The organism is Variovorax sp. J22P240, assembly GCF_030316855.1.
In the GTDB taxonomy this organism is placed as follows: domain Bacteria; phylum Pseudomonadota; class Gammaproteobacteria; order Burkholderiales; family Burkholderiaceae_C; genus Variovorax.
The window spans coordinates 783303-1454639 of record NZ_JASZYR010000001.1; the positions used below are offsets into that span (position 1 = coordinate 783303).

The 671337-nt window shown below is 65.1% G+C and carries 619 protein-coding genes, 11 tRNA genes, 1 other RNA gene, 3 pseudogenes and 1 riboswitch (1 of these 635 cut by a window edge); of the genes and pseudogenes, 240 read left to right on the forward strand and 394 right to left on the reverse strand.

Annotation, left to right across the window (positions count from 1 at the left end):
* Positions 1 to 106, forward strand: partial view of a hypothetical protein gene (locus QTI24_RS03785; RefSeq protein WP_286598421.1) — the 3' portion only. It extends 26 nt beyond the left edge of the window; only the last 106 of its 132 coding nucleotides appear in the window; its start codon lies off the left edge, out of view; the stop codon is at positions 104 to 106.
* A 77-nt stretch (positions 107 to 183) separates the two neighbouring features.
* Here QTI24_RS03785 and QTI24_RS03790 read toward each other — a convergent pair whose 3' ends face one another.
* The 3 genes from QTI24_RS03790 to QTI24_RS03800 all read right to left on the reverse strand — a co-directional run bounded on the left by QTI24_RS03790 (position 184) and on the right by QTI24_RS03800 (position 6050).
* Positions 184 to 1941, reverse strand: coding sequence for a tannase/feruloyl esterase family alpha/beta hydrolase (locus tag QTI24_RS03790; RefSeq protein ID WP_286598422.1), 1758 nt, complete (start codon positions 1939 to 1941; stop codon positions 184 to 186).
* 135 nt (positions 1942 to 2076) lie between these two features.
* The gene (locus tag QTI24_RS03795) at positions 2077 to 3723 is read right to left on the reverse strand and encodes an OPT/YSL family transporter (RefSeq protein ID WP_353506083.1); all 1647 of its coding nucleotides are present in this window, start codon (positions 3721 to 3723) and stop codon (positions 2077 to 2079) included.
* A gap of 89 nt (positions 3724 to 3812) precedes the next feature.
* On the reverse strand, positions 3813 to 6050 hold the full coding sequence (locus QTI24_RS03800; RefSeq protein WP_286598425.1) for an NADP-dependent isocitrate dehydrogenase: 2238 nt from the start codon (positions 6048 to 6050) through the stop codon (positions 3813 to 3815).
* 212 nt (positions 6051 to 6262) lie between these two features.
* Here QTI24_RS03800 and QTI24_RS03805 point away from each other — a divergent pair, with 212 nt between their 5' ends.
* The 4 genes from QTI24_RS03805 to QTI24_RS03820 all read left to right on the forward strand — a co-directional run bounded on the left by QTI24_RS03805 (position 6263) and on the right by QTI24_RS03820 (position 11279).
* Positions 6263 to 7216, forward strand: coding sequence for a hypothetical protein (locus tag QTI24_RS03805; protein WP_286598427.1), 954 nt, complete (start codon positions 6263 to 6265; stop codon positions 7214 to 7216).
* Positions 7217 to 7653: 437 nt separating this feature from the next.
* Entirely contained in the window at positions 7654 to 9834 is a 2181-nt protein-coding gene (gene katG, locus QTI24_RS03810; protein WP_286598429.1) for a catalase/peroxidase HPI, read from the forward strand.
* A 109-nt stretch (positions 9835 to 9943) separates the two neighbouring features.
* Positions 9944 to 10174, forward strand: a complete 231-nt coding sequence (locus tag QTI24_RS03815) for a hypothetical protein (protein WP_286598430.1) — start codon at positions 9944 to 9946, stop codon at positions 10172 to 10174.
* Positions 10175 to 10394: 220 nt separating this feature from the next.
* Positions 10395 to 11279: an SMP-30/gluconolactonase/LRE family protein gene (locus tag QTI24_RS03820; protein ID WP_286598431.1), complete on the forward strand. Its 885-nt coding sequence runs from the start codon at positions 10395 to 10397 to the stop codon at positions 11277 to 11279.
* Here the strand turns inward: QTI24_RS03820 and QTI24_RS03825 are convergent.
* Positions 11276 to 12109: an IclR family transcriptional regulator gene (locus tag QTI24_RS03825; RefSeq protein WP_286598432.1), complete on the reverse strand. Its 834-nt coding sequence runs from the start codon at positions 12107 to 12109 to the stop codon at positions 11276 to 11278. The two genes, QTI24_RS03820 and QTI24_RS03825, sit on opposite strands and share 4 nt — an antisense overlap.
* Before the next feature lie 159 nt (positions 12110 to 12268).
* On the opposite strand from QTI24_RS03825, the gene QTI24_RS03830 reads away from it, so the two are divergent.
* Both QTI24_RS03830 and QTI24_RS03835 read left to right on the forward strand, forming a co-directional pair.
* A complete protein-coding gene (locus tag QTI24_RS03830; RefSeq protein WP_286598433.1) occupies positions 12269 to 12898 on the forward strand; it encodes a hypothetical protein in 630 nt (209 codons plus the stop codon).
* A gap of 59 nt (positions 12899 to 12957) precedes the next feature.
* Positions 12958 to 13965 (forward strand): TRAP transporter substrate-binding protein, encoded by a 1008-nt coding sequence (locus tag QTI24_RS03835; protein WP_286598434.1) that lies wholly within the window; start codon positions 12958 to 12960, stop codon positions 13963 to 13965.
* 9 nt (positions 13966 to 13974) lie between these two features.
* On the opposite strand, the gene QTI24_RS03840 is transcribed toward QTI24_RS03835, so the two are convergent.
* The gene (locus QTI24_RS03840) at positions 13975 to 14565 is read right to left on the reverse strand and encodes a hemerythrin domain-containing protein (protein ID WP_286598435.1); all 591 of its coding nucleotides are present in this window, start codon (positions 14563 to 14565) and stop codon (positions 13975 to 13977) included.
* A 107-nt stretch (positions 14566 to 14672) separates the two neighbouring features.
* Between QTI24_RS03840 and QTI24_RS03845 the strand changes: the two genes are divergently transcribed.
* The gene (locus tag QTI24_RS03845; RefSeq protein WP_286598436.1) at positions 14673 to 15155 is read left to right on the forward strand and encodes an NUDIX hydrolase; all 483 of its coding nucleotides are present in this window, start codon (positions 14673 to 14675) and stop codon (positions 15153 to 15155) included.
* Here the strand turns inward: QTI24_RS03845 and QTI24_RS03850 are convergent.
* Entirely contained in the window at positions 15140 to 16270 is a 1131-nt protein-coding gene (locus tag QTI24_RS03850; protein ID WP_286598437.1) for a glycosyltransferase family 4 protein, read from the reverse strand. The genes QTI24_RS03845 and QTI24_RS03850 overlap by 16 nt on opposite strands.
* A gap of 277 nt (positions 16271 to 16547) precedes the next feature.
* On the opposite strand from QTI24_RS03850, the gene QTI24_RS03855 reads away from it, so the two are divergent.
* From QTI24_RS03855 to QTI24_RS03875, 5 genes are all read left to right on the forward strand, one after another.
* Positions 16548 to 16733, forward strand: coding sequence for a hypothetical protein (locus QTI24_RS03855; protein ID WP_286598438.1), 186 nt, complete (start codon positions 16548 to 16550; stop codon positions 16731 to 16733).
* Between the two features lie 67 nt (positions 16734 to 16800).
* Positions 16801 to 16953: a hypothetical protein gene (locus QTI24_RS03860; RefSeq protein ID WP_286598439.1), complete on the forward strand. Its 153-nt coding sequence runs from the start codon at positions 16801 to 16803 to the stop codon at positions 16951 to 16953.
* Positions 16954 to 17021: 68 nt separating this feature from the next.
* Positions 17022 to 17630: a retropepsin-like aspartic protease family protein gene (locus tag QTI24_RS03865; protein ID WP_286598440.1), complete on the forward strand. Its 609-nt coding sequence runs from the start codon at positions 17022 to 17024 to the stop codon at positions 17628 to 17630.
* Between the two features lie 105 nt (positions 17631 to 17735).
* A complete protein-coding gene (locus QTI24_RS03870) occupies positions 17736 to 18596 on the forward strand; it encodes a DUF2092 domain-containing protein (RefSeq protein WP_286598441.1) in 861 nt (286 codons plus the stop codon).
* Positions 18597 to 18615: 19 nt separating this feature from the next.
* The gene (locus QTI24_RS03875) at positions 18616 to 19104 is read left to right on the forward strand and encodes a hypothetical protein (protein WP_286598442.1); all 489 of its coding nucleotides are present in this window, start codon (positions 18616 to 18618) and stop codon (positions 19102 to 19104) included.
* On the opposite strand, the gene QTI24_RS03880 is transcribed toward QTI24_RS03875, so the two are convergent.
* From QTI24_RS03880 to QTI24_RS03890, 3 genes are read right to left on the reverse strand one after another with little or no spacing between them, the layout of a single operon-like run.
* Positions 19088 to 21070: an acetyl-CoA carboxylase biotin carboxylase subunit gene (locus QTI24_RS03880; protein WP_286598443.1), complete on the reverse strand. Its 1983-nt coding sequence runs from the start codon at positions 21068 to 21070 to the stop codon at positions 19088 to 19090. The genes QTI24_RS03875 and QTI24_RS03880 overlap by 17 nt on opposite strands.
* 20 nt (positions 21071 to 21090) lie before the next feature.
* The gene (locus tag QTI24_RS03885; RefSeq protein ID WP_286598444.1) at positions 21091 to 22710 is read right to left on the reverse strand and encodes an acyl-CoA carboxylase subunit beta; all 1620 of its coding nucleotides are present in this window, start codon (positions 22708 to 22710) and stop codon (positions 21091 to 21093) included.
* An 18-nt stretch (positions 22711 to 22728) separates the two neighbouring features.
* Positions 22729 to 23904 carry an acyl-CoA dehydrogenase family protein gene (locus tag QTI24_RS03890; protein WP_286598445.1) on the reverse strand — a complete coding sequence of 392 codons (1176 nt, stop codon included), beginning with the start codon at positions 23902 to 23904 and terminating at the stop codon, positions 22729 to 22731.
* 142 nt (positions 23905 to 24046) lie between these two features.
* On the opposite strand from QTI24_RS03890, the gene QTI24_RS03895 reads away from it, so the two are divergent.
* From QTI24_RS03895 to QTI24_RS03920, 6 genes are all read left to right on the forward strand, one after another.
* A complete protein-coding gene (locus QTI24_RS03895; RefSeq protein ID WP_286598446.1) occupies positions 24047 to 25906 on the forward strand; it encodes an acyclic terpene utilization AtuA family protein in 1860 nt (619 codons plus the stop codon).
* Between the two features lie 102 nt (positions 25907 to 26008).
* A complete protein-coding gene (locus QTI24_RS03900) occupies positions 26009 to 27001 on the forward strand; it encodes a substrate-binding domain-containing protein (protein ID WP_286598447.1) in 993 nt (330 codons plus the stop codon).
* A 5-nt stretch (positions 27002 to 27006) separates the two neighbouring features.
* Positions 27007 to 27747, forward strand: coding sequence for an ATP-binding cassette domain-containing protein (locus QTI24_RS03905; protein ID WP_286598448.1), 741 nt, complete (start codon positions 27007 to 27009; stop codon positions 27745 to 27747).
* Entirely contained in the window at positions 27747 to 28796 is a 1050-nt protein-coding gene (locus QTI24_RS03910; protein ID WP_286598450.1) for an ABC transporter permease, read from the forward strand. Before QTI24_RS03905 ends, QTI24_RS03910 begins: the two co-directional genes overlap by 1 nt.
* Positions 28797 to 28921: 125 nt before the next feature.
* Positions 28922 to 31858 carry a C1 family peptidase gene (locus QTI24_RS03915; RefSeq protein WP_286598451.1) on the forward strand — a complete coding sequence of 979 codons (2937 nt, stop codon included), beginning with the start codon at positions 28922 to 28924 and terminating at the stop codon, positions 31856 to 31858.
* Between the two features lie 145 nt (positions 31859 to 32003).
* Entirely contained in the window at positions 32004 to 32249 is a 246-nt protein-coding gene (locus tag QTI24_RS03920) for a hypothetical protein (RefSeq protein WP_286598452.1), read from the forward strand.
* Positions 32250 to 32253: 4 nt separating this feature from the next.
* Here QTI24_RS03920 and QTI24_RS03925 read toward each other — a convergent pair whose 3' ends face one another.
* A complete protein-coding gene (locus tag QTI24_RS03925) occupies positions 32254 to 32745 on the reverse strand; it encodes an H-NS family nucleoid-associated regulatory protein (RefSeq protein ID WP_286598454.1) in 492 nt (163 codons plus the stop codon).
* A gap of 160 nt (positions 32746 to 32905) precedes the next feature.
* Here QTI24_RS03925 and QTI24_RS03930 point away from each other — a divergent pair, with 160 nt between their 5' ends.
* Positions 32906 to 33640 carry a response regulator transcription factor gene (locus QTI24_RS03930; protein ID WP_336621880.1) on the forward strand — a complete coding sequence of 245 codons (735 nt, stop codon included), beginning with the start codon at positions 32906 to 32908 and terminating at the stop codon, positions 33638 to 33640.
* A 20-nt stretch (positions 33641 to 33660) separates the two neighbouring features.
* Here QTI24_RS03930 and QTI24_RS03935 read toward each other — a convergent pair whose 3' ends face one another.
* Together QTI24_RS03935 and QTI24_RS03940 are read right to left on the reverse strand one after the other, a co-directional pair.
* Complete coding sequence (locus tag QTI24_RS03935) at positions 33661 to 33867, reverse strand: hypothetical protein (RefSeq protein ID WP_286598455.1); 207 nt, start codon at positions 33865 to 33867, stop codon at positions 33661 to 33663.
* 106 nt (positions 33868 to 33973) lie between these two features.
* The gene (locus QTI24_RS03940) at positions 33974 to 34318 is read right to left on the reverse strand and encodes a hypothetical protein (RefSeq protein WP_286598456.1); all 345 of its coding nucleotides are present in this window, start codon (positions 34316 to 34318) and stop codon (positions 33974 to 33976) included.
* A 124-nt stretch (positions 34319 to 34442) separates the two neighbouring features.
* Between QTI24_RS03940 and QTI24_RS03945 the strand changes: the two genes are divergently transcribed.
* The 3 genes from QTI24_RS03945 to QTI24_RS03955 all read left to right on the forward strand — a co-directional run bounded on the left by QTI24_RS03945 (position 34443) and on the right by QTI24_RS03955 (position 36624).
* On the forward strand, positions 34443 to 35009 hold the full coding sequence (locus QTI24_RS03945) for a hypothetical protein (protein ID WP_286598457.1): 567 nt from the start codon (positions 34443 to 34445) through the stop codon (positions 35007 to 35009).
* Between the two features lie 93 nt (positions 35010 to 35102).
* Positions 35103 to 36119, forward strand: coding sequence for a Bug family tripartite tricarboxylate transporter substrate binding protein (locus QTI24_RS03950; RefSeq protein ID WP_286598459.1), 1017 nt, complete (start codon positions 35103 to 35105; stop codon positions 36117 to 36119).
* Between the two features lie 40 nt (positions 36120 to 36159).
* Positions 36160 to 36624 carry an EVE domain-containing protein gene (locus tag QTI24_RS03955; RefSeq protein ID WP_286615688.1) on the forward strand — a complete coding sequence of 155 codons (465 nt, stop codon included), beginning with the start codon at positions 36160 to 36162 and terminating at the stop codon, positions 36622 to 36624.
* A gap of 9 nt (positions 36625 to 36633) precedes the next feature.
* On the opposite strand, the gene QTI24_RS03960 is transcribed toward QTI24_RS03955, so the two are convergent.
* On the reverse strand, positions 36634 to 37917 hold the full coding sequence (locus QTI24_RS03960) for an alpha/beta hydrolase (protein WP_286598463.1): 1284 nt from the start codon (positions 37915 to 37917) through the stop codon (positions 36634 to 36636).
* A gap of 112 nt (positions 37918 to 38029) precedes the next feature.
* On the opposite strand from QTI24_RS03960, the gene QTI24_RS03965 reads away from it, so the two are divergent.
* A complete protein-coding gene (locus QTI24_RS03965; RefSeq protein ID WP_286598464.1) occupies positions 38030 to 38797 on the forward strand; it encodes an META domain-containing protein in 768 nt (255 codons plus the stop codon).
* 37 nt (positions 38798 to 38834) lie between these two features.
* Here the strand turns inward: QTI24_RS03965 and QTI24_RS03970 are convergent, their stop codons facing one another.
* From QTI24_RS03970 to QTI24_RS04015, 10 genes are all read right to left on the reverse strand, one after another.
* A complete protein-coding gene (locus tag QTI24_RS03970) occupies positions 38835 to 40772 on the reverse strand; it encodes an autotransporter family protein (RefSeq protein WP_286598465.1) in 1938 nt (645 codons plus the stop codon).
* Entirely contained in the window at positions 40769 to 42058 is a 1290-nt protein-coding gene (locus QTI24_RS03975) for an ESPR-type extended signal peptide-containing protein (RefSeq protein WP_286598466.1), read from the reverse strand. The genes QTI24_RS03970 and QTI24_RS03975 overlap by 4 nt, the downstream gene beginning before the upstream one ends.
* A 220-nt stretch (positions 42059 to 42278) precedes the next feature.
* Positions 42279 to 42701, reverse strand: a complete 423-nt coding sequence (locus QTI24_RS03980; RefSeq protein WP_286598468.1) for an FHA domain-containing protein — start codon at positions 42699 to 42701, stop codon at positions 42279 to 42281.
* 43 nt (positions 42702 to 42744) lie between these two features.
* On the reverse strand, positions 42745 to 43212 hold the full coding sequence (locus QTI24_RS03985) for an NADPH-dependent FMN reductase (RefSeq protein ID WP_286598470.1): 468 nt from the start codon (positions 43210 to 43212) through the stop codon (positions 42745 to 42747).
* 103 nt (positions 43213 to 43315) lie between these two features.
* Positions 43316 to 44041: an ABC transporter ATP-binding protein gene (locus QTI24_RS03990; protein ID WP_286598472.1), complete on the reverse strand. Its 726-nt coding sequence runs from the start codon at positions 44039 to 44041 to the stop codon at positions 43316 to 43318.
* Complete coding sequence (locus QTI24_RS03995; protein ID WP_286598474.1) at positions 44034 to 45845, reverse strand: branched-chain amino acid ABC transporter ATP-binding protein/permease; 1812 nt, start codon at positions 45843 to 45845, stop codon at positions 44034 to 44036. Before QTI24_RS03995 ends, QTI24_RS03990 begins: the two co-directional genes overlap by 8 nt.
* The gene (locus tag QTI24_RS04000; RefSeq protein ID WP_286598476.1) at positions 45842 to 46702 is read right to left on the reverse strand and encodes a branched-chain amino acid ABC transporter permease; all 861 of its coding nucleotides are present in this window, start codon (positions 46700 to 46702) and stop codon (positions 45842 to 45844) included. Before QTI24_RS04000 ends, QTI24_RS03995 begins: the two co-directional genes overlap by 4 nt.
* A 5-nt stretch (positions 46703 to 46707) precedes the next feature.
* Positions 46708 to 47922: an amino acid ABC transporter substrate-binding protein gene (locus tag QTI24_RS04005; protein ID WP_286598477.1), complete on the reverse strand. Its 1215-nt coding sequence runs from the start codon at positions 47920 to 47922 to the stop codon at positions 46708 to 46710.
* Between the two features lie 37 nt (positions 47923 to 47959).
* Positions 47960 to 48814 (reverse strand): fumarylacetoacetate hydrolase family protein, encoded by an 855-nt coding sequence (locus tag QTI24_RS04010; protein WP_286598479.1) that lies wholly within the window; start codon positions 48812 to 48814, stop codon positions 47960 to 47962.
* Between the two features lie 54 nt (positions 48815 to 48868).
* On the reverse strand, positions 48869 to 49840 hold the full coding sequence (locus QTI24_RS04015; protein ID WP_286598480.1) for a VOC family protein: 972 nt from the start codon (positions 49838 to 49840) through the stop codon (positions 48869 to 48871).
* Positions 49841 to 49954: 114 nt separating this feature from the next.
* Between QTI24_RS04015 and QTI24_RS04020 the strand changes: the two genes are divergently transcribed.
* Complete coding sequence (locus QTI24_RS04020; RefSeq protein WP_286598482.1) at positions 49955 to 50671, forward strand: GntR family transcriptional regulator; 717 nt, start codon at positions 49955 to 49957, stop codon at positions 50669 to 50671.
* Positions 50672 to 50676: 5 nt separating this feature from the next.
* Here the strand turns inward: QTI24_RS04020 and QTI24_RS04025 are convergent, their stop codons facing one another.
* On the reverse strand, positions 50677 to 51192 hold the full coding sequence (locus tag QTI24_RS04025; protein WP_286598483.1) for a hypothetical protein: 516 nt from the start codon (positions 51190 to 51192) through the stop codon (positions 50677 to 50679).
* A gap of 313 nt (positions 51193 to 51505) precedes the next feature.
* Here QTI24_RS04025 and QTI24_RS04030 point away from each other — a divergent pair, with 313 nt between their 5' ends.
* A complete protein-coding gene (locus tag QTI24_RS04030; RefSeq protein WP_286598484.1) occupies positions 51506 to 51763 on the forward strand; it encodes a hypothetical protein in 258 nt (85 codons plus the stop codon).
* A 26-nt stretch (positions 51764 to 51789) separates the two neighbouring features.
* Here the strand turns inward: QTI24_RS04030 and QTI24_RS04035 are convergent, their stop codons facing one another.
* The 10 genes from QTI24_RS04035 to QTI24_RS04080 all read right to left on the reverse strand — a co-directional run bounded on the left by QTI24_RS04035 (position 51790) and on the right by QTI24_RS04080 (position 62249).
* Positions 51790 to 52998 (reverse strand): OmpA family protein, encoded by a 1209-nt coding sequence (locus QTI24_RS04035; protein ID WP_286598486.1) that lies wholly within the window; start codon positions 52996 to 52998, stop codon positions 51790 to 51792.
* Positions 52995 to 54944, reverse strand: coding sequence for a serine/threonine protein kinase (locus QTI24_RS04040; protein WP_286598487.1), 1950 nt, complete (start codon positions 54942 to 54944; stop codon positions 52995 to 52997). Before QTI24_RS04040 ends, QTI24_RS04035 begins: the two co-directional genes overlap by 4 nt.
* 253 nt (positions 54945 to 55197) lie before the next feature.
* Positions 55198 to 55821, reverse strand: coding sequence for a hypothetical protein (locus QTI24_RS04045; RefSeq protein WP_286598488.1), 624 nt, complete (start codon positions 55819 to 55821; stop codon positions 55198 to 55200).
* Between the two features lie 192 nt (positions 55822 to 56013).
* Entirely contained in the window at positions 56014 to 56649 is a 636-nt protein-coding gene (locus QTI24_RS04050; RefSeq protein WP_286598489.1) for a dioxygenase family protein, read from the reverse strand.
* 16 nt (positions 56650 to 56665) lie between these two features.
* On the reverse strand, positions 56666 to 57046 hold the full coding sequence (locus tag QTI24_RS04055) for an FHA domain-containing protein (RefSeq protein ID WP_286598490.1): 381 nt from the start codon (positions 57044 to 57046) through the stop codon (positions 56666 to 56668).
* 359 nt (positions 57047 to 57405) lie between these two features.
* Entirely contained in the window at positions 57406 to 57744 is a 339-nt protein-coding gene (locus QTI24_RS04060; RefSeq protein WP_286598491.1) for a hypothetical protein, read from the reverse strand.
* A gap of 142 nt (positions 57745 to 57886) precedes the next feature.
* A complete protein-coding gene (locus tag QTI24_RS04065) occupies positions 57887 to 59359 on the reverse strand; it encodes a DegQ family serine endoprotease (protein ID WP_286598492.1) in 1473 nt (490 codons plus the stop codon).
* Between the two features lie 90 nt (positions 59360 to 59449).
* Positions 59450 to 60763, reverse strand: coding sequence for an ATP-binding protein (locus tag QTI24_RS04070; RefSeq protein WP_286598493.1), 1314 nt, complete (start codon positions 60761 to 60763; stop codon positions 59450 to 59452).
* On the reverse strand, positions 60760 to 61419 hold the full coding sequence (locus QTI24_RS04075; RefSeq protein ID WP_286598494.1) for a response regulator: 660 nt from the start codon (positions 61417 to 61419) through the stop codon (positions 60760 to 60762). The genes QTI24_RS04070 and QTI24_RS04075 overlap by 4 nt, the downstream gene beginning before the upstream one ends.
* A gap of 59 nt (positions 61420 to 61478) precedes the next feature.
* Positions 61479 to 62249, reverse strand: coding sequence for an IclR family transcriptional regulator domain-containing protein (locus QTI24_RS04080; protein WP_286598495.1), 771 nt, complete (start codon positions 62247 to 62249; stop codon positions 61479 to 61481).
* Between the two features lie 122 nt (positions 62250 to 62371).
* On the opposite strand from QTI24_RS04080, the gene pobA reads away from it, so the two are divergent.
* Positions 62372 to 63553, forward strand: coding sequence for a 4-hydroxybenzoate 3-monooxygenase (gene pobA, locus QTI24_RS04085; RefSeq protein WP_286598496.1), 1182 nt, complete (start codon positions 62372 to 62374; stop codon positions 63551 to 63553).
* A gap of 11 nt (positions 63554 to 63564) precedes the next feature.
* On the opposite strand, the gene QTI24_RS04090 is transcribed toward pobA, so the two are convergent.
* Positions 63565 to 65895, reverse strand: coding sequence for a xanthine dehydrogenase family protein molybdopterin-binding subunit (locus tag QTI24_RS04090; RefSeq protein WP_286598497.1), 2331 nt, complete (start codon positions 65893 to 65895; stop codon positions 63565 to 63567).
* A gap of 116 nt (positions 65896 to 66011) precedes the next feature.
* Here QTI24_RS04090 and aat point away from each other — a divergent pair, with 116 nt between their 5' ends.
* From aat to QTI24_RS04105, 3 genes are read left to right on the forward strand one after another with little or no spacing between them, the layout of a single operon-like run.
* Positions 66012 to 66764, forward strand: coding sequence for a leucyl/phenylalanyl-tRNA--protein transferase (gene aat / locus QTI24_RS04095; RefSeq protein WP_286598498.1), 753 nt, complete (start codon positions 66012 to 66014; stop codon positions 66762 to 66764).
* Complete coding sequence (locus tag QTI24_RS04100) at positions 66761 to 67510, forward strand: arginyltransferase (protein ID WP_286599262.1); 750 nt, start codon at positions 66761 to 66763, stop codon at positions 67508 to 67510. The genes aat and QTI24_RS04100 overlap by 4 nt, the downstream gene beginning before the upstream one ends.
* Before the next feature lie 29 nt (positions 67511 to 67539).
* Entirely contained in the window at positions 67540 to 68334 is a 795-nt protein-coding gene (locus tag QTI24_RS04105) for an IclR family transcriptional regulator (RefSeq protein ID WP_286598499.1), read from the forward strand.
* 54 nt (positions 68335 to 68388) lie between these two features.
* Here QTI24_RS04105 and QTI24_RS04110 read toward each other — a convergent pair whose 3' ends face one another.
* The 7 genes from QTI24_RS04110 to QTI24_RS04140 all read right to left on the reverse strand — a co-directional run bounded on the left by QTI24_RS04110 (position 68389) and on the right by QTI24_RS04140 (position 77586).
* Positions 68389 to 69543 carry a serine hydrolase gene (locus QTI24_RS04110; protein ID WP_286598500.1) on the reverse strand — a complete coding sequence of 385 codons (1155 nt, stop codon included), beginning with the start codon at positions 69541 to 69543 and terminating at the stop codon, positions 68389 to 68391.
* Positions 69544 to 69660: 117 nt separating this feature from the next.
* Positions 69661 to 71199 carry a 2-isopropylmalate synthase gene (locus QTI24_RS04115; RefSeq protein WP_286598501.1) on the reverse strand — a complete coding sequence of 513 codons (1539 nt, stop codon included), beginning with the start codon at positions 71197 to 71199 and terminating at the stop codon, positions 69661 to 69663.
* Positions 71200 to 71259: 60 nt separating this feature from the next.
* Positions 71260 to 72963 carry a 2-isopropylmalate synthase gene (gene leuA, locus QTI24_RS04120; protein ID WP_286598502.1) on the reverse strand — a complete coding sequence of 568 codons (1704 nt, stop codon included), beginning with the start codon at positions 72961 to 72963 and terminating at the stop codon, positions 71260 to 71262.
* A gap of 180 nt (positions 72964 to 73143) precedes the next feature.
* Positions 73144 to 73968, reverse strand: coding sequence for a CDP-diacylglycerol--serine O-phosphatidyltransferase (gene pssA, locus QTI24_RS04125; RefSeq protein ID WP_286598503.1), 825 nt, complete (start codon positions 73966 to 73968; stop codon positions 73144 to 73146).
* A gap of 163 nt (positions 73969 to 74131) precedes the next feature.
* Positions 74132 to 75148 (reverse strand): ketol-acid reductoisomerase, encoded by a 1017-nt coding sequence (gene ilvC, locus QTI24_RS04130; RefSeq protein ID WP_286598504.1) that lies wholly within the window; start codon positions 75146 to 75148, stop codon positions 74132 to 74134.
* 40 nt (positions 75149 to 75188) lie between these two features.
* Positions 75189 to 75680, reverse strand: a complete 492-nt coding sequence (gene ilvN / locus QTI24_RS04135) for an acetolactate synthase small subunit (RefSeq protein ID WP_068683703.1) — start codon at positions 75678 to 75680, stop codon at positions 75189 to 75191.
* 130 nt (positions 75681 to 75810) lie between these two features.
* Complete coding sequence (locus QTI24_RS04140; protein WP_286598505.1) at positions 75811 to 77586, reverse strand: acetolactate synthase 3 catalytic subunit; 1776 nt, start codon at positions 77584 to 77586, stop codon at positions 75811 to 75813.
* Between the two features lie 287 nt (positions 77587 to 77873).
* Between QTI24_RS04140 and QTI24_RS04145 the strand changes: the two genes are divergently transcribed.
* The 6 genes from QTI24_RS04145 to QTI24_RS04170 are packed head-to-tail and all read left to right on the forward strand — an operon-like array spanning position 77874 to position 81302.
* On the forward strand, positions 77874 to 78440 hold the full coding sequence (locus QTI24_RS04145) for an RNA polymerase sigma factor (RefSeq protein WP_286598506.1): 567 nt from the start codon (positions 77874 to 77876) through the stop codon (positions 78438 to 78440).
* Positions 78437 to 78868 carry a DUF3619 family protein gene (locus tag QTI24_RS04150; RefSeq protein WP_286598508.1) on the forward strand — a complete coding sequence of 144 codons (432 nt, stop codon included), beginning with the start codon at positions 78437 to 78439 and terminating at the stop codon, positions 78866 to 78868. The genes QTI24_RS04145 and QTI24_RS04150 overlap by 4 nt, the downstream gene beginning before the upstream one ends.
* A gap of 53 nt (positions 78869 to 78921) precedes the next feature.
* Positions 78922 to 79707 (forward strand): DUF3106 domain-containing protein, encoded by a 786-nt coding sequence (locus QTI24_RS04155; protein ID WP_286598510.1) that lies wholly within the window; start codon positions 78922 to 78924, stop codon positions 79705 to 79707.
* Positions 79708 to 79726: 19 nt separating this feature from the next.
* Complete coding sequence (locus tag QTI24_RS04160) at positions 79727 to 80293, forward strand: RDD family protein (RefSeq protein ID WP_286598511.1); 567 nt, start codon at positions 79727 to 79729, stop codon at positions 80291 to 80293.
* On the forward strand, positions 80290 to 80682 hold the full coding sequence (locus tag QTI24_RS04165) for a diacylglycerol kinase (protein ID WP_286598513.1): 393 nt from the start codon (positions 80290 to 80292) through the stop codon (positions 80680 to 80682). Before QTI24_RS04160 ends, QTI24_RS04165 begins: the two co-directional genes overlap by 4 nt.
* A gap of 29 nt (positions 80683 to 80711) precedes the next feature.
* Positions 80712 to 81302, forward strand: coding sequence for an LOG family protein (locus QTI24_RS04170; protein ID WP_286599263.1), 591 nt, complete (start codon positions 80712 to 80714; stop codon positions 81300 to 81302).
* A gap of 130 nt (positions 81303 to 81432) precedes the next feature.
* On the opposite strand, the gene QTI24_RS04175 is transcribed toward QTI24_RS04170, so the two are convergent.
* Both QTI24_RS04175 and QTI24_RS04180 read right to left on the reverse strand, forming a co-directional pair.
* Positions 81433 to 81771, reverse strand: coding sequence for a P-II family nitrogen regulator (locus tag QTI24_RS04175; protein WP_286565984.1), 339 nt, complete (start codon positions 81769 to 81771; stop codon positions 81433 to 81435).
* Entirely contained in the window at positions 81768 to 83465 is a 1698-nt protein-coding gene (locus tag QTI24_RS04180; protein ID WP_286598515.1) for an NAD+ synthase, read from the reverse strand. The genes QTI24_RS04175 and QTI24_RS04180 overlap by 4 nt, the downstream gene beginning before the upstream one ends.
* Positions 83466 to 83572: 107 nt before the next feature.
* Here QTI24_RS04180 and QTI24_RS04185 point away from each other — a divergent pair, with 107 nt between their 5' ends.
* The gene (locus QTI24_RS04185) at positions 83573 to 84511 is read left to right on the forward strand and encodes a DMT family transporter (RefSeq protein WP_286598516.1); all 939 of its coding nucleotides are present in this window, start codon (positions 83573 to 83575) and stop codon (positions 84509 to 84511) included.
* 10 nt (positions 84512 to 84521) lie between these two features.
* Positions 84522 to 85781 (forward strand): GNAT family N-acetyltransferase, encoded by a 1260-nt coding sequence (locus QTI24_RS04190; protein WP_286598518.1) that lies wholly within the window; start codon positions 84522 to 84524, stop codon positions 85779 to 85781.
* 65 nt (positions 85782 to 85846) lie between these two features.
* On the opposite strand, the gene ppa is transcribed toward QTI24_RS04190, so the two are convergent.
* Positions 85847 to 86374, reverse strand: coding sequence for an inorganic diphosphatase (gene ppa / locus QTI24_RS04195; RefSeq protein WP_286598519.1), 528 nt, complete (start codon positions 86372 to 86374; stop codon positions 85847 to 85849).
* Positions 86375 to 86632: 258 nt separating this feature from the next.
* On the opposite strand from ppa, the gene QTI24_RS04200 reads away from it, so the two are divergent.
* Both QTI24_RS04200 and QTI24_RS04205 read left to right on the forward strand, forming a co-directional pair.
* Positions 86633 to 89161 (forward strand): sodium-translocating pyrophosphatase, encoded by a 2529-nt coding sequence (locus tag QTI24_RS04200; protein ID WP_286598520.1) that lies wholly within the window; start codon positions 86633 to 86635, stop codon positions 89159 to 89161.
* Positions 89162 to 89365: 204 nt separating this feature from the next.
* Positions 89366 to 90214, forward strand: coding sequence for a metal-dependent hydrolase (locus QTI24_RS04205; protein ID WP_286598522.1), 849 nt, complete (start codon positions 89366 to 89368; stop codon positions 90212 to 90214).
* On the opposite strand, the gene QTI24_RS04210 is transcribed toward QTI24_RS04205, so the two are convergent.
* From QTI24_RS04210 to QTI24_RS04225, 5 genes are all read right to left on the reverse strand, one after another.
* On the reverse strand, positions 90201 to 90767 hold the full coding sequence (locus tag QTI24_RS04210) for a hypothetical protein (RefSeq protein WP_286565992.1): 567 nt from the start codon (positions 90765 to 90767) through the stop codon (positions 90201 to 90203). The genes QTI24_RS04205 and QTI24_RS04210 overlap by 14 nt on opposite strands.
* A gap of 231 nt (positions 90768 to 90998) precedes the next feature.
* Positions 90999 to 91241 (reverse strand): hypothetical protein, encoded by a 243-nt coding sequence (locus QTI24_RS04215; RefSeq protein ID WP_286598524.1) that lies wholly within the window; start codon positions 91239 to 91241, stop codon positions 90999 to 91001.
* The gene (locus QTI24_RS31615) at positions 91234 to 91359 is read right to left on the reverse strand and encodes a hypothetical protein (protein WP_503011192.1); all 126 of its coding nucleotides are present in this window, start codon (positions 91357 to 91359) and stop codon (positions 91234 to 91236) included. The genes QTI24_RS04215 and QTI24_RS31615 overlap by 8 nt, the downstream gene beginning before the upstream one ends.
* Positions 91356 to 91580: a hypothetical protein gene (locus QTI24_RS31620; RefSeq protein WP_503011193.1), complete on the reverse strand. Its 225-nt coding sequence runs from the start codon at positions 91578 to 91580 to the stop codon at positions 91356 to 91358. Before QTI24_RS31620 ends, QTI24_RS31615 begins: the two co-directional genes overlap by 4 nt.
* 64 nt (positions 91581 to 91644) lie before the next feature.
* Entirely contained in the window at positions 91645 to 93222 is a 1578-nt protein-coding gene (locus tag QTI24_RS04225) for a phospholipase D family protein (protein WP_286598525.1), read from the reverse strand.
* Positions 93223 to 93339: 117 nt separating this feature from the next.
* Between QTI24_RS04225 and QTI24_RS04230 the strand changes: the two genes are divergently transcribed.
* The 7 genes from QTI24_RS04230 (at position 93340) to QTI24_RS04260 (ending at position 99850) form a co-directional block, all read left to right on the forward strand.
* Complete coding sequence (locus QTI24_RS04230; RefSeq protein WP_286598526.1) at positions 93340 to 93894, forward strand: peroxiredoxin; 555 nt, start codon at positions 93340 to 93342, stop codon at positions 93892 to 93894.
* A 48-nt stretch (positions 93895 to 93942) separates the two neighbouring features.
* The gene (locus tag QTI24_RS04235; protein WP_286598528.1) at positions 93943 to 95376 is read left to right on the forward strand and encodes an aldehyde dehydrogenase family protein; all 1434 of its coding nucleotides are present in this window, start codon (positions 93943 to 93945) and stop codon (positions 95374 to 95376) included.
* Between the two features lie 34 nt (positions 95377 to 95410).
* On the forward strand, positions 95411 to 96172 hold the full coding sequence (locus QTI24_RS04240; protein ID WP_286598529.1) for an SDR family oxidoreductase: 762 nt from the start codon (positions 95411 to 95413) through the stop codon (positions 96170 to 96172).
* A gap of 70 nt (positions 96173 to 96242) precedes the next feature.
* Positions 96243 to 97361 (forward strand): GTP 3',8-cyclase MoaA, encoded by a 1119-nt coding sequence (moaA, locus tag QTI24_RS04245; protein ID WP_286598530.1) that lies wholly within the window; start codon positions 96243 to 96245, stop codon positions 97359 to 97361.
* Positions 97358 to 98008, forward strand: coding sequence for a molybdenum cofactor guanylyltransferase MobA (gene mobA, locus QTI24_RS04250; protein ID WP_286598531.1), 651 nt, complete (start codon positions 97358 to 97360; stop codon positions 98006 to 98008). Before moaA ends, mobA begins: the two co-directional genes overlap by 4 nt.
* Before the next feature lie 13 nt (positions 98009 to 98021).
* Positions 98022 to 99338: a molybdopterin molybdotransferase MoeA gene (moeA, locus tag QTI24_RS04255; protein WP_286598532.1), complete on the forward strand. Its 1317-nt coding sequence runs from the start codon at positions 98022 to 98024 to the stop codon at positions 99336 to 99338.
* Between the two features lie 29 nt (positions 99339 to 99367).
* Complete coding sequence (locus QTI24_RS04260; protein WP_286598533.1) at positions 99368 to 99850, forward strand: Crp/Fnr family transcriptional regulator; 483 nt, start codon at positions 99368 to 99370, stop codon at positions 99848 to 99850.
* A gap of 20 nt (positions 99851 to 99870) precedes the next feature.
* Here QTI24_RS04260 and rnhA read toward each other — a convergent pair whose 3' ends face one another.
* Both rnhA and QTI24_RS04270 read right to left on the reverse strand, forming a co-directional pair.
* Positions 99871 to 100320, reverse strand: coding sequence for a ribonuclease HI (gene rnhA, locus QTI24_RS04265; protein ID WP_286598535.1), 450 nt, complete (start codon positions 100318 to 100320; stop codon positions 99871 to 99873).
* A 17-nt stretch (positions 100321 to 100337) separates the two neighbouring features.
* Complete coding sequence (locus QTI24_RS04270) at positions 100338 to 101105, reverse strand: class I SAM-dependent methyltransferase (protein ID WP_286598537.1); 768 nt, start codon at positions 101103 to 101105, stop codon at positions 100338 to 100340.
* Between QTI24_RS04270 and gloB the strand changes: the two genes are divergently transcribed.
* Entirely contained in the window at positions 101104 to 101901 is a 798-nt protein-coding gene (gene gloB, locus QTI24_RS04275) for a hydroxyacylglutathione hydrolase (RefSeq protein WP_286598539.1), read from the forward strand. The genes QTI24_RS04270 and gloB overlap by 2 nt on opposite strands.
* On the forward strand, positions 101898 to 103460 hold the full coding sequence (locus QTI24_RS04280; RefSeq protein ID WP_286598540.1) for a transglycosylase SLT domain-containing protein: 1563 nt from the start codon (positions 101898 to 101900) through the stop codon (positions 103458 to 103460). Before gloB ends, QTI24_RS04280 begins: the two co-directional genes overlap by 4 nt.
* A 32-nt stretch (positions 103461 to 103492) precedes the next feature.
* On the opposite strand, the gene QTI24_RS04285 is transcribed toward QTI24_RS04280, so the two are convergent.
* The 7 genes from QTI24_RS04285 to dnaX form a co-directional block, all read right to left on the reverse strand.
* Positions 103493 to 104326, reverse strand: a complete 834-nt coding sequence (locus QTI24_RS04285; RefSeq protein WP_286598542.1) for an ABC transporter permease — start codon at positions 104324 to 104326, stop codon at positions 103493 to 103495.
* 1 nt (position 104327) lies between these two features.
* A complete protein-coding gene (locus tag QTI24_RS04290; protein ID WP_286598544.1) occupies positions 104328 to 105143 on the reverse strand; it encodes an ABC transporter ATP-binding protein in 816 nt (271 codons plus the stop codon).
* 49 nt (positions 105144 to 105192) lie between these two features.
* Complete coding sequence (locus QTI24_RS04295) at positions 105193 to 106227, reverse strand: ABC transporter substrate-binding protein (RefSeq protein WP_286598546.1); 1035 nt, start codon at positions 106225 to 106227, stop codon at positions 105193 to 105195.
* Between the two features lie 112 nt (positions 106228 to 106339).
* Positions 106340 to 106732 carry an MAPEG family protein gene (locus QTI24_RS04300; protein ID WP_286598548.1) on the reverse strand — a complete coding sequence of 131 codons (393 nt, stop codon included), beginning with the start codon at positions 106730 to 106732 and terminating at the stop codon, positions 106340 to 106342.
* Positions 106733 to 106757: 25 nt separating this feature from the next.
* Positions 106758 to 107348 (reverse strand): recombination mediator RecR, encoded by a 591-nt coding sequence (recR, locus tag QTI24_RS04305; RefSeq protein WP_286598550.1) that lies wholly within the window; start codon positions 107346 to 107348, stop codon positions 106758 to 106760.
* Between the two features lie 17 nt (positions 107349 to 107365).
* Positions 107366 to 107698, reverse strand: coding sequence for a YbaB/EbfC family nucleoid-associated protein (locus QTI24_RS04310; RefSeq protein WP_012747441.1), 333 nt, complete (start codon positions 107696 to 107698; stop codon positions 107366 to 107368).
* Between the two features lie 45 nt (positions 107699 to 107743).
* Positions 107744 to 109561 (reverse strand): DNA polymerase III subunit gamma/tau, encoded by a 1818-nt coding sequence (dnaX, locus tag QTI24_RS04315; protein ID WP_286598552.1) that lies wholly within the window; start codon positions 109559 to 109561, stop codon positions 107744 to 107746.
* Positions 109562 to 109674: 113 nt separating this feature from the next.
* Here dnaX and QTI24_RS04320 point away from each other — a divergent pair, with 113 nt between their 5' ends.
* Positions 109675 to 110799 carry a zinc metalloprotease gene (locus QTI24_RS04320; RefSeq protein ID WP_286598553.1) on the forward strand — a complete coding sequence of 375 codons (1125 nt, stop codon included), beginning with the start codon at positions 109675 to 109677 and terminating at the stop codon, positions 110797 to 110799.
* A 38-nt stretch (positions 110800 to 110837) separates the two neighbouring features.
* Positions 110838 to 110934, forward strand: an RNA gene (gene ffs, locus QTI24_RS04325) — signal recognition particle sRNA small type.
* Between the two features lie 389 nt (positions 110935 to 111323).
* Here ffs and QTI24_RS04330 read toward each other — a convergent pair.
* Genes QTI24_RS04330 through QTI24_RS04340 form a run of 3 tightly spaced genes read right to left on the reverse strand, consistent with a single transcriptional unit; the run spans position 111324 to position 118389 of the window.
* Complete coding sequence (locus tag QTI24_RS04330) at positions 111324 to 112574, reverse strand: TIGR03862 family flavoprotein (protein ID WP_286598555.1); 1251 nt, start codon at positions 112572 to 112574, stop codon at positions 111324 to 111326.
* The gene (locus tag QTI24_RS04335) at positions 112571 to 115828 is read right to left on the reverse strand and encodes a UvrD-helicase domain-containing protein (protein WP_286598557.1); all 3258 of its coding nucleotides are present in this window, start codon (positions 115826 to 115828) and stop codon (positions 112571 to 112573) included. Before QTI24_RS04335 ends, QTI24_RS04330 begins: the two co-directional genes overlap by 4 nt.
* 8 nt (positions 115829 to 115836) lie before the next feature.
* A complete protein-coding gene (locus tag QTI24_RS04340; protein ID WP_286598559.1) occupies positions 115837 to 118389 on the reverse strand; it encodes a PD-(D/E)XK nuclease family protein in 2553 nt (850 codons plus the stop codon).
* Positions 118390 to 118518: 129 nt separating this feature from the next.
* Here QTI24_RS04340 and trxA point away from each other — a divergent pair, with 129 nt between their 5' ends.
* Both trxA and rho read left to right on the forward strand, forming a co-directional pair.
* Positions 118519 to 118851, forward strand: coding sequence for a thioredoxin TrxA (gene trxA, locus QTI24_RS04345; RefSeq protein ID WP_286566019.1), 333 nt, complete (start codon positions 118519 to 118521; stop codon positions 118849 to 118851).
* Positions 118852 to 119036: 185 nt separating this feature from the next.
* Positions 119037 to 120302: a transcription termination factor Rho gene (gene rho / locus QTI24_RS04350; RefSeq protein WP_286566020.1), complete on the forward strand. Its 1266-nt coding sequence runs from the start codon at positions 119037 to 119039 to the stop codon at positions 120300 to 120302.
* 24 nt (positions 120303 to 120326) lie between these two features.
* Here the strand turns inward: rho and QTI24_RS04355 are convergent, their stop codons facing one another.
* A complete protein-coding gene (locus QTI24_RS04355) occupies positions 120327 to 121388 on the reverse strand; it encodes an oxidoreductase (protein ID WP_286599264.1) in 1062 nt (353 codons plus the stop codon).
* Positions 121389 to 121539: 151 nt separating this feature from the next.
* Between QTI24_RS04355 and QTI24_RS04360 the strand changes: the two genes are divergently transcribed.
* The 3 genes from QTI24_RS04360 to QTI24_RS04370 all read left to right on the forward strand — a co-directional run bounded on the left by QTI24_RS04360 (position 121540) and on the right by QTI24_RS04370 (position 124989).
* Positions 121540 to 121806, forward strand: coding sequence for a type B 50S ribosomal protein L31 (locus tag QTI24_RS04360; RefSeq protein WP_286598560.1), 267 nt, complete (start codon positions 121540 to 121542; stop codon positions 121804 to 121806).
* A gap of 80 nt (positions 121807 to 121886) precedes the next feature.
* Positions 121887 to 123629 carry a hypothetical protein gene (locus QTI24_RS04365; protein ID WP_286598561.1) on the forward strand — a complete coding sequence of 581 codons (1743 nt, stop codon included), beginning with the start codon at positions 121887 to 121889 and terminating at the stop codon, positions 123627 to 123629.
* Positions 123622 to 124989: an MATE family efflux transporter gene (locus QTI24_RS04370; protein WP_286598562.1), complete on the forward strand. Its 1368-nt coding sequence runs from the start codon at positions 123622 to 123624 to the stop codon at positions 124987 to 124989. Before QTI24_RS04365 ends, QTI24_RS04370 begins: the two co-directional genes overlap by 8 nt.
* Here QTI24_RS04370 and phoR read toward each other — a convergent pair.
* Genes phoR through pstS form a run of 7 tightly spaced genes read right to left on the reverse strand, consistent with a single transcriptional unit; the run spans position 124946 to position 131581 of the window.
* Positions 124946 to 126286 (reverse strand): phosphate regulon sensor histidine kinase PhoR, encoded by a 1341-nt coding sequence (gene phoR / locus QTI24_RS04375; RefSeq protein ID WP_286598563.1) that lies wholly within the window; start codon positions 126284 to 126286, stop codon positions 124946 to 124948. The two genes, QTI24_RS04370 and phoR, sit on opposite strands and share 44 nt — an antisense overlap.
* A 44-nt stretch (positions 126287 to 126330) precedes the next feature.
* The gene (gene phoB / locus QTI24_RS04380; protein ID WP_286598564.1) at positions 126331 to 127023 is read right to left on the reverse strand and encodes a phosphate regulon transcriptional regulator PhoB; all 693 of its coding nucleotides are present in this window, start codon (positions 127021 to 127023) and stop codon (positions 126331 to 126333) included.
* 42 nt (positions 127024 to 127065) lie between these two features.
* Positions 127066 to 127767, reverse strand: a complete 702-nt coding sequence (phoU, locus tag QTI24_RS04385) for a phosphate signaling complex protein PhoU (protein WP_286566028.1) — start codon at positions 127765 to 127767, stop codon at positions 127066 to 127068.
* Positions 127768 to 127777: 10 nt separating this feature from the next.
* Positions 127778 to 128557 (reverse strand): phosphate ABC transporter ATP-binding protein PstB, encoded by a 780-nt coding sequence (pstB, locus tag QTI24_RS04390; RefSeq protein WP_286566030.1) that lies wholly within the window; start codon positions 128555 to 128557, stop codon positions 127778 to 127780.
* A gap of 5 nt (positions 128558 to 128562) precedes the next feature.
* On the reverse strand, positions 128563 to 129447 hold the full coding sequence (gene pstA / locus QTI24_RS04395; protein WP_286598565.1) for a phosphate ABC transporter permease PstA: 885 nt from the start codon (positions 129445 to 129447) through the stop codon (positions 128563 to 128565).
* A complete protein-coding gene (gene pstC, locus QTI24_RS04400) occupies positions 129444 to 130514 on the reverse strand; it encodes a phosphate ABC transporter permease subunit PstC (RefSeq protein ID WP_286598566.1) in 1071 nt (356 codons plus the stop codon). Before pstC ends, pstA begins: the two co-directional genes overlap by 4 nt.
* 23 nt (positions 130515 to 130537) lie before the next feature.
* On the reverse strand, positions 130538 to 131581 hold the full coding sequence (gene pstS / locus QTI24_RS04405; RefSeq protein WP_286598567.1) for a phosphate ABC transporter substrate-binding protein PstS: 1044 nt from the start codon (positions 131579 to 131581) through the stop codon (positions 130538 to 130540).
* Positions 131582 to 131826: 245 nt separating this feature from the next.
* Here pstS and QTI24_RS04410 point away from each other — a divergent pair, with 245 nt between their 5' ends.
* Positions 131827 to 133347, forward strand: a complete 1521-nt coding sequence (locus QTI24_RS04410; protein WP_286598568.1) for a Ppx/GppA phosphatase family protein — start codon at positions 131827 to 131829, stop codon at positions 133345 to 133347.
* A gap of 13 nt (positions 133348 to 133360) precedes the next feature.
* On the opposite strand, the gene QTI24_RS04415 is transcribed toward QTI24_RS04410, so the two are convergent.
* The 3 genes from QTI24_RS04415 to QTI24_RS04425 all read right to left on the reverse strand — a co-directional run bounded on the left by QTI24_RS04415 (position 133361) and on the right by QTI24_RS04425 (position 136947).
* Complete coding sequence (locus QTI24_RS04415) at positions 133361 to 133822, reverse strand: SixA phosphatase family protein (RefSeq protein ID WP_286598570.1); 462 nt, start codon at positions 133820 to 133822, stop codon at positions 133361 to 133363.
* A 5-nt stretch (positions 133823 to 133827) separates the two neighbouring features.
* On the reverse strand, positions 133828 to 135966 hold the full coding sequence (gene ppk1 / locus QTI24_RS04420; RefSeq protein ID WP_286598572.1) for a polyphosphate kinase 1: 2139 nt from the start codon (positions 135964 to 135966) through the stop codon (positions 133828 to 133830).
* Between the two features lie 114 nt (positions 135967 to 136080).
* Complete coding sequence (locus QTI24_RS04425; protein ID WP_286598573.1) at positions 136081 to 136947, reverse strand: GNAT family N-acetyltransferase; 867 nt, start codon at positions 136945 to 136947, stop codon at positions 136081 to 136083.
* A gap of 136 nt (positions 136948 to 137083) precedes the next feature.
* Here QTI24_RS04425 and QTI24_RS04430 point away from each other — a divergent pair, with 136 nt between their 5' ends.
* The 4 genes from QTI24_RS04430 (at position 137084) to QTI24_RS04445 (ending at position 139954) form a co-directional block, all read left to right on the forward strand.
* Positions 137084 to 138760 carry an FAD-dependent oxidoreductase gene (locus QTI24_RS04430; protein WP_286598574.1) on the forward strand — a complete coding sequence of 559 codons (1677 nt, stop codon included), beginning with the start codon at positions 137084 to 137086 and terminating at the stop codon, positions 138758 to 138760.
* A 30-nt stretch (positions 138761 to 138790) separates the two neighbouring features.
* The gene (locus QTI24_RS04435; RefSeq protein WP_286598575.1) at positions 138791 to 139051 is read left to right on the forward strand and encodes a UBP-type zinc finger domain-containing protein; all 261 of its coding nucleotides are present in this window, start codon (positions 138791 to 138793) and stop codon (positions 139049 to 139051) included.
* Positions 139052 to 139122: 71 nt separating this feature from the next.
* Positions 139123 to 139827 (forward strand): glutathione binding-like protein, encoded by a 705-nt coding sequence (locus QTI24_RS04440; protein WP_286598577.1) that lies wholly within the window; start codon positions 139123 to 139125, stop codon positions 139825 to 139827.
* 50 nt (positions 139828 to 139877) lie between these two features.
* A tRNA-Pro gene (locus tag QTI24_RS04445) sits at positions 139878 to 139954 on the forward strand.
* Positions 139955 to 140287: 333 nt separating this feature from the next.
* Here the strand turns inward: QTI24_RS04445 and QTI24_RS04450 are convergent.
* The 3 genes from QTI24_RS04450 to QTI24_RS04460 all read right to left on the reverse strand — a co-directional run bounded on the left by QTI24_RS04450 (position 140288) and on the right by QTI24_RS04460 (position 144567).
* Entirely contained in the window at positions 140288 to 142849 is a 2562-nt protein-coding gene (locus tag QTI24_RS04450; RefSeq protein ID WP_286598579.1) for a TonB-dependent receptor, read from the reverse strand.
* A gap of 105 nt (positions 142850 to 142954) precedes the next feature.
* Positions 142955 to 143590 carry a response regulator gene (locus QTI24_RS04455; RefSeq protein ID WP_286598581.1) on the reverse strand — a complete coding sequence of 212 codons (636 nt, stop codon included), beginning with the start codon at positions 143588 to 143590 and terminating at the stop codon, positions 142955 to 142957.
* Entirely contained in the window at positions 143587 to 144567 is a 981-nt protein-coding gene (locus QTI24_RS04460; RefSeq protein WP_286598583.1) for a sensor histidine kinase, read from the reverse strand. The genes QTI24_RS04455 and QTI24_RS04460 overlap by 4 nt, the downstream gene beginning before the upstream one ends.
* A 57-nt stretch (positions 144568 to 144624) precedes the next feature.
* Here QTI24_RS04460 and QTI24_RS04465 point away from each other — a divergent pair, with 57 nt between their 5' ends.
* Complete coding sequence (locus tag QTI24_RS04465) at positions 144625 to 146583, forward strand: S9 family peptidase (RefSeq protein ID WP_286598584.1); 1959 nt, start codon at positions 144625 to 144627, stop codon at positions 146581 to 146583.
* Here QTI24_RS04465 and QTI24_RS04470 read toward each other — a convergent pair.
* From QTI24_RS04470 to QTI24_RS04520, 11 genes are all read right to left on the reverse strand, one after another.
* Positions 146538 to 147533, reverse strand: coding sequence for a vWA domain-containing protein (locus QTI24_RS04470; RefSeq protein ID WP_286598586.1), 996 nt, complete (start codon positions 147531 to 147533; stop codon positions 146538 to 146540). The two genes, QTI24_RS04465 and QTI24_RS04470, sit on opposite strands and share 46 nt — an antisense overlap.
* A complete protein-coding gene (locus tag QTI24_RS04475) occupies positions 147530 to 148069 on the reverse strand; it encodes an MxaK protein (RefSeq protein ID WP_286598588.1) in 540 nt (179 codons plus the stop codon). The genes QTI24_RS04470 and QTI24_RS04475 overlap by 4 nt, the downstream gene beginning before the upstream one ends.
* Positions 148066 to 149106, reverse strand: coding sequence for a vWA domain-containing protein (locus QTI24_RS04480; protein ID WP_286598589.1), 1041 nt, complete (start codon positions 149104 to 149106; stop codon positions 148066 to 148068). The genes QTI24_RS04475 and QTI24_RS04480 overlap by 4 nt, the downstream gene beginning before the upstream one ends.
* Positions 149103 to 150029 carry a hypothetical protein gene (locus tag QTI24_RS04485; RefSeq protein WP_286598590.1) on the reverse strand — a complete coding sequence of 309 codons (927 nt, stop codon included), beginning with the start codon at positions 150027 to 150029 and terminating at the stop codon, positions 149103 to 149105. Before QTI24_RS04485 ends, QTI24_RS04480 begins: the two co-directional genes overlap by 4 nt.
* A gap of 36 nt (positions 150030 to 150065) precedes the next feature.
* Positions 150066 to 150920: a DUF58 domain-containing protein gene (locus QTI24_RS04490; protein ID WP_286598591.1), complete on the reverse strand. Its 855-nt coding sequence runs from the start codon at positions 150918 to 150920 to the stop codon at positions 150066 to 150068.
* A complete protein-coding gene (locus QTI24_RS04495; protein ID WP_286598592.1) occupies positions 150921 to 151943 on the reverse strand; it encodes an AAA family ATPase in 1023 nt (340 codons plus the stop codon).
* Between the two features lie 30 nt (positions 151944 to 151973).
* Positions 151974 to 152966: a Bug family tripartite tricarboxylate transporter substrate binding protein gene (locus QTI24_RS04500; protein WP_286598594.1), complete on the reverse strand. Its 993-nt coding sequence runs from the start codon at positions 152964 to 152966 to the stop codon at positions 151974 to 151976.
* Positions 152963 to 153844 carry an ABC transporter permease gene (locus tag QTI24_RS04505; RefSeq protein ID WP_503011194.1) on the reverse strand — a complete coding sequence of 294 codons (882 nt, stop codon included), beginning with the start codon at positions 153842 to 153844 and terminating at the stop codon, positions 152963 to 152965. Before QTI24_RS04505 ends, QTI24_RS04500 begins: the two co-directional genes overlap by 4 nt.
* Positions 153826 to 155004, reverse strand: coding sequence for a type 1 periplasmic-binding domain-containing protein (locus QTI24_RS04510; protein ID WP_503011195.1), 1179 nt, complete (start codon positions 155002 to 155004; stop codon positions 153826 to 153828). Before QTI24_RS04510 ends, QTI24_RS04505 begins: the two co-directional genes overlap by 19 nt.
* Positions 155001 to 155918, reverse strand: coding sequence for a PQQ-dependent catabolism-associated beta-propeller protein (locus QTI24_RS04515; RefSeq protein WP_286599269.1), 918 nt, complete (start codon positions 155916 to 155918; stop codon positions 155001 to 155003). Before QTI24_RS04515 ends, QTI24_RS04510 begins: the two co-directional genes overlap by 4 nt.
* Positions 155919 to 156028: 110 nt before the next feature.
* The gene (locus tag QTI24_RS04520; protein ID WP_286599270.1) at positions 156029 to 156742 is read right to left on the reverse strand and encodes a lanthanide ABC transporter ATP-binding protein PedB/LutE; all 714 of its coding nucleotides are present in this window, start codon (positions 156740 to 156742) and stop codon (positions 156029 to 156031) included.
* Between the two features lie 428 nt (positions 156743 to 157170).
* On the opposite strand from QTI24_RS04520, the gene xoxF reads away from it, so the two are divergent.
* The 5 genes from xoxF (at position 157171) to QTI24_RS04545 (ending at position 161368) form a co-directional block, all read left to right on the forward strand.
* Complete coding sequence (xoxF, locus tag QTI24_RS04525; protein ID WP_503011196.1) at positions 157171 to 158931, forward strand: PQQ-dependent ethylene glycol dehydrogenase XoxF; 1761 nt, start codon at positions 157171 to 157173, stop codon at positions 158929 to 158931.
* An 87-nt stretch (positions 158932 to 159018) separates the two neighbouring features.
* Positions 159019 to 159414, forward strand: a complete 396-nt coding sequence (locus tag QTI24_RS04530; RefSeq protein WP_503011197.1) for a c-type cytochrome — start codon at positions 159019 to 159021, stop codon at positions 159412 to 159414.
* 23 nt (positions 159415 to 159437) lie between these two features.
* A complete protein-coding gene (locus tag QTI24_RS04535) occupies positions 159438 to 160280 on the forward strand; it encodes a substrate-binding domain-containing protein (RefSeq protein WP_286599272.1) in 843 nt (280 codons plus the stop codon).
* 16 nt (positions 160281 to 160296) lie between these two features.
* Positions 160297 to 160974: a hypothetical protein gene (locus QTI24_RS04540; protein ID WP_286598596.1), complete on the forward strand. Its 678-nt coding sequence runs from the start codon at positions 160297 to 160299 to the stop codon at positions 160972 to 160974.
* A 10-nt stretch (positions 160975 to 160984) separates the two neighbouring features.
* A complete protein-coding gene (locus QTI24_RS04545) occupies positions 160985 to 161368 on the forward strand; it encodes a hypothetical protein (RefSeq protein ID WP_286598598.1) in 384 nt (127 codons plus the stop codon).
* Between the two features lie 20 nt (positions 161369 to 161388).
* On the opposite strand, the gene pqqE is transcribed toward QTI24_RS04545, so the two are convergent.
* The 5 genes from pqqE to pqqA all read right to left on the reverse strand — a co-directional run bounded on the left by pqqE (position 161389) and on the right by pqqA (position 164598).
* The gene (gene pqqE, locus QTI24_RS04550; RefSeq protein ID WP_286598599.1) at positions 161389 to 162537 is read right to left on the reverse strand and encodes a pyrroloquinoline quinone biosynthesis protein PqqE; all 1149 of its coding nucleotides are present in this window, start codon (positions 162535 to 162537) and stop codon (positions 161389 to 161391) included.
* A complete protein-coding gene (gene pqqD / locus QTI24_RS04555) occupies positions 162528 to 162803 on the reverse strand; it encodes a pyrroloquinoline quinone biosynthesis peptide chaperone PqqD (protein ID WP_286598601.1) in 276 nt (91 codons plus the stop codon). The genes pqqE and pqqD overlap by 10 nt, the downstream gene beginning before the upstream one ends.
* Positions 162800 to 163516, reverse strand: a complete 717-nt coding sequence (pqqC, locus tag QTI24_RS04560; protein WP_286598602.1) for a pyrroloquinoline-quinone synthase PqqC — start codon at positions 163514 to 163516, stop codon at positions 162800 to 162802. The genes pqqD and pqqC overlap by 4 nt, the downstream gene beginning before the upstream one ends.
* Positions 163513 to 164433: a pyrroloquinoline quinone biosynthesis protein PqqB gene (gene pqqB / locus QTI24_RS04565; RefSeq protein ID WP_286598604.1), complete on the reverse strand. Its 921-nt coding sequence runs from the start codon at positions 164431 to 164433 to the stop codon at positions 163513 to 163515. The genes pqqC and pqqB overlap by 4 nt, the downstream gene beginning before the upstream one ends.
* Before the next feature lie 90 nt (positions 164434 to 164523).
* The gene (gene pqqA, locus QTI24_RS04570) at positions 164524 to 164598 is read right to left on the reverse strand and encodes a pyrroloquinoline quinone precursor peptide PqqA (protein ID WP_286567061.1); all 75 of its coding nucleotides are present in this window, start codon (positions 164596 to 164598) and stop codon (positions 164524 to 164526) included.
* A 206-nt stretch (positions 164599 to 164804) separates the two neighbouring features.
* Here pqqA and QTI24_RS04575 point away from each other — a divergent pair, with 206 nt between their 5' ends.
* On the forward strand, positions 164805 to 166166 hold the full coding sequence (locus QTI24_RS04575; protein ID WP_286598605.1) for a HAMP domain-containing protein: 1362 nt from the start codon (positions 164805 to 164807) through the stop codon (positions 166164 to 166166).
* Positions 166163 to 166792: a response regulator gene (locus tag QTI24_RS04580; RefSeq protein ID WP_286598607.1), complete on the forward strand. Its 630-nt coding sequence runs from the start codon at positions 166163 to 166165 to the stop codon at positions 166790 to 166792. Before QTI24_RS04575 ends, QTI24_RS04580 begins: the two co-directional genes overlap by 4 nt.
* Here the strand turns inward: QTI24_RS04580 and QTI24_RS04585 are convergent.
* From QTI24_RS04585 to QTI24_RS04615, 7 genes are all read right to left on the reverse strand, one after another.
* A complete protein-coding gene (locus QTI24_RS04585; protein ID WP_286598608.1) occupies positions 166783 to 167487 on the reverse strand; it encodes an HAD family hydrolase in 705 nt (234 codons plus the stop codon). The genes QTI24_RS04580 and QTI24_RS04585 overlap by 10 nt on opposite strands.
* A gap of 1 nt (position 167488) precedes the next feature.
* Positions 167489 to 169384 (reverse strand): chorismate-binding protein, encoded by a 1896-nt coding sequence (locus QTI24_RS04590; protein WP_286598610.1) that lies wholly within the window; start codon positions 169382 to 169384, stop codon positions 167489 to 167491.
* Between the two features lie 15 nt (positions 169385 to 169399).
* Complete coding sequence (locus tag QTI24_RS04595; RefSeq protein ID WP_286598611.1) at positions 169400 to 170215, reverse strand: formylmethanofuran dehydrogenase subunit C; 816 nt, start codon at positions 170213 to 170215, stop codon at positions 169400 to 169402.
* Complete coding sequence (gene fhcD, locus QTI24_RS04600) at positions 170212 to 171135, reverse strand: formylmethanofuran--tetrahydromethanopterin N-formyltransferase (RefSeq protein ID WP_286598613.1); 924 nt, start codon at positions 171133 to 171135, stop codon at positions 170212 to 170214. The genes QTI24_RS04595 and fhcD overlap by 4 nt, the downstream gene beginning before the upstream one ends.
* Positions 171132 to 172823 carry a formylmethanofuran dehydrogenase subunit A gene (locus QTI24_RS04605; protein ID WP_286598614.1) on the reverse strand — a complete coding sequence of 564 codons (1692 nt, stop codon included), beginning with the start codon at positions 172821 to 172823 and terminating at the stop codon, positions 171132 to 171134. Before QTI24_RS04605 ends, fhcD begins: the two co-directional genes overlap by 4 nt.
* Entirely contained in the window at positions 172820 to 174127 is a 1308-nt protein-coding gene (locus tag QTI24_RS04610) for a molybdopterin-binding domain-containing protein (RefSeq protein ID WP_286598616.1), read from the reverse strand. The genes QTI24_RS04605 and QTI24_RS04610 overlap by 4 nt, the downstream gene beginning before the upstream one ends.
* Positions 174128 to 174436: 309 nt before the next feature.
* Positions 174437 to 175144 (reverse strand): HisA/HisF-related TIM barrel protein, encoded by a 708-nt coding sequence (locus QTI24_RS04615; protein ID WP_286598618.1) that lies wholly within the window; start codon positions 175142 to 175144, stop codon positions 174437 to 174439.
* 33 nt (positions 175145 to 175177) lie between these two features.
* On the opposite strand from QTI24_RS04615, the gene QTI24_RS04620 reads away from it, so the two are divergent.
* Genes QTI24_RS04620 through QTI24_RS04630 form a run of 3 tightly spaced genes read left to right on the forward strand, consistent with a single transcriptional unit; the run spans position 175178 to position 177862 of the window.
* Positions 175178 to 176143, forward strand: a complete 966-nt coding sequence (locus QTI24_RS04620; protein ID WP_286598620.1) for an ATP-grasp domain-containing protein — start codon at positions 175178 to 175180, stop codon at positions 176141 to 176143.
* A complete protein-coding gene (locus tag QTI24_RS04625; protein ID WP_286598622.1) occupies positions 176136 to 177293 on the forward strand; it encodes a hydantoinase/oxoprolinase family protein in 1158 nt (385 codons plus the stop codon). Before QTI24_RS04620 ends, QTI24_RS04625 begins: the two co-directional genes overlap by 8 nt.
* On the forward strand, positions 177263 to 177862 hold the full coding sequence (locus tag QTI24_RS04630; RefSeq protein WP_286598623.1) for an amino acid kinase family protein: 600 nt from the start codon (positions 177263 to 177265) through the stop codon (positions 177860 to 177862). Before QTI24_RS04625 ends, QTI24_RS04630 begins: the two co-directional genes overlap by 31 nt.
* Here the strand turns inward: QTI24_RS04630 and QTI24_RS04635 are convergent.
* From QTI24_RS04635 to QTI24_RS04655, 5 genes are read right to left on the reverse strand one after another with little or no spacing between them, the layout of a single operon-like run.
* Entirely contained in the window at positions 177856 to 178563 is a 708-nt protein-coding gene (locus tag QTI24_RS04635) for a (5-formylfuran-3-yl)methyl phosphate synthase (protein WP_286598624.1), read from the reverse strand. The two genes, QTI24_RS04630 and QTI24_RS04635, sit on opposite strands and share 7 nt — an antisense overlap.
* On the reverse strand, positions 178560 to 179153 hold the full coding sequence (locus QTI24_RS04640; protein ID WP_286598626.1) for a DUF447 domain-containing protein: 594 nt from the start codon (positions 179151 to 179153) through the stop codon (positions 178560 to 178562). The genes QTI24_RS04635 and QTI24_RS04640 overlap by 4 nt, the downstream gene beginning before the upstream one ends.
* The gene (locus QTI24_RS04645; RefSeq protein WP_286598627.1) at positions 179150 to 180556 is read right to left on the reverse strand and encodes a DUF6513 domain-containing protein; all 1407 of its coding nucleotides are present in this window, start codon (positions 180554 to 180556) and stop codon (positions 179150 to 179152) included. Before QTI24_RS04645 ends, QTI24_RS04640 begins: the two co-directional genes overlap by 4 nt.
* On the reverse strand, positions 180535 to 181194 hold the full coding sequence (locus QTI24_RS04650; RefSeq protein WP_286598629.1) for a flavoprotein: 660 nt from the start codon (positions 181192 to 181194) through the stop codon (positions 180535 to 180537). The genes QTI24_RS04645 and QTI24_RS04650 overlap by 22 nt, the downstream gene beginning before the upstream one ends.
* A complete protein-coding gene (locus QTI24_RS04655; RefSeq protein ID WP_286598630.1) occupies positions 181118 to 183184 on the reverse strand; it encodes a sigma-54-dependent Fis family transcriptional regulator in 2067 nt (688 codons plus the stop codon). Before QTI24_RS04655 ends, QTI24_RS04650 begins: the two co-directional genes overlap by 77 nt.
* Positions 183185 to 183409: 225 nt before the next feature.
* Between QTI24_RS04655 and QTI24_RS04660 the strand changes: the two genes are divergently transcribed.
* Positions 183410 to 183832, forward strand: coding sequence for a dihydroneopterin aldolase (locus QTI24_RS04660; protein ID WP_503011216.1), 423 nt, complete (start codon positions 183410 to 183412; stop codon positions 183830 to 183832).
* Between the two features lie 128 nt (positions 183833 to 183960).
* On the opposite strand, the gene fae is transcribed toward QTI24_RS04660, so the two are convergent.
* The 8 genes from fae to QTI24_RS04700 all read right to left on the reverse strand — a co-directional run bounded on the left by fae (position 183961) and on the right by QTI24_RS04700 (position 191183).
* Positions 183961 to 184473, reverse strand: coding sequence for a formaldehyde-activating enzyme (gene fae / locus QTI24_RS04665; RefSeq protein WP_286598632.1), 513 nt, complete (start codon positions 184471 to 184473; stop codon positions 183961 to 183963).
* Positions 184474 to 184588: 115 nt separating this feature from the next.
* Complete coding sequence (locus QTI24_RS04670; protein ID WP_503011198.1) at positions 184589 to 185413, reverse strand: triphosphoribosyl-dephospho-CoA synthase; 825 nt, start codon at positions 185411 to 185413, stop codon at positions 184589 to 184591.
* A 77-nt stretch (positions 185414 to 185490) separates the two neighbouring features.
* Positions 185491 to 186480, reverse strand: coding sequence for an ATP-grasp domain-containing protein (locus tag QTI24_RS04675; protein WP_286598634.1), 990 nt, complete (start codon positions 186478 to 186480; stop codon positions 185491 to 185493).
* Positions 186480 to 187487, reverse strand: coding sequence for a methenyltetrahydromethanopterin cyclohydrolase (gene mch, locus QTI24_RS04680; protein WP_286598635.1), 1008 nt, complete (start codon positions 187485 to 187487; stop codon positions 186480 to 186482). The genes QTI24_RS04675 and mch overlap by 1 nt, the downstream gene beginning before the upstream one ends.
* Positions 187484 to 188626, reverse strand: coding sequence for an ATP-grasp domain-containing protein (locus QTI24_RS04685; protein ID WP_286598636.1), 1143 nt, complete (start codon positions 188624 to 188626; stop codon positions 187484 to 187486). The genes mch and QTI24_RS04685 overlap by 4 nt, the downstream gene beginning before the upstream one ends.
* A gap of 13 nt (positions 188627 to 188639) precedes the next feature.
* Positions 188640 to 189548, reverse strand: a complete 909-nt coding sequence (locus tag QTI24_RS04690) for an NAD(P)-dependent methylenetetrahydromethanopterin dehydrogenase (protein ID WP_286598637.1) — start codon at positions 189546 to 189548, stop codon at positions 188640 to 188642.
* 16 nt (positions 189549 to 189564) lie between these two features.
* On the reverse strand, positions 189565 to 190620 hold the full coding sequence (locus QTI24_RS04695) for a beta-ribofuranosylaminobenzene 5'-phosphate synthase family protein (protein WP_286598639.1): 1056 nt from the start codon (positions 190618 to 190620) through the stop codon (positions 189565 to 189567).
* Positions 190621 to 190793: 173 nt separating this feature from the next.
* Positions 190794 to 191183, reverse strand: a complete 390-nt coding sequence (locus QTI24_RS04700; RefSeq protein ID WP_286598640.1) for a 4a-hydroxytetrahydrobiopterin dehydratase — start codon at positions 191181 to 191183, stop codon at positions 190794 to 190796.
* A gap of 102 nt (positions 191184 to 191285) precedes the next feature.
* Here QTI24_RS04700 and QTI24_RS04705 point away from each other — a divergent pair, with 102 nt between their 5' ends.
* Positions 191286 to 192086: a pentapeptide repeat-containing protein gene (locus QTI24_RS04705; protein WP_286598642.1), complete on the forward strand. Its 801-nt coding sequence runs from the start codon at positions 191286 to 191288 to the stop codon at positions 192084 to 192086.
* A gap of 68 nt (positions 192087 to 192154) precedes the next feature.
* The gene (locus QTI24_RS04710; RefSeq protein WP_286598644.1) at positions 192155 to 192943 is read left to right on the forward strand and encodes an SDR family NAD(P)-dependent oxidoreductase; all 789 of its coding nucleotides are present in this window, start codon (positions 192155 to 192157) and stop codon (positions 192941 to 192943) included.
* A gap of 17 nt (positions 192944 to 192960) precedes the next feature.
* On the opposite strand, the gene QTI24_RS04715 is transcribed toward QTI24_RS04710, so the two are convergent.
* The gene (locus tag QTI24_RS04715) at positions 192961 to 193173 is read right to left on the reverse strand and encodes a hypothetical protein (RefSeq protein WP_286598645.1); all 213 of its coding nucleotides are present in this window, start codon (positions 193171 to 193173) and stop codon (positions 192961 to 192963) included.
* A gap of 123 nt (positions 193174 to 193296) precedes the next feature.
* Here QTI24_RS04715 and QTI24_RS04720 point away from each other — a divergent pair.
* Positions 193297 to 193373 (forward strand) — tRNA-Arg (locus QTI24_RS04720).
* A gap of 10 nt (positions 193374 to 193383) precedes the next feature.
* On the opposite strand, the gene QTI24_RS04725 is transcribed toward QTI24_RS04720, so the two are convergent.
* Positions 193384 to 194208, reverse strand: coding sequence for an AraC family transcriptional regulator (locus tag QTI24_RS04725; protein ID WP_286599274.1), 825 nt, complete (start codon positions 194206 to 194208; stop codon positions 193384 to 193386).
* Between the two features lie 74 nt (positions 194209 to 194282).
* On the opposite strand from QTI24_RS04725, the gene QTI24_RS04730 reads away from it, so the two are divergent.
* Entirely contained in the window at positions 194283 to 195530 is a 1248-nt protein-coding gene (locus QTI24_RS04730; RefSeq protein ID WP_286599275.1) for an MFS transporter, read from the forward strand.
* Between the two features lie 23 nt (positions 195531 to 195553).
* Here the strand turns inward: QTI24_RS04730 and QTI24_RS04735 are convergent, their stop codons facing one another.
* Complete coding sequence (locus QTI24_RS04735; RefSeq protein WP_286598647.1) at positions 195554 to 197431, reverse strand: glycoside hydrolase family protein; 1878 nt, start codon at positions 197429 to 197431, stop codon at positions 195554 to 195556.
* A 236-nt stretch (positions 197432 to 197667) separates the two neighbouring features.
* Between QTI24_RS04735 and QTI24_RS04740 the strand changes: the two genes are divergently transcribed.
* Entirely contained in the window at positions 197668 to 199860 is a 2193-nt protein-coding gene (locus QTI24_RS04740) for a polysaccharide biosynthesis tyrosine autokinase (RefSeq protein ID WP_286598648.1), read from the forward strand.
* Here the strand turns inward: QTI24_RS04740 and QTI24_RS04745 are convergent, their stop codons facing one another.
* From QTI24_RS04745 to QTI24_RS04800, 12 genes are all read right to left on the reverse strand, one after another.
* Positions 199861 to 200688 carry an FkbM family methyltransferase gene (locus QTI24_RS04745; protein ID WP_286598649.1) on the reverse strand — a complete coding sequence of 276 codons (828 nt, stop codon included), beginning with the start codon at positions 200686 to 200688 and terminating at the stop codon, positions 199861 to 199863.
* A gap of 37 nt (positions 200689 to 200725) precedes the next feature.
* Positions 200726 to 201622, reverse strand: a complete 897-nt coding sequence (locus tag QTI24_RS04750) for a glycosyltransferase family 2 protein (protein WP_286598651.1) — start codon at positions 201620 to 201622, stop codon at positions 200726 to 200728.
* A gap of 12 nt (positions 201623 to 201634) precedes the next feature.
* On the reverse strand, positions 201635 to 202519 hold the full coding sequence (locus QTI24_RS04755; protein ID WP_286598652.1) for a glycosyltransferase family 2 protein: 885 nt from the start codon (positions 202517 to 202519) through the stop codon (positions 201635 to 201637).
* Positions 202520 to 202522: 3 nt separating this feature from the next.
* Positions 202523 to 203710 carry a glycosyltransferase family 4 protein gene (locus QTI24_RS04760; RefSeq protein WP_286598653.1) on the reverse strand — a complete coding sequence of 396 codons (1188 nt, stop codon included), beginning with the start codon at positions 203708 to 203710 and terminating at the stop codon, positions 202523 to 202525.
* Between the two features lie 19 nt (positions 203711 to 203729).
* Entirely contained in the window at positions 203730 to 205877 is a 2148-nt protein-coding gene (locus QTI24_RS04765) for a glycosyltransferase (protein WP_286598654.1), read from the reverse strand.
* Positions 205858 to 207420, reverse strand: a complete 1563-nt coding sequence (locus QTI24_RS04770; RefSeq protein WP_286598655.1) for an oligosaccharide flippase family protein — start codon at positions 207418 to 207420, stop codon at positions 205858 to 205860. The genes QTI24_RS04765 and QTI24_RS04770 overlap by 20 nt, the downstream gene beginning before the upstream one ends.
* Entirely contained in the window at positions 207407 to 208891 is a 1485-nt protein-coding gene (locus QTI24_RS04775; RefSeq protein WP_286598657.1) for a hypothetical protein, read from the reverse strand. The genes QTI24_RS04770 and QTI24_RS04775 overlap by 14 nt, the downstream gene beginning before the upstream one ends.
* A gap of 12 nt (positions 208892 to 208903) precedes the next feature.
* Positions 208904 to 210004: a glycosyltransferase gene (locus tag QTI24_RS04780; protein WP_286598658.1), complete on the reverse strand. Its 1101-nt coding sequence runs from the start codon at positions 210002 to 210004 to the stop codon at positions 208904 to 208906.
* Positions 210005 to 210040: 36 nt separating this feature from the next.
* Positions 210041 to 211462, reverse strand: coding sequence for an undecaprenyl-phosphate glucose phosphotransferase (locus tag QTI24_RS04785; RefSeq protein ID WP_286598659.1), 1422 nt, complete (start codon positions 211460 to 211462; stop codon positions 210041 to 210043).
* 332 nt (positions 211463 to 211794) lie between these two features.
* Positions 211795 to 213363, reverse strand: coding sequence for an AMP-binding protein (locus QTI24_RS04790; RefSeq protein ID WP_286598660.1), 1569 nt, complete (start codon positions 213361 to 213363; stop codon positions 211795 to 211797).
* A gap of 16 nt (positions 213364 to 213379) precedes the next feature.
* Complete coding sequence (locus QTI24_RS04795; protein ID WP_286598661.1) at positions 213380 to 214513, reverse strand: DUF5938 domain-containing protein; 1134 nt, start codon at positions 214511 to 214513, stop codon at positions 213380 to 213382.
* A gap of 11 nt (positions 214514 to 214524) precedes the next feature.
* Positions 214525 to 215328: an SDR family NAD(P)-dependent oxidoreductase gene (locus QTI24_RS04800; protein WP_286598663.1), complete on the reverse strand. Its 804-nt coding sequence runs from the start codon at positions 215326 to 215328 to the stop codon at positions 214525 to 214527.
* Between the two features lie 158 nt (positions 215329 to 215486).
* On the opposite strand from QTI24_RS04800, the gene QTI24_RS04805 reads away from it, so the two are divergent.
* Complete coding sequence (locus QTI24_RS04805) at positions 215487 to 216194, forward strand: TetR/AcrR family transcriptional regulator (RefSeq protein ID WP_286598665.1); 708 nt, start codon at positions 215487 to 215489, stop codon at positions 216192 to 216194.
* Here QTI24_RS04805 and QTI24_RS04810 read toward each other — a convergent pair.
* Entirely contained in the window at positions 216113 to 217045 is a 933-nt protein-coding gene (locus QTI24_RS04810; RefSeq protein WP_286598666.1) for a helix-turn-helix domain-containing protein, read from the reverse strand. The two genes, QTI24_RS04805 and QTI24_RS04810, sit on opposite strands and share 82 nt — an antisense overlap.
* A 111-nt stretch (positions 217046 to 217156) precedes the next feature.
* On the opposite strand from QTI24_RS04810, the gene QTI24_RS04815 reads away from it, so the two are divergent.
* From QTI24_RS04815 to QTI24_RS04825, 3 genes are read left to right on the forward strand one after another with little or no spacing between them, the layout of a single operon-like run.
* Entirely contained in the window at positions 217157 to 218146 is a 990-nt protein-coding gene (locus QTI24_RS04815) for a Bug family tripartite tricarboxylate transporter substrate binding protein (protein WP_286598667.1), read from the forward strand.
* A 4-nt stretch (positions 218147 to 218150) separates the two neighbouring features.
* Positions 218151 to 219881, forward strand: a complete 1731-nt coding sequence (locus QTI24_RS04820) for a thiamine pyrophosphate-binding protein (protein ID WP_286598668.1) — start codon at positions 218151 to 218153, stop codon at positions 219879 to 219881.
* A gap of 35 nt (positions 219882 to 219916) precedes the next feature.
* The gene (locus QTI24_RS04825; protein ID WP_286598669.1) at positions 219917 to 220342 is read left to right on the forward strand and encodes a GlcG/HbpS family heme-binding protein; all 426 of its coding nucleotides are present in this window, start codon (positions 219917 to 219919) and stop codon (positions 220340 to 220342) included.
* Between the two features lie 21 nt (positions 220343 to 220363).
* On the opposite strand, the gene QTI24_RS04830 is transcribed toward QTI24_RS04825, so the two are convergent.
* Genes QTI24_RS04830 through QTI24_RS04850 form a run of 5 tightly spaced genes read right to left on the reverse strand, consistent with a single transcriptional unit; the run spans position 220364 to position 225775 of the window.
* Entirely contained in the window at positions 220364 to 221338 is a 975-nt protein-coding gene (locus QTI24_RS04830; protein ID WP_286598670.1) for a Bug family tripartite tricarboxylate transporter substrate binding protein, read from the reverse strand.
* Between the two features lie 35 nt (positions 221339 to 221373).
* Positions 221374 to 222933, reverse strand: a complete 1560-nt coding sequence (locus tag QTI24_RS04835; RefSeq protein WP_286598672.1) for a bifunctional 3-(3-hydroxy-phenyl)propionate/3-hydroxycinnamic acid hydroxylase — start codon at positions 222931 to 222933, stop codon at positions 221374 to 221376.
* A gap of 4 nt (positions 222934 to 222937) precedes the next feature.
* Positions 222938 to 223801, reverse strand: coding sequence for a fumarylacetoacetate hydrolase family protein (locus QTI24_RS04840; RefSeq protein WP_286598674.1), 864 nt, complete (start codon positions 223799 to 223801; stop codon positions 222938 to 222940).
* Positions 223798 to 224709 carry a VOC family protein gene (locus tag QTI24_RS04845; protein ID WP_286598675.1) on the reverse strand — a complete coding sequence of 304 codons (912 nt, stop codon included), beginning with the start codon at positions 224707 to 224709 and terminating at the stop codon, positions 223798 to 223800. The genes QTI24_RS04840 and QTI24_RS04845 overlap by 4 nt, the downstream gene beginning before the upstream one ends.
* Positions 224710 to 224719: 10 nt before the next feature.
* On the reverse strand, positions 224720 to 225775 hold the full coding sequence (locus QTI24_RS04850) for an amidohydrolase family protein (protein WP_286598676.1): 1056 nt from the start codon (positions 225773 to 225775) through the stop codon (positions 224720 to 224722).
* 141 nt (positions 225776 to 225916) lie between these two features.
* Here QTI24_RS04850 and QTI24_RS04855 point away from each other — a divergent pair, with 141 nt between their 5' ends.
* From QTI24_RS04855 to QTI24_RS04875, 5 genes are all read left to right on the forward strand, one after another.
* The gene (locus tag QTI24_RS04855; RefSeq protein WP_286598677.1) at positions 225917 to 226819 is read left to right on the forward strand and encodes a LysR family transcriptional regulator; all 903 of its coding nucleotides are present in this window, start codon (positions 225917 to 225919) and stop codon (positions 226817 to 226819) included.
* Between the two features lie 95 nt (positions 226820 to 226914).
* Complete coding sequence (locus QTI24_RS04860) at positions 226915 to 232233, forward strand: GAF domain-containing protein (RefSeq protein ID WP_286598678.1); 5319 nt, start codon at positions 226915 to 226917, stop codon at positions 232231 to 232233.
* A gap of 1 nt (position 232234) precedes the next feature.
* Positions 232235 to 232576, forward strand: a complete 342-nt coding sequence (locus QTI24_RS04865; protein ID WP_286598680.1) for an Hpt domain-containing protein — start codon at positions 232235 to 232237, stop codon at positions 232574 to 232576.
* Complete coding sequence (locus QTI24_RS04870; protein ID WP_286598681.1) at positions 232569 to 233621, forward strand: adenylate/guanylate cyclase domain-containing protein; 1053 nt, start codon at positions 232569 to 232571, stop codon at positions 233619 to 233621. Before QTI24_RS04865 ends, QTI24_RS04870 begins: the two co-directional genes overlap by 8 nt.
* Before the next feature lie 175 nt (positions 233622 to 233796).
* Entirely contained in the window at positions 233797 to 235320 is a 1524-nt protein-coding gene (locus QTI24_RS04875; protein WP_286598683.1) for an alpha/beta hydrolase family protein, read from the forward strand.
* Between the two features lie 43 nt (positions 235321 to 235363).
* On the opposite strand, the gene QTI24_RS04880 is transcribed toward QTI24_RS04875, so the two are convergent.
* Positions 235364 to 236008 carry a Crp/Fnr family transcriptional regulator gene (locus QTI24_RS04880; protein ID WP_286598684.1) on the reverse strand — a complete coding sequence of 215 codons (645 nt, stop codon included), beginning with the start codon at positions 236006 to 236008 and terminating at the stop codon, positions 235364 to 235366.
* Between the two features lie 150 nt (positions 236009 to 236158).
* Here QTI24_RS04880 and QTI24_RS04885 point away from each other — a divergent pair, with 150 nt between their 5' ends.
* Complete coding sequence (locus QTI24_RS04885; RefSeq protein ID WP_286598685.1) at positions 236159 to 237814, forward strand: phospholipase D-like domain-containing protein; 1656 nt, start codon at positions 236159 to 236161, stop codon at positions 237812 to 237814.
* 37 nt (positions 237815 to 237851) lie between these two features.
* Here the strand turns inward: QTI24_RS04885 and QTI24_RS31460 are convergent.
* Positions 237852 to 238178: pseudogene (locus QTI24_RS31460) on the reverse strand (cyclophilin-like fold protein); the annotation flags it as partial.
* Positions 238179 to 238186: 8 nt separating this feature from the next.
* Entirely contained in the window at positions 238187 to 239152 is a 966-nt protein-coding gene (locus QTI24_RS04890; RefSeq protein ID WP_286598686.1) for an AraC family transcriptional regulator, read from the reverse strand.
* 179 nt (positions 239153 to 239331) lie between these two features.
* On the opposite strand from QTI24_RS04890, the gene gdhA reads away from it, so the two are divergent.
* Complete coding sequence (gene gdhA / locus QTI24_RS04895) at positions 239332 to 240675, forward strand: NADP-specific glutamate dehydrogenase (protein ID WP_286598687.1); 1344 nt, start codon at positions 239332 to 239334, stop codon at positions 240673 to 240675.
* 31 nt (positions 240676 to 240706) lie between these two features.
* Here gdhA and QTI24_RS04900 read toward each other — a convergent pair whose 3' ends face one another.
* Positions 240707 to 240880, reverse strand: a complete 174-nt coding sequence (locus tag QTI24_RS04900; RefSeq protein WP_286598688.1) for a hypothetical protein — start codon at positions 240878 to 240880, stop codon at positions 240707 to 240709.
* A gap of 95 nt (positions 240881 to 240975) precedes the next feature.
* Between QTI24_RS04900 and QTI24_RS04905 the strand changes: the two genes are divergently transcribed.
* A complete protein-coding gene (locus QTI24_RS04905; protein ID WP_286598689.1) occupies positions 240976 to 241725 on the forward strand; it encodes a metallophosphoesterase family protein in 750 nt (249 codons plus the stop codon).
* 5 nt (positions 241726 to 241730) lie between these two features.
* Here the strand turns inward: QTI24_RS04905 and QTI24_RS04910 are convergent, their stop codons facing one another.
* From QTI24_RS04910 to QTI24_RS04925, 4 genes are all read right to left on the reverse strand, one after another.
* Positions 241731 to 242213: a Crp/Fnr family transcriptional regulator gene (locus tag QTI24_RS04910; protein WP_286598690.1), complete on the reverse strand. Its 483-nt coding sequence runs from the start codon at positions 242211 to 242213 to the stop codon at positions 241731 to 241733.
* Positions 242214 to 242220: 7 nt separating this feature from the next.
* Positions 242221 to 243156 (reverse strand): DUF5996 family protein, encoded by a 936-nt coding sequence (locus QTI24_RS04915; protein ID WP_286598691.1) that lies wholly within the window; start codon positions 243154 to 243156, stop codon positions 242221 to 242223.
* Positions 243157 to 243176: 20 nt separating this feature from the next.
* On the reverse strand, positions 243177 to 243698 hold the full coding sequence (locus QTI24_RS04920; RefSeq protein ID WP_286598693.1) for a peroxiredoxin: 522 nt from the start codon (positions 243696 to 243698) through the stop codon (positions 243177 to 243179).
* Positions 243699 to 243811: 113 nt separating this feature from the next.
* Positions 243812 to 245080: an NUDIX domain-containing protein gene (locus QTI24_RS04925; RefSeq protein WP_286598694.1), complete on the reverse strand. Its 1269-nt coding sequence runs from the start codon at positions 245078 to 245080 to the stop codon at positions 243812 to 243814.
* Here QTI24_RS04925 and QTI24_RS04930 point away from each other — a divergent pair.
* Positions 245079 to 245405, forward strand: coding sequence for a hypothetical protein (locus tag QTI24_RS04930; protein WP_286598695.1), 327 nt, complete (start codon positions 245079 to 245081; stop codon positions 245403 to 245405). The two genes, QTI24_RS04925 and QTI24_RS04930, sit on opposite strands and share 2 nt — an antisense overlap.
* A gap of 24 nt (positions 245406 to 245429) precedes the next feature.
* Here the strand turns inward: QTI24_RS04930 and QTI24_RS04935 are convergent, their stop codons facing one another.
* Complete coding sequence (locus QTI24_RS04935; protein WP_286598696.1) at positions 245430 to 245675, reverse strand: DNA-directed RNA polymerase subunit alpha C-terminal domain-containing protein; 246 nt, start codon at positions 245673 to 245675, stop codon at positions 245430 to 245432.
* Between the two features lie 151 nt (positions 245676 to 245826).
* Positions 245827 to 246726, reverse strand: coding sequence for a LysR substrate-binding domain-containing protein (locus tag QTI24_RS04940; RefSeq protein ID WP_286598697.1), 900 nt, complete (start codon positions 246724 to 246726; stop codon positions 245827 to 245829).
* Between the two features lie 116 nt (positions 246727 to 246842).
* Here QTI24_RS04940 and QTI24_RS04945 point away from each other — a divergent pair, with 116 nt between their 5' ends.
* Both QTI24_RS04945 and dkgB read left to right on the forward strand, forming a co-directional pair.
* Positions 246843 to 248042 (forward strand): MFS transporter, encoded by a 1200-nt coding sequence (locus QTI24_RS04945; RefSeq protein ID WP_286598698.1) that lies wholly within the window; start codon positions 246843 to 246845, stop codon positions 248040 to 248042.
* Entirely contained in the window at positions 248039 to 248845 is an 807-nt protein-coding gene (dkgB, locus tag QTI24_RS04950; protein ID WP_286598699.1) for a 2,5-didehydrogluconate reductase DkgB, read from the forward strand. The genes QTI24_RS04945 and dkgB overlap by 4 nt, the downstream gene beginning before the upstream one ends.
* A gap of 9 nt (positions 248846 to 248854) precedes the next feature.
* Here the strand turns inward: dkgB and QTI24_RS04955 are convergent, their stop codons facing one another.
* Positions 248855 to 249373 (reverse strand): BON domain-containing protein, encoded by a 519-nt coding sequence (locus QTI24_RS04955; protein WP_286598700.1) that lies wholly within the window; start codon positions 249371 to 249373, stop codon positions 248855 to 248857.
* Positions 249374 to 249841: 468 nt separating this feature from the next.
* Between QTI24_RS04955 and QTI24_RS04960 the strand changes: the two genes are divergently transcribed.
* Complete coding sequence (locus tag QTI24_RS04960; protein WP_286598701.1) at positions 249842 to 252358, forward strand: hypothetical protein; 2517 nt, start codon at positions 249842 to 249844, stop codon at positions 252356 to 252358.
* 76 nt (positions 252359 to 252434) lie between these two features.
* Positions 252435 to 253052 carry a DUF2939 domain-containing protein gene (locus tag QTI24_RS04965; protein WP_286598702.1) on the forward strand — a complete coding sequence of 206 codons (618 nt, stop codon included), beginning with the start codon at positions 252435 to 252437 and terminating at the stop codon, positions 253050 to 253052.
* Positions 253053 to 253062: 10 nt separating this feature from the next.
* Here the strand turns inward: QTI24_RS04965 and QTI24_RS04970 are convergent, their stop codons facing one another.
* Positions 253063 to 253401 carry a hypothetical protein gene (locus tag QTI24_RS04970; RefSeq protein ID WP_286598703.1) on the reverse strand — a complete coding sequence of 113 codons (339 nt, stop codon included), beginning with the start codon at positions 253399 to 253401 and terminating at the stop codon, positions 253063 to 253065.
* Positions 253402 to 253551: 150 nt separating this feature from the next.
* On the opposite strand from QTI24_RS04970, the gene QTI24_RS04975 reads away from it, so the two are divergent.
* A complete protein-coding gene (locus QTI24_RS04975) occupies positions 253552 to 254370 on the forward strand; it encodes a class I SAM-dependent methyltransferase (RefSeq protein WP_286598705.1) in 819 nt (272 codons plus the stop codon).
* Here the strand turns inward: QTI24_RS04975 and QTI24_RS04980 are convergent.
* On the reverse strand, positions 254354 to 255259 hold the full coding sequence (locus QTI24_RS04980; protein WP_286598706.1) for a LysR substrate-binding domain-containing protein: 906 nt from the start codon (positions 255257 to 255259) through the stop codon (positions 254354 to 254356). The genes QTI24_RS04975 and QTI24_RS04980 overlap by 17 nt on opposite strands.
* 95 nt (positions 255260 to 255354) lie before the next feature.
* On the opposite strand from QTI24_RS04980, the gene QTI24_RS04985 reads away from it, so the two are divergent.
* Positions 255355 to 256131: a sulfite exporter TauE/SafE family protein gene (locus QTI24_RS04985; protein ID WP_503011199.1), complete on the forward strand. Its 777-nt coding sequence runs from the start codon at positions 255355 to 255357 to the stop codon at positions 256129 to 256131.
* A gap of 13 nt (positions 256132 to 256144) precedes the next feature.
* Here the strand turns inward: QTI24_RS04985 and QTI24_RS04990 are convergent, their stop codons facing one another.
* On the reverse strand, positions 256145 to 256648 hold the full coding sequence (locus QTI24_RS04990) for a M23 family metallopeptidase (RefSeq protein ID WP_286598707.1): 504 nt from the start codon (positions 256646 to 256648) through the stop codon (positions 256145 to 256147).
* A gap of 302 nt (positions 256649 to 256950) precedes the next feature.
* Positions 256951 to 257145 carry a hypothetical protein gene (locus QTI24_RS04995; RefSeq protein WP_286598709.1) on the reverse strand — a complete coding sequence of 65 codons (195 nt, stop codon included), beginning with the start codon at positions 257143 to 257145 and terminating at the stop codon, positions 256951 to 256953.
* On the opposite strand from QTI24_RS04995, the gene QTI24_RS05000 reads away from it, so the two are divergent.
* The gene (locus QTI24_RS05000) at positions 257132 to 258154 is read left to right on the forward strand and encodes a glycosyltransferase family 2 protein (protein ID WP_286598710.1); all 1023 of its coding nucleotides are present in this window, start codon (positions 257132 to 257134) and stop codon (positions 258152 to 258154) included. The two genes, QTI24_RS04995 and QTI24_RS05000, sit on opposite strands and share 14 nt — an antisense overlap.
* A 22-nt stretch (positions 258155 to 258176) precedes the next feature.
* Here QTI24_RS05000 and QTI24_RS05005 read toward each other — a convergent pair whose 3' ends face one another.
* The 15 genes from QTI24_RS05005 to QTI24_RS05075 all read right to left on the reverse strand — a co-directional run bounded on the left by QTI24_RS05005 (position 258177) and on the right by QTI24_RS05075 (position 273398).
* Positions 258177 to 259040, reverse strand: a complete 864-nt coding sequence (locus QTI24_RS05005; RefSeq protein WP_286598711.1) for an isocitrate lyase/PEP mutase family protein — start codon at positions 259038 to 259040, stop codon at positions 258177 to 258179.
* The gene (locus tag QTI24_RS05010) at positions 259030 to 260472 is read right to left on the reverse strand and encodes an FAD-dependent oxidoreductase (RefSeq protein ID WP_286598712.1); all 1443 of its coding nucleotides are present in this window, start codon (positions 260470 to 260472) and stop codon (positions 259030 to 259032) included. The genes QTI24_RS05005 and QTI24_RS05010 overlap by 11 nt, the downstream gene beginning before the upstream one ends.
* Positions 260469 to 261083: a cysteine hydrolase family protein gene (locus QTI24_RS05015; RefSeq protein ID WP_286598713.1), complete on the reverse strand. Its 615-nt coding sequence runs from the start codon at positions 261081 to 261083 to the stop codon at positions 260469 to 260471. The genes QTI24_RS05010 and QTI24_RS05015 overlap by 4 nt, the downstream gene beginning before the upstream one ends.
* Positions 261080 to 263134: a hydantoinase/oxoprolinase family protein gene (locus QTI24_RS05020; RefSeq protein ID WP_286598714.1), complete on the reverse strand. Its 2055-nt coding sequence runs from the start codon at positions 263132 to 263134 to the stop codon at positions 261080 to 261082. Before QTI24_RS05020 ends, QTI24_RS05015 begins: the two co-directional genes overlap by 4 nt.
* Positions 263131 to 264834, reverse strand: coding sequence for a hydantoinase B/oxoprolinase family protein (locus QTI24_RS05025; protein WP_286598715.1), 1704 nt, complete (start codon positions 264832 to 264834; stop codon positions 263131 to 263133). The genes QTI24_RS05020 and QTI24_RS05025 overlap by 4 nt, the downstream gene beginning before the upstream one ends.
* Positions 264827 to 265333: a LeuD/DmdB family oxidoreductase small subunit gene (locus QTI24_RS05030; RefSeq protein ID WP_286598716.1), complete on the reverse strand. Its 507-nt coding sequence runs from the start codon at positions 265331 to 265333 to the stop codon at positions 264827 to 264829. Before QTI24_RS05030 ends, QTI24_RS05025 begins: the two co-directional genes overlap by 8 nt.
* A complete protein-coding gene (locus QTI24_RS05035) occupies positions 265330 to 266616 on the reverse strand; it encodes a 3-isopropylmalate dehydratase large subunit (protein ID WP_286598717.1) in 1287 nt (428 codons plus the stop codon). The genes QTI24_RS05030 and QTI24_RS05035 overlap by 4 nt, the downstream gene beginning before the upstream one ends.
* Positions 266613 to 267569: a tripartite tricarboxylate transporter substrate binding protein gene (locus QTI24_RS05040; RefSeq protein WP_286598718.1), complete on the reverse strand. Its 957-nt coding sequence runs from the start codon at positions 267567 to 267569 to the stop codon at positions 266613 to 266615. The genes QTI24_RS05035 and QTI24_RS05040 overlap by 4 nt, the downstream gene beginning before the upstream one ends.
* A gap of 40 nt (positions 267570 to 267609) precedes the next feature.
* The gene (locus QTI24_RS05045) at positions 267610 to 268320 is read right to left on the reverse strand and encodes an ABC transporter ATP-binding protein (RefSeq protein WP_286598719.1); all 711 of its coding nucleotides are present in this window, start codon (positions 268318 to 268320) and stop codon (positions 267610 to 267612) included.
* Positions 268317 to 269090: an ABC transporter ATP-binding protein gene (locus tag QTI24_RS05050; protein ID WP_286598720.1), complete on the reverse strand. Its 774-nt coding sequence runs from the start codon at positions 269088 to 269090 to the stop codon at positions 268317 to 268319. The genes QTI24_RS05045 and QTI24_RS05050 overlap by 4 nt, the downstream gene beginning before the upstream one ends.
* On the reverse strand, positions 269083 to 270084 hold the full coding sequence (locus tag QTI24_RS05055; RefSeq protein WP_286598721.1) for a branched-chain amino acid ABC transporter permease: 1002 nt from the start codon (positions 270082 to 270084) through the stop codon (positions 269083 to 269085). The genes QTI24_RS05050 and QTI24_RS05055 overlap by 8 nt, the downstream gene beginning before the upstream one ends.
* Complete coding sequence (locus tag QTI24_RS05060) at positions 270081 to 270953, reverse strand: branched-chain amino acid ABC transporter permease (protein ID WP_286598722.1); 873 nt, start codon at positions 270951 to 270953, stop codon at positions 270081 to 270083. The genes QTI24_RS05055 and QTI24_RS05060 overlap by 4 nt, the downstream gene beginning before the upstream one ends.
* 103 nt (positions 270954 to 271056) lie before the next feature.
* The gene (locus tag QTI24_RS05065; RefSeq protein WP_286598725.1) at positions 271057 to 272262 is read right to left on the reverse strand and encodes an ABC transporter substrate-binding protein; all 1206 of its coding nucleotides are present in this window, start codon (positions 272260 to 272262) and stop codon (positions 271057 to 271059) included.
* A gap of 23 nt (positions 272263 to 272285) precedes the next feature.
* On the reverse strand, positions 272286 to 273077 hold the full coding sequence (locus QTI24_RS05070; RefSeq protein ID WP_286598727.1) for a GntR family transcriptional regulator: 792 nt from the start codon (positions 273075 to 273077) through the stop codon (positions 272286 to 272288).
* 102 nt (positions 273078 to 273179) lie between these two features.
* Positions 273180 to 273398 carry a hypothetical protein gene (locus QTI24_RS05075; RefSeq protein WP_286598729.1) on the reverse strand — a complete coding sequence of 73 codons (219 nt, stop codon included), beginning with the start codon at positions 273396 to 273398 and terminating at the stop codon, positions 273180 to 273182.
* A 73-nt stretch (positions 273399 to 273471) separates the two neighbouring features.
* On the opposite strand from QTI24_RS05075, the gene QTI24_RS05080 reads away from it, so the two are divergent.
* Complete coding sequence (locus QTI24_RS05080; protein ID WP_286598731.1) at positions 273472 to 274140, forward strand: nitroreductase; 669 nt, start codon at positions 273472 to 273474, stop codon at positions 274138 to 274140.
* 9 nt (positions 274141 to 274149) lie between these two features.
* On the opposite strand, the gene QTI24_RS05085 is transcribed toward QTI24_RS05080, so the two are convergent.
* Positions 274150 to 274986, reverse strand: coding sequence for a crotonase/enoyl-CoA hydratase family protein (locus QTI24_RS05085; protein WP_286598733.1), 837 nt, complete (start codon positions 274984 to 274986; stop codon positions 274150 to 274152).
* 75 nt (positions 274987 to 275061) lie between these two features.
* Between QTI24_RS05085 and QTI24_RS05090 the strand changes: the two genes are divergently transcribed.
* Both QTI24_RS05090 and QTI24_RS05095 read left to right on the forward strand, forming a co-directional pair.
* Positions 275062 to 276918, forward strand: a complete 1857-nt coding sequence (locus tag QTI24_RS05090) for a PhoX family protein (RefSeq protein ID WP_286598734.1) — start codon at positions 275062 to 275064, stop codon at positions 276916 to 276918.
* A gap of 25 nt (positions 276919 to 276943) precedes the next feature.
* Positions 276944 to 277342, forward strand: coding sequence for a DUF488 domain-containing protein (locus tag QTI24_RS05095; protein WP_286598736.1), 399 nt, complete (start codon positions 276944 to 276946; stop codon positions 277340 to 277342).
* A gap of 1 nt (position 277343) precedes the next feature.
* Here the strand turns inward: QTI24_RS05095 and QTI24_RS05100 are convergent, their stop codons facing one another.
* Positions 277344 to 278132, reverse strand: a complete 789-nt coding sequence (locus QTI24_RS05100) for an IclR family transcriptional regulator (RefSeq protein WP_286598738.1) — start codon at positions 278130 to 278132, stop codon at positions 277344 to 277346.
* 91 nt (positions 278133 to 278223) lie between these two features.
* Between QTI24_RS05100 and QTI24_RS05105 the strand changes: the two genes are divergently transcribed.
* From QTI24_RS05105 to QTI24_RS05125, 5 genes are read left to right on the forward strand one after another with little or no spacing between them, the layout of a single operon-like run.
* Positions 278224 to 279090: an SDR family oxidoreductase gene (locus QTI24_RS05105; protein ID WP_286598740.1), complete on the forward strand. Its 867-nt coding sequence runs from the start codon at positions 278224 to 278226 to the stop codon at positions 279088 to 279090.
* 34 nt (positions 279091 to 279124) lie between these two features.
* Complete coding sequence (locus QTI24_RS05110) at positions 279125 to 280456, forward strand: flavin-containing monooxygenase (RefSeq protein ID WP_286598741.1); 1332 nt, start codon at positions 279125 to 279127, stop codon at positions 280454 to 280456.
* Positions 280457 to 280482: 26 nt separating this feature from the next.
* Positions 280483 to 281409, forward strand: coding sequence for a bile acid:sodium symporter family protein (locus QTI24_RS05115; RefSeq protein ID WP_286598742.1), 927 nt, complete (start codon positions 280483 to 280485; stop codon positions 281407 to 281409).
* 3 nt (positions 281410 to 281412) lie between these two features.
* Positions 281413 to 282417 carry an SDR family oxidoreductase gene (locus QTI24_RS05120; protein WP_286598743.1) on the forward strand — a complete coding sequence of 335 codons (1005 nt, stop codon included), beginning with the start codon at positions 281413 to 281415 and terminating at the stop codon, positions 282415 to 282417.
* Positions 282414 to 283343: an EamA family transporter gene (locus QTI24_RS05125; protein WP_286598744.1), complete on the forward strand. Its 930-nt coding sequence runs from the start codon at positions 282414 to 282416 to the stop codon at positions 283341 to 283343. The genes QTI24_RS05120 and QTI24_RS05125 overlap by 4 nt, the downstream gene beginning before the upstream one ends.
* 15 nt (positions 283344 to 283358) lie before the next feature.
* Here QTI24_RS05125 and QTI24_RS05130 read toward each other — a convergent pair whose 3' ends face one another.
* On the reverse strand, positions 283359 to 284261 hold the full coding sequence (locus QTI24_RS05130; protein WP_286598745.1) for an SDR family oxidoreductase: 903 nt from the start codon (positions 284259 to 284261) through the stop codon (positions 283359 to 283361).
* A 104-nt stretch (positions 284262 to 284365) separates the two neighbouring features.
* On the opposite strand from QTI24_RS05130, the gene QTI24_RS05135 reads away from it, so the two are divergent.
* A complete protein-coding gene (locus QTI24_RS05135; protein WP_286598746.1) occupies positions 284366 to 285256 on the forward strand; it encodes a CoA transferase in 891 nt (296 codons plus the stop codon).
* A gap of 57 nt (positions 285257 to 285313) precedes the next feature.
* Here the strand turns inward: QTI24_RS05135 and QTI24_RS05140 are convergent, their stop codons facing one another.
* Positions 285314 to 285625: a hypothetical protein gene (locus QTI24_RS05140; RefSeq protein WP_286598747.1), complete on the reverse strand. Its 312-nt coding sequence runs from the start codon at positions 285623 to 285625 to the stop codon at positions 285314 to 285316.
* Between the two features lie 135 nt (positions 285626 to 285760).
* On the opposite strand from QTI24_RS05140, the gene QTI24_RS05145 reads away from it, so the two are divergent.
* On the forward strand, positions 285761 to 286246 hold the full coding sequence (locus QTI24_RS05145) for a SixA phosphatase family protein (protein ID WP_286598749.1): 486 nt from the start codon (positions 285761 to 285763) through the stop codon (positions 286244 to 286246).
* 7 nt (positions 286247 to 286253) lie between these two features.
* Here QTI24_RS05145 and QTI24_RS05150 read toward each other — a convergent pair whose 3' ends face one another.
* The 4 genes from QTI24_RS05150 to QTI24_RS05165 all read right to left on the reverse strand — a co-directional run bounded on the left by QTI24_RS05150 (position 286254) and on the right by QTI24_RS05165 (position 289900).
* Positions 286254 to 286811, reverse strand: coding sequence for a histidine phosphatase family protein (locus QTI24_RS05150; protein WP_286598752.1), 558 nt, complete (start codon positions 286809 to 286811; stop codon positions 286254 to 286256).
* Positions 286808 to 288103, reverse strand: coding sequence for an NTP/NDP exchange transporter (locus tag QTI24_RS05155; RefSeq protein ID WP_286598753.1), 1296 nt, complete (start codon positions 288101 to 288103; stop codon positions 286808 to 286810). The genes QTI24_RS05150 and QTI24_RS05155 overlap by 4 nt, the downstream gene beginning before the upstream one ends.
* Positions 288100 to 288843 carry an NADPH-dependent F420 reductase gene (locus QTI24_RS05160; RefSeq protein WP_286598755.1) on the reverse strand — a complete coding sequence of 248 codons (744 nt, stop codon included), beginning with the start codon at positions 288841 to 288843 and terminating at the stop codon, positions 288100 to 288102. The genes QTI24_RS05155 and QTI24_RS05160 overlap by 4 nt, the downstream gene beginning before the upstream one ends.
* Positions 288844 to 288919: 76 nt before the next feature.
* The gene (locus tag QTI24_RS05165) at positions 288920 to 289900 is read right to left on the reverse strand and encodes a Bug family tripartite tricarboxylate transporter substrate binding protein (protein ID WP_286598758.1); all 981 of its coding nucleotides are present in this window, start codon (positions 289898 to 289900) and stop codon (positions 288920 to 288922) included.
* A gap of 157 nt (positions 289901 to 290057) precedes the next feature.
* On the opposite strand from QTI24_RS05165, the gene QTI24_RS05170 reads away from it, so the two are divergent.
* The 3 genes from QTI24_RS05170 to QTI24_RS05180 all read left to right on the forward strand — a co-directional run bounded on the left by QTI24_RS05170 (position 290058) and on the right by QTI24_RS05180 (position 293025).
* A complete protein-coding gene (locus tag QTI24_RS05170) occupies positions 290058 to 291032 on the forward strand; it encodes a LysR family transcriptional regulator (RefSeq protein WP_286598759.1) in 975 nt (324 codons plus the stop codon).
* 167 nt (positions 291033 to 291199) lie between these two features.
* Entirely contained in the window at positions 291200 to 291667 is a 468-nt protein-coding gene (locus QTI24_RS05175; protein WP_286598760.1) for a hypothetical protein, read from the forward strand.
* Positions 291664 to 293025 carry a GAF domain-containing protein gene (locus tag QTI24_RS05180; RefSeq protein ID WP_286598762.1) on the forward strand — a complete coding sequence of 454 codons (1362 nt, stop codon included), beginning with the start codon at positions 291664 to 291666 and terminating at the stop codon, positions 293023 to 293025. The genes QTI24_RS05175 and QTI24_RS05180 overlap by 4 nt, the downstream gene beginning before the upstream one ends.
* Positions 293026 to 293039: 14 nt before the next feature.
* Here the strand turns inward: QTI24_RS05180 and QTI24_RS05185 are convergent, their stop codons facing one another.
* Complete coding sequence (locus QTI24_RS05185; protein ID WP_286598763.1) at positions 293040 to 293774, reverse strand: hemerythrin domain-containing protein; 735 nt, start codon at positions 293772 to 293774, stop codon at positions 293040 to 293042.
* A gap of 194 nt (positions 293775 to 293968) precedes the next feature.
* Here QTI24_RS05185 and QTI24_RS05190 point away from each other — a divergent pair, with 194 nt between their 5' ends.
* Positions 293969 to 294355 (forward strand): hypothetical protein, encoded by a 387-nt coding sequence (locus QTI24_RS05190; RefSeq protein ID WP_286598766.1) that lies wholly within the window; start codon positions 293969 to 293971, stop codon positions 294353 to 294355.
* Between the two features lie 23 nt (positions 294356 to 294378).
* On the opposite strand, the gene QTI24_RS05195 is transcribed toward QTI24_RS05190, so the two are convergent.
* The 6 genes from QTI24_RS05195 to guaB form a co-directional block, all read right to left on the reverse strand.
* Complete coding sequence (locus QTI24_RS05195; RefSeq protein ID WP_286598768.1) at positions 294379 to 295923, reverse strand: glycosyltransferase family protein; 1545 nt, start codon at positions 295921 to 295923, stop codon at positions 294379 to 294381.
* Positions 295924 to 295929: 6 nt separating this feature from the next.
* Complete coding sequence (locus tag QTI24_RS05200; RefSeq protein ID WP_286598770.1) at positions 295930 to 297255, reverse strand: NAD(P)/FAD-dependent oxidoreductase; 1326 nt, start codon at positions 297253 to 297255, stop codon at positions 295930 to 295932.
* Positions 297252 to 298223: a lysylphosphatidylglycerol synthase transmembrane domain-containing protein gene (locus QTI24_RS05205; RefSeq protein WP_286598772.1), complete on the reverse strand. Its 972-nt coding sequence runs from the start codon at positions 298221 to 298223 to the stop codon at positions 297252 to 297254. The genes QTI24_RS05200 and QTI24_RS05205 overlap by 4 nt, the downstream gene beginning before the upstream one ends.
* Positions 298224 to 298243: 20 nt before the next feature.
* Positions 298244 to 299350, reverse strand: coding sequence for a glycosyltransferase family 2 protein (locus QTI24_RS05210; protein WP_286598773.1), 1107 nt, complete (start codon positions 299348 to 299350; stop codon positions 298244 to 298246).
* A 304-nt stretch (positions 299351 to 299654) separates the two neighbouring features.
* A complete protein-coding gene (gene guaA, locus QTI24_RS05215) occupies positions 299655 to 301268 on the reverse strand; it encodes a glutamine-hydrolyzing GMP synthase (protein WP_286598774.1) in 1614 nt (537 codons plus the stop codon).
* 93 nt (positions 301269 to 301361) lie between these two features.
* On the reverse strand, positions 301362 to 302831 hold the full coding sequence (gene guaB, locus QTI24_RS05220; RefSeq protein WP_286598776.1) for an IMP dehydrogenase: 1470 nt from the start codon (positions 302829 to 302831) through the stop codon (positions 301362 to 301364).
* 171 nt (positions 302832 to 303002) lie between these two features.
* Between guaB and QTI24_RS05225 the strand changes: the two genes are divergently transcribed.
* Positions 303003 to 303512: a DUF4124 domain-containing protein gene (locus QTI24_RS05225; protein WP_286598778.1), complete on the forward strand. Its 510-nt coding sequence runs from the start codon at positions 303003 to 303005 to the stop codon at positions 303510 to 303512.
* 11 nt (positions 303513 to 303523) lie between these two features.
* Here QTI24_RS05225 and QTI24_RS05230 read toward each other — a convergent pair whose 3' ends face one another.
* Together QTI24_RS05230 and QTI24_RS05235 are read right to left on the reverse strand one after the other, a co-directional pair.
* Complete coding sequence (locus QTI24_RS05230; RefSeq protein WP_286598780.1) at positions 303524 to 303856, reverse strand: RnfH family protein; 333 nt, start codon at positions 303854 to 303856, stop codon at positions 303524 to 303526.
* The gene (locus QTI24_RS05235; protein ID WP_286598782.1) at positions 303856 to 304302 is read right to left on the reverse strand and encodes a type II toxin-antitoxin system RatA family toxin; all 447 of its coding nucleotides are present in this window, start codon (positions 304300 to 304302) and stop codon (positions 303856 to 303858) included. The genes QTI24_RS05230 and QTI24_RS05235 overlap by 1 nt, the downstream gene beginning before the upstream one ends.
* 62 nt (positions 304303 to 304364) lie before the next feature.
* On the opposite strand from QTI24_RS05235, the gene smpB reads away from it, so the two are divergent.
* The 5 genes from smpB to QTI24_RS05260 all read left to right on the forward strand — a co-directional run bounded on the left by smpB (position 304365) and on the right by QTI24_RS05260 (position 307214).
* Positions 304365 to 304841, forward strand: coding sequence for an SsrA-binding protein SmpB (gene smpB / locus QTI24_RS05240; RefSeq protein ID WP_286598787.1), 477 nt, complete (start codon positions 304365 to 304367; stop codon positions 304839 to 304841).
* Between the two features lie 12 nt (positions 304842 to 304853).
* Positions 304854 to 305441 (forward strand): LbetaH domain-containing protein, encoded by a 588-nt coding sequence (locus QTI24_RS05245; RefSeq protein WP_286598789.1) that lies wholly within the window; start codon positions 304854 to 304856, stop codon positions 305439 to 305441.
* A gap of 84 nt (positions 305442 to 305525) precedes the next feature.
* Positions 305526 to 306041 carry an RNA polymerase sigma factor gene (locus QTI24_RS05250; RefSeq protein WP_286598791.1) on the forward strand — a complete coding sequence of 172 codons (516 nt, stop codon included), beginning with the start codon at positions 305526 to 305528 and terminating at the stop codon, positions 306039 to 306041.
* Between the two features lie 13 nt (positions 306042 to 306054).
* Positions 306055 to 306789 (forward strand): anti-sigma factor family protein, encoded by a 735-nt coding sequence (locus QTI24_RS05255; protein WP_286598792.1) that lies wholly within the window; start codon positions 306055 to 306057, stop codon positions 306787 to 306789.
* A gap of 44 nt (positions 306790 to 306833) precedes the next feature.
* A complete protein-coding gene (locus tag QTI24_RS05260; RefSeq protein WP_286598794.1) occupies positions 306834 to 307214 on the forward strand; it encodes a COG4315 family predicted lipoprotein in 381 nt (126 codons plus the stop codon).
* An 81-nt stretch (positions 307215 to 307295) separates the two neighbouring features.
* On the opposite strand, the gene QTI24_RS05265 is transcribed toward QTI24_RS05260, so the two are convergent.
* From QTI24_RS05265 to QTI24_RS05325, 13 genes are all read right to left on the reverse strand, one after another.
* Positions 307296 to 307721 (reverse strand): YXWGXW repeat-containing protein, encoded by a 426-nt coding sequence (locus tag QTI24_RS05265; protein ID WP_286598796.1) that lies wholly within the window; start codon positions 307719 to 307721, stop codon positions 307296 to 307298.
* A gap of 71 nt (positions 307722 to 307792) precedes the next feature.
* A complete protein-coding gene (locus tag QTI24_RS05270) occupies positions 307793 to 308713 on the reverse strand; it encodes a DMT family transporter (protein ID WP_286598797.1) in 921 nt (306 codons plus the stop codon).
* Positions 308713 to 310545 (reverse strand): translational GTPase TypA, encoded by a 1833-nt coding sequence (gene typA, locus QTI24_RS05275; protein ID WP_286598799.1) that lies wholly within the window; start codon positions 310543 to 310545, stop codon positions 308713 to 308715. The genes QTI24_RS05270 and typA overlap by 1 nt, the downstream gene beginning before the upstream one ends.
* Positions 310542 to 311486, reverse strand: a complete 945-nt coding sequence (gene truB, locus QTI24_RS05280; RefSeq protein WP_286598800.1) for a tRNA pseudouridine(55) synthase TruB — start codon at positions 311484 to 311486, stop codon at positions 310542 to 310544. The genes typA and truB overlap by 4 nt, the downstream gene beginning before the upstream one ends.
* A 2-nt stretch (positions 311487 to 311488) precedes the next feature.
* Positions 311489 to 311860 carry a 30S ribosome-binding factor RbfA gene (rbfA, locus tag QTI24_RS05285; protein WP_068685509.1) on the reverse strand — a complete coding sequence of 124 codons (372 nt, stop codon included), beginning with the start codon at positions 311858 to 311860 and terminating at the stop codon, positions 311489 to 311491.
* Between the two features lie 117 nt (positions 311861 to 311977).
* On the reverse strand, positions 311978 to 314884 hold the full coding sequence (infB, locus tag QTI24_RS05290; RefSeq protein WP_286598804.1) for a translation initiation factor IF-2: 2907 nt from the start codon (positions 314882 to 314884) through the stop codon (positions 311978 to 311980).
* Between the two features lie 24 nt (positions 314885 to 314908).
* The gene (gene nusA, locus QTI24_RS05295) at positions 314909 to 316393 is read right to left on the reverse strand and encodes a transcription termination factor NusA (protein WP_286598805.1); all 1485 of its coding nucleotides are present in this window, start codon (positions 316391 to 316393) and stop codon (positions 314909 to 314911) included.
* 17 nt (positions 316394 to 316410) lie between these two features.
* Positions 316411 to 317019, reverse strand: a complete 609-nt coding sequence (gene rimP / locus QTI24_RS05300) for a ribosome maturation factor RimP (protein WP_286599278.1) — start codon at positions 317017 to 317019, stop codon at positions 316411 to 316413.
* Between the two features lie 158 nt (positions 317020 to 317177).
* The gene (locus tag QTI24_RS05305; RefSeq protein WP_286598807.1) at positions 317178 to 318374 is read right to left on the reverse strand and encodes a YbfB/YjiJ family MFS transporter; all 1197 of its coding nucleotides are present in this window, start codon (positions 318372 to 318374) and stop codon (positions 317178 to 317180) included.
* A gap of 20 nt (positions 318375 to 318394) precedes the next feature.
* Entirely contained in the window at positions 318395 to 320011 is a 1617-nt protein-coding gene (locus tag QTI24_RS05310; protein ID WP_286598808.1) for an ABC transporter ATP-binding protein, read from the reverse strand.
* 16 nt (positions 320012 to 320027) lie between these two features.
* Complete coding sequence (locus QTI24_RS05315; RefSeq protein WP_286598809.1) at positions 320028 to 321080, reverse strand: ABC transporter permease; 1053 nt, start codon at positions 321078 to 321080, stop codon at positions 320028 to 320030.
* Positions 321073 to 322101: a microcin C ABC transporter permease YejB gene (locus QTI24_RS05320; protein ID WP_286598811.1), complete on the reverse strand. Its 1029-nt coding sequence runs from the start codon at positions 322099 to 322101 to the stop codon at positions 321073 to 321075. Before QTI24_RS05320 ends, QTI24_RS05315 begins: the two co-directional genes overlap by 8 nt.
* Before the next feature lie 18 nt (positions 322102 to 322119).
* Positions 322120 to 323919, reverse strand: coding sequence for an extracellular solute-binding protein (locus QTI24_RS05325; RefSeq protein ID WP_286598813.1), 1800 nt, complete (start codon positions 323917 to 323919; stop codon positions 322120 to 322122).
* Positions 323920 to 323956: 37 nt separating this feature from the next.
* Here QTI24_RS05325 and fabI point away from each other — a divergent pair, with 37 nt between their 5' ends.
* Complete coding sequence (fabI, locus tag QTI24_RS05330; RefSeq protein ID WP_286598814.1) at positions 323957 to 324748, forward strand: enoyl-ACP reductase FabI; 792 nt, start codon at positions 323957 to 323959, stop codon at positions 324746 to 324748.
* Positions 324749 to 324830: 82 nt separating this feature from the next.
* Positions 324831 to 325724, forward strand: a complete 894-nt coding sequence (locus QTI24_RS05335; protein ID WP_286599279.1) for a DNA ligase — start codon at positions 324831 to 324833, stop codon at positions 325722 to 325724.
* A 20-nt stretch (positions 325725 to 325744) separates the two neighbouring features.
* On the opposite strand, the gene QTI24_RS05340 is transcribed toward QTI24_RS05335, so the two are convergent.
* A complete protein-coding gene (locus QTI24_RS05340) occupies positions 325745 to 326302 on the reverse strand; it encodes a fasciclin domain-containing protein (protein ID WP_286598815.1) in 558 nt (185 codons plus the stop codon).
* Positions 326303 to 326566: 264 nt separating this feature from the next.
* Between QTI24_RS05340 and QTI24_RS05345 the strand changes: the two genes are divergently transcribed.
* Positions 326567 to 327436 carry an EamA family transporter gene (locus tag QTI24_RS05345; protein ID WP_286598816.1) on the forward strand — a complete coding sequence of 290 codons (870 nt, stop codon included), beginning with the start codon at positions 326567 to 326569 and terminating at the stop codon, positions 327434 to 327436.
* Here QTI24_RS05345 and QTI24_RS05350 read toward each other — a convergent pair whose 3' ends face one another.
* Positions 327437 to 329707, reverse strand: coding sequence for an arginine/lysine/ornithine decarboxylase (locus tag QTI24_RS05350; RefSeq protein ID WP_286598818.1), 2271 nt, complete (start codon positions 329705 to 329707; stop codon positions 327437 to 327439).
* A gap of 109 nt (positions 329708 to 329816) precedes the next feature.
* Between QTI24_RS05350 and QTI24_RS05355 the strand changes: the two genes are divergently transcribed.
* The 4 genes from QTI24_RS05355 to QTI24_RS05370 all read left to right on the forward strand — a co-directional run bounded on the left by QTI24_RS05355 (position 329817) and on the right by QTI24_RS05370 (position 331946).
* Positions 329817 to 330248, forward strand: coding sequence for an NfeD family protein (locus QTI24_RS05355; RefSeq protein ID WP_286598819.1), 432 nt, complete (start codon positions 329817 to 329819; stop codon positions 330246 to 330248).
* A 32-nt stretch (positions 330249 to 330280) separates the two neighbouring features.
* Positions 330281 to 331213 (forward strand): SPFH domain-containing protein, encoded by a 933-nt coding sequence (locus tag QTI24_RS05360; protein ID WP_286598820.1) that lies wholly within the window; start codon positions 330281 to 330283, stop codon positions 331211 to 331213.
* A 59-nt stretch (positions 331214 to 331272) separates the two neighbouring features.
* A tRNA-Ser gene (locus QTI24_RS05365) sits at positions 331273 to 331363 on the forward strand.
* 193 nt (positions 331364 to 331556) lie between these two features.
* The gene (locus QTI24_RS05370) at positions 331557 to 331946 is read left to right on the forward strand and encodes a response regulator (protein ID WP_286598821.1); all 390 of its coding nucleotides are present in this window, start codon (positions 331557 to 331559) and stop codon (positions 331944 to 331946) included.
* A 70-nt stretch (positions 331947 to 332016) separates the two neighbouring features.
* Here QTI24_RS05370 and QTI24_RS05375 read toward each other — a convergent pair whose 3' ends face one another.
* The 4 genes from QTI24_RS05375 to QTI24_RS05390 form a co-directional block, all read right to left on the reverse strand.
* On the reverse strand, positions 332017 to 333222 hold the full coding sequence (locus QTI24_RS05375) for a branched-chain amino acid ABC transporter substrate-binding protein (protein WP_286598822.1): 1206 nt from the start codon (positions 333220 to 333222) through the stop codon (positions 332017 to 332019).
* A 123-nt stretch (positions 333223 to 333345) separates the two neighbouring features.
* Positions 333346 to 333762: a hypothetical protein gene (locus tag QTI24_RS05380; RefSeq protein ID WP_286598824.1), complete on the reverse strand. Its 417-nt coding sequence runs from the start codon at positions 333760 to 333762 to the stop codon at positions 333346 to 333348.
* The gene (locus QTI24_RS05385) at positions 333762 to 334199 is read right to left on the reverse strand and encodes a DNA polymerase III subunit chi (protein ID WP_286598826.1); all 438 of its coding nucleotides are present in this window, start codon (positions 334197 to 334199) and stop codon (positions 333762 to 333764) included. The genes QTI24_RS05380 and QTI24_RS05385 overlap by 1 nt, the downstream gene beginning before the upstream one ends.
* Positions 334196 to 335689 carry a leucyl aminopeptidase gene (locus QTI24_RS05390; RefSeq protein ID WP_286598829.1) on the reverse strand — a complete coding sequence of 498 codons (1494 nt, stop codon included), beginning with the start codon at positions 335687 to 335689 and terminating at the stop codon, positions 334196 to 334198. Before QTI24_RS05390 ends, QTI24_RS05385 begins: the two co-directional genes overlap by 4 nt.
* 21 nt (positions 335690 to 335710) lie before the next feature.
* Between QTI24_RS05390 and lptF the strand changes: the two genes are divergently transcribed.
* The 6 genes from lptF (at position 335711) to QTI24_RS05420 (ending at position 340727) form a co-directional block, all read left to right on the forward strand.
* The gene (gene lptF / locus QTI24_RS05395; protein ID WP_286598830.1) at positions 335711 to 336814 is read left to right on the forward strand and encodes an LPS export ABC transporter permease LptF; all 1104 of its coding nucleotides are present in this window, start codon (positions 335711 to 335713) and stop codon (positions 336812 to 336814) included.
* Complete coding sequence (lptG, locus tag QTI24_RS05400) at positions 336811 to 337917, forward strand: LPS export ABC transporter permease LptG (RefSeq protein WP_286598831.1); 1107 nt, start codon at positions 336811 to 336813, stop codon at positions 337915 to 337917. The genes lptF and lptG overlap by 4 nt, the downstream gene beginning before the upstream one ends.
* Positions 337918 to 337921: 4 nt before the next feature.
* Positions 337922 to 338290: a sirohydrochlorin chelatase gene (locus tag QTI24_RS05405; protein ID WP_286598833.1), complete on the forward strand. Its 369-nt coding sequence runs from the start codon at positions 337922 to 337924 to the stop codon at positions 338288 to 338290.
* Between the two features lie 63 nt (positions 338291 to 338353).
* The gene (locus QTI24_RS05410; RefSeq protein WP_286598834.1) at positions 338354 to 339295 is read left to right on the forward strand and encodes a CysB family HTH-type transcriptional regulator; all 942 of its coding nucleotides are present in this window, start codon (positions 338354 to 338356) and stop codon (positions 339293 to 339295) included.
* Positions 339292 to 340458: a pyridoxal phosphate-dependent aminotransferase gene (locus tag QTI24_RS05415; RefSeq protein ID WP_286598835.1), complete on the forward strand. Its 1167-nt coding sequence runs from the start codon at positions 339292 to 339294 to the stop codon at positions 340456 to 340458. Before QTI24_RS05410 ends, QTI24_RS05415 begins: the two co-directional genes overlap by 4 nt.
* A 110-nt stretch (positions 340459 to 340568) precedes the next feature.
* Positions 340569 to 340727, forward strand: a complete 159-nt coding sequence (locus tag QTI24_RS05420) for a DUF3309 family protein (RefSeq protein ID WP_286367752.1) — start codon at positions 340569 to 340571, stop codon at positions 340725 to 340727.
* A gap of 78 nt (positions 340728 to 340805) precedes the next feature.
* Here QTI24_RS05420 and hrpA read toward each other — a convergent pair whose 3' ends face one another.
* Positions 340806 to 344594 carry an ATP-dependent RNA helicase HrpA gene (hrpA, locus tag QTI24_RS05425; protein WP_503011217.1) on the reverse strand — a complete coding sequence of 1263 codons (3789 nt, stop codon included), beginning with the start codon at positions 344592 to 344594 and terminating at the stop codon, positions 340806 to 340808.
* A 136-nt stretch (positions 344595 to 344730) separates the two neighbouring features.
* Here hrpA and argA point away from each other — a divergent pair, with 136 nt between their 5' ends.
* The 11 genes from argA to QTI24_RS05480 all read left to right on the forward strand — a co-directional run bounded on the left by argA (position 344731) and on the right by QTI24_RS05480 (position 356789).
* Entirely contained in the window at positions 344731 to 346077 is a 1347-nt protein-coding gene (gene argA / locus QTI24_RS05430) for an amino-acid N-acetyltransferase (protein WP_286598837.1), read from the forward strand.
* A 34-nt stretch (positions 346078 to 346111) separates the two neighbouring features.
* Positions 346112 to 346516: a hypothetical protein gene (locus QTI24_RS05435; protein WP_286598838.1), complete on the forward strand. Its 405-nt coding sequence runs from the start codon at positions 346112 to 346114 to the stop codon at positions 346514 to 346516.
* Between the two features lie 9 nt (positions 346517 to 346525).
* The gene (dapC, locus tag QTI24_RS05440) at positions 346526 to 347725 is read left to right on the forward strand and encodes a succinyldiaminopimelate transaminase (RefSeq protein ID WP_286598839.1); all 1200 of its coding nucleotides are present in this window, start codon (positions 346526 to 346528) and stop codon (positions 347723 to 347725) included.
* Positions 347726 to 347733: 8 nt separating this feature from the next.
* Positions 347734 to 348558 (forward strand): 2,3,4,5-tetrahydropyridine-2,6-dicarboxylate N-succinyltransferase, encoded by an 825-nt coding sequence (dapD, locus tag QTI24_RS05445; protein ID WP_286566283.1) that lies wholly within the window; start codon positions 347734 to 347736, stop codon positions 348556 to 348558.
* Between the two features lie 71 nt (positions 348559 to 348629).
* On the forward strand, positions 348630 to 349778 hold the full coding sequence (locus QTI24_RS05450; RefSeq protein ID WP_286598840.1) for a PilT/PilU family type 4a pilus ATPase: 1149 nt from the start codon (positions 348630 to 348632) through the stop codon (positions 349776 to 349778).
* A 16-nt stretch (positions 349779 to 349794) separates the two neighbouring features.
* The gene (gene dapE, locus QTI24_RS05455; RefSeq protein ID WP_286598841.1) at positions 349795 to 350973 is read left to right on the forward strand and encodes a succinyl-diaminopimelate desuccinylase; all 1179 of its coding nucleotides are present in this window, start codon (positions 349795 to 349797) and stop codon (positions 350971 to 350973) included.
* A complete protein-coding gene (gene prmB, locus QTI24_RS05460; protein ID WP_286598843.1) occupies positions 350970 to 351833 on the forward strand; it encodes a 50S ribosomal protein L3 N(5)-glutamine methyltransferase in 864 nt (287 codons plus the stop codon). The genes dapE and prmB overlap by 4 nt, the downstream gene beginning before the upstream one ends.
* 27 nt (positions 351834 to 351860) lie before the next feature.
* Positions 351861 to 353888: an ABC-F family ATP-binding cassette domain-containing protein gene (locus QTI24_RS05465; protein ID WP_286598845.1), complete on the forward strand. Its 2028-nt coding sequence runs from the start codon at positions 351861 to 351863 to the stop codon at positions 353886 to 353888.
* Positions 353889 to 353900: 12 nt separating this feature from the next.
* The gene (locus QTI24_RS05470; RefSeq protein WP_286598846.1) at positions 353901 to 354470 is read left to right on the forward strand and encodes a hypothetical protein; all 570 of its coding nucleotides are present in this window, start codon (positions 353901 to 353903) and stop codon (positions 354468 to 354470) included.
* Between the two features lie 186 nt (positions 354471 to 354656).
* The gene (locus QTI24_RS05475; RefSeq protein ID WP_286598847.1) at positions 354657 to 354893 is read left to right on the forward strand and encodes a hypothetical protein; all 237 of its coding nucleotides are present in this window, start codon (positions 354657 to 354659) and stop codon (positions 354891 to 354893) included.
* Positions 354894 to 355100: 207 nt separating this feature from the next.
* Positions 355101 to 356789, forward strand: a complete 1689-nt coding sequence (locus QTI24_RS05480; RefSeq protein ID WP_503011218.1) for a tannase/feruloyl esterase family alpha/beta hydrolase — start codon at positions 355101 to 355103, stop codon at positions 356787 to 356789.
* 39 nt (positions 356790 to 356828) lie between these two features.
* Here QTI24_RS05480 and QTI24_RS05485 read toward each other — a convergent pair whose 3' ends face one another.
* Together QTI24_RS05485 and QTI24_RS05490 are read right to left on the reverse strand one after the other, a co-directional pair.
* A complete protein-coding gene (locus QTI24_RS05485) occupies positions 356829 to 357137 on the reverse strand; it encodes a hypothetical protein (protein ID WP_286598849.1) in 309 nt (102 codons plus the stop codon).
* A 94-nt stretch (positions 357138 to 357231) separates the two neighbouring features.
* Positions 357232 to 358092 carry a phosphatase PAP2 family protein gene (locus QTI24_RS05490; RefSeq protein WP_286598850.1) on the reverse strand — a complete coding sequence of 287 codons (861 nt, stop codon included), beginning with the start codon at positions 358090 to 358092 and terminating at the stop codon, positions 357232 to 357234.
* A 210-nt stretch (positions 358093 to 358302) separates the two neighbouring features.
* Here QTI24_RS05490 and QTI24_RS05495 point away from each other — a divergent pair, with 210 nt between their 5' ends.
* The 9 genes from QTI24_RS05495 (at position 358303) to QTI24_RS05535 (ending at position 372493) form a co-directional block, all read left to right on the forward strand.
* A complete protein-coding gene (locus QTI24_RS05495; protein ID WP_286598851.1) occupies positions 358303 to 360267 on the forward strand; it encodes a putative Ig domain-containing protein in 1965 nt (654 codons plus the stop codon).
* 735 nt (positions 360268 to 361002) lie between these two features.
* Positions 361003 to 361671 carry a response regulator gene (locus QTI24_RS05500; protein WP_286598852.1) on the forward strand — a complete coding sequence of 223 codons (669 nt, stop codon included), beginning with the start codon at positions 361003 to 361005 and terminating at the stop codon, positions 361669 to 361671.
* The gene (locus tag QTI24_RS05505) at positions 361668 to 363068 is read left to right on the forward strand and encodes a sensor histidine kinase (RefSeq protein ID WP_286598853.1); all 1401 of its coding nucleotides are present in this window, start codon (positions 361668 to 361670) and stop codon (positions 363066 to 363068) included. The genes QTI24_RS05500 and QTI24_RS05505 overlap by 4 nt, the downstream gene beginning before the upstream one ends.
* 95 nt (positions 363069 to 363163) lie before the next feature.
* Positions 363164 to 364153: a Bug family tripartite tricarboxylate transporter substrate binding protein gene (locus tag QTI24_RS05510; RefSeq protein ID WP_503011203.1), complete on the forward strand. Its 990-nt coding sequence runs from the start codon at positions 363164 to 363166 to the stop codon at positions 364151 to 364153.
* A gap of 103 nt (positions 364154 to 364256) precedes the next feature.
* On the forward strand, positions 364257 to 365567 hold the full coding sequence (locus QTI24_RS05515) for an ATP citrate lyase citrate-binding domain-containing protein (RefSeq protein ID WP_286598854.1): 1311 nt from the start codon (positions 364257 to 364259) through the stop codon (positions 365565 to 365567).
* 13 nt (positions 365568 to 365580) lie between these two features.
* Positions 365581 to 368301 (forward strand): CoA-binding protein, encoded by a 2721-nt coding sequence (locus tag QTI24_RS05520; protein ID WP_286598855.1) that lies wholly within the window; start codon positions 365581 to 365583, stop codon positions 368299 to 368301.
* 20 nt (positions 368302 to 368321) lie between these two features.
* Complete coding sequence (locus tag QTI24_RS05525) at positions 368322 to 369683, forward strand: MFS transporter (protein ID WP_286598856.1); 1362 nt, start codon at positions 368322 to 368324, stop codon at positions 369681 to 369683.
* 21 nt (positions 369684 to 369704) lie between these two features.
* Positions 369705 to 370697, forward strand: a complete 993-nt coding sequence (locus QTI24_RS05530; protein WP_286598857.1) for a Bug family tripartite tricarboxylate transporter substrate binding protein — start codon at positions 369705 to 369707, stop codon at positions 370695 to 370697.
* Between the two features lie 137 nt (positions 370698 to 370834).
* Positions 370835 to 372493: a sulfatase-like hydrolase/transferase gene (locus QTI24_RS05535; protein WP_286598858.1), complete on the forward strand. Its 1659-nt coding sequence runs from the start codon at positions 370835 to 370837 to the stop codon at positions 372491 to 372493.
* Between the two features lie 24 nt (positions 372494 to 372517).
* Here the strand turns inward: QTI24_RS05535 and QTI24_RS05540 are convergent, their stop codons facing one another.
* From QTI24_RS05540 to QTI24_RS05555, 4 genes are all read right to left on the reverse strand, one after another.
* Complete coding sequence (locus tag QTI24_RS05540; RefSeq protein ID WP_286598859.1) at positions 372518 to 373168, reverse strand: aquaporin; 651 nt, start codon at positions 373166 to 373168, stop codon at positions 372518 to 372520.
* On the reverse strand, positions 373165 to 373671 hold the full coding sequence (locus QTI24_RS05545; protein ID WP_286598860.1) for an arsenate reductase ArsC: 507 nt from the start codon (positions 373669 to 373671) through the stop codon (positions 373165 to 373167). Before QTI24_RS05545 ends, QTI24_RS05540 begins: the two co-directional genes overlap by 4 nt.
* A 71-nt stretch (positions 373672 to 373742) precedes the next feature.
* Entirely contained in the window at positions 373743 to 374066 is a 324-nt protein-coding gene (locus QTI24_RS05550) for an ArsR/SmtB family transcription factor (RefSeq protein ID WP_286598861.1), read from the reverse strand.
* A gap of 255 nt (positions 374067 to 374321) precedes the next feature.
* Entirely contained in the window at positions 374322 to 375536 is a 1215-nt protein-coding gene (locus QTI24_RS05555) for a lanthionine synthetase C family protein (protein ID WP_286598862.1), read from the reverse strand.
* Positions 375537 to 376155: 619 nt separating this feature from the next.
* Between QTI24_RS05555 and QTI24_RS05560 the strand changes: the two genes are divergently transcribed.
* Positions 376156 to 376413, forward strand: a complete 258-nt coding sequence (locus QTI24_RS05560) for a hypothetical protein (protein ID WP_286598864.1) — start codon at positions 376156 to 376158, stop codon at positions 376411 to 376413.
* Between the two features lie 276 nt (positions 376414 to 376689).
* On the opposite strand, the gene QTI24_RS05565 is transcribed toward QTI24_RS05560, so the two are convergent.
* Positions 376690 to 377280, reverse strand: a complete 591-nt coding sequence (locus QTI24_RS05565; protein WP_286599308.1) for a hypothetical protein — start codon at positions 377278 to 377280, stop codon at positions 376690 to 376692.
* Between the two features lie 71 nt (positions 377281 to 377351).
* Here QTI24_RS05565 and QTI24_RS05570 point away from each other — a divergent pair, with 71 nt between their 5' ends.
* Positions 377352 to 377747, forward strand: coding sequence for a TfoX/Sxy family protein (locus QTI24_RS05570; protein WP_286598865.1), 396 nt, complete (start codon positions 377352 to 377354; stop codon positions 377745 to 377747).
* A gap of 137 nt (positions 377748 to 377884) precedes the next feature.
* Here the strand turns inward: QTI24_RS05570 and QTI24_RS05575 are convergent, their stop codons facing one another.
* Both QTI24_RS05575 and QTI24_RS05580 read right to left on the reverse strand, forming a co-directional pair.
* Positions 377885 to 379531 (reverse strand): D-alanyl-D-alanine carboxypeptidase family protein, encoded by a 1647-nt coding sequence (locus QTI24_RS05575; RefSeq protein ID WP_286598867.1) that lies wholly within the window; start codon positions 379529 to 379531, stop codon positions 377885 to 377887.
* Between the two features lie 112 nt (positions 379532 to 379643).
* Complete coding sequence (locus tag QTI24_RS05580; protein WP_286598869.1) at positions 379644 to 379817, reverse strand: hypothetical protein; 174 nt, start codon at positions 379815 to 379817, stop codon at positions 379644 to 379646.
* On the opposite strand from QTI24_RS05580, the gene QTI24_RS05585 reads away from it, so the two are divergent.
* Positions 379808 to 380050, forward strand: coding sequence for an ABC transporter substrate binding protein (locus QTI24_RS05585; protein ID WP_286598871.1), 243 nt, complete (start codon positions 379808 to 379810; stop codon positions 380048 to 380050). The two genes, QTI24_RS05580 and QTI24_RS05585, sit on opposite strands and share 10 nt — an antisense overlap.
* Positions 380051 to 380116: 66 nt before the next feature.
* Here the strand turns inward: QTI24_RS05585 and QTI24_RS05590 are convergent, their stop codons facing one another.
* The 6 genes from QTI24_RS05590 to tolB form a co-directional block, all read right to left on the reverse strand.
* Positions 380117 to 380431, reverse strand: coding sequence for a DUF2061 domain-containing protein (locus QTI24_RS05590; protein ID WP_286598872.1), 315 nt, complete (start codon positions 380429 to 380431; stop codon positions 380117 to 380119).
* Between the two features lie 116 nt (positions 380432 to 380547).
* A tRNA-Lys gene (locus tag QTI24_RS05595) sits at positions 380548 to 380623 on the reverse strand.
* 56 nt (positions 380624 to 380679) lie between these two features.
* The gene (locus tag QTI24_RS05600) at positions 380680 to 381495 is read right to left on the reverse strand and encodes a tRNA threonylcarbamoyladenosine dehydratase (protein ID WP_286598873.1); all 816 of its coding nucleotides are present in this window, start codon (positions 381493 to 381495) and stop codon (positions 380680 to 380682) included.
* A 13-nt stretch (positions 381496 to 381508) separates the two neighbouring features.
* The gene (gene ybgF, locus QTI24_RS05605; protein WP_286598874.1) at positions 381509 to 382258 is read right to left on the reverse strand and encodes a tol-pal system protein YbgF; all 750 of its coding nucleotides are present in this window, start codon (positions 382256 to 382258) and stop codon (positions 381509 to 381511) included.
* A gap of 2 nt (positions 382259 to 382260) precedes the next feature.
* Positions 382261 to 382773: a peptidoglycan-associated lipoprotein Pal gene (pal, locus tag QTI24_RS05610; protein ID WP_286598876.1), complete on the reverse strand. Its 513-nt coding sequence runs from the start codon at positions 382771 to 382773 to the stop codon at positions 382261 to 382263.
* A 20-nt stretch (positions 382774 to 382793) separates the two neighbouring features.
* A complete protein-coding gene (gene tolB, locus QTI24_RS05615; RefSeq protein ID WP_503011205.1) occupies positions 382794 to 384110 on the reverse strand; it encodes a Tol-Pal system beta propeller repeat protein TolB in 1317 nt (438 codons plus the stop codon).
* A 146-nt stretch (positions 384111 to 384256) separates the two neighbouring features.
* Between tolB and msbA the strand changes: the two genes are divergently transcribed.
* Positions 384257 to 386041 carry a lipid A export permease/ATP-binding protein MsbA gene (msbA, locus tag QTI24_RS05620; RefSeq protein WP_286598878.1) on the forward strand — a complete coding sequence of 595 codons (1785 nt, stop codon included), beginning with the start codon at positions 384257 to 384259 and terminating at the stop codon, positions 386039 to 386041.
* A gap of 21 nt (positions 386042 to 386062) precedes the next feature.
* On the opposite strand, the gene rng is transcribed toward msbA, so the two are convergent.
* From rng to QTI24_RS05660, 8 genes are read right to left on the reverse strand one after another with little or no spacing between them, the layout of a single operon-like run.
* Positions 386063 to 387589, reverse strand: a complete 1527-nt coding sequence (gene rng, locus QTI24_RS05625; protein WP_286598880.1) for a ribonuclease G — start codon at positions 387587 to 387589, stop codon at positions 386063 to 386065.
* Between the two features lie 5 nt (positions 387590 to 387594).
* Positions 387595 to 388203: a Maf family protein gene (locus QTI24_RS05630; RefSeq protein WP_286598881.1), complete on the reverse strand. Its 609-nt coding sequence runs from the start codon at positions 388201 to 388203 to the stop codon at positions 387595 to 387597.
* Positions 388200 to 388667, reverse strand: a complete 468-nt coding sequence (rlmH, locus tag QTI24_RS05635; RefSeq protein WP_076997156.1) for a 23S rRNA (pseudouridine(1915)-N(3))-methyltransferase RlmH — start codon at positions 388665 to 388667, stop codon at positions 388200 to 388202. Before rlmH ends, QTI24_RS05630 begins: the two co-directional genes overlap by 4 nt.
* Positions 388664 to 389323, reverse strand: coding sequence for a ribosome silencing factor (rsfS, locus tag QTI24_RS05640; protein ID WP_286598883.1), 660 nt, complete (start codon positions 389321 to 389323; stop codon positions 388664 to 388666). Before rsfS ends, rlmH begins: the two co-directional genes overlap by 4 nt.
* Positions 389323 to 389943, reverse strand: a complete 621-nt coding sequence (nadD, locus tag QTI24_RS05645; RefSeq protein ID WP_286598884.1) for a nicotinate (nicotinamide) nucleotide adenylyltransferase — start codon at positions 389941 to 389943, stop codon at positions 389323 to 389325. Before nadD ends, rsfS begins: the two co-directional genes overlap by 1 nt.
* Positions 389934 to 390860 carry an oxygen-dependent coproporphyrinogen oxidase gene (hemF, locus tag QTI24_RS05650; RefSeq protein ID WP_286598885.1) on the reverse strand — a complete coding sequence of 309 codons (927 nt, stop codon included), beginning with the start codon at positions 390858 to 390860 and terminating at the stop codon, positions 389934 to 389936. The genes nadD and hemF overlap by 10 nt, the downstream gene beginning before the upstream one ends.
* Complete coding sequence (purD, locus tag QTI24_RS05655; RefSeq protein ID WP_286598886.1) at positions 390860 to 392155, reverse strand: phosphoribosylamine--glycine ligase; 1296 nt, start codon at positions 392153 to 392155, stop codon at positions 390860 to 390862. The genes hemF and purD overlap by 1 nt, the downstream gene beginning before the upstream one ends.
* A 25-nt stretch (positions 392156 to 392180) precedes the next feature.
* Positions 392181 to 392906 carry a YebC/PmpR family DNA-binding transcriptional regulator gene (locus QTI24_RS05660; protein WP_286598887.1) on the reverse strand — a complete coding sequence of 242 codons (726 nt, stop codon included), beginning with the start codon at positions 392904 to 392906 and terminating at the stop codon, positions 392181 to 392183.
* A gap of 291 nt (positions 392907 to 393197) precedes the next feature.
* Here QTI24_RS05660 and QTI24_RS05665 point away from each other — a divergent pair, with 291 nt between their 5' ends.
* Genes QTI24_RS05665 through QTI24_RS05675 form a run of 3 tightly spaced genes read left to right on the forward strand, consistent with a single transcriptional unit; the run spans position 393198 to position 395788 of the window.
* The gene (locus QTI24_RS05665) at positions 393198 to 394229 is read left to right on the forward strand and encodes a chorismate transformation FkbO/Hyg5 family protein (RefSeq protein ID WP_286598889.1); all 1032 of its coding nucleotides are present in this window, start codon (positions 393198 to 393200) and stop codon (positions 394227 to 394229) included.
* A gap of 15 nt (positions 394230 to 394244) precedes the next feature.
* On the forward strand, positions 394245 to 395045 hold the full coding sequence (locus tag QTI24_RS05670) for a lysophospholipid acyltransferase family protein (RefSeq protein WP_286598891.1): 801 nt from the start codon (positions 394245 to 394247) through the stop codon (positions 395043 to 395045).
* A complete protein-coding gene (locus QTI24_RS05675) occupies positions 395012 to 395788 on the forward strand; it encodes a glycosyltransferase family 2 protein (RefSeq protein ID WP_286598893.1) in 777 nt (258 codons plus the stop codon). Before QTI24_RS05670 ends, QTI24_RS05675 begins: the two co-directional genes overlap by 34 nt.
* A gap of 16 nt (positions 395789 to 395804) precedes the next feature.
* Here QTI24_RS05675 and QTI24_RS05680 read toward each other — a convergent pair whose 3' ends face one another.
* From QTI24_RS05680 to QTI24_RS05815, 28 genes are all read right to left on the reverse strand, one after another.
* A complete protein-coding gene (locus QTI24_RS05680) occupies positions 395805 to 398105 on the reverse strand; it encodes a VanZ family protein (RefSeq protein WP_286598895.1) in 2301 nt (766 codons plus the stop codon).
* Between the two features lie 188 nt (positions 398106 to 398293).
* Positions 398294 to 399478, reverse strand: a complete 1185-nt coding sequence (locus tag QTI24_RS05685) for a DegT/DnrJ/EryC1/StrS family aminotransferase (RefSeq protein WP_286598897.1) — start codon at positions 399476 to 399478, stop codon at positions 398294 to 398296.
* 45 nt (positions 399479 to 399523) lie between these two features.
* Positions 399524 to 400150 (reverse strand): acetyltransferase, encoded by a 627-nt coding sequence (locus tag QTI24_RS05690; RefSeq protein WP_286598899.1) that lies wholly within the window; start codon positions 400148 to 400150, stop codon positions 399524 to 399526.
* A complete protein-coding gene (locus tag QTI24_RS05695) occupies positions 400147 to 402156 on the reverse strand; it encodes an acyltransferase family protein (RefSeq protein WP_286598901.1) in 2010 nt (669 codons plus the stop codon). The genes QTI24_RS05690 and QTI24_RS05695 overlap by 4 nt, the downstream gene beginning before the upstream one ends.
* Complete coding sequence (locus tag QTI24_RS05700) at positions 402157 to 402780, reverse strand: sugar transferase (protein WP_286598903.1); 624 nt, start codon at positions 402778 to 402780, stop codon at positions 402157 to 402159. It abuts the gene before it with no gap.
* A complete protein-coding gene (locus QTI24_RS05705) occupies positions 402768 to 403901 on the reverse strand; it encodes a glycosyltransferase family 4 protein (protein WP_286598904.1) in 1134 nt (377 codons plus the stop codon). The genes QTI24_RS05700 and QTI24_RS05705 overlap by 13 nt, the downstream gene beginning before the upstream one ends.
* A gap of 2 nt (positions 403902 to 403903) precedes the next feature.
* Complete coding sequence (locus tag QTI24_RS05710) at positions 403904 to 405196, reverse strand: glycosyltransferase (RefSeq protein ID WP_286598906.1); 1293 nt, start codon at positions 405194 to 405196, stop codon at positions 403904 to 403906.
* Positions 405193 to 406107, reverse strand: a complete 915-nt coding sequence (locus QTI24_RS05715; protein WP_286598908.1) for a glycosyltransferase — start codon at positions 406105 to 406107, stop codon at positions 405193 to 405195. The genes QTI24_RS05710 and QTI24_RS05715 overlap by 4 nt, the downstream gene beginning before the upstream one ends.
* Positions 406104 to 407438: a hypothetical protein gene (locus tag QTI24_RS05720; RefSeq protein WP_286598910.1), complete on the reverse strand. Its 1335-nt coding sequence runs from the start codon at positions 407436 to 407438 to the stop codon at positions 406104 to 406106. The genes QTI24_RS05715 and QTI24_RS05720 overlap by 4 nt, the downstream gene beginning before the upstream one ends.
* Positions 407439 to 408716 (reverse strand): oligosaccharide flippase family protein, encoded by a 1278-nt coding sequence (locus tag QTI24_RS05725; RefSeq protein ID WP_353506079.1) that lies wholly within the window; start codon positions 408714 to 408716, stop codon positions 407439 to 407441.
* A gap of 3 nt (positions 408717 to 408719) precedes the next feature.
* Entirely contained in the window at positions 408720 to 410051 is a 1332-nt protein-coding gene (locus QTI24_RS05730; RefSeq protein ID WP_286598914.1) for a UDP-glucose dehydrogenase family protein, read from the reverse strand.
* Positions 410052 to 410054: 3 nt separating this feature from the next.
* The gene (locus QTI24_RS05735) at positions 410055 to 411071 is read right to left on the reverse strand and encodes an NAD-dependent epimerase (protein ID WP_286598916.1); all 1017 of its coding nucleotides are present in this window, start codon (positions 411069 to 411071) and stop codon (positions 410055 to 410057) included.
* Between the two features lie 10 nt (positions 411072 to 411081).
* Complete coding sequence (gene wecB, locus QTI24_RS05740) at positions 411082 to 412221, reverse strand: non-hydrolyzing UDP-N-acetylglucosamine 2-epimerase (RefSeq protein WP_286598919.1); 1140 nt, start codon at positions 412219 to 412221, stop codon at positions 411082 to 411084.
* Between the two features lie 23 nt (positions 412222 to 412244).
* Entirely contained in the window at positions 412245 to 414446 is a 2202-nt protein-coding gene (locus QTI24_RS05745; protein ID WP_286598920.1) for a polysaccharide biosynthesis tyrosine autokinase, read from the reverse strand.
* 73 nt (positions 414447 to 414519) lie between these two features.
* Positions 414520 to 414957: a low molecular weight protein-tyrosine-phosphatase gene (locus QTI24_RS05750; RefSeq protein WP_503011206.1), complete on the reverse strand. Its 438-nt coding sequence runs from the start codon at positions 414955 to 414957 to the stop codon at positions 414520 to 414522.
* The gene (locus tag QTI24_RS05755) at positions 414954 to 416141 is read right to left on the reverse strand and encodes a polysaccharide biosynthesis/export family protein (RefSeq protein ID WP_286598923.1); all 1188 of its coding nucleotides are present in this window, start codon (positions 416139 to 416141) and stop codon (positions 414954 to 414956) included. The genes QTI24_RS05750 and QTI24_RS05755 overlap by 4 nt, the downstream gene beginning before the upstream one ends.
* A gap of 15 nt (positions 416142 to 416156) precedes the next feature.
* Positions 416157 to 418412 carry a YjbH domain-containing protein gene (locus tag QTI24_RS05760; RefSeq protein ID WP_286598924.1) on the reverse strand — a complete coding sequence of 752 codons (2256 nt, stop codon included), beginning with the start codon at positions 418410 to 418412 and terminating at the stop codon, positions 416157 to 416159.
* Positions 418413 to 418542: 130 nt separating this feature from the next.
* Positions 418543 to 419388 carry a hypothetical protein gene (locus QTI24_RS05765; RefSeq protein WP_286598925.1) on the reverse strand — a complete coding sequence of 282 codons (846 nt, stop codon included), beginning with the start codon at positions 419386 to 419388 and terminating at the stop codon, positions 418543 to 418545.
* 458 nt (positions 419389 to 419846) lie between these two features.
* A complete protein-coding gene (gene fabG, locus QTI24_RS05770) occupies positions 419847 to 420578 on the reverse strand; it encodes a 3-oxoacyl-ACP reductase FabG (RefSeq protein WP_286598926.1) in 732 nt (243 codons plus the stop codon).
* On the reverse strand, positions 420575 to 421042 hold the full coding sequence (locus tag QTI24_RS05775; protein ID WP_286598928.1) for a hotdog family protein: 468 nt from the start codon (positions 421040 to 421042) through the stop codon (positions 420575 to 420577). Before QTI24_RS05775 ends, fabG begins: the two co-directional genes overlap by 4 nt.
* Positions 421039 to 421788, reverse strand: a complete 750-nt coding sequence (locus QTI24_RS05780; RefSeq protein WP_286598930.1) for a class I SAM-dependent methyltransferase — start codon at positions 421786 to 421788, stop codon at positions 421039 to 421041. Before QTI24_RS05780 ends, QTI24_RS05775 begins: the two co-directional genes overlap by 4 nt.
* Positions 421785 to 422612 carry a polysaccharide deacetylase family protein gene (locus tag QTI24_RS05785; RefSeq protein ID WP_286598931.1) on the reverse strand — a complete coding sequence of 276 codons (828 nt, stop codon included), beginning with the start codon at positions 422610 to 422612 and terminating at the stop codon, positions 421785 to 421787. The genes QTI24_RS05780 and QTI24_RS05785 overlap by 4 nt, the downstream gene beginning before the upstream one ends.
* A gap of 41 nt (positions 422613 to 422653) precedes the next feature.
* Positions 422654 to 425044: an MMPL family transporter gene (locus tag QTI24_RS05790; protein WP_286598932.1), complete on the reverse strand. Its 2391-nt coding sequence runs from the start codon at positions 425042 to 425044 to the stop codon at positions 422654 to 422656.
* Positions 425041 to 425616, reverse strand: a complete 576-nt coding sequence (locus QTI24_RS05795; RefSeq protein WP_336621919.1) for a LolA-related protein — start codon at positions 425614 to 425616, stop codon at positions 425041 to 425043. Before QTI24_RS05795 ends, QTI24_RS05790 begins: the two co-directional genes overlap by 4 nt.
* Before the next feature lie 25 nt (positions 425617 to 425641).
* Positions 425642 to 426625: a lysophospholipid acyltransferase family protein gene (locus QTI24_RS05800; protein ID WP_286598934.1), complete on the reverse strand. Its 984-nt coding sequence runs from the start codon at positions 426623 to 426625 to the stop codon at positions 425642 to 425644.
* The gene (locus QTI24_RS05805) at positions 426622 to 428325 is read right to left on the reverse strand and encodes an AMP-binding protein (protein WP_286598936.1); all 1704 of its coding nucleotides are present in this window, start codon (positions 428323 to 428325) and stop codon (positions 426622 to 426624) included. Before QTI24_RS05805 ends, QTI24_RS05800 begins: the two co-directional genes overlap by 4 nt.
* Positions 428326 to 428338: 13 nt before the next feature.
* A complete protein-coding gene (locus QTI24_RS05810) occupies positions 428339 to 428977 on the reverse strand; it encodes a COG4648 family protein (RefSeq protein WP_286598938.1) in 639 nt (212 codons plus the stop codon).
* Between the two features lie 3 nt (positions 428978 to 428980).
* Positions 428981 to 429292, reverse strand: coding sequence for a phosphopantetheine-binding protein (locus QTI24_RS05815; RefSeq protein WP_286598939.1), 312 nt, complete (start codon positions 429290 to 429292; stop codon positions 428981 to 428983).
* Between the two features lie 101 nt (positions 429293 to 429393).
* Here QTI24_RS05815 and QTI24_RS05820 point away from each other — a divergent pair, with 101 nt between their 5' ends.
* On the forward strand, positions 429394 to 430914 hold the full coding sequence (locus QTI24_RS05820) for a helicase HerA-like domain-containing protein (RefSeq protein ID WP_286598940.1): 1521 nt from the start codon (positions 429394 to 429396) through the stop codon (positions 430912 to 430914).
* 13 nt (positions 430915 to 430927) lie between these two features.
* Here the strand turns inward: QTI24_RS05820 and QTI24_RS05825 are convergent, their stop codons facing one another.
* The 4 genes from QTI24_RS05825 to QTI24_RS05840 are packed head-to-tail and all read right to left on the reverse strand — an operon-like array spanning position 430928 to position 434903.
* Positions 430928 to 432154 carry a Glu/Leu/Phe/Val dehydrogenase dimerization domain-containing protein gene (locus QTI24_RS05825; RefSeq protein WP_286598942.1) on the reverse strand — a complete coding sequence of 409 codons (1227 nt, stop codon included), beginning with the start codon at positions 432152 to 432154 and terminating at the stop codon, positions 430928 to 430930.
* A 29-nt stretch (positions 432155 to 432183) separates the two neighbouring features.
* On the reverse strand, positions 432184 to 432978 hold the full coding sequence (locus QTI24_RS05830; protein WP_286598944.1) for an ABC transporter ATP-binding protein: 795 nt from the start codon (positions 432976 to 432978) through the stop codon (positions 432184 to 432186).
* Positions 432978 to 433910, reverse strand: a complete 933-nt coding sequence (locus QTI24_RS05835; protein WP_286598945.1) for an ABC transporter permease — start codon at positions 433908 to 433910, stop codon at positions 432978 to 432980. The genes QTI24_RS05830 and QTI24_RS05835 overlap by 1 nt, the downstream gene beginning before the upstream one ends.
* A gap of 15 nt (positions 433911 to 433925) precedes the next feature.
* Positions 433926 to 434903, reverse strand: coding sequence for an ABC transporter substrate-binding protein (locus tag QTI24_RS05840; RefSeq protein WP_286598947.1), 978 nt, complete (start codon positions 434901 to 434903; stop codon positions 433926 to 433928).
* Between the two features lie 204 nt (positions 434904 to 435107).
* Here QTI24_RS05840 and QTI24_RS05845 point away from each other — a divergent pair, with 204 nt between their 5' ends.
* Positions 435108 to 435581, forward strand: coding sequence for an Lrp/AsnC family transcriptional regulator (locus tag QTI24_RS05845; RefSeq protein WP_286598949.1), 474 nt, complete (start codon positions 435108 to 435110; stop codon positions 435579 to 435581).
* 18 nt (positions 435582 to 435599) lie between these two features.
* Here QTI24_RS05845 and QTI24_RS05850 read toward each other — a convergent pair whose 3' ends face one another.
* Both QTI24_RS05850 and QTI24_RS05855 read right to left on the reverse strand, forming a co-directional pair.
* Positions 435600 to 436241 (reverse strand): DUF1109 domain-containing protein, encoded by a 642-nt coding sequence (locus tag QTI24_RS05850; RefSeq protein ID WP_286598950.1) that lies wholly within the window; start codon positions 436239 to 436241, stop codon positions 435600 to 435602.
* A complete protein-coding gene (locus tag QTI24_RS05855; protein ID WP_286598954.1) occupies positions 436238 to 436807 on the reverse strand; it encodes a sigma-70 family RNA polymerase sigma factor in 570 nt (189 codons plus the stop codon). Before QTI24_RS05855 ends, QTI24_RS05850 begins: the two co-directional genes overlap by 4 nt.
* 160 nt (positions 436808 to 436967) lie before the next feature.
* Here QTI24_RS05855 and QTI24_RS05860 point away from each other — a divergent pair, with 160 nt between their 5' ends.
* From QTI24_RS05860 to QTI24_RS05895, 8 genes are all read left to right on the forward strand, one after another.
* Positions 436968 to 438329: a GTP cyclohydrolase II gene (locus QTI24_RS05860; RefSeq protein WP_286598955.1), complete on the forward strand. Its 1362-nt coding sequence runs from the start codon at positions 436968 to 436970 to the stop codon at positions 438327 to 438329.
* Entirely contained in the window at positions 438326 to 439729 is a 1404-nt protein-coding gene (locus QTI24_RS05865; protein ID WP_286598957.1) for a URC4/urg3 family protein, read from the forward strand. Before QTI24_RS05860 ends, QTI24_RS05865 begins: the two co-directional genes overlap by 4 nt.
* Positions 439730 to 439786: 57 nt before the next feature.
* Positions 439787 to 440416 (forward strand): uracil phosphoribosyltransferase, encoded by a 630-nt coding sequence (upp, locus tag QTI24_RS05870; protein ID WP_286598958.1) that lies wholly within the window; start codon positions 439787 to 439789, stop codon positions 440414 to 440416.
* Between the two features lie 137 nt (positions 440417 to 440553).
* A complete protein-coding gene (locus tag QTI24_RS05875) occupies positions 440554 to 441555 on the forward strand; it encodes a BMP family protein (protein ID WP_286598960.1) in 1002 nt (333 codons plus the stop codon).
* 23 nt (positions 441556 to 441578) lie between these two features.
* Positions 441579 to 443108, forward strand: a complete 1530-nt coding sequence (locus QTI24_RS05880) for an ABC transporter ATP-binding protein (protein WP_286598962.1) — start codon at positions 441579 to 441581, stop codon at positions 443106 to 443108.
* Positions 443105 to 444166 carry an ABC transporter permease gene (locus QTI24_RS05885; protein WP_286599283.1) on the forward strand — a complete coding sequence of 354 codons (1062 nt, stop codon included), beginning with the start codon at positions 443105 to 443107 and terminating at the stop codon, positions 444164 to 444166. The genes QTI24_RS05880 and QTI24_RS05885 overlap by 4 nt, the downstream gene beginning before the upstream one ends.
* Complete coding sequence (locus QTI24_RS05890) at positions 444163 to 445086, forward strand: ABC transporter permease (RefSeq protein ID WP_286598964.1); 924 nt, start codon at positions 444163 to 444165, stop codon at positions 445084 to 445086. The genes QTI24_RS05885 and QTI24_RS05890 overlap by 4 nt, the downstream gene beginning before the upstream one ends.
* The gene (locus QTI24_RS05895) at positions 445086 to 446366 is read left to right on the forward strand and encodes an amidohydrolase family protein (protein WP_286598966.1); all 1281 of its coding nucleotides are present in this window, start codon (positions 445086 to 445088) and stop codon (positions 446364 to 446366) included. Before QTI24_RS05890 ends, QTI24_RS05895 begins: the two co-directional genes overlap by 1 nt.
* Positions 446367 to 446378: 12 nt before the next feature.
* Here QTI24_RS05895 and QTI24_RS05900 read toward each other — a convergent pair whose 3' ends face one another.
* From QTI24_RS05900 to icd, 6 genes are all read right to left on the reverse strand, one after another.
* A complete protein-coding gene (locus QTI24_RS05900; RefSeq protein ID WP_286598967.1) occupies positions 446379 to 446906 on the reverse strand; it encodes a GNAT family N-acetyltransferase in 528 nt (175 codons plus the stop codon).
* A gap of 13 nt (positions 446907 to 446919) precedes the next feature.
* Positions 446920 to 448362 carry an exodeoxyribonuclease I gene (gene sbcB / locus QTI24_RS05905; protein WP_286598968.1) on the reverse strand — a complete coding sequence of 481 codons (1443 nt, stop codon included), beginning with the start codon at positions 448360 to 448362 and terminating at the stop codon, positions 446920 to 446922.
* Positions 448363 to 448364: 2 nt separating this feature from the next.
* Positions 448365 to 449822, reverse strand: coding sequence for a cardiolipin synthase (cls, locus tag QTI24_RS05910; protein WP_286598972.1), 1458 nt, complete (start codon positions 449820 to 449822; stop codon positions 448365 to 448367).
* 162 nt (positions 449823 to 449984) lie between these two features.
* Complete coding sequence (clpA, locus tag QTI24_RS05915; protein ID WP_286598974.1) at positions 449985 to 452306, reverse strand: ATP-dependent Clp protease ATP-binding subunit ClpA; 2322 nt, start codon at positions 452304 to 452306, stop codon at positions 449985 to 449987.
* Between the two features lie 54 nt (positions 452307 to 452360).
* Positions 452361 to 452720, reverse strand: coding sequence for an ATP-dependent Clp protease adapter ClpS (gene clpS, locus QTI24_RS05920; protein ID WP_286599284.1), 360 nt, complete (start codon positions 452718 to 452720; stop codon positions 452361 to 452363).
* A gap of 246 nt (positions 452721 to 452966) precedes the next feature.
* Positions 452967 to 454226: an NADP-dependent isocitrate dehydrogenase gene (gene icd, locus QTI24_RS05925; RefSeq protein ID WP_286598975.1), complete on the reverse strand. Its 1260-nt coding sequence runs from the start codon at positions 454224 to 454226 to the stop codon at positions 452967 to 452969.
* A gap of 191 nt (positions 454227 to 454417) precedes the next feature.
* Between icd and QTI24_RS05930 the strand changes: the two genes are divergently transcribed.
* Positions 454418 to 454735, forward strand: coding sequence for a cell envelope biogenesis protein TolA (locus QTI24_RS05930; protein ID WP_286598976.1), 318 nt, complete (start codon positions 454418 to 454420; stop codon positions 454733 to 454735).
* A gap of 186 nt (positions 454736 to 454921) precedes the next feature.
* Positions 454922 to 455374 (forward strand): DUF192 domain-containing protein, encoded by a 453-nt coding sequence (locus QTI24_RS05935; RefSeq protein WP_286598977.1) that lies wholly within the window; start codon positions 454922 to 454924, stop codon positions 455372 to 455374.
* 72 nt (positions 455375 to 455446) lie between these two features.
* On the opposite strand, the gene QTI24_RS05940 is transcribed toward QTI24_RS05935, so the two are convergent.
* Complete coding sequence (locus tag QTI24_RS05940) at positions 455447 to 456028, reverse strand: superoxide dismutase (RefSeq protein WP_286598979.1); 582 nt, start codon at positions 456026 to 456028, stop codon at positions 455447 to 455449.
* A 47-nt stretch (positions 456029 to 456075) separates the two neighbouring features.
* Complete coding sequence (gene xseA / locus QTI24_RS05945; protein WP_286598981.1) at positions 456076 to 457389, reverse strand: exodeoxyribonuclease VII large subunit; 1314 nt, start codon at positions 457387 to 457389, stop codon at positions 456076 to 456078.
* A gap of 312 nt (positions 457390 to 457701) precedes the next feature.
* On the opposite strand from xseA, the gene QTI24_RS05950 reads away from it, so the two are divergent.
* The 6 genes from QTI24_RS05950 to adk all read left to right on the forward strand — a co-directional run bounded on the left by QTI24_RS05950 (position 457702) and on the right by adk (position 461461).
* On the forward strand, positions 457702 to 458334 hold the full coding sequence (locus QTI24_RS05950) for a MotA/TolQ/ExbB proton channel family protein (RefSeq protein WP_286599285.1): 633 nt from the start codon (positions 457702 to 457704) through the stop codon (positions 458332 to 458334).
* A gap of 2 nt (positions 458335 to 458336) precedes the next feature.
* Positions 458337 to 458762, forward strand: a complete 426-nt coding sequence (locus QTI24_RS05955; RefSeq protein ID WP_286599286.1) for an ExbD/TolR family protein — start codon at positions 458337 to 458339, stop codon at positions 458760 to 458762.
* A 2-nt stretch (positions 458763 to 458764) separates the two neighbouring features.
* Positions 458765 to 459748, forward strand: a complete 984-nt coding sequence (gene lpxK, locus QTI24_RS05960) for a tetraacyldisaccharide 4'-kinase (RefSeq protein WP_286598983.1) — start codon at positions 458765 to 458767, stop codon at positions 459746 to 459748.
* Positions 459729 to 459911 (forward strand): Trm112 family protein, encoded by a 183-nt coding sequence (locus QTI24_RS05965; protein WP_286598985.1) that lies wholly within the window; start codon positions 459729 to 459731, stop codon positions 459909 to 459911. The genes lpxK and QTI24_RS05965 overlap by 20 nt, the downstream gene beginning before the upstream one ends.
* On the forward strand, positions 459908 to 460678 hold the full coding sequence (kdsB, locus tag QTI24_RS05970) for a 3-deoxy-manno-octulosonate cytidylyltransferase (protein ID WP_286598987.1): 771 nt from the start codon (positions 459908 to 459910) through the stop codon (positions 460676 to 460678). Before QTI24_RS05965 ends, kdsB begins: the two co-directional genes overlap by 4 nt.
* A 126-nt stretch (positions 460679 to 460804) precedes the next feature.
* The gene (gene adk / locus QTI24_RS05975; protein ID WP_286598988.1) at positions 460805 to 461461 is read left to right on the forward strand and encodes an adenylate kinase; all 657 of its coding nucleotides are present in this window, start codon (positions 460805 to 460807) and stop codon (positions 461459 to 461461) included.
* Here the strand turns inward: adk and QTI24_RS05980 are convergent, their stop codons facing one another.
* Genes QTI24_RS05980 through QTI24_RS05990 form a run of 3 tightly spaced genes read right to left on the reverse strand, consistent with a single transcriptional unit; the run spans position 461462 to position 463364 of the window.
* Positions 461462 to 461941 (reverse strand): DUF6152 family protein, encoded by a 480-nt coding sequence (locus tag QTI24_RS05980; RefSeq protein WP_286598991.1) that lies wholly within the window; start codon positions 461939 to 461941, stop codon positions 461462 to 461464.
* A gap of 13 nt (positions 461942 to 461954) precedes the next feature.
* Entirely contained in the window at positions 461955 to 462371 is a 417-nt protein-coding gene (locus tag QTI24_RS05985) for a hypothetical protein (protein ID WP_286598992.1), read from the reverse strand.
* Positions 462372 to 462374: 3 nt separating this feature from the next.
* Positions 462375 to 463364, reverse strand: coding sequence for an asparaginase (locus QTI24_RS05990; RefSeq protein WP_286598993.1), 990 nt, complete (start codon positions 463362 to 463364; stop codon positions 462375 to 462377).
* A gap of 73 nt (positions 463365 to 463437) precedes the next feature.
* Between QTI24_RS05990 and lexA the strand changes: the two genes are divergently transcribed.
* The 4 genes from lexA to QTI24_RS06010 all read left to right on the forward strand — a co-directional run bounded on the left by lexA (position 463438) and on the right by QTI24_RS06010 (position 466884).
* Positions 463438 to 464112 (forward strand): transcriptional repressor LexA, encoded by a 675-nt coding sequence (gene lexA / locus QTI24_RS05995; RefSeq protein WP_093107767.1) that lies wholly within the window; start codon positions 463438 to 463440, stop codon positions 464110 to 464112.
* A 37-nt stretch (positions 464113 to 464149) separates the two neighbouring features.
* Complete coding sequence (locus QTI24_RS06000) at positions 464150 to 464569, forward strand: hypothetical protein (RefSeq protein ID WP_286598995.1); 420 nt, start codon at positions 464150 to 464152, stop codon at positions 464567 to 464569.
* Between the two features lie 138 nt (positions 464570 to 464707).
* Entirely contained in the window at positions 464708 to 465715 is a 1008-nt protein-coding gene (locus QTI24_RS06005) for a D-2-hydroxyacid dehydrogenase family protein (protein ID WP_286598996.1), read from the forward strand.
* Positions 465712 to 466884 (forward strand): MFS transporter, encoded by a 1173-nt coding sequence (locus QTI24_RS06010; protein ID WP_286598998.1) that lies wholly within the window; start codon positions 465712 to 465714, stop codon positions 466882 to 466884. Before QTI24_RS06005 ends, QTI24_RS06010 begins: the two co-directional genes overlap by 4 nt.
* Here the strand turns inward: QTI24_RS06010 and QTI24_RS06015 are convergent.
* Positions 466874 to 469024 (reverse strand): hypothetical protein, encoded by a 2151-nt coding sequence (locus QTI24_RS06015; protein WP_286599000.1) that lies wholly within the window; start codon positions 469022 to 469024, stop codon positions 466874 to 466876. The two genes, QTI24_RS06010 and QTI24_RS06015, sit on opposite strands and share 11 nt — an antisense overlap.
* 145 nt (positions 469025 to 469169) lie before the next feature.
* Here QTI24_RS06015 and QTI24_RS06020 point away from each other — a divergent pair, with 145 nt between their 5' ends.
* The 5 genes from QTI24_RS06020 to QTI24_RS06040 are packed head-to-tail and all read left to right on the forward strand — an operon-like array spanning position 469170 to position 474685.
* Positions 469170 to 470690: a 3-hydroxyacyl-CoA dehydrogenase gene (locus QTI24_RS06020; protein ID WP_286599001.1), complete on the forward strand. Its 1521-nt coding sequence runs from the start codon at positions 469170 to 469172 to the stop codon at positions 470688 to 470690.
* A gap of 9 nt (positions 470691 to 470699) precedes the next feature.
* Entirely contained in the window at positions 470700 to 471479 is a 780-nt protein-coding gene (locus tag QTI24_RS06025) for an oxepin-CoA hydrolase, alternative type (protein ID WP_286599003.1), read from the forward strand.
* Between the two features lie 56 nt (positions 471480 to 471535).
* On the forward strand, positions 471536 to 472258 hold the full coding sequence (locus tag QTI24_RS06030) for a Crp/Fnr family transcriptional regulator (RefSeq protein WP_286599004.1): 723 nt from the start codon (positions 471536 to 471538) through the stop codon (positions 472256 to 472258).
* A 20-nt stretch (positions 472259 to 472278) separates the two neighbouring features.
* Positions 472279 to 473367, forward strand: coding sequence for a phosphotransferase (locus QTI24_RS06035; protein WP_286599005.1), 1089 nt, complete (start codon positions 472279 to 472281; stop codon positions 473365 to 473367).
* A gap of 46 nt (positions 473368 to 473413) precedes the next feature.
* Positions 473414 to 474685, forward strand: a complete 1272-nt coding sequence (locus tag QTI24_RS06040; protein WP_286599006.1) for an acyl-CoA dehydrogenase family protein — start codon at positions 473414 to 473416, stop codon at positions 474683 to 474685.
* 137 nt (positions 474686 to 474822) lie between these two features.
* Here QTI24_RS06040 and QTI24_RS06045 read toward each other — a convergent pair whose 3' ends face one another.
* From QTI24_RS06045 to QTI24_RS06065, 5 genes are all read right to left on the reverse strand, one after another.
* Positions 474823 to 475302 carry a GNAT family N-acetyltransferase gene (locus QTI24_RS06045; RefSeq protein WP_286599287.1) on the reverse strand — a complete coding sequence of 160 codons (480 nt, stop codon included), beginning with the start codon at positions 475300 to 475302 and terminating at the stop codon, positions 474823 to 474825.
* 5 nt (positions 475303 to 475307) lie between these two features.
* Entirely contained in the window at positions 475308 to 476642 is a 1335-nt protein-coding gene (glmM, locus tag QTI24_RS06050) for a phosphoglucosamine mutase (protein WP_286599007.1), read from the reverse strand.
* Positions 476639 to 477493 carry a dihydropteroate synthase gene (gene folP, locus QTI24_RS06055; RefSeq protein WP_286599008.1) on the reverse strand — a complete coding sequence of 285 codons (855 nt, stop codon included), beginning with the start codon at positions 477491 to 477493 and terminating at the stop codon, positions 476639 to 476641. The genes glmM and folP overlap by 4 nt, the downstream gene beginning before the upstream one ends.
* A gap of 58 nt (positions 477494 to 477551) precedes the next feature.
* Complete coding sequence (gene ftsH / locus QTI24_RS06060; protein WP_286599009.1) at positions 477552 to 479471, reverse strand: ATP-dependent zinc metalloprotease FtsH; 1920 nt, start codon at positions 479469 to 479471, stop codon at positions 477552 to 477554.
* 165 nt (positions 479472 to 479636) lie between these two features.
* A complete protein-coding gene (locus QTI24_RS06065; protein ID WP_286599010.1) occupies positions 479637 to 480305 on the reverse strand; it encodes an RlmE family RNA methyltransferase in 669 nt (222 codons plus the stop codon).
* A 20-nt stretch (positions 480306 to 480325) separates the two neighbouring features.
* Here QTI24_RS06065 and QTI24_RS06070 point away from each other — a divergent pair, with 20 nt between their 5' ends.
* Both QTI24_RS06070 and QTI24_RS06075 read left to right on the forward strand, forming a co-directional pair.
* Positions 480326 to 480805, forward strand: coding sequence for a YhbY family RNA-binding protein (locus QTI24_RS06070; protein WP_286599011.1), 480 nt, complete (start codon positions 480326 to 480328; stop codon positions 480803 to 480805).
* A gap of 2 nt (positions 480806 to 480807) precedes the next feature.
* Positions 480808 to 481575, forward strand: a complete 768-nt coding sequence (locus tag QTI24_RS06075) for a glycosyltransferase (protein ID WP_286599012.1) — start codon at positions 480808 to 480810, stop codon at positions 481573 to 481575.
* Here the strand turns inward: QTI24_RS06075 and QTI24_RS06080 are convergent, their stop codons facing one another.
* The 21 genes from QTI24_RS06080 to rpsB all read right to left on the reverse strand — a co-directional run bounded on the left by QTI24_RS06080 (position 481576) and on the right by rpsB (position 503169).
* Complete coding sequence (locus tag QTI24_RS06080; protein ID WP_286599013.1) at positions 481576 to 481989, reverse strand: DUF4149 domain-containing protein; 414 nt, start codon at positions 481987 to 481989, stop codon at positions 481576 to 481578.
* A 13-nt stretch (positions 481990 to 482002) separates the two neighbouring features.
* On the reverse strand, positions 482003 to 482479 hold the full coding sequence (greA, locus tag QTI24_RS06085; protein WP_286599014.1) for a transcription elongation factor GreA: 477 nt from the start codon (positions 482477 to 482479) through the stop codon (positions 482003 to 482005).
* A 64-nt stretch (positions 482480 to 482543) separates the two neighbouring features.
* Positions 482544 to 483413 (reverse strand): Kdo hydroxylase KdoO, encoded by an 870-nt coding sequence (gene kdoO / locus QTI24_RS06090; RefSeq protein WP_286599015.1) that lies wholly within the window; start codon positions 483411 to 483413, stop codon positions 482544 to 482546.
* Between the two features lie 10 nt (positions 483414 to 483423).
* Entirely contained in the window at positions 483424 to 486651 is a 3228-nt protein-coding gene (gene carB / locus QTI24_RS06095) for a carbamoyl-phosphate synthase large subunit (RefSeq protein ID WP_286599016.1), read from the reverse strand.
* Positions 486644 to 487828, reverse strand: coding sequence for a glutamine-hydrolyzing carbamoyl-phosphate synthase small subunit (gene carA, locus QTI24_RS06100; protein WP_286599017.1), 1185 nt, complete (start codon positions 487826 to 487828; stop codon positions 486644 to 486646). Before carA ends, carB begins: the two co-directional genes overlap by 8 nt.
* Positions 487829 to 487964: 136 nt before the next feature.
* Positions 487965 to 488744 carry a TrmH family RNA methyltransferase gene (locus QTI24_RS06105; protein ID WP_286599018.1) on the reverse strand — a complete coding sequence of 260 codons (780 nt, stop codon included), beginning with the start codon at positions 488742 to 488744 and terminating at the stop codon, positions 487965 to 487967.
* A complete protein-coding gene (gene rnhB, locus QTI24_RS06110) occupies positions 488741 to 489442 on the reverse strand; it encodes a ribonuclease HII (RefSeq protein WP_286599288.1) in 702 nt (233 codons plus the stop codon). The genes QTI24_RS06105 and rnhB overlap by 4 nt, the downstream gene beginning before the upstream one ends.
* On the reverse strand, positions 489414 to 490562 hold the full coding sequence (gene lpxB, locus QTI24_RS06115) for a lipid-A-disaccharide synthase (protein ID WP_286599019.1): 1149 nt from the start codon (positions 490560 to 490562) through the stop codon (positions 489414 to 489416). The genes rnhB and lpxB overlap by 29 nt, the downstream gene beginning before the upstream one ends.
* Positions 490563 to 490570: 8 nt before the next feature.
* The gene (lpxA, locus tag QTI24_RS06120; protein WP_286599020.1) at positions 490571 to 491359 is read right to left on the reverse strand and encodes an acyl-ACP--UDP-N-acetylglucosamine O-acyltransferase; all 789 of its coding nucleotides are present in this window, start codon (positions 491357 to 491359) and stop codon (positions 490571 to 490573) included.
* A gap of 10 nt (positions 491360 to 491369) precedes the next feature.
* Positions 491370 to 491819, reverse strand: a complete 450-nt coding sequence (fabZ, locus tag QTI24_RS06125) for a 3-hydroxyacyl-ACP dehydratase FabZ (RefSeq protein ID WP_286599021.1) — start codon at positions 491817 to 491819, stop codon at positions 491370 to 491372.
* Positions 491816 to 492802 carry a UDP-3-O-(3-hydroxymyristoyl)glucosamine N-acyltransferase gene (gene lpxD / locus QTI24_RS06130; RefSeq protein ID WP_286599024.1) on the reverse strand — a complete coding sequence of 329 codons (987 nt, stop codon included), beginning with the start codon at positions 492800 to 492802 and terminating at the stop codon, positions 491816 to 491818. Before lpxD ends, fabZ begins: the two co-directional genes overlap by 4 nt.
* Before the next feature lie 14 nt (positions 492803 to 492816).
* Entirely contained in the window at positions 492817 to 493347 is a 531-nt protein-coding gene (locus QTI24_RS06135) for an OmpH/Skp family outer membrane protein (RefSeq protein WP_286599026.1), read from the reverse strand.
* Complete coding sequence (gene bamA, locus QTI24_RS06140) at positions 493347 to 495758, reverse strand: outer membrane protein assembly factor BamA (protein ID WP_286599027.1); 2412 nt, start codon at positions 495756 to 495758, stop codon at positions 493347 to 493349. The genes QTI24_RS06135 and bamA overlap by 1 nt, the downstream gene beginning before the upstream one ends.
* Positions 495759 to 495797: 39 nt before the next feature.
* Entirely contained in the window at positions 495798 to 497168 is a 1371-nt protein-coding gene (rseP, locus tag QTI24_RS06145; protein WP_286599028.1) for an RIP metalloprotease RseP, read from the reverse strand.
* A 23-nt stretch (positions 497169 to 497191) separates the two neighbouring features.
* Positions 497192 to 498379 carry a 1-deoxy-D-xylulose-5-phosphate reductoisomerase gene (gene ispC / locus QTI24_RS06150; RefSeq protein WP_286599029.1) on the reverse strand — a complete coding sequence of 396 codons (1188 nt, stop codon included), beginning with the start codon at positions 498377 to 498379 and terminating at the stop codon, positions 497192 to 497194.
* Positions 498376 to 499221: a phosphatidate cytidylyltransferase gene (locus QTI24_RS06155; protein WP_286599030.1), complete on the reverse strand. Its 846-nt coding sequence runs from the start codon at positions 499219 to 499221 to the stop codon at positions 498376 to 498378. Before QTI24_RS06155 ends, ispC begins: the two co-directional genes overlap by 4 nt.
* A gap of 4 nt (positions 499222 to 499225) precedes the next feature.
* A complete protein-coding gene (gene uppS, locus QTI24_RS06160; RefSeq protein WP_286599031.1) occupies positions 499226 to 499960 on the reverse strand; it encodes a polyprenyl diphosphate synthase in 735 nt (244 codons plus the stop codon).
* A 1-nt stretch (position 499961) separates the two neighbouring features.
* A complete protein-coding gene (gene frr, locus QTI24_RS06165; protein ID WP_286599032.1) occupies positions 499962 to 500525 on the reverse strand; it encodes a ribosome recycling factor in 564 nt (187 codons plus the stop codon).
* 36 nt (positions 500526 to 500561) lie between these two features.
* Complete coding sequence (gene pyrH / locus QTI24_RS06170; RefSeq protein ID WP_286599033.1) at positions 500562 to 501284, reverse strand: UMP kinase; 723 nt, start codon at positions 501282 to 501284, stop codon at positions 500562 to 500564.
* 93 nt (positions 501285 to 501377) lie between these two features.
* A complete protein-coding gene (gene tsf / locus QTI24_RS06175) occupies positions 501378 to 502301 on the reverse strand; it encodes a translation elongation factor Ts (RefSeq protein ID WP_286599034.1) in 924 nt (307 codons plus the stop codon).
* A 112-nt stretch (positions 502302 to 502413) separates the two neighbouring features.
* Positions 502414 to 503169: a 30S ribosomal protein S2 gene (rpsB, locus tag QTI24_RS06180; protein WP_286599035.1), complete on the reverse strand. Its 756-nt coding sequence runs from the start codon at positions 503167 to 503169 to the stop codon at positions 502414 to 502416.
* Positions 503170 to 503361: 192 nt separating this feature from the next.
* Here rpsB and QTI24_RS06185 point away from each other — a divergent pair, with 192 nt between their 5' ends.
* Genes QTI24_RS06185 through QTI24_RS06195 form a run of 3 tightly spaced genes read left to right on the forward strand, consistent with a single transcriptional unit; the run spans position 503362 to position 507496 of the window.
* Positions 503362 to 504690: an amidase gene (locus QTI24_RS06185; RefSeq protein ID WP_286599037.1), complete on the forward strand. Its 1329-nt coding sequence runs from the start codon at positions 503362 to 503364 to the stop codon at positions 504688 to 504690.
* A gap of 55 nt (positions 504691 to 504745) precedes the next feature.
* Positions 504746 to 506002 (forward strand): D-amino acid dehydrogenase, encoded by a 1257-nt coding sequence (locus QTI24_RS06190; protein WP_286599038.1) that lies wholly within the window; start codon positions 504746 to 504748, stop codon positions 506000 to 506002.
* Positions 506003 to 506020: 18 nt separating this feature from the next.
* Positions 506021 to 507496: an NAD(P)H-hydrate dehydratase gene (locus tag QTI24_RS06195; protein ID WP_286599039.1), complete on the forward strand. Its 1476-nt coding sequence runs from the start codon at positions 506021 to 506023 to the stop codon at positions 507494 to 507496.
* A gap of 16 nt (positions 507497 to 507512) precedes the next feature.
* On the opposite strand, the gene QTI24_RS06200 is transcribed toward QTI24_RS06195, so the two are convergent.
* Together QTI24_RS06200 and rnr are read right to left on the reverse strand one after the other, a co-directional pair.
* Complete coding sequence (locus QTI24_RS06200; protein WP_286599040.1) at positions 507513 to 508274, reverse strand: SDR family oxidoreductase; 762 nt, start codon at positions 508272 to 508274, stop codon at positions 507513 to 507515.
* Positions 508275 to 508289: 15 nt separating this feature from the next.
* A complete protein-coding gene (rnr, locus tag QTI24_RS06205) occupies positions 508290 to 510536 on the reverse strand; it encodes a ribonuclease R (protein WP_286599042.1) in 2247 nt (748 codons plus the stop codon).
* 84 nt (positions 510537 to 510620) lie between these two features.
* Between rnr and QTI24_RS06210 the strand changes: the two genes are divergently transcribed.
* Positions 510621 to 510705, forward strand: a tRNA-Leu gene (locus QTI24_RS06210).
* Positions 510706 to 510792: 87 nt separating this feature from the next.
* Here QTI24_RS06210 and rimO read toward each other — a convergent pair.
* From rimO to QTI24_RS06235, 5 genes are all read right to left on the reverse strand, one after another.
* The gene (gene rimO, locus QTI24_RS06215) at positions 510793 to 512199 is read right to left on the reverse strand and encodes a 30S ribosomal protein S12 methylthiotransferase RimO (RefSeq protein ID WP_286599043.1); all 1407 of its coding nucleotides are present in this window, start codon (positions 512197 to 512199) and stop codon (positions 510793 to 510795) included.
* Between the two features lie 39 nt (positions 512200 to 512238).
* Positions 512239 to 512799: a polyhydroxyalkanoate synthesis repressor PhaR gene (phaR, locus tag QTI24_RS06220; protein WP_286599044.1), complete on the reverse strand. Its 561-nt coding sequence runs from the start codon at positions 512797 to 512799 to the stop codon at positions 512239 to 512241.
* A 70-nt stretch (positions 512800 to 512869) separates the two neighbouring features.
* Positions 512870 to 513238: a hypothetical protein gene (locus QTI24_RS06225; RefSeq protein ID WP_286599046.1), complete on the reverse strand. Its 369-nt coding sequence runs from the start codon at positions 513236 to 513238 to the stop codon at positions 512870 to 512872.
* Between the two features lie 181 nt (positions 513239 to 513419).
* Positions 513420 to 513496: transfer RNA gene (locus QTI24_RS06230), tRNA-Val, on the reverse strand.
* 50 nt (positions 513497 to 513546) lie between these two features.
* The gene (locus QTI24_RS06235; RefSeq protein ID WP_286599289.1) at positions 513547 to 515688 is read right to left on the reverse strand and encodes a RelA/SpoT family protein; all 2142 of its coding nucleotides are present in this window, start codon (positions 515686 to 515688) and stop codon (positions 513547 to 513549) included.
* A 252-nt stretch (positions 515689 to 515940) separates the two neighbouring features.
* On the opposite strand from QTI24_RS06235, the gene QTI24_RS06240 reads away from it, so the two are divergent.
* Positions 515941 to 516711: a 3-hydroxybutyrate dehydrogenase gene (locus tag QTI24_RS06240; RefSeq protein ID WP_286599047.1), complete on the forward strand. Its 771-nt coding sequence runs from the start codon at positions 515941 to 515943 to the stop codon at positions 516709 to 516711.
* Positions 516712 to 516718: 7 nt separating this feature from the next.
* On the opposite strand, the gene QTI24_RS06245 is transcribed toward QTI24_RS06240, so the two are convergent.
* Together QTI24_RS06245 and QTI24_RS06250 are read right to left on the reverse strand one after the other, a co-directional pair.
* Positions 516719 to 517384 carry an SIMPL domain-containing protein gene (locus QTI24_RS06245; protein ID WP_286599290.1) on the reverse strand — a complete coding sequence of 222 codons (666 nt, stop codon included), beginning with the start codon at positions 517382 to 517384 and terminating at the stop codon, positions 516719 to 516721.
* A 97-nt stretch (positions 517385 to 517481) separates the two neighbouring features.
* On the reverse strand, positions 517482 to 517883 hold the full coding sequence (locus QTI24_RS06250) for a hypothetical protein (RefSeq protein ID WP_286599048.1): 402 nt from the start codon (positions 517881 to 517883) through the stop codon (positions 517482 to 517484).
* 151 nt (positions 517884 to 518034) lie between these two features.
* Between QTI24_RS06250 and ompR the strand changes: the two genes are divergently transcribed.
* Positions 518035 to 518766 carry an osmolarity response regulator transcription factor OmpR gene (gene ompR / locus QTI24_RS06255; RefSeq protein WP_088956805.1) on the forward strand — a complete coding sequence of 244 codons (732 nt, stop codon included), beginning with the start codon at positions 518035 to 518037 and terminating at the stop codon, positions 518764 to 518766.
* Between the two features lie 79 nt (positions 518767 to 518845).
* Positions 518846 to 520264, forward strand: coding sequence for a sensor histidine kinase family protein (locus QTI24_RS06260; protein ID WP_286599292.1), 1419 nt, complete (start codon positions 518846 to 518848; stop codon positions 520262 to 520264).
* A gap of 117 nt (positions 520265 to 520381) precedes the next feature.
* Here QTI24_RS06260 and ispF read toward each other — a convergent pair whose 3' ends face one another.
* Both ispF and ispD read right to left on the reverse strand, forming a co-directional pair.
* Positions 520382 to 520867 carry a 2-C-methyl-D-erythritol 2,4-cyclodiphosphate synthase gene (ispF, locus tag QTI24_RS06265; protein WP_286599049.1) on the reverse strand — a complete coding sequence of 162 codons (486 nt, stop codon included), beginning with the start codon at positions 520865 to 520867 and terminating at the stop codon, positions 520382 to 520384.
* Positions 520864 to 521610, reverse strand: a complete 747-nt coding sequence (ispD, locus tag QTI24_RS06270) for a 2-C-methyl-D-erythritol 4-phosphate cytidylyltransferase (protein WP_286599050.1) — start codon at positions 521608 to 521610, stop codon at positions 520864 to 520866. Before ispD ends, ispF begins: the two co-directional genes overlap by 4 nt.
* A gap of 66 nt (positions 521611 to 521676) precedes the next feature.
* On the opposite strand from ispD, the gene mfd reads away from it, so the two are divergent.
* The 4 genes from mfd (at position 521677) to QTI24_RS06290 (ending at position 528773) form a co-directional block, all read left to right on the forward strand.
* Positions 521677 to 525159 (forward strand): transcription-repair coupling factor, encoded by a 3483-nt coding sequence (gene mfd, locus QTI24_RS06275; protein ID WP_286599052.1) that lies wholly within the window; start codon positions 521677 to 521679, stop codon positions 525157 to 525159.
* Positions 525156 to 525866: a phosphoserine phosphatase SerB gene (serB, locus tag QTI24_RS06280; protein ID WP_286599054.1), complete on the forward strand. Its 711-nt coding sequence runs from the start codon at positions 525156 to 525158 to the stop codon at positions 525864 to 525866. Before mfd ends, serB begins: the two co-directional genes overlap by 4 nt.
* Before the next feature lie 5 nt (positions 525867 to 525871).
* Positions 525872 to 527119, forward strand: a complete 1248-nt coding sequence (locus QTI24_RS06285; protein ID WP_286599056.1) for a cystathionine gamma-synthase family protein — start codon at positions 525872 to 525874, stop codon at positions 527117 to 527119.
* A gap of 85 nt (positions 527120 to 527204) precedes the next feature.
* On the forward strand, positions 527205 to 528773 hold the full coding sequence (locus QTI24_RS06290; RefSeq protein WP_286599057.1) for an AMP-binding protein: 1569 nt from the start codon (positions 527205 to 527207) through the stop codon (positions 528771 to 528773).
* A gap of 13 nt (positions 528774 to 528786) precedes the next feature.
* Here the strand turns inward: QTI24_RS06290 and QTI24_RS06295 are convergent, their stop codons facing one another.
* Positions 528787 to 529974, reverse strand: a complete 1188-nt coding sequence (locus QTI24_RS06295) for an aminotransferase-like domain-containing protein (RefSeq protein WP_286599058.1) — start codon at positions 529972 to 529974, stop codon at positions 528787 to 528789.
* Between the two features lie 67 nt (positions 529975 to 530041).
* Entirely contained in the window at positions 530042 to 530410 is a 369-nt protein-coding gene (locus tag QTI24_RS06300; RefSeq protein WP_286599059.1) for a SpoIIAA family protein, read from the reverse strand.
* Positions 530411 to 530659: 249 nt separating this feature from the next.
* Here QTI24_RS06300 and QTI24_RS06305 point away from each other — a divergent pair, with 249 nt between their 5' ends.
* Positions 530660 to 532348, forward strand: coding sequence for a SulP family inorganic anion transporter (locus QTI24_RS06305; RefSeq protein ID WP_286599293.1), 1689 nt, complete (start codon positions 530660 to 530662; stop codon positions 532346 to 532348).
* A gap of 13 nt (positions 532349 to 532361) precedes the next feature.
* Entirely contained in the window at positions 532362 to 533000 is a 639-nt protein-coding gene (nth, locus tag QTI24_RS06310; RefSeq protein WP_286599061.1) for an endonuclease III, read from the forward strand.
* Positions 533001 to 533004: 4 nt separating this feature from the next.
* Here the strand turns inward: nth and QTI24_RS06315 are convergent, their stop codons facing one another.
* Genes QTI24_RS06315 through QTI24_RS06330 form a run of 4 tightly spaced genes read right to left on the reverse strand, consistent with a single transcriptional unit; the run spans position 533005 to position 536853 of the window.
* Positions 533005 to 533553 (reverse strand): histidine phosphatase family protein, encoded by a 549-nt coding sequence (locus QTI24_RS06315; RefSeq protein ID WP_286599062.1) that lies wholly within the window; start codon positions 533551 to 533553, stop codon positions 533005 to 533007.
* Positions 533550 to 534347: an adenosylcobinamide-GDP ribazoletransferase gene (locus QTI24_RS06320; RefSeq protein ID WP_286599063.1), complete on the reverse strand. Its 798-nt coding sequence runs from the start codon at positions 534345 to 534347 to the stop codon at positions 533550 to 533552. Before QTI24_RS06320 ends, QTI24_RS06315 begins: the two co-directional genes overlap by 4 nt.
* Positions 534344 to 535387, reverse strand: a complete 1044-nt coding sequence (gene cobT / locus QTI24_RS06325) for a nicotinate-nucleotide--dimethylbenzimidazole phosphoribosyltransferase (protein ID WP_286599064.1) — start codon at positions 535385 to 535387, stop codon at positions 534344 to 534346. The genes QTI24_RS06320 and cobT overlap by 4 nt, the downstream gene beginning before the upstream one ends.
* Positions 535384 to 536853 (reverse strand): cobyric acid synthase, encoded by a 1470-nt coding sequence (locus tag QTI24_RS06330; protein ID WP_286599065.1) that lies wholly within the window; start codon positions 536851 to 536853, stop codon positions 535384 to 535386. Before QTI24_RS06330 ends, cobT begins: the two co-directional genes overlap by 4 nt.
* 123 nt (positions 536854 to 536976) lie before the next feature.
* Between QTI24_RS06330 and QTI24_RS06335 the strand changes: the two genes are divergently transcribed.
* Positions 536977 to 537207 carry a hypothetical protein gene (locus QTI24_RS06335; protein WP_286599067.1) on the forward strand — a complete coding sequence of 77 codons (231 nt, stop codon included), beginning with the start codon at positions 536977 to 536979 and terminating at the stop codon, positions 537205 to 537207.
* Positions 537208 to 537266: 59 nt separating this feature from the next.
* On the opposite strand, the gene QTI24_RS06340 is transcribed toward QTI24_RS06335, so the two are convergent.
* The 6 genes from QTI24_RS06340 to QTI24_RS06365 form a co-directional block, all read right to left on the reverse strand.
* On the reverse strand, positions 537267 to 538946 hold the full coding sequence (locus QTI24_RS06340; protein WP_286599068.1) for an amidohydrolase: 1680 nt from the start codon (positions 538944 to 538946) through the stop codon (positions 537267 to 537269).
* Positions 538947 to 538961: 15 nt separating this feature from the next.
* Positions 538962 to 540476, reverse strand: coding sequence for an amino acid permease (locus QTI24_RS06345; RefSeq protein WP_286599069.1), 1515 nt, complete (start codon positions 540474 to 540476; stop codon positions 538962 to 538964).
* 118 nt (positions 540477 to 540594) lie between these two features.
* Entirely contained in the window at positions 540595 to 542094 is a 1500-nt protein-coding gene (locus QTI24_RS06350; protein WP_286599070.1) for an efflux transporter outer membrane subunit, read from the reverse strand.
* Between the two features lie 41 nt (positions 542095 to 542135).
* The gene (locus tag QTI24_RS06355) at positions 542136 to 545405 is read right to left on the reverse strand and encodes an efflux RND transporter permease subunit (protein WP_286599071.1); all 3270 of its coding nucleotides are present in this window, start codon (positions 545403 to 545405) and stop codon (positions 542136 to 542138) included.
* Positions 545406 to 545429: 24 nt separating this feature from the next.
* A complete protein-coding gene (locus tag QTI24_RS06360) occupies positions 545430 to 546674 on the reverse strand; it encodes an efflux RND transporter periplasmic adaptor subunit (protein ID WP_286599072.1) in 1245 nt (414 codons plus the stop codon).
* 251 nt (positions 546675 to 546925) lie between these two features.
* Complete coding sequence (locus tag QTI24_RS06365) at positions 546926 to 547786, reverse strand: alpha/beta hydrolase (protein WP_286599073.1); 861 nt, start codon at positions 547784 to 547786, stop codon at positions 546926 to 546928.
* Between the two features lie 165 nt (positions 547787 to 547951).
* Between QTI24_RS06365 and QTI24_RS06370 the strand changes: the two genes are divergently transcribed.
* The 3 genes from QTI24_RS06370 to QTI24_RS06380 all read left to right on the forward strand — a co-directional run bounded on the left by QTI24_RS06370 (position 547952) and on the right by QTI24_RS06380 (position 549588).
* The gene (locus tag QTI24_RS06370; protein ID WP_286599074.1) at positions 547952 to 548866 is read left to right on the forward strand and encodes a LysR family transcriptional regulator; all 915 of its coding nucleotides are present in this window, start codon (positions 547952 to 547954) and stop codon (positions 548864 to 548866) included.
* A 96-nt stretch (positions 548867 to 548962) separates the two neighbouring features.
* Complete coding sequence (locus QTI24_RS06375) at positions 548963 to 549340, forward strand: hypothetical protein (protein WP_286599075.1); 378 nt, start codon at positions 548963 to 548965, stop codon at positions 549338 to 549340.
* A gap of 11 nt (positions 549341 to 549351) precedes the next feature.
* Positions 549352 to 549588: a YMGG-like glycine zipper-containing protein gene (locus QTI24_RS06380; protein WP_286599076.1), complete on the forward strand. Its 237-nt coding sequence runs from the start codon at positions 549352 to 549354 to the stop codon at positions 549586 to 549588.
* Between the two features lie 4 nt (positions 549589 to 549592).
* Here QTI24_RS06380 and QTI24_RS06385 read toward each other — a convergent pair whose 3' ends face one another.
* The 8 genes from QTI24_RS06385 to QTI24_RS06420 are packed head-to-tail and all read right to left on the reverse strand — an operon-like array spanning position 549593 to position 557283.
* Positions 549593 to 550594: an aminotransferase class I/II-fold pyridoxal phosphate-dependent enzyme gene (locus QTI24_RS06385; RefSeq protein ID WP_286599080.1), complete on the reverse strand. Its 1002-nt coding sequence runs from the start codon at positions 550592 to 550594 to the stop codon at positions 549593 to 549595.
* Positions 550591 to 551586: an adenosylcobinamide-phosphate synthase CbiB gene (gene cbiB, locus QTI24_RS06390; protein ID WP_286599295.1), complete on the reverse strand. Its 996-nt coding sequence runs from the start codon at positions 551584 to 551586 to the stop codon at positions 550591 to 550593. The genes QTI24_RS06385 and cbiB overlap by 4 nt, the downstream gene beginning before the upstream one ends.
* 54 nt (positions 551587 to 551640) lie before the next feature.
* A complete protein-coding gene (gene cobO / locus QTI24_RS06395; RefSeq protein ID WP_286599081.1) occupies positions 551641 to 552210 on the reverse strand; it encodes a cob(I)yrinic acid a,c-diamide adenosyltransferase in 570 nt (189 codons plus the stop codon).
* A 20-nt stretch (positions 552211 to 552230) separates the two neighbouring features.
* Positions 552231 to 553022 carry an ABC transporter ATP-binding protein gene (locus tag QTI24_RS06400; protein ID WP_503011208.1) on the reverse strand — a complete coding sequence of 264 codons (792 nt, stop codon included), beginning with the start codon at positions 553020 to 553022 and terminating at the stop codon, positions 552231 to 552233.
* Positions 553019 to 554023 carry a FecCD family ABC transporter permease gene (locus QTI24_RS06405; protein ID WP_286599082.1) on the reverse strand — a complete coding sequence of 335 codons (1005 nt, stop codon included), beginning with the start codon at positions 554021 to 554023 and terminating at the stop codon, positions 553019 to 553021. The genes QTI24_RS06400 and QTI24_RS06405 overlap by 4 nt, the downstream gene beginning before the upstream one ends.
* A gap of 28 nt (positions 554024 to 554051) precedes the next feature.
* Positions 554052 to 554915: an ABC transporter substrate-binding protein gene (locus QTI24_RS06410; protein ID WP_286599083.1), complete on the reverse strand. Its 864-nt coding sequence runs from the start codon at positions 554913 to 554915 to the stop codon at positions 554052 to 554054.
* Entirely contained in the window at positions 554912 to 555481 is a 570-nt protein-coding gene (cobU, locus tag QTI24_RS06415; RefSeq protein WP_286599085.1) for a bifunctional adenosylcobinamide kinase/adenosylcobinamide-phosphate guanylyltransferase, read from the reverse strand. The genes QTI24_RS06410 and cobU overlap by 4 nt, the downstream gene beginning before the upstream one ends.
* Complete coding sequence (locus QTI24_RS06420) at positions 555478 to 557283, reverse strand: TonB-dependent receptor domain-containing protein (protein WP_286599087.1); 1806 nt, start codon at positions 557281 to 557283, stop codon at positions 555478 to 555480. Before QTI24_RS06420 ends, cobU begins: the two co-directional genes overlap by 4 nt.
* Before the next feature lie 160 nt (positions 557284 to 557443).
* Positions 557444 to 557682, reverse strand: a riboswitch (cobalamin riboswitch).
* A 39-nt stretch (positions 557683 to 557721) separates the two neighbouring features.
* Between QTI24_RS06420 and QTI24_RS06425 the strand changes: the two genes are divergently transcribed.
* The 5 genes from QTI24_RS06425 to QTI24_RS06445 all read left to right on the forward strand — a co-directional run bounded on the left by QTI24_RS06425 (position 557722) and on the right by QTI24_RS06445 (position 560453).
* Positions 557722 to 557946: a DUF904 domain-containing protein gene (locus QTI24_RS06425; RefSeq protein WP_286566504.1), complete on the forward strand. Its 225-nt coding sequence runs from the start codon at positions 557722 to 557724 to the stop codon at positions 557944 to 557946.
* Positions 557946 to 558269, forward strand: a complete 324-nt coding sequence (locus QTI24_RS06430; protein WP_286599088.1) for a cell division protein ZapA — start codon at positions 557946 to 557948, stop codon at positions 558267 to 558269. The genes QTI24_RS06425 and QTI24_RS06430 overlap by 1 nt, the downstream gene beginning before the upstream one ends.
* 326 nt (positions 558270 to 558595) lie before the next feature.
* Positions 558596 to 559411: a sulfite exporter TauE/SafE family protein gene (locus QTI24_RS06435; RefSeq protein WP_286599089.1), complete on the forward strand. Its 816-nt coding sequence runs from the start codon at positions 558596 to 558598 to the stop codon at positions 559409 to 559411.
* A 106-nt stretch (positions 559412 to 559517) separates the two neighbouring features.
* Entirely contained in the window at positions 559518 to 559961 is a 444-nt protein-coding gene (locus tag QTI24_RS06440) for a universal stress protein (protein ID WP_286599090.1), read from the forward strand.
* A gap of 66 nt (positions 559962 to 560027) precedes the next feature.
* A complete protein-coding gene (locus QTI24_RS06445; RefSeq protein WP_286599091.1) occupies positions 560028 to 560453 on the forward strand; it encodes a universal stress protein in 426 nt (141 codons plus the stop codon).
* 40 nt (positions 560454 to 560493) lie between these two features.
* On the opposite strand, the gene QTI24_RS06450 is transcribed toward QTI24_RS06445, so the two are convergent.
* The 7 genes from QTI24_RS06450 to QTI24_RS06480 all read right to left on the reverse strand — a co-directional run bounded on the left by QTI24_RS06450 (position 560494) and on the right by QTI24_RS06480 (position 567971).
* Complete coding sequence (locus QTI24_RS06450) at positions 560494 to 562047, reverse strand: malonate--CoA ligase (protein WP_286599093.1); 1554 nt, start codon at positions 562045 to 562047, stop codon at positions 560494 to 560496.
* 7 nt (positions 562048 to 562054) lie between these two features.
* On the reverse strand, positions 562055 to 562831 hold the full coding sequence (locus QTI24_RS06455; protein ID WP_286599094.1) for an enoyl-CoA hydratase/isomerase family protein: 777 nt from the start codon (positions 562829 to 562831) through the stop codon (positions 562055 to 562057).
* Complete coding sequence (locus QTI24_RS06460; protein WP_286599095.1) at positions 562828 to 563814, reverse strand: Bug family tripartite tricarboxylate transporter substrate binding protein; 987 nt, start codon at positions 563812 to 563814, stop codon at positions 562828 to 562830. Before QTI24_RS06460 ends, QTI24_RS06455 begins: the two co-directional genes overlap by 4 nt.
* Positions 563815 to 563885: 71 nt before the next feature.
* On the reverse strand, positions 563886 to 565322 hold the full coding sequence (locus QTI24_RS06465; RefSeq protein WP_286599096.1) for a malonyl-CoA decarboxylase: 1437 nt from the start codon (positions 565320 to 565322) through the stop codon (positions 563886 to 563888).
* Entirely contained in the window at positions 565319 to 565987 is a 669-nt protein-coding gene (locus tag QTI24_RS06470) for a GntR family transcriptional regulator (protein WP_286599097.1), read from the reverse strand. Before QTI24_RS06470 ends, QTI24_RS06465 begins: the two co-directional genes overlap by 4 nt.
* 120 nt (positions 565988 to 566107) lie before the next feature.
* Positions 566108 to 566935: a prolipoprotein diacylglyceryl transferase gene (lgt, locus tag QTI24_RS06475; protein ID WP_286599098.1), complete on the reverse strand. Its 828-nt coding sequence runs from the start codon at positions 566933 to 566935 to the stop codon at positions 566108 to 566110.
* A gap of 109 nt (positions 566936 to 567044) precedes the next feature.
* A complete protein-coding gene (locus tag QTI24_RS06480) occupies positions 567045 to 567971 on the reverse strand; it encodes a LysR family transcriptional regulator (RefSeq protein WP_286599099.1) in 927 nt (308 codons plus the stop codon).
* 98 nt (positions 567972 to 568069) lie between these two features.
* Between QTI24_RS06480 and ilvD the strand changes: the two genes are divergently transcribed.
* Positions 568070 to 569764, forward strand: a complete 1695-nt coding sequence (gene ilvD / locus QTI24_RS06485) for a dihydroxy-acid dehydratase (protein ID WP_286599100.1) — start codon at positions 568070 to 568072, stop codon at positions 569762 to 569764.
* Between the two features lie 114 nt (positions 569765 to 569878).
* On the opposite strand, the gene QTI24_RS06490 is transcribed toward ilvD, so the two are convergent.
* Entirely contained in the window at positions 569879 to 570115 is a 237-nt protein-coding gene (locus QTI24_RS06490) for a TIGR04438 family Trp-rich protein (RefSeq protein WP_286599101.1), read from the reverse strand.
* A 104-nt stretch (positions 570116 to 570219) separates the two neighbouring features.
* Between QTI24_RS06490 and QTI24_RS06495 the strand changes: the two genes are divergently transcribed.
* The gene (locus QTI24_RS06495; RefSeq protein ID WP_286599102.1) at positions 570220 to 570525 is read left to right on the forward strand and encodes a c-type cytochrome; all 306 of its coding nucleotides are present in this window, start codon (positions 570220 to 570222) and stop codon (positions 570523 to 570525) included.
* Positions 570526 to 570536: 11 nt separating this feature from the next.
* On the opposite strand, the gene QTI24_RS06500 is transcribed toward QTI24_RS06495, so the two are convergent.
* Both QTI24_RS06500 and acs read right to left on the reverse strand, forming a co-directional pair.
* Positions 570537 to 571043: a LapA family protein gene (locus QTI24_RS06500; RefSeq protein ID WP_286599104.1), complete on the reverse strand. Its 507-nt coding sequence runs from the start codon at positions 571041 to 571043 to the stop codon at positions 570537 to 570539.
* Positions 571044 to 571130: 87 nt separating this feature from the next.
* Entirely contained in the window at positions 571131 to 573125 is a 1995-nt protein-coding gene (acs, locus tag QTI24_RS06505) for an acetate--CoA ligase (protein ID WP_286599106.1), read from the reverse strand.
* A gap of 150 nt (positions 573126 to 573275) precedes the next feature.
* On the opposite strand from acs, the gene QTI24_RS06510 reads away from it, so the two are divergent.
* On the forward strand, positions 573276 to 573893 hold the full coding sequence (locus tag QTI24_RS06510) for a YqhA family protein (protein ID WP_286599107.1): 618 nt from the start codon (positions 573276 to 573278) through the stop codon (positions 573891 to 573893).
* Between the two features lie 21 nt (positions 573894 to 573914).
* On the opposite strand, the gene fumC is transcribed toward QTI24_RS06510, so the two are convergent.
* Positions 573915 to 575312 (reverse strand): class II fumarate hydratase, encoded by a 1398-nt coding sequence (gene fumC / locus QTI24_RS06515; RefSeq protein ID WP_286599109.1) that lies wholly within the window; start codon positions 575310 to 575312, stop codon positions 573915 to 573917.
* 124 nt (positions 575313 to 575436) lie between these two features.
* On the opposite strand from fumC, the gene QTI24_RS06520 reads away from it, so the two are divergent.
* Genes QTI24_RS06520 through QTI24_RS06530 form a run of 3 tightly spaced genes read left to right on the forward strand, consistent with a single transcriptional unit; the run spans position 575437 to position 578611 of the window.
* Positions 575437 to 576987, forward strand: a complete 1551-nt coding sequence (locus QTI24_RS06520) for a fumarate hydratase (protein ID WP_286599112.1) — start codon at positions 575437 to 575439, stop codon at positions 576985 to 576987.
* Positions 576988 to 577010: 23 nt separating this feature from the next.
* Positions 577011 to 577838 carry a glutamate racemase gene (gene murI / locus QTI24_RS06525; protein ID WP_286599113.1) on the forward strand — a complete coding sequence of 276 codons (828 nt, stop codon included), beginning with the start codon at positions 577011 to 577013 and terminating at the stop codon, positions 577836 to 577838.
* 8 nt (positions 577839 to 577846) lie between these two features.
* Positions 577847 to 578611: a PA3715 family protein gene (locus tag QTI24_RS06530; RefSeq protein ID WP_286599114.1), complete on the forward strand. Its 765-nt coding sequence runs from the start codon at positions 577847 to 577849 to the stop codon at positions 578609 to 578611.
* A 19-nt stretch (positions 578612 to 578630) separates the two neighbouring features.
* Here QTI24_RS06530 and QTI24_RS06535 read toward each other — a convergent pair whose 3' ends face one another.
* From QTI24_RS06535 to QTI24_RS06545, 3 genes are all read right to left on the reverse strand, one after another.
* Positions 578631 to 579929: an MFS transporter gene (locus QTI24_RS06535; protein ID WP_286599115.1), complete on the reverse strand. Its 1299-nt coding sequence runs from the start codon at positions 579927 to 579929 to the stop codon at positions 578631 to 578633.
* Positions 579930 to 579995: 66 nt separating this feature from the next.
* Positions 579996 to 580628: a DUF6806 family protein gene (locus QTI24_RS06540; RefSeq protein WP_286599117.1), complete on the reverse strand. Its 633-nt coding sequence runs from the start codon at positions 580626 to 580628 to the stop codon at positions 579996 to 579998.
* 22 nt (positions 580629 to 580650) lie between these two features.
* Positions 580651 to 580743, reverse strand: a tRNA-Leu gene (locus QTI24_RS06545).
* Between the two features lie 914 nt (positions 580744 to 581657).
* On the opposite strand from QTI24_RS06545, the gene QTI24_RS06550 reads away from it, so the two are divergent.
* A complete protein-coding gene (locus tag QTI24_RS06550; protein WP_286599119.1) occupies positions 581658 to 581975 on the forward strand; it encodes a DNA-binding transcriptional response regulator in 318 nt (105 codons plus the stop codon).
* A 4-nt stretch (positions 581976 to 581979) separates the two neighbouring features.
* On the opposite strand, the gene QTI24_RS06555 is transcribed toward QTI24_RS06550, so the two are convergent.
* From QTI24_RS06555 to QTI24_RS06570, 4 genes are all read right to left on the reverse strand, one after another.
* Positions 581980 to 582471 carry a phage terminase small subunit P27 family gene (locus QTI24_RS06555; RefSeq protein WP_286599121.1) on the reverse strand — a complete coding sequence of 164 codons (492 nt, stop codon included), beginning with the start codon at positions 582469 to 582471 and terminating at the stop codon, positions 581980 to 581982.
* Between the two features lie 4 nt (positions 582472 to 582475).
* Positions 582476 to 582796 carry a hypothetical protein gene (locus QTI24_RS06560; protein WP_286599122.1) on the reverse strand — a complete coding sequence of 107 codons (321 nt, stop codon included), beginning with the start codon at positions 582794 to 582796 and terminating at the stop codon, positions 582476 to 582478.
* A 193-nt stretch (positions 582797 to 582989) separates the two neighbouring features.
* On the reverse strand, positions 582990 to 584081 hold the full coding sequence (locus QTI24_RS06565; RefSeq protein WP_286599125.1) for a hypothetical protein: 1092 nt from the start codon (positions 584079 to 584081) through the stop codon (positions 582990 to 582992).
* Positions 584078 to 584374 carry a hypothetical protein gene (locus QTI24_RS06570; RefSeq protein WP_286599126.1) on the reverse strand — a complete coding sequence of 99 codons (297 nt, stop codon included), beginning with the start codon at positions 584372 to 584374 and terminating at the stop codon, positions 584078 to 584080. The genes QTI24_RS06565 and QTI24_RS06570 overlap by 4 nt, the downstream gene beginning before the upstream one ends.
* A 201-nt stretch (positions 584375 to 584575) precedes the next feature.
* Here QTI24_RS06570 and QTI24_RS06575 point away from each other — a divergent pair, with 201 nt between their 5' ends.
* On the forward strand, positions 584576 to 584782 hold the full coding sequence (locus tag QTI24_RS06575; RefSeq protein ID WP_286599127.1) for a hypothetical protein: 207 nt from the start codon (positions 584576 to 584578) through the stop codon (positions 584780 to 584782).
* A gap of 20 nt (positions 584783 to 584802) precedes the next feature.
* On the opposite strand, the gene QTI24_RS06580 is transcribed toward QTI24_RS06575, so the two are convergent.
* The 18 genes from QTI24_RS06580 to QTI24_RS06665 all read right to left on the reverse strand — a co-directional run bounded on the left by QTI24_RS06580 (position 584803) and on the right by QTI24_RS06665 (position 602078).
* Positions 584803 to 584985, reverse strand: a complete 183-nt coding sequence (locus QTI24_RS06580) for a hypothetical protein (protein ID WP_286599128.1) — start codon at positions 584983 to 584985, stop codon at positions 584803 to 584805.
* A 422-nt stretch (positions 584986 to 585407) separates the two neighbouring features.
* Complete coding sequence (locus tag QTI24_RS06585; RefSeq protein ID WP_286599129.1) at positions 585408 to 586250, reverse strand: radical SAM protein; 843 nt, start codon at positions 586248 to 586250, stop codon at positions 585408 to 585410.
* Between the two features lie 385 nt (positions 586251 to 586635).
* Positions 586636 to 587967, reverse strand: coding sequence for an AAA family ATPase (locus QTI24_RS06590; RefSeq protein WP_286599130.1), 1332 nt, complete (start codon positions 587965 to 587967; stop codon positions 586636 to 586638).
* Positions 587964 to 588425 carry a CHC2 zinc finger domain-containing protein gene (locus QTI24_RS06595; RefSeq protein ID WP_286599131.1) on the reverse strand — a complete coding sequence of 154 codons (462 nt, stop codon included), beginning with the start codon at positions 588423 to 588425 and terminating at the stop codon, positions 587964 to 587966. Before QTI24_RS06595 ends, QTI24_RS06590 begins: the two co-directional genes overlap by 4 nt.
* On the reverse strand, positions 588422 to 588949 hold the full coding sequence (locus QTI24_RS06600; RefSeq protein ID WP_286599132.1) for a hypothetical protein: 528 nt from the start codon (positions 588947 to 588949) through the stop codon (positions 588422 to 588424). The genes QTI24_RS06595 and QTI24_RS06600 overlap by 4 nt, the downstream gene beginning before the upstream one ends.
* Positions 588946 to 589152, reverse strand: coding sequence for a hypothetical protein (locus QTI24_RS06605; protein WP_286599133.1), 207 nt, complete (start codon positions 589150 to 589152; stop codon positions 588946 to 588948). The genes QTI24_RS06600 and QTI24_RS06605 overlap by 4 nt, the downstream gene beginning before the upstream one ends.
* Positions 589149 to 589442 carry a hypothetical protein gene (locus tag QTI24_RS06610; protein ID WP_286599135.1) on the reverse strand — a complete coding sequence of 98 codons (294 nt, stop codon included), beginning with the start codon at positions 589440 to 589442 and terminating at the stop codon, positions 589149 to 589151. Before QTI24_RS06610 ends, QTI24_RS06605 begins: the two co-directional genes overlap by 4 nt.
* Positions 589443 to 589550: 108 nt before the next feature.
* On the reverse strand, positions 589551 to 589904 hold the full coding sequence (locus tag QTI24_RS06615; protein WP_286599136.1) for a hypothetical protein: 354 nt from the start codon (positions 589902 to 589904) through the stop codon (positions 589551 to 589553).
* A gap of 366 nt (positions 589905 to 590270) precedes the next feature.
* Complete coding sequence (locus QTI24_RS06620) at positions 590271 to 591173, reverse strand: tyrosine-type recombinase/integrase (protein ID WP_286599137.1); 903 nt, start codon at positions 591171 to 591173, stop codon at positions 590271 to 590273.
* An 87-nt stretch (positions 591174 to 591260) separates the two neighbouring features.
* Positions 591261 to 591334: transfer RNA gene (locus QTI24_RS06625), tRNA-Cys, on the reverse strand.
* 77 nt (positions 591335 to 591411) lie between these two features.
* Positions 591412 to 591487: transfer RNA gene (locus tag QTI24_RS06630), tRNA-Gly, on the reverse strand.
* 53 nt (positions 591488 to 591540) lie between these two features.
* On the reverse strand, positions 591541 to 593982 hold the full coding sequence (lon, locus tag QTI24_RS06635) for an endopeptidase La (RefSeq protein WP_286599138.1): 2442 nt from the start codon (positions 593980 to 593982) through the stop codon (positions 591541 to 591543).
* Between the two features lie 119 nt (positions 593983 to 594101).
* On the reverse strand, positions 594102 to 595367 hold the full coding sequence (gene clpX / locus QTI24_RS06640; protein WP_286599139.1) for an ATP-dependent Clp protease ATP-binding subunit ClpX: 1266 nt from the start codon (positions 595365 to 595367) through the stop codon (positions 594102 to 594104).
* Between the two features lie 106 nt (positions 595368 to 595473).
* On the reverse strand, positions 595474 to 596082 hold the full coding sequence (gene clpP, locus QTI24_RS06645; RefSeq protein ID WP_286599140.1) for an ATP-dependent Clp endopeptidase proteolytic subunit ClpP: 609 nt from the start codon (positions 596080 to 596082) through the stop codon (positions 595474 to 595476).
* A gap of 96 nt (positions 596083 to 596178) precedes the next feature.
* On the reverse strand, positions 596179 to 597492 hold the full coding sequence (gene tig, locus QTI24_RS06650; RefSeq protein WP_286599142.1) for a trigger factor: 1314 nt from the start codon (positions 597490 to 597492) through the stop codon (positions 596179 to 596181).
* 29 nt (positions 597493 to 597521) lie between these two features.
* Positions 597522 to 597608, reverse strand: a tRNA-Leu gene (locus QTI24_RS06655).
* A gap of 113 nt (positions 597609 to 597721) precedes the next feature.
* Positions 597722 to 600895, reverse strand: a complete 3174-nt coding sequence (locus QTI24_RS06660; protein WP_286599143.1) for an efflux RND transporter permease subunit — start codon at positions 600893 to 600895, stop codon at positions 597722 to 597724.
* 10 nt (positions 600896 to 600905) lie between these two features.
* Positions 600906 to 602078 carry an efflux RND transporter periplasmic adaptor subunit gene (locus QTI24_RS06665; protein ID WP_286599144.1) on the reverse strand — a complete coding sequence of 391 codons (1173 nt, stop codon included), beginning with the start codon at positions 602076 to 602078 and terminating at the stop codon, positions 600906 to 600908.
* 140 nt (positions 602079 to 602218) lie between these two features.
* Between QTI24_RS06665 and hpnC the strand changes: the two genes are divergently transcribed.
* From hpnC to hpnE, 3 genes are read left to right on the forward strand one after another with little or no spacing between them, the layout of a single operon-like run.
* A complete protein-coding gene (gene hpnC, locus QTI24_RS06670) occupies positions 602219 to 603127 on the forward strand; it encodes a squalene synthase HpnC (RefSeq protein ID WP_286599297.1) in 909 nt (302 codons plus the stop codon).
* Between the two features lie 13 nt (positions 603128 to 603140).
* The gene (gene hpnD / locus QTI24_RS06675; protein WP_286599145.1) at positions 603141 to 603980 is read left to right on the forward strand and encodes a presqualene diphosphate synthase HpnD; all 840 of its coding nucleotides are present in this window, start codon (positions 603141 to 603143) and stop codon (positions 603978 to 603980) included.
* 1 nt (position 603981) lies between these two features.
* The gene (gene hpnE, locus QTI24_RS06680; RefSeq protein WP_286599146.1) at positions 603982 to 605265 is read left to right on the forward strand and encodes a hydroxysqualene dehydroxylase HpnE; all 1284 of its coding nucleotides are present in this window, start codon (positions 603982 to 603984) and stop codon (positions 605263 to 605265) included.
* Here the strand turns inward: hpnE and QTI24_RS06685 are convergent.
* Both QTI24_RS06685 and QTI24_RS06690 read right to left on the reverse strand, forming a co-directional pair.
* The gene (locus tag QTI24_RS06685; RefSeq protein ID WP_286599147.1) at positions 605262 to 606758 is read right to left on the reverse strand and encodes a sigma-54 interaction domain-containing protein; all 1497 of its coding nucleotides are present in this window, start codon (positions 606756 to 606758) and stop codon (positions 605262 to 605264) included. The two genes, hpnE and QTI24_RS06685, sit on opposite strands and share 4 nt — an antisense overlap.
* Positions 606759 to 606767: 9 nt before the next feature.
* A complete protein-coding gene (locus QTI24_RS06690) occupies positions 606768 to 608120 on the reverse strand; it encodes an acetate kinase (protein WP_286599150.1) in 1353 nt (450 codons plus the stop codon).
* A gap of 567 nt (positions 608121 to 608687) precedes the next feature.
* On the opposite strand from QTI24_RS06690, the gene QTI24_RS06695 reads away from it, so the two are divergent.
* The 4 genes from QTI24_RS06695 to QTI24_RS06710 all read left to right on the forward strand — a co-directional run bounded on the left by QTI24_RS06695 (position 608688) and on the right by QTI24_RS06710 (position 611795).
* Positions 608688 to 610097 carry a hypothetical protein gene (locus tag QTI24_RS06695; protein ID WP_286599151.1) on the forward strand — a complete coding sequence of 470 codons (1410 nt, stop codon included), beginning with the start codon at positions 608688 to 608690 and terminating at the stop codon, positions 610095 to 610097.
* A 96-nt stretch (positions 610098 to 610193) separates the two neighbouring features.
* On the forward strand, positions 610194 to 610565 hold the full coding sequence (locus QTI24_RS06700; protein ID WP_286599152.1) for a hypothetical protein: 372 nt from the start codon (positions 610194 to 610196) through the stop codon (positions 610563 to 610565).
* 10 nt (positions 610566 to 610575) lie between these two features.
* Entirely contained in the window at positions 610576 to 611256 is a 681-nt protein-coding gene (locus QTI24_RS06705; RefSeq protein ID WP_503011209.1) for a C39 family peptidase, read from the forward strand.
* Complete coding sequence (locus QTI24_RS06710; protein ID WP_286599155.1) at positions 611256 to 611795, forward strand: hypothetical protein; 540 nt, start codon at positions 611256 to 611258, stop codon at positions 611793 to 611795. The genes QTI24_RS06705 and QTI24_RS06710 overlap by 1 nt, the downstream gene beginning before the upstream one ends.
* Before the next feature lie 12 nt (positions 611796 to 611807).
* Here the strand turns inward: QTI24_RS06710 and QTI24_RS06715 are convergent, their stop codons facing one another.
* Positions 611808 to 612509 (reverse strand): HAD family hydrolase, encoded by a 702-nt coding sequence (locus tag QTI24_RS06715; protein ID WP_286599156.1) that lies wholly within the window; start codon positions 612507 to 612509, stop codon positions 611808 to 611810.
* A gap of 39 nt (positions 612510 to 612548) precedes the next feature.
* On the opposite strand from QTI24_RS06715, the gene hemH reads away from it, so the two are divergent.
* Positions 612549 to 613580 (forward strand): ferrochelatase, encoded by a 1032-nt coding sequence (hemH, locus tag QTI24_RS06720; protein WP_286599159.1) that lies wholly within the window; start codon positions 612549 to 612551, stop codon positions 613578 to 613580.
* Between the two features lie 16 nt (positions 613581 to 613596).
* Here hemH and QTI24_RS06725 read toward each other — a convergent pair whose 3' ends face one another.
* From QTI24_RS06725 to QTI24_RS06765, 9 genes are all read right to left on the reverse strand, one after another.
* On the reverse strand, positions 613597 to 614103 hold the full coding sequence (locus QTI24_RS06725) for a DUF1993 domain-containing protein (RefSeq protein ID WP_286599161.1): 507 nt from the start codon (positions 614101 to 614103) through the stop codon (positions 613597 to 613599).
* A 51-nt stretch (positions 614104 to 614154) separates the two neighbouring features.
* Positions 614155 to 614976 (reverse strand): alpha/beta fold hydrolase, encoded by an 822-nt coding sequence (locus QTI24_RS06730; protein ID WP_286599300.1) that lies wholly within the window; start codon positions 614974 to 614976, stop codon positions 614155 to 614157.
* Positions 614977 to 615026: 50 nt separating this feature from the next.
* Positions 615027 to 616091, reverse strand: coding sequence for a branched-chain amino acid ABC transporter permease (locus tag QTI24_RS06735; protein ID WP_286599163.1), 1065 nt, complete (start codon positions 616089 to 616091; stop codon positions 615027 to 615029).
* A 9-nt stretch (positions 616092 to 616100) separates the two neighbouring features.
* The gene (locus QTI24_RS06740) at positions 616101 to 617081 is read right to left on the reverse strand and encodes a branched-chain amino acid ABC transporter permease (protein ID WP_286599165.1); all 981 of its coding nucleotides are present in this window, start codon (positions 617079 to 617081) and stop codon (positions 616101 to 616103) included.
* On the reverse strand, positions 617078 to 617803 hold the full coding sequence (locus tag QTI24_RS06745) for an ABC transporter ATP-binding protein (protein ID WP_286599167.1): 726 nt from the start codon (positions 617801 to 617803) through the stop codon (positions 617078 to 617080). Before QTI24_RS06745 ends, QTI24_RS06740 begins: the two co-directional genes overlap by 4 nt.
* Positions 617800 to 618564 (reverse strand): ABC transporter ATP-binding protein, encoded by a 765-nt coding sequence (locus tag QTI24_RS06750; protein WP_286599170.1) that lies wholly within the window; start codon positions 618562 to 618564, stop codon positions 617800 to 617802. The genes QTI24_RS06745 and QTI24_RS06750 overlap by 4 nt, the downstream gene beginning before the upstream one ends.
* 42 nt (positions 618565 to 618606) lie before the next feature.
* Positions 618607 to 620073 carry an extracellular catalytic domain type 2 short-chain-length polyhydroxyalkanoate depolymerase gene (locus tag QTI24_RS06755; protein WP_503011210.1) on the reverse strand — a complete coding sequence of 489 codons (1467 nt, stop codon included), beginning with the start codon at positions 620071 to 620073 and terminating at the stop codon, positions 618607 to 618609.
* A 179-nt stretch (positions 620074 to 620252) separates the two neighbouring features.
* The gene (locus QTI24_RS06760; protein ID WP_286599171.1) at positions 620253 to 621449 is read right to left on the reverse strand and encodes a substrate-binding domain-containing protein; all 1197 of its coding nucleotides are present in this window, start codon (positions 621447 to 621449) and stop codon (positions 620253 to 620255) included.
* Between the two features lie 216 nt (positions 621450 to 621665).
* Positions 621666 to 623204, reverse strand: a complete 1539-nt coding sequence (locus QTI24_RS06765) for a sigma-54 interaction domain-containing protein (RefSeq protein ID WP_286599172.1) — start codon at positions 623202 to 623204, stop codon at positions 621666 to 621668.
* A 244-nt stretch (positions 623205 to 623448) separates the two neighbouring features.
* Between QTI24_RS06765 and QTI24_RS06770 the strand changes: the two genes are divergently transcribed.
* The 4 genes from QTI24_RS06770 to QTI24_RS06785 all read left to right on the forward strand — a co-directional run bounded on the left by QTI24_RS06770 (position 623449) and on the right by QTI24_RS06785 (position 629738).
* Positions 623449 to 624951 (forward strand): efflux transporter outer membrane subunit, encoded by a 1503-nt coding sequence (locus tag QTI24_RS06770; RefSeq protein ID WP_286599174.1) that lies wholly within the window; start codon positions 623449 to 623451, stop codon positions 624949 to 624951.
* Positions 624948 to 626102, forward strand: a complete 1155-nt coding sequence (locus QTI24_RS06775) for an efflux RND transporter periplasmic adaptor subunit (RefSeq protein WP_286599175.1) — start codon at positions 624948 to 624950, stop codon at positions 626100 to 626102. The genes QTI24_RS06770 and QTI24_RS06775 overlap by 4 nt, the downstream gene beginning before the upstream one ends.
* Positions 626103 to 626113: 11 nt before the next feature.
* Positions 626114 to 629242 (forward strand): efflux RND transporter permease subunit, encoded by a 3129-nt coding sequence (locus QTI24_RS06780; RefSeq protein ID WP_286599176.1) that lies wholly within the window; start codon positions 626114 to 626116, stop codon positions 629240 to 629242.
* Positions 629243 to 629306: 64 nt separating this feature from the next.
* Positions 629307 to 629738, forward strand: coding sequence for a hypothetical protein (locus QTI24_RS06785; RefSeq protein ID WP_286599177.1), 432 nt, complete (start codon positions 629307 to 629309; stop codon positions 629736 to 629738).
* Positions 629739 to 629757: 19 nt separating this feature from the next.
* Here the strand turns inward: QTI24_RS06785 and QTI24_RS06790 are convergent, their stop codons facing one another.
* A complete protein-coding gene (locus QTI24_RS06790) occupies positions 629758 to 630462 on the reverse strand; it encodes a Crp/Fnr family transcriptional regulator (protein ID WP_286599179.1) in 705 nt (234 codons plus the stop codon).
* 145 nt (positions 630463 to 630607) lie between these two features.
* On the opposite strand from QTI24_RS06790, the gene QTI24_RS06795 reads away from it, so the two are divergent.
* Positions 630608 to 631057, forward strand: a complete 450-nt coding sequence (locus QTI24_RS06795; RefSeq protein WP_286599180.1) for a hypothetical protein — start codon at positions 630608 to 630610, stop codon at positions 631055 to 631057.
* A gap of 124 nt (positions 631058 to 631181) precedes the next feature.
* Here QTI24_RS06795 and QTI24_RS06800 read toward each other — a convergent pair whose 3' ends face one another.
* From QTI24_RS06800 to QTI24_RS06810, 3 genes are all read right to left on the reverse strand, one after another.
* Positions 631182 to 632675 carry a tripartite tricarboxylate transporter permease gene (locus QTI24_RS06800; protein WP_286599182.1) on the reverse strand — a complete coding sequence of 498 codons (1494 nt, stop codon included), beginning with the start codon at positions 632673 to 632675 and terminating at the stop codon, positions 631182 to 631184.
* Position 632676: 1 nt separating this feature from the next.
* Positions 632677 to 633210, reverse strand: a complete 534-nt coding sequence (locus QTI24_RS06805) for a tripartite tricarboxylate transporter TctB family protein (protein WP_286599183.1) — start codon at positions 633208 to 633210, stop codon at positions 632677 to 632679.
* A gap of 111 nt (positions 633211 to 633321) precedes the next feature.
* Entirely contained in the window at positions 633322 to 634281 is a 960-nt protein-coding gene (locus QTI24_RS06810; RefSeq protein ID WP_286599184.1) for a Bug family tripartite tricarboxylate transporter substrate binding protein, read from the reverse strand.
* Positions 634282 to 634391: 110 nt separating this feature from the next.
* Between QTI24_RS06810 and QTI24_RS06815 the strand changes: the two genes are divergently transcribed.
* Genes QTI24_RS06815 through QTI24_RS06830 form a run of 4 tightly spaced genes read left to right on the forward strand, consistent with a single transcriptional unit; the run spans position 634392 to position 637779 of the window.
* Positions 634392 to 635072: a response regulator transcription factor gene (locus tag QTI24_RS06815; protein ID WP_286599185.1), complete on the forward strand. Its 681-nt coding sequence runs from the start codon at positions 634392 to 634394 to the stop codon at positions 635070 to 635072.
* Positions 635069 to 636484, forward strand: coding sequence for a sensor histidine kinase (locus QTI24_RS06820; RefSeq protein ID WP_286599186.1), 1416 nt, complete (start codon positions 635069 to 635071; stop codon positions 636482 to 636484). The genes QTI24_RS06815 and QTI24_RS06820 overlap by 4 nt, the downstream gene beginning before the upstream one ends.
* 2 nt (positions 636485 to 636486) lie before the next feature.
* Positions 636487 to 636912, forward strand: a complete 426-nt coding sequence (locus QTI24_RS06825) for an RNA-binding S4 domain-containing protein (protein WP_286599187.1) — start codon at positions 636487 to 636489, stop codon at positions 636910 to 636912.
* Between the two features lie 60 nt (positions 636913 to 636972).
* On the forward strand, positions 636973 to 637779 hold the full coding sequence (locus QTI24_RS06830; protein WP_286599190.1) for a PPK2 family polyphosphate kinase: 807 nt from the start codon (positions 636973 to 636975) through the stop codon (positions 637777 to 637779).
* Between the two features lie 476 nt (positions 637780 to 638255).
* Here the strand turns inward: QTI24_RS06830 and QTI24_RS06835 are convergent, their stop codons facing one another.
* Positions 638256 to 639083 carry a metallophosphoesterase gene (locus QTI24_RS06835; RefSeq protein ID WP_286599191.1) on the reverse strand — a complete coding sequence of 276 codons (828 nt, stop codon included), beginning with the start codon at positions 639081 to 639083 and terminating at the stop codon, positions 638256 to 638258.
* A 400-nt stretch (positions 639084 to 639483) separates the two neighbouring features.
* Positions 639484 to 640992 carry a helix-hairpin-helix domain-containing protein gene (locus QTI24_RS06840; RefSeq protein ID WP_286599192.1) on the reverse strand — a complete coding sequence of 503 codons (1509 nt, stop codon included), beginning with the start codon at positions 640990 to 640992 and terminating at the stop codon, positions 639484 to 639486.
* Between the two features lie 652 nt (positions 640993 to 641644).
* On the opposite strand from QTI24_RS06840, the gene QTI24_RS06850 reads away from it, so the two are divergent.
* The 3 genes from QTI24_RS06850 to QTI24_RS06860 all read left to right on the forward strand — a co-directional run bounded on the left by QTI24_RS06850 (position 641645) and on the right by QTI24_RS06860 (position 645640).
* Positions 641645 to 642247 carry an SOS response-associated peptidase family protein gene (locus QTI24_RS06850; RefSeq protein WP_503011219.1) on the forward strand — a complete coding sequence of 201 codons (603 nt, stop codon included), beginning with the start codon at positions 641645 to 641647 and terminating at the stop codon, positions 642245 to 642247.
* Positions 642248 to 642409: 162 nt separating this feature from the next.
* The gene (locus QTI24_RS06855; protein WP_286599195.1) at positions 642410 to 643858 is read left to right on the forward strand and encodes an IS1182 family transposase; all 1449 of its coding nucleotides are present in this window, start codon (positions 642410 to 642412) and stop codon (positions 643856 to 643858) included.
* Positions 643859 to 644644: 786 nt separating this feature from the next.
* Positions 644645 to 645640, forward strand: a complete 996-nt coding sequence (locus tag QTI24_RS06860; RefSeq protein WP_286599199.1) for an ABC transporter substrate-binding protein — start codon at positions 644645 to 644647, stop codon at positions 645638 to 645640.
* A 1074-nt stretch (positions 645641 to 646714) separates the two neighbouring features.
* On the opposite strand, the gene QTI24_RS06865 is transcribed toward QTI24_RS06860, so the two are convergent.
* From QTI24_RS06865 to QTI24_RS06905, 10 genes and pseudogenes are all read right to left on the reverse strand, one after another.
* On the reverse strand, positions 646715 to 652651 hold the full coding sequence (locus tag QTI24_RS06865; protein ID WP_286599201.1) for an RHS repeat domain-containing protein: 5937 nt from the start codon (positions 652649 to 652651) through the stop codon (positions 646715 to 646717).
* A gap of 504 nt (positions 652652 to 653155) precedes the next feature.
* Positions 653156 to 653578: pseudogene (locus tag QTI24_RS31465) on the reverse strand (tetratricopeptide repeat protein); the annotation flags it as partial.
* Positions 653560 to 654033: a tetratricopeptide repeat protein gene (locus QTI24_RS06870; protein ID WP_286599202.1), complete on the reverse strand. Its 474-nt coding sequence runs from the start codon at positions 654031 to 654033 to the stop codon at positions 653560 to 653562. The gene QTI24_RS06870 and the pseudogene QTI24_RS31465, both read right to left, overlap by 19 nt.
* A 191-nt stretch (positions 654034 to 654224) precedes the next feature.
* Positions 654225 to 655358 (reverse strand): annotated as a pseudogene (locus QTI24_RS06875) (IS30 family transposase).
* 193 nt (positions 655359 to 655551) lie between these two features.
* Positions 655552 to 657759 (reverse strand): M15 family metallopeptidase, encoded by a 2208-nt coding sequence (locus QTI24_RS06880; RefSeq protein WP_353506080.1) that lies wholly within the window; start codon positions 657757 to 657759, stop codon positions 655552 to 655554.
* Positions 657726 to 659369, reverse strand: a complete 1644-nt coding sequence (locus QTI24_RS06885; RefSeq protein WP_286599206.1) for a hypothetical protein — start codon at positions 659367 to 659369, stop codon at positions 657726 to 657728. The genes QTI24_RS06880 and QTI24_RS06885 overlap by 34 nt, the downstream gene beginning before the upstream one ends.
* 79 nt (positions 659370 to 659448) lie before the next feature.
* Positions 659449 to 660672 (reverse strand): hypothetical protein, encoded by a 1224-nt coding sequence (locus tag QTI24_RS06890; RefSeq protein ID WP_286599207.1) that lies wholly within the window; start codon positions 660670 to 660672, stop codon positions 659449 to 659451.
* A gap of 40 nt (positions 660673 to 660712) precedes the next feature.
* The gene (locus QTI24_RS06895; RefSeq protein ID WP_286599208.1) at positions 660713 to 661456 is read right to left on the reverse strand and encodes a hypothetical protein; all 744 of its coding nucleotides are present in this window, start codon (positions 661454 to 661456) and stop codon (positions 660713 to 660715) included.
* Between the two features lie 185 nt (positions 661457 to 661641).
* Positions 661642 to 662937, reverse strand: a complete 1296-nt coding sequence (locus tag QTI24_RS06900) for a sigma 54-interacting transcriptional regulator (RefSeq protein WP_286599209.1) — start codon at positions 662935 to 662937, stop codon at positions 661642 to 661644.
* 487 nt (positions 662938 to 663424) lie between these two features.
* Positions 663425 to 664348 (reverse strand): bestrophin-like domain, encoded by a 924-nt coding sequence (locus QTI24_RS06905; RefSeq protein WP_286599210.1) that lies wholly within the window; start codon positions 664346 to 664348, stop codon positions 663425 to 663427.
* A 1415-nt stretch (positions 664349 to 665763) separates the two neighbouring features.
* On the opposite strand from QTI24_RS06905, the gene QTI24_RS06910 reads away from it, so the two are divergent.
* The 3 genes from QTI24_RS06910 (at position 665764) to tnpB (ending at position 667836) form a co-directional block, all read left to right on the forward strand.
* On the forward strand, positions 665764 to 666798 hold the full coding sequence (locus QTI24_RS06910; protein WP_286599304.1) for an IS110 family RNA-guided transposase: 1035 nt from the start codon (positions 665764 to 665766) through the stop codon (positions 666796 to 666798).
* A gap of 337 nt (positions 666799 to 667135) precedes the next feature.
* A complete protein-coding gene (locus tag QTI24_RS06915; RefSeq protein WP_286599211.1) occupies positions 667136 to 667534 on the forward strand; it encodes a transposase in 399 nt (132 codons plus the stop codon).
* Positions 667531 to 667836: an IS66 family insertion sequence element accessory protein TnpB gene (gene tnpB / locus QTI24_RS06920; protein ID WP_286599212.1), complete on the forward strand. Its 306-nt coding sequence runs from the start codon at positions 667531 to 667533 to the stop codon at positions 667834 to 667836. The genes QTI24_RS06915 and tnpB overlap by 4 nt, the downstream gene beginning before the upstream one ends.
* 98 nt (positions 667837 to 667934) lie before the next feature.
* On the opposite strand, the gene QTI24_RS06925 is transcribed toward tnpB, so the two are convergent.
* The 4 genes from QTI24_RS06925 to QTI24_RS31470 form a co-directional block, all read right to left on the reverse strand.
* Positions 667935 to 669377 (reverse strand): hypothetical protein, encoded by a 1443-nt coding sequence (locus tag QTI24_RS06925; RefSeq protein WP_286599213.1) that lies wholly within the window; start codon positions 669375 to 669377, stop codon positions 667935 to 667937.
* A gap of 50 nt (positions 669378 to 669427) precedes the next feature.
* Positions 669428 to 669498: transfer RNA gene (locus tag QTI24_RS06930), tRNA-Leu, on the reverse strand.
* Positions 669499 to 669830: 332 nt separating this feature from the next.
* Positions 669831 to 670733 carry a helix-hairpin-helix domain-containing protein gene (locus tag QTI24_RS06935; RefSeq protein WP_286599214.1) on the reverse strand — a complete coding sequence of 301 codons (903 nt, stop codon included), beginning with the start codon at positions 670731 to 670733 and terminating at the stop codon, positions 669831 to 669833.
* Between the two features lie 279 nt (positions 670734 to 671012).
* Positions 671013 to 671337: hypothetical protein (locus QTI24_RS31470; RefSeq protein WP_353506081.1), on the reverse strand; the 325-nt coding region annotated here is incomplete at its 5' end.

A 671337-nucleotide genomic window follows, 5' to 3' on the forward strand; every position in this document is an offset into this window, starting at 1 on the left:
TGCCTTTGGCATTCTGGTAGCCGGTAGCGGTATCGGGGTACTGGTACGCGGAATCCTGAACTCGCGCAAGATGCGGCGCGAACTGGAGTCTGGTCACCCTCTCTGAGGGCGGTCTCCCAGCCTTTTCCCCATCCAAACGGACCTCTCGAGGTCCGTTTGCTTTTGGGGCGCGTGCCGGCAGCGCTACCGATGGGGCAACAGCAGTCCGCGCTGCGTCAACGAATTGCGAATGTGCAGCATGTCTCCCGCTTCGACGTCGATATCCCTTGGGCGCGGCGTCTTGCACGTGAAGCTCTCGGCACTGTCGAGGTCGCCGCCATTCTCGTAAACGGCTTGCGCCGGGTACGGGCACACCGGCCGCTGACGAACCACGTTTCCAGTGGCGTCGAACGCGGACGCGACGATCTTCTCCGGCGCCACGCCTTGCTCCACCCACTTCATCACGGCGCTGACCACGTGCGTGTCGGCATTGCGGAACGCCTTCGGTGGCTCCGGTGCGCCGCCGCCGATCGCGCTCGGGCCGGTGCTGCCGCCGCAGTGGCCCACGGCGGGCAGCATGAACAGGCGGTGGTACTCCCGCACCTTGCGCCCGAACGCGAGCGCCGTGGCCTCGACGGCTTGCGGTGACAGGTCGTCGATGAGCCTGTCGGCCACCCTGGGTGGCAGAGACTTCAGCCATTCGAACTGGGTGAGCGCGTAGTAGTAGCCGATCGATCCGTCGGGCGGGACGACCGAGTCGTTCCAGCCGTGGTACTGGATGATCTTGCCACCACGCCGCGTGAATGCGCGCAGGTCCGGGCTGGGCGCCGCGGTGACAGGCGTCAGCGTCTGCTTCACGACGTCGTACACGTTGGAGAAGTTGATGTCGCGCCGCCAGTCGAACGGCGGACTCTCCTGCGAGTACACATAGTGGCCGATGAACGGACCATACCCACCGTTGTCGGCGAACAGAGGACTCCAGTCGGCCTCCGAGCCCAGTCGCGCACCGGTGTAGCGTTGCACGCCGGCTTCGCTGGTGGTTCCCGCGTACATGGCCTTGAAGACCGCAAGCTCCGGCGCAGTGAGCGTGCCGTCGCCGCTCGGCCCAAGGTTGTCGATGTCGAATCGGCATGCGCGCGGATTGGTGATCTGCCCGTCGGCCGCACCGTCGAGCGCATCACAGGCCTGCAGCACGCGTTGCGTGACCGCTTGACGCTTTGCCGTGCTGACCGAAGGCGGCCCGAACGGGGCGCTCGGCGTCAGGTTCTTGCCCGTCCAGAGCAGCCACATCAGCAGGTCGGGGTAGAAGTTCGACGGCGCACCGGCCACGATGCCGTCGAAAAGCTCCGGATAGTTCTGCGCCATCATGAGCGCCTGCCGCCCGCCGTTGGAGCAACCTTCGAAGTACGAGTATTTGACCGGCTCGGCATAGAACGCGTTGCTCAACGCCTTGGCGGCAGTCGCCACCGAGTAGTGCGCTCGCAGGCCCCAGTCCTTGACCTTCTCGGGGCGGTTGAGTGTCCAGGTTGCCGATTCGCCGCCATCGTGGCCCATGTTGCTGCCCGCGCTCACGATGCCGTCGGCCACGTCCTGCGCGAGCCTTGCATACGGAATGGAGCCTGCATAACCCCCGGTGCCGTTGACCTTCATGCGCCTGTTCCAGTCGCCCGCAGACGGTGGCAGCCACACCTCGAACTTGATCTCCGAATCGGAGGAGGGCCGGGCGATGCCCTGTACTCGGCAGAATTGGACTGCAACCGATGCACCGCCGATTACCGCGGGGGGATCGGTCAGGGTTGCCGAAGTGATCGTCGCGTCCGCAGTGGTGACGGCCGTCAGGCTAGGGCAGTCCCAGGCGGCCTGCGCCGTACCGGTCAAGGCTGCGATGCCCAGGACGCACGCCTCGCGCAGGCCAGGTGCGGTGCGAGGCCTGATCCGAAGCACTGTGATGGCTCGATTCATCTTGCTCGTCTCCTTCATGGCGGTGACGTGAGGCGCGGTTCAGCACAGGGGCGCGAGTCTGCTCCGCTCACGCGCAACCAGGAAACAGGGGGTTGTACTTAAGCAGAAGGTTCGACGATGGGTGCGTAGGTGGGCCTAAGCCAACACCGCCACCAAGCTGGCGACGCCGATGCCGACCGCCGCCAGCGCATCGCCGGCGATCAACCCTCCACCAAACAGCGAAGCACTGTTCATGTCCTCCGGCACATCGCGCCGAGCGGGCACACGCGCCGCCCACAGGCTGCCTGCAACCCCGCCCGCGCCAAACCACAGGGACGTAGGCAGGTTGACGAAGCCGCCGAAAGACAGCGCATAGGGCGAAGGCAACACGATGGCATCGAGCACGAAGGTGTGCGGGCGCAGCCACTTGCGAAGTACCTCCAACGCCACGCCGGCCGCAATGCCCACGCCAATGGCTGTCCGCTGGAACGGCAGGTCTTCGGTCAGGCTGCGTAGCACGCCCACTAACTTGTACGTCATGGCCGAGCTCCACGCGGCCGGTTGCTGGTCGGCCTTCAGCACCGTCTGATCCTGCAGCAGGACCGGATAGGCCGCCATGAACAGCCGCGCGAAGACCACCGCCAGCATGGCGCCCACGACGATGCCCAGCACCTGGTAGCGGAACTGCATCACGCGTGGAGTGCCGAGTCGCCAGCCGGTGGAGCGGTCCTGCTGCATGTCGCAGGCCACGCTGGTCGCCACCAGCAACACCGCGCCGGCCATCAGGCCCACGCCGGGGTCGCGCAAGCCCAAGGCGGCGAGGATGACGATCGTCACGACGAATGCGGAAGAGATGGGATTGGAGTCGCTGACGCCGACCGAGATGCCGTTGACCAGCGCAAAGAGAAAGACCAGCGTCACCGCGACCACGAGGTAGAGAAGGGGCTGTCCCAGGAGCCAATGGCCGCTGGCCACGGTGGCGGCCGCCCAGAAAAGCACCCACCCCACGAGGTGCGTTCGGTCGATGCGCCGCCAGTCGTCGGCGACTGGCGGCGGCGCTTTGCGTTCATCGTGCCGCTGCGCGCGCGGCAGGGCTCGCGCGAAGATCAGCGCCATGTCCACCAGCGCTGCGCCCATGATCGTTCCCAGTGCAATGAGGAACATGATCTTGCGCGGCGGGTCGCCGGTCTGTAGCCAGCCGATCGAGACGAAGTACGGTTGCAGTGCCACGCCGATCACGCCCCCCATCACCGCCGGGATGCCGATGCGCGCGCCGACGACGAGTCCCGCGCCGAAGGTGGACGCGGAGAGTCCGATGGCGCCCAGCAACGGCAGGCGGGCCGAAGCGAGTCCCGCCATCAATCCGACAGTCAATCCACCACCCAGTTGCCGCACCGAGCGACGCAACAACATGGGGTCGGTCAGCGCGCGCAGGATGTTGGCGACCGCAAGCCCGGAAGGGAAGGCCAGGCGCATGCGGTCCACCAACACTGGCGTATAGAGCATGCCGACGCCGACGCCGAACATGCCGACACAGGCCAGGTACAGCACCATCTGCCAGGCCGGCGGCTGCGGCAGGCCCATCCACGCCATGGCCTGGAGCAGCACGCCCATCCCGCTCATGCTGGCGACCGAGGCGGCTGCAGTCTGGATGTAGTTGGCCCCGTGGCGCCCGGCCGCGCCGTAGCCCGCGGTGACGGCGGAGCCGAGCAGGCCCGCCAGGACCTGGCCGCCCACGAAGAAGCCGAGCGAGAAATTCATGTAGGCCGCAGTCACCCCGGCCAACGGTCCCAGGACCAACATGCCCGTACCCGCCAGGAGCAGGTGGTAACGCCAGCTGCCCTCGATGGGCAACCAGCTCCAGCGGGCACCTTGGTCTGGGTGGGGAGACCTCAACCCACCGCTGCCGCCAGCGTCGCGTTGAGCGTTGCGCTGGGTCGCATCACCGCTTCGGTCTTGCCCGCGTCTGGCAGGTAGTAGCCGCCGATGTCGGCCGGCTTGCCTTGCACGGCAGCCAACTCGTCCACGATCTTCTTTTCATTGGCTGCCAGCGCCTCGGCGAGCGGCTTGAAATGAGCGGCCAGTTCCTTGTCTTCGGTCTGGTCGGCCAGGGCCTGGGCCCAGTAGAGAGCCAGGTAGAAGTGGCTGCCCCGATTGTCGAGTTGACCGGTCTTGGGCGAGGGACCCTTGTTGTTGTCCAGCAATTTGCCCGTGGCAGAGTCGAGTGTCTTGGCCAGCACCTTGGCCTTGGCGTTGTTGTTCTTGATGCCCAGGTCTTCCAGACTCACGGCCAGGGCGAGGAACTCACCCAGTGAATCCCAGCGCAGGTGGTTCTCTTCCACCAGTTGCTGCACGTGCTTGGGCGCCGAACCGCCGGCACCCGTTTCGTACATGCCGCCGCCGGCCATCAGCGGCACGATGGACAGCATCTTGGCCGAGGTGCCCAGTTCCATGATGGGGAACAGGTCGGTCAGGTAGTCGCGCAGGATGTTGCCGGTGGCACTGATGGTGTCCAGCCCGCGCACCACGCGCTCCAGCGTGTAGCGCATGGCGCGCACCTGGCTCATGATCTGGATGTCCAGACCGGCGGTGTTGTGCTCGTGCAGGTACATCTTCACCTTGGTGATGAGTTGCGCCTCGTGCGGCCGGTAGGCGTCCAGCCAGAACACGACCGGCATGCCGGAGTTGCGCGCGCGCGTGACGGCAAGCTTGACCCAGTCGCGGATGGCGGCGTCCTTGACCTGGCACATGCGCCAGATGTCGCCGGCCTCGACGTTCTGGCTCAGCAGCACCTCGCCCGTGTTGAGGTCGGTGATATTGGCCACGCCGTCTTCGGTGATCTCGAAGGTCTTGTCGTGCGAGCCGTATTCCTCGGCCTGCTGGGCCATCAGGCCGACGTTGGGCACGGTGCCCATGGTCTTGGGGTCGAAAGCGCCGTGCCACTTGCAGAAGTTGATCATCTCCTGGTAGATGCGGGCGAAGGTGCTCTCGGGCATGACGGCCTTCACGTCCTTCAGCCGGCCGTCGGCGCCGTACATCTTGCCGCCGTTGCGGATCATCGCGGGCATGGAAGCATCCACGATCACGTCGTTGGGCGAATGGAAGTTGGTGATGCCCTTGGCGGAATCGACCATGGCCAGTTCAGGGCGGTTCTCGTGGCAGGCGTGCAGGTCGCGCCGGATCTCGTCTTGCGTGCTTTGGGGCAGGGTGGCGATCTTGTTGTACAGATCGACCATGCCGTTGTTGACGTTGACGCCCAGTTCATCGAACAGCTTGGCGTGCTTTTCGAAGGCCTCGCGGTAGAAGATCTTGACGCAGTGGCCGAACACGATGGGGTGCGACACCTTCATCATGGTGGCCTTCACGTGCAGCGAGAACATCACGCCGGTCTTGTGGGCGTCCTGGATCTGCCGCTCGTAGAAGTCGACCAGCTCCTTCTTGCTCATGAACATGGAGTCGATCACCTCGCGCTCGAGCAGGGAGACCTTCGGCTTGAGCACGATGGCCTTGCCGCTCTTGGTGATCAGCTCCATCTTCACGTCGCGGGCCTTGTCGAGCGTCATCGACTTTTCGCCGTGATAGAAGTCGCCGTGGTGCATGTGCGAGACGTGCGAACGCGACGCCTGGCTCCACTCGGCCATGCTGTGCGGATTCTTGCGGGCGAATTCCTTCACCGCATTGGGCGCGCGACGGTCGGAGTTGCCCTCGCGCAGCACCGGGTTCACCGCGCTGCCGATGCACTTGTTGTAGCGCGCACGGATCTCTTTCTCCTCGTCCGACTTCGGGTTTTCGGGGTAGTCGGGAATCTTGTAGCCCTTGTCCTGCAGTTCCTTGATGGCCGCCTTCAGCTGGGCCACCGAAGCGCTGATGTTGGGCAGCTTGACGATGTTGGCGTCGGGCCGCAGCGTCAGCTTGCCCAGTTCCGCCAGGTTGTCGGGCACGCGCTGCGCCTCGGTCAGTGCTTCAGAAAACTGGCCCAGAATGCGGGCGGCCACCGAGATGTCGCTGGTCACGACGTCGATGCCCGCCGGTGCGGCGAAGGCCTTGACGATGGGCAGCAGCGAGGCGGTCGCGAGGCGAGGGGCCTCGTCGGTGAGGGTGTAGATGATCTGGGAGCTTTTGGCGGTCATGGCAGCCTTGGGATGGGTTGAACAACGCAGTGCCGCCCGCCAGCATGGCAGACGGGGTTGCGAACTGCCGAACTTTAGCAAGTTGAGACGGGAGTTTCCGGCGTCGCGAAGTTTTGGGAGCTCTGACCACCTTTGAAGCAGGTCTCGCGCGTGACTTCGGGCGAAAGTCCGGGATCCTAGAATCGCCGACCTCTATTCAGGGGGAACCGACCGTGACCGCACCCTTTCCGACAGTGCCCGCCTTGTGCGGGCCGCTGCGCCAGCCTCGGCAGATGCTGGCAGACCAGCGCTACGACGGCCATAAATCGATCCATGACGATGCCATGGCCGAAGGGCTGGGACTGCGCGCGGGGCCGATCGAAGGGCCCACGCATTTCAGCCAGTTCGATCCGCTGCTGTATCACGTGTTCGGCAAGAGCTGGTTCGAAACCGGCTGCATCAGCGCGCACTACCAGAACATGGTGGTGGAGGGCGAGGAGGTCCGGGCTTTCGCACAGCCGGATCCCGCGCAGCCCCATTTCGTCCGCATCCACGCAGAAAAGCGCGACGGCACGCCGGTGCTGACCGGTACGGCGTCCGTCGGCGACGCCGATGGTCTGCCGCACGAACTGCGGCTGCGCATCGCCAAGTTGCGCCCGCCGACGGGCTTGGTGATCAATCGCGACCTCAGGGTCGGGCAGCGCGGCGCGGTGGTCGAGAGGGTGCGCATGGGCTTCGATACCCACATGGGCGACCACTATCCGTTCACCCTGGCCGACAAGCTCAAGGTCATCACCGAGCCGAGTCCGTGGTACACGCGGGAGTCGGGTGCCGAATCGCCCTGGGGGCGCCCGATCATCCCGACCGAGATGATCAGCGTGCTGCTGGGCTCAACATCTGCTCAAGCAGGCCTGAGCGGGCGCAAGCCAGCGGTCGGGCTCTTCGCCGGCCAGGAGATCCGCCTCATCAACGGGCCGCTCTTCGTCGACCAGGACTACGAGCTCGAGCGCGAGATCATCGCGCTCAGTGAGAGCGCACGCACCGAATCGATCTGGGTCCGCACCCGCGTCTTCGATGCGGCATCGCACACGTTGGTGGCTGAAATGATCCTCAACGGCGCGGTGATGAAAGCGTCCTACCCGGCCTACGAAAGCGAGGCGCGCGCGTTGGCCGGGCTCAAGGACTGAGCGGCTTCGTTCGAAGCTTCACGCTGCCTGTTTTTGGGGCAACGCGTGGGGAGCCAAGCCTGGAGTCGATCCATGAGGTTCTTCATCGCGTTGTCCACAGGTCTGTCCACGGGGGACGTGGAGAACATTGCAGCGGCTTCCTTTGTTCGGTTCAGCGCTGGACTTGCTCGGATCGGTGGTCACGAATTCTTTCGAAAGGCCGCGCCCGCCGCAGACCAAGCTCCGACAGTTGAGACGAATACAATGTATATTATGTCAAATGATGGATTGAGCGATATAGGGAATGGCAGGCGCTGCACCCCACCCCGCCTGCCACCATTGCGGCCACGGTCCGTCAACGTGGGAATGCACTATGGGCGTCATAGGCAAAGCATTTGCCCTATTCGTGCGTGCAGCACCAGAATGCACAGTTCCCATCAATGAACTGGAGACTCCCCATGACCCAGAATCCCGAAGCCAAGTGCCCCGTCCACCATGCAGTGGGCCGCGGCACCGTCAATCACCACTGGTGGCCCAACCAGTTGCGGGTCGACCTGCTTCACCAGCATTCCTCCAAGTCCGATCCGATGGGTAAGGACTTCGACTACGCGAAGGAGTTCAAGAGCCTCGACTACGAGTCGCTGAAGAAGGATCTGAGTGCGCTGATGACGGACTCCCAGGACTGGTGGCCGGCGGACTTCGGCCATTACGGGCCTCTGTTCATCCGTATGGCCTGGCACAGCGCCGGAACCTACCGTACCGGCGACGGGCGTGGCGGCGGCGGCCGGGGCCAACAACGCTTTGCGCCGCTCAACAGCTGGCCCGACAACGTCAACCTCGACAAGGCCCGGCGCCTGTTGTGGCCGATCAAACAGAAGTACGGCCGCAAGATCTCGTGGGCCGACCTGATGATCCTGACCGGCAACGTGGCCCTGGAGTCCATGGGCTTCAAGACCTTCGGGTTCGCCGGCGGCCGCCCGGACACATGGGAACCCGACCAGGACGTCTACTGGGGCAACGAGACCACCTGGCTCGAAGACAAGAGATACACCGGCGACCGCGACCTGGAGAACCCGCTCGCGGCCGTGCAGATGGGGCTGATCTACGTCAACCCCGAAGGCCCGAACGCCAACGGCGACCCGGTCTCGGCGGCTCGGGACATCCGCGAGACTTTCGCCCGCATGGCGATGAACGACGAGGAAACCGTCGCCCTGATCGCCGGCGGCCACACCTTCGGCAAGACCCACGGCGCGGGTCCGGCGACGCTCGTCGGCTCAGCACCTGAAGCGAATGATCTGGAAGAAATGGGCATGGGCTGGAAGAGCACCCACGCCAGCGGCATGGCTGGGGACGCGATCGGCAGCGGCCTGGAAGTCACCTGGACCCAGCAGCCGACGAAGTGGACCAACCTCTTCTTCGAGAACCTGTTCAAGTTCGAATGGGAGGCGGTCAAGAGCCCGGCTGGTGCTGGACAGTGGCAGGCCAAGAACGCACCAGCTGACATTCCGCATGCGCACGACCAGTCGAAGAAGCGGCTGCCGACCATGCTGACCACCGACCTCTCGCTGCGCTTCGACCCAGCCTACGAAAAGATCTCCCGGCGCTTCCTCGAGAACCCCGACCAGTTCGCCGACGCCTTCTCGCGCGCCTGGTTCAAGCTGACCCACCGCGACATGGGTCCGCGCTCGCGCTACCTGGGCCCGGAAGTGCCGAGCGAAGAGCTGATCTGGCAGGACCCGATCCCGAAGGTCGATCATCCCCTGATCGACGACAAGGATGCCGCGGCTCTCAAGGCCAAGATCCTGGCCTCGGGCCTGTCGGTCTCGGACCTCGTGCTGACGGGCTGGGCGTCGGCCTCCACCTACCGCGGCTCCGACATGCGCGGCGGCGCCGACGGCGGCCGCATCCGCCTGGCGCCACAGAAGGACTGGGAAGTCAACGAGCCGGCCAGGCTGGCCAAGGTGCTCCAGACGCTGGGAGGCATCCAGGGCGAATTCAACAAGGCGCAATCCGGCGGCAAGAAGATCTCGATGGCCGACCTGATCGTGCTGGCCGGCTGCGCCGGCGTTGAGCAAGGCGCCAAGAACGCAGGTCATAGCGTGACGGTGCCCTTCACCCCCGGCCGCATGGATGCGTCGCAGGAGCAAACCGACGTGGAGGCCATGAAGGTGCTCGAGCCGGTGGCTGACGGCTTCCGCAACTACCTCAAGAAGGACTATGCGATTCCCGCCGACGCACTGCTGATCGACAAGGCCCAACTGCTGACGCTGACGGCGCCCGAGATGACGGTGCTGGTGGGCGGCATGCGCGCGTTGGGCGCCAACGTCGGCGCCACCAAGCACGGCATCTTCAGCCAGAAGGAGCACGCGCTGACCAACGAGTTCTTCGTCCGCCTGCTTGACCTGAACACGACCTGGAAGGCCGTGCCCGGCGAGAACAACGTGTACGAGGGAGTTGAACGCAAGTCGGGCGAGCGCATGGGCAGCGCGACGCGCGTGGACCTGGCCATCGGCTCCAATTCAGTGCTGCGCGCTCTGGCCGAGGTCTACGGCAGTTCGGACGCGCAGGAGAAGTTCGTGAAGGACTTTGTCTCTGCGTGGACCAAGGTGATGAACCTTGGCCGCTTCAACGTGGTTTAGACAATCCTCGTTAACTGGACCTGGCAGGAGGCCAACGAAAGGTTCGCCTCCTGCCTTTTCGCAAACTGACGCCGCTACGCCTATGCAGCCAAGCGCGCAGGAGACAACGATGACGGCCAGCTATGTGGAAATACAAGGCGCCCAGGCGGATATTGACCTCTGGGATGGGTTGATCACGGATCAAAACGCCCTCATCGGCGTCATGATGCAAAAGATGTCCCAAGCCGGATGCACGGATGCAGCATGGCTCGACGAGCGAATCACGGAGGCGGAAAGTATCGAGAATCGCTTGGTCGTCGGACTCGACCGCGCCCAGCGCCGATTGCGGGCATTGATCTAGACATCCCGCTTGGCGGAAATCAGCCTAGAACCGGAACTCGACGGAACGATGTCCTCCGCCGACGGCGACCGTGCGGGTTTGCCGCTTCTTCCCCTGAGGTTCAGCCTCGACTGTGTAGCGGCCATCCGGCAGGTCGATGAGGCAGATCGGACCCCTGAGGAACATGGCCCCTGTCAAGCGAACCGATACTGCGCCCTCCCCCAGCTACGGAGCCCCCACCTTGTCAAGCACCGTCCGCGTCGTCATCAATGCCCGTGACCAGTTGGGTGAGACACCGTTGTGGTGTCCGCGCACCGACAAGGTCTGGTGGATCGACATCGAGCGGCCCAGGCTCCAGTCATTCGACGAACGCACCGGAAAGCATGAAGTCCATCCGTTCGAAAGCACCTTCGCGGGTAGTCTTGCGTTGCATCGCGAAGGCGTGTTTGTCGTCGGACTCGACAACAGTCTTCATCGGTTCGAACCCGCGACTTCGACCTTGAACCGGCTCGTCGAAGTGGAATCCGCCGACAAGCGCACGCGATTGAACGACGGCCGCTGCGACCGGCGCGGCCGCCTGTGGATCGGCACCATGGACGCGGCCATCCAGGAGCCACTCGGAAGCTTCTATCGCGTGGATCCTTCGGGCGCCGTGCACCGGCTGTTCAACGACATCATCGTGACCAATTCGGTCACGACCTCACCCGATGATCGAACGCTGTACATGTCCGACACGCGGCGTTTCAAGATCTGGGCGTTCGACCTCGATCCTGACGATGGCGTTCTGTCCAATCGCCGGGTCTTCGCCGACTACGCGAGCGAAAAAGGAAGGCCCGACGGCGCCTGCGTGGACAGCGACGGATGCGTCTGGAATGCCGTGTTTGCCGGGCATCGCGTGATCCGCTATACGCCCACCGGCAAGGTCGATCGCGTAATCGAGCTTCCGGTGACGAACCCGACGTGCGTGTGCTTTGGCGGCCCGGACCTGAGCACCCTCTACATCACCACGGCGACCAAGATGATCGCGCCAGAGATCCTCGCCAATGAACCGCTGGCAGGCGCACTCCTGGCGCTGGATGTCGGTGTGAAGGGCCTGCCCGAAGCGATGTTCGGCGCAGCGGACTAGCGGCCGACCTTGGCGCGCCGTTTGGTGACGATGTTGCCCCAGGTGCCGACGTTGGCCGACTTCAGCAGCGCAGAGGAATTGCCTGACACCACAAGTTCCTCCGCAGCAGCCAGAAGTGCCGGGCCGAACTGGATCATCCGCTTCAGGGTGAGCCGGGCCGAGGGGCCGGCGATGATGACGACGCCCGTCGTGGATTCGTTGGCGCGCTTGATGGGCGCGGCCATCGAACTCATCCCGGGCGCATAGGCGTCCTGGATGATGCTGAAGCGGCGCTTGCGATGCTCGTCCAGGATCTTGAGTAGCGCCTTCATGCTCGTGGGTGCATTGGGACCGAAGTCCTTCGGCTCGCCGATACCCTGCCGCGAGACGTATTCGATCGCCACGTCTTCCGGCAAGGTCATGAGCCACGCCTGCCCTGCCGCGCTGCATGACAGTCTCAAGTCGATGCCCATGTCGGGGTCATACAGCAAGCCGGATTTCGCGCCCTGGGCCTTGGCGACGAGTGTCAGCCGGTCGCCATCCACGATTGCGAGGCGCACGAGCTCGCCGGTGGCTTGTGCCAGTCGATCGATCACCGGCTGGGCAATGTCGAGAACGCCTGACTTGCTCAGGAAGCTGAGTCCCATCGACGCCATCTTGGTGGTGAGCGCGTAGTCGCCTCGCTGCGGCATCTGGCGCACATAGCCGTAGCGAATGAGTTCCTGCAGCGCACGGTGACAGCCGCTGCGCAACTGGTTCAGGTCCGTGGAAATCTGCACGAGGGCGACACCGTCGGGGTAATCGGTGAGGTATTCGAGGATGTCCAGCGATTTTTCGAGAGCTCCGCTCATGAAATCTTGGCCTTGTGCTTTCAAAATTTGAATGCTATAGAAAATTTGAATGTCTTTCAACTTTCTGACATCATCCGCCCCACTCAATCGGAGGCACAGAATCCAATGTCCTTACTTGGAAGAGCAGCGCTGGCCATGTGGTGGGAGATGGACCCCGCCATGAAGGCGGAGTTCGAAGACTGGCATTCCCACGAGCACTTTCCGGAGCGGCTCGGGATCCCGGGCTTTCGCCGCGGCTCCCGCTGGACGGGCGCGAGCGGTGGCGAGGGCATCTTCGTCATGTATGAACTGGAGGCGCACGGAACGCTGTCCTCGCCGGCCTATCTCGAGCGCCTGAATGCGCCGTCGCCATGGTCGACGAAGATGATGCCGCACCACCGGGACATGGTGCGATGCCAATCGCACGTGCTGGAGACCCGCGGCGGCGGCGTCGCGGGGCAGGCCCTGACCGTGCGCCTCTCGCCCGCCACCGGGCGAGACGATGAGCTTCGATCGTCGCTCGCATCTCTGATCTCGACACTCGTGTCGCGGCCCGGCCTCACGGGCGCGCACCTCCTCAGGCACGAGACGCCGCCCATCGCCCAGACGACGGAGCAGAAGATCCGAGGCTCTTCCGACCAGGTGGCCGACTGGGTCTTCGTCGTCCTCGGCTACGACCCATCGGTACTCGAAGCGCTGACGAGTTCGGACCTCAGCGAACAGTCGCTCGTGCGGCTCGGCGCTGCGCCCGGCCAGACCAGCGACAGGTTTTTGCTGTCGTACTCGGCCACGCCAGCCGACGTCAGCTGAGACGCCAGCGGCGCCCACCGGCCTGATAGCCCATTACCCGCATAGACAGGAGACATCGCATGAAACTTCGCAGCCTATTCACCTTCGTGGCACTCGTTGCAGCCTCTGCCGGCGCGTCCGCGCAGACCCAGGAGCAGATCATCCGCTTCGGCCACGTCGTGCAGGCGGGCCATCCGATCTCGCTGGCGACACAGAAGCTGGGCGAGATCGTCGCGGCCAAGAGCGGCGGCAAGATGCGGGTGCAGGAACTCGGCGGCGGAACGGTTGGCGGCGAGCAGCAGCAATTGAGCGCCGTGCAGGGCGGCGTGCAGGACATCACCCTGCCCTCCGCAACCGTCATGGGCGCGGTGGTCAAGGAGTTCACGTTGCTGGACGTGCCCTTCTCCTTCAGCAAGGCCGAGCAGGTCGATGCGCTTCTTGCAGGCCCCTTTGGCCAGGCACTGATGGCCAAGCTGCCCGAGAAGGGCCTGGTCGGCCTGGCCTTCTGGGAGACGGGCTTCCGCAACTTCACCAACAGCCGCAAGCCGATCGTCAACATCGAAGACCTCAAGGGCCTGAAGCTGCGCGTGATCCCGAATCCGCTGTTCATCGAAAGCTTCGGCGCGCTCGGAACGAATCCGGTGCCGATGCCCTTCCCAGAGTTGTATGGCGCCCTCGAATCAAAGGCGATGGACGCTCAGGAGAACCCGTTCAGCGTCGTGCTGACCAGCAAGTTCTACGAGGTGCAGAAGTACATGAGCGTCACCAACCACGTGTACACGGCCAACCCGGTGGTGATCAGCAAGAAGGTCTGGGACAAGCTTTCGCCAGCCGACCAGAAGATCATTCAGGACGCGGTGACCGAAGCCGGCGCGTATCAACGCAAGCTCAGTCGCGAGGCATCGTCGGGCGCCCGCAAGGAACTCGAAGCGAAGGGCATGCTCGTCAACGATGTGCCGCAAGCGACCCTGAACAAGATGCGTGAGTTGACCAAGCCGGTCGCGGACAAGTTTGCCGCGTCCTATGACCCAGCCCTCGTCCAGCTCTATCGAACCGAACTGGCGAAGGTGCAGGCGGCCATCCAATGACGATCGCGGTCAGACATGCGTCGTCGCCCCCAGGCCGATCGGTGCGGGCACCGCGTTGACGATGCGCGTGAAGAGTGCGTCATAGTCCGGCTCTGGTTCGCAGCCGGTTAACGGATCGCGGTTGGCGCCGAACGCCTCGTCGAGATCCTGCCAGTCGTCCGGCGTCAATACCTTCTCGGCCAAGGGCAGGATCTCCCGCTCCTCCAATGCCATGTGCGCAAAATAGAAGTCGACATAGCGTTCGACGGCCTGTTCGAACGCTTGCCTGCGCGCCTCGCCCAGCATCTCGAACGCCAGCAAGGCATGTTCGACCTCGCGGATCCTTCGCTCTCCGCGCGCGTGATCGTCGTCCAGCCGATCGAGCAATTCGCGCGAAAGGGGAGTCCGTGCCCGTAGCTTCGGAAACAGCAATTCGGACTCCTTGCGGTGATGCCGCTTTTCGGGAAACTCGTCGACGTAGAAGAGCATGGCTCGCAAGGCGGCAAAGTCGGGCAATGTGCCCTGTCGACGATGCTCGGCCAGTAGCAGGAGGATCGAGCGAAGCATGGCCGAAAGAGCCGAGTGCTCCTCGCGAATGATTCTGGTGGTCATGTGTGTCATTCAAGTCTCCGGTGGATGGCTCCCCTAGCCTCTCACCTCGTGGACCCGACAACCTTGTCGTAGATCAAGGGATCGCTTGGGCGTGCGCATGATGATCCAATGCGCCCATGCCAAAGCGAAGCGCGGGTCTGCTCATGTACCGCCGCACCGGCGGCTTGCTGGAGGTGCTGCTCGTGCACCCGGGCGGGCCTTTCTGGGCTCGTCGGGATGAAGGCGCCTGGTCCCTCCCCAAGGGCGAGTACGCGATCGAAACCGAGAGCGCGCTCGACGCGGCGAAGCGCGAGTTCGCCGAGGAAACCGGCTTCGCTCCCGGATCACCGCTTGCCGCGCTTGGCGAGACGCGCCTGCGCAGCGGCAAGATCATTTCAGCCTGGGCATTCCCGGGAGACTGCGACCCTGCGGACATGGTCTCGAACACCATGGAAGTGGAATGGCCGCCCCGCTCCGGAAAGCTCACGACCTTTCCGGAGGCCGATCGTGCGGCATGGTTCACGACGGAAGTGGCGCGTCTGCGCATTCACCCCGGGCAGCGCGTCTTCATCGAACGGCTGGAAGCCCTGGCCTTCGAGGGATGTCAAGGCAGGTCTTGAAGTGCGTCTCCCTGGCCTTCAGGAATAGATCGCCCGGCGTCAAACACACGGCGATACGCAGCGAGGTAGTTCGTGACCATCTTCTTCGCCGAATAGTGCGAGGCGTTCAGCAACCCCAAGGCGCGCATCTCGTCAAAGCGCCCTGCCGCCTGCTCGATGGCACGCGCCATGGCTTCGGGATCGTGGGGATCCACATAGCACGCGCCCAAACCTCCGATCTCATTCATGGGTGTGAGGTCCGATGTGAACACCGGGCAACCACAGGCCTGCGCTTCAATCAGTGGCCAGCCGAAGCCTTCCTGGAGCGACGGAAACAGCAAGGCGGCGGCCCGGCCGTAGAGCGCGCGCAATTCCTGATGCGACAGGTCTCGCAAGGCGGTGATTCGGTCCGCAACGCCATGCTGCGATGCCAGGCGCGCCAGTTCGGGAGACAACTGCGGGCCGACGAGAACCAGGCGATCGACCACGGGGTCCGCACCGGATTCGGCCGCCCGCCGCTGAAGTGCAATGAACGTCTCCACGACCGCCTTGCGGTTCTTTCGCGGCAAGTCCATGCCGACATGGATGAGATAGCGGTCGCTCGCGGCCAGCCCTAGGCGACCGATCAACTGCTGGGCCTCGCCCGGTCGCAACAACGAGAAGTTGTCGTTCAACCCGTTGAGCACCGTCGTCACACGCTGGTTGTTCGCAAGTTGCAGGCCCAGCAGTGCGCGCTGGGTCGCGTTCGAGACGCACGCAATCAAGTCAGCCTTTGCCAGGCCCGAGGCAATGAGGCGCTGGAACAAACGCCCAGTCCAGGCGACATTCCACCCCGCAACCATCCCTTTCGCTGCCTGGACGGCAATGACGTCGTGGCAGGTAATGACGGTCGGCTTGCTTTTCACCCACTTCACGTACATCCCGTTGGAGTGATCGCAGATGTGCACCACGTCTGCCCAACGAGCCTGCATGACGAGGCTGGGGATGAAAAGGACGTACTTGTCGATATACCCGAGCCACTTCCACAGGCGGGAATTCGGCGCCACCCGCTGCAGGCGCCGCGGCGGCGTGACCACGCGCAGCTCGCAGCCATGTTTGGGAAGTTCGCGCTCGAGTACGCGGCTGAAAGCCTGCATGCTGGCTTGGCCGTCCGGCACATAGTTGCCTACGAGTAAGACTTTCATCGAGCGATGGACCTCTCGAGGTTGGTGTGGTGCGGCATCGCAACTCGTTGGCTTGTACTACTTCGGAATTACATTTGGCGTCGGAAATCTGTACCCGAACAGGCAATCCTTCGCCTACACGGCGCCGTATGTCGGCAGGCGCCGAAGACGCTTCTTCAGTCATGCGGTCCGCAGCCCGCGATGAAGGGACAGGGACCATGTCTACACTCTGCACGCCGAACTTGAAGGCATGAACCTCATGCCGGCCTTCGAGCGTCTGTTGCTAGGCTGGAAGGCGCAGGGCCATAGCCTGGTCGCCCTCGGCGATCTCGCGGCAGCGACCGAACTGTCCGATCTTTCGCGACACCTGCTGGTTCAAGGTGAGGTCGCGGGACGCTCCGGATTGCTCGCCGTGCATGGCGCCGCGTGGCGCTGAGGCGGCTTGTCGCTAACCCCCGGCATTCTGATATTGCTCGACCTGGCATTGGAAGCTGCCAGGGTGCATGGTGCAGATCGATGACTGTATCGGCGGCCCGCCCGTGCAGCCCGCGATCATCAGCAACAGCACAGCGATCGTGATTCGTTTCATCGATGTTCCTGTGACGCAGGTCATTCGGAAGTTGTGCTTCAACCCCAGGCCAGCACCGGAGATTTGACGCCTGTGCAATGTAGTCATCAAATGCATGCTTGCCTAGTAGCGCTCTGGATAGAGAGAGGTGATGCCATGTCGAAGAAGTCCGGTTGCAGGCGGAAGTGGCGCGGCGCGTCGATGCACGCCGGCATGGTCTTGTGCCTGACGCTCGCGCTGTCGGCGGCCTGGGCGGAGCCCGTCTTCAAATGCGGCAATACCTACACGAACGTCCCGCCAGGCCAGGGCAAGAACGCCCCCAAGGGCTGTGTCCTGGTCGACAACACGCCTCAGCCCAAGGGAAAAGTCGAGTTCATCGCGGTCGATGGGTCGAAGCAGATCACCGTGCCGGTGGGCCAGGACGGGCGCTTCTGGATTCAGGGCTCGGTCAACGGATTTCCGGTCCAGTTCGCGATCGACAAAGGCGCGACCGTCCAGGCGGGCATTGCCGTCACCGAGAACTTCGCTGCCCGGGCCAACCTGATCGGCGGCGCGCCGGCCCGCATCCAGACCGCTGCCGGTGTGGTGGACGGGCGCCGCATCGAGGGCGTTCCGATGACCTTCGGCCCCTTCAAGGTGCCGGTGTCCACAGTGCTCGTCGGTCCGGTCGGGCGCAAGTCGACAGATGCCGTGCTCGGCCAAGAATTGCTTTCGCTCTTCGACATCACCGCGAACGACCGAGAGATGACGATCGCCAGCAAATAGCGTGTCGATGCAATTGCACCAGAGGGCAATTGCGCCCCACATCGGTAGCTCGTATGGTCTGGAGAGGCCGCTCTTCGTGGCGACTGTCAACTCGAAGGGGCTTCGATGAACTTCATGTCCGGACCCTTGGCCTTGCGGCTGGCCGCGGCTGCAACGTCTATCGCACTGATTTCCTGCGCTCAGCAGCCTGCAGCGCCTGCGGCTTCAGGGGCTGCAGGCAAACCGGCGCAAGCTGTGAGCCCTACGCCAGGTCAGCGGGCTGCTGCGTCGCCTGCGGCGACAGTGGATCCGGGCGTTCTTCAATCGCTCGATCGCATGGGGGCGTTCCTGCGAACCCTGAAGAGCTTCGAAGTCACACTGAGTTCGACCACCGACGCCGTGCTCGACAACGACCAACTCGCACAGGTCGGCCGGTCGTCCCGACTGAAAGTACGCCGGCCCAATGGCATTCATGCCGACATGGCCGACGATGGCGGCGACCGCAAGCTGCTGGTCTACAACGGCAGGACCGCGACCCTTTTCGATCCGCAGACCAAGTACTACGCGACAGTGCAGGCACCGCCCACCTTGAGGGAGGTCGCCAACCTCCTCAATGATCGCTACGGCATCGAACTGCCGGCCGCGGACCTCTTCGCGTGGGGCACGGACAAGGTCGACACTTCCGGCATCAGGTCCGCGGACTTCCTCGGCGTCACGCAGGTCGATGGCGTCCTGACTGATCATTTCGCGCTGCGGCAGGACGGCTTCGACTGGCAGATCTGGATCGAGCAAGGGCGCACTCCGGTACCGCGCAAGCTGCTGATCACCACGACCTCGGACCCCGCAAAGCCGCAGCATTCGGTCCTGATGCGCTGGAACCTCGCGCCCAAGTTTGCCGCGGGCATCTTCGATTTCAAGCCGCCGGCGGGCAGCCAACGTATCGTGATCCAGAAGGTCGACGGCACGCTCGACACCCCCGGCAAGTAGACCATCGCGAGGAGCCACCATGACCCGGCACGTATTCACAGGCAGCGCTTCATCGATCGTCGTCGGCTGCGTCCTGGGCACGGCCGTCGTGTGCGGCGGCCTGGGCTTCGTCAAGGACGCCCAGGCGGATCGGCAGGTGCGCGGCGGCGCGCGCACATCCGTCAATCACAACGTCAACGCGAACCGCAACGTCAGCACGAACACGAACGTCAACCGCAATGCAAACATCAATCGCAACACGAACGTGAACGTCAACCAGAACGTCAACGTCAATGTCGCCGGCGGCCGATACGACGACCACTACCACCCGGTTGCCACGGCGGCTGCGGTGACGGCCGGTGTGGCAATTACCGCCGCCGCCGTGGGTTCGATCGTGCGCAGCCTGCCGCCGTCATGCACGGCGGCGGTGGTCAACGGCATCACCTACCAGAACTGTGGCGGCGCGTGGTACCAGCCGCAGTACGCGGGGTCGCAAGTGACCTACGTGGTGGTCAATCCGCCGGGCTGATCTCGGCCACGATGCGGCTTGCTGCGATCTGATCGCCGGTGGCGACATGCAGGGCCGTCACCTTCCCTGCGACGGGGGCCGAGTGGACGTGCTCCATCTTCATGGCCTCCAGAGTGAAGATCGGCTGCCCGGCTTGCACGGTGTCGCCGATCCCGACCATGACCGCGACCACCCGCCCGTTCATCGACGCGCGCAGCTTGCCATCGCCAGCCGCTTCGCCTTGGCGGACCGATGCCGAGCGCGTCGTGTCCTCCACCCGCACGGGCAGGCCGCGGTAGTGCAGCCACAGCGTCGGTCCGTCGCGGTGAAAGGCTGCTTTCTCCTGCACGCCGTCGCAGACGAGGCGCACGGAGACTGCATCCAGCTCGACAAGGTCGATCGCGAAGCTTTCCTCGGCAATGCTCACGTTGAAGGAGCGATCCCGCGTGACCCCGATGCTGGCATTCAGCGCTCGGCCGCCGATGTCGAAGCGCAGCGAGATCGGCAGGGTGTGCGTCAATCGGCGGACCAACGGCCTGGGACGGCGATCGCCGCCCGTCTCGTACAGAAGCACCGCCGCGAGGGCCGCCGCGCGACCTTGCACGGCGCTGTCCGTCGCAAGCAGCGCTTGCTGGTGCTGCGCAATGAAGGCCGTGGTGGCGCCACCTTCGGCGAAGACCGGCTCTTCCAGACAACGTTGCAGAAAAGCCTGGTTGGTCGTTACGCCCAGCGCCACCGTGTCTTGCAAGCCCGCCGTGAGCTTCCGGCGCGCCTCGTCGCGCGTGCGGCCGTGGCTGATGAACTTGGCGATCATCGAATCGTAGAAAGGCGGAATTTCGGCGCCTGACGCCAGTGCATCTTCCACTCGCAGTCCGGCGGGCGTCTTCCACAATGCCATGGTTCCGCTCTGCGGCACGAAGCCCTCGTTGGCGTTTTCTGCGCAAAGCCGCACTTCGATGGCATGGCCGTTGAACTGCACATGCTCCTGCGTCAGTGGCAATGGCTCGCCTGCGGCGATGCGCAATTGCAGCTCGACGAGGTCCAGCCCGGTGATCGCCTCGGTCACCGGATGCTCGACCTGCAGCCGCGTGTTCATCTCCATGAAAAAGAAGTTGCCCTCCCTGTCGAGCAGGAATTCGAGCGTGCCCGCGCCTTCGTAGCGGATGGCCCGGACCGCAGCGACGGCGGTCGCGCCCATGCGGGCACGCAGGTCCGCGCTCACCGCCGGCGAAGGTGCCTCCTCGATGAGCTTCTGGTGACGGCGCTGCACCGAGCAATCGCGCTCGCCGAGATGAATCGCATGGCCGTAGCGGTCGGCAAAGACCTGGACCTCGATGTGGCGCGGCTCCACGATGGCACGTTCGAGGATCACTTCCGGGTCGCCGAAAGCGCTCTGCGCTTCGGAGCGCGCGCTGCGCAGCAGTTCGGCAAACTCGGCGGCCGAAGGCACCAGCCGCATGCCGCGCCCTCCTCCACCCGCGGTCGCCTTGATCATCACGGGGAAGCCAATGCGCTCGGCCTCGGCGGCCAGCCGCTCTTCGCCCTGGTCGTCGCCCTGATAGCCGGCGATGCAGGGCACGCCCGCTGCTTGCATGAGCGCCTTGGCGCCGGCCTTGTGGCCCATCGCGGCGATGGCCTCGGGCGAAGGGCCGATGAAGACCAGGCCGGCCTCCCTGCAAGCCTGAGCGAATTCGCCGTTCTCGGCCAGGAAGCCGTAGCCTGGATGCACCGCGTCGGCGCCAGTGAGCCTGGCGGCCTCGATGAGCCCCGGGATGCGCAGGTACGACTGTGCCGGCAACGGCGCGCCGATGCAGACGGCCTGGTCGGCTTCCTGCACGTGGCGCGCGCCGGCATCGGCCGTCGAATACACCGCCACCGTGCGGTAGCCAAGGGCGCGTGCGCTGCGGATGATCCGCATCGCGATCTCGCCGCGATTGGCGATCAGGATCTTGCGGAAAGGCGTGAGAACGGGTGACGAGACGGTCATGAAGCGTGTCCGGAAGATGTTCAGGGGCGTGCGACCGAGAACTGCATGGCTTGAGGCTGTCGCAACTCCGCTTCCCGGCAGATCGCCAGCACCTTGGCGAGCACGGCCCGCGTGTCCCGCGGATCGATGACACCGTCGTCCAGCACGCGCGCGCTGGTGGTGAACACGCTCATCTGGCTGTCGAAGCGGTCGATGATGCGGCGCTCCAGCTCGTCGAGCTTGGCCTGGTCGACCTCGCCTTTTCGTCTCATGGCAGCTTCGGTCACGATGGCCATCGTCTTCGCGGCCTGTTCGCCGCCCATCACGGCCGTCTTGGCGTTGGGCCACGAGAAGCAGAAGCGCGGATGGAAGCCGCGTCCGCACATGCCGTAGTTGCCCGCGCCGAAGGACGCGCCGCAATAGATCGTGATCTGCGGCACCGTTGCATTGGTCACGGCCTGGATCATCTTGGAGCCGTGCTTGATGATGCCGGCCTCCTCGTAGTCCTTGCCGACGATGTAGCCCGTCGTATTGTTGAGGTAGAGGATCGGCGTCTTCGACTGGCAGCAGGCCTGGATGAAATGGGTCGCCTTGGTGGCGCCCGCCGGATCGATGGGGCCGTTGTTGGTGACGACGCCGACCGGCAGGCCTTCGATCTTGAAGTGGCCGACCACGGTGGCACTGCCGTAGTTCTCGCCGAACTCCAGGAACTCCGAGTCGTCGGCGATACGGGCAATCACCTCTTTCATGTTCACCGGGCGCTTGGGGTCCATCGGCATGATGCCGAGCAACTCTTCGGCGTCGTAGCGTGGAGGCTTGAACTTGCCGGCGCGTTCCGGCGGCATGTCGCGATGCCAGTCGATGTGGGCGAGGATCTCCCGCGCGATGCGGATGGCGTCGCGATCGTCTTCCGCCAGGTAGTCGCCCAGGCCGGAGATCGAGGTGTGCATCACCGCGCCGCCCAGCTCTTCCTCGGTCGCGATCTCGCCGGTGGCGGCCTTGAGCAGCGGCGGTCCCGCGAGAAAGGCGCGCGAGCGGTCCCGCACCATCACGATGTAGTCCGACAGGCCCGTCTGGTAAGCGCCGCCAGCCGTGGAGGACCCGTGCGTGACAGTGATCACCGGCAAGCCAGCTGCCGACATGCGTGCGAGATTCCGGAACAGGCTGCCGCCGGTCACGAACTCCTCGACCTTGTAGGTCATGAGGTTGGCGCCCGCGCTTTCGACCAACTGCACGTAGGGCAGCTTGTTCTCGAGCGCCAGTTCCTGAACGCGCAACTGTTTGGGGATGCCCATCGGCTGCAGCGCGCCGGCGTCGATGCCCGAATCCGAAGCGTTCACCATGACGCGCACGCCCGACACCCAACCGATGCCGCTGATGACGCCTCCGCCCGGAACGCTTTTCTCCAGGTCGGGGTTGTCCAGGCCCAGCCCGGCCAGCGAGCAGATCGGCAGAAAAGGCGTGCCGGGGTCGAGCAACAGCGACAGGCGCTCGCGCGGCAGCAATTGGCCGCGCTTCTCGAAGCGCTCGCGCGACTTGGCCGAAGTGGCGGCGCTGCGTTCTTCGTAGCCGCGCACGCGCTCGATCAGGGCCAGCATGCCCTCGCGATTCGCCTGGAAGGTGTCGCCGGCGGCGGAGATGTTCGATTCGATGGTTGCCATGTGCCTTTGCCTGCCTTCCTATACGCCCAGTTGCCGGGCGGCGAGGTCCTTCATCACCTCTTCGGACCCGCCGCCGATCATCATCACCTTCACTTCGCGGTAGATGCGCTCGCTCTGCGTGCCGCGCATGTAGCCCATGCCACCCAGCAACTGCACCGCCTGGTCGGCGCAGAACTGCATCGCCTGCGTGGCCTGGACCTTCGCCAGGCACACGCGCGCCACCAGTCGGGCCGGGTCGTCGAGCTGGTGCTGGATGCGGTAGGTCAGGTCGTAGACGAGAGTGCGCGCCGCGTCAATGCGAAGGGTCATGTCCATGAGCTTGTGCCGCACGACCTGCCGCTCCGACAGCGGCGCGCCGAAGGAGATGCGTTGACGCGTCCAGTCGACCGACTCCTTCAGGCAGACCTCGGCCATTCCGCATGCGAGCGCCGACATGAAGAGCCGCTCGGAATTGAAGTTGTTCATGAAGGTCTTGAACCCGTGGTTCTCCTCGCCGACGAGATGGGTGACGGGGACGCGGCAGTTGTCGAAGCGAAGGTGCGCGGTGTCGGAACTCCACCAGCCCATCTTCTTGAGCGGTGTGCGCGTCAGTCCCGGCGTGTCGCCGTCGATGACCAGCACCGAAATGCCGCCTGCGCCTTTGCTGGCAGGGTCGGTCCGGACGGCCGTCGTGATGAAGTCGGCACGGATGCCCGAGGTGATGAAGGTCTTCTCGCCGTTCACGACGTAGTGGTCGCCGTCTCGGATCGCGGTGGTCCGAAGGCTGGCCACATCGGAGCCGCCCGAAGGCTCGGTCACGGCCAGCGCGGCGATCTTCTGCCCCGCGAGCACTGGCGGGAGCACGCGGCGTTTGAGCGTCTCGCTGCCGGCGACAAGGATGGGCGGCAGCGCAATGCTGTGCGAGTTGAGAGACGCCTGCACGCCGCCGCAGCCGCAGCGGGCGAACTCTTCGGCCACCACGATTTGATAGAACAGGTCCGCCGGCGTACCGCCGTACTCCTCGGGATAGTTCAGGCCCAGCACGCCCATCTCGGCCGCGCGTTGGTACAGCGAGCGCGGGAAGGTCTCGGCCTCGTCCCACTCGTTCACGAAGGGCGTGATTTCGCGGGCGATGAACTCGCGCAGGCTGGCACGGAACTGCTCGTGATCGGGACTGAAATAGAAAGGCAGCGGCGGCGCGTCCAGGAATTCCATGGGTGACTCCTCATGGCTCTGGAGACTAGCTACCGCACTCCTCGCGGTCTTGCGCGGAGTGGCTACGGCGTAGCGACTTGGCACAAGCCTTTCAGGGTGCATCCCGATAAGCTGAACGCATCCCTACAGCCAGGAAATACCCATGACCAGCCGCCGCCCTCCAGCCGCACAGAAGATTGTTCGCATCGGCGGCGCCTCGGGCTTCTGGGGCGACAGCATGGTGGCCGCGCCGCAACTGGTGAAGCTGGGCCGTCTCGACTACCTGGTGTTCGACTTCCTGGCCGAGACGACCATGTCCATCCTCGCGGCGGCGCGGGCCAAGAGACCCGAGATGGGCTACGCGACGGACTTCGTCGACATCGCGATGAAGTCCGTGCTCGGCGAGGTCAAGCGCCAGGGCATCAAGGTGGTCAGCAATGCGGGCGGCATCAACCCCCACGGGTGCGCCGATGCGCTGCGGGCGCTGGCGGAGGCCGAGGGCATCTCGCTGCGCATCGCCGTCGTCGAAGGCGATGAAGTCAGCGCACAGATGCCCGCGCTGCGCGAGCGTGGCGTGACGGACATGTACACCGGCGAGCAACTGCCTGAGAAGGTATTGAGCGCCAATGCCTACCTCGGCGCGCTGCCTACAGCGGCCGCGCTGGCGGCGGGCGCCGACGTGGTGATCACTGGCCGCTGCGTCGACAGTGCCGTCACCCTCGGCCCGCTGATGCACGAGTTCGGCTGGACCAGCGACGACTTCGACCTGCTGGCCTCTGGCAGCCTCGCGGGCCACATCATCGAATGCGGATGCCAGGCGACCGGCGGCCTGCACACCGATTGGGAGGACATCCCCGACTGGGCGAACATGGGCTACCCGATCGTGGAGTGCCATGCCGACGGCAGCTTCGTCGTCACCAAGCCCGAAGGCACGGGCGGCAAGGTGATCCGCGCCGCGGTGGCCGAGCAGATGCTGTACGAGATCGGCGACCCCGCGGCTTACATGCTGCCCGACGTGACCTGCGACTTCCGCCATGTGGTCATTGAGCAGCAGGCCGAGAACCGCGTGCGCGTCAGCGCCGCGAAGGGCCGGGAGCCCTCCCCGACCTACAAGGTTTCGGCGACCGAACTCGATGGCTTTCGCTGCGCCGGCAGCCTGGTGATCATCGGCATCGACGCCGAGAAGAAGGCGCGGCGCACAGCCGAAGCGATCATCGAGCGCACCGGCCGCATCCTGCGCGAGAGCGGCCAGCCGCCCTTCACTTCCACCTGCATCGAGGTGATCGGGTCGGAGTCGCTGTACGGCCCGCACGCGCGGACACGCGGCGTGCGCGAGGTCACGATGCGCGTCGTGGCGAACCATCCGCAGAAGGCGGCGCTCGCCATGTTCGCGCGCGAGATCGCTCCGGCGGGCACCTCCTGGGCACCCGGAACGACCGGTCCCGGTGGCGGGCGGCCGGCGGTGTCGCCATTGATCAAGCCTTTCTCCTTCCTGCTCGACAAGGAGGCAGTGCCGGTGGCATTCGTGCTCGATGGCGAGCGCCATCCGGTGACCGTGCCTCGGTTTGCAGAAGATGCGGAAGCTCCGGCCATCGAGCTTCCCGCTGTCTATCGGAACCCCGACGAACCACAGGAGGATGTGCGCCTGATCCAGCTCGCCTGGGCGCGCAGCGGCGACAAGGGCGATCTCTCCAACATCGGCCTGGTTGCCCGTCGCCCCGAATGGCTGCCCGTACTGTGGGACCGCGTGAGCCAGCAAGCGGTGCGCGACTACCTCTCGCACCTCGTCCATGGGCCGGTCGAGCGCTTCTACCTGCCGGGCACCGCCTCGATGAACCTCGTGCTGCACGATGCGCTCGACGGCGGCGGCCCTTCGTCGATGCGCATGGATCCGCTCGGCAAGGGCATGGCGCAGATGCTGCTCGATATGACGATCTCCGTGCCGGCGTCTGTTGCAGTGCAATGCGCGACCGCGAAACCTACGGGTCAGCACGCTCGACAGGCCCAGGGGCCAGTCCTATAGTCGGGCTCCTCTTGGGCCGCAGCCAGCCCGCAGGAGATGCCGCAGCAGGCCCGCGATGCAAGAGTGATCGACAGTGCAAATCCACAACGAAGGAGACGCGCAATGAAGAAGTCGGTTCTCATGGTTGTCGGCGCCACCCTGGTCGCTCTTTTCGCCGCCGCTCCGGTGCTGGCGCAAAAGAAGACACTCGCCGTCGTCGTGAAAGGGTTGGACAACCCTTTCTTCACTGTGCTCGGTGACGGGTGCGCTCTCTGGAACAAGGAAAACGCCAGTTCCGAGTACACCTGCCTCTACACCGGCCCGGCATCCAGCGCCGACGAGGCAGGCGAAGTGCAGATCGTCGAGGACCTGATCAACAAGGGCGTTGCCGGCATCGCCATCTCGCCGTCCAACGCGCCGGCCATGGCCACGATGCTCAAGGCCAAGAACCCGAAGATGCCGATCATGACGATCGACGCCGATCTCGCCACCGCCGACCGCGCACTGCGCAAGACCTATCTCGGCACCAACAACTACGACATGGGCGTGCTCATGGCGAAGCACCTGAAGGAACTCAACGCCAAGGGCGGCACGGTCTGCATGCAGCTCGGCAACGTGGCGGCAGACAACATCAACGCACGCGCCGCGGGCTTCCGCGACACCATCAGCGGCAAGAAGGGCATCGACCGGCTCAAGGGTGAAGGCGGATGGACCGAGATCGCGGGCTGCCCGCTCTTCACCAACGACCAGATCGACCTCGCCAATCAGCAGATGGCGGATGTGTTCACCAAGAACCCGAAGCTGAACGCGTTCATCCTGGTCGGCGGTTGGGCGCAGTTCGGGCCGCAGGCCTACGCGCAGGTGACCGACCAGGTCATGCCGAAGCTCAAGTCCAAGGAGCTGATCATCATCGCGGGCGACACGCTGCCGCCGCAACTGGATGCGCTGAAAGCCGGCCGCAGCCATGTGCAGGTCGGACAGCGGCCCTTCGAGATGGGCCGCCGCGCGCCGGCCGTGCTGATCGACCTGATCACCGGCAAGAAGGTGAACGATCCGCTTTACACGGGCCTCGACGAGTGCGTCCCGACAAACCTGGACAAGTGCCCGGCCAAGTAACGCCCATGGCCGTCCTGGAGCTCTCAGGGGTCTCCAAGCATTTCGGCGCCATCCAGGCGCTGACCGATGTGTCCCTGTCGCTCGGGGCCGGCGAGGTCGTCGGCCTGATGGGCGACAACGGGGCGGGCAAGTCGACGCTGGTCAAGATCGTGGCGGGCAACTACCCGCCGAGCCAGGGCGAGGTGACGATGGAGGGCCGCAAGGTCGCCTTCCACAAACCCGCCGACGCGCGTGAGGAAGGCATCGAGATCGTCTACCAGGACCTCGCGCTGTGCGACAACCTCACGGCCGCTGAGAACGTGTATCTCGGCCGCGAGTTGACGCGCGGCATCGGCCCTATCAGGGTGCTGGACTACCGCGCGATGTTCCAGCGCGCCGGGGAGTTGTTCGCCGAACTCAAGTCGGAGACGCGGCCGCGCGACCTCGTGCGGCGCATGTCCGGAGGACAGCGCCAGGCCGTCGCGATCGCGCGGACGCGGCTGGCGGACCCTCGCATCGTGTTGATGGACGAGCCCACCGCCGCCATCAGCGTGCGCCAGATCGCCGAAGTGCTGAACCTGATCCGGCGGCTGCGGGACCACGGCATTGCGGTCGTGCTGATCAGCCATCGCATGCCGGACGTCTTCGCCGTCGCTGACCGGATCGTCGTGCTGCGCCGCGGCGTGAAGGTGGCCGACAAGCCCATCGCGCAGAGTTCGCCGGAAGAGGTCACGGGCCTCATCACCGGCGCCATCGGGACCGCGTGATGAGCCTCCCCGGCGAATTCGATGCGGCGACAAGCCTCCAGGATTCGATAGGCCGGCGGACACACCGCACCTGGCTGGGCTGGCTCGTCAGCCAGCAGACCTTCTGGGTGTCGGTGGCCGCAGTCGTGGCCTTCGTCGTGCTGTCGCTGGCGAGCGATGTCTTCGCGACACAGCAGAACCTCTTCAACGTGACGCGCAATTTCGCTTTCGTCGCGATCATCGCGATCGGCATGACGGCGGTCATCATCACAGGCGGCATCGACCTTTCGGTCGGCGCGGTGCTCGTGCTCTCGGGCATGGTGATCGGCATGACCATGAACGCGGGCACCTCGATCTGGGTGGCGATCCCGCTGGCGCTCGGCGCCTCGCTGCTGGTCGGCGCGTTCAACGGCGTGATGATCGCGTACGTCGGTGTGCCGCCCTTCGTTGTCACCCTGGGCATGCTGTCGATCACGCGCAGCCTGGCCATGGTGTTGTCCAACAACCGGATGGTCTATCAGTTCGGCCCCGACCAGCCGCAGTTGCTGGCACTGGGCGGTGGCTTCGTCAATCTCGACCTGCCTTTCGTCGATGTGATCCGGGTGCCCAGTCCCGTGCTGTTCCTGATCGTGTTGCTGGTCATCGCCAGCTTTCTGTTCCGCTGGACGCGCTGGGGCCGGTACCTGTATGCCATCGGCGGCAACGAACGCGCGGCGATCATGACCGGCGTGCCCGTCAAGTTCGTCAAAGTCAGCGTCTACATGTTCTGCAGCCTGTGCGCAGGCGTCACCGGCATTCTGGAGGTCGGCTGGCTCGGCACCGTCACCACCAGCCTCGGCCAGGGAATGGAACTGTCGGTGATCGCGGCATCGGTCATCGGCGGCACGAATCTCACGGGTGGCATCGGTACCGCGTTCGGCGCAGTGGTCGGAGCGGCGCTGATCGAGGTCATCCGCAACAGCCTGATCCTGCTGGGCATAAGCACCTTCTGGCAAGGCACCTTCGTCGGCAGCTTCATCATCGTCGCGGTGCTCTTCGACCGGCTGCGTGCGCGCGGCGCGAACGACTGAACGGCACCGCACTGCCCTTCCGTCATACCCCGTTTGTGGAATGACGATTCGCGGAGGATTTCTGCACGATGGGCAGTGCCCCGACGAGCGTCGCCCTGCGTCGCGCCGAGGCTGGAGAGAGACGTATGGACATCCTGATGCTCAAAGGAAGCAGCGGCGCGGACGTCGACAAGCTGCGCACGGCGCTTGCAGCAACACTCGGCAGCGAAGCGGCCGGATTCCCCTCGCTCGGCAAGCCGGGCACTCCGATCGACGAGGACTTCGACGCGGCGATCAAGCGATGGCAGGCAGGCATCGGCGTCATCGCGGATGGCGTGGTCGGGCCGCGATGCCAGATGCTGCTGGACCTGATTCCCGACGTCGAAGCCAGCCTTTCGCTCCCGCTGACGGTGGGCAAGGTGAGCCAGGTGTTCCCGGCCACCAAGCCCGCGAACATTGCGCGCTACCTGCCCTACATCAGTTCGGCACTGGGCGTGGCGCACCTCACCGACCCCGCCATGATTCTCGGTGCGCTGGGCACCATCCGCGCGGAGACCGAAGGCTTCGTGCCGATATCGGAGTTCCAGTCCAAGTTCAACACCGCGCCCGGCGGCCCGCCCTACGGTCTCTACGATCTGCGCAAGGACATCGGCAACGGCGCGCCGGGGGACGGCGCGAAGTACAAGGGCCGCGGCTTCGTCCAGCTGACGGGCAAGGCCAACTACGTCAAGTACGGGAAGGACGTCGGTCTACAGCTCGCGGCCATACCGGACATGGCCAATGCGCCTGAGATCGCAGCGGTGCTGCTCGCCCTCTTTCTCCAGGACAAGGCCACGGCGTTCCGCGCCGCGATCGCGAAGGACGACTACAAGGCTGCCCGCAGGCTGGTCAATGGCGGCTCGCACGGCCTGGACAGCTTCCGGGACGTGTTCCTCCGCGCCAAGGCCGTCTGGAAGGACGAGCTGACCATCGCCGCCGCCGGCAGCATCCCCGCGGGCAGGCCGGGCGTTGCCGCCCGGCGCGCCGTGGCGAGCGCCACCCGATCGATTGCATCTCGCTCGGCCCGTCCGCGCAGCAGCAAGGACTCGTTGACCCGCAAGGATGCCGCCGACATCCGGGACCGCCTGTACCTGCCGCCGGCAGTCAGCCTGCCGGACGTCTACCCGCCCATCGAACAGTTCCACTACCTGCCGAGCTACACCAGGGCCAACCTGATCCTCGCCCAGGGCCGTGAGGGGGCGTGCACCGGCTTCGGGCTCACCTGCGTGATCAACTACATGCGCTGGATCAAGGAACGCACGCCCCCGGACATGACCTCGGTCAGTCCGCGGATGCTCTACACCCTCGCGCGGCGCCACGACGAGTACGAAGGCGAGAACTACGAAGGCTCGACCTGCCGCGGCGCGATCAAGGGCTGGTTCAATCACGGCGTCTGCCTGGAATCCGATTGGCCCTACACAGCGGGCAAGGCCACGGCGCCGAAGTATGGTTTCGCCAAGCGAGCCGCGAACATCACACTGGGGGTCTACTACCGGATCGACACCAGCTCGATCACGGACCTGCAGGCCGCGATCTCGCAGCATGGCGCCATCTTCGCGTCGGCCTACACGCACGACGGCTGGGACACCGTCCCCACGTTCGATGCTCCGTCGGATCACTCCAAAGTGCCGGTCATCGAGTTCGACGGCCGGAAGTCGGAATCGGGCGGCCACGCCTTCGCCTTCGTCGGCTACAACGAGCACGGCTTCATCCTCCAGAACTCCTGGGGCACGAGCTTTGGTGCGGGCGGCTTCGCCGTGCTGGGTTATCTCGACTGGCTGGCCAATGCGATGGATGCGTGGGTCGTGTCGCTCGGTGTTCCGCGCGTCATCGCCGGCCAGCTGGCGGCCGCGGGATCGAGCGGCGTGGATGTCGGACGCTCCGGTGCGGACAGGAGCAAGTGGTGGGACACCAGCCTCGCCTACCAGCACAGCGTCGTTCTCGGCAACGACGGCCGCGTGAGCCGGTACCTCACCGAGGACGAGCAGCCGAGAAAGCTCCAGCAGCAGGCCTACGTGCTGCCCGACGCATGGTTTCGCCAGCAAGGGGGCCAGCGCAAGCGCCTGGTCCTGTATGCGCACGGCGGCCTCAACAATGAAGCGACGGCCATCAAGCGCGCGAGCGCCATGGGACGCTACTTCATCGGGAACGGCTGCTATCCGATCTTTCTCGTGTGGAAGACCGGCCTGCTGGAGTCGTTGACCGACATCATCACGGACATGTTCCGCAAGCAGCCTGCCGTGGCCGGCGCGCCGGGCTGGGTCACGGATGCGAGCGATCTCGCCATCGAGAAGACCATCGCCCGGCCCGGAGCGAAGCCGATCTGGAGCGAGATGAAGGAGAACGCCGAACTCGCCTTCGTGGAACGGCGCGGCGGGGATCTCCTGCTGGACGCGCTATCGAACCTCGCCGGCACATGGGGCAGCGACTTCGAACTGCACGTCGCCGGCCATTCGGCCGGTTCCATCGCCATCGGCCACATGCTCAAGGCACTGGCTCTGCGGAGAGACAGTGGAAGGGACCAGGGTCTCTGGAGCAGGCTCACTTCGCTGAGCCTGTTCGCGCCGGCATGCAGCGTGGACTTCGCCAACCGCACTTATGCGAAGAACCAGGAAGTGATGCAGCGGCTCCACCTGGACATCCTCGCGGACAAGGTCGAGCGTGACGACAATGTGGCTGCGATCTATCGCAAGTCACTGCTCTACATGGTCTCGAACGCACTGGAGGCCGACGTGCATGCGCCCATCCTCGGCCTGGACCGGGTCACGGATGCGAACGATACGGGTTGGGATGGAACCTCGGACACGGGCGATGCGCTCAAGGCCTGGCGACAGGCGGCCGAGGACAGCGCCCTCGCCGACCGGACCACGAAGGTGACGGCCTCACAGGTCAAGGCGGCGATCGATGTCAACGGCAAGCCGGTAATGATCCCCGCCGCGCACGGAAGCTTCGACAACGACATCGACGTGATGAGCCGCACCGTGCTGCGCATCACGGGGGACGCGAAGCTCGCCATGCCCATCGACGATCTGCGCGGCTTCTAGGTCGCTCAGGAATGGAGCGGCGGCAGGGTTCCCCGTGCGCCGCAGTTTTCTCTGGCGGTCGTGACTTCCTACCTTGGGAGTCCGATCCGCTCCGCGATCCAATACGGACCGCATGAACCCGATTTCACAGCGAATGAAGCCAGCCTTGAGCCTCGTCGTCGAAGAACCCATCGCCGGGCACTACTACTGGATGATCGTTCTGACGGGAGGGTGGCTTCGCCTCTCCCCCACCCTCATCGATTCCGCGTCCGGGCCGCTGCCTTCGTACCAGGCGGCGCAGGAGGCTGGGCGTCAGGTGCTGGGCGCCATCAAGGCGACGGATGATCGCCCCATTCCGAGTGGCTTCGGCGGCGCCTGGGACATCATGACGATGCCCGGCGCACTGGTCTGAGGCTTCAGCCTTTCAGGTCCTCGAGCGTCTTTCCGCTGGCCAAGGCCTCTTTCATCCAGCGCGGCTGAGGCCCGCGGCCAGTCCACGAGTGTCCGCTGCCATCGCGATAGAGCACGGACGACGGGCGGCGCTTGAACTTGCGAGTCTTGGCCTTCTTGGCCGGCGCGGCCGGAGTGCCGCTCATGAATTCGTCGAGCGATCGGCCCGAGGCCAATGCATCGCGAAGCCAATGCGGACGTGGCCCGCGACCCGACCAAGCATTGCCATCGCCATCGCTGTATTTGGCGCCCTTGACTGTGGCTGCATTCTTCGTCGCGGACTTCCGGACGGCGGCAGGCGCAGCGCCAAAACCGAGTTGGTGCGCGGTCAATCCGTAGTGATCGATCGCCACCTTGATGCGCGAGATCACGCCTGAGACCTCTTTCTCGCGAAGGGCATCGGCCTGTCGCTGCAGCGTCGCGATCTTCTTCTGAAGTTGTGAATAAGTTTGGGTCATAAGTCGTCTTTGTCTAATCAATCAAGAGGCGTAGCTTAATCCCAACGGTCATGACGCCTCCAGAAGAGTCCTTTTCCCTCTTTGAAACATCTGTTTTTCTGTGGGAACAATGCTATTTTTTTTGCCTTCAAACTCCCGCGAACGTGACAAACGCCGCGACATGTCCATCTGGTCGAACAGCACTGCCACTTCATGCGAGCTCTGGCATGCGAGGATCAAAAGCTCAAAGCAACTCGATAAGTTTGGCAAAGACGACATGAGCATTTATGTGATCGACGACCATCCACTCATGCGAGACGCAGTCTCCATGGTGCTACGCAGGGTGCGCCCCGCGGCCAACATCGTCGAATTGGACCGACTGTCCCGATTGGACGACGCCGTCGTCAAGCACGGTGCGCCCGACCTGGTCTGCCTGGACCTGAATCTGCCGGACACCACCGGCTGCTCCGGTGTAATTGCCGTGAAGCAGTGCTTCTCGGGTGTCCCGCTCGCCGTCTATTCGGCCTCTCCGGCGGCTGACATGGAGGCGCAATGTCTCGCGCACGGTGCGGATATCTATATCGACAAGGCCAGTGGCGCCACGCAACTGACGTCATCGCTGCGAGCGCTGCTCGTCGATCCGGTCGACAACGACGCAGACTGCGATGAAGCGCTCGCCTCAGGAGATCCAATGACGAAGCGCCAGCGCCAGTTGGTGCAACTGCTCAATGAAGGACTGGGCAATCGCGAGATGGCCCAGCGTCTGGAGATCAGCGAAGACACGGTCAAGGTGCACATGTGGCGGCTGTACAAGCGCATCGGCGTCAGCAGTCGGACGCAGGCCCTGCACTACGCGAGGACGAAAGGATTACTAGGCCAGCAGGCCGATCAGTTCTCCAACGGCTCCGGGATCTGAGCAGACAGAACGCCCACCGATCAGCGAATCGTCGAAAGGCGCCCGAAGGCCGTGCCCGCGCCCATCGTGCTGGTGCATTCCTTGACCAGGGCGGCGGATTGCGTGACCTGATCGGTCATCCGCTCATTCAGTGGCCGCCAGCCGCGGTACAGGGGAACCACAAGGAACCAACCCGTTGCCCCCACGGCCAATGCGGCGCCAATGCAGACCCAGTGCATGAATTCCATTCCTCGACCTCTTCGTGTTGCGGTGGCCCTCAGTCTGCACGTTCACCCGTCCTTTGGGCATCCGCCGTTTGGCGCATCCTGAGCAGTTGCTCACGCTCTGAACCGGTCAGATATCACGATTTGCGTCGATCTCTGCGCTCGGCTTCCTGTCGATACGCGGACTCATTCGCACGTGCACGATGCCGCGCGGGTACAGAAGCCCGCGGCGTTGGACGCCGTACTGGTTCCGGCCTTGCAGGAAGGCCGCGCTTTCGCTGGACAAGCAATGTCGCATCCCAGGCAGCCGCCAGATACCGGTGCAGCGCAAAAGTTGCCGGACTGCGGGGGCTGCATTGCGGTCGAAAGCGGTTGCCCGCAACCGCACAACAACGCCGCGACAATCAAAATCAACGCTTTCATTGGACAGTTCCTTGTGTGGCCGATGGCCGATGTGTGAAATTCGTCTTCTCATCGTCGAATCTATCTTCAAGCCAGGCAGGGCGTGCAATTCGCACCGACTACAGTCTCGTTGGAAGAAAAAGTCTTCAACTCGTGTGCGCGCAAGTCAGCCATGAGGCCAGCCTCACACGCCATTCATGACCTTCAAGAAACTGCGGATCACCGGGCCGGCAGCCAGCGTCTATGAGTTGGGCCAGCCCATGTGGGTTTACGACGGAAGCGTGCTCCTCGGGACGCTCGACCCCGTGCCATTGCTCAACATGGGCACGGAGATCCACGTCGAGGCCTTCACGCCCACCCGTGTCGTCCGTGACGAACGCCGCCACGTCGGCCGGCTGATTTTCCTGGAGATCTGCGCCTTCATTGCCGAGCACTTTCACCAGATCCAGGCGATCAGCTTCGTTTTCACGCGGCAGGTCGACGTCCTGGGCGGCGGGGCGGAGCAGGCCACGTCGCGCGCTGAAACGGTGGACCGCATCGGCGCGGTCAATGTCCAGATCGCACCGAAGGCGGACGCCTTACCGGGCCACTTCGTCGTCTCGGGCGTCTGGGTCTACAGCGAGCGCAACCTCGAAACCCTCAAGATCGTGCTCGAAGAGCAGCGAGCGCTCTACCGCGCCACACCGATCGAAGCCGGCGCAAGAGACAAGCCCGGGCTCCGCGCAGCCCTCGCGCGCCTGATCGGCCGACGCAGCGATCCATAGCCGACGCTGCCGCGAAGGCACCGGTTCCCTTGTGAGTCACCCCGCACGCTCCTATGATGCGTCGATTGACCTCGCCAAGGTCGGGAGAACACCATGCTGCCCATCGAGTCGGACGTCTCACTTTCGCGTCGCATCGCATTGCAACTCGGCCTGGGCCTGGGCGCAGGCATGTTGCCTGGCATGGGAGCGGCGCAAGGCGCATGGCCCACCCGGGCGGTGACGCTGGTGGTCGGCTACCCACCCGGCGGGCAGACTGACTTCGCGGGCCGCATCCTCACGGCGGGCATGCAGACCAGTCTGGGCCAGGGTGTGGTGATCGACAACAAGCCGGGTGCCAACGGCAACATCGCCACCGACTTCATCATGAAAGCGCCGCCCGACGGCTACAAGCTGCTCGTGGGCAATGGCAGCAACATGGTGCTCAACCCGCACACCTATCGCAACACGGCCATGGCCGACCCGCTGAAGCTCGTGCCCATCGGGCTGCTGCTGACTTCGTCGCTGATGCTGGTCGTACCGTCGAGCCTCCCAGTCAAGGATCTGACCGAATTCATCGCCTGGGTCAAGGCACAGGACAAGGCGGGCACCGGCATCGACTATGCATCGGGCGGACCCGGCAGCCTCGTGCAGACCGCCATGGAGCTCTTCCGCGAGCGCATCGGCAAGCCCAAGATGAACCACGTCCCTTACAAGGGCAGCAGCCCGGCGATGACCGATCTGATCGCCGGGCGAGTCAACGCCATGTTCGACGCCTCGTCGGTGGTTGCCCCATTCCTCAAGTCCGGCCAGCTCAAGGCCTTGATGTCCACGGGCGCCAAGCGGGTGCCTGCGTTCCCGGATGTGCCGACTGCCACGGAGAAAGGCATCAAGGACTTCCAGATCATCTCCTTCATCGGGCTGTACGGTCCGCCCGGACTGAGCGCAGACATCGTCAAGAAAGTCAACACGGCGATGAACAGCGCGCTCAAGGATCCGAACGTGCAGAAGACCATCGCCGAGCGCGGCGACGATGCCGGCGGAGGCACGCCCGAGCAGTTGGGCGAGCTGACCCGCCACTACTACAAGCTGCTGGGCGAAGTCGTCCGGGCCAATGACATTCGCGCCGAGTGAGGCCTGCACCTCTGCCCACGAGAAGCCCAGAGACATTGAAGTGCCCCACTATTGGTTGATGAAATCCGAGCCCGACGACTGCTCGATCGACGATGCACTGGCCGCATCCGACGCAACGGTGCCATGGACCGGCGTGCGCAGCTTCCAGGCGCGCAACTTCATGCGTGATGGGATGCACGTCGGCGACGGCGTGCTGTTCTATCACTCGAGTTGCCCCCAGCCGGGGATCGTGGGAATCGCCCGCGTGGCATCCGGCACGCGGCCGGACCCGACGCAATTCGATCCGGGTTCGCCCTACTACGATTCGACTTCGCGGCGTGAAGCGCCGAAATGGCTGCTGCTGGATGTGCAGGCCCTGCGCAAGACCCGCCTGCTCGGCCTGCCCGAAATGCGCGCGACGCCAGAGTTGGCCGACATGATCGTGCTGCGCAGGGGCAACCGACTGTCCATCACCCCGGTCGACGAAGTGCACTGGCACCTGATCACCGACAGGATGCTGGCCTGATGGACGCTGTCAGCGTCTGAACAGGCGGTAGATCCGGTCGTAGAAATCGGAGGGAAAGGTCCAGTAGCGCGCACCGCCGGGCGACCTCTGTTCGTCGAGCCCGCGGCGCAGCGGCGGAGCGCTGAGTAGGAACTGCGCAAGCATGTCGCCGCTGACCCAGGGATCGTCGTACCAGAACGCGTGCGAACTCACCGGCAGGTTGGGAATGTCGTTGGGGTCCACGCGGATGAGGTCGAAGCGCAGTTTCTGCGATGCCTCCACCAGGAAGTTCGTCTGCTCGGCGCTCAGTTCGGTGAGGTTGGGCCGGCCGGCACGCGAAGCGCGGCCGACGATGGCGGCAAAGCGCAGCACCGAATCATTGAGGTTGGCCGCAATGCTGACGCGATCGATGATGTGGATGTACGCGCCCAGTTCGTTCACGAAGCGCCGCGTGTCGATGTCTGGCGCCGCGAAGTAGATCTGGCCCAGACGCAGGCGGGCCTGCAACGCTTCGTGCGATTCGCCTGGCCGTGGCGTCGCCAGACGTGCCAGCGCCGGGCTCAGCACCTGCGCGCCCGCGCTGTAGGCCAGCACGTCGATCCTCGATGCCTTGGTGTTCTCGGCCAGGAGCTCGACCAGCCGCGCAAAGGGTTCGACCGTCCGCGCGGCGTTGCTGACGTCCGTGAGGTAGCGAAGAATCGATCCCGCGGAAGGCCACATGAAGACCAGCACCACCATCCGACGCCCCGTGAAATGCCGGAACTGCGCCGCCTGCGCGGCCGCGCGCGGAACGGTGTTGTTGGACCCATGCACATAGATGAGCAATTCGCTGTTCGAGCTCGCCTCCAGGGCCTTGTTCACGAGAGCGAAGAAGGCCTGTGCCTCGGGTGAATCCTTCACCTCCTGCTTGGCCTTGAGCACGGCCATCTGCTCGAGACTCTCCAGATGGACGATGGGCCTCTCCGCGGGATCGTTGCTGGTGGAGAGCCGGTGAAGCGTCTCCCAGTCGAGCGTCTCGTCACCGACCCGGACATGTGCCACACCCATCCGCAGATCGTCCGTGGGCACGATCGTGTGCAGGGGCTCGGGCTCCTCGATCAACACCAGCCGGTTGGTGGCGTACAGCACGGGGACGTCGGTGGTCTTCAGCTTGGGACCGATCTTCTCGAAAGGATCGACATCGCCGTTGCTGAAGCTGACCGGCGTCGGCATGAGCCGCACATGCGAATCGCAACCGGACAGCAGACTCAGCGTCAGCAAAGCGACAACAGCCACGACAGCCTTGCCCAGGCCGGATTCGAGAGCGGATTTCATTGGCATTCTTGAACACATGGATGGACGCCACGATAGCGTTGTTTGAAGCGCTCATCATCGCCGCGGCTCGTGGCTAAGATGGCAGCCCATCAGGACGAACGAAGGATTCGACGTGAAGGCCAAGCCAACACTGACGCTGATCATGCTCGCAGCGCTCGCCATTCCGGTGGCCGCCGCGGAGTTCGAAGGGCCGACATGGCAACTCACCGATCTTCGCGGGCTCGACGCGGGCACCCTCCCCTCAGGGCCCAAGTCGGTCACGGCGCATTTGGAGCGCGGTCGAATCAGTGGCTTCTCGGGCTGCAATCGGTACTTCGGTTCGTATGCCGTCAAGCAGGATCGCCTCGTCATCGGCTCCTTGGCGGGTTCCATGATGGCGTGCGACCCATCTTCGATGGCAGTGGAAAACGCCGTCAAGCACGCGCTGGCCGGCACCTTTCGACCCGTCGTGGCCGACGGCCGTCTCAGCCTGAAGGCGGAGAGCGGAGAGACGATCCTGTCGTTCAAGGCCGAGCCCACGCCCACGCTGGAGGGCCTGAGCTCGACCATCACCGGATTCAACAACGGTCGCCAGGCCGTCGTGAGCGCGATGCCCGGCACGACGCTCAACCTATCTTTCAAGGGAGGGCTCGTGAAGGGCTTCGCCGGCTGCAACACCTTCCGCGCTACATACAAGGTCGACGGCAACCAGATCGCTGTCGGCCCCGTGGCCACCACGCGCCGGATGTGCGCCGGCGAAGGCGTGATGCAACAGGAGCGGGAGTTCCTCTCGGCGTTGAAGTCGACGAGCAAGTGGGCCTTCAGCGGCGCCCTCCTCGACATGCATCGTCCCGATGGCGAACGTACGTTGACGGGCACCCGCGAAAGTACGCCCAACTAGTCCGACCTCACACCGCCGAGCGGATGCGGGCAGCGCATCACCATGTGTACTTGGCGCCCAGCCGGATGGTCGTGGCGCTGTAGTCCTGGCTGCCCCACTGGTAGCCCAGGTTGCCCCAGCCGGTCCAACCACGACCCAGGTCGGCATTGACACCCACCTTCGCCTCGTAGCGATTCTTGGGGTACAGGTCCCCCAGAACCACCTGGTTGAATGCCAGAGCGCCATCCACGCTGTCGTGCCACCAGTTCAGTGTGAGGTACGGCTGCCACTTGCGGCCGTCCTCTCGCGTCCAGGTGCGGTATGTGCGCAGTCCCAGGCGCGAGATCCAACCGCTCTGGTTGCCGCCGTCGACGACGCGTGTGCCGTTGGTCTCGAGGACGTCGTCTTCGCTGTAGTGAAGGTAGATCAGCTGCGCCTGCGGCTCGATGATCCAGTCGCTGTCCTGGCGGATCTTCATCGCGTAGCCCCCTTCGCCTGACACGGTCAGCACCTTCGAGTCGTAGCGCACTTCGGGCAGCAAGTCGCCGTTCACCGTGTTCTTGAACCAGCCGTAGCTGCCCCATACATCGACGTAGGCGCCGAGCCTGCTCTCGTCGTTCTGGTACCAGGTGCCGTAGGCACCCAGATTCCAGCCGTCCGCCTTGCCACGCGATTGCGCCGTGTTGCCGGCCGCGGTCGCATCGCTGCGCGCCTCGCCGTAGCCGAGCATGCCGCCCAGCTGGAGGCGGCCGCGCTCGCCGCCCACGTTCCAACGCGCAAGCTCGCCGCCGCCCTGGATCAGGCTGGTGTCGGTGTCGGCGGTGAAATTGCCGTCCCGGCTGGTGGTGTCGGCGGTTCTGCCGACGACCCGCAGCCATCCGGAGCGGCGCTTGTCGTCTTGATTGTCGAAGCTCTGGGTCTCGATCCATTGGGGCTCGCCCAGGCGGTCGTGCAGACTGTGAACGAACATGTCGGCCGCCTGACGCTGGTTGGCAAGATAGGCGCCGACTTCGGGACGGTACAGGGGCGCCTTGCCGATCGGCGGGGGCGGAGGCGCCGCACCGGGCGGCGGTGGAGGCGCCACACCCGGCGGGGGCGGTGCCACACCGGGCGGCGGCGGAGGCGCCACACCCGGCGGGGGCGGAGGCGCCACCTCGGGCGGGGGCGCAGGCACCACGATCTCGCGCTCCGAGCGCAGGTACCAGGCTTGCGCATTGGAGGCATCGGCACTGCCACGAAAGAGTCGGTATTCGTAGGGGCCTTCGACCACGCGGCCGCTGAGGGCGAATGCCCCCGGGGCGGTGGTGCCACCGTTGACCGTATCGATCAGCTGGATGCCGTTGCCGAGCGTCACGGCACCGGGGCCCCCCGCATTGGCGATGCGAAGCCCTGTCAGGCCCGTCGCCGTGCCGCCGTTGATGATCAGCCGATCCGACGGCGAACCATCTCCTCCCAGGAAGGTGTTCAGACCGATCGTGCCGCCGCTGCCCGAGTAGTTGACCGCGGTCAGCGTCTTGAAGGTCGATCCCGCACCCGGAATTCCGGGCGGCGGGCTGAACATGATCTGGCCGGCATTGTTCGTGAGGCTGGTCACATTCGAGTTGCCCGTCAGCGTCCACAACGAGCCATTGGTGAAGGTCACATTGCTGACGCTGTTCGCAGCTGTGATGGCCGCCCCCTGCACGGTGGAGGGGTCCACGGTCAGGTTCAAGGTGGTCAGATTGCCGCTGACATTGAGCCACCGCCCGTCGTTGACGGTCGCGACCGAGTTGTCGAACGTCATGTTGGTCACGCCACCGGTGGCGGAGATCGATGCACCCTGCGGGCTTGTGAGCGTCACATTGGAAAGTGCAGCCGTGTTCACAGTCGTCGCAGCGCCGGCGGATGTCAGAAAGCCGGTGCTGCCGGTGCCAGTAGCGGTCAGCTGGCTGCCGTTCAGGGTGAGCGTCGCGCCTTGGGCGACTTGCGCGCCGGGGGCGGTGGCACCGCTCGTCACCACCGCCAGGTTGTTGCCCGTGAGCGCTGAATTGAGGCCGGTCGCGATAACGCCGGATTGGACGTCCCCGAGGTTTCGATCCTGCCTCCGGTCATGGAACCTTGTGCCCCACTCTGTACCCTGACGCCACCCTCGGTTCCGCCCCCGCTCATGACGTCGATGTTGGTTGCGCTCAGCGTGGTGCCTACGTCTGTTACGTAAATACCCGTAGCAGAAGAACTCCGAACGGTCGCCTGGTCCAGTGTGACCGTAGCGCCAGCATGCGCAAAAATCCCGTGGGAACCACCCGCGCCGTTCGTCACTACCGAGATTCGGTTCCCGACGAGGGTTCCACCATTGGCCTGAATCCCGATACCGGCGGTACCGCCTGCGGTGATCGAGCTGTCGGAAATGTCGACGATTCCCCGATTGCTAAAAATGCCGTTGCCGCCCGCAGTGTTGATCGTCACCCTCTGGAGGGTCGCTCGATCCCCCGCGACTTCAAGATGAACCCCCCGTGCATTGCTGCCGGTGGCCGTGATGGATGTATCGATGAGGTTGACCGTCGCGACGGCGCCGTTGTTGATGTTGACGACGTTGGAGCCTGATCCCGTCGTCAGGAGCGACGCATGATTGAACGTGGCCGTCGCTCCGGAAATATTGAGCAGCACGGCATACGTAGTGGCTCCTACGGTGGAAATCGAAATGGGGGAAATCGAAGTTCCGTTCAACTGAGCTATGGCAGCAGCATTGGAAAGCCGCACGCCATAGCCGGTGCCCGTCGTGTTGATGGTGACACCCGGGTTGACAATCATCGATCCCGGTCCCGATAGAAAGAGGCCGGAGGCCCCTGCACCAAGGCCCGATGTCGTGATGGTGATCGGCCCTGGCGCTGGCCCGGCCGCCGGATCGATCACCAATGTGCCACCACCGACTTGAGCGCCGGCACCGGTCGCCGTTGACACGTTGGTGCCGCCGACGATCGTGGTCGTGCCGGTATTGACGATCACCGTGCTGGCTAGATTCCCCGGTCCGACAGTCTGGGCACGCGCGGATTCGAGGCCAATCCCAACGAGAGCGAGCGCCGTCCCGGTCATTGCCGTTGCACCCATCAGCGACCTGACGCCGCATGCGGTCAGAACTGGGAGATGCTGCCGTGTGAGGAGTGCGGGAACCCTGCGGGTCGACTCGGACTTCAAGTGAGAGCCGGTGTTCGTGGTTGATTTCCTGCCGTGCCTGGCCATCTCGGATACGACAGCCCAAACCTGCTGCGAATCATTCCAGACAATGCTGAATACGCGATTCATGGTTCACCCCCTCTAACTCTTCTCAGACCAACCTGCGCGCCAGGATCCGTCCAACGAGGCCGTTCTCGCAAGGTGAGAGCGCATCGGGTGTCTACTACGATCGGTTTTCGGCTCGCTGTCAACCCTGTTGAATTGAGTTGCAACTTCACGAAGCCCATGCGCTTTGAGCTCCGGCAGTTGGCATTCGATCCGGGGGCCGATCGCCGTCGGGGCTACCTACTCAGAGCTTCCCGCGTCGGCTGTGCGGGACATCCGGCCTTGTCGGCTCGTGATGGGGATCGCGATCGAGGTCGAGGTCGGGCGGAAAGCCGGGCACAGTGGGCACGCGCTGGGCCTCGACGCGGCTGAACTCCTGGTCGCCCTCGACGAACCGCATCTCGTGGTTGCCGAGCTGGATGATGTCGCCGTCAACGAGCGCCTGGCTTTCGACGCGGTCGCCATTCACGAATGTGCCGTTTCGGCTACCCAGGTCCGTGATGGTCGTGAACGCAGCCTCGACGGTGATGACCGCATGCTGGCGACTCGCCTGGGCGGACTCGATCACGATGTTGTTGTGCGCGCCCCGCCCCAGCGTGTTGTCGTGCTGATTGAGAGTGACCTGGCTGGTCTCTCCCGCGGCCGTCGTCGTGATCAGGTGGGGCATGCCGTATCGCTCTCAGTCGTCGCATGGCAATGCTATTCGCACTTCAGCTGTCGTGCGCGTGGGACGCGAGCTTTCCGACCAGTACGGCGAATCTGTCGACGAAGGCCTGGAGAAAGACCCGCGTCGATTCGTTGGCAATGTTGCCTTCGGCATCCAGCAGGTCGGGCTTGAAAGAGACATAGGCCTCGCCGCCCATCACCGTCGCGCCGAGGATGCCGAGGATCTGCCGCAGGTGCTGCTGACCGACCGCAGTGCCGATAGCGCCCGGCGATGTGCCCGTGATGGCTGCAGGCTTGTCGCGCCAGACGTTCTTGTCGCTCGGCTTCGAACCCCAGTCGATCGCGTTCTTAAGAAGCGCCGGCAATGAGCGGTTGTGCTCCGGCATGACGATCAGGACCGCATCACACGCAGCCACGGCGGCGGTAAAGCGGTTCACCGTGTCAGGCCTGGCGCCTTCGAGATCACCGTTGTACATCGGCATGTCGTCGATGCGAATGTCCTCGAAGCTCAAGGTGGCGAGCCCAGCCTCACGATGGCTTGCGCGAGCTTGCGGTTGATGGATTCGCGGCGGTTGCTCCCGACGATCACGCCGACTTTGCAGGGTAGTTTCATGTTCAGATTGTGGCGTGGTCGGCTTCGAGCCCGAGGTAGGCGCGGCGCAGTTCAGGGCGAGCCATCAGCTCGTCGGGCCGACCGAGGGCGACGATGCGGCCTTCTTCCAGCACTGCGGCGCGCTCCGCAATGTCGAGCGCCATGCTCACATTCTGTTCCACCAGCAGTACGGCGATGCCGTCGGCGTGAATCCGGCGGATGGCATCGAACATGTCGAGCACGATGCTCGGTGCGAGGCCCAGCGAAGGCTCATCGAGCAACAGCAGCTTGGGTTGCGCCATCAGCGCGCGGCCGATCGCCACCATCTGCTGCTGGCCGCCAGAGAGCGAACCGGCGGGCTGCGCCAGCTTCTCGGTCAATGCCGGAAACAGCGCACACACTCGGTCCAGCGAGCGTGCGCGGTCGGCGCGCGCCGCCGGAAGGTAGCTGCCGAGCTCGAGGTTCTCGCGCACGGTCATTTCGGTGAACAGGCGCCGGCCTTCGGGCACCAGCGCGATACCGCGGCCGCAGAAGCGATGCGGCGCGAGGCGCGAGATGTCGTGGCCATCGAACAGCATGTGCCCGGCGCTGATGCGATGCGGCCCGGCGATGGCGTTGATGAGCGTGCTCTTGCCCGCGCTGTTCGGGCCAACGACGCAGAGAAGTTCGCCCTGGCCGATGGAGAGCGAGACATCCCACAGTGCGGTTGCCTGACCGTATGCGACGCGGATCGATTGCAGTTCAAGCATGGGCCGGCTCCGAGTCGGCGACTGGCGCCGGTGCGGCGGATGCGCACACGGGCGCGCCCTCTTCCTTCGCATGGCCCAGGTACGCGGCGACCACCTCAGGTCGCTGCATCACGTCGCGAGGCGCGCCTTCGGCCAGAACTTCGCCGCGATTGAAGATCACGACGCGATCGCATAGCGCCATCACCGCGCGCATGACATGCTCGACGAAGACGATGGTTGCACCCTGATCGCGAATCCGGCGGATGAGCGCCACGGCTTCGTCGATCTCCGAGGGCGTGAGGCCCGAGAGCACCTCGTCGAGCATCAGCACCTGCGGGCGCGATGCCAGTGCCCGCGCGAACTCGAGGAACTTGCGCTGATGCAGATTGAGTTCGCCCGGCAGTGCCTGGGCGCGCTCGGTGAGTCCGGTGAATGCAAGCCATTGCCACGCCTCCGCTTCCGCGGTGCGGCGGTCCAGCGAGGCGGCGCCGAACATCGCCGGCAATGCCACGTTTTCCAGCACCGTGAGATGCGCGAAGGGCCTCGGAATCTGATACGTGCGCGCGATGCCGCCATGCGCGATGCGATGCGCCGGGATGCCGGAAATCTGCTTGCCTGCGAACTCGATCGAGCCAGCCGTCACGGCATAGTGCCCGCTCGCCACGTTGATGAAGGTGGACTTGCCCGATCCATTGGGCCCGAGAAGCCCGAGGATCTCGCCCTGCCGCACTTCGAGATCCACCCCGCGCAGTGCCTGCACGCCCTTGAACGACTTGCGCACGCCCTGCGCGCGCAACAGCACGGCACCCCTCGTCAGCAAGGATCGCGTCGGCTGGACTGCAGCAGGCGCGGCAATCGGCGCATGCCTGACGCGCCCAATGCCACCTTTGCGCGCGCCCCACCACTTCAGCGCCTGACCCAGCAGGCCTTCGGGCATGAAGAGGATCACGACGATCAGCACGAGACCCGTGAGCCCCTTGCCGATGATGGCGCTGTCGCCTCCGGTGAAGGCGTAGAGCAGCAGCGTGATGGCCGTCGCACCGACGATCGGCCCGGCCCAGTGCCGCGTGCCGCCCAGCACCGACATCAGCACCACCGTGAGCGGCATCGCGATGGTGAACGTGTCGCCGGTCGTCACGTAGGAGATGAAGAGCGCGTGTACGCCGCCCACCACGCCGGCGAGGCCGCAGGACAGCGCGAAGGCACCCAGCTTGTAGCGATAGGTCGGCACGCCCATGACCTCGGCGACGTCCTCGTCGTCATGGATCGCGAACAGGCCGGTACCGAAGCGCGAGTAGTAGACCGCGATCGCAGCCAGCACCGAGAGCACCGCCGCGAGGAGTGCGAGCAGATAGAAGGTGCCCGAAGGCGAAGGCCCGATCTTCGGGACTGGCACCGCGCTCATGTAGACGCCCGGCCCGCCGTCGATCGGCGTGTTGAGGATGATCGTCGCGACGACGAAGGTCGCGGCCAGCGTCAGCAGCGAAAACAGCTCGGCGCGCACGGCCTGAACCCGAAACGCCACGGCACCGAGCAATGCGCCGAACACCGCCGCGATGGCGGCTGCGGCAGGCAGCGTCCAGAGAAAGGGCACGTCGAATCGCGTGGCCAGCGTGGCCGTGGTGTACATGCCGATGCCGAAGAAGGCGCCGTGCCCGAAGGAGAAGTAGCCCGAGTAGCCCGACAACAAGTTCCACGATGTCGCGAGCGCGATCCAATGCAGCACCAAATAGAGGATCGACTCGTAAAAGGCCGGCAGGCCAAGCCAGGGAACGACCGCAAGGCCCGCTCCCGCGGCAAGGATCCATAGCAGGGAACGCTTCACGCCACCCTCCCCGGCCGCACCAGCAACACGAGCATGAGCAGCGAAAAGGACACCAGCGGCGCCCACGACGGCGCGGTCACCGCCATGGTGACGGCCTCGGTCACGCCGATGATGCAGCCGGCAATCAAGGGCCCCAGCGGCCGGCCCAGGCCGCCCAGCATCACGGCAGCGAAGACAACGCCGATCCATGCGTAGATCTGCGACGGCGACAGCGTATAGGCCAGCGCGATGCAGACACCCGCCACCCCCGCCAGCGAAGCGTTGAGACCTGAGAGCATCAATGCCAGCGCGTTCTGGTTGACGCCAAAGGCCGCGGCAATCGGCGCGTCTTCCGCGGCGGCGCGCATCGCCTTGCCCAGATCGGTACGAAGCAGCGCAAGCCACACAGCCAGCGAGATGCTGACGCCAAGACCCAGCGTGATCAACTCAGGCACCGGCAGGAAGAGCGGCCCGAGGCGCAGTTTGTGCTCCGCATAGGCCGACTCCAGCTTGCGATAGTCGGCCGTCCACGTCCATTGCAGCAGCGCTTCGATGATCACCGTGATGCCGAAGGTGACGAGCAGCGAGTTGAAGGGACTCACCCGGAAGCGCGCCAACACCCAATGCAGCGCCGCGCCCAGCACGAAGAACAAGGGCACGATGAAGACGAGCGTGAGCAGCGGATCGACACCGCGATGGCTCGACAACTCGTAGGTCAGGTAGGCCCCCAGGAACGCGAGCGCGAAATGCGCCAGATTGATCTGCCGCAACATCCCCCACGACAGGCTCAACCCCAGCCCGAGCAGCCCGTAGAGCGCGCCAGTGAAGAGGCCCGCGAGAACGGCCTGGGCCAGGAGCGTGGCGCTGGGCAAGGTCATCCTTCTTATGCGCCTCGCGTTTGCAGCTTCGCGCCCGGGGCAGCCCAGTCAGCGGGCCAGACCGTGACCCACTTGCCGTTCTGCACCTGCTTGACGCGGCTCAGGTCCGCACCGAAGTTGCCGCGCTCGTTGAAGCGCAACTTGCCCTGGATGGTGTCCACCTGATTCGCCCGCAGCCAAGCGGCCATGGCCTTGTCGTCCAAGCCCTTGGTGGCGACCACCGAGGCTTCGATGAGCTGCCAAGCTGTGAACGACGCCGCGGCCTGAGTCTCGACGGCCGTGTCGGGCATGCCGGCGCGGGCGGCGCGTTCACGGTAGACCTTGACGAACTCGGCGGCTACCGGATTGTTGGTGAACGGCGGATGGTCCTCGAAGATCGTCATCGACAGCGCGCCATTGGCTTCGGGCGCCTTGAGCATCGGCGCCGGTGCGGGCACGTGATAGAAATGATGCAGCGGCGCGTAGTCGATCTTCTTCATGGCATCGAGCAGCTGGTTGCCCTCCAGGCCGATCGCGCCGGTCCAGATGAAATCCGGATTCGCTTCCTTCACGCGTCCGGCGATCGGGCCGAAGTCGCGATTGCCGAAGTCCCACTCGAGGAAGATCACTTCCTTCAGGCCGCGCTGCTTGGCGACTTCGCGCGCACCGAGCGCGACGAAATGCACCGAGGGGAACTTGCTCGTGACGACCGCGATGGTCTTGGGCGGTGTTGCCGAAGCGGCCAGCGCATCGAGCACCAGCGCCGGGAGCGTCTTCTCGGGGTCGGGCCCGATCGACCATGCCGGAAACTGCTGGTCGTACTTCGCGAGGTTCGGTATGCCGAAGGTATGGTGCACCAGTGTCTTGTTGTAGCGCTGCGCCACGCCCATGGCCGACAGGATGTTGCCCGTCGCGTACGGGCCGATGAGCAAGTCCACCTTGTCGGAGGTCACGAGCTGCTCGTAGAGCGTGCGCGCCAGGTCGGGCTTGGATTGGTCGTCCTTCAGCACCCATTCGACCGGCCGGCCCAGCAGGCCGCCGCGCTTGTTGAGTCCATCGACATAGATCTCGCCGGTGAGCTTGTGCACGAGGCCCGTGGCCGACAGCGGCCCCGTGAGTGCCAGCGTGCCACCGACGCGGATGGGTGCACCGGCGGGCTGCGCCGATGCCGGATGAGTCAAGAGCGCACTGGCGCCCAGAGCGCCGGCGGCGGCAACGAAGGATCGACGGTCCATGTTCATGCTTGTCTCCTGTGGTTGTTCTGGGAAGCGAGAGGGCTCAGTCTCCATCGACGACGGGATTCGAGAGCAGCCCGATGCCCTCGATCTCGACCTCGCACACATCGCCCGCCTTCATGAAGATCGGCGGCTTGCGCGCGAACCCCACGCCCGCCGGCGTGCCGGCGATGATGATGTCGCCCGGCTGCAATGCAAAGGGCTCGGAGCACACCGACACCAGCGTTGCGACGTCGAAGATCATGTCGCGCGTGTTCGCCTCCTGCAGCACCTGGCCGTTGAGGCGGGTCTGCAGCTTGAGGCCGGTGGCGCCCGACGGCAGCTCGTCCGCCGTGACGAACTCGGGGCCGAAGGCACCGGAGCGATCGAAGTTCTTGCCCATCATCCATTGCGCCGACTTGAACTGGTAGTCGCGGATCGAGCCATCGTTGAAGAGCGAGTAGCCCGCGACGTGGTCGAGCGCCCTGCCCTTGTCGATGTAGCGGCCCGCTTTGCCGATGACGACCACCAACTCGCCTTCGTAGTCGAACTGCGTCGATACGTGCGGACGCACCAGCGGCTGGCCATGGCCAACCCATGAAGACGGAAAGCGGTGGAACAACACCGGGTACTTGGGAGGCTCGAAGTTTCCTTCGGCCGCATGGTCCACGTAATTGAGCCCGACGGCGATCGCCTTCGATGGCATCTGCACCGGTGGCAGCCAGTCGATGTCGGCGAGCGGCAGCCGCGAACGGGCCGACGTCCCGGCCCGTTTCACCGCCGCCAGCCCTTCAGGCCCGGCCCGCAGCAACTCGTCGAGGGTGGCGGGCAGGCCTTCGGCCGTGAGGTTGACGATCTCCTGATCGAGGCGCAGGCCAATGGCCGGCCGGCCGTTGCTCTGGAAAGCTGCGAGGCGCATGTTGGATGTCTTCCGTGAGGTGAAGGGAATACCGAAGGGACCGACGCCTGCAGTTCAGCCGTTGCGGATCTCGTAGTTGGTGATGAAGTCCTCCGGCACCGCCGGGCCCCAGGCATAGAAGGAGTCCTCGGGCGGATGGTCGCCTGCGGGCCACTCGAAGCCGCCGGGCACATAGTCGATGTCGTAGGAGTACTCGGCGTGGCTTCCCCACGGATCGCGCACGTAATAGAAGTAGTTGGAGCCCAGTACGTGGCGCCCGACGCCCCACCCCCGCGGATAGCCCGCCGCGTACATCTGCTCCATGCCGCGCCCGACCTCGTCGATGCTGGCGACGTCCCAGCTGGTGTGGTGAAGACCCGGGCCGTCGGACTTGGCCATCGCGACCAGGTGGTGGTCGCTTCCGTGCGCGCCGTGCATGAAGACCACGAGCTCGCCCGAGCGATCGGTGAGGCGCAGGCCGAGCGCATCCTGATAGAACACGATGGCATCGCCCACGTTGGGCGAAAACAGCAGCACATGCGACAGCCGCCTCGGCCGGACCTTCGGAATGCGAGATCGCGCGAGCGAAGCGCCGGTGCCCAGCGGCACCGCGGATTCCGCGACGCGTTCGGCACGCGCATCCGGGGAGCTCTTCGGCGCCGCGACGATCTGCACAGGGAAACCGTCCGGATGCCTGACCCAGATGCCTTCCGCATCGCCCAGCGGATGCGGCTCGCAGCGCGGGACGCCCAGCCGCTCGATGCGCTCGGCGACAGCCGCCAGGTCCTCGGTGAAGCAGCCGAAGCGCAGGTACTGAAGCTTCTTCGGGCCGCTCGCCTGAAACAGCGAACCCCATGCGTGGGGATGACCGACCGTGTACAGATCGAGCCGCCCATCCCTGCGTTCGACCTGAAGCCCAAAGGCCTCGTAGAAACGCGCCGCCTCATCGAGATCCGGCACGGTGAAGACGAAGCGGTCCAGCGAATGCACGCTGTGGTCGTCGGCGCGGTTCGAATCCTTGCGGATGCGCAGCTGAATGTCGGCCATGTTGTCTCGCTCCAGTTCGAAGTTTGTACGCTTCTTGGAAATAATATATTCTTTGCGTCAAACTATATCGACAAGTTATTTATCTATGGTTAGGGTTTACAAGAAGTGGCTGCGATGAACGAGCGCCCCGGCAGAGGCATCAGCCAGACACGCCTCGTCTACGAACGGCTGCGCACGGCCATCGTCGGCGGCCGGTTGCTGCCCGGGTCCAAGCTCAACATCGCCGCGCTGGCCGAGGAAATCGAAGTCAGCGCAGGCGCGGTGCGCGAAGGCCTGGCCATGCTCGAGGCCGAGGCACTGGTGGTGTCGGAGCCGGCGCGCGGCTATCGGGTGAGCCCGGTGTCGGCGGTCGAGTTGCTCCACCTCGTCAAGGCGCGCATCGAGATCGAAAAGCTTTGCCTGGCCGAGGCGATTCGCCATGGCGACCTGGATTGGGAAGGCGCCATCGTCTCGGCCTTTCACCGCCTCTCGCGCGTGGCCGAGCGCGACGCGGAGCGCCCCACGCAACTCAGCGCCGAATGGGCGCAAAGCCACGGCGAATTCCATCGGGCGCTGGTGGCCGGTTGCCCGAACCAGTGGCTGTTGCGAATGCACCAGATCCTCTACCAGCAGAGCGAACGCTATCGACAGCTCTCGGCGCCACTGGCGATGACGGAGCGCGACGTCAAGGGCGAGCACCAGGCGCTGGTCGACGCGGTGCTCAACAGGGATATCGAATCTGCGCAGGCGCTGATTGCCGAGCACCTCGACAACACGGCGCAACTTTTGCTGAACTCTCCCCACCTGGCGTTGTCGCCCGCCGACGCGCCGACGGGAAACGTCGCCGCTTAGCCTGCCTAGGTGCTTTCGCGCGGCTTCAGCGTGGTGAAGTCGAGATACGCCGTGGCCTCGAAGCTCGATTCGGAATCCTCCCTTGGCGGAGTTGCCGGTTCGGCGAAGTCCATGAAGTCCGTCGGAGCGAACGCGACATCGCGCCGGACCGGGACCAGGGCTTGTGCATGCCGCTCTTTCGCACTCGCGCGCAGCCGGGCCAGATCTGCCCGCACCTCTTCCAGCGTTCTCATGGGCTTGACCGTCGCAGGCGCCTCTTCGGGCTCGGGCTGCACGACCGCTTGCACGACTTCTCGGACGGGCTGAGGCGGCGAGACGACGGGCGCCGGCGCTTCGGTCTTGATCGGCAGCGGCGGGAGAGGACTGCGCTCCTTGACCTGTTCCACGGGAGCGACAAAGACAGCAGGCTGCTTGAACACCGGAGCGACCGGCGCTGGCGATCGGAACGGCTCCCTGGCCACAGGGTGTGCCGCCGGACGATGGCCCGATGCGACGACGCGTGGCGTCGAACGTGATGGCACGCGCTTTCTGGGTCCGCCACGAAGGCCACTCAGGAATCGAAGGAACGTTCTAACCCAGCGAGAAGTTTCCATGACGCGCGAGACCCAAAAAGTTTGGCGCGATTGTTAAACACCGTTACGTGTAATCGAATGGATTACTTTTCGCCGGGTTGGCGAATTTGCGCACAAATACACGAAGCTCTGTGGAGTCGAGGCTCCACGCCAAGGTGTCGCGGCGACCGACGCCTGCGGCCAAGCCGGCCGAGAAAGCGGCAGACCCAGCGTGATTTTCGGGTAGCGGTCGGCCGCCGCGACGCGTCACAATCTGTTCAACATGACACAGATGCCCCACCCCGACGACCTGACTGACGACGAACTCGCCGAGCATGCCCATGCTTGGCGCCGTCAGGCACTGCGAGGTGATCGCAGTGCCCGGGCCCCGGCGCATGCCTACGAAACCGCGCTGCGGGAGCGTGTCCGCGCATCGGTTGCCGCGGACTTGATCGCCAGCGCTTCGAACGTCCAGTCCGAAACCAAGCGCCCGTGGTGGCGCAAGTTCTGGCCGTCGCAAGGCGGCAGCGCTTCCGTCTGACGGTCGCGCCTGCCCCGGCGACCGGATCAGCTGCAGGCGACGATCTTGAATTCGACCCGGCGGTCCAGCGCGTCGACCGCGTCGTCGGTGCCGCTGCCGATGATGTTCTCGCGAAAGCCCCTTCCGCTCGGCGTCGTGCGGTCGCTGAGCACGGTCGATTCATCGATCAGGCGCTGGCGGATGTAGCGGGCACGCTGCAACGACAGCTGATCGTTGTACGCGACTGGCCCCGTGTGACTGGTATGGCCGACGATGTCCATGCAGACCTTCGCATCGGCGCTGGCCCTGGCGATCTCGCGCAGCCACATCGTGTAAGGCCCGCTGATCCTGGTTTCCGACCAGAACGTCGTGGCGTTCGGATTGAACAGGAACTTCACTCCCAACTGCTGGTTGGCGATGCCATAGGCGACGATCTTGCCGAAGGCGTCCTCAGCCTCCGCTGTGCGCCCGAGCTTCACCGAACTCAGATAGATGCCGTTCAGCACACGCAACTGTTCGCCGGTCGGCCCGCCGCCCGCAGCGCTGTACTGCGCCAGCGCGTCCTGGTAGCGCTGGGCGTTGTAGTGCGCCGTCCCCTCCTTGATCGCGGGCGCGGCCGCGAGACGCTCGAGGTAGTACGCATCCGCATGCTGGCCCGGCGGGGTCGCGGTGGTGCGCACGTAGCCTTCGATCACCCGGTCCTTGGTGGGCACGGGCGTGTCGCGGTAGTACGGCAGCGGCGTGTGATCCAGGCCCTCGTCGCGCGCCACGGCCGACGACTGGGCGACGACGGTGCCGCTGGCCAGTTCCGTCAGCGCGAGGTTGATCTGCAACGGACTGCGCGGTTCATCGACGGACAGGCGGGTCATCGTGCCCGTCAGCAAGTAGCGGGCCTTAGCCAGGTTCGCGCTGTCGAATGGCATGATTTCCATCGTCTCGAACTTGGCGTTCAACCGTTCCGTCACCCGGTCCTGCAACATCTGGGTTGCAGCGGTCTGCTGTGCGCTTCCGGCATCGACCATCGGGTCGAGCACCACGCTTCGCTTCGATCCCATCTTGGCGAGAAAAGCCGGACCTTTCTGCGTCTGCTTGACCAGGCCGTCGGTCGCCTGCGCCACGGCCTGGTCGAAGGGAAGTTCGGTCTTCGATGAACTGGCGACGGGTGGTGCTGCGCAGCCTGACAGTCCCAGCATGAGCGACAGAACGCCCGTCAGGGATGCGGCTTGCAGCCAGCGAGCGAAGGTCGTGGTCATCATTCACACCCCTTTCTCAAGATAGCCGCCTCTTCCGCCGTGACGGGTCCCAGCGAGGCGCGTTGAAGAATGTCGGTGCACTTGTTGTGGACCTGCGGGATCTCAGGCGACACCATCTGTACGACGGCGGGACTCACCGGCTGAGCCGGTTGCTCTGCCGCTGGAATGCGCGCTTCGCGGCGGGTCTGGCGGACAGGTTCGACGGGCGCACGCGCGACGGGCCTGCGAGCCGGTGCGGGTGCCCGTACTTGGGGCGTCTTTGTTTCGCTTCGCGGCGATGGTGGTTCGACGGCCGCGGCGAGGTCGGAATCAGTCAGCGGGGATGTCGGCGCTGCAACGACGGGTTCCACGGTTGGCACTGGCGCGTCGGGTCCCGGGACGACGGGCGCCCGAGACGGCGCAGGCAACGCAAGCGCCTCGGTCGCCGACATGGGCTCAGGCTCCGGGGCCCGGGCCGGCGCCGCAGCAGGCCTTGGGATCGCGGCCACGGTCGGTGCGGGTGGAGGGATCGGGTCCGGCACGGATGTGCCGGGCAAGGGTGTACGCGCCGCCGTCGGCGAAGGGGCACGATCGATGTAGCCGAACACCACCAATCCGACGCACAAGACCGCGGCAGCCAGCGCAGCGATCTTGATCCGGCTGTTTCGCCTTTGCGCTGCACTCGGCGCCATGTGCAGCGGCGGCCAGTTGGAAACGGGAGGCCGGAAATGGGGTGCCGAAATCTCGAGCGGTGGCAGCGCAACATCGGCGGCTTCTTCCGAATCCCGCGCGTCGGAATCGCTCTCGTCGGCGGCGAGCGGGACTGTGCGCTCGGGCGCCGGCTCCATCGGCGGTTCCGCGAAGATGTCATCCATGCCCTCGTCGCCCGGCATGGTCGGCTCGGACGGCACCTCTACAACCAAGGGCGCAGGGGCCGCACCGCACGGCACATCCGACCGCCGCACCGCACGCAGAAGATCCAGGTCCTGGAGTTGCTGGCCACAACTCAACATGGTCCAGAACTCGGCCGCGCTTTGGGGCCGGTTGCGGGGGTGCAGCGCCAGAGCGGCATCGATGGCGGCCAGGAACGGCTCGCTGTAGCGGCCACGTGCCAACTCGGAAAGCGGCTTCAACCGATCGTCCATCAGGCGTTCGATTGACGGCGGCGGCGGTTGCCCGACGATGGCCGAGTAGACGACGCTGGCGAGCGCGTACAGATCAGTCCAGGCGCCTTGCTTCATCGAAGCGACTTCGCCGTACTGCTCGATCGGCGCGAAGCCGGGCTTGAACACCACCGTCGGCGAGGGCCCGACGCCCTCGATCACCCTCCGCGCCGCGCCGAAATCGAGCAGCACGGGGCCGTGATCGGTGAGCAGGATGTTGTCCGGAGCGATGTCGCGATGGAAGCAACTCGCAGCGTGCATGGTGCCGAGCGCATCCAGCAGCGGATGCAACCAGCCGCAAAGCTCCGCTTCGTCGGGCGCCCTGCCGAGTTCCGCCAGCGCACGCGCGAGGGTCGGCCCCTCGTAGTACGGCATGGCCATGTAGGCCGTGCCGTTGCCTTCCCAGAAATGCAGCACCCTAACGAGCGAAGGATGGTCGAAGCGGGCCAGGATCCGAGCCTCGTTGAGGAAGCTGCGCATGCCGAGGCAGAAGTCGTCCTTGTGGCGCTGCGACTTGACCACGACCGCCGGCGACACGCTGGCGCGCGAGGCCAGGATGGCCGGCAGGTATTCCTTGATCGCGACGTGTTGCTCCAGCGAATGGTCCCAGGCCAGGTAGACGATGCCGAACCCGCCTTCGCCGATGGGCCCGACGATCTCGTAGTCCTGCAGCCGCATGCCTTCGGGCAAGGAATGTGCGCTGCCCTGAGTGATGTCGGCCCACTCCAGCGCCAGTTTTTCATGTGCGCCTCGTCCCGTCACCGAGCCCGGCACGGTGCGCGTATCGGATGAAATGACAGGGCTCATTGAATTTCAGCGGGCGTCTTGCGAACGCTTGCCCGATTTCCAAGCCATGCACAGCACGATGCGAACCAGCAATGAGATCACGTCAGATCCTCTCTGTCGTGACGGCGACTCTACTGCGCGCGAAGTGAGGAAACATTCACCAGAAGCACTAGCCGAACGGACGCTCCGCCTGCCCGTGTTCCGCGAGGCCCGGCCATATGCGGTATGGAAGGAAATTGCCGGCCTCGCCCCCGGCCGCCGAGCGACGCGCGAACTAGCTGGGTCTGTGCGTCGAATCGGCTGTCGAGCCGCCCGAACGGACCCAATAGAACTGCTTGCGCTCCGTCATCTCGGCAACGCGCACGCGCCGTCCGGGCGCGGTGCGGATCTCGCCGTCGGCCGCGCAATACAGCGGCACCCCTTCCGGCGTGGAGCGATGGGCGCGCAAGAGCGCGTTCAACCGGACCCTGACGCTTTCGCGGGCTGGATTGCTGGAGTGGAGCACGAGCACTTCCCGGGTCGCGATGACGCGGGTGCGCTGCGGCTGGACCTCGTCGGTCGGCGACTTCCCCACGCCGACGCATGCCCACACCGCATCGACGTCCAGCGCCATCATCACTGCGTCAGGGGTTTCGAAGCCGCGCAGGGACGCACTGTTCGCCGCGGCGAGGCAGCCAGTCAAGTTGGGCGTGAGGTCGAAGCGGACTGAAGCGAACACGTCGTCGACCGAACGAGGGACTTCGACAACGATGTTTCGAATCGCGCCGGTCGCCGTCGCAACTTCATGGGCACGCTTGGCGCGTCGCCGGGCCCTCACGTGCGCGACGGCCGCAAACCCTGCCACGGGCGCGGCGGCGGCCATCACCTTGATTGCCAGCAGGCCATCACCCGAGAACATCAAAAGGCCTCCAGGAGGCAGACGTGATCTGGGGCAATGTGTGGAAGCAGGGAATTCATACGGAGGCGTTGGGTTCCAGCACTCAAGGGCCGGGACTTGTAACAGCGAGGATACCTTCGACAGAGCGCGTGACGACCGCGTCATGGGCTGCCTTCGCTCATCGCACCGGCATTAATTCACGGGGGCGAACCCTCACGCAACAACGACGATCGGGAAGCTGGCCTTCCATCCGTCCGGTGCACGCTCGAAAGGAACCGTGATCGCCGCGCGATCCTGTTCTGACAGGTTGCGCCAGAGAAAATCACGCGCATTGCCGGGCGCGCCCGCCACATAGAGCTGGGTGGTGAGCAACTCGCGCGGACCGAGTTTGACCTTCACGTGGATGTGCGGCGTGCGACCCGTGTAAGGCACGGGGCGGATGGTGCGAAACCGATACCGTCCCTGCGCATCGACGGCGATCCGGCCGAAACCCTGAAAGGCCCGGTCGGCTCGGTCGCCGTCGCCCGGATGGTGGTAATGCCCGGCCTGATCGCACTGCCAGATCTCCACGAACGCTCCGGTCAGCGGTTTTCCGTCGAGATCCGCGACACTGCCTTCGACCCAGGTCGGCTCACCCGCCGCGTAGTTCAGTGCGCCGTTGCGTAGCAAATCGTTGTCCGTGTCGCCTGGCAGGGTCACGGGGTAGAACGGACCTTCCGTTTGCGACGGCGTTGCGCGCCGTGCTGCCTGCGGCTGCGCGCGAGCGCTCAGCCAGAAGGTCGGCAATGCCACCAGCGCCGCCGCAACGGAGCGTCGGGGAAGACCCACAGTGCTGCGCGGTGTGTTCATTGCAATGGACGGATGTTCAGGGCTTCACGCCGAGTTTCAGGAGGTCGATGTCCGCCAGCTTGCCCGGAATGGTGACCAGCCGCAATGCCTCGGCCGCCGCAATCGGACCGCTATCGGCCAGGTAGCGGATCTGGTAGCTCCCCAGCTTGATTTCGTCACCGTTGTTCAGGGCGATGGATTCCTTGCGTTCGCCATTGACGTAGGTTCCGTTGTGGCTCTGCAGGTCGCGAATGGTCATCGTGCCCCCTACCGCCTCGAACACGGCGTGCGATCGGCTCACGAGGGGATTGTCGAGAACGAGGTCGCAGCTGTCCGCGCGACCGATGACGAACGGGGTTCCCGTCACATTGACTTGCTTGGCCGAGCCATTCTTCTGCAGCACGATCAGTCTTGGCATCTTCTATCTTTTCATTCCTGTGCACGCGCACGTAACAGGGAGTGCGCCGAACTTCCGGAGTATGCCGGTTGGTGGTGCCATGCCCCCATTGGAGAGATTTTCGATTGCGGGATGACCACGTACCTTGTAGGTCATGCAACCAACCCTCACGCTCGCGGGCAGATTCCGCATGTCGTTCGCGCCAACCCGCACGTTTCAGCCTGCTGCGGTGCCCTGTAGCACGCCCGATGAACCGCTTCTGGTGTTGCGCGGCGTGTCCGTAAGGGAAACGATTCGATCGCGAGCGGCCAAGGTGATCGCCGTGACAGCGATGCATTTCGACGTGCGGCGCCGCTAGGCTGTGATGCTGGCGACGTTCGCTAGAGAACCGGGTGGCCGGTGGTGAACATGCACGAGTCGGGATCGGTGGAGGAGTTCGGTCCGCTGGCACCCTCATCCGGCAAAGGGGCCGCCGTACTTTCCCCGATACCGACGGGGTTCATGGGTTTGCCGAATGGCGCAAGCCCTTGCAGCACGCGCAAAGCCGAAGCGCCCTGAATGAGCGCTTCGGAATAATCGGGAAGACCTCGGGTCGAGGAATCGATGGGCCGGTATCCCAGGCACTCCTCGGATTCCGCCTGCACAGCCTCCAACAGGACCCAATGGAATTCATTGGGCTCCAGTTCAAGAACAGTCAAGGCCAGATCGCGCCGAACCATGGGATTCCTCTAATTCAGTTGTTTCAACGAATTGTTATCGTCCTGTGAAATTTCCACCAAGGCACTTTTGCACATGGGGCATCCCCTGCCCCCGCGAACCGGCACTTTGTCTCGATTTGCCGGCTTCGTGGAGGACAGTGGATCAGCCGAGGCGAACAGGCACGAAGATCTTGTCGCCGTCGCGCTGAATCAGTAGGGCCACGGACTTGTCTGCCTTGGCCACCACTTCGCGCACTTGTTCGATGCTCTTCGCTGGCGTGCCATTGATAGCCAACAGCACGTCGCCTGGCTGAACCCCGGCCATCGCGGCTGGGCCGCCCACGTCCTGGATCAGCAGGCCGCCGTCGACTGCAGCTTCGCGCTGTTCCTGCGGCTGCAACGGGCGCAGCGCCAGGCCGAGCTTGCCTTGGCCGGCACCGCTGTCGTTTTTCGCGACGGTGGCCGACTTCTCGGCCGAATCAGCCAGCTTCGCGGAAATCTCCTCGCGCTGGCCCTGACGCCAGATTTCGAGCGTGATCTTGCTACCAGGCTTCTTCTGGCCGATCAATGCCGGCAGGTCGCCCGAAGCAACGATCGGCTCGCCGTCGACCTTGCGGATGACGTCGCCCGAGCGCAGGCCGGCTTCATCCGCCGGACCACCCTTTTCCACGTTCGACACCAGCGCGCCTTCGGGCTTGTCGAGCTTGAACGAATCGGCAAAGGCCTGATTCACTTCCTGCACAGCGACGCCGAGGCGTGCATGGCTGGCCTTGCCCGTGGCAACGATCTGGTCCTTCACCTGGATCGCGACGTCGATCGGAATGGCGAACGACACGCCCTGATAGCCGCCGCTGCGACTGTAGATCTGCGAATTGATGCCCACCACTTCGCCGCGCGTATTGATCAGCGGGCCGCCGGAGTTACCGGGGTTCACCGCCACGTCGGTCTGAATGAAAGGCACATAGCTGTCATCGGGCAAGGTTCGGCCCTTGGCGCTGACGACACCAGCAGTCACGGTGTTCTCGAAGCCGAACGGCGAACCGATCGCGAGCACCCATTCGCCCACCTTGAGGTCCTTGGTGTTTCCGACCGACAGGGTCGGCAGATTCTTGGCGTCGATCTTGAGGACGGCAACGTCGGTCTTGGTGTCCGAACCCAGCACCTTGGCGCGGAACTCACGACGATCGGTCAGCTTGACGGTGACTTCCTTGGCGTCCTTCACCACGTGGGCGTTGGTCAGGATGATCCCGTCAGCGCTGACGATGAAGCCGGAGCCCTGTCCGCGCACCGGCGTCTCGCGCTGCGGTTGTTGTCCGCGCGGGCCGCCCTGGCCTTGGAAGCGGCGGAAGAACTCGTACATGGGGTCATTGGGATCCATGCCCTGGGGGCCCTCGGCACCTGCCGTCTTCGTCGTGCCGGTCACGCTGATGTTGACCACCGCAGGGGCATGGCGCGCCGTGATGGTCGAAAAGTCGGGCATGGAAACCTGCGGCCCAGCGGCGGGAGCCGTTGCGGCCGGAGACGGCGAGGCCACGGCATTGGCGCTGGTATAGGCACCGGTAGCCACGGCGCCGATCACGCCGGCGGCCGCCAGCGAAAGGACGAGCGCACGGGGCGTGGACAAATTGTTTTTCATCTGGAATCCTTCCGAGGTTTTGAGAGAGTCAACGGAAGGAATGTCGGGCCAGACGCTTAAGCGCGCCTTAAACAGGCAGGAGCGCCGCGCTCAAGCCGCTGTCGAAAACCGCACGGTGACGCGCAGTCCGCCGAGGCTCGCCGACCGATCCAGCGAAAGCGTCGCACCATGCAAGTCGGCAATCGACTTGACGATCGCAAGGCCGAGACCGCTGCCCGGCGCCTGCGGTTCGCCGGAACGGTAGAAGCGGTCGAGCACGCGTTCGCGCTCACCGGCCGGAAGGCCCGGACCGCTGTCGTCCACGCTGAGTTCGACCGCGTCCGTGCGCGCAGCGATCTCGACGTCGACACGTCCGCCGTCAGGCGAATATTTCACAGCGTTGTCGAGCAGGTTGCGCAGCAGCGTGCGAAGTGCCTCGGCCTGGCCCGGAACCTTGACGGGATCGGCCCTGACGACGCCGATATCGATCATGCGAGCCTGCGCGGTAGAAACGACGTCGGAAATCGCGAGCCGCGCCACTTCCGACAGGCTCACCGACTCCCGCCGGGCGCCGGCCAGGGCGCTGCCCTCGTGACGCGCAAGAGCCAACATCTGCTCGACCAGCCGGGTCGCGCGGTCGATGCCCGCAGTCAGGCGTGCGACTGCGAGTTCGCGGGTGGGCTCGTCGGTCGCACGCTGCAAACCTTGTATCTGAAGCTTGAGGGCCGCCAGCGGCGAACGCAACTCATGTGCGGCATCCGCCACGAAGTGCTTTTGTGCCTCGAACGCCCGCCGAACGCGGTCGAAAAGCAGATTGAGCTCGTGCACCAGCGGCCGCACTTCCTCGGGCAGATCGTTTTCGCTCAGCGGCGACAGGTCGTCAGCCTGCCGCGCCGCGACCTGGCTGCGCACCCGCGCCACAGGTGCAAGCGAAAAGCTCACCACCCACCAGACGACCAGCATCAGCAGCGGCGCCGCCAGCGCGATCGGACCCACGGTGCGCAACGCCAGGGTTCCTGCCATGCGGCGTCGTGCGGCCATGTCCTGCGCCACCTGAATCACCAATGCGCCGGTCTGCAGAGAAAACACACGGTAGGTCGTGCCTCTGGCTTGGACGTTCGAAAAACCCAGCACGGCACGCTGCGGCAATGCAGCCTGCGCGGCAGATTCGAAGATGCGGATGCCGTCCAGGGTCCAGACCTGCACGATGAATTCGAAGTTCTCGTCGCCAGCGCCGATTCCGCCGACCGCCGCGCTGGGTGGCAGCCCCGCGCGCAACGAGAGCGCCATCTGCCGCATGTGGTGGTCGAAGATGTCATCGGCTTCGTTGAGCACGGTGCGATAGGCGACGAAGGCCTGCGTACCCGCCGCGAGAACGATGGCCGCCAGCAGGAACCACAGCAGGCGCGCGCGAAGCGACTTCATTCCTTGGGCACCATGTAGCCGACCCCGCGCACGTTGCGAATCAGGTCCGCGCCCAGCTTCTTGCGCAGTCCGTGGACGTAGACCTCGACGGCATTGCTGCTGATCTCGTCCTTCCAGCTATAGAGCTTTTCCTCGAGTTGCGCGCGTGACAACACCATGCCGGGACGGGCCAGGAGCGGCTCGAGCACCGCCCATTCGCGCGCGGACAGCATGACCGGCTGGCCCCCCACGGTGACTTCACGCGTCGCAGGGTTCACGCTGACACCCATGTGCTCGTAGACCGGCTCCGCCCGGCCGGACGCCCGTCGCAGCAGTGCCCGGATGCGAGCCAGAAGTTCGTCGAGGTCATAAGGCTTCAGAACGTAGTCGTCCGCACCGGCGTCCAGGCCCTCAATGCGTTGCTGCACCGAGTCGCGCGCCGTGGCGATCAACACCGGCATGCGCTGCTTGCGGGCCCGCAGGGAGCGCAAGACCTCGAGTCCATCGCGGCGGGGCACCCCGAGGTCCAGCACGACCAGGTCGTATTGCTGCGCCCGAAGCGCCGAGTCGGCCGCGTCGCCGTCCTTGACCCAGTCGACCGCGTACTGTTCGGCACGCAGCAGATCGAGCACGGTCTCGCCGATCATCACATCGTCTTCCAACAGAAGCAGTCTCATCGTTCATTCGTCCGTGAAGCGATCTTCGAGATGGTAGCGACGATGAAGTTCACTGGCACCTACAGGAGCGCCCTCACCTCGCGCGCGGCCTCGAAAAGCAGCGGCAGCATGTCGCGCCGCACCACCTCCTCCTGATAACGCCCGCCGGACAGCACCACGTTGAGCGCGGCCACCGTGCGGCCCTGCATGTCGCGCAGCGGCACTGCGAGGGCCTGCACGCCGAGTTCGTGCTCTTCGCTGGCAAAGCAGAAGTCGTCCTTGCGCGCCTGGGCAATGTGCTGCCGCAATACGCGCGCCTGCGTGATGGTACGAGGTGTGAGGCGCGGGAGGCTGCGCCCCTTGAGCCATTCCGTGAGCTTGGCGGCGCTCATCGCTGCAAGCAGGACGCGCCCGGTCGACGTTGCATGGGCGGGCAGGCGCGCGCCGAGGTGCAGGCCGTAGGCCAGCACCCGTGTCGGCGCGCCGTAGTTGCCGCTGCGCGCGACGATGACCACTTCCTCCCCGTCGAGCACCACCGCGGAGAACGACTCCTGCGTTTGCGCGGCGAGGCGGTTCAATGTCGGCTGCAGCGCACGCGGCAAGCGCGACGACGCGAGATAGCTGCCCGAAAAGCGCAGCACCTTGGGCGCCATCCAGAAATAGCTGCCGTCCGTTTCGAGATAGCCGAGATGCGCCAATGTGAGCAGGTGGCGCCTGGCCGCCGCACGCGTGAGGCCCGCCCGCTCGGCGGCCAGGGTGGCGTTGAGCCGTTGGCGCTCGGTGTCGAAGCTTTCGAGCACGGCCATTCCCTTGGCGATGCCTTCGATGAAGTCTGGTTTGGCGATGGTCATGAAGCGAAGTGTTGCGCGATCATCGCGCAGGTTGCCTCATGATCGCACAGAGCGTGCCATGCAGACGCCCCGAGATGGCCTCATCGCCCTACGCTTGCCGGAAACGCCATCAGGAGACACACATGCGAACTCAGGTTGCCATCATCGGCGCAGGCCCCGCCGGACTTTTGCTGGGCCAATTGCTGCACAAGGCCGGCATCGACAACGTCATCGTCGAGCGGCAGACCGGCGAATACGTGCTGGGCCGCATCCGTGCCGGCGTCCTGGAACAGGTCACGATGGACCTGCTCGCACGCGCCGGCGTCGACGCTCGCGCCAAGGCAGAAGGCTTGCCGCACGAAGGCATCGAGCTCCTCTTCAAGGGTGCCCGGCATCGCATCGACATGCACGGCCTGACGGATGGCAAGCAAGTCACGGTCTACGGCCAGACCGAAGTCACCCGCGACCTCATGGCGGCGCGAGAAGCTGAAGGCCTCACGACCATCTACAGTGCTTCCCAGGTCAGCCTGCACGACTTCGATACGAAGTCTCCGCGCGTGCGCTACGAAAAGGACGGCGCCACGCACGAGATCGAATGCGACTTCATCGCCGGCTGCGACGGGTATCACGGCGTCAGCCGCGCCAGCGTTCCGGCGCAGTCGCTTCACACCTACGAAAAGATCTATCCCTTCGGCTGGCTCGGCGTGCTGGCCGATGTGCCGCCGGTATCACATGAGCTGATCTACGCCAACACCTCGCGCGGTTTCGCCCTGTGCAGCATGCGCAGCGCGACGCGCAGCCGCTACTACGTGCAGGTGCCCACCGAAGAGCGCGTCGAGAACTGGAGCGACGAGGCTTTCTGGAACGAGCTCCGCCTGCGCCTCGACCCGGAAGCCCGCGACCGCCTCGTCACGGGCCCGTCGCTTGAAAAGAGCATCGCGCCGCTGCGCAGCTTTGTGGCCGAGCCGATGCGCTTCGGCAGTCTTTTCCTGGCCGGCGACGCAGCCCACATCGTGCCGCCGACAGGCGCCAAGGGCCTGAACCTGGCGACAGCCGATGTCGGCTACCTGTCGCGCGCGTTCGAGATCTTCTATGGCGAGAAATCAGCCTCGGCGCTCGACCGCTACTCCGACCTCTGCCTGCGTCGGGTCTGGAAGGCGGAGCGCTTTTCGTGGTGGTTCACTTCTCTGATGCATCGGTTTCCGGAGACCGGCGAGTTCGGCCAGAAGATCCAGGAGGCCGAACTCGACTACCTGGTTCATTCGCGCGCTGCCTCGACTTCGCTCGCCGAAAACTACGTCGGCCTGCCGCTGGAAGAGTTCTGAGCGTCGGCGGCTCAGGCCGCCGATGCCATCAACTGCCAGACGCGTGCCGGCGTCAAAGGCATGTCCAGATGCGGCGTGCGGTCGGCCAGGCCGTTGCGTGCCAGTGCGTCCGCCACCGCGTTGACGATGGCCGGCGTGGCGCCAATGGTCCCGAGTTCGCCCACGCCCTTGACGCCCAGCGGGTTGTTCTTGCAGGGCGTGGACTCGTCCATCTCCATGCGAAACATCGAGGCAATGATGTCCGAGCGCGGCGCGGCGTAGTCCATGAGGCTCCCGGTCAGCGGCTGCCCGGTTTCGGTGTCGTACACCACGCGCTCGTAGAGCGCCTGCCCGATGCCCTGCACGGCACCGCCTTCAAGCTGGCCGCGCACGATCATCGGATTGACCACCCGTCCCACGTCGTTGACCGAGGCGTAGCTGACCACGCTGATGTCGCCCGTCGGCGGATCGACCTCGACTTCCGTGATGTGGCAACCGTTCGGCCAAGTCGGGCCCGACACCGTACTCGTCGAATCCACGAAGATCTGGCGTTCGGGCTGGTGCCCCGCCAGGGTGAACAGGTCGAGTTGCAGATCGGTGCCCGCCACCTTGAACACGCCCGCCGAGTATTCGATGTCCGCAGCCGACACTTCGAGTTCCTTCGCTGCGAGTTCCTTCGCCTTGTCGATGGTCCGCTCCGCTCCCACCCGCACCGCCGAGCCGCCGGTAAAGAGCGAGCGGGATCCTGCGCTACCGAAGCCGTCGCCGCGATCGGTGTCGCCCATCACGATGCGCACTTTCTCGATCGGCACGCCAAAGGCGTCGACCACCAGTTGCGCGAGGGTGGTCGCAATGCCCTGCCCCATCGCGTTGACGGCGGAAAACACTTCGATGATGCCGTCGGCCTGGACGGCAACGGTCACTCTCTCCTCGAACACGTTGCCGCCGGTCCATTCGAGGAAAGTCGCGATGCCCAGGCCACGCATCCGCCCTTGGCGTTTCGATTCAGCCGCGCGTTTGTCGAAACCCTGCCAATCGGCCAGGGCCAGCGCCTGGGTCATCACCGATTCGAACTGGCCCGTGTCGTAGGTCTGCTGCATCGGATTGGTATAGGGCATCTGCTCCGGCCGGATGAAGTTGCGCCGGCGCAGTTCGATGCGGTCGATGCCGATCTGGCGCGCGGCCTCGTCCATCAGGCGCTCGATCGTGTAGATCGCCTCCGGACGGCCAGCGCCGCGATAGGCGCCGGTGGGGGCCGTGTTGGTCAGCACCGCCAGGAAATGGAAGTCGATGGTCTGGATGTCGTAGACGCTGGTCTGCACCCAGGGGCCGATAAGAAGCTGGATCGCGACGCCGGTGCCGGTGGCGTAGGCGCCGACGTTGGCGTGCGTCTTGATGCGCAGCCCCAGGATCTTGCCATTCGCGTCGAGCGCCAGTTCGGCGCGGGCCTCGATGTCCCGTCCATGGGAGGTCGCGAGAAACTCCTCGCTGCGGTCAGCCACCCATTTCACCGGGCGCCGGAGCGCGCGCGCTGCAAAGGCGACGGCAATGTCTTCCGGATAGGCGCCGGTCTTCATGCCGAAGCCGCCGCCGACGTCACCCACGACCACGCGCACCTTTTCCTTGGGCAGGCCGATCGCGTCGCAAATCGAGTCGCGAACGCCCGAAGGCATCTGCGTGCTCATGCGGATCGTGATCCGATCCGAATCGGCATCGAAGTCGGCCAGCACCGTTCGAGGCTCGATGGTGAGGGCGACCACCCGTTGGTTGACCACGTCAAGCGCGACCACATGGCTCGCCTTAGCAAAGGCCGCTGCCGTCGCTTCGCTGCTGCCGTGCCGCATTTCGGCGGCGATGTTGCCTGTGGCTTCATCGCAGATCAGGGGCGCACCGTCGGCAGTCGCGCTGGCCAGGTCGACCACCATCGGCAGCTCTTCATAGTCCACCACGACGGCTTCGGCCGCGTCGCGCGCTTGCCGCTGGGTTTCTGCGACCACGACCGCGACCGGCTCGCCAACGAAGCGCGCCCGTTCGAGCGCCAGCGCTCGCCGTGCCGGCGTGGCGCAGTCTGTACCGTCTGCCCGCCTGAACCCCGCCGCGCCGGGCATTGGCTTGACGCCCGCCGTTGCCAGATCGGCACCCGTGAAGACGCCCAGCACGCCAGGCATAGCCGCGGCCGAGGTGGTGTCGACCGAAACCAGTCGCGCATGGGGATAGGGGGAACGCACGAAGCTCAGCCAGGCTTGTCCTGGCAACGAGACGTCGTCGGTGTAGCGGCCGGTTCCGTTGAGGAGGTTCTCGTCTTCCAGCCGCCTGACGGCCTGGCCGCTGCCAAAGCGCATGGGATTCGTATCTGTGGTCACCGTGGTCCTCTTTGTCTGGAGCAGTTGTTGCGGGCGCAAGAACAACTATATGGGGCTTCGGGAACATTCGGCGCGCGACGCCATCGCAGAAGCTGAAGCCGTGTATACATCCAATCATGCAACTACCCTGGCTCGATCCCGGCGACCCGCTGCCCGACGCTGCCTCCGCATGGGGAGATTCGGACCCCGTGCCCGGTCTGCTGGCCGCCGGCGGCGGACTCGACGTCGCCAGTCTTCTGCAAGCCTACAGCAACTGCATTTTCCCGTGGTTCAGCGAAGGCCAGCCGATTCTCTGGTGGAGTCCGGATCCCCGGATGGTCCTCGACGTGAGCCGGTTCAGGCTGCATCGGTCGCTGCGCAAGACGCTGGCGCGATTCCGTTCCACCCAACGATGCGAGATCCGCATCGACCACGGATTCGAAGCGGTGATCTCCGCTTGCTCCCAGGCCCCTCGCATGGGCCAGACCGGCACCTGGATCCTTCCAGAGATGGTGCGCGCCTATACAGCCCTGCACCGCGCCGGCCATGCACACAGCGTCGAGACCTGGATCGACGGTGAACTTGCGGGAGGTCTCTATTGCGTATCGATTGGGCATGCCGTCTTCGGCGAGTCGATGTTCGCGCGCCGAGCGGATGCGTCCAAGATCGCGCTGGCGGCGCTCGTCTGCTTCTGCCGCCGACACGGCATCACCATGATCGATTGCCAACAGAACACCGCCCATCTCGCCAGCCTTGGTGCCCGGGAAATGCCACGGGAACGTCTGGTGTCGCACGTTGCCCACGCACGCCTGAAGACGAGCCCTGCATGGCGCTTCGACCTCGTATACTGGAACGAACTCCTGTCTGCGCGACTCTCTTCAACGACGTGACGCACCTCAAGGATCTCCCGCTCCACACGCTGCAGTTCTACGCGACAGCACCCTATCCGTGCAGCTACCTGCCGGACCGGCAGGCGCGCTCGCAGGTCGCCACGCCCAGTCACCTGATTCACAACGACGCCTACTCGGACCTCGTTCTGAGCGGGTTTCGACGCAGCGGCATGTTCACCTACCGGCCGTATTGCGACGGTTGCAGCGCCTGCGTCCCGCTGCGAGTGCTCGCGAACGACTTTCGGCCCAATCGCAGCCAGCGCCGCGCACTGGCGCGCCACTCCAACCTCCAGGCGCGGGTCTTGAAGCTCTGCTTCGTGCCCGAGCACTACCAGTTGTACCTGCGCTATCAGAATGGCAGGCACGCGGGCGGCGGCATGGACCATGACAGCATCGACCAATACACCCAGTTTCTGCTCCAGAGCCGGGTCAATTCCCGCCTCGTGGAGTTTCGCGAAACGCAGTCGGACGGCAGCGCCGGCGCCTTGAAGATGGTGTCCATCCTGGATGTGCTGAATGACGGTCTCTCGGCGGTCTACACCTTCTACGAACCCGAGGTCGGCGCGGGTTATGGGAATTTCAGCGTGCTGTGGCAGATCGAACAGGCCCGCAAGCTCCAGCTACCCCATGTCTACCTCGGCTACTGGATCGAGGGCAGCGCCAAGATGAACTACAAGGCCCGATACACGCCGCACGAGGTGCTGATCGATGGCCAATGGCAACCGCCAAGCCATTTCACCAAGTAAAATCGCGACCGGTCAAAACCGCGTTGCACATGAGAAAACCCCAATCCGACGTTCCCGCCACGCCTGTCATCCAGGTCATCGAGCGGATGTTTTCGCTGATCGACGTCCTCGCGTCGCGTGAGGAAGCGATTTCCCTCAAGGAGATCAGCGAGAAAACGGGGCTGCACCCGTCCACCACCCATCGCATCCTGAACGACCTCGCCGTAGGCCGTTTCGTCGATCGTCCCGAGGCGGGCAGCTACCGGCTTGGCATGCGCTTGCTGGAGCTGGGCAATCTGGTCAAGGGGCGGCTCAATGTGCGCGACGCCGCGATGACGCCGATGCGCGAGTTGCACAAGCTCACGCAGCAGCCCGTGAACCTCAGCATGCGGCAGGGTGACGAGATCGTCTATATCGAGCGGGCGTACAGCGAGCGCTCGGGCATGCAGGTGGTGCGCGCCATTGGCGGACGGGCGCCCTTGCATCTCACGTCGACAGGCAAACTGTTCCTCGCCGTGGACGAGCCCCAACGCGTGCGCAGCTACGCCACGCGAACCGGCCTGGCCGGCCACACGCGCAACAGCATCACGCAACTGCCGGCCTTGGAGCGCGAGCTCTCCAAGGCACGCCAGTACGGCATCGCGCGCGACAACGAGGAACTCGAACTCGGCGTGCGTTGCATGGCAGCCGGGATCTACGACGACCAGGGCAAGCTCGTTGCCGGCCTGTCGATCTCTGCGCCGGCAGACCGCCTGGACGACGGGTGGCTGCCCAAGCTGCAAGCCACCGCCAATGAGATCTCGAGCGCCTTGGGCTACAAAGCAAGCACGCCAACGGCAGCCTGATTGGCCAACCGGCCCTCGTCGGGCGAGGGATGTGAGACGGAGAAGCTGGCTTCCTCAGCCAGCGATATGCGCCGCGACGCTCTGCTGCGCAGCCGGGCTCAGCATGTGATTGGCTTCGACCCAGCGACGCACGCGCTCCGCGTCGCCGATGCGGCTGAGCTTGCCGGCCGAATCGAGAAACACCATGATCAGCTTGCGCCCGGCGATCTTCGCTTGCATCACCAAACACTGACCTGCCTCCGAGATGTAGCCGGTCTTCTGAACGCCGATGTCCCAGTCAGGACTCTTGACGAGTCGGTTCGTCGTGTTGAACTGCAGAACGCGGTTGCCGACTTCGACTTGGTATTCAGGTGACGTGGAAAGCTGGCGCACGGTGGCATCGGCGTAAGCGGCATTCACCAGCAAGGCGAGATCCTGAGCGCTGGACTGATTGCGACTCGACAGGCCCGTCGGCTCTACATAGCGGGTGTCCTTCATGCCGAGCATCCTGGCCTTGGCATTCATGACGCTCACGAACGTGGCCAAGCCACCCGGATAGGTGCGTCCCAGTGCATGTGCAGCACGGTTCTCGCTGGACATGAGCGCCAGGTGCAGCAATTCGCCGCGCGGCAAGGTCGAGCCCACGGTCAGCCGCGAGCGACTCCCCTTCTCGGTATCGACGTCGTCCTGCGTGATGGTGATCAGTTCGTCAGAGGGCAACTTTGCCTCGCTGATGAGCAGACCGGTCATGAGCTTGGTCAGGGAGGCGATCGGCAGAACGGCATGATCGTTCTTGCTGAAGAGCACCTCATGGGTGTCCTGGTCGATCACGAGGGCCACGCTGGACTTCAGATCCAGGGCATCTTCGGTGCCATGCAGCCCGGCCAACTGGCCGAAGGACTGGCGGGCGGGCATTTCTGCAACACGGACGACCGATCGGCGTTGCACGGCAACCACGGTCTTGCCGTTCTTCTGGCGGATCGAAGCCACCACATTGCGACCACCGCGAACGACCCGTTCACTTTTGTCCGCCGAAGCAACACTGCGAGATGGAACGGCTGCCGTCTTCCGCTTGCCGTCGGCGCTGACCGCTGCCTTCTTGGCAGGCTCTTTCTTCGCCGCGAAGGCCGAGGGCAACAAAAACGCCGTGGCGCAGAGCGCGACGGCGATGAGACGAAATGCGGGAAGAAACCGCTGGCTGGAAACTCGATTGAAACGGGCTTCAGGCATTAAGAATTCTCCAGCGGCGACGTAAGGGAAGCCGCAAGTTTATCGAAATCGAAAAAGACACGCAATATCAGTTAGTTGCATCCTTTTCTTCAATCGAAAGCAAGGATCCCGCGAAACCTAACCTTGTGCCGCCACTCTCTCAGCTTGGCTCTGTAACTTGTTGAGGGCACTCAAATAAGCCTTGGCTGATGCGACGACGATGTCGGGGTCTGCACCCACGCCGTTGACGACCCGCCCGGCGTTCTGTAACCGCACAGTGACTTCTCCCTGGCTCTCGGTCGAACCGCTGATCGCATTGACCGAATAGAGCACCATCTCGGCGCCGCTCTTGACATGAGCCTCGATCGCCTTCAGTGAGGCGTCTACTGGCCCATTCCCATCCGACTCCCCGGTGACCTCCTTGCCATGCACTGTAAACACGACGCGGGCCTGAGGCCGCTCACCTGTTTCACTATGTTGCGACAAGGATACAAATCCAAACTGCTCTCCAACGTGCGAGAGCTCCTCATCGCTGACCAAAGCGAGGATATCTTCGTCAAATATTTCACTTTTTCGATCCGCGAGTTCCTTGAAGCGGGCGAACGCGGCGTTGATGTCGGCCTCGCTCTCCATCGTCACGCCCAAGTCCTGCAGGCGCTGCTTGAAGGCATTCCGGCCGCTGAGCTTCCCCAGCACGATCTTGTTGGCGGTCCAGCCGACGTCCTCGGCGCGCATGATTTCGTAAGTGTCCCGCGCCTTGAGCACTCCATCCTGGTGGATGCCCGATGCGTGCGCGAAGGCGTTGGCCCCGACCACGGCCTTGTTCGGCTGAACCACGAAGCCCGTGGTCTGGCTGACCATGCGGCTGGCGGCAACGATGTGTCGGGTGTCGATGCCGAGTTCGAGGCCGAAGTAGTCCTTGCGGGTCTTCACGGCCATGACGATTTCCTCGAGCGAGCAATTGCCAGCGCGCTCGCCGAGACCATTGATGGTGCACTCGACCTGCCGCGCTCCGCCGATCTTTACGCCGGCCAGCGAGTTGGCCACCGCCATGCCGAGGTCGTTGTGGCAATGCACGGACCAGACCGCCTTGTCGCTGTTCGGGATGCGCTCGCGCAGCGACTTGATGAAGTTGCCGTAGAGCTCGGGAATGGCGTAGCCGACGGTGTCCGGCACGTTGATCGTGGTGGCACCCTCGTTGATGACTGCTTCGAGCACCCGGCACAGATAGTCGGGATCGCTGCGGTAGCCGTCCTCCGGGCTGAACTCGACGTCGGCGACCAGGTTGCGCGCAAAGCGCACGGCCAGCTTGGCCTGCTCGAACACCTCGTCGGGTGTCATCCGCAGCTTCTTTTCCATGTGCAGCGGGGACGTCGCGATGAAGGTGTGGATGCGCCCATTGGCCGCACCCTTGAGCGCCTCGGCAGCGCGCGAAATGTCTCTGTCGTTGGCACGTGACAGGCCGCAAATCGTCGCGTCCTTGATCGCCTTGGCGATGGCCGACACGGCGTCGAAGTCACCGTTCGAGCTTGCCGGGAAACCGGCTTCGATCACGTCCACCCGCAGGCGCTCCAACTGGCGGGCGATGCGCAGCTTCTCGTCCTTGGTCATGGAGGCGCCAGGCGACTGTTCGCCGTCGCGCAAGGTCGTGTCGAAAATGATCAGTTTGTCAGCCATCGTGGATCTCCTTGGATTCTGTTTGCCCCGCTCATGCGGGGCAATGCGGACGTCAGCGCGTCACGCCGGTTCAGCCACTGATTGTGCGCTGCGCGCGCCTTGCGCCCGTGCCCGAGTCAGCCCGGAAACAATGGCCTTGAGCGACGCCGAAATGATGTTCGCATCCATGCCGACGCCGAACAAGGTAGTCGCGTCGTCGACGCGCAGCTCGAGGTATGCAACAGCTTGCGCATCCGCACCGGCACCGATCGCGTGCTGGTGGTAGTCGATCACGCGGATCGAATGCCCCGTCGCACCGGCCAACGCGTGAATGAAGGCGTCGATCGGCCCGTTGCCCCGGCCTTCGATGGCGCGAATTTCACCCTCCCAAGGCAGGTCGGCACGCAGCACCACCGAGGCGTCAGCGCCCTCCCCCTGCTCTTCCAGCACACGGTGCTGCGGACCGGTTTGATCGTGAACGCGGTACTCGCGCTCGAACAGCGCCCACAGGTCGGCCGCGGTGAGTTCCTTGCCCGCGACGTCCATGACGCGCTGCACGGTCTGGCTGAACTCCATCTGCAGGCGGCGCGGCAATTCGAGCCCGTATTCGCTCTCGAGCAGATACGCAATGCCGCCCTTGCCGGACTGGCTGTTGACACGGATCACGGCCTCGTAGCTGCGGCCGACGTCCTTCGGATCGATCGGCAAGTACGGCATGTCCCAGACGTCGCCTTCCTTGCGGGCGCCGAAGGCTTTCTTGATTGCGTCCTGGTGCGATCCGGAGAACGACGTGTAGACCAAGTCGCCGACGTACGGATGGCGCGGGTGCACCGGCAACTGGTTGCAATGCTCCACCGTGGCGCGGATCTCGTCGATGTTCGAGAAGTCGAGGTCCGGCGATACGCCCTGGGTGTACAGATTGAGAGCGACGTTCACGAGGTCGAGGTTGCCGGTACGTTCACCGTTTCCGAACAGGCAGCCTTCGATGCGATCGGCGCCCGCCATCAATGCGAATTCGCCTGCCGCAGTGCCTGTGCCGCGATCGTTGTGGGGATGCACGGACAAGACGATCGCATCGCGGCGCGCCAGGTTGCGATGCATCCACTCGATCATGTCGGCAAAGATGTTGGGCGTCGAATGCTCAACGGTCGAAGGCAGGTTGACGATGCACTTGTTCTCCGGCGTCGGAGCCCAAACCTCCGTCACGGCATCCACCACCCGTTTCGAGAACGCGAGATCGGTGCCCGAGAACATCTCCGGCGAGTACTGGAAGATCCAACGCGTGTTCGACTGCTTCGCGGCGAGTTCGTTGAACATGCGTGCGTGTGTGGTCGCAAGGTCGACAATCTGGTCCTCGTCCATGCCGAGCACCACGCGCCGCATGATGGGTGCCACAGCGTTGTACAGATGCACGATGGCGCGCGGAGCGCCTTGCAGGGACTCGAAGGTACGTTCAATCAGGTGGTCGCGTGCCTGGGTGAGCACCTGGATCGTCACGTCATCCGGGATGCGGTCTTCCTCGATCAGCTTGCGCACGAAGTCGAACTCGACCTGCGAGGCGGAAGGAAAGCCCACCTCGATTTCCTTGAAGCCGATCGCCACGAGCGTTTCGAACATCCGCATCTTGCGGGCGATGTCCATCGGCTCGACCAGTGCCTGGTTACCGTCGCGCAGGTCGGTCGACAGCCAGATCGGAGCCTGGGTCAGCACGGCATCGGGCCAGGTTCGGTCCTTGAGGCCGATCGGTGCGAAGGGACGGTACTTGAGGTTGGGTTGCTTCAACATCTGATTTTTCTCGCTGTGGTTGGATCAACCAGCAACCCCAAAACAAAACGGCCCGTTGCTGGTGCGAACGGGCCGTGGTGAAGGATTTGCGCGCGCGCTACCGACTCCGCCCGTAGGGGATCAGTAGTAGGGCCAGCGAAATCTTGTTCATGGAAGGGCTGAAATGTATCACAGCCTAGTTCAGTTGTGCAGGCCGCGTTCGTCCGGTTCGTCGGTCGAGATGCTGATGACGCTCACCTGCTGCCCCTTGGCTTTGCGCCAGGCGTAGACCACATAGCCGCTGAGCCCGTAGGCCACGAACATGCCGAACAGCACCGTCGGCGGGTGGATGTTGACCACCGCAATGCCGAGCGCGATCAACACAATCGCCGCGAAGGGCACGCTGCGCTTCATCTGTATGTCCTTGAAGCTGTAGAACGGTGCATTAGTCACCATCGATAGGCCCGCATACAGCGTGAAGCCGAAGGTGATCCAGGTGATCTGCTGCCACGAGAGATACAGCACTTCGCCGCCGCGCCGACCCCACTCGGTCATGAGCCAGATAAAGCCTGCGACGAGCGCTGCCGCGGCCGGCGACGGCAAGCCCTGGAACCAGCGCTTGTCGACCACACCCGTGTTGACGTTGAAGCGTGCAAGGCGCAAGGCGGCGCAAGCGCAGTAGACGAAAGCTGCGATCCAGCCCCAGCGCCCCAGTCCCTTCAGGGACCATTCGTAGGCAATGAGTGCAGGCGCGGCACCGAACGACACCATGTCCGACAACGAGTCCATCTGCTCGCCGAAGGCACTCTGCGTGTTCGTCATGCGCGCAACGCGACCGTCGAGGCTGTCGAGGATCATCGCTGCAAACACGCCGAGGGCGGCGAGGTCGAAGCGCGCGTTCATCGCCATCACGATCGCGTAGAAGCCACCGAACAACGCCGCGAGCGTGAACAGGTTCGGCAGAATGTAAATGCCCTTGCGGCGCTTGCGGGGCGCGACGTCGTCGGGCACGGTGTCGTCATGCATGCGATCGACCTCCGGCGCCCGTCTTCGCGGCGCATTGGGCTGTCTGATTCATGGCAAATGAGGGTATCGAACGCATCGGTCGCAGTGTAGTTCAGGCGCTCTCGCGCCCAGAAAGAAAAGGGCCACCGCAACGGGTGGCCCTTGTCATGGCGGACAAGTCCGATCAGTTGCGGGTCTGGTCGACCAGCTTGTTCTTCTTGATCCAGGGCATCATCGCGCGCAGCTTCTCGCCCACCACTTCGATCTGGTGCTCGGCGTTCAGGCGACGGCGGCTGATCAACGTGGGCGCACCGCCCGCGTTTTCCAGCACGAAGCTCTTGGCGTATTCGCCGGTCTGGATGTCCTTCAGGACTTGCTTCATGACCTTCTTGGTTTCATCCGTCACGATGCGTGGGCCGGTCACGTACTCGCCGTACTCGGCGTTGTTCGAGATCGAGTAGTTCATGTTGGCGATACCGCCTTCATAGATCAGGTCGACGATCAGCTTCAGTTCGTGCAGGCATTCGAAGTACGCCATCTCGGGGGCGTAGCCAGCTTCCACCAGCGTCTCGAAGCCAGCCTTGATCAGCTCGACGGTACCGCCGCACAGCACGGCTTGTTCGCCGAACAGGTCGGTTTCGGTTTCTTCGCGGAAGTTGGTCTCGATGATGCCGGCCTTGCCGCCGCCGTTGGCCGTGGCGTACGACAGCGCCAGGTCGCGCGCCTTGCCGCTCTTGTCGGCATGCACGGCGATCAGGTGCGGCACGCCGCCACCCTGCGTGTAGGTGTTTCGCACCGTGTGGCCCGGCGCCTTGGGAGCGACCATCCACACGTCGAGGTCGGCGCGCGGCTGTACGAAACCGTAGTGCACGTTGAAGCCGTGTGCGAAGACGAGCGAAGCGCCTTCCTTGATGTTTGGCGCCACGTCATTCTTGTAGACGCTGGCGATCTGCTCGTCGGGCAGCAGGATCATGACGACATCGGCCGCCTTCACGGCGTCAGCCACTTCTGCCACCTTGAGTCCGGCCTTCTCGACCTTGGGCCAGGAAGCACCACCCTTGCGCAGGCCGACGACAACCTTCACGCCGCTGTCGTTCAGGTTTTGCGCGTGTGCATGGCCCTGGCTGCCGTAGCCGATGATTGCAACGGTCTTGCCCTTGATCAGGCTCAGATCGGCGTCCTTGTCGTAATAGACCTTCATGATTTCTCCTTCGTTGATTCGGTGGATGTGGACAGTGGATTCAAACGCGCAGGATGCGCTCGCCGCGGCCGATGCCGCTGGCGCCGGTACGGACGGTCTCGAGGATCGCGCCGCGATCGATGGCTTCGAGAAACGCGTCGTTCTTGCCGTGGTCGCCAGTGAGCTCGATGGTGTAGCTCTTGTCGGTCACGTCGATGATGCGGCCGCGGAAGATCTCGGCCATGCGCATCATTTCCTCGCGCTCCTTGCCGACTGCGCGCACCTTCACCATCATGAGCTCGCGCTCGGTGTAGGCGCCTTCGGTCAGGTCGACGACCTTGACGACCTCGATCAGGCGGTTCAGATGCTTGGTGATCTGCTCGATCACGTCGTCGGAACCCGCCGTGACGATGGTCATGCGCGACAGGCTCGCATCCTCGGTGGGAGCGACGGTCAGCGATTCGATGTTGTATCCGCGGGCCGAGAACAGGCCCACGACGCGGGAAAGTGCACCGGGCTCGTTCTCGAGCAGCACGGCAATGATGTGTTTCATGGCAAGCATGACTCCTCTTTTCGCCGCCCTCCCCCGCGCACGGTAATGCGCGGGCTTGGCGGGCAATAGATTCGTCAGAAGTAGGTTGAACAAGGCGCCGGTCCGCTGAACGGTCCGGCTATTCGTCTGATCAAAGGTCCTCGGAACCAAGCAGCATTTCGGTGATGCCCATGCCGGCCTTGACCATCGGGAACACGTTTTCGGTAGGGTCGGTACGGAAATCCATGAACACCGTGCGGTCCTTGAGCTTGCGCGCCTCGCGCAGCGCCGGCTCCACGTCCTGCGGGCGCTCGATCAGCATGCCGACATGGCCATAGGCCTCGGCGAGCTTCACGAAGTTGGGCAGCGCGTCCATGTAGCTGTGGCTGTAGCGGCCCGAATACTCGATCTCCTGCCACTGCCGGACCATGCCGAGATAGCGGTTGTTCAGCGAGCAGATCTTGATCGGCGTGTTGTACTGCAGGCAGGTCGACAACTCCTGGATGCACATTTGCACAGAACCTTCACCCGTGATGCAGAACACCTCCGACTCGGGCTTCGCGAGCTTGATACCCATCGCATAGGGGATGCCGACGCCCATGGTGCCCAGGCCGCCCGAATTGATCCAGCGACGCGGCTCGTCGAAGCGGTAGTACTGCGCGGCCCACATCTGGTGTTGGCCGACGTCCGACGTGATGTAGGTATCGGTGTCCTTGGTCATGTTCCAGAGGGTTTCGACCACGTACTGCGGCTTGATCACGTCCTTGTTGCCGCGGTCGTACTTGAGGCAATCCTTGCTGCGCCAGCCTTCAATGGTGTCCCACCAACTGGAAAGCGCGCCCGCGTCGGGACGCGTGGTGCTTTCCCTGATCATCGAGATCAGTTCGGTCAGCACGTCCTTCACGTCGCCCACGATCGGGATGTCGACCTTCACACGCTTGGAGATGCTGGACGGGTCGATGTCGACGTGAATGATCTTGCGTTCGTTCTGCGCGAAGTGCTTGGGATTGCCGATCACGCGGTCATCGAATCGCGCGCCCACCGCCAACAGCACGTCGCAGTTCTGCATGGCGTTGTTGGCCTCGATGGTGCCGTGCATGCCGAGCATGCCGAGGAACTTGCGGTCGCTCGCCGGGTAGGCGCCCAACCCCATCAGAGTGTTGGTGACCGGGTAGCCCAACATGTCGACCAAGGTGCGCAGCTCATTCGTGGCGTTGCCGAGCAGCACGCCGCCGCCGGTATAGATGTAGGGACGCTTGGCTGTCAGCAGGAGCTGAAGCGCCTTGCGGATCTGACCCCCGTGTCCCTTGCGCACCGGGTTGTACGAGCGCATCTCGACTTTCTCGGGATAACCGCTGTACGTGACCTTCTTGAACGAGACGTCTTTCGGCACATCCACGACCACCGGGCCCGGACGGCCGCTGCGTGCGATGTGGAAGGCCTTCTTCATCGTCATGGCCAGATCCTTCGGATCCTTGACGAGGAAGTTGTGCTTGACGATCGGACGCGTGATGCCGACCGTGTCGCATTCCTGGAAGGCGTCGAGCCCGATCGCCGCCGTCGGCACCTGACCCGAGATGATCACCATCGGGATGCTGTCCATGTACGCGGTCGCGATGCCGGTCACCGCATTGGTCAGGCCGGGGCCGGAAGTGACCAGCGCCACGCCAACCTCGCCGGTGGCGCGCGCATAGCCGTCGGCAGCATGCACGGCGGCTTGCTCGTGACGTACCAGCACGTGCTGGATGGTGTCCTGCTTGTAGAACGCGTCGTAGATGTAGAGAACCGCGCCGCCCGGGTAGCCCCAGACGTACTGGACGCCTTCGGCCTGCAGTGCCTTGACCAGCACTTCGGCACCCATGAGTTCTTGCGTTTGACTGCCAGTGACGGCTGCTGCGGAAGCGAGTTCCGCCTTTGAGATTTCCATGATCAACCTTTTGCGATTTTCGGGAACGAAAAACCTTGGGTGCCCCTTCGCCAGCTCTTTTGAAGCCGCGTCAGGACTTGAGGCCACAACCATGGGCGGATTTGTCATACCACCGGACCGTGACCCGTTTGCCTTTTGACTTGCAAGGCGGATTATGACACTGGATCGAGGTTCGCCAACCCGCCAAGGGCCGATGCATGCACAAAGGCATAATCCGCGGCGGCGAAAACTCCAACGTCCCTGAGAGACATATCCCCCACGCGGCGCCTCCCCGGCGCCAGACTCGCTTGGCCACTGAACAAGAACTTTCCGACTTCCTGAAGAGCGTTGAACGGCGTGCTTTCAAGCGCTCCGTCTACCACGTGCGGGACGAAGAGGCGGCGCTCGACATCGTGCAGGACAGCATGATGAAACTCGCCGAGCACTATGGCGACAAGCCGGCCAGCGAATTGCCGCTCCTGTTCCAGCGGATTCTCTCGAATTCGACCCTCGATTGGTTCCGCCGCCAAAAAACTCGCAGGGCTCTCTTCTCGAACCTGAGCGACTTCGAGGCAGTGGACGATGACGGTGATTTCGACCTGCTCGAACACGTCCAGCTCCCCATGGACACGCGCGAAACCGAAAGCGCCGAGGACACCACGCGGCGCGCCCAAGTGTTCCACGAGATCGAGGAACAAATCGCCGCCTTGCCGGGTCGTCAACGCGAGGCCTTTCTGATGCGTTACTGGGAAGAAATGGACGTCGCCGAAACGGCCGCCGCAATGGGTTGCTCCGAGGGGAGCGTCAAGACCCATTGCTCGCGCGCCGTTCATGCCTTGAGCAAAGCGCTCAAGGCCAAGGGAATTTCGCTATGAATAGAACGCTTTCTGCCCCCTCCGATGCGCTCGAAGAGCAATTCGGCCGCCGTGTCGCCAGCCGCCTCTCAGCCGGCAACCTCGAGTTGTCGCACGAGGTCAGCGAGCGCCTGCGGGCTGCCCGGGTGCAGGCCGTGGCGCGTCGCAAGGCGGTTCCGCAGCTTCGCATTGCCCCCGCAGTGGTGTCGAACGGCCGCACGGCGACGCTGGGTGGTGCCGGCTGGTGGTGGACGCGCATCGGCTCGGTCGTCCCGCTGATCGCCCTGGTGGCTGGGCTGATGGCCATCAGCGTGCTGCAGGAGGACAACCGCGCCAACGAGCTCGCCGAGGTCGACTCCGCGCTGCTGACAGACGATCTGCCGCCCGCGGCCTATACCGACCCGGGCTTTGCCCAGTTCCTGAAGACGGAAGCCACGTCCGAACGTTGATCGTCCGCTACCGAATGTCGCCACATCCCCTTCCTCGCGCCGAAGCGCTCGGCTTGGCTCGGTCGCGTCCCTGGACCACCGGCGCGTGGCTGGTCGCGGGCTTGCTGCTTGCGGATGCGGGTTTCCTTGCGGCGTCCGCGAGGGCGCAATCGGCCAAGCCCGGAACCTCCGTCGCGCAGGCGACGCAGGCGCCGGCCAAGCAGACAGTCGCCAAACCCCTGTGGCGCGACCTGACTACTCGCCAGCAACGAGCGCTCGAACCCCTCGCCCCGGTTTGGGACGATCTGACAGAACCGCACAAACGCAAATGGCTGGTGATTTCGCGCGACTACGCCAAGTTGCCAGAAGCGGACCAGGAGATCCTTCACAGCCGGATGACCGAGTGGGCGAGCCTGAGCAACCAGCAGCGCGCGCAGGCCCGGCTCAATTTCGCCGACGTCAAGCAGGTCCCGGTGGACGAGCGCAAGGCGAAGTGGGAGGCCTACCAAGCGCTGAGCGACGAAGAAAAGGGCAAGCTCGCAGCGCGCGCCACGACCTCGACGACGCCGGGCGCAGCGCCCACCGTCCGTCCTGTGCCGGCCCAAAAGCTGGCACCAATTCCCGCCATCGGCCCAGAGGGCCAGCACACGCCGCGGATTCAACTGACTCCTCCGGCTGCGACAGCCCCTTTGGCATCCACGCGACCACTCGTTCCGTCGCCAGCGCCGGCTCCCGCTTTTCCGCCAGTCAGCGCGGAGGCGCAGGTGCCTTCACCGCCCGCCTCCACGCCGACCGCCGAAGTGCCGGCCCCGGTCGCTCCACCCGTGCGCGTGACCGAGCAGCCGTCTTCCGCGCCGTGATCCTGGTTTCAAGGTGTCGATGACCCCAAGTTCCTCCAGCAGGCCTGCCTCCGAGCGCCCGGCTTCCGACGACGTCTCCCTCTCCGCCCCTGCACAGCTCACTACGCCCGGCCTATGGCGACGAATGGCATGCTGGCTGTACGAGGGCATGCTGCTTTTCGCGGTAGTGTTCGTCGCTGGCTGGCTGTTCAGCACCCTCGGCCAGATGCGCGACGCGATGGATTCACGGCGGCACCTGCTGCAGGGCTTCCTGTTCGTCGTCTTCGGCGTGTACTTCGTGTGGTTCTGGTCCAAGGGACAGACGTTGGCCATGAAGACTTGGGGCATCCGGGTGGTCGACCACTTCGGCCGCCCGCTCACGCAAGGCCGAGCTCTGGTGCGCTATCTGCTGAGTTGGGTCTGGTTCCTGCCGCCACTCGCTGCCATTTCGCCGTTCAAGCTGTCAGGCGCAGAAGCCTTGTTACTGGTCGTCGGGTGGGTTGTGGTATGGGCCCTCCTCGCGCGGTTTCAGCCGGAACGCCAGTTCTGGCATGACGCCTGGGCGGGCACACGCCTGATCGCCTCCAAGCCGCTCAGCAGGCGATGAGCGACGCCAATCCCGTCAACCCGCAGAAGTCGCGGCGCGGCTTGGCCCGTGTCTGGCATGCGACGCTCATTTCGGTCGATGGCTTTCGCGCGGGCTGGCGCGAAGCCGCTTTCCGGCAGGAGGTGGTCTGTGCCATCGTCATGCTGCCTTCGGCCTTCTGGATCGGTCGGAGCTGGGTCGAAGTCGCGATCCTCGTGTCGACCGTGGTCCTGGTGCTGATCGTCGAACTGCTCAACAGCGCCATCGAAGCCGCCATCGACCGCATCGGCCCGGAGTGGCATTCGTTCTCCAAGACCGCCAAGGACCTAGGCAGCGCCGCCGTGCTGCTTTCCCTCGTGCTTTGCAGCGGCATCTGGATCGCGGCGCTATGGCAACGCTTCGCCACGTAGACGACGTCCGGGCGCGGCATGATTGGGGCATGACTCCCTCATTCTCAATTTGTGTGTATTGCGGCTCCCGGCCCGGTGAGCGGCCTGAATTCACGGAAGTGGCCCAGGCCGTCGGCAGTTGGATCGGCGAACGCGGCGGCCAGTTGGTCTATGGCGGTGGCCGCACCGGCTTGATGGGCACCGTCGCCCAGGCCACTCGCGCGGCAGGCGGGCGCGTCGTCGGCATCATCCCCAAGGCCCTGGTCGACAAGGAACTCGCCAACCGCCAAAGCGACGAACTTCATGTCGTCGACACCATGCATGAGCGCAAGGCCATGATGGGCGAGCGCGCCGACGCCTTCATCGCCCTGCCCGGCGGCATCGGCACGCTCGAAGAACTGTTCGAAATCTGGACCTGGCGTCAGCTTGGCTATCACGACAAGCCGGTAGGCATCCTGAACGTCGACGGCTACTACGACGCCCTCCTGGCCTTCCTGTCGCACAGCGTGCGCGAAGGCTTCATGGGCGAATGGCAAATGGACCTGGTCCGCACAGGCAACGACGCCACCGCCCTCCTCGAAGCCCTCGTCGAAGAGTCCCGCCGCCACCCCCGCGGCGACAAACTGGCAGAAGTCCTTTAGCAGGACCAAAAAATAGCGCAGCGCCCCTCTTCAGCGGCGGGGCCGCCGCGCCCGGCCGCCCGAAGCGGCCGGCCCGCCCCCGGGCAGGGGGTAGGCGCAGCGACACGCAGCGCGCAGCCTGGGGGCGAGCCTATACAGCCGCTTCGTCCTCTTCACCCGTACGGATGCGTACGACGCGCTCCACATTGGTTACGAAGATCTTGCCGTCGCCGATCTTGCCGGTGCGCGCCGCGCTGACGATGGCATCGACGCAGCGGTCGACGTCCGCCTCGTTGACGACAACTTCCACCTTCATCTTCGGCAGGAAATCGACCACATACTCGGCGCCCCGGTAGAGCTCGGTGTGCCCCTTCTGCCGGCCGAAACCCTTGACCTCGGTCACGGTGAGTCCGGTGACGCCGACCTCAGCAAGGGCCTCGCGCACATCATCGAGCTTGAACGGTTTGAGGATGGCGGTGATTTGCTTCATACGGTCTTTCTTCCGGCGGTTTCGTTGAACATGCTGGTGATAGGGTAGCGCCAATCCTTGCCAAAGCTCCGGTGGGTGACCCGGATTCCCACCGGCGCCTGGCGTCTTTTGTACTCGTTGATCTTGATCAGTCGGGCCACGCGCTCGACGATGGCGCGCTCATAGCCCGCCGCGATGATCTCGTCGATTCCTTCGTCGTCTTCCATGTAGCGTGCCAGGATCCCGTCGAGGATCTCGTAGGGCGGAAGGCTGTCCTGATCGGTCTGGTCCGGGCGCAGTTCGGCGCTCGGAGGGCGCGTGATGATCCGCTCGGGGATCGGCTCCGAGCCGGTGCCGTACGGATCGTGGGCATTGCGCCAGCGCGCGAGCGCGAACACGGTCGTCTTCAGCAAGTCCTTGATGACTGCGAATCCGCCCGCCATGTCGCCGTACAGCGTGCAATAGCCGGTCGCCATCTCACTCTTGTTGCCAGTGGTCAGCACGATGGAGCCGAACTTGTTGGACAAGGCCATCAGCAGCGTGCCTCGAATACGCGCCTGGAGGTTTTCCTCGGCGGTGTCCTCGGGCAGGTCCTTGAAGTCGTCAGCGAGCGCACCCAGAAAGGACTCGAAGGTGTGCTTGATCGAGATTTCGTCGTAGCGCACGCCAAGCCGCCGGGCCATCTCGCGTGCATCGATGCAGCTGATATCGGCCGTGTAGGGCGACGGCATCATCACCGCGCGCACCTTGTCCTTGCCCAGTGCGTCTACGGCGATCGCCAGCACCAGTGCGGAGTCGATGCCGCCCGACAGGCCCAGGATCGCGCCAGGGAAGCCGTTCTTTCCGATGTAGTCGCGAACGCCCAGAACCAAGGCATCCCAGAGTTGGGCTTCGGCTTCGCGCGGAGGTGCCACGGCAGCCTCGTCGTGCTGCACGAAGCGGACGCGGCCGTTGGTACGCTCCATCTGGGCGAAGACCAGCTTCTCCTTGAAACTTTCCGCCTGCAGCGCAGTGCTGCCATCAGACTGGAGCGCAAACGAGGCACCGTCGAACACGACTTCGTCCTGCCCCCCCACCAGGTGCGCATAGACCAGCGGCAGGCCCACTGCCTTGGCGCGGTCCGCCATGCGCATCACTCGCTCGCCTTCCTTGCCGACGTGGAACGGCGACGCATTGATGACCGCCAGCACTTCGGCGCCGGCGTCCTTCGCGAGCTGCGCCGGTTCGTCGAACCAGGCGTCCTCGCAGATCAGCAAGCCGACAGACACCCCGCCCGCCTCGAACACGCAGACACTGTCGCCGGGCGTGAAATAGCGGCGTTCGTCGAAGACTTGGTAGTTCGGCAGCTCGCGCTTGGCATAGGTGCCGAGAATGCGGCCCTCGCTGAGTACGCTGGCGGCGTTGTGCCTCAATTGCACTGCGACCGATTTGCTGCGAAGGCTTCCGCCCGTGGGGTGGCCGACGACAACCACCATGCCGTCGAGATCCGCCAGCTCCGTCGCGACGGCCGTGACCGCATCGTCGCAGGCCGACACGAATGCTGGCCGAAGGAACATGTCCTCCGCCGCGTAGCCGCAGATCGAGAGTTCGGGCGTGAGCAGCACGCGGGCCCCTTGCGCATGGGCGGATCGCGCCGCGTCGACGACCTTCCGCGCATTGCCGGTGAGGTCACCCACCACGAAATTGAGCTGCGCGATCGCGAGTTTCAGTGTCATATCGAAGCAAGAAAAGGGCTGGTCGATTATGTCATCGGCCCTTTCGAGACACGCCGCGTAACCCGCCATGCACACGCCCTCGCGGGGGCTGTTACCCTCGCCGGGCGATGCGCACAGGTTCTTCTCTCGCCAGCTTCTTCGACTCATTCGTTCCGCGGCCCCAGAGCCAGGCCTACGTGCTGCTCGTGTTCACCACGCTGACCTGGGGCGCCAACGCGGTGGCCGCGCGCCTCGCGGTGGGCGAGGTCTCGCCGATGATGCTGACCTTCTCGCGCTGGATCCTCTGCTGCGTGGCCCTCGGTCTCACGTCACGCCAGGAGATCGCCTCTCACTGGCGCGCACTGCTGCCGTCGTGGCGCTCCATCACGCTCATGGGCGCGCTCGGCTTCACCGGCTTCAACGCCCTCTTCTACGCAGCGGCGCATCACACGACGGCGATCAACATCGCGATCATCCAGGGCACCATTCCGGTGCTCGTGCTGGTGGGCAGCTTTCTCTTCTTCGGCAGTCGAATCACCGGCCTGCAGATCGTGGGCGTGGTGCTGACGCTCGCCGGGATCGCGGTCGTTGCATCGCGCGGGCAACTCGCCATGCTGGCGCAACTGGGGTTCAACGTCGGCGATGTGTGGATGATCATCGCTTGCCTGCTGTACGCCGGCTACGCCCTCGGACTGCGCAGGAGGCCGGCCGTTCCGGCCATCGTCTTCTTTGCGGCCACAGCTGCGGTCGCTTGCATCGTTTCGCTGCCGCTGGTGGCAGCCGAGATTGCCATGGGACAGTTCTTCATGCCGACGGCCAAGGGCGTCGCACTGGTGCTCTTCATCGGCCTGTTGCCGTCGTTCATCTCGCAAGTCACATTCATCCACGCGGTGGGGCTGATCGGGCCCGCGCGGGCCGGCGTGTTCCTCAATCTGGTTCCGATCTTCGGGCCCGTGCTGGCTGTCCTGATCCTTGGCGAGCCGCTGTCGACCTACCACGCGGTAGCTTTGGCCCTCGTGCTGGGCGGGATCTACATCGCCGAAAGCCTCGGGGCCCGCAAGCGTTGACGAGGCTCCATTGACCGATACTGTCATTCGCATTCACAGCGCGGCGTCGGAGATCGACGCCGCCGCTTGGGACGGACTGCTGGCGCTGCAACCGGCGCGCTCCCCTTTCATGCGCCACGCGTACCTCGACGCGCTGGACGCCAGCCGTAGCGCGTCGCCGGCCAGCGGTTGGACGCCGCAGTTCATCACCCTCTGGCAAGGCAACCAGCTCAACGCTGCCTGCCCGCTCTATATCAAGGACCATTCGTACGGGGAGTACGTGTTCGACTGGGCCTGGGCCAATGCCTACGAGCAGCACGGACTGACCTACTACCCCAAGGCCGTCGTCGCCGTGCCATTCACGCCCGTGCCAGGTGCACGCCTGCTTGCGCGCGATGAAGCGAGCCGCACCCTTCTGGCACAAGCATTGGTTGCGTGGTGCAAGGAGTCGGAGGTGTCGTCGCTGCATCTGCTCTTCGGCGCGGACGAGGACATCGCGGCCTGTTCGGAAGCCGGCCTGATGCTGCGCCACACCGTGCAGTTCCACTGGACCAACATCGCCCCCGCGCTCGGCACTGACGTGTCCTCGCTGCCCTCCGAGGGGGCGCGTTTCGCCTTGGGGCGGCCCGGCGGCGAAACCGGACGATGGACGGACTTCGACGCCTTCCTCGCCAGCCTGTCGCACGACAAGCGCAAGAAGATCCGCCAGGAGCGCCGCAAAGTCCGCGATGCCGGCGTGAGCTTCCGCTGGTTTCGCGGCACCGACATCAGCGATGCCGACTGGGACCTTTTCTATCGTTGCTATGCCCGCACCTACCGCGAGCACGGCAACCCGCCCTACCTGAACCGCGATTTCTTCCATCGCATGGCGGCCAGCATGCCCGAGGCGTGGCTGCTTTTCATCGCGGAGCGCGGCGGCAAGCCGATCGCGGCCAGCCTGATCGCGCTCTCCGCAGGCCGGGGCGGCGACGATGCGTCCGAGCGACCGCTCGTGGCCTACGGACGCTACTGGGGGGCGCTCGAACGCGTCGATTGCCTGCACTTCGAGGCCTGCTACTACCAACCGCTGCAGTGGTGCATCGAACACGGCGTAGAGCGCTTCGAGGGCGGTGCGCAAGGCGAACACAAGATGGCGCGCGCACTGATGCCCGTCATGACCACCAGCGCGCACTGGCTGGCTCACCCCGCGTTCGCTGACGCGGTGGAGCGCTTTCTCGAACGCGAGGGCGCAGGCATCGAGAACTACATGGACCACCTCGGCGAACGCAGCCCGTTCCGCACGGCGGAGTGACCCCCAACAAAAAGCGCCTCGCAACAAATGCCGCGAGGCGCCTTGCAAATTTCCAGATCTGGAACTTACTTCTTGAAGTTCGCGATGCCGTCCATGATTTCCTTCTTGGCAGCGTCGATGCCTTCCCAGCCCAGCACCTTGACCCACTTGCCGGCTTCGAGATCCTTGTAGTGCTCGAAGAAGTGCGTGATGGCCTTCAGGCGCATCGGGTTCACGTCCTCGACCTTCTTCCAGTGGCTGTAGATGGGCAGCACCTTGTCGGTCGGCACGGCGAGCACCTTGCCGTCGATGCCGGCTTCGTCTTCCATCATCAGGATGCCGATGGGCCGGCACGGCACCACCACGCCGGGCACCAGCGCCCAGGGCGTGATCACCAGCACGTCGACCGGGTCACCGTCGCCCGACAGGGTCTGCGGCACATAGCCATAGTTGGTCGGGTAGTGCATCGCCGTAGTCATGAAGCGGTCGACGAAGATCGCGCCCGATTCCTTGTCGACTTCGTACTTGATCGGATCAGCGTTCATCGGGATTTCGATGATGACATTGAAGGCGTCGGGGGCGTCTTTGCCGGGGGAAACTTTGCCGAGGGACATGGTGCGTGTCTTTGGAGTAGTTGAAAGTGTTGTACGCCGGATGCGGACAAACCCGAAGTTTACTTTCCATGTCACGGCACAGTCGCACAGAACGCGAGTTTTGCCTGTAAATTGGCCGCGTTGGCCAATCGGTCCCATGCCTCCACGGCATCGGGACTTCGAGGAAGCAACGCGGCGGAAGCACTGACCCGTACGCGTTGCGCACAGGTCCGGCTTTCGTCTCCACAAGTTACGTCGAACTACTGGAGAAGCAAAGGCATGACTGGCAACACCCCTCTCGTCCTCGCCATCGTCTGCGGCCTCGTGGCCGTAGCCTATGGTTTCTGGGCGCGCAGCTGGATTCTTTCGAAAGACCCGGGCAACGCCCGAATGCAGGAGATCGCAGCGGCCATCCAGACCGGCGCCGCGGCCTACCTCGCGAAGCAGTACCGCACCATCGCGATCGTTGGCGTGGTGCTGGCCATCCTGATCGGCGTCTTCCTGGACGTGACCACCGCGGTGGGCTTCATCATCGGCGCAGTGCTGTCGGGCGCTTGCGGGTTCATCGGCATGAACGTGTCGGTCCGGGCCAATGTGCGCACGGCGCAGGCCGCGACCCAAGGCATCGGCCCGGCGCTGGACGTGGCCTTCCGTGGCGGCGCCATCACCGGCATGCTGGTGGTCGGGCTGGGCCTTCTGGGCGTGTCGGGCTTCTACTGGTTCCTCGTGGGCAATGGCAACCTGACGCCGGACAAGAACCTGGCGACGCTGCTCAATCCGCTGATCGGCTTTGCCTTCGGCTCGTCGCTGATCTCGATCTTCGCGCGACTGGGCGGCGGCATCTTCACCAAGGGCGCCGACGTCGGCGCCGACCTCGTGGGCAAGGTCGAAGCGGGCATCCCCGAGGACGATCCGCGCAATCCGGCCGTGATCGCCGATAACGTGGGCGACAACGTCGGCGACTGCGCCGGCATGGCGGCCGACTTGTTCGAGACCTATGCGGTGACGCTGATCGCGACCATGGTGCTCGGCGCACTGATGGTGGCCGCGGCGCCGGTGAATGCGGTGCTGTATCCGCTGGCACTCGGCGGCGTGTCGATCATCGCGTCGATCATCGGCTGCTTCTTCGTCAAGGCTTCGCCAGGCATGGTCAACGTGATGCCGGCGCTCTACAAGGGCCTCGCCGTGGCGGGCATCCTGTCGCTGATCGCGTTCTGGTTCGTGACCAGTTGGCTGATTCCCGACAATGCCATTGCTCCTTCCGGCAGCCAGCTGAAGTTGTTCGGCGCCTGCTTCGTCGGTCTTGCGCTGACGGCGGCGCTGGTGTGGATCACGGAGTTCTATACGGGCACGCAATACTCACCGGTGCGTCACATTGCGCAGGCCTCGACCACGGGCCATGGCACGAACATCATTGCGGGCCTGGGCGTGTCGATGCGTTCCACGGCTTGGCCGGTGATCTGCGTTTGCATCGCGATCATGGCCTCGTACATGCTGGGGGGCCTCTACGGCATTGCCGTGGCGGCTACGGCGATGCTGAGCATGGCCGGCATCGTGGTCGCGCTCGACGCCTACGGCCCCATCACCGACAACGCCGGCGGCATCGCCGAGATGTCGGAACTGCCGGCCAGCGTGCGCGACATCACCGACCCGCTCGACGCCGTCGGCAATACCACCAAGGCTGTCACCAAGGGCTATGCCATCGGCTCGGCCGGGCTGGCGGCGCTGGTGCTCTTCGCCGACTACACGCACAAGCTCGAGAGCTTCGGGCTCAACATCAGCTTCAACCTGAGCGATCCGATGGTGATCGTGGGCCTCTTCATCGGCGGCCTGATCCCCTACCTCTTCGGCGCAATGGCGATGGAAGCCGTAGGTCGCGCAGCCGGTTCGGTGGTGGAGGAAGTTCGCCGCCAGTTCCGCGAGATCCCGGGGATCATGGAAGGCACCGGCAAGCCCGAGTACGGCCGTGCCGTGAGCATGCTGACCGGCGCGGCGATCAAGGAAATGATGATCCCGTCGCTGCTGCCCGTGGTGGTTCCGATCCTGGTCGGCCTGCTGCTGGGACCCAAGGCTCTAGGCGGCCTGCTGATGGGCACCATCGTCACAGGCCTGTTCGTGGCGATCTCCATGTGCACGGGCGGCGGCGCGTGGGACAACGCCAAGAAGTACATCGAAGACGGCCATCACGGCGGCAAGGGCTCCGAGGCGCACAAGGCGGCCGTCACCGGCGACACCGTCGGCGACCCCTACAAGGACACGGCAGGCCCCGCGGTGAACCCGCTGATCAAGATCATCAACATCGTGGCGCTGCTGATCGTGCCCCTGGTGGTCAAGTTCCACGCTGGCGACGCAGGCGCGATGGCACCGCACGCCGCACCGCCCCCCGCGACCGCACCGGCTGCACCCGCAGCCCCGGCTGTCGTCCCGCCGGCACCCGCAGCGGCTGCGCCCGCCGCAGTGCCGGTGGCGGCTGCCGACTCGGGCCCCTCGATCAAGACCGAGGGTGGCGTCGTCAAGCTCTACTTCGCCACCAGCAGCGCTGAAGTCCCTGCGGGCTCCAGCGAGGCGCTGGTCGACATCGTGAAGGCCGTGCAAAGCGGCAATCGCGTGCTGGTGAGCGGCTTTCACGACGCCTCCGGCGACCCCGCGAAAAACGCCGAACTCGCCAAGCAGCGCGCGATGGCGGTCGGCGCGGCGCTCAAACTGGCCGGCGTGCCGGACGACAAGGTCGAACTGGCCAAGCCCGCGGAGACGACGGCTGGCGGACCGCCCGCGGAAGCCCGCCGGGTGGAAGTGAAAGTCCAATAGGGCATGCCTGCCGCGGCAACCCTTGCGCAGGAGTTCTTCTACGACCCCGCACAGATGTGAAGCCGGCCTAGCCGCGCGCTGCACTACCGCTTCATGGCCGCAAGCCCGCTTGCGGCTTTTTTTCGTGGACCAGATTGATCACCAACGCAGCGCAACCAGAGGCACAATCCGAAAATACACACCTTCGACTATTTGGCAACTCCCATGACCGACCTCGTCGTACGCCGCCTGCTGATCGATCTTCAGCCGCCCTTTGCGCGCGACTGGTGTGGCGGCGATGCCTTCGCCACCGCTTTCTTCAACGCGCTGTCGATGAGCTTTCCCTTCGGCGAGCAATTTTTCATCGACGCCGTGCGCCGCGCGCTTCAGAACACGAGTGCCGAGGTGCGGGAGAAGCATCAGGCGGAAGTGCGCGGTTTCATCGGACAGGAAGCGACGCATCGCCGGATTCACGCCCTCTTCAACGCGCATCTGGACAAGCAGGGGCTGGAAGACGGCTGGACGCCCCGTGCCACGCAGCGCATGCAAGCTCTGGCCGATGCAGACCCGCGTCACGCCGTCGCCATCACCGTCGCAACGGAACACTTCACCGCCATGTTCGCCGAATGGCTGCTGTCACATCCCCAGTTGCTGGACGGTGCCGAACCGCGGCTGAAGACCATGTGGCTCTGGCACAGCGCCGAAGAACTCGAACACAAGAACACGGCCTTCGACGTCTACCAGGCGATCGGCGGCTCGCACGAATGGCGCGTCCGCTGGTTCCGCCGGGTCACGCTGATCTTCCTGGGCGATCTGTTCAGGCAGACGACCGCCAACCTGCGCAAAGAAGGCGTGTTGTGGAAGCTCTCGACATGGCGCAGCGGGGCCCGCTTGCTGCTGGGCCGCGGCGGCTTGCTACGGGAAAGCTGGGCCACCTGGTGGCGCTATCTGCGGCGGGACTTTCACCCCTCGCAACAAGACAGCGCCGTGTCCCGGCGCTGGCTGGCTGAAAACACATCGCGGTTCGTGCGCGTGGACGCGCCGCCCACGAGCGCCGCGCTCAGTTCAGGCTGATGCCGTGCGTCGGCAGTGCGCCCTGCTCGGTGCGCAGGGGTACGCCCTGGAGCGTGTCGAAGTCGGACGGTGCCTCGGGCACGCGCATCTCTTCCAGTTCGTGCAGCGACGCGACCCAGCGTCCGGCAGCCGATTCGGCAGGCTCGTCGTTGGTAAAGATGCCGTCGCGGATGTAGAAGGTCTCGCCGGCCGGCCGCTCCATATGCAACTCGATCAGGCGCGAAATCGGGAAGGTATAGGTGACCAGCTTTTCCTTCGTCTTGCGGTCCTTGGCCCCGCAATTGAAAAAGCCTTCGGCGGCAATGACGATGCACGAGCCTTCCACCGAACTGTCGATGTCGCCGCCACAGCGCCAGACGGCCGTGGGCATCCGGACGCGCACCTTGTCGATGACGAGATCTCGTTGCTTGTTGAGGGCATTGAGCGGAGGCACCAGCGAACGCAGTTGCCGCAGGCGCTCGGCAAAGTTGTCGTCCATGCAGAACTCGACATGGTGCGTCGCGCCGCCCGAGCGCTTGACGACCTGCATGATGACGTGACGTTGCGGGCTCACAGGGGCCGTCCTTTGGCGAGCAATCGACGGAGCCCCGGGTTTTGAAGGGTTGACGAATGAATTCGGATCATTGAATCGATCGTGAATTAGAACTTTGGTATTGACGCAATTATTCGCATCAATTGTTTCCAACTGTAGATCGAATTCCGCAGAATGGGTAGGCGGTACGAAGTACTAAATCCGGCGCTCCAGGTGCGCTTCGCGCCGCCAATTCGGCGACGCCGAACGGGGTCAGGCCCCCCCGGCTTCGACCAATTCGTCGAGCGCCTTGCAGGTCGGCGCGCAGACCGTTTGCGACTTGCCCAGTAGCTGCCGCGTCCGCATCTGCGATCGCACGCGGTGCTTGCCGCACATGAAGCAGGACATCGTCGCCCCGCTGAACGATGCCGAGGCGCGAAACGGTGATCCCGGCGCCTTGGCCTTGTAACGGAGGCCGTCCGCCACAACGGCCGTCTTGACCTCGGCTTTACTCATGGTCGGCTTCCGGTCCTGCGCCACGCATGGCGCGTTCAATCGCGGACTTGGCAGCCAATTCGGCCGACAAAGACGTATCCAGCGCCGAGCGGCAGAGCCCGGCAAATTGGTAATTCATGTTTTCGTACACCTCCGCGGCGCGGGATAGGCATCCAGCAATTGGCCGAGTTGGGCGCCCGGCTCGACATCGCGAAATTCCTCCACCAGGTGCATCACGACGGAGCGATATTGCTCGGCGCCCACCGGCACGGCGCTGTGTTCGAGCCGCTCGAGGAGCTGGGCGAGCACATGCGTCACAGCGAGGTCTGTCTTGTGCGCAGGGGTTTGAGTAGCGTTCATGGGCAGCATGTGGGGCGATGAAGGTCAATTGCAAGGGGAAGCACGCAGTTGCACCAACCGGGGATTACAACAGCATTTCAGGAACGATCGGCGCAATCAGCTTGTTGTAGAAGCGCAAAAAGAAGCCCGACTCCGGCTCGACCGTCAGGATGATCTCCTTCTCTCCGTCGGTGCTAAGCCATTCGACCGCGCCGGTTTCCTTTGAGAGGCGCAGGCGGTAAGAGTTCTGCAACTTGCTGATGTTGATCACCCGGAGCATTTCCCGCGCGAGCTGCGGGCTGTCGACCACCACGCCCATTTCGGTGTTCTGCGTCGCCGAGCGCGGATCCAGGTTCATCGACCCGATGAAGATGCGCTGCCGGTCGATGGCCGCCGTCTTGGCATGCAGGCGGCCGAGCGAGGTGCCAAAGGAGCCGAAACGCTCGTTGGCCGTGGTCCGCGCTGGGCTCAATTCGTAGAGGTCCGCGCCGCTGAGGAGCAACCGCTGGCGATAGCGTACGTAGCCGGTATGCACCAGCGGCTCGTCGTTGGCGGCCAGCGAATTGGTGAGCAGCGTCAGCTTCACCTTGCGCCGGGAAAGATCGTCGAAGGCGGCCATCCCCTTCTCGCCCGGCACCAGGTAGGGCGAAGTCAGGTCCACCTCTTTTTTTGCGTCGAGCAGCAGCTCCCAGACTTTCATGGTGACGCTGGTGGACAGCGCCTCGTCCGCAGTCATGTACTTGGGCTTGCTCGGCGGATCAGCGACGGCATGCGCCTCGCCCCACAGCAGCCCCATGCGCCCGGCGTCCAGCTCTTCGCTGATCGGACCATAGCCGAGGATGTCGGAGGGCGGCAGCTCGATCTTCGGTGGCATCGAACTCATCCCGATCCAGTTGTCGAAGTCTTCCGGCCCGGGCTTTCGACCGCCCTCGCCTCTCACGATCTCCTGGATCGGCCACACCTGCTCGGCGTTCCAGTAGGCGTCGAAGATCAGTTCGAGCTCTCTCACCACCTTGCCGACCACCAGCGCATCCATGTCGATGAAGTTCTGCGCCTCGCTGAGCACGAAATACTCGTCCGCAATGTTGCGGCCGCCCACCACTGCCATCGCGCCGTCAGCGATGAAAAGCTTGTTGTGCATGCGGTGGTTGAGCCGTGCGATCTCATGCGGCGACGCAGCGAAGCGCGACACGAAGCCATCACGCCCACAACAGAAGGGGTTGAAGAGCCGAACCTCCACATTCGGCGTCTGCGCGAGAGCGAGCAGCGGCTGCTGGCTCTTGGCGGTATAGAGGTCGTCCACCAGCAGACGCACCCTCACACCGCGCGCCGCAGCCTCGCGCAGTGCGCGCATCAGCAGCCTTCCGGTGGCATCGTTCTCGAGCTGGTAGTACTGGACGACCAGCGATACCTGCGCTCGCTTCGCCAACTGGATGCGTGCATCGAGCGAATACACGCCCAGCGGCATCAGGCGAAAGCCGGAATGCTCACCCGGCGGCGTTGAGTCGGCCACGATCTTCGCCAGCCGGGTCGCCGCGTCGGGCCGTGTCGCGACTTCGACCGGCCGCTCGGGCGCCACCGGAAGCGAACCGCAGGCGCCCAGCAACGCGATCGCGGCAAGCATCAGCACCCATCGCACCAGACGGGTCGCGACTGGTTTCATCTGGTGTTCCCCTCGTTGATCAGATTGATATACGCGCACGACGACGATTTGGTTTGGCCCGCGCCCGGTGCGACCTCCAGTCCTAGAATTCGAATCGCCGTCACCCGGGGTTACATCATGATGCTATCGATCTTCGCGCGCGCGACCTTGCTTGCATGGGCAGCGGCCATGGCGACACCCGCCCTCGCCGCGCTCGACATCGGCGACCCGGTGCCGAAGTTCACGGCCACGGCAGCGCTCGGCGGCAAGACCTTCCGCTATTCGCTCGCCGACGCACTCGCCAAGGGTCCAGTGGTCGTGTACTTTTTTCCCGCGGCGGATTCCAATGACTGCTCCATCGAGGCGCACGCCTTCGCGGAGGCGATCGACCAGTTCACCGCACTGGGCGCCACGGTCATCGGCGTTTCCGCAGACGACATCGACACGCTCGCCAAGTTCTCGGTCAAGGCGTGCCAAAGCCGCTTCCCCGTGGCGTCCGACCAGTCCAAGACGGTCATACAGGGCTTCGATGCGGTGATGCAGACGCGGCCCGATTTCGCCAACCGGCTCTCTTACGTGATCGCGCCCAATGGCAACGTCGCGTACTTCTATCAGAACCTGAACCCGGACAAGCACGTGGAGCGCATGCTGAACGCGATCCGCGCCTTGTCGAAGACAACCGCGACGCGTTAAGCCCCGATCGTCCCGGCAACGTGGCGGGAGGTCGCTAAGATTTCCCCCATGCAACTCAACTACATCGGCAACGAAAGCGTTGCCTCCTCGTCCGGCCGCACGCTGCCGGTGATCGACCCATCCGACGGTCAGACCTTCGACGAGCTGCAACGCAGCAATGCCGCCGACATCGATGCCGCCGTGCGCGCCGCGCGCCACTGCTTCGAGACGACCTGGCACAAGGTCAGCGCGGCCGACCGCGGCCGGCTGCTGTACCGGCTTTCGCAGAAGATCGCCGAGCACACCGACGAACTCGCCCTCATCGAGCAGCGCGACTGCGGCAAGCCCGTCAAGCAGGCCCGTGCCGATGCGCTGGCACTGGTGCGGTACTTCGAGTTCTATGCCGGGGCCTGCGACAAGCTGCATGGCGAGACCATTCCCTACCAGGACGGCTACAGCGTCTTCACCTGGCGCGAGCCGCACGGCGTCACCGGCCACATCATTCCGTGGAACTACCCGATGCAGATCTTCGGGCGCAGCGTGGGCGGCGCGCTGGCTGCTGGCAACGTGTGCGTGGTCAAGCCATCGGAAGACGCCTGCCTCTCGCTGATCCGCGTGGCGCAATTGGCGGCAGAGGTCGGCTTTCCGCCCGGCGCGCTCAACATCGTGACCGGCTACGGCCATGAAGTCGGCGACTCACTCGCCCGGCACGAGGGCATCGACCACATCAGCTTCACCGGCAGTCCCAAGGTCGGCACGCTGATCCAGCAGGTCGCGGCCGAGCGACATTGCCCCGTCACGCTCGAGCTTGGCGGCAAGAGCCCGCAAATCGTCTTTGCGGATGCCGACCTCGGTGCCGCCATCCCCGTGCTGATCAACGCGATCGTGCAGAACGCCGGACAGACCTGCTCCGCCGGCTCGCGCGTGCTGATCGAGCAGAGCATCTACGAGCCGCTGCTCGAACGCCTCGGCCATGCCTTCGAGGCGCTGCGTGTCGGCCCCGCGGCGATGGACCTGGACGTCGGTCCGCTCATCCGCCAGACGCAGCAGCAGCGCGTGTGGGACTTCCTGTCCGACGCCCAGGTCGCCGGCATCCCGATGGTGGCGACCGGCGTGGTGGTCGACGAAGCGCCCGAAACCGGCTTCTACCAGGCGCCCACGCTGCTGCGCGACGTGCCGGTGGACCACCGCCTTGCACAGGAAGAAGTGTTTGGCCCCGTCCTGGCCGCGATGTCGTTCTGCGACGAGGACGAGGCGGTAGAGCTCGCCAACGCCACGCAATTCGGCCTCGTCGCCGGCATTTGGACGAACGACGGCGCGCGCCAGTTCCGCATGGCCAAGCGCGTGAAGAGTGGCCAGGTGTTCATCAACAACTACGGCGCGGGCGGCGGCGTCGAACTGCCCTTCGGCGGCGTCAAGTCCTCGGGCTATGGCCGCGAAAAGGGCTTCGAGGCGCTCTACGGGTTCACCACACTCAAGACGGTCGCCATCAAGCACGGCTGACCAGACACATCAAATTCAAACGGAGACAGAACCAATGCGAGTCAAGGACAAATCCATCATCGTGACCGGTGCCGGCGGCGGCATCGGCGAAGGCATCGCGAAGCGCCTGGCGGCCGAGGGCGCGCAAGTGGTCGTGAACGACATCAACACGGCGCTCGGCGAACAGGTGGTCGAGGCGATCCTGCGCGCCGGCGGCCGTGCCTCTTTCTTCGCAGCGGACGTCACGAAGTCGGCCGAGGTCAAGGCACTGGTCGATGCCGCGATCGAGCGCCACGGCAAGCTCGACGTGATGGTCAACAACGCCGGCTGGACGCACCGCAACCGGCCGGCGCTCGAAGTGAGCGAGGACGAATTCGATCGCTGCTATTCGGTCAACGTGAAGAGCATCTACCTGTCGACCATCCATGCCGTGCCGGCATTCCGCGCCAATGGCGGCGGATCGTTCATCAACATCGCATCGACCGCCGGCGTGCGTCCGCGCCCTGGGCTCACCTGGTACAACGGCTCGAAGGGCGCGGTGATCACCACCAGCAAGTCGCTCGCCGCCGAACTCGGGCCAGACAACATTCGCGTGAACTGCATCAACCCGGTCTTCAACCCCGACACCGGGCTCGCTGCCGAATTTGCCGGCGGGCCGGTCACCGAGGAACGCAAGGCCAAGTTCCGCGCCACCATTCCGTTGGGCCGTTTCTCGACCGCGCTCGACGTTGCCAACGCGGCCCTCTACCTCGCGAGCGACGAGGCGTCGTTCATCAGCGGCGTCTGCATCGAGGTCGACGGCGCGCGCTGCGTGTAGCTGACGCTGCCGTGGTCATGTAACTCCGAATGGTCGTCCGAGCGGGCGATGGGTTAAATTGCTCCACCCCATGACCAAGCATGTCGTCCCTGTCTCCGAGATCGGCCGCGTCCGTCGCACGACGCCGTCGGCTGCAAGCGTGGTTCCGGCCACCGGCGCATTGCTCGACCGGCTGGCCCGCCCGCTGACCGACTTGCGCATCAGCGTGACCGACCGGTGCAACTTCCGCTGCAGCTATTGCATGCCCAAGGAAGTCTTCGACAAGGACTACGAGTACCTGCCCCACAGCGCGTTGCTGAGCTTCGAGGAAATCACGCGCCTTGCGCGCATTTTTGCGTCGCACGGCGTGCGCAAGATCCGCCTCACTGGCGGCGAACCGCTGTTGCGCAAGAACCTCGAGGTCCTGATCGAACAACTCGCCGCGCTGCGCACGCCTGACGGCCAGCCGCTGGACCTCACGCTGACCACCAATGGGTCACTTCTCAAACGCAAGGCCGCTGCACTCAAGGCCGCCGGTCTGCAGCGCGTGACCGTCAGCCTCGATGGCCTGGACGACACCGTGTTCCGCAGCATGAACGACGTCGACTTCCCGGTGGCCGAAGTGCTCGCGGGCATCGAGGCCGCGCACGCTGCCGGGCTCGGCCCGATCAAGGTCAACATGGTCGTCAAGCGCGGCACGAACGAGCAGGAAATCCTCCCGATGGCGCGGCACTTTCGCGGCACGGGCGTGGTGCTGCGCTTCATCGAATACATGGACGTCGGCGCGACCAATGGCTGGCGCATGGACGAAGTGCTGCCGTCGGCCGAGGTGATTCGTCGAATCGCCGGGGAATTCCCGCTCTCGCCGCTCGAGGCCAGCGCGCCCGGCGAAACGGCGCAGCGCTGGGCCTATGCGGACGGTGGCGGCGAGATCGGGGTGATCAGCAGCGTGACCCAGGCCTTCTGCCACGACTGCAGCAGGGCGCGCCTGTCGACGGAGGGCAAGCTCTATCTCTGCCTCTTCGCCAGCATGGGCCATGACCTGCGTCCGCTGCTGCGCGGCGGTGCCGACGATGCGCAGATCACGACCGAGATCGGCCATGTCTGGCAGGGGCGCTCCGACCGATATTCCGAGCTTCGCGCATTGCGCGAGCCCGATACCGATGCAGGCGCACCGCGCCGCGTCGAAATGAGCTACATCGGCGGATGAGCGCGTCGCACGCCATCGCCGCCAGCGACATCACCGGGCTCGTGCTCGCCGGCGGGCGCGGTTCGCGCATGGGCGGCGTCGACAAAGGCCTGCAGAATTTCAATGGAACACCGCTCGCCCTGAATGCAGTGCTGCGACTCGGCATGCAGGTCGGCGAGATGATGGTCAACGCCAACCGCAACCTGTCGGCCTACGAATCTTTCGGCGTACCAGTCTGGCCGGATGGCCTGGCGGACTATGCGGGCCCGCTCGCAGGCTTCCTGACCGGTCTGGAGCGCTGCGAAACACCCTATCTGCTGACTGTGCCGTGCGACACGCCGCTGTTCCCGTTCGACCTTGCCGGCCGTCTGGCGGATGCCCTTGTGGCTGACGGCGCCGAGATCGCCATGGTCAACGCGCAGGAAACCGCCGACGAACCCGGCGGCGCGACCGTGCTGCGTCCCCAACCCGTGTTCTGCCTCCTCAGCGCCACCCTGCTTGAAAGCCTGGTGCGCTTCACCCAGGGCGGTGGCCGCAAGATCGACAAGTGGACCGCGCAACACCGAACGGTGCTGGTGCCCTTCGACCGACCAGGCGACGCGCCCGATGCGTTCTACAACGCGAACACCCTGGCCGAACTCCACGCGCTCGAAGGCCAGCGCCCCTGATTTCTTCCCTCTCATGAGCCGCATTGCCGACATCGCCGCCGCATTGGCTGGCTACGACCCCAAGGCCCTCGGCGTCGATGCCGTGCAGGCCTTCCTGGCCCGCCTGGCCGAGCCCGCCATCGTCACCGAAAGCGAACGCATCGCGCTGCGCGACGCACTGGGCCGCGTGCTGGCGGAGGACGTCATTTCGCCGGTGAGCGTTCCCCCGCACGACAACTCGGCGATGGATGGATTTGCATTCGACGGCTCTTTGCTCGACGCAGCGCCTGCCGCCGATGACGCCTCGGTGAGCCTGCGCGTGGTCGGCACGGCCCTCGCCGGCGCTGCCTGGCGCGGCACGCTGGCTGCCGGAGACGCCGTGAAGATCATGACCGGCGCGATGATGCCGGCCGGTCTCGACACGGTCATTCCGCAGGAGTTCTGCCAGGTCGAAGGCGATGCTGTGCGTTTCCCCGCCAAAGCACTGCGCCGCGGCGACAACCGGCGGCTCGCTGGCGAAGACCTGATGCAAGGCAGGCCCGCATTGCAGCGGGGCGAAATCATCTCACCTGCGGCGCTGGGCATGGTCGCCAGCCTCGGGCTGCCGATGGTGCCGGTGATGCGCCGCCTGCGCGTCGCGTACTTCTCCACTGGAGACGAGATCCTGAGCCTGGGCGAGGTGCCGCGCGAAGGCGCGGTGTACGACAGCAACCGCTACACCGTCTTCGGGCTGCTCACGCGGCTGGGTTGCGAGGTGATCGACCTCGGACTGGTGCGCGACGACCCGGCAACGCTCGAATCCGCACTGCGCCGCGCCGCCAGCGAAGCCGACGCGATCATCACCAGTGGCGGCGTCAGCGTCGGTGAAGCCGACCACACCCGAGCCGTCATGCAGCGGCTCGGCGACATGGCGTTCTGGCGGGTCGCCATGCGGCCCGGTCGCCCCATGGCCGTCGGCCTCATTCCGACGGAAGGGGATGTGCGCGGACCTGCGGTGCTTTTCGGCCTTCCAGGCAACCCGGTTGCGGTGATGGTCACCTTCCTCGCCTTCGTGCGCCCCGCCCTGTTGCGGATGATGGGCTGCAACGCCACATGCTCCGCGCCGCCACCGTTGCTGCGCGCCACGAGCGTCGATCCGATCCGCAAGAAGCCCGGCCGCACCGAATACCAGCGCGGCCGCGTGCAGGCCGTGCCGGGGCAGTTGCCTATGGTGCGCATCGCCGGCAATCAGGGTTCCGGCGTGCTCAGTTCCATGGTCGAGGCGAACGGACTGGTCGTGCTGCACCACGAACAAGGCAGCGTGGCAGCGGGCGATTCCGTCGACGTGATGATGTTCGACGGTGTGGTGTAAGGTCGTCGACCCCGACCCCAGGAGTTGCGATGCTCGCAGCCAGAATCGAGTTGATGCAGCAGATGCCCATCTTCGGCGCCATCGGCGCTGAGACCATCGAGTTTTTGCTGGCGCCGGCACCGGTGGTCAAAGTCCCGGCGGGTGGTTTCTTCTTCCACGAGAACGATCCGGCCAGCGGAATGTACGTGCTCGAGAGCGGGCGCGTCACGGTCTCCAAGAGCTGGCAAGGCCACGACCTGCTCCTGCGGCGGCTCGGTCGGGGCGACTGCTTCGGCGAAATGGCCCTGCTGGATCTTTTCCCGCGCAGCGCCTCGGTCCGCGCCGCGGAAGATTGCAGCGCCATCGAACTCTCGTCGGCCAACCTTTATCGGCTGTTCGAGCGCGACGTCGAGCAGTTCGCGCTCATCCAAATGAACATCGGCCGCGAAATGAGCCGGCGCCTTCGGATCACGGACGACTTGCTGTTCCGGGCCAGCATGGGCGAATCGGTGGAGACGCCTGAGCGAATCTAGTGCGCCCCTGCGGACCGACCTCAGATCCGCCCCAACGCCCTCTCCACGCCCTTGTTGGCCAGCGCATCCGCGCGCTCGTTGCCCGGATCGCCCGAGTGCCCCTTTACCCAGCGCCATTCGATCTGGTGTCCGCCTTCCGCCACCAACTTGTCGAGTTGCTGCCACAGTTCGACGTTCTTGACCGGCTGTTTGGTCGAGGTGCGCCAGCCTTTGGCCTTCCAGCCGCGGATCCATTCGGTGATGCCCATGCGCACGTACTGGCTGTCCAGGTAGAGCGTGACCTTGCACGGGCGCTTGAGCGCGCCCAGCCCTTCGATGACCGCCTGCAGTTCCATGCGGTTGTTGGTGGTGTTGAGCTCGCCGCCGAAAAGCTCCTTCTCGGTGGCGCCCGACTTGAGCCATGCGCCCCAACCGCCTGGGCCGGGGTTTCCCTTGCAGGCGCCGTCGGTGTAGATCTGTACTTCGTTCAAAAACCGTTTCCTTCTTGCTATCGATGAGTGGTGTCGCGGTGCATCTTGCCTGCGATCGGGACGGGGGCGCTGGCACGCGAGGCGGCTCGGCGCCAATCGGCGCTCAGCAGCCGCAGGCCGCGCACCCGCTTGACCGCCACCAGAAAATAAACCGCGCCGAAAATGGGCCACCAGCGCTCGCCGGCCTTGTCGAACCAGCGGCAACGGTCCAGCCATGCCTCGCTGCGCACCGCCGGCCGGTAGACGCCGAAGCGTCCGGATTCGACCTCGAAGCTCAACAGCCGCAGCCAGTCGCGCATGCGCCGATAGCCGATGAAATCGCCGGCCTCCGGCAGGAAGAGCTCGCCGAATCCAAGCCGCCGGTACAGGTGCGCGCGACGCTGCCGCATGCCCCAAAGGCTCGCGGGATTCAGGCCAGATATGACGACGCGGCCTTCAGGCACCAGCACCCGCTCGACCTCGCGCAGCGTTGCATGCGGATCGAGGCTGAGTTCGAGAGTGTGCGGCAGCACGACCAGGTCGAGGCTGTTGGCGGGAAAAGGCAAGGCCGAGAAATCGGTTACGAGCGCGCTCCGCCCCGGCATCGCGGGGTCGGACAAGGCCAGCCAGCGATGCGGCATGCGGTTGGTCCGAAGCCCCTCGACCTCGGCCAGGCCCAACTGCAACGCGTGATACCCGAACACGTCGGCCACCGCCTGGTCGAATTGCGCCTGCTCCCAGTCCAGCAGATAGCGGCCTGGGGGGGTCTCGAACCAATCATGCAAACCTATAATTTGACCGCTCATGACCCTCGTTCCGCTGCCTGCCTTTGCCGACAACTACATCTGGATGCTGCAGGACGGGCGCAACGCGATCGTGGTCGACCCAGGGGATGCCGTGCCGGTGTTTGATGCACTGGAGCGCGGCAATCTGCAACTGGCCGCGATTCTAGTCACGCACCATCACGCCGATCACACGGGTGGCGTGGCAGCGTTGCACGAAGCCACCGGCGCGCCGGTCTTCGGCCCTGCCCGCGAGCGCATTCCGGAGCCCTACGCACGCCTGTCGCACGGCGACCATGCCGACGTGCTCGGCCTGCGCTTCGATGTGATCGACGTGCCCGGCCATACGGCCGGCCATATCGCGTACTTTCTGCCGGCCGGTCCGCACAATGCGGCAGCGGGCGATCTCGCCCCTCTGGTCTTTTGCGGGGACACGCTGTTCTCGGGCGGCTGCGGCCGCCTTTTCGAAGGCACGCCCGCGCAAATGCTGGCCTCGCTCGACGCGCTCGCCGCGCTGCCAGGTAACACGCGCGTATGCTGCACCCACGAATACACACTTGCTAACCTGAGATTCGCGCGTGCGGTGGAACCGGGCAACGCCGATCTCGCTCAGTACATGACGCGGTGCGAAGCACTGCGCGCGCGCGGCGAACCGACGCTGCCTTCGCAGCTATCGACCGAGCGCCTCATCAATCCCTTTCTTCGCAGCCGCGAAGCCACTGTCAGTCGAGCGGTCCACGCTCACGCCGGCCTGTCAGTACAAGCCGCGGAGACCGAGGTGTTCGCCGCGCTGCGCCAATGGAAAAACGACTTTCGATGAAATTTATCGTTGCCGCCTGCCTTGCGGGCTCCCTCTTCCTCGCAGGCTGCGCCACCGGTACGGGTTCCTCGCCCAGCACGGACACGTCGAGCGCTGCGTCAAGCAGCGCGGCCCCGGTGTATCCGGGCGGTGCGCTGACGCCCATCACCTCGGGCGACACGAAGTCGCGCGCCGTCGTGACACTCGCCCCGCCCACCGACATGTGGGACCGCATCCGCCGCGGCTTCAAGATGCCCAACCTCGACAGTGATCTCGTGCGTGACCGGGAGCAGTGGTATGCGAGCCGGCCCGACTACATGCAGCGCATGACCGAGCGCTCGAGCCGCTACATCTTCCACATCGTCGAGGAACTCGAACGTCGCGACATGCCGACCGAGATCGCGCTGCTCCCGTACATCGAGAGCGCCTTCAATCCGCAGGCGGTGTCCAGCGCACGCGCGGCGGGCATGTGGCAATTCATGCCGGCGACCGGCACCGACTTCGACCTCAAGCAGAATATTTTCCGCGACGACCGGCGCGACGTGGTCGCCTCCACGCGCGCTGCACTCGACTACCTGCAGAAGCTCTACGGCATGTTCGGCGACTGGCAACTGGCGCTTGCAGCCTACAACTGGGGCGAAGGCAACGTAGGCCGCGCCATCGCCAAGAACCAGCGCGCCGGCCTGCCGGCCACCTACACCGACCTCTCGATGCCGGCCGAAACGCGGATGTACGTGCCCAAGCTGCAGGCGGTCAAGAACATCGTCGCGAATCCGGAGCGCTTCAACGCCGATCTGCCGCTCATCGCCAACCACCCCTACTTTCAGACCGTCGCGCTCAAGCGCGACCTCGATGTGACACTGGCGGCCAAGCTGGCGGACGTGAAGATCGAGGACTTCCGCGCACTCAACCCCTCGGCGCACAAGCCGGTGTTGCTCGCCGCAGGCACGCCGGAAATCCTGCTGCCGTGGGACAACGCCGCCGTCTTCCAGCGCAACTTCGAAGCCTATTCGCAAGGCCAATACGCGAGCTGGACCGCCTGGACCGTGCCCACGACCATGACCGTTGCCGATGCAGCCCAGCGCTCCGGCATGAGCGAAGTCGACCTTCGTGCGATCAACAGCGTGCCACCCCGGATGCTCATCAAGGCGGGCTCGACGCTCATCGTGCCGCGCAGCGCACGCGTGCAGGAAGACGTCGCGGCGGTGGTCGCGGACACCGGTCAGCTGAGCTTCCAGCCCGAGATCGTCACACGCCGCACGGTGGTGAAGGCCGGCCGAACGGACAGCGTCGCGAGCATCGCCCGCCGCTACAAGCTGAGTCCGGCGAGCGTCGCCGAGTGGAATGATGTCAAGCAGACCCATTCCTTCCAGAAGGGCTTCAACGTAGTGGTGTACCTCCCGGTCAGGGCCGCGCGCTCGGTGAGCGTCGGGACGGGCGCGACGCACGCGCGTGGGGCGCCAGTTCTCAAGAGCACGAGCGTCGTATCGAAGAGCACGCCCACCAAGGTCTCCAAGAGCTCGTCCACCCAGGTCGCGCGCGAACAGCGCGGCGGCACGCCGTCGAAGAAGAAGCGCTGAAGCAAGGCCGGCGGCCGGCGTCGGGGCCGGCCTCAGAGCTTCTCGGTTTCTCCACTGCGCGGCTGCCACTTCATGAGGCGCTTTTCGAGGACTCCGACGATGCCGTCGAGTACGAGCGCAAACGCCGTCAGCACCACGATGCCCGCGAACACGGTGTTGACGTCGAAGGTGCCCTCCGCCTGCAGGATCAGGTAGCCGACCCCGCGCGCCGACCCCAGGTACTCGCCCACCACTGCGCCTACGAAGGCCAGACCGACCGAGGTGTGCAGGCTCGAGAACACCCAACTGGTCGCGCTCGGCAGGTACACCGTGCGCAACAACTGCCGCTGGTTCGCGCCGAGCATGCGTGCATTGGCCAACACCACCGGACTCACCTCTCGCACGCCCTGGTACACGTTGAAGAAGACGATGAAGAACACCAGGGTGACTGCGAGCGCAACCTTGCTCCAAATGCCCAGGCCGAACCACAGCGCGAAGATCGGCGCCAGGATCACTCGGGGCATCGAATTTGCGGCCTTGATATAGGGATCGAAGACCAGGCTCGCTGTCGGCGCCAATGCGAGCCAGAGGCCGCAGGCGAGTCCCAGCAACGTACCGATCACGAAAGCCAGCACGGTTTCGAGCAGCGTCGTTCCGAGGTGGCGGTAGATGTCGGCATTGCCAGGCAGGCCATCGGGAAACAACGGATTCGGCGGGATGGCGACCGGCATGAACCAGCTCCAGATGCGCCCGGCGACCTGGATCGGCTCGCCCAGAAAGAACGCGAACTGCTGATTGCGAGACGCCACGTGCCAAGCCACCAGCAGCGCGATGAGGACCGTGATCTGCCAGAAGCGCGCATTGCTTTCGCTCGGCCGAAAGCTCATTTCACGCCGCCTTCCTGAGTTGCTGCGCGTAGCCTTTCAATACTTCGTCACGCAGCACGTTCCATATCTGCGTATGCAGTTCGACAAAGCGCGGGTGCGTGCGGACCTCGGCCACGTCGCGCGGCCGTGCGAGGTCGATGGCGAACTCGCCGATCGGACGGGTCGCCGGGCCGGCAGAGAGGACCACGACGCGGTCGCTCATGGCGATGGCCTCATCGAGATCGTGCGTGATGAAAAGCACCGCCTTCTTCTTCGCGGCCCACAGATCCAGCACCTCGTTCTCCATCAACTGCCGCGTCTGGATGTCCAGGGCGCTGAAGGGCTCGTCCATGAGGATGATGTCCGGGTCCAGGGCCAGCACCTGCGCGAGCGCCGTTCGCTTGCGCATGCCGCCGGAGAGCTGGTGCGGATAACGGTCGCCGAAGCCGCGAAGCCCGACCCGGGCAAGCCATTCTTCCGCCTGCGCGCGCGCCTGCGCATCGGGAACGCCGCGGTACTGCAGGCCCACCATCACGTTGTCCAGCGCGCTGCGCCATGGCATCAGGGCTTCCGTCTGGAACATGTAGCCGGCGCGCGTGTTGATGCCGACGAGCGATTGCCCGAATACCTTGATCTCCCCTGACGACGGCTCCAGCAGCCCAGCGCCCACATTGAGCAGCGTCGATTTGCCGCAGCCCGTGGGCCCGACCACCGATACGAACTCGCCATCGCGGATGCGCAGCGTGGTGCCGGAGACGGCGGTGAAGCGCTGGCTGTGATCGTCCTTCGAGCGGAAGGTGCAGCTGATGTCGAGAAGTTCGAGCGCGTAGTCGGCCATGGCGTTGCAAGAAAAAACCCGGCCGGAGCCGGGTTGCGGGACGTCGAGGTCAGGCTTTGAACCTGTCCTTGGCGCGGCGCGCAAAATCGTTGGTGTAGAGCTTCGACAGGTCGATCTTTTCGGGCTTGACCGTGGGATCGAAGCTCGCGATCGCGGTGAGCGCGGTCTTCGGCCCCTCGGCCGGCACCAGCCCGTCGGTCGCGATCGCTTCGCGCACCTTGTCGAAGGAAGCGAGGTACAGCGCACGGTCTCCCAGCAGGTAGGTTTCCGGCACCGTCTTGATGATGTCGCCCGGCCCCGCCGTCTGCAGCCACTTGAGGCCGTGCACGATGGCATTGGCCATGGCCTGGCACGTGTTCGGATGCTTCTGGATGAATTCCGAGGACGCATAGAGACAGGCAGCTGGCATGAGTCCGCCAAATACCTCCTGCGTGCCCTTGAGCGTGCGGGTGTCGCTGATGATCTTCACGTCGCCCTTCTGCTCGAGCATCGTCATCACCGGGTCGGTGTTGCTGATCGCGTCGATCTGCCCCGAGCGCAGCGCCGTCAACGCGCCGGCGGCAACGCCCACGCCGATGTAGCTCACATCGCTGGCCTTCAGACCGCCGCGCGAGAGCACGAGATTGGCGACCATGTTGGTGGATGAGCCAGGCGCCGACACGCCGATCTTCTTGCCCTTGAGATCGGCGATGTTCATGTAGCCCGGCATGTTCTTCGTCGAGACGCCGATCGCGATCTGCGGTGCCCGGCCCTGGAGCACGAAGGCCTGGAAGTACTGGTTCTTCGCCTGCAGATTGATGGTGTGTTCGAAAGCACCCGAGCAGACGTCTGCAGAACCGCCCACGACCGCCTGCAGTGCGCGTGCGCCACCAGCGAAGTCGGAGATCTCGACATCAAGTCCCTCGTCCTTGAAGTAGCCGAGTTGCTCGGAGATGGTGAGCGGCAGGTAATAGAACGCCGCCTTGCCGCCAACTGCAATCGATACCTTGGACTTTTCCAGCTTCGGCTGCCCATAGACCAGAGGCGCCCCGATGGCGGCGGCTCCCAGCGCAGCGGCAACGGTGAAGGTACGGCGATTGAGCATGAGTAACGCCCGCAGGCCCTTTGTTCGAATAATTCGAATCGAGCTTAGGGGCGCACTTCTGCGCCTGCATCGGGAACATCCCGTGCGGGTTTTTACGTAAACATGAAGACTGCTATCGCCCTGCGAACAGCAGCGCGATATTGACGAGGAACGCGAGTGCCCAGACTGCACTTCGCGCAGCGCTAACGCCTGCGATATAGAACGCGATATAGAGAATGCGCAGCGCCACGTAGGCTGCCGCCAGCAGATCTATGTCTTCCTGCGCCGCACCGAGTTGATGCGCAATGATGACCGCCCCGATGAAGAAAGGCAGGCCCTCGAAGCCGTTGGCCTGCGAAGCATAGGCCCGCGCGCGCCAGCCGGACTGGCGCCCACCCCACTCGCGCGGCCTCTCGTTGTCGCTCAGGCTGAAGGCGCCGGCCTTCGCGATGTACGACGACACGTAGGGCAGCGATACCGCGATCAGCACGCACCAGTAGGCCCATGTCAGGGGTGGCAGATGCATGACGTCTCCTCGCCCGGGTTGCTCATCAGCGCCGATCGACCAGCGCGTGCGCGATGGTGCCGAGATCGACATATTCGAGTTCACTGCCGGCCGGAACGCCACGCGCCAGCCGCGTCACAGTCAGGCCGCGCTGCCTGAGCGCCTCGCCGATCACATGGGCCGTGGCTTCGCCCTCGGCAGTGAAATTGGTGGCGAGGATGACTTCACTGACGGTACCGTCCAGCGCGCGCTCGAACAGCTTCGCGAGGCCGATGTCCTTCGGCCCGATGCCGTCGAGCGGACTGAGCTTCCCCATGAGCACGAAGTAGTAGCCGCGAAACGCACCGGTGCGTTCGAGCGCCGCCTGGTCGGCCGGCGTCTCGACCACGCAGAGCTTGCTGCCGTCGCGTCGCGCGTCCTGGCACACGCTGCAGATCGGCGCCTCGGTGAAGGTGTTGCAACGCTCGCAATGCCGCACATTGTTCGCAGCCTGCTCCAACGCGCGCGCCAGCATCTGCGTGCCGGCGCGATCGTGTTGCAGCAGATGGAAGGCCATGCGCGAGGCCGATTTCGCACCGACGCCGGGCAGGCGCCGCAGTGCTTCGACCAGCGCATCGAGCGAGCTGGAATCAGCCATTCAGGCCAGACGGCGCATCAGAACGGCAGCTTCATGCCGGGGGGCAGCCCGGGCATGCCCGCGGTCAGCTTGCCCATCTTCTGCTCGCTGGTTTCCTCGGCCTTGCGCACCGCAGCGTTGAAAGCAGCGGCCACCAGGTCCTCGAGCATGTCCTTGTCGTCGGCCAGCAGGCTGGGGTCAATCGTGATGCGCTTGACGTCGTGCTTGCACGTCATCACGACCTTCACGAGTCCGGCGCCCGATTCGCCTTCGACCTCGATGGTGGCGAGTTCTTCCTGCGCCTTCTTGAGGTTGTCCTGCATTGCCTGCGCCTGCTTCATGAGGCCGGCCAGTTGTCCTTTGTTGAACATCGTTGGTCCTGTCGATCGTTGATGAGAATGAATGAATGAATGAAACTAGGCCGGGCGAAGCGTACCCGGAACGATTCGCGCGTCCCAGTCACGCATCATCGACTGCACTTCGGGATCGTTGCGAATCGCCTCCTCGGCCACGCGCTGACGCTCGTCCGCAGCGTGCTTGTTGCGGCGCGCCGGGCTGTCGACGACAGCACCAATCTCGATGGCGATTTTCACGCCATGGCCGAGGGTCGCGAGCGCAGCCTGCAGCTTCTCCCGACTGCCCGTCTGGTTGAGCGATTCGCGCTCGACGCGCAGCAGCCACTGATCGACGTCGCGCGCCACCAATTGGGATTGAAGTGCGAGTTCGCGCGACAACGCCGCAATGGACTCGGCCGCGACCAATTGCGTGACCGTTGCGTGCCAGAAGTCGCCCTCCTCGCTCGGCTGGATCGGCGCAGAGATGGCAACGGATTCACCTTCTCGCGCGCCAGGCGGCGGTTGCACGCGGACCTGCATGGCGACCACTTTCGTGGCGACGGGTGTGGCTTCGGCGGCAGGCGCGCGCCTCGGCGGTGCCGAGGCTGCCAGCGAAGGCGCATCCACGACCGGCAAACGATGCCCCGGTGGTGCGGTCGACGCGACGACCGGCACCATCGAATCGGTTGGCGCGGCTGACGGCCGCACCAGCTCCGCAGGCACGGCGCTCGGCGATTCCACCACGGGCCGCCGAGCTTCATTCAGAGTTTTTTTTTCCGCGCCGGCCGCGCCGGAGGGCTTGAACGCCAGCAGGCGCAGCAGCACCATCGTGAGCGCCGCGTATTCGTCGGGCGCGAGCCCCAGTTCGCCGCGGCCGTGGAGGCAGAGGCTGTAGAGCAACTGCGTCTCGTCCGCGGGCATCGATGCAGCGAGCCGCGCCGTTTCAGCTGTGTCGGGATCCGCATTGCTGACCGCTTCCGCGCGCGAAGGCACGGCCTGCAACACCGCCATGCCTTGCAGCACAGTGGTCATTTCCTCAAGGGTGGACGCGGCCGACAAACCATCCCGGCGCAGCCCCTCGGAGGTGTCGACCACCGTCTTGCCGTCGCCCTGCGCCAGCGCCTCGATGAGGCGATAGACGTGTCCGCGATCGACGCTGCCCAGCATTTGCCGCACGCCGCTCTCCAGCAGTTCGCCGTTGCCGAAGGCGATCGCCTGGTCGGTCAACGACAGCGCATCGCGCATCGAGCCGCGCGCGGCGCGTGCGATCAGGCGCAGCGCGAGCGGCTCGGCCGGCACGGTTTCAGTCTGCAGGACGCGCGTGAGGTGTTCGAGGACGGTTTCGGGCGCCATGGGCCGCAGGTTGAACTGCAGACAGCGCGAGAGCACGGTGACCGGCACCTTCTGCGGATCGGTCGTGGCCAGCACGAACTTGAGGTATTCGGGCGGCTCTTCCAGAGTCTTCAGCATGGCGTTGAATGCGTGGCCTGTGAGCATGTGCACTTCATCGATCATGAAGACCTTGAAGCGGCCCTGCACCGGCTTGTAAACCGCCTGTTCCAGCAGCGCCTGCACCTCGTCGACGCCGCGGTTCGATGCCGCGTCCAACTCGGTGTAGTCGACGAAACGGCCCGCATCGATGTCCCTGCACGCCTGGCATATGCCGCACGGCGTGGCAGTGATTCCACCCTGCCCATCGGGCCCCTGGCAGTTGAGCGACTTCGCGAGGATGCGCGACACCGTGGTCTTGCCGACGCCGCGTGTCCCGGTGAAAAGATAGGCGTGGTGCAGCCGTTGCGACGTGAGCGCGTTTTCGAGCGCCTGGACGACATGCTCCTGGCCCACCATCTCGCTGAAGGTTTTGGGACGGTGTTTGCGAGCGAGCACGAGATAGGCCATCAGCGCATTTTAGGGGGGGTGCCGGACCCGCCTCCCGCGCCAGCCTAGGCCATCTTGCAGATGGAATTCGCGCACCCCGCGCCTAGCATGAAAACACCATCGAGGAGACCGATATGCCCACCGCGCCACGCAAAAAGGCCGCCGGCACCGCCGCGGCCAGGAATTCCAGGCAGGCCGGCAATCCAGGCGCACGCCGCTATTGCGTGCAGCCCGTGCAGCCGGTGCGCAAGTTCGACCCCAGCGTGGCGCCAGGCCGCGCCAGTGCCATCATGTCCGCTAGCAAGAAATGGGTGAACGGCACGCAACTCACCTACTACTGCTTCAAGCGTGGCGATGCCGTGCCCGCGGCATGGCAAGGCAGCACGGCCGACATCGCCGTCGTCAACAGTTCGTTCGAGGCCTGGGCCAAGCTGGGTATCGGCATCAGCTTCCGCAAGGTGGATGCGCCCGAAGACGCCATCGTGCGAATCGGCTTCGACCAGCAGGACGGCTCGTGGTCCTATGTGGGACGCGACGTACTCGGCACCCGATCGCCGCAGGAACGCACGATGAATTTCGGCTGGCCGCTGACGACCGACTACGGACACGACACGGCTTTGCACGAGATCGGCCACACCATCGCACTCGAACACGAGCACCAGAACCCGAATGCCGGCATCACCTGGAATCGGAGTGCCGTGATCGCCTATTTCTCGGGCCCGCCCAACAACTGGGACCCGTCGCAGATCGAATGGAACATCCTGCGCAAAATTCCGACCTCGCAGATCAAAGGCACAACGTGGGATCCGGATTCGGTCATGGAATACCAGTTCGACGCCGGGCTCATCGAAGCCCCGGCGAAGTACACGGCCGGGCTCACGCCCAAGGGGGGACTCTCCTATGCCGACAAGGCCTGGGTCGTCGAGTCCTATCCCGGTGTGCGGGCGCCCAGCACCTCCACGCTGAAGGTCGGGCTCTCGCAACTGCTCAAGCTCAAGGCGGGCGAAACCCGCACCTTCGACTTCTTGCCGACGCGCACCCGTACTTACAACATCGGGACCTTCGGAACCTCCGACACGGTGATGGTGCTGTTCGAGGTCACGCCTTCGGGCAACGTGCAGATCGCGGGTGCCGACGACAGCGGCACCGACCTCAACGCCAAGGTCAGCATGCGGCTGCAGAAGGGGCGGCACTATCAGGTTGGCGTGCGTCTGTACTACGCCGATGCGGCACTTGAAACCTCGCTGATGGCTTGGTGAAGCGAGGGGTCGCCTGGAGTCGCCTACAATCGTCAGTTGACGGGCCTCCCCGCATGGTGAAGTGGCCAACCGGGTCAGGTGGGGAACCAAGCAGCCCTAACTGCGTAGTCAGTGCCGGGGGTAAGGCTCGTCAACCCCACAATCCAGAAGCCGTGAGTTTTCGATAGCTCACGCGCATCCCGCGGGGCCAGGCGCCCCGACCAGTTCTCATCGCTCGCGCATTCCAGCCGGGCTGTCGAGCGGGCCAAAATACTGTATTTAAATACAGTGATTCAAGTAGAATTCGTCGTCCCCAAGAACAACATCGAGGCGACACATGACCCCTTTCATCCCCCCAATGGCCGCTGCGCGGGTGCTTCCGTTCACACCCCGCCCGCAGATCGTCAGGCGTTCAACCTGGCCGTTCCCCGTCCCGCAGGAAAGAGGCGGAAGCGAGGATCTCAGGGGCCATGCGGCGCGCGTCGTCGCCACGACCGCACGGCACTGGCAAGTGCGGCGCTGAGGCCCCACTCGGCTCGCGATCGTCAACCGCCCTGCTTCCCCCATCGCATGAGCACGCCCCGTGCAGCAGCGGCACCAGAGGCCATGGACGCCGTCAGGAGGTAACCGCCGGTGGGCGCTTCCCAATCCAGCATCTCGCCTGCGAAGAAAACGCCGGGCAGCGCGGTGCTCATCAGGTGGTCGTCCAGCGCATCGAAGCGAACGCCGCCCGCGGTACTGATCGCCTCGTCGAGGGGCCTCGGCGCGAGAAGCCGAAGCGGCACGGCCTTGATGGTTTCGGCCAGCTTCTCGGGCACGTGCATTTCGTCGCGTGAGAGCACTTCGTGCAGCACGGCGGTCTTGATGCCTTCCAGCCCGAGCCGACTCTTCAGATGACTGGCGACGGAACGCGAGCCGCGTGGATGCAGCACAGCGGCGCGTACCTGCTCTGGGCTGCGATCGGGTAGCAGGTCGAGCAGCAAGGTGGCGCTTCCATTGGCGGCAGTTTCATCACGCAGCAACGCAGAGACCGCGTAGATCAGACTGCCTTCGACACCCGTCGCAGTGGCAACGAACTCGCCCTTGCGCGCGAAGCGATGGCCTACGGCATCCGTGAAAGAGATCGCGACCGACTTGAAGGGCATGCCCGCGAAGCGCTCGGCAAAGAAGGGCGTCCACTGCAGGTCGAAGCCGCTGTTGGCCGGCGCGAGCGGCGCGACTTGCACGCCGCGCTCCGACACCCACGGCACCCACGCTCCATCGGAGCCAAGCCGCGCCCAACTCGCCCCCCCGAGCGCGAAGACCACAGCATCGAAAGGCGCCACGACCTCACCGGCAGCGGTCGCGAAACGCAGCGCGGTTGCAGGCGCCGCGACATCGGGCCAGCCGAGCCACCGGTGCCGCATGTGGAATTGCACACCGGCCTGCCGCAAGCGATGCAGCCACGCGCGCAATAGCGGCGCTGCCTTCATGTCCTTGGGAAATACGCGTCCGGAGGTGCCGACGAAGGTCTCGATGCCCAGGCCGTGCGCCCACTTGCACAGTGTGTCGGGCCCGAAGCGGCGAAGCAGCGGTTCGATCTGCCCGCGGCGCTCGCCGAAGCGGCCTGCGAAGACGTCGAAGGGCTCCGAATGCGTGAGGTTCAGGCCGCCGCGCCCCGCGAGCAGGAACTTGCGTCCGACGGAAGGCATCGCGTCGTACAGATGTACCTGCACGCCCTGCGCACTGAGGACCTCGGCCGCCATCAATCCGGCCGGACCGCCGCCGACGACGGCGACACGTTGATCTTGTTTCATTCGAGTGTGACCAGTTCGCCCTGCCCGGTCAGGAACGCGGCGCGCACCGTCTCACCGGGATAAGCTTGTTGCACCGCATCGCGGTAGCGGTTGAGTTGTGCGATCAGGCTCGCGTCACGTTCGGGTCGGGCGGCGGACTTGTAGTCGAGCACCCACCACGCACCGCTCTCGCGATGGCGGACCAGGCGATCGATCCGCAGCGTCTGCCCTTCGTGGACCAGCGTGACCTCGTTGCCGTGCCAGTCGAGCGAATCGCTGTCCCAAGCCCATGCGCCCTTGCCGGAGCGAATCCGCTGCGCCAGAGCCGCCGCGGCACGCGCGGCCTGCAGGTCGAGCGAGAACTCGCGCGCCGCGGCACGAAGATGCTCGACCGGCAATGCGGCGCCGGGCTGCGCCCATTCGAGCAGCCGGTGCATGGCCTGCCCCATCGCCGACGCCCGCGCGTCGATATCGGGTGCAGCGAGAACGACAGTTCGCGTCTTTGAAGCCACCATCGGTTCTGGCAAGCGCAGCATCTGGAATGTGGCAGGGACGTGGGCGGAAGCCACACGGGCGGTGTCGCTCACATCGCCGACCAGCGTGCAGCGCGCCTCCAACCGCGCCCACCAGCTCTGGGCGTTGGGCCGTGCGGCGGCCACAGCGGAGACAACCAGTTCGCCCCGGGCGCGCGTCGTCGCTACATAAAGCGCGTTGATTTCTTCGCGGTGTCTTGCCGCCTGCTCCTGCGCAAGGTCATCGACGGTGCAAGCCGGCGGATTCTTTTCGCTCGCCATGAACACGAAGCGCTCGGGCGCGGCGGAATGGCCAGGCCATTTCACGAGCACGCCCATGGTCTGGGCACGCTGAGCCGATGCATCGGTGTCGAGCAGCAGCACGAGTTCGGCTTCGAGGCCCTTGGCGCCGTGGACCGTCAGCAGTTGCACGGCGTCGGCCACCGCGACCGAAGGTGCGCGAACACCGCCGGCGCGGACCGCACGCACGAAGCCATAGGCCGTTGCGAAGCGCGCACCATCGAGTTCGAGCGATGCCGCCAGCAGCCCGCGCAGGTTGGCCAGCACGCTCTTGCGCAGCGCGGCGGGCGCGGCGGCAGCGAATTTCGCGAGCGCGTCCCCGTCGTGGAAGATTGCGCTCAACGCATCGTGCGGCGGCAACGCGGCGAGCCATTGCTGCCACTTGCGCAGACGCGGGCCAATGCCGGCAAGCGGCTCCGGCCAGTCCGGCGCCTGGAGCAGGTCGAACCAGCTCGCACGGCCCGCTCGCTGACGCAGCGCGAGCTGCACCAGGGCATCGTCGTCGGCGCCCCACAGAGGCGATTTCAGCGCTCGCGCGAGCGACAGGTCGTGGTCCGGAGAGACCAGCGCATCGATCAGCGCGACCACGTCCTGTACCTCGGGGGCGTCGTTCAGGTCGTTCTTCTCGGGCTGCTGGACCGCGATGTGCAGCTTGCGCAGTTCATCCTGCAGGACAGCCAGTCGGCTGCGCCGGCGTGCCAGCACCATGATCTGGCTGGGCGCCAGGCCGCCCGCGATGCGCTCGGCAATCCAGCGTGCCGCCTGCTCGCATTCCTTCTGCAGCAGGCGCTCTTCCGGCAGCACGCGCGGCGTGGTGAGGCTGTCGCGCCATGGCAGTGCACCATCAGCGTCGGCGACCAGTTCTCCGGTCGCTTCCGCAGGCCCTATCGAATCGCGAGATATCAGCGGCAGCTTGCGGATCTGTCCCGGCACGCGCGACTCGGTCGTATGGTTGCGGAAGCCGCTGAATTCGCCGGCCTGCTGGGCATCCTGCATTGCCGCATTGACCAGCCCGACCACCGCCTGCGCATTCCGGTGCGTGTGGTCGCAATTCAGCAGATCACCGTTGAGGCCCTGCTGGACGAATTGCTTCGCCGCGATGAACACCTGGGGCTCCGCACGCCGGAACCGGTAGATGCTCTGCTTCGGGTCGCCCACGATGAATACGCCCGGACGCCGACCACCCGCTCCCGCGTAGCTGCCGAGCCAACCATTGAGCGCCTGCCATTGCAGCGGGTTGGTGTCCTGAAACTCGTCGACCAGCAGATGGCGCACCTGCGCGTCGAGCCGCTCCTGCACCCAACCCCAAAGCTCCGCGTTGCCCAGAAGCAGGTGCGCGGCCTGCTCGACGTCGTTCATGTCGACCCAGCCGTTGGTGGCCTTGACCTCCATGAAGCAGACATTCAGCAAGCGCGTCAGCCGCGCCATGCGTTGCTGGTAGAGCCAGGCTTCGTGCTGCGCCTGCGCAGCGCAGTATTGCAGCGCACGTTCCTGCGCAGCCCGCACATCCTCGAGTCCGGCCAGCTTTTCGCTGAACTTGCGCGGCTCACCCTTCTGGGTCAGCAGCGCGTCGAGTACGCCGGCGGCCTGGCCTTCGGTTACGGCCTGTTCAAGTTCGACGCCCCGGCGCGAAAAGGTCGGGGCGCTCGCACGACCCAGCGCACGGGCCGCAGCCAGCATCGTGCTGCGCCATGCAGGGTCATGAAGGAGGATGTCTTCCGGCGATTCGGCGCGCGCGAAGGCGGGGTACATCTCGCCCATCGGCGTCACCGCCTCGTCGACCGCGTCGTGCGCATCCGCGAGCGCGAACTCGACGCGGCGCGTCAGCGCATCGTCCAGCGCCTTGGCGATTTGCGATCGGCCATGGGTTGCGACCAGCGCGTGGTAGTCGGCCGATGCGGCCCCGTCTTCGGTGACGGCCGAATAGAACGGCCGCCACACGCGCACCCGCGCCTCGGCATCGTCTTCGAGCAACTGGTAATTGGCCGGCAATCGAAGCCGCTCCAGCACCGCGACCGGTGCGCTCCGCAGCAAGGCGGCGAACCACGCATGGAAGGTGCGGAACTGCACGGGGCGACCGCCTGCAAGCAGTTCGCGATAGAGGCCTTGCAGCCGTGGCGCGGCAGCCTCCGCGGCTGACGGGTCCATGCCACGCATCACCAGTTCGGCCACCAGTTCGACCGCCGGCTGCTCAGCGAACCTTTCGAGCCATTGGTCCAGGCGCTCGCGCATTTCGCCCGCTGCCTTCTTGGTGAAGGTGATCGCCAGGATCTCGTGCGGCGCACAAGCTCCCTCGCCCTCCTCCAGCAAGGCGCGAACGATTCGCGACACCAGCATCCAGGTCTTGCCCGCGCCCGCGCAGGCTTCAACGGCCACCGAGCGACGCGGATCGCAGGCGATGGCATAGAAGCGCTCGCGCGAGACGCGGACGCCGTTGTGTTCATAGGCTGCGGCGGCAGTCATGTTGGCGCTCATTCGGCCACTTCCCAGAAATCCTTGCGGCACAGGCCGCGGGCTGCACAGTGTTCGCACACCTGCCCTTCGCCGAGGGCCGGCAGCGCCGCACCTCGGCCGATGCGGGCGAGATCATCCATCACGCCGGCGACCAGTGCGTCGCGCGCAGTCACCACGTCCTCCTGCTCGAAGGTGCGCGTGCCGGAGGCCTTCTCTCCGACGTTGACATAGGCGGCGCGCAAGCTGTCGTCGGGAAACAGGGCGGCGTAGAACGCGAGCTGCGTGTCCTCCGTCGGCTCCTTGATGCGTTCGCGGGTCTTGTCCGCGGACTCGGTCTTGTAGTCGATCACGAAGGACCTGCCGTCGGGCGTGGCGTCGACGCGGTCGAGGCGACCGATGAGCTTCACGCTACTCAGCGGCACTTCCTTCCACGGCTCCGCCTCGACGAACACGGCGCCTTCGCCGGCCTCGTGTCCTGCCAGCCAGGCCAGATAGCCCTCGCGCACGGCCGGCCAGGCCGCGGCGAAGGGAAGGAATTCGGCCTTCGACAAGCCGAACTCGCGGGTCGCCAAGTCTTGCGCGACGGCCATCATGGCGCGCCGCGCCTGAAGATCGGCGGTCGGGCCGTCTTTCAGTGCCTCATGGAAATGGCCGAGCACGGCATGCAGCCAGTTGCCGAAATCGCGCTTGTCGATCTCGGCGTCGAGTTCATCGCTGTTGCGCAGGCCGAGCTGTCGCAACGCGAAGAAGCGATACGGGCATCGGCGGAGATCCTCGTAGGCTGTCGACGACAAGGTGGCGGGTACGAGCGCCTCGCCGCGCGGCTGGGGATGCGCGGTCGGCCGTGCCTCCACCTGAACAGGCTCGCGCGGATCCGCAGCATCGACCGCCGCATGGTCGAGGTGCAGCATCTGCACGAGCGGACTCGGCCTCACCGGCTCGCCGCTGGCGTCGAACTGCCGCCACAGCACATCGCAGTACGGTGCGCGCATCGCGATCGCCCATGCGGCGCGCTGTGCAGCCTCGAGGTCCTCGCGCGAAGGCAGTGACAGTCCGACGCGCTGCGCGGGCGTCCAATCGCCCGGCGGCTCGGGCGAAGCAGGCAAGCGCTGATCGTCGCACCCCGGGACGACGACCGCCGCGAAGGCGCGGCCGAGCAGCTGGTGCAGCGGCAGGACGACGACTTGCGGGATCTCGGTGCTCGCGGGAGCGACCACGAAGCTGGCCGCTTCGAGCACGTCGCGCACCCAGGCGGTGAATTCGGCCAGTGTGCAGCGCGTGCCTCGAATCTCGCCGTCATCAGCGTCCAGATAGAGCGCGGAAATCACTTCGATGCCGGCCACGTCACCGGCCAAATCCGCCCATTGACCGCCAGCTTCGAGCAGGGTCCGGGTCCCCGTCAACCAGTCGCCGAGCGGCCGGGGGCGAATGAACTCGGACCGTAGGGCTTCGATGGCTTCGGTGAGCGGCAGCAGCCCGGAATCCTGGGGCTTGTCGCTGCTCGCGGCCAATGAGCGCCAGCTGCGCCAATCACGCATGCCGCGATCGCGCAGTCGCGCTTCGAGCGAAAGGACAGCGCGACCGTCGAAGGCACTTGCGCACTTGAGCCAGTCGAGCACCTGATCACTGCTCGCATCATGGGCACATGCGCGCAGCGCGCTCATCAGGTTCGCGGCGGCACGCGTCGTGGAAAGCTTCCAGCCAGTCTCGTCGTGGGGCACCACGCCGTGCGCTGCGATCTGCGCGCTAATGCGGCGGGTCAGTGCTCGGTCGGTGGCGACGAGCGCCACGGGAGCACGCTCTTCCGCCAGATGGCGCAACACGCAGGCCGCGGCGCGCTCCGCCTCGTCTTCAGGATCAGCCGCCGCATGCAAGTCTGAGACACAGACCGGCGCAATCAAGGCCGCGAGCGGCAGGTGCAAGGCGCGCGTACCGAGCAGCGAGGCGAGCTTGCGGGTCAGCGGGTCGCTCTGAAGCCCGTCCAGGACGATGAGCTGGTCGACCTGCGCGAGCGCAGCCCCTGTGAACAGCACGTCGGTCGCATAGCTGGAGGTGGATGCCCACGCCAGTGCAATGCCGTTGAGGGCGCTCTCGGTATCGAACCATTCGGAACCCTTCCCCGCACCCACGATCTCGCCCGTGCGCTGGGCCCATACCGTGCGTTCATCGGGATGCTCGGCGGCAGCCAGCGGCGCGAGCTGCAGCACGATCTCGACCAGCCGCCCCGCCAGCGCGTTGCGAGACGCCGCAAAACCGGTGCGGGCCAGCAAGGACTGCGCAGTGAGCAGGTCGCGCGCCATGTCGAAGGCGATGTCGTCGATGCCGGGCGCGAACCCCCCGACGCTGCGCGCCCAGTTGCGCGTGGTTTCGAAGCGCGGCGCGAAACCCGGCGTGCCGTGCGCCGCCCACATGGCGCGCGCCACCTGCATCAGTTGTGCATAGGGGACAAGCACCACCGTGCGCGCCGCGTGGAGTCCTCGCTCGGACAGAACTTGGGCGATGCGGCTGACGATGCCCTGGGCCGGATCGCGCCAAAGCGCGTGCGCCGGATGGCGCTCAAATGGATGCATGGGGTGTAGTTGGAGTTGCTTTGGCTATCGGGGCCATAGCTTGCGCGTCGGCCACGCCGACACTTGGTTTCTGTCACAATGACCCGCACTTTAGCTGCACCGAAACTCTCCGCGCAGAAGGACACATCCATGGCCAGCGACCTCATCAAACACATCTCCGACTCTTCTTTCGAAGCCGACGTGCTCCAGTCCGGCAAGCCTGTCCTGGTGGACTATTGGGCCGAATGGTGCGGCCCATGCAAGATGATCGCGCCGATCCTCGACGAGGTGTCGAACACCTATGAAGGCAAGCTGCAGATCGCCAAGATGAATGTCGACGAGAACCGCGACATCCCCGCCAAGTTCGGTATTCGCGGTATCCCGACGCTGATGCTGTTCAAGGACGGCCAACTGGCCGCTACCAAGGTCGGTGCCATGAGCAAGGCTCAGCTCACCGCTTTCATCGACCAGCAACTCGCCTGAGGCTCCCCAGCTGCCCGCGCGCAACGCGCCGGCAGCTTTTCTTTTTTTCCTGTCATAATTCCCCACAGATCACCGGCCCATTCAGGTACCCGGTTCGAGTTCCCCGGTTTGTGAGGCATCTCTCGCCTCTCCCCAAACCTCCCCCTCCTGGTTTTTCGACAGATTTCCCCGCAAGGGGTCATTCCATGCACTTAAACGAACTCAAGGCACTCCACGTGTCCGAAGTCCTCAAGCAGGCCGAAGCCCTTGAGATCGAAAACGTCGGCCGCATGCGCAAGCAGGAACTGATGTTCGCGATCATCAAGAAGCGCGCAAAGGCCGGCGAGCAGGTTTTCGCCGACGGCGTGCTCGAGATCCTGCCGGACGGCTTCGGCTTCCTGCGCAGCCCCGACACCAGCTTCACGGCCAGCACGGACGACATCTATATCTCGCCGAGCCAGGTGCGCCGCTTCAACCTGCACACCGGCGACATGATCGAAGGCGAAGTGCGCACGCCCAAGGATGGCGAACGCTACTTCGCGCTGACGAAGCTCGACAAGGTCAACGACGGCCTGCCCGAGGCGAACAAGCACAAGGTGATGTTCGAGAACCTGACGCCGCTGTTCCCCAAGGAACTGATGCGTCTGGAGCGCGACAACTTCAAGGGCGACGAGAACATCACCGGCCGCATCATCGACATCATCGCGCCGATCGGCAAAGGCCAGCGCGCCCTGCTGGTGGCCCCGCCCAAGAGCGGCAAGACGGTGATGATGCAGCACATCGCTCACGCGATCAGCGCCAACTACCCCGAAGTGCACATGATGGTGCTATTGGTGGACGAGCGGCCTGAAGAAGTGACCGAAATGCAGCGCACAGTAAAGGGCGAGGTCATTGCATCGACCTTCGACGAGCCCGCAGCGCGCCACGTGCACGTCGCCGAAATGGTGATCGAGCGCGCGAAGCGCCTGGTCGAACTCAAGAAGGACGTAGTGATCTTGCTGGACTCGATCACCCGCCTCGCCCGCGCCTACAACAACGTCGTCCCCTCGTCGGGCAAGGTCTTGACCGGCGGCGTGGACTCCAATGCACTACAGCGCCCCAAGCGCTTCCTCGGCGCCGCGCGCAATGTGGAAGAAGGCGGCTCGCTCACCATCATCGGCACCGCGCTGATCGATACCGGCAGCCGCATGGACGAGGTGATCTTCGAAGAGTTCAAGGGCACAGGCAACTCTGAAATTCACCTCGACCGCCGTCTCTACGAGAAGCGCGTGTTCCCCTCGATCCAGCTCAACCGCAGCGGTACGCGCCGCGAAGAACTGCTGTTGCCGCCCGAGATCCTGCAGAAGACCCGCATCCTTCGCCAGCTCATGTACAACATGGACGAGATCGAGGCGATGGAACTCATGCTCAAGAACATGAAGGCGACGAAGACCAATGTCGAGTTCTTCGACATGATGCGTCGCGGAGGCTGATCGCCTCCTTGCGCTGGCACCAGGTCAGCGCACCGCCAGGGCCCGGCCTTCGGTCGCGCTTTGGCGTCCCAGGTCGAGCAGTTCCATGAGCTCGACTGCCTGGTCCGGCGTCACCGGATTCGGGCCTTCCCCATGGATTGCATCGCGAATCGCCGTGTAGTAGCTGACGTAGTTGCCTGCCAGCGTGGGCACGGCCCCCGACTGAACGCGTCCGTCGTCGCGCACGATCGTGAGTTCGCCGTCGATCGGATCGACACCCCACCCCGCATCGCCCGGACGCCTTCCAGCGCGCAGCGCGTCCTCCTGTGGATCGACTCCCCGCTTGATGTAGCTGCCGCGTGTGCCGTGCACGATGTAGCGCGGCGCGGCGTACGCAGCCAGCGTGGTCGCATGCAGCACCACGCGCAGGGGTGCATGAGCGCCTTTCTCGTAACGCAGCACGGCGTGGAAGTAGTCTTCGACCAATGCGCCGTCACGCAGCGCGGCGGTATCGAGGTGCAGGGTGTCAGGCCGGCCGAACAGTTGAACCGCCTGGTCCACCAGGTGCGATCCAAGATCCACCCAGAGGCCTGCGCCCGGCACAGGCTGCTCGCGCCAGCGTTCGCGCACCTGCGGCCGATAACGGTCGAAATGCGACTCGACGTACACGGGACGCCCCAGTTCGCCGCGGGCGAGCAGGTCGCGCAGCGTCAGGAAGTCCGAGTCGAAACGGCGGTTCTGGTACACGGACAGCAGCCGCCCCTTCTGCCGGGCCAGGTCGGCCAGTTCGCGTGCCTGGGCAGCGTCCAGCGTGAAGGGTTTGTCGACGATCACATGCTTGCCGGCTGCGAGTGCAGCCGTGGTCAGCGGGTGATGCTGGGCGTTCGGCGCAGCGATCACGATCAGGTCGATGTCGGTTCGGCGCAACAACGCCTCGACGTCCGGGACCACGTCGACCCCGGGCCAGTCCGCATGGACCTTGTGCGGCTGCGAACTCGCCACGGCCGTCAGTTCAAGGCCCGCAACGGCCGAAAGCACAGGGGCATGGAAAGTCTGGCCCGCGAATCCATAGCCCACGAGGCCGGCGCGCAAGGTGCGAAAAGGCATCATGAGGAGGCCTCTGGCGCTGAAAAGGACCAGTATGCGATAATTGTGGGCTTAGCGAAAAGTGCAACACGGCGCCGTGCCGTGTCATCCCCTCCGGGACAGCCCGGTTTGTGGTGGGTTTGTGGCTCTCGCATCGACCAAAGGAAAGACCATGAAAGAAGGCATTCACCCGAACTACCGCGAAGTTCTGTTCGTCGACCTGTCGAACGGCTTCAAGTTCGTGACCCGTTCGTGCGCGAACACCAAGGAAATGGGCAAGACCGACGACGGTCGTGAACTGCCTCTGTACAAGCTCGACACCTCGAGCGAATCCCACCCGTTCTACACCGGCACGCAAAAGTCGGTCGACAACATGGGCGGTCGCGTCGAGAAATTCCGCAACCGTTTCGGCAAGACCACCGGCACCGCCTCCAAGTAAGGAAGGCGCTTCCGAGTCGAGGGCAGCCCGGTTTACCGCGCTGCCCTTTTTCTTTCCCATCGACCCACCATCCTCTTCCGTTGAACCAGCCGACGCCCGCAATCGTTGCCCAGAGCGCCGTGCGCCGCCTGCCGCGCATCGCGTTGCTGCTGCTGTGCGCCGCCTACCTCATGCCCGGACTGCTGGGTCGGGGGCCCTGGAAGAGCGCTGACATCGGTGCCTTCGGCTACATGGCCGAACTCGCGCAGGGCAGCGGCGGGATCGCGCGATGGCTCGATCCGATGCTGCTCGGGCTGAGGCCCGAGACACCGGCGCTGATCCCGTACTGGATCGGCGCCTGGGCGATCAAGATTGCACCGACCTGGGTCAACCCCGACCTCGCCGTTCGCATCGCCTTTGCCCTGCTGCTGGCAGGCACGTTCACCGCCACGTGGTACGCCGTGTACTACCTGGCTCGCACGCCGCGCGCACAGCCCGTGGCGTTTGCATTCGGAGGAGAGGCGCGTCCGACCGACTACGCGCGCGCCATCGCCGACGGCGCGCTGCTGGCGCTTATCGCTTGTCTCGGCCTGGCGCAGTTGGGGCACGAAACGACCCCGGCGCTCGCACAGCTTTTCTTCACGTCCCAACTGTTCTTCGGCGTCGCTGCGCTGCCCTATCGGCGCACCGGCGCCTTCATCGCGTTGGTGATTGGCGCCATCGGACTGGCGCTGAGCGGCGGGCCCACGGTGGCGCTGATGCTGGGCTTCGGCTGCGTGGCGATCCTGTTCGCGGAACTCCGGCGCGCCAGTGCCGACGACACATCGGAGACCGAGCCCACCTACAGCAAGGGCGCCATCGCAGCGGTGCTGGGCGTCACGCTCTTGGCCGGCGCCTTGGCGATCGGGCTCGGCCTGCTGCACTGGAAGATCGAGCTGCCGGGCAGCCGTCCGGGCATCCGTCTCATCGCCGATCTGCGCAGCCAGGCGAAGCTGCTGCTGTGGTTCACCTGGCCGGCCTGGCCACTCACGGTGTGGACGATTTGGCGCTGGCGGCGCCAGCTCACGGCGCGGCACGTCGCGCTGCCACTGTGGTTTGCGCTGGTCCCGCTGTTCGCCACCTGGACCACCAGCTTCTCCGAGCGCTCGCTGCTGCTCGCCCTTCCCGCCTTCGCGACGATGGCCGCCTTTGCACTGCCGACCTTGAGGCGCAGCGTCTCGGCGCTGATCGACTGGTTCACGCTGCTGTTCTTCACCAGCACCGCGGTCATGATCTGGGGCTACTGGATCGCGCTGCAGACCGGCTTCCCGCCCAAGATGGCCACCAGCGTCACCCGGCTGGTGCCCGGATTCGCCCCATCGTTCTCCTGGATCACCTTGACGTTCGCGGTGGCCGCGACGATCGCATGGGGTTGGCTGGTGCGCTGGCGCACCGGCCGCCACCGCGCCGCACTCTGGAAAACGCTGGTCCTGCCAGCCGGCGGCGCCGCCTTGTGCTGGCTGCTCGGCACCACCCTGTGGCTGCCGGCGCTCGATCACGCGCTGAGCTACGCGCCGCAAGTCCGCGTCATTTCCGAGCGCGTGGGCCAGCCCTCCTGCATCTCGACGCTGGCGCTCAGCCGGCCGCATATCGCGGCGCTGCGGCACCACGGGCATTTCAACCTGCAGCACTTGTCGGCCCAGGGCGCGAACTGCCCCTGGCTGATCGTCGGACCCGACGCCGTCGGCTCCCTGCACAAGATCGTGAACCTCGAAGGCTGGCGCCTCATCGGCACCTTCCGCCGCCCGACCAGCGCGAGCGACGACCTGCTCCTCTTCCAACGGATTGCACCGGCCGGTGGCTAGCGAAAGGCGTGTGATCGCGCGCCACGCCGCAACGGTGCTGGTCGGCCAGCTGGCCGTGATGGCCTTCGGCGTCACCGACACGATCGTGGCGGGGCGCTACGCCGAAGGCGCGCTGGCAGCGCTCTCGGTCGGCTCTGCGATCTTTATCAGCGTATTTGTTTCCCTGATGGGCGTCCTGCAGGCGCTGCTCCCTGTATGGGCCGAACTCCACGGCGCCGGGCGGACGCCAGAGGTCGGCCGGTCGGTGCGGCAATCGCTCTACCTCTGCGGCATCACGATCGTGCTCGGCATGGCGGTGCTGCTCTTTCCGGCGCCGATGCTGGGATGGACCGAAGTGCCGCAGAGCATGCGCGCCGACGTCGAAGCCTACCTGCGGGTCCTCGCCTTCGCGCTCCCTGCCGCGCTGCTTTTCCGCCTGTTCAGCACGCTCAACCAGAGCCTGGGCAAGCCGCAGCTCGTGACTTGGCTGCAACTGGCCTCGCTCGGCGTGAAGCTGCCGCTGTCGATCTGGTTCACCTTCGGCGGCGCGGGTGTGCCTGCGATGGGCCTGGCGGGCTGCGCCTGGGCCACGCTGATTGTCAACTTCGCGATGCTCGCGGCCGCGATCTGGCTGCTGCGCAGCCAGTCCTTCTATCGCGAGTACCGTTTCTGGCAGCGCGTCGAGGCGCCCGATTGGGCGCAGATCCGGCAATTCGCCCGCCTGGGGGTTCCCGCCGGCCTTGCAGTGCTGGTGGAAGTCACCTCGTTCACGCTGATGGCACTGTTCATTGCACGCCTGGGCACCGCCGCTTCAGCAGCGCACCAGATCGCGTCGAACCTCACTGCAGTGGCGTACATGATGCCGTTGTCGCTGGCCATCGCCACCAGCGCGCGGGTCAGTTTCTGGCTCGGCGCCGGTGAAGATGCTCTGGCGCGCCGGGCGTGCCGAAGGGGCTTCGAGCTGACCATCTTTTTCGCCCTGCTCTTCGCGGTATCGATGGCCGTCCTGCGCTGGCAACTCGCAGGCATCTACTCCGGCAATTCCGCGGTGATCGCCCTTGGCGCGACGCTGTTGCTGGCGACGGCCTTCTACCACCTCGCCGATGCGGTACAGACGCTGTGCGTCTTCGTCCTGCGCTGCTACCGCGTCACGGTAATGCCGCTGATCCTCTATTGCACCCTGCTCTGGGGCGTGGGGCTGGGAGGAAGCTATCTGCTGGCCTATCGCGGGATCGGGCCTTGGCCAGCGATGCAGTCGCCGCTGGCGTTCTGGCTCATGAGCGCCCTGGCGCTGGCGATCACGGCGGCGCTGTTCCTCGCGCTGCTGGTGTCGACCGTCAGGCGACAGCGCTCACCGCAGAGGCCTGACGCAGCCGCGTGACCGGAAACACGAGCGCGAACCGCGAGCCCTTGCCCACAGTGCTCACGATGCGCAGTTCGCCCCCGTGCCGCTGCGCAATGTGCTTCACGATCGCCAGCCCCAGCCCGGTGCCGCCCGTTTCGCGCGAGCGGCTTCGATCGATGCGATAGAAACGCTCCGTCAGTCGCGGAATGTGCTCGGCGGCAATGCCTGGACCACTGTCCTGCACGGCGAATTCACCCCGGCCGTCGGGCAGCAGGCGCCAGGTCACTTCGATGTCGCCGCCGCCGGGCGTATAGCGGATGGCATTGCTCACGAGATTGGACATCGCGCTCTGCAATTCGGTCGGCGCTCCGGCGATCTCGGAATCAGCCTCCATCGAGAACGAGAGTCGATGGCCTTGCGCCGACAGCCGGTTCGACAAGCCACGGCCTTCATCTTCGCACTGCGCCATCAATGCACGGATGCGCGTCCACCGATGCGGCGGCGGGGCGACGCTGCCCTCCAGCCGCGACAGGGTCAGCAGATCATTGACCAGCGTCTCCATGCGGTGCGACTGCTGTCCCATGAGCGTGAGATAGCGCGAGCGCTCTTGCGCATCGAGCGGAAGGTTCTGCAGGGTCTCGACAAAGCCCGCAAGCACCGTCAGCGGAGTGCGGATCTCGTGCGAGACGTTCGCGACGAAATCGCGCCGCATGGCCTCGGCCTGCTCCAGTGACGTGATGTCGCGCGTGAGGAGCATGCGCCGGTTGCCCGCGTACGGGTGCACCTGGACCGACAGCCGTGCCGAGTGGCTGCGATGGCCCCGCGCTTGCGAAGGCGCATCGATCACCACGTCACGGCTGTAGTTCCATGAAGCGAGGTAGGCCACGAACGCAGGGTCGCGCACCAGGTTGGCGAGGTGCTGCAGCAGGTCACGTTCGGCATCGATGCCGAACTGGCCGGCCGCCGTCTGGTTGCACCACTCGATGCGCCCCTGTTCGTCGAGCAGCACCACGCCGTTGGGCGAGGCCTGGATGGCCGCCAGAAACTCCTGCAGCCTTTCCTCGGCTTGCCGGGTCTGCAGCTCCCTGGCGCGCAGCAGCTTGCGGATGCGCTCGGCCAGCTCGCCCCACACGCCCGGGCCGCGAGACGGAAGCCCCGCGGCATCGACGCGCAGCACCTCCAGCAGCCGGCGTGCACGCCATGCGTCGAGCAGCAGCCACACCACGGCGCCCAGCCATGCACCGAGCCATGCGAAGTGCCAGCCGAGAATCGCCGCAGCGCAGGCGCCCCCAAGCAAGGAGGCCAGCAGGAAAGTTGCAATACGAAACGGCATGCCGGACCATTATCCCGCCCGGTCTTCTCAGCCGGAGCGGTCTCTCAAACAGTGGCCTGAGCCGTCAGCCGATAGCCGGCACCTCGCACCGTCTCCACCATCGCCGCGGCCGGGCCGAGCGACTCGCGCAGACGCTTGACGTGCACGTCGACCGTGCGCTCTTCGATGTAGACGTGATCGCCCCAGACCTTGTCGAGCAATTGCGCGCGACTGTGGACGCGCTCAGCATGCTGCATCAGAAAGCCCAGCAACTTGAATTCGGTCGGCCCCACCTTCAGCGGAGCGCCCTGCCAGGTCACGCGATGCGTCGCCGTGTCGAGCGCCAGCTCGCCGATCTCGACACGCTCGGTCACCGCTTCCGGCGCACGCCGGCGCAGCACCGCACGAATGCGCGCCAGCATCTCCTGGGTGGAGAACGGCTTGGTGATGTAGTCATCGGCACCGGCGTCCAGGCCCGCAACCTTGTCAGGCTCGTCGCCACGCGCAGTGAGCATCAGGATCGGCATCGCCTTGGTGCGCGAATCCTTGCGCCATTGGCGCGCCAGCTGCAGGCCGCTCTGCCCGGGAAGCATCCAGTCCAGCAACACCAGGTCAGGCAGGAAGGCATCGATCTCGCGCTGTGCAGCGGCGCCATCTTCCGCCCAGATGGGCTCGAAGCCATTGTGGCGGAGGTTGACAGCGATCAGCTCGGCGATCGAGGACTCGTCTTCAACGATCAGGATGCGGGGTTTCTTCATGAATCCTCAAATTCTCCATTCAATCCGCGTTCTGCGGGCGAGTCATTGAAGCTGCGCTTCGATGTCGTTCATCGAGGCGTGCCGCACGTCGGCGCCCTTGACGATGTAGATGATGAACTCGGCAATGTTCTTGGCGTGGTCGCCGATGCGCTCGATGGCCTTCGCCAGGAACAGCAGGTCGAGGCTGGCGGAGATCGTGCGTGGGTCTTCCATCATGTAGGTGACCAGCTTGCGCACGAAACCATCGAATTCCTTGTCGATCAGGTCGTCGTCCTTCAGGATCGACAACGCTGCGGCCGTGTCCAGCCGTGCAAACGCATCGAGCGCCTTGCGCAGCAGACCCGAGGCGAGATCGGCGGCGATGCGCAATTCCATCGAAGGCAACGCACGCGCCGATCCGCTTTCGATGATCGACTTGACCATGCGTGCGATCTTGTTGGCCTCGTCGCCCACGCGCTCCAGGTTGGCGGTCGTCTTGGAGATTGCAATCAGCAGGCGCAGGTCGCGGGCCGTCGGTTGACGGCGAGCAATGATCGACGACAGCTCGCGGTCGATCTCGATCTCCATCGCGTTGACGCGGTTCTCGGTCTCCATCACGCGCTCGGCCGCTTCGGAGTCGAACTGCTGGAGGGCATACACGGCCTGGTGAATCTGGGCCTCGACCATGCCGCCGAGTTCCATCACGCGCGACGATACGGTGTTGAGTTCGCTGTCGAACTGGCTGGAAAGGTGCTTCTCTGTCATGTGGTCTCCCTTAGCCGAAGCGGCCGGTGATGTAGTCTTCCGTCTCTTTGCGCTTCGGTTTGAAGAACAGCTCTTCGGTCGCACCGAATTCGATCAGGTCACCCAGGTACATGTAGGCCGTGTAGTCGCTGCAGCGTGCCGCCTGCTGCATGTTGTGGGTCACGATGACCACGGTGTACTCGCTCTTCAGCTCGGCGATCAGCTCTTCGATCTTGGCTGTGGAGATGGGATCGAGCGCCGAACAGGGCTCGTCGAGCAGAAGCACTTCAGGCTTGATCGCGATGCCGCGCGCAATGCACAGGCGTTGCTGCTGGCCGCCGGACAGGCCCGAGCCACTTTGCTGCAGCTTGTCGCGCACTTCGGTCCAGAGGGCGGCCTTCTTGAGCGCCCATTCGACGCGATCGTCCATCTCCGAGGCACTAAGGTTCTCGAACAGCTTCACGCCAAAGGCGATGTTGTCGTAGATCGACATCGGGAACGGCGTCGGCTTCTGGAACACCATGCCGACCTTGGCGCGGATCAGCGCCACGTCCTGCTTCGAGGTCAACAGGTTCTCGCCGTCGAGGGCGATGGTGCCTTCGGCACGTTGCTCCGGGTACAGCTCGAACATGCGGTTGAAGGTGCGCAGCAAGGTGGATTTGCCGCAGCCCGACGGACCGATGAAGGCCGTCACCTTGTTCTCGGGGATCTCGAGATTGATGCCCTTGAGCGCGTGGAACTTGCCGTAGTAGAAGTTCAGGTCCTTGACCGAGATCTTGGAGCGCGTCGGCTGAGCGAGTGTGGTTGCCATGGGGTTCAGAGTTTGTTGCGCGTGAGTACCCGCGCGAGGATGTTGAGCGCCAGCACCGCGACGGTGATCAGGAATACGCCGGCCCAGGCCAGCTGCTGCCAGTTCTCGTACGGACTCATCGCGAATTTGAAGATCGTCACCGGCAGGCTGGCCATCGGCTGCGACATGTCCGAGGTCCAGAACTGATTGCTGAGCGCCGTGAAGAGCAGCGGTGCGGTTTCGCCGGCAATGCGGGCCACGGCCAGCAGCACACCTGTGACCACCCCGGCGCGGGCGGCGCGCAGCGTGATGCTCAGGATGACTTTCCACTTCGGCGTGCCCAGCGCATAAGCCGCTTCGCGCAGGCCGGCAGGTATCAGCTGCAGCATGTTCTCGGTGGTGCGGATCACGACCGGGATCACGATCAGCGCCAGCGCCATCGCGCCGGCCAGGCCTGAGAAGGACCTGAAGTACGCCACCACCACCGCATAGACGAACAGGCCGATCACGATCGACGGTGCCGACAGCAGGATGTCGTTGACGAAGCGGACGATGTTCGACAGCCAGCCCTTCACGTTGTATTCCGCGAGATAGATGCCGGCCATGATGCCGATCGGCGTGCCGACGAAGGTGGCGAGAAGCACCATCGCCAGCGAGCCGAAGATCGCGTTCGCGATGCCGCCCGCCTCGTTGGGCGGCGGCGTCATTTCGGTGAGCGTGGCGAACGTCAGGCCGCCGATGCCGAGGCGCAGCGTCTCCCAGAGGATCCAGATCAACCAGAAGACGCCGAAGGCCATCGCGGCCATCGACAGCGTCAGGGCGATGATGTTGACGCGCTTGCGGCTCGCAAACTTGGATGCGCGGGTCTCGTCGAGCGCCTTGGCGTTCAGGAGTTGTTCGGCCGTGGTCACGATTTCGTCCCTTCGCTCTTGCGCATCTGCATCAACAGGACCTTCGATAGGGAGAGCACCACGAAAGTGATGAAGAACAGCACGAGTCCCAAATACATCAACGAGGCCTGGTGCAGGCCCGCGCCGGCCTCGGCGAACTCGTTGGCCAGCACCGAGGTGATGCTGTTGGCCGCCTCGAAGAGCGACAGCGAATTGAGCTGGTTGGTGTTGCCGATCACGAAGGTGACGGCCATCGTCTCGCCGAGGGCACGGCCGAGGCCGAGCATGATGCCGCCGATCACGCCGGCCTTGGTGTAAGGCAGCACGACCTTCGAGACCACTTCCCAGGTGGTGGAACCAAGGCCATACGCCGATTCCTTCAGCAGCGGCGGCGTCACTTCGAACACGTCGCGCATCACAGCGGCGATGAACGGAATGATCATGATCGCGAGGATGATGCCCGCCGACAGGATGCCGATGCCCACCGGAGGCCCGGACACCAGCGCGCCCAGGTAAGGCACGCCGTCAAACAGCTTCTGCAGCGGTTGCTGCACGTAGGTGGACAGGATCGGCCCGAACACCAGCAAGCCCCACATGCCGTAGACGATGGACGGCACCGCCGCCAGCAGTTCGATGGCCGTGCCGAGCGGGCGCTTGAGCCATGCCGGCGACATCTCGGTGAGGAAGAGCGCGATACCGAAGCTCACCGGCACAGCGATCACCAGCGCGATGAACGAGGTGGCCAGCGTGCCGTAGATCATCACCAGGCCGCCGTACTCGTTTTTCACCGGATCCCACGCGCTGCTGGTGAGGAAGCCGAGGCCGAACTTCGAGATGGCGGGCCAGGCGCCGACCAGCAGCGACAGAAGGATGCCGATGAGCATCGCCAGCGTCAGCAGCGCGGCGCCCATGGCGGCCCAGCCGAACAGGCGGTCGGTGGTGGCGCCGGTGCGCGGCCGCTTAGCCGGCGGCGGGCTTGCTGTTGTGCGAGCGCGCTCGGCCGCGAGGTCGAGCGGGTTGGCACTTGCGGGGAAGGTGGATGACACAGGTCGCTCCGAAAGCGGCGCGCGATCAAGCGGAGTGCTCATGGCCGCGCGCCGTTCTGATTGGCTTACTTGAGTGCGGCGACGGGCTTGCCCGACGCGTCCTTGATGTCACCCCAGGCGACGACGATCACGCTCTTGACCTTGTCCGGCATCGGCACGTAGTCAAGGTCGGCGGCGGTCTTGTCGCCGTTCTTGTAGGCCCAGTCGAAGAATCGGAGGGTCGTGGCGGCCTGTGCCGGCTTGTCCTGCGCCTTGTGCATCAGGATGAAGGTCGCGCCGGTGATAGGCCACGATTCCTTGCCCGGCTGGTCGGTCAGCACCTGGTAGAAGGTCTTCGACCAGTCTGCGCCCGCAGCGGCGGCCTTGAAGGCCGAGTCGTCCGGAGAGACGAAGTTGCCGTCCTTGTTTTGCATCTGGGCGTACGTCATCTTGTTCTGCTTGACGTAGGCGTATTCGACGTAGCCGATGGAGTTCGGCAGGCGGTTCACGAAGGCCGCGACGCCTTCATTGCCCTTGCCGCCAGCGCCGTTGGGCCAATTGACGGCCGTGCCGTCGCCGACCTTGCTCTTCCACTCGGGGTTGGCCTTGCTCAGGTAGTTCGTGAACAGGAAGGTGGTGCCCGAACCATCGGCACGGCGCACCGTGGCAATGGCAGCGTCGGGCAGCGCGAGCGAGGCGTTGAGCGCCTTGATCGCCGGGTCGTTCCACTTGGTGATCTTGCCGAGGTAGATGTCGCCGAGAACCGTGCCGCTCAGCTTGAGCTCGCCGGGCTTGATGCCCTGAATGTTGACCACGGGAACCACGCCGCCGATGACGGTGGGGAACTGCATCAAGCCCTTGGCCTTCAGCTCGTCGTCGGTCAAGGGCATGTCGGAGGCGCCGAAATCGACCGTCTTGGCGTCGATCTGCTTGATGCCAGCACCGGAACCGACGGATTGGTAGTTGATCTTCGCGCCGGTGGCCTTGTTGAAGTCGGAAGCCCACTTCGAGTAGAGCGGCGCCGGGAAGCTGGCGCCGGCGCCAGTGGCGGCTTCCTGGGCAAACACCGGTGCGTGGGCGAAAGCCACCGCCAGAAGGCCGGCGGCTGCAAATTTGAACGTCGTTTTCATGATGCTTCCTTTGAACTGCACAAGGTCCCCTTTCGGGGCTTGGCACGGACTCTAGAAAGCTTGTGTGACAGCCCGATGACACCCGCCCACAGAGGAGAAGTCGACGCTTTTCGCGCGCTCCCGCATGACGCTGTCACACAACCGTCATGTGCCTGCTCTAGCCTTTCTCCCTCGCCGGGATACCGGTTGACGCAGGCGTGCGCAGCGAGGGCGCTACGATCACCCCCCGACTCCCCCACTTCAACATGCAAAACGGAACCCGTCTCGCCGCGGTCGATCTCGGCTCGAACAGCTTTCGCCTGGAAATCGGCCAGGTCGACCACGGCCAGATCCACCGCACCGAATACCTCAAGGAAACCGTTCGTCAAGGCAACGGCCTCGACAGCGACCGCAATCTCACGCCCGAAGCCATGCAGCGCGGCTGGGACGCGCTCGCCCGCTTCGGCGAGCGGCTTGCCGGCTTCAAGCGCTCCCAGGTCCGCGCCGTGGCGACGCAGACCCTGCGCGAGGCCCGCAACCGCGATGAATTCCTGTTGCGCGCACGCACCATTCTGGGTTTCGGCATCGACGTCATCACCGGCCGCGAGGAAGCCCGCCTCATCTATCAGGGCGTGGCGCACACCCTGCCCCAGACCGATGCCTCGAACCGGGAGCGCAGGCTGGTGGTCGACATCGGCGGGCGTTCCACCGAATTGATCATCGGCCAGGCGCTCGAAGCCGAGGTGATGGAGTCGTATCGGGTCGGCAGTGTCGCTTGGTCGATGAAGCACTTTCCGCTGGGTCTGTTCACGACGTCGGCCTTTCGCGCAGCCGAGATCGCCGCCAAGGCAGTGCTCGACGACGCGCTCGGCACCTATGTGCCCGACCGTTGGGACGTGGCCTACGGCGCCTCCGGAACCATCGGCGCCGTGGGCGATGTGCTGACCTTGGCCGGCGGCGAGCCGGGCCTGATCACCCGCGACGGGCTGGATTGGCTGGTCGACCGCCTGCTCAAGGCCGGCAGCGCCGACCGCCTGCGCATCGAAGGGATGCGCGAAGACCGCAAGGCGGTGATCGGCGGCGGCGTGAGCGTGCTGCGCGCCGTGTTCGACCTGCTCGAGATCGAAGAAATGAAAGTCGCGCAAGGCGCCTTGCGCCATGGCGTGCTGTACGAGTTGCTGGAGCGCGACGACACCGTGGCCGACCTCCGCACCACCACCGTGGCGCGGCTGGCCAACCGCTTTGCAGTCGATGCCGCACAGTTCAAGCGGGTCGGGGAAACAGCGGCCGGGCTGTTCGTGCAGCTCGACCCCAACGCACGTGGCGGCAGCACGACCAGCCGCGCCGGCCGCGCCCTGCGCAAGCTGGGCTGGGCCGCGCAGTTGCACGAGATCGGTGCGCAGATCTCCCACAGCGAATACCACAAGCACGGCGCGTACATCCTCGACAACGCCGACGCACCGGGCTTTGCGGTCAACGAGATGCACCTGCTGAGCCAGCTCGTGCTGGGCCACCGGGGCAAGCTGCGCAAGCTGGAGACTTCTCTGGACGACGAATCCTTCGTCTCGCAACTGTTGGCGTTGCGTCTGGCCGTGCTCCTGTGCCATGCGAGGCGTGATCCGGACCTGGAGGGGCTGCGGCTCGCACGGCCGGGCGGCGCCAGGCTGTTCACCATTGCCTGCCGGGCGGGATGGTCCGATCTGTACCCTCAATCGGCCCACCTTCTGCGGGAAGAAGTGCTGGCCTGGCAGAAGACCACCTGGCGCGTCGAACTCTCGGGCTGCTGAGCTCAGCCGTCTCTCAAAGCAGTTCCGGCGCCTGCACCGTGACGACCACGGTCTGCACGTCACCATCGCGCTCGCGCGTGCGAATCCACCAGACCGCGCCCTTGCGCACCGGGCAGCTGTCGTGCTGAAGGCCCAGCAGCAGCGAGATGGCCTGGCCGAGCGATGGCTGATGGCCGATCATGAGCACCACCGACTTGCCGTTCGGCCATCCCGCCGCGCCGAGTAGTGCGTCCGGCGTGGTGTCGGGCGCGAGTTCGCCGCGCAGCTTGTACTTGCGCCCGAGTGCCAGGGCGGTCTGCTCGCAGCGGCGGGCCGGGCTGCAAATGATCCGCGTGCCTTCAGGCAATTGCCGATCGAGCCATGCCGCCATGCGCTTGGCCTGCTTTTCGCCGCGCGAGGTCAGCGAACGCTGCATGTCGTCGCAGCCTTCGGTCCAGTCCTCCGCCTCCGCATGGCGCCAGAAAATCAAATCCATGTGTGTCAATCCCGTAGTGCGGCGCGACGAAGTCCGCGCGACGCGTAGCGGTTCATGAGGGCGGTCTGCGCACCGTGGGCCTCGATGGCGCGGGAGGCGCCCTCCTCGCCCGGATGCGTGTCCTCGTAGACGCGGTGGTAGGCACCATCCGGGCCGAGGTCCCAGGCGTCTCGCCCGTCATGCAGATAAGCCACCAGGCATTCGTCGATGAGCCGCTGGCGCAGCACCGGATCGGTCACCGGCCAGGCCAGTTCGATGCGCCGCATCATGTTGCGGTTCATCCAGTCCGCGCTGGAGAGATAGAGCGACTCGTCGTGCGCCTGACGGAAATAGAAGACGCGCGAATGTTCGAGGAAGCGGCCGATCACCGAGCGCACCCGGATGTTGTCCGTCAGCCCCGGCACGCGGGCAGGCAATGTGCAGGCGCCGCGCACGATCAGGTCGACCTTCACGCCCTTCTGCCCAGCCCTGACCAAGGCGGCGATGAGATCCTCGTCGGTGAGCGCATTCATCTTCGCGACGATGCGCGCGGGCTCGCCGGCCGCCGCGGCAGCGCCGAGCGCTTCGATGCGGGCGATGAGATTGCGGTGCAGGTCGAAGGGCGCGAGCCACATGTGATTCAGCTTGGGCAGCCGGCTCTGGCCCGCCATGTGCACGAACACGGCCTCCATGTCGGCCGTCAGCAGCGGATCGGCCGTCAGGTGGCTGATGTCGGTGTAGAGCGCGGCCGTGCGCGGGTTGTAGTTGCCGGTCGACAGATGCCCGTAGCGCCGCATCTGCTTGCCCTCGCGGCGCGTGACCAGCAGCATCTTGGCGTGCGTCTTCAGGCCAACCACGCCGTAGACGACCTGCGCGCCGATCGATTCGAGCATCTCGGCCCAGTTGATGTTGGCCTCTTCGTCGAAACGCGCCTTGAGCTCCACTACCACCGTCACTTCCTTGCCGCGGCGCACGGCTTCGCGCAGCAGGTCCATCATTTCGGAGTCCGTGCCGGTACGGTAGATGGTCTGCTTGATCGCGAGCACCTGCGGGTCCTGGACCGCTTCGCGCAGGAACGCCAGCACGCCTTCGAAGCTTTCGAAGGGCTGGTGGATCAGCGCATCGCCCCGCTGCAGCCTGTCGAAGAAGGACTGGCCCGGTGACAGGGTGACCGGATAGGACGCCTGGTACGGCGGAAAGCGAAGTTCGGGCTCATCGAGCAGGTCGATCAATTGCGTCAGTCGGGCCAGGTTCACCGGCCCGTGCACCCGATACAGCGCCTGCGGTGGCAGGTTGAATTGCGCCAGCAGGAAGTTCGACAACGACTCGGCACAACTCGACGAGACTTCCAGCCGAACGGCCTGCCCGTAGTGGCGGTGCTGCAGACCTTGACGAAGCGCCGTGCGCAGGTTCTTGACGTCTTCCTCGTCCACCGCGAGGTCGGAATGCCGCGTCACCCGGAACTGCGAGAACTCGCCTACCTCGCGCCCCGGGAACATGCTCGACAGGTGCGCCCGAACGATGCTGGACAGCGCAATGAACAGCGTCTTGCCACCCGCCACCTTGGACGGCATGCGGATCACGCGCGGCAGCACGCGCGGGACTTTCACGATGGCGATGGGGTTCTCGCGCCCGAATGCGTCCTTGCCACTGAGGCGCACGATGAAATTGAGCGACTTGTTGGCAACCTGCGGAAACGGGTGCGCCGGGTCCAGTCCCACCGGGATCAGCAGCGGCCGTACCTCGCGCTCGAAATACTCATGCACCCACTTGCGCTGCGCCGGATTGCGCTCGCCATGCGAGATGACCTGGATGCCCTTGCTCACGAAGGCCGGAATGAGCTCGTCGTTGTAGAGCGCGTATTGCCGCGCCACCAGCGAGTGCGCCGCTTCGGCCAGCCGCTCGAAGGATTCGACCGTGTAGTTGCCCTTGCGGTCGCCCGCCACGCTCGCGCCGAGGTGCGGCGCGGCGCGCACCTCGAAGAACTCGTCCAGGTTCGAGGAGACGATGCACAGATAGCGCAGCCGCTCGATCAGCGGCACCTCGGGTCGATACGCCCAGTCGAGCACCCGCTCGTTGAACGCAAGGATGCTGTGATCCCGATCGAGCAAGGTCAGAACGGGTTCGGCGGCAACGGTCAACCTGTCGCTGATGGCAGGCGGCATGGAAAAGGATTCTGGAACAGCCGGCACGGAAGCATTCAAAAGCCAAAGCATGACAGTGTCCGGCGCAGATGTGACATTTACATGACAAAAGCGTGACGGGTTCCCGGCGCTGTCTTAATTGCCGAGGAAGTGCTTCCGGTACCGCGCCGGCAGGTCTTCGATGCGCATGAGCATCGGCAGGTCGGCGGTGTTGAAGTCCGGATCCCACGCCGGTGGGCCCAGCACCTTGGCGCCCAGGCGCAGGTAGCCCTTGATGAGCGCGGGTGGCTCGACGGCCAGGTCGCTGTCGAGGCGGTGCACCGGCAAGGGCAGGCGCGGCTGCACGTGGTACTGAATTGGCGCCATGTGCGTGGCCGAAAGCTGACGCCAGATGCTCGCCGCCGCATCGCCGCTGGTCACACCGTTGTGCCACATGGGGATGCTGGCGCAGCCAATCATCGTGTCGAGCTTGTTGCGGTTCATGAATCCGGCCAATGCCCCCCAGAGCGCCAGGATCACGCCGCCCTGGCGATGGTCGACGTGCACGCAACTCCGGCCGAGTTCGACCATGCGCTCGCGCAGGTCGCGCAGGCGGGTCAGGTCGAATTCGGTGTCGCTGTAGGTGCTGCCGACGCGACGGGCCTGCGCCGGCGTCAGCACGCGATAGGTCCCGATGACGCGCTGCGTGGACTCCTCGCGGACCAGCAAGTGCTCGCAGAAGTCGTCGAACAGGTCGATGTCGTGGCCCTCCACCGGCGTCGTGAGGCGGGCCCCCATCTCGCCGGCAAACACTTCGTAACGAAGACGTTGCGCGGCGCGAACGTCATCCAGGTGACGAGCCCAACCCACGCTGATGCCACCGCCGCTGGTTTCGCCGGACGGCGCCAACGCCTGCGGCACGGGTATTGCTGAAGGAACCTGGACCGGATGGGGCGCAGGCCACAAGGCGGCGCGCAGGCCCAACTGCGAGAACGGAAACGTGGGCGTGGGTAGTTCTTTCATGCGAGACCCTTTCTGCCGACGGAGTCTCGGGATCTGCGGTGAAACAAGCGTGTCATTCCGATGGCAATTGGATGACGCGCACGCGCGAGGGCGGCATCAGCTTTAATTCTGCAGATCACCCACTGGAGTTTTCTTGATGGCTACCGAAAGAATCGAGGTCGAAACGCGCCGCCACCAGATGTTCCCGGTGCTGAGCGCCGCCGACATTGCCCGGATCCGGCGCTTTGGCACCGTGCGCCACTACGACCGCGGCGCCTGCCTCTTCAGGGCTGGCGAGCCCGGCCCCGGCATGTTCGTCGTGCTGCAGGGCACGGTGGCGATCAGCCAGCGCGACGGGCTCGGCCATGTGGTGCCGATCGAACACCAAGGCCCGGGCCATTTCCTGGCCGAGATCGCGCAACTTTCGGGACGGCCCGCGCTGGTCGACGGCCACGCACAGGACGACGTCGAGACCCTGCTGGTGCCGCCCGACCAGTTGCGTGCCCTGATCATTGCGGAAGCCGACCTCGGCGAGCGCCTGGTCCGCGCCATGATCTTGCGGCGCGTGGCGCTGATCGAATCCGGCGCCAGCGGCCCGGTTCTGATCGGGCCACCGCAGTCGGCTGCGGTGCTGCGGCTGCAGAACTTCCTGGGACGAAACGGCTACCCCTATCAGGTGGTCGATGCCACGCAGGACGTCGACGCCGCCGCCTTGCTCGAGCAGTACGGCGAGTCCGAACTGCTGGTGGTCTGTCCCGACGGATCGGTCATGCCCAACCCGACCGAGCATGCGCTGGCACGATGCCTCGGCATGGTCGACAGCATCGAGCACGAAGACCTGTTCGACGTGCTCGTGGTCGGCGCCGGCCCCGCCGGGCTGGCGACGGCCGTGTATGCGGCTTCCGAGGGCCTGCGCGTCATCGTGATCGATTGCCGCTTCTTCGGCGGACAGGCTGGGGCGAGCGCGCGGATCGAAAACTACCTCGGCTTTCCCACCGGCATTTCCGGCGGTGCCCTGGCCGGGCGGGCCTACGTGCAGGCGCAGAAATTCGGCGTCGAGATGCTGATCCCGGCGCAGGTCTCAGCGCTGGATTGCAGCCTGGCCGAAACGCAGGGCCAGGTCTCGGTCCAGCTCGTCGATGGGCGGAAGCTGCGCTCGAAGACCTTGGTGATCGCCAGCGGGGCACGCTACCGCCGGCCCGAGGTGCCACGCCTGTCGGAATTCGAAGGCCGCGGCATCTGGTACTGGGCCTCCGCGCTCGAAGCCAAGCTGTGCGCGCAGCAAGAGGTCGCCCTGGTCGGCGGCGGCAACTCGGCCGGACAGGCGGCGGTGTTCCTGTCGCAACACGCCGCCAAGGTCAACGTGCTGGTGCGCGGTCCGTCGCTGGCGGCGACGATGTCGCGATACCTCATCGACCGCATCGAGGCGACGCCCAACATCGCACTGCGCCCGCACACCGAACTCGTGCACCTGCACGGTGAGCCGACCAGCGGCTTGAACGGTGCCACCTGGCGCGACCGGCTCAGCGGCAATGAGGAGGACTGCCCGGCCCGCAACATCTTTCTGTTCATCGGCGCCGTCCCTGAAACCGACTGGCTCGAAGGCTGCGGCGTCGCGCTCGACAAGCACGGCTTCGTGCTCACGGGCCAGGCTGCCCGCGGCGGGTTTCCGGCGAAGACGGCCGCCCCCCTCGAATCCAGCGTGCCCGGCGTCTTCGCAGTCGGCGACGTGCGATCGGGCTCGGTCAAGCGCGTCGGCGGCGCCATCGGCGAAGGCGCCGCGGTCGTCGCGCTCATTCATCAGCACCTGGCATCTGCAGCGGCCGCTGCCTGATCCACATCACGAAGTCACCAAGGAGGTTCGATGTCCGTGTACCCCTGCTCCCACGTACCGAACGTGATCGTCCCTCCGACCTCGGCCGGCTGCGAGGAATGCCTGGCCTTGGGCGACGAGTGGGTGCACCTGCGCCTGTGTGTCCATTGCGGCCATGTGGGCTGCTGCGACTCGTCGAAGAACAGGCATGCCAGCCAGCATTACGCAGCGACCGGACACGCCGTCATCGCGTCGCTGGAACGGGACGAGGACTGGATGTGGTGCTTCACGCACAGCAGTCAGGTCGGGTAGTCCGGCGTCTGCACGAAAAGCCCGCGAGGGCTATGCTGGCCGGCCTTGTCATCACCCACGGATCCAGAGACATGCCCCAAGCACCCATCGACGTCTACTCCTGGCCCACGCCCAACGGCCACAAGATTCACATCATGCTGGAGGAATGCGAGCTCCCCTATCGCGCACATCCGGTCAACATCGGCAAGGGCGACCAGTTCGAATCGGCCTTCCTGAAGATCAGCCCCAACAACAAGATTCCCGCCATCACCGACCCCGAGGGACCGGATGGCAAGCCGATCTCCCTCTTCGAGTCAGGCGCCATCCTCGTCTACCTGGCCGGCAAAACCGGCAAGTTCCTCCCGACCAGTGACCGGGCACGTTACGAGGTCCTCCAGTGGCTCATGTTCCAGATGGGCGGCGTCGGCCCGATGCTCGGCCAGACGCATCACTTCCGAAACTACGCGCCCGAGAAGATCGGCTACGCGATCGACCGCTATTCGAATGAAGCCAGGCGCCTCTACGGCGTGATCGACAAGCAACTCTCGGCGAACAAGTTCATCGCCGGGAAGACCTATTCGATCGCCGACATCGCCATCTTTCCCTGGCTGCGAAGCCATGAGAATCAGGGCATCGTGCTCGCGGACTTTCCCTACGTGAAGGAATGGTTCGACGGCATCGCGGCCCGTCCTGCAGTGCAACGCGGCGTGAAGGTGCTGGCCGACCTGCGCACGCCGATCACCGGCGAAAAGGAACGCGAAATTCTGTTCGGCAAGACCCAGTATCAACGGCGCTGAGTCCAAGTCCGGATTCAGGCCCGCGAAAAAGGTTAGAATCGAAGGCTAGTCGGGGTGTAGCGCAGCCTGGTAGCGCATCTGGTTTGGGACCAGAGGGTCGAAGGTTCGAATCCTTTCGCCCCGACCATCAAAAAAGTGATCGAGGACAAGCATTCAGGTGCTTGTCCTCTTTTCATTTGCGCTGAGCTTGGAAACTTTGCTGCAGCGGGTAAGCTGCCCCTGATGAAGCACCTCACGCAACTCCTCCTTCTCAGTGCAGTCGCGTTCGCTGGCCTTGCCTCTTCGGCGGAGACTGCGGCGCCGGCGACGAAATCCACCAGGTCCTGCCACTGGGACCGGCAAACGGGCCGCATGATCTGCCAGCGGGTCCGCGCACCCGCCACGCCCGCGCCGCCGCCTGTCTCGAAGCCAAACCCTCAGCAGTCCGGTACACCTTGAGCAGGGTCGCGCCTTTGGCCGCTCAAGCGCCGAACGTATAGCGCAACCCGACCCAGGCAGTGCGCGGCGCACCGGGCGAGAACAGCGTCGCGCGGTTGACCGGGAAGTCGCCATTCGCGTTCGCCGGCAGCGGCCGGGCGATGAAGTTGCCGTTCACGGTGAAGCCATTGGTGCCAAGCAGGCCACCAGTCGTGTACTTGCGATCGAACAGGTTGGTGATCTGCACGAACAGCTTCACTCCCGGCTTGGGCTTGTAGTCCACGCCAAGGTTGAACACCGCGTAGCCCCCGCTACGCCCCGGGCCGGTGTAGTAGAGCCCGTCGGGCGTGTGCAGGCCGTTCTCGTTGCCGCGCACGGAGGTACCGCTCACCGCGTTCATGTCGGCGCCGATGCGCCAGGACGCGTTGGGCTCCCAGTCCGCGTAGAGCTTCAGGATTTGACGCGGCAGCTGCGGGATGCGATCGCCCGGATTGATCTGGATGGTCCCTTCCGTGCCGGGGAAACCGTCCACGGCGGAACTGTTGCTGCTGTTGCCGGAACCGTCGATCGTCTCCGTGCTGCGGTACGTGGCATCCAGCAGGCTCAGGTTGCCGCCCACGGTCCAGGCACTGGTGGGCTTGGCGAGGAGCCCCATCTCGACCCCTTGCCGCCGTGTCTTGCCGAAGTTCTTGAAGTAGCCGAAACCACTCGAACTGTCCGAAACGAAGAGCAGGTCATCGCGGTTGTCCGAGCGGAACACGCCGAAGTTCCAGGCCAGGGTCCCGGTCACTGTGCCGCGCAGTCCGGCTTCGAAGGTGGTGGTGACGACCTGCTTGAGAGGCGGGTCGCCCGCGAAGGAATTCGGCAGCTTGCACGGGCTCGCGGGATCCGCGCAACCCAACTCGATCGCCGTGGGCGCCCTGCTGCCCTGGTTGGCGCCAGCGTAGAAGGTCACCATTTCATTCGCCGCAAAGGTCAATCCGACGGCCGGGTTGAACCGGCTGAAGGTGTGTTCGCCGTCCAGCGAACCGGGGCCGCCGCCCGGAGTCAGGCCGTCGACATTCGTCACCGAGGTGTGGTTGTAGCGGCCGGACAGCGTCAGATGCGTCTGCGTGTTGAGCGCCATGGTGTCGGTGGCATAGATGCTTCCGGTGCGCGAGCGGCTTGACAGGTCGACCCGCGCATCGAAGGCGTCTTCGGACGATTGGGAACCGTCGGCAAAGGCTCCGGGCCCGAACACCGGCGTGATCGTGCGGTCGGGGTTGATGTAGCCGAACTGCGCGCCTTGCGTGAAGGTCACGCGACTGGCGTCATAGGCGGCGCCGACGACGAACTGGTGCCCGACGCTGCCCGTCGTCGCCTGCGCCGACAACTGGCCTGCGAGGCCATAGTTGGTCTGTCGCGCCTGCGTCTGGTTGATCAGGCCGTTGCACTTCTCGTTCGGCTCGTCGTTCAGCAGCGCGTTCGCGATGCAGCGCCACTTGGGAAAGGGCGTGTTCGATGCGTTCTCCCCGCTGGTCGGGAATCCCGTGTATCCGGCGGCCGCCAGTGCCGCCCGCTCGGCGGCGTTGGGCTGGTAGACCGCCTGGTCGAGGGAGTCGTCGTTGATGTCGCCGTTGAAGGTCCTGGCCCTGATGTTGCGGTAGTAGACGTTGCCCGAGAGGGTGAGCGTGTCGCTCAGGGCCTGCACGGTGGCGAGATTGAGGAAGGCGGACCGATTCTGGGTGTTGTCGGGGATGGTGCGAACGCTGGCCCAGTCACGCTGCAGGGCGCCCTGCTCCTGCACGCCGTTGCCGGTCAGATCGTTATCGGCGAGCGCGACTGTCAACGACACATCGCCATCGCGTGTCTTGTGGCCGACTTTGGCGAACAGCTGGCGCAGGTCGGAAGGCGATTCGGTGCGCCAGCCGTCTTCGTGGAAAACGTTGCCGGTGACGTACCAATGCACGCCGTTGTCGACGTTGTAGCCGCCGGTCTCGAACTCCGCGGCCGCACGGCCGTAGGAGCCGCCCAGCACCTGGACCGAGGTGCCCGGGTAGTGGATGCCGTCCTTGGTCTGGATCGACAGCGCGCCGCCCAGGGTGTTGAGGCCGAACAGGGGATTGCTGCCCGGCATCAGGGCGATCGACGCGATGGCCGTGCGCGAGAACAGGTCCCAGCTGACGACATCGCCGAAGGGCTGGTTCAGGCGCACGCCATCCAGGAACACCGAGAGCCCCTGCGGCGTGCCGAGCAGCGGTGACGCCGTGAACCCGCGGTAGTTGATATCGGGCTGGAAGGGATTGCCCTGGGTCTCGTTGACGGTCACGCCGCCGATGGCGCGAGCCAGGAAGTTCGACAGGTCGAGCGAATGAAAGCGCTCCATGTCTGCGCCGGTCGCGGTTTGCACATTCGACGGTATCTGGTCGCGCGGCACGTCGAGGCCAGGCAGCGGCGTGACCGCGATGACGTTGATGGTGGGCAGATCGGGCACACCCTGCGCGGCCGGAGGGGATTCCCTTGCGGGCTCGACCTGTGCGTGGGCCGCCAGGCCATGGCACAGCAGCAGGGCTGCCGCGGCCACAGGCGCTGACGAGAAAACAACCGCGCGAGCGTTGCCTGACATCTTGTCTCCTCGGGTGATGAAGTTCTTATCGCGCATGACGGCGCGCCCCGCCCCCAAGTTATCGCACCGCGTTCGAATGCGACAGGGAAGATTTCCCGGCGTAAATCAGGGGTTGTCGGCAGGTATGAGGCCGTGCCGGAGCGCCAGGTGCGCCATCGCGGCCGTGGTGGTGACGCCCAGCTTGTCCTTGATCAGGCTCTGGATGTTCGAAACGGTTTTCTGACTCAGATGCAACGTGTCGGCACAGCTGGCCACCGACTCGCCGCGCGACAGCAGGCGGAAGATTTCGAATTCGCGCTGGGTCAGTGAATCGAAGCCCGATGACTCGACAGTGCCGTCGAGAAGGCGCCGGGCAAGCGCCGGGCTCAGGTAGCGGCGACCCTCACGCACGCTGTGGACCGCATCGATGAGGCACTCGGGCGGACTGCTCTTGGAGACGAAGCCGAGCGCTCCGAGCTCGAGCGCGCGGCGCACCAGCATGTTGGTGTCGTGCATGCTGAAGACCAGCGTGCGCGCGTGCGCATCGCGTTCGCGCAGGCGGCGAATCAACTCGAGTCCGCTGCAGCCGGGCATCGCGAGATCGGTGACGGTGATGTCCGGCTTATGGACTCCGAACAGTCCGAAGGCCTCATCGACACTGTCCGCCTGCGCAACGACCGCCATGTCGCCGCCCTGCTCCAGCAGGTGGCGGTAGCCCGTGCGCACCACGGGGTGGTCGTCGACAAGCAAAAGCCGGATCACGCCGACTCCGCACGGACTTGCGGGGCCGCGGGCAACCGCATGCGAATCCGCGTGCCGGCGCCCGGCGCGCTGTCGGCCTCGAAGCTGCCGCCAAGTGCCGCGGCGCGCTCGGTTGCGCCGAGCAGGCCGAAGCCGCGCCTCGGCGATGCGACGGTGAAGCCGCGGCCGTCGTCCTCAACGCTCAAGCTCAGGCACCGCGAAGTCGCAGCGAGCTCGATCAGCACGCGCGTGGCATTCGCGTGACGCACGACGTTCGCCAGCGCTTCCTGGGTCACGCGGTAGATGGTGGTGTCGATGGCTTCGCCGCGCTCATGCAGATCGCCCCGGGAATGAAACTGACAGGGCACGCCACTGCGCGTCGCCCACGCCTCGCACAACGACTCCATCGCGGCGACCAGGCCCAGTTGATCGAGTTCCGCCGGCCGCAATCGCCGCACCAGGCGCCGAACGCCCTCCTGCAGCAGTTCCGCAGACGCGGCGGCGCGGCGCGCGGCTTCTCCGATCTGTTCGAGCGAGGACGAGCGCTGGATGTAAGTGGCCTCGATGCGGATCGCGGTGCAATGCTGGCCGAATTCGTCGTGCAACTCGCGCGCCAACGCCAGCCGCTCGCTGTCCTGGAGTGCGATCAGTTCTTGAGCGAGTTCGCGGTTCTGGGCCAGCAGGCGCGCAGCTTCTTGCTGACGGCGCCGCGCGTACCAGGCCAGGCCCAGAGACAGTGCCATCAGCGTGAGCGGGACTTCGTCGACCTGCCATGCCTCGGCGTGCTCGAGGATCGCGGCCAATCGTTCCCGCACCTCGAACGCGCTCGACAGCACGAAGGTCAGCACCGTCCCGCCAAGCACCCAGGCGAGATCCCATCGCCCCGGGAAGGAGGCACGCGAACGCGACAGCCGCCACACAGCTCTCATCTGCCATCCCTCCAGTTCGAGCACTCGCGCGGCCAGCATCAAGCGCGTCAGCCGCAGGCATTCGTACAATCGATTTTGCCTCCAGCCGACCTGTTTCCGAGGTCCCCATCTACCCGAGGTGTCCCTATGCCCCATCCGACTGCGACACCCTTCGGTACCTGGTCGTCGCCCGTCACGTCCGAACTCGTGGCGAGTGCCGCGATCAACCTTGCCGATGTGTTGCTGGATGGCAGCGACGTGTACTGGGTCGAAGGCAGGCCGCAGGAAGCCGGGCGCCATGTGCTCGTACGTCACAACGAAGACGGGGCGAAGCTCGACGTCACGCCGCCGCCTCTTTCCGCACGTACGCGTGTTCACGAGTATGGCGGCGCCGCGGCGCTTGTCGCGGACGGCATCGGCTACTTCAGCAACTTCCAGGATCAGCGGCTCTATCGCATCGAAGGCGGCGGTCCTCCCGTGCCTCTCACGCCGCCCCCTGCCCCAGGCCAACCCGATGCCGCGCTTCGGTACGCCGACGGACGGATCGACAAGGGTCACCACCTGTGGATCGGCGTGCGCGAGGATCACCGGCAAGCAGACAAGGAGGCCATCAACGCGATCGTGGCGCTGGATGTGACGTCGGAAGGAGCCGGCAACGTGCTGGTCCAGGGCCATGACTTCTACGCCTCGCCGCGCCTCAGCCCGGACGGTCGCCGCCTCGCCTGGCTCGCGTGGAACCACCCACGGATGCCATGGGAGGGCACCGAGCTTTGGGTCGCGGCGTTCGACGGTACCGCGGTGGAGAACCCGACCCGGGTCGCCGGGGGTCCCGGCGAATCCGTATTCCAGCCGGAGTGGTCGCCCGATGGCGTCCTCCATTTCGTGTCGGACCGGTCCGGCTGGTGGAACATCCATCGAACGGATGCGAGGGGCAACGCCGTCAATGTCTGTCCGAAGGCGGCGGAATTCGGACGACCGCAATGGAACCTGGGGATGTCGACCTATGCATTTCTGTCGCCTACAGAAGTGGTGTGCACGTACGTCGAGGGTGGCCTCGGCAAGCTGGCGCTGCTGGACCTCGAAACCGGCTGGCTGACGGATATCGACCTGCCCTACAGCGACTTTTCGTCGGTGCGAGCACAAGACGGAAAGGTGGCTTTCAAGGCCGGGGCTCCGACGCTGGCGAGCGCGATCGTGGTGCTGGATCCGCGCTCGGGCAAAGCCACGGTGATTCGAAAGTCCAGCACCCTCGCCGATGACCCGGCGATCCATCGACACCTTGCCGCACCCCAACCGATCGAGTTCCCGACGCGGCGCGGCCAGACCGCGTTCGCCCATTTCTATCCGCCGAGGAATGCCGACCATCTCGCCCCGGACACCGAACTGCCGCCGCTCCTGGTCCGATGCCATGGCGGGCCGACCTCTTCGGCGTCGATCACGCTCGACTTGCGCACGCAGTTCTGGACCAGTCGAGGCGTCGCGGTGGTCGATGTCGACTATGGCGGAAGCTCCGGCTACGGTCGCGCCTACCGCGAGCGCCTGCACGGGATGTGGGGCGTCGTCGACGTCGAGGACTGCGCCGCCGCCGCGCGCTATCTGGTCGACAAGGGATGGGTCGATGCAAGCCGGATCGTGATCACCGGCAGCAGTGCCGGGGGATTCACGGTGCTCGGTTGCCTCACCTCCAGCGATCCTGCCGTGCGCCGGATGTTCCGGGCCGGCGGCAGCCACTACGGGGTCAGCGATCCGGAGGCCCTGGCCCGGGATACGCACAAGTTCGAGTCCCGCTACCTGGACTGGCTGATCGCGCCTTACACGGACACGGACGGTCATCGCGAGACCTACCTCGAGCGCTCCCCCGTTCGCCATGCCGACCGGCTGACGGCGCCAGTCGCGTTCTTCCAGGGTGCGGAGGACAAGATCGTCCCGCCGAGCCAGACCGAGCTGATGATCGCGGCGCTTCGTCAGAAAGGGATCACCACGCAGTACCTGCTCTTCGCGGGAGAACAGCACGGCTTCCGTCAGTCTTCGAACATCCAGTGGGCGCTGGATGCGGAGTTCTATTTCTTCAGCACCCTGGTCTTCCGCAGCCACGGCGCCGCATAGCGCGCCAGAAGCAGGCAGAAGGCCAGACCTGCCAGGACGAAGCGGCTGCCGGTGCGAACCGACGCCGGCTTGGCCAGAGCGGGCGACGTCAACGCTGCCGCCAGCCGTTCCCGCGATTGCAGACGAAGAAACACCATGCCCTGCTCGCCGGCCAGCAGACGCAGATAGCCTTCCCGCAGCGACGACAGGTGTTCGAGTCCCGGCGTGGCGCCGAGCATCGGAGCGGCCGCACCCGCGTGCTCGTCTGCCAGTGTTTCGCCACGCACACTCGCGCCGCGTCCCTGGCTGCGCAGATCGGTCTGCATCACCTCGTCGGCTCGCCAGAAGCCGAGCGGCTGTCCTTCGGGATCGGTCTTGGGGATCGGCGATGGAAGCTGGTCGCCCACACCCACGATCAGCCCCGGGACTTCGCCCGGCTTGTCGTCGAACGAGGGCCGGTAGTGCGCGTTCAGCGGGGGCGCCTCCTGCCCGTCGGTGACGAACACCAGCGACGGCGAGTCCGGCAGTTGCTTGGCGATGCCGATCGCACTGTGCAACCCCTTGGCGATCTCGCTGTTGCCCGACCAGGCCATGCGCGCATCGATCTGCGCCAACGTCGAACGCAGCTCGCTCAGGTTGGCGCACACCTCGATCGGCGCGAGCAACAGCAACGCACGGTACTCGGTGAAGATCGCCCAGCCCACCTTCGAGCCGCACGGCAACTGCAGCAGCGATTGCCGCAAGGCGTGCTTGGCGAAGGCAAGGCGCGAGACCGGCTGGCCACCGATCTGCTCGTCGGTGACGTTCATGCTCTGGGTCACGTCGAGCACGATCACGTGATCGAACAGTGAGCGCTCCATCATCACACCCGGATCGATCAAGCTGGCCGCCAGCGCGAGGGCGGCTAACGACAGCAGCCAGCGGTCGGTGCCGCGCCGCCACGAGACGCGCAATCGGTGCCAGAGCGTCATGGCAGACCCGGCGAGTAGCCGCGCATGGTGGTGGCCGCACGTTCGGCGTCTCGCCTGGTTTCGGGCGGCGCGACGTCCATCTCGTCGGGATCGGGGAGCAGGCGCTGTGCGCGCTCCAGGTTGTAGCGCGCATCCCAGTATTGCGGGTCGACGCGCAGCACGTCGCGGTAGATTTCCTTGGCGAGTTCGATCAGCGCGATGGCCTTGCCGGGCTCGGCGCCGGCTTGCACCACGACCGCCTGACGCATCAGCAGGTTGGCGCTGTTGTAGCGAGCCGCCTGGCCCAGCGGCGAATCGTCTTCCAGGCTGCGATAGAGGCGCAGGGCCGCGTCGTCGGCGCCGCTGTCGGCCCGCGCATGGGCCTGCGCGAATCGCACCTGGACCGGCACATCCTTGTCATCGGCCGGCAACGGGCCCGAGACAATCGATTTATTCCACAGATGCTGCCGCCAGGTGTGCGCGCCATCGATTGCCGCTGCAGCGGCGACCACCGCGAACACACCCAGCACCACGCGCGTGCGTCGCTGCGAGCTCATGCCCATCGCCGGATCTCCGCCAGGTTGGCTGCCAGCAGCAGCAGGATGCAGCCCAATGCAACACCCAACACCGGTGCCGACACGTCGCGCCTCGGCATGGTGTCGAGGTAGGTGATGGGCAGGTTCTCGAGACGGTTCACCGCATCGATGGCCTTCTTCAGCGCCTCGGGATCGCTGGCCTCGTAGGCACGGTATGAAGTGCCGAGCGATTCGAAGAAGCGATGCAGCGCGTACTCCGGCACCGACTCGACACTCTCCGGCGCTTCGCCCTTTTCCTGGATCAGTCCCGGGCTGTTGGTGGAGCGAAGGTAGATCCAGTAGAACGTGACGCGATGCTTGCGCGCAAGGTAAGCAATGCGCTCGCGGGCATCGGTGTCCAACCGGTCGCCGCCGTCGGACACCAGCATGACGATGCGCGAGCCGGTATAGGGACGATCGTCGAAGGACGACAGCGCCGATTGCAGCGCGAGGCCGATGTTGGTTTCCGAGAGGCCGCGGCCCACGTCGCCAGCCGCAATGGCGGCCTGGATCGCTTCGTTCTTCTGCGTGAACTCCAGGACCCGGATCGGCAAGGTGCTGAAAACGATCATGCCGAAGCGGTCGTCCTGCCGCTTGGCGATGAACTCCGACAGCAACTGCCGGGCGACCTTGCCCTTGGATTCGCGCATCCGGCTCGACTGCTTCATGTAGTAGTCGATGACCTCGGGGCTGGTGCCCTTCATCGCCGCGCCCGAGGGTCGTGCGCCCGCGAAGCCCTGGTCCATGCTGCGGCTGCGATCGAGCACCAGCACAATCTCGGCGCCCTTGCCGATGCGTTCGACCTCGTACTCCGGCCAATAGGGGCCAGCCATGCCGATGTCGAGGGCCGCGAGCGCCAGGACACCGATGATGCGCAGCGCCCAACCCAGAAGGTCGGAAGACCGGTCGCGCGGCATCAAGGCGGCCCAGCCGTTGTCGAGCGCCCTGCCCGACCGCGCGAACAGCGGCAGCAGGGCCAGAGGCAACAACCACAGCAGCCAGGGATGGTCGAAGCTCATGCGGCACCTCGCTCGGCATCGCGGCAACGCCGACAGAACCCGATCAGCCAGCTTCGGTCGGCACCGGCTTGCGGCTGCTGCTCATCCTTGCCGAAGAACTCGAGGCGCGACTGCCGGAAGAACCTGCCGAGGTCGTCGCGCAAATGCGCGAAGTGCGGTTTCGCCGTGACAAAGCGATCGACGCCCTCCTCGAAAACGACCTCTCCCATCGTCCGGTTCAAGGCGCCATGAAGATGCTGGAACGCCTCGCGCCATTGCGGCTCGGGACTCGCCGGCGTCAGGCCGCGCAGCGCGCGCCACGCCAGCGTGAACGGCCGATGTGCGCGTGTCCACCACGGCAGGCCGATGTACACGTGGGCAAGGTAGCCCAGCAGCATCAGCGCGACGAGGCCGTAGGCGGCGAGGCGCCAGCGCGCGAAGCGCGTGTCGATCAGCGGCGGGGCCGCGTCGGGCTGCAGTTCGCCGAGGCCGCGCCGGGGCGAGACCTCGACCGGCACCAGTGGCGACACCGTCACCGGCCAGGCTTCGACCCGGACCTCCTGCGCCCGCGGCTGCCCCTTGAAGCGCAAGGTGAACCCCGGCATCTCGAGCGTGCGCGGTTGCGGCGGCGAAAGAAACACCTGATAGGCCAACGTCAGTTCATGGCGCCGCCCTCCGGGCTCGGCACTGCTGCGTCGCACGACGCTGCGCAACTCGAGGGCGTTGCCGCGCGGGCCGGCCTGCGGCACGCTGGACTCGTCGAGCACGAGGCCGTCCGCAGCGTCGACCGTGACGGTGCGCGACACCCTGTCGCCAAGCTGGTAGCCGAAGGCCCTCGGTTCACTCAGGGTGGCATCCACCTGTCCCGGAAGCATTGCTGCGCAAGCCGCCGATGCGACCCAGCCCAGCAGCGAGCCGCAGAGCTTGCGTGAGGCCAGGGCCATCTGCCGGATCGTCATCGTGCATCGCTCACGTGCGGCTCACGAGTGGAAGTGCCGCGTCACCGCGTCGGCATCGAAGGCGCCCTCGATGAACAGCGGCTTGACCCGGTTCACCTGAAAGATTCGGAGCAAGGCATCGCGGCGCTGCTGCTGGGCCGCCAGCCATTTTTCGCGCAGGGCCGGACGCCACCACAGCAGTCGCGTGACGCCGGTTTCCGGGTCGGTCACTTGCACCAGGCCGCGCCGCGTGCTCGGCCCGAACTCCAGTGGGTCCCATAGGACCACCGGCACCAGATCGTGGTGCGCCATCGAGGCCACCGTGTCCTCGACCTCCGACAGCGGCAGATGGAAGTCCGAGACGAGAAAAACCAGCGAACGTTGCCGGCCCAGGTAGCGATGGGCCATCGACAGCGCGCGCGCCGAGCGGCCCTGGAGACGCAGCGAGCGAAGCGTCCGAGCCAGCGCGTCACCCATGCCGCGCGCGCGCGTCAGTGGCAACAGAACATCCTCGCGCACCGTGCTGTCGCAACCGACGAAGCCGAAGCTGTCGCCGGTGCGCCAGGCCGACCACGCCAGGCTGTCGACGAAATCGGCCAGCACATCGAGCTTGCGGCGCGTGCCGGCAAAACCCATGGACGCCGACAGGTCCGCGACCATCACGACCGGAATCGCCTTGCGCTGGCTGTAGACCCGCACGATCCAGCTGCCGAACGGATCGCGCAGGCTTGCGTGCAGATCGAGCCGGCGCGGGTCCGGTGCATCGAGCAGCGACGCATGGCCGCGAAACTCGAAGCCGCTGTCCCCCCGCGAGCTGCGGTGATGGCCGGGAAAGTGGCCCAGCGCCGGCACCCCGATGCGGTAATGCAGTTCCTGCGAAGACTGGGGCGCGTTCATCTATGGTGCTGCCACGCTGTTGAGGATGCCACTCATCAAGCGGCCCGATATCTCGTGACGCCGCATCTCGTACACCGGCTGGTAGCACAGCCGGTGCGAGATGGTTTCGACGAAGACCGCCTGCACGTCCTTGGGCGTGACGTAGTCGCGCCCATCGAGCCAGGCCGCCACGCGGGCGGCGCGCAGCAGCAGGCTCATGCCGCGCGGGCTGGCGCCCGCGAGCATCAGGTGGGCGGCGTCCAGGTCCGACAGCCGCACGCCGTAGTCGGCGGGCGCCGCCGTCGCACGCCACAGGTCCATCGCATAGGTCTGCAAGGCCTCGGAGGTCTGCACGCCACGCTGGATCAGCTCAGACACCTGGTTCAGCTCCTGGTAGGCGACCAGGCCGCCGGCCAAGTCGCCGATCAGTCGATCCGTGTCGTGGAAGCGCGGCTCGGTCATCAGCTGGCGTCGCTCGGCATCGGTCGCAGGCGCGTCGATGGTCACTTCGAGCATGAAGCGATCACGTGCCGCGGCCGAGATCTCGAAAGTCTCTTCGCGCTCGACGCGGTTGCGATCGGCAAACACCACGAGGTGCGGAAAGCGGAACTCCCGATTGAACGCCGACACGCTGCGCTCGGCCATCACGCGCAGAAGCAGCGAATGAACCTGCGGGCGCGCCCGATTGATCTCGTTGAAGAAGAAGACCGCAAGGCTCTCACCGTGCTGGATCAGGGGCCCGCGCTCGACCGCCGGCTTGCCCTCGGCACTGATGTAGGTGTAGTAGATCAGGTCGTTGGGCATCAGGTCGATGGTGCCTTCGATGCGCCCGAAGTCACCGCCCAGCACCTGCGCGAAGGCCCGCAGCAGCGTCGTCTTGCCCACACCGACATCGCCTTGCAGCAGCACGTGGCCGCGCGCGAAGACGGCCGTGTTGATGAGGCGGATCGTCCGCGCCTGGCCGATCACCGCCTTGGCGACCTCGGCTTCGAGCATCAGCGCACGCTGGCGCCAGTCGCTCATCACCCCATCGTCTCGATTCATCCGAAAACCTCCGTTCTCAGCCTTTCAGCCTTAACCGCCCGCGCCGCGCACGCCCTTCATTCGCTCGACGGCCGCACGCTCCTTGGCGTATTCCTCCCGGCAGGCCCGTGCGTAGTCTTCGGGGCCGAGGTAGGTGACCTCCTGGTCGTACCTGGCCAGGTCATCGACGAAGCGCGGATCGAACAGGGCCTTCTTGAAGCCGTCGTGCAGCACGGCCAGCACGTCGGGTGGCAATCCGCGCGGACCGGCCAGGCCGTAGGGCGACATCGCCACGATGTCGAAACCCAGCTCGCGCAATGTCGGCACCTTCGGCCAGCGCGGCGAGCGCTGTGCCCCAAAGGTTGCGAGCAGCCGCAGGCGGCCCGCATCGACCTCCGGCGCAAAGCCCGATGAATTGACGCCCGCCATCACCTGGCCCGACTCCACGGCCAGGGTCAGCTCGGAGGTGCCTTTGTACGGCACATGGATGTAGCGCAGCCCGCGCTCGGTGAACAACGCTTCGAGGACGAGGTGCGGCGTGGTGCCGACGCCGTTGGTGGCGATGCTCAGCTCGCCGGGCCGCTTGCGTGCAAAGTCGAACAGCTGGCCGAGCTCGCGCATCGGGCTGGCCGCACGCACCAGCACTCCGAAGGTGACGCCCGAAATCTGGATGATGGGCGTGACGTCCCGCACCGGGTCCCACAGTACCTTTTGTAAGAACGGCGCCCGAAACACCGGCTGCGGCATCTGCGCGATCGTGTAGCCATTGGGTTCGGCCTGCTGCAGGATCGGCATCGCCAGCGTGCCGCCGGCGCCAGGGCGGTTCGCAACGATCACGGGCTGGCCGAGCGCCGGCGCCGCAAGTTCGGCCAGCAGCCGCAGCGACAGGTCGGTCGCGCCACCCGCCGCCCACGGCACCCACATCATGATCGGCCGGGAGGGAAAGGCGTCGCTGGCGAGCGCGCGCGGAACATGCGCAAGAGGCCCCGCCGACATCGCCAGCGCGGCGGCACGACCCAGCCAGCGTCGGCGGTCGAGGTTCATGCCGGGCCTCCACCGCGCTTCGTCAATCCACCAAAGCCGCGCTGCGGGTCGTAGCCCCAACAGGCCAGCACGAAGAACACCACGAGGCACCCCAGCACGATCCAGGGCGCCTCGCCCGGGTCCTTGCCATACAAAGCGAACCGGATCCACTCGATGGCGTGCGTGAACGGGTTGAAGCGGGCCAGTTGATAGACCCATTCGGCGCCGGACTCCCTCAGCTTCCACAGCGGGTACAGCGCGGTGGACATGAAGTACATCGGAAAGATCACGAAGTTCATCGTGCCGGCGAAGTTCTCAAGCTGCTTGATGTGCACCGACAGCAGCAGGCCGAGCGCGCCCAGCATCAGCGCTCCGCAGACCAGCGCTATCAAGGCATGCAACCCGCCCAGCGAGAGCAGTGGCAGGTCGGTGCCGATCAAGGTCGCGACGATCACGAAGGCCAAGGCCTGGAGCACCGACAGCAGCCCCGTCGCGCAGAGCTTGCAGAACAGGAGCCACGCGCGTGGCAAGGGTGCGGTGAGCAGCAGCCGCATCAAGCCCATCTCGCGGTCGTAGACCATCGCCAGCGACGACTGCATCCCGTTGAACAGCAGCACCATGCCCACCAGGCCCGGCGCGATGTAGACGTCATAGGGGATATAGGTGTCGTAGGGCTCGACGATCGCGACGCCGAACACGTTGCGAAAGCCCGCCGCGAACACCGCCAGCCACAAGAGCGGACGAACCAGCGCCGACACCAGGCGGCCGGTCTGCTGCGAGAACTTGAGCAGCTCGCGCATGACGATCGCCTGCATGGCCTGCAGGGCGTGCACGAGCCCACGGCGCTGCGCGAGTTCAGCTTCGCCGGCTTCCACGGGAATCAATGCGTCGTCTTGCATCGCTTCTCCGGGGCGTCCGCGCCCAGTGTGTCCAATACGTTGGTCGGGTGCAGCAGACCCTCCACCGGCGCCTGCGCAATCACGCCCTGCCCGTCGGTGAGCAGCATGGTCTGGCGCAACTGGCCGTCCCAGGGCCGAAAGCTCAGGTTCGTGCCCTTGGAGCCATCGAGCGGCGTCTTGGCGAGCCCTTGCGCCCAAGTCGCGGCGGGCCCCTTCGGCGCCGCGGTCGCGACCGCGATCAGCGCCTTGCCTGCCATCCACGCCGACCAGTCGCTCTCGGTCATGGGCCGGCCGGCCGCCTTGGCGAACCGGCGGGAGACCTGTGGGGCGCCGTAGCGCTCGAACTGCGCATGCCAGGCCACGGCCACCAATCCCGCATCACCCACCACCGGCCGAGGCAACACCGTGCGATACGGCAGGCTGCGCGCGAATTCGCCATCGCTGTCGACCACCCAGACGGCGTCGTAAGTCGTGCCGGCCGTAAGCAGCATCGGATTGGCCAGATCGCGCTCCCGCGGGTCGCCCGACAGCTTGAAGGGCTTGGTCGCGACCACCTGCAAGCCGTAGCGCTTGAGCGAGGCCTGCACCGTCGCGGCCCGCAACTGATCCTGCGCACTCGGGCCGACGAGCAGGAGCACTTTGCTCCATTTGCGCGACACGAGCGTTTGCGCCAGTGCGTCGGCACGCATGCGCTCGCTCGGGACGATGTGGAACAGGCGCGCCCGGCAGTCCTGCTCGCGCAGGCGGTCGGCGGCGTCGCCGATGTTGATCACCGGCAGCTTCACGGCATCGACCACGGCCAGCGTCCAATCGGCAGGAAGGTCCGTGAGGAGCACTGCGGCGCCCGCCTTTTCGGCCGCCTGCGCGGCGGCGCGTGCCGCCTCCGGCGAGGCGGCGGACTGCTTCGTCAACACCACGGCCGCATCGACGGCCTGCAGCTCGAACTGCCCTTCCTCCAGCGCGACATCCAGCCCGTCGCTCGCCGGGCCGCCAGGGTGGCCCAGGAACTGGCGCTCCAGGCGCGAGCGTTCGAGCCGCGCGTCGGAGTCGGGCACCAGGAGCGTCGCTTTCAACGGAGTGACCGCGCCCGCCGCCTGTCCGGCCGACGTCGACGCCGCAAGCAGCAGCGACATGCCGACGAAACAGGCGGCTCCCTTCATTCAACCACCACCAGCCCATAGGGCACGCGGCCGACCGGGATGCTCTTGATCGGCTTGGCCGCCGCGACATCGACCACGGTCACGTCGTCGCTCAAACCGTTGACCACATACAGCCGGGCTTCGGCCTTGTCGAGCGTGACGTTCCACGCGCGCTTGCCGACCAGCACGAGATTCGTGACCTTGCGCTGCGGCACGTCGACGAACGCGACATGATTCGCCCTGCCCAGCGCCACGAAGGCGCGCTTGCCGTCGCGCGACATCTGGATGCCCACCGGCGTGATGTCTTCGCTGCGCGCGCCCTTGACTTCGAACTTCAGATTGCCGACCACGGCACGGGTGGCCGTGTCGATGATGCTGACGCTGGCATCGAGTTCATTCGTGACCCACAGCTCCTTGCCGTCGGGCGTGAAGGCCATGCGACGTGGCCGCTTGCCCACTTTGACGTTCTTGACGATGGAAGCGCTGGCGACGTCGATCACGTGCACGAGGCTCGCGACCTCGGAGGTCACGTACAGCGTCTTGCCGTCCGCACTGACTTTCACGCCTTCGGGCTCCTTGCCGACCTTGATCGACTTGAGCACCTTGCCGTTCGACGCATCGACGAAGCTGACCGCGCCTTCGTCCTCGTTGGACACGTAGATGGTCTTTCCGTCCGGCGACAAATCGAAGGCCTCGGGCTCGTCACCCAGCGGAACGCGGCGCAGCGACTTGCCCGTCGCCGGGTCGATCACGTCCGCAACGTTCGACTCGGTGCAGGCGAGCATGATCAGGCGATCCGGCATGACCTGGATGTGCCGCCCTCGCTTACACGTCGGAATGGTGCCCTTGACGCTGAGCGTGGCCAGGTCGATCAGCGTGACTGCCTGGTCTTTCTCGCTCGACACATAGGCGGTGCCCTGCGCCATCGCGGCCATGCCGAGGCACGCGCCCAACAAGGCCGCTAACGAACGGGCGGCACACTTCGGAACCCCGGCAACTTCAACCATCTCGACGTCTCCTTGTTGATTTGAATCGGAACTACGGATCAGCTCGTGCGCGCGATGAAGCCCTCCTCCAGCGTGGGTTGTCCCAGCGCCTGTGTCACCTGGGCCGGCGTGCCATCGGCCAGGAGTTCGCCGTGGTGCAGCACGAGGACGCGGTCGGCACCTTCGGCCTCCTCCACCCGATGCGTGGCCCACAGGACGCAGACTCCGCGCTCCTGCACGTTCGCATGCAGGGCGCGCATCAGGTCCTGGCGCGATCGGGGGTCCAGGCCCACCGTGGCTTCATCCATCAGGAGCACGGAGGGCCGATGCAGCAAGGCGCGCACGAGTTCGACCTTGCGTCGATTGCCGCCGGACAACTCGCGCACCCTGCGATCGAGATCGGCGTCGATGCCCAGCTGGGCGCAGCCGGCCTCGATGCGCTGCGCCGCCAAGCGCCGCGGCAGGCCGTGCAGGTCGGCCTGAAACAGCAGGTTCCGGCGGATGCTGAGATCCAGGTCGAGCGACACCTGCTGGAACACGACGCCGATATGGCGCAAGGCCGCTGTCGCAGACCGGTGGAACGAATGGCCGGCCACTTCGACCTCGCCTTCGTCGGCGGCAAACAGCCCGGTGAGCACCTGGAACAAGGTCGACTTGCCCGCGCCATTGGGCCCCAGCAGCGCCACGAACTGACCTGACGCCAGGCTGAGTGAAAGGCTCTTGAGCGCCGCCCGTGCGCCGTAGCGCTTGGTCAGACCGGTGGTCCGCAGCATGGTCGTCGTTGGCAACGTCTGTGGCATGAATACCTTCGAGCATGCAATAGGCGCGCCCATCGGCGCAAGCGGGTTGCGCCCTGCAGGCGGCACGGGCTGCAGATGCTTCGTCTGCCGGTGAAACACTCTGTGTCGAAAGTGGTTGCCACAATTTCGGCGCAGAGGGTTTCCCCTTAGCGCAATGGCCAATTCGAACGACTCGAAATAGAGGCGGCGGCATCTGGCTGGACCCGCGAATTCGAAGTGTTCCAGCGGGCGCGCATCTTGCATTTAGTGCACTTGCCGGCTTCATTGCGTTGCGCGGCAGTCGCCCTGTCGGCACGTCCGTGCGGGCGGTATCTGTGAATCAGAACAAGGAGACTTCGATGCGAATTTCCGGGCATTTTCACGGGCGACTTTGGCGTTATTCGGCTGCGGCGCTCCTCGCGATGCCAGCGTTGGCATTAGCCAATGCCGACGTCGAGAAAAATATCGCCAATTCGAAGAATTGGGCGATGCAGGCTGGGGACATGTACAACCAGCGCTACAGCAAGCTCAAGCAGATCAACACCGGCAACGTGGGGAAGATGCAGGTCGCGTGGACCTTCTCCACCGGCGTGCTGCGAGGGCATGAAGGCTCGCCACTGGTCATCGACGGCAAGATGTACCTGCATTCACCGTTCCCCAACAAGGTCTTCGCGATCGATCTCGATACGCAGAAGATCCTGTGGAAGTACGAGCCGAAGCAGGACCCGGCGGTGATCCCGCAGATGTGCTGCGACACGGTCTACCGCGGCCTCGCGTATGCCGAGGGCAAGGTCTTCCTGCAACAGGCCGACAGCAATCTCGTCGCGCTCGACGCCAAGACCGGCAAGCCCGTCTGGACCGTGAAGAACGGGGACCCGAAGCTGGGCGCCGTCAACACCAACGCGCCGCACGTCTTCAAGGACAAGGTCATCACCGGCATCAGCGGCGGCGAGTGGGGTGTGCGGGGCTTCCTTGTGGCCTACGACATCAACACGGGCAAGGAGGTCTGGAAGGCCTACAGCACGGGACCCGATGCCGAAATGCTGATGGACCCGGACAAGACCATGACCTGGACTGACGGCAAGATGGCGCCCGTCGGCAAGGACTCTTCACTGAAGACCTGGAAGGGCGATCAGTGGAAGCTCGGCGGCGGCACCACCTGGGGCTGGTACAGCTACGACAAGAACCTGAACCTGGTGTACTACGGCACCGGCAATCCGTCAACCTGGAACCCCTCGCAGCGCCCCGGCGACAACAAGTGGTCCATGACCATCTTCGCGCGTGACGTCGACACCGGCATGGCCAAGTGGGCCTACCAGATGACGCCGTTCGACGAATGGGACTTCGACGGCATCAACGAGATGATCCTGGCCGACATCGACGTCAAGGGCAAGCCCACGAAGGCGCTCGTGCACTTCGACCGCAATGGCTTTGCCTACACGATGGACCGCGTGACGGGCGCATTGCTGGTGGCCGAGAAGTACGACCCCAAGGTGAACTGGGCCACGAACGTCGACATGAAGACCGGTCGCCCGCAAGTGGTGTCCAAGTACTCCACCGCGCAGAACGGACCCGACGTCAACAGCAAGGGCATCTGCCCGGCAGCGCTGGGCTCCAAGGACCAGCAGCCGGCTGCCTTCGACCCGGAGACCAAGCTCTTCTACGTGCCGACCAATCACGTGTGCATGGACTATGAGCCGTTCAAGGTCGAGTACACCGCCGGACAACCGTACGTCGGCGCCACGCTCTCCATGTACCCGGCACCGGGCAGCCATGGCGGCATGGGCAACTACATCACCTGGAACGCCGGCACCGGCAAGATCGTGCAGAGCCATCCCGAGAAGTTCTCGGTGTGGAGCGGCGCGCTCAACACGGCTGGCGGCCTGTCGTGCTACGGCACGCTCGAGGGCTACATGAAGTGCGTGGACAAGAAGAACATCAACAAGGAACTCTTCAAGTTCAAGACGCCCTCCGGCATCATCGGCAACGTGTTCAGCTATGAACACAAGGGCAAGCAGTACATCGGGGTGTTCTCGGGCATCGGCGGCTGGGCCGGCATCGGCATGGCCGCGGGCCTCGAGAAGGACCAGGATGGCCTGGGCGCCGTGGGCGGCTACAAGGAACTGAATCAATACACCGAGCTCGGTGGTTCCTTGACCGTGTTCGCACTGCCCGGCAACTGAGTGTGGGGCCCCTGTGGGCCGGATCCGGAGATGGCAGTCGAAAGGCTGCCATCTCTTCATGCTGAAGACAACAAGGATCTCGCAATCATGAGTTCTAGGAAGGCGTTTCTTATCGCTTGCGCGATGCTGTCCATGGCAGGCGCACTTCACGCGGACGACAAGCCCCCTTACAAGGTGGTGGATGGCTACAAGGTCGACAGCGAAACGATCAAGGGCTTCCGGGCGTGGCGCGCCGCCGCCTGCGACCGCTGCCACGGCGCCAACCAGGAAGGACTGGTCGGGCCATCGCTGATCGTCAGCATGAAGACACTCTCGAAGGAGGACTTCGTCAAGGTCGTGACCAACGGCCGGCTGGACAAGGGCATGCAGAGTTTCGGCACCAGCCCGGTCGTCATGGAGAACATCAACCAACTCTACGCCTACCTCAAAGGCCGGTCCGACGGCGCCATCACGCGCGCGAAGGTCGAAGAGATACCCAAATGACCCTCCCCGGCCCCCATCGATGCATGCTCGCGGCAGCCGGCATCGCGCTGGCGGCGCTCGCGGCCGGCGTGGCTGCCCAGGACGCCCCTGCCAAGCGCACCGCGCTGCGTGTCTGTCAGGACCCGAACAACCTGCCGTTCTCGAACGTCAAGGGCGAGGGGATCGAGAACAGGATCGCTGAAGTGTTCGGCAAATCGCTGAGTTTGCCGGTGACCTACTACTCCTTTCCGCAGCGCCTGGCCTTCATCCGGAACACCCTGAGGTTCAAGCTGCCGGGCCAGGACTACCCGTGCGACATCGTGATCGGCGTGCCCGCGGGCTACGACCAGGTGTCGGTTACCAAGCCGTACTACCGCTCGACCTACGCGTTGGTCTTCCCGAAGGGCAAGGGCCTGGACAAGGTGGCATCCGGCGAGGACTTCCTGAAGCTCGATCCGGCCCAACTGGCCAAGCTGCGTATCGGCATCTACGACCGCTCGCCCGCATCGGCGTGGCTCGTCAAGCACAGCCTCGTCGAGCAGGGCGTGCCTTACCAGGTCATGAACGCCGACCCGGCCCAGTATCCCGGCGAGATCATCGAGAAGGACCTCGCGGCCGGCAAGATCGACGTCGCCATCGTCTGGGGCCCGATCGCCGGCTACTACGCGCAGCGTGTCAAGTCGCCGCCACTGGCGGTGGTGCCGCTGAAATCGGAGCCCGGCGTCCAGTTCGACTACCAGATCGCCATGGGCGTGCGCTACGGCGAGCGCGAATGGAAGCAGCAGGTCGAAGGCCTGATCGAATCCAACCGGTCGCAGATCGAGGCCATCCTGAAGGAGTACGGCGTGCCGCTCGTCGACGCCTCGTACGCGGCCCCGAAGCAATAGTGCGCCCCTCCTCCCGATGAACGCAATTTCCGCCCTCAGACTGGCACTCGCGTTGATCTGGTGGATGCCCTGGCTGGCCGTGGCGGCGACCGATTTCTCGGTGGCCGAACGGGCGCTCTTCATGGACAACCAACTCGCCGGGCTGCGGCCTCCGCTCACCCTGCACTACGCCTTTCACAAGACCGGGACCCTGGAAGAGCCCTTCGACGACACGGTGAGCCTGATGCTGACGGCGCAGCCCGACGGCAAGTGCTGCGCTGTTCGCGCCGAGTTCTTCAGCGGCGCGCGCGCTGTGCGCCAGCCCGAGATCGAAAGCGCCGAAGGCAACCCGGCCATCCTCTACTTCCTCGAACGGGACATTCGCGAGATGCAGCGCCTGACGAAAGGCCAGGCCAACTACTTCCGCAAGCGCATCCGCATGGCGGTGTACCAGGGTGCCACGGTGCGCACCGTCAACCTGCCCTATCGCGGCAAGCCGGTCGCGGTGCGGGAGATCAGCATCTCGCCCTACCTCGACGATCCGCTTCGCGCGCGATTCGAAAAGCTGGCCAACAAGACCTATGTCTTCCTGCTGTCGGATGCCGTACCGGGCGGCCTCTATGGCATCCGCAGCCGAATCGACGGAGAATCCGCCGCCTCGGCGCCGTTGATGGCCGAGGAGATGCTTATCGACGGCGCCGGACGCCAACCCTGACGGACCTCCCATGCAACGTTCGCCCACATCGCTCAAGTCGCCCCTTCTGCTGCTGGGCCTGTGCGGAGCCCTGCTGATGGGCGCGAGCCCAGCCCATGCAAACGACTTCCCCACCGCGGACCGTGTGCTCTACGTGCAGGAATGCATGCGCGCGCACCCTGGTCCTCAGTTCGAAATGATCAACAAGTGCTCGTGCGCGCTCGACGCGCTGGCCACCAACGTCAAGTACAAGGACTACGTGACGATGAGCACGATCACCAAGGCCATGTCCATCGGCGGCGAGCGTGGCGGCGCGATTCGCGACGTGCCTTCGCTGGAGCCTCAGGCCAAGCGCTACCGCGAGCTCCAGGCCAAGGCCGAAAAAGGCTGCTTCATCACCCCCGACGCAAGGTAGTCGGCGCGCAGCCAGGCACTTCAGGATTCGACGGGCACCCCGCCGAGCCGACGCGAGTTCTCCGGCGCGCGAAACACCAGGGGATGCTCCACGGCACCCGCCGGCGACAAGCTGCCCGCGCGCTCGACGGCCTCTTCCACCAGGTGATGGTGCGGACTCTTCACGCAGGCCGGGTCGGCAACGGCCGGGTCGTTGGCCAGCATGTAGGCCTGGCAGCGGCACCCGCCCAGGTCCTGCTCGCGGAATTCGCAACTCGCACACGGCTCCTTCATCCAGCCGGTGCCGCGATAGCGGTTGAAGCCCTCGGAATCGAACCAGATCTCGCGCAGGTCATGTGCGCGAACGTTCGGAAAGCTCAGCCCTGGCAGCATCTTCGCCGTGTGGCAAGGCAAGGCCGTGCCGTCGGGCGTCACGTTGAGGAAGGTGCTGCCCCAGCCGTTGACGCACCGCTTGGGCGTGCCTTCGTGGTAGTCGGGCGCAACGAAGAAGATCCGCATGCGCTCGCCCATGCGGGCCCGCCAGGCGTCGGTGGTGCGCTCGGCCTGCTGCAGCTGTGCATGCGTCGGCAGCAAGTGATCGCGGTTCAGGAAGGCCCAAGAGTAGTACTGCGTGTTCGCGAGCTCCAGATACTCGGCGCCGAGTTCGGCCGCCATGCCGATGATGCGGTCGATGTGGTCGATGTTCATGCGGTGGATCACCACGTTCATCACCATCGGCCAGCCCTGATCCTTGATGATCTTCGCGACGCGGCTTTTGAGCTCGAAGGTCTTGGTGTGCGAAAGAAAGTCGTTCATCTCCTTCGTGGAGTCCTGGAAGGACAACTGGACGTGGTCGAGCCCGGCGGCTTTCAGCGCCACGGCGCGCGCCGCCGTCAGGCCGACGCCGGACGTCAGCAGGTTGGTGTAGTAGCCCAGCCGATGCGCTTCGGCCGTGATCGTCTCCAGGTCGTCCCGCACCAGGGGTTCGCCGCCCGACAGGCCCAGTTGCACGGCGCCCAGTTCGCGCCCCTGGCGCAATACCCTCAGCCAGTCCTCGGTCGTGAGCTCTTCTTCCTGCCGCGCAAAGTCGATCGGGTTGTAGCAAAACACGCAATGCAGCGGGCAGCGGTAGGTCAGCTCCGCCAGCAGCCAGAGCGGAGGCCCCGGGGGTGCGTGCTGTGTCAGTCCCATGCCAGCCACCGTTGCTTTCCGGCCATCTCGACGAAGGCCAGCACGTCCTCGCCCAGCCCCTGGGTCGAAAAGGCCTGCTCCAACTCGCTGACGATGGCCGCCACGCTGCGCTGCCCGTCGCAGCGCTTCAGGATCTCGCCGCCGCTCTGGTTCAGCTTCACCATGCCCTCCGGATAGAGCAGCACGTGGCAGTCTTGCGCCGGCTCCCATTGCAGGCGAAAGCCCGTTCCGACACGCGGCTGGGTGGCGATGCTCGGCGGCGTCATGGAGTCACTCCGTATTTCAGGGCCATCGCATCACTCATCGCCCACAGGATGTCGAGCTTGAACTGCAGCACCTCCAGCGCCCTTTCCTGCATGGGCCGGGTGGTGAAGTGCGCGAGCGTGATCGCCAGCCCCTGCTCCACGTCGCGCCGCGCCTGGCTGACCCGGCTGCGGAAATACGACATGCCTTCCGGCTCGATCCACGGGTAGTGCTCGGGCCAGTTCGCCAGCCGCTGCTTGTGGATCTCGGGCGCAAAGAGTTCCGTCAGCGACGAGCAAACCGCCTCTTGCCACGGCGCCCGGCGAGCGAAGTTCACGTAGGCGTCGACCGCGAAGCGCATCGCCGGCGCCACGTGGCGCAAGTCGAGCACTTCTTCGCGTGTGAGGCCCACCGCCGTGGCGAGACGCAGCCAGGCTTCGATGCCGCCTTCGTCGCGCACGCCGTTCAACTCGAACCCATCGTGGTCGAGGATGCGCTGCACCCAGCCGCGCCGGACCTCCTGGTCGGGGCAGTTGGACAGCACCGCCGCATCCTTGATCGGAATCGCGATCTGGTAATAGAAGCGGTTGGCGACCCAGCCCCGTACCTGCTCTTGCGTCGCGCGGCCACTGTTGAGCATGAGATTGAACGGGTGGTGGATGTGATAGGCGCGACCGCGCTCGCGCAGTTGCGCCTCGAATTCGTCCCTCGTCCATGCCGGGGTGGTCTGAGTCATACGTCGATCTGCATGTTGTCCTCGCAGACCGCGATGCCGGCGCGCGTCAGCGTCGCACGCTCATCGGAGTCTTCGTCGAGGATCGGATTGGTGTTGTTGACGTGGATGAGCATGCGCCGCGTGTGCTGCGGCAGCTTGGCCATCCACTCGATCATTCCGCCAGGGCCCGACTGCGGCAGGTGACCGATGTCGCGGGCGGTCTTCGTGCCCAGGCCGAGGCGCGGCATCTCGTCATCGGTCCAGAAGGTGCCGTCGACCATGACGCAGTCGGCGAGCGCCATGGCGTCGAACACCTCGGGCGTGATCTGCCCGAGCCCGGGTGCGTAGAACGCCCGCCTGCCGCTGCGGTCATCGGAGATCAGGATCCCGATGTTGTCTCCCGGCACCGGCCGATCGCGGTGCGGCGAGTAAGGCGCGGCCTTGCTCGACAGCGGCAAGGCGCGAAAGCTCAGGTCCGCGACGCCTGTCACGGCGAACGAACCGCCGTCCAGGGCGATGCGATGCCGGTCCACGCCGCAGTAGTGGTCGAGGACGCGCAGCACGGGGTTGCCTTGGCTCAGGTCCTCGGCGACCGGGTCGGTACACCACAAGGGCAACGCGCCCTTGCGCTCGCGCAGCATGAAGAGCCCGGTCGCGTGATCGATCTGACCATCCATCAGCACCACGCCGGCGATGGCCGAATCGCGCAGTGAACGCGCGGGTTGCAGCACGGGCTTGCTGCGGATCTGCTCGAGGATGTCGGGAGATGCGTTGAACAGCACGCCGTCCACGCCGCCGTCAGGCTGAACGAAGATCGACGACTGCGTACGTGCCTTTGCTTTCAGCGTGCCCGCTCGCAGTCCCGCGCAGTTCCGGCAATTGCAGTTCCACTGCGGAAAGCCTCCGCCGGCAGCCGAACCCAGGACGGTGATGCGCATCGGCGAGGATGGACGACGCCCGACCGGGTGCAGACAAGCCGACACGCCGAAGGCCATGCCCCCGGAGTGCCGGACCTGCCGCAACCGGCGTCAGCGGGCAGCCACGTACATCGTGATTTCGAAGCCGAGGCGCACGTCAGTCGCGGTCGGGGTTTCCCATTTCATAAAGGTCTCCTTTGAAATGACACGGACACCGTGTGGTGCCGCGGGAATCTTTCGATCCCTTGATGCATGGTCTCCCTTCGAGCGTGACCCGCACAGCCCGCGGATCATGATTCGAGGCTCATGATTTTCATGAATCGAACCTGACGCCGGGCCCGGCGAGCCGCTACCATGGCCCGCGTCCGATCCAATCCGGGCCACCTCCACTCATGAGCCTTCGGCTGAAGATCAACCTCATCGTCGTTTCGCTGACTTTCTTTTTCGCAGCGACCGTGCTGGCGTTGGAACTGCGCAGCATGCGCGAATCCGTGCATGAGGAAGTGGTGGCGGCCAACCGCGTTGCCGCGCTGCTGCTGCAGGGCACGGCCTTGCGCTACGCGGCACAAGGCACGCCGGCCATGCTGGCTTTCCTGCAGAGCATCGGACGGATCCGCTCCAACGATCTCACGCTGTTCGATGCGGAAGGACGCGAGCTCTACCGCTCCCCGCCGCCCACCTACAAGGCCGGCCGTGACGCGCCGGACTGGTTCAGCGCGCTGATCACGCCAACCCCCTCCGTGCAGGCCATCGAGTTCCCCGACGGCAAGCTGGTCGTGCGGGCGAACGCCTCGCGGGCTGAAGTCGACGCCTGGGACTACGTGGTGACGCTCGCCGTGGGCGCGCTGGGATTCCTGCTCGTGGTCAATGCCATGGTGTTCTGGCTGGTGGGGCGTGCGGTGCGGCCCTTCGGCCAGATCGTCCGGGCCCTGAACCAGCTGCAAGCCGGGCAGTTCAACGCGGCGCTGCCGCCACTGGCAGGCACCGAGGCCGCGGCCATCGGCGCGGCCTTCAACCGCATGGTCGGCGTCCTGCAGGGCCACATCGAGACCGAACGCCGTGCGGTGCGCGCCGAGATGCAGCTCTCCGACAGCCGCGACCTCGCGCAGTGGATCGACAAGCACATCGAAGCCGAGCGCCGCATGATCGCGCGGGAACTGCATGACGAGCTCGGCCAGTCGGTCACGGCGATGCGAAGCATGGCGCTGTCGATCGCCACGCGTGTGCACTCGTTCGACCCGCAGGCCGAACAGGCGGCGCGCCTGATCGCCGACGAATCCTCGCGCCTGTACGACGCGATGCACGGCATCATCCCCCGCCTGACACCCCTGGTGCTGGACAACTTCGGCCTGGCCGAGGCGCTGAACGACCTCGTCGAGCGCACGCAGCGCACCCACGCGGACGTGCAGATCGCGCTGAAGGTCGAGCTGTCCGACGCGGTGCCGGGCGCCGACGCATCGCTCGCCCTGTACCGGGCGGCGCAGGAAGGCCTCACCAATGCGCTGCGCCACGGCAGGGCCCATCGCCTGCAACTCACCCTGCAATACCTCGCCGGCGAATTGACGCTGGAACTCGTCGACGACGGCAGCGGCATGCCGCCCGAGGATCCGCAGCGCAGTGGCCACTACGGACTGCGCTGGCTGGCCGAACGAGTCGAGGCGCTGAAGGGCACCCTGGAGATCGGGCGCGTTTCGCCCCATGGCGTGCGCCTGCAGGTGCGCTTGCCCCTGTCGGCCAGCGAGGGCGCCGCATGATCCGCGTACTCCTGGTCGACGACCACGCATTGGTACGCGTGGGCTTTCGCATGCTGCTGGCCGACGCGCAGGTCGAAGTGGTGGCGGAAGCCGAGAGCGGCGAACAAGCCTGCATCGACTACCCGCGAGTCAGGCCGGACGTCGTGGTGATGGACATTTCGATGCCGGGCATGGGTGGCCTGGAGGCGGTCCGGCGCCTGCTGGCGCAAGACCCGAAGGCGCGCATCCTGGCCCTCTCGGCCCACGAAGACACCGCCCATCCGAGGCGCGTGCTGCGCGCCGGAGCGCTCGGCTACCTGACGAAGCGCAGCGCGCCCGACGCGCTGATCGCCGCAGTCACCGCGGTGGCGCGCGGCGAGCGCTATGTCGACGGCCGCACCGCACAGGCGCTGGCGCTGACGCAGCTCGAAGGCGACACCAGTCCGGCCGATACGCTGAGCGAACGCGAGTTCTCGGTCTTCATCCAGCTTGCGCGCGGCCAGACCGTGGCGCAGATCGCCGAGACCCTGAACCTGTCGCCGAGCACGGTGGGGACGCATCTGTACCACGTCAAGCAGAAGCTGGGCGCGAGCAACCAGTCGGAGCTGACGCTGGTCGCGCTGCGGTGGGGGCTGATTCAGGCTTGAGAGACCGGTCCCGGATCAAGGATCTGCCATCCGGATTGCGACGCGTGCGCACGAAGTCTTTCATCCGGGGAGACTGCGACCGGGTGGGAGACCGCACTGAGCAACGGCAGATCGCCGATGGCGTCCGAATAGAACCACGATTGCTCGAACTCGGCCAGGCTGCGCCGCGAGCCTTGGGGCTGCGAAGCCAGCCATTCATTGACCCGTGTCACCTTGTGATGTCGGTAGCAGGGCTCACCGTCGATCTCTCCGGTGAACGGGCCCCCTGCCAATCCATCCACGGTGGCGGGACGCGTTGCCACCAGTTGGTCGATGCCGAACAGGCGCGCGATCGGGCCGGAGATCAGTTCCGTGGTCGCCGTTACGATCGCGCACAGGTCACCGTTGTCCTGATGGCGCTTCACAAGCGCCAGGGCCCATGCCGGCATGCGGGGAGCCATCTCGCGCTTGAAGTCCTGCTGCCATTGAGTGAGCGTTGCCCGTGAATACTGAAGCAGCGGCTGCATGTTCGCGCGGTGCATGGCATGGATGTCTAGCGTGCCTGCGATGTATTCGTGACAGTAAGCCAGGTAGCGCCCCTCGGCCTCGCCCGGCAGGATGCCCCGCCCGATCAGGAATTGGGTCCAGGCCATGCCGCTGTCGAAAGGGATCAACGTGAGGTCCAGATCGAACAGCGCGAGCTTGCCGGAGCCCATGTCACTCGACCTGCGCAGGCACGGCTTGCAGCAGCCGCGCGGGCAACGCGCCACGCAGCGCATTGCACACGACGATGGCCTCGGCCCGCTGCAGATCGCTCCACCCCAGGCTGCGCTCGATGGCGCCCCACGCCGGGTCTTCGAGCAGGCAGCCGCGCATCACGCCCGGCAGCGCGCCGTCGGTCACCGGGGGCGTGATCCATCGGCCATCGATCTTCAGGAACACCGACGTACGACCGCCTTCGACCAGGCGGCCATCGGTCGTGAAGAACAGGCTGTCGAATGCGCCGACACGCTCGGCAGCACGTACGCCTTCGTCGTACACCTGACGCAGCGTGGTCTTGTGGGCGGCCAACGGATTGAAATTGGGCAGGCGTTCGTCGGCCACCCGGAGCACGACCGATTCGACTTCCAGGGGCGCAAGGGCCGCATGCTGGAACTGCAGGCTCCCGTCATGGGACAGTGCCAACCGCACGCGCCAGCGCATGTCGGGCGGCAAGGACTGGACGAGCCCCGACACGGCGTCCAGGGCCGAAGCACGGTCGAATCCAAAACCCAGCACGCGGGCGCTGTGCGCCATCCGCGCCAGATGGCGATCCAGATGGCGAAGCACCGGCCGGGCGCCTTGCTCCGACACGGCAAGCATCGTCTCGAACAATTCGAAGCCGGGATCCAGGCCGGTCAGGAATCGCGCCTTCAGATGACTTTCCCTGAACTCGTCGACGGCCTGGCTGTCCGCCACGATGCCCGCGCCGATGCCCAGGCGCGCGGGCCGCAGGCCCCGCACTTCGTGCCCCAGCGTCAGTGTTCGAATCGCCACCGACAAGCAGAAGTCGCCCACGCGCGCCACGGCCTCCGGCGCATCCATCCAGCCGATGGCGCCGCAATAGAGGCCGCGGGGCGTGGTCTCCAATCCGGAGATCAACTGCATCGTGTGGTGCTTGGGCGCACCGGTGATCGAGCCGCACGGGAACACGGCACGCAGCACCTCCGGAAAGCCGACTTCGGGCTTCAAGCGGGCCTGCACGGTGGAGGTCATCTGGAACAGCGTGTTGTAGGGCTCGATCGCGAACAGTTCCGCCACCTTCACGCTGCCGATCTGCGCGAGGCGGCCCAGGTCATTGCGCAGCAGGTCGACGATCATCACGTTCTCGGCCCGGTTCTTGACGTCGATCGACAGCAGTCGCGCGGTCTCGCTGTCGCCTTCTACGCCTTGCGCGCGCGAGGCCGTGCCTTTCATGGGCCGGGCGGTGAGCAGGCCTTCCTCGTGGCGAAGGAAGAGTTCCGGCGAGCAGGACAGCACGTGTGTCACCGCATCCACGGATCCGCAACGTGCGGGCAAGGTGATCAGCGCGCCGTAGGACACCGGCTGGCGACCGCGCAATCGCCGATACAGCGCCACCGGCGATCCATAGGCTTGTCCGAGCAGTCGGAAGGTGTAGTTGACCTGATAGGTCTCGCCGGCTGCGATGGCCTCGTGGATGTGCGCTATGGCCTCGGTGAACGCCGGCTCATCCACGCTGGGCGCCAGGTCCATCACGCCGGCCGCGGACACCGGCCCCGGTTCGAGGCCCGCGAGCCAATCGCCCACCTCGGCGGCCGAGAGTCGCGAAAGCTCACGGAACATCAGCACGCGCAGGGCGGATGCGTCGTCGTTGCCGAGCCGTTCGTGGCCCGCCTTCAGGAGCTTGGCGCCCCATTCGTAGTCGATGAGCAGAACGGCGTGCAACCCGTCACGCAGGTCGGCATCCACCGGGGCCCACATGGCATCGAGGCCGGCTGGGTCCGTGCAGTGGTGCTCGCGCACGAAGCCACGGTACAGCCGGCTCGTCGGCCGGTCGGGGGTCGCCTCGCTATCGTCGAGCAGTGCGAAACAATCGGTGGGCGAGGTTTTCAAGGTACGGTTCGCTAGCTAAAAGGCAATGATCATCTCGCCCCTGCCGTCCACTGCCAAGTCCCCCAGGTGCCGTTCGATGCGCCGGTTGCCCAGCGCCGCGAAGGGTCCGCCGTGGCGTGCCAGATCGCGTGCCAGCAATTGCCAGAACACCTCCGCCGCAGCAAGCGCGGGAACGAAGGTCGCGGGAGCGTCCCAAGCCGCCTGACCGCTGGCGAACACGACGCTGCCGCGCCGCATGCCCCAGCCCGCGTGCGCTCCGGGGCGCCCGCCGACGGCAATGGTGCCAGCGACCACGCGCGAGGCCAGGAAGTCGCCGGCATCGCCGTGCACGATCGCGCTGCCGCGCCGCATGCGATCCCCGAATCGCGCACCGGCATTACCCTTGACGACGAAGGTGCCGCCGCGCATGCCGTCCATGCTGCCCGGCAAAGTGCTGGCCGCGAAATCGTCCACATCGCCCTGCACGGTGAAGGTGCCGCCTGCCATCTCGCAGGCGGCCAGCAGGCCGGCGCGGCCGTTGACGATCAGCTCGCCCGCGCTCATGCAACCGCCGGCGTAGTGCCCGACGTTGCCATCGACATGGATGCGCCCCCCCGCCAACTGCCAGCCCACGCGATCGAAGCGCGACAAGTCGCCGTCGAAAACGAGCCCGTCGCTGTCGTGCGGCTCCAGCTTGAAGAACTCTGCCAGCGGGACCCATGCGTTGCCATACCCCACAGTCAAGCGCTCGACCTCGGTGACCGACAAATTCGCCAACGCCCCAGGCGTCACGCCGCGCAGGTCCACCCGGAGTGCAGGCGATGCCTTGAGCGTCAAGCGCCAGCCGCTCATGGACCGCCCTCCCCCAGCAGCTTGCGCAGATGGAAGTGGAACGGGCCGAGCTTGCCGCCGTAGTTGCCCGCCGAAATGCGCAGCAGCCCACAGGCCGCACCGCATGCGATGCCAGCCTGCATGCCCACGCGCATCGCCGCGCCGACATCGGCTTCGGTCAGGCCGTCGATCACGATCTCCATCACGCAGCGTGTTTGCGGCGTCAGCTCGCTATGGGCCACCAGGCCGTAGAGGCTCGGGCAGAAGGCGTCATTGGTCGAAGCGTTCAGGGCCGCGTACTTGCTGCCCACCTTCGAGCCGGAACGCACCACGCCTCCGGGAAAGGGCAGGATCACGTTGGGCAGCGTCCTCATCGCGTTGACTGCCGCCTCGGAGACGGCCAGCGCGCTGTCGGTGTCGCTGCACAGCAGCAGCAGGTTGCCGCCGCCCACGCCCTTCACCACCGCAGTGCTTTCCTGCGCGACGAACTCGCCGTCCATCACCGGCACCCGCCAATAGCGCACACCATCGATCACCTTCGAGATCTGCCAACCATCGCCGAAGAAGCGAAGGTTCTGCCCCAGCGCGATCGCTTCCCCTTCGGCGATGCCGGAGTAGACGGCGGTCGTCGGGCAGGTCAGCACGCATTGGCCGACACGCCGCTCGACCTGCTTGGCCAGCTCCTTGCCCGACATCGAGAAGATCAGCACGCTGAGGCCGGGGCGGCCGTCGGGCGTCTCTTCGGGCCCGAGTTCGCGTTCGATGCCTGCCTCGCAGCCGCAGGCGATCACCGAGGTGGCCAGGCCGGTCGCCGACACCGCCGCATGGCGCGCCCAAGTGGCGTTGTGCGCGGTGATGATGATGCGCGTGGCCTTCATCGGAAAGGCTTCGGCGAAGCCGTCGTCGATCTGCACACCATTCCGGATGAGAGGGTCGCTCATGACACGCCCTTGAAACACGCAGCAGGCAAGAGGCGACCGCCGTTGCAGCAACTGCACAGTTCGTCGTGGCCGATCGCGATGTGATCGAAATTCACGGAGCCGTGCGCCGCGAGGTGCTTGCGCAAGGTCTTCTCGATGCCGCGGTCGTAGTCCGGCTCGACGAAATGGGTGCCGCCGACTGGCACGGCAGTGATGCGACCTCCGCGCGCCACCAGCCCGCCATCCTTGAAGACGAACTCGGGCGTGGTGAACATCGCTTCGCGGTCAGCCTGTTCGCGGTACACCGCAATGTCCGCCGCCGCACCCATGCCCAGGTGCCCCCTGTCGCGCAAGCCCAGCAGCCGCGCGGGCGCGGCGCGCGTCATGATGGCGATCTCCCGCAGCGTCAGCTCGCGCGTGATCGAGCGCAACGCGCAGTTCGCCGCCACGTCCGGGTGCAGCTTCGCCAGTTGCTCCTCGCGGAAGCTGCGGTCCATCAGCAGGCGGATCAGATGCGGGTAGCTGGTGAACGGTCCGCCGTTGGGGTGGTCGGTGGTCAGCACCACGCGCCACGGGTCCGTGACGAGCAGGAAAATCTCCAAGCCGATGACCCACTGCAAGGCATTCACATAGCTTTGCTCACGGTACCTGAAGGGAACGACTCCGCAGCCGGCCTCGCACTCGATGTCGCTGCCGGCCCACTTTCGCGGGCTGGCGAGCCCGGATTGGGCATGCTGGCGCATCGTGTCGCCCGAGGCGGTGACGGTCTGGCCGAACATGATCTGTCCGACATCGATGCTGACGTTCGGGTTGGCATTGACGGCTTCAGCGAGCTGCAACGCCGCCGATGAGAACTTCTTCGGCCCGTCGGTGCCATAGGCGTGGAACTGCACGTGCGTCAGGTGCGCGGGCAATCCTTCCAGCGCCTGGATGGTCTGGAGCGTCGATTCGATGTTGCCGGCCACGCCGAGGTTGCTGCCGTGGATGTGCAGCGGGTGCGGCACGCCGAGTTCGCGCAGGGCCCGCGCCAGCGTGTGCACCACCTGGCGCGGCGTCACCTGCCAGTGGACATGGCGCTCGTCGACGTCCAGCTTGCGCTGGTTGAACTTGAAGGCCGAAATGCCCGCGGGGTTGACCACCTTGACGCCCATCGCCTTGGTCGCGTGGATCGTCCAGCCCATGTAGTCGCGGAGGATCTCGAAGTTGTGCCCGCCTTCGCCGCCCTTGGAGAGCAGTTCGAGAAACAGCTCGTCATTGCCGAGCATCACGTAGGCGCCGTGATCGAGGATCGGCGTGTCGCCCATTTCCATGTGCGCGTGGCGCGCATTGCTCGCGACCATCGCCGGCTCGAAGGCGGCGGTGTAGCCCATCTCCACATAGCGGTAGCCCGTGGCCAGCGTGCCGGGCGCACAGCCGCCGCAGGACGCCAGTTCGAGCGGGTTGGCCGAGAGCGCCATCGGATTGCCATTGGCGCGATGAAGCTCGGGCATCAGCAGGCGCGCGAGGTTGACCTTGCCGCCACCGATGTGCGTGTGCATGTCGATGCCGCCCGCCATCACGACGCAGCCGCTCGCGTCGACCTCGACATCGACCGGATCGCGCGCATCGAGCGACGCGATGCGGCCGTCCAGCACGCACAGGTCTCGCACGGTGTCGGCGGGCTGGGTCGGATCGATGACGCGACCGCCGCGAAGGCGCATGCTGCTCATGGGCTGGCCGCCTTGGCGCGTGACGCCCGCACATCCTGCGTGATGCTGCCGACCACTTCGGCCAGCGTGGGCAAGGTGTCGCGATAGACCGGAACCAGCGGCAGCACCGTGCCGCCGTCGGCGCGGAAGAGATGGCCGGCCGATCCGATGCCCGGTGTCGACACGGGAATGAACACGCTCCCGACGCGCGCTGCCGGCGAAGCCAGGTCGGGATGCCCCAGCAGGACCAGCGGCACAGGTGAATCGGGCGGCGCGCACGTGGGGTCGAAGCTCGAAATCCACAGCAGGCCATCTACGGCCGCGTCGGCCAGAAGGCGCTCGGCGTCGAAGCACAGCGGTTCGTGCTCCAGCCCGGCGGGGCCGGAGCGGGAGCGCAGGGGCAAGCCCGAGAGCCAGGTGAATACCTCGTTGACCGTGCCCGCGCCGTTGCCGCCACCCAGCCACATCGCACCCGCGCGCGTGGTGCTGTTGAGTGTGCTGACGATGCGATGGACGCCTTCGATGATCAAGGCGCCTTGCGCCGGCAACCGGCCCGTTTGGCCGACGATCACGGCGTAGCGTGCGGCGCGCAAGCGCTCGGCCAATGCAGCGAGCGGCAGGGGCGCTGAGCGCACGGCGCGTCTCGCCAGCAGCGCCGACAGCAAGGCCACCGTGGAGAACAAGTCGCCGTGCAGCGGGACCACCTCGGTCGTGACGCCGCTGTGGCGGGCCAGCGCCGTCAGTTCGGCCTGGGCGGCCGCCGCGTCCCCCAGCAACACCACGTGCCGCTGCGGAACCAGGCTCGCCTCCCCCAACCCGCAGCGCGCAAGGAACTCGGCAGCTTCCGCGGCAGGCAGTTCGCCCAGGCAGACGATGAGGTCGGCGCGGGTGCGCACCTCGGCCAGTGTGGTGCTGAAGCCGCCCCGATCCTGCAGCGAGCGCACGGACTGCATCAGCGCCGTGCCACCGGCGGGGTCGCAGATCGCGCCGGTTTCGCAGGCCAGGCGGTACACGGCGCGGGCGCCTGCCACGTCGGTGCCCAGGCCGCCGAAAAGTGGCTGCCTGCACGCCGCCAGGATGCGGGCAGCCTCTGCGATCGCATCGGGCAGTTCGGCGGCATTCCCATCGATCAGCGGTGTCGCGGCCGAAGGAGTGGCCGAAAAGCGCGCGAGGCCGACGCGCGCGCTGGCGCACTGGCCATCGGCCAGTTCCAGCGACGCGCCGGACGCGCTGGTCCGGACGCTCAGATCGTCGCAAAGCAACACACAAAAAGGACAGGTCCAGCGCGCCGTACCGCCTTCCCTCGCCAGCAAGGATTCAGTCATCGCGCTGTTTCACGCAAGCGATGTGCCCACCGAACGCCTCACTGGTGCAGCGCGAGTGCGAACGGATGGCGAATGGAAAGCCGCCAGAAGTGAAACACTGTGTGGCGCCGCGTGTTGCAGTTCTGGCCCGGACGCACCACCTCGGTTTTCCTAATCCCAGGAATACCGCGGAACCGGCTCCGCCGGGCCGCCGGTATTGCCCCCGGCAGGGGGCGGGCGGCCACACGAAGTGGGCAAGCCTGGGGGCGAGCAAGGTGGCACGAAACGTGATGCGGGTAAACCCATGATGCAAACCAACATCGCCTTTCGTCAGCCGCGCACCCGGGGCAGTCCGCCGTCGTGCAGTGCGCTGGCCACCAACCAGGCTCCGGCACCGGCGGCGCCGGCGGCCTCCAGGTCACCCGGATTGCGAATGCCGCCGGCCCCGACGAAGAAGGTCGCAGGCGATTTGCGGCGCACGTCGTCCAGGGTCTCCAGGTCGGGACCGGCACCTGCACCGACGCGCTCGAGCGTCATGACGATCACGCGCCGCGGCCACAGCGCGGGCGCATCCCAGCAGCCCGCGGCGTCCATGTGCTGGCCGTCGCGGCGGTCCAGCGACAGCACGCCTTCGCCGTTGCTACCACCACTGAAACAATGCTCGAGTTCTTCGCGCGACGCCAGCGACTCGCTGCCGAAGACCGGAACGACCCGTGCGCCGGCCGCACCAAATTCGAGCCTGAGCGCATCGGCCGCGCCTGCGTTCGCGAAACCGGCGTCGAGCCACAGTTCCAGCCCGGGCATGGCTTGCAGCAGTGTGCGCAAGACCGTCGACTGGCCGGGGTGCCCGAGCAAGGCGTCGAGGTCGGCCACGTACAGCTGGCGCGTGGCGCAGTGCTCGCAGAGGATCTTCGCCACCGTCACCGGGTCGCTGCTATGGCAAAGCCGCGATTCGATGGGCCGGTAGGCCTGGCGGTTGCCGCGCACGGCACGCACCACTTGGCCCTGCATGAGGTCGATGACGGGAATGAGGTTCATGTCGAGCGAACGAAGGGGGTGACGGGTGGAGCGATGAATCGGATCTTTGTCTACGAGTACCTGAGCGGCGGCGGGGAGATGGCCCCCGGCGAACTGCTGGCGATGGGCCAGTCCATGCGGGATGCCATCATGGCCGACTTGCTTCGCCTTGGAAACCATGAGGTGTCGGTCGCCACCTGCCAGCTGGCGTCGGCCGTGCCGGAGCCTGCCCGTCCGGTCACGCCGCGCCCTGGCGAGTCGGCCTTCGATTTCGTCGCGCGCCAAGCCGACGCGCACGACCTCGCCTGGGTGGTCGCACCGGAGACCGACGGCCTGCTGGCGCGGCTTAGCCAGTGCGTCGATCCGGGCCGCTGGCTGGGCTGCGAAGGCCCGGCCATCCAACTCGCGACGCGCAAGCGCATGACCTTGATGACGCTGGCCGAAGCAGGCATTGCCACGCCATTGGCCTTCGAGCACGAGCAGGAGACCACGCGCTGGGTGGTCAAGCCGGACGACGGTGCCGGCGCCGTCGCGACCCGCCTGCATCACGACCCGGCTGCGGCGGTGGACGACTGGTCGGGGCGCTCGCGAGCCGGCAGCCCGATGGCGGTCGAGCCATGGGTCGAGGGCGCCGCGCTCAGCCTGTCCCTGTTGTGCGGCAGGAAACGATGCGATCTGCTGAGCATCAACCGCCAACACCTGGACATCGACGAGCAAGGCTTCCTGTCGTTTCGCAGTGTCGAGGTGAATGTGATACCGCTCACCGATCCGCGCGCCGCGGCGCTGGGCACCCTGGCCGCACGCGTGCACCAGGCCATCCCCGGTCTGCGGGGCTTCGTCGGCATCGACCTCGTGTGGCATCAACGGCGCGGACCCGTGGTGATCGAGGTCAATCCGCGCGTGACCAGCGCCTACGTGGGCCTCTCGCGCTCACTGGGCCGCAACTTGGCGGCCGAGGTGATCGCGACCCGGGACGACGAGCGGGCTTCCAAGCCGAAGGCGGCGCACAGTCATGCCTGAGCGCACCGTGATCGGCTGGGACATCGGCGGCGCACACGCCAAGGCTTGCCTTCTGCAAGGCGGTGAGGTACTCGACGTGGCGCAATGGCCCTGCGCTCTCTGGATGGGCATGGACCGGCTCGATGCGGTGCTGCAGGCAGCGCGGCAGCGATGGGCCGGGCTGGCTGAGGCTCAGCACGCCGTCACGATGACCGGTGAGATGGTCGACCTGTTCGCGGACCGCGAAGACGGCGTGCGGAAGATCGCGGCAGAGCTGGCTCGGGCGCTGCCTGCGCCGGACCCTCCGCGCCTCGGGGGCGGCCCGGGCGCCGTTCATTTCTTCGCCGGCGATGCCGGCTGGTGCCGCGACGCAGAGGTGCCGGCCCTGTGGAATTCCATCGCATCGGCCAACTGGCTCGCGACAGCACGCCATGCTGCACAGTGCGTCGGCACCGGCTTGCTGATGGACATCGGCAGCACCACCACCGACCTGATCGCGTTCAGGAACGGACGCGTCCTGACGCACAGCCGCACCGATGCACAGCGTCTGGCCAGCGGCGAACTGGTCTACCACGGCGTGGTGCGCACGCCGCTGTGCGCGGTGGCGCAGCGCATCGATTGGCTTGGGACGCCGCACAACGTCATGAACGAGCTGTTCGCGACCACCGCCGACGTGTACCGACTCACCGGTGAACTGAACCCCGCCCACGATCTGCACCCCAGCGCCGACAACGCCGACAAGGAACTGGACGCCACCCGCCAACGGCTGGCCCGCATGATCGGGCTCGACCGACGCGACGGCTCACCCGGCGAGTGGCTGGACTTCGCGCGGTCCTGGCGGGCCGTGCAGGTGGGCGTGCTCGGAGGCGAGATGCGCCGCGTGATGGAAACGCACGAGCTTGCGCACGACGCGGTGATCGTCAGCGCCGGTTGCGGCGACTTCCTGGTGCGCGACGTGGTGGCGAGCGCCAGGGCGGGCACGCCGCAGCCATGGACCGCGGACCGCCACGTCGCCTATGGCCGGGACGTGGTGCGCGCACGGACGCAAGCAGGCACCGGCCGCGCCGCGGTGCAGGACTGGGCTCAGGTGTGCGCTCCGTGCGTTGCCGTGGCAACGCTTTTCGACATGGACCCTTCGGTATGTGGATCGTCAAGATCGGCGGCAGCCTGAACGCGAATCCGATGCTGCCGGCATGGCTCGACCTGCTGGCCGAATGCGGTGGGGGCCGCGTGATCGTGGTCTGCGGTGGCGGCACCTTCGGCGACGAAGTGAGGCGTGCCCAGGCACAGTGGCACTTCAGTGACCTCAGCGCGCACAACATGGCGGTCCTCGCGATGGCGCAAACCGCCTACCTGGTGCACGGCCTGAATCCCGCATTGCAGCTCACGCGCACCCGGTCGGACATCAGTCGCGTGCTGCACAAGGGGCAGACGGCGCTGTGGCTGCCCCTCGAACTGCAACGCAACCGGACGACCGCGCAGACGAACTGGGAGTTCACGTCCGACAGCATCGCACTCGATCTCGCAAGTCGCCTGAATGCCGAGCGGCTGGTACTGGTCAAGTCGTGCGAGATCGACCCGCGATTGAGCCTGGCCGAGTTGGGAGATGCGGGCGTCGTCGACCAGCGTTTCGGGGCACTGTCGGACGGCGCGGCCTTTCCGATCGACATCGTCCACTTCAACGAGGTGGGCCGAATTCGATCATTGTTGCTGGGTCACGTCCGCTTCGACGATCAATGATTCGGCGCGCCGGATTCGGCGGCCGCATGGCGGTGCATCAGCGCGACCAGCGTCCGCAGGCGCTGGGGGTCGAGCGCCGAACTTCGGTCGCCGACGCACACCGCGGTCCGGAAGCCCGCGAAGTCGGGCGCTAGCGCGCGCAACAAGGGTTCATGCGCGACGCGCAGGGCGCCCGCCAGACCGACCATCGTCCCCGCCGCGCGCGCCGTGACGATGAAGCGCCGCAATTCGTCCATCCGCACAGCGTCGAACAGGCTGCCGGCACGCTTGTCGAAGGTGTCGGCCATCACGCCGGCGAACCCCAAGGCGCAGGCATGTGCCACATCGGCCAACTCCAGTCCCTTGTCGGCGATGAACACCGGCACGATGGGCCAGCCGCTGGAAGCGAGTGCGTCGAGCACCGACCGCGCCTGCGGCACGCGCTCGATGCCGACCTTCACATAGTCGACGCCACACGCACCGACTGCCTCGACGCACGCCGCGATGCGGCCCCCCTCGTGCATCGCCACGTCGCCGATGGTGGCGCTGATGTCCAAGCCGCCGCCATGCCGGCGCAGCGCACCCACGATCTCGCGGATGGTAGTGATCGGCAGGCCGCCCAACGCACCGCGGCCCGGTTCCTTGAGGTCGATGAAGTCGGCTCCCCCGTCCGCAGCCAGCAAGGCTTCCTCGACACTGCGAACGCTGACGAGCAGTTTCATGACGATGGTCCCTGTGTGACATGGGTGGTGCCGGCCCGGTGGCGCTGCACGGCGTCTACCAGCCAACCCCAGGCTTCGCGCTCCTCGGGGCCGGCCGTCTTGTCGAGGGCGATCTGCAGGTAGGCCATCTCGCTGTCGACCTTGTGCGGCGGCAGCATGTGCAGGCGGCTCACCAGCACGGCACCCTCGATCACCGCCGCCTGCGCGCGGTTGAAGCCGGCGAAGTTCGCGTGCGTGACCTCGTGCACCCGCGTCATGCGCAGCACCGGGCGCTGCGCATCGTCGATCAGCTCGGCGAGCCTCAACTCCACATGGCTCAGGGCACTGTCCAGGCGAACGCCCACGATCTTCTCGGCCGGCCGCGTCGGCCAGTCGCGGCGGCCGGTCACGCAGCCGGCGAAGACGCGGGTATCGGTCACGATGTTGAGCACGGCGCAGGCGGTCGCGCAGATGTTGTCGTAGGTCGTCGATGGCTTGAACGGCATCAGCACCACCTGGTCGTCGTGGTAGCGCACGCCCATCGGTGCGACATGCGGCTTGCCGTCGGGCGCGACCGTGGTCACGACGGTTTCAAAGATCACGTCGTTCATTTGAAGGGCTCTTCGGTCGTCTTGCGTGGGGCCTTCGTCGTGCCCGGCGCGCACCACGCATCGAGGTTTTCGGCGCTGCGATCGATGGCGCATCCCCAGTCCAGTGGCTGATCCTGTACGTAGCGCTTGCCGAGCTTGTGGGCGATCTCGGCGTGCGCCAGTTCCACGCCCATGTAGAACGCATGCGCCGCATCGTCTTCGAGGCCGAGTTGCGGCCACAGTTCGAATGCGCCCTGCCCCCTGCGCAGCCCGTCGCGGTTGTAGACGTGCAAGCCGCTCACCGACACCTGCACGCGGAAGTTGGGATCGCGCACTTGCGCGGCGGTGGCCGCGATCTCTTCGGGCGTGTCGAGGAACGGGCGCTTGGAATGCACCGTCATCAACGCATCGGTCATGCCCTTGGGCAGCGTGCCGTGGTGGCGCGCGGCATACATGATGCGGCGTGCCCAGTCGGCCTCCTTCACCGCGCGGCGGGCGTGGTTGCTGACTTGCGTGGTCAAGACAGCGGCGACGTCGAGCTCGGCGCAGATCCCGAACAGCAAGGCGTTGATGCCGCTGGTGTCGGCTTCCGTCAGCTCGGTCAGATTGCCCACGCCCATCATGATCGGCACCTCGGGAAAGCGCTCGCGCAGCCGGTGATAGCGCACGATGGATGCAGTCAGGCCGAAGGGAATCGGGTCGAGGATCGAATCGGCGAGGAACTCCCTGCCCCGCCGCTGCATGATTTCGACCGCCTCGTGCAGCGAGGCTTCATCGCTGGGGACGCGAGGGATCAGGACCGGCGTGGATGCGACCTCATCCGCCACCCACAAGGTATCCACCGTCAGGCTGAGCAGGTAGTCGGCGCCCGCCCGGCCGCCGCGGAGCAACTCGCCGCTATCGACCGAATCGACGCTGACCCGGAAGCCCTCGGCCTTCAGCGCCAGGACGCACTCTTCGAGGTGTTCGAACGGGGTCTCCGGCAGGCAGCCCAGGTCGATGACATTGGCGCCGTCGGCGCGCAGGAGCCCGGCGCGCGCAACGACTTCCGGCACGGTCAGGCGGGGCGCATCGACGATCTCGGCAAAGATCGCGACCTCGTATTCGTCCAGCGTGATGGCCTTGGCAGCGCGGTCGAAAAAGCGCGGCAGGTCTTTCACCTCCTCGGGGCCGCGCTGCACCGGAATGCCGAAATGGCGCGCCAGAGCCTCCATGTCGCCACGACAGCGCCCCGGCACGACGATGCGGTCGACGCCCGCCGTCAGAGGCACCCGGCGGCGGATCATGTCGGCCGTCATCAGCCCGGCCACCTGCAGGCCCAGGTCTCGCACTTCCCAGGTGAAGGGCGCGGAATCGATGCTGGCCAGCACCCGCTCCAGACTCGGCTGCGCGAGGTGCCCGGTCAGGAAGAGGATGTGTTCCATGCGAGCGAGATTTCCTTCAGTCGGACGTCCAGTGCGGCTTCGAGCTCGGCCGGTGAGGTGACGACCCGGCAGAAATCGATCCCGCGAAGGCGCTCCACGTTGTCGAGTTCGATTCGCCTCGGCCGCAGCGTGACCCAATCGTGCGGCGACCGGGTCACAACCACCGGCTCGGTATCGCATGCAAACACGATGCCCGGTATGCCCCGCTTGCCGGCCTGCGCAAACATGTTGGTCGGCAGCGAATCGCTGATGCCGTAGGCGCACTTGGCCACCGTGTTGCTGGTGGCCGGGGCAACGACGACGGTGTGATAAATGTCCTCGTACAGCATGCCCACGGGCACGCCGCTGGCCGTCTTGTCGCGAAAGATCCTGAAGCGCGACTTCAGGTCATCGAGGTGCAGCCTGTAGATCTCCAGCACCTCTTCGCCGGCGGCCGAGAGGAACAGGTCGACCTTCGGCAGGCGTGCGGCCAGCGCCAGCGCCTCGTCCAGAAAGTGGCCGGAGCCGGTCACGCACCAGGCGAAACGCGAACGCAGCTCGCCATCGTCGGCCGGGGAAGTCTCAGGATTCTTGCTCGGGATGGGAGACCTCGATCTGGAGCTTGTGGATCTTGCGGTAGAGCGTGTTCCGGCTGACATCCAGTGCCTTGGCGACGTTGCTCACGTTCCACCGGTGCTGTTCGAGCATTTGCAGCAGCAGTTGGCGTTCGTTGGCCTGGATCAAGTTGAGCTTGGCACAGCCTGGCGCGTTGTCGCCTTGCCCGTCGCGTGCGGTTCCCGGCGCCGCGGCCGATGTCGAAGCCGGCGCAATCGAATCGACCCGTTCGCCATGGATCCCTGACGCCGGTTGGAGGTTGACGGCCATCGCAGGCAGGTGGACGCGGGTGATCGGCTTGCCATCGGCCAGCGCAGCCGCGGTGCGCAGCGCATGCCTCAGCTGGCGGATGTTGCCGGGCCAGGCGTGTGCCATGAGCAGGCGCTCGGCCTCGGGGCTCAGGGACGCATCGGGGCCACCCTCGGTGGCCAGCAGGGCGCGAATCAGCGCGAGCCTGTCGCTGCGCTCGCGCAGCGGCGGCAATTGCACTTCGATGCCCGCGAGCCGGTAGTACAGGTCTTCGCGGAACTTCCCCTCACGCACCAACGTCGGCAAGTAGCGATGGCTGGCGCTGATCAGCTGGAATTCGACCGCATGGCTTTCCTCGGTCCCCAGTGGCGTGACGCGGCGCTCGTCGAGCACGCGCAGCAGGCGCGATTGCAGTTCCAGCGGCATGTCGGCGATTTCGTCGAGAAACAGCGTGCCGCCGTCCGCCTGCAGGACCTTGCCGCGGCGCCCTGAACGCTGCGCGCCAGTGAATGCGCCGGCGCAATAGCCGAAGAGTTCGGATTCGATCAGGGCTTCGGGCAGGCTTGCGCAATTGATCGCCACGAAGGGGCCTGCCGAGCGCGGGCTGCCGTCGTGCAGCGCACGCGCGAACACCTCCTTGCCCGAGCCGGTTTCGCCGCAGACCAGCACCGGCGTGCCACGGGCGATCACCCGCCGGCCGATCCCCAACTGTTCCTCGAGCCGCGGGTCTTCGAAAGTGCAATCGGCCGTCGCGGCGCTGAGGACGGCCGGCCGGGCCTTTGCACGCGCGATCGGAGCCGTCGACGAGTCGCCCGACGGCAACGAGACGGCCATCGCATCCGCCGCCGAGGCCGGGCGCCGCGCGACTGCGAAGAAGCGCAGTGCCGCGTCGGTGCCGTAGGTGACGACCGGGTGGAACGACGAGGATGCGCTGCGCTGCAGCATGTCGGCGAGCGAAGTCTGGAACAGGTCTTCGATGCGCCGCGAGCGGATCTGGTCCATCGACTGCAGCCCGAGCTGGAACATCGCGCTGCGATTGGCGGCAAGGATGCGCCCGTCGTCGTCCACCGCCAGCTTGCCCTCGTGCAGGGTGTAGACAAACTCCGGGCGGCTGTGGAAATGCAGCGGATGGGCGTTGCGGAACTGGCGATCGATCAGGCGGTTCTCGATCATCCGTGCGGTCATGGACAACAACACCAGGAGGTGCTGCTGCATCAGGCTGGAACGGCTCGTCACATCGAGCGCGGCGACGATGTTGCCCGTGGGGTCGAACACCGGGACGGCCGAACAGGTGAGCTGGGTGAACTGCGTGTAGAAGTGATCGTCGCGGCACACGGTCACCGGGCCCGCCGCGGCCAGGCAAGTTCCCATGCCGTTGGTGCCGGCTTCGGTTTCGCTCCAGATGCCGCCGGCGCGCAACCCCAGCGGCCCGACCTCGGCAGCGAACTCGGGCGACGACACCATGTGCAGGATCACGCCATCCGTGTCGGTCAACAACACGGCCATCTCGTTGTCGGCCAGTTGCTGGTACAGCGTGGTCATCTCGTACCGCGCGCACTCGATCACGGCGGCGTGGCGCGCGCGCCGCTCCTCGAGCGGTCCGCGCGCGATGATGTTCGGGCCATGCGGCTTGTCCGGCCGCAGGTTGTATTCGTTGAGGCAGCGGATCCAGGAACTCGTCACCACGTCGGTGGTCTGGTCCTGAAGCCCGCCGCGCACGATGTCCAGCACACGATCCGCGTGCGGGTCGGCAGGCTTTTCGCCTTTTCGAAGGGTCAGCGCCATCGATGTCTCCATGTGCGGCCGGCCTGCCCGATGCATGGTGCCTGGGGCCACTGTGTGTATGGCCCGCATTTTGCAGCTTGTGATGTGTTGCACGCAAAAGATACTTTTTGCGACAACATGCCGCCACGCACGAGCCACTAACGAAAGCGCACGTTGACCTCTGGCCATCACTCCCCGAGTTCCACGCCCTGGATCGCCCCGCCCTCGTTGGCGGACCGGCCCGCGTTGGACGTGATCTTCATCGAAGGCTTCGTCGGCCACACGGTCATCGGCATCCACGAGACGGAATTGCACCGCGCACAGCCGCTGGTCATCGACGTGCACGCAGGTCTCGCCCGCGCACGCGCCTGCGACACCGATCGCATCGCCGACACCATCGACTACGGCGCAGTGTGCGAGCGGCTGCGTCGCCTGCTGGCGGAACACGAGTTGCAGTTGCTCGAGGCCTTCGCCGAAGCCATTGCCGATATCGTCATCCGCGAGTTCGGCGCGATCTGGGTTCGTGTCAAGGTGGCGAAGCCACGGAAGTTCGACGACGTCAATGCCGTCGGCGTGCAGATCGAGCGCCGGGCACCGCCCGACGAGACGCTCTCCTCCCACTCAGGCGCAGTCCTGCGCCTGATCGGTTCTGGCATGGTGCCTGAGTAGAAAAGCGCCAACCAAGCGCCCGGCCCCTTCCAGGAACACCGCGGAACCGGCTTCGCCGGGCCGCTGGGTGTTGCCCCCGGAAGGGGGTTGGCGAAGCGACACGAAGTGCGCGCAGCCTGGGGGCGACTTCAGCTGTGCGCCGCGAACGGATGGGCGGCGCTGCCCTTCTTGGCGACGACCTCGGCGGCCGTGGGCGAACCGGAGACGGCACGCTGGATGGACTCCTTGGTGGCCTGGTAGTTGTAGTCCTGGATCTTCGTGTCGTCGTCGGCCAGCCAGTGGATGAAGACGCCGACGCAGATGAACAGGTTGTCGGCTTCGTCGGCCGGGATGGTGCCGTCTTCGACGCAGTCGGCCACCGCCATGGCAACGGCCCGCTGGGCCGGACCGAACATCTGCACGGCCTGCTTGGCGCCCTTGATGGTGACCTTGTTGAAGAGCACTGTCGCCGGCTTGGTCAGCAGGTTGGGTGCAACCACGGCCAGAAGACAGGTGAAGCCGTCCTTCTGGTTGGTGAGAGCGTTCGCGAAGGCTGTTTCGGCAGGGCTGCCGCGCGGCCCGATGATCAGATCGATGTGAGCGACCTCGTTGCCCTCACCGACGAGTGACTCGCCGACCATCATGCGATCAATTTTTGCCATGGTTATTAGTCTCCTGAGTGCGTTCTGGGGCCATAGGGGACACTGGCCTGACGGCCAGCGCAACGTGTCAGGTATCACGATCCGTGCCACCCGGGCCGGGCGGCGCGGCGGCAGATCACGATGGGCCCGTCAGGCCCGAGATCAGCAACGCGGCCACCGTCAAATCGGCCGTCGTCCCCGGGTTGATGCGATCTGCCTTGAGCGAGGCGTCCCAGGCCGCGAAATCGGGATCGACGTCGAGCCCGCCATGGCAGCGCTGGCGTACCCGCCATCCCTGCGCCGCAGTCATGACAATGTGTGCCACGGCTTCGCCATGAATTCGAACAATGTGTGAATCGGGAAAGCTGCTGAGCAGCGCCAGATAGAGCCGCTGGACCGCTGCGACGGTGCCCGTATCCGGCGCGCCACTGACCGAGGTCGCCATCAATGTGAACCTGGTTCCGAGCGTCGGCCCCCCCAACTCGAACAGGTCGTAGTAGGCGTCGCGATACTGGCGTGCAATGCTGTCGCGGTGTGCAGCGAGCGCCATCGCCGCACGCAGGTCCACGCTCGGCGGGTGCCTGACGTCCTGCTCCGGCGCGGTGGCCAGACCGCCCGGACGAGCGCGCGCGATGGCGCGGAAGGCCGCCTGGGCATCGGACAGATCGAGTTCGCCCAGCACGGATTCGACAGCCTCCCGCAAGTCCGCCGGCACCGTGGCGTCGGGCCGCAGTTCGACAGCCCGGGCAATGGGCGCGCACAGCAGCACGATGCCAAGATTGCTGTTGCAGCCGGCGGCCGCCCAAGTCGCTTCCACCGACGCCTCGATCCGCTCACCCACCGATGCGCCGGACTCGAACAGCGGCCCCGCCACGGCCCGTGCGCTCGCGATGAAGGTCTCGGCCGTCATGCCGTGTCCGGCCGATGCCCGGCTGACATTGCCCGGCTTGCGCACGTCCACGTCGAGCTCGCACGCCCGCAGGAAGCAGGCCCTGGCCCGGTCCGTTGCGCACTGGCGCATTTCTGTGACAGGCATGTTCATGCGCGGCGCGGCAGCTTCAACTGCGCCCCGCCCTCGGAGCCGGCGAGCTTGCGGTCGAGCAAGTCGTCGACGATGCAGCGGGCGATGTCGAAGCCGGTCACGCGCTGCAATCCCTGCCAGGCCGCGACACCATTGACTTCGATCACCTGGATGCCGCGCCTCGATCCCGACCTCGTGCGCGGTGCCGAAGGCATCAGGTCCACGCCCGCGTAGTCCATGCCCAGCGCGAGCGCGGCGCCTTCGGCCAGTTCGGCCAGTTCGGGCGTCAGCTCCGCCGGCTCGCAGCGCGCACCTTGCGCGACGTTGTGAATCCAGTGCCGGCTCACTCGCCGCATGGCGGTGACGGCCCGCCCGCCGACCACCAGCACCCGCCAGTCGAAGCCGGGCGTCGTCAGCGCCGGAATGAAGCGCTGCAGATAGGCGAGCGATCCGTAGGCGGCCTCGATGTCCGGCAGCGGGTGGTGAACGCCATCCACCTGGCCCACCAGCTGCAAGCCCTTGCCCTGGGAACCGAACAGCGGCTTGAGCACCAGCGCGTGGCCGGCCGCGCCTTCTCGGATCGCGATGCGCTGCGCCTGTGCCAGCGATTCCGTGGCCCAGGTAGGCGGCGTGGGAATGCGTGCCGCATGCAGCAGCAGGCTGGTCATCGATTTGTCCACGCTGCGCTCGATCGCCCGAGCGTCGTTGTAGACGGGCACGCCGAGTTCGCGCAGCGCATGCAGCACGCCGAGCCGCTTCGTGACCTGCTCGAAGGTCCCGCTCGCGATGCCACGCACGAGCGCAGCGTCGGGCAGATCGCGGCCGAAGCCAGGGATGACCAGGCCATGCCAAGCCGCCGTCGTGTCGATCCGGCAGTCCGCCAGATCGACGCAGCGACCGACGCAGCTTCGGGCCCGCAGCGCCGCCTGGAGCCTGCGCGTGTGCCAACCGGTCTCGTCCGTCATGATGGCCACGTTGAAGCCTGTGAAGCCTGCGAGGCTGCCCATCACGCTTCTTTCCGCCACAGGCCGAGCAGCAACGGCATGTTCAGGCCGCCGGCGTGCCAGGTGTTGCCGCTGTCGAGGTTGCTGACCCACACCTCGGCGGGTGCGAACAAGGCGCCGTCGATCTTGTAGAAGTCGAATTCGGCCGCCTTGAATATCTCCGCAAACGAACGGCCGTAGTCGCCGGAGTTGCTCGACGGTAGCTGCTTCGCCAGTTCGCGCGCCGCTGCATCGCCGCCACGCACGGTGAGGTGCACGCGGCCGCCGTAGAGGATCGCGTCGTTGGTTCGTCCCATCGCCTCCACGCCGTCGGCGCTCGGGGCGGGCAATGGCGCCGCGCCCGCACCGCCAACGATGTGGCCGAGGTCGAATCCCAACTGGTGCGCCTTGTGCAGCGCGACCTCCAGCACGCGTGCCACCACCTGCGTGGTGCCGGCGAGGCTGGTCGTCGGCGTGAGGATCAGCGTCAGCCCTTCCCCGCTCAAGTGGCAATCGCGCAGCAGCTTGTCGATGATCACCTGCGGCGGCGCGCGATCGACCTCCAGCACGAGCACCCCGGCCTCCGCGCGGTCGCGGTAGCCGAGTTCATCGAATAGCGTTTCCTTGGTCGCCAGCGCGCGCGCCGGGCCCGAGCCGAGCGAGAAGAATTTCTTGCCCCCCGTTTCCTCCTTGCTGGCCGCAAGGCTCCAGCCGGCGTACTGGCTGCCCAGGCAGGCCAGCACCGGCTGCGCGCTGTGCACCTCGATCCAGCTGGGCCAGCCCTCCCTTCCGTCGGGACGCAGGCTCACCTGGCCGAGCCCGCCCATGCAGATCTCGCCCACGAGCAGGCCCGCCGCCACGCTGCCGCCCACGGAGATACCCGCATCGACGATATAGGGACCGGCCCCGTCACGATGTGCCCGCACGTCGAGCGCATCGGCGGTGGCCAGCAGTCGCTCGACGAGCGGCCGCGAGAGCGCGTTCACGCTGAGCGTGGATGCGGCCAGGGGTGCCGCCGCGACATCAGTCATACAGATGACTCCAGGGATTGATGCACGGCCATGCGGCCAAGCTGCAGTAACTCGCGCACCTGCCCGGCGTTCGTGCCGCTGGCGCTCACGCTGCACAAGGGATCACCGGCCTCGAAGCCCGAAGCAGCGGCGGGCAGATCGTGGCAGCCGGCGCGTGCGGCCAGACGCTGCGAGGCGGGCTCATCGAGCCAGAGCCGGCGCGGCGCGAAGACGACTTCGTTGCCACGAACGAGGTCGCTCGCCGCCTGCGCGGGCCTCGACGGAAGGTCGCCCTGAACACAGGCACGCACATGCGCTGCCACGATGCCACGACCGTAAAGCGCCATGCTGGCCGGCGGCCGCGGGTTGACCTCGAGCACATTGACGGTATCGACGTCAAGCATGAAGTCCAGGCTGCCGAGGCCGCGCAGGGAAAAGGCCGCCACCAGCGCGCGCAACGCTGCCGTCACTTGGGCGCCCACGATGTCGGGCAGTTGCACCGGCCCCACGGAACCGCAAAACACGAAGGGCCGCCCCGCCAGGGGCCGCACGATCAGTTCGTTGAATCCGAGCAGCGAGGCATCGCCCCCATTCGCGATGAACGTCGCCGACATCGGCGTGCCCGAGGTCTCGCGCTGGAAGTAGTGATGGGCACTCAAGGCATCGTCGGGCGGCGCCCTGCCCCGCTGCGATGCCGCCCGGCTGATGTGCCAGCCGCCGCAGCCGTGCGCATCCTTGACGAGCCAGCCGGCCGCATCCTCGGGCGCAGTCATTCGCACTTCCGGATGGACGATCCCTCGTGAGTCGAGGAAACTGAAAAAGGTCTTCGGCTCCCGCACGCGCCGCATCGCGTCGCCCTGCGTGCCGATCAGCGGCATCAGCGTCGCACCGCTCTCCAGCAGATCGGGCCGGCCCTCGAACCCCGAGCCGGCGATCCACCCGGCCACACGGCCCCGCTGCGCGAGCGCTTGCAGCGCCGACAGCAACCGCGCGCCGTCGACGCTCAAGCTTGCCGGATCGCCGAGCGAATGCCACTCGGCGCAGGCACGTCGGGTGTCCGTGTCGCCGAACAGATCGAGCGCCACCACTTCGAAGCCGTCAGCGACGGCCGACTCCGCCAGCATTCGCGCGGAGATGGAAACCACGGCAATCGCTGTCATCACGGTGGGCGGCTCAAGCCGCCTTTTCGGCAATGAAGGCACGCGCAGTGGCAAAGGCCTCGGTGAAACTCAACACCACCGGCGCTTCCGCCTGATGCATCTGCACCAGGAGCCGTTGCTGGGTTTGGTACTTGACGTTTCCGATCGCCAAGGCGCCGATGCCCACCGCCGTGGTGCCGCTCAGCGGCTTGGCGTTGTCCGTCGCGCCGACGCCGGCGATGCCCTCGGGCGGCACCGCGTTGACGTCGGCCGCGACCTTGAGCCGCTTGGCGAAAGTCAGCGTCTCGGCGGAGACAGCCTGGACCCCTGCCGGCGCGCAGGCAAGCAGCACATCGGCATCGGCGATCGATGCGCGCACCGCTGCCGTATCGCCACTGGATACGCCGCCCAGGCTGACACCGAAGCGCTTGCCGCTCTCGCGCGCGACCGCTTCGGCCGCGTCGGCGCCGCCGCGGCTCGAGAGAAAGACCTGGGCGCCCGCCTGTGCCGCGATCACCCCTGCGATACGGCCCACCGGTCCCGTGCCGCCGATGACGACGACGCGCTGGCCGTCCAGGCCTTTTGCGTGGTGGCTTGCCAATGCAGCCTCGACGCACGCCACCATCGCTGCCGCGGTCGTGTAGGCGCCGCTGGGGTCGGCCATCAGCGACACGACGAAGGGCTTGAACATGGCGCCCTTTGCCTTTTCGAGCATGTCGGCGGCCTCCAGCGCATCGCGTCCGCCGATGAAGATGCCCGTGCGCAGCAGGCCCTTCGGACTGCGCGAGAAGATCGTGTCCTGCGTGAGGCCGGCAACGCCGTCCGCGTCGACCTCGCAGTACGGCACGATGACCTGGTAGCCGGCGTCGGCCGCCATGTTGATGTCGAACGGGCTCATCTGCCGGCCCGGTGTGAACATGTGGAGGATGTAGGGGCGTTCCATGAGAACCCTGCGTTGATCAAGGGGTCGAGGCCAGCGGCGACGAGAGGCGCCGATCCAGCAGCGTGGCGCCGGTGTTGCGGCCGGACACGACGCGCAGCGTCAGCGACGGGGCGACGATGCCGGCGGCCAGCATGGCGTCGATTGCGGCTTCCGCCCGCGCCTGCGATGGAAAGATCGCGAAGCCGGTCGGCCCCCAGGAGCTCTGGCCGATGGCCGCGAGGTGCTCGGCACGGTGCTGCAAGACCCATCCGAGCAGGCAGCCCACGGATTCGCTGGCGAAGGCACGCCCCCCTTGTGCGGACGCGAAGTGCTCGCCCAGAACCTGCTGGATTCGCGTGACGCCGCAAGCAAAGGGCGCGAAGTCGGCGGTGGCGGCGCCTGGCAGCACGCGCATCAGCACCTGGTGGCAGATGTCCGCGGCAAGTGCCTGGGACATGGGCGGCAAGCCGGCAATGCGCTGTTTTTCGTCCTCTCCAGCCAAGCCCTTCTGTGCGCAGTCCTGAACGATCAGAACGCGCCAGTCTTCGGGCAGCGGGATGCGCGACAACACGAGCGCAGGTGCGCCGTTCTCGCCCGGGCCGCCATCGACGATCAGCCCCCCGTGGTCGAACCCCGCTATGCCGATGCCAGACCGCAGTCCACGACCCAGCCATTGCGCCAGCGTGGCCGTGGGCACACCCACGCCGTGCCACAGCGCGAACGCCCGCCCGATCGCCAGCGCCAACTGCGTACCCGAGCCGAATCCGGCATGCGCGGGCAATACCTGAAGCAGCCGGAGATGCAGCGGATCGCGGCGGCCCGTATGGGCTTGCAGCAGGCTTACACAGGTGGCGGCGCGCTCGATTTCAGCATGCGCTGCAGGTCCACTCGCGGTGATCCGGTCGAAGGGCGAGGCGCTGATCTCGACTTCCGTTTCGAAACCGCCAATCACGAGCCCCACGCTGCCAAAACTACGTCCTAGCGAACCGGCAGGGTCGAGAAAACCCAGGTGCAGACGCGCAGGAGCACGCAGCGCAACGGTCGCTGCGCGATCGACGAAACTCGCTTCGGGAAAATTTCGAGGGCGATCCATCGTGTTGGAGGCGGGTTGAAATTCAGTGGTCGTGCAGGGCTTGCAAAGCAAGGTCTGTTCCGCTGATATCTCTCCAGCGATCTCCGGAGACCTCGCGCCCGGCCTTCGCGAAGCGGTCCGCGGCTGTATCGACTTGAGGACACTGTGTCACCACGCGGCCTCCTCAGCCGAGGTCAGTCGTACTTCAGGTACTTGAAACGCGGATCGTCCGGGGTGCCTTCGAGCGACGATCCTTCCACGGCACCGGGCTGCCACATCACGACTTCTTCGATCTTTCTGGCGAGTTCGAAGTCTTTCTCGGTGATGCCCTTGGCGGCGTGGTTCATGAGTTTCACCGTGACGAAGGCATATGACACGGTGAGGTCCGGATGGTGCCAGGCCGCCTCCGCGAGATGACCCACGGTATTGACCACCATCAGCGTCCCCTTCCAGCCGCTGGTCTTGAACTTGCGTCGAATCCAACCGTCCTCGAAATACCATTTCGGCAGCTCTTCGGCGAGTCTTGCGGTGGTCTCCTCGGGCGTGAATACCTCGGATGCGGACTGCTTGCGCCATTTGGTCATGACGGCCCCTTGCAAAGTGGCGATCATCGAATGCTATGGCGCCGCCGGCCGCGGCGCTCGTCGACCCTGCGGATAGCCGCGACGCCAAGAGAGGAGTCCCCCATGAACCGCATCCAACACCTTGCGATCTCGGCTCTGTCCACCGCGACCGCGCTACTGGCCGTGGTCGGCACCATGCATGCCGCGGCGGCGGATCTTTCGGTGGACCAGGTCAGGGACGCGCTCAAGAACGCATCGCCAGCCAAGCCGGTCGATCTGTCCGGCAAGGACCTCTCGGACCTCGACCTGAGCAAGCTCGACTTTCGCAACGCCAACTTGCGGGGCGTCAGCTTCTTCGGCAGCAAGCTCGTGCTGTCCGACTTCCGCGGCGCGACGCTGGAAGGGGCGAACCTGAACGGTGCCTGGCTGATGGGCACGGACTTCACGGGCGCCAACCTGAACCGCGCGAGCCTGCTTTCGGTCGTCGTTCTCGGTGGCGAGGTCAAGAAGATGCCGATCTTCAAGGGCGCCACCATGACCGGTATCCGGATGATCGCGGATCTGCCGGGGGCCGACCTCTCCGGGGCCAACTTCAGCAATGCCGTCGTCGGCGTCAACATCAAGAACCAGGGGATGGGGCAGATGCGGACCGATCTTGCCGGGGCCAACCTGGCGGGCGCGACACTGGCGGGCGCCGACTTCAATCGATCCCTGATGGCTTTTTGCAACCTCAAGGGCGGCAATCTCCGCGGCGCCAACTTCTTTCGAGTCAAGCTGGCAGGCGCCGACCTCACAGGCGCCGACGTAACCGGTGCCGACTTCACCGAGGCCGATCTGGACGGGACGGTCTTTCGCGATGTGAAGGGTTTCGCCGAGGCCAAGGGCATGGACCGCGCCACGAACCTCGACAAGATCATTCGTTGAGCGCTCGGGATGAGTCCCTGTGGCTTGCATCCACAATCGAAGCCCGACGATCAATCCACGGAGTCTGTATGGATCTTCAACTGACCGGAAAGCATGTGCTGGTGACGGGCGGCAGCCGAGGCATCGGCCTTGCCTGCGCTCGCGCTTTCCTTCGCGAAGGTGCGCGAGTCAGCATCGCCGGGCGCACGCCCGCCCACCTCGACACCGCCGCCGCGCAACTGCTTGCCGAAGGACACTCGGTCGGCGGCTACAGCGCCGACCTGAGCGACGCGCGCGCTGCCCTGCACATGCTGGACGCCATACAGGCCGAGTCGGGCCCGATCGACATCCTCGTCAACTCCGCCGGGGCGGCGCGCCGCACGCCTTTCGACGAACTGCAGCCGCAAAACTGGCACGACGCCATGCAGGCCAAGTTCTTCAGCTACATCCATGTGATGGACCCGCTCATCAAACGCATGGGCGAGCGCGGTTCAGGCGCCATCGTGAACGTCATCGGCATGGGGGGCAAGGTCGCTTCGCCGACGCATCTAGCAGGCGGGGCCGCCAATGCGGCGCTGATGCTCGCCACCGCAGGCCTGGCGGCCGCGTACGGCCCCCGCGGCGTGCGGGTCAACGCGGTCAATCCCGCGATGACGCTGACCGACCGCATGGCCGAAGGCATCGCGGCCGACGCGCGTCTGCGAAAGGTGACTGAGGAAGAAGTGCTGCGCGACGCCGAAGCACGCATGCCGCTGGGACGCCTGGCCAAGCCGGAGGACATCGCCAATGCGGTCGTGTTCCTCGCCTCGCCGAGCGCCGGCTACATCTCGGGCGCCGTCATCTCGATAGACGGCGCGGCCGTGCCAATGGTGGTCTGAGCCTGAACCGGGCCAGCTCAACTGGCCGGGAACTGCTCCGGCATCGGCTCGACGGGCGCCGACGGCGGAGCCTCATTCTTCGCCTTGTCGCGTCCGAGGTCCTCCATCATTTTTTCGCCAACCTCGTCCTTGCCATCGGAAGGAATCGATTCCTCGAAGGCAATCTCGGGTTCTTCGTTGACCGCGGCCTGTCTGCTCGGTGAATCTGCACGCGTGGTGTCGTTGGTCATGCTGGGCTCCATGGAAAACCCGAGATTTGCACCTCAGACCATCCCGGCAACCGGGCAAACTCGCCACCGACTGTCGGCCGGCGCTGACGGTTCCAGGAGCACCGTAAAATCGCGCTCCCAACTCTGCCCGTAGCTCAGTTGGATAGAGCACCTGCCTTCTAAGCAGGTTGTCGGGGGTTCGATCCCCTCCGGGCAGGCCAATTCAAGCGTTCACGACCACCCTTCAGCAGCAAAGAACTGACTGGGCGTCTGATCGAACTGCTTGCGGAACATGGTGGCGAAGGCGCTGGGACTTTCGTAACCCAGCGCCAGGGCGACGTCGATGACCTTCTCGCCGACCGCCAGGAGTTCCAGCGCGCGCAACAGGCGTGCCTGCTGCCGCCACTGGCCGAAGGTCATGCCGGTCTCCTTCACGAACAGGCGTTGGATGGTCTTCACGTCCAGCATCAGGCGCCGCGCCCAATCGGCCATCGTGGAGGGGTCGTCCAGGTGCTGTTGCAGCAGTTCGCAAATCCGAAGCAGCCGCGGGTCGGACGGCATCTGCAGGTGCAGCGGAAGTACCGGCAGTGCGCGCAACTCGTCGAGGATGAGGCGCATGAGGCGACCGTCGCGGGTACCCGGCACATAGGGTTGTCGCACCTCCATGGCCGCACGGATGAGTTCACGCAGCAGAGGCGATATGCCCACTGCTTGCGTCCCGTCCAGCAGCTTCGGCGCGGCCTCGGCCGCGACGAGCAGACTGCGCATGTGCACTTCGCCCACGCAGCGAATCTCATGGGTCATGCCAGCCACCATCCAGATGGCGCGCGTGGGCGGCACCACCCACCGGCCGGCATCGGCTTGAACCACCATGACGCCGCGCACGGCATAGATCAGCTGATGCTTGGTGTGGGCATGGGGCTCGATGTACCAGCCGCCCGGGTAGTCGGTTGCGCGACCGGTGATGGGCGAGGACTCCCCCTCGATCTCTTTGAGCATCTCGGGCAGGGCTTTGGGTCGGCGGGACGGGTTCATGTCCTTTTTGCAATGGTTGATGGTCAATTGGCGCAAGACAGGCATTGCGCATCTTCCCATAATCCAGTTCAGATCTCTGACTGAAAGCCCCCTTGATGACGACTTCCGCGACAGCCACCCTCGGCACCAACGGCACACCCATCGATGCCGTCCCGAGCCCCGCCGCCAGCCCCGCAAAGCCCAAGCCAGCCTTCGGCATCCTGGGCGCCATCAGCAGCGCGCACATGGTCAACGACATGATGCAGTCGCTGATCCTGGCGATGTATCCCATTCTGAAGGGCGAGTTCTCGTTGAGCTTCGCCCAGATCGGGCTGATCACGCTGACCTACCAGCTGACCGCCTCGCTGCTGCAGCCGCTGGTGGGCCTCGTCACGGACCGCCGGCCGCAGCCGTACTCGCTGCCCCTCGGCATGTTGTCCACCCTGGTCGGGCTGATGCTGCTGGCCGTCGCGCCCAACTTCAGCGTGTTGTTGCTGGCGGCTGCTTTCATCGGCATCGGGTCGTCGATCTTCCACCCGGAATCGTCGCGCATCGCGCGTCTGGCCTCGGGCGGGCAGCATGGCTTCGCGCAATCGGTGTTTCAGGTGGGCGGCAACATGGGAACGGCCATCGGGCCGTTGCTCGCAGCCGCAGTGATCGTGCCTTTCGGTCAAAGCAGCGTGGCCTGGTTCGGCCTGGCCGTCCTGCTCGGCATCGGCTTGCTGCTGCAGGTGAGCCGTTGGTATGCCGCCCACCACATCGCCGTCGGTGGCAGCAAGAAGGCCGCTGTCGGGTCGCCGTATCCGCGCAAGGTGGTGATTGGCGCCATCGCCGTGCTCCTGGTGCTGATCTTCTCCAAGTATTTCTATGTCGCGGGCCTCAGCAGTTTCTACACGTTCTACCTGATGGAGCGCTTCGGCCTGACCGTGCAGAGCGCGCAGTTGCACCTGTTCTTCTTCTTGTTCGCTTCGGCCGTGGGCACGGTGCTCGGTGGCCCCATTGGCGACCGCATCGGACGCAAGCCCGTGATCTGGGTGTCGATCCTGGGCGTGGCCCCGTTCGCGCTCCTGCTGCCGCATGCCAATTTGTTCTGGACGACGGCGCTGACCATCGTGATCGGCCTGGTGCTGTCTTCAGCCTTCTCGGCGATCCTGGTCTATGCCCAGGAACTGATGCCAGGCAAGGTGGGCATGGTGTCGGGCCTGTTCTTCGGCTTTGCCTTTGGCATGGGCGGGCTGGGCGCTGCGGTGCTGGGACTCTTCGCAGACTGGACCAGCATCGCCTTCGTCTACCAGACCATCGCCTATCTGCCGTTGCTGGGCCTGGTGGCGGCCCTGCTGCCCAAAGGCGTTCGCCGGGCCTGACGCTTTGGGTCCGCTCGACCGGCTCACCGGCTCACCGTCACTCGCCGAACGCTGAACTGCGAATGCGCGGGCCCGTCGGAATCAAGACAGAAGTTGTAGCCATACAGGCCGACGAAACGGGCTTTGGGCACGGTCCATGTCTTCTCATGGAAGGTGGTTCCCTCGACACGGAACCACCCCTCGCTGGATGGCACGAGGCCGTTGACGTCGGCCGAGGCGATCAATGCGTCCGATTCGTATCGGAGATTGAAGCCAGGGTCGCCGCGGCCGTGGCCGCGCAGCACGACGGTGATGCGGATCGGCGTGGTGCCATACAACGGCAGGAACGCGGGGTCCACTGCAAAGCAGGCGCCGGGAGTGCCTTCGAGGTTGAACTCGGCGATGTTGTTCACCACGGCGGCGGCGGGCGCGTCTTTCATGGAGACGCCCTCAGGCATGGCGCCGGCCGTCAACTGCACGGATGCAGCAGCGCTGTGGTCACCATTCCAGGGAAACGGCTTGCCGCTGCTGGCGGCAGCTTCGCTCAGCCATTGCTGTGCTTGTGCCGAGCCGGCCGGCGCGACGAGGATCGCGGGGGCCTCGGTGAGCGTGTGATTGCGGGTCGTGGTGGTTGCACCGGTGCGCGGGTCGACCACCGTGATGTCGGATGCCAGCGCCAGCACCGCCGATTGACCGGGCCGCGACCAAGCCGACAGCACCACGCCTTGCGGGCCCGTGAACACAAAGCCGTAGTAGGCATTGCCGGGTTGGGTCCAACCCGCGTAGCGGGGCCGCGCGCCCAGGTAGGTGGTCAGGCTGCGCAGCGCATGCCAGGCGGGCCGCTTCGTGCCGTCGGTGGTCGTCAATCCCATCGTCAGGCCTTCGCTGTCGCTCGGGTCGAACCAGTAGGTGCGCGCCACGCCCTGCGCGAAGGCCATGGTGTAGATCTTGATCAGCGAGTCGCTCTGCCGTTGCGGGCCGTTGCCGCCCGCGGCGGGCGGCGCGGCGGAAAACCCGATCTCGGTGAACCACAACGGCACGGCGGCCTTTTCGGGATCCTTGTCCTGCAGCATCTTGCGCACTCGCGGCACGATGGCCATGAACTGCCCTTCCCAGCCCTGGGGAAGCAAGGAAGCCACTTCGTAAGGATGAAGCGTCACGAAGTCGAACTTGCCCGCGGCACCGGCCGCGATGCTTTCGGCTAGCCAGTTGACGTGGTTGCTCTTGGCGGCCAGGCCGATTTGCACGGTCGGGTCGACTGCCTTCGCCGCATGGAAGGCGACGGCCACCACCTTGGCGTAGGACGCGGGCGATTGGTCGGCCGTGAAGTTGGGCGGCTCGTTCCAGACTTCCCAGTACTTGACCCGGCCCTTGTAGCGTCTGACCTGCGCTGTGACGTACCGGTGCCAGCCCTGAAGATCATTCGCCGGCAGCGCGAAGACGGGGCCGGAACTCCACTGCAGGAAGCCGACCGCCGACATGCCTGCAGCGGTGATTGGCGTCAATCCATCCACGTGGGGCGCAGCATGGAAGCCGCGCACGCTCGTGACGCCGGCATCGGCCATCGCAGGCAGCCAGGCCTCAGGGTTGTATGACAACGCTGCCGACGGCGCCACACCCCAGGGGTCGTCACGGCTTGCGGCGGCTGCCACGCTGTCGGCGGCCCAAGCAGCAGGCGGGCCCATGCGCGACGCCAGCGCCATCAACGCAGCGTTGCGCGCGTTGGCCAGTACGCCAGGCTGCGGCTTGTCCAACGCATCCGCCTTAGCAGCAGCGTCGGCTGAGGCGGCCGATGAGGTGTCCAGCGGGCTCGATGATGGTGCATCGCCTCCGCCGCCACAGCCTGGCGACGACAGCACCCACGCGAGCAGAAGCGCCACAGCGGCGAGATGGCGGCGCGGCGCCAGGAGGTCGAGGTCCATCGGTGGAGACTCCTGCTGCGACGGCGGCCGCAAGTTGAACCCGACGATGCTAGCGGGAAGTGAAGAGCATGGCTCACGCTACACGTGAGAAGAAGTAAAGCACGCCCCGCATGACGCTCTTTCCAGACAATCGGCACGAATTCTGCTGACACTCACCTAGCATGTACCGATACCCCATTACCTCGACGCCCGGTGCTCCCCAGCGTGCACTCGCGGCTTCCGGTCAAGACACCGTGATGATCGATACAGAAGACGAGCCGCGCCTGTCCGAGTACAGGGACATCATGATCGACCACAAGTGGCTGATCGTCGGCACCATGGCGTTTGCTCTGCTTGCCGGTCTGACTTACGTGACGCTGGCCACGCCGGTCTATCGCGCCAACCTCCTGTTGCAGATCGAAGATTCCGTGCCTGAGAGCAAGAGTTTTGTAACCGAAACTTCCGGCCTGTTCGAGCTCAAGACGCCGGCCACCGGCGAGATCCAGGTTCTTGCATCCCGCATGGTCTTGAACGCGGCGGCAGATCAGACTGAATTGCAGATCAGCGCCGAGCCGCGCTACCTGCCGTGGGTCGGACGGTGGCTCGCCCGCCGCGCCACCGGGATTTCCGAACCCGGCTTCCTGGGCATTGGCGGCTTCGTGACGGGGACCGAGCGCATCGAGGTGGCCCGCTTCGACGTGCCCCCTTCGCTCGAGGACACCGAGCCCTTCACCATCATCGCCCAGGGTAACGGACGCTTCACCGTGCGCCACGAGTTGCTCGATGCACCGCTCGACGGCGTGGTCGGGCAGCCGCTGCGCAAGGCGCTGCCCGACGGTGTCCTGCAGATCCAGTTGAGCGAGTTGGCCGGCAAGCCCGGGGCCGAATTCAGTGTCTCGGTGGCCTCCCGCCTTCGCGCCATCGAGCGCTTGCAGGAGCGTCTGCAACTGAGCGAACAGGGCCGACAGTCGAACGTCATCGGCGCCACCCTCGAAGACAGCGATCGCATGCGCCTGGGTCGCGTCCTCAATGCCATTGGCGAGCAGTACGTACGACAGAACATGGAGCGCAAGTCGGCAGAAGCCGAGAGAACGCTCGCATTTCTCAACACGCAGTTGCCGGTCTTCCAGCGCCAGCTTCAGGGCGCGGAGGATGCCTTTGCGCGCTTTCGCAACAAGAACGGCACCGTGGACTTCGACGAGGAAGCCAAGGTCTGGCTGAAGAGGACTTCGGACCTTCAGAGCAATCTGCTGGATCTGCAACAACGCCGTCGGGACGCAGAAGTGGCCTTCACTGACCAGGCCCCGCGCATTCAGCTGTTGGACAAGCAGATCGGGGCCGTGCAAAGCGAGCTCAACGGGCTCAATACACGTATCGCCAGCATGCCCAATGCGCAGCGCGATGCATTGAGGCTCGAACGCGATGTGCGCGTCAACAGCACGCTGTACCAGTCCCTGCAGAACAACATCCTGCAGATGCAACTGGTCAAGGAAGGAAAGATCGGCAACGTGCGATTGCTGGACAAGGCAGTGGTGTCCAAGTTCCCGGTCAAGCCGCAGAAGACGCTCGTGCTCGCCTTCGCGCTGCTGCTGGGGGCCCTGATAGGGCCGGCGCTGGCGATACTGCGCACGCGTATGAGACCCGGCATCCACAATCCGGACGAGATTGCGGCTCACACGGATCTGGAGGTCCATGCCGTCGTGCCTCTCAGTCCCGAGCAAACCCTTCTCGATCGGCGTGTCGACAGGCGCGCGTCCGGCACCGTGCTGGCCGATGTCAATCCCCACAGCCCTTCCATCGAAGCGTTGCGCGCCCTGCGCGTCGGGCTCAAGCCCACCATGGCGGAAGCTTCCAACAACCGCATTCTCATCACGGGTGCCACGCCCGGCGTCGGCAAGAGCTTCATCGCCAGCAACTTCGCGACGCTGCTGGCGCAGTCCGGCAAACGGGTGCTCCTGGTCGATGCCGACCTTCGCCAAGGCGATCTCAGCGGGGCATTCGGCCTCCCGCGCGAAGGAGGGTTGTCCGAGCTGGTCGCCGGCGGGCTCGGCGCGCAACAGGCCATCCATGGCCAGGTGCGTCCCAACCTGGACGTGTTGACCACCGGCAAGCTGCCGGACATGCCCTCCGACCTGCTGGAGTCGGAGGCATTCACCGAGGCGCTCGACTCGCTCTCGTCGACCTACGACCTGGTGGTCATCGATGCCACGCCGGTGCTGGTGGCGGCCGATGCGGCGGCAGTGGCATCGGCGTGCGGCGTCGTGCTGCTCGTGGCGCGGTCCGGAAAGACTCAGCTGGGAGAGTTGAACGAGAGCATTCGACGGCTGGTCCAGGCCGGTGCGTCGGTCAGTGGCGCGCTGTTCAACGGGATGGACTTCAGCCGGCGATACAACGGCAGCCACGGCTACCGCCATGGCGGCTACAGGCACGAGGACTACAAGAAGGCGTAGCTACGAGAGGGTGTTCGAAATGCTGAACACGTTCTCGTTGCGGTAGATGAAGTCCCTGTTTCTTTCCGCGATGGCGCGAAGGAAGTTGTTCGACGTGGCTCGCTTCGGAAGCATCCAGTCGTGCAGTTCGATGATCAGCAACGGGAAGGCATCCAGCCATTCGACGTTCTTCTCGAACAGGTTCTGCTCGAAGCCCTCGATGTCGATCTTGATGATGAAGGGGGTGCAGTCCTTGTATTCAGGGTCGCTCACGATCGAGTTGACGCTGATGATTTTCGTTCTTCCTTCGGCGCTGGTTTCGGTCCGGTAGCCCCAGTTTCCCGCGCCGGGGTCCACGATGTCCGCTCTTGCGTCCGAGTTGCCAATGCCGGCCAGAAGGAACTGGATATTGGGGTCGTGGTTGTTCATTCTCGCCAGTGCCATGTTCTGCTCTTCCGGCTCGATGCAAACGACCACCGAACCCTTGTAGGTCTCTGAAAAATATTTGGTGGCCAGGCCGCTGTTGCCCCCGCAATCGATGATCAGCGGCTTCTTTCCTGAATCGATGATCTTGGCGTGGTACTGCCAGAGTGTTTCCGCGTGATCGGGGCTTTCGAGGGCGTAGTCTTCATTGATGAATATCTGGCGCACCACGGCAACGTCAATGTCATCCCTCGACTTGACGGTGAAGAATGATCTGCAGGATCGGTCGTAGATCAGCTGATCCGAAAAGACGCCCGGCGTCAACTTCACGAACCTCGATTTCTTCTTCAGCAGCGGGCTGGCGCAGAAGTTCGACAAGCCGTAGGCCCACCGCGCCAATTCCTTGACGCGCTTCGAATTCGACATGGGTATCAACATCCTTGCAACTCCTCGTCATGTGTCATCACTTCTGAGATCCAAGGTTGAATGCCTTCTTGAACCTCCTGCCGTCGAGGCAGACGCCCGCATACCCTTCGGCGCGGCCCATGGCCACATTCAAGTAATAAAAGCCCCGGTTGAGGTTGCCCTTCAAGAGGGACAGGCAAGCACCCCCTATGGGGCGAATGAGGTAGTTCGTCAGATACAGGATTCCGTAGCTGTGCTTTCTGATGACATGCCCCATTCCTCTGGCGTAGCGACGCCCCTTTGCCCGCATGGCGTCGTCCGGATCGCGGGTATTGAGTTCCGGGTGATGGGCATACAGCTCCGGGTCGTAATAGACCTTGAAGCCGGCATGAATGGCTCGAATGGTGATGTCCGGGCCTTCGCACGATTGCCACGGTGTCGACGCACCCACGCCGATGTCTTCGTCGAAGCCTTCGAGTTTCTCGAACACCTCGCGCCTGAAGAAAACAACCCATTCGATCTGGGTGGTGAACACGTTCCGGAGATCGACCGGCTGCGCACTCGTCTCGAACCGGCCGTTGATCGAGCGGCCATCGGGGGCTGCAGCTCGCCCGCAGACAATGTCCGAACCCGTTTCGCCGAATCGTCCCAAGGCCTTCTTGATCAACGAGGGCGGATACATGCAGTCGTCGTCCGGAAAACAGAGGATCTCCCCGCTTGCCTTTGCAACGCCCATGTTCCTGCCGCGACTAGCCCCCTTGGCCTCGGGGCTTCGAAGGTAATGAATCGGAAAGCCGACGTTGACTCCACTGCACGCCGTTTGCAGACGCTCATCGGCGTTTTGATCGACGATGATCAATTCGAAGTCGTTGTGATCGAGTTGCTGCAGCGCATGAATGAACTGCAGCACTTCGTCGACTCTGCCGAGCGTTGACATGACCAGTGACACTTTCATGGGGCGCATCTCTCAGAAACGAAGAATGCGCTCGGGGTCGACGCGCCCCCGAACCCAGTCCCACACGGCCAGGGCGTTGCCTGCCAACCGCCCGCGCCTGTCGACCCAGGGCTCCGGACTCAAGCTGCGCACCAGATTGGCGCCGATGTTTTTCAGGTTGCCCATGAGCGCCTGAAGGGGCGTCATATGGCCTTTGCGCATGATGTAGATGCGATTGGCCACCTGCGAATAGCCGAGGCGCTTGCCCGGGCTGCGCCCCGACCTCTTCGTTCCCAGGTGAACCCCTCGCAGTCCTGTCGCCTGGACGATGTCCCCATGGGGCGCCAACTGCCTTGAAAAATCCACATCCTCCAGCCAGCCGTACAGGGGCAGTCGCTCGTCGAAGCGGATACCGTGCAGCCGCACCGGCGCAAGCCGGATCGCCATGTTGCAGCCGTAGGCGTTGAAGATGGGTGACAGCGTCGGTGGGTTCGCATCGAGTCCTGTATTCGTCAGGAAGTGCACCCCTTCTTCGTGGGTGAACCCGGGCCCGAGGATGCCGTCTGCAAGCACCCTGCCCGTGGCCACGACGACCCGGGGGTGGGCGGCAAACAGGCGCTCGGTTTCTTGCACGAAGTCTTCGGCAGGCAGGTAGTCGTCGTCGAAGAAGATCATCACATCCGCATCGGACGCATCGATGAGCGCGTTGCGCTGTGCCGAGCTTCCGATGGGGCCTGAGACGAGCCGAGCGGGGCAAGGAAAGCCGTCCAGGCACGTGGGTTCCACGTCCTCCGGCCGGGCCGGGCAGATGAGCAATTCGTCTGGCTGGCGCGACTGCCGCGCAAGGAAACGAATGGCGTCGGCCAGCACTTCGCGCCGGCCGGCAGTGGCGATGGCGACGACGATCTTCAGGCTCATGGATCAGTACGCCGGGAGGTTGTCGGTGCTCACGACGCGCGTGGCGGGTTCGCGTGCTGGCGGCATCAGGCTGTCCGTCAATGCAGCCAACTCGCGGGCGTTCCATGACGCCGCCGTCTGGAAAGCGGCTCGCCCTCGCTCGATGCGCTCCTGCTTGCCCCTGTAAAGGCGCAGCACGGCATCGGCAAAAGCCGATGCGTCACCGTCCGGGGTCACCAGCACGCCATGAAGGTCCGAAGGCCTGATTCCATCGACACCGAATTCCGTGCTGACCGCCGGAATGCCGTGTCCGAAAGCCTCGAGCAGCTTGATCTTGACGCCCGTACCCTGCGTGATGCTGTTCACGAGGATCGGACCCTCGCGGAATGCATCGCGAAAGCGAGGCACGACACCGTACTTGACGACGCCAGGCGCGTCTGCGAGCTTGCGGCAGATGGTGCCCGAGACGAACAGCCTGAAGTTCGGTTCATGCTGCTGCACAAGGGGCAGGACGTTGTCGACGAACCATGCCAGCGACTGGTTGTTCTGCAAGAAGTCCGACCCGATGAAGGCCGCTCCCGCGCATCGCGACAGGTCGAAAGGCTCATCGATGTCGATGATGTGGCTGACCACCGAGACCGTGTTCGTCGAGGGCGGCAGCACGCGCCGGAAATACTCGGCTTCCTGATCCTGGATGGCCAGCACCCTGTGCGCCCGCAGGAGCCCTCGCCGCTCCTGTGCGATCGGTATGCCACCGGCAAAGCTGTCCTGGGTGTCGACGATTCGGAACGCGTGCGGCCCGAATGCATCGAAAGCACGGGTGAACGTCACGTACTGCGCAATGACGACATCGAAGCCGTGCTGGCGCTCCAGTTTCCTGAGCTGCGACGTGAATCCGGAAAAATAGGTCTCGTCGATATCGCTCTGCAGGAATCGACTTCGGGTCAGTTTTCGCCGGGCCTTCCACATGGCCCGGCCGACGTAGTAGGCCGCGTCCGCAACCTGTCCGCGTTCGAGACAATGGAAGTTCCCGGGGCCGAGAAGCGCGACATGCGCTTGCGGATCGAAATCTCCCATTTGCCGCGATGGCAAGAAGACGAAGTGCACCTCGTGGCCGCGCTCCTTGCACGTCTTGACCATGTGCAAGGTCCTGACCCTGTTGCCGCCGGTTGCGGGGTAGAGCGGGAATGGTGAAACGAAAGCAATCTTCATCTGATTCCTATGCCTGCGCTCAGAAGCGAAGAATCCGCTGGGGATCGACCTGGCCACGCACACAGTCCCACATGGCCAGACAATTTCCTGCCAGCCGACCGCGCCGGTCGACCCAGGGCTCTGGTGACAGGCTGCGCATCGAATTGGCCAACAGGTTTTTCGCCATGTGCTTGAGCGCCAGGGACCAGCGCATCGTCCCCTTGCGCGCGAGGTAAAGGGGATTGGCCACCTGCGAGTAGCCGAGGCGTCGGCCCGGGCTGCGACCTGCGCCCTTGGTACCCAGGTGAACACCGCGCAGGCGCGCCGCCTGGACCACGCTGCCATGCGACGCCAGCTGCCGCGAAAAATCCACGTCTTCCAGCCATGCGTAAAGTGGCAATCGTTCATCGAAGCGGATGCCATGGCTGCGCACGGCCTGCATTCGAATCGCCATGTTGCATCCGTAGCCGTTGTAGGTCGACGTCAACGATCGCAGTTCGACATTCGGCCCGGCTTGATCAAGGATTCGAAGGCCCTCCTCGTAAACAATACCGGGGCCGAGGATTCCGTCGGCGAGCAACTTGCCCGTTGCGACGACCACCCCCGGACAAGTGGTGAACAGCATTTCGACCTCCGCAACGTAGTCGGACGACGGCAGGAAGTCATCGTCGAAGAAGATCACGACATCGGCGTCGCAAGCGTCGAGCAACACATTGCGTTGGAGCGGCAAACCGACCGGACCGCGGAGAACGCGAGCCTCGCCCGGATAAGCCCGCAGGCACAACGGATCGAAATCCTCGACCCTGGCCGGACAGATCAGCAACTCGTCCGCCATGCGGGACTGGTTGGCGAGCAAGCCGATCGCTTCAGCAACCACGTCCCTTCGTCCTGCAGTGGCAATGGCAATCGCGATCTTGAGGCGCACCGCCTGCGTCAAGACGCATGCTTCCTCGCCGACCGGGGATGGACGGAAGATGGTGTTCGTCGCAGGCGCCGCCTGCATGAGACCGGTGTCGGCGAGCGGTTGACCGAGCACGGTTTCGAGCAAGCGACGCGCGGCCCTGTCCCAGGTGAATTGCGCGGCGTGCGCCCGTCCGCGGTCCCGCATGTCTTCGCGCTCGTCGTCGTCATCGCACATGCGGACAATCTGTCGAGCCCATTGAGCAGGGTCGTGCGGATCGGCCCACAGCACCGCGTCGCCACAGACTTCCGGCAGCGCGCCACACGGTGCGGCGATCGTCGGACACCCGAGCAACATCGCCTCCAGCGGGGGAAGGCCGAATCCCTCCGTCGTGGATGGAAACGCGAGCGCAACAGCCTCTCGCAGAAGGCCCGCCAATTGCTCATCGCTGACGAACCCCAGGAACTTGACGTTGGGTGGAACCGTGTGGCCTTGACTCTCGAAGTCCTCGCGTGTCGCGGGACCGAAGAGCGCCAGCGTCACTTCGCGCAGTGCGGGTGAATGGAAAGCCTTCAGGAGCACCGCAATGTTCTTGTGGGGCTGGACGTTCGCGAGCGCAACGACATACCGCCTATTTGTCAGGCCGGCCGCCTCGATCTTCGTAGTGTCCGGGACGAGCCGCAGGACGTGGTCGCAGCCGTTGTGGATCACGTGGATCTGCACCGCATCGGCCACGCCGAAATGCGCCAGTTGCTTGCGCGAATACTCGGACACGGTCAGCAAAGCCTTGTTGCGTTTGCCCACGCGCGGCAGCACGAACCGGTACCAGGTCCGAAAGGCACGGGAATAGGAAGCGGGCGCGCTGTAGACCTGCGCATCGTGGACCATGGTGAATGCATTGCGATACACGACCGGCCCGATGTTGCACAGGCTGATCAGCGTGTCGCCCTGGGCGTGCCGTGGCAGCACCAGTTGTTCCCACAGGGCGCCGTGCAGTCGATCCACGAAGGGGCCCCTTTCGCCCGCTCGACGGTCGCTTTCCACGCGAATGCGCGAAAGCCGGAGGCTGGCATCCTGCTCGCCCGGCACGATCAAGCGGCACGGCATGGCCGCGGCCAGCGCGGGGTTGTCGACGAGCACCGTGTCCAAGGCCACCAGCAGTTCGCGAGCCACGCGATAGACGCCCGATCGGCTCGTCGAGCGCTGCAGGAACTTGCCGTTGATGACCAGGCTGGGCATGGCCGTGCCTTGGGTGCGCGGCAGCGGGTCAATGGGGTTGCTTGGCATGGGCCTCCATGGCGTCGTTCGGCTTCGCTCGCGTGCGAGCGGCCGTTGGGGAGCGGCGAGCGCGAGCCCTGGCGAAGCGGGCGCGGATGGTGTCGAGCAAGTACCGTTCCAGTCCTGCCGGCCGACCCGCCAGCCGCCACACCAGCAAGACCAGGAGTGCATAGACCAACAGGTACAGCAGGCCGAGGGGCACTGCCCGCACCAACAGTTCAGGCAGACTGGGGGCGGCCATCACCATGGGCTTCGCCAGCCACAGAAGAGCACCCGCAGGCAGCATCGCCATCAGGGGCCGCCACAGCGTCATGAGTTGGGGCGCCAGGCGGGTCTCGATCAGGCGGCGCACGATGAAAAGCGCAGCGACCGTGCCGGATGCGGTGGCAATGGCGCTGCCGGCGATGGCGCCCGGAATGCCGAATTGCACGGCGCCCAGCCAAACGAGCGGCAACCGGACCAGCAATTCGATCAGCGTCCGGACAGCCACCCAACGCGTGCGATCCAGCGTCATGGCCAAGGGTCCCATCAGGATGGCTGGAAGCCCAAGCAATGCGGCCGCACTCATCCAGCGCAGCCATTCCGCCGCCGCAGCCCAGGCCGGCCCCAGCGCCACGCGGACCAGCACTTCAGGCCACAGGAGAGCCAGTCCCATGACGGGCGCCATCAACAGTGCGATGGCGCGAGACAACTGCAGATAGCGTGAACCACGCGCATGGCCGGCCGATGCCAGCGCCTGCATGACGGGGCGACTCAGCGGTTGGATCAGCGCCTGCATGGGGATCTCTGCCAATTGCTTGCCCATCGCGTACTCGCCGAACGCAGTGCTGGTGGTCAGTCTCGGAAGGAGCAATCGGTCGATCTGCCAGTTGAGCGCCATCCCCAACTGGGACATGAAGTTCCATCCGATCAGGCTCGAGAAATGCTTCCAATGGATGAAGGTCAGTCGAGGTCGCAACGGCGCGATGCAATACGACAGGAGCGTGGCCACCAGCGGCGCACACACGGTGGCGGCTGCGATGGCCCAGTAGCTGCGCGTGGTGACGGCAATGGTGACCGATGCGATGAACGCAACGGTCTTGCCAGACAGTTCGAGCACGGCGTCTGGACGGAAGTCGAGGGCACGTGCGTACTCGATCATCCGGGGATTGACGAGGCCACGCATTGCCGGCGCCAGCGCCAGCACCGCGAGCAAGGCCGTCAGCCGAGGCTCGTTGTTGAAGGCGGCGAGCGGCCAGGAAACCGCCAGCAGGAGCAGCCCGACGATGAGTCCACGCAGCAGGCTGAGCGTGAAGGCCGTGTGGAGCATGTCGGGCGTCAGTGCAGGCTCACGGATCAGTGCCGCAGCCATGGGCAGGTCGAACAATGCTTCGACGATGAACACGGCCGCCATGGCCATGGCCACCAGGCCAAACTCGGCCGGACCCAGGAGACGCGCCAGGCACAGCAACATGGCGAGGTCGATCAGCTTGGCAGCCAGCCGCGTGCCCACCGTCCAGGCGCCAGCCCCGATCGCCCGGCTGGCCATGCTCGTGTGTTCAGTGGCTGGCATGCGCGCTCCGCTCGGTGACAAGGCGGGATGGCCGGTGGCGCGATGCATCGTTGATGCGGCGCACATCCGCGCGCCGCGCCGCGCTCTGCAGTCCCTTGTGCCCGATCGCCATGGCGATCCCGTAGAGGAATGCGTTGAACAAGCCGAAGTCCGGTGTGGTGCCGATCATCAGGCTGGTGAAGAACGGAGGCAGGTACGACCAGCGCACGGCCGACAGCAAGGCCTGCCCTTCCGCGTCGCCCTGCGGCGCCCGTCTCATCAACAAGGTCTGGAGCACGAAGAGGAAGTAGAACGCCGCGCCAAGCAACCCGGCATTGCTGGTGAGTGCAACGGCAAAGTTGGAGGCGCGGGTGCCGCCCAGGCCGACGCCCAGACCGTGGGTTGCCACGAGCGCGTGCAAGGACACTTGGGTCCACATGCTGCGTTCTTCGAAGGAGCTGGTAGTGGACTTCTGCAGCACCATCACGTCGAACATCTCGCGCATCGGGGCCAGCATCCGGGGAACCGCGATGACGATCAGGACCAAGGCGCAGGTCGCCGCGGCGCCGAGCCAGAACTCGCTTGCGAGGCCGCGTTGAAGGAGCGGATTGCGGACCGCGGCGACCGCGCGCCAGCACCACTCCGCCGCCGCCGCCGCACCGAAGAGGCCCAGACCCAGGTAAGCCGCGGACGAGGTCGACAACCAGATCAGGAGGAGCAACAAACCCATCAAGACCGGAACCACGCGATCGTGCAGACGGCCCGGCGGCATCGCGCGCCGGAAGAAGTACAGCGACGCCAGGAATGCCAGCGCCAGGCCACCGAAGGCGGAGGCCTCCGGCATCAGGCCGACCACGCGCTTGCTGGTCAGGATTTCCACATCGGTAAGCAAGGCGTAGCTGGCGGTGCGAAAGAGCTCGAGCATCGGCTGGAGCGGCAGGTACTGCGAGGCCAGGTCGAGGCCGCCGGTGAAGACCGTCATCGCCGCACCCAGGCACAGCGCGGCCAGCGCGTGCCGCCGCATGGGTCGCGCGCGCAACAAGCGCGCGAAGCTGAAGACGGTGAGCACCGAAATGCTGATGTAGACGAACTGGGAAACGTTCTGCGTGGTGGGCACCAGCATCGCGGTATCCGCCAAGGCGCCGGCGCGCACCGGCACGATCTCGACAGCACCCGCAAAGAACCTCGGCATGAACATGGTGACGATGCCGGCGACGAGCCAGAAGAGAAACAGCAGCAGCAGGCCGGATGCCTTCAGCGCGGCGTCGAGCGCCTGCGCCAGGCCACGCACGCTGCCCAGCTGCCTCGCGATCAAGAGGATCGCGACGAGCGGCGTCGGCGTGAGGGTGAGGCCTCCGGTCAACTCCGTCGGAACTGCTGCGAATGAACCGAAGGGCATGGCGGCGAAGAACAGGTAAATCAGTGCCTGCTTCCTCCGGAACAACGTCCAGACGGCGATGCTCCAGAAGACTGCGATGGGAATGGCTTCCACGTGCTTGCCCGGTCAGGTCACAGGGCGCAAGTGACCGGCGACGAGCGAGTCGATGAGTTCGGCTATCCGCGTCCTGAATATCGCGGTATCGAAGGTGCGGGCATGCGCCTGCAGCACGTCCGGACAGAAGGTGTCCTTCATGGCCTCGAAGCGCTCGATCGCGTCGATCACGGCGTCTGCCGACTGATCGTTGAAGAACAGACCGGTGATTCCATCGACGACAGTTTCAAGCGCACCGCCCTTGCCGAAGGCGATGACCGGCCGCCCGCTCGCCATCACCTCCAGCGGAACGATGCCGAAATCCTCCACGCCCGGGAACAGCAAGGCCTTGCAATGCGCAAAGTGGTGCGCCATGGTCGCGTCGTCGACCGCGCCGAGGAATTCGACGCTGGGCCCTGCCAGGCGCCGTAGCGCGGGGTCGGCACCCGCGCCGATAACGACGAGCCGCTTGCCCATCCGGGTGCAGGCCTCCACGGCGATCTCGACCTTCTTGTACGGCGTGATCTGGCCCGCGCAGAGGTAGTAGTCGCCCGCCTCGGCCACAGGGGCGAAGCGTGGCAAGCTCACCGGCGGATGCACGACGTGCGAAGTGCGCCGGTAGTAGCGTTCGATTCGCCGGGCCACATAGGCTGAATTGGCGATGAAATGGTCGACGCGGTGCGAAGTGCTCACGTCCCATTGGCGCAGGGATGGCGCCGTCAGCGACATCACGGCGCGCGCAATGGGACCGGACGCCGCACGGTACTGGGGATACAGATCCCAGACGTAGCGCATCGGCGAATTGCAGTAGCAGATGTGGGTCGCGTCGGGACCCGGGATGATGCCCTTGGCAGGGCCCGACTCGACGGAAATGATCAGGTCGTAGCCGGTCAGGTCGAAGGACTCCAGCGCATAGGGCATCAGCGGGAGCATCTTCTTGTAGTGACGCACGCCGCCGATCCTCTGCAGGAACGACGTCGTGATGCGATGACGCCGAAGTTTTTCGGAAATTGCGTCGGGATCGCACACCAGGGTGAAGATGTCCGCGTCGGGGTACAGGTCGCACAGCGCCTCGAGAACCTTTTCGCCCCCGCGCATGCCAACCAGCCAGTAGTGGACCAATGCGACCTTCACGCGAGTACCTTCCTTCGTTGCGACATGGCGGCCATGTCAATAGGCGTTCTTGTTGACGAAGCCCTTGATGACCGTCGAGGCGATGATCTGGAGGTCGAATTTCAGGGACCAGTTCTCGATGTAGAAGATGTCGTACTCGATGCGCTTGGCCAGGTCGGTGGACCCTCTCCAGCCGTTGACCTGTGCCCATCCGGTGATGCCGGCCTTGACCATGTGCTTCTTCATGTAATCGGGGATCTGGTGCTTGAACTGCTCCACGAAGACCGGCCTCTCGGGCCGCGGTCCGACAATGGACATGTCACCGAACAGGACATTGATGAATTGCGGCAACTCATCGAAGCTCGTCTTGCGCAGGAAGGCCCCGACACGGGTGGATCGCGACTCCCCGGGCTTGGCCCAAACGGCGCCGGTTGTCTTTTCCGCGTCCACCGGCATCGATCTGAACTTGTACATCCAGAACGTTTTGTTGTTCCAGCTCACACGTTCTTGCCGATAGAACACCGGGCCCGGCGAACTGAGCTTGACCGCAATGGAGATGGCGAGCATCAATGGCGAGATCAGAACGAGGATCAGCGCGGACAACACCACGTCTTCCACGGCCTTCACCAGGCGCGCCGCGCCCTGCAAAGGGGTCTGCTGCAGCGTGATGACCGGCAAGCCGGCAATTTCTTCCACCGAATGGTTCAGCAAGTGCAGGCCGAACAGGTCCGGCACCAGCTTGATGTCCGCAGTCGAATGCTTCAGTTGACTGAGGGCGTAGGAGATCCTCGGCTGATCGCGCATGGGCAGTGCCAGCCAGACCAGGTCGACACCTCGGGACTCGACAAATCTGCCGAGGTTGTCGATGCCTCCGAGCATTGGAGCGCCGGTCAACTCGCTCCGGTCCGCATGCGTGGCAAACCAGCCGTGGACTTCGATACCGCACGCATCGTCTCCTCGGATGGCATCGACCAGGCGTTGCGCATCCGGGTTCGCACCGACCACGACCGAGACGCGTTTGTCGATCCCTTGCGCGCTGGTCCACCGTGCGATGGCACGCGCAGCCACTCGCAGAACCATGGCGCCGCCGATGCTGAGACCCAGCCAACCGCCCCACCACAAGCGCGAGGTCTCATGACCATCCCTCATGGCCAGTGCATACACCGCCATGATGCAGAACATGAGGAGCCATAGCGTCACGAGCTTGGCGAACTCCGCGCCCATCGTGCGGCCACGCCAGCGTGGGTACAGCGAACTTCCGTTCAGGACGATGACTGCAAACAGCACGCCCCGACTCAGCGCATGCACATAGTCGGTGCCCAACTCCAGGGAGCCGAAGCGCAGTGCGAAGGCAATCATGCCGCTGATCACGAGAATGGTCAGATCCCCCAATCTCAAGACCGCATCCAGCAAGGGATTGAATTTTCCCAACGCTGACAACGGAGTTTCGCGGAAGCCGGTTGCAGACGTAGACAGCATCAGACGTTCTCCGGAGGCCTTGATAGACCAGCGATGTAACCGACAGTAGTCGGGCTTGTTGTCTCCTTCCGCTTCTTGTTGATTCGAAGGGTGCAATATCGGTGCCAGAAGCATGGCCGCGCTCTCTTCGCTTACGCCATGTTCAGCCCCATCCTACAACGCGAGACATGACAGGGCGCACGTTCAGGCACGCAAGAAATTGCAACTGCGATGACTCGTTTTGCGACGATCTGCGATGCTCGTGCGTGCGGGTCGACATCAGCACCGTGAACTCGTCAGCGAAGAATGGTGATCCTTCGCCGTGATGCTTCAGCCTGCAAAGAAGGCTTCGCTCATGATTTCGCCGCGGCGTCGCGCAGCCGTTCGACGAGAGTCGAACGTATGTCCTTCTTCAGCACTTTGCCGACCCTGGAGCGAGGCAGGTCCGGCCAGATCTCGACTTGCTTGGGGGTCTTCACGCTGCCGATGCGTGCCTTGACGAAGGCCTGGATCTCCTCGGCGGTCTTGTCGACGTCGCTGCTGCGACCCGCATGCAACTGCACGACCGCGACGACGCGCTCCCCCCACTTGTCGTCGGGCAGGCCGACCACGGCACTGTCCTGCACGTCCGGGTGCTGCATCAGCGCCTGCTCGACCTCGACCGAGTAGACGTTGAAGCCTCCCGTGATGATCATGTCCTTCGCCCGGTCGACGATGTACAGGAAGCCGTCGGCGTCGAGCCGTCCGACGTCGCCGGTGTGATGCCAGCCGTGGCGCCATACCGCCTCCGTGGCGGCCGGATCCTTGTAGTAGCCCATCATCACCAGCGAGCTGCGAATCACGATCTCGCCGGTTTCGCCGATGGGCAGCAACGCACCGTCGGCGTTCATCGTCGCCACCTGCACGAGGGGTCCGGGCCGCCCCGCCGATGCGAGCCGCCCGCGCGCGACCGATCCGTCGGCGTTGAAATGGTCGCGCGGCGCCATCATCGAGATCATCATGGGTGCTTCGGTCTGGCCGAACAGCTGCGCCATGACGGGACCGATCTTTTCGAGGGCCTCTTCGAGCCGTGACGCCGAGATGGGCGCCGCGCCATACCAGAAGCATTGCAGCGAATCGAGCCGGGTCGAAGCCAGTCGCTCGTGCTGCAGCAGCATGTAGATCAAGGTCGGTGGAAGGAAGGTGTGCGTGACGCGGTGCCGCTCGATCAGCGCGAGAAACTCACCCAGATCGGGCCGGGGCATGATCACGACGCGTCCGCCCAGCGCCATCACGGGCAGGCACAACACGCCGGCCGCATGCGTCAGCGGGGCCAGCGCCAGGTACGTCGGCCGACCGTCGAACGGATAGCCCATCAAGGTCAGCGCCGACATCGTCTCGAGGTTCCGGCCCGACAGCATGACGCCCTTCGGCTGGCCCGTCGTGCCTCCGGTGCCGGCGATCATCGCGAGGTCGTCCCGCGGCTCCACTTCCAGAGCACCGTCGCTCATCCCCTCGACCCACTGCGCCCATGAGGGCGCCCAGGGTTGGGGCGCGTCAAGGCAAACCAGCGTCGTGAGCTTCGGGCACGCGCCGCGAATCTCCTCGACCATCGCCGCATAGTTGCTGTGAAAGATGAGGCAGGCGCAATCGAAAGCATCGAGCACGAAGCGGTTCTCGTTCGCCTCGTTGCGCGGATTGATGGGACACCAGACGGCGCCCGCGCGCGAGATGCCGAACACGCAGGCGAAAGCGATCGCGTCGTTGCTCGCGAGCACGGCGACCTTTTGGCCGGGGCGGATGCCGGACCGCTGGAGTGCACGCCCGACCCGATGGCTGAGCGCCTGGACCTGCGCATAGGACAGGTCCCGGTCGCCCATCGTGAAGCACGGCGCACGTTCGCCCAGTTGGGCGCCCTTGTCGAGATAGTCGATCAGGCGCATGGTGGCGCGCATCCGGTCAACGGTGCACGGTCAGAACGGGCGCCTGGACGAGTCCGAAGCTGCGCAATGCACCCAGCAGCTCATGATGGCCGAAGGCCTGGCAACCCGACGCAAAGCCCGCGCGCCTGGGCGGCTGCTGCAGCAATGAAGCGGCAGCGAAGGCTTGCAGCATGCCGGTCTGCTTGTAGTTGCAATTGCCGAAGATGACACAGTGCGCACGAGCCAGCGGCCCTGACGCGTGCACTGAATCCACCGACTTGTTGATCCGCGGGTTCTCTCGCGGAGGCATGCTGTTCATGACACCGGCGGCTGTCTTGGCGAGCGCCGCGTAGCGGTCGTCGGGGTTCATGCCTTCAGTGGCCTTGAGGGCGGCCGCAACGATCTGCGGAACACCCAGCATCAGCGGCTTGTTGAACACGCCGCCGAGCACCTTCACATTGGAGACGCGTGGGTCCTTCTTGAACCACACCGGGTGCGAAGTTCCGCCCCAGGGCAAGGCCAGCGCCGCCTCGTGCTGTCCGGGGATCGACAGGCTGTACAGGCCCGCGTCGGGCTGCCACTCGACATAGTTGTTCTGCTCGAGGTAGTAGGCCTTGGCCATCGCCGCATTGACGAGGATCGTCTGTGTCGAGGCAATCGTCGGGCTGCCGCCCCAGAACACGGCGATGTCGAGCGTATCGAGGCCCGGCGTCTCCAGGCACAACTGAGCGGCGATCTCGCCCGTGGTGTACATCTGCGCCAGGCCGGGCGAAAGCAACAGTCCGGCGGCGTCGAACTTGGCGCTGTATTGCTCATCGAGCGTGATCAGCCAGTCCTGCTCGCCCGTGGTGTCGGTGTAGTGGCACTTGGCCGCGAGACACGCCTGAACGACTTCCGGGCCGAACTTCGCAAAGGGGCCCACCGTGTTCAACACGACCGAGGCACCCTTGAAGAGCTCCGTGAGCGCATCGACCGTGTGGGGCACTTCGACAATCTCGTAGCTGGCGGTTTCGATGCCCGGCACATGGGACTTCATCGCGTCTTCGAGCTTGTCCTTGCTGCGCCCTGCGGCAACGAACGGGAGGTTGTATTCGCGCAGGTACTCGCAAACGAGTCGGCCGGTGTAGCCGGAGGCGCCATAGACCACCACGGGTTTCTTGCTCTTACTCATGTCTTGTCCTTTCACATGCCCATGCCGCCGTCCACCGGCAAGCCGGCACCGGTGATGAAGCGCGCAGCGTCGGAGCAGAGAAACACGACCGCATCGGCCATGTCGCCGACTTCGCCCAGGCGCCCCGCCGGGGTCTGCTCGATGATCGAGCCCACCGCTGCATCGGGCGATGCGAAGAGCCCGGCCGCGACCACGTCGCCTGCCAGTTTCATGCCCATCTCGGTGGGCACCAGGCCGGGGTAGATGCAGTTCACGCGCACCCCGTACCCGAGCTTGCCGGCCTCCATGGCGCCGACGCGTGTCAGGCGGTCCACCGCCGACTTGGTTGCCGAATAGCCGGCGATCGCAGGGAAGGCGATGGTCGCCGCGACCGAAGAGATATTGACGACTGCTCCACCCTTGCCCGCGGCGCCCCTGGGGCGCATCGCGCGAAACGCGTGCTTCATGCCGAGCGCCGTGCCGACGATGTTCACGTCGAGCATGCGTCGCAGGTCGTTGGCATCGATGTCGGCCACCAGCGCGGTGATTTCGATGCCGGCGTTGTTGACGAGGATGTCGAAGCCGCCCAGCGTGTCGATCGTGGCCTGGACCGCCGAGGCCCAGTCCTCGTCCTTGGTGACGTCGAGCTGCACGAAGCCCACCTTGGCGCCGCCCGCCGAGAGTTTGCCCGCTGTCTCGCGACCGAGCGCTGCCAGAACGTCACCGATCATCACCGAGGCGCCGGCCGTCGCCAGCGCCTGTGCCATGCCTTCGCCGAGGCCTCGCGCCCCGCCCGTCACCAGGGCCTTGCGGCCGGACAAGTCGAACTTCCGCATGATGTCTCCTGCATTTATTGGACGATCGTCAAGGAACGCGCAGTGATGCTAGAAGTGGCCTTGACGACTGTCAAGATTTATCAGGACAGTCGTCAAGACACACGGGTTTTCACTCATGGGTGGGCTCGAATGCCGGAAGCGCTCTCTACAATCGGCTCATGTCGAAGACGCCCCGCCTACCCGACGCCAAGTTCACCGAGCGCCGCGCCGAGCTCGGCGAAGCTGCGATGCAGACACTTGCCGAACTCGGCTATGCCCGCACCAGCCTGCGCGAGATCGCACAAAATTCCGCCTTCTCGCACGGCGTGCTGCACTACTACTTCACCGACAAGCTCGACCTGATCCTGTGCAGCGTGCGCCAGTACAAGGCACGCTGCGTGACCCGCTACGACGAGGTCACAGCCGAAGCGGCTTCGTTCGACGAACTGATGGAAGGGTTCACGGCCGGGCTGGCCGCAACCGTCCGCCAGGACGCGAGCATGCATCGGCTCTGGTACGACCTGCGGGCGCAATCCTTGTTCGAGCCGGCGTTCCGTGCCGATGTCGCGGAGATCGACAAGAGCCTGGAGCGGATGATCTGGCGCGTGCTGTCACGCTTCGCCGAACTCAGCGGCACGCCGGTGCGGGTTCCCAGCAACGTTGCCTACGCGATGTTCGACGGTTTGTTCCAGCAGTGCCTGATGAAGCACCTGGCGGGTGATCGTCGTGCGGTCGCCGCGCTGAAGTCACAGGTCCGGCTGGTGGTCGGCCAACTGGTCGGGACCGTCACCGGCATCCCCGTTCGTCAGCCCCGACACTCGCCGGTGATTCCCCGCGCGGCTCGACGCGGTGCAGCCGCAAGCCCCGCAGCCAGCGCCTCGCGATAGGCCGAGGGCGCACTGCCCGTCGTCGCCTTGAAGAACCGGCTGAAGTAGCCCACATCGTCGAACCCGAGCCGCTCCGCCACGTCCGCCACCGTCAGGTCGACGTGAGCCAGCATCCGCTTGGCTTCGAGCGCGACGCGCGCATGCAGTAGCTCCAGCGCACTGGTACTGGTGGTCGCCCGGCACACGCGGCTCAGGTGATCCGCCGTCACACCGAGCGCCCCGGCGTAGAAGCCCAGTGGCCGATGCTCCGCAAAATGCAGTTCGACTAACCCGCGATAGCGCTGCACCAGCGTGTCGCGCGATGCCCGCAGCCGGCCGCTGCCACTGATCGCTTCCCGATGGCGAAGGAACCACAGCGCAAGCAGGATGACATGCGATTGCAGTGCTTCGGCCCGTCCGGCGCGCTGTGCCATGAATTCGTCGCCCAGCATCGCGAAGCGCTGCGCGCAATCGGCCAGCCCGGCGCCCAGGGCCGCTTCATCGAGGACCAGCTTCTGCGACAGGCGCTGCTGGATCGCCGGCGAATGCGCCGACAGCGACGCGAGCGCTTCGCTCGGCACGGTGACCTGCGAGCCGGCGCTGTCGGGCTCGTACACGAAGCTGTGCACGACGCCCGGCGCCACCATCACCGCGGCCGGCGCCTTCAACGCATGCCGCTCGCCATCGAGCATCCCGACCATCCCGCCCTCGATCAGCAACTGGAACTGATGGAGGCCTTCGTGGCGATGTGCCGGAATCGTCCATTGGTGCTGGCTGGCGCGAACACGGATCGCCTCGAAGTGCAGACTGTCCTCGGGCCCGAAGTGGCGGACTTCGCGAAACGGGACAACGAGAAGTGGAGTGGCAGGCATGTCGGATCGAAAAAGGATGCCGGAAATCTACATGACCCGGACCCCTTCGTCCATGGCACTGCCACCAAGGACTGCCTAAGCTTCATGCACTACAAAACACCGGAGACAACCATGTGGAATCGGCGTGAGGTGCTGCTGCGCAGCGCCGGGCTCTCGGCGCTTGCGACACTCGGCCTGCCGCGGCTGGCGCTGGCCCAACTCAACGGCAATGCGGCCATCGTGTCCGGCTTTCCGGCCGGCGGCATGGGCGACAACGTGGCGCGGCCGGTCGCCGAAAAGCTGCGTGGGCACTACGCGACCAGCCTCACGGTGGAAAGCCGAACCGGTGCGGGCGGCCGCATCGCGGTGGAGTATGTCAAGCGCGCCGCGCCGGACGGGCTGACCATCCTGCAGATCCCCAGCTCGCCGATGGTGCTGTACCCCCACACCTACAAGAAGCTCAACTACGACCCGCTGGTCGACTTCACCCCCGTCACCTCCACGGTCACTTATGCGTTCTCGTTCACTGCCGGCCCCGGCTTGCCGGCCGAGATCAAGACCGTGGCCGACTACGTGAAGTGGGCGAAGGCCAATCCCAAGCAGGCCACCTACGGCGTCCCGGCGGCGGGTTCGGCGCTGCACTTCGCCGGGATGATGTTGCAGAAGGCGGCCGACATCGAAATGACCAGCGTCGCCTATCGCGGCGGCGCACCGCTGCTCAACGACGTGATGGGCGGCCAGGTGCCGGTGAGCTTCAACGTGGTCGGCGAGGTGATGCCGCACATCCGCTCGGGCAAGTTGCGCTCGCTCGGCGTCACCAGCGCACAACGTTCGCCCTTTCTGCCCGAGGTGCCTACGCTCGTCGAGCAGGGCTACAAGGACATCGCGGTGCAGGAATGGCTCGGCTGGTTCCTGCCGGCCAAGACGCCTGCGGCCACCGTGCAGCGTCTCAACACGCTGGTGCGAGAGGCCTTGCAGGCGCCCGACTTCATCGCCGCCCTCGCCACCTACGGGCTGGAGCCGGTGCACCAGTCGCCCGAGGAATTCGCACGCCGCGTCAAGGCGGACTACGACCGCTGGGGCCCGATCGTGCGCGCCACCGGTTTCACGGCGGAGGACTGAGCCCGTGCTGCGATTGACTGGCGCCCAGGCCCTGGTGCGCATCTTGACCGCGGAGCAGGTTCCGTTCGCCTTCGGCATCGTCGGCGGCAAGCTCGCGCCTCTGATGCACGCGCTGTCGCAACAGCAGGCGGTGCGCTTCGTCGGCGTACGGCATGAAGCGACCGGGCCGATGATGGCTGCGGCGGTGCATGCGGGCTCCGGCCGCATGGCGGTTGCCATTGGCGAGATGGGGCCGGGCGGGCTCAACCTGGCGTCGGGCATGGGCGTCGCGCTCAACAACAACCTGCCGCTGCTGGCCATCACCACCAACCAGCATCGCGCCGCCGCCTATCCGCACAGCGGCATGTTCATGGACCTCGACACGCGCGCCGTGCTGGCGCCGCTCACCAAATGGAATGCCGTGGTTCACGACCCGAGGCGCATGCCGGAACTGGCGCGGCGCGCATTTCGCGAGGCCCTTTCGGGCAGGCCCGGGCCGGTGCATCTCGACGTGCCGCAAGACGTGCTGTCGGCCGTTGCCGAGTTCGCGGACGACGAGTTCGATCTCACCCCATCCCGCTACCGCGCCACGATGGGGCCGCGGCCGTCGGCATCGACTGTCGAGGATGCGGCGCAGTTGCTCCGCCAGGCCAGGCGGCCGGTGGTGGTCGCCGGTGGCGGTGTCATCACCAGCGGCGCAGCGGACCTCGTGCGTGACATGGCGCGTCGCCTCGGCGCGCCGGTGGTGCCGACGCAGATGGCACTCGGCGTGGTCGCGAGCGACAGCCCGCACTTCATTGGCCATGGCGGGCTGATCGCCGGCGACGCCGTTCGCGCGGCCTTCGATGGCGCCGATGTCGTGCTGAGCATCGGTTGTCGCTTTTCGTCCTGGATGTGGGACGACCGCGGTCCCTTCGCGCGGCGGCATCACCGCACCATCAACGTCAACATCGACCCTTCCACGCTGGGGCAGCCGGCCCTGCATGAAGTGGCGATGCAGGCCGATGCCGGGCAGGCGCTGGAAGACCTGCTTGCCGCGCTGGACGATCAGCCGGCACCCGGCGCCGAGGCCGGATGGCTGGAGGGCATCCGCGCAGTACGCGCCGGCCATGAATCCAGACTCGCGGCGATGGCGAGCGAATCGACGGAGGTCATGCACCCCGCAGCGCTCGCCAAGGCCATCGCCGATGCATTGCCTGCCGATGCCCTCGCCGTGTTCGATGGCGGCCACACCACCTTCTGGAGCAACGACTTCACGCCCGTCAAAGAAGTGCGCACGCGCCTGCACGAGCCCGGCATGAGCCATCTCGGCTTCGGCCTGCCCTACGCCATGGCCCTGCAGTTGCAGCACCCCGCGCGGCCGGTAGTCCACATCACGGGCGACGGCTCCTTCGGCTTCACGCTGAATGAACTCGACACCGCCCGGCGGGCCCGACTGCCGGTACTCACCATCGTTCACAACAATGCCTCGTGGGGCATCATCCGATCCGGCCAGAAGGCGCAACTGGACTTCGAGTTCGCTACCAGCCTGGAGGGCACGGACTACGCCGCCATTGCGCGCGGCTTCGGTTGCTTTGGCGAGGCCGTCACGCGCGCGGAAGACGTGGCGCCCGCGATGGCCCGTGCGCTCGCATCGGGCCTGCCGGCCGTGCTGGACTGCCACACGCGTTTCGTGCCGCACCCCGCCGGCCCCGCTTTCGGCAGCATGAACCGCTTCGGCTTCGACGCACTGACTCGACCGGCGCCCACAGCCTGACAATCCCTTCCCTACTCCCACACGCATCGCGCACCATGACCTCACTCACACTCGACCAGGCCAACCAGATCATCAGCGCCGCCCTCGCCGCATCGAAGCAGGCCGGCTATCAGCCCATGGGCGTGGTGGTGCTCGACGACGCAGGGCATCTCAAGGCCTTCGCGCGTGAAGACGGTGCCAGCATGTTTCGTTTCGAAGTGGCCCAGGGCAAGGCCTGGGGTGCGGTCGGTATGGGCGTGTCGAGCCGCACGCTCGGCGAGCGCGCAAAGGGCAACCCGAACTTCTTCGTGTCGCTCGCAGCCACCTCGGGCGGCCGCTTCCTGCCGCAGACCGGTGCCGTGCTGATCAAGGATGCGCAAGGCGCGGTGCTTGGCGCCGTGGGCGCCAGCGGCGGCACCGGAGACGAGGACGAGGCCATCTGCATGGCCGGCGTCAAGGCGGCGGGCTTCGTGCCCGGCTGAATACCGCCGCAAGACCAGAGACTATTCCGGCAGCAAGCCGATCTCCGCGGCGATCTGCCCGAGGCGGCGATGCTCCCCGCGCAGGAAGGCATCGAACTGCTGCGGCGACTGCGGCGGCGCGGCAATCGGCCCGATCGCCAGCAGCTTCTCGGCGAAGGCCGGGTTCGCGAGCATGCTGTTGATCCCCGCGTTCATGCGCGTGACGATGGGCTCCGGCGTACCTGCTGGCGCGACGACCGCCAGCCATCCCACCATGTCGACGCCAGGCAGAGTCTCGGCCAGTGCGGGCACGTTGTCCCAGCCCGCGATGCGCTTCGGCGAGGTCACGGCGAGCATTCGCAGCCGCCCCTGCCGCACCAGTTGCGCGGTCGACGCCACGTCGGCTACCAGCGCCTCCGAATGCCCGCCCATGAGATCCTGCACGCCCGTTCCGATCGAGCTGTAGGCGACCAGGTTGGCGCCGGCCTTGGCGCGTGCGTTGAACAGGCGCGCGATCATGCCGCCGAAGGTGCGCGGGCCTTCGTTGGCCAGCGACAGCTTGCCCGGCTCGGCCTTGCTGCGTGCGATGAGTTCGTCTACCGACTTGATGGGCGAATCGGCACTCACCAGCAGCGCGAACGGGCTGTTCGCGACGAAGGCCACCGGCACGAAGTCCTTCAGCGGGTCGTAGGGCAGCGTCCTGAACAGGTAGCTGTTGGTCACCAGCGCGGCGGTCGTCGCGAAGTAGAAGGTGTAGCCATCCGGCGCCGCCTGCTTGGCCGCTTGCGCGCCGATCACGTTCTGGCCGCCCGGCTTGTTGTCGATCACGAAGGGCTGGCCGATCGACTGCGCGAGACCGTCGCCCAGCAGCCGCGCGATGGTGTCGGGCCCGGAGCCCGCCGGCTGCGAGAGCACCACCTTGATGGGCTTGCCGGGCCACGGCTCCTGCGCGCGCACCCATGCATGCGGGACCAGCGCCGCAGCGGCAAGCGTCAGTTGAAAGCCTCTTCTGTTCATCACTTTGTCTCCGTTGTTTTGAATGGGATGAGCGTTCAGCCAAGCCTGGCCGCGAGCGCGCCCAGTTGCGCATCGAGTTCAGCAGCGTTCGAGGCCACGCCGTACACGTAGCGGTCGGGTCGCACGATGGCGGCGCGGCAACCGTGGCGGCGAAACCAGTCGGCGGCCACGCCCTCGGTCTCGCGCAGTGCGTCGCCGAGGCGCAGGATGGTCATGGCGGGCACGCCGCGCGCCAGCGCCTGCGCATCCATGGCGTCGAAAGCCGGATCGAGCACCAGCCACCAGCCATTGCCGGCCAAGGTGTCGAAGCGCACACGCGCCTCGCCCTGCTCGACCCAGGGCTGCGGAAAGATCGTTCCGTTGGCCCCATGCGGCACGGGCGACAGCAATCCAAGCTCCAGCCCCGGCAGCACGTCTTGCCGCGGCATGTCGCGCACCACGCCACCGCATTCGGCCAGCATGCGGGCGTCGCGCTCGCGCGCCTTGGTTTCGTCGCGCTCGCAGATCACGGCGCCGATGCCCTTGATGCGGCTGGTGAGCTGGCGCACGTGCTGCGCACGTTCGATGCCGTAGCTGTCGAGCAACGCCTCGGCCGCCGCACCCCGCACTTCGCCGTGGCACACCGCGGCCAGCTTCCAGGCTAGGTTGGCAACATCGCGCACGCCCTGGCACATGCCCTGCCCCAGGAAAGGTGGCTGCTGGTGCGCCGCATCGCCGGCGACGAACACCCGGCCGCTGCGCCAGCGGTCGGCCACCAGCGCATGAAATCGATAGCTTGCCTGGCGCCACAGCTTCCCGTCTTCCGGCGTCAGCCAGCGGGACAGCAGCTTCCATGTCTCGGCCGGTTCAACGACCTTCTGCGGGTCTTCTCCGGCCTTGAGCGAGATCTCCCAGCGCCGGTGATTGCCGGGCCCGATCACCATGGTGCAAGGCCGATCCGGCTCGCAGTACTGCACGCTGGTCGTGGGCAACTTCGCCAAACCGCGCCCATTGGCCAGCACGTCCACCACGAGCCAAGGCTCGTCGAAGGACAGGTCTTCCAGCGCCATGCCCACCTGCTCGCGCACGCTGCTCGACGCACCGTCGCATGCCACGACCCAGCGCGCGCGCGTGCGGCCCTCCTCACCATCGTCACGGAGCCATTGCAGCGTGACGCCTTCATCGTCCTGATCCAGCGACGTCACCTGGGTCCCGAGCTCCACCGTGGCATTGGCGTGCCCCTGCACATGCGCACGCAGTGCGGCTTCGACCGGCGGCTGCGTGAACACGTTCGACGGCGTGTAGCCCAGCGGGTATGGCGGCGCGACCATGGTCAGCCGCTTGATCAGCTGGCCGTCCACGCCGAAGTACTCCGACGGCGTGAAGGGCTCCAGGTGCGGCGCCACGGCATCCATCACGCCGAGTTGCTGGAACACGCGAAGAATCTCGTGGTCCACGGCAATGGCGCGCGGCTTGTCATAGACCTCACGCGAACGGTCGCATACCCACACACGCAAGCCCATGCCGGCGAGCAGACCCGCCGCCACCGCCCCGGACGGACCGAAGCCGACCACCGCGACGTCGAAGTCGACGCCGCGTTGAACCGATGAAGCCATGCTTTCAGTCCTCGGCGCGGATCGGGTTCACGAGCGTGCCGATGCGCTCGATCTCGACCTCGAAGGTGTCGCCGGCCTTCATCCATACCGGCGGCGTGCGCGCCTGGCCGACGCCGGCCGGCGTGCCCATCACGATCACATCGCCCGGCTCCAGCGTGAGCACGTCGCTCAGCAGGGAAATGGTTTCGGCCACGCCCCAGATCATGTCTGTCGTGTTCGCGCTCTGCATCACCTCGCCGTTGAGACGGCCCTGGATCTTCAGTCCGGCAGCCGCGAGTGGGAGCTCATCGGAGGTGACCAGCACGGGACCGAAGCCGCCCGTGCCGTCGAAGTTCTTGCCGATGGTCCATTGCGGCGTACGCTTCTGGTAGTCGCGCACCGACATGTCGTTGAAGCAGGTGTAGCCGAACACGTAGCCGGGTGCATCCTCCTGCGACACATGGCGTGGCACGCGACGGCCGATCACCAGCGCCAGCTCGGCCTCGTAGTCGAACTTGCCCGACACCTTGGGCAGGATGCCCGGCGCGCCATGTGCCACCAGCGAGGTCGCGCCGCGGAAGAAGAACCACGGGTACTCGGGCTTCTCGCGCCCGCCTTCCTTCGCATGGTCGAAGTAGTTGAGGCCGAGGCAGATGATCTTGCCCGGCTCGGGCACCAGCGGCGCGAACTTCTGGCCGGCCAGCGGGAGGCGCGGCGCGGTCGACGCGATGGCCGCCTCGGCCGCTGCCGCCAGATCGACGCCCGCGGCCAGCGCGGCGCGCAGGTCCGATGGCACCTGCGGCTGGGCCGCCTGCAGGTCGATGAGCTGGTCGCCGTCGACCACGCCGAGGCGCGCGTGCCCGTTGTGCAGGAAGGTGGTGAATTTCATGAATGCTCCGGAGTCGGGATGAAGAAAACCTGTCGCTGCGCTTCCTTGAGGCGCGCCGACGGCGGCTGCGAAATGCCCCACTGGTCGACACGACCGGGCGGCCACGTCCAGTCGGCCGGGCCGCCTGCGACGTAGCTGTCGTCGATCTGCTCGACCTCGGCCGTGTACTCGATCACTTCGCCGAAGGGGCCGATGAAGTAGTTGAAGGCGTTGTGGCCGGGTCCGTGCCGGCCGGGCCCCCATTCGATCGCGTGGCCCGCGTCCTTCATGCGGCCGCCGCCGCGCATCACCGATTCGAGGTCGGGCATCACGAAGGCGATGTGGTTGAGCGCATCGTTGTCGGTGTCGCCCAGCGCCACGCTGTGGTGGTCGGCGTTGCAGTTGAGGAAGGCCATGATCCGCGTGCGATCGGCCAGCCGGAAGGCCAGGGCCTGCTCGAAGAAGGCTTGCGTGGCGGCGACGTCATGGCTGTTGAGGACCACGTGCGCGAGGCGCGATGGCCGGTCCTCGGCTTCTTGTGCATCGGCGTGCAAGGCATCGCCGTGCACCACTTGCAGCAGGCGGCCGTGCGGATCGCGTAGCGTGAGTCCGATGCCGCCGCCGGGCTCGGCAATGGGCGCCGGCCCTTCGACGACCCGGCCTCCGGCGCGCACCGCCGCTTCGGCCACGGCCCGCAGTGCCTCCGAACTGCGCGCACGCAAGGTCACGTGCCGGATCGCGCACACCGCGCCGCCGCGGTGAAGCGCCAGCAAATGGTGGTCGGCACCGGTCCCGCGCAGATAGATCGCATCGTCCGTGCGCGCCGCGACCTGCAGGTGCCAGACGCGGGTGTAGAAGTCCTCGGCGCGCGCGAGGCCCGGCACGTCGAGCGCGACGCTGCGCAGGCCGCTGATCCAGGGTGAACTCATGGGCGCTCCTTCAATGCTTCGTCGATGCGAAGGCGCGCGCGAGAAAGCGCCGCGCATTGCCGTCGATCAAGTGATCTGCCACGTCGGCTCCCAGGCCGGCCGATTCGATCCGCGCCAACGGCGCGTGCTCGTGGAAATTGAACGGGTAGTCGGTGCCGACCATCAACTGCGTGGCGCCGAACTGCGCCACCAGATGCGCCAGCGTGGACGAATCGAATACCAGCGTGTCGTAGAAGAGGCGACGCGCCTGCTCGACCGGCGATGCCTGCACCTGCTCCTTCAACGCCGGAAACACGCCCCACCCTTGCTGCAGGCGCGGCAGCAGCATGGCAAGCGTGCCGCCGCCGTGGCTGAAGGCGATGCGCAGCTTGGGCCGGCGCATCAGCAGATTGCCCGTAATGACGGACGCGGCGGCCAGCCCGACATCGGTAGGGTAGGCAAGCACCTGCTGCAGCGGGGCCGGCCCCACCAGCCGGTCCATGCCGGTCGGCTTGAGCGCATGCACGAACACCGCCGCGTCGAGCGCCTCGCAGGCCTCGAAGAAGGGATCGAAGCGCGAGTCTCCGATGGGCGTGCCGTTGACGTTGCTGCCGATCTCGACGCCCGCGAATCCCAGCGTCTCGACGGCATGCCGAAGCTCGGCGATCGCGAGGTCGATGTCCTGCAGCGGCACTGCGCCCATCCCGATCAACACGCCGCCCGACTCGGCCACCATCACCGCGATCTGCTCGTTGAGGTACCGAAGAAGCTGCTGCGCATCGGCCGGCTCCATCCAGTACGAAAGCAATTCCGGCATCGGCGAGATGGCTTGATGTGCCAATCCCATCTCCGGCAGATCGGCCAGGCGGCGCGTCACGCTCCAGCACTTCTCCGAGACCGTGCGGTAGTTCTTGCCGGCGATCATCACGTGGCGATGGCACAGGCCCGCCGCATCGGGCGCCGCAGCGGTCGAGGGCCATTGCGCCGGCACCCTGGTGCCGAGGTAGGCCGGGAATTCCGCCGGAACCATGTGCGCGTGCACATCGACGCCGCAGGCGCAGCGCAGGCGCTGTATCCCCTCAGCCATGTGCGGCACTCTTCCAGATCCGATGAACCATGTTGTCTCCTGTCGCCCGTCGCGACCGCGTCGGCGGGCTGTTGGAGGCGAAGTCTAGGCAGCGCCAGTCCATTTATGAAGTGGATTTTGTGTATACATAGAATCCACGGCATGGATATCAGGCAAGTCGACCTCAACCTCCTCGTGGCATTCCACGCCATGTCGGAACACCGCAGCGTCACCCGCGCTGCGGAGGCCATCGGCCTGAGCCAGCCGGCCATGAGCGCGGCCGTCTCCCGGCTGCGGCTGCTGTTCAACGATGCCTTGTTCGTGAAGACCGGCGCCGGCATGCAGCCGACTCCGCGCGCCGCCGAGCTGGATGGTGCGGTGCGGCGCGTCATTGAAACCATCAAGGCCGACATCCTGCCGGCGCCCGGTTTCGATCCGCTGCAGGCCAGCAAGGTGTTCACCCTCGTCACACCGGACATCGCCGAAGTGCACTTCCTGCCGCGCATCCTGGCGGCCTTCGCGCAAGAAGCGCCGCATTGCGACTTGCGCACGCTGTCGATGCCGCGCCAGGCGGCGGCCGAGGCGCTGGAGACGGGAGCGGCCGAACTCGCCATCGGCTACCTGCCGGACCTGCAGAAGGCGGGCTTCTTCCTGCAGAAGCTGTTTCGCAACGACTATGTGTGCATCGTGCGCGGGGAGCATCCGACCATCGGCGAGCGCCTGACCCTCAAGACCTACCTGGCCGCCTCCCACGCCGTGGTGAGCCCCGACGGCCGCGAGCATCTGCTCGACCAGTTCCTGCAGCGCCGGGGACTGAAGCGGCGTGTGCTGGTCGGGCTGTCGCACTTCATGAGCCTGTTGCCCATCATCGAGGCATCGGATCTGGTCGCGACCGTGCCGCGCGACCTGGCGAACATCTGCATGCGCTACGCCAGCATCCGCATCGTCGACCCGCCCTTCAAGGCGCCCGTGGTCGAGGTGCACCAATTCTGGCACCGGCGTTTTCACCAGGACGCGTCCAACATCTGGCTGCGCGGGCTCGTGCAGCGGCTGTTCGTTTCCTGATCGGGGGGCTGCGCATCTTCCCGCCGCTTCGCTAGACTCCACGCGGTGATGCGCCGCCCGCGCATCATCCCTCTGATCGCAGGAGCCAATGCCCCATGGCAGAGTCCCGGTCCCGGCCACTGTCGATGCACGCGCTGCGCGCCGACGCCGACCCGCGCGAGCCCTTCGAGCGGCTCGTCGACAGCGGCCTGCGCCTGAACGGGACGCGTAGCGAGAGCGAGTTGCACGACTGCCTGATCCGCGAAGCGACCGATCTCGGCGGTGCGCAGCGGGTGCTTCTGGTGCTCGATGCCGACGACAGCCTGCGGATCGCCGGCTCGATGCTGCCGCGCGACGAAGATGCCGCCGCCCTGCTCTGCGCCATCGAACCCTGGCTTGCCGAATCCCGCCGCACGCGGATTTCCAGCCTGCGGCACGGACCTGGCGGCGCCAAACCCGCTGCCCAGCGCTCATGCCTGATCGCACCTTTGATGGTGGGGGACGAGCTGCTCGGCTTTCTCTATGCCGACATCGAAGGCGCGGTCGGCCGGTTCCATGACACCGACCGCGGCCTGCTGGGCGCATTGGCGAGCCAGGCCGCGGTGGCCTTGTCCAACATCCGCTCCCGCGAAGACGTGGAGTGTCGACTGGCCCGGCGCACCGCCGAGCTCGCGCAGCGCGCAGGCGCCCTCACGCTCATCGACAGCATCCAGGAGGGCATCGCGGCCCGGCTGCCGTTCGAAGCCATCATCCACATGGTGGGCGACAAGCTGCGCGAGGTCTTCGACTCCGGCGACGTCAACATCCTGTGGTGGGACGACAAGACCAACCTCGTGCAGGCGCTGTACCGCTATGAGCACAACCTTCCGCTGCCCTTGCCGCCGGCACGGCCGGTGAGGCCCGGCGAGGTGCTGGAACAGATCCTTCGCGACCGCCAGGTCCGCGTTGCGAACACGCGCGATGAGCAGACCCGGGCTGGCCTTCATCCCTCGCCGGGGACCGACTGGGCGCATTCGATCGCCGCCGTACCCATCATCGGCAGCGACCGCGTCCTCGGCGCCCTCGGCCTGCAGAACCACGAGCGCGAATACGCCTTCGGGGCCGACGAGATCCAGCTCCTCGAAACGGTGGCTGCCAGCATGGGCGTCGCGCTGGAGAACGCTCGCCTGTTCGACGAAACGCAGGAGACGCTGGCGCACCAGACCGCGACGGCCGAGGTACTGCGGGTGATCGGCAGCTCCGTCGCCGACCCCGGCCCGGTGTTCGACAAGATCCTCGAGTGCTGCGAACGGCTGTTCGACGTCAGCTCCTTCGCGCTGATGATGGTCGACGACCAAGGCCGGCTCGCGCTCACGCGCTGGATGATGACACCGGCCGGCCGAGCGGCGATCGGCGAGGACCGCGCGGCGCAACTCCAGCCCGTGATGCAGGCCAGCTATCCGGCGGCGCCGGGCGACACTTCGGCCGAGTTGGCCTTCCGCAGCGGCGATCTGGTGGAATTCGCCGACGTCCTGAACGACCCCGACGCACCACCCGTGCTGCGCCGCAATGCCCTGCAACTCGGACGGAGCTTCGCGAACGTGGCCGCGCCGCTGATGTGGCAGGGCCGCGGCATCGGGCTGCTGAGCATGCAGCGCAGCGAGGTGGGCCCGTTCAGGCGCAACGAGCGGGCGCTGCTCAAGACCTTCGCCGACCAGGCGGTGATCGCGATCCAGAACGCGCGCCTCTTCAACGAGACACAGGAGGCGCTGCACAAGGTGGAGGAACGGACCGCCGAGCTCACGGAATCACTCGAATACCAGACATCGATCAGCGACGTGCTGCGCGTCATCAGCGAATCGCCAACCGACGTGACACCGGTGTTCGAGGCCATCCTGGATTGCGCGACGCGACTCTTCGGCAGCCCGACCTCTGCCATCTTCAGCTACGACGGCCGGCTGGTTCACCTGGCCGCGAGCCGAAACTGGTCCGAAGCGGCGCTGGCATCGGCCCGCGCGCTGTGGCCGGCACCTCCCACCCTGCAGCAGCTGACCGGCCGCGTCATTCAGGAGCGAAAGGCGCTCAGCATCCAGGACACGTGGTCGGAACCGAACTACGACCGCACGCTTGCAGACACCGGGAACTGGCGCCGGATCATTTCCGCGCCAATGCTCAAGGACGGAGAGCCGATCGGCGTGATCTCCACGGCCTGGCCCGAACCCGGCGTGACGCCGCAACGCCAGATCGACCTGCTCAGGCTCTTTGCCGACCAGGCCGTGATCGCGATCGAGAACGTACGGCTCATCAACGAGACACGCGAGGCACTGGAGCGCCAGACCGCCACCTCCGAGGTGCTGAAGGTCATCAGCGCCTCACCGACGGACGTGCAGCCGGTTCTCGATACGGTGGCCGAACGCGCCGGCATCCTGTGCCGGTCCGAGGGCAGCCGCGTGTGGCTCGCCGTCGACGGCAAGCTGCGCGCAATGACGAGCTACGGCCCCGCCTACGAAGCCGGCGCCATGGCCGTGGAACTGCCGCTGCGCACCGGGTCGATCGCGGGCCGCGCGTTCCTGGAACGCCGTTGCGTGCACGTCGAGGATGTGGTGCCCCTCATGGCCACCGAGTACCCGGACGTGCGCGAACTCCAGGCACGCAATGGCTTTCGCACGGTGCTGGCCGTGCCGATGCTGCGAGATGGCCAATCGATCGGCGTGATCGCGCTGCTGCGCAACCAGGTGCGCCCCTTCGCGCCGGTCGAGATCGGGCTCGTGCAGACCTTCGCCGACCAGGCGGTGATCGCGATCGAGAACGTGCGACTCATCAGCGAGACACGCGAGGCTCTGGAGCAGCAGACCGCCATTGCCGAGATCCTGCGCGTCATCAGCAGTTCCCCGACCGAGACGCAGCCCGTCTTCGATGCCATCGTGCAGGCCTGCCAGCACCTGTTCGAGGGCCGCGCGGTCGCTTTCTGCATGCCGCGCGACGGCATGATCGAGACCGTGGCGTTTGCCGACGACGGCACGCGCGGCGAGCGCCAGGGCGGGTTCCTGAAGCCCTGGCCGCTGGATCGCGGCAGCGGCGCCGGCGCCTGCATGCTCGATGCGCGTGTCATCAATGTGGCTGATACCCAGGCGGGCATCGAAGAGTTCCCGCGCATGAAGGACCTTGCGGTGGCGCTCGGCTATCGGTCGGGTCTCTTTGTCCCGCTGATGAAGGATCACAAGGCCATAGGGTCGATCGTCGTCCTCCGGGACACCCCAGGAGCGTTCAGCGACCAGGAAACCAAGCTCGCGCGAACCTTCGCCGACCAGGCCGTGATCGCCATCGAGAACACGCGCCAGTTCAACGAGACGCGCGAGGCGCTGGAGCAGCAGACTGCGACATCGGAAGTGCTGCAGGTCATCAGCGGCTCCATGGAAGACGCACAGCCCGTGTTCGAGAAGATCCTGGAAAGCTGCCAGCGGCTGTTCTCAGGCCGCCAGATGGGCATCTCGCTGCTCGGTGCAGACGGGCTGGTGCACCTGGGCGCCCACCGCGGGTCGGCGCGCGAAATACTCGAGCAGTTCTATCCCCGCCCGATCGACCGCCCGCCGCCCGGCGGCCTGTCCATGGGCGGCCCCGGCGTCCTCCACGTTCCGGATGCGCTCGCCGAACCCGAACTGCCGCCGTTCATGCGCGAGATCGCCAAGGTCATCGGGACCTACGCGATCATGATCGCCCCGCTCCTCTGGGAAGGAAGCTACATCGGCTCGATACACGTCACGCGCCAGCCGCCGGGCCCGTTCGCCGACAAGGAAATCAAACTGCTGAAGACCTTCGCGGATCAGGCCGTGATCGCGATCCAGAACGCGCGGCTGTTCAACGAGACCCGCCAGGCGCGTGCCGCGGCCGAGGCCGCCAACGCCGCGAAGAGCGCCTTCCTGGCGATGATGAGCCACGAAATCCGCACGCCGATGAACGCGGTGATCGGGATGAGCGGCCTGCTGCTCGACACGACGCTCGACACCGAGCAGTTGGACTACGCCGCGACCATCCGCGATTCGGGCGACGCATTGCTGACCATCATCAACGACATCCTCGACTACTCGAAAATCGAGGCCGGCCGCATGGACATCGAGGAACATCCCTTCGACCTGCGCGACTGCGTGGAAACCGCACTCGACCTCGTGAGCACGCGCGCGACCGAGAAGGACCTCGACACCGCCTATGTCTTCGAGGGCGACGTGCCGCCAGCGGTCAACGGGGACCTCACGCGGCTGCGGCAGATCCTGCTGAACCTGCTGAGCAATGCGGTGAAGTTCACCGAGACCGGCGAGGTCGTGTTGACCGTGAGTTCCGAGCCCGCCTCCGCCGGCAAGGTGGCCCTGACCTTCGCCGTGCGAGACACCGGCATCGGCCTGTCGGTGGAAGGCATGGGCCGGCTGTTCCAGTCCTTCTCACAGGCCGACTCCAGCACCACGCGCAAGTACGGCGGCACCGGACTGGGACTGGCAATCAGCAAGCGGCTGGCCGAGCTGATGGGCGGAACCATGTGGGTCGAGAGCGATGGGCCGGGAACCGGTTCGACCTTCTTCTTCACCATCGAGGCACCGATCGCGCAACTGCCTCCGAGCTCCCGGCGCGAGTTCATTGGCGTGCAGTTCGAGCTGAAGGGCAAACGCGTACTGATCGTCGACGACAACGCCACCAACCGCCGCGTGCTCGCGCTGCAGTCAGGCAAGTGGGGCATGGACCCGCGCGACACCGATTCGCCAGCCGAGGCCCTGCGCTGGCTTGAACAAGGCGAACGCTTCGATCTCGCGATCGTCGACATGCACATGCCGGAGATGGATGGCGTCACGCTGGCACGGCGGATTCGAGCAAGCCATGCCACGCTGCCGCTCGTGCTCTTCAGCTCGCTGGGCCGACGCGAAGTCGGTGACGCCGAGTCGCTGTTCAACGCCTATCTGTCGAAGCCGATTCACCAGTCTCAACTGTTCGACACGCTGGTGAGTCTGCTCGCGCACGACACGCCCGCGAAGCCGGCCTCCAGCGCTGCGGCCAAGCCGCAGATCGACCCCTCCATGGCCGGACGCCATCCGCTGCGCATCCTGCTCGCGGAGGACAACGCGGTGAACCAGAAGCTCGCATTGCGCCTGCTTCAGCAGATGGGCTATCGCGCCGACCTCGCTTCCAACGGCATCGAAGCCGTGGAGTCGGTCCAGCGGCAGGCCTACGATGTGGTGCTGATGGACGTGCAGATGCCCGAATTGGATGGACTGGATGCGACCCGGCAGATCTGCACGCTGCTGGATGGACCGATGAGGCCGCGCATCGTGGCGATGACGGCCAACGCCATGCAGGGCGATCGGGAGATGTGCATGGAAGCCGGAATGGACGACTACCTGACCAAGCCGATTCGCGTCGACCGGCTGGTCGAAGCACTGAACAGCGTGCCCGCACGAAAGGACCGATGAGATGAGCGACGCGACCATCGACCACGCAATTTTTTCGGAGTTGCAGGAGGCTGCAGGCGCCGACTTCGTGAAGGAGCTGGTGCAGACCTTCCTCGAAGAAGCACCCACCATGCTGCAGGAGCTTCGCGATGCCCTTGCCACGGGCGACGCCGATACCTTCCGGCGTGCGGCGCATTCGCTGAAGTCGAACAGCCTCACCTTCGGTGCCCTCACGCTCGGTGCCATGGCACGCGAACAGGAACTCGGCGGCCTGCCGGCTGCGCAGCCATCGAACGCGCTCGATGCGCTGGCGCAGGAATATGCCCGCGTCGCCGCGGCCCTCCAGGAGCTGACCCATGGTTGATCTTCGCCATGCGCCGGCCCGCCTGCTGGTGGCGGATGACAACAAGGTCAACCGCCTGCTGATGACCCGCAGCCTCGAACTCCAGGGCCACAGCGTCCGATGCGCGGAGAACGGGCGCATCGCCCTGGAGATGCTCCGGCGCGACGCCTTCGACCTGATGCTGCTCGACATGGAAATGCCCGAGATGACCGGCTTCGAGGTGCTGGAACACCTGACCGCCGACGTCAAGCTGCGCGACTTGCCGGTCATCGTGACCTCGTCGCTCGAGGGTGTGGCCGACATCGCGCGCTGCATCGAGTTGGGCGCCGAAGACTACCTCCACAAGCCCGTCAATGCCGTGCTGCTGAAGGCCCGCATCGGCGCCAGCCTCGAGAAGAAGCGCCTGCGCGACCAGCAGAAGGAAATGGTGCGCCGCTTCGCGACCTCAGAGGTCGCGCAGGACCTGCAGCAATCCGGCTTCGCGCTGGGCGGTCGCCGGGTGCTGGCCACGGTGATGTTCTGCGACATCCGCGGCTTCACTTCGCTGGTCGAGTCGCAGCCGCCCGAAGAGACCATCGAGCTGCTGAACACCTACTACACCCTGATGTTCGATGCGATCAACGGCCATGGCGGCGTGGTGAACCAGATGATCGGCGACGGGCTGATGGCGATCTTCGGCGCGCCGCTGCCGCTGCCCGACCACGGCGCCGCCGCCGTGCGCGCGGCGCTCGACATGGTCGAGATGGTCGAATTGCTGAACGTCGAGCGCACGGCAGCGAACAAGGCCGCGATCCGCATCGGCGTGGGCGTCGCCTCCGGCGAGATGGTGGCGGGCTACACCGGCACGCACCAGCGCGCGACCTACACCTGCATCGGCGACACGGTGAACCTCGCCGCGCGGCTCGAGGAGCACACCAAGCTCGCGAAGCGGACGATCCTGATCGATCCCGCGACCCGCCTGGCGCTCGAAGGCCGCATCGTCGTGGACTCCCTGGGGCCGGCTTCGTTCCGGGGCAAGGCGGCACCCGTCGAGGTGTACGCCGTCGCGGCCGCCGCCATCGGCTAGCTCCGCGACTCCGTGTCGCATAGGTGATAGCGCCTCCGGGTTACTCCGCAACGGCGTCTCCGCAGGCGCCCCCTACGCTCCGACCGCCGGCGCCGCGCTGTCCAGGCAGCGCGGCGCCGGTTCGTGTGTTCCCCGAGCTTGCAGTCCAACCACAAGAAATCCCGGAGACAAACCCATGCAAAAGAATCGTGTCCAGCTCCTGGCGCTGGCAACCACCCTCAGCCTTGCCGCGTGCGGTGGCGGCGGCAACGGAGGGGCCTTCCTCCCGATCGCGGCAGCCCCTGCGCCCGCCCCTGCCCCTGCGCCGGCGCCCGCGCCCGCGCCGGAAGAAAAGCGCGCGCAGGACGACCGCAGCTTCGCACCCGCGGCGCCGACGGCGACCACCTTCGACCCGCTGGCAGCCGATGCCGGCGACACGGTCGACAACACCACGACGAGCCGCTGGGCCGGCGTGCTGGGCGCCGCCGCCTACCGCGTCGAGGTGCCGGCCAACTGGAACGGCAAGCTCGTGATGTACGCCCATGGCTATGCCGGCACGGGCAGCGCACTGGGCGTCAGCAATCCGTCGATCCGCCGCTACCTGATCCAGAACGGGTATGCCTGGGCCGCATCGAGCTACAGCAAGAACTACTACGACGTGCGCGTGGGCGTCGAGGACACCAACGCACTGGCCCTGGAGTTCAACAAGATTGCAGCCGCGGCCGGCCGCACGCTGGCGGCGCCGAGCAAGATCTACATCACCGGCCACTCGATGGGTGGCCACATCACGGCCGCGGCCATCGAGGACGAGGCGTTCGCGACGGCCAACCACAAGGTCAAGTACAACGGCGCGGTGCCGATGTGCGGCGTGGTCGGCGACTCCGAACTGTTCGACTATTTCGCCGCCGCGCAAGTGACTGCGCAAGCCTTGGCCGGCGTGCCGAAGTACCCGTTCACCAGTTGGGCGGACATCGCAGCGCAGGTGACGGGGACCTTGTTCTCGAGCTTCCCATCCCCCGCAGCCCCGACGGCCGCCGTCACGCCCACGGCCACGGGTGCGAAGTACGCATCGGTGATCAAGAACCTCACGGGCGGCGAGCGGCCGTTGTTCAACCTCGGCTTCGCGAATGGCGGAACCTTTCCCCTCGTCTGGGGCGTGTTCGGCGGCGATGGCACGGTCAACGGCATTCTCAACAAGAGCGGCGTCGACACGAACCGCTTCACCTACGTGATCGACGGCGACACGGCGGGCTCCGCCGCCCTCAACGCAGCAGCCCTCAAGCTCACCGCCGAGGCAGACGCCAATCGCCTCCGCAGGGACGGGCTGCGCTGGATCCCCAAGGCCAATGGCGAGTTCAAGATCCCGGTCGTCACCCTGCACACTCTGGGCGACATGTACGTGCCATTCAGCATGGAGCAGATCTACCAGAAGCGTGTTGCGGCCAAGGGCAATAGCGGATGGCTGGTGCAGCGGGCGATCCGCGGGGCTTCGCATTGCGATTTCACCGTCGCGGAGCAGGTCACCGCATTCGACGACATGATCAAGTGGGAGCGTGACGGCGTGACGCCGAGCGGCGACGACGTCGTGACGCCGGCGACCGTCGCGCAGCCGAGCTACGGCTGCACCTACACGAAGAACGTCTTCGGGCCGGACGACGTGACGAAATCCACGAAGGACTTGCGTGCCGCGATTGCGGCTACCGCCGCCTGCCCGTCCTGACCGGCACGCATCCGGCGTGCTGCCGGCGTCGACAAAGGCCCGCCTACCACGACGCCGGCAGCTTCTTCAGAATCACCATCCGCCCGTCGCGCTGCCCGACATAGCCACCGGCGGTGAGTTCCTTCATCACCCGGTTCACCATCTCGCGTGACGAGCCGACGCGGTCGGCAATGTCCTTCTGCGTCAGCTTGTGGCGCAGCACGCGTTCGTCGCCGACCGGTTCGGACAGTTCCGTCAGCACGCGCACCATGCGGCCGTAGACGTCCTGCAGCGCGATGCTGCGCACCTGCTCGGTCAGGCGCCTCACCATCCGGATCAGCTTGCGGGTCAGGTGGAATGCGAAGTCGGGGTTGTCCGCGAGGAACTGCCGCAGCTCCGAACCCTGAACCACCCGGCATATGCACGGCTCGATCGCCTTGATCGATGCCGAGCGCCTTTCGCCATCGATGGAAAGCTCGCCGAAATAGCCGCCGGGACCGTACTCGGTAAGCACCAGTTCGCGGCCGTCGTCCGAACTCGCGTAGACCTTCACCCGCCCGCTGAGCACGATATAGAGCGAATCGGTCGTATCCCCCTCATTGATGAGGATCGCGTGCGCCGGGAACGAGCGCGTGTGCCCGTGCGGCGCGATGGCGTCGAGCAGGGACTGCGGCAGGCGGTCGTCGGGGCCTTCGACGGGGGAGCTCATCGAACAATTATGGGACGACGCGGAGGGGATGTGACCCATGTCACATCCGCGCTGCGCACTGTTTCCTCGCGGAAACGGCGGGCTTTGCATAGATTCCGTCCTACAACCAGGGAAGAACCGATCTCACACCTTCGCCCCGTCGAGCCTGCCATGAAGACCACCCTCAAACGCTGCCCCATGCTGATCGCCCACAGCATCGGCATGCGCTTGATGGAGATCGGCCTGGCCCAGGCCCGCGCAGGCGTGGCCCTCCTTGTCTTCGCGGTAGTGCTGCTGGGCATGCTGACGGGTTGCGCCAGCCTGCCGGACAACGTCCCCCGGCCCGCCTCCCAGACGATCACCGACGTGTCCGCGACCCGACTTGCCTCCGTGGCGGCGGCATCGATGCCCGCCGATGAGCCGCAACTCTCGGGCATGCGTCTGCTGCCGGCAGGCGACCAAGCCTTCGAGGCGCGCATCGCCCTCGCCCGTGCCGCCGAGAAGTCGATCGACGCGCAGTACTACCAGATTGCCGACGACACGTCGGGCCGGCAGTTCCTTCGAGAGCTGAGCGATGCAGCCGCCCGCGGCGTGCGCGTTCGCATCCTGCTCGACGACCTGCACGCCACCGGCGAGGACGCGCTGCTGGCCGGCCTCGCCGCGCAGCCCAACGTCGAAGTGCGCATGTTCAATCCGCTGCCCGTGCGCAACGGAAGCGTCCGCTCGCGCGTGCTTCTCTCGATGCACGAGTTCTCGCGCATCAACCGCCGCATGCACAACAAGCTGTTCATCGTGGACAACGCCTTTGCCATCAGCGGCGGCCGCAACATCGGCGACGAATACTTCGGCCGCAGCGAACCGGCCAACTTCATCGACATGGACATGCTCTCCACGGGCCGGGTCGTGCCGGAGATGGCGGCGGTGTTCGACGCCTACTGGAACAGCCAGCACGCCTACCCCATCGAGAACCTTGGCGCGCCAGCCGCCGACGTGGCGGCCGCGCGGCGCCGTTTCGAGCAGTCCGTCCGGGAGGCCGGCGTGGTGGCGATGCCGATCAGGGCGCGCGACTCGCTGGACCAGAGCAGCGTCGCCACGCAACTGGCTGGCGGCCACGTGGACCTGCACATGGCGGCAGTGCGGGTGGTGGCCGATGCGCCGCGCAAGGTCGATGCGGGCAACGGATCGCTGACGGACGGCGTGGTCATGGACGGCAACCTGGACCTGCTGCAGTCGGCGCGCTCGGAGGTGCTCCTTGCGTCGCCCTACTTCATCCCCGGCCGCCGCACGATGGAAGTGCTCCAGCAAGCCGCCGACAGCGACGTGAGCGTGTCCGTCATGACCAACTCGCTCGCGACGACGGACGAGCCGCTGGCGCATTTCGGCTACGCGCGCTACCGCGTTGCGTTGCTGAAGATGCGCGTCGCGCTCTACGAGTTGATGCCCGATGACGACGACGACGAACGGGCATCCATCGCCGATGGCCCGCACGGCTCGCTCGGTCGCCTGCATGCCAAGCTCGCAGTGGTGGACCAGCGCTGGCTCTCCATCGGATCAATGAACATGGACCGCCGCTCGGCACACTCCAACACCGAGATGAGCCTCATCATCGACAGCCCGGCGCTGGCCGCCCAGGTCACGACGCTCCTGCGCACCGAGCGGATGCCGCAGAGCTACCAGGTCCGCTACACGGATGACAGCCAACGCCTTCAGTGGGTCGAACAGAACGGCCGGAACCCGGTCGTGTACGCCGGCGAACCGGACTCAACCTGGGGACGGCGGCTGCGGCTTTCGGTGCTGGCGACCCTGGTCGACGAAGATCTTCTTTGACCCGGATCCGGGGCGCCGGAACATCGATGCTCACCTCGATCGGGCCGGGCACGCCAAATTCCTCCGCCCCGAAATCGAGCTTGCCGAGAAGATGGCACGCGCCGCTGATCGTCTGGCCGTCATGGCGATGGAAGATCGTCAAGTCGGGGCCAGGCGCCCAGCAGATCAGGTCGCCGACCTCGTAGGACCGGGTGTGCGTGTCCCGGCCCGAAATCGCGCCGGGGAGCGGGCCGAACTTCTCTCGCCTGAAGAGATCGTGCATCGTGATCGTCAGCGGCAGCATGGCAATGAATTCATGCGCAGTGGCGTTGTCCTGGAGGGTTGCCGGAAACACCCGGCCATTCAGTTTGAGATGGATCTTCATGAGGGACCTCAGGTGCTCGTTCGGCCCAGTTGGAGCTCGCGCAGGCGCTTGACGTCGCGTGCGGGAGGCAGGCCGAAGAAACGGCTGTATTCGCGATTGAACTGTGACTGGCTCTCGTAGCCGACGCGGTGGCCGGCGGTGGCGGCGTCCACGTGTTCGCTGATCATGATGCGCCGCGACTCCTGCAGGCGCAGTTGCTTCTGGAATTGCAACGGGCTCATCGCGGTGACGGCCTTGAAGTGTTGATGCAGCGACGACACGCTCATGTGGACTTCATCCGCCAGGTCTTCGACACGAAGCGTCTCCTGGAATCGCATCGACAGCACGCTGATGGCCTGGGCGATGCGCTGGCTGTGGCTGTCCACCACGGCCATCTGGGCGAGCCGCCAGCCATCGGCCGACTTCAGCAGGCGGTACAGGATCTCGCGGGTGATCAGCGGGGCCAGGGCCGGCACGTCCTCGGGCGAGTCCAGCAGCCTGACCAGTCTCAGTACGGGATCGAGCAGCGTAGTGGACAGTTCACCGGTGAAGATGCCCCGCTGCGATGCCCGCATCGGGAGAGTCTCGCCAAGCTGGAGGTCGAGCGCGAGGGCCGCGATGTCCTTGACGTCGAAACTCAACCGCAGGCCCAGGTACGGCGCCTCCGGCGACGCATCGATCACCTGGCCCGACACGGGCAGGTTCTGCGACACCACCAGGTATTGGCTGCTGTCGTAGATGTAGACCTCGTCGCCAAGAAGCACCCGCTTGCTACCTTGCGCCAGCACGCAGAAGGCCGGCTCGTGGATCGCGTGGACCGGGTGCTGCATGTGCGAAGCCCGGGCCAGAGTCAGGCGCGGAACCGCCGTCTCGCGCGCGCCATCGGTGACGGTGATCCGGTCGATCATCGCGGCAAGCTCGGCTCTCATGACGGTGGTCTGCAGTTGATCGACGGGGCGATCGCCGCGCAGTGCATTGGAGGTGGATGTCAGCATGGAGCGGAGCTTAGGCATCTCGCCGCCGCTTGTCTCGACTCCCGCGAGTCAACCGGAGGATCGTGCAAACATCTTCAACGATCCTGCAAGGGACGCCGTCCATACCCTGCGCTCGACAGTGGGGCTTGTCGACCTCGATAAGATCTGCGGCCTGTCCCCGTCCACACGATCCCCCAGCTATGAAGTACAAGTCGTCCGAAGAGTTCATGCACGGCGCCGCCGCGCGCAATCCCGGCCAGCCCGAGTTTCTGCAAGCCATTGCCGAGGTAACGGAAAGCCTGTGGCCGCACATTCAGCGGCATCCCAAGTATGCAGAACACGGACTGCTGGATCGCCTGATCGAACCGGAGCGGGTCATCATGTTTCGCGTCTCCTGGGTGGATGATCACGGCGAGGTGCAGGTCAACCGCGGCTACCGCATCCAGCACAGCTCGGCCATCGGCCCCTACAAGGGCGGGCTGCGCTTCCATCCCTCGGTCAATCTGTCGATCCTGAAGTTCCTCGCCTTCGAGCAGACTTTCAAGAATGCGCTGACGACGCTGCCCATGGGCGGCGGCAAAGGCGGCTCCGACTTCGATCCGAAGGGGCGCAGCCCTGGCGAGGTCATGCGCTTCTGCCAGGCCTTCGTGAGCGAGCTGTTCCGTCACGTCGGCGCCGACCGGGATGTTCCGGCCGGCGACATCGGCGTCGGCGCGCGCGAAATCGGATTCATGACCGGCATGATGAAAAAGCTCGGCAACAGCGCCGACTGCGTCTTCACCGGCAAGGGGCTGAGCTATGGCGGTTCGCTGATGCGGCCCGAAGCCACGGGCTACGGCACCGTCTACTTCACCGAAGAGATGCTCAGGCAAAAGGGCCAGACCCTCGAAGGGCTGCGCGTCAGCGTCTCGGGCTCGGGCAACGTGGCGCAGTTCGCGGTCGAGAAGGCCATGGCGCTCGGCGCCCGGGTGGTGACGGTGTCCGACTCGAGCGGCACGGTCTACGACGAAGCGGGTTTCACGCAGGACAAGCTGGCGCAATTGATGGAAGTGAAGAACCATCTGTACGGGCGCGTCGACGACTATGCCCGTCGCGTCGGCGCCGAGTTCCATGCCGGCGAGCGTCCGTGGCACATACCGGTCGACGTCGCCCTGCCCTGCGCCACGCAGAACGAACTCGACGGCAAGGATGCCGCCGCGCTGGTCCGCAACGGCGTGCGCTGCGTCGCGGAGGGGGCGAACATGCCGTCCACCATGGACGCGATCCGCACCTTCGAAGGCAGCGGCGTCCTGTTCGCGCCCGGCAAGGCCAGCAACGCCGGCGGCGTCGCGACCTCGGGCCTCGAAATGAGCCAGAACGCCATGCGGATTTCGTGGCCGCGCGAGGAAGTGGACACGCGGCTGCACGGCATCATGCGCAGCATCCACGAGGCCTGCCTCCAGCATGGCCGGCGCGAGGACGGCACGGTCAGCTACGTGAATGGGGCCAACGTCGCCGGGTTCGTGAAGGTGGCCGACGCGATGCTCGCGCAAGGCGTCATCTGATCGCTGGCCCCGGGGGGCCGGTCGTGAATGCTCAGATGGTGACCAGGTCCACGATGCCGTACCCGATGATCGCCAGCAGACCCAGAATGCCGGCCATCATGAGCGGCGTGCCCCAGCGCGTCGCTCGCGCGGCAAAGCCCACCGTCATGACGCCTGCCGCGATGCACGTTGTGATTGCGGCAGTCTGGAGCGTGAATTCAGGCATCCGTCGATGCTACCCGGAAGGCCCGCTGCGCGAAAAGAACGTCGCGCGGCACTCCGCCACCCCACAATGCGAGGTCCGTCGCTGCAGCTCCTGCCGTGCGCATCCTCCTCATTTCCGACCTGCACTACACGCTGCCCCAGCTCGATTGGGTGGTCCGGGTCGCGCCATCCTTCGATCTGGTGGTGCTGGCGGGCGATCACCTGGACGTGAGTTCGCCGGTTTCGCTCGACGCGCAGTCGGTCGTCCTGCTGCGCTACTTTTCGCTGATGAACCCGGGTCATTCGCTCGTGCTGGCCTCGGGCAACCACGACCTGACGGGGCCGGACCGGCATGGTGAACGGGCGGCGCTATGGCTGCCGGAGAGCCGCCGCGACGGCGTCTTCACAGACGGCGATTCCCTGGCGATCGGCGACACTCTGATCACGATCTGCCCCTGGTGGGACGGGCCGGCGGGCCGGGCCGCCCTCGAAGAGCAACTGGCCGTGGAGGCACAGAAGCGACCGGCCCGCTGGGTCTGGATCTATCACTGGCCTCCGCTGGGCTCGCCCACCTGCTGGACCGGCAAGCGCCACTATGGCGACGCCGATGTGGCCGAGTGGATTGCACGCTACCAACCCGAACTCGTGCTGACCGGCCATGTCCACGAGCCGCCATTCAAGCGGGCGGGTGCCTGGGCCGACCGCATCGGTCCCACCTGGGTGTTCAATGCCGGCAGGCAGATCGGGCCGGTGCCCGCGCACATCGTGATCGACCTGGCAGCGGACACCGCGTCATGGCGCTCGATGATGGGCGAGGAAGCGCTGGAACTCGGCGCCGAACAGGCGCCCGCGCGATCGGTTTTCTGAGGCGCTCAGTAGTCGGGGTTTGGCTCTCGCACCGAGCCGGGGCGCGCAGCCGGGCGCTGACGGTGCGTCAGTTGATCAAGCACTTCGGAGACCATCGCCAGGCCGGGCGCATCGCCGTACTGGTGCTTCAGGTCGACGAGATAGGTAGTGGCGAAATCCAGGCGCTCTGCCAAACCTGCGGCGATCAACCGGGTGATGGCCGGCTCGCTGACCAGCAAGGCGCGACCATCGGCGGCATGGCGGAGGATGCTCGGTGCACCCGCGACGACCGTGGCCGTGTACGGCGAATTCAACAGCAGCGAGATCTCGCCGATCGCCGCGGCCGGCCGGCTGATCGACGTGATCGCCATGCCTGCCTTGCTGATGTGTAGCGTTCCCGACACGAGAATCCACAGACCATCGCCGGACTCGCCCTCGCGCACGAGCGTGTCCCCGACTGCCAATGTGATTTCAGGCAGGCCTGCAGTGCGTTGCAGCAGTTCGTCCATATCGACCTCAAGGCCAGAGCGACGATGGCCGATCGAGCACCGCCCTGTCCCATCGCCCCAGATCCGCAGCCGCGTCGTAAGTCGATTGAAGGAACGCCAGGAGCGCGGCGTCCGGGTCCGCAGCCAGACGGACGGCCTCGTAGGGCAGGATGAACTCGCGCATCTGTGTGTCGTAGCGCGCAGCCGCGGGAAGGACCCCATGGCTGGCATAGCCCGGCGGCTCCGGATACGCATAGGCATAGAACGAAGCTTCCGCAACAGGACCTCCGCCGGGCCAGAACCCGCAACTCGCGCACTCATGCGAATAGGCCTCGACCATGACGTGGTCCGGACAGTTCGGAACGCCACCCGGATGACGCGGCGCCGGCCGGCCGGAGAAGCGCGTGGCCGCCAGGTCGAAGGCGCCCCAGAAGAAGTGCGCCGGACTCTGCTTGCCGCCGAAGCGCCCCCGGAAGCGCTTCAGCACGCGATCGGCCTGCGCGACGATGCGCCACCACCGGTGCGCCGCATCCGGGTCGTAGGATGCGTGGGTCCGGTCGTCGGCGAAGGGAATGGCGGTCTCGACCTCCACCGGCGAGGCCATGAGCTTCGGCTCGACGCCGAGCGCCCGCAGTGCCGACTGGTATTGGGCAAACCAGTCGGCGACGGACATGGGCGCCAGGGCAAAGCCGCGCTCCGCGCCGTCGCTGCATTTCAACGCCAATGCATGCGAGATGAAATCGAACTCGACCGAGAGGGTTCGATCGCCGCACGGCATGGCCGAGGTCGTCAGCCCGCGCGGCGTGACATAGAAAGCGACCTGCCACCAGTGGTTCTCCATCGGCGCGAGCGCCAGGCGCGTCTTGCCGACGATCTGCGTCCACATGTGCAGCGTGGCGTCGGTATCGCGCCACTCGGAGAGCGAAAGCGCGGGCCAGGCCGGGGATGTCTGCGCTGCGTTCATGGCATCGGGCCTTTCAGCGTCTACTTCTTGTCGCGGTTCTGCGGCAGTTCCTTCACCGCTGCGAGCATCTTCTCGACATGCTTGTCCGGGTTGAGGTTCTGGTAGTGGGCGGCGACCGTTCCATTCTTCGCGATCACATAGGAGATGCGGTTGGCGTAGTCCGGGCGCGTCTGCATCAGCGCGTCGAAAGACTGGCTGATGGACTTGGTGGCGTCGGAGGCGACCGGGAACTTGCCCTGGCAGGCCTGATTGGAGAACTTGGTCAGCGTCTCGATGTCATCGGTCGACACGCCGATCACCGTGGTGCCCAGCGCGGCGAACTTGTCGATCGCCTCGGCGAAAGCATGCGCCTCGAGGGAGCAGCCCACAGTGAAGGCCGCGGGGAAGAAATAGACGACGACCGGCCCTTTGGCCAACGCCGCCGACAGCGAGTAAGTGAAGGGCTTGCCGCCAAGCGCGGCGGGTGCGCTGAATGCCGGGGCAGGCTGGCCGACATCGAGTGCCGCCTTGGCGGGGGCGACGACGCCGAAAGCAAGCACCATGAACGCCGATGCAACTGCTCTTCCTGCCAATGACTTCATGTCTTCGTTCCCGGTGGGTGGACAAGTCGCATGTTATTCCGAGGAGATCGAAAGGGAGTATCTGCTCCCGTCTGCTATCGATAGCGACGAAGGAAGCCGTAGGCGGGCGCCAGCCACTCGAACTCATCGGCATCGAGTCCGGAGGACGGATCAGCACTGCCGGTGAAAAGCGTCCTTTCTTCCTCTAGCAGGAAGCATGCAAACGACTCCTCCTGGCCCGGCTGGCGCAGCACACGCAAGGTGCAGCCACCGAGATCGATGCGGTGTCCATGCGGCAGCGGCGCACCGTGCAGCGCCAAATTCCATCGCACCGGCCCAGGGGCGGATGCCCGCAACGAGGCCTCGTGGGCCACATCGCCCTGCCCGCCATCGATCAATGCCCACTCGTTGCGGTCCCCGCCAACAAAGTAACTGTTGACCAGCGCATCTCCGCACAAGGCCGTCACCCGCAGCACGCGCGGCGACAACTGCATCGCCAGCCCCGCGGCGAGCTCATACCGGCCATGCCCCAGACCTTCGGGATCGATGCGAGACAACTCGTCATAGGCGGGCTCGCCCGGATTCACCGGCCTGCGACCACCCGGCCCGTCCGCAATGCGCGGCATGATCAGCGGGATGTCCCGCGCGCCGCGCGCGTATTCCATGCACGCTTCGGCGGTGTCGAAAGTCGCGAGTTGCAGAAGAATCCGCCGCTGCACATTCATCAGTTTGAGCCCGCGCGCAGGATCGACCGCGTCGGCAGGACGCAGCCACATGTGCTCGACCGTTTCGCGCCCGTCCGGTCGGGCGCTCTGCCGCCGCGGTGCCAGCGCCACGAAGAAACGGGTGTCGAAGCGACGCGGCATGCCGAGCGGCGTGAGCCAGTGGCTGAAATAGGCCAGCCGGTCGACCGCAAGCCGCCAACCGCGCTCGGCGCACAGTTTGCGCAGCGCATCGGCACCCTCTTCCACCGCCAGGCGCAGTGCGATGAGTTCCTGAGGCGCCATCTCATCGAGTTCCACCAGCCGGCCATCCGCATCGCCGGCGAAGAGCAATCCGGCCTCTTCAAAGCACTCGCGCACGGCTGCGGCGTAGTAGTCCAGGCCGTTCTCGGGGATGCCCAGCCGCAAGGAGGCCGCCGTATCGTCGATGCCATTGCAAAGCGCGTGTAGCGCGCGGTCCTGCGCGTCGAGCGTGCCGCCGGGGAAGACGCTGGCGCCGCTGTTCTGGTCGGCCTCTTTCTCGGCCCGCCGCAGCATCAGCACCTCCATGCCGGAGGCGCCATCGCGCAGGACGATCAGGGTGGCGGCGACGCGCACAGCGCGCGTCGGGGCGGTCGGTGGGGATGGGGTAGGCGTTGTCATGAGCGCCGCATGTTTTACCAGCAAGCGCCCGTGCAACCCGTCGCGGTCACGACGCCATCGCCTCGTCAGTTTTGGGGAGGCCAGCGAATGTCGGTTGCCTCACACTCTTCTCGTCGACGGAGGTGTCGTGGTCAAGAAGATTCAGCTCAACGAAGAACAGTGGAAAACGCTCGAGGCCCTGCGCGAGGCCCATGCCCGGGGCTGCCCGACCGATTCGATCAAGATCTCCGAGCGGCTGAGGTCGAACGGGCTGGTCGCGTCGGACCGGCATGGCTACAAGTTCCTGACCGAACAAGGACTCCAGCGCCTGAACCAGGGCCGCTGAGCGCGCGCCCCGCTGGCCCGGCCCTCAGTCCGCGAGACGCAAGCCCTTCTGGGTGACGCTCTCGACGATCTCCCGCAGCGAGTTGCGGCCCAGCCGCGAGAGTGCGAAGAGCTTCCTGGCGGGAACGCGGGTCACGTCCCGCACCGTGTGCAGTTGGTTCACGCGCAGGACGTTGGTGGTGCGAAGCGACAGCTTCAGGACGGCGATGTCAGCGTCCAGGACCGGGTCGGCGGCAGATCGGGCGATGACGGTGGCGGGACGATGATCCATGGTGTGACTCCTGAAAACGATGGCTGGAACTTGCACAGTTCGTGCCATCGCGCGAGAGGCATGAAACATGGGCGTTTCATTGGAGAATTCGCCAAATTCGCCTGAAATCGAAACAGTGCGCTTGCCCAAATTTTCTACACCTGCATAAGTTTCATGCAGGGTTTTCCAGACCGAGCCTTGCCCCGATGAAATCCAGGAAGCATGTGATCCGCGCCGATAGCTGCGTGTTGCGGTAGTAGACCGCGCTGATCGGCTGGCGCACTTCCACCGTATCACGCGCCAGCACCTGCACGAGGTCGCCACGCACCGTGTCGGCCGCCGTCATGTAGCCGGCGAGGCAGACGATACCGACGCCCTCCAAAGCCAGTTGCCGCAGCGTCTCGCCGCTCGACGCCGTGAGCGCCGGCGTGATGGGCCACTCGTCGCCGTGCTCACCACGCAACGGCCAGCGATTGAGCGACTCCGGCTGCGTAAACCCTAGCAAGGTGTGGCGGACCAGGCTCGCCACGCTCTTCGGTCGCCCCCGCGCCGCCAGATAGCCCGGGCTCGCCAGCACGCGCAGCCGGCTGGTCGCGATCGGGCGCGCATGCAGCGTCGAATCCCGCAGCTCGCCGATGCGGATCGCGATGTCGGTCCGACGCTCGAGCAGGTCGATGTTGAGGTCGTCGGTATCGAGTTCCAGGTCGATCTGTGGAAACGCCTGCCTGAACTCCGCCACCAGCGGCACGATGGCATGCAGCATGAAAGGCGACGCCGCATTCACGCGCAGCCGCCCCGCCGGCTTCTGCCGGCGCGCAGCCATCTGCTCTTCGGCCTCGTCGATCGAGGCGAGGATGGCGCGGGCGTGCGCCAGGAAGGCGCGTCCCTCCTCGGTCAGTTCGAGCCGGCGCGTGGTCCGGCGCAGGAGGGTGGTGTCGAGCTTGCGTTCGAGGCGTCCGAGCGCACGGCTGATGCCCGAGACGGTCTGACCCAGATGCTCGGCGGCGGCGGTGATCGAGCCGCCGTCGACCACGGCAGTGAACGCCTGCAACTCATCGACGGTGGTCTTCATGAACTTCCTTACTCAGGTCGGATTGTTGATTTCAAGTCAAATATATTCTGATAAGAAGACCGTTTTTCTGCAAAGGACGCAGCCTCACACTCCTGCCTCTCACAAGGAGTGCCTTCATGCCCATTGCCCTGCTTGCGCTGACGATCAGCGCATTCGCCATCGGAACGACGGAGTTCGTCATCGTTGGCCTGATTCCCACCATCGCGGCGGACCTGCAGATCGGTCTTCCGTCGGCCGGCCTGCTGGTCAGCCTCTATGCGCTTGGCGTCGCGGTCGGCGCGCCCGTGCTCACCGCCCTCACCGGTCGGCTGCCGCGCAAGGCATTGCTGCTGGGCCTGATGGCGCTGTTCACACTCGGCAACCTGCTTGCATGGAAGTCGCCGGGCTACGAATCACTGATCGCCGCGCGCGTCCTGACCGGCCTGGCACACGGTGTGTTCTTCTCGATCGGCTCGACCATCGCCACCGGCCTGGTGCCCAAGGAGAAGGCCGCGAGCGCCATCGCGATCATGTTCACCGGCTTGACGGTGGCGCTGGTCACCGGCGTGCCGCTGGGCACATTCATCGGCCAGCACTTCGGCTGGCGTGAGACTTTCCTCGCCGTGTCGGGCCTGGGGCTGGTCGCCTTCGTGGGAAGTGCCTTCTTCGTGCCGAACAACATCCGTCACACGCCACCGGCTTCGCTGGCGCAGCAGTTCAGGGTACTAGCCGAGCCGCGCCTCCTGATGGTCTACGCCAAGACGGCCATCGGCTATGGCGGCTCGTTCATTCCGTTCACGTTCCTCGCACCAATCCTCCAGGAGGTCTCGGGTTTCAGCGCCGGCGCGGTCGGCGGGGTCATGCTGGTCTACGGGCTCTCGGTTGCGGCCGGCAACATCTGGGGTGGCAAGCTGGCCGACAAGCTCGGACCCATCCCCGCGCTGAAGATCATCTTCGCGCTGCTGGCGGCGGTGCTGCTGATGCTCAGCATCGCCGCACCGCACAAGTGGCTCGCACTGGCCACTGTGCTGCTCTGGGGCGCCGTCGCCTTCGGCAACGTGCCCGGCCTGCAGGTCTACGTGGTGCAACAGGCCGAGCGGTACACGCCGGATGCGATCGACGTCGCCTCGGGCCTCAACATCGCGGCCTTCAACCTCGGCATCGCCGGCGCGGCCTGGGCCGGCGGCCTCGTGGTCACGCACCTTGGCCTGATCCATACCGCCTGGATCGGCGCGCTGGTAGTGCTGGCAGCACTCGCACTCACGGCATGGAGCGGCCGTCTGGACCGCATCTCCTCGCCTTCCATCGATTTCAACCAACCAAGGACTTCCTCATGAGCAGCATTCCTCCATTCGGCCTCGGCACCTTCCGTCTCCAGGGCCAGACTGTCATCGACTCCATCAAGAACGCACTCGATCTCGGCTACCGCCTGGTCGATACCGCGCAGATCTACGACAACGAGGCGGACGTGGGCCAAGCCATTTCCGAAAGCGGCGTGGCGCGCGATGCGCTGTTTCTCACGACCAAGATCTGGACGGCCAACTACGCCAAGGACCGGCTCATCCTCAGCCTGAAGGACAGCCTGGCCAAGCTGCGCACCGACCATGCGGACCTGACGCTGATCCACTGGCCTTCGCCCGGCAACGCCGTGCCGCTCGCCGAGTTCATGGGCGCGCTGGCGGAAGCCAAAACGCAAGGACTCACGAAGCAGATCGGGGTCTCGAACTTCACCGTCGACCTGATGCGCCAGGCAATCGCTGCCGTCGGTGCAGCGGAGATCGCGACCAATCAGGTCGAATTGCACCCCTATTTGCAGAATCGCAAGGTCGCTGACTTCGCGCACAGTCATGGGATCTCGATCACCTCTTACATGACGCTGGGCTACGGTTCGGTGCTGAAGGACCCGGTGATCCAGGCCATCGCAGAGGCGCACCAGGCGACGCCCGCTCAAGTCACCCTGGCGTGGGCGATGCAGCTCGGTTATGCGGTGATCCCGTCATCGACCCGGCGGGCCCACCTGGAAAGCAACATGAAAGCGCGGCAACTCCGCCTTTCCGACGACGAAATGGCGCGGATGGCCGCGCTGGACCGCAACAGCCGCCTCACCAGCCCCGAAGGCCTGGCTCCCGCCTGGGACTGACGGCGCCGATCAGCCGGGACTTACGACCAGTTGGTTGTCGACCGTGGCGACGCCGTTCACGGCCTTGGCGATGTCGCCGGCTCGCGCCTTGGCGGCCGCATTGGGGGCAGGCCCGGCCAGCCGCACCGTGCCAGCCTTCGTCTCGACATCGATGCGCGTGGCACTCAATTCCGGGTCCTTGGCGAGGGCGGACGATACCGACAGGGTGATCGCCGCATCGTCCGTCGTGGATACCGCCGCCGTGCCCAAGTTCTTCAGGGCGTTCTTGACGGCCGCCGCATCCTCCTTCACTTCGGGCGAAGTGACGTAGGCCTTGGTCTTGTCTCGCGCGACTTCCGCCAGTTCGGCGGCCTTTCGCGCGGCAGCAACGGTCGCCTGCTCGGTCTTGTCGGCCGCAGAGCCCAGTTGCCCGCTTGCGGATTCATTGCCGGCGCGATCGGTGCATGCGACCAAGGCCAAGGCGCAGGTCGCCAGCAGCAGAGCGGATCGACCGCGCATCCCTTCGAACGTCCGGTTCGGATTCGTCATTCGGCATCTCCTTTCGCCGAAGACCTTAGGCCGTTGCACCGCTTCCAGGGTGCTGGCTGCGCCGCAAACCCATGTAGGCGAATGGCACTGCGCGCCCCCAGCCGGGCGCGCCATGCAGGGGCGCAGACCGAACCTTCAGCCGCATCTCGCGTGATGGAAGCAATTGGAATTATGTTGCCGACTGTTACATGCAAATCTTTCAATTAGGAAAGAAGTACGCCAAATAGTCGTCACCGTCTACAACTGATGTAACAGCCCCCTTGAGAACTAATACACATTAAGAAAGGATTTGAAAGAACGCTTGCTGCGTAGGAACCATCCCACGTACAAACCCTCATCTTTTAAAAACTTGAGGTTTTTTGTTTGAAATCCATAGATAAAAGCTCTCTACTGCTTCTTATTGCAGCAGGGACATTGGCGGGTTGTGGGGGTGGGAGCGGCAATGACAGCGGCTTGGGCGCCGCTGGGATGAGCGCGAGCGCTGCGACCGTCGCTGATTCCAGTTCCGACGTGAATGGCACCCTGGTTGCCGATGGGGCCCAAGGCGCGGCAACGACCAAGTCCGCCAGCAAATCCGAAAAGGTGACGCACCTTGCCAATGAGGGCGAGATCTTTACCGTGCCGGCGTACACGGATGTCCGCTTCGGCAGCGGCACCAGTTGGAAGAGCCGGGGCGTCCCGGCCAACACCCAGGTCATGTGCCACGTCGATGTCTTCGGCAATCCGGGCGTGCCTGCTCCCCGGGTGTGCGAAACGGGGACTGCCGATGCACCCGCTCCGGCGCCCGCGCCGCCTGCCCAGGCTCCGGCCCCTGCGCCCGCGCCAGCGCCGGCGCCTGCCCCCGCTCCCGCTCCGACCGGCTACGTGCGCGTAGCGGTCGAGGGTGCGATTTTCACCGTGCCAAAGTACACGGATGTTCGCTTCGGCAGCGGAACCAGCTGGAAGAGCCGCGGCATCCCGGCCAACACCCAGGTCATGTGCCACGTCGATATCTTCGGAAATCCGGGCGTGCCTGCCCCCCGAGTTTGCGAAGCGGCCGGGACGGCGCCCGCACCGGCACCCGCTCCGGCACCCGCGCCTCCTGCTGCACCGGCACCTTCTCCGGCTCCCGCACCGGCTCCGGCTCCGGCGCCTGCGCCCGCACCCGCACCCGCACCGGCCCCGATCGTCGGCGACGTCGTCGACTCGTCCTTCAACGTGATCGCCAGTTCGTACCGCAACACGGCTGCGCAATTGAGCAAGGAAGCCGGTGTCGAATACCGTTATGGACCCAACGCCGCCGCCTATGGCGTCGGCAACAGCGGCCGACCGACCTTGTCCGCGCGGGATGCCCGCACGCAACTCGGTTCGCCCGCACCTGGCTATCCCTTCTACTGGCAGGTCGGCGGCCCGCCGTCCTCGACCTCCGGCGCCTACTCGACCAACCAGGCCAACCTGGTGTTCGTGGCCGACAACCCCGCGCAACGCATCGGCGTGGCCGACTTCCAGGTGTCGGGCTACATGTTCAACACCTTCGCGCAACTGCCCCAGCTGAGCTGGACGCGCGGCGCCATCAACGGCGGTGGCATCGACGGCATCAACGCGATGAGCTACAAGGCCTCGGGCGTGGCAACCAGCGACCCGGTCGCCGTGGGTCGCTGCTCGGGCCGCGCAGGCTTCTGCTCGGAGAGCGTGGTGGCTTACCAGAACGGCGTGATCGCCACCGCGGGCAGCAACACTGCCGGCAACCAGGCGTCGGTGAAACTGCCGGCCAACAAGGTGCCGACCGCGATCGCGATGACGAACCAGAGCGAATTCGCGCTGGTCACGGTCTGGGACACGACCGCGCTGAAGGGCCAGATCGCCGTCGTGGCAATGGCTGGCCTGTGTGACGGCTGCAACCCGTACAACAACGGCAGCCCGCGCGCCTACTACAAGTGGTGGAACGAGTGGATGGCGCCCTACCCCGGCCTGCCGAACATGGGCAACATCGCGTTCATGAAGATCCTCGGCTACGTCGATCTTCCGGGCATCAACGCGCCGACCGAAATCGCCGTCACCACCGGTCTTGACCAGTTCCAGACCATGTCTGGCGCCGACTTCATCGGCATGGACAACACGCCGCTGTCGAGCAACTGGAGCAAGTTCGCCGGTTCGGGCACGCACTCAGGGCGCTACGCCAAGGGCGGCATGGCGGTGGTGATCTCCAAGTCGGAGCAGAAGGCTGCGTTCATCGACCTCAAGCCGCTGTTCAACTACGTCAACGGCGTCTACTTCAGCGCCAACGTGACGCAGACGAGCAACCTGGGACAGGGCGACAGCCAGTGGCCGTACACCTTCACGAACACGCCGTCGCAGATTCCGACGGTGGTCAAGACGGTGTCGCTGCCAGCCAAGCCGACGGCCGTGAAGACGACCCTGTTCGGCAGCCCGCAACGCGCCTGGATCGCGACGCAGGACGGCACGCTGCACATCTACAGCATCGACGGCTATGCGCCAGGCGGCCGGGCGGCCTCGCCCGCTCCGACGGCGAGCGTCATTGCCGAGGTGGGCACCGTGACCGGCATCGGCCGCAATCCGACCTCGCTGGGCACCTCCAAGGGTGAGCCGACCAACAGCAGCATCGAGCCGCTGAACCAGCAGATCCTGGTGGCCTCGCGCGGTGACCGCAAGGTCTCGTGGGTGCGCTTCGCAAGCAACGGCAACAGCGGCACGATCGTGCGGACCCTGCAGGACACGCGCCTGGTCGACCCGATCGCCGTGGAGGATGCGGACAACTTCGCCAACGCCGGCTACCTGACCAGCGTGGTCGACTACGCAGGCAAGGCGGTGCGCAACTACCGCTACGGACCGGTGATCTTCTCGGACGGCGGCTCATGCCCGAAGCCCAACGGCTGCGCGCTCACGCCGACCACTGCCAACGGTGTCACATACAACATCGAGTACGGCGGTGCGCTGGACGTGCCCGGTGAACCGTTCCAGATCACGACGACCAACGTGCCCTGACGCGCGCCCACAGTAGGCGCCCATCGAAACGGCCCGCCTCGAGCGGGCCGTTTTTTTGCGCGTGCAGAATCGCGTCATGAAAGTCAGACGCCTTGTTCTTGCGGCGGCCCTGGCCGTCCTCGCAGCCCTTGGGGCCTACTGGTACTGGTCACCATTTCTGGCTGTGCGTCAGTTGCAGACGGCAGCACAGGAAGGTGATGCCGAGACCTTCAACGCGCATGTGGACTACCCCAAGGTGCGCGAGAGCCTGAAGGGCCAGTTCTCCGCCCTCGTCACACGGAAGCTGGGCACTCAGGACTCCGGCAATCCCTTTGCCGCGCTGGGCAGCCTGATTGGACTGGGCTTGGTGAACCAGCTGGTGGATGCGATGGTGCGCCCCGAGACAGTGATGGCGGCCATGAAGAACGGGCACTTGGCCAAGCCCGCTCCCGCTCCGGCGCCTGCACCTCAGTCTGCGGGCGAAGCGCCCTCGGCCAGCACAGTCACCCCGCCATCGAGCCCCCAGGCACCTGAGAAGAAGGCCCGTTGGGCCATCGACCGCCAGGGCGCCAACAGGATGACCGCCTATGCCGTGGATCCGGCAAAGCCAGACGAGCCCAATTCAGAGCGCCTTGGACTGGTCTTCGAGCGAAGCGGATTCGTCGACTGGAAGCTCACCGAACTCCGCATGCCCGCATCGACCTTTGGAAAGTAGGAGGTGCTGCTCAGTACTTGATCGTCACGCCGGCCTTGACGCCCGCATTGTTCTTTCCGTCCGAGAAGGCGCCCGCGGAGTAGGAGCGCTTGCCGCCCGTGCTGGCGCCCAGCGAATACGTGGGGCGCTCCTTGGATGTGTCCACGCCGCCGGACACCCCACCCCCGTCGGGCCGCTCCATGCCAACGGTGGCGCCCTTGGTGTTGACCGCGCCCTCGGTCGGTGACAGGTTGGGATTGATGTAGACCGTTCCCTTGTCGTCGCTGTCGATGGGCAGCTTCAACTCCTCCGCGCAAACGCCGATGCAGCACGCGGCCGCGCCAATGAAAGCAATGATGGATCTGCTCATGCCACCGAGCCTAGCAGCGGGCCTTCACCGCACGGTGGGCACTGTCCGTCAGGCGCTGTAGGCGCTTTTCCCACGCTGAATTGGCTTTCCGGGAAACGAAAATTAAGATGCTGGATTCAGCGAGCGCCTGATGGGAAAGGATGTGGACTCATGGACGAACCTGCTTCGGACACCCTCTTTGCCGGCTCGATCCCCGAGCTCTATGACACCTGCCTCGTTCCGCTGATCTTCGAGCCCTATGCCGAGGATCTCGCGAAACGCGCGGTTGCGCTCGAACCCTCACGCGTGCTGGAGACAGCGGCCGGCACCGGCGTGGTCACGCGCGCGCTGGCCAGTGCCTTGCCCGCCCAAGTGGAACTGGTGGCGACTGACCTGAACCAGCCCATGCTCGATCGCGCCGCAGCCGTTGGTACACAGCGCCCGGTGAGCTGGCAGCAGGCCGACGCCTTGCAATTGCCCTTTGCGGACGCGAGCTTCGACCTCGTGGTCTGCCAGTTCGGCGTGATGTTCTTCCCCGACAAGGTGCGTGCCTTTTCGGAGGCCCGTCGCGTGCTTCGGCCCGGCGGCACGCTGTTGTTCAACGTCTGGGATTGCATCGAGGAGAACCAGTTTGCCGATGTAGTCACGCAGGCGCTCGCGACGCTGTTTCCCGACGACCCGCCTCTTTTCATGGCGCGCACGCCCCACGGCTATTTCGACCGGATCGTGATCTCGCGCGACCTCGCGGGCGCAGGGTTCGGCGCCCTGCCCGGCTTCGAGACGAGAGCGGCGCGAAGCCGCGCACCGTCGGCGCAGGACGTCGCCATCGCCTATTGCCAGGGAACACCCCTGCGCAACGAGATCAAGGCTCGCGCCGGCACGGATCTCGCCACCGCCACATCGGCATGCGCAGCGGCCATCGCCGATCGTTTCGGCGCCGGACCGGTCGACGGAAAAATCCAGGCGCACATCATCACGGTCGCGTACTGACAGGCGCCTTCGAGAGAAGTTGCCCCAGCATGCGGCGTGCATTCAACGGCAGCGCTTCGACTTCCCGCACACACGCCAGCAGGTAGCGTGCGGCCCACGCCTCCGCGATGGGAATGCGGCGGAGGTGCATCAAGGAAGGCGACCGGTCTGCCGCCGCCTGCGGCACGATGCCGACACCGATGCCCTGCTCGACCATGCGACACACGGCTTCGAAGCTGCGCACGCGCACACGATAGTTGAGCCTCTTTCCCAGCCGCCTCGCATGGAGCGCGACATGCTCCTGCAGCGGGCTTCCCTCCGCCAGCCCGACGAACCGGCAATCGACCACTTCCGCCAGTGCGACCCTTCGCCTGCGTGCCAGCGCATGGCCGCGCGGCACGATGAACACCAGATCGTCGCGACGAAAGACAAAGCTCTGAAGGCCCTCGACGTCGACCGCATCCGAAACGATGCCGATGTCGCACAGCCCCGCGCGGACCGCATCGACGATGTCCGTGCTGCCCTGCTCCTCCAAGTCCACCGACACGCGCGGATGCTGTGCAAGAAAAGCACCGAGCGCCTCGGGCAGATGTTCCGTCATCGCCGAGGTGTTGCACAGAAGCCGGACGTGGCCCTGCAGGCCGCCACCGTACTCGCCCAGTTCACCACGCAAGCGCTCCATCTGCTGCAGCACGAGCCGCGCGTGGTGGACCAGCGTGTGCCCGGCCTCGGTCGGCTGCACGCCCTGCCTGGAGCGCAGCAACAGCGGCGTGCCGAGGTCACTCTCCATGCCGAGCACGCGCTGGCTGGCCGATGCCAGGGTCATGTGCGTCTGCGCGGCGCCGCCGGTGATGGTGCCGGCATCGACGATGTTCACGAACAGCCGCAGGTCGGTGAGGTCGAATCGCATGGCGACGAAGGTAGCACGCCATCCTCAGGCTGGGGCTGAGGCAAGGTGCGTGAGTTCCGCATTCTCGGAAGCGGGGGTTTTCGCGAAACTGTCGCATGTCGAATACGGATCTCATCGCTTTCTCCGACCAAGGCATGGCAGTCTGGGCCTTGGTCGCCGCAGTGTTCACGCTCGCGGGCACCGTCAAGGGTGTCATCGGCCTGGGGCTTCCCACGCTCTCGATGGCGCTGCTGGCCGTGTGGATGCCGCCTGCCGCTGCGGCGGCACTGCTGATCGTGCCTTCCCTCGTGACGAACGTCTGGCAATTGCAGCCCTGGGCCACGCTGCGGCGAATCACGCGCCGCCTCGGCGGCATGCAAGCCGGCATCGTCGCCGGCACGCTCATGGGGGCATGGTGCTTTGGCGCGCCCGCAGGCGCCGGCGCGACGGTCGCGTTGGGCGCTTCCCTGATCTGCTATGCGGCCTGGGGGCTGCTGGCGCGGCCCCTGACGCTCCCGACGCAACATGAACGGTGGCTCGGCCCGCTCGCAGGGATCCTGACCGGTGTCATCACCGCGGTGACCGGCGTCTTCGTGCTGCCCGCGGTCGTGTACCTGCAGTCGCTGGCGCTGTCGCGCGATGAACTGATCCAGGCGATGGGACTTTCATTCACCACCTCTACCGTCGCCTTGGGCATCGCCCTGGCCGGACAGGACAGTTACTCGACACCCCTGCTCGGCGCTTCGCTCGTCATGCTGGTCCCCGCGATCGCGGGCATGGCGCTCGGCCAGTGGGTGCGCTTGCGGCTTCCGGTGCCCGTCTTCAAGCGCTGTTTCTTTTCCGGCCTGGCGCTGCTGGGCGTCTACATGGTCCTGCGCGAACTCCTTCGCTGAAGCGAAAGCGCCCTCACTGCTCGTTGCGTTGATCCCGCTCCGGGCTCGCCGCCGAGGCGTCGGCTAATTCAAGGTAGAGCACCGGATCGACTGCGTTGCCATTCTTTCGCAACTCGAAATGCAGCTTGACGCGGCTGGCCTCCGTGTCGCCCATGCGGGCAATCATCTGGCCTCGCTTGACGGACTGCCCTTCCTTCACCAGCAGTTGGCTGTTGTGTGCGTAGGCGGTGACATAGGCCGCGTCGTGCTTGATCATGATCAGTTGTCCATAGCCGCGAGGCCCGACGGCCGAGTAGACAACCTTGCCGTCCCGGGCAGCGTGTACGGGATCGCCCTTCGATCCTGCGAAGTCCACGCCCTTGTTGCCGCGTCCGTCGAAGCGCGCAACGACCGCGCCGCTCACGGGCCGCAGGAAGTTCCGGTCCGCCTTTGCCACCGCTGCCGGCTGGGGGTCTGCGGGCTTGGCACGGGAGGCGCTCTTCGCGGCTTTTTTCGATGTCGAAGGCTTGGTGTTCATCTTCGGTTCAGCCGGCGAGTCCATCTTCGATGGAGTCGGCGACGACGCCTTGGAGGAGGTGGACGACGCCGGAGCTGGCTTGGTGGCGCAACCGACAAGCGCGATGGTCCATGCGCAGCAAGCGAGGCCGAGTGCGAGGCGGCGGAAAAAGTGCGAACCGGATGGCTGTCGATAAAAAGACATGCCCCCGACTGTAGGCGGTCGCGCGGCCGGTCGGCCTCAAGTCAGCAAGTCATTCGTAAGCTTCTTCACGTTGCCGTCGGCCATTTCTGACGAGATTGGTCGTGGCTCGACGACGGCGGTCAACGAAAGCGCATTGCCAGAATGATTGTTGGATCTGGCGGGTCACGTCGGCGCGCTTGCGTACCAGGGGTCACCGAATCCGTCACTTGAAGGTTGAAGGCTGCATAGATGGCACACCGCGCGCCCACCCAGATTGCGATCGAGCCCTCGACGATGACCGAGCTTCCAAGGAAGCCGAGGGTGAGCGTGGCCATCATCTGCTTCAACTACGGCCGCTTTCTTGGCGAATGCCTGGACAGTTGCCTCGCGCAGACAGTCTGCGCCGACGAGATCGTCGTCGTGAACGACGGCTCGACGGACGACTCGGCCGACGTGCTCGGGGACTACGCATCTCGCTTTCCGACCATTCGGGCGATCCATCAGCCCAACAGCGGTATCTGCGCAGCCACGAATACCGCCCTGGCTGCATGCTCCGGCGACGTGGTGGTCCTGCTCGACGCGGACGACGTCATGGCGCCCCAGCGCATCGAAATGGTGCTGGCCGCACTCCGCAGGCCCTTGGATGGGCATCACCCGGGCTGGGTTCACCATCTGATGATGCGGTTCTCGGACACGCACCCCAATCTGGGACTGGCGCCCTACTATCCCGGTGGCAAGGGTCCCGAAGGCTGGCTTGCGACCGAGGCGCTGAATGCGGCGTCGAGTCCGGTGCTGTCGCTGACTTCCGCGCTGGCATTCCGCAGGGAAGTGCTGGACGCCATCGGTCCCCTGGACAGCGACAGGATGATGTACCAGGACTTGCAGCTCTGCACCGCCGCGACCTTCCTCAGCGCAGCTGCGTGGATCCCCGAACCGCTGACGCGCTACCGCGTGCACGGCGGCTCGGCCACAGCGGATGCCATGGTGTCGCTCGATCAGATCAAGGCCACGCGAAGCCGGGCCGGCCGCTTCGATCGGTGGCTGCGCGCGGAGCTCGAGAAGATCAGCCCCGGTGCGGCGTCGCTGTGGCGGCCGCTCGACGACCAGGGCGGCTATCTCTGGCTGACTTTTCTCGAACGCTGGCTGTCGGGGGCGGGAAAGGATCTCCAGTTGCTGATGAAGGTCCTGAAGCACCCGGACACCCGCAATGCGCCACGGCAACACCGCGTCTACTACTACGGCAGCGTGGTCCTTCCGCGCGCTTGGTTCGTCTCGTATTCGCGGCTGATCTTCGGCAGCAACCCCCTGAAGACCAGGCTGAGGCGACTGCTGGGACGGGGTTGACCGGCCCTCGATCCGGTTCGTCCTACTCGTACTTCCGGCCCGTCCGCATCAGCTCCGGCGTGCCGATGACTTCATTCAGCGCGTCGAAGTCGAGCATCTGCGAGCGCCACGGTTGCGTGGTGCGGTGTCGGTGCAGACTGTCGTAGTAGCCCTTGAGCGTGTGCACCACTGCGCGCGCCGTGCCGCCGGGGAAGATGGCGATGCGAAACCCGTGGCCTTGCAGGGCATCCGCATCCTGGATCGGCGTCTTGCCGCCTTCGACCATGTTGGCCAGCAACGGTACGCGGTGTGCGAAGCGGCGGCACGCCGCATCCATCTGCTCGGGCGAACGCAGGGCTTCGATGAAGAGCGCGTCCACGCCACAGTTCAGGTAGGCCTCGGCACGGTCCAACGCGGCATCCAGCCCTTCGACCGCGACGGCGTCGGTGCGCGCGAGGATCAATGTCTGGCTCGACACGCGCGCGTCCAGCGCGGCCTTGAGCTTGCCGACCATCTCGCGCTCAGGCACCACTGCCTTGCCGTCGAGATGGCCACAGCGCTTGGGAAAGGTCTGGTCCTCGATCTGCACCATGGCCGCGCCCGCGCGCTCGAAGCCGCGCACCGTGCGCTGGGTGTTCAGCGCGTTGCCGAAGCCGGTATCGGCGTCGACGATCACCGGCAGGCTCACGCGTTCGGTGATGCGCGCGAGGGTGTCGGCCACTTCGGTGAAGGTGGTGAGGCCGATGTCCGACCGGCCCAGTCGCGTGTACGCGATCGACGCGCCCGAGAGATACAACGCCTCGAACCCGGCCTGTTCCGCCACCAGCGCACTCAGCGCGTCGTATACGCCCGGCGCCAGCACGATGTTGGTCGACGACAGGCGCGTCTTGAAGGTCTCATTTGGCATGCGGTGCTTTCATCGGATGGATCAGTGCGGCCGCCGTGCGCGCCGCGATGTAGCCGCCGGCCACCGCGCTCAAAAGGCCGTTGCCTGAGAGGTAGCCCCACACGGCATCGCCCGAGACGCCGCCCGCCGCTCCACCGGCTGCGAGCAGGTTGGCGAAGGGTTTGCCGTCCTCGCGCAAGACGCGCATGTCGGAGGTCGTGTCGAGCCCGCCCTGCGTATGGAACAGCGCGCCTGTGACTTTGACGGCGAAGTACGGTGCGTCCAGTCCACGAGCGAACGCGCGGCCGTCCGGCTGCGGAGCACGGTCGCGCAACCCGTCGAGCGTTCGGCGCAACTCGACCTCCTCGCAACCGATGCACGCGGCGAGTTCAGGCACCGTTTCGCACCGCCGAAGCGCGCCGGCCGCCTCCGCCTCGCAGAAATCAGGAAAGCCGCGGGCGAGCGCGAGCAGCGGCGCATCGAACACGTTCCACGCGATGCCGCCGGGTTGCGCCAGCACTTGCACTGCCGCTTCGGAATAGCCCTGGGTCTCATCGTGAAAGCGCCGCCCATCGCGGTTGATCTGCACGCCGCCTTCCATCATCACGGCCCAGGACATCAACGCCCCCTGCGGCGTCACCCACGAGCCGTGCCCCTGATAGCCGCCCAGGTCGCGCAGGCGCGCGCCCAGCGCCTCGCCCCACAAGATGGCGCTGCCGTCGTTGCCGACGTGGCCGCCGAAGGCGGCGTGCGCCATGTCGGGCAACAGCGCTCGCACCATCGCGGCGTTGCCGCCGAAGCCGTTGCAGGCCAGCAGCAGCGCATCGCACTCCAGCGTCTCCCGGTGACCGTCCGGTCGCTGGTAGTCGATGCCGATCACGCGGTCTTCGTTGTCGAGCACCAGCGTGTCGACCACCGCCTGGGTCAGCACCGGGATGCCGGCGGCCTCCACGGCCGCCTGAAGGCTTGCCATCAGCGCGGCACCTGTCTTCGGCGCCAGCGTGTGCATGCGATGAACGCTGTGACCAGGGTAGAGAAAGCCGTCGAGAAGAATCCATTCCAGCCCGTGCCGCGCCTGCAGCGCATCGAGGGCGGGACCGATCGATGCGGCATACGCCGCTGCCAATGCCGGCGGCGCCCGCCCGTGCGCCTTGGTCTGGATGTCGGCCGCGAAGCGCGCCGGACTGTCGTCGGTCACGCCATGGGCATGCTGCGCGCGCGTTCCCGGCGCGGGAATGAAGCCCGAGGACAGCGCGGTCGAGCCGCTCGGCACGGCATCGCGCTCGAGCACCACGCACTCGACGCCGGCGTCGTTCAGCATCAATGCGGCCGTGAGTCCGCACGCGCCGCCGCCAACGATCGCGACTCCAACGTGCACTTCGGCGTCGACGTGCGATGCACGACGAATGCCGCGCTGCAGTCCATTCGCCTTGAGGGCCATGGTTTTCGTCATGCCAGCGTCTCGATGAATGCCGCGCAATCCGTGACCTCGGCCACGTTGCGCATGTCGGCCAGCGAGGTTCGATGCCGCTCCTCGCCGAAGGCGGCACAGCCGTCGGCCAGCACCAGCGTGCGGTAGTCGCGCATGTGCGCATCGCGCACGGTGCTCGCGACGCCGCCGTTGGTGACGATGCCGCACACGGCCACCGTGTCGATGCCGGCGCGCCGCAGCACCCAGTCCAGCTGCGTGTTGAAGAAGGCCGAATACGCAACCTTGCTGACCGTTATGTCGGTCAGGCCCGCCAGTTCATCGACGTTCGCCTGCCCCCAGCTGCCGGGCGCAAAGTCGCCCTTTGCCAGGTACGGCCGCAGCGCCTTGAGATGCGGCGAGACCATCGGCTCGCCCGCCGCGTCCGGCCATAGCGTGAACTGGCTGGCGACGACCATGCCGCCGGCGCGCTTCAGTGCCCGCGCCACCGTGGCGACGCGGGGCGGCAACAGAAGCGCGGGCGGGTTGCTATCGCCACCGCGAGCATAGGCGCCGTCGGGATGGAGAAAGTCGTTCTGCAGGTCGATGATGACCAGCGCCGTCCTGGGGCCCGCAGTCTGTGCGTTGTCGCTCATGACAGCCTCACAAGAAAGTTGCCGTGGCCATCGACTTCGGCGCGAAAGCCGGGCTCCAGCCACACGGTGGTATCGGCCTGTTCGAGGATTGCGGGACCGTCGATACGCGCCGCCACGGGAAGATCGAGACGCGCGTAGCGCACTGCTTCGTGCCACAGCCCATCGTGAAACACGCGCTGCGTGCCGAGCGGCTCGATGCTGCCGGCGCCTGCCGGCGCAAGCACGGCCAGGTCGAACTTCGGCCGCACGCCGATGCGCGCATAGCGCAGGTTCATCACGCGGATGGGGATGCCGTCGAGCACCCTTCCGAAAGCGGCCGTGTAGCTGGCCTCGAACGCGCCGCGGATGGAACCGCCGGTCAGCGGGGCGTTGCGCGCATCGGGCAGCAACACGGGCAAGGTGTGTGTCTGGCCCGCATAGAGCATGTCGAGCGCGACGACTTCCCGCACCTCGTCGAAGCGCACGCCCGACGAATCCAGGCGCTGCTGGCAACTCGCGGCGAGGTCGTCGATGCGCCGTTGCAGGTCGCGCACGTCGAGATCGGCCAGCGGCCGGTTGATGGTCTGCACCGCGTCGTGGCGCATGTCGGCGATCACGCAGCCCAGCGCCGAAGTCACGCCCGGATAGCGCGGGACGATGCCCGTGGCCACGCCGACCTCCCGCATCATCGCGCAGACATGTAGCGCCCCGCCGCCGCCGAAGGGCATGTAGGCGAAGCGGCGCGGATCGTGGCCGCGTTCGATCGACACGAGGCGGATGGCACCCGCCATGCGTGCGTTGGCCACCGTCAGGATGGCCTCCGCGGCGGCATGCACGTCCAGGCCGAGCGGCCGCGCTACGTGTTCCTCGATGGCCTGGCGCGATTTCTCGGCATCCAGCGCTGCCAGCAGCCCACCGCCCAGGGGTCGGTCGGCGGCGATGCGACCGAGCAGCACGTTCGCATCCGTGACCGTGGGCCGCATGTTGCCGTGCCCGTAACAGGCTGGCCCCGGCACGCTGCCGGCCGATTCGGGCCCGACCTGCAGCATGCCGCTCGCATCCACCGAGGCAATCGAGCCACCGCCGGCGCCGATGGTCTCGATCTGGATCATCGGCGAGCGGATCACCATGCCGAACTCGATCGAGGTCTGCGCGGCCAGCGCGGCCTCGCCGTTCGCGACCAGCGACACGTCGAAGGAGGTGCCGCCCATGTCGCCCGTGATCGCGTTGGGAAAGCCCGCCGCGCGCGCAATGGCAGCGCACGCGATCACGCCCGCCGCCGGACCGGAGAGCGCCGTGCGCACCGGCAGGTCGCTGGCGGTCTGGCGCGATATCACGCCGCCGTTGCTCTGCACCACCAGCAGTTCGCCAGCGAAGCCCTGCCCGCGCAGATCCGATTCCAGGCGATGAAGATAGCCGCCCACCACCGGCTGGAGCGCCGCGTTGAGCGTGGCCGTCGAGCAGCGCTCGAACTCGCGGATCTCGGGCAGCACCTCGCTCGCGGAGGTGACGTGCGGGTTGGGCCAGATCTCGCGCACGGCGGCGACGGCGAGCCGCTCGTTCTCGTCATTGGCGTAGGTGTTGATGAAGAACACACACACCGCCTCGCAGCCCTCGGCCAGCAGAGCGCGCGTTTCGGCGCGCACCTGGTCGAGATCCACCGGCGTGTGCAGCGTGCCATCGGCCAGCACGCGCTCGTCCACCTCGCGGCGCAGATCGCGCGGCACGACCGGAACGAAGCTGCCGCGCAGGCCCCAGGTCTGCGGGCGGTCGCGGCGGCGCATCTCCAGCACGTCGCGGAAACCGCGCGTGGTGATGATGCCGGTGCGCGCCACCTTGCGCTCCAGCAGCGCGTTGGTGCCGACCGTGGTGCCGTGCACGATGGTCGCGATCGCCGCAGCCGAGTCCGCCACGCGCGCCACACCGTTCATGAAGCCGCGCGCTTCCTCGCCGCGCGTGGAAGGGACCTTGACGATGCGCGCTGTACCGCTCGCCTCGTCGAGCACGAAGAGGTCGGTGAAGGTGCCGCCGACGTCGACGCCAACGACCAGGGATTTGCCGATGGATGTCATGCGGACGCTTTCTTCTTTGGGTCGATGCCGGCCGTCACGTAGCCCATGGCACGGTCCTGCTCCCGCTGTTGCGGCTGGCGCTCGGCGGCGCTGCCCCAGCCGCCTCCGCCGGGGGTTTCGAGACGCACACGTTCGCCGCGCGCAAGGTGGATGCCGCGCATCTTCGAGACCATGGGCGGCATATGCCAGGCGCCTTCGTTCTCGTAGCGGAAGACGTTGACAGCGCCCGGCCCGCCACCGGCAATGCCCTTGGGCGGCGAGGTGCCGCGCTCGCCGAAGACGAACACTTCAGCATCCTTCTCCAGCAATTCGATTTCATAGACCGCGCCGAGGCCGCCACGAAACTGCCCGTCGCCGCCCGAGTCGGCGCGCAGCGACCATTCGGTGAAGCGCACCGGGTATGCGGCCTCGAGGATTTCGAGCGGCGGAATCGTGGCGGTGGAGATCGGTGCATTGCCATGCGAGAGCCCGTCCCCGCCCGAATGGCCGCCATGGCCGCCGCCGAAGAAGCTGAACATCACCCACCGCTGGCCCTCGCGACCCTTGTCGCTGCGGTGGCCCGCGATCGACAGCGCATTGATGGTGCCGTAGGCCTGAGCGACCGCACGCGTCGGGTCGGCCTTGGCAGCAGCGCTGAAGATCACGTCGATCATGCGCAGGATGGTCTCGGTGTAGCCGCCGACGGGGCGCGGGCGTTCGGCGCTGATCACGAGCCGGTCGGGGATCTCGAAGTCGACCGCGTCGAGTACGCCGGCATTGGCGGGCACATCGGGGAACAGGTGCTTGAGCGCGACGTAGCAGGCGGCGACGGCCGTGGCGCGCGAGATGTTCACAGGGCCCGCGCACTGCGGCGAGGTGCGCGAGAAATCCAGCAGCAAGCGGTCGCCCTCGACGGTCATGTCGAGCGCGATGGTCAACGGCTCGTTGGTGATGCCGTCGTTGTCGAGCACATCCTCGAAACTGTAGCGCCCATCCGGCAGGGACGCGATGTGCGATCGCATCAGCCGCAGCGCCCGGCTGCGCAGTTCGCCCAGCGCCTGCAGCACCAGGTCGTCGCCGTATTCGTCGAGCAAGCCGTGCAAGCGGCGGGCGCCGAGTTCGAGCGCGGCCAACTGGCCGTTGAGATCGCCCCAGAGGCTGTCCGGCAGTCGCGTGTTGGCCTGCAGGATCGCGAGCACGTCGGCGTCGAGCACGCCGTCGCGCACGATACGCACCGGCGGAATCTGTACGGCCTCCTGCCAGCATTCGGTGGCGGCGGGGTTGTAGTTGCCGGGCACCGCACCGCCGACGTCGTGCCAGTGCGCAGCCGACGCCATGTGGCAGTAGAGCTTGCCGTTGCGGAAGAAGGGCCGCACCAGCTTGAAGTCGTTGGCGTGCGTACCACCGTCGTAGGCGTCGTTGCTGATCCAGATGTCGCCGTCGCGCATGCCGCCGCGCGGCTCGGCGGCCTTCGCGGTCGCGCGCACCGCAAAGGCCATCGCGCCGACGAACACCGGCAGGCCGGACTTGCCCTGCACCAGCGTGTCGCCGCTCGCGGCGTCGTAGAGGCCGTGGCAGGCATCGTGCGCCTCGGCAATGATGGGATTGAACGCGCTGCGGTAGAGCGTCGCGTCCATCTCGTCGGCCACCTGTTCGAGGCGGCCGCGCAGCACGGCCAGCGTCACGGGGTCGAGCGCGGTGACGGGAGAAGGGTCAGACATCGATGGCTTCCTTGCCAGCACGCTGGCGTAACTGATTCATCAATCCGCCGGCGCGGACCATGTCCATGAGAAAGGCGGGCACCGGCTCGCAAGCCAGGCGCGTGCCATCGGGCGCGATCACCGCGGGCGAGGCTCGATCGATGGCGATGCGGTCGCCTTCGCGGAGCGTTTCGGCTTCCGGGCAAGTCAATAGCAGCAGGCCCAGATTGAACGCATTGCGGAAGTACAGCCCGCCAAAGGCCGGCGCGATGACGGCGGCGACGCCCAGCTTCACCAGCACAGCCGCCGCCTGCTCGCGCGAGGAACCGATGCCGAAGTTCGGCCCGGCCACGATCACATCGCCCGGACGCACCTCGCGCGCGAATTCGGGTCGGACCGCTTCGAGGCAGTGCTGCGCGATGCGATCGATGCCGTGCTTCATGGCATGGCCGGGCGCCAGCGCGTCGGTATCGATGTCCGGGCCGAGGCGCCAGACGCGGTGCGTGGTCGTGGGCGTCATGCGAGCACCTCGCGCGGGTCGGTCACGCGGCCACGCAATGCCGCCGCGGCGACCGTGTAGGGCGATCCCAGATACACCTGCGCCGTCGCCGAGCCCATGCGGCCCTTGAAGTTGCGTGCGGTCGTCGAAATGACGGTGATGTCGTCGCCCATCGGGTCGCCATATCCCGAGCAGGCGCCGCACGCCGTCGGAAAGAGCTCGGCCCCGGCCTCCATCAGCGCCTGGAGCACGCCCTCCTCGCGCGCCTGCTCCTGGTCGCGCAGGCTGGCCGGTGCGACGATCAGCCGCACGCCAGTGGCGACCTTGTGGCCGCGCAACACCTGGGCCGCGGCGCGCAGGTCCTCGAGCTTGGCGCCGGTGCACGCGCCGATGTAGGCGACGTCGACCCGCGTGCCGAGGTAGCGGCTCACGCCATGCGCGTTGGCCGGGCTGTGCGGTGCGGCGACGTGGGGCTCCAGCGTGGCCGCATCGAAAAGGTGATGCGTGAAGTCGGCATCGCCATCGGTGAACCAGGGCGCCGTGTCGACCTGGGGGACGCCGGCTTCCGCCAGGAACGCGGACGTGGTGGCGTCGGGTGCGATCAGCCCGGCCTGCGCGCCCAGTTCGGCGCTCATGTTCGACAGCGTCATGCGCTCCTGCATCGACAGCGCCATCACGCCCGGACCGCAGAACTCCACCGCCTGGTAGCGACCGCCGTTCATGCCGAAGCGGCCGATCATGTGCAGCATCATGTCCTTGGCAGTCACGCCGGCGGGCAGCGCGCCGTCCCACCACATCCGGATCGTCTCGGGCACGCGCAGCCAGATCTCGCCGGTGACCATCACGCCCAGCATCTCGGTGCTGCCGATGCCGAACATGTAGGCGCCGAAAGCGCCGCCGGTCGGCGAATGCGAATCACCGCCCACGCACAGCATGCCCGGCCGGATATGGCCGTGCTGCGGCACCACCACGTGGCAAATGCCCTGGCTGTCGTAGACGTGCGGCAATTGCTGGTCGCGCGCCCAGTCGCGGGCGATGCGAACGATGCGGCGAGAGTCGTCGTCGCGCTCGGGCACGTAGTGGTCCATCACGAGTACCACGCGAGAGCGGTCCCAGATCTGCGCGCCCAGTTCCTCCAGCATCGGCTTCAGGCGCCGCGGACCCGACGAGTCATGGAACATCGCCATGTCGACCTCGCAGGTCACGATCTCCCCCACCGACACGCTGTCGCGCCCGCTCGCACGTGCGATCAGCTTCTGCGCCAGCGTCTGGGCCGAGGTGCGGACGGGGGCCATCGCGGTCATTCCGGCTTGGCTCCCGAGAACTTCACGACCTGCGCCCAGCGCTTGATCTCGCCCTGCACGAAGGCCGAGAACTCCTTCGGTGAATTGCCGACCGGGATGGCGCCCTCGGTTTCCAGCCGCCGCTGCATCTCTGGCTGCTTGATCGCCTGGCGCGCCGCATCGCTGATCTGGCGCGTCAGCTCCGGCGACATGCGGGCCGGACCGAACAGGCCGAACCACGCGCTCGACTCGTAGCCCGGCAACACCTCCGCGATGGCCTGCACGTCCGGGAACGCGGGCAGGCGCTTGGCCGTCGTCACGCCCAGCGCCTTCAACTTGCCGGCCTGGATATGGGCCTGCACGTTGCCGACGGCAGCGAACATGAGCTGCACCTGCCCTGCGAGCACGTCCTGCACCGCCGGGGCGGTGCCGCGATAGGGAATGTTCACGATGTTGACCCCCGACTGCATCTTGAACGCTTCGCCCGCCATGTGCAGCGACGAGCCCACGGACCCGATCGCGAAGTTGAGTTCTCCCGGCCTGGCCTTGGCGAGCGCGATCAGTTCGCGCAAGTTGCTGGCCGGCAGGGACGGATGCGCGACGAGGATCGACGGCGATGTCGCCACCGCGGTCAGTGCAGTGAAGTCCTTGACCGGATCGAAGGGCAGCGACGGGTAGAGCGTCGCATTGATGGCGTGGCTGGTGAAGCTCATCAGCAGCGTATTGCCATCGGGCGCGGCCTTGGCGACCGCGTCGGCGGCAATGTTGCCGCCCGCGCCGGGACGGTTCTCGACGATGACCGTCCTGCCGAGGGCCGGCCCCATGCTGGCCGCGAGCGTGCGCGCCAGCGTGTCGGTGGAGCCGCCCGCCGGTGCGCCGACCAGGATGCGCACGGGCGCGTTGCCCATCTGCGCATGGGCCGCGCTGCCGAGCGCGGCGGCAATGGATGAAATGAGGATGTCTCTGCGTTTCACGATGTCCCTGTCTCCTTGTGCGTGGTCTATGGGTTGCGGCTCAGAGCCCCAGGTAGGCACGGCGCAGTTCGTCGCTGCCCAGCAGGTCCTGCGGCAGGCCCGAGAAGCGCACGCTGCCGTTCTCGAGGACGTAGGCCCGATCGGCGATCTCCAGCGACTGGCCGACGTTTTGCTCCACCAGCAGCACGGCGAGGCCGCCGTCGCGCAATTGGCGGATCAGCGTGAACATCTCCTCGACCAGCAGCGGCGACAGGCCCAGCGAAGGCTCGTCGAGGATCAGCAGCACGGGCTCGGCCATCAGGCCGCGGCCGATGGCAAGCATCTGCTGCTCGCCGCCGCTCATGGTGCCGGCGTGCTGGCGGAAGCGCTCCTTCAGCCGCGGGAAGATGCCGAACACCTTGTCGAGATTGGCCGCGCGGCGCTCCCGGGCACGCGTGAAGGAGCCAAGTTCGAGGTTCTCCAGCACGCTGAGGTTCGGGAACACCTTGCGGCCTTCGGGCACCTGGATCAGGCCGGCCTTGACGACGTCGCGGTAGTGCGCGCCGCTCAGGTCGTGCCCGTCGAAGCGCACCGTGCCGCTCCAGGCGGGGCACAAGCCGCAGACCATCTTGTTCAGGGTCGACTTGCCTGCACCGTTGCTGCCGAGCAGCGCGACCATCTCGCCCGCGTTCACCTGCAGGTCGACGCCGCGCAGCACCTCGACACGGCCGTAGCCGCCGCGCAGCGCGCGAATATCGAGCAACGAGGTCATGCGGGAACTCCCTGGCTCGCGCTGCCAGCCGCCTTGCGCAGCCGCGCGGCCGTGCCGTGGCCGAGATAGGCCTCGACCACCTTGTCGTTCGAGGTGACCTGCGCCGGATTGCCCTCGGCGATGAGTTGTCCCTGCGCCAGCACCCAGACGTGCTCGGCCAGGTTCATCACGGCCTGCATCACATGCTCGATCATCAGCACGGTCACGCCGCCGTCGGCGATGCCGCGCACCACCGGCATCATCTCGGCGATCTCCTGCGGATTGAGACCGGCGAGCACCTCGTCGAGCAAGAGGAGGCGCGGCTGCGTCGCGAGCGCACGGGCCAATTCCAGCCGCTTGCGGCCGGCCACGGTGAGGTCGGATGCCGGCTTGTCGAGTTGGGCCGCGAGGCCGACCCGTGCCGCGACTTCTTCCGCGCGCTGCAACGCGGCGCCGCGGCCCCGCACATGCAGATGCGCGCCGACCGCGATGTTCTCGCGCACCGTCTGTGCGGCGAAGGGCTTGACGATCTGGAAGGTGCGCGTCATGCCCAGCAGCGCGTTGCGATGCGGTTCCCGGCCGGTGATGTCCTGCCCGGCGAAGCGCACGATGCCGGTGTCGGGTTTGAGAAAGCCGGACATCAGCGCGAACAGCGTTGTCTTGCCTGCACCATTGGGGCCGATCAGCGCGCTCAGGCTGCCTTCGCTGACGGCAAGGCTCACGTTCTGCACCGCCTTCAGTCCGCCGAAGGAGCGCGAGATGCCGTTCAGCGCAAGGAGTGGCTCAGCCATGGCGGCTTCCCTTCCCCGCCCAGAGCTGGCGGACCGACAGGCCGATTCCCGCGATCCCGCGCGGCAGGAAGATCACGATCAGCACCAGCACCACCCCGTAGATCACCATGTTGATGCCCGGCAGTTCGCCGAACAGGTTGCGCGTGAGATCGGACAGCACGTGCAGCACTGTCGCGCCCAGCAGCGGCCCCCACAGCGTGCCCATGCCGCCGACGATGGCCGCCACCAGCGCCTCGACGGAGGTGCCCGCGCCATAGGCGATGCCCGGATCGATGTACTGGAACACCTGCACGTAGAACGCGCCGGCCGAGCCCATGAAGGCGCCCGAAATGCCGATCGCCGCAAGCTTGACGCGAAACGGGTTCACGCCGACGGCGCGTGCCGCATCCTCGTTGTCGCGCACCGCCTGCAGGTACGCGCCGAAGCGGCCATTGCGCAGCCACCACGTCACGAGCAAGGCGGCCGTGACAAAGGCCAGCACGACCCACAGGTAACCGGCGCGCGAAGGAAACTGCAGGTTGCCGGCGGATTCGCGCAACGGCACCATCAGCCCGACGCCGCCGCCGGTGAAAGGCACCGACAGCGCGACGATGCGGAACACCTCTGCAAAGGCCAGCGTCACGAGCGCGAAATACGAGCCCTTGAGCCCATAGCGAAAGGTGAGCGCGCCCACGAACAGCCCGACCACCGCACTCCCCGCTACTGCCATCGGCAATGCCGCCCATGCATTGATGCTGCCCTGCAGTTGCGCGATGGCCTGGATGTACGCGCCCGTTCCGAAGAAGAGCGCATGCCCGAAGGAGAACTGGCCACCGAAACCGCCGAGGATGTTCCAGGCCTGCGCGATCAGCGTCGCGTACAAGGCCATCATCACGAAGTTGAGCGCCACGCCCGACGAAGTCACGAGCGGCAGGCATGCCACAAGCACCGTGAAGACTGCGATGCCGCCCAGGTGCCGCAGGCCACTGCTTGAAATGCCGACAACGTCGCTCATGCTTTGGCTCCGAACATGCCTTCAGGCCGGAACAGCACGACGCCGATGAAGATCGCGAAGATGCCGATCTGCCCCAGCGACTCGCCCAGATAAAGCCCGCCGAGCGACTCGACCACGCCCACCAGGAACCCCCCGATCAGCGCGCCCACGAAGCTGCCCATGCCACCCAGCACCACGATGGTGAAGGCCACCAGCACGAAGCCGCCACCCACCTGCGGGTTCACGTAGTACGCCGGCAGCAGAAAGCACGCCGCCGCACCGAGGCAGGCCAGGCCGATGCCGAAGCTCATCGCGTAGACGTGGTCGACATCGATGCCCATGAGCTTGGCCCCCTCCTTCTCCTTGGCCACCGCGCGGATGGCGCGGCCGAGGTCGGTGCGGCCCATGATCCAGAACAGCGCCGCGGACACCACCAGCGCACCCGCGAAGGCCACCAGCTTGGGCACTGCGATCATCGCGGGGCCGATGGCGACCGTGCTCAGCGAATAGGCCGTGTCGATGCTGCGCGTGTCCGACTTGAAGAACAGAAGCGCGAGGTTCTCCATCACGATCGCGATGCCGAGCGTCGCAAGCAGGATGTTCTCGTCCTTGCCGTGGCCCGCACGGTTGATGACGATGCGCTGCAAGCCGTAGCCCAGCACGAACATGCCAGGGATCACGATCGGCAGCGCCAGGTACGGGTCGATGCCCCAGCGTTCCTTCAGGAAATACACCGCGTACAGCGCCAGCATCAGGCTGGCGCCGTGCGCGAAGTTGATGATGTGCAGGACGCCGTAGATCAGCGTGAGCCCCAGCGCGATCAATGCATAGACCGCGCCGGTCGTCAGGCCGTTGAGGACCGACGGGAAAAGAATGCTGAAGTCGAACATCCTGCGGATCGCTCAGGCCGCCCGCCGGGCCGCCCCAAGGGCGGACTGCGCCCCCTCGGGGGGCAGCGAATACACGAAGTGATGAGCGTGGGGGTTCATGACTTCAGGCGGACCGCAGTGGGAAGACCGGCTCGACCTCGCGGAAGTCGCGCGGAATGATCACCTTGATGTCGTTCTTCACCACCTGCGTCATCAGCGGCTGGGCACCCTCGTTCTGGCCGTTGACGAACTTCGTCGGGCCGTACGGCATGATGTGATTCGAGAAGGTGCTCTTCTCCAGCGCATCGATGATCGCGGCGCGATCGCTCGATTTCGCGCGCTCCAGCGCATCCGCCAGCAGCGCCATCGCCGTGTAGGTCATGAAGACCTCGTAGCTGAAGAACTGGCCCTTGGCCTCTACCCGCTTGCGCAGTTCCTGCGAGCGCTTGTCCTTCGGATTGAACCAGTGGTTGCAGTCGATGATGCCGTTGGCCGCGTCCGGGAACTCCTTCACGAACTTGTAGCTCGACGCCGCGCCGCCCAGCACCGAGAAGATGGCCTTCGGCTGCACCTTCTGCTGCTGCATCGTGCGCACCAGCAGTGCGTATTCGTTGTAATAGTTGGCCGGGATCACGATGTCCGGGTTGATGGACTTCATGCGCAGCACGATGTTGTTGAAGTCGCGCGTGGGGTTGGCGTGCTTCACCACCTCCTTCACCTCGAAGCCGTAGCCCGGCAGCTCGCGCGACAGCAGTTGCGCCGTGCCGGAGCCGAACAGCGACTCCTCGTGAATGATCATCACCGTCTTGGCCGGGCTGCCTGCGGCCTTGTTGAGCACGAGCAGGTTGGCCATCGCGACTTCGGTCGACTTCTTGTAGCCCGGCCCGAAGCGGAAGGTGTTCTTCAGACCGCGTTCCACGATCTGGTCGGCCACGCCGACGTCGACCACGTGCGGCAGGTTGTACTTGGCCGCAGCCTGCGTGGTCGCAAGACAGATCGCCGAAGCGAAAGCGCCGACGATGGCCGAGACACCGGCCTCATTCATCTTCTCGACCTCGGCCGCGCCGGCCTGCGGCTGCGACTGTGCATCGCCCAGCAGGGCTTCGAGCTTGGCCCCGCCCATGGACTTGATGCCGCCGGCCTGGTTGATGTCGTCGATCGCCATCTGCGCGCCGAGCCGGCACTGCTGCCCCGAATACGCGAGCGCACCGGTGACGGGATGCAGCACGCCGACCCGTACGGGCTTGGGCTGCGCACCCCCGACCAGCGGGAAGGCGATCGACGTGCCGATGGCGGCGGTCTGCGACAGGAAGCGGCGGCGATTCTCCATGGGGACTCCTCGGGGGTTGTTGATCAGATGAACTGGGCGGAAAGCTCTTTGTTGACCCACACCTTGGCGTCGATACCGCCCACGCGGGACAAGTGCATCTCGTAGGCATAGCGGTCGGGCCGGTACAGACCGTGCAGCCACTGCACCGGTCGCTCGTTGGCGTCGTAGACCAGGCGCCGCACGGCCAGCAGCGCGGAGCCGACCGAGACGTCGAGATGCTGCGCCAGCGTGGCATCGGCCAGCCGCGCGGTGATGGTCTGGTGCGCGCGCCCGACCTGCACGCCGGACTCCTCGAGCAGCACGAGGATCGGCTTGCGGGCCAGTTCACGCCGGCCGAACTTTCGCGCGACGTCGGCTGGAACGTAGGTGGTGATGTGGGAGAGCGGGCCTTCTCGCGTCGAACGTACGCGCACGGCCTTCTGCACCGCGTCGCCCGGCTGCAGTTGCAGCGCGCTGGCGACGCTGGCCGATGCGGTGACGGTCTGCACGTCGATCACCTTGACCGAGGTGCGCAGGCCCATGCTCACGAGGTTTTCGAGCAGGCCGCCGAGATTGGCGCGCTGCACGTCGCGGGCCCCCTGGCCGATGGAGGCCACAGGCGCACCGATGGGCCGTGTACCGCGGCCCGGCTCCCGCGAGATCAAGCCATCGGCGGCCATCTTCTCGAGCGCACGCCGCACGGTGACGCGGGCCACGCCGAACTCCTCCATCAGTGCGAACTCGCCGGGCAACCCGTCGGCAAAGCGCCCTTCAGCCAGTTGCTCGCACAGAAGCAGATAGATCTGGTGGTACTTCGGCAGCGGCATCTGGGACATGGGCCCCGATGGTCACGGCGTTCGGTTGTCCCGTCAATAGGACATTTACGGCTGCATCCCGCGCCCCGGAATGTCGCGGAAGCGCCCCGTTCAGGGGCGTCCCTATCGAAGGGGGAATCGCCGGAGCATGCTGTGTCCGAGCGAGGTGATCTCGGTGACCGTGGCCGGCGGCTGCTCGTAGCCGTCCAGGGTCCGCACGGGCCTGGGGATCACAGCCTTCACATGGCCGGCCATGTTCAGCACGCGCACGGCGTCGACTTGCGCACCGCCGGTGACGGCAACGGGCAGCACCTGCGCTGCCAAGCGATGGAGTAGGGTCATAGGCACCCCGGGAGTATGGCCCTTGGCGCCTTACAGCCTGCTTAAACTTGCCCCACCCACTTCGAGCCGTCTCATGCACATCCAGGAAGCCGTTGCCAGCCGCCATTCCATCCGCGCCTTCCTGCCGACGCCGGTCGATGGCGAGGCGATCCGCAAGGTGTTGACGATGGCTGCGCGCGCGCCGTCAGGGGGCAACCTGCAGCCGTGGCACATCGACGTGCTTGCGGGCGACGCCCTTGCCGGCCTGAAGTCCACCATGCGCGAGCGCCTTGCCGAGGGCGAGCCGGAGCCCACCGAGTACGACATCTACCCGCCCAACCTGCGCGCCCCCTGGCGCGACCGCCGGTTCCAGGTCGGCGAGGCGATGTATGCACGCCTGGGCATCCCTCGCGACGACAAGGCCGCGCGCCGCCGCTGGTTCGCGAACAACTACAGCTTCTTCGGCGCGCCGATGGCGCTGTTCTGCTCGGTCGACCGCACGATGGGTCCGCCGCAGTGGTCGGACCTGGGTATGTACCTGCAGACGGTGATGCTGCTGTTGCGCGGCGAAGGACTGGACAGTTGCCCACAGGAATGCTGGGCGCTCTACCCTGCCAGTGTAGGCAGCGCCATCGAGATGCCGCCCGAGCGCATGCTGTTTTGCGGCATGTCGATCGGTTATCGCGATCCCGAGCACCCGGTGAACGGACTCGTCAGCGACCGCGCGCCCACGCAAGAGTGGCTGAACTTTCGCGGCGTCTAGTGAAAGCGCTCAGCGCGCCAGCTGAGGATCACTGAACCGCGGCGCACGCTTTTCGATGTTGGCGCGCACGGCCTCGGTCTGATTGGCGCTCCCGATCAATGCCTTCTGTTCGATCGATTCCGCCAGCAGCAAGTCCGCCGCGCTGTGCCCCATGGCCGCGTTCAACAGTCGCTTGCCCGCACGGATCGCGTCGGGGCTCTTCTGCGCGATTTCGCGTGCTATCTCCAGCGCCTCGGCCAGGGGGTCGGTCGCCACGCGTGTGGCGAAGCCGATCGCCACCGCCTCCTCGCCCGAGAAGATGCGGCCGGTGAAAGTGAGTTCGCGCACCACATCGTTTCGCGCCAGTTCGCGCATCAGGACCATGCCGCCCATGTCGGGCACCAGTCCCCACTTGATTTCCATCACGGACATCTTCGTGCCAGGCGCGACCAGCCGCACATCGGCGCCCAGCGCCACCTGCAGTCCGCCGCCGAAGGCGACACCATGGACCGCGGCAATCACCGGCACGGGCACTTCGCGCCAGACCATCGCCACCTGCTGTGCGGCATTGGAGATGCCATGGGTACGCTCGAGGAGGTCACTGCCGGCGGAGCCGGACCCGATGACGCCGCTGCCGCTGCCCTGCCCCATGCGCTGGAAGGATTGCATGTCGAGCCCCGCGCAGAAGGCCTTGCCACGCCCGGCAAGCACCACGGCGCGCACGCTGGCGTCGTTGCAGAGCCGGGTGCCGGCGTCGATGAGGGCATCGAACATGGCAGGGTCCAGCGCATTCATCTTGTCGGCGCGTGCAAGGTGCAGTTCGACCACGCCGTCGGCGTGGCGGATCGATTCGATGCGTTCGTTCATTGCGTGTCTCCAGGGCTTTCGGGCAAGTATCGATGCTCGGCGATGATCGCGCTGTCGCCCACCCAACAACGCACGATGCCATTCGCCCGCCGCCAGTTTCTCCAGTCCGGTGCCGCTGCCGCGGTCGTTGCGTTCCTGGGCGAAGGCTGTGCCCTGCCCCGTGCTGCCGACGGTCGACTCGGCTTCACCCCTGTGCCCGCCACACTGCACGACGGCGTCACGGTACCGCCCGAATACGAGGCGCAGGTGCTCTACCCCTGGGGCGCGCCGACGGGCATCGCCTCGTCCATGCCGACTTTCTCGCCCGATGCATCGAACAGCGCGGCCGACCAGGCGGTTCAGGCCGGCATGCACCACGACGGGATGCACTTCTTCGCGCTGGACGGGCGCACCGATCGCGGGCTGCTCGTGATGAACCACGAGTACACCGACGAGCGCTTGCTCCATGCGCAAGGCATGACGCCGTGGACCGAGGAGAAGACCCGCAAGTCGCTGCATGCAATGGGCGTGTCGGTGATCGAAGTCGAGTTGACGAACGGCGGATGGAGTCAGGTGCTCCCTTCGCGCTACGCCCGCCGCGTGCACGGCGCCACCGCGATGCGCATCGCCGGTCCGGCAGCCGGCAGGCCGTTGATGCGAACGGCGGCCAACCCCGGCGGCGACCGCGTGTTCGGCACCTTCGCCAATTGCGCGATGGGCGTCACGCCCTGGGGCACCTACCTGAGTTGCGAGGAGAACTTCCACGGCTATTTCGGCGGCCCCAAGGAGGCCGCGCCCCGCGCCACGCCCGCACAGCGCCGCTACGGCACGGTGAGCGGATCGCAATGGCTGGACTACTGGCGCTTCGACGAACGCTTCGACCTCTCGAAGCATCCCAACGAAGCCCATCGTTTCGGCTGGGTGATCGAGATCGATCCCTTCGACCCCGGCTCCGTGCCCGTCAAGCGCACCGCCCTCGGTCGAAAGCGCCAGGAGAGCGCCACCTGCACGCAGACCCGCGACGGCCGGCTCGCGGTGTACATGGGCGACGACTCCGCTTTCGAATACATCTACAAGTTCGTGAGCCGCGACAAGGTCCACCCGGGCAATGACGCGGCGGCCCGCGCGGCCAATCGCAACCTGCTCGACGAGGGCACGCTGTACGTTGCGCGCTACGACGCGGACGGCCGCGGCCAATGGCTCGAACTCAGGCACGGGCGCAATGGCGTCGATGCGGCCAGCGGCTTCGCGGACCAGGCCGAGGTGCTGATCCACGCGCGCCTGGCCGGCGACGTCGTGGGCGCCACGAAGATGGACCGGCCCGAATGGATCGCCGTGCATCCCGAAAGCGGCGAGGTGTACGTCACGCTTACCCACAACACCCAGCGCGGCGCGCCCGGCAAGCCCGCGGCCGATGCGGCGAATCCGCGAGCGAACAACCTCTTCGGCGGCATCCTCCGCTGGAGCGAAAGCGGACAGGACGCCGCCAGTACCACCTTCACGTGGGACCACTTCGCGCTCGCGGGCGATCCCCAATGGCCCGGCGCAGACACGCGCTACCCCAGCGCCGACGCCGACGCCTTCGGCAACCCCGACGGCCTGCGTTTCGACAGCGGCGGCTTGCTGTGGATCCAGACCGACATGGCCGGCCCGGCCATCGGCAAGGGACCGATGGCTGCGCTCGGCAACAACCAGATGCTCTGCGCCGATCCGGCCAGCGGTCGCATCAGGCGCTTTCTCGTCGGCCCCAATGGTTGCGAGATCACGGGATGCACCGTCACACCGGACCGCCGCAGCCTGTTCGTCAACATCCAGCATCCCGGCGAGACGCGCGAAGACGGCAGCGGCACGGCCAACAGCGCCTGGCCTGACGGCACCGTGGCCGGCAGCGCGCGCCCGAGGTCGGCCACCGTGGCCGTGCGTCGACGCGATGGCGGTATCGTCGGAAGCTGACCAGCCCATCGAGGAGGAAACAACAATGGCCATCCGTATCGTCCGGCTCGGCAGCGACCGCGCACCCGGCGAAGGCTTGCGCATCGGCACCGTGCGGCGACCGCCGCGCGGCGTGCCCAAGACCGAATTCGCCTCGCAGAACTGGTACGACGTCTGGTACCCGAACCTCGCCCCCTCGGTCGAGACGATGAAGATGGCCCAGGCAGCCCAGGCCTCCGGCGTGCCTGCCCAGTGGACAGCTTTCGGCCGCAAGTACCGAAGCGAAATGGCCGAGGCCGACGCCAGTCGCAGCCTGGATCTGCTGGCGGCGCTGTCGCACCAGAGCGCGCTGTCGGTCGGCTGCTATTGCGAGGACGAGTCGCGCTGCCACCGGTCCTTCCTGCGCGCGCTGCTGGCAGAGCGCGGCGCGGACATTGCCTACTGAATCAGCGCATCGCCCGGGCGATGCCCTGCGCGGCGGTGCGCAACTTGTCGAGTTGCTGCAACGCATCCGGCAACGGCATGCGCACGGCAGGCGCCTGCAGCGCGACAGCGCATCGCACCGGGCCGTGCGGCTCGTCGCGAACCGGCACCGCGACACACACGAGGCCTTCGATGAACTCCTCGGCATCGACCGAATGGCCGTCGTGGTGGATGCGCTCGATCTCGGCCTCGAGCGCTTCGCGTGAGCACAGCGTGTGGGGCGTGTGGCGCTCGTACCGGAGCCCGTCGAGCAGCCGCTCTCGCTGGGCCCGCGGCAGATGGGCCAGGAACAGCTTGCCGCTGGCCGAGCAATGCAGCGGCACGCGCGAGCCAGGACCCAGTTCCAGCCGCAGCGGAAACGCTGTCTCCACACGGTCGAGGTAGATCACCTCGGCGCCCGACAGCGCCGTGAGATTGCAGGTCTCGCCCACGTCCGCCACCAGTTGGCGCAACACCGCGTGGCGCACGCCAGTCGCGGTGCTGCCGCGCAGCACCGTTTCCGCGAACTGCATGAGACGCGGCGTGGTCGCGTAGCGACGCCCGTCGCCGCCGCGCGCCAGAAGACCGCCGGCCTCCAGTTGCTGGAGCATGCGGTGCACCGACGGCTTGGGCTGGCCGCTGGTTCGCACGATTTCGACGAGTGTCTGAGGCTCGGGCGCAGCGACGACGTGCTCCAGCAACTGGAAGAGGCGCAAGCCGGGCGTCAGGGCCGGATCAGCATCTTCTTGCAGATCTGAGGAGCGATAATTCATAAGAAAATCTCTGAAATCGAGACTAATAAGAGAATATTTTCGAGATTTTGCCGCGATTTCGCTAAGCTGCACACCCCAAACAAACGATTCCATGACTTTTCGTCTCGACAACCTCGTCATCACCGGCGCCTGCGGCGGCCTCGGCCGCGCCTTGGCTGCCGAGGCGCTGGCGCGGGGTTCGAAGGTCGCGCTTGCCGGCTTGGACACTGCGGCACTCCGCGCCATGGCCGCATCGGCCCCAGGTCGCACGTCGGTCTACACGCCGGACGTGAGCGACGCCGCCGCGATGCAATCGATGGCTCAGGACTGGATGTCGCGCCACGGCGTGCCCGACGCGGTGATCGCCAACGCGGGCGTCGCGGGCGGGTATGACACGGCCCAGGCCGCGGACCTGACGGTGTTCCGCCGCATCCTCGAAATCAACTTGCTTGGGGTCGCCACCACCTTCCAGCCGTTCGTCGCGCCGATGCGCGATCGCGGCCAAGGAACGCTCGCGGGCATCGCGAGCCTGGCCGGCCGGCGCGGACTGCCCGGCAATGGCGCCTACTGCGCCAGCAAGGCCGGCTTGATCCGCTACCTCGAAAGCCTGCGCGCCGAGCTGCGCCCGAGCGGCGTGCATGTGTGCACCGTCAGCCCGGGCTACCTGCGCACGCCGCTGACGGCCGGCAACCGCTTCGCCATGCCGGGCCTGATGGCACCACAAGACGCTGCCATCGCCATCCTGCACGCGCTGTCCCATGGCCGCGAGCAACTCGTGCTGCCGCGCCGCCTCGGCTGGCTGTCGAATGCGCTCGGCCTGCTGCCTGCCGCCTGGCATGACGCCCTGCTGCTGCGGCAACCACGCAAGCCGCGCGCCGGCGAACCGGGCGCTACGCCCATTCCCGGGCTGCCGGTGACGGAGGCCGCCGGCCCCGCCGCCGACGCCCCTGCGCCCATCCCCGAAGCCGCCACGCGCTGAGCGGCGGTTCCCCTGTGAGTCGGAGTTTCCTTTCGTGAGCCAACCTGTGCCCGCCCCCGTGCCTACCCACCAGCAAATCGCCCTGATCGGCGCCGGCCCGTCGGGGCTTGCCGGCGCACGCAATCTGCAGAAGCTCGGCATCCCTTTCCAGGGCTTCGAGGCCTACGAAGACGTCGGGGGGCTGTGGAACATCGGCAATCCGCGCAGCACGGTGTACCAATCGGCCCACCTGATCTCGTCCAAGCGGACGACGGAGTTCGCCGAGTTTCCGATGGCAGACGAGGTGGCCGACTATCCGAGCCACGCCGAGCTGCGCCGCTATTTCAGCGACTTCGCGGACCACTTCGATCTGCGCCGGCACTTCCGCTTCGCAACGAGAGTGCTGCGCGTGGAGCCCGTGACGGAGAACGCCGCGACCCTGTGGCGCGTGAGCGTCGACACTGGCGGTGGCCGCATCGAGACGGCCGACTACAAGGGCGTGATCATCGCCAACGGCACTTTGTCCGAGCCGAGCATGCCGCGCTTCGAAGGCCGCTTCAACGGCGAGCTGCGGCACACCTCCGCCTACAAGCATGCGAGCCTTTTCCAGGACAAGCGCGTGCTCGTGGTCGGCGCCGGCAACAGCGGCTGCGACATCGCGGTCGATGCCGTGCACTACGCGAAGAGCGTCGATATCTCGGTGCGCCGCGGCTACTACTTCGTGCCCAAGTACATCTTCGGCAAGCCGGCCGACACGCTCGGCGGCAAGCGGCCGCTGCCCGCGTGGATCAAGCAGCGGCTCGATGCCAAGGTGCTGCAATGGTTCACCGGCGACCCCGTGCGCTTCGGCTTCCCCAAGCCGGACTACCGCATGTACGAATCGCATCCGGTCGTGAATTCACTGGTGCTGCATCACATCGGCCACGGCGACATCGGCGTGCGCGCCGACATCGCGCGGCTGGACGGCGACACCGTGCATTTCAAGGACGGTACCTCCCGCGACTACGACCTCATCCTCTGTGCAACGGGCTACAAGCTGCACTACCCCTTCATCGACCGCACCTGGCTCAACTGGCAGGGCATGGCGCCGAAGCTCTACCTGAACATCTTCGCCCCGGGCTTCGACAACCTGGCCGTGCTCGGGATGATCGAGGCCAGCGGCATCGGCTGGCAGGGCCGCTACGAGCAGGCCGAACTGGTCGCACGCTACTTCAAGGCGCAGTCACAGGGCCGGCCGCAGGCGGCGGCGCTCAGGGAAGCCAAGGCGGGCCCGACGCCCGATCTCTCCGGCGGCTATAAGTACCTGAAGCTGGAGCGGATGGCCTACTACGTCAACAAGGACAGCTACCGTCGCGCCGTGCGCGAAGCGTCCGCCGCGCTGGCCTGAACAACGCAGCCACAAAGAAACGTCTCATGCTCCCGCTTCCCGTCGACGAGATTCGCCTCAACTTCAATCCGGCATCGCTGGTCCTGCTCAATGCGGTGCTCGGCTTCCTGATGTTCGGCATTGCGCTGGACACGCGCATCGAGGACTTCAAGCGCGTGATGCGCATGCCGGTGGCAATGGCGGTCGGCATCGCCGCGCAGTTCATCGTGCTGCCTGCCGTCACCTTCGGGCTCACGCTGGTGCTGCAGCCGGCGCCGAGCATCGCGCTGGGGATGATCCTCGTCGCGTGCTGCCCGCCGGGCAACGTGTCGAACATCCTCACGCACCGTGCGGGGGGCAACGTGGCGCTGTCGGTGTCGATGACGGCGATCTCGAACCTCATCTCGATCGTCGTGATGCCGCTCAACTTCGCGTTCTGGGGCGGCATTCATCCGACGGCGGCACCGCTGCTCAAGACCATCGCGCTCAATCCGGGCGAAATGGTGATGCACATCGTGGCGATCATCGGTGCGCCCTTCGTCATCGGGCTTGCTTTCTCGCACTACCTGCCTGCGCTCACGAATCGCATCAAGAGGCCGGCGCGCATCCTGAGCTTCGTCTGCCTGATCGGATTCATCCTGGCGGCGATCGCAGGCAACTGGCGCTACTTCCTCGACTACGTGAGCCTCGTGCTGCTCGCCGTGGTGCTGCACGACGCGCTGGCCTTTGCCACCGGCTACGCCTGCGCGACCGCAACGGGGCTGGCGGAATACGACCGGCGCGCAGTCAGCTTCGAGGTCGGCATCCGCAACGCGGGCCTCGGCCTAGTGCTGATCTTCAGTTTCTTCGGCGGGCTCGGCGGCATGGCGGTCGTCGCCGGCGTCTGGGGCTTCTGGGACATCGTCGCGGGCCTCGGGCTCGCCGCATGGTGGGCGCGCCGCCCCCTTTCCTCACCGGCCGCGCGTTCGGCCTGAATCATGGATGTTTCCCTGCCCTTCGCGGCGCGCCGGGTGCTCGTCACCGGCGCCGACGGTTTTCTCGGCCGCACGGTGGTGGCTGCTCTGGCCCAGTTGCCCGATCTCGATTGCGTGGTGGCGCTGGACGTCCGTGACGTACCCGCCTCCCGCCGCGTGCACGGCGTAACTTATGCCGTGCAGGACGTGCGCGCACCGGAGCTGCGCACGACACTGGCCGAACACGCCATCGACTCGGTCGTCCACCTCGCCTCGATCGTGACGCCGGGGCCCGGCAGCACGCGCGCGTTCGAATATTCGGTGGACGTCCTCGGCACACGCAACGTGCTCGAGGTCTGCGTTGCGCAAGGCGTGCAGCACATCGTGGTGTCGTCGAGCGGCGCGGCCTATGGCTACCACGCCGACAACCCGCCGTGGATCGACGAGAACGACGCATTGCGCGGCAACCAGGCCTTTGCCTACGCGCATCACAAACGGCTCGTCGAGGAAATGCTCGCCGACTACCGCACCTCGCATCCTGTGCTGCGCCAGACGGTGTTGCGCATCGGCACCATCCTCGGCAGCAACGTGCACAACCAGATCACGGCGCTCTTCGACAAGCCTCGCATCCTGGCGATCCGCGGCAGCGACAGCCCTTTCGTCTTCATCTGGGACGAGGATGTGACAGGCTGCGTCATCCACGCGATCACCACCGGGCGCGACGGCTGCTTCAACGTCGCAGGCGACGGCGCGCTCACGCTGTCGCAGATCGCCGCGATCCTTCGCAAGCCGATGCTGGTGCTGCCGGCATCGCTTCTGAGATTGGCCCTCGCGATCGGATCGCGACTCGGAATCAGCCGCTATGGGCCCGAGCAGCTCGATTTCCTGCGTTATCGGCCGGTACTGTCCAACGCCCGGCTGAAGTCGGAGTTCGGCTACGTGCCGCGCAAGACCAGCCTGGAAGCCTTCCTCGCTTTCAAGGCCGCGCGCTGTGGCCGGGCTTCGCGACCCGGTCAGGTCCTCGCATGACGGCGCCGACCAGCCTCAGCCGGGCCGACTTCGGCCGCGCCATGAGCGTCGTGCTGATCTGGGGCCTGAACTTCGTCGTCATGAAGCTGGGCCTGCGCGACCTGAGCCCGATGCTGCTCGGCGCCCTGCGATTCGCCGCGGCCGCCTTGCCGCTGATCCTCTTCGTGCGCCGGCCGGCGCTGCCCTGGCGCTTTCTCGCGGCCTACGGGCTCGCACAGGGCCTGGGTCAGTTCGGGCTGCTCTTCCTCGGCTTGCAACTCGGCATGACGGCGGGCATGGCATCGGTCGTGATGCAGACGCAGGCCTTCTTCACCCTGCTGTTGGCGGCGCCGCTCCTGGGCGAACGGGCGCGCCCGACCCAGTGGCTCGGCCTCTCCGTGGCGCTCGCCGGCCTGGTCGTGATCGCCATGGCGCACGGCGACGGGCCAGGGCAGATGACGCTGATCGGCTTCGTGCTCACGCTGTCGGCCGCCTTCATGTGGGCCTCCTCCAACATCGTGGTGCGCTTCGCTGTGCGCACGGCGCCGGCCTACGACCCTTTAGGCTTCATCGTGTGGAGCAGCCTGTTTCCGATCATTCCCTTCACCCTGTTCGCGCTGGCGCTCGATGGACCTGCGAAGGTGATGCATCAGCTCGCCGGGCTGGACCAGCGCGCTGTGTCGGCGGTGCTCTTCCTCGCGTGGTTCGCGACACTGCTCGCCTACACGCTGTGGACCCGCCTGCTTCAGCGCCATCCCGCGGGCCGCGTGGTGCCCTTCTCGCTGCTCGTGCCGGTCGTCGGGCTGGCCGCGGCGGCGGTGTGCTTCGGCGAACGGCCGAGCCCGGCGCAGTGGGTCGGCACTGCGGCAGTGCTGCTCGGGCTGGTGATCAACCAGGGCCTCGCTACGCGCGCGGTGGCGTGGCTGCGGGCGCCGCAGAGCGTCTGAGGCTCTCGCAAGGCGCTAGCGCTGCGCCTTGTCCTTCTGGTTCTGCGCCTCGATGCGCTCGCGCGCGGCCAGCCAGTCGGCATCGCTCCACTGCCGCAGCTCGTAGAAGTTGCCACCGGTCGCGAGCGCCCCGGCACCATCCATCATGATGCTCTGGCCCGTAAGCCAATCGCACTGGCCGCGCGCCATCAGGAAGGCGGCCAGGTTCTGCAGCTCGCTCATCATTCCGGTGCGCGCCATCGGGTTCAGCGCCTTGCTGCGTGCGCCGGGCTCCTCGCCCGGGTTCAGGCGCTTGCTCATGCCTTCGGTCGGAATCTCGCCAGGGCCGACCGCGTTGAGCCGGATGCCGAAACGAGCCCACTCGACCGCGAGCGACTTGGTCATCACCTCGATGCCCGCCTTGCTCATGGCCGATGGCACCACATAGGGGCTGCCGTTGTCGACCCAGGTCACGATGATGCTCATCACGCTGCGGTACGGATCGCCGGCCTTCCACTTTCCTTCCTTGGCCTCCGCGACCCAGCGCTTTCCGACCGCCTGCGTGACGTAGAAGCTGCCGTGGAAGACGATGTTGGCAACCGCATCGAAGGCGCGCGGCGACAGGGCCTCCGTCGGCGAGACGAAGTTGCCCGCCGCGTTGTTGATGAGCCCCGTCAGCCCGCCCGACTGCCAGAGGCTCTCGACCATTTCATCCACCGCCTGCGCGTTTCGGATGTCGACGCCGAAGGTGTCGATGCGCCGCTCCGGAAACTGCTTGCGCCATTCGGCGGCGGTGTCCTCGCAGACGCTCTGCCGGCGGCCGCAGATCGCGACATCTGCGCCCAGGCCGAGGAAGCGTTCGGCCATCGCGCGGCCGAGGCCGGTGCCGCCGCCCGTCACGAGGATGCGCTGGCCGGCCATGAGATCGGTTTGGAACATGAGGGTCTCCTTGTCTTGGTGTGGAACAGGCTTTGCAAGCCGCATCGTAGAGCGCCAGACGCAAGCCGGTAAGCTCCCAAGGTGACACGACAAGGATCCGACCCATGCCGACCACCACTTCAGCCCCTGCTTCCGACACCGCATTCGCACCGCTGGCCGGTGTCCGCGTGCTGAGCCTGGCGCTCAATCTGCCCGGGCCTGCCGCACTGATGCGCTGTCGCGCCATGGGCGCCACGTGCACCAAGCTCGAGCCGCCGTCGGGCGACCCGATGGGCCACTACAACCGGACCGCCTACGCCGCGCTGCACGAGGGCGTGAAGGTCGAGGTCGCCGACCTCAAGACCGAGGCCGGGCAGCAGCATCTGCATCGCGTGCTCGAAGAGACCGACGTGCTGCTGACCTCCTTCAGGCCGTCGGCGCTCGCCAAGCTGGGCCTGGGTTGGGAGGCGCTGCGTGCGCGGCATCCAATGCTTTCGCAGGTCGCCATCGTCGGCGCGCCTGCCGAGCGCGCCGAGGAGCCTGGCCACGACCTGACCTATCTCGCCGAGAGCGGGCTGATCACCGGCACGGAACTGCCACCCACGCTGTACGCCGACATGGGCGGCGCGCTGCTCGCGAGCGAAGCGGTGTTGACAGCGGCGCTGCGCAACACCGCGGCCAACGCAACGGGCATCTACCTGGAGATCGCGCTCAATGCCGCCGCCGACTGGCTGGCGCTGCCGCGCACCTGGGGCCTGACGACGCCCACGGGCGCGGTCGGCGGCGCCCATGCGGGCTACCGCGTCTACCCCTGCGTCGATGGACGCGTGGCGGTCGCCGCGCTGGAGCCGCACTTCGCGACCCGCCTGTGCGAGATGGCGGGCCTTGCATCGACGGACATGGCCGCCGCCGAAACCCATGAGGCGATCGCGCGCTGGATCGGCACCCGCACGCGCGCTCAACTCGACACGATGGCCCGCGAACGGGACGTGCCGCTGCTCACCCTCGAAACGTGATGAGCGGCTCCTCCTGCGCGGGCACGGTGGACCTGGACGTGGGAAGGGTATGGGCCGCTAGCCCCACGTTGGAAGGCTCCTCAAGGCATCGTTCGGTCGGCCGACAATATCGACGCCGGTGATGCCGCTGCCACCGGGCAAGAGTTCAACGTCGCAGACGATTTCCCAGTCATGGCTTTCGGTGCGCCGGGCAAGGCAGACCTCCTCGCCGGCAGCAAGGAGACCGACGCAATCCCCGATGCTGATCCGTTGGACCGCGCCAAGCGCGAATTCGGTCGAGCCGAACTCCTTTTCCACGACCGCATGAATGGCCACGAGATCGATCTTGTCGCCGCTGCAGTGAACAGCAGTAATTGCATGCTGGGCCATTACGCTACCTCCGTTCGTGGAACGCCTAGTATGGCTGCGGCGGCCGTCCGTGTCAGTCTGCCTACTGAAGACGTGGATACGACACTCCGCCATCCCTCATGGAGAGGTAGAGTCGGGCGAGAAGGGAAGCTGATCGTGAAAACACTGTTCCTGGTACGGCATGCCAAATCGAGTCGCGACGATCCGTCCTTGTCCGACCGGGAGCGATCCCTGGACGATCGAGGCCGGCAGGATGCGCCCACGATGGGCAAGCGCCTCGGCAAGCGTGGAGTGAAGCCCGATCTGCTCGTGTCGAGCCCGGCGCGGCGAGCGCTGACGACGGCGCAGCTCATCGCGGACGAGATCGGCTGCCAACGCAAGGACATCGTCGTCAATGAACGGCTCTACGCAAGCAGCCCTGACGACCTGCTTGCCGTCGTCCGCGCGCTGGATGACAGGCTCGACGGCGTGATGCTCTTCGGTCACAACCCCGAGTTCACCCACCTCGCGCACCGGCTGTCGAGCAAGATCGTCGACATGCCCACATGCGCCGTCGCCGAGTTCCACTTCGACACCAGGGCGTGGGCGGCTGTCGGCGAGACGGACCCGGTGAAGGTCAAGCTGGATGCGCCGAAGAAGTAGATCGGCTTCAACCGAAGTCGCTGCGGCCCAGCACCCTGCCCTCCGGCCCGACGATCACGGCTTCGCCCATCGCAACCGATTCGCCGGTGAAAGCACCGATGTTCACCTGATGGGTGACCCAGACCTCGAAAGCGCCTGCCGGAATGCGCGTCAGCGCATCCAGCAACACCTGCCGTCGCCCTCCCGCGTCGGCCGAACGGCCAAAGGTCGAGTCGAGCGGGGCCCAATGCACGTGAGTGCCGAATGCGAGGTCCGCCGTATCCCTGCATCGACACCATGCGCTCGATCGCACCGCCGTCGGCTTGAGTGCGCGGGCCTTGAACCATTCGCCTGCTGCGCTGGCCTGCGTGCGCCCCTCCATGCTCAGGTTGCGCTGACTGCTGCACACGCCGAGCCTGAACCCCGGCGGGTCTCCGACGCCGGGCGTGGTCTGGGCATGTCGCCAGAGCACCACGCAGCCCCCGGCACGAATCTGCGCAGCCACCGCATCGTCCGCTGACAGTGCGCGGGCGCTGGCGAGCGCGAATGCCAGCACGGAAAAGCTTCGCCGGGTGATGTATGTCACGTCGGTTCTCCTTGCACGGTGGGGGCATCGTCCAGAGCGGCACGTCGCTCCTGCATGCGCCCCAGCGTCGCCGACAGGATGAGCCACGCGAGCACCACCGGCACCGCGCACAACGCGATCGCGCCAATCTTGAGTCCGGCAGCGTGCAGCACGTCGTAGACCCACCCGTAGAGCGCATCGGAGCCCCGGTAGACGACGACGTCGATCAGGTTCTTGGCCTTGTATTTCTCCTCGCGCCCGACGACGGTGAAGAACACCTGCCGCGCCGGATTGGCAATGGCGAAGTTCATCCATCGCTGAGCGACCTGGAAGACGACGATCACCGCCAGGGTTGGCGTCATCGCCAGCGCGAAAAAGCCGATGACATAGACCGCCGGCAGCGCACCCGCCGCCACGCCGGTGCCGAAGCGTTGGAGAAACCGGCCGGTGGCAAACACCTGCGTCGCCAGCGTGAGCAGCCCCACGGCCAGGTCGATGCTCGCGAACACCCGCGTTTGCGCCCCGGCGCCCTGCACGGTGGCGGATACCACGTTCGCCTGCGCGAAGTAGAGCATCGTGGCGCCGAAGGACAGCAGGCTCACCCACGCGGCAACGCCGATCAGGTAGGGCGAGCGGAACAGGCCCCACAACCCGGCAAGGGCGCTGCCGCCCACACGAGACGCGTCGTGCCGGTGGCCCGGGTTCACGCCCGCGCTGCGTTCCAGCCGATGCGCGCAGAACACCGCGATCTCTAGAAACACGATGGCCGCGATCAGCAGGTTGTGCGGCCCCAGCGGCACCGACAGCGCGATGGTGATGGCAGGCCCCAGCAGCGCGCCCGCCGTTCCACCCGCACCGATGAAGCCGAACAGGCGCTTGCCCTGCTCGCTCGTGAAGAGATCGGCCATGAAGGACCAGAACACCGCGACCGCGAACAGGTTGAAGACGCTGACCCACACGAAGAACACGCGCGCCACGATCACCGGCTCGACATCGAGCGCCAGCAGCACCCAGAACACCGCGAGGTTGGCGACGAAGAAGTGATAGACGATGGGGATGAACCTGGCGCGCGGCAGCCGCGCCACCAGCATGCCGTAGAGCGGCTGCGCGACCAGCAGCGTCACGAAAGTGGCAGTGAAGAGCCAGGGCAGCGCCCGCGTGCCGCCGGCGATGCCCATCTGGTCACGCAGTGGCCGCAGCACGTAGTAACCCGCCAGCAGCGCGAAGAAGTAGCCGAAGGACCAAAGCGCCGCCGCCGACTCCTGCGGCGTGGCCGGAACTGCACGTCGCAGCCAGCGCTCGGCCGCCGTCATGGCGCCAGCGACAGCTTCTGTCTGAGCTCCGCCGCGCTCACCGACTGGCCGTAGCCCGGCCCGCCGCGCTGGAATCGCCGTGCGTCGGCCAGCTTTCCGACGACCACGGGATCGAACCCGGCATGGCGCACGAGCCCTGCCGCCACCTTGACGGCTTCCGGATCGTCGCCGGCGATGGGGATGGCCAATCTCGGCTCGGGCCGGTTGGCCTCGCGCGCGAAGATCGTGTACGACATGGTGTTGAAGGCCCGCACCAGCCGCGCACCCGCCAGGTACTTCTGCGAGACGACACCGATGCCCTCCTGCTCCACCTCGTCGGCCACGCTGCCGTCGCGCGAGGCGACGGCGTTGCAGGCGTCGAGCAGGACCTTGCCCTTGAGCGCGCTGCCGTAGTCCTTGCCGATCTGCGGCAGCGCACCATAGGGCACGGCGATAAAGAGCGCGTCGCCGAAAGCAATGGCCTGCGCCACCGTGCCGGCGCTGGCAAGCGGACCCAGCCCCGAGACCAGGTCCTTGAGTTCTTCGGGGTGGCGCGACGAGAACATCACCGGATGGCCGGCCTTGACCCAGAGCCCGCCGATGGTGCCGCCGATGCGGCCGGCGCCGATCACGCCGATGCGCGAACCGGTGCCTGCCTGCGCCTGCGCGCGCTCCGGCTTCAGCGCCGCGATGACGGCCCATGCGCCACTCGCCGCGAGCAGGCTGCGGCGGGTGCGATCGAGGGATGGATGTTGCGGCATCGAAACCTCCTGCGTTCGGCGAACCGGGCGATCATCTTCCCGCGCCCTTCGCCACGCAAGCACCGCCCGGCAGCGCTCAAAGCTTGATGCCGGCGCCTTTCACCGTGGGGGCGAGCACGCCCACCTGTTCCTTCACGATGCTCTCGAAGCGCGCCGTGCTTTCCGGCTTGGCGACGATGCCCAGCTCGATCAGCTTTTTCTGCACCTCCGGCATGACGAGCACTTCATTGCATGCCGTGTTGAGCTTCGTCACGATGTCCGGCGGCAGCTTGGCCGGCCCGCTGAGGCCGAAGAAGTTCTCCAGCACCAGCTTGGGCTGGCCCACCTCGACAATGCTCGACACCTCGGGCATGAGCGGCGAGCGCGTGGAGCCCGTCACGGCAAGCGGCACCAGTTGGCCGCTCTTGAAGAATGGCACGTAAGCGGTGATGACGTCGATGCCCACGGGGATCACGTTGGCGATCAGGTCGGTCGTCATCGGAGCGCCGCCGCGGTACGGCACGTGCACGAGGTTGGCCCCGGTGACCTTGCGGATCAGCTCGCCGTGGATGTGGCCGATCGACCCGGGGCCGCCCGACCCGAAGTCCAGCCGTCCTTCCTTGCGGGCCCGCGCGTCGAGCTCGGCATAGGTGGTGATGCCCGAGGGCTTGCTCGCCATGATCACCAGCGGCGCCGAACCCAGGAAGGCAATGTGCGTGAAGGCAGTCAGCGGGTCGTAGGGCTGCTTCTCCAGCGTGAACGGGCCCAGCGCGATCGGCGTGGTGTTCGACAGCATGAAGGTATAGGCGTCCGGCGGGGCCGCGGCCACCAGGGCGCCGCCAATGGTGCCGCCGGCGCCGGGCTTGTTGTCGACCACGACCGCCTGGCCGAGCTTGCGGGTCAGCTGCTCGCCCATCACGCGGGCGAGGATGTCACTCGACCCGCCTGCGGGAAAGGTCACGATGATCTTGATCGGTTTGTCCGGCCACTGGGCAAAAGCCGGCAACGCGATCGAGGCGGCGCCTGCAGCCAGCAACTGGAGCGCGCCGCGGCGCGTGGGGTGGGTGGTGGTGGTCATGGTGTCCTGCAGCAAAAGGGATGCCCGAACTTTAGGAACGCCAACATGGCACGCCAATCGCTTGTCCGCAATCAGCGGCATAGCAAAGCTCTGCCCCGGAGCCCGCCGGCGACTGTCGCCGGTGCGCCGAGGCACCAAAGCTGTGCAGCAACCGCCCATGTCACGCTCCAACGACCCATTCGACACCTATTTGCTGCGCGTGTTCAGCACGCTGATGAGCGAGCGCAGCGTCTCGCGGGCGGCCACGCGGCTGAACCAGTCGCAGCCCACGATCAGCACCGCGCTCAGGCGCCTGCGGGACATCTTCGACGACCCCTTGCTCATCAAGGACAAGCAGCGCATGGTGCCGACCGAGCGCGCGTTGCAGCTGGAAGCGTCGGTGCGCACCGTGCTCGGCGAGATCGACGGACTGCTGTCGCCAGGCGACGTCTTCGACCCCGCGACCACGCGGCAGACCTTCCGCATCGGCACGCCCGACTACCTCGCGCCGCCGCTGATGGCCGCCGTCGTCCACTACATGCGCACGACGGCGCCCGGCGCGCGGATGCTGATGCAGGCACTCGGCCCGGACTACGACTTCGACGCCGCCCTTGCCGAAGGCGAACTCGACGTGGTGATCGGCAACTGGCCGCAGCCGCCGGAGCACCTGCGCACCACCTTGCTGCTGGAGGACGAGGTGGTCTGCCTGGTCGATCGCGACCATCCGGGCGCCAACGGACTAATGGTCACCGACTACCTGGAAGGCAACCACGTCGTGCCGCAGCTCTACAGCACGCTGCAGCGCGGCGTGGTCGAGACCCATCTGGCTGCCCAGCGACTGGCGCGCACGCCGACGGTGACCGTGCCCTATTTCTCCATGGCACCGCACCTGTTGCCCGGCACCGACCTGATCTTCACGACCAGCCGGCATTTCGCGCAGCACTTCGCGGCGATGCTGCCGCTGGCCGTCGTGCCGTCGCCGATCGACTTCCCGCCGATGCGCTTCTACCAGCTCTGGCATGGGCGCAACCAGCAGGCGCCGGGGCACATCTGGTTCCGATCGCTGCTGTCGGCCGTGATGCGCACGGCGGGGGCGACCCGGCATCTGCGGGTGACGGCGCCGGCAGCGCAGGACTTGCGGCAGTTCGCCTGACGCCGGGGCGCGGCAGGATTGCGCCGCCACGGCCGCCGACTGGCGCACGTTCCGCCAAAGCCGTGCATTGCCAAGGGCTTTTGAATCACAATGCCGGACCCCCACGCCCGGCCTTTGCCATGCCCGAGGTTCCACCCCGCACATTGTTGAAACCCGAGCACATCGCGATGATCGACAAAGGCGTGTCGACCATCGTCTCGTCGCGCAATTCCGCACTGCGGCCCAGCCTGATGCGCGCGATGGCCGCGAGCATCTCACCGGACGGCACGGAGGTCACGGTCTTCCTCGCGCGCGGCCAGGCACGCCAGCTGCTGCAGGACATCGCCGCGACCGGTCATCTCGCAGTGGTGTTCAGCGAGCCGCTGAGCCACCGCACCGTGCAGGTGAAGGCGCGAAAGGCAGAACTCCGAGCAGCCGACGAGGGGGATCTGCCGGTCCTGCACCGCTACCTCGCGTCGATGGAATACGAGCTCGGTCTCGTCGGCTGCGATGTGCCCTTCGTACGGACGATCTTCTCGTTCCGGCTTGCCGAGCTGGTGGCGGTGCGCTTCAACCCGAGCGAGGCCTTCGACCAGACGCCCGGACCCAAGGCCGGCAGCGCGCTGCCCCCGACGCCCACCTCGGCACCCGCATGACACCGGCCTCCCCCCTTCTTTCGCTCCACGCGATCCGTGCCTGCTTCGAAGGCGCGATCCCGGCCATCATGTCGACCTGCGCGGAAGACGGAACGCCCAACGTCGCCTACATCTCGCAGGTCAACTACGTGGACGAACGCCACGTCGCGCTGTCGTTCCAGTTCTTCAACAAGACCCGGCAGAACATCCTCGCCAACCCCTACAGCAGCGTGCTGCTGATCGACCCGAGCAGCGCCGGCTACTACCGGCTGCACCTGCGCTACCTGCGCACGGAGACCAGCGGCCCGCTGTTCGAGAGCATGAAGGCGCAGCTGGCCGGCATCGCCTCGTACTCGGGCATGGCCGGCGTATTCCGGTTGCTGGGCTCCGACGTGTACGAGGTCGAGGCCATCGAGAGCGTGGAGGGTGATCGCCTTCCACCGCAGACTCCCCGTTTCGGCCTGCTGGCCGGCGTACGGCGTTCGGCCGAGCGCCTCGCCGCCTGTGGGGCGACGGACGAGTTGTTGCAGACCGTGCTCGCGGTGCTGAACGACCATCTGGACGTGCGCCATGCCATGGTCCTGATGCTGGACACCGCCACGCAGCGCCTCTATACGGTGGCCAGTTGCGGGTATGCGACATCCGGTGTCGGCTCGGAGATCGAAATCGGACACGGCGTGATCGGCGTGGCCGCTCGCGAGCGCACGCCGGTGCGCATCAGCCACATGACGAACGCGGCGAGCTACAGCCACGCGGTGCGCAGCAGCATGCGCGAGACCGAGCCCGGACTCGTGCTCGATACCGAAATCTGCTTTCCGGGCCTGCCGGAGCCGCACAGCCAGCTGGCGGTGCCCATCGTCTCCAGCGGCCGCCTGCTGGGCGCGCTCTTCGTCGAAAGCCCGCAGGACATGCGCTTTGGCTTCGAGGATGAAGACGCGCTGGTCGCCATCGCCGGACACCTGGGCGCGGCGCTGGAACTATTGCGCACCGCCGACGAGCCGGCGGCGCCTGCAGAGGAGCCCCGCGCGGCCAGTGCGCGATCGACCACCGGCGCGCCGGTGCCGGTGCGCCACTACCTCGCGAACCACAGCGTCTTCATCGGAGACAGATACCTGATCAAGGGCGTGGCGGGCGCCATCCTCGGCAAGCTGCTGCGCGAGTACTCTGAGCAAAGCCGCAGCGAATTCACCAATCGCGAGCTGCGGCTCGACCCCGCCATCGGACTGCCTGATCTATCGGACAACCTCGAGGCCCGGCTGGTGTTGTTGCAGCGCCGCCTGGTGGAGAACTGCCCGCACATCCGCATCGAGAAGACCGGCCGCGGCCGGTTTCGCCTGCGCATGGAACGGCCGGTCGCGCTCACCGAAATCCCCGGCTGAGCACCGCCAAGGCCTCACCCCTGAACCAGACCCGTCGCGGCCGGCAGGTGGAGACTCGCGCTGAGCTTGGCCCATTCACGCTCGCTCAGGTGCGGGCGCACCACGTCGAGCGCCGCCGCGAAGGCCGGCGCAGGCGCATGGGCCTGCATGTCGCCCAGCATCGCGGTGCGCTCGGCAGGGTTCATGAAGGGCACCATCCAGCGCACGATGAACATCATCTCGTGCGGCGGGATCGAGGCGACCAGCGCGTTGTGGATCTCGATGAGTTCGGCGTCGGTGTAGCGCGCCCAGAGCACCGCGTTGTGCGCCGTCTCCTCGACATGCATGTGCTCGAAGTTGTGCGCGATGAAGAGCGAGAGCGCCCGGTACAGCGCGAGCGCGCCGGCGGCACGCACCTCGGCATCGCATTGCAACAGCGCCGTGGTCTGGTTCGCCAGCACCGTGATCGCTTCCGTGTGCTCCGCGTGCTCGTGGGCGATCTGACCGCTGGCGCCCGGCGCGCGGGCCTCCATGGCGGTGTGCACGAATTCGTTCTCGTGCTGCAGATGCGAGCGGCAGAAATCCAGCAACTCCAGCACGCGTTGCGTGACCTGAGCGAGTTCCAGCGCATCGTCCACGTCCATGCGTCCGAGCGCGAGCAGGCTGTCGGCCATGAGTGCGCGCAGCGCCTTGTGGATACCGGCATACATGTCGATGCGGGGTGCCGCGGCCTCCGCAACCTGGCGCATTTCGCGCTGATCGATGTTCATTGGGGTGTCCTTCTTGGGGTCCAGCGGAAAGCGCACCGTGCACCTCCTGCTGGGAAAGAAGTCTAGAAATCCGCCGCTTCGCGCACCGCTAAGAATTGCTTAAGCAATCCCTCACGGAACCTTAAAAACGCGTGCGGTCAGGCCCGGATGCCCGCCGCGCTACGATATCGCCTCAATTTCTTGGGGCGATATCCATGTTTGGCTTGTTCAAGTCAAAGCAGCCGACGCCGGGACGCGGCTTGTATCTGGTCAATGTGAAGGTGGCACGCGGCTCGAACCCCCGCATGCCGAAATCCCTGGCCGGGGCGTACGTGTCGGCCTATGTCACGGCAAACAACCATGAGTCGGCGACAACGCTCGCAGTGACCCGGTTGACGGCACAGGGCTACGAGTTCCTGGACACCCAGGGCCCCATCACTCGGCTCGACCATCGCCAGTGGTCCGCGCACGTCGCGCAATCGTGGCCCGAGTTCATCGACGAACTGCCCAAGCAGAACGAGATCGCCGAGGGCTTGCAAGGCGAGATGGTGTTCTTCGGTCCGTTCGTGGGCTACGAGCGGGCGGAACGGGTTGATCGCTGACCGGGTGCCGGTCGGCCTCCCCTTCAGCTTTTCGCGCCTCGGTAGCGCCAGAATCTGTAGCCGTGCAGGTCGCGCTCCTGCACGTACTCTTTTTGCAGGAAGTCCCTGAGCTTCGCAAACAGCTCCGGCTGTCCTTCGCACTTCGACTTGGCCAGCCCGCATGAATCGGGCGCCTCGACGATGTACAGCGGCTTGTTGCCCAGGGTGTCTGCCTGGTATTTCTCGTGCGTGTCCTTGAATCCGGAGAGCGCCGGATAGTAGTAGGTGATGCTCGTCGCCGAACGCCTGCCGGAAGCGGCCAGCAGCCAGGTCTCGGCACCGTGGACCAGCACGAAGTCGGAGGGCTTTGTGTTGCGCTGGAGATAGTCGGCCAGTTCGTTTTCCGGCGAGCCCGCGACGCCGGTGCCATGCTTCAACGAGCCCAGCATGGCGAAGGCCGGCGGCGCCGACGCGACCACGAAGGCCGGAACCACGAGCACCGCCCATTTGGCGTTCTTCCTCACGCCGGACAGGAAGCCGCCAGGGCCGCTCCCCAGGTTCAGCAAGGCGACGAACACCAGGGCGAGCGCCGGGGCGGCAAGCGAAGCGTAGTGCAAGTACCCTCTTCCCGAGGCCAACTGCGACAGCAACTCGACGCAGAAGATCGTGAACATCAACCAGTAGAACGAGTTCTTCTTTCCCTTGGGAACCTGCGTGTTCGACAGCAAGACGGCGGCGCCCATGAGGAGGCAGCCAAGGCCCAGGGGCGAAAGAAAGATGGCCTGCGACAGCGAGTACATGGCCACGACCCGCGCCACGAGGCTCGCTCCGCGCGAGTACGCGAAGTTGAACGACCAGTACTGCTCCACAAAGGCGCTCATCGCGCCCTTCTGGTAGAGCCAGAAAAGAATGGGCAGCACGACGACAGCGTATGAAACACCCATCAGGACGATCGACCTGAAGCGATGCCGGGTGCCGAAGACGACCAGGTAGAGGGCCAGGAAGCCCAGGCCCATCCCGTTATTGAGCCGCGTCAGCATCGCGACGGCCATCGCGATGCCGAGCGAGATGCACAGCCAGTCCAGCAGGCCCACCTTGTTCGATACCGACTCATCGCAAAAGTAGGCGAAGGCCAGCGAATAGGTCACCAGGATGAACGGGATCAGCCAGGATTCCGTCAGGTTCCCCAACTCGAAGGTCGCGCAGTAAGTCAGCACGAACAGGGTCGCCGCCAGCACGACTGCGAAGGTCGGGAGCAGCCTTCTCCAGAGAGACATCGATATCGCCAGTCCAGCGAAGAGAAGGAGCCCTTCGAGAAGAATGATGCCCTTGGCGCTGTCCGTGAGAAGGTATCCCAGCGCATTGAAGATGTAGAGCAGCGGGCCCTTGTGATCCCACGAATCAACGTAGGGCATGCCCCCGCTGTTCATGATCATCCCGGTGTAGACGAAGACGCCCGAATCCCGGCCGATCGGCAAGGTGCGCAGCAGCAGACCATAGGGCACCAGGACAAGGACAGCCGCGCCCAGGAGGGTGGCGATGCTCCAGGTCCCTGCAACTCTCTCCGAACTCTGGGGACGGCTGCTCATGGCGGTTCAAGCGTCCTTCACGGCGAGCGTCAAGCGCTCGCCGATGCTCTTGCCCGCCCTGATGGCGTAATTGGTGCCCCTGTCTTCCGGGTAGATCTGGGCCATCGAGCAGACGTGAAAGCCGCTCTTCGGGCCGTCTTCGCCCGGAATCAGACTGCTGTAGTTCTTCTCGACCACCGGCTGCGACCAACGGGCTCGCCACAGGTGATGCGCCTGAATCCACTTGCGTTCCATGGCGGGAAACATGGTCTTGAGGAATGGCAGCGCGAAATCCAGGAAATCGTCGGCGCCCATCGCATACAAGGGTTCCGTGTGCGGAAGGTACTTCGAGAGGTAGACGATGTGCTTGCCGCCGTAGGTCTCGGCTCGCTCGAAATTGGTGTGCTCGATCACGCCGACGAAGGGGAAGCTCGGGTCGTTGACGTTCAGCCAGTAGGTCTTGGACAGAGGCCGGTCCAGTTCGAGCACCAGGCACACGTTGCCGATGTACTGGATGCGCTCCAGGCTGTCGATGTAGTCAGCAGACGCCCAGCCGCGCACCATGTCCGCGACCAGCGGCAACGCCGGCGTTGCAATAACCCGATCCGAGGTGACTTCGCCGCTGGGCGTGGTCGCGATCCAGCGCTCACCGAGCGGTTCGATCTTCGAAACGGGCGTGTTGAGTTCGATGCGACCGCCCAGTTCCCTCACCCGGTTGGCCAAGGCCTCGGCCAGCGCGACGAACCCTCCCTTGAAGTAGGCAAGGCGTTCTTCACCGCCCTTGCCTCGGCTCCCGCCGCGCAGCTTGAGCTTGTTCCAGAACCAGACCGCCGACACCTGCTCCGCGTAGGGACCGAACTTCCCCTTGAGCAGCGGCTGCCAGACCACGCGGTAGACGTTTTCTCCACCCAGTTCGCGCAACCAGTCCTGCGCAGTCTTGTTCTCCAGGGCCTTCCAGTCCTTTACCTGGCGGGCGCGCAATGCGAGCAGGCCGAGGCGGATCCGGTCGACCAGACTCAAGGGCTTGAAGTTCAGCAGATCCCAGGGCGTGGACAGCTTGAAGAAATTGTTCGCGTAGTAGACGCCCGTGTTGGTCGGATTGACCTCGACGCGCTCGTCCAAGCCCAGTTCTTTGATCAGTCCCATCACTTCAAGGTCGTTGGTGAACCAATGGTGGTAGAAGCGGTCGAGGTTTTGGCCGCCTACTTCGAAGGCTGCGGCCAATCCGCCGACCTCCGATTCGGCTTCGAGAATCGTGACGTCGAAGCCCTTCTTGACCAGTTCATAGGCTGCAGTCAGCCCGGTAAAGCCCGCGCCAACAATCGTCACCTGCGTCGTGTGAGACAAACTCATGAGGAAACTGCCTTCAATTTCTCTTGCCGCTGATGGACCGGAAAGACCAACAAGTAAAGGCCACCCACGAGGGTGGGCGGAAGCCATAGCAATGCATGGACGAGCAGCGCATACGCGGTCGCCGCCACCGAGTCGTTGCCGAGCGTCGTCATCGCATGCACCGTGAAGAAATCGAAGGTGCCGATGTAGCCCGGCGTGCTGGGAATCAGCGTCGCCAGAGTGCCCACGGGCAATGCCAGCCAGCCAGCGAGCGGCGCTGAAAGTGTCGGCAATGCCAAGGCAGCGAACCAGAAGACGCAGCCCTCTGCCAACCAGGCCAGTACCGACCAGAGGACCAACCTGATCATGGTGCCCCCCTGCGCCAGGTGATGCAGCGTGCTCAGGCTCTTGTTGATTTCGTCGAAGAGCTTCTGACCGAAACCAGGCGCAACGCGAATAACCAGGCGCCCCATGGCGAGCACGAATGGCGTGAAGAAGCGCGGGAACAGAAGGACGAACAGGATGGAAAGTGCGGCAACGATCAAGGCCGCACTTCCGATTCCCGCAAAGTGCTTCGTGTCCAGACCGAACACTGCGACGGCCACGCCCAGGAGCACCAGCACCATCAGCAAGTCCAGCAAGCGCTCGACGAACAACGTTGCAACGACGACGCCGGAAGTCGTGCCCAGCTTCCTGTTGAATGCGAACGCACGAAGCGCGTCCCCGGCCCTGAAGGGCAGCACGTTGTTGGCCGCGAAGCTCGCCAACAAGGGCCCGGCGCAACGCTGCCATGTCAAACCAGGGCTGTCACGCTCCAGCATCGAGCGCCAGCGTTCGATCCTGCAGGAATAGCCCACCGCGAAAGCCAACAGGGCTGCGGTCACCCAGATGAAACTGGCGCCATCGAACGCCCTTCTGATTTCTTCGAAGCTGATCTGGCGAAGAATCAGCCAAAGAAACAGTGCCGCGAGACCAATGCCCAACAGCAATCGCAATGACTTCTTGGCGGTCATCGATTGACAACAACAGGGCTTCGGGACATGGCCGGGCCGGCTTTCTCGAAACCGAGGTATTCCTGGACCACGTACAGCGGCCTGTTCTTGATTTCGTTGTAGATGCGGCCGACGTATTCGCCAAGAACACCGACGCAGATCAATTGGACGCCGCCCATGAAGAGCACGGCGATCATCAAGGCGGTCCAGCCTTCCACCCACACACTGGTGAACAGGCGCAGCACGAGCGCGTACACGATGCCCAGCAGCGACACGGAGGCACAGGCCAAGCCCAAGGCCACCGACATCTGCAGAGGCTTGGTCGAGAAAGACAGGATCCCGTCCGTTGCGAAGCGGAGCATCTTGGTCAGGGGGTATTTGCTTTCCCCCGCAAATCGCTGGGCGCGTCGGTATGGCAGCGCGATCTGCTTGAATCCGACCCAGCTCACCATGCCGCGCACGAAACGGTCACGCTCCGGCATGGCACGCAGCGTATCCACGACATCCCGGCTCATGAGCCGAAAGTCGCCCGTATCCAGAGGGATCGCCACATCCGACAATTGGTTGAGCAGGCGGTAGAAGCCCCGAGCCGTCGCCAGCTTGAAGGCTGACTCGCCCGGGCGTTCCGTGCGGGTGCCGTAGACGACGTCGTAGCCTTCACGCCATTTGGCGATCATCTGGTGGACGACTTCGGGAGGATCCTGAAGGTCGGCGTCGATGAGCACGACCGCGTCGCCATTGGCGGCGTCAATTCCGGCCGTCACCGCAATCTGGTGACCGAAATTGCGCGCAAACCCTATGAGTTTGATCCGGGGATCTTCGGCGGCAAATTCCTTCAGGCGCTCTCGCGTGCGATCGCGGCTGCCGTCGTCGACGAAGATCAGTTCGACATCCAGATCCTGCAATTCGGCGCAGAAGGCCCTCATGCGCTTCATCGTCTCGCCAATCACCTCTTCCTCGTTGTAGCAAGGGATGACGACGGACAGCAGCTGCGTGTCCCTAGGCGATTCGGTCGCTGACTCCGTCGACAAGCCCTCGGCGCGAAGTGAAGTGGAAGACCAGTGGCTGTGCGCACGGCCTCTCTTCGTCCGGTCAACGACTTCCCGAGCGACCGTCACGGGCACTGGGGTGATTCTCACGGCATCGCAACTAACTTTTTCCATGGCATCCGCCCCAGAGGTCGTTGGAGAGCGCAGCAGTGCTGTTACCAGACACTACGAATGCCAAACTCTAACACTATGTTCTTACATGTGAAAACACTTCGTTAGGGTCAACCCGAACGGTATATGCCCAAGCTGTCGTTGTAAGAGCCGGGCCCGGCTGCGCACCCCGAGATTGCCTTGGGCGTCAAACGGTACGCATCCAATGAGATATGCCGAAGGGACAGCGTGTCACCGGGTCGGACCGGTGACAAGCGACGCCCTCCGCTCACTCCCACTCGATCGTCGCCGGCGGCTTGCTGCTCACGTCGTAGGTGACGCGATTGATGCCTCGCACCTCGTTGATGATGCGACCCGACACCTTCTTGAGCAGCGCATAGGGCAGCTCGGCCCAGTCAGCGGTCATGAAGTCGCTGGTCTGAACTGCACGCAGGGCCACAACGTAATCGTAGGTGCGGCCGTCGCCCATCACGCCGACGCTCTTGACTGGCAAAAACACGGTGAAGGCCTGGCTCGTGAGGTCGTACCAGCTCTTGCCGGTAGCGGGGTCGATGAAGTTGCGCAGTTCCTCGATGAAGATCGCATCGGCGCGGCGCAGCAGGTCGGCGTACTCCTTCTTGACCTCGCCGAGGATCCGAACGCCCAGGCCGGGGCCAGGAAACGGATGGCGATACACCATCTCGGGCGGCAGGCCGAGCGCGACACCGAGTTCGCGGACTTCATCCTTGAACAAGTCGCGTAGCGGCTCCAGCAGTTTGAGGCCCAGTTGCTCCGGCAGGCCGCCCACGTTGTGGTGGCTCTTGATGGTGACGGCCTTCTTGCTCTTGGCGCCGCCGGACTCGATCACGTCCGGATAGATGGTGCCCTGCGCCAGCCATTTGGCGCCCTTCGCGCCTGCGCTCGTGAGCTTGGCCGCCTCCTGCTTGAACACGGTGACGAACTCGCCGCCGATGATCTTGCGCTTGGCTTCGGGGTCGCTGACGCCGGCCAGCTTGCCGAGGAAAAGTTCGCTCGCATCGACGCGGATCACCTTGGCGTGCAGCTTGCCGACGAACATGTCCATCACCATGTCGCCTTCGTTCAGCCGCAGCAGACCGTGGTCGACGAAGACGCAGGTGAGTTGGTCGCCGATGGCGCGATGGATCAACGCAGCGGCCACCGACGAATCGACGCCGCCAGAGAGCCCGAGGATCACCTCCTCGTCGCCCACTTGCTTGCGGATGGCCTCCACCGCTTCGGCGATGTGGTCGCGCATGACCCAGTCGGGCTTGGCGCCGCAGATGCCGAGCACGAAGCGATCGAGGATCGCCTGGCCCTGCTGCGTGTGCGTGACTTCGGGGTGGAACTGCACGGCGTAGAAATGCCGATCCTCGTCGGCCATGCCGGCGATCGGGCAGCTCTCGGTCGAGGCCATCAGCTTGAAGCCGGGCGGCAGTTCGGTGACCTTGTCGCCGTGGCTCATCCAGACGTTGAGCATGCCGTGCCCGTCGTCGGTCGTGAAGTCCGCGATGTCCTTGAGCAGCTCGGTGTGGCCGCGTGCGCGGACCGCCGCAAAGCCGAACTCGCGCTTGTGGCCGCCTTCGACCTTGCCGCCCAGCTGGTGCGCCATGGTCTGCATGCCGTAGCAAATGCCCAGCACCGGCACGCCGAGCTCGAACACCGCTTGCGGCGCCTTATCGGTCGTGTCTTCGTAGACGCTGGCGTGGCTGCCCGAAAGGATGACGCCCTTCAGGCTGCCGTCCTTCGCGTAGTCGCGAATCCACTCGTCCGTGACGTCGCAGGGATGCACCTCGCTGAGCACATGCGCCTCGCGCACGCGTCGCGCGATGAGCTGGGTGACTTGCGAGCCGAAATCGAGAATCAGGATCTTCTGGTGTTGCATGGGATTCAGTCGCCGCCGGGCCGCCCCAAGGCGACTGCAGCCCCCATGGGGGGCAGCGTAGTACACGAAGTGACAAGCGTGGGGGTCATTGCTTCACTCGGCGCGGTAGTTGGGCGCTTCCTTGGTGATCTGCACGTCGTGCACGTGGCTCTCGCGGATGCCGGCGGTGGTGATCTCGACGAACTCGGCCTTGTTCTTCATGTCCTCGATCGTGGCGCAACCGCAGTAGCCCATGCTGGCGCGCAAACCGCCGGACATCTGGTAGACGATCGACACCATCGAGCCCTTGTAGGGCACACGGCCTTCGATACCCTCGGGCACGAGCTTGTCGGCGTTGGGGTTGCCGGTCGTGGACTCCTGGAAGTAGCGGTCCGCACTGCCCTGCTGCATGGCGCCGATGGAGCCCATGCCGCGGTAGCTCTTGTAGCTGCGCCCCTGGAACAGCACGATCTCGCCTGGCGCCTCTTCGGTGCCAGCGAACATGCCGCCCATCATCACGGTGCTCGCGCCGGCGGCGATGGCCTTGGCAATGTCGCCCGAGTAGCGGATGCCGCCGTCGCCAATGAGCGGAATGCCGGTGCCCTGGAGTGCCGTCGCGACGTTGTCGATCGCCATGATCTGGGGCACGCCTACGCCCGCCACGATGCGCGTGGTACAGATGGAGCCCGGGCCGATGCCGACCTTGACCGCGTCGGCCCCTGCATCAGCGAGCGCGCGGGCCGCGTCGCCGGTGGCGATGTTGCCGCCGATCACGTCGACCTGCGGATAGTTCTTCTTGACCCAGCGCACGCGCTCGATCACCCCGGCGCTGTGGCCGTGGGCAGTATCGACGACGATGGCATCGACGCCGGCCTTCACGAGCGCTTCCACGCGCTCTTCCGTGCCCTCGCCCACGCCGACCGCGGCGCCGCACCGCAGGCGGCCGCTGGCGTCGCGGGCGGCATTCGGGAAGCTGGTCTGCTTGGTGATGTCCTTGACGGTGATCAGCCCCTTGAGTTCCCAGGCCTCGTTGATCACGAGCAGGCGTTCGAGCTTGTGCTTGTTGAGCAGTGCCTTCGCGTCCGCCAGCGTCGTGCCGTCAGGCACGGTGATGAGCTTGTCGCGCCGCGTCATGATCTCGCTGACCGGCACGTCGTAGCGGTTCTCGAAGCGCAGGTCGCGCCCCGTGACGATGCCGACCACCTTGCCCGCATCGCACACCGGGAAACCGGAGATTCCGAGCTGGTCGGACAGCGCCATGACCTGGCGTACGGTGTGCGTCGGCGTGATCACCACCGGATCGCGCAGCACGCCGGATTCGTAGCGCTTTACCTTGGCGACTTGCGCCGCCTGTTCGGCGGCGGTGAAGTTCTTGTGCACGATGCCGATGCCGCCTTCCTGCGCGATGGCGATCGCGAGGCGTGCTTCGGTCACGGTGTCCATCGCAGCCGACACGAGCGGCAGGTTCAGCGTGATATTTCGGGAGAGCCGGGTGGCGAGGGAGGTGTCCTTGGGGAGGACCTGGGAGAACGCTGGCACCAGCAACACATCGTCGAAGGTGAGCGCTTTGCCGAGAAGGCGCATGGGTGAAGCTCCAAAAGACGGATTGTAACGATGGCTCGGCATCCAATCAGGCGAAGGGAATTGCGCTTTCCCGCACGCATTCGGGTTCAAACATCCCGGAGTACCGATAGAACGTTGCAAAAATGCCAGGGACAAAGTTGCAAAACGTAAGGCAGCGCTAAACTGCCGGCCATGAAATTCGCGCATCTGCTCGTCATCGGATCGGTCTTCCTGCTTCCGTTGGGCGCGCACGCCCAGTGGCAATGGGTCGACAAGGACAACAAGAAGGTGTTCAGTGACCAGGCGCCGCCGCCCGACATCCCCGAGAAAAACATCCTCCGCAAGCCCGGTGCGCCCAGCAAGCCACTGAGTTTCAGCACACCTGCTGCGCCGACGGAACCTGCGCCGGCAGCCGCGCCCGCCGCCAGCAGCAGCAAGACGGCGGGTGTCGACAAGCAACTCGAGGAAAAGACGAAGAAGACCGAGGAAGCCGAAAAGGCCAAGCAGGCCGCCGAAACGCAGAAGGTGGCGCAGGCGAAGGCCGAGAACTGCAATCGGGCTCGCCAGGGCAAGGCCACGATGGACAGTGGCATGCGCGTGGCCCGCATCAATGCGCAGGGCGAGCGCGAGATCATGGACGACAACGCACGTGCCGCGGAGCAACAACGCCTGCAATCGGTGATCGACGCTGACTGCAAGTAGAGCGAGCGAGCCTAGTACCCCGCCTTGCCGCCCTTGCGACGCCGTGCGAACAAGCCCGTTCCGCGAGCGCCCTGCTGCCGGAATCGTTCGCGCCGGGCGACTTTGGGATCGACGGTGAGCGGCCGGCACAGTTCGACCCTGTCGAGGTCTGCGAGAACCTGATCCCATTCGACCGCCCGGCCCCAGACTCCCGGGACAAGAGTCTGCCAATCGAGTTGCGGAAAGCTGGCGCCGAGACTGCTGGCCATCACCGCATCGCGCGCCGTCGCGCCCTCCGATAGCGACACGACCTGTTCGAACACCTCACGCGGCGCCGGCGAATAGGCCACCGTGACTTGCAGCATCAGGGCGTACCGTAGACGTGCTCGGCGCGCTTCACGAAAGCTTCGACCAGGTTCGAGGCGACCTTGTCGAACACGGGCCCCACCAGTGCCTGAAGCGCGAAGTTGCTGAACCCATAGCTGAGGTTGAGTTCGACGCGGCACGCTCGCTCGCCCTGCTCCCCCACGGGCGTGAATTTCCAGACACCGTCAAGATTGGAGAAGGGCCCATCGACCAGCTTCAGATGCACTTCGCGGCCGGGCACATGGGTGTTGCGGGTAGTGAAGCTCTGGTGAAAACCGCTGAAGGCGAGGCCGACTTCGGCGGTCATGCCGAGTTCGTCCTGCTCGATCACTTTCGAGCGGTCACACCACGGCAGAAATTCGGGATACTTCGCCACGTCGGTGACGAGGGCGTACATCTCTTCGGCGCTGTACCAGATCAGAACGGACTTGTGGACTGTTTTCATAGAATCGGCACCGCGTGCGCGACGGATTGTATTGAAGCCATGCAGCCCTCACCTGACACACCATGGCCACAAGAAAACAAGACACCTCCTCCCGGATCGCGGACAACAAGAAAGCCGCCTACAACTACTTCTTCGAGGAACGCTTCGAGGCGGGCATGGTGCTCGAAGGTTGGGAGGTCAAATCGCTGCGCGAAGGCAAGGTGCAGCTGACCGACGGCTATGTCGTGATCCGCGACGGCGAGCTGTTCGTGATCGGTTGTCAGATCAACCCCCTGCGCTCCGCGTCGACACACATCACTCCCGACTCCGTGCGCACCAAGAAGCTGCTGCTGCACAAGGAGCAGATCCGCCGCCTGATCGGCAAGGTGGAGCAAAAAGGCTATACGCTGGTGCCGCTCAATCTCCACTGGAAGGCGGGCAAGGTCAAATGCGAAATCGCACTGGCCAAGGGCAAGGCCGAGCACGACAAGCGCGACACCATCAAGGACCGCGAAGGCAAGCGTGAAGTCGAGCGGGCCATGAAGAGTCGCAGCCGCTGAAGGAACACATCGATGGCGCTTCAACCCCTCGACGCCGCGCGCGTCAACCCACTCGAGGGCGGTCCGAGCTTTTCGCTGGGCAATCGGATGCTGCGCGCCGTGTGGAACCTGAGCTGGGCGCTGCTCGCGTCGTGGACGCCGCCGCAGATGCGCTTCTGGCGCCGCTTTCTCCTGAAGCTGTTCGGCGCACAGATGGGCGAATCCAGCGACGTGCGCGGTAGCGCACGGGTTTGGTATCCGCCCCACCTGCATCTGGCCGATCGCGCGCTGCTGGCCGAACGGGTCACTTGCTACAACATGGCGCCGATTTCGCTTGGCCGCGCGGCGCTGGTGTCGCAAGGGGCGCATCTCTGCGCCGGCAGCCATGACATCTCGTCGGCCACCTTCCAACTGACGGCGCAACCGATCGTGATCGGCGCGCAGGCGTGGATTGCAGCCGAGGCTTTCGTCGGGCCCGGCGTCGAGGTGGGCGAAGGTGCGGTGCTGGGCGCGCGGAGCGTCGCGTTCCGGTCACTCGACCCATGGACCGTGTATGGCGGAAATCCGGCGAAGCCGCTCAAGCGGCGCGTGCTCCGCGGTGGTCCGGCCGGCGGAACCTGACCTTTTTTCGACGCGCATGGAATAAACGTCGGTGCGCCGGCGTTAGTGCAGCAGACAACCACGATCGATGATCTGCTCCACACCATGGATTCCCGCCTCCTCGTCGACCACATTCCCAGCCTGCGGCGCTATGCCCGCGCGCTGACGGGCGACCGCTGGGCTGCCGACGACCTGGTGCAGGACACGCTGGAGCGCGCCTGCAGCAAGTGGCGGCTGTGGATCGTCGGGAGCGACCTCCGTGCCTGGCTCTTCACCGTCATGCACAACGTGTTCGTGAGCCAAGCCCGGCGCGCACCGGCAACGCGCGCGGCTGCTGTCGACATCGACGATGTCGTGCTTGACCTACGCGGCGTGGATTCGACCCGTGACCAGGCCATCGACCTGCAACGCTGCCTGCTGCTTCTGCCCGAGGAACAGCGCGCCGTGCTGCTGTTGGTAGCGCTCGAAGACCTCTCCTACGCGCAAGTGGCCAAGGTGCTGGGCATTCCGGCTGGCACCGTGATGTCGCGCCTCTCGCGGGCTCGCGCCCGCCTGCAGGACCTGATGGACGGGACGCCTTCTCCCGTGGCGGCCCGCCCCGGCTTGCGTCGCCTCAAGTGAATCGGCTATCGCCATGAACACCCCTACTCCTCCCCCTGACGATGACCTGGCCGCATGGGAGGCCCAGCGCGACGCATTGCGGCGACTGCATCGCGAAGTGCTCGACGAACCCGTTCCGCCGGCCTTGCTGGCCGCGGCGGGCCTGGCTGATGAGCAACATGCCCGACAGGCCACATGGATGCGTTGGGGCGGCAGGGCGGCGGGCATTGCTCTCGCCTTCGGCGCGGGCTGGCTGGCGAACACGCAATGGGCTTCATCGCAGGCAGGCGCGGCCCTGTCGCGCGCGCCGGCCACACGGGAATTCGTGCATGCCGCTTCTGTGGCGCATGCGGTGTACGCGCCCGAGAAGCGGCATCCCGTCGAAGTGGCTGCGGCCGAGCAGCAGCATCTCGCCCAATGGCTCTCGAAGCGGCTCGACAAGCCACTCCAGGTGCCCGACCTGTCGGCCGAAGGTTACGCACTGGTCGGCGGTCGCCTGCTGCCCGGCAGCGAAGGCGCCCGCGCACAGTTCATGTTCGAACGGGCCAGCGGCGAGCGCATCACGCTGTACATCGGCAGCCTCGGTTCAGGCGCAGATCCGTCGCGGTCGGGAGAGACGGCCTTCCGCTACTCGGCGGACGGTCCGGTCCCCAACTTCTATTGGGTCGATCGAGGCTTTGGCTATGCCCTGAGCGGAGCGCTCTCGCGTGACACGTTGCTCAGCCTCGCGACGGTGGTCTACCGTCAGCTTGAAAAAACAGCGGGATAGACTGTTCCGTCTGCATTCGTTTTTTAACCGAAGGAGAAAACTCGATGAAACTTCTCAGCGCCTCGATCCTTGCCGCCGCCCTGCTCGCAGGATGCGGAAGCATGTCACCTGCGCCGGACACGCCGACGCGCACGTCCGAAGGCGTACTGATCGGCCCGTCCGGCATGACCCTCTACACCTTCGATCGCGATGCAGCCGGTAGCGGCAAGTCGGCCTGCAACGGACCGTGCGCCACCAACTGGCCGCCGCTGACCGTGGCCGACAGCGCCAAGCCCATAGGCGCCTACACCATCATCGTTCGCGACGACGGCAAGAAGCAATGGGCCTACAAGGGCTGGCCGCTCTACTACTGGGCGAAGGACACCAAGGCCGGCGACAAGACGGGCGACGGCTTCAACGGCGTGTGGAAGGTGGCGCGCCCTTGAGTCAAGAAACCCGTCGCGAGGCGGGTTGAATGAAAAAGGCCGGCTTGCATGCCGGCCTTTTCGCTGGAGGGCCACCGCCAATCAGCAACGTCCCTTCTTCGCCTGACCCGGAGGGCAGTGATGGCCGCCGTGGCCATGGTCATCATCGCGGTCGTAATGATCATCGTGCCCGTGGTGCTTGTCCTTCTTGCGCTTGGAAGCCTTCCAGTTCGGCTCGACCCAGCGCCAACCGCCGTCCGCGCGCACCCAGCGTCCCGGCGCGTAGACGTGGTCGGGGCGCGCAGGCTCCCAGTAACCCTGCCGCCAGTCATAGGCGTTGTGTTGCCATTGCCAGTTCCCTGGCACCCAGACGTAGCCCGAGCGCTGCGGCGGCATCACCTCGTAGCGCGGCGGCGGCGGAGCCGCCATGACAACGCCCGGCACGTTGATGTTGATCGATACCTGGGCCGTCGAGCAAAGGGGCGCCGCAAGCAAGACGCAGGCAGCCAATGCAGTGGAAAGTCGCATCAATACATCCTCAAAAAACAAACAACGTCTTGCGGGTCAAGCAGGCATCAGTGAATGCCCTGAGCGCCCATTCAGTGGGGGTTGGTCAGCGCCGCTGCGGGAGAGCGCCTTTCGCGAAGGCCAAGGAGTTCATTGAACACCAGCGCCCCAATGACGACCGCACCACCGATCAAGACACTCGATTCCGGCTCCTCGCCCGCCCCGATCCAGGCCAGCGCAATGCCGAAGATTACTTCGAGCAACGCGAGCAGCGACACTTCAGGCGCCTTCAGCACGCGCGCGCACATCACCGAAAGCGCACAGGGAATCGCAAGCTGGAACAGACCAAGGAAGGCCAGCAGGCCCAGGTCGTGGGCATTCGCCTGGAAAGGCCACGCGAGCGGCAGTGTGACGAGCGTGGAGATGGCTGCACCGATCAGCACTGCAGGAACGAGGTCGACGTCATGGCCCTTGGCATGGGCATGCTGGACCACGGTCCAGTTGCACGCGCCAGCCAGCGGCACGCACAGCGCGACCAGCGTGCCGAGCAGTTGCCCCTCGCCCAGTTCCGTGCCGTACATCCAGGCGATGCCCAGCCCGGCCGCGACGATGGCCGCCCAAGTGCGTGGCGGCAGCTTGTGCCCGATGAAGATCCGCGCGGCCAATGCCGTCAACAACGGGCCTGCCGACATCGTCACCAGCACATTGGCGACGCTGGTCAGCGTGAGCGCGACCATGAAGGCGGTGAACATCACGCCCCAGCAGACGCCGGAGATCCACAGCTCGCGTCCACCCTGGCGGATCTTCGCGAACACTGCCCGGCCCTGCCACAACGGAAGGATCACCAGCAGCGATACCAGCGTAAAGAAGCTGCGCCAGAAGGTCACCTCGAAGCTGCGCGCGTGTTCGAGGTGACGCGTGACGACACCCGCGGTGGCCCACATGAGCGTCACGACGATCATCAGCCAGACCGCACGGCCATGAGTGAGCCCATGGCCGCCCATGCGCAGCATCAGGCGGTCTCGCGCGACGCGCGCTTGCGCTCGTGTTCCTTCAGGTAGCGCTTGCGCAGGCGCACGCTCTTGGGCGTGATCTCGACCAGTTCGTCGTCTTCGATGAACTCCACGCCGTACTCCAGCGTGAGCTCGATCGGCGGCGTGATCTTGATCGCGTCTTCCTTGCCGGACACACGGAAGTTGGTCAGCTGCTTGGTGCGCGTGGCGTTGACCACCAGATCGTTGTCACGGCTGTGGATGCCGACGATCATGCCTTCGTACACCGGGTCGTTCGCGCGCACGAACATGCGGCCGCGATCGTCCAGTTTGCCGAGTGCATAGGTGAAGATCTCGCCATCGTCCATCGAGATCAGCACGCCATTCTTGCGGCTGCCGATCTCGCCCTTGTGCGGCTCGTAGCTGTCGAAAATGTTGGAGATCAGGCCCGAGCCGCGCGTCAGGTTCAGGAACTCGTTGGTGAAGCCGATCAGGCCTCGCGCCGGGATGCGGTACTCGAGGCGCACGCGACCGCGACCATCCGGTTCCATGTTGACCAGTTCGCCCTTGCGCTCGCCCAGGGCCTGCATTACGCCGCCCTGATGCTGTTCTTCGATATCCGCCGTCACCAGTTCGATGGGCTCGTTCTTGACGCCGTCGATGTCGCGGAACACCACGCGCGGCTTCGACACGGCCAGCTCGTAGCCTTCACGGCGCATGTTTTCCAGCAGGATGGTCAGGTGCAGTTCGCCGCGGCCCATGACTTCGAAGATGCCTTCTTCGTCGGTTTCCTTGACGCGCAAGGCGACGTTGTGTTGCAGCTCTTTCTGCAGGCGGTCCCAGATTTGGCGGCTGGTGACGAACTTGCCTTCACGGCCGGCCAGCGGGCTGGTGTTGACGCAGAAGTTCATGGTCAGGGTCGGTTCGTCGACCTTGAGCATGGGCAGCGCCGTGGGAGTCGTCGGGTCGGTGATCGTCACGCCGATGCCGATGTCGCCAATGCCGTTGATCAGCACGATCTCGCCCGGGCCGGCTTCGGTCGCCTGCACGCGTTCGAGGCCCTGGAACGTCAGCACCTGGTTGATCCGGCCTTTGACAGCCTTTCCGTCCGGGCCTTCCATCACGACGACGTCCATCATGGGCTTGATGGTGCCGGCGTGGATACGGCCGACGCCGATCCGGCCGACGAAGGTCGAGAAGTCGATCGCGGAAATCTGCAGTTGCAGCGGCGCTTCAGCATCTCCCGCATGCGCCGGCACGTGCTTGAGAATGGTGTCGAAGAGCGCCGACATGTCGGGACCCCACTGTTCGCCGTGCTCGCCCTCTTCCAGCGACGACCAGCCATTGATGCCCGAGGCGTAGACAACGGGGAAGTCCAGCTGTTCGTCTGTAGCGCCAAGCTTGTCGAACAGGTCGAAAGCGGCGTTGACCACGTAGTCGGGACGCGCGCCCGGCTTGTCGACCTTGTTCACCACCAGGATCGGCTTCAGGCCGAGGGCCAGCGCCTTCTTCGTCACGAAGCGGGTCTGCGGCATCGGGCCCTCCTGGGCGTCGATCAGCAGCACCACGCCGTCCACCATGCTGAGCGCGCGTTCGACTTCGCCGCCGAAGTCCGCGTGGCCGGGGGTGTCGACGATGTTGATGTGCATGCCCTTCCACGTCACGGCGCAGTTCTTGGCCAGGATCGTGATGCCGCGTTCCTTTTCGATGGCGTTGTTGTCCATCACGGTGTCGACCACTTTTTCGTGCTCGGCGAAGGTGCCCGACTGGCGCAGCAGCTGGTCGACCATCGTGGTCTTGCCATGGTCCACGTGGGCGATGATGGCGATATTGCGGATCTGGTTGGTGCTCATGGTGTCGCTTCGGTCAATAGTGTTTGCTGGATTTCGATGGGGCTCAGCAAGCGCCCCGGAATCAGTTCGCCGGCCTTGACGTGGGCCGTGCCGAGAAATGCAGGAGGGTCACGGCCGAAGACGGCCACGGCAGGCGCGTCCGGCCACTTGCCGCGTCGGCGCAGGCCGGAAAGGAAGCGCCCGGCATCTTCGGCGTCGAGCGTGACGGGCGTGTGATCGGCCACCAGCGCTTCGGTCGGCAGCAGTCGTGCGAGCCGGTCTTCCTCAGCCATGGCTTCGAGAGCGTCCAGCGTCACACATTGGGAGACGTCGAAGCCGCCAGTCTCGATCCGGCGCAGCGCCGTGAGATGGGCGCCGCAGCCCAGCGCTTCCCCAATGTCTTCGCCCAGCGTGCGGATGTAGGTACCCTTGCTCACGGTCGCGCGAATGTCAATTTCATTGCCGGAAGAGGCATTGATCGCCAGCTTGTAGATCACGACATCGCGTGGCGCCCGTTCCACCTCGACGCCTTCGCGTGCGTATTCGTACAGCGCCTTGCCGTCTTTCTTCAGCGCGCTGTGCATGGGCGGCACCTGGCGGATCGGCCCGGTGAATTGCGCTTCCACGCGCTTCAGATCAGCCGCTGTCACGGCGACAGGCCGTTTGGCGATGACTTCGCCTTCCGCGTCGCCGGTAGACGTCTTCACCCCGAGGCGCGCGGTGGCCTCATAAGTCTTGTCGGCGTCCAGGTGCAGTTGGCTGAATTTGGTGGCCGCCCCGAAGCACAAGGGCAGCACGCCGCTCGCGAGCGGGTCGAGCGTGCCGGTATGCCCGGCCTTCTCGGCGCGCAACAACCACTTGGCCTTCTGCAAGGCCTGATTGCTGGAGAGACCCAGCGGCTTGTCGAGCAGCAACACCCCATGCACAGGGCGCCGCTGCACCCGTGTGCGTGGCGCGTTCATCTTCAGTCGTCTTTGGAACGGGAAGCGACAGCCTGCGCGATCAGCGCATTCATGTCCGCGGCACGCTCGGTCGTGCGATCGAACTGGAAATGCAGCGTCGGGACCGTGTGGATGTGCAGACGCTTGAACAGGCCGTTGCGCAGGAAGCCCGCGGCCTGGTTCAGCGCTTCGGTGGTCTCGACCGGGTCGCCCACGAGCAGGCTGAAGAAGACCTTCGCATGCGCGTAGTCGGGCGTGACCTCGACCGCCTGGATCGTGACCATGCCCACCCGCGGGTCCTTCAACTCGCGCGCGATCAACTCCGTCAGATCGCGCTGGATCTGATCGGCCACCTTGAAGGCACGGTTGGGGGTAGCGGCTTTTCTTTTAGGCATTCAAACAATCACAAGCGTCGCGAGATCGGGCTCAGTGCAAGGCGCGCCGCCGCAGACAGTACTTTAGTACGGCAAGGCGGCTGCAACGCGGCAATGAGCTCGATATCGCGGCGCGCTTTACAACGTACGCGCAATCTCTTTGATCTCGAAGAACTCCAGTTGATCACCTTCCTTGATGTCGTTGTAGTTCTTGAGCTTGATACCGCACTCGAAGCCTTCGCGCACTTCGCGCACATCGTCCTTCATGCGCTTGACCGAGTCGATTTCGCCGGTGTAGATCACCACGTTGTCGCGCAGCAGGCGGAAGTGCGCGCTGCGGTTGACCGAACCCGAAGTGACCATACAACCCGCGACCGTACCGATCTTGGATGCCACGAACACGGTGCGGATCTCGGCGGAGCCGATGATTTCTTCGCGCCGCTCGGGAGCCAGCATGCCGGACATGGCGACCTTGATGTCGTCCACCGCGTCGTAGATGATGCTGTAGTAGTGCAGTTGCACGCCGTTGCTCTCGGCCAGCTTGCGCGCACCGGCATCGGCGCGCACATTGAAGCCGATGACGATGGCCTTCGACGCGATCGCGAGGTTGATGTCGCTCTCGCTGATGCCACCGACGCCGGCGTACACCATCTGCACCTTGACTTCCTCGGTCGCCAGCTTGAGCAGCGACTGGGCCAGCGCTTCCTGCGAGCCCTGCACGTCGGCCTTGATGATGATCCGCAGCGTCTGCACCTCGCCCGCCGACAGGTCGGTGAACATGTTCTGCAGATTCGCAGCCTGGGCCTTCGCCAGCTTGGTGTTGCGGAACTTGCCAGCCCGGTAGGTGGCGATCTCGCGCGCACGGCGCTCGTCGCTCATCACCATGAACTCGTCGCCGGCCTGCGGCACTTCGGTCAACCCCTGGATCTCGACCGGGATCGACGGACCCGCGGACTTGATGGTCTTGCCGTCCTCGTCGATCATGGCGCGCACACGACCATACGTCGAGCCGGCCAGCACCACATCGCCCGTCTTGAGCGTGCCGGACTGAACCAGCACGGTCGCGACCGGGCCGCGACCCTTGTCGAGCTGGGCTTCGATGACCAGGCCCTTGGCAGCGGCATCCACCGGCGCCTTGAGTTCGAGCACTTCGGCCTGCAGCAGCACCTGCTCGAGCAGATCGTCGACACCCTGGCCCGTCTTGGCCGAAACCGGCACGAACGGCACATCACCGCCGTACTCTTCGGGCACGACTTCTTCGGCAACCAGTTCCTGCTTGACGCGGTCGAGGTTGGCATCGGCCTTGTCGATCTTGTTGATCGCAACCACGATCGGCACACCCGCCGCCTTCGCGTGCTTGATGGCTTCCTTGGTCTGCGGCATGACGCCGTCGTCCGCGGCCACCACCAGGATCACGATATCGGTGGCCTGCGCGCCACGGGCACGCATGGCGGTGAACGCCTCGTGACCCGGGGTGTCGAGAAAGGACACCATGCCGCGCTCGGTCTGGACGTGGTACGCCCCGATGTGCTGTGTGATGCCGCCGGCTTCGCCCGCGGCGACCTTGGCGCGACGGATGTAGTCCAGCAGGGAGGTCTTGCCGTGGTCGACGTGACCCATGACGGTCACGACCGGTGCGCGCGGCAGGGCTTCGGCCTGTTGCGCCGACACGTCTTCATCAGTGAAGGCTTCCGGATCATCCAGCGCGGCAACCACCGCGTTGTGGCCCATTTCTTCCACGATGATCATCGCGGTGTCCTGGTCCAGCGACTGGTTGATGGTCGCCATCTGGCCGAGCTTCATCAGTTGCTTGATGACTTCGGACGCCTTGACGGCCATCTTGTGCGCCAGTTCGGACACGGTGATGGTTTCGGGCACATGAACTTCGAGCACGCGGGCCTCGACCGGTGCAGCCTGCACGCGTTCTTCCTGGCCATTGCGGTCGTTGCCGCGACGACCGCGCGGGCCGCCGCGCCAGTTGCCGCGACCGACACCGCCGCTGGCGTCGCCGCGGGTCTTGATTTCCTTCTTCTTGGCCGTGTCGCCAGCCCAGCTCGACGAGAGCTTGGCCGACTTGACTTCCTTGCCCGCGCCAGGCGCGGCAGCGGCGCCAGGAGCAGCCGGTGCACCCGGGCGGGCGGCCGGAGCCGTCGGCTTGTGCAAAGTCCCTTTCACCCCGGCCTTGGCTTCCGGCGCGGGCTTCTCGGGCGCCTTGTGCGGCACCAGCACGCGAGCAGGCGCGTTCATCATGGCGCGGATGGCTTCGGCCTCGGCCAGTGCCTTGCGTCGGCGTTCGTCGAGGTCCTTGGCGCGGGCAGCTTCCTCGTCGGCGCGAGCCTTCGATTCGGCGGCGGCCTTGGCCTTGGCGTCGTCCTTGGCCTGCACGGCAGCGGCTTCCGCGGCGGCCTTGCGGTCGGATACGGCGGGGGCCTCCTCGACGGGTTCGGGCGCACCTTCGGTTACGGTCGCAGCGGCTGCCGCTTCCGCGGCCTTCTTCTTGGCGGCCTTGGCTTCTTGCTCGGCCTGCTCGGCGCGTTCAGCCTTTTCGCGCTCACGCGCCTCGGCTTCTTCACGCAGGCGGCGCTTTTCGACGAGTTCTTCTTCCTGGCGACGGATCAGCTCGGCCTGGCGGCGCGCTTCTTCCTCGCGGCGGGTGAGTTCGGCTTCGTCGATCTGCGGCGCAGCTGGAGCGGCCGTGGCGGGCGCTTCCTGCGGTGCTGCTTCAGCGGCGACCGGGTGGCCTTCGTCACGCTGGATGAAGGTGCGCTTCTTGCGCACCTCGACCTGGATCGTGCGCGCGCGGCCGGTGGCGTCGGCCTGCTTGATCTCGCTGGTCGATTTCTTCGTCAGCGTGATCTTCTTGCGCTCGGGGTCGACCGTGCCATGGCTGGCTTTCAGGAAGCCGAGCAAGCGTTGCTTGTCGGCCTCGGTGAGCGCGTCGGTCGGCGCCTGCTTGGGCACCCCGGCGCTCTTGAGCTGGTCAAGCAGGATTTCGGGAGTCTTCTTGAGCTCGTTCGCGAACTCGGCGACAGTGGTACTGGACATATTGGTTTCGTGCCTCCATGACCATCACTCTTGGCCGGCGAACCAATGTTCGCGGGCTTTCAAGATGAGGTTCTTGGCGTCATCGGCGCTCTGGCCGGTGATCTCGGTGAGTTCATCGACCGCAAGGTCGGCCAGGTCGTCACGGGTGTGAACACCCGCCTCGGCCAATTTGGGGATGAGGGCCGGGTCGAGCCCGCCGAGGTCGCGCAGATCCTGCGAAACGCTCTCGACGTTTTCTTCACGGGCGATTTCCATGGTCAGCAGCGCATCCTTGGCGCGCGAACGCAGCTCGTTGATCGTGTCTTCGTCGAAGCTCTCGATCTCGAGTAGTTCGGAAATCGGCACATAGGCCACTTCTTCCAGGCTGGTGAAGCCTTCGGAAATCAGGATGTCGGCGATTTCCTCGTCGACGTCGAGCTTTTCCATGAAGAGCTTGCGGCTGGCGTCCGTTTCGGTCGCCTGCTTCTGGGCCGATTCGTTGGCGTCCATGATGTTGATCTTCCAGCCGGTCAGGTCGGAGGCGAGCCTCACGTTCTGGCCGCCGCGGCCGATCGCGATCGCGAGGTTTTCCTCGTCGACCACCACGTCCATGGCATGCTTTTCCTCATCGACCACGATCGAGGAGACATTGGCCGGTGCGAGCGCACCGATCACGAACTGCGCCGGGTCTTCGCTCCACAGCACGATGTCCACGCGCTCGCCGGCGAGCTCGTTGGTGACGGCATTGACGCGCGTACCGCGCACGCCGACACAAGTGCCAATGGGGTCGACACGCTTGTCGTGCGAGAGCACGGCGATCTTGGCACGCGAGCCGGGGTCGCGGGCGCAGCTCTTGATTTCGAGCAGGCCTTGTTCGATCTCGGGCACTTCCTGGCGGAACAGCTCGATCATGAACTCGGGTGCGGCGCGCGACAGGATGATCGGCGCGCCGCGCAGCGTCAGGTCGACCTCCATGATCATGGCCCGCACGCGGTCGCCGTTGCGCAGGTTTTCCTTGGCGATCATCTCGCTGCGGCGCAGGCGACCTTCGACGCGGCCGGCCTCGACGATGATGTCGCCCTTGTCCAGGCGCTTGACCGTGCCGGTGAAGATCTTCTCGCCGCGCGACATGAAGTCGTTCAGCAGCATCTCGCGCTCCGCGTCACGGATCTTCTGCAGGATGACCTGCTTGGCCGCCATCGCGCCGATGCGGCCGATCGGCACCGAGTCCACCGATTCCTCGATGTACTCGTCGACCTCGATGTCGGGCATTTCTTCCTTGGCTTCGAACAAGAGGATTTCCTGGTCGGGCAGCTGCAGGCCGGCCTCGTCAGGCACCACGTGCCAGCGGCGGAAGGTCTCGTAGTCGCCGCTGTCGCGGTCGACGGCGACGCGAATGTCCACGTCGCCCTGATAGAGCTTCTTGGTGGCTTGCGCCAGGGCGGACTCGACTGCGCCGAAGACGACGTCACGTTCGACGTTCTTCTCGCGCGAGATCGCATCCACCAACATCAACATTTCGCGATTCATGCCACCACTCTCCTCGTTCAGTCCGACACCACCGTGCCAGGTTTGGGCCTGCGCCCCTTGAAATCCACTATCGGGGCGAGCCGCGCTTCGCGGAGCTCGTCCAAAGCAAAACCCAGCGCCTGCAGGGGTGCAGGCGCGCGCTTCTTGCTGATCTTCTGACCGGGCTTCGGCTCCGGCTCGTCGCTCCAGACGATCTGCCATCCGTGCGAGCCATCGGCCGCCGCGACACGCTCCAGCGTGCCGCGAAATTTCTTGCGATTGGCCGCCACCTGACCGCCCGCCGCCGCACCCATCGGGGCCTTGAGCGTGATGTCGATCACCTCGCCCGCAAAACGTTCGAAATCCTGCTCATTGCGCAACGGCCGGTCAATACCCGGCGACGACACTTCGAGCCGCTTGTAGTCGGCGCCATCCACTTCCAGCGCGAACTGCAGCTGGCGCGTCACCTTTTCGCAATCCTCGACGGTGATGAACGGCTCCGGCGCGCCCGGCGCAACTTCTGAATTGAGGCCTTTCCAGGGCAAATCAATCGTGACGCGCAGCAATCCCCCGGCCGAGCGTTCGATCTCGACCAGGTCGTAGCCGAGTCCGGCCACGGTTTGTTCCACTGTCTGCTGCAATGCCACGTGTCTGTTTTTGCCTTTGGTGTGCCCGATGCCGCCGCCCGCCTGCGACATCAAGAATGCTTCGACCAATAAAAAACGGGCGGTTGGTACCCGCCCGTTTGGTCGTGAGCCTTGAATTATATGCCAATTGCGTTACGAAAGTGGGGTTTCTACGCGCTTCAGATACCTTTGGTGACGCCTGAACGCCGCCAGACACCGACAAAAAGCACCGCTCCTATTCCGAGCGCGCCCGCGGCCACCAGCAATGGCACGGCGAACGATCCGGTGCGCTGCGCCAGCGGCGCGGCAAACAGCGGCCCCAGAATCTGCCCTACCCCATAGGATGCCGTCGCATAGCCGATGAGGCCCGCCGCGGCGTTCCCCCGAAGACGACGAGCATCCCGCATGGCGAAAAGCGTGATGGCCGTGAAAGGCATTCCCAGAAGCAGGCTGCCCAGAGCAAACCCGGTGATCGTCGGCCATGCCACGGACAGCACGATGCCCAGAGCCTGCAAAGCGTAGGCCACCCCCAACAGAAGCCGATTGTCCCAATGGACGGGCGCCCTCGCTCCGATCAAGGCGCCCGGAACTATCGCCAGCCCGAACAAGGGCCAGAAATAGTCGGGCCAGGGCGAGCCCGGCAGCGCCTGGCGTGCGATCACGGGCAGAAAAGTCGCCGTGATGATGTACCCGAAGCCGGCCAAACCATAGAGGGCCACCAGCCAACGCGCGTCGCTGCGCACGGCGGCGGATTCGGCCGCCGTCGGCGCGGCGGCGCGTATGGTCTGGGGCGCCACGTGGGCGGCTTCCCCGTCGCTGAAGATGCGCCAGACCACCGCAATCAGGACCAGCGACAACAGCCCGAATCCGATCCACCCCGCATTCGATCCCCATCGGCCGACGGCACCGCCCAGAAGACCGGTGGCCGCGATGCCGATGCCCGGCCCCGTGTAGATCACCCCTGCCATGGCTGGCGCCCCGGTTTCGGCGAGGCGGCGCAGGCCCCAGCCCGACGCGAACACGAAAGTCCAGGCGCTCATGACGCCCGCCGCCGTGCGAAGTGCGCCCCAGACGGTGAAGCCGTGCAACAGCCCCATTCCCAGCAGCAGCGCGGCGGTGGCAATCAGCCCGCCACGAACCATGCTGGCGGCCTTCACCCGAATCGCCGCGCAGCTCAGCGCGCCGAGGAAGTAGCCGAGGTAGTTGAGCGAAGCCAGGACGCCGCCTGCTTGCAGATCGAGCTTGCCCTCGTGCAACATGATGGGGAGCATCGGCGTGAATGCGAAGCGCCCGAGCCCCATCGCCACCGCCAGTGCAGCCATGCAGGCCAGCGCAGCGCGCCAGGCGCCGCGCCTGTCGTAACCGATCAGCGACATTCCGCTCTCTCCGAGTTCTTCTAATCTGCCAGCGCTGCGGCCACCAGTTTGTACGTGTAGGGATGTTCAGGCGCGTCGAGCACCCGGTCGACAGGGCCCGATTCGAGAATAGCGCCGTCTTTCATGACGATGACCTTGTGCGCCATGGCGCGGATCACCTCGACATCGTGCGTGATCAGCAGGTAGCTCAGACCACGTTCGCGCTGAAGGCGCTGCAGCAAGCCGAGCACCTGCTTCTGGATTGTCACGTCGAGCGCGCTGGTAGGCTCGTCGAGCACCAGCAGACCAGGGTCGACGATCAGCGCACGGGCAATTGCCAGACGCTGCCGCTGCCCGCCCGAGAACTCATGCGGGTAGCGGTCGAGCAACGAAGGGAACTGCGCTTCCGTCAGGCCGACGTCTGCCAGCGCTTCGAGAGCCCGAGCCCGACGAGCGGCGGGATCCAGCCCTGGCGCATGCACCGTCAGGCCTTCGCTGACGATCTGCTCGACCGTCATGCGCGGCGACAGCGACGAGAACGGGTCCTGGAAAACGACCTGCATCACCCGCCGCAGTGCACGATCGCTGGCGCCGCCCGCAGCCCACTTTCGGCCGCCGACAGCCAGTTCGCCCTCGTGTTTCAGCAGGCCCAGCGCGGCAAGGGCCAAGGTGGATTTGCCCGAACCCGACTCACCCACCACACCCAACGTCTCACCGGGCGCGATGCCGAAATCGGCGCCCTGCACTGCCACGAACTCGCCCTTGCGAAACCATCCCGTGAAGCCCGGCCGCGACACTGGATAGCTCACTCTCAGCGCAGTGGCGCTGAGCACCGGCGGCGCATTGGCGTCGACCGCGACCGGGGCCACGTCTCGCGTCGGGCGGCTGTCGATCAACTTGCGCGTGTAGGGGTGTTGGGGAGCGTCGAACACGGTCGACACGGTCCCATGCTCCACGATGTAGCCGTTCTCCATCACCGCCACGCGATCCGCGAAGCGGCGCACGAGATTCAGGTCGTGCGTGATGAGCAGCACCGCCATGCCGTGCCTGCGCTGCAGATCCGCCAACAGATCCAGGATTTGCGCCCGCACGGTCACGTCGAGCGCAGTGGTTGGCTCGTCGGCCAGCAGCAGGCGCGGCTTGCAGGCCAGGGCCATCGCGATCATGGCGCGCTGTCGCTGCCCGCCAGACAACTGGTGCGGAAACGCCATCGCCCGGCGCGCCGGTTCCGGAATCCCCGTGTCTGCCAGCAGTCGCACCGCTTCCTCATGCGCCGCACGCGTCGACAGCGCCTGGTGCAATTCGAGTACTTCGGCAATCTGGTCGCCCACAGGGTAGAGCGCGTTGAGCGCCGTCATCGGCTCCTGGAAGATCATCGCGATCTCCTTGCCGCGAATGCCGCGCAGCCGGGCCTCGGGCAGCGCCAGCAGATCGCGCACGCCGGCGCCCTCCCCGCCGGCGAAGTTCGCGACGCCCGAGATCTCCGCGTTCTGGACCAGGCGCAGCAGGCTCAACGCCGTGACCGTCTTGCCCGAGCCCGATTCGCCGACCAGTGCCAGCTTTTCGCCCTGCGCGATCTCGAAGCGGATGTCGTGCACCACTTCCTTGTCGCCGAAAGCAACGCGCAGGCCCTCGACCTTCAGCAAGGACGAACTCATTGCAGCCTCCCGTACGTCATCGGTCGGCCTTTCGCGGATCGAGCGCGTCGCGCAAGGCGTCGCCCATGAAAGTCAGGAGCATCAGCGTCAACACGAGAACACCGAAGGTGGACAGCGAGATCCACCAGGCATCGATGTTGGCCTTGCCCTGGCTCAGCAGTTCGCCGAGCGACGGGGTTCCGGGCGGCACGCCCAGGCCCAGGAAGTCGAGTGAAGTCAGTGCGAGGATGGACGCACTCATGCGAAACGGCAGAAAGGTCACCACCGGCGTCATGCTGTTGGGCAGGATGTGCTTCCACATGATCTGCAGGTTGCCCACGCCGAGCGCCCGCGCGGCGCGAACGTAGTCCATCTGGCGGTTGCGAAGGAACTCGGCGCGCACGTAGTCGGAGAGACCCATCCAGCCGAACAGGCTGAGCAAGATCAGCAGCAGCGCGACGCTGGGTGCGAAGACGGCGCTGAAGATGATGAGCAGGTAGAGCTCGGGCATCGAACCCCAGATTTCGATGAAGCGCTGGAACGCGAGGTCGACCTTGCCCGCGAAATAGCCCTGCACGGCGCCAGCCGCCACACCGAGCACGGTGCCGATGGCCGTGAGCGCGAGACCGAACAACACGCTCACGCGGAAACCGTAGATCAATTGCGCCAGCAGGTCACGCCCGCGATCGTCGGTGCCGAGCCAGTTGTCTCGCGTCGGCGCCGCCGGACTCGGCGACTTGGCGAAATAGTTGAGCGTCTTCGGGCCGTACGGGTTGATCGCGTAGATGGCCCAGTTGCCGCCCTGCGTGATGCGCTCGCGGATGAAGGGGTCGAGGTAGTCGGTCGGCGTCTCGAAATCGCCGCCGAATGTCTTCTCGGAATAGTCACGAAGAACCGGGAAGTAGATCTTGCCCTCGTAGCGCATCACGAGCGGCCGGTCGGTCGAGATCACCTCGGCGAAGAGGCTCAGGACGACCATGGCGACGAACAGCACCAGGCTCCAGAAACCCAGGCGGTTGCGCTTGAAGCGCAGCCAGGCGCGGCGCCCCGGGCTGACCGACACCGTCCGGGCGGTCGGCGCGCTAGTCAAACTTCACCCTCGGATCGACCCATACGTAGCAAAGATCTGAAATGAGCTTGGTCAGCAGGCCGATCAGCGTGAAGAGATACAGCGTGCCGAGCACCACCGGGTAGTCGCGGCGGATCACGCTCTCGTAGCCCAGCAAGCCGAGTCCGTCCAGCGAGAACAACGTTTCGATGAGCAACGAGCCGGTGAAGAAGGCGCCGATGAAAGCCGCCGGGAGACCGGTGACGATCGGAATCAACGCATTGCGAAACACGTGCTTCCACAGCACCTGCCGCTCGCCCAGACCCTTGGCGCGGGCCGTCAGGACGTATTGCTTGCGGATTTCCTCCAGGAAGGCGTTCTTGGTCAGCATCGACGTCACCGCGAAACTGCCCAGCACCATGGCAGTCACCGGCAGCGTGATGTGCCACAGGTAGTCGACGATCCGCGCACCCCAGCTCAGGTCATCCCAGTTGGACGAAGTGAGGCCGCGTAACGGAAACCACTGCAGTTGCCCGCCGAAGACCACCAGCAGCGCCACGCCAAGCACGAACCCGGGAATCGCATAGCCCACGAGGATCAGCAGGGTTGTGACGAGGTCGAAGCGCGTGCCCGCCCGCACCGCCTTGGCGACGCCCAGGGGTACCGCGACGCCGTAGCTGATGAAGAAGGTCCAGAGCCCGAGGCTGATCGACACGGGCAGCTTTTCGAGGATCAGCGTCCACACGTCCTTGTTCTGGAAGAAGCTGCGGCCCAGATCGAAGCGAGCGAACTGGCCCAGCATCTGCATCAGCCGCTCGTGCGCCGGCTTGTCGAAGCCATAGAGTGCCTTGATTTCCGCCAGCCGCTTGGGGTCGACCCCCTGGTCGCCACGGTAGTTGGAGCCACCGGACTCGACCCCGCCGCGCACGCCGGCCTTCGCCTCGGCCAGGTACTGTTCAACAGGTCCGCCGGGCACGAACTGGATCACCAGGAACGTCACCAGCAACACGCCGATCAGGGTCGGGATGAAGAGCAGCAAGCGCTTGAGGACGTAGGACAGCATTGCGTGATCTCTTGTCGGCTATCGAGCCCACCAGGTCGTCATGACCCAGTCTTCACCCGACGCATAGGGCGGCATCGGCGCCTTGTAGGCAAGCCGCCAGGCGTTGTAGGCGATGCGGTGCACCATCAACGTCCACTGCGGAATCAGGTAATGGCTGTGCATGATCACACGGTCGAGCGCCCGGCAGGCCGGCAGAAGCTCCGCCTTGGTCTCCGCGCGCACGATGCCGGTCACCAGCGCGTCGACCGCCGGGCTGCTCACGCCCATGTAGTTGCCTGAACTTTCCGTCGTTGCCGCCTTGCTGCCGAAGATGTCGGCGAGTTGCTGTCCGGGATTGTGCGTGCCGGGGAAGTTGATGGTCGTGATGTCGAATTCGAACTTGTCCAGGCGCTGCTGGTACAGCGCAAAATCGGCCGACGCGAACTTCAGCGTGATGCCGAGCTTTTCGAGATTGCGCATCCAGGGCGATACGGTCCGCACCCCGCCCTCTTTGCTGTCCAGGTACTCAAGCTCCATCGGCCTGCCCTGCGCGTCGCGCAGTGCGCCGTCGCGGTATTCCCAACCGGCCTGCTTGAGCAAATCCTGCGCCCGGCGCAGGTTGTTGCGCAGAGAGTGCCCCGCGCCTTCGGTGGTGGGCGGCTCGTACATGGGTCCGAATACCTCGTCGGGTACCTTGCCGCGCCAAGGCTCCAGCAGCTTGAGTTCTTCCGGGGACGGCGTGCCTTCAGCCGCGCAATCGGTGTTGCCGAACAGGTCCCTCACGCGCGGATAGCCGCCGTAGAACATCTGGCGACTCATCCAGTCGTAATCGAACGCCAGGCCCAACGCTTCCCGGACCCGCCGGTCTTGCAGCAGCGGACGCCGGTTGTTGAGCACGTAGCTCTGGAACCCCGAAGGCAGCCGGTGCGCGAATTCGCGCTTGACCAGTTCGCCGGTATCAAAGCGCTTGCCAGTCACGCGGCGCGCCCAGTCGCCGGCCGAATAGAAGCTCATCATGTCGAATTCGCCGGCCTTGAAGGCCTCGAGGCGCGCCGTGTTGTCCTTGTAGATCTTGATGGTGATGCGATCGAAGTTGTTCTTGCCTCGCCGCACCGCCAGGTCGCGCGCCCAGTAGGCGGGATCACGCACGTAGGTGATGTCCTTGCCGAAGCGCACGGGGCCGATCTTGTAGGGTCCACTTCCGATCGGGATGTCCATGACCACCTGGTCGAAGGGCTTGGCCTTGCCGTTCTCCATGCCCCATCGGCGACTGAAGACCGGCAGCCCACCGACGATCAGGGGCAATTCGCGGTTCGGCTTCCTGAACTTGTATCGGATGGTGCGAGCGTCGACCACTTCGGCGCTTTCGACGTCTTCGAGCATCGTCTTGTAGGCCGGAGACACATAGGGGCCGATCAGGGTGTCATAGCTGTGTTTGACGTCGGCCGCCTCGACCTGCGTGCCGTCATGGAAGCGCGCTTCCGGCCGCAGCCTGAACGTTGCGCTGAGCCGATCGGGCGAAACAACCACGTCTTCGGCCAGAAGACCGTAGCCGGACGCCGTCTCGTCCATCGAGCCTGCCAGCAGCGAATCGAACATCAGGCTGCCCAGGTAGGCCGGCGGCGCGCCCTTGATCGTGAAGGGGTTGTACTTGTCGAAGGTGGAATAGCGCTGATTGCTGACCAGCCGCAGTTCCCCGCCCTTCGGCGCATCGACGTTGACGTAGTCAAAGGCCTTGAACCCGGGCGGGTACTTGAGGTCGTCCCACATCGCATAGCCATGCGCCGCCCATGCGGGAACCGCGCACACCATCAACCAGCAGAACCAGAGAACCCGCATGCGAGAATTCTGCCCAAGATTTTCACGAGGTCGACCCATGGGCTTTCTTTCCGGCAAAAAACTTCTGATCACCGGCGTGCTGAGCAACCGCTCCATCGCCTACGGCATCGCCAAGGCCTGCCACGCGCAGGGCGCCGAACTGGCGTTCAGCTACGTGGGCGAACGCTTCAAGGATCGCATCACCGAGTTTGCGGCCGACTTCGATTCGAAGCTCGTCTTCGATTGCGACGTGGGCGACGACGCGCAGATCGACAAGCTCTTTGCCGACCTGTCGCAAACTTGGCCGAAGTTCGACGGTTTTGTCCACAGCATCGGCTTCGCGCCGCGCGAAGCGATCGCCGGCGACTTCCTCGACGGCTTGTCGCGCGATGCGTTCAAGGTGGCGCACGACATCAGCGCCTACAGCTTTCCCGCGATGGCCAAGGCCGCCCTGCCCTACCTCAATGACAAGTCGGCACTCCTGACGCTGACCTACCTCGGCGCGATACGGGTCCTGCCCAACTACAACACGATGGGCCTCGCCAAGGCTTCGCTCGAAGCCTCCGTGCGCTATCTCGCGGAGTCGCTCGGCCCCAAGGGCATGCGCGTCAACTGCATCAGCGCCGGCCCCATCAAGACGCTGGCGGCCAGCGGCATCAAGGGCTTCGGAAAGATCCTGTCCGCGGTTGCAGAGATGGCGCCGATCCGTCGCAACATCACCATCGAAGAAGTGGGCAACGTCGCCGCCTTCCTCCTGAGCGACCTCGCCAGCGGCGTGACCGCAGAGATCACCTATGTCGATGGCGGCTTCAGCCAGGTCGTCGGCGGCATCGCGGAGCCTGTCGCCTGACAAAGCGCGTACCGAATCTGAACTCCATAATTCCGGCATACCTAGAAATGCCGGGGAGTTGATCGTGAGTTTCTCTGTTCCCATGGGCCGCGCCGCGCGCGTGCTCTTATCCCGCCGCGCGCTCTTGCTGGCGACATTCGGCGCCGCTTTCGCCTTGTCCCGCCCTGTCGACGCATGGGCGCGGGACGGTTCGAAGCCACCGCCACCACTCATGCTGGCCGAGGTCTACCGCCGAGGCATGCCGCTCGACGACTACTGGGTCAGCGAGAAATATGACGGCGTGCGCGGCTACTGGGACGGCAGGCAACTCTGGACGCGTGGCGGCAAGCCCATCGCAGCGCCCTCCTGGTTCACGGCCCCACTGCCACCCATCCCCATGGACGGCGAGTTGTGGGCAGGTCGCGGCCGCTTTGCGCACACGGTATCGACCGTGCGCAGCCAGACGCCGGTCGACGCGGCCTGGCGTGAGATCCGCTTCATGGTCTTCGACCTGCCTGCCGCGTCCGGTGACTTCACGGCACGCCTCGGCACACTGCGCAAGCTGCTGCCCGTCACGGACGCAACCTGGCTGTTCGCCGTGCCGCAGCAGCGCGCCACGACGCATGAAGCGCTGCAGGCACTGCTCGACAAGACGGTGCGGATGGGCGGCGAAGGCCTGATGCTCCATCGCGGCGCGTCGCCCTACCGGTCCGAACGCAATGCCGACCTGCTCAAGGTCAAGCCCTTCGACGATGCCGACGCCCGCGTGGTCGCGCACATCGGTGGGCGCGGCAAGCATGCCGGCCGCCTGGGTGCGCTGATGGTCGAGATGCCCGATGGCAAGCGCTTCAAGCTCGGCAGCGGCTTCAGCGACGCCGAACGCGAGAATCCGCCCGCGATCGGCGCCTGGGTCAGCTACCGCTACAACGGCACGAACCCTTCGGGCCTGCCGAGGTTCGCGCGCTTCCTGCGGGTGCGCGACGACATGATTTCGTGAGCCACCCGCAAGCCGCCGTATCACTTCGGCAGCAGCACCTTGTCGATCACGTGAATCACGCCGTTCGACTGGATCACGTCGGCGGTCGTCACGTGCGCGGTGTTGCCGTTCTCGTCCGTGACCATTACCTTGCCGCCGCTTGCCTTGGCCGTGAGCGTGCCGCCGGAAACGGTCTTCAACGAGGCCATGCCCTTGCCGGCCATGATCTCCTTCGTCAGGGCCGTTGCGTCGAGTTTGCCGGGCACGACGTGATAGGTCAGGATGGTCGTCAGCTTCGCCTTGTTCTCCGACTTGAGCAGCATGTCGACCGTGCCATCGGGCAACACCGCGAAGGCGTCGTTGGTCGGCGCGAAGACCGTGAACGGCCCCGGGCCCTTGAGGGTCTCGACCAACCCCGCCGCCTTCAGCGCTGCAACCAGCGTGGTGTGGTCCTTCGAATTGACCGCGTTGTCGACGATGTCCTTGGTCGGGTACATCGGCGCGCCTCCGACCATGACCTGCGCCATGGCCGAAGCCGCGCCGGCTGCCATGACGACTGCAAGCGTGACGGATGCGATGCGATGGGTGCTGCTCTTCATGAAAGGCTCCTGAGGTTGGAACCGCCGCAAAAGGCGCGACGGCTGCAACCTATACGCAGCGGCGAGCGTTTTGGATCCGACGCCGCCGCATGGCATCGTGCCCCTGTCCGCGGTGGACAATCCGCAAGGCTCGCCTTTACCATCACCGCCGCCTGTCGCACGCAGAACTTCACGACCGAATCGATGACCGTCCTCTCCCGCGAATCCCCGAAGACCACCCAGCCAGCCGACAGCGCTGCGCTTCTGTCCTGAGCGGCCGGCCCCGTGGCGTTGACCGGTCCGATCGTGTTCGCCGTGCTGTGCGGCGCGTTCCTGCATGCAGGCTGGAACGCGTTGATCAAGTCCGGGCGCGACAAGGCGCTCGACACCGCGTTGATCCACAGCATGGGCATCTTCGTCGCGGTGCCGCTGATATTCGTCACCGGGTTGCCAGCGCCTGTCGCGTGGCCGTACATGATCGCCTCGATGGTGATCCATCTGGGCTACTACATTGCACTGGCCGGCGCCTACAAGCACGGCGACCTCGGACTCACCTACCCGGTCATGCGAGGCTGTGCGCCGCTGCTGGTGGCCATGGGCAGCCTGGCCTTCATCGGCGAAGGCATCTCGGCGGCCGCCTGGGCGGGTGTCGCCATCATCTGCGTGGGCGTGGTCACGCTGGGTCTTTCCCGCTCGGCCTTGCACAGCGGCGATGAAGCGCAGCGGCGCAAGGCGCTCGGCTTCGCGCTGGTCAACGCCGCCATCATTGCGCTCTACACCGTGATCGACGGCATCGGTGTTCGTGCGTCGGGCGACGCGTTTGCCTACGTCGCGGCGCTGTTCCTCTTCGACGGGATCCCCTACCTGCTGCTGGTGCTGTGGCGGCGGCCGGGCCAGCGCCGCGCAGCCATCACGTACATGGCTGGTCGGTGGAAGATCGCCGCCATCGGCACCTTCGCCTCGCTGGGCAGCTATGGCATCGCGCTGTGGGCGATGACGCATGCGCCCGTCGCCGTCGTCGCGGCGCTGCGCGAAACGTCGGTGCTGTTCGCCGCGCTGATTGGCACCTTCTTCCTGCGCGAGGCGTTCGGCTGGCAGCGAGCCGCCGGCACGGTGATCATCGTGGCCGGCGTGATGACCTTGCGCCTGACCTGATCAGGCCGCCCGCACGCAATCGGCGTAGTAACGCTTCCGGCCGGTTTCGTCGATGCGGCCCACCAATCCATGGATATCGGTCTCGAATCCGGGGCACTCGGTGTTGAACTCGCGCGCGAACTTCAGGTAGTCGACGATCTTCTTGTTGAAGACCTCGCCCGGAATCAGCAGCGGAATGCCAGGCGGATACGGCGTGATGAGGCTGGTGGTGATGCGGCCTTCAAGGTGGTCGATCTCGACGCGCTCCGTCTTGCGGTGCGCGATGTGCGCAAAGGCGTCGCTCGGCTTCATCGCCGGCGTGAGGTCACTCAGGTACATCTCCGTGGTCAGGCGCGCGACATCGAAACGCGCGTACAGCTCATGGATGTGATGGCACAGGTCGCGCAGGCCGAGGCGCTCGTACTTCGGATGGGCCTGGCAGAACTCCGGCATGATCCGCCACATCGGCTGGTTGCGCGCGTAGTCGTCCTTGAACTGCTGCAGCGCCGTCAACAGCGTGTTCCAGCGTCCCTTGGTGATGCCGATCGTGAACATGATGAAGAAACTGTAGAGCCCGGTCTTCTCGACGATCACGCCGTGCTCAGCCAGAAACTTCGTGACGATGCTGGCGGGGATGCCGGTCTTGGCGAACTTGCCATTCAGATCCAGGCCCGGCGTCACGATGGTCGACTTGATCGGGTCGAGCATGTTGAAACCGTCGGCCAGCTTGCCGAAGCCGTGCCACTTCGCGGTGCGCGATTCGCCCTTGATGATCCAGTCGTCGGCGCGCCCGATGCCCTCGTCGACCAGCTTCTCGGGGCCCCACACCTTGAACCACCACTCGTCCTTGCCGAACTCGGCTTCGACCTTGCGCATCGCACGGCGGAAGTCGAGCGCTTCGAGAATGCTCTCCTCCACCAGCGCGGTGCCGCCGGGCGGCTCCATCATGGCGGCCGCGACGTCGCAGCTCGCGATGATCGCGTACTGCGGGCTTGTCGACGAGTGCATGAGATAGGCCTCGTTGAACAGGTCGCGGTCCAGCGCCCGGTTCTGCGAGTCCTGCACCAGCACGTGGCTGGCCTGGCTGATGCCGGCCAGCAGCTTGTGGGTCGACTGCGTGGCGAATACGAGCGATTCCTTCGGACGTGTGCGGCGCTTGCCCATCGCGTGGTAGGCGCCGTAGAACGGGTGAAACGCCGCGTGCGGCAACCACGCTTCGTCGAAGTGCAGCGTGTCGACGTAGCCGTCGAGCATGTTCTTGATGGTCTCGGTGTTGTAGATCACGCCGTCGTAGGTCGACTGCGTGAGCGTCATCACGCGTGGCTTGACCTTGTTCGCATCGACGTGCGAGAGAAGAGGATTGGCCGCGATCTTGGCCTTGATGGCCGCTGGCTCGAATTCGCTCTTCGGGATCGGGCCGATGATGCCGAAGTGGTTGCGCGTCGGCTTCATGAAGACCGGGATCGCGCCCGTCATGATGATCGCGTGCAGGATCGACTTGTGGCAGTTGCGGTCGACCACCACCACGTCGTCCGGCGCCACCGTGTGGTGCCACACCATCTTGTTGCTCGTGCTGGTGCCGTTGGTGACGAAGAAGCAGTGGTCCGCATTGAAGATGCGCGCCGCGTTGCGCTCGCTGGCCGCGACCGGGCCGGTGTGGTCGAGCAACTGGCCGAGTTCCTCGACCGCATTGCAGACGTCGGCGCGCAGCATGTTCTCGCCGAAGAACTGGTGGAACATCTGGCCGACCGGGCTCTTCAGAAAGGCCACACCGCCGGAATGCCCCGGGCAGTGCCAGGAGTACGAACCGTCTTCCGCGTAGTCGATCAGCGCCTTGAAGAACGGCGGCTGGACGCCTTCGAGGTAGCTCTTGGCCTCGCGGATGATGTGGCGCGCCACGAACTCCGGGGTGTCCTCGAACATGTGGATGAAACCGTGCAACTCGCGCAGGATGTCGTTCGGGATATGACGCGAGGTCTTGGTTTCGCCGTAGATGTAGATCGGCACGTCGGCGTTCTTGCGGCGCACTTCGCCGATGAAGTTGCGCAGGCTCAGCACAGCCGGATCGAGGTCGGGGCCGACGGAGAACTCCTCGTCGTCGATCGACAGGATGAAGGCGCTGGCGCGGCTTTGCTGCTGCGCGAACTGGCTCAGGTCGCCATAGCTCGTGACGCCCAGCACTTCAAAGCCTTCGCTCTCAAAAGCCTGCGCGAGCGCGCGGATACCGAGCCCCGAAGTGTTCTCAGAGCGAAAGTCCTCGTCGATGATGACGATGGGAAAGCGAAATTTCATGAGCGGGGCTCCCGACTGGCAAATAGGCGCGAAGTGTACGGAATTCAGATGAAGGCGCCGGTCAGCTTTGACACAATCCCCTCAACCTACAACAAAGAGAGGAATCGACATGGCGAGTTCCACCATCTGGTGGTTGATAGCGGGGGCCGCTGTCGTGGTCGAGTTGCTGTCCGGAACGGGTACGGTCTACCTGCTGCTGATGAGCGCAGGCTTTGCCGCCGCGGCTCTGTCGGCGCATGCCGGCGCCGCTCTGAGCACGCAGTTGATCGTGGCGGCAGTCGTGAGCCTCGGCGCGGTGATCGGCTGGCACGCCATCCGCCGCAAGCGCCCGCCCGAGCCGCCGACCGGCGCCAATCGGGACGTCAACCTCGACATCGGCGAGAGAGTTCATGTCGACGCCTGGAACGCCGATGGCACCGCCACGGTTCGCTACCGTGGCGCGCAATGGACCGTCGTGGCCCGCGACGGGAGCACGTTGGCAACCGGCGAACACAAGGTCGCCGAGGTGATCGGCAGCCGGCTCGTCGTCGAGAAGATCTGAGTCAGAAACCACAAGAAGGCAGGAACAATCCAATGGAATTCGCAGTCGTCCCTCTCGTCATCCTGGTGATCGCGGTGATCGTTATCACCCAGTCGATTAAGTTCGTACCGCAGCAAAACGCCTGGGTGCGCGAGCGCCTCGGCAAGTACCACGGCACCATGACGCCCGGTCCCAACTTCCTGATCCCTTTCATCGACAGGGTGGCCTACAAGCACAGCCTGAAGGAAATCCCGCTCGACGTGCCGAGCCAGGTCTGCATCACCCGCGACAACACGCAACTGCAGGTCGACGGCATCCTCTACTTCCAAGTGACCGACCCGATGCGGGCGAGCTATGGTTCGTCGAACTACATCGTGGCCGTGACCCAGCTGGCCCAGACCTCCCTGCGCAGCGTCATTGGCAAGCTCGAACTGGACAAGACCTTCGAGGAGCGCGACATCATCAATTCCCAGATCGTCTCCGCCATCGACGAGGCAGCGCTCAATTGGGGCGTGAAGGTGCTGCGCTACGAAATCAAGGACCTGACGCCGCCTAACGAGATCCTGCACGCGATGCAGCGCCAGATCACGGCCGAGCGCGAAAAGCGTGCGCTGATCGCCGCCTCGGAAGGCCGCCGCCAGGAGCAGATCAACATTGCCACCGGCGAGCGCGAGGCTTTCATCGCACGCTCCGAAGGCGAAAAGCAGGCACAGATCAACAACGCCCAGGGCGAGGCGGCTGCCATCACCGCCGTCGCCGAGGCGACCGCGGGCGCCATCGAGCGCATCGCCGCCGCGATTCGGCAGCCGGGCGGCGAGCAGGCGGTGCAGCTCAAGGTGGCCGAGCGCGCCGTCGACGCGTACGGCAAGGTCGCGGCCGACGCGACGACCACGCTGATCGTGCCGAGCAATATGAACGAAACCGCCGCCCTGATCGCTTCGGCGATGCGAATGGTGCAGGCGGGCAAGACGACCGCCTCCGCGTGAAAGGCTTTCGACACAAGCGCCGGAGAAACGCCACTGGCCACTGCTACAATCGTGGGCTCGGAGCGGTGGATGAGCGGTTTAAGTCGCACGCCTGGAAAGCGTGTGAGGGTTAATAGCCCTCCGCGGGTTCGAATCCCGCCTGCTCCGCCAGGAAAAACCGATCCAGCAGTTTCCACCTGCATCAGGAACGTCTTGAAAGCCCCGCATGTCGGGGCTTTTTTGTGGGCGCGACCTGGCGGACGCGATCTCCGTCTGCTTTCTCCTACGTGACGGCGCGCCCGACGCGCATGGATTTCAACGAACAAGGCGCTAGTCTCGAAGCCTTGTATTGGCAGGAAGTCGCATGGCCCTCTTCACATTCCTTGTCGAAGACAACAGGACCATTCGAGACAACTTGATCCCCGCGCTGGAAGACTTGGCCGATGCCGCCGTCGTGGGCATGGCGGAGTCCGAATCTGACGCGGTCATCTGGCTGAGTTCCCATCCGGACGATTGGCAGCTGCTCATCGTGGATCTCTTTCTCAAGGAAGGATCGGGACTGGGCGTGCTTCGCAGTTGCATCAACCGCCCCGATTCGAAGCGCGCAGTGGTGCTCAGCAACTACATCAATGCCGACATCCGGGCACGGTGCATGGCGCTGGGCGCGGATGCGGTGTTCGATAAATCGAGGGACCTGGATGCCTTTTTCGACTATTGCAACGACGGCAAGCGCGCGCACTCCCGAACGTTGTGACGATTTTCGCGCGACCATGAAAAAAGGGCCCGAAGGCCCTTTTTTGTTTTCAGCATGAAGCAGCAGTTGCTCAGCGCACCACGGCGATTTGCGTACGCGCACCGTTCTTGTAGGTGTACAGCGTCAGCGCACCGTTCTTGATGTCGCCCTTTTCGTCGAACGCGATCGGACCGGTCAGGCCCTTGTATTCGACCTTGCTGACTTCAGGCAGGTACTTTTCGGGATCCGACGAACCGGCCTTTTCCATCGCGGCGGCCAGCACTTGCACGGCGTCGTAGACGTACGGCGCGTAGATCTGGACTTCAACACCGTTCTTTTCCTTGAACTTGGTCTTCCAAGCATCCAGCGGAGCCTTGAAGTCGCCGTCCACACCACCGGCTTCAGCACACACGACCATGTCTTCGCCGATCGCGTCACCAGCCAGCTTGGCCAGTTCGCCGGTGCACAGGCCGTCGCCGCCCATGAACTTGACGTTCATGCCGAGTTGCTTGACTTGCTTGAGCATCGGGCCGCCGACAGCGTCCATGCCGCCGAAGAACAGAACGTCGGGCTTGGCGCCCTTCAGCTTGGTCAGGATGGCGTTGAAGTCGGTCGACTTGTCGGTCGTGAACTCGTGGCCGACGATGGTACCGCCGGCAGCCTTGGCGGCCTTCTCGAATTCTTCGGCAACGCCCTGGCCGTAAGCGGTACGGTCGTCGATCACGGCAATGTTCTTGCCCTTGAGCGTTTCGACTGCGTACTTGCCCAGCGTGCCGCCAAGTTGCGTGTCATCAGCCACCACGCGGAACGTGGTCTTGAAGCCCTGACGGGTGTACTTGGGGTTGGTTGCCGATGGCGAAATCTGCGGAATGCCAGCGTCGCTGTAAAGCTTGGAGGCCGGGATCGTGGTGCCGGAATTCAAGTGGCCCACAATGCCGTTGACCTTGCTGTCGACCAGCTTCTGGGCCACTGCGGTGCCTTGCTTCGGATCGGCTGCGTCGTCTTCGGCGAGCAGTTCGAACTTGGCAACCTTGCCGCCGATTTTGATGCCCTTGGCATTGAGGTCTTCGACGGCCATGCGTGCGCCGAACTCGTTGTCCTTGCCGAGGTGGGCGATGGCGCCGCTGGTCGGTGCAACGTGACCGATCTTCACGACGAGCGCGTCGGCCGGAGGTGCTGCCGGTGCCGGCGCCGCTGCAGTCGGTGCGGGAGCAGCGGGTGCCGCAGCCTCTTCCTTCTTGCCACAGGCCACAAGCGCGAGAGCAGCCAGTGCGACCGCAGTCCATTTCAATTGCATGGGAAACCTCCAGAACATTGATAAATAGAGTTGAAAACCGGTCTTTCGATCCGGGCGCGAAGACCGAGCAAGTATCGCGCCGCGGATGCGCAGCGCCCTCGCGCATTCGACCCGGCGCGCAGTTTAGCCCAAGGATTGCGGGCCGAAAGCTGGCGTAGACCCTGTGTTCTCGGAAAGCTCGCGGGCCAAAGCTTCGCTCACCAGCGCACGCAAAACCGCTTCGATTTCGGCGCGAAGACCAGGGATCATCCTGTCGAGGTGTTGCTGAACGGCAGCTGACACCGCATCGCTCACGCGCTCCTCTAGCGACAGGTCGACGCGCTGCAGAACGCGGTGCAGCAATTGCTCTTCGAGTCGGAAGGCCTCGGCTTCCGAGAGTTGGGCCTGAGGCGTCAGTGCGACCGCTTGTGAAGGCTCGATCACGGCGGGCTCCGGCGGCTCCTCCGGTGTAGCTTCTTCGGCGACGCGCCCTGCTTCGGGCGGCAGTTCGAGCACTGTCGTCAGTGTCGGCACGAAGCGTGGCGGGGTGCGCTGGGTCATCAGCTTGCGCTCCCGCCGTAAGGGTGGGTGCGAATGGCATACCCACGGTCCTTGTAGTGCCGCCAGCGCGTGCGGCCCGCGAGCTTGTCGGCATCGTCGCTGCTGACGATGTCGATCAGCCGCTCGAAGCGCTCGAACCTCACGGGCAGTTCGGCGCCGAGATTCACGAGGATGGGCCGGTCGGGCAGCGAGGCCTCGCCACTCTCGGCCAGCACCACCGGCGTTCGCGCAACGATGTGAGCGTCGTCGTCGATACGGCAGTGCGGGATGAACTCGGTCGGCATCAGGGTCCACAGCGCCTGGTCGATGGCGTCCAGCGTCGCGCCGTCGGCAACAACCACAAGGCGCGCGCCATGCGCGGCGACCGCCTTGCGAAGCAGCCGGCAGGCGTAACCCACCTTGTCCGGCATGTTGTAGTGGCCGTCGATTTCCGTCACGCCGCCGACCGGGCCTTCCTGGCCTTGCGCGCTGGCGACTTGACGTCGCCCTTCCAGCTCTGGCCCAGCAGGTAGTTCAACAGCAGGCCCACGGGACGACCCGTGGAGCCCTTCGCCGCGCCGCTCTTCCAGGCAGTGCCTGCGATGTCCAGGTGCGCCCATGGAAAGTCGCCCGTAAAGCGCTGCAGGAACTTGGCAGCGGTGATCGCACCGCCCGCACGGCCCGCAATGTTGGCGACGTCGGCGAAGTTGCTCTTCAGGCCCTCGGCGTAGTCTTCGTCCAGGGGTAGGCGCCAGCAGCGATCCTGGGATTCTTCGCCGGCCGCGGCCAATGCGCCCGCGAGTGCGTCGTCGCTCGCGAACAGGCCGCTGCGCACACCGCCCAGTGCCACCACGCAGGCGCCTGTGAGGGTCGCGATGTCGATCACGGCGGCGGGCGCGAACCGCTTGGCGTAAGTGAGCGCATCGCACAGGATCAGGCGGCCTTCCGCATCGGTGTTCAGCACCTCGATGGTCTGCCCGCTCATGCTGGTCACGACGTCACCCGGCTTTACCGCGCGGCCGTCGTTCATGTTCTCGCACGAGGGCACCAGGCCAATCACATTGATGGCGGGCTGGATGTCTCCAAGCGCGCGGAACACGCCCAGCACGCTCGCGGCGCCGCACATGTCGAACTTCATCTCGTCCATCTCGGCAGCGGGCTTGAGCGACACGCCGCCGGTGTCGAAAGTAATGCCCTTGCCGACCAGAACGACCGGCGGCTGGTCCTTAGGTGCGCCGTGGTAGCGCAGTACGATGAAGCGCAGTGGTTCAGCCGACCCCTGAGCGACCGCGGAGAACGCGCCCATGCCGAGCTTGGCGACTTCCTTGGGGCCAAGGACTTCGCACTTGATGTTCGGCAGTTCGGCCAGTTCCTTGGCTGCATCGGCAAGCAGCGCGGGAGTGCAGTAGTTGCCCGGACGGTTGCCCCATTCCTTGGCGAGTTCGATGCCCGCGACGGTCGCGGTGGCTTCATCGAAAGCCTGGCGCAGCGGCCCCGCATCCGTCACGCCGATGCTCAGGTGGCGAATCGTCCGGGTCTCGGCCTTCGACTTGGTGGTGATGAAGACATAGCTGGCGTCGGCCGCCGCGATCACCGCACCGCCGACACCGGCCGCGTCCGCAGCCTGCGCGAACACGATGGCCACGCGCTTGGGACTCGACCCCTTCGCCGCGTTGACGGCCGCGATCACGGTTGAACGGACCGACGACGACTTGCCGTCCCCTACCGACGCCAGCACCACGCGCGGCGCGGTCACGCCGGCCGGACGATAGAGCGCGAGCAGCTTGCCGGCCTTGTCCGGCATGTCACCAGACTTGCGGGCGTCGGCGATCAGTGCAGAAAGCGCATCCTTGGAAGTGGTGGATCCGGACGCCGCGAGCACGATGAGGACATCGCATTTTTCCGTGGCAGCCTGGGCGATGGAGAGAGTCTTGAGTTGAAAGTCCATAATCCTTTTTTTCCCTCGACGATGTTATTCCATTCCTCTATACGCAAGGAGCTGTCGCGCAGCTTCGGGGCCACGCTGGTGGTTCTGGTCACCATCGTGATGACGATGATGCTGATCCGCACGCTCGGCCTGGCGGCCAAGGGCAGCGTGAATCCCTCCGAGGTCTTCCTCGTGATGACCTACACCGTGCTCGGCTACATGCCGACGATCCTGGGGCTTTGCCTCTTCATCTCGATCGTCGGCACGCTCTCGCGCATGTACCGCGACAGTGAGATGGTGATCTGGTTCTCCGCCGGGCGGGGCCTGGCCGAGTTCCTGCGCCCGCTCTACCAGTTCGCATGGCCGATCCTGCTGCTCATCGCCGTGTTGGCGCTGGTCGGATGGCCCTGGGCCAACTCGCAGACGCAGGGCATGCGCCAGCGCTACGAGCGCCGCAGCGACATCGAGAGAGTCGCACCGGGCGAGTTCCGCGAGTCGTCCGGACGCCTGCGCGTGTTCTTTATCGACAAGGACACGCCTGACAGCGCCACGGCCAACAACGTCTTCATCTCCTCGATCGAACGGAATCTCCAGATCATCACGTCCGCACGCAGCGGACGGATGGAGGACATCGACGGCGTCCGCTACCTGCTGCTGAACAACGGGCAGCGCCTGGAGAGGCCCCTCACGCCGGACGGCATCAAGATCAGCGAATTCGAGACCTACGGCGCCAAGGTCGGCGGCCGCCTGGACAGCTCGCCGGACGCCGCTCCGGTGCGCACCCGCACCACGTTGACGCTGCTGCGCGACCCCAACCTCGTCAACCGAGGCGAGCTGGCCTGGCGCATCGGCATGCTGTTCGCTGCGGTCAATTTCGTCCTGCTGGCGTTGACCCTCTCGAGCGTGAACCCGCGCGTGGGACGCAGCGGCAACCTGCTCTTCGCGCTGTTCGCCTTCGTGGTCTACTACAACATGCTCAACCTGGGCCAGAACTGGGTTGGCTCGGGCCGGTTCAGCATGGGCGGCTTCATGCTGGCCCTACATGGCGGCGCGCTCCTCATCGGCGTGCTCTGGCTGGCGAAACGACATTTCAACTGGGGCCTCCCGTCGCGTCGCGCCCGAACTGCTACGACACCCCACGCGTGAAAACAATCCGTCGCCTGATCTACGTCGAGGTGGTGAAGGCCGTTGCCTTCGTTGCCCTCGGCTTCCTGAGCCTGTTCTTCTTCTTCGACTTCGTCGACGAACTGCAATCGATCGGCCGCCCCGAAAGTCTCGGCTACGGTGCCGGACAGGCACTGGTCTACGTGACGCTCCTGATCCCGAGCCACCTCTACGAACTGTTGCCGATCGCGGTGCTGATCGGCACCATCTTCGTGATGGCGAGACTTGCGCAGAGTTCCGAATACACGATCCTGCGCACCAGCGGTCTCGGCCCCTGGCGCGCATTGCGGACGCTGCTGTTGCTGGGGCTCGGCTTCGTGGTGCTGACGTTTGCGATCGGCGACTACATCGCACCGGCCTCGGACCGGACAGCCCAGTTGCTCAAGGCACGCTTTCAGAACGTCTACTCCTTCGTCGGGAACACGGGGGCCTGGCTGAAGGAGAGGCAAGGCGAAAACTCCTACGCGGTCAACGTCGCCACCATGTCGCGCAATGGCATGCTGAAGGATCCGCGCATCCTCGAGTTCGGACCGAACGGCTTCATCCTGTCGCAGGTGGCAGCTGCCTCCGCTCACACCGACGACGGCCACTGGACGCTGGTCGACGTGGAGCGCCAGGAGTACGACACGCGCGGCCCCGGCGAACCCCGCATCGTCACGACCAAGATTCCCATGCTGGAGTGGCCGACCTCGCTGACCACTGAAATGGTGTCGGTTGCCCTGCTCCGTCCGGATCGCATGCGCACGCTCGACCTGTTCGAATACATCCGCCACCTCGAAGCCAACGGCCAGACCGCGCAGCGCTATGAGATCGAGTTCTGGCGCAAGGTGTTCTACCCGCTGTCGTGCCTGGTGATGGTCGTGCTTGCGCTGCCCTTTGCGTACCTGCATTTCCGTCAGTCCGGAATCACGACCTATGTGTTCGGGGGCGTGATGATCGGCATCAGCTTCTTCCTGCTGAACAACGTCTTCGGCTACCTGGGAAACCTCGGCAACTGGTGGCCGTGGATAACGGCGGCCGCACCCGGCCTGATCTATTCGGTGATGTCGCTGGCAGCGTTCAGCTGGCTGGTGCTGCGGCGCTAATTCCATGGCTGCGCTGCAAGGCATCGTTCTTTTTGCGCACGGATCGCGCGACGAGCGATGGCGCGCGCCGGTGGAGGCAGTCGCCCGGCGGGTCGCTGAATTGGGTCCTTCGGTCAAGGTCGTTTGCGCCTACCTCGAACTGATCGAGCCCGACCTGCGCACGGCGACCGCCCGGCTGATCGCAGACGGCGCGGGTGCGATCCGGGTCGTGCCGCTCTTCCTCGGCATGGGCAAGCATGTGCGCGAGGACCTGCCCCGCCTGCTGGACGAGTTGCGTGCATTGCATCCGACGGTCGACTTTTCGCTGACGCGGGCGGTGGGCGAAGAGCCCGAGGTGATCGAACTGCTGGCAAGAAAGGCGTTGGAATCCTGATTTCCCGGTGATTTTCATAGACTCCGAAGGCATAATGAATGCCGAAATAAGACGGAATCTGTTATGAATCTTCACCAGTTCAAGTTTGTCCAGGAGGCGGTTCGGCGCAACCTGAACCTGACCGAGGCAGCCAAGGCGCTGCACACCTCGCAACCGGGCGTCTCCAAGGCCATCATCGAACTCGAGGAAGAACTGGGCGTGGAAATCTTCGCCCGGCATGGCAAGCGCCTCAAGCGCGTGACCGAACCCGGCCAGCACGTGCTCGCCAGCATCGAACTGATCATGCGCGAGGTCGGCAACCTGAAGCGGATAGGCGAACAGTTCAGCGCGCAAGACAGCGGCACGCTCTCCATCGCGACCACCCACACGCAAGCGCGCTACGTGTTGCCGGTGCCCGTGGCAAAGCTGCGCGAGGCCTATCCGAAGGTAAACGTCAGCCTGCACCAGGGTTCGCCCGATCAGGTCGCTCGCATGGTCATCGACGAGATCGCGGAGATCGGCATCGCCACCGAATCGCTCGCCGACTACACCGAACTCGTGACGATGCCCTGCTACGAGTGGCAGCACGTGCTGGTGCTGCCCAAGGGCCACCCGCTCGCCGAGAAGGAGCGCATCTCGCTCGAAGATCTGGCCAGCGAGCCGATCATCACGTACCACCCGTCGTTCACCGGCCGCACGCGCATCGACCATGCCTTTGCGCAGAAGAAGCTCACGCCGCGGATTGCGCTGGAAGCTATCGACTCCGACGTCATCAAGACCTACGTGCGGCTCGGGCTCGGCGTCGGCATCGTGGCCGAGATGGCAGTGCGCGACGACTCCAACGCCGATCTGATCGTGCGCCCGATGGGGCATATCTTCGGCGTCAACATCGCGCGCGTGGCGTTCAAGCGCAGCGCCTACCTGCGCAACTTCGTCTTCAAATTCGCCGAGCTGCTCTCGGATCGGCTCGACCGCAACCTGATCGCCAAGGCCTTGAGCGGTCACAACCAGGATTACGAACTGTGAGCACCGTGACCGCCCGTACCCCCGACATCCAGACCAAGCTGCCCGCCGTCGGCACGACCATCTTCACCGTCATGTCGGCGCTGGCCACCGAGAAGAATGCGGTGAACCTCGGCCAAGGCTTTCCGGATTTCGGCTGCGACCCGAAGCTGCTGCAGGCCGTGACCGACGCGATGGCGGCAGGCCACAACCAGTACCCGCCGATGCCGGGCATCCTCTCGTTGCGCGAGGCGGTGGCTTCGAAGATCTCGACGCTGTACGGGTACAGCTACGACGCGCAGACCGAGATCACCGTCACGGCGGGTGCCACGCAGGCGATCATCACAGCGATCCTTGCGGTGGTGCGTCCGGGAGACGAGGTCATCGTGCTGGAGCCCTGCTATGACAGCTACGTGCCCAACATCGACCTGGCCGGTGGCACTGTGGTGCGCGTGCCGCTGACGCCCGGTACGTTCCGCCCGGACTTCGGCAAGATCGCAGCCGCCATCACGCCGCGCACCCGCGCGATCATCGTCAACACGCCGCACAACCCGAGCGCCACCGTGTGGACCGAGGCCGAGATGCGCCAGCTCGAAGAGTTGCTCGCACCTACCGACGTGCTGGTGATCAGCGACGAGGTCTACGAGCACATGGTCTACACCGGCGCGCGCCACGAAAGCGCCTCGCGATTTCCCGGGCTGGCTGCGCGAAGCTTCATCGTGAGCAGCTTCGGCAAGACCTATCACGTGACCGGCTGGAAGGTCGGCTACGTGGCCGCGCCGGCTGCACTCACGGCCGAGTTTCGCAAGGTGCACCAGTTCAACGTGTTTACCGTCAACACGCCGATGCAGCACGCACTCGCGAGCTACATGGCCGATCCGGCGCCTTACCTCGAACTGCCCGCCTTCTATCAGCGCAAGCGTGACCTGTTCGCGGCGGGCCTCGCGAAGACGCGACTCAAGCTCTTGCCTAGCGGCGGCACCTACTTCCAGTGCGTCGACATCAGCGAGGTGAGCGACCTGGGCGAGTCCGATTTCTGCCAATGGCTGACGAGCGAGATCGGCGTTGCGGCCATTCCGTTGTCGGCCTTCTACGGCGACGGATTCGACCAGCGCGTGGTGCGCTTCTGTTTCGCCAAGAAGGACGAAACCCTGCAAACGGCCATCGACCGACTGGCGCGACTCTGACACGAATGGTAGGAGAGTCCTGACCGTCGGAGGGGGCCCCTTCCGGCGCTGGACCCGACGCGCGGCACCGACCATGGACTCCTCGAAACATTTCGCGCTAGGAGAAGTCCATGTCTCTCTCGTTGATTCTGCTGATCGTCCTCATCCTGCTGCTGGTGGGCGCACTGCCGAGTTGGGGCTACAGTCGCGGCTGGGGCTATGGTCCGAGCGGCGGCCTTGGCCTGGTGCTGCTGGTCGTGATCGTGCTGCTTCTCATGGGGCGGATATAAATACAAGCGCCTTCCGCGCTCCCAATGAAAAAGCCCGCCTCCGCGGGCTTTTTTTCGTCTGCAAGCCAAAGCCGCTCTTCAGCTTTCGAGTTGCACCCAAAGCTTGTCGAGCCGCTTGACGCTGACCGGCTGCGGCGTGCGTAGTTCCTGCGCGAAGAAGCTCACACGCAACTCTTCCAGCAGCCAACGGAACTCGCTCATCCGCTCGTCCACCGCACCTTTGCGTTCGGCCAGCAGTCGCCAGTAGCGCTGCTCCTGCGGGCGAAGCTCCGCCAGCCGCTGCGCATCGCGCGCCGGGTCGCCGCGAAGCTTGTCGAGCCGCAACGTGATCGCCTTGAGATAGCGCGCGAAATGCTGCAGGCGTGGCCATGGCGTGTCGGCGATGAAGCGCTTGCCCATCAATCGCTGCAGCTGCTGCGCGGCATCGGCGGTGGCCGTGGGCTGAACCTTGGTGTCCTTGATCTTGCGCGCTGCCTGCGTGTATTCGGTGAGGATCATGCCGGCCAGCCGCGCGACCTCGTTCGCGATCAGCGTGAGCCGGCCGCGGCCTTCCTCCACGCGGCGCTTGAAGCCCGCTTCATCGGACGGCAGCGGTTCCTGCAGGAAGGCGCGCTCCAGCGCCACGTCGATGACCTGCGCACGGAGTTCCTCGGCGGTGCCGAGCGGCATGTACGCGACGGCCATCTTCTGCAGATCCGGGATGTTCTTCTCGAGGTACTTGAGGGCATCCTTGAGTTGCAGCGCGAAGAGCCGCCGCAAGCCGCTTCGGTGCTTCGCGGCCGCAACGGCGGGCTCGTCGAACACTTCGATCGTGACCGCATCGCCACCGTCCAGCAGCGCCGGAAAGCCGATCAGCGATTGCGCGCCGCGCCGGACCTCCATCAATTCCGGGAGTTCGCCAAAGGTCCAGGCGGTGTAGCGTTGGCCGGCAGGCAATGATGGCGTCGCGGGCTCGTCCGACGGGGCCTTCACCGATGACTGCGCTCCCGCACCTGCGGATTCGGTTGCCGCGGGCTTCGCGGACGCCTTGACGTTGAGCCCGGCCAGCGCCTGGAACGCACCGCGCGCCTGCGCGCCCAACTCCGCCTTCAAGGCGCCGAGGTTGCGCCCCATGCCGAGCTGGCGGCCGTGTTCATCCACCACGCGCAGGTTCATGAACAGATGCGGCGGCAGCATGTCGAGTTTGAAGTCGGCACGCTTCACATCGAGGCTGGTCTGGTCGCGCACGCGCTTAAGCAAGGCGTCGGTGAGCGAGCCGTGGCCGAAGACTTCCGGCGCCGCAAGCAGCTCGCTCAGGCGAGCGGCCGATTCGGGCAGGGGCACCAGTCGGGCTCGCGGCTTCTGCGGCAGGCTCTTGAGCAGGGCCTGCACTTTGTCCTTCAGCATGCCGGTCACCAGCCATTCACAGCGTTCTTCGCTGACCTGATTCAAGACAAAGAGCGGGACGGTGACCGTCAGACCATCTTTCGCGTCGCCCGGCTCGTGGAGGTATGTCGCCGCGCAATCGACACCACCCAGCCGCAGGGTCGGCGGGAACGATTGCGTCGTGATGCCGGCCGCCTGGTGCCGCATCAGTTCGTCGCGCGTCAGGTAAAGCAGACGCGGCTGCGCCTTCGACTCCTGGCGGTACCAGTTCTCGAAGGTGATGCCGCTTGCGACATCCGGCGGCAGCTGGGCGTCGTAGAAGGCGTAGATCAGTTCGTCGTCGACCAGTACGTCCTGCCGCCGCGACTTGTGCTCCAGGCCCTCGACCTCCCGCACGAGCTTGCGATTGGCTGCGAGAAAAGGCAGCTTGCTTTCCCACTGGCCGCCGACGAGCGCTTCCCGAATGAAGATCTCGCGCGCAGCGACAGGGTCGACCTTGCTGAAGTCGACGCGCCGCCCGCTGTACACCACGAGGCCGTAGAGCGTCGCGCGCTCCAGCGCCGCGACCTGAGCGCCCTTCTTCTCCCAGTGCGGATCGAGCAACTGCTTCTTGAGCAGGTGCCCGGCGACTTGTTCGAGCCACTGCGGCTCGATGTTCGCGATGCCGCGGCCGAACAGGCGCGTGGTTTCGACCAACTCGGCGCAGACGATCCATCGGCCCGGCTTCTTCTTCAGATGCGCGCCCGGATGGCGGTAGAACTTGATGCCGCGCGCGCCGAGGTAGGCCTCGTCGTCCTCGAGCTTCCAGCCGACATTGCCGAGCAGGCCCGAGAGCATGGAGAGGTGCAACGGCTCGTAGCCCGCGGGCTCGGCGTTGATGCGCCACTTGTGTTCCGTGACGACGGTGAGCAACTGCGAGTGGATGTCACGCCATTCGCGCACGCGACGGATGTTGACGAAGTTCTGGCGCAGCAGCTGTTCGTATTGACGGTTGCTGAGCTTGTGGCTGTCGCCGTGCCCGCCGCGCGAATCCTGAATCCATTTCCAAAGCCGCAGATACCCGCTGAACTCGCTCTTCTCGTCATCGAACTTCGAATGCGCCTGGTCAGCCTGCTGCTGCGCGTCCATGGGCCGATCGCGAACATCCTGCACGGACAGGGCGCTGGCGATCACCAGCACCTCTTCGAGCGCACCACGCGTGCGGGCCTCCAGGATCATCCGGCCGACGCGCGGATCGAGGGGCAGTTTGGACAGCTCGACGCCCGTCGGTGTGAGTTCGTTCGCGTCGTCCACCGCGCCCAGCTCGTTCAGCAGTTGATAGCCATCGGCGATCGCACGCCGCTGCGGCGCTTCGAGAAAAGGAAAGCGCTCCACGTCACCCAGGTGCAGCGACTTCATCCGCAGGATCACGCCCGCGAGCGAGGAGCGCAGGATCTCCGGATCGGTGAACCGTGGCCGGTCCTCGAAGTCCTTCTCGTCGTAAAGCCGGATGCAGATGCCGTTGGCCACCCGGCCGCAACGTCCCGCACGCTGGTTGGCCGCCGCCTGGCTGATCGACTCGACCAGCAGCTGCTCCACCTTGCTGCGGAAGCTGTAGCGCTTGACCCGCGCGGTGCCGGCGTCGATGACATAGCGGATGCCCGGCACGGTGAGCGAGGTTTCGGCGACGTTGGTGGCCAGCACGATGCGGCGGCCCGTGTGGCCGTCGAAGATGCGGTCCTGCTCGGCCTGAGACAGGCGCGCGAACAGCGGCAGCACTTCGGCGCTGCGCATCAGGGGCTGGTGGCTCAGGTGCTTGCGCAGATGATCGGCCGCTTCCCGGATCTCACGCTCGCCGGGCAGGAAGATCAGGATGTCGCCCGCGTTGTGCGGATCGCGCCAGAGTTCGTCCACGCCGTCGGCGATGGCGTCGTTGAGGTCGTAGTCGCGTGATTCCTCGAAGGGCCTGTAGCGCTGCTCGACCGGAAACGTCCGGCCCGACACCATGATGACGGGCGCCGGCCCCTTTACGGATGCGAAATGCTGCGCGAAGCGATCCGCATCGATCGTCGCCGAGGTCACGATCACCTTCAGGTCCGGCCGGCGCGGCAGGATCTCTCGCAGGTAGCCCAGGAGGAAGTCGATGTTCAGCGAGCGCTCGTGCGCCTCGTCGATGATGAGCGTGTCGTAGGCCTTGAGGAGTGGATCCGTCTGTGTCTCCGCCAGGAGAATGCCGTCGGTCATCAGTTTGACCGAGGCATCGCGCGACAGCCGGTCCTGGAATCGCACCTTGAAGCCGACCACATCGCCCAGCGGCGTCTTCAGTTCCTCCGCGATGCGCTTGGCCACCGACGACGCCGCAATGCGGCGCGGCTGGGTATGACCGATCAGCCGACCCTTGCCCGGCGGGGCGTTGAGCTTGCCGCGCCCCAGCGCCAGGGCGATCTTGGGCAGCTGCGTGGTCTTGCCCGAACCGGTCTCGCCACAGACGATCACGACCTGGTTCGCATCGATGGCGGCCATGATTTCGTCGCGCCGGGCCGACACCGGCAGGGATTCGGGGAACTCGATTCGAAGTGGAGACGAAGACAAGGCGGGCAGTTCGGGGAAAATCGCCGATTATCTTGCGCCCGGCCTTTCCGCCTCCCCTACCCCGCCAATGTCCACCGTCTTCAACTTCACCTTCGTCCCCTGGTTTCGCTCGGTGGCGCCCTACATCCACATGCATCGCGGCAAGACCTTCGTGGTCGCGATGGCCGGCGAGGCGATCGCGGCCGGCAAGCTGCAAAACATCGCCCAGGACCTGGCACTGATCCAGAGCATGGGCGTCAAGGTGGTGCTGGTGCACGGATTCCGTCCGCAGGTCAACGAGCAGTTGCGCGCCAAGGGCCACGAGGCAAGGTACTCCCACGGCATGCGCATCACCGACGAGGTGGCGCTGGACTGCGCGCAGGAGGCTGCCGGCCAGTTGCGCTACGAGATCGAGGCCGCTTTCAGCCAGGGTCTGCCGAACACGCCGATGGCCGGTTCCACGATTCGCGTCATCTCTGGCAACTTCATCACCGCGCGGCCCGTCGGCGTGGTCGACGGCGTCGACTTCCAGCATTCGGGGCTGGTGCGCAAGGTCGATGCGGCGGGAATTCGCCGCGCGCTGGATTTCGGCGCAATGGTGCTGATGTCGCCCTTCGGCTTCTCGCCCACCGGCGAGGCCTTCAACCTGACGATGGAAGAGGTCGCGACCAGCGTGGCGATCTCGATCCAGGCCGACAAGCTGATCTTCCTGTCCGAGATTCCCGGGATTCCGCTCGACACCAGTTTGCCGGTCAGCGAGGACAACCCGATCGACACCGAGCTACCGCTCGACACCGCGAAAAAGCTTCTGGCCTCGCTCTCGCCGCCGCAGCGGCCGACGGACACTGCCTTCTATCTGCAGCATTGCGTGAAGGCCTGTGAGGCGGGGGTCGAGCGCAACCACATCCTGCCGTTCAGCGTGGACGGCTCGCTGCTGCTGGAGGTGTACGTGCACGACGGCATCGGCACCATGGTGATCGACGAGAAGCTCGAATCGCTGCGCGAAGCGACGGCGGACGACATCGGCGGCATTCTGCAGCTCATCGAACCCTTCGAGCGCGACGGCACGCTGGTGAAGCGCAGCCGCACCGAGATCGAGCGCGACGTCGGCCAATACACCGTGATCGAGCACGACGGCGTGATCTTCGGCTGCGCGGCGCTCTACCCTTACCCGGAAGCGAAGACGGCCGAGATGGCGGCGTTGACCGTGTCGCCCCAGTCGCAGGCTCAGGGCGACGGCGAACGCATCCTGAAGCGCATCGAACAGCGCGCCAAGGCCCAGGGCCTGGAGAGCATCTTCGTGCTGACGACGCGCACCATGCACTGGTTCCTGAAACGCGGCTTCCAGCAGGTCAATCCGGACTGGCTGCCCGAGGCGCGCAAGCGCAAGTACAACTGGGACCGCAAGAGCCAGGTGCTGGTCAAGAAGCTCTAGCTCACGCGGCGCACATCACCCCGAGGAGAACGCGATGTTTCCATGGCTTTGGTTCTGGTCCCCGACGTTGCACTTTCCGTTCAGCGGCAGCGTGGCGCAGCAGATCGAGCCGGATACGAGCTGGTTCTTCGCGGGAATTCCCCCCTCGGCGGGCAATGGCGCGCTGGAGAAGAAGGCTTTCGAGGTCGCCAGCTACGGGCGACAGATCGGCTGGATCACGGAGGTGCTGCTGGCCGACAAGCAATCCAGGACGGTCACCCCGGCACAGGGCGCCAAATCGCTCGACAAGCTCCAGGGGGCCTACGACAAGATCGAGGCCGCCAAGAAGCAAAGCCGTGCCGAGATCGCGGATGCGGCGGCTTCGGCGCTCGCTAGGCTGCGGGAAGCCGACCCCGACGCCTATGACCGCCTGCTGGCGCTCGCGCCCAGACCCCGATAATCCCTGCCCATGAATCCCCTGCTCGCCAAACTGCAGCCTTACCCGTTCGAGCGACTGCGCCAACTCTTCGCGGGCGTCACGCCGAACCCCGAATTCGCCCCCATCAGCCTGGGCATCGGCGAACCCAAGCACCCCACTCCCGCGTTCATCAAGGAAGCGCTGTCCAACAGCCTTGGCGCGCTCGCCGTCTATCCGGCGACGGCCGGCGATCTCAAGCTGCGCGAGTCGTTCACGGGCTGGCTGCAGCGTCGCTACGGGCTGGCGCTGGACCCGGCCACGCAGGTGCTGCCGGTCAACGGATCGCGCGAGGCGCTCTTCGCCCTGGCGCAGACGGTGGTCGATTCCAGCAAGTCGCCGTCGCCCGTGGTGCTGTCGCCTAATCCCTTCTATCAAATCTACGAAGGCGCGGCCTTTCTGTCGGGTGCCGATCCCTACTACGTGCCCAGTGTGGCGGCACGCAACTTTGCCGTCGACTGGGACAGCGTGCCCGCCGAGGTCTGGGCGCGCACCCAACTCGTCTTCGTCTGCTCGCCGGGCAACCCGACCGGGGCTGTGATGCCGCTGGACGAGTGGCAGAAGCTTTTTGCGCTGTCGGACCGCTACGGCTTCGTGATCGCGGCCGACGAGTGCTACAGCGAGATCTATTTCCGCGACGAGCCGCCGCTCGGCGGACTTGAAGCCGCGGCGAAACTGGGCCGCAGCGACTTCCGCAACCTCATCGCCCTCACCTCGCTGTCCAAGCGCAGCAATGTACCGGGCCTGCGCAGCGGCTTCGTGGCAGGCGATGCGGCGATCATCAAGTCCTTCCTGCTCTATCGCACGTACCACGGCAGCGCCATGAGTGGCACCGTCGCCGCCGCCAGCATCGCGGCTTGGAACGACGAGGCCCACGTGGTCGAGAACCGCGCCCAGTACCGCGCCAAGTTCGCCGCCGTCACGCCCTTGCTCGAACCCGTGCTCGACGTTCGCCTGCCCGACGCCAGCTTCTACCTCTGGGCCGGCGTGCCGGCATCGTGGAACGGCGACGACCAGGCCTTCGCCCGCGCGCTCTACGCTCAATACAATGTGACGGTGCTGCCCGGCAGCTACCTCGCCCGCGACGTGGCCGGCGCCAATCCGGGCCGCGGGCGCATCCGGATGGCGCTGGTCGCCGACACGGCCGAATGCACCGAGGCCGCGCAACGCATCGTGAACTTCATCCAGAACTGAGCTTTTCCATGACCCAACAACTCCAGCAGACCATCGACGCCGCGTGGGAAGACCGCGCCAACATCTCCGCCACCAGCGCTCCGAAGGAAGTCCGCGATGCCGTCGATCACGTGATCGCCGAGCTCAACAACGGCCACCTGCGCGTGGCCACCCGCGAGAGCGTGGGCCAGTGGACCGTGCACCAGTGGATCAAGAAGGCCGTGCTGCTGTCGTTCCGCCTCAAGGACAACGAGCAGATGCAAGCCGGCTCGCTGGGCTTCTACGACAAGGTGCCGACCAAGTTCTCGCACCTGTCGGCCGGCGAACTGAAGGAGGCCGGCGTGCGCATCGTGCCACCGGCCGTGGCGCGTCGCGGCAGCTATATCGCCAAGGGTGCGATCTTGATGCCCTCGTACGTGAACATCGGCGCCTACGTCGGCGAAGGCACCATGGTCGACACCTGGGCCACCGTCGGTTCCTGCGCGCAGATCGGCGCCAACGTGCACCTGTCGGGTGGCGTCGGCATCGGCGGCGTGCTGGAACCCCTGCAGGCCGGCCCGACCATCATCGAGGACAACTGCTTCATCGGCGCCCGCTCCGAAGTGGTCGAAGGCGTGGTGATCGAAGAGAACTCCGTGCTGTCGATGGGCGTGTACATCGGCCAGAGCACGCCGATCTACGACCGCACGACTGGCGAAGTCAGCTACGGCCGCGTGCCGTCGGGCTCGGTCGTCATCAGCGGCACGCTGCCCAAGGACAACGGCAAGTACAGCCTGTACGCCGCCATCATCGTGAAGCGTGTCGACGCGCAAACCCGCGCCAAGACCTCGCTGAACGACCTGCTACGCGACTAAAAGGAAGCCGGCCGCCTGAGGGGGCGGCACGGTGGATGCCCGTTTCATAACCACACTGAGGAGAAATGCCGATGAACACGATGGAGCGAATTCTTCGCCTGATGGCCGAACGCAAGGCTTCCGACATCTATTTATCGGCGAACTGCCCAGCGCTGATTCGCATCAATGGCAATTGCATGCCGATCAACGCCCAGGTGCTGCCGCCCGAGGCGCCTCTGAGCCTGCTGTCCGAAGTCGTGCATGCGGACCGCATCGCCGAGCTGGAACGCACCGGCGAGCTCAACATGGCCATCGGCCTCGACGGCGCCGGCAACTTCCGCATCAGCGCCATGCGCCAGCGCGGCAGCTATGCGGTGGTGGTACGGCACATCGCCTCGGTCATCCCGTCCTTCGAGGACCTGAACCTGCCCGAAATCCTCAAGACGCTCGTGATGGAGAAGCGCGGGCTCATCCTGATGGTCGGCTCCACCGGTGCCGGCAAGAGCACGACGCTGGCCTCGATGCTCGACTACCGCAACGAAAACGCGACCGGCCACATCCTCACGGTCGAAGAACCGATCGAATTCACCTTCACCAACAAGAAGTCGATGGTGAACCAGCGTGACGTGGGCAGCGACACGCAATCGCTCCAGATCGCGCTCAAGAACGCACTGCGCCAGGCGCCCGACGTGATCCAGATCGGCGAAATCCGCGATCGCGAAACGATGACCGCCGCAATCGCCTACGCGCAGTCGGGTCATCTTTGCGTGGCCACGCTACACGCCAACAACAGCTACCGGGCGCTGAACCGCATCCTGAGCTTCTACCCAGTGGAAGTGCGCCCCACGCTGCTGGGCGATCTCGGCGGCGCCCTGCGCGCCGTCGTCGCCCAGCGCCTGCTGCGCACGCCCAACGGCGCTCGCGTTCCGGCGCTCGAAGTGCTGCTGAACACCGCGCTGGTCGCGGAGCACATCGGCAAGGGCGACTTCTCGGCCGTCAAGGACGCCATGGAACAGTCCATGGCTGAAGGGTCTCAAACCTTCGAAGAAGACATAGCCCGCCTGATCACCGAAAATCTGGTCACCCGCGAGGAAGGCCTGGCGCAGGCCGACTCGCCGACCAACCTGATGTGGCGCCTGCAGAACCGCAAGGCGCCGCAGACCCGCAGCGAAGAACGCTCCCTCCTCGACCAAGTCGAGGAACCCACCTTCACGGACATCACGCTCGACGTGCGTTTGTGAACCATTTGCCCTTTCGATGTCCCGAACGCTCCAGCTTGCCGAACAACTGATCTCCCGCCCCTCGGTCACTCCCGACGACGCGGGGTGCCAGGAGATCCTCGGCGAACGGCTGGCGCGGCTCGGATTCAGGCTCGAGACCATCGAAAGCGGCCCGACCGACTTTCGGGTGACCAATCTGTGGGCAGTCCGGCCCGGTACCGCCCCCAATGGCGCAGGCCGGACCCTGGTTTTTGCAGGCCACACCGACGTGGTGCCCACCGGGCCACTCGAACAGTGGACCAGCCACCCCTTCACACCCACCCACCGCGACGGCAAGCTCTATGGCCGCGGTGCTTGCGACATGAAGACCTCGCTGGCCGCCTTCGTCGTCGCGATCGAGGAATTCCTGGCTGCGAAGCCGGATCCGCGCCTGACCCTCGCCCTCCTTCTCACGAGCGACGAGGAAGGCCCCGGCGTCGACGGCACTGTCGTGGTCTGCAACACACTGGCCGCGCGCGGCGAGCGGATCGACTACTGCATCGTCGGCGAGCCGACGGCCGTCGAGCGCTGCGGCGACATGATCAAGAACGGCCGGCGCGGCACCATGAGCGGCAAGCTGACCGTCCAGGGTGTGCAGGGCCACATCGCCTATCCGCACCTGGCGAAGAACCCGGTGCATTTGCTCGCGCCTGCACTGGCTGAACTGGTCGCAATCAACGCGTGCGGCGGCTGGGATGCCGGCAATGACCATTTCCAGCCGACAAGCTGGCAGATCAGCAACATCCACGCCGGGACTGGGGCGAGCAACGTGATCCCAAGCGCAGCGGTGCTCGACTTCAACTTCCGCTTTTCGACCGAATCAACGCCCGAATCGCTGCAGCAGCGCGTGCACGCCGTGCTCGACAGCCATGGCGTCGATTACACGCTCACATGGACCGTCGGCGGACTGCCCTTCCTCACGAAGCCGGGCGAACTGGTCGAAGCGGTGCAGCAATCCATCCGCGACGAGACCGGCATCGAGACCGAGCTGTCGACCAGCGGCGGCACCAGCGATGCACGATTCATCGCGAAGATCTGCAAGCAAGTGGTTGAACTGGGCCCCGTGAACGCGAGCATCCACAAGATCGACGAACACATCGCGCTTGCCGAGATCGAGCCGCTCAAGAACATCTATCGCCGCACGCTGGACAGGCTCGAAGCGCTGCTCCTGGTATGAGCACTGTCATCGAACTGATCGAGGCCGGCGCCAAGCAGCTGGCCGACGCGGGCGTTGCCTTTGGCCATGGTACCGACAACGCTTTCGACGAGGCCGTGTGGCTTGTGCTCTGGCGCCTTGGCCTGCCGCTCGATGAACTGGACGGGGTCGCCGACCGCCAGGTATCGCCGGCGGACGCCGCGCGCATCGGCCAACTCTTCACCCAGCGCATCGAGACACGCAAGCCCGCCGCCTACCTCACCAGGGAAGCATGGCTCCAGGGCGTTCCCTTCTACGTCGACGAGCGCACCATCGTGCCGCGCAGCTTCGTTGCGGAACTGCTGGCCGATGGCAGCATCGATCCCTGGCTGGGTGAGCACACGCGCCGTGTGCTCGATCTGTGCACCGGCAACGGCAGCCTTGCGGTGCTGGCGGCAATGACCTATCCGGACATCGCGGTCGATGCGGCAGACCTGTCGACCACGGCGCTCGAAGTGGCAGCCATCAACGTGACGCGGCATCAGCTCGACGACCGCATCACGCTGCTCGAATCCGACGGCCTCGCCGGCGTGCACGGCCCCTACGACCTCATTCTTTGCAACCCGCCCTACGTCAACGCGCAGAGCATGACGGCGCTTCCCGCCGAGTACCGTGCCGAGCCGGAACTGGCCCTGGCCGGCGGCACCGACGGCATGGATTTCATCCGCCGCCTTCTCGCCGAAGCGCCCGCTCGCATGAGCGAGTCCGCCGTGCTGGTGCTTGAAATCGGCAACGAGCGCGCGCATTTCCAGGCTGCTTTCCCGAAGCTCGAAGTGGTGTGGCTCGCCACCAGCGCCGGCGAAGACCAGGTCCTCCTGGTCACCCGCGAATCTCTCCTATGAAATGCCCGCCAACGGGCGGGCAATGAAATGATCACTCTCAAGAACGTCATCCTGCGCCGCAGCGCCAAAGTGCTGCTCGACGGCGCCAGCGTCACCATCAATCCCGGCGAGAAAGTCGGCCTGGTGGGACGCAACGGCGCGGGCAAGTCCACGCTGTTCGCGCTTTTCAACGGGACGCTGCACGAAGACGGTGGCGACTTCTCGCTGCCGAAGCAGTGGCGCATGGCGCAAGTCGCGCAAAACATGCCGGAGACCGACGAGTCCGCGACCGATTTCGTGGTCGGCGGCGACACGCGTCTGGTCGAATTGCGCGATGCGCTCGCTCTCGTCGAGGCTGCTCACGAAGCCGCCCCGGACGACCATGACATTGGCATGGACCTCGCCCACGCCTACACTGACCTGGCCGACGCGGGCGAACACGATGCGGTGCCTCGGGCACAGGCGCTGATCCTCGGGCTCGGTTTCAAGGCACATGAACTCGACCAGCCCGTCAACAGCTTCTCCGGCGGCTGGCGCATGCGCCTGCAACTCGCGCGCGCACTGATGTGCCCGAGCGACCTGCTGCTGCTCGACGAACCCACCAACCACCTGGATCTGGACGCCCTCGTCTGGCTCGAAGCCTGGCTGCAGAAGTACGCGGGCACGATGATCGTGATCAGCCATGACCGCGAATTCCTCGATGCCGTGACCGATGTGACGCTGCACATCGAGCATGCCAAGCTCACGCGCTACGGCGGCAACTACAGCGCTTTCGAAACACTGCGCGCGCAGCAGATGGAATTGCAGCAGTCCGCCTTCGCCAAGCAGCAGGACAAGATAGCCCACCTGCAGAAATTCATCGACCGCTTCAAGGCAAAGGCCAGCAAGGCCAAGCAGGCGCAAAGCCGGGTCAAGGCGTTGGAGCGCATGGAAAAGGTCGCACCGCTGCTGGCGGAGGCCGATTTCAGCTTCGAGTTCAAAGAGCCGGGCAATATCCCGAATCCCATGCTGTCGATCAGCGACGCGAGCTTCGGTTACCTGATCGAAGACGAGCCGCCCAAGACCATCCTGCGCGGCGTCAACCGCTCAGTGTTGGCCGGACAGCGCATCGGCATCCTGGGCGCCAACGGCCAGGGCAAATCGACGCTGGTCAAGACGATTGCGCGCGAAATGGGCGCGCTGGCCGGAACGGTCACCGAAGGCAAGGGCCTCAACATCGGCTACTTCGCGCAGCAGGAACTCGACGTTCTGCGTCCACAGGACACCCCGCTCGAGCACATGGTCCGCATGGCGCGCGAACTCGGCTCCGCCGTCAAGGAACGCACGGGCGAGCAGGACCTGCGCGGGTATCTGGGCAGCTTCAACTTCAGCGGCGACATGGTGAAGCAACCCGTCGGCACCATGAGCGGCGGCGAAAAGGCCCGCCTGGTGCTCGCGATGATGGTCTGGCAGCGCCCTAACCTGCTGCTGCTTGACGAACCCACCAACCACCTGGACCTGGCCACGCGCGAGGCACTTGCGGTGGCGCTCAACGAGTTCGAAGGCACCCTGATGCTAGTAAGCCACGACCGCGCATTGCTGCGCTCGGTGTGCGACGAGTTCTGGCTGGTCGGCCGCGGCGTAGTTGGCGATTTCGACGGCGACCTGGACGACTACCAGCGCTATCTGCTCGACGAAGCCAAGCGCTTGCGCGAGGAAGCCAAGATCGCCACGCGCGATGCAGCCACAGCGGCAGCTGAGATGGCGACACCGCCGCCACCGGTTGCCAGCGCACCGGCACCCGTCCCGACGGAGCCTGCGCCATCAGGCAAGAACCAGCGCAAGCAGGACGCCCAGGACCGCCAGCAGCGCAGCGAACAGGCCAAGCCGATCAAACGAGAACTCGCGCAGATCGATCAACACCTGGCTGCAGCTGCGAGCGAGAAAGCGTCACTCGAAGAACGACTGGCGCAACCGCTGGCTGCCCCGGACATCGCCGAAGCAGGAAGGCGCCTGAAGACGCTGAACGACGAAATCGCCCAGCTCGAAGAGCGCTGGCTGGCCTTGTCCGACAAGCTGGAATCGCTCGCCGTCTGATAATTCAGCGGCATGCCCTCCGCCATCGAACTCTCCCAAGGGGATCCGGAACTCATCGCGGCCATTCGGCGCAGCCGACGTCTTCTCGGCCGGAAGGCGCTGATGGCTGCTGCGGTGGGCGCGGTTCCCATTCCGGGCATCGACTGGGCCGCCGACGCGGCCTTGCTCGCGCGCGTGATTCCGCAGATCAGCGCCGAATTCGGACTCTCTGTGACGCAAGTTGACAAGCTTGCGCCGTCCGAAAGGGAGCGTATACGAAAGGCGGCCGCTACCGTGGGCGCGCTTCTGGTGGGCAGGCTGGTCACGCGCGAGTTGCTGATCAAGCTGGCGCGACACGCCGGGGTGAAGCTGACGACCAAGCAAGCCGCCAAGTACGTGCCGATCGTCGGCCAGGCGATCTCCGCCACGCTGAGCTACGCCGCCATGCGCGCGTTGGGCGAACTTCACATCAAGGATTGCGTACAGGTGGCGCAGACCCTGCGACACCTGCTGCCACCGGCATCAGGCAGCGAGCCGCGCGTCGAGGCGGCGGCGCGGCCGTCGCGCATCGGCGGTGTGTGGAATCGCCTTCGCCTGCGCTGAGGCCGTCCCAAGCATATCCATGACGCGTTGTTGGACTACCACGACAAGCGGAGAATGTCGATCGTCAGGCCGATGGATAATGCACAAACTCATCCAATACAGCGAAGCTGGGGGTGAGTCCCTAGAGGTAAAAGTACGGATCAAGCTAAGGTCCATTCCGCACGACAGAATTCGGAGGAGCGGAAGATGAACGAGACAGACCTTGCAGCGTCGGTAGAGCGGTTGATGGCCCGCGTCGACTATTACCTGCACTGCGAGTTGGACGAAGAGTACGACCACGACCGACCGGACACCGCGCGCCGGTTGCTGGAAGCGGCTTTGCGACAGGAACTGGTCCGTGCGAGTGCCGTGGGCGTCGTTTCCGCCATTGCGGGTTCTCACCACGCCCTGTTCGACGAGAACGAGGCTCCGGGCGACGCCTGAAGTGCGTAGCAGATAAGCAAGGCCGCATCAGCGGCCTTTTTTCTGCTCGATCGATCAGGACTCCCGCGCTCTGCTCGGGTTTGCACTAACCGTTTTGATTTCGATAAAAACCTATGGTTATCTTCGATAATCGTATTGGCCCACCACAGGCCAATTCACCAGGAGATCGACCATGGTGCAAATCTACCGGCCCTTCGACCGACGACGCTGCTGATCGGTACAGAGGCGGTCCTCGCAGCGTGCGGAGGGGGAGGCGGCGGCGGCTTCGTGCTGCCCCCGGCAACGACGCAGGCCCAGCCCGGCAAGCTTCTGTACTGCGACGACCTCGCGGCCAAGGCTGCCCGGCCCGGCACCGTCTACACCTCCGTGGCACCCGTGGCAGCCGGCGCCCTGACCGTCGCAGGCATCAGCACGCAAGTGCCTGCCCATTGCCTTGTCAAAGGCAAGATGAACGAGCGCACCGGCCCCGTCGACGAGCAGACCTACGCCATCGGCTTCGAGATGCGCTTGCCGGTTGACTGGAACGGCCGTTTCTTCTACCAGGCCAACGGCGGGCTCGACGGCAGCGTGGTGACGGCGACAGGTGGCGTCGGCGGTGCCGGGCCGCTCTCGACCGCTTTGCACATGGGTTTCGCCGTGATCAGCTCGGATGCCGGCCATTCGGCGCCGACGCCCAGCTTCGGTCTGGACCCGCAAGCGCGGGTGGACTATGGCTACAACGCCGTGGCGCAACTCACGCCGATGGCCAAGAACCTGATCACCAAGGCCTATGGTCGCGGGCCCGATCGCTCGTACCTTGGCGGGTGCTCCAACGGCGGCCGGCACGCCATGGTGGCGGCCTCGCGCCACGCGGATCAGTACGACGGCTTCCTTGCCGGCGACCCGGGTTTCAACCTGCCCAAGGCGGCAGTCGCGCAACTCTATGGCGTGCAGCAATACGCTACCGTCACGACAGGCCTGACCGCGCAGGGCAAGCCCGATCTGCAAACCGCATTCACCCCGGTGGAGCTGAACACGGTCGCCAAGGCCGTGGCAGCGCGCTGTGACGCACTCGATGGATTGACCGACGGCATCGTCTCCGACATTCCAACATGCCGGACCGCCTTCAACCTGGCCACGGATGTCCCCTCGTGCTCGGGCGCGCGAGACGGAACCTGCCTGACCGACGCACAGAAGACCGCGCTGTCGAACGTCTTCGCCGGCGCCCGGAACAGCGCCGGCACCGCGATCTACAGCACTTTCCCATTCGACGCAGGCATCAACGGCACCAACTCTCGCCAATGGAAGTTCGCCAACTCGCAGGTCCTGGACACGGGCGCGGTGGGTTTCGTGTTCAGCACGCCGCCCCTGGGCCCGAACCGGCCTTCCGGTATCGACTTCGCGCTGACATTCAACATGGATACCGACGCGCCGAGCATCTACGCGGCGAGCGGCGTCTACGCCGAGTCTTCCATGTCGTTCATGACGCCCCCGAATCCGACGCAGATGAAGAACCTGCGCGAACGCGGCAGCAAGCTGCTGGTGTACCACGGCACCAGCGACCCGGTATTTTCCTCGGACGACACGACCAATTGGTATGAAGGCCTGCGCGCAAACAACGGCGGCGATGCGTCTGCCTTTGCGCGCTACTTCCCCGTGCCCGGCATGAACCATTGCGCCGGCGGCCCGGCGACGGATCAGTTCGACATGCTCTCGCCGCTCATCGCATGGGTCGAGCAAGGCAAGGCTCCGGATTCGGTGAAGGCGACGGCCAGAGGCACGGGTGCCAATGTGGTCAACGCCGAAATACCCGCGGGCTGGTCTGCCAGCCGGACGCGGCCCCTGTGCCCCTACCCAAAGGTGGCGACCTACACCGGCAGCAATCCGGAAGACGCGGCAAGCTTCAGTTGCAAGTAGCGCAAGCGCGTTGCGGCGCTGAACCGGGGTCGTAGCTCTTCACGACCTCCCGGCGCCGCCGCGCTTCCTGGCAGAGCTGTCGCCCCAGACCATTGAGATCAAGCCGAAGATCAACAGCCAGACAACACCAGAGAAGATCGCGCCGCCCCAGTGCATCCCGGTGTCGCAGTTCAAGTCCAGGAACTTCGAGAGGGTGGAGCTTCTGTCGATGGCCAGCGTTGCGAATCGCGCGGGCAGGTAGTAGAGAAACTGCAACCACTCCAACAGGTCGCTCACGGAGATTCGGCTATCCCTGTTGGTGTCGACGACGATCTCGAGCCTCTGGCAATGATCTGCGAATATGACCATCCTTCACTCTCCGCAAGGAAATTCACGGGATCATCCCACGCAAAGTGAAACAGGCGCGGCTTGCGCGCCCTCCTTCGCCGAAGAGGAAGTTTTTTCACCAGCGGGCAGCGATATGGACGCCGACGTAGCGATGGCCGACCGCCGGCATGACGACGACCTTGGATTCGGGCTCCACGAGCCACCAGGCAGACAGTTCCGACACCAGAGCCGCGCCGGCGATATCGCCCCAGCGGTGCCGGTCGGCGGCCACGCGGGTGTACCCGACGTACAACCCGGCGAGGTAGAGCGGCCACGCGACGTCGAACCCGTGGCGCCGACGCACGTAGGCCGCCGACGAGAAGACGCGTGCTGCGTGGCCCGACGGAAACGAATTGTCGTTGCTCCCGTCAGGCCGCTCGACGTGGGTCAGCCGGCCAAGCACGTCGGTGGTGGCGGCGCTGACTGCGAACGTCATTGCGTACTGCCATGCGCCGTCCTTATCGCCCCGGTACAACTCCGTGCCGAGTGTGGCAAGAGGTATGGCCGTCGCCAGGAAGTCGCCGAGTTGCCGTTGCGAATCAGTGTCGGCGCGGGACTCATCGGAGCCGACAAGCAGGCACGACAGGAAGACGGCCGCCGCAACGCACGCATGGCGCAACCTAAGCGGACGTGATACCAACTGACGAACCCGGATCATCGTCGCGTAAACGTACGTCTTGCTTATGAATGGATGCTGAACCGTCGCCTTCCAGTGCGGGGCAAGGCCGGCCGCATTACGCAACGCATCGGGTCTTTCACCATCAGGAGCGTCGACTTCATTGATCCTGTCCCTAGGTCGATCGACCTCCGATTCGAGCAGCACAGCGAGGGCAGCACACGGCTCGTTCAACTTCGTACGAGAGGACGCATCAGAACCTGCTCCCATGCCGCCAAAGAACGCAACTGAACTGACCAGCTTGCTCCAAGATTGGTTCAAGTCATGGCGCCGGTCTGTGCAAAGGGCGTCTTACGGAGGGGTGGCGACACCCGGCGGCCTGGGCTCCGCAATCAGTCAGCTGAAGATGCTGCGTCACGCTTAGTGCGGCGCACACCCTTCGTTCCGCGCTTGGCAGCGCGGCAATGGAGTGGACAGCCGCTAGTACCCGGCTGCATACTGCCGGCCCTCTGGCGAGGGAAGGGGTCGGCAATGAAGACGACATCTTGGTCAGGCGCCTTGCGCCTCCTGGCATGGAGCCTGAGCATCCTGGCCCTGCTGTGCATGGGTGCATGCGGCGGCGGCGATGGCGGTGGCTTCTTCCTCCCGGCCACGACGTCGCCCCCCGCGGGATTGCACTACGAGCGCAATGCCATCGCGTATACGTTGGGCCGTCAGATCAAGCCGAACGCGCCGATCAGCAGTGGAGGCCCGATCCTCCGCTATGCCGTCCGTCCGGCATTGCCCGACGGGCTCCAGATCGACCAGGCGACTGGAATCATCAGTGGCACGCCGCAGGTGCTGGCGGCCCCGGCCCTCTACGCCGTCACCGGCAGCAACTTCGCGGGCTCGGTCACGACCGGCCTGCTGATCGCGGTCAGGGCCAAGGCAGAACCGCCTGTGAATCTGAGTTTCGAGAACCAGAATGCCATCTACACCATCGGCCAGCCCATCCCGCCGAATCACCCCTCCGTGGAGGGCGGTGATGTCGGCAGCTTCACAGTGCAGCCCGCGCTGCCCGACGGCCTGGCGATCGCCCCCGCCACCGGCGTCATCTCCGGCACGCCCAGTCGGCTCGCTGCTTCGGCGGGCTTCACTGTCACCGCCAGCAACAGCGCCGGTTCGACCAGCACTGTGCTGCAGATCGAGGTCCGCCAGCCGCCCGGCGTGGCGCCCACCTCGCTGAACTACCAGGAACCGAAGGCCCTGTACGCCACAGGCAAGCCCATCACGCCCAACATGCCGCACAGCACCGGCGGCCCGATCGATGCCTTCGCCGTGACGCCGACGCTGCCCCTCGAATTGAGCATCGATGCCTCCACCGGTGTCATCTCCGGCACGCCGCACGACGCAAACACTGCGGCCAACTACACGGTGACGGGCAGCAATGCGGCGGGATCGGTCTCCGCGACGGTGAACATCCAGGTGGTGCTCGCCGGCACGGATGCGCCCATCAGCTCCATGGACACTGCACGCACCAACCACACCGCGACCCTGCTGACGATGGGCAAGGTACTGGTCGCAGGGGGACACAACGACAACAGCACCCTGGCATCGGCGGCACTGTACGAGCCGGGCACCGACCTGTGGACGGAAACCGCCTCGATGAGCGCAACTCGCTTCTTCCACACCGCGACCTTGCTGCCGAATGGCCGGGTACTGGTCGCGGGAGGAGAGGACCTCGACGGCGCATTCCGCGCCTCGGCGGAGCTCTACGACCCCGCCACCGGCCTGTGGACGCCAACCAGCGCCATGAGCGTGGCGCGCAGCGGCCACACGGCGACCCTGTTGCCGAATGGCCAGGTTCTGGTAGCAGGAGGAACCAACGGCGGCTATCTCGCTACGGCGGAGTTGTACGATCCCGCCACCGGCCGCTGGGCGGCAACCGCCGGCCCCATGAACACCGCTCGCAGCGTGTTCACCGCCACCCTGCTGACGGATGGCCGGGTGCTGGTCGCGGGAGGAACGAACGGCAGCCCCCTCGCCGCGGCGGAGCTCTACGACCCTGCCACCGCCCAGTGGACGCCGACCGCACCCTTGCTCGCCGCTCGTCTTACCCATACCGCGACCCTGCTGCCGGACGGAACGGTGCTAGTGGCCGGAGGAAACGGCGGCAACGCAGGCGGTGGCTCTCTCGCTTCGGCGGAGCGCTACAACCCCTCCTCCAGCGCCTGGACGGCCACCGGCTCCATGAGCACCGGCCGCACCGGTGCCACCGCGGCCGCCCTCCAGATCGATGGCCAGGTGCTGGCCGCGGGGGGCTACAACAGCAGCGACATCACGCAGGCCACGATGGATCTCTACGACCCTGTCAGCGGCTCGTGGACGGCCACTGGCGCCATGATCGCCGCACGCTACTTCCACACCGCGACCCTGTTGCCGCATGGCCATGTGCTGCTCGTGGGGGGGGCCAACGACTCCACCTCTCTCGCAACGGCGGAGTTGTATTTGCCGTAGTAGCGCCGCGCTGGTGTTCAGCACGTCCAGATCCTTGATGGGGCCTTCGATGTTGGGGGCGGATATTCCTCAGCCACGCAAATCTCGTGATTCCTGCCCGCGATGCGCTTGGGATCGGGAGGCCTGCGGGGCACGGCCGGCGGACAAGACTATCGAGCGGGATCGGCCAAGCTTGCCCTTGAAAGTTCGCGGCTATCTGTGACCCCTGACGTATCGCTAGGGGTGCCGTCCCGCTTCGCCATTTCTCGTGCGCGGAAGATGTCCTCGGCCTGGATCTTCTCGACGGCGATTCTTGCTGGCTCTTGAATGCTTCGCTCAGTCGCGGGATCTCCGCAAGGTCGCTCCGTCAAGGTAATGCGGCCGTCGGGGCCTTTGCATCGGTTCACTGGATCATCCGCCGCAAGTGAGAACTGGGCGGTTGTGGTCAATGAGAGGATGACGAGGAGGCGCGAAGCATTCATGGGCTGATGATAGGGCTGCGCACTAAATGACGTCCACCAACGGAAGTCCTCTTGTCTCACGGCTGACGGGGCCGGGCGTGGCCGATTTCGCAGCTACCTGCAAAAGGAAGTTCGCAAATGGGACGCGAACAGTCAGGAGCACGCGTTCGATCTTGGACCTCGAATTGGAACTGTCGGCGACAAGCTTCCGCATGCTCGACCGGCATCTCCCGAGGCAGTCGTGTTCCGACGTGCGATGCACAATGTTGGCTCAATCAGATCCGGATTCATTGCCATGCGCATCCTGTTGGCTGAAGACGAAGCAGGTCTGGCAACCTGGCTGACCCGCGCGCTGGAGCAAAGCGATTTCCGGGTCGATTGGGTGGCCGATGGGCGAATGGTGCGACGCGCCGTCAAGGACACGCGCTACGACGCATTGATCCTCGACCTGGGCCTGCCGGGCTTGGGCGGCCACGAAGTGCTCGCAGACCTTCGTGCGGCCGACCAGCGCATGCCCATCCTCATCCTCACCGCGCGGGACTCGCTCATGGAGCGCGTGAGCAGCCTGACCGAGGGTGCCGACGATTTTCTGGCCAAGCCTTTCGAGCTCGCCGAACTGGAAGCCCGGCTGATCGCCCTCATTCGCCGCTCGCGCGGTGGAGACCATCCGAGATTTGCTTGCGGGCCCCTCGCCTACGACGCCGGCACCAAGCAGTTCGTGCTCGGGCATGAAAGCCTGGTGCTGACGCCGCGCGAACATGCCGTGCTGCGTACCCTGATCCAGCACAGCGGCCAGCCACTGTCCAAGCAGGAAATCCTCGAGCGGGTCTTCTCCGACGAGCAGGACGTGAGCCCGGAAGCGATCGAAGTCCTGGTGCATCGCCTGCGCAAGCGCCTCGAGGCCAGCCCGGTGCGCGTCACCACGCTGCGCGGCCTCGGCTACGTGCTCGAATCCGGCACATGACGTTTGCGGCCTGGCACGGAGCAAGCTTGCGGCGCAAGCTGCTGCTCGTCCTGCTGCCCGGCATGCTGCTGCTCGTCATGGCCGAGCTTTGGCTCACATGGCGCACGTCCCTGGACGCCGCCAATGCGGCCTATGACCGCTCGCTGCTCGGTGCCATCAAGGCCATCGATGCGAACATCTCTACGGAAAGCGGTGGCCTGTCAGTCGAACTGCCCTACCGCATGCTCGAATTCTTCGAGCTCACGGCGAGCGGGCAGGTCTACTACCGCGTCGCGACCGAGGATTCGCTGGTCGAGATCGGCAATGCAGACTTGCCGGCACCGACGGCCCCCCTGGTGACCGGCCAGCCCCGCTTCGAGGATTCGCGCTACTTCGACGAAGCGGTGCGCGTGGGAACCTATGCGCGCGTGCTCAACGAACCCATTGGAGGAGGCCAGCGCGATCAGCGCGTGATCATCCAGGTGGCCGAGACGCTGGGCTCGCGCACCACCTTCACCCGCAGCCTCGTATGGCAGTCGGTGCAGCGCGACCTGCTGCTGATTCTTTTGGCCAGCGCGCTGCTGGCCGTCGCCATCGGCTGGGCGCTGAAGCCCCTGCGGCGCTTGCACGACGAAGTGCGCTCGCGCGCACCGCAGGATCTCGCGCCGCTGGACACGCTGGACATTCCGGCGGACGTTCGTCCACTGGTCGACGCGATCAACCACCACGTCGTTCGAAATCGCGCGCTCACTGAAGCGCGCCGGCGCTTCATCGACGACGCGTCGCATCAGTTGCGCACACCGCTGGCCACGCTCGCGACACAGGTCGGCTACGCGCTGCGCGAGCCCGATCCGGAGCGCATGCGAGACGCCCTGACGGCCGTCAAGGCGCAACTGGACGAAGCCGTGCGCCAGACCAACCAGATGCTGTCCCTGGCGCGCACCGACGCCGTCGAGTTGGAGTTGGCGCCGATTGACCTGGTCGCATTGGCCCGGCAAAGCACGCGCGACTGGTGGCCGGCGGCGCGCGACAGCGGTATCGACCTGGGCTTCGAAAGCGCTTGCGAGCAACTCGACCTGCTCGCCCATGCGGCCCTGCTGCGCGAGGCTCTCTCCAATCTGCTGCACAACGCGATCCGCTACACGCCGCGCGGCGGCGAAGTCACTGTCGCCGTGCGCCAGGGCAATGCCGTCGCCATGCTCGAAGTCATCGACTCCGGGCCGGGCATCCCCGAGGATGAACTGCCGCGTGCCGGCGAGCGCTTCTTTCGGGCCAGCAACATGACGCTACCAGGCTCCGGCCTTGGCCTCTCCATCGTCCGCTCGATCGCCCAGCGCCACGGTGGCAGCCTGCGGCTGGCGAGCGGCAATGACGGTCGCGGACTGCTGGTGTCCATCGAACTCCCGATCACGCAATGACACGGGTTTTCACCTATGTTTTGCCGTTTTTTCTGAAAGCAGCCTGAAAGCGTCGTCTCGATACAGTGGGCTCACACCAAAAGAGACACGCCCCGATGCGATACGCCAAGATACCCCTTCTGCCACTGCTGTTCGCGCTTTGCACGGGCTTCATGCCAGCCCATGCGCTCGACCTCGACAAGACCCAGTGCGTCGCCGGGGCCAAGCCGGGCGGAGGTTTCGACGTGACCTGCAAGCTCGCGCAGGCCGGCTTGCTGGAAGGCCGGTACATCCAGGCGCCGATGCGCGTCAGCTACCTGCCTGGCGGCATCGGCGCTCTCGCATTCAATGCCTTCGTGACGCAGCGGCCCGCCGAGGCGGAGACGCTGGTGGCCTTCTCCAGCGGTTCGCTCCTGAACATCGCGCAGGGCAAGTTCGGCCCCCACGACGCGTCCGACGTCCGTTGGGTCGCGGGCGTGGCAGCCGACTACGGCGTGGTGATCGTGGCCGACAGCTCGCCTTTCAAGACGCTCAAGGACCTGATGGCCGCGATCAAGGCCGATCCGTCCAAGATCGTGTTCGGTGCCGGCGGCACCTTCGGCAGCCAGGACTGGATCAAGGCCGCCATGACCGCCCGTGCGGCGGGCGTCCACCATCGCAACATGCGCCTGGTCGCCTTCGAGGGCGGAGGCGAGGCGCTGACCGCGCTGCAGGGCCACCATGTGCAGGTGTACACGGGCGACGCCTCCGAGACGGCAACGCGCCTCGCGGCCGGCGCACCGATCCGCGTGCTGGCGGTGATGTCGGAGCAGCGCCTGCCCGGCCAACTGGCCCAGGTGCCGACGGCGCGCGAAGCGGGTTTTGACCTGGTCTGGCCGATCGTCCGCGGCTTCTACGTCGGCCCGAAGGTCAGCGACGCGGACTACAAGGCCTGGGTCGATGTGTTCACCCGAATGCTCGCCAGCAAGCCCTACGAGCAACTGCGCAGCGAACGCGGCTTGTACGCGTTCTCGATGACGGGTCCCGAACTCGATGCCTACGTGAAGCGCAGCGTGGGCAGTTATCGCAAGGTGGCCGAAGACTTCGGCCTCAAGGTCGCCAAGTAGCAGGCGGCAACCACAACCACATCCCCTGATCGCCATCGACCGGTGCTGCCCAGCACCGGCCCGGGCGGAGCTTTGTCTTTCTCAACTTCAAAGGAGCTCTCTTATGCAACTCACCGGCATGCTGCATGGCGCCAAACTGCTCGAACACGTGGAGTTCCCCACTTCCGACGTGCTCGGGCCGGATGCTTCCGAAGGCCAGATCCAGGACCTCATCAAGCGTCACGGACAGGTCTTCATCAAGCCGCTCTTTCGTGGCGGTGTGGGCAAGAAGGGCAAGTCGGGTCTGATTGGCAAGGCCAGCGACCTGAAGACCGCGCTGGCCGAGAAGGAGCGCCTGTACTTCGCGGAGCACCGGCACGGCAATGCGGTGGCCAAGGCCAACGGCGTCACCTTCGAAGGCGGCGTGCCGGCCGAGCATGAGATCTACTTTTCGATCACCGACGACACGCGCTTTCGCGCACCCACCATCACCATCACGCACAAGGGCGGAGTCGACATCGAGGAACTGGGCAAGGACGAGATCCGCACCGTTCCCTTCGATGCACTCACGGGCCTGAAGGCCTTCGTCATTGCCAACGCGCTGACCGACATCGGCGCGCCGCGCGAAGTCATCTCTCCGCTCGTGCAGCACCTGCCCAAGCTTTGGGAGCTGATGCATCACTACGGCATGACGACGCTGGAGCTGAACCCGATCCGCATGCGGGCGGACAAGAGCGGCCGCCTCACGCCCGTGGCCTGCGACTTCAAGTGCGGCTTCGACCGGGACGACCCGCGGGTGGCGCGCCTGGGCCTGCCCGACCATCTCTTCGCGGCCGACGTCTCTGCCTTCGAACAGGAAGTCAACGAGCTGCGCACGCACCAGGGCCAGTCGGACGTCTTCGTCATCAACGAGAGAGGCACCATCCTCGCGCCCACCTTCGGCGGCGGCGCCAACAGCCTCGTGACCGAAGTGCTGGGCGAAGCCGCCAGCATTTCGTCGGACTTCGGCGGCAACCCGCCCTACGAAAAGATGAAAGAGGTCGCGCGCATCTGCTACCGCCACTTCCTGCGTCAGTCGAACGTGCTGTTCATCATCGGCGGCAAGTCGAACAACACCGACATCCACGAGACGCTGCGTGCGATGGGCGACGCACTGCGCGAGCACTTCTCCGAGCACGGACCGACACCGCTGTACGTGGTGGTCGGGCGCGGCGGGCCGAACCTGGTGCGCGGCTTCGGGGCCTTGGCAGAGGCCTGCGATGCGCTCGGCGTGCCCTACCGCTTCTTCGGGTTCGACAGTGCGATCTCCGAGGTCGTGAACTACGCGAAGAAGGTCGATGAATGGATGAAGGCCGAAGGGCGCGCGCAGATCGCCGCGCACCTGGGCATCACGCCTTCCACCCCCCACACCACCCCTGACACCACCGCCCGCTGAGAGGAACCACGTCATGCACAACCAAGCCAACGGGGCGTCGTCCTCTTCGCCTTACTACCTCGGCATCCATTCGCTCGCGGACCTGGCCACACGCGGCGACCGCGTCTGCGTGCTCAACATCCTGGGCGGCGAGTCGCGCCAGGTCACGCCCACCAGCCATGTGTTCTCGGGCGGCAACGTGGTGTTCGGCACCTCGCCGGGACGCAGCGGCCAATCCCTCAAGACCGCCATCGGCGACATCCCCGTGTTCAACAACGTGCGCGAGGGACTGGATGCCGGTCATGTCTTCAACACCGGCGTCGTGTACCTGCCGCCTTCGGGCGTGCGCGACGGCGTGGCCGAACTCATCCGCGTCAATCCGGAGTTGAAGAAGATCGTCATCATCACCGAGAAGATCGCGGTGCACGATGCGCGCGAGATCCGCGCCATGGCACAGCAACGCGGCGTGGACATCATCGGCGGCAACTGCCTGGGCGTGGCCGACTCGTGGAGCCGCACGCGCATCGGCGGCGCACTGGGTGGCGACCATCCGGAGGAATCGCTGCTGCAAGGCACCGTGGCCATCTTCTCGAACTCCGGCGGCTTCACCAGCACGATCGCGCAATACCTTTCCACCGAAGGCTGGGGCACGACCACGCTGGTCTCGTCGGGCAAGGACGTCTACATCCACTACGCCGCGCGCGACTTCGCGCATGCGTTTCGCAATGACGGACGCTCCCGTGCCGCCGTGCTCTACGCCGAGCCCGGCGGCTACTACGAGCAGGATCTGGAATTCGGCAAGCCCGTGGTGGCCTGCGTGGTGGGACGGTGGAAATCCAAGCTCACCCGCGCCGTCGGGCACGCTGGCGCCATGGCAGGCTCGGGCGACCGCGCCGAGGACAAGGAGCGCTGGTTCATGGAGGCCTTCGGCGTGGACGGCCTGTACACGCCCGAGAACCCCATCGTCTCGCGCAAGGGCGCGGTGGTGACCAACATCGCGCACATTCCCGCGGCGCTGACCGCCGTCATGAAATTGAGCGACGCCAAGCCCGACTTCGCGCCACGCGGCAGCCTAGTCCTCAAGCCGTGGATGGCCAATGACCAGGGCATCGCCCTGCCCTCCGCCCTGGCACTGGACCCGGTCACCGCGCCTGAACCCTACGCGGCGCAGATCGCGGAACTCGGCGCGCAGGTGGGTGCCGTCATCGCGCGGCAGAACATGAAGGACCGCTCGGGTGCCTCGGTGATGGATTCGAAGACGCAGGTGACGTCGGTACATGGCAAGTCCGTGCTCGAACTCGCGCTCGAACCGCTGCAAGCCAACTTCGCGCTGCCGCTGGTGCACGAGGTCGCAGGTCCGAACGACCGGGCACTGCTCGACATCGCCGTCGCGGCCGAAGTGAACCTGGTGGGCGATCCGATCCTCGTGGCCGCCGATGCGGCGCGCGATGCCGGCAATTCGCCGAACACCGTGATGGCTGCGGCGGTCGCCATCGTCGGACCGCGCCGCGTGAGTCGCACGCTCGCCTGCAGTCGCGCGCTGATCGAGCTGTTCGCCGGTTCAGGCCTGAAGGATGGACACGACGAGAGCTTCGACTTCAGACACCTTTCGGTCGATCCGGCCGTGCGCGAACTCTTCATGGCCGGACCGGATGAGATCGGCGACCCGCGCCCGGCCGCGATGCTCGAAGCCGTGCGTCAACGCGGGGCCAAGTCGGTTTTCCTGCGTTTCGTACAGGCGCTGGACGGCCCGCCGTCACGCGACGCGCTGCTGGCAGCCATCGCCACGACGATCGCCTGGGGTCCACTGGTGCGCAAGCGCATCAGTCGTCTCACCGCCGAAACCTTGCCGTGGTACCTGCGCCTCTATGGCGTGATGGTCGGCGCATCGATCCCGGGCGACCAGCACCAGGCGGGCTCCCTGTGCGGCATCTCGCGCGAAGAACGCTTCGGCCACTGGACCATGGCCGACCTGTGCTTCCTGGCCATCACCGGCAAGAAGCCCAGCGAAGACGAATCGCGGCCTCTGCAGATGCTGATCGGCCTGTTGATCTCCAACGGTCCGGGCTCCATCTCAGCTCAGGGTGCGAAAGGCGCCGTTGCGGCGGACGGCCCACAGACGCCGGGCCGCGTCCAGATCAACAAGGCCATGGCCGGCTTCCTAACCCACACGGGCTACAGCCATGGCGGCAATGGCTTCGAAGGCATGGCCTTCCTGCTGGAGCAGTTCAAGTCCAGCGGCCTGGCCGATCCGACCGACCCCGCGCACGGCCTCGACCTCAAGGCCATGGCGGCCGCCTTCGCCAAGACCTACAAGGCCGACAAGCGCGCAGCGAAGGAACTGGGCAGCGAGGTGCGGGCCTTGCCGGGCGTGCATCACCCCGTGTTCAAGGGCAAGCCGGTCAACCACGACCCGCGCGAGCGCTTCATCGCCAGCTACATGGCGCAGCAGGGTGATTACAACGTCTTCCACGCCTACTACCTCGAACTGGTGCAGGCGCTCTATGCCAACGGTGCCACGCCCTACGTCTTCTGCGTCAACGTCGATGCCGTCATCGCGGCCCTGCTGCTGGCGCTGCTGTGGAAGGACTACAAGGCCGGCGCACTGACCGAGCGCGACCTGGAGGCCGCTGCGTTCACCGTCTTCCTCTACGGCCGAATGATCGGCGCCGCCGCCGAGATCGACGACCACCTCAACCGCGGCCGGAACATGGACACCCGCACGCCCGAGGCGTCGTGTTCCTTCGTAATGTGACCCACGTCTGGAGAACTTCGATGAACACCCATTCCCTCGCGTCGCAGCCCGCTGAAAAATCGGCCCTGGAGAAAGCCACCATGCGGCGGGTCGCCCTGCGCATCCTGCCTTTCCTGATGCTCTGCTACTTCATCGCCTACGTGGACCGCGTCAACGCCGGCTTCGCGGCACTGCAGATGAACAAGGACCTGGGCCTCTCGCAGGCGATGTTCGGGCTGGGCGGCAGCCTGTTCTTCATTGCCTACATCCTGTTCGAGATCCCCAGCAACCTCGCGCTGCAGAAATTCGGTGCGCGGCTGTGGATCGCGCGGATCATGGTCACCTGGGGCATCGTCGGAGCACTGGCCGCGTTCGCCGTCGGCCCGTACTCGTTCTACCTGGGCCGGTTCCTCCTGGGGGCTGCCGAAGCCGGGTTCTTTCCGGGCGTCATCCTGTACCTGACCTATTGGTTCCCCAAGCAGTACCGCGGCCGCATCGTGGCCACGTTCATGGTGGCGATCCCGATCTCGAGCCTGCTTGGCTCTCCGATCTCGGCCGCCCTGTTGGGCACCGATGGCTGGCTGGGATTGCGCGGCTGGCAATGGCTCTTCATCCTGGAGGCGATTCCTGCCGTGGTGCTGGGCGTCATGGTCTTCTTCATCCTGCCGAATCGCCCCGACAACGCGAAATGGTTGACCGGTGAACAGCGCGACTGGCTCAACGCCCGGTTGGAGTCCGAAAAGCAGGAGGCCAAGCCCGTCGCCCACATGTCGGTGCTGCAGATCCTGAAGAACAAGTACGTGCTGGCGCTCGCGGTCGTGTACGCCGGTAGCTCTGCCACCAGCAACGCGCTCTCGCTGTGGCAGCCGCAGATACTGAAGTCCCTCGGACTCACCACCATGGAGACGGGCCTGATGAACGGCATTCCCTTCGCCGTGGCGTCCGTCATCATGGTGCTGTGGGGCCGCCGCGCCGACAAGTCGGGCGAGCGCATCTGGAACACGGCATTGCCCTTGGCCCTGACCTCCGCCTGCCTGCTGGCGACACAGCTCACCGCCGGCTCGCTGGCCGCCACGATGGTCCTGCTGACCTTCGTTCTCGTGGGCACCTACTCGATCAAGGGTCCATTCTGGGCGCTATCGACCGAATGGCTTTCGGCAGGCAGCGCGGCAGCCGGCATCGCCGCCATCAACACACTGGCCCACATCGGCACCTCGAGCGCCACATGGATGCTGGGCGCCATCAAGGACGCGACCGGGAGCTATCCCCTGGCGCTGCTGCCGCTCGCGGTTCTGACGGGAACGGGCGCCGCGATCGTCCTCTGGATGGGCCGCAGCCAAGCGCGCGATGCGGCTGCATCCCTTCCAGTGGCAACCGCCGCCGTGCCGGTCCGCGTCGCCTGAGATCAACCAAGGAGAATCACCATGAACACTTTTCGTTTGACCCGTCGCAGCGCCCTGTGCCTGGGCGCCGCGTTGCCTGCCGCGGCGATGTTGCCACTGGCGGCAAGGGCCCAGGCCGCTTGGCCGAGCAGATCGATCCGCCTGGTAGTGCCCTTCGCACCGGGCGGAAGTTCGGAAATCGTGGCCCGTGCCACCGCTGCAGAGCTGACCAAGCTGCTGGGCCAGAGCGTCTATGTCGACAACAAGCCCGGGGGTGCCGGCAATGTCGCAATGAGCGAAGTGGCTCGCGCCGAAGACCAGCACACGCTAGTGCTCGGCCACATCGGCACCATCGCGGTCAATCCTTACATCTTTCCCAAGTTGCCCTACGACCCGGAAAAGGCGTTCAGGCCGATCTCGCTGCTCTCGAAAGTGCCAAGCCTGTACGTCGTGCGCCCCGATCTGCCCGCCAAAAATCTCAAGGAGTTCATAGCCTTGGCCAAATCCAAGCCAGGCGAGTTGAACTACGGCTCCGCTGGCAACGGCAGCGCGGGCCACCTCGCCTTTGAATACCTGAAGATGGTGAGCGACACCAACATTCTTCACGTCGCGTACCGAGGCACCGGGCCCCAACTCACCGATTTGATGGGCGGTCGCGTGGATGCCGCCGCGGTCGGCGCACCGGCCGTGATGGCGTTCATCAAATCGGGAAAGGTGCGCTGCATTGCCACAGGAACGAGCCAGCGGCTGGCGCAATTGCCCGATGTCCCGACAGTGGCCGAGCAGGGCTACCCCGGCTTCGAAATGACGCAGTGGTATGGGCTTCTTGCGCCAGCGTCATTGCCTCAGGCACACGCCGATAAACTCTCGGCGGCCGCAGCGCGTGCCGTCAAGGAGCCGGCGGCATTGAAGCTCTTCGAGTCAGAGGCCGCGATAGCGGTCGGCAGCACGGCCGCCGAGTTCGCGCGCTTCATCGAATCAGAGCAGCAGCGCTGGAAGCCTGTCATTGCCAAGGCTAAGATCAAGCCCGACTAATGGTCAACTGGCCGGTCTCGTGTCAGTACAGACATCTTCTCAGGCTGGCCAGCCCCTGCCGACGGCAATGTCTTCTACCGCGAGCGATCAGGTCGCCAGGCATCTTGGCCAGAATGCCGTTATCCGCGTAGAAGGTCATGGAGCAACATAGCGATCCCCGGGAGGCGCATGCAGCATCTGCGTCAACGGCAAACAGACAGCACGGCGTCGTCAGTCTGATCGACTATGTGTGGGGCGCGATCCTGCTGATCCCGGCCCTGACGATCTTTTCATCCACGCACGTCCGTGATCTTGGAGCCGCCTACCTCCTTGCCGCAACCGCAGTGTTCTTTGGCTTACTTCGGGCGATCCTAGGGCTTCGAGTATTCCTGGTCCTCACATACGTCCCGGCGCTGTTCGGCGTTCTAGCCGTGGGGGCTGACCTGCTACGCGATGTCAACCTCCTCGAGGCGGCCTTGATTCGGCCGGACCCACACGAAGCGTGGCCAGTAATTCAGCCTCATGCCCACTGGATAGCCCTGACCGCGGTCCTGCTCGCCATGCCGATCTGGGTGTTGTTTCGCACTCCGTCAGCCCGGACGGGGCGCGGGAAGTGGCCTTCGGCCACCCTTGCGGCAATCACTTTCGCCGCAGTCACATGTGGCGCCGTCTTTCATGACACCGTGCTGCGCGCGTGGCCGCTGAATGTGATTTCCGTGGCCGCGGCTTCTGCGATCGGCCGTGACGACTTCATCTCGACGGCGTTGCCCTATGCGCCCACCAACCCTCGTTCGGCGTCCGCGAGTTGGGGCGCCTCGCAGTTGCCAGGACTTCACCCGCAGACTGAGACATACATCCTCATCATCGGGGAATCAGTGCGTGCCGACCGGCTCGGCGCATGCGGAGGCCAAAAGCAGGTCGGCATCAGCCATCAAGACGCGATCATCTATTGCGATGTGACGTCCGGATCCAGCAGCACGCATACGTCGGTCCCTCTGCTCATCTCGCGCGAAATGCCTGGCGGTGCATTTCGGGTCAGCAAGGACGCAACGTTCATGAAGGCTTTCGAGGAAGCTGGATTTCACACCTATTGGATTGCCGTCCAGGAAAGAGGCATTGCATGGCCTGACGCCAACACCGACATGTTCGTAACGATAAAGAGGACCGATCGAGAAAGCCTTCTGCCATCGCTCAGATTGGCGTTCGCGCAGAACGCGCCCAAGAAATTGATCGTGGTGCATACCTACGGCGCACACTTTTCGTACTGCGATCGCTATGAGCCTGCAACAGCTGCTTTTCAGGCCGACTGCTCGAAACTTTCTGAACTCCCAGATGATTCCACCCTGCCGGATTTCATCCGCGCCTACGACAACGCTGTGGCCGAATCCCTCCGATTCGTCGATGCTGTGATCTCGGAGGCAGCGCAGGCGGGCGGCTCGTCCTTCGTGATGTACACGGCTGACCATGGCGAGAACCTGCTTGACGACGGACGAAAGCTTTTTCAGCACGCGCTGAAAGATCCGACCCGCTGGGATACGACAGTCCCGGCCGTAATGTGGGCGAGCGATGAATGGCGCGCCAGCAACTCCGCGCGTTGGGAACGGCTCCGTGCCAACCATGAAGCCAAGGCGATGCATGCCGACCTTGTGCCCACCTTGCTCGGTTCAGCGGCCATCAGGTATGTCGACGAGCGGCGAGTGGCTATCGATCTCGGAGCGATGTCACCAGCTGCCGATAGAACCCGGTGGGTAATGCGACGTCTCGGTGAGAAGATAAATGGCGACCAACTGCGCCAAGCGCAGCCCGGGCGGCAATAGGCGCGGGGGCCGAAAATGACGAACCTAGGCCGAAGCCGGGGGCAACAATCGATAGACGGAAAAACCGACTGCGGCGCCGATCAATTCGGCCACCACGAAGCCCGTTGCACTGGCAGGGGCGATCCCGGCAAAGCTGTCGCTGAACATGCGCCCGAACACCGCCGCCGGATTGGCGAAGGAGGTGCTGGACGTGAACCAGTAGGCCGCGCCGATGTAGCAGGCCACCAACTGCGCGACCTTGCCTGCCGGCGCACGGAGGATCACCAGCACCAGGCCCGATGTCGCCACCAGTTCAGCCAGCCATTGCCCCCAGCCGCTACGCACCTTGGCACTCCACTGGAGCACACTCAGGTCGAACATGGCGTTGGCCAGCCAGGCGCCCAACAGCGCGCCTGTCAACTGAGCTGCCAGATAGACGCCCAGGCTCGCCACGGGCAGTTCGCGGCGCAGCGTCATGATGGCGCTGACGGCCGGGTTGAAGTGCGCACCACTGACCGGGCCAAGCACCTCGATCAAAACGTAGAGCGCGAACACCGTGACCAGCGTGTTGGCGAGCAGCGCAATGGCCACGTTGCCCCCTGCAAGGCGCTCGGCCATGATGCCCGAGCCCACGACTGCGCACAGCAAACCGGCCGTGCCCAGCAGCTCGGCCAGCGCCTTGCGCCAGAGCGTCATGACTTCCCGGCCAGCTCTCGCGCCTGCGTCTGGAGCATCAACTTGTCCACACTGGCCAGTGGCAGGTTCACGAGCAACTCCAGGCGGCGCCGGATGGCATGCAGCGTCAAGCGAAAGGCGTCCAGCTTCTGCTCCGGCGAGCCCTCGACCTCCGAAGGGTCCGCATAGCCCCAGTGCGCAGTCGCCGGTTGCCCCGGCCAGTACGGGCACACCTCGCCCGCAGCGTTGTCGCACACGGTGATGACAAGGTCCATGTGCGGGGCGTCAAGCTTTCCGAACTCATCCCAACTCTTGCTGTGCAGTCCCTCGGTCGAGATGCCGGCCTTGTGCAGAATGTCCAGCGCCATCGGATTGGGCTGCTGGTTCTCACGGGGGCTGCTGCCGGCCGAAAAGGCTTTGAAGCGCCCATCAGCCAAGTGATTCAGGGTCGCCTCGGCCAGGATGCTCCGCGCCGAATTGTGGGTGCAGAGAAACAGCACGTTGATCGGTTGGGTTTCGCTCATGTCGCGTCTCAGGTTGCCGGCAGGTCTTGCACCTTCAGGTGCACATGTAATCGTTTCATCGATAGCTTCCTTCAGCACGAACAGGTGGTTGCCGCGTCCACGGCGCATGCCTCGCCCTGGCAGCAGTTCTCGGCGAGATAGCCCAGCAACGCATTCATTCGGTCGAACGAGGCCCGATAGATGAGCTTGCGGCCTTGGCGCTCCTGGCTTACCAGGCCTGCGTTCATCAGCTCTTTAAGATGGAAAGACAGCGTTGCGGGCGGGATGCCGGATCCCTCAGCCATCACGCCGGGTGTCATGCCTTGGTGGCCGGCGATCACCAGAGCACGGAATACCCTCAGGCGAGCGCCTTGAGCCAATGCAGCAAGCGATCGAACAGCATCATTTTCTTCCATATTTCCATCATACTGGAAATATAGAGGTGATCAAGAGCGAGCCGGTTTCGACAGATTTACAAGGGCGAGAGGCCAGGGGATCTGCCCATCCAGCAGCCCATGAAAATCGATCTGGTCATCAATCGAATGACCGCGGATGCGTCGGGGCTAGCGATTCCGCACGAGCTCCGGGTGCAGGCAGCGTCTCTACATGCCCCCAGCGAGCCACTGACATGGGCTTCTCATGAAAGTCTGACTGCCCAAGGTGTTCGGGCACTAGCTCTCAAAGAAGACGTCAAGCGTCGGAAATCGGTCCGTACCTTCGATGCAGTCCAAGAGATACACCGCAAAACCCAGGTCCCCCGTCCACAACGAATAGCGCAATTGGCCAAACTGGGCGAGGTCGCGTTCAGTCTGGTGGATACCGTGCATGGCGAAAGCCCGAGCCCGTTCCAGCCACATGCTTCCGCCAAAACGCCGATACAGCTTCAAGAATGCGTAGCCGTTGCCCCCGGTGCCATGGCACAAGTTAGACCCCTTGCGCAGTGGACCCGCGCTCCAAGTGGTCTCCCCGCCAGCCACAAGCAGGTCATCGAGGCTATCCGACGGGAAGTCCGCGAGACAAATCACGAATCCCGGTGCACCGTGGCAAAACTGGACAAGACCGGGCGACTCGCTGAGGGGTGAGCCGTCGAGTCTCGCGCGCCAGTTTGCTCTACCCCGGTCGCACTCGACCGTCTGGCGTACGGTGTTGGCGATGCACTCCTGCCATTCGGACCAAGCCGCAGGAGTGAGGAGATGTCGTCCATTGATAAGAACGGCAGCCGTTGCCACGAACCCGTGAATCGCATCCAAGAATGTGTAGGTCTTGCCATACAAGTCCTGCGTCCAGTAGTGACAGCCATGTTCTACTGACCAGTGAAGCTGCGACCAAAGCTGCTGGGCCGTCGTACGGTAGAGCTCCGACCAGACGGCATCGCCCGTCTGCTGATGCAGGAACAGGGAGGCCAAGAGTGTGCCTGGCGCACCCCACATCAGTTCTCGCGCGGGATGGTCGCGCGTCGCCTCCACAAGTTTGATGAGTTCGGAGCATGTCTCGCTAGAAGGTGCATGCCACTGCTGTAGCAGCTGAATGCCCGTGTCTCCCATGAGGTAGCTGCCAAATGGCTTCCCGGCCTCGTGGCCCATTTGCTTTCGATTGGGCTCGAGGAGCGATTTCACGTAGGGGGCGTAGTCTCTCTTCAGGCGGCAGGCGCCCCGAACCTCCAAATAGCGAAGGGCCCACAACACGCCGCATGCACCCCAGTAAAGCATGTAAGAAGGCGCGCACTCTGAACTGTCGTTGGGGTGGGTCGGCCAGAGCAGTTCTGGGGAGAACCGAGCGTCCGCGTCGTCAACAATTTGCTCAATCTTCCTACGAGCAATTGCTTCGTCCCAGGCGTCGGGGACAAGCGGTTCGTGACGGTCCGAGTTGAAAAGCATTGCGGCCATGAACACAGTCTACAAAGGAGCCAGACCAGAGTGAAGTCGTACGCCTGCCCACGAGCAGCACGCTTTCGGCTTGCGAAGCGCGTGCGCACTGACCACGCTGCGGTCAACAATCTCGTGCCGCAAGAGCCCTCACAGCCTCCCGAAGTTGAACGCCCGCTTCGGGGAAATCCGTACAGCCGCAATGGGGCCTTTGCGGAAGTGGCGGCCTTGGGAAAACGGATGTTCGAAGCGACTTGGCGGCTTCGTTCCCTATACGGAAGTTGCGGCTTCAAGACACCTGCCACCAACAACCCGAGCTGCGTCTCGAACGTCATCTCGATTCCCGCCCCGCCGGCTACGGCGGCCTGATGCCAGCGCTAACGCGAAGGCCCGTTCGCGCAGGTTTGCGAGCGAGCAGCTTCCGGTGGCTGCGCGAAACTGGCAATAAGGTCGAATTACAGGCGCGAACACTCGCAGCCACGACCGGCTAGAGTCGGGCCACAACCGGACCTCTCTTGATGAACTCCTTGACGACATTCGACATGTCGAATCTCCTGGAGCCCTGCACCGGAGGGAGTCGGCTAGCGCCTTTCTCGCATTGACCAAGGCATGCAACCGTCATTGGAGCGAGAATTGCGAAATGGCTACTGCAAGGTCCTTCGAGACCACCGACTACAAGCTCTTCCCCTCGCCACGTAACGTGCACCGGGTAGTGTTCGAACACCAAGTGTTCGTGCCGCAGCCATACGCGCTTATCGACCTCCCGAGTTATGGCCTGAGGGGCCGCTACAGCCTATTCGCCGCCTGCCGACTCTCTGACGGCAAGATGGGCCAACTCGTGACCCTGGAACAGGCGGATGACGTTGCGAAGTTCAAGGCGAAGTTCGTTCCGGATTAGCCCTCCCGAAGACGGTCAGCGCCGACCTGCCCCGCGAACTGCGGCCTCTTTGCCAACGTTGGCGCAAGACCTGAACAAGTCGGTATCCATTTGGATCGCCCGGAGCGACGTTCCTGGCGCCGCTATCTCTTCAATGTCGTTGCCAGGCACCCGGCCGCGAGTTCGCCGAAGGTTCGAGTTCAGTCTGACCCGACATTGGCTGCGCGACCTTCTTCGCATCGTGATGCGTTCCTCCAGTGGCCGCCACACCGGCTGGTAGACACCGCCTGCCGGCGCCTAGTCGACGTGTCGCTGCGAGCCAAGGAACAAGGGCAAGTTCATCGGACAGAAGACCCCCGTCAGGCCGGCTGATACTGCCGCCGCGCGCAGCCGCTTTTGGATCGAGTCCCAGCATTCGGCATGACCCACGTACTGAATGGCAACGTCGTAGTGCTGGCTCCAGAAGAACGGGCTGATGTCAAAAGGTTGGCGCCGCCCAAGCATGTTCAGCGCGGCAACCTGGCTCTGTCGCTGCGCGACGGAGTGGACCAACCTCGTTGACGAACATGGCCTTCTCATGCAGGACCGGGCGCAAGTCGTGCTTTTGGAGCAGTTTGTGGAGCGAGGCGTCCCAAGGTGCTGATAGAAGTTCATCGGAAAGTCGGGGACCAACTGCCCATTGACGAGGTCATCCCCTTTCTCCAAAGCCAGGTCGGTCGCAGCAACATCCGAATCGCGAATCGTGAGTTCACGGCCGGTCGCGATGCAGAGCGGATGTGACAGACTCTCGGTCCATCTCAAGTCGGCACAAGGATTTTCATGAGAATTCGTCGATTCGGTGTCGGTGATGAACCTGCGCTGCTCCGCGTTCGTTTCACGGCCATCCATGGGATTGCCTCCCGTGATTTCACACCTGAACAAAGTGAGGGTTGGGGTCCCGAGGACCTCGATAGTGAGCTGTGGGCACGTTGAGGCTGGCCGAGGAACTTCCCGAAGTGTTCGAGCGCTTCGGCCGCGTGTCGGCCCGCCCCATGTTCGGAGGCCACGGCATCTTCCACGAGGGGCGCATGTTCGGCCTAGTGAGCGGCGAGCGCCTGTACCTCAAGACCGACGAGGAGAGCCGGGCTCAGTTCGAGGCGAAAGGGCTCGCACCCTTCGAGTACATGCGCTCGGGCAAGCTGACACCGACCTCGTACGTAGAAGCGCCGCCCGAAATCTACGAAGACCGCGAAGAAGCGGCACGCTGGGCCTGCCTGGCCTGGGAGGCCGTCCTGCGGAAGGCCGGCGCGGCCGCGCGGCGGAAGCCGGCTGCCAGGAAGATGGCGGCGAAGAAGGCCGCTACGAAGAAGCGCTGACCCGCTCTACCTGCTGCTCAGTTGCTCAGGGCAAAACTGGCCATCTCCGGTCAGTTACCGCGCCAGCATGCATCTAAGGCCGCCGGGTTTGAACAGCACCTGCAACCAGGGTGCAATGGCCTTGCGCCATGCGTGCTTCACTTGCCAAACAACTTGGCCACGCGTTGCCACGTGCGCAGCATGAAGCCTGCGCGTTCCACATCGGCCTGCGCGATCAGCGGCGCTTCTCCCACCGGCTTGCCGTTTGAACTCGCGACCACCTTCCCGATCACCGCACCCTTTGCCACCGGTGCCTCCAGGTCAGGCTTGACCTGCACCGAAGTCTGCACTTGCTGGCCGCGCGGCACGGTCACCGTCCATGGCGATCCCAGAGCCGCAGCAACAGTATCAGCCTTGCCAAAGTTGACCTTGGCCGTCGTGACGACCGTGTTCGGCTGAATGGGAGTGGCCTTCTCGAAGTTGCCGAAGCCCCACCCGAGCAACGTACGCGTCTGGTCGGCACGGGCCTGCGCGCTGTTGGTGTTGAGGATCACCGTGATCAGGCGCATCCCGTTGCGTTTGGACGAAGTGACGAGACAGTAGCCGGCCTCCTGGGTGTGGCCGGTCTTCAATCCGTCAACCGTTGGATCGGTATAGAGCAGGGCATTGCGATTTCCCTGCTTGATGCCGTTGTACTTGAATTCGCGCTCGGCGTAGATCGGGTAGTAGTCGGAACTGTCGCGGATGATCGCACGCGCCAGGATCGCGAGGTCCCGCGCAGACGCCTTGTGCTCCGGGTCGGGCAGGCCCGTCGCGTTCACAAAATTCGTGTGCGTCATCCCGAGGCGCTTGGCTTCGGCATTCATGAGCTTGGCGAAGCCCTCTTCGGAGCCGGCCATATGCTCGGCGATTGCCTTGGACGCGTCGTTGCCCGACTGGATGATGATGCCGCGCAGGATGTCGACCACCGTGGCCTGGCTGTTCAGCGGCAGGTACATGCATGACTCAGTGCTCGAGCCGCGGCACCAGGCAGTCTGACTGACCGAAACAAGGTCGTCCTTCTTGAGCTTGCCCGAGCGAAGTGCCTGTTCGACCAGGAAACTGGTCATCATCTTGGTCAGTGAGGCCGGCGGCAGCGGTTCGTCGGGGTTGGCCGAGGCGAGCACCTCGCCAGAGTCGAAGTCCATCAGCAACCATGCCTTGGCGGCGATCGCCGGGGTCCCGCCGGCAACAGCGGTCTGTCCAGCTAACGGCGTGGGGGCAGGCGCGTCGGGCGTGGGCTTCTTTTGGGTTGCATGCTTGGTGGCGTGGGAGGCCGCAAAGGACACCGAATTGGGAACCAGAGCGCCCGCGGCAATTGCGAAGACGACCGGAAGGATGGAGAAAGTGTTGAGTTGCATGGGCTTCAAGAGGCAGAACGGAAATTGTGGCGGATCAAGCGCCGATCTTGATCGTGCATAGAAGATCGAAAATCGCAACGCAAGTTCAGCCAACCAAGTTCCAAAAGTAATGCACAGATAGGATCGGGCCTTTGCCCCGAGGGGCACAGGCCCACGAAATCTGTACCTTCGCTTGCGCAATCGCGAAGGAGGATGATAGAAAAGACTGGGGCTGCGGCGGGAGGCCGCACACAGGCCACTCGGGTCGCCAACGCCTCGCCCCATTGACCCATCGAGCCGATAGCCAGCACCATCGGCGTGGTCGCTCTGGGCGAGAACGCCACGCTTCGCAACTTCGGAACGCTCGCGACGAACGGGTTCAACGCGCTGAGCTTTGTCGCCGTCGGAGCCAACAACGTCCTGCACAACGAGTTCGGGGGACGATCACCATCTCGGGCGACCTCGCCGCCGGCATGCTGGCCTCTAACAGCAAAGGCAACAGCCTGATCAATGCAGGGCGCATCACGCTGAACACTCTTCAGGGCGGCGGCCTGTTCGTGCAGGCCAGCAATCGATCGGTCGTGACGAACACCGCTACCGGCGTGATCGAGTTGAACTTGGACCAGGCCTTCGGGATGTCCGCCACCAACGGCACCGGACACGCGCCCCGCAACGACGGCACCATCGAGGCGGCTGCCGTCGATGTTCGCATTCCGCGAGGTGCCAGACGCCGGCGGTCTCATGTCGTACGGGCGGAAAATCTCCGGTATGTGGCGTCAATCAGCCAAGCAAATTGCGCGCATTCTGCGGGGCGAAAAGGCTGGAGATCTTCCGATAGAGCAGCCGACACTTTTCAAGTTGGTGATCAATCGCAAGTCGGCGAACGATCTCGGGGTCATCATCCCGCATTCCTTGCTCCGGCGGGCCGACGCTGTGGTGGACTGAGCGGCCCACGTGGAGCTTGCCGGGAATGTCCTCAATGGCGGGCGAAGACGACCGCGAGGGTGCCGATCACGCGGTAAGCGGAGCGAGCCCAGCCTCCTGCCGCTCCTTGCGCGTCGCCCAGAAGAGCTCGTGGAAGTAAAACGCCACGGTGTTCATGCATGGCTCGATGAGCGCCACCGCACCTGACACGAGCCAGTCACCGATCAACAGATACGTCACTGCGAAGGTAGGCCGCAATGGCGCGAGCCCGGACTGCAACTTTTCGCCAACTACTGGGCTGGCTGTGCCTCCGGAAACTTCCATTTCCCGTTGAGAATTTCTGCCCTGGGCCGATACAGTGTGCTTCTCAAAAAAGCCCTTGGCGTTGTAGGCGCTGCGCAAAGGCGACTACCGGTTCAGACTTCGGGCCATCAGGCGAAAAAGTGGATACGGAGCCGGAAAATAAAAAGCCCGCTACTGTTTTTGTAGCAGGCTTTCTAGTGCTGGCGCGTGGTTTCTGGTAGGACGTACTGGATTCGAACCAGTGACCAACGGATTAAAAGTCCGCTGCTCTACCAACTGAGCTAACGTCCCAATACCAATTTCTTTGACCTGATCTTCACCGGCATTGAATCCGGCAAAGCCTGAGATTATAGCGTGGCTTCTCGGGCAATCCTGTCGAGAATCCAGCCTGCAGCACATTGTCCGAAGGTGGCGGTCACGCTCACCACGGATCCGTAGCCGTGGCAGTTGAGCGAGCCATCGCCCTCCACTGCGCATGAAGCGTCGGGTGGCGCGACGCTTTCGCGGCTGAAGACGCAGTTCACGCCGATCTTGCGGCCCTCGCGCGGAGCGCCATGCTCCTTGCGCAGACGCTGGCGAAGCTGTGCAAGCAAGGGATCGTGGGTGACCAGTGCGAGGTCATCGATGTCGACCTTGTGCGCCAGGCGCTTGCCGCCCGCCGCCCCCACCGTGATGAAGCCGGCACCTGCCTCGCGTGCCCATGCAGCCATGGCCACCTTGGCGCGCACCTGGTCGCAAGCATCGATGACCGCAGTAGCCGGGCCGTTCGCTGCTTGTGCCGTGGCAAGCAGCTGGTGCCAATTGCCCGGCTCCACGAACTCGTCGAGCGCAAGCACCTTGCAGGCGGGATTGATCTGCGCGATCCGGTCGCGCATCGCCTCGACCTTGGCTTGACCCACGGTGGCATCCAGCGCATGGATCTGCCGGTTGATGTTGGATTCAGCGATGTGATCGAGATCGACCAGTGTCAGTCGCCCCACTCCGCTTCGCGCCAGCGCTTCGACGGCCCACGAGCCGACGCCGCCGATGCCAGCGACCAGCACGTGCGCATCGCGAATGGCCGCCGCCCCTGCCACGCCGTAGAGACGCTCAAGCCCGCCGAAGCGGCGGGCCAGATCGGCGTCGTCCGTCTTGGCGACGGGAGAAACAACAGTGCTCGACAAGATCCAGCCGACGTTAGCGAAGGCGCGAGAGGCGCTCGCGCCCTGCCTGTGCAGCTTCCGACTGCGGATAGGCCTTGGTCAGATCTTCCAGCGTGCGGCGCGCCGCACGCGTGTCCTTCAGTTCGATCTGGCAGTTGGCGATGGACAACACGGCTTCAGGCGCCTTCGCGTGATCAGGTGCCAGCGACAGCATGGACCTGAAGTTGGCGATAGCCTCGTTGTAGTTGCGTGTCGCGTACTGCGCATTGCCGAGCCAGAACAGCGCGGACGCGTTGTAGCCGCTTTGCGGATAACGTTTGACGAACTCGGCAAACGCCGTCTGCGCCTGCGCGAACTGGCCAGCCCTGAAGATGCCCAATGCCGCATCGAAGTCGGCCTTCTCGCGCGGATCGGCCGTGAACTCGCGACCATCGACGGCCACCTTCGAGGGCTCGTTCTTCTTGAGCTTGTCGTCGACTTCCGTCTGGCGCTGCTGCATTTCAGTCAGCGTTCGCGTGAGTTGTTCGTTCTGTCCGGTCATGCGCGCCAATTCGCCGCGCATCTGCTCGATCTGGTTTTGTAGATCGAGCAGGCTGCGGCGCAATTGGGCGTTTTCGTCGTTCTGCCGTTGCTCACTCTGCAAGCGCATGGCTTCGACGCGCTGCCGCAGGTCGAGGATGGCGCGACGCGCCTCATCGTCCTCGAACAGCGCAGCCTGCGCACCGAGAGAGGCGCACATCAAAGCGGCTGCGAGGGCAGCCCCTCGCAATGAAACACCGCGCATGATCAACGGTAGGTGATTTCAGCGCGACGGTTTTGCGCCCAGGCATCCTCACCCGAGCCTTGGGCCGCCGGCTTTTCCTTGCCGAAGCTCACAGCTTCGATCTGGCTGTCGGAAACACCCAGGAGCACCAGCGAGCGACGCACGGCTTCGGAACGTTTCTGGCCCAGCGCCAGGTTGTATTCGCGACCACCGCGTTCGTCGGTGTGCCCTTCGATGGAGATGCGACGATTCGGGTTCGCCTTGAGGAAGCGCGCATGGCCGTCAATGAGTTGCTGGAACTCAGGCTTGACGGTGTAGCTGTCGAAGTCGAAGTAGATGATTCGTGCAACGCCGACCGGGCCCTGCGCGGTCTGCGCATTCGGGTCGATGCTGACCGGTGCGACGCCACTGGCCGCCCCACCCGAGCCCTGCCCTGCATTGCGGTCGACCACCGGCGTGTCGTTGAGCTTCGTGCCCGACGAGCAACCCGCAATCAGCGCCACGATGGCCAACGAATAAATCGTACGTTTCAACATTTTCGAACTCCTCAAGTTAATCATTGCTTTTGAAACGGACCCCAGTCCGGTTCGCGGATGTCTCCGGCCTGTCCCGCCAGGCGAGCTTTTATTTTTCCGTCCAGCGTCGTGGTCATCAGCGCTTCGCGGCCTTGCAGCCGTGTGGCGTAGACGACGAGCTTGCTGTTCGGCGCGAAACTGGGACGCTCATCGGCGGTCGTGTCGGTGATTGCCTGCACGTTGCCCGTCGCCAATTCCATCACGTGGAGTTTGAACCCGCCCCCCACGCGCGAGATGTAGGCCAACCACCGGCCATCGCCGCTGATTGCCGGAGAAATGTTGTAGGTGCCGCTGAAAGTCACCCGAGTCGGGTTGCCGCCGCTGGCGCCCATCTTGTAGATCTGCGGAGCACCGCCGCGATCACTCACAAAGTAGATCGAGCTGCCGTCCGCCGAATACACCTGATCGGTGTCGATGCTGGGGCTTTGCGTGAGGCGTCTCGGTTCGCCGCCGCTCGACGGGATGGTGTAGATCTGCGAGACGCCGTCGCGGCTCAAGGTGACGGCGAGCGTGCTGCCATCGGGCGACCACGCCGGCGCGCTATTGTTGCCCTTGAAGTTGGCGACGAGGCGCCGCTGACCGCTGGCCACGTTGTGCACGTACACCACCGGCTTGCGAGATTCGAAGGATACGTAAGCGAGTTGAGTACCGTTGGGCGACCAGCGCGGGGAAATGATCGGCTCCGGGCTGGCCAGCGCGGCTTGGGCGTTCTCGCCGTCTGCGTCGGCCACCCACAGCGTGTGGCGGCTACCGCCCTTGGTGATATAGGCGATGCGTGTCGAGAAGATGCCCTTCTCGCCGGTCAGCTTTTCATAGACATAGTCCGCGATCCGGTGCGACGCAAGGCGTAGGTCTCCCTGCGGCACGGTATAGCTCTGGCCACCGAGGTCCTGACCGCGCACCACATCCCAGAGACGGAAGCGCACGTCGTAGCGGCCATCGGCGAGTTTGTTGACGCTGCCCACGACCAACGAGTCAGCCGTGCGCTGACGCCACAGGCTCAGGTCGGGACGGGAACTTTCATCCAGGGACTGCCCGGAGGCATCGACGCCGCGGAACTGCCCGCTGCGCTCGAGGTCGGCCTGGACGATCGCGGAAATCTTCTGCGGCGAACCGTCCTCCCCCTTGAACGGGGCGAGCGCGATCGGCAACTGCGTCACGCCAACACCCGACACCTCGACCCGAAACTGGGCGAATGAAGGCAGTACTGGGGAGGCGGCAAGGGCCGCAATCAAGGCGCGGCGAGCGAAGAACGATGAAGAAGGGGCTGGGGGAAAGTCTTGCAACGGCTTTTTCATGCAGTTCGGAGAGGGTTCCGAGGATTTAGTTTCTTGTCTCGGACGGAAAGGTCTCACATGGTACACATTGCAATGGTCACGGCGTCACAAAACGTGTATGAATTCGCCCCGGTCCTACACAAGACGCGCCCGTAGAATGCGCCGCCATGCAGCCCTCCCCCGTCGCCGAAGTAGCGCGCCCCCCGTTGACGCGACGACTCGCGCGCCTGATGACCTGGTTTGGTGGCTCGCGCCGCTGGTGGGGTCTCGGATTCTTTACCGCTCTCATTGCCGCCCTGACCGAGCCGTTGATGCCTGCGCTCGTGAAACCGCTGCTGGATCGCGGGTTCACGCGCGGGCAACTCGCGCTGTGGATCGTGCCCGTGGCGATGATCCTGCTCTTCGCAGTGCGCGGGCTCGCACAGTTCATTTCGCAATATGCACTCGCGCGAATAGCCAACGAGGGCATGCAGCGGCTTCGGCGCATGCTGTTCCAGAAGCTCCTTGCAGCCGAACTTGCCCTGTTCTCGCGGCAGTCGGCCAGCACGCTGTCGAACACGGTTGTGTATGAAGTACAGACCGGCGGCATGCTGCTGGTTCAAGCTCTGCTGGGCCTTTCGCGCGACGGCTTGACGCTGATTGCGCTGCTGTTCTATCTGCTCTATCTGAACTGGAAGCTCACGCTGATCGTCGGCGTGCTTGTGCCCGGCGTCGGCTGGATCATGAAGGTGCTGTCCAAGCGGCTCTATCACTTGACCCGGCTCGGCCAGATCGCCACAGACGAACTCGCTTACGTCGTCGAGGAGAACGTCCTGGCGCACCGGGTGGTCAGGCTGCACAACGCCGAGGCAAGCCAGACCGACCGCTTCGAGCGCCTGAGCCACAGTCTCAACCGATTGGCGGTCAAGTCGACCATCGCGTCGGCTGCAATGACACCGCTCACGCAGCTGCTTGCCGCCGTCGCGCTGTCGGTGGTGGTCGTGATTGCGCTCTGGCAGAGCAACGAGCAGGGGCTGACTGTCGGTGGCTTCGTCGCCTACATCGCGGCGATGCTGATGTTGATCGCGCCGATCCGCAGGCTCGCCGACATGGCGAACCCGATCACGCGCGGACTTGCGGCACTCGAGCGCGGGCTCGAACTGGTCGACAGCGTCGGCGCCGAACCCCAGGGCCGCTACGAGGCGCAACGCGCCGAGGGTCGCATCGAGTTGCGCAAGGTGCGCGTCAACTACCGCGGCGAGGACGAGGCGCGCGCGCTCGACGACGTCGATCTGACGATCGATCCCGGCGAGACCGTCGCCTTCGTCGGCCCGTCCGGATCGGGCAAGACCACGCTGGTCAACCTGCTGCCGCGTTTCGTGCTGCCGAGTGCAGGCCAGGTGCTGCTCGATGGCCACGACATCGGCCAATGGCAACTCAAGAGCCTGCGTGCGCAGTTCGCGATGGTGAGCCAGGACGTCGTGATGCTCAACGACACCCTGGCGGCCAACGTTGCGCTCGGCGCAGAGATCGATCGAGACCGCGTCGACGAATGCGTCGCGGCCGCCAACCTGACGGTGCATGTCGACAGCCTGCCGAACGGCATCGATACAGTGCTCGGCCACAACGCGACCCAGCTCTCGGGCGGCCAGCGCCAGCGCCTCGCGATCGCGCGGGCCCTTTACAAGAACGCGCCGATCCTGCTGCTGGATGAGGCGACTTCGGCGCTCGATACCGAATCCGAACGACTCGTGCAGGAGGCCCTGCAGCGCCTGATGCAAGGCCGCACGACCTTGATCGTCGCCCATCGCCTGTCGACGATTCAGCACGCGGATCGCATCGTCGTCATGGACCACGGCCGCATTGCCGAGCAAGGCAGCCATGCCCAGTTGATGGCGTTGGACGGCCTCTATGCCCGACTTCAAAACCTCGCAGTACGAGGCGCACAACCCGGTCAGGACCCAACGCTGTAGGCAGAGCGCCGGCTGGTGGCGCTATAGCAAGACTATGTCGTACTGACCCTGGCCCATTGCGGGCTCTGCCTGGAGCGAGATCGGCTTGCCTATAAAATCGCTCAGGCCGGCGAGATGCTGGCTTTCCTCGTCGAGGAACAGCTCGATCACCTGGGGTGACGACACGATGCGGAACTCGCGCGGCGTGAACTGGCGCGCCTCGCGGAGGATCTCGCGCAGCACGTCGTAGGCCACGCTGCGCGCCGTCTTCACGATGCCCTGCCCTGCGCAGGCCAGGCAAGGCTCGCACAGCATGTGCGCCAGGGATTCGCGAGTGCGCTTGCGCGTCATCTCGACCAGCCCCAGCTGCGAGAAGCCACCGGCCGTGGTCTTGACGCGATCGCGGGCGAGCTGCTTGCGAAACTCCGCCAGCACCTGTTCACGGTGGTCGTCGCGCGCCATGTCGATGAAATCGACGATGATGATTCCGCCCAGATTGCGCAGCCGCAACTGGCGCGCAATGGCCTGCGCGGCTTCCAGGTTGGTCTTGAAGATGGTGTCGTCGAAATTGCGCGCGCCGACAAACCCGCCGGTGTTCACGTCGACCGTGGTCAGCGCTTCGGTCTGATCCACCACGAGGTAGCCGCCCGACTTCAGGTCGACACGGCGGCCCAGCGCCTTCGCGATCTCCTCGTCGATCGAATAGAGGTCGAAGATCGGCCGCTCGCCCTTGTAGAGCTGCAACTTGCCGGCCGCCTGCGGCATGAATTCGAGCCCGAACTTGAGCAGCGAATCGAACTGCTCGCGCGAGTCGATGCGGATCGTCTGCGTGTCCTCGCTGGTCATGTCGCGCAGCACCCGCTGCAGCAGGCTCAAGTCCTGGTGCAGCAGCGACATGGGTGGCATGCGCGACGAGAGTTCGCGAATGCGCGACCACATCTTGCGCAGGTAGGCGATGTCCTCGGCCAGTTCGGCGTCGCTCGAATCCTCGCCGTTGGTGCGCAGGATGAAGCCACCCGTGTTCGCCGGCACCACGCCGCCGCTGTCGGCCGCGGCGGCGGCCTCTATGAGCACCTGCATGCGCGTGCGCAGCGCGTCGCGCAGATCGGGCGGGATCTTCTGGGACACGCCCACGTGGTTGTCCTGCGGCAGGAAAACGAGCAGCCGTCCCGCGATGCTGATCTGCGTCGAGAGGCGTGCGCCCTTGGTCCCGATCGGGTCCTTGATCACCTGGACCAGCAACGACTGCCCTTCGAAGACCTGCTTCTCGATGGGCACCATCGCGCCGCCGTTGCGATGGTCGCGCTCCGGCGCAGGAGAGCTCGGCCGCGATCCGGGCGTGAACGGCGCGACGATGTCGGCGACGTGCAGGAAAGCCGTGCGGTCGAGCCCGATGTCGATGAACGCCGACTGCATCCCGGGAAGCACCCGCGACACCTTGCCGAGGTAGATATTGCCGACCAGCCCGCGCTCCAGCGTGCGCTCCAAATGGAGCTCCTGCACCGCGCCGTGCTCGACCAGCGCCACTCGGGTCTCCTGCGGGGACCAGTTGATCAGGATGTCTTGCATTTGTTTTAAAGCCTGAAGCCCGCCTGGCGCAGCAACTGGGCGGTCTCGAACATCGGAAGTCCCATGATGCCCGAATGCGAGCCGCTGATGTGTTCGATGAACGCGGCCGCCCGCCCCTGAATGGCATAGGCGCCCGCCTTGCCGGTTGGCTCGCCGCTGGCGACGTATTGAGCGATCAGCTGCTTCTCGACCGAGGCAAAGCGCACGTGCGAGACATTGAGTGCTGCGTGGCGCCGCGCGCCGTTCTGCAGCGCAATGGCGGTCATCACGCGGTGGGTACGGCCGCAGAGCATTTCCAGCATGCGCTCGGCATCGCGCTCGTCCTCAGGCTTGCCGAGGATGGTGCGGCCAATGGCGACGGTGGTGTCCGCGCAAAGGATGGGCGCCGCGGGCAAGCCCAGCCGTCCGTGCCTTGCCACGGCCGCGTCGAGCTTGAGCGCGGTGACCCGCTGCACATACGCGGTCGGCGACTCACCGTGCAGCACGGCCTCCAGCGCCTCCGCATCCTCATCGGGCGCGGCCAGCAGCAGTTCGTGTCGAACGCCGAGCTGCCCCAGCAATTGCGCGCGGCGTGGACTTTGCGACGCCAGGTAAATGAAATCTGAACTGCTCATTCGCGGTGATAGGGATGTCCGGCGTTGACCGACCACGCGCGATACAGCTGCTCCACCAGCAGCACCCGGGCCATCGCATGCGGCAGGGTCAGGTCGGAGAGCCGGATGCGTTCGTGGGCTGCCGCCTTGAATGCGGGATCCAGGCCGTCGGGACCGCCGATCACCAGCGCGACGTCATCGCCCTCGCCCTGCCAGGCTTGCAGCCGCGCAGCGAGCGCCTTGGTGGTAAGTGCGGTTCCGCGCTCGTCGAGGGCGACGATGCGCATGCCTTTGGCGATGGCGGCTTCGATCCGCTCGCGTTCGGCGGCGTAGAGTGTTTCGAGCGTCTTGGAGCCACGCGGCTCGGTCTTGACGGCGCGCAGTTCGAGCTTGAGTTCGGGCGGGAAGCGCTTGGCGTAGTCGTCCCAGGCGGTCTGCGCCCAGTCGGGCATGCGCTGCCCGACTGCGACCACCAGCAGCTTCATGATCTTGCGGAGGCGGTCTTGCGCGCGACCTTCTTGGCAGCGGGGGCGGCCTTCTTCGCCGCGGCCTTCTTGGCGGGCGCCTTGTTCAAGACTACGGTCTTCACAGGCTTGGGTCCTGGCTTCTTGGCCGCGGTCTTCCTGGCAGCCGGCTTCTGCTTCTGCTCCTTGGCTGCCTGCTCCGCGGCACGGATCGCCGATTTCGCAGCGCTCGAGCGACGCAGGGAGGTACTGCTTTTCGCAGCAGCCGGCGCCTTCTCTTCGGTAGCCTTGGCGATGGTGGGCTTTGTCGCGCCCAGCTTGGTCCGCACGGGCTTGTCGCCCCAGATTTCCTCGAGGTGGTAGTACTGGCGGATGGCCGGCTGCATGATGTGCGCCACCGCGGCGCCGCAGTCCACGATGATCCACTCGCCGTTGGCCTCGCCCTCCACCCTCGGCTTGTTGAAGCCCGCCTCCCGCACCGCGTCCCGCACGCTGGCCGCGAGTGCCTTTGTCTGGCGGTTGGAAGTGCCCGAAGCGACGATCACGCGCTCGAACAGCGGGGAGAGATGCTCAGTGTCGAAAACCTGTATGTCCTGCGCCTTGACGTCCTCGAGGCCATCGATGATGGCTCTCTGGAGTTTCTGGGTGTCTTTCTTGGCGGCGGCTTCAGTGGTCATCAGGCGGATCGGTAGAGGTGGTGTTGTTCAATATAGCGTGCAACCGCCGCCGGAACCAGACCGCGAAGGTCTTCGCCACGCGCGGCGCGCGCCCGGATGTCGGTCGCGCTGGTGTCCATCGGCTGAAGTTCGAGCTTTTCGAATCGCGCGCCGGAAGGCGCGGATGGCAGGTTCTTGGGATCGAATGGACCTGCAGAGCCCGTGGATGTTGCACGAAATGCTACGGAAATTATAGCGGTCGAGAGAATCTCCTCCCAACCGTGCCAGCGCGGCAGCGACGACGCCTGGTCCGCCCCCATGATCAGCACCAGTTGCGCGGCAGGCTGCTCGCGTTGCAGTTCTCGCAGGGTGTCGAGCGTGTACGTGGGACCGGGGCGCAAGATTTCACGCGCATCGACCACCGTATTCGCGAGTCCTTCGAAGGCCAGCCGCGCCATCGCGAGGCGATCATCCGCCGCACTCAGCGCACGGTCCTTGTGCCATGCCTGCCCTGTCGGAAAGATGCGCAGTTCGGCCAGATCGAGCTGCACCAGCGCTTCCTGGGCCAGCGCCACGTGTGCGTTGTGAGGCGGGTCGAAAGCGCCGCCGAAGACACCCACACGCGGCTTGCTCAGAGCCATTCGCGCCGCACGATGAAGTCGCTGTACAGCGCTGCCTCCGCGGTGCCCGCCTCGGGCTCCTTGCGATAGGCCCAACTGGCAAGCGGGGGCATGGACAACAGGATCGATTCGGTGCGCCCGCCCGACTGCAGCCCGAAATGCGTGCCGCGGTCCCACACCAGGTTGAATTCGACGTAGCGCCCGCGCCGGTAGAGCTGGAATTCGCGCTCGCGTTCGCCGTACACCGTGTCGCGACGCCGTTCCACTATGGGCAGGTAAGCCGGCAGGAACGCATCGCCAACCGAGCGCAGCATGGCAAAGCTCTGCTCGAAACCGGGCTCGGAGAAGTCGTCGAAGAAGATGCCGCCCACGCCGCGTTGCTCGTTCCGATGTTTGAGAAAGAAATACTCGTCACACCACTGCTTGAAGCGCGGATATTTGTCGTCGCCGAAAGGCGCAAGCGCGTCGCGGCAAGTCCGGTGGAAATGCACGGCGTCATCCTCGAAGCCGTAATACGGCGTGAGGTCCATACCGCCGCCGAACCAGCACACGGGCTCCGCATCCTGGGGCAGCGCCGCCAGCATCCGCACGTTCATGTGAACGGTAGGCACGTACGGATTGCGCGGATGAAACACCAGCGAAACGCCCATGGCCTGAAAAGGCGCACCGGCGAGTTCAGGCCGGTGCTGCGTCGCCGAGGGCGGCAGCTTGGGGCCGCGCACCTGCGAAAAGCCGCAGCCGGCGCGCTCGAACAGCGCGCCGCCTTCGAGAATGCACGTCAGCCCGCTGCCCTGCAGCGGTTCGCCCGGCTCCTTGCGCCACTCGTCGCGAACGCACTGGCTGCCATCGGCCGCCTCGATGGCTTCGACGATGCGTTGCTGCAGCGCCCGCAGGTAGTCGCCGACTTCTTCCGGCCTGGTTCCAGGCAGGGTCTGCATCAGGCGTGCGAACCGCGCGCGTGGACCGCGCGGTGCCCGATGTCCTTGCGGTATTGCGCACCATCGAACTGGATGCGCGCCGCGACGGCGTAAGCCCGCTGCTGCGCCTGCTTGACGCTGTCGGCCAGCACGGTCACGCAGAGCACGCGTCCGCCACTGGTCTTGAGCTCTCCGCCTTCGAGCGTCGTGCCTGCGTGGAAGACGACGGCATCGGGTGCCTCCGGCGGGATGCCGATGATGCGATCGCCCTTGCGCGGGTCGAGCGGATAGCCGTGCGCCGCCATCACCACGCCGAGCGCGACGCGGCGATCCCATTCGAGTTCGACCTGGTCGAGCGTGCCGTCGGTCGCATGCCAGAACACTTCGAACAGGTCGGACTTGAGGCGCAACATGATCGGCTGCGTCTCGGGGTCGCCCATGCGGCAGTTGAATTCGAGCGTCTTCGGATGGCCGGCGGCGTCGATCATGAGCCCGGCGTAGAGAAAGCCCGTGTAGGGAATCCCGTCCTTTTCCATGCCACGGATCGTCGGCAGGATGATTTCGCGCATGGCGCGCGCATGCACCTCGGCCGTGACGACCGGCGCCGGCGAATATGCGCCCATGCCGCCCGTGTTCGGACCTTCGTCGCCGTCGAGCAGGCGCTTGTGGTCCTGGCTGGTGGCGAGCGCGGTCACGTTCTGGCCGTCGCACAGCACGATGAAGCTGGCTTCCTCGCCCTGCAGGAATTCCTCGATGACGACGCGGGCGCCGCCCTCGTTGTGGGACACGCCGAACTTGTTGTCCAGCAGCATGAAATCGATCGCCTCGTGCGCCTCCTCGAGCGTGGTCGCGACGACGACGCCCTTGCCGGCGGCCAGACCATCGGCCTTGATGACGATCGGCGCGCCCTTGGCATCGACGTAGGCGTGGGCCGCCGCGGCGTCGGTGAAGGCCTCGTACTCGGCGGTCGGGATGTTGTGGCGCTTCATGAAGGCCTTCGAGAAGGCCTTGGAGCTTTCCAGTTGCGCGGCGGCCTTGGTCGGCCCGAAGATTCGCAGGCCATGCGCGCGGAACTCGTCGACCACGCCCGCGGCCAGGGGCGCCTCGGGGCCGACCACGGTCAACGCGATCTTTTCCTTCTGGGCCCAGGCGCGCAGCGCGGCGGGCTCCGAGATGTCGACACACTCGTAGCGAGTATCCGAGCGCGTGCCGCCATTGCCCGGCGCCACGTAGACCCTGCCGATCCGATCGGACTGCGACAGCCGCCACGCCAGCGCGTGCTCGCGGCCGCCTCCCCCAATGACCAATACCTTCATTCGCAGGCTTTCGTTCGCGCTTCCGTCATTCGGACAGCGCAGCGTTGTGATAGACATCCTGCACGTCGTCGAGGTCTTCCAGGACGTCGAGCAGCTTTTGCATCCGGGCAGCGTCTTCGCCGGCCAGATCGATGGTGTTTTCGGCCCGCATCGTGACTTCGGCCACCTCGGGCTTGAGGCCCGCTGCCTCGAGCGCGTTCTTGACGGCCTCGAAGTCGGCGACAGCCGTGAGGACTTCGATCGCACCGTCGTCGTCGGTGACGACGTCTTCGGCACCGGCGTCCAATGCCACTTCCATCACCTTGTCTTCGCTCGTGCCCGGCGCGAAAACGAATTGCCCGCAGTGCTTGAACTGGAAGGCGACCGATCCTTCGGTGCCCATGTTGCCGCCGTGCTTGGAAAATGCGTGGCGCACCTCTGCGACGGTGCGCACGCGGTTGTCGGTCATGGTGTCGACGATGATGGCCGCGCCGCCGATGCCGTAGCCCTCGTAGCGGATTTCCTCGTAGTTGACGCCTTCGAGGTTGCCGGTGGCCTTGTCGATGTTGCGCTTGACGGTGTCGGCCGGCAGATTGACCGCCTTGGCCTTTTCGACCGCCAGCCGCAGCCGCGGATTGGCGCCGAGATCGCCGCCGCCAGTGCGCGCGGCCACCATGATTTCACGGATCGCGCGGGTCCACAGCTTTCCGCGTTTTTCGTCCTGGCGGCCCTTCCGGTGCTGAATATTCGCCCATTTGCTGTGTCCGGCCATGGCTCTGTTTCTCGCAGTCTTGTGTTTTCAAAAGCAAGCTGCGAGTTTACTGTCCGGCGCGCACAACGACCGGGGTCGTCTGACAGGAGCACAAGTGCCTTTTTGGGATAATCCCGCGCTGATGCGCCACGAACGTGCGCCTCGGGTGCCTTCAAGATCAACCCCGCCAATGCGCATGAATATTCCTACAACAGCACCTGAACCCTCCACACCTCCTGCCGATGCGTGCGGAGTGGTCATGATCGGTGGCGACCTGGGCCCGCTCGCGGGCGAAAACATCGTCGAGGCCAAGTGACCGCGCGCGTTCCTCTCGGGGCGCCGCCCCTGCGCGTCGAGCGCCTGTCCTTGCCCGAAAGCCTTGCCGTGGCCGCCACCGGCCAGTCGCCCTTCGGCGCGCTGGGCTATGGCACGCCCGACGACCTTGCATGGATGCCCACCGTGAATGCGCGGGTACTGTCCGAAGCGGGTGCGATGGCGGACGTGTGGCACGCCAGCGAGCACGTCGAGTCCGGCACCACAGGCGTCGTGCGCTGGCGCTGCGACGGGCACTGGATGCTCGGCGCCATCGACCTCGACGAGTCGGTCGAGAAACAGGGGCTTGCCGCGCTCGCGCAGCGGGCTTACCGCGATCTATTCGCTTCGCTGGAGCAAACCGGTTGCGCGCACCTGCTGCGCGTGTGGAACTACCTGCCGCAGATCAACGGTGACGGCGGCGGGCTCGAACGCTACCGGCAGTTCAATCTCGGGCGGCAGGATGCTTTTGTCGAAGCGGGACAGGCGGCGTTCGAAGGGGCGCCCGCGGCTTGCGCGCTCGGCATTCATCAAGGGGCACTGTGTATTCGCTTCCTGGCGGGGCGCGTCGCGCCGCTGCCCATTGAAAACCCGCGGCAGGTCTCGGCCTACCGCTATCCGCCGGCTTATGGTCCGCGCGCACCGACCTTCTCGCGCGCCGCGCTCGCGGAGCTTGGCGGCGGTGACGTGGCGCTCTTTATCTCCGGCACGGCAAGCATCGTCGGGCACGAGACGGTGCATGTGGGCGAGGTGATCACGCAGACGCAGGAAACGCTTCGCAATCTGGAGGCGGTGATTGCGGCGGCCAATGAACGCACCACTGCTCGCTTCGACCTGGCCAGGCTGGATTGCGTGGTCTACGTCCGCCATGTCGCCGATGCACCGCTCGTGCGCCAGGTGCTCGAAGCGGCGCTGGGTCCTGCGGCCAATACGCTAAGCCACGCGGTCTACCTCGAAGCGGACATCTGCCGCCAGGATCTGCTGGTGGAGATCGAAGCCCATGCCGTCGCCAGCGGCGCATTGCATGCCTGAGAACGCGAGCGTTCGATGACGAACCGGCCGCCTCCTCTGGGGCTCTCCGTGCTCTTCGCACTGCCCCTCTACGCGCTGCTGGCGCTGTTGGGGACGATATCGCTTGCCTGGAACCTGATCGCGATGCTGCTCTACCCGGTGCTGCCGGCCGAGACGGCGCGCAAGCTTGGCCGGAGCGTCATTGCGCGGGCCTATCGCTTCTTCTGGGCGGCCGCTTCGGCGAGCGGGATGATGCGCATCGACGCCAATTGCCTCGACGCGTTGCGCGACGAGCGCGGCCTGATCTTCGTCGCGAACCATCCGACGATGCTCGATGCGCTGATGCTGGTGGCACGCCTGCCGCGCAGCGCCTGCATCATGAAGGCGGACCTGATGCGGAATATCTTCCTGGGCGCAGGCGCACGGCTGGCGCGCTACATCCGCAACGACTCGGCCCGCACGATGGTGCGCCTCGCGGTCGACGACCTGAAGAACGGCGGCCAACTGGTGATCTTTCCCGAGGGCACTCGGACCGTGACGCCGCCGCTCAACGCCTTCCGGCCCGGTGTGACGCTGATCGCCAAGCTATCGCAGGCGCCGATCCAGACGGTCTTCATCGACACCGATTCACCCTATCTCGCCAAGGGCTGGCCGCTGTGGCGCGTGCCGCCTTTCCCGATCGTCTTCACGCTGAGGCTGGGTCAGCGCTTTGCACCGACGCCGGACAGTGACGCGCTGCTGCGGCAGATAGAACAATACTTCCGCCAATCCATGGAACAGCGCGCCCCCGACGCGCAGCCCGCATGCCAGACGTCTCGCGCACCCACCTTGTCCTGATCCCCAGCTACAACACGGGCGAACGCCTGTTCTCGACGGTCAGCGCGGCGTGTGCGCAATGGAGCCCGGTGTGGGTGGTGGTCGACGGCAGCACGGACGGAACCGGCGAGCGGCTTCAGCAGATGGCCGCATCGGATCCAGGTCTTCGCGTCTGGGTACTGCCCGAGAACCAAGGCAAAGGTGCTGCCGTGCTGCACGGTCTGCGTGCGGCGCAGGAGGCGGGCTTCACGCACGCGCTGACGATGGATTCCGACGGCCAGCATCCGGCGGACCTGATCCCGGCCTTCATGCGAGCTTCGCAGGCCCGGCCCGAAGCCATGGTGCTCGGTCGTCCCGTGTTCGATGCCAGCGCTCCGATGTTGCGAGTGCGCGGCCGGCGCGTCTCGAACGGCTGGACCCAGCTCGAAACACTGTTCGCCGGGATCGGTGACTCGCTCTACGGATTTCGCGTGTATCCGGTGGCGGCTCTGATCGCCATCATGGCGCGTCAGCCATGGATGCGCCGCTTCGACTTCGACACCGAGGCGGTCGTGCGTCTAGCCTGGCGTGGCGTCAAGCCGATCAACATTGATGCGCCGGTGAAGTACCTCACTCCGGAAGAAGGTGGGGTCTCACACTTTCACTATTTGCGGGACAACGTGCTGCTGACCTGGATGCACACGCGGCTGATGCTGGAGTTCGTGCTTCGGCTGCCTGGGCTGCTGATTCGGAAGGCGCGAGGGGCGCCGCCGTTTCAGCGCTGAACGTCTACCCTGGCCATCACGCCACGGCTTCCACCCTTTGCTCCAGGTGCACCCAGTCGACGAGCTCACCTTCAGGGCGGTATCCGAGCACCACTTGCTGAAGCAGTTCGCGAATCGCCGGGACATCGTTCGAGTCCAGCGCATCCGTCAGGGCCTGCAGGCGCAGGGCCAATTCGTCCCAAGGCAGGAAGTCCTCGTGCGCTTTCATGATGCGCGGGTGATGCGTTGGCAGGGGGTTGTCACCGATGAGCAGTTCTTCGTAGAGCTTCTCGCCCGGACGCATCCCCGTGACGCGGATCTCGATGTCACCTTCGGGGTTCGCGGCGTCGCACACCGTCCGGCCCGAGAGCTCCACCATGCGGCGCGCGAGATCGATGATCTTCACCGGCTCGCCCATGTCGAGCACGAACACGTCGCCGCCGCTTGCCATGGCGCCAGCCTGGATGACCAGTTGCGCGGCTTCAGGAATGGTCATGAAGTAGCGCGTCACGTCGGCGTGGGTCAGCGTGATCGGCCCGCCCTGCTTGATCTGCTGGCGGAACAGCGGCACCACCGAACCTGACGACCCCAGCACATTGCCGAAGCGCACCATGCAGAACCGCGTGCCGCCCGGTTTCGTGGCCGCCTCTTCCGCCAAGGCCTGCAAGACCATCTCGGCCAGACGCTTGCTGGTTCCCATGACATTGGTAGGCCGAACCGCCTTGTCGGTGCTGACCAGCACGAAATCTCTCACGCCATGATCGGCCGCCACCCGCGCCGTGACCAGGGTGCCAAGCACGTTGTTCTTCACGCCCTCGGCCGCGTTGTGCTCCACCAGAGGCACGTGCTTGTAGGCGGCCGCGTGGTACACGGTGTCAGGACGCCAGGCAGCCATGATTTCGCGCATGCGCTGCTCGTCGCGCACCGATGCCAGCAGAGGAACAACGCGCATCGCGGGCACCTCCTGGCCATCCTCGCCGGCCAACTGATGCAGCAGTTCGCCGTGGAGAGCGTAGAGCGCATATTCGCTTCGCTCCACCAACAAGAGGGTGTGGGGCATCGCCCGGACGATCTGGCGGCACAGTTCGCTGCCGATAGAGCCGCCGGCTCCCGTCACCAGCACCACCTTGCCGCAAATGTTCTTGCCCAGCAGGATCTGGTTCGGCGGGACCGCATCGCGGCCCAACAAGTCTTCGATTTCCAGGTCGCGCAAGTCGCTGGTTTGCACGCGGCCATGGGCCAGGTCCATCAGGCCCGGCAAAGTGCGCACTGCCACATGCACCTTGAGCAGCGAGTCCAGGATCTCGTTGCGGCGCTTGCGCGGCGCCGAAGGAATCGCCAGCAGGACCATGCTGACCTCCAGCGAGCGCACGCGGTTCTCAAGGACTGTCGGACTGTAGATGGGCAAGCCGCGGATCATCCCGCCGTGCAGCCGACGGTCGTCGTCCAGGAACCCGATCACCTGCATCTCGGGGTTGTGCGAAAGGGCCGCCGACAGTTGCTGTCCCGCCGAGCCTGCGCCGTAGACCAAGACCTTGGGCAGCGTGCTGCGAGAAATCAGACTGCGGTAGCTGCCGCCCAGCCAAAAACGCGCAAGGGCTCGCGCCGCTCCAACCGCTACCAGCAGCAACGGCGGCTGGATCATCCCGACCGTGCGCGGCACGCCGTCCACTCCGACAACCGTGAACGCCACGCCATACAGCACGCCATAGATCACCGATGCGTGCCATACCGCCGTCAGCGCCGCGCCGCCGCCATAGCGAAAGATGGCGCGGTACAAGCCGAACACGACGAACACGGGCAACGCCAGGACCAGCGCACCAGCGACCGCCCACCAATAGGCGCCCGACAGCGTGACCCAGCCTTCGAGCCGCAACGACAGCGCCAGCCAGACCGTGAAGACGCAAAGGCAAGCATCGACCCCGAGCGCAACGACGCGCTTGGCGGTGCGCGGCAGCGCGAGCATGGGCCGCGCGGACCGCTGCAGCGGCCGCCAATCCAGCGCCCAACCTGCGGCAAAGGCGACCGCCAGCCCCACGCCGTCCGCCAACCAATCGCCCCACTCGGCGAGCCTCTGGGGCGTGAATGACTGAAGCACCTCGATCAGTCCGCCGTAGGCAAACAGACCCAGGAACACCATCAAGATGCGTTGGCGATACGCCGCACGTCCCAGCAACCCGAGGATCGCGAAGGTAATGAGGTGGTTGCTCTTGTCCCACCCCGTGGTGGGCATCTGCGGCGGCAATACCGGCATGAGCGCCAGGACCAGCGCCGTCAGCACACAGACCCAGAAGCCGAGTCGAGTGAACTTTTCTCTGGCCAATGCTGCTGCCGTCATTGGCCTTCTCTCTTGAATGAGTGCACGTGAATCTTGTTGTTGTTCGCGATCACAGACCGCCTCGATCTACGGAAAACGCTGAAAAAATGCACGATTGATTATAAAACGAAATGATACGTTTTGAAACAAAATGAGTCATTTAGTTCGGTAGCCGTTACGTCTGGAAGTGTTCGCCGACGAACGCAGCCTCAAGCGCTTGCTTGCGCCAGCACCCGCGTGATCACTTCGCAGGTCTTGTCGAGTTCGGCCGATGTGAGCGTCGGATGCACCAGGAACATCAGGCTGGTATCGCCCAGGCGGCGAGCGACCGGGAGCCGCTCCGAGGGCCGCCAGCCAGTGTGGTCGAACGCCTTTTCGAGATACACCTCCGAGCACGAGCCTTGGTAGCAAGGCACGCCACCGGCGTTGACGGCTTCGACGATGCGATCGCGACTCCAGCCTTCGGCCAAACGATCCGGCTGCACGTAGACGTAGCACTTGTAGTGCGCGTGCATGGTCCGGCCTTCATGCCGCTCGAACTGCGGAACACGCACCGCCGCATGCGGCCGGCACGCAGCCCAGATCGCCTCGGCATTCCTCGTTCGTGCCTCGGTCCAGTCGACCATGCGCTGCAGTTGGATGCGACCGATGGTGGCCTGCATCTCCAGCATGCGCCAATTGGTGCCGAAGCTCTCGTGCAGCCAACGGAAGCCCGGCGGGTGCTCACGCTCATGCACCGCCTCCCAGCTCTTGCCGTGGTCCTTGAAGGACCACATGGCCGACCATAGAGAACGATCGTTGGTCGTGACCATCCCGCCCTCGCCTCCGGTGCTCATGATCTTGTCCTGGCAGAAGCTCCATGCGCCCACGTGGCCGATCGAACCCACGCTGCGTCCCTTGTAGCGTGCGCCATGCGCCTGGGCGCAGTCCTCGATCACTTTGAAGCCATGGGTGTCCGCCAGCGCCATGATGTCGTCCATGTCGCAGGGCCAGCCCGCGAGGTGGACACAGATGACGGCCTTGGTTCGTGGCGTGAGCACGCGTGCGATGGTGGCTGCCGACAGGTTGCCGCTGTCTCCCTCGACGTCAGCGAAGACGGGGGTGGCGCCAGCGTTGACTACACAAGAAGTACTCGCGATGAAGGTACGGGGGGTCACGACCACCTCGTCGCCGGGGCCGATGTTCAGGGCCTTGAGCGCGATGTCGAGGGCCAGCGTGCCGTTGGACAAGGCTACCGCGTACTCGACGCAGGCCCATGCGGCGAACTCCTTTTCGAAGGTGCGGCACTCGGTGCCGGTCCAGTAGTTGACCTTGTTGGACAGGAGAACCTGCTGGATGGCGGCGGATTCTTCTTGAGTGAAGTTGGGCCAGGGGGAGAAATAGGTGTTCAGCATGGGGATGGCGCTTTCAATTCAGTTCAATCCAGTAAATCCATCGGCTCAGCGCGCAGCCAGCGGCGCCGCGGGGCAGCCCACCACGGTGTGCCCCGCGGGCACGTCCTTCACGACAACTGCGCCCGCTCCCACCATCGCGCCCGCGCCAATGCGAATGCCCTGCCGAACGGCGGCACCGACGCCGACCCATGCGCCCTCGCCCACGCTCACATTGCCGGACAGATGGGCGCCAGGACTGATGTGAACCGCATCCGCCAGCACGCAGTCATGGTCCACGGAGGAGCAGGTATTGAGGATGCTGGCCTCGCCCGCCATGGCATCCGCATTGATCACCGCGCCGGCCAACACCACCGTGCCCACGCCGATTCGGGCGAAGGGGCTCACCCAGGCACGCGGATGTATCACCGAAACGATGGCCGCGCCGGCTTGGCGCAATTCGCGTTGCTTGCGCAGGCGGATGGCCGCGTTGCCGATGGCGACGAGCACGCCGTCGAATTGCGCCAGCCTTACGAGCAAGTCCGCGGTGTTGCCGACGACCGGCCAGGACCCGTTGGAAGAAAGGGCGGGCCATGCGTCATCGAAGAACGCGACCGATTGCCAGCCTGCTGCCAATGCTGCGTCGGCCACAACCTTGCCGTGACCGCTGGCGCCGAGGAGTGCGAGTTGCTTCATGGGGCGGGCGCTCCGGTACCCGGCCAAGAAGCCGATGCGAAGACCGTGGCAAACATGGGCACCAGTAGCCTGTTCCCGTATTCGCTCAGGTGGTCATCGTCATAGTAGAGTGGCCGCCCCTCCTTGGCGCCATGACAACGGCCGTCCGGGCAAAGGTAGGGCACGGGGTCGAGAATCCTCACCCCGCAGCGCTCTCGCGCAGCGTCCTGCGCCTGGAGCACGACCGCATGACGCTGTTGGTAGTCGACAAGCGATATCGAGACGTCCTTGCTCTTGCCGAGCAGAAATGCGCGTGACATCGCCTTCGGGACGTCGACGCCCATCTCCGGGATGGGCCGCACCAAGAACACCGGTCGGTCCTTCGCCAGTTCGCACGCGGTGTCCGTCAGGTGTTGCGCATACTCCTTCAGGAATTCAGGCGTTGCTGCCGCATAGGGCCTGCTGAAATAGACCGATGGCCGGTTGGCGTACTCTTCCCAGGGCTCGTTGTACCCGGCGGCATACATGGTGCTTCGGTTGACGATGATCAGTGGCGTCTTTTCGGGCGCGTCCGCGAGCTGCCCCATCGCCCATTCCAAAAAGCGGGCGCACTGTGACGTGGACGTTGGTGAAACATACTTGACCGACAGCAACGTCGGGCAATTTGTATAGGTCCAGCCGATAACTCCATCTTCCCGGTCCGGTACTGCGGCAGCCACGGCGGTGAACACGGCTTCCGCATGGCTGTCTCCCAGCAGGATGGCGCGGATCCGATTGCCTCCTAGCACACAGGAGGGCGATTTGACGCCACCCTTGGCATGACATGCGCTGCGGTAAGGGTTGAAGTTTTCGGACTCCAAGGCGGCTAGATCCACCTGCGCAGGAAAGCGCCCGGTGACTCCTTGCTTCAGGTACACCCAAGCGCCGGATGCCGCGATGGCAGCCGTGGAGAAGAGCAGTGCCGCTGTGGCCCAACTTGTGCGGAATCGACCCAACTGTGCTCGCGTCGGCAGTTCCACGAGCCGGTAGGAGAGGTTCCCAAGCACGAGAGTCAGCACGAGACCACCGGCAATGGCCCCGGGTGCCGCATGCCCTTCCACATAGTTCAGCGCGACCCATACGGGCCAATGCCACAAGTAGAGCGAGTACGAGCGCGTGCCCAGCCATTGCGCCAGGGGTCGCGCAGTGAAAGGCGATCGGGAGCGCGCAGCGACCAGAACGCCCACCGCGCCGAGCACCGGCACCACGGCACGCCAGCCAGGCCAACTGCTTGAGCTATCGAAGGCAACAATCGCCCCGGCGATCATGACGAACCCGCCCACCTCAAGTGCCATGCGCTGGCGCGCCCTTGGCGCCCATCGCTGCGACAGCAGGTAGACAAGGCCTCCAGCGAACATCTCCCATGCCCGCGCGGGCAGCAGATAGAACGCCGCGGTGGGTCGAAAAGGCGTTACCCCAACGGCAACGGCAAGAGACACCATAAGGCCCAAGCTCATCAGCACTACGACTGAGCCGCGCCCGGGCCGCCACTTCCACAACACCAGAAGCGCCAGGGGCAGGAGCAGATAGAACTGCCACTCCACCGAAAGCGACCATGTGTGGAGCAGCAGTTTCTCGTGCGACGCAACGTCAAAGTACCCTGCCTCGCGCCAGAACTTGAAATTTGAAAGAAACAGCAGGCTGAACACCGCGTCGCTCCCCAGCTTCCGATAATCCGGCTGAAGCAGCAACCACCAACCCGCGGCCAACATCGCAGCACACAACGCGATCAACGCCGGGAAGATTCGGCGTGCCCTGGCGAAATAGAACGACAGCACCGAGAAGGCGGCACCGTTTCGCTCCAAGCCGCCGACCACGATACCGGTCATCAGAAATCCGGAGATCACGAAGAAGACATCGACTCCCACGAATCCACCGCCGAAGCCAGGGATGCCAAAGTGGTAGAGGATGACGGCCAAGACCGCCCAGGCCCGAAGACCATTGATGTCGTCGCGGAAGTCGGCAGTGTTGCTGGTAAAGGGCCGCATCTATCGAGAAAGGCTGTGTGACTCGGGATGGTGGCCAGTGCTACCCGTGAACTTCGGCATCGTCGCTTCGCCAGATGCACTGATGCCCTCGCGCACCAAGACCTTTTTCACGGTGAGCCATAGGATCTTGACGTCGAGCCATAGCGACTGGTTGTCCACGTACCAGGCATCGAGCTTGAACTTTTCTTCCCAGCTCAAAGCATTGCGGCCGTTGATCTGAGCCCAGCCCGTGATGCCCGGACGCACCTCATGGCGGCGCGCCTGCTCCGCCGAGTAGAGCGGCAGATACTCCATCAGCAAGGGACGCGGGCCGACGAGACTCATCTCCCCCTTGAGGACGTTCCAGAGTTCAGGAAGCTCATCGAGGCTGGTAGATCGGAGGAAGCGGCCGAATGGCATGAGGCGCTGGGCATCTGGGAGAAGATTTCCTTGCACGTCCCGCCCATCTGTCATGGTGCGCAGCTTGACCATTTCGAAGGGCAGCCCCTTCAATCCCGGCCGCGTTTGCACGAAGAAGACCGGGCTTCCGATACGCACGCGCACCCACACGATGCAGATCGCCAGGGGCAATGCAGCGGCCACCAGAGCAAGGCACGCCAGTGTCAGATCGATCAGCCTTCGCATTCGATTCCCATCCCACGAAGCATGGCCGCGTTGACTTTGTGCACGTCGTATTTTTCTTCTGCCAACGCGCGGGAACGCGAACCCATCGACGAAATCAAGGGGTGGTCTTCGATGAAATTGAGCGCTGCGCGCACTAGGCTGTCGACCGACTTCACCGGCAACAGATAGCCGTTGACTCCGTCGTCCACTGTTTCCCTGCAGCCTGGGGCATCTGTCGTGATGACGGGACGCCCCATTGCCAGCGCCTCGAGCGCGGTACGCGGCGTACCTTCGCGGTAGAAGGATGGCAGGACAAACACATGGCTGGCAGCGATGGCCGGACGCACGTCTTCCAGGCGACCCAGGTAGTCAACGATACCGCTGCCGATCCACTCCTCGAGTTCCTCGGCGCCGATGGCGTCCGGGTTCTCGTCGATCCATCCGACAAGGGCGAAGCTGACCTTCGGATGAAGCGCTTTCACGATGCGCGCGGCCTCTGCATAGATTCGCACGCCTTTCCCGACCAGCAAGCGCGCGATCAGCAGAAAGCGGACCTCCCCTTGCGGCAAGGGCGCCAACCGGAATTCGGCCAGGTCAATGCCCGACCCGGCCACGACATGTGACACTGCCCCCCTGCGCAAGACGCCTTCCTTCCTGAAGAGTGCCTCATCGTCGGGGTTCTGAAAGAACACGCCATGCACGCTGGCCAAGGACAGCCGATAGAGGCCGGTCGCAATCGCCTCCAAGCGCGTTCGAGGCCCGTCGCCGAGCCTGAACGCTTGCCCGAGTCCCGTGATCAACGCGAATCTGCGCGATACACCGGCGAGCTTTGCAGCGAGCGAGCCATAGACGACTGCCTTGATCGTATAGGCCAGGAAGTGGTCCGGGTGCACGCTGCGCATCAAGCGATAGAGCGCAAACAGCGTCCCAAGATCGGCAACCGGATTGGTGCCAGTGCGCTGCATGGGGAATCCATGGGCAGTCAGGCCTTTCGCCTGCAGCCTCGCGAACGACGGATGCGCGGGCGACAGTCCAGGCGCAGCGACGTGAACCTCAAAGCCGTGCGCCTGCAAAGCCGCAATCAAGGGCGCGCGGAACCCGAGCAGCGATTCCGCGAAGCCGGCTACAACGAGAAATCTCACGTTCAGGCCACCTTGCCCGTCGCCAAGGTTCTGACGACGGATCTGACCACGCTTTGCCACGAATACTTGGAGTCCGCGCCTGGGGCGCCTCGCGCCCCGCCGGCTTCCGCGACTGCCGAGATCTTCAACAACTCGCGGTAGATCTCTTCGGAATCGTTCCGGGTCACGACGGATCCTTCGACGCTTCCCACAATGTCGGCGGTCGGGTCCGAGGCAACGATCTTCGGCATGAAGATTCGTCCGCCCGAACCAAAGTACTGAAAGACCTTTCCAGGAATCTGCACGCCGCCCTTGTTCCCAAAGAGCAGGAGCCAGTCGGCCGCCTTCATCCACGCGATGCTTTCCTCGACCGGCACCCATGGCACAAATACGAACGCCTCCTTTGCCGAGGAGTTCTCGGTTAATCGCCGCACGTGATCGTCGCCCTCCCCCACCAGCACGACCTTGACGGCCGCGAAGTTCGCCGGCGCCCTCTGCGCAAGCTTTTCGAGAGCCTGGACAAACGGCGAAGGATCTCTTGCCTGCGGGTAGATCCGGCCCGTATGAACCAGCAGTACCTTTCCCTGCAGTTCGGGCGAACGCTGCTTGGGTGCGATCGACTCGAAGTCCTCCGGGTCGAAGCCCATCGGCGCAACCAGAATCTTTTCTTTCAGGAAGGGAAACTCTTGCTCGTACAGCAACTGAGTGGGATGAGTGGTCACGCTGACCCAGTCGGCCGCCGCCAGCCAACGCCGTTCGATCCAGTAGTCCAGCCGCTGTCTCCAGGCCGGCCGCGGCAACTCGACCACGGGCGAACCCACCCACGGGTCGCCATAGTCCGCGATCCACTTCAGGTGAGGCGAACGACGCTTAAGCGCGGATCCGACCCAATGCATGGAGAAGGGGTACGCGAAGGAGACGATGACGTCGGGCTTGAAGGACTCCAGGAGCTTATTTCCTTCTCGGATGAAAGCCGGGACCGAATCGACATGAGGGTCCGGCACCAACAGGCTGACCAGGGAGTTCTTCTTCAGGCGCTCCTTGGTCTTGCTCGCCTCACCGGTTTGCGCACTGCTTCTTCCGAACACTCTTCTACGCAGGGGACCGCCTTGAATACGTGTGACTCCGACTGCTTCGGGAACCTTGTTGGAAAGCGCCTCGTCCTGGCCGGAGAACAATGTCAGCATCGCCTCGACGTAGGTCAAGACATGCACGTCATGGCCCTGTTCGACCAGACACTTCGCCATGTGGACGGTGCGCACCGCGGCAGATGAACCGCGCGGCGCAAAGCTCGTGGTTACAAAAAGGAATCTCATTCCATCCTTACCCAAAATGATTTCGTCAGACCCGTGCAGTAACCGACAACCCTTGACGATTGAATAGTCATGCCCAGGAAAACTGCGTACGGCCAGTCCCTGATCTGGACACTTCGTCTGCGTGCGAGCCAAGAGACGCCAAACAGTGGCACGAGCATCGCAGCCGAAAGATGCCCCAGCGCAACGCCGACAATTGCCCCCAGATAGACAACTGGCCCAAGTCCCAAAGAAAGCGTCGTTCGGCGAGCCAATCCGTCGCCGTAGGCGTAGCGGGCGAACTGCTTTGCCACTTGGGACCAAGTCCTTCGGACCTCCCAGTGCACGACGGCATCTGCTGCAACCTCATACCTTGGGCCGGTTGCAAGGCACTGGGAATTGAAGAGCGTGTCCTCGCCCCAGCGCAACCATTCAGGGTATTTGCCGGCCGCTCGCCAGACGGCCTTGCGAAATGCAACCGATCGGCTGGACGGCATAAAACCCTTGACTGGCTTGGAGGATGTCGTCAGACAAGCCAGCACGCGCTGAAAGCGGGTATGTGCGACCGGAAGAAAGAAGCCGCCGACAAAGTCCGCGCGGTCTTCCACAAGTGGACGCGTGATGTTGAGCAGCCAGTCTCGCTCCAGCCGGCATCCGGCATCCGTCACCGCGATCACGTCGCCCGACGCGCGCTCGATGGCCGTGTTGCGGCCAGCGGCAATTCCGATCCCATCGTGGACCAGCACTTCGAACCCAACGTCTCGGGCAACGAACTTCGCGGAAAGCAAGTTCAGGACGTCCAGGGTTCCATCATTGGAGCCCGCATCGACGATCACCACCTCATTGGGCAAGATCGATTGGTTGAGAACATCGTCAAATAGCGCGCCGATGCTCTCGTGTTCATTAAAACAGGTAAGGATCAGTGAAGTTCTCATCGATATGGACTCCTCAGCGACAAGCGCGCCATGAACCTGAGCAGGAAATAGAGAAGAAGAAGAATCAGGCATTGCTGCTGGATCGCGACCACGGGCGCTGCCATGTTCTGCTCCAGGCCAAGCAGGAGTCGCATGTAGATCATTGCCAGGAACAACAGGCCCCATTTGCCATGACGCCCCAGATTCCTGTAAACGAACTGGACCAGCAGGAGCCAGACCACTGAGATGGAGAGCGCACCCAGGATCCCAAAGTTGAGCAAGGCATCCCCCCAGATGGTTGCGGCACCTTCAGACCTGGCACCGAAGTCCCAATCGAGCACGGCCTCCCCGTACCACGCTCCGATAGAGACGTCAGGCTTTTCCGCCCAAAACACACGTGGAATCCACCAAGTGACGATGGCGAAGTAAGAGTCTCCGTACCACGGCTGCCGCCACAGGTCGGGGCGTTCCAGGAGCGCACCGTAGAAGGACGCCCAGTTCAAGCGATCCATCAATCCTGTGCCGGTGCTTTCGCCCGCGTCTTGCGTCGGGCTCGAGATCGAGCTCTTGAGTCCATCCAGCACCGCGCCAGCACTCAGGCCTTGGCCGCTGGCAATCGATTGATGGACGCCCAATCGGTAGGCGGAGACCGCGATGAAGCTGAGTTGAATTGCGACCACAAGGAAGACGCCGGCAGCCAAGACGTTTCGTGCCCTGACCTTGATCCAGTCTCGCCGAAATGCCACCAGCAGCGCGGGCAATACGACGTGGAACACGGCGCTCTTCGAGCCGGAGATCAGCGCCCAGATCAACTCGCCGGCAATCATCGCAACGGCGATCTTGGTGAAGGAACTGGAATTGACGAACACCAGATAGCCCATCAGGGCCAGAAGGCCGAGGCCGTTGAGTTGTCCCACCAGGTTTCCGTAGCTTTCAACCTCCAATTGCGTGGCCAGAAAGGTCCCGTACAACAGTCCTGTCGACAGCGCGTATCCGCGCCAAAGCCAGCCGGCGACATAGAGGACCAGGAAGGTTCGTGCGTAGAAAGCGTCGTGCTCGCCCGTTGGGAGCGGAGCGTGCGCATCCGGCGCGCCGCCTCCGAAGAACAAGTCAACGCCGTCCAACGCCACAAGAAAGATCAAGCAGGTCAGCAGCACGGCCTGCTTCGACGCCTCGCTCATCTCGGCTCGACCAAACATGATCGGGAAAAGGAGCGTGAGGCAGACCAGGTAGCGGTACACAAACCGTGGATGGAACGGATCGCTTGAGAGTCGCCGTTTTCGAAGGAAGGTCGTTGCCAGTACGTAGACAACGGCCAATGCTTCGAGCGTGAAGGTCAGCAGCTCGTCCACTTACGCACCCACCTGCCCTTGCGCCAACCTGGAACTGGGCAACAGGCGCTTGCGCTTCAGCGTGGCAACCACTAGGAGCACAACGACCGATTCGGCCAGCAGGCTTGCAGCAACCATCCCTGCGGCCCCGTAAAGCTTCGCCGCGAAGGCAGCCGCGCAAACGTTGATCGCGCCTGCCGCGATCACGCAGAGGTTGAACTCCTTGTCCAAGCCCAGGGACAGCATCCACTGAATCCCCAGGACGTTGCCCAAACCGATGAGCGGAATGATCCACACTAGACTGCGCATGAGCTCGGCCACGGGCTCGTAGCCCGGGCCAAAAAAGATGCGCGTGATATCCCCCGCAAACAAGGCAATGCCCAGGGAAAAAAGGCAGGTGCCGGCGAACATTCCCGCCAGTGCCAGGCGAACGAGACGAATCGCCGCCGCCCTGTCGGTTTGAATCAGCGAGGTGACGCGCGGAAACAGGGCTTGCGAGACGGGTCCGATCAAGCTCGATGCCCCTCGCACCAGCTTTTCAGCGCTCGCGAAGTACGCGACCGCCTTGGGCGCCGCGTAGATCCCCATCACGAACACGTTGGCCAGCGTGTAGAGGCTGATTGCGAGCCTGAACACGAACATGCCGAACCCGTCCTTCAAGCCATGTCGGCACTGCTTCAAGGTCGGCCGCTTGAAGCGAACCTCCACGTACTGCATGCGGATGCAGACCAAGGTCGCCGTTGCCGCGCCGATGGATTGCAGGAGCAGCACTTGAGAGGCATCACCGGGGCCTCGGACCAAAGCGAAGATGAGCCCCACCCCCAGAAACTTGCCGGCGATGTCAATCAACGAGAACGTCCTGAGCTTTTCGGTGCCCTGGAAATACCAGGACGGCGAGAAGCCGATCGCGGCGGCATAGATCCAGGCCCCTAGCACCAAGAGGCCATCGTGCAGGGACGCAACCGCCACGGATGCGCAGAATGCAAGAAGCAAAGCTAACAGCGCCAATACCAGCTTCGCAGAAAACACGTTAGACACAATGGTTCGCACGGCTTCCTGCGAAGCCCGATGGCGGGAGACTTCCCTCGTGGCGGAAATCGAGAAGCCGTACTCAATGACCACGGAGAGCATCAACGCCAAGGATTGCGCAATGACAACTTCGCCCAACTTGACGGGTCCGAGCACCCTGGCAAGAAAAGGCAGCGCAGCCAGCGGCACGATATAGCCGCTGAACTTGACCAGGAATAGCAGCAACATGTTCCTGGCCAGAACGCTCCTCGAAAGCCCTCTTAGTTTCATTGACTATCGACCGACGCAGTGATACGTCCACCCGTCCCCACGCAGCTTCATGGGGCTATACAAGTTCCGTCCGTCGAAGATCACCATCGCGCTCATCCGGTCCTTCATTTCCTCGAAATCGGGTGCCTTGAACTGCTGCCACTCGGTGCAAATGAACAAGGCATCCGCGCCTTCCAGCGCCGAGTATTTGTTGCTGGACAAATGAACGGAAGGAGCGTCCGAGTACAGCTCCTGGGCATCATCGTTGGCCACGGGGTCGTAGGCGCTGACGATGGCGCCGGCGCTGGTCAGCGCGTCGATGAGCGTGCGCGCAGGTGCTTCCCGCATGTCATTGGTCTTCGGCTTGAAGGCCAAACCCCAGACGGCGAACTTGCGTCCGCGCAGCGCCGATGCGCTCCCGAACTGCTTCAGTGCCTTCGAGAACAGGACGGTCTTCTGATGATCATTGACGGCAGACACCGCCTGAAGAATCTTGGGATCGAACCCAACACCCTTCGCCGTCATCTGGAGCGCATTCACGTCCTTTGGAAAGCAGGAGCCGCCGTAGCCGCAGCCGGGATAGATGAAGCTGTAGCCGATTCTCGGGTCCGCGCCAATGCCCTTGCGCACTTCCTCGATGTCCGCCTCGAGCAATTCGGACAGATTGGCCAGCTCGTTCATGAAGCTGATCTTTGTCGCCAACATCGCATTGGCGGCGTATTTGGTGAGCTCCGCGCTGCGCACGTCCATGAACATGATCCGCTCATGGTTGCGATTGAAAGGCTCGTACATCTCGCGCATCTTCCGGCGCACATCATCGGCGCCCGGGTTCACGCCGACGATGATGCGGTCCGGCTTCAAGAAATCGTTTACCGCGTCGCCCTCTTTTAGAAACTCTGGATTGGAGACAACCTCGAAAGGAATGCTGACACCTCGCTTCTGTAGCGTGCTCGCGATCTTCTCGCGCACCTTGTCGGCAGTACCCACCGGCACGGTCGACTTGTTCACCACAATGCAGGAATTCTCCATGTGCATTGCAATGCTCTCCGCTACCTTCAGGACATGGGTGAGATCAGCGGATCCATCCTCATCCGGCGGGGTGCCGACCGCAATGATCTGAACGGCGCCATGCCGGACCGATCTCTTGACATCGCAGGTGAAATGCAAACGCTCCTGGGAGTGGTTACCTTGCACGATCCCTTCGAGTCCCGGCTCCCAAATTGGAAGAATCCCCTTGTTTAGGTTCTCAATCTTTCCGCTATCGATGTCATTGCAGATGACGTCGTGTCCAACTTCCGCCAAGCAGGCACCGGTGACCAATCCGACATAGCCTGATCCAAAGACTGTAATTTTCATGAACTAGATATTGTTATATTTGCGATGCCAGTTGACAAAGTTCTCGACGCCTTTTTGCACTGGCGTGGATGGCCTGAATGAAATCCAATCTTGAAGCTTCTCGACGCTTGCGGAAGTCATCTGGACATCGCCAGGTTGCATCGGCAGATAATTCAGGACCGCCTTCTTTCCCAGAGCCGCTTCGAGCGCGCCGATGAACTCCAGCAATTGCGTCGGAGCCCCATTTCCAATGTTGAATACCCGGTAGGGCGCTCCACTCCTGTCTGGGGCGCCGTCTGTCGACGCGCGGTCCGGAGCGGGCGGTTTCGCTGCGACGCGCAGGACGGCCTCAGCAATGTCGTCCACATAGGTGAAATCGCGCGTCATCTGACCGTTGTTGAACACATCGATGGGACGGTTCTTCAGGATCGCATCGATGAACAGCATCGGCGCCATATCCGGACGGCCCCACGGGCCGTACACCGTGAAAAATCGCAGACCGGTGCTCGGAATCTGGAACAAGTGGCTGTAAGCATGCGCCATCAATTCGTTCGATTTCTTCGTCGCCGCATACAGGCTGACCGGATGATCGACGTTGTGGCTTTCCGCGAACGGCATCACGGTGTTTGCGCCATAGACACTTGAACTGCTGGCGTAGACGAGATGCTTGACTGGATGATGCCGGGCGCCCTCCAGAATGTTCAAGAATCCTTGAATATTGGATTCGACATAGGCTTGGGGATTGATGAGCGAATATCGGACGCCGGCTTGTGCGGCCAGATGCACCACATAGTCCGGTCGCTTCGTTTCAAACAACGAGCCGACCGCGTCCGCGTCCGCAACATCGGTGCGGCAAAACTCGAAACCGGATGCGCGTTCCAGACTTCTCAATCGCGCGACCTTCAACGACACGTCGTAGTAGTCATTGAGGTTGTCAATTCCGACAACCACCTTTCCTTGCGCGAGAAGCATCTGGCAAACATGCATTCCAATAAACCCGGCAGCCCCGGTCACCAGCCAAACTTCTTTGTTCTTCTGCATTTCAATCAATTTAATGGCTGATCAACTTCGAGTCCTTCAGGGCCCGGACGATCCGATGACTGGCTTCGCCGTCACCGTATGGGTTGTGGGCAAAGCTCATCTCTTGGTAGGCACGGTCGTTGTTCAGCAGGTCATCAACGTGTTTCTTGATGACCCCGACATTGGTTCCCACCAGCTTGACGGTTCCTGCTTCAACCGCCTCTGGTCTTTCGGTGGTATCTCTCATGACAAGCACCGGCTTGCCGAGGGAAGGCGCTTCTTCTTGGATCCCACCGGAATCGGTCAGGATGATGTGCGAGCGATTCATCAAATGAACGAAGGGCAGATATTCCTGCGGCTCGATCAAGTTAATGTTTTCTATTCCGGTAAGCAGGCGCTTAACCGGTGCTTGGACATTTGGATTCAGGTGAACCGGGTACACCAATTCGACGTCCGGATGCCCTAGCGCAAGGGCCTTTAGCGCTTCGCAAATGCGTTCGAATCCTTCGCCAAAATTCTCGCGACGATGCCCGGTGATGAGCACCATGCGGCGGCCGGGCTTGAGAAACGGATAGCGCGAATCCAGTTCAGCCTGGAGCGAAGGCTTTTGCTCGATCGCGCCGCGCACGTGCAGAAGAGCGTCGACCACAGTATTGCCGGTCACGTGAATGGACTCGAAGGCCACTCCTTCGGCCAATAGGTTGGCGCGTGATTTCTCGGTTGGAGCGAAATGCCATCGTGCAAGCGCGGTCGTGAGCTTGCGATTGGCCTCTTCCGGCCACGGGGAATAGAGATTCCCGGTTCGAAGCCCCGCCTCCACGTGGCCCACGTCTATGCGTTCGTAGTACGCCGCAAGCGACGCGCTGAGCGTGGTGTTCGTGTCGCCGTGCACCAGCACCACATCCGGGCGCCAGGTCTTGAAGACGTTCTTGAGACCCTGCAAGACGCCGCAGGTGACGTCGGACAGGTCTTGACCGGGCTTCATCAGGTTCAGATCAAATTCCGGATGAATTCCGAAGAGATCGAGAACCTGATCCAGCATCTCCCTGTGCTGCGCGGTGACGCACACTCGCGCGTCGAACTCAGGATCATTCCGGAGAGCAATTGCCAGCGGCGCCATCTTGATGGCTTCGGGACGCGTTCCAAATACGAGCAGGATTTTTTTTGTCACACAGTTTCCTCGGAGTCGTGTGTTCAATATTTGTAGTTGGTGTACCGATAGCCGCCGTACTTGTAGCCAAGCCCATAGCCGTATCGCCGCTTGCTCATGTTCAAGCCGTTGAAGATCACGCCCTTCGCCTTCACACCCGTATCGAGCAGGCGCTTGGCCGATTCCTGCAATTCGCCCAGGCTCGTCACCTCTGCGCGTGCAATGAGGAAAACCGCACCAGCGAGCGGCGCGAGGATGGCGGTGTCGGATGCCGCCAGCACAGGCGGCGTGTCGATGATGATCAAGTCGTAGTGCCGCGCCGCCTCCTGCACCAGGGCCGGACTCGCAGGCGTCATCAGCAATTCGGCAGGGTTCGGCGGCAGGATGCCTGTCGAAAGAAAGTCCACGTTGGGCGCCACTTGCCGATGCACGGCTTCGTCGAACTTGACGCTGCCGCTCACCACTTCGCTCATGCCCCGTTCGCGCGTCAGGCCGAAATATTGGTTCAGGTGGCCCTTGCGCAGGTCGGCATCGATCAGAAGCACCTTCTTGTTGGCGGCACCGAGCACCGCCGCAAGGTTCACGCTGGTGAACGATTTGCCGATGCCGGGCGTTGGTCCGGTGATCAGGATGATGTTGTTGGCCGCATCGAGCATCGCGAACTGCAGCGCCGTGCGCAGGCTGCGAAGGCTTTCGACTGCCGGTTCTTGCGGAGCCGCCACCGCCAGCACATGGCTGCCGGGCACTTTCTTGCTCACTTCCTGCGCCTGCCGCACCTGCGCCTCGGAATGCGGAATGCTGGCAAACACATGCAGGCCGGCGCGCTGCTCGATATCAGCCGGGTCCTTGAGTCCAGGGCGCAAGCTGTTGCGCAGGAATGCCAACGCAAGACCCAGCAGCAAGCCCAGCACAGCAGCCAGTGCGACCGCCAATGCGCGTTGCGGCTTCACAGGCTTCTTGGGAACGGCGGCCACGTCCACGATGCGCACGTTGCCGACCTTGCCCTCCTTCACCAAGCGCAGTTGCTGCGACGAATTGAGCAGGCTCACGTAGAGCTCGTTGTTGACCTTGACGTCACGCGTCAGGCTCAACAATTCCTGCTCGATGTCGGGCAGCGTCTTCACGCGGCTGTTCAGTCCGCCCAGTTCGGCATTGATGCTCGCGATCTGCGCATCGAGTGCCTTGATGCTGTGATGCTCGGGCGTGTACAGCGCGCGCAGTTCCTTGCGCTTTTGCTGAAGTTCGAGCAGGCTGGTCTGCAGCTTGACGGATTGCTCCAGCACCAGTTTGCCCTCGGTACCCAGATCGAACGTGCTGTTGCGATTGCGAAACTTGTTGAACTTCGATTCAGACGCTTCCATCTGCTGCCGCAGTTCCGGCAGGAACGAGCCCAGGAAGTTCAGCGACTTCTCCGCCTCGGCGGCCTTGCGTTCGATGTTCTGCCGCACATAGAGTGAGCCGATCTCGTTGAGCACGCGCGCGATTCCCTTGGCGTCGTCACCTTCGAGAGTCGCTCGGATTACGCCCGATTGCTTTCCCTCTTCCGAAATCCTCAGGTCCTTCTGCAGATCCTCCGTCACAGTCAGCGGCAGGAAACGGGTCACGTAGAACTCCGCACCCGGCTTGCCCACCGCTTCGACGACCAGAAGGCTCCCCTTCTCGCCGTCCACCGCATAGGCCAGGGGTTGGCCGAAGCGTCCCAGACCTACGAGATCGCTGTCGGGTGACAGCAGTTCGTAACCCTGGTCGACAAGGCGTACGCGAAAGCGCCTGCCTTCCAGTGCCTCAGGCACTTCGAATGCCGCGACCGTCAACGATTCGTTGCCGCTCACGAAACCACCCAAGCCGAGAAAGCCCGGACTCGACGGCTCCTTCGCACGCTTCGCGAGCCACCGGCCTAGCACCGGCAGGTACTTCGGAGTGACGTCCACGTCGAGGTGCAGGTTCTGCACCGCCTGACCCACGACCAGGCGCGAGCGGAGGATCTGCATTTCGGCCGATGCCGGCGAGCGGATATCGAAGAGACCAGCAGCTTGGCCCAGCATGCTGCCCGCCATATCTCCCTTGCTGTCCTCCACCTGCACCATCGTGTTGGCTTGGTAGATGGGCGTGCTGATCAGCGCATAGGCCAGCCCGACCAAGGTCGCAAAGACCATGACCGAGGCAATGAGCCATCGGTTGTCTAGCACCACATCGAGCAGTTCGAGCAGGTTGATTTCGTCTCCGGCGCCGGCTTGGCGTTGCATGCCGGGCGGAATAGGCTGTGGGGGATTCATTCGCGGAAAGCTTGGAAAGACGGTGATGGGTTCGATGCGCGACTCAGCTCAGCTGCCGGATGCGCGGCACCCAGGCGCTGACGCCACGGGAGATATCGGCATAGGCCGCTTCGAATGCAGCCTTGGGCTGGCGGTGGGGGTCGGCGATGTCGAACTTGTCGAGTTCGCCCAGGCGGAACACCTTGCCGCGCACCAGCGGAAACCGCTGCTCGAGTTCGGTCTTGTGGCCCTGCTCCATCACCAGGATCAGATCGGCGGCCTGGCACATCCAGTTCGTGATCTGCTGGGCGCGGTGGGCCGAGAGGTCGAGCCCTTGGGCCGCTGCCACTTCAATCGACAGCGGATCGGCGGGGTCGCCCACCAGTGCGCCCAGTCCCGCGGACCAGACCTTCATCTGCGGAAATTCGCGAGCCAGCAAGGCTTCGCCGATGGGGCTGCGGCAGATGTTGCCGATGCACACGACCAGGATGTTCTGCATCACTTGTACATCGTGTTGCCGACGTTCATGACCTGCGCGCTCGGCAGGATCATGCTGATGACGCGGTTCCAGCGCACCAGTGCGGCGGGGTCCACGTACACGACGTCGCGCGGCTTGAGCTCGAAGCCTTCGGCCATCGCGTACGCCACGGGCGACTTGGCATCGAGGTGGTAGATCTCGGGGGTGCCGTCGGCGCTCGAGCGCACCACGTAGATCTGCCGCGGCTCGCCGGTGGTGGTGCTCACGCCGCCGGCCTCGCCGAGGGCTTCATTGAGCGTGAGACGGCCGTTGCGCAGAGGTTGCGCCATGGGCCGTGTCACCTCACCCAGGACGTACACCTTGGCATCGTCGCGGCTGTAGACGCGCACGAGATCGCCGGCGCCCAACAAGATGTTCGCGGGGTTGACGCCGAGCGTCGTGAGCTGCTGCATGTTGACGACGGAGGTCACGCCATCACGCGAAATGGAAACCATCGAACGGTCGGCGTCCGTGGCAAAGCCACCCGCGCGGTTGATGGCCTCGGGCAACGTCATCGGAATGTCGTTGACCGCCTGCAGGCCGGGCGTCCGCACTGCGCCATCGACGTACACGCGGCCATTGCGGTACGACTGGATTCGCACCGTGAGCTTCGGCGCTTCGAAGAACTTCGCGAGGGCCTTGGCCAAGCGCTCACGCACTTCGTACTCGGTGAGCCCGCCGACCTTGAAGGGACCGACATAGGGGAACTGGATCAGGCCATCCGCGCTGACGTTGTAGCCGTTGCTCACGGGCGAGCCGCTGGTGGCGTCGGTCGTGAGCGATCCCGCCGGCGCCAGCACGAGATCCGGGTGGTCCCACACCACGATGTTGAGGATGTCACCAGAGCCGATGCGATAGGGCTTGGCCACCCCGTACAGACGCTTGACATCCTCTCCGACGTCGGTCGCCTGCGCGGCGCGCTGACGGCGAATCAACTCAGGCGTGATCTTCTGCAATGCGCCCGCCGGGGCCGGATCTGCAACGGCATCCATCGCCGTTGCCGACGTGCGTGCATCGTCGTCCGGCGCCGTCTCGTCGAAGCTCATGCCGGGCGCAAAGGCGCAGCCGGCAACCAGCGCAACAACAGACGCCAGCGCCGGCCACCGGGCAATCGGAAGCAGCGAGCGCAGCAGGGAAGAAAGGGAAGTGAGATGACTCGAGGTATCCATGATTTCTGTAGCGGCCTATTGGCGCGCGGCACTGCGAACGCGGCGCATGTTGTCTTCGAAATAGACCAGGCCCGCGCGGTCCGAATTGAAGGTGCGGTCCAGCGCGGATGCGGTCGACGACACACCTTGGTTGGTGGTGATGTAGTTGCTGCTGTCCTGGATCACGGTCTCGACGCCGTACGACCAGCGCGGCGAGCCGGTCACCTGGATGTGATGCGTGGGATTCATGTCCTTGCGCGGCGTGAGCGGGATCGAGAGTTCGATGCCGGCGAAGGAGCGCGCCTGGCGCTCCCAGTCGAACTTGGTTCGCCGCACGTAGAGCGTCACAGCGACGTCGTGAAACCACTGCTTGACGCCGAGCCTGACGCCTCGGTCGTTGTACAGAAACTGCCCCGCCGTCGCTTCGAAGTAGGTGTGCGTCGGCGTGTAGGCATAGCGGTAGTTCGCCAGCAGCGAGCGCGAATGGATCGGAAGGAAGCGGTCGTAGTCGGTCGTGCGCTCGAAGCGCCCTCCTTCCACACTGAACCGGTTCCGGCCGTCGCCCGGCTCCCAGCGCAATTCGCCGAAGGCCCCCCGGTAGTTGCTGTCGAAGCGGCCTGCCGCAACGTGCGCGGTGAAGGCGTTGAGGCCCCAGCGCGCGGCCGTCTCGCTATCGGCCTGCCCAAACAGGCGTTCGACCGGAACGCGTGCGAACTGATGCAGGAGCACGCGGTCGGTCGCGTTGACGATGCGGCTTGCGCCGAACACCTCGCCGTCGCGGAAGTCCTGCGATTCGGCAACCGGCGCAACGTGACTGACCTCTGCATAGCCTCCCTTCCACAAGGGCTGCTGCACGGTGGCGCGAACGCCCACCGAGTAGTCGAACACGCCGTATTCGGTAGCGAGCGTGCTGCGCACGACGGGCTGCAGCATCAGTCGCGTGGTGGTCCAGCTCGGAGCGGCGCCCTGGACCACCCAGGCGGCCTCATCGAGCGTGGCATCGAGTGCCGTGGTGCCGGGCGTGTAGAGCCGCGCTGCCGTGCATGCGGGCGTCTCCATCGCAACCCACTGCGCGAGGCAGTCTGTGCGGCCGCGCGCGCCGACGATGGCAATTTGTCGCTGGGTCAGCACCAGGCGGTAGCCGACACGGACATCCGCCAGCTGGCGCGCGATCACGCCCAGCGCGACGCCGAGGCCGTCGACGCTGTTGACGTTGTAGGTGGCGTTGTTGACTTGAATGGCGACGGCGCCGTCGGGCAAGCGGCCGACTGCGATGTCTTCGAAGCCCTTGGCGCCCAGCGCCTTGGCGAGTACGCGCAGTTGCGCGTCGCTGATTCGGTCGGTCTGCTCCGCCGGTGCCGCGGCACTCTCGGTCACGATGTTCGGCGGCGCGACGGGCGTGGGATCTTCGAGGGGTGCAGCGATGGGCCGCAAGGGCGCAGACGCGGGCAATCCCGCGGTCGAGAATTCGGTTGTGGGGGCCTTCCGCGGCGCGGGCCCGACCATGGCCCCGGGGAGGGCTTCGGACATCGGTGCCGGACCGGATGGCCGCTGTGTCGGCACCTTGTAGAGCGGCACCGTCAGGCCGACGCTCCACCAATTGCGTGCCGTGTGCCCGTCACCCGTCAATCTCACGTTGGCGCCCACATGGGCGGACCACCCGGCCGGGAGCCATTCGGAAGGCGCGAACACTCGCGCACCGGCCCACGCGCTGCCGTCGACGTATTCCACATGGCCTTGCAGCCATGGCAAGGGCCGGTACACCGCGCTAGCGAATGGACCATCGATCGGAGGTGCGGACGCCCGATTGAAGCGGTCGTTCTCACGCCGGGCATAGCCCAGGCTCAGGTCGAGTTGGCGATCAGGGCTGTACGTCAGCACGCCATAGGCGGACCGGAAATAGGTGGCCGCGCCGCCCAGGTCGGTCGCACCGACAGCGGCGTACCAGCGGCCGGCGCGATCGAGAGGAAGTCCGGCCTTGAAGTTGAAGGACAGATCGCGCACGCCACAAGGCTCGGTGTAGCAATGGGTGTTCAGCGTGCTGGCGGCTATGCGGCCGGAGACTTCGAGGTTCGGCAGGAGCCCGAAACCCGCCACGAAGTTGTGGCCGCTCGTGCCGTAGCGGCTGTTGGCAGGGGCGCCCGGCACCTGGTTGTCGTAGGCCAGTGCCGTCGTGCCCCATCGCATGAGGCGCGCAGTCGGCGTGACGGACAAGCCCGAGTAGCCCGCCGAATTGAGCACAGCCTCTTGCTGCGCGAGAGCAGACTGCGTCGCCAGGGCCAGCAGGGCCATGCCTGCGCCTACTCTGTGAACGCGTCCCATCGAATCAAGAAACTTTAAGTTACGTAGAGCGTGGCCAAACGAACCGAAGGGCAGCCTTCGCTGCCCTTCGGTTGGTGAGGCTCACCAGGAGCGCTGTGTGTCAGCCGCCCGTAGCGCCGGTGCCGCCGGTTGCGCCGCTGCCCGGAACAGGCAGTGCATCGCCCTTGGCCTCGGCGGCGGCGAGCACGCCGGCCTTGACCGATCCATCGGCCTCTTGCATCACCGAAGCGGTGTTGTCGAGGACCTTGTCCAGCTCGGAGCCGACCGTGAAGGTGGTCGAATCGAAGCCCTGCGAACGCGCGGCGCTCAGGATCGCGTCTGCTTCTGCTTCGCTCTTGCCAGACGCGACGAGTTGTGCCTTGACGACGTCGAGCGTGGCGGCACGATAGCTGGCCACAGTGCTGGCAGAAGTCACGTTGGTGGCGAAGGCCGCATCGGCTGCGATCTTGGAAATAAACTGCTCCATGCTCAGGGAGGCGCCGCCGCTGATCGACGCTGCAAGCACGATTTCGGTCATCGTGTCGGTCAGCGGCGTGAAGTTGACCACCGAGCCCGAGAAAAGAACGCTGCGATAGCTGATGGCGCCGGACTTCGCGGTGCCGATGCAGGGATAGGTGAGCGCAACCTGATTGGTGGTGTAGGCACCGTTTCCGTTGGTCGTACCGGCGAGCGTGGCGCCGTTGGCGCAGGTCAAGGCGACCGTCGCGCCGACAAGGGCCGCACCCTTGGCGCCCGTACCCGTGACCTGAATAGCGGTGCCGGCGCCGTTACCGCCGCCGCTCGGCAAAAAGCCCCCACCACCGCCGCCACCACCACCGCAGGCGGCGAGAGATGCCAGCGCAACGGCGCATGCGAAGAATTTAGCTCCATCCAATGTCATGATTCTTTTCATTTGAGATTTCGAGGTAGGTACGCTGCAGGTTTTGGGGGATTTGGAGAGCGACACGACCGAAGTGTGTCCAGTTGAATCCGACGCTGCACGCGGCAACGAGAGTTCTTTTTTCGAATACAACTGTTTCCGAACGTGAGTCTAACAGGGACCAGTCAGGCAAACCTCGGAGACGCGATCGCTCAAGCGAGCCGGCCGATCCACTCACTACCGATCAAATATCAACAAGATAGACGATTTTTGATGGTTTTAGCGACATTTACGGCGAGGCACCGAGCATGGATTGACTCAATGACAACGCATTGAAGCTGACCAGATTCGGGCCGGGCATGAAAAAATACCACTCTGTTACAAATCCGATCTGAGTCTCGAAACAAATACTAATTATAAAGTATTACTTTGTGTATGAAATATAACACAAAATTTCCGAGCCGTTCTGTCAAGCAATTCGAGTCGTGGCTTCTCGGCTTACCTGACTGCAAATCGAATTCAACCGGCGAATTCGACGAATAGGACTAGATCATTCCGCCGTTGATCGAGATCACCTGCCCGGTGATATAGGCCGCTTCATCGCTGGCCAGAAAACCAGCAAGAGCCGCAACCTCTTCCGGCCTGCCGGCACGCTTGACCGGCACCATCTGATTGATCATCGCCACGTCGAACACCCCATCCGCCATCGGCGAAGCGATGATGCCCGGCGCGATGGCATTGACAGTCACGCCGCGCGCCGCCACTTCGAGCGACAGCGCCTTGGTCGCACTGTTGAGCGCCCCCTTGGCCGCGGCGTAGTTGACCTGCCCCCGATTGCCCGTCAACGATGCCACCGAAGAGATATTGAGAATTCGTCCCCAGCGCGTGCGCAGCATCGGCAAAAGCAGCGGCTGCGTCACACGGAAGAAGCCGTTGAGAGAGACGTCGATGACCTTGTGCCACTGCTCCGGCCGCATGCCCGGAAGCACCGCGTCGTCGTGCACGCCGGCGTTGTTCACGATGACCTGCACCGGGCCGCCTTCGAGCATGTGTTCGCAGGCGATGCGCGAGGCTTCGTCGCTGCGCAGGTCGAACACCACGCACTCGGCCTTGCCGCCCGCAGCGCTGATCGTCGCGGCCAACTGCTCGACGGATTCCGGACGGGAATTGGCGTGGAGCAGCACCGTGGCGCCATCGCGCGCGAGGCGTTGCGCGATGGCCGCGCCGAGTGCGCCGCTGGCGCCGGTGATCAGTGCACGTTTTCCGGTGAGACTCATGAGGATGTTTCCAAGGCAAGCGGCGTGTTCAGGACGACCACCGCGCGGCCTTCGGCGAGCGGCCGACCGTGCGCGTCCTTCACCGCGAATTCGTAAAGGATCTGGCTGACATCGCCGGAGATCCGCTGGGCGTGCACGTGCAGCGCGCCGGCGATGTCGTCAATGCGTTCGACCGCAAGACGAACATTGCGTGCACTCGCCAGAAAGCCCGCCGAGGGCTCACTGCCCTCAGCGGCGAGCAATCCGCCATGCAACGCCATGGCCTGCGCGGCGTACTCGATCAAGTTCGGCGAGAGCAATCCACTCGCAGTGCGCAGGGGGTTGTCCGCATGCGAATGCGTACCGGTCGTGCAGTGAATGGCATTCGTGTCCCACGATTCCAGCCGCTCCAGCAGGCACATCGTGCCGCTGTGCGGAATGCGCCGGGCGATGCCGGCCTGATCGAGCGTCTGTGGCGCGGTCATTCAATATCCTTCAGATCGGCCACCAGCAGCACGTTGGCGAAGGGCGTGCCTTCGCTCATCGGAATGCTCTGCACCGAGAAACCCAGGCGCTCCAGCAGCGCCATCCAATCCTTGAGCGGGCGACCCCAGGTCGGCGACACGCGATGCCCGCGAATGCGGGTCACGGTGCGGTCGACCCACTGGCTGATCGCGAAGCCGCGGCGGCTGTCCGCATCGCCGATGCGCAGGAGCAATCGACCACCGGGCTGCAGCGCATGGCGCACGCGGCGCAGCACGCCCTCCTGCGCGTCCAGGTCGACGTAGTGGAGCACGTCGAGGATCACGACAAGGTCGCTGGGCGGAAGTCCGGCCGAGCACATGTCTGCGCAGACGAATCGCGGCTCGGGCTGCAGATGCCCCACCGACGCCTCGGCCCGCGCAATATCCTTCGGCATGAGTTCGATGCCCATGTACCGGACCGTCGGCGGCGTGGCCGGCCAGTTCGAGGGCCATTCGCCCGCTTGAGCCTGCATGGCGCTCATGGCGGACAAGAGACTCACGAACAAGCCCTGCCCGCAGCCGATGTCCACGACCCGGCCGCGGCGCTCGCCAATCAGGCCGCGTTCGACGAGTCCGCGAAAAACCGGATCGCGTCCCAGCTTGCCGCGCGCGAAATGCCAGGCGAACTTGCCGGCCTTCTTGTACGGCGCAGTCGCGCGCTCATGCAATCGACGCCACGCGGCGTCCGTCGAGACCTGGGCACTCATGCCGCGAAGGCTTCCGGCAAGGTCACGGTTCGCAGGCCGTCGGCACGGATACGCGCCAGCAGCGGCGGCAGCACGTCCAGCACCACGGCGCGCCCGGCATCCGTGCGCGCGGCATTGCCATCGTGCAGCAGCAGGATGTCGCCAGCCTGCAGCTCGTCGGTCAGGCGCGCGAGCACGGTGCCAGCATTGCCTTCGCGTGTGTCGAAGCCGCGGCGTGTCCAGCTCACCAGCGACAGCCCCAGCCGATGCAGCACCGGCCCCAGGAATGGGTTGCGCAAGCCCGCGGGTGCGCGGAAGCATGTCGCGCGGTGGCCGGTGACTTCCTGCAGCACCTGCTGCGCGCGCGAGATCTCTGCCGCGAAGCCGCGCGGGCCGAGAAATGAAAAGTTGTGGCGATGCCGCACCGTGTGGTTCTGCACGCTGTGGCCGCGCGCCACGATCTCGCGGGCCAGCGCCGGGTATTCGAGCACTCGCTCCGCGATACAGAAGAAGGTTGCGCGCTGGCCGTGCGCATCGAGCAGGTCCAGCACTTGCGGCGTGACCTCCGGGTCCGGGCCGTCGTCGATGGTGATCGCGATTTCGCGCCGTGCCACTGCTGCCTGCGGCAGCCGCGTCACGTTGGGCCCCAGAAGGCTGCTGCGCGGCGTCAGGCCCGCGGCGGTGATCAGCGCGTGATTCAGCACGATCCCGCCGATGGCCCAGGGCGCTGCGCCGGGCACGAGCATGGCCGCGCCGCCGGCGAGCAGATGCCAGCCGACGCTGGCGCGAATGATCGGCGGCCAAGGCCATGAAGGAGAGGCAGGGACGGGAGCGAATTGCTGCATGGGGGAAGGGAGCGTAGCGCGGGGCGTGGTGGATTTTCCCATCAGCGGCGGTTCGAGGCCATGGGCGACACGGCGCGCGCGAAAGCGGCCGACAGCAGCAGTGCCAGCAAGGCGCCGGGCGCAACCACGCGGCCGATCGACGACAGCGCCGGGATGTTGGAGATCGCGATCAATCCAAAGGAGACGACGGTGGTCAGATTCGCCAGCATCAACGAAGCCAGCGTGTCCTCATCGGCGCGCCCGGTTTCGCGCAACTGATCGAAGAAGAGCGCGTAGTTCGATCCCACGGCAACGATCAGCAGCAGCCCGACCAGGTGCAGGATGCCCAGCGGCACTTGGAGCGCCGCCATGCCGCCAAGCGTGAGCACGACCGCCACCACCAACGGCTGGCACACGGCCAGCAGCCGCCGGCCGGAACGCAAGTAGATGGCAAGAAGTACAACCACCGCCAGCGCGCCCACCAGGACCTGAACGAAGGCTTCGTGCAAGTAGCGTTTGTAGAGGCTGGAAAGTTCCTGCCCCACATTGACGACCTGCACATCGGGAAGACCGTGGAGCGCCGCGGCAAGGCGCCCTGCGTCGAAGCTGGCGCCCGGATGCAGCGAGATCAGCGTCGACCATCCCCCCGCCTGGCGCTCGAACATCAGTGCACTGACCACGGCGTCGAGCGGGCCGCCCTGCAAATCGGTGCGCTGGATCATCGGCTGCCCCTTGGCGGCCTGCACGCCGGCGATGAAGGGTTCGAGGCGCGTCGCAGGCAACGGCAGCCCCCGGGTCGCTTCGGCAAGCCGGGTACGCAGAGTCTCCGCATCGGGCAGGCTCGCAAGGCGCGCCGCTTGCGCCGCCTCGCTGGGCAGCACGCGGGTGACGGATTCGAATCCCGCCAGATCGCCCTTGTCCACCAGCGCTTCGAGACGCGCGCCTGCGGCTTCGGTGCTGCGCAGGACCGATTGCACGTCCGCGCCGTGAACCACGACCAGCGTGCCGCCATCGCTGGCTCCGACGTCCTCGCGCAGTTCGGCATCGAGTTGCTGCGCAGCCTTGGGGACCGGGCTCATCGCGCCGAGATCGGCTCTCCAGAGGTGACCGCCCTGCCACAGAACCAGCGCCAGGGCCGCGACGCCGAGCCCCACGAAGACGTAGCGCAGACGCGGCAGCCCGCGTACCAGGATGCCGGCGACCTGTGCCATCTGCCGCCGCATGCCCATGCCGGTCGCTCCGTCCGGCGCCAGAGCGGGCAGTACGTAGCGCGCGACGAGCGCTGCGGCGATCAGCCCTGCGAGCGAGAACACGCCGAGCTGGGCCAGCCCCGGAAAACCCGAAAACACCAGCGCAGCGAAACCGCAGACCGACGTGAGCAAACCCAGCCTCACCGTGGGCCAGTGAATGTCGCGCCAGCGCTGCCATCCGGTGCCCGGAACGGCGGCGCCGCGCGCCTGGATCAGGTAATAGATCGCGTAGTCGACGGTTTCGCCGATCAAGGTGCTGCCGAATCCCATGGTCAGCCCGTGCACCCCGCCGAACACCAGGCTCACCGTCGCGGTTCCCGCAACCACGCCGGTGGCAACCGGCAGAAGCGCAATCACCAGCGCACGCGGCGATGCGAAGGCGAGCAATAGCAGCGTGCCCATGACGATCCCGCCGACGACGGCGAGATGGATCGCCTCGCTCTTGATCTGGTCGCGGCTCTGCACCGAGAAGACGGGCGCACCGGTCATCTGCAATTGCGGGCCGGCGCCAGCCAGATCGCGCGTGGCGGCGTCGAAGGCACCCTGCACGCGCGCGATCGCCTTGGCGATGGCATCGAGGTCGCTGCCGGGCGCGTGCGTCGTGGCCAGGATCAGCGCGCGCGGCGCCGAGCGCGACACCCAGACGCCCTCCTCGCTGCGCGGCGAGGTCGCAGGGATCAGGCCTTCTGCGATGCGCTGCGTCTCCCCTGTCGGATCACGCTCCAGCAGCGGTTTGAGCGCGTTGCCGGCGGGTGTGCCGAGCATCGACAGGCTGTCGACGATCGCGTCGCGCAGCCCCTCCGTGGTGAAGCGCTCTGGCGTCACGGCCGGCGACAACTGGTAGCGATGATCGAACACCCACGTGCCTGTCTCCTTCCACTCGCTCGTGTCGCCGTTCTGGACCTGATCGAACAGCTTGCTCTCGCGCATCGCCGACGCCACGGCGCGCGAAAAAGAAGCGCGCTGCGCCGCATCCTTGCCGCCCTCGATACCGATGAAGATGGTGCGCGACGCGATGCCGCTCTGCAACTGCTCAATCAACACGCGCTGCTGCGCATCCGGGCTGGCCGGCAGGAAGGCCGAGAGGTCCGCGCTGAAATGCGTGCGTGCGATCAGCACGATGCCGGCGAGCAGCAGTGCCAGCCAGATTCCCAGCGCCAGCGCGGCGCGCCGGCGGTCGAGTGCCGGAGCAGTGGATGTCACGGCGCGGAACGCGCGGGCGTGCGTGCGGGGCCACCGGTGCCGCGTTCGGGCGTGATGTTCATCACCGAGCGGTCACCGCCGATGAACTCCATCTCGATGCCGAGCACCTCGCCGCCTCGCCCGCTCAGGCGCATGGTGCGCACCTGGGCCGCGAGGCGCTCGTCGACCGGCTGCAGGTCGAGCGTCCAGCTATTGCTGGAACCCGAAAGCGTGCTGCGGAAGTAGCGCTGCAAGCCTTGCGAATTGCCACTCAAGGTGCCGCGCATGGCTTCGACCATGCCGAGCAGTTCCGGCATGCTATCCAGTTGCAGCGTGCGGGTACGACTGCCGCGAGACAGGGTCAGCGTGTTTCCTTCGACGCTCATGGTTTCGGGGCGCGGCGCGAGCGTGCGCCGCACGAGTTTGTCGGGCGCGGTGAAGCTGAGCACGCCGCTGGCCTCGAGCGGCCCCTCCAGCCCGCGCACGAAGCGCTGCTCGGTGAATCGCGCCTCGCCGCTCTTCTGCTGTGCCAGCAGACCCATCAGTTCGGGCAGGTCGAAGGCCCAGGCGGACGATGCCGACAGGGCCAGCACCGTCAAGAAGGCCCTGCACCAGCGGTCAAACCGAATCTTCGAGCCAGAAATCATGGAAATTGAACCAGTTGTACGGATAGGCGCGACACAGTTCCTCGAGCCGAGCCACGTAGCTTTCGAGCGCGGCACGAATACGCCGCTCCCGCTCGACCGGATCGGTCACCCTTTCGCTGAAATCGGCGAGCGGCTCGAACAGCACATCGTAGCGGGCGCCGCCCGCATAGAGCCCCGCCATGAAGAACACCTTGCGGCGCAACAAGGCCGCCAACCGAAACGGGCCGTCGTTGAAGAGCGCCGGCTTGCCCAGAAAGGACAACTCGATGGTGCTCCCGCGTTGCTGCCCCGCTTCTTCCGGCCCCGCCAGGGTGCGGTCGGCCAGCAAGCCCGCCAGGCCGCCCGAGTCGAGCCAGTCGCGCAAGTCAAGCATGGAATGCGGACGGCCCAACGCGATGATGTGCGGCCGCAAACCGGGCAGGCTGATGGCATCGAGCACCGCGTTGATCTGCTGAGCGTTGTCCGGGTACATCAGCATCGCGGGGCGCAGGCGTTCGGGCGTGGGGCTGCGATTCGTGGCCGCGCCCACGGCTTCGAAGCTGCCGACATGCGCGCCGAGCATGAAGGCGCCCCTCCCCGCATCGGTCTCGGCTTCGACCGGCTCGTTGCCGTAGACACGGATGTCGAACAGGTCCAGGCGCCCGCGCAGGAAGTAGAGGCGGTCCAGAACCGTCGAGGCGAAGGCATGCAGCAGACGGTAGCCATCGCCCCACCCGGCTTTCGGCCCGATGACCCGGAACAGATACCGCTTGATGTGTCGCCGGGGCGTGGGAGAGAACAGCAGGAAGTAGAGCGCGATCGGGTGAAGGATGAGGCGCGTCAGCGGCCGGCCGCATTGGATGGCGATCCAGCAGATCACGCGCAACGCAAGCAAGTTGCTGCGCTCCGGCGCGCGCGACCACTCGGCCTGGCGCGACTTCACGTCGCCGGCTTCGGGCCCGCGGTCGGCATTCATGGCTGCGCGCCGACGCCGGGTGTCCAGCGCCCGCTCACGGCGATCACGTCGCCGCAACGCACTTCGAAGCGCAATCCCCGCGATGTGCCGGTTTCGGGGACGAGATCGATCCGGAGCGTGCTGCCCGGCCGCACCGGCGCCAGGAACTTGGCCGCGGCCAGCGTCGGCTGCGTGCCGATGCGCGCGGCGAGCGCGGGAACGCTGCGCACGGCTTCGAGCACTTCGGACACCAGCAGCGCACCGGGCATCAGCGGCTCGCCCGGAAAATGACCGGCGAAAGCGGGATGGTCCACCGGCACTTCGCGCGTGAGTTGCACCGGCGTGCTGTCCGAGGCCAGATGCGCGAGCGCGAATTCGCGCAGCGAGCGCGCGGTGAGCTTGCCCGTGCCTTCGCGCGGAAACGCAGCCACGTGCACCACGCGGCGCGGCACGAAGACCGCTTCCAGCCGCTCACGCAGCGCCGCGATGATGGCGTGCGCGTCGAGCGTCGGCGCCACGACGAAGGCCACCGGGCGCACTACGCCGTCGACGACGTCGTCCGGCAGCCAGAAGGCGCCGTCTTCGATGCCGGGAATGCTGTTGAGGTGGTGATTGAGATAGCCCAACGAACTGCGCCGGCCCGCCACGTGGATCAGGTCGTTGGCGCGGCCCAGCAGGCGGAAGGAGCGATCGTCGACCAGTTCCAGCACGTCGGCCATCGGCGTGGGCTCGGGGATGAAGTCGCCTTCGAAGACGAAGCGCTCGGTGCCGGAATCGTCGTGTTCCGCATGCACGCGAATCTCACCGAAGGTCTCCCAGACTTCGCTTTGCGTCGGGCGGCGGGTCGCGACCTGGCCGGATTCGGTGCTGCCGTAGATCTCGATCAACGCCCCGCCCATGGCCTGCTCGGCCTGGGCCGCCAGTTGCGGCGAAAGCGGCGCAGTCGCCGAGAGGATCAGGTCCACGGGCGGCAACTCGATGCCGGACAGCAGGAGCGTCTTCAAGTGGAACGGCGTCGTCACCAGCGCACGCGGTTGCGGCACGGACGCGAGCGACTGCACGACGTCGGCAGGGAAAAACGGCCGGCCGCTGTCGAATGCGGCCCCGCCCAGCATTGCCAGCAAGGCGGAGGACTCCAGTCCATAGCTGTGCTGCACCGGCACCGTCGCCACCAGCGTCAGCCCGGCGAGCGATGGACGCCCGAGCAGGCTGGACAGCCGACCGACGGCCGCCGCGACGTCGCCCACCAGCGTTCCCCAGGTCTTGGCATGCGGCTGCGGCGCGCCGGTCGAGCCGGAGGTCAGCAGGCTCACGGCATGCATGTCGCGATCGATCCTCGGCACGGCGGCGTCGGATGCCCCGGCGGCAGCGCGGCGGGTTTCGACCAGCACGCGCGGCAGGCCGGGCGTCTCGACGTGCACGTCATCGGTGACCGCGAAGGCCGGGTCGCCGATTTCGTGCAGCCGGGCCAGGGTGTCGGGTCGCGCGTCAGGTGGCAGCAGGCTCGTCTCGCCACGCACCAGCGCGGCGGCAAGGCTCACGGCAAAGGCATAGCGGTCGACGCAAAGGTTGACGACCGGGCCGCCGGCATGCAATTCAGGCGCAAACTGCGCGACGTCGGCAAGGAATTGGCGCCCGCTCACCGGCACGCCGGCGCGCCAGGCCAGGGGCCGGTCCAGGTCGCGTTCGGCGAGCAGAGGCAGGGATGATTTGGAACTCACCGAGGTGTCCGGTTCAATGCCGCGCGGTGCGATCGACCGGCGCGCCGTAGAAGGCCCGCACTGCATCGATCAGACGGGTGCGCTCGAATTCAGGATGCAGCCGATAGCGCACCAGGTACTCGCCGACGAAAAGCAGGCCGATCATTGCCGGCGTCAGCAGGTTGGCCAGCACCGACCAGGCGGCGAACGAGAAGCTCGCATACACCACCACCGAGGCCACGGCCATCGAGGCGAAGTAAAGCGTCCAAACGAGCGTGACTTGCGAGGTGTAGGTACGCATGGCCGGCGACAGCGGATGCACGCGCTCGGCGAACTGGCCGATGAGAGACAGCCGCCCGCCGCGCAGCGAGCCGCCGAACCAGGCGCACAGCAAGACGTTGATGCCCACGTGCTGGAACACATAGAGCCTGTTCGGATCGCCCGCCTCGCCATGCAGCACGAGCGCAAACAGCAGCACCCCCGCCACCCCGGCGAACGCCAGGCCCCAACTGCCGAAACGGCTGCCGGCGACGCCCAGCGCGGTCAGCCACAAGGGCCCCAGCAGCACTGCCAAGGCCCACGGCTCCGCCGGGTGGTAGAGCATCATCCAGTGGGAAACACAGGCATAGGCCACTCCCGCAAGCAGCAGGAGCGCCATGCGCCATCGGGACATGGATCAGGAAGCGCCGCGATGCTGCGCGACGTGCGCCGCAAGACTGCGCAGCGACGAGAAGATCTGCTGGTTGCGCTCGTCGTCCGAGCGCAACTGGAACCCGTACTTGCGGGAGACTTCGAGAGCCACTTCCAGGATGTCGATCGAATCGAGTCCGAGCCCTTCGCCATAGAGAGGCGCGGTCGGCACGATCTCGGACGGCGCAACCTCCAGGTTGAGCGACTCGACGAGGAGCACGGCCAATTCATTCTCGAGGGGTGACTGTTCGGTCGCGTCGCCAGCGGCGGGAATGGGGGAATGGGCTGTCAATGACAAGAGGAAACTCCGGGAACGTAGGTGAACTATCGCATGGGGTCGGAATTATAGAAGGCGGGCTTCGCTAGACTGGCTCCCCTGCCAACGAACGGAAACCCCCCATGGCCGACCCTCTTCTGATCGCCCGTCACGACACTTTCGAATGCAGTCTGCTGCCAGGCCTCGCCAACCGCCACGGCCTGATCACCGGCGCGACCGGTACCGGCAAGACCGTCACGCTCCAGACCATCGCTGAAAAGCTCTCGAACATCGGCGTGCCGGTGTTCATGGCGGACGTCAAGGGTGACCTGACCGGCGTCAGCCAGAAAGGGAACATCGGTACCAAGATGGCCGCCACGCTGAAGGACCGCGGCCTCGACCAGCCCGAGCCCGTCGCCTGCCCCGTCACGCTGTGGGACGTGTTCGGCGAACAGGGCCACCCCGTGCGCGCCACGGTCTCCGACATGGGCCCGCTGCTGCTGGGCCGCATGCTCAACCTGAACGAAACGCAGTCCGGCGTGCTGAACCTCGTGTTCAAGATCGCGGACGACAACGGCCTCCTGCTGCTGGACCTCAAGGACTTGCGCGCGATGCTGCAGCACGTCGGCGAGAACGCCAGCCAGTTCACGACCGAGTACGGCAACGTCAGCGCCGCCAGCGTGGGCGCCATCCAGCGCGGCCTGCTCCAGATCGAGGCCCAGGGCGGCGACAGGTTCTTCGGCGAGCCGATGCTCAACATCGCCGACTTCATGCAGACGGAAGGCGGCAAGGGTGTCATCAACATCCTCACGGCCGACAAGCTCATGAACTCGCCACGTCTCTACGCGACCTTCCTGCTGTGGCTGCTGTCGGAACTGTTCGAGCACCTGCCCGAAATCGGTGATCCCGAGCAGCCGAAGCTCGTGTTCTTTTTCGACGAGGCGCATTTGCTCTTCAACGAGGCGCCCAAGGCGCTGGTCGAGCGCATCGAGCTGGTGGTGCGGCTGGTGCGCTCCAAGGGCGTAGGCGTGTTTTTCGTGACGCAAAACCCCCTGGACATCCCGGATTCGGTGCTCGCCCAGCTTGGCAACAGGGTGCAACATGCGTTGCGGGCCTTCACGCCGCGCGACCAGAAGGCTGTCAAGGCCACGGCGACCACCATGCGGCAAAAGCCGGGGCTGGATATCGAGGCGGCGATCACGGAACTCGCGGTCGGCGAGGCCCTGGTGAGCTTTCTCGACGAGAAGGGGCGCCCGTCCATCACTGAAAGAGTGTTCGTGCTCCCGCCCGGCAGCCAGATCGGCCCGATCACGCCGGCCCAGCGGCAGGCGCTGATCGCGAATTCGCTGGTCGCCGGTGTGTACGAGAAGGCGGTGGACCGCGAATCGGCCTACGAAAAGCTCAAGGGCCGGGCCGAAACGGCGCCCGATGCGCCCGTCGTCACCGGAAAGGCAGGAACGGGCACGGCCGCGCCGCAGGAATCCGGCGGCGTGATGGGCAGCCTCAACGAGATCCTCTTCGGTTCCACCGGTCCGCGCGGCGGCAAGCGCGACGGACTGGCGCAGACGATGGCCAAGTCGGCGGTCCGCACGATGGGCACCACGGTCGGCAGGGAAATCCTGCGAGGCGTGCTCGGCGGCATCTTCGGTTCGAAGAAGCGCTAGCCCGCCAGCGCCATCAGACAAGCTCGGTCAGCGCATTCTCGAACGCCGTGCGCGCAATGCCGGTTCGCGCGCTGGACCCCGCATGGCATCGCTCCAACGCGGCGGCCACCGTGCGCGAGACATCGCTGAAGATGGCCGCGTCGGAAATCTCGGCGTCATCCTGCATCAGGAACGCGAAGGCGCGCGCCATGCCGCAATTGGCGATGAAGTCCGGGATGACGGCGACTTGCGAATCCGCCTTCTCGTAGATCGGCCCGTAGAAGATCTCGCGATCCGCAAACGGCACATTGGCGCCGCTGGCCACGACTTCGAGTCCGCCCTTGACGAGCGCATCGACCTGCGCCTGCGTCACGAGCCGCGAACCGGCGCAAGGCAGGAAAACTTCGGCGCCGGCGCTCCAGATGAGTTCGTCGATTTCGTCGAACCGGAGCATGTACTTGGCCGACAGCTGGTTGCCCTTCTTTTCGAGGAAAAGCTGGCGAACCTGATCGAGTGTGAATCCATCCGGATTCAGCAGCCCGCCTTCGCGGTCGATGATGCCGACCACCCGCGCGCCAGCCTGCGCCAGGTAGTACGCGGCGGCCGAGCCGACGTTGCCCCAGCCCTGCACGATGACGCGCTTGCCGGCGATCTGTCCGCCGTAGAGCCGGTAGTAGTGCAATACCGATTCAGCCACGCCCCAGCCCGTGATCAGGTCGGCCACCACATACTTGCGCGTGATGTCCGGCGAGTAGCTCCGGTCCTCGACGACCTTGGCCACGCCCATGCGAAGCTGGCCGACCTTCTGAATGCGCTCGCTGTCGCTCGGCGCGAAATGTCCGTTGACCACGCCTTCCTGCGGATGCCACAGACCGTAGCTCTCGGTGATCGGAATCACCTCGTGCACCTCGTCGATGTTCAGATCGCCGCCGGTGCCGTAGTAGCTCTTCAGCAAGGGCGTCACGGCCTTGTACCAGCGGCGCAGCACGTCGTTCTTGCGCGGGTCGGCCGGGTCGAAGTCGATGCCCGACTTGGCGCCGCCGATGGCTGGGCCGGAGACGCTGAACTTGACTTCCATGGTTTTGGCCAGCGACTCGACCTCCCGCCGATCCAGACCCGGGCGCATGCGCGTTCCGCCACCCGCGGCGCCGCCGCGCAGCGAATTGATGACAACCCAGCCCTTGGCCGGCGTCTCGGCGTCGTGCCACTCGAAGACGATCTCGGGAGCCTTGTTCTCGAAACGGTTCAACAGTTCTTTCATCTCAGTCTTTCAAATATTGGGAGTCGGTGTCAGGCAAGAAGCAATTTGTCGTCGTCGAGTTTTTCGCCGCGCGTCTGCTCGAACATGTGCAGAAGGTCGGACACGTCCATGCCCGCACGCTCATCACCCTTCACGTCCAGAATCACGCGCCCCTCGTGCAGCATCACCGTGCGTGTGCCGTAGTCGAGCGCCTGGCGCATGCTGTGCGTGACCATCATGGCCGTGAGCTTGCCGGCCTCGACGATGCGGGCGGTGAGTTCGAGCACGAAGGCGGCCGTCTTCGGATCGAGCGCCGCCGTGTGCTCGTCGAGCAGCAGGATGCGCGACGGTTGCAGCGACGCCATCAACAGGCTGACGGCTTGGCGCTGCCCGCCGGAGAGCAATCCCATGCGGTCGGCCAGCCGGTTCTCGAGCCCGAGGTTGAGAATGCTGAGCTTCTCGCGGAAGAGTTCGCGCAGGCTGCGCGTCAGCGAGAAGCCGAAGGTGCGGCGCGCACCGCGCTTCCAGGCCAGCGCCATGTTTTCCTCGATCGTGAGTGCTTCGCAGGTGCCGGCCATCGGATCCTGGAAGACGCGGGCGACGAGATTCGATCGCTCCCATGCCGGGCGGCGGGTCACGTCTTCGTCGTCGATGCGGATGGTGCCGCGATCGACCATCAGGTCGCCGCTGACGGCATTCAGGAAGGTCGACTTGCCGGCGCCGTTCGAACCGATGACCGTAACGAACTGCCCCGTCGGAATCTTCAGGTCCAGCCCTCGCAGCACCCGGTTCTCGATCGGCGTGCCGGGGTTGAACGTGATCTCCAAGCCTTTGGCGTGCAACATTACCTGGCCTCCTTGACAGTGGCAGCCGCTGAGATGCGGCGAGCGCCCGGCCGCAGTCCGGCCAGCTTGCGCTTGTAGGTGGGAACGAGCAGCGCGAACGCGACCAGCACGGCGGTCACCAGGTTCAGGTCCTGGGCCTTCAGGCCGATGGAATCGCTGTTCAGCGCGAGTGCGATGAAGAAGCGGTAGAGCACCGCCCCGAGGACGCAAGCGAGGGTCGTGATGACCAGGCTGCGCGCCGGCAGGATGGTCTCGCCGATGATCACCGCCGCGAGGCCGACGACGATCGTGCCGATGCCCATCGAGATGTCGGCGCCGCCCTGGCTCTGTACGAACAGGGCACCGGCCAGCGCCACCAGCCCGTTGGACAGCGCCAGGCCCCACACCGTCTGCCGGTCGGTCGAGATGCCCTGCGCCCGGGCCATGCGCGGATTGCCACCCGTGGCACGCATGGCCAAGCCGGCTTCCGATGCAAAAAAGAGATCGATCAGGACCTTGGCCGCGACCACGATCACCAGCAGCACCAGCGGCTTGAGGACGTAGTCGGGCATGCCGCCGAACGCGACCATGCTGAAGACCGTCGGCTCGTCGATGAGCGCGATGTTGGGCTTGCCCATCACGCGCAGGTTCACCGAATAGAGCGCGATCATCACCAGGATGCTGGCGAGCAACTGCATGATGCGCAGCCGCACGTTCAGCCATGCGGTGAGGTAGCCGGAGAGCGCGCCGGCCAGGATCGCCGCCGCCGTCGCGGCGAACGGATTCCAGCCCGCCACGATCAGCGCCGCGGCGACTGCACCGCCGAGCGGGAAGCTGCCGTCGACCGTGAGGTCGGGGAAGTTGATGATGCGGAACGAGAGGAAGACCCCCAGGGCAACCAGCCCGAAGATCAGCCCGATCTCGATCGCACCGAGGGAGGCAATGAGCGACATGTTGGCGACGCCCGCTTACTTGACCACAACCTTGGCGGACTTGACCAGCTCGTCCGGAAGCGTCACGCCCTGCTTCAGCGCAGCACCCGGATTGACGTGCAGTTCGAAGGTGCTGCTGGTCTGAGAGGCGATCGTCCCCGGCGCCTGGCCCTGGAGGATGCGCACCACGATCTTGCCGGTCTGGTGGCCGATGTCGTAGTAGTTGAGGCCCAGTGCCGCGACGGCGCCGCGCTTGACCGCGTCGGTGTCCGCCGCGACCACGGGAATCTTGGCCTGCTGCGCCACCTTGACGATGCCTTCAAACGCCGACATCACGTTGTTGTCCGTGGGTGCGTAGATCACGTCGACCTTGCCGATCAGGCTCTGCGCCGCACCGGCCACGTCGACGGTGCGCGCCGCGGCGCCCTCCACCAGCGTCATGCCGGCGGCCGGCATGGCTTTCTTCAGCGCCTCGATGATCGACACCGAATTGGCTTCGCCCGGGCTGTAGATCACGCCGACGCGCTTGGCGTTGGGCACGACCCGCTTGATCAGCTCCAGATGCTTGTCCAGCGGCGAGAGGTCGGACACGCCGGTGACGTTGGTCCCCGAGGCCTCCCAGCCCTTGACCAGCTTGGCGGCGACCGGATCGGTGACCGCGCTGTAGACGACCGGGATGTCCTTGCTCGCGGCCACCACGGCTTGGGCCGACGGCGTGGCGATGGCGACGATCACGTCCGGCCGTTCACCGACGTACTTGCGGGCGATCTGCGCCGCCGTACCGTTGTTGCCTTGCGCGCTCTGGTACTCGTACTTCAGGTTCTTGCCGGCTTCGAAGCCGGCCGACTTCAGTTCGTCCTTGACGCCATCCCGCACGGCATCGAGGGCCTTGTGTTCGACGATCGAGGTGACTGCGACCGACACGGTCTTGTCGGTGGCGTGGCTGGGGGCGGCAGCGCCGGCGAGCGCGACGGCAAGCAGGGTCAAGGAAGAACGCAAGAAAGAATATTGCACTTTGGAGTCCTGATGAGAAATAGTCGGCAGGGTTCAATTTCGGAAGACACCCCGGTCGGGCGCCTGCCAGGACCGCGTCGATAGACTGCGTTCCAGGGGAGTAAGTGTGATTTTTTGCACGGAGAATCTGCTTTCATCACGCGTTGGGGCGAACCCTCGGAAGCGCAAGATAATTTCTCCTATTCACACAACAAGGAGACGAACTTGCAAGAGCCCGATTTGGACCGCGTCGACCGCAAGATCCTCGGCTTCCTCCAGGAGCACGGACGCGCATCCAACCTGGAGGTGGCAGCGGCCGCCGGCCTGTCGCCCGCGCAATGCCATCGCCGCCACAGGCGGCTGGAGGAAGCGGGCTTCATCGCGCGCTACGAGACGCGCCTGGACGCCGCACGGCTGGACCTGCACGTCGTGGCGTTCATCCTCGTCGCCATGGAAAAGGGCCACATCCGAGACATGTCGAAGTTCACCGACGTGGTGACCGACCTGCCGGAGGTCCTGGAGTGCTACTCGATCACCGGCGACTACGACTTCGTGATCAAAGTCATCGCGCGCGACCTGAAGGGCCTGTCGCAGTTCCTGATCGACAAGCTGATGCGCCTTCCGGGCGTCGACGGGGTGCGTTCCAGCGTCTGCCTCGACGAATTCAAGTGCACCAGCGCCCTGCCCTTGCCGGACTGAAGCGTAGGGGCCTCGGGATTACCAGCGAAGGATGCGGGACCCCATCAAGGCGCCCAGCACCGCCGGCAGCAAGATGCCCACGACATACCAGATCGCAATGAAGGGCGCCGCCAGCTCGATGCAGTGCAGCGCGTAGACCGCAGCGCCAGCGCCGCCCGCCATCGCACCGGCAGCGGCACCGGCCAGCGCAGGCCGCGTCGGCGCAAGTCCTTTCAATGCGATCAGCGCGGCCACGAAGACGGGCAGGGAAATCGTCGCGATGTTCGTCGCGCAGGTGCGCCACGTCTGTCCCATGATCAACGTCGGGCGCTCTTCTGCCGGAGATGACATCAGGATCACGAGCGCCAACAGCCAGATGACGACCAGGGGCACGGCCAGCCCGAGCCAGGCCCTGCGAACGCGCGCGCCGGGCCGCGCCAGTCGCTGCACGATCACGAAGCCGGTGATGGCCACGCAGATCGGGAGCGCCAGGCGGACCCAGAACATCGGCCAGAACAGCGCCTGGATCAAGTCGCGGCGCATGCCGTATTCGTACAGCATCCACGCGAAGGAGAGCGGCACGCCGACCAGCAGCGCAACGGACAACCTGCGCGAAGCCGCGCGCCGCGGCACCGGCGCGGCGCCGGTGGCGAGCATCGCGACAAGATCGTCGGTCTTCACATGGACTCCTTGATCTTCAGCGCCAGCGCCTTCAGGCCGCGATGGATGCCCACCTTGACCGCCGACTCCGACATGCCGGTGAGCTTCGCGGTCTCGGCGACCGACAGGCCTTCGAGCTTCACGTGCACGATGGGCAGGCGGTGCCGGTCCGGCAGGGTGTCGAGCAGGCCGGCGATGTCGCGGCGCGCATCGCTGGCTTCGGTGGCCGATTCGGCGAAGACGGCGAGGTCGTCGTCCAGCGGCTCATGCAGCGCCTCGCGGCCGGCCTTCGCGCGAAGCAGGTCGATCATCTTGTAGCGCGCGATCGCATGCACCCAGGCCGTCAGCGGCTGGTCGCTCTGGTAGGTATGGCGCTGGTTGTGCATGGCGAGAAGGCATTCCTGAACGAGATCTTCCACTTCATCGGGCCAGCCGAACAGGCGCCTGGCAAGGAACGCCCGAAGGTGCGTGCTGAGTTTCTGCAGGAACGCGCGATAGGCCGCTGCGTCGCCTTCGAGGCCGCGCACGAAGAGGTCGTGCAGTACGCGCTCCGCGTCGCTCTTCGCCAACGGGCTCCCACTGGTCATTCGTGCTTTCGAGTCGGCCGGTTACAGGCACATCCAGAAAAAGTGATCCGGCGGATTGTGCCGTTGCCCCAGCCTGCGCAGCGCATTACGACGAATGGCGTATGCGGTTGCTTGCCAGTTATGGGAGCCCTCGGTACATTGCGGTTTTTGAGGGCCTGCAATGTCTGTCGACACCGTTCCGACTCCTTCCTCTCCATCGCTTTCCTCCGCGTCTACCGAGCCCTCCCCTGACGTCGCGCCACCCGAGTCGGTGTCGATCTCGCCGGTGTACCCCGGCTCATCCCCTCAACGCAGCCACATCCGCCTGACCTCGCACGCCGGTGGATTCGGTGCATTGCCGATCCAATGGGGGGCAGCCACCGCGGCCGAACGCGGACCGGTGGTGGGCACCACGACCAAGCGAGCGCATCGCAACGTGATCGGCACGCACAGCGGCTCGTACAGCGTCTATCGCGCGCTGGCCGTAGCCTCGGGCGCCCTGTCGCCGAACCACAAGGCGGACCTCACCAACACGGCGCCGACCGATGCCATCGGCCCCTACCCGCAATGGAGCGAGCCCGGCAAGATCGTCTCGCTCGATCCCTGGGGCGCCGTGGTGGCGGATGTGTTCTCGACCGAGCTAGCTGCCGGCTACGACATCCGTCCGACCATCGCGATCACCAAGGCGCACGTGATCTTGCCGGAGGTCATCGAGGCCTTGCAGAAGGGCCGCCTCAAGGCCGACGGCAAGTTCCTGACGGCCGGCGGCGCCGCCATGGTGACCAAGGCGGCGATCGAGCCCGTGTGGTATCTCCCCGCGGTCGCCAGGCGGTTCGGCTGCTCCGAAACCGACCTGCGCCGCGTGCTCTTCGAGGAAACAGGCGGCATGTACCCCGAGCTGGTGACACGCTCCGACCTGGAAGTGTTCCTGCCGCCCATCGGCGGCCAGACCCTCTACATCTTCGGCAACGCGCGCGACCTCGCCAACCCCGATGTCGAGCTGACGGCGCGCATCCACGACGAGTGCAACGGCTCCGACGTGTTCGGCTCCGACATCTGCACGTGCCGGCCGTACCTCACGCACGCCATCGAGGAGTGCATCCAAGGCGCGCAGCGCGGCGGTGTCGGGCTCATCGCCTACTCGCGCAAGGAAGGCCGCGCGCTCGGCGAGGTGACCAAGTTCCTGGTCTACAACGCTCGCAAGCGCCAGGTGGGCGGCGACACGGCCGACCAGTATTTCGCGCGCACCGAATGCGTGGCCGGCGTGCAGGACATGCGCTTCCAGGAGCTGATGCCCGACGTCTTCCACTGGCTCGGCATCCGCAAGATCCATCGCCTGGTGTCGATGAGCAACATGAAGTTCGACGCCATCACCGGCTCCGGCATCGAGATCGGAACGCGCGTGAACATCCCCGACGAACTGATCCCGGCCGACGCACGCGTCGAGATGGACGCCAAGATGGCGGCCGGCTATTTCACGCCCGGCGTCGTGCCTGATGCCGAGGAACTCAAGAAGGCCAAGGGCCGGAAACTGGACCAATGAGCAAGGACAACTACGGGCTGGACCCGAATCGACCGACTTCCAATCCGGCTGTGCGCAGCGTCGACTCCGAAGGGCATGTCGACCCCGCTGCCGAATTCTTGCCCGACACCGAGCACCCCGTCGGCGCCGCTGCCTACCTGCGCACGACGCAGGCGGTGCGCAGCCGCGCGGCGGCCCTGCTGGCACGGGCGCGTGCCGGCGAATCGCAGTGGTTCACGATCGGTGCAGACAATGCACTCGAAGACACGGCGCGCACCGTGGCCGAAGTGACGCGCGACCGCTACCCCTGGAGCCCCATTCCGTACCACAGCCGCTGGCGCCATTTCGAAGCGGGCGGCGTGAATCGGGTCAAGATGCTCGACGAGCTATTGGGCAGTGCGAATTCCACCCAGCGCGCCCGCGCGCACATCGACCTCGTGCTGGTGAGCGTGCTGCTGGATGCTGGCGCCGGTCCCGACTGGCACTACATCGAGGCCGCCACGGGTCAGCGCTTCACGCGCTCCGAAGGGCTGGGCGTCGCGAGCTTCCACGCCTTCACGAGCGGCCTGTTCTCGTCGAATCCCGCGCAGCCCCTGCAAGCCGATTCCGCAGGATTGCGCGCGCTCGTCACTGACAGGCTCGGCGATGCCTTCCAGGTCAATGCGGTCAATCCGCTGGTCGGACTCACGGGGCGCGCGACGCTGCTGCGCCGGCTCGGCGAGGCGATGAGCGAACAGCCCGAAGTGTTCGGCGACGATGGTCGTCCCGGCGGGCTGTTCGATGCGCTGGTCGGCCCTTACGGTCCTGCCGCGCCGCCGACCGCCGAGGTCACCGCGCACGAGATCCTCTCTCTGCTGCTCGAATCGCTCTCCGGCATCTGGCCGGCCTCCAATGCGATCGACAGCATCGCGGCAGACGGCAGCGATGCACCCGGCGGCACCGGCGACCCGGCGCTCGCGCTGGGCGACTGCTGGCGACATAGCGCGGTGCCGGGCCCGGGATTGACCCGAGGCTGGATGCCGTTTCACAAGCTCTCGCAGTGGCTCACCTACTCGATGCTCGAGCCCTTCGAATGGGCCGGCGTCAAGGTGCGCCATCTCGAGGCGCTGACCGCGCTGCCCGAATACCGCAACGGCGGCCTGCTGATCGACAGCGGCATGATCGTTCCGAAGGACCCGGCCCTGCTTCAGCGCGACTGGAAGGTGAGCGACGAATTCATCGTCGAATGGCGCGCACTCACCGTCGCCCTGCTCGACGAACTGGCGCCTCGCGTGCGCAAGGTGCTCGGCCGCACCGAGGAAGACCTGCCGCTGGCCCGCGTGCTCGAAGGCGGAACCTGGGCTGCCGGAAGAGTCATGGCACAGCGCTTGCGTGACGGTGCGCCACCCCTGCGCATCGAGAGCGACGGCACCGTCTTCTAGACTCCACCCACTTTTTTTCACAACGACAAGAACGCCCAGCCGCTTTCTCGACCACCCATGAGCAACGTCCACCTCGTCGACCACCCCCTCGTCCAGCACAAGCTCACGCTGATGCGGCGCAAGGAGGCCAGCACCAACAGCTTCCGGCGCCTCCTCAATGAAATCAGCATGCTGATGGCCTACGAGGTCACGCGCGACATGGCGATGCAGGACATCGAGATCGAAACCCCCCTCGAGACGATGAACGCGAAGGTCATCGACGGCAAGAAGGTGGTGCTGGTGTCGATCCTGCGCGCGGGCACCGGCATCCTGGACGGCATGCTCAGCGTGATTCCGGGCGCGCGCGTCGGCCACATCGGCCTGTACCGCGACCCCAAGACGCTGACCGCGGTGGAGTACTACTTCAAGATGCCCGGCGGCATGGAAGAGCGCGATGCGATCGTGGTCGATCCGATGCTGGCCACCGGCAATTCGGCAGTGGCGGCGGTCGAGCGTCTCAAGGAACTGAATCCGAAGTCGATCAAGTTCGTCTGCCTGCTGACCTGCCCCGAAGGCGTCAAGACGATGCAGGACGCGCATCCCGATGTGCCGATCTATACCGCTGCCATCGACCGTGAACTCAACAGCCACGGCTACATCCTGCCCGGCCTCGGAGACGCCGGCGACCGCATCTTCGGCACTAAATGAAGCTCGCCCCCAGGCTTCACGCACTTCGTGTCGTTTCGCTAACCCCCTGCCGGGGGCAACACCTGCGGACCTGCGAAGCCGGTTCCGCGGTGTTTCACGAATAAGAGCGTCGATTTTTTAACTCGAGGAGAAGCACCGTGACAGCACGCCGTCAGATCATCATTCGTTCGGTCGCCATTGCGGCGGCGCTTGCCGCCGGGGTGCCGGGCCTCGCGTTCGCGCAGGCCAAACTGAAGGTGGCGGCGGTGTACACCGTGCCCTTCGAGCAGCAATGGGTAGGGCGCATCCACAAGGCGCTGAAGGCGGCGGAGGCGCGTGGCGAGATTGAATACACCGCGACCGAGAACGTTGCGAACGCGGACTACGAGCGCGTGATGCGCGAGTACGCGACGGCGGGCAACCAGTTGATCCTGGGCGAGGTGTTCGGTGTCGAAGCGGCGGCGCGCAAGGTGGCGAAGGACTTTCCCAAGACGGCCTTCCTGATGGGATCGTCCCTCAAGCCACAGGCGCCGAATTTTTCGGTGTTCGACAACTACATCCAGGAGCCGGCCTATCTCTCGGGCATGGTCGCCGGGGGCATGACCAAGACGAACAAGATCGGCATGGTCGGCGGTTTCCCTATCCCGGAGGTGAATCGACTGATGAACGCCTTCATGGCCGGCGCCAAGGAAGTGAACCCGAAGGTGGAGTTCAGCGTGAGCTTTATCAACAGCTGGTTCGATCCGCCCAAGGCCAAGGAAGCGGCTTTCGCGATGATCGACAAGGGCGCCGACGTCATGTATGCCGAGCGCTTCGGCGTGAGCGACGCGGCCAAGGAAAAGGGCAAGCTCGCCATCGGCAATGTGATCAACACGCAGGATAAGTACCCCGACACGGTGGCGGCCTCCGCGCTCTGGAACTTCGAGCCCTCGGCCGACCGCGCGATCAAGCTGGTCAAGGAAGGCAAGTTCACCGCCGAGGACTACGGCCCCTACTCGATGATGAAGCACAAGGGCTCCGAGCTGGCACCGCTGGGTACCTTCGAGAATAAGGTGCCGGCCGACATCGCCGCCAAGGTCAAGGCGAAGCAGGCGGACATCCTCTCGGGCAAGTTCACGGTCAAGGTGGACGACGGCCAGCCCAAATCAACCGCGAAGTGAAGCTCACCCCCAAGTAGCTCTTCTTGGCCCAAGTCCTTGCCCTGCGCGGCATCACCAAGCGCTTCGGCGCGCTGGTGGCCAATGACGACATCTCTCTCGACCTGCAGGCCGGCGAGGTGCTGGCGCTGCTCGGCGAGAACGGCGCGGGCAAGTCCACGCTGATGTCCATCCTGTTCGGGCACTACGTGGCCGACGAAGGCAGCATCGAGGTGTTCGGCCGCCCGCTCGCGCCGGGCAATCCGAAGGCGGCACTGGCCGCGGGCATCGGCATGGTGCACCAGCATTTCACGCTGGCCGACAACCTCAGCGTGCTGGACAACGTGCTGATGGGTACGGAGTCGCTGTGGCAGCCTTTCTCGCGCCGCAGCGCGGCGCGCGCCAAGCTGCTGGACGTGGCTCGGCGCTTCGGCCTGCCGGTGCAGGCGGATGCGCTGGTGGGCAGTCTGTCCGTGGGCGAGCGTCAGCGTGTGGAGATCCTGAAGGCGCTGTACCGTGATGCGCGCATCCTGATCCTCGACGAACCCACGGCCGTGCTCACGCCGCAGGAAAGCGAGGCCTTGTTCCACACGCTGGCGCAGATGGTGGCGCAGGGCCTGTCGATCATCTTCATCAGCCACAAGCTGGCCGAGGTGCTGCGCGTTTCACACCGTATCGCCGTGCTGCGCGGCGGCAAGCTGGTGGCGCAAGCGCGGACCAGCGACACCACGCAGGCGCAGCTCGCGCTGTGGATGGTCGGCCATGCGGTTGAAGGCACCGTGCGGCGGCCCGCACAGCGTGTCGGCGATGCGGTCTGCGTGCTGGACCACGTACGGACGACGGGCAGCGGGCACGATCGACTGCAGGACGTGACGCTCACGCTCAAGGCCGGCGAGATCACCGCCATCGCGGGCGTGTCCGGCAATGGGCAGGTGGCGCTGGCCGAGTTGCTGAGCGGCACACGTCGCGCGATCGCTGGCACGGTGAGGCTGATGGGGCGCGCGCTGGCCCCGTCGCCGGCCCGGCTGGTGCAGCGCGGCGTGGCGCGCATTCCCGAAGACCGGCACGCGGTCGGCGTGGTGGGCGACCTGCCGGTGTGGGAGAACGCCGTGTCCGAGCGGCTGCGCAGCCGGGCGTTCTCGCGCTGGCTCTGGGTCCGGCGCGGCGCTGCCAAGGCGCATGCCCGTAGCGTGGAGAAGGCCTACGACGTGCGAGGAGCCGGGCTCGAATCGCCGGCGCGGTCGCTCTCCGGCGGCAACATGCAGAAGCTCATTCTCGGGCGGGCGCTGCTCGCGCCAGCGTCCGCTCCCGCGCAGAGCCGCATCCCGCGGCTCATCGTCGCGCATCAGCCGACGTGGGGGCTGGACATCGGCGCCGTTGCCTATGTGCAGCAACAACTGATCGCGGCGCGCAACGCCGGCGCCGCGGTGCTGCTGATCTCGGACGACCTCGACGAGGTGCTGACGCTGGGCGATCGCGTCGCCGTCATGCACGGCGGCCAACTGGGCGAGCCCCGCGCGGCGTCGGCATGGACGCGCGAAGCAATCGGCCTGGCGATGGCGGGCTCGAAGGCATGAGGCTGGAACGCCGCCATGGGACATCGCGCGCGGCATTGGTGCTTGCGCCCTTCGGCGCGGTCGCTTTCACCTTGCTGGTGAGCACTCTGCTCGTGCTGTGGGCCGGCGCGCCAGTGGGTCGCACGTATGCGCTTCTCTTGCAGGGCGGCTTCGGTTCGGTGTTCGCGTGGAGCGAGACCCTTACCCGCGCCATCCCCTTGATCCTCACGGGGCTGGCCGCCACCGTCGCCTTCAAGGCGCGGCTCTTCAACATCGGCGCCGAAGGACAACTCTACGCCGGGGCGCTCGCCGCAGTGGCCGTGGGCGGCATGCACGGCGGCACCGGCTTCGATCTGCCGCTCTGGCTGCTGTACCCGCTGATGATGCTGGCCGCCGCGACCGCAGGCGCCTTGCTGCTGCTCGGCCCGGCGCTGATGAAGAACAAGCTGGGCGTCGACGAAGTCGTGACCACGCTGCTGATCAACTTCATCGTGCTGCTCGGCGTCTCGGCCATGCTCGATGGCCCCATGAAGGATCCGACGGCGATGGGCTGGCCGCAGAGCGTGTCGCTGCAGTCCGAACTCGAACTCAACAAGCTGATCGCGCAGACGCGTGTGCACACCGGACTGCTGTGGGCCGGCGCGCTGTCCGTCATCGTTTGGGCGCTGTTCAAGTACACGGTGATCGGCTTCGACATCCGCGCGGTCGGCGCGAACGCACGCGCCGCGGCCTTCGCGGGCGTACCGGTCACGCGCACGGTGGTGCTGGTGGCGCTGCTCTCCGGCGCGCTGGCCGGGCTGGCGGGCGCGATCGAGGTCGCCGGCCGCACGAGCTACGTCACGCTCGACATGTCCCCTGGCTACGGCTACAGCGGCATCGTGATCGCAATGCTGGCCGGGCTGCATCCGCTGGGCGTCCTGGCTGCGGGGGTGTTCGTGGCCGGCGTGCTGGTCGGTGCCGACACCATGAGCCGCGCCATCGGGGTGCCGACCTACATCGCAGACGTGATCGTGGCCGCCTCGTTGATCGCCGTGCTGGTCGCGACCTTGCTGACGCAATACCGGGTGCGAATGAAATGACCGATGTGGCGGACATTCTTTCGAACGTCTCCTTCTGGGTTGCGGTGCTGCGCATAGCCACACCCCTGATCTTCGGCACGCTCGGCGTGCTGCTGTGCGAGCGCGCGGGTGTGCTGAATCTCGGCATCGAGGGGATCATGGTTGCCGGAGCCTTTGCAGGCTGGCTGGCGGTGTATGCAGGGGCGCCGTTGTGGGTGGGCGTCGCAGCGGCTGCGCTGACGGGAGCGGTCTTCGGGCTGCTGCACGCTTTCCTGACCGTGGGATTGGCACTCTCGCAGCACGTGTCCGGGCTTGGCATCACGTTGTTGGCGACGGCGTTGAGCTATTACGGCTATCGCGTGAGTTTTCCTAAGGTGAACACGCCGCCGACCGTGACGCCCTTCGCGCCGATGGAATGGCTTCACATCCCGGTGCTCGACGCGCAAACGCCGCTCACGCTCCTTGCACTGCTGATGGTGCCGGTGGTCGCCTACGTCCTCTACCGCACGCCCGCAGGACTGGCCGTGCGCATGGTCGGCGAGAACCCGCAGGCGGCCGAGGGCCAGGGCGTCTCGGTCGCGGCCACGCGCACGGGCGCGATCGTCGCGGGCTCCGCGCTGATGGGAGTGGCAGGATCGTTCCTAACGCTATCGGCATTCAATGCGTTCTTCTTCAACATGATCAACGGCCGCGGATGGATCTGCGTGGCGCTGGTGGTGTTCGCTTCCTGGCGGCCCGGCAAGGCACTGCTGGGTGCGTTGCTGTTCGCCTTCTTCGATACGCTGCAATTGCGTCTGCAGCAATCTGGCGACGCCGTGCTGCCCTACCAGATCTACCTGATGCTGCCCTACCTGCTGTCGATCCTCGCGCTGGTGCTGGTGGCGCGCAAGGCAAGCTATCCACAAGCCCTGATGAAACCCTATCGAAAAGGAGAGAGGTGATGCTCGACCTCCTCGTCCACGACGCTACCCTCCCCGACGGCCGCACCGGCATGTCGATCGCCGTGCAGGACGGCCGCATCGCCGAGGTGACGGCCGGGCTCGATGCGCCGGCAGCCGAAAAGCTCGATGCGCAAGGCTTTCTCGTCACGCCGCATTTCATCGACCCGCATTTCCACATGGATGCGACGCTCAGCTACGGCCTGCCCCGCGTCAATGAAAGCGGCACACTGCTGGAAGGCATCGCGCTGTGGGGCGAACTCAAGCCGTTGCTGACGGCCGAAGCATTGATCGAGCGTGCATTGGCGTATTGCGACTGGGCGGTCGCCAAGGGGCTGCTCGCGATCCGAAGCCACGTCGACACGAGCGACCCCAGCCTGCTCGCGGTCGATGCGCTGCTCGAAGTCAAGCGTCGCGTGGCGCCTTACCTTGACCTGCAACTCGTCGCCTTTCCGCAGGATGGCGTGCTGCGCTCACCGGCCGGGGTGGAGAACCTGAAGCGCTCGCTCGACAAGGGCGTGGACGTGGTCGGCGGCATTCCACACTTCGAGCGCACGATGGCCGACGGCGCCGCCAGCGTGAAGCTGCTGTGCGAGATCGCGGCCGAGCGCGGCAAGCTGGTCGACATGCACTGCGACGAGTCGGACGATCCGCTGTCGCGCCACATCGAGACGCTGGCCTTCGAGGCGCAGCGCCTCGGGATGCAGGGTCGGGTGACGGGCTCGCATTGCACGTCGATGCATTCGATGGACAACTACTACGTGAGCAAGCTGCTGCCGCTCATCGCCGAAAGTGGCGTCGGCGTGGTGTCGAACCCGCTCATCAACATCACGTTGCAAGGCCGCCACGACACCTACCCAAAGCGCCGTGGCATGACGCGCGTGCCCGAACTCACGGCCGCGGGCGTGAACGTCGCCTTCGGCCACGACTGCGTGATGGACCCCTGGTACGGCATGGGCTCGGGCGACATGCTGGAGGTGGCGCACATGGGGCTGCATGTGGCGCAGATGACCAGCCAGCACGGCATTCGCCAATGTTTCGACGCGGTCACCGTGAACGCGGCCAAGGTGTTTCATCTCGAAGGCTACGGGCTCGAAGCCGGATGCGATGCGAGCTTCGTGCTGCTGCAAGCGCGCGATCCGGTGGAGGCCATCCGCCTGCGCGCGGCGCGGCTCAAGGTGTATCGCAAGGGCCGGCTGCTGGCGGAGACGCCTGCCGCCACGGCGGCGCTCCATCTGCCCGGCCGCGCGGCCGAGACCGGGTGGATGATTCCGCGCGGCTGAGGGCTGCAGGCCTCAGCCCAGCGAACCCACCGGGCACCACATGTGGACTTTGGACAGGAAGGTCGAGCCCAGCGCCACAGCGAATGGCTCCACGCCGAAGGACACGAATCCGCAGCTTTCGTAGAGCGTCTGCGCGGCGGCATTGCCTTCCGTGACGGTCAGTTGCACGACCTTCACCCCTTCACGCGAAGCAGCTTGCGCCAGCGCAGCCTGTACGAGCAGACGCCCCACGCCGCCCTGGCGGGCCGAAGGCGCGACATACATGCCGAACAGGTTGGCCTTGTGCCGCGCTTTTCCGCGCGGCTCGAACTGGAGGCCGGTGGCACCGACGAGCCGGTCTTCGTCGAATGCACCCAGGACGATTTGGCCAGCCTGCGGCGATACATCCAGCCGGGATTCCCACCACGACATCGGCAACGCCGCGCGCTCGTCCGCACTGGAGGTGAATGCGTCGGGATGTCGTTCGTAGCCTTCGAGCATCAGCGCCCGGTAGGGAGCGGCATCGGCGGGCGCCAGACGGCGCACGGTAGTGGGGGACATCGCCGGTTCCTGTTCAGACGGCCGGTGCAATGGCCTCTGCATACTCATACAACTCGCCGAGTATCTGTTCCGCGCGCTCGTCCGCGGTCTCGGCCAGCGTGTCGATCTCGGCGAACAGTTCGTCGACATTGCGCGCACCGCCCTCGCCTTCGAGCAGGCGCGCGACGCGGTGTGCCTCCCAGCGCTCGGCTTCTTCGTCGCTGAGCGTCTCGACGAAGTTGCGCGCGCGGTAGCGGAACAACAGCTCTTCAAGCCGTGGATCGTCGAAGCCGGTGCGTGCCTGCGCGAGTTGGGTCGGCGACAGGCTGCGCAACTGGGTCAGTCGTCGCCGGTCGCCGTTGCCGACGAATCCGCCATAGAGGTCTTCATCGACGTCGGGCGTGCCTTCCCGCGGCCGTTCATAGACCTGCGGCCAGATCGCGCTCATGTCGGGCAGCGCAGCTGCCACTTCGGCGTTGCGCATCGCAGCGTCCATGTCGATGCCCCAGCGTGTGGCCATAACGGGCGACAAGGTCTTGAGGTTACCGACCACCATCGGCGACTTGTTGAGGTGCACTCCCTTCACCGGCAGCCGCGCCACGCCCTCGGGCAATTCGGCGGTGCGCGTGAAGAGGCGCAGGCGAAGTGTCGCCACGTCGAGATCGCACAGTTCGCTGGGGTCGTGGGCCAAGTCCCACGCGATCAACTCGTTCTTGTTGGTCGGGTGGGTGGCCAGCGGCCACATGACGCCCAGGCAACCTCGTTCGGCCGGGAACATGCCGGAGACGTGCAGGAAAGGCCGCGCAGAGTCCCGTGTGGCGGGCAGGCCGAGTTCGGAGGCGACGCGATCCTTGCGATGCAGCGCGAAAGCGAAGTCGAAAAGCTTGGGTTGCCTGTCGCGAACGAGCCGCGCCAACGCAATGGTCGCGCGCACGTCCGAGAGCGCATCGTGAGCGGCTTCGTGGAGCAACCCGTTGGCGCGCGCCAGGTCTTCGAGCTTGAAGCTCTGGCTGCCATCGGCCTTCTTCGGCCATTCGATGCCGTCGGGACGTAGCGCGTAGGTCAGCCGCACCACGTCGAGCAGGTCCCAGCGGCCGCAGTCGTTCTGCCATTCGCGTGCATACGGGTCGATCAGATTGCGCCAGAACAGAAAGCGCGTGACTTCGTCGTCGAAGCGGATCGTGTTGTAGCCGACGCCGATGGTGCCCGGCTGCGAGAACGCCTGCTCGATGTGCGCCGCGAATTCGTGCTCGGGGATGCCGCGCTCCAGGCACTGCTGCGGCGTGATGCCAGTGATGAGGCAGGCCACCGGGCTTGGCAGGTAGTCGGGCGCGGGCTTGCAATAGATCATCAGCGGCTCGCCGATCTCGTTGAGTTCGGCGTCGGTGCGGATGGCGGCAAATTGTGAAGGCCTGTCGCGGCGCGGCACGGCACCGAAGGTTTCGTAGTCGTGCCAGAGGAAAGTGTGAGGGGGCATTGTCAAAGCAAGGGGGAAAACAGGCGTGCGATCGAATCGCCGAGGCGGCGCAGAAAACTCTGGCGCCGTTGGCCCCGGATCGGCGACGCACTGCGAAGATCGGTCTCGAATTGCGCGACGAGCGGCTTGGCGAGGGCTGGGCCGTAGATCACGGCACAGACCTCGAAATTGAGCCGGAAGCTGCGGTTGTCGAAATTGGCGGTGCCGATCATCGCGCAGTTGTCGTCGACCACGAGTGTCTTCGAATGCAGCATGCGCGCCTTGTATTCCCACACTTTGACACCGGCTGCGATCAGTTCGTCGTAATACGAGCGGGCCGCCGCGCTCACGATCAGCGAATCGCTCCGCCGCGGCACCAGGAGCCGCACGTCGACACCTCGCAATGCAGCACTCGTGAGCGCCATCAGAGCTGGCTCGCCGGGCACGAAGTACGGCGTGGTGAGCCAGGCGCGATGCTCGGACGACTGGATCGCCGCCAGGTGCATGCGGTGGATCGGCTCGAGCAGGTTGTCCGGCCCGCTCGTGACGATCTGCACCGGTATCTCGCCGACGCCCTCGTGCGCGGGAAGGCGCGGCAGCAACCGCGCCATGGTTCGACCCATCTCACGCGGGTCTTCGCCGGTCGCGTAGGTCCAATCCTCGAGGAAGGTGGTCTGCAGCCAGCGAACTGCGGTCCCCTCGATGCGCAGGTGAACGTCGTGATAGGCATCCTCGCGCGTGCGGGAGTCTTCCTCATCGGTGATGTTGACGCCGCCCGTAAAGCCGACGCGCCCGTCACACACGACGATCTTGCGGTGGGTCCGGTAGTTGGTCACAGGCCGGAGGCGCCGGCCGATGCGAGTGTCATGGAAGAGCGCAACACGGATGCCGGCCTCATGCATCGGCGCCATGAACTTGCGGCCGATGCGCTTGGAGCCCAGTGCGTCGAGCAGCAGCCGCACCGCGACGCCTTCGCGCGCGCGTTCGATCAGCAGATCGCGCAGCGCAGTGCCGATCTGGTCCGGCTCGAAGATGTAGTACTCGAGGTGCACATGGTCGCGCGCATTCCGGATCGCCTCGAAGATCGCATCGAAGGTACGGGCGCCGCCAGAAAGCAGTTCGGCCGACGTCGCGCTCGACACCGGCAATCCGCAGGATGCCGTACCCAGCGCTGCCATCTGACGCAAGGCAGGCGGCGCCTGCTCGGCCGCATCCCTCAGCAGCGCGAGATCCGCTGACGACTGGGCGCTCGCGCGGCTGCGCAAGCGCTTGAGTCGCTGCTTCTTCAGCCGCTGAGGCCCCAGGAAGTAATAGATGACGAACCCAGCGAACGGCAGCAGTGCCAACGAGAGAATCCAGCTCATCGTCGACACCGGCGCGCGCTTCTGCATCACGATCCAGACGGAAAGCACCGCGATGTAGCCGCTCCATGCAAGGGAGAGGCCGGTCTTCCATTCCTGGCTGAGCTCGGGGACGATCAAGGGAAAAAGCGGTTCTGAAAATGAAAAAAGCCGGCAGCGATGCTACCGGCCTTTCTCGACTGTCCAGAAATACCGCGGATCCGGCTCAGCCTGTCCGCTGGTATTGCCCCCTGCAAGGGGGTGGGCGGCCACACGAAGTGGGCAAGCCTGGGGGTTAGCCAGTTAGCCAGTAGCTGCCTCTTCGGCCTCCGGCTTCGCCCTGCCCTCCTTCTTGGCCAGCGGCTGGATGTCGAGCTGCACTTCTTCCTTGTCGTCCAGGTCGACGGTCAGGCGACCACCTTCCTGGAGGCGACCGAAGAGCAATTCGTCGGCCAAGGCACGACGGATCGTGTCCTGGATCAGTCGCTGCATCGGGCGAGCACCCATCAGCGGATCGAAGCCCTTCTTCGCGAGGTGCTTACGCAGCACATCGGTGAAGGTGACATCGACCTTCTTCTCGGCAAGCTGGGTCTCCAGCTGCAGGAGGAACTTGTCCACCACGCGCAGGATGATCTGCTCGTCGAGCGCCTTGAAGCTCACGGTCGCGTCCAGGCGATTACGGAACTCCGGCGTGAACAGGCGCTTGATGTCGGCCATTTCGTCGCCCGCCTGACGCGGATTGGTGAAGCCGATCGTCGCCTTGTTCATGGTCTCGGCACCCGCATTGGTGGTCATCACGATGATCACATTGCGGAAGTCGGCCTTGCGCCCGTTGTTGTCCGTCAGGGTGCCATGGTCCATGACCTGCAGCAGCACGTTGAAGATGTCCGGGTGCGCCTTCTCGATTTCATCGAGCAGCAGCACCGCGTGCGGCTTCTTCGTGATCGCTTCGGTCAGCAGACCGCCTTGGTCGAATCCAACGTAGCCCGGAGGCGCGCCGATCAGGCGGCTCACGGCATGGCGCTCCATGTACTCCGACATGTCGAAGCGGATCAGCTCGATGCCCATGATGTAGGCGAGCTGCTTGGCCGCTTCGGTCTTGCCGACGCCCGTGGGACCGCTGAACAGGAACGAGCCGATCGGCTTGTCTTCGCGGCCCAGGCCCGAACGCGCCATCTTGACCGCCGAAGCGAGCACTTCGAGGGCCTTGTCCTGGCCGAACACGACGCTCTTCAGGTCGCGCTCGATCGTCTGCAGCTTGCCGCGGTCGTCGTTCGACACGTTGGCCGGTGGAATGCGCGCGATCTTGGCGACGATTTCCTCGACCTCGGTCTTGCTGATGGTCTTCTTGCGCTTGTTCGCGGGCAGGATGCGCTGAGCGGCGCCAGCTTCGTCGATCACGTCGATCGCCTTGTCGGGCAGATGACGGTCATTGATGTACTTGGCGCTCAACTCGGCAGCGGCCTGGAGCGCGGCCACGCCGTACTTCACGCCATGGTGCTCTTCGAAGCGCGACTTCAGGCCCTTCAGGATGTCGACGGTTTCCTGCACGGTCGGCTCGACCACGTCGACCTTCTGGAAGCGACGCGACAGGGCCGCATCCTTTTCGAAGATGCCGCGGTATTCGGTGAAGGTGGTGGCACCGATGCACTTGAGCTGGCCGCTCGAGAGCGCCGGCTTGAGCAGGTTGGACGCGTCGAGCGTGCCGCCCGAAGCAGCGCCAGCGCCGATCAGCGTGTGGATCTCGTCGATGAACAGGATCGCGTTCGGCTTGTCCTTGAGCGACTTGAGGACGCCCTTCAGGCGTTGCTCGAAGTCACCACGGTACTTGGTACCGGCCAGCAGCGCGCCCATGTCGAGCGAGTAGACGTTGGACTCCGCCAGGATCTCCGGCACGTCGTTCTGGGTGATGCGCCACGCGAGGCCTTCGGCGATCGCCGTCTTGCCTACGCCAGCCTCACCCACCAGCAGCGGGTTGTTCTTGCGGCGGCGGCACAGGATCTGGATCACGCGCTCGACCTCGTACTCGCGGCCGATGAGCGGATCGATCTTGCCTTCCTTGGCTAGCTGGTTGAGGTTCTGCGTGAACTGCTCCAGCGGGGAAGACTTCTCGTTCTTCTCGCCGCCGCCCTCTTCGCCCTCGCCCGAAGACGCGTCGTTGTTGCCCTTGGCGGCTTCCGGCGGATCGCTCTTCTTGATGCCGTGCGCGATGAAGTTCACGACATCGAGGCGCGTCACGCCCTGCTGATGCAGGTAGTAGACGGCATGAGAATCCTTTTCACCGAAGATCGCGACCAGCACGTTGGCGCCGGTGACTTCCTTCTTGCCGTTGCCGGTGGATTGCACATGCATGATGGCGCGCTGGATCACGCGCTGGAAACCCAGCGTCGGCTGGGTGTCGACATCGTCGGTACCCGCCACCTGGGGCGTGTTGTCCTTGATGAAGTTGGTGAGCGACGCGCGCAAGTCGTCGACGTTCGCCGAGCACGCGCGCAGAACCTCTGCGGCACTCGGGTTGTCCAGCAAAGCGAGCAGCAGGTGCTCCACCGTGATGAACTCGTGGCGCTGCTGCCTGGCTTCGACAAAAGCCATGTGCAAGCTGACTTCCAGTTCCTGGGCAATCATGTGATTTCCTTTTGCCTTGCTGTAAATAATTTCTCAGATGGGTTGGAGCTCGGTTTATTCAACCGGTTCACTGACGCATTGCAACGGGTGCCCGGCCTGATGGGCCGCTTCCATCACCTGATTGACCTTCGTTGCCGCCATGTCACGGGAGTAGACCCCGCACACGCCACGACCATCGAGATGGATCTTGAGCATGATTTGCGTGGCGGTTTCGCGGTCCTTGTTGAAGAACTCCTGGATCACGACGATCACGAACTCCATCGGCGTGTAGTCGTCGTTCAGCATCACGACCTGGAACATCTGGGGCGGCGCGGTTTTCTGCGGCCGCCGTTCAAGAACGACCGCATCACCGTCGTCCCGCCTCGGCTTCGAGGCCGGGGGCGTCTTGGGGGTCGAGGGGATTCTGGTAGCCATGAAAATCATTTTATAGAGCAGCCGCGCGTTGCACTTGCCGTAGTGACACAACTGGAGGCAGCTTTGTGACATTCAAGGCGGATGCGGCTGGAACTGGATGTTCGATGCATGCAAACTGCGTGCCCTGATCGACCCAGAAAATGTTCGCAAGCCGCCCATGCGCGCAAGATGTGCAACAAAAAAGCCCCGTTGCCTTGCGGCCCGGGGCTTTGCTGGCGCAGCGTCCGAGGACGCCTGGGCGATGATTTACATGTTGTCGATCATCACCTGGCCGAAGCCCGAGCAACTCACCTGGGTGGCTCCGTCCATCAGGCGCGCGAAGTCGTAGGTGACCTTTTTGCTGACGATGGATTTTTCCATCGAGCTGATGATCAGGTCGGCCGCCTCGATCCAACCCATGTGGCGCAGCATCATTTCGGCGGACAGGATTTCGGAACCGGGGTTCACGTAGTCCTTGCCGGCGTACTTCGGTGCCGTACCGTGGGTGGCTTCGAACATGGCGACCGTGTCGCTCAGGTTCGCGCCCGGGGCGATTCCAATGCCGCCGACCTGTGCGGCCAGGGCGTCGGACACGTAGTCGCCGTTCAGGTTCAGCGTAGCGATCACGCTGTATTCGGCCGGGCGCAGCAGGATCTGTTGTAGGAATGCATCAGCAATCGAATCTTTGACGGTAATTTCTTTGCCCGTTTTGGGGTTCTTGAACCTCATCCAAGGGCCACCATCGATCAGTTCGGCGCCGAATTCCTTGGCTGCCAAGCCATAAGCCCAGTCGCGGAAACCGCCTTCGGTGAACTTCATGATATTGCCCTTGTGCACGATCGTGACGCTGGGCTTGTCGTTGTCGATTGCGTACTGGATCGCCTTGCGCACCAGGCGCTCGGTGCCTTCGCGTGAAACCGGCTTGATGCCGATGCCCGAGGTGTTCGGAAAGCGGATCTTCTTGACGCCGAATTCGTCCTGCAGGAACTTGATGAGTTTCTTCGCCTTGTCGCTCTCGGCCTCGAACTCGATGCCTGCGTAAATGTCTTCCGAGTTCTCGCGGAAGATCACCATGTTGGTCTTTTGCGGCTCCTTCACGGGGCTCGGGACGCCTTCGAAATACTGGATAGGCCGCAGGCAGACGTACAAGTCCAGTTCCTGGCGCAGCGCGACGTTCAGCGAACGGATGCCGCCGCCGACGGGTGTCGTCAGCGGGCCCTTGATGGAGATCACGTAGTCGCGGACGGCGTGGAGCGTTTCTTCGGGCAGCCAGACGTCGGGGCCATAGACCTTGGTCGATTTCTCGCCGGCGTAGACCTCCATCCAGTGAATCTTCTTCTTGCCGCCATAGGCCTTGGCCACGGCGGCATCGACGACTTTGAGCATCACGGGGGTGATGTCGAAGCCGGTGCCGTCGCCCTCGATGAACGGAATGATCGGCTGGTCAGGCACATTCAGCGAGTTGTCGGCGTTGACCGTGATCTTCTGACCTTCGGCCGGGACTTTGATGTGCTGATAGCTGGACATGAGAACAAGAACTCCGCATGAAATGAACGCTGGAAGACACTACGTTTCCAGCCGCCTGAATACCCTTAGAATTTTAGACGCAACCGGAGGAGGCCGAAGAATCTGTCAACCACAGCCATATTGGCTCCGTTGTTGACTGACCTTCTGCTGGCCGGGAGGCGTTTACAACCATTTCCATTGAGGAATCCGTAATGAGCAAAGTTCTCGCAGTCATGATGGCCGGCCTGTTCGCAGCTGGCGCATACGCACAAGGCACCTCGCAAGAAGCCGCCCCCCAGACCAACACCAAGTCCCAGCAACGCGCGACCGAGCGCCGCGCCGACAAGCCCCAAGGCCAAGTCCGTCAGCCGACTGGCGACACGGCCAACACCGCTGAAGGTAGCGGTGGCCTGACCCAGAACAAGGCAACCGCCGCAGGTCAGGCTCGCGCCAACACCCGCAGCGATCGCCGCCGCAACAAGGATGGCAGCGTTCGCAAGGTGAACCCACAAGGCGGCACGCCCAACTGATTGGGTCGATCCGTCATGAAAAAGCGTTCTCCGGAACGCTTTTTTTTCGTCCGCACGGTGCACCGCCCCCTCTGGTCAGGTGCCGGACAGGTAATTCCCCGGAATAAGAGGTAAGCTCCAAGCCCAATTGGTCATGCCCGCATCCGCGGGCATTCTTGTTTGAGTTGCCGTCTCGAAAGTCGACCCATGTTCCAGCGTTTTTTCGCCTTTTTGGCACTGTCGGCCACATTGCTGACTTTTGCGCAGGCCCAAGAGCCGCAAAGCAATCTCCAGCGAACCAAGCTTTCCGCCGGCATGTATCAGATCGATGTACAGATCGCCCAGACCCCCGAGCAGCGCCAGATCGGGCTGATGTTCCGCAAGGAAATGCCCCAGGCCGAGGGCATGATCTTCGTGTTCGAGCAGCCGGCCACTCAGTGCTTCTGGATGAAGAACACCCTGCTTCCACTGACGGCTGCCTTCGTCGCGGACGACGGCCGGATCGTGAACCTGGTCGACATGAAGCCCATGTCCGAGGATTCGCATTGCTCGAAGGAACCGGTTCGCTTCGTGCTGGAGATGAACCAGGGCTGGTTCGCCCGCAAGAACATCAAGGAAGGAAGCAGACTGGGCGGCGAGTTCTTCGCAAGCCGGCGCTGAACGCTCGCCAAAGCCCTGAGGCAGCAAAAAGCCGACCCAAGGGTCGGCTTTTCGTGGGGCGAAACGTTCAGATCAACCGAAGTTCTTCGCCGCGAAGTCCCAGTTCACCAGCTTTGCAAGGAAGGTCTCGACGTACTTGGGGCGCAGATTGCGGTAGTCGATGTAGTAGGCGTGTTCCCAGACGTCCACGGTCAGGAGCGCCTTGTCGTCGGTCGTCAGCGGCGTTCCGGCGGCGCCGGTGTTGACGATGTCCACGGAGCCGTCGGCCTTCTTCACCAGCCAGGTCCAGCCGGAGCCGAAGTTGCCCACCGCCGACTTCACGAACGCTTCCTTGAACGCTGCGAAGCTGCCCCACTTGGAATCGATCGCCTTGGCCAACGCGCCGTCGGGCTCGCCGCCGCCAGCGGGCTTCATGCAGTTCCAGAAGAAGGTGTGGTTCCAGATCTGAGCCGCATTGTTGTAGATGCCGCCGCTGGACTTCTTGACGATCTCCTCGAGCGTCATGTTCTCGAATTCCGTGCCCTTTTGCAGGTTGTTCAGGTTCACGACGTAGGCATTGTGGTGCTTGCCGTAGTGGTATTCGAGCGTTTCCTTCGAATACTCAGGTGCCAGCGCGTCCAACGGGTATGGCAGAGGCGGAAGAACGTGTTCCATGTTTTATCTCGCGGGTTGGTTGTGGGATGGCCGATTCTAGAAAGGAATTACGCGTCGGGCGTCGGACGTGTTCCCTTTGTCCCCGATCGCATCACCTTGAGATCGACCGTGCCGTCGGCAAGGCGCGCGTGCACGTCGTCGCCGGCCGCCAGGCTCTGCACGCTGGTGACGGCATGGCCGTCCGCGTTCGTGAGCCACGCATAGCCTCGTTGCAACACCAGCGCAGGGTCGAGCAACTGCAGGCGCAGCGCCGCTCGGTCGAGGCGCTCGTGCTGCCGAAAGAACACGGCGCGAAACCGCTGCGGCAACTCGGCTTGCAGTATTTGTTGGGTCTGCGCGAAGCGCCCTGTTCGGGATATCACGGCGTAGTGCAGGCGTTGCGCATTGTGGGCGAGGCGGAGTTTCTGCCGCCCCACCAACGCCGACGGGCGCCCGAGCCGGCCGGCCGCGACGTCAAGGCGCTGATTTGAAGCATCGACGCGCGCTGCGATCGACTCCCGCAGCCGGTCGTCCAGCAGTTCGAGAGCGCCGAGCCACAAGTCCCGAGGCGCCGCAACGAGTTCGGCAGCAGCCGTTGGCGTCGGCGCGCGGACGTCGGCGCAAAAATCCGCGATGGTGAAATCGGTCTCATGGCCGATGCCACTGATGACCGGTACGGGGCTCTGAACAATGGTGCGCGCCAGCTGCTCGTCATTGAACGACCACAGATCCTCGATGGAGCCGCCCCCGCGCACCAGCAGAATGACATCGACCTGCGGCTGCGACCGGTACAGCGACTGCATCGCACTCGCGAGTTCGGCTGCAGCATTTGCGCCCTGCACTGCCGCAGGCGCAATCACCACCGGGATGTGCGGCACGCGACGGCGCAGGGCGGTGACAACGTCATGGAGGGCCGCCGCGCCAAGCGAAGTCACGAGCCCGATGGAGTGCGGCATCGTCGGCAACGGTCGCTTGCGTGCGCCGTCGAAAAGTCCCTCCGCTTCCAGCCGTGCCTTGCGTTGCATGAACTGCTCGAACAAGGCGCCCTGGCCGGCCCGGCGCAGGCTCTCGACGACAAGTTGCAGGTCGCCCCTCGGCTCGTAGACCGCCAGCCGGCCGCGCACCTCGACCTGATCGCCATCGCGGGGCGAAAAATCGAGAAGGCTTGCCGCGCGCCGGAACATCGCACACCGCAACTGGCCGAATTCGTCCTTCAGCGCGAAGTAGCAATGCCCGCTGCCGGCGCGAGAAAAGCCGGAGATTTCCCCCCGCACGATGACTGGGTTGAAGCGCGCATCCAGCGAATCCGCGACCGCTCGGCACAGCGCTCCAACAGCCCAGACTCGGCCTCCGGACGCAGGTGTTTGCTCACGTTCGTTCATGCCCAGACCGCTTTTCGCATCACGATTCGTCCACAAGCGGCCCCATGGTCGCCACAACGACCCCAGGGTCTGCAGCAAGAGCGCATGTCCTCGTGCAAGTTATTGATTTTATTGGAAAAAGTACTGCTCAATTTTCGGTCTAATCATCGAAACGCCCAGCCGACGCGGGTCCGGGCGAGTTGCTCTGCGTGTTAGTCACAAAGTTATCCACAGATTGTGTGCGTCTTCGCCTACGTGAAAGACAGGTCGGGAAGGCGTGCCGGCTCGGTGGATAATCGCCGCGCATTTGCAGTCCATGGGCCGGAGGAATTCTTGTTTTCCATCATAGTTGCTGCGGGTTGGCCGATTTGGCCTCTGCTCGCTTGTTCGGTGATCGGGCTAGCGCTCGTCATCGAGAGATTCACCAGCTTGAAGACCTCCCGGGTCTTGCCTCCCAAGTTGCTCGACGAGGCCATCACGGTGTCGCGCACTTCGATCCCCGGTCCGGATGTGGTGACCAAGCTGGAAAAGAACTCCGGACTCGGCGAGGTGCTGGCTGCAGGTTTTCGCGCGCTCAACACCAATCCGCTCTCGAGCGAAGACGACCTGCGTGTTTCCATGGAGGCAGCCGGACGCGTCGTGGCCCATCGGCTCGAACGCTACCTGCCCGCGCTGGCGACGATCGCATCGGCCGCACCGTTGCTCGGCCTCCTTGGCACCGTGATCGGCATGATCGAGATCTTCGGCTCGCAGTCTCCGTCGAACGGCGCGGTCGGATCGGGCAATCCGGCGCAGCTTGCGCACGGGATTTCCATTGCGCTCTACAACACCGCCTTCGGGCTCATCATCGCGATTCCGGCGCTGATCTTCTGGCGCTATTTCCGCAGCCGGGTTGACGAGTACCTGCTGAATCTCGAATTGGCCGGCGAACGCTTTGCTCGCCATCTGAACACGTTGCGCCGATGAGAATGCATTTCCGCCACGGGTCGCGCGATGAGCCCGAGATCAACCTGATCCCGTTCATCGATGTGCTGCTGGTCGTGCTGATCTTCCTGATGCTGTCGACCACCTACAGCAAGTTTACGGAGATGCAGTTGCGTCTGCCGGTGGCTGATGTGGAGGCGCAGCGGGACTACCCGAAGGAAGTGATCGTCGCCGTGTCCTCCGACGGGCGCTATTCAATCAACAAGAACGTGCTGCCTGACCGCAGTGTCGAAGCGGTCGCCGTGGCGCTTGCGGCGGCTTCCGGAGGTGCGAGGGACAACGTCGTGATCATCAGCGCCGACGCCAATGCCTCCCATCAATCCGTGATCACGGTGATGGAAGCGGCCCGCCGGGCCGGCTTGGTGCAGATCACTTTCGCCACCCAATCGGCCGCACAGGCGGGACGCTAGCCTTGGGCTCGTTGCGCCAGGCTTGGCTGCAACGCGGCGTGCTGGCGCGACTGCTGTGGCCGCTGTCATTGCTGTTCGGCGCGCTGGCTGGCATTCGACGCGCGCTCTACCGAACGGGCCTCCTACAGACCGAGCGGGTCCGCGTGCCGGTCGTCGTCGTCGGCAACGTGATCGCCGGTGGATCCGGCAAGACGCCCGTCGTGATGGCCATCGTTCGACACCTCCGGGCGCGCGGCATCATGGCCGGCGTCGTGTCTCGCGGCTATGGAAGAGCGACCGACGACTGCCGCGAGGTGCTCGATGACTCCGACCCGCGCGACGTGGGGGACGAGCCAGCGCTGATCCGGCATTCGACCAGGGCGCCGGTCTTCGTCGCACGAAAGCGGATCGAAGCGGCTCGTGCCCTGCTCGAGCGGCATCCGGACACTCAAGTCATCGTGAGCGACGACGGACTCCAGCACCTTGCGCTCGCACGCGATATCGAGATCTGCGTCTTCGACGACCGCGGCGTGGGCAACGGCTGGCTCCTGCCTGCGGGCATGCTGCGCGAGCAGTGGCCGCGCCGCTGCGACCTGGTGATCCACACGGGCGCACAGCCCGCGTTTCACGGCTTCACCGTGCGAAAGTCACTTGCCGAGTACGCTTTGCGCCGCGATGGCAGACGGGTGCCGCTCGAATCGCTGACCGATCGGAAGCTGATTGCCGTCGCCGCCATCGCGAAGCCCGAGGCCTTCTTCCAGATGCTGAAGGATCGATCGCTGATGCCGGCGCAATGCATCGCACTGCCCGACCACCACGATTTCGATGACTGGGCTTTGCCGACGGACAGCGGCCAGACGCTGATCTGCACCGAAAAAGACGCAGTGAAACTATGGCGCAAGGCACCCGACGCCTTGGCCGTGCCGCTTGTCTTCGAACCCTCTGCCGCCTTCTTTACGGCGCTCGACGCAAAGCTATCATCGCTCGATGGACACCAAGCTGCTTGAATTGCTCGTCTGCCCCGTGACCAAAGGGCCGCTCACCTGGAACGCCGAAAAGCAGGAGCTTTCGTCGCGCAGCGCCCGCCTCGCCTACCCCGTGCGCGACGGCATTCCGGTGCTGCTCGAAACCGAAGCGCGCACGTTGACCGACGAAGAGCTGCGCCTTTGAACACCCCCTTCACCGTTCTGATTCCCGCGCGGCTCGCTTCGACGCGCCTGCCAGACAAGCCCCTGGCCGACATCGCCGGCCTGCCGATGGTGGTGCGGGTCGCCCAGCGCGCCATGGAATCCGGCGCCGAGCGCGTCGTGGTGGCTGGCGACGATACTCGCATCGTCGCCGCCTGCGAAGCGCACGGCGTTCAGGCGCTTCTCACGCGCACGGATCACGCCAGCGGCAGCGATCGCCTTGCCGAAGCGTGCACGCAGCTTGGCTTGGCAGACAACGCGATCATCGTGAATGTGCAAGGCGACGAACCGCTGATCGAGCCCTCCTTGATCGACGCCGTGGCGCAGACGCTGGCGGAGCATCCGGACGCGGCCATGAGCACGGCTGCCCATGCCATCGATTCACCCGAGGAGTTCGCCAATCCGAATGTCGTGAAAACGGTGCTCGACGCGAACGGCAACGCGCTCTATTTCAGCCGCGCACCGATTCCGTGGTGGCGCGACGGTTTCGCGGAGAAGGGTATGAAGGCCGTGCCGACCTCGCCGCCAGCCCTGCGGCACATCGGCATCTATGGCTACCGCGCAGGCTTCGTCCGCGCGTTTCCCGGCCTGCCTCCGGCGCCGATCGAGGCGACCGAGGCCCTGGAACAGCTCCGCGCGCTGTGGCACGGCCACCGGATCGCCGTGCACGTCAGTTCGCATGCGCCCGGGCCCGGCATCGACACGCCCGAAGACCTCGCACGCGTTCGCGCCCTGCTCGCAGCTGCCTAGTTTGAGCCCGTGCCCAGGCCCGAGTAGCTCGGGGGCGCATGCTATCCTCGAAGCAACTCCGCCCGGTGGCGTCCTTCGGGGCGTCCATGGGCGCGACAGAAAATCAAAGAACCTTCCGAGGACACCATGAGACTGATTTTGTTGGGCGCCCCCGGGGCAGGCAAGGGCACGCAGGCGGCCTTCATTTGCCAGAAGTACGGCATCCCCCAGATTTCCACTGGCGACATGCTGCGTGCCGCCGTCAAGGCCGGCACGCCGCTCGGGCTCCAGGCCCAGGCCGTCATGGCATCGGGCGCCCTTGTGAGCGACGACCTGATCATCAATCTCGTCAAAGAACGCATTGCGCAGCCGGATTGCGCCCAGGGCTTTCTCTTCGATGGCTTTCCCCGCACGATTCCTCAGGCCGAAGCCATGCGCTCGGCCGGCGTCAAGCTCGATTACGTGCTCGAGATCGACGTGCCCTTCGCCGACATCATCGAGCGCATGAGCGGCCGCCGCTCGCACCCGGCGTCGGGGCGCATCTATCACGTGAAGTTCAATCCACCGAAGGCCGAAGGCAAGGACGACCTCACAGGTGAAGACCTGATCCAGCGCGAAGACGACAAGGAAGAGACGGTGCGCAAGCGCCTCGAGGTCTACAGCCAACAGACCCGGCCGCTGGTCGACTACTACTCGAACTGGGCCAAGGCCGAGCCCGCCGCGGCGCCCAAATACCGTGGCATCAGCGGTGTCGGCACTGTCGACGAGATCACGCAGCGCGCGCTCGCCGCACTGAACAGTTGATCAGGCCGGGCTGGAACGCAGCCCATAGGCCTTGCCGTCGACGAACAGGTACTCGACGCGCATCACGGCATCCCCCTTCTCGTCCTTGGAAGTGAAGCCCACCGCGGAGATGCGGGTGCCGGGCTTGATCTCCTGGACTTTCCAGGCTTCCATGCGCGTGAGCGGCGCCAGTTCAAGCTCCCATTGGCGATCGTTGCGGCGGGGCACGGTCGCCTTGGCAAGCAGGCCGGGCCCATCGACGGGCGCGCTCTGCGCAGGCAGCGGACGCTTCGCGAGGTCTGCCGGCACCTTGAGATCCGGGGACACCTCGATCATCAATTCGGCGTGCGGGTTCTGCCAGCGCGCGCTCACGACCCGGCCCTCCAGGTAGAGCGGGCGGTCCTGATCAAAGCTGCTCCAGCCATGGTGCGACCAGGCAGGCGGCACCACGACGGCAGTCGAAGCAGCGGCAGCGGCCAATACGAGGCAGCGACGTTTCATGCGGAAGCTCCTTTCAATAGGCGATCCATCGGCCGCAAAAGATCACGGCCAGCCAGATCGCAGTGGACGACAACATTTGTACCCGCGCCATCAAGTCGAGTTTGAGCAACGAGCCACGCGCATGAAACCACAGGGCGTTGCAGCCGGCCAATAGCAGCAATCCCATCTTGATCAAGAATGCCCGGTTGGCCAGCAACTCCGCCGGCTGTGTGGCGAACATCAACGAGCCACTGGCCGCCGCCAGTGCAAAGCCGGACAAGGCGATGGTCAACGACAGTTTGGCAAGGCCGTGCACCGGCAGCACGACGGCGCGTCCGAAAACGCGCGCCTCGAGCGCGACCAGATTGCCCACGAGCAGCGCGATCCCGACGATGTGCACGACCTCCAGCGCCGGATAGGCCCAGGGAGTCGATTGCAGCGCGTCGAACATGGATCAGGCGGAGCGCTCGCCCGACAGCAATTCCAGCATCAGCGCGATGCGCGCCTTGACCGGCGTCAGGGCACCCGCATCGCGCAAGACTTCCCGTTCCCTTGGGAGGATGCGCCCCTGCGAGCATCGGGTCGCGCGAACGACGGCGACACCTTCCGCTTGCGCACGCAGCGCGGCAGCTTCGAGCGCATGGTGCAGTGTGCCGTTCCCCGTCGCAGCAAGGACTAGCCCCTGGATGGCATCCGCGCGGCCCAGCCTGCGCTCCCGCACCAGCGCATCCACGATCGCGCCGCGCGCCTCGGCGTGGCTCACCAGAATTTCCACGCGAGGCCAGGATTCGGCGCCTGCCATTCGCTCGAATGTGAGCCGCGCGGAGCCCGTGGGCGCCGGCCAGTTCCTGAGCACCCGCAAGGCTCCCTCCTCGACATACGCCACCGGCCCCGCGTCACCCGAGTCGAATGCATCGAGCCTGTACGTGTGGACCTTTTGAACATCGAATGCACTGTGCACCGTACCCGCACAAACGACGACGACCCCCTGCACGCCTGGCGTGGACGCCACGACGACGGCATCCCGCACATTCTGCGGACCGTCAGGTGCCAGCGCGGTGGACGGCCGCATGGCGCAGGTCAGCACCACCGGCTTCGACGGCCCCAGGACCGACTGGAGGAAAAAGGCCGTCTCCTCCAAGGTATCCGTACCATGGGTGATGACGATGCCCGCCACTCCGGGTTCCGCGAGCCAATGGGCACAGCGCAGGGCCAGCGTTTGCCAGATGGCAAGAGACATGTCCTTGCTATCGATCTGCGCAACCTGCTCTGCCAACAACAAAACACCGTCTGGCGCGTCGATACTGCCCAGCAGTTCGGCCACGCCTACCTCGCCGGCCTTGTAGCCGATGTTGTCGCCCGCGGTCGAAGCACGGCCGGCAATCGTGCCCCCCGTGCCCAGGACGATCACCCGGCGCTCGTCTTTTCCAATGCTCTCGGCCATCGCTTGCCAACTTCCAGAAACTGGTTAAAAATACAGGTACTGGATATTCAGCCAGTGCCCATCAGGAGCCAACATGCAGTTCGCAGTGAAGCTTACCGCCCGCCAGCAGCAGATTCTGGACTTGATCCAGAGCGCCATCGCACGCACCGGAGCCCCTCCCACACGCGCCGAGATCGCCGCCGAACTCGGGTTCAAGTCCGCCAACGCTGCCGAGGAACACCTGCAAGCACTCGCGCGCAAGGGAGTCATCGAGCTTGTGAGCGGAACCTCCCGCGGCATCCGGCTCAAGGGCGACGCCCTGCGCTCCCTCAACGAGTCCCGCAACAACCAGTTCTCCCTGTCGCTGCCAGGCATGGCGCAACTCGCGCTGCCGTTGATTGGCCGCGTGGCGGCCGGCTCGCCCATCCTCGCGCAGGAACATGTCGATCAGACCTACTACGTCGAGAACACGCTGTTCCAGCGCCAGCCCGACTACCTCCTCAAAGTGCGCGGCATGTCGATGCGGGACGCCGGCATCATGGACGGCGATCTGCTTGCGGTTCAAGCCACCAAGGAAGCCCGAAACGGCCAGATCGTCGTGGCCCGGCTGGGCGATGAGGTCACGGTCAAGCGCCTCAAGCGCAACAAGCAAGTCATCGAGTTGCATGCTGAAAACCCCGATTACCCCACCATAGTCGTCCAACCGGGCGAGCCCTTCGAAATCGAAGGCCTGGCGGTTGGTCTGATCCGCAACACCATGCTGATGTAGGGCTTTGAATCACCCGGCCGCGACAGGTGGCGGGCGTATGGCGAAGAGCCATCACCCTGTCGAGGCCCATGAAATCAATCCTGCCTATGTTCAATCTCTGACCTTTGGAGTTCACATGGGAATCGCCCTGCTCAACATCGTTGATTTGTTCACCCCTTTGCAATCGCTGGCCAGCCGCTGGATGCCGGCGCGCAGTTCGCGTCGCATCAGTTCGCCGGGCCTGCGCTATGTCGGGGTTCGTCCAAGCTGCGGCGGGCGGCAGTCGGCCACTGTGCAAGCCAGCGCGCCCACCGCGCGGCCTTTGCGCGTGGTACGCATGGTCGATGCGCAGCAGCCGGGCTGCCATCAGAGCCGTGTCGTGATTTCGGGCCGGATGGCCGATGTCTGCGCAGAGCTCGACAGGCTCGTGGCGCTCGAGGCAGCCGGCACACCCCTGCAGTCCAACCATACACATTGAAGACCCGGACGCTTCCGCGTCGAACGAGCGCAATGCGTCCTTCGGCACCGCTGTTCGTCACCGCAACGTACGGCGCGTGCAACAGCAAAGCAACGCGCCGGCACAGCAGGTCGATGGTGCGAGGCACAATGGCACGCCATGAACATTGTGATCCTCGACGACTATCAGGATGCGGTGCGCAAGCTGCAGTGCGCTGCCAAGCTCGATGCGTATGCCGCCAAGGTGTACACCAACACGGTCAAGGGCATTGGACAGCTCTCGGTGCGGCTCAAGGACGCCGACGTGATCGTGCTGATCCGCGAGCGCACTCACATCTCCCGGCAGCTCATCGAGAAGCTGCCCAAGCTCAAGCTCATTTCGCAGACGGGTCGGGTTGGCAGTCATATCGACGTGAACGCCTGTACGGAACAAGGCGTTGCGGTGGCGGAAGGCACGGGGTCGCCGCTGGCACCTGCCGAGCTGACCTGGGCATTGATCATGGCCGCCATGCGTCGCCTGCCGCAGTACATCAGCAACCTCAAGCACGGCGCATGGCAGCAATCGGGCCTTAAGTCGGGGTCGATGCCGCCGAACTTCGGGCTTGGCTCTGTGCTCAAGGGCAAGACGCTGTGCATCTGGGGCTACGGGCGTATCGGCCAGCTGGTCGCGCGCTACGGCCAGGCTTTCGGTATGCAGGTGATGATCTGGGGGCGCGAGCAGAGCTGCGCCAGGGCAAGGTCCGACGGCTTCCAGATTGCCCCGAGCCGGGAGGCGTTTTTCGCCGCGGCTGATGTGATGTCGGTTCATCTGCGGCTCACGGAGGAAACGCGAGGCCTGGTGACGCTCGAGGATCTTTCCCGAATGAAGCCGACCGCCCTGTTCGTGAACACGTCGCGGGCGGAACTGGTCGAGCAGGACGCTCTTCTCGCAGCTCTCAATCGCGGACGGCCCGGTCTGGCAGCGGTCGACGTCTTCGAGAGTGAACCACCGCTGCAGGGTCACGCCCTCCTCCGACTGGAGAACTGCATCTGCACCCCGCACATCGGCTACGTCGAGCAGGACAGCTACGAGATGTACTTCGGTCAGGCTTTCGACAACGTCGTCAGCTTCATCAAGGGCAATCCGACCAACATCGTCAATCCCGGCGCACTGCAGGTCCGCCGTTGAAACGGCCTGCGCTGCCGGCCGCCCTGTGGGCCCTGCTGGCAGGCAACTTCGTGATCGGCACGGGCGTGATGGTCGTGCCTGGCACGCTCAACGAACTCAGCACGTCGCTTCAGGTCAGCGCGGCAACGGCTGGCCAGTTGATCACGGTCGGCGCGATCGTGATGTGCCTGGGCGCCCCTTTGCTTGCCGCCGTGGTCGCCGGCTGGGACCGCCGGGTGCTGCTGGCCTGCACGATGCTATGGTACGGCGCGGGACACCTCGTCGCGACGCTGATGCCGAATTTCGGCGGACTGCTACTGGTCCGCATGTTGACGGTCATTGCACCCGCGATCTTCACTCCGCAGGCGGCAGCGTGCGTCGGCTTGCTGGTGCCGCCGGAGCAGCGTGGCCGCGCAGTCACCTTCGTCTTTCTCGGATGGTCGATGGCCTCTGTGCTGGGCCTTCCGATCGGCGCTGTCATTGGCGGCCATTTCGGATGGCGGGCGGCGTTCGCGGTGATCACGGTTCTGTCAGCGGTCGGCGCGATCTGGATCTGGCTGAAGCTTCCCGCGGGCATCCGGCCTGCCGCGCTATCGCGCGAGGCCTGGGGCCGCGTGTTCAAAAGTCCTCTGCTGATGGGCGTGGTCTCCGTCACCGCGCTGCAGGGCGCCGGCCAGTTCGTGCTGTTCAGCTATTTCGCGCCGATCCTGAAGCAGACGCTGGACGCAAGCGCCACCGAGTTGGGCCTCATGTGGGCTTGGTTCGGCGCGTGCGGCCTCGCGGGCAACATGCTGGTGAGCCGGCACATCGACCGCGTGGGTGCGCCGCGCATGGTGCTGCTCACCACCTCGCTGATCGCACTGAGCCTCCTTCTGTGGCCGCTGGGTGTCACGCTCGTCTGGCTGGCGCTTCTGCTCACCCCCTGGGGCCTGGGCTGCTTCGCGACCAATTCGGCCCAGCAGGCGCGGCTGGTGGCTCTCTCGCCCGCCCTCGCGCCGGGCTCGGTGGCACTGAACAGTTCCGGCATCTACATCGGGCAGGCCGTGGGCGCTGGGGCCGGCGGGTGGTTGTTGGCCCATGAAGCGACCGCGTGGATGAGCTGGGTCGGGCTGGCGACCGTGCTTGCCGCCATAGGTCTCAGCGTCGCAGTGGACAGGGCACAACGCCGCGCCCCTGCGTTCAGCGCTTGATTATCGGTCGCGGCGCGATCTCGGCCTCGGTGTTCGGGTCGAACAACTCGAAGTCGATCACGTGCGGATCTGTCGAAGGCGCGGGAGGCGGCTTCGGGGACTCGATCGGCGTCGGCATGGTCTCGTAAGCTGTCTTGTCGAATTCGGCGAAGTCCAGTTCGAGATCGGGCTTGACGCGCTGCGGTGTCTCGTCTGCGGAAGGCATCGGGACCGGTGTATCGGGGACCATCACCGTGTCGTGGTGCAGTCCATCGTCGATCGAGCCGTAGATCGAGGGCACCACCACCTGGTCGTCGTATATGGCCGGCGGCTGGGTGTCGACCTCGATGGGCGCGGTCGCGGTCGGCAGATCGCCGTGCGTGTCGGCGAACGAATGCGGCGTGACCGGTGCAGGCGGCGCGCTGTCCGGATCGATCACTTCTTTCGCCACAGCGTAGAGGAGAAGGAGTTCCTGGTAGGCGGCGAGGTCGAACGCACCCTCTTCGTGGACGCCAGGCTTGCGGAAAATCAGTTCCTCGATTAGCGCGAGGGTGCCCGGCGCGGGCCATTGCGACTCGATGCGCGCCAAAGCGCTGCGGTAGTGTTCCAGACCTCTGCCCGTTTCGGCGAAATGCTCGAAAGCCGGCACATCGGCATTGAAGGCGCGCTCGAACTCTTCCGCCAACCTCGCATAGTCTTCCTTGCGGTCGAGCGTATGGAAGATGCGCAACAGGTCGAGGTAAGCGAGCGCGCTGGTCCCGGGATTGGCGGCGATGTGCTCGCGCAGCACCGCGATCGCCTGGTCGTGCTGGCCGAGCGAAAGGAAGAAATCCGATTGCTGCTGCACGTCGAACAGCTCTTCGGTGTTGACCGGCCGCACCGGGGCGTTGTCGAAAGTGCGAGCGGGGTGCGCCACGGGCTCGTCGAAGCCGCTGTCGAGAGCGTTCGGCTCGAGCGGCGCAATCGGCTTCGGCACGAAGGTCCTGCCCGTGCTGGCGCTGCGTCGCGAAGGAGGCGGGTCCGGCTCGGAGTCCAAATCCATCTCGTCGTCCAGCAGGCCCCGTTGCGGATGGAGGCGCCTGCGTGCGCCGTCGCCCTTCGGAGGCGGCGCTTCACCCCACCAGGCGGGCACGGCCGGGCGCCGCGCCAGCCGCCACAACAGCAACATGCCGATGAGAGCCAGCAGCAGCAAGACGATCAAGGTGTAGACGAGCGGATTGCGGAACTGGCTTTCGCGCGCCTGGGCCAGTTCGCTGCGCAACTCGTTAAGCGCGCGCTGGTTCTGCGCGGTCTGCTCGCGCAATGCGGCGAGCGTGGCATCCATGTCCTTTGCACGCTGGGCCTCACGCTGCGCCTCTTGCGGCTGCGGATTCATCGCGTTCCAGAGGGCCGCTGCAGCAGCACGCCGCCCGAGATCCTCCACAGGGGGCAGCGTCAGTTCCTTCGCGGTCTTGAGGCCGGCTTCCCTGGTGGATTGCGGCTCCAGCGCCTCCACGCGAAGCCGCGATGCGCCTGTCGCCGGTTCTTGTTTAGGCGCTTGCACCGGTGATGCGGGCGTCGCCGGAGCGACCTTCGGAGTGGCGGGGGGCCGCGCAACGGGCGTTCGCCGTGGCGCGACCGGTGCGGCCATGGCGGGTGGGCGGCGCGGTGCCTGCGCTTCGGCATCAGGCGCCGATGCTGGATCCCGCGGCGGGACGGCGCGCTGTGCTGTCCTGGTACCGGAACCGTCCGATGAGGACGCGCCCCCGCTTGCATTGCGCGAAACTCCGCGCGCAGCGGGCCGTGCGACCGGAGCCGTGTCCGATGAAGAGCGAGCGGCAGAAGGCGCAACGACACCCGGCAGCGACACATCGGTGGGCACATCGGCGAGCAGAACGTAGCTGCGCGTCGACTTCATGTCGCAGCCGGCCCGCACCGTGACGGTGACCACCGGCTCCTCCATCGGAACGGTGGAGCGAATGCGCATGTTCGGATTGCCAGGACCTGCGCCGGGGTCGAGGGATACAGTCACGCGGCGATCGGGGATCGGGGTGTCGCCCTGGAGGACACTGGCCTCGAGGCACAGGGACCCGCCCGCCTCCACGGAGTCGAGCGTGAGTGGGATCACCACGTCCATCGGCTTGCCGATCCAGACGGCACCCTGCGGTCGACCGATCGTCAACGCGGATGATTCAAGGGCCAGCCCGAGGAGAAACAGGCTCGCCGCTAAGCGTGGGGACTGCAAAATGGGCTGCAATGGCAATCTAAAGTTGACACATTCTGACATGAGGGTCAGAGCCGATCTTTCAGAGAGAGACAATTATCAAATGACTGTGAATTTTTCCAACATAGGTGTGATCGGCGCTGGCGCCATGGGACGAGGCATTGCGCAGATTGCAGCGCAGGCCGGAAGCGAGGTTTTGCTGCTCGACAGCTTCGATGGCGCAGCGGCGCGCGGACGCGATGCCGTCCTCGCCCAATGGCAAAAGCAGCATGAGAAAGGCAAGCTGGACGCAGCGCAGCGCGACGTGCTGTCGGCACGCGTCCGTGCGGTCGATTCGATGGAGGCGCTCGCCGGCTGCGACCTGGTCATCGAGGCCGTGGTCGAAGACCTGGAGGTCAAGCGCAAGCTCTTCAAGGAACTGGAGGGGGTCGTTTCGACCTCGGCCACGCTGGCCACGAACACGTCGTCGCTGTCCGTCACCGCCATCGCGGCGGCGATGAAGCATCCCGAGCGCATGGCGGGGTTCCATTTCTTCAACCCCGTGCCGCTGATGAAAGTCGTGGAGGTCGTGGCCGGCTTCAAGACGGAAGCCGAGGTCTGCACGCGGCTCGCCGGCTATGGCACGCAGATGGGTCACAGCGCAGTGCAGGCGAAGGACACGCCTGGCTTCATCGTGAACCACGCGGGACGCGGCTACGGTACGGAGGCGCTGCGCATCGTCGGCGAAGGCGTGGCTGACTTCGCGACGATCGACCGCATCCTGAAGGACCAGGCCGGCTTTCGGCTCGGACCTTTCGAGTTGCTGGACCTGACGGCGCTCGACGTGTCGCATCCGGTGATGGAGTCCATCTACCGCCAGTACTACGAGGAGCCGCGCTACCGCCCCAGTGTGATCACCGCGCAGCGTCTGGCCGCGGGTGCACTTGGCCGCAAGACCGGTGAAGGCTTCTACCGCTATGCCGACGGTGCGATGCAGCAGCTCCCGGAGCCGCCAGTGCCGACGGTCGATTCGACGCCGTCGGTCTGGGTATCGCCGCGCGCGGCACGCCGGCCCGAACTGCTGCGGCTCGTCCACGCCCTGGGCGCTCAACTCGAAAGCGGCGCGACGCCTTCCAGCGCGGCGCTGATCCTGGTCGCGCCGCTCGGCTTCGACGTGACGACCGTGGCCGCGGTCGAGCGGCTGGACGCGACGCGCACGATCGGCATCGACATGATGGTCGACGACGCGGCAACCAAGCGCCGCGTGCTCGCCACCAACCCCGCGACCCGGCGCGACATGCGCGATGCGGCGCATGCACTGTTCGCGCGCGACGGCAAGGCCGTCAGCGTGATCCGTGACAGCGGGGGCTTCGTCACCCAGCGCGTGGTCGCGACCATCGTGAACATCGCGTGCGACATGTGCCAGCAAGGCGTCTGCTCGCCGGCCGACCTCGACACCGCCGTGCGCCTCGGGCTCGGCTATCCGCAAGGGCCGTTGGCCATGGGCGACCTGTACGGCCCGACAAACATGCTCGAAGTGTTGTTCAACCTCCAGACCGTCTACGGCGATCCCCGCTATCGCCCGAGCCCGTGGCTGCGCCGCCGCGGCGCTCTCGGCCTGAGCCTCACCCATGAAGAAGAGTAAGAGACACCCATGACCGCAGAACTGAAAAGCACGACCGAGGGCAGCACGATGGTGCTCACGCTCTCCAATCCCTCGCAACGCAACGCACTGGGCCCCGAGATGTATGCCGCTGGCATCGAGGCGCTCAATGGCGCCGAGAACAGCGACGAGATCCGCAGCGTGATCCTCGTCGGCGAAGGCAAGTGGTTCTGTGCCGGCGGCTCGCTGCAGCGCCTGTCGGCCAACCGCGACCGCGAGCCGGCGGTGCAGGCCGAGAGCATCGAGGCATTGCATACCTGGGTCGATTCGATCCGCACCTTTCCCAAGCCCGTCATCGCAGCGGTCGAAGGTGCGGCGGCCGGCGCGGGCTTCTCGCTGGCATTGGCCTGCGACTTCGTCGTCTCGGCGCGCGATGCGGTGTTCGCCGCCTCGTACAGCAATGTCGCGCTTTCGCCGGATGGCGGACTGAGCTGGCATCTCGGGCGGGCGCTGCCACGCCAGTTGGCCAGCGAATGGCTCATGCTGGGCGAACGCCTCGATGCGTCCCGCCTGCATGTGCTTGGATTGGTCAACGAGATCACCGAGAGCGGCCAGGCCTTGACTGCTGCACTCGCCATCGCCGGCAAGCTCAACGCCCGAGCGCCGAACGCACTGGCCAGCATCAAGGAACTGCTCAGCGAAGCGCGGGGCACGACGCTCGTTTCGCAGCTGTCGCAGGAGCGCGATCACTTCGTGCGTAATCTGCATCATGCCAACGCTGGCATCGGTATCGCCGCATTCCTCTCGAAGCAGACGCCGCGCTACGAATGACGGGCGCGTCGCTCCCGCGACAACCCCTAGCTTTTCAGTCACCGACAGGACAGTCCATGGACGACCCCATTCTTACCATCGAAGAACGTGAAGCGATCAACGGTGGTCGCTGGTTCTCTTCTCTTTCCCCATCACTGCGCCACGACATCCTCCGATGTGCTTTCGTCAAACGCTACAAGGACGGCGAGCTGATCGCCGCTCGCGGCGATCCGCCGGAGCAATGGATCGCCTGCGCGAAGGGCGCGGTGCGGGTGAGTTCGACGGCCGTGTCGGGCAAGCAAGTGACGCTGACTTACGTGGAGCCGGGCATCTGGTTCGGCGACGTGGCGATGTTCGATGGGGACCGGCGCACGCACGATGCCTATGCGCATGGCGACTCCACGATCCTCTGCGTCGCGCGTGCGGACTTCCAGAAGATCCTTGCGAATCACGTCGAGCTCTACGAAGCGCTGATGCGCCTGCAGGCACGACGCATTCGCCAGCTGTTCGGACTGGTGGAGGATCTCAACACCCTTCCCTTGCGCGCACGGCTGGCCAAGCAGCTCATCCACCTGGTTCGCAGCTACGGGGTGCCGAGCCTCGCGGACGGCAGTCAGATGCGCATCGGCCTGCATCTCGCTCAGGAAGAACTTGCGCAATTGCTTGGCGCCTCGCGCCAACGCGTCAACCAGGAACTGAAGGCCATGGAGCGCGAAGAAGCGATCCGCATCGAGCCGGGCGGCCTGGTGGTGCTGGACCGCGCCGCACTGATGCGCATCTCCGAAGCAGACGACCAATAAATCCAGAGACATCGAGAGACATGACCCAGGACTTCGACAAATTCGTCGGCACGCGTGCCGTTTCCCAGCAGCACCTCGTCGACATCGATGTGCTGACCGCATGGCTCGAGAAGAATCTCGATGGGTTCAAGGGACCGCTCACGGTCGAGATGTTCAAGGGCGGGCAGTCCAACCCGACCTACAAGCTCATCACGCCCTCGCAAAGCTACGTGATGCGCGCGAAGCCGGGGCCGGTCGCCAAGCTGCTGCCTTCTGCGCACGCAGTCGAGCGCGAGTTCAAGGTCATGAGCGGCCTCGCCGGCACCGATGTGCCGGTCCCGCGGATGTACTGCCTGTGCGAAGACGAAGCCGTGATCGGCCGCGCCTTCTACGTGATGGAGTTCATGGCCGGCCGCGTGCTGTGGGATCAGTCCCTCCCCGACATGGACCACGCGGGGCGCGCCGCCATCTATGACGAGATGAACCGAGTCATCGCGGCGCTGCACACGGTGAAGTTCGCCGAACGCGGCCTGGCCGACTACGGCAAGCCCGGAAACTACTTCGAACGCCAGATCGGACGCTGGAGCAAGCAGTACGTCGCATCGATCACGCAGCCGATCCCCGAGATGGATCGCCTGATGGAGTGGCTGCCGGCCCACATCCCGGCCAGTGCACGCGACGAGAAGATGAGTTCGATCGTGCACGGCGACTTCCGTCTCGACAACCTGATGTTCCACCCCACGGAGCCGCGTGCGATTGCCGTGCTCGACTGGGAACTGTCGACGCTCGGTCATCCGCTGGCCGACTTCAGTTACCACTGCATGGCCTGGCACATACCGCACGCGATGTCGCGCGGCATCGGCGGCCTCGACCTGAAGAGCCTCGGCATCCCGACGGAAAGCGAATACATCCAGCGCTATTGCGACCGTACCGGCCTGACGACGCCGGAAGCGCTCGCGCCGGACTGGAACTTCTACCTGGCCTACAACCTGTTCCGCATCGCCGCGATTCTGCAAGGCATCGCCAAGCGGGTCGAGGCCGGGACCGCATCGAGCGAACAAGCCGTGGCCTCGGGCCGCGGCGCGCGACCGATGGCCGAAATGGCCTGGCAATTCGCCAAGAAAGCATGATTGGCGCGGCAGCGGCCGCCTGACATTCCACCCACCTGGAGAAGACATGGACTTCGAATACTCGGCCAAAACCAAAGAGCTTCAAAAGCGCGTCAGCGCTTTCATGGAAGACCACATCTACCCCGCCGAGGCCGCGTACTCGGCGGAGTTGGCGGCGAACACCGCCGCCGGCAAGCGCTGGACCGCGCTCGAGACCGTCGAAAAGGTCAAGACCAAGGCCAAGGCCCAGGGTCTGTGGAATCTGTTCCTGCCGGTCGATAGCGCTGCCGCATCGGGCTACGAAGGCGCCGGCCTCACCAACCAGGAATACGCGCCGCTGGCCGAGATCATGGGGCGGGTGCCATGGGCCAGCGAGGCCTTCAACTGCTCGGCGCCCGACACCGGCAATATGGAGACCATCGCACGCTACGGGTCCGACGAGATCAAGTCGCGCTGGCTCAAACCGCTGCTCGAAGGCGAGATCCGCTCGGCCTTCGCCATGACCGAGCCTGATGTAGCGTCCAGCGATGCAACCAACATCTCCACCCGCATCGAACGCCAGGGTGACGAATACGTGATCAACGGCCACAAGTGGTGGATTTCCGGCGCGGCCGATCCCCGGTGCAAGGTCTTCATCACCATGGGCAAGTCGGAGCCGGACGCGCCCCGCCACTCCCAGCAGAGCATGGTCATCGTGCCGGCCGACGCCAAGGGCATCCGCATCGTGCGCCCGCTCAACGTGATGGGCTATGACGACGCGCCTCACGGCCACGTCGAGATGTACTTCGAGAACGTTCGCGTGCCCGTGGGCAACATCCTGCTGGGCGAAGGCCGCGGCTTCGAGATCGCCCAAGGCCGCCTCGGCCCGGGACGGATTCACCACTGCATGCGCCTGATCGGCCTGGCGGAACGCGCGCTCGAACTGATGTGCAAGCGCGCCTCCTCGCGCGTGGCCTTCGGCAAGACCGTCGCATCGCAGACCGTGACGCAGGAACGCATCGCCGAAGCGCGCTGCAAGATCGACATGGCACGCCTGCTGACGCTCAAGGCCGCATGGCTGATGGACGTGGCCGGCAACAAGGTCGCCAAGACCGAGATCGCGATGATCAAGGTGGTCGCACCGAGCATGGCTTGCCAGGTGATCGACTGGGCCATGCAGGTGCATGGCGGCGGCGGCATGTGCGACGACTTCCCGCTCGCCTACGCCTACGCCGGCGCCCGCACGCTGCGTTTCGCGGATGGCCCGGACGAAGTGCACCGCAATGCGATCGCGAAGTGGGAGCTGGGCAAGTACGCGCCCAGCAAGGGCGACGAGGCAATGCCCGTCACGCGCTTCTGAAGCTCGCCCCCTGGTTGCCCGCACTTCGTGTCGGGCGCCTACCCCCTGCCGGGGGCAACACCAGCGGACCGGCCGAGCCGGTTCCGCGATGTTTCACCAACGGGCCACGCTTCGCGGCCGGCGGCAAACAGCCCGACTCAGAGCTTCTTCTCCAGGAACATTGCCGAGCCGAAGGCCGGATCGAGCTGGTAGTTCGCGAAGCCTTCGCGTTCGTAGGCTCGCAGTGCGCTTTGATTGCCCGAGAGCACTTCGAGCGTGAGCTTGCAGGCGCCGCGGACGCGCGCCTCCTCTTCGACTCGGGCCAGCATGCGTTGCGTCACCCGCTGCCCGCGATGACTGGCCAAGACGACCACGTCATGGACGTTCACGAGCGGCTTGCAAGCAAAGGTCGAGAAACCCTCTAAGCAATTGATCAACCCCACTGGCTGCTCGCCGTCGTACGCAAGCACGCTGAAGGCCTGCGGCCGCGCGGCAAGCGCCTCCGGCAGATTCGATATCGCATCGGCTGCCAGCGGCGTGCCTCCGCCTGCGGGATCGCGCGCGTAGGCATCCAGCAGGTCGACGAGGGCACGCGCATGCGCAGGGTTGCGGTAGTCCGCCATCACCACGTCGACCATCGCGCTCACCCTTCCTGCACGGCCGCAACCAGGCGCTGCGCGCAAGCCTCGGCTTGCGCCGCGTCGCGCGCCTCGACCATGACACGCAGCAGCGGCTCGGTGCCGCTCGCGCGAATCAAGACGCGTCCTGCGTCGCCCAGTTCAGCCTCTGCGCGCTGCGTTTCGGCAGCGAGCGCCTTGTTGGTCTTCCAGTCCTGTCCTTCGGCCAGGCGCACATTGATGAGCGTCTGCGGAAACAAGGTCACACCGGCCAGCAACTCGGCCACGCTCTTGCCACTTCGCACGCAGGCTTGCAACACCTGCAACGCACTCACGATGCCGTCGCCCGTCGTGTGGCGATCGAGCGCGAGCAAATGGCCGGAGCCCTCGCCGCCCAGCAGCCAGCGGCGCTTCTCGAGTTCTTCGAGCACATAGCGGTCACCGACCTTCGCTCGGACGAACTCGATGCCCTGCCCTTTCAGCGCCACCTCGACGGCCTTGTTGGTCATCAGGGTACCCACGACGCCGGCAGGCTTCTCGCCGCGCGCGATGCGCTCCATCGCCATCAGGTACAGGAGTTCGTCGCCATTGAACAGCCGACCGCTCGCGTCGACGAGTTGCAACCGGTCTGCGTCTCCATCGAGTGCGATGCCGTACTCGGCACCTTGGGCCTTGACGGCATCGATCAGCGCCTGCGGATGCGTGGCGCCGAAGCCCTTGTTGATGTTCAGGCCGTCGGGCGCACAGCCGATGCTCGTCACCTCGGCGCCCAGTTCATGGAACACGGATGGAGCCACCTGATAGGCCGCACCGTGGGCCGCGTCGATGACGAGCTTGTGGCCGCGCAGGGTCAGGTCGTTCGCGAAGGTGCTCTTGCAGAACTCGATGTAGCGCCCCGGCGCATCGTTGAGGCGCCGCGCCTTGCCCAGGGTCTTGGAGTCGACCCACACCGGTGGCTCCTTCAGGGCTGCTTCGACGGCCAGTTCCCATTCATCGCTGAGCTTGGTGCCGTGGGCGCTGAAGAACTTGATTCCGTTGTCCGGATATGCGTTGTGGCTTGCACTGATGACCACGCCCAGGCTCGCACGCTGAGCGCGCGTGAGATAGGCCACGCCCGGCGTTGGCAGCGGGCCGAGCAGCACCACGTCCACACCCGCGGAGTTGAAGCCCGACTCCAGCGCCGATTCGAGCATGTACCCGGAAATGCGCGTGTCCTTGCCGATCAACACGGTCGGGCGCGATTCCGTCTTCTTCAGCACACGGCCCACGGCGTGCGCGAGACGCAGTACGAAATCGGGAGTGATGGGCGGCTGCCCGACCGTTCCACGAATGCCGTCGGTTCCGAAATATTCTCTTGTCATTGATCTGATACCTGTTGTTGTTGTTTCATCGCGTGCCATACCGCCAACGCGGCAACGGTTTCGCGCACATCGTGCACGCGCAGGATCGCCGCGCCCTGCTCGACGGCCAGCACGGCCGCGGCCACGCTGGGCACCAGGCGTTCGCCTGCCACCTCGATGCCGGTGACTGCGCCAAGCGAAGACTTGCGTGACCATCCGGCCAGGACAGGCCAGCCCGAGACCAGCAACTCGCCCTGGCGTGCGAGCAAAGCGAAATTCTGAGCCACGGTCTTGCCGAAGCCAATGCCCGGATCGAGCACGATGCGGGACGCATCGACGCCAAGCTCCAGCAGCGCCTGAGCCCGCTCGTCCAGGAATGCGCGCACCGCCGGAACCACATCGCCCAGCATCGGAGCCGTCTGCATGGTCTGGGGATCGCGGTGCATGTGCATCAGGCAGACACCGCAAGCGGGATGAGCGGCGACCGCCTGCAGGGCGCCCGGCTGGCGCAACGCCCAGATGTCGTTGACGATGTCCGCACCGAGGTCCAGCACGGCGCGCATCACTTCGGGCTTGTAGGTGTCGACGGAGATGGGCACCTGAAGCTTCACCGCCTCGCGCACCACCGGCAGCACCCGCGCCAGTTCAGCTTCGAGAGGTACGGCCGGGCTGCCCGGGCGCGTTGATTCGCCGCCGATGTCCAGAATGTCCGCGCCCTCGTCGATCAATTGCGCGCAATGACGCACGGCGGCCTCGGTCGAGGCGTGTTCTCCCCCGTCGGAGAACGAATCGGGAGTGACGTTGACGATGCCCATCACCCTCGGCTCTGCCAGATCGATGGCGAAGCGCGCGGTGCGCCAGATCGCCGTCATGCCTCACCCCCACGAAAAAACGGGGCCAGAGGCCCCGTTGATTGCCAAAGCATCATGCTCAGGCCACGGTCGGCGCCGGATCGGGATTCACCGCCGGCGTACCGCCGCTGCCGCCGCCACTGCCCGAGGGCGGAATGCGCGGGGTCCAATCCTTGGGCGGACGCGGCGCGCGGCCGGCCATGATGTCGTCGAGCTGCTCGGTATCGATGGTTTCCCATTCGAGCAAGGCCTTCGCCATCGCGTGCATCTTGTCGCTGTTTTCTTCGATCAGGCGGCGCGCCAGCGCGTACTGTTCGTCGATGATGCGGCGCACCTCGGCATCGACCTTCTGCATAGTCGACTCACTCATGTTGGTCGTCTTGGTGACCGAGCGGCCCAGGAACACTTCGCCTTCGTTTTCGGCATAGACCATCGGGCCCAGCGATTCCGTCATGCCGTAGCGCATCACCATGTCGCGGGCGATCTGCGTGGCACGCTCGAAGTCGTTGCTGGCACCGGTGGTCATCTGGTGCATGAACACCTCTTCGGCGATGCGGCCGCCGAACAGCATGCTGATCTGGTTCAGCATGTATTCGCGGTCGTAGCTGTAGCGATCCTGCGCGGGCAGGCTCATGGTCACGCCAAGGGCGCGGCCGCGCGGAATGATCGTCACCTTGTGGACCGGGTCGCACTTGGGCAGCAGCTTGCCGATGAGCGCGTGGCCGGACTCGTGATAAGCCGTGTTGCGGCGCTCTTCCTCGGGCATGACCATGCTCTTGCGCTCGGGACCCATGAAGATCTTGTCCTTGGCCTTCTCGAAGTCCTGCATCTCGACGACGCGGGCATTGCGGCGGGCAGCCATCAGCGCGGCTTCGTTGCACAGGTTGGCCAGGTCGGCGCCCGACATGCCGGGCGTACCGCGCGCGATGATGCTGGGGTTCACGTCCTGGCCCAGCGGCACCTTGCGCATGTGGACGTTGAGGATCTGCTCGCGGCCGCGGATGTCCGGTAGCGTCACGTACACCTGGCGGTCGAAACGACCCGGGCGAAGCAGTGCGGCGTCGAGGATGTCCGGACGATTGGTTGCTGCCACCACGATCACGCCGAGGTTGGTTTCGAAACCGTCCATCTCGACCAGCATCTGGTTGAGGGTCTGCTCGCGCTCGTCGTTGCCGCCGCCGAGGCCGGCGCCACGCTGACGGCCGACCGCGTCGATTTCATCGATGAAGATGATGCAGGGGGCGTTCTTCTTGGCGTTCTCGAACATGTCGCGCACACGAGCAGCGCCCACGCCGACGAACATTTCCACGAAGTCCGAACCGGAGATGGAGAAGAACGGGACCTTGGCTTCGCCGGCGATGCTCTTCGCGAGCAAGGTCTTGCCGGTGCCAGGAGGGCCGACCAGCAGCAGGCCGCGCGGAATGCGGCCGCCGAGCTTCTGGAACTTGGCCGGGTCCTTCAGGAAGTCGACAACTTCCTTCACCTCTTCCTTGGCCTCGTCGCAGCCCGCGACATCGGCGAAGGTGACCTGGTTGCTGTTCTCGTCGAGCATGCGGGCCTTGCTCTTGCCGAAGCTGAACGCACCGCCCTTGCCGCCGCCCTGCATCTGCCGCATGAAGTAGACCCAGACGCCGATCAGCAGCAGCATCGGTCCCCAACTCACGAGCAGCGTCATGAGAAGCGAGCCCTCTTCGCGCGGCTTGACGTCGAATTTGACGTTGTTGGCGATCAGGTCGCCGACCAGGCCGCGGTCGAGGTACGTGGCCGTCGTCCGGATCTTGCGGTCGTCATTGGTGATCGCGACGATCTCGCTGCCGCCTTGGCCTTCCTGGATCGTGGCGCTCTTGATGCGGTTGTTGCGAACTTCCTCGAGGAAGTCGGAATAGCCGATGTTGCCTGCGCCGGCAACGCCGCGGGTGTCGAACTGCTTGAACACAGTGAACAACACCATCGCTATGACGAGCCAGACGGCAACTTTAGAAAACCACTGATTGTTCAAACGAAGCTCCAGTCGAAAGCGCGTGGTATGAAAAACAAAAACGCGCTGAGGGCACGCAATTGGCGACCATTTTAGGCTTTTCAACCCGCGAAACAGCCTGATTTCCCTATAGCAGCCATAGGGTGCAAGCGGTTTTAGGTACGAGCGTGGGAAGGAAGGCGAGTATCAATTCGTATCCGTTGCCCTGAGGCCGATGCCCACCATGAAGGTTTCGGAAGACTTGTCGCGGGAAGCCTTGGGCTTGATCGGCTTCACAATGCGGAAATTGTCCTTGAAAAGCTTCGTCAGCTCGCTGTAGCCACTGCCGTGGAACAACTTGGCGACCAGCGCCCCTTCAGGCTTCATATGGTGGTGCGCGAACTCGATCGCAAGCTCGATCAGGTGCGACACGCGCGCGGCGTCCGCGGATGCGATGCCGGTCAGGTTGGGTGCCATGTCGGACACGACCACATCGGCCAGCCGGCCGCCCATTGCCTGGGTCAGCCGTTCCAGCACGTCGGCTTCGCGGAAGTCGCCCTGGAGGAAGGTCACGCCCTCGATCGGCTCCATGGGCAGGATGTCGAGCGCGATGATGGTTCCTGCCAACTCGCCCGCGGCTGCACCGCCGGATGACATGCGGCGCCGGACGTACTGGCTCCAAGCGCCGGGCGTCGAGCCCAGGTCGACGACCAGATGCCCAGGCTTGATCAGCCCGAGCGTCTCGTCGATCTCCTTCAGTTTGTAGGCGGCCCGGGCTCGATAGCCCTCTCGCGTGGCCAGTTTGACGTACGGGTCGTTGATGTGATCATGCAGCCACGCCTTGTTGACCTTCTTGCTTTTCGGTTTGGGATTCATTGACGCTCGATAATACGGGGATGCCCGCCATTCAACTTACCCCTGCGCAGCGCAAGGTGCACCGCTCCGAAGCGCACCATCTGGACCCGATCGTCATGATCGGCGGCGACGGGCTGACGCCGGCCGTCAAGAAAGAAGCCGACGCCGCGCTCAAGGCCCACGGCCTGATCAAGGTGCGTGTGTTTTCCGACGACCGGACTGCCCGCGAAGCCATGCTCCAGACTCTGGCCGACGAACTGGACGCGGCGCCGATCCAGCACATCGGCAAGCTGCTCGTCCTCTGGCGGCCCATTCCCGAAAAGGAAAGGGAAATTGACGAAGACCGCATGCCCGGTCCGCGCGATGTCAAAGTCATCAAGTACAGCAAGCGTGCGGGGCAGCGCCCCGAAATCAAGACCTTGCGCGTTCTTGGCAACCAGCGCTTGACGCCGGGCGGCACGGTCAAGCGCGCCAAGGCCCGCAAGCCGCTGTCAGTCAAGAAGCGGCGCCAGGCGGATTGAGGATGCCGAGCGAGACAGCGGCTGGACCGCAGCAGCGGCACATCCTGTGCATGAAGTGGGGCACGAAATACGGGCCCGACTACGTCAATCGCCTCTACGCCATGGTCCGCCGCCATCTGAGTGGCGAGTTCAAGTTCGTGTGCCTGACCGACGACAGCAACGGCATCCGCAGCGAAGTGGAGTGCTTTCCGATCCCGCCCCTGGACCTCGAACTGGCACCGGGACAAGTCGACCGCGCATGGAAGAAACTGACCACCTTCGAGCAGGATCTTCACGGCCTGCGAGGCACGGCGCTCTTTGTCGACCTCGATGTGGTGGTGGTGGGCAGCCTGGACGAATTCTTCGAGTACCGGGGCGAATTCCTGATCATCCACGACTACGAGCGCCCTTGGCGGCGTCGGCGCATCACAGGCAACTCGTCGGTGTACCGCTTCGAACTGGGCGCCCATCCCGACGTGCTGGCCCATTTCCGCCAGAACATGGACGCCGTGCAGGCCGAGTTCCGCAACGAGCAGACCTACCTGTCGGACTTCATGTACCGCAAAGGCAAGCTTGCCTACTGGCCCGAGGCATGGTGCCCGAGCTTCAAGTACCACGGGATTCCGACCTGGCCGACCAACTACTGGCGCGAGCCTTTCGTGCCGGAAGGCGCCAAGATCATGGTCTTTCACGGGGAATGCAACCCGCCAGACGCACTGGCGGGGCGACGCAACCGGCGCTTCCGCTTCATCCGGCCGGCGCGCTGGATCACGCAGTTCTGGAAGGCCTGATCAGGCCTGGCGGCGTCCCATGCGCCAAAGCAGGACGCCGGCACACACCCACTGACCGAGGTACATGGCACTCCCCAGCGAGTGCCAGAGCCTGAGGTTCTCGCGCGCCAGGATTCGCGGCGCGACGGCATATTGCTGCAACAGTGCCAGCAACAGCGCCGTGATGATCAAGAAAATTGCAGCCCGCGCCGGCCCCTCGACGCGGTCGCCGCCTTGTGCCCGGAAATGAACCAGAAGCACCAGGCCGCAACCCAGGGCCACCCAAGTCTGCGCCGCGAACAGCTGCCCGGCGAAATTGCCAGCAACGGCCGGGTTGCCGAGTCGGGCGAAAAGCATCGGCACCACGAGGAATCCGATCGTCGTCAGGCTGCCCCACCAGAAGGCGGCGAGCAACAGGGCGATGCGGTCCTTCATGGCCCCTGCCGGATCAGAGATAGCTGACAGCGACGATCTCGTAGCGCTTGATGCCGCCCGGCGCCTGCACTTCCGCGGTATCGCCCTCTTCCTTGCCGATCAATGCGCGCGCGATGGGGCTTGAGACGTTGATCAAGCCCAGCTTCAAGTCGGCTTCATCCTCGCCGACGATCTGGTATTTGACGGCTTCGCCCGACTTCTCGTCCTCGAGTTCGACGGTCGAGCCGAACACGACCTTGCCACCCGCGTCGAGCGCGGCCGGGTCGATGATCTGCGCCGCCGAAAGCTTGCCTTCGATGTCCTGGATACGGCCTTCGATGAAGCCCTGGCGATCCTTGGCAGCTTCGTACTCGGCGTTTTCGCTCAGGTCGCCCTGCGCGCGGGCTTCGGCGATCGAGTTGATGACCCACGGGCGATCGACGGTCTTGAGTCGTTGCAGTTCTTCGCGCAGCTTTTCTGCGCCACGCTTGGTGATGGGAATGGTGGCCACGTTGTTGCTCCAGAAAGCGAAACCGCCGAACGCTGCCGTTCGGCGGTCGATGGGAGTGAAAAGATCAGACGAGCTGGCGTCCGGTCAGCCGGCTCAGGATGGCGAGCGGGCTCGAATCGGGATTGTATTGCCTCGCAGCGGGCAAGTGCAGGGTCTGCTCGAGCATGTACTGGCCCGACATGACGGCGTGCGAAGTCTGGTCGGAAAAGCAGACCCACACCGACCCGGCCGGGAACGCCACGGTCTGCTGGTCGGCGTTCTTCTGGTAGTCCAGGTCGGATTTCATGCCGTCGTGCAATTGCAGCATGAGATGGTCGTACTCGCTGCGCAGCGACTTGGTGACGCGGAGCGCCCGCAGCATCCGCGCCTGCCAGCGCGAATAGGGCTTGGTGCGCGGCAAAAAGCGCCGTGCGACGGTCTCGAAAGGCTCGCCGACCCGCCAAACGCGCGGCGCGCCTTCGGGGTTGGCGTTGGTGAAGACGCGCAGGATCCGCTCGCCGTAGTTGGGGCGCGAAGGAAAGGCGTCGATGTGCAAACGCCGATCATCGGCCCGCCATGACTGCACACGGGTTTCGACCTGCGCGGGCCGGTAGCTGGTCGGCGCCAGCCGCAGCGCAGGCGTGTAATGCGGCAGGAGGCCATGGATCAGCTGCTGCGCCTGCGCGCGGAACCGCCCGACCATTGCCGCGACGGCGCGCTGCCGCTCCTCGTCCCCTGCCACGCCCTTGATGCGCCCATTCGCATCCAGGCTGATATTGCGGACGTCGGGCGACAAGACGGCCGGCGACAGCAGCGCCCGTTCTTTCGGCAGCAACTCGAACCCGAGGCGCGGAAAGTAGAGCACTTTCCCGGCCTCCAGCGCGGCGATCCATGCCTCGTTCGGCACGGCGCCGCTCCAGGCGGCCAGGTCGAGTTCGACGAGCTGCGATTCCATCTTTTTGCCGCTACGCGAGCGCGAGCTGCGCGTGCATTTCCTGAATAGAGATGACGTCCAGGTCTTTCATGTGCCGCATGCCTTCGACCGCAGCTTCGGCGCCGAAGATCGTCGTGAAGGTGGTCACACGCGCCAGCAGCGCCGAGGTGCGAATCTGACGCGAATCAGCGATCGCGTTGCGACGTTCTTCCACCGTGTTAATGACCAGCGCAATCTCGTTGTTCTTGATCATGTCGACGATGTGAGGACGGCCTTCGGTGACCTTGTTGACGACGGCGCAGGCGATGCCAGCGGTCTGGATCGCTGCCGCGGTGCCCTTGGTGGCGATGAGCTCGAAGCCCAGCGTGGCCAGGCCGCGCGCAACTTCCACCGCGCGCGGCTTGTCGTTGTTCTTCACCGAGATGAAGACACGGCCGGACTTCGGCAGGTGCGTGCCCGCACCCAGCTGCGACTTCACGAAGGCTTCGCCGAAGGTCTTGCCCACGCCCATCACCTCGCCGGTCGATTTCATTTCGGGACCGAGGATGGTGTCGACGCCAGGAAACTTGACGAACGGGAACACCGCTTCCTTGACGCTGAAATACGGCGGCGTGACTTCCTTCGTGACGCCCTGCGAAACCAGCGACTGCCCGGCCATGCAGCGCGCAGCCACCTTGGCAAGCTGGATGCCCGTCGCCTTGCTCACGTAAGGCACCGTGCGCGATGCGCGCGGGTTCACTTCGAGCACGTAGATGACGTCCTGGCCGTCCTTCTCCTGGATCGCGAACTGCACGTTCATGAGCCCGACCACGTTCAGCGCCTTGGCCATGGCGGCACTCTGGCGCTTGAGTTCGGCGATCGTCTCGGCCTTGAGGCTGTACGGCGGCAGCGAGCAGGCGGAGTCGCCCGAGTGCACGCCGGCCTGTTCGATGTGTTCCATCACGCCGCCGATGAGGGTGTTGCCCTCGGCATCGCGCAGGCAGTCGACGTCGCACTCGACGGCATCGTTCAGGAAGCGGTCCAGCAGCACCGGCGAATCATTGCTGACCTTGACGGCCTCGCGCATGTAGCGCTCCAGGTCGCGCTGCTCGTGCACGATTTCCATCGCACGTCCGCCCAGCACGTAGCTGGGGCGCACCACCAGCGGATAGCCGAGTTCGGCCGCCTTTTCGAGCGCCTCGGGCTCGGTTCGCGCGGTCGCGTTCGGCGGCTGACGCAGCTTCAGTTCATGCAACAGCTTCTGGAAGCGTTCGCGGTCTTCGGCTGCGTCGATCATGTCGGGGCTGGTGCCGATGATCGGCACGCCATTGGCTTCCAGGTCGAGTGCGAGCTTGAGCGGCGTCTGACCGCCGTACTGCACGATCACGCCGGTGGGCTTTTCCTTGTCGACGATCTCGAGCACGTCTTCGAGCGTGAGGGGCTCGAAGTACAGCCGATCGCTCGTGTCGTAGTCGGTCGAGACGGTCTCGGGATTGCAGTTGACCATGATGGTCTCGTAGCCGTCCTCGCGCATCGCGAGCGCGGCATGCACGCAGCAGTAGTCGAACTCGATGCCCTGGCCGATGCGGTTGGGACCGCCGCCGAGCACCATGATCTTCTTCTTGTTCGTCGGTTCGGCTTCGCACTCGTCCTCGTAGGTCGAGTACATGTAGGCGGTGTTGGTGGCGAATTCGGCCGCGCAGGTGTCGACGCGCTTGTACACCGGGCGCACGCCCAGTGCACGGCGCTTTTCGCGGATCGCGGTGTCGGTGGTCTTCAACTGGCGCGCGAGGCGGCGATCGGAGAAGCCCTTCTTCTTCAGCGCGAGCAGCGTGTCGCGGTCGATGTCGTCGAGGGACTTGGTTTCGAGTTCGAGTTCGATCTTCACGATCTCCTCGATCTGCACCAAGAACCAGGGGTCGATCTTGGTCAGCGCGAACACTTCGTCCACGCTCAGGCCCATCGCGAAAGCGTCGCCGACGTACCAGATGCGGTCCGGGCCGGGCTCGCCGAGTTCCTTTTCGAGGACTTCACGGTCCTGGGTCTTCTCGTTGAGGCCGTCGACGCCGACTTCCAGACCACGCAGCGCCTTCTGGAACGATTCCTGGAAGGTGCGGCCCATGGCCATCACTTCGCCGACCGACTTCATCTGCGTCGTCAGGCGCGAATCGGCCTGCGGGAATTTCTCGAAGGCGAAGCGCGGGATCTTGGTGACCACGTAATCGATGCTGGGCTCGAAACTCGCGGGCGTGGCGCCGCCGGTGATTTCGTTGCGCAGTTCGTCGAGCGTGTAGCCGACGGCCAGCTTGGCCGCGACCTTGGCGATCGGGAAGCCGGTGGCCTTGGAGGCCAGCGCGGACGAACGCGAGACACGCGGATTCATCTCGATGACGACCATGCGGCCGTCCTTCGGATTGATGGAGAACTGCACATTCGAACCGCCGGTGTCGACGCCGATCTCGCGCAGCACAGCCAGCGAGGCGTTGCGCAGGATCTGGTATTCCTTGTCCGACAGCGTCTGCGCGGGCGCGACCGTGATCGAGTCACCGGTGTGCACGCCCATCGGGTCGAGGTTCTCGATCGAGCAGACGATGATGCAGTTGTCGGCCTTGTCGCGCACGACTTCCATCTCGTACTCTTTCCAGCCGAGCAGCGATTCTTCGATCAGCAGTTCGTTGGTCGGCGAGGCTTCCAGGCCGCGCTTGCAGATGGTCTCGAACTCTTCCGGGTTGTAGGCAATGCCGCCGCCCGTGCCGCCGAGCGTGAAGCTGGGACGGATCACCACCGGGAAACCGACGGTCTTCTGCACCGCCCAGGCTTCGTCCAGCGAATGGGCGATGCCCGAACGCGCCGAGCCCAGACCGATCTTGGTCATCGCGTCCTTGAACTTCAGGCGGTCCTCGGCCTTGTCGATGGCCTCGGGCGTCGCGCCGATCAGCTCGACCTTGTACTTGTCGAGCACGCCGTTGCGCCAGAGGTCGAGCGCGCAGTTGAGCGCCGTCTGTCCGCCCATTGTCGGCAGGATCGCGTCGGGACGCTCCTTGGCGATGATCTTCTCGACCGTCGGCCAGGTGATCGGCTCGATGTAGATGACGTCGGCCGTGGCCGGGTCGGTCATGATCGTCGCGGGATTGCTGTTGATCAGGATGACCTTGTAGCCCTCCTCGCGCAGCGCCTTGCAGGCTTGCACGCCGGAGTAGTCGAACTCGCAGGCTTGGCCGATGATGATCGGGCCGGCGCCGATGATGAGGATGCTCTTGAGGTCTGTGCGCTTAGGCATTCTTCTGTCCTTCTTTGTGACTTTGCATGAGTGCCGTGAAGCGGTCGAACAGGTAGCCGATGTCGTGCGGACCCGGCGATGCCTCGGGGTGGCCCTGGAAGCAGAAGGCCGGCTTGTCGGTGCGTGCCAGGCCTTGCAGCGTGTTGTCGAACAGGCTGATGTGCGTGGGCCGCAGGTTGGCGGGCAAGGTCTTTTCGTCGACGGCAAAGCCGTGGTTCTGGCTGGTGATGCTCACGCGGCCGTTGTCGAGGTCCTTCACGGGATGGTTCGCGCCGTGGTGGCCGAACTTCATCTTGAAGGTCTTCGCGCCCGAGGCGAGCGCCATGATCTGATGGCCCAGGCAGATGCCGAAGACCGGGATGCCGGTCTCGATCAACTGGCGCGTGGACTCGATCGCATAGTCGCAGGGCTCCGGGTCACCCGGGCCGTTGGCGAGGAAGATGCCGTCGGGTCGCAGCTTGAGCACGTCGGCCGCGGGCGTCTGTGCCGGCACGACGGTGATGCGCGCACCGCGTTGGGCGATCATGCGCAGGATGTTCTTCTTGACGCCGTAGTCGAAGGCCACGACGTGGAACTTCGGCGTGATCTGCACGCCGTAGCCGGAACCGAGCTTCCACTCGGTCTGCGTCCATTCGTAGGTTTCCTTGACTGACACGACCTTGGCGAGGTCGAGGCCCGCCATGCTGGGCGCGGCCTTGGCGGCGGCGATGGCCTTGTCGATCAACGCCTGAGTCGCCGTTTCGCCTTCGGCCAAGCCGAGGATGCAGCCGTTCTGTGCGCCCTGCGTGCGCAGATGGCGGGTGAGCTTGCGCGTGTCGATGTTGGCGATGGCGACCGTGTTGCCCCGCACGAGGTATTCGTTCAGCGTGGCGGTCTTTCGGAAATTGGACGCGACGAGGGGCAGGTCCTTGATGATCAGGCCCGCGGCATGGATCTTGTCGGCCTCGATGTCTTCCTCGTTGACGCCGTAATTGCCGATATGCGGGTACGTGAGCGTCACGATCTGCTGGCAATAGCTCGGGTCGGTCAGGATTTCCTGGTAACCGGTCATGGCGGTGTTGAACACCACTTCGCCAGTCGTGACGCCGTTGGCGCCGATCGAGTTGCCGAGAAAGACCGTGCCGTCTGCGAGCGCCAGGATGGCGGGCGGGAATTTTCCCTTGAGAGACAAAAGCACTGGGATCTCCGGATGGATGACGCCCAAAGCGAACCCAAGATATGACTTTGGGCTGCGACTCTCGTCGAGGAGTTGGCTTGCGTGCGCTGAGGGCGGGGTGTGAGCGGGAAAGCCCTTGATTATAGCCGGCAGTCGCTCACAAGCTGGCCCCAGCCGCGCTTGCATGCAAGCAAATCGCCGCTGCCGCCGCGACGTTGAGCGACTCCTCGCCGCCTGGCTGTGCAATGCGAACGTGCCGGGTCGCGCGCGCCTCCAGGGCGGCGGAAACGCCCTGACCTTCGTGCCCCATCAGCCAGGCGCAGGGGTGGGGCAAGGTGGTGCGGTGCAGCCAGTCGCCTCGGTGCGAACTGGTGGCGATCCAGGGGACGGCCAGGGCATCCAGCGCGTCCAGTTCCACGCCTTCGATCAAGCGCAGCCCGAAATGAGCGCCCATGCCGGCGCGCAGCACCTTGGGCGCCCAAAGTGCCGCCGTGCCCTTGAGGGCGATGATCTGGGTGAATCCGAACGCCGCGGCGCTGCGCAGGATCGAGCCAACATTGCCGGCGTCCTGCAGGCGATCGAGGACGACGGTCGGTGCGGCCGGTTCGACTCCCGGGCGTTCGGGCAGGTCCAGCACGAAACCCATGGGCGCGGGTGATTCCAGGCCACTCACGCCGGCCAGCAAGGCATCCGGCAGCACAACCGTCTTGCTTATCGCACCGGCCCATTCGTGGCGCGCCGTAGGCCACAGCGATTCGGCAAAGACGGCGACAGCCGGCCGCACGCCGCGTTCGCGGGCGGCGCGGCACAGGTGGTCGCCTTCGAGCCAGATGCGGCCCGCCTTGCGGTAGGCACCCGGCTCGTGGGCCAGCTTGCGCAACTCCTTGAGGAGCGGGTTGTCGCGAGATGTGACGTGGCTGACGTCACCGGAGGTCATGGTGAGATCCGCGTTTCGATGGTGGTCACTTGAACCACCATGGATTCCGCCACCATGGCGGGTTCAGCCTGGCCCGCCATCCTGGAAAGAGCCGCCGCCACGGGACTGAAGGATTTGCGATGGTGCACGCAGGCGCCATGGCGCAGCAGCGCTTCGAGATGCTCGGGTGTGCCATAGCCCTTGTGCCCGGCAAAGCCGTAATGCGGAAATTCGACGTGCAACTGCTCACACAGCCTATCCCGATGCACTTTCGCCAGGATCGAAGCGGCGGAAATCGCCTTGATGCGGGCATCGCCTTTGACGATGGCCTCCGCCAGCACGTCGAGCGTCGGCAGCCGGTTGCCGTCGACCAGCACTTTGGCCGGCTTCAGGCGCAGGCCTTCGACCGCGCGCCGCATGGCCAGCATCGTGGCCTGGAGGATGTTGTGGGTGTCGATCTCCTCGACGCTCGCCTGCGCGACCGAGCAGCACAGGGCCTTAGCCAGAATTTGGTCATTGAGGCGTTCGCGCTGCAGCGCAGTCAGCGTCTTCGAATCGGCAAGCCCGCGGATGGGTCGCTGGTCGTCCAGGATCACGGCCGCGGCGACGACCGGCCCCGCCAGCGGCCCGCGACCGGCTTCGTCGACTCCGGCCACCAAACCAGGCGCGTCCCACACGAGCGTTGCCTGTTCAGCCTTCAAGAACTTTCTGGATCGCATCGGCGCACAGTGTCGGCGTATCGCGCAGCAATTCGGCATGCAGCGCGCAAAAACGTTGTTGCAAGGCGTGAACCCTGTCGGGAGCGGCGAGCCACTCCAGGGTGGCGTCGGCGAGCGCTTGTGGCGTCGCAGCGTCCTGGAGCACCTCAGGAACGACGAACTCGCCGGAGAGGATGTTCGGCAAGCCGACCCAGGGCTGGAGTTGCTTGTGGCGCATCACCAGATTCCAGGTCAGCGAATTCATGTGGTACGAGATGACCATCGGCCGCTTGAAGAGCGCCGCCTCCAGTGTGGCAGTGCCGCTTGCGATCAGGGTGACATCGCAGGCGGCCAGCGCGGCGTGCGACCGGCCATCGAGCAAGGTCACGCGCCCGGTCATGCCTGCGGCCTCCAGCGCCTGTTCCACGTCAGCGCGGAGATTCGGCAGCACCGGCGCGATGAACTGGAGCGACGGCTGCGCCTTCAGCATCAGTGCCGCCGCCGCAAAGAACCTTGAAGCGATATGCCGCACCTCGGAGCGCCGGCTGCCGGGGAGCAGCGCCACGACCGTGGCGTCGCCGTCGATGCCCAGCGCCACGCGGGCGGCAGCCTGGTCCGGCACCATCGGGATCACGTTGGCCAGCGGGTGGCCGACATAGCTGGCCGCGACGCCGTGCTTTGCCAGCAATTCGGGCTCGAAGGGGAAGATGCACAGCACGTGATCGGCCGCTGCGCGCAGCTTTTCGACGCGCTCCGGACGCCAAGCCCAGATGGAAGGACAGACGAAATGAGCCGTCCTGATGCCGCGGCTTCGCAGGCCGGCCTCGAGATCCAGGTTGAAATCGGGCGCATCGACGCCGATGAAGATGTCCGGCGACTCGCGAAGAAGCCGCGCCTTCAACTGCCGCCGGATGCCCGCAATCTCCGCGTAGTGCCGCAGCACCTCGACGTAGCCACGCACCGCGAGCTTCTCTTGCGGCCACCAGCTTTCGAAGCCGCGAGAAAGCATCTGGGGTCCGCCGATGCCTGCGGCCTTCATGGTGGGCCAACGCGCCTGCAGCCCGTCGAGCATCAAGCCCGCGAGCAGGTCGCCCGAAGCCTCGCCGGCGACCAGCGAAAACTGCCGCTGCGTTTCAGACATGGGGCAACTCAGCGCGCAATGCCGCGCGTGGCACTGGCGAGAAATTCACTCATCATCGCGACGTCAGCCGCCGATTCGGGCACTTCGGCAGCGAGTGCCTTGATCGCAGTACGAGCCTCGTCCAGCGTCTTGCCCTGGCGGTACAAGAGCCGGTGCATCTGCTTCACAGCCGCAATCCGTGCCGGCGAGAACTCGCGTCGCCGCAAGCCGACTAGGTTGAATCCGCGCACCGCGAGAGGATTGCCGTCCACCAACATGAAGGGCGGTACGTCCTGCGAGACCGCGCTGGCAAAACCGAGCATGGCATGGGCGCCGACCGACACGAATTGGTGGATGCCGGTCAGCCCGCCCACTGTCACCCAGTCTGCCAGGTGCACATGGCCGGCCAGCGTCGTGTTGTTGGCCAGCGTGGTGTGGTCATCGACGCGGCAGTCGTGCGCGATGTGCGTGTAGGCCATGATCCAGTTGTCGTTGCCCACCCGCGTGACACCGCCCGCGCCGGGCACGCCGATATTGAAGGTGCAGAACTCGCGGATCGTGTTGCGATCGCCGATCACCAGCTTGGTGGGCTCGCCGGCGTACTTTTTGTCCTGCGGCACCGCACCCAGCGATGCGAATTGGAATATCCGGTTGTCGCGCCCGATGGTGGTCCTGCCCTCGATCACGCAGTGCGCGCCAATCGTGGTGCCGACGCCGACCCGAACGTGCGGGCCGATCACGGCATAGGGACCGACACTCACCGTCGGGTCGAGTTCGGCCTGGGGGTCGACGATGGCCGTCGAATGAATCAGGGTCATGCCAGCAGGTTCAGTTGATCTGGCGCATGGCGCACATCAACGTGGCTTCGCAGGCCAGTTCGGCGCCCACCAGCGCGCGCCCCTTGAACTTGGAAATGCCAGCCTTCATGCGCTCGATCTCGACTTCGAGCGTCAGCTGGTCGCCGGGTTCGACCGGCCGCTTGAAGCGCGCCCCGTCGATGGCTGCAAAGTAGTAGATGGTGTTGTCGTCCGGAACGATGTCCAGCGAACGGAAGGACAGGAGCGCGGCCGCCTGCGCCATCGCTTCGAGCATCAGGACGCCCGGCATGACCGGGCGATGCGGGAAATGGCCATTGAAGAACGGCTCATTCATCGTCACGTTCTTGATCGCGGTAATGCGCTTGCCTTTTTCCATATCCAGCACTCGGTCCACCAGAAGGAACGGATAACGATGAGGCAGCAGCTTCAGGATTTGATGGATATCGAGCGTGGTCGTCATGATTTCTTGTCCTGCATTGTCATTTTCTCCAGCGCCTTCAGGCGCTCGCGAAGACCGTGCAGTTGCTTGAGCGTGGCTGCATTCTTTTCCCAGGCGGCATTGTCGTCGATGGGAAACACGCCAGTGTAGTGGCCAGGTTTGTGAATGGAACGGGTGACCAGGGAGGTGGATGAAATGTGCACGTGGTCGGCAATCGTTAAATGGCCCAAGACCCCTGCGCGGCCGCCGAATGTGCAATACGCGCCAATCGTCGCGCTGCCCGCAACGGCTACGCAACCCGCCATTGCGGTGTGCTTGCCGATGCGCACGTTGTGGCCGATCTGGATGAGATTGTCGAGCTTGACGCCGTCTTCGATCACGGTGTCGTCCAGAGCGCCGCGATCGATGCAGGTGTTGGCCCCGATCTCGACGTCGTCGCCGATGCGCACGCCGCCGAGTTGCTCGATCTTGACCCAAGCGCCTTCATGCGGCGCGAGCCCGAAACCATCGGCGCCGATCACGACGCCGGGATGCAGCAGGCAGCGTGCGCCGATGACGCAGTCTTCACTAACCGTCACGCCCGATTTCAGGACTGTGTCGGCGCCGATGCGCACTCCGCGCTCGATGACGCACAGGGCTCCAATGCGGGCAGTCGGATCGATCGAAGCGTCCGGATCGATCACGGCGCTGGGGTGGATCCGGGCCGCTTCAGGCTTGGCATGGGCCTTCTTCCAGAGCTGTGTCAGCCGGGCGAAGTACAGATAGGGATCGGGCGCAACGATGAACGCGCCGCGTTCGGCCGCAGCTTCCCGCATTGCCAACGACACGATGACGCAACCCGCCCGCGACTCCGCGAGTTCCTTGCGGTATTTCGGATTGCTCAGGAAGCTGATCGAATCAGGCTGCGCCGTCGAAAGCGGCGCCAGCCGCTCGATCGACAAAGCGGCGTCGCCCTGAAGCTCGCCCCCGAGGGCCTCGATGATTGCGCCTAGCCGCAGTGCCACGCCGATTTGCGGCGCTACTTGCCGCCGGCAGAAGTCGACGCGTTCAGCGCCTTGATCACCTTCTCGGTGATGTCATGCTTGGGGTTGATGTAGATCGCTTCCTGCAGGATCGCGTCGTACTTTTCAGCCTCAGCCACTTGCTTGACCACACGGTTCGCACGCTCGTAGACCTGCTGGAGCTCTTCGTTCTTGCGTGCGTTCAGGTCTTCCTGGAACTCCCGGCGACGGCGCTGGAATTCACGATCCTGGTCGACCAGGGCGCGCTGGCGTGCGACGCGCTGGGTTTCGGAAAGGGTGGGCGCCTCGCGCTCGAACCGCTCGGAAGCAGCCTTCAATGCCTCGCCCAGCGCCGTCAGATCCTTCTCGCGCTTGAGGAACTCGGCCTCCAGCTTGGCCTGAGCAGCCTTCGCGGGCTGGGCTTCACGCAATACGCGATCCGGATTGACGAAGCCGATGCGGAAGGTTTCCTGCGCATGGACGGGCGCACCCGCAGCCATGAACGCGGGAATCAGCAACGCACCGGCGACGCGGAGCAATGGGGTCATTAGAACGTGGTTCCGATCTGGAATTGCAGGCGTTGGATTCTATCCTTCGTGATCGGACTCAGCGGATCGCTGAAGTCTTCCTTCTGGTAGACGACCGGGAAAGCATAGGCCAGGCGCAGCGGCCCCAGCGGCGAAATCCAGCTGATACCGATGCCGACGGAGGCCCGCAGCTTCTTGATCGCATCCCACTGCTTGTCGGTCGAGAAGGTATCGCGGTCTGCCCACACGTTGCCGACGTCGAAGAAGCCGTAGAGGCGAAGCGTCCGGTCATTGCCGGCACCGGGGAACGGCGTGCTCACCTCGGCGTTGAATACGGCCTTCTTCGTGCCACCGATGGCGGCGCCCTCGGTCTGCCCCAGCAGCGGAATGTCACGCGGACCGAGCGAGTTCTGCTCGAAGCCACGCACCGAACCCAGACCACCGGCATAGAAGTTCTTGAAGATCGGGTACGGCTTGTCGCCGTAGGCCTTGGCATAGCCCACTTCGCTATTGATCGCGAAGGTGTACTGCTTATTGATGGGGAAGAACTGCTGGTACTGGTAACTACCCTTGTAGTACTTCATGTCCCCGCCCACCCCGACTTCGAGGTTGGCACGTTGCAGACGCCCACGGGTCGGGATCAGCGCACTGTCGCGATCGTCGCGCGACCATCCGACGGACAGGGGAACGCCCCACACCGAATCGTCCTGGCAGGCGACCAACCCCAGTTCATTGGTGTTGCAATTGAAATACCTGCGGTAGGACTCCGGCGTCAGTCCGGAGATATTGCTGCCGGGACTGAAGCTGTAGCGCTCGAGACCGGCACCAAAGAAGACCGTGTCCACTTCGCTGAACGGAACGCCGAAACGAATGGTGCCGCCTTCGTTGACGAGCTTGTAGTCGCCGTCGACGGTGTAATACGGCCGCGTGGTCGTGCTGTAGATGCTGAAGCTACGCGAGATGCCCTCTTTCGTGAAATAGGGATCCGTGGTGGTCAGCGAGAGCGTGCGGTTGTATTTGCTGGTGTTGACCTGCACCCCGAGGTAGTTGCCCGAGCCGAACACGTTCTCCTGCGAAATGCCGAAGGTCAGGCTCACCTTGTCGGCACTGGAGAAACCGGCGCCCAGTTGAAGCGATCCGGTCGGCTTTTCCGTCACATTGACGGAGAGGTCGACCTGGTCCGGCGTGCCAGGCACTTCCTGCGTATCGACATTCACTTCCGTGAAGAAGCCGAGCCGGTCGACGCGATCGCGGGAGAGCTTGATCTTGTCTCCGTCGTACCAGGCGGCCTCGTACTGGCGGAACTCGCGCCGGATCACTTCGTCGCGCGTGCGGTTGTTTCCGCCGACCGCGATGCGCCGCACGTACACGCGACGGCCGGGGTCCCCGCTGATGGTCAGCGCAACGCGATTGTTGACGCGATCGACTTCCGTATCGACCGCCACGCGCGCAAAGGCAAAGCCGAAGGAGCCGAAATAGTCGGTGAAGGCGCGAATCGTCTCCGTAACCTGTTCGCCGTTGTAGGGCTCGCCCGGCTGGATCGTCACGAGCGACTTGAACTCGTCTTCGCGCCCCAGGAAATTGCCGTTGAGCTTGACGCCCGAGACCACGAACTTCTCGCCTTCGGTGATGTTCACGGTCACGGAGAGGTCTTGCCGGTCCGGCGAGATGGCGACTTGCGTCGAGTCGATGTGGAACTCGAGATAGCCGCGCGTGAGGTAGTACGAGCGCAGCGTCTCCAGGTCGGCATTGAGCTTGGCGCGCGAATACTGGTTGGACTTGGTGTACCAGCTGAGCCAGCCGCCGCTGTCCTGGTCGAAGAGGCTGAGTAGCGTGGACTCGCTGAAGTCCTTGTTGCCGGCGATGTGGACCTCACGAATGCGCGCAGCCTCGCCTTCCGTCACGGTGAAAGTCAGATTGACCCGGTTGCGCTCGATCGGGGTCACGGTGGTCACGACCTGTGCGTTGTACAGGCTGCGGCTCACGTACTGGCGCTTGAGTTCCTGCTCGGCGCGGTCGGCCAGGGCCTTGTCGTAAGGCCGGCCGTCGGCGAGGCCGACTTCACGCAATGCCTTCTGCAGCACCGCCTTGTCGAATTCCTTGGTGCCGACGAAGTCCACGTCGGCGACGGTCGGCCGCTCCTCGACGATCACCACCAGCACATTGCCGTTGACGTCGATGCGCACATCCTTGAAAAGTCCCAGATCGAACAGTGCCCGGATCGCTGCCGATCCGCGCTCGTCGCTGTAGGTGTCACCCACACGGAAAGGCAGCGAGGCGAAGATCGTTCCCGGCTCCACGCGCTGAAGGCCTTCGACGCGGATGTCGCGCACCGTGAAAGGCTCGACGGCCCAGGCTGCCGTGGCTGCAAGTGCGCTAACCACCACCGCGGCGACGCTGCGCAGTCGAAAGCGACTGAATGTTGTGTTCATCTGTGAAATTGCACCGGCGCGGAAGGGGCCGGCAGAAAGTTAACCAAAGAGCCGCGTGACGTCGTTGAAGAGTGCGATCGACATCATGACCAGCAGCAGCGCGACACCGCCGCGCTGAAGCCTTTCCATCCAAGCGTCGGAGACGCTCTTGCCGGTCAGGCCCTCCCAAAGATAATACATCAGGTGTCCTCCATCGAGGACCGGCAGCGGCATGAGGTTCAGCACGCCCAGGCTCACACTGATGAGTGCCAGGAACACCAGGTATTGGGTGATACCCATGCTCGCGGACTTGCCCGCATAGTCGGCAATCGTCAGTGGTCCACTCAGGTTCTTGAGCGAAGCCTCGCCGATCAGCATCTTGCCCATCATGCGTACGGTGAGCGCCGACACTTCCCAGGTCCTGACCACGCCGCGCCACGCGCCTTCGACGAACCCCTGCCGAACCAGCACCATCTCGGGCGGTGCCCCGACGTAGGCGCCGATGCGCCCGACCTTGTTCGCGCCTTCATCGCGCACATCCGGCGTGAGTTCGATGCCGACCGTCTGGCCGCCTCGCTCAACTTGCCATGACTGCGTGAGCGGCTGCCCGCCATCGACCGATGCGCGGATCACTTCGCGCAATTGCTGGCCATCGACGATGGCCGTGTTGCCAACCGAACGCACGAGGTCGCCGGCGCGCAGGCCGGAACGCTCCGCCGCGCCCTCAGGCATCACCTCGCCGATCTCGGGACGCGTCAGCGGCGTGATGAGCCCGATCTTCCGGAACATCTGCGCATCGGCGTCCTTGGCTTCGATGCGGCTCAACGGCAAGACAACTTCTCGAGTGGGCCGACCACCCTCGCCCGCAATCTCCAATGTGAGGTCGCGTCCATCGAGGGCGCCGCGCGTCATGCGCCAGCGCAGGTCCTCGAAAGACTCCACCGGCTCCAATTCGCCACCAAAGCCCGCACGCGTGATGTGCTCACCACCGCTGAGGCCTGCGCGTTCAGCCAGGGAGGCCGCCACCGGTCGCGCGAGCTTGGCGACAGGCTCCTGGACTCCGATCCAATTGACGACGGTGTAGAGCAATACCGCCAGCAACAGGTTCGCAATCGGGCCGGCTGCGACGATGGCCGCACGGGAACGCAGGGGCTGGGTATTGAACGCGCGATGGCGCTCTTCCGGCGCGACCGGACCCTCGCGCTCGTCGAGCATCTTCACGTAGCCGCCGAGCGGGAAGGCGCCGATGACGAACTCGGTGCTCTGTCCCGGGTGCTGGCGCTTCGGCTGCCAACGATAGAGGGTCTTGCCGAAGCCGACCGAGAAGCGCAGAACCTTCACGCCGCACGCCACGGCAACCCGATAGTGGCCGTACTCATGCACGGCGATCAGCAATCCGAGCGCAACGATGAAGGCAACGACTGTGAGCATCGGATGTTCCGGAAGTTGAGGCGTCAGGCCGCGAAGCGAAGCGCCGCCGCGTTGGCGGCCGCACGGGCGCTGGCGTCCAAGGCCAGCAAGTCCGCAAGCGATTCCGGATTGGAGGGATGCACAAGCTCCAAAGTTTCCATGTTGACCGCATGAATGCGATCGAAGCGCAGGCGACGATCCAGAAAGGCCTCGACGGCCACTTCATTGGCGGCGTTCAATACCGCGGTGGTTCCCGACGCGGCGCGCAACGCGTGCCACGCGAGTCCGAGCCCGGGGAAAAGCGCGGCGTTCGGCGCGCCGAACGTCAATGAGGCCATCTGGCTGAAGTCGAGCCGGCCGGCACCACTGTCGATTCGCTCGGGCCATGCCAGCCCGACGGCGATGGGCACCCTCATGTCGGGTGTGCCCAGTTGCGCGATCACGGAGGCATCGGTGAACTGAACCATCGAATGAACCACGCTTTGGGGGTGGATCACGACCTCGATCTGCTCGGGCCGGACGCCGAACAGGTGGCGAGCCTCGATCACTTCGAGGGCCTTGTTCATCATGGTGGCGGAATCCACCGAGATCTTGCGGCCCATGACCCAGTTGGGGTGGGCGCAGGCTTGCTCGGGCGTGACGGTCGCCAGTGTTTCCGGAGCGCGGGTGCGAAACGGGCCGCCGGAAGCGGTCAGGATGATCTTGTCGATGCGGCGCGACCAGGTCGCGGGATCTTCGGGCAACGACTGGAAGATGGCCGAGTGCTCGCTGTCGATCGGCAGCAGAGTCGCTCCGCCCTCGCGCACGGTGCGCATGAACAACTCGCCTCCGACGACCAACGCTTCCTTGTTGGCAAGCAGGAGGCGCTTGCCGGCGCGGGCGGCCGCGAGGCACGGGGCCAGTCCGGCGGCGCCGACGATGGCGGCCATGACCGCGTCGGTCTCTTCGTGCGAAGCGATGGTCTCGATAGCACCTTCGCCGCCCAGCACTCGCGTGGACAGGCCATTTTGTTTCAGCTTTTCAGCCAGCAACGCGGCGTGCGGGGCGCTGGCCATGACCGCGAACTTGGGCGAGAAGCGCGCGCACTGGGCGAGCATGTCGTCGACCTTCGTCGCGGCCGACAAGGCGAAGACCTCGAAGCGATCGGGATGTCGCGCGATCACGTCCAGCGTGCTCACGCCGACGGATCCTGTCGAGCCGAGCACCGTGATGCGTTGTTTGGAAGCGGTCACAAGAAGGCCAGCATCATTGCAATAGGTAGCGTAGGAAGGAGCGCGTCGATCCTGTCGAGCACACCGCCATGGCCAGGCAACAGGCCGCTGCTGTCCTTGGCGCCCGCGCTGCGCTTGATCAGGGATTCGACCAGGTCACCGACCACACTCATGGCTGCGAGAAACACCACGCTGATCAACAGCAGCCACCAGCCGCGCTCGGTCAGCCGCGTATAGAGGCTCGGGTCGGAAGCCTGCGCCGCCGAATCGGCCCAGACCCACGCGAGCGCGAGGACAACCACGCCGGCCATGCCGCCCCAAACGCCTTCCCAGCTCTTGCCAGGGCTGATCGTGGGCGCGAGCTTGTTGCGGGTGAACTTGAGACCGAAGGCCCGTCCAGTGAAATACGCGAACACGTCGGCCACCCACACGAGTACCAGGATCGACAGCAGGAAGTTGATCCCCACCATGCGTGCCTGCACAGCCGCCAGCCACGCCACCCACAGCGCCAGCAAGCCACCGACCAGACGCAGGCCCTTGGGCACGCGCGGCCAGCCGGGCACGGCGACGCGCAGCAGCGCGGCGCCACCCAGGACCCACGCAGCGCTGGCAACGATCCAGACCGCCAGCAAGGGCACTTCGAGCAGCCCCACCCACCACGAGAGCGCGCAGAGCAGGACCATTTCAACGCCGAGAAAGAGTGACAGGCGCGGACCGTAGTCATTCAGACGCCCCCATTCCCAAGCCGCAGCGCCGATCAGCGCCAACATGACCCAGGCGAAAGGCACGTACGAAGGATAGAAGAGCGCGGGCAGCAGGATCGCCAGCAAGACGACCGCAGTGATGATGCGTTGTTTGAGCATGCGCTCAGGCGACTTGCTGATCGGGCTGCGCGCTGGCCCCGATTTGCGCGGATGTCTGGCCGAACCGACGCTCGCGGCGCTGGAAGGCGGCAATCGCATCGTCCAGCGCGGCCTCGTCGAATTCAGGCCACAGGCGGTCGCTGAAGAACAACTCGGCGTAGGCGCTCTGCCAGAGAAGGAAATTCGAAAGCCGCTGCTCGCCGCCGGTGCGAATGAACAGATCGGGATCGGGCACGTGCGACAACGCCATTGCCGCATCGAGATTGGCCTCGGTCAGCGGCTCGCCGCGCGCAACGATCTGGGCTGCTGCCCTCGCGATATCCCACCGGCCGCCATAGTTGAAGCACACGTTCAGGACGAGCCGGCTGTTGTGCGCCGTCGCGGCTTCGGCCTGGAGCAGGCCTGCGATGATCTTTTCGGACAATCCGCCGCGCTCGCCGACGAAGTGCAGCCGCACACCGTCCTGGCTCAACTTCGGCACTTCCCGTCCGAGCGCCCCGACCATCAGGTCCATCAATCCCGATACTTCCTCGATGGGCCGATTCCAATTCTCGGACGAGAAAGCGAACACCGTCAGGACGCCGACGCCACGTGCCACGCAGGCCTTGACGCAACGCCTCAGGGACTCGACGCCCTGCTTGTGCCCCGCGACGCGAGGAAGGAAGCGACGCGTGGCCCAGCGCCCATTGCCATCCATGACGATGGCAATGTGGTGGGGAATGGTGCGCGCGGGCTTCACGTCAGACCGCCATGATCTCGGCTTCCTTGGCCGTCACGAGTCGATCGATCTCGGCAATGTGGCGATCGGTCACCTTCTGGATCTCGCCTTCGGCACGCTTTTGATCGTCTTCCGAGGCAAGCTTGTCCTTGACCAGCTTCTTGATCGCGTCATTGGCATCGCGGCGCAGGTTGCGGGTCGCGATCTTGGCGCTTTCGCCCTCGTTGCGGACGAGCTTGGTCATTTCCTTGCGGCGCTCTTCGCTCATCGGCGGCAGCGGAACGCGGATCAGGTCGCCCATCGAAGCGGGATTCAGGCCCAGGTCGCTTTCGCGAATCGCCTTCTCGATCTTGGCGCCCATGCCCTTTTCCCAGGGCTGGACGCTGATGGTGCGCGAATCGAGCAGCGCAACATTGGCGACCTGCGACAGCGGCACCGACGAGCCGTAGTAGTCGACGTGGATCGAATCCAGCAGTGCCGGATTGGCACGACCCGTGCGGATCTTGTTGAGGTTGTTCTGGAACGCGGCGAGCGACTGGTTCATCTTCGCGTCGGTTGCGTTGCGGATATCTGCAATTGTGGTCATCTCTACGATTCCTTGGATCCCGGACGATGATTCTTGTCAGGCATGCACCAGCGTGCCTTCGTCCTCACCCATCACGACGCGCTTGAGTGCGCCGTTCTTGAAGATCGAAAACACCTTGATGGGCAGGTTCTGGTCGCGGCACAGCGCGAAGGCGGTGGCGTCCATGATGCCGAGATTCTTGGCGATGGCTTCGTCGAAGCTCAGCCTGGCATAGCGGGTCGCGCTCAGATCCTTCTTGGGATCCGCCGTGTAGACGCCATCGACCTTCGTCGCCTTGAGCACGAGCTCGGCACCGATCTCGGCGCCACGCAGCGCGGCGGCCGTATCCGTCGTGAAGAACGGGTTGCCAGTGCCGGCGGCAAATATCACGACCTTGCCTTCTTCCAGGTACTGGAGGGCCTTGGGCCGTACGTAGGGCTCGACCACCTGCTCGATGGCGATGGCGGACATCACGCGGGCGATCAAGCCCTGCTTGTTCATCGCATCGGCCAGGGCGAGCGCGTTCATGACGGTCGCGAGCATTCCCATGTAGTCGGCCGTGGCGCGGTCCATGCCCACGGAGCCTCCCGCGACACCGCGGAAGATGTTGCCGCCGCCGATCACGACGGCCACCTCGACACCCATGTTCACCACCTCCGCCACCTCGCCGACCATGCGGACGATGGTTGCGCGGTTGATGCCGAAGGCGTCGTCACCCATCAATGCCTCACCCGACAGCTTCAACAAGATTCGCTTGTGGGCTGGGCGGGGTTCGTGCATGGATCGTTCCTTTGGAGGTTGGCGGGGCGAGTGTAAAACGTGACAGTAAGGAAGCGGCAGCGCACCATGCGCCGCCGATCCCGGCGGCGTGACTTACGCCGCAGCCTTGGCGGCAGCGACTTGCGCCGCCACTTCGGCCGCGAAGTCGTCGACCTTCTTTTCAATGCCTTCGCCCACCACGTAGAGCGTGAAGCCCTTGATGGACGTGTTGGCGGCCTTGAGCATCTGCTCCACGGTCTGCTTGTCGTTCTTCACGAAAGCCTGGTTGTGCAGGGACACTTCCTTGAGGTATTTCTGCACGCCGCCTTCGATGCGCTTGGCAACGATGTCGGCCGGCTGCGGCTTCTTGCCTTCGGCTTCGGCCGTCTTGCGGTCTTCCTCGGCCTTGCCTGCCGCAACCGCACGCTCCTTCTCGATGAGGTCGGCGGGGACGTCGGCGCTCGAGATCGCGACCGGCTTCATGGCGGCGATGTGCATGGCGACATCCTTGGCGGACGTGTCGTCGCCTTCGAATTCCACCATCACGCCGATGCGCGTTCCGTGCAGGTACGAGGCGACCTTGCCGTTGCCGGCGAAGCGCTTGAAGCGGCGGAAGCTCATGTTCTCGCCGATCTTGCCAATCAGACCCTTGCGCACGTCTTCGAGCGTGGGGCCGAAGCCGTCCTGCTCGTACGCCAGCGCACCCAGCGCGGCGAGGTCGGCGGGGTTGTGCTTGGCAACCAACATGGCGGCAGCGTTTGCCATCGCGAGGAAGCTATCGTTCTTGGTAACGAAATCGGTTTCGCAGTTGATTTCGATCATCGCGCCGGCATCGCCTTCGACGAACGCCGCGACCACGCCTTCAGCCGTGATGCGACCCGAAGCCTTGCCAGCCTTGTTGCCCAACTTGATGCGCAGGAGTTCCTCGGCCTTGTCCATGTTGCCGTCGGCCTCGGTCAGGGCCTTCTTGCATTCCATCATCGGGGCGTCGGTCTTTGCGCGCAGTTCGCCGACCATGCTTGCGGTGATTGTTGCCATGTGTGTTCTCCGTTCGGTTTGTCAGTTGTGGCGACCCGCACCGGGCGCCACGAAAATCAGATTAAAAAAAAGGGGCAACAAAGCCCCTTCTTCAGGCTCGTGCGAGCGCGAATCAGGCGGAAGCGCCCTCTTCGACCTCGACGAACTCATCGGAATTGCCTTCGGACACGGCCTTCACGACGTCGCTGACGGCGCTGGAGCGACCTTCGATGATCGCGTCGGCGATACCGCGGGCGTACAGCGTGACAGCCTTGGACGAGTCGTCATTGCCGGGGATCACGTAGTCGATGCCTTCGGGCGAGTGGTTGGAGTCAACCACGCCGATCAGCGGAATGCCCAGCTTCTTGGCTTCGGCAACGGCGATCTTGTGGAAGCCCACGTCGATCACGAAGATGGCGTCGGGCAACGCGGTCATGTCCTGGATGCCGCCGATGTCCTTCTCGAGCTTCTCGATTTCACGGGTGAAGGTGAGCTGTTCTTTCTTGCTCAGGCTGTCGAGGCCGGCTTCGAGCTGGGCCTTCATGTCCTTCAGGCGCTTGATCGAGGTCTTGACGGTCTTGAAGTTGGTCAGCATGCCGCCGAGCCAACGGGTATCGACGAAGGGAACGCCGGCACGACGGGCTTCGGCCGCGACGATTTCGCGGGCCTGGCGCTTGGTGCCGACCATCAGGATCGTGCCGCGGTTGGCGGTGAGTTGCTTGGCGTACTTCATCGCATCCTGGAACATCGGAAGCGACTTTTCCAGGTTGATGATGTGAATCTTGTTGCGATGGCCAAAGATGAACGGGGCCATCTTGGGGTTCCAGAAGCGGGTTTGGTGACCGAAATGGACACCGGCTTCCAGCATTTCGCGCATGGTGGTCGACATAGGAATAACTCCAAAGGTTGGGTCTAAAATCCAGCCCGTTTTGTGTGCCATTCCTTCGATGGAATGGAGTTCACAACACCTTGAATGGGCTGGTTTGCGGATGCGTCTCGCAGCGGGAAAGTACCCAGGGCGAAACCCAAGGAGTATAGCACGCACCACCCTCCCTCCCCACCTTTCCCAGCCACCCACACCATGCGCCCAGACCTGCACGCCACCCGCCTCGCCCTGCTGGCGGGCACTTCCGACGCGCGCACCAAAATGGAGCAAGCCATCGCCACCGCGGTGTCGGCCGCCTGCCAGCATGTCTTCACACGCCAGTTGTTCGACGAAGGCCGCCGTGCCGCTGCCGCCGCCACTCCCCGGCAGCGGCTGGCGGGCCTGGCCTTTTCGGTCAAGGATCTGTTTGATGTCGCCGGACAGCCGACATCCGCGGGTTCGATCGTGCTGGCCCATGCACCGGCAGCCCAGGCCGACGCACCGGCGGTCGCCCGCCTGCGAGCCGCCGGCGGCGCCCTGCTCGGCCGCACCAACATGACCGAGTTCGCCTTTTCGGGCGTGGGCGTCAACCCACATCACGGAACGCCGGCAAACCCGAACGACCGGACGACCCCCCGTATCCCCGGCGGGTCGTCCTCGGGTGCCGCGGTGTCGGTCGCCAGCGGCGCCGCGTTCATCGGGCTCGGATCGGACACCGGTGGCTCCATCCGCATCCCGGCGGCCCTGAACGGCATCGTGGGCTTCAAGAACACGGCGCGGCTGGTTCCTACGGAGGGCGCGGTGCCGCTGTCCACCACGCTCGACACCGTCTGCGCCATGACGCGCTCGGTACGCGATGCGATCACGGCGCATGAAATTCTTGCCGCCCGCCGAGTGACGGCCGGCACAGCGCCACTGGCGGCCTACCGACTCGCGGTGGTCAAGGACCTGTTCCTGGACGACCTCGACCCCGTGGTCGCGAAGGCCTTCGAACGAACCCTCAAGACCTTGCGCATCGCCGGCGCCCGCATCGAGGAAATTGGCCTCACGGAGCTTGCCGACCTGCCTTCGATCAACTCGACCGGGGGCTTTTCGGCGGCCGAAGCCTACGCCTGGCACCGCCTGCTCATGGAGCGCAGCGGCGCCGGGTACGACCCGCGCGTCGCACAACGCATCCTCAAGGGCGCGACCATGAAGGCGCACGAGTACATCGAGCTCGGCAATGCCCGCCGCAGCTGGATCGCGCGCATTGAACGCTCGCTCGCCCCCTTCGACGCGGTGCTGTCGCCCACGGTGCCGATCACCGCGCCGACCATCGCGAGCGTCGCGCCCGGCGAGGAGCGCGACCCTGAATTCTTCCGCGTCAATGCGCTGCTTCTGCGCAATCCCTCCGTCGTCAACATGCTCGACGGCTGCGCCATCTCGATCCCCTGCCACGTCGCCGATGAGCTGCCCGTTGGCCTCATGCTCTGGCATGCTGCCCTGCACGACGACGCAGTGCTGGCCGTCGCGCTGCAAGCCGAACGCGCACTGCAGGAACGATGACGCTTGCCGTGTGCCGCGCAGGTGCCGACGAACAAATTTCACCGCAAAGAAACGAATGAAAATCGCGATCGTGGGAGCCGGGATCATCGGCGTCACCACTGCATGGGAGTTGGCCTCCGACGGTCATGATGTAGTCGTTTTCGAGCGCAGGGGCGCAGCCGCCGAAGAATCGAGTTTTGCCAACGCCGGCGTGGTTGCGCCTGGCTACGTGACGCCCTGGGCCGGCCCGGGCATGCGCGGCAAGGTGCTGCGCTCTCTGCTGTCCACGCACGGCGCCATCAAGCTGCGCTGGCCGCTGTCCACCCGTGATGTCCGGTGGATGGCGCGCTGGCAACGCGCCTGCAAGCTCGAAACCTATCTGGCCAATCGCGCGCGCATGCAGCGCCTGGCCTTCTACAGCCGCACCCGGCTGCACGAGATCACCGAGGCTTGCGACCTGGACTACGAACGCAGCGACGGCTACCTCGTGCTGCTGCGCTCCAAGCGTGAGAAGAAGCTGGTGCAGGCCGGGCTCGACGTCCTGCGCGCGGCCGGAAGCACCTTCCGAGAGATCGATGCAGACGAAGCGCGAAAGATCGAGCCTGCGCTCAGCACGGACACGAATCTCGTAGGCGCCATTCACCTGCCGGACGACGAAGTGGGAAATTGCAGGCAATTTGCGCTGCTGCTCAAGTGGGAGGCCGAAGCCCTGGGCGCACAGTTTCATTTCAATTGCGACTTGGCGCCGCTGAGCCGTGCCGCGCCGACCGAACTGTCGCTGGCGAGCGGCTCCGAGGGCCATCGCTTCGACGCGGTCGTGGTGTGCGCGGGCGTCGCGTCAGCGCGCTTGCTTCGACCGCTGGGCCTGCAAGTTCCCCTGGCGCCGGTCTACGGCCATTCGATCAGCGCGAGCATCCGCGAACCGCTCAATGCACCGCGCAGCGCGGTGATGGACGAGCGGTACAAGGTCGCAATCTCCAGGTTGGGCCTGCGCGTGCGGGTGGCAGGCAGCGCCGAACTGGGCGGCTCGCCCGGAACCTTGAATCCCGCTTCGCTGAAGACGCTGTACAAGGTGCTGCAGGACTGGTTCCCAGGGGCGGTCACCTTGCAGGCCGGCGTCCAGCAATGGAAGGGTGCGCGTCCGATGATGCCCGACGGGCCGCCAATCATCGGTCCAAGCGGCATTCCGGGCGTCTGGCTGAATCTCGGGCACGGCTCCAGCGGCTGGGCGCTGTCCTGCGGGAGTGCACGCGTCCTGGCGGACCTCATGGCCGGGCGGGATGCAGGCATCGATCTCGAGGGGCTCGGGATCGAGCGAATGCTGCAACACTGACACCAAGCGTCAAGTGCCATGCAACGCATCACATCCGCCACCGCCGCCCCCTTGTTCGACATTGCGGCCGCGCGCCGGATGGAGCAAGCGGCAACGGCCGCGCTGGCGCCGCACACCCTCATGCAGCGCGCGGGCCTCGCGGTGGCACGGCTGGCGATGGCGACGGCGCCCCATGCGCGCACGATCTGGGTGGCCTGCGGGCCCGGCAACAACGGCGGTGACGGGTTCGAAGCGGCGGCACAACTCCAACGACGGGGCTTCGCGACGGTCATTACCCGAATCGGCGATGAGAGTCGCCTGCCCGCAGATGCACGCGCGTCGCTGCAGAGCGCCCGAGCCGCGGGCGTGCAGTTCTCGGAGGTACCGCCGGAACACCCCGATCTCGCCATCGATGCGCTGCTGGGAATCGGCGCCACCCGACCACCCGGCGGAGCGATGATCGACTGGCTGCAGCGAATGCATACCGCTCGCTCGCCCGTACTCAGTGTGGATACGCCGTCCGGGCTGAACGCAGAAACCGGCACTCTCTCGACGGACTTCCTTGCTGGCCCTCCATCACGCACCGATGGCCCTCGACGCTTGTGCCTGAGCCTGCTGACCCTCAAGCCCGGCCTCTTTACCGCGCAGGGTCGCGATGCAGCGGGCGACGTGTGGTTCGACGACCTGGGCGTTGCCGCGGGTAACGAAGCGCCCATGGCGCGCCTGCTGGGCACCTCGCCCTCTCCCTCCCGGTGGCAGTCATCGCACAAGGGGAGTTATGGCGACGTCGCCGTGATTGGCGGCGCGCCTGGAATGGCGGGCGCCGCCTTGCTCGCCGCTTCGGCCGCCCTCTGCGCAGGCGCCGGTCGCGTTTTCGTTGCACTTCTCGACACGAACATTGCGCCGCTTGACCTCGTGCAACCCGAACTGATGTTTCGTCGCCGGGAGACCCTGGACCTCGGCGCGATGGCGGTCGTTTGCGGCTGCGGCGGCGGTTCGGCGGTGCACAAAGTGCTTCCCCATGTGCTGGAAGCTGCGCATGCGCTGGTCCTCGACGCGGACGCACTCAATGCCATTGCCGGAGACAGCGTCCTGCAGCGCCTGCTGAAGGCCCGATCCGAGACCGGGCGGTCCACCGTGCTGACGCCGCATCCATTGGAAGCGGCCCGTCTGTTGGGTTCGGCGACACGGGACGTGCAGAGCGATCGGCTTGGCGCAGCGAACCGCCTTGCCGAACGCTATCGCGCCGTGGTCGTGCTCAAGGGCTCGGGCACGGTCATCGCCAATGTCGGCGCAACACCGGTGATCAATACCAGCGGCAATGCGCGCCTCGCAACCGCCGGCACTGGCGACGTCCTCGCCGGCATGGTGGGCGCCGCGCTGGCCGCAGGTCGCCCAGCCAGAGCGGCCGCGTGCGAAGCCGTCTGGCGACATGGAGATTTGGCCGACCGCTGGCCGGCGCACGTTCCGCTCACAGCGAGCGCACTGGCGCGCGGCCTCCCCGCCACGCCCTGACCCTGGCGGGCGCCCTCTACCCGCGCCCGACGAAGGGCATCTTGGTGGCCATCACCGTATGGAAGAGCACGTTGGCCTCCAGCGGCAAGTTGGCCATGTAGAGCACCGACTGGCCGACGATGGACACATCCATCACCGGCTCGATCGCGATCTCGCCATTGGCTTGCGGCACACCCTTTGCCATGCGCGCGGCGAGTTCCGTCAGCGCATTGCCGACATCGATCTGGCCCACTGCAATGTCGTACTTGCGCCCGTCCAATGACGCAGTCTTGGTAAGTCCCTCGACGGCATGCTTGGTCGCCGTGTAGGCGATCGAATTGGGTCGTGGCGCGGTGGCGGAAATCGATCCGTTGTTGATGATGCGACCGCCCTGCGGCGTCTGGGCCTTCATCGTGCGGAACGCCTGCTGGATGCAATAGAACATGCCGCTCAGATTGATGTCGACCACACCGCGCCATTGCTCGGGTGTCCAATCCTCGAACGGCCCGGGCGGGTTGCCCACGCCGGCGTTGTTGAAGAGCAGGTCCACGCGACCGAAGCGCTCGACCGCCGCCGCGAACAGCGCCTGCACCGACTCCGGATTGGCGACGTCGGTCGGCACTGCAAAAGCTCGCGCGCCAGCGCCCGATTCTTCGGCCACCTGCTCCAGCGGCTCCAGGCGACGGCCCGCCAGCACGACGCTCCAGCCATCGCCAAGCAACGCCAGCGCGGCGGAACGGCCAATGCCAGTGCCCGCGCCTGTGACGATCGCGATGCGGCTCTTCTTCTCGACGCTCATTCGTATCTCCTTTTGTCAACGGCGCGGCTTGCGCCCCTTCATCTTGTTCGCAGCCTTCTTGACGGCAGTCCTGAAGGCCTGCATCGCCGATTGTGGCGCGCCCGCAGTCGCGCGGTCGGACCGCTCGGCCTCAGGCTTGTTTCGCGCGCTGCGCTTGGCCGATGCCTTGGCGGGCACGCCCGTCGACGAAGCGCCCTTGTCCTTCATCGCCCTCGTGCTTAATTCCTCGCCTTCACGCACCAGACGGAAATCGATCTTGCGGCCGTCCAGGTCGACGCGGCTCACTTGCACTCGCACGCGCGTGCCGATGGCGTAGCGAATGCCTGTGCGCTCGCCGCGCAGTTCCTGGCGCTGCTCGTCGAATTTGAAATACTCGCCCCCGAGCTCGGTGATGTGAACCAGGCCTTCGACGTACATCGCGTCGAGCGTGACGAAGATGCCGAAGGTGGTGGCCGCCGTGACCACGCCGCCATATTCCTCGCCGAGATGCTCGCGCATGTACTTGCACTTGAGCCACGCCTCGACGTCGCGACTTGCCTCGTCGGCGCGTCGCTCATTGGCGCTGCAATGCAGGCCGGCGGCTTCCCACGCCAGGACTTCCTTGCTCGGCGCCACGGTGGCTTTCTGCGGCTTGGACGTGGGCGACTTCACGCGCGAAGCGAGCCGCTTCGCCAGCTTGGCGTGCGCCTCGCCGGGCGTCGGCAGCATCGGCAGCTGGTACTTGGTCTTGCCCAGGATGGCCTTGATCACGCGATGCACGAGCAGGTCGGGATAGCGCCGGATGGGGCTCGTGAAGTGGGTGTAGGCCTCGTAGGCGAGCCCGAAGTGACCGCTGTTGATGGGCGTGTAGATCGCCTGCTGCATCGAGCGCAGCAGCATGGTGTGGATCTGCTGGGCGTCCGGACGCTCCTTCGTCGCGTCGGCAATGGCCTGGAACTCGCCGGGCTTGGGGTCGTCCGTGATCGAGAGACCCACGCCCATGGCCTTGAGGTATCCGCGAAGGATTTCCTTCTTCTCGGGTGTCGGGCCTTCGTGCACGCGATACAGACCGGGATGCTTGCCCTCGGCGATGAAATCGGCGCTGCAGACGTTGGCTGCCAGCATCGCTTCCTCGATCAGGCGGTGCGCTTCATTGCGCGTGCGCGGCACGATCTTCTCGATGCGCCCTGCGTCGTCGCAAATGATCTGCGTCTCGGTGGTCTCGAAGTCGACCGCGCCGCGCTTCGAGCGCTGCTTGAGGAGTGCGCGATAAACGTCGGCCAGGTTCAGCAAGTCCTTGACGCGTTCCTTGCGCTTCAGCGCTTCCGGTCCGCGCGTGTTGCCGAGGATGGCCGCCACTTCGGTGTACGTGAAGCGCGCGTGGCTCCACATCACCGCGGGGTAGAACTGGTAGGCGTAGATCTCGCCATCGGCAGCCACCAGCATGTCGCACACCATGCACAGGCGCTCGACCTCGGGATTGAGCGAGCACAAGCCATTCGACAACTTCTCCGGCAGCATCGGGATCACGCGGCGCGGGAAGTACACACTGGTCGCGCGATCGTAGGCGTCGATGTCGATCGCCGAGCCGGTCTGCACATAGGCGCTGACGTCGGCGATCGCGACCAGCAGGCGCCAGCCTTTGCCGCGGCCGACCTTCGCGGGCTCGCAATACACGGCGTCGTCGAAGTCGCGCGCGTCCTCGCCGTCGATGGTCACCAGCGGGATGTCGGTCAGATCGATGCGGCCCCTCTTGTCGGCCGGGCGCACCTTGTCGGGCAATGCTTTCGCTTCGGCGAGGCATGCCTCGGAGAACTCGTGCGGCACGCCGTATTTGCGCACCGCGATCTCGATCTCCATGCCCGGATCGTCGATCTCGCCGAGCACTTCCGTCACGCGTCCGACCGGCTGGCCGAACAGCGCGGGCGGCTCGGTCAACTGCACGACCACGACTTGGCCGACCTTCGCGGTGCCAGTCGCACCCTTGGGGATCAGGACATCCTGACCATAGCGTTTGTCCTCGGGCGCCACGAGCCAGACGCCACCTTCGTGGAGCAGCCGGCCGATGATGGGCTGCTCGGGGCGTTCGACGATCTCGACCACGCGGCCCTCTGGGCGACCACGTCGGTCCTGGCGCACCACACGCGCCTTGACGCGGTCCTTGTGCAGCACCGCACGCATCTCGTTGGGGGGCAAATAGATGTCGGCTTCACCGTCGTCCCGCTGCACGAAACCGTGTCCGTCGCGATGTCCTTGGACCGTGCCTTCAACTTCATCCAGCAAGCCGCTGGTATGGCCTATGTTTTTGATGATATGATCTCTTTCTTTCCTGAAATTCAAAACATAACTGCTTCAGCAGTTATGTGGGCCCAGATGGCGGAATTGGTAGACGCACTAGTTTCAGGTACTAGCGAGTAACATCGTGGAGGTTCGAGTCCTCTTCTGGGCACCAAGTTTATATAGACCCTTCCAGGGTCTCTCGATTCAAGCCACCGGTCTCCGGTGGCTTTTTTCTTGGCCGTCTGATTTGTGACCGGCATCAGATGGGCAGGGCAATCAGATCGTGTCCCTCTGCACCGACGATGCGAGCGCGCGTGAACTCGCCGACCTTCAGCGTTTTGCTGATCTTTTCGGGCGGCAGCAGACGGACGATTCCGTCGATCTCCGGTGCATCGGCGTACGTGCGGCCCATGCCCCCCTTGCGCCCCATGCCAGGCGCCGAATCCACCAGCACCTGCATCGTCGCGCCGATGCGCTTGCGCAGCTTGGCGATCGACACGGCTTCCGCGACCTCCATGAAACGCGCGCGCCGGGCTTCTCGCTCGGCCTCGGGCAGCATGCCGGGAATGTCGTTCGCGGCGGCGCCCTGGACCGGGCTGTAGGCGAAGCAGCCTGCACGATCGATTTCTGCTTCGCGAATGAATGCCAGCAGGTGTTCGAACTCCTCCTCGGTTTCGCCGGGGAAGCCAGCGATGAAGGTGCTGCGGATCACAAGCTCCGGACACACTTCGCGCCAGCGCGCGATGCGCTCCAGATTCTTCTCGCCGCTTGCAGGCCGCTTCATGCGCCGGAGCACGTCAGGGTGGCTGTGTTGCAGCGGCACATCGAGGTAAGGGAGCACTTGGCCACTCGCCATCAGCGGAATGACTTCGTCGACGCTCGGATAGGGGTACACATAGTGCAGTCGCACCCAAGCGCCGTAGGGCTCGGCGATCTCGCCCAGCGTGCGCACGAGCTCGAGCATGCGCGTCTTGACCGGCTTGCCATCCCAGAAACCAGTGCGGTACTTCACGTCCACACCGTAGGCGGAGGTGTCCTGGCTGATTACCAGCAGTTCCTTCACACCACCTTCGAACAACGCCTTGGCTTCCGACAGCACATCGCCCACCGGGCGCGACACGAGGTCGCCGCGCATCGAAGGGATGATGCAGAAGGTACACCGGTGATTGCAGCCCTCGCTGATCTTCAGATAGGCGTAGTGACGCGGCGTGAGCTTCAGGCCGGCAATACCGAAGGCCTGCGGCACCAGGTCGATGAAGGGATCGTGCGGCTTCGGCAGATTCGCGTGGACCGCGTCCATCACTTCCTGCGTCGCATGCGGCCCTGTGACCGCCAACACGCTCGGATGCATCTGGCGCACCAAGTTGCCGCCCTCCTCACCCGTCTTGGCGCCGAGACAGCCGGTCACGATCACGCGCCCGTTGCCTGCGAGGGCTTCGCCGATCGTGTCGAGGCTTTCCTTGACGGCGTCGTCAATGAAGCCGCAAGTGTTCACGATCACGAGGTCGGCACCCTCGAAAGTCTTGGAGGTTTCGTAGCCCTCGGCACTCAGTTGGGTCAGGATCAGTTCGGAATCGGTCAATGCCTTGGGACAGCCCAGGCTCACAAAGCCGACTTTGGGGGCTGCCGGCGCGGCAATTCGTTCGGGGGAGGCAACTTCGCTCATATCCCCCTATTGTCCCAGCTATCGGCCACCGTGCCCTATTCAGGGTCGCTTGATGCCAAACGCACCTAGAACCTGCTCGGTGTTCTTCTGCATCTGCTCCTGCATCTGCAGGAAGACGTTCTTGGACTGCTCGACGTAGTTGCCCATCAACCCTTGCAGCATCGGGGACTGCATGGTCATGAACTTCGACCACATTTCCGGCGTGATGCCCTCGGCCTTTTCGGCCAGTTGCGCCTGAACCTCGGCCATCGCCTGGATGTTCTTCTCCAGATAGGGCCCCATGTAGCTTTGCATCGCTTGGCCGTAGAACCGGATGATGCTGGCCAGCACCTGTTCTGTGAACATCGGCGCGCCACCAGCCTCTTCCTCGAGGATGACCTGAAGCAGGATGCTGCGGGTCAGGTCGTCCCCGGTCTTGGCATCGCGGACCACGAACGACGCCTGGTTCATGACAAGCTGCTTCACCTCGGCAAGGGTGATGTAGCTGGAGGTTTCCGTGTCGTAGAGCCTTCGATTGGGATACTTCTTGATCACCCGCTGGACCGGCTTGACACCGGACTTCTTGCTCTGCACTAGGGACTCCTTGAGATTTCGCACCATGACGCGCGAGCAATTCTAGGGAGCGGTTTTGTTACACCGCGCCAAGGTTTACCCTGACCGACGGAGAGCTTCAGTCCAGAGACGTCGCGTACTCGGCGCCACAGACCTTGCACGAGCCCGATTCGGGACGCTCGCTGGTCGCTTCGCGGTACTGCAACGGACTCTTGATGCCATTGAAAACCCAGCAACGGGGGCAGTGCTCCTGTCCCGCCAGCGGCAGGTAGGCCCGGGCCCGCTGCTCGGCACGCTCGCGGGTGACGGGAGCGCCCTGACGCTCCGTGCGCGCGACGTCTTCCGCCGCCATGGTGCCCGCCCGGCCATTCGCGCGATCGTTCAGCCCGTAGACCACGCGCGCAAATTCAAGGGGCGCCTGTCGCACCAGCGCTGCAATGCGAAGCTCTTCCAGCGAAGGATCGATCTCGGCTGCCGGAGTATTCATCAGTTCCCTGAGTCGGATGCTTGAGCGTGACAAAATGTCAAGTTACCACAACTGAAGGGCGACCCGCCAGTTGCCGAAGGCCATAGTTCCGAGGATGGATCTATGCCGAAGAACTGAGGCTTGAGGAGGTTTTTGATCCGGTGCGCGTCCGGTGGTTAAGCGGACGCTGGATCAAGAAAATTGGTAGGCGCGATTGGACTCGAACCAACGACCCCCACCATGTCAAGGTGGTGCTCTAACCAGCTGAGCTACGCGCCTAAGGATGTGTCCGAGAAGCCGCAATTGTAGCAGGATGCGGAGACCACTTTTCAGCGGCGTCGCGCAGAACGCACACCGGTCACTGCAGCGACCACTGCGAGCACCTGCTTCAGACGCGTCGCATCTGCGATCTCGATGGTGAACGTCATCCACGCGGTGCCCTTCACCGACTGCGTCTGCACGCCGATCACATTCATCTTCTCGCGTGCGAACACGTCGGAGATATCGCGCAGCAGCCCTTGCCTGTCGGCCGCTTCGACAGCGACATCGACCGCATAGACAGAGCCCGCTTCCGCCTTCTGCGCGCCCCACTCCACGTCGATGACGCGCCCGGCATCGCGGCTCGCCATCATGCGGAAGTTGCTGCAGTCCGAGCGATGGATGCTCACGCCGTGGCCCTTGGTCACGAAGCCGCGGATGGCATCTGGCGGCGCAGGCTTGCAGCACTTGGCGAGTTGCGTCATGAGCGATGAAACGCCGACTACAAGCACACCACCACGGCCCGACTGCTCGCTGCCGCGCGCCTTCTTGATGATGACGCCGTCGTCCGGCCCCGGTGCAGGTTCGGGCGGACGCAACAGCATCTCGATGTTGCGCAGCGAGAACTCGTCCTTGCCCACCACTTCGAAGAGGTTGTCGGCCGACTTGAAGCCCAACTGCGAAGCAAGATCTTCGAGTTTCAGCGCAGTCTTGCCTTCTCGCTGAAGGAGCTTCTCGACAGCTTCTCGCCCGCGCGCCACGGTCTCATGCGTGATCTGCGCGTTGAACCAGGCTCGTACCTTCGCACGCGCTCGATGGCTTGCGAGGTAACCCAGTTCCGCGTTGAGCCAGTCGCGCGAAGGGCCTCCTTCCTTGGCAGCGATGATCTCCACAGTCTGGCCGTTTTGCAGTGGCGTATTGAGCGGCACCATCACGCCATCGACGCGGGCCCCACGGCAGCGGTGGCCGAGGCTCGTGTGTACCGTGTAGGCGAAGTCCACCGCCGTCGCGCCTTGCGGCAACTCGACGATCGCGGCGTCGGGCGTCAGAACATAGATGCGGTCGTCGAAAAGGCCCTGCCCCTGCTGCCCGCCGGAGAGGTCGCGCTCCCAAGCTAGCAGTTGCCGGAGCACCGCGATCTTGGCGTCGTACTCGCCGGTCGCCCACACACCAGCATAGCCCTTGTGGCCCGCTTCCTTGTAGGCCCAGTGCGCGGCCACGCCATGCTCGGCGTGGTCATGCATTTCCTCGGTGCGGATCTGGATCTCGATCGGCTTGCCGGCATGCCCGTCGACCACTTCACGCACCACGGTGTGCAGCGATTGGTAGCCGTTGGGCTTCGGTCTGGCGATGTAGTCGTCGAACTCTTCGTCGATCGGCTGGAAATGCGAATGCACCCACGCGAGTGCCGCATAGCAGTCCTTGACGTCGGCGACCACCACCCGCAGCGCCATGATGTCGAACACCTGTGCGAAGTCGAGCGACTTGCCGCGCATCTTCTTGACGATGCTGTAGATGTTCTTCGGCCGCCCCTGCACCGTGGCCTTGATGCCCTCGGCCGCCAGTTCGCGCTCGAGACGCGTACGCAACTGTTCGACGTAACCTTCGCGCTCGATGCGCTTCTCGTCGAGAAGGCGCGCGATGAGCTTGTAGGTCTCCGGCTCGAGAAAGCGGAACGAGAGATCCTCGATCTCCCACTTGACTTGCCAGATGCCGAGTCGGTTCGCCAGGGGCGCAAACACCTGAAGCGATTCGCGCGCCACATTCTCGGGCGGGGGCCGTTTGCTGGCTGCCGCATGGCGCAGCGTCTGAAGACGCGAAGCCAGTCGAAGCATCACGACGCGCAGATCGCGCGAGAACGCCAACAGCATCTTGCGCACGTTCTCGGTCTGCGTGCCGGCGCCGTCCGCCAGATGCGCATGCGCGGTGGCCGAGCGTGCCTGCTTCTGCACGTGCACCAGCTTGGTGGTCTCGACCGCGAGCGCAGCGAAGTTGTCGCCAAACACCTTGGCGATCACTTCCTGCGGGCGATTCAAGTGCTGGCACGAATAGACCAGATAGCTGGCGGCCTGCATGGCCTCCGACCCGCCCATGGATGCGACGATGGCGGCAACCGCATCGGCATGGGCGAGCGTGTTCTCGCCGGTGTCCAGCGTTTCATCGGCAATCAGCGGTTCGGCGAAAGCGCGTGCGCGCGCCAGCATGTTCTCCATGACCGGCGTGCGCTCGGCCGTGGCTGCCGACAACGGATAGTCGACCACGAGCGATTCCGACGAGGACGGCACGTGCAGGTTGGTCTGTTCGCGCTTCACTGTGTCGAATGCCGGAAGAAGAATGACCGCCGCCCTGTCTGCTTGCGAGCCTCGCGAGGGGCGTGTGAAAAAGCAAGCTCGGTCATGGAAAAGGCGGGGTCGCGATGAAGATAATTCTCTCGTTGCATCCTAATTCATTCGGAGACTGTCATCATGCTCAAAGGCAAAACCGCGCTTGTCACGGGGTCCACCAGCGGTATCGGGCTGGGTATCGCAAAGGCGCTCGCACAACAAGGCGCGAACGTCGTTCTCAACGGCTTCGGCGACGTGGAGGGAGCGAAGGCTGAAATTTCCGCGCTCGACGTCCAGGTCGACTACCACGGCGCCGACATGAGCAAGCCTGCGCAAATCGAGGACCTGATGAAGTTTGCGGCCACTCGCTTCGGACATGTCGATGTGCTCGTGAACAACGCAGGCATCCAGCACGTCTCGAACGTCGAGGACTTCCCGATCGAGCGTTGGGATGCGGTGATCGCCATCAATCTCAGCAGCGCCTTCCACACGACCCGGCTCGCCATTCCCGCGATGCGCGAAGCCAACTGGGGCCGCATCATCAACATCGCATCGGCGCACGGCCTGGTGGCGTCGGCGCAGAAGTCCGCGTACGTCGCGGCGAAGCACGGCATCGTCGGGTTCACCAAGTCGGTCGCGCTCGAAACCGCGACCACCGGCATCACGAGCAATGCGATCTGCCCCGGCTGGGTGCTCACACCGCTGGTGCAGAAGCAGATCAACGACCGCTCCGAACGCGAAGGCATTTCCCTCGCGCAGGCCCAGAAGGATTTGCTGGGCGAGAAACAGCCCTCGCTTCAGTTCACGACGGTGGAACAGCTGGGTGGCCTCGCCGTGTTCCTGTGCTCGCCTGCCGCGGAACAGGTCCGCGGCGTCGCATGGCAGGTGGACGGCGGCTGGACAGCACAGTAGCGCTCGCTTACTTGAGCTGCACCGAGCCGGACACGTTGACCATCACGGTCGCCTTGCCGGCTTCGATCGGCACCGAGGCGTCGGAAGCGGCCGCCTTTGCCTCCATCGCCATGATCCGAGGCTGGAAGGGCGCGCCCACGTTGGCGTTGACCGACACTTCGCGCAGCGAATAGCCGCTGAAGCCGAATCGCTTGGCGAGTTCGTCTGCCCGCTGCTTGAAGTTGTCGATCGCCAGGCCCTGCGCCTCGGCCTCCGCCTTGGCCTGCTGCTCTCGGCTCAAGCTAAAGCCGATGTTCCTGATCGTCAGGGTGGAGATGCGGCCGGCCGTCTGCGCGATGCGCGGGAAATCCCGGCCTTCGAGCACGAGTTCGGCCGTGCCCTGCCATCCGGTCAGCGTGCCGTCGCGGTTGCGGCGCGGCGCCAGGTGGAAGTTGCCCGTGCGCACGTCCATCTGGCCGGGCAGAGCGTTCTTTCGTGCCTCTGCCAAGGCCGCGTCGAGCGCTGTCTTGAGTTGCGTCTGCACCGTGGCCGCGTCGGCGGCATCGCGCGAAGTGGACAGCGTCATGCTCAATTGATCCTGCTGCACCTCCACGGTCGAATTGGCCGACAGCTGGAGCACGTTCTGTGGCTGCGGCAGGGCCAGGGTCTGGGCCGATACGGCGCCCGCGGTCATCAATACGGCACAGGCCGCAATCCATTTGGCATTGTTCAAGACAGCAAATCCTCAGGTGGACAAGAAAATGAAAATGAGCGCCCCGCGGGGGCGCTGCTCAGGGGCGCTGGCTGCGAGGCGCGGCGAGCGCCGCGTCCTTCACCGCGGGCGAAGGCATCATGCGCTCGGCCGGCTGCGGCTCTCCCGACGGGACCGCCTCATGCCGCGTTGCGGCCGATGACTGCAGCGCATCATGCCGTGGCAACCATTGCTGACGCACCTGCTGCCGCAATTCAGACAGTTCGGCGGGCGTCAAGCGACGGCCGGCGGCCGCCTCTTCACGGCGGACTTCGTCCCGTGTGGCGGCCCGGTGGGCTTCCACCGCACCGCGCAATTCGGAGCGCCGCTGGTCGCTCACCAACCAGAAATCGGGAGACCCGGCCAGGACTGGCAGGCAGCAGCTGGCGAGCAGCAAGGAGAGTGTCAGAGCTTTGAATTTCATGGGATCGTGCGACAGCAAGATGACTGTGCCATCGCTTGACAAGGCACAAGCGTCCGGACGGCTAGCGTCCGCAAGTTTTGTAACTTTGTGTCAATCCGTCGTGTAAAGCACCTCAATGGGGCCTCAACACCCTCAGAATTGGCGCTGTTACAAATTCAGCGTTGTAGAAATGAATCAAACTCCCGCTCGCACAGACAAGATCGTGATCGTCGACGACGACGCCCGCATCCGCGACCTGCTGCGCCGCTACCTGACCCAGGAAGGATTCGAGGTCATCGTGGCGGAAGACGGCAAGGCCCTGAACCGCATCCTCCTTCGCGACACGGTCGACCTGATCGTGCTCGACCTGATGATGCCCGGCGAGGACGGCTTGTCCGTCTGCCGCCGCTTGCGCGCCGCCAACGACCGCACTCCCATCATCATGCTCACCGCCAAGGGCGAAGACGTGGACCGCATCGTCGGCCTCGAAGTCGGTGCCGACGACTACCTCGGCAAACCGTTCAACCCGCGCGAGTTGCTCGCCCGCGTGCATGCGGTGCTTCGCCGCCGTCCGCCGCTGGAGGCGCCGGGTGCTCCGTCGACCGACAACGAAACGGTGAACTTCGGTCCGTTCAGCTTCGACCTCGGCTCCCGCACGCTCAAGAAGGATGGTGAAGAACTCTCACTGACCACTGGCGAGTTTGCGATGCTCAAGGCACTGGTACGCCATCCCAGACAGCCTCTGTCGCGTGAAAAACTGGCCCAGTTGGCGCGCGGCCGTGAGTTCGAACCCTTCGACCGCAGCCTGGACGTGCAGATCTCGCGCCTGCGCAAGCTGGTCGAGTCCGACGCCGCGGCACCGCGCTATATCCAGACGGTCTGGGGCGTCGGCTACGTGTTCGTGCCGGACGGCACAACCTGAAGCGCTGACCGTGGCCGCATCGATCGGCCCCAAGACGACTCAGCCGAGCCCTCTCGCCGAGGACAGCACCCAGGCGACCTTGCCCAGCCCGCTGGAGGGCATCGGTTCCCGGCGGCGCCGCTCCAGGATCCAACTGGGCCTGAGTCTCTTTTGGCGGACTTTCTTCCTGCTGGTTCTCCTCCTGGTCGGCTGTACAGTCGCCTGGTTGCAGACCTTCCGTGCGCTCGAGTACGAGCCGCGCGCGATCCAGACTGCGCACCAGATCGCCTCCTTGGTGAACCTGACACGCGCGGCGCTGGTGTATTCCGACGCCATCACCCGCGTCTCGCTGATCAAGACGCTCGCCGACCAGGAAGGCGTGCGCATCCTGCCGCGCGAGCCGGGCGACCGCTTCTTGCCCTACACCAGCGGCGCGCTGGACCAGCGGGTGACGGAAGAGTTGATCGCCCGTCTCGGTGAGGGTACGACCGTGGCCAGTCGGGTCAACGACGAACCTGGCCTGTGGATCGGCTTCACCATCGAGAGCGACACCTACTGGCTGCTGGTCGACCCCACGCGCTTCAGCCGCCTCGACCGGCGCACCTGGATGATCTGGCTGGCGACGACCATGGCGCTCTCCCTGGCCGGCGCGGCGCTGATCACGCGTCTCATCAACCGGCCGCTCAAGCAGCTTTCGCAAGCCACGTTGCAGGTGCGCGAGGGTGAATACGAGGCACACCGGCTCGACGAGCGTGCACGCACCAACGAAATCCGGGCGGTGAACGTCGGCTTCAACCGCATGGCCGACCAGCTTGCCAAGATCGAACAGGACCGCGCCGTGATGCTGGCCGGTATCTCGCACGACCTGCGCACGCCGTTGGCGCGGCTGCGGCTCGAAACCGAGATGAGCGTGGCCGACGAGGATGCACGCGACCACATGGCAGCCGACATCGCCCAGCTCGACGCGATCATCGACAAGTTCCTCGACTACGCGCGGCCCGACCATGTCGACTTCAAGCCGGTGCTGCTGCGCGACGTGATCGATGCCTGCACCTACGCGGTGCAGGACCATGAGGACATCAAGATCAAGGTCGAAGTACCGAACGACCTGCGGGTCATGGCCGACGACGTGGAACTCCAGCGCGTGATCTCCAACCTGGTCGAGAACGCACGCCGCTACGGCAAGACGCCCACCACCGGCGTCGCCGACATCACCATCCAGGCGCAGGCGCACAACGACGCGGTGCTGATCAAGGTGCGCGACCACGGCGCCGGCGTCGCGCCGGCGCTGCTGTCCCAATTGAGCAAGCCCTTCTTCCGCGGCGACGTCGCCCGCACATCGGCCGCGGGCGCCGGCCTCGGCCTGTCCATCGTGACCAAGAACATCGAGCGCATGGGCGGCACCTTCGCCCTCACAAGCACGCCAGGCCGAGGATTGGCCGCACATATCCGCATGCCGCGCGCCGCTTCAGCCAAGGCCGACGCCCCGCAGCCCAAGGAAAAAGACAAGGAAAAATAGGCAGAGGGGATCCCCTCTCAAACCCAGGAATCCCGCGGAACCGGCTCCGCCGGTCCGCCGGGATTGCCCCCTGCAAGGGGGTGGGCGAAGCGACACGAAGTGCGCGCAGCCTGGGGGTTATCTATGGACTATTGCGATGGCCCGAGCTTCCATCGCCCGCCCCTCGCCCACCGGGCCGAGCTTCTCAGCCGTCTTCGCCTTCACATTGACCTGATTGACCTCCAGGCCGAGCGTCGCAGCGATGCGCTCGCACATGGCCGGAATGTGCGAAGCGAGCTTCGGCGCCTGCGCGATCACCGTACTGTCGACATTGCCGATCTCCCAGCCCGCTGCCCGCACCCGGCGGGCGGCCTCGGCCAGCAGCACAGATGAGTCCGCACCGCGGAACTGCGCATCGGTATCCGGGAAATGTCGGCCGATGTCGCCAAGGGCGGCCGCGCCGAGCAGGGCATCGGTGATCGCATGCAAGAGGACGTCGGCATCCGAATGGCCCAGCAGGCCCATGCTGTGCGGTACTTCGACGCCGCCGAGGATCAATTTCCGACCCGCCACCAGTTGGTGGACGTCCCAGCCCTCGCCGACTCGCAGATTGAAAGCAGTCATGGTGCAGTGCGCCGGCTGCGCAAGAGCGCCTCCGCCAACGCGAAATCCTCTGAGTAAGTGAGCTTGAAATTCTGCGCGCTGCCCGGCACCAGCAGCGGCGCTAGGCCAATCGCCTCGATGGCGCTGGCTTCGTCGGTCACTGCGTCGCCGGCGCGTTCCAGGGCGTCGAGCAGCATGCCGATGCGGAACATCTGCGGCGTCTGGGCCAGCCACTTGTCGGCGCGGGTCGGCGTGCGGACGACGCGGCCCTCGGGGGATGCGACCTTGAGGGTGTCCGCCAACCGATGCGCCAACAGCCCGCCGACGGGGTCGTGCTCGCAGGCGGCGATCAGCACCTCGATCTGCGTCGGCGTGACGAGGCAACGTGCCGCATCGTGCACCAGCACCCAGTCGTGCGGGCCGGCGCCGGCGTCGCGCAAGGCATGCAGGCCGTTTCGCACGGTCGCGGCGCGCGTCGCCCCCCCCGCGCGCAGCAGGTGTTCGCCTGCGCCCGGAAAGCGCGGCAGCACGATCCCCACATCCGCGTCGTCCCGCGAGACCACGAGCGCAATCCCCTCGAACCGGCCGACGAGCGCGCGGAAGGCTTCCAGCGTGTGCTCGACCATGGGCCGACCGGCAATCCGCTGGTACTGCTTGGGCCCGACGCTTGCGGCACGACTGCCCGAACCTGCACAGGGGATCAACACGAAAAGACGGGAAGCGGTCATGGATGCAACGGCGGCCAGCGACAAAGGGGCAGCCATTCTAGAATCGCCCTTCACACCCCTCGCCGGCCCGGCGCGGGGTGTTCTGCATTTCCCAGGCACTCCATGGACCTCCCCCATCTCACGGCGGGCAAGCGCTTCACGCTGCCGCGTCCCCCCTTGTCCGCCGATGCGCTGTTGCTGGCGCGTCTGGCCGAACGCGAGAAAGCGGCCGGCCACGCGACGGCTGTGTTCACCGCCGACGCGAACGACGCCCAGCGGCTGATCGACGAGATCGCCTTCTTCGCCCCCGAACTGCGCTGCGCGCTGTTCCCGGACTGGGAGACCTTGCCCTATGACAGCTTCTCGCCTCACCAGGATCTGATCAGCGAACGCCTCGCGACGCTCTGGCGCATCAGCCAGAAAGAAGCCGACGTCGTGCTGGTGCCGGCAACCACCGCGCTCTATCGGCTTGCGCCTCCCGGCTTCCTGGCCGGCTACACCTTCCAGTTCAAGAGCGGCCAGAAGCTCCAGGAATCGAAACTCAAGGCCCAGCTCACGCTGGCGGGCTACAGTCACGTGACGCAGGTCGTCAGCCCGGGCGAGTACGCCGTGCGCGGCGGCCTGATCGACCTGTTCCCGATGGGCTCGCCCGTGCCCTTCCGTGTCGACCTGTTCGACGACGAGATCGATTCGATCCGCACCTTCGACCCCGACACACAGCGCAGCCTCTACCCGGTGCCCGAAGTGCGCCTGCTGCCGGGCCGCGAGTTTCCGATGGACGACGATGCCCGCGCGCGCTTCCGCAGCCGCTGGCGCGAACTGCTCGAAGGCGACCCGACGCGCAGCCGCATCTACAAGGACATGGGCAACGGCGTTGCCACCGCCGGCATCGAGTACTACCTGCCGCTCTTCTTCGAGGAAACCGCGACGGTGTTCGACTACCTGGGCGCCGACACCACCGTGGTGCTGCACGGCGAACTCGAACCCGCCTTCCAGCATTTCTGGCAGGACACGGCCGAACGGTACCGGCTGGTGCGCGGCGACCCCGAGCGGCCCGCGCTGCCACCCGAGGCGCTGTTCCTGAATGCCGAGCAGTTCTATCAGCGCGCCAAGCCGCACGCGCAACTGGCGATCCGCGGGGATGCCGCCGCCGATGCGCCCTATGCGGAATTCGATGCCCTGCCCGCCTTCGCCGTCGTCCGCGGCGCCGAGGATCCACTGGTCAAGCTCAAGGAGCACATCCGCACCACGCCGCATCGCGTGCTGGTGATCGCCGAGAGCGACGGCCGGCGCGAGAGCCTGCTCGACTTCCTGCGCGCCAGCGGCGTGGGCCCGCCGGCCTTCGACTCGCTCGCCGAATTCGAAGCCTCGCCGGACGAAAAGATCGGCATTGCAACTGCAGCGCTGGTCGCCGGCTTCGCGTGGCGCGAGCAAGGCATCGACTTCGTCACGGAGACCGAACTCTTCGCCACTGCGCCCGCCACCCGCCGGCGCAACAAGAAGCAGGAACAGGTCAGCGACGTCGAAGCGCTGATCAAGGACCTGAGCGAACTCGCCATCGGCGATCCGGTCGTGCATTCCGCACACGGCATCGGCCGCTATCGCGGGCTGGTCAACATGGATCTCGGCCAAGGCGTGGACGCGGACGGCAAACCTTTGATGCAGGAAATGCTGCATCTCGAATACGCCGACAAGGCCACGCTGTACGTGCCGGTCTCGCAGTTGCACATGATCAGCCGCTACACCGGCGTGAGCGCCGACGAGGCGCCGCTGCACAAGCTGGGCTCCGGTCAGTGGGAAAAGGCCAAGCGCAAAGCCGCCGAGCAGGTGCGCGACTCCGCCGCCGAACTGCTCAATATCTACGCGCGACGCGCGGCGCGCGAAGGCCACGCCTTCCGCTTCTCGGCGGCCGACTACGAAGTGTTCGCCAACGACTTCGGCTTCGACGAGACGGCCGACCAGAAAGCGGCGATCCATGCCGTCATCCAGGACATGATCTCGCCGCAACCGATGGACCGACTGGTCTGCGGCGACGTCGGCTTCGGCAAGACCGAGGTTGCCCTGCGCGCTGCCTTCATCGCGGTCACGGGCGGCAAGCAGGTTGCCTTCCTCGCACCGACCACCCTGCTGGCCGAGCAGCACTTCCAGACGCTGGTGGACCGCTTCGCGAAGTGGCCGGTCAAGGTGGCCGAGATGAGCCGCTTCCGGTCCACCAAGGAAATCACCACCGCCGCCAAGGGGCTGGCCGATGGCACCGTGGACATCGTGGTGGGCACCCACAAGCTGCTCTCGCAGTCGGTCAAGTTCAAGAACCTGGGCCTGCTCATCATCGACGAGGAACACCGTTTCGGCGTGCGCCACAAGGAAGCGATGAAGGCCCTGCGCGCCGAGGTGGATGTGCTCACGCTCACCGCGACGCCGATTCCGCGCACGCTGGGCATGGCGCTCGAAGGCCTGCGCGACCTGAGCGTGATCGCCACCGCGCCGCAGCGACGGCTCGCCATCAAGACCTTCGTGCGCAACGAGGGCACCGGCGTGATCCGCGAGGCGGTGCTGCGCGAACTGAAGCGTGGCGGCCAGGTCTACTTCCTGCACAACGAGGTCGAGACCATCGAGAACCGCCGCCAGAAGCTCGAGGAGATCATCCCCGAAGCACGCATTGCGGTGGCACACGGCCAGATGCCCGAGCGCGAGCTGGAGCGCGTGATGCGCGATTTCGTGGCCCAGCGCTACAACATGCTCCTGTGCTCGACCATCATCGAGACCGGCATCGACGTGCCGACCGCCAACACCATCGTCATGAGCCGCGCCGACAAGTTCGGCCTCGCGCAGTTGCATCAACTGCGCGGCCGCGTCGGCCGCAGCCACCACCAAGCGTATGCCTACCTCATGGTGCCCGACATCGAGGGCCTGACCAAGCAGGCCGCGCAGCGCCTCGACGCCATCCAGCAGATGGAAGAACTCGGCTCAGGCTTCTACCTCGCGATGCACGATCTGGAAATCCGCGGCGCCGGCGAGGTGCTGGGCGAGAACCAGAGCGGCAACATGATGGAGATCGGCTTCCAGCTCTACAACGAGATGCTGGCCGAGGCCGTGCGCTCGCTCAAGGCCGGTCAGGAGCCCGACCTGCTCGCGCCGCTGAGCGTGACGACCGAGATCAATCTGCACGCCCCTGCCCTGCTGCCCGACGACTACTGCGGCGACGTGCACCTGCGCCTCTCGTTCTACAAGAAGCTCGCGACGGCGAAGACGCCCGACCAGATCGACACGCTGCTCGAAGAAATCGTCGACCGCTTCGGCAAGCTGCCCCCGCAGGCGCAGACGCTGATCGACGTGCACCGGCTGCGCGTGCTGGCGCGGCCCTACGGCGTGGTCAAGGTCGACGCGGCACCGGGCGTCATCCACATCACGTTCAAGAAGGACCCGCCGGTCGATTCGATGAACATCATTCACCTGATCCAGAAGAACAAGCACATCAAGCTCGCGGGCAACGAAAAGCTGCGCATCGAGCGCGAGCTGAAAGAGCCGAAGGATCGCGCGCAGATGGTGCGCGACATTCTTCGCAGCCTGGGTCAACCCAAAGTACAGGAAGCCACACCGGTATGACCGCCAAGGAAATCTCTCCCGGCCTGATCGTCCAGCGGTTCACGCCGCCGCTCGCACTCGCCGATTTCAAGCTGATCGCCTTCGACATGGACTCGACGCTGATCAACATCGAATGCATCGACGAGATCGCCGATGCAGTGGGCAAGAAGGCCGAGGTGGCCGCCATCACCGAAGCCACGATGCGCGGCGAGATCAAGGATTTCAAGGAAAGCCTGCGGCGCAGGGTGGCGCTGCTGAAGGGCGTGCCCGTCGCCGCGTTGCAACAGGTCTACGACGAGCGCCTGCGGCTCAACCCGGGTGCCGAACATCTGGTCGCCGCGTGCAGGGCTGCCGGACTGAAGGTGCTGCTGGTCTCCGGCGGGTTCACCTTCTTCGCGAACCGGGTCAAGGACAGGCTCGGCATCGACTTCGCCCGCTCCAACCTGCTGGACGAAGCCGATGGACAGCTCACGGGGAGCGTCGTGCAGCAGTCCTGGGGCGACATCTGCGACGGCGCGGAAAAGCGCCGCACGCTGCTGGAAGTGGCTTCGCTTCTCGGCATCTCGCCGGGCGAAACCATCGCCGTCGGCGACGGCGCGAACGACCTGCCGATGATGGGCGAGGCAGGTCTGTCCGTGGCCTATCACGCCAAGCCCAAGGTGCGTGAGCAGGCCATGGTCGCCATCAACGAAGGCGGGCTCGATCGCCTGCTCGAAGTCGTGAGGTAAACATCATGAGCGACGCCAAGGACAAGGCCGCGCCCTCTACATCGGACACGGTGCATGGCGACCGGCGCCTGGGCGTCGAGCACGGCGCCATCCACAAGCCGATCCACACCTCGGTGCAGTACGGCTACGAGCGGGTCGAAGACCTGATCGGCGTGTTCCAGGGCACGCTCAAGAACAGCTTCAGCTATGCACGCCAGGGCACGCCGACGACCGCGGCGCTCGAAGCCAAGATCACTCAACTGGAACAGGGCGTCGGAAGCATCTGTTTCGCAAGCGGCATGGCAGCGCTCGGCGCCATCTTCCTCACGCTGCTGCGCGAAGGCGACCACGTCGTGTCGAGTCAGTTCGTCTTTGGCAACACCAACAGCCTGTTCGGCACGCTCAATGACTTGGGCATCGAGGTCTCGAAAGTCGATGCCGGTGCCGTGGAGCGGGTGCGCGCCGAACTGCGTCCGAACACGCGCATGGTCTTCGTGGAAACGATCGCCAACCCCGGCACGCAGATTCCGGACCTCGAAGCCATCGGCGCGCTGTGCCGCGAACGCGGGCTGCTCTATGTCGTGGACAACACCATCACCTCGCCCGCCCTCTTCCGTCCGAAGACGGTCGGTGCGGGGCTGGTCATCAACTCGCTGACCAAGACCATTGCCGGGCACGGCGCTGCACTGGGCGGCGCAGTGACCGACACGGGCCTTTTCGACTGGGCCGGCTATCCCAACATCTCACCCAGCTATCGCGGCATCGATGCCCGCCAGCAAGGCCTGCAGCAGTTGCGCAAGAAGGGCCTGCGCGACATGGGTGCGACCCTGTCGCCCGAACAGGCCCACCGCATCAGCCTGGGCGCCGAGACGCTCGGGCTGCGAGTGGCACAGACCAGTGCCACGGCCTTGTCGCTGGCGCGCTTTCTGCAGGGCCACGCGGCGGTGGCGGCGATTCACTACCCGATGCTCGAAAGCCACCCTCAGCACGCACTGGCCGTGCGGCTCTTCAAGGCGGGTTCGTGGCTGCTGGCCTTCGAGCTGCGCGACAGCGCCAATGTCCTCACCGTGCTCAACCGGCTGCAACTGCCGATCAAGGCCACCGGACTCGGGGACAACCGCACGCTGATCATCCCGGTGGCGCCGACGATCTACTGGGAAGCGGGGCCGGCGGTGCGCGCGCAGATGGGCATCGCCGACGGACTGGTCCGCGTCTCCGTGGGGCTGGAATCGGCTGACGAGCTGATCGAGGACTTCGCCCGGGCACTGAGTTAGCGCAGGTCAAGGCGGGGGCAACCCTTATCGCGCGAAACGTCTGCGCCGGGACAATGCGGCACACCGTCGAGTCCCCGGAGGTCCCATGTACCCAGGCAAGTATGCGCAGCAGTTCGCCAGCCGCTCTGCTTTCATCATGGCGGGCAGCGGCGAGTCCATGACCTACGCGGAGTTGGAGGCGCGCAGCAATCGCCTGGCGCACCTGCTGCGCGCACAGGGCCTGAAGCGGCTGGACCACTACGCCGTCTTCATGGAGAACAACCGCTACTTCTTCGAATCGTGCGTGGCGGGCGAGCGCTCGGGGCTTTACTTCACCTGCATCAACGCCTACCTCACACCCGAGGAGATGGCCTACGTCGTCAACAACAGCGAGTCGACCGTCCTGATCACGTCGGCCGAGAAACTCCCGGTCGCCCGGCAGGCGCTGGCCGACTGTCCGAAGGTCAAGCTGTGCCTGGTGGCCGGCGGCGGCGCCGGTCTCACGGGGCAGGCCGGTGCTGCACGCCTGGTCGACTTCGACGAAGCCGTGACAGGCCTGCCCGACACGCCCATCGACGACGAGTGTCTGGGCACCGCGATGCTCTATTCGTCGGGCACCACCGGCCGCCCCAAGGGCGTGCTGCGGCCGCTTCCCGAGAACCCGCCCAGCGAGCCGCTGGCACTCTTCCACTTCCTGAACAAGCTGTGGCAGTGCGAGGAAGGGATGATCTATCTGTCGCCGGCGCCCCTGTACCACTCGGCGCCGCTGGCCAATGTGTCACTCGCGATCCGCAACGGCGGCACCGTGATCATCATGGAGCACTTCGATCCGCAACAGTATCTGGCGCTGATCGCGAAGTACCGCGTCACGCACACGCAGCTTGTGCCAACCATGTTCTCGCGCATGCTCAAGCTGCCGCCGGAAGAACGCGCAAAGGCCGACCTGTCGACGCTGAAGATCGCCATCCACGCCGCCGCGCCCTGTCCGGCGCAGGTGAAGGAACAGATGATCGAATGGTGGGGACCCATCATTCACGAGTACTACGGCGCCACCGAGGGCCTCGGGTTCACCGCATGCGACAGCCACGAATGGCTCGCCCACCGCGGCACGGTCGGCAAGGTGCTGCTGGGCGACATCCACATCTTCGACGAGCAGATGCAGCCGGTGCCCAAGGGCCAGTCGGGCGAGATCTGGTTCAAGACCGCATCGCCCTTCGTCTATTTCAACGACCCGGAGCGCACGGCGCTCACCCGCTCGCCCGACGGAACGATGAGCACGGTGGGCGACATGGGCTACCTCGACGATGACGGCTTTCTCCACCTCACCGACCGCTCGACCTTCATGATCATCTCGGGCGGCGTCAACATCTATCCGCAGGAATGCGAAAACCTGCTGATCACGCATCCCAAGGTGGCCGATGCGGCGGTGTTCGGCGTGCCCAACAAGGACCTGGGGGAAGAAGTGAAGGCGGTAGTGCAGACGCCGCCGGGCGTGGCTCACACGCCCGAGTTGGCGGCCGAGCTGATCGAGTTCTGCCGCTCGCACCTCGCGCACATGAAGTGCCCGAAGACGGTGGACTTTACCGGCCAGCTACCCAGACTGCCCACCGGCAAGCTCTACAAGCGCACGCTGCGCGATGCGTTCTGGGTGGGGCACGCCAGCCGCATCGTCTGACGACGCTGTCCGCTCAGAGCGCCGCGCCGAGGCGCGCGATGCCTTCCTGGATCTTCTCGACGTTGGCCGTGGCGAAGCTCAGGCGCAGCGTCGCGAGATCCGGCTTCTCGGCGAAGAACGGCGCGCCGGGCACGAAGGCCACGAGCTTCTCGATGGCGCGCTTGGCAAACACGTTGGCGTCGGCCACCTTGCCGTTCGCGCCCGTGAGGCGCGCCCAGAAGAACAGGCCGCCGCCTGGCTGCGTGAAGGTGATGGCGTCGCCCAGCTCCTTCTGCAGCGCCGCACCCATGGCCTGCGCACGTTCGGCGTAGACCTTGCGCACGTTGGCCAGCGTGGCCGGCATGCGGCCGCTCTTGAGATATTGCGCTGCGGTCGCCTGCGCGAAAGTACTGGTGTGTGCGTCGCTGAACTGCTTGCACATGGTCGCCTTCGCGAGCAGCTCGGCGGGGCCGATCAACCAGCCGATGCGCAGGCCCGGGCTCAGCACCTTGCTCAGGCTGCCGCAGTGCGCGACGAGTTCGCGGCTTCCGGGCACGTCCTTGGTGAGCGACATGATCGAAGGCGGCGGGGCCTTGTCGAAGTAGAGGTCGCCGTAGGGGTCGTCCTCGACGATCAGCGTCTGGTGCTTCACGGCCATTTCGAGCACCTTCTTGCGGCGCTCCAGACTCAGCATCGCGCCGCTGGGGTTGCCGAAGGTGGGGATGAGGTAGACGAACTTCGGCTTGTGCTCGGCAATGAGCTTTTCGAGCTCGTCGGTGCGCACGCCGCTGGCGTCGATCGGTGCGCTGATCAGTTGCGCGCCATAGAGGCGAAAGCACTGGATGGTCGCAAGAAATGTCGGTCCTTCGACGATCACCTTGTCGCCGGGAGAAATGAGCGTCTTGCCGAGCAGGTCGAGTGCCTGCTGGCTGCCGGTGGTGACGATAAGGCCAGTGGGATCGACGTCGACGCCCTTGGTCTTCATGAAGGCGCTGAGTTGCGCGCGCAGCGGCTCGTAGCCTTCGGTCGCGCCGTACTGCAGGGCGCCGCCGGCTTCTTCCGAAAGGGCCTTGGCGCTCGCTTCCTTCAGCCCTTCGACGTCGAACATCGCGCTGTCCGGAAAGCCACCTGCAAAGCTGATGATGCCGGGCGTGCCGAGCAGCTTGAAGAGTTCGCGGATGGCGGAGGTTTCGACGTTGTCGAGGCGGGAGGCGAATTGCATGGGAACCTTCTGTCGGAGAGTTGCAGCCATTCATTGTCGCAGCGGCGCCCATGGCCCCTGTGTCGCTTCAAGCGCGAACCATGATCCATTGCTTCGCGGCTTCGAGATCCGACGCAGGAAAACGCTTGATCTCGGCCGAAACGAAATGCGAAGCCAGGTGCTCGGCGGCCTTCCCCATTGCGGAATCAGTGACGACGCCGATCTTCCTGATGTGCTTGTGATGATCTCGCACGAAGCGGAAGTGCGCGACCATTGCGCCCAGACTTTCCCAGCCTGGAAACGCAGGCGCTTCAATGACGATGCCCGCGATATCGCCTGTCTGCTCTATGTAAGGGTCGACCGTTTTCGCCAACTCGGCAAAGTCGCCCAGTTGCAGGGCGCCTTTGACGCGCACATACAGGATGGAATGCGTGGTGTCGAAGGTGTGTTCGATCATGTGTTTCTCCTCCGTGCAGATTCAGTCCGGCAACGACCAGGCAGGACCTGAATGTCGCATTTTCCCGCCCCGTTGAACACTCGTCGGTACGAAGCCGCGCCCGCGGTGTATGGTCCTGACTCGCGGTGCCATACCGGCGCTGGCCTGCCAGGAGGTTTCTGCCATGGCCTTGCGAATTCGTGTCCCAGCCCTGACGATGCTGCTCACGGCGGCCCGGGAGCGCCAGAGCCGGACGCGCCCGTGATCGCCATGCGGGGCCGAATCCTTGCGTCGCTTCGCGGCTATCGGATCGAATGGTTGTCGCGCGACCTCGTCGCCGGTCTGATGCTGGCGGCGATCGCCATTCCCGGGCAACTCGCCACGGCGCGGCTTGCGGGAATGCCGCCCGAGACGGGCATCTATGCGTTTGCTGCCGGCTCGATCGCATTCGCGATCTTCGGCGCCAACCGCTTCATGTCGGTCGGGGCGGACTCGACCATTGCCCCGATCTTCGCCGGCGGGCTGGCATCGATCGCCGTTGCCCACGGTCATGAACATGCGCAACTCGCCCCGCTCTTCGCACTGCTGGTCGGCACTGTGCTCATCGTGATCGGGCTGCTGCGGGCCGGATGGCTCGCAACGCTGTTGTCCGTTCCGGTCACCACGGGTTTTCTTGCAGGCATTTCGATCCATATCGTCGTCGGCGAACTGCCCACGCTATTGGGGGTCCCCGACGAGAAGGGACACCTTCTCGTTCGGCTCGCCCACGTCATCGGCCAGGTGCCACACGCCAATCCCGTTTCATTGGCCTTGGGCGCCGGCGTCCTCTGCGTCACCCTGGTCGCGTCCCGCATCAGTCCCCGGATCCCAGGGGCGCTTCTGGGCCTGGTCGGAGCCGGCCTGGCGACGGCGCTATTCCATCTCGAGACGCGCGGCGTCAGCCTGCTGGGCCCACTGGCCGTGACGCTGCCGCACGTCTCCTTGCCGGGTCTGCCGGGGATGGAGGAGATCGGCCGAATGGTGCAACTGGCGTTGGTGGTCGCCATGGTTTGCGTCATGCAGACGGCGGCGGTGGCCAGTACCTTTCCATCCGACGAGGGCAAGGTCGAGGATGTCAGTCGTGATTTCGGCGCGGTCGGGGCTGGAAGCGTCGCAGCCGCGCTGATCGGCGCCTTTCCCGTCAACGCCAGCCCGCCTCGCACGGCGATCGTGCGCGAGTCCGGAGGGCAAACCCAGTTGGCGGCTCTCGCGGCGGTGGCGCTGGTGGTCGCGCTGGTGATCGCGGCGTCGGGATTGACGGCCTATGTGCCCCATGCCGCGCTGTCCGGCATCCTCCTCTACGTTGCGTGGCGCATCTTCCGCATCAGCGAGATGCGCCAGATCCATCGCCGGGGCGGACTCGAAATCCTGCTGGTGGCGGCGAGCGCCGCGCTCGTCATTGCGCTGCCGATCGAGACCGGCATGCTGCTGGCCATCGTCATGTCTTTCGTGCACAGCCTGTACATCGTCGCGCGGCCCTACTGCGTCGAGCTGGCGCGCGTACCCGGCAGCACCGTCTGGTGGCCCCCACTACCGGACGCGCCGTTCGAACACGAGACCGGGGTGCTCGTCTTCGCCCCTGGCGCGCCGCTCAACTTCACCAACTGCGAGCGCATCTGCGCCGAGATACGGGCCGCCATCGCCCGGCAGCGCGAGCCCGTGAAGCTGCTGGTCATCGAAGCCAACGGCATGATCGACATCGACTACACGGGCTCGCAGGTCCTGCGACGCGCCATCGCGAAGTGGCAAGACGCCGGCATCGTGGTGGCCATGGCGCGGCTGTCCGCTGGCCGTGCGCGCGATCAGGCCCTTCGCACCGGCCTGATCGAGGCGATTGGCCCGGAGCGCGTGTTCATGTCGGTCGAGGAGGCCGTGCGAGCACTGTCATCGTCCGGATCGCCTGGGACAGCGCCGGCCTAAACTCGCGGCCACGATGAAAAAAACCGAGATCGAATCCTTCTTCGCAACGCTCCAGGCCGCGAATCCGACACCGGAAACCGAACTCGAATACAGCACGCCCTTCGAACTCCTCGCGGCGGTCCTGCTGTCCGCGCAAGCGACCGATGTGGGCGTGAACAAGGCCACGCGCAAGCTATACCCGGTCGCGAACACACCGCAGGCGATTCTCGATCTCGGTGTCGAAGGGCTGGAGAGCCACATCAAGACCATCGGTCTCTACCGCAGCAAGGCCAAGCATCTGAACGAGGCCTGCCGCATGCTGGTGGAGCAGCACGGCGGCGAGGTGCCGAAGACGCGTGCCGAACTCGAAGCCCTGCCCGGGGTAGGCCGCAAGACCGCCAACGTGGTACTCAACGTGGCCTTCGGGGAGCCGACGATGGCGGTCGACACGCACATCTTTCGCGTCGGCAATCGCACCGGCCTGGCACCGGGCAAGACGCCGCTGGAGGTCGAACTGAAGCTCGAAAAACGAGTGCCGCCGGCATACCGGCTGCACGCGCACCACTGGCTGATCCTGCACGGACGCTATGTCTGCGTGGCGCGCAAGCCACTGTGCTACCAGTGTGCGGTCGCGCCCTATTGCGACTACAAGCCCAAGACGCCGGCGCCCTGATCGACTAGATCTCGATCGACACCCATTCGCCGAATGCGATCGGCTGCGCCGGCCATTGGTCGCCGCGCTCCACGCAGCGCATGCCATCGCGCAGCAACCAGACCGCACGAATCACGCCGGCATGCGTGACCCAGATGGCGTCGCGCCCACTGGCGCGCCAATCGTCGAACGCCTCGCCCACCCGCTGCATGAACTGGCGCGTGCTCTCGCCGGTCCCGCCGGCGCGGGTGTCGGCGAAATCACGGGTCCAGGCTTCGAACTCCGCGCGATCGATCGCAGACCATGGGCGCTCTTCCCACACGCCGAGATCCATCTCCGCGATGCGAGGGTCTGGGCGGGGACGGAGGTCGGGCCTGAGCGCCGAGATGGCTCGCGCCAGATCGGCACACCGCGTCAGTGGAGAACAGGCCATCTCAACGTCGGTGGGCAGCACCGACGCCACTTGCTCGGCCACGGCAAGGTTCACCTCGGGCAGTACAAGAACATCGGTGCGGCCGTAGCACTGGCCCTCTGCCGCAGTGGTCTGCGCGTGGCGGACGAGCACGAGCCTCATGCTTGCCACGCGAGCGCGAGATAGATCGCAAGTTCGCAGACTTGTTGCGTCGCACCCAACCCGTCGCCGGTGAAGCCCTGGAGGCGGCGCATGAGAAGCCGCGCCATGCATGTCGCGGCCAGGGCGCAAAGGAGGAACGCCGCCAGTCCGTGCAGCGCGCCGTGCGACCACACGAGCAGCACAGCGGCCGGAATCGACCACGCGACGCCGATCATCAATGCACCATTGCCGATCGCATCGGCCAAGGGCTTGGACTTGCTTGCCGCGTTCTCGTCGCCGACGTAGGGCAACCAGCGGATCAGGAACAAGGGCGCAAGCCGCGAAAGAACATGAGCACTCACGAGCGCCATGGCCGCGGTCGACGCGCCCTGCCCGACCAAGGTCGCCAACAACGCGACCTTCAGGCCCAGCGCCAATACCAGTGCAAGCGCACCGAAAGCGCCGATGCGCGAGTCCTTCATGATCTCGAGCGCCCGAGAGCGATCGGCCGATCCGCCGAGGCCATCCGCCACGTCGGCCAGTCCATCCTCATGGAACGCGCCCGTCATCAGCACGGTCGCGGTGGTCGACAGCGCTGCCGCTACCAGAGCGCCCGCGAGACCAGGGAGACCCGCCTGCGCGAGCCACAACACCCCCGCGCCCGCCGCACCGACGAGCCAGCCCACGCCGGGGAAATGCGCAGCGCTGGCGCGAAGCATCGCCGGACTGAAGCCAACCCAGCCCGCAAGCGGCCCTGTGACCGGGACGCGCGTGAAGAATTGAAGCGCCAGCAGGAAGTGGCGCACACCGTTCATGACTTGTCCTGCTTCGACACGCCCGCCGATTCGAAGCTCGCCATCTCGCTCAGGATGCGGCAGGCCGATTCAAGCAGCGGCCAGGCCAGCGCGGCGCCGGAGCCTTCGCCGAGCCGCAGGTCGAGTTGCAGCAATGGTTCGAGCCCAAGCACGTTCAGCAACAGCCGATGGCCGGGCTCGACCGATTCGTGCGCAGCGACGCAGCGCTGCACGACCTGCGGCCGCAGGGCCTGCGCGACGAGCACCGCGGCGCTGGCGATGAAGCCATCGAGCACGATCACCCGGCGTTCGTGGGCTGCCTGCAGCACCACGCCGACCAGCGTGGCGATCTCGAAGCCGCCAAGGGCCGCCAGTGCATCGAGCGGCGCCGTGGCACCGTCGTGCCGTTCGAGCGCTTGACGCAGCACCATGCGCTTGTGCGCACGGCCTGTCGCGTCCAGTCCGGTTCCGGCGCCCGTGCAGGCGTCGATGTCCTGGTCCGCGAAGCGTGCCAGCAGCATCGCCGCGGCGGATGAATTGCCGATGCCCATCTCGCCCAGCAGGACGGCATTGCCGGGCAGGTCGCGCAAGAGGGTCATGCCGTTGGCAATGGCTGTCCGACACTGTTCTGCAGTCATGGCCGGTTCGACGGAAGCATCCGCCGTTCCGGCCGCTACCTTGCGAATCAGAAGGCCGTCACGCGGTGCGAAGTCGTGGCGCACGCCGCAATCGACCACCGTCAGCGCCAGCCCATGCTGGCGCGCCAGCACACTCACGGCCGCGCCGCCAGCCAGGAAGTTCTCGACCATCTGCCAGGTCACGTCGCTGGGATAGGCGGACACGCCGCGCGCGGCCAGGCCGTGGTCGCCGGCGCAGACGACCATCTGCGGCGCTGTCAGCGATGGCGCATCGGTGCCGAGGATGCTGCCCAGCCGCACCGCCAGCGCTTCGAGGCGACCCAGGGCGCCGAGCGGCTTGGTCTTGCCGTCGATCAGATGTTGCAGGCGCGCGGACAGCGCCGCGTCGTCGAGGTCGGGAACTGCGGGGAGTTCAAACGTCATTCGATCAGCGAGCGCAGCACGCCCGTTTCAAAGTGGAAGTCGATGTGGTCGGCCAGTCCGTCGAACACTGCGTCCAGCGTGCGCGCAGCGACGCCGAAGAGCGCTTGCAGCACCGCCGGGTCTTCGAAGAGACCATGAAGGTAGAGACCGAGGACATTGCCGGCGTTGTTCTGCCAGGCCAGTTCATCGGGCATGACCGCGCAAGCCCTGTCACCGGCCGCCGCCATCGCGGCATGCTCCGCCGTCTGGCCATGGTGGATTTCGTAGCCGCGCACGGTGATGCCGGACAGCGCCGCCCAGGGCCCTGTGAGGGAGGAGAAGGCGGCTTCCCGGTGACGCACGGTCTTGTCCTCTGCGAACACGGTGACCAGCGGAAGCAGGCCCAGCCCCGGCCCATTGCCGTCGACGCCATGCGGATCGATCAGCGCCTCGCCCAGCATCTGCAGTCCGCCGCAGACGCCGAGCACGATGCCGCCGCCCGACGCATGCGCGGCCACGGCGCGGTCCAACCCTTGAGCGCGCATCCACGCCAGGTCGCTGCTGGTGTGCTTGGAGCCCGGCAGGATGATCCAGTCCGCGCCGGCGACGTCAGCCGGGCTACGCGCCCAGCGCAGGCGCACGCCGGCAATGTTCTTGAGCGGCTGGAATTCATCGAGGTTGCTGATGCGCGGATAGGCGACGACCGCGATGGTTCGCGTGACCTCGCCGCTCGACACGCTGCGGTCGTCGAAGACGCCATCTTCCTCCGGCAAGCCGTGCTGCCACCACATCGGGAGCGTCGCGACGGTCGGCACGCCCGTCAGTTCCTGCAACTGCTGCGGGGCCGGCGCCAGCAGCGACGCATCGCCACGGAACTTGTTCAGCACGAAGCCGGCAAGCATGTCGCGGTCGGCCGGCGGCATCAGTGCCCAGGTGCCGTAGAGATGGGCGAAGGCGCCGCCGCGGTCGATGTCCGTCACCAGCAGGCAGCGCGCGTCGGCGTGCCGCGCAACGCGGAGGTTGACGATGTCGCTCGCCATCAGGTTGATCTCAGCCGGCGAGCCCGCGCCCTCGATCACCACCACATCGTTTTCCGCACGAAGCGCGTCCAGCGCCTGGGCGATCTGCGGCCACACGCGCTCGCTGCGCCCGCGCCAGGGCAATTCCGAGAGTTCGTTGCTCACCTGCCCCATCAGGATCACCTGGCTGTGGGTGTCGCGTTCGGGCTTGAGGAGCAGTGGGTTCATGCGAACGTCAGGCTCGGCCCGCGCGGCCAGGGCCTGGAAATACTGCGCGCTGCCAATCTCGCCGCCCGCGACGACTCTCGCGTTGTTGCTCATGTTCTGCGCCTTGAACGGCGCGACGCGCAGACCCTGCCGGGCATACCAGCGGCATAGCGCGGTGGCGAGCCAGCTCTTGCCGGCGCCGCTGGTGGTGCCAAGGACCATGACGCAGCGGGCGCGACCATTTACCACGTTGGGAATCATGGGTGCGATTGTCCTTTACGTGAAGTTCGTCACGCTTAGGGATGCGGTCTTGAATGAGGTCGAAACTATTCATTCGATTCGGCCGTAGCTTCAAGACTTGTTCAGAAAAGGGAGCCCCGGCGAATGCCAGCTTTGCGAGACATCGCGCTCACGGTGGAGGAGCGTGGACCGAATCAATACTTCTGGGTCCTCCTGGAGGCGTTCAACAGCGACGCCGTCGAGACGATCCACTACCAGCGAATTCACATCGCCTCTGTGGCGCAGACCAGCTATTCCAGCGCGCTAGTGATGGGCGCGAATGCGCTGCGCAAGCTGGTCGACTCGAACTCGACGCGGCTCGACACCGGCTTCTAGCGGCAAAAGAAAAGCCGCCCGGCGAGTGGCTCGCCGGGCGGCTTTTTTTCAGTTCAGCCTCAGTCGCTGGCTTTTTGCGAATAGACCTTCTCGCCCGCCAGCCAGGTTTCGAGCACCTTCGTCTTCCACAGGTTGGCTGGCGCGATCTTGAACGGATCCTGGTCGACCACGATGAAGTCGGCCCACTTGCCCGGCTCGAGCGATCCGATGGCCTTCTCCTGGTGCTGCGCGTACGCGGCATCGAGCGTGAAGGCGCGGAATGCCTGGGGCAGCGTCATCGCTTCTTCAGGATGCCAGCCCTCGATGGGCTTGCCTTCGTGATCGGTGCGCGTCACGGCGGCGTGCAAGCCGAAGAACGGGTTGGCCGACTCCACCGGAAAGTCCGACCCGCCGGCGATCACGGTGCCTTGCTTCAGGATCGTGCGCCAGGCGTAGGCGCCCTTGATGCGCTCCTTGCCGACGCGGTCTTCCGCCATGTTCATGTCGCTCGTGGCGTGCGTGGGCTGCATCGAGGCGATCAGGCCCAGCGACTTGAAGCGTGGGATGTCCGACAGCGCCACTACTTGAGCGTGCTCGATGCGGTTGCGCTGCTCGATGCCGCCGCCGTCCTTGTAGGCGGCCTCGAAGGCATTCAGGATCTGGCGGTTGGCCGCATCGCCGATGGCGTGCACGTTGACCTGGTAGCCAGCCTTGAGCGCGGTCTTCATCTTGGCCTGGACCGTGGCATCGTCCATGAACAGCAGGCCCTTGTTGCTGTGATCGTCCGAATAGGGTTCGAGCAGCGCTGCACCGCGGCTGCCCAGCGCGCCGTCGGCATAGAGCTTGACCGAACGCAGGTTGAAGCGATCGTCCGCGTAGCCCTTCAGTGGGCCGTTGGCGGACAGCACCTTGAAGTCGTCGGCCACATCGCCAATCATGGCGTAGACGCGAGTCGTGAGCTTCTTCTGGTCGGCGAACTCGCGGTAGATCTTCACCTCGTTGGCCGTCACGCCGGCATCACCCACGCCAGTGAGGCCCAGCGAGCCGAAGTGGCGCAAGGCGGAGTTGAGCGCGATGCGACGCTCATCGTCGGAGTACGGTGGCATGACCTTGACGAGCAGCGCCTGTGCCTTGTCGACGAGCACGCCGCTCGGATTGCCGTTGGCGTCGCGTTCGATGCGGCCGCCCGCGGGATCGGGCGTATCGCGCGTGATGCCCGCGAGTTGCAACGCCTTGGTGTTGGCCCAGGTCGCGTGGCCGTCCACGCGGCGCAGCGTCGCGGGGCGGTCGGCGATGGCGACGTCGAGTTCGGCCGCGGTTGGGAAGCGGCCGAGTTTCCAGATCACCTGGTTCCAGCCCTGACCCATGATCCACTGGCGCACCGGGTTGGCTTCGGCGTAGGCCTTGATGCGGGCCTGCGCTTCCTGCAGGGACTGGGTGCCCGTGACCGCGACTTCGCTCGTGCGGAAGCCGATGCGAAACACGTGGCCGTGGGCGTCGATCAGGCCCGGCAGCAGGGTCTTGCCCTGGCCGTCGATGCGGCGGGCGTCGGGATACTGCTTGGCGAGCGCAGCCGCATCGCCGACGCCGAGCACCTTGCCCTGGTCGAAGACCAGGCCGGTGAAGGACGTCAGCTTGTCCTGGCTGAAGGTGTAGCCCTGCACGTGGTCAACCAACGTCGGTGCGGCCTGGGCCGAACCGGCCGCGAGGGCGGCCGCGGCAGCCAGCGCCGCCAGGGGTTGCAAGAGGTGTTTTTTCATTGGAGTTCTCCTTGGTTATGGGATCTGCGAACCGGGCGTCGCCGGTCGCGGGAAGTACATGTCGGCGTAGGCCACGATGCGGGTCTTGCGCACCATCCGGTAGCCCAGCCACATCGCCAGAAAGATCGGAATCCCGATGTAGGTCGCCAGCACGGCAATCCAGTCGATGCGCCCGCCCATGAAGGCCGCGTAGTTCTGACCCAGCGTCACGATCAGGCACAGACCGAATGCGAACAGGGGGCCGTACGGAAAGAACGGCGAGCGGTACGGCAGCATGGCCAGGTCGAGGCCCTGCGCCATGAAGCCTTTGCGGAACCGGTAGTGGCTGATGGCAATACCCAGCCACGCGATGAAGCCCGTCATTCCCGACAGATTGAGCAGCCACAGATAGACGCTCTGGCTTTCGAACATCGACGTGAGGAAGCACAGCGCGCCGACCAATGCGGTCGCCAGCAGCGCATAGAGCGGCACGCCGTTGCGGGTCAGTCGGGCAAAGCAGCGCGGCGCCCGCCCGTCGACGGCGAGATTGAAGAGCATCCGCGTCGACGCATACATGCCGGAATTGCCAGCCGACAACACGGCTGAAAGAATCACTGCATTCATCACGCTCGCGGCAAAGGCCATCCCCGCGCGTTGGAACACGAGCGTGAAGGGACTCACGCTGACCGCGCCGATGTCCGTCTTGATCAGGTTCGGGTCGGTGTACGGAATCAGAATGCCGATGACCAGAATGGCCAGAACATAGAACAGCAGGATGCGCCAGAACACTTGCCGCATGGCGCGCGGAATGGTCCGGCCGGGATCCTTGGATTCTCCAGCGGCCACACCGATCAGTTCGGTGCCCTGGAACGAGAAGCCGGCGATCATCGCGACGCCGATCATGGCCGGCAACCCGCCCACGAAGGGCGCGTCGCCCACCGTGAAATTCGAGAGCCCCGGAGAACGCTCGCCGTTCATGATGCCGAAGATCATCAGCGTGCCGATCGCGATGAAGGCCACGACTGCCACCACCTTGATCAGTGCAAACCAGAATTCCGCCTCGCCGAAGCCGCGCACGGAAATCGCGTTGAGCAGGAACATCACCGAAAGGAACAGCGCGCTCCACATCACGCCCGACGTGCCCGGAAACCAGTACTGCATGACCAGTTGCGCGGCGGCCAGTTCGACGGCGATCGTGACGGCCCAGTTGTACCAATAGTTCCACCCCAGCGCGAAGCCGAAGCCCTCGTCCACATAGAGCGCACCGTAGGTGGCGAACGACCCCGACACCGGCATGTAGGCCGCGAGTTCACCCAGGCTGGTCATGAGGAAGAACACCATCGCGCCGATCAGCAGGTACGCCATCAGCGCCCCGCCCGGCCCGGCCTGCGACACGCTGGCGCCTGATGCGACGAACAGGCCGGTTCCGATCGATCCGCCGATCGCGATCATCGTCAGGTGTCGTGCACCCAAGGCCCGGCGCAAAGTCGGCGCGGCCGATTCTTTGTCAAGGGAAGCAAGTGTCTCGGGAGCCGCTGTTGTCGTTTGCATACGCAATTTTCTGTTTGATGCTCGAGACACCGACATCAAACCCGACGATCAGCGCAAAAGCGCCGGGAGTCTACCAGCCCGCCCGAAGCCAGATTCGGACGGGTCGCGTGCATACCTCTTATTCCAAATCGCGCAAACGGGTGGCTGCGACCTGCGCCTTGCCTGCCACGCCGTCAGCCACCGGGCCGGCGTCCCAGCTTCCACCAATGGCACGGATCAAGCCGACCGTCGCCTGGTATTGAGCCGACCTGACCTGCAGCGCCTGCCGGCGGTTCTGCAGTTCCTGTCTACGGGCATCGAGAAGGTCCAGTTGGCTGACCAACCCGTTGCGGTAGCGCGAATCCGACAAGGTGGTCGCACGGGTCGCCGACGCTACCGCCTTGGCCTGCACGCCCGACTGCTGTTCGAGGATCCGCAGCGAAGAGAGCTGATCCTCCACCTCCTTGAAGGCGACGAGCACCTGCGACCGGTAGTTCGCCAGCGCACCGTCGAGCTGCGCCGAGGCGTTCTGCACACCCGCTTCACGGCGTCCACCATCGAAGATCGGCAACGCGAGCAATGCGCCGATGCCCCATGACCGCGCCGACCACTTCACGAGGTCGCTGAAGTCCGAGGTCGCATAGCCGCCGCCCGCGGTCAATGCAATGTCCGGAAACCAGGCCGCCTGCGCGACGCCGACGCGTGCCTGCGCCGCGAGCACCGCCTTCTGCGCGGCGGAGATGTCAGGCCGGCGCGTGAGCACCGTCGCCGGCACACCCGGCGGGATCGTGGGCAGGGCGGTCGACCAATCGGTCGTGTCGACGCCGAAGTCCGACGCCACATCGCCGGCCAGCACCGCCAGTGCGTGCTCGAGTTCGGCACGCCGCCGGTCCAGCGTCATCCCATCGGATTCGGTGGAAGCGACTTCGGTCTCCACGCGCGCCACGTCGAGTTCGGCCACGTCACCTGCCCGCTGGCGGCTCTGCGTGAGCTTCAGGGTGTCGCGATAGGCCTCGACCGTGTCCCTCACCAGCGCGCGCTCGGCATCGAGTGCACGCAAGGCGAGATAGGTCTGCGCCACCTCGGCTTCGACCAGTAGGCGAGTGCTCTGCAGAAGGCCGTCGCGGGAATCGGCATCGAGCCGTGCCGCATCGCTGGCGCGCGACAGTTTGCCGAAGAGATCCAGCTCGTAGGAGAGTTCCAGCCCTGCCGTGAACAACGAAGACGGCCTGGGCGTCAGGTTGCGGTCGAGGCCGGCACTGCGCACGCCACCTGCGACCGCGTTCACCTGCGGTGCGCGATCCGCATCGGCATTGCGCGCCAGTGCACGAGCCTCGGCCAGGCGCGCCGCCGCGACCTGGATGCTGGTGTTGCGGGCATCGGCGCTCGCGATCAGCTTGTCCAGCACCGGATCGTTGAACGCACGCCACCATTCGCCGCGCGGCTGCGCCTCTGCGGGCTGTGCACGGGTCCATGCGCCTTCAGGAGCGACCGCGGCCTGTTCCTTGAACTGCGCCGGCGGGGTGAAGGTCGGCAGCTCCGTCGGCGTGCTGGCGCATCCGGCGAGCACCAGTGCTGCCAACAGCGGCAGCAACGCAGCACGCCACCGCGGACCTTGGGATGAGGAAGTCTGTTTCATGATGAGCTTTCTTGACGTTCTGGAGTGAAGCCCCGAGGGACTCACTCGATGGCCTTCAGAGGCGCCGCGGGCGACGGCCGAAGCGAGCCGCCGCCGGCCGCACCGACATGCTCGGCTGCCACGGGTTGATCCGCCGACACGAACGCATCCCCATGCGGCACTTCACCGTGCAGCTTGAGCGGACGGTTGCCGGTCATGCGACGCAACAGCACATAGAACACCGGCGTGAGGAACAAACCGAAGGCCGTCACGCCGATCATTCCGGAGAACACCGCGATGCCCATGGCCTTGCGCATCTCGGCGCCCGCGCCGCTGGAAAGCACCAGCGGCAGCACACCCATCACGAAGGCCATCGAGGTCATCAGGATCGGACGCAGCCGCAGCCGGCTCGCCTCGATGGCCGCCTGGATCGGCGTTCGCCCGGCAAACTCCAGCTCGCGCGCGAACTCGACGATCAGGATCGCGTTCTTCGCCGACAGCCCGACCAGCACCATCAGCCCGATCTGCGTGAAGACGTTGTTGTCGCCGTGGGACAACCACACGCCCGTCATCGCGGCTAGCAGCCCCATCGGCACGATCAGGATGATCGCGACCGGCAAGGTCAGGCTCTCGTACTGTGCGGCGAGCACCAGGAACACTAGCAGGATGGCGAGCGGGAACACCCACAGCGCTGAATTGCCGGCCAGGATTTCCTGGTAGGTCAGCTCCGTCCATTCGAAGCCGATGCCCTTGGGCAGCGTCTCGGCAGCGATGCGTTCGATCGCGTCCTGCGCCTGGCCCGACGAGAAGCCTGGGGCCGGACCGCCGTTGATGTCGGCCGAGAGGAAACCGTTGTAGCGCATCGCACGCTCCGGCCCATAGCTGGGTTGGATGTTCATCAGTGCCGACAGAGGCACCATCTCGCCACTGGCCGAACGCACCTTGAGCAAGCCGACGTCCTCGGCGCGGGCGCGGTAAGGCGCGTCGGCCTGCACGCGCACGCTGTAGGTGCGGCCGAAGCGGTTGAAGTCGTTCGCGTAGAGGCTGCCGAGGTAGATCTGCATGGTGTCGAACACGTCCGTCACCGACACGCCGAGCTGGCGGGCCTTGGTGCGGTCGATGTCGGCATAGAGCTGCGGCACGTTGACCTGCCAGCTCGTGAACATGCCGGCGAGTTCCGGCGCCTGCGAGGCCTTTGCCATGAACGCCTTGACCGCGCCGTCCATCGCCGCGTAGCCGAGCGAGCCACGGTCTTCCAGTTGCAGCTTGAAGCCGCCCGTCGTCCCGAGGCCCTGCACCGGCGGCGGCGGGAAGATCGCGATGAAGGCATCCTGGATCTGGCTGAACTGCCCATTGAGCTGGCCCGCGATCGCACCGGCGCTGAGGTTTGCCGCCTTGCGTTCGTCGAAGTCCTTCAGGCTGACGAAAACGATGCCGGAGTTCGAGCTGTTGGTGAAGCCATTGATCGACAGGCCCGGGAAGGTGATGGCGTGTTCGACGCCTGGCTGCTTCATGACGATATCGTTCATGCGACGCGTCACTTCTTCCGTACGGTCGAGCGTGGCACCGTCGGGCAGCTGCGCAAAGCCGATCAGGTACTGCTTGTCCTGCGCCGGGACGAAGCCGCCGGGCACCGCCTTGAAGAGCCCGAAAGTCACGGCCACCAGCGCGAGGTAGATCACCATCATCAGCGCCTTGCGCGAAATGGCACCCTTCACGCCAGTGCTGTAACCCTCGGCGCCGCGATGAAAGATGCGGTTGAAGCCGCGGAAGAAGCCACCGAACACGCGATCCATGCCGCGCGTCAACGCGTCCTTGGGCGCGTCGTGGCTGCGCAGCAGCAGCGCGGCGAGCGCGGGCGACAAAGTCAGCGAGTTGACGGCCGAGATCACGGTCGAGATCGCAATAGTCAATGCGAACTGCTTGTAGAACTGCCCGGTGAGGCCGCTGATGAAAGCCAGCGGCACGAACACCGCCACCAGCACCAGCGCGATCGCGATGATGGGTCCCGACACTTCGCGCATCGCGCGGTAGGTCGCCTGGCGCGGACTCAGCCCGGCCTCGATGTTGCGCTCGACGTTCTCGACCACCACGATTGCGTCGTCCACCACGATACCGATCGCGAGAACCAGTCCGAAGAGACTCAGCGCGTTGATCGAGAAGCCGAAGAGATGCATCACCGCGAAGGTGCCGATCACCGAGATCGGCACAGCAAGCAGCGGGATGATCGAAGCGCGCCACGTCTGCAGGAACAGGATCACGACCAGCACGACGAGCGCGATCGCTTCGAGCAGCGTGTGCACGACGGATTCGATCGAGGCACGCACGAACTGCGTCGGGTCGTAGACGATGCTGTAGTCGACACCATCGGGCATGTTCTTCTTCAGTTCGGCCATGGTGGCGCGGACATCGTTCGAGATCTGGATCGCGTTGGAGCCCGGCGCCGCGAAGATCGGCACCGCCACCGCGTCCTTGTTGTCGAGCAGCGAGCGCAGCGCATAGCTCGACGCGCCGAGTTCCAGCCGCGCCACGTCGCGCAGCCGCGTCACGGCGCCGTCGCCACCGGTCTTGACGATGATGTCGCCGAACTCCTCCTCGGTCTGCAGGCGGCCTTGTGCATTGATCGAGATCTGCATGTCCACGCCCTGCAAGCCGGGCGAAGCGCCCACCACGCCGGCTGCGGCCTGCACGTTCTGTTCGCGGATGGCGCGCACCACGTCGCTGGCAGAGAGGCCGCGCTGTGCCACCTTCTGCGGATCGAGCCAGACACGCATCGAGTAGTCGCCCGAGCCGAACAACTGCACGTCACCCACGCCCTGCACGCGCGCCAGCCGGTCCTTGACATTGAGCACCGCGTAGTTGCGCAAGTAGGTCATGTCGTAGCGGCCATTCGGCGAAAGCAAATGCACCACCATCGTGAGATCGGGAGAGCTCTTGATGGTCGTGATGCCGAGGCGGCGGACCTCCTCGGGCAGCCGCGGCTCGGCTTGCGAGACGCGGTTCTGCACGAGTTGCTGTGCCTTGTCGGGATCGGTGCCGAGCTTGAAGGTCACGGTCAGCGTGAGCAGGCCGTCGGTCGTCGCCTGGCTGCTCATGTAGAGCATGCCTTCGACGCCGTTGATCGATTCCTCCAGCGGCGTCGCCACCGTTTCAGCGATCACCTTCGGGTTGGCGCCGGGGTAGTTGGCGCGCACCACGACCGAAGGCGGCACCACCTCGGGGTACTCGGAGATCGGCAGCCCGCGCAACGCGATCAGCCCCGCGATCAGCATCAGCAGCGAGAGCACGCCGGCAAAGATCGGCCGGTCGATAAAGAATTTGGACAGATTCATGATGATTCTCCGAGAGCCCTGCGATCAGGACTTCGCGTCAGCCACGTGTTGGGCCGGTGGTTGCACTTCGGCCTTGGCGTCCATGGTCACGGTCTGCGGCGCCACGAGCGCGCCCGGGCGGATGTGCTGCAGGCCATTGACGACCACGCGCTCTCCGGCCTTCAGGCCCTTGGTCACGACACGCAGGCCATTGACCGGCACGCCCAGCGTCACCTCGCGGTACTCGGCCTTGTTGCCCTCGCCGACGACCATCACGAACTTCTTGTTCTGGTCGGTGCCCACTGCGCGTTCGTTGACCAGCAGCGCCGGTTCGCTGCGTGCCTGGCCCATGCGGATGCGGGCGAACTGGCCGGGGATCAGCGCGCCATCCTTGTTGTCGAAGGCTGCGCGCACGCGCACCGTGCCACTCCTGGCATCGACCTGGTTGTCGATGAGCTGCAGACGGCCTTCATAGGGCGTGCCGTCGATGCCGGCGGTGCCCATCTGCACGGGGATGCCTTCGATGCGCGTGCGCGCGCTCGCGCCGCCGGGCAGATCCTTCAGCGCGCGGACGACGATCTGCTCGTCGGCATCGAAGCTCGCGTAGATCGGGCTCACGGACACCAGCGTTGTCAGCACCGGCGCACCGGGGCCGGCCGCAACGAGGTTGCCGACCGTCACTTCGAGCTTGCCAATGCGGCCCGCGACCGGGGCGCGCACTTGCGTGTAGCCCAGGTTCAGGCGTGCGCTCTGCAGCGAGGCCTGCGCCGCGCGCAGGTTGGCTTCGGCTTCGCGACCGGCGTTGGTGCGCTCGTCCAGTTCGCGCTGTGCAATGGCCTTCTCATCCCAGAGGCGGCGTGCGCGTTCCTGCTCGCTGCGGGTGAACGACACCCTGGCCTGGGCGGAGGCCACCTGCGCCTCGGCGCGTTCCACTTCAGCCGCGTAGGGCGCGGGGTCGATGGTGATCAGCAATTCACCCTGCTTCACCAAGGTGCCCTCGCGGAAGTGCACGGCCTGCACGGCACCCGCCACGCGGGACCGGACGTCGACCCGTTCGACGGCTTCGAGGCGACCGGAGAACTCGTCCCAGGTATTGACTTCGGTCGCGGCCACCGTGGCCACCGAGACCTGCGTAGCGCGCGGGGCCGAAACGGCCGCGGCGTCGTTGGCCTCCGCATTGAAACCATGGAAGCCGAGCGCGGCGGAGGCGATCGCCACCAGTGCGGTGACGCCGGTCACTGCGGGCCAGAGGCCGCGGCGGGCCGTCGAGGAAAGCTTGGGGTTCGTCATGATTGAAAGGTCCTTTTGGTGACTCTCGGGATGCAAGGCGCCCTCCCGCGCGGATAGCGCAGGACAGCGGGGAAAACGAAAATCGGATGGGAGCGCGTCGCCGGGGGCACTGCGGACGGGCGGTCGCGCTGGCAAAGGCATCCCCCGCACAGCGGTTGTGTCGCCATGCAGATCGAGGTGCATTCACCTCACCTTCGGGGTGATCCCGCGCGACGGGATCCTTCAGTGCACGGGGCGCCGTGCTTCGCCGCTCAGTGGGGCGGCGGTGCCGCGCTGAAAAACTCGCGGAAGTGCTTCTGTACGACCGCCTCGCAGGCCGCACAACCTGAATCGTCCGGCTGATAGAGCGCTTCGGGCCAGTTCGATGCGCCGGGCAGCACGCTGCTGGTCACCGCAATCCCGGCGTCGCTCAGCCGCTTGGCGAAGTTCAGCGCCTCGTCGCGCATCGGGTCGTCCTTGCCGACGAGCACGAGTGTTCTTGCCAGCTCGGCCAGACGGAGCGACCCGCCGGGCACCGCGTACGGGTGCGTGGCATTCATCGGCCGGCTGAGGTACTCCTGCCAGCCCGAAGCCCACTTGCACTGGACGGCGTCACCCTTGGCCTGTCGCAGCGAAGGCGTGCCTGCGCACGGATCGAGCATCGGCGACAGCAGTATCTGCCCCGCCAGTGGCGGATGGGCCCTGTCGCGCGCCATCAGTGCGACCGCAGCCGCGAGGTTGCCGCCGGCTTCTTCGCCGGCCAGGAACAGCTGCGCTCCCCTGCCCGCCAGCTTCATGCGCTGCTTGTAAACCCATTCGAGCGCAGCAAAACCGACTTCGATAGGTTCTGGAAACGGAGCCTTGGGCGCCAATGGATAGTCCAGCGAAACGACCACAGCGCCCGCACCCGCCAGCAACCGGGCCACGTTGCGGCCGTTGTCCAGGTCGCCGCACACGAAGGTGCCGCCATGAAAATGCAGGACCAGCGGTGACGTGGTGCCCCGCACTCGCTCGCCGTACAGGCGCGCCAGCACGGGTTCGCGCTCCGGCAGTTCGATGCGGATGTCCGTTTCGGCCCCCCGCGCGGGAGCCGCGGAGGCTTCAGCAGTTGGCAGGGTTGGAAGGGTGGACATGGACGACCTCGGTGGCTGAACGATGGGTTGAATATAAGACGTCGTTGATATGCTTCAACAAGATCACGGACCTCACTCTGTTTCCAATCGACTAACAATCGCCTCAAAAGGCCGTGTGAGAATTCCGCTCCCCCCGGCCCCCGGGCCACCCCAGGAGCAGCATAGATGGATCAGATCCAGGCCATGCGGATTTTTGTCCGCGTCGTCGAAGCAGGTACGTTCACGCGCGCCGCCGATTCGCTCGGCCTGCCCAAGGGCACGGTCACCAAGCAGATCCAGGCGCTGGAGTCGCGCCTGCACGTGAAGCTCCTGAACCGCACCACGCGCCGGGTCACGGTCACGCCTGACGGCGCGGCGTACTTCGAGCGCACCGCGCGCCTGCTGAACGACTTCGACGACATCGAGGCCAGCATGACCAATGCACAGGCCAACCCCACGGGCCGGCTGCGCATCGATGTGGGGTCGTCGATGGCGAGGCTGGTCATCCTCCCTTCCCTGTCGACCTTCTGCGACCGATACCCCGACATCCAGGTTGACGTGGGCGTGAGCGACCGTACGGTCGACCTGATCACCGACAACGTCGATTGCGTGATCCGCGGCGGCGAACTGGCCGACCAGTCTCTGGTGGCGCGCCGCATCGGCAACCTGCCCTGGATGACCGTGGCCTCACCGGCCTACCTCAAACGCTACGGCGCACCGCAGCATCCGACCGACATCGAGAAGCGCCATCTGGTGGTGAGCTTCTTCTCCGGCAGCACACGCCGTGTATACCCGCATGAGTTCCAACGTGGCGACGAGCACTTCGAGATCGCAGGACCTTACCGAGTGTCGGTCAACGACAGCAACGCGCATATGACCGCGGTGCTGGGTGGCTTCGGCCTTTCGCAGGTCATTACTTATATGGCGGAGCCCTACATCGCCAGCGGCGAGCTCATCGAGATCCTGCCGGACTGGAAGCGGCCGCCACTGCCCGTGCACGTCGTCTATCCGCCCAACCGCCATCTGAGCGCCAAAGTCCGCGCCTTCGTCGATTGGGCCGCAGACCTGTTCGCGAAGCACCCGCAATTGCAGCGGGTCTAAGGGCACCTGGAGCCGGGCCAGGGTTCTTCGACACGTTTGACATCCGTCGGCGCTCAAGCGCAATATGCAGCGCATGTAGTCCGCTTGGAGAGTTCGATGAACATGAAACTTCAGTTGCGCACGGCCGTGGCCGTGACATGCATGGCGCTGGCGATGGCGGCTGCGCCGGTCCGCGCGGCCGAGGTCCAGATGGTCACGGGTGAGCAGTGGACCCAATCGAGCGACGCCGTCAAGAAGGCGTATCTCGTCGGCCTCGCCAACATGGTTCAGGTCCAGACCGCCTATCAAGGCGCCAACCCGCCGACCGACGCGCAGAGCTTCATGCCGCGCCTCGCCAAGGGCATGCAGGGCCAGACGCTGGACGGGGTGCGCGAAAACCTAGACCGCTGGTATGCGGCGAACCCCACCAAGCTCAAGCGCCCGGTGCTCGACATCATCTGGTTTGAAATGGCCGTTCCCGGCCTGAAGAAGTGACGGAGCTGATGATGAAACGACTCGTATGGATGTCGGCCGTTGCGGCCATGACGCTCTTGGGTGCCTGCACGAACATGACGCCGCAGCAGCAGGGAACGATGAGCGGTGCCGGCATGGGTGCACTGGGTGGTGCAGGCATCGCCGCGATCGCAGGGGGCGACGCATGGACCGGCGCTGCGATCGGTGCCCTTGCCGGCGGTGTCGCCGGAAACATCAAGGGTGGACGGCAACAGCAATCCGGCTGGTGAGCGCTCAGGATCGCGACGCGATCCATGCCCGTTGCAGCGCAGCCTGGCTGGCCGGCGACAGCACTCCGAGCCGAACGTGACCTGGAATACCAAAGGAGGCGGTATCGCGCAGCTTGATACCTTCCACCCTCAGTTCGGACACGCGCGCCCCTGAATACGGCAGGTCCGGCTTCGCACAAAAATAGTTGGCGACACCGGGCTCGCACACCCAACCCAGCGATTCGCACAGCGCGCGCTGCTCCGCCTTCCACGCGCTGAGCTTGAGCCGGCTCTTGCCGAGCCATTTCTGAGTGCCCTCATTGATCCACGATTCGAGCAGTGCGACGCCATACGCGCCCAAGGGCCAGGAAGGCGCCAGGCGCTCGAGACGAGCGGCCATGTCCACGGCGCCCAGGGGCGCAATGGCATAGGCAGCGCGGATGCCCGTGAGGCCGAGGGCCTTGTTGGGAGTCCAGAGTTGCCAGATGCGATCGAGCTGGTCCCGGCCCAAGGCCAATGAACCCTGCAGTCGCAGCGGCTCGTAGGCCAAGTCGAGCACGCATGTCGCTTCCGCGTGCAATTGCGTCACGATATCCGCGAGTCCACCCGACTGGCCGAGCGGGCTGGATGGATCGCAGCACCAGACCAGATCCGCTGCGCTTGCCTCGGGCTCAGGCTCGAAGCGCCACGCGCTCGCGGCGCGGAGATAGTCGCCATAGCAATGCCGCGGCACCCAGACGCGCCGGCTGTCGCCCTGCGCGACGGCCGCGGTGATCCGGCCGATGAATTCGCTGGCGCTCGCAGCGATCACGATTCGCCGGATCTCGACCTGATGAAAGTGTGCGAGCCGCTCGCGCAGCGTCGTGTAAGCCGGGTCCGGATAGCGGCCGGCATCCACGCGCTGGAGCGCCAGCCGCGTTGCGGGGCAAGGACCGCAGGCGTTGGCATTCGTGGAGAAATCGTGCGGCGCCACGCCTTCGGCATCCGTGCCGCCGTGCAGAGACTCGAAGATATTGGATGAGTTCATCGTGATCCCCATGTCGCCATGGAACCCAAAGCCAGTGTGGCGCAAAGCGCCGACAGTGCGACCACTCGATTCCCCAATGCCACCGCGCGCAGCGTGTCGGATGCGACCGGCGGGCGTCCCGCCAGATTCAATACGTAGACGCCGGGCTTCGCGAGTCGCACGCCGAGCAACAAAGCCATTGCGGCCATCGGCCAACCGCTGTTGGGGGATGGGGTCTTTTGCGCTTCCGACCCGACCTCACACGTTCCCGGCCTCACGCCGGAGAAGAGAGAGCAGCATAGAAGCAGTAGCGCCGTGAGACGGGCCGGCAACCAGGAAAGCACATCGTCGGCCCGAGCGGCCCATTTGCCGGCCCACTCCCACCGTCGCCCCTCACGCTCGCCGCGATAGCCCCACATCGCGTCGGCCGTGTTGGCGAAGCGATAAACCGCCGCACCGGGCAGTCCGAAGAGCACGAACCAGAAGACCGGAGCGACCAGTGAGTCGTTGAGGTTCTCGGACAGCGATTCGATTGCGCTTTCGCGAACCTCGCTGGCGCTCAATGCGCTGACATCGCGGCTGACGAGCCTTGCGAGTTGCATGCGGCCAGTATCGAGCGAATGGCTGAGTTCGCCTTCGACCGCGGCCACTTCGTCTCGAAGCATGCGCCATGACAGCAGTGGTTTGAGCGCGAGGCCCGTCAGCAGCGCCCCCGCCCACGCCGGCAGATGTCGTGCGAAAGCAGCGGTCAGACACCAGGCCACGACCATCACCAGGACAGCGCCCGCACACCAGGCAACACTGCCAGCGGCAAAACGGGAGAGATCACGGGTTGCATCGGCGACTGCGGGCGGCGCGATGCGCCGGCCTGCCCAGCCCAGGTAGCAACCGATCCAGACCACGGGATGCCAGCGCGCGGGCGGCTCACCCAGCCAATGGTCGATGGCGAGGGCTAGCCAGAGGGCTGCGATCGACGCCAAGGCTGGCGCGCCCGCACCCCAGCCTTCCGCCAGAAAGGCAGGGAGCCATGCAGCGCCGAGCGCGTTGGTCACGAGGGTGGGCGGCGTCTAGTCTTCGATGCCGCGTTGGGCAGGGACGCCTGCCTTGAAGGCGTGCTTGATCATCTGCATCTCGGTGACCGTGTCTGCCAGTTCGATGATCTCGGGCGGGCAGCGGCGGCCGGTGAGCACCACGTGCACTTCCTTCGGCCGCGCACGCAGCGTTTCCAGCACGCCTTCGAGCGGCAGCCATCCGTAGATCAGCGGATACGTGATCTCGTCCAGTACGACCAGGAAATACTCGCCAGACAGAATCGACGCCTTCGCCTTTTCCCAGCCATCGCGGGCCAACTGGGCAGAATGCTCCAGGTCCTGGCTCTTCCAGCTGAAGCCGTCGCCCAGCCCTTCGATGGGGATGCCGATCTGCTCGAACATCCGGTGTTCGCCGAAGCGCGCCGTCGGCACCTTCATGAACTGGTAGATCTTCACAGCCTTGCCTCGGCCGTGCGCGCGCAGCGCCAGGCCAAAAGCCGCCGTGCTCTTGCCCTTGCCGTCGCCCGTGTTGACGATCACGACGCCGCGACGCTCGCCTTCAGGTTTCTCGTAGGGTTTTTCGCTGGGTGGGTTTTCGATTTGCATGAGTGAGGTCGATCAATTCGCTATCTGGGAACAGCCATCCAGTGGTCCGCAACCCGGTGAAGAACCACGCGCTGGTCGAACACCGCTTCGAGCGCGCGGTGCGTGGCCGGGTCGTCGCAAGCACCGTGGCGCAATACTCGGCCGTGCGCCATGACGACCATGGCGTCGGCGGCGAGCGCGGCGTTGAGTTCGTGAAGCACGCTGACCACCGTGCGACCTCCAGCGACGAGTTCACGCGTGGTCTGCATCCAGTCGGCCTGGTGCGGTGGATCGAGGTTGGCGAGCGGTTCGTCCATCAGCAGCACTTCGGCTTCGACGGCCAGGGCACGCGCGAGCAGTACGCGCTGACGTTCGCCGCCCGAGAGCTGGCCGAGAGGCCGGTCGCGCCAGTCCCAGGCTTGCGTGCTGCGCAGTGCGCGCTCGACCGCGGCGCGATCGGCTTCGCTCGGGGCGGCCAGCCAGCGCTGGTGCGGCAGCCGCCCCAGCATGGCGACGTCGTAAACCATGAGGTCGTCCGCGCTGCCCTCGCCCGCCCCGCCCTGGCCGAGCCACGACAGGCGCTGCGCACGTGCGCGCCCGGACAGCGCGCCGAGCGGCTGCCCGAGCAGCCGGACTTCACCGCCATGCGACAGCAATCCTGCCAGCACCTTGAGCAAGGTCGACTTGCCCGCGCCGTTGGGGCCGACGATGCTGGTCCAGCGGCCGGCTGCGAGGGCGAGATCGATCCCGTGCAGCACCTCCGTGACGCCCAACGTAGCGCTGACGCTTCGTGCCTCGAGCGCGAGCCCCCGCGTGATGGCCGGCGCGCTCACGTGCCCCCCCGCGCGCTACGCCGATGCATGAGCCACAGCAGATAGCCCCCGCCGAGCACAGCGGTCAACACGCCGACCGGCAGTTCCTGCGGCGCGATCAGCCAACGCGCGAGCAGGTCGGCTGCCATCAGCAACAGGCCGCCCATCGCGCTCGACAGGACGATCAGCCGCGCGTGTGTGGTTTTCACGGCCGAGCGCACCAGATGCGGCGCCGCGAGCCCGACGAAGGCGATCAGCCCGGTCTGCGCCACGGCCGCCCCCGTGGCCAGCGCCAGCACCGCGACCAGCGCGATGCGCATGGCGCCCAGGGGCAGGCCCAGGCTGCTGGCAGTCGCTTCGCCGAGCGACAGTCCATCGAGGACGGGCGCCAAGGCCCAGCCTAGCAACAGGCAGATCGAACCTAGTCCGCCCATCACGGCACAGGCGCCCCATCCGACCAGACCGGTGCTGCCGAGCATGAAGCCCTGGATGGCCTGAAGAATGTCGGCCGAGGCGATGGTGATGAGATCCTTCGCGGCACCGAGCACCACGCCGACGATCACGCCGGCGAGCAGCAGCCGCAGCGTCTGCTGCACGCCGCGCGCCAGCGCCAGTGTGAGCAACACCGCCAGCACCGCGCCAATGAAAGCCGCACCCGTCAGCCCGAGCCGCACGACCCACTGCGTGCTGAGGGGCGACACGCCGAACATCATCAATGCGATCGCCATGCCAAGCGATGCACCCGAGGAACTGCCCAGCAGATACGGATCGGCCAGCGGGTTGCGAAACAGTCCCTGCGCCACCGCGCCCGCCAGCCCGAGCAGCGCGCCCGCGAGCCATGCACCCAAGGTGCGCGGCAGACGGATGTCCCAGACGATCTGCAGCGCGACTGGATCGTGCCGCGCGGCGAGCACGCTCTCGAAGCCCGTGCTGCCGATGCCAGCACCCAGTACCAGCAACGCGGCGCCCAGCGCCAGCAGCACGATGCCCAACACCAGAGCGCGTCGATGCTGGCTCTTCACCTGCGCTGACCTCGTACGGCGGCGCCGGTCACGTCGACTTCTCCTGAAGGCATCGCGCCATCAGCCGCGCCGCTTCGCCCATGCGCGGGCCGGGCCGCACGAGCACGTCCGATTCAGCAGCCGTGAAACGGCAGATGCGACCTTCGCGCACCGCCCTGATACCGGCCCACCCCGGCCGCTGTTCCATCCCCTGCGCGCTGCGCTCACCGACCATGATCAAGTCGGGATTGGCGCGTACCACGAACTCGGGGTTGAGCTTCGGAAACGGGCCGAGCGAGGCCGGCACGATGTTCCGGACGCCGAGCCGTGCAAGCGTCTCGCCGATGAAGGAGGCCTCGCCCGCCGCATACGGAGTGCTGTTGACTTCGAAGTACACGCGCGTGTTCGTCGCAACGGGGGGCAGCGACTGCGCCGCCGCCGACACGCTGGCGTCGATGGCACTCCACACGCGTTGTGCGTCGTTGGTGCCCAGCACCTTGCCGAGTACGTCGAGCACGCGTCGCACATCGGCATGGCTCTTCGGTTCGAGCACCAGCACCTTGAGTCCCAGCGCTTCGAGCCGCTCGGTGACCCGCGACGACTTGGCGAGCAAAACCACGTCGGGCTTGAGCGCCACGACGGCCTCGACATTCGGGTCGATACCGCCGCCAACCTGCGGCAGTGCACGGACGGAATCGGGCCAGTTGGAATAGCGATCAACGCCGACCAGCCGCTCGCAGGCGCCCAGCGTGCAGACGGATTCGGTCAGCGAAGGCAGCAGGGTGACGATGCGCTGCGGGGGTTTGGGCAGGTCCACGTCGACACCGCGCTCGTCGGTCACGACGACCGCCTGCGCTGCCAAGGCCAGCGTGGCCGAGGCTCCGGCGAGGACAAGCCTTGCAAGAAAATTCATTCAGGACCTTTCAGGGTCAAGGGCAGCCCCGCCACCATCATCGTGACACGATCGCAAGCACCGGCCACCTCCTGGTTGAGGCGACCCAGTGCATCGACGAAGGCGCGCACCTCGCGGCCGAGCGGGATCACGCCCAGGCCGATCTCATTGCCCACCAGTACCAGCGGGCCGGCCGATTCCTTGATCGCGTCGAGCAAGTCGGAAACTGCCGAATCGACCGAAGGCGTCGCATCCGTTGGCCCATTCACCGGCATGAGCAGGTTCGTGAGCCAGAGCGTCAGGCAATCGACCAGCACCAGCGTCTGCGCGCTGCCGTGCTGGCGGATAGCTTGCGCGAGCGCGACGGGTTCTTCCACCGTAGCCATCGCAGGCACGCGCGCCGCACGGTCACTGCGGTGCCGCTCGATCCGCGCGCGCATCTCGTCATCGTGCGCGTGAGCCGTCGCGATCAGCACCGCTCGATGCGCAGGTGATTGCGAGAGCCACGCCGCGGCAATCTGTTCGCCCCGGCGCGATTTGCCGCTCTTCTGACCGCCGAGGATCAGCTCTCGGCAGGCGATGCTCACTTGGGTTGCCACCGCAAGGTCAGGTAGAAAGCGCGGCCGGGCTGGTTGTAGCCGTAGGCCGTTTCGTATTCCACGTCGCCTACGTTCGCGACGCGGCCCTGCAGCGACCACTCCCTCGCGAAGCGGTATTCCGCATAGAGGTCGACCGTGGTGTAGCTGTTGAGGAAGCGCAGGTTGGCGGCGTCGTCGAATCGACTGCCCACATAGAGCGCCGATCCGCCAAGCTTCCAGTCGCCCGCCGTGTAGTCGAGGCCAAGCGTCGCCTGGTCCTTCGAACGCCGTGGCAGCAGCTTGCCGGTGATCTCGTTGTGCGGATCGAGCGAGTCGTAGCTCGCATGCAGACCGACATCGCCGAACTGGCCGTCGTAGCTCAGCGTCGCACCCTGGATTCGCGCACGCGGAACGTTCTGCGGCAGCGTCTCGTTGGTGATGAAGCCGTCGATCTTGTTGTCGTAGCCCACCAGTTTCACGGTGTGCGCGCCCTGGGTCCAGGTGATGCCGACGTCGGTGTTCTTGCCCTCTTCCGGCTGCAGCGCCGGGTTGCCGAAATTCGGGAAGTAAAGCAGATTGAACGACGGGGCGACAAAGCTGGTGCCTTGCGAGATGCTGACTCGCCAGTTCGGCGTGATCCGGTAACCATAGCCAGCGAACCAGTTGTTGTTGTCGCCGAACTGCGAGTTGCTGTCGTGCCGCGCATTGAGCTGCCAGGTGTGCGGGCCGGCATAGCCGTTGAGGCCGACGAACGCGGAATTGATGGTGCGATCGGTCACCGTGTACGCCGTGTCACTGTTCACCTTCTGCTCGCGGCTCTCGAGCCCCGCTATCACCGTGCCGACCGGCGTGGCGATGTCGTTCTGCCAGAGGTACTGATTCTCTGTGGTCTCGAATAGGCCCGGCAAATCGAACGGGTTCGCCACGATGGCCCGGTTGTAGTCATCGCTGCGGGAATAGCGAAGCTGGGTGGTCCAGTTCGACATGACCTTGCCGCTTGCGCCGACGTAGGTCGTCTGCGTTCGCAAGGTGCCTCGGGTATCCCGGTTCGGCCCGTCGTCATAGTGGTTCAGGCCGTCCGCATACAGCAGGCCGGCATCGACCTTCCAGTCCGGATTGATCTGGTAGCCCAGCGAGGCATTGACCGCGCTTTGCGAAAACGGGTCTCGGTCAGGGTTGAAGTTGCCGAACTGCACCTTGCTGTTGGTCGCTGAGAAACTCTTGTCGATTGTGCGCTGGATGTCCAGGGAGTAGGTCGCGGCCCCCGATGCCCCGCTGAAGCCACCCGTGATCTGCTTGTAGCTGTCGGTGCCGATGGTGGCGGACGCGCGCGGGCTGAATACCGGGTCGCCCGCGTTGCCCTTGCGGGTGAATATCTGCACCACGCCGCCCACGGCATCGCTGCCGTACAGCGCCGATACGGGCCCCTTCACCACCTCGATGCGATCGATCATCTCGACGGGGATGTTGTCCCACGACGGCGTTCCGGCGGTGGCCGATCCGTAGCGCACACCGTCGATCAACAGGATGGTATGGCGTGCCTCGGCGCCGCGGATGAAGACGTTGCTCGTCTTGCCGCGGCCGCCGGTGGCCGACACCTGGACGCCCGCCAAGCGCGCCAGGATATCCGGCAGCGTGCGGTTGCCCAACTGCTCGATCTGCGCGCGCTCGATGACGACGGTGTCGGACACCAGTTCGTCGACGCGCGTCGGCGTACGGGTCGCGGTCACGACGGTTTCGGGGAGCGCGGGCGTCGTGCCTTGCGCGAAAGCCGGGAGCACGAGCGCCGCCAGGATCGGGGCGACCGACAAGGAAACGGCATGAGCGCGCGCGAACGGCCACGGCGAAGCGCACCGGGCGGCGCAGGTGGAGGGGACGCAAAATTTCATGGGAACGACAAAAGATCAATGTCCTTCACCGGCTTCCCCGCCGGTGCTTGGACGTCATGGCCGCGCGCATGCTTTCAGACATGCGGCAGCCGCCTCGTTGGCCGGTATCCGGGCTGGCAGCGCGGCCCTCGTCGCCTTCCCAGATGCCTGTTTCAGGGCATCCAGTGGCTGGTTGACGAGGGTGGCACCCGATGGGCGCCGTCTGCTTGACCGTTGCGGGGGCAGCGCAGGCTGGCTCGGCCCTGGGGGGTCTCGACTCCTGCTTCCCGTTGAACTGCGACGCGTGAACCGCGGCGCGAGCACCAACGCGCGGGATTTTAGGTGGAAACCCGCCACCGCCGGAATCTACAATCGCCCTCCATGCCTGCATCCAGCCGTATTGAACAGATCGCCGAGCGTGTCGAACGCCTGCTTGTGCGCCATGAAGAAGTACAGCGCACCAATGCGTTGCTGCAGGACCAGGTGGACGCGTTGACGCGCGAACGCGATGCGCTCAAGTCCCGGCTCGCCGCGGCGCGCACTCGGCTCGATGCCTTGCTCGAGCAGCTGCCGGCCGATCCCTCCCAAGACGCATCCTCTTCCTGATGAAACAAATCGAAGTCCAGATCATGGGCCAGAGTTACCTGCTCGGCTGCCCAGATGGCGGCGAAGCCCAATTGCGCGAAGCGGTCGAAAGAGTCGATGCCGCGATGTGCAAGATCCGTGACGCCGGCAAGGTCAAGGCGCGGGATCGGATCGCGGTCCTCGCATCGCTCAACCTGGCGTTCGACCTCGTGCAGCGCGAAGCCGCGCCTGCCCCGGCGCCCGCGGCAGCGGCCGATGCCGATGCTGGCCCCGATGACCCTCGTGCGTCGCAATTGATACAGCGTCTCGACCAGGCTCTCGCCGGCGACGGACATTTGTTGTAACTTGCCACGTGCGGCCGGCAAAGCCGGTTCCGCGGTGTTACCGATCTCGGTCGCCACAGATGGTTGCGGTGAGCGTAAAATCCATGGTGTCTGCGGTGCGCGTCGGGCTCTATATGTCCTTGTTCCAATGCTCTACGGAGCAGGGCTTGGTATATCGCTCGGCGGGTGTGATCATCTCGCGTCAGATGAACCCGAAGCCTTGCTGCCCTCGCCCACCTGAACCCCGGTTCAGGATGCGAGTCCGGCCCACACTCGCAGACACCTATTCATGACGGCCACGGCCCCTCCCACGGGGCCGTGGCTTTTTTCTGGACTCGCCCGCTTTCATGACGATCGAACCCATCCTGATCGCCGAACTCGCCCTGCTCGGCGTCGGCACCGGCTTTCTCGCAGGCCTGCTCGGCATCGGAGGCGGCATGCTGATGGTGCCCTTCCTCACGATCATCCTGGGCAACCGCGGCGTGACGGCCGACCTGGCGGTGAAGATGGCGATCGCTACCTCGATGGCGACGATCATCTTCACTTCGATCTCGAGCGTGCGCGCGCACCACAAGCGCGGTGCCGTGCGGTGGGACATCGTGCGGCGTCTCGCACCCGGCATCGTGATCGGCAGCCTGATCGGCAGCCTCGGCGTCTTCGCCCTGCTCAAGGGCACCGCACTCGCGATCTTCTTTGCGCTGTTCGTCGGTTTCTCGGCGACGCAGATGTTCCTCGACAAGAGGCCGAAGCCCACGCGCCAGATGCCGGGCACGGCCGGCCAACTGGGCGCAGGCGGCGCCATCGGCTTCATCTCCGGTCTGGTGGGTGCAGGCGGCGGCTTCATCAGCGTGCCCTTCATGACCTGGTGCAATGTCGCGATCCACAACGCGGTGGCGACCAGCGCGGCGCTGGGCTTTCCGATCGCGGTCGCCAATGTGGTCGGCTATGTGTGGAGCGGCCAGACGGTTCAGGGACTTCCTGAAGGCTCCTTCGGCTTCATCTGGCTGCCCGCCCTTTGCGTGATTGCGGTCTGCAGCTTTCTCATCGCGCCGCTGGGTGCCAAGGCGGCACACAGCCTGCCGGTGAGCAAGCTCAAGCGGATCTTCGCGAGCATCCTCTACGTGCTCGCCGCCTACATGCTCTGGAAGGGCCTGCACGGCTGAGCGAGCGGCGCGGACATCGGGCGCGGCTGCAAAAGCTTGACGCGACGCAAACACATTGCGCCGTGACTCGCTTAAAGTCTCGGCAACCCGTACTCAGGAGAACCCCATGTTCCAGCGCATCCTGGTTGCCACCGACGGCTCCCCGCTTTCGAAGAAGGCCGTGGCGAGCGCCATCGAGCTTGCCACGCAAAACGGCGCCGAACTGGTCGCGCTGACGGTCGTGCCCCGCTATCCCAAGAACTACTTCGACGGCGCCGCCGTCTTCGCGCCCGAGGACATCGCGCGCATCGAGAAGCAATGGGCGGAAGCCGCGCAGGAAACACTCGACGCCGTCGCCAAGCGCGCCAAGGCCAGCGGCGTGAAGATCAAGACCGTGACGGTCAGTTCCGACCTCGTGGCCGAAGCGATCGTCAACGCCGCGAAGAAGCACAAGAGCGACATGATCGTGATGGCGTCGCATGGCCGCAAGGGCATCAAGCGCCTGCTGCTCGGCAGCGAAACCCAGCACGTGCTCACACACTCCGAACTGCCGGTATTGGTGCTGCGCTGATCCCGGTTTATAACGAGGGCACGCGGCGCTTTTCGCCGCGGATTGCGCAACAACGAGAGGTAGTGCATGAAGATCCTGATCGCCGTTGACGGCAGCTCTCACACACAAAAGGCCATCGAATTTCTGGCCAGGCATCGGAACATGTTCGTCGATGGCAATGAACTGGTGCTGGTGCACGTGTGCATCGGCGTGCCCGGCCATGTGGCGCGCCATCTCAGCAAGGGCGTGATCTCGGAGTACTACACCGAGGAAACCGGCAAGGTGATCGATCCGGTCAAGGCGCTGCTCGCGAATCACAACATCACCAACTACACCATCGAACAGCGGCACGGCCACGCCGCAGAAGAGATCCTCAAGGCGGCCGAGGCAGCCAAGGTCGAGTTGATCGTGATGGGCACTCACGGCCACGGCATTTTCGGCCGCGCGCTGATGGGCTCGGTTGCCACCAAGGTGGTGGCGGAAACCGATATCTCCGTGCTACTGGTGCAATAAGCAGTGAGAAAAGGCGCGCGAAGGGGCCTCGGCCCCTGCCTTAACCGCCCTCGAAAAGGCGCTTGTGCTGCTCCCGAAGCAACGCTTTCTGCACCTTGCCCATCGCGTTGCGCGGAAGCTCTTGCACCACGAAGCAACGCTTGGGAATCTTGAAGTTCGCGAGCTTCGACTTGAGCTCCGCGATGATCGCCTCGCCATCGAGCGACGCACCCGCCCGGGGGATCACGACGGCGACCCCGACCTCGCCGAAGTCCGCGTGCGGCACGCCCACCAGGGCGCTTTCGGCGACGCCGGCCATCTCGTTGATGTAGCCCTCGATCTCAGCAGGGTAGACGTTGTAGCCGCCGCTGATGATCAGGTCCTTGCTGCGCCCGACGATCGTCACGTAACCGAGCCCGTCGACCTTGCCCACATCGCCCGTCTTGAAGTATCCGTCGGGGGTGAACTCCTCCTTCGTCTTCTCTGGCATGCGCCAATAGCCCATGAAGACGTTAGAGCCGTCCACTTCGATATGGCCGATCTCGTCGGTCGGGCACGCCTCGCCTTCGTCGTCCCGCACGCGAAGCTGCACACCCGGCAGGGGAAAGCCCACGGTGCCGCCGCGGCGCTCTCCCGAGACGGGGTTGTAGGGGTTGGAGGTGAGCATCACCGTCTCGCTCATGCCGTAGCGCTCGAGGATGGTGTGCCCCGTGCGCTCGCGCCATTCGTTGAAGGTCTCGATCAAGAGCGGCGCCGAGCCGGAAATGAAGAGGCGCATGTTGCCGCATGCCTTGCGCGTGAGGCCGCGCTCTGCAAGCATGCGGACGTAGAGGGTCGGCACGCCCATGAAAACCGTGGCCTCTGGCAAGCGGGCCACCACGCGCTTCGGCTCGAAGCGGTTGAGCCAGATCATCTTGCTGCCGCTGATGAGCGCACCGTGGATCGCGACGAAGAGCCCGTGCACATGAAAGATCGGAAGCGCATGGATCAGGACGTCGCCGCCCTCCTCCGCCGTTCGCCAGCCCCAGTAGTCCTTCAGCACTTCGGCATTCGACCGCAGGTTGCGATGCGTGAGCATGGCGCCCTTGCTGCGGCCCGTGGTGCCGCTGGTGTAGAGGATGGCGGCGAGGTCGTCGTCAGTCTTCTTCGCGACGGTGTGCCGGTCGCTGCATTGCGCGGCGACTTCGAGCAGGGTGCCCTTACGGTTTTCGTCGAGCGTGAACACATGTCGCGTGCCGGCCGCAGTGGCAACAGGCGCCACCCACGCGGCATTCGCGCTGCTGCAGACCACCACCTCGGGTTCGGCGTTGCCGATAAAGTATTCGATCTCGGCTTCGCGATAGGCCGTGTTGAGCGGCAAGAAGACGTAGCCTGCGCGCAGGGTGGCGATGTAGAGCAACAGGGCTTCGACCGACTTCTCGACCTGCACGGCAATGCGCGCGCCCTCCTGAAGCTTCAGTGCGTCGAGCAGGTTGGCAATCATCGCGCTGGCGCGGTCCAGGTCACGCCACGAATACAGGAGTCCGTCATCGGTCTCGATCGCGATCTGGTCGAGGTCGGACGGGAAAGCCGCGCGCAGTGCGGCGAAGAGATTGGCGTTGGTCGATTCGGTCATGGTGATTTCAGAAGACGGGTGCGCGCTTGGAGAGGAAGGCCGCGATGCCTTCGCGATGCTCCGCGGAGTCGGCATAGTCATAGGCGGCCGCGAGCAGCGGTGCGATCGATTCGTGCGCCGCGGATCGGCGAAGCGCGGCAAAAGTACGCTTGTTGAGTCTTGCGGCCTCGGGTGCCAACTCGGCAATGCGCTGCGCGTGGGCCAGCGCTTCGGCGGCCACTTCCGCATCGGGCATCACCCGCAACAGGAAGCCAGCGTCGTAGAGCCGATCGGCGCCGTGCACACTGGCGGCCAGCAGCATGTCGCGCGCCAGCGCATCGCCGATCGCGCCGTGCACGAGCGCCGCCTCGCGCGGGGCCATCGGAAAGCCCAGCTTCGCGATCGGCGCGCCGAACTTGGACGAAGTGCCCGCCAGGCGAATGTCGCAGCAGCTCGCAATTTCAAGTCCGGCACCCATGCAGGCGCCTTCGATTCGCGCCACCAGCGGCAGCTCGCAAGCCAGCATCGCAGCGAGCGCGGCCCACACTTCGTTCTCGTGAAACTCGCGCAGGCGCGTCTCGTCGAAACGGAAAGACGGGTACTCGGAAATGTCGCCGCCGGCACAGAAGGCGTCACCCTCCCCGCCAACGACGACGCAGCGCAGCGATGCGTCCTGCGCCAGTCCCTCGAAGACGGCGCGGAGTTCGCGCCACATGGCGCGCGTCATCGCGTTGAGCCTGCTCGCATTCGCGATCGTCACGAATGCGATCGGGCCCTCGCTGCGCAGCCTGATCGATGCTGTCATTCCAGCTTGGCTCCCGATTCCTTGACCACTGCAGCCCAACGCTTGATCTCCGAGTTCACGAACGCACCGTAGGCGGGTCCGGCCAGGCTGGGGATTTCCGATCCGTTGCTGGCCCAGATCGCCTTCAAGTCATCCGTCGCGAGCGCCTTCTTCATGTCGTCGATGATCTTCGTCTGCACGTCGGCCGGGGTGCCCTTGGGCGCCCAGAGGCCATACCAGGTGGTCACGGTGTAGTCCGGCAGACCCACTTCAGCGGCGCAAGGCACGTCGGGGAACGCCGGGTTGCGCTTGCTGCCGGCAACCATCAGCGCCTTGATCCGCCCCGCCTTGATGTGCTGAGCCGAGGAACCGAGTCCGTCGAACATCACGTCGACATTTCCGGCGATCAGGTCCTGCAGCGCAGGGCCGGCGCCCCTGTAGGGAATGTGGGTGATGAAGGTTCCGGTCTGCAGCTTGAACAACTCGCCCGCCAGGTGGTGCGAGGTTCCCGCACCGGCCGAGGCGTAGTTGAGCTTGCCAGGGTTCTGCTTGGCGGCAGCGACGAAGGCCTTGAGCGTCGTCGCGGTCACGCGCTTGGGATTGACCACCACCACCTGCGGCACATTGGCCAACAGGAGCAGCGGCACGAAATCCTTCTCGATGTCGTAGTCGAGCTTGGGATAGACCGACGGCGCAATGGCATGGTGCACGGCGCCCATGAAGAGCGTGTAGCCGTCGGGCTGCGCCTTGGCCGCGATGCTGGCACCCAAGGTGCCGCCGGCGCCGCCCCGGTTGTCGATCACCAGCGTCTGGCCCGTGATGCGGCTGAACTGTGCGGACAGCGGCCGTGCGAAGGCGTCGGTACCACCGCCCGCCGGGAATGGAACGATCATCGTCACCGGCTTGGTGGGCCAGGTAGCCTGGGCCCATGCGCCGCCGGACAGCGCTGCGGCGGTGGCTGCGGCAAGGCGCAATACGTCGCGCCGCTGGAAATTGGGGGTCATTGCTTGTCTCCTGTCGTTGTGAACTCTCGTGCGCCGGGGCCTTCGGCGCGCTGGAATCGGCCCTCCGAAAATCAACTCTTCAGGAAGAGATCGTCGATGTCGCCGGACACCGCGACCTTGCCCTGCGCGAGCAGCGCCCGATGCTTGTCGAGCCGCTTCAGATCGTAGAGATAGTTGACCATCAGGCCGTAGGACTGCTTCAGTCCCTTCGGCGAGGGATCGCCGGCCCAGTTGAGGCGCTCCACACGCGCGCCGTTGCCGAGATGGAAGCGCGCGACCGGATCGACCGGCTTGCCGTCAGCGGTCGCGCGGCCGAGGTATTCGGCAGCCGAATTCAGCAGCAGCTGACGCACGGGCGACTTGGCGTCGAGCGCGCTCGTCTCCTCGGCTGCGGCCAGAAAGCGCTCGGCCGTGGGCGGCAGGGAGCCGACCACGCGGCCCAGCTCGGTCGCGCGTTTTTCGTCGAGCCGCTCCACCATGCCGGCCGCGTGCTTGGCGAGCCATCCGCGAAACCCCGGGATCGGCGACAGCGTGGAGAAAGTCTTCAGGCGCGGCAGTTCTTCCTGCAGCGTCTCGACCACACGCTTGATCAGCGAGTCGCCGAAGCTCACTCCGCGCAGGCCGGTCTGGGTGTTGCTGATCGAATAGAAGATGGCGGTCGTGGCCTTGTCCGGCTTGACCAGCGCCGCCGCTTCGTCGAGCAGTGGGACGATGCCTTCGCTGACGCGATCGACCAGCGCCACCTCCACGAAGATCAGCGGCGTGTTCGGAAGGCGCGGGTGGAAGAAGCCGTAGCAGCGGCGATCGCTGTCGAGCCGGTTCTTGACGTCGGCCCAGCTCTTGATGTCGTGCACGGCCTCGTACTGGATCAGCTTCTCGATCAGCGAGGCCGGCGAGTCCCAACTGATACGGCGCAGATCGAGAAAGGCCACGTCGAACCATGTCGAGAACAGGTGCTCGAGCTCGGCGTCCAGCTGCAAGAGCCTTCGGTCACCCTTGAGGTGCGGCAGCAGTTCGGCACGCAGGTCGACCAGAAAGCGCATGCCGTCGGGGTCGATGGCAAAGCGCTGCAGCAGGCGCGCTCGCGGCGAGATGAGCGCGCGCCGCAAGTGCACTTCGGCCTGACCCTCGTCGGGCGTGCCGACCGCAGCCCCGTGCTGGTCGCGGGCATCGCTGAGCTTCTGTACGTCGGGCGCGAAGCGTTCGCTCATGAGCAGCCAGATGTCGCGCCGCTCGTCCAGGTCGCGGCCGGCGTACCACTGCACGACCGCATGGGCGCGGCGACCGGCCTCGACCTCGCTCACACGCGGGTCGACGACTGCCTGCAGTTCGACCAGCGCACGGCGCAACGCGCGGGGCGCAAGCGCCTCGCCATTGCGGCGCAGCGTCGCTTCGAGTCGTTCGGACAACGGTCGAGGGCCCGAGGTGGACGCAGTCTTCTTTGCTTCCGGGGCGCTTCCCGGGCGCAGGCGCGAAACGCCGCGCGTGATCCAGTCGCTGGCATTCATGAAATGAGCTTCGCCTTCTGTTGGAGCGCGACGGCCCGCAGGGCTTCGCGCTGACGGTTGAGATGGGTGCGCATGGCGGCCTCCGCGCCGTCGCTGTCGCGCGCCTTCAGCGCGGCGAACACGGCGAGATGCTCCGAGAGGCTCTGGTCGAGCCGCCCCGGAGCATGCAGTTGCTGCAGTCGCGCAAGCTTGAGGATCTTGCGCAGATCGCCGATCACCTGCGCGAGCCAGCGGTTGTCGGCCAGCATGATGATGGCTTCGTGGATCGCAAAGTTGGTGGCGTAGTACTCGTTGATGCGTTTCGCACTCGCGTTCTTCGCGAGCCTGACGTGCAGCGTTTCGAGCGCTTCGAGGTCGGCATCGCTCGCATTGCGCGCGGCCTCCCAGGCGCAACGCCCTTCCAGCAGCGCAATCACCGGAAAGATGTCGTCCAGGTCGCGCTGAGTGACCTCGGCCACGAAGCAGCCGCGCCGCGGTTCATGGCGCAGCAGCCCCTCGGCCGTGAGCACCTTCAACGCTTCGCGCAGGGGCGTGCGCGAAATCTCCAGCCGCTCGCACAGAGCCGCCTCATCGACAAAACTGCCCGGCGCCATCGCCCCGGCGAAGATCTCCTCGCGGAGGGTGGCGGCTACTTCGTCGTGCAGGGAGTTGTGGACGAGTCGCATGGCGAGCGATCAGGCGATTTGGGCCGGCTGTGATTTCTGGAAATTATGCGTAATTATCAGAAGCCCGCGACCGCGAGCAACGCATTTTTCGTTCGGAGATACCCTGCCGCGGGCCGGCGCTCAAACTCGCGCGGTCGCCGCACTTCTCTGGGCAGGCGCACTGACATAGAGCCATACGCCGAACACGATCATCGGCACGCAGAGCCATTGCCCCATGCTCATGTTGAGCGCGAGCAGGCCGAGGAAGTCGTCGGGCTCACGGAAGTATTCCGCGATGAAGCGCATCAGCCCGTAGCCGATCAGGAAGACGGCCGACACGCGGCGCTCCCGGCGTTCCTTGCGGGCATAGAGCCATAGCAGGACGAAGAGCAGCAATCCCTCGAGCAGGAACTGATAGACCTGCGACGGATGGCGCGGCAGCATCGACTCGCTTTGCGGGAACACCATGCCCCACGGCAGATCGGGGCTGCTGAAACGGCCCCAGAGTTCGCCGTTGATGAAATTGCCGACGCGGCCGGCGGCCAGCCCCGTGGGCACGCAGGGCGCTACGAAGTCCATCACCTGCCAGAACGGCCGCGAGCGCGAGCGTGCGAACCACACCATCGAGGCGATCACCCCCAGCAGCCCGCCATGGAAGCTCATGCCGCCCTGCCAGACAAAAAAGATTTCGAGCGGGTGCGTGAGATAGAAACCCGGCTTGTAAAACAAGCAGTAGCCCAGCCGGCCACCGACGATCACCCCCATCACGCCCAGGAAAAGGATGTCTTCGAGGTCCTTGCGGGTCCATGCGCCCGGTCGGGTGATGGAGCGGAATGGCTCGTGCTTCAGCCGACGCGTGCCGAGAAAAAAGAACAGTGCGAAGGCGGCCAGATAGGTCAGGCCATACCAATGAATGGCGACGGGCCCGAGCTGCAGGGCCACGGGGTTGATCTGCGGGTACATGAGCATGAACAGATTAAAACACCCCCGGGCTCGCGCACTTCGTGTCGCTCTCCACCCCTTGCAGGGGGCGATACCGGCGGACCGACGTTGCCGGATCCGCGGTATTCCTGGACTCTCAAGTCCTGATGAAATTGATGAAGCGCGTCAGGGCGGGGTTGTCGATGTGCGACGGCCAGACCAGGCTCGTTTCGCAGTTCGGTAAGGGTGCAGCGGTTCGACGGCGGGCTGCGGGCTCGAACTCGCTGGCGGCGCGATAGACGACCCCCGACCGCCTGAACTGCATGACGCTTTCGGGCACCCAGGCCACGCCGAGGCCGCCCCAGACCAGGTTCACGATGGTCTGCATCTGGATGGCTTCTTGCGCAACTTCGGGGGTTCGCCCTGCTGCGTGGTAGAGGCCGAAGATCGTGTCGTGCATCGACGGCACGATGCGGCGCGGAAAGATCACGAGTGGCTCGACCAAGGCGTCGGCGAGGCACACCTTGCTCACCTTTGCGAGAGGATGCTTTGCCGGCAACGCCAGGACCAGTGGCTCTTCGGACACCGACAGCCGCTCCAACCCCGGCGGCGCGAAGCCGGGCGAATGCAGCATCAGGCCCGCATCGATCTCACCGCGCGAAAAGGCCTCGAGTTGCACGTCGCCGGTGGCCTCGACCAGTTCCAGCGCGACCTCCGGACACTGGATGCGGAACTCGCGCACCCAAGCCGGCAGGCGCTCGAAGCCGATGGTGGATACGAAGGCAAGCCGCACGCGTCCGACCTCGCCCGCCGCCGCCGCCTTGGCGCGCGCCGGGAGGGCTTGCGCACGGGCCAGCAGTTCGCGGACGTCGGGCAACAGCGCCTCGCCGGCCGGCGTGAGCGCCACCCGGCGTCGCGTGCGGTCGAACAGCACGACACCCAGCGTCTTCTCGAGCTGCGCGATGGCCTGCGTGACCGGCGGCTGCGTCATGTGCAGGCGCTGGGCAGCGCGGCCGAAATGCAGTTCTTCGGCGACGGCGACGAACTGGCGCCAGGCGCGCAAGTCGATCCATGCTTCTTTCATATGCGAAGCATATCAATCAGACACAAAAAACGGATTGGAACCAATCAATCAATCGTCCGATACTTGGCGTCCCCGATTCCCGACCCACGAGACACACGATGGACACCAAAACGATCCAGATCAACCGCCGCAGCGCCAACATCGTCGAAGGCAAGAGCCGCGCTCCCAACCGCTCGATGTTCTACGCGATGGGCTACGAGGAAGGCGACTTCAAGAAGCCGATGGTCGGCGTGGCGAACGGCCACAGCACGATCACGCCGTGCAATTCGGGCCTGCAGAAGCTGGCGGACGCGGCCATCGCCGGCATCGAGGAAGCCGGCGGCAACGCCCAGGTGTTCGGCACGCCCACCATCTCGGACGGCATGGCGATGGGCACCGAGGGCATGAAATACTCGCTCGTGAGCCGCGAAGTCATTTCCGACTGCATCGAGACCTGCGTCGGCGGGCAGTGGATGGACGGCGTACTGGTCATCGGCGGCTGCGACAAGAACATGCCCGGCGGCCTCATGGGCATGCTGCGCGCCAACGTGCCCGCCATCTACGTCTACGGCGGCACCATCCTGCCGGGCAGGTACAAGGGCCAGGACCTGAACATCGTGAGCGTGTTCGAGGCGGTTGGCCAGAACGCCGCCGGCAACATGAGCGACGAGGAACTGAGGGAAATCGAGATGCGCGCGATCCCGGGCACGGGCTCCTGCGGCGGCATGTACACGGCCAACACGATGAGTTCCGCCTTCGAGGCGCTCGGCATTTCGCTGCCCTACTCGTCGACCATGGCCAATCCGCACGACGAGAAGGCCAACTCCGCCAAGGAATCGGCCAAGGTGCTGATCGAGGCGATCAAGAAGGACATCAAGCCGCGCGACATCGTGACGAAGAAGGCCATCGAGAACGCGGTGTCCGTGATCATGGCGACCGGCGGATCGACCAACGCGGTGCTGCACTTCCTGGCCATCGCGCACACGGCCGGCGTGGATTGGTCCATCGACGACTTCGAGCGCATGCGCAAGAAGGTGCCCGTGCTATGCGACCTGAAGCCCAGCGGCAAGTACCTCGCCGTCGACCTCCACAAGGCGGGCGGCATTCCGCAAGTCATGAAGGTGCTGCTGAACGCGGGACTCCTGCATGGCGACTGCATCACCATCACCGGCCAGACCATCGCCGAGGTGCTGAAGGACGTGCCCGACCAGCCGCGCGCCGATCAGGATGTAATCCGCCCGATCAGCAATCCGATGTACGCCGAAGGCCACCTCGCGATCCTGAAAGGCAATCTCTCGCCCGAAGGCGCGGTCGCGAAGATCACCGGCCTCAAGAACCCGGTTATCACCGGCCCGGCACGCGTGTTCGATGACGAGCAGTCCGCCTTGCAGGCCATCCTCGACGGCAAGATCAAGGCCGGCGACGTGATGGTGCTGCGTTACCTCGGCCCGAAGGGTGGTCCCGGCATGCCGGAAATGCTGGCACCCACCGGCGCGCTGATCGGTGCGGGTCTTGGCGAGAGCGTCGGCCTCATCACCGACGGCCGCTTCTCCGGTGGCACTTGGGGCATGGTGGTCGGCCACGTCGCGCCCGAAGCCGCGGCCGGCGGCACGATCGCGTTCGTCAACGAAGGCGACTCCATCACCATCGACGCCCATCAGCTCAAGCTTGAACTCAACGTCCCCGACGCCGAGATCGCCAAGCGCCGTGAAGGCTGGAAGGCCCCCGCCCCCCGCTACACCCGCGGCGTGCAAGCCAAGTTCGCCTTCAACGCCTCCAGCGCCAGCTCAGGCGCAGTGCTCGACAACTTCTGAACTGGAGCGCGCCTTCCAGGAATACCGCGGATCCGGCTCAGCCGGTCCGCCGGTATAGCCCCCTGCAAGGGGGTAGGCGAATCGACACGAAGTGCGCGCAGCCTGGGGGTGTGCCTATTTCCTGCGCAGCGTCCCGAGCTTGCTCCGCTGGCGATCGATGCGTGCCTGCCGGCGCGCGTTCTCCCGCTCGACCACCTTGCGCTTGGTGTAGCCGGACGAGTCAGCCCATGCCCACCACGCGATCGCCAGAGCGAACGGAATCAGGACGATCCACCAGCTCCATGTGGCGACCGCGCCGACCTCGAGCAATTTGAGAGCCACCCCGAGCAGGCCCAGCATCAGAAACCACATCGCGAACTCCTCCGTTATTTGCGCAGACGCGTGGAAAGCGGTGTGCACCGCGTTACCTACAATCGCGTTGGATCGACTTTAACGCACCGACTCGATAAGACCCCATGAAAAAAGCACTTCTGCTTGCCGCATTGAGCCTTGGCTGTGCCGCGCCCGCTTTCGCCGACCTGGCCCTCGCCACTTCGAAGAACTGCATGAGCTGCCACGCGGTCGATCGCAAGGTGCTCGGGCCGTCGTTCAAGGACGTGGCCGCGAAGTACAAGGACGACAAGGGCGCCGTCGACATGCTCGCCACCAAGATCGTGAAGGGCGGCTCTGGCGTCTGGGGCCAGATACCGATGCCGGCGAACAACCAGGTCAGCGAAGCGGACGCCAAGAAACTGGCCGCCTGGGTGCTGTCGACCAAATAGGCGTAGCGCGCTCAGACCGCTGGCGGCATGCCTGCCGCCGACGCCGAGGCCCGGCGATCGAAACGGTCTTCCAACTGGCCGATATGGGCAGCGATCGTGTTGTCCGATTGCTCGGAGCGCATCTTGAATGCCGTCTCGAGCTGCTCCACCCGGGCGAGCAGCGCGGCGTGCCGCTCGGCATTGCGCGCCATGTGGGCGTTCTCCTGCGCCTCCAGGAAATTGCGCAGTTCCGTAAAACGTGAAGCCTCCGCCTTGTCGGCGAGATCGCGCTGGGCCTGCATCTCCTTGGTGTGACGGCGCGTCTCCATCAGGATCGAACTTTGCAGGTACACGATGTAGGCCACGAAGAAGATGCCCAGCAACGCCGTGAGCCCCAGCATGATCAGTCCGAATGGAGCGGTGACCTGCATGAAGCCGATCGACATGGCGGTGGGCGTGACAAGCAAACCCCAGTTCAACGCCGCCAGCGCCACGATCAGCAGCACGACGACCAGCAGCACACCGGTTCTCAGTCCCATGATGTTGTCTCCTCTGGACGATCAAATGGGCTGTTTGTAACGCATCCCCGCCATCCGCCTTGTCGGACGGGGGCGCGGACGGCGAAATCAGTACGCCTGGCCGAGCTGTTCGAGGATGGCCGGGTTCTCCAGCGTGGAGGTGTCCTGCGTGATCGCCTCGCCCTTGGCGATGCTGCGCAGCAAGCGCCGCATGATCTTTCCGCTGCGCGTCTTCGGCAGGTTCTCGCCGAAGCGGATGTCCTTGGGCTTGGCGATGGGGCCGATTTCCTTGGCCACCCAGTTGCGGAGTTCGGCGGCGATCTGCTTGGCCTCGTCACCACTCGGACGACCGCGCTTGAGCACGACGAAGGCGCAGACCGCTTCGCCGGTGAGATCGTCCGGCCGGCCGACGACCGCAGCCTCGGCCACCAGATCGGTCTTGGCAACGAGCGCAGATTCGATCTCCATCGTGCCAAGGCGGTGGCCCGACACGTTGAGCACGTCGTCGATGCGCCCCGTGATGCGGAAGTAGGCCCGATCGGCGCTGCGCACGGCGCCATCGCCCGCAAGGTAGGTCGTGCCGCCCATCTCTTCCGGGAAGTAGCTCTTCTTGAAGCGCTCGGGATCGTTCCAGATCGTGCGGATCATCGACGGCCACGGCCGCTTGATGACCAGCATGCCCCCGGCGCCGTGGGGAATGTCCTTGCCGGTCTCGTCGACGATCGCGGCCATGATGCCGGGCAGCGGCAGCGTGCACGAACCCGGCACCAGTGGCGTGGCGCCCGGCAAAGGCGTGATGACGTGGCCGCCGGTCTCGGTCTGCCAGAAGGTGTCGACGATCGGGCACTTCTCGTGGCCAACGTTCCGGTAGTACCACATCCAGGCTTCGGGATTGATCGGCTCGCCCACCGTGCCGAGGATCCGCAGCGAAGACAGGTCCCAGTTCTTCGGGTGTACCTTTTCGTCGCTGTCGGCGGCCTTGATGAGCGAACGGATCGCAGTCGGCGCGGTATAGAAGATCGAGACCTTGTGCTTTTCGATCATCTGCCAGAAGCGGCCCGCATGCGGGAAGGTCGGGATGCCTTCGAACACCACCTGCGTGGCGCCGGCCGCCAGCGGGCCGTAGGCGACGTAGGTGTGGCCGGTGATCCAGCCGATGTCGGCGGTGCACCAGAAAATGTCTTCCGGACGGATGTCGAAGGTCCAGTCCATCGTGAGCTTGGCCCACAGCAGGTACCCGCCGGTCGAATGCTGCACGCCCTTGGGCTTGCCCGTCGAACCGGAGGTGTAGAGGATGAAAAGCGGGTGCTCCGCGCCGACCGGGACCGGGGCGCACTCGGTGCCCTGCCCCTTGAGCGCCTCGTCGAAGGTCTTGTCGCGGCCAGCCACCATGTTGCAGGGAGTCGCGGTGCGCTGGTAGACCAGCACGGTCTTGATCGACTCGCAGCCGCCCAGCGCGATGCCGTCGTCCACGATGGCCTTGAGCGGCAGTTCCTTGCCGCCGCGCAGCTGGAAGTTGGCAGTGATGACCGCCACGGCACCGGCGTCGATGATGCGCTCCTGCAGCGCCTTGGCCGAGAAGCCGCCGAACACCACGCTATGGGTCGCGCCGATGCGGGCGCAGGCCTGCATGGCGATGACGCCCTCGATGGTCATCGGCATGTAGATGATGACGCGGTCGCCCTTCTGGATGCCCTGGGCCTTCAGCGCATTGGCGAATTGCGAGACGCGCGCCAGGAGTTCCCTGTACGTGACCTTCGTGACGGCACCATCGTCGGCCTCGAAGATGATCGCGGTCTTGTTCTCGACCTGCGTGCCCATGTGCTTGTCGAGGCAGTTGGCCGAGGCGTTGAGTTCGCCGTCGTCGAACCACCTGTAGAAAGGCGGATTGGATTCGTCCAGTGTGCGCGTGAAAGGCTTGCTCCATACGACGTTGGCGCGCGCCTGACGGGCCCAGAAGCCTTCGAAATCGTCCGACGCTTCCTTGCAGAGGGCGTCGTACGCGGCCATGTCCGCGATGCGCGCGCCCTTGCTGGCACGCGCGTCGGGTGGAAACACGCGGTTTTCGACCAGGACGGATTCGATCGTGGAAGCGCTGCTCATTCGTTGTCTCCTGTACCTACGTTCACTACGGCCGGTAATGTGGGCGTCCGCACTTACGGATCACTGACGGAGCATGTTAACGATAGGGGCCATGCTACCGACGCCGGCATGCGGCCCCTAGAATCGCGCCTTTCCCACCGATTCGCATCGATGTCCAACACCGACCCCCTCCTACCGCCCACTGGTAAGACTTCGCCGCTACGCCCGTTGCCCAACCTGATCTTCGCTAGCCGATGGCTGCAGCTGCCGCTGTATCTGGGGCTCATCGTCGCGCAGGGTGTGTACGTCGTGCATTTCCTGGTGGAACTGCTGCACCTCGTGGAAGCGGCTTTCGGGAGCAAGGACGCGCTCGAGGCGCTGGTCACCAGCATCGGCTACAAGACCACCGCGCCCGTCACCTCGCTCAATGAGACCGTCATCATGCTGGTGGTGCTGGCGCTGATCGATGTGGTGATGATCTCCAACCTGCTCATCATGGTGATCGTCGGCGGCTACGAGACCTTCGTGAGCCGCATGAACCTCGAAGGCCATCGCGACCAGCCGGAGTGGCTGAGCCACGTGAACGCATCGGTACTGAAGGTGAAGCTCGCGACGGCCATCATCGGCATCAGCTCGATCCACCTGCTCAAGACCTTCATCAACGCGGACAACTACACCGACCGAGTGCTGATCGCGCAGACCGCGATCCACATCACCTTCCTGCTGTCGGCCATGGCAATCGCGGTCACCGACCGGTTGATGTCGCCCGGCCCTTCCGCCGACCACTGAGTCCGGTCGGGCGGTAACCGATCACCGCCCGGTCATATTCTCGGGAATCACCCACTGATCGAATTGCTCGGCGGTCAGGTGTCCCGAGGCGATGGCCGCATCGCGCAGGCTGCTGCCTTCCTTGTGCGCCTTCTTCGCGATGAAGGCGGCCTTGTCGTAGCCGATATGGGTGTTGAGCGCCGTCACCAGCATCAACGAGCGCTGGACCAGTTCGGTGATGCGCTCGCGGTTCGGCTCGATGCCCACCGCGCAATGGTCGTTGAAGCTCACCATGCCGTCCGCCAGCAGGCGCACGCTTTGCAGGAAGTTGTGCGCAACCATCGGGCGGAACACATTGAGCTCGAAGTTGCCCGAGGCGCCGCCGATGTTGATCGCGACGTCGTTCCCGAACACCTGGGCCGCGAGCATCGTGACGGCCTCGCTCTGCGTCGGATTGACCTTGCCCGGCATGATGGACGAGCCGGGCTCGTTCTCCGGGATGCTGAGTTCGCCGATGCCGCTGCGCGGACCGCTCGCGAGCCATCGCACGTCGTTGGCAATCTTGGTCATGCTCGCAGCGAGAGTTTTCAGCGCGCCATGCGCATGTACCATGCCGTCGACGCTCGCCATCGCTTCGAACTTGCTCGGCGCTGTGATGAAGGGCAGGCCCGTGAGCCTCGCCAGTTCGGCTGCTACCTGCTCGGCATAGCCCTTGGGCGCATTGAGGCCTGTGCCGACCGCCGTGCCTCCCAGCGCGAGCTCGCACAGGTGCGGCAGCGTCGCGCGCACGTGCGCCTCGCCGTGCGCAAGCTGCGCCACATAACCGGAGAACTCCTGGCCCAGCGTAAGCGGCGTCGCGTCCTGCAAATGGGTGCGGCCGATCTTCACGATGTCTGCGAAGTCCTTCGATTTCTTGTCGAGCGTGGCGCGCAGTTTGACGATGGCGGGGAGCAGCTTGTGCGTGATCGCGTCGACCGCCGCGACGTGCATGGCCGTGGGAAACACGTCGTTCGACGACTGGCTGCGGTTGACGTCGTCATTCGGGTGTACCAGCCGCCCTTCTCCGCGCTCGCCGCCAAGCAGTTCGCTGGCGCGGTTGGCGAGCACTTCGTTGACGTTCATGTTGGTCTGTGTGCCAGAGCCGGTCTGCCAGACAACCAGGGGAAATTCATCGTCATGTTTGCCGGCGATGACCTCATCGGCCGCCGCCACGATGGCCTGGGTCTTTTTTTCATCCTGCAGGCCCAGCGCATGGTTCACCACCGCCGACGCACGCTTGACCTGCGCCAGCGCCCGGATGATCTCGCGCGGCTGTCGCTCGCCGGAGATGTCGAAATTCTGCAGCGAGCGCTGCGTTTGCGCGCCCCACAGCTTGTCGGCAGGCACTTCGATGGGGCCGAAGGTATCGCGCTCGACGCGGGTCTTGGGTGTAGTGCTCATAAGGCCTGATCCTTACTTGACGAATGAAGATAGCACAAGGCTATCCAGGACGCTGTCGGACAGGCACGAGCCGCGGCGGGGATAATTGCGGGGTTTGTCCGCCACCCACCCCCACGAAATCGCCATGACCATCATTCAGCAAGCCGACCTGATCGAGTCGGTTTCCGCCGCGCTTCAATACATCAGCTACTACCACCCGACCGACTACATCGCGCACCTGGCCAAGGCCTACGAACGCGAGCAGAGCCCCGCGGCCAAGGACGCGATGGCGCAGATCCTGACCAACAGCAAGATGAGCGCGACCGGGCACCGCCCGATCTGCCAGGACACGGGCATCGTCAACGTGTTCCTCAAGGTGGGTATGGACGTGCGCTGGGGCGGCTTCACCGGCAGCCTGGACGACGCCATCAACGAAGGCGTGCGCCGCGGCTACAACCATCCCGACAACATGCTGCGCGCCTCGGTCGTGGCCGATCCGCAGTTCGACCGCAAGAACACCAAGGACAACACGCCGGCCGTGATCTTCACGGAGATCGTGCCCGGCAACACCGTTGAAGTGACCGTCGCGGCCAAGGGCGGCGGCAGCGAGAACAAGAGCAAGCTCGCGATGCTCAACCCCGGCGACAGCATCGTGGACTGGGTGCTCAAGACCGTACCGACCATGGGCGCGGGGTGGTGCCCGCCCGGCATGCTGGGCATCGGCATCGGCGGCACGGCCGAGAAGGCCACCCTGCTCGCCAAGGAAAGCCTGATGGACGACCTCGACATGCACGAGTTGCAGGCCAAAAAGGCCTCGGGCGCGGAACTCAGCAAGGTCGAGGCGCTGCGCATCGAGCTGTACGAGAAGGTCAATGCGCTCGGTATCGGCGCGCAGGGCTTGGGTGGTCTCTCCACCGTGCTCGACGTCAAGATCAAGATGTACCCGACGCACGCGGCCAGCAAGCCGGTCGCCATGATCCCGAACTGCGCGGCGACGCGCCACGCGCATTTCGTGCTCGATGGCTCCGGCCCCGTGTACCTCGAAGCGCCCTCGCTGGACCTCTGGCCCAAGATCGACTGGGCGCCCGACTACAACAAGAGCAAGCGCGTCGATCTCGACAAGCTCACGCCCGCCGAAGTCGCGAGCTGGAAGCCGGGCGACACGCTGCTGCTGAACGGCAAGATGCTCACCGGTCGCGATGCGGCGCACAAGCGCATCGCCGACATGCTCGCCAAGGGCGAGAAGCTGCCGGTGGACTTCACCAACCGAGTGATCTACTACGTCGGCCCGGTCGATCCGGTCGGCGACGAGGCCGTCGGCCCCGCCGGCCCGACCACCGCCACGCGCATGGACGGCTTCACCGAAATGATGCTCGCCCAGACCGGCCTGATCGCCATGATCGGCAAGGCCGAGCGCGGCCCGGTCGCCATCGAGTCGATCAAGAAGCACCAGAGCGCCTACCTGATGGCGGTCGGCGGCGCCGCATACCTCGTGAGCAAGGCGATCAAGACCGCCAAGGTGGTCGGCTTCGCGGACCTCGGCATGGAAGCGATCTATGAATTCGACGTCGTCGACATGCCCGTCACGGTGGCGGTCGACGCCGGCGGCACCAGCGCCCACATCACCGGCCCGGCCGAGTGGCAGAAGCGCATTGCGAGCGGCGAGTTCAAGACGATCGCGCTGCAACCGGCCTGAGCATGACGCCGGTCGGCAATCTCATGAGCGCCGATCGTCCGATCGGCGTGTTCGACAGCGGCGTTGGGGGCCTGAGCGTCCTCAACGCGCTGCGTGAGGAGTTGCCGCACGAGCGGTTCGTCTACTTCGCGGACACCGCCCATGCGCCGTACGGGGAGCGCGGCGACGCCTTTGTCGGCGAACGCAGCGGCGCTGTCGCGCGGTATCTGCTGGAGACTCATTGCATCAAGGCGTTGGTCGTGGCGTGCAACACCGCGACGGCGGCTGCGATCCACCGGATTCGGGCGGATCACCCGACGCTGCCTGTGATCGGTGTCGAACCCGCCCTCAAGCCTGCGGTGGCGCTGAGCAGGACGGGGCACATCGCGGTCATGGCAACGCGCGTGACAGTCGAGAGCCGCAAGTTCGCGACGCTGCGGGCTTCGCTCGCCGGGGAGGCCAGCTTCCACATCGTGCCCTGCGACGGGTTGGCGGGTGCGATCGAGCAGTCCGACGTGCCGAGAATCGCGGCCCTGTGCGAGCAGTACACGGGTGCTGCGGGTCGCTACGGGAGCGATGCCGGGCAGATCGACACCCTGGTGCTCGGCTGCACGCACTACCCCTTCATCGCCGACGAACTGCGGCGCCAAACGGGCGATGCCGTGCGCTTCATCGACACCGGCCTGCCGGTGGCGCAGCAGACGCGCCGGCTTCTCGGCCAGGCGGGACAGCTCGCGCCGGTAGGCAACGGTGCCGTGTTGCTGCTCAGCAGCGCAGCGCCCGAATCGCTGGACGCGGCCGCATCGCGCTGGCTGGCGCTGGCCGCCGGTCCCGCAAGCCTTGCGCAAGCCGCCGTCGTGGCGACCACCTGACGCCACGTATGGTCCGCAGATTCCTCGCCGCCGGCCTTCTGGCCGCCTTCTGCATCGCAGGCCACGCCGCGTGCGATACGGGCCTCGCAGAGCGCATGCACGCCAAGCTGCACCCTCAGCGTGCGCTCGACCACGAACGCGCCGTGTGCGACCCCTGGCGGGGCTTGCCGGGCCGCTTCATCGTTGTGCTGCCCATGCCACGGCCGTCGTCCGAGCCAGGCGCCGCGCAGTTCGACCTCGACGTGCTGGTGGTGCAGCAGGCCGACAACGGCAACACGGAGCGCGCCAAGATCGTCAGCCGCCTCTTCGAGGAATCCGCGTTGATCGAGGACACCGTGCGCATCGGCGAGATCAAGGTCGATACGGCGCGCTACACGCTAGCCGCAGATGCGCGCGCCTTCGGTGTGCGAATTCTTCGCCAGGGCTCGTCGCGCGCCAATCCCTATTCCGAGGAAACGCTGACGCTCTACGTACCGCAGGGCCAGAAGCTCGCCAAGGTGCTCGACGCCCTCCCGGTGACACTGGAACGCGGTGAATGGGACACCAACTGCACCGGCAACTTCGAGACCGTCCGCGGAACCCTGTCGGTAGCGCGCGGCAGCACGCACAGCGGCTATGCCGACCTGATCCTCCGCGAGGCGCGATCGAAGAGCCGCTCCGCGCCCCAGGGAGAGGAATGCGCGACGCACGAGCGGGCACCGACCTTCAAGTCGAGCGTGCTGCGCTACGACGGGGCGGGCTACCGCGCCTCCAAGGCCGTCGCGTCCGACTAGCGCCGGTGGGATTTCAGCGTCAGGCGCGCAAGGCCGCCTCGCGACCGCGCCGCATGTCGATCGGCAGCAGAAGCAGCAGCCCGGCGACGAACAGCGCCGCCGTCGAAAGGATGGCGATGCGCTGGTTGCCCCCGGTCATCCAGGTGATGGCGCCGTAGCTCAGCGGACCGATGATGCTGGCCAGCCGCGTCGCGAAGGTCCAGAGCCCGAAGAATTCGGCGAGTTGGCGCGGTGGAGCGAGAACGCCAGTCATCGCCCGCCCCGCCGACTGACTCGATCCCATCGCCAGTCCGGCGATCGAAGCAGCCCACCAGAAGCCGCCTTTCGTCGTCACCGAGGCCGCAATCACGCACACGGCGATCCAGGCCACGAGCGTGCCCGCAAGCGAGCGCTTGTGGCCGAGCCGATCCTGCCAATAGCCGAACACGAACGCCCCGAGCGCCGCCGCGATGTTGAGCACGAAGATCAGCACCATGGTTTCGCTCGGGACGAAGCCGATGACCTGCTCGGCGTAGATGGCTGCCAGCGTGATCGCGACAGCCACCCCGCCCTGGTAGCAGACGGTGCAGGCCAGCAGCCACATGAAGTCGCCGTAGGCACGTGCCTCGCGAAAGGTGCTGCTCAGTTGCAGCCAGGCGCTTTGCTCTTCACCGCGCTTCTGCGGCACGGCGCGTTCAGGCAACAACACAAAGGTAACGCAGGCGGCCAAGCCGTAGATCGCAGCCGTGATGAGCATCGTGACCGGCACGAAGTGCGCGGCCGGCAAGCCCTGGGCCTGCGCCGAGAGCACGTAGGCCAGACACAGGCCCAGCGCGAGCATCCCGCCGATGTAGCCGAAGGCCCAGCCCCAGCCACTGACCTTGCCCATGCCTTCGGCCGTCGCGAGTTCGGGCAGGAAGGCGCCGGTGAGCGACTCGCCATACGAATAGAAGGTGTTGGAAATGATCACCAGCACCATGGCCAGCGCGACGGCGTAGGTGCCGCCTAGGCGCGGCGTGAGGGCCAGCGCCGCGGTGCCGACAACGCAGCCCGCGGTGACGATCATCAGCACCCGCTTCTTGGCGGCGTGAAGGTCGGCCCAGGCGCCGATGGCGGGCATGGTGAGCATCACGATCGCGTACGAGATGCTCAGGGCCATCGTCCATGCAAAAGGACCCCAGGGCGCTCCCTTCGCGATACCGCCGACAAAGTACGCGGCGAACACCGCGGTGATCACGACGGTGGTGTAGCCCGAATTGGCGAAGTCGTACATGGCCCAACCAAAGACCTCGCGCTTGCGCACGCCGGACCGGAGGGCAGATTGGGGGAAAAGGGCCAAGCAACGTCTCCTCGAACACGTTGCCGAGCATAGCGGAGCGGCCTGACCGCCCCTGTCGCGCCGAACTTAGTGCAGGTGTCGCGGCCGGCGTCCACCGCCGTGGCCGCCGCTACCCGCACCACCGGTGCCGCCACGCGGCCGCTTGCCGATCTCGAGCGAGTTCACCAGCGCATCGAAGCGATCGCCGAACAGCTTGTCGATCTCGGCGACCACGCCGCCGAGTTCGGCGCCGTCGAAGTGGCGCTCCATCAGGTTGACAACGTCCTCGACCAGCAGGTCGCGCTGCACTTGCATGATCGCGGCGGGGTTGGGTCCGACGAAGAGCATCAGGAAGTCGTCGCGCGATTCCTCGTCGGGGTCGCCCTCTTCCTCGTCGAAGTCGGTGTCGTAGAAAGTGACTTCGAGCGCAGCACCCTGTTCCGCGAGTTCGTTGAGCGCCATGCACATCTCGTCGAGCGCCTGGCGGAAATCCTCGTCGCCAGCGACCGTCCAGCAAATCTGGAGCATGTGGTCTTTCTGCTCGAAGCGGATGCCGGGCTCTTCTTCATAGACGCTCGTCGCGCCATCGGCCAGCGAACGCGCGCCGGCGTATTTCCAGAGCGGCTTGAGCGCTTCCTGGATCTGCTCGAAGCTCACATCGGAACGCAGCGGCACATCGCCGTGCACGTGGATTTCGAACGGAGCGTTATAACGAGGCATGTCTTGCTCCCTTGTAGTGTGGTGGTGCCCGGAACCGGGGTCGAACCGGTACGCCCCTTATGCAGGAAGCGGCGGATTTTAAGTCCGATGTGTCTACCAATTTCACCATCCGGGCGTCCGATCGGACGTTGACGATACCCCAAACAAAAACAGCCCCGACAACGTTGGTTGGCGGGGCTGCGTTTTTTTGAGTACCGAAGGCAGGTGGAGGCGCGACCCGGAGTCGAACCGGGCTAGACGGATTTGCAAGCTATTTTGAGCAATTTCCGGTCTGGCGCTGCACCAAGGGGCACGCAATTATATACAGTCATTTGCAGTCCGATTATTTGGATAACCAGTCTGTTGAACCGGAGAAGTTGGATCGGAGGGCCCTAAGCGGCGGAAAGCGGGCGCCCCCAGGGAACGCCCCGGTGAGCCCGTAGGAGCCGCGCACAGACGCCAGGCAGGGGTTGGTGCAGGGGTCAGTCCGAAAGCGGCTGAGAACGAGCAACGCTCAGAACATGCTCGGCAGCGTCCAGATGAGCGCCGCCCACGCCAGAGCCACGAGGACGAATAGCACGACGATGATCCTGTTGAGCATCACTTCAGGATAGCCGCCCCAGCGGGGGCGGGGTGCACGCGCGTCGGGGGGGAATGCTCCGACTGGGCCGCGAACCCTCGTCCGGGCTGGGTCGAGCGGGGCGCACCGCGGCGAATGTGGCGCTTTTTGTGCGGCCGCTCCGGGCCGGCGCCGCGCCGGCGATTTGGGCGCCCTTTGGCGATCGGCGGGGGTTGGGTGGGGGTCAGGCAGAAAGGCGCGTGGAGGGCCGGAAACGGGGCTTGGTGAGCCTCGATGGGCGGCGGTGGATTGGGCTTGGAACAGGGGGTGGTGCGGCCGGCCTAGAACCACGTACGTGTACCGCGTAGTCGCCGGGATGGACTGGACAATTCTTGGTGCTCATCATCGTGTCAGGGGGCACGCTGTTCATGCGCCCGAGGTAAACCATGCCTACGGTTGTGAGTGTCTGTCTCGCTGACCCTCGCGATCGGGTGTGGATCGAAGCCGCGCTTGCTCGCAGCGCAGAGTTGGTCTTTGTCGATGGCGGCCCCGACCTTCTCGCGAGATTGCCGCGCGGACCCGGACACTGCCTGATCCTTTCCTGCGACGAGGACGAGACGGCCACCCTCCAATTGGTGCGCGATCTCAGGAGCTCGGGCAACACGCTGCCGGTCATTGTTCTGGGGCCGCACACGACGTTTCGCACGGCAGTGGATATCGCTCGGCTGGATGCCACTGAGTTTCTTGAACGACCGGTCGCCGTACGGCAGTTGCGCGCGGCTGTGCGTCGGGCCGGCGCACTCGGGTAACGAGTCAAGTCCGGCCCTGCGCCAGGAAGCTCATGAGCTCATCGGTCTTGGCGTCCTCGTTGGCAAGGACGCTGGCAAGGTGAGCCCGCGCCGTGGGCGAGAAACCTAGCTCCGAGCCGAGCGTGCGCAGCTGCTCCGTCATCCGGCGGTACTCACGCATCAATGGGTTGAGCACCAAGGCGTTGTGTGCGGCATCTCGCACGAGCACATGACCGCCGCTGCGGTTGAACAGTTGCAGCACCTGTGCGCGCAGCGCGGCCGTGACCGCGAAGCCGGCGAAGATTTCGCGGTCCGCGCTGGTCAGCAGGCCGACGGGTGCGAGCCTCGCTATCGCCATCCAGGCCTGGCGCTGTGCTTCGCTGAAGTCCTCCGGGGGATCGCCCAACGCATCAAGCACCTGTGCCTCGTGCTGGGCCCGGCGGCGCGCATTCGTTCCCAGCTTGCCACCTGAGTCGACCAGGTGCAGCGCGGTTGACTTTGGTGGTCGGCCCTTCATGGGATCAGCGCAGGACGCGCTCGGCCCGCGCGACCGCGAGTTCGGCCATCGCGCGCTGGCTGGCCTTCTTCGCGATCACCGGCAAGGCCTTCTTGCACGTCAGTTCCAGCACGTCCAACAAGAACCCCTTGGTGACGTACTCCTGCGCGCCGGTGGCCGGCGCGGGGCGCGCCTGGCGTCGATCGGTCTTCGAGATGTTTAGGGCCAGGTCATAGGCCATGTCCGGGCGGTTTAGCGAGACGCGCTCGCTGATGCCATCGGGCGTGTTCACCAAAAAGTGATCCGACATGCGCCGGATGCTGCGGGTGATGTATTGCTGGGTCATGCTCGGACTCCCTTGTGCTGTGGCTTCCCGGCGGGCCTGGCCGCCTCCGCGGTGCGGCGCTGGACTTCCTGCGCCTCCGTTTCAAGAATCCGCTTGGCGATCGAGCGGGCGCGCTCGTCATGCTGAAGCAGGACAGCGCGAGCGAGTTGGAGACTTCTAAGGCGCGTCCCATGCAGAGCTCGTGGCATGTCGCTCACCACAGCACGCCGGTCAACACAGCGATGGCACCAGTCGCGCCGCACCAATTCATTGGCCAGATCAACCTGAAGCTCGTCACAGCGGTCTGCCAGCCTGACCTCAACGGCACCGCTGCAGACACGTCCTCTGCCACGGCGCTAGCGTCGGCTTCTTCATGCAGCAACGCACCAGACGCCGATTCGAAGCGCGGCGGGTCCGCAGCGATGGCGACGCCGCTGCCGTCGAGCAGCATGACCTGGCCGGGTGGCACATCGGGCGATGAGACGACCTCCAGGCCCAAGAATGTCCGGTTCACCTGCATCTCAAGAAAAATCTGCGTGAGCGTGGTCGCGCTGCCGGAGCGCATGACCCATCGCGTGGTGGCCGGGTTGCCATAGCCGGCGGCCAGCAGCACGTCGAGGCGACCTCGCAAATCCGCTGCGATGGCGGCTGCATCGACGCCCGTTGCCACAGCCGTGTCGACGCCGTAGCCAAGGCCGGGCGGCCTTGCGTCATCGCCTGCAAGGGAATCAAAGATCAGCGAGTCGATCGTGCGGCTGGTGTCGCTGATGGCGCCGACGCGAATCAATTCCGCCAGCACGTCATCACCTGCGGCTTCGACCATTTCGGTCGTGGCACTCGCGAGGACCGCCAAGCTGCGCGGCTCCAGCGATTTGCTGCTCAAGCTCAAAGCGCCGACCCTGATCGGTTCGCCCTCTTTGCGGAATGCGCCGCCGAGACTCTTGCCCGGCACCCTCGTCGGTATGCGCAGCTTGCCTCTGTTTGCGAACTCGAATTTCACGACTGGCAATTGCACGAACGCGTTGCCATGTTGGCCCAACAAGTCGAACAACGCGACCAGGTCTTCACTGACGAGTACACCGGCCCATTCGGGCGTGGAGCTCATTGCGACTGGTTGATGGCCGCGCGCGACAACATCGACCGTCCGCAAGATGCCCGAAGCGTCGCGCTCCCCGTCGTGCCTCGCCAAAAATGCAGCCTTCACGGATAAACCAGTCGCACCTGAAGTGGCCACGACGCCGGCCGCGCGCAGCAATCGTGCGACGGGGCGCTCAGGCGCAGCGCGCACAGCAAGGGCGGCGTTCACGATTGCACCTCGCTGTGCAGCAGGGAGATGGTCGATACCGGGCACAGTGGAGTGATCACGGGCGGCTGGTCGGGCAGTTCCTCGGCCTTGCGGCGCAACTCATCGCGCCGGCGGCGCGCCGCTTCGCTCTCATCGGGCGGCTCGCGCAACTTGCGGCGCAATGCTTGTCCCAAGCTCTCGTCGTTGTCATCGTCGGGCCACCACACGCGGCGCGGGCGCCTTGCATGGATGGGGACGAGGGATCGGGGGGTTGCGCGCGTAAGCGCATAGGCAGGCGTATCAACACAGAGCATGGCATCTCCTCGGGTTAAGCCTGGCCGGATTTAATGCACCGAGGAGGGAGCTACCGTTGCCAAAGGGGGCAAGCAAAGCGTAGTCGCATGGGCCACCGAGATCAAGGTGCCACGCCGAGCGGCGCATGTGGGTGCGCGTGGCCATTTCCCTCAGCGGCCGTCGCTACACTCGCGGCCATGCTCAATCTCGCTGGAATCGCAGTGCAAGTTCTTGCTGCCCTCTACATCGTGGTGCAGGCTTGGCGGACCACTCGGGCACTGTCGACGTACAAGAGGATCACCATCGACAACACGGAGCTCATCGTTGGACAGATTGCCGAAGAGATGAGAGGTCAGTTTAAGCACCAGCTTGCCGGATTCACCGTGCTCGCGATCGGCGCGGCGCTGCAGGCGCTGGCGGGGCTGTAGCTCACGAGATCGTGCAGCGCTCAGGGCTTCCTCGCCGGCGACGCGCGGTACAGGGCTTTCTGCAGCGCCCGTGCCGCAGCGCCAAAGCTCCCGGCTCGCAGCTGCTCGAGGTCGATCCCGCGGTGCTTGCCTGACAGTTCCTCGCGCGGGCGCTGCTCTCGTGCGCCTGGCGGTGGACGGCCACGCTTGTTCGTCATGCTCATGGTTGTTCATTGTCAGCTGCGACGTCGGCGCGCATGATTGTTTCGCGGCTACATTTGCGCCCAACAGCGCGTAGCCGGAGTGAGGAAGCAGATGAACATTTACCCATCCGGGGAAGACCCGGGCGGCCCGTTAGCGCCTGCCGAGTGGACGATGAGCGTTAAGCAGGAAGGTAAGGGAGCAGGCACTTACTACGTCGCGGAGTTGAGGCGTAGCGGCCAGCACGTTTGCCGGCTCTGCCTGATGGGCACCTCGAGCGGAGAGGAAGAAGCCCGGCGCGCGCTCGCGCTCAAGGCTCGGCATTGGATAGCCGACTATCTGAGTCGGCCCCATACGGGCACTACTGAGTTCGGACCGCTGATCTGATCGGCAGGAGGTCGGACCGAAGTGAAAAGGGGACCGGGGGCCGTAGAGTCTCTGCTGGTCAATGGTGCTGGGGCACGCGCATCAAATTCGTGTAGCCCTCGGGCAGGTACTTCTGGAGGTCCTTCTTGATGTAGTGAGCCGCGCCCAGGCGCTCGCACTGCTCGATCATTCGATGCGTATAGCTCTCCCAGTCGGTTCGCCCGGTCATGGGCAGGTAGTTCGCCCGGCCGATCTTCCAGAGGTCGACGAACCCATGCGCCTCCTGCACGATCGCCAGCGACGACTCGACATCGAGCGTCGGCTCAAGGCTCACCCACGTGAAGATGCCCTTCGAGTGAAAGCGCTTCAACGCGGCCAGCCGATCGCCAGGCAGCGCGGCCCCGCGCTCCCACTTGAGCGAGAACGCATCGTCCAGGCTCGTCAGCGTCGAGGCGAAGGCATCGCGGTCGCGCCGGAACAGATCGATGTCTCGCAGCGAGCGCGTGCCGCCCTTCGTCAGCGTGCAGAACCCGAGGTCGTGTTCGGCCAGGACCTGGAGCGTCTCGCGGGTCGCGCTCGTGTCGCCTGGGTGGTACGGGTCGGTCGTGAACGAAAGCATGACCTGCCCATGCAGGCCCGCGGCCTGGTAGCGCTTCGCCTCGCGGCGCAAGTTGTCGAGGTAGCCGGGCCGCAGGGTCGCTCCCTTGTCGAACTCGGCCCGGTCCATGCGCAGCACGCTTGGCACGTAGCAATACGCGCAGCCGTGGCCGCAGCCGCGGTACGGGTTGGTCGCCAGTGGCGAATATTCGCCAGCCTGGCCGCGCGGTGCGTAGATCGTCTTCGCACTGGCCAGCGCCTGGCCGTGGCCGTCGTCGACCTGGTCGTCGGCGTCCAATTCAACAATTGCAATTTGCCTATTCATTCAATTCGCCAATTCAATTCGATTACCGCCAATCGCGGCAATTCAATTTTAATTCAATGGGTCTTCAATTCGAGTGCTGCGGCAATTCAATTCGCGGCGCAATTCCAATCCGTCGCATTTCGTCGGCACCGGTTTGCGCCCGCATAGGGGTTTGCGCCCGCATTGCGCCCGCATTTCCTGAGTTCGCAATCCCATGCAAGCGCACGCCCTGAGCCACAGCGAAGCGCGTGCGCCCGCATGCGCTGGGGGGTATAGGGGGGATGCGAGCGCGCGCGCACTTTTTGGCGCGTCTCGACCGTTGCGGGCGCAGTGCCGATGCGCTCGCATCCGGCGTCGATCCACATGCGATGCGGGGCGCAAAAATGGTTCCGTCGGGCACCGGGGTTCATTGCTCAAGCTCGGCATAGCCCGACTCCGTGAGCGTCCAGCGTTCGCGCTTCTTGCGCTGCTCGTCCGTGTAGCGTTCGACGACCAGCAGCTCGCGCTGCTGCAGGACGCGCAGGACGCGTGACAGTCCGCTCATGGTTTGCAGTCTGGGCGGCAGCTGGACGCCCATGTCCCGGAACACCTTCGCCGCGTTGTTGTTCGCCGTGACGCCGGGCGCTATGCGCTGCCCGGTTGTGTGCGCTTCGGCAAACGCGGCCAGCACCTTGCGCTGGTCGTCGACAACCTGGTCGTCGCTCTGCACGGCCGCTTCGCTTGTCTCGTCGGGCAGGATGACGCCGTGAACTTCGCTCCAATGGAACTGCAGCCCGATGCGGTCGGGCGCTGCATAGTTGCCCTTCGCGCGCTTCAGGACGTACGGCGCTGAAGGCGGCGCATCCTCGTCGGTCCCAGCGTTGTCGGTGCCAGGCTTGCCGCGCGTCAACTCCAATCGGCTGCGCACGCTGTTGTGCCACGCGGTAGTGCCGCTGTACTGCTGGCCGCTGGCATTGCTCGCGCTGGCGGTGCGGTTGACGTGCGCCAGCAGCAGCACCGCGCCTCTGTCGGGGACCGGCAGCAGGTGCTGCAGAGAACGCACGAAGGCTCGAACGGCAGCGCGGTTGATCTCGTTGGCTGCGAAGGTGTCGGACGCGTTGTCGATCGCGACAACGTCGATGCTGTGCTTCGCCATCAGGGCGCGCAGTTCTTCATAGGTGCGCGTCAGTCGACCGACGGTCGCTTGCTTCTCCACGAACAGCTCCGGGTCCTCGAGCGCGCCTGCGTTGATGACGAACAGCCAACCGTCCAGCGTGACAGGTGGGATGCCGAGCGCGGCGCAGTACTGCTGCACGCGCCAGTTCAGCACCGGCAACCCGTCTTCGCACGAATAGAACAGCGCGCGCCGGGGCGGGCGGGCGGGCATGCCGAACACTGGCAAGCCTGCGGCAATGCAGATCATCACGTACAGGCCGATCTGCGACTTCCCGCCGTCGCCATGCGCGGCCAACAAGGTCACGCAGCCTTCGGGCAACCAGTCGGCGATGACGAATGCCGGCGGGGGCTGCCGCTTGTTCGCGAGTTGGATCAAGTCGAGCGTGTTCGCCAGTAGCCGATCCGGCTCTTCAGGTCGAGGCGTCTGCTCCGGATAGATCACGCTGCGCTCGGCGAGCTCGTCACGGCCGTTGAGCAGTCCGACGCGGTGCGCTTCAAGTGGATCTAGCGGCGCGCGCGATCTCGGCGGCTTGCCCGCCTTGTCGATGCGCGCAGTCTGCTTGGCGAGCGTGTCGTGGTTCATCGCGTGATCCATTCGTGAATGTTCTGCACGCGGTTGGCGCAGGTGCACAGGCGCGCGCGGTCGTCGTCCGAGAGCGCGACGCCCTGGGCCATGTTGCCCGCGCAGATCGCGGCAAGGGAAAGCTCAAAGGCGCACACGCTCAAGGCGTCGCGTGCGGTGAACGGCATCGGGTTCGCCGGAGCCGGCCGGCCGTCGTCGACCCACGCGCCGAGCGCCTTCGCGGCCATCACGAAGTCGATGCCGTCGACCTGCATCAGATAGGCGACGACGTCGCCGCCGGCCTCTTGGCAGTTCATGCACTTGAAGGCGCCGGTGCGCACGTTCACGCGCATCGAGTCGCTGCCTTCGTGGAACTCGCACCTGGTGGTGCGCCACAGCTTGCCGGGCAGCAGCTTCAGTCCGCGGTGTTCTTCGTAGAACGTCACGGGGTCGGGCAGGCGGGCGCGGTCGTAGCTCATCTCGACTTGTCCAGTGCGTCCAGGTCGATGACCTCGGCGTCGTACCGCTTGCGCGCCAGCGTCCAGCCGGGATACCGCTGCGCGATGGCTGCGGCCAGCAACTCGCGGTCGACCGGCGCGCGCCACGTTTCGAGATCGCCAGCGGCGGAAGAGTTGGAAGACTTCTCACCGGCGAGAAGCGTTCCAACTGGTCCAACACCGGAAGGGTTGGAAAACGCCCCATCGTGGGAAGTGTTCCGACTGTTCCGCAGGCTGATGCCGATGTACCAAACACCGTTGGAACGTCGCTTGGTGATGCCTGCGACACGCGGGAGCAACGTGCCGAATTCCGCAATATCGGGCGCACCAAGGAAGTCATTGGGGCCGTACGACACGCCATAGCGCACGACCGACGAATTCGGGCCGTCTCGCGGCAAGGCACGGAACCAGTGCCGGAAGTCTTCGTACAGCACCCCGCCACGCTCACGGCCATCGAGCACGCAGCGCCCGGCAATCCAGTCGTCTAGCCAATGGGTACGGCTCATGACTCGACCCCCAGGCGTTGAGCAAAGGCACGCAGGTCTTCCAGGTCGGCGCAATAGTGGGACAACTGCCAGCGCGAGACGATGAAGGCGCCACCGGGCAACTGGACGAGCTCATGGCCGCGCAGGACCAGGTCGGCGCGCAGCCGGGCGAGCAGGGCGCCAGCGTCGGCGCGCGCGTGCGGTTCGAGGTTGCCGTCGCTCATGGCATTTCCCCCACGAGCACCGGCACGCTGTTCGGCCGGCCCAGCACCTGGTCAAACTCAGTCAATGCATGGTGCGCTGCGCGGCCGATGGCCGGCACCATCTCTTCACGCTCGTCGGGCGTCGGCTCGCGCGGCGTCCAGGTGGTGGTGAACCTGCGGAAGCGCAGCCTCGGATGCAGTAGCTGATATTCGCGCCACGGACCCAAGTCGTGGAACCGAAGCTGGAACGCGCCGATGCGATAGCTGCGAGATGCGCGCTGGCACCAGGGCAGGATGTTTGCAGTCGCCATGGTTGAGGTCTCCATGGCCGGCAGCGGTGGTTGGGCAAGCTCAGGCGTTACGATGACGCCTCTGTCCTTTCCAGAGCTTCGGCCGGCCCACCATGCCGGCCTTTCTTTTTATGCGTTCGCTGCCTGGTCGACCTTGCGCGGTCGGCCCACTGGCCGCCCCGTGGGCGCACGGCGCGGCGCGCGCTCGCCTGTGCGGCGCGCCTCTGGGTCGAGGGGCGCCTGAATGAGCCTGGGCAGCGCATCGACAATGCGCTCGCTGTCCAGCAGCAGGCCGTTGGGCGTCTCTACCGCGAGGCCTTCATCGAGCAGCTGCTGCTTGCGAGTGGTGACGAACCAGTTCGCGCTGTTCGCGGAACGAAAGAGATTCGGGAAGCATTCGACGAGCCAGGATGGCCGGCGAAGTGCCTGCAGGAACTGCTCGCGTGTGCGCGGATCGGGCGCGCTGCGGGTGGTCTTTCTCATGGGGTGCATCCCTTCGCAATGACAACAAATTGACAGCGCCGTGCCAACGGCAATGGCAATGGTTGCGCGCCACAGCGGGCTCGTACAAGAGGGAAAATTTTTTGCGGCGCGTGGCGCGCTGCCGGCGAAAAGGCAGCTTCACCTTGCTGATACCTCCATATCCACTCATGCACACGGGTGCTCACTGAATCTCACTGCGCGGACCGCCGGAAAAAATTTTTCACTGCTGCGTCAATGGTCGAGGCGCCGATGCGGTTTTATTGCAATGCGTGTGCGATCGTGCTACGGGCCGCACGCGCAAAAAAGCCCGCGCGGTGCGGCCACCGGGCGGGCTGGGGGTTGGCGGGCTTTGGCGAGCCGGAGGCTTCAGCCGAAGACTGAGTCCACGAGTTGGGTGCGACTGGTCAAGTCGAGGTGCGAATAGCGCGCGGACATGCGCGGGCTGCTGTGGTTCAAGTGAACCATCAACTGAATCGTGCTGGCGCCGGCGGCCGCGAGCGCAGAGGCGCTGCTGTGCCTCAGCGTGTGGATGGTCACGTCGCGCCCGGGCAGCGCCTTGCGCGCCAGGGCGGCAAAGGCGCTGGTGCAGTTGTGCGGGTGGCCTGGGCGGTTCTGGCTCTCGAAGACGTACACGCCGGGCGCCCTGCCCGCCTCGCCCCCAATCGCCTTGAGCTCGGCGACGACACGCTGGGTCAACGCGACTTCATGCGGGCGCCCGTTCTTGGTGGTCGGGATCGAAATGCGCCGCCCTTCGAGGTCGACCTGGCCCCATCGCAACTCGCGCAGGTTGGCCACGCGCAGGCCCGATGTGTAGGCCAGGAGCACGAACAGGGGGAGCTTGCGCCAGAGCTCGAGGCGAGCGACGGCCACGAGCTTGTCGATCTCCTCGGGGCGCAGGAACTCGAACTTCTTGGGCGGCTCGGGATTGATGGCCACATCCTTGCACGGATGCTGGACGGTGCGCGGGAGTTTCCGGTTGCGCCGGGCCCAGGTGAAGACGGCCGAGACCGAAGAGCGGTAGCGGTTGATCGAGGCGCCCGACAGGGGCTTGCCGGTGGCGATGGCGCCGCGGCCTTTGTAGTTCTGCATCTTGCCGCGCTGGGCGAGTGCGATCAGGCCGTCCTCGATGTCGTCTGCGGTGACGTCCTTGGCGGCCTTGCCGGCGAGGTACTCGCGCCAGTAGGCGACTTGTGTTTTGCGCGCTGGGTCCTTGCCTTCAAACAAATGAAGGTAGGCATCACAAAGCTCTGCGAAAAGCAGGTTGTGCATGGTTGAAAACTCCTGGTTCTGCGTTAGGGGATGCATTGGTCTGAGACCAATGCAGAAACCCTTGGCACGGCGCATGAACCGGACGTTTGGAGGCGCGACCCGGAGTCGAACCGGGCTAGACGGATTTGCAATCCGTTGCATAACCGCTTTGCTATCGCGCCACGTTCTTTTTCTAGACTTTCGAAGTCCTACGAATACCGCGAAAAAAAGGGAAGCCTCAGCTTCCCTTTTTCAAAACTGGAGCGGGAAAAGAGTCTCGAACTCTCGACCTCAACCTTGGCAAGGTTGCGCTCTACCAACTGAGCTATTCCCGCGTTTCGAGCCTCGAATTATATACCATTTTTTCGAAGTCCCGCAACTGTCGCCATCAATGTTTGACGGAGCCTTCGACCGGCGTTGCGGCGCGCTGCTTGGCCAACTCGGCCACGGCAGCAGCGGATGCTGCAACCTCTTCGTCGGACAGCGGCGTCGGCATCTTCTCCAGTGCAATCTCGAGCACCTTGTCGATCCACTTCACCGGCACGATCTCGAGGCCGTTCTTCACGTTCTCGGGAATGTCCTGTAGGTCCTTCGCGTTCTCTTCGGGAATCAACACGGTCTTGATGCCACCGCGCAAGGCGGCCAGCAGCTTTTCCTTCAGGCCACCGATCGCCGTGACTTCGCCACGCAGGGTGATCTCGCCGGTCATCGCGACGTCGGCGCGAACCGGGATGCCGGTGAGCGCCGACACGAAGGCCGTCGTCATCGCCGCGCCTGCGCTGGGGCCGTCCTTGGGCGTCGCACCATCGGGCACGTGGATGTGGATGTCGCGCTTCTCGAACACTTCATCCTTGATGCCCAGGCGACGAGAGCGGCTGCGCACCACGGTGCGAGCGGCCTCGACCGATTCCTTCATCACGTCGCCGAGCGAGCCGGTGCGGCTGATCACGCCCTTGCCGGGCATGGTGACCGCCTCGATCGTGAGCAGGTCTCCGCCAACTTCCGTCCACGCGAGCCCCACCACCTGACCGACCTGGTTCTGCTTCTCGGCCAAACCGAAGGTGTACTTGCGAACGCCGAGGAAGTCGTTGAGGTTCTCGCCGTTGACGACTACCTGCGGTTCCATCTTCTTGAGCAGCAGGCCCTTGACCACCTTGCGGCAGATCTTCGACAGCTCGCGCTCGAGCGAACGCACGCCCGCTTCGCGGGTGTAGTAGCGCACGATATCGCGCACCGCTTCCTCGGTGATCAGGAGCTCCTCTTCCTTCACGCCGTTGTTCTTCATCTGCTTGGGCAGCAGGTACTTCAGCGCGATGTGCGTCTTCTCGTCTTCGGTGTAGCCCGAGAGGCGAATGACTTCCATCCGGTCCAGCAGGGCCGGCGGGATGTTCATCGAGTTCGACGTCGCGACGAACATCACGTCGCTCAGGTCGAAGTCGACCTCGACGTAGTGGTCGCCGAAGGTGTGGTTCTGCTCCGGGTCGAGCACTTCCAGCAGCGCGCTCGACGGGTCGCCGCGGAAGTCGGTCCCGAGCTTGTCGATCTCGTCCAGCAGGAACAGCGGATTGCGCGTGCCGACCTTGTTCAGGCTTTGCAGCACCTTGCCCGGCAGCGCGCCGATGTAGGTGCGGCGATGGCCGCGAATCTCGGCCTCGTCACGCATGCCGCCCAGGGCCATGCGCGTGTACTTGCGGCCGGTCGCCTTGGCGATCGACTGCCCGAGCGAGGTCTTGCCGACCCCCGGTGGGCCGACCAGGCACAAGATCGGCGCCTTGACCTTGTCGACGCGCTGCTGCACCGCGAGATATTCCAGGATGCGATCCTTGACCTTCTCCAGGCCGTAGTGGTCCTCGTTGAGCACTTCCTCGGCATGCGCGAGGTCGTGCTTGATCTTGGTCTTCTTGCTCCACGGCAGGCCGATCAGCACGTCGATGTAGTTGCGCACCACTGTCGCCTCGGCAGACATCGGCGACATCAGCTTGAGCTTCTTGAGCTCGCCCTCGGCCTTCTTGAGCGCTTCCTTGGGCATCTTGGCGAGCTTGATCTTCTTCTCGATCTCCTCGATATCCGCGCCCTCTTCGCCTTCGCCCAGCTCCTTCTGGATAGCCTTGACCTGTTCGTTCAGGTAAAAGTCGCGCTGGTTTTTTTCCATCTGGCGCTTCACGCGGCCGCGGATCTTCTTGTCGACGTTGAGGATGTCGACCTCGCGCTCAAGTTGCCCGAAGAGGTTCTCGAGGCGGGCCTTGATGTCGTCCAGGTCGAGCACGGCCTGTTTATTGTCGAGCTTCAGCGGCAAATGGGCGGCGATGGTGTCCGCCAGCCGGCCCGGATCGTCGATGCTCGAAATCGAGGTGAGGATCTCGGGCGGGATCTTCTTGTTGAGCTTCACGTACTGGTCGAACTGCTGCATCACCGCGCGGCGCAGCGCCTCGACTTCCGTGCCCTTCTGCGTCGCGACTTCGGGGGCCTCGACCGGCGTCACGTTCGCGGAGAAATGCGTCTCGCCGTCGTCGATGCGGTTGACTCTTGCGCGCTGCTGGCCTTCGACCAGGACTTTCACGGTGCCGTCGGGCAGCTTCAGCATCTGAAGAATGGTCGAGATGCAGCCGACCTCGAACATGTCCTCGACCGAGGGCTCATCCTTGGCGGCGGCCTTCTGGGCCACCAGCATGATGCGGCGCTCGGCTTCCATGGCAAGTTCGAGCGCCTTGATGCTCTTGGGCCGCCCCACGAACAGAGGGATGACCATGTGAGGGAACACGACCACGTCGCGCAACGGAAGCAGCGGCAGGTCGAGTTCGGTGGCAGGCAGCGGGGTATGACCGGACATGGGGATCCTTTACTTGATCATGGAAAGATGGTCGGCGGCACGCACTTTTCAAGTGCGCGGGCACGGTCTTCGTCGAAGACGCCGGACGCCTGGCGGGGAGCGGCCGGCTGCTTGTGCATTCAGGCCTTCTTGGCTGCTTCGCGGTAGACCAGCAAGGGCGGCTTGTTCTCGTCGATCGTGGATTCCTCGACCACGACCTTGTCGACATTGGCCGTGTTCGGCAACTCGAACATCGTGTCGATCAGCGACTGCTCCAGGATCGAACGCAGACCGCGTGCACCCGTCTTGCGGGCCAGCGCCTTGCGTGCGATCGCCTTCAGCGCCGCGGGGCGGATTTCGAGGTCCACGCCTTCCATCTGCAGGAGCTTGGTGAACTGCTTGACCACCGCGTTCTTCGGTTCGGTCAGGATCTGGACCAGCGCGTCCTCGCTGAGCTCGGCGAGCGAGGCCACGACCGGCATGCGGCCGACCAGCTCGGGAATCAGGCCGAACTTGATCAGGTCTTCGGGCTCGACTTCGCGGAACACTTCGGTGATGCTGCGCTGCTTCTTGCTCTTGACCGAAGCGCCGAAGCCGATGCCCGAGGCTTCGGTGCGGTTTTCGATGACCTTTTCCAGCCCCGCGAACGCGCCGCCGCAGATGAACAGGATGTTGGTCGTGTCGATCTGCAGGAAATCCTGATTGGGATGTTTGCGGCCGCCTTGCGGGGGCACGCTGGCCATCGTGCCTTCGATCAGCTTCAGCAGCGCCTGTTGCACGCCCTCGCCCGACACGTCGCGGGTGATCGAAGGGTTGTCCGACTTGCGCGAGATCTTGTCGATTTCGTCGATATAGACGATGCCGCGCTGGGCGCGCTCGACCTCGTAGTTGCAGCTTTGCAGCAGCTTCTGGATGATGTTCTCGACGTCCTCACCCACGTAGCCGGCTTCGGTCAGCGTCGTGGCGTCAGCCATCACGAAAGGCACATCGAGCATGCGCGCGAGTGTCTGCGCCAGCAGGGTCTTGCCGGAGCCGGTGGGCCCGATCAGCAGGATGTTGCTCTTGCTGAGCTCGACGTCGTCGCCCTTCGCCTTTTCCTTGTGGCGCAGGCGCTTGTAGTGGTTGTAGACCGCAACGGAGAGCATCCGCTTGGCGGGTTCCTGGCCGATGACGTAGTTGTCGAGGTTGGTCTTGATCTCCAGCGGCGTCGGCAGGTCGCTGCGCGCCTCGCGCGTTTCGTCGCCCGCGGGGAGTTCGTCGCGAATGATCTCATTGCAGAGATCGATGCATTCGTCGCAAATGAAGACCGAAGGTCCGGCGATCAGCTTCTTGACCTCGTGCTGACTTTTCCCGCAGAACGAGCAGTAGAGCGTTTTTTCGCTGGAGGAGCCTTTTTTCTCGGCCATGGACAAATGCCTCGTAACAGGGGTTTAACAATGATAGCGAAACAAAAACGGCGTTCCCCGTGTGGGGAAACGCCGTTGTTGCTCGGGCGCCTCAACGCCAGGTGCCTTAACTGCGCTTCGAGATCACTTGGTCGATCAGACCGTACTCTTTGGACTCGTCCGCCGTCAGGAAGTAATCCCGCTCGGTATCGCGAGCGATCTTCTCGAAGGACTGGCCGGTACGGTCCGCCAGGATGCGGTTCATCTGCTCGCGCGTCTTGAGGATGTCGCGGGCGTGGATCTCGATGTCCGTGGCCTGGCCGCGGGCGCCGCCCAGGACCTGGTGAATCATGATCTTCGAGTTCGGGAGCGAGAAACGCTTGCCCTTCTCGCCTGCCGCCAGGAGGAAGGCGCCCATGCTGGCCGCGAAACCGATGCACAGCGTCGACACGTCGGGCTTGATGAACTGCATGGTGTCGTAAATCGCCATGCCGGCGCTCACGCTGCCGCCCGGGGAGTTGATGTAGAACGAAATGTCCTTGTCCGGGTTCTCGCTCTCGAGGAACAAGAGCTGCGCCACCACGAGATTGGCGGTCTGGTCGTTGACTTCACCGACCAGGAAGATCACCCGTTCCTTGAGAAGGCGCGAATAGATGTCGTAGGACCGTTCGCCACGGCCCGACTGCTCGATGACCATCGGAACCATGCCGAGGCCCGTAATTTCCTGTGCGCTCATGTTTGCTCTCCAGAGGGGTTTGTACTGTACCCAGACGAAATGGGGCTCGTGCCGCAAAGCACAAGCCCCATGGATGGACTGCAGTGCTCCGCCCGATCAGCCCTGTTGGGCCATCAGTTCGTCGAAGGAAACCGACTTGGCGTTGACCTTGGCCTTGCCGAGCACGAAGTCCGTCACATTGTTCTCGATCACGACGGCTTCGACTTCCGCGAGGCGGCGGTTGTCGCTGAAATACCAGCGAACCACGTCGGCCGGCTTCTCGTAGCTGGCGGCGAGTTCGTCGATGTGGGCCTTGATCTGCTCGGGCTTGGCCTGCAGGTTGTTCGCGCGGACCAGTTCGGCCACCACCAGGCCCAGGCGCACGCGGCGCTCGGCTTGCGGGCGGAACACGTCGTCGGGGATCGGCGCCTTCTCGGCGTCCTTGATGCCGCGCTGCTTGAGCTCGGCGCGGGCGCCTTCGATCATGCGGTCGACTTCGGCCTGCACGCTCGACTTGGGCAGGTCCAGCTCGGCGCTGGCGATCAGCGTGTCCATCACCGCGTTCTTGTTGCGGGCCAGCAGGCGGAACTTGACTTCGCGCTCGAGGTTCTTCTTGATGTCGGCGCGCAGGCCTTCGACCGTGGCGTCGGCGATGCCGAGCGACTTGGCGAGCTGTTCGTTGACTTCTGGCAGATGCGAAGCTTCGATCTTCTTCACGGTGACCATGAAGTCGGCTTGCTTGCCGGCCACGTCCTTGCCGTGATAGTCGGCCGGGAAGGACAGCGGGAAGGTGCGGCTGTCGCCGGACTTCAAGCCACGCACGGCATCTTCGAATTCCTTGAGCATCTGGCCTTCGCCTACGATGAACTGGAAGTCCTCGGCCTTGCCACCTTGGAAGGTTTCGCCGTCGATCTTGCCTTCGAAGTCGACCGTGACACGGTCGCCGTCCTGCACGGCGGCATCCTGCGCGCGCTGCGCGAAGGTGCGGCGTTGCTTGCGCAGGATGTCGAGCGTCTTGTCGATCGCGTCGTCACCCACCTCGGCGCTGAGCTTTTCGACTTCGGCGCCGGACAGGTCATTGATCTTGACTTCCGGGAAAACTTCGAAAACCGCGTCGAAAGCGAGCTCGCCTTCGGGCGCGTTTTCCTTTTCGGTGATGCGCGGCTGGCCGGCCACGCGCAGCTTGGCTTCGTTGGCGGCGTGCGAGAAAGCCTCGCCGACCTTGTCGTTCATGACTTCGTAGTGAACCGAGTAGCCATAGCGCTGGGCCACGACGTTCATCGGCACCTTGCCGGGACGGAAGCCGTCCATCTTGACGGTGCGGGCCAGCTTCTTGAGGCGCGAATCGACCTCGGACTGGATGGTGCCGACCGGCAAGGTCAGCGTGATCTTGCGTTCGAGTTTCTCGAGGGTTTCAACGTTCACGGTCATATCAGTCTTCCTTGTGAGGGGTCTTGTGCTGGTGCGCGGGGCCGGACTCGAACCGGCACGCCATTGCTGGCGTCAGGACCTAAACCTGGTGCGTCTACCAATTTCGCCACCCGCGCGGTTCCAGTTGTCTTCAGGCGATGAATGAACGAAAGCGGCCCACAGGCCGCCTTCGTCTATCAGGAGCGGACGACCCGGAAGTCCCCCGCTTGAAATCGGTCAACCGCGTATTTTAAGCGCGAACGAGAGCCTCTTCGGACTCCGCCACCGGGTTTCTCTCATCCCGCCTCACGCGGAACCAGGCCGCGTACATGGCCGGCAGCGCCAGCAGCGTGAGCACAGTCGCCACGATGAGACCGCCCATGATCGCCACGGCCATCGGTCCCCAGAACACGCTGCGCGACAACGGAATCATGGCCAGCACGGCCGCCGCCGCGGTGAGCACGATCGGCCGCAGCCGCCGCACCGCCGATTCGACAATCGCGTCCCACGCCGGAACGCCCGCGGCGCGGTCGCTCTCGATCTGGTCGATCAGGATCACCGCGTTGCGCTGGATCATCCCCATCAGCGCGATCACGCCCAGCAATGCCACGAAGCCGAACGGCCGGTTCAGCGCCAGCAACGCGCCGGCCACGCCGACGATGCCCAGCGGCCCGGTGATGAACACCAGCAACGAACGGCTGAAACTGTGCAGTTGGAGCATCAGCAGAGTGAACACCAGGAACAGCATGATCGGCACGCCAGCCACGATGGACGCCGAGCCCTTGCTGCTTTCTTCCACCGCGCCGGCCACCTCGATGCGATAGGCGCCATCGCCGGCCGCGTGCCATCTGGCCTCCAGCTCGCGCAGCTTCGGCAACAGCTGGCCGGTCACCGTCGCGCCCTGCAGGCCTTCGACGATGTCGCCCTGCACCGTGATCGCATAGTCGCGGTTCTCGCGCCACATGACGCCCGGTTCCCAGGTGAAAACCGGCTTGGCGATCTGCGTCAGCGGGATCGAGCGGCCCGAGCTCGTGGGCAGGTAGGCATTGCCGATGTCCGAGATTGCCTCGCGCTCGTCCGGGGACTGGCGCAGGGTGATGTCGATGAGCAGGTCGTTCTCTCGGTATTGCCCCACCGTCGTGCCGCTGAACATGGTCCGCGAGGCCTGCGCGATCGCCTGGCTGGTGACGCCGAGCGCGCGCGCCTTGTCCTGGTCGACCTCGAGCCGGATCACCTTGACCGATTCGTTCCAGTTGTCGTTGACGCCGCGCATGTTCGGGTTCTCGCGCATCAAGGCCTTGACCTCGTCGGCATGCGCGCGCAGCTTCGCGGGGTCGGTGCCGATCACGCGAAACTGCACCGGGTACGGCACCGGCGGGCCGTTGGGCAGCAGCTTGACGCGGCCGCGCGCTTCGGGGAATTCCTGCGCCAGCATCGCCGGGAGCCTGATGCGCAGCGATTCGCGGTACTTCAGGTCCTTGGCCAGCACGATCATCTGCGACACGTTGGTCTGCGGAAATACCTGATCCAGCGGCAGGTAGAAGCGTGGCACGCCCGAGCCGATCCAGCTCGTGACCGTGCTGACGCCGTCTTCCTTCTGAAGCCGCTGCTCGACCCGCTTCGCCACCTCTTCGTTCGCCGCGAAGGACGTGCCCTCCGGAAACCACAACTCGACCAGGATTTCAGGCCGGCTCGAATCCGGGAAGAACTGCTGCTGCACCTTCCCCATGCCGAAGATGCCAAGCGCAAAGACAAGCAGCGTGGCGCCGATGGTCAGCCAGCGATGCTCGACGCACCAGTTCACCGTGCGGCGGAAGGTGTTGTAGAACGGCGTGTCGAACAGCTCGTGCGGCGGCGCATCCGGATCGTGCGGCTTCACCTTGAGCAGCAGCGTGCCGAGGTAGGGCACGAAGTAAACGGAGACGAACCAGCTCAGCACCAGCGCGATCACCGTGACCGCGAAGATGGCGAAGGTGTACTCCCCCGTGACCGATTTCGCGATGCCGATCGGCAGGAATCCTGCCGCAGTGATCAGCGTGCCGGTGAGCATCGGCTTGGCGGTGACGTCGTAGGCGAAGGTGGCTGCGCGCACCTTGTCGTAGCCCTCCTCCATCTTGCGCACCATCATCTCGACCGCGATGATCGCGTCGTCCACCAGCAAGCCGAGCGCGATGATCAGGGAGCCGAGCGATATCTTGTGCAGGCCGATCCCGAAGTAGTTCATTGCGAGGAAAGTCACGGCGAGCACCAGCGGAATGGTGATCGCCACCACCAGGCCCGGCCGTATGTCGACGTACCAGCCGAAGCGCCCGCCCTTGTGCAGACCCAGCGCGATAAAGCTGACCGCGAGCACGATCGCCACGGCCTCGATCAGGACGCTGACGAATTCATTGACGGATTTCGAGACGGCCACCGGCTGGTCCTGCACCTGCGCGAGCTTGACGCCGAGCGGCAGGCGGTGGTCGATCTCGGCGGTTGCGCTGCGCAGCGCTTTGCCGAGTTCGATGATGTCGCCGCCCTTGGCCATCGAGACACCGAGCGCAATGACTTCCTTGCCCTGGTGGTGCACCTTGACCGCTGGCGGATCGACGTAGGCCCGGTGAATCTCGGCGATGTCACCCAGGCGCATCTGGTTGCCCGAACTGCCTCGGATCGGCATCGCGCGCAGTTGCTCCACGCTCGTGAACTGGCCGGCGACGCGCACCTGCACCACGTCCTGCGGCGACTGGATGGTCCCGGCGCTTTCGATCGCGTTCTGCGATCCGAGTTGAGTCAGCACCGCATTGAAGTCGAGGCCGAGTTGCGCAAGCCGCTTCTGCGAGACCTCGATGAAGATCTTCTCGTCCTGCACGCCGAACTGCTCGACCTTGGCCACGTCCTTCACGCGCAGCAGGCGCTGGCGCACGTCGTCGGCGAAGGTCTTGAGTTCGGCATAGCTGAAGCCGTCGCTTTCCAGCGCGTAGATCACGCCGTAGACATCGCCGAAGTCGTCGTTGAAGAACGGGCCCTGGATACCCGCCGGCAGCGTGCCGCGCATGTCGCTGATCTTCTTGCGCACCGTGTACCAGACGTTCGCGACCTCGCTGGCCTTCGACGAATCCTTGATCTGGAAAATGATCTGCGACTCACCCGGCTTGGAATAGCTGCGGATCTTGTCGGCGTAGGGCGCTTCCTGCAGCGTGCGTTCGAGCTTGTCTGTCACCTGCTCGGCCACCTGCTGCGCCGTAGCGCCCGGCCAGTAGGTGCGGACCACCATCGCGCGGAAGGTGAACGGAGGGTCTTCGTCCTGGCCGAGCTGGAAGTAGGACGCAAAGCCCAGCAGCATCAGCACCAGCATGAGGTAGCGCGTGAGCGCCCCGTGCTCCAGCGCCCATTTCGAGAGGTTGAAGCCGGACTTGCCGGACGCGTCGGTCTGGGACGTCATTGCGGCGTCCTCAGCGCGTGGCGACGGGAGCGACGACGGGTGCCTGCACCGGCGCGATCGCCTGCGCGGGACTGCCGGGCGCTGCGCCCTTCCCTTTCTCCTGGTAAATGGAGACTTTCTGCCCCGGAGACAGCACGTGCACGCCTGCGGCGACCACCAGCATGCCCGGGGAGACGCCGCTGCCGATCACGGCTTCGTTGCCGTCGGCGGTGGCGACCTGGACCGGCTGCGAGCGGACGGTCATCGTCTCCTTGTCGAGCACCCACACGGCGGTGCCCTGGCCTTCCTGGCGCAATGCGCTGGTCGGCAACTTCAACACGGCCGTGCCGGTGCGCGACAGCGCCTTCGGCCGCGCATAGACCGTCGCTCCGAGCGCCGGCGCCGTGACGGCGTCAATCGTCACCTTGACCGTGTACGTGCGCGTGACCGCGTCGGCGCTGGCCGCTACTTCACGCACCTTGCCTTCGAGTTCCGCGCCGCCGGCCCAGCCGCGCACCGCGACCGCGGAACCTGGCTTGACCAGCGCCGCCCGGTCTTCGGGCACCGCGAACACGACGTCGCGCGCGCCGTCCTGGGCGATTCGCACGACCGGCGTTCCGGCCGCGACCACCTGCCCCGGCTCGGCCTCGATCGCGGTGATGATGCCCGGCACGTCCGCCACGAGCGTCGTGTAGTTGGCCTGGTTGCCCTGCGACGCCAGTTGCGCCTGCGCCTGCTCCAATTGAGCCTGCGCGGCCTTGTAGGTGGTCTCCCGGCGCTCCAGATCGGCACCGCTGATGAAGTTTTGCTCGCGCAGTTCGCGATAGCGCTTGAGGTCGGCCGCAGCGAGGTCGCGGTTGGTCAGTGCGGCGGCGTGCTGCGCGCGGGCGCCCTCGGCGGCGAGCTTGTAGTCTTGAGGGTCGAGCTGGGCCAGCACCTGGCCGGCCTGCACATGTTGGCCGAGTTCCGCCTGGCGCCGCGTGATCTTGCCGGCCACCCGGAACCCGAGCCGCGACTCCACGCGAGCCCGCACCTCGGCTGAGAACTCCGGCTCGGTGTCGTACGTACTCGCTCCCACCGTGACCACCTTGACGGCGCGCAACGGCTCTTCGGCCGCGGGCGGACGCGAACAGCCGGCAAGTACAAGGATCGCAAGCAGCGCCCAGGCGCGGCCAGGGAACGAGGAGAGGGACGACGCGGTCATGAAGCACCCTTGAAAAAGCGAAAAGGGCCATTAATGACCCGCCGGTTAGTAATCTAGGGTAAACGCCAATCGCTGTCAACGAAATCAGTAGTTCCGGGCGGAATGCTTCGTTTGCCGACGGCGATGTGCCGTACCGCACAATGCGCCGCGTGCCATCCACCACCACCCACCCCGTGCTCGCCGCCACGCCGACGCACTACGAGAACTTCCCGGTCGCGTCCTGGCTGTGCCCGCCGCGGCTGCGGCCGCCCGTCGCCGCGATCTATGCCTTCGCGCGCACTGCCGACGACATCGCCGACGAAGGCGACGCCAGCCCGGCCCAGCGGCTGGAGGAACTGCGCGCCTTTCGTGCGGATCTGGCCGCCACGGCGAGCGGCACTGCGCCTTCGAATCGGTGGCCTGAGGTCTTCGGCCCGCTCGCGCACGCCATTCGCGGCTTCGCATTGCCGGAGAACCTTCTTGCCGACCTGCTCTCCGCGTTCATGCAGGACATCGAGAAGACACGCGACGGCGCAGGCTACGCCGACCGGACCGAACTGCTGGACTATTGCCGCCGCTCCGCCAACCCTGTCGGCCGGTTGCTGCTGCATTTGTACGGGGTCGACGATGCATCCTCGCTCGCGCAGAGCGATGCCGTATGCAGCGCCTTGCAGCTCATCAATTTCTGGCAGGACCTCAGCGTCGACCTCCCGCGGGGGCGCTTCTATCTGCCGCACGAGGACAGGCGGGCACACGGGCTGAGCGCCAGCGACTTCCACACCTTCAGGCCGCTGCGGCCCACAGCTCCGCCGCCGAACGCCATCGCACTGGTCGCCAGCCTGGTCGCATGGGCGCGCACGCTGATGCGCGAAGGCGCGCCGCTCGTGCACCGGCTGCCGGGCCGTGCAGGATGGGAGCTGCGCTTCGTGGTCCAGGGCGGCAGTCGCATCCTCGACAAGATCGAGGCGCTGGCCTGCGACACGTTCTCGACGCGTCCGACCATCGGCAAGGCCGACGCGCCGCTGCTCGCGTGGCGGGCCCTGCGGATGCGGAGACAATCGCCCGCATGAAGAGGCCCGCACGATGACCCCCGAGCAGTACGTCCAGGACAAGGCCGCTGCATCGGGCAGCAGTTTTTATTACGCATTCCTGTTTCTTCCGAAACCGCGCCGCGCCGCCATCACCGCTTTCTATGCGTTTTGCCGCGAGATCGACGACGTGGTCGACGAGGTCACCGACCCTGGCGTCGCGGCCACCAAGCTCGCCTGGTGGCGGACCGAAGTCGCCCAGTCCTACGCCGGGCAGCCGCACCATCCGGTGATGCAGGCGCTGATGCCGCACGCCACGACCTACGGCATCGAAGAACGACAGTTGCACGAAGTGATCGAGGGCTGCCAGATGGACCTCGACCAGACCCGCTACCTCGACTTCCCGGCCCTGCGGCGCTACTGCCACCTGGTGGCCGGCGTAGTGGGCGAAGGCGCGGCACGCATCTTCGGCCAGACCGAGCCGCAGACCACCGAGTACGCGCACAGGCTGGGCCTCGCGCTGCAGTTGACGAACATCATCCGCGACGTCGGCGAGGATGCGCTGCGCGGACGCATCTACCTTCCCGTCAACGAGCTGCAGCAGTTCGACGTCAAGGCGCACGAGATCCTGAATCGCGTGCACTCGGATCGCTTCATCGCGCTGATGAAGTTCCAGTCGGCGCGTGCGCACAAGGCCTACGACGAAGCGCTCGCCCTGCTCCCGCCGCCCGACCGGCGCATGCAGAAGCCGGGGCTGATGATGGCGAGCATCTACCGCACGTTGCTGCGCGAGATCGAACGCGATGACTTCCAGGTGCTGCATCAGCGCGTGAGCCTGACGCCCGTGCGCAAGCTCTGGCTGGCATGGCGAGTGCAAGCATTAGGGAAGCTGTGACTTGAGCCGCGTCGCGATCATCGGCGGGGGATGGGCCGGCATGGCCTGTGCGGTCGAGGCAAGTCAGGCTGGCCATGCGGTCACAGTCTTCGAGGCCGCGCGCAACTGGGGTGGCCGGGCGCGCGCCCTGATTGCCACCCTGCCCGACGGGCAGGAAGTGACGCTGGACAACGGCCAGCACATCCTCATCGGCGCCTACACCCGCACGCTCGAACTGATGGCGCGCGTCGGCGTCGACGTAAATCGTGCACTGCAACGCGTTCCGCTCATCCTGCGCTTCCCCGATGGCGGCGGCCTGTCGTTGCCGCAGATGCCGCGGTGGCTCGACCGCGCGACCCGGCACATCGCGCCACTCGACGTCGTGGCCGGCGTGCTGGGTGCGCGCGGCTGGACATGGCAGGACAAGCTCTCGTTGCTGACGACTTCCTCCCGATGGAAAAAGCAAGGCTTCGTGTGCCCGGACGATCAAACGGTGGCCGGCCTGTGCGCCACGCTCACGCCGCGCGTGCGCGAGGAGCTCACCGACCCGCTGTGTGTGTCGGCCCTCAACACGCCCGCTGATCAAGCCAGCGGGAAGGTATTCCTGCGCGTGCTGGCAGAAGCCCTGTTCTACACGCCGGGCGGATCGCAACTGCTTTTGCCGCGCGTGGACCTCGGTGCGCTGTTCCCCGATGCGGCCGATCGATGGCTGAGAGAGCGAGGCGCCCGGACGGTGGCCGGCCAACGCGTGCGGGCCCTTTCGCGCACAGGCGACGGTTGGCGTGTCGATGACGAACCGTTCGATCGTGTGGTGCTGGCCTGCTCGCCATGGGAAGCCGCGCGGCTGACCGCCGACCTTGCATCGTCCTGGTCCGCCGTGGCCGATGCCCTGCCCCACGAATCCATTGCCACGATCTATCTCCACGGCGCCGTGGCCTTGCAGACGCCCTTCGTGGCGCTGCGCAGCGGGCCTGGATCGCCTGCGCAGTTCGCCTTCGACCGCGGCCAGCTCGGCGGACCGAAGGGCCTTCTGGCCTTCGTGATCAGCGCAAGCACCGGCGATCGCGAAACGCTGCAGCGGCAAGTGCTGACGCAAGCCCGTCAGCAACTCGCCCTCGAGCAACTGCAGCCGGTGCTGACTGTGGTCGAGCGGCGCGCCACTTTCGCGTGCATCCCCGGCCTCGTGCGACCGCCGATGCGGATCGCGTCAAACCTCATGGCCTGCGGGGATTACGTCGAGGGCGACTATCCCGGCACGCTCGAAGGCGCGGTGCGCAGCGCCATCGCCGCAGCCGCAGCGCTCTAGGCCCGTCCGGCCGGCTTGCCGACGCCCGCCCAGTCGGCGCGGAAACCGTTGCCGGAGGATTTCAGGATCGCATCCAGCGGATTCGCGACGCTCGAAGGCGCCGGGCGGATCGGCACGTCAGCGGGCGGCCACTGCGCGGGCTGATGCTGCCGCGATTCCGAATCCAGCGCGATGCTGTGCTTGTCCATCAGCCGGTACAAGGTCATGCGCGACACGCCGAGTTCGCGCGCAGCATGCGTGATGTTGCGCCCGACCCGGGTCAACGTGAGGCAGATGACGTCGCGCTCGGCCAGCGTGCGGGCGGCATCGAGTCCCATGCCGACGGGGTTGTCCACCATCGGGAGTCCGAGGTCGATCGGGCCGATGAGGCGCCGGTCGGTCATGACGACCGCGCGCTGCACGCGGTTGAACAGCTCACGGACATTGCCCGGCCACGCATGCGCGAGCATCGCCGCGACGGCCTGCCGGCTGAAGCCCCTGACCCGCGTCCGGCTCTTGGCCACGCAGCGCTGGAAGAAGTATTCGGCCAGGATGGGCACGTCTTCCATCCGCCGCCGCAACGGCGCGACATCGATTGACAGCACGTTCAGGCGATAGAACAGGTCGTCCCGGAACTGGCCGACCGCCACGGCCTCGGCCAGGTCCACGTGCGATGCCGCCACAACGCGCACATCGACATGGAGGTTGCGCACCGCGCCCACGCGGCTGATCGTCTTTTCCTGCAGGAAGCGCAAGAGGTTAGTCTGCAGCTCCACCGGCAGATCGCCGATCTCGTCGAGAAAGATCGTGCCGCCGTTGGCCGCTTCGATCAGGCCGCGCCGCTCTGCCGACGCTCCGGTGAACGCGCCACGCTCATGCCCGAACAGCTCGGACTGGATCAGGGACGGGGAGATCGCGCCGCAATTGACCGCGACGAAGGGGCCCGCCGAGCGCTGCGAGCATTGATGGATCGCCCGGGCAGCCAGCTCCTTGCCACTGCCGCTCTCGCCGCCGATCAGCACCGGTGCTTCCGTGACCGCGACCTTGCGAATCTGTTGCCGCAACCGCGTGATGGCCGGGCCCTGCCCCACCATGCCCAGCGCATCCACCGCATTGCGGTGCGATGCGTCATGCCGCTGCCGGAGCAAGGCGCGCTGGCTGGCCCGGTCGAGCATCAGCTCCAGCTCGTGCACGTCGAAAGGCAGCGTCTGGTGGTCGAAGAAGCTGCCGAGGATCAACTCCCGAAAATCCGCGGACTCGAGCGCTTGCGCCTCGCAGACGCACACCCACTCCGAACCGCCCGAGGCCGCGATGCAGGCCTCCACCGCCGCTTCGGAGGCGGTCAGCGCACTGCCGACGACCAGCACGCTCACGTTGAAGTTCCGGTGGGCCTGGATGCGGCCCGCGCCCACCAGGTCCGAAGCCTGAGCCACGTCCCATCCGCGCGCGATCAACGGGCCTGCGACCTCGCCCGCGTTGCCGCCCAGCGTCACGGAAAGGATATTCCCGCGCATAGGCCGCACTCAGAAGGTGAACGGCACCCTGACTGTCAGTTGGAGATCCGGCGTGTCGCGGGTCAACCCGGCGCCGACACTGACATTCAGAAGGGTCTTGTCGCTGTAGCGGTACGAATAACCCAGCAGCAGCGAGGCCAGTTGGGTGCGCACCGAGCCGATGACGTACTGGTCGTTCTGCTTGGTCCGCCCGACGGAGTACAGCTCCATGCCCAGACTGAAGGACGAACGCTCGTTGATGGCCAGGCCCATGCCGAGATTCATGCCAAAGACGTCCCCGGGCTTCACATCCCCGAGAAACTCCGTCTGCCCGTTCAGCACCGTGCGGCTGACGTCGTTGCGCGCGAAGTTGTAGGTGTAGCTGAGACCACCGAAGAACACTGCCGGATCCGATGGCAGCAGGAAGGTCAGGCTCGGCTGCAACGAATAGAAGCCGGATCCGACCGGCAACTCGAGCGGCAGGGCCGTGCCGGTGGCATTGCCGACGCACCGCGTCACGCAGTCGACCGGCACCTCGAAGGGATCCTTGCCATTGCGCGCCTTGAAGCGCAGCGCACCAACCACGTAGGGCTTGTTGTTGTCCCGGCCGTCGGCAATCTGGTAGCGAATCGCGGCTTCCACATCGCCGATGCCCTTGCCGTGCGTATTGAAGACATTGTCGAAGGCGCTGCCCGTGAAGATCTCGCGGCTGATCATGTTGTCCGAACGGTTGACGTATGGCACCTTCAACTCGAGTTCCATACGGTTGGTCGCACCCCACCGAGTCGTCAGCGCGGAAATGAAGGTGTTGTTCTTGAACTCGCGAACGTCCACCAGGCCGATCAGGATCGCGGGAATCACCGTGTAGCCCACGAGCGCCACCCGGTTGCTGGACGAATAGATGTACTGCAGCGAAGGCTCGAGGACGAACGTGCCCTTCGGCGTGAGGATGCTGGGCTCACTGAAGATCTGGGCGACGGGCGGCGCCTCGACTTCGGCGGCAGGTGCCACGCCCACGCGCACGGGCGTCGTGGACGTGTCTTCGGTGGATTGTGCGGTCTCGGTAGGGATCCTGGTGGGCGTGCCGGGCGTGATCACCTGCGGTTTGCTGCCGGGGGCCAGCAGCGTCTCGCGCGCTTCCTGGGTGACCATGCGATCCTGCAGTTCGCGAAAGCGTGCTTCCTGCTCGGAGGCCTGCTTGCGCAGCGCTTCGATCTCCCGGCCCTGATCGGCCAACTGCTTCTGGAGTGCTTCGACGCGCTTGGCTGTGGTCTGTGTGTTCCGCGCTGCCGTCGTCCCCTGCGACTGCGCAACAGCGCCCGTCCATGCAATCGAAGAATAGGCAAGCAACACGAGCGCCCTGAGCGGACGATTGGTCTCCATCTCTTCCCCTCTTTTATGGTTCTTCCCGCGAGGTATCGGGCGCCAGACTAATCTCATTGCTGTAACAGTGCCAAGCAAGAAGTTGCAATTAAAGGTAAGTCGATAGTCCACACGGGTGGGGTGTCTCAGAGGTGTGGCACTTCGGTCCCGACGCACGCCGAAAGGCCCGCGCCACCAGAGGCAAGACCGCGCCTCATCGCTATACCGTTCGGCATACGTGCAACGCCTTACTTACGCGAAATCGGCTGTCACACGCATGAGACAGAAAGAGAAACTTTCGGGGACTGTCCGAGGTGTCAAGTCGCGGCTCGTGCCTCCCCGCAAGCGATGCATGCGGGCAGGGTGCACCGTCAAGCACCTGTGACACTGCGAGCCCGAAAACACCCCCCACGTGCCTCTGGGTCAGCTAGGGCATGTATTCATGAAACTGTCATATGGAACGCGTCCCCAATGGAGAACGCCATGCGCGAAACAAGCAGTAAGTTGGTGGCACCGAAGTTGCACAGCCGCCCGTGATTTGCGGCGACGCACGTCACTACCAAGCTTGTTCAACTTTTTGGAGGGTTCATGAAAAAGACACTTCTGGCTTCGGCCATTGCGCTTGCCTTCGGGTTCAGCGGTTCGGTGGTATTTGCCAATGACACCGACCAGTCTGCACGTCAGCGTACGGAGACGGGCAGCAACACCAACACCGAGACAAGCACGAGTACCAGCACGAGCACGCGCACGAGCACCAGCAACAGTACGCGCAACAGCACGAGCAACAGCACGAGCACCAACAGGGAATCGGGTGCTGCAGAGGCCAGCGCCGCGCGTTCCGCTGCAATCAACAACGGATCCACCGGCACCTTCACCAACGCATTCAACACAGCCAAGGCGACGGCCGTCAGCAAGCTGGATGGCTATGTCTCCGGCAACACGGTGTCCCACATCGGCAACTACGCGACCAACCTTGGCTCAGCTGCCGGCGGCTCAGGCTACGGTGGTCGCGGTGGGACAGGCCGAGGCGGCGAAGCCTCCGGCCAAGGCGGCAACGGCGCCACGGGCACGGGCGCGGTCGGCGCGGTGGGTGGCAGCGCATCCAATGGCGCCATCACGCATGGCAGCGCCACGAACGGCGGATCGACTGCGGGTGACGGCGGCAACGGCCTCGGCGGCATCGCCGCAGGCCTGCAAGGCAGCGGACGCGCCTCGTCGAGTGGCGGCGACGGCGGACGCGGCGGCTCGAGCGGCGACAGCGGCCGCGGCGGAAGCAGCGGCAGCCTGTCCGCGGCACTCGGCGGCAGGAGCGGCGGTGGCGGCGGTGGCGGAAGCTCCGGCAGCACCTCGGCTGGCTCGGGCGGCTATGGCGGCGGCGGCGGCGCAGGCGGTGACGGTGGCCTGGCCGGCGCAGCAGGCGGCGCGGGCGGCGCAGGCGCAGCAGGCGGCGCGGGCGGCGCGGGCGGTGCCAGCGGCACGGCAGGTGCAGGCGGCGCGAGCGGTGCGGGCGGAGCCGGCACATCGACCAGCACGGCAGGCGCAGGCGGCGCGAGCGGCGCCACGGGTGCCGGTGGAGCGGGCGGCTCGGGCGGCGGCGGTGGAGCAGCCACCAGCACCGCGACCGGCACGCAGACCGGCGGCGCAGGCACGGGCGGCGCAGGCGGCTCGAGCACGAACGGCAGCGCTACCAATGGCAGCGCCAGCAACGGTAACAACACTGCAGGCGCCGGCGGCGCAGGCGGTAGCGGCACCGGCGGCGCGGGCGGCGCAGGCGGAACCAACACGGGCAACGGCGGAACCGGTGGCGTCGGCAACGGCGGTACGGGTGGCGCAGGTGGAACCAACACGGTCAACGCCGGTACGTTCAACATGTCCAACTCCATGACGAGCGTCGGTCAAACCGCCGCGGGCATCATGGTCGCGAACCAGAACAGCGGCATTGCCTCGATGGTTCAACAGAGCGTGAACGTCCAGGCCAACCTGTCCGTGGGACGCTGATCGATCGCGAAGACCGATGAACGCCGTGCAGCCTGATCCGTTCAGGCCGCACGGCGCTTGTCGGCTCGCCCTCACACGAGGCTGAAGGGACACGCCATGAAATTCGTTACCCTCATCGGGTCCGTTTGCGCGGCCCTGGGTTTGCTGTTGCCTGCCGCGGCTGTGGCGCAAGGCGCTCCGGCGACCAGCGAGACATCGGCCGGCAGTGATCGAAGCGTGGCCTTTGCCGCCGTGCCGGTCGACTCTGCAACGCTGGCAAGCTATCGCGGAGGAAGCGAGCAAGTCAGCAACGAGATGACGCTGAACGGCACCACGGCCAACAACTCCGCCAACCGTGTCAACACTGGCGACAACACCATCAGTGCGGGCTCGTTCGCCAACATGAATGGACTGCCGGTCGTGATCCAGAACTCCGGCGCGAATGTACTGATACAGAACGCGGTGATCCTTCATCTGCAGATGAACTGAGGAGAGCGCCATGCGCGGCATGCTGCTCTCTTTCGCACTGCTGACTGCGGCCATCGCAGCGCCTGCCCAGCAGGCCTACCTGCCCGGCCTGGGCGGGATGGACGTGACCATCCCCATCACCAGCCTGAAACAGGCGCGCATGGGGCGTACGCTGATCCAGAAATACGACTTCAGTTGCGGCTCGGCGGCCCTCGCCACGCTGCTGACGCACCACTACGACTACCCGGTCACCGAAGCGGCGGTGTTCAAGGAGATGTACGAGAACGGCGACCAGGCGAAGATCCACAAGGAAGGTTTCTCGCTGCTCGACATGAAGCGCTACCTGGAGGCACACGGCTTCAAGGCCGACGGATTCGAGCAGCCGCTCGAAAAGCTCAACCAGGCGCGCATCCCCGCCATCGTCCTCATCAATACGAACGGCTACCACCACTTTGTCGTGGTCAAGGGCGTGCAGGACGACCGCGTACTCGTCGGCGATCCCGCACAAGGCACACGCGCGATGTCGCGCAAGGTATTCGACGAGAGTTGGAAGAACGGCCTGCTCTTCGTCATCCACAGCCACATGGAGCAGGCGAAATTCAACGTGGCGGCCGACTGGCGCGTGTCACCTCGCGCGCCGCTGGCGCGTGGCGTCGGCCGAGCAAGTATGAGCGACATCACCATGCCAAAGCTGGGACCGGGAGACTTCTGATGAAGGCACGGCACTTTCCGTTCGTGCGCTCGGTGCTGGGGCTCTGCCTCTGCGCGCTGGCAGGAAGCGCCCTTTCGCAGGCGCACTCAGGCGAATCCGATCCCGTGCCGCGCCGCGAGGAGCTATGGATGGCGGTGAGCAGCCACACGCTCGACCAGATGCGCGGCGGATTCGACCCGGGCAACGGGCTGCTGGTGAGCTTCGGGATCACGCGGGCTGTCTACATCAACGGCAACCTCGTGACGCAAACCACGCTGGACTTCGGCCATATCAACAACCTGACTCCGGCGCAGGCGGCGCAACTCGACAAGCAGCTGTCGAGCCTGAATCTTGTGCAGAACGGTCCGGGCAACACCGTTGCGGCGCAACAGGGCGGTGCGAACTACGGGACCGTGATCCAGAACACGCTGGACAACCAGCACATCGTGAATCAAACCGTGATCAATGCGACCAGCAACGCGGCGGGAATGCTGAAGAACTACAACATCCAGTCGTCGGTGAGCGACGCGGTGGCACGTGCCATCATGAGCTCGCGTTGACGGATACCCAGGCTACGCGGACTCCAGCGCCATGCACAGCGCGTGCAGGTTCGGCACGATCAGTTGCGGCCGCGCGCCGTGTTCCCACGGACGCTCATCGCGAACCAGCCAGGCGGCCTGCATGCCGGCTTCGAGCGCGCCGACCACGTCCAGCACAGCGTCGTCGCCGACATGGAGCACGTCCTTCGGCAACAGCCCCACCGAAGCAGCCGCGGCCCGGAAGATCGGCGCATGCGGTTTGCCGCTGCCGAATTCGCGCGCGTTGAAGCCGCTGCGAAACCAGCGACTCACGCCGGTGAGCTTCAGGTCGGCATTGCCATTGGAAATTGCCACCAGGGGATAGCGCTCGCTCAGCCACCGCAGCGCGGGCAGCACGTCGTCGTAGAGCGTTACGCGCTGGCGCTCGGCGAAGAAGGCGTCGAAGGCCGGGTCCGCCAGAGCCGGGTCTTCGCCCGCGCGCCGCAGCGCTGCGCGGATGGACTCGCGGCGCAGCGCGCTCAGGTCGTGTGCAAGATCGGAGCGCTCCTTGGCCGTGGCTTCGCGCAGTTCGCGCAATACGCCGGGCGTGATCAGCAGGCTTGCCGTCTTCGGCGCCTCGCGCACCAGCCATTGATGAAGAACGCGTTCGGCGCGTTCGATGGTGGGCCAGATGGGCCAGAGCGTGTCGTCGAGGTCGAGTGAAATCGCGGCGATGCGCTTCACGTCGAGGGTCATGGAATCAGGAGTCACGGAGGGCATGACCGAGAATATCGCATGCCTTTTCGACCTGAACCGCCTGCCGCCGACAACGCCCAGGAGCGCACCGCCGTGCTCTGGTGCAACCTGGGATCGCCCGACGAGCCGACGGCGAGCGCCGTTCGCCCGTACCTGGCCGACTTTCTGGGCGACCCGCGCGTGGTCGAGATCCCGCGCGCGCTGTGGGCGCTGATCCTGCACGGCATCATCCTGCGCACGCGGCCCGCAAAGTCGGCCGCCAAGTACGCCAGCATCTGGACACCCGAGGGCTCCCCGCTCAAGGTGTGGACGAAGAAGCAGGCGACGCTGCTGGCAGGTTGGCTCGGCGAGAAAGGCCATCGCGTAACGGTGCGCGATGCGATGCGCTACGGCAATCCATCGATCGCCTCCCGGCTCGATGAATTGAAGGCCGAAGGCGTCACGCGCGTGCTTGTGCTGCAGGCCTATCCGCAGTACTCGGCCACCACCACGGCGAGCGTGATCGACGCCGTCAATGCCTGGAGTGCCGGCGTGCGCCGCGTGCCCGAGTTTCGCTTCGTCAACGACTACCACGACGATCCGCTCTACATCGATGCCTTGGCGCACAGCGTTACGCGCCATTGGCAGCAGAGCGGACGCCCCGACCGGTTGGTGATGAGCTTCCACGGCATTCCGGAACGCAACATCAGGCTCGGCGACCCCTACCAGGCGCAGTGCCTAGCGACCGCGCGTCTGCTGGCCGACAAGCTGCAGCTGACCACAGCGCAGTACCGCATCACTTTCCAGTCGCGCTTCGGTCGCGCCAAATGGCTGGAGCCCTACACCGAACCCACGCTGCGCGAACTCGGCGCGGCGGGCGTTTCCAGAGTCGACGTGATGTGCCCTGGCTTTCCAGCCGACTGCCTGGAGACGCTCGAAGAGATCGCGATGGAAGGCCGCGAGGCCTTCCTCGGCGCGGGCGGCAAGGAATTTCGCTACATCCCCTGTCTCAACGACAGCAGCGCGTGGATCACGGCGCTGTCGAACATCGCGGACCGTCACCTCGGCGGCTGGCCCACCCGGCGGGCCTGAATCCGCTGCGGCGCCATCAGTACCGACCGAGGTAATCGAGCTTGCTGAGCGGCACGCCGCTGTGCCGCAGCACGTCGTACGCCGTCGTGACGTGGAAGAAGAAGTTCGGCAGCGCGAACTGCAGCAGGTAGCGCTGCGCGGTGAACTTCAGTTCGGCGCCGCGCACCTTCATCGTGACCTCGCGCTCTTCGGCACCGTCGATCAGGGCACGGTCGACGGTGTTGAGATAGTCGATCGTCTTGGCGACGCGGGCCTGGAGTTCCGCGTAGGTCGTCTCGGTGTCCGGAAAGCTGGGCGCCGTGACGCCGGCGATGCGCGCCGTACCGAGCTTGGATGCATCGCTCGCACTCTGCACCTGCCCCGCGAGGGTGAACATGTCCGGCGCGAGGCGCGCATTGACGAGCTGGGCGGAATCGATGCCGGCCGACTGCGCATGCGCAAGCCCCTTGTCCAGGACGTGGGAAAGCTGGCCGAGTCCGCGGATGAACACCGGAACCGAGATGTCGTAGAGCGAGAGCGCCATGTTGTTTGACTCCGTGTTGAATGGGCGGCCCGATTGTCGGGCCGCCATCGCTCACGTGCCGGCGGCGCGGATAAAGGCCTCGATCGGCTCGAGATGAGCGGGAACGTTGAGCGCCGGCGCATGCCCGCAGCCCGGGATCTCGATGATCTGCAGACGGCCCTTGGCGCCCGGACCGCGGCGGCGCATCTCGTCCAGCGTCTCGGGCAGCACGAGATCGGACTCGACACCGCGCAGGCACAGCAAGGGCGCTTCCACCGCGTCGTAGTGCGGCCACAGCACATAGTCGTCGGGGTGCGCACTGAACTGCCGCACCATTGCCGGGTCGTAGTGCGGTATCACGCGGCCGTCGGGCAGGCGCCGCGTCGATGTCTCGGTCAGCCGCCGCCACTGCGCATCGCTGAGCCATCCATAGGGCTTGTAGACAGTGCGGAAGAAGGCTTCGAGTTCGACGACCGTGTCGAAAGCGGGCGGCTGCCCCGCATAGGAGCGAATGCGTTCGACGGCAGCCTGGGCGATCTGCGGCGCGGTGTCGTTGAGCACGAGGCTGGCGATGCGGCCTTTCATCGCCGGCTCGACCAGTCCACCGGCACAGACCAGCCCGATCGCGCCGCCCATGGACGTGCCGACCCAGTGCACGCGCGCGAGCTTCAGGTCGTCGCACAGCGCGGCCGCGATGCGCGCATAGAAGGACAACTGGTATTCCTCGTCCGGCGCAGGGCTCCACTGGCTGAGGCCACGCCCGATCGTGTCCGGGCAGATCACCCGGAAGCCGCGCTCGGCGAAATACGCCGCAAGCTCATCCATGTCGCGGCTGGTCCGCGCCAGGCCGTGCCAGGCGATGACCACCGGGCCCTCGCGCGGGCCCCAATCCATCCAGTGGATCTCGCGGCCAGCGAGCTGCGTGTAGTTCGAAATGGGAGTGATCACCGCGATGCCCTCGCACGAAGACGGCCGACGATGCCGGTCGGGAAGTAGTAGACCGAGAGCACGAACAGCACGCCCAGCCACAGCAGCCAGCGGTCCGGCGAGAGCAACGCGGCGAGCCAGCTCACACCGCTCGCGGCCTCGCTGCCGAAGCGCAGAAGATCCTGCAGGTAGCTCTGCGCCACCACGAAGATCACCGCGCCGATGACCGCGCCGTAGATGGTGCCCATGCCGCCGATCACGACGATCAGCAGCACGTCGATCATGATCTCGAAGCTCAGCGAGGTATCGGGCCCGTTGTAGCGCAGCCAGATGGCGAGCATCGCGCCTGCGAGCGTCGCGAACAGCGCCGACAACACCGAGGCCGTCGTGCGATAGACGACCACGCGATAGCCGATCGCCTCGGCGCGGAACTCGTTCTCGCGGATCGCCTGCAACACGCGGCCAAAGGGAGAGTTCACGATGCGCAGCAGCGCCAGCACCAGCACCACCGCGACCACGAACAGCATGTAGTAGCAAAGCAGGCGGCCGTCGAGCGAGACGCCCAGGAAAGGCTCCTCGGCAAACTCGAAGCTGGGCGAGATCAGCTCGGGCAGCTTGAAAGTCAGGCCATCCTCGCCGCCGGTGAAGTCCGACAGTTGCGAAGCCAGCGTCTGGAACGCGGACGCCACCGCGAGCGTGATCATCGCGAAGAAGATCGCACGCACCCGCAGCGAGAACAGCCCGATCGCAAGCGAGAGCACCAGCGAGACCACGAGCGCAGCGCCGAGGCCGAGCAGCACCGCGCCCCACCCTGCGCCGAGCCGCGTGGCCGAGATCGCGATGCCGTAGGCGCCGATGCCGAAGAACATGGTCTGCGCAAAGCTCACGATACCGGTGTAGCCCAGCAGCAGGTCGAAGCTCGCGACCAGCACGATGAACACCAGCACCTTGGCCGCGACGCTCAGCGCCTTGACGCCCGGGAAGATGAAAGGCGCGAAGGCCAGGCCGAGCACCAGCGCGGCGAGCAGAACCGCGAGCAGTCGGCTGCGCGGCATGTCGTTGGAAAGAAGACGGGAGAGCATGGTCGTCCTTCAGCGGTTCGCGACCGGGTACACGCCCTGGGGGCGCCACAGCAGCACGGCCACCATCAGGAAAATGCTGGCGAACTGCGTCAGCGTGGGCACGAGGAAGCCGATGTAGTTGGTCATCAGGCCGACCAGCAAGGCGCCGATCAGCGCGCCGGCCGTCGACCCCAGTCCACCGATGATGATCACGATGAAGATCAGCACGTTGACCTGCGCACCCATCTGCGGAATGAGGTTCTGTTGAAACAGCCCCCACATCACGCCACCCAGCCCCGCGAGCGCGCTGCCGACCACGAACACGCCGACGAACAGCCGGCCGATGCGGTAGCCGAGCGACTCGACCATCTCGCGGTCCTGCACGCCGGCGCGGATCAGCAGGCCGATCTTGGTGCGGCCCAGCGTCCATGCCAGGAGGCCGAACACGAACACGCCGATCACGACCGCCAGGATGCGGTACTTGCTGATCGCCGCATCGCCGATGAGCAGCGAGCCGCGCAGCGCGTCGGGCAGCGGCAGCGGGACCTGCCCGGGGCCCCAGATCACCTTGATGAGCTCCTCGCCGATGATCATGCCGCCCATGGTGATGAGGATCTGCTTCAGATGCTGGCCGTACACGGGCCGCACGATGAAGCGCTCGAAGGCCAGGCCGACCGCACCGGCCGCCGCCATGGCCACCAGCATCGCCGGGAACACGGCCACGAGGTTGCGCCACAGCTCCTGCGAGCCGGTCCAGTCGGACATGCCGCCGAGCACGCTGCTCGCGACGAAGGCGCCGAAGGCGATGAACACGCCGTGGCCGAAGTTCAGCACGTCCATCAGCCCGAACACCAGCGTGAGACCGGAGGCGATGATGAAGATGATCATGCCCATCGCAAGGCCTGCGACCGTGAGCGTGAGCCAGGTGGAGACAGAACCCGTCAAGGGCAGTGCGATCAGCGCGAGCACCGGCACCAACGCAACGGGCTTCCAGTCGAAGTCGATTTTCATAGTGCCAAACCCAGCAGCGATTGCTGCAGCTGTTCATCGGCCGAGAACGCCGCCATGCTTCCGCCGTGCACCACCCGGCCGTTGTCCATCACGGCCACCGTGTCGCCCAGGCGTTGCGCGAAGTTGATGTTCTGCTCGACCAGCAGGATCGTGACGCCGCTGTGCTTGAGCTCGCTGAAGGCGTCGATCATGTTGTTGATGATGGCCGGCGCGAGGCCCTTGCTGGGCTCGTCGATGATGAGCAGCTCGCGCGGCTCGACGATCGCTCGCGACACGGCAAGCATCTGCTTCTGCCCGCCGGAGAGCTTGCCCGCAGGGTGGTTCCAGAACTTCTCGACCGCGGGGAAGAGCTTGAAGATCCACTTCAGCCGCTTGTCGTCCATCTGGTCGGCGTTCTTCGCGGCGCGTGCGGCGAGCAGCATGTTTTCCTTCACGGTGAGGTCCGAGAAGATCCCCATGCTCTCCGGCACGTAGGCAATGCCGAGTTCGGCGATCTGCGGTGTGTGGAGCGCGGTGATGTCGTGGTCACCGAAGCGCACGCGGCCTTGCGATGCGTGCCACAGGCCCATGATGGTTCGCAGCGTGGTGGTCTTGCCTGCGCCGTTGCGGCCGAGCAGCATCGTGAGCTGGCCGCGCGGCACGACGAGGTCGACGCCGTGCAGGATGTGGTACGCGCCGATGTGCGTGTGCACGCCGCTCAGTTCCAGCAGGTTCGTGGTCATGCGGCCTCCTTCGACACGCCCAGGTAGGCCTCTTGAACCACCGGCGAGGCGATGACTTCGGCCGGTTCGCCATCGGCCACGAGTTGGCCGTTGTGCAGCACGATGATGCGATCCGCGAGTTCGCGCACCACGTCCATCTTGTGTTCGACCAGCAGGATGGTCTTGCTCTTGTCCTTCTTCAGCGCGCGGATGAGGTCGAGGATCACCGGCGCCTCGGCCGCGTTCATGCCGGCCGTGGGTTCGTCGAACATGAACACCTTGGGTTCGAGCGCCATCAGCAACGCGACTTCGAGCTTGCGCTGGTCGCCGTGCGGCAGGCTCGCGACCGTGGCGTGCTCCTTGGCCTTGAGCGCCACGTCTGCCAGGATCTGATCGGCGCGCTCGGTCAGCGACCGGTGGTCGCTCCAGATGCTCCAGAGGTTGAGCCCGCGCCGATGCGGCCCTTCGCGCGTCGCCTGTACGGCCAGGCGTACGTTCTCCAGCACCGACAGATGGGGAAAGAGATTCGTCAGCTGAAAGGCCCGGCCCAGCCCCGCGCGGGTGCGGGCCGAGGCCGGCAATCCGGACAACGGCTGCCCGTCGAGCCACACCGTGCCCTCGGTGGCCTTGAGCTGGCCCGAGATCAGATTGAAATAGGTGGTCTTGCCCGCGCCGTTCGGGCCGACGATCGCGGTGAGCGTGCCGGGCGCGAAAGCGCAGCTGACGGCATTCACCGCCACATGGCCGCCGAAGCGGATGGTCAGGTCTCGGGTTTCAAGCATCTTCAAACAGGCAAGGCTGCCGATCGGCAGTGGGAGTTGGCTTCAGCATGTGCCGATCACGTAGTAGTTGGGGCTGGTCTGCTTCAGGGTCGTGGTGATGAAGGTGTTCCACAGACCCATGTTCTGGTTGGAGCCCTTGGCGTAGGTATAGCCACCGCTTTGCGTGGCGCGGCCTGCCGTCGTGTGGGCGTAGTTGCTGGCGGTGTAGCAGGTCGGCGTGCCACCGCCGCTGCCGGCCAGGGTGGTGCCCGAAGCGGACCCGGACATCGCGCTTTCCACGTTGCCGGCATCCACCGTGGTCACGCTCCAGTTGTAGGTCGTGGACGCGGCCAGTCCGGTATCGGTGTAGTTGGTGCCGGCGACGGGCGAAGCATTGACCTTGCCACCGCTGCGATAGACGTTGTAGCCGGCGGCGCCCGACACGCCATTCCAGCCGATCACCATGCTGCTGGCGGTGGCGCCGGAAGTGCCGACGCCCGTGGGCGCAGGCAGCGCCGTTCCGCCTCCGCCGCCGCCCGAAGTGCCGGTCACCACCCGGTCCACCATGCCCTTGATGGCGACCATCTGCGGACCGGACTTCTTCGCGTAGTTCGCGTTGTCGTAGCCCCACCAGTCGAAGCAGCTGTTGGTCGCCGCCCTACTGGTCTGCGGGTAGATTAGGACGATGTTGTTGGTGTCGGCCCAGCGGTTGTAGCCGGTGTTGCGCACGTACTTGTCGCCGATGTCCGTGTAGTTCTGCTTGCATCCGTGCAGCACCACGTGCACGCGGCACGACGTGCTGCTGCAGCTTTGCGGCACGTAGACCCAGCCCGTCGCGGCCATGCCGTGACCGCTGATGAAATCGGTTTGGTTGAATTCGGTGAAGGTGCCCGACAGCGTGCCGTTGTTGCGGGCATTCAGCGGGCCATACAGGTACTGCAGGATGTCCCCGGCCAGATCGAAGCCGCAATTGTTGATATAGGGCGTTGCCGTCGTTCCGCAACTGCCGCCGTAGTCGTCGGTGATCATCGCGTGACCGGACCCGAGGTTGTTCTTGTAATAGGTGTTGGCTGCGGGAACGAAGCTCTGGTAGTAGGTCTTCAGGTCGTTCATCACGGCCTGCTTGACCGTGTTGTCCGACGTACCCGAAAAGAGATACACCTTCGATGTCGAGAGATTCGAGACCGGGTCGATCAATCCGCTCGCTGCCCAGCTGTTGGTCGTGCTTACCAGGGACGACACCGGGATGCTGGTGGCGTGCGTCATGCAGCGCCCCGTCGCGTTGACGATGGATCCCTCGGCGCAGTAGTAAGGCCCGCCCGCGACCACGCCGGCCCCTCGCTTGAAGGTGGCCGAATAGGCCACGTGCAACTGCACCGCCATGAAACCGCCCGCCGACAGGCCGGACACGCTGACCTCTGCGGCATTCGCCCCGAGCGCTGGCAGCGGCACCGCCGCCGTGGCGGCATGGCTCACCAACGCAGCGAAGGCCGCCACCGTGCTCATCTTCATCATCCAGTTGCGCTTCATGCTTGTCTCCTGTTGGTTTTTTAGGATGCACTGAACCGCCCCCTCGCGCGAAGGGGATCGATGGAAAGAAGTTGCGCGCTACGTCAGAAGCCAGGAACCCCGCGGAACCGGCTCCGCCGGCCCGGGGTTGCCCCCTGCAGAGGGGGTGGAGAGCGACACGAAGTGCGCGAGCCTGGCGGTTATCTCTTGTTCCGGATCGGGATGTCCATCTCTTCCGGCTTGATCTCGTGCACCAGTTCAGGCACGCCCCAAGCAAACGCCGGGTCTACCTTGATCTTGAAGTGGTACATGCTCTGCATCGCCTGGTGGTCTTCCTTGCGGAAGGTCATCTTGCCCTTGGGCGTGTCGAAGCTCATGCCTTCCATGGCGGAGATGAGCTTGTTGGTGTTGGTGTCGCCGCCCGTCTTCTTGAGCGCGGTCACCACGGCCATCGCGGCGGAGAAGCCACCCGCGGTGAAGAAGTCCGGCGGGGTCTTGAATTCCTTGTAGTGCATCGAGACCATGGCCTCGTTCACCGGGTTCTTCGGGATGCCGAAGTAGTAGTAGGCCGCGCCCTCCATGCCCGGCAGCGACTTATAGGCCGCCATCGCCGGCAGGATGTTGCCGCCAGTCGCGATCTCGATGTTGTAGCGCTTGAGGTCGAGGTCGACGATCTTGAACGGATTGCCCGCACCCGCCCAAACGATCCAGATGATCTTGCGGCCCGGCTGGTCCTTGAGCTTGTCGATCAGGCGTTGTGCGCCCGCGGTGAAGTCGGTAGTCGCGGGCGGCAGGTATTCCTCATGCGCGAGCTTGGCCTTCTTGAGAGCGTCCTTGAACGCCTTCACGCCATCGCGGCCGAAAGCGTTGTCCTGCGCGAGCGTGGCCACGGTGACACCGGCCTTGTCGACGGCCACCGCGTTGGAGATGGCGTCCTGCGAGCTGTTGCGGCCGGTACGGAAGATGTACTTGTTCCACTTGTCGCCGGTGATCGAGTCGGCCACTGCGGGCTCGACCAGCAGGATCTTCTTGTATTCCTCGGCCACCGGCAGCATCGCCAGCGCGACGCCCGAAGAGGTCGGGCCGACCGCGAGCGCGGCCTTGTCGTCGGCATAGGCCGCCGCCAGCAGCGACTTGCCGAGGTCGGGCTTGCCCTGGTCGTCCTTCTCGATCACGACGATCTTCTTGCCGTTGACGGTCATGGTGCCGCCGGTTGCGTAGTCCAGCCCCATCATGAAGCCGGTCTGCGTCTGCTTGCCGTAGGCTTCGAGCGGACCGGTCTTGCTATAGATGTGGGCGATCTTGATCTCGTTGGACTGGGCCCAGGCCGGAGCGGTCAGGGCCGATGCGCCGACGATGGCGAGCGCTGCCAAGGCGACGAGGTGGCGACGTTGCATTCTTTGTCTCCTGATGATGATGCCTGAATCTTGCACAGTTCATGCCAGGTGAAGCCACCCCCAGGCTCGCGCACTTCGTGTCGCTCTCCACCCCCTTTACGGGGGCAACCCCCTGCGGCCTGGCGGAGCCGGTTCCGCGGGGTTCCTGGGCCGCGTCTCGAATCGGCTGACTTCAAGACACGCCAATTGCCTGACTTTCAGACAATTGCATTTTCTTCAGTCAGGGTTTTCCAGCCGTTCGTAGAGCGTTGCGCGAGAGATGCCGAGCAGCCTCGAACTCGCCAGCTTGTTGCCGCCGGTGGCGGCCATTGCGGCGGCGATCGCGCGGCGCTCCAGTTCGGCGACCTGCTGGGCGAGCGGCCGCAGCAAGGCCGCGTTTTCGTCGGCATCGGAAGTCGCCGTGGCGGGCACCTTGCTCGGCGTCGCGATCTTTTCCTGGCCGGCCTCGCGCAGGATGCGTTCGAGTTGCGTCGCGTCGATGCGCTGCGAATCGCTGCGCATCGTCACCTGCTCCAGGACGTTCCGCAACTCGCGGATGTTGCCCCGCCAATGCTGCGCTGCGAGCAGCGCCAGCGCGTCGGGCGTGAGTTCGGGCGGGGCCTCGCCGCTGCGCAGGGCCATGTCCTCGCCGAGCACTTCGACAAGCGCCGGAATATCGGCCCGCCGCTCGCGCAATGGCGGCACGCGCACGGGCAGCACGTTGAGGCGGTAGTACAGGTCTTCGCGAAAGCGCCCTTCCCGCACCAATGCCGCGAGATCGCGCGAAGTGGCTGCGATCACGCGCGCATCGAAAGGCACCAGCTTGTTGGAGCCCAGCGGCTCGATCTCGCCTTCCTGCAATGCGCGCAGCAACTTGGCCTGCAGGCCGAGTGGCATGTCACCGATTTCGTCGAGGAACAGCGTGCCACCATCGGCCAGCTTGAACTTGCCTTCGCGCGCCTTGCGGTCGGCCCCCGTGAAGGCACCCGGGGCGACACCAAAGAATTCCGCTTCGAGCAGGGTGTCAGGGACCGCGGCGATGTTCACGCTGACAAAGAGGCCGGCGGCCCGCGCGGACGCCGCATGGATCGCATGCGCGAGCAGTTCCTTGCCCGTGCCCGTTTCGCCCAGCAACAGCACTGGGCTCGACGATTGCGCCGCGCGCCGCGCATGCCGCTTGACCTCCACCGCAGCTGGGCTGCTCCCGATGAAGCTGGCAAAGGTGTATTTGGAGCGCCGCCGGCCATCGGCCGACTGCTGGTACAGCGGGTTGTTTCGCTGGCTCGCGAGTTCGCGCCGCGCATCGTCGAGGTCGCGCTGCAGCAGCGCAAACTTGCTGATGAGCGGCTGCAGGGTGGTTTCGGGATGGTCGAACAGCACGATGCCGATCGCTCCGATCACCTCGCCCGGCACGGCGCCCGAATCGCCCTCGCGCTCCTCGCGCAGCGGTATCCGGCTCACGACGAAGGTGCCGGCCTTGTTGGTCAGCAGGTCGATCAGGATCGGCTCGCCGGTCTCGAGCACACGGCGCATTTGGGTGTTGGGGATCACGTCCTCGACCCGATGCCCGAGAAACTGGTCGATCGACGAGAAGCCGAGCGCCGGCAGGAAACGGCGATAGCCCTCGTTGACCCAGACGATGCGTCCGCTCCGGTCAACCAGGAACATGCCCTGGCTGATGCTGGAGAACAAGTGGAACATCGAGCGCGCAGCGAGCGCGAGGATGCCTTCGGCATCGAGCGGCAATGCGGGTGGGGCGGCAGCGGCGGGAGACATGGCGGGATCGTAGCGCGCCTGCCTTGCGCATCACCTTGCGCATCAATCTGCAGATGAAAAGCATCAATGGTCGGCTCGGTTCCTGATTAGCATCGAAGGCTTTTGGAAACGCGGCGAGCGCCGACAAGCGGCTGCCATCCGCCTTGTTATGCTGCGCGCCTTGCACGGCCCACCGGCCGCACACGGCGGTATGGCGATCGACCTGCTCGCCTGAACCACGCCTCTTTTTGCGGACCCCGATCTCATGAGGAACACCCGGCTTCCCGCGCTTTGCCTTGTCGCCTCCCTGCTGCTTGCGGCCTGCGCGGTTCCGCGCCCGCCCGAGCAGGTGACGGCGCCTCTGCCCGCGCAATGGAACACCCCCCTGCCCGCCTCCACCGCCGCGCTGCCGCACGGCGGGTCGCTGCCGACCCTGGCCGAATGGTGGCGCCAGCTGAACGACCCGCTGCTGGTCGAACTGATCTTCGCTGCGGAGGCCGCGAGCCCGACGGTGGCCAGCGCCGGTGCCCGCATCACCGAAGCGCGCGCCTCGCGCGTCGCGGCAGGTGCAGCGCTGATACCCAATCTCAACGGTACGGCGTCGGCCAGCCGCGGCAACTCCCCGAGTTCCGGCTTTTCCACGGGCGCGACGGGCGGCACGACCGACGGAATCCCCACCAGCCTGCCGATTCTCACGACCGGGCAGGCGGGCCTGCAGTCCAGCTGGGAGATCGACCTGTTCGGCGGCCTGCGCGCCAACCGGGATGCCAGCCAGGCCCGTTTCGAGGGTGCGGGCGCGCAATGGCACGAAGCCCGCGTGTCCGTCGCCGCCGAGACCGCCAACGCGTACCTGGCGGAACGCGCCTGCCGTCGCCAACTGGTGGTGTCGACCTCCGATGCCCGATCGCGAGCCGAGACCGCGCGGCTGACCGACCTCTCGGCACGGGCAGGCTTCACCGCACCGGCCGACGCCGCGCTGGCGCGCGCGAGCGCCGCTGAGGCAGCGGGGCGCCTGACACAGCAACGCGCGCTGTGCGCCGTGCAAAGACAGGCGCTGTCCGCGCTGACCGCGATCGAAGCACCCGTCCTCGACGCCAAGCTGGACGCTGCATCCATCGACGTCACCTTGCCCGCCGTGCAGGCCGTTCACAGCGTTCCCGCCGAAGCCCTGGCGCAGCGGCCCGACATCTTTGCAGCTCAGTTGGCCGTGGCGGCGGCCAGCGCTGATGCGGGCGCGGCGTTGGCGCAGCGCTTTCCGCGGCTGACTTTGCAGGGCTCCATCGCCACGCTCCAGGTCCGCGCCGGAGGATTCCGTGAAACGCTCGATACCTGGACCATCGGCCCCCTCGCGCTCACTGTGCCGATCTTCGACGGAGGCACGCTCGCGGCCAATTCCGAGGCCGCGAAGGCGCGCTACGACGAATCCGTCGCCGTCTACAGGGCGCGGGTGCGGCAAGCCGTGCGCGAGGTCGAGGAAGCCCTGATCAACCTGCAAAGCACCGACGAGCGCGCCAGCGACGCCGAAACCGCGGTGACGAACTACCAGGTCTCGTTCGATGCCACCCAGCAGCGTTACGGCACCGGGCTCGCAAGCCTGTTCGATCTGGAGGACGCGCGGCGCACCTTGTTCGTCTCCGAGACCGCCCGCGTCTCCCTGCAGCGTGAACGCGCCGAAGCCTGGGTGTCGCTGTACCGCGCCATGGGCGGCGGCTGGTCGCGGCCCGAATCCGTCGCCACAACGACAACCCCTGTGACTCCGTCGCCATGAAAAGAATGAAGCGTTCCACCCTCATCGTCATCGGACTGGCCGTCGTGCTGGTCCTTGCAGCCGCCGCCTTCTGGCTCACGCGCGGCAAGCAGCCCGAGAGCGCTGCCAAGCCGAAGGAAGCCGCGACGGCTCGGCCGACATTGACCGTCACCGTCGCCAAGCCGGAGACCAGCGAACTCAGCGTGACGCTCGCGGCCAACGGCAACGTCGCAGCCTGGCAGGAGGCCAGCATCGGCTCCGAATCCAGCGGACTGAAGCTTGCCGAAGTGCGCGTGAACGTCGGCGACGTGGTCAAGAAGGGACAGGTGCTCGCGACCTTTTCGGGCGAAACCATTCAGGCCGATGTGGCCCAGGCGCGCGCCTCGCTGGCCGAAGCACGCGCGACAGCCGCCGACGCCACGGGCACCGCTGCGCGCGCTCGCACGCTGCAGGCCACCGGCGCGATGAGCCAGCAGCAGATCAATCAATATCAGACCGCCGAACAGACGGCCAAGGCAAGGGTCGAGGCGGCCGAGGCCGTGCTGGCGGCACAGCAGGTGCGGGGCCGCAACACGCAGGTGTTGGCGCCCGATGACGGCGTGATTTCCTCGCGCACCGCGACGGTGGGCAGCGTCGTCAACGCCGGCACCGAATTGTTCCGGCTGATCCGCCAGGGCCGGCTCGAGTGGCGTGCGGAAATCACGTCGTCCGAACTTGGCCGCATCGCCGTCGGCACGCCGGCCGTGGTCATCAGCGCCAGCGGCGCACAGGTCAGCGGCAAGGTGCGCAGCGTGGCGCCGACGGTGGACCCGCAGACGCGCGCCGCCCTGGTCTACGTCGACATCCCGAACGTGCTCCAGAACACGGGCATCAAGGCCGGCATGTTCGCGCGCGGCGACTTTCAGCTGGGCCGCACCAGCGCGACCACCGTGCCGCAGGCGTCGATCGTTCCGCGGGACGGCTTTAACCACCTGCTGCTTCTGCAACCGGACAACCGCGTCTCGCAGCTCAAGGTGGAAACCGGCCGGCGCGTGGGCGACCGGGTCGAGATCACGACGCCGCTGCCGGCGGATACGCGCGTGGTCGTGCAAGGCGCCGGCTTCCTCAACGATGGCGACCTCGTCCGCGTGGTGGAAGCCGCCGCGAAGCCGGCCATCGAAGCCGCGAAGTAAGGAGCACCGCCATGAATGTGTCGGCCTGGTCCATCCGCAACCCGATTCCGGCGGTGATGCTGTTCGTGCTGCTCACCTTCGGGGGGCTGTTGTCCTTCAACGCGATGAAGGTGCAGAACTTTCCCGACATCGACCTGCCGACCGTCACCGTGTCGGCGGCGCTGCCGGGGGCGGCGCCCTCGCAGCTCGAAACCGACGTCGCACGCAAGCTGGAGAACTCGATCGCGACCATCCAGGGCCTGAAGCACATCACGACCAAGGTGCAGGACGGCGCCGCCACGCTGATCGTCGAATTCCGCCTCGAAAAGCCGGTGCAGGAAGCGGTCGACGATGTGCGCTCCGCCGTGCAGCGCGTGCGTGCCGACCTGCCGGCCGACGTGCGCGACCCGGTGGTCACCAAGCTCGACTTCGCGGCGCAGCCGGTGCTGGCTTTCACGATCTCGTCCACGCGCATGGATGGCGAGGCGCTCTCATGGTTCGTGGACAACGACATCTCGAAGAAGCTCCTCGCGATCAGTGGCGTCGGCGCAGTCAACCGCGTCGGCGGTGTCACCCGGCAAGTGCACGTCGATCTCGATCCCGAAAAACTGCAGGCGCTCGGCGCCACCGCCGCCGACATCTCGCGGCAATTGCGCCAGGTGCAGACGGAGAGCGCCGGTGGCCGCACCGACCTGGGCGGCAGCGAGCAGCCGGTGCGCACGCTCGCCACGGTGAAGTCGGCCGACGAGCTCGCCGACATGCAGATCTACCTCTCGGATGGCCGCCGCATCCGGCTCGACCAGGTGGCCCGCATCAGCGACACCATTGCCGAGCCACGAGCCGCCGCCTTGCTCGACGGCAAGCCGGTGGTCGGTTTCGAAGTCGCCCGCAGTCGCGGCGCGAGCGAGGTCGAAGTCGGTGCCGCGGTGCAGAAGGCGCTGGCCGAGCTGCGCGCGCAACGGCCCGACATCCAGCTCACCGAGGCCTTCAACTTCGTCGACCCGGTGCAGGAGGAATACGAAGGCTCGCTGCACCTGCTCTACGAAGGCGCCATCCTCGCGGTGATCGTGGTGTGGCTTTTCCTGCGCGACTGGCGCGCGACTTTCATCTCGGCGGTGGCGCTGCCCATGTCGGTCATCCCTGCCTTCGTCGGCATGTACCTGTTGGGATTCTCGATCAACGTGGTCTCGCTGCTCGCGCTGTCGCTGGTGGTCGGGATCCTGGTCGACGACGCGATCGTGGAGGTGGAGAACATCGTGCGGCACCTGCGCATGGGCAAGACGCCCTATCAGGCCGCGATGGAAGCGGCCGACGAAATCGGGCTGGCGGTGATCGCCACCACCTTCACCTTGATCGCCGTGTTCCTGCCGACCGCCTTCATGAGCGGCGTGGCGGGCAAGTTCTTCAAGCAGTTCGGCTGGACGGCCTCGCTCGCGGTGTTCGCCTCGCTGGTCGTGGCGCGGATGCTCACGCCGATGATGGCAGCCTACATCCTGAAGCCCATCGTCGGCGCCGAAAAGGAGCCGCGCTGGCTCAGGATCTACATGCGCATGGCCGAGTGGTGCCTGAAGCACCGCTTCACGACGATGGTGCTGGCCACCCTCTTCTTCTTCGGCTCGGTGGCGATGATTCCGCTCCTCAAGACCGGGTTCATCCCGCCGGACGACAACTCGCAGACGCAGGTGTATCTCTCATTGGCACCCGGCGCGACGCTGGCCCAGACCATGGCGGCGGCGGAAGAAACGCGTCGCCGCGTGATGGCGATCAAACATGTGCGCAGCGTCTACACCACCGTGGGCGGCGGCAGCGCGGGCGGCGACCCGTTCGCGAACTTCGGTACGCCGGAGACGCGCAAGGCCACGCTCACGATCCAGCTCGACCCGCGCGGCGACCGGCCGCGCAAGCAGGTGATCGAGAACGAAATCCGCGCCGCGCTCGAATCGCTGCCCGGCGTACGCAGCACGGTGGGCCTGGGCGGCTCCGGCGAAAAGTACATCCTGGCGCTGAGCGGCGACGATCCCGCCGCGCTCACGACTGCCGCCCGCGCGGTGGAACGCGATCTGCGCACGATCCCGGGCCTCGGCAACATCACCTCCACAGCAAGCCTGATCCGCCCAGAAATCGCGGTGCGGCCCGATTTCGCGCGCGCGGCCGACCTCGGCGTGACGAGTTCGGCCATCGCCGACACGCTGCGCGTCGCGACGCTCGGCGACTACGACCAGAACCTGCCCAAGCTCAACCTCGCTCAACGCCAGGTGCCGATCGTCGTCAAGCTGCAGGATTCGGCGCGCCAGAACCTGGCCCTGCTCGAACGCCTCTCCGTGCCAGGCGCGCGCGGCCCGGTGATGCTGGGCCAGGTGGCCGCTCTCACTGTCGAGGGCGGCCCGGCCGTGATCGACCGCTACGACCGCTCGCGCAACGTCAACTTCGAGATCGAGCTGTCCGGCGTGGGCCTGGGCGACGCCAAGGACGCCACGATGAAGCTGCCCTCGATCCGCAGCTTGCCGCCCGGCGTGCGCGTGGCCGAGGTGGGCGACGCCGAAGTCATGACCGAGCTGTTCGCGAGCTTCGGCCTGGCGATGCTCACCGGCGTGCTCTGCATCTACATCGTGCTGGTGCTGCTATTCAAGGACTTCCTGCATCCGATCACGATCCTGTGCGCGCTGCCGCTCGCACTTGGCGGCGCCTTCGTCGGCCTGCTGATCGGCCAGAAGGCGCTGTCGATGCCTTCGCTGATCGGGCTGATCATGCTGATGGGCATCGCGACGAAGAACTCGATCCTGCTGGTGGAATACGCCATCGTGGCGCGGCGCGAACACGGCATGAGCCGCTGGGATGCGTTGCGCGATGCCTGCCACAAGCGGGCGCGGCCGATCATCATGACCACGCTCGCGATGGGCGCGGGCATGGCGCCCATCGCACTCGGCCTCAGCACGGCCGATTCCAGCTTCCGTTCGCCGATGGCGATGGCGGTCATCGGCGGGCTCATCACCTCGACGGTCCTGAGCCTGCTGGTGGTGCCGGCCGTGTTCACCTATGTCGACGACGTCGAGCAGTGGATCCGCCGCACGTCTCGCCGCATTCGCGGGAAGGTGGGCCACCATGAATCGGGGCCGACCCCGTCCCCCCACGCCGAGGAACAGCCCGCGCCCACGCCATGAGGTGGTTACGTCGCAAATTGTTGCAAGTTAGACTAGTCGCATCGTCGTACGACGGAGGCACACCATGATCCGAATCCACGCGCGTGTCGCGATTTCCGGCGCCCTTCTGGCCACGGCACTGGCGGCAGGCGCCCAGACCGCGGCGGACCTCGCGAAGGCCCAGCAACGCCACGACCAGCAGATCGCGAAGTGCAACGATGGCTCCCTGGCCGCGCCGGCCCGCGAGGCTTGCGTGCGCAACGCAGGCGCTGCGCTGGACCGCGCCCGGGGCGGGCCTCCCCGCAACGTCACGAAGCGATCCACGGATCGCCGGTCCACCGTCGTCACGCCGCAAGGCGCACCGGCACCTTCGGGGACCGAAACGAACAGGTCGGGTGACCGCCGCTCCACGGTCGTCACGCCGCAAGGCACGCCGGCACCCGCGGGCAGCGAAACGATCAGATCGAACGATCGCCGCTCCACGGTGGTGCAACCGGCCAACCAGCCCCAGCGCTAGCACGCGCGCCGACCGGGGCTCAGGCGAAGCCCCGCTCCTCCGCCACCAGCGAAGCCAGCCGCTGCACGTCGGCAACGACGAGTGCCTTGCCGTCCTTGGCGAGCACGCCGTCGCGCCGCAATGCGTTGAGCTCGCGCGTCACCTGCTCGCGATTGGTGCTGATCTGGCTCGCCAATTCTGCGTGGGTCGGGGCGGGATCGAGCCGTGCCTGGTTGTCAACGATGCCTGCCGCACGTGCGAGACGAAGCAACTCGGCATGAACACGGTTCTGCACCCCCAGCGTGCTCAGGTCGATGACGCGATCCGACAACTGCCGCACCAGAGCGGCGAGGTTGCGCATCACGCGCTCCGCGACGGTCGGCTCGTCACGCAGCAACTCAAGGAAGCCCGAGCGATCGAGGCTGGCAACGACACTGGGCTTGAGCGTCACGACGTCGGCGGATCGCGGCTTGCCGTCGATGGCGGCAATATCGCCGAAATATTCGCCCTCCTGAAGGTCGCGGAAAGTGACCTGGCGGCCTGCCGCCGAGTACGTCGTCACGCGCAACTGACCTGACACCAGGAAGAAGACATCGCTCTTGTCTTCCGACCGCAGCAGCAGCGGCGTGCCGGCCGCGACGCTCTGCCATTGGCAGCGCTGGGCGAGCCCATCCAGCCGTTGCGGCGGCAAGCCCTCGAGCAACGCGATGTGCTGCAGGGCAAGACTGGAACGCTGGAGCGCCATCGTGTCGAACTCGCATCCAAGACAGCCCGGTTGAAAAAACCTGTGCGCAAACGCACAGCGCGATTGGCCGCGTGCCGCCACAGTTGCATCCCGTGGTGACTGCAATTCCGGCGGCCACACCTCAAAGCCTCAAGGAGATTTCATCATGAATGCAAAGCTAATTCTCGGTGTCTCCGCCCTTGCGCTGGCCGGGGCCGTATCCGCTCAGACCGTGCCTGCCGAGCAATGGGTCGGCGCCCCCATTCGGATGACCAGCCAACTCAGCCGCGCTCAAGTGTCGGCTGATCTCGCCGCGAATCGCTCGGAGATGAACACCGTCGCTGCGGAATACCGCGTCGGCCCGCCCGACTCGACCATCGGCGCGCTGAGCCGCGCTGAAGTCGCCGCCGACCTGAGCCTGTGGAACAAGTCCGGCATGTCGCAGGTAGCCGGCCGCGACAGCTTCGATCCGAACAGCGCGGCCTACGCACGCCAGATGTCCGCCTACATGAGCATGCGCAACGGCCCCGAATTCGTGGCGGAGATCCAGCGCATCAAGGGCTTCGGCGCCAAGTCGACGACCGCCAAGTATCAATCGGACGCCACCGGCAACTAAGACCCGCAGGCGTTTCCGGCGTCCATTCGCGAAACACCGCGGATCCGGCTCCGCCGGTCCGCTGGTGTTGCCCCCGGCAGGGGGTAGGCGAAGCGACACGAAGTGCGCGCAGCCTGGGGGCGAGCTATTTGTTCGACATTCTCTTGGCGACGCGCGGCAGGATCATCACGGCCAGGATGACGACGACCAGCACGATCGACATCGGACGCTGGAAGAACACCGCCGCACTGCCCTCTCCGATCGACATTGCATTGCGAAGCTGCGCCTCGGCAAGCGGTCCGAGGATCATCCCGACCACGACCGGCGCGGTCGGAAAGTCGAAGCGCCGCATGACCACGCCCAGCACGCCGATCGCGTAGAGCAGCACCAGGTCGAATGCGCTTTGCCGCATGCCATAGGCGCCGACCGTCGCGAAGATCAGGATGCCCGCATAGAGCTGCGGCTTGGGGATCTTGAGCAGCTTGACCCACAGCCCGACCATCGGCAGGTTCAGCACCAGCAGCATCACGTTGCCGATGTAGAGCGACGCGATCAGCGCCCACACCAGCGCGGCGGACGTCGTGAAGAGCTGCGGCCCCGGCTGGATGCCGTAGTTCTGGAACGCACCGAGCAGGATCGCGGTCGTGTTCGACGTCGGAATGCCCAGCGTGAGCAGCGGAATCAGCGCCGCGGTCACGGTCGCGTTGTTGGCCGCCTCGGGGCCTGCCACGCCTTCGATCGCGCCCTTGGTGCCGAACTCGGCCCTGGCGTCCGCGTCCTTCGCCAGCTTCTTTTCGGTCGCGTAGCTCAGGAAGGTCGGGATCTCCGTTCCGCCGGCGGGGATGCAGCCGAAAGGCGTGCCGATGGCGGTGCCGCGCAGCCATGCCGGGATGGAGCGCTTCCAGTCGCGGGCGCTCATGTGAACGCGGCTCAGCTTGTTCTGCCCCTCGACGACCTTGCCTTCGTAGAGCACTGCATAGAGCACTTCAGCCACGGCGAACAGGCCGACCGCGACCAGCACGATCTCGATGCCGTCGAGCAGCTCGGGAATGCCGCCGGTGTAGCGGCCCTGGCCGGAGATCTGGTCGAGCCCGATGCATCCTGCCGCAAGTCCGATGAACAGCGCCGTCATGCCGCGCAAAGTGCTCTTGCCGAGCACGGCGCTCACGGTCGTGAAGGCCAACAGCATCAGCAGGAAATACTCGGGCGGCCCGAGCTTGACCGCGAACTCGGCCACGAAGGGCGCGAACAGCGTGACGATCACGGTGGCGATGGTGCCGGCCACGAAGGAGCCGATCGCGGCCGTGGCGAGCGCCGCGCCTGCCCGGCCGCTCTTGGCCATCTTGTTGCCCTCCATCGCCGTCACCATGCTGGCCGTTTCCCCGGGCGTGTTCAGCAGGATGGAGGTGGTCGAGCCGCCGTACATGGCGCCGTAGTAGATGCCCGAGAAGAAGATCATCGAGGCCGTGACGTCGACTTTGCCGGTGATCGGCAACAGCATGGCGACCGCGACAGCCGGGCCGATGCCCGGCAGCACGCCGACCGCTGTGCCCAGGGCACAGCCCACCAGGCACCACAGAAGATTGACCGGCGTGATCGCGAGCGCGAAGCCGTGCATCAGTGCATTGAAAATGTCCATGTCAGAGCCACCCCGTGCCGGTCAGGCCTGGCAGGTTGATGGCCAGGAATTGCGTGAACATCCAGAAAACCGGCGCCGAGATGAGAAGGCCGGTCACGATGTCGATCAGCCAGGTGCGCGGAGAATTGACGCCCGCCTGTCCGCTGGCCCGGCGCAAGCCCTGTACCGCGAGCAGGTAGCACAGGGTGCAGCTGAAGATGAATCCGATGGTGGTGATGAGCGCGGCGTTAAGCAGCAGCCCGGCCGACACCCACACGAAGCCGGCCCAGTAGGAATGGACCGCGCCGGAAGGCTCGTCCATCTCGCGAAAACCGCCCGTGCGCGATTCCCAGATGATCCAGGCGCCGCACACCGTCAGCGCGATGGCGACCAGCCAGGGAAGGAAATTGGGTCCGACGCCGCCGTAGCCGGCCTCGGACGAGATGCCGAGCGCGCCGAACGCGAGCGCCAGCCCGGTCAGCAGCACGCCGGCACCGACGAGCGTTTGCGGCCATACCGCCGGAGTCAGCGAGACCGAAGAGGGTGGAGTTGTCATTCTTTTGTCCCTGAGTCGAGATCGAAGGACCCCTTCCGACAGCACCGCCGGGCCAGCGTTGGCGGGCCCGGCGGCACGGCCGCTGTCAGGGGGAGAGCGAGGCGACCAGGGTCAGACCATGCCGGACTTGACCATCGTCGCGCGCAGGCTCGCGAACTCGTCGTCGACGAACTTCGCGAAAGCGTCGCCCGAGAGCACCGCCGGGGTCCAGTCGTTCTTCTTCATGGCGTCGGCCCAGCTCGGGGTCTTGAGGGCCGCCAGCACCATGTCCGTCAGCGCCTTGCGCTGCTCGGCCGTGATCCCCGGCGCGCCATACACACCGCGCCAGTTGCCGATCTCGACGTCGATGCCCTGCTCCTTGAGCGTCGGCACGTTGATACCCGGCAGGCGCTGTGCGGAGGTCACCGCGATGGCCTTCATCTTGCCGGCATTGATGTATTCGGCAAACTCGCTGAAGCCGCTGCCGCCCACCGTGACGTTGCCGCCCAAGATGGCTGCCGTGGCCTCACCGCCCCCACGGAACGCAACGTAGTTGATCTTGGAAGGATCGACGCCGACCTTCTGCGCGATCATGGCCGCGGCGATGTGCTCGGTGGATCCGCGCGAGCCGCCGCCCCACTTGACGCTGCCCGGGTCCTTCTTGAGTTGCTCGACCACGTCCTTCATGGACTTGAGCGGCGAGCTGGCTGGCAACACGAACACGTTGTATTCGCTGGTGATGCGGGCGATCGGCGTGGCCTGCGAGAGACTGACCGGCGGCTTGCCGGTGATGATGCCGCCCAGCATCACGGCGCCCATGATCATCATGGCGTTCGGGTCGCCCTTGGAGCCGTTGACGAACTGGGCCAGACCCAGCGCGCCGGCCGCGCCACCCTTGTTGTCATAAGTCACCGTGTCGGCCAGCTTGCCATCGGTGAGCGCCTTGCCCAGCGCGCGGCCCGTCGTGTCCCAACCACCGCCCGGATTGGCGGGAATCATCATCTTGACGTTGGCCGCAGCCCAGGCCGAAAGCGGCAGGGCCCCCGTGGCGGCCATGGCGGCCAGTGACTTCAAAAACGTATCGCGACGCATGCATGTCTCCTTCGAATGGAAGCTGAGTAGAAGCTGAACGCCGCTATGATGCGCCGCCCCGCTGTCAGTTGGCTGTCCAGCGTACTGGGGTAAACACCGAAAATCGCGGGATGAAGTTGCTGCTTATCGAAGACGATCCGTCGATGCAAACCACCCTGCAGCGCACGCTCGGCCGCCGCCAGATCGACGTACGCGTCTGCGGCGACGGCGCCCTGGCGCTCGACCAATGGCGCGAGCTGGAACCCGATGTGGTGGCCCTGGATCTCAGCCTCCCCCATCTCGACGGCCTGCAGGTGCTGGCCCAGGCGCGCGCCGCCGGGCTGCGCACGCCGGTGCTGCTTCTGACTGCACGCGGCACAGTGGGTGATCGCATCGTGGGGCTCAATGCAGGTGCGGATGACTACCTGCCCAAGCCCTTCGATCTCGATGAACTCGAGGCCCGCATTCGGGCGCTGAACCGGCGCCACCAGAACGCGGGTCCCGACTCGCCGGCGCGGCCGCAGCAGGTCGGCGGCCTTCGCTACGAACCCGACAGCGGAGCCATTTATCACCGCGCCGACGTGCTCGAACTCACACCGCGGGAGTTGGCGCTGCTGAAGGCGCTGATGGTCAAGCCCGGTCACGCCGTATCGAAGGAACGCCTGTTCGAGCTCGTGTTTCCGAGCGAGATGGACGTCCAGTACGAAGCGGTCGAAGTGGTCGTCTACCGGCTCCGAAAGAAGCTGGCGGGCACCGGCGCCACGCTGATGACCCTGCGCGGCCTGGGCTACCTCCTGCGCGAAGAAACATGAGGCGCATCTCGTCGCTGCGCGCGAGGTTGCTGCTCGGCATCCTCGCGCCGGTCGCGGTGTTCATCGTCATCAACAGCGTGAGCCTCTATCGGCAGAGTCTCGCGGCCGCGACCACCGCCTACGATCGGACGCTGCTCGCTTCGGCGAAGACCATCGGCGAGCAGCTCGACGTGGAGGGCTACGACGAAGCGGCTTCGCTGCGCGCCATGGTGCCCTACTCCGCGCTCGAGGCCTTCGAGGCCGACAACCAGAGCCGCATGTACTACCGCGTGTCTGCGCAGGACGGCGCGATGATCTCCGGCTTTGCCGAACTGCCCTTCTGGCGAGGAAAGCTTCCGGATCGGCCGCCCTACGCCGCTCTGGTGGATTTCTACGATGCCGAATTTCGCAACAGGCCGGTTCGCGTGGCCGTTCTGCTGCAGCCGGTCGCCAGCGCGCGCGGGCGCGGCATGGCCGTCGTGCAGGTCGCGGAGACGCTTGAGTTGCGCGAGACCCTCGCACGCAAGCTGCTCATCGACACGCTGTGGCGGCAGCTCGTGCTGCTTGCCGTGATCGCCGGCGTGACGGTGCTCGTGGTGCAGCGCGCGACCCGACCGGTGCGCGAGCTCGGCGAAGCGATCGCAGCGCGCGCCGCCGACGATCTCTCACCCATCGAGGCACCCGAAGCCCCTCGCGAACTCCTGCCCTTGATCGATGCCACGACCCAGGTGATGGGCCGCCTGCGCCGGCTGCTGGACCACCAGAAGCGCTTCGTGCGGGACAGCGCGCATCAGCTGCGCACGCCGCTCGCCGTGCTCAAGGCGCAAGTGCAATCCGCGCGCCGCGGCGACGTGCCGGCCGCACAGGCCTTCGGTGAAATCAGCGAGACGGTCGACCGCGCGACCGCGCTGGCGAACCAGATGCTGTCGCTCGCCAAGGTGGAGCAATTGCGCCAGCAGCCCGAATCCGTGGCGCTGGACCTCGGCGAGACGGTGCGCGGCATCGCGCTCGACCTCTCGCCGCTCGTCGCGGACAAGGCGCTGGACTTCGAGCTTTCCACCGCCCCGACGCCGGTGCAGGTACGCGCGCACCGCTGGATGCTTCAGGAACTCACTCGCAATCTTCTGCACAACGCCATCAAACACAGTCCTCGCGGCGCGACACTGGTGGTACGAGTGCAAGCCGACGGTGACGCAGCGATGCTCACGGTCAGCGACGAGGGCCGCGGCATCTCCGACGAACTGCGGCAACGGCTGTTCGCCCCCTTCGCGGCCGGCGACGTCGCAAGCGGCTCTGGATTGGGCCTCGCCATCTGCCACGAGATCGTGCTTGCCCTGGGCGGAAGCATCGCTCTCGACAACAGGGAATCCGGCGGACAGGTTGTCGGGCTGGATGCCGTAGTCAGCCTGCCGCTCGCGCGCGACAATCGATGAACATGGATCGTCTTCGCATCGACAAATGGCTCTGGGCCGCGCGCTTCTTCAAGACGCGCTCGCTCGCCGCCGACGAAATCGGCAAGCACCGCGTGCAAGTCAATGGCGACACCGCCAAGGCCTCGCGCGAAGTCAAGGTGGGAGACTCGGTCACGATGCGGCTTGGCGCCATCACGCGCACCGTGCTCGTGCGTGGCATCAGCGGCCAGCGCGGCCCGGCGCCCGTGGCGCAGCAGCTCTACGAGGAAACTCCGGAGAGCCTGGCCGCGCAGGCCGCGGCGCGCGAACAGCGGCGGGTCGGCAGCGAGCCGGCCCTCAGCATCGAACAGGGGCGCCCCACGAAGCGCGACCGGCGCGACCTCGATGACGCCCGCCGAGGCGGCTGGGACAACCGCTGGAGCGCCTCGCTGGATCGCGACGACGAGTAGGCACGGCGAAGGCGGGCCGCAATCGCGTACGCTGCGGATTTGCGCAGGAGCCCCCTCCTCATGGCCAGCTTCAAGAAATTCCTTGTCGGCAGCAAATTCCAGCTATCGAAAGTCGATCCCGCGGCTTCGCCCTTTCTGCGGGGCGACGAAACCGAACAGCGCGAAGAACTCGATGAGTTGGCGACCGAACTCGACGAGTTGCAGAACCTCCTGCATGCCGAGGGGCGGCGCAAGCTGCTGCTGGTGCTGCAGGGCCTGGACACCAGCGGCAAGGACGGCACGATCCGATGGGTGTTCTCACGCACATCGCCTCTTGGTGTCCGCGTGACGGCTTTCAAGGCACCGAGCGACGAGGAGCGTGCGCACGACTTCCTGTGGCGCTGCCACGCCGTGGTGCCACGTTCCGGCGACATCATGGTGTGGAACCGGAGCCACTACGAAGACGTGCTGGTGCCCGTCGTCGAGGGCTGGGTCGACAAGGCCGAGACGCGGCGCCGCTATGCGCAGATCAACGACTTCGAGCGGCTACTGACCGAGACAGGCACCGTCGTCGTCAAGTGCATGCTGCACATCAGCAAGGATGAGCAGCGCTCGCGCCTGCAGGCTCGTGTCGACGATCCCGGCAAGCACTGGAAGTTTTCCATGGACGACCTCGCCGTGCGCAAGAAGTGGGACGGCTATCAGCAAGCCTACGAAAACGCGCTCACGGCCACGTCGACCCCCTATGCGCCTTGGTACGTCGTGCCAGCGGACAGCAAGCGCCACCGCAACCTGATGATTGCCCAGCTGCTCGTCAAGACGCTGAAGGACATGAAGTTCAAGACACCGTCCTCGGATCCGGCCCTCAAGGGGCTGGTCGTGACATAGGCAACGCCCCATCGGCATCTGTCTCCCACGGCATTCCCCTCCAAACGGCGTATTGAAGCCGGGATGCAGCAGTCCAGGCAGGAAGGCGGCTCGGACCAGGGAGTCAGACGCAAAAAAAGCCCCGGCTGGCGGGGCTTTTTTGGGCCTTTCGATCACCGCGAGGCGATATGGAGGCCAATCCTGGCGGAACCGGAGGGAGTCGAATGCATTTGGTCGGACCACGGCGTTTGCCAGCCGCAGGTGCCTTTGCGGAACGACAGGGAGTCGTTGGCGGAAGGACAGTGATTCGGAAACCAAGGGCCTGCCAAGGAAATTCAACTCCTACGGCGACGCAGCCCATGCAAGACGAAAATACAGCGTCCTCCGTAGCGTACCCCAGCCCCCCTTTTCACTTCTGCCGTCCACCCGTTTCATCACTTTAGCGCGCCCGCCTGAACCCTTCAAGCGGCGCTGCGCCCACACGCAGACGACGCGCGTCAGGTCACATCGATCACCATGCCATGTCGAAAATTGGGATTGCCAGGATCAGCACCGTCCACCACATAACCCCGAGGATTGCAGACCACGCGGCACTGGCCGACGGAATAGTCGAAACTGGCGTGGGTGTGCCCGTGCACCCACAAAGTAGGTACCTCAAAGAAACTTGAGGGCAAATCGCTGGCAAACGCGCCCGACAAGTGATCTTGCTGAAACTGCCCGGAAACAGATTTCCAATGGGGCGCATGATGGGTCACGACGACGGTTGTTCCCGCAAATGGCTCGGCCAATGCCTGGCTCAGCCAAGACGCATCACGCCGGTGGTACCGCAACGTGTCGTCAGTGTCCAGCGGCCTTCCAACCGCTTCCCGACGCGAGCCGGGAACCGCACGGGAATCTGCCACACGCACGAAGCGGTAGTCGGGCATGTTCGCCTCGGCTTCGCGTCGGCACGTTTGTTGATCTGCAACCCGTTCGCCTTCGTGTCCCTTGATAGCCAAACAGAAGTCCGTCCAAAGGGTGCAGCCCAGAAACCGGATGCCACCGACCACCAAGGTACTTCTGTCCATGAAATGGACACCCAGCTCAGTCGCTGTTTGCCGCATGGCGTGAACTGCAAGATCGGCCCGCTGTCTGAAATATTCGTGATTGCCGGCGACGAAGAGGACCGGCACCGACACAAAGGTTCGGGCTGCCCAACGAATGCCTCTCCAACCGGGCGTGTCTATATCGCCCGCCAGGATCACGGCGTCGAAGTCGTGCGACTTCGGCGCCGCGAACTTTCTGCAAACCTCCAGATGAAGGTCGGAAAGGATCAGCAGTTTCATCGGCTTCACCAACCCCATTGGCACATCCGTGGTGTAGGCGCCATACGGTCGGCGATACGCGACGGTCCAAGCGGCCGGCCCTCAAGGTTTGGTCTTGCCATTGCCCTCTTGGACCCAAGGGACGTCAAACAGGCTCTTAGGCTTGCCAGTTTTCAGGGCTTGCTTGCGTCGAGCCAAGGTCCTCTTCACGTCTTTCTCATTCGATCTGCTTTCCGCCGCGCTCTCGCCCCCCTTAACCAGTAACTCGTAGCGATCCCGGCCCGCGATCCATCCTGGTGGGCGATGCCCTCGGTCGACCCACCGACGCCCTGTGATCCGATCCTCGTAGACGCGTCGGTAGGATGGGCAACCATCCAGAAAATGTCTAGTCCTCGTCATCATTGCCTCCTTGTCAACGGCCTCAAAAGGCCTGGGTGCCAACCCCGACTCGCGTCCATCCTTGCGGCAGACGGTCCGAATGCTCCGCGGGGTACGCCAGAGATTTGAACCGTCGAGCCCGAACGAGAGACATCAAAAAGTAACGCCCACGAGGCTCTGAAACCACCGTTCTCGTCCGCCTCGTATGACACTCACCGGAAGTCACGGCTAGCCACGCGCAGTTGCCCAAGCAATTCTGTGTGATCCACAGTTTCATGGCTACGAGCGAGTGCACGCCCTTCTCGCTCTGCCATGTGCCTTCGACGCTCAGCAGCTTCGCGCCCAGCAGCACGGCGCGCTGCTTCTCGGCGACCTGCGGCCAGACGATGATGTTCACGGTTCCGGTCTCGTCTTCGAGAGTCGCGAAGATCACGCCTTTCGCAGTGCTTGGACGTTGCCGATGCGTCACGATTCCGCTGGCGCGAACCTTTTGTCGATCCTTGGCTTTACAACGAAGTTGCTCTGACGTCTGAATCCCCAGGTCGGCCAACTGCGACCGAAGCAATGCCAGCGGATGTCGACGCAAGCTCAAACCGAGGGCTCCATAGTCGTCCGCGATCTCGGTGCCCTCCTCGGGCTGCGCAAACGCAATGGGGTCCTCATGCGTTCGCGCTTCGCGCAGCATCTTCGTGGGACGCGTTTCAACGCCTCTTGCCGCCCAAACGGCATCGGGTCGCCGCCCGGCCAAACCGAGCAAGGCATCCGCAGCCGACAGACATCCGAGGTCATGGGCGTCGAGCTCCGCTCGCATCGCAAGGTCCTCTACGCTCGCAAACGAAGCAGACTCCCGCGCCGCCACAATCCGCTTTGCCGCTTGCTCACGCATTCCGTTGATACGCGAGAATCCCAGCCGCACGGCGCGTGGCGGCTGCTCATAGGTGGCATCCCAGCGCGACGATGCCTCAGCCTGGGCGGCCTCTTCCAGTGTCGACTCCCATTGGCTGACCATCACATCCACGGGCCGAACAACGACGCCATGCTCTCTCGCATCGCGCACCAGCAGCGCTGGCGCATAGAAGCCCATGGGCTGGCTGTCTAGGAGTGCCGCCAGCATCGCATCCGGATGATGGCGCTTGAGCCAGCAGCTCACGTACACGAGCAGAGCAAAGCTCGCCGCGTGCGATTCCGGAAAGCCGTAACTACCGAATCCCTCCACCTGCTTCGCGATCCTGAGTGCGAATTCCTCGGTGTAGCCCTTGCGCAGCATGCGTTCGATGAGCTTGCGCTGGTGCACCTCCAGGCCACCGCGCTTGCGCCACGCGCCCATCGCTCGGCGCAGTTGATCCGCTTCGCCGGCGGTGAAGTCGGCCGCGGCCATGGCGATCTGCATCACCTGCTCCTGGAACAGCGGCACGCCGAGCGTGCGTTCCGTCGCCTTGCGGATCTCTTCGCTCGGGTATTCGATCGCCTCTTCGCCGGCTCGCCGGCGCAGGTACGGATGCACCATGCCGCCCTGGATCGGCCCGGGCCGCACGATCGCGACCTGGATCACGAGATCGTAGAAGCGTCTGGGCTGCATGCGTGAGCAGCATGCTCATCTGCGCCCGGCTCTCGATCTGGAAGACGCCCACCGTGTCCGCCTTGCAAATCATTTCGTAGATTGCCGGGTCCTCCGCTGGGACATCCTGCATACGCATCGGCGGCCCGCCGGCCTTCTCGCCGGCGAGGTCGAGGGCTCGATGGATTGCCGTGAGCATGCCAAGGGCGAGAACGTCCACCTTGATCAAACCCGTCGAATCCAGGTCATCCTTGTCCCACTGGATGATGGATCGGTTCTCCATCGCGGCGTTTTCGACCGGCACCAGGCGACTCAACTTGTCCCGCCCGATCACAAATCCACCGGGGTGCTGGCTCAGATGCCGTGGAAAGCCACGGATCGTGTCCGCAATCTTGAGCCAGTGAATCACCTTCTGATCGGCGGGATCGATTCCGTTCTCGATCAGGCACGCCTCGCTGATCCATTTTTCATCGTTGCCGTAGGCGGTCTTGGCCAATCGCTCGATCGTGTCGAGCGGGATCCCCATAGCCTTGCCCACGTCACGCAGCGCCGACTTGGTCCGGTAGGTGATCGCCACCGCGGTGAGCGCGGCGCGGTGCCTGCCGTACTTCTCGTAGACATACTGCATCGCCTCTTCGCGACGCTGGTGCTCGAAATCGATGTCGATGTCCGGCGGCTCCAGACGCTCCTGAAGCGCGCCGAGCTGCTACCGGACGACTGGCGAATCTTCCCTGGCGTCTACGCGCCAGTGATGATCTGGGAGGACGGTAAGCGCGTGATCAAGCCGATGCGCTATCAATGCCGACCGCCCGGTAAGCCGGCGTTCTATGACACCAAGTTCCCGGGGTCCTACAACGCGCGCAAGGACAACCTCGACAGCAGCTTCTGGCGCGGAACTTTCGGTGAGTTCCACGGCATCTTGGCCGTGAACGCGTTCTACGAAAACGTCCAGCGCGATGGGAAGAACGTCGTGCTCGAATTCAGGCCACGGCCGCAGCAAGATATGCTGGTGGCCTGCCTGTGCTCACATTGGAGCGAAGCCGGTGAGCCCGATCTTCTCTCCTTTGCGGCGATCACGGACGAGCCGCCGCCTGAGATTGCCGCAGCCGGGCACGACCGATGCATCGTGCCAATCAGACCGGAGAACGTCGATGCGTGGCTGCAGCCGCAGAGCAGGAGTCCCGCAGAGCTGCACGCCCTCCTCGATGATCGCGAGCGGCCGTACTATGAACATCGGCTTGCGGCGTAGGTGATGCAGGAGCGAACAGCACCGTGGATACGAGGGCTCACGAATGTCAACCCTCACCCATTACGGGCCGTAGACGATCCGAAGTGCAGCGAGGCTGTGTGAAAACGGTTGAAGGACTCACGCAACTCGCCTAAGTTATGGCAACTCGTCAAGAGGGGTCACATGAAGCGATTCATCGAGGGAGAGGACCGAACTCAGGTCACCTTGCTGCCGGAGTGCCTCGAGGACTTCATCGCGGAGGACAACTCGGTCCAAGTGGTCGATGCCTTCGTCGACGAACTGGACTTTCAGGAACTCGGGTTCGAGGGTGTTCTCCCCGCTTGCACCGGTCGGCCCGGCTATCACCCGGCCGTGCTGCTCAAGATCTACATCTACGGCTACCTCAACCGTATCCAGTCCAGCCGGCGCTTGGAGCGTGAATGTCAGCGCAACCTGGAGTTGATGTGGCTGACTGGCCGGCTTGCCCCTGACTTCAAGACCATCGCCGACTTCAGGCGCGACAGCGGTAAGGGCATTCGCAACGTGTGCCGGCGCTTCATCGTGCTGTGCCGCGAACTGAAGCTGTTCTCTCAAGCCGTGGTCGCAATCGACGGCAGTAAATTCAAGGCGGTGAACAGTCGAGAGCGCAACTACACCGAAGGCAAGCTCGCCCGTCGGGAGCGGGAAATCGAGACCAACATCCAGCGGTACCTTGATGCGCTGGACACCAACGATCGCACTGGGCCGAGCGACTGGCTTGAGAAGACGGCGCGGCTGAGCGCCAAGGTGCACGATCTTCGGCAGAAGATGAAGGCGCTGCGCGGCATGCGCGAGCAAGTTCGGGCGGCGCCTGACGGCCAGGTCTCGCTGACCGACCCCGATGCCCGTGCAATGACCACACACAGCAATACCGGCATGGCGATGGTCGGCTACAACGTGCAGGCGGCAGTCGACGGCAAGCACCACTTGGTGGTGGCCCATCAGGTGACGAACACGGGCAGTGACAGGGCCCAGCTCAGCAAGATGGCGCATGCGGCGCGCGAAGCCATGGGCAAGCCGCGCTTGAAGGCTATCGCAGACCGTGGGTACTTCAGCAGCGCGCAGATCAAGGCGTGCAGCGATGCGGGAATCGCAGCGTACGTCCCCAAGCCAACGACTTCCAACGCCAAGGCAGAGGGCCGGTTCGACAAAGCGGACTTCGTGTACATCGCTCGCGACGATGAATATCAGTGCCCCGCTGGGCAGCGCGCGATCTACAGGTTCACGCGCGAGGAGAGCGGCCTACAGATGCGCCGATACTGGACCAGCGCCTGCCCTGAATGTCCGATGAAGGCGCGCTGCACACCCAGTGACTACAGACGAATCTCACGATGGGAGCATGAAGACGTTCTCGAGGCAATGCAGCGACGCCTTGATCGCCAGCCGGATGCGATGTTGACGCGCAAGAAGACCATCGAGCACGTCTTCGGCACGTTGAAACTCTGGATGGGCTGGACGCACTTCCTGACGCGTGGCATCGAGAACGTGAGTACAGAGTTCAGCCTCAGCGTGCTCGCTTACAACCTCAAGCGCATCATCTCGATCTTGGGTATCGCCAAAACGATGAAGGCGGTGAGGCTGGCGGGTGGGTGACCACCCTTTTATGCCGTAAACGGCCCCTTCCACCTCAAGTAAGCATCTCGGCCTCGCCGTACTACTGGACGACCACCATGGCCGGCGATCGTCTACTGGCGCGGGTGTCCGCCATGGCGGCCGTTCCCACACAGGCTCCAGCGGTTGCAGTCCTTCCCTGCCGCCCGACGAACTCACGCTGTAGCGCCGAGTGCGGTCATTCAGGCGCCGCGAGCATCTCAGAATCTACGACCGGTCCCAAGGCATCACGGACATCGCCTGAGCGGCACCCCCTCACCGACTGCCAACTCGGTTCCGAAGCCGGATCAAGCGGCCGCTTTTCACGTAACCAGAGTGGTAGTCCGGGCCCGGAGCAGACGTACGCCGACCTTAGTTCGACTCCGCAAAGCGGACGCAGGCCAACGAAGCATTAGTTGTTAGCAGCTCAGGGCCGCGTCATTGGCGAAGGTAGCGGGCACTCTTTGACCTTCATGCGCCCTATGCTCCCATTCCATAAGGCGTCTGTCACGCGAGAAGGCGCTGCAGCGCTTCTCTGGCGCGGAGCCTGATAGTCAGCTCGCTTGGGACGCGCAACCTGCCGGAAGGGCCCGGCGAATGGGCTAACTGCCGGCAGCCCGCAAGCCGACACCATAGCCAGCACCCATCTCCGAGACGGCGGCCTAGCGTTCGAGCTGCCCCTTGTGCCAAGGCCGCGGCTGGATCTGCGAAGACCACCCCGACCAGCTGAGCGCTCCGTCGCCCCGCACCCGCTTTGCGTTGAGGGTGGATCGGAGGTAGTCTCGGCGCATGAATCCGCGTCCGGACGGCTTTGCACGCCGGCTCATCGTCCTCGGTGCGGCAGCCGGCATCGCGCTTGGCGTCTGGCCAGCCGACCGCCCGCGGCGCATCGGCTACATCTCGTTTTTTCCGCGGCCAAGCCTCGGCGTCGTGCCTATCTTCGATGCCTTTTTCGCCGGCATGCGCGACCAGGGTTACGAGGAGGGCCGCGACTATGTGATGGACTGGCGGCACACCGGGGGCAAGCCGGAGGGTTTCGACGCGCATGCCGTCGCAATGGTGGCGGACGGCGTTGACCTGTTCTGGTGTGTTACCACCGCCGCGGCGATGGCCGCGAAGCGAGCGACGAGCACGATTCCGATCGTGTTCTCGGGGGTGAGCGATCCCGTCACGAGCGGCCTGGTCTCGTCGTTGGCGCGCCCCGAGGGCAACCTCACCGGCCTGTCGGCCGTCGACGACGAGTTGCACGCCAAGAGGATCGAGTTGCTGCGCGAGTTGCTGCCGCAGGCCCGCGAGGTCGCGGTGCTCTGGATGCCCTTGATCGCCACGCACCAGACGGAGCTGACGCAGATCGAGGTGGTGGCGCCTCGGCTCGGCATCCGCATCCAGCGGGTCGAGCTGAACCGCGTCGAGGACATCGTGGCTGTCATCCCGCCACTAGCCCGCACGGGCACCGAGGCGTTGTTCATGCTCCCGGCGGGCTGGCATGTCTACTCGAGCGGCGAGCTGGTGGCCGCAGCGACGCAGGCGCGCCTGCCGTGCATTGGCACGGAGCGCTACCACCACGCCGGTGGCGCCTTGCTGACGTATGGGGCGGACATCGCTGCACTGGCGCGCCGCGCCGCCGGCTACGTCGACCGGATCTTCAAGGGCGCCAAGCCCGCCGACCTCCCAGTCCAGCAGCCGAATAGGTTCGAACTGCTGATCAACTTGAAGACCGCCCAGGCGCTCGGCGTCGCGGTTCCCAGAAGCCTCTTGCTGCGTGCCGACGAGGTCGTGCGCTGAGAGGCTGCGGGGCGCTTTGACCGCCGGCCTCTTCGCCTGCAGCCGACTGTCGCGAAGGTCGACTCCTGGCCGCGAGTACCAGTTCGCGGCCATGCCTGTCAGCTGACCTTCGGCGTGCTCGCTCAGTTGGCCGAGGACTGCTATCGGCAAGCTTGACGAACAGGAAGTCACGGCCATGAACGGTCCTTGGGTCGCGCCAATCGTGCGGCGGGTCAAGACCGACTCAGGTCGTTCAACGGCGCGAACCGAGCTGGCGGTTTCAACCCATCGCCGTCCCTAGCGCCTTAGACAAGCAGACATAGCCTGAGCTATGCCCCGAAATTGAGGGGTGCGCCGCGAAAGCCGACCGTCAACAAGGCGGCCCGACCACAGCGCTTCAACCCCTACAAGGCCACAAGTTAAGCCCGACGAGCGAAACTGCGCCTCTCGCACGGCTATGGCCAGACTACAAGTCGGCTCAATCGTCTTATTATATCTGCGGGTAATAAAGCTCAGCGAAAAAAGTGAGAGCACTGCTTTAGAAGCGGACTTTAGAAACCAGGTGGGGATAAATGTCCGCAACCCTGCCCTAGGATTGTTCCGCGATTGGATTTTTCTTTTTTCTATTAGCCCTTTACTTCGCAAGGCCTAAAGACGCGGAGCTTTTTAAGCCTCTTATAGTTAGCAAATAGCAGGGAAAGATATGAATTGAATTCTCGCCAGGTTGCAATGTAATGAATGGCCGATGGTGATTTCGTCCGAGTTGACTGCTCGATATGTTGATGACAACCCTGCTCGTCTTCAACGTATCTGCCAAGACCTTCGCTTCGGCGTTGAGCGAAATTGTTGACGGGCAACGCGACCGCTTTAGCGTCTGACAGGAGCAAGCGGTGAGAGTGGCCTGCTGCCCGACCGTTGTCTTGGAAGCCGACTAGCCATGGCTCAATATTGAAACGGCGCAGTGGCTCAAGCTTCAACGGCACCCGCATCGTATGTCCAATTCCCTCTTCAAACGCCGCCAATGCAGGTTATCCAGTGCGGCGATCGATGCCTCTCAGAAGCAATGGTCGGTGGCCGCCGAATTCCAGGCCCATGCTACTTTTTGTAAAAGAACTCGGGACACCTAGGCGCGCCGGGCGGCCTTACCGGAGTTAGCGAAATGTAACCAAAAGGAGCACTATCAAAACTGACATAGCCCGTGGTCGAGCTATATACATTGGCCGACCGGCTAAATGCGCCACTAAATTGGTTCAAATATCTAAAAAAGAAATTTACAGACAAAGCACTGTTAACAATTAAGCGATCCTCAGCGCTATAGCCCGGGTATTTTCGCTTTAGTCTTTCGTATTGAGCAACACGCTCAAAGCCTGCAGCTATCTTTTCCGAATCAGTTGCTGTAATAGTTTGCCCCCCTTCTGGAATCAAACCTCCGCTGACCCATGGAGCTAAATTGTTCGAGCCAATGCTTTCAAAAGCTTCGGTTGAGCAAACCTGTGTCGCCGGCGGGACGGCAGCTACCGGAAATGGCTGAGCTTGCGGCCCGCCGGGCACATCACCTCCACCACCACCTCCCCCACCCCCAGGACCACTAGGGCCACCCGTAGGGTCAGCAGGCCCAGAAGCGTCAGGGTAACAAACTCTCTCTACCCAAGTTCCACCTCCCGGCCCAAGATCCGCGCCAGTATCCGGGTCTTTAACATGGGCTTCAAAATTCGACTTCTGAACTTCGTAACACAGCAGCCCGTTAGGATCGGAAGCGTTAATGGGATCGTTCCGCACATACGCGTACAGGTTTAGGCTTTGAGGATCTGCGAAACGGTACGCTCCCTTTGCAAGCGGATCAACTTGGATAAATCTACCTTGCTGCGAGCTGTAAAATCTATTCACCGCATAATCAAGCCCGCTGCCAAGGCCCCTGTCGTAGCTAGCAAACCTTCGTGTGTTGTCTGAGCTCAAAACCGGCTCCGTACCATACGAGTACGGATTTTGATCCTCAACAACATTTCCAGCGCCATCTGTTACGAGCCGCGTACCCAGAAGCCTGTCCGGCTGATGGTAAGTAATCTTTTCCCAGCGCGACAAGACGGGCGAAGAAGTTGCAAGCAGGCGTTCCCCCAAATAGAGGTAGCTCTTTTGCCACTTCATTGTCGCAGTGCTGGCGTCAGGTTCATATTCAGCGATAACATGTCCATTGTCCCAAACATAAACCTTGGATTGCCACGCACTTGCGGAAGATAGACGAAAAGATGCCGCCACTCTTTGCCTGCCAATTCCATAAGTAAACTTTTCGATAGCGGAACCGCCGTCGTCTGTTATTTCAACCAAGCGACCCGCGGCATCGTAAATATAGCGCTGAAAGGCACCATCTCGACGAAGTGAACGGACCAGATTGCCTTCGTCGTCGTATGCAAATCCAGCGGTGATTATACGATTGGTGCCTGCGTCGTAAGTAATTCCATCGAGGCCATCTTGATTTTCCGGACGCTCCGGCCCGTTGCACGGAAGCGGCACACAAATATCAAACGCCTTTGAGCGCGTCCGATTCCCGTTTGAGTCATATGCATATTCCTGAGTGCCAGACGCTAAGGTTACCTTTGCCAGCCGACCTAACGCGTCATATTCATATTGTCGGTTGACAGAACTATTTAGATTGTTAACAAGGTCCACAAGTCGTCCCGTTACCCCGGGCTTGTTGCGGTGAACATATCCATATGAAATATCCAGAGGCGAGGCCCCGCTTGCACTCAGGACTCGCTGACGACTCAATAAGCCGTTTAGAAGCGAAAATTCGTAGCTTTCAACAAATCCGCTGACTCCCGGATTAACGTTTAGTCGAGTCATTTGCGACTCGGCATTATACGAGATAGCAGAGGCCTCAACGATGGGAGTCAAAATGCCTAGACGAAATATCTTCAAGGCGCGAGTGCGGCTTGCAATGTCATATTCTGTCCCAATAGCCAGCTTCATTCGGCCGACAGCATAAGGATCAGGGTGGATGACGGCCTGAACCCGGCCAAGGGGATCATTGACAGTTTCAACGATGAGGGGATAGTTTTCGAATCCAGAAAAGAGAGACTTCGTGTATCCGATGAGCCCTTGGTTATCATAGCCGTACTCAATGCTGTAACTCCCAGATCCTGCTTTCCAAAGCCGAGTCTTGTCATCGCTAGCCATATAACTGAACGTCACAGGCGCCGTTGGCGCAATGGTCGAAGCGTTGGCAGCATCTCCGATGTCATACGCCACAGAGCGAAGCCTGTTTAGTGGATCGCTTCCATAATCCCAAACTGTTTTTACGCCACGGGCGTCCGTACGAGCCCTAGGATTACCGCGTTCGTCGTAAATAAAAAAGTCACTAAAAACTCCGCCGGCACCGACGTACTTTCCCGCCCCATTCAATGTAGCATTTTTTTCCGGTAGGCGTTGACCAATTGTGCGTCCCAGCGAATCGTACGAGAAGCGCGTCGCTTGATTGCCGCGCTTCACCTCTACCAATTGATCGAAAGCATTAAAGCTATATCGAGTAGCGATATTCCCAGCTTCGAAAACCGAGCCGTTTCCGCTGCCGACGGGCTCGACGACCTCTGCGACGCGTCCTAACGCGTCATAGCGCATCCAGCGCTCCCTGCCCCACGTGTCCATGCTACGGACCGTTTGACCAAGCTCGGAAGACGCAGAGCTGGGGCGCTCAGTCTTCTCGTTGTAAAGGTTAAATACTGCATTGTTCCCGTCGGGCGTCTTTAGGGAAACTAAGCGGCCAAGCGTATCGTAAGATTTCTCACTGATTGCAACCACTTGTTCTGTAGCGCTCCAACCACAATCTGGATTCCCGGCGGTACAGTCGTCAGCTAAAATTAATGCAGCGCCGTAGCGTGCGCCGCCGGCCGCTTTAATCGCCAAGCGCCGGTTGCGGTCGCTCAGCAACATTCCATTCTCATATGTCCAAGTGCAGTCCGGATTGGTTGGCGTGCAGTTATCGACCAGCCTTATCTCTCCATGATTATGTGCGCCGTTGTATGCGTTGATCGCGAGACCTGGGTCTCGAGTGCTAACCAACATTCGGTTGACGTCGTAGGTCCAGGTGCAATCGGGATTGTCCGGCGCACACCGGTCATGAAGTTGTAGCAACCCGTGTGGCTGAGCGCCATCCCACGCATTGACAGCGAGCGAGGGATTGCGTGCACTAACAAACATGACACGCGGTCGAGATAAATCGGAAGCGAAGGGCCTGCTTTGCTTCCACGGCCGCTTAATTGAATCGTACGAAAACGTCTGGATGTTCCATTTCTCGGCGTCGCTGCTATCAGACCTAATTCCGATCTCCCGCGCCATGCCTAGTCCGTTAAAACGCGTTCTCACCGCAGAGCCGACGGCTCCGGAAGCGCTAACTCGCGTTTCGGTGATGCTCATCGCAGCATCGTCATATTCATAACGGATTTCGGCATCGAAATTAGTAATCGATCCCGGCATCTTTTGATACATGTGCTCGATTCTCGAGCTTGTCGCTGAATAGTCGAGATTGACGCGTGCGCCGTTTTCGTCCGTCATCGAACGCGGTAGGCTCGTGTAGTAGTAGTAGGTCGCGGAAGTCGTCACCCTGTCGGAAGCTAAATCTTTTCCTCCACGAATAGTGGTTATCGGAAAGGCGTATTGCGTCGCGCGATCGTACGCGTAACTTATCTCATCGCAACAACTGCTCCCCACAATTGCGACAAGGTTACCAGCGATGTCGTATCGGAAGGTCTGAGTCAGCCCGCCAGCGCGATGAACGGCATCGGCGTAGCGGGTGATTTGAGTAACATTGCCCCGGTAATCTGTGGCCGGATCAAATGGACCTTCCCAGTGGGCAGCCTCACATTCATCTTGACAAGGTGGGTGGCGTGTCGGATCGCATACCCTATGGCAAACTTCGGGAATCCACACTCTAGCTTCCGGGTTATACCTGTCACTGTGTTGGATAATTCCCGGCGTTGGTCCCAAAGACTGCTTGTCGTATGTATATTCTGCGCGCGACACCAGGGTGGGGCTGGCTTTGCCGTCATACTTTTCCACTGATTTAGTGAGGTTGAATACGTGATTCTTTTCGTAAAGAGGATCAGACTCGTAATCAATGTGGGTTCGGCGAAGTACGCTTATGTTTGAGTCGAGAAAATCATACTCAATGACGTCGGTGATTTGATTGTGTTTCTCGCCGAAGCCATACTCGACGGTCCTCTTTTGGTTTTTTTCATCAAACAAATCTCTACGTTTCAAACGCGGCCCGTCAATGCTCGGCTCCCAGGCAAATTTGGTTACTCCGACTGTCAAATCATGGTCATCGTAGTTCGTAAGGCTTATAACTTGTCCCTCTTTTGATATTGCAAGAATCTTGGAGTTGTCTGGAGAAGTGGTTTTCGTACACATCTCATTTAACGGATCGTTTGGCAAAGTAGGATCGCAAGGACCGACCGAAAAATGAGTCACCGCCGCCGAACTGTTCTCGCCGCCCTCCCACCATTCGCTCATGCTTCTATAGCTAAACGTTTCCGCCGGTTCTCTGAAGCCGAGCTCGATGTTTCCCGGTGTGGAACCGTATACAACCTCACGTGTCGCGAGACCTGGGCCTACCGTCCCCTGCTCATTGGATGGTCCAGTGAAAGTCATGCCGCGCCTCTGACTCACTTTACGCAGGACGCCCTCGTCCGAATAAGAGTCTTTGTCTGCGAACCAGTATCCTGTCGACGTGCCGGGGTAGTAGAGAGCGTCAATTATGCTCACTACGCTGGATAGCCTGTTACTCCACCAGAGCCTTACGTCTCTGTAATGCATCCGAATGAGATTATTTCCGTCCGGCCCCGTTATTGCGGTTAAATGGTCTGTTGCGTCGTACGTGAAACTAGTATTGCGCCCAAGCGTGTCCGTTATAATTTCAATGTTCGGACCTTTGTTTTCCCGATAGGCGACGGTGATATAATTGCCGTTGACATCAGTAATTTGCGTCGGGTAAATTCCATTATCGTAGCCCTGATTTCCGGAGGCGGTATAGACGACCACCGTGCCGTTGGGGTATTTAAGCTGGGCATCAGTAATTCCCCAGTTGCGGTTGGGAATTGTGACCGTCCCACTAATTAACGTACCATCGTCGCAACGCACTTGATGAACTCTTGAACCATCGGGCCTCTCCACGGTTCCGATGACGCCGCACATATGGCGGGTCCCATCAGAATCGGTCAACAAATACAATTTGGTTGTAGCCCCTTCTGCGATCCTGACGAGTTTGCCAAACCCTAGAGACCAGCCTGGGGCCGGCCACCCAAAATCGGGATCATATATCAAGCCCACGTCGCCTACATTCCAAATATGCGCGTTATACGTAAGAGTGAGATTGACATCTATTCCACGTCCCCGAAGATCTAAAATTGGAATCGGAAGCGTAAAATTGCCACTGCCGAGATTCTCCGCTGCCTCCCAAACGGCGCGGGGCACCCCGACAAAGGCGGAATAAGAAAGACTTCTGCCACGATGGTTTTTTGGACCAAATGCTGAGCCGATGTTGCTTTCGTCCCAACCGGTCCCAGAATCTTCATTGCGCGCGCGCGCAGGAGGCGCCGATTCACCGGCGGTACGCTGGTTGTTTGGGGCTAGCGGGCTTAACGCCATCCCGGCTGTTTGAAGTGCCTTTACCGTGACGGCCACAGTCTGATGCTTGCCTCGTCGATCGGTTGCCGTCACTCGGAAAACGCCCGGATTTCGCGGCGTGAAACGACCTTCCGGTCCAATTGGGGTTAATTTGTTAGAGGAGTCGCGCGCAGTCCAAATCACCGTCGCTCCACCGACGTGCCGGCCACTTCTATCCAAACCTACTGCCGAGAAAATAATGCTTGAATTCTGTTCAACGATGGCTTTTGAGGGGTATATACGAATTCGTCTTATGCTTGCGTCACGTTCAGACTGTTGCTCCTGAGGAGTCTGTACAGTCACGGAATGCGCTTGTATACACCATATCGCTGTGAACAGACAAAGACTATTGAAAAGCGTGGAGGCTTTCATCATCCATGTTCTCCTTCTTAGTTTTGTCCGGACTGACGCCAGATATTTGAATGTTTTTGGGCGTAGCGCTGTGACAAAGGGTAAAGGGGAGCGTCAGGCGGCTTGATATGCAATGTTTTGACGCACTTAGCCGTGTCGGCGGTTGGCGATGGGACCCAGCCAGACCAGCCCAAGTGGGTCAGCAGGTCATTGCCCACGAGACCGTCGTCGCTGCATACCGCTTGGGCACGAGCATAAAATAACGTGCTGCACCGGCCAGCAGGGCCGAACGTAACCACAGTCCGCCCGCCTTACTGATTACAGTCTCGTCGACCGCGCCGGCCATCACGTCCTCGGCGGAGACGGGTTCTCGAGATCGCTTTGGCGCGTTTGCGATTTGGTTTTAGGCGCGATTCTGCTTCCAGTACTCGCGAAGTAGGTTAGATTGAACTTGTGATGCCAAGGCATGTAACGCTTAACACGCGCAAACCCATCTAGATTAATATTACAATACTCGTTAAGCGGTTTTTAGGGAGAAATTAAAGGAATTGAAATGGTCACGCAACCTCCCGCTCCCAAAGTCGATGCAATTCCAAAGGCCAAGAAGGAGCCGCTCACGCCCCTCCAACGCATCACAGATAACCTGAAGCGTGTGGCTGTACCTTTGGAGTATCCGGATGTACTTCTCCTAGCACCCTTACGTGATTTGCAAGCTCTCTCATAAAGCTGCGCCGCTTTAGCGTATTCGCCTGTCGTGTAGTAAACGCTTGCGAGATTCAATGTTGCGGCATCCGCACGCCCGGGGCCGAGAGTCTTCTCGGAGATCGCGAGCGAGCGCTCCAAGTACTTCTCCGCACGCGCGTAGGCGCCCTTTACCATATAGAGTGCAGCGAGATTGTTGAGGGCCGCCGCCGTGTCCGGATGCTCGGGGCCTAACGCCTTCTCTGAATCGCGAGCGAGCGCTGCAAGAGCGGCTCTGCACGCGCGTAGTCGTCGCCTGTCGCGTAGTAAACGCTCGCGAGATTCGCACGCACGGCTGCGATACCCGGATGGTTAGGGCCGAGCGTCTTCTCGCGAATCGCGAGCACGCGACTGAAGAGCCACTCCGCGCGCGATAAGTCGCCTGTTTTCTGATAGAGCACGGCGAGATTGTTGAGGCTCTTCACCGTGTCCGGATGCTCGGCGCCTAGCGCCTTCTCTTGAATCGTGAGGAGTCGTTGCGCAAACGGGATCGCCTCCTGATAGCGCCCCGCGGAGTAGAGTTCTTGGACCTGTGAGATCAGTTTTGCAGTCGTGAGCTCCGATTGCGCACAAACCGCTACGGGCAATGCGGCCAAGAGGACAAATGCCGCAACGGCGAACAGAGCCTGATACGGCGAGTGTGAAGAAAGGCTGACTGCCGGCACTCATAACGTTCCCCAATTTGCCTGCCTAACGCCGTGACGAATCGCGCCGCTTTAGAGGCTGCTCTCGCGCGGCACCAACGGCCGGAACGGGTCGCGACCCTCCGCTTTGTAGCACGATGGCCGAAGACAGGTTCTGGCCAGAATGGTGAGCTTGAAACGCAGCGGCGAACGGCAGCATCGCACTTGCGGATTCAACCGGTCGATGCAACGATTTGGCTGAACATCTCAGCCGGTGTGCGGAAGTTGAGGGTCTTCCTCGGTCGCTCGTTCAATTGTCTTGCAACGGCATTCAGCTTGGCCTGTGAATGGCTCGAGAGATCGATCCCTTTAGGGAAGTACTGCCTGAGCAAGCCGTTCGTGTTCTCGTTGGTACCGCGCTGCCAAGGATTGTGCGGGTCGCAGAAGTAGACCTGGATGTCGGTCGCCAGCGTGAAGCGCTTGTGAGCCGCCATCTCCTTGCCTCGATCCCAGGTCAGCGACTTGTACAGTTCCTGCGGCAGCTTGCGAGCGTTCTTGATCAGCGCATTGACGACGGTCGCGGTGTCGGTGCCCCCGAGTTTCACCAGCATCACGTAGCGTGTTTGACGCTCGACCAGGGTGGCAATCTGACTGCTCGTGCCTCCGAACAGCAGGTCGCCTTCCCAATGACCTGGCACTGCCCGATCTTCCACCGTGGCCGGGCGCTCGCTGATGGACACCGTGTCGAGAATTCTTCCGGCGCGAACGGCGCATGACCCGAGTGCGCCGCAAGTGCTGCAGCAGTTCCTTCTTCAATGCGCCTCGAGCTTGGATGAAGAGGCTGCGATAGATGGTCTCGTGTGACACCTGGAACTCCTCGTCGCCAGGATAACTATGCCTGAGCCACCCCGCGATCTGCTCGGGCGCCCACAGCGATTGGAGCTTGGCAGCCACGATGCGCGCCAAGACTCTGTTCCTTGCCAGTTTGCATCTCTTGGGACGGTGGCCGCGGTCCCACGCCGCCTGGTCGGCCTGAGCAGCCCGGTAGCCCTCGCGACCACCGTTGCGCTTGATCTCCCGACTAACAGTCGATGGCGCTCGCCCGAGGATGCTGGCGATCGCTCGAATTGAGAAGCCGGCCACGACGGCACGTGAGATCTCCTCGCGCTCGGCCAAGGAAAGTGCCAAGGGGGCCGGCACCGCTTTGGCGGTGGTATTCCGCCTGTTCGGGACAGAATCCCTTCGACCGACGAATGCGATCGATCGAACAGCTGGGCTATCTGTTGAAGGCTGTCGCCTGCTTTCCAGCGCTCCCACATCAGGGCCTTCTGGCTGTCCGTGTAGTAGGTCCGCGTTCGATACTTCATCTGCAACATCCTTCTGCCTACGGCAGTTTTCAGTGTGTTGCATCGACCGGTTGAATCCGCACCCACGAGGCGATTACGCTTCTTGAACAATATGCAATCGAGGCGGTTCGTGGATTACCAGTCGGTCTGTGTGATATTTCGAGGTTGGCAGATCTCGATAGTGCCTCACACCGTGGCGCGCATTCCCGTACCGCTACGGGTCCGCCAGCGCCCGGTAGGCGAGTGGCGGTTTGCCGAAGACTGCCTGGCCCAGGTGAATGGCGCGCGCCATGTGCAGGACAGCCGTACGTCGGGGATTCTTCGGGTCCCGCGTGATGCCGCCGGCTCGCGGGATGTCGGCGCCACGACTCAGTTCCTTGAAGAACTTGAAGGCGCTGCCGATGCCGGCGTTGAACATGTATCGCTGCAGCGTGAAACGCTTCTCCGGAGGCAGGTCGTAGATGCTGTTCAACAGGTATGGGTGCTCCTTCCTGTTGTTCTCGATGATCCGCTGCATCATCAGTTCCTGCCCTTTCATGTACATGGCCAGAGCGGCCACTGCCTTGGTCGCATCGAGTACGCCTCTGGGCTTGCTGGCGCCACCGGCCTTCTCGGTCGAGGTGTCCCATGACTCCCCCGTCGCGCGGATGTCGGAGTATCGAAAGCCGAGAGCCGGCGCCGCGGCGATTGCCGCCTTGATGTATCTTGCCGTGGCGGGATCGAACCAGTCGTCCAGTCCAAGCACCTCCGAGGCCACAACACCGGACGTTTTCGACCAGGTGGATCGTCCACTCTCGGCCACGAGGTTCGCCGCCAAGAAGCCGGGATCCATGCCGGTGGCCCTTGCCACTTCGCTTACTCGTCGGTGCAGCAACGTTCCGGGTGCGAACGTCGCGTCGTGGTCCTTGTAGCCGAGCACCTCCACCTTGCTCTGCATGCCGGCCTTGGACGCTGGAGCCCCGGTCATCGGGACATACTCTGTGCCGTCCATCAACCCTTTGAGCTTGGCCAGGTCAGGCCACTGCGGGAAGAACGCTTCTTGCTCCGCGCCGCCTGCGCGCGGCGCGCTGCGGTCCAGACCGCGCACGGCCTCCCCCCAGAACTGTTCGACAATCCGGCAATGGCTCTTGCCACCCCGCCGATCGGCGAAGTTGCGCATGTAGGAGAGAGCGTGCGCGGCCGACTGCATGGTGGCGTCACGGCGGAAATGTATGAAGCGGCGCGTCGCGTCCTCGAGCAGCCACTTGCGCCACCCGGCGGTGCCGAAATACAGGCACTCGAAGCCCCAGCATTGCTGAACCAGCGAGCCGACGCGATTGGAGGCGCCAAGGATCGCTTGCATCGGCTTTCCGCCAGCCGAGTGGCCGGCCAGCACGATGCGCGCCACACGCGCGCTTCGGATGATGGCGCCGCTGTTCCGCAGGTCGTCCATCGCCGCATCGACCAGCCGATCCAGCTGGCCTGCGTCTTGGAAGTTGCCCATCACGGCGTTGCCGCTGTCCCGCCGACCGAAAATCGGCGCCAGCGTGGGCGCGACGAGGACGAGCGCACGACCGCTCTTCTCCACCTCGTTACGCAGGCAGCGGAAGTACGGCGTGCCCCAGTAATAGGCCATCCCGTCTTTCAGGAAAGACGCTGGATCCGTCCTACACGCGGAAATGATATGGCCGTGGAAGTAAACCACGAGGTCCAGCGCGTTGGCGTCCTTCGCCGCCCTCGGCACATAAAGGCCGGCGCTCGAAGGCCAACGCGCTCCCCAGGAGAGAGGGAGCAGCCGCGATACTCCCGCCGCCGGCGCGCGTGCAGGCGCTTCCTCCATTTCGGCGGAAGCGATGCTGATCGCCGGCGGGTTGTATTCCCAGTGCCATGGTTCGGCCTCGTACGGATAAAAGCCGAAGCGCACCGCGTTCTGGCGCAACCAGCGCCACGCCGGCGTCTTGCGCATGTTCATCGCATTGCCGCTGGAGATTCGATGACCCAGGTACACATCGACGGCCCGGCCACTGTGGTGCGCGCTGCCGCCGGGCTTCGCGACCCATTTGCGCGCTGCCTGCTCGCTGCCGTAGCGCCTGACGGCAGCGGCGAACAGGCCACGCTGGCGCGCAGTAGACCGGTAGCCGGAAATGGGCTGCAGCAGCGGGGCGGCGATGCCGGCCGCGCGCGCTGCCGCGATCATCGCCTGCAATGCCGCTGCAGCGGCGCGATGCAGCGGCACTTTCCGCTTGCCGTAGCCGGTGAGATGGACGAGTTCATGTGGGGATGGGTCCCTCTTGTTCGTGATGCGGCCACCGCCCGGGACCTCGATGGCGCCCGGAGCAAAGCCTTGCCCGCCCGAAGCCCGTTCGTGCAGCTGCGCGTTCATGTGCTGTCCTCCGGCCCAGGTTCTCTTCAGCTCTTGGCAGTCACCAAAGGGCGTGGCCATTCATCGCGCAGCGGCGAAACCGCCGGCGGCGCATAGCGGCCGGCCAGCAGCTTCGAAGGCGGCGCGGCGAGTTCGGCCGCGCTGACGTTGTCACTGCGCAGGTCGAGGCCGGTGACCGCCCCGAGCGAGCCGGCATATTTCTGGATGGCATCCTCAAGCAGGAGAAGGAACGCCTTGAGGGCGTTGTCGCCCACCGCCGCCAGCCCGCCGGGAGTGAGTTGCAGGAGCCGAGTGGCCACCAGGATCGCCTCGCCGTTCTCCGCGAGCGTGTGATACTCCGCGCTCGAGACGGAACGCAGGCGGTAGCGATCCGACACCGCATCGAGGATCACCTGCCAGGGCTGCATCGAATCCGCCACCCCGGGTCGCGGGGTCAGCGCCGCCCGCCATTCGTCGTACAAGGTCAGGAACGGAAGCGTCGTGGAGCCGCCCAGCAACAGCTTGACGTACTCGGCCTGCACGCGGAACTCCATTGGCTTGACCATCCGCAGGTTCTCGTTGCCCTGATCGAGTACCCGCGCCAGTCCCTCAAAGGCCTGGCGCGCTGCCGTGACGTCCGCGACGATCATCAGGTTGCGAGTTTCCTTGTAGAAGCGCAGGGCGCCCCGCAGGGCCTGGTTGAACGCATTCGGGAAATCCTTCATGACGTCCACATTGAGCATCGGGGCCGCTCGGCCGGCGATGTGCAGCGAGTACCCGTACAGGGCGGCGTATTGCGCCGCGCGCTCGCCTACAGGTGCCAGTTGCCCTTGCCGCCAGATCCGGGCGAACTGCGCCATCGCGCGGCTGGCAAGAGACAGCTGCGACACCCGCACGCCGGCCAGAGGCGCAGTCGTCGGCACGACGCCGTTCTGCAGCCGGTCCGTCAGCCGCTCGGCCGCCCAGAACAAGCCCGCCTCGTCAAGCCAGTACACGTAGATCAACGAGCCGAACTGAAGGAGCGGATCGGCACCGGTGGACCGAGCTCGCGTGACGGATTCGCGCAGCAGCGTGCCCAGTGCGTCCCAGTCAGCCGTGTCCGCTGTCTTGGGCACGATTGCAGTTGCGGGGCCGAGGTTGTTGACCAGCCCCTCCACCGCGATCCGCACCATGTGCTCGAACACGTAGGTATCGTGCGCGAGCTTGTCGATCAGCTCAATCACGTCGTCTCGGGTGCTGTAGAAATCCAGCTGCTTGTGAAGGGCTCGCAGTAAGCCGTTCTTCTTCGCCGCCTCGGGAGGCACGCGTTGCGCTTCGGGAAGCGAGGACTTGGAGGGATCGTCGATGATGTCGCGGATGGCTTTCACGAGATCCTGCACCGGGTCGCTCGTCGACCCCCGAGCCTTCCTCGTTTCGTGCTGCACCCCCTGCAGCACCGCGCGGAAATCGGCGCGCTCGTTGATTGTTGCTGCGAGGGAAGCCGCCGGCGCGTTCGAGAACGCAGCATTGGCGTAGTCGAGCGCGAAGCCGCTCAACTGGTCGCCGGTCTCGTGCAGGAGATCGAGGATCGAAGCTGCCGCGCGCCGGTCGAAACTGGATGCGCCCGCCCTGGGCGACTTCCCCAGCGGCTCCAGGGCGGCGTCCACCTGCGACAGCGGCCGCGTGCCGATGATGGACCGGGCCTTGGGCAAGGAATCCGGATCCGAGCCCCACCACTCCTGGAGCTTCCGGGGTGCCTGGGCGATGCCGGCGCGTAAGAAAGCACGGAAATCAGACATGATCTATTACCTCCAGGGAAGATGGGCCCGCGTAGTGCCTTTCAGCCAGGCCGGTGAGCCAGTCGGCGACGTCGCGATGGAAGCGCCGCACCTCGATGGCCCCGGTGAGCCGGCCGAAGCTCAGAGCCGCCAAGCCCAGCAGGGGCCGCTGCGCCGCGAGCGACACCCGGTCCGCATTGCGCAGAAGATCGAGCGCGAACCGCGGCGCCAGCGCTTCGACCTCGCAGGCATCGGCCAGCGAACGACGATGCAAGCCTGCAAAGCGGTGGGTCGCGAGGGCGCGAGCCACGTCCGTCGTCGCGCCATCCAGGTAGGGCACGGACCGCTCGCCGACACCGGTGGATGCGGGAGGCGCGACGCGCGTGCGCGCCGCGAGCACGCGCAGCACGGGGTGCGGATGCCAGCATTGGGCCAGGGCCAGAGCGAATCGGTTCCGGATGTGTCCCGGCGGATGCGGATCGTTCCTGATGATGTGGAACAGCCATGCCTGCGGAAGGCTCAGGAGGCGTTGCAGTCCGTCGACTCCGGGGGCTCCCCCGCTGAGCCCGATGTTCCAGCAGTCGGCCATCAGTTCGAGCGCCCAGGTGCCCCACAGGCGGGCCGAGGGCCTCTGCCCCAGGGCCCGCAGGGCGGCTGCTTCGATCACGTCGCGCGCCTCTTCGAGCAGGTTCAGGTCCGCGGAGAGTTGATGGCCCACTTCGTGCAGCGAGGAGCTCAGGCGCGCCGGCAAGGACTCGGGACTGACACGTACCAGCGCGATCGGCAGGACGATGCCCCCGGGCAAGCGTGTGCGCGCGCGATTGATCGCGCCGCCCCGTGAGCCCGAGTCCAGGTACGACACGGCAATGGGTGCGGCATAGCCCGGCACCGGCCGCTTCAGGGCGTCGGCGATCAGCACGTCCGTCCCCGCCAGCAACATCGCGACACGGGCATCGGCGCGCGTGGCGATGGCATCCGTGTAGAGGTCGATCGTTTTGAAGAGGGCGTCGGCCTGCAATTGCAGGGACACGATGCGGCGCTCCAGGATGGCCAGCGGTGCTTCCGGCGCGCGCAGTGCGGTCCGCAGATCGCGCGCAGCGCCCAGCAGTCGCGCCACGACGTCGCGCGCGCCGGCTTCCAGCGCCGCAAGCGCGTGCCGCGATGCACTGCCTGCCCCGACGCACGGCAGTGTGGCGGACGGCCAGCGTACTGCATCCAGGCGGGATTCGAGGTCCACGATGCGCTCGTGTATCCATGCGCGCGTGAGATTGGACAAATCAAAGGCCCAGCACGATGATCTTGCGGCCGCGCCTCACCCACCGGCCGCTCTGCGCTTCCGCCCCGGAATGCTTCCTGCGAGCCAGTGCGCGGCGCACGCCGGCCGGCAGGTTGTCCTGCATGGCTCCGACGAACGCGTCGCGCGCAGCGGACACCGGTTCCGCGCCGGACCTCGGGTCCTGCACGGCCCGGTCGACGGCGTCGGTGACCGTGCTCACCAACTTGCGGGAGAGGTCCACCCTAGCCTCGTCGTCCGAAGCGTCCTCCATCTGGCCCCCAAGCAGTTGCCCGAGGCGTCGGCCGGCCATTCCGCCCAGGAGAGTCCCGGCGCCGGGCACGGCGCTGCCCAGCGCGCTGCCCAGAAGGGGCATCGCTCTCTTGAGCAGATCGCCCGCCGGCCCTCTCAGGATCGGCAGGAGCCTGGGAAGGACCGCGCGACGCATTTTCTTGAACTTCCGCGTCACCGAGCTCATGAGCTTGCCCAAGAACTCCTCCATCTCCGCGTCGTCGCTCACGGTCATCAGCTCGTACGCCAGTGCGTCCCCCGAGCCGTACCCGTAGACCTCCTCGTCGTCCAGCGCCTCGCCGGACTGGAAGTTCTCGTCGGCCGGTACGTTCTCGTCGCCTTCGAGTTCGCCGAGCGCGGCGAGTTCTTCCTCGTCTCCGGTTTCCATGTCCGATTCGTCGGACTCGAGCTCACCGGCATTTAGCAAGGCTTCCAATTCGAGCTGCGGGTGTGTCATACGCGCCTCTTTGGTCAGGGCGAGGATTCGCCGTTGCCGTACAACGCAACCGCCATGCCAAGAGCGGCAACGCCAGCATCGAGCGTTGCGACCAATGAAATCAAGCACTTGCTGTAATCCGATCTGCCCGCGAACCCTTCGGCGTGCAAGGACGTGCAAACCGGCTGCACGCCACTGCATGCCGGTCAGCTCCTGCGAGCCTCGCCGTTGAGATAGTTATAGACCGAGCGGGCGCTGATTTGCAGTCGCTCCGCAGCCCAGGCGATCTGCACGGTGCGATCTGCCGCGGGCAGGTCCCGAGCCGCGTGCTGCAGCGCACGGGACACCAGCGTCTTTCGCAGCACGGCCAGGGACTGTTCCAGAGGCTCGACGTCCTCGTTGCTTTCAGGAGCTGCCTCCATCGCGCGCGGACGGGGCAGGTGCGTCAAGCGCAGCGTCGGGGCGTCACTAGCGCGAACCGTCGCATAGCGCAGCATCGCCTCGAGCTCGCGCACGTTGCCTCGCAGGCTGAGGCCTTGCAGATACTCGAGCACTTCGACCGCGCACTGGGGCGGATGGACGCTTCGGTAGCGCCGAATCAGCGCATTGGCGAGCATCGGCAGGTCCTCGCGCCGCTCGCGCAATGGCGGCACACGCAAGACGATCTGGGAGAGCCGATGCTTCAGGTCCTCGCGGAATTCGCAGGCGGCGACGCGTTGCTGGAGATCGCGATTCGTCGCGCTGACGATCCGGCACTTCAACAGGTGTTCGTGATCGGATCCGACGGCGCGGTAACTCCGTTGCTGAAGCACCGACAACAGGCTCGCCTGCAAGCTTGTCGGCAGCTCCCCCACCTCGTCGAGCAGCAGCGTGCCTTCGCCCGCCGTGCGGATCGCTCCCGGCCGCGATTCCGTTGCCCCGGTGAAGGAGCCGCGAACGTGCCCGAACAGCTCGCTCCCGAACAGGCCCGGAACGACGGCACCTGCGTCGAGACAGTGGAACGGGTGGCCGGCGCGCGCGTCGTCGGCGTGATGCAGCGCCTCGGCCACCACCCGCTTGCCCGTGCCGGTTTCGCCGACAACCAGGACGCTGGCGTCGCGATCGAGGATGGCATGCGCCATCTGCTTGCGCAGTTCGACCACGGGCTCGCTGATCCCGATGATGCCCTCGTCCTGTATGCGTTGCGCGAGCTGCGAAACACGGCCCACCCACGCGAGTGAGAACGCGAGATCGTCGTGCCAGCAGTCGGACGCGAGGGAGACCACATCATCGAACGCGGAGAGTTCCGCCAGGTCGGTACCGCGCATCGGCTTGGCGGTGACGAGCACGTGCCACGGCGTGCCGGCTCCGCGAGGCGGCTCGCGATGGGCTGCGCGCCACTCCGATGCGACGAGTCGGTACGGCAAGCCCGAGGTCTCGGCCGCGCGCCGGATTTCGCCGAGTGCGGCCTCAGGAAGCGGCCCCCCCGCCAGGCACAGCACGAGCGTCGCCGCAGCGGGCACGGCCGTGCTCGTGTCCCCTTTCTCCTCTGGTGGCATGCTGCCCCCTTGAGAAACCCAATGCGCTCCTGCGTCGGAGGGACGCTGCCCTCGGCTACTTGCCTGCTGACGGTTGCGCGACCGATTTAGGCAGTATGGGCGAAGGTGCGCCCAGTTTCAAATCAGAGGTCCAAGCTACTCGTCGCTGGGCATTGAACAGAGCCAGCGTTTAACAGGAGCCTTGACGCGCGTGATGGCTATACGATCGCCTCGAGCCGGGCTTTTCGGTTTTCAGCATCAAGGCTTCTGTCGAAGATATTGACCGTGAAAGGGAAGGGACGAGACCGAAACGACCGTTCAAATCGATTGGCAGGTCCGGGGAATACGAGAAAACCTGGAGCTCGTAGTCGAGTACATATAGGGAGGTTCAGTTGGGAGGCCCCCCGGATAGTCGCGCAGGCGCCTTGGCGATGAGAGCGGTGCCGTTGACGAATGAGGTTCTCGCAGACGCTCATCTTGCTCGCCACCCTTGGCATGTTTCTGAGTCATGATAGAACCGCTTCTGATTGCCTACAGGCGACGTTGGTTGGCTGAAGATCCAATGTATGTCGACGAAGGAATCCGGATCGAGGCTCCCGGAGCCAAAGAAGGGGCGATTGTTGAGAATTATCATTAGCAGAATGAAACTAAGGAAGACTGAGAGTAGGCCGACAATCCATCGGTGCAGAACTACGTCTTCAAGCTGAAACATATAGACGACGCACATGCTCATGATCGCGCCGCACAGGATAATGATCCACATTACCCACGTGAGCTGGTCGTTAACAGCGTCTTTCCGCAGTCGGCGCACTTCGCTAAGGTCGTTCATAACCTGCATGGCGGACGCATAGCGGACCTTTTGGCCTTCATCTTGAGGCTGGAAGCTTTGAAGCTTAGCGCGGACTATGCGTAACTTCCGCCAATCAGAAGACGCATCCGCACCCTTCCGCTGACTTTCCCAGGCGATACAAATAACTTCCATCACGTATTCGCCGAGCAATCGGTCGACGGACTTGTGCAAGTCGGCAAGTTCGGTGTCGTTGCGCGCGATCACATTGTCAATCTTGTCAGGGACGACGCTGAGGCCGATGCTGGTTTCGGGTCGCACGATTAGGTACAACGTCTGTACAGCTGCGGCTTCTCTTGCCACGAGCCCTTGCGCCTCTGTGTGACGTTGCCACACATCTATTGCGATGAGTCCTACTGTGATTCCGTAGAAGACGCCGAGCGAGCCGAGGGCGCCGCTAATCGCGTCATTGACGCCGTCGTGATACTTAAACCGTTTTAGCAACGTGCGGCGAGCGATCTCAAACCCTCCGAGGGCTGCGGTGACGCTTGTGCTGACCACGAAGAGAGCAATGACCGGAGTCGCGAGATCATACAACCAGTCGAACATGATTTTTCTCCGTGCTTGGTGCTAGCGATAGGAAACTCAACTCCTCCTGTTGAAGCAGCAAAGTTTCTTAGCTTTTCAAGCAGCGAACGTAAAGCGGAAAAGCGCAAACACGCACGCTAGTAGACGCCCTTGCAAAAGAAATGTCGAGTCTGACGGCGTGCTTCATCCCAGCTTTTTCCTCTGCGCTGGGGGTGACCAGCGACGCATAAGACTAGGCTGCAATTTGGAAGGCGACGTCCGAATGGCTGCGGGTGGAGCGAAGCCGTGTGCCCGACGGAAGCGCCACGGCCAAGGTGTTTGGCCACCCCTTTACTGGAGCGTCCTGCGTCGCGAAGATCGGCACGCGTCGCATACTGCGGGCTACAGCGCCGCGTTCGTTGATGATCTGCTCGGTCGGATGGCGCGCATCTCGCTGCTGAGCCTATCTTGCGGACTCGTCGGGCTTGGCAGTACTTCAGATGCCAGTTGGGGGCAGCCGATTGCCCGAGACAAGATGAAGTTGTCGCAGCCGGGTGCGACCAGCGTGTGGCTCCACGCGTACATAGCGCGCCCTGACAGGATGCCGCCAATTCGCGTCGCTGCTTTGCCAGCATCGGTGGCACTCGACGCCCCAAGCAACTGGCGATGGTGACGTGCGTTAGTAGCGTCCTGCAGTCCGCTAGGAGAAGGTGCGGGAGGCAACTGCCCGGCAAGCAGCCCGAATCGAGCGCACTCAGCGCCGGGCCGAGGATCGATCGACGATGGCGCTCGGCTCGTTCTCGCTGCCGGTGACCGCCGTCACACGCAGGCAGGTTACGGTCCAGATCCCCGCGGGTCCCCAAGGCGGCCGCCGCGGCGTTCGCGGGCTGGTCGCCCGCAATCCCGACGGCGGGCGCAGCCGCAGGGACGCGCCGGTGCCCATCGGGCAGGATCCTCGTTCGTGCGGCCGCTATCCGCGTCGTCGGAACGACGCCCGGCGTGGGCACTACACGCAGCGCTGCTGCGCTGCTGACATCGCCAGCTTGTTCGTCAGAGGCGGCGGATTCTCGCTGAGCCTGCCGTGGGCTCAGGCGAACATCGCATTCAAGCTGGTGCAGCCTGTGGCACCGATCACCATCGACGACGGTCGACCTCCGCCAGGAAGCGCCGTTCGTGCGCGATCTCGCGCCTCGAGACGCTCCCGCTCCTGCCGCCATGTCTGCGAACGGCAATGGGGGCCATGTTCTGTCTCGCCGCCGTCTGTGGCGCCTAGGCGGCGGAAGGCGGCTCGACAGTGCCGGAACTGCGCCTCAGTCCAAGGGAAGCGCATTGTCTGGCGGACAACGCCGACTTGTTGTTGCGCGGTAAGCAATGGGATGGACGCCCCCACCCGTGACGGCATCAAAGTGCCAAAGTGGAAGTGTCACCAACCACTTGAACCGAGAGGGGCGTCCACCATGAAGATTACGACTATTGGCATCGACTTGGCAAAGAACGTGTTCCAGGTGCACGGGATCGATGAACATGGCAAGGCCGTGCTGAGAAAGCAGCTCCGCCGCGATCAGATGGCCACGTTCTTCGTCAATCTGCCGCCGTGCGTCATTGGCATCGAAGCGTGCAGCAGCGCTCACCACTGGGCGCGCAAGCTTGTGGCGATGGGCCATACCGTGCGGCTGATGGCGCCGCAGTTCGTCAAGCCGTACGTCAAGACGAACAAGAACGATGCCGCAGATGCCGAAGCCATCTGCGAGGCTGTGGGTCGGCCCAACATGCGCTTTGTGCCGGTGAAGAATGTCGAGCAGCAAGCGGTGCTCGCGCTCCACCGTGTACGCCAAGGCTTCGTTAGGGCGCGCACGGCGCAAGCGAACCAGATCCGCGGCCTGCTCGGCGAGTTCGGCATCATCATCCCGCAGGGCATCGGCTACATCGCCACGCGTGTTCCGGGGCTGATCGAAGACGCTGCCAACGAACTACCTGGCGCGTTTCGGCTGCTGGTGCAACGGCTGCTCGATCACCTCAAGGAACTGGATCGTCAGGTCGAGGAACTCGAAGCGAAGATCCAGGCTTGGCACCGCGGCAGTGAGCTCAGTTGCAGGCTTGCTCAGGTTCCGGGGATCGGGCCGATCACCGCCAGCGCGCTGGTCGCGTCTATCGGCGACGCGAAGAACTTCGACAGCGGTCGCCAGGTGGCAGCGTGGCTAGGCCTCGTGCCGAAGCAGCATTCCTCGGGCGGCAAAGCCAGCCTGCTGGGCATGAGCAAGCGAGGTGACACCTACCTTCGAACGCTGCTGATACATGGCGCGCGCTCGGTGATCTATCGAGTCTGCCAGAAGGCTGAGTCGTGCGGCTGGATCGCCGCAGTGGTGAACCGGCGCAACAAGAATGTGGCAGCGGTGGCGCTGGCGAACAAAAACGCCCGGATCGTATGGGCGCTTCTGGCGCACGATCGCCACTTCGATGCCGGCTATGTGCGCCAGGTGGCGCCGGTTTAGAACGTCGCACCGACATCAACACTCAGGGAGAACGACCACCGATTGCTCAGGCGATCATGAAGTGATGGCAAGACAGGTCAGACCGTGGTTGGCAAAGCCCGCGCCGGACGAGGCACACAAAGTGCGTGTAAGCGATCGAGGTGTCAACCAGCACATCCCATCAGGGACCGCGGCCCAAAGCTGCAACCAGAGTCCGAATGTACGGGTGCAATCTTTACCTTCGAGTCGTCACCATTGAGAGCTTGGCAAAGGGGGCGTCCATGTACGTCCGGCGATTCCATCTTGAATTCGCGGTAGGAGCAAAGGATGCTCGTATCCACTAACTCTTGGTGGACACGTGCACACTATCTCTCCTCCGGCTGCTGGCGATCGGCGGCGGCGCCGGCTGCACAGCGACGAGTTCAAGGCCAATGCCGTCGCTTCGGCCGCGCAGCCCGGCGTCTCAATGGCGTCAGTGGCGATGTCACTGGGCATCAATGCAAACCTGCTGCGCCGTTGGGTGCGGGACGCGGAGGTGCCGTCGGGCAGGACGGCAGAAGGCAACGCCCCCAAGGCTTTGCCAGGCGCCAAGCAGCCCGTGCCCCCGTCGTTCGTAGCGTTGCAATTGCCCGCACCAGTTGCGCCGCCGAGCGACATTCGCATGGAGGTCAAGCGCGGCCCCACGACTGTCGTTGTGACTTGGCCGGCAGCACTTGCTACGGAGTGCGGGACCTGGCTGCGCGAGTTGCTGCGGTGATCCGCATCGACGCCGTCTGGCTGGCGGTCGAGCCGATGGACATGCGCGCAGGCACCGAAGCGGCATTGGGCCGTGTGGTGAAGGTCTTCGGTGAAGCTCGTCCACATCACGCCTACCTGTTTGCCAACCGTCGCGCCAATCGCATGAAGGTCCTCGTGCACGATGGCATTGGCGTCTGGTTGGCCGCGAGGCGACTGAACGCCGGCAAGTTCGTCTGTGGGACAACGCATCTGCATTCGCAGGGCGTTCAACCACTACGATGGCTACAGGCGCGAGATGTTCCGAACCATTGTCAATGGTGAAGTGCCGGCCTAGCTCAGTGGCGTTCTAAGCAGATTTTCCACAGGCGTCAGCGACGTGGCAAACTGGTCGGAAGTGACTAACCGCCACGTGAAAAGCATTAGGGTGCGAGGATGGCCAGCACCGCCTTGACTGCTATGGTGATTGGCGCTGCCAATTCCGCCACGGCTTTGGCAGCTTCCATCAACCCTTTGGCAGACACATCAAGCCATTCCTTGCGAGGCTCCTTTTTGACCGCCTCTTTGGACAGCGTCGCGAGAGCGTCCGATGCCTCTTCGGCCTTATCCGGAGGCAGCTGCTTAGCAAGGTTGGCAACCTGAACCGCTAGGCTTTGAAGCTCCTCCTTCAGCTTGGGATTGACTTCGGCTCCTGCCACCTTGTTGAAGCTGTTTTGGATGTTCTGTGCCGTCACGACGTTGAAGTCGCCCGTCACATTCACATTGCCCATTTGAATGGTCGTTTGCATGAAGTCCCCTCCAATGTTGTTGATCACCGTTGCGATCTGGCGGTTCCTGTCGATGTAGTTCTGGATCCGATCTGCGACCTGCTTTCTCATCGAAGACAGAGAGACGTTTTCTCCTTCAAAGGTGCTTCCGAAAGCGTCGCGCGCCGCGTCGAGCAGCTCATGTTGTTTCTGGCCCAGGCGATTCGGCCTTTGCACAAGGTGCAGGGTGTCCCGCAGGTACTGCTGAAGGGCATCGGAGCTGGCTGATCCCCGTTCCACACTCAGCCTTCCTGCGTAAAGCGCACTGAGGATGCTTTTCAGGCCCTCGCGTTCAGCATGGAGTCGACACAGGTGAATTCGGAGCCTGCGGGCTGTTTCCTTCGGTGCCCCTTGGTTGATGATGAACCAGGTACTGCATCTTTGTCTTCCGAAATCAATCCATGCATGGAAGACATTGATCGGGCTTTGGAGCTCGTCTGGTTGAATGACTTGGCGGGTATGCCTTGGAAATTCCATGGGCATTTCCCGCTCTACGATAATCGAGGGGCGAGCTGCGGTGAACCACCAACGCATTACCTCGGAATCTGGAATTTCCTTGTGGTTCGTTGACGCATAAAGAAAATGCTCTGCCAGCGCGCTTCCCGCGTTCACCAGATCGACGGACTTCCGAGATCCTGAACTCCGTCCCACCGACAGCTTAAGTTCAGCAAAGTATTTGAGCACTGGCAGGACGGGGAATGACTCCTGTCGGCCGGGCTCACCGCATTTCATCGCTAGCCCGACTTCAACGCGCGCAATAGTTCCATCGGAATGAAAGCGCCGAAAGGTGCAGGTCGGTCTATAGGCCGTCTCGCCAACTAGGGAGACAGTTTGCTGAAGGCGATCAGAGAACTTCAGCGCGGACGACACATCACCATAGAGCTCCTCCCCAGCCCAGTCTGCCACCCCACCTCGATGGCGGGGGCGCACCTTTCCAGATGAGCGGATGAAATCGCTGCCAATCTGCGCGACAGGCCAGGCGGGTCGCGCGACACGCCCCGTTGGTTGCGCAAGAAACCCGCGAAGATCGGCGAACGGGTATTGAACGATGACGAACATCCGCCCTTGAGCCATGTATTAATACCCCCGTGGCCGAGCATTGGGGGGGATGGCCAGACGAGGATCGAACTCGCTTCTCACCAGGGTTGCTGGTGCACTCTTCCATTGAGCTAGCTGGTCCCAGGAAAGCCCCGCTCTCCAGATTCTGGTCGATAGCCCGAATCTGAGCCGGATCCGCATTTAAGGTAGCAGGGTTTTACGGGATTGGCAACTAGGCACTTAGCCCCTTCTGCGATTTCATGACTGCCCGACGCGAGGGCTGCACCCAGTCTGCGGGGGACCGACCGAACTTCTTGGCCTTCTTCCGCTAGCCAGCGCGAAGTGGTCCTGGAGTTTGGTTGGATCGAAGGACTGCGGCCAGTCTGAAGTACGCGTTCGAGCTTTGACCTCGAACAAGACCTTCCGGCCAGTGCGGTCCAGCCGCGCCCACTGTCCCTTTCGCGGCGCGAGGCCTTATCGAAAGTCTCTGCTCCCTGTACGCAGCTTGCCCAGCAGCGCCGTGTGATCCACGAGCTTCATAGTCACCAATGACTGAACGCCTTTTTCGCTCTGCCATGTCCCCTCGACACTGAGCAGCTTCGCCCCAAGCAGTACGCTGCGCTGCGCCTCGGCAACCTGTGGCCAGACGATGATGTTCACCGTGCCGGTCTCGTCCTCGAGCGTGACGAAGATGACGCCGTTCGCGGTGCCCGGCCGCTGGCGGTGCGTCACGATCCCGCTGGCACGCACCTTCTGTCGATCGCTCGCGCGCGAGCGAAGCTCTTCCGAGGTCATGATTCCCCACTCGGCAAGAGTCGGCCGGATCAGAGCGAGCGGATGCCTGCGCAGACTCAGGCCCAGGGTGTCGTAGTCGTCAGCGATCTCAGATCCTTCCCCCGACGCCGCGAACGCGATCGGCTCCTCGTAGGTCCGCGCCTCCCGCAGCATCTTCGTCGGCCGCGTATCAACGCCCTTGGCCGCCCACACGGCATCGGGCCGGCGTCCAGTCAGGCCGAGCAACGCATCGGCGCCTGAGAGGCACTTGAGATCGTGCGCATCGAGCTGGGCGCGCATGGCGAGATCCTCAACGCTCGCAAAGAGCCCTTCGGCCCGCGCGGCGACGATCCGCTGCGTTGCCTCCTCGCGCAAGCCGTGGATGCGCGACAGGCCCAGGCGCACCGCGCGCAAAGGATGTGCGTAGGTGGTGTCCCAGCGTGGCGATGCCGCAGCCTGCGCCGGCTCCTCCAGCGTCGAGTCCCACTGGCTGATGGTGACGTCGGCCGGACGGACCACCACACCGTGCTCGCGAGCGTCACGTACCAGCTGCGCCGGTGCATAGAAGCCCATCGGTTGCGAATTCAGCAGCGCGGCGAGCATCGTGTCGGGTCCACCCTGACGCAGGCCGAGCTCACGGTCCGCCGAATCTAATGCGCCGAGCCCGACGCTTCCGTCGCGGCGGTCCGCTGAGGGAGAGCATCAACGTCGCGCTTCGGGCTGACGGACCGTTCCTGAACCGGATGCTCTTGACCAACGCGCCTCACGGGCTTCCGGAGACCACATGGTCAACTTGATGACCATTCGGCCGTGCCAAGACATGGCATCTGGCTGCCGACATCGAGGCCTGCGGCTTGATCGCGTTTAGATACTGCGCTGCGCTCAACGATCGGGTTCGTCGCGGCGCCGGCGCACGGGTTTCGTGTCTCGCGCGGAACCACCCAGCGCGATGAGCCGCTTGGCGGCTTGCACTTGGATAAACGACTTGAAGACTTCGCGGAAGAGTTCCGTCCGGCCCATGCTGGGGTCGGCCATCTTCACTGCCTTATTGAAAAGCTCGTCGTCGATAGTGACGGTGATCCTCACAATCTGCACCGTAAGCGCGCAATAAACCACGCCCTTCCTTCGAGCGCGACGAAGTGTGAGGCTACGTACCCATGTACAAGAACGTGGGCACGTAATGTCAGAGTTGATTTCGGATTTGGCC

Coding starts and splice junctions, on each gene's coding strand:
- QTI24_RS06800 (WP_286599182.1), bottom strand. CDS start 632,675: ATGGACATTTTCAATGCACTGATGCACGGCTTCGCGCTCGCGATCACG.
- QTI24_RS04620 (WP_286598620.1), top strand. CDS start 175,178: ATGAATCGGATCTTTGTCTACGAGTACCTGAGCGGCGGCGGGGAGATG.
- QTI24_RS06045 (WP_286599287.1), bottom strand. CDS start 475,302: ATGGTCGACGTGGTGATGGCGGACTACCGCAACCCTGCGCATGCGCGT.
- QTI24_RS04435 (WP_286598575.1), top strand. CDS start 138,791: ATGTCCGTGTACCCCTGCTCCCACGTACCGAACGTGATCGTCCCTCCG.
- QTI24_RS04060 (WP_286598491.1), bottom strand. CDS start 57,744: ATGGTTCGGCGCGATCTGGCCTTGACTGTTCTTGAACTGGAGCCCAAT.
- QTI24_RS05545 (WP_286598860.1), bottom strand. CDS start 373,671: ATGAGCGAAACCCAACCGATCAACGTGCTGTTTCTCTGCACCCACAAT.
- argA (WP_286598837.1), top strand. CDS start 344,731: ATGTCCACCGTCTTCAACTTCACCTTCGTCCCCTGGTTTCGCTCGGTG.
- pyrH (WP_286599033.1), bottom strand. CDS start 501,284: ATGCACGAACCCCGCCCAGCCCACAAGCGAATCTTGTTGAAGCTGTCG.
- infB (WP_286598804.1), bottom strand. CDS start 314,884: ATGTCCAGTACCACTGTCGCCGAGTTCGCGAACGAGCTCAAGAAGACT.
- QTI24_RS06735 (WP_286599163.1), bottom strand. CDS start 616,091: ATGCTCTCCCGTCTTCTTTCCAACGACATGCCGCGCAGCCGACTGCTC.
- phoU (WP_286566028.1), bottom strand. CDS start 127,767: ATGACAGAGAAGCACCTTTCCAGCCAGTTCGACAGCGAACTCAACACC.
- QTI24_RS03960 (WP_286598463.1), bottom strand. CDS start 37,917: ATGAAATCCGCTCTCGAATCCGGCCTGGGCAAGGCTGTCGTGGCTGTT.
- QTI24_RS04990 (WP_286598707.1), bottom strand. CDS start 256,648: ATGAACACCAAGCCTTCGACATCGAAAAAAGCCGCGAAGAGCGCCTCC.
- QTI24_RS05140 (WP_286598747.1), bottom strand. CDS start 285,625: ATGGCCCAGCATGCAATTACTGCTGTTCACTGCAGCGGCGACAAGATC.
- QTI24_RS06895 (WP_286599208.1), bottom strand. CDS start 661,456: ATGACACACCCGCAGCTCGAATTGGAAGCCTTGCTAAATGCCGGTGAG.
- QTI24_RS04200 (WP_286598520.1), top strand. CDS start 86,633: ATGACTGGCAACACCCCTCTCGTCCTCGCCATCGTCTGCGGCCTCGTG.
- QTI24_RS05670 (WP_286598891.1), top strand. CDS start 394,245: ATGACGAACCGGCCGCCTCCTCTGGGGCTCTCCGTGCTCTTCGCACTG.
- QTI24_RS04295 (WP_286598546.1), bottom strand. CDS start 106,227: ATGCTCAATCGCCGTACCTTCACCGTTGCCGCTGCGCTGGGAGCCGCC.
- QTI24_RS05025 (WP_286598715.1), bottom strand. CDS start 264,834: ATGTCTGACCCTTCTCCCGTCACCGCGCTCGACCCCGTGACGCTGGCC.
- mobA (WP_286598531.1), top strand. CDS start 97,358: ATGAGCGCGTCGCACGCCATCGCCGCCAGCGACATCACCGGGCTCGTG.
- QTI24_RS06460 (WP_286599095.1), bottom strand. CDS start 563,814: ATGACCCCCAATTTCCAGCGGCGCGACGTATTGCGCCTTGCCGCAGCC.
- QTI24_RS04655 (WP_286598630.1), bottom strand. CDS start 183,184: ATGGCGCTGACCCTTCGAAAAGGCGAAAAGCCTGCCGACCCGCACGCG.
- QTI24_RS06495 (WP_286599102.1), top strand. CDS start 570,220: ATGAAAAAAGCACTTCTGCTTGCCGCATTGAGCCTTGGCTGTGCCGCG.
- QTI24_RS05255 (WP_286598792.1), top strand. CDS start 306,055: ATGAACACCCCTACTCCTCCCCCTGACGATGACCTGGCCGCATGGGAG.
- kdoO (WP_286599015.1), bottom strand. CDS start 483,413: ATGGAATCGCAGCTCGTCGAACTCGACCTGGCCGCCTGGAGCGGCGCC.
- QTI24_RS04505 (WP_503011194.1), bottom strand. CDS start 153,844: ATGCAAGACGACGCATTGATTCCCGTGGAAGCCGGCGAAGCTGAACTC.
- QTI24_RS05070 (WP_286598727.1), bottom strand. CDS start 273,077: ATGTCCCAGATGCCGCTGCCGAAGTACCACCAGATCTATCTGCTTCTG.
- lon (WP_286599138.1), bottom strand. CDS start 593,982: ATGTCCGGTCATACCCCGCTGCCTGCCACCGAACTCGACCTGCCGCTG.
- QTI24_RS04945 (WP_286598698.1), top strand. CDS start 246,843: ATGCCCATTGCCCTGCTTGCGCTGACGATCAGCGCATTCGCCATCGGA.
- QTI24_RS06610 (WP_286599135.1), bottom strand. CDS start 589,442: ATGGCGACTGCAAACATCCTGCCCTGGTGCCAGCGCGCATCTCGCAGC.
- hemF (WP_286598885.1), bottom strand. CDS start 390,860: ATGCAGACCCTGCCTGGAACCAGGCCGGAAGAAGTCGGCGACTACCTG.
- QTI24_RS05660 (WP_286598887.1), bottom strand. CDS start 392,906: ATGGCCGGACACAGCAAATGGGCGAATATTCAGCACCGGAAGGGCCGC.
- xoxF (WP_503011196.1), top strand. CDS start 157,171: ATGCCAGCGTTGGCATTAGCCAATGCCGACGTCGAGAAAAATATCGCC.
- QTI24_RS06305 (WP_286599293.1), top strand. CDS start 530,660: ATGCGGGGCCGAATCCTTGCGTCGCTTCGCGGCTATCGGATCGAATGG.
- aat (WP_286598498.1), top strand. CDS start 66,012: ATGCAACTACCCTGGCTCGATCCCGGCGACCCGCTGCCCGACGCTGCC.
- QTI24_RS04035 (WP_286598486.1), bottom strand. CDS start 52,998: ATGATGACCACGACCTTCGCTCGCTGGCTGCAAGCCGCATCCCTGACG.
- QTI24_RS06425 (WP_286566504.1), top strand. CDS start 557,722: ATGCCTGCATCCAGCCGTATTGAACAGATCGCCGAGCGTGTCGAACGC.
- ispD (WP_286599050.1), bottom strand. CDS start 521,610: ATGGCTGCCCCTTTGTCGCTGGCCGCCGTTGCATCCATGACCGCTTCC.
- QTI24_RS05820 (WP_286598940.1), top strand. CDS start 429,394: ATGGCCGACCCTCTTCTGATCGCCCGTCACGACACTTTCGAATGCAGT.
- QTI24_RS04415 (WP_286598570.1), bottom strand. CDS start 133,822: ATGGATTTGATTTTCTGGCGCCATGCGGAGGCGGAGGACTGGACCGAA.
- katG (WP_286598429.1), top strand. CDS start 7,654: ATGACCCAGAATCCCGAAGCCAAGTGCCCCGTCCACCATGCAGTGGGC.
- QTI24_RS06320 (WP_286599063.1), bottom strand. CDS start 534,347: ATGAACGGTGTGCGCCACTTCCTGCTGGCGCTTCAATTCTTCACGCGC.
- QTI24_RS05185 (WP_286598763.1), bottom strand. CDS start 293,774: ATGAACATCGATCAGCGCGAAATGCGCCAGGTTGCGGAGGCCGCGGCA.
- QTI24_RS05260 (WP_286598794.1), top strand. CDS start 306,834: ATGAAACTTCTCAGCGCCTCGATCCTTGCCGCCGCCCTGCTCGCAGGA.
- QTI24_RS05130 (WP_286598745.1), bottom strand. CDS start 284,261: ATGTTCCAAACCGATCTCATGGCCGGCCAGCGCATCCTCGTGACGGGC.
- QTI24_RS06350 (WP_286599070.1), bottom strand. CDS start 542,094: ATGAAACAGACTTCCTCATCCCAAGGTCCGCGGTGGCGTGCTGCGTTG.
- QTI24_RS04070 (WP_286598493.1), bottom strand. CDS start 60,763: ATGAAGTCGCTTCGCGCGCGCCTGCTGTGGTTCCTGCTGGCGGCCATC.
- QTI24_RS06730 (WP_286599300.1), bottom strand. CDS start 614,976: ATGGATTGGGGCCCGCGCGAGGGCCCGGTGGTCATCGCCTGGCACGGC.
- QTI24_RS05055 (WP_286598721.1), bottom strand. CDS start 270,084: ATGAGCGACGTTGTCGGCATTTCAAGCAGTGGCCTGCGGCACCTGGGC.
- QTI24_RS04735 (WP_286598647.1), bottom strand. CDS start 197,431: ATGGACCTCGACCTCCTGGCGCCGCGCCGCCATCTCGCCGCTGTGGCG.
- QTI24_RS03850 (WP_286598437.1), bottom strand. CDS start 16,270: ATGCAGGCTTTCAGCCGCGTACTCGAGCGCGAACTTCCCAAACATGGC.
- QTI24_RS05060 (WP_286598722.1), bottom strand. CDS start 270,953: ATGTTCGACTTCAGCATTCTTTTCCCGTCGGTCCTCAACGGCCTGACG.
- QTI24_RS04960 (WP_286598701.1), top strand. CDS start 249,842: ATGAGCGCGAGCGCTGCGACCGTCGCTGATTCCAGTTCCGACGTGAAT.
- QTI24_RS05015 (WP_286598713.1), bottom strand. CDS start 261,083: ATGAGCGACAACGCACAGACTGCGGGCCCCAGGACGGCGCTGGTCATC.
- pqqB (WP_286598604.1), bottom strand. CDS start 164,433: ATGCGCATCACCGTCCTGGGTTCGGCTGCCGGCGGAGGCTTTCCGCAG.
- QTI24_RS04825 (WP_286598669.1), top strand. CDS start 219,917: ATGACCTCACTCACACTCGACCAGGCCAACCAGATCATCAGCGCCGCC.
- QTI24_RS04045 (WP_286598488.1), bottom strand. CDS start 55,821: ATGTTCTCGGGTGATGGCCTGCTGGCAATCAAGGTGATGGCCGCCGCC.
- QTI24_RS05505 (WP_286598853.1), top strand. CDS start 361,668: ATGACGTTTGCGGCCTGGCACGGAGCAAGCTTGCGGCGCAAGCTGCTG.
- QTI24_RS05200 (WP_286598770.1), bottom strand. CDS start 297,255: ATGAGTTTGTCTCACACGACGCAGGTGACGATTGTTGGCGCGGGCTTT.
- QTI24_RS06695 (WP_286599151.1), top strand. CDS start 608,688: ATGAAAAAGACACTTCTGGCTTCGGCCATTGCGCTTGCCTTCGGGTTC.
- QTI24_RS03830 (WP_286598433.1), top strand. CDS start 12,269: ATGAAGGCGGAGTTCGAAGACTGGCATTCCCACGAGCACTTTCCGGAG.
- QTI24_RS04500 (WP_286598594.1), bottom strand. CDS start 152,966: ATGAACCTCGACCGCCGACGCTGGCTGGGTCGTGCCGCCGCGCTGGCG.
- cobO (WP_286599081.1), bottom strand. CDS start 552,210: ATGCAAATCGAAAACCCACCCAGCGAAAAACCCTACGAGAAACCTGAA.
- ispF (WP_286599049.1), bottom strand. CDS start 520,867: ATGACTGCTTTCAATCTGCGAGTCGGCGAGGGCTGGGACGTCCACCAA.
- QTI24_RS06365 (WP_286599073.1), bottom strand. CDS start 547,786: ATGTCCACCCTTCCAACCCTGCCAACTGCTGAAGCCTCCGCGGCTCCC.
- QTI24_RS04475 (WP_286598588.1), bottom strand. CDS start 148,069: ATGAGCTCGCAGCGACGCACGCGCGTGGTGCTGGGTGTGTTCGCGGTG.
- rpsB (WP_286599035.1), bottom strand. CDS start 503,169: ATGTCGACCACCATGCGCGAAATGCTGGAAGCCGGTGTCCATTTCGGT.
- QTI24_RS04805 (WP_286598665.1), top strand. CDS start 215,487: ATGTCGAAGACGCCCCGCCTACCCGACGCCAAGTTCACCGAGCGCCGC.
- QTI24_RS04175 (WP_286565984.1), bottom strand. CDS start 81,771: ATGAAGCAAATCACCGCCATCCTCAAACCGTTCAAGCTCGATGATGTG.
- QTI24_RS06345 (WP_286599069.1), bottom strand. CDS start 540,476: ATGCAAACGACAACAGCGGCTCCCGAGACACTTGCTTCCCTTGACAAA.
- QTI24_RS04110 (WP_286598500.1), bottom strand. CDS start 69,543: ATGCCTGAAGCCCGTTTCAATCGAGTTTCCAGCCAGCGGTTTCTTCCC.
- QTI24_RS03860 (WP_286598439.1), top strand. CDS start 16,801: ATGGTGCAGATCGATGACTGTATCGGCGGCCCGCCCGTGCAGCCCGCG.
- leuA (WP_286598502.1), bottom strand. CDS start 72,963: ATGTTGAAGCAACCCAACCTCAAGTACCGTCCCTTCGCACCGATCGGC.
- QTI24_RS05225 (WP_286598778.1), top strand. CDS start 303,003: ATGAAATTCGCGCATCTGCTCGTCATCGGATCGGTCTTCCTGCTTCCG.
- QTI24_RS04160 (WP_286598511.1), top strand. CDS start 79,727: ATGACCCCAAGTTCCTCCAGCAGGCCTGCCTCCGAGCGCCCGGCTTCC.
- pqqC (WP_286598602.1), bottom strand. CDS start 163,516: ATGACTCAGACCACCCCGGCATGGACGAGGGACGAATTCGAGGCGCAA.
- phoB (WP_286598564.1), bottom strand. CDS start 127,023: ATGAAGAAACCCCGCATCCTGATCGTTGAAGACGAGTCCTCGATCGCC.
- cobT (WP_286599064.1), bottom strand. CDS start 535,387: ATGACGTTTGAACTCCCCGCAGTTCCCGACCTCGACGACGCGGCGCTG.
- QTI24_RS05965 (WP_286598985.1), top strand. CDS start 459,729: ATGGACACCAAGCTGCTTGAATTGCTCGTCTGCCCCGTGACCAAAGGG.
- QTI24_RS05170 (WP_286598759.1), top strand. CDS start 290,058: ATGTCACGCTCCAACGACCCATTCGACACCTATTTGCTGCGCGTGTTC.
- QTI24_RS04645 (WP_286598627.1), bottom strand. CDS start 180,556: ATGGAACACATCCTCTTCCTGACCGGGCACCTCGCGCAGCCGAGTCTG.
- QTI24_RS06385 (WP_286599080.1), bottom strand. CDS start 550,594: ATGAACTCATCCAATATCTTCGAGTCTCTGCACGGCGGCACGGATGCC.
- QTI24_RS05710 (WP_286598906.1), bottom strand. CDS start 405,196: ATGAGATTCCTTTTTGTAACCACGAGCTTTGCGCCGCGCGGTTCATCT.
- QTI24_RS04225 (WP_286598525.1), bottom strand. CDS start 93,222: ATGAAACCAGTCGCGACCCGTCTGGTGCGATGGGTGCTGATGCTTGCC.
- QTI24_RS04430 (WP_286598574.1), top strand. CDS start 137,084: ATGGCTACCGAAAGAATCGAGGTCGAAACGCGCCGCCACCAGATGTTC.
- QTI24_RS05360 (WP_286598820.1), top strand. CDS start 330,281: ATGGAATTCGCAGTCGTCCCTCTCGTCATCCTGGTGATCGCGGTGATC.
- QTI24_RS05005 (WP_286598711.1), bottom strand. CDS start 259,040: ATGCCAAATGAGACCTTCAAGACGCGCCTGTCGTCGACCAACATCGTG.
- sbcB (WP_286598968.1), bottom strand. CDS start 448,362: ATGCCCCCTCACACTTTCCTCTGGCACGACTACGAAACCTTCGGTGCC.
- murI (WP_286599113.1), top strand. CDS start 577,011: ATGAGCGCCGATCGTCCGATCGGCGTGTTCGACAGCGGCGTTGGGGGC.
- QTI24_RS06105 (WP_286599018.1), bottom strand. CDS start 488,744: ATGACCTCCGGTGACGTCAGCCACGTCACATCTCGCGACAACCCGCTC.
- QTI24_RS06795 (WP_286599180.1), top strand. CDS start 630,608: ATGAATGCAAAGCTAATTCTCGGTGTCTCCGCCCTTGCGCTGGCCGGG.
- QTI24_RS06775 (WP_286599175.1), top strand. CDS start 624,948: ATGAAAAGAATGAAGCGTTCCACCCTCATCGTCATCGGACTGGCCGTC.
- lpxA (WP_286599020.1), bottom strand. CDS start 491,359: ATGACCCTGATTCATTCGACGGCCATCGTCGACCCCCAGGCCGAACTC.
- QTI24_RS04695 (WP_286598639.1), bottom strand. CDS start 190,620: ATGGATCGCCCTCGAAATTTTCCCGAAGCGAGTTTCGTCGATCGCGCA.
- QTI24_RS05085 (WP_286598733.1), bottom strand. CDS start 274,986: ATGAACGAACGCATCGAATCGATCCGCCACGCCGACGGCGTGGTCGAA.
- QTI24_RS04870 (WP_286598681.1), top strand. CDS start 232,569: ATGGTTGATCTTCGCCATGCGCCGGCCCGCCTGCTGGTGGCGGATGAC.
- QTI24_RS06855 (WP_286599195.1), top strand. CDS start 642,410: ATGAAGCGATTCATCGAGGGAGAGGACCGAACTCAGGTCACCTTGCTG.
- QTI24_RS05470 (WP_286598846.1), top strand. CDS start 353,901: ATGCCCTCCGCCATCGAACTCTCCCAAGGGGATCCGGAACTCATCGCG.
- QTI24_RS04995 (WP_286598709.1), bottom strand. CDS start 257,145: ATGGCCACGCTCACCCTCGGCTTCCTTGGAAGCTCGGTCATCGTCGAG.
- QTI24_RS04705 (WP_286598642.1), top strand. CDS start 191,286: ATGAACCGCATCCAACACCTTGCGATCTCGGCTCTGTCCACCGCGACC.
- QTI24_RS05410 (WP_286598834.1), top strand. CDS start 338,354: ATGAATCTTCACCAGTTCAAGTTTGTCCAGGAGGCGGTTCGGCGCAAC.
- QTI24_RS05340 (WP_286598815.1), bottom strand. CDS start 326,302: ATGAAGAGCAGCACCCATCGCATCGCATCCGTCACGCTTGCAGTCGTC.
- dkgB (WP_286598699.1), top strand. CDS start 248,039: ATGAGCAGCATTCCTCCATTCGGCCTCGGCACCTTCCGTCTCCAGGGC.
- lgt (WP_286599098.1), bottom strand. CDS start 566,935: ATGCTCATGTACCCGCAGATCAACCCCGTGGCCCTGCAGCTCGGGCCC.
- QTI24_RS06225 (WP_286599046.1), bottom strand. CDS start 513,238: ATGAATACTCCGGCAGCCGAGATCGATCCTTCGCTGGAAGAGCTTCGC.
- QTI24_RS05730 (WP_286598914.1), bottom strand. CDS start 410,051: ATGAAAATTACAGTCTTTGGATCAGGCTATGTCGGATTGGTCACCGGT.
- QTI24_RS06925 (WP_286599213.1), bottom strand. CDS start 669,377: ATGTTCGTCATCGTTCAATACCCGTTCGCCGATCTTCGCGGGTTTCTT.
- hrpA (WP_503011217.1), bottom strand. CDS start 344,594: ATGGCCGCCATCGATGCGAACCAGGTCGTGATCGTCTGTGGCGAGACC.
- QTI24_RS04355 (WP_286599264.1), bottom strand. CDS start 121,388: ATGCCTTTTCGCACCTTGCGCGCCGGCCTCGTGGGCTATGGATTCGCG.
- QTI24_RS06745 (WP_286599167.1), bottom strand. CDS start 617,803: ATGACCACGAACCTGCTGGAACTGAGCGGCGTGCACACGCACATCGGC.
- ybgF (WP_286598874.1), bottom strand. CDS start 382,258: ATGCGCGGTGTTTCATTGCGAGGGGCTGCCCTCGCAGCCGCTTTGATG.
- QTI24_RS04615 (WP_286598618.1), bottom strand. CDS start 175,144: ATGAACCTCATTCCCGTCATCGACCTCATGCAGGGCCAAGTGGTGCGT.
- QTI24_RS03835 (WP_286598434.1), top strand. CDS start 12,958: ATGAAACTTCGCAGCCTATTCACCTTCGTGGCACTCGTTGCAGCCTCT.
- QTI24_RS03790 (WP_286598422.1), bottom strand. CDS start 1,941: ATGAATCGAGCCATCACAGTGCTTCGGATCAGGCCTCGCACCGCACCT.
- QTI24_RS05305 (WP_286598807.1), bottom strand. CDS start 318,374: ATGTCGCTGATCGGTTACGACAGGCGCGGCGCCTGGCGCGCTGCGCTG.
- QTI24_RS05495 (WP_286598851.1), top strand. CDS start 358,303: ATGAAGACGACATCTTGGTCAGGCGCCTTGCGCCTCCTGGCATGGAGC.
- QTI24_RS04040 (WP_286598487.1), bottom strand. CDS start 54,944: ATGAGCCCTGTCATTTCATCCGATACGCGCACCGTGCCGGGCTCGGTG.
- QTI24_RS06430 (WP_286599088.1), top strand. CDS start 557,946: ATGAAACAAATCGAAGTCCAGATCATGGGCCAGAGTTACCTGCTCGGC.
- gloB (WP_286598539.1), top strand. CDS start 101,104: ATGACCCTCGTTCCGCTGCCTGCCTTTGCCGACAACTACATCTGGATG.
- QTI24_RS06765 (WP_286599172.1), bottom strand. CDS start 623,204: ATGTCTCCCGCCGCTGCCGCCCCACCCGCATTGCCGCTCGATGCCGAA.
- fae (WP_286598632.1), bottom strand. CDS start 184,473: ATGGCAAAAATTGATCGCATGATGGTCGGCGAGTCACTCGTCGGTGAG.
- pqqD (WP_286598601.1), bottom strand. CDS start 162,803: ATGACGCCGCCGAGCATCGCCACCCAGCCGCGTGTCGGAACGGGCTTT.
- fhcD (WP_286598613.1), bottom strand. CDS start 171,135: ATGAGCGACCCTCTCATCCGGAATGGTGTGCAGATCGACGACGGCTTC.
- QTI24_RS06330 (WP_286599065.1), bottom strand. CDS start 536,853: ATGATTCCCAACGTGGTAAATGGTCGCGCCCGCTGCGTCATGGTCCTT.
- QTI24_RS06580 (WP_286599128.1), bottom strand. CDS start 584,985: ATGAGCATGACGAACAAGCGTGGCCGTCCACCGCCAGGCGCACGAGAG.
- QTI24_RS04790 (WP_286598660.1), bottom strand. CDS start 213,363: ATGCGCCTGATCGACTATCTCGACAAGGGCGCCCAACTGGGCGAACGT.
- QTI24_RS03915 (WP_286598451.1), top strand. CDS start 28,922: ATGGACATCCTGATGCTCAAAGGAAGCAGCGGCGCGGACGTCGACAAG.
- QTI24_RS04000 (WP_286598476.1), bottom strand. CDS start 46,702: ATGACCTTGCCCAGCGCCACGCTCCTGGCCCAGGCCGTTCTCGCGGGC.
- QTI24_RS04150 (WP_286598508.1), top strand. CDS start 78,437: ATGAATAGAACGCTTTCTGCCCCCTCCGATGCGCTCGAAGAGCAATTC.
- QTI24_RS05230 (WP_286598780.1), bottom strand. CDS start 303,856: ATGCTGCAAGTCACGGTGGCCTATTCGCCGGCGCCGCGTGAGGTGTTC.
- QTI24_RS03990 (WP_286598472.1), bottom strand. CDS start 44,041: ATGCTTGAACTGCAATCGATCCGCGTCGCATACGGTCAGGCAACCGCA.
- QTI24_RS03945 (WP_286598457.1), top strand. CDS start 34,443: ATGACCTTCAAGAAACTGCGGATCACCGGGCCGGCAGCCAGCGTCTAT.
- ilvC (WP_286598504.1), bottom strand. CDS start 75,148: ATGAAGGTCTATTACGACAAGGACGCCGATCTGAGCCTGATCAAGGGC.
- QTI24_RS04845 (WP_286598675.1), bottom strand. CDS start 224,709: ATGAGTTCACCCTGGATCAGCGGCCTGCGCAGCGTCGCGCTCGACGTG.
- QTI24_RS05510 (WP_503011203.1), top strand. CDS start 363,164: ATGCGATACGCCAAGATACCCCTTCTGCCACTGCTGTTCGCGCTTTGC.
- QTI24_RS04885 (WP_286598685.1), top strand. CDS start 236,159: ATGAAGACCACCCTCAAACGCTGCCCCATGCTGATCGCCCACAGCATC.
- ppa (WP_286598519.1), bottom strand. CDS start 86,374: ATGTCCCTCGGCAAAGTTTCCCCCGGCAAAGACGCCCCCGACGCCTTC.
- QTI24_RS04470 (WP_286598586.1), bottom strand. CDS start 147,533: ATGACGCTCTGGCACCGATTGCGCGTCTCGTGGCGGCGCGGCACCGAC.
- QTI24_RS04185 (WP_286598516.1), top strand. CDS start 83,573: ATGCGCACAGGTTCTTCTCTCGCCAGCTTCTTCGACTCATTCGTTCCG.
- bamA (WP_286599027.1), bottom strand. CDS start 495,758: ATGAACACAACATTCAGTCGCTTTCGACTGCGCAGCGTCGCCGCGGTG.
- clpX (WP_286599139.1), bottom strand. CDS start 595,367: ATGGCCGAGAAAAAAGGCTCCTCCAGCGAAAAAACGCTCTACTGCTCG.
- fabZ (WP_286599021.1), bottom strand. CDS start 491,819: ATGACGACCACGCTCGATATCCATCAAATCCTGAAGCTGCTGCCTCAT.
- QTI24_RS06715 (WP_286599156.1), bottom strand. CDS start 612,509: ATGACCCTCGACGTGAAGCGCATCGCCGCGATTTCACTCGACCTCGAC.
- QTI24_RS05370 (WP_286598821.1), top strand. CDS start 331,557: ATGGCCCTCTTCACATTCCTTGTCGAAGACAACAGGACCATTCGAGAC.
- QTI24_RS04235 (WP_286598528.1), top strand. CDS start 93,943: ATGCAACTCAACTACATCGGCAACGAAAGCGTTGCCTCCTCGTCCGGC.
- QTI24_RS05125 (WP_286598744.1), top strand. CDS start 282,414: ATGACGGCGCCGACCAGCCTCAGCCGGGCCGACTTCGGCCGCGCCATG.
- QTI24_RS04740 (WP_286598648.1), top strand. CDS start 197,668: ATGATCGATACAGAAGACGAGCCGCGCCTGTCCGAGTACAGGGACATC.
- QTI24_RS06690 (WP_286599150.1), bottom strand. CDS start 608,120: ATGGAGACCAATCGTCCGCTCAGGGCGCTCGTGTTGCTTGCCTATTCT.
- QTI24_RS04975 (WP_286598705.1), top strand. CDS start 253,552: ATGGACGAACCTGCTTCGGACACCCTCTTTGCCGGCTCGATCCCCGAG.
- QTI24_RS06195 (WP_286599039.1), top strand. CDS start 506,021: ATGCAACGCATCACATCCGCCACCGCCGCCCCCTTGTTCGACATTGCG.
- QTI24_RS05450 (WP_286598840.1), top strand. CDS start 348,630: ATGAACACGATGGAGCGAATTCTTCGCCTGATGGCCGAACGCAAGGCT.
- mch (WP_286598635.1), bottom strand. CDS start 187,487: ATGACTGATGTCGCGGCGGCACCCCTGGCCGCATCCACGCTCAGCGTG.
- QTI24_RS06770 (WP_286599174.1), top strand. CDS start 623,449: ATGAGGAACACCCGGCTTCCCGCGCTTTGCCTTGTCGCCTCCCTGCTG.
- upp (WP_286598958.1), top strand. CDS start 439,787: ATGAGCAACGTCCACCTCGTCGACCACCCCCTCGTCCAGCACAAGCTC.
- QTI24_RS04970 (WP_286598703.1), bottom strand. CDS start 253,401: ATGAGCAGATCCATCATTGCTTTCATTGGCGCGGCCGCGTGCTGCATC.
- QTI24_RS03800 (WP_286598425.1), bottom strand. CDS start 6,050: ATGACCGCCAAAAGCTCCCAGATCATCTACACCCTCACCGACGAGGCC.
- QTI24_RS05155 (WP_286598753.1), bottom strand. CDS start 288,103: ATGACGGCGGCCGAGCGCTGGCTGCGACGTGCAGTTCCGGCCACGCCG.
- QTI24_RS06200 (WP_286599040.1), bottom strand. CDS start 508,274: ATGAGCGTCGAGAAGAAGAGCCGCATCGCGATCGTCACAGGCGCGGGC.
- QTI24_RS05435 (WP_286598838.1), top strand. CDS start 346,112: ATGTTTCCATGGCTTTGGTTCTGGTCCCCGACGTTGCACTTTCCGTTC.
- QTI24_RS05835 (WP_286598945.1), bottom strand. CDS start 433,910: ATGTCGCTCATTGCCTCCCTCGGTGCGATCGAGATCGGGCTGATCTTC.
- QTI24_RS05555 (WP_286598862.1), bottom strand. CDS start 375,536: ATGGCCGCAATGCTTTTCAACTCGGACCGTCACGAACCGCTTGTCCCC.
- rnhB (WP_286599288.1), bottom strand. CDS start 489,442: ATGCGATCCAGAAAGTTCTTGAAGGCTGAACAGGCAACGCTCGTGTGG.
- QTI24_RS04715 (WP_286598645.1), bottom strand. CDS start 193,173: ATGACCAACGACACCACGCGTGCAGATTCACCGAGCAGACAGGCCGCG.
- QTI24_RS05355 (WP_286598819.1), top strand. CDS start 329,817: ATGGCGAGTTCCACCATCTGGTGGTTGATAGCGGGGGCCGCTGTCGTG.
- QTI24_RS05075 (WP_286598729.1), bottom strand. CDS start 273,398: ATGACCCTACTCCATCGCTTGGCAGCGCAGGTGCTGCCCGTTGCCGTC.
- lptF (WP_286598830.1), top strand. CDS start 335,711: ATGTTATTCCATTCCTCTATACGCAAGGAGCTGTCGCGCAGCTTCGGG.
- QTI24_RS05760 (WP_286598924.1), bottom strand. CDS start 418,412: ATGGCCCTGCTGGCCCTGGCGACGCAGTCTGCTCTCGCGCAGCAAGAG.
- QTI24_RS05120 (WP_286598743.1), top strand. CDS start 281,413: ATGGATGTTTCCCTGCCCTTCGCGGCGCGCCGGGTGCTCGTCACCGGC.
- QTI24_RS06360 (WP_286599072.1), bottom strand. CDS start 546,674: ATGACGAACCCCAAGCTTTCCTCGACGGCCCGCCGCGGCCTCTGGCCC.
- purD (WP_286598886.1), bottom strand. CDS start 392,155: ATGAAGGTATTGGTCATTGGGGGAGGCGGCCGCGAGCACGCGCTGGCG.
- gdhA (WP_286598687.1), top strand. CDS start 239,332: ATGAAGTACAAGTCGTCCGAAGAGTTCATGCACGGCGCCGCCGCGCGC.
- QTI24_RS05895 (WP_286598966.1), top strand. CDS start 445,086: ATGCTCGACCTCCTCGTCCACGACGCTACCCTCCCCGACGGCCGCACC.
- QTI24_RS05100 (WP_286598738.1), bottom strand. CDS start 278,132: ATGAATTATCGCTCCTCAGATCTGCAAGAAGATGCTGATCCGGCCCTG.
- QTI24_RS06880 (WP_353506080.1), bottom strand. CDS start 657,759: ATGGCCACGCCCTTTGGTGACTGCCAAGAGCTGAAGAGAACCTGGGCC.
- QTI24_RS06590 (WP_286599130.1), bottom strand. CDS start 587,967: ATGAACCACGACACGCTCGCCAAGCAGACTGCGCGCATCGACAAGGCG.
- QTI24_RS04980 (WP_286598706.1), bottom strand. CDS start 255,259: ATGCGATTCGACCTCACCGACCTGCGGCTGTTCGTGAACATCGTCGAT.
- truB (WP_286598800.1), bottom strand. CDS start 311,486: ATGAACGCGCCACGCACACGGGTGCAGCGGCGCCCTGTGCATGGGGTG.
- QTI24_RS06335 (WP_286599067.1), top strand. CDS start 536,977: ATGCCAGCTTTGCGAGACATCGCGCTCACGGTGGAGGAGCGTGGACCG.
- QTI24_RS06805 (WP_286599183.1), bottom strand. CDS start 633,210: ATGACAACTCCACCCTCTTCGGTCTCGCTGACTCCGGCGGTATGGCCG.
- QTI24_RS05700 (WP_286598903.1), bottom strand. CDS start 402,780: ATGCGAAGGCTGATCGATCTGACACTGGCGTGCCTTGCTCTGGTGGCC.
- QTI24_RS03900 (WP_286598447.1), top strand. CDS start 26,009: ATGAAGAAGTCGGTTCTCATGGTTGTCGGCGCCACCCTGGTCGCTCTT.
- QTI24_RS05900 (WP_286598967.1), bottom strand. CDS start 446,906: ATGTCCCCCACTACCGTGCGCCGTCTGGCGCCCGCCGATGCCGCTCCC.
- QTI24_RS05685 (WP_286598897.1), bottom strand. CDS start 399,478: ATGCTGAACACCTATTTCTCCCCCTGGCCCAACTTCACTCAAGAAGAA.
- QTI24_RS06370 (WP_286599074.1), top strand. CDS start 547,952: ATGGATCAGATCCAGGCCATGCGGATTTTTGTCCGCGTCGTCGAAGCA.
- QTI24_RS05990 (WP_286598993.1), bottom strand. CDS start 463,364: ATGGCCGAGAGCATTGGAAAAGACGAGCGCCGGGTGATCGTCCTGGGC.
- QTI24_RS04290 (WP_286598544.1), bottom strand. CDS start 105,143: ATGGCCGACTACGCGCTCGAACTTCTCGACATCAGCTGCACCTTCCGC.
- QTI24_RS06750 (WP_286599170.1), bottom strand. CDS start 618,564: ATGCTTGAAACCCGAGACCTGACCATCCGCTTCGGCGGCCATGTGGCG.
- QTI24_RS05535 (WP_286598858.1), top strand. CDS start 370,835: ATGGAGCAACATAGCGATCCCCGGGAGGCGCATGCAGCATCTGCGTCA.
- QTI24_RS06865 (WP_286599201.1), bottom strand. CDS start 652,651: ATGATGAAAGCCTCCACGCTTTTCAATAGTCTTTGTCTGTTCACAGCG.
- folP (WP_286599008.1), bottom strand. CDS start 477,493: ATGACGGCGATCTGGCGCACCGCGCGCTTCGCCATCGATCTGGCAGAG.
- rseP (WP_286599028.1), bottom strand. CDS start 497,168: ATGCTCACAGTCGTTGCCTTCATCGTTGCGCTCGGATTGCTGATCGCC.
- QTI24_RS05980 (WP_286598991.1), bottom strand. CDS start 461,941: ATGAAACGTCGCTGCCTCGTATTGGCCGCTGCCGCTGCTTCGACTGCC.
- QTI24_RS03885 (WP_286598444.1), bottom strand. CDS start 22,710: ATGGCAACCATCGAATCGAACATCTCCGCCGCCGGCGACACCTTCCAG.
- QTI24_RS05675 (WP_286598893.1), top strand. CDS start 395,012: ATGCCAGACGTCTCGCGCACCCACCTTGTCCTGATCCCCAGCTACAAC.
- QTI24_RS05180 (WP_286598762.1), top strand. CDS start 291,664: ATGACACCGGCCTCCCCCCTTCTTTCGCTCCACGCGATCCGTGCCTGC.
- QTI24_RS06315 (WP_286599062.1), bottom strand. CDS start 533,553: ATGAGGCTCGTGCTCGTCCGCCACGCGCAGACCACTGCGGCAGAGGGC.
- QTI24_RS04105 (WP_286598499.1), top strand. CDS start 67,540: ATGAGAAAACCCCAATCCGACGTTCCCGCCACGCCTGTCATCCAGGTC.
- QTI24_RS06710 (WP_286599155.1), top strand. CDS start 611,256: ATGAAGGCACGGCACTTTCCGTTCGTGCGCTCGGTGCTGGGGCTCTGC.
- QTI24_RS05380 (WP_286598824.1), bottom strand. CDS start 333,762: ATGACCCAGCGCACCCCGCCACGCTTCGTGCCGACACTGACGACAGTG.
- QTI24_RS06780 (WP_286599176.1), top strand. CDS start 626,114: ATGAATGTGTCGGCCTGGTCCATCCGCAACCCGATTCCGGCGGTGATG.
- QTI24_RS05780 (WP_286598930.1), bottom strand. CDS start 421,788: ATGAGTGCCCAGGTCTCGACGGACGCCGCGTGGCGTCGATTGCATGAG.
- QTI24_RS04260 (WP_286598533.1), top strand. CDS start 99,368: ATGCTCGCAGCCAGAATCGAGTTGATGCAGCAGATGCCCATCTTCGGC.
- QTI24_RS04890 (WP_286598686.1), bottom strand. CDS start 239,152: ATGCTGACATCCACCTCCAATGCACTGCGCGGCGATCGCCCCGTCGAT.
- QTI24_RS04310 (WP_012747441.1), bottom strand. CDS start 107,698: ATGTTCAACAAAGGACAACTGGCCGGCCTCATGAAGCAGGCGCAGGCA.
- QTI24_RS06825 (WP_286599187.1), top strand. CDS start 636,487: ATGGATCGTCTTCGCATCGACAAATGGCTCTGGGCCGCGCGCTTCTTC.
- QTI24_RS06595 (WP_286599131.1), bottom strand. CDS start 588,425: ATGAGCTACGACCGCGCCCGCCTGCCCGACCCCGTGACGTTCTACGAA.
- pstC (WP_286598566.1), bottom strand. CDS start 130,514: ATGAGCACTCCGCTTGATCGCGCGCCGCTTTCGGAGCGACCTGTGTCA.
- QTI24_RS04595 (WP_286598611.1), bottom strand. CDS start 170,215: ATGAGCGGCTGGCGCTTGACGCTCAAGGCATCGCCTGCACTCCGGGTG.
- ppk1 (WP_286598572.1), bottom strand. CDS start 135,966: ATGCCGCCTGCCATCAGCGACAGGTTGACCGTTGCCGCCGAACCCGTT.
- QTI24_RS04140 (WP_286598505.1), bottom strand. CDS start 77,586: ATGGAAATCTCAAAGGCGGAACTCGCTTCCGCAGCAGCCGTCACTGGC.
- QTI24_RS06935 (WP_286599214.1), bottom strand. CDS start 670,733: ATGCTCGCCGCGCTGCTGAATTCGCAACCGATGGGCTTCTATGCACCG.
- fabG (WP_286598926.1), bottom strand. CDS start 420,578: ATGAGTCTCACCGGAAAACGTGCACTGATCACCGGCGCCAGCGGCGCA.
- QTI24_RS04745 (WP_286598649.1), bottom strand. CDS start 200,688: ATGTCGAATTCGAAGCGCGTCAAGGAATTGGCGCGGTGGGCCTACGGC.
- QTI24_RS04815 (WP_286598667.1), top strand. CDS start 217,157: ATGTGGAATCGGCGTGAGGTGCTGCTGCGCAGCGCCGGGCTCTCGGCG.
- QTI24_RS05475 (WP_286598847.1), top strand. CDS start 354,657: ATGAACGAGACAGACCTTGCAGCGTCGGTAGAGCGGTTGATGGCCCGC.
- QTI24_RS05865 (WP_286598957.1), top strand. CDS start 438,326: ATGAGCAAGGACAACTACGGGCTGGACCCGAATCGACCGACTTCCAAT.
- QTI24_RS05335 (WP_286599279.1), top strand. CDS start 324,831: ATGGGCCGCGCCGCGCGCGTGCTCTTATCCCGCCGCGCGCTCTTGCTG.
- QTI24_RS06620 (WP_286599137.1), bottom strand. CDS start 591,173: ATGCACAACCTGCTTTTCGCAGAGCTTTGTGATGCCTACCTTCATTTG.
- QTI24_RS06410 (WP_286599083.1), bottom strand. CDS start 554,915: ATGAATTTTCTTGCAAGGCTTGTCCTCGCCGGAGCCTCGGCCACGCTG.
- QTI24_RS04360 (WP_286598560.1), top strand. CDS start 121,540: ATGAAAGAAGGCATTCACCCGAACTACCGCGAAGTTCTGTTCGTCGAC.
- QTI24_RS04230 (WP_286598526.1), top strand. CDS start 93,340: ATGATGCTATCGATCTTCGCGCGCGCGACCTTGCTTGCATGGGCAGCG.
- QTI24_RS06290 (WP_286599057.1), top strand. CDS start 527,205: ATGTACCCAGGCAAGTATGCGCAGCAGTTCGCCAGCCGCTCTGCTTTC.
- QTI24_RS04535 (WP_286599272.1), top strand. CDS start 159,438: ATGCTCGCGGCAGCCGGCATCGCGCTGGCGGCGCTCGCGGCCGGCGTG.
- QTI24_RS05715 (WP_286598908.1), bottom strand. CDS start 406,107: ATGAGAACTTCACTGATCCTTACCTGTTTTAATGAACACGAGAGCATC.
- QTI24_RS04710 (WP_286598644.1), top strand. CDS start 192,155: ATGGATCTTCAACTGACCGGAAAGCATGTGCTGGTGACGGGCGGCAGC.
- QTI24_RS04425 (WP_286598573.1), bottom strand. CDS start 136,947: ATGAAAGAACTACCCACGCCCACGTTTCCGTTCTCGCAGTTGGGCCTG.
- QTI24_RS06910 (WP_286599304.1), top strand. CDS start 665,764: ATGAAGATTACGACTATTGGCATCGACTTGGCAAAGAACGTGTTCCAG.
- QTI24_RS05745 (WP_286598920.1), bottom strand. CDS start 414,446: ATGCAACGCCAAGCCGGCGCCGGAGACGAAATCAACCTGCTCGAACTG.
- QTI24_RS05115 (WP_286598742.1), top strand. CDS start 280,483: ATGCTCCCGCTTCCCGTCGACGAGATTCGCCTCAACTTCAATCCGGCA.
- QTI24_RS06605 (WP_286599133.1), bottom strand. CDS start 589,152: ATGAGCGACGGCAACCTCGAACCGCACGCGCGCGCCGACGCTGGCGCC.
- QTI24_RS06820 (WP_286599186.1), top strand. CDS start 635,069: ATGAGGCGCATCTCGTCGCTGCGCGCGAGGTTGCTGCTCGGCATCCTC.
- QTI24_RS04835 (WP_286598672.1), bottom strand. CDS start 222,933: ATGGCTTCATCGGTTCAACGCGGCGTCGACTTCGACGTCGCGGTGGTC.
- QTI24_RS05930 (WP_286598976.1), top strand. CDS start 454,418: ATGAGCAAAGTTCTCGCAGTCATGATGGCCGGCCTGTTCGCAGCTGGC.
- QTI24_RS05095 (WP_286598736.1), top strand. CDS start 276,944: ATGGCCATCCGTATCGTCCGGCTCGGCAGCGACCGCGCACCCGGCGAA.
- QTI24_RS04300 (WP_286598548.1), bottom strand. CDS start 106,732: ATGCATCTGCCACCCCTGACATGGGCCTACTGGTGCGTGCTGATCGCG.
- QTI24_RS04280 (WP_286598540.1), top strand. CDS start 101,898: ATGAAATTTATCGTTGCCGCCTGCCTTGCGGGCTCCCTCTTCCTCGCA.
- QTI24_RS04730 (WP_286599275.1), top strand. CDS start 194,283: ATGACGACTTCCGCGACAGCCACCCTCGGCACCAACGGCACACCCATC.
- QTI24_RS04495 (WP_286598592.1), bottom strand. CDS start 151,943: ATGAATCGAGACGATGGGGTGATGAGCGACTGGCGCCAGCGTGCGCTG.
- rimO (WP_286599043.1), bottom strand. CDS start 512,199: ATGAGCGAAGTTGCCTCCCCCGAACGAATTGCCGCGCCGGCAGCCCCC.
- QTI24_RS06455 (WP_286599094.1), bottom strand. CDS start 562,831: ATGACAGCATCGATCAGGCTGCGCAGCGAGGGCCCGATCGCATTCGTG.
- QTI24_RS04610 (WP_286598616.1), bottom strand. CDS start 174,127: ATGACTGAATCCTTGCTGGCGAGGGAAGGCGGTACGGCGCGCTGGACC.
- QTI24_RS06835 (WP_286599191.1), bottom strand. CDS start 639,083: ATGAAACTGCTGATCCTTTCCGACCTTCATCTGGAGGTTTGCAGAAAG.
- QTI24_RS03865 (WP_286598440.1), top strand. CDS start 17,022: ATGTCGAAGAAGTCCGGTTGCAGGCGGAAGTGGCGCGGCGCGTCGATG.
- pssA (WP_286598503.1), bottom strand. CDS start 73,968: ATGCATGACGACACCGTGCCCGACGACGTCGCGCCCCGCAAGCGCCGC.
- QTI24_RS05250 (WP_286598791.1), top strand. CDS start 305,526: ATGGATTCCCGCCTCCTCGTCGACCACATTCCCAGCCTGCGGCGCTAT.
- hpnC (WP_286599297.1), top strand. CDS start 602,219: ATGCGCCGCGTGCCATCCACCACCACCCACCCCGTGCTCGCCGCCACG.
- QTI24_RS06685 (WP_286599147.1), bottom strand. CDS start 606,758: ATGCGCGGGAATATCCTTTCCGTGACGCTGGGCGGCAACGCGGGCGAG.
- glmM (WP_286599007.1), bottom strand. CDS start 476,642: ATGACAAGAGAATATTTCGGAACCGACGGCATTCGTGGAACGGTCGGG.
- clpA (WP_286598974.1), bottom strand. CDS start 452,306: ATGATTGCCCAGGAACTGGAAGTCAGCTTGCACATGGCTTTTGTCGAA.
- QTI24_RS04165 (WP_286598513.1), top strand. CDS start 80,290: ATGAGCGACGCCAATCCCGTCAACCCGCAGAAGTCGCGGCGCGGCTTG.
- QTI24_RS06295 (WP_286599058.1), bottom strand. CDS start 529,974: ATGCAATTCGCCTCCCGCCTCGACAACGTCGAAACCTCCGCCATCCGC.
- QTI24_RS06375 (WP_286599075.1), top strand. CDS start 548,963: ATGAACATGAAACTTCAGTTGCGCACGGCCGTGGCCGTGACATGCATG.
- QTI24_RS03880 (WP_286598443.1), bottom strand. CDS start 21,070: ATGACCGTCTCGTCACCCGTTCTCACGCCTTTCCGCAAGATCCTGATC.
- prmB (WP_286598843.1), top strand. CDS start 350,970: ATGAGCACTGTCATCGAACTGATCGAGGCCGGCGCCAAGCAGCTGGCC.
- QTI24_RS06815 (WP_286599185.1), top strand. CDS start 634,392: ATGAAGTTGCTGCTTATCGAAGACGATCCGTCGATGCAAACCACCCTG.
- QTI24_RS06465 (WP_286599096.1), bottom strand. CDS start 565,322: ATGAATGCCAGCGACTGGATCACGCGCGGCGTTTCGCGCCTGCGCCCG.
- QTI24_RS05520 (WP_286598855.1), top strand. CDS start 365,581: ATGCACAACCAAGCCAACGGGGCGTCGTCCTCTTCGCCTTACTACCTC.
- QTI24_RS04530 (WP_503011197.1), top strand. CDS start 159,019: ATGAGTTCTAGGAAGGCGTTTCTTATCGCTTGCGCGATGCTGTCCATG.
- QTI24_RS04700 (WP_286598640.1), bottom strand. CDS start 191,183: ATGACCAAATGGCGCAAGCAGTCCGCATCCGAGGTATTCACGCCCGAG.
- QTI24_RS05135 (WP_286598746.1), top strand. CDS start 284,366: ATGCCGACCACCACTTCAGCCCCTGCTTCCGACACCGCATTCGCACCG.
- QTI24_RS05825 (WP_286598942.1), bottom strand. CDS start 432,154: ATGAAAGAACTGTTGAACCGTTTCGAGAACAAGGCTCCCGAGATCGTC.
- QTI24_RS05830 (WP_286598944.1), bottom strand. CDS start 432,978: ATGTTGCACGCCAAAGGCTTGGAGATCACGTTCAACCCCGGCACGCCG.
- QTI24_RS06440 (WP_286599090.1), top strand. CDS start 559,518: ATGTTCCAGCGCATCCTGGTTGCCACCGACGGCTCCCCGCTTTCGAAG.
- QTI24_RS06235 (WP_286599289.1), bottom strand. CDS start 515,688: ATGGAGAACATGCTGGCGCGCGCACGCGCTTTCGCCGAACCGCTGATT.
- QTI24_RS04440 (WP_286598577.1), top strand. CDS start 139,123: ATGCCCCAAGCACCCATCGACGTCTACTCCTGGCCCACGCCCAACGGC.
- QTI24_RS03870 (WP_286598441.1), top strand. CDS start 17,736: ATGAACTTCATGTCCGGACCCTTGGCCTTGCGGCTGGCCGCGGCTGCA.
- QTI24_RS03890 (WP_286598445.1), bottom strand. CDS start 23,904: ATGGAATTCCTGGACGCGCCGCCGCTGCCTTTCTATTTCAGTCCCGAT.
- guaB (WP_286598776.1), bottom strand. CDS start 302,831: ATGCGCCTTCTCGGCAAAGCGCTCACCTTCGACGATGTGTTGCTGGTG.
- QTI24_RS06435 (WP_286599089.1), top strand. CDS start 558,596: ATGACGATCGAACCCATCCTGATCGCCGAACTCGCCCTGCTCGGCGTC.
- tig (WP_286599142.1), bottom strand. CDS start 597,492: ATGACCGTGAACGTTGAAACCCTCGAGAAACTCGAACGCAAGATCACG.
- QTI24_RS04010 (WP_286598479.1), bottom strand. CDS start 48,814: ATGCGCCTCGCAGCTTTCCAGAGCAACGGCCGGCCGGCCATTGGCCTG.
- tolB (WP_503011205.1), bottom strand. CDS start 384,110: ATGAAAAAGCCGTTGCAAGACTTTCCCCCAGCCCCTTCTTCATCGTTC.
- QTI24_RS05500 (WP_286598852.1), top strand. CDS start 361,003: ATGCGCATCCTGTTGGCTGAAGACGAAGCAGGTCTGGCAACCTGGCTG.
- QTI24_RS06190 (WP_286599038.1), top strand. CDS start 504,746: ATGAAAATCGCGATCGTGGGAGCCGGGATCATCGGCGTCACCACTGCA.
- QTI24_RS03980 (WP_286598468.1), bottom strand. CDS start 42,701: ATGCCCCACCTGATCACGACGACGGCCGCGGGAGAGACCAGCCAGGTC.
- QTI24_RS06615 (WP_286599136.1), bottom strand. CDS start 589,904: ATGAGAAAGACCACCCGCAGCGCGCCCGATCCGCGCACACGCGAGCAG.
- QTI24_RS06245 (WP_286599290.1), bottom strand. CDS start 517,384: ATGACCGCGGGCGCCGTATCGGCCCAGACCCTGGCCCTGCCGCAGCCA.
- QTI24_RS04075 (WP_286598494.1), bottom strand. CDS start 61,419: ATGAGACTGCTTCTGTTGGAAGACGATGTGATGATCGGCGAGACCGTG.
- ilvD (WP_286599100.1), top strand. CDS start 568,070: ATGGACACCAAAACGATCCAGATCAACCGCCGCAGCGCCAACATCGTC.
- QTI24_RS06445 (WP_286599091.1), top strand. CDS start 560,028: ATGAAGATCCTGATCGCCGTTGACGGCAGCTCTCACACACAAAAGGCC.
- QTI24_RS06040 (WP_286599006.1), top strand. CDS start 473,414: ATGGACTTCGAATACTCGGCCAAAACCAAAGAGCTTCAAAAGCGCGTC.
- QTI24_RS04170 (WP_286599263.1), top strand. CDS start 80,712: ATGACTCCCTCATTCTCAATTTGTGTGTATTGCGGCTCCCGGCCCGGT.
- frr (WP_286599032.1), bottom strand. CDS start 500,525: ATGACCACAATTGCAGATATCCGCAACGCAACCGACGCGAAGATGAAC.
- moeA (WP_286598532.1), top strand. CDS start 98,022: ATGAGCCGCATTGCCGACATCGCCGCCGCATTGGCTGGCTACGACCCC.
- QTI24_RS04335 (WP_286598557.1), bottom strand. CDS start 115,828: ATGACTGCCGCCGCAGCCTATGAACACAACGGCGTCCGCGTCTCGCGC.
- QTI24_RS04030 (WP_286598484.1), top strand. CDS start 51,506: ATGACACAGATGCCCCACCCCGACGACCTGACTGACGACGAACTCGCC.
- QTI24_RS04855 (WP_286598677.1), top strand. CDS start 225,917: ATGGATATCAGGCAAGTCGACCTCAACCTCCTCGTGGCATTCCACGCC.
- QTI24_RS04940 (WP_286598697.1), bottom strand. CDS start 246,726: ATGAAGACCACCGTCGATGAGTTGCAGGCGTTCACTGCCGTGGTCGAC.
- smpB (WP_286598787.1), top strand. CDS start 304,365: ATGGCCACAAGAAAACAAGACACCTCCTCCCGGATCGCGGACAACAAG.
- QTI24_RS04795 (WP_286598661.1), bottom strand. CDS start 214,513: ATGAGTAAGAGCAAGAAACCCGTGGTGGTCTATGGCGCCTCCGGCTAC.
- QTI24_RS06080 (WP_286599013.1), bottom strand. CDS start 481,989: ATGAAGGACCGCATCGCCCTGTTGCTCGCCGCCTTCTGGTGGGGCAGC.
- QTI24_RS04020 (WP_286598482.1), top strand. CDS start 49,955: ATGAACGAGCGCCCCGGCAGAGGCATCAGCCAGACACGCCTCGTCTAC.
- recR (WP_286598550.1), bottom strand. CDS start 107,348: ATGGCTGATTCCAGCTCGCTCGATGCGCTGGTCGAAGCACTGCGGCGC.
- QTI24_RS05580 (WP_286598869.1), bottom strand. CDS start 379,817: ATGCGAACATCGACGGCAGCCGCCTCGATGGTGCCGTCGTTGCGGGGC.
- QTI24_RS05050 (WP_286598720.1), bottom strand. CDS start 269,090: ATGGCTGAGCCACTCCTTGCGCTGAACGGCATCTCGCGCTCCTTCGGC.
- QTI24_RS05530 (WP_286598857.1), top strand. CDS start 369,705: ATGAACACTTTTCGTTTGACCCGTCGCAGCGCCCTGTGCCTGGGCGCC.
- QTI24_RS04330 (WP_286598555.1), bottom strand. CDS start 112,574: ATGAAACAAGATCAACGTGTCGCCGTCGTCGGCGGCGGTCCGGCCGGA.
- QTI24_RS03925 (WP_286598454.1), bottom strand. CDS start 32,745: ATGACCCAAACTTATTCACAACTTCAGAAGAAGATCGCGACGCTGCAG.
- acs (WP_286599106.1), bottom strand. CDS start 573,125: ATGAGCAGCGCTTCCACGATCGAATCCGTCCTGGTCGAAAACCGCGTG.
- QTI24_RS05860 (WP_286598955.1), top strand. CDS start 436,968: ATGTCTGTCGACACCGTTCCGACTCCTTCCTCTCCATCGCTTTCCTCC.
- QTI24_RS03855 (WP_286598438.1), top strand. CDS start 16,548: ATGAACCTCATGCCGGCCTTCGAGCGTCTGTTGCTAGGCTGGAAGGCG.
- QTI24_RS04920 (WP_286598693.1), bottom strand. CDS start 243,698: ATGGTGCTTGCTTTCGGCGTCGTCGCCCCCGCCAAGGCGGCACTCGAT.
- QTI24_RS04850 (WP_286598676.1), bottom strand. CDS start 225,775: ATGGCTGAGGGGATACAGCGCCTGCGCTGCGCCTGCGGCGTCGATGTG.
- QTI24_RS05045 (WP_286598719.1), bottom strand. CDS start 268,320: ATGACCTCGTTGCTCGATATTCGCGCGCTGCGCGGCGGCTACGGCCGT.
- QTI24_RS03795 (WP_353506083.1), bottom strand. CDS start 3,723: ATGTTGGTCCTGGGACCGTTGGCCGGGGTGACTGCGGCCTACATGAAT.
- QTI24_RS03910 (WP_286598450.1), top strand. CDS start 27,747: ATGAGCCTCCCCGGCGAATTCGATGCGGCGACAAGCCTCCAGGATTCG.
- typA (WP_286598799.1), bottom strand. CDS start 310,545: ATGAGCACCAACCAGATCCGCAATATCGCCATCATCGCCCACGTGGAC.
- QTI24_RS04510 (WP_503011195.1), bottom strand. CDS start 155,004: ATGAAGGGAGCCGCCTGTTTCGTCGGCATGTCGCTGCTGCTTGCGGCG.
- clpP (WP_286599140.1), bottom strand. CDS start 596,082: ATGAGCGCACAGGAAATTACGGGCCTCGGCATGGTTCCGATGGTCATC.
- QTI24_RS04410 (WP_286598568.1), top strand. CDS start 131,827: ATGCAAAACGGAACCCGTCTCGCCGCGGTCGATCTCGGCTCGAACAGC.
- QTI24_RS04585 (WP_286598608.1), bottom strand. CDS start 167,487: ATGGGCTCCGGCAAGCTCGCGCTGTTCGATCTGGACCTCACGTTGATC.
- lexA (WP_093107767.1), top strand. CDS start 463,438: ATGCAGTTCGCAGTGAAGCTTACCGCCCGCCAGCAGCAGATTCTGGAC.
- QTI24_RS05585 (WP_286598871.1), top strand. CDS start 379,808: ATGTTCGCATTCCGCGAGGTGCCAGACGCCGGCGGTCTCATGTCGTAC.
- pal (WP_286598876.1), bottom strand. CDS start 382,773: ATGTTGAAACGTACGATTTATTCGTTGGCCATCGTGGCGCTGATTGCG.
- QTI24_RS04690 (WP_286598637.1), bottom strand. CDS start 189,548: ATGGAACGCCCCTACATCCTCCACATGTTCACACCGGGCCGGCAGATG.
- QTI24_RS06005 (WP_286598996.1), top strand. CDS start 464,708: ATGAACATTGTGATCCTCGACGACTATCAGGATGCGGTGCGCAAGCTG.
- QTI24_RS03840 (WP_286598435.1), bottom strand. CDS start 14,565: ATGACACACATGACCACCAGAATCATTCGCGAGGAGCACTCGGCTCTT.
- QTI24_RS06500 (WP_286599104.1), bottom strand. CDS start 571,043: ATGGGACTGAGAACCGGTGTGCTGCTGGTCGTCGTGCTGCTGATCGTG.
- QTI24_RS04810 (WP_286598666.1), bottom strand. CDS start 217,045: ATGCCTGCCACTCCACTTCTCGTTGTCCCGTTTCGCGAAGTCCGCCAC.
- QTI24_RS04205 (WP_286598522.1), top strand. CDS start 89,366: ATGACCGACCTCGTCGTACGCCGCCTGCTGATCGATCTTCAGCCGCCC.
- moaA (WP_286598530.1), top strand. CDS start 96,243: ATGACCAAGCATGTCGTCCCTGTCTCCGAGATCGGCCGCGTCCGTCGC.
- QTI24_RS03950 (WP_286598459.1), top strand. CDS start 35,103: ATGCTGCCCATCGAGTCGGACGTCTCACTTTCGCGTCGCATCGCATTG.
- phoR (WP_286598563.1), bottom strand. CDS start 126,286: ATGCCGTTTCGTATTGCAACTTTCCTGCTGGCCTCCTTGCTTGGGGGC.
- QTI24_RS06530 (WP_286599114.1), top strand. CDS start 577,847: ATGGTCCGCAGATTCCTCGCCGCCGGCCTTCTGGCCGCCTTCTGCATC.
- QTI24_RS05800 (WP_286598934.1), bottom strand. CDS start 426,625: ATGAATGCCGACCGCGGGCCCGAAGCCGGCGACGTGAAGTCGCGCCAG.
- QTI24_RS06380 (WP_286599076.1), top strand. CDS start 549,352: ATGAAACGACTCGTATGGATGTCGGCCGTTGCGGCCATGACGCTCTTG.
- QTI24_RS04515 (WP_286599269.1), bottom strand. CDS start 155,918: ATGGCCGCGATGGCGCAGGGCACCGCCTATGTGTCGAGCGAGAAAGAC.
- QTI24_RS06860 (WP_286599199.1), top strand. CDS start 644,645: ATGAATCCGCGTCCGGACGGCTTTGCACGCCGGCTCATCGTCCTCGGT.
- QTI24_RS04520 (WP_286599270.1), bottom strand. CDS start 156,742: ATGCTGCGGACCACCGGTCTGACCAAGCGCTACGGCGCACGGGCGGCG.
- QTI24_RS05310 (WP_286598808.1), bottom strand. CDS start 320,011: ATGAGTTCGTCCTTGCTGAAGGTCGAGGGCCTGCGCGTTGCTTTCGGC.
- QTI24_RS04215 (WP_286598524.1), bottom strand. CDS start 91,241: ATGAGTAAAGCCGAGGTCAAGACGGCCGTTGTGGCGGACGGCCTCCGT.
- QTI24_RS04800 (WP_286598663.1), bottom strand. CDS start 215,328: ATGCGGAAGTTCGACTTGTCCGGCCGCAAGGCCCTGGTGACGGGCGGG.
- rlmH (WP_076997156.1), bottom strand. CDS start 388,667: ATGAAGCTGCTGGTGGTCGCAGTCGGGCAGCGCATGCCCGACTGGGCG.
- QTI24_RS05375 (WP_286598822.1), bottom strand. CDS start 333,222: ATGCAATTGAAATGGACTGCGGTCGCACTGGCTGCTCTCGCGCTTGTG.
- QTI24_RS04065 (WP_286598492.1), bottom strand. CDS start 59,359: ATGAAAAACAATTTGTCCACGCCCCGTGCGCTCGTCCTTTCGCTGGCG.
- QTI24_RS06000 (WP_286598995.1), top strand. CDS start 464,150: ATGGCGAAGAGCCATCACCCTGTCGAGGCCCATGAAATCAATCCTGCC.
- QTI24_RS05010 (WP_286598712.1), bottom strand. CDS start 260,472: ATGACGAAAACCATGGCCCTCAAGGCGAATGGACTGCAGCGCGGCATT.
- QTI24_RS05690 (WP_286598899.1), bottom strand. CDS start 400,150: ATGAAGCAACTCGCACTCCTCGGCGCCAGCGGTCACGGCAAGGTTGTG.
- QTI24_RS05565 (WP_286599308.1), bottom strand. CDS start 377,280: ATGGATGGCCGTGAAACGAACGCGGAGCAGCGCAGGTTCATCACCGAC.
- lpxB (WP_286599019.1), bottom strand. CDS start 490,562: ATGTCTGAAACGCAGCGGCAGTTTTCGCTGGTCGCCGGCGAGGCTTCG.
- QTI24_RS04180 (WP_286598515.1), bottom strand. CDS start 83,465: ATGACACTGAAACTCGCGATCGCGCAGCTCAATTTCGTGGTGGGTGAC.
- icd (WP_286598975.1), bottom strand. CDS start 454,226: ATGTCCAGCTATCAGCACATCAAAGTCCCGGCCGAAGGTCAGAAGATC.
- QTI24_RS05405 (WP_286598833.1), top strand. CDS start 337,922: ATGGCTGCGCTGCAAGGCATCGTTCTTTTTGCGCACGGATCGCGCGAC.
- guaA (WP_286598774.1), bottom strand. CDS start 301,268: ATGCAACACCAGAAGATCCTGATTCTCGATTTCGGCTCGCAAGTCACC.
- hpnD (WP_286599145.1), top strand. CDS start 603,141: ATGACCCCCGAGCAGTACGTCCAGGACAAGGCCGCTGCATCGGGCAGC.
- QTI24_RS03825 (WP_286598432.1), bottom strand. CDS start 12,109: ATGAGCGGAGCTCTCGAAAAATCGCTGGACATCCTCGAATACCTCACC.
- dapC (WP_286598839.1), top strand. CDS start 346,526: ATGAATCCCCTGCTCGCCAAACTGCAGCCTTACCCGTTCGAGCGACTG.
- QTI24_RS05165 (WP_286598758.1), bottom strand. CDS start 289,900: ATGACCACCACCACCCACCCCACGCGCCGCGGCGCGCTCCAGTTGCTG.
- QTI24_RS04685 (WP_286598636.1), bottom strand. CDS start 188,626: ATGACAGCGATTGCCGTGGTTTCCATCTCCGCGCGAATGCTGGCGGAG.
- QTI24_RS04915 (WP_286598691.1), bottom strand. CDS start 243,156: ATGAACGCAGCGCAGACATCCCCGGCCTGGCCCGCGCTTTCGCTCTCC.
- pstS (WP_286598567.1), bottom strand. CDS start 131,581: ATGAAAACGACGTTCAAATTTGCAGCCGCCGGCCTTCTGGCGGTGGCT.
- QTI24_RS06725 (WP_286599161.1), bottom strand. CDS start 614,103: ATGGCGCTCTCGCTCTACGACATCTCGGTTCCGGTGTTCATCCGCGGA.
- serB (WP_286599054.1), top strand. CDS start 525,156: ATGACCGCCAAGGAAATCTCTCCCGGCCTGATCGTCCAGCGGTTCACG.
- QTI24_RS06510 (WP_286599107.1), top strand. CDS start 573,276: ATGTCCAACACCGACCCCCTCCTACCGCCCACTGGTAAGACTTCGCCG.
- QTI24_RS04630 (WP_286598623.1), top strand. CDS start 177,263: ATGTGGATCGTCAAGATCGGCGGCAGCCTGAACGCGAATCCGATGCTG.
- QTI24_RS04760 (WP_286598653.1), bottom strand. CDS start 203,710: ATGAAGATTGCTTTCGTTTCACCATTCCCGCTCTACCCCGCAACCGGC.
- QTI24_RS06355 (WP_286599071.1), bottom strand. CDS start 545,405: ATGAATCTGTCCAAATTCTTTATCGACCGGCCGATCTTTGCCGGCGTG.
- QTI24_RS06905 (WP_286599210.1), bottom strand. CDS start 664,348: ATGTTCGACTGGTTGTATGATCTCGCGACTCCGGTCATTGCTCTCTTC.
- QTI24_RS06830 (WP_286599190.1), top strand. CDS start 636,973: ATGGCCAGCTTCAAGAAATTCCTTGTCGGCAGCAAATTCCAGCTATCG.
- QTI24_RS04340 (WP_286598559.1), bottom strand. CDS start 118,389: ATGCATCCATTTGAGCGCCATCCGGCGCACGCGCTTTGGCGCGATCCG.
- QTI24_RS04625 (WP_286598622.1), top strand. CDS start 176,136: ATGCCTGAGCGCACCGTGATCGGCTGGGACATCGGCGGCGCACACGCC.
- QTI24_RS05035 (WP_286598717.1), bottom strand. CDS start 266,616: ATGACCGCGATGGCCCCCGTCCGCACCTCGGCCCAGACGCTGGCGCAG.
- QTI24_RS04860 (WP_286598678.1), top strand. CDS start 226,915: ATGGCAGAGTCCCGGTCCCGGCCACTGTCGATGCACGCGCTGCGCGCC.
- QTI24_RS06755 (WP_503011210.1), bottom strand. CDS start 620,073: ATGAAGCGCAACTGGATGATGAAGATGAGCACGGTGGCGGCCTTCGCT.
- msbA (WP_286598878.1), top strand. CDS start 384,257: ATGCAGCCCTCCCCCGTCGCCGAAGTAGCGCGCCCCCCGTTGACGCGA.
- rho (WP_286566020.1), top strand. CDS start 119,037: ATGCACTTAAACGAACTCAAGGCACTCCACGTGTCCGAAGTCCTCAAG.
- QTI24_RS04635 (WP_286598624.1), bottom strand. CDS start 178,563: ATGAAACTGCTCGTCAGCGTTCGCAGTGTCGAGGAAGCCTTGCTGGCT.
- tsf (WP_286599034.1), bottom strand. CDS start 502,301: ATGGCAACAATCACCGCAAGCATGGTCGGCGAACTGCGCGCAAAGACC.
- QTI24_RS05540 (WP_286598859.1), bottom strand. CDS start 373,168: ATGACGCTCTGGCGCAAGGCGCTGGCCGAGCTGCTGGGCACGGCCGGT.
- QTI24_RS05030 (WP_286598716.1), bottom strand. CDS start 265,333: ATGACGCCCACGACCACGCACCGCGTCTGGCGCCTCGGCCCGGACATC.
- QTI24_RS05525 (WP_286598856.1), top strand. CDS start 368,322: ATGAACACCCATTCCCTCGCGTCGCAGCCCGCTGAAAAATCGGCCCTG.
- QTI24_RS05160 (WP_286598755.1), bottom strand. CDS start 288,843: ATGCCGCAACATCCATCCCTCGATCGCACCCGCCGCAGCCTGCTCGCG.
- QTI24_RS05725 (WP_353506079.1), bottom strand. CDS start 408,716: ATGAAACTAAGAGGGCTTTCGAGGAGCGTTCTGGCCAGGAACATGTTG.
- QTI24_RS04965 (WP_286598702.1), top strand. CDS start 252,435: ATGAAAGTCAGACGCCTTGTTCTTGCGGCGGCCCTGGCCGTCCTCGCA.
- QTI24_RS04240 (WP_286598529.1), top strand. CDS start 95,411: ATGCGAGTCAAGGACAAATCCATCATCGTGACCGGTGCCGGCGGCGGC.
- QTI24_RS05935 (WP_286598977.1), top strand. CDS start 454,922: ATGTTCCAGCGTTTTTTCGCCTTTTTGGCACTGTCGGCCACATTGCTG.
- QTI24_RS04650 (WP_286598629.1), bottom strand. CDS start 181,194: ATGTCAGCCGGAACACGCTCTACCGCAAGATCCACAAGCTCCAGATCG.
- QTI24_RS05485 (WP_286598849.1), bottom strand. CDS start 357,137: ATGGTCATATTCGCAGATCATTGCCAGAGGCTCGAGATCGTCGTCGAC.
- QTI24_RS06520 (WP_286599112.1), top strand. CDS start 575,437: ATGACCATCATTCAGCAAGCCGACCTGATCGAGTCGGTTTCCGCCGCG.
- trxA (WP_286566019.1), top strand. CDS start 118,519: ATGGCCAGCGACCTCATCAAACACATCTCCGACTCTTCTTTCGAAGCC.
- dapD (WP_286566283.1), top strand. CDS start 347,734: ATGACCCAACAACTCCAGCAGACCATCGACGCCGCGTGGGAAGACCGC.
- QTI24_RS03940 (WP_286598456.1), bottom strand. CDS start 34,318: ATGAGAAGACGAATTTCACACATCGGCCATCGGCCACACAAGGAACTG.
- QTI24_RS06570 (WP_286599126.1), bottom strand. CDS start 584,374: ATGCTCTGTGTTGATACGCCTGCCTATGCGCTTACGCGCGCAACCCCC.
- QTI24_RS04910 (WP_286598690.1), bottom strand. CDS start 242,213: ATGGACGAACTGCTGCAACGCACTGCAGGCCTGCCTGAAATCACATTG.
- fabI (WP_286598814.1), top strand. CDS start 323,957: ATGGGCTTTCTTTCCGGCAAAAAACTTCTGATCACCGGCGTGCTGAGC.
- clpS (WP_286599284.1), bottom strand. CDS start 452,720: ATGGCTACCAGAATCCCCTCGACCCCCAAGACGCCCCCGGCCTCGAAG.
- QTI24_RS05855 (WP_286598954.1), bottom strand. CDS start 436,807: ATGACCAGTGGGAGCCCGTTGGCGAAGAGCGACGCGGAGCGCGTACTG.
- pstB (WP_286566030.1), bottom strand. CDS start 128,557: ATGGCAACCACACTCGCTCAGCCGACGCGCTCCAAGATCTCGGTCAAG.
- rng (WP_286598880.1), bottom strand. CDS start 387,589: ATGCAAGACATCCTGATCAACTGGTCCCCGCAGGAGACCCGAGTGGCG.
- QTI24_RS04840 (WP_286598674.1), bottom strand. CDS start 223,801: ATGAAATTCACCACCTTCCTGCACAACGGGCACGCGCGCCTCGGCGTG.
- QTI24_RS06760 (WP_286599171.1), bottom strand. CDS start 621,449: ATGCAACGTCGCCACCTCGTCGCCTTGGCAGCGCTCGCCATCGTCGGC.
- QTI24_RS04580 (WP_286598607.1), top strand. CDS start 166,163: ATGATCCGCGTACTCCTGGTCGACGACCACGCATTGGTACGCGTGGGC.
- QTI24_RS05735 (WP_286598916.1), bottom strand. CDS start 411,071: ATGCAGAAGAACAAAGAAGTTTGGCTGGTGACCGGGGCTGCCGGGTTT.
- ilvN (WP_068683703.1), bottom strand. CDS start 75,680: ATGAAACACATCATTGCCGTGCTGCTCGAGAACGAGCCCGGTGCACTT.
- QTI24_RS06155 (WP_286599030.1), bottom strand. CDS start 499,221: ATGCTCAAACAACGCATCATCACTGCGGTCGTCTTGCTGGCGATCCTG.
- QTI24_RS04770 (WP_286598655.1), bottom strand. CDS start 207,420: ATGCCAGCCACTGAACACACGAGCATGGCCAGCCGGGCGATCGGGGCT.
- QTI24_RS05270 (WP_286598797.1), bottom strand. CDS start 308,713: ATGCTGCGCATGGGCGGCCATGGGCTCACTCATGGCCGTGCGGTCTGG.
- QTI24_RS04605 (WP_286598614.1), bottom strand. CDS start 172,823: ATGAGCAGCATGCGCCTTCGCGGCGGTCGCGTCATCGATCCGACCCAG.
- QTI24_RS05320 (WP_286598811.1), bottom strand. CDS start 322,101: ATGCTGTCCTACGTCCTCAAGCGCTTGCTGCTCTTCATCCCGACCCTG.
- QTI24_RS05810 (WP_286598938.1), bottom strand. CDS start 428,977: ATGTCCCGATGGCGCATGGCGCTCCTGCTGCTTGCGGGAGTGGCCTAT.
- QTI24_RS05175 (WP_286598760.1), top strand. CDS start 291,200: ATGATCGACAAAGGCGTGTCGACCATCGTCTCGTCGCGCAATTCCGCA.
- QTI24_RS04880 (WP_286598684.1), bottom strand. CDS start 236,008: ATGAGCTCCCCCGTCGAAGGCCCCGACGACCGCCTGCCGCAGTCCCTG.
- QTI24_RS04115 (WP_286598501.1), bottom strand. CDS start 71,199: ATGGCTGACAAACTGATCATTTTCGACACGACCTTGCGCGACGGCGAA.
- QTI24_RS05755 (WP_286598923.1), bottom strand. CDS start 416,141: ATGGATACCTCGAGTCATCTCACTTCCCTTTCTTCCCTGCTGCGCTCG.
- QTI24_RS06300 (WP_286599059.1), bottom strand. CDS start 530,410: ATGATCGAACACACCTTCGACACCACGCATTCCATCCTGTATGTGCGC.
- QTI24_RS05190 (WP_286598766.1), top strand. CDS start 293,969: ATGTTTGGCTTGTTCAAGTCAAAGCAGCCGACGCCGGGACGCGGCTTG.
- QTI24_RS05350 (WP_286598818.1), bottom strand. CDS start 329,707: ATGAAATTTCGCTTTCCCATCGTCATCATCGACGAGGACTTTCGCTCT.
- QTI24_RS06030 (WP_286599004.1), top strand. CDS start 471,536: ATGGACGACCCCATTCTTACCATCGAAGAACGTGAAGCGATCAACGGT.
- QTI24_RS05465 (WP_286598845.1), top strand. CDS start 351,861: ATGATCACTCTCAAGAACGTCATCCTGCGCCGCAGCGCCAAAGTGCTG.
- ompR (WP_088956805.1), top strand. CDS start 518,035: ATGAATCAAACTCCCGCTCGCACAGACAAGATCGTGATCGTCGACGAC.
- QTI24_RS05955 (WP_286599286.1), top strand. CDS start 458,337: ATGCATTTCCGCCACGGGTCGCGCGATGAGCCCGAGATCAACCTGATC.
- QTI24_RS04055 (WP_286598490.1), bottom strand. CDS start 57,046: ATGCCAAGACTGATCGTGCTGCAGAAGAATGGCTCGGCCAAGCAAGTC.
- dnaX (WP_286598552.1), bottom strand. CDS start 109,561: ATGGCCTATCTCGTGCTCGCTCGCAAACACCGTCCCAAAACCTTCAGC.
- QTI24_RS06660 (WP_286599143.1), bottom strand. CDS start 600,895: ATGACGTCCCAGACCGACGCGTCCGGCAAGTCCGGCTTCAACCTCTCG.
- QTI24_RS05020 (WP_286598714.1), bottom strand. CDS start 263,134: ATGACATCCATCGGCAAATCCCTGGTCGTTGGCGTCGACGTCGGCGGC.
- QTI24_RS05885 (WP_286599283.1), top strand. CDS start 443,105: ATGAGGCTGGAACGCCGCCATGGGACATCGCGCGCGGCATTGGTGCTT.
- QTI24_RS04545 (WP_286598598.1), top strand. CDS start 160,985: ATGCAACGTTCGCCCACATCGCTCAAGTCGCCCCTTCTGCTGCTGGGC.
- hemH (WP_286599159.1), top strand. CDS start 612,549: ATGCCTTTTCGACCTGAACCGCCTGCCGCCGACAACGCCCAGGAGCGC.
- QTI24_RS04450 (WP_286598579.1), bottom strand. CDS start 142,849: ATGTCAGGCAACGCTCGCGCGGTTGTTTTCTCGTCAGCGCCTGTGGCC.
- QTI24_RS04785 (WP_286598659.1), bottom strand. CDS start 211,462: ATGCTGTCTACGTCTGCAACCGGCTTCCGCGAAACTCCGTTGTCAGCG.
- QTI24_RS06035 (WP_286599005.1), top strand. CDS start 472,279: ATGACCCAGGACTTCGACAAATTCGTCGGCACGCGTGCCGTTTCCCAG.
- QTI24_RS06065 (WP_286599010.1), bottom strand. CDS start 480,305: ATGAATCCCAAACCGAAAAGCAAGAAGGTCAACAAGGCGTGGCTGCAT.
- QTI24_RS04285 (WP_286598542.1), bottom strand. CDS start 104,326: ATGAGCTTTCGGCCGAGCGAAAGCAATGCGCGCTTCTGGCAGATCACG.
- QTI24_RS06600 (WP_286599132.1), bottom strand. CDS start 588,949: ATGAGCCGTACCCATTGGCTAGACGACTGGATTGCCGGGCGCTGCGTG.
- QTI24_RS04480 (WP_286598589.1), bottom strand. CDS start 149,106: ATGAGCTTCGACCATCCCTGGCTGCTGTGGTTGTTGCCTCTGGCCCTG.
- carB (WP_286599016.1), bottom strand. CDS start 486,651: ATGCCTAAGCGCACAGACCTCAAGAGCATCCTCATCATCGGCGCCGGC.
- QTI24_RS04875 (WP_286598683.1), top strand. CDS start 233,797: ATGCAAAAGAATCGTGTCCAGCTCCTGGCGCTGGCAACCACCCTCAGC.
- QTI24_RS06560 (WP_286599122.1), bottom strand. CDS start 582,796: ATGACCCAGCAATACATCACCCGCAGCATCCGGCGCATGTCGGATCAC.
- QTI24_RS03975 (WP_286598466.1), bottom strand. CDS start 42,058: ATGAATCGCGTATTCAGCATTGTCTGGAATGATTCGCAGCAGGTTTGG.
- QTI24_RS06070 (WP_286599011.1), top strand. CDS start 480,326: ATGCCCGCCATTCAACTTACCCCTGCGCAGCGCAAGGTGCACCGCTCC.
- QTI24_RS05235 (WP_286598782.1), bottom strand. CDS start 304,302: ATGAAAACAGTCCACAAGTCCGTTCTGATCTGGTACAGCGCCGAAGAG.
- adk (WP_286598988.1), top strand. CDS start 460,805: ATGAGACTGATTTTGTTGGGCGCCCCCGGGGCAGGCAAGGGCACGCAG.
- QTI24_RS06025 (WP_286599003.1), top strand. CDS start 470,700: ATGACCGCAGAACTGAAAAGCACGACCGAGGGCAGCACGATGGTGCTC.
- phaR (WP_286599044.1), bottom strand. CDS start 512,799: ATGGTGCGAAATCTCAAGGAGTCCCTAGTGCAGAGCAAGAAGTCCGGT.
- QTI24_RS04465 (WP_286598584.1), top strand. CDS start 144,625: ATGCCCCATCCGACTGCGACACCCTTCGGTACCTGGTCGTCGCCCGTC.
- QTI24_RS06470 (WP_286599097.1), bottom strand. CDS start 565,987: ATGCGACTCGTCCACAACTCCCTGCACGACGAAGTAGCCGCCACCCTC.
- QTI24_RS05195 (WP_286598768.1), bottom strand. CDS start 295,923: ATGAGCAGCCGTCCCCAGAGTTCGGAGAGAGTTGCAGGGACCTGGAGC.
- QTI24_RS05985 (WP_286598992.1), bottom strand. CDS start 462,371: ATGTTCGACGCGCTGCAATCGACTCCCTGGGCCTATCCGGCGCTGGAG.
- QTI24_RS04015 (WP_286598480.1), bottom strand. CDS start 49,840: ATGGCCGACATTCAGCTGCGCATCCGCAAGGATTCGAACCGCGCCGAC.
- QTI24_RS06480 (WP_286599099.1), bottom strand. CDS start 567,971: ATGAAAGAAGCATGGATCGACTTGCGCGCCTGGCGCCAGTTCGTCGCC.
- QTI24_RS31615 (WP_503011192.1), bottom strand. CDS start 91,359: ATGAATTACCAATTTGCCGGGCTCTGCCGCTCGGCGCTGGATACGTCT.
- QTI24_RS04750 (WP_286598651.1), bottom strand. CDS start 201,622: ATGAAAGTGTCACTGGTCATGTCAACGCTCGGCAGAGTCGACGAAGTG.
- QTI24_RS06585 (WP_286599129.1), bottom strand. CDS start 586,250: ATGAATAGGCAAATTGCAATTGTTGAATTGGACGCCGACGACCAGGTC.
- QTI24_RS04050 (WP_286598489.1), bottom strand. CDS start 56,649: ATGAACACACCGCGCAGCACTGTGGGTCTTCCCCGACGCTCCGTTGCG.
- QTI24_RS05245 (WP_286598789.1), top strand. CDS start 304,854: ATGGCGCTTCAACCCCTCGACGCCGCGCGCGTCAACCCACTCGAGGGC.
- QTI24_RS04930 (WP_286598695.1), top strand. CDS start 245,079: ATGAGCGCCGCATGTTTTACCAGCAAGCGCCCGTGCAACCCGTCGCGG.
- QTI24_RS05390 (WP_286598829.1), bottom strand. CDS start 335,689: ATGGACTTTCAACTCAAGACTCTCTCCATCGCCCAGGCTGCCACGGAA.
- QTI24_RS04540 (WP_286598596.1), top strand. CDS start 160,297: ATGAACGCAATTTCCGCCCTCAGACTGGCACTCGCGTTGATCTGGTGG.
- QTI24_RS04640 (WP_286598626.1), bottom strand. CDS start 179,153: ATGAACGACGTGATCTTTGAAACCGTCGTGACCACGGTCGCGCCCGAC.
- QTI24_RS06075 (WP_286599012.1), top strand. CDS start 480,808: ATGCCGAGCGAGACAGCGGCTGGACCGCAGCAGCGGCACATCCTGTGC.
- QTI24_RS04675 (WP_286598634.1), bottom strand. CDS start 186,480: ATGGGCAGCCTCGCAGGCTTCACAGGCTTCAACGTGGCCATCATGACG.
- QTI24_RS31620 (WP_503011193.1), bottom strand. CDS start 91,580: ATGAACGCTACTCAAACCCCTGCGCACAAGACAGACCTCGCTGTGACG.
- QTI24_RS04765 (WP_286598654.1), bottom strand. CDS start 205,877: ATGCCAAGCAACCCCATTGACCCGCTGCCGCGCACCCAAGGCACGGCC.
- QTI24_RS03815 (WP_286598430.1), top strand. CDS start 9,944: ATGACGGCCAGCTATGTGGAAATACAAGGCGCCCAGGCGGATATTGAC.
- QTI24_RS04755 (WP_286598652.1), bottom strand. CDS start 202,519: ATGAGCCTGAAGATCGTCGTCGCCATCGCCACTGCCGGCCGGCGCGAA.
- QTI24_RS05515 (WP_286598854.1), top strand. CDS start 364,257: ATGCAACTCACCGGCATGCTGCATGGCGCCAAACTGCTCGAACACGTG.
- QTI24_RS04080 (WP_286598495.1), bottom strand. CDS start 62,249: ATGACCATCGCCAAACCAGACTTCATCGAAGGCATCGCCAAGGGAATG.
- QTI24_RS03930 (WP_336621880.1), top strand. CDS start 32,906: ATGTCCATCTGGTCGAACAGCACTGCCACTTCATGCGAGCTCTGGCAT.
- QTI24_RS05560 (WP_286598864.1), top strand. CDS start 376,156: ATGGCTACTGCAAGGTCCTTCGAGACCACCGACTACAAGCTCTTCCCC.
- QTI24_RS05080 (WP_286598731.1), top strand. CDS start 273,472: ATGCACATCCAGGAAGCCGTTGCCAGCCGCCATTCCATCCGCGCCTTC.
- QTI24_RS05775 (WP_286598928.1), bottom strand. CDS start 421,042: ATGACCGCGCCACAGACGCTCGATCAGGCCGGCATCGCCCGGCGCATT.
- QTI24_RS05325 (WP_286598813.1), bottom strand. CDS start 323,919: ATGCGGGTTCTCTGGTTCTGCTGGTTGATGGTGTGCGCGGTTCCCGCA.
- nth (WP_286599061.1), top strand. CDS start 532,362: ATGAAAAAAACCGAGATCGAATCCTTCTTCGCAACGCTCCAGGCCGCG.
- QTI24_RS04955 (WP_286598700.1), bottom strand. CDS start 249,373: ATGACGAATCCGAACCGGACGTTCGAAGGGATGCGCGGTCGATCCGCT.
- QTI24_RS03845 (WP_286598436.1), top strand. CDS start 14,673: ATGCCAAAGCGAAGCGCGGGTCTGCTCATGTACCGCCGCACCGGCGGC.
- QTI24_RS06020 (WP_286599001.1), top strand. CDS start 469,170: ATGACTGTGAATTTTTCCAACATAGGTGTGATCGGCGCTGGCGCCATG.
- QTI24_RS04830 (WP_286598670.1), bottom strand. CDS start 221,338: ATGAACAGAAGAGGCTTTCAACTGACGCTTGCCGCTGCGGCGCTGGTC.
- QTI24_RS06450 (WP_286599093.1), bottom strand. CDS start 562,047: ATGACCGAATCGACCAACGCCAATCTCTTCGCCGCACTGCGCGCGGCT.
- QTI24_RS04490 (WP_286598591.1), bottom strand. CDS start 150,920: ATGAACGCGCCCCAGTCTTCGCAGGAACTGCATTACCGCATCGGGGTG.
- dapE (WP_286598841.1), top strand. CDS start 349,795: ATGTCCCGAACGCTCCAGCTTGCCGAACAACTGATCTCCCGCCCCTCG.
- nusA (WP_286598805.1), bottom strand. CDS start 316,393: ATGAATCGCGAAATGTTGATGTTGGTGGATGCGATCTCGCGCGAGAAG.
- nadD (WP_286598884.1), bottom strand. CDS start 389,943: ATGGCTCTGAGCAAGCCGCGTGTGGGTGTCTTCGGCGGCGCTTTCGAC.
- QTI24_RS06790 (WP_286599179.1), bottom strand. CDS start 630,462: ATGGCGCTCCAGCGTTCCAGTCTTGCCCTGCAGCACATCGCGTTGCTC.
- QTI24_RS05630 (WP_286598881.1), bottom strand. CDS start 388,203: ATGAGCAGTTCAGATTTCATTTACCTGGCGTCGCAAAGTCCACGCCGC.
- QTI24_RS06705 (WP_503011209.1), top strand. CDS start 610,576: ATGCGCGGCATGCTGCTCTCTTTCGCACTGCTGACTGCGGCCATCGCA.
- QTI24_RS04935 (WP_286598696.1), bottom strand. CDS start 245,675: ATGGATCATCGTCCCGCCACCGTCATCGCCCGATCTGCCGCCGACCCG.
- QTI24_RS04005 (WP_286598477.1), bottom strand. CDS start 47,922: ATGAACATGGACCGTCGATCCTTCGTTGCCGCCGCCGGCGCTCTGGGC.
- QTI24_RS05680 (WP_286598895.1), bottom strand. CDS start 398,105: ATGACGGCAGCAGCATTGGCCAGAGAAAAGTTCACTCGACTCGGCTTC.
- QTI24_RS04985 (WP_503011199.1), top strand. CDS start 255,355: ATGTCGAATACGGATCTCATCGCTTTCTCCGACCAAGGCATGGCAGTC.
- QTI24_RS05090 (WP_286598734.1), top strand. CDS start 275,062: ATGCCATTCGCCCGCCGCCAGTTTCTCCAGTCCGGTGCCGCTGCCGCG.
- QTI24_RS06810 (WP_286599184.1), bottom strand. CDS start 634,281: ATGCGTCGCGATACGTTTTTGAAGTCACTGGCCGCCATGGCCGCCACG.
- QTI24_RS06700 (WP_286599152.1), top strand. CDS start 610,194: ATGAAATTCGTTACCCTCATCGGGTCCGTTTGCGCGGCCCTGGGTTTG.
- rsfS (WP_286598883.1), bottom strand. CDS start 389,323: ATGACCACTGAAGCCGCCGCCAAGAAAGACACCCAGAAACTCCAGAGA.
- QTI24_RS05695 (WP_286598901.1), bottom strand. CDS start 402,156: ATGCGGCCCTTTACCAGCAACACTGCCGACTTCCGCGACGACATCAAT.
- QTI24_RS05940 (WP_286598979.1), bottom strand. CDS start 456,028: ATGGAACACGTTCTTCCGCCTCTGCCATACCCGTTGGACGCGCTGGCA.
- QTI24_RS04575 (WP_286598605.1), top strand. CDS start 164,805: ATGAGCCTTCGGCTGAAGATCAACCTCATCGTCGTTTCGCTGACTTTC.
- QTI24_RS06285 (WP_286599056.1), top strand. CDS start 525,872: ATGAGCGACGCCAAGGACAAGGCCGCGCCCTCTACATCGGACACGGTG.
- QTI24_RS05065 (WP_286598725.1), bottom strand. CDS start 272,262: ATGGAGAATCGCCGCCGCTTCCTGTCGCAGACCGCCGCCATCGGCACG.
- QTI24_RS03905 (WP_286598448.1), top strand. CDS start 27,007: ATGGCCGTCCTGGAGCTCTCAGGGGTCTCCAAGCATTTCGGCGCCATC.
- QTI24_RS04485 (WP_286598590.1), bottom strand. CDS start 150,029: ATGGCCCTGGCCTCACGCAAGCTCTGCGGCTCGCTGCTGGGCTGGGTC.
- QTI24_RS06665 (WP_286599144.1), bottom strand. CDS start 602,078: ATGACCGCGTCGTCCCTCTCCTCGTTCCCTGGCCGCGCCTGGGCGCTG.
- QTI24_RS04925 (WP_286598694.1), bottom strand. CDS start 245,080: ATGACAACGCCTACCCCATCCCCACCGACCGCCCCGACGCGCGCTGTG.
- QTI24_RS04270 (WP_286598537.1), bottom strand. CDS start 101,105: ATGAGCGGTCAAATTATAGGTTTGCATGATTGGTTCGAGACCCCCCCA.
- mfd (WP_286599052.1), top strand. CDS start 521,677: ATGGACCTCCCCCATCTCACGGCGGGCAAGCGCTTCACGCTGCCGCGT.
- QTI24_RS04320 (WP_286598553.1), top strand. CDS start 109,675: ATGCCCACCGCGCCACGCAAAAAGGCCGCCGGCACCGCCGCGGCCAGG.
- QTI24_RS06785 (WP_286599177.1), top strand. CDS start 629,307: ATGATCCGAATCCACGCGCGTGTCGCGATTTCCGGCGCCCTTCTGGCC.
- QTI24_RS06135 (WP_286599026.1), bottom strand. CDS start 493,347: ATGACCCCATTGCTCCGCGTCGCCGGTGCGTTGCTGATTCCCGCGTTC.
- QTI24_RS06490 (WP_286599101.1), bottom strand. CDS start 570,115: ATGTGGTTTCTGATGCTGGGCCTGCTCGGGGTGGCTCTCAAATTGCTC.
- QTI24_RS06740 (WP_286599165.1), bottom strand. CDS start 617,081: ATGAAAATCGACTTCGACTGGAAGCCCGTTGCGTTGGTGCCGGTGCTC.
- rbfA (WP_068685509.1), bottom strand. CDS start 311,860: ATGCCTAAAAGAAAAGCCGCTACCCCCAACCGTGCCTTCAAGGTGGCC.
- QTI24_RS05785 (WP_286598931.1), bottom strand. CDS start 422,612: ATGCAGCAATTCGCTCCCGTCCCTGCCTCTCCTTCATGGCCTTGGCCG.
- QTI24_RS03895 (WP_286598446.1), top strand. CDS start 24,047: ATGACCAGCCGCCGCCCTCCAGCCGCACAGAAGATTGTTCGCATCGGC.
- QTI24_RS03935 (WP_286598455.1), bottom strand. CDS start 33,867: ATGGAATTCATGCACTGGGTCTGCATTGGCGCCGCATTGGCCGTGGGG.
- QTI24_RS05420 (WP_286367752.1), top strand. CDS start 340,569: ATGTCTCTCTCGTTGATTCTGCTGATCGTCCTCATCCTGCTGCTGGTG.
- QTI24_RS03875 (WP_286598442.1), top strand. CDS start 18,616: ATGACCCGGCACGTATTCACAGGCAGCGCTTCATCGATCGTCGTCGGC.
- QTI24_RS06540 (WP_286599117.1), bottom strand. CDS start 580,628: ATGCCTCGTTATAACGCTCCGTTCGAAATCCACGTGCACGGCGATGTG.
- QTI24_RS05265 (WP_286598796.1), bottom strand. CDS start 307,721: ATGCGACTTTCCACTGCATTGGCTGCCTGCGTCTTGCTTGCGGCGCCC.
- QTI24_RS04900 (WP_286598688.1), bottom strand. CDS start 240,880: ATGCCTGAATTCACGCTCCAGACTGCCGCAATCACAACGTGCATCGCG.
- QTI24_RS06555 (WP_286599121.1), bottom strand. CDS start 582,471: ATGAAGGGCCGACCACCAAAGTCAACCGCGCTGCACCTGGTCGACTCA.
- fumC (WP_286599109.1), bottom strand. CDS start 575,312: ATGAGCACTACACCCAAGACCCGCGTCGAGCGCGATACCTTCGGCCCC.
- QTI24_RS06185 (WP_286599037.1), top strand. CDS start 503,362: ATGCGCCCAGACCTGCACGCCACCCGCCTCGCCCTGCTGGCGGGCACT.
- QTI24_RS05550 (WP_286598861.1), bottom strand. CDS start 374,066: ATGGAAGAAAATGATGCTGTTCGATCGCTTGCTGCATTGGCTCAAGGC.
- xseA (WP_286598981.1), bottom strand. CDS start 457,389: ATGAACGAACGTGAGCAAACACCTGCGTCCGGAGGCCGAGTCTGGGCT.
- QTI24_RS05105 (WP_286598740.1), top strand. CDS start 278,224: ATGACTTTTCGTCTCGACAACCTCGTCATCACCGGCGCCTGCGGCGGC.
- pobA (WP_286598496.1), top strand. CDS start 62,372: ATGCGAACTCAGGTTGCCATCATCGGCGCAGGCCCCGCCGGACTTTTG.
- QTI24_RS06340 (WP_286599068.1), bottom strand. CDS start 538,946: ATGAAAAAACACCTCTTGCAACCCCTGGCGGCGCTGGCTGCCGCGGCC.
- QTI24_RS04865 (WP_286598680.1), top strand. CDS start 232,235: ATGAGCGACGCGACCATCGACCACGCAATTTTTTCGGAGTTGCAGGAG.
- QTI24_RS05890 (WP_286598964.1), top strand. CDS start 444,163: ATGACCGATGTGGCGGACATTCTTTCGAACGTCTCCTTCTGGGTTGCG.
- QTI24_RS06240 (WP_286599047.1), top strand. CDS start 515,941: ATGCTCAAAGGCAAAACCGCGCTTGTCACGGGGTCCACCAGCGGTATC.
- pqqE (WP_286598599.1), bottom strand. CDS start 162,537: ATGGGACTGACACAGCACGCACCCCCGGGGCCTCCGCTCTGGCTGCTG.